Consider the following 912,466-nt stretch of genomic DNA (forward strand, 5'->3'; position numbering starts at 1 on the left):
CAGTTCGCTAATTTTCGGGCGCTCACCCGCGCTCGTTTTCCCGCACACAGAAAACCCTGTGTGCATCGACGTCAACATCGTCGACGCTTCGGCGTTGGCAGAAAAGGACGACACAATGAAGAAGCAGACACGTGCTGCATTTGCAATTGGAGCGGCAACGCTCCTCGGTCTGTCGGCTTGCGCCGCAGGCGGAGACGACACCGCGGCAGGTGACGCTCCTGAGAACAAGGATCTCACCATCGCCGTATTCAACGGATGGCCTGAGGGCGAAGCAGTTTCGTTCCTCTGGAAGGCAATCCTTGAAGACAAGGGCTACAACGTAGAGCTGGAATACGCTGACGTTACCCCCATCTTCTCGGGCCTCAGCACTGGCGACTACGACATCGCGCTTGACGGATGGCTTCCAGTCACCCACGCAAGCCTGATGGAAGAGTACGGCGCAACCATCACCGACCTCGGCGCATGGAACACCGAAGCCGGACTGACCGTTGCAGTGAACGAAGATGCACCGATCGACTCGCTCGAAGAGCTCGCAGCTAACGCTGACGCGTTCGGAAACCGCATCGTCGGTATCGAGCCTGGCGCCGGCCTCACCGAGGCAGTCATGACCAAGACCATGCCTACCTATGGTCTCGACGGCATGGAACTTCTAACCTCGTCGACCCCAGCAATGCTTGCTGAACTTCAGGCAGCGCTCGACAACGGCGAGAACATTGCCGTTACACTCTGGCGTCCGCACTGGGCCTACGATGCATTCCCCATCAAGGACCTTGCTGACCCAGAGGGAACTCTCGGAGACGCCGAAGGAATTCACTCCTTCGCACGCGACACCTTGAGCGACGACATGCCAGAAATCACTTCGTGGATCTCTGACTTCAAGATGGACTCCGAGCTGCTCTACTCGCTCGAGAACGTCATGTACAACGAATACGAGGGCAGCGACTACGAGCCCATCGTTGCAGACTGGATCGCAGCGAACCAGGACTACGTAGACGGCCTCACCAGCTAACACTGTGTGAATCTGCGGTGCATTGAGCACTGTGATCTACGAAAAGGGGTCGCCTTCGGGCGGCCCCTTTTTTCGCGCCCCACTGTTCAGTGCCATAGCTCCGCCGCTTTGCCCCGCCCTTGGCTTCGTGCTCGGCTCGCCCGCGCTAGGGTCGAAGGGTGCCAGCAACTGAGAACCCCGTCGTCATCATCGCGCCCGACTCCTTCAAGGGCAGCCTGACCGCAGCGGATGCCGCAGCCGCCCTGGAACGCGGCGTTAGAGAGATGCTTCCCGACACTGCCACGGTCCTCACCTTTCCCATGGCCGACGGCGGAGAAGGCTCCCTCGATGCTGTGCTTTCCGCCTGGCTTCAGCCCGCCCTTACCATCTCAACCGTCGATGCCCTCGGCCGTCAACGTGACGCCCGCTACGGTTTCGATCTCGACGGACATCGCGCCGTAATCGAAGCCGCTCAAGCAAACGGACTCCCCCATGTCGGCGACATCGCTGCTGAACCGCTGCGAGCCGATAGCTACGGCGTCGGTCTCATCGCCGCCAGCGTCATCGAACGAGGTGCCCGCGACATCACCCTCTTTCTCGGTGGCTCTGCCAGCACCGACGGAGGCAGCGGCCTACTGCGCGCCCTCGGAGCACGCCTCCTCGACGTCGAAGGAAACGAGCTAGCGCCCGGAGGTGGCGCGCTCACCGCACTCAACACGATTGACCTGAGCGGGCTTATCCCCGGCGCACTGGAGACGCAGTGGCACATCGCCGTCGACGTCACCAATCCGCTCACCGGAAGCCGGGGCGCTGCCCACGTTTTTGCTCCACAAAAAGGGGCAACGGCATCCGAAGTTGCCGTGTTGGATGCCGGACTCACCCGACTAGCGCAGGTGCTAGCCGACCACCCGTTGGTAGCCGACCGCCGCTTTTCCGCCGCCGGAATCGCCGCCCTGCCCGGCATGGGTGCGGCCGGTGGCACTGCGGCGCCACTCGTCGCGCTCTTCTCAGCAGAACTTGTGCGCGGAGCCCAACTCGTCGCTGACACGACAGGACTCAGCGACGTAATTGGCAGTGCCGACGTGATTATCAGCGGCGAAGGGAAGCTCGATGCGCAGTCGCTGGACGGCAAAGTCGTCGACTACTTGCGTGGCGCCAAGAGTCCAGCATCGTTTCTCGTTGTGGTGGCGGCAATAGTCGATCTCACTCCAGCACAATCGTCAGCAGCAGGAATCAACGTGGCGCTGCCGCTGGGCTCAGGCGTCGAAAACCGCAAAGAACTCTTCCAGTACGCCGAAAATTTACTTGAAGCTCGCGGAGCGCACGCGATTGCAGAATGGCTCGACCCGACCGATCTCGACGAAGAATTCCGAGACGATGACGGCGATGACACGGCCGCAAGCCCTAGCTGATCCGGTTAGCTAGCAGGGCGCACGAACGCGGCAGGCTAGCGGCGCTTAGCGAACTGCAGAGGCTCTTCGACGTAACGGGCGAATACTTCACGTTGCTCATCGCTGATGCGTTGAGGGCGAGAGGTCGCGGCATCCACGAGCACAAGCGTCGTCGACGCGCGAACAAATAGTTCGCGAGGTTCGATCCCTGCCGGCGTGTGTATTTGATAGCAGACTTCGAGGCTTGCTCCCCCGACGCGACCGATCCACATCTCGATATCAATGGGTTCGCGCATGTACGGAATCGGCAGCAGGTATTCGATCTCCTGTCGCGCGATGAGCGTCATGGTTGGGCCGCCGGGGCGACCGTCAAGAACAGCGGTGAGGGGCGCATCCACTCCCGCGGCTGGCCAGAATGCGTGGATGCGCGCCTCTTCGAGCAGGCGAAACACTTCGGCATTGTTGACGTGTTGGTACGCGTCGACATCTGACCAGCGCAGCGGGAGTGGTACGTGAAGTCTCATCCCTAGTCGCGAGTGAGCTTGCGGTAGGCGCTGCGGTGCGGCTTTGCGGCGTCTGGACCGAGTCGCTCGATCTTGTTCTCTTCGTAGGCGTCGAAGTTTCCTTCGAACCAGTGCCAGTAGCCCGGGTTCGCTTCGGTACCTTCATAGGCGAGGATGTGGGTGGCGATGCGGTCGAGGAACCACCTATCGTGAGTGATCACCACAGCGCAGCCGGGGAACTCAAGAAGGGCGTTTTCGAGGCTTCCGAGAGTCTCAACGTCCAGGTCGTTTGTTGGTTCGTCAAGCAGCAAGAGGTTTCCCCCCTGCTTGAGCGTCAGCGCCAAGTTGAGACGGTTGCGCTCACCACCGGAAAGAACTCCAGCTTTCTTTTGCTGGTCGGGTCCCTTGAAGCCGAACTGGGAGACGTAGCCGCGCGACGGAATTTCAGTCTTTCCTACCTGAATGTAGTCCTGGCCGTCTGAGACGACTTCCCACAGTGTCTTGTTGGGATCGATGCCACCACGGCTCTGGTCGACGTAGGAAATGTCGACGGTCTCACCGATCTTCAGGTCTCCGGAGTCGAGGGGTTCGAGCCCAACAATGGTCTTGAAGAGTGTGGTCTTACCGACACCGTTTGGCCCGATGACTCCAACAATTCCGTTTCGAGGAAGAGTGAAGCTCAATCCGTTGATCAGGATGCGCTCGTCGAAGCCCTTCTTGAGGTTCTTGGCATCGATGACTTGTGCTCCGAGTCGCGGTCCCATGGGGATGACGATCTCCTCGAAGTCCAACTTTCTGGTCTTCTCCGCCTCATTCGCCATTTCTTCATAGCGTGCGAGTCGCGCTTTCGACTTGGTCTGACGGCCCTTGGAGTTCGAGCGCACCCATTCGAGTTCACTCGAGAGTCGCTTGGCGAGCTTGGCGTCTTTCTTGCCCTGCACTTGGAGGCGTTCTTGCTTCTTCTCGAGGTAGGTCGAGTAGTTGCCCTCATAGGGGTAAAGGTGACCGCGGTCGACTTCGGCAATCCATTCGGCGACATGGTCGAGGAAGTACCTATCGTGGGTTACGGCCAGTACGGCACCCGGGTACTTGGAGAGGTGCTGCTCGAGCCAGAGAACGCTTTCGGCATCGAGGTGGTTAGTTGGCTCATCGAGAAGCAGCAGGTCAGGCTTCTGTAGGAGGAGTTTGGTGAGCGCAACGCGGCGCTTCTCTCCACCGGAGAGTTTGTTGACTGGCCAGTCTCCGGGCGGCGTACGCAGGGCATCCATTGCCTGTTCAAGCTGGGAGTCGAGGTCCCAGGCATCTGCGGCATCGATATCTTCTTGAAGCGAGCCCATTTCGGCCATGAGCGCATCAAAATCGGCATCTGGTTCTGCCATTTCGAGCCCGATGGCAGCGTGGCGATCGACCTTAGCTTTGATGGGGCCAACGCCCTCTTGAACGTTCTCTAGAACGGTTTTGGATTCGTCGAGTTCGGGTTCCTGCATGAGGATTCCGACGCTGTAGCCTGGGCTCAGTCGAGCCTCACCGTTGCTTGGCGTGTCGAGCCCCGCCATGATCTTGAGGATGGTCGACTTACCGGCACCATTGGGCCCGACCACACCAATTTTTGCTCCGGGATAGAACGACATCGTGACGTCGTCGAGAATGAGCTTGTCACCGACCGCTTTTCGCGCGCGCACCATGGAATAAATAAATTCGGCCATGGGACCATTCTACGGAGGCTTCGAGCTCAGTCGAACCCGTTTGGGGTACTACCAGTCGATTGTGCGCGTCTTTCCGACGAGGCAGCCACCGGTACCGAGTAGCGGCTCGATGGATGAGACGAAATTGTTCGGCGTGAACTGACCGAGAAGACACTCGCCCTTGATCCGCACCGACACCACGATGGAGTCCGCAGCGATTCCGATCGCGGTGTTGTCTGGAGTGACTTCCATGTCTTGCTTGACGAAGCCGTTAGCAATGAGGTTGTCAACGATGCTGCGGCCGTCGCCGCGGCCGTTTGCGTCGTGATATTCGGTGTTGATGAGGTCGAAGAATTGACGGTTTGCGGCAGCTGACTCACCGGGACGCAAAATGGGGCCAGTGGGTGTTGCTTCTGGCGATGGTGTGCTCGAGGCATCAGCGCTCGGTGTGACATTCGGTGCTGGCGCGGGCGCTGACGCCACGCATCCGCTGAGCGTCATTGCAGCCACAAGGGTTAGCGCGATTGCTCCGCCGGTTCGGTGAGCTGGTCGTACGCGCATTGCAATCCTTTCGGTGGCCTTCTGCCTTCAGGGCCGCCTCAAGTCTAGATTGCCTGCGCGCACGATCCACTCAGAACGGGGTGACTGGCTCGAGCTCCCGGTCTTCGGTTTCTTCCGTCTCGGCGCGAGATGACTCTGAGTCGTCTCGCCCCTCTGAGCCTTCTTCTCCTGCCGATGCCGGCTCAAAGCGATCGTGACCCGACGCACTGTCGCCACCATGATGGCCTGCGCCAGCGCTGCCAGCGCTGCCAGCGTTGGCGATTGTTCTGGAGAACTGAGCGGTGCCCCACATGAGGTCGTGCCCTAGAGAATCAGCCTCAATTTCGATATTGGTTCCGCTCCGGTCCGCATTCTCCCACTCCCGAATGCGCAGCCGCCCTGCGAGAACCACGCGATCTCCTTTGGCTACCGACGTTGCGCTGTTGATCGCCAATTGCCGAAAGGCAGTGATGGTGTACCAGTTCGTTTCGCCGTCGATCCATCGCTGATTGCTTCGATCGAACCGGCGCTGAGTCGAGGCAAGGCGAAAGGAAGTGATCGGCAGTCCTTCGCCTGTAACGATGTGGCGAGGCGCCGTTGCTACGAGCCCGGAGACCGTGATGTTGTCTGTCATTTCTGCTCCTCTGTCTGCGTCGCTACAGCGGTGTGCAGCGACAGTGAATGGAGACAGATGCGGGCCGACACTCGTGCCGGGAAGTCGACCCGACATCCGTCACTCATTAGTGTTCGGCAGCGCAGACATGAGTCACCGCGGGCACAGTGATCTGTGGATGCCGCGCCCGCGGCAACAGTGACTAGGAGAAGTGGGTTGTCTAGTGTTCGCGGAACTCCGGCCACGCGGTGCCAGGCAGCAGATTCGCGTGCAGGGCTGCCTTCGCAGCATCGAGGGTGGGATAAACCCCTCGGAACCCTTCGTCGCTCAATAACTTGAAGGTGAAACCATCAGTGACTCGATGAACTGAGCCGACTGCTCCAGCCTGTGTGAATGCCACCCAGGTTTGTCCGGTCAGAGTGTGATCAGTCATTTCCGAACCTCCTTCGATTAGTGAGGCGACACCAGCGTCGCTCGTTAACGAACCTACGCCGCCCGACTCAGAAGATAAAGACCTTCTTTGTCGAACGGCGCAGCGCCACTCTGCCGCAGCAAGTAGCCAAGAGCTCTCACCGAGCCCCTTGCTACCGAACTAGCGGATGTAGCTGGAGAACGAGGAGCGAATCTTATTGACCTTGGGCAGCGCTACCGCCATGCAGTAGCCCTGACCTGGGTTCTTCGCAAAGAAATCTTGATGATATTCCTCGGCCTTGTAGTAGGTGTCGAGAGGTTCGATTGTGGTAACGATGCCGCCATCCCAGTATTCGGATGCGCGGTCTCGAGCTGCCTCAAAGAGAGCCTTCTGCTCGTCGCCGTCATAGAACATCGCGGAACGGTACGACGAACCAACGTCGTTGCCCTGCCGATTGAGTTGGCGGGGGTCGTGCAGCGTGAAGTACACGTCGAGGATGACTTCGTCGGGAACGATCTCAGGGTCAAAGGTGACGGCAACCGCTTCAGCGTGCCCAGTGGTCTCAGTGCAGACCAGTTCATAGCTGGGGTTGGGCACGGTGCCACCGGTGTATCCAGAAACTACGTCGGTAACGCCATTGAGGGTGCGGTAGACCGCATCGAGGCACCAGAAACAGCCGCCTGCGAGATGAAATGTGTGCATAAGTTGAGCCTACTTTCTTGGGCTGGATGTCTCATACAACGTTCATCTAACGCTCCGTGTTCCCTCAGTCTCTGGGCATATGCTGAACGTATGCCTTATGACGCCTCTCCCCACCGTTACGACTCCACCGAGTACCACCGCGTAGGCCACAGTGGCCTCAAACTTCCCGCGATCTCTTTAGGATTGTGGAACAATTTCGGTTCTGATCGCCCGCAAGCCACGCAGCGTGCAATTCTGCGCCGCGCCTTTGACCTCGGCATCACTCACTTTGATCTCGCCAACAACTACGGCCCAGAAATTGGTGCAGCAGAACGCAACTTTGGCGAGATCTTTACTGATGACTTCGTGCCATACCGAGACGAAATGATCGTTTCGACCAAAGCTGGCTACGAGATGGGTGTTGGCCCGTACCAGGACGGAGGGTCGCGCAAGTACCTGCTCTCATCGCTCGACGCGAGTCTTGACCGCATGGGCCTTGAGTATGTCGACATTTACTACCACCACCGCCCCGACTCCGAAACCCCCATCGAAGAAACGATGGGCGCCCTCGCGACCGCGGTCAATTCAGGCAAGGCCCTCTACGTCGGTGTCTCGAACTACAACCCCGAAGAAACGCTGGCTGCCGAAGAAGCGCTCGCGGAATACGGCATCCCGCTGACGATCCACCAGCCGCGCTACAACATGTTCGACCGCCACATCGAAGATGGTCTCTTCCCCGTTCTCGACCAGATCGGCGCGGGAAGCATCGTATTTTCCCCACTTGCGCAGGGACTACTAACCGACCGTTACATGGATGGCAGCATTCCGGATGGTTCGCGTGCTTCCGAGGGTCGCTGGCTTCAGCCTGGCCCGCTCGGCGACACGTACCTCCAGCGCGTCCGCGCCCTCAACGAGATTGCCCAGAACCGTGGACAAAGTCTCGCGCAGCTTGCTCTCACCTGGGTGCTACGTCATCCGCAAGTCACCTCGGCGCTGGTCGGAGCCAGCAGCGTAGCGCAGTTGGAAAACAACTTTGCGGCCCTTGACGGTGCAGCTCTCTCCGAAGAAGAGCTTGCCGCAATCGAGCCCCTCGCCGTTGATGGAACTACCCTGCGCTAAACGTTCGCACGCTCCATCCCACGAAACCGGGGCCGCTCTCATCAGGCGGCCCCGGTTTTCTCCTTAACGCTCTGTGGACAGCTCACCGCCAAATGTCAGTGTTCGAACATATATTCGAACAACACACATTGGCCTCGCTGACCGAAGGAGCAATTATGACCACCCTCGACTTCGCTGAAACTGCGCACTCCATCAAATCGGGCATTGTCACCGTCGAACTCAATGACGACTTGTGGCGGATTACACGCCCCGACGGAGAAGTGCTCGGCTACGTGCACCGCTGGCAGTCAGCAGCAGGTGCCCGATTCCAGGCCAAGCGGATGCTGCAACGACAGCGTCGATTCTTGCCGCTCGGAGACTTCTGGTCGATTGATGACGCCCTCGATATCTTTCGATTTTGATGTGACGCGCCTGTCGCTATGCGCCCTCGCTCACTAGCGGGGTTACAGTTCCAACATGATTCTTCAGTGGTGGAACGACCTCGTTGACTGGTTCAACTCCGATCAGGGAACAGCCTTCGTCACCGGCGCCCTCGTGCCCTTCCTCGCGATCATCGTCGGAGGAATAATCGTTGGCCTAATCGCCCGCTCGTCTCTGCGTCGGCTCATCGGTCAGCAAGATCGCCAGGCCAAAGCTGCCGCCGTCGCAGCCCTCATTTCTTCGGGCCGCCGCGCTGCAACCTGGAGCACGCTCTCTGCTGGCGAAAAAGAGCACGTCGACCACCAATCAAGCGAAGCCGAAGTGCGCGTGCGCCTTCTTCCGCTCAAAGGTTCCAATATTGCCGCCGACTGGGCAGCACACAAACTCGCCACAATGAAGAAGAACTCCGTCAACTACAGCTTCCAAGCGGAACAAGACCTCGCGGAACTTCAAGAAGGCCTCCTCGACTGGCAAGCACGCCCGGGCCGCGCCAAAAAGCTATTCGCTCAAGACCTCGCAAGCTGGAAGTACGAGACGGGCGAAGCCGAAGACGAACTGGTCGTGAAGCAGCAAGAGTGGGCGTCACGTCAGGCCGCCGAGGAAGCCTCCCAGAGCAACACGACTGCTGCGGCAAGTGGTTCTACCGCCACTGCTGCCGGCAGCGCCCCGTCAAGCAGTAGCCACACTGCACCTACGACTGTCGTGACGCCCGACCGCAAGTAATTTATCGGTCCTAGGCGCTAGGTCCGTCGACTGCAACGACCCGCGCAGACCAAGGACAGAATCGGTCCGAGGTGATGATTTCGTCTTCGACATACTGCGGGATTCCGTCGCACACTTCGATTGTGACGTTCGCGAATTCAAGTGTTGCCGGATCGATGTGCCACGACCATGGCTCATTGACCGCCGAATCGCCACGAACAACGACGCCATTAGGGATGGCGGCCAGGCTCTCCCCCGCAAGCAACGCCTTCGCGTGCTCAATCAACTCGGGAGTAGCAAGTTCAATCTTGTATTGCTCACCCCCAGCAACCTCAAAAGTTGCGACAGTCGGCTGAGGGCCTCCCCCACATCCAGAAACACCCGCAATTGAGCCGGCGAGCACTAACGCCACTAGAGTTCTGCATTTCACTGGGACTGCCACAGTTCAGCCTTGGGCGTCTCGGGCGTCGTAATCGACTTTGGCAATGTCGTAGCTGCGCACAAGCAACTCCTCAAGAACCGTCAGATCGATATCGGAAAGCTTCTTCACATAGAGGCAGCCCACCGCAAGTTCGTGGGTTCCTAAACGTTCAAGCAATTCCGGGAACTCCCGAAAGTTTCGCGCCGTGTACAGCGAAATCTTTGCTTTACGGGGCGAAAACCCGATAGTCGCAGTGTCGCCCTCTCGACCAGTGGCATAACGATAGTGACTTGACCCGAAACCGATGATCGACGGGCCCCACATCACGGCATCCTGTCCAGAAGCACGTTCAAAGATCTGCAACAGAGACTCTGCTTCAAGACGACGACGATCAGAATCGACGGAAGCGATGAAATCGGCAACGCTGGCCGCAGTTGCATTCGTCTTATTGGGTTGGTGCGTCATCGTCAGCCCCTCTATTCGAGTGCCCTCGGCAGGATTCGAACCTGCGACCAAGAGATTACAAGGCCCTTGTTTCGCACGCTCCGATCATACGGAAAACTCGGCCCACAAACCGGACAGGCAATACGGCCCCGCGGAACCGCCGCTAAAGCGTCTTTAAGTCTGCCAAAACCTCACCCACCACATCAGTCCCACTACTGGGCAATAGCCCCACCCGCCACAGCCTTCTAGGCTCGCCAGACACTCATTGACGAGTTCCCGAAAGGTAACAATGACCGCCGAAGAAATCACCAACTACTGGGCCGCATCAATGCGAGCACAACACTGCACCGAACGCACCATCAAAGAACGCCGCATCTTCATCCGCTCCATGCTGCGCCACACCCAACAAGAGTCACCGCTGACCGTCACCAAACAACAACTCGTCATGTTCCTCGGACGCCCCCACCTCACCGGAAAAACAAAACAAAACTACCGATCCGCACTCCACACCTTCTTCACCTGGCTACAAGACGAAGAACTCCGCCTCGACAACCCCGCCGCCAGACTCCCCAAACCACGAGTCGAACCAACCGAACCGAACCCCGTCTCCACCGAAGACATTCAGACCGTGCTGAATTCCGGAATCTACGGACACACAATCATGAAAGTACTGCTCTACTCCTACCAAGGACTTAGAGCCTCAGAAATCGCCGCCGTATCCGGCGCCAACATCAACTGGACCGAAGGCACAATCCTCGTAGCCGAAGCAAAAGGCCGCAAAGTCGTCACACGCCCACTCCACTCGATGATCCTCGACTACGCCACAACAGCCAAATACTCCCGCACCGACTACTGGTTCCCCTCCCACAGCGAACACGTCACCGGCAAATCCGTATCCAACACACTCTGCACCGCATTCAAACGCGCCGGCATCCAACACCGCGCCCACCACATGCGCGCCTGGCACGGAACCACCCTCCTCGAAATAGGCGCCGACAGCCTCGACGTACAACACTCCCTCCGCCACTCAGACGGCCAATCAATGAAGGCATACATCCGCCCCTCACAACGCCGCATCCGCACAGCAATGGAACAACTCCCCCGCGTAACCATCCCCACCGGACCACGCAACCGCACAGACACCCGCAGGCCACACACACCATCGACCAATCAGGTAATCTAGTCACCGCGCACTAGCGCACCGCCTCCGTAGCTCAGGGGATAGAGCAGGGCCCTTCTAATGCCTTGGCCGCAGGTTCGAATCCTGCCGGGGGCACCAGCGTAGAATCCACAAATGGACGACCAACCCCACAACTGCGACGCCTGCCTCACACCACTCCAAATCGCCGGCACCGAGAAACACCCCTACTGGTGGTGCCCCAGCTGCCGCGTCGCGAAACTTTCGTAAAACTAATTGGACCCCCGCCCGCGCTGAGGACCGAAGCAGTGGGTTCATTCTTGCCCTCACTTTGGGGGACATTGGTCGATAAATTTACGCCGCGGTCACAAACACTCAGATTTGTCTGCTACTTTCTTCAGATAGCTCCCCACCGTCCTCCGGGCCTGGTGGGGCTTTTTTATACCCGGAGACAATATGACCGAGCTTGCAACAGCGCACCTCTTCATCGACTATCAAAACGTCCACCTCTCTGCCCACGAATCATTCGTAGGAGAGCAGGCTCCTTTGCATGCCTCACTCATCCACCCCGCACTGTTCGCGCACGAGATTGAGCGAGTGCGAAACCCACTCGTCCACCAGCCAATCTCGATCACCGAGATCCACGTCTATCGAGGCGAACCCAGCAGCCAACGAGACGCGGCTGCAGCTGCACGTAACAAAGCACAGGCAGCGGAATGGACGCGGGACCGCCGAGTCACTGTTCACACTCGAACACTGAAGTACCCGCGAGACGGTGGCGCGCCGAGAGAGAAAGGAGTTGATGTCATGCTGGCTGTTGACCTAGTCAGATGCTCAATATTGAAACGGGCAGACGTAATTATCCTCGCTTCCCGTGACACCGACCTACTCCCCGCACTTGAGACCGCCTACGACGGTGACGGCTCCATCGTTGAGGTCGCCGGGTGGATGGGCCAGAGTCGGCTTCGCTTCAGTAGCAAAGAAGGCAGACGTCCCCTTTGGATGACCCAACTCGGTCAGTCCGAGTTCGATTCGTCAGTGGATCCGCGACCATACTGAGGCCGCTCTCAGACCTCAATATTCCGGCGCCCATGTTTCAGCTTCTAAAGCAACAACGATTGGAACCCTGCTGAAGGCACCAGCGGAAAATTTACCGATGGACGACGAACCATTGACGTAGCGGGCGGAGTTAAGCTACCCGGCGAGATCGCGCCGCCGCTAGGCTGATCACCTCGTTCGGTTCCGTTTTGGTGGGAGGTGGAGTGACATCTGGAGAACCCACCCAGTGCTCAATAGCACGCAGAGGCACACCAGCCACATTCACCGCCGTTTTCATAGAAGCGCTGGGCCAAGCTCGAGTGATAGCTTGCCCTAAAAGAGTCGGCTCTTCGGGAATGACATCACCAGGTTCATTGCTGCGCCATCCGCGAGTTGAGTGCTGGATCATTAAACTGCGGTATCGCTCATAGTCGATAAGGCCAAGATCTTTACCCCGACGGATCGCCGCCGAGACACTAATTCCGTACTGAGCCTTGATTGCGAGGTAACCACTCAGTGGCAGATCCGGCGTGATCCATTCTGAGACGACATCTGCAGGCAACAAAAATGCGCCACCAAACCGAAAGGCACGCTCTTCACGTTCTTTATCTGTCGCGTCATCGGTTCGCCTATCAAAAATGAGATGGCCCAGCTCGTGAGCCGCAGTGAGCCGATTGACATCTCCGCGGCCGGTGTCGAAAAGGGCAACGAGGGGGCGATCGTCCTCAGGATCGGGGCGAGTAACTCCGTGATAGCGATTCGTCAGATCTAGATCAACATTGGGTGAGAGATCCCGAATAACCCCAGCGCCATTGCGCTCGAGTAGCCGTGTGACGTTCCGCACCGGCGCCCCAGATTCAATTCCAAAAAAAGCACGCGCAAGTGAGCCTGCTACTTCAGGATCAGTTACAGCGTCGGGCACGGGAGATCGCCACGTCACATAGTTGCTTTCTAGAGATGCATGATGGAAAAGCCGCATAGCTAGCTTCTGAAGAACCTCGACATAGCGCGACTCACGCAACGGAGTATTCGCTTTTTTGCGGAATGTTGGCGCAGCTGAGTTCCTGATTGGGTCGTCTACGGTGAAAAAACTTGTGGGGATCCGATGGCGAAGTGCCAAGCGAGTGGCCAAATCCTCGGTGAGGTCTCGCGTCCCGTGCTCGATCTTCGAGATGTAGCTTGCGTTTATATCTACGGATGCCGCAAGTTCCCCTTGCGACATACGCAGAAGGTGTCGCAAATCTGAGACTCGTTCGTTCCTGAATTGCACGATGAAACCTAGTTCGATTCATTCTCTTCGCGCTGAATTGTCGCAAAGAGATCATTGGATTGTTCACGCGTGTCAAAGGTGCGGCCGGCATAAAAACCGGGTTCGGCAACCAGCGGCACCGAAAGATCGATTGGTACGGGTCGTCCGTATTTGGGCGCTTCGAGTGCCCTCACAAAACGGATTGGTGTCTCCCAATGCTCGTGGCTTTCTATGCCGTGGATATCAAACGTGCAGAGTAGGGGGTGGCTGTAATCCGCATTGAAGAGCCCCGGATTCCAATCGATCGCTCGATTGGAACCACGAACTGCAGTTGGGATACCTCCTGGGTAGGTGTCACGCTCTTTCAGCAGACGGAATGAAGCATCAAGCTCGGTGTTTGAAAATCTGATGCTGGCCATGTGGAGAGGGTCAGTGTGGACCTCCCATCCGGCGGTGTCGAGACTTTTACGTCCGTCGAGAAGCTGACAGAGATGCATTCGCAATGAAAGCGGCCCCATCGACCGGCGGAGAGGGTACGACTTGATCTCTCGCAGGGACTTGAGGGAGTGCGCTTGTGCGCGAGCAAATAGGTCGACAATTTCAGGAGCCACACGCTCAGCTGCATTCAGTATCGATGTTTCAAAGCTTGTCATAATAGGACACACTACATGAAATTGTCATAATAGGACAGCAATTGAAACTAGTTTTCCAATCTACTCGATCACGCTGGGAATCTACGCAAGCTCCAGCACGCCCGAACCTTGTCCTGAGCGCAGAAAAAGCCCCGCGCCCACTCACGAATGAGTGAAGCGCGGGGCCTCTTCTGTCAGCCAGATACACACCAGCTCAAGCTGGCGATCAAGCTAGAACTGGGAATCAGGTTCCAACCCGATCCCGCCAGCACCAATCGCACGCAAACGCTCCACCTCAGAACGCTCCCGAGCAAGATCAGACTTCAACACAAAAATCTCCGCACCACTGGTGTAATCAGGGACAACGGACGAGCCAAGAAGCCAACGCTCCAAAACCGGAAAACGAGCAGCCACGGTTCGCGCGACCCAGTAATACGCCGCGATCACGAGACCAAGCACCACGGCCTGCAACAGTGCAAGCACCGTCACACCCGCGAAACCCGCCTCAGTCAGAAGCGCATCGACATACGCGATCACAACCGCAACCGCTGGAACCTTCCCGATCAACCACGCGATAAGCGCACCGACCGCCGCCGGCACACCCGTACGGATGACCGCAATCAATTTGTCATTCACATTCATTTCAGTTGCCTTCTCTCTTTTTGCGAACCGGCCTAGGCGGGATCTCGATTGTGTTTTCATGCAACGTGCGCATCAGGATGTTGGAATACTCCACAGCGGACTCCGCTTCCTCCCGCCAATGCAAAATCTCGCGCTTCAGCGACTCAATCTGTTCCGTCGTCGCGGTCTCGAGCGTGTCGAGACGACCACGGAGCTCAGCGTTCTCAGCGCTGATCCGCGCGTGATCCTTAGTGAGCGCCGCCGTCAACGAATCAAAACCGGCAACCGCATTCACTTCCTTCTGCAACGCATCCCCCTTGACCCCACGACGCGAGGCAGAAATTGCATTCACAACCGCCGCGAGCGCACCGCCGCTGATGAAGAGAAAGATGGCGCCGATGATGAGTCCGATGAAGTCTCGAGCTTCGATGAGTTCAGTCGGCAGCATTGGCGGCTCCCCTCGTCAAGCGACGTGTCTTCACATCCAACTTGATTGCCTTCGATAGGAAATAGAGGGAGAGGATTGCCATTCCGATTGCAGGTCCGTATACCGCCGGTAGTGTCTCGGAGTCCTGAAGTTGATCGAGGAACAGCGCCCAGAGTGCGACGTCGTAGAGTGCATAGGCACCTGACAGTGGCCAGAGTGCGATTGCTTCGATCTTGAAGTTGGGTTTCAGAATCGCGAATAATGCAGCGGTGCCGGCGATGAGGAATGTTGCTCCGTAGATGTAGACGATTCCGACGCCAAGTACGGCCTGGACTGGTTGCGATGGGAAAGTTACCGTCAGGATCCCGTGGAGCACTACCCACCCGTAGATCAGTGCCAGAAGAGTCCTGTTCATCGTTAGCTCTTCACTATGGCGTCACGAGCGGCTTTGCCGTTCTCGAGTGCAGTCGGCGCGGTCGGGAATTGTTTGATCTGATCCGAAACGCCAGACACCGCAGCAAGGACCGGCGACAGATCAGCAGAACCGCCCGACGACCCAGTAGCGGGCGGGATTGCTTTCGCGATAGCCTCGGCCAGTTTGGTGTAATCGATCAACACCGCAGCACTGCCAGAGGTATTCACTGGGGAGCGGAAGTCCTTTTCGTACCTATCCCACGTACCCGGAGATAGCGGAATGGCATTGTTGTGTGCGCGCGCCCACTGCACGGCAAGACCATAATCCGTAGTTGGTTGCCAATTCGCTGGTGTCCCGGGAGACTCCCCCGCAAGAGCGTAAAGCGCGGGATCACTACCCTGCTTGTTGTATAGCGTTGTCATAGTGTTCTTCTTCCGTTTTGGGGGTTCGACAATGGGCGATCCGCCATCACCAGCAGGGGACGCGCCAACCAGCGCTTTGATGTAGGTCAGTGGATCTACGCGGGAATCGCGGCGACCATTCCTCCACACCTCTGTGTGGTTATGGTCACCGAACGCTTTGCCGGTGTCTGACTGAAGCCCCAGCCGTTGCCCCTCGACTATCCGGTCACCGGCCGCCACGTACACGTCAACAGCGTTATGGTAGTAAAGGATCACGTCACCGTTACCTAGGCGATACCAAATTTCCCGGCCGCCACCGCCGTAAGTGTTCCAACCGATATAGATGACTTCACCGTCGTCAATGGCGCAGTTGTATTTGTAACCGTAGGAGTCAAGCCCCCAGTGGGTGCTGTCAGGAACCCCGTCATACTCTTTCCAGAGTGACGAGAACTTAGGCGGTGTGCGTAAACCGTTCGGCCAGACTGCCACTAGCTACCACCACCCATCGGTCGTCTAGTCATGATGCCCCTCTCACAATTAGAGCCACTCGTCTATGCTCGGTTTATGCCGAATCAACCGAAAACGCCCGGTGCCACCTACCGGATTGACCCCGAACTGCGCCGGCGTGCTCAGCAACGCGCCAAGGAAGATGGGGTAGCTGAATCGGACGTTGTGCGTGCTGCACTCGAACAATATTTGAAAAACATCGCCAAGGTGTAATACACCTGATAGCGTGGGAACATGAAAAAAACACGATTCATCGCAACCGTCACGATTGCCGCCCTGCTCACCCTCGCTGGCTGCGCCACAACCCCCGCAGCTCAACCGCAGCCCGAACCGGTCACCGCACTACAAACGGTAGAACCGGTCGTTGCCACAACGCCAGGTATGGAAATGGTCTCAGGTACTATTCGCTGGGTTTCAAAATCGCAGTGGGTCGTCCTCGATGATGCCGGACACACGCCAACGGGAATTGAATCTGTAACTGTTACTTCGACTTACGTCCGAGTCAACTACACGTTCAGCGCCGATAAAGTTTCATCGGTTCAGGTGACGCCCGACGAGTCGTTCGCGTCGGCGGATGTTCGCGTCGGAACCTCCGTTGGTCTGGATTACATGATTATATATTTCTACATGCCCGCCTACGGATCTACACCAGTCAACCCGACACTTCTCTCAAAGGCTGGCGCAAACGTTTGGATCACAGGATGGTTCTGGGTTGACCCGGCCTAAGATCTGCGGATGGTGCGGTGTCGTCGTGATCAACGGCTACCGTGCCATGCTGCAGTGGTATTGCTGTGAAGAACATGCAGCACGAGATCAGGAAATGTCCCCTCCGTAAACACCTACTTGGAGAAGTCTGCTTCGTACATGACTATGCGGGTTCTCCGACAGCAATCCACGAATAGTAATAATCGTTGGACCCGAATGAGCTCGTCTTAATTTCTAGATATATCTCGACTGTAGTTGCTGTCTGTTTCTCCCCATTCGACATGACTATTCCTGTCGTAGACAACGTCGAAAAATCAGAACTAAACGCACCAGGAGCACGCGAGCCCATATAGCTAACCGTGACAGCCGGAGGACCGGCAAAAGCTTCCGGAAAAGTCACAGTCTCATGGATATTGTTGCCCGGCCCCTGGATTTTACCGAAACCGCGCTGCACTAATAGCCCAGTTACTGAGTTGGTACTGTCCATTTGAAGTGGCGAAGTCCGTGCAGCAACAAGTGATGCAGGGGTAATGGCCTTGTTGTCGATCTCGCCCTCGATTGCTTCTGCATCAGTAGCGAAAGCAACCGGACCTCTTGAGGTTGTTGTTGCAAAGTTCGGGCCACCAGCACGGCCAATTACCACGACCCTATTCCCCGACATCTCCGCGCGAACTCGATCAGACACCACCAATGCCGCAGGATCAATCAGCGAATCTGGAGTAATCGGAATAGCTACCGTGTCGCCGTCTAGTTTGATTCGCAGCGGCAACACTGCCGCCACCGTCGCCCATCTGAAAGTCATAGCGAGACCAACTCCTGCAATCTCAACTTCATCAAGCCCAACGGATTAGCATTCAAATCCCTCGATGTCACAACATGCCTCGCATCAATATCCGCAGGAACATTCGCGAAACGGAGAACATCACCCACACTCACCGGAATCGGCAAACAACTCACTTCGACAGTGGCCTGCACCGACGACGAAGCAATCAACGAGCGCTGCGCTTTTGCCTCCAGAAATGCGATCACCTCCAGATCGGTGCCATCTGGGGTTTCCACGCCCTCCAGAACCCGAGTGATCCACCGGCCACCCCGAGCAGAATATGAAAAAGGTGATGAAGGATCCGTGTTCGTATAGGTTCCCGTCAGCGCAGCATCATCACCGCTCCCGGATTGAATCGCGATCACTTTGTTAGGCACAGCAAACATGTCCTGATCGCGAGACCAATCCTTGCCATAGATCCCTTTTTCACCATCCACCAGCTCGCGGGCAACATTCAACAACTCATATGTCAACGATCGGTCGGCAGGGAGAACATACGGAGTCGCCCGATAACTTCCATTGCCGTCAACCCACAACGAGTTGTAATTCAGCACGCCCAGAAGATCATTTACAATCTGCAACTTAGATGTTCCGACCGGCCACACCATCGGCGACGAGAGCGTGTCAATCACGGTCGCATCCACCGTGATCGCCTCACCAGCCGAAGTAATCACCGCCGCTACAGCGGCAAGAACTCCCGTACCCGCATCCACCGTGAATGTGGACTCCACTGAATCCTGATCGAGAACAGTGGAGCGATCTAGCAGCTCCAAACTCAGAACGCGTCCAGTATCAGACCATACCTCCGGGGCAGCGGAAATCAGAAAGACTCCTAACGGGATCTCCGGTAACCCCTCAATGACCAACACTGGCCGCAGCCGGGCCGAAGTTAGAGTCAGATCGCGAACTCGAGTAAAGCCAGGCTGCGCCTTCTCAAGATCGGCAACTTTCAGATTTCCCCCACCTTTTACTGAGGCATAGAGCTGCTCCGAAAGTGACGCCGATCCGCGCACGACACCATCCAAATACCCCGCCAACGTGTCCACCCCACCAGAATGAGTGAGGACTTCCCACCGGTACGAAGTAACTCGATTCCCGTACAGAATTTCATTCGTCGTCAGAGATCGAACCGGTATAACCCCGCTGGGGATAACGACCGTCACGATGCCTCACTCACTTTGAACTGGAACCCAGATGCATGAGACGACGGCGAGTCCAAGGCGCCAGTAAGCGCACCAAACATGCGCCGGCCGGAAGGATCCCGATAACAGACAATCCGTGAGGTCAGGATGAATACCTCAACTTCTTGCGGCGTGGACCCCATGTTGTCCAACAACTGCACCGATCCGGAAACCTCCAATGTTCCTGACTCACCAAATAAGGCGATCGGGCGCGATCTACCGGAGGCTTCCATCAAACCAAATGAACGTGTGGGATTGGAACCAAATTGCAGGTTTGCCTTGAAACTGATGATTGTTGAAAACCCGCTACCGGACGAAAGGAAAGCCCAGAACGGTTCCGCCGTCACCATCGACACCAGCGTGTCCGCAGTGGCACCGTCAACCGAAATGGTAGTCACCGTGTAATCGTTGGTGCCATTGATCGTGGGGGTCATATCGAGAATAGTGAATGACGCATCCTTCGGATACTCAGCCACAACAGTCTCCACAACCCCGTCGATGGTTCTCGTGATCGTCACCAGCGTGGCGGCAACCTGCTCAGCCCCGGGAGCAGCAATCGTGATGTCGAGCTGCCCAATCCCCGAATCCGGTAGGTAGGTCGCTGTGACCACCGCTTGAACCGGGAGTGTGTAGGCAACATCGAATGTGGAGGTGACTTCATCCGAAACCAACCCGTTCGAGTCGATCACTGTCACCTTGACTGCGTAAGACGCCCCGTTGGCTACAGAGCTGCCCAAAACCGTGGATGCCTGCGTGCTAGACACCAGTGTTTCCAACAAAGTCGGGGTGACATCATAGAGACTGATCGTCGCGTTCACGAACGTCGCCAACTCAGCCTGGTTGAATCCCAACTGCACGGTTAGCGCAGACTTCGTGTAAGTACTCGCATTCGCTGGCGAGATGATCGTCACCACAGGCCGAGTTTTGAACGTCACCGTGGAAAGATCAGACCACGGAGACGCACCTGTACCTTCGGAGCCTCCCGAGGTCGCTTGACCCCACGTCCGCACCCGCACGGTCAACGCCACATCCGCCGCGTAGGTAGACGCCGAGAACGTCTTGCTCGGCGTGGTCGAAGTCACCTTTCCGGTTGTCGACCAGGTGGCTCCCCCGTCAGTGGAATAACCGAGCTCGTAGGCGGTTTGCGGCGTCGTATCCACAGGGTTGTGATTCCACGGAACGACAAACGCTTTCGCTTTATCCACGAACGGACCCAATGCGGGCATCGTTGGCTTGTTCGGTGCAGCCAACAATTGAACTGTGTTCGAAGTGACCTTGACAGAGGTAAGCGTGCCCGTCCCGGTGTTCTTCGCGAAAATCCGGTAAACATGCTGGCTACCCGCGTCGGGGGCGGTATGCGTGAAGGCGGAAGTCCCAGCCGCAACCGTCGCAAGAACAGAACCGTCCCATGTCGTCACCCCACCCGTGACAGTTCCGTGCTCCACAATGTGTTGGTGCTCGATAAATGCCACTTGTGGCGACCAACTGACAACAACATTCAGCGATGCATCTTTCGCAGCGACAGCACTTGTCGGCGGCGCTGGTGTCGTGTACACCGCAGGCGAGGCGACCGACCATGCTGACGATCCAGCGCTGTTCGTCTCCCGAACCTGCGCCACCACTTTCTGATTCACCGCCGCCGCAATAGTCACCGACGTTGCAGGAGAAATAGACGCCACCTGAGTGAAAGCAGCACCATTCACCGACGTGCGAATCTGAACGCTCGCCGGTTGACCGTTCGACGCATTGTTGTGCGCCCAACCCACGGACACCTGAGTGTCAGAAACGTACGCGCACGTGATCGACGTGGGGGTCCCCGGAACTTGAGTGAGCGTTGTCAACGGATACGACGCGGTAACCGTTCCGTCCTCTATGGCCGGCGAATTATTTCCACCATCCGTGAAGACGCCAGCCGCACCTAAGGTGAGGGCCCCGTCCGCACTGTGTCCGACCGTCCGAGTTCCAGAACCCAAAAGAACATCAGTGACACCAACAAAGTTATAGCCAGCAATAGAGCTTGACGCAATAGTCGTGCTTCCAAACACAACCGACCACGGGCACGAGTTCCCTGTCGCATAACCGGAACCCGCCAGCTTCCGAAGCCGCAAATCCCATGCCACCACGGACGTATTCGCCACAGCATCGTACGAGATCTCATCAAGGGCCAAGCGAAGCTGATACTGACTACCGAGCGACTTCGTGAAAGTTGTGTTTGGGCTCGTCATCAGCTCACCCCTTGCCTTGTCTGTACCCGCAAATAGCCCGTCATCGTGCGTGCAAGCCTTTCAATCGTCGAATCGGAAAGATCCATCGGCTGCTGCGTAAGAGCACGGTCCTGAACGTCTGCAGAAGAATCTGAGTCGTTTGCATTCCGAAGAATGCTGTCGATGAGCGCGTTGAGTTTTCCCGTGTCAACAACAGATTCCGCACGACCGGCCTCCGCCAGCAGCGCCAACGTGCCGCCCGCCCGCGGCAACACGGTAGCGCCGGCCGCTAGACGGGGAATCTTGGGGATCGATACCTCAATACCCAAGGCGCCACCCACGGCACCGATCACCCGGTTTATTCCACTAATCGCACCATTGACCGCGTTGATAATGCCGTTGATCGCACCCTTCGCAGCACTCACCGCACCCTCAAACGCACCCGTGATGATGCCCTTGATCGCACCAAAGACGGTCCTGAACGTGTTCTGCACCGTCTTTACGACGCCAATGATCTTTTCCCATATCCCGGAGAAGAATGAACTAATGCCGGTCCAAATTGCGTTCCACACAGTCGAGATGACATTGACCACTGTTGTGATGATCTTCAGAACAGTATTGATGTACGTAGTCACTAGAAGCACAATCACTGACCAGACCGTTTGGAACACTGCCACAATCGTGTTCCACACGTTCGTGAACACCTCGACTATGCCGTTCCAGACCGTCGAGAACACCGCGCTGATGTTCGCCCATGCCTCAGTGAGGAACTGGGTGAAGTTTGCCCATATCTCCTGCCCAAGCTCCGTCTGGGTGAAGAAGTAGACCAAGCCGGCAACCAGTGCCGCGATCGCCAGCACAACCAGACCGATCGGGTTAGCCGACAGGGCCGCATTCATCGCCCACTGCGCGGCGGTAGCAACCCCCGTAGCGACAGTACCGGCAACCATTGCCACGCGAGATGCGACCGTGGAAGCCACCTGGCGCACGTTTGCGGCGATACCTGCCGCTTTCGTCGCGAGACTGGTCTTCTCAACAGCAGTGTTCCCGGCCATTGCAGCCGTGTTCGCGTTCAACGCCGTTGTTAGTTGAAAGCGCGTCACAACCTCCGCATACCGCAGTGGAATTGACGCAGCCATCGCAATGTTGTTGCCAATAATCGCAGCCTTAGATGCGAGCATCCCCGCAGCAATTGCCACCAGAGCGGCAGCAAGCAGCTGTGGGTTATCGCCTAAGAACCCCAGTGCGGCAGCAAATCCCTCAAGCAACGGCACCAGCAACGGCAACCCTGCGGAGATGACATCGCCGATAGATCCAGCGATACCCCCAATTCCCTGAGCTAGCGAAACGAACAGCGGGAACAACGGCTGAACAACAGAGCCGATCTTGCCGAATGTATCCCCCAGATTCGAGAAGTCGCCAGTCTTGAACGCATCAATAACGCCTTTTACCGAGTCGCTGATAATCGAGAAAACTGTGGAGATCGAACCACCGACCTTCTCGAAGTCGATTCCCTCAATCCACTCCGTGAGTCTCTCCAAAGCTGGCGTTACTTTGCCCGAGAACTTCTCCGCGAGCGGCTCCAAAGACTCCGCCAGACGATCAACTGCACTCGAGATCGCCACAAACAATGCGGGAGCACCATCGACGGCAGAACCCGTGAACATCGCTCCAAGACGTCCAAACGATGCACCGATGTTCGCGAACGCTCCACGCGCCGTAGCCCCAGAGGAAAGCGCAGCACCCCCAACACCCTTCTCGAGCGCGAGCTGGAACGTGGCAAAATCTACTTCGCCCTTCGTAACCATCTCCGCAGCTGCTTCCGCAGTCACACCGTACTGATCTGCAACAAGCTGCAGCAGTGGAATACCGCGCCCCTGGAACTGCTGCAACACTTCCGTAGTCAGCTTGCCGTTAGTGGCAACCTTGTTGACCATGTCGCCCATCTCAGACAGAGATGACTTTCCAATAGTCGCCGCATCAGCAGTGAGCTTCAGTGTGCGGGTCAGCGCTTCACCAGGCTTGATGCCGGCCGCTACCGAAGAAGCCGCAATCGTGGCTGCCGCGTCAAGACCAAACGCAGTACCCTTCACCGAGTCCAACGCTGAACCCATGATCGTCGCGACAGACTCCGCCGAATGGCCTAGACCAGTGAGTTGAGCTTTCGCATCTTGAAGGTTGAGTGCTCGATCGAGCCCCTTCTTTGCAATAGCTGCAGCACCCGCAAGAGCGGCGCCGAGACCGACAGCAATGCCAGCCCCGACGCCCTTGACAGCTTTACCAAACGTCGACGAGAACTTACTCCCCGATGTGGAGGCAGTAGCGTCAACCTCGTTGACAACGGTTGAACGGAACCCTTTGAAAGTGGGGAAGATTGCAACATCTGCAGATCCGACCTGTGACATTCGGGACTCCGATCATAGTTAGTGCGCGAACGCTGAATGTTTCAACAAGCGCGCACGCAAAGCGGCATGCTCCTCGGGCGTGACTTGCTCGGCATTCGGCTTCGATGGCCACGGGGCTGGCAACTCAATGCGCTCTGGGTGTTTTTTGGTGTCACGGTTGGTGTTGATGACAGAACTTGCCTGCAAAAACGCGTACACCTCCCCGTAAGATGCGGCGATATCCCAACCGAGTTCCGACGCATTCAAATGCGAACCCGTCTCGCGCCGAAGCTCAGCCACCAGATCAATCGCCTCGCGTACGGGGATAGAGGCGCCTATGTCAGTTAGGGCGAGTCCGAAGTAGCGGCGGAAGTCGAATCGGAGGGCTGCTCGGTGGGCTCGGACGGTTCGTGCGAGCCCGAGGATTCCCCCATGGTGGCCCCCATCCGGTCACCGATGCGATTGGCGACTTCCATAATGATCTGGATGACTTTTGCCCCGTCGCGCATCTCCTCGAGGGTGGCCTTGTCTTCCGGCCAGAGGATGTTGTCGAGCACATATCGAGGCATCTTTTTGTCCTCGATCGTGCCTTCGTTCATCTCCATCAGCATTTCGATTCGATCAAAAGGAATGCGGAGATCGATCGACTTCTCCCCCTCGTCGGTCTGACACTTCAAATGGTTTTCGACGACGAAGAAGTCTGGCTTGGGGCCGGGAGTCGGAGCTGGTTTCTTTGTGGTTGTCATGATGGGCCTTTCGTGATGGGCGATGATGGGTGAATGGGGAAGGTGCTGGCCGGGGAATCCCATCCGCTTCCCCGGCCAGCAGTCAGTTACGCCGGGAGAATGAGCCACTCACCAATGTGCTCGTTGTCCAGATCCGCCGAACGCCGTGCCGAAAAAGTGATCTGTGTACCGTTGACTGATCCACGTTCGGACTTGTCGATCGCAATCGCGGTGACGGTTACCTCAGCGATTCGGCGACGAATGACCCCGTTCTTGAAGATCTCTTCCGTGAACGCGACAAATTCGGTCGCATGGCCACCACCATCGATGGTGATGTAGCCATTGGCGTCGGCAGTCTTGCCGTAGGCAAGCTCACGAACGATCGCGTCATACTGCGCGAGCTTGGCAACGACAGTCACCTTCGCAAGACCAGACGGAATCGAGTAACCCTCCTGCCAAAACTTGATCGGGTCGCCATCAGCTTCGAGGCTCCATTCGAAACCGCCGTCTTCAGTGAGTAAGCCCGCCTTTTTGAAAGCGACGGGCAGCACAAACTCCGGGGCAGCGCCCTCGATTGGAGTCGGGAACGCAGTTTCTGCGGGGGCGAAGCCGAGGAACCCGGTAACCGGGATCCCTACAGCGGTAACGTCATTGCCAAAAGCATCGGCAGGCATGGTTGCTCCTTAAAAGCGAAAAGCTCCCACAGGTGGGAGCCGAGTTGATTGGATGAAGGATTACAGCAGCGATCCTGCTATGGCGAACCTGACGGTGATATACCGACGAGCTCGCGGTTGCGACTCCGCCACAGGGAACGGGCCGTTTGATGCGAGCACTGCAGCAACAGGGTTGCCGGCGGCGACCGCAGGTATCTGAGTACGGAGAGCATGAACAATGCGCGCAAGATCGTTCGCATCCTTCGGGTTCTCCTTCGTGCCCGCAAGAACCGAGAGCCCCACATCCCGTTCGGCAGAGATGACCGACGTATCTGGACCGCCATCATCACGAATCACCAACAGCTTCTCCGGAAAATCGTCACCAGGACCCGGTTCACGATTCACCACTTCCACGTCCTGACACACCGCTTCAGGACGTGCCGCGAGCGCGGTTCGGTACCACTGGGTGAGGAAGAGCTCGAGGTCGGCTTGGATGACGAGGGGGTCAGTCACGGTTTACCGTGTTGAGGGCGCGTGCGAGGGTTCCGTGTTGGGATTCGACGAGCATGGAGTGGTCGGAGTCTGCGATGACTTTTGCGACGACTCGGAATGGTGTGCGCACGATTTGTACGCCGATGCTGTTGCGGTATTCTCCGGTGTCGATGGGGGCGCTGGTGCGTGCTGCGGCTGCGACGCCTTCTGCCTTGGCACGCACAATGTTTTCCACTGCTGCAGACTTCCCCAGTTCGGGAATGTAGGCTTCGTTGAATTTCATCCTTCGGCCCCCGTTAGTGGTATTTCGACGGATGGTTGCCATCCGGTGAATGGGTTGATGTCGGCGACGGGTATCGCTTCGATTTTGTATTTGTTTGTTCCTACGAGGATCCGATCGCCCACAACTACGTCCGCGGTCGGGTCTGAGAGGTAGAGGCTCTTCGCAGTCAAGATTTGCGTGCGAGTGGCGTCTCTGAGTGCGGAGCTCGACGACGATGCTACAAACCCTTTGAGGGGGATCGTGTCTGGGTCGGCCCACGGCCCCGGTATGGTTTTGGTTGGGTTGTAAGGATCCGCGATCAGCTTTCGGCGTGCGCGTGTCACTGCTTGTGCGTGAGGGAGGTCCATTAGACCTCGTCCTCACCAACAGCATCTTCGGGTTCGGCCAGTTCTTTGCTCGCAGCGATCGCGGCCAGAACGTCAGCTTTCTTGGTGGCGGTTCCTAGATCGATCGATTCACGTTCTGCGTGATCGGTGAGTTGCTTCACCGTCCACGAATCCTCAGGAACTCCTGCTGGGATCCTTGGAAGGGTCTTTTCCGGAACGTTGGGTGCACTGTCGGGTTGAGGCGTGGGTCCGGCAACGAGCCAGCCCTTATCTGTGTAGAACTCGACCGCTGCTCTCGGGACAGTGATTGTGTTGCCTTGGGGGCTTCTCATTGTTGGTGACATTGCTACTACTCCTCGACTTCAGCCGGCACAGCCGGAATGACAGCGCCAACTGCGCAAAATCTGTACACGGAGGACCGTGAAGGGAAAACTATTCGTACTTCTCCGGCCACAACCGGGCCAGAGGGCGCTCCTGCGGGAAGCTTCCCACCGGGTTACCCGCAGTAGATGCTGCCGAACACAGCGATCGCAGAAGACGTTGATCCTCCGGCAGCCACGTTCCCGCATCCCAGTAATCCACCGAAGCGGGCCCGATACGTTGTGCGCGGACACGACGCGACCCTGGCGCAGGCACCTCAGCGGCCACACCACGCAGAATCGCGATCGCGTTCTTCTTCTCCTCACTCTCGTCAAGGAATGAGTCGATGCAGGGGGCGATGGAGCGTGCCGCAACAATGATCCGTCGCGCCACATCCTCCACAACATCAGGAATGTCTTCAGGTGTAATCACTCCACCGCCCCCTATCTCGTTACTTTGCCTTCTCGATCAAACCGATCGAGAGGGCATGCTTGATGCTTTCTTTGGCGAATGCGCCCGAATCAACCGGGGCACCGCGGTACAGGTACCGCTCCCCGCCGTCTTCAGTGCGGAGAATCACCGCAGCACCTGTGACCAGGTAGCCCTTGGGCTTGGTCTCAGGCTTCTCTGCTGCAGCCTTCTCAGCAGCAGCTTTCTCGGCTTCGGCTTTCTCGGCTTCGGCTTTCTCGGCTTCGGCTTTCTCCTCCGCAGCCTTCAGCTCAGCTGCAGCCTTCTCGTCTGCTGCAGCCTTCTCAGCAGCAGCTTTCTCGGCTTCAGCTTTCTCGGCTTCGGCTTTCTCGGCTTCGGCTTTCTCCTCCGCAGCCTTCAGCTCAGCTGCAGCCTTCTCGTCAGCTGTCGCCTGCTCAGCTGGCTTCTGACCAGCCTGAGGACCGTTCTGCGCGCCAGCCATCAGAGACTCGTGCCCGTGATCGTCACACCAGCATTCGGCTCGGTGACAACAGGCACCGTCACGCGGCGACCGCGCAACGTGTAGCTGTCGTCATCATCGTTGCGAATCGACTTCGCCTCAATACCAACATTGCCGGCGCCCACATAACCCGGACCCCCCAGAGGCTCGTCGGCCATGCCGCCAAGCTGCTCACGGTCCACCAACAGCGGGTTGGTGCCCGAGTAATGCGGTGTGGTCGCCCACGTGAGGCCTAGAGCATCCACCGGAAGGTTTCCCTGCACCGCAGTATCACCAGACTCACGCGGAAGCGCCTTGTCATCAATCAGAAGACCAATGAGCTTGGCGTACTGCGTCGGCTTCAGAACGATCGTCGACAAGTCGATACCGAGACCAAGCTCCGCACGGGCAGCTTGAATCGACATCACAGCCTCAACAGCCTTACCAGCCGTGGTCCACGTCGATGGCGACGCGAACGTGCTCGTCACCTTCGATGCGATGACAGCCATCGCGACCGAGTCAACGTGACGCACGATCGTGTTGCTGAGGCGAACGAGCCCCTTGTTGACGAAAGTGATTCCCTGGCGCTTGATCTTCTCATCCGAGATGACCGTGTCAAGACCCCACTTCACGACCCTCGCCGAGACAATCTCGCCCGACTCGAGGACCACCTTCGGGTATTCGCCCAGAGGTGCGACAGACTCAGGATCGCTCGAGGCAAACCCTTCCTCGCCGGACTCGTAGAACACGCCACCGCCAGAAGCATCGAAACGCCCCTGCAGCAAGAAGTCCGCAATGAACTTCATCTGTGTGAGGTTGTGCAGACGCTTGGCAATCACACGAGGATTGCCGAGCAGAGCGTGCAGTTGATCGTTGGTGAGTGTCCCCTCGGGGTGCTTCACCGGGTAAGTGTACGAACCCATAGTCTCGTCACTCCTCTCAGTTGAACAGGACGTCGATGACGTCGTTGTCGGCGGCCGCAGCGGTAAGTGCTGTGCCGATGGGGTTTGTGCCGGCTCCGATAGTCGCGACCTTTCCAGCAACAGCCGAAATGACCTCCGCACCAGCAGCGATCGCACCTGAAGCCGTCAGCGGGTGCACTCCACCAGCACGAGTGAAGACCGTAACGTCCTCAGCCGTCACCGCGTCGAACCCAGCAACACCAACAGCGTTGGCATCCGCACCGGCAGGACCGACAGTGCGACTGCCAGTGACAACGACCAGACGACCGCCAATCACATCAGCAGAAGCCTTGAACGTCACCGCCTGGCCCGGCTTGAACTTGGGCAGGTAGTCAGCCATATCAGGCCTCCTTCTCAGTCGAGCCCCACGCGTTCGCGTAAAGGGCATCTTCGGCGCTGTTCACCGTGTCGGAATGACCGACCTCAGCCACAGGCACCGTGTTCTTCGGGAACGAACCCAGCAACGTAGCGATGCCTTCCTCGTCTTTGTCGAGCTGCGCACGCCAGCTGTCCTTCGAACTCGCCGCGACGCGCCCTTCCGCGAGCGCCGTTGCGATGATGGTGTCGCGTCGGTCGCTCTGCTGCTGTTCGCGTGCTTGAGCGCCGAGTGCGGCTTGTGCGCGCAGATCAGCGAGAGTGTCGGCGTCCATGACAACGGCACCCTCTGGGATTGCTGCGACCGGGGTCGCGGGTTCGGCCTGTTCCTCGAGTGCTTCGTCGAGGGCTGCGAACAGCGTCTCGTCGGAAGCATTGGCGTCGGTCATGCCGAGCCGTTCGCGGATTCCAGCCTGTAGATCGCTGTAAGCCACAGCGTTCTCCTTTCGGTTGGGGTTACCCGGCTCGGACGAGCTCGGGAGATTAGGGGTACGGGCAGCGACCCGCACAGAGGTCTGGGCGCCCGGGAGTCGCGCAGTCCAGTCCTCGATTTCATCGCCGTCATCGAGCGGGTCGTCGATGCCGTCAACGCCGACCGTCTCCGATTCGCCCGCGTCGGGAATTACTGCGACACGGTCAGCGAGACCCATCTCCACAGCAGCCGCAGCGGTGAGCCACGTTTCAGCGGCAAGAAGTGCCGACCAGTCCTTCTCACCGGCCTTCGACGAGTAGATCTCGATCAGCGAAGCTTCGACATTGTCGAGGACATCTGCTGTCTTTCGCATGTCGGCAGCGTCACCCCAGACGATCGCTGACGGTGAGTGGATCATCATCTGGGTACCGGGCGACATGACGACGTCATCACACCCTGCAGCGATGACAGAAGCAGCTGAAGCCGCTAGACCGTCCACAACGGCCGTCACACTCGCCTTGTGAGCGCGCAGCATATTGAGGATGGAGACACCCTCGAATACCTCGCCGCCAGGAGAGTTGATGCGCAGGATGATCTGGGTCACCTCTTCGGGGAGAGCATCAAGGACCTGGCCGACGTCCTTCGTTGAGATACCCCAGTAGCCGCCGTACGAATCTATCGGGCCGTACATTCGGATCGTTGCAACGGTGCCGGCACCAGCAGGTGCAGGTGCGGTCACAGCGTTGAAGAACTCGGCCTTCGCGGCAGGCGGGGTGAGCTTGCCCCAATAGCGGTTCGGTAGCTTCGTTTTATCGGTCATGCAGTCCTCCTGGGTCGGCGGTTTAATGCCTGTTGGGACGGCGTGGCCCAACGGCAGTTACCGGGCTCGTAATTTCCGTCATTGTCAATACGGTCGATCGTCTTGCCTTCGGGCCGCTCGCCCATGTCTGCTAGGAAGTTCTCGAACCTGCGCCACCGCTCACAGACGCTGATGCCGCGCCCGCCGTAGTCGACCCATCGGCTCGCGTTCGGATTGGTCGTGCGCTTCAACATGTCTGCCCATGTGCGATAGGTTGGCGTCTGGCCAACAGTCGATGCACGTGCGTGGCCATGTGTGGTGTTGGACATTTTGATGCGCTCAACTTGCAGGCATCCGCAGCTCTCACTTGCTCCAGACCGCAGATGGTCTTGTCGGACAACGACGCGGCGCCCACATGCGCACACGCATCCCCACATCAAACGACGGCGGGTGCCTTGTGGAGGTGCCACCTCGACGACTCTTAGCCTGCCGAATTCTGCTCCTAGGAGTGTCATGCAGCCTCCTTGGGCACAGTTGATTTATTGCGGCTCGCGTCAGAGTCGCTCGTAGTGGCTGTTTTCACGGGCATGCCATACTTCGCACGCAGGAACGCTTCCAGAGCAGGATCGACGGTCAGTGCACCGCAGTCGATGAGAGCCTTGATGGCCTCAGCCGTAGCCGGTTGATCTTCACCAATCGCTGACGCCACCAGACGCGGCGCGGGCTCCGTTGAGCCCCAGTTCAGATCGACAAGATCCTCAATCACGTGCTGCTGAGTGATATCCGCAATGTGCTGCGCGACAGCATTCAGCGAATCCGTGAAGAAGTTCGCAAACGTCGACCCCAGAGCCCACGACCCAGTCTCAGTACCGAGGTTCAGGAAGTGCGCCAGCACCGCACGCGCAATCTGCTCGTCGTAATACCGAATCGGTTTGTCCGTGTCCGGCAGCTTGCCTGACACACCCATCAGCTCGAGCTTCGACCCCGGCGGCAGTGACGCACCCGCAGCCTCACCCGCACGGAAGTTCTTCGTGAGTTTCAAACCGGAATCCTTCTCCGACTTCAGCCACGCATCACGTTCCTCTGCCGACGCATTCTCGGGAAGATCTGCACCGGTGTAGACCGGGATACCGAGACCGTTGCGCTCAGCAGCGAGTGCCTGGATGCGCAAAACGCGATCCTTCAGCAACCACATCTTGTATGCCGAGCGCAACAGTGACTCACCTAGCCAGTTCGCACCTTCACGTTCGTTCACATACGCAACGAGACGATCGACAGGAATCTTGACCTCGACACTGCTACCGGAATACCCGTGCTGCTTGATCGCTTCCAGACCACCATCTTTTGCGACGTCCACATCGGAGATCGTGCGCGGCGGCCGCCACGCCAACTTCGCAATGTGGGCGCGGCCGGCACTCTGGTCATAGACCTGCTCAAAGAACGAGTGCCCATAAACCAGCTCCAACAACGACAAACGCAGGTGCTCCTCCCACGAGAAACGACCCTTCGTGCGCAGCGGTGCCACAAACGGTTCGCCCTTGACCGGCAAACCAAGATCGCCAGCAACAAGAGCCACCACTTCGGGCTTGCATCCGGAACCATCGATCACCCAGCTGGTGCGCATGATCGGTAAAGTCACCGCACGCAGCACCGACTTGACCTGAGGATCCTCGCGCCGCATCCGGTCAAAAACATCGATCGAGTTAGGCCACTGCAGATCAGGGTTCGTCTCGTGCGTTTCTGAAACAAGACTCCCCCAACCGATGAGTCCGGCATCCGCCTGGTATCCGATCTCGGGCAAAGCGGCCTCCTCATTGAAATTGAGCAGGAGTGCCTAAAAGGCAACCCCCGCAAAATTCACTTCATCTTGGGCGACATCGTCGCGTGTGATCGTCTCTGCCGTTGGAGGCGGCGACGGTACTGGCTTCTTCTCCTCCGGCGGCAACTGTTCAAGCGCATACAGCGCATTCGTCACCGCATTTATCGGAGCGTTGTCCACCGGCGACTTGAACAAGTCCCAGACCGGCATGTTCGCGATGTCTTTCGTCGTGCCGTTCTCGGCCGGCATATTCAGTGCCGGCTGCGAACGGTGGCGAAGGTGACGATCCTCGACACGAGTCTTAAAACGACCCGCAGAGTTCAAAAGACTTGTCTGTCGGATCTCGTGCACCACAAATCCGAGCTTCTTCAACGGATCCACCAAATCGGCAGCGGGACAACCAGAAGCCTGAATCGCAACTTCGTTGATGCCGGTAACTTCGCGGATCTGCACCATGTGTGCTTCCACCCAACGATCGCCGGCACGTTGCGCGATCAGTTCAACATGGCCAAGACCATCTTCGCGTTCCCCGGCGACACCAATGAATGACATCGAGCGGTTTCCCGACACAGCAATACCCAGCACAGAACGTGCGCCATCAGTTATCTGCGAACCCACCTCGATCACGTTTCCCGCATCGTCGAGCACAGGAGCATCGGCGCACGCTGCCCACGCCTCACCATCCAAGAAAGGTTCTTCTCGAGACGTGACCCAGTCGCAGAGGATCTCCGTGCGCTTCGTGTGTTCTGGCTCATCACCCAACAGGTCCGACCAGATCGAGTCAAAGAACATCGGCTTGTAGCCGACGGAAGGATTCGCCTGCAGGATTGCATCGAGGTCGAGCAGTTTGCACTTCTCTGGCGCGGACCACTCGAAAAGGGCCGTCGCTAGATCGTGGCTATTGGCGAACTCCTCGATCGTCTGAATACCAGTCTCGACATAGGCATCGAATTCACGGATAGTGCGAATCGCACCGTTGCGAAGGGTCTGCAGCACAATCGACTTCACATCACCGGCCGAAGAAATACCCCAGAGCTGAGAGTTGAAGATTGCATTCTTGGTCTTCGAAACCGAGCCCCACACGTCCCATGTCTGCTGCTCACGCATCTCGTCCATGATCACGCGCGCTGCTGACTTACCTCGACCGCCCATTCGCGATGCCGCACGCGGCTCATACTTCGCGTTGTTGCGCAAACGGAGAGATTTCTTCCCGTTTGTCTTCACCGGCTTACGCGTCTCGTTGGCAAGCCAATCGACGACGAACTCCTGATCATCTTCTTCAGCAGTTGGATCACAGCGTCTTAGTGCCGCATCCCATGCTTCCTCAGCGATGTCCAAGTTTTGGGCAGTGCCCAAGATCAAGAACTCATTCGCCGGAAGATGCTCAGGGAAGCTATCCGCATCGACGAACAACCACCAGAGCGCCAACACCGTCAGCAACGTTGTCTTCCCGTTTTGACGACCCACGATCACAAAGATTTTCCGGAACCGGTAAGTTCCATCCTCATTGAGCTCGAGCGCACGAATCAGTAATGCGCGCTGCCAGGGATATAGAACAACCCCGAGGACAGTCAACGCGAATGAGATCACCGAGAAGCCATGCGATGTCTCAGGTGTCAGCTCACGCAACGGTTTAGTGAACAGGCGCGGCTCTGTGGCGCCGACATGCTTGCCGTACCTTTTCGCGCTGGCGTACACAGTCTCTTCGTAGATCGATTTATCCGGTAGCGCGGATTTTGTTCTTCCTGACCTGGTCAAGTGGTGACTCCTCCACAAGTTTCAAAGGGGGAGGCGAATCAGAGTCACCGTCCGGCCCCGCGGCCTCGGCTACTGAACGAGCTCGTGAACTGCGGGGTGACGTCGCCCGCCGTAAATCCTTCGTTGCCGACAGATACGCGGCCAACAATCTCGTCGGCGGCCCATCATCCCTCGCACGATCCATCTGCCGAGCTAAGTCACGCAACAGCTCAGCCAGAGGCGCATCAATGCCCGACTCGTCTAAGTTCGCCGCACGAATCGCACGGTTCACCGCCATTAGGTGTTTGCGACCAGCCAACGAAATCACCTCCGCGATACAGCACTCAAAGTCGCTCACGGCGGCGAGCTTCTATCCAATGTCCCCCGGAAATTCACGGCAGGCAGTCTCAGCCCGCGAAATCGAATACCGCTGTCCCCCAAAATAAATGAGCGCCGGTCAAACCAGAAAGCGTGGGGAAAATGACAAAAAAACGCGGGGGGAGAGGAACAGCCAGTGAGGGAGGTGTCCCGTGGCTCGGCCGATGCTGGATTTTTCAGCTGCTCGACCGAGGCGTAGAAGTAGACGCGGTATATAGAGGGCGAGGTTGCGCCACACGGCGTTTACACGAGTAAATGGCATTGAAAGCTGTCGAGCACCAAGCGACAAGCTTGAGCGTAGTTGGTGCGGTGGTCACCCTACTTGCTCTAAGTTGTTGGTCATGACCAACGACCCGCTGCCCCGAATCGTCACATCCGTTCTCGTCGAAGAACTAGCCGACAGCGTCATCATCACGTGGGGTCTAGGCGACCCGGTACCGGGAGCTTTCGAGTACTTCGGGTATGAGGTCTACTACTACGGGCCCGATGGCAACGGCGGCAAACGATTCGGCGTTCGGTTCCACACTGAGACCACCGCACACGTCTGGGACAACGCCAGTGTTACCCAAGCCAACTACACCGCCGACGCCGTCGCGATTGCGGGATCATCGATTGTGGTCACATACCGCGACGCTGGGCTTGGCCTAGAACAGATCGGTGCTATCAATGCCTTCAGCCACGTCAACGGTGTGGACAATCAGACTGAACTTCCAGTGACCCTGCTTCGCTAGCGCGTCACTCTATCGGTCAGGACCATTGACGGCTGAGAAGCCCTAAAGGTGGGTGAGGATCTCCGTTGCCGCGTTCCCTGTTGCACCCGGCTGCGCTCGCACGCCAGTTAGTCGCATCATGTTGCATCTCAGGATGCGTGGACACAGGATAGACGTGGTCTAGCTGGAACCTGTCGTCGTTCTTATAGTCGTCATGAGGTGCCTCATAGTCAATGTGGCGCATGCCACACAACCAGCAGCACGCGTTCTCTGCCGCACAGCGATCTCGGAAGCTGTCGCGACCCTTCACGAATGCTCGCGTGGTTTTTCGTTCGCCAGCCATCGGATCCTCCAAGAACGTGAGTGCCTACTCCCCGACATTTATCCGCCAGGGGCCGCCAACGAAAAGTGGTTAGTGTGGCGGTATGAAATCACGAGATGAGCGGAAAGCAGAGTTTCAACGACGTGAGGCTATCCGAAAGGAAAAGTACCGTCTGAGCGAAATATTGCGCAAAGAGAAGAACGCCGAAAATACGGCGACGATCCGTGCGCAACGTGCAGCATTGTCTGCTGACCTTGCCCAAAAACTGCAAGCCCATGCAGCACAGCGTGACCTGAAAGATGCTGAGCGTGTTTCTGGCCCGTCCATGCTGGCTGAGGTGGGTGCTCTCAACCCGACTGCTGCGCCGTTCGTTGTTGTGGATGCAGTAAAACGTATGCGGGCTAAGAAGCGATTGAAGAAGCGTGGGCTGCTTTAGCTAGTCGTCATCCAGCAAGATCAACCCTGCTCTGGATCCTCCTGATTCTGAGCAATGATGCGGTCTGCCGCTTCTTGCGCAGCTCTGCTCATACGGGCACGGATTGAGTTGGTGGAGTAGATCTCGCCGTTGGGTCCGATGTAGTCCGCCATGATGCCTCCCGCGAATGCTGACGGCGAAATTCAAGGGTTCCCGCTCGTCGCCGCGTTTGACAATCACCTAGAGGTGTCACCTTGGCATCCACACGACGAACGCCAAGTGGTCGGCTCGTGTTGTGCAGGAACAGGTGTTCAGTTGAGGCTCGACGCGAGCGGGAAGATAGTGAGATCGATGATGCTCGATCTGGTCACTGCCGATAGCCAGCAGGTGACGATGCGTTAAATGACAGACACCCTGATTCCTCAGGGTGTCACTTGTCGCGTAGCGCTAGCGTAGCATTTTCGATTACATGCCTGAGATCATGCGGAAGTTTTCTTGTAGCGTGTCGCGCGCGAGTTGACTGAGCGCTGTCGATACACCGCAAGCACCTGATCCCGCCGCAATAGCTTTCCCGGCCACAACTTCAGCCCAGCACGAACGTAACGAAGAATCGTTGCTCGACTCACCTCTAGATGATCTGCAGCGATGTCGATTGACCACCAAATATCGGTCTTATCCTCCAAGTCCCGAAACGGCACCTTCTGCCTTGCAGGTGCGCCTTCTTGTCCGCTCGGCAACGAAACCCCTACTTTGCTTCCTCGATATAGCGTTCGATGCCAGCATCGGGCACAGCCCACCCGCAGAACGCGCAGGCCACAGACACTGAATCACTATCGTCAGCAAAGTTCACGATCACAGTGCGTCGGCCACACACCAAACACTCCCGCGACGCGAATGCAGGAACCCTCTCTGCCTGTGGATAGCGACCATACAGCGGCGTAATGAGGTCGCGGACGTCATCGAAATAGTTTCCCGCAGCCTTGAGCTTCGCGATCCGGTCTCCACCAGCAATCAGCCACTGAGTAACATCATTCGTGAGCGCCGCCGCGTCCCCTGCCGTAGCCCACGACGGTAACCCGTCACAGTCCTGATCTCGACGCGACCAACCGAGAGTACTGCCCGGTGGGTTCAGCCCCAGGGCACGCGCATGACTCACCGCGAAGTTCACGAGCTGAGCGTAGAGGTCGTTCGCATCCTCTAGCGCCTGAGCGTTCAACGGCATCTGAGGATCCCGTGTGCCCGATACCTTGTCTCCTCCGCTTCCCCCTGCCGGCATAACAAGGGTGAGTATGTGCCCGATGAGGGTAGGTGCTTGCTCGAGGTGCTTACGCGCCCGCAGCTGCTTCATGCGAGGAGTCAACTCCGTGGTGTCTACGCTCATCGTTCAGTTCCCTTCTTAGCAGCGTTGGCTGCCGCGAGCGCCGTGTCCTTTGTTGTTTCGTTTGTTGGTGTGAGTGCGTCTCGTATTTTGTTTGCTTCGACCAGTGGTCGGGAGTAGTCCTCGACGGTGTACCCGTTGTGTCGTGTGCGGAGGAATACGGGCGTTTGGAGTACCTTCTCGATAGCTGCGAGTTGAGCCTCCACAGCGGCGAGCGCCGCCAAGAGGGTGTCTGCGTCCTCGTGTGCCAGACGGTCAGCATCACGCATCCCGAAGTTGTAGGTGCGGCAGTTGTCGATACGGGCACGGATGCCGGCACGCTCTTCGCTAGTCAGCATCGTGGACTCCTCCTTCGATGTCCGCAGCGCGGATTGCACCAACCGCCGCCAAGAACTCATTCAACCCAGGATTCATTCGCCCATTCCGATCATCTCGTTACCCAGTCCTTGACGGCGAGCTACACGCACTGCAGCGAGCTGCCGATTATCGATAGAGTGCCCACCATGGAAATCGCTGCACTGATTGTCACGTTTGGTGGCGTTGTTATCGCAGGCGTAGCGGCTGTTGCCGCTATCGTTCAAGCGAAATCTGCCCGAGCCTCGCAAATCGCCGCAGAGACCGCGCGCGACGAATCGCGAGACGCGCGCGACGCAGCCGAAACTCTCACTAAACAAGCCAACGCTGCTTTCATCCGACAAGCCGAAGCTCAAGAACGAGCGAACGCCATCGAGGAAGCGAAGATCCCACCACGACATGTGAAATGGCAAGTCGTTCGGCATCGCGGTGATCTCTGGCGACTCGTCAACGTTGGAACAATCGCAGCGCTCGATGTAGTCATGGAACCACTCGAGAGAATGCACGTCACCAGCGATAGCTTCAGTGCACGCCTGGACGTGAACGAGTACGTCATCTTTAGCGCGATCATGGGCTTCGGAGGCCCCGCACCACGTGCGAACGTCACATGGCGCGACGAAGACACGAACGCGTCTCGCGAGAAAACGATCCGCATGGTGTGACTTGCGCTCCACCAGCACCGCTCTCATCGATCCACCCCGTTCGAGTTTGCTTCAGTCAGCACACGCCACGCCGAATATGCCTCGTTGTACTGAGCACCCTGAACAACAACAAACTTCCTCCCACAGTCATCACACGTCCACACCGTGCCCGCAGGAAAGCCATCAGCCAAAGGACGACCCGAGCAACGATGAGCAGGCGGCGGAGGCGGAGTAATCGTGCCGCTCATAACCGCTCCCACCGATACCAATTGATGAAATCAGCAGCCAAAACACCAATCTCATCCATCGCCCACGGAGAGCCCACATAACCAGTGTCTAAACTCCGATACTCCGTCAACGCCGACCGGAAATCAGACTCACCAATGTTGTTCGCCGCCATGAACATGTGCGGATCAGTCGCCGGATCCGCAGACTCCTGCAACCCATCGAACGCCGAAGCACCCGGCCTCCCCCACTGGCTGTCACTCATGACTCGCACCTTCCGCCGCGGACGCCGGCCCACCCAAACGACCTCGCCCCTGCACCACATTCAAAACCTGAACCGTCCGACACGGAAACCGCTGCCCGCACTCCACACAATCACCGAACAACTCCATCTGATGAATACCCCGCAACTCACCATCAGCAGTAGTCGACCGAGCCAACTCACGAGAAGCCTGCGCATACAACGCCGCAACCTCCCGCTCCAAACGGATGCACTCCTCAATGGCCACCGCAAGCATCTCCGCAGCATCATTGACACCCATCAGCTTTCCCTTCTCGCCTTTATGCGCGGATATTCTTCTGATTCCGTCTCTGACATGGACTGAAAATGCTCGTGCAATTTCCACAGGATCGACACGTCAAACTCATCCCACCCGTGGCGTTTGGCGACTTCATCAATTGAGTCTTTGTCCCATCCGAGAACGATCCCGTACAGCCATGCGTCCACCTTGGTTACGGCCCAGTCGCGGCTATTGAAAGCCATGGCGTTCTTGAGCGCCCGGACTGAGTTGGTTGTAGTGCGGTACGTCTCACTCATGCGCTCTCTCCTGTCTCGTGCGGTACGGGGGCGAGATGTTTGAGCACTGCTTTGGCGATAGTGCGGTCGATGGGACGCAACATTCTGCCGCCCCAATTCGGGTTTCCCCACGCCTCCTCGATTACGAAAGCCAGCGACTCGATAGCCTCAGCAGTCGGCTCTACCGGGGCAGGGAGACGGAAACCCGCCGCAAGAACCGCATCTGCAAAGCGGTATTTGTCCTCTTCGTCATATGCGACCTCAGATTCAAGTACGCGCACAGCAATGGCAGCAAGCCGCTCGCGAGGGTCCTTGTAGCCTGAGTCGATGATTGCGTTCATCAAGCGCTCCGCTCCGTCTGCACGGGCATCATGGGTCGAGACCAAAGGTGGCCATGCAGACGAAACCTGAACCTTGGCTTCGATGCCCTTGATGTAATCGCGGTCATAATCCAACGTTGTCCGCGCATTTTCGAGCGCCCGGCATAGTTCCTCAATGATTCGCCCTACGTGGTTTGCTACGCGGCGATCGCATACTTCGGTGATCGCGTACTTGGCTTTCCGCGCTTCCACGATCAGTTCGTTCTCGGTCGGTACGGTCACACGCTCCAAAGCATCTGCGAATACTTCATCAACGATCTCTTGCGCTTCGTTCACGCTGATATGTTCGCCGGGGTGTCCGGGCTGACCCTCGCCGCGCAACTGAACTTTCAGCGCCGCGATCAGTTCGGTTATAGATACATCACACATCAAGCAACCTCTTTCGTTTCTGGGGAATTGCACCGGCACGCGTCGCGATGCCACACCGGAATCTGGTCACGCACAGTCGAATGCCCAAACTGAGTCCAACAACAACTTCGCTTGCACTGCCCAACAGAGACATCAGGCCTTCTGCCATTCCCATGCACCCGACCGGTGCCATTGAAGATCGCCATGGCTAGAAAGGGGTCTCGTCTGAATAATCACCAGCAGGCGGCGCCCACGGCTCCTGCCCACTCGTCGACGGTGCCGACTGAGGCTCAGACTGCTGCTGCGTCCGCGAACCATCCCTAGGCGCACGAGTCAGCTGAGCAGTCGCATACCGCAAGCTCGGACCGATCTCATCCACCTCGAACTCCAAGCTCGTGCGCTTCTCGCCCTCCTTGGTTTCGAACGACCGCTGACGAAGACGACCCTGCGCAACAACACGCGTGCCCTTAGCCAGCGACGAGGCAACATGCTCAGCGAACTCACGCCAACACGACGCACGCAAAAACAACGCCTGGCCGTCCTTCCACTCATTCGACGCACGATCAAAGTTCCTCGGCGTCGACGCGATCGTGAAATTAGCCACCGCAAGTCCACCCTGCGTGTACCGCAGTTCTGGATCTGCCGTGAGGTTACCCACGACCGTAATGACTGTCTCGCCGGCCATCAGACTGCCGCCTCTTCCTCAACCTGATCGAACATAAGCGGGACGACTTTCCCCGGCTCCAGCTCAATACGCGCCGACGGCATCGAATCGATAAAGAATGCTGCCGGCACCACTACCTCAAGCTTCACGATGTAGTCACCTGGTGCAACCTGAGCGTCGACTGACTTCGCCATCTTCACGACGTTCATTCCTAGGAGCCCGCCATTGTACGAATTACTCTGCGGCCGAAGGTGCATGTACACCGTCTCTTTGAGTTGCTCCGGCGTGAACGGCATGATCCTGATTGTTTTGCTCATAGCTCAAACATCCTTCTGAGTAGTTGATTCCGCGAGCGCCGCGGGTTTTGTGGTGTTGCTTGTTAGTGGATCTGCGAGGGTGATGCCGGCACGGAGTAGCCAGGCGCGAGCTGCTTCGCCGTGTACGACGTCGTTGGACATCTCGGTGGCCCATTCGAAGTAGGTATCGCGGCCAATGCCAGCCTCCAACTCCAACACCCAATGCCAGACCAACGGGGCCAGCGCCTTACACGGCGCACACTGCACCCAGTCATAAACCACACCGTCATTGAGATACGTCGAACGGTCATATTGCTCACCAGGACGAACCGCCACCGACCCGCAGCAATTACACAGATGAGGTTTACGAGCCACCGGCGTCAAACGCTTCAACAACTCAGGCATCAGACACCTCCGCGAGCGCCGCATCCCATCCATGAGCCACGAGGCCAGCGACTAGCTCGACATCGACGTCGGGCCACTTCTCCCAAGCACGATTGATTGCTTGCGCCTTACCCATCGAGCTCACCTGACCCAGAACCGTGCGATTCCGGCGCGGAGTAATCAACGCCGTAAGCGCAGTCACCACACCGCAGACACTGTGACACCCGCTCGCCATGCCACAAAGAAGCGGTCAATGCCCATTCGTGCTTGTGAGTGAGAATGAAAATCATGATTCAGCCCCTGACTCGTGCAATTTACGGGGCGGCCAATTCGCTGCGTGAGTGCAATCGGCACAGCACACATTCGACCGGCTACAGGAAGCGAGCGGCGCATCACAAGCAGGGCAGTCATCCAGGCCGTCAGTGTTTGAATCGTGCGGGTCGTGGTTGGCTTCTGGCTCACCGCAATAGGTCTCGTCCGTGCCGTCTGCCCTATACGTGCATTCGTCGTCGTCAGGATGCCCAGCGACGCCAATGAACAAATGGCCAAGCGGGAGATACCCGCCGTTGTGACGCCTTGCCCTATCCAGCAAGTCAGCATCAATCGGGTTCATTGCTGCGATCGCCAGGAACCGCGCATCAGCAGCCTGTGAATCATGCGGTCCCATGCGGGTAGGTACTTCACCCTTGAATCGACCCGGAACCCAACCGTACAAATGACAATCGGGACAACGCTTATTCACCCACCCACGACTGAGACGCGAGCTTGCCGCTGTCGTTGCATCTCCATAGCCAGCAGGTAACGGCCAGTCATGAAGAGCGTTTGGGCACGACTCACGTGGGCCGGGGCGGTCGTCGCCACCACAGATGTAAACCGCGTTCCTTCGGCTAACCACGGACGGCCTCCACTGAGGCTTGCGATTCTGGCAATGGGTTCGGCAACAGATCATCGTTGTCAGGACAGATCGAAAGCAGCACCGGCACATCCTCGTGAAGACACCACGCATCCTCATCAATACCCAGATCAAGAGCCACCGAGAACGGACACTTACGCAGATCAGGCTGGGTGTCCACACACCGCTGCGAATGCAAGATGTACACCCGCTGCTCCGCATACACCGCACGCCCAAAATGCTCCACCGCATCCCGGCACACCCCCACGATCTGCTTCGTGAGCTCCGCACTCTCTAACCGACTCATGCGCTCGGCCCCGACTCACGCAACCTACGCTCAATCGCCTCAATCCACGCCACCGCAACAGCAGCAACCTGAGTCAACTCCCCAACCAACTTCGCCGGATCATCCTCAGCCATCGCTTCGAAAACCTCCTCAAGCAAAACGTCAGCCCAAGTACCAGGACGATCCGCCAACGTCTTGAAACGCCAATCAGTACGACCACACATCACATCCCGAATGAAGTGAGCCTCATCGTCGTCAGCAATCCCGGTCGCCGTCGACGCGAACAGCGGCATCGTCTCCGGACCCGTCCCGTCCGGATGATTCTGCTCACCCCACCGCGCATCCTGACGAGCACGCTCCTGCGCAACCGCCTCCAACGCCTCGAACACCGTCTGCGGAGCCGTGATCAACCACTGCTCAACTGCACCGCTAGTCATGCGAGCTCACCTCCAATGACCGCGCCGAGCTGCGCAGCATTCGTCGGAAGGTAATACAGATCCCCAACAAGGTGAGTGTTGTGCAAAGGCAACGCCAAACGCTCACACCGCCGACTATCGTCACCCACCGGCCCGATGCAGACCGTGCACCGCTCCTCATCGTTCTCGGCCAGAAGATTCCCCTGGACATCTCGAACTGCGTACTCGGCAACTGGCGGCTCAAGGCCCTCAAGCCCGATACGCAACAACCGAACCCAACCATCAACCGCAACATCCGCCACAGCCCAATGCGGCCAGTGGTCACCAGCGACAAACGCAGGATCAACCCACACCGTCGACGCAGCAGACGAACGCACCACATCAGGCTCAAGACGCACATCCAACCCAGCCGCCGCGAGCGCCGCGTTCCCGTCTTCAATCAGGAAATGAACGAGCCTGAAGATTGGCGCGACTACGAACAACGCCGTGTCCTCAAACACCCACGCCTGAGGAATCTCGACCACCGCTTTCGCTAACGGCCGCTTCGAATGACCACAAGAACACTCCAACGTGCCCCCAGGCTTCCGCCAAAAATCATGCTCATGAACGTCCACTGCGAGCGCCTTCTTCCATCTGCTTGTTTCGAACATTGATCGCGAGATTCACCTGTTCATCGGTGAACTTGAAATTTGGGCCACGCTTCTTCTTCACCGGCAACGGTGCGATGAAAGGGAACCGGAAAGTGGCCAAATTGTGGGCCCGTTGCTGCGCAACCAACCACTCAGCAACAGTCATCACACAGCCCCCTCAAGAGCCAAAGTCAGCAACACTGGAGATCCCACACGCATCGCCTCAACCAGGGCGTCAGACACCCGCTGATACTGGACTGCAGCGTGAACCTGAACCGGAACCGCACGGTCACGTTCCCTCCACGTCACCGACAAAGGAACATCACGGAGGAAATCTTCGAAATCACGATCAGACGACGACTCCACAAAGCTCGGGTCATAACTCTTGGCCAGTAGGGAGCTCATGCTGTGGCCTCCGCGAGCACGCCGGCATCGATCTGCTCGAGAACGTAAGCAAGAGCCGACGGCTGATTATCGAAGAACATCAGAGCCTCATCGCGGTAATAACAGATCGCAGGACTCTTCGGATACCTTTTCGCAACCCACAAGAAGTGCTTATGGCCGTTGACAATGAGCAGTTCCGACTTGATCCTCCACTTGGCGCCCATCAGAGCACCTCACCAACGAGGCCGGCTACTGCATATCGGCCGGGTCGAGCTCGTCCGCTAAATCGTCCTGCTCGATCATCCCCCGCATGTAATTGCTGTACCGGAGGCGTGCAGTACCGCACGCGCGGCACGGTTTCGCAGTACCGTCTGGATGTTTCGGACAGAACGGAGACATATCCTCCGGAGCGGGTCGCGAGGTGCTCCCCTCGCCACTCTCGTCGCGCTCGGCGCGCACTCTCTCGTACTCGCCCACACCCTCGCTCTCTCCTCTCCCCTCTACCGCGAGCGGGTCGCGAGCCATTCGCGAGCCATTCGCGAGCGGGTCGCGAGGAGGTTTCGGGACCTTCGACTCCGTCGGCTTGTCCACACGCTGCCACCCCAACCAATCCGCGATCGCGTAATACGTTCGAGAACCCACCGTGTACAGCCGCAGATACTCCGCGTCGGCCAAAAGCACCAAGTGATCCTCGATCGACTCCGACGACACCGCCTCCTCCAACGGCCACAGCGCCGACTTCAACAGGGCTGCGTTGCACGACTCGTTCCCGAAGTCGTCCGCGAACATCATCAACCCCAGAAACGTCATTCGAACCGGCAACGGCAACAGAAGGAAGTCCTCCTCCTGAAAGAACTTCGGTCGCACCGACCGGATCCGACTGATAGCCATAACGCTTTATCCCTCTACAAATAGTCCTCACAGCAAAATGGAGCTGCTCGGTCGTGACACGGAAACATTCCGTGAAACCCGAACCCCGCGGCAAATGATGCAACGCATCACCCCACGACTGAAAAGCACGCTCAAACGTGGCATCCATCTCAGCCAGGGCGCCCTGCTCCCACGACGACGGAGTATCGCGCAACAGCGATACAACCCGGCCGCCCATCGCCGTCAACGACCACACACGGCGCATCGAATGAGCCCGCCCCACCTTCAACACCCCCGTCTCCGGCCAATGGATCGCATACAACATCGCAGAATCCGAAATCATGACCGCACCTCCAACTCGTTCGACAGAGCACCAATCAAATACATGAACTCGAGCGCCGTCAGCTCATCAACGGGCACACGCTGATCGCCTTCGAGACGAAACCACCCGTCCGCGTACTCCACAGGAACAAGGCGCGGATCGCGAGAAGAGTTCCTCGAACGCACCAACCCCCGGCCCGTGCAGAAACGGGCAAAACCTGCATCCGACGTCGCCAACGTGTTATGGCCATTGCACATCGACACCAACAGATCAGGAGTATCGAACAAGTGAGAGCCACCCATGCCACGGCCCACCGTGTGCTGCAGCGTGAGAGGGCCCGAACACTTGTCGAAACGGTGATCGACCTGCGTCAGAACACACATGTTCCCGTCGCGGTTATAGACCGTCGCCCGGGTCAACGCCGTAACAGTCACGCTGCACCCTCAACAGTCTCGATGGTGTAGCCGGCAGCAGTGCGCTCAACATCCGAGAGGACGTAACCCCACTTCTCAAGCTGCAACAAATACGGCTTCGTCGACGCCTGATCCCAGCCCTTACGGTCAAACTCATACCCGCCCTCAACATTGCCGAGGTACGCAGCTAGGCCAATGTGCAGGGCTCTAGTCGGCGCCTTCGCTAAGTGCTTCTCGACAGTGCTGCGCTGCGAATACGAATCCGCCGGTTCCTTCAAACCCAGAATCGCCAACGTCATCCGCCACGGACCCGCACCACCCACGTTGCTATCCAACAAACGCGCAATCACCAACGGCTCCCAGCCCTTCGGCAGCGCCTTCCGCTTCACCAGATCCTGCAAGAACTCCATCCGCAACGCAGAAGCTGCAACCCACGACTTCGTGGTCTCGCGTGCAACACGACGAGCAACCTTCTCTGCCTCCACCTCTGCCGGCGTCGTCGCCCTCGACACACCACCGGAATAGCGAGAGAACAACCCCAAAGCTTCCCATCCCTTGATCGCGTACCCGATCTTGGGCACCCGGTTCTGGCCCTCCCACGTGAACGACACGAACGCACAAAGACCATCACCCGCGAGCGTCACGAGCTCCTCGTGCAGCAAGTCGGACACCTTCTTCGTTAGCTTCTCGTCCGTGTATAGGAAAGACACACTCTGAGGATCCGACTGGTTGTAATCCGGTTCCTGGATTACGGTCAGTCCGTTCTCTTCAAGAGCAGTGACCAACGGTGCCGCCTCAGCAGCATCGTGGAACTCCTGCGCGCGAGCACGAACATCCCACTGGCGACCATTCGCGATCAGCTCAAGCAACGACTTCTGCTGCTCAGGCTTATCCTCGAACTCAGCAACCGTCAGAGCCATATCGAATCTGACCTTCTCCGATGCCAACAGTTCCTTCGCGGCCGCCGACTTGCCCACCACAACGGACTGCTGAACGAACTCGCTATCGACGCCCAACTTCTTTGCGATCGCCGGAACCTTCATATCGAACAACGCGAGATCCGTAATCGCATCCCGAGTGTCCTTCTCCGACACATCCTCGCGGTGCATATTCACCACGAGCTGCTCAATGATGCGCTCCTGATCATTCTCAAGCGGCGCAGTCACCCACACCGGCACATCCGCAAGCTCCACCTCGACCGCAGCAAGAGTGCGACGCTGCCCATCAACCACCTCGAGGCCCGCCGCAGTGCGATCGACAACGATCGGAACTAGAACCCCGTGCTCCTTGATGGAATCCAGAAACGACGGCAGCAACAAAACATCCTTACGAACGTTCGCGCTCACCAACAGCGTCTTCGGGTCGACCATCTCGATACTCGTACCTACAGTCATTGCTTACTCCTTGTCTCGGATGGCCTAGGCCACAATCAGTTCGTTATCCGCGCCTGCAACAGCGGCAAGTTCAAGTTCCTGGCGGTTGCGCCACACCGTGCGGTCAGCGAGATGTAGCTGCCCCGCGATCCGAGAATCGGACCAGTGCAACGAGTGAAGACGACGTATCGCCGCCTGCCTCTCCCCATGTGAGAGCCGAATGCGCTCACCCGAAATAGCGAGCTCAACAGCGACGTCGTCAATCTCGTCGGAGCGGCCCACATAGCGCGGCTCATGGTCCGTGTCGATGTCGTCCCACGCCAACGGCGACAGCCACCGATACTTCGCTGCCAGCGCACGAGCGTTATCTGCCCACGCACCCTCCGGACGCACCGCCCACAACTCAGAAAACGCGGTCACCGCGAGCGCCGCGGTGTTTGCGGATACTCGAGGGTTTTTGCCGAAGACGAGTTTGTGGAAGTTGCCGGGGTGCATGTTGAAGCGGTGCGCGAGTTCTGTTTGGGTGTGGCCCATTGCTATTAGTGCCTGCACGCGGCGGACTGTTCCCGTGCTCGGCAGCAGTGCCGGCTCGATGTCTTCGGGATCTAATGCCAAGATGCGTTCGGCGAATTCGGCTTTGGTTGTGCGTGCACCACGCGTCGCCGGCTCGTGTTGCTTCGCTGCGCCACGGCGCCCATACATGATGTCCATGACAGAACCGCGAGGGACGTCGGACGCATCGGCTACACGTTCCAGACCGAAGCCGGCGTCTCGCAGTTCAATCAAACGATCACGGACTACGGTCGCGTCCGCGCGATCCCCAAGTATTTGATTCTCGCGGCCGTAAGCTCGGAGACGATTGCGACGTCGTTGGCGTTCCATGTGGCGGGCATGAACACAAGGTGCACATCTGCACCCGTGCTCGAGCCAGCATGTGTCAGCGTCGTGGGGATGCTCGGGCGGACACAACTTCTGCTGTTTCGCCTCACGGCTCGACGGTGGCAACTCACCACCAGCACGCCACGCAGCAAGGTAATGCTGCCGGCACAGACCGCGCGCGGTGATCTTCTTTGAACAATCGGCTCCGGAACACTCCCGAGTAGCCATCAGTCGCTCACCCGCTCAGCACCATCACGCTCAACGCACGCAGCGATCAAGTCATAGACGCCACCCACACGCTGCAAAGACTCGACAACTTTCGTCAGCTCCGCGCGCGTCACGACGCCACCGCCCCAAAGACCGGAACGATCACATGCGCAAGCCGCCACACAACAACCGCCGCCAGCAGCGCCAGAACGACCAGAACAGGAACAACAACCACCGGGCGCCTCACCAGACACCACCGCGACGGTCGAAACGATCCGCCTCAACATCCATGTCATAAATACCGAAACGAGAAACCGTCGCCAGCTCCGCCGCCGTCAAGACCTCAGACAACGACTCGATGACACTCAGATCCCAAATGCAACCCGACGCACAATCCCACCCGGAATACCAAGAAAGATTGAACCTTGCCGCTGCCTGATAAGGAGCGATCACAATGCCCGCGAACAGTTCAGCTACCCGCCGCCAATCGATCGCTTCAAACGAACGGTTCCGCAAGCTCAAACGGGACTCGAAAAGAACAGGCGCCTCGACTGCGAACCGAGCATGAAACTCAGCGAGCTCGACAGCATCGTTGATGAAAAGCACATTCGCCGACGACGTCAGAGTCACGGTCTGCGAAATCTCGAGACTGTCAACATAGAAGTTCTCGCGTAGACACCAGGAATACCAGTCGTCATCACCGGCCGCGCTCACCCAAAACCCATTCGGCTTCTCGTAGGTGTCCGGCACAGGCTGCGGGTACTCGATCGAGCGATCTAACTGAAAGCGCTGCGCTGAGTAATGCACCAAGCGAGCAGGGAACGACGTCGTGTCCTGAGACATCAGATCAGTCACCAGGTCACCCCCGTACTTAGGAGTGCGAACCCAGCCGAGACGATCACGTTCAGCGCGAGCAGGATGGTGCCCACCAGAAGAACCGGCGCGAGACGGTAGTAACCCTTCGGAGCTGGCACAAACTCGCCATGCTCACACGTATACATACGGCGACTCACGAGCGCGCCTCGCGTTCAGCACGAGCACGACGAACCGACTCGCGGCGGGAAAGCACCCACGCCAAGATCGACGGCACACCGATGATCAGCGCGAACACAACAACACCAGGCGCAGCAATCTCCATCGGGCTCACGAGCTCACCACCCACCGATCCGGCCAAATCGCATGTTCCAACCGAGCCACCCGATCCCGCAACACCGCGAGCTCATCCACCGGTGCAGCACCCGCCGCCGGAAACTGCACCGGCAACGAACGCACAATCTCAAATGCAACGCCCGAATGGCGACCGGCATCAACTGCAGCCGACCGCGACAGATACCCCGACGCACGCCCCAAAGACTCACCCGGGCACACCAACGGATCACCCGACAGTGACGTCACCTCCTGCCAAGCAACAGCGCGATACAAATAGACCTTCATGAGACTTCCCTCTCCAACGCCGCTTCCAGACGATCAACAAGCCACTCAAAATGTTCAGGACGAACCTTCGTCGTGAAATCAGTCACCAAAACACCCGCCGAGTTCTCATGCGTCGACGGCACCTCCTTGAACCGATGCGCATACTGCCGCATCGGCGCACGTGAAAAGCGCTGAATGATCCCCATCCGGCGCAACGTTTCGAACGCTGTCTGGCGACCGATGCCCACCTGACGTGCAGCGACCTCGATCTTGATCAACGACGACGAATCCAAGAACCGATCGAACGCCTCCACCTTCGGAGCGTCCTGCTGCACCTTCGCCTCAAGCACAAGGTTCGATTCCTCACGCGCGACCAACGCCTTTAACGCCGACAGATAATCAGCAGGAACCTCGAACTGTCGCGCCGGCAGCGCATACGACCCCGTCTGACGGATCTGAGGCAACACCTCTCGAGTAACCCACCGACGGAAGCTCTTCGCCTCAGGCTTATCGCTCCGCAGAATCAGCTCATACAAAGCCGACTCGTCAATGACCGTGACCGACTGCCGCCGCCTCAACGAATCGGTGATGTCCGCCAGACGGACACCATCCTGATCAAGACGAGCCGTAGCGTTGCGGCCATTGACAATCCCAAGAGCCTTAGCAACATCAGACGCAACCCACCACGGATCGCCATCGACCATCACGACACGAATATCTAGCCCGTCACGGCGGAAGATGCTAATGTCTGTGTCTGACATGGGAAACTCAACTTCCTGTGTTGTAAAGGCCCCGTCTACAGCGGGGTCTTTCGCTTTCTCTGGAACAAATCTGGGGATCAGGCGGCGACGAAAGTCGATCCCATCAACAAGCCGCCGCCTGACTATTCAGTTGTGTGCCCGTTACTCCTTGCACCGATGGGCTTCGGCGACCACGACCTGGCAGAAGGGAACAACCCGCCAAACCGCGCAAGCCCTCTAAATAGGTGAAGCCGGGCGGGTACTCCGCAGTGTTTGAGAACATGCCGCCGCACGCTCCCCGCCCGGTGCGGCCAGCTTCGGGGGAAGCTCGACGGCCGACAATCCCCCGGAAACAGCACCAACTCGGGTCAGCACTGCGGGAGAAGAATTAGAGAGGGTCACTGAGAGTCAGCTCCCTCAGCACGCCCGATGTGACGTGCTTGCCAAACGTTTGAGATCCAGATGATCGCAAGGAACGGTGTCAGAATCGCAACCGCAGTGAAACCTGCCACCGACGCACCCACAGCGATCAGGAGTAACCCAAGAGTGCCGAAGGCTACATTCGCCCACACGAGCTTCACGCGGAATCACCACGAGCGGTGGGCGATAAGATCGCGAGCATGCAACTGACAGAACTGTCTGATGTTGACTGGGGCGCATTCTGGGGTGCAACAACCGCCGCAGCGACCATTGCAACAGCAGTTTCCACAGCAGCGGTGTTGTATTTGCGTAACCGCGACAGGCCGTGGCCAGAATGGTTGCTGACTTTGCAAACCGACTTACCATTCGCGCACCACGGAGAACAAACCGAGATTCCCAAAACCCTCGTGAGTGGGAACCTGACCAATGTCGGGGATGGGCCCGCGTTCGTCGTTCGGATTTCTGGCGACGAATGTGTTGTGAGCATCGCCGGTGGCTCACTCAAAGTTATGCCGACGGGCGGCGACTGCGGGATGTACATCCAATCCATAGAGACAGGTGCCTCAATAACGATCACTTGGCTCGCCTCCCCCACACGTCGCGGACAGCGGTGGACGCAGACGATATGGCTCGACGAGCAAATACCAGAACTTCCCCAACCCGGTAAAAGTCGAACTCTTCGCTCGCGAAAACGAACACCCAGACGAGTGCCACGAGGTAAGAAATAGCGAGAATAATAACTGCGAACCAAGGCTGATCGAGGGTAACGGCAAGAATTACGCTCGACACCGCGGACAGGAACCCGATAGTGAGAATCAACAGCGCAGTGCGCTCGAGATGAATCACGCGGAATCACCACCCGAAGGTGCCACCGACGTACCCAAAGGAGAACGCACGTCGGTGGCGTCTCCTACAGTGCCCTTATCGGCATCAGATGTAAGCGCATCTGAGCCAGCAACTGAAGGAGAAGAATCATGGCTGTTATCAACATCAGCGGAGCCCAGATCGACTGCACCGACGAAACTGCAACCGCACTTATCGCGCGCTTGCGAACGCTCAAGCCCGGCGAGGTCGTCGTCTGGGAGAATGACCCCGTTAACCCCAGCATCTATGCTCGGATCCCGTCTGAGGCTGGCGTCTCTATTGCTTTGGACACTGCCGATCCTCTGAAACGCGACAATCTGTAACGCCAATTCTTTGATGGTGGCGGCAGACAGTTTGATGATGATCACGCTGCATCACCACCCGAAGGTGCCACCGACGTGCCCAAAGGAGAACGCACGTCGGTGGCGTCTCCTACAGTGCTCTTATCGGCATCAGATGTAACAGCATCTGAGCCAGCAACTGAAGGAGAATTCTCATGGAAAGCAAGCAATTCGACGACCTCGTTGAGGAGATCGGCACAGCGGCGCATTTTGCTCAGGAGGCCGCTATCAGTGGCGGCAGAGTCGAATCTAAGCTCGATGAGATCATCAAACTTCTGAAGTTGATCCGGTCGGATCTCCGGCGAAACTAGTTGCGCACGAGCTCGACGGTGCGTTTCAATACGCAACGCGAGCCGTCGAGCCTTCTGTGCTACCTCTACTTCTTCCTCAGCGGTGAGGATCAAGGGCTCTGATACCGGGACATACGCCTTGGGCTCAGATTCTGCTTCGCGACGAGCCTGCGAATAGTGAAGGCGTGCCGTACCGCAGGCGCGGCATGCCTGGTCCGTGCCGTTTGGGTGTTCGCTGCAGAACGGTGACATGTTCATGCTGCGTCACCACCGCGAGCGCCAACCTTGACCGTTGCTGGTTGAGAACCGCGAGCGGCGGCTTCTGCGAGCGCCTTATCGCGTTTTGTTATGAATCGATCAACTGCGCGCGCGTCGAAGAATTGTTCGCCCCGATCGCCTGATGCAGTGAATTTCGGGACTAGCCACCCCTGCTGCACTGCGCGAGTCAGGCTGCTGCGGTTTTTCCAGCCGACGAGAGCCACAACTTCGGCTGCTGGTAGGAGATTGTTGATTGCCATGGCATGACCGTAAGTCAATAATTGATTTAATGCAAACACATTTCATGGAGCGCTGCATTTGATATTGCGTTATTGATTGACGCTACGCGGGTTTTTGTGCAATAGTCATTGCATGATAGAAACAGTAAACAAGCGCTGGGAAGCGTTGGAAGATCATCAGGGCGATTGGATGAAAAGAGCCCTCGTCTTCGCCGGAATTAACGGCAAAACAATGGCTGACTACCTTGACGTCGACGTGGCTACCGTTAGCCGCTGGATTAACGGCAAGCTCAAGCCGAGCAAGCAGACGCTGCGGTTATGGGCGATGCGCACCGGGCTCCCACTGTCTTACTTGGAAGAGGGCATCAAGCCCACAGAAGAGCGCACTTCAGATTAGAAGGCTCCTGCTCTATCCCCTGAGCTACGAGGGCGGGGTATACGGCTTAAACGATAGCGTGTCGGCGATAGCGTGTCGGCGATAGCGTGTCGGCGCGCTACATCGCTTTCGCGAGCGCAACCAGCATCTGATTCACCGTCGGTGCGCCCTGCGCCCGAAAAACTTCGTCACCGTTGGCGGAAACAATGACGATCGTCGGCGTTGAGACAATACCTGCGCGCTCCGCCTCATCAGGGTGGCGGGCCACATCCAACTCTGCGTAATCGACCTTCGTCACGAGCTTCGACACCTGATCAAGGGTGTTGCGGGCCGTTGTGCACGGGTCGCAGAAAGCCGACGAAAAGAAGAGAACTGTCGGCCGTGTTTCTTCGGCGTCGGGCTTAGAGGTCGTTTCGTTCGTCAAGGTCTTCCAAGGGGTCGCTGTCTGCTTTATCCCACGTGTAGGTCACGTGAACTTGTTCGCCGACCTGTTTGGCAACAGGGGCGTCATAACGCAGCTGAGTTTCTGACCCTTCAGCGTCTGCCGCAATCAGGGTCACATAATCATCCCACCCTGCTTCGGTTGCAATGCGCTTGTCGTTCTGGCCGTCGTAGGGGCCGCCGACGTAAAACACGATGTACTCGTCGCCGTGCGCGAGCGTGGGAGTTGATTCGGTCATGCCCCAGTTTTACCAGACAAGCTTGAACGAACGCTGGCGACACCGCATCAACGGTAGAATCGGCCCATGGCATCACAAGCTGAATATCTGGTCTGGATCGACTGCGAAATGACGGGACTGGATGTCGCAATCGACGAACTAGTCGAAGTTGCGGTGGTCATTACCGATTACGATCTCGTTCCCGTCGATGAGGGAATGACAATCGTCATCAAACCTAGTGCGGCAGCTCTCGCCAATATGGGTGAATTTGTCACGCAAATGCACACCTCTAGCGGCCTTATCGATGAAATGCCTCATGGCGTTTCGCTTGCGGACGCGGAATTCGCCGTTAACGAATACATCGTGCGCTACGTTCCCAATCCTCGCTCGGCGCCGCTCGCCGGCAACACCATCGGCACCGACCGCACTTTCTTGGCCAAGTACATGCCGCGCGTCGATTCGCACTTGCACTACCGCAGCATCGATGTCTCATCGATCAAGGAACTCTCACGCCGCTGGTTCCCTCGCGTGTACTTCAATGCTCCGGCGAAAGATGGCGGACATCGCGCCCTGGCAGACATCCTCGAGTCGATTCGCGAGCTCGAGTACTACCGCAAGGCAGTCTTTGTTGGAGAGCCGGGCCCCACTACAGATCAGGTCAAGATAATTTCTGCTGACGTAGTGGACGGATTTGCCTCGCGACTGTAATACACTTGTAGAGTTGCTTATCGCCGAAAGGTGAAAAACAACCTTGGTGGGCGTAGCTCAGTTGGTAGAGCGCTGGCTTGTGGAGCCGGAAGTCGCGGGTTCGAGCCCCGTCGTTCACCCCAAGAAAATAGTGGCTTGGCACGCGAGATTTCACCCGGTGTAGATTTCACCCGGTGTGATTTCTTTCAGTGCCAAGTCACTGTTTTGTTTAACGCGATGTTGTGCGCGATTCGTCCCCAGCCTCAACTGACAAGCTATACCCATGGAAACTCTCGACGAGAAACAGTTTGAGGCCCTCGTCGTAGAAGGCCTCGACGCTCTTGATGATGAAATTGTCGATGGTTTAGAAAATGTTGTCTTTGTCACCGAGAGCCGTCCAGAGGATGGGTCTCTCAACGTTCTCGGACTTTATGACGGAGTTGCCCTAACCGAGAGAGGTCAGTACGGGTTTGGCGAGCTGCCCGATCGCATCATCCTGTTTCGAGAACCGCTTCTGGCAATCTGCGAATCACTTGACGAGCTGAGAGCGCAAATTCACGTCACTCTGGTGCACGAAATCGCGCACTATTACGGCATCGATGATGAAGAGTTGCATGAACTCGGATGGGCGTAGCGCCCGTTAGGCTGTCTTGCGGTCACGACCGCGTAGGATTTCGTGAGTGTCCCGGTTTTCAGGAGGATTGATGATTTCGAGCAAGCGCTCCCGTGCGTTGTTGTTGGCGCCCGCAGTACTGCTGGTGGTGTCAGGTTGTGCCCTGATCGAACCTGCAGACACCAGCGAGCCTCCCACAGCAATGCAGGTGTGTGCTCTCGGTCACACGTGGGAACTCGACACCACTGACCTTTCCGAAAAGCTCCTCGTTGAATTGCCCATTGAGGGCGTTCCGGCTAGCGCTGTTGAGCCAAGCGGTGGGCAAACGTGGACGTGGAAGGCGAACGGCGATCTGACGATCGATTCCGATCTCACCTTCACGATTACGGCGGCGCCCAAGAAAGATCAGGTCATGATCATCACACAGGCGTACACCGGCACTGTCACGGGCAAGGCCCTCATCAACGTGGATGTCGCAATCCCCCGTGACTGGGATGTCTCAAACTACGAGAACACGACTTCGGCGGTGTTGAATGACGAGCCAGTTGAAGAGGTTCCGTACACGATTCCGCGCAGTGACTTCGATGACATGCTCGGCTTGATCGTGACGTGCGAATCAGACGTTCTGACAGTCAACCCCCGCGGAACGGATCTTATTCAGCGCTGGACTAAGGCCAGCTAGCAGCACGAGCTCCATCACGGATCTCCTTGGCGAGATCTTTCGGGTTTTCTCTGGCGATGAATCGAAGCTCTTGTTTCGCCCAACGTTCCCAGTGCGGAGCGTACGCTTCACCGTCCCGTTCCAGTGCACGTTTCTTGCGGCGTGAGTCGTCGAGTTCTACCCAGATTGTGTGATCTGCGAGTGGCTGCGAGGCGCGGCTTAGCGCCCCAACGCCTTCAATGACGATCGGGCGATTGGGGTCGAGCTCGTGCCACTGTCCTGCCGTGTTCCTCTGCCAGTTCCACTCTCGCCAGCGCAGCGAACTCAGAATTTCGGGAACCATTGCGCTCGCCTCGTCGAGCCCGTCCCACCCGGGGTAGAAGTCGTCGAGCTTGATCAATTGCACCTCAGGCCAGGCCAGTGCGATGGCTCGCCCCAGTTCGGTCTTTCCGGAGCCGGAACGGCCGTCGATGAGGCAACGCCAGTGCGCGCTAGGGGCACGATCCGCGGTGAACCGCGCTCTGGTGTCATCGCTAACCGACAATGAAGTTCCAGCTCCCTGAAATTACGGCCACCGCAGTAGCAATCAAACCAATAACGGCACCGACCCCTAAAGTTACCCACTCGGCCGCGCCCCAGCGAGATTCTCGCGCCCACGTTCGCGGAGTATCGCCGCCGAAACCTCGGGCTTCCATCGCGATCGACAGCTTGCTTCCCCGGCGAATCGAGAGCACCAAAAGAGCAAAACCTTGACCGGCAAGCCGACGGATGCGCCCGCGGTCAGCAACACCGCGCGCACGCCGCGCTAGCTCGAGGGAACGCCAATCTTCCAGAAAGAGGCCAACCATCCGAACGGCGGCAAGGGCTCCGAGTACAAAACGGTCAGGAAGCCTCAGCCGCTGAGAAAGTCCGTCAGCGAAGTCGGTTGGATCAATCGAGATGAACAGCACCACCGCGGGAAGTCCGATTGCGAGAACACGCAGGAAGGTTGCCAGCGCGAGCTCGATGGATCCGTCACTGATCCTGATGAGGAGAAACTCAAAATACACGTCACCGTCATATCGGCCGTAGAGCAGGATCGTGACTGCAGTCAGCGGGGCGGCGATCCACACTGGCAGAGTGCGCAACCAGAAACGGCGAGGCTCGATTCCCAGAAAGACAATGATTGCGAGTTCCAGCACGAGTGCCGTGCTGGCAGACACCCAGTCAATGGTGACGATCAAAAACAGGCTCACGATAAGGCCGGCACCAAGTTTTGCCACAGGGTTTACCGAGGATATCGGGATCACTTCAGCACCACCGTGTCGTCCGCGAGCGCGTCGACAAACTCCAGATCGTGACTGACAGCAATCACGCTGCTGCCGTCATCCACGAGTCGAGCCAGTAGCGCGAGCAATTCGCTCCAGGTTCGTGAGTCTTGACCAAACGTGGGTTCGTCGAGCACGAGCACTTTCGGGCGCGTAGCGAGCGACGTGGCGACGCTCAACCGACGCTTCTCGCCTCCCGAGAGTGTGAAGGGGTTGGCTTCGGCGAGCCGATCAAGCCGCAACCGTGTGAGCAACTCGTCAACCCGAGCATCCACTTCGATGTCGGAAAGTTTGAGCGCCCGGGGGCCAACTTCAAGTTCAGCGCGCACAGTATTTGTGAGTAACTGGTGTTCTGGGTCTTGAAACACGGTACCGATGCGGGTGAGCAGTTCGCGCGACTTCCAGCGGATCGGATGCTCGCCGGCACCGCTCGCGAGAGCAGCACTCGCCACCACGGCACCACTGACGGGGGGAAGCAAGCCGCCCAAAGTCATTGCCAGCGTTGATTTGCCAGCACCGTTAGGTCCAGTGATCGCGAGAGCCCGACTGCTCATCACGTCAAATTCACGAGGGTCACCAAGCGCACTTTTGCCGCGACCAAATGCTAGCTGTTCAGCTGTCAGAAGTGACTGTGGCGCTCCACGTTCGGCACGGTGAGGGCGCTCGGGAGGAAACCGGGGAACCCAGACGCCCCGCGCCGCAAGCTCGCGCCCCTGACGCGACAACACCTCAGCGGGAACACCGTCGGCGATGACACCCCCACCAGCAGCAAGAACAACAACGCGGTCGACGACGTCACTCCACACGGCAACACGGTGTTCGACAACCACAATCGTGGCCCCTGTTGCTTCGGCAACCCGGATCACAGCATCCCGAACCTCGATTACCCCTGCGGGATCGAGATTGGCTGTTGGCTCATCGAGAACGATAAGACCAGGTTGCATAGCCAGAACCCCAGCGAGGGCGAGTCGTTGCTTCTGGCCCCCGGATAGTGCACTGGTGTTGCGATCAAGGGAAAGGTCAAGCCCTACAGCCACGAGACTGTCGTGAACGCGCCGCCAAATCTCATCACGAGGCACACCGAGGTTCTCGCAACCGAAGGCAACGTCGTCACCGACGCGCTCCAAAATCACTTGGCTGTCAGGGTCCTGAATGACGAGGCCCGTTCGGCCACGGTGCGCTGCCGGATGCTCACCGTCAACACGAAGGAAGCCTTCCGACTCCCCCTCGTCGTCTCCAACTACCCCGGCAAGGGCATGGAGGAAGGTTGACTTTCCCGCCCCAGACTCACCAAGGAGCAGCACTCGTTCGCCGGGGTCAATGCGCAAGTCAAGACCACGCACGGCCCAAGCGAGCCTGCTGGAGTGGCGCCACCCCCATCCCTGGACGGTGACGCCAGCAGGCTTTATCGAGGTCAGACCCGCTTCGCAATCTCACGACCAGCGCCGAAGCGGCTAAGCGCTCCGGTCGCGGCGAGACCTCGAGTGGCAAGCCACGACAGGAGACCAGCGACCAACATGCCGCCGATGATCGCTGAGATAGTATAAATGATGGCGAAAATCGTTTCTGCGCCCGGGTACCAGAGTGTGAGGTCCGTAATCGCTAGGGCGAGACCTGCGCCTCCACCAGCAAGCACAGCGCCGCTAGCACGCCAGTTAGCGTAGAGGAACGCCGCAAACACAAGCTCGGCGCCAAGGCCCTGCGTTAGACCGCTGACAAGCGTCAGCGCACCCCACTGGTTTCCGATGAGCGCGGAGACTGATGCGGCAACCATTTCGCCATAGATCGCGGCACCCGGTTTGCGAATAACGAGTGCGGTCAAGACGCCGGCGAAAAGCCAGAAACCGTAGCCGAGCGACTGCAGTCCAGGAAGAAGCGCCTCAAGTGGTGCCGTAATGGGTGAAGAGACAATGTTCCAGACAACAAAGACGAGGCCGCTTGCGACGCCAATAACGCTCGCAACGACGATATCGATGACGCGCCACTGAAAACGCGATCCAGTCGTGGTGGATGGGGAAGAAGATGGTGCTGTTGTGGTCACTTTCGTGCCTTTCATTTGATGAATGGCACGGGTTCTAAGAGTGTCTGCTCCCTGCGCTGGCATGATCCAGATCAGGTTCGACGGTCGAAGCTTGGAGAAGCTCCCTCTCAGCCCGGCTCACCGGACTCCCGTGTTCGCCACCCAGTCTAATCATCAATAGGCTCAGGATATGGATTTCCGCATTTTCACCGAACCGCAAAATGGCGCTACCTACACCGACCAGCTCACTCTCGCGCAGGCGGCAGAGAAGCTTGGTTTCACCGGCTACTTCCGCTCTGATCACTACCTGACAATGGATGACCGCAATGGTGGGATGCCCGGACCCACCGATTCCTGGACGACGTTGGCAGGGCTCGCGCGCGAAACTTCCACGATCAGATTGGGCACGCTGGTGTCGTCGGCCACTTTTCGGCATCCGGGAATCCTGGCGATTCAGGTAGCGCAGGTTGACGACATGTCTGGCGGACGAATCGAGCTAGGGCTTGGCACTGGCTGGTTCGAGCGCGAACATGACGCTTACGGCATTCCTTTTCCTGCGAAGCGATTCGGGATGCTCGAAGAGCAGCTTGACGTGATCACCGGCATTTGGGGCACCGACCCGGGAAAAACCTTCTCGTATGACGGAAAGCACTACCGGTTGAACCAGTCCCCCGCGCTTCCCAAGCCTGTGCAGAGCCCACTGCCTATCATCATCGGCGGCAGCGGCCCGAGCCGCACACCAGCGCTCACCGCAAAATTTGCCAGCGAATACAACGCTGGGTTCGCGACCATAGCACCCCTAAAAGAACGAATCGATCGTGTGCGCGCCGCCTGCGAGCACTTCGACCGTGACCCCGAAACACTCGTGCTGTCGATCGCTGGCACGACCGCTGTCGGCGCAACAGAAACCCAAATCGACACGCGTGCCACGGCCGCAAACAGCGCCCCGACCGCGCTGCGCGCCGGAGGATTCGCCGGTACAGCGAGCGAGGTCGTTGACAAGATCTCGGAGCTTCAGACGTTGGGCTTCACGCGCGTGTACTTCCAACTCATGGACTTCCACGACCTCGACCAGCTCGATTTCCTCGCCCGCGAAGTACTACCCCAGCTCGACTAGGGTCGCCCGCTACGATTCCTGATCAACCGTAACGAAGTCGATCAGCTGTTCTACCCGCCCCAAGAGCGCAGGCTCGAGGTCAGAGTAGCTCGCAACTTTCGACAGAATGTGCTGCCAGGCTCGCGCGATGTCGGCTTGATCGTTGTGGGGCCAGCCGAACGCTTCGCAGATTCCGTGCTTCCACTCGGTGCCTCTAGCGATGGTGGGCCAGGCAGCAATTCCGAGACTCTGAGGCTTAACTGCTTGCCAAACATCCACAAATGGATGCCCGACCACGAGAGCGTACTTTCCGTACTTTCCGCGGCCAACGGCATCCGCAATTCGACTCTCCTTTGAGCCAGCGACGAGGTGATCGACAAGGATTCCCAGCTTGCGTTCGGAGGTCGGGGCGAAGTCTGCCACGATCGCTTCGAGGTCATCAATGCCACCGAGGAACTCCACGACAACGCCCTCGGCTCGTAGGTCATCGCCCCACACCCGTTCGACGAGTTCTGCATCGTGACGGCCTTCGACATAGATGCGACTCGCCAGCGCGGTGCGCGCACGCTGTTCTGGTGCTGCGCGCGAGCCTGATGCCGTCGTGCGGGGGGCCGAGGCTTGGGCAACCGGCTTGGTCAGCTCAACAGAAACACCGTCGATGAGGTAGCCGCGTCCGAGCGGAAATGCGCGGGAGCGACCGTGGCGGTCCTCGAGCTCGATGAGGCCGTTGGCATGCCGCACGAGCGCCCCAACGTAACCGTCGGCGATGACTTCGATAACCATCCCGGACTCGATGGGGACTTTGGGGAGAATAGTTGGCGTGCGTTCGCGCCGAAAGTCAGCGAGCACATCATTCGAGTAGCGGTCGTCGGTCACCGATCGAGGTTAAGCGGTGTCGCCGAGTTGCTGGCGGAGGCGCGTCGGTTCGACGAAAGGTTGCGCACGGGTTTTGCGACCGCAGAGCTGTTGGCGCGCTGCGAGTGTTCCCACCACAGTGCGACTCCGGCTGCGGATGAAACACCAAGCCCGGCGCCGAGAGCGGCCAGCAGGATGTCGGTCACATTCGCGTAGCCCGCGGGCATCCATACGGTCTGAGCGGCTTCAAGCCAGGCGGCAGCTACCACGCTAAACGCGAGCGCTGCCCACCACCGACGGCGCCCAAACAGGCACACGAGAAATGCTCCGACGGGGATAAAGGCGAGGATCGGCCACAGCCAATAACGGCCATTAGCGCCGGGAGCGCTCACGAATGCGAGACTCGCCAGCACGGCAAAGTAGAGCGCGGCGCACAGCGCAACTACGAATCTCGATCGGAACATACTCACATTGTGACAACCGCGTCTTTGTGCGAGTTGTGAGAAGGGTGCATGCCCGGTGTGAACAACCCCGAAAATGACAACGATTCGGTAACCAAGTCGCTGTAACGCGCGCCGCTCCTGAGTTTCTAGCGCGCTGCGAGGCGCTCAATCTCTCGAGCGATCGGAGGAAGCACTCGCCGCATGTAGCGAGCCCACCACAGACGCACGATCAATTGAACGATCCCGCCGCGAGCGGGACGAGCAAAAAAGGTATATTTCCAGCGGATAATCGAACCGCTTGATCGAGGCTCAAATCGCCACTCCGCACGCGCGCCCGAGACGAGAGTGCCGAACAGTTTCTGGAACTCCGTCAGCTCATAGGCGAAGAGCGTTGACACCTCAGTGTCGGTAATCGTTTCGATGACGTGACCACCATCAGAGAGCAACAGAGTGCGTGTACGCCCCACCGTGTTCCACTCGCCAGACTGATCGCGCACGTCGACAACTGCCGGCAACGGGCCAAAGCGAGGATAAAACTGGGTGGGATCAAGGGGGCAAGAGAGTTCGTAGGCTTGCTTCGCCGTGGTCCGCACGAGAGCATCGGCGGATGCACTGATGCCACGCCCTCGCTGCCCGCTCACGTTGTGCTCCACGCTGTCGGGCCCTGTGAGCCTGCCGGATATTCGTCGAGAGGAACACGATTCTCCCGAAAAGCATCAATCACCGGAGTGACGATTCTCCAGCACTGTTCAGCAACATCTCCGCGCACAGATAACACGGGATCGCCATCGATAAGCGAGGCGATTACTTCACCGTAAGCGCTCATGGCAGGGTCTCCGAGCGTCGTCGAAAGCTTGGTGCGGTCAAGAGTGAACGGATCACCCTCGCCATTGACGATGAGATCTAATTCAAGTGTCGCGGGCTTAATCGAAATAGTCAGCTGAGCGGGATCAGCCATCCCCGTCAGCCCCCTCGGCAAGTGGGGAACGGGCGCGAAAGTGATGACAATGTCCTGACGGGCCTCTCCCATAGCCTTCCCCGACCGCAAGATGAATGGCACCCCTGCCCACCGCCAGTTGTCGATCTCAAAGGTCACTTCGGCAAGGGTTTCCGTGCCGAGCGCCGGGTCGACACCGTCTTCATCGACGTAGGCAGGCAACTGCCGATCGCCAATGGTCCCCGCCGTGTATCGAGCACGCCGAGCGCACGCTCCGTCTGCCGTCTGCACCCTGGTCGCCCTCAACACCTGGGCCATCGCCCCACGGAGATCTTCAGAACCAACACTCGCCGGCGGCTCCATTGCGGTCAACGCGAGCACAAGCAAGAGATGGCTCTGGATCATATCGACGACAGCGCCGGCACGGTCGTAATAGCCTGCTCGCCCTTCGAGAGCCAGCGGCTCGTCGAAAATCAGCTCAACTTTCGCCACATTCGGTGCACCCAACAATGGTTCAAAGACACGGTTGGCGAAACGCAGCCCCAAGAGATTCAAGACGGTGGACTTGCCAAGAAAATGATCGACTCTAAAAATTTGTTCTTCTGGCAGAATTCGTTCGAGAAGCCGATTGAGTTCGCGAGCGCTCGCCTCGTCAGTACCGAACGGCTTTTCTAAGGCGAAGACAATCCCTTCAGGGAGTTCTTCGTTCGCCAGCGCAGTGCACACCGTGTGGGTTATCGCCGGTGGAAGCGCAAAATACAGCGCCACTCTTCCCTGCGCTTCGGCAAAGACATCCCGTAACTGTGCAGCGTCTGTGACATCCGCGCGCACGTAGCGCGCACCGCGAACGACCTCGGCTGACGCCGCTGACTCTTGGGCCGCGAACGACTGAGCGACGCGGCTCTTCCAGGCCGCATCATCCATCTCTTGTCGATCAACACCGATGAGGGTCAAATTCTGCGCCTCATCACTCGCCAAAAATGAGGCAAGACCCGGCAAGAGCAAGCGAGACGTCAGGTCTCCCCCAGCCCCCAAAATAATTAGTGTCTCGATACGTTTGAGTTCAGCCATGACACGCTCTCCTGATCAGTTGTAGCTACCAGCTCTCCGAGCCCTACTCGCTAGGCGCGGAGGCACCAGGCGCTTGAGCAGGGACTGCCGTTGCCGACGCTGTAGCAGTCGCTCCGGCAAATTTGGAGGCTGACCCGCGACGGGACCACGCCATCCACCACCACACCAGAGCACCAACAATGGCGGAACCGACGACGCCAACGAGCGGACCAAGCAATACGGGGCCAGCAACGTTGGTATCGGTAACACCGGCTGCGATCGACAGGTAGACGACGAATAGCGGCACATCAAGAACGGCAACGATCCCGAGGGATTGGAACGTGACCAGCCAAGGCTTTCGCACGGTGCCACGTTTCAGAATATATCCACTAGCGAGCGCTGCGAGCGCAATGAGGATGAGAGCAACGACACTGAGAACGATGACGATGACACCGAGCACTCCCCCGGCACTACTCAAGAACTCTCTGAGTGCGGGGATATCTCCAAATAGTCCGCCAACTCCTTGTGCAGTGCCGCCGAGCACAAGCGTTATCCCGCCACCAAGGACCACAAATCCAACAAGGAGCCAACCGAATGAGAACAGTACGTGTCCCACCGCTCCCGCGACCAAAGAATGGCTACGTTGTGCACTGCTGAGCTGCGCTTTTTGCATGATTAGACGTTAGCGCAGCGTCACTAAACCCGTCGAGAAACGCTCGAAAGTGATCGAAACGCCCTGAGCGCCCGTGACACCAAAACGCGGGTGATTTGGGCGCTTCGTGGGACAAGGAGGGTATGGAGTCGCTACGGTTTGGATATGCAATCGTGGAGGGACGCGCTCAACGCCGACGAACAAGCCGACGTTGATCGAATTCTCGACTCCGCTCTTCATGTGGCCAGAACGAATCTTGGTCACGCCAGTGAGTTCATGACTTTCGCTCTCATGACTGACGGGAGCGGTCGAGTATTAGAGATGACAGCGGATGACGCGCTCCGTAAAAAACACCCGAACGCTCAGGCGCTCTTGAATCAGACGGTCACGCAGTTGCGTCAGATGGCGAACATCTCCCGCTGCAGTGCCATTGTTTCGAACACGCGCCTCGCAGCCCAGAAGACGGATGCCATCGAGGTGCGGATCGAACACCGTGCTGGTGCGGCGCTCATGGTCTTGCTGCCATACACCCGGGCCCGATTTACCGGGGCGCTCACCTTCGGCGACCTCAAACTGTTTTCTCACAAAGCCGAAGTCTGGGTATAGCCCGAGAATTGAGCTGAGAGCGAAATAAATTCGCGGCTCTATGGGTTACTGATCAGCATGAACAAGCAGATTCTTACGATTGTGGTTGTCCTCGCTGTTGTTATCGGTGGTGCGCTCGTCGGTCTTTCGATCGGCACGGCCCAGGACCCCACGGACTCCGCAGAATCGAGTTCATCGTCAGGAAACGCGGGTGATGAGACCAGCCAGGTCGTCGCCAACGATGGAGGCGGCGCCTACGTTGAGTACAGCCCCACAGCGGTTGCTGATGCTGAGGGGCGAGTACTTCTGTTCTTCCACGCCACGTGGTGCCCGCAGTGCGTTTCGATTGACGGCGACATCAACTCCGAAGGCGTTCCGTCTGGCGTCACTATCGTGAAGGTCGACTAAGACTCGAACCAAGACTTGCGTGCTCACTATGGAGTGACCCAGCAAACGACTTTCGTTGAGGTCGATGCGAGCGGCGAAAAGCTTCAAGAAAACTTCGTAGCGTACTCTGACCCCACACTCCAGACTGTCCTTAACGCACTCCTCTAGGCCGCAATGCTCAGTCTGATTCTGCTCTCCTTCGTTGCGGGAGTGCTCACTGTTGCCGCACCGTGTGTTCTTCCGTTACTTCCCGTAATCGTGGGTGGATCGATCGCCCGCACAAGCAGCGATGCAGCAGTAGCAGAACGCCAATGGTTCCGCCCCGTCGTAATAGCCCTCAGCTTGGCCGGATCCGTCGTCGTCTTCACGCTGTTACTCAAAGCGACCACAGCGTTGCTTGGCGTTCCCCAACTCGTCTGGCAGATTATCGCCGGCGGCATCCTCGTGATCTTCGGCCTTACCCTCGTGTTCCCCTCGCTCTGGGAACGCTTCATGCTCGCCACGGGCATCCAAAATCGGGCCAACGCCATGATGAACCGCTCCTACTCACGAGGCGGACTTGGCGGCGATGTGATGCTCGGAGCAGCGCTAGGGCCGACATTCAGCAGCTGTTCCCCCACCTACGCCTTGATCTTGGCCACGGTATTGCCCGTGTCGTTTGGGGAAGGACTGCTGTACATCGTGGTGTACGCGATTGGTCTTGCAATCGCTTTGCTGCTCATCGCATTCCTCGGTCAAGCATTTGCTCGCAAGCTGGGATGGTTGGCCAACCCGAATGGCGCCTTCAAGCGCGTCGTCGGCATAATTCTGATCGTGGTCGGCGTTGCCGTGATCCTTGGTCTCGATAAGCAATTTCAGAGTTTCGTTCTCGAGCAGGGCTGGTACGACCCCATTCAAAGGTTCGAAGAAAGCATCACTCGCTAGCAGCTAGCGGAGTAAGATTCGGGGCACCACAATCACAGGAGATTGCCATGGCTCCCGAAATCAACTACATCGCGGTTGTGCTCGCGACACTGTCAAGCATGCTTGTCGGCACTGTTTGGTATTCGCCACGAGTATTCGGCAACTACTGGATGAAAGCCGCCGGAATTACCCCCACCGGAAACGCAGCCGATGCCCTGCGCCCCATCCTTGTCACCGTCGTCGTGAGCTTCATCACGGCCTGGGTCCTCGCTGGCGCAGCATTTATCGCCTTCGACTTCTATGGCGGCAGTTTCTTCTGGAACACGCTCTTCACGAGCATCATCCTGTGGGCTGGTTTTACCGCCGCCCGCTTCATTACCCACGACCAGTTCGATGGTCGCCCAAACGGTCTCACTGTGCTGAACATCGGTCACGAGTTCGTCACGCTCGTCATCATGGCCATAATTATTGGTGTCTGGCCCGCCTAGCAGGGCGACGACCTCGCGCCCGGGCCTTCCCGCCCTCAGAGCAACCTAGATAAGCTGGATCGTCGCGTTGACTGTGTCACCGGGCTCGATGCCCTCTGCGCGACGCACAGCGATTTTCACTGGCAACGAGAAGCCGTCATGACTGCTGCTGGGAAAAATCGACGTGCTCCACGTTGTGGAACCAATCGTGACGACTACCGCCACCGACCCGAAACCTCGCGGAGGTGTTGGCACATCGCGAACGTTGGCACCCACATCCGGCGGCACCTGTAAAAAGAAGACGTTCGGCTTCGCATCCCACTCTGTCAACGCTGAACTGAACTCAAACGACGGCTTCATAGCCCCGAGAGTAGTACTGCGCACCGCGCGGCTCTACCAGTCGATCGCCGCTGCCGCACTCCTAACTAGCCTTTGACCACCCGAGTGGTGATGGGGGTGGGGTTGGCGAAGAGATCCAGAACGGGGCAGTGCGCGTCGACGGCCTCACGGAGTTCGTCGTAGCGTTCTTGGGATTCCGGCCCGGTGATCGTGGTGAGCAAACGAATGCCACCGAAACCATTGCGAACGGTGTCATCAATGCCAAAGAGACCGCGCACGTCGAGGTCACCCTCGGCCACAACGGAGATGTCATCAACGCGAATGTCGAGCGCTTGGGCATAAAGGCGGAAGACAACTACCTGACAGGCGATGAGGGCACCGAGAGCGATTTCGACGGGGCTTGCCGCAAGATCGTCACCCGCGAGTCCCTCAGGCTCGTCGATGCGGAAAACGTGTTTGCCCGCTTTCAGTACCGTGCCCACTGAACCTTCGCCCTCCCCCGTGACCGTGTACGTGAGATCTGCTGACGCAGGCTTTGCCGCAATCCGTGAGTTCCAGGCTTGGCCAGCCGCGGTGAGTCGAGCGGCCCGGTCAGCGGCAAGATCAGTGGTCGAAGTTTCGTTAGTGAGAAGTGTCATGTGGCGAAGGTAATCGCAATGCGTATTCGACGTTCGAGTGTGACGTAACAGCCCGACACACTCCTTAACAATTCGCCGCCCTAGATGCTCTTCGCCCGCACACGCCCAGCGACCACGATCCCCGCAAGAGCGAAAACAGTGGCAAGCGCAAGAGCAGCAACAAACCCTGCCCCGTTCGCGAGCCCGCCAACCGCACTAAAGACGAGACCACCGAAAGCGATGGCGATCGCCCCACCCGCAGCATCCGAAATTGACAGCGCAGCGCTATTGAATCCTTGATTGCTGGCGGTCGAGTGGGCAAGAACCAGCGTCGAAATGCGAGGAAAAGTGATGCCCATTCCCGCGCCAGCCACTAACCATCCGATCGCAGCGACCCACACCGAAAGCGAAAAGTAGGCCGTCACGAACTGGGTAGCGATTCCCACACTCAGCAGCAGAGCGCCAACAACTACGACCGTTTCATGAGCCACAGTGTCGTTCAATCGCCCTTGTAGCGCAGAACCTGCGGCCCACGAAACCGCCCCGACCGTGAGGATGAGACCCGCAAGCCATGGCGGCAAGCCATAGCGTTCGTTGAGAAGATACGGGAGGTAAACCTCGGTCGAAAAGAATGCAGCGGCAAAGAAACCGCGCAGCACAATAGTTGCCGGAAGACCGCGACGGAAACGTAGTGCTCCGTGAGGGAGCAATGGCCGCAGCGCAACAATTGCGATCACCAATGCTCCGACAGCGAGCGGCCACGCAAACACACCACCGCTCTCACCACCCAAGCTGATGCCGATGACCGCAAGCGCGGCTACCAGCGCCCACGCAATTGCACCGCGACTCGCCGTCTGCTTGCCGTCAAGAATCGGCTCCTCCAATAATGCGCGCACCGCGGGAAGTATCGCTGCAGCGGCCCCGGCAACCAGAACAACCACGCCAAAGAACACCCAATGCCAGCTCACCTGAACAGCAACAACCCCGGCCAATGGCGGGCCAATCAATGAAGGCAAGACCCACGCAGAGGCAAAAAGTCCAAAGATTTTCGGATGCAGCATTGCCGGATACAACCGCGCAACCACCACATAAAGCGAGACAATGAGCGCGCCGGAACCCAGCCCCTGCAAGAAGCGACCCACGATAAAAATACCCATGGTGCCAGCGAAACCCGCAACGAGAAGGCCGACTGTGAACACGAGCATGGCAGCGATCAGTGGACGAGCGGGCCCGGTACGGTCAGACCATCGACCTGCCAAGACCATCCCGATCACACTAGCCGCGAGAGTGCTCGAAAAAGCAACAGAATAGAGCGACTGACCATCAAGATCGCGACTAATCGTCGGCATGATTGTCGTCACCGCAAGCGTCTCAAACGCGCCCAAGAAAATGAGCGCGAACGCTCCAATTGTTGTCCACATCAGCTGTGGCGCAAAGATGCTCGTCGGAGCGGATTCAGCGCTGGATGGTTGCGCTGCCGAAGACGTACTGGTCATCTGGTTTATGCTCTAGTGCTTTCGGCTTAGGAGATTTCAACGATGGTGCCTTGGCCGAGCTCATCGGCATCAGCATCCGTCACCATGGCGAAAACGCCAGTAGGAATTCCGGGAAGATTGGCTACCCGATTCGCGATACCCGTCAGGGTCGACTCGTCGGCACCCGTAATCACGATGACATAGGCATCGTTGAAAACATCGCCCTCTTCAACAACGAAAATTTCGCCGGCCTCATCGAGTTCCGTCGTGAACTCCACCAGGGTCTCAATCCACGGAAAACGGGTCTCCCCCTCGGCCGCATTGGCGTCAGGAGTGAGAGGAACATGGACTTCAACAACAAGTTCAGCAGATTCAGACATGACACCAACGGTACTGCCTACGACTGACCCTCGACCCCTGCCGAGCCAACTTATTCGGCTGCGGCTCGCTCCAACACAAGTTCCCGAACCCGAGCAGCGTCAGCTTGGCCCTTCATCGCCTTCATCACTGCTCCGATAACCGCACCAGCAGCCTGAACTTTGCCGTCACGAATCTTCGCGAGAACATCAGGCTGAGCAGCGAGCGCCTCATCGATAGCGGCAATAAGGGGGCCGTCGTCGGAGACCAACTTGAGCCCGCGACTCTCGACAACTTCAGCAGGTGTCCCCTCACCGGCAATGACACCCTCGAGAACCTGGCGGGCCAGACTATCGTTGAGAACACCGTCGTTGATAAGAGTGACCAGAGCCGCGACATCCGTCGGGGTAATCAATGAACTCGGGTCTGCACCCTGAATGTTGGCGAGTCGCGCGATCTCACCCGTCCACCACTTGCGAGCCTGAGCCGCAGTGGTGCCCGCCTCAATAGTCGCTTCAATTTCGCTGAAAAGACCAGCATTATTGACATCGCGGAATTCAAGATCGGTAAAGCCCCACGCCGCCTGAAGGCGACGACGGCGCTCGGCCGGAGGCTCAGGAAGCGCTGCACGCAACTCTTCGATCAACGCGAGCGACGGCTCAACCGGCAGAAGGTCGGGCTCTGGGAAATAGCGGTAGTCATCGGCATCGCTCTTGGGGCGACCGGCGCTCGTGACACCGGTGTCTTCGTGCCAGTGGCGCGTCTCCTGAGTGATCGTTCCGCCCTTCTGAAGAATGGCCGCCTGACGCTGGATCTCGTAACGAACGGCACGCTCGACGCTGCGCATCGAGTTCACGTTCTTCGTCTCGGTGCGCGTGCCGAGCTTTCCGGAACCACGAGGGCTCAACGAAATGTTGGCATCACAGCGCAGGTTGCCGCGCTCCATGCGCGCCTCAGAAATGCCGAGCGAACGGACGATGTCGCGAATAGCCGAAACGTACGCTTTGCCGACCTCAGGAGCATCCGCTTCGGTTCCCGTGATCATGTGCGTGACGATCTCGACAAGCGGAACCCCAGCACGGTTGTAATCGACGAGCGAATACTCGGCACCCTGGATGCGACCGGTAGCGCCACCCACGTGAGTGAGCTTGCCGGCGTCTTCTTCCATGTGCGCGCGCTCGATCGGAATCGTGATCGTGCGACCGCTCTCAAGCTCAATGTCGACAGAACCCTCGAACGCGATCGGCTCATCGAACTGGCTGATCTGGTAGTTCTTCGCCAGGTCAGGATAGAAATAGTTCTTGCGGGCAAAGCGCGAACTCGGCGCAATCTGGCAGCCGAGCGCAAGGCCGAGAGAGATCGAATATTTGATCGCCTCTTCGTTGACGACAGGCAAACTGCCGGGCAGACCGAGATCCACCGGAGTGATCATGGTGTTCGGTTCGGCATCCCCCGCGCCAGCCGCAGCAGGGTTCGGCGCATCCGAAAACATCTTGGTCTGGGTATTCAACTCGACGTGCACCTCGAAACCGAGCGTCGGCTCAAATAGTTCGAGTGCTTTGTCGTAGTCCATCAATTCAGCTTTAGCCACCAGACGATTGTACGTGGCGCAGCGGCACCGTATCGGTACCCGGTTCGAGCGGCGCGGAAGCTGGCGCCAAAAGTGGTTCGTCATCATCACTCGGGATCGCTTCAGCCTCGATCGTGAAGTCGCTGAACTTCTCAGACTTCTCAGAACGAACGAAGGCAATCCCGGCAAGGATGAGTGCTCCACCGATGAACTGCATGAGCGACAAGTTCTCGCCAATCAGTAGCCAGGCGTAAATCGCCGCCGTGACAACCTCAAGCAATCCGACGAACGACGCGAGTCGGGAACCGAGCATCTCGCTCGCCATAATGCTCGTCGAGTAGGCGATACCGGTCGCGACAATACCCACGATGAGCAGCGGAACCCACCACGGAGCGACAATACCGAGCATCGTGACATCCACCATTGGCATCTCGAACGGAACGATACCGACAAGGCCAACGAGTCCGAGGATGACGCCACCGATCAACAGTCCAGCCGCTGCCAGAGCAACCGCGGGAAGCCCTTCGCTCGTGCGCGCCGCAATGACGTAGTAAACGGCCGCGCCAACAGCGGCACAAGCGCCAAAGATGATTCCGAGCGGATCGAGAGCTCCGGATCCCTCTGGCGAGACCACCAAAACCAGCCCGCCAAGGGCAACCACCGAGCCAATAAGAACAACAGCCTTGGGCGTGCGTCGCGAAGTAACCCACGCGAAAGCAACCAGCAGCAACGGTGCCATGTACTCGAGAAGAATCGCGATACCAACCGGAATACGCTCGATCGCCGAGAAGTAGACCAACTGGGTTCCCGAGACGCCGATGATCGCCATCAGGAGGATTCGACTGCGCGCGTACCAGAGCGCGATCCAGCGGCCCTTGAGAGCAAGAATCGCGAACGGCGCCAACACCGCTCCCCCGATGAGCACCCGAAGTGTCACGGCAGCGGCCGGGCTCCACCCGGCTTCGAGAACGGGCTTCACGAGTGCTCCGGATAGTCCAAAACTGGCGGCAGCGATGAGCGCGATGAACATGCCGAAAGTTGTGGAGGAGCGCGTCATGATTGCCGCCTTGAGATCGCATTGACTGGTATTTCTGATGACGCTAGTCTGTGAAGAGATAAGGAGTCAAATTGCAGTTTGCACCTGACACAATCGCGTCGCTAGACTTCGCCGTTGCCATTGGAAATACCCACCGATCCGCCACCAAAAGCGGCATCGACGAACTCGCGACCATCGAACACGTTCACGGATTCTTCACTAAATATCGCTACACCGGCCGCATCGACAACGACCGTGCGGAACTCGCTGAAGTACGCGCCGCCCGCGAGCGCATCCGCAGCATCTGGAAGCTCACTCGCGACGATGCCGCTAGAGAAATCAACGACCTGCTCGCCGAAGCAAATGCTCTGCCGTTCCTCGCCCGCCATGACGAATTCGACTGGCATCTGCACGCTAATTCTCCGGATGCTCCATTGGCCGAACGTATCCAGTCCGAAATTGGACTCGCGCTCGTCGACGTTGTGCGCACAGACTCCATGTGGCGACTCCGCGGCTGCGAAGCCCCCGACTGCGAGGGAATCATGGCCGACCTTTCCCGCAACGGCTCACGCCGCTTCTGCAGCATCCGTTGTGGCAACCGGATGAGTCAGATTGCGCACCGCGAGCGACAAGCAGCTGACAACGCGTAGCCACACACTCGAGAAGGTGAGCGCGTTAGCGCAGTCACCCCGTGCTTATGATAAGCACAGGGTGACTGGCAGAAATGACGCTCCTTAGCCGAGCGAAGGAACCTGGCTCGGCAGGGTGTGACCCCACTGCTGTTCGAGCAGACGCTCAAGGGTTGCACCAACTTCGTAAAGCCGGGCGTCGCCGCGAGCGGGAGCCATAATTTGGAAGCCAGTCGGCAATCCATCCTCGGGAGCAAGGCCCATCGGGAGCCCCATTCCGGGGATGCCTGCAAGGTTCGCCGGAATCGTCGTCACGTCGTTGAGGTACATCGCCATCGGGTCTTCGAGCTTCTCACCGAGCTTGAACGCGGTGGTCGGCGCTGAGGGCGAGACGAGCACATCGGCTTTCTCAAAGGCCGCAGCGAAGTCCCGCTGGATGAGCGTGCGAACCTTCTGTGCACTGCCGTAGTACGCGTCGTAGTAGCCAGCACTCAGGGCATAGGTGCCGAGGATGATGCGGCGTTTGACCTCGTCGCCGAAACCGGCTTCACGGGTTGCTGCCATGACGTCTTCAACGGTTCCGCCACCCTGCGGAGTGACCCGAAGTCCGAAGCGGACCGAATCAAATTTGGCGAGGTTGCTCGAGGCTTCAGCGGGGAGGATGAGGTAGTACGCCTCAACGGCGTACTCAAAGTGGGGAGCATCCACTTCAACGATCTCGGCGCCGAAGTCGGTCAGCAGCTGCAGTGCTTCGTGGAAGCGCTGCGAGACTCCAGCTTGGAAACCGGGGCTGTCGAGCTGCTTGATGACTCCGACCCGAACGCCCTTGAGGCTTTCGGCAGCGGCACCAGCCCGAGCTGCGGCGGCAAATGACGGCCACTGCTCATTGAGCGACGTCGAGTCGCGCGGGTCCCAGCCGCCGATGACATCGTGCAGCAATGCCGAGTCAAGAACGGTGCGCGAGACGGGGCCAACCTGGTCGAGCGACGAAGCCAACGCGATCGCGCCGTAGCGGGATACCCCACCATAGGTAGGCTTCACGCCAACAGAACCCGTGACGGATGCTGGCTGACGAATCGATCCACCCGTGTCAGAACCGAGAGCAAGCGGGGCTTCAAACGCGGCGACCGCAGCAGCCGATCCACCGCCGGAACCGCCGGGAATCCGGTCAAGATCCCACGGGTTGCGAGTTGGACCATACGCCGAGTGCTCGGTCGATGACCCCATGGCGAACTCGTCCATGTTGGTCTTGCCGAGCGGAATCAGGCCAGCGGCACGCAGCTTGGCAACGGGTGTTGCATCGTAGGGAGGAACCCAACCCTCAAGGATTTTGGACCCAGCAGTGGTCGGCATGTCGATCGTGCACAGCACGTCTTTGACGGCAACGGGCACACCGGCGAGCTCGCCAAGTGACTCCCCTGCCGCACGACGCTCATCGATGCGCTTGGCGTTGGCCAGAGCATCCGCAGACACATGCAAGAACGCATGAACCTTGCCATCGACGGCAGCGATACGGTCGAGGTGAGCTTGGGTTGCTTCAACCGAGGAGACGTCGCCGGAACTCAACTTGGTAGCCAGCTCGGACGCCGACAAGCGGGTGAGGTCGTTCAGATCTGCCATTACTGCTCTTCTCCCAGAATCGCGCTAACCGCAAAACGTGAACCATCGTGCTCGGGTGCTCCTGCCAGTGCCTGCTCGGTAGTGAGCGTCACGCCGGGAACATCAGGGCGGAACACATTGCTGAGCGGAATGGGGTGACTCGTCGCCGGAACATCGTCGGTAGCGACTTCGCTGACTTTGGCCACAGAATCGACGATCGCACCAAGCTCGCCAGTGAGCTTCTCGATTTCGTCAGTGGTGAGGGCGATACGGGCGAGCGAGGCGAGGTGCGAAACGACCTCGCTGGTGATCGCACCAGGATTGGTGTCAGTCATGGAGCTCCGAAGATGGGAAACAGACAGGGAACCGTCTAAGTGTATTCGGCTTAGCGCGCAGCGAGGAGCGACAGGGCGAGAGCGGGCACGCTAGCTCTGCGAATGCGAGGTTGTCGCGATAGCGCGTTGCACCACCGGTTCCCCTTCGGCGATTACAAGGTCGCTGCGACCGATGCAGATGAGCGCGAAATTGCGCATCGCTTCGCTACCGGGGGTGAAGTACTCGTTGTGACCGACTGAGCCAGAGAGGGACCGTTTCATAATGACGTCGAAACCGCCGCCAACACCCAATGACTTGGCGCCGAACGACGCCGCTCCAGGATCTGGCCCAAAATACGAGCTATTGGGGATCGGGTCCCAGGCGGCTTCTCCGACGAAAACGTTACCGTTGCGAACGTGCAGATCGTCAACGGATTCTGCGGGGCTACCGGGCGAACCGACCATGGCAAGTGCATCGATCTCAAAGCTGTACTCCGACAACGCCATCATCGCGGCGGTCGTGCCGTACGAATGAGCTACCACTGAGACATACGGCTGATCGGCGCCACGTTCTGCTTGGAGCCCGAGGATCGCTGCCGCAAGGCTGTCTCGACCTTGATCAGCGTTGTCGATTGCTCCGACATTTGTCAGGTTCGGGGTGTCGTAGCCAATCCACGCAACCGTGGCAACTGAATTGTTGTGCACGAATACCGATTGCGCATCGAAGTAATCGAGCCACATCTGCTGCTGGCAATACAGCTCATTGGCTGCATCTACCCAGTACGACATTTGACCTTCAATGGTGAAGAACATGCCGGGAACAAGAAAACTCACATAGTCCGCAGTAGTGAGGTCACCCAGCACGATTGCGGCACGACCCTGACCCGAAACATCGAGCGTTACAAGGGTGCGTTCTGGCTCATCATTGTCATAAACGAGAGCCTCAGAAATCGACGAAAGCATACTCAGTTGCTGATGCGCGTTCTGCTGTACGGCGCGGCCCGCGTCTGAGTTCATCACTGTTGTGAGTTCAGAAATTGTCTGCGTAAGCATTGTGCGATTGCTAGTGTCGCGAATTGTGTACGGAACACCTTCAAGGTTGCCAACCAGCTGAGGAGAAGCGATTTCGAGGGCCGTTCGGCGATCGGCATCGAGGTCGCCCCACCACAGTGCAACTTCTTGGGCCGGAGGTTGCTCACCAAGCAATTGGTCGACGGCCGCGGGTCGAGACTCAAAATACTGAGAAATATTTCCGGCCCTAATGCGCGCAAGCGTGGACAGCGTTTGCGCACCAAAAGATGCTGAAGCGGAGAACACTCCAGTACCACGGTCAACGACGGGGCCCACAAAAGCGGGTGGGGCATCGCTCGTCACTATGGACTCGAAAGTTACTGAGGGCATAGCAGACGCCTCGGTGGCGGGTAAGCCGACAACCGAGGTGGCTATAACAACTGCAATTTCGAATAGCAACGCCGGGTATTCCCCTCAAGAACGATTGCCGCGTGCCATCCCCGCACGCGAACACGTTTTGTATAACCTTAGGGCAAAATACCCCGTTCGGGGGTCGAATGCTTGTTTTTAGCTGGTGAGCAACTAGTCACCAAGAGCTGAAGGCCCCTCGTTGAGGAGCCTCGCAAACTGCGCCGCATCAAGAATCCGGATCCCCAATTCTTCTGCTTTGGTCAGTTTAGAGCCCGCGCCGGGGCCCGCAGCGACATAGTCGGTTTTTTTGCTCACGCTGGATGCCGCTTTTGCCCCAGCCGCGATGATTGCCTCTTGGGCTCCTTCACGAGTAAAGCCGTCGAGACTGCCTGTTGCGACGATCGTGAGTCCAGCGAGAACGCCGTCATTCGACTGGGCGGCCCCGGGGCCAGGATGCCCGGGAGTTGTCCACTGAACGCCGGCGGCAGCCCACCGAGAAACGATCTCTTGATGCCAATCAACTTCGAACCAGTCGGCGACCGAGTCAGCAATAATTTGGCCAACTCCGTCAACAGCCGCAAGCTGCTCTCGGGTTGCCGAACGAATCGCATCAAGCGAACCGAAGTAGTCGGCGAGGGCTCGTGCCGCTACAGGGCCAACATGACGGATGCTGAGGCTCACCAAGAGGCGCCACAGTGGCTTAGTTTTCGCCTCACTCAGATTGGCGATGAGCTTGAGCGCGTTGCTCGAAGGTACGGCGTGCTCGTCGCCAGCAAATTCGGTAGCAGCAGGATCGTACGAGGGATCGGCACCAGCACCCGCTACTTTTCGCAACCGGCTAAACGGCGTGATCGTCCGTTCAGCGCCGTCGTCATCAGTGACAACTTCCCCGGTCTCGGAATCACGCACGGCGACAACGATCGGAAATAGGTCTTCGACCGTGAGATCGAACAGGCCGGCTTCATTGATGAGCGGCGGAATCTCGGGATACTTCGGCTGAGTCAGAGCTCGCGCCACTACTTCTCCAAGCACTTCGATGTCGAGTCCGCCTCTGCTGCCAGCGTGTTCGACCCGCCCCCGCACTTGCGCCGGACAACTGCGAGCGTTCGGGCAGCGCAAATCAATGTCGCCCTCTTTCATCGGGCGCAACGGTGTATTGCATTCTGGGCAGAGTTTGGGCATGACGAACGCACGCTCAGTGCCATCGCGAAGCTCTTCGACCGGGCCGAGGATTTCCGGAATCACATCTCCGGCTTTTCGCAAGACAACAGTGTCTCCGATGAGAACACCCTTGCGCTTCACTACATCCTGATTGTGGAGGGTGGCTTGCCGTACTACTGAGCCGGCAACATGAGCGGGCTCCATTACCGCATACGGAGTGGCCCGACCCGTGCGACCAATACCGACCACAATGTCGAGAAGCTTGGTGTTTACCTGCTCTGGCGGGTACTTATAGGCAATTGCCCAGCGCGGAGCACGTGACGTGGCCCCCAACTCATCATGGAGGGCAAGTTCATCAACTTTGATGACGATCCCGTCGATCTCATGTTCGACACTGTCGCGGTGTTCTCCGTAATAGCGGATGAACTCTGCCGCTTTCTCTCCGGAATCAACTACGCGAAAATGGGTGCTTGTTGGCAATCCCCACGTGGCGAGCACTCCGTAGATTTCACTCTGGCTGCGGATGGGCTCGTGGTGGGCGCGCGTGCCGTCCCACGCTCCAATGCCGTGCACGAGCATCCGTAGCGAAGACAACCTGCGTCGCATGTGCGCGAGCTTCTCTTCTGACTTGCCCTCAGACTTCTGCCGAAGCGAGCCAGCGGCCGCATTGCGAGGGTTCGCAAAAACTTTCTCACCGATGCGAGTCTGTTCCGCATTGAGTTCGCGGAACAATTCGAGAGGAATAAAGACTTCTCCTCGCACCTCAACGATCGGCGGATGCCCTGTTCCTGCCAGACGCTGGGGAATTCCCTCAACTCGAACAACATTCTCGGTTACGTCTTCACCGACTCGACCATCTCCGCGAGTGGCAGCGCTCACCAGCACACCATCGATGTACCGAAGATTGATCGCAAGACCATCGATCTTGAGCTCACACAAGAAATCAATATGGCGAGCGGAAGATCGCTCGACCTTCGCTGCCCACTCCGCGAACTCTTCCACCGAGAACACATTGTCAAGACTCAGCATGCGTTCCACGTGCTCGACAGGGTCGAACAGCGTGGCGGCTCGGCCACCAACTCGCTGAGTCGGGCTATCTTGACTCTGAAGTTCTGGATGATCGAACTCGAGTTGTTCGAGCTGCTTGATCAGGTCGTCGTATTCGGCATCGTCAACGAGGACTTCATCGCGAACGTAGTAGGCGTCTCGCAGTTCGAGAATGCGGGTCGTAAGCGCGGAAACTTCGTCACGCGCGGCTGCGAGAGCCGGGTCAGTCGTCTCGGCGACCTGATCGTCAGATTCGCTCGCTGAACCGGATTTTTCGGTGTTGTTGGCCACAAGTCAAGTCTAAACAGGGCCTACGACGAAACCCGCGCACGGAGGAAATCGGCGGCAGTTATGCAGACTAGACCTGAGCAGGGACCGCAGACACAGACCGTGCGATTGTGCACTGACCCAAGACGCGAGTACCGACGTAGAGCACAGCTGTTTGCCCTGGCGCGACGCCATTGAGAGGCTCGTGAGGGGTGACGACAAGCTCTGGGCCAATCTCATTGCCCTCTGCGTCAACGGCGGCAGGATCGAGTCTGGCAACAGCAGGCATCGGGTCAGAGTGAGCGCGCACTTGGACGTGGCACTCAAAACTTTCGCCTGGCTCAGAAATGTATCCCGACTCAAGCGGGTCGAGTCCTGCCCAAGAAAACTTAGAGCCGGCAATTTCAGCCAATGCCAGCGCTTCGCGTGGTCCGACAACAACCTGGTTGGTCTTCGGTCGAATCTCCAAAACGAATCGCGGCTTGCCATCGTCGGTGGGATAACCCACGTTCAGGCCCTTGCGCTGACCGATCGTGAAAGCGAGAGCGCCCTCGTGCTTGCCAAGGACTTCACCATCGCGGCCCAAAATTTCGCCCTGCTCAGCTCCGACTTTGTCGGCAAGCCAACCACGAGTGTTGCCGTCAGGAATGAAGCAAATGTCATGCGAATCAGGTTTGTTGGCTACGGAGAATCCGCGTTCCGCTGCCTCAGCGCGAATTTCAGCCTTGGATGGGGTCGCCCCAAGTGGGAACATGCTGTGAGCCAGTTGTTCTGTCGTGAGAACGCCTAGTACGTAAGACTGATCCTTGGCCCAGGCCGCTGCGCGGTGAAGCTCGCGATTGCCATGCTCGTCGTCAACGATATTGGCGTAGTGGCCAGTTGCAACGGCGTCGAAACCTAGAGCGACAGCCTTCTCCAATAGAGCAGCGAACTTGATGCGCTCATTACAGCGCATGCAGGGGTTCGGAGTGCGGCCCGCCGAGTATTCAGCGATGAAATCATCGACAACGTCGAGCTTGAAACGCTCGGAGAAATCCCACACGTAGTACGGGATGCCAATGATGTTGGCCGCCCGCTGCGCGTCCATCGAATCTTCGATTGTGCAGCAGCCACGTGCTCCCGTGCGCAGGGTTCCTGGTAGCCTGCTCAGCGCCAAATGCACCCCAACAACCTCGTGCCCTGCCTCGACTGCCCGCGCGGCAGCAACCGCGGAGTCCACTCCGCCACTCATCGCCGCTAAAACCTTCATAAAACCAGTGTACGAGACGCGTTGCTGGGCAAGTTCTTACTGCGGGATGTCGGTGAGGGTCTTCTCGACCCCGGCCAGTCGGCTTTCTACGGCATCCAGTCGCTCAAGGAGGGATCGGTTGGTTTCGAGAGTTTGCTCGACGAGTGCTCGATAGTCGCCGCCGGCTTGGGCGTCAGCCACGTGTTTTGCTGTCTCCGCTTTCTTGTTCACTGCGTTAGTAATGACACCGGCGATGATGCCGGTGATGGCGATTACGCCGATCCAGAACCAGAGACTAAAGAAGATTTCCATTACTTTCCTTTGTGAGAGTTTGTGCTGCCGGGTTGTTTGTCGATTACTTCGGTGGTGTCTAGGTTGTGTCGTTCTTGCGCTGACTGAGCTACCGCTCGAGCAAGTAATGCCGGAGTCACGGTGATGCGAAAGGGCACAACTTCAAAGAACTTGAGTGCTTTGCCGTCGTCGCTGAGCTCGTGATGGCCGGCGACGAAGCCAGATTCTTCGAGCTTTGCGAGGTGCATGTAGAGAAGTGGCCGCGACATTCCCACTCGTCTGGCGAGATCGCTGACGTGGGCTTGTCCGCCAGCGAGTTCCGCGAGAATGCGCATGCGTTGCGGGTTGGCAACGGCAGCCAACCAGGCACCGAGCTCTTCAGAGTTCACGAGCATCCCTTCCTCTGTAATAAAAAACTTACAGATGAAGGTAAATTCTGTCAACGCGCGCGCCCTGAATGCGCCCCAAGGCCACCCTAGGCTTCTGGATAGTGGCCAAGAATCGTGTCCCGGCTCGAATACCCGGCAGCCGTCGCCTGTTCGACCGCACGCGGCAGAGCATCGACGAACTGCGCAATCTCAGCAGCCGTCGTCGTCTCCCCCAGCGAAATTCGGAGTGCGCCCCTCGCCGTTGGCTCATCGAGCCCCATCGCAAGCAGCACATGACTAGCCTCAGGGACTCCGGCCTGACATGCCGATCCAGTCGAGACGCTAAACCCGGCGACATCGAGCAGAAACAGCAAAGAGTCACCCTCGCAACCAGGGAAAGTGAAGTGAACGTTTCCCGGCAGCCTGTGCTCGGGATCGCCTCGAAGAACCGCAGCAGGAACCGCGTTTCTCACCCCAGAAATCAGCTCATCGCGCAATTCACTCAGCCGTCGTCCGGTGTCAGCCAAGTCACCAGTTGCCTCCCGCGCTGCAGCAGCAAAAGCCACAGCACCAGGAGCATCCAGCGTTCCTGATCGAGCTCGCTGCTGGCTACCACCATGAATCAGCGGCGTCACCGTCGCCGAACGCGCAATGACCAGAGCGCCGACCCCGACCGGTCCCCCAATCTTGTGAGCCGACACGCTCAGGGCTGCGACGCCAGCCGCATGAAAGTCGATCGGGACATAGCCAAAAGCAGAGACAGCATCTACGTGCACCGGCACACCGTGACCGTGCGCAAGCGTCGAAATCTCCGAAACCGGCTGAAGGGTACCGACTTCGTTGTTAGCCAAGAGCATCGTGACAAGGGCGACATCATCCGCGAGCGCATCGCGAACGTAATCCACGTCTATGCGACCGAAAGCGTCAACAGGAATCCAATCCAGCACCGCTCCATCGTGCTCGCGCATCCACTCAACGGCATCAATCGTCGCGTGATGTTCGGCTCGCGCAACCAAAATACGTGGGCGGGAAACCTCAGTCGAGTTTCGGGCCCAAAACAACCCCTTGATAGCCAAGTTGATTGATTCGGTGCCCCCTGAGGTGAAAGTCACCTCAACGGAATCCGCACCAAGACTGGCAGCGACCGTCTCTCGCGCTTCTTCGAGCATCCGTTTTGCCGACTGCCCTTGGGAATGTATTGACGATGGATTGCCCACTACCGGCAGTGCCGCAGCGAACGCGTCGACAACGGAAGGACGCATCGGCGTCGTGGCCGCATGATCCAGATAGATAGTCACTGTTTCTCCGCTACTCTCGCGTGCACTCCCCATGGATGCTCGCGTGTCATTACTCTAGATCGCATGCGCCAACGCTTCGACTCCGCCACCGGCCCAACCGAGAGTTGTGAGCGCTGATGGCACTCGGCACCCCCGCAACGGTTGCGCTCGACACCACCGGGATCCCCTTCACGCCGCACCCCTATGAGCACAGCTCACGCGCCGTCGAATTTGGTCGTGAAGCCGCCACCGAATTGGGAATCGAACCCGAGAGAGTATTCAAAACGCTCATGGCGGTGGTCGACGACGAACTCATCGTTGCCGTTGTCCCTGTCTCAGGAAAGCTCGATCTCAAAGCGCTCGCGAGTGCTGTCAACGGCAAGCGCGCGGCGATGGCCGATCCTGTCGTAGCTCAACGTCGCACCGGTTACGTTGTTGGGGGCATCAGCCCCATCGGTCAAAAAACCGCCAACAGAACCGTTATCGACGAAACCGTTGAGCTATTTGAGACCGTGTTTGTCAGCGGCGGAAGGCGCGGATTCGACATCGAGCTCACACCAAGCGACTTAGTGCGAGCTACCGACGCAACAATCGCGGCAATCGCACGCGACAGTTAGCAACGCTAGTAAAGAAGCAGAGTCAATCGGCGACGCGCGTCAACAACTCGGGGATCTTCGGCGCCAGCGATCTCAAAATAGTCGAGCAATCGAGTGCGGATGCTGTTCTTGCCTTCTGCATCAGCGGCAGGATAAAGCTCGAGCAAGCGACCAAACGCATCGCCGAGGTGCCCGCCGGAAACGTCAAGATCGGCGACAGCGAGTTGTGCGTCAACGTCGGTGAGATCTTGAGCTGCCGCGCTGCGCACAGATTCGGCTGTCTTGTTTTCGAGACGAGCGAGTAGCGACACCTGGGCGAGTCCAGCGACTGCCTGCTGATCGCGAGGGTTCTGCGCGATCGCCGTTTCGTACTTCGAGATTGCGGTCGCAAAGTCTCCAGCGGAGATTGCATCAAAGGCCTCTTGGTGCAGCGGTGGTAGCGGCTCTTCGACAGGCTCGTCGGCGCTTTCCCCCGACAGGTCCGGTGCCGGAAGCGTTCCTGTCACATTGCTCTCGGCAGCGAGCGTCAGCACTTGGTCGAGAACCTCTGTGAGATCGTTCGCCGCCATCACTCCGGCGAAGAGCTGCACTGGTCGTCCACCGATAACGGCGGCAACGGTGGGAACCTGCTGCACCTGAAATGCCTGCACGAGCTGGGGATTGCTCGTAGCATCGACTGTCACCAAGGCAAACTTGCCAGAATAGGCAGCGATCGTCGGCTCCAACGTTGGCTCAATGCCTTGGCCGTAGAACTCCACAATCACCGGAACGGTGTTCGAAAGTTCAAGCACCTGAGTGAACGACGCATCGTTTACATTTGTGGCGAATCCCGACGGCTGCGGGGCTCCTCCCGTTCCCGCAGGTGCGGGGGGCGCATTGTGCTGGCGAACCAATGATGAGAGGTCGACTGCACCGCGCAAGCTAGCGGCGTTCAGTGGGGCGTTTGTCAATTCAACTCCGATGCTGCAACAAGTCCTTGGGTGTATCCGAGCAGGACGATCTTCTCTCCACTACCGGCTGCCGGAACATAGAAGAGTAGCTGATCTCCGTAGGTAGATTTGATTCCGGTTTCGGTGATCGAAATCCCCGAAAGCGCCTTCGTCTGACCACTAAAAGTTACTGCGGAGCCTTCTTCTTTTGGCTTCGCAACCTTGGTCTCGTAGAGATGCACGGCAACGATCGCACCAGCGTCAATGGTCGCCATTGCTATGGGATCGGCTGAGCCGAGTTCGTGACCATAGGTGAGCGTGGCCGTAGTCGATAGCTCGGCTTTCTCGGCTTGCTTCACGGCAAGACCGACGTTGACCCGCAGGCTGTCGCCCTCGGCCTCAAAGTCAAGGTAGGAGTCACTGTCGACATCCTGCTCGAGAATTTCGGCGTAGTCGAGTGCCACTTCGGTCGGTGACGAGCGAAGCAAGCCACTGTCTGCTGCCAAGCGTGACGTTCCTACGCTGGCGGCTACGACATCCGGGAACACGATTGAGGGCTCGAGGTTGATCGAGTAGCTCACTTTGTAATTCTCGCGAGGTGACGACTGCTCAAGGAAGAGCGCAATCGGGGCCACAGCACTGTCTGACTCATCCAGGATGATCGTAAATACGGTGCGCGGCCACGAATCTGTCTGCTGTGGAAGCGTCAGCTGCACCGGTCCGTCAGGAACAGCAATGGGTGCGGCAATGGAACTATCTGCCTTGCGCATTTTGTAGTTCGCTAAGCGATATTCAAGGGCAGCTTCGGCAAAGCGTGTCTTGATGAGATCGGTGTCGCGAGATTCGTCTGCTTCGAGCGAAACAGCGCTGACCCGCGCAACGATTTTCTCCACCTGACGCACGGTAACGGCCGGCATCGGGGACTCACTGCCCGCAGAGGTCGACGTGGGGGTCGGAACCGGGGCACTAGCGTCGTCGGCGGAGCCTGACGGTGACGCAATGGTGCATCCGCTCAAGATCAGAGCGCTCAGCAAGACAGCAGGAACAGCAATGCGCTGAGGCGATGTGATCGTCGCGGTCTCGCCGGTCTTTGTCGACCGCCTCGCCGGCTTGTATCGCGGCTTCTTCGGAACCTTAGGCATTTTTTGCGGAGTGCGACGGGGACCGCCAGCACGACGCATGTGGTGTACGGCCCACATGAGGAAGATCAGGCCAAGAAGAAGGATGGCCGCACCGCCAGTGATGAGAGGGGCTGCCCACGGAGTGGTGTTGTCTAGTGGCCACGAAAGCGCAACTCCGCTCGGAACAGGCTCCACCCCATCCGCCGCCAAGATAAACGACACATCAGAGGGGATCTTGACCGTCAGCGCGAGTTCGAGATCGGCCGTGTAGCTTTCGAGCCACAGGTCAGAATCGTAGGGATCGGGAACTTCCTGCTCGGTACCGCTGACTTCTTCGGTGATGAGTTCACCCGTACCAGGGTCGATACTCACCTTGTTGTAGCTGGCGTCACCCACCCACGCGAGTACGTCTGATGTGCTGCCGTAAGCGGCAACGATGCGACCTGGACCAGTAACGCTAATAGTCTGCTTGCCCTCATAGGCGTTCAAAGCTGCTCCATCGATCACCGTCAAGGGGGCAGTGCCATCGAACTCGGCCGACACGCTGACCTCATCTGGGGTCGCAAGAATGGTTTGCTGCGCAATGCCGTAGCCGATCATCACGGCTGCGAGCATAAAGCTAACTATGGCGAGAACGAATCTCACTATCTCTCCTTTCGCGCTGCCTACAGTGACTTACGTCACAAAACCCTTCGCCACGTTGGCGGAACCCCAGTACGGTCTGCAGGTCAAGGGCCCGATTTAGGCGGGTAGGCAACAACAAAGACGTTCAAGAATAGCGGATGGGCGTGTGCGCACCTAGTCCTGCGTCTGGGAACTGTCTGAGAGAACGTTGAGTGCCGATTGCTCATCGAGACCAAAATGACAGTTAGCCGCTCCGCACCACTAAACTCTAGAAGTCCTTTCCGCTGACTCCGAGGAGACATCTTGGCCGCGAACGATACTGATTTCGGCACCGAAATGCGCGGCTACAAGAAGGACGACGTCGACAAGCTGATTGGCGAACTCCGTCGTGAACTTGTTGCCGCCAAAGCTGACCGCACCGCTTCCACCAAAGAGGTAAAGCGACTCCTTGCCGTTAATGAGGATCTGCAGGCCGAGCTCGACGAAACAGGCAGTCCGACCTATAGCGGTCTCGGCTCGAAGCTTGAGAGCATGCTTCGCGTCGCAGAAGAACATTCAACGCAACTCATCAGCCAAGCAGATATCGACGCCGAAAAGATGCGTAAAGCCGTCCAGGCTGAGACGACGAATCTGCGCAATGAAACTGCGACCGAGTCAGAGCGCATTCTGGCGGAAGCTAATCGCGAAGCGGATGCTCTTGCACATTCATCCCGCGACGAGGCAGACGCTCTCATTGCCCATGCACGTGACGAAGCAGCGCAGCTCACCTCTGACGCGGCACGCGAAGCAGCAACTATTCGTGGCGCTGTTGCTACCGAAGCTGCGGATGCTCGCACCTCCGCTAAGCGTGAGGCTGCAGCCCTTCGCGCCGAGACCGAGCGGGCAATGACCGAACTCCGCGCGAGCACAGCAACTGAAGTTGCTGAGGCACGCGAAGCTGCCGAAGCACTCGCACGAGATGCCGAACTCGGCCGGGCTACATTCGAGGCTGAGAACACGAAGCAACGCGAAGACCTCGAACACGATGTCGAGCAAGCACGCACCGATCTGGCTCGAGAGATCGAGACAGCGCGTGCAGAGCTGGAAGCCGAAACAACCGCCGCCCGCGACACTCTTGCCAACGAGACCAAAGCTGCCCACACCAAGCTAGCGAACGAAACCACATCCGCCCACGCGAAGCTGGCGAACGAAACCAACGCCGCTCAGGCGAAGCTCAAGGCCGAACTTGATGCGGCATACGCTGCGCTCGAAACCGAGACCAGCACCGCTCGAGCCGCTGTCGAGGCAGAGGCCGCGAGCATCCGCAACGAGCTCGAAAAAGACGTGCTTGCGGCGCGAACAGCGCTTGACGCAGAACTTTCAGAGGCCCGCGAGCAGTGGGAACAGGAAGAACGAGAAGCGAGAACGCAACTCGAGAGCGACATTGTCACCACCCGCGCTGCCCTCGACGACGAGGTCTCAACGACCCAGGCGGCCCTCGAACACGAAGTGACGAGCACGAAAGCTGCGCTCGAACAGGAAGTCACCACCACCAAGACGGCGCTCGACCAGGAAGTTAAAGTCACCAAGGCTGCGCTTGAGCAAGAAGTCACGACCACTCGCTCGAACCTTGAGCAGGAAGTCGCGACTGCGAAGGCAGCCCTCAACGATGAAGTGACAACGACTCGCGCTGAGCTCGAAGCCCACGTCAAAACATCACGAAGTGAGCTTGCTGCTGAGCAAGCAGCACTGAAGAAGGCGCTAGACCGCGAAGTTACCTCCACCAAGAAGGCACTCGCCAAGGAAGTCAGCACAACGCGTGCCGCTCTCGAGAACGATGTCGAGACCACCCGCTCGGGACTTGAAGAAGAAATCAGCACCGCGCGCAGCGCCTTCGAAAACGAAAGCGCAACAGCTCGTGCCCAATTCGAAGCCGAGATGACTGAACGCCGCAACGAACTTGAAGCAGAAATCGCAACGGGAACTGCTGGCCTCGAAGAAGAGATGGCTCGCCGTCACGCTGACCTTGACGCTGAAATCGACAACAAGCGCACTGCTCTTGAGACCGAGGACGCCGAAACTCGCACCGCCCTTGCCCACGATGTGCAGAAACAGACTGCAGACCTCGAACGGGACATCGCTCGCCAGCGCGCCGAACTGGCGAACGAAGTCGAGTCGACTCGAGCATCCATTCAGCACCAGCGTGAAGAGACCCGAACCGCAATCGAGCGCGAAGCCGAAGCCGCACGCATCGCTCTAGAACAAGAGCTCGCTGTGCGACGCGATGAGGCGGAGAAGGAGTTCTTGGCCCAGCACAAAGAGGCATCAACTCAGACCCAGAACTACCTCGAAGAGGCTCAAGCCCAGTTGGGCGAGGCTGTGCGCGAAGCGAACGCCAAACGTCACGAGGCCGAGGAGCTCAGCACCAGTTCTCAGGCAGAAGCGAAGTCAGTTCTGGCTGACGCAGCCGAGCGCGCGGCCAATGAAATCGCGGATGCGGAACAGCGCGCAAAGTCGCTTGTCGACGATGCCGAGAAGCGTTCTAATGAACTCATTAGCGATGCCGAAGAACGCCTGTCCAAGATCAAGGCAGAGCGCGAGACAGTTGCTGGCTACTTCGAGAACCTTCGTGGAGTTCTGAACCAAGCCGAGGATGTTGACCGGTAAGTTGCCCGCTGGCATCTAGAATTACGTCCAGCCTGACACCTCGTCGCCTCAGGCTGGACGGAGCCTCGCTATGAAGATTCTTAACCCCTTTCGCCTCGGTCTTCTTGGCGGTCTTGGTGTGCTCGTCGCCGTGGGAATCGGCCAGACGATCATCTCCTTGGCGACGATTCTCACCTACGTCGGGGCAGCACTCTTCCTTGCACTCGGTCTCGACCCGGTAGTGACGTGGCTTGAAACTAAGAAATTTCCCCGCTGGACCGCCATCCTCACTGTCCTCGCTGGCGTTCTTGGCGTGTTCGCTGGCCTGGTTTTTGCGATCGTTCCCGTGATCGCTGAGCAAGTGCGTAATGCCACTCGAGCAATCCCCCGGCTCGTAACAGCGTTCTTCGACGGAACGATCAAGGAAAACGTTGAAACTGCACTTCCTTGGCTCAAGGTTGAGGACCTCCTCGACGGTTTCACCACGTGGCTAACCGAGCTCGACTTCACGACCATCGGCGGCGGCGTCTTTGCTGTCGGAATCGGAATCGCTACCGGCATTACCGGGGCGATTATCGTGCTCATTTTGACGATCTACTTTGTGTCGTCCATCAACAACATCAAGTCGGGAATCTACCAACTCGTTCCCGCCACAAAGCGTGCCAAGTTCATCGACCTTGCTGAGCAAGTAAGCACAGCAGTCGGTCGATATGTCATTGGCCAAGGTTCACTCGCCCTCGTCAACGGCGTGCTCTCCTTCATTGTGCTCACGTGGGTCTTCCCGGCATTCGACCTGCCGGTCAAGTACTCGGCGCTGCTCGCTTTTATCGCCTTCTTGGGCTCGCTGATTCCGCTCGTGGGAACGCTAAGCGGTTCGGTAGTGATCACCCTGCTGGTTCTGCTCTTCAACGGTCCACCAAGCGTCATCGCCGTGGGAATCTACTATCTGATCTATATGCAGATTGAGGCCTACCTACTCAACCCACGAATCATGAGCAAAGCTGTGAAACTTCCCGGAGCCCTCGTCGTGATCGCAGCTCTCGCCGGAGGAACGCTCCTCGGGATCCTTGGCGCTCTCATTGCAATTCCTGTTGCGGCAGCAATCCTGCTCGTCGTTCAGCAAGTGATTGTTCCCCGCCAGGCCGATCTCTAAGCGGACGGCGGTCAACAGGCCGTTTAGAGCGGTTGAGCGGCCTCCGGAGGCCACGTGCGGGGCAATGGCAACACCATCGGGTTCAGTCGGGCAACGATCTCACTGAGCACACGGTACGTCTGCGCTTCTCCCACCCACAGGTGCTTTCCGCCCTCGACAACGACGAGCTCTATTTCAGGCACCGATGCGAAACGTTTTGCCGCCTCCTCTGGCCGCAAGTAGTCGTCAAGTTCCGGAATAATCGCGACCAAGCGACGTTCATCCCCTGCCCACGCGGCAACCTCGGCAGCACTGGCACGGTGGAGTGGCGGCGAGAGCAAAATCGCGCCGTCAACGGGATGTTCGCGACCAAATTTGAGAGTCACCTCAGTGCCGAATGACCAGCCCAACAGCCACACATTCGGCAAGCCTCGCTCGCGCACAAAGTTCATGGCAGCAGCAAGATCGAACTGTTCTTGTTCGCCTTCGCCGAATGACCCCTCCGACGTACCGCGTGGCGAAGTAACCCCGCGAAAGTTGAAACGCAAGACCGCGACATCCGCCAGCGCTGGCAGGCGTGCCGCAGCCTTGCGAATGATGTGGGAATCCATGAAACCACCGGCAGTTGGCAGGGGGTGCAAGGTGACAAGCGTCGCAGCGATATGACCGGACTCGGGCAAAGAGAGTTCCCCAACCAACGTGAAACCGTCGCTGGTGTGCAGCTCGATATCTTCGCGTGTAGCAGGAAGTTCGCTAGCGCCTCGGATGGTTTCACTCACGTACGGTTCTCACAATCTGATTTTCCAGCAGTGCTGGTGCCAATGACGCCGTGCTGCAAGATCGTCTGCTGCGCCCATGATGCCGTCGGCGCGCCAAGTGACGGTGTGGGCGACTCCCACCGAAACAGGTTGAGAGCATCCTGGACAGGTATAAGTTTTGACCGCGCTACCTGAGGAAACAGGCTGAACATTCCATTCGCCGTCAGATTTGTGCTCAGTGCGTCGAGAACCAAAAAGTACCTGATTCAGGTCACCGCGGTCATCATCATCGGGGCGACGCCGTCCGCGGGGGCGATTCGAACGAGGCATAGTTCAAGCTTATGCGCTCGATCGGGAACGGCTAGTACCAGCCGTGGCTTTCAGAATAGGCCCAGGCGTCGCACGGAGTGCCGTAGCGGCCCGAAATGTAGCTAAGACCCCAGTTAATCTGGGTTGCCGGGTTCGTTGCCCAGTCGGCGCCAGCAGTGGTCATCTTGCTGCCAGGGAGCGCTTGTGGGATGCCGTACGCGCCACTCGACGAGTTCATCGCGTAAACATTCCAACCTGATTCGCGATTCCACAGGCTTACCAAACAGTTGTACTGATCGGCGCCCATACCTCGTGACGTGAGGATCGACAGCGCGATTGCTTGAGCTGTTCCAGGATCAGGAACTCCAGCGGCAGGGGCAACAGGGGCAGCCGGAATTACGGGCTCGACGACAATTTCTTTAACCGCAAGCTTGTCGCGCGCGATTTCATTGACGAAACCTTCCGCGACGGTTATTGACTGAACTTCAGCGCGCTCGACGGCGGCGAGCGGAACGCTCGAAGCAGACACTGTGCTCACGGGATTTGGCGCAGCCATGACGAAGGTAGCGACAAACCCGAGACTCACTATCGATGCGAAGAGTCGAAGACTCAACGACGAACGTGTGTGGCGTCCAGAAAGATCCGCGCTCTGGCTTTTAGCCTGGGCGCGGAGGATTGCTGTTCGCGAATTTTTGACCACAATAAGTGCGATATTAGCCCACTCACCTGAAAAAACAGAGGGAACTAGCGAACCGCCAGCATTACATCAATCACGCTGTCGAGCAGATAGTCCACTTGCGCCTCACGATATCCGCCTTTAGTGCTGCGGAAAGCAACAGTGCGCACTCGTTCGATTGTGAGCGGTGCACCGTTCTGAAAGTAGTTGGCCAGTTCTTCCGCGAACGCATCGACATCTTTTATCGCGTAGCCGCGAGTAAACGAGCTAACTCGCGAAAACTTCTTGCCCTTGTGACGTGCCAGGCGATTGAGAATCTCTTGCGCTTCTGAACGAGCATTTGCGTACCATGCCGACTCACCGAGCTCGGCAATGGAGCGATCACGTTCACGAGCGGCGAAAGCGTCTTCGAGACGCTCAAGTGCAGAGTCAACATGCACGGGCGAGTAGCCGCCCTTCTGCATTGCGAAAGCAAGCTTTCGGATAGTGCGCGAAGAGACCACGGCACTATCGGTTCGATCGGAAGTGTAGGCGCTGCGAGCCTCCTCGAGGAAGTCCTCGACTTGGTCAACGTTGTAGCCCAACTTTGACTTTCGGGTGCGGGGGAAAGTGGTGCTCACGGTTCTATTGTGCCTTACGCGAAGATAAGAAACAGCGCGTAGCCAGCTGCGGCCGACAGCAGCGATGAATCGACCCGGTCGAGGAAGCCACCGTGGCCGGGAAGCCACGTGCTGATGTCTTTGATTCCCAAGTCACGCTTGATCAGCGACTCGGCTAGGTCACCCATAGTTGCCGTGCCGAGAATAACGAGTCCAAAGATTATTCCCACCCACACAGGCTGGTCAATCATGAAGAGCGCCAGCAGCACTCCGGCGGTCACCGAAGCGAGCGCAGCTCCGGCGAATCCCTCCCACGTCTTATTGGGACTAATCGTCGGTGCCATCGGATGCTTGCCAAAGGAAAGACCACTCGCATACGCCCCAATATCGCTGACAACAACGACGATCAGCATTGCCAGCGTCCACCACTGGCCACCATCTTGAGTCGTCAGCAAAACGGTGAAGCTCGCCAAGAATGCGACATAAAGCATGACGAAAACGCCAGCACCGAGATCTCTGAGAACAGCGCGCACTGGGGCGCGGTGCTTGGGCGAGAACAGCCACACGAGTCGCCACACTCCGACGAAGGCAATACCTGCGAGTGTGACGTACCACTGACCCTCAGCGAGCCAGTAGAACGATGCCGGCACGACAGCGACGGCACCAATGACCGTCGGCAGCCTCGGAATATTCAGCCCTGCAAATCGAAGCGCACTGGCGAGCTCAAAAGCCGTGAATGCAACCAGAACTCCGGCAAAGAGCATGTAGAGCTCTTTGACAAAGATCAGGCTGAACAATAACGAAAGCCCCAACGCAAGACCCACTGTGAGAGCCATCGCCAATGGACGCCCTGTGCGGGCGTTGATCTTGTCGTTAGTTGCCCGAACCTGAGCTTCGAATTCGGAAACCATTAGACCTCGAGCAGCTCGGACTCTTTGCGCTTGAGAGCGTCGTCGATCGCGTCTACGTGAGCCTTGGTGCTCGCTTCGAGCTCCTTCTCGGCACGCGCGACATCATCTTCGCCAACCTCAGTAAGTGCATCGAGGTCGTCTTTTGCCTTGCGACGAATATTGCGAAGCGACACGCGAGCCTGCTCGGCTTTGTCGCGAACAATCTTGACGAACTCCTTGCGGCGATCCTCGGTCAGTTCGGGAAGGGTCGCGCGGATGACGCTTCCATCGTTACCAACGCTGGCACCCAAGTGGTGTGCACCAGCGATTGCCTTCTCAATGTCTTTGAGCGCAGATTTGTCGAACGGGGTAATAAGGAGCGTGCGAGCTTCCTGGTTGACCATCGACGCGAGCTGCTGCAAGGGAGTAGGAGTGCCGTAGTAGTCAACGAGCACCTTCTGGAACAGTGCAGGGTTGGCGCGTCCAGTGCGCACTGTACCGAAGTCGTCTTTGGCAGCTTCCACTGCCTTGTTCATCTTTTCGCTAGCTTCCGCTAGAACATCACTAATCACGAGCGCTCCTCTTAGTCTCACCCGAGTTTAGCGTGCAGTCGTCGCAACGACGGCTGCAGCGCGCTCGGAGTCTCTCTGGCTTCGCTCAGCTCTTGCTTTGCTATGCGCAGTTGGGTCGATCTGGGTTGGTTGGTCTGCGTTGGTTGGTCTGCGTTGGTTGGTCTGGGTTGGCCGCGAGCAGAGCCTCTGAGCACGTTAGCCGTGCACGCGGGTTCCGATCTGCTCCCCCACGATGGCACGAGTAAGGTTTCCGGCGGGTTCCATACCGAAAACTAGCATCGGCATTGCATTGTCCATGCACAGGCTAAAGGCGGTCGAGTCGACGACCTTGAGACCTTGAACAAGCGCGTCTTGGAAACTGATGGAGTCAAGCTTTCGAGCATCCGGGTTGCTTCGAGGATCGGCATCGTAAACTCCATCGACTCCGTTCTTTGCCACGAGCACCTCTTCAGCACCGATCTCGAGGGCGCGCTGCGCAGCCACGGTGTCAGTGGAGAAGTAGGGCAAGCCTGCGCCAGCACCAAAGATCACAATGCGCCCCTTTTCAAGGTGACGTTCTGCGCGAAGAGGAATGTAGGGCTCAGCAACCTGGGTCATCGCGATCGCGGACTGCACTCGCGTAGCGACGCCGGCTTGCTCAAGGAAGTCTTGGAGGGCGAGGGCATTCATGACGGTGCCGAGCATGCCCATGTAGTCGGCGCGGCCGCGGTCCATACCGCGCTGGCTGAGTTCAGCACCACGGAAGAAGTTTCCGCCACCAACGACGATGGCAATTTCAACATCGGCGGATGCTGCGGCGATCTCTTTGGCCAATGACGAAACGACATCGGGGTTAACCCCCAGTTGTCCACCACCGAAGGATTCTCCCGACAGTTTCAGCAGCACCCGGCGTTTGCGTTGAGTTGTCATCGTCTTCTTTCCTTCGTGGTCGACATATACAGGCTATTGGTTTGACTAGCGTTCAGCAGCGCCGCACAGCAAATTCGGTGCAAGCGATTTGCTCAACGTCCACTGTGGCTTCCGGCACACTAAAGGCCCGAGGCAAAAATGCCCCGGGCCCTATGAGTGTGCGTGTTAGGCGCCTACCTTGAAGCGTGCAAAACCAGTGATGGTGATGCCAGCATCAGCAGAAACCTTAGCGATCGATACCTTGTTGTCACGAGCGTAGTCCTGGTCAAGCAGTGCAACCTGCTTGAAGAACGCACCGAGACGACCTTCGACGATCTTCGGGAGAGCAGCGTCAGGCTTGCCCTCGCCACGGCTGATTTCCTCAACGATACGACGCTCGTTCTCGACATCAGCTGCCGGAACGTCTTCGCGCGAGAGGTACGACGGTGCAGCGAATGAGATGTGCTGCGCGATTCCGCGAGCAGTCTCTGCATCGTCGCCGGTGTACGCAACGACAACGCCAACCTGCGGCGGCAGGTCCTTGTTGGTGCGGTGCATGTAGACCTCGAACGAGTCGCCCTCGAGCTTGGCAAGGCGACGGAGCTCAAACTTCTCGCCCAGAATCGCAGCTTCATCGTTGATGAGCTCTTCGACGGTCTTCGAACCTGCGGATGCCGCAAGGCCTTCTTCTACAGTCGAGGCGCCAGCAGCAGCAACCGCTTCAGCAACGGCCTCACCGAGCGCGACGAACTTGTCACCCTTGGCAACAAAGTCGGTCTCGCAAGCGAGTTCGATGATCGTGGTCGTTGCACCGGACGACTTCGCGGCGATGAGGCCTTCGCTAGTGGAACGGTCTGAACGCTTGGCGTTGCTCTTGGCACCGCGCAGACGCAGCAGCTCGGTGGCCTTTTCGAGGTCTCCGCCAGCTTCAACGAGTGCGTTCTTCGTTTCGACCATGCCGGTGCCGAGGCGCTCGCGCAGGGTCTTGAGGTCTTCGAGGCTAAAATCTGCCATTGTTTCGAATCCTTACTTCTTGTCGTCGGCTGCGTCAGCGGCCTTCGCGGCGGGCTTCTTTGCTGCGGGCTTGGCAGCAGGCTTTGCTGCCTTTGCCTCGTCTTTGTCTGCCTTGGCAGGTGCTTCAGCCTTCTCAGCCTTTTCGGCCTTGGCGGGCTCTTCAGCCTTCTCAGCCTTGGCAGGCTCTTCAGCCTTTTCAGCCTTCGCGGGCGCTTCAGCCTTCTCAGCCTTGGCAGGCTCTTCTGACTTTGCAGCAGCATCGGCGTCAGCCTGGCCGAGAAGCTCAGCTTCCCATGCAGCCATGGGCTCTACTTCTTTGCCCTCTTCTGGCTTCTGGTGACGCTGGATGAGACCCTCAGCGGCAGCGTCTGCAACGATGCGTGTGAGGAGACCTACCGAGCGGATAGCGTCGTCGTTACCGGGGATCGGGTACGCAACGTCGTCGGGGTCGCAGTTGGTGTCGAGGATCGCGATAACGGGGATACCAAGCTTGTGAGCCTCGTCAATGGCGAGGTGCTCCTTCTTGGTGTCGACGATCCAGATGGCCGATGGGGTCTTTGTGAGGTTACGGATACCGCCGAGGCTCTTCTGCAGTTTCACAAGCTCGCGCTTCTGAATGAGCAGTTCCTTCTTGGTGAAACCACGAGTGGTGTCATCGAAGTCAACCTCTTCGAGTTCCTTCATGCGTGCAAGACGCTTGGAAACCGTCTGGAAGTTGGTGAGGAGTCCACCGAGCCAGCGCTGGTTAACGTAGGGCTGGCCTACGCGCAGTGCCTGCTCAGCGATGGTTCCCTGTGCCTGCTTCTTGGTACCGACGAAGAGGATGGTTCCGCCGTGGGCGACCGTCTCCTTGACGTAGTCGTAGACAGCGTCGATGTGAGCGAGCGACTGTTGCAAGTCGATGATGTGGCTGCCCGAGCGCTCGGTCAGAATAAAGCGCTTCATTTTCGGGTTCCAACGACGAGTCTGGTGTCCGAAGTGTACGCCGCTGTCGAGCAGCTGGCGGATGGTTACGACGGCCATGGCCGTTCTCCTTTTCTGGCTCACTAGTGCGCGTGGCAATAGCGGCCTTCTCAGTTAATACTCGCGGCCGGTTGGCGCGAATCCTGGTGCCCGGGCATACCCCCGCCCCAGCCGCAACGGTGTGCGAGTGGGGACTGAGTGGAGATAGCGGCCGTGTGCTGCAGTAGTTTTACCGCAGCGGGGCACGCGTAGTCACCGCGAATACACGCGGTGCTGCAAAAATCATACCATCGCTCCCCCACAACTTCATCACCGGTAGCGACTTTCCCCGGCTCTGCGTTTTTGGGGCCACACGACCGGGTTTTCTTCGAGAGTGAGGGGATGCTTCGAGCCTCCACCGTTCTCCTTCTTGCGACACTCGTGCTTTCGGGGAGCACCACTTCTGCAGGGGTCGCCTGGGGAGGTGAGCCTGACGCCGTCCCACTAGATGACATTGCGAATGGATCAGCCTCGACACCGTGGAGTTGGCCGATTTCCGAACCTCATCCCATCGTTCGGCCATACATTTCGCCCGAAACTCCCTACTCTGCCGGCCACCGTGGCATCGATGTTGGTGCGAGCTTTGACGTCGAACTTCGAGCGCCCACAGCGGGGATCGTGCACTTCGCTGGCATCGTGGTCGATCGTCCCGTGCTGTCGATTCGGCATCCGGGAGGGCTGATCACCAGCTATGAACCGGTAACCACAGCTCTGACCCGCGGAGATCTTGTTTCTCAAGGTGAAATAATTGGCGAAGTGCAGGAGGGCCACTGCCTTAGGCCCTGCCTGCACTTCGGAGTCCGACTGGATGGCGAATATGTCTCGCCGCTCAACTATCTGAGCGGCACACCTCGAGCCATCTTGTTGCCGACGCGCGGTCCCTGATCACCCAGCACCGCGCTAACGGCTAACGGCTAACGGCTAACGCTGTGCTTGGCAGTGTGTGGTTCGTCCGATGGCAGTTCGCCCTCCGGCAGGGTCTCCGCGCGGGGCGCCTCTGCGCCGCTCGAAGCTGCGCGCTGTGCAGCAGCACGTGGAGATGCGGCATGCTGCGGCGTGCGAACCTCGGCGCCGATCGAGATCACGCGACCCGGCCACCAGAACTTCTCACCAGCAATAAACGCGAGCGACGGCACAATAACCGTGCGAACGAGAAGCGTGTCAAGCAGCACACCGATGCAGACAATAATTCCGATTTGGGTGAGGGTGATGAGTGGCAGAACGCCCAGTACCGCAAACACGGCGGCAAGCAAAATACCGGCGCTTGTGATGACGCCGCCGGTAGACGACAGTGCGCGGATCATTCCCGCTCGCGTACCGTGCTCGACCGCTTCTTCCCGAGCTCGAGTCACCAGGAAGATGTTGTAGTCAACACCGAGTGCCACGAGGAAGAGGAACGCGAACAAGACCACGTTCGTGTCGATCGCAGGGAAGCCGAATACCGACTCAAAAAGCAACCAACTGGCTCCCAAGCTGGCAAAGAACGACGCCACAACCGTCAGCAACAACAGGATAGGCGCGAGCAGCGACCGCAGCAGGAGCACAAGCACAATGAACACGAGGCCCAAGATGAGCGGGATTACTAGATCCTGATCTGACTGTTGAGCGCGTTCGACATCAAGAGCTTGAGCATCCAGACCGCCAACGAGCGCGTTGGCGCCCTCGATAGTCGACAGCTCCGAGCGAAGGGCCTCAATAGCGGCGAAGGATTCTTCGGTCTCGGCGGCGTCATCCAACACCACAGTGAGCTGGGTAATGGTGTCGGTGCTTTCGCCGATGCGCACCGAATCGACGCCGTTGACGCCCTCGGCTGCCTGAGCAACTTCCTCAGCATAATCAGAGTTCACAATGACGGATGCTGGCGAACCGCTTCCTGCCGGGAAAGCATCCGCGATGATATTTTGCCCCTGAACTGCTTCAGGAACCTGGGTGAAACTCTCGGTCTGCGAGAGCCCAATCTTGATCTGGGGAACACCAAGCGAGAGTGCACCAAGAACAACCGCACCAAGAATCGCGACGGCAACGGGCTTCTTGGAGACCAGAACGCCGAGCTTGTGCCAGACACCGCGCTCAGCGCTGCCCTCGGATCCGAATCTGGGGATGTACGGCCAGAACAAGCCACGACCGAAGAGGACCAGTGCGGCCGGAAGCACTACGAGAGCGAAGATCATCGCGATCACAACGCCCGTCGCACACGCGATTCCGAGCGCACGGTTGCCCTGTAGCTCCGCGAAGACAAGCGTGAGGAGGGCGAGAACGACCGTGCTTCCGCTGGCGATGATGGCGGGGCCAGCGCCGCGCAGCGCACGGGACATTGCTTCACGGCGATCCTCAACGAGCCGCAATTCGTCGCGGTAACGAGCGATTAGCAGCAGTGCATAGTTGGTGCCGGCACCGAAGACGAGTACCGAGAGAATGCCGGTGACTGACGCGTCCAGTTGGATGCCCGCGAGTGCCGCGACTCTGGCGGCTACTATTCCGGCGAGGCCGTCAGCGGTTCCGACGACGACGAGTGGAACAAGCCACAACCACGGGCTTCGGTACGTGATCAAGAGAAGAACAGCAACCACGATCACTGTTGTGAGCAGCAGCGTAAAGTCGGCGCCTTCAAAGACGGCCGCGATGTCAACCGCGAAACCTTCTGGGCCGCTGAGGAGCGCAGTGAGGCCGCTGGGCAGATCAGCGTTCGCTGTTGCGCGAATCTCGTCAGCGCGTTCAGCCTGCTCCCCCGCTTCAGAGAGCTTGTCCAAGGGGACTGTTACCAGCGCGGTGGTTCCATCATCAGAAAATGTGGGCGGCGGAACGAAGCCCTCAGCCGAGTAGTCGCTGAGCGATCCGGCGGCGGATGCGACGGCCTGCGTGTCAGCGTCGGTGAGAGTCTCTCCGTCGCGGCTGAAGACCAACAGCGCGACGGTAGAGTCTGCGCCTGGCAGCGCTTCAGCGGCCGCGGCGGCCTGTGCGGATTCGGCCGATTCTGGAAGCCCAACTCCCGGAAGTGTGCCTTCTTCGTTGCCGGTTCCGGCGGCGAAAATGGCGCCGGCGGCGACGAGTGCTCCGACCAAAACGATCCAGGAGGTGCGTCGTGAGGTGATGAAGGTCCTGAGGCGATACATCGCGCTCCTCCTGAAAATATGTTTCGGTTGCTTAGTTATTAGACAACTTAGGAACCTACCGGTAAAGTAGTGGACATGCAACCTCCTCAAGCAGCAATGGAGCGCCCAGCAGCGCGGCGGCCCACTCAGCTGCTGCGCGACATTCTCGATTCCAGCGATGAGTTCGAGCAGCATGTCGGGCGCACGCTTTCCGTCAACTCCACCGATCTCGAAGCGATGGAACACCTGATCATGCACGGCCCGCTTCCCCCAACCGAACTGTCGCGTCGACTCAACATTTCAACCGCAGCAGTCACCGGAGTGATTGACCGCCTCATCGGCGTCGGGCATGTCACCAGACAGCAACATCCGACTGACCGCCGCAGCGTTGTCGTTGTGCCGAACCCTCGCTCAGTTGAAACAGCAATGGCGACCCTGATGCCAATGATCATGGGCATCGATCGCGTACTCGACGATTTTGATGACGCCGAAAAGCAGGTCATCGAGCGCTACCTCGACAGTGTGGTCACGATCTATCGCGCGCGACTGCCAGAGCCCGGCGACGTCCCGGCCCCGAAACCCGCCGTTCCGCGACCACTGGCTGAGGTCCCCGGCCCGCGACAAAGTTCGTGGAAACCAGAAACTCACGCCGACGGCATTTCGGTCTTGCCGCCCTCACTCAATAACAACGGCAACGAGCAACAGCCTCACGAGTGAAAGACGAAGAACGCAGGATCGGCTGCGCTACGCCCGAGGATGCGCGGTGCGATAGCTCTCGCGCAATCGTTCCGTAGACACATGCGTATATAACTGTGTGGTGCCGAGACTCGCATGGCCAAGCATCTCCTGCACAGCACGCAAATCGGCACCACCATCCAGCAGATGAGTTGCCGCAGTGTGGCGCAGGGTGTGGGGACCAGAACCACCAGAACCCGGAACGTCAGCCAGCAAGTGCGCAATCACGTCGTACACGGTTCGAGTTGTCAGTCGCTTTCCTCGCGCACCGACAAAGAGCGCGGCCGCTCCCCCGGCCTCCTCAGTAAGTTGCGGACGCCCAATCTTTAAGTACGCAGAAATAGCGCGCTGCGCCGGAATTCCAAAGGGAACAACGCGCTCTTTCGACCCCTTGCCGAGGACCCGCACCGTCAACCGCGAATCATCGACATCGTTCAGACAGAGGCCTGTAAGTTCGCTCACCCGCAAAGCCGAGGCGTACAAAAGCTCGACAATCGCCTGATCCCGCAACGCGACCGGATCTGCCGAAGATGCGCGCTCCGAAACGCTCTGCAGCATGTCAGACATTTGGTCGCGATTAAGCACCCGAGGAAGGTGGCGCTCAGCTTTCGGCGCTTTGAGCCGTGCCGCGGCATCCGTCGACGCCTGATGAGTTCTTTTTAACCAAGCGCTGAACCCTCGCGCGGCAGCAGCCCGACGAGCAAGAGTCGACTTAGCGAGCCCCGCCTGAGATGCATGCCACAACCAGTCGCGTAACAGTTCAAGGTCAAGATCATCTGGTTCGTTGGCCGCGCGCTCAGTAGCGAATTCGACCAGATTGGTGAGATCAGAGCGGTATGACCTCACCGTGTGCACACTGAATCCCCGATCGGCCGCAAGATAGGCGGCAAACGTATCCACGAGGCGGTGAAGGTTCACGCCTCTATCGTGCAACATGCACGCGGCATTCGGGTTCGCCGCGATAGCGTTTCGGGATGGCCACACGATCTTCACACTCCACACTGGGCACGGCACTCGTCACCGGAGCGACTTCAGGCATTGGAGCCGAGCTCTCGCACCAGCTAGCTCGTTCCGGTTATGACCTTGTGCTCGTTGCCCGCGACACTGCCCGCCTCGACCGCATGGCGATCGAACTTCGCGAGAAAGCCAACATTGCCGTCGAAGTGATCTCTGCAGATCTCACGATCGCGGCCGAGCGCGACACAGTCGAAAGCCGACTGAAATCGGCCAAGAATCCCATTATGTACCTCGTGAACAATGCCGGGTACGGGCTTCCCCAAGAATTTGATCAGAATTCCATCGATGACGAAGAGCGGATGCTTGAATTGCTGGCAACGGTCCCGCTGCGCCTCAGCCATGCGGTTCTTGGCGGGATGCTCGCCCGTCGTTCTGGCACCATTCTGACCGTGGCGAGCCTTGCCGGTGAAGCGCCACTGGGGCTTTATGCCGCTGCGAAAGCGTGGCCACTGAGTTTCAGTCGCTGGGCGAACGCGCACTACCGCGGTCGTGGGGTCACCTTCACGGCACTTGCACCAGGATTCGTGCGCACGGAGTTCCACTCACGGCTCGGCATTGAACGCTCATCCATGGCGCCGAAATGGATGTGGCTCGACGCTGAATTCGTGGCTCGCTCTGCCCTTCGCAGTGCCGCCCGCGGTCGCGCCGTCTCCATCCCGAGCGTGCGTTACAAGCTGACTTGGGCTGCGATGAAGGTCGCCCAGCCGCTCATCTTGGTATTTGTAGCTCGAGCGAGCCGCGCATCACACAAGGCGACCAGCTAACGAATTGAGAACCCGCGCGCCTCAACTTCGTCTTTGAGGTGGTCTCGAAGTGCCGCTGATGGTCCAGCGAGAGTTTCTGGTTTGCTCGTGCGGCGTGCCGTATGTTCGGCCCAACCGTATTCGGCATCCGGAATCTGGGGATCGCTGGCCACCTGGCGACCGGCATAGAGTCCGTTCGCGATCATGACAGCGTCGTAGTCACTGACCTGCTGCTCGAGGTCTTCAGTCGAGTACTGTTCGCGGTGCACAACGGTTTCGCTGGGAAGCCGCGGTTTGGCACCTCGGCGCACTCCGGGATTCGGGTAGCCGATCGTGAGTCCCGCAACGGCGAAGACGCCTCTCGGTAGCGCGAGCTCGGCGGCGATCAAGCTGGGTTCGTTGCGCACGGAGCCGATGGGCACAGCCCCAAGCCCGAGTGATTCTGCTGCAACGAGAGCGTTTTGCAAGGCAAGGCTGGCATCGATCGATGCCGTGAGGAACATCTCCAGGTTGTTGGCGGCGAAAGTGTGGCCCTGTCGTTCGGCAAGGTAGTGCAGCCGAGAAACGTCAGCACAAAAAATGAGCATCACCGGTGCTGTTGCCACGTAACTTTGGTCCCCCACCAAATGAGCCAAGCGAGCTCGACGTTGCTCATCTTCGACCACGACGACGCTGTAGGCCTGCAGGTTAGAGGATGTGGGGGCGCTGCGCGCGGAGAGCAGTATCGCATCCAACACTTCAGTTGCGATGGGACTGGGATCGAAGCTGCGAATCGACTCGTGCCCGGTGAGCACCCGAATGGTGTCGGTGATGAATTCGGCTGAAATCAGCTTCTCTTCGAGTTCAATTCGGGTGTGTGGTGGTGTGATGTTTTCGCCCTGAGCCATACCTCAATGCTTTCACGCTCGGCTGCATGCCTAATGCAACCCCCTGTCGAGCGCTAATCTGACGCGGCTACTTCAGCCGAATTGAATGTTGAGTTCTTGGCCGAGAAGGTTTCCCTCCGCTGCTCTGGTGTCATCGCCTCGATCTGGGCCCAAGCCTCGGCCGAATGACCGGTGATTTCTGCGGTATCCCCGACCGGGATGATCGAGTGCACGGTCTGCTTCTCATACACGTGAACCACATTGACGGCTTGACCATAGTCAACGCCAGACAACAGACGATCCTCGGCACTGAGGTCGAGGGTGTAACAGGTTGCTGACGCAACAGAAACGGGAATTCCAGCGAACGTTGAGTGAGTTGAGTAGTGCAAGTGCCCGGCAAGGATCGCCCGCACATCACTGCCCTGAAGCACTTCAGCGAGGCGTTCTTGGCGCTGGAGTTCGAGCATTCCCATCGCTTCAAGCATGGGGGTCGGGATGGGTGGATGGTGCACCGCGAGAAGTGTGCCGTGCGGTGCCGGGGTCGCTAGTTCGTTGCGCAGCCATTCCAACTGTTCATCACTGATATCACCGTGGTGATATCCGGGCACGGTGGTATCGAAGGAAATGATTCGCAGCCCGTCGACCATGTAGACACGGTCTTGTGGGGCATCCGATTCGTCATCAAAAAGCAGTTTGGAGTACTGGTCTCGTTCGTCGTGGTTGCCCATCACCCAAATGATTTCGGCGTTCATGCGTGTGGCTGCCGGCTCAACGATTGCACGCAAGCGAACATACGCGTCGGGTTCTCCGAGATCGGCGAGGTCACCGGTGAAGACGATCGCTTGCGGGTTGGCGGTTGATCGTTCGAGCTGGGCGAGGGCTTGCTCAAGGTGATCGATCGTATTGACGGCGCCGTAGAGCGGCCTGCCGCCCGCAAGAAGGTGAGTATCGCTGACGTGGGCGATGACATGGCTGGGGGCGGGGTACTGGCCGAGTTGGATCACATAAACAGCCTAGGTGTGTCGAGTGTCATTCGACAGGATGGCGCGGAACTTGCCCCGAAGGCTACCTCGTTGCACAGTGTCGTTGACGGTTGCGCAGTGTCGTTAACGAAGGATGCCCACCCCAGAGGTGTGGGGTGGGCATCCTTACCTTCCCTGTCTAAATCGACAGGAACGAATTCGGCGAAGTTAGTCGTTCTTGGTGACTACCGGAAGCTGAACTGTTCCGGTGCGCACGCTTTCGACTGCGGTATCGAACTCTTCGGTGATTCCGTCGCTGTTCTTGAAGGTGAGCAGGCTCACCACAATGGCAACGACAACGTTGATCGCGAATCCGGGAACGATTTCGTACATCGCACCGGTGAGTGCGGGCACGTTGCCCCAGATAACGACGGTGACAGCACCGGCGATCATTCCGGCGATCGCACCCATGCTGGTCAGCTTGCGCCAGAACAGCGACAGGATCACGATCGGTCCGAATGCGGCACCGAAGCCGGCCCAGGCGTATGCGACGAGGCTGAGGATCGACGAGTTGGGGTCCCACGCGAGGATGATCGCGATGACGGAAACGATAAGAACACCCATACGACCGAGGATTACCTGAGCCTTAGGAGTTGCTTCCTTCTTCGCAACGATCTTGAAGAGGTCTTCGACGAGTGCCGACGACGAAACGATGAGCTGCGAGGAAATCGTGCTCATGACGGCGGCGAGTACTGCTGCGAGAACGAGGCCAGCGATCAGCGGGTGGAAGAAGATCTGTGCGAGTTCGAGGAACACGCGCTCAGGGTTCTCGAGCGAAAGCTCGGGGTGCTGCTGGAAGTACGCAACACCGATGAGGGCGGATGCCATGGCTCCGAGTACGGAGATGATCATCCAGCTGATTCCGATGCGGCGACCGGCTACGGCATCCCCTGGTGAGCGAAGGGCCATGAAGCGCACGAGGATGTGAGGCTGGCCGAAGTAGCCAAGGCCCCACGCTGCTGCGGAGATTGCGGCGAGCACTGTTCCGCCGGTGAAGAGGCTGAACATGTCGATTTCGGTGTTCGCTGCGCGGATCGATTCGATCGTGTTCGCAACGCCACCGGTCTGCGAGATGCCGACGATGGGCACTGCGATGAGGGCGAGGAAGATCATGATGCCCTGCACGACGTCGGTGTAGGTTGCGCCGATGAATCCACCGAAGAGGGTGTAGAGAACGGTTACTCCACCGACAACGAGCATTCCGATCCAGTATTCGGAGCCGAATGCACTCTGGAAGAAAACGCCACCGGCGACCATTCCGGAGGATACGTAGAAGGTGAAGAAGACGAGGATGATGATTCCGGCAGTAATGCGCAGTACGCGCGACTTGTCGCGGAGACGGTTCTCGAAGAAGCTCGGCAGTGTGATCGAGTTCTTGGAGACCTCGGTGTATGCACGCAGTCGCGGTGCGACAAACTTCCAGTTGAGCCATGCACCAATGGTGAGGCCAATGGCGATCCAGCCTTGGAAGAGGCCGCCAAGGTAGAAGGCTCCGGGGAGGCCGAGGAGGAGCCAACCCGACATGTCGGATGCTCCTGCACTGAGCGCTGCTACTCCGGGGCTGAGCTTGCGGCCTGCGAGCATGTAGTCATCTAGGTTGGTTGTGCGCTTGTAGGCCCACCAACCGATGCCGAGCATTGCGGCCAGATAAATGACCATTGCGATAATTTGGAAGAACTGATCGTTCACTTTGTCGCCTTTCTTCTGCACGTCCGTGGGCTAAGCCTGTCTACTTTGACAGACATAAGAATTAGTAACAATCTCGATGGACCCGCTCGAAGCATTAGTTTTACTAAACAGTACGCCCGTTTGGGCAGGAATGCCGCATATTTCTTCTAGTGCCGCAGCTTTATTGCGAGGCGCGCAGCACATTGTCAGCATTTCAGGGTGTTGCCGGTGGGTAAAATGTGTCGATGTTTTTGCTGGCGATGCGTCTATCGCACCGCATTTCGTCGTCGACTTCATTTGCACGCGACCTCTCGCGCTTCGGGCTTTAGCGCATAATCGTCGCGTTCAGGCCTTGCGCGATTTGCGAAACGGAGCTTCAGCCGTGCTGAGCTGCACCTTTCGGCACGCTCTTCCAGCCGCGCTCCGTTTCTGTAACGCGTCCGTCTAGTTCGAGGAGTCCGAGTTGTGCACGCACTGTCGTGAGGGCGAGTCCACTGCGCGCGGCAATGTCATCGGTGGTGCGCGCGCTGCGAGCGCTGAGGGCGTCGAACAGGCGGGTCGCTTCGCTGCTCTGTTGGCTCTCGGAATCCGAGTTTTCCGGCGACGCCACAGGGTCAGAGTTCGAAGAAAGGGCTCTCGAATCTGCGCCTGCGTTTGCGCCGGGAGTCTTAGTCGCTTTCTCAGCGAGCGGGGCGAGTTCGGCCATTTGGTCGGGGTTGGTGACGCACACGGCGTCGTAGTCGCGGATGAGGCGGTGACACCCGGCGGAGGCCGCGCTTGTGACCGGGCCGGGTACCGCACCGAGCGGTCGGCCAAGGGCCGCAGCGTGCCCGGCGGTGTTGAGGGAGCCAGAACGCCAGCCCGCTTCGAGCACTATGGTCGCAAGACTCGCCGCAGCGATTAGTCTGTTGCGCTGCAAGAATCTCCATTTGGTTGGTGGAGACCCGCACGGGAGTTCGGAGATCACGGCACCGTTTTCGACAATGCGGGTAAGGAGGCTGTCGTGGCCGCTCGGGTAGAAGCGGTCTACTCCCCCGGCGAGAAATGCGACGGTGAGGCCTTGGCTGGCAAGCGCTGCACGGTGCGCCATTCCATCAATTCCGTAGGCGGCGCCCGAAACAATCGTGTAGCCACGATCGACGAGCCCGGCGGATGCTTCCATCGTGATGTGCTCGCCATAACCGGTAGCGGCTCTGGCTCCGACGAGGGCGATGCCGTCGACAATTCCGGCGAGCGCCGTGTCGGTGCCGCGCACCCACAACGCGGATGGCGCATGCCAGTCGAGGTCATTGAGGCGGCCGGGCCACAGTGTGTCGTCTGGCGTGAGCAGTCGAGCGCCAAATCGGGCGGCTTGACGCAGTGCGATGAGTGCTGTGTCTGACTTGAGCCGCGGCATCCAGCGGTCGATCGCCTGACGCATGTCATCTCCAGATACAGGGTCGCCGTCTGCCTCCAGCTCGATGGCGAACCGTTCAGCGTCCCAGTGCTCAACAACGGCAGAGAGCGCGCGTGCCGGGCCGAGTTGTTGCAGAGCACGGCCCGCGAGGCGGTCACCGGGCTCGGCGAGACCGCTCCAGGTCGCTCGCGCGAATCGGTTTTCGATCGCGGCCCGATCGAGGCCCTCACCGCTGTCAACGCTGACCGCTCTGACGAGGGTGGCGATTTCTGATTCTTTGAGTCCAAACATGCTCACTGTGACATTGCCTTTCGTAAATACAGTGCTTGACCGACGTGGGTTTCGTCGGGTCGTGCGTCGTCGGCGAGATCAGCGAGTGACCAGGCAACGCGAAGTACGCGGTCGTACCCGCGCATGGTGATTCCGCCGCGTTCGAGGGCGCGATCAAGGCCTGCCGTGACCTTGGGGGCGAGCCGCAATTCGCGACCGCGAAGATACGATCCCGGCACGTGGGAGTTGAGCCGCCAGGGCGTTGCCGCGAGGCGAGCACGGGTGCGCTTGCGGGCCGCGGTGACTCTCGCTCGAGCATCCGTCGTGGAGAGCGTTGGTCGCTCCCCTGCAAGTCGCAATTGGGCGCTCGTGATTCTTTCGACTCGAAACTGAATGTCGATGCGGTCGAGTAGTGGGCCTGAGAGTCTCGCCAGGTAGCGACGACGGCTATTGGGCGGACACGTGCATTCGCTGTCTCGGGCGCCCCATTGACCACAGGGGCAGGGGTTGGCGGCCATTACGAGTTGAAATCGTCCCGGGAAGTGAGCGACAGCATTTGCCCGATGGATGCTAATGACGCCCGATTCGAGCGGTTGCCGAAGCGCGTCCAAGGCTGCTGGCGCGAACTCCGGTGCTTCGTCAAGAAAGAGCACTCCGTCGGAGGCACGGGCGGCAGCACCCGGACGAATCTGCGAGCTGCCGCCTCCTACGAGCGCCGCGGCCGTCGCCGTGTGGTGTGGCGCTTCGAGCGGTGGTCGGGTCGTGAGGCTGCTGCCGACGGGGAGTCCGGCGAGTGAGCGGATCGATGAAACTTCGAGCGCAGCCTGAGGATCAAGGTCGGGAAGGAGCCCGGGAAGTCGAGCGGCGAGCATGGTTTTGCCTGCGCCGGGAGGTCCGAGCAGGAACACGTGGTGGCCACCTGCTGCAGCGACGAGCATTGCATCAATCGCATCACTGCCGCCGATCATGTCGCTGAGGTCGCCACTGTCTGTTGGCGCCGTCGTGGCAACCGGCCGCGTAATGACCTCGACTGGCTCGGGTTCAAACTCTCCTCCGTGCCAAATCGCGGCATCCCGCAATGAGGGAACCGCAACGACCCGTATGTCGGGAACGAGCGACGCTTCATCAGCGTTGCCGCTTGGCACCATCACGGTACTGAACCCCGCACGGGATGCTGCGAGCACGGCGGGCAGCACACCGTTGACGGGGCGAAGGCGGCCGTCGAGCCCGAGCTCACCAATGTGCAACACTCGATCAATAGATTCAGCCGAGATTGTGCCGGAGGCTGCGAGCGCCGCGAGCGCTATTCCGAGATCGAAGCCCGAGCCGTGTTTGGGGAGAGCGGCAGGCGACAGGTTTACGGTGATTTTGCGGTTTGGCAACCCACACCCGGAGTTGGTCGCTGCGGCCCGCACGCGGTCTTTCGCTTCGCCCAGAGCGGTATCGGGCAGGCCAATCAGTACGAAACCGGGAAGATTGTTGGAGAGGTCGGCCTCAATCTCGACGATTGCGCCCTCGAGGCCGAGAAGTGAAACAGCGTAGGTTCTGCCGATCGCCATCAGAGAGCACTCACGAAACACGCTTCAAGTGTTCGATCTCTACGGAACCCTGAGTCGGCGCGATCACAGCGACTGCGTCAATACGGATTGCCGAAATTGAACCATCGTGAGCCTCACACCAGGCGGCCGCCAGTCGGCGCAATCGAGCAACCTTCGTTGCCGTGATCGATTCGAAGGGATGCCCAAACAGCACGCTTGAGCGCGTCTTCACCTCGACAAAGACAATCTCATCGCGGTCGCGCGCCACAATGTCTAGCTCGCCCTGCGAACACCGCCAATTGCGGTCGAGAATTTCGAGCCCTGCGCTGATCAGATGGTCGACCGCGAGGTCTTCGCCCCGCGCACCCAATATGTCTTTTGCTGCCATGCCTCAAGAGTGCGGTTTGCGAGCACCACCCTTCATTACCGCCCGCATGTTGGCGCAGACAAGGATCCAACGCGGCGGTGGTGAGGAGTAGACCGAAACACCATCTCAACCCGCTCTTTTGAGAACCGACTACTCGCGGTATCGTGCCCGTATGACGCGCAGTGACGACGGGCGAGTATGGCTTGAGCAGTGGCAGGTTGACGATCTTCCCGTGCTTGAACGCAGCAACACCCCCGAAATGACACTGTTTCTTGGCGGGCCTGAAAGCGATAAACAGATTGTCACTAGGCACGCCAAGTTTTTGCACCTGTGGGAGACGGGCGAAGCGCGCATGTTTCGCATCCGATCGGCCTCCGCAAACAGCCCCGTGGGCTCGGTGGGTTACTGGAAGAAGAGCTGGCGAGGCAACGACGTCTACGAAACCGGGTGGAGCGTGCACACCGCCCATCAGGGCCGCGGAATTGCCGCTCGTGCGCTCTCCGAATGCCTCCGGTACGCGGCAGACAATGGCGACCGAGATCAGGTATTCGCGTTCCCTCGCACCGACAACACGGCATCCAACGCCCTCTGCCAACGCACGGGCTTCAACCTCGTGGGGGAAGCCGATTTCGAATATCCGAAGGGCCACCCGATCCGAGTCAATGAATGGATGTTTGAGCTATCGACACTGCGCTGAGCCAAGGTCGAACGCTCTCAACTATTCGAAGAGCCCTGCCACAAGACTCGCCGCCAGTACGACCATGATCACGGCGATCACAATGTCGAGCACCCGCCACGCCATCGGCTTAGCGAATAGTGGGCGCAGATACCGGCTGCCGTAGCCGATCGCCGCAAACCAGACGACACTGCCTAGGCACGCTCCGAGTGCAAACCACCAGCGGTCGTCACCATACGTTCCGCCGATGGAACCCAGGAGCAAAACGGTGTCGATGTACACGTGCGGGTTGAGCCAGGTAAGCGCGAGCGCTGTCGAGAGGGCGGCGGCGAGCGTCATCCCCGTTCCTGCTGCCGTTGCCGTGAGGGCTTGAGGTCGCGTCGCCCGTCGCACCGATAAGAACGCGTAGACCAGCAAGAAGAGTGCACCGCCGACGCGGGCGACAACCAAGAGCCAACCCGCCTGCTGGATCAGCGCACCAAGCCCGGCAACGCCAGCCACGATCAGGACGATGTCAGAGAGCGTGCACACCAACACCACAGCGGTGACGTGTTCGCGGCGTAGACCTTGCCGCAGAACGAAGGCATTCTGCGCACCGATCGCGATGATCAGCGAAAGTCCAAACCCGAAGCCTGCAAGCACGATGGTGGCAATCAGGGGCATGAATTGACTCTAGAGGCACAATAGGAAGATGCCAGACACTTCTCTGCACGATCGCAGCGAAGTCGTTCACGCCCTGCGTTCCGTTATTGGCGGCGAGGTCGACGACAGCACGCGTCGCCGCGCTGAGTACTCGAGCGATGCCTCCAACTATCGGGTCGTGCCGCAAGTGGTCGTGTTCCCGCGCGACACCGACGATGTGCTGGCAGCGTTGGCAGTGAGCCGTGAAAGCAGCACGCCCATCACGTCCCGTGGCGGCGGCACCTCCATCGCTGGCAACGCCATCGGCACAGGAATCGTTCTCGATTTCTCGCGCCATCTTCACCGCGTGATCGAGATTGATCCGGATGCTCGAACCGCACGCGTGCAGCCTGGCACCGTCTTGGCAACTCTCCAAACCGCCGCGCAGCCGCACGGACTGCGCTTCGGTCCCGATCCTTCTACCTGGTCCCGCTGCACCGTCGGAGGCATGATCGGCAACAACGCCTGCGGCGCCCACTCCCTGCAGTTCGGCAAAACGGCTGACAACGTGCAGAGTCTCGATGTCGTCGACGGTTTGGGACGACGATTCACTGCCACCAACGACCTCGCGACGATTGCCGGTCTCGCACCTCTCGTCAGCGGCAACCTCGCGACGCTGCGCACCGAACTCGGGCGCTTCGGCCGTCAGGTTTCGGGCTACAGCCTCGAGCACCTCCTGCCCGAGAATGGCCATAATCTGGCCCGCAGTCTCGTTGGCACCGAAGGCAGCCTCGTGACGGTCCTCGAGGCGACCGTCGATCTGGTCACCGCACCGCAACATCCGCTTCTCGTCGCGCTTGGCTACCCCGACATGGCGACCGCAGCCGACGCTGTGCCTGCCCTGCTCCCCCACCACCCGAGCGCGATCGAGGGCCTCGACGCCCGCATTGTGGATGCGGTCAGCCGCCAGCGAGGCGCACGCGCTGTCGCCGCCCTCCCCGAGGGCGCGGGATGGCTCCTCGTAGAGGTAACCGGAGTCGACCCCGCCGAAACTCTCCAGCGCGCTCGACTACTCGCCGCCGACTCTGCCGCCATCGAGGCACGAGTCATCACCGATGCAGTAGCCGCGAAAGAGCTGTGGCGCATTCGAGAAGACGGTGCCGGCCTGGCAGGGCGCACGTCATCCGGCAAGCAAGCCTGGCCGGGCTTCGAAGACGCAGCAGTGCCACCAGAGCGTCTCGGTGCTTACCTGCGCGACTTCGACACACTTCTTGCCGAGTACGCAATAGAGGGGATGCCGTACGGCCATTTCGGGGAAGGTTGCGTTCATGTTCGGCTTGACATTCCTCTCGCGACGGATGGCGCAGTTTTGCGAGCCTTCGTGGATAACGCCGCTCAACTCGTGGCATCCCATGGCGGCTCGCTGTCTGGCGAGCATGGCGACGGTCGGGCACGCAGCGAACTGTTACCCCACATGTATTCGTCGGCAGCTATTGATCTGTTCGGGCAGTTCAAGCGACTCTTCGACCCGAACAATGTGATGAATCCGGGCATCGTTGTTGATCCAGTGCCGGTCGATGCCGATCTGCGCCGCCCGGCAGCGTTGCCGATTGTGGCGGTGAATGGTTTCGCTTTCAGCGACGATGACGGCGACTTCACGATGGCAGCCCACCGTTGCGTTGGGGTCGGCAAGTGTCGCGCCGACAATTCAGCGAGTAACGGTGTGATGTGCCCGTCGTATTTGGCGACCGGTGACGAGAAAGATTCCACTCGTGGTCGCGCCCGAGTTCTGCAAGAAATGGCCAACGGCACACTCGTCGCGGGAGGTGTCAATTCGCCAGAGGTGCACGATGCCCTCGACCTGTGCCTCTCGTGCAAGGCTTGCGCAAGCGACTGCCCTGCTGGCGTCGACATGGCTACTCTCAAAGCCGAAGTGCTGCACCGCCGTTTCGACGGAAAGCTGCGCCCCCGCAGCCACTACTTCCTCGGGCAACTACCTCGCTGGGCACGGCTCCTGGCTCCGATAGCGCCCCTCGTTAACGCCATGCTCAGGGTGCCCGCCGTTGCGCACCTCACTCGCTGGGTTGGCGGAGTGGACGCTCGGCGCCCGCTGCCCGCATTCGCTCCCCGCGCGTTCCGCTCAAGCTCCGAGGCTCGCGCCCTACGAGCCCCCAACAGCCGTCGTTCCACCAGCCGCCACTCACCCGGCCAGGACCCGATACGCAACTCCGCTCCCTCGCCCCAGCGCCCTCAAGTACTCCTCTGGGCCGACTCTTTCACCGACAACTTTTCGCCAGACATCGCGCGAGCCACTATCCGCGTGCTCGATGCTGCCGGGTACGAAGTGCTGCTCCCCCAGCGCGATGTCTGTTGTGGCCTCACGTGGATCACTACCGGGCAGTTGGATGGTGCGCGAAAGCGACTGACCGCGCTGGTAGACGAGTTTTCGCGCTATGTCGACCGCGGCATCCCGATCATTGGTATCGAACCGTCGTGCACGGCGGTCCTGCGGTCAGACCTCACAGAGTTGCTGCCCGACAGCGCACCAGCAGCAGCGGTCGCTCGCTCGACTTTCACTCTAGCCGAGCTGCTGATAGCACCGGCGCCGATCGGTCCGGCCAACTGGCAAATGCCGAGCCTCAGCGGCGAAACTTTTGTCGTCCAGCCGCACTGCCACCAGCACGCTGTGATGGGCTTCGATGCCGATCGCACGTTTCTCAGGAACGCCGGGGCAACAATTACGGAGATCAGCGGGTGCTGTGGTCTCGCCGGAAACTTCGGCATGGAGAAAGGTCACTATGACGTTTCTGTCGCGGTGGCCGAGAATGGCATCCTGCCCGCCCTCAGAAACGCGGAAACCGGCAGCACTCTGATCGCGGACGGCTTCTCGTGCCGCACTCAGGCATCACAGCTCGCGAACACCGAGGGCAAGCACCTCGCCGAGGTTCTCGCCGCAGCCTTGCCCGAGCTCTAGGAAACAGTCCGCTATTCGTCGAGCGCGAGTTCCTTGGGAAGTTCGAGATCTTTAGCGCTGAGTTCCTCAATGTTCACGTCTTTGAAGGTAAGGACGCGCACACTCTTCACGAAGCGGTCGGAACGGTAAACATCCCACACCCAGACATCCGTCATCGACAACTCGAAATAGAAGTCGTGTTCCGTGTCGCGGCGCACCAAATCGACCTCGTTGGCGAGGTAGAAGCGTCGCTCCGTTTCGATCACAAAACGGAACTGGCTCACTACATCGCGGTATTCGCGGTACAGCGCTAGCTCGACCTCGCGGTCGTAGTCTTCAAACTCGTCTTCATCCATGCTGTCTTCATTGTAGGCCGCGCTAGCGCAACCATGTGTGTCGATGAAGTTCGGTGGCGCCGAGGCTGCGAATCCCCTCAAAGTGGGCTGCTGAACCGTAACCTTTGTTGCTGGGCCAGTGATAGCCGGGGTACTCCTCGTCTGCCGCAATCATGATCCGGTCACGTTGTACTTTTGCCACAACGGATGCCGCAGCTACTGAAACACAATCCCGGTCAGCTTTTACCCTGGTGTGCACTCGCGGCGCAACGCTCAGGGCGCCACTGAGCCAGTCGGTGCTGCCGTCGAGTAGCACCACACTGGACATGATGTCGAGCCCCGCTTCATGAAGTTGGATGAGGGCACGTTTGCCTGCCAGCCCGAGGGCGGCAGTGATTCCGATGGAGTCAACTTCGGTGGCCTCCGCATAGCCGACAGCGGAGAGCGGTGCCCATTCGAGCGTGAGTGGTTCGAGAAGTTCGCGGCGTTTTTGGCTCAACATTTTGGAATCACGGAGGCCTACTGGCCATGCGCCCTGCGTGGGCATGATTGCGGCCATCCCGACGCCGACTGGGCCAGCGATCGCTCCCCTGCCGACTTCATCGCAGCCGATTACGGCACGCGCACCGGTCGCAAAGAGTTCGAGCTCAATCTCGCTATGCGGGTCTGCTACAGCCACTGTCTACTCTGAGCTCGGGGTTACCCGCTGAAAAGTGGTGGGGTAGTTGTCGAGAACACTCCAGCGCTCGGTTGGCCAGCTGATGAGAAATGCGCGCCCGACGACTGAGCCAACTTTGACGAAACCGCCGGTGGGGTCGTCGCGGTGGGCGGCAGAGTCTGCAGAGTTGTAGCGGTTGTCTCCCATGACCCAGATGGAGTCTTCGGGAACCGTCACGGAGAAATCATCCGGTGTTGCCTTGGTGACGGCATCGGGAAGCACAATGTATGGCTCTTCCAGAGGGATGCCGTTGACGATGAGTTGCCCGAATTCGTTGCAGCATTCGATGGTGTCGCCGGGCAAACCGATTACCCGCTTGATGAGGTGATTGCTGCTGTCCGGCGCGCTGAGTCCGACAAACGCGAGAACGCCATCGACGGCACCGACAAACCAGTTCTCGGGTTGGCTCGAGATCGCGGGAAGCCAGCCACCCGGATCGGTGAACACCACGACATCTCCGTGAGAGATGGGGAAAAATCTCGGCTCGAGCTGATTGACCAAAATTCGGTCATCGATCTGGAGCGTGTTCTCCATCGACGATGACGGAATGTAGAAGGAACGCACCAAATACGTCTTGATGAGGAAAGAGATCAGAATTGCTGCAACGAAGATGATCAGCAGATCGCGCAGGAAAAGTTTCCACCCGCCGCCCTTTTTGGCAGCATCGCGACGGTCACCACGGCCACTCGGCATCGTGTTTTCAGCAGTTTCGTTTGTCATTTAACCCCAAAGCTCCCAGCAAGCATATGCCGCTGGGAGCCATTGGTTTGTGAATTGCGAGAGTGTTAGTTGTCGCGCTTCTCTTTGATCTTTGCCTTCTTGCCGCGAAGCTCGCGCAAGTAGTACAGCTTGGCGCGACGAACGAGTCCACGCGAAACAACTTCAATGTGGTCGATGACTGGGGAGTGAACCGGGAAGGTACGCTCTACGCCGACCTGGAAGCTGACCTTGCGAACCGTGAAGGTCTCGCGAACGCCGTGGCCTGAACGACCGATTACAACACCTTGGAACACCTGGATACGCGAGCGCGTACCTTCGATGATGTTTACGTGAACCTTGACGTTATCGCCGGCACGGAAATCAGGAATGTTGTCTTTGAGGGACGCCTTGTCGACGTCGTCGAGGATATGCATTATTAATCGCTCTCTGCGCCCGCCATGAGTCGAACACACATAGTTAGAAAAGAAAGATTGTGCTTCAAGCGGTTACGACGCCCTCATGGCAGAGTCGTGCGCAAGCACAATCAGCAATTCTGCCACAGATTTAGTCAGAAGTGCGATTCTCATCGGCGTCGAGGATGATCACGTTGCCGTTATCGAGGCGCTCCCCCGAATTCGCGGGGCGCTGCGCATCGCGCTCAAAGCCCTCAACAAGTGTTGTAAAGCGATTGCGAGTCTCCGTGACCAGCTGCCAGAGAGCGATCCAGAAGCCAGCAACGGCAACAATAACGATGAGCGCTGCCAGCAGTGGAGCATCCACAAATCCGTAGGCGATGATCACGGCATGCCAGGCGGCGAGTACTCCAGCATCAATCCACGAGACGGTCCGCTGAGATCGAACGCTCTTGCGTGCGGTGGTTAGACCGGCGACAGCAAGCTGCGCGAAAGCCAATATCGGGCACAGCAGAAGGAAGAGGACAAAGTCCCAACCAACGCTCGACCCGAAGACTCCGCGGCCGATCAACACCCACAGCGGCAATACGATCACAGCGATGAATTGCCAGTAATAGAACGCACGCCTGATCATCATGCTTCTCAGGGTATCTTCGAACTGATTAGGAATGCTGAAAATCTCGATCCGAAAGACCGTGGTGGCCCCCCGTGCCAAAACCCGCCATCGTACGCACCGAACCAGTGCAGCAACGAAGCGCCGAACGACTGACCGTGCTACTCGATGCTGCAGCAGTGTTGCTAGATGAAGTGGGGATCGATGCGATCACCACGAGCGATGTTGCCAAACGGGCACACTCCTCAGTTGGCGTTATCTATCGCTACTTTCCCAACATCCAATCGCTTCTGCGCGGTCTAGCGACCCGCAACTTCGACAAATACCGCGCCGGACTCTCGGCCACGCTCAATAAGAGAGCAACCAATGCGCTCGACGCGCTCAATGTTGCGATCGACGTGTATATCGAACTCAGTCGCACCGAACCTGGGTTTCGCATTCTCTCCTTCGGGAACATCATTGACCGCAGATTCAACGTCGATCGCAAGAGCAACAACACTGCTCTTGCCGAGATCTTGACCGAACTTCTTGTCACCACCTATGGGGTTCCGAGGTCTGACGAACTCACTTTCGACATCGAAGTCACCGTACAAATAGCGGATTCACTGCTCGAGCGTGCATTCTTGTATGACCCGCGCGGTGAAGAGCCGTTTATCGACAAACTTCGAGAGTTCATTGCGCAACTCTTGGCACCGCACATGAAAGAGGCAACCACCGAATGATCGAGTTGAGAACGCCAGCCGAAATCAATGAGATGAAAGCTGCGGGAGAATTCGTCGCCAGCGTGCTCACAGCGACCCAAGCGGCATCAAAGGTTGGTGTGAATTTGCTGCAGATCGATGCCCTCGCACACAGCATGATCCGTGAGCGCGGCGCCGAAAGTTGCTACATCGACTACCACCCGTCGTTTGGAGCATCGCCGTTCGGCAAAGTAATTTGCACCTCGGTAAACGATGCTGCGCTGCATGGACTCCCCCACGACTACACCCTCAAAGATGGTGACCTACTGAGTCTCGACTTTGCCGTCGCCGTCGACGGTTGGGTCGCTGACTCTGCAATCACCTTTGCCGTGGGAACGCCCCGCGACGAAGATCTCAAACTGATGGATGCCACCTCTCGCGCCCTCGACGCCGGCATTGCCGCTGCCGTTGTTGGCAACCGCATCGGCGGCATCTCGGCCGCGATCGGTGACGTCGCCTACGGCGCTGGCTACGAAGTGAACCTCGATTTTGGTGGACACGGGGTTGGTCGCGAAATGCACGGCGACCCCCACATCCCTAACGATGGCAAAGCGCGTCGCGGAATGCCGTTGAAGCCGGGCCTCGTTTTCGCGATCGAGCCCTGGCTCATGATCGGCACAGACGAGATCTACACCGATGATGACGGCTGGACGCTGCGCAGCATTGATGGCTCCCGAGCCGCTCACTTCGAGCACACCGTCGCCATCACCCCAGAGGGACCATTGGTCCTTACGGCGCGCAATTAGCCGCAGAAGAACTGCCGGCCCCGAAGTTCGCTGGCGCTGAAAGCTACTGGTCGTCGGGAAGCAGATCGGGGCGCACTCGTCGAGTGCGTTCCCGTTGCTGCTCAAGACGCCAGTCGGCAATTGCTTTGTGGTTACCGCTGAGTAAAACAGCGGGCACTGATCGCTCGCGCCACGTTGACGGCTTCGTGTAGCTGGGGTATTCGAGTAGCCCCTGCTCGTGGCTCTCTTCAGTCAAACTTTCAGGATTGCCAATTACGCCGGGCACGAGTCGACCGATGGCCTCAATCATCGCCATCGTCGCAACTTCGCCGCCATTGAGCACGTAATCGCCGAGGCTGATTTCACGAACTCGAACGGTGGATGCCGCGTAGTCGATCACTCGCTGATCGATTCCCTCATAGCGCCCACACGTAAAGACGAGATGCTTCTCCAGCGCGAGCTCACGGGCGGCAGCCTGCGTGAAAGGCACTCCGGCAGGAGTCGGAACGATCACTACTGTTTCTGGCGTAAGAACGGCATCCAGAGCTTCGCCCCACGGTTCTGGGCGCATCACCATGCCTGCGCCACCGCCATAAGGGGTGTCGTCGACGGTGCGATGACGATCGTAGGTAAAGTCGCGCAGGTCGTGAACGCCGAGTTCGATGATTCCACGCTCGCGCGCTTTGCCAAGCAGAGAGATGTCGAGCACCCCGAAGAAGTCGGGGAAGATCGTCACGATGTCGATGCGCACGCAGTCACCCTAACGGCTATGTGGTTTCTGGTGTCTCAGTGTCGTCTGCGAGGTCTTCGAGATTTTCGAACAGACCAGGCGGAGGAGTAACAACCATTTCGCCGGTCTCGAGATCGACACTGGCAACGATCGACTTAACGAACGGGACAAGTACGTTGCCGTTTTCTGTATCGACCGTCAGCAGATCTTGCGCAGGAAAATGATCAACCTGCGCGAGAGTGCCAACTTGGATGCCGTCGCGGATGACCTTGAGGCCGATGAGTTGGTGATCAAACCACGCATCTTCTTCTGGCTCTTCGTTGGGATCGTGATCGATCCAGAGGATGGCCTTCACTAAAGTTTCGGCCTCGCTGCGGTCAAGCACTCCTTTGAAGAAGGCGACCGGCTGCGCGTTAAACCACTTGAGCTCAATGAGTTCAAGTGTCTTGCCATGCCACGCAGAACTTGTCGGCACTTGCAGAGAGAACACGGCGCCCGGAACGAAACGTCGTTCCGGGGCATCCGTGTACATCTCTACTTTGACGGCTCCCTTGAGCCCATGAGCCTTCGTCAGACGCCCCACTCGCAGCTGTGTGCGACCTTCGCGGGGTGTCTTTACTTCGCCCACTGGTTAGAAGTCAGTGTCGACTACGTCGACACGTACCTTGCGACCATCGGCCAAAGCCGTGATCAGCGTACGCAGTGCTTTCGCGGTGCGACCAGCACGACCGATTACACGGCCGAGATCTTCTGGGTGCACGCGAACCTCAAGAAGCTCACCGCGTTGCGTGTTCTTCGCAACGACCTGAACCTCTTCGGGGTGGTCGACGATACCTTTGACGAGGTGTTCGAGGGCGGGAGCGAGCAATTGCTAAGCCTTGTCTGCGTCAGCGGCTGGTGCTTCAGCAGCAGCCTCGTCAGCGACGGGAACTTCTGCAGCAGGTGCCTCTTCAGCCTTAGGTTCAGCCTTCTCAACCTTGGGCTTGAGAACTGGCTTCTTCTTCTCGTCGGCTTGGAACTCTGGCTTAGCTTCCTTGACCTTGACGGTGCTAACAGCGTTCTTGTCACCCTTGAAGATGCCCCAGTCGCCGGTCAGCTTGAGGATTGCCTCAACCTGCGGGCTAGGCTGCGCGCCAACGCTCAACCAGTACTGGGCACGCTCGGACTCGACCTCGATGAACGAGGGCTCCTCGGTGGGGTGGTACTTTCCGATTTCTTCAATGACACGACCATCGCGCTTCTTGCGCGAGTCGGCAATGACGATGCGGTAGTAGGGTGCACGGATCTTGCCCATGCGCTTCAAACGAATCTTTACAGCCACAATTCTCCTGATTTAAATGTTTTGGTGGCGAACCGCTAGCCGTGAGCGTGGGGGCACACTCGGCACAAAAGCTCTAGTGGATTCCATTCGGGCCGATTAGAGGGTCGGGCTACGAAGGACTCAACCGCCTATTCTGCCAGAGTTTTGAGCGCTTCGGGAACCGATAGCGAAGAAAGCCCCAAAGAGGTGACCTTAGTCGTTCTGAGAATCCCGCCAAGAAAGCCACTGCTTGGTGCTCGTGAGGTCATAGTCGGGGCCCGTAATACCCAAAGTAAAGAGCGTGATGCCCTGCTCGCGCATGCTGTCGGCATCTTCGACACTCTTGTCGCGAAGTTCGTTCGACAGCTCAATCTCATTAATATCGCGACCGACGGCCTCGCAGTGACCTGCCAACACGCTCAACTTGTGAACGAGCGCATCTCCGGTGGCAAAGCTGTGCCAAATGTCAGCGTGCTTCGCGACGAGCTTGAGAGTTTTCTTCTCTCCGCCGCCACCGATCAGCACGGGAATCTTGCGAGTGGGTGCCGGGTTCAGTTTGCCCCAGCGCGACTCGATGCGAGGAAGTGCCTCGGCGAGAGCATCCAATCGTGAGCCGGCCGTGCCGAACTCGTAACCGTACTCGTCGTAGTCACGCTCGAACCAACCGGAGCCGGTGCCGAAAATGAAACGGCCCCCACTGATGTGATCGAGCGTGCGAGCCATATCGGCCTGAAGGTCAGGATTGCGGTAGCTGTTGCAGTTAACGAGGGTGCCGAACTCGACCCGGCTCGTTAGCTCAGCCCAGGAGGCCAGTTCCGTCCACGCCTCAAAGTGCAGTCCATCCGGCTCTCCATACAGTGGGAAGAAGTGGTCCCAATTGAAAAGCACATCAACACCAAGCTGTTCGAGTTCACGAACCCGGTCTCGAATGACCGAATACTCGGCATGTTGCGGTTGAAGCTGGACGGCAATGCGAACGGGACGGCTCTGAGTCATAACTCCACAGTATCCGGTCGGAGCGACACCGCGACGATGCAGTGGCGCCCGCCACACCGACTACTCAGGATGCGCGAGAAGCGCAGCAGCCTAGCGCCCGAGGAACTTTTGCAGACTCTCTAACTCTTCTGCCGATGGGCCGCCAGCAGCAGGTTTCGACCCACCAAGACCAAAGCCTGAGCCTGCTGCCGCTGCCGGAGCGACAGCGCCTTGGGCGCGGGCTGCCTCTTCTGCAGCGCGCTTGGCAGGGTTGCCAGACTTGGAGCTTTTCTTCTTCTGACCCTTTTTCGCCTGCGCTGATTTTCCGCCATGACCACCAGGAATCGGGCCCATGCCAGGAATCTGCGGCGTTCCGCCCTTGGCAACGGTCTTCATCATTTTGGCGGCCTGCTCAAACCGGTTCACGAGGGCGTTTACCTCAGTGACGGTCGTTCCCGAACCGCGAGCAATGCGCACCCGTCGCGAGCCATTGAGCAGCTTCGGCACGGTGCGCTCTTGCTTCGTCATCGACTGGATGATGGCTTCAGTGCGCGTAATTTCTGACTCGTCGAAATTCTCGAGCTGCTCACGCATCCCCTTGGCACCGGGCAGCATGCCCAACATGCTCTTGATGGAGCCCATGTTCTTGAGTTGCTGCATCTGCTGCAGGAAGTCATCGAGGGTAAAGCTGTCAGTCGCAAATTTCTCGGCAACCTTGCGGGACTCTTCTTCATTGAAGGTCTTCTGAGCCTGCTCAATGAGAGTGAGGATGTCACCAAGGTCAAGGATGCGGCTCGCCATGCGGTCGGGGTGGAACGGCTCAAAGTCGTCGAGCCCCTCACCCGTTGACGCGAACATGATGGGGCGACCGGTGATCGAAGCAACCGAGAGAGCAGCACCACCACGGGCATCACCATCGAGCTTTGAGAGCACGACACCCGTGAAGTCCACGCCATCTTGGAAGGCTCGGGCAGTCTTGACCGCGTCTTGACCGATCATCGCGTCAATAACGAAGAGCACTTCGTCGGGATCGACAGCCTTGCGGATGTTTGCTGCCTGCTTCATGAGTTCGGCATCCACACCCAAACGACCAGCGGTGTCAATGATGACCACATCATGCTGCTTGTCTTTCGCAAACTTGAGAGCCTGCTTGGCAACCTTGACCGGGTCACCCTTGCCGTTGCCAGGCTCGGGAGCAAACACGGCAACACCAGCCTGCTCACCAACAACCTGGAGTTGCGTTACTGCGTTGGGGCGTTGAAGGTCGGCAGCGACCAGCAGCGGCGTGTGACCATCTGCGGCAAGCCACTTCGACAGCTTTCCGGCAAGCGTCGTCTTACCTGCACCCTGAAGTCCGGCGAGCATGATGACCGTCGGTGGCTTCTTCGCGAATTCAATGCGACGAGCTTCGCCACCCAGAATCGTGATGAGTTCGTCGTTTACGATCTGTACCACCTGCTGGGCAGGATTCAGAGCGCCAGAAACCTCGTGACCAAGGGCACGTTCACGAACGCGGCCCGTGAACTCCTTGACTACCTCGAGCGCAACGTCAGCATCCAGCAAAGCACGGCGAATCTCGCGAACGGTGCCGTCGACATCCGCTTCGCTGAGCTTGCCCTTGCCTCGCAGGTTTTTGAACGTATCCGCGAGGCGGTCGGTGAGATTTCCAAAAGTGGCCATGATCACACCAGTTTAAGGTGTCTTGGCACTGGGAGCGAACGCAATGCGCTGACAGCGTGCCCGAGTAGGGTGTGAACGTGAGATATGGCATCGTAATCCTCCCCCAACAGCCGTGGGCTGAAGCCAAAAACCAGTGGATTCGAGCTGAAGAACTCGGCTTCGATCACGCGTGGACCTACGACCATTTGTCGTGGCGTTCGCTCGCAGACGAGACGTGGCACGCCACAGTTCCCACCCTGACGGCGGCTGCGAGCGTCACTAGTCGCATCGGGCTCGGCACTTTCGTCGCCTCCCCCAACTTTCGGCATCCCGTAACCTTCGCCAAAGAATTGGCAACGCTTGACGATGTGAGCGGTGGCCGCTTTCTCCTCGGCGTCGGTTCTGGCGGCACCGGTTTTGACTCCACAGTGCTCGGAATTCCTGAACTCAGCCCGCGCGAACGTCACGCCCGTTTCGAAGAGTTCGTTCGCGGCCTCGACGAACTGCTTCGCTTCGAGACACCGGGCAGCGGCGGAATCAGCTTTAGCGGCGACTGGTTCACCGCAGTGAATGCGCGGATGGTCGGGGTTCCAGCCCGGGCACCACGCTTGCCATTCGTGGTCGCGGCGGAAGGGCCAAAGGGTCTGAGGCTTGCTGCGGAACTCGCCGACGGCTGGCTCACCCTCGGGCGCACCGCTGACACGCTCGATGAGTGGTGGCAGGTAGTCGGTGAGTCATCCGCGCGAATGGATGCCAGCCTCGAAAAGGCCGGCCGGGCATCCGCAAGTCTCGATCGCTATCTCAACCTCGATGGCGCACCCGTATTCAGCCTCGACAGCGTCGGCGCCTGGGATGACGCCGTTGGTCGCGCCGAAGCCCTTGGCTTCACCGATGTGATTGGCCACTGGCCACGCAAAGAGGGCATCTACGCCGGTAAGGAAAGTGTGCTGATCGAGATTGCTTCCCGCTTCTCTCGGTAGGGTGACGCGATATCGCGATAGCGTGGAGGAATGACTGCACTCATCGTGACTCTCGCCGGACAGACGCCTCAGATTGCCGACAGCGCATTCGTCGCACCAAACGCAACACTCATCGGGCAGGTCACCCTCGGCGAACGCGCGAGCATCTTCTACGGTGCCGTCCTGCGCGGAGACACCGACTCAATAACCATCGGTGAAGGCTCAAACCTTCAAGACAACGTGACCGTGCACTGCGATGAAGGCATTCCCACCACCGTAGGTTCTGGCGTGAGCGTGGGCCACGGCGCCGTTCTCCACGGCTGCACCGTCGAAGACGACTGCCTCATTGGGATGAGTGCAACAGTGCTCAACGGAGCCGTCATCGGCACCGGATCGCTCGTCGCCGCCGGCGCTGTTGTGCTCGAAGGCACCATTGTTCCGCCCCGATCACTTGTTGCAGGCGTTCCCGCGAAAGTGCGGCGGGAGCTCAGTGATGACGAAATCGCTGGCGTGCGCCAAAACGCGACCCACTACCTCGACATCGCGGCCGCGCACAAAGCAGTCAGCAGCTAGCCGACAAGGCCCTGAACAAACACGTGCGGGGTAAAACCGGTGAGGTCGTTGATGCCCTCACCCTGCCCAACAAGTTTGATCGGGATGCCGGTGCGCTCCTGCACAGCAAGCACAAAGCCAGCCTTAGCCGAACCATCCAACTTCGTGATCACCAGACCCGTGACTCCCGCGTGCTGGATGAAGGCTTCTGCCTGAGCGACACCGTTTTGGCCGGTTGTCGCGTCAAGCACGAGCAACACTTCTGCGATCTCGGTCTGCTTTTCGACGACACGACGGATCTTGCCCAACTCATCCATCAGACCGCTCTTCGTCTGCAAACGACCAGCCGTATCGATAATGGCGATGTCGATACCCTCGCGCTGGGCACGCTCAACCGTCTGAAAAGCAACGGATGCCGGATCTTGACCCTGCTGCTGCGGGCGCACAATCTCGGCTCCCCCGCGCTCAGCCCACGTCGCCAACTGCTCAACCGCTGCGGCACGGAACGTGTCAGCAGCACCAACAACAACAGTGCGGCCGTGGCCAACCAAGAACTTGGCAAACTTGCCAATCGTGGTGGTCTTTCCCACGCCATTGACCCCAACAACCAGCACGACCGCTGGGCGGGCGCTGAGAGTGAGGGTGGGGTCGAGGCGAGCCAAGCGTTCCTCGAGGGTTTCGCGCAGCATCCGCTTCAGGTCTGCCGGGTCGTCAGTTTTGAATTTGGCGACGCTCGCCCGCAACTCATCGATGACCGACTCGGTGATGTCTGGGCCGAAGTCAGCGGAGATCATTGCGTCTTCGAGATCGCTCCACGTCTCAGCGTCGATCGTGTCGCGCGCGAACATAGATTTGAGTGCGCCCGAAAGCGACCAAGATGCTGCCATAGCTACAGGTTAAGGCAGGTGAAGTGACATGCCCTAACCGCGCTAGGGTTTTTGGATGCTCTCATTGATTCGCCATGGCCAAACTGACTGGAACGCTGCCGGACGCATGCAAGGTTCCAGCGACATTCCGCTGAACGACATCGGTCGCGAACAAGCCCGCGAGGCTGTCGAGTTGCTGCGCGGCACCGAGTGGGATGTAATCGTCAGTTCTCCCCTGAAGCGCGCCCGTGAGACCGCGCAGATCATCGCCGACGGTCTCGGGCTTGAGTTGGGTCGCAGCTATGACCTCCTCATCGAGCGCAACTACGGTGAAGGCGAAGGACTCACAACCGCGCAGATCAACGAGCGCTGGCCTAACCACAGCGGCTACCCCGGGCTCGAGTCTCTGCACAACGTCGTCGAACGCGGCATCGCAGCCCTCAACGAGGTCTCCCTCGACTACCCGGGCAAGAAGGTTATTGTCGTCTGCCACGGCACAATCATCCGCTACACACTGTCCGAGCTCGCTGGCCGCGACTTCGACCACATCCTCAACGGGTCAATCTCGACCATCGAAAAACTGCGCAGTGGATGGTGCGTGCACACCGTCAACGGCGAACCGCTCGAGGGCGTCGACTAACCAACAACACTCATCAGGAAGTCCGCGCCCTAGCTTGTTTCGGCAGACACAGTCTCTTTAGCGACCCGCTGACCGACAACCGCACTGATTCCGTCTGAGCGCATGCTCACGCCATACAGCGCATCGGCGATTTCCATCGTGCGTTTCTGGTGCGTGATCACAATCAACTGACTGGTCTGACGGAGATCTTCAAAGATCGCGAGCAGACGGCCAAGGTTCGCGTCGTCGAGGGCTGCCTCAACCTCGTCCATGATGTAGAACGGGCTCGGGCGGGCTTTGAAGATCGCGATCAGCAGAGCAACCGCAGCCAGCGACCGTTCTCCACCGCTCAGCAGCGAGAGGCGTTCAATCTTCTTACCCGCAGGCTTTACCGTGACTTCGATACCCGTTGTGAGTAGCTCATCCGGGTTCGTCAAGAAGATGCTCCCCGTGCCCCCCGGGAACAGGATGGGGAAGACATCGTTGAACGCGTTCTTGGTGTCTTCGAAAGCGCTCGAGAAGATGGCCTGCATCTTCTCGTCGAGCTCATCGATGATCGTCAACAAATCCTTGCGCGTGTTCGTGAGGTCAGTGAGTTGCTCGGTCAAGAACTTGTGGCGCTGCTCAAGGGCTTCGAACTCCTCAAGCGCGAGAGGGTTGACCCGCCCCAGTCGCGCGAGCTTGCGTTCAGCCTTCTGTAGGCGAAGTTCTTGCTCAGCACGAACAAACGGGCGACCGGGTGCCGCGGGCTCAACGTCGACGCGAGTGCCAGCGTCAGCGTCACCGTCTGTGTCAGCGTCTGTGTCTGCGTCTGCGTCTGCGTCTGCGTCTGCGTCTGCGTTGATCGCGATGTCGTTAGGCACCGCGACCTGCGGGCCATATTCCGCAACGAGCACATCTTCGACTAGGCCGAGTTCTTCACCAGAGCGTTCAAGCAAACTGGAGAGGTGCAGCTTCTTTTCGTAGATCTGCATCTCTAGGCCGTGCACACTTTCGCTCACGGCCGATAGTCGTTCACGCAACGCTGATTCTTCGCGACGAAGCCCAGAAAGTTCTTGGTTTTGGGCTGAGCGTTCTGATTCTTTCGCCGCGAGAACGACTCGCGCTTCTGACAGCGAGCGGTCGACAGAGTCGAGCACCGCCGGCAGCATTTCTCCGACGCGCGTCGCTGAGGCGATCTGCCGTTGACGGATGACGGCAAGCCTGGCTTGCTCTGCGGCGGCTTCGCGCTCGCGCACCAGCTGGGCAGCAAGCTGCTCAGCCCGGGCACGCTCAGCACGCACCCGCTCCCGGATAGTCTCAAGCTGGATGCGTTGCTCAACCTCGTGAGCCCGAGCGGTCTCCACTTCGTCGAGCATCGGATCACGCTGCGAGACATCGAGCATGGGCCGAGGTGCCGACTGGTACTCGTCGGCGGCGGTCTGAGCTCGCCCCACTTCGGCAGTGGCATCGGCCACCGATTGAGACGCGATATCGACGGCACGGGCAAGGCGGTCGCATTCCGCCTGGGCGGCATCCGCCTGGATACGGTGTCGGCCGAGGAGCTCTGATTGCGCGGCCAACTGAGCGTCGTATTCGCGCAGTTCTACGAGAGCGGCTTCGGCATCCGTCTTGGCTGAGACCAGCTCGCGGCGCTTCTCAGCGAGTTCGAAGCTGGTGCGCTCGATTTGTGTCGTGACGACACCGAGTTTCTCGGCTGCGGCATCCCGTTCGGCAACAAGTTCGAGTCGTGAACGCTTGGCACCAGAGCCACCGCGCAACACGAATTGAGTGAGCACGTCACCGTGGAGTGTGACAAAAGTGATGTCGGCGGCATTGGAGAGTGAGCTGTAGGCGGCGCGGGCAGCCTCGAGGTCATCGGCAATGAGCACGTGAGCCAAGAGCCCGTGCACGCCATCGGGTGCCGTAGCAACCTCAGATGCCGGTACCGTTCCGGCGGCTGTGCCAAGCGATACTGCTGACGTCGCGGCGTTGGCTATGACAACTTCAACTCGACCAAAATCACGACGGGAAGATTCGGCGAGCGCGTCGATCGCGGAATCACGATCGTCGGCCAGTACGGCATCCGCCAGTGTTCCGAGGGCTGCAGCAATTGCCGCCTCATAGCCGGGGGTGATCTTCACATGCTCGGCGACGAGCCCACGGATGCCCGAAAGTTTGGCAGCAACGAGCGCGCTCGAGCCATCTTTCTGATCGACCGCGAGAGACAGTGCCGAGTTTCGCGCGGCGAGAGCATCCCGTTCACGTTCGGACGCGTGAAGGGCATCACGAAGGGACTCGATGTCTACTTGGATGCTCGCGACTTTCGCCTCAGCAGCCTCGTAAGCCTTATCGAGCGACCCGTCAGATTCGGTGGTCGAGTTGTTTGCTTCACCCTCGAGGGCCTCAAACTCGGCCTGAGCTGCTTCACGACGAGACTGCGCTTCAGCGAGAGCCTGTTGTTGGCGAACGAGTTCACCCTGCGCGGCAGTCAGGGTTGACGTGGCGACTTCTACGCGCGCGGTGAGGCCTGCACTCTCCAACTCATGGCGCGAGACTAGGGCGCTCTGGGCGGCAATTTCTTCGTCGAGCGAATCGAGGGCCGCTTTGGCCGTTGCCGTCGCAGCTGCGGCAGCGCCGACAGCCTTTTCGGCGTCCGCAACTCCGGCGGCGAGAGCGTCGGCTTCAGCTTTCACTTCGTCGACGAGCGTCTGGCTTACGGTGTTGCCTGAGGTGGGAGCATCACTCTGTTGACCGAGTAGCGATAGCCGCTGGTTGGCGAGCGTGTACAAACTACGCAGGCGTTCTTGCACAGACTCGAGACCAAATGACACCCGGCGGGCCTCATCAACGGCATCACCAACCTGTGCTTGCTCGAGGCGAGCTTCACGAAGCTTGTTCTGGTCGAGTTGTTCCTGCAATACGATGCGCTGAGTTTTGCGTTCGCTTTCGTTGCGGCTGAAATCGTTGATGCTTGAGCGCAGTTCTACGACCTCGTCGGCGAGGAGGCGGGCGCGAGCATCCCGCACAATGGAGGCAATCGATGCTGCCTCTTTGGCAATCTCGGCCTGCTGTCCGAGCGGCTTGAGCTGGCGACGGATCTCCCCCGCCAGGTCAGAGAGCCGCGTGAGGTTCGCCTGCATCGCGTCGAGCTTGCGCAGAGTCTTCTCTTTGCGACGACGGTGCTTGAGGATGCCGGCCGCTTCTTCGATGAATCCGCGACGATCTTCGGGGCTCGCGTGCAGCACCGCATCGAGCTGGCCTTGGCCAACGATGACGTGCATTTCGCGGCCGAGACCGGAATCGCTCAGGAGTTCTTGAACGTCGAGGAGGCGGCACTGGCTGCCATTGATCGCATATTCGCTGCCGCCATTGCGGAACAGGGTGCGGCTGATGGTGACTTCGCTGTATTCAATCGGCAGCGCGCCATCTGCATTGTCGATAGTGAGAACTACCTCGGCACGACCGAGGGGACCCTTCGTGGCGGTGCCAGCGAAGATGACGTCTTCCATCTTGCCGCCGCGCAAAGTTTTGGCACCCTGCTCGCCCATAACCCAGGCGAGAGCATCCACGACATTCGACTTGCCAGAACCATTGGGGCCGACGACACACGTCACACCCTGCTCGAAAGCAAAAGTGGTTGGTTGAGCGAACGACTTGAACCCCTTGAGGGTCAAACTCTTGAGGTACACGTCACCGCCCTGTCTCTGCTGGCCGAGTCTCTGGCCAAGTTGCTGGTCAGAACCTTGGTATACGGTACCGGATGCGCGGGGTTCCGCCGTTCTGCCGCGCAGGAAGCCACGCGCAACTAATGACCATTGACATCGGCACATCCGAGGAGTCAACTGGTCCCAGTCGCGTGCGCGTCCTCGTGCCGCTGGGGGTAAGGATTTGGAGATCCAATGCGTCCCCCACTGCCAGCAAGTACAGCTCTCGACGCCATCGGAAACACGCCGGTTGTTCAGCTTCGGCGCCTTGTTTCGCAAGATTCCGCTGCGGTATTTGTCAAGCTCGAAGGTTTCAATCCCACCGGCTCCTATAAGGACCGAATGGCACTCGCCATGATCGAAGAGGCCGAGGAACGCGGTGCGCTAACCCGGGACCTGACGGTGATCGAATACACCGGCGGTAGTACCGGATCGTCACTTGCCTTTGTTTGCGCGGCAAAAGGTTACGGTTTTCACGCCGTCTCTTCAGACGCCTTTGCTGTTGCCAAGCTCAACACCATGCGGGCATTCGGGGCTCAGCTCACGGTCGTTCATAGCCCCAGTGGGGAAATTACTCCCGAACTCATCCCGGAGATGATTTCGGTTGCCGCCACCATCGCAGCGCAGGGTGGCTATTACCAGACCGACCAGTTCAACAACGCCGACTCCCTCATCGGGTATGCCGGGATCGGGCACGAGCTCCTCGCCCAATTCCCGGAAGGAATCGACGCTTTCTGTGGTGCTGTCGGTACCGCTGGGATGCTGATGGGGGTCGCGGGGGTACTCAAGGACAACTCCTCAAGCACTCAAATAATTGCGCTCGAACCCGCGTCGGCGCCCCTGCTTACCCTCGGGCACCCCGGACAACACCACGTTGAGGGCATCGGGGTAGGTTTCCTCCCTCCCCTCCTCGACAGCGAGCTGTATGACGACGCTCGGGCAATCGACGAGGCCGTGGCACGAAAGACATGTCGGCAGTTAGCCGAGCAGGAGGGGCTCCTGGTCGGCACCTCTTCTGGGCTGAACGTTGCTGCCGCACTCGAGCTTGCCAGGGAGCTCGGGCCAGGCAAAGTAGTCGTGACCGTCGCGTGCGACACCGGCCTGAAGTACCTCGACGACGATCTGTTCACCCGCCAAGCAATCGCTTGATCCTCTGGCGTCCACGAGAGTATTCTGGTCGGCTACCTCAGTAGCACCCAACCAGCCAGATTGGTGCGCTCATGTCAGAGTTCGATATTGCTACCGTTGAGATTCCGCGGGAACTTGATCCCACCCGCAGCGACAAATTTTGCCAGGCCATCGCGCTGGGCAACCTCAGCTACGAACTTGCGTTTGGCACGACCGATACGGCCTTTGATCTCACAGAAGAGCTCGGGCTGTGGCAGCCAAGTGAATTTGAGAAGTTTCGGATGATCGTGGCGACGATCGATGGCCGCGTTGTCGGCTCCGGCACCTACGAGACAACGGTTGGCGACGACGTGGATACTGCATGGGTGATCGCTCACGTGCATCCTGACTACACACGGCGCGGGCTAGGGAGCGCACTACTCGCCGAACTAGAGAGTATCGCGCGGGCTGACAACAAACGTCAGGTGCACATGTACGCTCCGGCCGCCTTGAGCGATGGCCCTGTCATTGCAGCACCTACTGGGTTTGGCGCGGTGCCGAAAGACAACTCCGAAACTCAGTTCTTGTTTGCTCACGGCTTCAGCTTTGAACAGGTCGAACGAGTCAGTCGACTTGTACTACCCGTGACGGGTGTGCGATCACTAGTCGACGATGCAATTGACCATCTCAATCGCGACTACGCCGTACACGAGTGGGTCGACATCTGCCCCGAGCGGTGGCAAACGGATCTCGCGCTTCTCTACACCCGCATGAGCACCGATGAACCTTCCGCCGGCCTCGAGCCCCCAGAAGACATTTGGTCGGTGAAGCGACTTCTGGAATACCAAAGTCGTCTCGCCGAAAGCTCACTCACCATGGTTTACGCTGCAGTCGAGCACGTCGAGACCGGCACTCTTGTCGGGTACACCGCGCTGGCCGTGCCGCAAGAAACCAACCGCGCCGTCAACCAGGGAGGCACCATTGTGCTCGACGAGCATCGAGGACACCGCCTGGGGATGTTGCTTAAGGTTGTCAACCTGGCTCACCTCGAACGAGTCGCGCCGGGACACCCCTCTGTGATCACTTACAACGCAGAAGAGAACCGCCATATGCTCTCCACCAATGAGGCCGTCGGCTTTGTCCCTATCGGATACCAAGGAGTGTGGAAGCGGGTTCTCACCGCGGGCGACTAAATTGCAGCAGAATCCGTATGAGCTGCGAGAGCCATGGCACCCTCACGGATGCGATGCAAGCTGTGCTGATAGCGCTCCTTGTGAATCCGGGCGTGCAGCCACGTCTCCAGCGACTTCACGCTGGTCAGCGCGCGAAGTTCCGCCACAAAGTCATTGAAATCACTGAGAGTAGGAAACGAGATGGTTGTCACGAAATCGAACCGACCTATCGTGCGTGCCATGAACTCCACCCCCGGTTGCTCATCAATAAGTCGCACGAGCGGGTCGGCATTTCCCATGGTGATGAATCCAAAACCGAACGTTAGATGCGAGGTCATATCGGTGCGTTCACGCAAGAGGCCAATGCGCATCGCCCCGGTTTCGGTGAGGCGGCTAATGCGGGTGCGACATCCACTGATCGATAGGTCAACGGCTTCAGCGAGTTCGGCGTAGCCCATGCGTCCGTCAATTTGGAGCAGTTCCATCAACTTAAGATCAGTCGCATCGAGCGGCAAATCTGCCAGGGCAGGTTCTTCTCCAAGGAAGAAGCTTTTGAGCGTTCGTTCATAGATCATCACCTGCACGTCGACTACGCCGTCGCAGGCGCGAATCGCGCGAATCTCTTCGTGCAGTTCCGCCATCGTCGCAGTGTGTACTTCGGTAATCAGTTGGTACTTGCCCGTGCGCTCCGAGACGAACACGGGCGAATTTAGCTCGCAAATTCGTTCCGCGAGCTCTCCCGCATCGCCTTCTGTCTGAATCGACAAGTGAGCGAGAACGTGCAGCCCGAGAAGCCGTGGGTGAACGGCCGCGATGATTCGGATGTCGCCAGAAACGAGTAGCGGGTTCAACCGCTTAGCGACACTTGCCCGGTTGGTGTCAAGTTGGCGCGCAATATCGCTGAACGACGTTCGGCCGTCCTGGCGCAGAATTGCGAAAGATTGCTCGGTTAGCTGGTCCACGGGGCCAGACTATTTCAACCCACTACTAAAACGTAGCGTTTTGTCACTTTATTGAGTGAAATTCCACGTTTTTCCCTCCATAAACCTCTCTTTCGTTTCATATTTGCGTCTTTTTGGTTACAGGACTGCAAATATGCATTGACTTTCGTGCCGAGTGTGAACACAATGGTCAGAACCAAATCACCCTCCCCAGCACATCCGGGGATGAATCGTTCTGCAGCCACAGGAGAAACAATGAAGAAATCGATCATGGGCATCGCCGCAGCAGTATCGCTCGCGGTAGTGCTGACCGGATGTGCCGCTGGCACTGAAGCCACGACAGACACCACAGACTCCACCTCATCCAACGCCCCTGAAGGTCTCGTTAACGCCAACGCCTTCACCGCGTGCATCGACCCGGAATACGCACCCCTTGAGTACTACGCAGACTCGACTGGCGGCGACATCATCGGCTTCGACGCTGACGGCATCCGCGCCGTTGCTGACTACTGGGGCGTCGAAACCAAATTCGAAATCACCTCGTTTGACGGACTCATGCCTGGACTCCAGACCGGCCGCTGCGACGTCATCTTCGGCGGCCTCTACATGAGCGAAGAGCGCCTACAGATCGCCGACGCCTCCGCCGTCATGAATGCGGGTCCCGCAGCGCTGGCAGCACCCGACCTCGCAGCGAAGCTCAAAGAAGGCGCCGACCTGTGCGGACTGCGCGTTGCAACGCAGGCAGCATCCAGCAACACGGTGAGCGTTCAGAAGCTCAGCGACCAGTGCATCGCAGATGGCAAAGAAGGCATCACCAATACCGAGTACCCCAAGACTGCAGAAACCGTACTCGCCGTGATCAACGGCAAGTCCGACGTGCTTGTCGAAACCAACGTCGCAGCCGCCTACATGGCCACCCAGAATGACGGACTACTCGCCGTAGCCAACGGCGTCTTCGACCCAGACACCACCTTCGGAGTCTTCACCCCCAAGGACGGCGTACTCACGGCTGCAGTTGCTGAGGCCCTCCGCGCCCTCTACGACAACGGCACTCTCGAGAAGATCGCCGCCGATTACAACCTCGACGCCTCGATCGTCGACGTCTACTAAGAACACTCGACTGTGGGTGGTCACCTCGCGTGACCACCCACAACCAGGGAGTCACACCACATGATCTTTGATCCAGAAATCTTCTTCACCCAACTCGTCAACCCCGCCTACCTCTGGGGTGCACTCATCTCCGTCGGAGTCGCAGCGTGCTCGCTCGTCATCGCCACAGTGCTCGGCTTCTTCCTCGCCATCGGGCGAACCTCCAAGCAGCGCTACCTTCGCGCTCCAGCACACCTCTACGTCTGGTTCTTCCGGGCACTGCCTGCGCTACTCGTTCTGCTCATCATGTGGAACGCACTCCCCCAGATGTTTCCCGCCCTTCGCTCTGACTGGTACACACCGTTCGTGGCAGCATCCGTCGGTCTCGGTTTGGTCGAAGCAGCCTTCATGGCAGAAATCATTCGCTCAGCGTTGAGCAGCGTGGATGACGGTCAAGAACTTGCCGCTCGCGCTCTGGGAATGAAACCTGGCTCCGTAATGCGCAGGGTGGTCTTGCCGCAGGCGATCCGTACCGCGCTGCCGCCGACTGGCAACGAATTCATTGGACTCATCAAGTACTCCTCCCTGGCATCCGTGATTTCGCTCAAAGAGTTGCTCACCACCGCCCAAGTCGGGGTAAACATCACCTTCCGCTACGCCGAGTACTACACCGTCGCGATCATGTACTACCTCGTCATCGTGACGATTATCACTCTCGTGCAGAGTCGGATCGAGAAACGTTTCCTCTGGACGTCTCGTGGCGTCAAGAAGAACACCGACCCGATCAGCCTGAGCACACGGGCACTCGCAACGGTCTCGAAGGAGAAGTAAGCATGAGCACAGAAACCGTGAACACCGTTCCTACCCTTCAAGTTTCGAACCTCCACAAGGCGTACAACGGAACCGAAGTTCTCAAGGGCGTCGAATTCCAGATCAACAAAGGTCAAGTCAAGGCAGTTCTCGGTCCATCCGGTTCCGGTAAATCGACGATGTTGCGCCTGATGGCACTACTCGAGCCTGCCGACCGGGGAGAAATCAGCCTCGATGGCAATCGAATCGGCGCCTCAGACAACAACGGCCGCATCGCGCACCACTCCGAGCGCAGACTCGCAGTGCAACGTCGCGATATCGGCATGGTGTTTCAGAAATTCAACCTATTTCCGCATCTCAACGCGCTCGAAAATGTGGTGCTCGCACTCACCGAAGTGCAGAAAGTCGGCAAAGCCGAAGCTCGCGAGCGCGCCTTCCTGATGCTCAACAAAGTGGGCCTCGGCGATCGCGACCGGCACTTTCCCTCCGAACTTTCCGGAGGTCAGCAGCAGCGGGTTGCAATCGCGCGGGCACTCGTCCTGAACCCGCACGTCATGCTCTTCGACGAGCCGACATCCGCACTCGACCCTGAGCTGGTCGGTGAAGTGCTCGAGGTCATGGAAAACCTCGCTGCCGGCGGCATGACAATGATTGTGGTCACCCACGAAGTGAAATTTGCGCGTCGCGCGGCCGATGAGGTCACCCTCTTCGACAGCGGAGTGATTGTCGAACAGGCCGAACCTGGCGAGTTCTTCGATAACCCGCAGCATGAGCGCACGAAGCAGTTCTTGAGCCATGTCCACTAACACCGGCGGCGTGCTTCGCGCCGTCTACACCGACCTCGATGGCACCGACTTCAGTGCCGGGCGGGAGCTTCTCAGCTCCGCCGGGTTCGAGGTCAGCTACCTCGATTCGCTGGATGCTGAAACGATCGTCGCCGGGGCCGCTGGCGCCAGTGCGTTGCTTGTCGGTTATGCCGAAATCACGCGGTCCATGATCGAGCGGATGCCCTCCGTGAAGATCATCGCGCTGATGTCGATGGGCTTTGACAACGTGGATGTGGATGCGGCAACCGAGCACGGAATCTGGGTAACGACAATCGTCGGCGCAGCCACCGAAGAGGTCGCGACTCACGCGCTGGCAATGGCGCTTCACTTGGCACGCGGCATCGCGTTCTCACAGCAGGCCGTCGTTTTCGGCCGGTGGAACGACCGCGATGCTCTCGTGCAACCGCGCCTTAGCGAGTGCACTCTCGGCCTTATGGGGTTGGGCAGGATCGGCATGAAGTTCGCCGAACTTGCACGCCAGCTATTCGGCGAGATTATCGGCTACGACCCGTTCATTCCGGACACTGACGAGACTCGTGCGCGCTTCGCAGCGGCTGGCGTGCGCCGGGTCGATGCCGCGACGGTTCGTTCGAGTTCACATTTCCTCTCGCTGCACCTGCCGCTCACTGCCGACACCGCCGCCATGGTCGACGCCGCGTTCCTTGGCTCGATGAAACCGCTGTCCTATCTCATCAACGTGAGCCGCGGCGGACTCGTCGATAGTTCAGCACTGTGCGAAGCGCTCGACAGCGGGCACCTTGCTGGCGCTGGCCTCGATGTCTTGGATGCCGAACCGCCGAGCCCCGAGCATCCGCTCCTCGGTCATCCTCGTGCTCTCATCACACCGCACATCGCGTACTTCTCTGGTCGCAGTGAAGCAGAATACGTGCGGCTGCAAGCCCAGAACGTTGTCTCATGGGCCCAACGCGGCACACCAGACACGCCTCTCGTGCCCTTAGCGGCACCCTCACTCTCCACTCACTAAGAACCCCACCGGAGTACTCATGCGCAAGCTTTCGGCCTTTGATGTGCCACTTTCAGAATTCACCCCCACGGTAGTGACCGCGCGAGCCATCCACACTCTGGATGCCGCCAACACTGTCGTGGATGCCATGCTCATGTTTGCTGGCACAATCGCCGCGGTCGGAACCGTCGACGAATGTCTCGACGCGGCCGCACAGCTGTCACCAGCGTCGCCGTCGCGTGTCGACCTCGGAGCTCAGGTCATTGTTCCTGGCTTCATTGATGCGCACGCTCACCCGTTGATGCTCGGTCAGCTGATGAGCTGGGTGGATTGTGGTCCAGACAAAGCGTCGAACATTCCTGAGATTGTCGCGCTTCTGAAGGCTGCGGCTGACACTGTACCTGAGGGCCAGCCGATTCGCGGTTACGGCTATGAACAGCGCAATCTTGCCGAACAGCGTCACCCTCATCGCACCGAGCTTGACGAGGTCGCTCTCGACCGCGAGGTGTACCTCATGAATGCTTCTGGCCACGGTGGTGTCGTCAACAGCTACACCTTCGAACTTTTTGGCATCAATCGTGACACCAAGAACCCCGATGGTGGCGAATTTTTCCGCGATGTCGATGGCGATCTCACGGGCGAACTTTCGGATGCCGCCTGCAACATTCTGACTGGTCTCGGCGGAGTGAAGGTCGGCCATCATGGCCCCAACTTTCACCTCGCCGACACCCCGGCTGAGCACGTGCGCCAACTTGCTGTGGCACAGGATGCCTTCCTTCAGGGTGGCGTCACGACAATCGGTGACGCCCAGGTGTCGCGTCGCGAATTCGACACCTACTTGCGCCTAGCCGAGGAGAACCAGCTCAAGACGCGCATTTCGATGTATCTGCTGTCTCACTTGCTCGAGGAAGCGATCGAGACCGGGATGCACGGCGCCTTCGGTAACGCCCACTTGAGTTTCTCGGGCATCAAGTTCTACGCGGACGGTACGCTCGGCGGCTGGACCGCGTACTTCCCCGACGGCTACGTCGGAGACCCCTGCCGCACCGGTCAGCTGTACCACGAGCCCGCCGACTACAAGGCGCTCATCAGCCGCGCTCACGCCGTTGGCCTCCAGACGGCAACCCACGCGCAATCGCCGACCGCAATCGAGATGGTTGTTGACGCGATCGAAGCGGCCCAAGCCGAGCACCCAGACAGCGACGCCCGGCACCGCATCGAACACTGCGGCCTGCCCACCGCCGACCACATTTCACGGATGGCGACGGCCGGCATCCGGCCCGTCAACCAGCCGCAGCACCACTTCAACTGGGGTGAGGGTGTTGAACAGGCCATCGGCACTCCCGGCGAGCGCTTCAACCCTCTTGGCGAGTTTGCTGCTGCTGGCGTTCCGATCACGATCAGTTCGGATGCGCCAGTCGCCGACCCGCGCCCGCTCGAAGCCATTCAGGCGGCGACCACGCGCATCACTCGTCGTGGCACCCAGCTAGGCCCAGACAGCCTCGCGATTTCTCGGGAACAGGCGTTGCGCGCTCACACCATCAACGCCGCCTATTCTCTGGGTCGCGAAGATGACCTCGGCAGCCTCGAGGTCGGCAAACGTGCCGACTTTGCCGTGCTCACCGCCGATATTTTCGAAACCGAATGTGCCCAAATTGGCGAGATCGCTGTCGCTGAAACCTGGGTTGATGGCGTTCGCCAGTACAGCGCCGAAGCGAAGTGAGCACGGCGATGACTACGACCACGAACGACAACTACACCGCTGAGGCTGCGGCAACGGCCTCTGCCGTGGGCGTCGATGTCAACAACGCAGGCCTTGCCATCATGACGGTGCTGCGCAACTACGGAATCGACACCGTGTTTGGGATTCCCGGAACCCACAACCTCGAGTTGTACCGCCCTCTGAGCGCACTCGGCATCCACCCGGTGACGACTCGCCATGAGCAGGGCGCGAGCTATGGGTCCGATGGCTGGTCGCAGCAGACCGGACTGCCCGGTGTCGTGATCACCACCTCCGGCCCCGGCCTGCTCAACGCTCTGTCGGGCGCGGGCACCGCATATTGCGAATCCCGCCCGATGATCCTCATCTCCCCCGGCGTCGCCGAAGGCAGCGAGTTCGCCGACAATGGCGCCCTGCACGAGACGAAAGATTCCACGGGCGCCGCTGGCGCCATCGTGGAGTGGAGCCGTCGAGTGACGAGCGCAACGGATGCCGTCACCGCCGTTCACGACGCCTTCGAGCTGTTCCGCTATGGTCGCCCGCGCCCCGTGCACATCGAGATTCCTCTCAATGTGCTCGAGTCAGCGAGCGATTGCCCGGAAGAATTGCTGCAGGCCCGCCCTGAGCGTGCCCGCGCCGCCGCTGATGCCGGTGCCGTCGAACGCGCCGCCGAGATCTTGGCCGCTGCCGCGCATCCCGTCATCATCGCTGGTGGCGGTGCGAGCCGTATCGGCAGCGAGCTCACCGCTCTCGCCGAATCGCTGGGCGCGCCCGTCGTGACAACACTCAACGGCAAGGCGTCGATTCCGGAGACTCACCCGCTTTCGCTGGCCTCCGAGATCCGTTTGCCCGTCATCCACGAGCTCATCAATGCCTCGGATGCCGTACTCATCATTGGCTCAAAGCTGGGCGAAGCGGAGCTGTGGGGCGGCGTTATCGCGCCGGCTGGCACGGTCATCCGCATCGACGTCTTGGAGTCGCAACTCAACAAGAACGTCGCCAGCGATCTCGGGCTGGTGGGAGACAGCGCGGTGATCGTTGGTCAGTTGCGCGACGCTCTGGCGGCACAGCCCATCACGGGCAACGCGACAACGGCTGCGGAACTCGACGCCGTGCGCGAAACCGCGGTTCGTGAAGCTCAAGAAGTGTCACCGACGCTGCACCGAGTGGCGGCCCTGATTAACGATGCGATCCCCGAGAACGCGATCATCGCGGGTGATTCCTCACAGATCACGTATTTCGGGATGGCGAGTGTTGTGCGTCAAGACACTTCGCACTCGTTCCTGTACACGCCGGCCTATGCCACCCTCGGTTATGGTCTGCCCGCGGCAATCGGGGCAAAGGTGGCCTCACCTGATCGCCCCGTAGTGTGCGTGGTTGGCGACGGTGCCCTCATGTTCGCGGTGCAAGAGTTCATCACGGCCATTGAGCAGGGCCTCGATCTCACTATCGTGTGTGTCGATAATGGTGGTTACGCCGAGATCAACCAGAACGAGCGTGACCGTGGAATCACCCCGGTTGGCGTCGTTTTGGCCCAACCCAACTGGTCTGTGCTCTCGGCAGCTTTCGGTGGTCACGGCTTCTCGGTCACTGATCCGACACAACTCACCGACACCGTTGCGCAAGCAATTGCTACGCCGGGATTCGCTCTCGTGCATGTGCCGCTGGCTGTCTTCGATGCGCCCAGCGCGTAGCGGGCCACTGTCTCGCTCACCCCGCTTCACCAATTTTTGAACGCTCTCTTTTAGTAAAAGGATCACCTCATGACCGAATCCGCTCTCGCCGCCGACGCTAAAGCCACCGCCCGCACGTGGGTGGATGACAACATGCCTCGCCTCTCCGAGTGGCACAGCCACATTTGGCAGCTCGCCGAGCCGGCCTGGCGCGAGTTCCGTTCAGCCCAGTGGTACGTCGAGCTACTGCGCACCGAGGGCTTCACGGTTGAAGAAGGTTCGGCCGGGATGCCGACCGCTTTCAGCGCGGAATGGACCAACGGCACGGGCGGGCCCACGATGTTGAGCTACGCCGAATACGACGCGGTGCCCGGCAACAACCAGTCGGCATCCGTCACCGAAGACAGCCGCGAGGGGATGAGCCGCTTCGCGCCCGGCCACACCGACCCGCACTCGGCGCTCGGCATTTCTACTCTTGCCGGGCTGCTCGCCACCAAGCACGCCATGGAGAAGCACAACATCCCCGGCACCCTCAAGTACACGGGCGAGCCCGCCGAAAAGATGCACGGCTCCAAGGTCGTTCATGGACTGCGCGGTTACTACGACAACGTGGATGCCATCGTGAGCTTCCACCCCTTCTACATGCTTCCGCTGTGCAACACCGCCCGCTGGGACACCCAGTGTGGTGCGTACTACAGCAAGGTCTACACCTTCATTTGCGACGAGCCGGAGTCGTGGCAGCTCAACGCCAACCCCAACTCCCCCATCCCGGCCTCGCACTCTGCGGCACGCGCTCCCGGCGCCAACGTTGCCCTGATGTCGATGTACACCTCGTCGCGCATCATGCAGGATGCCATGCTCCCGAGCTTTGGAGGGTGGAGTCTCAGCGACGCCATCTTGCTCGACGGTCAAGCAACCGCCGACAATCTGCCGGCGCGCGTTGCCCGCATCCAGTATTCGTGGCGCACGCCGAACATCGAGATGGCGGAGCACGTGCTCGCTGTGCTCGACCGCAACGCTGAGCACGCCGGTGCCATGGCGCACTGCGATGTTGAGACGACCTGGGTGGCACGCAGCCGTCCCGGTCGCACCAACCACGCGATGTCGACCGTTCTCTACAACAACCTCGAGACGGTTGGCGCTCCCAGCTACGGCGCTGACGCGATCGCTGTTGCTCAAGAGATTCAGCGCAATCTCGGGCTCGACGCCATGGAGAAGCCTTTCCTCGACGAATGCGAGCAGCTCATCACCCCGCAGGATGCCGAGAAGGCACTGCGCGAACACCTCGCCCCGTGGCAGCAGAACTGGACAAGCGACGACTACGTCGAAATGACGCACTACGCGCCGACCGTTCGCTTTTATGTCTCACGCCCCGCGCTCAAGCCTGCGCCAGGCAAAGGCGCCTACCCGGGGTGGGTCATGAATGCTCTCGGCGGCATCCCCGAGACGATCGACCCCACCATCGAGACCGCCGGCAAGACCGTTGCAGGAACTTTCATCGACTTGCTGGTTGACCCCGCACTCCTCGCCGAGGCGAAGAACGAGTTCGACAAGCGAGTCGCTGACGAACCGATGCCCGCCCTGCTGCCGGTGGACTTCCAGCCACCGATCGATCTCCCCTGGCCCGACTACCGCACCAGCGGTGACGCACGCACCTGGGGCTAAAACGCGCTCGCTAGATTGCCGGCATTGGCGATCTAGCGAGCTGCACCACGAGTATGGTGTCGTGCTTGTTTCCTGCCGCACTGAAGACCCTCGAAAAGCGACTTGGCTTGGAATGGTGATGTGCTAGCCGATCCTCCGCGCGCCAGAAAATCTTCGGCATTTCCTCGTCTGTCTACCTGCGTTGCTTACGCATCCCGAAAGACTGCGCTTACCAACGAAAATGATGAGTTCCAGTGCGGTAGGTAAGCATCTACCTCCGATCGATCGAGATCGATATAGTCCTCAGTCCAGCCGCGGAGACTAGTGACATCTCCCGCAAAGAAGGCGGCGGAATCCGCGCGCAATACCAACTCTCCTGCGGGCGGCCACAAGCCCAGTACCAGCTCGAACGAATCAGAAGATCCACCTAGCTCGGAGCCGTCTATGGTCCAACACGTCATGGCGGTATCGCGACTCGGCCCTGACCAAGAAAAGTCCCGAACACCAGAAGCCACAAGTAGTCCGGTGGTTGCTTCCCGAAGTTGGAGCGCCATACGAAGATCGAAAAGGATTCCAACTTTCAGTCTCAGAGCGTCGAATCGCACCTCGAGAAGTTGCGCTTCTTGGAGGGCATGTTCCTCCGTCAACGGATTCATTTCCGGCTTCGCTTGCCACTTCCGAAGTGCCGGATCAAATTCAAGGAGTTCATGGAGCTTCATCATGGCAGCGGCAGGCGGGCAAAGGGGTGGTTACGGTCGATTCCCGCCCCACTAAGTGGATTAACCGTGTCACCGCTCTTATTCATGTAAGCAGCGTAGCCCTGCGGATACGGATACTTGCCGGTCGTCGTAGGATCCATAATCCGAACGCCAGTTACGTTCGGATGGAGCTCCGGGGTGCCCCGAGGGATTTCGTAAGTCATCATCAGACACAAAGTTCCACAGACCGGTGGGATCAATTCTCAACAGCGGATTATTCGAGACATACGCGTACGGGTCACCTGTGAAGTACAGAGCAGGGTCGACTGTAAGGAACTGGCCCGTCCTCGGGTCGTAGTCCCTCGCGCGCATGTAGATCAGACCAGTGTCGACATCGGTCAAATTACCGGAAAACCCGAATGCAGAGTCCTTAGTTCCAGTATGCGTTCGTTTACCGAACGGGTCATAAGCATTAGTCGAGGTGACCACACCTGCTAACCCAGTATGTTGATCGGTTGAGCAATTATTTTCGGTCGCCGCCGAGGCTACAACTTGTTTCGTGTTCGCCTGCGCCTCATGGTTTCTGCGCGACGTGCGGTGGCTTCTTGGCCCACTACGGGATCACTCTTCAGAGAATCAATGAGGACTTCGCCCCTGGCTCCGGCGAGAGCCAAGATGGGCTTCACAAATAACACTCGGTTCTTGCCGCTTGATGGGCTTGTGATCAGCTCAATGAGCGAATCAATTTGCTCTTTAGTCGCGCATGCGGCGAGTGCAGCTGCTAACCCGTCGCGCTCGTCACTCTCATTCGCCATCTTGTAGAGCGTTACGAGACGTTCCCAATATTGAACAGATGGCTTCACTGCGAGCGCACGCGCCAAGCCCTCATTCACTCGATCAGGGTATTTGCCCCGCTCTAAGTGTTCGATGAGGACCGGCAGGGCGCGTGGATACGGCGTGCTCGTATTAATAAGATCCCAAACCGAATCCACCTCAACACCAGCAGAGTGAAGTGCCTTGACTATAGGGCGTTCAGCATTTCGCCACTCGGCGGCATGCGCTTCGCGCGCTGATTCACGAGCAGCTGAGGCAGCCATGAACTCAGTGTCTGTGGACAATTCAGCCATGAATCCCCCGGCCGTCGTCCCGCGCGGTCGTCTCTTTTCGCGCGTCATGGAATAAACTTTAACTCAATGTCACCTTTGGCAATCGCGGTGAGTAGAGATTTTGTCAATTCAGCACCAGTCTTGACGTAGAGGTCGAACTCAGGCGACAACCCAAGCACGCGATCGCCTGACTCTGGCTGACATTCCCGGCTACGAAAAACCACTATCCGCGCTCAAACGCATAGCCAGGGAACGAAGTGACTCAAGCCGTCCATTGATAATCCCTTTTCGCTGCGCGAACTTCTCCGCAAGCTCAATCGAATCAGCAATCAGTGGCAAAAGAACTTCTTTCGGATCGAGCGGTACCGGCGATTGGGGAACAGCGGCTTGTATTAAGAGCAAGCGCTCGTTTCGCGAGTATCGCCCGGTCCTGACGCCTGAAAAATCCACCGGGAGGACCTCGCCCGGCACCTGAAAGACCAAGTTCACGCGCAGGGCGGACTCGACTTGGGCTCTTTCTTCTTTGACCCTGCGCGCCAATTCCATTATTGCATCACCCCATGCTCGGGAGTCGGCACTCGTGCCACCCACGACTACCCCAAGCGAGAACGCCGGAGTTGATTGAATATTATTCATGGAACATCCTTAGCAAAGCTGCCCGCCCACCGTTCGAAATTGAGGGGACCTGGATCCCGCTCCACGATGAAGCGCTCTAAGTTAAGCATGTTCGACCGTGGGCCGCTCGTTAGGAACTCGAGTTTCTTGTCCGATAGGAAATTCTGTGTGTATCTTCCGCCAGGGTTGCTCGTGACTCCCGTCTTCAAGTAGTTGCCTGATTCGTCCGATAACCTGTACAAGAACGTAGTTTTTGGGCTGAGCCGCGAGTTGCCGTGCACTGCAGGCCTGATTTCGGGTGCTACTCTCGCCGCGCCAGCGGCGCGGGCGGCTCCAGACACGAGCCCACTGAGGACTGTGATGCCGGCGACTCCTACGACACCACCTCCGAAGTACCAACTGCCTTTATCTACGACACAGTTCGTACCGGCGGATTCCCTGAACAAGTCGGTGAACCCAAGGCTTGCACCATCCCCGAATCCCACTATTGCGCTCGTGGCGCCTGCCAGACTGCCTCGCATCATGCTCACCGCGAGAGGGTCAATGACATCAGACACAAGGTCCCACAGACCGGTGGGATCAATTCTCAACAGCGGATTATTCGAGACATACGCGTACGGCTCACCTGTGAAGTAAAGAGCAGGATCAACAGTAAGGAACTGGCCCGTCCTCGGGTCGTAGTCCCTCGCGCGCATATAGATCAGACCAGTGTCAACATCAGTCAAATTACCGGAGAACCCGAATGCAGAGTCCTTAGTTCCCGTATGCGTTCGTTTACCGAACGGGTCATAAGCATTAGTCGAGGTGACCACGCCCGAGCCACTAGTTGTCATCCGGGTCGAACCGATAAGGTCCGCATGCAAATAGTCAATATTGCCAGCACTATCAATCTGCGCGAGCGGAGTGTGTGATGGCCCGTACAGATAGCTAGTCGAGCCTGCTTCGACCAAGAGCGGCAGACTGCCACTGACATCCCACAGGTATCGTGTAGTCGCCGCACCCTTCGTACGCGACTGTCGGAGATTGTCCCCATCAGCCGTGTAAGTGACCGCCGTTGCCGAGCCCGGCAACGCCACAGAAGCGAGCGCATCGGCTGCGTTGTACGCGTAGCTCGTTGTCTGGGCAGGAGTACTGCCTGCAGCCGCAACGATGGCGGATGTTCGCGCTCCGTTTGCGTCGTAAGCGAACGCGGTGCTCGCACCGCTGACCGGTTTCTGAGTGATAACTTGCTGAGCGGCGTTATAGGTGAACTTGGTACCGTCGGCAACCTTCGTGAGGTTCTTTCCCGGAGTGGCAGTGTAAGTGAGTTTCGCTGCGGTGCCAGATTTGGACGAAGTGAGTTGCGAGATGGGATCGTAGGTGAATACTCGAGTCAGCGACGCTTTAATCGCATCGGCGCTGACATCCGAAGTGATTTGCCCAGCAGCATCGTAGTTGTAGGTATACGTCCCCAACGTCTTTGACGGGGTTGCAGTCTTGATCGTTTTGGTCTGGCCCGCAGGGTCGTATATTCGTGATTCGGTGACAGCATTGGGAAGAGTCTGACTGGTGAGTTGTGAATCAGCCGACCAACCGAAAGTAGTTGTTCTGTTCTCCCAGTCAGTCATCGAGGTCATTTGTCCAGCGGCGTCCCACGTGTAGTCGACAGTCTTCACCCCTGGATAGGTGAGTGCGCTCAGTTGATCTGCGTCGTCGTAGGCATAGCTGAGCGATCTACCTGCTGCAGTGTATTCGGTGAGGTTTCCCGACGAGTCGTAAACGTAGGTAGAAGTTCCTGACTCATCGACCATGCTTGTTCGGCGCCCAAGCTCGTCGTAGGCGACAACAACATCAGTTGATCCAGTCTCGCTGAAGTGTGTTCGCGTACGCTGCCCGGCGTCATCGTAGGTGTAGGTAATAGAAGACGAATCAGGCGAAGTCACACGCGACGGGCGATTGGCGGCGTCATATTCGTAGCCACTGACTAGCCCGCCAGGCTCTGTGCGACTAACCATGAGATTCGCGGAGTCATAGGTGTAGGAAGTCTGTTCCCCATCAGCGTTGATGAGCAAGATTCGATTCCCGGCAGAATCGTAGGTGTACGCCTCGGAGGTGTTGTTGGGGTACTCGATCGCGGCGAGTTCGCCGTCGGGTGTGTAGAGCATGGCCGTATACCGACCGAGCGGATCAGTTACAGACTCAAGTGTTCCGTCGGCGTTCCATATTTGCAACGTTGTTTTGCTGTTGGCGTCAGTTTGCGTGGCAATATTGCCGTTCGGGTCGAACGTGCGGGATGTTATCGCGCCGCTAGGCAACGTAGTGGACACCTGTTGACCTGCTGCATCGTATGCGTTGATTGCAGTGCGCCCCAGGGGGTCGGTTGTGGAGACCAACTCTCCTCTGAGGTTGTAGCCAAAACTAGTCGTTCGACTAAGTGAGTCCACAACAGACGCAACCTGTCCACGAGGGGTGTACAGGAGGGTGGTGGTCTTTCCCCGCGCATTGGTTACTACGACTGCCTCATCAGCAAGGTTGTAAATCGTCCCCGTCACCTGCTGCTTTGCATCGAGCGTTGAAACTAAATTGCCACGCTGATCATAGGTGAATGCGGTAGTTCGATTGATGGGGTCTGTGATGGATAAAACTCGGTCCATCGCATCGCGTGTATACGTGACGGACTCGTCGAGCCCGTTTGTCGTCGACACCACTCGTCCGGCGAGATCATATGCGGTCGCCTCAGTATGCGAGTTGGCATCTGTCGCGGAAACGACGCGACCTGCATCGTCGTAAAGGTACGTCGAAACATTTCCATTCGCGTCTGTCCAAGACGCGATCGAACCATCAGAATTGCGCGTCCAACTTTGGGTTCTTCCGCTCGGGCTATAAGCGCTTACAACTCCACCGTTTGCGTCATACGACCAACTGGCCTCCCTCCCCAGCTGATCTCGCTGACTTATCAACTCGCTATTGAAGCTAAACCATCTCGTAACCACGGCTCCGCGAGGATCCTTAATGGACGTCTGATTCCCGCGCTCGTCGTACGTGTACGACGAGACTCGTCCCAGTGCATCGGACTGCCGGATCAGGCGGTTTTCATTGTTGTATGACATCCGGGTGGTAGCGCTTTCAGGCGTCCCCGCGGCCAGTGTCTGCGCGACGAGGAGGCCCTCCGAGTACTCATCGACGGTCAGGGATCCGTCAGGATGTTGAACCGTTGTTGTCGGAGGCGTGTATTCGAATGTGGTGACTCTGCCGACAGGGTCACTCTGTGACACAACGCGTGAATTGGTATCGTAGGTGTTCGTTGTAGCGGCACCCCCGGGCTTGATGACTTGAGTCAAGCGATGCGCGCCGTCATATACGTAGTGGGTCTCGCTGCCGTCCATACTCGTGACTGATACGAGGTTTCCCGCGATGTCGTACCCGAATTGAACTTGCCTGCCCGCATGGTCGGTCAGACTGGCCACGCGCGAGCCAGACCATCCGATGTCAATCCGGCGATCTCCTGAGCCGACCAGAGATGTCAGAACGCCATTCTGATCATGCTCAAAGCTAACGGTGTTGCCTCGCCTGTCGCTGACATTCACGAGTCGACCGTCAGGGCCAAAGTTGATAATTTCGTTCTGATTGCGTGTATAGACCCAATCGCCAAAGCTATAGAGCAACGAAGCGTTGATCCGAGCAGGAGCAACGTAAGAATTGGTGCTATCGAGAGCAAACTTGACGATCGAACCGTTCTCCTGAATAACATCCACCGCAACAGGCCGGCCGTTCGACGCCTTTTCAGAACTTGCAACCAGATGCGCTGAGAAGCTTGCATTCCAACCGAACCCGAACGGGCTTGAAACAGCTGCTAACGTCGATGAGTAATTGCGACCCACGACGACCCCCGGCCCTATGCCGCTTATCGCAAGGTCGGTCAAGGTCTCGTAATACTCACCATTGGACGTATTCACGGGGTCAGCTTGTCCGCAGGCCTGGCTACAAGAACTCTGAGCTGGATTGTTCCCCCCAACTTTTTCGCCTGCCCATTGAGGTTCCCGCGGAGGTCCGGGTATCGCGAGTTTCGCAGAGATCCCGTTGATCGTCTGTCCTTGGAATGTCAACGAGACGGGAGTTGACGCCCGAATCGAATCGGCCTCTTCCCACCACTGGGTTTGGAAGGGAGTCGACGGAGCTACTACGCCGTTGTATCCGCGATATGAGTACGTGCCTCCGCGTGCCTCATAAGTTGTAAAGGCGACGAAATAAGGGCCAGTCACAAGTTCACGTGCGGCCCAAGTTCCATCTGCGGAGATGCGAGCGCTTACGACTAAGCTACTTTCGCTGTCACGATTGCCCGATTGGTACAGCACGGCGTATCCGGCGAGGGGCGTTCCCGCGGTGTCTGTCATTCGACCAGTTATTGCGCCAGATGGACTCACGTCTTCGTCGTCCAGTACGAGGTTCTGGCCTTCCGCCAGGGCGAATCTCGTGCCAGTAAGCGGAGCGGCGCCCCCACCAAGAAACTGGGTCCGCGCGTACGTTTCGCCGACATTGCTCGAGTCGTACCCAAAGTGGAAGGCCAATGTGTACGTGCCGGGTGAGATCCCAGTAATTGCGTAATTACCGCTCACGTCCAGCGAAACTGTTCGGTACACCGGCACTACGTCTTCGACTCCGACCACCTGATACAGCGATACGGTGTTTGGTTTCCCCGGGTACACGTTCGGGGCCCCATCGATAAGTACATGCCCGGAGATTGTGCCTGTAGCAATTGCGTGTGCGGGCACAGTAAGCCCAAAAGCAAGTTGACCAATGACAAGCAAGAACGCCGTGGCGAGAACTATCGGACGCATCAGCGTATTCGCTCAACCCTCTGTCTGCGGGAATACGAACACCCGACATGAGAAAAATACAAGAAAAGTTGCTTCTGCAACATAGCTGTGGATCGATTATTCTGCCCCACTACAGGGGTCAAAGCCGCGGGAATCTTCAGCAGTCAGTCATAACTGACAGTGATATCTGCCACAAATCAAGCGCGATAGATCGCGAACAACCTTCAACGAATGCGCTGACAGAACTTGCAGAAGTGCGAACCCCGGTTCATGAAGCTCTCGCGCACGACCTCGCGACCGCAGCGCGGGCACGCCCGCCCCTGCTGGCCGTAGACATTGAGCGAGTGGGCGAAGTAGCCCGATTCACCGTTCACGTTGAGGTACTGGGTGTCGAAGCTTGTGCCGCCCTCGGCGAGGGCCTTGGTGAACACCGCCCGCACTTCGGCGAGCAACTGCATGGCTTTCGGGCGACTGAGGCTCTCGGTGGGCTGGTTGTAGTGCACACGCGCGGCCCAGAGCGCTTCGTCGGCGTAGATATTGCCGACCCCGCTGATGAGGGTCTGATCGAGCAGCGCCCGCTTCACCGTCGTGCGCTTAGCTTTCAGCGACCGCAAAAACTTCGCATCATCGAAGAAGGGGTCGAGTGGATCACGCGCGATGTGAGCGACTTGGCTCGGCACCGCGAAAGCGGGCTGATCAACGGTGGGCAGCATGCTGTCGATCGCCATCGAGCCGAAAATACGTTGGTCGACAAAGTTGAGGCGCAGTGCGCCGTGGTCAGGATGATCAAGTTCGATGCGGATGCGCGTGAGCCGGTCATCCGTACTCCGATCGCGCAAAAGCACCTGCCCGCTCATGCCGAGATGCGTGACGAGCGCTTCATCTTGCGCTTCATCGCTATCGGCGAGAGGCAGCCACATGAACTTGCCCCGGCGCTGAGGCGTCAGAAAGGTGCGGCCGGTCAGACGGTCGACAAAGTCTTCGCTTGGCCCCTCATGGCGACGCAGAGAGCGCTCGTCAAAGACGGTGACGGATGCCGCCATCGCGCCAGTGACGGCCGGTTCGAGCCCTGCGCGCACAACTTCAACCTCGGGAAGTTCGGGCACGCCAGCTACTTCACTGCGGTTTGGAGGAGGGTCCAGGCTTCGAGCGCCGCGGCCATCTCGGCCTGCTTCTTGCTGGAGCCGACGCCAGTCGAAATGACCTTATCGGAGAGGACAACACTGGCGTGGAAACGTTTGGAATGGTCGGGGCCGCTATCTTCGATGCGATAGTCGGGCACACCACGACCCATTTTTGCTGCGAGCTCTTGAAGACTCGTCTTCGGGTCCATGGCGGCGCCAAAACGTTCAGGATCAGCCAACAGCGGTGCCACAAGTCTCAAGACGAGCGCAGTTGCTTCGTCACCGCCCAGATCAAGGTAGGCGGCACCGATGACCGCCTCGACGGTGTCTGCCAGAATCGACGGCTTTTCGCGGCCACCAGTCTGCTCTTCGCCTTTGCCAAGACGGATGAAGGCGCCCAACCCAATTTGGCGCGCGATTTCGGCAAGCGCAACAGAAGAAACGAGACTAGCCCGGCGCTTGGCAAGGTCGCCCTCATCAAGATCCGGGTTATCGCGATACAGCTTGACCGTAACCGCCTGGCCAAGAATTGAATCACCAAGAAACTCGAGCCGCTCATTGTTGGCAATGCCGCCGTTTTCGTACGCGAAAGAGCGATGCGTTAGCGCAAGCACAAGCAAATCGGGGTCAATACTGACCCCGAGCACGGCGGAGAGCTCAGCCGGTGCGCTAGAGCCCGTGACCGCCATGATGTGACCCGAGAAAAGGAAACTAGTTAAACGTCAGCTACCTTGCGGCCCTTGTACTCCATGTACAGAGGCGTGCCAGCGGAGTCTTCGACTACCTTGGCGCGGTGCGGGAGGCTGTAAACGGTCTTGCCGTTTTCAACGGTCTTGACGAGTGTGGGAGGGGTTGCCTTCCACTGGGCGCGGCGCATGCGGGTGCTGGCCCGCGACATCTTGCGCTTTGGTACTGCCATGACTAACTCTTTTCTTCTTGGGTCTCAGGTGAATCGTTCGCGTCGTTCAAATCGTGATCGTGCGAGTCTTGCGTGAAATCTTGGAGGCCAGCCAACGCTGCCCAGCGGGCATCAATCGGCGCTTCGTGTTCGTGTCCTGGATTATCGAGCAACCGAACCCCACACTCAGGGCACAGGCCAAGACAATCCTTCTGACAGACCGGCTGGAACGGTAATGATAAAACCACCGCATCCCGCACTACAGGTTCTAGATCGATGTATTCGTCGATAACCGTGTAGTCGAAAGCTTCGTCCTCAGAATACGCGAAAAGTTCTTGAAACTCGACTCGAACCGGCAGCGTGACATCAATGAGGCAGCGAACACACTCTGCCTTAGCTTTTCCCGCGACAACGGCATCCACCAAAATACCGTCATGAAGTGATTCACAACGGCCATCGATGGACAATTCCGCGCCCTGGGGAACCTCAATTACGGTGGTCCCAAAGGTTTCGGGTACGACGATGTCGAGCGAGTGCTCTCTCATCTCACCTGGGCGGTGCATGAGATCGCGCACCAACACGGCATACGGACTCTCGTTGATTCTAGACACGATCGTCAATTCTACCCTCGCAACAGCCTCGCTGTCGCCCCCGGTCAGCGATCGCACAGCCACTCGGTGCTCGTATGAAGGGCGACCATGACATCTCCGCCCTAATAGGATGGTTTCTACAGACCCGTGCGCTTGGTATGGCGTGGTTGGTTTGCCCAGGATTGGGCTGCCGGTCTTCTCGAAACACTATTCACCCTGTTCCGCGCGCCCAGCGCCGAAATTCACGGTTTTTCGGAGGCCCCTTTGTCTGTACTTTCCCGCACCGCGCTTGTCGCCGGTGTCTCACTTTTTGCTCTCAGCGGATGCGCGGCTACCGCCACCCCGTCAACAGCTCCGTCGAGCGACTCCTCAACCGACACCGTCGAGCTGAGCAATTGCGGTTTCGATGTGAGTTTCGATTCCGCACCAGAACGCGTAATCACCATCAAGTCGTCCACTACTGAGCTGCTGCTGGCGCTCGGGCTCGGCGATCGCATCATTGGAACCGCATTCCAGGATGGTCCGGTGCCCGAGGAATGGGCATCCGAAGCTTCAGGACTCACCTCGATCGCGGAGCGCGTACCCAGCGAAGAGGCCGTGCTTGACCGTGAACCCGACCTAGTCTTCGCCGGCTGGGAATCAACATTCAGCGCTGATGGTGCCGGTGAACGTGCCGACCTCAGCGCGCTCGGCATCAACACCTTTGTGGCACCCTCCGCCTGCCAGAGCGCTGAACAGCCCGCACAATTGACATTCGACAACGTGTTTAACGACATCGAAACTGTTGCCTCAATTTTCCGCGTCGATTCGAGCGACCTGATCACCGACCAGCGTGATCGACTCGCAGCAATCGATGCCAATGGTGATTCGCGCACAGCACTCTGGTTCTCGTCCGGGTCTGACACCCCCTACGTTGGCGCCGGAATCGGTGCCCCGCAGTTGTTGCTCGACACCGTCGGCCTCACCAACATTGCCGCCGATGTGGATGCCACCTGGGCACCATACAACTGGGAAGCCGTAGTCGACGCTGACCCCGATTTCATCGTGCTGGTGGATGCCGCCTGGAACAGTGCCGAGAAGAAGATCGGCGTTCTCGAGGCGAACCCCGCAACCGCAAACCTCAGCGCGGTGAAGGCTGGCCGTTACCTCGTGGTGCCCTTCGCGGCAAGTGAAGCTGGCGTGCGCAGCGTAGAGGCAGCAGAAAGTTTGACTGCTCAAATTGCGGAGCTCGATGGCTAAAGTTTCTCCCTTCGCGCTCGGCGCCGCTCTTGGGGTCGCACTTCTGGTGTCGATCACGATTGCGGTGACGATCGGGCCTGCCGACATCCGATTTGATGAGGTGTGGCGGTCAATCGGCAGCCATCTCGGCATCGGGGTGAGCCCGTTAACGGAGCTGCGCGATGGAATTGTGTGGCAATTGCGGTTGCCGCGGGTGCTCACTGCGGCTGCGGTTGGAGCCGGGTTGGCGCTAAGCGGTGCCGTTATGCAGGCAATCACTCGCAATCCGCTTGCCGACCCGTATTTGCTCGGGCTGTCTTCTGGTGCTGCGCTTGGTGCGGTCTCGGTTTTGCTGCTCGGCGCGGCCATCCTTTTGCCGTTGGCGGCGTTCGTGGGTGCACTTCTTGCGCTGACGTTGACGCTGCTGCTCGCCGGGTCGCTTGGCTCGATCACTCCCTCACGCACTGTGCTTGCGGGGATTGCTGTTTCGGCCCTCGCCTCCGCAATCACGAGCTTTGTGATCTTCTGGACGGTCACCGGTGACTCCTACCGCGAAGTTCTTTCGTGGCTGCTTGGTTCGCTGAGCGGTGCACGCTGGCCCGCTGTCGCCATCACAATGACAGCGATCATTGTTGTCGGCATCCCGGTGATGCTCACGGGGCGCTTGCTCGATTCTTTTGCGTTTGGCGATGTGCAAGCCGCGTCGCTCGGCGTCAACGTCAGCGCGACGCGGTGGGGGCTTCTCGCGGCGACTGCGCTCGTCACCGGAGCCATGGTCTCAGTCAGCGGCTCCATCGGATTCGTCGGACTCATCTTGCCTCACGCCGTGAGACTGCTCGTCGGGCCCGGCCATCGAGCGCTGTTGCCCCTCAGCGCACTATTGGGGGCAGTGTTCCTCGTCTGGGCAGACACGCTCGCCCGCACGCTTTTTGATCCACGAGAGATCCCGGTGGGGATCGTGACCGCGATGATCGGCGCTCCCATCTTTGCCTTCCTGCTCACTCGTCGAAAGAGTTCAACATGAGCGAGCAGAATGGCCTCGTTGGCGAACGCATCAGCGTCACGATCGACGGCACCCTCCTCATCGACAATGTCGACTGCACCGTCGCCCGCGGCTCGCTGAGCGCGCTCGTCGGGCCAAACGGTGCCGGAAAGTCCACCCTGTTGCGTGCCCTTACCGCCGTGCAGGTTCCGGCATCCGGCTCCGTTCACTTCGATGGAGAAAACCTCCTCGGGATGCCGCGAAGACAACGCGCACGTTTGGCGGCGTTTGTGGAGCAGGATGCAACCACAGACTCATCGCTCACCGTCGACATGGTTGTGCAGCTTGGCCGACTCCCCCACCAGTCACTGTGGGAAGCGGATTCCGCCGAGTCAGCAGCTGTCGTCACCGAAAGCCTCGCCACCGTGGGTATGACCGACTTTCGGGGCCGAGAATTCCAGAGTCTTTCTGGCGGCGAAAAGCAGCGTGTAATGCTCGCTCGGGCGCTCGCTCAGCAACCACAATTGCTCACGCTCGACGAGCCAACGAACCACCTCGACATTGCCGCGCAACTTGCGGTCCTCGAGCTGCTTGCAGAGCTCCGCACCACCGGGGTTACCGTGCTGGCGGCGTTGCACGATCTGTCACTCGCCGCGAGCTACTGCGATCACATCATCGTGCTCTCGCACGGTCGCGTTGTGGCTGCTGGCCCTACCGAAACGGTACTCACTGAAGCGCTTATCGCTGACGTCTACGGCGTGCGAGCCTCAATTCTTCACAACCCGGTTACTGGCAAACCGGTCATTGGTTTTAGTCCCGCCTAGCGGGACCGTTCGACCGGCCCAAACGCTGTGCGCGGTGCCCAGCGTGCCCGCAGTCGCGCTCGCCAATTCGCAGCGGACCTCAATGACGTCAGCGCCGATCTCACAGCCGCCGGTCGCAACGCAGTCGCGCGCGGACCAAAGGCAGCAGCTTCGACACTGGTCAGAAGGCTTGCCAGTGCGCTCGCACTCGACGAACCCAGCTGAGCTGCCATCTGTTCATATTGCTGGCGCGGGGTGGCGGTTGCACTAATGGCTAGCCCCAGATCTCGGGCGGTGTCACGCACTTCGCGCCAGGCCGGAGCGACACCTCCTCGAGAGACGGCGGTCAAGCGCAGCCCACGACGAATCGCCCTCACGAGCGCTGGTATCAGCAGGAGAACCGGTAGCGCGAGAAGCAACCACCAGAACGGGGATACCGCAGCGGGGCCAGTCGGTGAACTACTCGGTTGCTCATCAAGAGGGAGATCGGGGCGGGCTCCGGAGGTCGCTGTCGGCGTGGGTGCTGGCGTTGCGGCAGGCTCTGGTTGGGACTCATCTACGTCTGGCGTATTGGGATCGTCAACGATGCTTTGCGCGAACCGGGGCTCAGTGCCCACAGAGACCGTTGGTTCGAACCGGATCCACCCGACGGTCGGAAAGTACAACTCCGGCCACGCGTGCAAATTGTCCGTCGTCACGACGAACCGAATCTCGTCAGTTTCCTCATCTGCTTTCTTTTGACCGGGCGTGAACCCGACAACGACGCGGGCAGGGATGTCGAGAGTGCGGGCCATCGCCGCCATAGCGGAGGCAAAATGCACGCAGTAGCCGCTGCGCGCGCTCAAGAACTCGGCGAGGACCTCTGCCCCAGAACCGTCATAGTCATCGGTGAGCGGCGCACTCTCGGAATACTCAAAATCGGTGTCTTTGAAGAACGACTGAAGAGCGAGCGCTTGATCAAAACGCGTAGGCAGGTCACCAGCCACGTCAAGCGCCGTCTCGCCAACAACGGCCGGTAGCGTTTCGGGTAGCGCCAGATATTTGTCAAAACCGTCTGGCAGCACTGTCGGAGCCGCCTTCAATTGCTCGATCGATGGCGCTGGTGTGACGAACGACACTTCATACGCTTGATCTTTTGAGTTGGCATCCACAGTGGAAACGGTGAGGCCCTCTGGTTCCCAACTCCAGTCGCCATCCAGCCCCGAAATGCCAGACGTCGCATAGGGAACAGGCAAATATTTACCTCGGATGCGCTCAATTTCGATCTGCATCATGTTTTCGCTGCGCGGCACCTCTGGCGTAAGCCCCGCAGGCTCGGGGAACGTGTCAATCGCATCACTACGTGCATCGTCGTTCTCCGATGGCCGCCACGTGTCATCGTCGAACGTGTCGAGGGCGGCAACCCGGAGGTACTCGCCCGTGCCCTCAGCGGTGTACTGCAGGGCAAGCAGGGGTGCGTTACGCCGCAGATCACTGCTCAGGTTGATGATGGGATTCACGCCAGTCGAGATCAGGCCAGGACGACTTCCCGCGTCAACCGCAGGCTCAACGCTTGGCAGCAACACAGGAACGATGAGCGAAATCACGAGAGCTACCGCCACTAAAGGCCACGCTGTGCGCACGCTGGCCCGTTGAGAAGCAACCAACAAGATCGCGACATACGCCAGCGCCGTCGTCGCGAAGACAAAAGCATCATGCAACTCGCTGCGAACCAGACTCGGCACCAGCAACAGAATCAACAACGGGATGCCGGTTAACGCCGGTTTGCGCAGCACGAAGGCTGCAACATCCATGGCGAGCGTCACCGCTAGCGCACCCAAACAGATCAGAAAGACGATGCCAATTTCGGCATCCGCAGGAAAACGTTGATTCGCGATCGACTCATCGCCGTCGCTGACGAGTTGCGCAAAGCGGGCAAAAGTCTCGCCCGTCGGGATGATCCCGGCAATCGCCGTGTCGGCCGCAAACATCAGGATGAGAATGACTCCGCCAGAGAGGAAGGCCGCCATCGTGCCGACAAGACGACGCTTGGTCACACCGCGAACCGCAGCGGCGGTGGCTAACATCACCATCACCATTGCCATGAACGGGAACCACCATGCCCCCTCCGTCAGCACGGCCCCAAGGCTGCCGGCTGCGATGCCAACAGCCAACGCCATGACACCGGCCATCGACCACAGTTGAAGCCGGTAGGTGTGGCGCTCGATGCTAGCCAAACGTGCGCTATCAGTGACGTTCACGCGCCACCATCGATTCCGCGACGAACAGATTCCAGGCGTCAGCGACATCGTCAAACGACTGCACCGAGATGACTCTCCAGCCTGCGGCACGAAGCTCCACAGCGAGAGGCGGACGCTGCGGTGCGTTCGTCCGCTCCCGATCGCCAAAACTAGAGGTCGATTCCACAATGAATACCACCGCGAGCACAGTGCTGGTCGATTGACTCACGAGGTAATCAATCGTCGCCGGTTCAGGCCGTGCAACCAACGCGATGACCGGACCACGCGCGAACGAACGAGATGCAGGGTCACCCCACCAGTCGGCCGGCGTTTCAATCGGAGCCAGAGCCGCGAGTCGAGTCAGCAATTCTTGCTCAGCAGACGATCTGCGGTGCAGCGTTGCGGCATCCGTCAGCTGCGATTGCCCCGTTTCAATGATCTGAACAAGGAATCCTTCTCGACGCAACTGCACCGCCGCGGATGCCAGCATGCCAACAACCCATTCAAAGCGGGCACTGTGCGCCGGCGATACCCGGTCGCCGCCAACAGCCCGCAGCGCTGTTGCCCGACTCGCATCGGGATAACCCTCCAGTCGGGTATCGACAATGATTCGGGCCTCGGGATAACTGTGCTGCTCCTCTTGGCGAACCATCAAGCTGCCGTGTCTGGCGGATGCTTTCCAATGCACCCGGCGCATCGCATCGCCGCGCCGGTACTCGCGCGTCATTGCGTCGTCATCATCGCCGGCCGACCGGCGCTGGACAACGCGTGCCTCACCATCACCCGACTGAGCAACAAGCGCACTCGTTGCGAGTTGTGCGACCCGCGGAGTCACGATGAGCGAGGACTCGGAGCCAACGTTCCAGGCGCCCCACGCAAGCTCGAATGGATCAGTTGCCTCAACGACGAGAGGACCGATCTCAAAAATTCCCCTGCTGGCTGGCGTCAATGAATAACTCAATTGCGCCGCGCTGCGGTCACTCGCCAAGCGAGTCTTGACCGACAACCGCGGAAGCCAACCGCTGTCTGTCACCCAGGGCCGCCACGGCAACGCATCTCGCCACCGCACAGGCGAAGTCGCTCGCTGTGAATGATTATCAACGCGCAGGGTTACCGCAGTGGTGTTTCCCGCCTCAACAACGGGGAACGAAAAACGACGAGAAACGCTCAGCGCCGACTCCCGAGTTCGCACAAACAACAGCGCTACAAGGGGCAACGCAACCGCGAAGCATCCGACATATAACAAAATTGGCATACCAACGCCGAAACCCAGAAGAACCGTCACTATCCCCCACACCACGAAGACAATTCCTCGGCGCGTCAGACGGGCACCGCCAAGAATGATGCGGATAGATCGCCGAAAGTCTGCGCGGGGCATGATGAGTGATCTAGGAAGCGGCAGCGATAACAGGAACGGCAGTCTCAGCCACAATGCGCTCAATCACATCGGCGATCGAGTGACCCGAGAGCACCGCAGCAGTGTCACCAGCATGGCGAGCCGGAATCATTCGGTGCGCGAGCACAGTCACGGCGAGTTCATCAATGTCATCCGGAAGAACAAAATCGCGACCGTCGATAGCCGCCCTGGCCTTCGCCGCCCGCACAAGGTGAAGCGTTGCCCGAGGGCTCGCCCCCACCCGAACCTCACGATCACGACGCGTCGCCTGAGCAATAGCAACGGCGTATTCTTCCACCGCGGTGCTGACAAATACTCGCCGCACCGTGGCAATCAAGTCGCGCAACTGCTCGACGCTCACAACGGGCGTTAGCGAATCAAGTGGGCTCGAGAGCTCGCGCGACCTCAGCATGGCCAACTCGGACTCCGCATCCGGATACCCCATCGAAATCCGCGCCATGAAACGGTCTCGCTGCGCTTCGGGCAGCGGATACGTTCCTTCCATCTCGATCGGATTCTGCGTGGCAACGACTATGAATGGGCTCGTCAGTTCGTAAGTGTGGCCATCAACCGTCACACTCGACTCCGCCATACATTCGAGGAGCGCAGACTGCGTCTTCGGGCTGGCCCGGTTGATCTCGTCGCCGATCACGATATTCGCAAATACCGGCCCCTTTTTGAATTCGAACTCACGCGTGTTCTGGTTGTAGACCGAAACACCGGTGATATCGGCGGGTAGCAAATCTGGCGTGAACTGAACTCGCGAAACAGAGCAGTCGACAGTGCGGGCCAGCGCCCGGGCCAGCATGGTTTTGCCAACTCCGGGAACATCCTCAATGAGGAGATGGCCCTCCGCCAGAAGTACCGTAAGCGCCAAGCGCACGGCATCAGCTTTGCCGTCGATCACCGTCGAAACACTGCGCACAATGGCAGCACAGTGATCATGGAACACGTCATCGGGCATCGGTGTGGAAGTCACATCATCCATTCGTTGAGTCTGCCAGCGCTAGAGCACTACGGCAATTGCTTACGCTCGCGGAGCTTCTCTTCAAGATCGCGAATTTTCTTTTGATTCTCAAAAAATGCGATCTCCGCATCGAGCTTGGCCAGCTCAGCTTCGGTGTTGCTTGTGTCTAGCGGGGGCAAAGATTCGCGACGTTGGGGAGCGCCGAAACTGCTGGACTGCGTGGCCGGAGCATATTCGCGACCAAGCACGAACCAGAGGATGCTGCCGATCAGGGGCAGGAAGATCACCAAGAAGATCCACGTAATTTTGCCTAAGTGCTTGATGCGCCATTCGTCGATCAGAATGATGTCGATCAGAACCGCAATGAGCAACGCGAAGAACGCAAGCGAAATCAGACTCCCCATGGGATCAGGATAGGGGCAAACAGACTCACAGTCGAGTATTAATCTTCTTTACTGCCGGCCCGGTTGGGCTGGCCGCGAGTGAGGCCAGTATCGCCGTCGACGTCAACATCGGTGTGAGCTTCGTCGAAGCCTGCCAACCACGCTTCCTTGGTGCCCATCCGAAACATATCGTCCGCGCCAACGCGCACCAGCGAACGTGCTCCCGGCACATCGATCTCAGCTACGTGCTGCGCAAGGCCGCGCACCACAGCAACAGGCAATCCCCCGGCCTTGCCCTTCACGAGATCTGTCGCTGCAGCGATCTCATCGGCAACGGCAGTAACGCTGACGGCAAGTGGGCGCCCCGACGCATCAGAGGTGCCGCGAAGGTCATCGAGAACGCGGATGCCCGCAGCACCAATCGCAATATCGGCTTGACCTCGCCGCCACGGACGGCCAACGGTATCCGTAATGATGATGCCAATCCGCACACCGAAGCGTTCACGAAGCGCCGAGCACAATTGGCGAGCAGTCGCATCGGGATCGAGCGGAAGCAATAACACGATGCCGTCGGGCGTATTGCTCGAATCGACACCGGCCGCAGCCATCACCAGCCCGAGGCGATTCTCGACGATGCGGGTCACACCGTTGGGGTGCTCCCGTGACGCCACTACACGAACGGTTTCGTCGGTGATTGCCTGCTCACGATCAGCCGCCTTCACTGCGCGACCCTCGGCCTTGCTCACAATCTTGGAGGTGACCGTGAGAATGTCGCCATCCTCAAGCCCACCGTCCGGCGAATCGTTCGAGTCGGCAATCAATGCCGCCGATATCACCTGCACGAGGTCGTCACCGGACATAATTTCGGGGATGCCGGGCACGGCCCAGGCGCTCATTCTCACGTGTCTAGTCTGCGGCATTGGCAACCGCGACACTATTTGCGCAATGCGGGAAGCACATCACGACCGAAAACATCAAGAAATTCCCGCTGATTTCGACCAACGTTGTGGAGGTAAATGCGGTCGAAGCCGAGGTCTAGGTAGCTCTGGATGTAGGCACGGTGCACGTCAGGATCCGCGCTGACGGGCATCCGGCCTTCAAAGTCTTCAGGACGAACCATTCGGGCGAGTTGTTCAAGCTCGAATGGTGACCGGATGTCGTTCTTTGCGAATCGCAGACCACCATTAGGCCACTCGGTGATGGCGTTCTTCATCGCCTGCTCGTCAGTGTCCGCCCAACTGAGATGCAGTCTCAAGACGCGGCTCTGCTGTGCAGTGTCACGGCCGGCTTCACGTGCACCCTCAGCGAATCGTTTGAGCAGCATGTCAATCTTTTCGAGCGGCGCGGCCTCGGTGATGAGCCCATCAACCGTTTTCCCTGCGCGTTTGGCTGCGACGGGACCGGCGGTGGCGACCAAGATCTCGGGTGCGGTCTCGGGCATTGTCCAGAGCCGAGTCGACTCCAGCCGGTAGAACTGACCATCGTGGCGCACATCTTTGCCTGCCAGCCCCGAGGCGAACAGTTTCTTGATGATTTCGACGGCTTCAAACATGCGGTTGATGCGTTCGGGCGCTTCAGGCCAGTACTGGCCGACCACATGTTCGTTAATGGCCTCACCACTGCCAAGGCCCAGCCAGTGCCGGCCCGGATTCATTGCGGCAAGAGTGGCCGATGCCTGAGCGACCATCGCGGGATGCCAACGAAATGTGGGCGCTGTGACTCCGGTGCCTAAGTCACCTATCGTGGTTTGGCCAAGCGCGCTCAGCACGTTCCACACGAAGGAAGCTTGGCCCTGTTGCGGCGTCCACGGCTGATAGTGGTCTGCGGCCATCACCCCACGAAAGCCGCGTGATTCGGCGTGCTGGGCAAACGCCAACACGTCGCGCGGATGAAACCGCTCAAGCATTGCGGCATAGCCAATGTGGGGCGCAGAAACGGAGGCGGGCATCTGTCTATTGTCGCGCGGACTGCGCCTCTGCCGTGTCACAACGGATGAACCAGCGAATTCCCAAACCGCTGACCGGATACTTGGCCGTTCACCGGGCTGGCTCATGCTGAAGAACGGCGGCAATTATCAACGGTGTGGATGATTCCACCGAAGGCCCAGCCAGCATTGTTCTCGAAGATCCAGACGGCAACCCCGTCCTGATGGACCAGCACTGGCAGCACCGGCAGCACCGGCAATAGATCGTCGCCAAATTGGGTCTTGATTCTCAGTTGGCGATAGTTCTACACTGAGCAAACGCCAACAATCGAAAGGAGCCTCGCGTGTTTATTTCAACTATCGGAATGATTCCGACTATCGCCGGCTCCGTCGGCACCCTCTCCGCCTAACCGGCTAGCGATCTCCGCCAACCGGTTCTGACGGTGGCGGCGCTCACGGAGCACACGACTCAACTCGATCATCACGAGACTGCGTTCGACTGACGAGTCTGCGCCCACCTCATCTGGAGCGCCAGCGCATCGCGATGATCTCTCCTTCTTCTGCAACTCGCGATCGCCGAGGGATGACGTTGGGTCGCCACCCGAACCGGCGCGCTTTTGCGCGCCTTCCGCATCAGCTTCTGTCACGAAAGATCACCTCATGAACACAACTCTGGCGGCCCCTAAGGACCGCCCTAACCATCCGCCCGAACCCAGCAACAACGCCCAGTCGCGCCCAACTTCGGCGCACCGCGTGGGACTCATCGACCGAATTGCTCTGCATCTCGGCGTTGCGCTCATCACGTGGAGCCGCCGTCCTCACCGGGCTCGACTGATCGCAACCGCTGAATTCCGGGCCGAACACCAACTCCGTCGCGAGCGCCTGGCTTTAGCCCGGACTCGCGCTGAGCAGAACTATCCGCGGTTCATCATCCGATGATTGCGCCGCACCCGACCGTCGCCGGATCGCTCCGGCGACGGTCGCTTCGTTATCAGCGAACTGTGAGCGAAATGACTTGGCACTCTCGGGGTGAGAGTGCTAATTTCTGATTATTGAGTCACCGTGACTCAACTTTGAGAAAGGGGTTTCCCATGACACTGTCATTTGATCCTTTTGCCGAACTCGACCGGCTCACCGCTGCAGCCCAGTCCCGCGTCGGCACCCAGCCCATGCCCGTGGATCTTTACCGTCAGGCCGACGAGTACGTTCTCACCGCCGACCTTCCGGGCGTAGACCCCGGCTCCGTCGACGTTGACGTCGATGGCCAGCTGCTTACCATTCGTGCCGAACGCACCGCCGGCGAGCGCGAAGGAGCCAAGTGGCTATCGCAGGAGCGTCGCTACGGGTCCTACCTGCGCCAGTTCAGCATTGGCGCCGGCATTGACCGCGAAAACATCAGCGCCAGCTACGACAACGGCGTACTCAGCGTCATCATCCCGGTGTCGGAGAAGGCAAAACCTCGCAAGATTGAGGTCAGCACCAACTCCGCGAACCAGGCTCGATCGTCCGAGACAGTCGCCGTTACAAGCTAGTCAGCACGCCGCTGTCGACGCGCCAACGCCACACACCAACGATGGGCGGATGCTTCACGCATCCGCCCATCGTTCGTTAAGTACTTCGCGCTCTAGTCGCTACAGCGCCCGCAATCGCGGTGCGATGTCGCGCTCGAAGAGCTCGAGGAAACGACGCTGGTCGCCCCCGGGCGCGTGGAACACGAGGTGATTGAGTCCGGCATCCACATACTGGCGAATCTCTTCAACAATCTTGTCTGGGTCGTTGCCCACGATCCACCGCGAAGCGATTTGTTCGATCGGCAGCGCGTCAGCAGCCTTCTCCATCTCGATCGGATCAGTGATGTCGTGCTTCTGCTCCTTCGAGAGCGCAAGCGGGGCCCAGAAACGTGTATTTTCGAGGGCGAGCTCGGCGTCGGTGTCGTAGGAGAGCTTGATTTCGATCATCCGGTCGATGTCCTCGAACTTGCGGTCAGCCTTAGCCGCACCCTCCTTGACGCCAGGAATGAGCGCGTCGTTGTAGAGCTCCATGCCCTTGCCAGAGGTGCAAATGAAACCATCACCGGCACGACCGGCGTAGCGGGCAACCATCGGGCCGCCCGCAGCAATGTAAATCGGGATGGGCTGGTCGGGGCGGTCATAAATGCTGGCTTCGTGAGTGGAGTAGTACTCTCCCTCGAACGACACCCGATCCTCGGTCCAGAGTGCACGCATGAGGCGCACTGATTCGCGCAAGCGCGCAAACCGCTCCTTGAACTCGGGCCAGTCCTGCGCGCCAGCACCACGGAATCCGGTAGCGACCTCGTTGAGCGCTTCACCCGTGCCAACCCCCAACATGATGCGCCCAGGATAAAGGCAACCCATCGTGGCAAAAGCCTGCGCCAGAACGGCAGGGTTGTAACGGAAAGTGGGGGTCATCACGCTCGTGCCAATCCGAATCGTGCTCGTGCGCTCTCCAACAGCAGCCATCCAGCTCAGTGAGAACGGTGCATGACCACCCTCATGACGCCAGGGCTGGAAATGATCGCTTACCGCAACACTCTCCATGCCATGGGCTTCGGCCGCGACCGCAATCTCTACGAGCTCACGTGGGGCAAACTGTTCAGCTGAGGCTTTGTATCCGAGAGTAAGAGTCATAGACCCATTGTGCCCGTACTACTCGCGAGGCGCCTGCAAAAAATCAGAAACTGACCGCGGAACGTACGGCGCAACATCGCCGCCCAGAGCGGCAACCTGCCGCACAAGCGAGCTCGAAACATAAGCGTGTTCAGGGTTTGGCAGCATGAAAATTGTTTCGACAGCAGCAAGATCGCGGTTCACGATCGCCATCGGGGTTTCGTACGCGACATCCACTTGAGAACGGATGCCCTTAACAATGACACTCGCCCCAACCTCGGTGCAGTAGTCGACGAGCAAACCCATGCTCCAACTCGTGACCCGAATGTTGCCGGCAAGCCGTGCATCCGCCACCGCCTGCTCAATGAGCGAAACCCGCTGTGCGATCGGCAGAAGCGCCGTCTTGCCCGGGTTGTGCACGACAACAACGTGCACCTCGTCAAAGGTTCTTGCTGCCCGCTCAATCACATCCAGGTGGCCCAGGGTGACAGGGTCAAAGGACCCAGGAACGACAGCGATCCGACTCATGCCTCAACGATAGTGGCTGAGTGCTGCTCACCGCGTGGGAGTTCGCTGTGCGAGGAAACTCGCCAGCAAGGTCACAGGGACTTAGTTCTTGCCGAGGAAGGCTTCTGCGCTCTCATCAAGGCGACGCGTGAGTGCTTCGGCGAGCGCCGGATGCTCGGCCAGAGACGGATCGTCAGCCAAGACCGCCTGCGCAGCCTCCCGCGCTTCCGTAATGAGTTGCCCGTCATTGGCCACCCGCAACAGCTTCAAACTCGAACGCCCACCCGATTGCACACCGCCGAGCACATCACCTTCACGACGAAGCTCAAGGTCTTTGTTCGCCAACTCGAAACCATCAAGAGTGGATGCCACAGCCTCAACACGTTCGCGGGCAAGCGACTCCACCTCCGCTGCAGTCACAAACAGGCACAGGCCCGGCACGCCACCTCGGCCAACACGGCCGCGCAACTGGTGCAACTGGGATACCCCGAAGCGATCAGCGTCAAGCACGACCATCACAGAAGCGTTTGGCACGTCAACGCCAACCTCGATCACTGTCGTTGCGACAAGAACATCGACATCACCGGCAGCGAACGCCCGCATAAGGTCATCTTTTTCGTCGCTCGACAACTTGCCATGGAGTGCCTCGATGCGCTTACCTGCGAGCACCTCGTTGCTGCGTAGCGAAGCCAACACCTCAGTAACGTTGGCGATAGGTCGCGGCGGTCCGGCATCCGGATCATCAGCCGCTGCCGGCGCAGGGTCACTGCCGGGCTCTTGCGTCTTGGCATCGATAGCGGGGCACACGACGAAACCTTGCCTGCCAATAGCGAGTTCCTCGGCTAAACGCTGCCACACACGAGACACCCAACCGGGTTTTTCGGCCAGCGGAACCACATGACTGCTGATGGGTTGGCGACCAGCGGGCAATTCGGCGATCGACGAAATATCGAGGTCACCAAAGACTGTCATCGCGACCGTGCGAGGGATGGGTGTCGCCGTAAGAACGAGAACGTGTGGTGGCTTGGCCCCCTTCAGTCGCAGTGCTTCACGCTGATCAACACCAAATCTGTGCTGCTCGTCTACGACAACTAGGCCGAGGTCAACGAAGCTCACCGCATCGCCCAAGAGTGCGTGGGTGCCGATCACAATGCGTGAGGCGCCAGACACGCTCGCGAGAAGCGCCTTCTTGCGCTCGGCCGTGGAGAGCTGGCCTGTGATGAGAGTCGGGCGCAATTCTGCCGCAAGATCGGGGCCAAGAGTGCGCACGATGGATCGGAAATGCTGATGCGCCAACACCTCGGTTGGCGCAAGCAGGGCCGACTGCCCACCCGACTGGGCCACCGCCAGCATCGCTCGCAATGCCACGAGAGTCTTGCCAGAGCCCACTTCGCCCTGCACCAGACGATTCATCGGAACCGGCTCGGCCAGATCGTGAAAGATCTGCTCCCCCACCGTCTGCTGATCACCAGTCAGCACGAACGGAAGCGCCGCATCAAAACCGTCCACGAGCGACCCAGCCGTGCGCGCAATCGCCTCAGATTCACGCTGCCTCTGTCGTTGCTGCAACAGTGCAGACTGCAAAACGAACGCCTCCTGAAAACGCAGAGTGTCCCGAGCTGCTCGCCAATCCGAGTCAACCTTCGGGCGATGCACTTGCTCAAGCGCCTTCGCAAATGGAAGCAGCTCACGCTCGCGACGTACGGCATCCGGAACAGGATCGTCGAGAGGTCCAAGAGTGTCGAGCACGACCTCGACCGCTTTCTGAATCTGCCAACTCGCCACGGTTGACGTTGCCGGGTAAATCGGAATGGGTTGCTCAGCCCACGCCTTCGCCTGCTCAGGTTTCTTCAGCTCAAGCGCATCCCGATCAAAAAGTTCGTAATCAGGGTGAGCGAGCTGGCGCGTGCCCCGATATTGGCCGACTTTGCCAGCAAAAATTCCGCGGACGCCCGGTGACAGTTCATTCGCTCGCCAGGCCTGATTGAAAAACGTGAGAGTCAGGATGCCCGTGCCGTCGCTGATCGACACTTCAAGGATCGACCCGCGCTTGTTGCGCATCGGGCGATTGCGCACCTCGCGAACCTCAGCCACGATCGTGACGGCCTCATCGAGCGGCAACTGGGCCAGAGCAGTGAGCTCACCGCGCCGCGCATAACGCCGCGGATAGTGCGTCATGAGATCGCCGACAGTCACCAAACCGAGCCCGCGTTGCATCGAGGTTGCGGTGCGCCCGCCCAGCACGGCACTGAGCTTCTGATCGAGGGGCGAGGTCACTCTCACAGAGTACCGGTGGCCACCGGCGTTCCCTTGTCACCGGGCACTGAACTACGTGCGCGAGGGCTCTCGGCTAGGCTCGACACGCTATGACACGCATTATCGCCGGCTACGCTGGCTCCCTCACCATTGCCGTCCCCAGCGCGGGCACGCGCCCCACAAGTGATCGCCTTCGCGAAGCAATCTTCTCGGCCCTCGAAGCCCGCGACGCCATCGATGGCGCCCGAGTTCTCGACCTCTATGCCGGCACCGGCGCCCTCGGCCTCGAATCGGCATCACGCGGCGCACCCCATGTCACGCTCGTGGAGAAAAATCCTCGTGCCGCCGATGCCTGCCGCAAGAACGCGACCCTCATCGCCGCACAAGCTCCCCGCGGCTCAAAGCCGATCATTCTGACCGCCGCCCGCGCCGTGCACACATTCTTAGAGACATCCGGTGATCAATGGGATCTGGTGTTCATTGACCCACCGTACGAGCTGGGCAACGCCGAACTTCTCGTGGCTCTAGAGCTGCTGTCAGGCCAACTCAGCCCCGATGCTCTCGTCGTTGTGGAACGCAGTTCGCGCGACCCTGAGCCCGAATGGCCCGCCGGTCTCGAGCTCGACCGCCGCAAAGACTACGGCGACACAACGCTCTACTGGGTTCAGCCCGAAGCGCCATCCCAGCCAGCATAAGGATCCCAGCCACCACGCTCGGTGTAGGCCACCCCATCGACGAGAAGGCCCTCCCCCTCGACAACGCGGCCGATCGCACGGAACCCCGCCGGCAATTCGACCGCCTGCGGAAATGTCGCGAGCAGCGAGTGATCTTCGCCACCGTCAAGCTGCGCCCGGCCACCCACCGACTCGGATGACAGATCGAGAGCAACACCGCTCGCGGTAGCAATACGGCGGGCATCAATCGCGAGCCCATCGCTCAGGTCGAGCATGGCTGTGGCTCCCCCGAGCGATGCTGCTTTGCCATCCGCGATGGGAGGCGATGGCCGGAGTTGGGCGGCGATGGCCTCGGGATACTGCGTCGCGAGTGAAGCAGCGGCGGCAGCATCCGGTTCGCCCTCAACTACTCCTTCGGTGAAGAGCAGACGAAGCCCTTCGGCGGCGAGGCCGAGCGTTCCAGAAACCGCGATGACGTCACCGAGTTGTGCACCGGACCGCAGCACGGGCGCACGCTCCTCTAGGTCACCGAAAGCCGTAATGACAATGGTGAGCACCGGTGAGACCGAGAGGTCGCCGCCGATCACTCCGCTGCCGGGCGCTAGCGCTTCGCAACCCTCACGGAGCCCGTCGGCGATCGCTTCGAGCGAGGCGACCGGGGTGTCGTTGGGGGCGGCAATCGCAACCACGAGGCCAGTGGGCACAGCGCCCATCGCTGCGATGTCTGAGAGGTTCGTGGCAGCAGCTTTCCAGCCAAGATCGTAGGGAGTCGACCACGCGAGTCGAAAATCGGGGCCGTGAATCATCATGTCTGTCGTGATCACCACACGCCTGTCTGGCGTTGCCAGCACTGCGGAGTCGTCGCCGGGCCCGATTAGTTCGGCGGCAGCGGAGGGTAGCCGCGGAAAGATGCGCTTAAGGGCATCCAGTTCCCCGACCTGGCCGAGTGTGTCACGGTGGTCGCCCTCGCGGTCTTTCGTCATATTCTCACGGTAGCCTGAAGGCGATGAGATCGACGACCCGCACCCCCGTTTTGGCCATGCTCGCTGTGGTCCCGCTTGTTGCTCTGCTTACCGGATGCGCGTCGATTGTTGCTCTCGAGCCAGCGGATGATGCGGCGAACCCTACCTGCGCCGAAGTTATTGTGCGCTTGCCTGACACTGTTGCGGGTCTGGATATTCGTGAGACTAACGCGCAGGGAACTGGAGCTTGGGGAGAACCAGCCAATGTTCTCTTGCGTTGCGGAGTAGCCGTGCCCGATCCGACGGCATCGTTGGCGTGCGTCACTGCTCCCGACAATGGCGTCGACTGGCTGCGTGACGATAGCGATGCACCGAACTATGTCTTCACGACGTATGGCCGCGATCCTGCCGTGCAAGTGATCATTGATAGCGACGGTGACCCTGATGTCGAGGGCGACGAGGTGTCTGGGTTCGATGCACTCGTTGAGCTTGCTGGCGCGGTAAGCCAGATCGTTCCCGATCGTTTCTGCGTTGCGCTGTCAGAGACGACAGGTTAGCGCACGGTTTCGAGCCCCAACTCGATGAGTTCATCGATGAGTTCCGGATAGCTCATCCCGCTGGCAGCCCAACACTTGGGGAACATCGAGATCGGCGTGAAGCCCGGCAGGGTATTGATTTCGTTAACCACGAACTCGGTGCCGTCAAAGAAGAAATCGACCCGGGCGAGCCCTGCTCCCCCGATCGCTTCGAAAGCGCGAGCAGCGGTGCGTTGCATCTGCCACAGTTCTCCATCATGGAGCGGCGCCGGGCAAATGAGTTCGGCCGCCGAAACGTCGAGATATTTGGCCTCAAAGTCATAAAAGTCGCGCCCGGTGACAACAATTTCCCCGGCAACGCTCACACGGGTATCCGTGCCGTCGCGCCCCGAGAGCACACCACACTCAATCTCACGGCCGGTCATCGCTTGTTCAACGAGAGCAGTCGAATCTTCGGCAAAAGCGATCTCAAATGCTGCGTCGAGCTCGGCCCGAGCGTTAACTTTGGTGACGCCGACCGATGATCCTGCGCGAGCGGGCTTGACGAAGACAGGGAACCCGAGAGTCGAGGCACGCTCACGCCAGGCAGAAGGATCGCGTTGCCACTGCACCGCAGATACCGTCACCCACGGAGCAACGGCAACACCGGCAGCTTCGAGCGCGAGTTTCGTGAAGTGTTTGTTCATCCCCATCGCCGAGGCGAGGACACCGTTGCCGACGTAGGGCAGACCGGTCAACTCGATGAGGCCCTGAATTGTGCCGTCTTCACCAAAGGGGCCGTGCAGAATCGGGAACACTACATCAACGTCGCCGAGACTGCGGGTAGAGCCATCGGCTTCCGTAATCGTCAGCTCGCTCGAGAGCGACGAATCCGGCCAGTGCACCCGAGTGCCATTGTCGGCAACTTCAGGCATCGCCTCGGGGTTCAGCGCAAACCCCTCAGCGTCGTCAGGCTGCAATGTGAAAGCGCCGTCACGCGTGATCCCCACCGGAATCACCGTGAACTTCGCACGATCAATCGCCGAAAGTACGCCCCCTGCTGTGGCACAGCTGATGCTGTGTTCCGAAGAACGACCACCAAAGAGGAGAACTACAGTCACCATGGACTTGGCCGTCGTTGTGGGCGCGTCCGTCATCGTTTACTCCCCCTGAGGAAGGTCGTCAGTTGTCAAATGCGGAGCAATATCCCGCGGAGCGAGCGTACCGGCCAAAACCTCAGCAACCTGGCTCACGATCGGCATGTCGACGCCCTTCGACAGCGCCAGTTCAAGAATGGGGGCAACAGACGAGAGACCTTCAGCGGTCTGATTCATCTGCTTGATGACTTCAGAGAAGCTGTAGCCCTGACCGAGCAAGCGCCCTGCCGTGTTGTTGCGTGAGAGCGACGATTCACACGTGGCGATGAGGTCTCCGAGACCGGCAAGGCCCGCAAGGGTTTCTGCTCGAGCACCGAAGGCGACCGAGAAATCAGTCATCTCGGCAAGTCCACGGGTGATGATCGACGCCTTTGTGTTTTCGCCGTAGCCGACTCCATCGACGATTCCGATCGCAACAGCGATCAGGTTCTTGAGGACTCCGCCAAATTCGGTGCCGATGACATCCGTGTTGACAAACGACCGGAAATAGCGATTGCGTGCGGTTACCGCAACGGTGGTCGCGGTCTCAAGACTCGCACTGCTCATCACTGCCGCTGTTGGCTGCTCTTTGGCGATCTCTAGAGCAAGGTTGGGGCCGGATGCCACGGCAACCCGGTTGGGGTCGACACCCAGTTCTTGCAAAATCACTTCACTCATGCGCGCGCCAGTGCCCTTTTCGACACCCTTCATGAGCGAGACGATGAGGGCATCCTCGGGAATCAGCTCGCGAACGATCCGCAGATTCTCGCGCAAAGACTGGCTAGGCACAGACAGGTAAACCTGCTCTGCGCCTTCGAGAACTTCGTGCAGCTTGTCGCTCGCCCAAAGTGACCGCGGCAAATTGATGCCCGGCAGGTAGTCACTGTTGCGCTTAGATTGCGAGATTTCGCGGGCAAGCTCAGGGCGGCGAGCCCACAGCGCTACGTCGTTGCCGCCGTCGGCAAGAATTTTTGAGAACGTCGTGCCCCAAGAACCAGCGCCAAGAACTGCTACACGGCGGGCGGGGGCATGATCGGGTCCCGCGTTAACGTTGCTCAAAACGACCAACCTCACTCTGGCCATGGTCGGCCGGGTTGTAGCGCATCTTCGGGGCAGTTTCGCCCCGAAGCTCTTCGAGAAGGGCCGTAATTGCGGTCATGAGTTTCTCCGTTGCTTCAGCAAGCGTGCGCGCATCTAAATGCTTGCCCTTAAACTCTGACAGGTCTACTGGCTCGCCAAAACGAATGTGAACAGTCTTACGGGGAAAAACGCTGATCCGTTTGGAGTATCGCGGCAAAATTTCTTGCGCGCCCCAGCTTGCAGCGGGGATCAGAGGAATACCCGCTTCGAGCGCCGTTCGCACCGCTCCCGCTTTTCCACGCATCGGCCACATATTGGGTTCGCGTGTGAGCGAGCCCTCCGGGTACACCACTACGGCGAGTCCCTGGTCGGCGATGTGGCGGGCGGCTTTGAGCGGGTCGCCGCCTTCGCGACTGCGGGAGGCACGCTCGACAGGAACTTGACCCGATTTCTTCATCAACCACCCGAGAACGGGAACCGTGAACAGCGACGCCTTGGCCATGTAGCGCGGCATCCGACCAATCTTCCACATGGCAACACCAATCACGATGGGATCGATATTGCTGTAGTGATTGGGCGACATCACGAACGCGCCGTGAGCGGGAACGTTGTGCACGTCATGCAGTGTGTACTTCGCCAAGAAGGTCATGGCGGGGAGCAGCAGGAATGCGAGCAGACGAAATGCAGCTGTCTTCTCAGATTTCACGCGTGCTCCCGCCTTTGGGCTTGACGACACTGCTGGTTATCCCTCGTAGATGAAGTCGGCACCCAAAGATTCAAGCTTGTCAACGAAGTGCTCGTAGCCACGAGCAATGATGCCAATGTTGCTGACAGTTGACTGCCCCTCGGCGGTCAGTGCGGCAATGAGGTGGCTGAAGCCGCCGCGAAGGTCAGGAATCTCAACATCGGCACCGTGCAAAGGCGTTGGTCCGATGATGACGGCGGCCTGTTCGAGTGGGCGACGGGGAACACGACGGCTGATTGATTCCAGCCCCTCTTCGTGCACCACAATGTTGGCGCCCATTTCGATCAGCGCTGAGGTGAATCCGAGACGGTTCTCGTAGACGGTCTCGTGCACAACAGAGCGACCTTCCGCCTGCGTGAGAGCAACGATTAGGGGCTGCTGCCAGTCGGTCATGAAGCCGGGGTGCACATCGGTTTCGATAACGACCGGCTTGAGCGGCCCGCCTGGATGCCAGAACCGGATGCCGTCTTCGGCAATATCGAACGCACCGCCCACTTTGCGGAAGATGTTCAAGAAATTCATGAGCTCTTGCTGCTTAGCGCCCTCAACGAAAATGTCACCACCGGTTGCAAGAGCAGCGGATGCCCAGCTTGCGGCTTCGTTGCGGTCGAACAGTGCGCGGTGGTTGTAGCCGCTGAGCTTCTCGACGCCCTCAATGAAGATGACGCGGTTGGGCTCAACGTTGATGATGGCGCCCATTTTTTGCAGGATAGCGATGAGATCCATGATCTCGGGCTCGATCGCCGCGCCCTTGAGCTCGGTGACTCCCTTAGCCAGTACAGCCGTGAGCAGTACTTGTTCGGTCGCTCCGACGCTGGGGTACGGCAGTTCGATGTCCGCACCGTGAAGACCTTCAGGAGCTGTCAGGCGAATGCCTTCGTAGCTCTTGTCGACGATCGCGCCGAACGCTCGCAGAGCATCCAAGTGGAAGTCGATGGGGCGGTCACCGATGCGGCAACCACCGAGGTCGGGAATGAGAGCTTCGCCGAGGCGGTGCAGGAGTGGACCGCAGAACAGGATCGGGATGCGGCTCGAACCTGCGAGCGCGTCAATCTTGGCAAAGTGGGCCTTGAGCACGTTTTTAGGGTCGAGGGTCAGCTCGCCATCGCCCGTTTCTGTAACGGTAACGCCATACGCTTCGAGCATTCCGGTGACGACGCGAACGTCACTGATGGCGGGAACATCCCTAAGCACACTGGGGGTGTCGGCGAGAAGAGCCGCGACCATTGCTTTGGTAGCGAGGTTCTTAGCACCACGCACGTTGATGCGTCCCCGAAGGGGCTTTCCGCCGTTGATAATGATCTGGTTGGAAAGCAAGCCGGTTCGCTTGGCTGCCGCTGTGGCATCTTGAGCCAATGGATTCATCGTTACCTCTACTTCGCTGGCAAAGTTTTAGGTCGCCATGATTCTCGGCGGCTTTCGAACTCCGTGATGTCTGTTTCGTTTCTCAAAGTCAGGCCGATGTCATCGAGCCCTTCGAGCAAACGCCACCTAGTGTAATCATCTATCTCGAAAGTGAACTGCGCAGCACCTGCAGTTACCGTGCGAGCTTCGAGATCGACTGTCACCTCGAGCCCGGGATCTGCTTCGATGAGAGCCCAGATTGTCTCGATTTCGTCTTCTGTTAGCTGGGCTGCGAGCAGACCCTGCTTTCCAGAATTGCCACGAAAAATATCGCCAAAACGGGAACTGAGAACTGCCTGAAAACCGTAATCGCGAAGCGCCCACACAGCGTGCTCGCGGCTAGAGCCCGTGCCGAAGTCGGAACCGGTAACCAAGATTTTGCCCTGATTGTATGGCTCACGATTGAGAATGAAGTCGGGGTCTTGGCGCCATGCAAAGAAGAGCGCATCATCGAATCCGGTCTTGGTTACTCGTTTGAGAAACTCGGCGGGGATGATCTGGTCGGTGTCGACATTGCTGCGCTTGAGCGGAACGGCGATTCCGCTGACGGTGGTGACCTTGTCCATTAGCGTGACTCCTCAGCGGTCGTTGCGGCGAGCGCCATCTGCTCTGGCAGGGGGCTGTTGTCGAGATCCCAGGGGCTAGAGAGGGTTCCGCGGATGGCGGTGGCTGCGGCAACGAGTGGAGACACCAGGTGGGTGCGCCCTCCTTTGCCTTGGCGGCCTTCGAAGTTGCGGTTGCTTGTTGAGGCGCACCGCTCGCCAGGCGCCAGCTGGTCTGGGTTCATTCCGAGACACATCGAGCAGCCTGCGAAGCGCCACTCTGCGCCGAACTCTTCGACGATCTTGTCGATGCCTTCGGCTTCGGCTTCGATGCGCACGCGCGCGGAGCCTGGCACGACCATGACGCGAATGTGATCCGCTTTCTTGCGCCCCTGAATGATGGACGCGAATGCGCGCAAATCTTCGATACGACTATTGGTGCACGAGCCCATGAAGACAGCATCCACGCGGATGTCTTTCATTGGCATGCCTGCCTCAAGCGCCATGTATTCGATCGCGCGTTCTGCGGAAGCGCGTTCGTTGACGTCGGCAATTTCGGCGGGCACGGGAACGTTGTCGCTGAGCGAGACGCCCTGGCCGGGGTTGGTTCCCCAAGTGACGAACGGCTCTAGCGTGTTGGCATCGAGGAAGACTTCGGCGTCGAAGACGGCGTCATCGTCGGTGGCGAGCGTGTTCCAGTACTCAACAGCGGCATCCCAGTCGGCACCCTCTGGTGCGTGCGGGCGACCCTGAAGATAGTCGTAGGTGATCTGGTCTGGGGCGATCATTCCGGCGCGGGCGCCAGCTTCGATCGACATGTTGCAGATTGTCATGCGCCCCTCCATAGAGAGGGCACGGATGGCGCTTCCGCGGAATTCGAGAACGTAACCTTGGCCTCCGCCGGTTCCGATCTGCGCGATGACGGCAAGGATGATGTCTTTTGCGGTGACGCCGGGGCGCAGTTCGCCTTCAACGGTGATGGCCATTGTCTTGAATGCTTTAAGAGGAAGGGTCTGGGTGGCGAGCACGTGCTCGACTTCACTCGTACCGATGCCGAAGGCCATGGCACCGAAGGCGCCGTGCGTGCTGGTGTGCGAGTCGCCACAGACCACGGTGATGCCGGGCATCGTGAGGCCAAGCTGCGGGCCAACGACGTGAACGATTCCCTGCTCGATGTCGCCGAGTGAATGCAGCCGCACACCGAACTCCTTCGCGTTCTTGCGCAGGGTTTCAATCTGGGTACGACTGGTGAGGTCAGCGATCGGCTTGTGGATCGCGAGAGTCGGAGTGTTGTGGTCTTCGGTGGCAATGGTCAGGTCGGGTCGACGAACGGGGCGCCCGGCCATCCGAAGTCCATCGAATGCTTGAGGGCTCGTGACTTCGTGCACAAGGTGAAGGTCGATGTAAATGAGGTCGGGAGTGCCATCGGCACCCTTGACGACCAGATGGTCATCCCACACTTTTTCTGCCAGGGTCTTGCCCATAGCGCACCTCTTTCGAATCGACGATCGTGCCGCAAAATGCGCGGCTCAATCTCTCTAGTCTACTTCTGTCTGCGTCGGCAGTATGCTGGCCACAGCGCACCACCCTCGCGCTACCACCACTTGCCATTTTGTTGTTTTGCCCACAAGGCCCACTCGCAGGAGAAGTTCATGATTACGCAAGCGTCAACGACGTTAGAAGCCCCCGTATCCGCTATCGAAAATGCGGAGTTCTCGCACGAGAATGTCCTCGTCTCTACGGGCAAACGTTCCGGCCTCGTTATTAGCGTCGCCGTCCACTCCACCGTCCTCGGGCAAGCCCTGGGTGGAGCACGAATGTGGAACTACCCGCACTGGACGGATGCCGTAGCCGACTCCCTGCGCCTCTCGGCCGCGATGACTCTCAAGAACTCTGCCGCCGGGCTCAACCGCGGAGGCGGCAAGTCGGTCATCCACGTTCCGATGGGCATTGTTCTTACTCCCGCGCAGAAGCGTGACGCAATGCTTGACCTCGGCGATGCCATCGAAAGCCTCAATGGTGCTTACATGACGGCGGAAGATGTTGGTACGAGCGCCGAGCTCATGTCCATCGTCGCCGAACGCACCGAACACGTGTGCGGCCTTCCCGCCGATCAGGGTGGAGCAGGGGAACCGGCAGATGCCACTGCAGCCGGCGTTCACGCCAGCATTCTTGCCACCTGCGAGGCCCTCTTCGGCACTCGCGACCTTGCCGGACGTCACCTCGTAATTTCGGGTCTCGGCCAGGTAGGCGGACGTCTCGCTCGCTCACTGACCGCTGCCGGTGCTGTGCTGACGGTCACCGACGTCAACCTCGACCGCAAGCTACTCGCTGCCGAACTCGACGCCAACTGGGTCGATGCGGATGAAGCCCACAGTGTTGTCGCAGACATTTACGTTCCCTGTGGAATGGGTGGCGCTCTGAGCCCCCGCGTTATCCGCGAACTCAACGTCAGCGGTGTCGTCGGAGCCGCCAACAACCAACTCGCCCAGCATGATGGCGCTGAGGCACTTGCCGAGCGCGGCATTCTCTGGGCACCAGACTTCGTCGTTAACGGCGGTGGTGTGATTTACCTCGATATGGCATCAGAACCGGATGCCGATGCTGACGAAATCGCCAAGCGCGTCGAGGCTATCGGTGAGACCGTTGCCACGATCTTCCGCGATGCAGCCGACCAGGGAATCACAACCTTGGACGCCGCAGAACGACTCGCGCAGTCACGACTAGCCACTACCGTCTAGGCAGAGAGTGCGCGTCTGGCTGGAGCCGGGCGCGCACCACAACGAGTTTGCCGCTCGTTAGTCGTTGTCGACGCTGACGAGTTCCCGCTTCTTGTCATGGTTCATCTTTACCAGGCTCGCGATGACCGCAATCGCCATCGCGACCAGGATGACGATGAGCGAAGTCCATGTGCCAATTTCTGGCGCCCACAGTGCTGGCTCTCCCCCGTTGATGAACGGGAGTTCGTTCACGTGCAGTGCGTGGAGGAACAGTTTCACGCCGATGAAGCCGAGCACGAAGGCAATGCCGTAGTGCAGGTATACGAGTTTGTCGATGAGGTCGCCGAGCAAGAAGTACAGCTGACGTAGCCCCATGAGCGCGAAGATGTTGGCGGTGAACACGATGAAGGGATCTGTCGTGATTCCGAAGATCGCGGGAATCGAGTCGATCGCGAACACGAGGTCGGTGATACCGAGGGCGACAAACACGACGAGGATCGGGGTGAAGACCTTCTTGCCGTCGATCACGGTGCGCACTTTTCCGCCATCGAATACCGGTGAAATGTTGATGTGCTTCCGCAAGAAACGGATGATTCCGCTCTCAGTTTGTTCCATGTCATCGTGATCTTCGAACACTTGGCGAATGGCCGTGTAAAGCAGGAACGCACCGAAGATGTAGAAGATGAAGCTGAAGTTTTCGATCAGTTGCGCGCCCAGCAGGATGAAGATGCCACGCAAGACGAGGGCGATCAGGATGCCGACCATCAGTACCTCTTGTTGGTACTTTCGCGGCACCGAGAAGCGCCCCATGATGATCACAAACACGAACAGGTTGTCGATCGAGAGACTGTATTCGGTGACCCAACCGGCAATGAACTGCCCGGCCTGCTCGACATCGCCGAGGAGGAACATCATGAGGGCGAAGATAAGCGCGAGGCTCACATAGAAGCCAACCCAGAGCGCAGATTCGCGAGTGCTCGGAATGTGCGGACGCTTGTAGGCCATGACGAGGTCGGCTGCGAGGATAATCAGCAGCACCGTCAGGGAAGTTGCTTCGAACCAGATAGGCAGAGTGGTCAAGATTTTCCATTCGGGGGTTTCGAGGTGCCGCAAGTCTCGAAAGTCTCTCCCGCATCCAGCTGAATGGTGGATGCCGTTGCCCCGGAGCCACTACTGAGTGGTTCGTATTGACGAGTACAACGAGGTGGGATACTCCCCTTCGCGTTCACAATGATAGCTGACCGACACTTCTGCGCTGCCTGCGAATTCACAGGTTGCGCAGAGGACTTTCGCGTCGAGCCGAAACAATCGCGGTGGACGCCTGCTGTACAGTCTTCCCATGCTGACGATTGCCTCTCCGCCGCCGTCGCGCGCAGATGCACTGCCACCGTGGTGGACGGATCGTGCTCTTGCACTGCCTGCCGCCTCTGGGCTTTTGCTCGTGGCGGCATTTACCGTGCAGCTATGGGGAGTAACCGGCTGGCCAACAACGCTGCTTTATAGTCTCGGCTTGATTGCCGGTGCAATCACTTTCGTGCCGGGCGCTCTCCGCCGCTTGGTGCGCGGGTCCCTTGGTGTTGGCTTGCTCATGACGATTGCGGCCGTGGGAGCCGTCGCACTCGACCACGTTGCCGAAGCAGCCGCACTCGCCTTCCTCTTCTCGATCGCCGAGGCCCTCGAAGATCGTGCAATGGACCGTGCTCGCCACGGACTGCGAGCGCTCCTGTCTCTTGTGCCAGAGACTGCAATCGTGGAACGCGAGGGGAGCATTTCGCAGATTGCAGTAGCCGACATCCTCATCGACGACATCCTCATCGTGCGTGCTGGCGAGCGGGTAGCCACCGACGGAATTGTCACAAGCGGGCGCAGCAGTGTCGACACCTCGGCAATAACCGGAGAATCGATGCCCAACGCAGTCGATGCTCACAGCGTCGTGCTCGCGGGGTCCATCAATGGAATCGGCACTCTGCGCATCCGGGCAACCGCTGAAGGCACCGACAACTCCCTCACTACGATCGTGCGACTTGTCGAAGAAGCAAATAACCGCAAGGGTGAGCGTGCTCGCCTCGCCGACAGAATTGCCCGGCCGCTTGTGCCCCTAGTTTTGGGAGTCGCCGCCGCGATCGTCGGCTACGGTTTCCTTGTTGGCGAACCCGCACTATGGACGGAACGCGCCTTAGTGGTGCTCGTTGCCGCCTCTCCGTGTGCTCTCGCAATCGCTGTACCCGTCACCGTGATCTCAGCAATCGGCGCAGCAAGCAAGCTCGGGATAATCGTCAAGTCTGGTGCAGCCTTCGAACGGATGGGCAGCATCCGCACCGTTGCTTTCGACAAGACCGGAACGTTAACGCAAAACCGTCCAACCGTTGTCGTCGTGGAAACCATTGCCGGAGTGACAAGCACCGAAGTGCTCAGCATCGCGGCTGCACTAGAGAGTCACAGCACACACCCACTCGCGAATGCAGTGCTCGCAGAACGACCCGAGTATTCCGAGGCGACCGATGTGCGCGAAGACGCCGGGCGAGGAATCTCGGGAACACTCAACGGCGTGCCCGTGCGAGCCGGAAGCGTGCGCTTCCTCGATGTCGCAGGACTCTCCCCCGTCGCGCAGCGCCTCGCGAATGAAGGCATGACTGTGATAGCCGTGGAACGAGACGGTCAAGCAATTGGGCTCATGGGTGTGCGCGACGAACTTCGGCCAGAGGCTGCCGAAGCAGTCGAGCAACTTGCGCAGGCGGGCATCCGCACCCTCATGCTCACGGGAGATAACGCTCGCACCGCCGAGACACTCGCTCGCCAGGCAGGAATCACCGATATTCGCGCCGAGTTGCTGCCGGCAGAAAAGTCGAACGCCATCGCAGCGCTCGCCACAGAATCACCAACCGCGATGATTGGCGACGGCATCAATGATGCGCCAGCACTCGCCACCGCCGATGTCGGCATTGCGATGGGAGTGGCAGGCTCAGCGGCTGCCATTGAATCTGCCGATGTGGCCTTCACCGGCAACGACCTGCGCCTCATTCCCGTTGCTTTGGCTCATGCCCGCCGTGGACGACGAATCATGACCGGCAACATCGCACTCTCACTAGCGATCATTGTTGTGCTGTTTCCGCTTGCCCTCACCGGAACGCTTGGTCTCGCAGGAGTCGTTCTGGTGCACGAGCTTGCCGAGCTCATCGTTATCGTCAACGGAATCCGCGCGGCGCGACTCTCGCCAAGCTTTGCGGAGGTTCCGCTCAGTGTCGACAAACCACGCGCACGCATCGACATCCGGCCTTAGGTATACCAGCTAGGCTCCGGCACCTCATTGAGTAGCACGTACTGACCGACCTCGCGCTTCTTATAGGGCGCTGGGTCGTGCAAGCTGTGGGTTCGCAAGTTGCGCCAATAAATATCCAAGCCGACCGAATTAGCGGATGCTCGCGCGCCCGCCAGCTCAAATACCTTCGTCGCCGTCTCAAGTCCGTCTTCGCTGATTCGGAGTTTGCCCGCAGCGATGCGTACAGCGATGTCTCCGCGACGTCGTGCGGTGAGATCCGCGCGAGGCGCATGCAAAACCGCGCTGATTTCGCTCCCGACAGCGTCAAGAAGCGCCTCATCCGCCCACAGCTTTGATTGCAATTGGCCGTAGCCCTCAAGGATGTACCACTCCTCTGACGCGTGCGCTTTGTTGTCTCCGCCATAAGGCCAGGCGCGACTCTTCGTACGTGTATACGCCGAAGCGTTCTCGATTGCCCCCTGGGCGATACCGAGATAGAAATTTGCGAAGACCAGTTGGATGGCGGGAACGTTGAGGGTGCCGTAAGTGAGCGGCTGGAACTCTTTGTTAACGAAACCCAAAGCCGAAGCCCAACTCGTGCGCACGCCGTTGATCTGCACTGAACCTGACTCGGTAAGGCGCTGGCCGAGATTGTCCCAATCACCATTGAACACGATAGCTGACTGATCGGTCGGAACGATCGCGAACACGTGGGTGTTGGTGCCTTCGAGGATGCCCTCAAGCACCGTGAGATCCGAAACGACACCGCCGGTGGAGAATGACTTATTACCGGTGAAGACGATGTCGTCTCCGGCCTCCGTGACCGTCAAATCGGAGTCGCGGGGATTGACGGCACCACCAAAGAGGAAGTTCTTTTCGGTGTACAGCTGCTCGATGTCAGCGATCTGCTCATCCGTGGCGACAAGACGTGCTGCCCACGCCCACAGGTAGTGGTAACCAAGAAGCTGGCCTATTGAACCATCGCCCCGAGCTATCGTGCGGATGATCTTGTAGGTCGTCTCCCATGACTGCCCTCCGCCGCCATGCGCGATCGGCCCGAGCACGGTCACAAGTCCCGAGTCCTTGAGTAGTTTCACTTCTGCGTGCGGTGGCTGGTTAGCGGCGTCGCGATCACTAGCGTCGGCGGCGAGGATGTCAGACACCTCAACTGCGCGTTGCAGCCAGCTCTCTGGCGTGGTCGGTCGGGGTATGGATGCCCAACGATTGCCGATCGCGTGGCTGGTGATGGTGCTGTCTGACATGGTCGCTCTCCTCAGTTGTAGACCCCCTTTTCTGGGTGGTGTTGGCTACATCCTGTGCCTGATTTCAGTGACCGTCGAGTTTGTGTCGACTTCATGTCGTTGCGCTACCGCTTGTTACGCATCGTGTGCTTTCGTGACTAGTCTCGATCGCTGTTTTTGGCGCGAACCCGCTGCCACAGCGACCGCACCCGACGTCGGTCCCTACTCCAGAACGCTCGCGCTCGCGCTCGAGCTCGGGCTGCCGCGTGCCGTTCGGCGTCTCGCGACTTGCAGGCAAAGGACAGACTGCGGAGCCACTTCCCGGCTACCCTTGAGCGGAACTCACTGTCAAATCTCAGTCGGAGACTCCATGAAAAAGGCCCTTGTTCCTACCCTGGTTGCGCTTGGTGTGCTCGTCGCTCTCGCCGTAGGCGTGTTTATCTACGTTTCCGTGAACGCGGCAGACACCAGCCCCACCAATGACGCGAGCGGCGGCACTGCGCAATCACCAAGCTCTGCGGCAGCAAGCGACTCACACTATCTGGACACAGCGGATTCGGATGCGGTGACCGTAGTCGAATTTCTCGATTTCGAGTGCAGCGCCTGTGGCCAGTTTTATCCCTACGTCGAGGCAATGCGCGAGTACTACGACGGCAAGATCAACTATGTTGTGCGCTATTTTCCCCTGCCGAATCATCCGCACTCGATGGAAGCGGCCATTGCCGCTGAGGCGGCAGCACAGCAGGGTGAATTCGAAGCGATGTATCAGCAGCTTTTCGAAACCCAGGCGGAGTGGGGCTTTGCCGATGGTTCGCAAGCGAGCGTATTTCGTGACTATGCCGCCGAGCTCGGGCTTGACCTCGCTGCTTACGACGCAGCCGTTGACGATCCAGCGACTCAAGCTCGCGTAGAAGCAGACTTTGAGGACGGGCAGGCGCTTGGCGTCAACAGCACTCCATCGTTTTTCGTGAACGATGAGCTCGTCAATACCCAACGCGTTGAGGATCTGCCCGAGGCGATCAACGAGGCGCTCAAGACAGCGCAGTAGGGCGCGCTAAGGGTGGGCAGAAGGCCGTGCAGGCGGCCGTCGGCGCACAGAGTTGCCACCGACGACCGCCTTCGCGAGCTCGCGAAGCTCGACCGTTTAACGACGAAAGTCCCGGCCCTGTTCAAACGAACATGACCGGAACTTTGCTACTGTGACCCCAGCGGGATTCGAACCCGCGTTACCGCCGTGAGAGGGCGGCGTACTAGGCCTCTGTACGATGGGGCCGTCACAACAACTAGAAAAGTATGCCACAAATTTGGGGCAATATTTTCCACCACTGCCAATTCCGAACCACAGGACCATTCTTGACTACTATCACGCGCGCCACCACTGCCACCATCGTTGCGACCGCAGTGCTCGCCGCCCTCGCGGGGTGCTCGCTGCTTTATCCCGAACTTGCGCGCGACGATAACGGTCAGGTTCTTGAGCCCGCCATTATCGGCTCCACCGATTTGCTCGTCGGAGACTGCTTCAGCTTCGTTGACGGCAGCAATCTCAGCGAAGCTGAAGTTGCTCCATGCACCAACGCTCACACCCACATCGTGATCGGCAAGGGCGAGCTAGCGAAAGCAGAAATCAGTGAAGCTGGTGGCCTGCAGAACGCTGTGTCGTCATCCTGTGCCGAGACATTTAGCGAATTCAAAGAGACCGTCGCTGACGGCGTTCGCCCCGATCAAGAGTTCATCGTCTCAGAACGTACGACAGAAGACGACGTACTGATGACCGACTACGCCTGCATCGCGACCGATGCAGCCGTGCCTGCAGCGTAACTACCAGCGGCCGAAACCTCGGCGGATTATTCCCGCTGGTCGAGGATGCGAAGCACGCCAGGAACCATAGTGATGTCGATCGGTAGCGCAGCAAACCGCTCACCATCGGCATAGGCCGTGACATCCTCAGACTCAATGCGGATGCGTTTTCCGCGATAAACCGTCACCCGAGGATCGCTGAGATGTGTGCCCGAAAACACGCGCGGGAACACGCGCAAGAAAGCCAACCGCGAAAGGGCCTCGACGACAAGAACGTCAGCGAGACCGTCATCCACGAGCGCGTCCGGCGTCACTTTCATGCCGCCACCCAGCGAAACGTTATTGCCGACACTAATGAGCGCACCCGTGGTCTCGATCACCATGTCATCGATCGTGAGTTTGTAGGTGATGGCGCGCAATCGCAACAACTCGATGACGAGAGCGACCGTATAGCGGCTCGCACCCTTGGGCCACGACATTAGGTTGGCGCGTTCGTTGACAATGGCGTCAAATCCGGCAGACAGCACACACGCAAACCACCGTGTTGCCGGAGTGCCCGTGGCTTCATCAACATAGGCAACGCTGCCAGCATCGATCGCACGCGACGGCCGACCGAGGCCGCGCACGATGCTCGCGATAGCGGCATCTGTGTTTGCAAAGGGGATGCCCAAACCTCTGGCCATATCGTTGCCGGTTCCCGACGGGATGATTCCCAACGGAACCTTCGTCTTCGCCACCAAATTGGTGCCGAGATTGACCATGCCATCGCCGCCAACAACCAGAAGAGCATCCGGCTTCTTAGCGACAGCTTTGCGGCCGCGCTTCAGTAGCAACGCAAAGTTCGGCTCCTCAAGAGCGGTGACCTCATGACCGAGGGCACGCAGCGCCTCAACAGCCTGGGGGCCAACATGTCTGCCTTTACCAAAAGACGCTGTCGGATTGATCGCGACAATAAGACGCAGGGGTTTGATCGACTCCACCTGATCAGTATGTCGCACTGATTCACATCGGATGCACCACTGACATCACCGGTCTAGGCTCATGACATGAATGTCACCAAGTATGAGCACGCGTGCCTCGTTCTTGAGCACGAAAACCAACGACTCGTCATCGACCCCGGTGGGTTCACGGAACCACTACCGGAACTCGACAACGTGACCGCGATCATGATCACCCACCAGCACCCCGACCACTGGACGAGTGAGCAACTTGCGCGCATTCGGGAAAACAATCCCGACGTGCGCATCTTCGGCCCTGCCGGTGTCGCGGCCGCTGCCAGCGACTGGAATGTAACGACAGTTGTCGACGGCGCGACCGAAAGGATTGGTGTCTGGACACTCGAATTTTTCGGCGGCGAACACGCTGTCATCCACGAATCAATCCCGGTGATCGACAACCTGGGTGTGCTAGTGAATGGTGAGTTTTGGTATGGCGGAGATTCATTTACCGTGCCACCCAAGCCTGTTGTCAGCGCCGCAATCCCCGCTGGTGCACCGTGGTTGAAGATCAGTGAGGTCATGGATTACGTGGCTGAGTTGGCACCGAAGCGCGCATTTCAGACGCACGACGCCGTGCTGTCTGACAAAGGACTCTCGCTGTCGGCCGCCCGAATAACGGATGTCATGGCAGGCTACGGCGGCGATTTCACTGTGCTGCAGCCCGGCGAATCGCTTGCGCTCTAGGTAACTTTCGCGGCTCGTGGGTGACCGTTCGGTTCGCCCCAGAGACGATTCCGCAAATCTTCTGAGCATCCTCCCAGCTTTTTGCAGTTGTGCATTTTTGCAGTCCCTGCAATTATTGCTGAGTGCCTGATACTCCTCCCCTCGGTCTTCGCGACCGCAAGCGACTCGAAACGCGACTGCGAATTGAGACCGCTGCGGTCGAGATCGTCACGACTGAAGGGCTTGATGGCGCCACGGTCGACATGATCAGCGACCGCGCCGGCATCTCGCCGCGCACCTTCTTCAACTATTTCGAGAGTAAAGAGGATGCCATCCTCGGCATCCAAGACATGGGCGAAGTTCAGCGCGCGATCGACGCCGGAGTAGCCGGCGCAGAAACCGACGACTTGGTTGCTGCCATCGTCTCCACCATGTTCCACATCTTTGGCCCTATGGCCGCCCGAACTCAGCTCAAAACTCAGCGGATGGCTCTTGTTCAAGAACACCCGCGTTTGTTGAGCCGACAGATTCACCAATTCACGCAACTGAACAGCACAATGGCTGTCGCCGTTGTCGAATTCCTCACCAAGCGAGAAGCGACGCTTCCCCGCGACCCCGAACAGGTCGCTGAAATTGCCGTAGCCACTTGCGTCGCATCCGTTCGAATCGCAATAAAGGAATGGATCGCTGATGGCGCTACCGCCGACATCGACTCCATGTACCTTCGCGCGGTCGGACTTACACGAGAAACACTGAACACATTTCAATGACAACTACCAATGAACCCGAAGTCATGACTACGAGTGATCCGGCAACAAAGCGCAGCATCTTGCTCTTGTTCGCGGGCCTCATGGTCACCATGCTGCTTTCGGCACTCGACCAGACCATTTTCAGCACCGCTCTGCCCACCATCGTCGGCGAGCTCGACGGCGTCAACCACATGCTGTGGGTCACGACCGCTTACATTTTGGCATCCACAATCATGATGCCGGTCTACGGAAAGCTCGGCGACCTCGTCGGTCGCAAGGGCCTCTTTATCGGGGCAATCTCGATCTTCATGATGGGTTCCGTCGTTGGTGGCCTTGCTCCCGATATGACGTGGCTGATTATCGGTCGCGCCGTTCAGGGGCTCGGTGGCGGTGGCCTCATGATTCTTTCGCAGGCGATCATCGCCGATGTGGTTCCTGCTCGCGAACGCGGCCGCTACATGGGCGCGATCGGTGGCGTCTTTGCTCTAGCGAGCGTTGCCGGTCCGCTGCTCGGCGGCTGGTTCACTGAGTCCATCGGATGGCGTTGGGCATTCTGGATGAATATCCCGCTTGGTGCACTCGCAATTTTCGCTGCTGTGACCCTGTTGAAGCTTCCGAAGACCTCGAAGCGCAAGCCGACGATCGATGTTGCCGGCATGATCCTGCTCGCTCTCACCTCTACCGCGATCGTTCTCGTCACCACGTGGGGCGGAACGCAGTATGACTGGGATTCGCTCATCATCATCGGTCTGATTGCGCTCGCCGTCGTTGCCGGATTCTCCTTCGTCATGGTGGAGCGCGCTGCGGCTGAGCCGATCATGCCTTTGCACATGTTCAAGGAACGCAACTTTGTTCTGACCACGGCATCCGGCCTCATCACGGGTATCGCCATGTTTGGTGCCCTCGCCTACATGCCCACCTACCTCCAGATGGTGACGGGCGTGAATGCTACCCAGGCCGGATTGTTGATGATCCCGATGATGGGTGCTCTGCTCGTGAGTTCGGTGACGGCTGGTCAACTGGTGAGCCGGACGGGTCGCTACAAGTGGTTGCCGTTGACGGGGTCAATAATTGTGGCGATCGGTTTGGCACTGCTCTCGACGATGACCCCTGATCTGCCTATTTGGATTCTCTGCTCTTACCTTGCGGTGATGGGGCTGGGGCTAGGTATGAGCATGCAAATTCTGGTGCTCATTGTGCAGAACACTTTCCCGAACTCCCAAGTGGGTACCGCGACGGCATCGAACAACTACTTCCGTCAGATTGGTGCTTCTATTGGTACCGCAGTTGTGGGCAGTCTCTTCGTTGCTCGCCTCACGGAACTTTTGGGCACTCGCCTTCCGGCCGCTGCCGCTGGGGCCACTGGCGACACCAACTCGTTAACCCCTGCCGCAGTGCGCGACCTGCCGGATGCGGTGCGCGAGATCATCGTGGGTTCGTACAACGACTCGCTGACCCCGGTGTTCCTCTACATGGTGCCGCTCGTGCTTCTCTCGGCTGTGCTGCTGGCCTTCGTGAAAGAGGTTCCGCTGGCGACCACCATCAAGCGTGACGAACCAACCGACACCCTCATTGTGGCCGGCGAAAGTGATGCAGAATCCCACGCCGAATCGGATGTGGACTCGGATGCCGAATCTCACGAACTGACGACAGTGAGTGATCAGTCCGGCGCGATTTCCATAATTCGCAGCCAGCCTTAACTGTTGGTGGCGGTGACCACAAGGTCACCGCCACCGGTTGAGGGGCCCGTCTGGACCCAACACGAGTTCTCTTTTCGAGCTCCCCCAGCTTCTCGATAATGAAGCCCCGAATGGAAGTGATTCAGAAGCGTCTGACGACCCCGCAGGAGATTCTAGATGCCCCAGAACACCCCAGTGGCCTCACCCCCACCAAGTCGGCTCGCTACGTTAATCGGGTCACGTCACTGGTGACTCGCTCGCTGGCCGATATCGATTATTTTTGCGCGAACCTCTTGGTTGGAGTGAGGGCACCACGGTGGTGTGGGCGGGGATGCGCGGCACGTCGACGCTTCAGGACACGATCCGAACGGGGCACGAATACAGTGGTTTAAGTGGCGCTGAGGGTAGATGATGTCCTCATGACGCAGCAATCCGTTCGACCAGATAGGACGCTCATCGCGATCCTTTCCATCATTGCCGCCATTGTGGTAATTGCTCTCGTGGTGGTGTTCACCCGGGGCGGGGCCGCGGAGGTCGACCCCACAACGCCGGAGGGGGTTGTGCAGTCGTATTCGCTGGCAGTTGTTGATAGCGACTATGCGGCGGCGCGCGATTTTTTGTCGACCGAGCTGCGTGAGAATTGCGACAAAGCTGACCTGAACACGATTCAGGGGCTGCGGATGACCGTCATTTCGTCAATCATCAACGATGACAATGCCGTAGTGCGAGTATCGATGGAGCGCGGCAGCGGTGAATTCGGTGGATCAGGCTACGTTTCTGAGGAAGTTTTCGCCCTCGTTCTCGAGGACAGATCATGGAGGATTGAGTCTGCTCCCTGGGATCTGACCCTCTGCTACAACCAAGGGATAAGCGAATGACCTCAATGAGCGCGACTCCGGCGGTCGGGGGCGTGCAAACGGTGCGCCGCGTTATCACGTACCTGTTGCTCGCGACGACGGTGATTATTGCCGCGAGTGGTGTCAGCGGGCTCCTCGATCGCTTGTTCTCGGCGAGCCGTGTCGAGGTCAGTTTCGATAATTACGGTCTGGCGACATCGTTGGCTTCTGCTCTGATCGCTGGGCCCCTAGCTGCTCTGTTGTGGTGGTTGACGTGGCGGGATGCGGCAATGGCCCGCGACCGAGCATCCGTTGTCTGGCCTGTTTACCTCATGCTGATGTCGACGGTGGCTTTGCTGGTGTCGACAATTTCACTCTTTACGTGGGCTGCAGAAGCCATTGTCAATGGTTGGCAACCGTATGGGCTCGCGGCGGGCATTGTGTGGGCGCTGGTGTGGCTGTGGCATTACTGGATGTGGCGCCACCCCAGCAAGGCTCCGACCCGGTTGCCAGGCGCGGCACCCGCAATCGCTTCTCTTATTGGCCTCACGTACGCTGCCGGTGGTGTGGTGTGGGCTCTCGGTCAACTCATTGATTCTGCGGTGGATGCGGTACTCGGCTCGGTAGTGATTAGCGATCCGGTGTGGCAGCTGGTCTTGCAGGGGCTGGTGTGGGCTGTTGGTGGTGCGCTGTTGTGGTGGTGGCATTGGTTCCGTGTAGGTGTGAGGGAACAATCGCACGGTTTTTCGAATGTGCTACTGGTCTTTATTGCGGGAATCGCCTCGATTGCGCTGTTTGCGGCGGGCATCATGGTCACGCTCACCGCCATTCTTGAGCTGATAACGGCGTCGCCGCAGCCGATCGCTGTCACGCTTGAGCCTCTAGGGATCGCGATTGCCAATGCGGTCGTCGGCGCGCTCGTGCTGGTTTATCACGCCCGTGTTGTCTCGGGACGTTCGGCCGGGGTGCGTTCGGCTACGCGGCTCGCGAGTGCCGGTGTTTCGCTCGCGTATGCGGCGTCAGGTATTGGCGTGATGGTAAACGCATTGCTCGCTACGTCGAGTAGTTCACTTATTGAGGGCAACATCCGCAGTCTGCTGCTGGGCGGCCTCAGTGCTCTGATCGTGGGTGGCGTGCTGTGGTGGATGTTGTGGAAGCCGCTGCAGGCGTCACTCCCTGAGCGTGTTGCCACCCCTGGCCGACGCATCTATCTCGTCATCATTTTTGGTGTCAGCGCGTTGGTGGCGCTCATCACGTTGCTCGTGATCGGCTTTCAACTGTTCTCGTTCTTGCTCGATAGTGGCAGTGGCGAAAGCTTCGTTGAGCGTTCACGTCAGGCTCTCGGGTTGCTCACGGCCACGCTCCTGGTTGCCGGCTATCATTTTGCGGTTTGGCGAAACGATCGCCACTCTGATGTTGCCGAGGAACACGTTCAGCGCATCGGTCGTGTAACGCTCGTCGCTTCTGGCGATAGTTCCAAAATTGTGGATGCCGTTCGTGCCTCCACGGGAGCTCGGGTCACGGTGCTTCAGCGTGCAGATTCAGTGCTGCGGGAGCCGGATGTCGCGGCAATCGTTGCCGCACTCGACGGCGTTGAGGCAGCTCATGTGCTCGTCGTGGCTGGTGTGAAGGGCAAAGTTGCGGTCATTCCGCTCGAGGGCTGAGCTCGCTCCAGCTTCTGTTTGACGGGTTCCAGAGAGAGTCTTCGATTTCCCCGCGGAGAACTGGATCGAGGAACCTGTTCATCAGTTCCATGGCGGTAACGATAGTGGTGGATTCAGCACACGCGGGGGTCGCGCGCGCCATTCGCGAATACGCGGGGCCCCACGATTGAGGAACGACTAGCGCAACTATTTCGGGTAGCTTTCTGCGCGCGCTTTCTCTCCAAACAGCGCGCAGTAGCGAGTCTGAGTAGATTTCCTGGGTGGTCGCGAACACCACAAGGTCGATGAGGTCTTTCTCACGCGTGGATGCCCCTGTTGTGTAGGTCGCTAATGTTGCACAAATTTTGTCCGCGATTTGATCGACGACGGGGTACAGCCGATACGGTGCACTCCTCAAGCGTGGCAGGTCAAGCGCGCCTGCAGGGTGTTGAACCGTGATCTCGTCCGTGAGCCCGGCTCCGGTGGCGAGGTCAATTTTTATGTGGTCTCTCTGTTGAGCTCCAAGATAGACGGCGAATGTGACGCGCATCCCTTCGGTGTATGCCTGTTGATCACCCGCGAGAATCAGTTCGTGGGAACTGTAGACGAACTGAAAGTGGTCGCCGAGGTCGACTTCAGCAAGTCGGCGCACTTCAACCAATGACTGTTCGAGCGAGTATCCAGAGCGACATAGGTCTATGTCGAGCGTTGACCGTGCATCAGGTACGCGTGCGAGCATCCCGGTGCCGCCTTTGAGTATCCAGTCGGAGGTGGGTGCAGCGAAGACGCGGCTGAGGAACCGACGAAAATCTTCCTGCCGCAACCGTTCTTGCACGCTCACTGTTGAGTCGGCGGCGTGTGCCTTCGTCGCCGCGTCTTTGAGGGCTTGCGCAACTCCACTGCTCGATGAGTATGGCTCGCTCACCGGTGAGGCCGTTCACCGACATCGTCGAACCCGCGGCTGTGGGATGCGATGCTCACTAGCTTCGCCATTTCGCCGAGCGGGGGCAGAGCTCTATCCGCTTGCATGGCAATTGGTCTTGTTGCGAACGCTGCGGTGATTGCGTCCGCAATTCCTGGAATGGCGACGAGTTGCTTTGCTAGCGACACGGTATCAACTCCTGCGGCTGTGAGTATGTGCTCGAGAAACGCTTCTGCGTCACCGTCATTAAACCCATTTCTTGCAGCGAGGGGCTCGAGCAGCACGAGAAGTCGCCGTCGATCTAGCGAAGTTTTCCGCGTCGCATCACTTACTACCGCCCCGAGGAGGCTCAGGTCGGTTCGCGCTTCCACAAGGCCGGCGATTGTGCGCTCGATAGTTGTGACGGGAAGGCCCGCAACGATGGTGATGTCTTTGCGGTCTAGCGCGCGCTGCCGATAGCGGATCTCACGGCGTTGGGTTTGTCGCCTTGTGGGCACAGTGAATTCGTGGCGACGAGCCCGAATGTCGCCAATCCCATGAAGGGAGGCTGCTGATTCCCCTGAAATAACGACCCCTTTTTCCGCATCGCGAAGTCGTTCCTCAGCCAGACGAGTTGGGTCAGTGCTGAGCCACGCAGCCTTGAGTTCTTCGCTCACATCGTTTGGTGCAGCGGTATCCCGGTAAACCCCTTGAGTAAGTCGTTCAAGTGCTCCCCGTTCTTCGGAACGCGCAAGAGTCAGTCGAGACACTCCCGCCCGCGCCGCTTGCGCGGTGGTCACCATTCCCCACTGACTCGCCGTAATCGCGGCGAGAGCATGTTCAACTTCTCGCATGTCCATACTTGAAATGTATCCTCCATAGTGAAACAAATCAAGCTTTCTTGCAGAAGAGTTCAGAAGCCGGCTGCTAGCTGACTATTCAGCGCACTCCCAGTACGGTCAGCCCAATCACGCTCTCGTACGTTGGGGGCGGTGGCGCGGTGCACGAGCTCAGGCCGATCGTTAGGGCAACTGCGGAAAGCCCGAGACCTGCTGCTCGTGCCCCCTTCAGAAACGCTCCGCCTCTAGACGACAACAGTTGCACCGATAAACGTTAGAACTGTCGGACATGGGCGGGACGTAGTTCTCACTGCAACTCCCTCGTTGGCACAGCTTCGATGCGATGATCGTACCTGTCTACCCCGTCATTGCGCGATAGTTTTTCACCCGCGGTTTGAGGTGTTAAGTGAGATCTGCCGGATCATCCTAGGCCGCACGAACCACTCCCGCCGAGGCTCGCGCTGGCGAACAGTAGGCTCAAGCTATGACGCAGCTGATCGTGCTCGACACGGTGTTCGATGCCCCTATCGCTGAGGTGTGCGCGATGTCGCTGAGCGTGAATCTGCACCTCGATTCAATGACGCACCACCGCGAAAAAGTTGTCGCGGGCCGCACGACAGGCCAGTTCGTCGAGGGCGATGTTGTGACCTGGTCGGCGCGACACTTCGGACTGCCGCTGCGACTAACCATCCGAATTTTCGATGTGGATGCTCCGCACCGGTTTGCGGATGAACAAGTCCGCGGCTCTTTCGCCGCCTACCACCACGAGCATCTCTTCGAAGAAATCGACGGCCGGACCCACATGCAGGATCGGCTCACCTTCGCGGCTCCCTTCGGGCCGCTCGGGCGTCTCGCAGAGAAACTGTTCCTCCGCCGCTACATGCAGACACTGCTCGAGGAGCGCAATGCTGCGCTTGTGGGTGCTTATAACCGGTAGGCCTGACGTCCCAGGCCAATTGGGTGCCTCGAAACCAGACGATTGAAAACCACTTGGGTCCCTCGGGTCTCGCTGTAATCGACGAACGGCAGCCGTGCATCTCGGCCATTATGAAGCACTTGCTGCAGTAGGCGACACAAAATAGTGACAAAAATTTGCGACTCTGTCACTATGACAAGATGACAGCCGCGACCGAATCCTCTGTTGAATTTGCTATCGGCAGCATCGTCGACTGGGCTGAGCGGCAGCCCCTCTGGGTATCGGCTGCTCTAAAATCGATCGCGAATGGAGTTGTCAATGACGATGAAGTGATCCGAATTGCAGATCTTGCGATCTCGGAAGCTGAAGGCGCTGAAGCAGAAACGAGAGTCGTAGCTGCCGACCTTATCGACACGATTTCGACATCACCGTCCGTCTCCCTTGCACACATAAACAATGTCGTGAATGTGAACCGCTTGGCATCCGGCGAGCGACTAACGTTCTCTCCCGACGGGCTCACCGTCATCTATGGCCGAAATGGGTCAGGAAAATCTGGCTACACCAGGATCTTGCGCCAAACTTGCAGGGTGCGGGGCGGAAGCGGCCAGATTCTTCCCAATGTCTACCAGTCGGCCAGCAACCTACCAAGCACCGCGTCGATCGCAGTGGTGGCTGACGCCTTTCCCGAGACTGTCGAGTGGAGTTCAAACTCCGCGTCCGAATCACCGTTGAAGCACGTAAGCATTTTTGATTCCGCGGCTGCCAGCCGTGCAGTAAGCGACGCCGCTGCTGCTCCGTTCGTGCCTTACCCAGTGCGATTGATTGAGGAACTGGGGAAGGTGATCCCGCAAGTGCGAGACCGGTTGGCCTTTATTGCTTCAGAGGTTGAGTCCGCAGTTCCACAAATTAGCGGAGTCATTGAGAACTCGGCTCTTTCTCAACTCCTCGCTCGCGTAGGTGATGACATTTCCGCGACAGATTTTTTGCGCGAAATCGGCCTGAATGCGGAAGAGGAAACCGAGCTTTCCGCGCTGAGTGTTGCTGCCGAGTTACTTTCGAAGTCAGCCATCCCAGAGCAAATTGCCGCACTCGACCGGCGATCGAACGAACTCGGAAAGCTGAAAACAGCAGTACAACAATTGGTTTCCTTGGTTGGAAGTGATGGAACGTACTCGACAGAAGTCGCCCGCGGCCAGATGGAGACTGCGCTACAAACCGCAGCAGAAAGCCAGCGTCTACTCGAAGGCAATCTGCTGTCAGGCGTCGGCGAACAAACTTGGCGCAGCTTGTGGGAGAAAGCTCGGGCATTTTCCGAGTCGGTCGCTTACCCGGGTGAACATTTTCCGCATACCGGGAACGATGCTGTCTGCGTTCTATGCGAACAGCCATTGAGCGTTACTGCCGTAGCGAGATTCAAACGGCTTGAGGAGTTTGTGAGCGAGGCCTCGCAGGCTGAGCTCAAGGCGCTACGCGACTCTGCGGCGGAGTGGGCCACCGAAGCAAAGCTTGCTATCGGAAATCCACTGCTAATCGCACCGCTGGAGCTGTGCGCCGCGGCGAAAGACGAGGGCGCGGAGCTCGAAACATGTCTTCTCGAGCTGGTGACGAGCGCAAAGAAGCTAGTTTCAACCTCGATTTCCCAACGAACGGACGGCAAGCTCCTAACTACTGCGTCTGAGTCACTGGACACAACGACGGCAGATACCTATCTCGCTAATTTGCAAGAGATTTTCACCAGCCGACGGAACACGTTAGATAACTTATTGGACGCCGAAAAACAAGCAAGCGATCGAGAACGTCTCGCGCTGCTGCTCGAGCGGAAAACGGTAAGCGACTGTTCCGCGGAAGTCGCCTCGCTCGGCGTGTCGCGGGCTAGGCTGACCATTGCGAAAACCGCGAAAGCGAGCTGTACTACGAACTCAGCAACTAGTCTGAGTGGGCGCCTATCTGAAGCATTGATAACCGAACGCTTGCGCGAAATCCTAACCAGCGAGCTCGAACAACTCGGTGCCGATCGCTTGTCAGTTTCAATAAGCAAACGCACAGATCGCGTGGTTTCTTCGTTCCAGCTATCCCTGAACTCCCTTTCGGGAGATCCTCTGGTCGGCGAAGTTATGAGCGAAGGCGAGCTTCGTGTCTTAGGTCTCGCTGCGTTCTTTATGGAGCTTCGTATGCTCGAGTCCAGTTCAGCCGTAGTATTCGACGACCCTGTGTCTTCGCTGGACCACGGTTACCGCGAGAAGGTAGCTAAGTATCTAGCGAGAGAGTCTCTAAATCGTCAAGTAATAGTCTTTACGCACGATTTGGTTTTCCTCGATGAGTTGTCCGAGGCGGCGCGCCTCTCCGGCAGCCCAGCGAGCGTATCCGCTATCCAGAACACCGCGACTGGCACGGGTGTCAAGTCAGTTGATCTGCCGGCTGCCGGCGGCGACTTCGAGACCCAGATGAGTCATATTCAAGCTCTGCTGGATGAAAGTAAGCCAATATGGGACGGAGGAGATGATGGCGATTGGGAGCGGGCATCACGTCGACTTGCTGGCGATTTGCGCATTGCGTGGGAGCGCGGTGTTGAAGACATCCTCTTGTTCAAAAGCGTCGTTAGGTTCCGCTCGTCCATCCACACCTCGAGACTAAGAAACGTCGACGTAACTGACGAACACTGGCGCGAATTGGAAGTGGCGATGACCGAGCTCTCGGGAAAAGGACCCCATGATCAGGCAACCGCGAGCCTAAGACTTCCATTGACGTACTCCGAACTTGTTTCGGAACTAGCAAAGCTAAGAGCGTGGAAGAAAGCAGTGAATGCTAACCAGAAGGCAGCCAAAACGCGACGTGATGCATTACTCCCCACTGCTTAGCGACGAGCTAACTCTGGCTCGGTTCTATCGGCTCAGTATCCGTTGTGGCTATCAGGAACGTTCTTGAACCCCGAACCAAGCTGCTCGCCATCGAGAGACCACCGGGCGTTCGAACATTTGGTTAGAGCTGTCAAACTCTAAATATCCAAGAGTTTGAGGGAGGCGAGCAGCTGCGGTACTGAGCGCTGCAGGTCTGCTTCGTTCGGATGCAAAGAAAGGATTGAGTTCAGCCAAATCAAACGGCATACAAGCTAACCGGCAAAGAAAAAGCCCGGCGTGAGCCGGGCTGGGCGGGAGTTGCTCTCTAGGTGTTTTGCTGGGGTACCTGGACTCGAACCAAGAACAAAAGAATCAGAATCTTCCGTGTTGCCAATTACACCATACCCCACAGGATTCAGCCGAAGCCGAACCGATTTACTACTTTAGCGCATCCTGAGCGGGCTGTGGTTCACCCCTTGACGTCATATAGGACTTGTCCTATATTCAGTACATGTCCCTCCTCCACGCTGTGCTCGGCTTCGTCGCGATCCAACCCATGACTGGCTACGAACTCGGCAAAGCATTCTCCACAACGGCCTCACACTTTTGGCCAGCCGATCAGTCACAGCTCTACCGCACCCTCCACCGCGCCGAAGCCGACGGCCTCCTTGAAAGCACCACCGTCGAGCAGACAACACGACCCGACCGCCGCCTCTACTCGATACTCGAACCAGGTCGAGAAGCACTCGACACCTGGCTCAGATCCCCCCTCGAACCAGACAACTCCCGCGAACCCTTTTTGTTGAGGCTTTTCTTCGCCGCATCGCTCGGCACCGCGGGCGTTATCGAACTGCTCGACCAACGTCGCACCTCTGCCATCGAACTCCTCACCACGCTCGACGCTCTCGCCTCGAGCGCTCCCCAGAAACCCTCGAAAACGACTCTCGCCATTCACCTGCAATACGCAACGCTCGAATCGGGACGAACCCACGCACGCGCCGAGATCACGTGGCTCGATGAGCTTCGTGCCCAACTCACCGACCACAAGGAGTCCTCCCGATGAACGACAACGCCAACCCCATCCACCGCGCTGCGCGAATCGGCGCCACTATCGCGGCCGTGCTCTTAACCCTCGTCGCGCTCTTCCAACTCGCAGTCGTTCTCGGAGCACCCCTCGGCGACTACACCCAAGGTGGGTCGAACAAAGGCACCCTCCCCGCTCAGGGCCGCATCTTTGCGGGCGTCTCTGCCGCCCTTGTTCTCGTCATGGCGGCAGCAATGCTCGCTCGCACCGAACGCGGCCCCGCGAGATTCGCCCCACGCCGACTCATCGCCGTACTCGCCTGGATCACCACCGCCTATGCGGGTGTGGGCGTCATCCTGAATCTCATCACGCCAAGCGCCGTCGAAAGAGCCGTGTGGGCCCCCGTCACAGCGGTGATGTTCGTGGCGTGCCTCGTCACCATGCAGCTGACGCGTGGCCGGGCCGCGAAGTGACTCCTAGAGCAGGTCGCGGTTGATGACCGCGGCAACCTCAGCACCGTCACCCGCGGCAACAATGAGTTGCTGGGGGCCGGGCGGAGTGGCATCGCCAATCGCATACGCTCCCGCCGTGGTGGTGCGGCCGGCAGCGTCCACAACAATTAGCCCCTCCGCGTCGAGTGCGAGCTGCAAGCCCGCCGCATAGTCGAGCGCCGTCTCATAGTCCGGGCGCACAAACGCGGCCTCGCGCGCAACCGTCTCGCCGTCAGCGAGCACAACGCCGGTGAGTCCATCACGATCTCCTGCGACATCCGCCACCTCACGACGATCCACTCGGATGCCGCGCTCAGCCAGCATGGCCTCGTCAGCCTCGCTCACGCGCCCAACGCCCTGCGTGAAGACAATCAGGTCGCGGCTCCACTGCGAGAGCAGCAGCGCCCGCTCGGCGAGGTCATCCGTATGCCCAATCAGTGCGATCGGACGATCCGCATACTCATACCCGTCACACTCCATACACGAGTGGATGCTCGTGCCATAGAACGCGCGCAGCGTCGGCAACTTCGGCAGCACCTCACGCAACCCCGTCGCGATCAACACCTTGCGGGTCGTAACCGCTCCCCCGCGATGTGTCACCGTGAAGCCGGCGCCAACGGTCGCCGACGCGGCCTCAGCACCGCTAGCGGCATCCGCTTCATCAGCCACGGCAAGAGGCTCAATACCCTCAACGATCGTGCGCTCGAATGACACGTTCGGATACTGCTCGAGCTCCTCCCGCCCCATCTTGCGCAGCTCGAGAGGAGAAATACCATCGCGGCTCAAAAAGCCGTGCGAGTGAAACGTCGCCGAATTACGGGGGCGATTGCTGTCGAGCACGAGAGTGCGACGACGCGCTCGCGCCAGATTCAGGGCAGCGCTGAGTCCGGCCGGTCCGCCGCCGACAATGACAACATCCCAGTCGAACTGCTCACTCATAGCTGCGCGCGCAACGCCTTCAAACGAACCAGCGACGACTCTTTACCGAGCAGTTCCATCGACTCGAACAGCGGCGGGCTGATGCGGCGACCAGCGATCGCACTACGCAACGGACCAAACGCCAAACGTGGCTTCATTTCCTTCACGTCAATAAGTTCGGCGCGGAGAGCCGCTTCGATTGCATCGTGCGTCCACGTATCAAGATCAGTCAGTACGGCGATCGACGCGTCCAGGACCTCGGGGCCTTCGGCCTTCGGCATTGCATCGGCATCAACCGTGAGTTCAGCATCCGGAGTGAACAAGAACTGCAACAGTGCCGGCGCATCGCCCAGCAACTGCATGCGCTCCTGCACGAGTGGCGCAGCAGCAGCGAGCGTCGCCAGCTCAGCCTCAGTGGGCTCCGCCGAAATTACGTCAGCAGCAACGAGATACGGCACGAGACGGCCAGCAAATTCTTCCGCCGACAGCAGACGGATGTGGTCGCCGTTCAGCGACTCCGCCTTCTTTACATCAAAACGGGCCGGGCTCGGCGTCACATTCTCAACATCGAACGCCGCGATCATCTCTTCGACCGAGAACACGTCGCGGTCGGGAGCAAGCGACCAGCCGAGCAGCGACAGGTAGTTGATGAGGCCCTCGGGGATGAACCCGCGGTCACGGTGGTGGAACAGGCTCGCCTCAGGGTCACGCTTGGACAGCTTCTTGTTGCCCTCGCCCATCACATAAGGAAGGTGACCGAAGCGCGGAATCGCATCCGTCAGCCCGATCTCAATAAGTGCCGTGTAGAGGGCGATCTGGCGAGGAGTGCTCGAAAGCAGGTCTTCACCGCGCAGCACGTGCGTGATGCCCATGAGTGCGTCATCCACGGGGTTCACGAACGTGTACAGCGGAGCACCATTCGGGCGCACCACAACGAAGTCAGAGAACGAACCGGCGGGGAACGTGATGTCGCCACGAACCAGGTCATCAAAGCTCAGATCAGAGTCGGGCACGCGCAAACGCAGTGCCGGCAGGCGACCCTCTTCCTTGAATGCCGCGATCTGCTCAGCGGTGAGGTCGCGCTCGAAGTTGTCATAGCCCTGCTTGGGGTCGCGACCGTTAGCCACGTTGCGGGCCTCGATCTCTTCACCCGTCGCAAAAGACTCATACAGGTGACCGGAAGCCTTCAGCTTCTCAATGACCTCAAGGTAGATGTCGGTGCGCTGCGACTGACGGTACGGCTCATTCGGGCCACCCGTCTCGACGCCTTCGTCCCAGTCAAGCCCCAACCAGCGCATCGCGTCGAGAAGCTGCAAGTAGCTCTCTTCGCTGTCGCGAGCGGCATCCGTATCTTCAATACGGAACACCATCTTGCCGCCCATGTGGCGCGCATACGCCCAGTTAAACAGGGCAGTACGAATCAGCCCAACGTGGGGCGTACCCGTAGGTGACGGACAAAACCGAACGCGAACGTCGGAAGCGGTTGCAGTAGAAAATGGCGCAGACATTGCCACCATTCTATGCGAGACAAGCCTGTGCGGCAGAGGCTGCCGAAAGCAGCCCCTGCACCCAGAATTGTGCGTTCTAGCGCGAAGCCCGGCGCACCGGGTTGCTCAGCGTGCCGATGCCCTCAATCGTGATCTCGACGGTGTCGCCATGCACCAGAGGTCCGACGCCCGCGGGGGTTCCCGTGAGAATCAGATCGCCGGGCAACAGCGTGAATGCGGCCGAAGCATACGCAACCTGCGCCGCCACCGAATGAATCATCTGGTCAACGGTTCCATCCTGCTTGAGGTCACCGTTAACAGTCGTGCGGATGCTCTGCGACGCCACCACGAACTCGGTCTCGATCACAGGTCCCAGTGGGCAAAACGTGTCGAAGCCTTTCGCGCGTGACCACTGGCCATCCTTCTTCTGAAGATCGCGAGCGGTAACATCGTTGGCAATCGTGTACCCAAAAATCACACTGTCAGCATCTTCGACCGCGACGTTCTTGGCGATGCTGCCGATGATTACGGCAAGCTCACCCTCAAACCCGATCTCTTCGCTCTGCGGCGGCAACATGATGGCATCGCCGGGGCCAACCACCGAAGTGTTGGGCTTGATGAACATCATCGGCTCGTCGGGCACTTCATTGCCAAGCTCCTTGGCGTGCTCGGCATAGTTGCGACCGAAAGCGACCACCTTGGAACGCGGAATTACCGGCGCCAACAGCTTGATGTCCGACAGCGGCAAACGTTCCTCGGTGGGCTCAAAGCCATTGAACATCGGGTCGCCGGTGAGCACGACAATTTCGTCGTCATCGATAATCCCGTAGCGGGCGCCTGCACCTGCGCTGAAACGAGCTACCTTCATGCGTCGAGCCTCATCATCCAGCCGTGCTTGTCTTCGCGACGGCCATATTGGATGTCGGTGAGCTCTTCGCGCAGCGACATCGTCAGTTCACCGGCCGGAGCATCCGCCGACCCAAATTCAACGCCATCGCCCTTGAGCAGAGCGATCGGAGTGATAACGGCAGCAGTACCGCACGCAAACATCTCGGTAATGTCGCCAGACTCAACGCCCTCGCGCCACTCTTCGAGCGTGACGCGGCGACGCTCAACCTTGTGGCCGCGGTCTTCTGCAAGCTGCAACACGGAGTCGCGAGTGATTCCCTCCAGAATCGACTCCGACTGCGGCGTCACAAGCGTGCCGTCCTTCTTGACGAGAACCACGTTCATGCCACCGAGCTCTTCGATGTATTTGCCCTCTTCGGCATCCAAGAACAACACCTGGGCACAGCCCTGAGCGGATGCTTCCTGCTGGGCAATCAGAGACGAAGCGTAGTTTCCGCCCGTCTTTGCCGCGCCAGTTCCACCCTTGCCTGCACGGGTGAAATTCGTGGAAATCCAGATCGACACCGGAGCAACACCGCCAGCAAAGTAGGCGCCGGCGGGGCTAGCGATCACGTAGTAGTTGACCTTCTTTGCCGGGCGCACCCCAAGGAATGCCTCCTTGGCAAACATGAAGGGCCGCAAATAGAGGCTCGTCTCGGGAGCGTTCGGAACCCAGTCACCGTCAACAGCAATGAGCTGCTTGAGTGAATCGATGAACGCCGGGATGGGCAGCTCAGGCAATGCCATGCGTCGGGCCGAACGCTGCAAACGCGCACCGTTAGCTTCGGGGCGGAACGACCAGATCGAACCATCCTCATGCCGGAACGCCTTCAGACCCTCAAAGATCTCCTGGCCGTAGTGCAACACTGCAGCGGCCGGGTCAAGACTGATAGGACCATAGGCCTGCACGCGCGGTCGGTGCCAGCCGCCCATCTCCGACCAACACACATCAACCATGTGGTCAGTAAAGTTCACGCCGAAGCCGGGGTTAGCCAGAATCGCGTCACGCTCTTCGACCGAGCGAGGTTCTTGGTTCTTCTTCACCATGAAAGTGAGGGGGCGATCAGCCAGCAGATTCTTCATCAAAAGTCCTTAATGACGTACAGCCACAATGGCGGTGGGTTAATTCTGCGCTACAGCGTCGGCAATTGCACTGCCAATCTCAGACGTCGACCGTGCGGAAGTGCCACGGGCGCTGAGATCAGCTTCAACGGCCGCAGTAACGCGGGCCGCAGCATCCGATTCACCGAACTGTGAGAGCAACAATGCGATCGACAGGATTGCCGCCGTGGGATCAGCGAGTTGTTTGCCCGCAATGTCGGGCGCTGAACCATGAACCGGCTCGAACATGGAGGGGAATGCCCCGCTCGGGTTCAAGTTGCCGGAGGCGGCCAAACCAATGCCGCCGCTGATGGCTGCTGCGAGGTCTGTGAGGATGTCACCGAAAAGGTTGTCAGTGACGATGACGTCAAATCTACTCGGATTTGTGACCAGATAAATCGTCGCCGCGTCGACATGCATGTAATCGACTTCGACCTCGGGGAACTCGGCCGCAACCCGGTCAACCGTCGACTGCCACAAACCGCCCGCGTGAACGAGCACGTTGGTCTTGTGCACGAGCGTGAGCTTCTTGCGCGGACGCGACATGGCCTGCGCAAACGCGAAACGAACAACGCGCTCGACACCGAACGCCGTGTTGATCGACACCTCAGTGGCGATCTCATGAGGCGTACCAGTACGGATGCGCCCACCATTGCCCACGTAGGGGCCCTCGGTGCCCTCCCGAACAACCACGAAGTCAACCTCGCCGGCGTCAGCCAGCGGTGACGTCACGCCGGGGAAAATCTTGGTGGGACGCAGGTTTACGTGGTGATCGAGCGCAAACCTCAGTTTCAGCAGCAGACCACGCTCGATGATGCCGCCGGTGAGGCGCGGATCGCGGGGATCCCCTCCAACAGCTCCCAGCAAGATTGCGTCGTGCCTGGCGAACTCAGCGATGTCGGAGTCTTCGAGAATCGTGCCCGACTCGAGGTAATGGCTCGCACCAAAAGGGAACTCGGTGGTGGAAACATCCACACCGGTTGCTGTCAGCACCTTGAGAGCTTCGGTCACAACTTCTGGCCCAATACCATCACCGGGGATGACTGCAAGCTTGATCTGAGAAGGCATACAAATACAGTACCGCTGTGGGCAGCGCGCGAGCAGCAGCCTCTAGCCCATCGTGACTGTCAGAATTTCATAAATATGGCTTTCCTGAGTGTTTTCTGATTGCGCACTGTACGAGGCGCGCTAAAATTGGGCACATGAGTATCGGAACCGGAATTGTATTAGTAGTTATCGGCGCGATTCTTACTTTCGCGCTCGACCTTCAAGTGGCAGGGGTGAACTTCGACCTCATCGGCTACATCCTGATGATCGCCGGAGCTGTCGTCTTCATCATCGGCCTCGTGCTGATGATGCGTAAGCGCACCTCAGTAACCACCGTGCACAACAACGACGGAGTCAACAACTCCGTTACCGAACGTCGCACGACCACAACACCTGACGAAACCATCTAACGACTAGCTAGAACCAACACAAAAGGCGCGTCCCGATCACTCGGGGCGCGCCTTTTGTTGACTCTGGGCCGCAATCAGCGGCAACCACGATTATGCGTCGACGATGTCAATCGCGTGCACGTAGCGAGCGTCAATGCGCTCCGCCACGGTGGCGAGAACTTCAGCGGATGCCTGCGAGTCGACGGTGAGCACCGACAGCGCATTGCCACCGACACTTTCACGCGCGATCTGCATGCCAGCGATGTTGATCTCAGCGTCGCCGAATTCCTTACCGAAGACAGCGACGATTCCGGTGCGATCTTCGTACATCATCACGATGAGGTGGTCCGCGAGCGGAACCTCAATGTCGTAGCCGTTGATCTCGACGATCTTCTCGAGCTGCTTGTTTCCGACTAGCGTTCCTGAGACCGAAACCTGCGAACCGTCTGCCAGCGAACCACGGATGGTGAGCAGGTTGCGGTATTCGGGGCTCACGGCATCCGTAATCAAACGAACCGTGAGGCCACGCTGCTCGGCAAGAACCGGTGCGTTGACATAGCTAACTGTCTCCGACACGACGTTGGTGAAGATGCCCTTAAGGGCAGCAAGCTTGAGCACGTTGACATCGAACTCGACAATTTCGCCGCGAACTTCAATGTCGACACTCGTCAGTGGGCTAGCGGACAGACCAGAGAAGACCTGGCCAAGCTTTTCCATGAGTGGGATGCCGGGGCGCACGCTCTGATCGATGATGCCACCAGCAACATTCACGGCGTCAGGCACGAGCTCGCCGCCGAGGGCAAGTCGAACCGACTTAGCAACCGAAACACCAGCCTTCTCTTGCGCTTCAGCGGTCGAAGCGCCGAGGTGAGGGGTGACGATGACATTGTCGAGGCCGAGCAGCGGGGAACCTGTTGGCGGTTCGCTCACGAACACGTCGAGGCCAGCGCCCGCAATGCGGCGCGACTTGAGAGCTGTGTAGAGGGCGTCTTCATCGATGAGGCCACCGCGGGCAACATTGACGATGTAGGCGGTCGACTTCATGTGAGCGAACTGCTCAGTCGAAATCATCCCGGTTGTTTCCGGGGTCTTGGGCATGTGGATGGTGATGAAGTCTGCACGCTGCAACAGCTCATCAAGCGACACCAGCGTGACCCCCATCTGCTGCGCACGAGCAGAAGTGACATAGGGGTCATAGGCGATGATGTTCGTGCCGAAGGCCTGCATCCGCTCGGTAATCAAGCCACCGATGCGGCCAAGGCCAATGATGCCAATGGTCTTCTCAAACAGTTCAGTGCCCGAATACTGCGAACGCTTCCACTGCCCCTGTGCCAGAGCGCTTGACGCAGCCGGAATGTGACGTGCCAGGCTCAGAATGTGCCCGACAGTCAGCTCTGCAGCCGAGATGATGTTCGAGGTTGGCGCATTCACCACCATGACACCGGCAGCGGTAGCCGCCTTGATGTCCACGTTATCGAGCCCAACACCGGCACGCGCAATAACCTTCAGGTAAGGCGCTGCGGCAAGGGCTTCGGCATCCATGGTGGTTGCAGAGCGGATGAGAACGGCCTGCGCATCGGCGAGCGCAGACTTCAAAGCGGCACGGTCGGTGCCATCAATGTTTCGTATCTCAAAGTCGGGCCCGAGGGCGTCAACTGTTGCGGGGGAAAGTTCTTCGGCGATCACAACGATCGGCTTAGCCACAGATCTGGTCCTTCAATTCGCGGGGACTTCGCGCTGACACCACGAAGGCTGCTTGAGTACACAACTACAGCAACTTTAGCGGCGACGGGAAGCCGCCGTTGCCATGTGACAGCGCAGTGCGACGATAGACCCATGATGGATGCTGCCGAAATTGCCCAGCGGGTGTTGCGTGTTGCCCTCGCACTCGCCTTTATCGGCATGGGAGTCAGCCACTTTGTCGCCGCCCCCGCCCGCACAATGCGGGCCATGATCCCTCCCGTGCTGCGCCAGAAGTGGATGCCCTCCCCCACGATTCTCGTCACCATCACTGGACTCTGCGAGGTTGCTGGCGGTCTTGGGCTGCTGTGGGAACCCGTGCGGTTTATTGCCGGAATCGCGCTCGTGCTCTTTTTGATTGCCGTCTTCCCCGCCAATGCCTATGCGGCCGAGCATCGCGAACGCTTCGGAAAAGCCGCAACCCCATTTTGGCCGCGCTACTTCGCGCAACTAGCGCTGATCGCACTGTGCCTCCTCGCTGCACTGTAAGGACCCGCTCACTGCGCTGAAAAAGTTTCGAACCCCACCCAACGAAACCGAGCGTCCCTTCGTCTACCTAGGTAGGAGGAAACAATGACCAAGAAATCAGTGCTCGCAAAATTCACGCCACTATTGGCTGTTGGGCTACTTGCTCTCAGCGCCTGCGCCGGGTCCATCTCGGATGCTGATGCCGACGAGCCGTCGATCGATAGCGGTCCGGGCATGGGCGTCGAAGAAACGCCTGGCGATGCCATTCCCATCGAGGGAATTGACGGCACCTGGATTTACGCAGACGGCAGCGACCCCAATGGCCCGCTCACCCTCGACGAGTCTGCAACGGTGATCCTCACGATTTCAGGTGACGAGCTCATGGGCCAATCGACGTGCAACAGTTACAGCGCGACATTTATTGGCGAGCCAAACGACCTGGCGATTGGCCCGTTGGTGTCAACTCGAATGGGATGCGAGAACTCCCTCATGGAGTTCGAGTCACGCTACTTCGCCGCGCTATCGGCAACGACAACTGCTATTCCCACGGGAGGCAGCCTCGTGCTGCAGGGTCAGGGAATCAACCTCAACTTCTTGCCGTCGTCATCGCTTCCGGAGGGGTAATCTTGCCGCTCGTGACCACTCAGTGCGCGCACTCAAGACCCCCAGTTCACGGGCAAACAGCTCTGAAGAGGCTGTTTTCAGACGAATAATCAGGTCGGCGGTGGAAGAATCAGATCATGGATCAGCGGTTCAGCCGCCAGCTCTCATTAACCGACTTCGGAGAGCAGGCGCAACACAATTTGGCGCGCGCACGCGTGCTCGTCATCGGGGCGGGCGGTGTCGGCAGCACCGCTATACCTTCGTTGGCTGCAGCCGGTGTCGGCACCGTTGGTGTCATCGATGACGACCGTGTTGAACTCAGCAACTTGCACCGCCAACACATCCACGGACTGTTGGATGTCGGCCACAAGAAAGTGTCATCCGCTGTCGCCCGCATTGCAGATCTCAGCCCCGCAACTACTGTCATTGCGATCGACGAGAAGCTCACGCCGGAAAACGCTCTCGCTATCTTTGCCAACTATGACCTTGTCGTCGACGGTAGCGATAACTATCCCACCCACTATCTGGCGGCTGATGCAGCAGAGATCACCGGCATCCCGGTCGTCTGGGGTTGGGCGTGCGAGTTTGGCGCAGAAGCTGGTGTTTCTTGGCCTGCCCGCGGTGTGGGCTTTCGCGACCTGTATCCGACACCGCCGGAACGCGCCGCCATTGACACCAATCTTTCTCACGGGATCTTTCCGGGAGCAGTGGCAGTTATTGCTGCGATAGTGGCGAGTGAAGCGATCAAAATTGCGGCGCAGATCGGCACACCACTGATCAACCGCACGACGCGTTTCAATGCGCTCAACGGTGACTTTTCCGAAAAGCGTTACACGCGCTCAGCCGGAGCAATACCCATTACTGCGCTAGCCGACTATCGGGAACTGTGCGGCTACACCTCAGACGACGACTGGCCGACGAGCTAGCGGCGACGCGACGCCCACAGGCGACCGGTGCGTGCCCAGCGCGCACGACTGACCGCAATCAGCACCACCGAAATGCCAATGATGAATGCGGCAATGCCAAGCACGTAGACCGCGATCCCACCCCAGCCGTCTGGACCGTTGGGCTGCAGGAACGGGTAAGGGAACCACCCGTCAAGTGCGCCGCGCACGAAAGTGAACGCCAACCATGCGAGCGGGTAGATGACGACGATGCGCACGTCGCGCATCCTCAGCACGGGCCGTGATGGGGCCACGAGCCAATCAAGAAGTAAAAAGAGCGGCACCCACACGTGGATTACTTCGTTTGGCCACTGAATCCCCACATAGCCTTCGTCAGGAATGCCACGAAGCAACACGTTATACACGCCAGCGGTGACGACAGCATAGGAGACGACGGATGCTCGCAGCACCGACAACAGCGTCGATTCCCGTTCACGGCGCACCGCCACCAGCCCGCTCAGCGCAAGAATCACGACGTTAATCAGGCTCGACTGGATGGTGAAGTAGCTGAAGTATTCCTTTGCCACAAAGTCGTTGTGGATCGACTCGTCAATCACTTGAGTGGCGATGCTGGCAAAGACGAGGACCGCAACGGCGAGTCGAAGGATGCCGAAGATCCGGACGACGTCACCGACATCACGCTGAGGTTCTGAGGATGCGGCTTCTGGGGAGATTGGCTGCGCGTTCGCTGTCACTCCGACAGACTAGTCTCCTCAAACAGGTTCACACAGGTTCACACAGGCAGACGCACATTCGATCGAGGAGCTCACAATGCCGTTTACCGACCGCAACGGATTTGAGCTGAGCAGCCTGCCGTTGGTGTACCGCCTAGGGCGAGACTTTCAGGTCTCGGAGGAGTTCTGTTGGCGCGACCCGCGTGATTGGGATCGCGTGCTCACCATTCCCGCCCACGATCTCTCGCTTCCCCCTGGAGAGGGCAACAGCACCGATTTCGCCTCCGTACCGCCATTTCTGTGGGGCCTGATCGCCAGTTTTGGCAAACAAACACTGCCAGCCGTATTGCATGATTCGCTCACTGCTCAGTCGAGGCTCGCACCCCCAGATCAACGTCTCGAGCTGAGGCGCACAGCTGACGAAGACTTTCGGGTGTCACTCATCGATAGTGGTGTTCACCAATTGCGCGCCCGTGTCATGTGGGCATCGGTGGGAATTGAGCGGTACGCCCGCCATGCCGGGGCGCTGGGAGCCGCGATAATCACGCAACTCAGTCTTGGTGTGCTGGCGATCATTGGCGCTGTCGTGCTCGCGGTGATCGTGCATCCGCTGTGGCTCATTCTCGCGCTGGCTCCCGCAATTGCCGCCGCAGTCTGGGGCAAAAATCTGGATCTCGTTCTTGCCGCCACCTATCTGGGCGCCCTGTACGCGCCGCTGGTTGCCGCCGCCTTCATCGGGTCGCGCCTTGAACAACTCTTGGCGTTATCCATCTGGGTGGGAACAGGCACCCCCGGCCCTGCCCCCAAGGCGGAGCCGACACTGCGTTGGCCGGACCGCGGAACAACACTGCCGCCCAAGTAGCAGCACAGCTAGCAGCACACAGCTAGCAGCGCACAGCACAACGGCCGCCCCGCAGTAGCGGAACGGCCGTCGTAGTGACTAGCGAAAGTTAGCGTGCAGCTGAACCGTCGGTGTAGTCGGAGTCTTGCTGCTTCCAAGCGAAGAGAGCACGCAGCTCCTTGCCAGTTGCTTCGATGGGGTGGTTCTGGCCCTTTTCACGCAGGGCGAGGAACTCAACTCCGCCAGCATCCTGGTCCTTGATGAAGCGGTCGGCGAAGGCACCCGACTGGATGTCTGCGAGAACAGCCTTCATGTTTTCCTTGACCGAGGCGTCGATGACGCGGGGGCCCGAAACGTAGTCGCCGTACTCAGCGGTGTCAGAAACGCTCCAACGCTGCTTAGCGATGCCGCCCTCCCACATGAGGTCAACGATGAGCTTGAGCTCGTGAAGTACCTCGAAGTAGGCGATCTGCGGCTGGTAGCCAGCCTCGATGAGGGTTTCGAAGCCGTACTGTACGAGCTGCGAGGTTCCACCACAAAGAACAGCCTGCTCACCGAACAGATCGGTCTCGGTTTCTTCGGTGAAGGTGGTCTTGATGCCACCGGCGCGGAGTCCGCCGATTGCCTTCGAGTACGACCAGGCCATGTCCCACGCAGTACCGGTGGCGTCATTCTCGACGGCAACGATAACGGGAACGCCACGGCCAGCTTCGTACTCGCGGCGCACGGTGTGACCCGGTCCCTTGGGAGCAACGAGGATGACGTCAACATCGGCGGGAGCGTCAATGTAGCCGAAGCGGATGTTGAAGCCGTGTCCGAAGACGAGAGTGTCGCCAGCAACAAGGTTGTCCTTGATGTCGTCGGCGTAGAGTCCACGCTGGTGCTGGTCGGGAGCAAGGATCACAACAACGTCAGCCCACTTGGCTGCTTCGGCGCTCGTGAGCACCTCGAAGCCGGCGTCGGTTGCCTTTGCGATGCTCTTCGAGCCCTCCTTGAGGCCAATCTTGACCTCAACGCCGGAGTCACGCAGGTTCAGTGCGTGGGCGTGGCCTTGCGAGCCATAACCAATGACAGCAACCTTTTTGCCCTGGATGAGCGCGAGGTCAGCGTTATCGTCGTAAAAGATCTCGGTCACAGTAGTGATTCTCCTTAGTTGGTGGTGCTGTTAGTTCTTGAAAACTCGGTCGGTGATGCTCTTCGAACCGCGGCCCATGGCCAGCAATCCACTCTGAGCAATTTCTTTGATCCCATAGGGTTCGAGCACTCTGAGGAGTGCCTGAATCTTGCCCGAGTCACCGGTGGTTTCGATGATGAGCGCATCAGATGCAACATCAACCACGCGGGCCCGGAACAGGTTTACCGCTTCGAGAATCTGTGAACGCGTCGTGTTATCGACGCGCACCTTGATCAGAAGGTGTTCGCGCGTTACCGACTGCGCGGGGTCAAGCTCGACGATCTTGATGACGTTGATGAGCTTGTTGAGCTGCTTGGTGACCTGCTCGAGCGGCAGCTCTTCGACATCCACCACAACGGTGATGCGCGAAAGGCCTTCGATCTCGCTTGAGCCCACAGCCAGCGATTGGATGTTGAACCCGCGCCGCGCAAACAACCCTGCGACGCGAGTGAGCAGACCTGGTTTGTCTTCTACCAGCAGAGAAAGTACGTGACTCATCGCTCTACTCCTCTTCCCACTCTGGGGCGTGGTCGCGGGCGTACTGCACGCTCGAATTTCCGACGCCCTGGGGCACCATCGGCCACACCATCGCATCTCGACTCACCACGAAGTCGATCACGACGGGGCGATCGTTGGTCTCAAGCGCGAGCTTAATGGCCGGATCAATCTCTTCTTTCTTTGTGACGCGGATAGCGAGGCAGCCATAGGCCTCCCCAAGCTTCACGAAATCGGGGATCATCTCGGTATCGTGCCCGGTGTTGAGATCGGTGAACGAGTGGCGTCCGTCATAGAACAGGGTCTGCCACTGGCGAACCATGCCGAGGCTCGAGTTGTTGATGATCGCGACCTTGATGGGGATCTTGTTGATCGTGCACGTGGCCAATTCTTGATTGGTCATCTGGAAGCATCCATCGCCATCAATCGCCCACACATCGCGCTCAGGGTTAGCGACCTTGGCGCCCATGGCCGACGGAAGACCGTACCCCATGGTGCCGGCACCACCCGAGTTGAGCCACGCGTTGGGGCGCTCATACTTGATGAACTGCGCAGCCCACATCTGGTGCTGCCCAACGCCGGCGGCAAAGATGCCCTCCGGGCCAGTGATTTCACCGATGCGTTGGATCACATACTGCGGTGACAGCAGTCCGTCATCGGGTTCGGTGAACCCGAGCGGGAACTGATTGCGCAGAGAATTGAGCCGCTCCCACCAGGCGCTGTAGTCAGGCTTCGTTGTCTTGCTCGCGTCGGTGAAGGCAGCAATCAGGTCGACGATCACATCTTTAGCATCGCCAACGATGGGCACCTCTGCCGCACGAATCTTGCCAATCTCGGCGGGATCGATGTCGACGTGGACAACCTTGGCGAGAGGCGCGAATTCGCTCGCCTTGCCCGTAACGCGGTCATCGAAACGAGCACCGAGCGCGATAAGAAGGTCAGATTCTTGGAAGGCGAGAACAGCAGGCACCGTGCCGTGCATTCCCGGCATCCCCAGGTTCAAATCGTTCGAGTCAGGGAACGCACCGCGAGCCATCAGCGTTGTCACGATGGGCGCCCCCACGAGAGTCGCGAGCTCCAACAGCTCTGCGGCTGCGCCTGAGCGTATGACGCCGCCGCCCACATAGAAGACAGGGCGCTCGGCCGCGGCCAGCATGTGAGCCGCAGCCTGAACCTGCTTGCCGTGTGCCTTCGTGATGGGGCGGTACCCGGGCAGATCAACCTTGGGTGGCCAAATGAACGGTGCGGATGCCTGCTGGCAGTCTTTCGTGACGTCTACCAGCACCGGACCAGGGCGACCCGTCGTTGCAATGTGGTACGCCGCGGCCAGTGTCGCCGGAATGTCTTCCGGCTTTGTGACGAGGAACGAGTGCTTCGTGATCGGCATCGTGATGCCCGAGATATCTACCTCTTGGAATGCATCGGTTCCCATCGAGGTCGAAAACACCTGACCGGTGATCGCGAGTAGCGGCACCGAGTCCATGTGGGCATCCGCAATTGCTGTGACGAGGTTAGTCGCGCCCGGACCGGACGTTGCAATACACACGCCAAGTTTTCCCGACGACGAAGCGTAGCCCTCAGCTGCGTGCCCAGCGCCCTGCTCGTGGCGGACCAAAATGTGACGAATAGCCGTAGATGCCATCAGTTCGTCGTAGAAGGGCATGATTGCGCCTCCGGGCAAGCCGAAGACGTCCTTCACCCCCAGCTTTTCCAAACTGCGAAGAATCGCACCAGAACCGGTCAAAATTTCCGGCGTCGTGCTCTTGGGCCGCGGTACGGGGTCAGAGGACATGTACAAATCCTTTAAATTTCACTGGTGAGCGTGGCGCTAACTGGTTACCGCGCCGCGGGCAGCGGACTGCACAAGCTTCGAATACTTGGCAAGAACGCCTCGCGTGTAACGCGGAGGTAGGGGGGCCCAGCCTTTTCGGCGGGCTTCGAGCTCAGCGGAGTCGACAAGTAAATCGAGCGAGCGAGCTGCGATATCGACCCGTATCAGATCACCATCGCGCACGAATGCAATAGGACCTGCGTCTACTGCTTCGGGAGCTATGTGGCCGATGCACAGTCCGGTTGTGCCGCCTGAGAATCGTCCGTCCGTTAAGAGTAGTACATCTTTTCCGAGTCCAGCGCCCTTGATGGCCGCCGTGATCGCGAGCATCTCGCGCATACCCGGCCCACCCTTGGGGCCCTCGAACCGGATAACCACAACAGAGCCGGCCTCGATGGTGCCGGCGGTAAGAGCATCCAACGCTTCGCGCTCACGCTCAAACACACGAGCAGGGCCCTCAAACTCGGCGCGATCAAAGCCTGCCGTCTTCACAACAGAACCTTCGGGCGCCAACGAACCGGTCAGAATCGTGAGACCACCGGTGGGGTGGATGGGGTTGTCAAACTTTCGAAGAACTTCGCCATCGAGCGGGTCAATGTCCATCTCGGCGAAGTTTTCGGCAACAGTTTTGCCCGTCACTGTTAGCGCATCACCATGGATGAGCCCCTCATCCATGAGCGCCTTCATCAGCACCGGTAGCCCGCCGTGACGATCGACATCATTCATGACGTACTGGCCGAAAGGCTTGAGGTCTCCCAAATGGGGAACCTTGTCACCGATGCGGTTGAAGTCGTCAAGGGTGATCTCGACCTCAGCCTCATTAGCGATTGCCAAAATATGGAGCACAACATTTGTTGAGCCACCGAGAGCCATCGCAATAGTGATCGCGTTCTCAAACGCCTTCTTGGTCATGATGTCTCGCGCGGTGATTCCCTTGCGCAGCAGGTTGACGACGGCCTCGCCGGAGCGGTGCGCAAAGTAGTCGCGGCGGCGGTCGGCGGATGCGGGGCTTGCGGAGCCGGGAAGGCTCATACCCATCGCTTCCGCAACGCTCGCCATCGTGTTGGCCGTATACATGCCGCCGCAGGCTCCCTCGCCCGGAGCGAAAGCACATTCGATGCGCTTGGCATCAGCTTCGCTCATCCGGCCGGCCTTGACAGCGCCAACAGCTTCAAAGGAGTCAATGATCGTGATGTCTTTTTCGGTGCCGTCGCTGAGCTTGACCCAGCCCGGTGCGATCGAACCCGCATACAGGAAGACGGATGCGAGGTCGAGGCGTGCCGCAGCCATGAGCATCCCTGGCAACGACTTGTCGCAGCCCGCGAGCGTGACCGAACCATCGAGGCGCTCGGCCTCCATGACGACCTCTACCGAGTCGGCAATGACTTCGCGACTAACGAGCGAGAAGTGCATTCCCTCGTGACCCATCGAGATGCCGTCAGAGACGCTGATGGTGCCGAACTGCAGCGGATAACCACCACCAGCATGAACGCCCTCTTTCGCTGCTTGGGCGAGACGGTCGAGTGAGAGGTTGCAGGGCGTGATCTCATTCCACGAACTCGCAATACCGATCTGAGGTTTCTCCCAGTCAGCATCACCCATACCGACGGCGCGAAGCATTCCGCGCGACGTTGTTGCTTCGATCCCGTCAGTTACCGTGCGGGAACGTGGCTTGATATCAATAGAATCGCTCTCAGACATGCTATGAGTTTAGGGCGTTACGATACTTCAGTTTTTCCGGGCCGAAACTGCGGTTGCACGCCCATCGGCGAGTACCTTCAGAACTGCAGCAATTTCGCGTGTTCCCGCCACACGAAGTCTCGCAGCTGACGGTGCATCTCCCACTCGAACGCCGAGGTCATTCTCGCCGAGCACGGCGATGGCATCTTCATCGGTGGTGTCGTCACCGGCGAAGAAAATCGCGTCAGCACCCACGTAGTCGCGCAACCGGTCGATCGCATCGCCCTTGGTGGCGGAATGGACCGCAAACTCCACAACGTTCTTGCCGAATCGAGTGGTCAGCCCCGGCATTTCAGCCGCGCCCCTAGCCAAAGCTTCCGCGTGAAGCCGTTCGGCGTCTTCGGGAGTTGTCATTCGAAAGTGCAGCGCGCGCCCCGCCGGTTTCAGCTCCACCCACGCGCCTTCGGCGCTGGCGGCAAGTTCGTGCATGAGCACGTCAAGTTTCATGAGCGCTGCGGTATGTCCTTCGCTCATTGGTAGGGCTGAGTCGCCCTCATCGAGCCGGTATTCCAACCCGTGCGATCCACCGAACAGCACGTGGCCGGGAAGGTGCGCCACATGTTCGAGACTGTCGAGTGCACGCCCCGAAATAAGGGCCACACGAGTGTCGGCGAGTTCGAGCATCCGCATCAATTGCTCTTGGGCTTCAGGAAGCGCACGAGCGTCAAGTGGGTTATCAACCTCTGGCGCCAACGTGCCATCAAAATCGAGAGCGATCAGCAAAGTAGGCACCACGACAAGAGCATCAATCGCCGCCGCGATCTCCGCATCCGAGGAGTACTGCACCACTACTTGACCCGCTTTCGCTCGACGGTCCACTCAACCTCTTCCGCCATCTCCAGCGGCGCGATGCGACGATGACGGTCAGATCGAGTAGCAGCCAAATTCTTGAGGAAGGCATTCGACCAACGGGCAACATCGTGCTCGAGAACACGTTTACGCATGGAACGCATACGGGTCGCGCGATCAGGCTTGGGCATGTTGATGGCCCGCATCATCGCCTCCTTGACCCCATCGATGTCGTGCGGGTTAATCAATAGCGCCTTGCGCAACTCTTCAGAGGCGCCCGTAAACTCACTCAAAATCAGAACACCGTCATTATCGAAACGGCTCGCCGCATACTCCTTCGCAACCAAGTTCATGCCATCGCGCAGTGCGGTCACCAGCAGCACATCAGCGGCCAAATACAACGCAACCATCTCTTCACGCGGAAAACCCTGGTGCAGATAACTGATCGGGGAATGGCTCAGCGTGCTGTAGTCACCGTTAATGCGACCCACCGTGAGCTCGATTTCGTCACGCAAATGCATATAGGCCTCAACGCGGCCACGACTCGGACTCGCGACCTGGATGAGCGCAACATCGCCGACCTCGATCAAGCCATCACGCAACAACTCGCCATATGCCTTCAGACGGTGGCGGATGCCCTTCGTGTAGTCGAGGCGATCAACGCCGAGCATGATCGTCTTCGGGTTACCGAGACCCTTACGAATGTCGCGAGCACGCTGCTGAATAGTAGGCTGCCGCGCCAACTCCTCGAAGCTGTGGGAATCAATTGAAATCGGGAACGCCTTAGCAACCACGCGGCGCGTAGATTGCCCGGCAATGGTCACCTCAATCGCCGGGTTCTTCGTTGGATGATTCGTGAGCCGACGAACCGCCGACGAAAAGTTGGAAGCGTCAGACGCACGCTGGAACCCAACAACGTCAGCACCGAGCATGCCTTCTATAATCTGCGTGCGCCACGGCAACTGGGCAAAAATCCCGTATGGCGGAAACGGAATATGATTGAAGAAACCGATAGTGAGATCGGGACGCTTTTCTCGCAGCATGCGCGGCACGAGCTGCAGCTGGTAATCCTGCACCCACACAACAGCACTCTCGGCACTGATGGCGGCTGCGGCATCCGCGAACCGCTGATTGACCGTAACGTAATCATCCCACCACTCGCGGTGGTAGGCCGGTGGCGCAATCACGTCGTGATACAGCGGCCACAGGGTGTCATTACTAAACCCCTCGTAGTACTCCTCAATATCTTGAGAACTCAGCGGCACCGGAACAATGTGAATACCGTCGTGCTGGAACGGCTCGATCTCAAGATCGGGACGCCCCGCCCAGCCGACCCAGGCACCATCGGCAGCCTTCATAACCGGCTCGAGCGCTGTAACCAGTCCACCGGGCGAGCGCTTCCAACTGATCGCTCCGTCGTCACCGACGATGCAATCGACCGGCAGCCGGTTGGAAACAACGACGAAATCGTACTCGGAAGGAGAAGAATTCTTATGAGCTTCCATGCATAGACATTATCAGCGGGGTGGCAACTGAGGCTGAGGATCGGAACGCGCAATTCCCCGCGCCATTAGATAGCTACGCTGGCAGCAATCAGGATGTCACGCTAGCGTTATACGACATCAACCTCGGAGGAAATATGCGCAAGTACCTGTTCAACGGCAGTCTCCTCAGCGCAGTCGCGGGCGGCTGGAGCGTCTTCCAAACTACCAAACAGGGCCCGCGAGACTGGCGTCTCATCCTTATGTGGATCAGTTGGGGCCTCACCATCGCGATCGCCGTCGGCACCATCGCCAAACAGGCTCAAGACTCGTACGACCTCGAAAAGTAGTCAGGCGCGCTGCGAGCGATTCTCACGATAGCGGGCTGCCGCCTTAACAACGCCGTCAAAGAGACGCAAGTCTCGTTTGGCATCCTCTTCTGGATGCCACTGCACGGCAACCCCAAAGTCGACGCTCGGCAGTTCAACGGCCTGAATCACGCCGTCGTCGCTGCGTCCGGAGACGATGAGCCCGTCGGCAAGTGTGTCGATCGCTTGGTGGTGGTACGACTTCACTGCCACGCTGTCGTCGCCGCCGAGAAGGGAGCTGAGTGTGGTGTCGCGTTCAACCGCAACATCGTTCACTAAGAAGGTGCCGCCCCCCGCGCTATAGCGACTTGAGCCGATCACGTCGGGCAGGTGCTGAATAATTGTTCCGCCCAGCACCACGTTGAGCACCTGCGCACCGCGGCAGATTCCTAAAAACGGAACGTTTTGCTCAATAGCCGCCCTCACGAGCGCATCTTCGAAAGCGTCGCGATCTTTGCGGGGAACATCGGTGGTCGGGTGCGCTTCTTGGCCGTATCTGGCCGGGTCAACGTCTTTGCCGCCCGTCAGGATCAAGCCGTCAAGCCCCTGGATGATCGACGATGCGATCTCGGAATCTACGGGTTGTGGTGGCAACAGAACGGCGATACCACCGGCATCCGTCACTGCTTCGAAGTAAATTTTCGGCAAGAACGACGCGGGGAGATCCCAGACACCGGTTTGAGCCTGTTCGAGGTACGAGGTGAGCCCGATTACTGGCCGTGAACTGGTGCCCATGCGGATTCCTCTCCGTTAACAAATAGAACGTTTGCATCCAAAGGATATAGGGAACTGTGAGTGAATTGTGGCTTCCTGAGAGTGGTTCTCAGGAATCTGCGCTAACTTCGTCTACTTACTCGCCTGTCTAACCGCATCGAAGCGGTTTCGGCCAGTGTGCTGCACTGCGAACCAATCTGGCTCTCGAGCGCTCACCCTAGTGGCCGCTGAGCCAACACCAGATTGTTGTCGCTTTCGCAGCACCGCACCCTGCCCCAAACCAAGGAATGCTGTTGAAACGCTCGTTAACTATGCTCGCCATCGGGGCGATCCTCATTGGCGGCACAGTACCCGCCGCAGCCTTCTCGAACTCGGCGAACCAAGTTGTGCTCGCGGGCCCCGAAAATTCCGCCGCAAGCACACCCAGCGTCGCCACTGCTACCGGCAGCCGCGACGACATTCAGACGTTCGCGTCGCCCGCAACCACCGCCCCCGCACCCATCGTTCGCGACACGTTTGCGGTCGAACAGGTTCGGCAAGAAGTCATTATCACCGCCTCGGGGCCAACTGGCTCCCTCGACATCACCCCTGCTAACGGCCCCATCAAAGACCTCTTCGGCTACCGCGGCACCGAGTTCCATGGCGGCATCGATATCATGGCCCCAGAAGCTTCGGCAATTGTTGCGGCCTCTGCTGGCACGGTCGAGAGCGTCACCTTCGGTGGCGGCTGGGGTCGTCACGTTATTGTCGATCACGGCGGCGGAGTGAAAACCTTGTACGCCCACTTGATCGAAGGCTCACAGGCTGTTGTCGCCGGCCAGTGGGTTGCTGCCGGCCAGTTCTTGGGTTCCGTTGGCAACACCGGCTATTCCACGTTCCCGCACCTTCACTTCGAGGTCTACGTATTCGAAACACGCGTCGACCCGATGCCTTGGCTGCCGTGAAATTACTTCGCTCGTGCGGGCTTTAGCCCGCACGCCTCGCGCATAGTTGTGGCCCCGTCGCTTGCGAGCAGCGGGGCCACAACTTGTTAGTGGACGTCTAGCTCACGGCATCCAATCGGCGTCGCACGTAGACGGCAGCGGCACCGAGCAAGATCATCCCCGATGGCACTAGCCACCAGAGAGGCCCAGCTCCCCCGCTTCCGGTGAAAGCGAGTGTCGGCAGCCCTAGGGCAAGGGTTGGTAGCCCCAGAGCAAGCGTCGGCAGATCAGGGTCGCACGCGGTGCCCTCGGGAACTACGAAAGCGAACGCTGGCGGATCAACCCAATCAAACTCGAGTCCATTCGGATCTACCACCTGGACGGTTACTTCAACCGATCCCGGGGCCGCGACCGTGTAGGTGCCAGCAACGATCCCAGCAACACCGTTCACCGTAAACGTGACGAGTGCGGGGTCATAGCCAGGAGCAACACCGAGCCGGTAGCTTCCGGCTACATTGCAACTGGTCTGGCTGAAGGTGACCGCGGGCATGACAAGGCCCAGGGTCTCCAGATCACACGCGGGATCCGCCGGATCCAGTTGTGGGTTGAGTGTTCCGGCAAACGTGAGGGTTGTTGTGCCGGCCGCGACTATCAGTGCGGGACCACCGCTGGTGAACTCAGCTCCAGGATTCGCTGTCGCCGTCACGCGGTAGTCCTGAGGGCCCACAGGGTCGGTCACCGCCCCCCACGTGGCATTAGAGATGGCACCGAGGATGAGTTGCTGAGGAGCATTACAGGATGCGTCAATTAGTGACACTTCTGCGGTTGCTTTGGCTAGTTCCACCGGCGAGCAGTCGCGCAGCTCGCGCTCGGTCAGCCCACGAACTTCCTCAGCCCTAGTCTCTGTGACCTTGACCGTTCCATAGAAGACGCTGCTCACCGTAGTGACGATTGCGCGCCCGTCAGCGCTCACGGTGGCACAGATCACCTCGGTGGAACGTTCCACCAGATTCGAGGTACACAAATCGCTGTCGTCACTTGCGACGATAAAGGATGGCTGGTTGATGTCGTAGTCGCCGGTGTCGTTGACATCATCGCCGAGCTCGCTCCGCAGGGTGAGAACCGGCTGGTCGCCCGGCGTCAGTACCCAGCCACTGGGATGATCCTCGCTCGCCACAAACTGGCACACAAACACCTCCTCGGGCGGGTCACAAGCTACACGCTCCCCTACTGAGAGAGCACGAGTACCCTGCGTGATCGTGAAGTCAACCTGAGTCGCACCGTAGAACCACTTCGTCGCGGTCGTCATGTAGACCCGTCCGCCATACTGGTATGTCGGGCACTCGACTTCTTCGTCAACAGTTACTTCAGTAGACGAACACAGGCTCGCATCGTCATCGGGAACGACGAATGACGGCTGGCTGTCATTGAAGTCTCCGCTGTCGTTAACATCGTCGCCAAGGGCGTTGATGCTCACATGGATCGGTTGTTCGCCGTCCTTGAGTCGGTAGCCGGAGGGTGAATTATCGCTTGAGACAAACTTGCACACCCACACCTTCTTTTCCGTGTACGTGGTTGAGCGAGATGGGGATGCGGGTGCTTCGACTTCAGTTGCCGGCGCGTCAACGACAGGAGCAGACTTTTTCGCGACCGGCGCGGGAGCGTTGGCGACCGCGACACTGGAAGTGGATTGTTGTGCGGGTTCGGGTGTGGGGGCGCCGCTCTCTGCGTCGAGAGCGGACACGCCCGGAGCGGACACGTTGGGAGCGCTGGGGGGTGCACTAGCCTCATCGGCGAATGCGGGGGCGGAGACTCCGAGGAGTGCGCCACCGGTGAGGGCGATACTGGCTACCGTCGCCAGCAGTTTCTTCATGAACATGATGGGCAGCTTTCTGCAGGGGGATTGCGTTTTCGGCGCATCGGCACGCAGCTGCAGAATCGTGATCACCATTGGCGCACGATGGGGAGTGCGAGCGCATTCACGGGGGTAAAACGCGCCGCTGGGGTGAGATTCGGGCATCACCTTCTTCAGCACCGTCGGGGTAACCGATTCGGGTCGGTCAAGTGCTGACCACAAAATAGCATGTCCCCCCATGCAGGGGGCAGTAGACAAACTCGTCTGAATTCACGCCGCAGATCGCGTGCCCGCAAGCTGCCTCAGGTGAACCAGAGAGGGGCCCGGATCACAAAACCGAGATTGGACCAATCACTGCAACTTCAGTCATGGCGCATCATGGAGTTCCACCTCGACGAACGTCACGGTCTTGTCGCCTTGATTGGAAACGTTGTGCTCCACGCCAGCTTCCCGAAAGTAAGCGCTGCCCGGTGACAACGGCACCGAGACCTCCGCATCTTCACTCTTCTGAAGAAGCGCGCCGTCCGTGATCGCTATCACGATGTAGTCAAGTTCGTGTCGATGATGGCCGGTCTCTGCCCCTGGGGCGAGATCCCACCTAGTGACCCTTGCCTTCGACCCGTCGATTACCGGTTGCGGAACTGCGGTATCCATTTTTAGCGCTCCTCTAGTTACCGTAAGAGAATGTGGACTGTCAGAGAACGAGCTTCGCGAAGACGCACGTCGTCGCGCCTAGACTAACCGCAGACCCACAAAGGCTCTGGTGTCCGTCGCAAGGCCGATCGTGCGCCGCGGGGGTTGATAGCTAGCTTGCATACTCAGGTAGAGCGGGCACGCTGCGCGAGAAAGACACAAAAAGCCTCCAAATCTTTGTGATTGCGAGGCTTTTCGAATTGGTACACCCCCCGGGACTTGAACCCGGAACCCACTGATTAAGAGTCAGTTGCTCTGCCAATTGAGCTAGAGGTGCTTGGCGCGGTTGACCTCTCAGGCAACCGAGGATCAACGTTACCATGAGTTAAAGCGACCAAGGAGCACAATGACTACGGAATCAACTCGACTTGCTGCAGGCACCCCGGCACCAGGCTTTTCTTTGCCTGATCACGACGGAAATCTGGTGTCGTTAAGCGACTTTTCTGGCACGAAGGTGATTCTCTATTTCTACCCAGCAGCGATGACTCCCGGATGCACGACACAGGCGTGTGACTTCCGAGATCAGCTTGGCGCCCTGCAGTCTGAGGGTTATGCCGTGCTGGGTGTTTCTCGCGATACTCCCGAGAAGCTGTCCAAATTCCGGGACAAAGAGGGCCTTACTTTCCCGCTCCTCAGCGACCCCAACCACGAAGTGCACGAAGCATATGGAACGTGGGGCGAAAAGAACTTGTACGGCAAGCAGGTTGTTGGCGTCATCCGCTCCACCTTCGTCATTGGCGAGGACGGCAGCATTTCACTGCCTTTGTATGCGGTGAAGGCCACAGGGCATGTCACGTCACTGCGCAAAAAGCTTGGGCTCGATTAACCGCTGATGGCGCGGGGGCGATGATTCGCGCAAACGACGTCGCTCCCGACTCCGCTCAGGCGGATCTAGAACAGAACTATTCAGCCTTACCTTTAGCAAACATCGCCAGCAGCTCCCCCACGCGATAGTCCGTGTCGAGCGGATGCCTCAAGGGCATCGACGTATTGAGTCGGTACGAGTTTCGGCGACCCTCACGTTGCCGCTCAAGGTACCCAGCTTCTTCAAGCTCCGTGACGATTCGCTGCGCTGCGCGCTCAGTGATTCCCACCTGAGTGGCGACATCCCGAAGCAGTGCATTGGGGTTCTCCGACACACACATGAGGACATGCGCGTGGTTGGTGAGGAACGTCCATTTTGCCATGCCCCAACCATACCTCAGACGAAAAAATTAGCACCACTTGCAATTCAGGACTTATAACGTGTGCTACGTTTTTCGCGTATTAGTTTTCGCCAACAGTGAGGGTGTGGAGTGGACGTTGTAATTCTGGGCGCCGCCATGGTGTCACCGTGGTTAGCAGCAGTTGTTGCGGGAGTTCTGTCACGGGCCAAGCTGACCCCACACACCGTGGGAGTGTCGGCAAGCGTAATCACTGGGGTGGGGCTGCTCGCTGTCGGTTTGCTCAGTATCTTCAGCAGCACAACGAGCGCGGACACCCGTACGATCGAATTTGGCGCGCTGCAATGGGATCCCCTAGCCCTCATCATGTCGCTGCTGGTGCTCGGTCTCAGCATGCTCATCCAAGTCTTCGCGCTCCGTTACCTGCGCGGAGACGCGCGGCAAACCTGGTTCATCCTGAGCACCAACATCGTCACTGGGTTCACTATTTTCCTGGTGTGCGCAGCGACTGTGACAGCTTTCGTCGTCGCATGGATTGGAGCAGGAGCCGCCCTTGTGGCACTTCTCGCGACCTACCGCCAATTGAACCAGGCACAAGACGGAATTCGCCGCACAGCACTGCGATTCGGGATTGCCGATTCGGGACTGCTGATCGGCCTGGCAATCGTGCTCGTCGCCGCAGGAGGAGACGTGCCACTCAACGAAGTAGCCTCGCAGGTTATCGAGATGCCACTGCCCCTGCAGTTCCTTGTGGCAGCGTTGCTCGTCGTGAGCGCTCTCGCCCGCTCAAGTCAGATCCCTTTTCACGGCTGGCTACCTTTTACCCTTGCCGCACCCACACCGGTGTCTGCGTTGATGCACGCTGGGGTCGTCAACGCCGGCGCAATCCTGCTATTGCGGTTCTCCGAAACAGTGAGCCTGCATCAATCCGTGATGATCGTGATCTTCCTTGCCGGATCAGCCACCGTGGTCTACGCCTCCGCGGTACGGCTCGTGCGACCCGATGTCAAAGGCCGGCTTGTGTTCTCCACCATGGCCCAGATGGGTTTCATGATAATGACCTGCGGTCTGGGCCTATACGCCGCGGCAATCTTCCACCTCGTCGCTCACTCGCTCTTCAAATCGACACTCTTCCTCAGCGCTGGCACCGGCGTGCGGGAACACACCATTGACCGCAACCTTCCCGTTTCGGTGCCCACCAGTCGCGTAGTCATTGTGGCATCAACGGCTGTGGCGGTCCTGGCGCCCGTCGCATCCCTCATCGCAGCTAAAACGATGTTCGCTCCCAACATCACGGATGCTGAACTTGGTCTCTTCGTGTTCGTCGCGCTGACTCTTGGTGTCACGCTCGGAGCCGGATTGTTGACCCACTTCTCGCTCCAGAGCCTCACCCTCGGAATCGTAGTCACCATCGCGGTATCTTTTGGATACACGGTTGCCATTCACCTGTTCGGCCTAGTGCTCGACGTCGCTAACAGCGGCATCGGAGCACCTCCCTGGCTCCTCATTATTCCCGCGGTCGGACTCATCGGCGTTGAAGTTCTGGCACGAGCTCGAACGAGAAACTCCACCCTTCGCGAGTTGGTATATGCCCGGTCACTCTCGGCAACAATCTCGCGAAGCTCCCTGTCGAAAGGACTAATCTGATGAGTTTGATTCTCCGCGCCAACGTAGCGTCAGCGGCCCATGAGGTCGTGCCATCATGGCCGCTCGAGTCCTTCATCGCCATCAACCCTCTGGCCGGCCAAGAAGCTATCCCCTTCGACTCCGCCGAACTGGCCGGCTCCACCACGACCCGCACTATCAACGCGTATTTAGCTGACCTCAAGAGAGGACGCATTCGTCCGGAAGATGTGGAGCTGGCACTCTTGGAGAGGGTCCCCGAACTCGCAGGACGCACCACAATCGGCGCATACAACGTGCCGGTAGTGGGCCTCGCCGCACTCGATATGCAACTCTCTCCCCCAAGCGAGAGCTCACCGGAGACTGAGTTGACCATCGACCCGGTCGATGCCCGCGTGTCAGCGTGGGTCGCCGCTTACCTCATTCGGGATCCGCTCTGGCCGATGCCACACCGTGAGGAAGGTTTCTATCGGTCCTGGAAGCGGCTGGCACGGTTCGACCGATCTTTGCCGCAGCGGGCACGCAGAAAAATCACCGATCTTCTCGACCAACCAGATAGCGCTCTCGCGCACGCCCTCAAACACTTCGCCGTGGCAAGTGACGAGACTACGCCAACGCTGCGACGGGAGCTCACATCCTTGCCGGGCTGGGTTGCCCACATCAAATGGCGTGCAGCTAAACATGGCGACATCGATTTGACCAGCTACCTAGCCGTGCGCCTGAGCCTCCGTATGATCCTTGACCTTCCGCCGCGTTCTGTTAAAGAGAACAACACTCCCTCGCAACGTGACGAAAGCGTGTGGGCTCGCGCGCGTCGAGTGGCGGATAGCGTCACCGGCGATACCGCACACAGCCACGATGTCGCAATGGTTGCTCGTGTACTGGCGGCACACGGCACTCGTGAGCATCCGTTCACGTGGCAGAAGGCCTACGAACTCAACTACCGCAACTCACTCATCACGTCGCTCGTTCCGAGTGCACCAGCTCACGATAGCGCTCAGGTTCAGGTAGTGATGTGCATCGATCCGAGGTCTGAAGGAATGCGCCGTCACCTTGAGTCAGACACTTCCGTGGAAACAGTCGGGTTCGCGGGGTTTTTTGGCATCCCCATTCGCTTCTCCCAGTACCAAGCTCGGGGTGCGATCAACTCATTGCCCGCGCTGCTTGAGCCACGCCATCACGTCACAGAGCGGCCATTCACTCCCGAAAACGCTGCGAAGAATATGCGGTCACGGCGACGGCGGAACGCGCTGCGCAGGGCACTGCACGCTGCCGACACGAACACTACAACCCCATTCGCGCTTGCCGAGATCGCGGGATGGTTCTACGGAGCAGGGAGCATCCTGCGCACGTTCGCGCCCGCTCTCACCGGGCGACTCAACGAATTCGCCTCCCAACAGATCCCCGCGCTCGAGAGCACAGTCACCGTCGCAGATGCGTTCACGCTCGAGGAACGTGTGTCGCTTGCCGAAACTGCGATCCGGATGATGGGGCTCACCTACTTTGCACCGCTCATCGTGATCACCGGACACACCTCCGAGTCAATGAACAACCTGTATCAGTCTGCGCTCGACTGCGGTGCCTGTGGGGGCAATCCGGGAGCGGCCAATGCGCGTGCCGCCGTTGCACTATTCAATGATCAGGAAGTTCGAACCCTTCTTCAGCGCCGCGGAATCGCGATTCCGGAAGACTGCGTCTTCGTTGCAGCCGAACACAACACGGTGACCGATGCAATCACGGTTCTCGATAGTTCCCTCATTCCCGAGAGCCACAGTGAGCGGGTGCGCGACTTCCGATTGCTCCAACGGTGTGCAGCCGACCAACTGCTTCAGGAGCGGGCTCGAGATCTCCCTGGTTCCAACACACGATCAAAGCCCGCGAGCATCCGGCGTCGAGCGCACGACTGGTCCGAGGTCTATCCAGAGCTCGGATTGGCCGGGAACGCCGCCATGATTATCGGCCCCCGCGAAATGACCCGCGGCGTCGACCTCAAACGTCGAGTTTTCCTGCACTCCTATCGGCCGGAGCTGGATGAGAGCGACTTGGCGCTTGAAACTATCCTGACCGCACCGATGGTCGTCGCTCAATGGATCAATCACCAGTACTACTTCTCCACCCTCAACCCCGAAACGCTGGGTGCGGGAACCAAGACGATTCACAACGCGATCGGAGTAACCGGAGTCCTTTCCGGCCACGAAGGTGACCTGCGCCGCGGCCTCCCCTGGCAGTCTGTCGGTGTCGGTAAACACGCGTTCCATGAACCGCTGCGACTTGCCGTACTCGTGCAGGCTCCCCTCACAAAAGTCGGTCGGATTGTTTCCCGCAACCAAGTCCTGCGCGATCTTTTGGACAACGATTGGATCACGCTGACCGCGCGTGAAGACTCAGACGCTCCCTGGTACCGGCACACGTCGGTCGGATGGAAAAAACACACAACCACAATGGAAGGACCACACTCATGAACGGCCTCACCAAGATGACTCGAATAGAAATCATCGTTCCGGCGCGTCAAGCACCCGATCTGCGTGAACTCATTGCGTCCGCTGGAGCGACCGGCTACACCTCCGTATCGGGCGTTTCAGGAATTGGGCATCATGGCCAACGCTCCGGAGATCTGCTCTTCAACGAGTACGACACCTTGACCATGATCATCACTGTGCTTCCCCAGGCCAAAGCCGAACAATTGGTTGAGGCAGTCAGAGCAATGCTCGATTCGACGAGTGGCGTCATGTTCGTTGCTGAAACCTACGTCAGCCGACCCGAGTATTTCAAGTGACGCCGCCGCAAGGCAGATATCAGAACCAACCCATCACATTTGCCACCATGCATGGAAAGGAACTGCTGGCACGCCACGCCTTTGCGGATGTGCTCGGCGCCAACATCGTCGCTGCCCAACAGCTCAACACCGATCTGTTTGGCACCTTTTCGGGAGAAATTCCCCGCACAGCGAGTCCCCGCAGCACAGCGCTAGCCAAAGCTCGACGAGGGATGGAGCTAGAGCAAACCCACTACGGGCTCGCATCAGAGGGCACCTTCAGCACTGGGTTCGGAACAATAGTTGAGAATATTGAGGTGCTCGTATTCGTAGACGACATCCTGGGGTTGGAGCTTGTCGAAGGAAGCATCATCATCTCCCCCTTGCTGGCAGGACGCACCGTTCGACACCTCAACGACGCACTCCACTACGCCACCGCCATTGGTTTTCCCGAACAGCGGGTAATCCTTCAAACCGGGCACAACGGTGTAGCGACGTCGTTCAAAAATATCGATGACCGCGAAACGCTGCTGAGCATCGGCGAGAAGGTGTTCCGTGAAGCGAACGACTCCGTGTCAATAATGCCCGACTACCGAGCACATCACTGTCCTTCGCGAGCGGCCGTTATCCGCACTCTGTGCGAACAAATGGCTCACCGGCTCGCAACAGAGTGCCCACTGTGTCTCACTCCCGGTTTTGGGCAGGTCGACGTGGAATACGGCGTTCCCTGCGAAAGTTGCGGAACCGCAACCAACATCATCGCCGCAGACATCCATGGATGCGGAAAGTGCACGTATCGCACGCGAGTTGCACGCTCGGTGAAACGCGCTTCGCCGCAGTGGTGCAACTTCTGCAATCCCTGAGCGGGCGGCGCGCGACCGTCAGTGATCGCCGTCAGTGATCGCCGTCGGCTTTAGCCCTGAGGCCGTGCGGTGTGAAGCAATACCGGTTTCGTAAACAACAACACGAGCACGACTATCGAGGGCATGAGCAAGAGCCATCCGATGTCGGGTCGCGCAAATACGCCCTGAAAACTGCCAATAGCCACGGAGATCTGCAGCACCTGCCAGACCACAGCTGCACCACGAATCCACGACTGGCGTCGCAGCACGCTAATGCCGATCACCGCCACCCACATAGCCGCCAATGCCGTGAGAACCGTCAACGCGATCGCGCTCGGATACGACTGCGGAGTCTCACTTCCCAACTCAAAAATCAGATAGCCGAGGGCCACAAAAAGTAGGGCACTCTCCAGAAAGATTACGAGAGCAAGGACAACCAAATATGGATGCCTCCGGCTCGGTTTTTCATCTGGGACAAGTTCGTCTACCATTCGCTCCCCGTTAAATCGCTGAAAAACCATTGCTTTGCTTAGGCCGATATGCGATTCTAGTTGAGGTTGATTTCTGGCTCCCAGTGTTGCGAGCGAGACCCACTTTCTTTCTCAAGCTCGACGCCAATCAGGGCGTATTTTTTGCGCGCTCGAGCAACGCAACACGCTGTAAGGAGCAACATCATGGACTGGCGCGATAACGCTGCATGCCTCACCGCTGACCCGGAACTTTTCTTCCCGGTAGGAAACACCGGTCCGGCCGTTGACCAAATCGAAAAAGCAAAAGCCGTTTGCGGTCGCTGCTCGGTAACTGAAATGTGCCTCCAGTACGCCCTCGAAACAAACCAAGACTCCGGCGTCTGGGGTGGCCTCAGTGAAGACGAGCGCCGCGCTCTCAAGCGTCGCGCTGCACGCGCACGCCGCGCATCCTAACGCTGCACAGCGTCACAAGACGGCGCAGCGTCACAAGACGGCGCAGCGTCACAGGACTGCACAGCGTCACAGGACTGAACAGCGTTGCAAGAATGCAAAGTTCGTAGCCCGCACGGGTCTAGATTGAGACCGATTCTGGCTCTCGCGCGCTAAATTACTTGGTGCGCGTCAACCAGGTCAGCGGAATATCGATTGTTACTTCGGTGCCGCTGCCCATGAGCGTGTGCCAGTCAATGGTTCCGCTCAACTCACCCTGAATCAGGGTACGGACGATTTGTGTGCCGAGGCCTTCGCCAACTCGGCCCTCAGCTAGGCCAACGCCGTTGTCGCGAACCTGCACGGTTAGCTTGTCTTCGGTGCGTCTGGCGTCAATCTCCACCGTGCCGTCCGCGCGACCAGCAAGACCGTGCTCTACAGCATTCGTCACCAACTCGGTCAGGGCCAAAGCCAACGGTGTGGCGTACTCACTGGGCAGTGCACCAAAGCTTCCCACCGAGGTGGGATGCACTGTCGTGTTGTGACTCGACGCAACCTCCGCGATCAGCTTCAGCACTCGATCGAAGACAACATCGAAATCTACGCTCTGGCTGAGTCCCTCAGAAAGTGTGTCGTGAACCACAGCGATAGCGGCAACTCGACGCATCGCATGCCCGAGCGCTTCTCGTGCAACCTCACTGTGCGTTCTGCGCGCCTGAATTCTGAGCAACGATGCCACGGTCTGCAAGTTGTTCTTCACTCGATGGTGAATCTCACGAATCGTCGCATCCTTTGTGATGAGCTCACGCTCTTGATGGCGCACCTCGGTGACATCGCGACACAGAACAATTGCTCCGACACGTTCGCCACGATCACGGATCGGAATGGTCCGCAGCGAGACCGTGACTCCGCGAGCTTCAATGTCTGTGCGCCAGGGGGCTCGACCAGTGACGACCAGCGGCAGAGATTCGTCTACCTCCGGCTGCCCGGCAATGAGCGTCGTTGTGACGTCGGCGAGAGATTCCGCTTCCAGTTCGCCAGAGAAACCGATGCGGTTGAACGCTGACAACGCGTTTGGACTCGCGAATGTGACGAGGCCGTCAACATCCAGACGAATCAGTCCGTCGGATGCTCGGGGTGCTCCGCGGCGCGGGGCCGCAGGGGCCCCCATATCCGGGAAGTCGCCTGCAGCAATCATGGCGAACAGATCGTTTGCGCAACCGTTGAAGGTGAGCTCTTGCCGGGAAGGCGTGCGGGCATCCCCCAGATTGGTGTGTCGCGTGATGACAGCGATGGGGGTCTCCGCCGTGGCATTGCCGCTGACGTTGAGCCTGCGCATCACGGGAACAGCACGCACCCGAGTGGGAGTTTCCTCGTACCAAGAAGGGGCAGCAGCATCAACAATTCGAGCCGTTGCGAACGCTTCGGTGACTTGCGCTTTCCACTCGGGCTTCACATTTTGCCCGACAAAGTCGCGGTAGAACAGGGTCGCTGAGCTGCTGGGGCGGGCGTGGGCAACCGCAACAAACTGCTCATCGTCACTCGGCACCCACAACACGATGTCGGCGAACGCAAGATCGGCGAGCAACTGCCAGTCGCCGACGAGCATGTGCAGCCATTCGATATCGGCCTCGCTCGAATGGCCCTGCTCTTGGACTAGATCACTGAGTGTCGACACCCCTACAGATTACCTGCGCGCCAGCACCCTGTTGAACAGAGAGCGTCGAGGCGCTGGTTCGTCGATTTCGGGCACGAGGCGGGATGTGACCAGATCGCGCACGGCGAGTCTCGCAGGTGAACGCGGTGCGGCGTCCACGAGTGTCTTGCCGCTCAGAACAGCGCCGTCGAAGCCTGCAAGGTCGTGAGGTACAAGTATCGGATGCTCGATGCCGCCGAATCTCGACAAAGTTTGGGTTACCTGCCCGTGCGGGTTCAATCCGCTGGCGCTCACCCTCACCTTGTTCATCACTACGCTCACACTTCGCGTCGAGACCGTTTCGAGGAGGTCTACGTGTGCTCGCAAGAACCGTGAGAGCCCTACCGGATCTGCTCCCCCGACGGCAATCACATGGTCGGCAGCTCGCACCGCAGTAACCGCAGCGGCATTGCGTCGAGGCGCGAACAGGTCACTCGTAATCTCTTCATCGTTTTCCAGACTGGAGCTGGTGTCGAGCACGGTGTAATCGACCCACTGACGGCACTGCGCGATGGTGGTTCCGACCCTCTCGGCGGAAAGCTCTGGCCAACGACTCGGCCTTCCTATACCCGTAAGCACCCAAAAACCACCGACTGGCGAGTCATAACGCTGCCCGATGCGGACTAGTTCGTCCGTCGTGAGCGTGTCGGTACCTGCAAGACGGCAGGCAGCGGCAAATCCCGGCGCCTCGTCAAGCATTCCCAGGGCCGGCGCCACCGAAGCACCGTGAGTGTCCACATCTGCAAGTGCGACGCTGTGGCCGAGTGCCGCCAATTCGGCGGCAACCGCAATAGCTATGGATGTGCGCCCTGGAGCACCTCCAGGACCCCACACCGCTATCACTTGGCCCAGAGTGCTTCGCGGCGAAGTCTCGGGCTCTGAATTCCACTGCGACTGCTCAAGCAACGCGTGTACCGCTGGCCACCCCGAGGCACCATCGATAATGTCAAAGAGGCCGAGATCACTGGCATAGCGCTGCTCGCGCTCGCTGCTGGCAACCGCAATGAGCCGAACGCCTGCGTGATCGCACGCAGTGATGAGTCGGTCTGTGAGGTAGCGTGCCTCTGCAGCAACTAGTGCGATATCTGCGTGTGCGCCTGCGACCCGAGACGCTAGTTCTGGCGCACTTACCGCTCGAACAACGATCTCGTGCCCGTGTTGCGCAGCATCAAACGCGAATTGATCTTCTAGGGTGACCGGCATGGCCAACGCGAAATTCGCCACGTCAGCCCTTCGCCGGGAGGTTGGCCGGGAGGACCGAAAGCACGTCACCGCTGGCCATTGCTTCAAGCAAGCGGGCAACGCGCGATCGAGGAACGAGCAACTCTAGTGCGCTATTACCAGCCGATGAGACGAGCGAGTCATTGTCGATAAGTCGCACAACAATGGCACCCGAGATAATCACGCCCGGAGCCCCATGCTCACCGTCTTCCGTCTCCGCGCTGGCCCAAACATCGACGGATGCCCCCGTCGACACCGACTCCGCGAGACCGCCCTGTGGCGATACGACTACCGCAGTCAATGAGAGCCCCTCGTGGCTACCTAAAGAAGAGCTCGGGATCAACTCCCCTGCGCCGATCGGTCGTGTAGCGATAAAGCCTTCCGCGGGTAGTTCACCCCGCCCGATATAGAACTCACTCGACTCGTTGAGCTTCACGCTCCGCACTACGAGATCGCCGCTCAGCACACGATCACCCGGATTGAGAGGGGCGGCGGCCGCATAGACCTCGATTGAGTCATCGGCGCTAGCGACAAGCGAAACAACGCCAATGATGGATGCCACAACGAGCACGATGCCAATTGCAAGTCGCGGATCAAGAGCGAGGGCTCGCGCGCGAGCTTGAGACTGGGTACGACCGGAACGGCGGCTCACAGCGCGCGCCCCAGAGGTCGGGTGTTGATCATGGCACCATCGTTGGTTACTGCTCATAAGTGGCGCGAGAGTTATCCACATCAGCCCCATTCACAGGTGCACGGGAGCATAATCGAACCATGAACGCGATCAATCCTGCAGAAGGCCTCGGGCGATTTCTCACCCTGGCCGATACTGCTGAAGTGCTCAGCGTCTCACCACACGAAGTTCTCGACTTGGTGCGCTCCGGCGAACTGCCCGCGATCAAGGTCGGCAGCAAAGGCCAATGGCGAATCGAGAACTCGGTTCTTGAGTCCTATATCGAAGCTCTGTACGAAGAGACTCGACGCATGAGCCTCTGGAATCAGTCAGATATTGCCACAGTGACCGAAGTGAACTTCGGCGAACAGCGTAAGCGATAGCGCAGAACGACCCGGTACGGGGCTGTGACGGCTACGGCCGCACGACCACCAGACTCGCGAACGGGACCAAGCGATACTCGGTTACCGCGGTCTCGCGTCGAGCCGCCCCACGTTCGTGCACTGCAATATCAAGATGGTCGCGCCCTACGCGGTCGATCGTGCCATGCACTTCGCCCGCGACCAGCAACAGCGAGACCGCTCGGCGACGACGACAGAGATCTCGCAGAACATAGCTCAGCCCCAAACGCTGCGAAAGACTCGGATGCCCACTCGACGGCATCGTGGCAAGGCTCGGCGTGATGTGCGCTGCCCCTAGTGAGATTCCCGCCACCGCCGCGAATGGAACGATGCATTGCGCTGGGCGTCCACTCTCGTCGACAAGATCGGCGGACATCCAATCGCGACCGATAATCGCTGGCCTCACAATGAGTCGCGTTCCCGTGATGAGCACAAGCGACATCGTGAGAGGTGATTGGTCAGAGCTGCGGGCATGAAGCGACACAATACGATCCCGCATGCTGAGCCGGCCGAGCCGCAACCGTTCCTCTTCGGCATCGACTTCGAGGTCATCGGCCGTGATTTCGTTCTCAAGCTGACTTTCGAGGTCATCAAAAAGTTTGTCCCAGCGCATGGGCTGACGGTACTGGTGAGGTGACACAACTCAGCAAGGTTATCCACAGTTGAAAATTAGTCATAGACAATTGGTCTCAGTACTGGTTGAGTGTGGTCTACCCCCTAAAGGGGGTATACATCGCCGTCTTGACCTTTTACCCGGGAGATCATGAGTACCGAGCCACTCCGAAAGCTTTCGCCGAGCGAGGAACCCCCTCGCCCTCCGCGACAACGCACCGGAACCCTTCCCTCCAAAATCATTCGCCCGCGCTTCGTGCCCGACGAGTTTTTTGGCCACCAGCCCACCCCAAGCGCCGAACTACCCGATCCGGCACCCCTGGTGGAAAACCTCACCCGCTGCGTCATCGAAATTCTTGCTGGCGCCCGCGACCTGGAGCAGATTGCACGATGGGTTACTGACGACGTCTACCGTCATCTACTCAAGCGCACCGTCCTCTCGGCGCGTGCCCGTCGCGCAAAGGGGCAGCCAGTCACGCGCCCAAGCTTCACCATGGGTTCAATCCGACTGTGCGAGCCTCGCGATGGCGCGATAGAGGCTGTGGTGATCGTTCGCGGTCGAGCGCGCACTCGCGCTGTAGCAGTACGCCTCGAAGGGCTCGATCGGCGCTGGCGCGCGACAGCCATCAACGTCCTCTAGCGCGTCGGGCGCACCGACCCGCAACGCCTCTAAGGCAATGCTGGTCCAACGCGGATCCAATGCCATGCGGCTCTCACCCGTCCCGGGTCCAACACGACCCCGGCTTAACGAGATATGCCCCCACCGACCGAGCGATGGGGGCATACCTTACTGATGATTTCTACTTCTTGCGCTTCTCCTGCGCGCGACGCTGTGAACGGTTGAGCGGAGCTTCCGCCGCACCGTCCGAACCCTCTGCGCGTTGACCGAATGCACCACGGTCACCGCCTCGAGCCGGCTGCGGTTGCTGCGGTGCCGGCTGCTGCGTCTGTCGCTTTTGCGCATTGGCAGTCGCAGTGCGTTCGACCTGGCCGCGCTCATTGCGAACTTCGACCTCGCCGGCAGCGTCTGCGCTCGGCGCCGAGTAGCTGAGCGCTGCGGATGGTGCACTTGCCGCTTCCAAACCTCGCGCCTGGACGGTCGTGGACTCGCCACCGCCGCTCACTTCGACATCAAGGTTGAACAGGAAGCCGACAGACTCTTCGCGAATCTGTCCCATCATCGTCTGGAAGAGAGCGAAACCTTCGCGCTGGTACTCGATGAGGGGGTCGCGCTGAGCCATTGCGCGCAGACCGATTCCGTCTTTCAGGTAGTCCATCTCGTAGAGGTGGTCTCGCCAGCGGCGATCGATAACGCTGAGCACCACACGACGCTCGAGCTCGCGCATCGCGGTCTCGCCAAGCTGCTGCTCACGACGCTCGTACGCAATCACGGCGTCAGAATGAATTTCCTTGGCGATGAATGCACTGGTGAGTTTGCCGCGTGATCCGCCCTCGGTCAGAACCTCATCGACGGTAATACCGATCGGGTACATCGTCTTGATTTCGGTCCAGAGACCGTCAAAGTCCCAGTCCTCAGAGTGACCTTCTGCCGTGTGTACGTCGACAACTTCGGTGACGACATCGCTCAGGAATCGCTGAACGCGATCCTTCAGGTCATCTCCCTCAAGAATGTGGCGCCGATCGCTATAGATAGCTTCACGCTGGCGGTTCAATACATCGTCGTACTTCAGCACGTTCTTGCGGATTTCAGCGTTGCGCGACTCCACCTGTGATTGAGCACTGCGGATGGCGCGGCTAACTACCTTGGATTCGATCGCGAGATCGTCGGGAACTGTCGAGCGCCCCATGAGTGCTTCGGCTGCGCCACTGTTGAACAGGCGCATCAGATCATCCTGAAGCGACAGGTAGAAGCGGCTCTCACCTGGATCACCTTGGCGACCTGAACGACCACGCAGCTGGTTGTCGATACGGCGCGACTCGTGACGTTCTGTACCCAAGACGTAGAGGCCACCAACATCGACGACCTTCTTGGCTTCCTTCTCAACCCCGGCTTTTACCTCGGCAAAAACTTCGTCCCATGCGGCTTCATAGTCGTCAGGAGTTTCGGTCGGGTTGAGGCCGCGGCTGTTCATCTCAGCGACAGCCAAGAACTCGGCGTTTCCACCGAGCATGACGTCAGTTCCACGGCCGGCCATGTTCGTAGCGACGGTAACAGAACCGAGGCGTCCTGCCTGAGCAACAATCGCTGCTTCGCGAGCGTGGTTCTTAGCGTTCAAGACCTCGTGCTTTACGCCCTTCTTGGCGAGCATGCGCGAAAGAAGTTCGCTCTTCTCAACGCTTGTTGTTCCCACCAGAACGGGCTGACCCAGTTCGTGCCGCTTGGCGATATCGGCAACAACCTGTTCGAACTTTGACTGCTCGTTTTTGTAGATCAGGTCGGACTGGTCAATGCGCTGCATTGGCTTGTTGGTCGGGATCGCGACAACACCAAGCTTGTAGGTGGACATGAACTCGGCTGCTTCAGTTTCAGCAGTACCGGTCATTCCTGACAGCTTGTTGTAGAGACGGAAATAGTTCTGCAGGGTCACCGTAGCGAGAGTCTGGTTTTCTGCCTTAACAGCAACACCCTCCTTGGCCTCAATCGCCTGGTGAATTCCTTCGTTGTAGCGACGGCCCTGAAGAATACGACCGGTGTGCTCGTCGACGATCAAGACTTCGCCGTTCATGACGACGTAGTCCTTGTCTTTCTTGAAGAGTGCACGCGCTTTGATGGAGTTGTTCAAGAACGAAATCAGCGGTGTATTCGCCGACTCGTACAGGTTGTCGATACCGAGGTAATCTTCAACCTTTTCGATGCCGGGCTCCAGCACACCAACGGTGCGCTTCTTCTCGTCAACCTCGAAATCGACCTCGGGGATGAGCTTTTTGGCAAGGCTAGCGAATTCGGTAAACCAACGGTTCGCCTCACCCGATGATGGGCCCGAAATGATGAGCGGCGTGCGAGCCTCATCAATCAGAATCGAGTCAACTTCGTCAACGACAGCAAAGTAGTGGCCACGCTGGACCATGTCGCTTGCCTGCCACGCCATGTTGTCGCGCAGGTAGTCAAAACCAAATTCGTTGTTCGTTCCATAGGTGATGTCCGCGGCATACTGCTCGCGACGTTCCACTGGAGTTTGACCGGAGACAATGCATCCGGTGGTCATCCCGAGGGCGCGGAATACGCGGCCCATCAGCTCTGACTGGTAGCTAGCCAAGTAGTCGTTGACCGTAATGACGTGCACACCTTGCGCGGCGATCGCGTTCAGGTATGCCGCGAGCGTCGCGACTAGGGTCTTGCCCTCACCGGTCTTCATCTCAGCAATGTTGCCAAGATGCAGTGCAGCACCGCCCATGAGTTGAACCTCAAAGTGACGCATGCCAAGCGTGCGGCTCGCTGCTTCTCGCACCGCAGCGAAGGCCTCCGGGAGGAGGTCGTCAAGTGACTCCCCTGCGGCATAGCGCTCGCGCAACTCCGTGGTCTCGTGCTTGAGCTCATCGTCAGTCAGCGTCTTGAAGTCTTCTTCAAGGTGATCAACCGCGTGCGCATAGCCTTTCAAGCGTCGAAGAAGCCGACCCTCGCCCACACGAAGTGCGCGTTCTAAAACATTCGCCACCGAATACTCCCATTCTTGTCGGACGGGTCCGACACTGGCCCTGCTCGACGAAGCGCAACCTTTTTAGACGCTTACGTCACGGTAACGCGGTGCGTGCATTCAGCGCACGGCCGCGTTACCGGTTCGTAATCGTATCAAGTTCACACCAAAAACTTGGTGTGCTTAGCCGTTGGCGACCTTACGCTTGCGCGAACGACCCCCATCGGCGACCTCATCGGCCTGCTCTTCAAGACCAATAACACCGTAATCCCACCCCTTGCGACGGTAAACAACGCTGGGGCGATCCGTCTGGCTATCCACAAAGAGGAAGAAGTCGTGACCGAGCAACTCCATGTGGTCAAGTGCCTCTTCAACAGTCATGTGGCTAGAAGGGAACACCTTGCGTCGGATAACAACGGGCGAGTAATCGTCGTCGCCAGGTTCTGGTTCGGCCGTCTGTACCGGCACTGATCCAGTGGAAACGCTCTCAATTACTTCGGGGCTTGCTGGAGTGATATCAACAACGGCGAACCCACCAGCACTTGCCTCACGCAGAGACGTAGGGCGGTGATTCCCCCGATGCACTTTCTTGCGGTCGCGAGATTGGCGGATGCGCTCAATGAGCTTTGACATCGCCAGATCGAAGGCAACATATTTATCCGAACCAGCAGATTCCGCTCGAACAAGCGGTCCTGGTCCGATCAACGTCAACTCAACACGATCGTCGCCACTAGACCCATTAGTTTCGTGGTGGCGGCTTACCTTGATCTCGAAAGCAATCGCCTTATCAGCGAGATGATCTACCTTCTCAGACTTTTCGATCGCATACTCACGGAAACGATCCGTGACTCCTACATTGCGTCCGTTGACGGTGATTTCCACGGCGACCTCCTAGCCATCATGCGCGGCCACCCCGTGAGGCAGCTTTTATTGTGCGCCCTTTTCCTTACCGTAGCCCTCGCTGCTGGCAATGTCACGAGCCGCACCGGTTCTTGGAGTGAACCCGATGGTTACGGCTGCAATGACCGTCCCTCCGGCCGCGGAAATTGCCCGCATTGCCTCGTCAATCGTGGCGCCTGTCGTTAGTACGTCATCCACGATGATGACTCTCGTTGCTCCAAGCCAGCGTGTCGCCGCGAAAACACCATGTACATTGATGGCCCGCTGAGACGCGTTAAGAAGCTTTTGGCTGCCAGTTTCCTTCGCGACTCTCAGTGCTCGCACATGGCTTATTCCCGACGCCCGAAGGACCGCTGCTATCGGGTGGTAGCCCCGCGTTCGAAAGGCGCGCTTACTCGTGGGTACCGCAACGATCTGAATCGGACCGCCAGCTTTCTCGTTCACCGCGCTGAGATCGTCAAGCGCCATCCGAAGCGCGACAAGGAGTGCCCGAGAAAGTGGACGCGCTTGGTCAGTGCGGTGATGATTCTTGAAGGCAAGCAACACTCGGCGAACCGTGCCCTCATAGCGCAGCGCTGCATAGACACGAACGTGTTGCGGGGTCGACTGAATTGTGGGGGCAGCGATAAGGCTGCGAGCGCACTCCGCACACAGTGCGCGGTCATAGCTCTGGCATCCGGCGCACTCGACTGGCATGAGCACAGCCCAGGCGTCTCTGACTGATTCGCGTGCACTCGCCACCACTTTGCGCAGCGTTTTTTCGATGTTGTTGTCTGAGGACGTCATTCTCCGAGCTTGCAGCCGCACCGTCCCGAACGCAGAGCACCCTGTGGTGTTGGTGGAGAGACGCTACTGCTGTACGGCCATGAAGGAGGCGTCGAGTCCAGTGCGCACCCATTCTTGGCTGCCCTGAGGGCGCCACACCTCTCCGTCAGCAATGAGCCTGAGCGCGTCGGTGTTGGTTCCACTGCTCACGAGTTGTCGAGCGCCGTCGACATCCCCGAGGCTCTCAGTTGGCCCGCCAAGGCTGAACGCGGTTATGGCTACAGAATCGTCGTGTGTCGAAAGCGTTGCCACTGAGCTCGAACCCACCCAGCTCGCATCAATCGGCGTGCCCGCCCGAGCCGGCAACACGGTAGGTTCCACAAGTTGGACGGGCACATTGCCCTGCTGCCTCACGATCCCGTACACGAGCAACTGGGGCCCAGATGGCGAGGAGAGGTACACCAGCAGTCGCGCACCGTCGCGGGAAACATCCAGCGACACTATTTCTGAATCTGATGGCAATGATGACTGAATCGGATGCTCGGTGCCGTCTACCTCGAAAGTCGACAGCGATGCGGCGTTTGAGCGCTGCGCCGACCAAATGAACCGGAACGGGTCGAGCGATGGTGCGGCCAACCCCGAACGACTGTCAACAATGCGGGGAGAGACTCCAACCGAAGCGAAGTAGGCCGCACCGTCTCCCGCGCGGTACGCAACGGACAGACGGTCTGCCGACAGTGCTGCAGCCGTTGCCCCCGAGTCAGCAACAACAGCGCTCAGCTCATTTATTTCTGTCAAGCCGTCACTCGTATTGAACCCAAACTCGGTGGCGGTTCCGACCACAAGCGGTCCAGCGGATCCTGGTTCGATGACGGCAGCATTCTGGCCAGAACTCGTACTTTGCAGTTCTCGGCCATCAACAGTGAGCACCACAATCGGTGTGTGAAGCGTCGCCGCCAATTGCTGTCGCATACGTTCGCGCGAAACCGTGTCAGCAGAAAGAACTTCTGAACTGAGGTCGACGACGGAGCGACCGCTCGTCAGACTACTCGTTGTGCTCAGGGTCGTTGCTGCCGGGAACGCCGTCAGCACAACGCCCTGTTGCAACCACGGAGAATCAGCCGCGAGAAGAGCTTGGATTGCGCGCGCCTGCGAAGACTGGCGCACCGCAAACCAGCGCGAATCAGGAATCAGATAAGCAAAACTGGGATCGAAGTAGTAGAGCACTTGCTGCTCAAAACTGACTTCAAAGCCATTGCTTGAGAGCACAATCCCTGGGGGTGCCGACGCGATGCGCCATTCGCCATTTCGGCGCTCAAAGTCAAAAGTCAACGTCTGTGCTGCCGGCGAGCGCAACTCTGCGAACACACCTCGCTCGTCAATCACTGCTTGAGCAGAGAAGGAATACGTGAGCGCATTCTCTTCGAGCGCTGGCGCGATTGTCGGAAGCTTGTCACGCTCGCGGATGGTAGCGCTCGCCGCAGGATTCCAGGCATCACTCATTTCGCTAGTCAAGAATTCTCGCGCAACCGAATAGTCACGACTGGGAGCGCGAACCGCATTCATGAAGTCGGTAAGGATTTGCTCTTGCGTCGAACCCGCAACGGGACCCTCGGCCACGATTTCGAATCGTCCGTCAATCTGCTCATCGATGAGCGGGCCAGCTTCGACCTCGCTCGACGTAGGCACGCCAACACAGCCACTCAGCACGGCGATAGCTACGCTCGCAACAATGAGGAGGTTCAGTCGCGATGTGTTAACCATCCGTAGCCTCCAAACTTGGTACTTCGTCGCTTGGGGGAAGCTCAAGAGGCGACGAATGCAGTTCGGCGCCTCGAGCGCGCGGCAGAGTCAGCCGGAAGCATGAGCCGTTGTCTCCATCCGACCACACCTCGAGCCAACCATCGTGCAACACCGCATCCTCGAGAGCGATTGCTAGACCGAGCCCTGTTCCGCCGGTGGTCCGCTGCCGCGAAGGGTCCGCACGCCAGAAGCGGTCGAATACGCGCTCAAGCGCTGCAGCGCTCATCCCGACGCCATAGTCACGCACCGCAATCGCAACGGCGTCCTGATCACTGTCGACCCAAATGACAATCGGCAGACCATCACCGTGGTCAATGGCGTTGCTGACGAGATTCTGAAGGATGCGACGGATGCGACGAGGATCAACGTCTGCCTCAAAATAGCCGCCAGGCGCCACCAGACGCAGCTCTGAGCCCTTGCTGGCTGCTAGCGAAGTGAGACTCTCAATCGCGTCCTCTGCGAGCCTCACGAGGTTCGTTGGCTCGGTCTCCATATCGACAGCACCCGCGTCATAGCGGCTCATCTCAAGAAGGTCAGCCAGCAGGAGTTCGAATCGCTCGACCTGAGTGTGCAGCAATTCCGCAGTGCGTGCCGTTGCGGGGGGGAAGCTTTCGCGCTGATCGTAGAGAACATCACCAGCGAGCCGGATTGTGGTGAGCGGAGTGCGCAACTCATGCGAAACATCCGACACAAATCGTTGCTGCACTTGAGACAGCGCTGCCAGCCGGGTGATCTGCTTTTGCATGCTCGTTGCCATGCCATTGAAGGAACGCGCCAAAGTGGCGATCACATCGTCGCCGTGCACCGGAATTCGCACCTCGAGTTCGCCTGCTGCCAACCGTTGGCTGGTTTCGGCCGCCAACCTCACCGGCGCAACCACGAGACGGACCACGAGATAAGTTACCGCTCCGATAAGGGCGAGCAGGGCGAAACCACCCAGCCCAAGAGTGCGCTGAACGACAACGAGAGTCTCTTGAGTGTCGCTGATGTCATAGACGAGGTACAGCTCGTATTGCGCACCGCGAATGTCGAGGGTCGAGCCGACAATGAGGCCAGGGTGAATCGTGCCATCCGTCGGCTGGGTGAGAGCAACAGACTGCCAATACGTGCGCTGTTCGGTCGACTCAGCAACGGTGTCGCGAAGTTCTTCGGAAATTTCGACGTACGAGGCCAATCCCTGCGACTGAACGTCTGTTGGCACGCGAGCGCCATCTTGGTTCGGGCTGCGCAGGATTGCATAGCTCGTGCCTCCCGTGCTCGAGGCAACACTCTCGATGACTCGAGCCGCGTCCCCCATCATTCCGTCGAGGTCTTCGAGACCAAGACCGTCATCTGCCGCATCAAAAACCTGCTGACCGGCCAGCGTGGCATTGGCAGAGGTTCGGGTGAGTTGCTCACGGCTCGCATCAAACAGGTTCGCGCCAACACTCAACGACATGTAGCCAGCAATGACCGCAACCGCAACCGAAGAAAGCAGCACTGTAATCGCAACAGTGCGCAACTGGAGCGACGAGCGCCAGAGTGCAGCGAGCCGCTGCACTAACTCGCGCCAGTCGAAATAGCGCATCCTTGTTACGCGCTGCTGCCGGCGCGGTAACCAACGCCGCGAACCGTCATCACAATCTTGGGGTTGTCAGGATCTTCTTCAACCTTCGCGCGCAATCGCTGCACGTGAACGTTGACAAGACGAGTGTCTGCCTTGTAGTGGTAGCCCCACACTTGCTCAAGCAGCATTTCGCGAGTGAATACCTGCTCCGGCTTCATCGCCAAGGCAAGGAGCAACTCAAATTCGAGCGGTGTGAGATTGATTTTGGTGTCACCACGGCGAACCTCGTGACCCGTGACATCCAGCTCAAGGTCACCGACCGTCAGAGTGCCGGTGGCCGCATCGCTCGCGGGACGCAACCGAGTGCGTACCCGAGCAACAAGCTCCTTCGGGTTAAACGGCTTGACGACATAGTCGTCTGCACCGCTCTCGAGCCCCTTCACCACATCAGCAGTGTCGCTCTTTGCTGTAAGCATGATGATCGGAACACCCGATTCTTCACGGATGCGCGCGCAAATCTCGATGCCGTCCATGCCTGGCAACATCAAGTCGAGCAAGACAAGATCAGGGGCTGCTGATTTAAATGCATCGAGAGCTAAGGCGCCATCTTGACAAAAAAATGGTTCATAACCTTCGGTGCGTAGAACGATTCCGATCATTTCTGCCAGGGCAGTGTCGTCATCGACTACAAGAATTCGCGGGTTCACGTGTCCTCGGTACTTTCTAGCTCTCGGGCTAACAGAGTGAGAAGCTTTCGCATAAGAGTAGTCGAGTGTGAAAGCATGAGTGCGATTCAATTGGCACAGTTGGTTAATCAAAGGTGAGACGTGAGCAATAACAGTCCGTGGCAATCGCCAGATAGCAGCGCAAATAACAGCGAGTCCGGTCTCTACGCCCCACCAGAACCTGCCGCGACACCTCCGCAGTACGGCACTCCCGCGCCTGGGTGGACTCCCCCGCCGAAGCCCGGCCTCATCCCACTGCGGCCCATGACGCTTGGCACAGTCCTCTCGGCATCCCTGATGGTGTTGCGTCGCAACCCGCGCCCCATCTTCGGTCTGTCGTTGGCCATCATGGGCATCGTCACTGTCGCTTCCCTCATTCTGGTGGGGATCATTACTTTCTCCGGCCTAGAACGAACCCTCAGCGCAAGCGACGTGGATGCGGCAACCATCGAAGCCGGGGCAACAGCGAGCGTTATCCTCGCCGCGCTTTTCGCCGTCGCGCTGTCACTCATCGGCGGTTCGATACTTCAGGGCATCGTCTCCCTCGAGGTTGCTCGCGGTGCCGTCGGCGAGAAATTGCGGTTGCGCGGACTCTGGGCTGCGGCGAAGGGGCGCCTGTGGGCACTCATTGGCTGGTCTGCCCTAGTCGCCGTAGCGACCTTCATCGGCATCGTCGCGCTTGCTCTTGTCGCCGCACTCTTCTTCGCCATCGGCGGCACTGCCGGAACCATATTCGGGGTGCTCGCCGTGATTGGCGGAATAGTTATCGGTCTTATCGTCATGGCCTGGCTTGGCACTTCTCTCGCGCTCGTCCCCAGCGCCCTCATGATCGAACGCCTGACTCTCGGTCGCGCGATACGCCGCTCGTGGTCGCTCGTGTCTGGCAGCTTCTGGCGCACCTTCGGCATCCTCGCCCTCATTCTGGTGATTGTGCAAACGGTGTCGAGCGTCGTGACAGCACCGCTGAGCTTTATCGGTGGACTTGGCGTAAGTCTCCTCAACCCCACCGGCAATGAAGAGGCCGCAATGGCGTCGTTTATCGGCCTCTATGTCGTGACCATGATTCTCTCCGTTGCTATCGGCGCCGTCACGATCATCATCCAGTCGGCGGCACCTGCACTGCTCTACATTGATTTGCGGATGCGCAAAGAGGGGTTCGACTTGGAACTCACTCGCTTCGTCGAAGCTCGTCAGACAGGGGACAATTCCGTGCCAGACCCTTACCTCACCTTCGACAGCACAGCAGCGCACTCAACTGAGCCGTCACCGCACACGGCTTCATGACGCTAGCGACACTCTCGTCAACCGCGCCCGCAGCGCTGCCAGAGTGGCTTGCGCGCGTGGTCTTTAGTGAGGTTCCGGTCAACCCCGACTCGGAACAGGCAACCGAGTGGCTCATCAATGAGCTATCGAAGGCGCCATATCAGGCCGCCAAGCCAACGCTGTTCGACCGCATCTCGAAAGCTTTTAGCGACTGGCTTGCTTCACTGACGATCGGTAGTGGCGATGGAATCCCCATCGTCGTGTTCGTTGTGCTCATTGCGTTGGTCACAATCGCGATAGTGGCAGCGGTAATCGTCTACGGTCTTCCCCGGCTCAACCGCAAGAGTCAACACCATGACATCCTGTTCGGTGAAACCGATCGACGAACAGCAGCTCAGCTTCGGGATGCGGCCGAAAAGGCTGCAGCACGAGAAGATTTTGAGAGTGCGATTGCCGATATGTTTCGCGCCATTGCGCGCGGACTCTCAGAACGCACCCTCGTCACGATGACACCAGGCACCACCGCTCATGGTTTTGCGATCCGGGCCGCGAAAGTTCTCCCCGATTGCGCTAACGAACTTGCCAGCTGTGCCAACATTTTTGACCTAGTCCGTTACATGCGTAAGCCAGCAACGCGAGAACAATACGTACAACTTCGCGACCTCGAGCTTCGAGTGCGCGCCGCAAAGCCCCTGCTCAGCGAGGCGGCACTGTGAGCGCCCCCACGATCGTGACACCGCGCCTTCGCACCACTGTGAGGCGTGCCCTTTTTTGGATCATCGCAGCGCTATTTCTCCTGAGCGTGGCGGTCATTAGCCTGAACTTGGCAGGCACAGCAGCCGAAGGGCCTCAGCTCGACCCCACCAGTCCTCGCGAATCAGGAACCAAAGCGCTTACCGAAGTCCTGCGGCAACAGGGAGTCGACGTCATCGTCACCGAAAGCCTCGACGACACTCGTGACGCGCTCGCCACCACCGACGAGAGCACTCTCTTCTTCTCCAACTTTGAGGGATACCTCACCGACGCGCAGACCGTCGAGGCATCTACGATTGCGACGACCGTCATTCTGGCCGAGCCCGGAGTTGCTGCACTGCTCGCTATCGCACCCGAAGTTGCCAACGCTGGAACCCGAGTTGGCACAGTATCGGCAGAGTGCGCATTGCCGATTGCCTCGAAAGCCCCCGAGATTACGGCCGGCCCATCTAGTTTTCGTGTCATCGAGCCTGAGGCCAAAGCGACGGGCTGCTACGGGAACGACGACCGCGGCTACGGACTCATCTCTGTTGACCGAGGAAACACCCAATTGGTGCTGCTCGGTGCAACCACAGCGCTGACCAACGGTGGCATCACAGCGGCAGATAACGCCGCTTTCGCGCTGCGGCTTCTCGGCCAACACGACACCCTCGTTTGGTACACGCCCAGCTTCGCGGATCTTTCCTCCACGAGCGGTGCCAAAACCTTTGACGAACTCGCCCCAGACTGGGTGCTGCCCGTCGTGTGGCTCACGGCGGTGACGCTCCTCACGGCTGCACTGTGGCGAGGACGCAGATTCGGTCCGCTCGTCATCGAAAAATTGCCCGTCACCGTGCGCTCTAGCGAAACCATGCAGGGTAGGGCTCGCCTCTACGAAAAAACGGCGGCACGGCTCCATACCCTCGACGCGCTGCGCATCGGCTCCATCCGCCGACTTGCTTCGCTGTGCGGAATGGCGAGCACCGCATCCGTCGATGACGTCATCAATCGAGTCGCGACACTTATCGACCAGCCCGCCGCCCCACTGCGAGGGCTCCTTATCGACATTGCCCCCACCAACGACAGCGACCTACTTGACCTATCGGATGAACTGCTCGCGCTCGAACAGCGCGTCGAGTCTGCCGTCCGCCCCACTTAGCACCCTTCCACTCCGAACACTCAGCACCATCAAGCCAAAGATAGAGAAGAATCGAGATATGACTGACGAGCAACTGCGGCACGCATTCACTCAACTCCGCACCGAAGTGGGCAAGGCTGTAGTCGGCCAAGATGCCGCGGTGACCGGGCTCACGATTGCTCTACTCACTGGCGGTCATGTGCTGCTCGAGGGCGTGCCCGGTGTCGCCAAGACTCTGCTGGTTCGTACGCTTAGTCGTGCGCTCCAGCTCGACACCAAGCGCGTGCAGTTCACCCCAGACCTCATGCCGGGTGATGTCACCGGCTCACTCGTTTATGACTCCAAGTCTGGTGAATTTGAGTTTCGCAAGGGGCCAGTGTTCACCAACATCCTCCTGGCAGACGAGATCAACCGAACGCCACCCAAGACACAATCTTCCCTGCTTGAAGCAATGGAAGAACGGCAAGTTTCTGTAGACGGCCAGACTCTGAAGCTGCCAGTGCCGTTCATGGTTGCCGCAACCATGAACCCCATTGAGTACGAAGGCACCTACACCCTTCCCGAAGCGCAACTCGACCGCTTCCTGCTCAAGCTCGTGCTCGACCTCCCAGAACGAGATACCGAAATTGAGGTACTCACGCGCCACGCTGCGGGATTCAACCCCCGTGACCTTGCTGCGGCTGGTGTCACTCCGGTGCTCGATGCTGCGATGCTTGCTGCTGCCCAAGCTGCCGTCGCTCAGGTTGGCGCGAGCCCCGACGTCATCGCGTACGCCGTCGACCTTGCCCGCGCCACACGACAAAGCCCCTCAGTGAAGCTCGGAGTGAGTCCGCGTGGCGCAATCGCACTGATCTCCGCCGCGAAAGCGTGGGCCTGGCTGACCGGCGCAGACGCAATCACGCCAGACCACATCCAGAGCATGGTGCTTCCGGTACTCCGTCACCGCATCCAGCTTCGCCCAGAAGCCGAACTTGAAGGCGTCTCCGCCGATGTCATCCTGCGGTCGATCGTGCAGCAAGTGCAGGTACCGATCTAACGATGGCTCTCTCTGGATGGTTCGTTGCCCTTGTGGCGCTCGGTATCGTACCGATCGTCATCACTGGCGAACCCGTCGTGTTAGTGCTGTGGCTCGCGTTTGCGATCGCTGTCGGCCTCATCGACATGGCGTTTGCCGTATCGGTGCGCTCGCTGCGATTCGACCGCACATCTCCGGATCGACTTCGCCTCGGCGAAACGACAAGCGCAACCCTGCGAATCACCAACCCCTCTCGTCGGCGACTTCGCGCAGTAGTTCGTGACGGCTGGCAGCCATCCGCCGGAGCACAGAGCAACCGTGCACGCTTGTCAGTGCCGGGGCATGAGCGTCGCGAACTCACGACCGTGCTCACTCCACTGCGCCGCGGAACCCGAGAGGCGGCGCACGTGACCGTGCGTTCCTACGGACCGCTCCGCCTCATCGCGCGCCAGACAACGGTCATTGTGCCCGGTTCATTCACCGTGCTGCCGCCATTCAATTCCCGCAAACACCTGCCGTCGCGCTTGGCACGCTTGCGCGAACTCGACGGTGCCACGAGTGTCATGATTCGTGGCCAGGGCACCGAGTTCGACAGTCTGCGTGACTACGTTCGGGGAGACGATGTGCGCTCCATCGACTGGCGTGCCACCGCGAGGCGATCCGAACTGGTAGTCAGAACCTGGCGCCCCGAGCGTGACCGTCGAGTAGTCATCGTGGTCGACAGCGGCCGCACCTCTGCTGCCCGCATCGATGACGAGCCACGCATCGACACCGCGTTCGAATCTGCCCTGCTGCTAGCAGCTCTCGCTTCTAGCGCCGGCGACCACGTCGACTTCATCATCTATGACCGCCGAGTACGCGCCCGCGTTCAGGGAGCCACCGGCCCCGACCTGCTGTCAAAAATGGTCACCGGTATGGCACCGGTGCAACCGGAACTCATCGAAATGGACTGGAACTCGGTGCCAGGCCTCGTGCGCCAAGCTACCTCTCAGCGCGCTCTCGTTGTGCTCGCCACCACAGCAGAGTCCCCCGGCGCGAGCCGCGGATTGCTCGCGATGCTCCCCCAGCTCACCACCAAACACACCGTTGTGGTGGCATCCGTTGCTGACCCCACGATTCTGGATGCTACGCGCGACCGTTCGAACCGTGACGCTGTTTATCAGGCCGCTGCTGCAGAGCGCGCGCTCCTCGACCAGTCACGAGTGGCCACTGCGATCACCCAACTCGGAGCATCCGTCGTCTCACAACGCCCCTCTGATTTGCCACTGGCGCTTGCGGACCACTACATCGCTTTGAAGGCTGCTGGAAAGCTCTAGTTTGCGACGATGTGGGTGGCGCCAGCGTCGAATTCGCTGAGGTCGCCCGTGTTTCCTGCACGCGCACTGCGCCCACCGAGAATCCACTGGTATGCCAAGAATCCACCGAGTGCGATAGTGCCGATACCGATCTTGATCGGCCACGGCCAGTCCTGACGCGTGACGTATCCCTCGATGATGCCCGAGACAAGTAGGGCAAGGATTAGTCCGACGACGATGGTAAATAGCGCACGCCCGTCTTGCGCGAGAGCTTGAGCTCGCGTGCGGGCACCGGGGGCAACCCACGACCAGAAGATCATTACCCCCGTGGCGCCAGCGACAAAGATCGCGTAGAGCTCTAGTTGTCCGTGCGGTGCGATGTAGAGAAAAAATACATCGAGGCGGTCGAATTCATTCATGATCGCCGCGGTGAATCCGAGTTGCTGGGCGGTGTTGAACAACAAATAGGGGACGTAGACCCCCACAATTCCGAAGGCAATCGACTGCGCCGCGATCCACGCGTTGTTGGTCCACACGAATCCCGTGAATGACCCACCAGAGAACTCCGAGTAGTAGCCGACGAAGTCATCGCGGGCGAGGGCCTCGCGTTCGGCCGGGCTGCCAAAATTGGCGAGCACTTGGGGGTTCGAAATTGCCCACCACGCAAAGAGAAACCCCACAAGGAATGTGGCAGCGGCGAGCAGCAGTGACATCCACCGCACTCGATAGAGCGCAGCCGGAAGCTGCACGACAAAGAACTGCGGCAATTGGCTGAGGAGGTTCGCCGAAGCTCCCGTGAAGCGCAGGCGGGCACGGCTCAACGTCAGCGACAAGCGATCTGCCTGCGCAGACTGGCCGGTACTCGTCTTCATCGCCGAAAGATTCGTGGCGCCCGACTGGTACAGGTCGATGAGTTCATCGACTTCCGCGCCCGAAAGTCGGCGCTGTGAGCCCAATTGGGCAAGGCGATCCCAGTCTTCGCGGTGCGCGGCTGAGTACGAGTCGAGATCCATCTGCTTAAATGATGTCATGTCCGGCACACAAATGAGCAACACTCTCGCCTATGAGGATGAACCCGACGAGTTGATCACCGGTGAAGCGGTGGCGTTGGAGCTTCGTTCAGCAAGTTTTGTGTTGCGTGCTGCCGGGTCGATCATCGATTTCTTGGCCTACGGACTTGCGCTCATTGGGTTGCTCCTCGGAACCTTTGCGTTCGCGACGAATGCCGGCCTCGACACCGCGATCGGTCAAGCGCTCACAGTAAGTTCGCTAGTGATTTGTCTTGTTGTTCTTCCCACCGCCGTTGAGACTCTTAGCCGAGGAAAATCCTTGGGCAAACTCGCGATCGGCGCACGCATTGTTCGCAACGATGGTGGAGCGATCGGGTTTCGCCACGCCTTCATCCGCGCTCTCATCGGTTTTCTTGAAATCTTCATGACCGCTGGCGGCCTCGCCGCTGTCGTCGGTTTGCTCAATACTCGAGCGCAGCGCCTCGGAGATCTCGTTGCTGGCACCTACAGCCAGTACGAGCGAGTGAAAAAGTTTGCCAATCCTGTCGTGCAACTTCCTGGGCAACTCGCTGAGTGGGCGCGCACGGCCGATGTGGCCAAGATGCCGGATGGACTCGCCAGACGAATCTCGCACTTCCTTGTCGCCGCAGACGGCTACACCGCGGCAACTCGACAGCGGCACGCCACCAACCTTGCCAACGAGGCTGCAGCGTTCGTGTCACCGCTGCCATCGGTTGAAGCTGAACCCTTTCTCTCAGCTGTCAGCGCTCTGCGGCGTGAGCGTGAATCGGTAGCGCTTGCCGGTGAAAAGGATCGGCTCACCACACTTGAGCCAGCGCTCACGAGCGTGCCGCGTGGATTTCCGAGCAACCGGGGTTAGGCGCGAATGATCGCGAGAGCTCGATCGCGAATATTTTCGAGCTGCTCTTTCGATGCGGCTTCAACATTTAATCGCAGCAAAGGCTCCGTATTCGAGGCGCGCACGTTGAACCACCAGAACGGCTCTGCACCCTTCGTGACTCCCGTCACTGTGAGGCCATCAAGCTCATCAAACTCTGCCTCGCTAGCAAACGCAGCACGGATACGTGCCGTAGCCGCGGGAACATCAGCGACAACCGAGTTGATCTCACCACTGTTGGCATAGGGAGAATAGCGCTCCGAGAGCACCGAAAGGGGCTGCGGTTGCGAACCAAATTCTGCGAGTAAGTGCATTGCGGCGAGCATCCCGTTATCGGCGCCCCAGAAATCGCGGAAATAGTAATGGGCAGAATGTTCGCCGCCGAAAATCGCCCCCGTCGCCGCCATCTGATCCTTGATGAGCGAGTGACCGACATTGGTGCGCACCGGGATAGCACCCGCCGCAGTGATTGTCTCCGGGACGATGTTCGAAGTGATGAGGTTGTGGATCACAAAAATGTCACCGTCGGGCTGCGAGGCCCGCACCCGCTGAATTTCGCGCAGAGCAACCACTGCCGCTACTGCGCTCGGGCTCATAGCCTCGCCGCGCTCGTCGACCACGAAGCATCGGTCAGCGTCGCCATCGAAGGCAAGCCCCACATCTGCGCCGTGTTCGATTACGGCTTTCTGGAGATCGACAATGTTCGCCGGCTCAAGCGGGTTCGCCTCATGGTTAGGAAAGGTGCCATCGAGTTCGAAATACATCGGGATGATCTCAATCGGAAGTTCCGGGAGTCCCGCCGCCGTTGAGAGCACCGCAGGCACCGTCATTCCGCCCATGCCGTTGCCGGCATCTACGACAACGCGGATGGGCCGAATGCTGCGCAGATCGACAAGCTCCCGCAAATAGCCTGCATAGCCGCCCAGAACATCAACCTCACGCTGAGAACCTAGGACCGCGACCGCATCGATTCCTGATTCAAGGTAGGACTGCGCGCGATCACGAATCGCTTTGAGCCCCGTATTGAAACTGATGCCCTGAGCACCCGCCCGACTGAATTTGATGCCGTTGTAAGTTGCCGGATTGTGGCTAGCGGTGAACATTGCGGCAGGCGCATTTAACGAACCGGATGCGAAATAGGTTTCGTCCGTCGAGCAGAGCCCGATCAGCACAACATTGCCTCCGCGAGCGCGAGCGCCCGCCGAGAAGGCCGCCGCGAACCCTGGCGAGGAATCTCGCATGTCGTGGCCGACGATAATTTCGCTGCCTGCAGCATCCACTTCATCGACAAATGCAGCGCCGAGCGCTTCGACTACGTCGTCGGTGAGTTGCGAGCCAACAAGACCGCGAACGTCGTAGGCCTTGATGAAAGGGGTGAGGTCAATCGGACTAGCTTTACTCATGCCCTAAAACTACATGGCGAACGACCTGCCAGCCCTGCGGCACAGAGAGTCGATCGCCATGACGAGCGCACAAATCGTAGCTGTGTGGCTCTGCTGTGTAACTGAGCGGTCCAAGCACCGCCATTGAATCCGCATAGACATACGTGAGAGTGGCCTCGGCTTCTTCATTGCAGGAGACCTTGCTACACGGGCGCTGAATCATTGTGGTCCCTAGCCTACGACTGTGCACCCACAGGAGGGCAACTGCGGCCCGTAGAATGGTCTCGTGGCTAGATCATCGAAGCGAGAGCAAACGCGCTCTGTGCGTGGCAACTGGCGAGATCGCCATGGCCGCGGCATCCGCGCTGCCGTCACCGGGCCACACCTACCGCTGTTGCGCAGTCGCCACGGCAACTTCGAGCTCACGGTCGCTTCTGCCGCTCAGTTTTTGAAAGAAATGTGGCCAGAAGAACTCGCCAATGCGCGCTTCGAAGTTGGCCTCATGCCCGGCACCAGCCCAGAGGGCACAAAGGTCGCACGTTGGAAAGTGGTTGCCGATGAGCACCGCATTATTCTGTTTCGTCTCCCCATTGAGCGCATGGTGCGCTTGCACCGTGACGACGAGCTACACCGACGGATGCTGATCGAAAGTTGCGTATTCCGTGCCGTAGCTGAATACCTCGGCAAAGAACCATGGGAACTAGCGCCCAACCGTTTTCGACACTTCTAGCCGTCGACCGCTGAGAAGCCCCTACGGGAATACGGTCAGTGGGGAGGATCCCGGAGTTTGCGGGTCAATCGCATACGCCGCGATGAACCCGTCCTCCGCTTGCGTAACGCTGACATGAACCGGAGAGCTGTGTTCAAGCGTGTACGTCGTTCCGTTGGACACGGGAACGCGCAACGTTAGTCCGGCCTCAATCGCGAGTTCCTTAGCAACACCGTCAGCGGAGGTGAGCGTCAGGTTCACCACATCGTCGCCAGGATTCACAATGTTGAGCAGCGCATCCACCCCTGCAGCAACCGTGAACTGAGTGTCATCATCGAGGGCCGGGCTCGCTGAGAACCAAGCAAAATCTGTTGCCGTGACGGCCCCGCCAGACAACACAGCAGAAGTGGTTCGCGCAGAGGCCACAACCGGAACGTCAGACTCAATCTGCAACGAATAGGACCCCGTTTCGAGCTCTTCAAGCGGAATATCCGTGACAACGCCCGCGCTCAGATCGAGGCTGAAATTAATGGGGTCTCGGGCGTCATCTGCCGGCGTCAACGTCGCGGAAATAGTTGCAGGTTCTTCACCGGGAACGAAAACTCGAACGGCGGCGATGACATCGTCACCCTGCGCGACTGTGCCAAGCAACGCCTGAACTGCCTCAAGATCTGTGATGACAATTCCCGGCACGACTACGGATCGCGACGGCGGCTGCGTCGGGCCCAGAATGTCTACGCCGCCCGGATCAAGCCCGCGAACGATCGACTGTTGAAGTTCCGCCGTTATTTGGCCGCCCGTGCTTGTGACATGAACTACCGGGGACAAAACACCGGGAGCAAAACCCGCCAAAGAAAGCACGCGCTGCCCGTTGGGAGGAACCACAATTCCGGCAGTTCCCGCCGCAGAAACAAGCCCACGCTCGTCGAAAATTTCCAAGGTAACCGTTGCAGCAACTTCGGTCGGGTTTGTGAGCGCAATCAGAGTGGTGCGACCTGTCGTTGTCGCTCCACCGACAAGCCAGCTATCTCCACCGACCGCGCGGCACCCTGCGGCAGCAAAACCGACATAGTCACCGACGTTCACGTACTGAGACTGCGCGCCACTCAGCCGCACCAAACTTTGCGGATCCTGCGCATCAGGGGCAGCACTGAGAACTAGCGGTGCAGCAATTGCTTCGCCTGTTTCCGCATCCGAAGCGGTGATGCGTGCTTGGTCCACTGCGCCAGAACTCGATGAGAATCGCGTGACAGCCTGACCAAGAGTGAACACTGACGATGCCGCGGCGCCAGACTCGTCAGACAACCGCAAAAGCGGGCCAGGACACGTGAGCTGCTGTGCAGTAGGAACGGGAACTACTCGAGCACTCGGCGGAGAGGTACTCACTGTTGGAAGGTCGATGAAGGTCGCCCCAAGCACGACAGCAGCTGCCGTAGCGATACCGACAATGCCCACAATTACGCGCGCTCCGACAAGAGCTGCAGCTTTTGCCGATACCGGTCGCCGCGTGCTCGACTCCGGTTCGGCAGCTCCCGTCAGCTCCGAATCATCGTCAAACTCGCTGCCCGTGGGCTGCTCAGGCAGGGCTGCTGCCTCGTCGTGGGTGGGATCTGTGCCGGTCATTCGCTCGCCTCAATCACGGTCACAGCGCTCTCTGCCTTCGCCGCACGCAGCCGTCGACGACGCGTTGTCGGGATTGCCAACAGCAAAGTGAGCGTGAAAATCACTGCCTGGCCGGCAAGAATCGCTTGCCCAAGTTGAGTGCCGACGTTGCTCGGCCCGATGGCGCTCGTCACGTCGCTTACGTCCGGATAGTGCCAGAGATAGCCCTGGTCGGTACTACCGATGGGGTTGAGAAGACTGTTGCCGTCGAGGGCTTCAATAATGCGTTGACGAGTTGGCGCATCATCCTGACTGGACTCAGGAGTGAGCACAATGAACGCAATCTGAAGATCCGTGAGCTCGCCCGCCACATCAAAGCCGCTGCGTGAGGCGATATTGCCCGCCAGAGTCGCGGTCTGCTTCGCTTCAGCGGAAAGCGCGGTGCTCGTCGCTGCGACCGTCGACTGCTCATCAAGACCGGAACCGCGACCACGATGGACATCTACCGCGATCGTTGAATCGGAGGTGACTGTGATCTGGAGTGTTCCCAGCCCATCGTGCTGAGTCGACTCTGCCGCAACGAATGCGGGGAGGAGGCGGCCGTTGCTTACCGAGACAGTCGCGGCTCCGGATGCCAAAACCCACAACGGTGCTGCTGCAAGCACGAAGACCCCGACCAAGGCAACCAACGCCGGGAGCGCCGCATGGCGTTCGAGGCTTTCAACGGCAACCACGACGGCACCACACAATCCCAACCAGTAAAGGCTGAGGGCCGCACCCGCCCACACCACAACCGACGATTCACCCGTCGAACTCACGGAAACGTGAGAGACGGCGACGGCAGTCACAAAACCTAAGAGCGCCAATGAGAGGGCCGGAATCGCTCGACGACTTCCCGGAACAAACAAACTCATTATCGCGAGCACCGCGAACGGTGACAACAGTGCCGCAACGAGCACCGGACCATACTGGCCATTAAGCCCAAGCATCTCGAGTAACGGGCTCCAGCCGTTAGCGCCGGGAACGACGCTGCCAAGCGCCAGCTGCCAGCCGGTGGATGCCACGCGAGCCACGGGTACGCCAGGATCCGCAAAAATCGCCAACAGTGTGCCCCGCGCAACCTGCTGGACGACGAGCGGAGCAAACAGCGCGGCGGCAGGAATCACAATCCACAACAGGCGGTGCGATGCCTTGGGCCGGGCAATGATCCACGCCACGAGGGCGATCAGTAGTGCAGGGATGAGGCTAGGTGCCGACGCAGCGATCACAGCGAACAGAAGCGCGGCGATCGCCGACATCGCCCAATTGTGCGCGGCTCGAAGCACGGTGAGCACAAGCCACGGAAGCAGCAAGTGCACGAGGACGGCCCCCAGTTGCCCCTCGCCGAGAGAGATCAAGAAACTGGGCGCCAGCGTCCAGGCCACGGCCGCAAGGGTCGGTGCCCACGTTCGTTCCGAAATGGATGCAGCACAGAGCCACGCAGCAAGGGCAGCAAGCGGGAGCGCCACTAGATACAGCACAACGATGCTGAAGGATGGATTCCAAAAAGTCAGTGACCCCATCACGGCGAGAACAACGGCAAAGGGATCAGCCGCAACAACCTGCTGCGCCAAATCGTTCCAGCCGTAACCGACATGGGACCAGAGTTCTGCCGGGCTTGATGAGAGCGGAAGCAGCCCTCCCCCGGTCAGAGCCGGAACGTCGACAAAGCGGGAAAAGCTAATGACGCCCGCGACAGCAGCGAGCAAAACAACCCAGGCGCCTCCATTACCGAAGAATTTGGGGCGAGCGACTTCGAAAGCGGCATCTGGCGCATCGCCGCTGCGTTCGTGAGCGCGCAGCTCGCGAAGCTCGGCCCACGTGATTCGGAGCGGATCGACCGCGCCAAAACTGAGACGCTTATTGCGCTTGAGGTTGCGTCTGGCGGCGACAACACCACCACCATCAAAGATTGCCGCAAATGCGGCAGCCAATTCACCGGCAACCGCAGTGGGCCGTTTTCCGACAAGGTGCCCGAGCGAGCGCATGATTGCCAACGGCAGGAGGGTGAGCCAGTGCAATGGCACCGCGAATCCTGGGGCATAAACCAAACGGCGGTGCAGTTGGGCGAAGCGCTGAACCCGATTGTGGGCAGCGGCCGAAACTGACCGTTTTCCGAAAAGCTCGGGGCCTCCGGCGCTGGCGACGCGGGCATCAGCGACGGCGATTACCCGATGACCGGCCAGTCGAGCGCGAACACAAAAATCGAGCGCGGCATCCACCGATGGCAGTTGGGGATCGAAGCCGCCAAGCGCTGTCCAGACTTGCCGCCGGACAAGCATTCCGGCGGCTGCTACGCCCAAAGTATCTGTTTGCACATCGTGCTGAGCTTGGTCGAGCTCATCACTGACGAGGCCGAGCGAACGTCCGAGCGGAGTAAGCGATTCGCCGAAGTTTGAGATGACCGCAGGATCGTCCCAGCGAACGAGTTTTGGCCCGGCCACGGCTACCGATGGGGCAATTTCAACAGCGCCAAGGAGGGCGCGGAGAGCATTGGGTTCTGGAGCACTGTCATGGCTCAGCAACCAGAGCCACTCGTTTTCTGCTGATTGAGGTGCAGCAGATTGCAGCGCTTGGGCGATTGCTCCGCCAAAGGTGCGCCTACCGTGAGCGTCTGCGATCTGCGCTGGTGCAGACTCAACCATGATCGACAACGACTCGTCGCTGGAGTCTGCATCAACCGCAATGACCGAATCGGGTCGCCGAGTTTGCGCCGCAATCGCGGCTAGCGTTCGTGGCAGATATTTGGCGCCGTTTCTGGCGACGATGACTGCTGTGACTCTCGGCTGCATTTGTTTGAGACTATGCGTCGAGGGCACTCAATCCGACTCGACTCGCTGCGCTCGAGCGAGTCTGAGAGTTGCCCTCAACGAAAGCTGCGTAATTAACTGGCGCGTTTGCGCAGTTTGCGACGTTCGCGCTCGGAAAGCCCGCCCCAAATACCGAAACGCTCGTCATTTTCGAGAGCATATTCCAAGCACTGAGTGCGTACTTCGCAGGAAGAACAGATCTTCTTCGCGTCCCGCGTGGACCCACCCTTTTCCGGGAAGAACGCTTCAGGATCAGTTTGAGCACAGAGCGAGTCTGTCTGCCACGAAAGTGCATTGCCGTCTTCGTCGGTGAGCGGTTGCCGCACACCAGGGACCCCGAGTCGAACGGGGTCAACGAACCAGTCGTCAGGAACTCCCGAGCGGTATCCGCTGTTGCCCATCTGGTCTCTCTCCCCTCCGCTTTCAATGCTTCGCATCAAATCGCGTTACATAATTACACCGGTGTAGTTCCCGAGAGTCAAGTCGCAGATCATAATTGCCTCGACCAGAACTTAAGGGTTATGGCGCGCCGTGAGTTCAGTTAACTCAGCAAAGCGAGATCGTGATCGACCATAGTCGCCACGATTTCCTCAAACTTCACCGTTGGAGACCAACCTAGAATCTTCCGAGCCTTGCTCGCATCCCCCAGTTGGAGGGCGGCATCCCCCGAACGCAGCAGTGTGCCAGAAACACTAACTCGGTCTTGCCAATTATCGACACCAGCACGATCGAACGCAGCAATCACGAAGTCACGAACGGAATGAGAAACACCGGTCGCGATCACAAAGTCATCCGGTTCAGGATGTTGCGCTGCTCTCATTAGCGCATCCGCATAGTCGGGAGCCCAACCCCAATCCCGTTGTGCATCCATGTTTCCGAGTTCTAACGTCTCTTGCAGTCCCGCCGAAATTCGGGCCGCGGCAGCCGTTATCTTGCGGGTGACAAACGCCTCAGGGCGACGCGGAGATTCATGGTTGTACAGGATCACTGAGGAAGCAGCCACGCCAGCGGTGCGATAGGCGCCCACAAGGCCGTGTGAGTACGCCTTAGCCGCCCCATAGGGACTTGTGGGGCGTATTGCCGTCTGTTCGTTTTGAGGCGATTCTGTTGGCGCACCGAAGATCTCAGCACTCGACGCCTGAACGAAACGGATGTCGGTATTGCCGCGATCGTGAATTAGCTTCACCGCCGCCAACATTTCGGCGACCACCGAACCATTCAATCGCGCAGTAAGCGCCGGATTCTGCCACGACTGATATACCGAACTCAGGGCAGCAAGGTTGTAAATCTCGTGCGGTTCGATGTCCGCAATGAGTTGAGCAATGGCGCTGTCAGTGCCGAGATCCAGTTCGTGAGCAACAACTCCGCTGGTGACGACCTCATCGGCATCACGTGTGACGCCGTGCACCTCGTAGCCTTGCGCAAGCAGGAGCTCGGCAAGGTACGAACCATCCTGGCCAGTGACTCCCGTGATCAGTGCCAGTGTCATTTGAGTCCGGCAAGCGCTTTCTGCTCCGCTACGTCAGCGTCAACCATCATCGCGATGAGCTCCGGAAACTTGACCGTAGGCTCCCAACCCAATTTGGCTTTGGCTTTTGCTGAGTCGCCAACGAGCAGATCGACCTCGGCGGGGCGCATGAATCGCGCATCCAGCTCGACATAGTTTGTCCAGTCATCGATTCCTACAGCGGCAAAGGCGTGGTCGAGAAGCGCACGGATGCTCTGAGTTTCGCCAGTCGAAATGACATAGTCGTCTGGCTCATCCTGCTGAAGCATCAACCACATTGCTTCGACATAATCTCCCGCGAACCCCCAGTCGCGCTGGGCGTCAAGGTTGCCGAGGGTGATCTTGTCTTGCAGACCCAACGAAATGCGGGCAACGGCGCGGCTGACTTTGCGAGTGACAAATTCTGGGCCACGGCGCGGCGACTCGTGGTTGAAGAGCACACCAGACGAGGCGTGCATCCCGTACGACTCGCGGTAGTTGATGGTCATGTAGTGGCCGTAGACCTTGGCAACGCCGTAGGGCGAGCGCGGCCACAGGAGCGTGTCTTCGTTTTGCGGCACGGTTTGAACCTTGCCAAACATTTCGGAGCTCGATGCCTGGTAGAACCGCACATCTTGACCAGTGGCCGCCATGTGAAGCCGCACTGCCTCGAGAGCATTGAGCACTCCCATGCCCGTAACTTCACTGGTGAGGTGTGCGTTCTCCCACGAGTAGGCGACGAAGGAGATCGCGCCCAAATTGTAGAACTCATCGGGCTTGGCGACGCTCATCGCACGCATGAGGCTCGACAAGTCGGTGAGGTCACCGGTCAAAATTTCGACATCCGGGATGAGCTGCTCAAGCAATTCGCGCTTCGGGTTGTTCTGCCCCCGCATTAGGCCGAAAACTTTGTACCCTTTCGAGAGAAGCAACTCTGCAAGATAGAGCCCATCTTGGCCGGTGATACCTGTGATGAATGCGCGCTTCATAGTTGTCTCTCTTGCTTGCTAGCGGCCGGCTGTTCCCGGGTTCTGAGCCGATATCTCGGCGGATGCAACGCTACTGGAACTTGAGCATCTGTGCAGAGCCCGATTGCGTCCGCGGCATTGAAGCCTAGGACTCAGTCTGGCTGTCTTTCGTCCTCGTCGTTGCCACGACAAAGGAGCCCGCCTTGACCCTTAATCGCCAGACGAAGAGCGCTTGAGTACACACCGATACCGTTTCGCCGATAGCTAACCCCCAAGCGCCGCCGGCGGCTCCATAGGTTGCGCTAAGCACGAGAATGGCGGGAACGCCGACTGCTGCAGCGAGCAGCACGCTCAGCATGAATTGTCGTCGTGCGCCCATTCCGACAAGTGTGATGCGACCAAGCGACGTGCCGAGTGCGATACCCAGGGTTGCTACCCCAAGACCGAGGGCAGTGGCCTCATTGATTGCGACTTCCGCACCGAAGAGCACCTCAGAGAGCCAAGGACCAAGAAGAGCAAAGGCGGTGAGGCCAGAAAGCCCAAGGCCAGCATGCACGATCAATGAACGGCGGATGCGGCGACCAAACTCTGCATCACCCTCTTCAACAACCCACCCTTGAAGCGCATTGCCTAACGCCGAAACGGAATACTGTCCTATGCGATACAACTTGTCGCCCGAAACATACGCAGCAGCCTGGGCGCTTGCCGCGGTAGCTCCGACGAAGGTGACGGCAAGAGAGTTGTACGCTCCCCCGGCAACCTCGGTGGTTACGGCCGAGCGATTGGCACAAAACACTTCGCGAATAGCGGCGCCATCTCGACGGCGCAGTTCAGCTATCCCTGCCGTGCGCAGAGCAAAAAGGCCAACACTGACGACAGACGCAAGAACAAGGAGAACCGGATACCAGAGCACATCGCCAGCATTCAACACGATCACGGCAGCGATGATCGTGGCAACGATGCGAGGCGATATCTCATAGATCGCGATCAAACTTGCGCGCCCGAGCCCGATCATGAACCAGGCACTCGATAATCCGGTCAAGCTCATCGCGACCGCCATCACCGCGGCATCCACCCGATAGTCGCTTGGGGATACAGCGGCAGCGATAGCGCCCGCGAGTACGGCACTGGGCAACCACACAAGCAATCGCGCCTGCACACTCGTCGCTAATATTCGGGGCCGGATGCTCGGCTCAGCAAGCGCAATCAGCGGAGGCCCTACCGTGTTGAATCCGAGCGCAACAATGAGCGCGAAGAAGCCACCGCTGGACTGCCCAACGGCTATCGCAAGCCACGCATCAGCCCCAGCGACCCTCGCCAGAATCGGCAAGAACAAAAAAGGGGTAATCAACGATAGGAACGGCAGCCCCGCAAAGCCGAGGATGCGTTTGACGAACATACGTCGAGGTTACTGCGTTGACTAGCCGATCCAGTCGATGCCATTCCAGCCGCGTCCGACAATGAACGAGGTCTTCCAGCCTCCGCGGCCATTGCCCGCGTACACGCGCAGTAAACCGTCAGAGAAGCGGGCGACGATATCGGGATTGTCATCGCCATCAAAGTCGCCTGATGCGGTTATCGCGGTTGCCTTGCCCCAGCCATTGCCGATCTTTACCGGCGATTTCCAGACCATGGTGCTCGTTCCCCCGTACAGCAGGAGGTCGCCATTCGATGCACGCGCGACAAGATCGGTATACCCGTCACTATCAAAGTCGCCGATGTTGAAGATAGCCGTCATCGTTCCCCACCCGCGACCGATTTGAGTGCCAGCGTCAAAGGTTCCATCAGGTTGACCGAGGAATCTCATCATGACGCCGCCGGAAGTGACCGCAAGTAGGTCGGGTATTCCATCGCCGCTCGGATCGCCTGCGGCGATCAACGTCTCGTATGCGTCCCAGCCGTCGCCCAAGTTGGTTGCGTCGCCGAAAGTGCCGTCTGCGCCGATGGAGTAGCGCGACAACGCACCGGACTCGTCACGTGCAAGCAGATCGGGCGAGCCAGTTCTCGAAAGATCACCGATAGCAACGAGCGCGGTGGAATCGGGAAAGTCCTGGCCCGTATTCACCATTCCACGCCAGCCGCCCGCGCCATTTGTGGGATAAAGCAGAACGCGACCGCCGCTAGTTTGCGCGACGAGGTCCGCGTTGGTGTCAATGTTGAAATCGCCAAACCCCGGAGGGGCCATGTAGGCGTCGCCTGCCGAGGCACCCGGACCAGTAATCAGATCGAAATCGGACCAGTCCCCGGGAACAGTCTTGCTACCGAGCCAGCCACCGCGGCCGTTGCCAAGATAAACCAGGATGGAACCGGAGGAAGTACGAGCGAAAACGTCTGCCTTCGAGTCGTGATTGTAGTCTCCAGCTGCGAAAATTGATGTGAGCTTCGACCAGTTGTAGCCGATCTTGTAGGTGCTCTTGAAGCTTCCGGAACCGTTGCCCGTGTAAATCCGAAGGTCGCCCCGGCTGTCCCTCGCGATGACGTCGCTCTTCTTGTCCCCATCAAAGTCACCAGCAACGAAAACTTGGTCTAGCGAGCTCCACCCGCGACCGATCTGCTTAGGCGCGGCGAACGAGCCTCGCCCGGTTCCGCCGAAGAGCCACAAGCCTCCGGCGCTGTCGATCGCCATGAGATCCGACCATTCATTTCCGTCAAAGCGGTCGGCGCTGAATACTCGAACATAGTCACCCCAATTTCCAGGGACCTCTGTCCGGGCCTTCCAACCGACGACACCGTCAGTCGGGTAAAGCCACATCGTTCCCGAGCCATCAATCGCGAGTACATCTCTGTGTCCATCGCCATCGACATCGCCCGCAGTGATCACTGAGCTCATGGACGACCAACCAGAACCGATGCCTTCAGCTTTCGCTATCTGACCCTTGGAGTTCGGTTGGAAAATTGACAGCGATCCCGATGCGGTGCGCGCGAGCAAGTGCGAACCGGTGTCGGTCGAGACGATCGTCGGCTCTACAGAACTACCGAACCAGTTGGAGTAGTACCACCAGAAATTTCGGTTCCCGTAGGACGAGCAGGAGTCACCGACTCCACCCAAGTTGGCCAGCGCTGCGGCGTTGGGGCGATATGGGGTGTAGTTGTACAACGCCGCTGTTGCATAGTTGACAATATTTACTGAGCTGCTGCCACACGAGGTATTCGGGTGGTACTGAATCTGGTGCACTCCGGGCTGCTTCGCAAATGCCGCGGCCTTGTAGGCCTTCAGCTGTCGTGCCCCTAAATAAACTTGGTTGCCGAACCCGAGAGCATATTCGGCGCACGGTGCAGTATCGGGGCATGCCATGCCCATTGCCCGGTCAAGGGCCGCTTCACCCGGCGCCCGGCTGGAGACCAAGCCCTGTTCCTTTTGTAAAGTAACGAGAATTACTTTCGCGCTAATTCCACAAGCTACCTGTGCGCGATAAATGATGTCAGCAGCACTGAGGGTTCCCCCGGTGAACGCTTCACAGATGAGGTTTCCCGTCGTCTGCGATACATCCTTCGCGCGGCTGCTTACCGGAGCAGTAAGGACATTCAAACAGCGACCGTTGATGCACGTGCCAATTTTGGAATTCAGGAAAGCCTGAATCTCGTTTTTGGTCATCGCTTGACCGTCATAAAACAGGGCGTCGCTGATAATGTTTCCGGCGCTGAATTCAGAACCCGTAACGGCACTCGCCGGAGCGGGAGATGGCGCGACAATGAGTGTGCCAGCTAGCGCAAAACCTGCAAGAGCTGCGGCAAGCATTTTCAATCTGGTGCGGCTGTTGCCCATCGCGATTGTCCCCCTACTGAACTGCCCAGTGCTAAGAAACACTAGACGTATCTCTAAACACTACGTTCCCTGACGCTCCTCCGCATCAGGATTGGCAATCTCCACCCCCGTTTTGGGCGCGAAAACTACTGGATTGTCGCCACATAGAGGGTTCCTTCGCCACGAAAACGCACCCTCCGCTCATGCTCAGTGATGAACGTAGCCTCTCCGCGCTTGAGCACCGTGGCGTTCTCTTCACCGTCAAGGGTGAAGTCCCCATCCACACAAACAGCGATTGCAGCGCCAACCAATTCCACAGTCTGATCACCCGTGAGTACGAGCAATTGGAAATCACGCACCGGTGGCTGGAAGACCTGAGCGGTCGACCCCAACGCTCGTGCGGGCAAATAGGGCACCGGGCTCGCCGAGAAATCAAGCACGCTCAGCAACTCGCGCACATCGACGTGCTTCGGAGTGAGACCGCCGCGCAATACGTTGTCGGAGGATGCCATCAATTCGATTCCCAAGCCCCCTAGATAGGCGTGGATGTTGCCAGCCGCCAAAAACAGGGCCTCGCCCTTCGCCAGAGTGACATGGTTGAGCATCAACGCGATAAGTACCCCTGCATCCCCGGGGTAATGCCCAGCGAGGGTGCGGACAAGCGCAAATTCTTCCCCGGCATCATCGGCGAGCGCGCTCACCAGTTTCACGAGCTCCGGCACAGGGTCCCCCGCCGAGATCAGCCACTCGAACATCGCGCGCATATCGGTGTCGTCGCGAGCGAAAGCCAACCACTCGGTAAACAGAGCCGGCCTGGGGTTGGCGGTTGCGGCATCCAACTCAGCTAGTCGTTCAATGGATGCTCGGGTGTCGGCCATTGATCGAAAGCCGCACAGCGCCTCGAAGGTATCGCTTACTGCGACGATGAGTTCTGGCTTAGCGGAAGCATCTTTGTAGTTGCGGTGCCCCGCTGTGAGGGGAATGCCCTCAGCGTTCTCCCTGGCGAACCCCTCGACGGCTTGCTCAGGGGTGGGGTGTGCCTGCAGGGAGAGCGGCGCTCCAGCGGCAAGCACTTTCAGAAGGAACGGGAGCCGACTGTGACCGTAACCAAGGATGCGGGCAGCGTCCTGCTGGATCCACTCATTGAGATCTGTCGCTCCATCTGTCTGAGTTGGATCGACGATGACGCTCGGGCTCCCCGGATGCGCACCAAACCAGAGTTCAGCCTCAGGCTTTCCTGTCGGTTCCGTGCCCAATAGCGCGGATATTTCGCCAGCTGAACCCCACGCGTAATCACGGGGCGTGTTAGTGATGCCTACAAACATTCAGTCCACTCTTCTCTCAGCATTAGCCCAAAGTACCAACCGTCTAGAAGCGACGTGTACTCACGCTTTAGGATCACAGTGATTTCGATAAGCAATGGAGCGACGACTATGTCATTTGAGACCCTCAGCAGCGACTTCTACGGTTATGAGAATGCGCTGACCGATCAGGAAAAAGACACCATCCTGAAGCTGCGCGCATTTCTCGATAAAGAGGTGCGCCCGATTGCGAACGATCTGTGGGCAAAGGCCGAGTTCTTCGACCGCGACGTAGTCGTCAAGGGACTCGCGGCCCTCGGGCTCTTCGGACTCCCCTGGGCTGAAACCCAGCAGTTCCCGAACTCTGCCGTGTTCCGCGGCTGGGTCGCCCTCGAACTGGCCCGCGTCGATGCCAGCGCTGCGACGCTCGTTGGCATGCAGAACGGCCTTGTCATGGGCTCCATCGGGGTCGCTGGTTCACAAGAGCAGCGCGACGAGTGGCTGCCCAAGTTCGCTTCCGGGGAGTTGCTCGGCGCCTTCGGACTCACCGAACCACTCTCGGGTTCCGACACTGCCCAAGGACTCCAGACCGTCGCCAAGCGTGACGGTGACAACTGGATCATCAACGGTGCGAAGCGCTGGATCGGCAACGGCTCCATCAGCGACGTCACCATCATTTGGGCTCGCGACGAAGCCGACAACCAGGTCAAGGGATTCATCGTTCCCACGAGCACCCCCGGCTATTCAGCGACGCGGATCGAGAACAAGCAAGCTCTGCGCATCGTGCAGAATGCTGACATTGTGCTCGAGAACGTTGTTGTTCCCGAAGCTAACCGTCTGCAGAAGTCCACATCATTCCGCGACACTGCCGCCGTGCTTCGACTCACTCGGGCCGAAGTCGCCTGGGCCGCCGTCGGAAACTCGATCGGCGCTTACGAAGCCGCCGTCAAGTACACCGGGGAGCGCATCCAATTCGGCAAGCCCATCAGTAGCCACCAGCTTGTTCAAGAACACCTCGCCAAGAGCCTCGGCAACATCACGGCATCCATCGGCATGGTTACCCGAGTTTCTGAGATGCTCGATGAGGGCACCCAAAAAGATGAGCACGCCGCGTTGGCTAAGGAATACACGGCCAGCCGGATGCGCGAGACCGTCGCTTGGTGCCGTGAAGTGCTCGGCGGCAATGGCATCGTTCTCGATTACGGCGTAATGCGTCACTTCGCGGATGCCGAAGCGATCTATTCGTATGAAGGAACTCGTGAAATGAATACGCTCATCGTGGGCCGTGCGATCACAGGTAAGGCAGCATTCGTCTAATCTTGCGTAATGCGACTGATTGAGCACCCACGGGCGCGGCCCTGGTACCTCGTTCTCTCGCTCTTGATTCTGTTCGGCGGAGATGCTTGGCGATTCTCTGTCGGCTGGGTGGTTTTCGGTGCCGTGGCAATTGCGATTGCCACGGCATCCGCAGTGATTCTGGTTCAGGCTCGGCACCGCTGGAGTATTGGCGGGCTGCCCTACCCCTTTGTTGTGTTCATGGCGTTGGCGACAGTGTCACTGGCCTGGTCGCAGTATCCGGCCGCGAGCGCCCTCGGTCTGCTGACGACTTGGCTCACGGTTCTGGGCGCACTAGCGCTGGCGATTAGCTTCACGTGGCAACAGTTGCTCGACGGGCTCGCTCGAGTACTGCGCATCTTGATCGCCGCATCACTCGTTTTCGAACTGATCATTGCGACAATAGTTCGCGGTCCGATCCTGCCGTGGACTGCTCAACCAGAAGTCGCGGTGCCCGGCTACGACACTATTCCGAAAATGCTCTACTGGTCGCGCAACGAGCTCTTCGAGACTTTCGATCAGGGGCGCATTCAGGGCATCGTTGGCAATGCCAACCATCTCGGATTTTTGGCTCTTCTTGGCCTGATTGCTTTTGCGATCCAATGGGCCACCGGGAGCGTGAGCAGGCGGTGGTCAATTTCGTGGATCGTGCTGGCCGCAGTCACTCTCTTCTTTACGCGTTCCGCGACGGTGACGGTGGCGCTAGCCGCTGTCGCCATCACTGCAGTGGGGTTATTCGTCATCCGTAGCCGTGGCAGTGAGCGTGGACGCCGCTGGAGCGCTGTGGGGTTTGTGGCTGTTGCTGGCGTCGGCGCCGCGGTTGGCTTCGCACTGCGGGGCACCATTTTCGAGTTGCTCGGCAAGAGCAGCGACCTCACCGGCCGCTCCGAGATCTGGCAAACGGTCATCGGGCTTGCCGAGCAACGTCCAGTGTTTGGTTGGGGCTGGATCAGCTTTTGGATGCCCTGGACCGAGCCATTCAAGGGGCTTGTTATTCGCAACGGTGTTGTTCAGGTTCAAGCTCATGACACGTGGCTTGATGTCTGGCTTCAACTAGGAATTGTGGGTGTCGTGGTCTTCGGCGCGCTCGTGGCTTCAGCCTTGCTGCGAGCTTGGCTTCTTGCCGTGGATCGCCCACGCACGATGCCCGGAGTAACAGATCCATATTCTGCGCTCACTTTCTTGCCCATTTTGATAATGGTCGCTCTGGTCGTGCAAAGCATCCCCGAGAGCCGGCTGATCGGCGAATACGCTCTCGCGATGCTCGTGATCATTGCGGTCAAGACGAAACGGCCCGACTGGACGGTCAGCATCACATGATTCAGCCTCCGCCCCGCTACCGAGCGATCATCGACACGGGCGCAACAGTGCTCGGTTCCGCTCGAGTGTCTTCGGTTCTCTCAACGGCGACAGTTGGTACAGCACTGTGCGCGTTTGCTCTTCGCAACACAATTGGCGGGCCAGGGCTGCTCGCCATTCTGGTCGTTCTTGTCTTGTTCGTCGGCGCATCGCTAGCAGCGCAGTGGGGCAACATCGGTTGGCGCGCACTCGTTCCGATTTCGTTGATGGTATTCACGCTGTGGTCCTGGCTCACGATCTTCTGGAGCCAATACCAGTGGGCATCCCTAGCAGCGCTGAGCTACCTGCTTGTATTCACAGTGCTGGGGATCTATATCGCTCTGGTGCGCGACACCATCCAGATTGTTCGCACTTTTGGGGATGTGATGCGGTTCGTTTTGGTCGTATCGATTGCTTTAGAGATCTTGACGGGACTTGTCTTTGATACCTCATTCAAGGCCCTGGCAATCGCTGGCAACCTCGGCATTGCGGAGCCAATCCAGGGCATCTTTGGCTCACGAAACCAACTGGGCGTCATCGCTGTCATTGCCCTAATCACGTTCGCAACCGAGCTGCGCACCAAGTCCCTCCAGCGCGGCTACGCTATCGGCTCACTTGTGCTCGCCGGTGTTGTGCTTGCTCTCTCCCAATCTCCCCTTGCCTTTGGTACTGCATTGGTCGTCTTGGCCGCTAGCGCCGCTCTCTATGCACTGCGCCGGGTTCCTTCCGGGCGACGCCGGTATTGGCAGTTCGTTTTGATCGGATTCGTTGCCGCTGGTGCGATCATCAGTTGGCTATCACGAGTCGCCATCGTTGCCTCATTTGATGCGAGCGGCGATCTCACCTATCGCTTGCGGGTGTGGCGTCAACTCTGGGACCTCGGTGAGGTACATCGCCTCGAAGGGTGGGGCTGGATCGGCGCGTGGAATGCTGATCTTGCACCGTTTACAGCGTTCGGAAACTTCGGGAGTCGCGTCCCTGGCTCGGCACACAACGCTTACCTCGACGTCTGGTTCCAACTGGGCTTGGTTGGCTTCCTAATTTTTATTGGACTCCTGGGGCTCGCCTTTATGCGCTCGTGGCTGCTGGCGTCACGTCGCCGCAGTGTCGTTTACGCGTGGCCCGCTTTGGTTCTCTTGACGCTCATCCTCAGTGCGAGCGCCGAAAGCTCGTTACTGATCGAGTTTGGATGGCTGACCTTTGTCGTGTGCTGTGTCAAGGCCGCGCGAGAGCTGAGCTGGAGAAATGCGCTCGACGCAAAGCCCACATCGATGGTCTAACCAAGGCACCCTAGATTAGCGAGGCTGCTTCTCGGTGACCAGCGAGCCTCTCCGGCGAACGACTACCCGTTTAGTGCTCGCCAGAGCGCTCCGGATAGAAGTCGCGAGTACTCCACGGTGATGTGGTGCGAGTCCCGATAGACAAGCGTCGAGCCAACAATGGTTCCGCATTCTGCTCGGTAACAGAAGTAGTCGGTCAGGTCGACATAGGTGGCACCAATCATCGCGGTAGCATCGCGATCAGCGACCGCAAACGTCTCGTCGATGGCATCCGCTTCGGCGATTGAGCACTCATCAGCAGACTTCAGGTTCTTGTCTAGGCAGAGTGCGGGAGTCGCCTCAAAGCGGGGCGTGTCTGCAATAACCGCTATCGCAATGGTCGGGTCTATCTGTGCGCGCAATTCGCTATACCCTTCAGCCCACATTGTGGGGGTGACCGGTTTTCCGTTGAGCGCCGTGTACCTACTGAGGTTGGAAATGACGAGCAAGTCTGGCTTCATCTCATTTATTTGACCGACTGCTGCATCGCGCCATTCGTCGCAAGCCGAGTAGCGAACGTTGCGGAGCAGCAAATCGACAAGAACAGAGGGGCATGACGACTTGGTGAAGCTCCGCAGCGAGAATTCGTTTACGACGGCGGCTTGCTCTAAGGCAGGAAACCATTGTGCAGCGTGGGAGTCTCCGAAGAGTGCGACCGTGGCGCTGCTGCCTGCCACGTCTCCAAACTCACAGCGCTGAGGCACGGTGTCGGATGCAGAGAGGTGGCAGCCGTCAGAATAGATAACGGGCACGCTCTCGCTGGCCGTAGCGAGTGATGGCTCGAGATTCGATGGAACGTAAGACGTGAAGTTCGGGCCCAATGTCGCTTCTGATACTGGGCTAGCTTCGACCCCGGAATCGGTCGGCCGGAGGCTGACAAGAAAAAGTGACGACAACGCAAGCGCTGCCACTGAGACCGACGCCCCGAGCGTATAGGCGAGGGTGCGTCGTGAAGAAACACTCGTTTGTACCTTGCTGCGGATGAAGGGCTTCTCCACGAATCGATACATCACCCAGCCCGCTGGCACCGAGAGCAGACCAACGATCAGCAAGGATGCATCGAGTTGTTCCGGCTTAATCCAGTCAATGTTTTGCGTAAACACTAGAAGCGGCCAATGAACGAGATACAGCGAGTACGAAATCGTGCCCAAGAATTGGAAAATTCTCAGCCGTAGAAGGCTCAGAGGACCGAGAGCGCCAGCTCGCTCCCCAAAAGCAATCAGACAAGCCGCACCGAGCACGGGTCCAAGCGCCGCAACACCGGGAAAAGGCGTTCCCTCTCCATAGGTAACCGCAGAAACTATGATCAGCGCCAACCCCAGCCAAGAAAGGACTGCCGCGAAAGCCGGGCGGAGCAACGTGAGTTGACCGTAAGCGAGCGCGATCAGGGCGCCAGTGCCGAGCTCCCAGGCACGAGAGGGCAGCGAGAAGAAGGCCCACGGTCCGCTCAGGTCAACAAGAGTCACGCTCAGGGCAAGCGAGACGATAACGAGGAGCGTCACCAACGCTATGCGCACGCGGAGAGATTTGGTGACTTTCCAGATCAGGAATAAGGCCAGTGGCCAAAGTAGGTAGAACTGTTCTTCGACCCCAAGAGACCAATAGTGCTGAAAAGGAGATGGAGCTGTTTCAGCGAGATAATCGGTTCCTCTAATCGCGAAAACAAAATTGGGAACATAGAAAACCGTCGCGATCGCATCCTGAACTGATGACTTCACAAGCTCGGTCGGCAACACCGCGAGAGCTCCGAGCACAGTAAGTCCAGCTACGGTCAAAGCCGCGGGAAGAATTCGTCGCGCTCGCCGGGCGTAAAAGCGAGCAAACCTGATCCGCGCCGTACTGGCTAGTTCGTAAATCAAATGGTTCGTTATTAAAAATCCAGAAATGACGAAAAAGACGTCGACACCGACGAATCCACCCGGCACCGGAAGTCCTGCGTGATACAGCAGCACCAATAGCACGGCAATGGCCCGCAAACCATGAATGTCAGGGCGAAAACCAGCGCGCACGAATGACCCCCCGGTCGCGGTAGCTGATTTCATTTCATGCAACTTTCGTTTAGCGCAGTCATTCGGCGCTCGCGTGCGGGTTTCTGCGAGCCACAGGTGTTTTTGCATATGCGCTCAACCCGCCCGTGTTGGCCCATGCGGGCAACAGACGATTGCGCGCTAGGCGCCGCGCGAGAATGTTGTTCGAACTGCCAATGCCGCCCTGAGGGATTTTACAGAACCCTTCGCTGAGAAGGGGCAAAGACTTGGGATCAGAATGTCTGTGCGGATCTGACCCTACGTTCGCGAACGCGACTCAAAGTATTGCCGCGACTGCCATGCGGAATTGACAATGTCCTCGACAGAGTAGCGAGCGCTCCACCCTGTCAGCTCACGGATGCTGTCCACGACACCAACGACTGCTGCCGGATCTCCTGGACGACGATCGAGAACCGTCGCCACAAGATCGCTGTGGGAAACCTGCAGGATTGCGTCCACCATCTGTCGCACTGTTGTGCCGACGCCGGTGCCGATATTGAGAACGGTGTTGCCCGGCTGCACTGGCAGAGCGTCGAGCACCGCTAGATGCGCTTCTGCAACGTCACTGACGTGCACATAGTCTCGAACGCACGTGCCATCGAGAGTGTCATAGTCGTCGCCAAAGATTAGCGGCGGTTTGCCAGCGGCAATTTGTTCGAAGCAGATCGGGATGAGATTGAGCGCTTGAGTGTCGCCAAGTTCTGGGCTGCCAGCACCCCCGACGTTGAAGTAGCGGAGGCTTGCGGCACGGAGGGGCCATGCCCGTGCTGTGGCGCTGATCAGCTGTTCGCCGACGAGCTTTGTCGCGCCGTAGGGGTTGATGGGATCAGTCGGTGACTTCTCATCGATTGCACCCGAGGCGTCTCCATACACTGCGGCGGAGGAGGAGAAAACGAGGCGATTTACCCCTGCCGATTCCATAGCGAGAAGTACCTGAGCCACGCTTGCGACATTTTGGGCGTAGTACCACGCAGGCTTGCGCAGCGACTGCAGTACCTGCTTTTGACCAGCGAAATGAATCACCGCATCGATTTTCTGACTGCGCATGATTTCTGCGAGCTCGCCAGCACAATCCGTAGCGAGGTCTAATTCGACGACAGGAATGGTCGGAACGCGATCCTTCGTGCCGGTGACAAGGTCATCGACGATAACGACAACGTCGCCACGTGCCTCAAGCAATCGGGATGTATGGGCGCCGATATACCCGGTTCCGCCGGTGACGAGTACTCGCATCTTGACAGTCTAAGAGAATCGTCAGGTCTGCCCTACGACAACCCCCTGCCCGATCCGCAGACTAGGTGGCTAGGAAAGGACGAAGTGCAGCAGCAGAGCGAGCACCATCGTGAAACTCAGCAACGAAGCTCAGACCATCAGCAGCTAGGTCTTGATAGCGCTTTCGGTCATTCAGAACTCGACGGATCGTGTCCTCAAGTTGGTCCGGCTCTGTATGAACGATGGGCAAGTCTCGCCCAGTTTCGCTCCGCACGAACCGAGCAACCTGCGGGTCAACATAGGAAACTACCACGCAACCCGACGCCATTCCCTCGCAGGCAGCTACCCCATAGTTTCCCGTGCCGACTGCATCAACGAGAACATCTGCATCGGCAAAAATCGCAGGAATCTCAGAGTTGGGCAAGCCAGCGATTCTGCGATATGAGATCAGACCCTCGCCATCTAATTTGGACAGAGCAGCATCGATCAAGTCCGAGCGTTTGATGACTTCTCGACTCGGAGCATGAACAACAACCGGCACCTCTCGCACCAACGGAACGTGTGCACTCGACCATTCACTGGTGTCGATAGCAACAGGCAACCACGTGGCCTCAGGCTGCTCAATCATTAACGCCGGCGTAGAGACAAACGTGGGAACCCCTAATTCACTAAGGAGCGTCTGGTTGCTGCGCGCGACCTGTTCCATTGACGACACCTGATTGGGCTCCATCACATGAAAAGGAGAGAAAGGATGCGCGGCCGCGTGACGACTGGGAAGGCGCACTTCACTCCCATGGCTGATCATTCCGACTCGAATGCCACGCTCCTGAAGAGCTGCCACTTCGCGACGAAGGTCACCCTCAAATAGGGATCCAAAGATTGGCCGCGATGCCTCAATGAGCACGTGAGTCGTTCCGCTAACGATGCTGGCAAAGTGCTTCTTCTGCCAGCGACTCGATGCCCTCGAGACAGTGAGCGGGACAGTGAAATCGGAGCTAAAGCGTGCGGGTGCTCGCAACAACATCAGGTTCGCAGCGACGACGCCCGGAAGCGATTCGGCGGCTCTCGCCCATCTGTAGCCTTGGCCCGCAAAATTTGCTTGGGCAATGTAGAGGCGCACCTCTCCGCCTACAGTGCGCGGAACAGGAGGCACGTCTCTCGGTGTGTACCGAAAACGTTTGGCACGCAGCCGGCCCGAGATCCGTTCGGGAAGAACATCGCGAAGAGCGACGAGAGTACGAAGCAGCTGACGTTTCATTACTCGCCATCATGCCAGAACCTCAGCTAGCATCCGTAGAGTTCCTTCTGGATTTGACTCAGTTTTCACTCGCGCCTCTCTTTCAGTGGGATTCCTAGGAGACTCAGGACGACGCGATAGGATTCGTGCATCAAGTTTCCCCAATTCAGATACTCCGGAGATCTATGACTGTGCCCCGCGGCTTTGTACACGACACCGCAGATGTCGCCGACAGCGCGCTCATCTCAGAGGGATCAAAAGTTTGGCACTACGCACAAGTCCGCGAGCACGCCCAACTCGGTGAGAATTGCATCGTAGGTCGAGGCGCATACGTCGGCACCGGGGTCGAAGTTGGCCCGAACTGCAAAATCCAGAACTACGCTCTCGTCTATGAGCCGGCCAAGCTCGCCGCTGGCGTGTTCATCGGCCCAGCAGTCGTTCTGACCAACGACCACTTTCCGCGCGCTATCAACGCGGATGGCACCCCCAAGTCGGCGGATGATTGGCACCCTGTCGGGGTCGACATCCGCGAGGGAGCATCCATCGGCGCTAACGCAACGTGCATCGCACCGTTGGTAATCGGGCGTTGGGCGCTAGTAGGCGCCGGTTCCGTCGTCGTCAAGGACGTGCCCGAATTCGCGCTCGTCGTTGGCAGCCCCGCTAAACGAGTCGGCTGGGTCGGCACTGCCGGGCATCCGCTAAAAGAGACAGCTCCTGGGGAATGGACTTGCCCGATAACCGACGCGAAATATCGCGAAATAGCTACAGACCAATTGATTGAGGTGCAGAGTAAGTGATTCCCGCAGCCAGGCCAGAAATCGGCCAAGAAGAACGCGATGCCGTTGACCGCGTAATGCGGTCAGGAATGCTTGCGCAGGGCCCAGAGGTTGCCGCGTTCGAGACTGAGTTCTCGGCAATCGTCGGCGGCGCACACTCCGTCGCCGTCAACTCGGGGACTTCCGCGCTTCATATGGCGTTCGTCGCTGCCGGAATTGGTCGAGGCGACGAAGTTATCGTTCCCTCGTTCAGTTTCGCGGCGACCGCGAACGCCGTTGCACTTGCCGGCGCGACCCCCGTCTTCGTCGACATCGAGAAGGACTACTTTTCCATTGATCCCGCCGCAGTTGAAGCCGCGATCACGCCACAGACCCGGGCAATCATGCCTGTTCACCTTTACGGACATCCGGCCCTCATGGTCGAGCTCACGGCTATCGCGAAGAAGCACGATCTGCTCGTCTTTGAGGATGCCGCTCAAGCACACGCCGCATCGGTCAATGGAATCCCGGTCGGCAACTGGGGAATCGCTGGTTCTTTCTCGTTCTACCCCACCAAAAACATGACTTCGGGCGAGGGCGGGATGATCACAACCTCGTCCGACGAGCTGGCTCGTATGGCGCGCGTTCTGCGCAACCAGGGCATGGAACGTCGTTACGAGAATGAGGTCGTCGGCTTCAACACCCGCATGACGGATATTCACGCCGCAATTGGGCGAGTCCAGCTCGGAAAACTTGCCGGCTGGACCGAGCAGCGTCAAGACAACGCTCAGTTCTTCAACGAGAACCTCTGCGGTGTTGTCACACCCCCAACTGCCGATGGCTCAGTTCACGTGTACCACCAGTACACGATCCGCGTGGTCGATCACGACCGCGATGCATTCGCGGAGGCACTCGCCGCTCGCGGAATTGGCACGGGCGTGTACTACCCAACACCGATCCACCGTCTGCCCTCGTTCAAGCTCGAACTCGACCTTCCTGTTACTGAAGAGGTCGCTACTCAAGCGCTCTCGTTGCCCGTCTACCCCTCGCTCACTCAGCAGGAACGTGACACCATCGTCGAGGCAGTAAACGACGTCGCAAAGGCAGGCAGCTAAATGACATTACGCGCAGGCGTTCTCGGCCTCGGAGTAATGGGCCGCCACCACAGCCGGGTTCTGAACGAACTAGAAGGCGTTGAGTTTCAGGGGGTCTATGACCCATCACCGGCAGTGGCCGATCAGATAGAAGGAAAGCCGGTTGTCCGTGATCTCGAGAAATTCCTCGACATGGGTTTCGACTACTGCGTTGTTGCAGCGCCAACCATTTATCACCTCGATATCGGCCGCACGCTTGCCGAGCGAGGCATCCACGCGCTGATCGAAAAGCCTGTGGCGTCGACAACAGCAGATGCAATTGCTCTGCGCGATCTCTTTGCTAATGCGGGACTCATTGGCGGCGTAGGCCACATCGAGCGTTACAACCCCGCACTGCAGTCAGCCAGGCAGCGAATCGAAGACGGACTGATCGGCGAGATCTATCAGGTCGCTACGCGCCGTCAAGGCCCGTTCCCTGGTCGCATCGCGGATGTTGGCGTGATCAAGGATCTCGCGAGCCACGATATCGACCTCACCGCTTGGGTAACTCAGCAAGAGTTCGTTACTGTCAACGCCCGCACGGCATTCCGCAGTGGACGCGAACACGAGGACATGCTCGTCGCTGTCGGCACCCTCAGCGATGGCACGATCACGAGTCACACGGTGAACTGGTTAACGCCGTTTAAGGAACGCACAACGATCATCACCGGTGAGAAGGGCGCGCTCGTTGCCGACACTCTCACTGCAGATCTGACTCATTACCAAAACGGTGTGATTCAAAACACGTGGGATGACATTTCTCGTTTCCGCGGTGTCAGCGAAGGAGACGTCACCCGTTTCGCGCTCGACAAGAAGGAACCGCTTCGGGCGGAACACGAAGCCTTCCGCGACGCCGTCATAACCGGCAATGTCGAAGGAATCGTTACTCTCGCAGAGGGTACAAACGTTGTGAAGATCGCCGAAGACATGGCTCTCGACGGACAGAACTACCGCATCCAGTAGTGTGCGCTGCAGCCCTTTAGCGTCAACAGAAAAGTTGTCGAGGGCGAGTGTCATCCATTGATCTAGTCCCAGGAGCCCATGAAAGATTCAAAGTCAGCGCTGGTAATTGTCTTTTCAGAAGCGCGCAATGATCCTCGAGTTCGCCACCAAATCACTTGGCTAGCTGAGGACGGATGGTCCGTAGACACCATCGGATGGGGCGGGCGGCCCTCTGAAGAAGTCAACAAGCACTTTGATCTGCTTCCACAACGTGAGTGGGTAGGCACAAAGTGGGGATCTGCTTTTGCCTATGGCCTCTTCCCTTTGAGATACCTCTTTAGAATTCTGACGAGCGACCGCATCCCGAAAGCCGCGCGCGATCGGATACGTGACGGCGCATACGATCTAGTGATTTTTGACGATTTTGACTTCCTCCCCATCATCAAAGATCCAGCAGTTTTTTCGCCAACTGCGACCGCCAAGACTCACATCCATCTTGATCTTCACGAGTACCACGGTGCCACTCGCCCGCTTAAGTCCGCTTGGAGATATCTCACTCGTCGTTTCTACGTGTGGCAGCGAGGGCTCATCGGAGATACGAGTATCGCTTCTCGGAGCACCGTCGCTTCTCGGATTGCAGATTTGTACGCGAAAGACTTCGCCGTCGAGACTCCCGCACTCGTTCGCAACTGTCCGCCATACGAAGATCAACAGCCCAGCGATCTCGAGGCTGGTCGAATTCGCCTGCTCTACCACGGCTTGGCAAGCGCCAGCCGTGGGTTAGCAGAGATGGTCGAAGCCATGAACGACCTCGATGACCGCTTTCGTTTGACCTTCATGTTGACGGGGAATGAACCATTTCAGCGGAAGCTTCGCAGCCTCGCCGAGCCGCATGGGGAACGTATAAATTTCGTTCCACCGGTAACGATGCCCGAAATTGCATCCGAAATCAACAAATATGACTTAGAAGTCATGTTCTATAAACCTCTGACCGCAAATCTAGAGTTCGCATTGCCTAACAAGCTTTTCGAAGCAGTTCAAGGTCGGCTCGGTCTTATTATCGGCCGGAGCCCGATGATGGTGGAAGTAGTGGATCAGTTCGGAAACGGGATCGTCATTCAGGACTGGACCGTCGAGACCATGGTCACTACCCTGAACGCACTTACAGCGGACGACGTCGTCGCGATGAAGTCGCATTCGCATAAAGCGGCACTTGAACTAAGTTCACAGTCCGAGGGTCGGGTTTTTCTCGAGCAATTGCCCCAGTAGCCGCAGTATCGCGACTGCCAATGGTCGCCCTCGTGTTTGGCCATGCGAACAAGCAGAACTGTTCAGCTACTCGCTTCGCTGATCCTCATCAGCCCGCGCGGATGAGCTGGCGGCAGTTGGTGGGGTCTCCGAGAGTAGTGCAACCTTGCGAGCCAGCTCGGTGACGTCGTTCTCGCTACGTCGAAAACGGCGGTAGGTGGTCGCGATGAATCCAAGAAATGCCAGCACGGTGATGTAAAGCAGTAAGTCTGTTCCGCGGCCGACACCGACAAGCCTCGCAACATAAGTCCAAATCTGTGGAAAAAAGACGGACGAAGTCGCTGCCGCCATGAAGACCAAGAGCATGATGCGTTGCATTGCCTGATGACGGGCCCCGCCGCCGCGGAGCATGAAATACCCAACGACGAGGATTACCAGGACTGCAAGGATTTGAAACACGATCGTCATTGAGTCACCTAAACATTATTTCTACGAGGATGTTGACAGAATTGAGGAGGGACTGACCCTTCTTCTTCGAGTACTCGGTATAAACGATGTGGGTGGGAAACTCAGCCCACCGAGCTCGACACGAACTGATCTGATCAATCAGCTCTGAAGCATGCGCCATGCGATTCTGCTCGAGGCGAATTCGGGAAAGAAGATCTCGACCTATCACCCTCAGGCCATTGTGGGCGTCTGTGAGGGCCATTCCTGTCGTGGCTCTCGTGTACGCCGCCGCTGTACGGAGCACCAAGCGCTTCGCTCGCCCCATAGACGTTCGGTCGTCGAGGAAACGGGATCCGATCACCACATCCAGGTCCTCTGCACGCAACTTCGCCACCATAGCGATCGCATCGGTCACTTGATGTTGGCCGTCGGCATCGAACGTGAGGACCTCAGTCATCTCCGGGTCGGAAAGCGCGAACTCGAAGCCCGTCTGTAAGCTTGCGCCCTGCCCCAAATTGATCGGGTGCATGACCACTCGCGCACCGGCTGCTCGAGCGACGACGGCTGATTCGTCTGACGAGCCGTCGTCCACGCACACGATGTGAGAGAACGACTTCTTAAGATCTTCGATCACGGAGCCGATCATGCTGCCCTCGTTGTACATCGGCACAACAACCCAAGTTCGACCCATGTCGTCCAGTCTCCCACAACAGAAATCACAAACTTAACCGTGATCGGGACAATGAGAGCCGTTCCCGAAAGAACCACTCGGAGTGCAAGAACGACCGAGTGAGCAGCCCAGAATATAACAACACCGGATAGTACCGAACCTGCGGTCCCAACGAGTCCTAACTATGCCGCCAGCTTGGCCCCATAGAATTAGGTGATCAGCATAAAATCGGCGCGACATCGCGCAAGCGTTCCCAAGGGCTCCTAAGGTCGCGCAAGAACCCAATCGAGATGTGTCGTGAATTACGCGATCAAGGTGATTGATGTTCTAATCAACTGAACTTTGGGACTGATCACGAGCGCTTAGAGACCATCAACAGACTTGTGAACACAGGAAATCTATGAACTTCAAGGCAATGGCAGCTACGTACCGCGAGGTACTTCGCTTGCTGCCAAGCTCAGCCCGCCGCTTTCTGGTGTGGTATTCGATTGGGCTCGCGCTGCTCTCCGTGGTCGATGCTGCGGCTCTTGCTCTATTGGCTCTCGCAGTCGCGCCACTAGCATCCGGCAGCGCTCTAGAACTGCCCATCATTGGGTTGATCGAAGGTTCAGGCATCCTGGCCCTATTCGGCACAATCTGCCTACTGATAATCGGTAAGAGCGCGGGAACACTCGGCATGATGTGGCGCGCAACACGGCGATTTTCCACCTACGAATTGGAATTGGGCTCACGCCTATTCGACAGTTATTTGGAGTCAAACTGGGTGGATAGGCTCAAGAGAAACTCCGCGGACATCGTGAGGCTTACGGATAGCAGCGTCAGCACAACTGTCTCTGGCTTTATCCTCCCCGCGACGACCCTAGTTGGCGAATTTTTAAGCTTCGTGATGGTCATCACCGTGCTCGCTGTCGCACAACCGATGGTTGCCATAATTGCCATCGTGTATCTGGGCCTGCTTGGCGCTGCGCTGTTCTTCTGGGTGACGAAGCGGGCACGACAGGCTGGACTTGTTGCGCTTCGTTTCTCGTTGAGAAGCTCGAGACTAATTACTGAAATGGTCGGCGCACTAAAAGAGGTAAGCCTGCGCAATAAGACCGCGGAAGCCGCCTTGGTCGTACGAGGAAACCGATCTCGATCGACCCGCGCTCGAGCGAACTCGCAGTTCCTCGGTCAGGTCCCCCGCTTTGCGCTTGACTCCGGCATTGTCGGCGGTTTCGCGCTCGTGGGTATCGCCGGATACTTGACCGGCGGAATTCTCGGTGCGACCACCGCAATCGCGCTGTTTGGGCTTGCAGGATTTCGACTCGCTCCGTCAATTGTTCGGTTCCAGTCCGTCGTAACCCAGATCTCCGTCAGCCATCCTCACGCTCTCGCGGTAGTAACAGAAATTGAACGTTCAGAATTGAACCGCCGGTTGAAAGCGAACGTGACCCAACGAGATCTTCCGAAGGACCCAACCGAAATCCGTTTCGATGAGGTTTCGTTTCAATACAATGACAACAGTCCAGAAGCCGTCTCCGAGGTTAGCCTCTCCATCCCGTTTGGCTCGACTGTCGCATTCGTAGGTGCTTCTGGGGCTGGAAAATCAACTCTGGTGGATCTCATACTCGGACTGATCGAGCCGACTAAAGGTGCAATCTTCATCGACGATGTCCCTCTGACCGAAGCGACTGTGGGATGGCGGAAAAGCATTGGCTATGTACCCCAAGACGTCTCCTTATTCGACGCTAGTGTGCTTCAGAATGTTGCTCTGACATGGACAAGCGATGCGGACGCCGATCGTGCCCGTAGCGCGCTTGAACAGGCTCAGATGTTGCCCATAATTGAAAAACGGGAGAACGGTCTCAACTCGCGAATTGGCGAACGCGGGCTCGCACTATCCGGTGGCCAGCGTCAGCGTCTGGGAATCGCACGGGCGCTCTACTCGGACCCTCTCGTGCTGGTAATGGACGAAGCGACTAGCGCCCTCGATACTGCGACAGAAGCGGCCGTCACAGACGCTATCCGACAGCTCAAGGGCTCACTAACGATTATTACTGTCGCCCACCGTCTCGCGACCGTCAAAGAATCGGACATCATCTTCTTTATGAAGGATGGTCGCGTCGAAGCGCAAGGGACTTTCGACGAACTGGTCGCATCGGTGCCCGATTTCGCCAATCAAGCCCGGCTGGCTGGCCTCGGAGGCGACCAAGGCCCGCCTTCTTCCTGACGTGCAAGGAGGGAGCTGGAGCTAGGCTGGAAGGCACCATGGAGCAAGAGAAAAACGCACTCGTCATTGTGATGTCGGATATTAATCGTGACCCGCGAGTTCGCCGGCAGGTCGATTGGCTTGTTGCGGAAGGCTGGACGGTCGACACCATTGGACTCGGGAGTGCGATCGCTGCGGTTCGAGACCATTTCGCACTTTCCCCGGAAGCGAGTTGGACAACCACTAAGTGGGCAACCGCGCTCATCTATGGCCTCTTCACCCACAAAGCGAAGTTTCGCACGCTAACCCAACGTCGGATTCCCGTCACTGCACAAAATAGAGTACGCAATGGCGAGTACCAATTTATTCTCTTCAACGACCGGCATTTCGTTCCTTGGGTTGCGGATACCCGCACATTCGCAGACCAGAACAAGAGAACCCACATTCATCTCGATCTTCACGAATACTTCGTGCCTGAAATCGAACGAATCACCCTATGGCAGCGTGTCTCTGCTAACTACTATGCGTGGGCGCGAGCACTATTCGCGCACGAACGGTTCACATCCCGCTCTACGGTAAATGAAGGTATCGCCCGGCTTTACGAAACCGAGCTATCGCTTCCCACTTTCTCGATCATCCGAAACAGCCCGCATTTCGAAGACCTCACGCCGTCAGTACCGACGCCCGACACGATTAAACTCATTCATCACGGGCTCGCCAATTGGGATCGAGGCTTGCGAGAAATCGTGGACGCGATGCGTACTCTAGACGAACGATTTCATGTCACTTTCATGCTCTTAGGAAGCGACAAGGTGATTGCGGACCTTAAAGAGTATGCAGCGCCGTTAGGAAATCGAATAAGGGTCGTTCCGCCCGCCCCGATGCATGAGCTCAGCGCGACAGTTAATCAATATGACCTCGAAATAATGTTTTATCGACCCACTACCAAGAACTTAGAACTAGCGCTGCCCAATAAGTTCTTTGAGGCGATTCAAGGCCGGTTGGGAGTCGTCGTAGGACAAAGCCCCATGATGGCCAACATTGTCCAAAAGTATGGCAATGGGCTCATTATCGATGGCTGGAAGTCAAGCGATCTAGCTGACGGACTCAACAAGCTCAGTCACAACGACGTCGTTGGCTTCAAAAATGCCTCTCATACCGCAGCAGACGACCTCAACGCGGAAGCCGAGAGGACGACCTTCCTTCGCATAATCAAGTCAGCAGACGCCGACTCCTCGGCAGTCAGCTAACTGGACGAGCGTTGGGTTTGGAGCGCTTACCGGCTGGAATCAATCGCGCGCCCGCTCTAAGAGTGCATCAACGACCTTTGTCGCTGCCGCCCCTTCACCATATGGTGCAGCTTCAGTCTCTAGAGGCGAAGGGCGTTCGACCATTGTCTTGAGCGATGAAAGGTCATCGCCGATCAGGACGTTCCACCCCAGACTGACTGTCTCAACCCACTCCGTTTCAGGACGAATTGTCGTGCAAGGGACTCGAAGCAAGAATGCTTCCTTTTGCAGTCCACCGGAGTCAGTAATTACGCCCGCGCTCGCCATCACCGCTGACACTAACTGCGGGTAGCCCAATGGCTCAATTGGGCGGATGACTCCCCGCTCCAGGGAAATTCCGTGCTGCTCAGCCAACGAAGCCAGTCGTGGATGCACTAGGAGGAACACCGGATATTGGAGTCCAGAGAGTTGCGCAATAATTGCTGCAAGCCGTTGAGGATCATCCGTGTTGTCTGGACGATGCAGTGTCGCCACATAGTACTCACCACGATGGGAATCAACCGGCGATTCGACCGGGCTGGATTCCACCTGGTCACGCACGCTGAACAGCACGTCGGTCATTACATCTCCGACAAGAACACTGCGGCTTGAGAGCCCCTCTCGCGTGAGGTGCGCCATAGCCACTTCGGTTGGGGCGAGCAACAAGTCCGAAGCGTGATCGGTGAGGACTCGATTGTGTTCCTCGGGCATTCGTCGATTGAACGAGCGAAGTCCCGCCTCCAAATGGGCTACGGGGATATGCATCTTTACCGCCGCAATTGCCGCAGCCAGAGTCGAATTCGTATCGCCGTAAACCAAAACCCAATCGGGAGAATATTGGGCAAACAAAGGCTCAAGACCAGCGAGCATTGCGCCGGTTTGTGCTCCATGAGCGCCCGATCCCACTGCGAGATTGACGTCAGGTTGAGGGATCCCTAGATCCGCAAAAAAAACATCGGACATCAATGCGTCATAGTGCTGCCCGGTGTGCACAACAATGTGCTCTGCTCGACCTTTCAACGCTTGGGCGATCGGCGCTAACTTTACAAACTGCGGGCGCGCGCCCACGACACTCAAAACTCGCATGGTTCCAATCTAGTAGGGCCACGTGCGCTGCCCATTCGAAACGACAAAGCTTCTAGGATAGAGACGATGAACTCCACAAGGCCTACGCATGATGAAAGCTCGGCACAGCCACATCTTCTTTACGTCGCATGGGGCTATCCGCCCTCTCGGGGTGCAGGAATGTATCGGGCGCTCGCGACAGCCAACGCCTTCGTGCGAAACGGATGGAGCGTTACCGTGCTCACCGCCACGCGAGACACTTTCGAGAGACTTACGGGCAGCGACCCGGACGCAGAATCATCGATCGATCCCCGCATCAAAGTGGTGCGTATACCTTTCGACCCACCCCGCGGTGAACCCGATATCGCGAAGTGGAGCGGCTGGCGAATCTATTCGCCACTCCTCTGGAACTATGTTCGCTGGAAGTGGGCTGGTCTCAAGTTTCCAGAACCCAGCTACGCGAGGTGGCTTCGCCCTCTCCTCGATGCGGCTGACCAGATCCACCGTGCAGATAGTGTCGATCTAGTTCTTGGCACTTCGAACCCGAACGTCGATTTCATGCCTGGCTACGAGCTCCATCGCCGCTACGGCGTGCCCTACGTCATGGATCATCGTGATACCTGGCACCTCAACGTTTACTCGGGAAAGCCGACGGGCGGAAGCCGGTCGAAGCGACTCGAACGAAAACTCTTTGCTCAGAGCTCTGAGGCATGGTTCGTGAACGCTGCGATTCGCGATTGGCACTCGATGACCTACCCCGAACGCGCTGAAGAGTTCCACGTCGTCGCCAACGGCTACGATCCCGATTTTCTCGATTCCAGTCGGCCAAGACCAGCAGACGCCTCCGGACTCGTCTTCGGTTTTCTAGGAACAACATACGGGCCGATGCCGCTTCGGGAAACTCTGGAAGCGTGGAAACAAGCGCGAGAGTCATCTGAACTCGTGGCACACTCAACCCTCGTTTTTCGTGGGCGTCTTGGCCACTTTGCTGAGCCTGATCCCGAGACTGCCGCGCTCCTTGAAGAATATGCTGACGCGGGGGTGCGGTACGAGGGCCCGGTAAGCAAGACAAATATCTCTCAGGTCTACCAGAGCTTCGATGCACTCATGCTTATTCTTGGTCGCAGTAAGTACGTAACAAGCGGGAAGGTTTTTGAATACGCTGCCACTGGTCTCCCCATCGTTTCAGCGCACCATCCGGAGACTGCCGCCTCGGAAATCCTTTTAGGGTATCCGCAGTGGTATCCGATTTCAGAAGTCACCGTGAGCGAGATCACGCGCGCCATAGTCGAGGCTGCAGAAGCTGCGATCAAAATGGAAACAGACGACTTTTCCTCTAACCAACAGTGGGCGCGCCACCTTGCCCGCGACGAACAACTATTGCCGCGAGTATCTGCTCTCAAAAATCTTGTGAGAGAGGGCCGCAAATGAGTGCGCAGGCGGAAACAGTGAACATTGTTGTATTGCTGGGTTCAGGGCTAAATTCCTCGCAGCTGTCGTCTGTTGCCGGTGAACCTTCCATTCTGGAACGCATTCTTGACGAAGCAGGGGAAACCGCAAGATTGTCGGTCATATCCCTTGGGCTTTCAGAGCCCATCGAGGGTGTTGAAAATCACGTTCGGCTCTTTGCGACTGACTACAGCTTGGCCGACCGCCTTCTCGGCAGGTTCGGGCTTTTCACTCTCCGCCAGAAGCTTGCCGGATATCCCATCGGCCGACTTCTCAACTCAATGGCACCGTTCGATCAAGGACGCGTGTTCTGGAGAACTGTGCGGCGGGACGCAGCATCTCGCACGCTGTTGGCGAGCTCAGACATTGCGATAGCGGCGGACATCCAGAGCACTCGAACAGCGTGGGTCGCAGTGCGGCGCCAATGGGTCAGTCAGGCCTTGTACGATCACCGGGCAACCTCTATCTGGGAAATGACGTCAACGCCGTTGACAGACTCGTGACTCCGCGCAGGGCGATCATCGCCACCCGCGTCTTCGAGCCGGAAGGAGCAGCAGCTGCCTACCGGCTCGGCAACCTCGCGCGCTCACTCGATGCCGCCGGATTTGAAACCAAGGTCTTAACCACCAGGGCTCCAGGAGCCACTCACAGCACAGATAGGATCCGGCGATGGCCGGTGCTCCGTGACAAGAACGGCGTCGTTCGTGGTTACCTGCAATATCTGAGTTTTGATGTGCCCCTCTTTTTCCGGCTCCTACTATCCCGGCGCGTTGACGTTGTAATCGCAGAGCCTCCCCCCACTACGGGAATGGCAACTCGCTTGGCATGCTGGGTGCGCCGCACCCCTTACTTCTACTACTCCGCAGATGTGACCACCGCTGTAGTAAAGAAACTCGGGGTGCACCCCCTCGTGCTTTCAGCGGTGTCGACGATGGAGCGCCTCACGCTCAGCGGAGCGCGGGGTGTGCTCGCAATCTCTGAAGACATCCGGCATGAAGTCGTCGCGCTTGGCGCCGAACGGGCGAGGGTCACGGTAGTCGGCACCGGGGTCGATACCTCAGTGTTCTCTCCTGATGGCCCGCGGAAGACCGAAAAGTCACCGTATTTCATCTACGCCGGCACGATGTCGGAAGTTCACGGAGCCTCAGTTTTCGTGGACGCGTTCGAAAGAGTCTGCCGAGAGCATCCCACCGTGACTCTAAAGATGTTCGGAGGCGGCTCAGAGCTCGAAGCAATCAAGACACGGTCACGCGCATTCGCGGATCGAGTCACGTTTCATGACGCAGTAGAAGCCGCCGAGATCTCAGCGTGGCTTCGAGGGTCGACCGCGATCCTAGCCTCGCTACGACCAGGCCAGGGCTATGACTTCGCTTTCGCGACCAAGGCTCTCGCCGGGCTAAGTTGCGGCGTTCCCGTGATCTATTCAGGAGCGGGTCCCCTCAACGAACTCGTCACAGAGAACCACTTGGGCTGGGCGACAAACTGGGAAGCCACGCAGGTCGCTGACGCGATGTTAGATGCACTGTCTACACCGCGCCAGCATCCGGATAGGCGGCTCTCCGAGTGGGTTGAGGCCAACTATTCATTGCGCTCCGTAGCTGATCATGCCGCGACGGCGATCGCACTCTCCCTAGATCAGGGGTGAAAAAGGTCCTCAAAAACTGCAGCTGAGAATCGTCCGTCGTGTACTTTGGCGACGAATGCCGCACCTGCGCGAGCGGTCTCACGGGACCCTTCCCGATTGTGGATGACTCCCAGAAGAACCTCTTCGAGATCTTCCACCGTCGACTCCACGATCGGCAACGACTCCCCCGTCGACTCCCTGACTCTGGCCCGGTTCTCATCCGTAATGTGGCCAACGACTACCCGACCCGCCGCCATCGCCTCGCACGCAGCGACTCCATACGACCCGAGCCGAAACTGATCGAGCACAATGTCTGCGCTCCGATAGACGTCAGGCATCTGTGCAGACGGCACACCGTTAACCCGCCGATATTCGATAACGCCTCTCTCGTGCATCCGCTGGAGAATGGGATCAATAAGCTCAGATCCTTTGACCGCACCCTTGCTGGGGGCGTGGGCGACAACCGGAACTGCACGATCAAGCGGCTCAGACGTCACACTCCACCGCGCAGCATCAACGACGACAGGAAGCCAACGCGCGACGGGAACATCAGCCAAGAGATCTGGCGTAGAGACGAGTACCGGAAGTGCCAACTCGTCGAGAATCTGACGATTAGTTCTGGCGAGTTTTTCAAGTTTGGGCGCAACGCCGGCGAGGGAATCCGCGAACGGAGAATTCGGCACAAGTTCACGATGGCGACTCGGCAACCGGATGTCTGTTCCATGACAGAGCATCGTAACGGTGAGGCCGCGCGCCTGGAGCCTTCGAACTTGAGAAGTGACCGATTCGTCGAGAACGGCACCGAATGGCTGCTGTTCCGCCTCAATGATGACGTGAGTAAAGTTCTTAACCACCCAGTCAAACTGGCGGCGCTGCCAGCGTCTCGATGCCGCGTAGAAACCTAAAGGGACAGCGCTGTCAGCCTGATACCGAAAATCGGCCTTTCGCTGGTAGACCATATTTGATGCTTGGGCGCCGTCGATGTAGCGGTCTATGGCGCGAGCCCACTCCCATCCTTGACCTGCATAGTTCGCCGGAGCAATGTATACGCGAATCGCGCCAATAGGCGGTGTCGGAAGTTCAGGCAGGTCACGGGGGTCGAACCGAAACTCGCCTGGAAGCAAACGACCGAGCAGCGGTTCGGGAATAACACGCAGAACTTTACCCGCAACCCACTTGATCTCTTTGATCATCTCGCCACCTTTCGTGCATCCTTAGGTTATCGTTCTCGACTCCCCCTAGTTCCGTGTACACCAACTGTGAAGCCATCGCACAAGAGCCACCTCTGGCGCTAAGGGCAACTAGACTTAACCTCCCTGCGCTTGACGCCTTGCGCAGCCCTCGACAGAAGGACTCTCCCCAGTGAAAATCGCAGTTGTCGCCCTCGGTAAGATCGGCCTCCCTCTGGCCGTTCAGTTTGCCTCGAAGGGTCACGACGTCGTGGGCGTCGACATTAACGCCGAGTTCGTCGACCGCATCAATAAGGGCATCGAACCCTTCCCCGGCGAAGCTCACTTGCAGGAGCTCCTGAGCGAGCTAGTTCCAGCAGGAAAGCTCCGAGCGACTACTGACTACGCGGACGCGATTCCCGGCGCCGATGCCGTTGTACTCGTCGTGCCGTTGTTCGTCGACAACGATGCGAAACCAGACTTCGGCTGGATGGATGTTGCCACGCGCTCGCTCGGCGAGCACCTCACTCCCGGAACGCTAGTCTCCTATGAAACAACGCTTCCTGTCGGCACTACCCGCAATCGTTGGAAGCCGTTGCTCGAAGAGGTTTCGGGCCTTACGGAGGGGAAGGACTTTCACCTTGTCTTCTCCCCCGAGCGCGTCCTAACCGGGCGTGTCTTCGAGGACCTCCGCAAGTACCCCAAGCTCGTTGGTGGTTTGTCACCCGAAGGCGCGAAGCAGGCTACCGACTTCTACAACGCTGTACTCGATTTCGACGAGCGCCCCGATTTGGCCCGCGAAAATGGTGTCTGGGATCTCGGCTCTGCAGAGGCATCAGAACTCGCAAAGCTGGCCGAGACCACGTACCGCGACGTCAACATCGGTCTTGCCAACCAGTTCGCTCGCTTTGCCGGTCAAAACGGCATCGACATCTACGCCGTGATTGAAGCCACAAACTCACAACCCTTCAGCCACATTCATCAACCGGGAATCGCCGTCGGCGGTCACTGCATTCCGGTCTACCCACGCCTCTACCTGTGGAACGATCCTGACGCCACCATCGTTCGGGCTGCACGCGAAGCAAACGCCGGAATGCCGGAGTACACCATTGGGCTGCTCGAGGGCGCACACGGCGACGTTGCCGGCGCCCGCGTTGTAGTACTCGGTGCTGCGTACCGCGGTGAAGTCAAAGAGACCGCGTTCTCAGGAGTCTTCGCAACCGTGGATGCTCTTACAAGCCGCGGCGCAACAGTTCTTGTGCACGACCCGCTCTACACCGACGAAGAACTGACCAAGCTTGGCTTTGCGCCGTACCACTACGGGGAGCCTGTTGATGCGGTCGTCGTGCAGGCCGACCACAAGGAATACCGGACTCTCAGCGCTGCGCAGCTGCCCGGCATTCGCACATTCGTCGACGGACGCCGCGTGAGTAGTGCCGATCAGTGGTCTGGAGTAACGTACCGCGTTATCGGGAAACCGACACCGTAGCTTTTTCGCCGATCTTCGGCTCAGCCACTACCGCCGCTGAAAGTGACATTTCGCGCGCCAAGATAACGACCAATCCGGCAAAGGCCAGCGAGCCGATTGCCCACACCACCATCGGTGCAGGTGCGCCGGGCCAGAACCACTCAGCGCCCGCGTTGAGGTTCCATCCCGGAACGTCGTTTCCCGTTACATACCGGCGCATATTCATGTGAAGAGCCACAAGGTTTGCGGCGCTCAATGCGAAAACAACCGCGATTGTTTGAACGCGGCCCAGTGAAAACTGTTTGCGTCCCGCCTGCAGAACTAATATTCCGCCCATCAACACTATGAGCGGAAGAATGTAACGAGGCTGCACTTGCTCCCCCACCTTGTCACCGCCCTGAGTGAGAACGTACGTAGGCAAGGCGAGAAGAACAAACCCAACCCCGGCAATGACAAAAGCCTTGCGCCACGTCAATACGGCCAGCCCGGCGAACCCGACCCCCACAAAAGTAGCGATACCGAAGAAAGTAACCGACGCAGGAATAGGAGTATCGAGCCAACCGAGCGCCCAGCCTCCAAACACACCAGTCCACAGCGACGGCACGTTGAGAAGGTTGTACGCGAGCAGACCGAAGCCAGCGAGATTATCCAAAGCGGAGGAAGCCTGATCGGAAGCGGGTGCAGCGTCTTGCCCCCCAAACCCACCAGTCCCCGCCGCAGTTTGACGTGCTGCCAAGAAGAATGCTGCCGAAACAATGAACATCACTGCGGGAAGCACCGAGCGCAACCAGAATTGTCGTCTGTTTTCGAACGCCACAATCGCCGCTACACCGAGCGCTCCCACTACGTAGAGAGCCGAGTCGCCCCGGGACCCTGCCGCCATCAGCACGGAAATCACGACGAGCACTCCGGATGCGACAAGCACCAACCGATTTCGAGCTTCATAGAAACTCAACAGAGCTAGCCACGCTGAACCGACCCCAGCCACCGCCCACCCGCTGGGGTTATTCGACGCCAACAAGAACACACCCAACGGCATCGTCGTAATTAGCCAACCCCAAACAAGAGCCGGCCGACGAGTGATAGGCAGGAGCAAGTACAGCGCTGTTGTAATCCCGACGAACAAAGCAACGTTAAATAGTCGCATCGCCATCACCGAGAAGTGCTCGTCATCGCTGACGAAAATACTCATAACGGCGTAGTAAACCGGCGGGTAAGCCCCCACAAAGTTTCCGCGCTTCGTCTCGACGAGAGTTTCGCTGTCGAAATCGAGACGATTTTGACACGCTGCGCTCTCCTCGCTGTAGAACGCGTAACAAGGAGAACTCAGAACCGCCTGCGGCACCATCCGAGTCGAGTCCGCTGAACCTGGCGCACAGTAAGCGTCATCGCCCGTCGCGCACCAAATACTGACCAAGTGATAGTCATCATCGGGCGCTGCACCCATCGGAGATGCGAACGCCCAAGCGGAAAGGGCAAGCAACGCCAAAACCGGAGCTAAGTAAATGACGCGAAAACGGTGGAGAAATCGAGTACGCGCGGACGCGACAACAGATTCAGAGCGGCCGGGTAGCATCCGTACAGGCTATCTCAGAGAGCGCGAACGCTGGGGTCGCCGTGCAGAATGGTCTGCCCCGAGAGCATCAGTCAAGGCTGGAGCTGTCGTTCGGTGTAAGGGAAGCAACACGACGAGCGCCGCAGTAAAGCAGAGCGAGCCAACCAGCCACACCACATTGGGCGTGATGGCCAACGCCCACCACCACTCGCGGCCCGCATCAAGGTTCGGACTTAGTGCATCGATTCCGGTGACGTAGCGGCGGATGTTGAGGTACAGCGCGATGAACTGAGCGCCAGACAATGCGGCAACAATTGCCCACACTTGCACTCGGGAGATGTGCACAAACTGGCCTCGTGCGGTGAAGAACACGGCGCCCACGAAGACAATGATCAAGGGCAACAAGTATCGAGGCTGATAGTCATCACCGACGTCTTTTCCGGCGAGCACGAGAAGCGCAACGGGAATCATGGCAAGCGCTACAGCCCCCAGCGCCACAACGAGAGTCTTTCTCCCCGAAGATGCGCGTGCAGCAACAAAACCTGCCCCGATAAGCGCGGCAACACCGCTCACCCACACGATCGCGGGCATCGACGTATCGAGCCATCCCAGACCCCACGACTGCCCAAAGATGCCCGTCCAAATCGACGGAACCTCCGTGAGGTTATAAGCGATTCGGGGCAGGATGACGCCCAGCCCCAGCTGCTCATCCACTCCGCTCGTTACGGCATCCGCTGATCGTGAAGCACGGAACAAGAGTGCACAAATGACAAAGCCGGCAACCGGCAGCAACGATGAAAGCCAGAAACGTCGAGTGTTGCGTGCCACAAGGAACACAGCAGCAAAGACCGCAACCACGAAGAGGACAGTCGCATCACTACGAGAACCGGATGCCATGACCGCCGAAAGCAGGAAGAGTGCGCCAAGAGCTATCCGCTTTCGCCCGTTCGCTTCGTAGAAGCCAAGCAGGGCGAGCCACCCGTAGCCGACGCCCATAAGAGCCCACGAGCTTGGGTTGGTTGACGAGAGCACGAATAGTCCGAGGGGGACTGTCGTGAGCGCCCATTGCCAGACCACAATTTGCCGACGGTTGACTGGCAGAAGCAGGTAGAGCGCGACGCCCAGTCCCACGAATAGTGCGATATTGATGAGGCGCATTATCAGAACGGAAGCATGAACATCCGGCCCAACAAAGACGCTCATGGCACCGTAATAGACAACAGGGTAGCCGCCAGCAAAATTGCCCCGCGCAGTCTCTTTGGTGGGACCCGCCGCGAAATCGATGCGGTCTTGACAGCCGGCGCTCTTGTCGGCGTCGTAGGCGAAGCAGGCAGGATCGCCCACTGCAGGGGGAACAAGTCTTGTGCCCGAGTCTCCGCTGGACGCACAGTAGTCGGCGTTACCGGTCGCGCACCAAATACTGGTCAGGTGAAAATCGTCATCGGGACTTGAGCCAACGGGCGAAGACAGCGCCCACGCCGCAAGAGCAACGAACACCAATAAGGGCGCCACAAGCAGCCCGATTCGACGGTCTGACCGTGAGAGAACGGAACGCAGGCCAGTCAACATTGCTCAAAGCTAACGGCAGTAAACTTTGAGATTGCTGTGAACGAGAGCTATCGCCGCACCCGGGCGACCGCTTTGTCTACCGTCGCCTTCACACCCGTATGGCGCAAGTGATGCCAGGCCATCCGGAGATCATGGCGCAGACCATAAGGTTTGCGCACTTTTCGGCCAAGCGTGACGCCACGACGACGCGTTGCAGCGTGGTCTGCGGCGTGCTGCGGGTTGGCAACAAAATTCACCAAGGGCGCGAGCGTGCGCTCCCAGTAGAAGTCCTCACGAACCCGAGCGACGTTCTGCTTGCACTCGGCAATGAACGCTTCGTCGTAGAGAACACGGTCGAGGGCTGCGGCGAGAGCATCCGCGTCTTGGGCAGGCACGGTGAGCCCCAACCCCTCGGTTTCAATCAGGTCAGCAAAGCTGTCACCCTCGGTAACCACCATCGGCAAGCCAGCCCACAGGTAGTCGAGGATGCGCGTGCGGAACGAGAACGTCGTCTCGATATGCGACATGTGAGTGCTCACGCCGGCATCCGCTTCGGTCAGGTAGTTCTGGCGGTCGGCATAGTCGACCCACTCCTCGTTGAAGAACACCGAGGTGTTGAGGGCACCAAGTTCGCTCGCAAGATCGTGCGATTCGCGCACGATACCCATCTGGTCGACTCCCGGATGCCGGGTGCCGAGAAAGTAGAGCTTGGCCGTATCGCGAGTTTCAGCCAGTTTCGCAACGGCGCGGATCAGAGTCTTAGGGTCGAACCAGCTGTAGACGCCGCCGCCCCAAATCATGAGCTTGTCGTCGGCGTTGATGCCAGGCAGAACAGCCTTGAGGGTGTCGCGCTCGTGGGCGGGTGGTGTGTGCTCGAGCCCGAATGGCACGACACTCAGGAGACCTTCGAGATGCGGATCGTTTTCGTAGGTGGTGGGACTGAGGCGCCCCAGGGCGGCCATCTGGCCGAAGTAAAAGAGGCGCTGCCGTTCGGAGGCGCACATGAAGAAGTCACCGAGCGCGAGTTGCTCGTTGAGCACCTCAGTGGCCGTCGTGACGCGAAGCTCCCACGTGGCCCTCGCGAGCTCGCGGCCCTGCTCAAGCATCTCGAGGTGCATGGGGTCATAAATGTCGACCACGGTGATCTTGTCTGTCGTGCGCAACACCTCGAACTGACGCATCGCGTGCCCTTGGAAGACAACGACATCGCACCACTGCTCAAGCTTCGCAAAGGCGTCGTTCTCCCCCGGCGTCACAAGCGTGAGCTCAAAAGGAGCATCCACCGTCTGCAGCTTGGTGGTCGTCATGAGCGTGACCTCGTTGCCCGCTTCGGCGAGCGCGAGAGCCATATTCCACGAGCGAATCGCGGGCCCGGCCATCCGGGGACCAATCGGGTCTCCCGTGATGATCAGTACTCGAGTCACTTCGCCGCCGCCAACAGTCCTTCGAGGTAGACGCCATAGCCGCTCTTGACGAGAGGAGCGGCGAGGGCAGCGAGTTGGTCATCCGATATCCAGCCGGCGCGCCACGCGATCTCTTCGATGCAGCCGATCTTGTAACCCTGACGGTCTTCAATCACGCGCACGAACTCGGTGGCTTGAACCATCGACTCGAACGTTCCCGTATCGAGCCACGCTGTGCCACGGTCAAGTACGTTGACCTGAAGCTGACCCCGGTTGAGGTAGTGCTCGTTGATGGTCGAGATTTCGAGTTCGCCACGCGCGCTCGGCGTGATCGACTTGGCAATCTCAATGACCGAGTTGTCGTAGAAGTAGAGTCCGGGAACGGCGTAGTTGCTCTTCGGCTCGAGGGGCTTCTCTTCGATCGACTGGGCGATGAAGTTTTCGTCAAACTCGACAACGCCGTAGGCCCGCGGATTGCGCACGTGGTACGCGAAAATGAGCGAACCATCGACGTCATTGTGCTTGCGCAGGTTCGATCCGAGCCCCACACCGTGAAAAATGTTGTCGCCAAGAACGAGAGCGACCTTCTCGTCACCGATGAACTCTTCACCAATGATGAACGCCTGCGCTAGTCCATCCGGCGACGGCTGCACGGCATACGTGAGCTCGATGCCGAGTTCACTGCCATCGCCAAGCAGTCGCTGGAACTGCGGCTGGTCATCCGGTGTCGTAATGATCAAAATTTCGCGGATGCCCGCGCTCATGAGAGTCGACAAGGGGTAGTAGACCATGGGCTTGTCGTAGATGGGCATGAGCTGCTTGGAGATGCCCTTGGTGATGGGCCAGAGGCGCGTTCCGCTGCCGCCGGCCAGAATGATTCCGCGCATTAGTTGCGTTCCTTTCGGTTCGCCTCGTAGTACTCCTTCACGGCAGCGTACGACGGCAGGGAGCCATCGGCGAGGCGCTCGGAAAGAGTGGGCGCAATTTTGTCTTTGGGCGAAAGAACTAGGTCGCCAAGTTCGGGAGGGAACACCAAACCGATCTCAGGGTCGAGCACGTTGATGTCGTGTTCAGCACCGGGCTTGTACACGTCGCTCACCAAGTAAGTGAGGGTGGCGTCATCGGTGAGCGCAATGAAGGCATGGCCAAGACCCTCAGCGACATAAACGGCACGACGGTCGACGGTGTCGAGAATGACAGAGTCCCACTGGCCAAACGTCGGCGAACCCTCACGGATGTCGACCACGAAGTCGATGCCGCGGCCGTGCGTGACCGTGACATATTTGCCTTGCCCTGGAGGAACATCCGCATAGTGGATGCCCCGCACAACGCCGCGCTGCGAAACCGACGTATTGGCCTGCCGAAGGTCGAGCGGGTGCCCCACTACCTCTTCGAGCTTGTCGAAGCGGTACCACTCCAAGAAAACGCCGCGGTCGTCAGCGAATTGTTTAGGGGTGATTTCGTAGGAATCAGGCACCGAGAGTTCACGTATCTGCACACCCGGAATCCTACCCGGCGAGGCTTGGAACTCAGTTCAGCGTTCCGCTGCGGGCAATCCGGTGACGTATGAGCTAGACACGGATCTGTCGAACCCGCGTGATATCCGCGCCGACTCAGTCCACGGGTTGCAGAACGTCGCGCACAGCGTCGAGCGGGCCACGGGAGAACCGACCGTAGCTACCGGCGAAGAGGGCACGCGTCACTGCAGGAATCCGTCGCATCCGCTTCTCCGGTAGGGCATTTCGCATACGTTCATGCTCCAACTTGGCGAGCGCGCGGTTCACTTTGTCGTCGCTCACCCGGGAGCCGAGTCGCTGTAGCCGGTCGACCAGTACCGAGATGTTGGTCTCGAGACGAGCGTTTCTCGCGCGACGCGGTTCCATCATTCGCCCAAATTTGCCGGCAAGCGTCAATTTCGTCGCGCCGATTTGGTTTGCTCCGTGCTGACGGTAGTCAATGGTTGGCTGCTCAAGGAAATCGGTCGAGGCGACAGCGGCTGCAATCACGCCAAGCCATTCATCGTGCACCCAAGACGGAGGAAAAGGTGCGGCATATTCCACGAGGCTGCGACGAAAGACTGTGCAGGCGCCCGTAACCAGATTGCGGCGAAGTAATACCGAAAATGCGTCACCGGCATGGATGCTCGCCGTCTCGACTGCGTTCACTCCCAGTGCCTCGGCGAGAGTGTGACCGAGCGGCTCCCCCGCGGCATCAACGAGTCGAGCATCACTGTGCAGAAGGGCGACAGTCGGATGCGCTGCGAACTGCTCCCCAAAGAGCGCGAGGCGCCCCGCATGCCAGAGGTCATCCTGATCGCTCAAGGCGATGAAGTCACCGGTGCAAGCCCGAATAGCCTGCTCAAAGTTCTTGGTTACGCCCAGTGGCGGAATGTTTTCGAACACCGTGAGTTCAACGGCGGGATAGCGGGCCGCAACTTCGCGAACGTGGGCGATCGTGTCGTCGCTAGAGGCGTCATCCGACACGACAAGTTGCGTCGGCGCCGGCACTTGCTCAAGGATGCTGACAAGTTGTTCCCGGATGTAGGTTGCGCCGTTGTGAGTGCAGAGGGCCACCGAGATGGACGGGGTGGGCTCTGTTGCGCTCATTGCTCCAGCCTACGGCTCGCACCCGGCGGTATTGCGCAACGCCAAGCCAACTATCATTGTGGAGTTATGCCTGCCGATTCCACCCCAGGGGTGCTCCCCCGCGTCGCAGTGCTGCTGGCGACCCACAACGGTCGCCGCTGGCTTCCCGAACAGCTCGAGAGTGTGTTTGCTCAGCAGGGCGTGGATGTCGAAGTGTTCGCGCGAGATGACGCATCAACGGATGGCACTGCCGAATGGCTTGCCGAATGTGCCGCCTCAGAGCCACGCCTCACAATTATCCCCAGCGACGGCGCTTCTGGCAGTGCCGCCGCCAACTTTTACCGCCTCATTCAGCTCGTTCCCGCTGATCGCGAGTATTACGCATTCTCTGATCAGGATGACATTTGGGTACCGACCAAACTTGCTTCCCATGTACGGCTGAGCGCCGCTTTGGGGGTCGATGGTGTCTCGTCAAACGTGACGTCATTCACGCCAGACGGCGGACAAAGTCTGGTGAAGAAAGACTTTCCCCAGCGCCGCTTCGATTATTTGCTTGAGAGCCCGGGTCCTGGCTCGACTTTCCTCATGTCCAATCGTCTTGTTGCCTTGGCGCGGGACTATTTGGACTCTCCAGAAACCACGAAACCACCTCAGTATCACGACTGGTTGCTTTATGTCTTGGCGAGGGCACACGGCTGGACGTGGCACATCGATGCGGTGCCGACCGTCGAATACCGTCAACACGACGCCAATGTCATGGGCGCCAATGTGGGGGCACGCTCCGCCCTGTCACGGCTCTCGTTGGTTCGCGAACAGTGGCACCGCGGTCAAGCACGGCTCTTGACGCGCGTCGCGCTCAGCGTTGCCGACGATGAACACCGCCCCGAATTGCTCCGGATGCGCGACCTCGTCGACCACCGAAACCTCCGAGACCGATTCGCTCTGGCTCGCCGCGCGTCGCAACTCAGGCGACGCCCAAGAGATCAGTGGATAATTGCGCTGTTGATCGGCGCTGGTGTCTGGTGAACAAACTGTCTGTCGCACACAACGAAAGTAACTCTATGAAGATTCTCGTCGTCGGCGGTAGTGGCTTTATCGGCACTCGCCTTCTTGAAACCTTGAGCGAACAGGGTCACAAGTTCACGAACTTCGACCGCCACATTTCGACTCGCTTTCCAGAACAGTCCATTGCCGGCGATGTTCGTTCGGCAGAAGAGCTCACCGCAGCGAGCGCCGGTCACGACGCAATCATCAACCTTGCTGCCGAACACCGTGACGATGTGACCCCGTTGAGCCTCTACACCGAGGTAAATGTCGGTGGCGCACATGCTCTCGTCGCCGCAGCAGAAGCCAATGGCATCAATCGCATCGTGTTTACGAGCACGGTCGCGCTGTACGGACTCGACAAGAACAATGCTGCCGAAGATTCTGTGCCGGAGCCGTTCAATGAATACGGCCGCTCCAAGTTAGCCGCCGAAGTCGTCTTTAGCGCTTGGGCGAACGCGGATGCCTCACGTTCGTTGGCAATTGTTCGCCCGTCTGTGGTGTTCGGAGAAGGCAACCGCGGCAACGTCTACAATCTCGCCAAGCAGGTTTCTTCTGGACGATTCATCATGGTCGGCAAGGGCGAGAACAAAAAGTCGATGGCCTACGTCGGCAACATCGTTGGGTACATTGCGAGTCGCCTTGATGCCCCCGCCGGAATCGAGATCCGTAACTTTGCTGACAAACCTGACCTCTCGACCAAGGATCTCATCTCGATTCTTCGCGATGAGATGAATGTTCATGCTGCTAGCGGTCTGCGGTTGCCATTGGGGCTGGGGATAGCGGCTGGCTACGTTTTCGATGCTGCCGCTAAAATCACCCGACGCACTTTTCCGATTAGTGCGGTGCGCATTCGCAAGTTTGCCGCGGATACAACCGTGAATACTGACCGACTACGCGACTCCGGCTACACGGCTACCTATAGCTTGCAGGAAGCTCTCAAACGAACCCTCGCGTCTGAGTTTCCGGCCACCGGCGCCTCGACTCACAACTCCAGCTCACCGCGTAACAACGACAGGAACCCCTCATGAAAATTCTCGTGACCGGCGGTGCCGGATTCATCGGCTCCAATTTTGTTCGTCGCACAATCGAAGATGCCTACCCCGGTCTCGAGGGTGCCGATGTTGTCGTTCTCGATGCTTTGACCTACTCGGGCAACCGTGCGAATCTCGCTCCTGTTGCTGATTCCCCTCGCTTCACGTTCGTCGAAGGCGACATCCGCGATGCTGACCTGCTCGACGGGATCCTTGGCGACATCGATGCGATTGTGCATTTCGCCGCCGAATCCCATGTTGACCGTTCGGTACGCGATGCGAGCGCTTTCGTCGAAACCAACGTTCTTGGCACCCAACGACTGCTCGATGCAGCACTACGAGCCAAAACTCCCCGTTTCGTTCACGTCTCCACTGATGAGGTTTACGGGTCGATTGCCGAGGGCTCGTGGGATGAACAGCGGCCGCTCGAGCCCAACTCGCCATACTCCGCGTCGAAGGCAGGTAGCGATCTTCTCGCGCGCAGCTACTTCCGCACTCACGGAATGAACCTCTCGATCACACGATGCTCGAACAACTATGGGCCCTATCACTTTCCCGAGAAACTGATTCCGCTGTTCGTCACCAATCTCATTGACGGCAAGCACGTTCCCCTCTATGGCGAAGGCAACAACATCCGCGACTGGCTCCACGTTGACGACCACTGCCGCGGAATCGCGCTCGTAGTCACGGGTGGCCGCGCAGGAGAGATCTACAATATCGGCGGCGGCACCGAGCTCACCAATAAAGAACTCACCCAAATGCTCCTCGATCACACCGGAACCGACTGGTCGTCTGTCGACCGCGTCGAGGACCGGCTCGGTCACGACCTCCGCTACAGCGTCGACATTTCCAAGATCAGCGCTGAGCTCGGTTATGCCCCTCAGGTTCCGTTCGAGAAGGGCCTCGCAGACGTAGTGCAGTGGTACCGGGACAACCGCGAGTGGTGGGAACCGCTCAAGGAAAAGGCCGCCCTGTGACCCGGATTGCCGTTGTCGGTGCCGGCGGGATGCTCGGCACTGACCTCATGCACGCTCTGAGTGGCCGCGACGCCACTGCTCTGACGCGCAATGAGCTCGACATTACCGACCGCGAAGCCGCCCTCGAAGTTCTGAGCGGTTACGACGTGATCGTCAACACCTCTGCTTACACCCGAGTGGATGATGCAGAAACCGACGAAGAGAACGCCAACGCCGTGAACGCGGTTGGCCCTCATAACCTCGCCATCGCCGCCGCACAGCACGGGTCACGACTTGTGCAGCTCTCGACGGACTACGTCTTCGACGGCACCGCTACTGAGCCTTATGCAGAAGATTCGCCGCGGCATCCAGTGTCAGCGTATGGCCGCACAAAGGCGGCTGGTGAGCTGCTGGCCCTTGAGCACAATCCTGGGCGAACCACCATTGTGCGCACCGCCTGGCTGTATGGAACGAAGGGCTCAAGCTTTCCCCGAACGATGCTGAAGCTGGCAGCGGATCGCGAGACACTCGACGTCGTGAATGATCAGCATGGTCAGCCGACGTGGACCGGCGATCTCGCCGCTCAGCTTGTGACCCTCATCGATGCCGGAACGCCTGCTGGCATCTTCCACGGCACCAACTCTGGTCGCGCTTCGTGGTTCGATCTTGCGCAGGCAGTTTTCGTTTGTGCCGGGCTTGATCCTGATAGGGTCAAGCCGACCGACAGTTCAGCTTTCCAACGGCCTGCGCCGCGACCAAGCTTTTCTGTTCTTGGCCACCAGGCATGGCTCGACGCGGGGATTGAGCCGATGCGCGATTGGAAACAGGCTCTTCAAGCCGCCTTTGATTCAGGAGCATTGACTGCAGAATGACCACTCTCCGCGTCATCATCGACGAGATGCTCTCGCCTACTCATGGCAGTGTCGCCCGATATTCAGAAGAGTTGACGCGGGGACTTATTGCCAGCGCACCGAGCAATTGCTTTGTTGAGGGCTTCGTCTCTGCCTCGACCGAAGAGGAATATGCCCTCATCGAGGCGCGTCTGCCCAACCTTGCGAAGCTTCACAAGAGTGCCCTGAGCCGTCGCGAACTTCGCGCATCGTGGCAACACGGGTTCACGAAGGTCCCGGGCAGCGGCATGCTTCATGCGCCAAGCTTGCTTGCACCGCTTCGTCGTCATGATCGCCTCAATCGCGGTGATCAGATCGTCGTTACCGTGCATGACACGGTGGCCTGGACGCGGCCAGAGTCGATCGGGAGCCGTCAGGCCGGCTGGAGTCGCGCGATGCTCAAGCGCGCAGAAAAGTATGCCGATGCGATCGTTGTCCCCAGCCACACGGTTGCGCAACAACTCGAGGGCATCGCCAATTTTGGCGACCGCGTACGGGTCATTAGCGGCGCCGCAAGCACTAGCCTCCGGGTGCCAGATAACGTCGAAGAACGCGCAGCAGAGCTTGAACTTCCAGAGCGATTCTTGCTCGCCATCGGCGGCCTCGAACCGCATCGGGGAATGGATCACCTGATCCGCGCCCTTCGCGACCTCGATGACGACGTCGTCCTGCTGATGGTGGGGCCAGAGCCCGAGGATGAGGCTGTCGCGGCCTTCGTCGAGGCAGAGGGCGTCAGCGCGGAGCGCGTTCGCTGCCTAGGCACTCTCAGCAACGAGGATCTTTCCGTTGCCTTCGACCACGCGTCCGTATTTGTGTATCCGAACCTTGATGTCGGGTTCGGAATGCCTGTGCTTGAGGCACTCTCGTTCGGAATTCCTGTTGTGCACTCCGATGCGCCCGCGCTGGTAGAAATCGCGGCCGATGCTGGAGTTGTCGTCGAACGTGAACCGGCCGAGGGTTACGGCGACGCACTCGCCGAAGGTATCGGTCGAGTGCTGAACGATGCTGCCTTCGCCGAACGCTTGTTTTACGCCGGTCAGGATCGTGCTCGCGCCTTCAACTGGCGTATGTCTGCTGAGAAGGTGTGGCAGCTCCACGCTGACCTCTAACCGCCCGCTCGGTGCCACTAGCGCCGTTAGGTTCCCGTCGCGCCGCTTGCGAGCGCCGATCAGTGCGCGTGCGAGCTATTCGGTGTTCTCGTCGACGACCGTGGATACTGTCGCCGCAGCAACGAGCTCACGGACGTAGTCAAAGTCCGGGTTCTCCGGGACGATATCGTTCGCTGGCACCAACTCCAGCGATCCGATGGGAAGCGCTCGTGTCTTCGAGGCAAGATTGACGAAGTAGCCCAAGCTCCCCTGCGGTATGTCAGTCGTCACAACTTTCGAGCTTGCCGCGGCTATCGCTTGCACCTTCGTCAGCACGTTCGCGGGGGTGAACTGCTCGATAACGGCCTGCTGAAGTTGGCGCTGCCGTTCCATGCGGTCGTAATCAGTAGTGTCGTGCCTCGATCGTGCATACCAGAGTGCGTGATAGCCATCCATTACTTGCACGCCAGCCGGAATCCACTCTGCGACAATCGTAAATTCAGCATCCGCGTGAATTGGCACAGCCTCTTCGGCATTGATCGTCACACCGCCGAGCGAGTCAATGAGATCTGAGAAGCCCTGCATATCGATGAGGGCGTAGTACTGGATGCCGAGTCCGGTGATTCCTTCAACCGCGTCACGCATGGCTTCGATTCCCGGCGAGCTGCCGTTTGCCGCAGCATCCGGGTAAAGATCGGGGGTGTTCAGCTCGACTTCGGTGTAGATCGAATTGAGAAGACAAACGTCGACGTCACAGCCGTAGGCGCCATAGCCATCGGGATACTTGTCAGCGAGCGGAGATCCGGCAACAAAAGGGGTGAGTTCCATGTTGCGGGGCAGGCCAATTATTATGGCTTCTCCGGTTTCGGCATCAATACTGGCAACGCTGATGCTGTCGGGGCGCAATCCATCACGATCAACTCCGGCGTCTCCACCAAGGAGCAAAATGTTGTAGCGCCCGTCAATAGGTTCTTTGGTTGGTGCCGCGATGAACACGTCGCTGAGGAACGAGTTAGCGGTAGTCGCTACGTAGGCGCCGTATCCTGCCGTGCCAGCCACAACGACTAAAACAATGGCGCTGAATGCCGCAACAGCGGAGCGACCACCGGGTGTAGCCCGACCAAGGTTCGCGAGAGACCACGCGTTGACGGTGAGGATGAGCCACAGCACTGCATAGAACGCCAGAATGAGCGCGATCGCCCAGAGACCGAGGGTGCTGCTACCCACGGTGAATATGACGGCCGGTGCAACGAGCGAGAGCACCACACCGACAACGACGAGGAGCAGGAAAACGAAACTAGCGACGACGCCGAAGCGACCGAGCTTTCGGTTTCCGGCAAGAAGTTGAGCAGAGCCGGGGATGAGCACGTTGAGCCCGAGCAGCCACCATGCTCGCTTTGTCATCGTCTCCGGCGAACTGTCGGCCGGTTGGCGGAGGGAGCTTGCTGCGCTCACAGGCTCGCGTTCAGTGCAGCGTTCTTGTCGTCAACAAGGGCTTCGAGCTTTGCGGCGTAGTCGGCAAGCTTCGTGGTGAGTTCAGCATCACCGGAACCGAGAATTCGTGCAGCCAAAATTCCCGCATTGCGAGCTCCGCCGATCGATACGGTAGCCACAGGAATACCCGCAGGCATTTGCACGATCGACAACAGCGAATCCATGCCATCGAGTCGTGAAAGCGGAACAGGAACCCCAATAACGGGAAGAGTTGTTACGGAGGCAAGCATTCCGGGCAAATGTGCTGCGCCGCCCGCGCCAGCAATGATGACTCGAATTCCGCGACCAGCTGCTTCTTTGCCGAAAGCGATCATCTTCTCGGGGCTGCGATGCGCTGAAATCACACTAACTTCGTGGTCGATTCCAAAATCGTTCAGCGCAACGGATGCTTCGACCATGACGTTCCAGTCAGAGTCTGATCCCATTACGACGGCTACTTGCGGTTGAGTCACGGAACCCATGGTAGGTGTCAATCCTTCAGAATTGCTGCTGCGGCACGCGCACGGTACACCACGTCATCGAGGTCGTCACCGCTCACATTCACGTGACCAACCTTGCGCCCAGGGCGAGGCGCTTTGCCATATTCGTGAAACTTGGCTGTCGGTTGATTCGCGAATGCTGCGGGGTAGCGCTCCGCAATGGTTCCGGATGTCGGTCCCCCGAGCACGTTGATCATGACGGTCCACGGCGAGCGCGCATCGGTCGCACCGAGAGGCAGATCGAGCACTGCACGCAAGTGTTGTTCGAATTGGCTCGTGACCGCACCATCCATCGTCCAATGCCCGCTGTTGTGGGGCCGCATCGCAAGTTCATTGATCAAGAGGCGACCGTCAGACGTTTCGAAGAGTTCAACCGCGAGCACTCCCGTTACGCCCAGTTCGTCGGCGACGGTGCGAGCGATGGTTGCCGCCTCCGCAGAGAGCGGCGCGGCGAGCGACGGTGCCGGCGCAATGACTTCGGCACAGACGCCGTCTTGCTGAATCGACTCGACCAACGGCCACAGTGCGATTTCACCGCTTGGGCTCCTCGCCGCCAATTGCGCAAGCTCTCGCGTAAAGGACACGAGTTCTTCGGCCAAGAGTGGATTGCCCGCCGCGAACCAATCAGCAACATCGCTCGAAGCTGAAACGACACGAACGCCTTTGCCGTCGTAGCCGCCTCGAGGAGTCTTGACGATCACCCGCCCGCCGTTGTTGCTCAGAAACTCGTCGAGTTCAGCCGGTGTCGCTACGCTCGCCCACTCGGGAACGGGAAGTCCAAGTCGGGTCAGTTCTTGGCGCATCAGAATTTTGTCTTGCGCAACCGCGAGCGGTGTTGGTCCCGGATGCACGGCGATTCCGGCCTCAATAAGCTGAGCCAGCACATCCTGGGGTACGTGCTCGTGATCGAAAGTAATGACGTCGACGTCTCGCGCAAATGCGAGAACGGTCTCAGCATCCGTGTAGTCACCGACAGCAGTTGCCGCCAACTTGGCTGACATTCCGTCGCTCTCAGCGAGCACACGAAGCTCGATACCGAGCTCGATTGCGCGCGGGATCATCATTCTGGCCAGTTGGCCTCCGCCAATTACGCCCACGATCGGTGGCACTAGTGACTCCTGCACTGTCTAAGATGATGCCCAGCTTTGGGCCTAGCTTGGCAGGTTAGACTTCCAACCGCCCTGCCCCATTCTTGTCTACTGCGGAGATCACATGCGAAAGCTGCTCGGCCAATTCCTACGTTTCGGCGTAGTGGGGCTCGGCGGGCTTGTGATCGATGTCGCAGTATTCAATCTGTTGCGGCTCACAATTCTCTCACCCGATGTGCTTCACGAGGGACCCGTGATCGCCAAGGTGATCTCCACGACCCTCGCGATCGGGGCCAACTGGGTCGGCAATCGACGCTGGACTTTCGCCACTGCTGGTCGAACTGGCGCAGCACGTGAGGGCGTCGAGTTTGCCCTTGTCAGCGTCGCCGGTATGGCAATCGGTGTGCTCTGTCTCTGGGTCTCCCACTATGTCCTCGGATACACCTCGCTACTCGCCGACAACATCTCCACGAATGTCGTCGGGCTCGCGCTCGGTGCTTTCTTCCGATTTGCGCTGTACCGTTTGTGGGTCTTTAGCCCCAGTCGTGGCGTACTGACTGCCGAGCACACCGCTGTCACTGCTGCCGTTCACGCCGCCACTAGGACTGCGGATGCCGCGGCAGACGCTGCGCTAGGGGCGACCGAGCGCACGATAGGTCCAGCCGGCTTCACGCCACTGCACCGGGTTCAGACAGTTTCGACCGTCGAGGATCGCACGCACCGAAACGACTGAGCCGAGCTCGTTTGGATCAATGTCGCGGTACTCGCGCCATTCGGTGAGCACAAGAACGACATCCGCGTCTCGCGTTGCTTCAGCTGCGGTAGAGACATAGTCGAGCTCCGGGCGCAGACGCCGTGAGGTTTCAATGGCCTGCGGGTCTGTTGCCCGAACGTACGCACCTAACTCCGCGAGACGCGCAGCAACATCGAGCGCTGGGGAATCTCTCACGTCATCGGAGTCGGGCTTAAACGCAAGACCAAGGACCGCGATTTTTGCGCCTTCGATGGTTCCGCCAAGCACCTCACGACACAGATCGACCATGCGCTCTCGTCGACGAAGGTTGATCGCATCGACTTCGCCGAGAAAGTTCAAAGCATCACCCGCCCCGAGTTCGGAAGCGCGCGCCATGAATCCACGAATATCTTTGGGAAGGCAGCCTCCACCGAAACCAAGACCGGCATTCAAGAAACGACGACCGATGCGCTGGTCATAACCAATCGCATCCGCGAGCTGAGTGACGTCAGCTCCCGTGACCTCCGCTACCTCCGCCATCGCGTTGATGAAGGAGATCTTGGTTGCCAAAAATGCATTGGCCGCGACCTTCACGAGCTCGGAAGTGGCGAAGTCAGTTACCACGCGAGGGATGTCTTGAGCGAGCACCGTGGCGTAAACCTCGTCAAGAATGGCGACAGAATGGTCGTCCCCTGGGCGAATCCCGTACACAAGGCGGTCGGGGCTAATGGTGTCTTTCACGGCGTAGCCCTCCCGCAGAAACTCTGGGTTCCAGGCCAAGTGGGCGCCTACGGCCTCGACACGAGCAGCAAGACGCTCAGCGGTTCCTACCGGCACGGTCGACTTTCCAACAACGACATCGCCGGGAGAAAGATGGGCGATGATCGCATCGAAGGCCGACTCCACCGCGGTGAGATCGACCGCATTGGAATCCTCCTGTTGAGGGGTACCCACCGCGATGAAGTGCACCCGCGCTCCATTCGCACGGCTCAGATCAGTCGTGAATGCGAGCTTGCCCGTTGCGAGGGTTTCGCCTAAAAGTTCTGGCAAGCCCGGTTCGTAGAACGGCGCCTGTGCCGATGCCAAGAGATCGACTTTCGCCTGGTCGATGTCAATTCCCACAACATCGTGGCCAAGTTTTGCGAGCGAGGATGCATGAACGGCTCCGAGGTAGCCGCATCCGATTACTGAGATCTTCACGTTGCGCACCCTATCTGATCAGAGTTGACAGAAAGTAGCGCGGTGCGGAAACACGATCGATAATGTGCGTTGTCAGTGGACGTGCAGGCTAGCGAGTGCCCCACACTGTCGTTTCGTCTGAAGCGTGAGATTCGTCTCGCTGGCGCCGCATCGAGACAACATTCTGGTTGTTCTCCATAAGGTCGTGCAGCGCCGCTTGGGTGATCGCTACCGACGGGATGTCGCGCAGGGTGACCGGATAGTCATGACCGGCGTTGATCAGAAGATCACCGCTGCCGAACATCCGCTGCACCCAATTTTGGCGCACCGTCACGTCATAACCACGGCTATGAAGCAGCTCTTGCCTGACGCGAACGAATACTCCACTTGAGAGCACTACTCGTCGCGTCGTGATTGTGTAGTTTCGCGCTAGCCACCCAAAGAATGGCAAAAACCACGCGACAACAATCAGCAACAAGCCGGCCGTGAGCAAGGCAAGATTCTGCCAATCCTCGGCGAAACTGCCGAAAAAGTAGCCGAGTGCTCCCGCCGTGGCGACCAAAACAATGCCGGGAAAGATGAGCGCTCGCGCGTGAGAACGCACACGGGCAACAATTGCCTCGCGTTGAACGCTCACAGTCTCATTAGGCATAGGTCATTCATACCGCAGGTGGGTGATGTCCCCAGCCGCGACGTGCTGCAAGCGGCCGTTCGCATCATCCATCACGACCAATTGTCCGTGGTCATCGATCGTCTCGGCCGTTCCGAAAATGCGCTCACCGCCGGGAAGCTCCACTCTCACTCGACGCCCAATGGTTCCGCACTCTGCCCGCGCCGCATCCGCAATTCCGCTTCGAACCGCATCGAGACCACCATCGCTAAATCGTTTGTAGAGTTCGACAAGTTCGCTGAGATAGCTGCTGAGCGCCAGATCAACTCCGGGATCAACGCCCTCGATCAGTAACGATGTCGAGACGGATGTCGGCAGCTCAGCGGGCTCAATCGTGAGGTTCAGCCCTGCCCCAACGATCACGCCTGAGCCTCCCGCGACAAGTTCAGAGAGCAGGCCAGACACCTTCAGTGACTCAATCTGAACGTCGTTAGGCCATTTAAGGGTGACTTTGCGATCGTTGACGAGGCTGCGTACTGCCCGCGCCATGGCCAGGCCGCCAATGAGCGGCATCCACGCTAATGATTCGATGGAGGCTCGTTCTGGAGCAAATAGCACGGAGACGGCAAATGTTTTTCCCGGTGGCGCGATCCATTCCCGTCCCAACCGGCCGCGGCCCGCGGTCTGGTTCGTCGTGACCAGCGCAGAAAAGTGCTGTGCGGTGGAGTTAGCGGCCCGCGCCATCAGTTCGTGGTTGGTTGATCCGACCTCATCGAGGTGCTCAAGCAGCGGGAGAACGGCGGAGCTTAGAGGGAGTTGCATCGCTTCAGCGTAGAGGCAGCGCTCTGTCTCTAGTGTTTCCTCAATGAAACGGGCCTCAAACTTGTGGGTTCCGCCAACCACACAAGCGGTGGATGGGTGGGTAAAGTGACACAGTGACCGAAGACAATACGACTCCAGACATGTTCACGACCGCCGGCCGGATCGCCGATCTCAAGAACCGCTATCACGAAGCCGTGACCGCCAGCGGTGACGCGGCAATCGAAAAGCAGCACGCTAAGGGCAAGATGACCGCCCGCGAGCGCATCGAACAGTTGCTCGATCACGGTTCGTTTGTCGAACTCGATGAGTTTGTTCGCCACCGCACTCACGCCTTCGGTATGGAAAAGAAGCGCCCGTATGGCGACGCTGTTGTGACCGGTACCGGCACGATTCACGGTCGCCAGGTTGCTGTTTACGCGCAAGACTTCACCATCTTCGGTGGCTCGCTCGGTGAGGTTGCTGGCGAGAAGATCATCAAAGTCATGGATCACGCCATGAAAACGGGTGTTCCGATCATCGGCATGCTCGACTCTGGCGGAGCCCGCATTCAGGAGGGCGTCGTAGCCCTGGGCAAGTATGGCGAGATTTTCCGCCGTAACACTCAAGCTTCTGGTGTCATCCCGCAGATCTCCATCATCATGGGCCCGGCGGCTGGCGGAGCCGTCTACTCCCCCGCGCTTACCGATTTTGTGATCATGGTCGACAAGACAAGCCAAATGTTCGTCACCGGCCCCGACGTCATCAAGACAGTCACCGGCGAAGACGTCGGAATGGAAGAGCTGGGCGGCGCACTCACGCACAACAAGGTTTCGGGCGTTGCTCACTACCTCGCGAGCGACGAAGAGGATGCTCTCGATTACGCTCGCACTCTCATCGGCTTCTTGCCAGACAACAACATGTCTGACGCTCCCCTTTACGAGAGCGAAGTGGAGTTGGAGATTACGGATGAGGATCGCAAGCTCAACACGATCATCCCCGACAGCCCTAACCAGCCGTATGACGTGAAAACGATCATTGAGCACATCGTTGACAACGGCGATTTTCTCGAAACTCAGCCGCTGTTCGCGCCAAACATCGTTGTCGGCTTCGGTCGCGTCGAGGGCCGCTCGGTCGGTATCGTCGCTAACCAGCCACAGGCGATGGCAGGAACCCTCAACATTGAGGCTGGCGAGAAAGCAGCACGTTTCGTGCGCTTCTGCGATTCGTTCAGCATTCCGATCCTCACCCTCGTCGATGTTCCCGGCTACCTACCGGGCACTGATCAGGAATGGACCGGTGTCATTCGTCGTGGCGCCAAGCTTCTCTACGCTTACGCCGAAGCAACCGTGCCCCTCGTGACCGTCATCACGCGCAAGGCCTATGGCGGGGCATACATCGTCATGGGATCCAAGCAGTTGGGCGCTGACCTCAACTACGCGTGGCCGACCGCTGAGATCGCCGTCATGGGCGGCCAAGGCGCCGTCAATATCCTTTACCGCGGCGAGATCAAAGCAGCAGAGGCCGCTGGCGAGGATGTCGCCGCAGTTCGTACCCGCTTGGCAAACGAGTACACCTACAACGTGGCAAGCCCGTTCTTGGCTGCTGAGAGGGGCGAGCTCGATGGAGTCATTGAGCCTGCTGCAACTCGAGTGCAAGTCGTGAAGGCGCTCCGCGCTCTCCGCACGAAGCGCGCAAGCATGCCCCCCAAGAAACACGGAAACATTCCACTGTGATGGGGAGGCACGCGCAAGACGAGCCCGCCGACATCCGCATCGTCTCGACCAACGTCACACCAGAAGAAGTCGCTGCGGTCACTGCGGTTGTACGCGCAGCACTGGTTGAGTCTGCCGAGTACGCCGGTGGGGATGAGACAGCTCCCATTTCAGCGTGGGCGCGTAGCCAACGCCCCATTCGCGCCCCGCTTCATCCGGGCCCCGGTGTGTGGAACGCAAGCGCTCGACGTTAAATCTTTTGCGGATGGCACAACAGGACTTTTCGCGGTCGTACCCCAATTGCACGATGCGGAATTCGTTGAAAACCACAGAAATACAGTGATTTCCACACGATTCTGAAAATATTGTCCCCCGAGGGTCCCCCAAAGAACCGACTTTGCTCGTCACTTTCTTGATGCAGAATATTAAGTGCTAGGTGTCTCTCCATAGGAGTTACACCGCCAAAGGTTAGCCGACTAGGGTAAGCGGGCTAATTCTTTGGGGGCGGGTCAGGACGGTATTCGGGTTATCGTCCTGACCCGGGTTCTAGCGAAGAGCCGGAGAAGTGCTTCTGATAGCCACTCCGGCTCTTCCGCCTATAACGGTGGTTTGAGTCAGCCAGCAGCGTCTGCGTGAGCAGCGCCCGCATTGGCAGCGTCGACGCGAGGAATCTCGAGCCAAATGTCGACGACGTCTTCTTCGAGGGAGTCTTGGCCAAGGGCGCTCGACTCTCCATCGCCGCTGCTGTGCAGTCCGACGACCGTCACCGCGACGTCTGAACCCTCAGGAACCGTGCGGGCAATGACTTTGTCCGCGCTCGTGGATTGGATAGCCAGAGCGAGCCTATTGAGAACCCGATCAAGATCGGCGTCAGAGAGATCGTCGATGCCGCCCTCATCGAGCAACGTCACAGTGGCCCCGCGACGGCGCGCAATCATCACCTGATCGCGCACAGCGTCGTTCAGAAGCTTGCGACCGCGGATCTCATCGCGAATGGCACCCTCAAGATTGAGGCACTCGCGGCGCTCCTCCTCAGAGAGATTTCCGTTGGTCTCCTGGATTCGTTCCAACATTGCCAATGCCATACTGCCGGTCTGTTCCAGCCGGAACTGCCGCTCATGAACGTGCGCGTCTTGAGCGGCCTGCCAATCAGTTGCTTCCTGTTCGGCAAGGACAAAACGTTGAGCATCTTTGGATGCCTTAGCGAGGCCACTGCTCAGCACGTGCGAGACGGCAACCCACGAGGCGCTTCCGACGATTCCGAGGCTGAACAACCCTGCCGGTCCAACGGGACCAAGGCTAAAGGTGTGCGCGACTAAGAATCCGATCCCCAACCAAGCGAAAGTGTGACGGCCTCGCGTGGAGGTAATCGTCAGCAACGTTCCGCTCGCTGCTACGTACCAGGTTGCATACCCGGTGCCGCCCTCACGGGCGAAATCGAGCTCGTTGGCGACAAGAAGAGTGATGGCGACGACGATCGCAAAGTTGAATGTCGCCATCCAAATGGGCATCCGAAGCGGACCAAAGGGAAGAAGACTGATGATCGTTGCGGCGCCATACAGTGCCATCGCGACAAAGATGGGGCCAGGTCGATCAGGAATGTCGATCGTGTAGAGCGCCAAGAGGATGTGGTACGCGGAGAACAGCCCCGCCATACCGACGATCAAGTAGCGCGGTACTCCAATGTTCACAGGACACCCTCTTCGCCGATGTCGTCCGGGGTAAGGATTTCGTCGCTTTCGTTGCCATGCGGCCACTGAATACAGACTTCGGTGCCAGCACCAGGCACCGACGCTACCGCCGTGCGACCGCCAGCGTTCGCGACGCGCTCCACTATGGAGACGCGCACCCCTAGGCGCTCTTGAGGCACATGATCGAGGTCGAACCCCCGGCCAGTGTCTGTGACGACAACCTGAATACCATTACCCTCAAGTCCACGAACTTCAACACTGCGCTGGACATCTGCGCCACCAGCGTGCTGCAGACTGTTGACCATTGCTTGGACGGCTGCGGAATGGACGGCTTCTGCTGCAACAGCCGGCAACGATCTGGCACCAACGCTTCGAATCGAGAATTGGAAGTTCGACGCGAGCAATTCAGCCGAGGTGACGACTCTTTGAGCAAGCTCCGTCGCCTGCACTGTCGATACATCATCGGGAGACGTCGACGCTGCCTCTTTCAAATGGCCGATGGCATTGCCTGCCATGACCGCGCCAAGGCGTTGGGCTTCTGGCACGTATGCCCGGGCAGCGGAGATCAGTGTGGTCAGTACGCTATCGTGCACGATCGAATCGACCTGAACTCGTTCGACCTCAGTAGCGTGTTGCCGCACCGCGTTTCCATAGCGGGACAGAGCTGTCGCTTGCGCGTTGTCGACGTTGGATGCCGCCTGGCGCAGCATCGTGACGATGATCATGATTGCGCTACCCAAAATGAGTGCATAGAACGCTTCAAGCACTGCCAACTGCCATGGAGCTGCGCCACCGACGGGAAGAAGACGAACGACAAGGTAGACGAACGGCGCAGCGAAAAGATAGACGGTAGCGAGCACACGCCCAAATGCGATCGCTGCCATGGCGGTCGCGACGGTGATGAGATAGTTGAGCCAGTGAATGCCGCTAAAAATCTCGACGCCGGGTAGAACGGTAAATGGCCAACTCAGCAAGGCAAGGAAGTACACCACCGCGAATGTGCCGTGCGCTTGGCGAACCCAACGATTGGCGAATGACACGATGACCACAATGATCAACAAGCCGAACAGTGCGGGAACAACGATCGACAACCACCACGGTTGCGCCTCCCGCGCCTGACTCAATAGCCAGGGCACAGTTTGCGCGCCGAAAACTAGCCCGATCACGGCAACCGAGCGCGAAATTACCCGCTCAACCTGCTTGCGGCTGATCGGATTACGTGGCTGCTTTGCCGACGGTGGTTGGCGTGCAGCGGAGAGGCTAGTGGCCATCGCCGCCTTCGGAATCCAGACCTGGCAGGATTCCGTCTTCGACAGCACGACGCAAAAGATCGACCTTGGTGGGAGCTGGGCGACCGACTTCGACGTACTTGACGCGGATGCGGTCAAGATATTCGCGCGCAGTCGAGTAGCCAATTCCGAGCTGCTGTGCGGCGAGCTTGAGCGGTAGGCCCGAGGCGTAGAGGTGGAGAATTTCTCGTTCACGGCGACCTAGCTGGGCCTTCGAGAAGTCGCGGTCTGCGTCGATGGCAGTTGCCCACTCAAGGTTGTTCAATACTTCGCCGCGCGCAACGGTTGCTGCCGCGGCGAGCACTGTCTTGGTGGCGGAAGACTTCGGGATAACTCCGGCGGCGCCAGCGGCGAGTGCCTCACGAACGCTTGCGACGCGGTCAGCAATGCTGTGCACGAGCACGGCAGAGCCGGTAGCTTGAACGTTCTTGACGTTATCGGTGACAGTCGATCCATCGCCGAGCGACAGGTCGAGCACGACAACGTCGACTTCGCGACCATTGAGTCCCTCAACGAGTTCCCTCACCGTCGCGGCGGCAAGAACAAAGTCATAACCGTCGTCGATGAAAGCAGCTTTAAGCCCGAGCCGAACGGATTCGTGGTCGTCGACTACAGCGACGGCAATATTGCGTTTGGCGCTGTCATTGGGCGCTTCGGTCCCGGATGGTTCGGTCTGGGCCATGTGGCGTCCTCCTGAGTTTCTGTCCCCCATAGTAGTCGGGTTACGACGAAATCATGCGTGAACGACGCCAACACGCGTTCAGTCGCGGGTAAACGTTCCGACGGCTTCAACGTGGTGCGTATGGGGGAAGAGATCGAACGCCCGCACGGTGCTGAGGCTATAGCCCTGCTCGGCAAAGAATGCAACATCCCGAGCGAACGCAACGGGGTCACACGCCACGTAGACCACTTGAGCGGGCTTGGCTGCTCCAACTAACTCAACCACTTCGCATCCGGCGCCAGAGCGCGGGGGGTCAAGAATAATCGTGGCTCGCTCGAGCCGCGATTGCTCACTACTGGTCGCGTTCCTGACCAGTTGACGAAGCCAACGATCGACGCGTCCCGTCTCTGCGTGAGCGCCCAACCATTCCGAGAGATTCTTTGCGGCGTGATCGGTAGCAGTGGACTCGGCCTCAACCGTGGTGATCTTGGTCGCGGAACCAAACTTGTCTCCGACCGCAGCGGCGAACAAACCAACGCCACCATAGAGATCCAAGTTGGATGCCGCTGGGTCAAACAGTTCTGGGTCAATGGCGTCTTGCACGGCAGCGGACAACACTTGGGCTGCACCATGGTGCACTTGCCAGAAACCCGAGTCGAGCAGCGTGAATTCGCGCTCTCCCACGATTTCGGTAATGACTTGTGGCTTTTGCTTGCCCATGATGAGGCGCACTCCACCGCTACTCGGGTTGAGCACATCAACGCGATCGAAGCCCGAAAAGTTTTGGCTGAGCGGGGCCCCTGCGGAGAGTTCGGGGGTTGCTAGCGGAAGGTCGGCAACGGAAACGACGCGATGAGAGCGCGCCGCGAACGGGCCAACATTGCCGTGTTCGTCAACGTGAAGGCTCACGCGGGTGCGCCATCCGAGCCCGTTGCGTTCGTCGTCGCCTGACACTGCTTCGACGATGGGCGCCAGCGTGAGCTTGGCCATCCGTTCGAGTGATTCGCCAAGAATTTGAGCCTTGAGGGCGCGCTGGTGGCTGAGCTCTATATGCCCAAATTCGGCGCCACCGGCGCGGTTGTCTGGATCGCGGTCAACACTGGCCGCCGACCACACGTGTTCTCTGCGGTGTTCACTCGCGGTGACAACCTTCACCGTTTCGGCGCGCCAAAACGACTTCTTCTTGTCGTCGGTCACACGCACAAGTACGCGTTCACCGGGGATCGCGTCGGAAACAAAAACGACACGACCATCGTGACGCGCAACACCGACACCCCCGTGCGCAATGTTGGTAACGTCTACTTCGATCATTCGGCCAAGCCATTCACCCATCCCTTGAGCATAGGAGCCTTGTGCGCCTTTATCTTGCGTCTACCTCTCCAGCACGGCTCGCAACGCTGCGCGCCGCCGGTGTTGACCCGGTACTTTTGGCTTCCGGAGTAGATGAAGAAGCTGTTGCGGCTGCGGCGCCTGGCCCCCTCGATGGCCCCGCCCTTGTTCACTTGTTGGCGAGAGCGAAGGCTGAGGCAGTCACCGATTCGCGTATCAATGGTGAACCGATTGATGGCTTCATTCTTGGTGGAGATTCTGCTTTTGAATTAGACGGCGAACTATTTGGAAAGCCGCACGAGCCGGAAATCGCTAAGCAACGTTGGCTCGCTCAACGCGGAAAGACCGGAACCTTGCACTCGGGGCATTGGCTCATTGATCACCGCGGTGGCGAAATTCGCGGCGCAACCGGTGCTGTCTCGAGCGCGCGCGTCACCTTTGCTTCCAATATCAGCGACGCTGAAATTGATGCCTACGTCGCTACAGGCGAACCGTTGAAGGTCGCTGGAGCATTCACAATCGATAGCCTGGGCGCAGCATTTATCACCAGCATTGAGGGCGATCCTCATGCGGTTGTTGGGCTCTCGGTTTCTCTTCTCCGTCAACTCTTGCGCGAATTTGATGCGCAATGGACCGATCTCTGGAACATGGAGCGCCCCGGTCTGTAGGCATCCACAGTGCTTGCGTCCTATTTTTGTGTGCAATACCTCAAGGCTTCGGCCGTAACCCCCTTAAGCTAGGTAACTATGGCTCGAATTACGAAGGTACTCATCGCCAACCGCGGGGAGATCGCCGTTCGCGTTATCCGCGCAGCTAAAGACAGCGGCATCGCTTCGGTTGCGGTCTATGCAGACCAAGATCGGGATGCTCGGCACGTCAAGCTCGCTGATGAGGCGTATGCACTCGATGGCGCGACGAGCGCGGAGACGTATCTCGTAATTGACAAGATTTTGTCGATCGCCCGCCGCTCGGGTGCTGATGCGATTCACCCCGGTTATGGCTTTTTGGCTGAGAACGCCGAATTCGCTCGCGCCGTGATCGATGCCGGCATTATGTGGATCGGTCCATCACCCGAAGCCATCGAGAAGCTTGGTGACAAAGTTTCTGCTCGCCACATCGCTGAGAAGGTCGGAGCTCCACTGGCTCCCGGAACGCTCAACCCGGTTTCTGGTGCAGCCGAAGTGCTGGATTTTGTTGATCTTCACGGTCTTCCCGTTGCGATCAAGGCTGCTTTCGGGGGCGGTGGTCGTGGCCTCAAGGTTGCGCGCACTCGAGAGGAAATCCCCGAGCTTTTCGATTCCGCCACCCGCGAGGCTGTTGCCGCGTTTGGTCGCGGTGAGTGCTTCGTTGAGAAGTATCTCGACCAGCCCCGCCACGTTGAAACGCAGTGCTTGGCGGACGCTCACGGCAACGTCGTCGTGATTTCCACCCGTGACTGCTCGTTGCAGCGCCGTCACCAGAAGCTCGTAGAAGAGGCCCCGGCGCCATTCTTGAGTGACGAGCAAAACAAGGCTCTCTATGAGTCCTCTAAGGCCATTCTGCGCGAAGTCGGCTACCTCGGTGCCGGCACGTGTGAATTCTTGGTCGCCAAGGACGGCACCATCTCGTTCCTTGAGGTCAACACCCGTCTTCAGGTCGAGCACCCCGTTTCTGAAGAAGTCACGGGCATCGACCTCGTGCGTGAACAGTTCCGCATCGCTGAGGGCGGCGTACTCGACTACGACGACCCCGTCCCTCGCGGCCACTCTTTCGAGTTCCGCATCAACGGTGAGGATGCCGGACTCAACTTCATGCCCTCACCCGGCCCCGTGCACGTTCTCCGAGTCCCTGGCGGCCCCGGCATCCGTGTCGATAGCGGTGTCACGACCGGCGATGAGATCAGTGGTGCATTTGACTCGTTGCTCGCCAAGCTCATCGTCACCGGTTCCAGCCGCGAGGATGCCCTCGAGCGCTCACGTCGAGCCCTTGACGAATTTGAGATTACAGGGCTTCCCACGGTGCTGCCGTTCCACCGCAAGATCGTTCGCGATCCGGCGTTTACCAGCAACCCATTCACGATTTACACCCGGTGGATCGAGACCGAATTCGACAACGACATCGAACCGTGGACTGGCTCACTCGGTGAACCAACTGTTGCTGCAGCACGCCACAACGTTGTCGTTGAAGTTGCCGGCAAGCGCATTGAAGTGAATTTGCCCTCGAAACTAGTTCCCAGCACCACGACGGGTGCCACGCTCTCCGCCGCACCCAAACGTCGCGCTGCCTCTGCCGTGAACACCATCACCGGTGACTCGGTGAAGGCTCCGATGCAGGCAACCATCGTGAAGGTTGCGGTTGCTGAAGGAGACAAGGTCGTCAAGGGCGACCTGATCTTGGTGCTTGAAGCGATGAAGATGGAACAGCCGCTTGTCGCACACAAGGATGGCGTCGTTACTTCTGTCAACGCGAGCGTTGGCCTGACGGTATCGTCTGGCCACTTGCTGCTGAACATTGCTGACTAAGCAAAACGAGTGGTGGACCCTAGGAGATTTGAACTCCTGACCTCCTCGATGCGAACGAGGCGCGCTACCAACTGCGCCAAGGGCCCGTACTGCTGAAGCAACAATATCACTCAGCGTCAGGCGCGAGAGACGGAAGTGAGTTGCGCTAGCTAGCTCGACGGCGACGCGCGAGTGCGGCGTCCAGATCGGGCGCGCTCCCATCAATGTCGACGATTCCCATGCCCGCGAAACGGCTCGGGGCCGGCGCTGCAGCAATATCGGTTGGCTTCTCAGCTAGCCGCTTGGCATCCCTCGCGAGCTCTGTCTCTCGAGTCGCTGCCGCCATCGCAGCAGAATTAGCCCGCAATGCATGTTCGGCCGACTCTGCGGCCTTGCGCAACTCAGTATCAATATCAGCAGCGTGACGTGCCGCAGCCAACGCTGCTGCTGGGGCATTGCTTCGCGTCAAGTACATCGGCTTGGGAACCGGAACCGGAGTCCAGCTAACTTTTGATGCTGGCTGTTCAATGGGGGCATCCGACGAGAGCACGATACGACGCCGCGGAGCCGCAGCGCGGGCAGCCGGAGCCGCATTTTCGCGGCGAGCGCGTGAGCGTTCTGCGAGTCGCGAAAGCATCGCGCTTGCGCTGATACCTGAGACAGTCGCGGTAGCGAGCACCAGCCACGCACCAGAGACGATCGCACCGCCAGCCGTCACAATCATCATGAGCTGCACAGCCGCCACAACAATGCTTGCGAGAAGCACGAGTGCGGTAAATGCGCGAGTACGACGAAGTCGTCTCGTCGACAGGGCGAGTGCTTCTTCTCGAGTCGGTGGCTTTACTGCGCGACCCACAGCTACCGGACCTTGGAGCGCACGAACCCTAGAGAGTTCAGCAGCACGACGGGCGACAGCCTCGGCACGCACCTCTTCTGGCACCTCAGCGGTCTGAGCAAGCACGCGAATCGTCTGCTGAAGGCGAACCGCATTGCGCTCGGTCGCGAGGTACTCACGGTTCTTAAACCAATTGGGAATCAAGTACACCAGCCAGAGCCCTGCTGCGAGCGCGATCATCACGCCGCCGCCGATGCTGGTGAATTCCATGGCTATACGCTACGAGCATCCGAGCAAGACTCGCTGTCGGCACGCGGCAGTGAAATCAAAAGATGCTGAGAATCACCCTCGCTGGGCGCGGAGTTCCGTAGCAGGCACGCTCGGCGAGACCACAAAATCGCTGCCGTTAGAGGCGCGGGGGCAACAGCGGGTTGGCAGCGCGCGTGCGATCCGCGGTGGGAATATGCGCATCCTGTTCAGGAGCATCGCCTGCCCGCCAGCGACGCAAGACTCCCTGCGGCACCTCTTCGACAGTGAGCGCGAAACAGAAGTGATCGCGCCAATCTCCATCGATATGGATGAAGCGTCGCCGCAGTCCTTCGTAGCGAAAACCGAGCTTCTCCACGACACGTAAACTCGGCGCATTTTCGGGCCGAATGCAGATCTCCATGCGGTGCAGGCCAAGTTGGAAGAAACAGTAGTCAGTAGCCAATGCCACCGCGGTCGGCGTGAGCCCTTTGCCCGCAAAGCGCTCAGAAACCCAATAGCCGATCGTTGCCGACGCGAGAGAACCATAAGTGATCGATGACACGTTCAGTTGACCGGCAACCTCACCTGCTTGCTCAATCACAAATGGCAAGCCTGCGCCAGAACGAGACTGCTGAAGCAGACCCCGGATGCTCGACTTCACGTCAAAGCTGACCGGCCCAACGGGACTGGTCGCCTCCCACTGGCGAAGCCACCCCCGGTTATCGCGGAGCTCTCTCTCCAACGCGCGTGCATCTCGAACCCTGATAGGCCGAATGCTGATCTCTCCGTCGCTGAGCGTCGGAATGCCAAACGCCATGAACTAGTCCAGGGTCGCGCTGAACTGTTTGAGCCACGGGCGCAGATCAGGGCCTAGGTCTTCGCGCTCAACAGCGAGTTGCACAATTGCCTTGATGTAGTCGAGGCGGTCACCGGTGTCGTAACGACGTCCGCGGAACACGACACCATAGACGCCTCCGGCAATGTCGCTTTCGGCCATCTCTTGCAGAGCATCCGTCAACTGAATTTCCCCGCCCTTGCCGGGGTCAGTGCGCTCAAGGATGTCAAAGATTTCGGGGCGAAGAACGTAACGACCAATGATGGCGAGGTTCGAGAGAGCGGAACCCTGGACTGGCTTTTCTACGAGGCCTGTAATGCGCACAACGTCGTCGTCGTCTGTCGGCTCGACCGTGGCGATGCCGTACATGTGGCTCTGTGCCGGGTCGACTTCCATGAGGGCGATTACTGTCGCGTTGCGACCGTCTTGCTCTTCCAGCATTCGGGAGAGAAGAACGTCGCGCTCATCAATGAGGTCGTCACCGAGGAGCACAGCGAATGGCTCGTTCCCGACATGCATTTTTGCCCGAAGGATGGCGTGGCCAAGACCGCGCGGATCACCCTGACGCACATAGTGCATGTCAGCGAGGTCATTTGAGAACTCAACTTTGGAAAGACGATCGGTGTCGCCCTTCTGCTCAAGAGTTGCCTCAAGCTCCGTCATCCGGTCGAAGTGATTCTCCAGGGCATTCTTGTTTCGCCCCGTGATCATCAGTACGTCAGTCAGGCCAGCTGCGACAGCTTCCTCGACGACATATTGGATAGCCGGCTTATCAACAACCGGCAGCATCTCCTTCGGCATAGCCTTAGTCGCCGGAAGAAATCGTGTGCCCAGACCTGCAGCAGGAATAACCGCTTTAGTAATCTTCTTAGCCATAGGTACAGCGTACTGGGACAGTCTCGTAGAATGGTTGCATGACCGACGACGTCAGTCACGATAAACGTGCACTTAGGGCCGAATTACGCGAACGCCGCCGCATCTGTACCGCCAAAGAGCGGGAAGAATCTGAAGCGGGTGTGACCGCGAACCTTATCGAACTCGCAACACGTCTCGGCTCAACCTCGGTCGCCGCCTACCTGTCTACGACAGACGAACCCCAAACTCGCGGATTTCTCCGTTGGGCCTGCGAACACGACATTCGCGTTCTGCTCCCCATTTCCCGCGCTGACGGCCTCCTCGATTGGGCGCCCTATGACGGTGAAGAAGAAGACGAAGACCTCATCGGCATGCCAGCGCCCACCAGCGAAGTACTGGGCCCGATTGCTATCAACGATGTCGACCTCATCATCGTGCCCGCTGCATCCGTGGATCGCACTGGGATGCGCATGGGCTGGGGCCGCGGCTACTTCGATAAAACTCTCGGCTCCATGGAGACCAAACCTCCCATCTATGCCGTGATCTTCGAGAGCGAATATGTCGACGCCGTCCCCACGGAACTTCACGACCAACCAGTCAATGGCATAGTTACTCCCTCGGGAATTGTGACCATTACCGATCACAACTAAGGATCTAGTGCCTACCTATTCATACCGCTGTACCGAGTGCGACAACGCTTTCGATATTCAGCAGTCGTTCACTGACGAGTCCCTCACGGTGTGCCCCACCTGCCAAGGCAAGCTGCGCAAAGTATTCTCCGCAATCGGCGTGACATTTAACGGCTCAGGCTTTTACCGCAACGATTCGCGAGCCACGAAGAGTTCAAGCGACTCCAGCTCGAGCTCATCTGGCTCGGCTGGCTCGGCTGGCTCGGTTGGCTCGTCGACGAGTTCGTCATCCGAGTCCAAGAAATCGGGCTCTGCGGCCGCAGGAACATCCACCTCGAGTTCTTCGACGTCAGGTTCGTCGAACTCCTCTTCCTCGTCATCTTCTTCTGCTCAGGCCTCCACAGCGTCATAGTTGACGTATCCCCACGAGAAGGAGCAACAATGTTAAGCGGATTCAAAACATTCATTTTGCGTGGCAATGTCATCGATCTCGCAGTCGCGGTGGTCATTGGCGCCGCGTTCACCGCAGTCGTCAACACCATCGTCGAGGCCGTCTTTAACCCGCTGATCGGCGCACTCTTCAATGCTGCGACACTCTCCACGGCACTCCCCGTTGCGATTCCGACCGCTGGCGGCGAAGGTGCCGTCATCTACTTCGGTGCGGTAATCGCAGCGCTCATCCAGTTCTTGCTCGTGGCGGTCGTCGTGTACTTCGCGATTGTTGCCCCCATGAACTACGCCAACAAGCTGGCTGCCGCTCGCAAGCCGGTGGTCATCGAACCAGAAGCTGGCCCCACCGAGGCAGAGCTACTTCTTCAGATTCGCGACCTTCTTGCGAAGCAGAACAACAGCTAACACCCCCCTCGAGTAGCCCGCGAGTTTTCGACGGGCGGCAAGGCACTACCCCCAATGCGGAGGTTTGTCGCCCTTGAGCCGCTCGTCGTTTTCGTGAGCCAGATGACGCTCGGGTTCTGACGTCGGATGCGGATCGGAGCCCTCCGGCGGAGTGGTCATCACACGGCGACGTTTCTTCGGAATCCGCCCTTGCGCAGGCGCAGGATCACCTGTGAGCTCAACATCAGACTCGACGTCGGGGTCGTCGTGCTGCTCGCTCCGACGTGAGCTATCAGTACCACCCACGAGCTACTGCTGGGGACGTATCGTGGGGATGATCGTGATGGGCTCAGTTGTGGGAGCAGGCTCAGCCCCGAGCATCCGGGCCACCTTGTCTGCTACCTGATCGGGGTCACTGAAGAGCTCGAAGGCGTGTACTCGCAAGTAGTGCCAGCCGAGGCGGCGCAAGAGTTCAGGGCGCAACCGCAGTGACTCTCGCAGGCTCGACTCATGCACCATGGCATCGGTCTCGATGGTTCCGCAGCGGCCGCCGCGAGAGGCAACAAGTCCGAGCTTGGCGCGGTGGCCGAGTGCAACACGGAGACCGCGCGCCTCAAGCCGGCGAGCGAGATCAACGAGCATCGGATCGCTGTCGTCTGGAACCGGAACTTCGGCGTAGCGGGCATCCACTTCGTCGAGCACTTCGGCCAGAGCGACGGCACCATGTTTCATGCGACCATCATCGAGATCTTCCGAACGGAACGACGTCACGATTTCGAGCGAGCGACGAGCACGAGTCATGGCGACTGCAAGCAAGCGCTCTCCCCCGGGCTCGCCGAGCGAACCGAAATCAGAGAGAACGCGACCGTGTGGCGTGCGGCCGTATCCGATAGAGAAAATAACCCGGTCGCGGCTTTGGGCCACAGCCTGGTCGATTGTGGTGACAGTAAACGGTTCTGCTCGATCGCCGATGATGACGTCGAGCAGTTCTGGCCGACGCCGGCTCACAGCATCCAACACTGACTGCATGACCCGCACTGAGTGCAACGGGCTTGCTGTGATGACCATGAGCGACTCTTGTGGCCGCTTCGTGGCGTGGTCAAGGACGAGTTCGACTACGCGCGAAACTTCGGCGTCAGGGCTTTCGACTGCACCAGAATCGGGGTCGGGCATACCGACACCATCCTTGACGTAGCTGACAGCAAGACTGCCGTGCCCCAAGAAGCTTCCGGCCCACGGCAACGACTCAATCTGGCCGCCGTAGAAACGACGGTTGACGAGCTCGGCGAGTTCTTCACCGCCAGGACGGTAGCTGCGAGTCAAGGTGAGAGTCGGCAACAGTACGCTCAAGCGAGCGAAAGCCGAGTCTTCAACCAAGGCTTCTCGCACCTCATCATCAACGGGTGGCGGTGCGTCAGCGGTGACATCGCGAACGGCGATCTCAAACGGTGTCGGCGACTGGATGACAGGGTCGCCAACAACGACAACCTGCTTCGAGCGGCGGATTGCGCCTGCCGCTTCGGCAACCGTCATCGCGCCGGCGTCAACCAGAAAAACGGTGTCGAAGGGCATCGTGTCGACGACGGAGTCGATCTCGTATGGCGACGCAAGCCAGACGGGGGCAATGGTGCGTGAAAGGTGCGGTGCCGACGTTTGAACGTCGAACGAGGTGAGCCGCTCTTTGGAAAGAGCGCGCTTGAGAGCACTTGCTTCGTCTGGCCAGTCGACGAGCCCAATTTTCCAGTTTTCGGCAATTTGCCAAGAGAGTTGCTTGGCGTTTGCGGAGGCGTGCGCTTCATCGACGAGGCGGAAGTCAGCTTCGAGACGGTCAACAACCGACGTGTTGGCATTGAGCAGCGCACGGTCGGCTTCGAGCATGGAGTCGAGTGCAGATTTCCACCACGACAGTTCAAGTTCAGCCGCTACTTGGTCCTCGGGAACGTGGCGCTTGGCCAGGTCATCGATGAGGGGGTTGAGCTTCAGCTCGCGAAGGCTTCCCATGAGCACAGTGCGCTCTTGCAGATTGTTGAGCACATCAGACTCAGCGGCGAGCGACGCAACCTTGTCGATGAGGAAGGGAATGGGCAAGCTCGCCAGATTCACGTGAGAGTCGGCGATTCCGAGCGGGATGTCGAGGGTCGCCAGATCTTCTGACACCTGCTGGTATGAGCGCTGAACTTCGCCAATGCCCACCGGAACGGCGGGGCTTGCGCCTTCCGCGACAAAACGATGCCACAGCACACGCTGCTTTTGGATGCGAATGAGCGCGGCATGCATGTCATTCACACGAACGCCCGGGCGAACATATTCGAGGGCGAGCTTCTTGAGGCGGCGACGGTTGGCACTCGTCATGTCGGGGAAATCGCGGCGCGGTGCTGTTGCGGCGATAAGTTCGGTGATCGCGCGATCAAATACTGTCGGCACAAAACGGTCGAGGGTTTCCCTCAGATCGACGAGAAGACGCAAGTAGACGCCCAACTCTTCGATGCTCTGGAACGGTCGCATACGTGTATTCGACACAAGTCGGTTCGCGACCCCGAGCAGTTCTGACAACTGAGAATTAACGCGCTTGGCAACCTCGTGGGCCTTAAGCGCTTCCCCGCCATTGGCGAACTGTGCGCCGTACCACGGTGAATCGCCTGGCCCATATTTGAACTCACCGAGCTTGGCTGCGGCAATGATTACGCCGGTGGCCGAACTGCGATCCTTCGCGAGCTTCTCGACGGCTTCTCGCGAGAGTCGAGCGGTCGTCGATGGCGGGTTGGGCAGCAGCGCGAGGCGGCTCAGCTCTGCGACACAATCGAGAACGGAGACACCGAGTACGTCATCGGCGATCGACATTGACCCGCGGTAGTCGAGCATGATCTTGCGAAGACGCAGCAGCGCATCATCCACATCTTCAATTTGTGGTCGTGACGCCTTTTCACTGCGTGAGATAGAGCGGATGATGTCGCGGCGCAGCGTACGCGGGGAGACAGCGAGTCCCGGCAAGCCAATGTCACCGAAACGGTCAGCTATGGAGTGCAGCGAAGCGCGCCGCGGCGTGACGACGAGCACGCGCTTATTTTGGGCAACAAGTGCGCCAACAGCGTTGACAATCGTTTGGGTTCCCCCTGTGCCGGGAAGCGTGCGAACGACAACAGAGTTGCCAGCTTCGATCTGAGCAATCACGTTCTCTTGTTCAGCATCGGCGTCGAGCAGCAAGTTATCGGTCTGCGGCGAGCGCTCATCTGCCGACAGAGCAGGAACCGGAGCGTAACCCTCCTTGATGGTCCACGCAGCCGCGGTGTTTCCTGCAAGGGCATCGAGAATCGGATGCTGCAGCTCGGCGGCATCGTCAGCAAGGCCCGGCGCAACATCCGCAAAGGACGACACAACGAGGCGAGGACTCACCCCGAAGTTTGGCAAGTGCGAAGTGAGGCCGCGCAGTCGATCGATCACCGGGTTCGGCTTGAACGTACCATCAGCATCCGTCAGAGCAACAAAAGATTCAGCATCCAGACGCAAGTGGAACTGGTCATCAAGGGCGCGCGCAAGTTCCGGATTGAGATAGGCGGCACCACGCAGCTTCAACTCAAAGTCACGACCGTGACGACGAATAGCGAGCGGTCGAAGCAACACAGGCGCGCAATACTCAACGTCGTCGTGGTTCCAGCGAGCAATTCCAATTCCCAAATGAACGGAGTCGATTCCGCGGGCCGTAGCCAGCTCAAGACCCTTCGCAGCCACCGCGCCAGCGGCGACCTTGGCGGAGCGCAACGCAACATCATCACGAATAAGGCTCGACAGCAGAGTGCGCTTGCCGGTAATGAACTGGGCGAGCCCACCCGGGTGAGTCGTAGACAACTCAACTCGAGTGCGAGGGGAATCCACAAAATGCAGGAGCGGTGACTGACCGCCTAACTCTGACAATTGCGAACGCCAGTGCGTCCACGTGGGCTCTGCAACGTTTCCGGCCATGATGTTCGGCTCACCAAAACTCAGCGTATGAGGCGCTGTTACCTGAATGTGGGGATGTGAGTGCTCATTTTGCGCGTCGTCAACGGACTCGTCAACCGAATCTGGGTCGACCGAGAAATCATCTGAAACTTTATCTGCACGCCACACACCGCCACCTTAAGCGTCTAACTGCAATAAATGGTGCAACAACCACGAGTTTCGTCAGACTCACTGCCCGCCCGTGCCCCCAGTTCTCGCGGCACACAGCCGTAGAATACGAGCCATGGTGCCCGTAGCCCTCCCCCTGGTGGCCCTCACCGCTGCCTCCGAACTTGCGCGCGGAACCACGATCGCCGTCGTCGCACTGCTCGTTCTTGTGCTGGGGTTGGGAATTGGCGCATTCATTGTCTTGTTCCGCCGCGGCGGCGATCGCGGCATCCGCGGTTCGACTTCACAATCGGAGTTGGATGCCCGCGCTGCCGCACTTCTCGTCACGTTGGATGACCGGGTTCGTGACGCCGAAAACGAAGTCGGTTTTGCCATTGCCCAGTTTGGTGTCGCCGATACCCATGAGTTCGGCGCTGCCCTCGCGGAAGCGCGGCTCACTCTGACTGAAGCTTTTCGGCTTGGACAACAACGAGACACCGCAGCGAAGGACGCCGAACAGCTGCGCCGCCGAAACACGCTGCAGATGATCGCGCTGTGCGATCGCGCCCTCACAAGTCTCGACCGCTTCGAGAACGCGTTCGCGCAACGGCGACGCACCGAAGTGGATGCGGGACACACCGCCCAAGAGCTAAGTGCGCAATTGAGGGCACTCCGCGATCGCCTCTCCCACGATCAGCAGAAACTCACTGAGGCCGCTGAGCACTACGTGGCGGCAGTACTTGCCGCACCACAGGAGCAGCTCGCTCGCGCTGACGCACTACTGACTCACGCCGAGCGCGAGTTGGAGGGGGTGTCAGCAGAGATCAGCCCGACCGGCGTAAATGCCGTCGCGGACCTGCTGCAGGCAGTAGCGGCCGGCCTGCACCGTGCCGGCCAACACCTGACGGCATCCGAATTCTCACTGAGAGAACTCGGCACTGCGGATGCTGCGGTCAAACAACTGCGAGAAACGAACTCTAATGACCTAAGCGAGGCGCGAGCGGCACGAGAACTCGCCCCGGATCCAGACACGGGTGCCATCATTCTTGCGGCGATTGCCACCGTGGAGCGCTCGTTAGCAGTAACGGCGGACGAGCACGGTGTCGCGTGCGATCCATTCCGCCAACTTGCGGTGTTGAGTGATGATGCGGAGCAGTTAGATGCTGCACTGGCGACAGCGCGCAATCAGCAACAAAGGCTTGATCACGCGCGCGCCGCATATCAAGGGACGCTCGTCGCGGCGAAGAGCCAGATCAGCGTCGTACGAGACCTAATCGGCCGGGGTGGAGCAAGCGCGAGTGCACGCACCCGACTAGCGGAGGCAGAGCGCCAGCTGATGATCGCTGAAGCCGAGACAGATCCTGTGGAGGCCCTAGATGCCATCCGTAGATCGGTAACTCATGCTCGAGATGCTGACGCTCTCGCCCGCTACTAGAGACAGGGATTAGTCGACCGTGCGCCGACAAACCCTGAACTAGCTACCAGCTGCTAGCTAGTAGCTACACGTGGTGAGCGTGACTACGCGTTGTCGACGATGGCGAAACTTACCGCGCCATTCTCGCCAACCTCAGCATCAAGTGTCTTGTCACTGAGAGCGATAGCCGCGTTTTCTTCCAGGAAAACCTTCGCGCCTTCGGCCTCTACGACCGCATCGCCAGCCTCAGGGGCAGCAACTACAGCAACGGTGAGGTTGGGGGCACCAGGCTCCCCATTGATACGGAGACCAGAGGCCTCAGTGTTGGGATCTTGTTCAACAATCGTCTTGACGACCGTGGTGGCTGTTTCGGTGAGGGTGAGCATATGTTCGTCCTTCCAGGTTCAGCGAATTGAACAATCCACGATCCTCTAGTCAGCAGCACACATCAACCGTGAGCGCCGATTCTGAGGCAACTCCCATACCCCGTGGATGGCGCAGTCAGGTGCGCCTCGATTCGACAGTCGCCCGTGTATCGCGTGCGACGCTGGCTGTTGCACCCGGTAGAATTACTAGTGGAGTGCCGGGAAGTCTGGTCGGCGATTGTGTCGGCGACCCCGCTGACGAACCTCAACGTCTGGAATTTTGTGACCGCATCCACGAAGAAGCCGAGCCCCCGCACGCGAGTACGTCGGTGGGTGACTATGGAGACCACCAGTGGAATTCTGCTGATGGTTGCCGCCGCGATCGCCCTCATCTGGGCGAACTCCCCCTGGCGCGAAGGCTACGCAGCACTCGCAGAGACCGTTGTCGGCCCCGCTGCGCTACACCTCGACCTCTCTCTTGCTACCTGGGCCGCTGACGGCCTACTCGCCATCTTCTTCTTCGTAGTGGGCGTTGAACTCAAGCAAGAACTTATTGCTGGCAGCCTGCGCAAACCTCGCGAAGCTGCCGTTCCCGTGTTCGCCGCAATCGGCGGGATGCTCTTCCCCGCGTTACTCTTCACGCTCGTCGTTCTCACCATGGGTGACTCATCCGCACTCGGCGGCTGGGCGATTCCGACAGCGACAGACATCGCATTTGCGCTCGCCGTTCTGGCAATCTTTGGTCGCGGGCTCCCCCGCGCGCTCCGCACCTTCCTGCTCACAATGGCCGTTGTCGATGACCTCCTCGCGATCATCATCATCGCCCTGTTCTACACCGAGAGCATCGACCTGCTGTCGCTCATGTTCTCCCTCATCGCGATCGTGCTATTCGGACTCGTAGTTCGCTCACGCAAGCCGCGCTGGTGGCTGCTGATTCCTCTCGCGCTCGTGGCGTGGGCCTTCATGCACGACTCTGGCGTGCACGCGACAATTGCCGGCGTTGTGCTCGGTTTCACCGTTCCTGCCAAACTCGTACACGGTGAGAAGGAAACGCGAACACACGCCTTCGACGACGCGGTTCGCCCCACCTCATCCGGAATCGCGCTCCCTGTCTTCGCCTTCTTTGCCGCCGGTGTTTCTTTGGGCGGCGACGAAAGCGTCACAGACGTGCTCGTGCAGCCCGTTGTCGCAGCGATTATTATCGGCCTGGTTGTCGGGAAGATTATTGGAGTGCTGGGAACAACAGCCCTCATCACCAAGGTCACCAAGTTCCGGTTGGCCGACTCGATCGGACTTCGTGACCTGCTGCCGATTGGCTTCCTGACCGGTATCGGCTTCACCGTGTCCTTGCTAATCTCCGAGCTCTCGTTCCCCGACAGCGAGCACACCACCGGCGCCAAACTCGCGATCCTCATCGGCACAGGCATTGCCGCGATCCTTGCCGCCATCAGCCTGCGCTGGGACTCCCGCCTCGCCCGCAAACGCGACATGAACGAAGACGGCATCCCCGACAAGAACAAAAAACTCATCGAGGATGCAGACTAGCGAGAAAGCTACACCGCACCGTCGAGAGGAATCACCGTGTCAGACCCACTGAGCCAACACACCGACTACGGCCAGTTGCCACTCAACGACACCGACGTGCTCGACAACCCCCTCGACCAGTTCCGGTTGTGGCTGGCGAACGCGAGTGAATCGAACGTCTACGAGCCAAACGCAATGGTGCTTTCAACTGTGGATGCCGACGGCTCCCCCAGCGCCCGCACCGTACTGCTGCGCGCCATCGACGATGCCGGGTTTGAGTTCTTCACGAACTACAGCTCCATCAAGGGCCGCGCGCTGCTGGCAAACGCTGCCGCAGCTCTTGTCTTCCCGTGGTATTCGATCCACCGGCAAGTGCTCGTGCAAGGAACTGCTCGGCCCATTGCCGCAGCGCTATCAGACGACTACTTCGCCACGCGACCGCGAGGCAGTCAAATCGCGGCGCACGCCAGCGAACAATCGCAACCCATCGCATCCCGAGCGCTGCTTGAACAGCGCGTCACCGAGCTTGAGGCCGAGTTTGACGGCAGCGAGGTGCCACGCCCGGATGACTGGGGCGGCTTTGTTGTAGAACCTCACACGATCGAGTTCTGGCAGGGCCGCAGTTCGCGGTTGCACGATCGCGTTCGATTCGTGCGTGCAGAGTCTGGCGAATGGGAGCGGATGCGGCTCCAGCCGTAGCGTCGCCAGAACCGCAACGCTATAGGCACCGTGCGAAACCCTGCGACAGTTGCGGCTCGTGCCGTGCGGCAGGCATCCGCTCATCGTCCCGTTTGTTAACGCCAAAAGAGGGACACAACTGCGATAACAGTCGTGCCCCTCCCGAGGTTGTGGGCTTTACTCAGCCGGTACGGATCCCCGTGCCGACATTGCGTAGCCCGACTCGCCGTGGACTGCGAGGTCGATGCCGGCGATTTCTTCTTCAGAAGTAACGCGGAATCCAATGGTCTTCTGAATGGCGGTTCCGATCAACCAGGACATTCCGAAGGAGAAGATTGCTACGGCGAGCACGCTGATCGTCTGAACGACAAGCTGTCCGGCATCTCCACCGACGAAGAGTCCAGTGTCGGTTGCGAAGAAGCCGAGGTAGACGGTTCCGATGACTCCAGCAACAAGGTGGAGTCCAACAACGTCGAGCGAGTCGTCGAAGCCCAAGTTGTACTTGAGTTCAATAGCGAGAGCACACACGGCACCGGCGACAGCACCAAGAACCAGCGCCCAACCCGGTGTCAGGTTTGCACAGGCCGGGGTGATGGCAACGAGTCCAGCAACAGCACCCGAAACGGCGCCCACTGCTGTGGCCTTACCGGTGCGGAGCTTCTCGACAACGATCCAACCGAGAATTGCAGCGGCAGGTGCTGCAAGAGTGTTGAAGACGATCAGTCCCGCTTCGTCAGGCGTACCGGCGGCCCCAGCGTTGAATCCGAACCAGCCGAACCAGAGCAGTGCTGCACCGATAAGAACCAGAGGAACGTTGTGAGGCTGGGTGATGTTCTTGTTGAAACCAACGCGCTTGCCGAGAACCAGGGCGAGACCAAGAGCGGCAGCACCAGCGTTGATGTGGACCGCAGTACCACCCGCGAAGTCGATCACTGCTGGCAGACCACCGAGCGTGTCTCCGAGGTTCTGGATCCAGCCACCGCCCCATACCCACGCGGCGACGGGGAAGTAGACGAGCGTTGCCCACACACCGGTGTAGATCATCCACGGTCCGAAGCGTGCACGGTCGGCGATGGCACCCGAGATCAGTGCGGTGGTGATGATGGCGAAGGTTCCACCGAATGCAACAAACAGGAGGTCAGCGCCAGCGACACCCTCTTGCCCAAAGTTGCTGAAGGGGTTGCCCGAGAATGACCAGATCGAACCATCGATCGAGCTCATGTTCGCGCCGATGAGGATCCAGAGAACGGCCACGAGGCCGAGAGCTCCGAAGCTCATCATCATCATGCTGACTACTGACTTCTCTTTTACGAGTCCACCGTAAAAGAATGCCAAACCGGGGGTCATGAGCAGTACTAATGCAGTGCTAATGAGTACCCATACGACTGTATCCATCTCAACCTCTTTCGCTTTGTGCGCCCTGTGCACACGTAATGCTGTGGCGGATGTCGATGGGTGTCGGGTCATTCCACGCCCACCGTCCCGCACGACAAAGCATTCCGTCTTAGCGTTTCGTCTGGCCCACAGTTATGTTTCGCGCACGTAAAACGTGTGGTGCGGGTGTTACAGAAACGTTTCGCGCACCCTGAGGTGTTCGGTGAATCCGGTGTCAGATTTGGCTCTGGTGCGCTTCGGTGTTGAGAATTTCGCCGTTCGCGGACCAACTTTCCCAGCCCCTACCGAGAGAACGTAGAGTTGGCGCATGCCCGAAACTACGCCCACGAATGCGCCCGAGCCAGCGACGCCACCAAAGCAGCCTTCGGCGGTCAAGACTCGCATCCGCCAGCTAACGACACCGTGGTGGCGGCTGGTCTGGCTCATCGGCGGTCTTATCTGGGCTGTGGTCTTCAACGTGATCTATGTCACCACCGGCGCAACGCAGGAATGGTTGGGTGTCGCCTCAGTCATCCCCATCGCGGCACTGCTCGTTGATGTCTTACGCATTGAACGGCTCGAGCGTGCTGCCGAGCAGAAACGTAAAGCGAAGCTCAGGCCCTAGGGAACTACGAACGCACTGGCGGCAGGGGATGGTTCTCCGCCCCCTGCCGCCATATTCTCTTACTGCGGCTCTGTCCATTTCTGGCTCGAGCCCGAGAAGCAGTCCCACAGATGCAACTTCGTACCGTTGGCGGTTGCAGCACCTATCAGGTCGAGGCATTTCCCCGAAGCGGGGTTTCGAAACTGCGCCTGGGTCGTGTGTTCCCAGACTTGCGATTGAACAGCCTCGCAATCCCAGAGATGGGCCAGCGTGCCGTTAGTCCCTCCCCCTGCCACAAGGTCGAGGCACTTACCTAAGGCGCTGAGCTTGTTGTTCTGAAAGCTCCACTGTTGTGCAGCAACAGACGCACAATTCCACACCTGTACTGAAGTTCCGTTGGCGCTACTGCCTCCGGCCACATCCATGCACTGGCCATCTTTCCCGACGATGTTGCCGTTACCTCGTGTGGAGCTCCCCATGTACACGAAGTCCCAGTTTTTCAGCTGGGGGACCGTGAAGCTCACGTACGCACCCCCAGAATCGCTTCCGCTCGTGAACGCAAGCGAGGTTGAACGACCGCCATCCCGGTCCGGGCTCGCGAGGTTGATGCTCGGCGGTACCGGTTTGTCGCCCAAATAGTACTTGACGGGGAGATTTGAGAGTGTCGGGGCTCTTGCGGCTGGCTCTCTCCAGTTCGAATCGTTGCCCTTCAGGTTTATGAGATGGATGACGTCGACCCCATTGTTGCGCATCACGTTTGTCCAGATTGTGTTGGCGCCGCCGTCGTTGCTGGTGGCCTGCCCCGTGACGACTACCTGATTATCGATCTTTTTCAACGTAGGTCCGTAAAAGAGGTTCTCGTATCCTGTGATTACGTCGTAGTAGGACTTCATCCATGATTGGAGCCCGAGATCCATCTGCTTCGAATGGTCTAGGAAATATGGCGCAACCAACATTTGGTTTCCCTGACCCATCTCAATATGGCTCGCGCCATTGGCCGTCAACGCCGCGTCGGTTAGTTGAACCGACGGAGTATTGAAGGTTCCGAGAGTCATACTGTCGAGGTTGACAAAGCCAGTATCGGACGATTCGACGGAGATTTTAATTGTGTGAGAGCCGACGCTCAAGTACGCCGGGATCCCTGCCTCGCTACTCCAAGAATCCCAGGATGGCGTGCTCGGTAGTTTCAACTTGCCGATATTCACTCCATCAACGGTCACGGTTCTCGTAGCTGTCGACGCGGTTGCACCCGCCCACGTGGGAACGATTCCGTAGCGGCGTGACTCCGGTGCGGTGACGGTGAAGGTGACCGAGTCCCCTATCTCTCCGAAACCCTCTATAAACCCCGTGCCGCTATAACCGGTGTGATTGTTGTTGGCCGTCACCCCTACCTTCGTGGTCGCCGACTCCGCTTCACTTTTGGCTCCAGTGTTGCTCCCATAGTTAACGTAGGCGGCGACGACAGCACCTTTGCCTCCGGATGCTGCGCGCTGGCCGTCGAGATATGTCTGAACAGACGAATACGTCTCATGATCACCCCAAAGTTCCGTATACAGGTAGTCGCTAGCCGAACCAGCCAAGGCATCTGAGCCAAAGCCATCCACTGCATTGAACCCCACCGCTTTGTTGGTCTCAGATTTCGTTGCGGCGACGAGGTCCGAGAATCCTTGCGGCAAGTCGACCGCATTGCCACTCGCATCGTTCATTCCGCCGTCGGACGCGCCTCCCCAGTTCCCGAGTTGATCGATGTGAGTTCCATCAAATCCGAAAGTGTTGATCTGGTCGGCGTACTGACCGGTGATGTGATCTTTCCAACCAGCATTCGCGGGGTTCATGATCCACAAGGTTGTGTCAGGTCGGTTGGGAAGCATCTGGAATTTCCAGTCAGTGCCGTCAGAACGATATTTGAGCCTCCAGTCGCTGCTCACACCATTCTCGGCAAAACCTTCCAGCGCGGCGTAGCTCATCGAGTAAGGCAAAGCCGCGATATTCGCTGAATGGCTTGCGTTGATCAATCCCGACACCGTGGATGGTGCGATGACATCGCCGTTCCATGCCGTCCATGTCGATACGACGTTGCCCGAACTGTCCCGCTCGATCGGCGCTTCGTGCCGCCACATCCAGTCGTAAAACTGCAGTGAGTTCACGTGGTACTTCCGAGCCAGTTCGTTGACGGCGGCTTGCTGTTGAGCCGGTGTGAGCGAACTTGCGTAGCTTTCTAGGTACCCGGTCCTCGGGAAGCGGGTCCAGTCGCTGGATACGTCAATCGCCGTTTCCAACGCGGTGGTTCCTGCATCAATGTGAACCATGTAACCGGTGAAGTCCTGCGTTGGAGGGGTCACCGCCCAGTTCACCGACCCGGAGCCTGAAGTCTGAACGGTGGAGGACTGAACCACTATTCCAAGATGGACGAGCGAGAACGTAACGGGGCCACTTCCCGAGACCTCAGCAGTGATGACGGCCTGTTCTCCCGGCGCGTATCGAGCTTTGTCCGTCCACGCATCGGTAACAGTCGCGGCGGAAGCACTAGTGAGGGGTAACACGATTGAGGCGCTGGCGAGCGCGGCACAAAGTGCAGCGGCGGCGGCGAATCTGAACCGCTTCCGCTGTCGTAGACTCAACATCGATTGGTTCCTTTCGACGGACGACGATCGGAATGACCGACGTCTCGGGGCTGCCCGACTGTGTGTCGGGCCCGGCGCCACGCTCATTCCACTGGCCGTGTCGCCGGGATCAACCGCAAATTTCAGCGGCTAAACTCTCGTATTCGCACCGTCGCACACGGCTGGCCTCTTCGTGCGCTGCGGATGACGCAACGATGGTTGGTCATGAGATCCTTCCCGTGCGGCTGGCTTGACTACTTGTCGAGGACGTATTTCTGGATCGCGAGTACGGCAGCACCGCGACACCATTCAGTGTTGTCGCCGGAAGTGGCGACGAGGTCGATCGCGGATGCGCGCGCATTGCGGTGGCCATTGATGCCTTCCTGGATCGCCGCCGACGCAACGTCTACAAGGCGAACACCCTCGCCACCAAGGATGATCCGCTGCGGCATCGTGAGGTTCGCGATCGCAGCCAACAGTGTTCCTAGCCCGGCTCCGGCCTCGTCGATTATTCGCCGTGCGGCCGGCTCTCCGGCCTCCGCGAGGTCCAGTGCTTGGTCGTACGTCACTTCCCGGCCTATTACGGCGGAAACATTGCGAACGATAGCGCCCTGTTCAAGCACACTCTTCGCACAACCGCGGTGCCCGGCAGGACAGACTGGACCAAACGGGTCCAGCGGCCAGTGGCCTACCAATCCGATTCCAGAATCGACACTAGTAACGATTTCGTTGTGGATAACGACCCCGTATCCGATGCCGGCGCCCAGGGTGAGCACGGCGAAGTTCTGCAGTCCTTTGCCTGCACCAAACCAGCGCTCGTACTCGGTGAAGGCTACGAGGTCGTTGTCAATGACCGTGGGAAAGCCGGTTGCGTCCTCGACGAGGGCCCGGATGGAGACGTCGGTCCATTCCAAGAATGGGGCACTCTCGACGATTCCGTCGGCGCCTACCAAGCCGCCCAAGCCGATGCCAATAGCGGTCACCGATGGCACGCGGGCGGCAAGGGTCTGGACCAGATCAGCAATTACCGCGATCACCGCAGAGGGATTGCGCGACGTGAGCTTCGCTGAGCGTTGGTGAAGCACGCTCGCCCTGAGGTCTGTCACCACTGCGAGGACCTCTGTCGAAGTGATTTTCATCCCAATGAAATTTCGCGACCGAGCAACGACGTCAAGCAGGGTCGAGGGTCGGCCTGCGCGTCCGTCAGCGCGTTCTCCGACCTCGACTAGGAGCCCACCGTCGATTAGCGGCGTGCTCAGGCGGGTTAGCGAACCCGGGGACATGTCGAGTCGGCGAGCAATATCGCTGCGAGAAATCGGGCCGTTAATGAGCACTTGAAGAGCGACAGATAATGACGCTCCGCCGTCTCTGGTCCACGATTGATCCTCAATAGTCACGAAGACCCTCTCTTTATCGGCGGACCGTCTCACCATAGCGCCTATTCCTTTTGCAAGGGAAGTAAGTAGGGCTCAAAACTTGTTAAATGACAACAATTGACACGGCATTACTTTTGCCGTAGAACTAATTCGCAAGCACATACCCGGCTCTGCCCTGAGTCAGAATGTAAACATCAATGAGGAGAACTGCAATGAAGCGTTCCAAAGTCATCGCGGTGACAGCTGTCGCCGCGACCATCGCCCTCGTAATGGCGGGTTGCTCGTCAGCGCCCGAGTCCGAAGGCACTGCCGACGAGCCCGTGACCATTACTTTCTGGGGCGCGTACGGCAACGGCGGCAACTCTGCACAAGCAGACGTGCTCAACGACACGCTGATCCCGTCGTTTGAAGAAGCGAACCCGGGCATTACGGTCGAATACGTCGACGTACCGTATGACGACCTACTCAAGAAGCTCACCACGAGCGCGGCAGGCGATGAATTGCCCGACCTCGTGCGTGCCGATCTGGGATGGGTTCCCAAGTTCGCCGACCTCGGTGTGCTCGTACCCCTCTCGGACGAAATGGACAACTTCCAGGAACTCGCTGACGCAACATTCCCCGGCGTCCTTTCAACCAACCTCTACGACGGCAAGTACTACGGGCTCCCGCTAGATACCAACACCCGCGTGCTCATCACTAGCCAAGAAGCTCTCGACGCACAGGGACTCGACGCTCCACCCGCAACCTTCGACGAGTTCGTCGCAGCAGCAGATGCACTTACTGATTCGGGTGTCCAAGTGTTCGCCGATGGTGGCTTGGGTGCATGGAACATCTCGCCATGGATCTGGTCGGGCGGCGGCGCTGTCACCGACGACAAGGTCACGACGTCGACTGGCTACCTCGACAACGACAAGTCAGTGGCAGCAGTGCAGATGCTCGTGGATCTTTACAAAGACGGCCAAATCTCTAACGGCATCATCGGCAACGCCGGCGCAACGTCGACATCAGAAGGCCTTCCCGGAGGAAACTACGCAAACATCCTCGACGGACCGTGGATGAACGGTATCTGGAGCGAGCAGTTCCCCGACTTCACCCCCATTTATGCGCCAATGCCCGCCGGAGACGGTGGGTCGGTCAGCGTCGTTGGCGGCGAGGACATCGTTCTCACCTCGACGTCCGAGCATAAAAAAGCAGCCATGAAGTTCATCGAATTCACTCAGTCAGAAGAATTCCAGATGGCGCTTGTTCCGACAGGACAGCTGACGGTCATCAAGGCTCTGGGTGACAAGCAGGTCGAGTTACTGCCGTACCTTGCTCTGTTCACGGACCAGCTCGCAACCGCCAAAGCGCGAGTGGCAATCCCCCAGGGGTCTGAGGTTGACACCATCCTCAACCAAGCACTCGTTCCCGCCTTTGAAGGATCTGTAACGGTGAAGGACGCGCTAACTGGCGCCGCCGCGGAGATCGACGCAATTTTGGCAGGAAATTAGCTTCGTGTCTGTACTCTCAACCGGCGAAAGCCTGAGCGCTGGCGTGGCGGAGGTCCTCTCCGTCACGCCAGCACCACCCAAAAAACGGCGCCGGCGCTCTAAAGGCCGAGCAGTCCTCGCTGCAACGCCCTACCTATTCCTCGCGCCCGGATTCATCCTCTTTGCTGTCACCGTGCTCTATCCCACGGTCCAGGCATTCCAGATGAGTTTCTTCGACTGGAAAATCGTCGGGTCTGCGGCCAGCGAATTCCTCGGACTAGACAACTATGCGAAAGCATTCGCTGACGATCATTTCTGGCTCGCTCTGAGCAACAGCGGAATCTACATGGTGCTCACCGTGGCACCGCAGATCATCATTGGCCTCGCGATCGCGCTTCTTATTCAGAAGAAGAGTCCAACTCAGCCCCTTTTCCGCGTGCTCTTCTACCTGCCCGTGGTGACCAGTTGGGTTGTCGTCTCGTTCCTCTTCAAATTTCTCTTCTCCGATGACGGACTTATTAACTTCGCGCTCGGCGACCTGCTTCAGATCACCAACGGTGACACTGCATGGTTAGCCGACCGGTGGACAGCCCTCATCGCAATCTGCGCCCTTGGCGTCTGGAAAGGTATCGGCTGGTCGATGATGATCTTCCTCGCAGCCCTCCAAGGCGTGCCCCAAACGCTTGTCGAAGCAGCGACCATGGATGGCACAAACCGATGGCAACGATTCAAGGTCGTCACCGTTCCCGCGATCTGGCCCGCGCTGCTCTTCGTCACTGTCATGCTCGTGATTGGTGGCTTCAATGTCTTCGTATCCGTGTATCTGATAACGGGTGGCGGGCCAGCGGGGCGCACCGACGTGCTCCTCACCTACATGTACGAACAGGCGTTCAATAACCTGGACTTCGGATACGGATCGGCAATCGCCGTCATCCTGACCGTGCTTGTCTTCGCTCTCTCCGTCGTTCAGATGAGGGTCTTCCGCGATCGCAATGGAGGAGGTGCGCTGTGAGAACACGACGCTTCGCAGCCGGAAATGCGGTCCGGATTCTCGTACTGTCAGTCGGGGCGATCATCATGATCATCCCGTTCATCTACATGCTCTCGACCTCGTTCAAGGAGCAGACATACGTCTTCACCAACCCACCGCAGTTCATCCCCGACCCCGCAACCACGGCGAACTACGAGCAGGCAATCGAATCGTCGGACTTCGTCAGATACTTCATGAATTCGCTGATAGTTGCGGTCATTTCGACCGCACTTTCGCTGCTTGTTAGCTCGATGATGGCCTACGCCTTCGCGCGATTCCGGTTTCGTTTCAAAGAAACTCTGTTCCGGGTTCTCCTACTCGGGTTGATGATCCCGGCGATCATGCTGATCATTCCGCAGTTCATCCTTGCCAAGAATCTGCACCTGTTGGATTCGCTCGTGGGGTTGATCGTGTTTTACGTCGCCGGCTCTCTCGCCCTGAATACGTTCCTCCTCCGGGGGTTCTTCGAATCTATCCCGGCAGAACTTGATCAAGCGATGCAGGTCGACGGAGCCAACGCTTGGCTGCGCTACTGGAAGCTCGCTCTACCCCTAGCCAAACCCGGCCTTGCTACAGCGACGATCTTCACCTTCCTGGCGTGTTGGGACGAGTTCACCATCGCGCTCACCCTCACTATCTCACCAGAGAATCGAACATTACCGATTGCGATACAACTCTTTGCCGGTCAGGGGAACAACGCCGTGCAGTGGGGACTCGTATTCGCGGCATCAATGATCGCGATCGTGCCGGTGATCATCGTCTTCCTCGTATTCCAACGCTATTTCGTGCAGGGCCTCACATCAGGAGCAGTAAAAGGATGATCGAACTCCTTCCCACCAAGTCAACCTTTACCCCGGGAGAGCTCGTCGAGATCGAGATCAGAGGAGATGCGCCTCGAGGAAAAATGAGCGTCTGGTACCTCGGGGATTCCGTGCTGGAACTCGACTACGACGGGTCAACCACAATCGCACTCCCCGGACTCGGTATTGGGTCCTACGGAATCGAGCTCAGCGACGGAACGTCCACAGTGCGGAGCGCTGTACAGGTGGCGGAGCAGAGTGCAGCGCGTCTTCGCTACGGCTTCGTCGTGGACTACTCCCCGAACCGAGACCTGACCGGTGTCTCTGATACCGTGCGTCGACTCCACCTCACCGGAGTCCAGTTCTACGACTGGGCATACAGGCACGCAGAGCTCATGGGCGGAGGCGAGAACTACACGGATGCCCTCGCGCAGCCGATCTCGCTCGCAACCGTTCGAGAACTAGTCCAGGTCGTACAGCAGGCAGGAGCGAAAGCCCTTGGGTACGCCGCCGTCTACGCGGTAGGGCCGGATGAATGGCCGGCCTGGCAACATCAAGCATTGCTGAATGGCTCGCAAGCACCCTACGGTTTGGGAGACTTCCTGTTCCTCGTCGACCCAGCCGCACCGGACTGGCTGGAACACTTCGTCGGCGACCTCACCGCAGCTGTCGATTCGGTCGGCTTCGACGGATTCCACCTCGACCAATACGGTTACCCGAAAATGGCACGACGCCCTGATGGTGACATCGTTGACGTGGCCCAATCATTCACCACGATGATCGATACGGTGCGGAGCGGACTTCCCGAAGCCACGCTCGTATTCAACAACGTCAACGACTTCCCGACGTGGAGCACAGGCTCGTCGCCGCAAGACGCCGTCTATATCGAAGTCTGGTCTCCCCAAGAAACACTGGGCTCTCTAGCGTCAGTGGTCACGCGTGCACGAACGGTGGCCGGATCAAAACCGATCGTCATCGCGGCCTATCAGCACGTCTATGACTCCGCGCCAACTGCGGAATCCGATCGAGCAACCGCGCTGACGATGGCTGCCCTCTACTCCCACGGCGCCACCCATCTGCTCGCCGGCGAGGCCGACCGAATCCTCGTTGACCCCTACTATGTGCGCAACCACACCGTCGAACCCTCAACTGCAGAGCTCCTGAAACGGTGGTACGACTTCCTCGTCGAGCACGATGAGCTGCTGCTCGACACCTCAATCGTCGATGTCACCGGTGCGACCGTGGGTGCATACAACGATGACACGGATGTCACTTTCGAGTCCGCGATCGTGGGCGAAACTGGCCTGCCGGGCGAGATCTGGCGACGAGTCACCGAATCCAATGGTCGCCGGATCATCCATCTCATCAATCTGGTCGGCCAGGTCGACTCTCTATGGGACGCGCCCCGCAATCCGACCGCCGACGTCGGCGCTGGCCGAGCAAAGATCCGTCGAATCCCCGGCTGCGTGCCACGAGTGCAGGTCGCCGACCCAGACGGACTTGGACGATTGATCGATGTGGAGGTTACGGTCGACGGCGAATTCGCCTTCGCTGTGCTCCCGCCCTTGGCCGTATGGCAGCTCGTGCTGATTGATCCCACGAGCAGACAGGGCGAAGACAATGACAATCGTTGAGAAGACGAACACTGTTTTAGTTCCTAACGCCGAATGGTGGCGCAGTGCCGTTGTTTATCAGGTGTACCCGAGGAGTTTCGCCGATAGCAACGGCGATGGGATCGGAGATCTCCCGGGAATCCGCAGTCGCCTAGATTATCTCCAAGATCTCGGAGTCGACGTCATCTGGCTCTCTCCGATCTACTCGTCACCCCACGACGACAACGGCTACGACATCAGTGACTATCAGGCAATCGACCCAGTATTTGGCACGATGCAAGATTTCGACGATCTACTCGCAGACATCCATTCGCGCGGGATGAAGCTCGTAATGGACCTCGTCGTCAATCACACCTCCGACGAACATTCATGGTTTATAGATAGCTCATCCTCACGCGAAAGTCCGAAGCGCGACTGGTACATATGGCGGGACAAGCCGAACAACTGGGAGTCGTTCTTTTCTGGATCTGCTTGGCAATGGCACGAGGAAACCGAGCAGCACTTCCTTCATCTCTTCTCGAAGAAGCAACCAGACCTCAACTGGGAGAATCGAGAGGTTCGCGAAGCGATCTACTCGATGATGCGCTGGTGGCTCGACCGTGGGGTCGACGGTTTCCGCATGGACGTGATCAATCTGATCTCCAAGGAACCGGGCCTGCCTGATGGCGTATCGCATCCCGGTTCACGCTTCGGTGACGGCTTCCCGCATTTTAGCTACGGACCACATATTCACGAGTACCTCCAAGAGATGCACGAGTCAGTATTTAGCGGGCGGCCCCAGGCGTATCTCACTGTCGGAGAGATGCCCGGAGTCACCGTTGATCAGGCTCAACGTTTCACCGATTCATCCCGCGGTGAAGTCAACATGGTTTTTCAGTTCGAACACGTCGGTCTCGACCACGGGCCAACCGGCAAGTGGGAAGGACGCCCGCTCGACCTCGTCGAACTTAAAGCGTCGATGGAGAAGTGGCAAATCGGGCTCGGAGAGGTTGGCTGGAACAGTCTCTACTGGAACAACCACGATCAGCCACGGGCGGTAAGCCGTTTCGGTGACGACGGCGAGTATCGCGAAAAGTCCGCACAAGCGCTTGGTGCGGTACTGCATCTGCAACGCGGAACGCCGTACATCTATCAGGGCGAAGAGCTCGGCATGACCAACGTTGCCGGGCTGAACATCGGCGACGTTCGTGATATCGAATCACTCAACTACTACTCTGAAGCAGTTGCTTCGGGAACACCTCCCGACGTGGCGATCGCCTCGATCCAGCGAATCGGCAGGGACAACGCTCGGACGCCGATGCAGTGGAGCTCCGCCGGAGGCTTTACCACGGGTGATCCATGGATCGCGATGAATCCCAACACGGTGTCGGTGAACGCAGAGTCGCAGGTGGGAGTTGAGTCATCGGTCTATGAGTTTTATCGTTCCCTCATCGCGCTGCGCCACGCTGATCCTGTTGTTGTTCACGGCAATTTTCGACTTCTCGAGCCGCTTCATCCTTCACTTTTTGTCTACGAAAGATTCTGGGATGGGGTTACGCTCACTGTCGCAGCAAACCTGAGCGGGGACAACGTCGATCACAATGTCGTCGGCGAGTGGGTCCTCGGAAATTACGACGAGAGCATGGGCCTTCTTCGGCCGTGGGAGGTCCGAGTGCTGCGAGTGAATCACGGCCCACACGACGATATCGGTTAGTTCGAGCATCCTTATCGGAAATCTCTAGTACCGGTTGCCGCGCTCAGTTCGCGAAGACCAGGCGACAAATCAGATCCGAACCAAGGTGCTCTGCTTCTTCTCGACGCTCAGCGGCACTCATCCCGAGATCACGACAGATCCGGCGGTGTCGGCGCTCGAGTCGGCGCCTAGTTCTTCACATCCTTGAGCGCTGAGCCGTCCCCGTACTTACTCGCAGAGATCACGCTGAGTTTCCCGTTGGATTCCAAGACGACGCTTCGAATGTCCGCTAGGTCACCCGCTCCGCTTTCCCGGATCGCCTGATGCACTTCAGACTCGGTAAGGCGGGCGCGCCTTAGTGCCTGGTGGCGGACCGTCCCGTCGCTAAACAGCAGCACTGGGGTGGAGGTGACCACGCCTCGGGCACGCGGCCACCTAGATGTAGCCCACGCAACAATGAACTGAAGAACAGCAAGAAGTGCGAACGCTGCGGCGCCCTCCGACCATGACACATCCGTGTTCGACAAGACTGTCGCCAAGATGGAGCCGAGCGCGACCGTCACGACAAAGTCAAAGATATTGAGCTGTGACAGGGTGCGTTTGCCCGAGATACGTAAGACGATGATGAGAGTGGCGTATCCCGCTGTTCCCGCAAGCGCGATACGGATGAGGTCAGACCACGAATCGAACCACATGATGTGTCACCTTTTCCCCTGACGGCAGCGCAACGCTCCTCTGCGTCACACCATAGTTGGGTCATCCTGCTACTGGTTCTTGAACTCGCCCAAAGTAGGAACCATGATCCGCGACCGATTCACAACCGCATGGGCTTGCTGCGCTTACCTGCGTTCGCCGCTAGCAATCGCGTTTAGGATGCGCAGCCTTCGAACCTCAACAAGTTCCACGCTGTCGAGTCGGTGCGGTACATACGTCGGCAGACCAGTGGGCAGTGGCGACGACAGGAACCGTCGAACGGCAACCAGAAGCGGACATACGGTTTGCTAACAACGCCTTCTTGACTATTTGATATATGTCTAATAAGTGCCATACTGGGACCATGCCTAAAGCTCTCCCGGTCTTGGATGATGTGTCGCCGATCTGCTGCGCGCCGCTGTCATCAACTCCGGACTTTCCCCTAGATGATGCGGTGCGTCTCGCGGTGCGATTGAAGGCACTGGCTGATCCTGCGCGTCTTCGGCTCATCGCGTTTATGCTCAACCAGCCCAACAAGGAAGCCTGCACTTGCGACCTAGCACCGGCCGTTGGGCTTTCGGAACCGACGGTTAGCCATCATCTAAAGACGCTGGAGAAGGCCGGACTTGTCTCAAAGGAGCGCCGGGGTATGAACGTGCAGTACGCGGTCGAATCCAAGGCGATCCGGGCCCTCGGCGTCGCTATCCATGTGGACGCGCCCGCCAACTTCGCCCCCCCGACCTGTTCTACCTAAGCGAGAAAGAGAACCTCATGCCCACGATCCATATTTACGAAGCTGCCCTCTGCTGCGACACCGGAGTGTGCGGTGCCGACATCGACCAGTCACTCGTGACCGTTACCGCAGACGTTCGCAGCCTTCAAGAACTGGGCGCAGACATTACGCGCCATAACCTGGCCAACGACCCCACGGCGTTCACAGACGATGAAACGGTGCGCGCATTCATGCACACCGTCGGGTCGAAGGGACTGCCGCTGACCGTCGTCGATGGAGTCACCGTTGCCACCGGCGCATATCCCACTAAAGAGGCGCTGCACGACCTTGCCGGCCTCGGCACCCCTGCCACGACATCCGCTGAGCGTCTCGACCTCGGGCTCACCCAGAAGACGGCCGGCGGCTGCTGCGGTGGAACTGGATGTTGCTGAGTCGACCGTGAAGTTTCTCGAAGATCCACCCAGATTCCTCTTCTTTACCGGCAAGAAAGGCGTCGGCAAAACCTCGGTCGCCTGCGCGACCGCGCTCGAGATCGCTGCCCGCGGCAAGCAAGTTCTGCTGGTGAGCACCGACCCCGCATCCAATATCGGTCGTGTACCACCGAGATCGCCTCCTTCGACGAGTTCACGAACCTCCTCACCGATACTTCCAGCTACGGTCGCTACGACCACATCATCTTCGACACCGCCCCCACCGGGCACACCATCCGGCTGTTGGATGCCACGGGCTCCTACCATCGCGAGATCGCCCGCCAGATCGGTGACAGCCTCACGTTCGTTACGCCGCTGATGCGCCTGCAGGATCCGGCGCAGACAAAGGTCATCCTCGTCACCCTGGCAGAAACAACCCCCGTACTCGAAGCCGAAGGGCTACAGCAGGACCTGGAACGTGCGGGCATTCACCCATGGGGCTGGGTAGTCAACAATTCGATCGCTGCCACGCACCCGGTGTCGCCGTTTTTGCGCAAGCGGGCCGCGAACGAAGTCGAACAGATCGCCCGCGTGCGTGCGCTCAGCCCACGGATCGCGCTCGTGCCGCTGCTCGCCGAAGAGCCGATCGGTGAGGTGAAGCTCTCCAGATTGACGCAGCGTGCTCACCAGCCTGTCTAGACCGCAGTCGCACTCGTACGCCGAGCCAGCATGCGTCGCACAAATTTTTCCGTCTCGATGAACCCCAGCAGGGTCGATGCGGCTAGTGCACACCCCACTCACTCGCTGAGGGTGAGCGGCACAAGCCCCAGCACGCCCGCGCTGACCGGCCAGGTCATCACGAGCCACTGCAACCCGAGCGAGCCGAGGGCGGTCGCGATGAGAAACGGGTTGCTGAATGGGCTGATGGTGAAGAGCGAGCGGCGCTCGGTGCGCGCGCTGCCCGATTGGAAGAAACTCATGAGAACGAACACCGTCATCGTGATGGTGCGTACGTGCTCGATTTCATAGCCCGCGGCGAGCGCCATTTGGAAGGTGATGAGCAGCACGGTCGCCATCCAACTCGCCGACATCACGGTGCGCACCCACAGTTCGCGGGACAGGATACCCTCGCGCGCGGCCCGCGGAGGTCGCCGCGGCTCGTCCCCCTCCGCAGGCTCAAACGCGAGCGCAACGTCTTGTAGGCCACTCGTAACAACGTTAATCCACAACACCTGCACGGGTATCAAGAGCAACGGCTGCTCAAAAAAGAAGCTGATGGCGACGGCGAGCATGATCCCGAATCCGGTCGACAGTAAGAAGAAGGTAGCTTTGCGGATCGCCGAGAACACAATGCGCCCCTGCCGCACCGCCTCGACAACGGTGGCGAAGCGGTCATCGGTGAGCACGACATCTGCGGCCTCGCGCGCCACGTCCGTGCCCGATTCGCCCATCGCGACGCCGATCGCGGCCGCCTTGAGCGCGGGCGCGTCGTTCACGCCGTCGCCCGTTACAGCAACCGTGTCGCCATTGGCCTGCAGCGCCTGCACGACGCGCAGCTTGTCTGAGGGTGAGACCCGCGCCACCACTCCGGCGTGAGCGACACGTTCGGCTAGCGCTGCGTCGTTGAGGTCGTCGAGTTCGTCGCCCGTAATCACGTTGTCGTAGTCGGCGATGCCGAGCCGACGCGCGATTGTGGTGGCGGTCAACGGGTGGTCGCCGGTCACCATAATGACGCGCATCCCTGCTCCGACACAGAGTGAAATCGACTCGAGGACCTCCTCACGCGGCGGGTCGGTGAGCGCAACGAGCCCGAGCAACTGCAAGCCGGCGGGGTGCGGCAGCTCCGGCCCTGACAGCTCGTTGTCGGCCACCGTACGGCAGGCGATTGCCAGTACCCGGTAACCGTCGCCGGCCAGTTGATCGTGTGCATCCTGCACTCGCTGGCGCGCGGCAGCGTCGAGGGTACTCCCCCCCAGCTTCTGAGCTGCACATCGATAGCACCAGTTCGGACGCACCCTTCACATAGAGCATGAGCGCGGCATCGTCGCCGTGCCCGCCACGGCGCAGTGACTGCGAGTAGCGGTTTTGCGGCTCGTACGGGAGTCGGGCCACTTGGTCGGGTAGGTCGTCATCATCGCTCGTCCCCCCGAGCGAGCGCGCAAGCACGGCGAGCGCCACGTCGACAGCGTCACCGATGAAGCCACTCTCATTATCACCGTGCGGGTGCGCCTCGTTGACGAGGGCGCCGGCCATGACGATCTCGCGCAGCACGCCGCTCGGCTGGTGAGGCAGGGTCGACACGACGATTGCATCGCCGCCGGGTATCCACACGCGCTCGGCGGTGAGCCGGTTTTCGGTGAGCGTTCCCGTTTTGTCACTCGCGATCACGGTTGTCGAGCCCAACGTTTCAGCGGCGGGCAGCGTGCGCACAATCGCATCCTGGGCTGCCATTCGACGCACACCGATCGCCAGCGCGACGGTCATCACTACCGGCAAAGCTTCAGGAATCGTCGCGACGGCCATGGCGATCGCTGACAGGAATACTGTTTCGAGGTTTTCCCCCAGCAACAGGCCGGTGATGACCACAGCGACAGCGACAGCGGCCACGAAAATTCCGATACGGCGCTCGAGGCTGCGGATACTCTGCTGCAGCGGCGTGCGCTCCGAGCTGGTCTGTACGAGCTCGTTAATGCGCCCCAACTCGGTATAGCGGCCCGTTGCCACGACAACACCGCGGCCGCGACCGAACGTGACAAAGGTGCCACTGTAAAGCATCCCGTGACGGTCGCCCATTGCGGCATGCTCGGAAACGGGCGCGGAAGTCTTGTGCACCTGCTCTGACTCGCCGGTCAGCATCGACTCGTCGACCTGCAGGGCATGAGCCTCGATGACGCGCACGTCGGCGGCCACCTGCTCGCCACTCTCGAGCGCGACAACATCGCCCGGCACGAGGTCGACCGCGGGAAGCCGGATGATGTGGCCGTCACGCACAGCGCGTGCAGCGGGCACCGTGAGCGAGGCAAGCGCACGCATCTCGCGCTCGGCGTGCGTCTCTTCCCAGAACCCAATCGACGCGTTCAGCACGAGCACGATGAGAATCGCCGTGGCGTCAACCCAGTCCTGCAGCAACAGTGCAACTGTCGCCGCAACCAACAGAATTGCGATAAGTGGCGACCGAAATTGTCGCGCTGCCACCACCCACGGGGGCGTCGGCTTGCGCACTTCCAGCTGGTTCGGCCCAACCCTAGCGCGGCGCGCGTCGGCCTCGGCCGTCGTCAGCCCGTGCGAGCTCGAATCAAGCTGTGTGAAGGCCCCCTCGGGGCGAGCGCATACCACGGTGTCTCCGGCTCGCCTGTTGTCATGCCACCACGCTACCGCGGTAGGGGTTTTCCACAGCCGCAAACAGTACCGTTTGCGTATGACTTCGCTCGCAGGATCATCCATTCTTGTCGTTGGAGCCTCAGGGGGCCTTGGCTCCGCGATCGCTCGAATTTTGGCTGCTGAAGGCGCTATTCTGACCCTCCACGGGCGATCAGAAGAAAAAGTGCGCGCCCGGGCCGTGCCAGGAACATTCGTGAAATCTGATCTTCGCGATTCCGGCTCTGGCGTCGAACTTATCAGTGCCGCCCTAGGCGCCCATGGGCAGCTCGATGGTGTCATCAACGCGGCCGGAGTAGTAGCCTTTGGTCCGGCATCTCACGCCGACGACGAGACAATGGATGCGCTCTTCACCGTAAACGCGCTTGGGCCGATGCGCCTGCTCCGTGCAGCACGCCCCGCCCTGCTCGAGTCAGCGGCAGCGAAGCGCGACCCATTCTTTCTTACCCTGAGCGGCATCGTCAGCGAATCCCCTACAGCGAACATGGCCGCCTACTCCGCATCCAAAGCGGCCCTCGCCGCGTTCGGGCAGGCGGCTGGCCGCGAATTGCGCCGCGACGGCATTCGGCTCGTTGATGCCCGACCCGGCCACACCGAGACGGGGCTCGCCACTAGGCCGGTCGCTGGCACCGCGCCCACTATGCCCACCGGCTTCGACCCCGCCGACGTTGCTCGCCGCATCGTTGACGCAATCGTTTCCGGTGAAAAGGACCTACCGAGTGGAGCTTTCACACCGCAGTCCGCAGCCTGATCTGCTGCGAAGCTCACTAGTCGATCGGGATGCGCTCGTCATAGATCGCTGCCTGGCGGTCACCTAACCTGCGATGAACAGCTCCCAGAGGATCGCTAGGAAGATCACGGTGAAGATCGCCGGGGTGACGAACTTCACGATCGTCGTCCACCATGCGGTCTGGATGATCTGCTGCACGAGCCGGGACGGACTCTCGATCTGCGCCAGATCGACCGCCACGGCTTTCGCTTCGCTGGCGGCCGTGTACTGAGCGATGGAGCCAAGAATTCCCGAGGCGAGTAGGATTCCCGCCGCCGCTATTCGCACGGCCACCGGGCTGCCATCGAATCCGTCTAGAGCAAGCGCGGTAATGACAACAGTAAGCAGGAAGGTTGGCGCAAATTGCGCCATTACGATGTGCAACCGTGCTCCCGACCAGAGGCCGAGCAGATCTTTTTCATTCACCCTCTCGACTATACCTAAGCGAAAGCAGTCGGCCCGGCATCCCGCACGCTGCCATGGTCCCAACCGGCTCCGTTGCGGGCGTGGTCTCGACCTGGTGAGCGTGTTCCGCACCTCAGCCCGCGCGTGAGGCTAGCACCCGAATTTCCCCCAGCCACGCCGCGGCGCGCGACGGACTAGGTTGCTACCGGAGTAGGGTCGCCGCGTGCCCTTCCTACGCTCTCGCGTCGTTCTGTTTCTTGCGTTCGCGTTCACGCTCATGGCTGACCCTGTATCCTCGGTCGCCTACGCGGTCGAAGCGGCGCTCCGGGCGCTGGATGGTCGGCTCGACCTGCTCGTCGCGACGATGGGGCTCGTGGTGTCGATCATCGCGCTCGTTGTCCTGAACTACCGGGCTCTGATCGCCCGCTATCCGGATGGCGGTGGAGCATCGGCTGCCATCGGTGAAGCCTTCGGTGACGGCTGGTCGTTTCTGCCAGTTGGCTCGCTCGTGGTCGACTTCGTACTGACCATCGCGATTAGCGTCTCGGCAGCCGCATCGGCCGTCATTGCCTACTTTCCCGTGCTTGCGCCGTGGCGCTTGCTGATTGCCCTCGCGCTTGTGGCCGTTGTTGGCGGGTTGTCCCTGTTCGGAAATCTTGGGCGAATCCTGTTCGCGCTGATGACGGTGAGCTTCGTCGCGGTGGCAGCGTCGGTGCTCCTGTTCAGTGTTGTTGCCGCGCCACTCGATTCGGCAGTCCTCGACGATTCGGCAGCCGCCGACCCGAACGCGCTTGCGGGCGCTGTCGCCGTCATACTGGCTTTTCCCGTCGCGATGGCGCTCGCGACCGGTGTCGAGGCTCCCTCGACGGCGATTGCGCAGCTCGGCGGACTCGATTCTGATGGTCGCCGCTGGTTCGGGCAACTCACACTGTGGCTCACTCTCGGCATCGTTGGCGTACTCACGCTCACCTTCGCAGTGCAAGCGACACGGCTTGGCATCAGCATCCCCGACGAGGGGTCGACTCTCATTGCCGACTTTGCCCGGCACGTCGCCCCGGCCCCGCTGTTTGGACTCTTCCAGCTCATGACCGCGCTGCTACTGCTCGCCGCGGCAAGTTCTTCCTTTCAGGCGGGCCCGGGGCTACTGAAAGCGCTCGCGGTGCATCCTTCGGGCACGAACGCCGTGGGCATTCTGCCTGCGGCATTGGGGAGTGTGAATCGGCGCCACACCCCATATTGGGGTCTCGTACTCTTCACCGCTCTCTCGATGGTCGTCCTCGCTGCCACCGGCGCTGACGACCAGCGGCTCGTACTGTTCTACGCGGTGGCTGTATTTTTGAGCTTCCTCTCCGGCTTGCTAGCGATGGCTCGGTTCACACATCTGGCCCGCCAGCACAAACGCTTCGTCCTCAACGTGATCGGCGCGGCCATTGTGGCGTTCACGCTTATCGTCAACCTTGCCCGCGGGTGGCCCCTCGTGAGCCTCGCGGCTGCAGCGCTCATAGCAGCCACACTGTGGGCGCTATGGGTGCGCGCGGGCCGCCCAGAGGGCATCCGATCGATCGAATCCCTTCGAAAACAGGATGGGGATGGTCGCGATGCATCGGAACTCTAACGCCGATATCTGAAGACCGCCGAGCAGACCGTGATGTCGTTGGCGCCAGCACACAGTCGTTGCGAGAGTTTGATCAGGTCAAGTTTGTTTCTGAGCTGCACGAGGACGAGTCACAACCGCCAGCGCCAGCCCGCCAATTAGCGCGAGGCCCTGTGCGACAACTGCTATTACCTTGTCGGGATACCACACGGGTTCGTAGATCACCGGGAACCCGATTGCGCTCAAATCCAATGGAACATATACCGATGCCACCAGTAGTGCGAGGCCGCCCGCCGCAATCACTGCCACGACCAGCCCAGTCCACCACCGATATACCACCAGAATCAGGACGGCCGCGAGGATGTTCACTACACCTTGGATGCGGAACAGGGCACCCTGACTGACTAGTGAGCCGACGATGGCATCGAAGGGAGACGCGAGGACGAAGTGCACGTAGGCGTTAACCAAAAGCGCTAGTGCAATCCAGATTCGTGCCGCAATGATGAAAATTTTCATGTCCTTGCTCTCTCTCGATAACTTTCTGGAAATGCTGAAGCCGGCGGGGAGCGATTCGTTCGCTCCCCGCCGGCGTCATTCACAGAGTGGTTTTACTGAATACCCTTGTTGGCTGCGATTCCGCCAGCGAGTGCCGTTGCCGTCATCGGCATGTGGCCTGCAGCTTCCTTCAACAGCGAGAAGTAGGCAGGGTCACCGGCGATGTTCGCGTCAATCGCTGCAACGAGCGACGTGGCGTGCATCTCAAGCTCAGCCTGTACGGCTTCGGCCGGCAGTTCAGGAACAACAGAGTTGATCAGCTGGCCGAACGATACCGCGTAGCCACCCAGGTCTGACATGGCCTGTTCGATGCCAGCCTCGTCTCCCGTTGCCTTTGCGACCGCGTAGTTCACGAAGAACGGGATGTGCGAGCGCCATGAATCAAGGAAAGGCTGCTCAGCGTCCGGGTAGGCCGAGCCTACGAGGGCTGCGATCTCAACCGAGTTGCTGTCGAGGGTTTCAACTGCTGCAGCGACGTCTGCCGTCGTGAGGTCGCCACCATCGGCTAGTGCCTGGTCAATGGCTGCACCGGCGAGGTAGACGTGGTCGGCGAGCAGTGCGGTTAGCGTTGCACGCAACGTCGAGCCGTCGCTGTTTACCGTGTCAGTGACCGCTGAAGAGGTCATGTCGTCGGTAGTGGCGGGCGACTCTGCTGCAGCTGAGCAGCCCGAGAGTGCTAGTACCGCGGCGAGTCCGAGACCGGTGATTGCTGTGATTTTACGCATTGTTTCTTCTCCTTGATGATGGTGTGTTGTGTCGTACGGATTGTTACGGTTCGACCGTGACGCTTGCGTTCATGGTCAAGTGCGGTTGGCAGTAGTAGAAGTACTCGCCGGGTTCGTCGAAGGTGTAAGAGAACGTGTCGCCCTCCTGACCCTTCGGCGCTAGATCGTGGTCAAAGAGGCCGTCGGGTGTCTGCGTACCGCGGAGACCCGTTGATTCGTTTACATCGCCCCAGGCTCCGGAGGTCACGGTGTGGCCGATCGTCTCGCCGTTCTGCCAGGTAACCGTGGTGCCAACCTTGACGGTGAGGTCTTTCGGCATGAACTTCAGGCCGATAGTCGTAACGACGTTTTCGCCGGCTTCGGCAGACTGCTCGGTGCCACTTGTCGCTGACGGCATCGTTGGGGACGGTTGCGAACCTGCGCATCCTGAAAGCGCGACGAGAAGTGCTGGCAAGATGAGCGCACCTGCGAGGGTGGCTTTCGGTGCCCGAAGTGTTCTGGTGAGTGACATGTAGATGATTCGGCGCCCTGCGCGAAGTGGTTTGGTATCAATTTTTGGGCGCAGAAAAACTGACCTCGAGAGGGGTGCCCGAAGGCACAACGCCGCTCGGCGCGCTGCTCAGGCCCACGCCGCTGTACGAATTCGCCGCACGGGCTGGCCGACGACGTTAGGCACTAAGGGTTCTGCGACGCACGTTTGACCCGGGATCGGGTCCGGATCGATGACTGGTCCCGATCCGAGGCCGAAGCTGCGGCCTCGGGCAGGTCGGCGTCGTTCGTCTGATACTGGTTCATTGTGCTCGCTGGCAGCAACCAGTGGAAGGTCAGGCGCTCGTCCTACCGGCGGACGTCCGGCATCGTTTCGGTGACGCGAAGTCCAATCGGGGCGCCGATGTGGCTGAAGGAGATTACCTTCTTCGGGCGAAACTACGGGAATTTTCACCGTCGCCCCCCCGTAACGAAACCCGAATGCGCAAAATAGCTTGCGCTATACTATAGTGGGATGAGACCTGCCGCCCGATCCGAGGCGTTCGCAGATATAAAGGACTATCCTCCGGGAGAGTTGAGCAAAGGAGCTCCATGCACGTACAAGACGTCGCGGCGCCCTCGTCAGCACAGCTGACAGGCAAAGCCAGCAAAACCGAGCGTAAGCACCTTCGCGCCCTCAGCTGGGGCCACGCCCTCGAATGGTACGACTGGGCGATCTTCGGGCTACTCTCTTCGTACCTTGGGGCCGCTTTCTTCCCCGCAGACAGCGCGCTCGCATCGACGCTGAATGCACTCGCCGTCTTCGCCGTTGGATTCATCGCTCGCCCCATTGGCGGCGTCATCTTCGGGTCTATCGCCGACAGAGCCGGCCGCCGCAAGATCATGATCTTCGCCATCACAGCCGTTGCCTTTGGCAGCTTTGTCATCGGCGTCTTGCCGGGGTATGAGACCATCGGTGTCGCCGCGCCGGTCATAGTCGTCGCCATGCGTCTGCTGCAGGGTCTGTCTGCCGGCGTTGAGGCACCCCTTGGCACCGCCTACGCACTCGAACTGGTTCCGAACCGTCCCGGTTATGTCTCCGGCTTCTTCGGATTCTTCAACAACCTCGGAAACTTGCTCGCACCACTGTCGATCTTTTTCCTCACGCAGCTGCTCGTGGGTGACAACCTCGCAGAGTGGGGCTGGCGCATTCCGTTCATCATCGGCGGTCTCTTCGGTCTCATCGTGTTGTGGCTGCGCACCACGCTGCCTGAGACGCTCAACATCGACGGCGCACGCGAAGCGAAGGTTGTGAAGAAGCAGCTCCCCTCGGTATGGGGCGACGTGCGCAAGTACTGGCTGAGCGTTTTGGCGACCGTCTTCATCGTCGGTGCCATTCAGGCCTATAACTACACGTGGATCGCCGGTCTGCCCAACCTCGCGCGCGCTGCTTTCCAGGAAGACCCCGCCGCTGTTTTCGGTATCACCACCGGCTTCGGAGTCTTCATGACTCTTGGCGCACTGTTCCTCAGCAAGTATCTTGACCGCTTCCCGATGTCGAAGGTATTCGTCGTTGCTCGCGTCCTGGCAATTCCGACGATCTTCCTGTCATTGCTCTACACACAGCCCGGCATCGGAACTTTCGCAGGGGTTATGTTCGGCGGCGCAATCGTGTTGCTTCTCAACATGACGATCTTCGTCACGGTCTCGAACTCGCTACTGCCCCAACACATTCGCGGCACGGGCCTCGGCCTCGGTTACGGCGTAGGCGTTGCGCTATTCGGTGGCACCGCTTCGTATCTTTTGCTGTGGACGCAGGGCGAGGGCACGTTCTGGATGTTCCCGATATACATCGCCACCCTGTGCGCCATTAGCGTGGTTCTGTACCTCGCAGCGAAGAAGCGCAACGGCATCTTCGTCGGTAAGTAGGCGAACTCTCTGCGCGGTACCGTCGGCGACGTCGGCGGTACCGCGCAGAGGTTCCCCACCGATACAGGCACCCTAGAAAGAACGGAACCATGGAACGCTTCATCATCGACACTGATCCCGGCATCGACGACGCCGGCGCACTTTTCTGGGCACTCGCAACGGACGAGTTCCATGTCGAGGCGCTCACCACCGTCTTCGGGAACGTGAACGTTCAGAAGGCAACCGCCAACGCACGTAAGATCACGCACCTGTCGGGTCGCCCGGACCTGCCGATTTGGGTTGGTGCTCCCCGCCCTCTCGTAGGCGAGCCAAATTTCGCCGAGCACATTCACCGCCCCAGCGGAGTTGGGTACTGGGAATACCCCGATCCAGCTCCCGGCGCTGATGGCCCCACCGAGGCCGTGCAGAAGATGATCGAGCTCGTCATGTCGAACCCGGGCGAGATCAGCATCATGGCGCTCGCACCGCTCACGAACGTCGCTCTCGCGATCTCGTTGGAGCCGAAGTTTGCTGAGAACGTTCGCCGGATCATCTATATGGGTGGAGCAGCTCTCACATGGGGAAATGCCTCTCCTGTTGCCAGCGCGAACATCTTCAACGATCCCGAAGCTGCCGAAATCGTCATCCAATCTGGAGCGAAGCTCACACAGGTCGGTCTCGACGTGTGCCGCAAATTCTCGGTTACTCCTGAACGGGTCGAGAAGCTCTGGACATCGGGTTCGCCCATGGGCCGGGCCCTGTGCGAGATGATCGGCTATCCTGACCGCCACCAGGACACCACTGAGATGCCCGAGTGGAAGATCGAAGGCATGCACCTGAACGATGTTCCGTGTGTTGCATACGCCATCAACCCCGACTGGTTCCAAATGCGCCATCTGCGCGTCGATGTCGAACTCGACGGCAAGCACACCCGCGGACAGACGGTCGTCCAGATGGTTGACCGCTGGGGCGGAGTCCCCAATGTCGATGTGTTGCTGGACATTGACGCGGCAGCTGTTGCAGACGCGCTCGTCGAGTCCGTCACCGCTTTCGGAACCAAGCACTAGAGCGACGGACGGCTGCACACTCTGAGCGCAGCCAGCAGCACAAGCCTTCGGCCGTGGATTTTAGACACGGTCGAAGGCTTCGTCTTTCTCCCGGACACTTAGAAAGGTACGACTGTGACTCAAGAACTTCTTGCTTCAGACGCGGAACTCATCGATGCCGCCGCCGCACTCCTGTCACGGGTGCATGATCCTGGCGCGGTTCGAGTTGCCGCCGCTGCACGTGGCGTCTCGGGAGCCGTGTATCTCGGCGTGAGTCTCGCCACCCCGCGCGTCAAGGTGTGCGCAGAAAGCAGCGCGGTCGCCAACGCGAAAATTGGCGGCGAGGAAGCCATCACCACGATCGTTTCTGTCGGACTCAGGGGTGACGATGTTCCGCACGTCATCAATCCGTGCGGGGTGTGCCGTGAACTGATCCCGAAATTTGGTCAGGATCTACGCGTCCTCGTCGACACTGGGGACGGTGTCGTCGCCGCAGCGGAACCCATCGAACTCCTGCCCATGCCGTGGATACGCGCTCGCTCCTACGACGATTAAAGAAGCAATAAGAAGGCCCCCTGAACTCAGCTCGAGTTCAGGGGGCCTTCTCGTTGTTTTCTAGCGCCAAGGAAGGGGGCTGCGCAGGGCTTCGCCGATCATTCGCAGAACGCCGTCAAAGTTCATGTCCACCACAACGCGGTGCAGGGGTCGCGTCTCATCCTCGACGGGGTGTACACCGGCCAAGTAGCGGTCCCCCGTCGCTGGATCTTGGAACGTCTGCAACGGGCGCTGCACGGATGCCGTGATCAGATCAGGTCGCAGAAGGGCAGCGACGGCCATGCTGTCGTTGATACCCATGACGCGCTCGTCCCCTGGTTGTGGGTACGAGCGGCTGTAAAATCCTGCGTAGTCCGCACTGATCTTCGTGATCAGGTTGGCGGGTGCGTAGCCCGTCGACTCTGCGATCTCGAGGAAGAAGTTCTCGGGAACGAGAGCCTGGCGCGTGACATAGGGGCCGCACCATGTCACATCACCCTCGTGAGCGGCGACAGATTCAGCGGCGTCGATGTCAAACGTCACGTTGGGATCACGCGACACTCGGAAGCGGCGATCAGCCCACGGTTCGGTGTCGCGGTAAAGCGCGGGCCCCAGCGTGCCAACGATCACGGTGCTGCGTAGCATCTTCAGCAGATCAGGTTCACTCTCTAACGCGCGAGCAAGGTTCGTCTGCGGGCCAATGGCGAGATAGTCGATCTCACCGGGATGCTGGCGCACAAGTTCGAGCACTACGTCAACACCGCTGGGCTCGGTCGCAACGGAGACCGCGGGGCGCAAACCGGTGTTCCCGAACCCGTCTTCGCCGTGAATGCCCGGGTTCAGGCGCAGCTCCTGCTTAACGGGAACATCGCTTCCGCGGTAGACCGGAACGTCACTGCGCCCGCAGGTGTCGAGCACGTATCGCGCATTGTCTGCCGCACGTTCGCCCGTGCAGTTTCCGAAGACGCTGACCACCGCAAGGATCTCCACGTCGGGTTCCGCTGCAAGCAGCATGATCGCCAGTGCGTCGTCTACACCCGTATCGGTGTCGATAATCACTTTTCTCTTCGTCATGATTCCTAACTTTCCGCTGCGTCTGCGCAGCAGGTTGTGAGCGTGGGGCCTTACGGTGCGCTGAGTCCAACGCTCGCGAATGCCGCTTGCGCGCGCGCTTCGGTGAGCGTCGCCGCGAATGCCAGGGCAGATGCAGGTGCAGAAACGCCAACGCCGATCGCGAAGCGACCGTATGACTGCAGCGCGTGCGGAATCGGAGCCACCACGTGCGCACCTGTCACGGAGCGCAACTCGGATACCTGCTGGATGGCAATATCTGCACGACCGTCGACCACGGCTTCAGCGGTGAGACCTGCGGGAAAGTGCACGGCACGCTCGTCGATAATGTCGAGCAGGTTACGTTCGCGCAGCACTTTCATGAAATGAATACCGCTGGCGCCAGAGAGCGTGTACGCGACTCGAAAGTCGCAAAGATACTGAAGAAATTCCTCTTCGGTATCTGAAGCAGGCGCCCGTGTGTCAGTTAGCCGCGCGAACCCGACGGCCGAGACTGCGATGTCAGAAACGGTTTCCTCATCGAGAATGCCCTGAGCTGCTAGGTCATGCGCGGAAGCCGAAACGCCCAGAAACAAATCAGGACGCTCGCCGCCAGCGATCTTGTCGAGCAGCACAGTGGTCGGCTCAAACGTTGCCACGACGCGATCACCCGTAGCGGCTTCGAACGCTGGAATAAGTTCTTCAACGAGCGGCTGTCGAACGACGAGTCCGCTGTATAGCGTGATCATGCTTTGGGCTCCTGAGGGGGCTGAGGCTGCAGGGCAGCGAGGTGTTGCGTCGTTAGGGGTGCGGTGCGCATCCCTGATGTGAGGAAGAAGATTTGCGCGGTGTGTTCGAGTTCTTCGAGCGCATCCAACGCCGAGTCGAGGTCAGCGCCGGCAATCACTGGCCCGTGGTTGCGCAACAACAGCGCGTGCGAGCGCGTGGCAGCTCGCTGGACGGCACGGGTCGCTGCCTTATCGCCTGGCGCAAAGTACGGTAGGACCTGCAGTGGCGCAACGCGCATTCCGTAGTACGCGGTGAGCGGTGGCAGCGCGTCATCTTGGTCAAGATCAGCCAGGCAGGATAGCGCAGCAGCGTGCACCGAGTGCGTATGCACGATTGCGTGCGCCGACGGTCGAGCCCGAAGAACGGCAACGTGCAAAAACGCCTCTTTTGTCGGTGGAGGACCTTCGAGATGACGACCCTCACCATCGAGCACAGATAGATCGGTGCTCGAGACATCGGCCAGGCTCACACCTGTTGGGGTCACCAAAATGCGATCTCCTTCGCGTACCGCCAGATTGCCCGTACGACCATGAGTGAGCCCGCGCCTGTGGATAGAGTGTGCCACGCGTTCGACAGTTTTACGTAGGTCAGTCATCGCTTGCATCTCCCACAACGGAGGTGAACATGTCGATGTCACCAAAGTTTCCTGACTTCAGCACGAGGTGCACGCCATGGGTCACGTCATGAATCCAGGGCGCACCTACGGCAGCCTCATCCCCCACAACAGCAACCGTGGTTCCGAGTTCACGGATCACTGCGCCCGACGTCTCACCACCTGCGACGAGCATGCGCTGAACCCCACGGCACGCCAGTCCGTGGGCGACGATTCCTGCCACTTGTTCGTACAGCTCACCGGCCTCTGGCAGTTCGTCATTGCGTTCTTCGTCCGAGCTTGACGAGTAAATCAGCGCGGAGATTTCTGCGGGCTGTTTATCCCACCACGTCAACGCTGCCTCAGCCAGTTCCAATGCCGTCTGGCCTGGTTCTGCAATGACGCGGTGCGAGGGTCCACCAGATGTCTGAAACGCGGCAATCTGCTCAAGAGTCCGTCGCGAACAACTTCCAGCGATGATCGCGGTGCGTCCGGCGGGCGGTGCGGAAATTGTGCGGCCGGATGCGAACTGACGTCCGGCAATTGCACCGATGAGACCGGCAGACCCGGCGGTCAGCACTGCGGTGTCTACAGCTTCGGCGATTGCCGCGAGATCGGCGGCGTCAACGGCATCTGCGATCACGTGTGCAATACCTGCGCTCTCGGCTGCGGTGATCGTGGCGCGTGCTACAGCCGCTCCAGCATGCACTGCAGAAAGCGGCAGCGTTGTGACAGTGCCCTGCACCTGCGGAGTGAGCAGGCTCACGAGGTTCGAGTCTCGCATCGGCGTGATCGGATGGTGCGCCATGTGCGTCTCATGCAACGGAACGTTAAAGACGTACAGATTTCCGTCACTCACGGTGCGCCCGTGGATGGGGGCCGCAGGGGTCGTCACCACCGTCGACACTCCCAGAGCCTGGGCGAGCGCCTCAGTGACGGGCCCGATGTTCCCCTCATCCGTTGAATCGAACGTCGAGCAGTACTTGAAGTAAAAGCGCGTGGCGCCAGCGTCCTGCAACGTACGTAGCGCCACCAGGCTCGTCGCTACGGCGTCAGCCACCGGGATCGAGCGGGTCTTCAGGCCAGTCACGATGGCGTCAGCATCTCCCGTGACGGGAGTTTCTGCATTGAGGGTAAGCAGCGTTCGCAGGCCCTCGCGGCTGAGGGCCGCAGCCACATCGGTTGCACCCGTCACATCATCAGCAATGACGCCAATCATCGTGGTGATCCCTCGATCACGGCGCGCAAGCGCGAAGCGGCAACACTCGGACCGTCGAGGACAGGCACGGTGATATGGTCACGCAGCACCTCGGCCGCGGGAGCGAGTGAATACTGAGCGAGCACGACCACGTCGTAGGGCTCGCTCGCCGCAGAAATAGCGGCGCCCAGGTGGGCGGCTAGCTCGGCAACGGCGAGAGGTTTGGCCGCGGCGGGCACCACGATGGGGTGGATGGAGGTCGCCGCGCCTGCAGCTGCAAAGACAGCTTTGAGGCGCGCGGTGCTGTCTTCAGCCGCTGACTCCAGTGACGCGACGAGGAGAACGCTCGCGGGCGAGAGCGCTACGGTGTCTTCGAAAAGCGGTCCGTCCGCGGAAAACACGGCAACACCGTCGGTTGCGGGGTCACGGTAGTCGGCGCGCACGCCGTATTGGGAGCACGTCAGCAAGATACCGTCCGCCCCGCCAGCGAGGGCGGACTCGATCAGAACGTCCATGCGAGCAGCGAGTGGTGCGGTCATCTCCCCTTGCTGCTTCAGATCGGAAAGCAGATGGTCGTCAAGAAGATTCCACACCGTGCTGTTCGGAATTGCCGCGCTCACCGCGGCTGCTGCCGGTGCAATGGCCAGCGTTGTCGCACTAATCAGGGCGATTTTCACGGCGTTCACTGGGTAATCCTTTCGATCCAGTTGAGGCCTTCGTCAGTGTCGCCGACGGGACCATACTCGCAACCAACCCATCCGGAGTAGCCGCTGGCGGCAATCCGTGCAAGCACCTGCTCGTACGCAATTTCCCCTGTTCCGGGCTCGCCTCGGCCGGGATTATCCGCAATCTGTACGTGCTTGACCAGTGGGGCAAGCCGCTCGAACCGCTCGATCACGTTGCCGCGGTCGGCCTGTGCGTGATAGACGTCGAACAGCACGCCCACGGTGCCAGGGTCAACGGCTTCAGCTACTGCGGCCGCCGTCTCCATCGAAGCCAAGCCGTAGGTTGGCTGCTCGCGCTTGTTGATCGCTTCGAGCACGATGTGAACGCCAGCCGCGCGAGCCTGCGCTGCAGCCCAGCCAATGTTGGTGACGTATGTCGCAAAGGCGAACTCCGGGTCCACTTCCGCGGGACGCAGGCCAGCCATCACGTGGACGATGGGGTTGCCGAGCACATCTGCGTAGTGGAGTGCCCGCTCGACGCCCTCACGAAATACGGTCTGAGCGGATGGCACATACGCTGTGCCCATGGCGGTAGCGGAACCCGCAGGACCACCGGGGGTGTTGATCAGCGCCTGCGTGAGGCCGGCGTTATCGAGCAACTCTCGCACGCGCGCAGCAGGGAGCTCGTAGGGGGATGCAAATTCAACCCCCGTGAAACCTGCAGCCGCAGCCGCGTCGAATCGTGCTTCGAAGGGCAGCTCGGTGTACATCCATTTGAGGTTGGCTGCCAGCCGGAGCTGCCCGCCCGATGTCTGGATGATCATGCTACGTCTTCTCGGTATGCCGGATTCACAACGAACTGCGCATCGCCCCCCGCGAGAACGCTGATCACGTTGGCTGCGGCCATACGACCAGACTCGCCACGCGCTTCACGGGTTGCGCCCGCGACGTGGGTCGTGGCGAGGATGCCAGGCGTGTGAAGAAGCGCACTGTCTGCAGGCAGGGGTTCCTGCTCGAACACGTCCAGAGCTGCGCCGCCAATCACACCGGCGCGAACAGCGTCGACAACGGCCGCTTCATCAACAATGCCGCCACGAGCCGTGTTAACCAGAACCGCGTCGTTCTTCATGGAACGCAAGCGCTCCGCATTGATGAGGTTTCGCGTCGAGTCATCGAGGAACAGATGCAGCGTCACGAAATCGGCCTGCGAAAGAACGTCGTCAAGCTCCGCACGGGCAATATTGTGTTCTGAAGCGAATTCGTCGTCGAAGTACGGGTCATAGGCGATGACCTTCATGCCGAAACCTGCGGCAATCGTGGCCACGGCCTTGCCGATGGATCCGAGACCCAACACTCCCAACGTCGCGCCACGGAGCTCGCGGCCCGAGAGCTGCTGCCAGGTCCCTGCTCTCAGGTTGGTGACGTTCTCGGGAACACGACGGGCAACACCCAACATGAGTGCGAAAACGTGTTCGGCAACGGCCTGACGATTAGCGCCCGCCGTGACACAGACTGGAACACCCTGAATCGTTGCTGCTTCGACGTCAACGCTGTCGTACCCGACACCCGTTCGTACGACGATCTGCAGGTTCGGAGCGCTGGCAAGATCGTTCGCTGTCAGCGGCTGAGTTCCCGCGATGATGGCGCGCGTTGAGGCCAAGATCGCACGACGGTCTACCTCAGAATAGGCAGCAAGGTTCGGCTCGTGGCGCGTCGTCAGACCGGCACCACGCAGCAGTGTGTCTACCTCGTCGCCCGGGTTGAGGAACGCGGTAGTGATTATGACATCGTGGGACGTGGTGTTTTCGCTCACCAGATTCCTCCTTGGTACTCAGAGGCGGTGAATGCACCGCCGTGATACTGGGGGGCAGGAACGTCAAGGTCGACGTCCTGCGCGTGCTCCGCCGCATTGTCTTGCGGGGTGAATCCGATAGCAGCCCAACCGGCCTGCGCATCCCACCAGCCATCGGCGTTTGCCGAGACACCATAAACAACCTGGCATCCCACAGGACCGTTTTCAATCGCGCAGCGAGTCAGCTCAATGCCATCTCGCCAGCTCAACCACAGCGCAAGCTGGCGCACATCTTCGGGCTCGGGACGGAACGTTCCGATGCGCAATAACACCGATTCCACTCCCCACTTGTCGTAGTACAGGCTCGCCAGTGCCTCGCCAAACGCTTTCGAAACGCCGTAGTACGAGTCTGGGCGAATCGAAGCGCTCTCGTCGAGACGTTCGGAGGCGGGGTGAAACCCGATGATGTGGTTGGAACTGGCAAACACGATACGGCGCACTCCCGCGCGGCGCGATGCCTCGTAGACGTTGTATGTGCCGTCAATGTTGGCTTCGCGGATGCGTTCGAATGACGCTTCGTCTGCGACAGCTCCAAGGTGCACGATCACGTCGATGCCTTGGGCAGCCGCGGTCAGGGCCTCCAGGTCGCTGAGGTCACCGACGACGACCTCTTCGTGTGCGAAGAGGTGTTCGACCGGTTCGCTGCGCACGTATAGGACCACGCGTTCATAGTTCCCCGCGAGTCCTTCTCGGATCACGCGGCCCATGCGGCCAGCGCCTCCTGTATAGAGGACGGAAGTCATGATTGTCCTTTCATCCGGCGTCGGCGCAGCCGATGCTGCGGTCCGCCTCGGGGCTCAGTGCGTCGGCAAAGAAACTGATCTGGGCGCGCTGTTCTCGCAGGCGCTGCACCTCACCATCGATAATTCTGAGGCCGACATCATGGCCGGGCAGCAGAGTCGCGCTCGTGTCGGTCAGAAGCGAACGCAAGCGATCGATTGTGCGAACGCTCGCGTCTTCGTCCATGGTGGAGTCAACGTGCGCAGTGGCCAGCTCGTGAATGTTTTTCACTGAGTCCCCCGAAAAAATGAGGGACTGCTCAGCGCGCTCAGTGAAGAATGCCAGGTGATGAGGCGTGTGACCGGGGGCGGCAATCGCGTGGATTCCTGGCAGCACTTCTTGCCCCGGCCGCATCCGTTCGACACGCTCGGTACGGCGCATGAGCTCTTGCACATGCAGGTCAGGGATGAACTTGGTTCCTGCTGGCTGCTCTGCCGCCCATGCCAGTTCCTGCTCGCCCACCCAGGTGACGGCGTTCTGGAACATCGTAAAGTTTGCGACGTGATCCCAGTGCATATGGGTCAGCAATACGTCCGTGATGTCTGCCGCGGTCAGACCCAGACGTTCGAGCGACTCGTGAATCAGAGGAATGTAGGCGGGCTGCCCCGCATCGACCAGTACACGGCGTGTGCCATCGTCTAGGAGCCAGAGGCTGCTCCAGCCAAAGGCGCCGTGCGAGCTGGACTTGCCGGGAAACCCTTCAACGAGAGGGTGAGCGGTATACCGCGCCGCGGCCTGCTTCATCTGCTCCATCGCATCTCCTTCCAATACTATTGACTATAGTATTGGATTCTCACTGGTTTGTCCATGAGCGCTGCCGCCGACTTAGCTCCCCAAAAGTCGCTCCGTAGCACCGAGAACGTGCAGGCGCATCGCTTCTGCCGCACTGTCCGCATCGCCCGCCACGATCGCATCGAAGATCGCACCGTGCTCGGGCGCTGCCTGACGTGCTCCCGTGCGACCAAACTTGGAAAAGAGTCGGAACCGCTGAATCTGGCCGCTGAGCGCCGCGTACGCGAGTGCCAAGAACTGGTTACCCGACTGTTCCGCGATCAGCGTGTGAAACTGGTTGTCCGATCGCCAATACAGGTCAAAACCTTCGGTCTCCATGTCAGCCGCATCCGCTGACTGTTCGAACTCGTTCAGGCTCTCACGCAACGCGGCAAGAAACTCAGGCGTGATTCGCAACGCGGCGCAGTAGGCGAGACGGGGCTCCAGCACAAGACGCGCTTCCTTCAGCTGCTCGACTTCGGCGCGCGTCATCATTGGTGCGACGCGGTACCCACGAAGCGCCTCACGCTGAACAAGGCCCGTGTACTCCAAGCGCGCGAGCGCCTCACGCAGCGGCGTCTGACTGACATCGAGCTCGCGAGAGAGTGCGCCAATGTTCAGACTCTCGCCCGCTCCGCGCTCCCCCGACATGAACTGATGTAGCAACACGTCGTACATTTGATCTGCGATCGGTTTTCTCGCTGACTTGCGCTCGGCCATTAGCTCTCCCATGCGTCGACACCCTCAATCAGGTTTGAGCCTACCGCCCGCGCGCTGCGGCCCCCTGACTAACGGTCCAACACGACGGCGATGTGTTCAAAGTCCACGCGCCGAATCTATCGACCAGTAGCCGTGTGGACACGCTCCTCGGCGTTTGCGGGCTTTACGTGTCGACCGGCTCCTTTGCGCCGCCTCGGTCCTCGCACCGGGTTGGGCCCGAAGCTTGCTGAGAACGCGGCCGTCCAGGAACTTCGTCAACGTCTGACAACCTTCGCGCCAGGGACTCAGAGAGCAGAATGCTCAGTTCTTTATCGAGCCAAGAGAGTTTCGAAACGCTCGATTTCGGCGTTCTGAGACGACGAACGAAGCGCAATGGACGCCATAGAATCTGGCTCGAGTTTGCCGTCAGAGTTTTCTAAGAGTGGGCAAAAGGTGGGCAAAAACGGATTTTTCATGGTCTGACCACAGAACAAATACCTGGTCAGAAGGCAAAAAAGGCTGTGCCCCTGGAGGGATTCGAACCCCCAACCTGCTCCTTAGGACTGCGGCTTTTAGCGATACAACTAATTACCAGATGACGCTAAATGTGGCCAAATCCCGCATAAACACTGGCGAGTTCGCAGTTCTCGGTCACCACCGATTACAAGCGATTACCACCCTTTACCACCACTAAAGCCACCCGTTTGCCACCGGCGTTGCCACCGGCTCTGCCGTTGTTTCTCCGACCGAAGGGAGCGGCGACGTGCACGCCGCTCGGCCTGAAGCCTGTTCTCGCTACGCTTAGGACCCATGGAGGAACTGGACGTCAACGACGCATCGACCTTCCAACTGAAAGCTAGGAATTGTTGATGACCGACGAACAGTCTGGCGAACCAAAACCCGAGGGTAGTTCAGACCCGCACGCGTACACCCATGACGAGCTAGTGGCGCTCGCTTCCCACATCGACTCCTTGAGTGAGGACGCGCCAGAGCCATGGGAACTCCTCGCCGGTCTGACGGCTGTGCTTGGCGGTGCCGCGGACACCACGAAGCGGACCGCGCTAGTCTCGATGTGCGAGCGAGCATTCGCATATTCGTATACGGCCGATCCGAAGAAATACGGCGCTATAGGGCTCGGGCAGCGATTCTCATCGGCTGGTGGCGACTGGCCAATGGCCTTCGACAAAGTTGACCCGGCAGAAAAGCAATTTTGGGCAGAGCTGGCCGATCAAGTAACGCATGCCCTCCCGAAGACGCACCTGACTGATCTCGCGTTCAGTGCGGGAGCGAAAACCGGGCGAGAAGTCGCCGAGGAAATCGCCGACGCGTACATGGGTCTCGGGGCCCTGTCGACGCTAGATCCGTACTATCGAGCATCGTGTCTTCGTCGCGCATGGACCCTGGGCCGGCAGTTCTCAATGTCACTAGAAGCGGACACTCGTCGCGCACTCTACGAGATGGCCGTAAGCGCGACCGCGATTGCTGGGGTGCCACCCGGTGTTCTCTTTCAATCAGTCGAACCACTAGCGATAGCGCCGCGCACGGGAGAGTTTGTAGAACCTAGTAGGCGGCAGGTCGGCGGGCTGCTCGATGCAATCGAGACGGATCACGGCGCCTCAGCGCCAATGTTCGAGGCGATCTTTGAGGTCCGCGAGCAGTTAGCCGAAACACCTCTTGAGCGAACAGCCGCTCGCCGATCTTTAGTTCAGCACTACCTCGCTCTCGCCGACGCAACGGAGGGCTTTCTTCGGCTGACGTGGCTTCACACTGCGGCAGCAGAAGCTCAGAAGTTCGGCCTCACCGACATGCGTGGAAACGCCGTCGCCGCGATGCAAGAGATGTCCGCCGATGATCTAGACCTGCAGTCAGTGAGCGCTGAGTTGCTCCTCCCGCGCCATATTATGGATCAGCGATTGACACGGTTCCGTTGGTCGAGAAGCCCCCTGGATGCCCTAGAGATGTGGCTCACGACTCCTGCTCCCACGGGCTCGCATGACGCAAACCTCCGATACGCTGCCGAGGCCAGCGGGAAGGGCATCCTCCAACTAGTGTCACGGATGACGCTCAGCGACGATCAGATGCCGGTAAAATCGAGTGTCGGTCCAGAAGCCGCTGTCAACGAATGGCTTGAGCGGGTGGAGCGAATGAATGCGTCTTCGTACGGGATAGTTCTTGCGAACGAGCTCACAGCGATCAACACCGAATATGGCATGGTTGCTGGTCAGGAAATTGGCGCTCATCTCGCGACAAAGTTCAATTGCGACGCGAAGATGGCAACGGCTCTCGGCTACGCCATCGAGAGTTATTGGGAGGGGCGGCACGCTGATGCTGCACGTGCGGCCTTTCCGCTGGTTGAAGCTGGCGCACGCGGCTTGTTGCTAACGCTGGGCGAACCTATCTACCGGATCGAAACAGGTCGTTCTGAAGGACACTTCCCGGCGCTTGAAACATTTGCCGAAAGGCTGGAAACGTTCGGTCTAGATGTCGATTGGCTTCGCACGATTAGGAATCCGGTGGCTACGCTGCGGAACTCCATGGCACACGGGCGCGAGCTATGCCCCACGGCTGTTGATGCAGTCATCCTGCTCCGAACTGCTGGCATGCTCGTCGTCCTCACAGCACCAAATTCCTCAGCGGTCGATCGGGACGAGCTCCGGGAGCATCTCGGCGATCCCATCGCTTTCGCCGCTCAGCGAGCGGAACTGCGCAAACGATGGCGTCGGGTATGGACTGTGGAGCGCCGCAAGCCGAAGAACAACTACCGCAGTAGACAAACACCCTGAGACGCACACAATCGCACAAATTTACTCCCAGATCGCCCGATATTTTTGGACGGTCTGGCCCGTGGGAAGAAATTGAGTGACCACAAAATAAAGTGCCCCCGACAGGACTCGAACCTGCAACCTAACGCTTAGGACGCGCACGCTCTTCCATTGAGCTACGGAGGCGGAATTTCTTTCTGGAGGAGATTTCGGACTCTGCCATTCTTTTGCCACTCAAAATTGGAGAAAATCCCGGAAAATCAAGGGAGATTGGTAAAGTTTCTCCCCTTAGGACGGAGTTGCTCTTCCGTTGAGCTACAGAGGCTGGCGCTACGAGTGTAGTCGAGTCAGGCACTCGGATGCCGAAGGCGACCGGCCCGGACTCAGTGCGATTCGCTGGTCGGCTCGCCAGCGAGCTCAGGGATCGGCCACTTCAGCGGATTGAGGTTTGGTTCGAGCCACTGCTCGCGACCCGAAGCAATCCGCCCGGCAGAATAGAAATGCTTGATGATCGACTTACCGAACAGCTCAGGCGCCGCATCAACATCTCCTACCGAGGAGATGAGCTCGAACCAGGCTCGCGTGAGGGTGACGTGGAACGCATCCGGCTTGCCAGCCCGAACAGCGAGCGCCTTTATCCCGATAGTGAGCAGTTCAAGCCCATCAGCCTTGCCGTAGTGGCGAGCGAGGCCCCACGCTACACGGACATGGTTTTCATGAGAAAACTCTGCGGGAGAAATCTTGCCAGCCTCAAAGGCGGCAACGAGTTCGGTGTTGTTCATAGGCGCACATTCACCGCGCACTCCAAGCGGATGCTACTGCCCAGGTGGGTAAAGGAACGCCTCAACATCAACAGAAGCAAGCGTGCGCTGGCTGTAGACGCGGTTCACGTAGTTGTACTCTTCGAGCAAAACAGTGCCGTCGGCATTTACTGCCTTGACGTAAGCGACGTGGTTATCCCAACCGAACCAGGCAACAGAACCGACCACGGGGGTGGCGCTGACTGTCCAGCCGTGGGCATCCCAAGCGGCCTTCCACTGCGATGCGTTTCCGCCGTTCGGAGTCAGGTCAGCCCACGCCCAACGGAAGGGTGCCGAGAACGAACCGACATCGCGGTTCAGACGCCACGCCACAAAGTCGGTGCACTGGCGGTAGTAGTAGTTGAGAGGAGACAGGTTGTAGCCCGCTGTCGCCCACGGGTAATCGTCGCCCAACGCTCGAGCGCCCGATGCTGCGTAAACCGCGTTGGCCGAAGCAAGTGCGGTTTGCTGACGGATGAGAGCCAAATCTTCAGGCGAGGTCGCCTCGAATTGGTCGCGCTTCAGCTCAGGAAGAGTGAGGTCTGCGCTGACAGTAAGCGACTGGACGCTTACCGTGGCAGCATCTGAAACCTCGGCAGAAGCGACAACCGAACCCTCATCAGCAAAGAGGCCACTCTCTGCGTAAGCCGGCAACCCTGCGACCGCAAAAAGCCCGCCGATGACAACCATTGACGCCATAGCTCGCACGGGGTTGCGGCGAGCGCGCTTTGGCGAACCGGTACGTGGTCGCGCCACCGCACGATTCGCAGCTTTCGCTACGGGGCTGGACGCAGCAACGTTTGAGCGCACCACAGCATCGGGAGCAATCGGAATCTCGGGCACGACCGCTGGCGCCTGGATGACTGCCGAAATCTGCGGCGCCTTTTCCACTGTTGGCTGTGCACTCGGAGATTTTGCTACCGCCGTGTGCTTCGCGGCAGCCGCGTCACGGGCAGCACGCGCTTCGCGTCGCGAAAGAAATACTGGTGCATTGCTGTCGGCTTCTCCCGCGGGGACGCCGAGAGCATCCGAGCTATCAGAGGGCAAGCGCGACAAACGAAAACCTAACAGTTAAGAGAAGTCGAGACAGATCTAGGGAAAGTCTCGGGCTACGGGAATAATCACAACAGCATAACAGTTATGCGGCTGGAGCCAAATATTCTTCCCAATCTGGGAGTGCCCTTTCAATTCCCCTCACAAGCCACGCGCTCGTGTGTGGTGGGCGCGGCTTAATCAGCAGGCGCCACTTCATCTCAGCAGGGGTGCGATTGCTCTTGATGTTATTGCAGCGCAGGCAACACGCCACCAAGTTTTCCCACGAGTCTTCGCCCCCTCGCGACCGCGGCATTATGTGGTCAATGGTGTTCGCCGAGCCGCCGCAATAGCCACAGCGGTGGCCATCTCGGCGCAAAACTCCCCGACGGGACACTGGCAGTCTTCTCGCAGAAGGAATGCGCACATAATTTCGCAGGATGATCACCGACGGGCGATCCCACGATCCGCTTGAACCCCACACCGGATGCTCCGAATCGGCAGCAATGATCGTCGCCTTCTGATTCAAAACGAGCACAATCGCTCGCTTGAAAGACACGACCGCGAGCGGTTCGTAGCCGGCGTTCAGTACCAAAGTACGCATTGTCATCCTCTCGAAAGAGCCTGCACGGCTTGCAGGCAATCGACTTCCTTGAGGCTCAGCGAATGGGAGGCAGAAAACAAAAAGGCACCGTCGAAAGACGATGCCTAGTGATTCAGCGCGCGAAAACTGCCGCGCACAATACTGCTGTGTCGTATGTAGAAGTGGGCACGCGCATCCACGGTTTGGACGCTGCACCTACTCAACATGCGATTCTCCGGTTCATTCGTGAACTCCAAGAGCTACAGGCTAACCCAATTTTTGGCACCTTTTGCACGGAGGCGCGCCGCACAGAATGACAAGACGATTACGTCTTGGTAAACACCAGATTCAGAGAACTAGACGCGCGGCTTCTCAACGAAAATGTGAACGGCAACCTCGTTTGGCAGTTCGAGCCCCTCACCAAATCCTTCGACGGTGACCGCAACATAGGAGTCGGCGGCAGAGAACGTTGCCGTCTTGCCTGGCATCACGCCGGCATTGAACAGTTGCTGCAACAGTTCTGGTTCGAACTGCACAGGCTCTCCGAGTCGACGGATGAGCCCCGAAACTGGTGCAGTTGTCTCCGCAACCAAATCAACGATGTTCACCATTCCCGCGCTGAAGGAGGGAGCAGCGACGCCACCCAACTCTTCAAGGCCAGGGATCGGATTGCCGTAGGGCGACTCAGTGGGGTGATCAAGCATTTCGATGAGCTTGCGCTCAACCTGCTCGCTCATCACATGTTCCCAGCGGCACGCCTCATCGTGAACCAGAGCCCAATCGAGCCCAATAACGTCAGCGAGCAGTCGCTCAGCGAGACGGTGCTTGCGCATCACGTGCGTGGCACGGCGGCGGCCTTCCGCAGTAAATTCGAGGTGACGGTCGCCTTCAACAACGACAAGGCCGTCACGTTCCATGCGGCCGATAGTTTGCGAAACGGTTGGCCCAGAGTGGCCGAGCCGTTCAGAGATGCGTGCCCGCAACGGAACGATGTTCTCTTCTTCAAGGTCAAGAATCGTGCGCAGGTACATCTCGGTGGTGTCAACGAGATCGGTCATGAAATAAGACTAGCCCGAATGGGCCAATAGAATCGGACGCATGGCAAGCCTGACGATTCCCAATGACCTCCTTCCCGCCGATGGACGATTCGGATGCGGCCCATCCAAGGTGCGCCCAGAACAGATCGAATATCTTGCGTCAGCCGCCCACACAATCCTCGGCACCTCTCACCGTCAGGCACCCGTTCGCGACCTCGTCGGCCGCGTACGTGCGGGGCTTGGCGACCTGTTCCAGATTCCTGACGGCTACGAAGTTGTCCTCGGAAATGGTGGCTCGACCGCCTTCTGGGATGCCGCAGCCTTCGCCCTCATCGAACGTCGCAGCGCCCACCTTTCCTTCGGAGAGTTCGGGTCAAAGTTTGCGAAAGCAGCCGCAGCACCCCACCTCGAATCGCCTCATGTCGTGAACGCCCCGGGCGGGTCGTTCGCTGAACTCGACGAAATCGATGGCGCCGATGTGTTCGCGTATCCCCACAACGAGACCTCAACCGGTGTTATGGCTCCTGTTCGCCGCTTTGATGACAGCAGCGTGCTCACCGTTGTTGATGCCACAAGCGCTGCAGGCGGCATCCAGTTTGATGCCAGTCAGGCTGATGTCTATTACTTCGCACCGCAAAAAAACTTTGCGTCGGACGGCGGGCTGTGGTTTGCCCTCTTCTCGCCCGCTGCGATCGAACGCGTCGAGCGTATCGCTGCTTCGGGTCGCTACATTCCCGAGTTCTTGTCGATCAAGAATGCGGTCGACAATTCACGCCTCAACCAGACGCTGAACACCCCGGCACTCAGTACTTTGCTACTTCTCGAGAACCAGATCGATTGGATCAACGGCAACGGCGGCCTTGCATGGGCAGATGCTCGCACCCGTGAATCCTCGTCAGTTCTGTATGACTGGGCTTCGGCAAGCGACGTTGCCACACCCTTCGTCATCAACCCGGAGCACCGCTCGCAGGTTGTTGTCACGATCGATTTCGATGATGCCATCGATGCTTCGGCAATCGACAAGACGCTGCGAGCCAACGGCATTGTTGACACCAACCCGTATCGCAAACTCGGTCGCAACCAGCTGCGCGTTGCCACCTTCGTTGCGATCGAACCGGATGACGTACGCAAGTTGGTCTCATCAATCGACTTTGTGATCGCCAATAGCCACTAGCCTGAAACCGTGCGTATCTGGCTCAAAGACTCGGAACGACGGCCCGACCCCCAGCCGGTCGAGACTGACGACCGCAAGGCGATGCTCGTTGGCATTGTCGCGTGGGTCATTGCTCTTGCCGTTTTGTTGCTCTTTATCGAGCCATTGAATGCTGCCGGCAACCTGTGGTGGTTGTGGACAGCGGTCGCAGGACTCGTGCTTGGGCTAATCGGACTCGTCTACACGCACGTCAGGCGTGGCAAGGGTTCACGCTAGGCGCGAAGTGCTACTCGTCATCGTCTAGATCGTCGTCGTCATCGAGGGCGTCGTCGTCGTCAGACTCTTCGTCATCATCCGAATCGTCGTCGTCATCATCGTCCGATTCGTCGTCGTCATCATCGCTCGAATCGTCGAGGTCGTCGACGCTCACGCCGTCGTGGTCTCCGCCACGAAATGCACCAGTGTCGTAATCGTCGTCGTCTTCGTCGTCAGCCACATCGTCGATATCGACACCATCTAGATCGCCACCGTGTAAGACGGCGGAGTCAAAATCGTCGTCTTCGTCTTCGTCGTCGTCAAGGTCGTCGTCACCGACGACTTCGTCCGACTCCGCCTTCTCTGCACCTGCGGCATCCGTTGCTGCTTGCGCAGCCTTGTAGTCAGCAAGTCGTTCAGACCACGGAACCCAGTCTGGCGAAAGCAGTGCGCCTTCGGCCGGCATGAGCTCTGCTTCGAGAACCGTTGGCTCAGCGCCCTCTACGTGGGCGATGCTGACGGTCCAATTCCAGCCCGGATAGCCTGGCATGGCCGAGGCAAAGATCACCGAGACGGTGCCTTCGCTTTCGACCTGCTCACCGACGAGTGCACCAATCGACGCATCGTTAGTGATCTCGAGGAGTGCCCCTCGAGCAAGCTTTTCGTACTGGCTATTAGGCATCTAGTTCGTCCGCTACCTTTCGCAGCATTGAAGCAATTTTGGCGCCGTGCGCCTTGTCTGGGTAACGACCCCGCTTGAGACCAGAACCGATGCCGTCCATGAGCTTGACCAAATCTTCAATGATCACGGCCATATCATCGGCTGGTTTGCGATTGAGCTTGCTCATGCTCGCAGGAGCATCCATGACGCGCACGGAGAGCGCCTGAGCACCCTTCTTGCCGTCAGCAATGCCGAACTCGAGGCGCGTACCCGCCTTTACCCCTGTCGTGCCCGCAGGCAGCGCAGAGGCATGCAAGAAGACCTCTTGGCCTTCATCACTCATGATGAAGCCAAAACCCTTCTCGTCATCGTAAAACTTAACCTTGCCGGTGGGCATGGGCATGCTCCTTCGTATCGTGACTCAAGCTTAGAACGTAAACGGGCGCGTATCCTTGTCAACGTGACAAATCATTCAACTGAACGCGACCTTCGTATCGAGCGTGTGCTCGCCTACCTCGTCGCCATCTCGATCGCACTCGCCGTGATTAGCTTTGTCGCCGTAGTTGTTGCCACCGCAGCTGGTCTCAGCGATTTCGACACAGGTGCGTGGCCCGCAGTCATCACTATGCCCTACTTTGCTCTCCCGTTGGGCGTGGTTTTCATCATCACCCTCCTGGTGCTGAATGGGCGCCGCCGCCAACGCGAATATAGGAATGGCCACAATTAGCGACGCTGCTCTTCTGCTCGCTGCTCAACTGCGCGCACTAGACGATAGTCAACTCCTTCATCTGCTGAGCTCGCGCGTTGTTCGCAGCAACTCTGTCAGCGACTTCTTTGACCTCGCGGATGCCCTGCAGCAAACGACGTCACTAGAGCGGGTTCTTCGCACTCTTGACCGCCCAACCTTGGCGACAATCGCAGTTATTGCCGATACGACTTCGCTGACGGCGGAAGATGTTGCGGCTGCCCTCGGCAGCTTCGGCACCGACCCCGTTGCTGTGCAGTCACGCCTGGATCGCCTAGTTGAGCATGCGTTGCTGATTTTCCGTGGCGGTCGCTACAGCGCCCCAGACGGCGTTATCGACCATCTCGCTGGGTGGCCGTTCGATGATCTGCCTTCTACTGGCGAGTTGCTCGATACAGCTCCCCCGTCGACGCTCACTTCTGTTGAACCGTCTGAGCGTGCCTCCCTCGATCGCATTGCGGCCGAGAATGCGTTCTCGACCACCAATGAGGTAACCGAGCTTCTCAACCAGCTTCGCAGTTCTCCTGTGCGTGATCTTGCCCGCGGCGGAGTATCGCTGCCTGACTCAAAGCGCCTCGCCGTATCAATGTCTGTGCCGCTTGAGAAAGTTGCCGGGCTAGTCGATATTGCCGAGCGTGCCGGTCTGGTCGCAACAACCAACGCTCAATGGATGCCCACCGCTAACGCCACCGAGTGGATGTCGCGCTCGGCAGATCAGCGCTGGCTACAGCTTGCTGAAGCGTGGCATCAGGGTGTGCCAGATGAGATCCGCACCATCTTGGCCGACCGCACTCACAGCTTCTGGGGTGACGGAGTTGAAGCGTATGTTCGCTGGTTGTTTCCTGCCGGCGTGGAGTGGATGCTCGAAAAAGTGCGGCGCTACAGCCGTGACGCACAATTGCTTGGCGTGACGGCGGAGCGGCTCCCGAGCACGGCAGGCATTGCGCTTCTCACTCAAACCCCGGCCGATGCTGCAGCCGCGATGGCTGCACTGTTTCCGAACGAAGTGCACCACGTGTATGTGCAGCCCGATCTCACTGTTATTTCGCCGGGGCCCCTTGCGCCGCAGCTTGATGCGCGCTTGCGCACTATTGCCGATGTCGAAACTCGAGCTTTGGCATCCACTTATCGGATTTCCCCGTCGAGCCTTCATCACGCGATGACTCTGGGCGAAACGCTCGAAGGAATGCGCGAATTCTTGGCCGAGATTTCGTTGACCGGTGTTCCGCAACCGGTCGAATACTTGCTCGCTGAGGCAGCGTCACGGCATGGGCTGGTTCGGGTTGGTGTTCACGGGTCTGTCGGCAGCTACGTCACCTCACCAGACAGGTTGTTGCTGCAGTCGATCGCTGTTGACCCCAACTTTGGTCCGTTTGGGTTGCGACATGAGGCCGACCGTTTGGTCTCGCGTTTTGGTGTCGAGCAGCTGTTTTGGGCTCTCAGCGACGCCCGGTATCCGGTCGCGGCAGAAGACAGCACTGGCAAGATTTTGTCGCTTCGGCGTGATCAGGTGAGCGATGTGAACGAGGCAGAAGCTCAGGATCCGCAGCCGCAGCAATTGTTGGCGAAGCTTCGCAACGGCCAAGGTGGCGCTACGGGCGATGAGGATCAGGCGTGGCTGTCTCGACAGATCGAGGTCGCTATTCGCAACAAGCTGTTGCTCAAGGTCACAGTGAAAATGCCGGACGGTCGAGAGGTTGTGTACACGCTCGAACCGTCAACGGTGGCAGCGGGGCGGATGCGCGGTCTCGACCGTGGGGCAGACATCGAGCGCACCCTGCCGCTGTCGAGCATCATCGGGGTTGAGGCAACGACCGAACGCTAAGCATGCGGGCGTAGGCTAGGTCGGATGAACACAGCACCCGACGGACCTCTCATCGTGCAGTCTGACCGCACGGTTTTGCTTGAGGTAGCGCACCCTCTTGCAGAAGACGCACGTCACGATTTGGCTGTCTTTGCTGAGCTAGAGCGTGCGCCAGAACACATCCATACCTATCGCATTACGCGATTGGGGCTGTGGAATGCGCGCGCCGCTGGCCATGATGCTGATGCCATGTTGGAGACCCTCGAGAAGTATTCGAAGTTTCCGATTCCGCAGAGTGTCAGCGTTGATATCGCTGAGACTGTTGGGCGCTATGGTCGTCTGGTCATCAACCGCGACGATGACGGCGCTCTCACTCTGACGGCAATTGATCCCGCTGTTTTGCGCGAAATTACGCGGGGTAAGAAGGTTGCGAGTCTCTTGTTCGAGCGTCGCGGCGAGCACACTTTTGTCGTGCAGCCGTGGGCTCGTGGTCAGCTCAAGCAAGAACTTTTGAAGTTGGGCTGGCCGGCAGAAGACCACGCTGGTTACACGCCAGGCACTCCCCACGAGATGGAGTTGGATGCTGCGGGCTGGGGTCTGCGCGAGTACCAGCAGCACGCCATCGACAATTTCTTCCACCACGGTTCTGGCGTTGTTGTCTTGCCCTGTGGTGCCGGCAAAACGCTCGTGGGTTTGGGCGCCATGGCCCAAAGCAAGACCACAACCCTGATTTTGGTCACAAATACGGTTTCGGCGCGACAGTGGCGTGCCGAAATTTTGAAGCGAACGACTCTCACAGAAGAGGAAGTTGGTGAGTATTCGGGCCAGGTGAAAGAGATTTTGCCTGTGACGATTGCGACTTACCAAATTCTCACCGCGAAGCGTAAGGGTGAGTATGCCCACCTTGCGCTGCTGGATGCTCTCGACTGGGGTCTTGTCATTTATGACGAGGTCCATTTGCTTCCCGCCCCCGTCTTCAAGCTGACGGCCGACCTGCAGGCACGACGCCGCCTCGGCCTCACCGCCACTCTTGTTCGCGAAGACGGTCGCGAAGGTGACGTGTTCTCCCTCATCGGCCCCAAGCGCTTTGATGCGCCGTGGAAAGAGATCGAAGCTCAAGGCTTCATCTCTCCCGCTAGTTGCTTCGAGGTTCGCGTAGATCTTCCGGAGAACCAGCGTCTCGAATATGCGGCATCCGCTGACGACGAGCGATACCGACTTGCTGCAACGGCCCCAGCAAAGACCGAGGTTGTGCGGGCACTGGTAAAGAAGCACGCCGGCGAACGCATTCTCGTGATCGGGCAATACCTCGATCAGATTGATGATCTCGCCGAACAGCTGAATGCGCCCCAACTGACCGGCGCTACGTCCGTTGTGGAACGTGAACGCCTCTACCAAGAATTTCGCGAAGGCATCACGAAGATATTGGTCGTCTCCAAAGTCGCCAACTTCTCTGTTGATCTACCCGAAGCGACTGTTGCCATCCAAGTCAGTGGCTCCTTTGGCTCCCGGCAAGAAGAAGCCCAGCGCCTTGGCCGCCTCTTGCGCCCCAAGGAGAGTGGCCTGCCCGCCAACTTCTACACGCTCGTTGCGCGCGACACTGTTGACCAGGACTTCGCACAGAACCGCCAGCGGTTCCTCGCCGAGCAGGGTTACAGCTACACGATTCTAGATGCCGCCGACCTGACGTAAGCCACGCTTCAGACTTTTGCTTGGCGAGTCGTGAGCGATTCGCGGATGAGCCCAACGCTCACACAGAGGAGCAACGCCACAACACTCAGCGCCATAAGGGACATGGCCGCTAGGCCGACGCTCACGGGCCACATCGGGGTCATCCTGTCAACGCTTCCCCACCCGGTGCTGTTCGAGTGCGCATAATTTGCGATGAACGCGGTTGCGAGAAACGACAATGCCCCAATACCAAATGCGATTAGTGTGCACCGAACTAGTCGTGTCATCACGCGTCTCCCCTCACCCGAAATCCCGTATACCCACCCTATGCTTAAAATTAATTAATACTCAAGGAAAGTTTGAGTGAACAACGTGCCGACACGCCTATGCTCATCAGCCAACGTTCAGGAAACACGCAGATACTAAGGGCATGGCTGACGGACCCAAGATTCTGATTGTTGACGACGAACCCAACATTCGCGACCTACTCACTACGAGCCTGCGCTTCGCAGGATTTGCGGTGCGTGCGGTAGGGAGTGGGGCACAAACGATCTCGGCGGTTCTTGAAGAAGAACCCGACCTCATCATCCTCGACGTGATGTTGCCCGACATGAACGGGTTCGGGGTGACCAAGCGCTTGCGCGCCTCCGGGTACACCTCCCCTATCCTCTTTCTCACGGCGAAAGATGACACAGAAGACAAGATCACCGGCCTCACCGTCGGTGGCGATGACTATGTCACCAAGCCATTCAGTCTCGACGAGATCGTTGCCCGCATCAAAGCAATTCTTCGCCGCACCATGGCAGACGATGAAGAGACCATCATCCGTGCCGGTGACCTCACCATGGACCAGGACACCCACGAAGTAAGCATCGGCAGCGAGCAGATCGAACTCAGCCCCACCGAGTTCAAGCTGTTGCGCTATCTCATGCTGAACCCCAACCGCGTGCTCTCGAAGGCTCAAATTCTCGACCACGTCTGGGAATACGACTTCAACGGCGACGCCGGCATTGTTGAGAGCTACATTTCCTACCTCCGTCGCAAGCTCGACATTCACACCGAAGAGCCGCTCATCCAGACGAAGCGTGGCTTTGGTTACATGCTGAAGGCTGCAAAGGTCTGACCTAGTCAGGTGGCCGGTTCGACACGAAAACGTTGTCGAGCTGGCCATAACTGTTTCCCGATTCCCAGCCACGCGAGGTAGCGTTCACAATCATGCAGGAGAACATCCCAGACGCGTGGAGCCGCATCTCGCTTCGCACGAAAGTCACCGGAGTGACGGTGCTTCTGTTGACCATGGGGCTCCTCGTCGCCGGCGTCGGCACTGCCGCCGTATTACGCGACTACCTGCTGCAGCAAACTGACGAAAAAATTAGCGCAGCAGCCGACGGACTTGATGGCCGCATCCAGTACACCGGAACAGCACGCGACCCCCAGTGCAGTGTCTCTCGACTGCCAAACGATCTCTACTTTGCAGTGCTCAATCATGACGGCAGCATGCGCTGCAACAGTCGTGAAGAGGATGCCGCCCGCCCCGTGCTTGAGGGTCTCACGATTGCTGTTGCCAGCCAGCAAACTTCGGCATTTACCCTGCCAAGCACCTCTATCGGAGGGCAGTGGCGAGTCATTGCCTACCCCGCTGCCAGCACTATCGGCATCGATTTTGTGACCATCGTGATCGCCCGAGATTTGGGCGACTCAAACGCCATCGTCGCCCGCTATGCCGCGATCTTTCTGTTCTTCGGACTCACAGTGGTGATTGTCGGTGGCGCCCTGACACGTCTCCTTGTTACCTCCACGTTTTCCCCTCTGCGCGAAGTGGAAGCGACCGCTGCCCGTTTTGCCGACGGAGACTTCGACCAACGACTATCCGGCGCGACTCCCAATACTGAAGTGGGGCGGCTCAATCGTTCCCTCAACTCGATGCTTGGACGAATCGATCGTGCCTTTGCTGATCGCGCGCGCACCATTGACCAGATGCGCCGCTTTGTCGGCGACGCCAGCCATGAACTGCGCACTCCCCTTGTGACAGTGCGCGGCTATGCGGAGCTGTACCGCATGGGCGCGATTACCAAGCCCGACGATGTTCTGCAGGCAATGGAACGCATCGAAAAGGAAGCCATCCGCATGGGTGGGCTCGTAGAAGACCTGCTCGAGTTGGCCCGCATCGATGAAACCAAGCCGCTGCAACTCACCGAGGTCGATCTTTTGCCGCTCGCAAACGACGCTGCAATGGATGCTCGTGCCTCCGCTGGCCGTGTCGTGAATGTCATCAACACTCACCCCACCATTAGCGCTCACCCCGTGGTTAAGCCAGACCCAGATTCTGCCGCTGACGCCGACACAGCAACCAAGGCGATTACGTTGCCGGAGAGTTCCCACCCGCAACCGAGTACGCCACCGCGCGGGGTTGCCGCACTGGCAACAGGTCCCATCGCCGCTGCCGGCGCTCGGCTCTCCCGCCTTGCCTCACGCAAAAAATCAGTTGCGGTGGCCAAAGCTGCGGCTCGAATCACCCAAATCTCTGCACCGCCAGCGAAGGATCTTCACGCCGTTGTCATGGCTGAAGAAAACAAGATTCGCCAAGTGCTCACCAACCTTGTGACCAACGCCCTGCGTTTCGCTTCTCCCGATACTCCCGTCGAGATCGGTGTCGGGGTTGACCGCGAACGACAGCTCGCGGTGCTTTCCGTCATCGACCACGGCGAGGGCATTCCCGAACAGATTCGCGACAAAGTTTTTGAACGGTTCTGGCGCGCCGACAGCTCACGAAACCGTGACACTGGTGGCAGCGGCCTTGGCCTCGCCATCGTCTCGGCAATCGTGCACGCCCACAAAGGCACCGTGCAAGCGCTTGAGACCCCCGGAGGAGGCGCAACCTTCCGCGTTGAACTTCCTCTCCTCCCCAGCGAACCTGACGCGCCTGAGGCAACCGAAGAGGATTAGGCTGCGCGAGCATCGGTATCGAAATCTACGGTTGAGCCATGACTCGATACCAAGTAGATAGCGATGCCGTTCTCAGCGCAACTGGAGCGGTACAGAACTCCATCAGCAGAATTCAGGCCGAAGTTTCTGGACTGCATGGCCAACTCACCAACCTTCAGGGTTCCTGGACCGGGCAGGCAGCGACTGCCTTCTCTACCGTCGTTACTGATTGGAAGGCAACTCAGCAGCGGGTTGAAGAGAACCTCGCTGCGATCAATCACGCGCTCACTCAGGCTGGCCAGCAGTATGCGGAGATCGAGGCAGCTAATGCTCGCCTCTTTGCACGCTAGCGCGTGAGGGCATAAGGGAGGCTGAAGAAGCCCGCTCGGCCGCGCTGACGCCCCTGTGCGGGCGAGTTGCGGCCGTGTTGCGGCTGAGTGGCGGGCGTTAACGCCAGAATGGGCGCCTCCCGCAGGAGACGCCCATTCTGTTTACTGCGGTGGGACTACGTTTAGCGGCGGGACTTAGAAGTCCATGCCACCTGACGGGTCGCCCATCGGAGCGGGGTTCTTCTCTGGCTTGTCAGCAACAACAGCTTCAGTCGTAAGGAAGAGTCCAGCGATCGACGATGCGTTGAGCAGAGCCGAGCGGGTTACCTTTACCGGGTCGTTGATACCTGCAGCGAGCATGTCGACGTATTCGCCGGTTGCCGCGTTGAGGCCGTGACCAATGGGGAGGTTGCGGACCTTGTCAGCAACAACACCTGGCTCCATGCCTGCGTTGAGTGCGATCTGCTTGAGCGGTGCGTCGATAGCAACGCGAACGATGTTCGCTCCGGTTGCTTCGTCGCCGACCAAGTCAGCCATTGCCTGGCTGTCGAACGCGATCTTGCCAGCCTGAATCAGGGCAACGCCACCACCGGCGACGATTCCCTCTTCAACCGCTGCCTTTGCGTTACGGACTGCGTCCTCAATGCGGTGCTTGCGCTCCTTGAGTTCAACCTCAGTTGCGGCACCTGCCTTGATTACTGCAACGCCACCGGCGAGCTTGGCGAGACGCTCCTGGAGCTTCTCACGGTCGTAGTCGCTGTCGGTGTTGTCGATCTCGGCACGGATCTGCTTGACGCGACCTGCGATCGCCTCTTCGTCACCCGCACCTTCGATGATCGTGGTCTCGTCCTTGGTGATAACGACCTTGCGGGCGCGACCGAGGAGTTCGAGCGTTGCGTTCTCGAGCTTGAGGCCAACCTCTTCTGAGATGACCTGTCCACCGGTGAGGATTGCAATGTCAGCGAGCTGAGCCTTGCGACGGTCACCGAAACCGGGAGCCTTGACGGCAACCGACTTGAAGATGCCGCGGATCTTGTTCACGACGAGAGTTGCGAGTGCTTCTCCGTCAACGTCTTCAGCAATGATGAGCAACTGCTTGCCGCTCTGGATTACCTTGTCGACGATGGGGAGCAGATCCTTGATGTTCGAGATCTTGCCGTTGACGATAAGAACGTAGGGGTCTTCGAAGACCGCTTCCTGGCGCTCCTGGTCAGTGACGAAGTATGCCGACAGGAATCCCTTGTCGAAGCGCATGCCTTCGGTGAGCTCAAGCTCGGTGCCGAACGTGTTCGACTCCTCAACGGTGACAACACCTTCCTTGCCGACCTTGTCGATCGCCTCAGCGATAAGTGCACCGATCTCGGGGTCACCAGCAGAAATTGATGCGGTAGCCGCGATCTCTTCCTTGGTTTCGATCTCCTTGGCGCTCGCAATGAGTGCCTCAATGACCGAGTTGGTGGCCTTTTCGATTCCGCGCTTGAGGCTGATGGGGTCTGCACCCGCAGCAACGTTGCGGAGGCCTTCGCGCACGAGTGCCTGTGCAAGAACAACAGAAGTAGTCGTACCGTCTCCGGCAACGTCATCCGTCTTCTTTGCTACCTCTTTGACGAGCTCAGCACCGATCTTCTCGAACGGGTCGTCGAGCTCGATCTCCTTGGCGATGGATACACCGTCGTTTGTGATGGTGGGAGCGCCCCACTTCTTCTCGAGAACAACGTTGCGACCGCGCGGGCCGAGTGTGACCTTTACGGCGTCAGCGAGAATGTTCAGGCCGCGCTCAAGGCCGCGACGGGCCTCTTCGTTAAAAGCAATGATCTTTGCCATGTGTGTTTCTCGTCCCTCCCGGACGTCGTACAAGCGAATAAGTTGGCACTCGAACTATGCGAGTGCCAAGGTCAAAATTAGCACTCGACAGGGGCGAGTGCAAGACAGCCCAGCGCACTCGACAGGGGCGAGTGCAAGACAGCCCAGCGCACTCGACAGGGGCGAGTGCGCGTGTTCCGGGTGTGGTCGTGTGGTGTGGGGGTTGGCTGCTTATTGTACGGCGGTGAGGTAGTCGGTTCCGAGCACGATGGTGAGTTGTGCTGCGGGGAAGACGTCGGCTTCGATGAGTCGTATTTCGCCGATTCCGAGGGCGTTGATGAGGCCGGCGGCTACGTCTTCGTCTTCGGGGTTGCTGTAGTAAACGTAGGTGTCTTCGATGTCGCGTTGGGAGGCTGGTGCGGCGCTGCCCATGGGCCAGCCGACGGCGGTGAGTTCGTCGAGGACGCTGGTTTGTACTCCGGTTTCGGGGGTTCCGTTGAGGATGTCGATGGTGAGTGCTCGTGCGGGGTCGATGGTTGTGGGGTCGGTGAGGGGTTCGACTGTTTCTATGGGTTCTGGGGTGGCTGCGGGTTCTTCTGGTGAGGCGAAGAGGGGGATTCCGAGGTCGTCGTCGAGGTATTGACTGAGGGCGAAGAGGCCACCGAAGACGAGGATTCCGGTTGCGAGTAGGGCCCAGGCGAATCCGATCCAGCCGCCTCCGCGTCGTTTGGGTCCGCGGTGTGCGCCTACGCGTTCGATGTCGTCGGGCTGTTCGTCGAATCGATCTTTCGGGTAACTAGCCATTGATTAGTCTGTCAATTCTTCGTTGTGGTGGTGTGTTGTGCGCACTGTGCGGTTGCGCATCCGGTTGTCTCGGTTGCGTCGTAGTCGCGAGACGAGCATGGGGTCGTAGGTGACGGCTGCTGGTGCGTCAATTACGGCGTTGAGCATTTGATAGTAGCGCGCGCTTGATACGTGGAACTGGCTGCTGATGGCTTCTTCTTTTGCCCCGACGTGGCGGGTCCATTCGCGTTCGAAGTCGAGAATCTGGGTCGCATTTTCGGGTAGCCCGTTGGAGGCGTGTGTTGTTGTTTCGGGTTCTGACATGACGACCTCCAATATTGTGGCAATTCTAGGGCGCGCAACCTTTGGGATTGCCTAACGACGCGGCTTGCTCGGTCAATCAGCGGCGGTCGAGGTTAGGATGTCCTTAGTACCCGATGTCTTCGATTGGTCTTCATGCGCTTACGACTTTTCGCCACTGCAGTGGTGGTGTCTTGTGTTGCGCTTGTGGTGAGCGGTTGTTCGATCTCGACGGTTGCGGAGCAGCCGATGGTTACGGTCACTGCTGATGCGAGTTCTCCTTTGTCTCAGTTGACGGTGTTGGATGATGCGAAGGATTACAGCGGGTTGGTGCGCGCGGCTCTTCCGACGGCGGGTATTTCTGCTCCTGATTCTGCGCCGGAGCAGTCCTTGCCGACGACCGTGATGTCACATGATCTGAGTGGTGATGTCTCGGTGACGGTTTCGTCGGCCGACCGCGTTATTGCGATGGATATTTCGGGGTCGATTGCGGCGACGGTTGCCGGTTTGGGTTTGCTTGATTCTTTGGTGGCGCGCGATATTTCTACGACGTTTGATGAGGCTGCTGCGTTGCCGGTAATCACGTCGAGTGCCCATACGGTCAATAGCGAAGCGATTTTGGCGATGCGTCCGGATCTGGTTGTGACGGATGGTTCGATTGGTCCGATCGATGTGGTGTTGCAGTTGCGGGATGCTGGCATTGCTGTGGTGTTTGTGGAGACTGATCCCTCGGTGAATGGGGTTGCTGAGTTGGCGCGTCAAACTGCAGCCACGTTGGGGGTTCCGGCTGCGGGGGTGGCGCTCGGTGAGCAGTTGGCTGCGGAAATTCAGGCGAAGATTACGGAGATTGCGGGCATTGTTCCGCGCGGTGATCGCTTGCGCATGGTGTTTCTTTATTTGCGGGGAACGTCAGGTGTTTATTACCTGTTTGGTCAGGAGTCTGGTTCAGATGTCTTGATCAATGCTCTTGGCGGGGTGGATGTTGCTGCCGAGATCGGTCTCGAAGGTATGCGTCCGATGACGGATGAGGCGATGGTTGCGGCGAATCCGGATCTCATTCTGGTGATGACCAATGGCCTCGACAGTGTTGGTGGCGTGAGCGGCTTACTTGAGGCTCGCCCGGCGGTCGCGCTGACGGAGGCTGGCAAAAATCAGCGCTTTGTCGAGATGGATGATGGCGAGATTTTGAGCTTCGGCCCACGCACGGTCATGGTGCTTGATGCGCTCGCGCGTGCCATTTATGCACCTGGCTCTGGTTCGTAGTTAGGGGCGTTGGCGCGGCGAACGTTTGGTTCCGCGCCACCGGGTGACGAAAAAGACGAGGCCTGCAGCTGCCGCGGCAGCGACGACCGCCAATGCCACGACGGTGTTCCGTTCTCGCGGGGTGACGCTCGCTTGGGGCGTTGGCATGCAGTTGGTCGTCGCGCTAAACGTAACCGTGATGGGGTCGAGTTTTTCACCAGCGGGGTAGGTGCCGAACGCGGCAGATCCTGCCTCTGTGAGCGTCACGGAGGCGGCGGCTAATTGTGCGGTGCCGTTATCGACTGCGACGGTGGATGTGTCAATGGTTGCGAATTCCACGCCGGACTGGTCGACGGGCGTCCCGTCTTGAGTGGTTCCACTAACGTCGAAGACGAGCTTTGCGCTGGTGGTGCCGTCGAACTGCAGTTCGAGCGCGTCGAGCGTGGTGTCGAGAATTCCGTCGTGGCCGGTGAATCGCAGGGTGCCGTCAAAGGCGAGGGTGCCACGGCCCGCGTCGAGTTGGCCTGCACCTTCGCTCCAACCAAAGTTGGGGGTGTCATAGGTGGCACCGTCGCTCACCGCCCATTCGCCGTTCGCGATGGTGCCGCTGATGTACGACCGAAGCGACTCTTTGACACCCCAGGTGATGGCGGCATCCGATATTTGGCAAGTGGAGTCGTCGGCGGCGAGGTTCACGTCAGTTGTCGCCGACCGTGTGCCGGTGCGGGTATCTGGCGCATCCAATTCTGTGGCGTTGCTTGTCATGGGGGTAATGGCAATAGCGACGGCAGTGATGATGAGCGCTGCGGGGCCGAGAACGCAGACGTTGAGGCCACGCATTACTGGGCTGTGCGGTACATCGATTGATGCATGATGGTGGCTTCTTCATAGAGCTCACCGAATGATTCGAAACCAAATTTGGCGTAGAGCGGCACGATGTATTCCTGGGCGTGGAGCAGCATTGCTTCGCCGCTGAAGTCGCCAATGATCCGCTTCATGATGATCTGCGCTAAGCCTTCACCACGACGATCTTCGCGTACAACAACACGCCCAATGACGCGGTGGCCATCTAGGTATTCTGCGGTCTCGTTGTAGAGAACACGGATGTAGGCAGCGACACCGTGGTCGTCGGCGATCCAGTAATGAGCCGTTGCGTCTTCTTGGTCGCGGTTGTCGAGTTCTTCTTCGTCGACTTTTTGCTCAACAAAAAACACGTCTGTGCGCAGTTTCATGATCGAGTAGAGCTCGGTTGTTGTTAATTCGCCCCAAGACTTGGCGATCACGGAATCATTAGGCACAACCACGAGTTTAATGTACTGGGCAGCGAAAGCTGACGAACTAAGGAGACCACCATGACCTACAAGGTGAATAAGACAGAAGAACAGTGGCGGGAAGAGCTCGGCCTCAAGTACTCGGTGCTGCGTGAAGCCGGCACTGATCGCCCGTGGTCTGGTGCTCTTCTTGACGAAAAACGTGAGGGCACCTACCGCTGTGGCGCCTGCAGCGCTGAGCTCTTTAAGAGTGGCACCAAGTTTGACTCCGGTTCGGGGTGGCCCAGTTTCTATGAGGCGATCAACCCGGATGCTGTTGAACTGCGCGAAGATCGCTCCTTGGGCATGGTTCGCACCGAGGTTGTGTGCGCAACCTGTGGTTCACACTTGGGTCATCTCTTTGATGACGCGCACCAAACGCCAACGGGTGACCGTTTCTGCTTGAACTCGAGCTCACTGGAGTTCGAAGAAGACAACTAGCTAGACAGCTTCTTTTTTGGCGGTCGCTGACTCGAAAGTGAAGCGATCGCTACGGCGATGAGGGTGAGCACCACACCGATTACGGTGGTCGGTGCCACCCCATCGCTGTCTGTTGGCACGAAGATTTCTAGTGCTAGTGCGCCCATCAACTGCCCCGCGATGGATCCGAGTGCGAAGAACAGCACCCCGGTGATAGGTACGAGCACTGCAGCGACGGCAATGAAGATCACGCCGATTGCTCCCCCGATGTAGAGCGTTGGGTCGGTCGGAAACTCGTGTTGCCACCCACCAAAGAATCCGAACGTGATTGTCGCGATGGCGAGGGTTGATGTTCCGACGACAAAGTTGACGTAGGTGGCGGTGAGTGGCGAACGGGTCACGTGACGCACATGACCGTTGATGGCTTGTTGCCAGCCGATGCCAAATCCGCCAACAAGCGGCAGAAACACGAGCAAGAAGGGTCCGTCGAGTCGCAAATCAGAGAGCCCAGAAAAAATTACGGCACCAACTGCGAGGGCGGATGCCGCGACTCGCAATGCGGTGACTGGTCTCTTTTGTAGGCTGCCGATCCCCACTCGGTCGATGACGGCGGAGCTAATTGTTTGGCTAGCCACGACCGCAACAGTGAAGAGCGCAACGCCGAGGGCGGTCGCCGCGAGGCCCTGAGTCAGGACGAAGAATGCTCCAAACGCACCACCGGTGAGGTACCACCAGGGCAGTCTTTTGCTGGAAACTTCGGTACGGAGGGTGCGAAATCCAGCGCGGGCGGTTGGCACGAACGGCACGATGAGCGTGAGGATGATGAGGCCCGATCCGAAAGAAATCAGGGCTGCGAGGGTCGAGTCGTGAAGCTCAACCGCAAGTTCTCCATTGATGCGACTTTGGGCCGAAACGAGGGCGCCAGCAGCGACTGCAGCGAAAATTCCGGCCAGTGCACGACGCCGACTTTGCGGATTGGTTGGGAGCATAGGTGTAGTCATGTCTAAAATAGGACGTTGGTCCAAGCCTCCTTAGCTCAGCTGGCTAGAGCACCGCTCTTGTAAAGCGGGGGTCGTCGGTTCGAATCCGACAGGAGGCCCAGCAAAGATGTCGAAGGCCGTCGGGGTTATTTAAACCCTAGCGGCCTTCGACATCGCTGTTTAACGGCGACTCTTGTTCCACAGCAACTCTTGTCTCGTAGCAACTCTTGTTTCGCCGCGACCCTGTTTCGCGGTTACGACGGGAACAGTGCCGGCGCCAGGGCACACGAAGGGCGGGATCCGCTCAGCGCTCTACGACACTGCTTGTTTGAATACCGCTGCTGCATCGGCAAGAGATCGCAGATGTTCGGGAATTTCACGGCCCTTAGCCTTCATCGACTGCGCCCAGAGCCTCCCGGCACGGTACGAGGATCGCACGAGCGGGCCGGCGAGCACTCCGAGGAATCCGATATCTTCTGCTTCTGCCTTGATATCGATGAATTCTTCTGGTCGCACCCAGCGGGCTACTGGCAAATGGCGAGCTGTTGGTCGTAAATATTGGGTGACGGTGATGATGTCGGTGCCCGCGTCATGAAGATCATGCAGGGCTTGACTGATCTCTGCTCGCTCTTCGCCCATCCCCAAGATGAGGTTTGACTTGGTAATCATTCCCGCATTACGAGCTTGGGTGAGAACGTCCAGCGATCGTTCGTAGCGAAATGCTGGGCGGATGCGCTTAAAGATCCGCGGCACGGTTTCTACATTGTGGGCAAAGACTTCCGGGCTTGCCGAGAAGATTTCGCCGAGATAGTCCGGATTTCCCGAAAAGTCGGTAGCGAGAATTTCTACGCCAGTTCCGGGAGCACGGGTATGGATCTGTCGGACGGTCTCGGCGTGCAGCCACGCGCCCTCATCCGGGAGATCGTCTCGAGCCACCCCGGTCACAGTCGCGTAGCGAAGCTTCATTTCGACGACAGATTCGGCGACGCGACGAGGTTCATCTGTGTCGTAGTCGGCGGGTTTTCCCGTGTCGATCTGGCAAAAATCGCATCGCCGAGTGCACTGTGCACCGCCGATCAAGAAGGTTGCCTCCCGGTCTTCCCAGCACTCGAAAATGTTGGGGCAGGCTGCTTCTTGGCAGACCGTGTGGAGGTTTTCACTTTTCACCAGTTCTTGAAGCTGCCGATACTCGGGACCCATTCTGGCTGTCGTTTTGATCCACTCGGGCTTGCGCTCGATCGGAGTCTCAGCGTTGCGGACTTCGAGGCGAAGCATCTTGCGGCCGGACGGTGCGGCGCTCACGATTGCACCAGCTCCCACATGTCAGAAAACTTGGCTTGAATGAGCTCAACGATGTCTCCCGGTTGCACTGTGCGCCCCAATTCTCGAGAGATCGAGGTGACGCCAGCATCGCGGATGCCGCACGCGACGATGTGTTCGTAGGCATCGAACTCATTGGAACAGTTCAGGGCAAATCCGTGCATGGTCACTCCGTCGGCAACGCGGATGCCGATGGCAGCGATTTTGTCTTCGATTGCGCCATTGGTCACCCACACCCCCGAGCGGTGCTGCACCTGATGCCCGGCAACACCGAGTTCGGCGAGCACCTCGATGAGAAAGCCTTCGAGCCGTCGAACATAGGCGACGACGTCGACCGGATCGGGCAATCGCAGGATCGGGTAGCCGATCAGTTGCCCGGGACCGTGCCAGGTGATTTTGCCCCCACGGTCAGTGTCGATGACGGGAGTGCCGTCATCGGGGCGTTCACTTAGCTCTGTGCGTTTGCCCGCCGTATACACGGACGGGTGCTCAAGCAGAATGAGAGTATCGGTGCGCTGGCCCGAGACAACAGCGGCGTGCACGGCACGTTGCAGGTCTAGGGCCGTCAAATACGGCACGGAGTTGGCGCTTAGCCCCGCGACGACAAAGTCGACCACGTCAGAAGTATAGGCGTCGACGTTCAGAACTCGGACGCAACCATCCACATCGCCCGGTTCCAGGCTTCGGCCTCACGGCCATGCCCGCCATCCCGGCCATCCCGGCCATCCTCATTGCAGGCAAAACTCGTTGCCTTCGGGGTCTCTCATCATGATTGCGAATTCGTTAAACGGCCCCCACGCTCCCTCGAGTACCTGCTCTACTGAGGCACCGAGAGACACGAGGCGTGCGCACTCGACCTCGACCAAAACTCGGCGAGGGCATCCGGATTCTCAGCATGAACGGAAATGTTAGAGATCCTGGCGGTCATGCGAAGAGAATAGCTCCAGAGGGCGACCCGATGTGAGAGCTACGTGGGATCGACCATCACTTTGAGGGCCGTGCGCTCATCCATGGCGGTGTAGCCATCAGGGGTCTGTTCGAGCTTCACGGTCTGGTCGAAGACAAGGCCGGGGTTCACCGTTCCTTCGAGCACGGCGGGCAGCAGTTGTTCGATGTAGGCGCGGGCGGGAGCAACACCACCGGTGAGAGTGACGTTCTTGCCGAAGAGACTGCGGCGGCCAACGGGGGCTTCCTCATACTGAGGAACCCCCACTCGACTGATCACTCCGCCAGCACGAACGACGCCGAGGGCCTGCTTGTAGGCGGGCATGAATCCGACAGCCTCGAGTACAGCGTGGCTTCCTGTGCCGCCAGTGAGTTCGCGCACCTGAGCGATTCCCTCCTCGCCTCGCTCAGCCACGACATCCGTCGCACCAAACTGGATGCCGAGATCGGTGCGTGCCTTGTGGCGGCCCATCAGGATGATGCGCTCGGCACCCATTTGCTTGGCCGAGAGAACGGCGAGGAGACCGACCGCCCCGTCGCCGATCACTGTGACGGTCTGACCAGGCGAAACGCGTGCCTTGTAGGCGGCGTGCCACCCCGTGGCGTAGACGTCGGAGAGCGTGAGGAGACCGGCATACTGCGACTCATCAATGGTGCCAGGCACCTTCACGAGAGTGCCGTCGGCGTAGGGCACGCGCACTGCTTCAGCCTGGCCACCCGTGATTCCACCGTTGCCCCAGTAGCCACCGTGGATGCACGAGGTCTGCAGCCCCTCGAGACAGAACTCGCAGGTTCCATCGGAGTACGCGAATGGGGCGATGACAAAGTCACCGACCGAGAGAGTAGCCACGTCTTTGCCGACTTCCTCGATAACCCCAATGAATTCGTGGCCGATCGGAAGAGCATCCACATCCGCCCGCATCGAATGGAAGGGGTGCAGGTCACTGCCGCAGACGCACGCGCGCGTGATGCGCACAACGGCGTCAGTGCTCTCGAGGAGCTTGGGGTCGGGGGCGGTGATTACGCGGACATCGCCCGCGCCATAAATATAAGTAGCTCGCATGGGTCTATTCAACGCCCGATTCGCGCCCAACAACGAATCAGGGTTCACTCAGCGACGAGGAGTAGCTGAGATTCTTGACACCAAAAAGTATTGACATGACACCATAGTGGTGTCACTATGGTGTTATGGAACTGGGACAGTACATTAACGACCTTCAGCGTCAGCTCGTGGATGCCGCAGAGAACGGCAGCGACGAAACTCGCGTCGTCGCCGAACGCCTCGTCACCAAGCTGGACTCCGCTGCACGGCTCGTTCTGCTCGACGTACTATCTGCCGCTGCCGGCGAAATCACGCGCGATCTCGCCCCCAGCTCGGTTGACGTTCGCCTGCGCGGTCGCGAGGTCGACTTCGTCATCGCCCACGCGCCCACCGAAGACGATGACCACGGCATCACTGCCGCCGCAATCGACTTTGATGACGCGAGCACTTCACGCACCACACTTCGCCTCCCCGATGCCCTCAAAGCACGAGTAGACGAAGCTGCTGCTATTGACGGAGTCTCCGTCAACACCTGGTTGGTCCGCGCTATCGCGGCCGCCGCTCAACCCATCCATCAGACGCCACCGCAGCCGCCCGGGCAACCGCAGCGGCCGAAGACGCCGCAACGACCCTCCGCAATAGGCGACTCCTTCGCTGGCTGGGCGCGCTAAGCCGCCCACCCCACCACATCCATCAACCCCGCGCAGCCGCGAGGTCTCTCCACCACGCCCACAGAAAGGCGCCAGCATGCCCACCTTCACCACCCCGATCCCCATTGATCTCGCGATTAACGCAAAAGTCGGCACCATCGACATTGTCGCAAGCGAGCGCGAAGACACCATCGTGACGATCACTCCCACCGATGCAGGTAGAGAAAGCGATCGACGGGCCGCAGAAAATACCACTGTGGACTTCGACAACAACCGCGTCACTATCACCACTCCACGCCCCCGATTCAGCCTCGTTGGGCCAAGCGAGTCCGTAGATGTGAAAGTTGAGTTGCCGGTAGATTCGCGGTTCACTGGAGAAATCGCGCTCGGCGACGTGCACACCGTCGGACGCCTCGGTGCAACGCGCATCAAGAGCGCGATGGGCGCAGTCAACCTCGATACCACCGGTGACCTATGGCTTCGCTTGTCCCACGGCGGCACCACCATCGGAACCGTCGAAGGTGATGCCGAACTCACCGTCGACAACGGCCAGATGCGCATCGGAACCATCACCGGAGATGCCACGCTCAAAGCCTCACACGGCAACATCCGCCTGGGAGAAATCAGTGGCGCCCTCGAAGCCAAACTCTCCTACGGCGACCTCGAGATCAACAAAGCCCTCGCCTCCGTAACGGCAAAAACGGCATACGGCAGCATCACCCTCGACGAAGTATCGAGCGGCACCATCGATGCCAGCAGCTCCCTCGGGCAAATCCGAATCGGAATCGAGAAAGGCGTCGCCGCGTGGCTCGACCTCGTCTCCAAAACAGGCCGAGTGCATAACGAGCTCGAGCCCGGCAGCGGGCCGGAAGACTACGAGCAGTCGGTCTCCGTGCGCGCACGAGCCCAGGTTGGCGATATCCGGATTCGGCGGGCCACGATGTAGTCGACCGAACGTCAGTGGCCTTTACTAGCATCAACCCATGGTCAGCTTCGCCGACAAGCCCATCCTCGATGTGACAATCGCTGAGTGGACGACCTTTCTCGAAGGAGCGCCCTCGCCAGACGGAGTGCGGCTCAAGTTGCGCAAGAAACTCTCTAAAGCCGCAGGGATGACCTGGTCAGAAGCGCTCGATGTTGCCCTCTGCTTCGGCTGGATCGACGGCCAAAGCGCACGTCTCGACGACGACTTCACGCTGCAAGCTTTCACTCCGCGCCGCAAGAACAGCCCCTGGTCGCAAATCAATCGCGACCACGTCGCTCGCCTCATTGATGCCGGCCAGATGCGCCCCGGTGGTCTCGCAGAGATCGAACGGGCCAAAGCCGATGGACGCTGGGATGCCGCCTACAGCCAGAAGAACATGATGACGCCCCCAGACCTGCAAGCTGCGCTCGACGCTAACCCCGCGTCGGCGGAGTTCCACGCCAGCCTCACGAGGAGCGTGCGCTTTCAGATCTACGCGCGCGTGACTGCGATCAAGACGCCCGCTGTGCGAGCCGCGCGCATCCGCGACATTGTCGAGAAGGGCGCTCGGGGCGAGCATCACTACGCGCAGCCCAAGCCACGGAAATCACCACCAAACTCACCTTCTGCTCCGCAGTCGAACTAGGCCGATAGCGTCGGCAGAACGACCTCGACTGCGAGCCCGATACCGGACTGGTTGTTGAGACGTATCTCGCCCCCAGCCACTGCAACGATCCCCGCAACAATCGAGAGCCCAAGCCCGGCGCCTGAGCCTCCCAGGGATTCTTCCGCGCGCGAAAAACGGTGGAACGCGTTCGACACAAACACTTCGTCCATGCCTCCAGCGTTGTCGCTGACTCGAAGCACTACGTGGGCTGCACTCCGGGCAAGAGAGATCTCAATCAGCCCCACCTCTCCCATCGCCGCGAGCGAGTTTCCGATGAGGTTGTCACACACGCGCCCGAAGTCGGCGACACTCACCGAAACCAGTTCTGCATCAACAAGGCCCTCGACATCGTATTCAACTCGGATGTTGCGCCCTGCCACACGCACGCGACCTCGGTCAGCGGCATCCGCCAATTCCTCCGAAAGCGCCCCCACATGTGAACTACCCGGAACAACCTGAGCATCAATACGAGACAGCTCAAGCATTGACGTCGCGAGAGCAGTCAGGCGCGCGAGAGTGCGTTGGGCTGCCGCTACATCCGCCTGCATCTGAGGCAACGAGGATGCCTCGCGCTGCGCCAGTTCAAGTTGGGTGTGAACGATAGCAAGTGGTGTTCGAAACTCGTGGCTCGCATCCGACACAATATTTCGTTCGCGCTCGGCCGAAGCGCGCAACTGGACAATCAACTCGTTGAGGGTGTTGGCTAGTTCGGATATCTCGTCTTGTGCCAGGCCAACCGGCAGCAGCTCGTCACTACGTAAGTGCACGAGTTCAGCCGCGCTGCGTCGGAGACGTGCGACTGGTGCGAGCGCTGCGGATCCGATCAGCCACGAGGCTGCTCCGAACGCAATATTGATACCCGCGATGCTCGCGACGAGGAGCAGCGCCACCTGATTGAGCACGCTCGCTTGCGCATCATTGCGGGTCGCACTCACGACGCTGAACGTTCCCGAAGTGGTTTCGACAGGACTTACGCGCACCAAAAAAGATTCGCTTCCGATGGTAAGCGGCGTTGTCTCGCTTGAGCCCTCGAGCACTGACGGGAGCAGCACACTGAGCGAGCTTGGCAAAGTATCGAGCACGGTTTCTCCGCCGGGAGCCACAATCGCGACCAGTTGGTCAGCACCGGGAGGGTCGATGTCTTCGGCGGGATCCTCCCCCAACGCCACCAGATAGGGTGCTTCTACATTGTCGAGCACTCGCTGCTGCCCATCGGTGACTATGCGATGCACTTGGGCAAAAATGACAATGCCAGCGACTAGGGAAATAAGGATCGCAATTATCAAACTTCCGCCCGTGATCCGGGCGCGAATAGTGAGTCGCGAGAAATTCACGAGACGGCTTCGCTGAGTTGAAAACCTAGCCCCCGCATTGCGACAATTCGGACTGGTGACTCCACGGCATCCAACTTCTTGCGTACATAGCGAACGTATTGGTCAACGATATTCGGGTCGATGTAGGCGGCGGAACCCCACACCACGTCGATGATCTCAGTGCGAGACAGCACCCGGTCGCGATTGACGGCTAAGAGCCGCAGCAGGTCAAACTCAGTGCGACTCAACCGCAGAGGAGCGCCTCCCGCGTTAATCTCGTGACGCGTGAAATCTATGCGTAAGCCTCCGATGTCGAGTCGCGACGATCCCAGTTGATCGCGACGCAGCAGAGCACGCAAGCGGGCAGCCAGTTCAGCGAACTCAAACGGCTTGGTGAGGTAGTCATCCGCCCCAGAGTCGAGGCCCCGCACACGATCGTCAAGAGCATCCCGCGCGGTGAGCAACAGAATAGCGACACCGGTGGCTTCTTCGCGAAGCCGACGACACAATTCAAAGCCCGACATCCCCGGAAGCATGATGTCGAGAACAGCCGCGTCGAAGCGGATGTCACGGCTCAATGTGATCGCCTCGATGCCATTAGCGGCGACGTTGACCGCGTAACCCTCCGACTGAAGGCCGCGCGCCAGCAGCGACGCAAGTTCAGGCTCATCGTCGACAATCAGGATGCGTGGGACCACGCGGTCAACAGTACGGTGCATCGGATAGTTGGAACTATGCCGCCACAGTAACGACGTGCGCAGAAAGAGCTTCGGCCTCGCGGCGCTGACGACCAATCTTCACGCCGAGGTAGGCCGCGACCGCAACGATGATCGCCAAGAAGGCGACACTCGTCGCAGTCGTTCCAATGCCTAATCCGCCGTCTTGCGGGCTCTGCGACAACAGGTCACCAATCGACGCCCCAAGCGGGCGGGTAAGGATGTACGCCGCCCAGAAGCAGAACACTACATTCACGTTGAAGGCATAGCGGGCAATCACGATCACGCCGATGAGTGCTGCGAACAGGATCACGCCAACGAGGTAGCCAAGCCCAAATCCTTCCGTGATGAGGTCGCCAGCGGCAGTACCCAGTGCGAATGTGAACAGGATCGCTATCCAATAGAACGCTTCACGGCGGCGCGTAAAGATGGTGTGGATGGAGAGCGTGCGCTCCCGTGTAAACCAGATTCCGAAAGTCACCGCGAGGAGGACGCTGAAGAACAGCGTGCTCGCCCAAAGCTCAACGCCGAAGACATCAGTGAGGGTGTCAGTGACGAGCGTGCCGACAACGCTGATGAGCACCACTGCAGTCCAGTAAATCCCGGAGGTGTAGCGCTTCGTCATGAACTGCCCGATGAGAGCGGCAACCAGCAACGCCCCCATAATCCAGGTGGTAAAGGTCAGGCCAAGCCCAACATCAACGTTGAGATAGTCGGCGAAAGTTTCGCCAGTCGTGGTCGAAAGAATTTTGATCACCCAAAAGGCGAACGTGATCTCAGGCACCCTGTTCAACAGGATGGTGCGGGTGTGGTGGGAAAGGGTCTCAGTCATGAGCCCTAGAATTTCGTTCGCCGCTGAAGGTTCGCCCTCGAATCCAACTCTTTTCTGTGAGCGTTCTTTCAGAAAGCGAATCTCGCGGAGACCTACTGCCTCAGTTGCGCAATCTGCCGATCGAGGTGCTGCTGTTCGGCACCGTTGGTGGCAAGTTCGCGGGCACGCGCGAAAGCCGGAGCCGCGGCATCCACATCACCCGCACGCAACAGCAGCTCCGCTTTCGTTGACCAGTACAAGTGATAATTCTCGAGACCGGTCACGGTGTCGAGAAGCCGCAGTCCGGCATCCGGGCCATCAGCCATCGACACGGCGACCGCCCGATTGAGCGCAACAACGGGAGAACTGCCGGTCATGGTCAGCAGCACAGAATAGGCGGATGCGATGGCCGCCCAGTCGGTATCGGCGGCGATGCGCGCGGTGGCATGGTGGCGCGCGATGACCGCTTGGGTTTGGAAGGGCCCTGGCTGCAGCCGACCGAGGGCACTGTGCAGGAGCCCGTTGGCTTGCTCAATCAGCTCGCCGTCCCAGCGGGTGCGATCTTGCTGTTCGAGCAGGATGAGTTCGTCGCCGCGAAAGCGGGTGTCGTGGCGGGCGCGAGCGTAGAGCTCTAGCGCAAACAGGCCTTCTACTTCAGCGTTGCCGGGGAGGAGTTCGCGAGTGGTGATCGTGAGGCGAATCGCTTCTTCCACGAGGTCAACGCGGCCACCGGTTGCACTCCCCCGCGAGAGGTAGCCCTCGTTGAAAATCAGGTAGAGAACGGTGAGCAGCGCATCCACTCGCAGCGTGAGGTCTTCGGGGATCGTCAGCGGGATGCCGGCGTCGCGAATCTTGCGTTTCGCCCGCACGATTCGCTGAGCAAGAGTCTGCTCGGGCACCAAGAATGCGGCCGCGATCTCGGCGGTCGTGAGCCCGCCAGTAAGGCGCAGAGTCAACGCCACTTGAGCCTCGCGACTGAGCGCCGGGTGGCAACAGAGCAACAGCAGTCGCAGATGTTCGTCGCCCGAATAGTGAGCGTCATCAATCATCTCGGGTGGCACCTCCTCGCTGTCGTTACCGCCGTAGCCGGTGCTGTGGTTAGAGCGCACCAAATCGGGGGCTGCCCGAGCTAGCCGTCGCGCTGTCGCAGCGTCACGCCGCACACGGTCGACCGCGCGATTACGCGCCACCGTGTAGAGCCACGCAGCAGGGTTGTCAGGAACGCTGCCCCAGTTCAGCGCTTCAACGAGCGCATCCTGCACAGCTTCATCGGCCACATCGAGGCCAAAGCGATGCGTGAGAAGAGCGAGCACGTGCCCACTCTCCTCACGCGCCAGGCGGGTGACCGCCTCTGAGTTATCAGGCACGCTAGGAGGGCACCACCGGGCGAACCTCGAGCGAGCCGGCCGGAATCGGAACCTCGGCAGCGAGCGCAAGCGCCTCATCCAGGTCTTCGGCTTCCACAATGTAGAAGCCGCCGAAGTGCTCCTTGGTTTCAGCAAACGGGCCATCGACGATTGTGTCGCCGGCACCATACGCCCGACGAATAGTGGTCGCGGTCTCAACACCCTGCAGCTGATCGGCGGCGATATAGTGGCCGCCATCAATGAGCTTCTGGTTGTAGGCCATCCACGGCGCCATCATTGCGTCGAAGGCGTCTGTACCCGGTTCTGGGCCATCAAACGGTTCTGAATGAATCAGGATCATGTACTGCATGTTTTTCTCCCTAACCGATCTGTGAAGTGTGGCCAAAAAGGCCAATAACGACGGACATGACGATGAGAACTGCAAGCTGATGACCCATATTGATCGCAAACAGCGTCGGGGACTTCTTCTCAAAAAGATACTCGACAGCATTACGCGACGCGGTAAACCCGAGCCAGCTAACGGATGCCACAGCCAGCGTGACGGTCAGGAACGAGCCACCCAACGAGCATTCCCGCGGCGGTGGCGATTGCGATCGCCAGCACATTCAGCATCATCATGTCCTTTCGGGGCCGGAATTTCTTGCCCTTCACTGACATGACGCAGCGCACGTGCCGAATCGACACGTGCGCTGGAAAAACTTTCTGCAATCGTCAGGACTTCCTCTTCCTCGACCTCCGCGCATCCGAACCCCTCTACTACGGGCATCCGGGCACGCAAAAACGGGACCCGTAACCGTTGCTAAGGAATTACGAGGCAAGAGACGTGAGAACAGCATCGCTGAGGTAGACGGTTGCACCGTTGACGATGGTCAGCTGCGAATTGTTCAACGCTGGTACCGCAAGCGAAAGCATTGAGGCGTGCTCGTACACCTTCGGCTGACCAACACTCCTCTGCACGACACTCCGCTGTATGACACAAAAGGTGCCCCTGGTCGTATGACCGGGGGCACCTTTTGTTGTGCGCTAGAAGAACCTACGGGGTAGGTGTCGGCGTCGGGGTCGGAGTCGAGTTGGCGTTGAAGTCATCGCCCGCCGCCTGAATAACGAAGGCCTGGAAAGCAGCGAGGTCGTTTACTGCACCCTCATACTTGAGCCCGTTGACAAGAACCGTTGGGGTTCCCGTGACCTGAGGCACGTCAGTGTTAGGAAGCGGACCCGACAGAGCGCGAGCCGTTGAGTTCTTTACCCACGACTTGAACGTCTCATCTTGAATGCACTCGCTAATCGCTGGAACGCTGTCAGCTCCTATTGTGTCGAGCAACGCGATCAGGTCGTCGTCGCTCAGGCCGGAGGTGTTCTCTGCTGGTTGGACTTCCTCAGAAAGCAGCAGCTTGTGGTACGCGTAGAAGTCGTTTGGCGAAGAATCGGCAACACACGCGACAGCATTTACTGCACGGGATGAGTACCGCTGCCCCTGAGAGAATCGGTCAAGAATCGTGATGGGGTGGACTTCAAGAGTTGCCGCGCCGTTGTCGACAAGACCTTCGATGTACTCTGCGTTTGTCTGCTCAAACGAGCCACAAATCGGGCACAGGTAGTCGACATACATCTGGATATCGAGCACGCCTGAACCTTCATCGGGAACGCTAGCGATGGGCTCAGCATCCGCGTCGAGGGCATCAGTCGGGGTAGCAATGAAGCCTTGATTGAGTTGGATACCGTCGCTGGCAAAGTTCTTGGGGCCAGGACCAGCGGGCTGGTTCGAGTTCACGAGCACGAGGGCGATAACGGCAACGATCGCGATGAGTGCGAGGCCTACACCGCCCTGAAGGAACAGCCGAGTGCGGCGATCCTTCTTCTTTTGTTCGTCGCGCTGAACGCGAGCCTTTTCACGTGCTGCTTCGCGTCGCTCATTCTTGCTGAGTCGGCCGTCGCCGGAATTGCCGTTGCTCAATCGAACCTCATCTGCCGTGTATTTCGCTGTGGCGAGCGCCAGAAATGGCGGCGCACCCGTCGAATTCTAGGAGAAATCTCTGGGAATTGCCCAACTGGATCCTGAGACTCACCCTGTGAGCGCCCACATAACCCGGTAACGCGACCCCCAAAAGAGTGCAATAATGACCCAACGTGGTTTCGACCACCGTCCATTCACTAAGGATCGTCCGGCACGTACCTGCCGGTGAAGGAGAAAAATACAACAATGGCGTCTGTAACTTTTGACAACGCAACCCGCCTCTACCCCGGATCAACAGTCCCGGCTGTAGACAAGCTCAATCTTCATGTTGAAGATGGCGAATTCCTCGTACTTGTCGGCCCATCGGGTTGCGGTAAGTCCACTAGCCTTCGCATGCTCGCCGGCCTCGAAGAGGTTAATGACGGCAGCATCCTCATCGGAGACCGTGACGTCACTGATGTTCCTCCGAAGGACCGTGACATCGCCATGGTCTTCCAGAACTACGCTCTCTACCCGCACATGACGGTTGCCGAGAACATGGGCTTCGCGCTCAAGATCGCCGGCATCAATAAGGAAGAGCGTGCAGCCCGCGTACTTGAGGCAGCAAAGTTGCTTGACCTTGAGCCTTACCTGAGCCGCAAGCCCAAGGCACTCTCGGGTGGTCAGCGCCAACGTGTTGCTATGGGTCGCGCTATCGTTCGCCAGCCTCAGGTGTTCCTCATGGACGAACCGCTCTCGAACTTGGACGCCAAGTTGCGCGTTCAGACTCGTACGCAGATCGCTAGCCTTCAGCGTCGACTCGGAGTCACCACGGTTTACGTGACTCACGACCAGACTGAAGCACTCACCATGGGTGATCGCATCGCAGTTCTCAAGGATGGCCTCCTCCAGCAGGTTGGTACTCCTCGTGACCTCTATGAAGCACCACAGAACATTTTCGTTGCTGGCTTCATCGGCAGCCCCGCGATGAACCTGTTCAGCGTCGACATCGTCGATGGTGGCCTTCAGTTCGGCGATGCAGTTGTACACGTTGACAGCGAGACCCTCGGCGAGACTGACGCTAAGACCGTCACCATCGGCGTCCGGCCAGAAGACGTCATTGTTTCGACGACAGGCAGCGGCCTTCCGGTTGATGTTGACCTCGTTGAAGAACTCGGCGCCGACGGTTACCTCTATGGTCACGCAGAGATCAAGGGTGAGCGAGTCGACATCGTTGCTCGCGTTGACGGCCGTTCACACCCGAACGCCGGCGACAAGGTCTTCCTGACCCCTGAGCCGCACCACGTTCACGTCTTCGACACCGAGTCAGGCCTGCGCTTGACTAAGAAGCCTGTGGTAGCGAGCTAGTTCCGCTTTACGATCGAGCCCGTCAACGTCGAACTGTGTTCGGATGCGTTGACGGGCTCGTTTCAGCTTAAGGAAACGTGAATGTCTGGTTCAGTCAACATCACCTCGGCCACCGCCGATCCCGCTCTGCTCGATCTTCCGTGGGAGTTGCCGCTAGAGCTATGGCCGGATGATGCAATCGCCACCCTCCCCAAGGGCATCTCTCGACACTTGGTGCGGTTCGCGAACCTCTCGGGGTACATCGTTGCCATCAAAGAGACATCGAGCGAGCTGGCCAAACGCGAGTACGACATGTTGCGCACTCTGCAGAAGCTCGATGTTCCGTGCGTTGACCCCCTTGCGATCATCACCAACCGCACGGCAAGCGACGGCGAAGAACTCAAGTCGGTGCTTGTCACTCGCCACTTGCGCTTTTCGCTCCCCTACCGTGCCGTTTACTCCCAGAGTCTGCGCCCTGAGACCGCTCGTCGTTTGGTTGATGCGCTGGCAGTGCTGCTGGTTCGTCTTCACATCGTCGGTTTCTTCTGGGGCGATGTCTCACTCTCCAACACGCTCTTCCGTCGGGATGCCGGCGCCTTCGCCGCCTACCTCGTGGATGCTGAAACCGGTCAGCTGTACGACCGGCTTTCGAACGGTCAACGTGAGAACGACCTCGAGATCGGTCGAGTGAATATCGCGGGCGAACTCTTCGATTTGCAGGCAGGTGGTCGGCTCGAGGAAGACATTGATCCGATCGAGATCAGCAACGGAATTGTCGCGCAGTACCGCACACTGTGGCAGGAGCTCACTGGCTCGGAGCGATTCGACCACTCTGAGCGTTGGCGCATCAACCAGCGCGTCGAACGACTCAACGCGCTGGGCTTCGATATCGAAGAACTTGCCATCAAAACCGAAGATTCGGGAACTCGAGTGCGCATCCAGCCCAAGGTTGTGGACGCCGGTCACCATTCACGTCGTCTCTTGCGTCTGACGGGTCTTGATGCCCAAGAAAACCAAGCGCGCCGTTTGCTGAACGATATGGATTCGTACCGTGCAGCATTCGATAAGCAGGACATGGACGAAGAGATGCTGGCGCATGAGTGGGCCGCGCGAGTCTTTGAGCCCGTGATCCGTGCTATTCCTAAGTCCCTACGGGGAAAGCTCGAACCTGCTGAAATTTTTCACCAACTGCTCGATCACCGTCGTCAGCTCGCCCAAGATTCAGGTCACGACATCCCACTGGCTGAAGCTGTGGGTAGCTACGTCGAAAACGTGCTGCAGTTCCGACGTGACGAAGCAACGATGATCAACCCTCCAACGGGGGCATTCACTTCGCCCATCTCCATTGCCGTCACCGCAGGGGCCGATGAGGACGATGATGACGACGAAGGCGATAGCGAGGATTGGCGCCTCAAGGTCTAGCCGGGCTTAACCACGACTACGAAAGTAGCTGCTCAAGACCGCGCCCTGTCACGTGTTCAAAGACAAGGTTCGTTTCGGTGTGAGAAACAGCCGGATGACTCGCCAGATAGGTGAGCATAAAGTCACGCAACTCGGCTGCGCTGTGAGCGGCAACGTGCAGCAGGTAATCGTCCGCGCCGCCCGTGTGGAAGAAGGCGAGCACACCTGGCCAGTAGGGCGCCGCGCTGCGAAATGCGTCCACATCTTCTCGCACGTGCTTGACGAGCTTGATCGAGATGAGCGCCTGCACACTCATTCCGAGCTTGGCGACATCAATATCGGCGTGAAAGCCACGCAAGTATCCGTCCTCGTGCAGTCGGCGCAGTCGCTGCGACACTGTGGATTCAGCAACGCCGACCCGTGCCGCGAGTGCCGAGCCCGACATGCGGGCGTTGGTGGCCAAGCTGGCCAAAATCGCCCGATCTATCGAGTCGATCGGCAAAGATTTTTGCTCAGTCACGGTGTCCTCCTTGACCGCAGCTTATGCGAATAACGTCACAATCCGTGAAGAAGCTGCATCGGTAGTTGATTTGTGTCGAATTTTCTGCTGATATCAGAGGATGCTGCCTCACGACATTCGTCTCGAAACCCTTGCTGTTCACGCGGGACTGGAGGGCGTACACGAAAGTGGCCAACACGTTCCCTCCATCGACCTCTCGACCACCAACCCGCTACCCAGCGTTGAGGTCGGCGGAGATTCCTATGAGAACCTCGCCACCGGAAACCCCATCATCGATGGTCATTCCGCTGTCTACCAGCGCCTGTGGCAGCCGGGGGTTGCGCGCTTCGAAGACAGCCTTGCTGCATTGGAGGGCGCGGAGGCCGCCGTGGCGTATGCCAGCGGAATGGCTGCACTCGCTGCAGTACTCATCTCCATTGCCTCCGCTGGCCGCCCCCACGTTGTTGGAGTTCGCCCCCTGTACGGCGGAACCGACCACGTGCTCGACAATGGGCTACTCGGAACGACCGTCACTTGGGCTGATGCTGACTCTATAGCGGATGCCATCCAGGCCGACACCGGACTTGTTGTTATCGAGTCCCCCGCCAACCCCACGCTTGAGTTGGTCGACATCAAGAAGATTGTTGCGGCAGCCGGCACCGTTCCTGTGCTCGTTGACAATACGTTCGCGACTCCAGTGCTCCAGCGTCCCCTCGAGCTCGGTGCCGCAATGGTGCTTCACAGCGCCACCAAGTACCTCGGTGGCCACGGTGACGTCATGGGTGGCGTTATCGCAACAAGCGAGGAACATGCCAAGAGCTTGCGCAACGTTCGCGCCCTCACCGGCGGTGTGCTCCACCCCTTCGCCGCATACCTTCTTCACCGGGGACTTCGCACCCTCCCACTTCGCGTTCGCGCGCAGCAGGAGACTGCCGGAGAACTCGCTCGTCGTCTAGACGGACATCCGGCTCTCGCCCGCGTTCTCTACCCCGGACTCCCCGGTCAAGATCCTGCCGGCCTCATCGGGACTCAGTCGGCAGGCGCTGGCTCGCTCATCGCTCTTGATCTCGCTGGCGGTTACGATGCTGCCGCTAAGTTCACGGAGTCGGTGAAGCTCATCACCCACGCGGTGTCGCTTGGGGGAATCGATACTCTCGTGCAGCATCCGGCATCGCTCACCCACCGCCCGGTCGCTTCTGAAGCGAAGCCGGGTGCGGGGATTGTGCGCATCTCGATCGGCCTTGAACACATCGAGGATCTCATGAACGACATCACCGCCGCCCTCGACGCTGTGACAGGCAAGTAGCCAGGCACACTCGCCTCGCGCAACGCGAAGAGCCGCTGTTCCCGAGGGAACAGCGGCTCTTCTGCGTGGGGGCTGAACTACTTTTTCTTGCGTGCCGCTGCGCGCAGTTTCGAGATTTCGTAGAGCGTGACACTTGCCGCGATACCCGCGTTGAGCGACTCGGTCGCTGCGCTAATCGGGATCGAAACGATCGCATCGCAGTTTTCGGTGACGAGGCGCGACAGGCCCTTGCCTTCGCTACCAACAACGATCAGCACGGGCTCTTTGGCCAGTGGCAATGACGGAAGTGAAACGTCGCCATCACCGTCGAGGCCGAGCACGAAGACGCCGCGCTTCTTGTATTCCTTGATCATTTGCGTGAGGTTGTTTGCCATGGCGACAGGGGTGCGAGCAGCAGCCCCCGCTGACGTCTTCCAGGCGGATGCTGTCATTCCCACGGAACGACGCTGAGGAACGATGACACCTTGGCCACCAAACGCGGCAACCGATCGCACGATCGCGCCGAGGTTGCGCGGGTCGGTAATTCCGTCCAAGGCAACGAGTAGCGGAACTTGCCCGCGCGACTCAACCTTGTCGAGCAGTTCCATGGGGTGCGCGTACTCGTACGGTGGCACTTTGAGGGCGAAGCCCTGGTGCACTGCATCGAAACCCGCGAGGCGGTCGAGTTCTGGACGCATCACTTCGAGCACGGCGAGGTTGCGTGCTGTTGCCAACTTCAGAATCTCTTTGACGCGGTCATCGTATTCGATGCGCGCTGCCATGTAGAGAGTGTGTGCAGGGATCTTGGCTCGCAGTGCTTCGAGCACCGAGTTGCGGCCGGTAACCATCTCAGATTCGTCCGCAGACTTTGCTACCCGCGACCGGCCGGGTTGACTCGGACGCTGTTGGCCGCCCTCAGAGGGCTTGCCACCATTGCGGCGAGTTCCGCCAGCGGCCTCGTAGCGCTCGGCCGCAGCCTTGCGCTTGCCTGCGGGGTGGTACGGACGATCTTCTGCTTTGGGGGTGGGCTTGCGACCTTCGAGAGCTTGACGTCCCTGGCCTCCCGAGCCGACTTGGGGGCCTTTGCGGCCCTTGCGTACCGCTCCTGCGCGGGGTGTGTTAGCTGGGTTTTTCACGAGTGTTGCTCCTGTCGGAAGCGCCGATTATTCACGGCAAGCTCCAATGCGATCCGGTCGAGTCATCCTCTACAGTGATTCCCGCCGCTGATAGTTCATCACGGATTCGGTCCGCTACAGCAAAATCCTTTGCCGAGCGGGCCGTATTGCGATCCTCGATGAGCTTCTCAACCAGTGCTGACAGTGCAGCAACGGCTGGTTCTGAACGATCAGAACCCCATCGTGGATCTAGTGGGTTGATACCCAAGACCTGTGCCATAGCGACCACTTGTGATCGCGCGGTGGCGACTGCCGCGAGATCTCCATCGTCGAGCGCGGCATTGCCTGCTCGAATTGTATCGTGAACAACGGCAAGTGCCTGCGGCACAGCAAGATCGTCATCCATAGCTTCGCCAAAGGCGTCGGGAACCTCATTGGTATTAGCAACATCGAATCGCGTGTCTCGCAGTCGACGTGCCGCGCGTTCGATGAATACTTCAAGGCGCTCGAATGCCGCTTCGGCCTCATCGAGCGAACCATCTGTGTAATCAATCGTCGAGCGGTAGTGGGCCGCCCCAAGAAGGTAGCGGACCACAATCGGTCGTGCCGCATCCAAGAGATCACGTGCAAAAACGGAGTTGCCAAGAGACTTCGACATCTTCTGGCCGTTCACGTTGACCATGCCGTTGTGCACCCAGTGCTTGGCAAAGTCATCGCCAGCAGCGGTTGACTGCGCAAGTTCGTTTTCATGATGGGGGAAGCGCAAATCAAGCCCACCACCGTGGATGTCGAACGCACCACCCAAATAGCGGCGAGACATGGCAGAGCACTCGATGTGCCAACCCGGGCGCCCGTTGCCCCAGGGTGACGACCATGAGGCAGACTCTGGCTCGGTTGGTTTGCTGCCCTTCCAGAGCGCGAAGTCGCGAGGATCACGCTTGGAACGAGGATCAGCGTCGGCGGCGGCAACCATGTCGTCGAGTTTCTGACGCGTCAACTCACCGTAAGCAGGCCACGACTGGGTGTCAAAGTAGACATCCCCTGAGTCATCCGCGGCGGCGTACGCATGGCCGCGCTCAATGAGGGTGCTGATCAACTCGCGCATTTCCGAGATGTTGGCGGTGGCACGAGGCTCATAGGTTGGTGGCAGAATGCCGAGTTCGTTGTAACCAGCGGTGAACTCGAGCTCAATGCGGTAAGCCAAAGCCCACCACTGTTCGGTCGAGCCAGCTGTTGCGGCATCCACTGACTGATTCAGAATCTTGTCATCGATGTCGGTGACATTGCGCACCAAGGTGACGTCGAGGCCGCGGTAAGTGAGCCAGCGGCGCCAGATGTCGTAGACGAGCGCGGAGCGAAGGTGACCGATGTGCGGGGCAGCCTGAACGGTAGGGCCGCACACGTAGATACCTACTTTGCCCGGCTCACGGGGTTCGAGGTCGACGAGGCTGGCACTCCGAGTGTCATACAGGCGAATAGTCACTGACCAAGTTTAGCGACCACTGCTGGGTATTACACGGTTAGCGGCAAGCGCGGGGCGAGAGAGCCCCGCGCTGCAGACAATTACTTTGTGTAGGTGTAGAAACCGCGCCCCGATGCGACTCCGAGGTATCCCTTGTCGATGTACTCGGTCTTGAGCCACTCGGCGAATTTCTTCGTTTTGTCATCGCCGTGAGACATGATGTTGTACGGAGTCATGAGCCCGATGACGTCAAAAATCTGGAACGGCCCCATCGGCGCACCGGTCGCAATGCGCCAGGTATTGTCGACGTCTGCTGGCTCGGCGTAGCCGTCTGCCGCAAGTTCTGCGGCAGCGTTGAGGAAAGGAACGAGCAACGAGTTGAGGACGTAACCGGCCTTCTCCTTGTGGATGGGAATCGGCACCATCCCGATCTCGGAAGCGAATTCAACGATTGTGTCAAAAACTGCCGGATCGGTGTCGCTGGTACCCATGACCTCTGCGGTGTTGAACTTCCAAATCTGGTTGGCAAAGTGCAGGGCTAAGAACTTGCCAGGACGACCGGTGGACTCCTTCATATCGCTTGGCAGCAGGGTGGAAGAGTTTGTCGCAAAAATCGTGTGCTCGGGAGCGAGCTTTCCCAGCTCGGAATAGGTTGACTTTTTCAGCTCAAGAATTTCGGGAATCGCTTCAATGACGAGATCGGCGTCCTTGACCGCGTCCGCGAGATCCGAAGAGAACCGTACTCGCCCCAACGCTTCTTGTGCCTTACCGTCTTCGGCCCCAGTGACCTTGTCCTCAACATAGGTATCAACGAGGCCAGCGAAGCGGGAGCGCGCCTTCTCCAATGCCTCGTCATTGATGTCGTAGGCAACGACGGTGAAACCGCTGAAGGCGGTCTGGAATGCGATCTGTGAACCGAGCACACCCGTGCCGAGAATCGTCACGCTCTTAATACTTGTCATTGTGTCCTTTTTCTCCAGTCCGTCGGTCTGAACCGTTCAGGCCCGCAACTGCGTCTAAACCAAACCATACGCTTCGGTTCTTAGCGTTGGCTTAGTGCACTTTCGTTCGAGTTCCCACGACCCGTCGCCACCTACGCCGCGAACTCTAGTCCCCACGAAACGCAAAAAGGGCCGCACCATAACGGCGCGACCCTTCTTCGAAATCGATTATTCGACTGTAGTGAGCAGCTCCACCAGCTCGTCGAGCACGGCATCCGCGCCTTCATCATCCGACGCGATCGTCACTGACTCGCCCTGAGCTACGCCGAGCGAGATTACGGCAAGGATGCTGGCCGCGTTTACGGCCTTGTCGCCCTTAGCAACAGTGATGGCGAAGCCGCTCTTGCTGACCGCCTGGGTGAAGAGCGCAGCGGGGCGGGCATGCAACCCGGAGGGCGAAACGATGGTGGTTGTGCGTTCTGGCATGGTGTCCTCTTTCGAAACGTGGTGACTAGTTGCGGGCACGCACGAGAGCAGTTGCGATTGCCGCCACACCCTCGCCGCGCCCTGTGAAACCAAGTGCATCGGTTGTTGTGCCGGCAACGCTGACGGTCGCGCCAAGAATACCGCTCAAAAGAGCCTCAGCCTCAACTCGGCGACGAGACACTATGGGGTGATTACCGATGATCTGAACCGACACATTGACCACATCGAAGCCAGCATCGTGCAGCAAGCGCAGTGCTTCGCGCAAGAAAACATCTCCGTGCGCCTCAGCAAATTGGGGATCGCTAGTACCGAAAACGCTGCCGAGGTCACCAAGGTTGGCAGCGGAGAGGAGCGCATCACACATGGCATGAGAGACAACATCTCCATCACTGTGCCCACGCAGGCCGACCTCATCTGGCCAGTGCAAACCGGCGAGCCAGAGCGGCTTGGTTTCGTCATAGGCATGCACGTCAGTGCCGGTACCGACACGAACGTCTGTTGAAGCCGGCGTCATGAACAGTTGCTCAGCCCGACGCAGTTCCCACGCCGTCGTGATCTTAAACGACAAATGATCTCCTGCAATAACGGATACTGGATGCCCTGCGGCCGCGAATACGGCTGCGTCGTCAGTGAACTCTCCAGTTGCCGCATTATGTGCAGCGACGAGTTGCTCTCTCGGGAACCCTTGCGGTGTTTGAACTGCGGTGAGTTCAGAGCGGTCAACAGTTTCGACAATATGGCCAATACCGTCGATACGTTTAATGGTGTCGGTGACGGGAAGCCCGGGCACAACACCGGCACCCGAACTGCGCACAGCGGCAACAACCGAATCGAAAATGGCGCTGGGGGTCAACGGGCGCGCTGCATCATGCACGAGCACGACATCCACGGAAGGCTGCAGGTGCGTCAGAGCAGCGACGACTGACGCTTGGCGGGTGGCGCCGCCGACAATGACGGTGGATGCGCGGCCATCGAATCCGGGAACGTCTCTCAATAGCTTCTCGGCGACTTCAACGAACGACGAGGGCACTGTCACGATCACTTGAGCTAGCTCTGCCATGGCAAAGACAGCGTCAAGCGCGCGGCTGAGATTAGGGCGGCCAGCGAGCGGAACGAACGCTTTAGGTTCGCTTCGACCGAGGCGAGTGCCACTCCCAGCCCCTACGACAATTACAGCAATGCGGGGTTCAATAGTTGTGCTCATGTGCGAGACAGCAAGCGCCCTAAAAACTTAGGAAGCAAGAACCTCGTCGAGGACGAGCGAAGCCTTTTCTTCGTCAGTCTTCTCAGCAAGAGCAAGCTCGGAGATGAGAATCTGGCGGGCCTTAGCAAGCATGCGCTTCTCTCCTGCAGAGAGGCCACGATCTTGGTCACGGCGCCACAGGTCGCGAACAACCTCAGAAACCTTGATGACGTCGCCGGAAGCGAGCTTCTCAAGGTTTGCCTTGTAGCGGCGCGACCAGTTGGTCGGCTCTTCAGTGAACGGTGCGCGAAGCACCTCGAAGACAGCGTCAAGACCCTCGCGACCAATTACGTCGCGAACGCCCACGAGATCAACATTCTCAGCGGGCACTTCGATGGTGAGATCACCCTGCGTTACGTTGAGCTTGAGATAAACCTTCTCTTCGCCCTTAATGGTGCGCTTCTTCACCTCGGTGATGGTTGCAGCACCGTGATGGGGATAAACGACAGTCTCGCCGACCTCAAACAACATGAATAGTGGTCCTCTCGAAGAAAACCCAGTTTATCACAGTAAACACGTGGTAAGGGTGGCCTAACTAAACCACTCAGCGCAGCTATCGATAGTATGGCTGTGTGACAGTACGCACTCGCGCAGCACGCGCCGCAGCATCCGCCCTTATCGCCGGCGCTCTCCTTGTGGGCACCGCAGGTTGTTCGTTCATTACGCCAACCGCCACGCTCAATCACTACGACCCCAGCGACGGCATCGGTGCCTCCGTTGGCGAGCTCAAAGTGCGCAACGTGTTGGCGATCAGCAATGATGACAACTCCGCCGTGAGCATCATGGTGACCATCATCAACACGAGCTCATCAAGCGGCAGCCTCCACCTGCAGTACGAAACAGCCGACGGCGAACTCGCCGATATTTCCAAGCCGCTCTCAGGCAACGAGGTCAAGAGCTACGGCACCGAGGTTGACGGCGACACGATCATCATCACCGATGCTGGCGTCATGGCCGGCCAGCTCATGCCGATCTACTTTCAGTACGGCAACGACAGCGGAACTCAGCTTCTCATTCCCGTGATCGCTGGGGACAACGAGATCTATTCCGACCTCGCCCCCGCAAGCTCACTCGGCGAATAAATCGACCGACGTCGCTCGCCTAGTCCTCGAAGCGGTAACCGAGCCCACGAACAGTAACCAGCATTGTGGGCGCCGACGGAGTTTTCTCGATCTTCGAACGGATGCGCTTAATGTGCACGTCGAGTGTCTTGGTGTCGCCGAAATAGTCAGCGCCCCACACACGATCAATCAGCTGGCCTCGCGTAAGCACTCGACCGCCATTGCGCAGCAACAGTTCAAGAAGCTCAAACTCCTTTAGCGGCATGCTGACGTCGTGTCCGTCGACAGTGACCGTGTGACGTTCCACATCCATCCGCACTCCCCCGGCTTCGAGAATGGATTCGTGCTCATCAACGTCTTCGGTGCGACGGCGAAGCACGGCGCGGATGCGAGCCAAAAGCTCGCGGGTGGAATAAGGCTTCGTGACGTAGTCGTCCGCTCCGAGTTCGAGGCCGACCACGATGTCCACTTCGCTGTCTTTTGCCGTAAGCATGATGATGGGCACGTTAGAGCGGGTGCGGATCTCTCGACACACTTCCGTTCCCGAGAGAGCAGGGAGCATCAGGTCGAGAAGCACAACGTCTGCACCGTTGCGGTCGAACTCGGTGAGGGCAGCTAGCCCGTCCTCAGCAATTGTCGTTTCGTAGCCTTCACGCTCCAGGAGAAACGCTAGGGGTTCGCTGAGCGATGACTCATCTTCGACAATCAGAATTCGGGTCATGATTTCTCTCCTGTTGAGTGAACTACGTCGTGGTCGATTTCGGGCAATCGAATAGTGAAAGTTGAACCTTGGCCGACTTGTGACCACACGCGGATGTCTCCACCGTGGTTTTGGACAACATGTTTGGCAATACTGAGCCCGAGCCCGCTGCCACCCGTGTGCCTGCTGCGTGCTGGATCGCTGCGATAGAAACGTTCAAACACTCTGTCGAGCTCATCTTCGGGAATCCCCAGACCTTGGTCGGTGACTGAAATCTCGATGGCACCCTCTTTGCGGCGCACCCCGATCCCGACTCGAGTGTTCTCCGGCGAGTACTGCACGGCGTTCGAGATGAGGTTGTCGAGGGCAAGAACGAGGAGGGTTTCGTCACCAAATACTTCGACGCCGCTTTCTCCGCCACTGATAAGAGAAACGCGGCTGAGGTCGGCGACAACACGATTCTGATCGATCGCGACCGAGACGACGTGATCGATGTCTACGGACTCGGCCTCTGCAAGCCCGTCAGCGGACTGCAATCGCGAGAGCTCAATGATCTCTTGTGTGATGCGTGCAAGCCTCTGAGATTCCTTCGTGAGCCTCTTGGCAAAACGAGTGACCTGCTCCGGCTCGTCTGATGCGCTGACGAGAGCCTCTGCGAGCAATCCGACGGCACCGATCGGCGTTTTGAGTTCGTGGCTGATGTTCGCCACAAAGTCTCGCCGCACATTATCGAGGCGGTACGACTCGGTGCGGTCTTCGGCCAACAAGAGGACGTACCGCGTGCCGAGCCGAGCAACACGAACAAAGAGATAAATGTTTGCATCACCAAATGGACCGCGCGATAGGTGCACTTCTTGAGCAATTGGCTCACCGGTGCGCCGCACTTGATCAACATATTCAACAAGCTCTGGATGCACGAGCGCGTGGTTCCACACCAAACCGTAGGTCAGCGCGGCGTGCGATGCCTTCATGATGTTGTTTGACGGGTCGAGCACGATTCCCGCGGATTCCAGCGCATCAATGACCTGATCGACGCCATCCGGCACCGCGGAAGACACCACGTGGGCAGCCCGCTGACCGCGTCGCGCGGCCGCATAAATGATGAAGGACATACCTCCGCCGAGAAATACCCCAAAAGCGAGGGCGGCCGGCACGAGCCACGCAGAGTCCATAGCGACTAGATTAGTTACATCTGGAGCATTCACTTGCCGCGAGTTCGCGACGAGTGCTCACTTCAGATAAAGTTCAGGCCGCCAACACCTGTTGTTAACCTAACGCGGGCAGGGTGGCCTAAGCCGTGCGGGCTTCGTCATGCCCGTATCGAAGGGACGTAGATAGCGTGCGCGAAGTATTTCAGCAAGAACTACGCGAGGTGCAAGACCGCCTTGTCGAAATTGCCAGCCTGGTGGCGGTCTCAATTGAGAACGCCACTAAAGCATTTAATGAATCAGATGTCTCACTCGCCGAAACGGTGATCGCAGATGACGATGAAATTGATGTTGCAGCGGCAGAACTCGACGAGCTGGCGATTAACATCCTCGCTCGTCAACAACCAGTCGCCCGCGACTTGAGAATTGTGGTGAGCGCTTTGCGCATCAGCGCATCACTTGAGCGCATGGGTGACATGGCCGAGCACATCGCTCAGCTAGCGCGGTACCGATTCCCCGACAAGGTGGTGCCCAAGTCTTTGCGTGGCACATTCGCCGAACTCGGTGCACTCGACGTTGCGGTTGCCAAAAAACTCGTCGAGCTGCTCAAGCATGAAGATGTGCGCATTGCCGAAGAGATTCGCAATGACGACGACAAGATCGACGCTCTGCACTTGAGCGTGTTCGACAAGGTGCTCGGCGAGACCTGGAAGGGCGCAGCGGTCGATACCGTTGATGCCACTCTGGCTTCGCGTTACCACGAGCGTTTCGCAGACCACGCGGTCTCGATTGCCAAAAAGGTGCAGTACCTCGCCACAGGCGACTGGGTGCCGACAGACGACTAACGTCGCCTCACAACGCAAGAAGCCCCGACGAGATTCGATCTCGTCGGGGCTTCTTGCGTAGGAGCTAGTGGCAGTGAATTACTTGGCTACTTCTTGCCCTGCGACGCAACAGCTGCCGCTCCGGCAGCCGCCGCCTCCGGGTCGAGATAGTAGGCGGGTTTGATTGGCATGAAGTTGTCGTCGAGTTCGTAAACCAACGGAATTCCGGTGGGAATGTTGAGGCTAGCGATGTCGTCATCCGAGATGCCGTCGAGGTGCTTCACTAGCGCGCGCAGCGAGTTGCCGTGGGCGGTAACGAGCACTGTCTTGCCTGCTGCGAGATCCTTGGTGATGTCGGATTCCCAGTAGGGCAGCATGCGGTCGATAACGATCTTGAGGCTTTCGGTGCGAGGAACCTCACCATCGATGCCCTCGTAGCGACGCTCGTGCACTTGGCTGTATTCAGCGTCGTCTGCGAGCTCGGGTGGCGGTACGTCAAAGCTGCGGCGCCAGGTCATGAACTTTTCTTCGCCAAACTCTTCAAGGGTCTGGGCTTTGTCTTTGCCCTGAAGCGCGCCGTAGTGGCGCTCGTTGAGTCGCCATGAGCGCTTAACGGGAAGCCAGTCGAGGTCTGCAACCTCAAGGGCAATGTTTGCGGTGTGGATCGCTCGCTTCAACAGCGATGTGTAGAGCACGTCTGGCTGCTTGTCGAACGCGGCAATCATTTCGCCGGCGCGGTTAGCTTCGCCTCGACCTTGATCGGTGAGCCCGACATCCACCCATCCGGTGAAAAGGTTCTTCTGGTTCCATTCGGAGTTGCCGTGGCGCAACAAAATCAGGGTGTGAGTCATGCGTCAAGCGTACCGAGAATCGAGGGATGCCGCTGCTAGCGCTTGACCGCTCCGAGGCGGGGAAGGCGCGGAACGTTGGCTTCGGCTCCAGCGTCAGAAGGCACGATTACTTCTTGCGCTGCCGAAATTTCGCCGACGTCGGAGGCTACAGCGAGCGTTTCTGCGGCATCCACTCCCCGTTTGATCGTGGCGAGTGCAATGGGGCCGAGCTCAAAGTGGCGGGCAGCTGCGGTGACGGTGCCTACAGTCTTCTCGCCAAGCATGACATCGGCGCCAGCTTCGGGCAACGCACCCTCTGAACCGTCAAGGTGCAGCATGACAAGGCGGCGAGGAGGATGACCAAGATTGTGCACCTTGGCGACGGTCTCTTGGCCCCGATAGCACCCCTTATTGAGGTGCACTGCAGAGCGCATCCAATCAAGTTCGTGCGGAATGCTGCGCTCGTCGACGTCTGTGCTGAATCGTGGTCGCCAGGCAGCGATGCGCAGGGCTTCCAATGCGAGAGAACCGGCGGCAGCGAACTGGCCCAAATCGGTGCCGGCGGCAACGAGGGATTCGCGGTAATTCCACTGGGCTGCAGGATGATTCTCGGCCCGAGAGTATTGGTGACCTCCACGAGAAACGCTCGCCCACGGGTCGTTCCACACCAAGCTGATGCCATTCGACTCCGCAACGGGAATGGCGAGGTCGCCGAAACTTCCGATGGTCATAAAGTCAGCGCTGCGGTCGGCGATCTCGACACGAAGCATGAAACGCATACGGTCGAGCCACTTGGCGAGTGCTTCACCTTCAGACCCGTCGACGAGTAACCACAGAGTTTCCGAATCATCGACGACCCGCATAGCGTGTTCGATGCGGCCGTTGGGGTTCAGTAGCAGTGTTTCGGCACTCTCCCCAGCGGCAAGGCCGGTGAGAGATTGAGTAGTGAGGGAATCGAGCCAAGTCAGCCGGTCTGGACCGGTGATCGTGATAACGGCGCGATCGGCTAACTCGACAACAGACTCACCAGCGGCGAGCGCACGCTGCTCGCCAAACGGATTGCCGTAGTGCTCAGGTGGTTCTCCCACAGCACCGGGCCGGGAAGTGAAAGTACTATTCGACACGAGTGAGCCGTCCTGATGCGTGGTTGCGAAGGTCTTGACCGTGGGCTGCGATATCCCACGCCCATAGTAGGTGAGCATCCACGAGCCCATAGAGGCGCGTCGCTGCCGTGTATTCCTTGGCGCTCTCGGTTCGCATGACCGCATCTGTCGCCAAATCGATGCGCGGACCAGCGACTTCGCCAATATAAATCTCGCTAATGCCGCTGGGATGCACGATCGACACTTCGATCTCGAAGCCGCCTGTCGGGGTGCGCAAGGTTTCGACTTGCTCAGCTGTTGTGAACGGCTGCGCGCCGACTGCGGGGAGAAGACCCGGGCCCGGATCACCGTCTGTCGCACCGCGACGCAATCGCCAGTAACCGGTTTCGGTTACGAAGGGAGTGTGATTCTCATCGAGCAGCCACGTGTACGAGTTGTAGTTGAGATGGGGAAGGCCATCCTGCGTAAAGCTGATGCGCTGGCCAAACTCGACGCTGCGCGTCTCATCCCCAATAGCGTAATCGACGACACCAGTGCCCTCCCACAGGCCAATAAGCCAGGAAAGTGGGGCAAGTTCGGCTGTGCCGGAGGTGTCTAGCTCGATCACAATTCGGCGCGGTTAGCGCTGGCCGCGAAACAGGTTGTAGACCACGACGACCGACACGTAGCCGATCGACAGCGTCGCGAGACCGAGAAGGCCGACGAAGAAGAGCTCAAGTGCGAGAAGCATGTACTAATCCTATCTCTGTGCAGCGCATCCGCACTAAATGAGGGCGAAAATCGCTGTAGCGGCGGCGACTATTGCCAGCGCGCCGACCATGCTGGCCGTTGCCCGGGCAACGAAACGTTCTTTGCGCTGAATGGCGATCTGAATCACAAACGTCAGCACAACGGCACCGGCCAGAGTGATTGCCAACCAAGTGATCCGCATGTGTGGCGCCGCAACAGCGCCGATGATGATCGCACCGGTAAGGCTCAATACCCACACCGGAACTACGCTCCACTTTAGCCAACTCATACCTCTATCGTATCTAGCTCGCGCTGATCGCCACGCGTTCAGCGGCAGGTAGATCGGTGGGTAGAATACTTTTTACGCAGTGGGGAGGCCATATATGGCACACATCTTGATGCTTAGCTCTGCGCCCGATGCTGAACCATTACCCGCCCTGGGTTTGCTCAGCCATACGGTCGAAGTAGTAGTCGCTGCGCCCGCAACTCTCGTCGCTGCTCCGACAACTGATGTGATTATCGTCGACGCGACCACCAATCTTGCCGCCGCCAAAGGCCTCTGCAACGTGTTGTACTCCGGCGGAATCGCCTGCCCGTTGTTCGTTGTCGTAACTGATGGTGGCATTGCCGCCGTCAACAGCCAGTGGCACATCGATGACCTTTTCGTTGTCGGCGCTGGACCAGCTGAAGTGGATGCGCGCATCCGTCTGGCAATGGCCCGCCGAGAAGGAGAGAGTTCGGCATCAAAGATCCGAGCATCCGGAATCGTCATTGACGAGGCCAGTTACTCGGCCAAAGCCAAAGACCGCTCCCTCGACCTCACTTTCAAAGAGTTCGAGCTTCTGCGTTTTCTCGCCTCGCACCCCTCGCACGTCTTCACTCGTGAACAGCTCTTGAGCGAAGTCTGGGGCTACGACTACTTCGGAGGAACCCGAACAGTTGACGTGCACGTGCGTCGCTTGCGCGCCAAGCTCGGCGACCTCGAATCGCTCATCGGCACCGTGCGGAACGTCGGCTATTGCTTCAACATTGCTGAAGAAACCGAGAAGCCAACCAACACGGTCGCTGCAGCGGTAGCAACAGTGGCGAGCGACGCTTCAGACGCAACGGTGGAAACCAGCGAACAGCACTCGATCGCCGTCTAGGGCCTCCGCGCACCGGCAGACTGAGGAACACGGGCGGCGAGTTAATCAGTTGTTCACGACTGCGTGGCAGGATGATCCAATGGAAAACGACAGTGCGATAGCCGACCCAAGCTCTGCTACCGATTCGCTCGACGAATACGATGACGACGAATCGTCGAGCGTCGACGACGGCACACTGATCCCCGAGCGCTACCTAGATCGCGAACTGAGCTGGCTCGCGTTCAACCAGCGCGTGCTCGAACTGGCAGAAGACGAAACCCTGCCCCTGCTCGAGCGCGCTAATTTCTTAGCCATCTTCGCGAGCAATCTTGACGAGTTCTTCATGGTTCGGGTTGCTGGCCTCAAACGCCGCATCGTGACGGGGCTTGCCGTTCCCACAAATACGGGTCGCGCTCCCGTCGAGGTGCTCGACGAACTCAGCCTCGCCGCGCACGCACTGCAAGAACGTCACGCCGCCGAATTTCTCACTAGCGTGAAGCCTGCACTCGATGCCGAGGGCATTCATATCGAAACGTGGGCCGATCTGGACCCAGAAGATCGCGAGCGCGTTCACGAGATCTTCTCCAACCAGATTTTCCCCGTGCTTATGCCGCTGGCTGTCGACCCCGCGCATCCCTTCCCCTACATTTCCGGGCTCTCTCTGAACCTGTCTATCCGGGTACGGAATCCCAAGACGCAAAAAGAAGAATTCGCACGCCTGAAAGTTCCAAGCGTTCTGCCGCGCTTTATTCAATTGCCGGATGACGGCAGCGATCAGCTGCGTTACATCCCTCTTGAAGATTTGATCTCCAACCACTTGGGCGCGCTATTCCCTGGCATGGAGATTTTGGCGCACCACGAATTTCGGGTGACGCGCAACGAAGACGTGAACGTTGACGAAGACGAGTCAGAGAACCTCATCAAGTCGCTCGAGAAGCAGATTTTGAATCGTCGCTTTGGCCCGCCCATTCGCCTGGAAATTACCGACGACATGGATGACGTCACGCTTGGTCTGCTCGTGCGCGAGCTCAAGATCACCGAGCAAGAGGTGTATCGACTGCCAGCGCCCTTGAACCTGAGCGGCCTCTTCCAGCTGACCCGTATCGACCGCCCTGCGTTGAAGTATCCACGCCATGTGCCCATTACGAGCCCAAGCCTGATGCCGACGGAGGGCAACGAGAGCGCAGACATTTTCCGTGCGATCGCTCGCAAGGACATCCTGCTTCACCACCCCTATGAGTCGTTCTCCACGAGTGTTCAAGCATTCTTGGAGCAAGCGGCAGCCGATCCTGATGTTCTGGCCATCAAGCAGACGCTGTATCGCACGAGCGGTGATAGCCCGATCGTTGAAGCACTGATTGATGCCGCCGAAGCAGGCAAAGCTGTTCTCGCTCTTGTCGAGATCAAAGCACGCTTCGATGAGACCGCCAACATCTCGTGGGCACGCAAGCTTGAAAAAGCGGGAGTGCACGTTGTTTATGGGCTCGTGGGCCTCAAGACGCACTGCAAGCTCGCGCTTGTCGTGCGCCAAGAAGAAGGCAAACTGCGCCACTACGCCCACATCGGAACCGGAAACTACAACCCCAAAACCAGCCGCCTCTATGAAGACCTCGGGCTACTGACTGCCGATGATCAAGTCGGCAAAGACCTCACGAGACTCTTCAACGAGCTATCCGGCTACGCGATCGAGAAGAAGTTCAAGCGTTTACTCGTAGCCCCCCGTCACTTGCGCAAGGGACTGATCAAGCAAATTGAGGCCGAAGCGTCGAACGCACGAGCTGGACTGCCGTCTGGCATCCGAATCAAGCTGAATTCGATGGTGGATGAAGCGATCATCGACGCTCTCTACCGGGCAAGTAATGCCGGGGTTCCGATCGATATCGTCGTGCGCGGCATTTGCTCGCTTCGCGCCGGCGTTCCCGGGCTCAGCGAGAACATTCGAGTGCGTTCAGTATTGGGGCGCTACCTTGAGCACTCGCGCGTTTTCTTGTTCCATAACGCCGGTGATCCACAGGTCTACATTGGCAGTTCAGACATGATGCACCGCAACCTCGACCGCCGCGTCGAAGCGCTGGTGCGCATCGTTGAGCCAGAACACATCGTAGAACTCGAAGACATCTTTGACCTCGCTGTCGACGAAACAACGGCATCATGGTGGCTCGATTCTGAAGGAAATTGGGTGCGTCACGGCCGGTCGGAGAACGGTGAACCCCTCAACGACCTACAGAATGTTCTTATGAAGCGAATCACGCAGCGCAAACGAGGCGGAGCTCGCCGGTGACCGCGGCGACAACACCAGTCCTCGCCGCAGGCATTGTGTGCTGGCGAGTAGTCGACGGTAAGCCCCGTGTGCTGCTCGTGCACCGCACGGTGCACAAAGATGTTTCGCTACCCAAGGGCAAGCTTGATCCCGGTGAGACGCTGCCTGAGACTGCGGTTCGCGAAATTTTTGAAGAGACCGGCCTTCGCGTAGATCTGGGTGCACCCCTCGGTCACGTTCACTACAAGCTCGGCAACGGACGCGACAAGTACGTGCACTATTGGTCGGCCGAAGTGAACGACCACGACCTTGAACGCGCCAAGTTCACCGCGAACGACGAGATCTCGTCACTCGAATGGCTATCGCTTTCGAAGGCCCGCAAGAAGGTCAGCTACACCCACGATGTGGATGTGCTCGATCGCTTTGCCGCCCGCTATGAAGCGGGCAGTGCGCGCACGTTCGCGATGATTGCGGTTCGCCACGGTAAAGCCGTGCCCGGAGAGACCTGGGACGGGCCGGATGCCACCCGCCCGCTCATGCACCGCGGAATCGATCAGGCCGCCATCATCGCTGGTGGAATCGCGGCCTTCGCCCCGGAACGCATCCTGAGCAGCACAGCGGCCCGGTGTCTCGCGACGATTACTCCGCTTGCCGAACGCACCGAACTTGCGATCAAGTCCACAGACGACCTCAGCCAGGATTCCTACGCTGGCAACGGACAGGCCGTCACGGCTCTCGTCGACAAGCGGCTCAAGAAGCAGCAGACTACGGTGCTGTGCAGCCACGGCCCCGTGCTGCCGCAAATTGTCAGTGCACTAGCCAATGCCTCAAATACGAAACCGGATGCGGGACTGCGCGCCGCCGCCATGCTGAGCACTGGCGACTTCTCAGTGCTGCACTTTGCTCGAGATAGCAAAAAGCTGCGGCTCGTAGCCGTAGAAACCCACCAATCCTGACGCTCACACCCTAATTTCGAGGCGAGAACACCAAGTCAGGTGAACTGACGGTAAATTCGATCCCAATTCGCGAGAGAATGGCGTGCACGCCAGTTTCTTGAAGGGACCCCTGTGAAGTTCAGCCGCCTCGGTACCGCCAGCATCATCGCGATGGCCAGTGCACTCACGCTTACCGCGTGCGTTCCCGCTGCATCTATCGACCCATCGGAGCTGTCTGGCACCATCATCGGGGCTGGAGCTTCCTCACAGCAGTCGGCGCAAGAGGCGTGGGTTCGCGGATTCCAGCTCGCCAATGTGCACGCCACGATCGAATATGACCCCATTGGCTCGGGTGGCGGGCGAGACACCTTCGTTGGTGGTGGCGCCGTATTTGCTGCCTCCGATCGCGCATTCACGATCGATGAAATTGAAGAAGAAGAGTTCGTTTCGTGTGTTCCCGGCACGGGCATCCTCGAAATTCCTGCCTATATCTCGCCAATTGCCATCATCTTCAACCTCGATGGTGTCGAATCTCTCGACCTTGACGCGGCCACGATCGCCGCTATCTTCACGCAAGAAATTGATCGCTGGGATGACCCGGCAATCGCCAACCAAAACCCGAACGCTGAGCTACCGAACCAGCGGATCACGGCGGTTCACCGCGCCGACGACTCTGGCACGACAGCGAACTTCACAAGCTATCTGGCCGAAGCAGCACCAGACACTTGGGAGGTTGGATCGATCGAAAAGTGGCCACTTGAGTTCGGTGGAGAAGCCGCACCGCAGACATCCGGTGTCGTGGATGCCGTCACCAATGGAACCGGAACGATCGGCTACGCCGACGCCTCACGCGCCGGAGACCTCGGAACCGTTGCCGTCAAGGTTGGCGACGAGTACGTGCCCTATTCCCCCGAAGCCGCAGCAGCCATCGTTGACGTCTCGCCATTCGGCGAAGGCCGTGGTGCCACCGACTTCGCGGTAGAAATTGATCGAGCATCCACTGCTGCCGGCGTCTATCCTGTCGTGCTCATCAGCTACCTGATCGCCTGCAACGAATACATCAACGATGAAGACGTTGATGTCATTCGGGGCTACCTCGAATACGTCATAAGCCCAGAAGGTCAGCAAGCAGCAGCAGCCGGTGCAGGTTCGGCACCGATCTCGCAACGACTCTTCGATAAGGCCAACGCTGCGGTGGCAGCAATCAGCTAGCAACCCAGCGTTTCGGTTTCGTGTTGAAGCCGCGTTTACCTGCTGTTTACCTAACAAGGTAATGGTGGTCACTTGCGCTGCTTAGGTTTTCTATTTGGGTCGCACCGACCTGAAACCTGTAATCAACATCCCGAAGGGAAAACTGTGAACTTCAAGCGTCTTGGCACCATCGGTGCCATTGCTATCGCAGGAACCATCCTCCTCTCCTCATGTGCAGCTGCAACAGACAGCGGCACCGATGAAGGAACCGCATCAAACCTCACCGGCACCCTCGTTGGCGCCGGCGCATCGTCGCAGCAGTCAGCCCAAGAGGCCTGGGTTGCTGGCTTCCAGACGGCAAACCAGAACGTCACTGTTGAGTACGACCCCATCGGTTCCGGCGGTGGACGCGACACGTTCATCGGTGGCGGAAGCCAGTTCGCTGGATCCGACCGTGCATTCAAGGACGAGGAAATCTCCGAAGACAACTTCGCATCCTGCGTACCCGGCACCGGCATCCTTGAGATCCCTGCCTACATCTCGCCCATTGCGATCATCTTCAACCTCGACGGTGTTGACTCGCTCAACCTCGACGCTGACACGATCGCCGGCATCTTCAACGGCTCGATCACCAACTGGAACGATGCAGCAATCGTTTCGCAGAATGACGGCGTAGAGCTGCCCGACCTCGGCATCACCGCCGTGCACCGTGCAGACGACTCGGGAACGACCGCGAACTTCACCGACTACCTGTCGGCTGCTGCTCCCTCGGTCTGGACCGTCGGTTCGATCGAGACCTGGCCAACCGAGTTCGGTGGCGAGGGTGCACCTCAGACCTCAGGGCTCGTTGACGCAGTAACCAACGGAACCGGAACCATCGGCTACGCCGACGCATCGCGCGCCGGAGACCTGGGAACCGTTGCCGTCAAGGTTGGCGACGAGTACGTTCCGTACTCGCCAGAAGCGGCAGCAGCAATCGTTGACGCCTCGCCGTTCGCAGAAGGTCGTGGAGACACTGACCTCGCTGTAAACCTCGACCGCGCATCCGACGCCTCTGGTGTCTACCCGGTAGTCCTCATTAGCTACCTGATCGCGTGCAACGAATACACCTCGAGCGACAGCGTCGACCTGGTCAAGGGCTACCTGTCCTACATCATCAGCGACGAGGGACAGAGCACCGCAGCAGACGCTGCTGGCTCGGCCCCAATCTCCGCCAGCTTGTTTGAAAAAGCACAGGCTGCGGTAGACGCAATCAAGTAACACTCTGAGTCTGCTTCGACCCCGTTGCTACTGGCAGCGGGGTCGGGCAGACTTTCCTCTGGGCGGTGTAGTTATGCCGCCCAGAAACCAGCATGATCCAGCACCAACCAGTCACAACGCAGCACACCAAGCCAGGGATAAGGGATACTCGACACATGACCTCGACCGCGGCCTCTCGTATCCGCGCGAAGCAGCGCCCAGGAGATCGCCTCTTCTCGGGCACCTCACTCACCGCTGGCGCGCTCATCCTCGCGATCCTCGCAGCCGTCGCTGCCTTCCTCGTAATTCAGGGAATCCCGGGTATTGTCGCTGACCCCGAAGAAACCACCCTGCTTGAGGGCACCAACTTCTGGGCCTACGTTGGCCCCTTAGTCTTCGGAACCCTGTGGTCTGCTGCCCTTGCGCTGATCATGGCTGTTCCCATCGCAATCGGCATCGCGCTGTTCATCTCGCACTATGCGCCCCGCCCGCTCGCGGCAACCCTCGGCTACATCATCGACTTGCTTGCCGCAGTACCCTCAGTGGTTTTCGGCCTGTGGGGTGCCAACGTTCTTGCCGTCGGAGTTCAGCCGTTTTACGCGTGGCTCGCCGAAAACTTCAGCTGGATCCCCCTCTTCGCTGGGCCCGCCTCAGGAACGGGACGCACCCTCCTCACCGCATCAATCGTGCTCGCCGTCATGGTGTTGCCGATCATCACCGCAATCTGCCGCGAAGTCTTCCTGCAAACTCCAGTGCTGCATGAAGAAGCGGCGCTCGCCCTCGGTGCCACGCGCTGGGAAATGATCAAAGTAGCGGTACTCCCCTTCGGCCGCGCCGGCATCGTCTCTGGTGCCATGCTCGGTCTCGGCCGCGCACTCGGCGAAACAATGGCTGTCGCCATGGTGCTCTCGGCATCGAACGTGATCACGTTCGATGTGATCAGCTCCATCAACCCCTCAACGATTGCCGCCAACATCGCGCTGAGCTTTCCTGAGGCCTACGGTCTCAACGTCAACGTGCTCATCGCAACCGGCCTCATCCTCTTCGCTATCACCCTGATCGTCAACACAATCGCGCGCTACATCGTCAACCGCCGCAAGGAATTCTCGGGAGCGAACTGATGACCACAACAACGCCAGCGCGCCCCATTGAGAACGCCTATTCTGCAGGCCAGCTACCCCGCTGGGCACCCATAGTGATGCTCATCAGCAGCCTCGCCACCTTCGTCATCATCTTCATGTTTGTGCAAGCCGGACAACCTGCGAGCGAATTCAACATCGTTGGTGCCCTGCTCTTCGGTGTGCTGCTCTACGCGATTGTGCTCACCACCGTCTCACGACTCGTAGAAGGCCACCGTCGCGCGACCGACCGGCTCGTAACCACCCTCGTGACGCTCGCCTTCGTCATCGCACTGTTGCCGCTGATTTCGCTGATCTTCACCGTTGTCGTGAACGGTTCGGCGCGGTTCGACATCGACTTCTTCACGCTCTCGCTGCGTAACGTTGTTGGTGAAGGTGGCGGTGCACTCCACGCCATCATCGGCACCCTACAGATGACCCTCGCCGCAACAATCATCTCCGTGCCGATCGGCCTGATGGCCTCCATCTACCTCGTCGAGTACGGTCGTGGCCGCCTCGCGCAAGCCATTACATTCTTCGTGGATGTCATGACTGGCATCCCCTCGATCGTTGCCGGCCTCTTCGCCTACTCGCTCATCGTGTTGTTCTTCGGCCCTGGAGTTCGCGTCGGAATAGCCGGAGCCGTTGCCCTCTCTGTGCTGATGATCCCAGTCGTCGTGCGCTCGAGCGAAGAAATGCTGCGACTTGTTCCCAACGAACTGCGCGAAGCCGCTTTTGCACTCGGTGTGCCCAAGTGGCTGACGGTCATGAAAGTTGTGCTGCCGACATCCATTGCGGGAATTACGACCGGTGTGATGCTCTCCATCGCCCGCGTGATCGGCGAAACCGCACCGCTTCTGATTGCTGCGGGCTTCACCAACAACTTCAACTACTCACTATTCAGCGACCGCATGCAGAGCCTGCCCGTATTCGTCTACAGTTCCTACATTTCGCAGGGTACAGACGCCCAGGCCTACATCGATCGGGCGTGGGCCGGAGCGCTCACCCTCATCCTGATCGTGATGGCACTCAACCTCCTGGCACGCATCATCGCCAAGATCTTCGCCCCCAAGACCGGTCGATAACCGAAGGAAACCCTAATTCGTGTCTAAGCGCATCGAAGTCAATGATCTCGACGTCTACTACAGCAAGTTTCGCGCTGTGGAAGGGGTCTCGCTCACGATCGAGCCCCGCACCGTGACCGCCCTGATCGGCCCATCCGGTTGCGGCAAGTCCACCTTTCTGCGCACCCTAAACCGAATGCACGAGGTTATTCCTGGCGCCTACGTTGACGGTGAAGTGCTGATCGATGGCAACAACCTCTATGCCCCTGGCGTCGACCCGGTAAGCGTGCGCCGTCAAGTTGGCATGGTATTCCAGCGCCCCAACCCCTTCCCCACGATGTCGATTCGCGACAACGTGCTTGCCGGTGTCAAGCTCAACAACACCCGCATCAGCAAGAGCGACGCTGATGACCTCGCCGAACAATCACTGATCGGCGCGAACCTGTGGCAGGAAGTCAAAGAGCGACTAGACAAGCCCGGTTCGTCACTCTCGGGTGGACAGCAGCAGCGACTTTGCATCGCTCGCGCTATCGCAGTGAAGCCCGATGTTGTTCTGATGGATGAGCCGTGCTCGGCCCTCGACCCCATCTCCACCCTGGCCATTGAGGACCTCATTGAAGAACTCAAACAGGATTACACGATCGTGATCGTGACGCACAACATGCAGCAGGCATCACGCGTCTCCGACCGCACAGCTTTCTTCAACATTGCGGGAACCGGCCACCCGGGCAAGCTCATCGAATACGACGACACCACCACAATCTTCTCGAACCCCAGCATCCAGTCGACTGAAGATTACGTTTCGGGCAAGTTCGGCTAACGAGCCGCCTGACCGCAAGTTCGCTTCGCAGAAAAGCCCCCGCGCCTGATGGCCGGGGGCTTTTCGCGTTGACGCAAAAGGTGGTGGTTGCTACGCGCTCTCGAAGACGACGATGGGCTGGGTAGTCGGGGCATCCGATCCGCCCTTGGGCTCGATCGTCACACCGACGACATCGCCGGGAGCCATCTCGCCGTCAAGAACACGCCACGTTGTCCCGCTTTCGGCAGCATCCATGAGGCCAGCCGGACGGGCACCAACACTGTCGATGTACCAGAGTTCGTACACCTGGTCAGCAGGGAGCGTCTCTAGGCCATCTACGATGACTGCCGACAACGCGAGCTCTTTCGACCACACAAAAGTGGCAGTAGCCCCACCGGTGACCGTAGAAACCAGACGTTGCGAATCACTCGCCGCATTGATAGCGGCAAGCTGGTCAGCCTGTTGGGCCGCAAAGCTCGTTTCTTGGAGGGTTCCGCGATTGATGGAGTCCGCAACAACACCCCCGGCAACGATAAGCGCGACGGCGGCAGCAACGGCCGCTAGAGCCGTTGCTGGCCGTGTGAACCACCGTGCCTGAGCTTTCGTCTCAGCGCGAGTTGCCGAAGGCATCGCGCCCATCACGTCAGCGTCAGTAGTGGCTGGCGCCGCGACGGTGGCAACGGATGCTAGCGGCGTGACCGGCGCAGAAGTATCCGCTGCGGCATCCACCGTGTCGATCTCACGAGGCAGCTGCGACGTCTGGGCAATCATTGCCATGAGACTCGACTTGAGGGCAGGAGGCGGCGTAACAGGGTCGATAGCCATGCCGAGAGCCACTGCGGTGTCCGAGAGTTCTGTAGTTTCGGTGCGGGTTTCGTCGGAAGCAGCGAGGTGCTTCTCGAAGGCTTCGCGCTCTTCTGGGCTCAGCGCGTTGAGGGCGTAGGCGCCAGACTGGGCCGCGAGATCGTCGTTGCGGTCGTTCATGATGCCACCCCCATTTCGTCGCGCAAGCGGATCATTCCATCACGTAGTCGGGTTTTGACTGTGCCGACAGGAACCCTAAGCATGGTCGCCACCTCACTGTGGCTATAGCCGCCGTAATACGCAAGGGAAACAGCTTGGCGCTGGAGTTCAGTCAGTCGGGACATGGCCTTCTCTACCCTTTCGTGTTCGAGTCGGACTTCTATGGTTTCTGAGACGTGATCGTAGTCCGGGTTGTGATCACGGATGCCGATGCGAACGTCACGGTCGCGGGACGACTGCGATGCACGCACACGGTCAACAGTTCGGCGGTGAGCCATCGTGAGAATCCAGCTCACCGCTGCGCCCTTATTCGAATCGAATCGGGTTGCGGTTTGCCAAATCTCCAAGAAAATTTCTTGCGTCACTTCTTCAGACTGCGAGTGGTCGCGCAGGAGCCTCTTGACGAGTCCAAAGACTCGGGGGGCCAGCTGGTCGTAGAGCTCACTAAATGCGGCTTGGTCACCAGTGGCAACACGCTCGAGCAAGTCTTGCGGGGTCGAGACAGAAGCTCCCGGGTCTTCAGGAAACGCGCTGACATCAGCTTCACGAGACATAACTACCAGCATGACAGGTTCCTCTGCTCCTTCATCGCAGTTTGATAGGTTCAGCGCGAAATTTCAGGCAGTGGATGCGCAATCAACGATGGTTTTCGTTGATTGCTTTCACTGGTGAGTGATTCGGCGCCGTCTGCCAAGTGGATTGGTCGGTGCAGAAACTGGATGAGCGCTGGCCGCAATTTGGCAACCGGAGGGCCCAGTCGCGGCGAAGAACTGTCTCGGGGCGCGAAAAAGCCGGGCCACAGAAAACGCCTCACGACGCGAGGCCGCTCTAAGCGGCTAATATTGGAGCCCGGGGTTACTGTGGCCCGGCAGATAAAGTTTAGCAAAGTGCTTCCTGTGTGCGCTCTCAGCCCGCGACAGATTGTGGCGACAATAACGCTATCCGCCAAGCCGTGCAATGCGTTCTCGCCGCCGCCCGGAACGAGGTCTTAGCGCTGAGGCAGCCGCGTGCTTGTTTCCGGCTTGTGCGGATTCCGTGACAAATAGATTGCAATACCAACGTTTTCAGCATTTTTTAGTGATTTTACGGGCCATTTGTGCAACTATCAGTCATCCCCGCAGCGTAGCGGGACCGACCGCGTGAGTGTCGAAAATGCTAGGAGAACCTCTGATGAAGCCCAAGCCGCTACCCGCCGACCCTATGATTCGTGAGCTGATTCGCCGTGCGCGGAATTCCACTATGAATCGACGCACTTTGCTTTCTGGCGCCGCTGTCGGCGCGACCGGCCTCGCCCTCGCGGCCTGCTCGACCGGATCTGAGGAACTCACCGCAGCTCCCGACACGAGTGCCACTAACAAGAAGATTCGCTGGGACAACTGGGCGCTGTATGTAGACGTCGATGACGCTGGCGGCTATCCCACGATCGAAGCCTTTGAAGCCCAGACCGGCATCAACGTCGAATACACCGAAGCGGTCGACGACAACAACACCTACTACGCCAAGGTGAAAGACCAACTCTCACTCGGCAAAGACATTGGGGCAGATGCTGTCTGCCTTACCGACTGGATGGTCGCTCGGTTAATCCGCTTTGGCTACACCCAGAAGCTCGACCGCGCGAATATGCCGAATGTGGCCAACCTCATACCATCACTGCAGGACGTCGACTTCGATCCCGGCCGCGAACACAGCGTGCCTTGGCAGGGCGGTTTCGCCGGCATCGCGTGGAACAAGGAACAACTGCCCAACGGGATCAAATCCGTTCAGGACCTCTGGAAACCTGAGCTTAAGGGTCGCGTCGGTGTGTTATCCGAGATGCGCGACACGATGGGCCTGATCATGCTCGATCAGGGTGTTGATATCTCTGGAAAGTGGGGCGATGAGGAGTTCAACGCCGCAATCGATGAGTTTACAAAGCAGGTGTCTGACGGTCAGATTCGCAATATTAAGGGCAACGCCTACAAAGAGGATCTCGTCAACGAGGACACGCTCGCCGCGATCGTGTGGTCGGGTGACATTGTTCAGCTGAATGCCGAAAACGGTGACAAGTGGGACTTCATCGTTCCTGATGCTGGCGGAACCCTGTGGAACGACAATTTCATGGTGCCGATCGGTAGTGGCGCGAAGTCAAACGTCGAAGAGATGATCAACTACTACTACGACCCCGCAGTCGCAGCGGAAGTCGCAGCGTACGTGAACTACATCACTCCTGTAGTCGGTGCTAAAGAAGCAGCAGCAGCCATTGATCCTGAACTTGCTAACAACAATCTCATTTTCCCGGATGAGGAAACGCTTTCGAAGGCTTTTGTGTTCCGCGGGCTCGATAACTCAGAAGAACAGAAGTACAACACCGCATTCCAGAGCGTGCTCCTCGGCGCAGCGTGATGGGGATAGATACTTTCGCCGAGAGCGGTGCAGACCTTGAATTGGTGGGGATTCACAAACGCTTCCCTGGCTTTACCGCAATCGACGACCTCAATCTGACTATCCCCGCCGGGTCATTCTTTGCCCTGCTCGGCCCATCCGGTTGCGGCAAGACGACAACTTTGCGGCTCGTGGCCGGTCTTGAGGCCCCGAGCGCTGGTCGAATCCTTATCGGTGGCAAAGATGTGACCAACCAGAAGTCGTTCCAACGCCCGGTCAACACCGTGTTTCAAAGCTATGCCCTGTTCCCGCATATGACCGTGTTGGAGAACGTCGCTTTCGGGCTGCGTCGCCGCAAGATGACTGACCCGCTGGACAAGGCGCACGAGGTACTACGTCTCGTGGAACTTGATCATCTAGCGAGTCGCCGACCCCAGCAACTTTCGGGTGGGCAGCAGCAGCGGGTTGCGCTGGCTCGCGCTATCGTCAACCGTCCGGCGTTGCTTCTTCTTGATGAACCGCTGGGTGCTCTCGACCTCAAACTGCGTCGCCAGATGCAACTCGAACTCAAAACTATTCAAGAGGATGTCGGCCTCACCTTCCTGCATGTCACTCACGATCAGGAGGAGGCTATGACGATGGCCGACACTATCGCGGTGATGAACAAGGGTCGTATTGAGCAAATGGGCGCCCCGCAGGAGCTCTATGAACTGCCGAGAACTTCGTTTGTCGCAAACTTTCTTGGCCAGTCGAATCTGTTCACTGGCCCTGTCGTCGGCACAACCAGCACCAGTCTCTCGGTCGACGTAGCTGGGCAGACGGTCATCGTGCCCATCGACCGCGCGCATCGCACCACGGGCGAGATCACGATCGGTGTTCGCCCCGAGAAGTTGACGCTGCACAGCAGAGAACCCGCCCACAACGCCGATGTTAATGTGATGGGCCCCGGTCGAGTGATTGATGTCTCGTTCAGCGGTGTGAGCACGCAATACTTGGTCGATATTCCGGGCGCGGGCAACCTCATCGTTTTCGCGCAGAACACAACATTCGGTTCGGATGTTCGGGAAGACGACAAGGTGTGGGTCAGTTGGGCCATCGGCCACGGTTTCGGTCTCGATGACGAACCGGCGGATGCGCCGCGATTCGCCCCCGATCTCGACACTCGCACGATCGCTGCGCAGCACCGACTAGAAGGCGCATAGCGATGGCTTTCGCGGCGTTCTCTTCATCGACTGCTCCCGCCGCAGCTGATACTTCTCGCAAGAAGAGCCCGATAGCGCTGCTACTCCTGCTCCCCGGCATCCTCTATCTTGTTCTCTTCTTTCTGACGCCACTGTTATCGCTTCTGCTGACGTCGTTAAAAGCGCCGGCAGAGTTCGGCGACTTCGGTGAATTTAGTTACGCATTCCGCTGGGAGAACTACGTTGACGTCGTCACCACTTACTGGCCGCACATTATTCGTTCGTTCGGCTATGCAATAACCGCCACGTTCTTCGCTCTGATTATCAGCTACCCGCTGGCGTACTTTATTGGAGTTAAAGCTAGGCGCTGGCCTCTGTTGCAGAGCCTCGCTCTGGTGTTGATTATCGCGCCATTTTTTATCAGCTTTCTGCTGCGTACCCTAGCTTGGAAGCAGCTTTTCTCCGACGAGTCATTCCTCGTAACGTCCCTCAAAGCCATGTCGCTGCTTGCGCCAGACGCCCACGTCACCGGAACCGCATTCTCGGTAATTTTCGGCCTCACCTATAATTTCATCCCGTTCATGACACTGCCGCTGTACACGACGCTGGAGAGGCTCGATGTGCGCTACCTCGAAGCTGGTAGTGATCTTTACGCCAGCCCATTCCACGTATTTCGCAAGGTAACTATTCCGCTCTCCATGCCAGGCATCGTGGCGGGAACCTTGCTGACGTTCATCCCGGCCGCGGGCGACTACATTAACGCGAGTCGAGAGTTTCTTGGTGGCACCGGCACCCAGATGATCGGCAATGTGATCGAGGCGAACTTTCTGGTGCTGCAGAACTACCCCGCGGGAGCAGCTCTCTCCATCATTCTGATGACAGCAATTCTGGTAATCGTCAGCATCTATGTGAAGAAATCCGGAACGGAGGAGCTTCTGTGAAACTCTCCATCGGCAAATGGGTACTCCCCGTTTACACAGCGCTTGCGCTGCTGATTTTGATGATTCCGATCGGCTACACCTTCGTCTATAGCTTCAACGATTCACTGAAATCGAACATCACGTGGCGTGGTTTCACCTTCGACAAATGGCTCAACGTCTGCAATGTGCAGAATGGTGCTGTTTGTGAGGCCTTCGGCAACAGCATCTTCATCGCGGTGGTGTCGACGGTGGTGGCAACCACGCTCGGCACGATGATCGCCATCGCGATGGTGCGTTACCGGTTCAAGTTCCGCTCGCAGTTGAGCTTATTCCTCTTTCTGCCGATGGCTACGCCAGAGGTCGTACTGGGCGCGGGACTCGCGGCGCAGTTTCTGTCGATCGGTGTTCCCAAGGACATGACGACGATCATCCTCGCCCACACGATGTTCAGCATCAGCTTTGTGGTGGTTGCCGTGAAGGCCCGCGTCGCAACCTTGGATCCGGCTCTTGAAGAGGCCGGTCGAGACCTTTACGGGTCAGCGCTTCAAGTATTTATGCGCATCACGTTCCCGTTGTTACTTCCCGGAATCCTTGCTGCAGCCTTGCTGTCGTTCGCGTTGTCATTCGATGACTTCATCATCACGAACTTCAACTCAGGCAATGTGACCACGTTCCCGAAGTACATCTGGGTTTCAGCGGCTCGAGGCATTCCCGCTGAGGCAAATGTCGTTGCTTCAGCCGTGTTCATTCTGGCGCTGGTCATTGTGGTGACCGTGCAGGTGTCTGGCGCTGCCCGCGCCAAACGTCTCGCCAAGATGAACTAGGTCTCGCAAGCTAGTCGAGGGTTGCTGCCCGAAACAGTTTGGCGCAGGTCGCGAACTCCTCCGCTGTGAGCGAGTAGCGGTGGGCCCGAGTCGTGAGCTCGCTTGCGCGTTCAGGGTTCAGTAATTCTTGGTCATCTGCGATGCTGCCGGCCCCGGATGCCAAAATGCGGCTGAAGGATGCAGCCCGATCGAGAGCAACACCAAAATCTCCGCGAAAGACTCCGCGCAAGATTTGGTCGGCTAAGTCTTTAATCTCTTTCGGCCCTGTGGGATTCACTGCGCCAGTTACAGCAGCATCAATGGTGGGGAGCGTGTCAATGCCGCGCTGAAAGAGAAGGCTCGTTCCCACAGCATCCTGCTGGATGACGGCCCGCAAGAGGTAGATACGCCAAAGAGCGCCAGGGAGACTGCCGGGGCTTGAGCGAGACCACAACTCGGCGAGCGCATCGATGCCATGTTCGTCGGTGTAGGCGATAATTCGGTCGAGCACGGCAGGATCATCCGTGTCGCGTGCACCATCAACCAGCGCGTGGGCTGTATCGTGGGCTGCGCGCATTATTTGGGCGGGATCTTGTCCGCCCTCAAATGTGTCAAACTTATCTGTCGAGTACTGCGTGGGCTTATGGAAATTTTCTGCCATAACCTCACGGTACGCTTAACATGTAGGGCCTGTAGCTCAGTTGGTAGAGCATCGGACTTTTAATCCGCGGGTCCCGGGTTCGAGTCCCGGCGGGCCCACATTTTTCTTCGCCTTCGAGGCAGCGTGTTGCGATTGTTCTCCGTCCTCGAGAGCATGCCGCGATTAGGCTCCTGAGCATGGAATTGTGGGACGCCGACGGAACGAACTATCTCAGCATCGAGCCGATGGCGTACCAGTTCGAGGACGTACGTGTTGATCCTTACGACGCCAACTGGCTGCTGATCGACGGGCGCGCGCGTTGGGGTTCCGAGGAGTGGAACTTTCTCGAGCCCTGCTTGCTCGTGGATGAGGCACGCAACCTGGGCACGTGGTTTACGCGTGCCGCTAACGGGCTTGTTGCGCCGATCGAGCTAGTCGGCGCAAGCGCGCTAGAGCCCACCATTTCTCACGTCGAACCAAACCTCGGATTCGGCCTCGTGAGCTTCGCCCCCTCTGCCGTCGTGCTGCGCGTGTTCCTCTGGCTTGAGTCACAACCTCCGAGCGTGACGAGCGACATGGAATTCTTTATGGACCTCACACTCTCGCCGAGTGAGCTTAAGCGCGCGGTTGCAGCGTGGGCGTCGGAACTCGCGGAGTTTCCGTCGCGTTCGTAGCTGTTGCAGCGAGATACACCCGAGATTGAAACAACCTCGTTCACGACATCGGATCGTACTGAAATTCCCGTAGCTCTTGAGCGCACCGGCAGGCGGTCGCAATTTTTGCCGCCCACGCGACGGCGTCGTCGCGGCTTGCCAGTTCGAGCACGGTGAACCCTCCCTTGAGGTTCTTCGACTGCGGATAGAGCTCAGCGCGCACTTCGCCGCCACCAGTCACGCTGACCGCTGCGACATCCTCATTGATACCACCGCCGAAAACGTAGACGCCGGCGTCCTTTGCCTCTTGAACGACCGCTCGCGCGTCATCCGCCACTTGGGGCAAGTCGTCATCGGAGACGATCATTGCCTCGCTGGGAAAAGAGATCAGAAATTTCGTCATTGCGCGGCTCCTTCGCATGGTCTGGCGTGTGCTGTGAGCCGAGCGTACGCCGCTCAGCATCCGACCGAAAGCGCGAGTTAGAGTTGCTCGTGGCTGCCGAGAAAGTTGTGTAGTCGCACCAAGCAAAGGAGCCCACCATGTCATCCACTCCCCTTCGTATCGCTGTCACTGGCGGAAACGGCAAGCTCGGCCGCGCCACTGTTGCCGGTCTGCGTGCTGCCGGCCACACAGTGACGGTGCTCGATATGGCTGGCCCTGACCGCAACGAGTTCACCTACGTTGACCTCACCGACTACGGCCAGGTAGTGGATGCTCTCGCCGGCATCAACGATCGTCACGAGGGTCTGGATGCTGTTGCTCACCTCGGTGCGATCCCCGCGCCCGGCCTCTGGTCTGACGCTGCCACTTTCCACAACAACATGAATGCAACGTTCAACGTATTTCAGGCGTGCAAGCGCCTCGGCATCAAGACAATTGCGTACGCGTCGAGTGAGACAGTACTGGGTTTGCCGTTCGAGACTCCCCCTCCCTATATCCCGCTCGATGAGGAGTGCGAAACTCGTCCGGAGTCGACCTATTCGATGGTCAAGCACCTCGAAGAGCAGATGGCGCAAAAATTTGTGCGCTGGGATCCCACACTGAGCATCACAGCGCTGCGCTTTTCGAATGTGATGAACCCGGCCGACTACGAGAAGTTCCCTAGCTTCGATGCGGATGCCCGGCAGCGGTCCTGGAACCTGTGGGGCTACATCGATGCCCGCGACGGCGCCAACGCCATCCGTTTGGCGCTGGAAACCTCCCGCCCCGGCTACGAGGTCTTCAATATCTTTGCGAGCGACACCGTCATGACGCGTTCCAACGCCGAGCTCGTTGCCGAGGTATTCCCTGACGTTGAGATCCGCGGCGAGCTCGGCGTCAACACGTCGTTGGCGTCGATCGCCAAGGCCGAGCGGTTACTCGGCTGGGTGCCGCAGCATAGCTGGCGAGACTAGCTCAGAGATCGCAAGTCGCGCGGGCGTGCACCACTAGAAGCGGACGCTGCTCTGCAATCAGAAGCCAGCAGTTAACGACGTGAGGAATGAAATCGCGGTGGCCCCTGCCGCGATAGCGATACCGAGTGACCACGCCAATCGGACTAAGTAGGCTTGGTTGTCTTTCCGCTCGAGCTCGAAGAAGCGATCGAGGTAAGTGGGATCGATCGAGAGGTCTGCGGTCGGGTGCCACGTTCGAATTTCCGTCGCTGCATCGATAATTCGCGCAAGCGCGTCCGGATCGAGCACGGTCCTGCGGCGCTTCAGCCAACGCGGCAATCGGCGGGCATCCATGATGGTCACGTCTGCAGGACGCTGCCGAAATGTGAACGATGCCGGTTCGACAATCGCCAACACCGGATACACATCAACAGGAAATCCGGTGGCTCGCGTCAATAGCTTCGCTGCCCGTTTAGCCTCGTGGCGGGAGTTACGAAGGTGGTCCGTTTTCTGACCGGCCACCATAAGCATCCGCTCCCCTACCCAGATCTTTTTACCCCGATGGCGTTTGGTGTTGATCGTGAAAACTCCGGCCGGGCCGATGACCACGTGATCAATATCGCTCGCGCCCGTACCCACCGGGACCGCATGCAACACAGTCCACTCCGGCCCAAGTCGCGAAAGAAGCTCGCCGACTTTCAGCTCCCCGAGCGCCCCGGCGAACCAGCTCTGGGCATCTTCGTGAACGGGTCGGGTGCCAAAAACTCGCCGAAGCGTGCTGCGCGGCTCCATCGTGGCCTGAACGCGAAACAGTTCTTCGATAACCGAGTACGCCGCCGGGCGATCGATCAAATCATCTGCCTCCTCGAGCGGTGAAACGAGCGGCACAGTGTGAACTTCTTCAGTCATTCTTCCCCAAGGCACGCTCCCCGAGCGCACTAGTCGAGAGTATCTCGCTTGCGAGGGCTGACGCCTCCCCCAACAAGGGCTACGCGAGCCGAAGCATCCGCCGTTCCCACAGCGAGACCGTGTACCCCAGCACGCACGGAGACCCCCAAACCGGGCCACAAACCGCGGTGCGACCTGCCGAAACCCTTGTATCGGGCCGCAACTTGCCGCAGGATGTTCACCTTGCATCCATGTTCAAGTGTTGGACTAGACCTATGACCGGCTACGTGTCGCAATACCCTCGACCCGACCATTTCGTGTTGCATCTCAGCGACACTCACTTCTTGGCGGGCGATGGGCGACTCTACGACATCCTCGACAGTGAAGCTAAGCTTCGTCAGCTGTTCGCTGAGTTGGAAGCATCCGGTTCTCGACCCGAAGCAATCGTCTTTACTGGCGACCTCGCCGACAAGGGCGAAGCGGGCGCCTACCGCGCCCTGCGCGACATTGTTGAGCCTGCCGCTGAGCGTCTCGGCGCGCAAGTCATTTGGGTGATGGGCAACCACGATGATCGCGCGACCTTCAGTACCGCCCTCCTTGACGATGTCGCCACCACTGACCCGATCGACAGCGTCATCAACGTAAACGGGCTGCGCATCATCTCTCTCGACTCCACCGTCATCGGCCACCACTACGGTCAAGTGACGGATGCCCAACTGCTGTGGCTGCACAATGTGCTTGCCACTCCGGCACCCCACGGAACGATCCTCGCGATGCACCACCCGCCGGTTCCCACCGTGCTGGATCTGTCGGTCACCGTTGAGCTTCGTGCCCAAAAGGAACTCGCCGCAGTGATTCGCGGCAGCGACATCCGCAGCATCATTGCTGGCCACTTGCATTACTCGACCACGGCCATGTTTGCGGGCATTCCCGTGTCGGTCGCGTCAGCTACCTGCTACACGCAAGACCTCAATGTGCCCACGGGCGGAACCCGCGGCCGCGATGGCGCCCAATCGTTCAACCTTGTGCACGTCTATGACGACACCGTCATGCACTCGGTGGTGCCGCTCGGTGATTACGGCAGCCTCTCACACGTCACAGCCGAAGAGACTGCAGCGATTCTTGAGAAAGAGAACATCACCATTGGCCCGGCGGTCAACGAGCACGTCAAACCGGTCGCCATCGCTGCTGCCGTCTCTGCCTAGCGGACATCGCACCCAGCCGTGCCGCACGCTTGCACGAGGCGCAGGCGCAGGCGCAGGCGCACGCGCACGCGCAAACCTATTGCGGGCCAGCGGTAACGCTACTCCGCTTCGGGAAGCTCCCAGGGCGCCGCAATGGGGTAATACTCGTCAAGGAACGTGCGCACAGCAGCCGCACGGTCTTCCGCTGACACCTCCGGAAAGCTGCCATCATTCAGGCAGAAGAAGTCACTCGACCGTTTGCGCAGCAGCGACCGCATCTTGCGTAAACCCTCAAGCGATGTCGTATCAACATACTTGACCTTGGCATCCGCCTGAATCATCGCCTTGCCGCTCAACAGCGCGTAGTAGTGGTACAGCGAATTGGTCACTGAAACGTCAGTGGCTTGGCGGAAAGCACTCGCACTGGTGCGCTTGAAATCCTCAGGGAATTCCTGCTCCAACTCCTTCAAAACCGAAACCCGCAGGGGCGTTGCAGCATGCTCGAGATGGCGCGTTATGGTCGCGCCAAACTTCTGCTGCAATAGTCGACGATTCACCCGCGCCGCATTCTCAAAGCCGGAACGCTCGACACTGCTCTCCCCCAGACCAATACGGGTGCGCGCCTCAATAAACTTCGACACCCCACCGGGCGTGAAGAAAGCCGACGGGCTCACCGAACGACCAAAGAACATGTCGTCATTCGAATACAAGAAGTGCTCGCTGAGGCCCGGGATGTTGTGTAGCTGACTCTCCACGGCATGCGAATTGTGGGTAGGCAGATCGTCGTGGTTAGCGAAAAAGTCTTCGCTGCGCATCAACGTGACCCGCGGATGCTCGGCCAACCATGCCGGACGGGGCGAGTCAGTCGCAATATAGATATTGCGAATCCACGGTGCGAACAAGTGCACCGAACGCAGAGCGTATTTCAGCTCATCCAACTGCCTAAAGCGTGCCTCGGAGTCGTCACCCTCACCAACAACAAAGTTCGCCATACGGGCAGCGCGAGCTTTTTGCCACTCCAGCTCGGCGCCGTCAACCCACGAGAACACAATGTCGATATCAAATTGAATATCGCTGGCAAGCGGATCGAACATTCCCCGCAGCGTCGGCCACGACTGGCCGTAAAATTCGACAGTGTCGTCAATCGCTTCGCTGCGCGGCACCCACCGACGCATCAACGCATTCGGGTTAGGGGCTACTACTTCGTCACGAACGTATTCCCACAGTTCAAGGCGCACACCGAATGGCGCATCGAAACGGAGACGGCCCGCAGGCTCAACCCTCGGACGAAACAGCATCATCGCTTTCGCCTTAATGGCAGACACCAGAACGCCATCCGCCACGAGAACAGGACTGTCACGGGCATCCGATGCCACCGGCTTGCCATTCTCTTTAATGCGGGCCGGCTTCACATAAAATGGTTCATTTTGGCACGCGGAAACTAAAGCAAATCCGAGCGCTTTGCGGTCTTTCCAATCGACTGCCAACACAGGTGTTTCGCCGTCACCGCGCACCAACAAAAACTTGATGCCCGCATCATCGAGCACACCGCGAAGAAACAGGAGATCGTGGCGCACCGCTTCCCGCGGTGTCAAAGTGTCATTACTCAGAGCCAAAAGCCCGTCGTGCAAAACAACATCATCGCGGTCAACAACCGCGGGAGAAGAAACATGATCAATCATGGGGGCCCCTTCGTGAAAGCGTGAGTGAGCTGCCCAGCGACCGAAGTGCCGTTAGCTTTTCTCAGAATAGCCTGACCCACTGAGAATCGGCCGGATTGCGCCCCGCGTGCTAGCTCAAGAGCGGCATCCCTCCATGAAACACACACTGTTTTATTGAGTCATACTCGGTAGAGTTGAGCTACCCACCAAGGAGGCACCATGACCGACTTCTCCCTTCTCTGGGGAATCATTCCGATTCTCGCGGTCGTTGCGTATCTCGCACTGATTGTCATTGCGCTCATGCAAGTCTTCAACTCGACAATGCCGACTAATACCAAACTGCTCTGGTTGATCGTCATTCTCGTCGCACCATTTATCGGATCACTCATCTGGTTCGCTATCGGGCGAAACTCGGCACTGCTCTAGCGCTACCAGAAATGCCGCTCTAGACAATGAATCCCTCGGGAGCTGCGCCCAACAGTTCTCTCGTGTGCACGATGTGAGCGAACTCGTCATGAAGGTTCACTCCGGTTATGCGGGAGAGTTCATCGGCGGTGACTTCTTCGCCATACGGTCCGACGCGATCGAAAGTATGGGTGGCATCCAACACGAACGTCACCTCATAACCGAGATTGCCACCGACCCTCGCAGTGGTTTCGCAACAGTGGTTTGTGGTGATGCCGCAGATTGCGATCGAGTTGATTCCGGATGCTTGCAGCCACGAGTCGAGATCAGGGCTGCCATGAAAGCTAGAGTTCACTGATTTCGACACAATCAGGTCGGGAGTGCCCGACAGTACATCCTTGAACTCATTACCCTGCGAGCTCGGATGCAGGGGTGATTCAGGATCGGCGGAATCGTGGCGAACATACACAATGGGCCAGCCTTCGCGACGCCAGTGACCAATCAGCATGCCAATATTTGATTCGCAGTCGGGGTTGTTGCGATCGCCCCAATAGTCGGAATCGTCGAAGCCTCGTTGAACATCCACCACTATCAGTGCTGTAGCCATCGCGGCCTCCTCGCCGTAACCGTCGCTACCGAACTAGCCGACGCTTACCCCAAATAGTAAACCTAGGAGATAGGTTGCCGCAGCGGCACCATAACCAATCGCTAGTTGGCGCAGCGCCCGCTTCAGCGGCGAAGCACCCGAGAGCAGCCCGACGATAGCGCCAGTAATGAGAAGCGCGATACCGACGAGGCCGCTGGCGATGAAGACAGCAGTGAGCCCTTCAGCACCAAAGAGGTACGGCAGCACTGGGATGACCGCACCAGAGGCAAAGAACATGAAGCTGGATGCGGATGCTCCGACGGCCGACCCGATGGGATTGTGCGCAGAAGTATCGCGCTCGGCCTGCTTTTCTGGGCCGGCTAACACTTCAGCAGCGTGCACGTCAGCGTCTTGCTCGCTCATTCCGCGAGCGCGGTAAACGAGGGCCAACTCGTTTTCGTCGACGTCGAGGTGAGAAACCGAATCGGTCGCAATGGGTCCATGGGTGGCAGCATTCTCGAGTTCGAGTTGCGACCGAACAGAGACGTATTCGCCTGCCGCCATTGAGAGCGCACCGGCGAGGAGCCCGGCAACACCAGAAAGCAACACGATCGAGTTGGGCAATCCTGCCGCACTCATACCGAGCACGAGGGCGAGGTTGGAGACGAGCCCATCGTTGGCTCCGAACACGGCGGCGCGGAACGTACCCGAGAGACGTTGGCGGCCACGCGTCGCGAGAGCGCGCACCACTTCCTCGTGCACCGCTTCGTCGGCGGCCATCGAGTCTGTTGCGTCAGCATCATCCATATACGGCGATCGGGATTCTGCCCGCTGCGCAAGCGCGAGCACAAAGACTGAACCAAATCGCCGAGCCAAGAGGCCAAGCAGTCGGGTGCGCGGGTCTGTCGCCAGTGGACGACCAGCATGCTCGCCAAGCAAGGTTAGCCAGTGATCTTCGTGACGTTTTTCTGCCGCAGCAAGTGCCAACAGAATCTCGCGCTCTTCGCCGGTGCGACGGGATGCAAGATCACGGTAGACGGCGGCTTCGGCACGTTCGGCCGCAAGATAGCGTCGCCAGCGCCGAACCTCGCGAGGGGTGGGGGTGCGCGTCATGCGGAGTACTCGATTCCCCAGGTAGCCGAGAACTCGACCCCCGGCTCAAGCCAGAGGAGCCCACGGCCAGTGTTGAACGCGTTCGGCGCTGCCGTCATCGGCTCAATCGCGACAACCTGGCCGACACCCGCAAGCGTCGGAAAATTGCGAGGAGTGAAGAGCTGCACGAAATCGAACTTCTCATCGACAGTGACCCGAAGCTCGCGGCCATCCGGTGCGGTGAGACGAGCTGCGACACCGTCAACAACCTCGATACCGGCGAACGCAGTATCCAGATCTAGTTCGCCAATCAGGCGTCCACCGCTCAGGTCAAATTCGGTACCCGCCACAGCAACTTCAGCGGTGGGGATGAGGCGCTCATTCGACTCGAAGCGAGTGGCGGCGCTCATTGTGAGTGTGAGCTGCGCGATCGGGGTCTCACCGAGCTTGAAGAACGGATGAGCACCGAGCGCATACGGCGCTGCGGCATCTGAGAGGTTTGTGGCGGTGTGAGTGACGCGCAAGCCCTTCTCGACCAGTTCGTAGCGCACCGTCGTCCGGACGTGAAACGGGTATCCGTGCTGCGGAAATATGGTCGCGCCCAAAGTAACGGACTCTGGTGTGCGTTCGACAAGCGTGTAACCGGTGTTGCGGAGCAGACCATGAATGGCGTTGTTGCGGTCGCCCTCAGTGATATCGAGTTGCTGAACCTCACCATCGAGCATCCAGCGACCATCTTCAACGCGGTTCGGCCACGGAACCAACACGATGCCATCAGCGAAGGGAGGCATCGCCGATTCGGCGTACGATTCCACCAGTTCAACGTCACCGATGCTGAACTCCCGCAACGATGCCGCTAGTTCGGTGATGGTCGCCCGCGCCTCTCCCTGCTCAGTGGCGCGAGTGATGATGTACTGGGTTCCGGTAGGCGCAATCACCGCACTAGCCTACCGGCGCAATGCACTCACGAAAGAAGCACCCATGTCAGATATTCGCGACGACGTACTTTACGACTTCGAGGCCGTCTTCGGCCACCCCGCCACTGGCGTGTGGTCAGCCCCCGGTCGCCTCACCCTCCTCGGCACCGCCGATAGTCCAGAGACGGATGCCGAACTGGCCATCGCGATCAATCGCCGCACCGTGCTCGCCGCCGGGCTTCGCTCCGACCGTACCGTACGCATCGCGAGCGCCCTCGTTGATGAGCTCGTCACGATCGAGCTCGACGAGTTGGCCTCGACCGAGGTTCAGGGCTGGAGTCGTATCGCGCTGGGTATCGTGCAGGAGGCACTGACGGCATCCGCGGACGCTGATTCATTGAGCGGCGTGGACGTGTTCATCGACACCACGGTGCCCATTGGCGCCGGATTGGGTTCCTCGGCCGCGCTGGAGGCCGCGATCGCGCTGGCCCTGACTGACCTGTGGAACCTGAGCAAAGACGTCTCCCACTTGCCAGAGCACCCCGAAATTGCGGCGTGCGTGTTTGCGCTCGACGACCACGCCCTCGTGCGGTTAGAGCGCGAGACTCGGCCAGAGCTCCTCCCCCTCGACTGGACGACGGCCGGGCTCGAACTACTCGTCATCGACACTGATGCCCCAACGGCGGACGCCCTCGAGACGGTGACAGCGGATGACGAGGTACGCCGAACCTTGCACACCATCACAGAGAATCAGCGGGTTCGTGACGCAGCGCTCGCCATTCGCGATGAAACACCGCGGCTTCTTGGCGCTCTGCTCGACGCCTCGCACGCGAGCCTGCGCGACGACTACGGCATCTCAACCACCGAAGTTGACCTCGCCGTCGAAACAGCTCTCACCGCCGGTGCTTTGGGCGCGCGGATGCTCGGTCGTCCGTTCAGCGGAGTTGCTGTCGCCCTCGTCGACACCGATACGGCATCCCGGGTGCGAGTAGCTCTCGATGGAGCTTTCGCCGAGCACGCAATGGGGCAACCCACCGTGGAGGCGTTCTCGCCGTCGCAGGGTGCCCTGCGCGATCGTTAGCCGTTGATCTTGAATACAACGGCGATCGCGAGGCCGATCGCGACAATCGTGCCGGCCCAGACCCACACTTGAGCCCAAGGAAAACGGCGCTTACGTGGAGTGCGGGGGGTCACTCGCTGTGGCCTCGGCGGCCGTTCTGCGGTCACCGCTACAGCCGTTCAGCCGCGTCGACGACGTTCTTGACGAGCATCGCGCGAGTCATCGGACCAACCCCGCCTGGCATTGGTGAGAGGAATCCTGCGACCTCTGCCACGCCGGGATCAACATCTCCAACGAGTCGGCCCTTGCCTGTTTCATCGTTGATGACGCGAGTGATTCCGACGTCGAGCACTGCCGCCCCTGGCTTGATCCACTCGGGGCGGATAAGCCCAGCAGAGCCGACAGCAGCTATCACGATGTCGCCTTGGCGAACGTGGGTTTCGAGTTGGGTCGTGCGGGAATGGGTGAGGGTGACAGTGGCATCCAGACCCTTGCGGGTGAGAACGAGGCCAAGGGGCCGCCCGACCGTGAGACCTCTACCGACAACAACGACGTGCTTGCCGGAGATGGGCACGTTGTACCGCTCCAACATTTCGACAATTCCGGCTGGGGTACATGGCAGCGGGGAGTCGAGTTTCGTGCCGACACCTAGAACGAGGCGACCCAGGTTTGTCGGATGCAGTCCATCCGCATCTTTGGCCGGGTCCATGAGTTCGAGCATCGCGTTCTCATCGAGACCGGCAGGCAGCGGCAACTGAATAATGTAACCAGTGACGGCAGGGTTTTCGTTCAGGGCAATGATGGCATCCCGAACTTCATCAGCGGATGCCGTGGCTGGCAGATCGACCCGAATAGATTCGATGCCAATTTCGGCGCAGTCGCGGTGCTTACCGGCAACGTAGGAACGGGATCCCGGGTCGTCACCAACGAGCAGGGTGCCGAGGCCCGGAGTGATGCCACGGGCTTTGAGGGCGTCGACGCGAACACGCAGTTCGTTTTTCACTGCGGTTGCCGTGGCAACACCATCAAGTTTCACTGCGGTCATCATTTTCCATTCACGTTGGGCCACACGCTCGAGTGGCCGCTCCTACACACTGCTCTGTCTATTAAACGCTAAAGAGCTCGTCGCCAAGTTCACTCGGCAACGAGCTCTCTAGTTGTTCCTGTCCGGGCCTGTTCGGGCCCGGTTAGTCCTGGTGGTGCTGCTTATGCCCAGCTGCCTGGGCTTTCGAGTCCTTCATAGAGCGGGAAGGCATCGGCGAGCGCGCGGGCGCGAACCTGCAGTGCGGCGATGTCGGCTCCGGGCTTGAGGGTTTCGGCAATGATGTCGGCTACCTCGGTGAATTCGGCGTCACCGAATCCGCGGGTAGCAAGCGCTGGCGTTCCGATGCGGAGCCCTGAAGTCACCATCGGTGGGCGCGGGTCAGCGGGAACAGCGTTGCGGTTGACGGTGATGTCGACGGAGTGCAGCAGATCTTCGGCTTCTTGACCGTTGAGCTCTGACTTGCGCAGGTCGACGAGCACGAGGTGCACGTCGGTGCCTCCCGTGAGCACGTCGATGCCGAGCTCTGTCATGTCGTCGCGAACTAGACGCTCAGCGAGAAGCTTGGCTCCACGAAGGGTGCGCTCTTGGCGATCCTTGAACTCGGGCGTTGCCGCGAGCATGAACGCGGTCGCCTTGGCGGCGATGACGTGCATGAGGGGTCCACCCTGTTGTCCGGGGAACACATTGGAGTTGATCTTCTTGGCGATGTCGACGTTGTTCGTGAGGATGAAGCCCGAACGTGGCCCACCGATCGTCTTGTGCACTGTCGACGAGACGACATCCGCAAAAGGAACGGGATTCGGGTGCAGTCCGGCAGCAACGAGCCCAGCGAAGTGAGCCATGTCGACCCAGAGCACTGCTCCGACCTCATCGGCGATCGAACGGAACTCGGCAAAGTCGAGCTGACGCGAGTATGCCGACCAGCCAGCGATGATCACGTGCGGCTGAACTTCGATGGCCTTGGCGCGAACGTCGGCCATGTCGAGAACGCCGGTCTCTTCGTTTACTCCATAGGCGTGCGCTTCGTAGAGCTTGCCAGAGAAGTTGAGGCGCATACCGTGCGTGAGGTGCCCGCCATGGTCGAGAGAGAGCCCGAGGATGCGGTCGCCGGGCTTAGCAATAGCGGAGAGCACTGCGGCGTTGGCCGATGCTCCCGAGTGCGGCTGAACGTTGGCGAATGCAGAGCCGAACAGGCTCTTGGCGCGCTCGATGGCGAGTTTTTCGGCAATATCCACAAATTCGCAACCGCCGTAGTAGCGGCGTCCCGGATAACCCTCTGCGTACTTGTTGGTGAGAACCGAGCCCTGTGCTTCAAGAACGGCACGAGGAACAAAGTTCTCGCTCGCAATCATCTCGAGGGTGTTGCGCTGGCGACCGAGCTCTTGAGCGAGCACTGCAGCGATCTCGGGGTCTACCTCAGACAGAGGAGAAAGGAATGTTGACACAGATGAGCTCCTTGCGACTTGGGTGGATACGTCAAATCTACCGGGTGCTGGTCAACGTAGCGAGAACCTGCAAGAATTAGTCTTAGTTAGTTAGGACCCCTGACAAACCCCTCGCCGATCGGAACTCAATGACGACTGCCCCCGTGATGCCCACCCCCGTACACTTCAGCGCCGGAACAGGCCACTGTGCCCTCACTGACACCACGGTCATCCATGCCACCGGCAGCGCACAGCCCGTCGCCGAATACTTGGCCGAACTGCTTCGTCCGGCAACAGGATTCCGCCTTCCCGTTGCCACCGCAGCCACCGCAGCCGCCGCAGCAACTCCGGACTCCCCAACCATCGAGCTCACCGTCGGCGACACCGCGCAGCCGACACCGGGTTACCTCCTCAGCGTCACCGAAACTCGAATCGAATTGCGAGCGGATGACGCGGCTCAACTTTTTGCAGGAGTTCAGTCGCTGCGCCAGTTGCTTCCGCACGCGATCGAACACCACACGGTGCAGGATGTCGCCTGGCTCGTGCCGTGCGTCGACATTAGTGATTACCCTCGCTTCTCCTATCGCGGCGCGATGCTCGACGTTGCGAGACACTTCTTCGATGTGACCGCCGTCAAGCGCTACCTCGACCGGATGGCGCTGCTCAAGCTCAACGTGCTGCATCTGCATCTGACCGATGATCAGGGCTGGCGCATCCACATCGACTCGTGGCCGAATCTGACAGGCCTCGGCGCAACCACGGCCGTCGGCGGCGGGGTCGGCGGCTTCTATACCAAGGCCGACTACACCGAGATTGTTGGGTATGCGGCATCCCGCTACATCACTGTCGTGCCCGAAATTGATGTGCCCGGCCACACCAATGCGGCCCTGTCTGCCTACCCCGAACTTAATTGCGACGATGTTGCGCCTGCGCCGTACAGCGGTATCGAAGTGGGATTCAGCTCCTTGTGCATTGAGAAGGAACTGACGTATCAATTTCTGGATGACGTATTTCGTGAGATTAGCGAGCTAACCCCGGGCCGGTACCTTCACCTCGGTGGTGACGAATCACTCGCGACAAGCGACGAAGACTATCTCGAGTTCATCCAGCGCGCGACGGCGATTGCGGCAAGCCATGGCAAGACTCTGATCGGCTGGCACGAGATGGGGCGCAGCCGCGATTTGCCCGCCGGAACCGTTGGTCAGTATTGGAGCTACGTCACCCCTCGCGATGATGCCGACAAACGGGTGGCCTCCTTCATCGAGCAGGGCGGCCAGATAATCATGTCCCCCGCAGATGCCATCTACCTCGATATGAAATATGCGAGTGACGAAAAGCTGGGCTTGGAATGGGCTGACGGGCCGACCACTCTCCACAATGCCTACAACTGGGACCCAGCAGCCATCACCAGCGGGGTGACAGATGAGCACATCCTCGGCATCGAAGCACCACTCTGGACCGAGACAATCGACAATGTGCGCGATCTGGAATATATGGTCTTTCCGCGCATTATCGCCGCCGCCGAAATTGCGTGGTCGCCACGCTCCGCGCACGACTGGGCCGATTTCACTCGCCGTCTGGCAGACTGGTCGCCGCGGCTCGATGCCGCAGAGATCACCTACAACCGCGTCAATGAAGTGAGCTGGCCGAAGTGAGCTGGCCTGGAATGAGCAGCACATCGTGAACGACCACGTCATCCATTCGGCGCAGCTAGTTACCGGCAGCGAGATCGTCGACGATGGTTGGGTGGCGTGGCAGAACGACACGATAGTCGCGATTGGCGCTGGCGATGAATGGCGAGCCAACACGACAAACGAGACAACAGTCACGGATGCCGCCGGCAACTTTCTCACTGCCGGTTTCGTTGACATTCACTGTCACGGCGGCAACGGTGCAGCGTTCGATGCTGGCCCAGAGGCCATTCGCACCGCTCTCCGTGCGCACCGGGCCAAGGGCACAACCCGCTCCGTAATCTCACTCGTGAGCGGAGACCATGCGAGCCTCGTTCGAAACCTGGCGACAATCGCGGAACTTGCCGCCAGCGATCCTCTGGTACTGGGCAGTCACTTGGAGGGCCCATTCCTCAACCACTCGTTCAAGGGAGCCCACAGCCCTGACGCGCTGCGCAACCCCACCGCCAGCGAGATTGACGAACTGCTTGCTGCCGCCAATGGCACGCTGCGACAAATCACTCTCGCCCCCGAACTCGACAGGGCAATGGAGGCCATCTCCCAGCTGAGCGCCGCCGGTGTAACCGTTGCGATCGGCCACACCTCAGCCGATTACGACCAGACGCTCGCCGCGATCGATGCCGGGGCGCGACTGCTCACCCACACGTTCAACGCCATGCATGGCATCCACCACCGCGAGCCTGGGCCCATTACGGCGGCGATCAGTCGAGAATCCGTGGTTCTTGAGGTCATCAATGACGGCGTGCACGTGCATCCCGATGTCGTAAAGATGTTGTTTGCGTCGGCACCAGGGCGCGTCGCGCTTGTTACCGACGCCATGGCTGCGGCGTGTTCCCAGGACGGGCAGTACCGGCTGGGGTCGCTCGACGTCACCGTCACGAATGGGGTCGCTCGACTCAGCAATGGCGGCTCAATCGCTGGATCTACGCTGACGATGGATGCCGCGGTGCGTCGAGCTGTAAACGAAGTTGGGCTAACTCTGCCGCAGGCTGCTGCCGCGGCTTCCGCTGTGCCGGCGAGGGCTATTGGGCGCTCCGGCGATCTGGGCACTCTGGCTCCCGGATTTGCCGCCGACGCCGTGCTGCTCGATGCCGACCTTAGGGTGCAGGCGGTGTGGGCTGCTGGTCACGAACTGCCGCAGTCCGAGCACTCCGACGCCTAAGGAGTTCTCCTCCGACGATCGCGAACACCACGGCAACGCCGAGAATGGCGGCGTCGACGTAGGGTAGCGAGATTACGCCGTACTGATCGAGCAGGATTCCGCCGAGCAGTGCGCCGCCGCCGATGCCGATGTTGAACGAGGTGGTGAGGTAGGCCGAGCCGACGTCGCGCATACGGGGTGAGGCCAATTGCAGGAGTCGGGTCTGCATCATGGCGGGGACTCCGCCGAAGGCGATGCCCCAGACGGCAATGACGGTGAACATGATTGCGGGTTGCGCCGGGAACATTCCGAGCAGTGCTGCGCAGATCGCGACGAGCGCAACGGTGACGGGGATGATGCTGCGTGGGAAGCGATCAACGAGCAGCCCGGCTAGTGCAAGACCGACAGCACCAGAGGCACCAAAAATGAGCAGCACACCGGCGACAGCGCCGCCCTCGATCCCGGCAGGACCAATCAGATAGGGAACGATGTAGGTGTAGAAGAGGTTGTGGCCGAGCATTGCCAGAGCAACCAAAATGCACACGTAGATCACGCCGGGCACTGAGCGGTCTTTGCGCAAGGGAATCGAAATTTCGCCAGTGGCGAGAGGCTGCTGGTGATCAACGGGAGGCAGAATCCGCACGACCATGATCGTGAGCGCCAAAATGATGATCGCGATTACGACGAAGGCGAGTCTCCAGCCGAGGGCATGGCCGAGAGCGGTTCCCACAGGCACACCGAGCACGAAGGCTGCGGTGGCTCCGGCGCTCGTGACGGCAACAGCTCGCCCGACCTGATGCGGGGGAACGAGGTGTGCCGAGTAGGCCCCTACGACGGCCCAGAACAGTCCGTGCGACAGCCCGCCGATAATTCGGGCGATAACCAGAACGGCATAGTTCGGGGCGGCAGCTGCCAGAAGGTTTCCGACTACAAAAACCAACAACACCACAATGACAAGCTTCTTGCGGGGCTGATTTCGAGTGAGCGCGGCAAGCGGTGCGGTGGAGATCACGACAGTGGCCGCAAAGATCGTGATGAGCAACCCGACTTGCGACTCAGAAACCGAGAGCTCAGAAGCAATCTCCGGCAACAAACCGGTCGGCAACCACTCGCTAGTGACCGAGGTAAAGATCAGCGCTGAGAGGGTAAAGAGACCCGCCCACGGAAACGCTTGAGAAGTGGCGGATGCTGGTGACGTGCGTGGCGTGCTCATATCTGCCTAAGCCTATCGCTGGCACCGGTACGCTAATTCTGTGACCACCTCAACGCACTGGATAGTAACTCTCACTTGTGACGACAAGCCCGGCATCGTTCACGCCATCAGTGGGGCCATTGTTGACGCCGGTGGCAACATCACCGAATCCCAGCAATTCTCCAGCGGCGACACCGGCCGCTTCTTCATGAGACTCCAAGTGGAATCGGATGCTTCGCGCCACGATTTCGAGACAGCCCTCGCACCCGTGACCGAGCGGTACGCGATGGAATGGCAACTCGATGTTGTGGGGCGCCCCCTGCGCACTCTTGTTCTGGCATCCAAGGCTGGACACTGCGTCAATGACCTTCTTTACCGTCAGCGTGCAGGTCAACTAGCGGTCGATCTTCCGCTGATAATGAGCAACCACCCTGATCTGGGTTCTCTTGCCGAGTTTTACAAAGTGCCGTTCGAGTCACACGCAGTGACGACGCCCGGCCAGAAGTTGGCGTTCGAAGATCGCATCCTCGAGGTAGTCGAACAGCACGACATCGAACTCGTGGTGCTTGCCCGCTACATGCAGATCCTCTCCCCCGAGCTGTGCGAACAGTTGAGCGGCAAGATCATCAACATCCACCACTCGTTCCTGCCCGGCTTCAAGGGCGCAAACCCTTACAAACAAGCGCACGCTCGCGGCGTGAAGCTCATCGGCGCCACCGCCCACTTCGTGACGAGTGACCTCGACGAGGGACCCATCATTGAGCAGAACGTGGTGCGCGTCGATCACGCCAGCACCTCAAGCGAACTGGTCTCGATCGGTCAAGACGAAGAGAGCCGCACCCTCACGCAAGCCGTGAAATGGTTTGCCGAAGACCGCGTACTGCTCGACGGGGCGCGCACAATCATCTTCCGCTAATCTGCCGCGTCGAGCATTTCAAGCAGTCGATTAGTCGTGCGCCAGTTGCGCACCGTCATTCGCTGAGACAGTCGCTTGCTCCGAAGACGAGCAATTCGAGACTTCGAAGAATCGACGACCGTGCGCGAGAAGTAGAGCGCATCCGGCCCCGGTGAAATCGAATCGACTTCGTCGTTGAGTTCTGGCAACTGGTCCATTGCTTCGGCAGCGGTAAATGGTCTCTTGAGAAACAGCACATCGCTGAGCAGCTCTGCCGACCCGTGATCGCTCGGGGCCGCCGCTACCGTAGCCGCGAACTCGTCGCGTGAACGCACGACGGCAAGGATTTCTGTTCCCACCAGCTCGCGCAGCATCAGCTCGATCTCGACCTCAAGCTCGGCACTGCTGGGGACGGCAGAGGAGAACACAACGTTGCCACTCTGAATGTAGGTGCGCACATCGCCGAATCCGGCAGCGCTGAAACATTCCTTCAGCGCCGACATGCTGATCACGTTCGAACCGCCAACATTGATCCCGCGAAGCAGCGCCACGTAATTCGTCATGAGCTAACGATGGCACGGAGTACCGACACGAGCCATCGCCCGGCGGGAAAACCCGAGTGCTCTAGTGCAGCCGTTCCCAATCGAGTCGGTTGTCCCACGAATAGCGATAATACTCAGCAAACTTCAACTCGGATGCCGCAGCCTCATCCACAATCACGGTGACAGTGGAGTGCAACTGAATTGCCGACCCCGGAAGGCTCGCCGTTACCGGACCCTCAACAGCCCCCGCGAGCGCTGCAGCCTTCGCCTCACCAAACGCCAACAACACCAGGTGCCTAGCGCGCTGGATCGTACCGAGCCCCTGAGTGACACAGTGTGTAGGAACATCATCTGGAGAATCGAAAAAGCGCGCGTTATCGAGACGGGTCTGTTTCGTCAGCGTCTTCACACGGGTAAGCGAGGCAAAGGACGACCCCGGCTCGTTGAACCCAATATGGCCCGTCGAACCGATGCCCAAAATCTGCAAATCGACACCACCCGCTGCCACAATCGCCCGCTCATAATCGTCACCCGCAGTCTCGATAGGCCCGCTCTCGGCCGGCACCTGCACGAGCGCGGGCGTCAACCCGAGCGGCTCAACCACTTCGCGCGTGATTACCGAGCGGTAGCTTTCGGGATGCCCAGCAGGCAATCCAACATATTCATCGAGAGCAAACCCCCGCACAGCAGACAGATCAAGACCGCGAGCCGCGAGAGCAGACCACGTCGTCAAGGGCGTCGATCCCGTCGCTAAGCCGAGGACGGCATCCGGAACCCGGCGCACGAGCGCCTCAATCAGATCTGCGGCAACCTCGCCTGCCGCCTGCTTCGAGTCAACAATTACTACTTCTGCCAATTCGCTACCTTCTCGCTACTCACCATTGCAGCACCGACCGCCGCGGCAGGGAACCCCTGCGGCAACCCGTGCACCCGTCCACCCAACCCGATGGAGGCGAGGAACGGCGAACTTTTCTCCCAACGCGCAAGCACTGCACGCACATCATCAAGCAAGTCGGTGAGCGTACTCACCCCGCCGCCAAGCACAACCGAATCCACATCAATCGTCAAAACGAGCATGCGCACGGCGGAAGCCACGCTCTCGACCAGTCGAGTGCGAACAGCGATCGCTGCAGAGTCCCCGGATGCCGCAGCCTCAAAGAGAGCCGTTGTCGGCTGATCAGAGTCAGTGGGCCACATGCGCGCCACGCCCGACCCTGAGGCTGCAGTTTCGAGGCACCCACGCTGACCACACCGACACTCAAGCCCATTCGGATCGATCGGCACATGCCCGATCTCGCCCGCAGCACCGCGAGAACCACGCCACAATTTTCCGCCAAGCACGAGTCCAGCGGCGAGACCGGTGCCCAAGTTGAGGAACGCCATTGAGTGACTCGAATCAGTCTCCAAGAGATGAAATGCGCCGAGCGCTGCAGCGTTGACATCGTTATCGATGCTCACACTGCGTCCAAGTCGCGAATCCAGTTCTGCTCCAAGGTCGAGACCATCAATGGCCAGATTCACCGCGTGCGAGACACGACCATCCACCACGGTTCCCGGAATGCCAATTCCAATGCTCGTGAAATCAATCATGCTCACCCCCACACGACTGGCCAACTCCTCGAGCGCCAGAACAGTGGATGCGACGAGCGCGTCAGGCCCGATACCGGAACGAACCCGAACTTGCCCGGCAATCGCTCCCTGTTCGTCGATCGCGACGGCATCCGTTTTGGTTCCGCCGATATCGACACCGACTTTGTAGAGCCCAGTCACCCCTTCACCGCCCCCGAAACGAGACCGCTCGTCATCCGACCCTGAACGATCAAGAAAAAGATGATGACGGGGATTGCCATCAAGGTTGAGCCGGCCATGATCGCCGCCCAGTTAGTGGTGCCGTTTGCGATTTGGAACGTGCGCAACCACACCGGAAGGGTCATCATCTCTGGTCGAGAGTTCACGACAAGGGCGAGCAAGAACTCGTTCCACGCCTGGATGAATCCGAAGACACCGGTAGCAACGAGGCCCGGCGCGAGCAACGGCAGAGTGATTCTCCAAAAAGCCCCCGACCTGGACAGCCCATCGATCATTGCTGCCTCTTCAAGCTCGACAGGAACCCCGTTTACGAAGCCTCGCAAAGTCCAGATAGTGAAGGGCAAGACCGTAGCAACATACACAATCGTGAGGCCCATGATCGTGTTGAGGAGCGACCAGCTATCAAGAACTCGATAGGTCGACACGATCATCGCCTCTGCCGGAATCATCTGCACGATCAAGATTGTCAGGATGAAGCCCTTACGACTTTTGAACCGAAACCGAGTGACCGCAAGCGACGCCAAGAACGCGAAAACGAGCGCAATGATCACAGTCGACACCGTTACGACAACAGAATTGCCCAGAGCCGGCATGAACTGCGAACGCGTCGTATCAAACAACACCGTTTCGTAGTTGCGCAGCGTGAAATTCTCTGGCCAAAAGTTAACCTCAGAGCCGAGGATCTCGTTATTGGGCTGAAATGAGGTTTGCACCATCCAATAGACGGGAAAGATCGAGAATGCGGTGACGACCGCCGCAATGGCGCTCAAGACAACCTTGGTGACTCGCCGCGAGACCAAACCTGCGCGAACGGGGGCTTTCGCCCGTGGCTTCGCTGCTGGCGTCGCCCGTGATGCTGTTGAGACACTCACAGCTCTTCCTCCTTGATGCTCTGGCGGACGTAGTAGAACGAAATCGCGGTAATGACGATTACGGTGATGACCGCAATCGCACCACCGGTGCCGTACTCCCCAGTTCCGAGCGAGTTTTGGTAGATGTAGACGCCCAAAGTGGACGTCTGTTCTTTGATGCCGCCGATTCCCTGCAGAGCGAAAATCTGAGTGAAGACTCGAAGATCCCAAATGATTTGCAGGATGAAAACCACAAGGAAGATGGAACGCAGGTACGGGAAAATGATTAGCCTGAAGCGCTGCACAGGCCCCGCGCCATCCAACTGTGAGGCCTCAAGAACTTCGTCGGGCACCTGCGTTAGTCCGGCATACACCGTGAACACTACGAACGGGATTGCTCCCCAGATCACGATGAGCGCCGCCACGAAAAAGAAACTGAGTGGCTCAATCAGCCACGAATGACCGATGTAGTCAAGACCAAACCAGTGAGTGAGAACGTAATTCACCACTCCATAACCGGTGTCGAACATCCACCCCCACACAATGGTGGCGGTCAAGGCTGGCATCGCCCAGGCCAGAAGCAGCCCGATGGAGAGAATAAGCCGCATGACCTTGCCGAGGGCCGACATCAATAGGGCAATGAGCGTGCCCATGACCATGGTGCTGACAACACACACCGCAGCAAAGGCAAAGCTGCGGAACATGACCAACCAAAATGCCTGATCGGTCAGGACCTCAACGTAGTTGTCGAATCCTATGAATGGTGACGGTGCGCCAAACACCTGCGCGCGCCCGAACTCCTGAAACGACATGATCACGAGTTGGATCAGCGGCCAGCCGATCACGGCAGCGAGAACGGCCGTCGCCGGAATGAGCAAAGAGTAGGGGGTGAACTGCGCGCGTGGCTTCTTTACCGCACGCTGACTGCCCGGCTGCGATGGAGCAACGAGGCGATCACCGTCGACATCGCCCGGAGCGACATCAAGGGTGGGGTTCGGTGACATAAGAGCTCCCGGATATTATTGGACTGTGCCTCGAACCTTTTCCTAGGGCGATGGCAACGAAATGGGTGCTCGACCCGATCATGCGCGACCGAGCCGAGCACCCTTTTGCTGGAGCCTGTGCCGTTTCCGGCCGGGCTGACTAACCGTTGAGAATGCTGTCAATCTTCGCGTCGAGATCCTTTGCGAGTGATGACACATCGCCACCCTGAGCAATCTGAACAAAGAAGTCGGTGAGTGCACCCGAAGCTTCAACGTCTGCCCACTTGGGCGATGCTGGTGTCAATCGGGCGGCACCGGCGGCTTCAGAGATTGCCACAGCTACCTCATCCGTTCCGAGGGTGTCTGCCAGCGATAGCTTTGCTGGCACGAGCCCATTGGCGCCGTAGATTGACTGGAACTCGTCGCTCAGAATGATCGCCAAAGCCTTCTTGGCGAGTTCGGGGTGCGCTGAATTCGCCGAAACGGCAATGTTCGATCCACCGGCAAAGACCTGCGCTGCGCCACCGTCTTTACCTGGCATTGCATAGACGCCAAGGTTTGTTTCCTCATCGGGGCAACCGGGGGTCTCGGCGTCGAGCGGAGCCAAAATCGACCACTTCACCCAGCTCGGAGCCGACAGCTGCAACGTCGTTCCCTCACAGAAACCAACCTGCGGGTTGGTTTCATTGGCGTCCTTGGGAGCGCGCGACGCCTTCGTCATAACCTCTTGAACCTGCTCAAGGCCAGCGATGGATTCGGCCGACGAGAACTGCGACTTCCAGTTGCCGCCATCGAACGTGGCAACTTCGCCGCCGTTCTCCCAGATGAAGGGAAGAGCGTTGTACCAGTCTTGACCTGGCCACCAGATTCCGGATGCACCCGGATTGGCTTCGGCCAGTGCTTCACCATTGCTGACGTACTCGTCGAGTGTTGTCGGAACGCTGAGACCGGCTGCAGCCAGAGCATCCTTCTTATAGAAGACAAGTCGCGACCCCGAGTAGAGCGGAGCAGCGTAGAACTTGCCATCGTACGAACCGGCCTCAACGAAACCGGGAAGGAGATCGTCGCCGCCGAAAGCGTCATAATCACCCGTGATGTCGAGGAATGCGCCCGCCGACGTGAATGCTGCTGCTTGAGTGTTGCCGACCTCAACGAGGTCGGGGCTATCACTGCCAGAAAGATTCGTCGTGAGAAGGTCAACGAGACCGCCCCACGCCTGTTCTTCGATAGTGAGAGTAGAACCGGGATTCTCCGACTCGAAAGTATCAATCAAGTAGTCACGGGCCTCTTGGGGCGTATCCGTTCCCACCAACCACACGCGCAAATCGGCGGTGGCGTCTTCGCCGCTGCCGCTGTCACCCGCTGAACAACTTGCCAGCGTCAACGCTGCCACGACGCCAAGCGCCGCGATGCTGAGTTTCCTCACTATGTTTCCTTTCCTAGGGCGATGGTGCCAGCGGACAACTGGACACCTCGTGGTGCATAGAGTCCAACTATGAGACTCCGAGTTGCGCGGAGAGAACCATGACGGCTGCGCCGCGCATGACAATGTCCTCTCCGAGCGCTGTCATCCGTACGGTGAGATCGCCGTGGAATTTGGCCATCGTTCGCGCGCGGAGTGTCTCGACGGTGGCTTCTTTAAGCGCACCCTCAAGCAGTGAGGTCGGTCCGCTCAACACAATCTCCGAGAGATTGAGAGCGCCGACGACAGGGGCCAGCGCAATGCCGAGGCGTTGCCCTGCTTCTGCCAAAACTGTGTTCCGAGCTTCGTCACCGGATGCCGTCTCCAGAGCCGCATCGAGTCGCGGTGCCGCCAACCACGTCTCCAAACATCCGGTCTTGCCACACGCACATTCCATGCCGTCATCGGTGCCGACAACAACGTGCCCGATCTCGCCGGCAGCGAAAGTGCTCCCAAAGAGAGGGATGCCGCCGAGCAGCAGCCCGGCGCCGACACCGTGGCCGACTTTGACGAGCATCGTGTCGCTTGCTGCACTGCCGAAGCTGTGTTCGGCGAGCGCCGCGACGTTGGCGTCGTTGGCAACGACGACGGGGAGACCGAATTGTTCGGTGAGCATGCTTTGCAACGGCAGGTCGTTCCAGCCGAGGTTGGGGGCGCTCAGCACAACACCGGCGAGGTCGACTATTCCGGGTGATCCGACACCGATACCGAGCACGGGGCGCGTAACGTGGGCGAGCAATGCCTCAACGAGCGAAATAACTTTGGCCGTGGCATCCGCCCCGCTGCTGTCGGCGAGGGGAATTTCGTGACGGTGCAGGATGGCGCCGTGGAGGTCCATGACGGCACCACGGAAGGTGCTGTAGTCGCTGAGGTCTATGCCGACGATGTCGAATGCTTCAGAGTTGAGCTCGAGCATTGTTGCTGGCTTGCCTGGTCGGCTGCCTTCACGTTGCCCAGTTTCGATGATGAGCCCGTCGACGATGAGTTCGGCGACTAGGTCGGAGATGGTCACACGAGTGAGTCCGGTCTCGCGAGAGATGTCTGCGCGGCTGAGTTCACCTTGCCGGTAGAGGGTCTGGATCACGAGCGATCGGTTGTGATTTCGCGCGTGCTCCGGCAGCACTTTTGCCGTTGGCCGTAGTGCTTTTCCGTTCGTGAACCCCATTGTCATGTTTGTTAGTAAACTTTACGAACTAAAGATCCGCAACCCTCGCGACAGAATTGTTATCAATCGCTCGCGCGAACGCGAACACACCTCTCAGAAGAACACCAGCCTCTCAACAGGCTTGCTCGGGCATACTGAACTCTCGACGATCTCTGGGAGCCCCATGCGAAGCCTCACCGACAACAAGACCGCCGCCGCACTCTTTGCCGGTGTCACGCTGGTGGGAGCGCTCTCCGCGTGCTCCTCCCCCGCCACAGGAACAGACGCTTCCGTTACCGAAGGCGCAACCCCCGCGACCAACGGTGACTACGCCGACGGCACCTACACCGAAACCGGCGACTACACTTCACCGAATGGTGCCGAGCAAGTCGAGGTCACCCTCACGCTTGCCAGCAACGTCATCACCGACGTAACCGTTGTCGGATTCGGCGAGAGCCCCAACTCCAAGCAATTCCAGGGCGAATTCATCGGGGGCATCGCAGATGAAGTTGTCGGCAAAAACATCGACGAACTCTCCGTAGATAAAGTAGCGGGGTCGTCGCTTACGAGCGGTGGCTTCAACAATGCGGTCGAGGCAATCAAGGCAGACGCCCTCGCCGAGTAAACAGTTCGATGCCATCGGCGCGCCCTGGCAGATCGATACGACCCAGCCGCTGAACGCTGAGGTCGAAACGGCCGTGCACGCACGCATCGACCGCTTCGACCGCACCTATTCGCGCTTTCGTGACGATTCTCTCGTCAGCACAATCGCGCGCACTCCCGGCAACTACCCTTTTCCCGCGGATGCACCACCGCTGTTTGAGCTCTACCGTCGGCTTTACGACGCCACCAACGGGGCAATGAGTCCCCTCGTCGGACGGGCGCTCGAAGAACTCGGCTACGACCGCACCTACTCCCTACGACCCACCGCAACACGCACCCGCATTCCCGAATGGAACGAAGCCCTCAACTGGAACGGCACCGAACTCACTACCCTCACCCCCGCCGTGCTTGACGTCGGCGCGGCAGGCAAGGGCTATCTCGTGGATCTCGTCGCCGCTGAACTGCGCGAACACGGCATCAGCGCCTCGACGGTGGATGCGAGTGGAGACATCCTGCACCGCGGCGAGACGCCACTCCGGGTCGCGCTTGAGCATCCACTCGACACCAGCAAAGCCATCGGCGTAGTGTCGATACAGAATCAAGCAATTTGCGCGTCAGCCCCGAACCGGCGAGCGTGGGCGGGGCTCCACCACATCCTTGATGCCCGCACAGGCCAGCCGACCGATCGGGTTATTGCTACGTGGGCCATTGCCGCCACAGCGCTAGAGGCCGACGGGCTTGCAACCGCACTGTTCTTCGCCGAACCGAAAACTTTGGCCCACGAGTTCGACTTCCACTGGGTGCGGATGTTGTCAAACGGACGAGTAGATTACTCGCCAAACCTCAACGGAGAATTGTTCTTATGAAACGTTGGCTCGATCACACTCTCGGCGCCATTGCGATGTACAAAATCGTGGTCATGTCCCTCGTGGTCATCGCAGTGGCCGGTATCGCGCTGTCGTTCTTCGATCTTGTCTCCCCTGACCCGTTCGCTCTGCTTGCCAGCCTGCCCGTCGCCGTCGCCTTCAGCTACGGCGCGAGCTGGATTGGCGCCAGAATCGTGCGGCAACGAGCTCATATCGAATCGTCGCTAATCACCGGGTTACTTGTCTTCTTCATCATGGCGCCGAGTCTTGAACCGGCTGGTCTGGTGGGAATAGCGCTCGCGTCGACCATCGCCGGCGCATCCAAATTTCTCATCGCATTCCGTGGGCGCCATATCTTTAACCCCGCAGCGATTGGCGCCTACGTTTTCATCTTTGCCCCACTGGGATTCCCCACCTGGTGGGTCGGCACACCACTGCTTCAACCTCTCATCGTTGTTGCCGCGTTTCTGATTCTGTATCGCACTCAGCGGCTTGATTTGGGACTCGTGTTCGTCGTCATCGCGGCAAGTATTCGCATAGGCCTCACGCTCGCGGGCGGCGGAACAATCATTGACGCGCTCAGCTTCACCTTCGCGTCGTCTCAACTCATTTTCTTTGTCGGATTCATGCTGAGCGAACCCCTCACCCTGCCGCCACGACGGTGGCAACGACTCAGCCTTGCCGTGCTCGTGGCCCTGCTTTTCGCCATCCCGTTCTCGATCGGCCCGCTCTACAGCGACCCGCTGCTTGCCCTCCTCATCGGCAATCTCGTTGCGTTTTTCTTCACCCAGCGCCGCACCATCCGGATGACGCTCACTGAGACCGAACAGATCGCCCCAGGCACGTGGGAACTCACCTTTGCCCCGCACCGCCCCATTACGTTCCGTGCCGGTCAATACATCGAGTTGTCTCTTCCGCACGCCAGAGCAGATTTCCGTGGGGTTCGCCGCTACTTCACTATTTCGTCTGCTCCGGATGCCGGGGCGACGCTGTCTGTCACTTTCACCGCACCAGAAAATGCGAGCAGCTTCAAGGCTGCACTCCTCGGCCTCCCGCGGGGATCACAAATCAACGCAACCGGAATTTGGGGAGACTTTGTCTTGCCCCGGGATACTGCCGAACCCCTCCTTCTCGTCGCTGGCGGCATAGGAATAACTCCCTTCGCGAGCCAGCTTGCCCACGCTCATCGTCAAGACGAAGGCCGTGATGTCGTCGTCGTGTATGCCTCGTCACAGATCGGGCAACTGCCGTTTGCGCAATTGCTGACCGAGGTGGGAGTGCGTGTTCTGGTCTTTGGACCCCAAGCAGCCACTGCACTTCCCACCGGGTGGGAGCACGGCGGGCCCGGACGCGTCAACGGGGCAACCCTCGCAAAACTTGTTCCCGATTTGAGCGATCGCCGCGTCTACCTTTCCGGCCCACCCGCCCTCGTGAATGATCTCAAGGCTGCGTTGCCCGGCAACGGCGCTCGGCGCATCCACACTGACTATTTCTCGGGGTATTAGCGAGCCGACGTCACGCTCTTACTCGTCGCTGTTCGGGTGGCAGGCATCTCACGTTTGAGGCCGAGCGCGCGCAAGGCGTTGAGAATCGTCACCAGATCCACCACCTCTTGTAGTCCCGCTCCGACCACAGCGGGTAGCGCCCCTGTCATAGCGAACAGCATGAGGCCGATGCTGATAGCAATACCAATCCAGATGCTCTGCAGCGCAATGTGCACCGTGCGCTGGCTGACTTCGATTGCCGAAACGACCCGGTAAAGGTCATCGACCAGAAGCACGACGTCGGCCGATTCACTCGCCGCGGTCGACCCTTTCGCTCCCATTGCGATTCCCACATCGGCGGCGCCGAGCACGGGCGCGTCATTCACGCCGTCGCCCACCATTACGACGGGGCGAGGACTCGTCGCCTGCACGATGCGCACTTTGTCGTGCGGCAAGCACTCGGCATGCAGTTCGCTGATCTGCAGCTCGTCTGCGACTTTGCGCGCCGTTTGCTCTACATCGCCGGTGAGCATCAACGTGTTCTGGATGCCCAGCGCCCGCAGTTCGGTCAGAGTACGCGCTGCTTCCGGCCGCACGGCATCGCGCAGAATGATCGCCCCCGCATATTCCTGATCGATCCCGATATAGACCGCCGCTTCACCGCTCTGCAATTCCACGCGCGTGAGCCCGGGAGCGTGTCCTGCAACAAACGCTGGTTTGCCGACGGTAATAACGCTCGACCCGATGCGCGCTTGCACTCCATGCGTGGCGACCTCGCGAGCATCCACAACCTCCGCTAGAGCGAGCCCCCGCTCCTTTGCGGCGTCGACAAGGGATGCCGCAAGCACGTGCGAAGAATACTGCTCGGCTGCTGCTACCAGGGCGAGCAGTTCGTCGGCACTTAACGTGCCCGCCGGACGCACCTCTACGACAACAGGATGACCGCTCGTGAGGGTGCCAGTTTTGTCAAAGACAACCGTTTTTGCCCGGGACAGAATCTCGAGCGTTCCGGCATTTTTCACCACGACGCCATAGGTCGACGCGCTCGACATCCCCGCCATGAATGCAACGGGGGCAGCGATCAGCAGCGGGCACGGCGTCGCCACCACGAGAACTTCGGCGAACCGGACGGGGTCGCCCGAGATCCACCACGCGATCGCACCCAAGGCAATCGATACGAGAGTGAAGGGCACGGCGTACCGATCGGCAAGACGCACGATCGGCGCTTTGCTTTGCGTCGCTTCGGTGACGAGTTCGACGATTCGCTGATATTGGCTGTCGGATGCCCGTGCGCTCGCCTGCACCGTGACAGCTTCTCGCCCATTCACCGATCCGCTCAAGAGCACATCGCCTGCGACCTTGTCGACGGGCATGCTCTCGCCCGTCAACGATGACTCATCGACGGAAGTGGTGGCAGAAACGAGCACAGCATCCACTGGCACAATCTCTGAGGGGCGAACGACGAGTCGGTCGCCCACCTCGACCTCAGTGGCAGCAATGTCGATGATGTCGCCTGACTCAGTCACCTGGTGTGCTGTCTGAGGCACCCGGTTCAGTAACGCGTTGAGTTCTCGCTTCGCCCGCCCCGCCGCAAAGTCTTCGAGCGCTTCCCCGCCCGTGAGCATCAGTACGATGACGAGACTCGCCCAATACTCGCCGACAACTGCTGTCGCCACGATCGCCGTGACCGCGAGCACATCGAGACCAAACTGCCCACGCATGAACTTTCGAACCATGAAAACTGCCTCGCGAGCAGCAATCACAAGTGCGTAGAGGGAAAGCAGCCACGGAACGATGCCGGATGCTGGAGTCCAGTTAAGCGCGAGTCCCACCACGCCGACCACGACTGTGAGCGCGACGAGCGGGTAGCGGCGCACTGCCGCGCGAATAGTTGGCATGCCCTCGTTGTACTCTCATTCGCCGCATTCGGCCAGCGAGCACAGCCTGCCCTTAGCGGTGACGGCTGAGGGGCGCCCTCCTCAGAAGACCGCTAGACGGCGACTGACTCAGACGAGCCGGTGCGAGGCTCATCCCCAGAAATCTTTGCGGCTAGCACCCCGACGAGGGTCGCGACCTTGCCTGGGCTCTCCCAGTACTGCGCTGAATCTCCCTTGACGTGGATGAGAACAACCGAAGGATCGGTCTCGCCGCCCTCGAACCACACATCGGTAAACGTGTGCCAGAGTTCCGCCTTCTTCGCCTGATCACGAACGACCTCAGCTGAGCCTGCGAGCGAGAGCCACTGCGAGGAGCCGGAATATGAAACGTTGACGTGCGGGTGTGCCTCAAGCTGCTGCACAGCATCCGCATTCTCGGAGGCAAGGAACCAGCAGTCTCCGTTGAAGTCCGCTTCCTGCACTGTCATCGGGTGACTGTGCAGGGCGCCGCCAGCTTCGGCCGTGGTCAGCATCGCGATTCGCGTGCTCTTCATGATGGATCGGATGGCGTCGAGTTGGTCTGCTGTTGCATGGTCGTGAGATGACATGGTGTCTCCAATTCGTCCACGGTTGCGCAATTGTGCTGCCCTTCGACCGTATGCAGCGAGTCTCCACGCCACCCGAGTGCTAGCCGAACGTTGAATGAGAGCGCGAGTTGCTATCGCGCATCGCCACTCCCGTGAAACAGGGGCAGTTAGCCGTTCTTGTTGCCCTTGTCGTCCTTCTTGTCGTCTTTGTTGCCCTTGTCGTCTTTGCCGTTGCCGTTGTCGTTCGACGGTTCCGCGGTGGGTGTCGGAGCAGGCAACGCCGCAGTTAGGTCTGCGCGCACAAGATCGAGTGAGGCTTGAATTCGAGCACTCCGCTCAGCCCCAATGGCACCGGTCGAGGTGTTTTCATTCAATTGCTCTTGGAGCACATCGAGGGCGACCAACGCCGCAGCGGGATCACCCGCCGCGGCCGCATCAGTCACGTCCGCCACCGATGATTGCAACAGCGATGCCGCATCGAGATCAAATTCTGGCGACGTTGGCGCGCACGCGCTCAATGACACGGTGAGCAGAACTGCCGCGCATGCAGCAGCGATCCGAGGGGTCCGGAACGTTAAGAGATTCATGGCTCCACACTCTCTTGAAGCTGTTGAAGATGGGTTCCCAATGGCCCTGGAACCGCCGGATAGTTAGGGGATTGCGGATCTGACTGGGTAGCCGGTTGATTCTGGGTATTCGACCACGCGACCGCTCCTACAGTCAGCACAAGAACGATAGCCGCGACGATACTGAAGGCCTTGACGCTTTCACGCTTGAGCCTAAACTTTCGTTTCGGCGGCGCCGCTGCAGAGGAGGAGGTGGCTGCCGGTGACGTCGATGGCGAAGAAACCGAGGTGGGCGAACTCGCCGGCACCGCCCAGGCCTCTGTCGCTTGAGTATCGACGCGGGTATATGCCTTGGTAGCTGCGAGCTCTGTGGCTGCGAGCTCCGCGGTTTCGAGCTCTGTTGCCTCATTCGCCTCATCTCGAGGCGGAACGAGCGAACGGGTCGGCACCACTTCGATCGTGTGCACGCCCTCCATCGAGAAGGCAAGCGCCCGCAGTACAACCGCGACGTCCATCGGAAGCGGACGCTGCTCAGCATCCAGAGCCGTCATGTTCACGAGCACGTCTCGCCACTCTGAGGTGAGAGCATCCGAAACCCGTGGTGACGTGTTCAGTCGTGCAGCGATCGTCTCGATTGCGGTTCCCGGAAAGGCGTCTTCGCCCGTCAACGCTTCGTGCAAAACGAGACCGAGCGAATAGACATCGGATGGCCCCAACGCTTCACTACCTCGCGCTTGCTCAGGGCTGAGGTAACTCGCGCTACCGATGATGGTTCCCGTCGACGTCATTTTGGCGCCGTCAACAAGTCGAGCGATGCCGAAATCTGCAAGCTTTGAATGAAACTGGCGGTCAGGAAGTTCTGAACTCGCCAGCAAGATATTGGCGGGTTTGACATCCCGGTGCACGATTCCCCGAGCGTGCATGTAGTGGAGCGCTTCGGCAATGTCGGCGCCGAGATGCGCGACCAGTTGCGCCGGCAAGGGCGCTGTCATCACTTCACGCAGGTTGGGCCCATCCACGAACTCCATGACAAGAAACACGCGATCTGCGACGTCAGTCGGCTCCGTTACCGCGTCGAAAAGGGTCACTAAGGCGTGATGATTGAGAGCCGCGAGAGTCTCGACCTCGTTGCGCTGTCTGCGGAACTCATCCGGATCGGCCATTCCTGGCAGCATCAGCTTGAGCGCAACTTCTCGGGGAAGAGATTCGTCGAGGGCGCGGTAAACCGAAGCCATTCCACCGCGACCGATCAGCTCTGTGATGCGATAGCGGCCGCCGATCACCGTGTCGATGAGCGCGTCATCCGACTGCGAGGATGAGCGAGAACGTTTGACTGTTGGCACGCGAACCCCCTTAGTTGTGCTCGGGAGAGCTTAGACCAGTTCTCTGGGACGCTAGCGATGGTGGACGCCAGCTCCCGCCAGCACGGCCGTATAACCTTCGCGGTAGCTCGGGTAAGTGAACGAGAAGCCCGTGGCTCTCAGAAGATCATTGCGGCACCGCTTGCCTTGCCCCCGGCCATCACTCGTTACGTCAGCGCTCAGCGGCGGCACCGGGCGGCTGATGCTGCGAGCCAAGAATTCGATGATCTCGCGTTGATCGCTTGGCTCATCGTCCACTCCGATGTAGAGGCTGTCGGGTGATGTCGTCATGGTGGCAAGGTGCACGATAGCTGCTGCGGCATCATCGCGATGAATCAGATTGGTGAACCGCGGCGTTGGCGACATCGTTTCGCTGCCCTCGCGAATGCGGTCAATCTGCCGCGTGCGACCGGGGCCATAGATTCCCGACAGTCGCAGAATGGTGGAGTTCTCGACGCTCTCGGCCAGCAGCAATTCGGCTTCGCGCAAGACGGATGCTGTGCCCGAGACCGGGTCGGCCGGCGTCGACTCATCGACCCAAGAACCATCCTCGATGCCGTAGACGGCGGTTGAGGAGACGTAGATCACTCTCGGCGCAACCGCACAGTCTGCTCGAATCGCGGCGGCAATGTTGCGCACGCTTTCGACGTAGGTGGCACGATAGCCGTCTGGCGTTCGCGCATCCGGGCTCACCGCAATCATGACCACGCTGGTGTCTGAGGGCAGCGTCGGAACCTGCACGGACAGGTCAACTGATTGCCCAGTGATCTCCGGGGGCAGTTTTTCAACCGAACGTCGCAATCCCATGACCGGATGCCCCAACGCCGCAAATCGAAGACCGGCCTCTGTACCGAGGTCGCCGCATCCTGCTAGAACAATGGTCATTGATGTCTCCTTACGCCGCACCGATTGGCGCGCTCTCCAGCCCTGAGCGAGCGGGCGGAGAAGTCGCGGCTGAGGTCAAGCGTATCCAGAGAGACCTGTGTTTTTTCTTCCCTTGGAGTTAAACGAAAGAGCCCGGAAGCGGAAGCTTCCGGGCTCTTCATGAACAAGCTGACCTCAGTGAGGTGCAGCAACCCACGCGAGTCGCGCTAGCGCGACGGGCAGGTTACGCCAAGCGCGTTGCGAGGTTCTTGTCGAGGGTGTCGAGGAACTCTTCGGTGGTTTCCCACTTCTGGTCCGGTCCGACGAGCAGTGCGAGGTCCTTGGTCATGTGACCGCCCTCTACCGACTTGATGACAACGTCTTCCAGGGTCGAAGCGAACTCGATGAGCTCCTGGTTGTTGTCGAGCACACCGCGGTGAGCCAGTCCACGGGTCCACGCGTAGATCGAAGCGATCGGGTTAGTGGAGGTGGGCTTGCCCTGCTGGTGCTGGCGGTAATGACGAGTCACTGTTCCGTGAGCTGCCTCTGCTTCAACAACCTTTCCGTCTGGCGTAGCCAGAACGGACGTCATGAGGCCGAGCGAGCCGAAGCCTTGAGCTACGGTGTCGGACTGTACGTCGCCGTCATAGTTCTTGCAAGCCCAGACGTAGCCGCCCTCCCACTTCATGGCCGAAGCGACCATGTCGTCGATGAGGCGGTGCTCATAGGTGAGGCCGGCAGCTTCGAACTTGTCCTTGAACTCGGTCTGGAAGATCTCCTCGAAGATGTCCTTGAAGCGACCGTCGTAGGCCTTGAGGATCGTGTTCTTCGTCGAGAGGTACACGGGGTAGTTGCGCGTGAGGCCGTAGTTGAGGCTGGCACGAGCGAAGTCAACGATCGAGTCATCGAGGTTGTACTGAACCTGAGCGATTCCATCGCCCGGGGAGTCGTAGACCTCAAACTTCATGGGCTCTGAACCATCTTCGGGAGCGAACTCGACGGTCAGCTTTCCCTTGCCCTTGAAGCGGAAGTCAGTGGCACGGTACTGGTCGCCGAAGGCGTGACGGCCGATGATGATCGGCTTGTTCCAGCCCGGAACGAGACGCGGGATGTTCGAGATGATGATGGGCTCGCGGAAGATAACGCCACCAAGGATGTTGCGGATGGTGCCGTTAGGGCTGCGCCACATCTTCTTGAGGCCGAATTCTTCAACGCGGGCTTCGTCGGGGGTAATGGTTGCGCACTTGACGCCAACACCATGCTTTTGGATGGCGTGAGCCGCATCAATGGTGATCTGGTCGTCGGTGGCGTCGCGGCTTTCAATGCCGAGGTCGTAGTACTCGAGGTTGACGTCAACGTAGGGATGGATCAGGGTTTCCTTGATCCGGTGCCAAATAATGCGCGTCATTTCGTCGCCGTCGAGTTCGACGACGGTGCCTTCTACCTTGATCTTGGACAAGCTTTGCTCCTTAGTTAGTGGCCTCTACCAGCTTACTCTTTTTCTTAAGTATCTCGACATCGAGATACCTTGGCGCATCTGTCTACCGCGGGTTAGCCTGTATCTATGGGTGAGCTACGACTTGAAGAATTATCGGCAAACACCATTGTTGCCGCCAACAATCTCTCGCTACGTCGCGGTCAAGAGCAATTCGTCACGCCGCCCTCGTACGCGATTGCGGATGCTTTCATCGATCCGCTGACGTCGTGGCCCCGAGTCGTTCTTGACGGAGACAAGGTCGTTGGGTTCATTCGCGGCAACTTCGACCCCAACGCTTCGCAAGAAGAATTTCGCAGCTGCATCTGGCGGGTTAGCGTCTCCGGTGATGCTCAGGGCGAAGGCGTTGGCCGGTTTGCGGTGAAGGCTCTCGCCGAAGAGGCTCGCAGTCGTGGCTTCGATCGAGTCACGGCAATTTGGGAAGAGGGCGATGACGGCCCCGAAAAGTTCTTCCTCAAGGTCGGCTTTACGGTCGTTGGAGAAACCCAATATGGCGAAAAGCTGGGCGAGTACACCCTCTAGACCCCTCGTAGTGCCCGCGTAGTGCTTTCGCGGACGTGGCACCGCATAGTCGGCAGCGCCCAACATCAGGAAGCGATCTCGTGAACACCCTCAACGACGACTTCGTGAGCCGTGTGCTTGCGGTAGTCGAGGCAATTCCTGAGGGTCGCGTGATGACCTATGGCGATGTTGCGGCGACAATCGGCTCCCGCGCGGCGCGCGGCGTTGGCACCGTGATGGCCCGCTACGGTTCAAACGTGGCGTGGTGGCGCGTGATTCGTTCGGGCGGGCATCCGCTGATCGCTCATGAGGACCGCGCGCTCGAACACTATGAGTCCGAATCAACACCGCTCAGCTGGATGCCAGACGGCAGCTATCGCATTGACCTGCGGCTGGCACGCTTCCGGCCCTAGCCGCCGCCCTCCCCTCTGGGGTGCGGCGACTAGGGCTCACTGCGAAAGCGCTCTACACGAGCGAGTCACGCCAGGCCGCGTGCAACTGCGCGAAGCGCCCAGTTCCGGAGATCAGATCCTGTGGAGTGCCATCTTCGACGATGCGGCCGTGCTCCATGACGAGAACACGGTCAGCGATCGCCACCGTCGAGAGGCGGTGGGCGATGATGATGGCCGTGCGATCGGAGAGCAGCGTCTGGAGGCCAGCCTGCACGAGACGTTCACTCGGAATATCAAGTGAAGCCGTTGCCTCATCCAGAATCAACACCACCGGGTCAGCAATGAACGCTCGCGCGAACGACAACAGTTGTCGTTGCCCGGCGCTCACTCGCCCACCACGCTTATTCACGTCAGTTTCATAACCGTTGGGTAGCGCTTCGATGAACTCGTGAGCACCAACCGCTTTAGCGGCCTTGATGATCTCTTCTCGAGTGGCATCGGGCTTGCCGAGGGCAATATTGTCTGCGACGTTTCCCGAGAACAGATACGCCTCTTGCGTGACCATCACGATCGCGCGGCGCAGATCTTTGGGGTGCAGCTTGCGCAGATCAACACCGTCGAGAGAAACGGTGCCCTCGCTGGGGTCGTAGAAACGTGAAATCAGCTTGGCAAGGGTCGACTTTCCGGCACCAGTGGTTCCCACCATGGCCACCGTTTGACCGGCGGGCAGCTCAAGATCGAACTTGGGCAGAATCACCTTGTCGGAGTTATAGGCAAACTCAACACCGTCGAACTTCACGGTTCCGATTGCCTTGCGCAAATCAATCGGAGTCGTGGGGTCAGCAACGCTCGGCTGCTCTTCAAGAACACCAGAGATCTTTTCGAGCGCGGCCGCGGCCGACTGGTACGAGTTGTAGAACATCGCCATCTCTTGGGCCGGGGCAAAGAATTGCCGGGCATAGAGCAACGCCCCAAGCAGGGCACCAATCGCGAGCTCACCCGTCGAGACGCGCAAGCCACCGATCAGCAGGATCATCGCCAGAGCAACGTTTCCGATGAGAACCAGACCCGGATCGAAAATTCCGAACAGTTGGATGACGCGGGCATTGGCATCCCGATAGTTCTCCACCAACCCACCGAAGTGTTCCCGGTTGCGCTCCTCCTTGCGGAAGGCCTTCACCGCACGAATGCCCGTCATCGTCTCGACAAACTGCACGATGAGTTTGGCTGAGGCCGTACGGGTTTCGCGGAAGTGCAATTGCGAACGCAACTGGAACCAGCGGGTGAGGAAGGCGAGCGGGATGAGCGCGCAGAACAACACCACACCACTCACCCAGTCGAGGGAGAACATCGCAATCGCAATGAACACCATGTACAGCGCACCCTGCACGAGCTGATTGATTCCCGAATCGAGCAGTTCGCGAATCGCATCGAGGTCGCTCGTCTGTCGCGCAATGATGCGCCCAGAGGTGTAGCTTTCGTGAAACTCAAGGCTCAATCGCTGAGTGTGCAGGAACACTCGCTTGCGCAGGTCGAAAAGGATCGCTTGGCTCACGCGTGCACTCAACACGGTGTACCAGGCGATCATCGTCGCGCCGGCGATACCCGTTATCAAGTAAGCCGCAACGGTGAGAACCAGCGGCACGCTGTTGCCATTGATGAGCGCCGGAAGGGCACGGTCAATACCGAAAGCGATGAGCGCCGGGCCAGCTACCTGCGCTGCCGTGCTGACGACGACAACAGCCATCGTCAGAATAACGCGGGCGCGCAGCGGCGAGATCAACGATCCGAGTAGTCGAAGTGAGCGCTGCCGAATCTGGCGGCTCTCGTCTTTCGTGTAGTCGTTGCGCTCTTCTCCAGAGGTACCGAGAACACTCATGAGCGCACCTCCTGCTCTTCCTCTTCAAGACTGGATATGACGTACCGATAGTGACTGCTGGTCGCCAGCAGGTCTGAGTGTTTTCCGACCGCGGTGACTTTGCCGTCTTCGAGAAGAGCGACGCGGTCGGCGAGCATGACGGTTGACGGCCGGTGGGCAACAATGAGTCCGGTTGTTGAGCTCAATACGCGGCGGAGTGCCGCTTCGACGAGCGCTTCGGTATCGACGTCGAGTGCCGATAGCGGATCGTCGAGCACAAGCACTGCTGGTTGCGCGGCCACAGCTCTGGCCAGTGCGAGGCGTTGACGTTGACCTCCCGAGAGACTCAGCCCTTCCTCGCCGACCAGCGTGTCTAGCCCTGCTGGCAGGTTGTAGACGAAGTCTGCCTGCGCAATGTCGAGTGCAGACCGCAATTCTTCTTCTGTCGAGTCAGGGCGGCCCATCAGTACGTTTTCTCGCACACTCGATGAGAAGAGTGTTGCGTCTTCGAAAGCCATCGCTAGGTGGCGGCGAAGCTCAACGAGGGTGAGGTTTCGGATGTCGACTCCGTCGATGGTAATTGCGCCCTCGGTGACATCGTAGAGACGAGTGGTCAACGCCGTAATGGTCGACTTGCCTGAACCAGTGAGCCCAACGAGGGCCATCGTCTCCCCCGGTTCGATACGGAGATTGATTCCGTTGATGAGGTCGGGAACGTTCGCTGGCGAATCGGGGTACCGGAAGTGCACGTTCGTGAATTCGAGCAATCCCGTGCTCTCCGTGATCGTTTCGGGATTCTCGGGGTCGGTGATGGGATTCTCCGAGTCCATCACTTCGAAGAAGCGGTCGGCAGCCGTGCGAGTATCGAAGGTCATTGACAGCAGGAAGCCGATCGACTCCACAGGAAAACGCAAGACGGTCGCTGTGGCAAAGAAAGCGACCAAGTCGCCGGCAGAGATGTTGCCCTGCACGACAAGCCACACGCCGCCAAGCAAACCAAGCGCAAACATCACGTCGGGAACAAGAAGCAACCACAGCCAGATTCCCGCGATCGCGCGCGCCTTTTCAATCTCGGTGCCCCGCAGACTCTCGGCCTGCGCCGAGAAACCAGTCAGCGCGTGATTGCCCCGCCCAAAGGCCTTCAATACACGGATGCCGTGCACTGACTCCTCCACAGCGGTAGCCAAGTCACCGGTTTGGTCTTGACTACGGCGAGCCACGATCGAGTACTTCTTTTCGAAGACGTAGCCGTAAATCCACAGCGGAATTGACGTGACAATGAAGATCACGCCAAGCACCCACGAAATGTTGACGAGGAAGATAAGCCCGACGATGATCGTGAGCACGTTAACCACGAGCAGCACGAGTCCGAACGAAAGCCACCGACGGATGAGGTTGAGATCGCTCACAGCGCGCGACAGCAGCTGTCCACTCGGCCACCGGTCGTGGAAGCTCACCGGCAGATGCTGCAGCGTCATGTAGAGAGTGTTGCGCATTCGGGCTTCAACGTGCGTTCCCGGCGTAAGCACGAAGAATCGACGCAGGGCGATCATGATCGCTTCGACAATTCCCAGCCCCAAGACAATGAGGAACGCGGGCCAAATCTGCGAAGAGTCCCCCGATTGCAGCGGACCGTCAACGAGCGAACGCAACACCTGGGGAATGAGCAACGCGACAATGCCCGCAGCAAGAGCAGCACTCATCCCCAAATAAATGTGCGGCATCGCCGGTTTGACATAGGGGTAAAGTCGGCGGATTGCCGCAAAGGTGCCGACGCCTTGTGAGCGCTCGGGCTTGACTGACTGTTGTGACACCGTGGTTCCTTGACGAGAAGGGATCGCCGCGCAGGGCGATCATGATTACTGCGGGTCGCGTCGGTTGCGACCGTGAACCGCTGCGATTGTCGGGGTCGACGCTAAGCAGACAGCTTTTTAGGATATGCCTGCCGCAGCGTATTCACAATCGTCAAACCACGATTTTCTGAAATTGGCTCAAATCAGCGAATGCGCACCGACAGGCACGTGACGCAGCCTTCCATTTTCTCAAACTCAGAAACGTCAACCGTGACAACGCGGTACCCGAGACTTTCGATGAGTGCCGCAGTCTTGGGTGCTGACGACGACATGAGCACAGCATCATCCGACAGCACAACAACAGCGGCACCTTCAGCTTCGGGAACTGCCAAGAAGCGATCGTAAAGGTCAACATTGTCGACCAAGGCGGGGAAACCGATCACCGTTCCATCAGGCAGAGCAGTGACACCACTCTTCAGGTGAAGAACCTTCTCTACGGGAACAGCGATCACCGTGTAGCCAAGAGGAGTAACAAGAGCACGAAGCTGACGGATGCCCTCAGCATTCGTTCGCCCACCGCGACCGACGTACACGGTAGATCCGACCTTGAGCACGTCACCACCATCGAGCGTGCCAGGCGAAGTGATCTCGTGCAGTTCGAGAGGCAAAGCGGAAACGCTTGCCCGCACTGCGTCAATCTCGGCCTGACGGCTTTCAGCGCCGGGGCTTGTGAGCACTGCGACATCTCCGAAGATCACCACGGTGTCTTCAATGAAGACGGAATCGGCGAGCTCATCGGCAGCGGCTACCTCAATTGTCTCGAAACCGTTGGCCCGAAGAGCCTCAACATAGCCCTCCCACTGGGTGTCAGCGAGGTCAGCATCGACCGGAACCCGGTCAAGGTGTGTCAGTTCGCCCTCGGCCATGCGCGAAGACGGTGCGCGAACCAGAGCGATCAACTGAGTCGGCTGGACGGCACTCACAGTGAAGGCATTCCAGACCCGGCGGCCCACCGTGATCGCCGCAATGATAGTGACGACAACGAAGATCAGGTTCGTGCCGATCAACGTCGCGAGAATGAACGTAAATGCTTCAGCATTCAGTTCTGCTCCCGTCGCAATGATGCCGAGCGCAGTGCCAGCAACGGCCGAGACGACACCAAGCACGAGGCCAACAACGGCTGCCGTGAACCAATAACGGTGAATCTCCAAGGCTGAAACAAGCGAATACAACACGAAAAGCACCAGTGCCATCGGCAAGAAGTACTCAGCAATAGCTGGCAGATTCGTTGCCGATGCCCCATTCGCCGTGAAGAACGCCAAACCTGTTGCCAAGTAGACGGTGCCAGCGACGGCAATTCCTGAAACAAAAGCTGCGCCGAAGCGCCGACCAACACTAATCATGGTCCCCAACATATCGGTGAAATTATATGGATTTGCCCTACGCGAAGTTCGCCCCGCTTAGTGGAAGAAGTGACGCTCACCCGTGAAGTACATCGTGACGCCAGCTTCGATCGCAGCAGCAATCACTTCTTCGTCCCGAATCGATCCGCCCGGCTGAACAACCGCACGAACACCAGCATCAAGAAGCAACTGCAAACCGTCGGCAAAAGGGAAGAACGCGTCACTCGCCGCAACCGAACCCTTGGCACGATCACCGGCACGCGAAATTGCCAACTGGCACGAGTCAACCCGGTTAACCTGGCCCATACCCACACCAACGGATGCTCCGCCATCAGCCAACAAAATCGCGTTCGATTTCACAGCACGCACCGCTCGCCACGCAAACTCAAGATCGGCGATGGTCGCGGCATCAGCGGGGTCGCCTGCCGCAAGCGTCCACGTCGAAGGCGCAGCGAAGTGGTTATCGAGTTCTTGCACAAGCATTCCGCCCGAAATCTGGCGAAGCTCACTGCCCTCACGCGCATAACCCTCAGGCAATTGCAGCAAGCGCAGATTCTTCTTCGCCTGCAAGATCTCTAACGCTTCAGGTTCGAAACCAGGAGCAACAACAACCTCGGTGAAAATCGGCGAAATCGATTCTGCGGCCGCCTTCGTGATGATGCCATTTGCGGCAATAACTCCGCCATAGGCCGAGATGGGGTCGCAGGCGTGCGCCAAAACGTGAGCTTCTGCGATGGTCGCCGCAGTGGCGATTCCACACGGGTTAGCGTGCTTGATGACCGCGACGGCGGGAGTCTCGTGGTCGTAGGCGGCGCGCAGAGCGGCGTCGGCATCCACGTAGTTGTTGTATGACATTTCTTTGCCACCAAGCTGGGTAGCCTGGGCGATTCCGCTGGAGCGAGCAATGCCATAGAGGCCCGCCTGCTGGTGCGAATTTTCGCCGTAGCGCAGTACCGCGAGCTGGTCGGCAGCAACATCGATGTGCGTCGGGAAGGTAGGGGCGGATGCCGCGGCATCCGATTCGCCGAGCAGTGCGCCGGTCAGGAACCACTGCGAAACGGCGGTGTCATAGGCAGCAGTGTGGGCGAAGGCCTGCGATGCGAGTGCATATCGCTGTGCAAAAGTCGTGCCGTCGCCAGCAGCGGCCGCAATGATTTCGTTGTAACTGTCTGGGCTCGTGACGATGGCAACATTGGCGTGGTTTTTGGCCGAGGCACGCACCATGGCAGGGCCGCCGATGTCGATCTGCTCGACAATGTCGGCGGGAGCGGCCCCCGAGGCGACGGTCTCGACGAAGGGGTACAGGTTCACGACGACGAGGTCGAATGCCTTGATGCCGAGTTCTTCGAGTTGAGCTTCGTGCGACTCAAGTCGGAGGTCAGCAAGGATGCCGGCATGCACGGCAGGGTGCAGGGTTTTTACGCGGCCATCGAGCGACTCGGGAAATCCGGTGACACTCGAGACCTCGGTGACTTCGTGGCCAGCAGCGGCGATCGTCTTGGCGGTCGACCCGGTCGAGACCAGCTCTACGCCGGCGGCTGCGAGCGCACCAGCAAGCTCAAGGAGCCCTGACTTGTCGCTCACCGAAATGAGGGCACGTCGGATCGGAACGATGTCTCGTTCGCGGAAATCGGCTGGGTTGTGGCTTGGGCCGCTCATAGGATTCAGAGTTCCTTTAGGTTGATGCGATTGTGAGCAATGTCTTCGATCGTCTGCACGAGGAGGCGGCGCTCGACCGGCTTAATCCGCGCGTGCAGGTGCTCTTCGGTGTCTCCCGGTTCGATTGCTACGCGCTCTTGCACGATGATCGGACCGCTATCGACACCGTTGTCGACCTTGATAACGCTGGCACCAGTCTGAGTAGCCCCGGCAGTGAGAGCATCCCGAACCGCATGAGCGCCAGGGAACTCGGGCAGATAGGCCGGGTGCGTGTTGATGATGTTTGGCGACAGCGCCTCGACAACGCGCGGCGGAAGCAGCTTCATGAAACCGCTCAGCACCACAAGGTCGGCATTCCACAATTGGATCTGCTCGAGCAGTTCATCGCCCCACTCTTCGCGACTAGCGAAGCTCGACATGGGCACGGTAAAGGTGGGGATGCCGTAATGCTCGGCATGATCGAGACCGTCGGCTGCGCGGTCGGCGCCCACCGCGAGGACGCGGGCGGGAAAATCGGCGCTTTCGGCCGCTTCGAGCAGGGCTGCGAGGTTAGACCCGCCCCCTGAGATCAAGACAACGAGTGTGAGCACAGACCCAGCCTAGCGTTGCGTGAAGCCGTCATCTGCCCGCTCCGGGCGAGCAGAAGTCAACAATCCGAGACCGGCAGCCACCGAGAACTCCACGAAGGCCCACGCCGAGACGATCCACGGCTGAGGGCCGACCTCGATGAGTCGCCCCGGCCCGGCAGAACCTGCCGAAGCCCACACGAGTAGCCCGATGATCGTCGCGGCTGTTGCCCCGATACCGAGCGCAACAATCGCCAGCTCGCGTCGACGAAGTTCGCCAGCGATGCGGGGGCCGAGAACAGCTGCCACCAAGAAACCGACGACGACGGGAGCGAGCAGCCCTACGTAACCAAAGGAGAAATCTCCCGTAGGTAATGCGCCGAACACCGGGATTGCCGGAATCGGCCCCAGAGCAGTCGCCAGTGGCGAGACGGTTGAGCCTGCGCCGATCGCGAAGCCGGGACCTACGAGCCATGACGTAGCCCAAAGCACAATGTTGGGTAGCAGCGCGATTTGCCCCAGAGTCACCGCAACTCCACCAAGCACTTCGGTATGCAGGGCTTCATACAGACTGATGATTTCGGCATACGACGTGATGATCGCCAGCATGGTCGCGATGGAGGCAAGAGTCAGTAGCCCGGCCGCTGCGATCGCCCCACCTCGCAGCGAAGTAGCCAACACGGTGCGAACAGTTATGGGCCAGCCAAGAACCCAACGGCGTAAGGGGCCGACGGCGCGGCTCTTAGTAGTAACGACCTGGCTGCCGATGAAGAGTCCAACCGCGAACACCAGTGTTGGCAGCAGCGTGCCCTGCCAGAGCGAAGGATTGGCAACGGGATGCTGCGCCGAGAGGGTGACCACGAGCGACGCAAGCCCAAACGTGACGAGGGACGAAAGAGTGCCGAGTAGTGCGTGCGAGGTCTCCGCAACGCGGCGACCGGCACGAACTCCCAAAAGTACGGTGAGCAGCGAAAAACCTAACAACGCCATCGTGATTGTGACGGGGGTACTAGCTTCGGCGAAACCCAGCGATTGCGACACTGTCGGGTCCAAGACCACTGTGATATCGACTCCGTGGCCAACCAGCCAGATGTCGACGGCTCCACGCCAGAACACAGTCCAGTCGATTGAAAGACCGTAGTGGATGCCCCACAGGAGCGTCAGCGGAACCAGCGGTATCGCAATACCAATGGCGGCCACCAAGAGCGCCTCAAAGGCGGCGAAAAGGAGTGTGAGCTGGCGATTCATGTCGAACGTGAGCGTACCCGCACTCTCCGCGGCCGTGGTTGCGGCCTACCGCAAATACGCGATCTGTCAGGGAGCAATTGTCTCGCCCCACTGACGACTAAGGGCAGCTCGCGACTGGCAACCAGACTCACGACTCGGAACGGCTCGCCCAACCAACAACGGCCAGCCGCCTGTGGGGACGACTAGCCGTTGTTGTAGTGCGTGAGGTGTGTGCGCCTAGAAGACGATCCACACCCAATCGTTGCGACTCGTCGAGCCAGTCACATTGTCACCGGCTGGCATAAAGTCGGCCTTCACTTGGTGCAGCCCGCGATCGAGTTTCGGTAGCTTCACCGTCACCTTTCCGTTGTCGGCTTCCCCCAGCTTGACAGTGTCGACCTTCTTGCCGTCAACAGTGATCTTGACGGTTCCAGTGGGAGCCGCCTCCTCACCTGTTGCTACTCGGATGCTCGCACTGACCGTGTTCCACGAGAATGCGATGTGACGGCTCACCGACAGGCTAACGCTCGAGCTGTAATTGATCATCACAGCTTCAGAGGTCGCACTGGCACTCGGCACATCCTTCTTGCTCGTGGTGACAACGACAGTGATCGCCTTGCCCTCATCCGCTTTCGTGACCGTGTACTTGCGCTTGTCAGCACCAGCAATTGCGGTACCGTCTGCCTGCCACTGGTAGCTGAACTTCAGTCCGTCAACATCCCACTCGCCCGGATTCGCGGTGAGCTTTTTGCCAACGATGGGCTTGCCGGTGATCGACGGCAGCACGGTGTTTACCGGAGTACCGGGAACAACATCCTCTTGAGTAACTACCTCAAGTGCTGTCACCGCACCGGTGTCGCCGTAGCTGATGAGACCGAGGTAGCTCGTGAAGGGCGCGAGGCCTTCCCACGATGCCGTGTACGTCGCCGGTTCACCCTGCACGCCCGAGAGCACTGCCGGGGTCAATCCGAGTGGCGCACCAGCTCCAGGGACCACCGCGAAGGTCCGGACGTCGAACGCTGTCGATGGGTTCGCGGCATAGACCGAAGCGATCACCAGGTAGTTTCCCGGGGTCGGATCAGCAAGGTTCACTCGCTCATCCGCATCGCCTGTGGCCGACTGCCAGCCCGCGATCGGTGTTCCCGCATCGTTGAGCAGGTACACGATTAGGTCGAGGTCGGCCGTGTCATCGATGGAGTCGAGATCGAAGCGCGCATAGGTCGTACCCTCCGGCACGATCATTGTGTACTCGAACTCATCACCGCTGGAACCCGAACCCGAGTGCTCGGTTTCGACTCCCGTTGGGTCTTCATAGAAGACTCCAGCAGTCAGCCCGGTCGAGGTCAGCGGGATGTCGCCGGTTCCACCAGGAGTGACGGTGATGTCAACGGCGCCGTACGTTCCGGTTCCGCTAGCTGACGACGGTGCCTCGATCGTGACGGGGCGCACTGCGATGGGGCTGTGCGCGACTGTGTCGCCGCTGGTCCACGTAAGCGAGCCAGTGGTGAACTGGTCGAGCGGAGCATCCGTTCGGCTGAATGTCACTTCGTAGCTCTGAGTTTCACCGGCAGCACCGAAGGTCAGTGTTGATGGTGAGACGGTTGCGTCGATTCCCGGTACTGAGATTGATGCTTCGAAGGTGCCCGCCTGAGTGGAGGTCACGGTACGAGTAATCGTCTCTGGTGCCGTCAATGAACCGATACCAATCGATGCCAGGTTGAGATTGCTGGGATCAATCGCGACGACCGAGGGGTCGAGCACGTCGTAGCCGGCGCCCTCGATGTAGGACAGCCAATCGCCGATTCCGTTCAGGTAGAGCAGGCCAGGTTCAAAGAACTTGGTCGGATCAATGTGGCCAGCGCCCTGAGTGAACGGATCGGTGACGGGGTTGCCGTCCCCATCAACCGTGTCGTAGGCGGTAGTCATGAACGCTGACTTGATTTCCGCTGGTGTCGCGTTGGGACGCTCGCCGAGGTAGAGCGCGGCGAGACCGGCCACATGGGGTGATGACATCGACGTACCAGACAGGAGCTGGAAGGTCGGTTCTGCACCTTCAGCATTAGCACCGGCGGCGAGGATTCCCACGCCGGGTGCCGAGATGTCTGGCTTGACGATGTCGCTGCCGTCAGCCTCGACCGGTCCGCGTGACGAGAAGCCAGCGACCTGTGGTGTCGGCGGCTGGTACGCCGTTTCGTTGCCCGGCGTGAAGGTTGCCGTTGCACCCTCAGTTGCCGCATAGGCGATCACTTGATCGTGGTAGCGAGCATCCAAGTGCACTGTGGGGATCACGTGGGTGTCGAGGTCTGTCGAGCTCGGCGTGACGTTTACCAGGATCGCGCCAATACCGCCGGCGCGTGCAACCTCTGCTGACTTATCGACGCGGGCAATTACGCCGCGTTCGCAGACTACGATTTTTCCGGTGACGAGCGCCGGGTCGAGGGTGTCTGGCATGCAGAGATTGGGATCAACCGCACCGGCGAGAGCGACAGCCGCCGCATTGACGAGTTCACCCGTCAACGGTTCAGCTGCAGGGTCGAGGTCGACCGTGATGGAGGCACCCGCAAATTCTTGGCCATCGCCGAGGGTGACGGTGGCTTCGTAGTTGGGGATGGTGCTGGCAGCAACCGTGGTGATCCACGGCGCTGCGTTGTCGAGTGTTGAGGCGCCTGGGCCGTCGTTGCCTGCAGAAGCAGCAACAAAGACACCGGCAGCGGCAGCACCCAAGAATGCTTGGTCGGTCGGCGATACGGTGCTGCTGGCAGCTCCTCCACCGATTGAGTAGTTGATCACGTCAACGCCATCGGCAACAGCCTGGTCAATTGCGGCCAGTAGGTCAGTGGATGCACAACCGTCGTCGGTCGTTGCGACCGGGTCTGGTCCGCTCCAGCAAACTTTGTAGGCGGCGATTTTGGCTGCCGGAGCGACGCCGGAGAAGTATCCAAGCGCGTTTCCGCCAACGGTGGCGTCAACTTCGAGGTTTCCTGCTGCGGTGCTCGCCGTGTGGGATCCGTGGCCATCTCCGTCTCGAGGAGACACGTATTCTCCAACGCTGGCGTCACCGAGGTTGCCCGCGCCGAAACCATCGACGAAGTAACGCGCGCTGATTACTTTTGTGGTGCAGTCATCGGCGGTGAATTGTTCGCCTTCGATGCACGCTCCGACAAAGGTTTGGCCATCGGCCTTCGCAAAGACGGTTGCGTCACCGTCGCGGTAGGGCGCCGCCCCCGGTGAGGTTCCGAGCGGGTCGCCAGCGAACGCGGGGTTCTCAGGGGCGAAGCCGGTGTCGAGAACACCAACAACGATGCCTTCTCCCGCAGTTTCTGCGCCGCCGATGGATGCCCACAGCCCGTCGGCGCCTTCCAGCCCGAGGAATTCAGTGGAGCGCTGCGCTGCCGTGATCTTCTTGAGTTCATCGGGCACGATCGAGGCTACAAGCTTGTTTGATGAGAGCTCGACAGCCTGAGCGGCTGTGAGGTCTGCAGCGAAGCCGTTAGTGGCAAGCGTGTAGGAGTATTCGATGTCGGCACCGACTGAGGCTGCGACATCGTCCTGTGTCTCTTGCAAGTATTCGGTGTAGTCCTGCACGACTTGTCGGCGGGGATTGAGCTGCTCACCGTCGGGTGGAGTTGTCGCGTCAAAACCGCGAACCCCGCCGTCGTAGGTTGCTGCAGCCTGATCCACCATGGTGACGATGTAACGTCCGGGGGTGAATTCAGTTTGGCCGCCGCCACCAATGGATGCTGGTGCAGCTGTGGCGCCGAGTGCGGCGCCCGTAACCAGGGAAGTGGCGACGAGTGTTGTCGCGGCCACCGCCGATATGACTCTTCGAATGCTCACGAATGTTCCTATTCTTCGCTGAATGGGACTACTAATTTGGTCATGCGTTGTCGGCGGTCGGGCACTCGCCAATTGCCACTATAGGGGCGGTCTACCCCTTTATAGGGGGCCCCTGTTACCCCATCGTTATCAAAACGTGACACATTGTCCACTCTTTGGGGGACGAGGAACGAGTCGTCTCTGGTAATTGAGGCGAAAGAATGCTGTCGCAGAAAACCGCCATCATCCATCGAGGATGACTCATAATGGGATTATGAAGTCCGCGCCGATTTACGTTGAAATCGATATCGCCGCAGACATCGACACCGTCTGGCAACTCACCCAAGACACCGACGCTCATGCTCGCTGGGATTTGCGCTTCAGCCGCATCGCCCCTACCGAAACGCTGGATAGTGATGGCTACCGTTTTCGCTACGAACGCCGGATGCCCTTCCATACGATCGTGGGCGCGGGCACCACACGAGGTGAGATCACCAGACCAGACGGCACGCGCACCTCCGCTCTGAAATTCACCACCACGGATCGCCTCTCGCCGCTTGGCGACGGCCGCGGATACTGGCGCTATGTGCCCATCCCCGGCGGCACGCGCTTCATCACCGGCTACGACTACCAACCGGCCTGGGGCAGCTTTTTCGACCGCATCCTCATCAGGCCCGTCGTTGGCTGGCTCACCGCGTGGAGCTTCGACAGCCTGCGCCTGTGGGCCGAAAGCGACATCGAACCGCACTCACCCTTTGCCTTCTGGAAGCCCGGTCGTCCACAGGCTCGGCACTGTCGCCGCAGCCCACGACGCGGTCACGCCATGGATGATGCCCCCGCGACCCTCAACACTTTGGAGACACCGTGACTTCGATGTTCGCAACCGTTCTTGGCGATGACTTTGATCGGCTGCACCCGATGCTCCAGAAGCGCTTTGGAGTCGGACTTGAGGCGAGCTACGGGGTTGTTGGCACGGGCACCATGTCGAGCATCCGTCGTGGACCGTGGTGGACGGTTCCGTTCTTGTGGATCGGGTGGTTTCGCAACATCCTGACGCCAGATATCGGCGACAACGTTGCCTTTCGCATCGAGAACTATCCCTACCGTGACCCGTTTGGCCGCGAAACTGTCACTTTCGTGCGCGAGTACTCGGTGCGGAGGAAGCCAACGCGTTTCGACGCGACAATGGTCCTCAACACCGCCGGCGACCGCATAGTTGACTACTTGGGCACGCATCAACACTTGGCCGTCGATCTCGACCTTGCTGTCACTGAAAATGGTTCCCTGCATTTGAGGTCGGATGCCCAACGCTTCTATGAGGGCCCGTTCGCGTTCCGCTTTCCCATGCTCTTCAGCGGTCGCGCCGACCTGACGGAGTCATTCGACGATGAGACCAACGAGTTCGTGATCTCTCTCGAAGTGCGCAACCGTCTGTGGGGGTTCCTCTTTGGCTACTCGGGTCGCTTCACGTGCGAGTTTCCGGAGGCCGCTGACGCCCCGCAGCGGCTAAAGCCCGTAAGGCACGAACACCGCGAGTAGCGCCAAAAACGACAAGCGCCGCTCGTCACGAAGACGAGCGGCGCTTGATCGTAGCGAAGAGTGCTTGCTACAGCTTCTGAAATCTACAGCTTCTGAAATCTACAGAGTTTCGAGAATTTCGCGCATGAGCTTGGCAGCTTCAGACGGCGTCTTGCCGACCTTCACACCGGCAGCTTCAAGAGCTTCTTGCTTTGCCTGAGCGGTTCCGGCTGAGCCAGAAACGATCGCACCGGCGTGGCCCATGGTCTTACCTTCGGGGGCTGTGAAGCCAGCAACGTAGCCGACTACGGGCTTCGTGACGTGAGCCTTGATGTACTCAGCGGCACGCTCTTCAGCGTCTCCACCGATCTCACCAATCATGACGATGGCCTTGGTCTCGGGGTCAGCCTCGAACGCTTCAAGAGCGTCGATGTGCGTGGTGCCGATGATGGGGTCGCCACCGATACCGATTGCGGTCGAGAATCCGAGATCACGGAGTTCGTACATCATTTGGTACGTGAGCGTTCCCGACTTGGAGACGAGACCGATCGGGCCCTTGCCGGTGATGTTCGCTGGCGTGATGCCGACGAGTGCTTCACCTGGTGTGATGATTCCGGGGCAGTTCGGACCAATAATGCGGGTCTTGTTGCCCTTCTCCTGCGCGTAAGCCCAGAACTCGGCCGAGTCACCGACGGGAACACCCTCGGTGATGATGACGAGCAGTGGGATCTCAGCGTCGATAGCTTCGACAACGGCATCTTTGGTGAAGGCCGGAGGAACAAAAGCGATCGAAACATCCGCTCCCGTCTTCTCCATTGCTTCAGCAACAGTGCCGAATACGGGCAGCTCAACGTCACCATGAACGACTGTGGTGCCAGCCTTGCGGGCGTTGACACCGCCAACGACCTGGGTGCCAGCGGCGAGCATGAGAGCGGTGTGCTTGGTGCCCTCACCGCCGGTGATGCCCTGGACGATGACTTTGGAATCCTTGTTGAGGAAAATTGACATGCTCGGTTCCTTACTTCGCGGCGTTGGCGAGTTCGGCAGCCTTGGCGGCGCCCTCGTCCATAGAGGCGGCTAGTGTCACGAGGGGGTGGTTCGCTTCAGCGAGAATGGCGCGACCTTCCTCGACCTTGTTTCCGTCGAGACGGACAACGAGAGGCTTGTTTGCTGAGCTGCCGAGTTCTGCGAGCGCGCCCACGATTCCCTTAGCAACAGCGTCACAGGCGGTGATTCCACCGAAGACGTTGACGAACACGCTCTTGACCTGAGGGTCGTTGAGGATAACGTCGAGCCCGGCAGCCATAACTTCTGCGGATGCTCCGCCACCGATGTCGAGGAAGTTGGCTGGCTTCACATTTCCGTGGTTTTCGCCAGCGTAGGCAACAACATCCAGCGTCGACATGACGAGGCCGGCACCGTTACCGATGACACCAACTTCACCATCGAGCTTGACGTAGTTGAGGCCGTTAGCCTTCGCCTTCGCCTCGAGGGGGTTGGCTGCCGCTGCATCTTCGAGCGATGCGTGCTTGGGGTGACGGAAGTCAGCGTTCTCGTCGAGCGATACCTTGCCGTCGAGAGCAACGATGTCGCCGTCTTCGGTGATGACGAGGGGGTTGACCTCAACGAGAGTTGCGTCTTCGCCCTTGTACACGTCGTAGAGCTTCACGAAGACAGGGGCGACCTTGTCAACGAGCTCGGCCGGGAAGTTCGCAGCCTTCGCGATTTCGGTGGCCTTAGCGAGGTCAATGCCCGTGAGCGGGTTGATCTCGATCTTGGCGAGAGCTTCTGGACGCTCAACAGCAAGAACCTCAATCTCCACACCGCCCTCTACGCTGCACAGCGAAAGGTACGAGCGGTTTGCTCGGTCGAGCAACACAGAGAAGTAGAACTCTTGCGCGATGCGGGCGCCAGCGGCAACCATGACTCGCTTGACCGTGTGGCCGTTGATGTCGAGACCAAGGATCTGCTCAGCTGCAGCGAAAGCATCATCAGCGTTGTGAACAACCTTGACACCACCTGCTTTGCCGCGACCGCCGGTCTTGACTTGAGCCTTGACGACAACGGTTCCACCGATTTTTTCGGCTGCTGCTTTGGCTTCTTCTGGGGTGTCGGCAATCAGGCCGGCAAGTACTGGTACGCCATAGGACTCAAATACGTCTCTGGCCTGGTACTCAAATAAATCCACGCTGCTCATTCCAATCCGCGCGTAATGGTGAGTGGGGAAGGCGGCGAATCGGTGCCAAATTGGTCGGCTCCATGAGTCGCACGCCAATGGAAAAGCTTACCGTGCCTAAGGTTGTACGTTTTCCGATAGCGGGCTGTAGAGAGCGAAAGATCGGCGAATATTGTGGTTCGGCACTCCTAAACTGGCCGTGTGCCCACATCCGACCCCCTCAGAATTGCGGATGTCTCTGCCGACGTCGCCCTGTTGGCCGGTGGCGGCACGGCCATTCTGTTGCAAATCGCGCACCCTGCTGTTGGTCGTGCGGTGGCTGAGCACAGCGACTTTGCGCGGCGCCCCTTGGATCGCCTCAACGGCACCCTCACGTATCTCTATGTCACGGTGTATGGCACGCCGGAGGAGGCTGCCGAGGTTGCGCGGCGGGTGGGTGCGGCTCATCGTCCGGTGCGGTCGGAGAGTTACGATGCCCGCGATCCCGCTCTGCAACTCTGGGTAGCTGCCACGCTCTATGACACGGCAATGCGGGTTCGTGAAGCCGTTTTTGGTCCGCTGCGCGAGGAAGATGCCGAAGCTCTACTCGCTGACTACGCGGTGATTGCGACTGCGCTCGGGGTTCCGCGTGCGCTGTGGCCTGCCGACCGGCCGGCATTCGCCCGCTACTGGAACGAGAGCCTGGCCTCGTTGAGCGTCACGGACGCGAGCCGAGGAGTCGCCGAACAGTTGCTGCATCCGACTGGTGGGCCGTGGTGGTTACGGTCATCGATGCCCCTCGTGCGCGTACTCACGGCCGGGTTTCTCAGTGCCGAGCTGCGCGATGCCTATGCGCTCCCCCACAGCCAGAAACGTTTCGACCGGATCATGCGGGTCTCCCGTACCGTGTATCCGCGTCTCCCGCAGTGGGTGAGGTTCGCGGCGCAACGGCGCTACCTCGCTCAGTTCCGGCGTTCAACCGCTAACGGTGCTGCCGCACTCTAGGCGAGAACGAACTCCACCGTTCCGCTAGCGATGTCGGCGGTCACGAGCCGTGCTCGCACCGTCGAGCCGGCCGAGACTGTGCCCTCAATGCGGGCGGTAATAACCGGATCTGCGATCTGGATGATGCCGCCACCAGCGCGCTCCGAAACGACCGTTGCATCAAACTCGTCTCCCACTCGCGCGCTCAAGAGTGCTGCCTCTATGGCATTGACCGAGGAACGATCCAACTGCGAGGCTAGTGAGCTTGTGCGCGCCATGATCTTGGGTAGTTCTGGGAGAGCTTTGCGCACCCACTTGGGCACACGGCGGTCAGAGATGATGGCTTCACAGGCGACGAGCACGAAACGATCGACGAGGCGGCGTAGCGGTGCCGTCGCGTGGGCATACGGTGCGGCGACCGCAGCTTGAATGGTTTCTTCGGGGTGTTCGCCGTCGAATACCGTGTACCCGGCTCCCCTGAAGAGTGATGTGGCGGCATGAATCGCGGCGAGCGCACGGGGATCGCTGTGGTCAAGGGCGCGCAGATACTCGCCATAGTTCTGGTTCTCGGGCCATGGGCATCCAAGACTGGCAACTTGGCGGCGAAACTGGTCGAGCGTTTCAGTGTCGGGTGCTGGCATTGTGCGCAAGATTCCCACGTTGCCTTCGAGCATGATGCGCGCGGCTTCCATGCCCGTCATGAGGGACACGTGAGCGTTGTACTGCTCGACGGGCAGCGGGCTGCGCCGCTCAAGAACATACGTGCCATCAACGAGCATTACTTCTTCGTCTGGACGGTTGAGACTTGCCCCGCCCCGCTCACGCTCGAGCTCGGCGCGCAGCCGGCCGAATTCGGGCAGCAACGATAGTGACTCATCAGCGAGTTCATTGTCGAGCAGATCTTGTACTTCGTCATAGTTGTATTGGCGACGGTTTCGTACGCGGGCACGCACCAGAGTTGTCGAGGTGACCTCACCCCTAGCATCCAAGTCAAAGGTCCAGACGAATGCTGGTCGTGTGGCACCGGCGAGCAACGACGCAGCGTTTTCGCTGATCACTGTGGGATGCAGCGGAATCCGGCCATCCGGCGCATACAGGGTTTGTCCACGCTTTCGAGCCTCCGCATCCACCGCCGAACCCGGCCACACAAAAGCGGGGACCTCGGCAATCGCATACAGCACCCGCAGTGTCTCGCCCGTGCGCTCGAGATAGAGCGCCTGATCAAGATCGGTCGCACCCTCTGGATCGATCGTGGCGAAGGGAATGTCGGTCAGATCAAGTTCTGGTGGCTCATACGCTGCGACGGCAGCCTCAGCCGCTTCTTCGACTTCAGCACTGAACCCGGTCGGCAGTGTGAGTTCTACCCGAACCTGCACGAGCGCTGCGGCAAGCGCGTCATCGGTGTCGTGCGGTCGAACGCGCGGAACGACAAGCCGCACTTCTCCGTGCGCCATGGTGCCCGAATAGTCGTGACTTTCGGAATCAAAGTTTCTCAATGGGAGCAATCTTGATCAGCAGACGCTTCCGTCCGGCGGTATCGAATTGAACATCGGCGATGCTCTTCGGGCCGTTGCCGGTCACCTGATTTACCGTGCCATCACCGAAATCAGTGTGACGGATGCGGTCGCCAGCCGCCAGAGTGAGATCACCATTGTCGCGAACCGTTGCTGTAATCGCATTGGCCCACTCGGTCTTTGCGCGCGGCGGTGCCGGAGGCAATCCACCAGACGCCGCTTCGCGAAGCGAGCTGGACCATGAGCCTCCGCCGCCGCCGTTGCCACGCCGCGCGTTGAGCGCCCGAGATTGGGGTCCGCCTCGTGAGTTCGACATGCCCGGAGACTGTTTCCACTCGATAAGGTCGGCCGGAATTTCTTGCAGGAAGCGACTCGGCATCGCAACGTTGACCTCGCCAAACTGGGCGCGGGTCATCGCAAGCGAAAGGAAGAGCCTCTTGCGCGCTCGTGTAATTCCGACATAGAAAAGTCGACGTTCCTCTGCTGGGCCGCCTGGCTCATTCGCCGACATGCGGTGCGGGAGGAGATCTTCTTCAACGCCGGTCAAGAATACGGCGTCGTATTCGAGTCCCTTTGCGGTGTGCAGCGTCATGAGGGAAACGGTTCCGCTGGAATCGTCGAGGTCATCGGCCGCGGCGACAAGTGAGACCTCGGTGAGGAAGTCCAGAAGAGTTCCGTCGGGATTGTTCTTTCCGAACTCCTTCGTGACCGCGATCAACTCATCGACGTTCTCGGCGCGAGCCTCATCCTGCGGGTCTAGCGATGCGCGCAACGCGCGAACATAGCCTGAACGATCCAAGAGTTCATTAAGGATGTCGGCAGGCTTAGCCGTTTCGACCTTCGCCATAACGTCATCAAGAAGTCGGGCAAGGTCAATAATTGCTTTCGTTACCTTCGGGCCGAGCCCTAGTTCGGCGGCATTGCGCATCGCATCCCGCAGGGTTACGCCCCGGTCATCCGCCCACGCCTGCAGCGCGGCTTCGGTCGCCGGACCAATGCCGCGCTTCGGGGTATTCATGATTCGACGCAGCGCCAGCGGATCTGCCGGGTTCGCGACCGCAATCAGGTAACCAAACGCATCTTTGATTTCCGCACGCTCGTAGAACTTCGTTCCGCCGAGCACCCGGTACGGCAGAGCTGCCCGGATGAAGATCTCTTCAAGGGCACGCGTCTGCGAGTTGGTGCGATAGAAGACCGCGACGTCTTTGTACGCAACGCCTTCGTCGTGCAGCTTCTGAATCTCATCCGCAATGAATTGCGCTTCATCATGACCCGAATAACCGGTGAAGCCGACAATCTTGTCGCCCTCACCGATCGTCGTGAAGAGCTTCTTGTCTTTGCGATCGAAGTTGTTCGAGATCACCGCATTGGCGGCATCCAAAATCGTCTGCGTCGAGCGATAGTTCTGTTCAAGCAGAATCACTGTCGAGCGGGGAAAGTCTCGCTCGAATTCAACAATGTTGCGGATGTCGGCTCCGCGGAACGCATAAATGGACTGGTCGCTGTCGCCGACCACGGTCAGCGACGCGGCCTCCGCTTCAGCGCCGGTGCTGCTGCCCTGCACGAGCATGCCCTGCGACGATTCAAACTGTTCAGGGGCTGGTGGTCTCGTGAGCTCGCGAATCAGCGAGTACTGAGCGTGGTTGGTGTCCTGATATTCGTCGACCAGGATGTGCTTGAAGCGGCGCTGGTAGGTGGCCGCGATGTGAGGAAACGCCCTAAACAGGTACACGGTTTGGCCAATGAGGTCGTCAAAGTCGAAAGCGTTGGCGTCGCTGAGTCCACGCGTGTAGCGCCGGAAGACTTCAAGGAACTTCTTCTCCGCCGGGTCGCTCATGTTGGCATCGCGAGCAAAACCGTCAACGTCGGTTAGCTCATTTTTGAGCTGAGAGATGCGGTTCGCCGCCTTGCTGACCGTCAACCCATACATGTCGGCGTCGAGCTCTTTGAGGATCCGCTTGAGCAGGGCCTTGCTGTCGGCAGAGTCGTAAATGGTGAAGTTTTTGGAGAACCCGAATGCTTCAGCTTCCCGACGCAAAATGCGCACGCAGGCGGAGTGGAAGGTGGAAATCCACATTCCCTCGGCGGTGTTGCCCACAATTGCCGCGACACGTTCGCGCATCTCGGCCGCAGCCTTGTTGGTAAAGGTGATCGCCAGAATCTGGCTCGGCCAGGCCTCTCTCGAGCGCAGCAGCCCCGCAATTCGGCGAGTGAGCACGCTCGTTTTTCCCGAGCCGGCGCCGGCAACAATCAGCAACGAGGGGCCACGATATTCGACCGCTTCACGCTGACGAGGGTTGAGCCCATCAAGCAGCGGGTCACGAACGGAATCGCCGTCTGCAGAACGGCCAGGGTCAGAGGGGTCAAAAACTGTCGTCATGGCTCCTCGACTCTACCCGCGCGCGGTGACGGCGAGGTCGGGTTGGTCGGCGAATACTCCGTCGAGACCGGAATCCATGAGGGTGCGGAACTCGCCGCGCCAGTCGCCAAACTTCTCGGGCTGTTTGCTTGAGCGATAGTTCTTCGGCAGAAAACGGTTCTCGGCTCGCAGAGTCCAACAAAATACGAGGAGCCCCGCGCTGTGAGCTCGCGAAACTAAGTCATTAGTCCCGGTGAGGTTTCCGGTGAGGTCCTTGGTCATGAGCATCTTCTTGTCGACACTGATTCCGTCAACCTCGCTCGCCAGCTGGGCTAGCCCGTCAGCAGTCAAGTGCTCGGCATAGTTGCGCGCTTGAGCTCCAAAACGCGCAATCAAGTCCGATGGCGCTCCACTACTTTCGAGCAAGAACACGAGCTTGCCGGGAATGCCTCGATCGCGGATGCGGTGCAGAACGCTCTGTTCGAATGATTCGATGATCAGGTTGTCTGCTGTCGCCCACTCGCTCACCTCTCTGGCGAAGAGTTCGTCGAGCGGCAGGCCAATCGACTCAAAGTAGCTCGCATGCTTGATCTCGGCCACGACTCGCAGTTGGCGTCGCTGTGCTTCGGGGTGCTGTTTCACAATTTCCAGCAGATCGCTCAGCCGCAGGATCGGTTCGGTGTCGTTGTACGCGACGTTCGCTGGGCGAATCTCCGGCAGGCGTTCGCGGGCGCGCAGGGTGGCGAGTTCGGCCCACGTGAAATCCTCGGTAAACCAGCCCGTCATCACTGTGCCATCGATCGTCTTTGACGTTCGGCGATCCGCAAACTCCGGATGATCAGCGACGTTGGTCGTTCCCGAGATCTCGTTCTCGTGCCGCAACACCAGCACGCCGTCACGGGTCGCGACAATGTCAGGCTCTACGGCATCCGCTCCCAGGGTGAATGCGAGATCGTAGGCGGCTCTGGTGTGTTCTGGGCGGTAGCCGCTGGCTCCGCGATGCCCGATCACAAGGGGGCTGGTGGTGGTGCTCATCGAGTCAAGAATATGCCGAAGTGCACCTGCGACTAATATTTAGGTATGCCCGAATGCGCGTCGTGCTCTGCACCAGTGCGGCCGGAGTGGAAGTTCTGTGTCTATTGCGGTGAACCCACCTCGGCAGATGCAGTGCGCCCTGCCCCGATTGTGGCCCCTCGCACTAATCCCGTCGCGATCCTCGCTCTCGCCCTGGCAGTGATTGGTGGGGCTCCGGCCCTAATCTTTGGGCACGTGGCGATCCGGCAGATTCGTGAGACCGGCGAGCGTGGACTGCTGATCGCTCGCATCGCTACCGTTCTCGGTTACGTCTGGCTTGTCGTCTGGGGCATCGTGTTGTACTCCCTGCTCACCAATGGCCGCTAGCGTTTCGGGAGCAACGGAGGGTTGGGAACCCGCCAGGCGCCTCCCACTGAAGTGGGGTCGCTATAACGACCGCTACTTTGTTGGCCTCGTGTTGATCATTGCCGGCGCACTGCACCTCCAGGGAGCCAACAACTACACCCTGATCATCCTGCTCATCGGCACAACGTCAACGGCGGTGGGCTGGTCGATTATGCCGTCGAGAGGATGGCGACGGATGATCGTGGTGCTGCCCACGATTACCCAAATCTGGCTCATGCTTACTGGCCCGATGTCGATGTGGACACTCACGATCCCTGTGCTGTGTTGGTTGATCGTTCGGCATCGGCCCCTTGTGTCGTATCTGGCTCTGGCTCTCCCCATTGCCAACGGCATCATCCTTCCTCGGTTCTATCAGGAGTACTCCTCCATGCCTGAGGCGCTCGCAATCTCGGCGGTGGTCGTCGTTGCTGCCGCGTGGCTCGCCCGAGCGATCGCTCACAGCGCAGCATCGCGGCGTTGAAACCCGGCATTTCTCAGCAATTTCCGGTAGTTTTATCGTGTGTCACTAACGTGTGACGCCACACCAAACAGAGGAATCATGGCACTCAATAACCCCGCTTTCTCCCGCGATGCTGCGTTTAGCTCGCGCGGCGGAGTCGCCGTAGCGAACCAGGTATCCAACCAGCAGCTCAACGACATGTACAACCAGGAGTCGGCCCCCGCCTCCAGTGATGTCATGACCGTTGAAGACACGATTGCCAAGACCGTTGGAGCCTTCGCGCTCCTGCTCGTCGGTGCAGCTATCGGCTGGATCGCCGACATGCCGCTGCTCTGGATCGGCGCCGGGCTCGTGGGCTTCGTACTCGCCCTCATCAACATCTTTAAGAAGCAGCCATCTGGCGCACTCGTGCTCGCGTACTCCGCGGTTGAGGGTGTCTTCGTCGGCGGCATCTCGCGTTACTACGAAACGGCCTTCGGCGGTGTAGTCACTCAGGCGGTGGTCGCCACCATCATCGTGGTCGGTGTAACGCTGGCTCTCTTCGCTAGCGGCAAGATTCGCGCATCAAAGAAGGCCACGAAAGTCTTCATGATCGCGCTTATCGGCTACGTGATCTTCACACTACTCAATGTTGTGTTGATGGCGACGGGCGTCGTTCAAAGCACGCAAGGCCTGCGCGACTTCAGCTTCATGGGCATTCCGCTCGGTGCCATCATCGGGGTACTAGTCGTGATCATGGCGGCGTACTCGCTTGTGCTCGACTTCGACCTCATCCAGCGTGGTGTCGCCAACCGCGTTCCCCGTGCCTACGGGTGGAAGGGTGCTTTCGGCATCATGGTCACCGTGATCTGGCTGTACCTCGAACTGCTGCGCTTCTTCTCGATCCTTCGCGACTAGCGCCACACAAGGGAGCAACGATAAGGTCCCGTCATTCCGGAATTAGCCGGAGTGACGGAGCCTTTCCATGTCGCTACGCCATCTGGCACACATCCCCAAGAGCGAATACCTCTCAGCGAGCACTTCTTAGATCGAATCGCGTGGCCAATGTGCAGAGTTGAGATCGATCCGAATACGCGTCGCTCAGCAGCCCGCGGTCGATTCATGAGCAATCATGGCCATGCAAGAAAGGGTTCCGATCCCTTAAGTTGTGTATCCAACCTTTTCTTCGAGTGAGCTCGAAAGCGGAGCGGACGCGGCAAAAGTATCCGCGGAACACCCCATTCGACCCCCATGCTTCAATCCCTTGAGCAACGTGGCGGAACTACCTAATCTCGGGATCAACACGCCATATCTGAAAAGTGCCTCCACACCAAGATCCTGGAACGAATGCGAGCGTTATCGAACTCCCAGCGCGAACGTTAGACCATCCTGTGTAACTTCTCCCCGCGACAAATATCAATGGAACGTTGTAACACGTTGCGCGAATCCGCACCTGTCCACTTGACGCAGCGTGGCATGTTATTCTCGCTGAGGAATTCCCGCTATAGACCGGTTCGTTACAATCAATGTACGGTGCCGCGCTTGCTGACTCGACGGGGTAAAGAGGCGCAACCCCGCCCAGCACTCCCAAAGTTAGCGCTGAAAACAATGCTACGACCCAGCGCGTTCTTGACCCAGCGTTGGTTTGTGTTTCGTTTGCCAGAATGTTCAATCTCGTCCTCCTTGAAGTTGTCTACTCAATTTCAAGATATTCGATTTAAATTCATTTTGCAAAAATGGAGGGTACCCCCCTCTCAAAAACCGCCGATCATTGCGCTTCGGCACCTCACCAGACCTAGATCGAGTCCTTCACGCGAGTCGCGTTCCGACGAGTTGCACATGCGCAAAGAGAACATCGGCTTTCCCTGCGCAACCCACGCACGCCCTAAAAACCGTCTAAGTTCAAGCGTTCAACCCGAGCGGGCTATTCCCACTCAATCGTTCCTGGCGGCTTCGACGTGACGTCGAGAACCACGCGGTTCACCCCATCCACCTCATTGGTGATGCGGTTAGAAATCTTCGCGAGCACGTCATACGGCAACCGAGTCCAGTCGGCGGTCATCGCATCCTCAGATGAGACCGGGCGCAACACGATTGGGTGACCGTAGGTGCGACCATCGCCCTGCACACCCACCGAACGAACATCGGCGAGAAGCACGACCGGGCACTGCCAGATCGTGTCATCGAGACCAGCAGCGGTCAGCTCGGCGCGCGCAATCGCGTCGGCCTTGCGCAGTAGTTCAAGACGCTCGAAAGTGACTTCACCGATAATGCGGATGCCGAGGCCGGGGCCAGGGAACGGCTGGCGGCCAACAATGACCTCCGGCAATCCCAGCTCGCGACCGATCGCGCGCACTTCGTCCTTGAACAGGGTGCGCAGTGGCTCGACCAGGTCGAACTGCAAATCTTCGGGGAGCCCACCGACGTTGTGGTGGCTCTTGATGTTGGCGGTTCCGGTTCCTCCGCCACTTTCGACGACATCCGGGTACAGAGTTCCCTGCACGAGGAACTTCACGGTCTCGTCGCTGCCCTGTGTTTCGAGCACGAGTGCCTCAGCAGCATTCTCGAAGCTGCGAATGAACTCGCGGCCGATGATCTTGCGCTTCGTCTCGGGGTCAGTGACTCCGGCGAGAGCATCCATGAACTGGTCAACAGCATCGACGGTGACAAGGCGCACACCGGTCGAGGCGACGTAGTCCTCTTCGACTTGGCGGCGCTCATCCTGACGCAGCAAGCCGTGGTCAACGAAGATGCAGACAAGTTGATTGCCAACAGCCTCGTGCACAATCGCGGCAGCGACAGCAGAGTCAACTCCACCCGAAAGGCCACAAATGACGCGTGCCGAACCTACCTGCTCACGGATGCGCGCGACTTGCTCAGCGATCACATTTCCGCTGTTCCAGTCGGCAGGAATTCCCGCAGCATCGTGCAAGAAGTTCTCAAGCACGCTCTGGCCGAATTCGGAATGCTTCACCTCGGGGTGCCACTGCACTCCATAAAGTCCGCGCTCCTTGCTCGCGAACGCGGCAACCGGGGTCGCTTCGCTACTGGCAAGAACATCAAAACCTGCTGGCGCTTCCGTCACAGCGTCGCCGTGGCTCATCCAGACCGTCTGCTTGTTCGGCTGCTCGCCCAAGAGTGAACCGCCGTCGCCCTGAACCGTCATGTCGGTGGCGCCATATTCACGCAACCCGGTCTTGGCGACGGTGCCGCCGAGCTGACGGGCCATAACCTGGAAGCCATAGCAAATACCGAAGACAGGAATGCCGAGCTGCAGGATGCCAGGGTCGAGGTCGGGCGAACCCGGCTCATAGACACTCGACGGTCCACCGCTCAGCACGATGCCAGCCGGATTCTTGGCGGCGATCTCTGCCGCAGTGATGGTGTGAGGAACAATCTCGCTATACACGTTCGCCTCGCGCACGCGACGTGCGATCAGCTGGGCGTACTGCGCGCCGAAGTCAACAACGAGAACGGGGCGAGCGTTCGTGTCTGCGGAAGTGGCCGAGGAATCGGTCATGCGGAAGCCTTTGCGGAGTCAGCGCCCGCCGCTTTCACGGCTGCAGCGGATTCAATACGGGCAAGTTTCGCTTCAACGAAACGAGGAACCTGGCGCTCAAGAAAGAACGACAGAAGCGGAATAACACCACCAAGGGCGATGTACAAGAACCGCAAGAACGAGAAACGCGACAGGCGCCAGAGCACAAAGTCAGCGGCAACATAAAAGACGTAAAGCCAGCCGTGAACAATCAGGATGATCGTCGACACGTTGATGCCCTGCACCAACTCTTTCGGCGTGAGTGTGACAAACCCTGCCGGGCCGTTCAGCTCGATGTCTCCACCGAGCCCATAACGGAACACCATCATGAGGCAGAGCACAAGCAAGAAGCTGCCAGTAATGATCGACGAGACCTTGTAGAAAGACAGGGTGCGACGAATGCGCGGAAAATCAGAAAGCCGGGGACCAAGAGCCATAGCTCTAGTCTACGGCCGCGTCGGGCTCCAACTCTTCGCGCTCTTCTTCCCACACATCTCGCACGAGGCGGTACCACAGGAAGACGGCGAAGCCAGCGAAGACAACCCACTCGACGGCATAGAACACGTTGAGCAGATTGAGGGAAACCTCTGTCGACGGTGGCGGTGAATCGATGGCCTCGAGCCCGGCGGGTGCGTCAAAACTGACGACGTAGCCACCATAGGTTCCCGCCGGAACGTCCTCCCACAGATTGACCAGCTCCGACACCGCGAGGGCGCTGCGCACTCCCGACTCGAAATCGGACTGTTGCGGTGACTCGGTTGGCAGCAGACGGCCGGTGAACGTCGACTGAGGCGACGAAGCCTCCAGTTGAGCAATGGCGGATGCCGCAGCATCCAGAGAAGGAGCCCACCCGAGCGCGATAGCGATGCTTGCCCCACTCTGCTCAACGCCATGACCTACGACCCAGTAACCCATACCGGCGGTGTTGCGCCGTTCCGAAAGCACCACGTAGTCGCCAGCCACGAGCTCTGCACTGAAGCTCACCGATTGACCGGTCGTGGCCGACGCCAAAGGATCTTGAGCCTTCGCCACTGAATCGAGGGCGACAAGGCTCTCACTCTGTTGCTCGGTGATCTCGCCGCCTTCAAGGCTCCGGCTGAGCTGCCACTGGCCAAGCGCGGCGAAACTAGACGCTATGACCAGCGCGAGCACGAGAGCACCAATCCAGCGCGGGCGACGTGCAATCTGCCACATCGTTGCTGGCGCTACCGGCGCAGCCGCCACTGGTGTCGTGCCTTGTGCTCCTGGCGCAGAATCCGTCGTACTCACTCGCTAACGATATCTGGTGCTTCGAGCCTCACCCGATCAGCCGACTCATCATCTAGCTGCTTCTGGCTCGCAAGTTCCGCCTCAACCCGCTGGAGATAGCGCTCGACTTCAACCGTTGTCTTCGCGGAGTCCCACCCCAATACATTCGCCATGAGCTCTGCCGCGACCGGGGCCGCCGACACGCCACGGTCCCATGCCTCAATCGATATACGAGTGCGACGAGCCAACACGTCGTCGAGGTGGAGCGCACCCTCGTGGCTGGCCGCATAAACAACTTCGGCCGCAATGTAGTCATCGGCGCCCGGGAGTGCCTCTGCCAGTTTCGGGTTGCTACGAACAAGTTCGAGCACTTCAGTGGCGAGCACTCCGTACCGATTGAGAAGGTGCTCAACGCGAGAGCGGTGAAGACCAAAGGTGCGGGCGAGAGTGGAGCGTTTGTTCCACGCAGCCCGATACCCTTCAGCGCCGAGCAGCGCGACATCTTCGGTGATGCTCGGGGAGATCCTGCCATCGAGCGCATCCACCGCGGCATCCACGGCATCCTTCGCCATGATTCGATAGGTCGTCCATTTACCGCCAGCGACAACAACGAGCCCTGGAACGCTGTGAGTCACAATGTGCTCGCGGCTGAGCTTGGAGGTCAGGTCTGACTCTCCCGCGAGCAGAGGCCGCAATCCGGCAAATACACCCTCGACGTCGTCGCGAGTCAGCGGCACGGCGAGCACTTTGTTGACGCGTTCAAGTAAATAGTCGATGTCGGCTGCGGTAGCCGCCGGGTGCGCTTTGTCAAGATCCCAGTCGGTGTCTGTCGTTCCGATGAGCCAGTGCCGGCCCCACGGAATGACGAAAAGAACGCTCTTTTCCGTGCGCAGCAGTAGGCCGAGTTTCGACTGGAACCGATCGCGAGGCACGACCAAGTGAACGCCTTTAGACGCCCTCACTCTGAACTGTCCACGCTCACCGACCATTGCTTGAGTGTCATCAGTCCACACGCCGGTCGCATTCACCACCTGCTTAGCGCGGATCTCGAACTTCTCGCCGGTCTCAAGATCGTGCGCCATGACTCCGACTACGCGCTCGCCGACTTTCACGAAATTCTCGACCCGAACTCGGTTCGCCACGTGGGCGCCATAGAAGCTTGCGGTGCGCGCGAGCGTTGAGACATATCGTGCGTCGTCGACTTGGGCATCGTAATAAGTGAGCCCGCCGCGGAAGGCATCCGAGCGCAGGCTCGGTGCCGCTCGTAACATTTGCTGTCGTGTCAGGTGCCGGTGATGCGGAACGCCGGGAGGTCGTCCCCCGGAGTAACTGAGGATGTCGTACAGCAACATTCCCGCACCGATATATAGCCGCTCGAAGATCGGCTTCGTCACGGGATAGAGAAAACGCACCGGGCGCACGAGATGAGGTGCAATCCGTTGCAAGAGCAATCCGCGTTCCTTGAGAGCTTCGCGAACGAGTCGAAAGTCGAGCTGCTCCAAATAGCGGATGCCGCCGTGCACTAACTTCGACGATCGACTTGACGTGCCAGAAGCCCAGTCGCGGGCCTCAACCATGCCGACGTTCAACCCGCGCGTCGCAGCATCCAGCGCACTGCCCGTGCCGACGATGCCGCCACCGATCACGAGAATGTCGAGTTCGTTTTCACGAAGCGCGGCGATTGCACTCGCGCGCTGTTCTGCGCTCAGTGCTGCTGTCTGGGATTTCGCTTGGGGTTTAGCCATTCATAAATCCTCTTGCGTGCGGCTGATCTCTGGCTGTGAACGTGTTGCCGCAGCGCTCACCGTGACTGCGCGTTACAGGGTGTTGTAGGGAGCCACAACGACGTCGACCCGCTGGAACTCTTTCAGGTCGGAGTAGCCAGTTGTTGCCATTGAGCGACGCAGGGCACCAATCAGGTTGGACTGGCCATTCGGGTGCGACGACGGTCCGTTGAGGATTTCGGCGAGAGGCGCGAGCTGGCCAACCTCGACACGATTGCCGCGAGGGAGCTCGGAGTGGTGCGCTTCTTGACCCCAGTGGTATCCGCCACCCGGGGCATCCGTAGCGCGCGCAAGTGTGCTGCCAAGCATGACGGCATCGGCACCGACCGCGATTGCTTTCACAATGTCGCCGCTTGTGCCGAGTCCGCCATCGGCGATCACGTGAACGTAGCGGCCGCCGGACTCATCCATGTAGTCGCGGCGTGCACCAGCAACGTCGGCGACTGCGGTTGCCATGGGAGCGTGGATGCCCAGGCTTGAGCGTGTGGTGCTTGCCGCACCGCCGCCGAAGCCGACGAGCACTCCGGCAGCACCGGTGCGCATGAGGTGGAGTGCTGCGGTGTAGCTAGCTGCACCACCGACGATGACGGGAACATCGAGTTCGTAAATGAACTCTTTAAGGTTGAGTGGTTCGCTTGACTTAGATACGTGCTCAGCGCTCACGGTCGTGCCGCGGATGACGAACAGGTCGACGCCAGCATCAAGAACTGTCTGGTGGAGTTCTTTCGTGCGCTGTGGGCTGAGTGCTCCAGCGACGGGCACTCCGGCTTCACGGATTTCGGCGAGACGCTGAGTGACGAGTTCTGGTTTGATCGGCTCGGCGTAGAGCTGCTGCATGCGCGCCGTTGCCTGATCGGCCGGCAGATGACGGATCTCTTCGAGCACTGGCTCGGGGTTCTCATAACGGGTCCAGAGACCTTCGAGGTCGAGCACTCCAAGCCCGCCGAGCTTGCCCATCGTGATCGCGGTCGCTGGCGATACAACGGAGTCCATGGGAGCCGCGATAACGGGGATATCAAAGGTGTAGGCGTCAATCGTCCAGCTCACCGACACATCACGAGGATCACGCGTTCGGCGCGACGGCACGATAGCGATGTCATCAAAGGAGTAGACGCGGCGAGCGCGCTTGGCGCGGCCAATCTCGAAATCATTCACTGCTCTAGCCTACCCGGCCAGCGATTGACAGCCATTGAACAAACGTTTAGTTTATTAAACATGCGTTCAAGAGTCGATGATTCCACCACCAAAGCGCGCATCCGCGACGCCGCGATTCGACTCATCGGGCAGAACGGGTTCGCCGCGACAAGCGCCCGCGCTGTCGCGACTGAAGCAGGAGTGAGTGCCGGCCTCGTCATCCACCACTTTGGAAGCATGCGTGAGCTCAAAGCCGCGTGCGATGACTTCATCATCGGCGAGGTCACCCACCGCAAAGCCGGTCTCGGCGAAGGAGACATCAGTGCGGCAGTCAGCGAGTGGTACGCCGACCTCCCCAAATTTGAGCCGTGGCTCAACTATCTAGGCCGCCTCTTCACCGACGATTCTGTCGCCGGGGCAGACCTTTTCGACCGCTTCGTCGCCATGTCCCACACCATGCTCCTTGAGGGAGTTGCCAGCGGAGCCGTCACGCCAAGCGCCGACGAACACGCCCGCGCCATACTGCTCGTCACCCACAGCCTCTCGACTCTCACGCTGCAAAGTCACATCGCCCGCAGTCTCGGCAGCGGCCAACTCAGTCTCGACAGTCTTAGCCGCATGGGCAATGCTGCCCTCGAGCTCTATACCCACGGGATCTACACCGACAGCACGGCCCTTGATGCGTCCCGCGCCGCTTCGCACGCCGCCTCGCAAGCCGCATCACCGCCACCGCGACACGTGCATGATCCGGATGCGGATCCTCCGGCCAGCGAGGCTCCCTCCAGCACGCACACCCCCTCAACGACTCCCTCCTAGGAAGGACCGGGCTCCGCCCCACCCATGACTTACGCGATAGAAACTCAGGCACTCACCAAGCGTTACGGCAAAAACACTGCCCTCGACGGTGTGGATCTCGCCGTAGAAACCGGCAGCGTGTTCGGCATGATCGGCCCCAATGGTGCCGGCAAGACGACCGCGATGCGGCTACTGCTCGACATCATTCGCCCCACCTCCGGCAGCGCAACCGTGCTCGGCCAGTCCCCCATCGCTGGCGGTGCTGCATTGCGCCGCGACATCGGATTCCTCCCGGGCGAACTTCTCCTCGAGGGCCGCGTCACTGGTCGCTCACTGCTCAAGCACTACGCCGAAATCAGCGGCCGCGTTGCGCCAGACCGCATCGACTCGCTCGCTGAACGGCTGGGGCTCGACCTCACCCGCCACGTGCGGACCCTCTCCAAAGGCAACAAGCAGAAGCTCGGCCTCGTGCAGGCGTTCATGCATGAGCCCAAGCTGCTCGTACTCGACGAACCAACGAGCGGTCTCGATCCGCTCGTGCAACAAGAATTCCTCTCGATGGTGCGCGAAGCCCAACACAAAGGCCAAACCGTGTTCCTCAGCTCTCACGTCTTGAGCGAAATCCAGAACGCTGCCGATCAAGTCGCGGTGCTCCGCAACGGCACCGTGGTGAAAGTTGGTCACGTCGCCAGCCTGCGAGCGAGCGCCATCCGTCGTGTCGTCATCGACTTCACGGATGCCGCAGCCGACGACATCCGCACCGCCTTGCTTGCCCTGCCGCAACTCGACAACCTCACCGTCGCTGATGGCGAGCTGATTCAGGTCACTGGCACCGTCGAGGGACACATCGACGCTCTCGTCAAGACCATCGCCCCCTTCCACGTGGTCGACCTGCGGGTGGAAGAGCAAGATCTCGAATCGTCGGTTATCGACCTCTACTCGAATGAGGCAAACAAATGAGCGAGAACATGACCCGCAGTATTTTGCCCCTCACGCGCCGCAACCTTGCGGACTCGTGGCGAGGGCTACTGGGCTGGACGGCAGGAATCACGGGAGCCATATTTCTTTACGTGCCGCTCTACTCCTCATTCTCGGGCGACAACGCGGGCTTTGACGAAGTAATCAAATCCCTCCCCGAAGGCCTAGCGAGCACTCTCGGCTTCGAAGACCTCACAAGCGGAGCTGGCTACGTGCAGGCGACATTCCTTGGCCTGATCGGATTCGTCCTCTTCACCATCGCCGCCACGCTCTGGAGCTCGGCGGCGATTGCGGGCGACGAAGAATCCGGTTCGCTCGAACTCACCCTTGCCCACAGTGTCTCCCGTGTGCAGATCATGGTCGAGCGCAGTCTCGGTGTCATCCTGCGACTGCTGTGGCTCAGTGTCGTTTCGGCGCTACTAATTCTCGCGCTCAACGACTCCTCCGGGATCGACCTTGAGCCTGCCCGTGTGATCGGCGGATGCTTGGCGCTGTTCGGCTTGGGAGTGCTCGCGGCCAGCTGTGGGCTCGCCGTTGGCGCCATCACGGGCCGTCGGAGTTTTGCCTCTGCGGCGGCAGCCGGAATCGCCCTGCTCGGGTACATCCTCAACTCACTCGGCAACCAAAGCGCAGACGTCGAATGGCTGCACAACCTCTCGCCGTACCACTGGGCGTTCGGCAACTCTCCACTGAGCGAGGGAGCCGACTGGGGCTCCCTCGGGCTCATCTTCGGCATCTCCGCCGTCGTGCTCGTGCTCGGCGGAGTCGTCTTCAACCGTCGCGACGTCTCCGCCTAGCGGCGCGCGCTGAGGTTCTAGCGACGGTAGTTCGGTGCCTCAACAACCATCTGGATGTCGTGGGGATGCGATTCTTTCAGCCCGGCGGCAGTGATCCGCACGAACTTGCCCTTCGTTTGCAGCTGATCGATAGTGCGGGCACCCGTGTAGAACATCGACTGGCGGAGGCCGCCGAGCAACTGGTACATCACCGTGGAGACGGGGCCGCGATAGGGGACCTGGCCTTCGATGCCCTCGGGGATCAGCTGGTCGTCGGAAGGAACATCCGCTTGGAAGTAACGGTCACGCGAGTACGAGGTCTTCTTGCCTCGTGTTTGCATCGCACCGAGTGAACCCATGCCGCGATAGCTCTTGAACTGTTTTCCATTAAGGAAGATGAGATCACCAGGGCTCTCATCGGTACCAGCAAGCAGAGAACCAAGCATGACAGTGTCTGCCCCGGCTACGAGTGCCTTGGCAATATCTCCGGAGTACTGAAGGCCACCGTCGGCGATCACCGGGATTCCGGCTGGTCGAGCGGCCAACGATGCCTCGTAGACGGCCGTAACCTGTGGAACCCCGACACCAGCAACAACGCGGGTAGTGCAGATCGAGCCGGGCCCGACACCAACCTTCACGGCATCGACACCCGCGTCGATAAGTGCCTGCGCTCCGGAACGTGTAGCGACGTTGCCGCCGATCACGTCAATAGCGTCGAAGGAGGAATCAGCTTTCATCCGTCGGACGATGTCGATGACTCCAGCTGACTCACCATTTGCGGTGTCAACGACAATCACATCGACGCCGGCATCGCGGAGTCGCTCAGCACGTTCCCACGCATCACCGAAGAAACCGATGGCTGCGCCAACTCGGAGTCGACCTTCGTCATCTTTTGTCGCGTTGGGGTACTGGTCGGTCTTCTCAAAGTCTTTGACAGTAATGAGGCCGATGAGCTTGCCGCTGTCGTCAACGAGCGGCAGCTTCTCAATCTTGTGCTGATTGAGGAGTGCAATAGCGCCGTCGCGGTCGATACCGACCGGGGCGGTAATGAGGGGCATCACCGTCATAACATCGCGCACCAGCGTTGAGTCCATGTCCTCTGGTTCGATGAAACGCATGTCGCGGTTGGTGACGATTCCCACGAGGGTTCCGTCCTCCTCGATTACGGGTACTCCCGAAATTCGGAACTGACCGCACAAAGCATCAACTTCCGCAAGGGTGGCTTGTTGCGTAGTTGTTACCGGATTGGTAATCATGCCGGATTCGCTGCGCTTGACCTTGTCAACGAAGGCGGCCTGATCGTCGATCGAGAGGTTGCGGTGAAGCACTCCGAGGCCACCATTTCGGGCCATCGCGATCGCCATTCTGGCCTCGGTGACGGTGTCCATTGCCGACGAAATGAGGGGCGAAGACAGCCGAATCCTGCGGGTAAGACGTGAACTGGTGTCAGCATCGCTCGGAATCACATCGGTGTGACCGGGTAAGAGCATCACGTCGTCGTAGGTGAGTCCGACAAAGCCGAAGGGGTCAGGCTGTTCCATGTTAAATCTTCCTTGCACCAGGAGCGTGAAACCGGCGATCTTGTGTTAAATCTGCGGCCAATCAATATTAACGGGTTTCCTGCGAGAACATTCCCCCGCATAATGGCTTCACCGCTTTGTACCTGACAAGCATTTGTATGTCAGACACAATCGGCCGGTGTCTTCAATGCCGTAGACACGTCAGAACCCGCGGGATTCTTGATCCCGGCTGGGTCCCTTCCTGGAGGTCCTGTGAACACAGCGGAATATCGCCGCACGCGGCGGAAAAATCGACGGGGAGTGCTCGTCGCACTCATCGTTGCTCTTTCCGCTGCCTTCTCTCTGATGGCCATGCCCGCCATGGCCGACGAGGTTAATGTCGACGAATACGACAACAGCATCATCGGTAACGTCAAACTCGAAAGTGTGCCTCTCGAAGGTGTGCTGCTCACCATCTCTGGTGGTGGCTACGAGGTTGAAGTTGAGACTGATGCTGATGGTCAATGGAAAGTTGGCGTACCCGACGGTGACGAGTTCAGCGTCACGCTAGATGAATCGACACTGCCAGACGGCATCGCAGTGATAGATGAGACTGGTGCAGACGACACCCCAAACGTTAAAGAAGCGATGATCGGCCCGAGTGGCTCGACAGTCATGAACTTCTTTATCGGGCGCGGTGAACGCAACGTCACCAGCTTCTTCGACCAGTTCGTCGAGCGCATTGTCAATGGCCTCAACTTCGGGCTCATGCTCGGACTTGCCGCAATTGGCATCTCGCTCGTCTACGGAACTACAGGTCTCTCCAACTTCGCTCACGCAGAAATGGTGACATTTGGCGCGGTGATGGCACTGATTGTGTCGGTCGACCTTGGTCAACCCGTCTGGTTTGCCATACCGATAGCGGTGTTATTGAGCGCCGGCTTTGGCTGGGCGCTCGACGCGGGTCTCTGGAAACCGTTGCGCAAGAAGGGCGTAGGAATCGTCCAGCTGATGATTGTCTCCATCGGCCTCTCGCTGGCACTTCGCTACACCTTCCAGTACTTCCGCGGTGGCGGAACCGAGCAACTGCCCGGCTCTGACTCCCCAGACATCCCCCTCTTCGGATCGGTGTCGCTCAGCCAGACCAACATGATCAGCATGGTTGTCAGCATCGTCGTGATCTGCATCTTCGCGTGGTGGTTGGTGAAGACCAAGATTGGTAAAGCTACTCGGGCCGTCTCCGACAACCCGTCATTGGCCGCCGCATCCGGTATCGATGTCGACCAGGTTGTTCGGGTCGTGTGGATCTTGGCAGCAGCAATGGCCGGTCTCGCTGGCGTGCTGTGGGCTTACTTCCGACCAGGAATCCGCTGGGACATGGGTGCGCAGATCCTGCTGCTCGTATTCGCGGCGGTCACCCTCGGTGGACTTGGCACAGCGTTCGGTGCCCTGGTTGGTTCGATCATCGTCGGAATCCTCGTTGAGACCTCGAGCCTCTTCATTCCATCCGACCTGAAGTATGTGGGTGCCCTAGTCGTGCTCATCGTCATCTTGTTGTTCAGACCTCAGGGCATCCTGGGTCGAAAAGAGAGAATAGGTTAGGGGCCGCTCATGGATATTCTGCAAATTCTCTCCAACACCGGGTCATCACTGATTGCACCAGCAACCATCGGATACGCCCTCGCGGCACTCGGTCTTGCTATGCACTTCGGTTTCACCGGACTGCTCAACATGGGTATGGCGGCCTTCATGGCCATCGGCGCCTATGGCTACGCGATCTCAATCCTCACCTTTGGTTTCCCGTGGTGGGGAGGCATGCTCGTCGGTGTCGGTGGCTCGCTCATTTTCGCCCTCATCCTCGGAATCCCCACGCTGCGTTTGCGCGGTGACTACCTCGCGATCGTGACGATTGCTGCTGCTGAAGTTGTGCGTCTGTTGTTCCTGACCACAACGTTCGACAAGTACACCGGCTCGGCCGATGGACTCAGCGGTTACCACGCCAGTTTCCGAGCGTTCAACCCGATCCCCGATGGCACCTACGGCTTCGGCCCGTGGGTGTACAACGCGAACGGCTGGTGGGTGCGCATCTTCGGAATCGTCATCCTTGCTCTCGCAGCACTCATCCTGTGGTCAGTCATGCGCAGCCCCTGGGGCCGCGTCATTAAGGGAATCCGTGAAGATGAAGACGCCGTGCGCGCCCTCGGAAAGAACGTGTTCTCCTACAAGCTGCAGTCGCTCATGCTCGGTGGTGTCTTCGGTGCAATGGGTGGAATCATTTACGCCCTCCCTGCCTCGGTGAACCCCGGTGTTTATGTGACGTCGCTGACGTTCTTCGTTTACACCGCGCTACTGCTCGGTGGTGCTGCCACAATCTTCGGACCAATTATTGGTTCGGTGATCTTCTGGGGCGTTCAAACCCTGCTCAGCAACCTGCTTCCCGCTCTGGTCAACATCGGCGTGCTGCCGTTCATGACCACAACGCAGTCGCAGACGGTGCGTTTCATCCTTGTGGGTGTGGCGCTGATGTTGCTCGTGATCTATCGACCACAGGGCATCCTCGGCAATAAGAAGGAGCTGACCTTTGTCAAATAACGACACACCGGCTGCACCGGTACAACGCGCAAAGACGACGGGGCTCCACAAGGGCGATATCGCTCCCGGAGTTGCCAAGGTCGATCCGATCATCATTGCCGATGGAGTGCGTCGCACATTCGGTGGCCTCACCGCGGTCAACGTTGACCACATTGAGATCCCCCGCAACGCGATTACGGCCTTGATCGGTCCAAACGGTGCCGGCAAAACGACACTCTTCAACCTCTTGACGGGATTCGACAAGCCAGACGAAGGCAAGTGGACGTTCAACGGTCACGCTCTCGCCGGAATGGGCGCGCACAGGGTTGCTCGACTCGGCCAAGTGCGCACGTTCCAACTCACGAAAGCTCTCGGGCTCTTGACCGTTCTCGAGAACATGAAGCTCGGCGCGAAGGATCAGATCGGGGAAAACATTTTCCGCGGCATGATTCCTCGGCTCTGGCGCAAGCAAGAAGCTGAAATCGAGGCACGCGCTGAGGTGCTGCTCAAGAAATTTAAGCTCGATGCAAAGTCATCAGACTTCGCGGCCAGCCTGTCAGGCGGGCAGCGCAAGCTACTCGAAATGGCTCGCGCCCTGATGAGTGAACCGACTCTCGTGATGCTCGATGAGCCGATGGCTGGGGTGAACCCCGCTCTGACCGAGTCACTGCTTGATCACATCCTCGACTTGAAAGAAGAGGGCATGACTGTGCTCTTCGTCGAGCACGACATGCACATGGTTCGGCACATTGCCGACTGGGTCATCGTGATGGCGGAAGGTCGGGTTGTTGCTGAAGGCCCGCCAGACGAGGTTATGAAGAATCAGGCCGTCATCGACGCTTACTTGGGATCGCACCAAGATGTGGACCTCGGTGTTGTCACCGGTCGCATCGAAGGCGAGCTCAACACGGCAGCAATCGATATGGCAGCAGAGGTTGAAGAACTCGACTCCAAGATCGCCAAGCGCAAGGAGCCCCGCAAGTGAACGCAATTCCCACCGAGAATGCGGTAGTCCATGTCAAGGACCTCACCGCGGGCTACCTTCCCGGAGTCAACATTCTCAACGACTGCAACCTGGTCGCTAACCCGGGCGAGCTCATTGGAATCATCGGACCAAACGGTGCCGGTAAGTCAACGCTGCTCAAGTCCATTTTTGGTCAAGTGCAGGTGCGTGGTGGTTCAATCACGCTCAACGGCGATGACATCACTGGACTCAAGGCGAACAAGCTCGTGTCGCGCGGTGTTGGTTTTGTTCCACAGAACAACAACGTGTTCCCCAGCCTGACGATCGAAGAGAACCTCCAGATGGGGCTCTACCAAAACCCGAAGATCTATGACGAGCGTCTCGAGTTCGTCACCAGCATCTTCAGCGAACTGAAATCGCGCCTCAAACAGCGCGCTGGTTCGTTGTCGGGTGGTGAGCGTCAGATGGTCGCAATGTCTCGCGCCCTCATGATGGACCCGCACGTGCTTCTGCTCGATGAGCCATCCGCTGGCCTCTCGCCCGTGAAGCAAGACGAAGCGTTCATCCGGGTTTCAGAAATCAACAAGGCTGGCGTTACGACGATCATGGTGGAGCAGAATGCACGACGCTGTCTCCAGATCTGTGATCGCGGCTACGTTCTTGACCAGGGCAAGGATGCTTACGAAGGCACCGGGCGTGAACTCTTGAACGATCCCAAAGTGATCGGGCTGTACCTCGGTACGCTCGGCACCTAAGCACTCTCGCTCGCACAAAAGGGCCCCGCTCAGATTCGTCTGAGCGGGGCCCTTTTCTGCGTCCGCGCAGAGACTTGGCACCGACGAATCATGCCACTCACCAAGAAAGTAACTCGTCACAGCGCTGGATGCCGCTGTGAGGGGTCGTTTCGGCCCAAACCATCCAGAGGCACCCGCGTGACTCGTTAGGCGTTGAGAGCGCGAACTGATGGCGTTTCAGGTTCCCTACAGAACCAGGGCCATCCGTGAATCTGCTTCAGCATCGCTCGGGGTAGAACGGCCCCGGCAGCCGTCAGGCGTGTTAGCCGAGGCGTAGGCGCACGAAAAAGGCCCCAACCCTAAACGGGTTGGGGCCTTTCTCTTAGCGATGCTTAGCGGGTATTAGCCGTTGTATGCGCTGTACGTGTTGTCGTCACCGTACTGGTAGATACCAACCTTGGCCTCGGTGGGGTCACCGAGTTCATCGAAGGAGATCGGACCAGAGATGCCGTCGTAGTCAGCTACGCCGCCACCGTTGATGATTTCTGCACAGTCGGCGAAGGTGGTGCACTTCTCGCCGTTACCTGAACCGCCTGATACTTCCTGCAGCTTCTCTGCGATTGCTGCGGAGTCGGTTGAACCGGCTGCGAGCGATGCGAGAGCGAGCAAGATGACCGAGTCGTAGGACTCAGCTGCATAGCTGAATTCTGAGAGCTCGGGCTGGCCAGACTCAACCCAGAAGTCGTTGACTGCCGACGTGAAGTCAGCAATCGTGTCGACGCTCAGGCCGGGCAAGGTTCCCTTGGCGCCCGTGAGGGTACCAGGAGCCAGCTCGTCACCGAAGTTGGCGAGGTTACCGTCTACGAAGTAGAGGTTCTCGGCCGGGAAGCTGCTGACAATGCTCGGAAGCATGGTCGAAACTTCTTCGAAGGTGATCAGTGCGATTGCGTCAGGGTCAGAAGCAAGAACTTCTGAGATCTGAGCATCGAACGTGGTGTCACCGGTGTTGTAAGTGGGCTGTGAAACAACTTCACCACCGGCGGCTTCGAACGCTTCCTGCGTGAACTTGGCAAGGCCAGTTCCGTAGGAGTCGTTGAGAACGATCATGCCGAGGGTCTCGTGACCGTCAGCAGCGATCAGGTTACCGAGAACCTCACCCTGAAGCACGTCGGAAGGAGCGGTACGGAAGTACAGGCCCTTGTCGTCGTACGTCGTGAATGCGGCCGAGGTGTTTGCCGGCGAGAACTGAATAACTCCAGCGCCAACAACCTGGTCAATGAACTGAAGTGAAACACCCGAGGATGCTGCACCAAGAATTGCGGAAACATCTTCATTGAGCAGACGAGGGATTTCAGTCTCGTATGCCTTGTTGTCGGTGTCACCGGAGTCGCCCTGGATCAGGTCGATCTGGATGCCTGCATCTGCCTCGTTAACCTGAGCAGCTGCGTACTCGGTTCCTGCGATCTCGGGCGGGCCGAGGAATGCGAGGTTACCGGTTACCGGGAGTGCCGTTCCGAGTTTCAAGCTGAGGTCGCCACCACCGTTGCCAGAAGGAGTTTCCCCTCCGTCAGTTGCACAGCCAGCCAATACCAGTGCGCTTGCACCGACGATTGCGAGACCGCTCAACAGGGTCCGCTTGGACCGTGATGGGGAGGCCGTAGCCTTCGCGAATACGCTCATGTTGCTCCTTGCGTTTCGAATGTGTTCAGGAATCAAATGTGGCACTGCGGTGTCGCCACACAGTCAAGCTATGCCCACTCGGGACGTATGCACAATACGTCTGTACTACAGCCTTGTAACACTCTTAAGAATCGTTACCATACGTAGACTCTTCAGAAACGCAGATGTTACTCAGTTAATCCGGGTGTACACGTTGTCGCTACCGTACTGGTAAATACCAATGATCGCGTCCTGAGGATCGCCATTGTCACTGAGGGTTATCGGGCCCGAAACACCGTCGTAATCTACGGTTCCGCCATCGAGGATAATCTTTGCGGCATCCGCAAAATTGGTCACGACCTCACCGTCACCAACACCACCCGAGACTTCTTGCATTTTGCTCGAGATCGCTTTTCCGCTTGTCTTCTGCGCCGCCAAAGCGGCGAGGCTCGCCAAGATCACCGCGTCATAGCTCTCCGCGGCGTAGCTGAAGTCTTTCAAGCTCGGGTTGATCTCCAGGAGCCTGTCAGTGAAATCAGAAATCGTCAAAATTTCTAGTCCGGGATGAGTGACGATCGACCCCGTCAGACTTCCTGCAGCAAATCCCGAGCCGCGCTCCCCCAACGACAGTCCGCTAAAGAAGAGTTGATCGCCCGAGTAGCCGGCCGCGATGAACGCCTTGGCAATCTTCTCGGCCTGAGTGGTTCCCAGAATTGCAACGGCATCAGGCTTTGCGGCAATGGCATCAGCGATTTGATCGTCGAGGCCCGTTGCCTTGTCGTCGATAGTCTCTTCGACAATGACTTCGCCACCACCGCGCTGGAAGGTTTCACCGACTGCGCGAGGCAGGAGGGGGCCGCACAACGCATCTTCGGAGAGAATCGCGATCGAGCCGTCAACGCGGTCAGCCATTTCGGCGCCGAGAGCAGAACCTTCGAGCGCGCACGATGGCGATGTTCGCCAGTACAACATGCTGTCGTCATAATTCGAGAAATCAGGAGAATCGTTCGCTGGCGAAATCTCGACGACGCCCGCGCCAGTGATCTTGTCGATCACCTTTTTGGAGACACCATTCGACAGGCCACCAATAATCACGGTTGCTCTTGCCGCAAGCAACTCAGTGGCAGCATCTTCTGCAGTCGTGCCTGTTGAGTCGCCTGAGTCCTGCGTCTCGACGGTTACCGTGAGGTTGGCGTTGGCATCATTGACGTCCTGGGCCGCCAACGCAATCGCAGCCGAAACGGCGGGGGCAAACTTTTTGAGTGACCCGGTCTCGGGAACGAGAGCACCAATGGTGAGGGTCAAATCTTTGGGCGCGATGGGCTCCGGTGGGGCTTCTTCAGCCGAGCATCCGCTGAGAACAAGAACTGCGGCGAGAACGCCAGCAACTGCTGTGAACCCGCGACGGGTCCGCAGCGATACGCGTGATCCACGGTCTATGGATGTCATCACAGTCGCTCCTATCTACCGCTCGAAACAGAAAGCGGCATTGTTACGGTAGTGGGCAAATCGCGAAACACGAACTCAGCAAAGCCAATTCGCGGCCAAAAAGTGCCCCCAATCCGGGAGGCACTCGTTCTATCCGACGATCGATCCCGCCGTGAACACGAACTTATTTTCGCCGTTGTAGGTGTACTTTCCCCAGTATCCGGGCTCAATGTTTCCGTCTGGCGTGAAGTTGACTGTTCCCGAGACACCGTCATAGTCGATGTCATTTGTTGTTTTCAGGACCTCTAAACACTCAGCGAAACTCAGGCACTTCACTCCGCCCTTTGAGACGTCATAGAGGGAACCAGCAACCTGCTCCCCCGCGTCATCCTGGGCAACGATCGCCGCGAGAGCAGCCAACATGGTGGCGTCATAGGACTCCATTGCATAGCGGTAGCTCGTGAGTTTCGAATTGGTTGCCTTAAACGTCGCGATTAACGTCTTCGATGGCTGCGCACCCTCAATGACCCCCCGCACCCCTTTCAGCGTGCCGTTCGTGAACGATTGCGAATAGTCACCAGTGTTCAGTGACGTAAGCCAAAGCTTCAAACCCTTATACCCAGCGGCCACAAGTTTTGCGATAGCAGCCTTGGTTGCCTTGACGGCGTCATACGTCGACCCGACAACAACAAAATCGGGCTTCGCTTTCTTAAGGTTGGCAACGATCGAATCAAAGTTGGTGGTTGAGCTGGTAAAAACTTCGTCGGCTACGAGTTCATTGCCGTACTCGGCGAGGGCAGTGACGAACGTGTCATGAAGCGCAATACCCTCGTCATCCGCGACATAAACAAATGCGATGCGCTGAGTTGTTTCGCCACCCGCAAGGGCTTCTGCGAGCGCATAACCCTGCTGGTCGTAGGCCGGTATGGTGCGGAAGAAGTAGCCATCGTCGAAAACATCGCCCAGGGTCGAGAAGGTGGCAGCAGGAGAAATTACCGGAATCTTGGCTTCGATTGCGAGAGGGATAGCCCTTTGCGCGAGAGCCGACGACGACGGCCCGATGACCACATCAACCTTCTTAGACACCAGCGTCTTAAACGATGACTCGAGCTTTGTGGTCTTTGCCTCACCCGAGTCTGCACTCACAATCTCAACGGGGGCACCGTTTACTCCGCCAGCCGCATTGATCTCCTTGACTGCAGCAGCCACCCCCGCCGCTTGCGCAGCAGCGAGAAAGGAGAATGTTCCACTCGTCGGAAAGATGGTGCCCACTCGCAGCACGCCATCACCCGCAGGAGTTACAACCGGGGTCGGAGTAGGTGACGCTGCTGCCGAAACCACCGGAGTGGGCGTCGGTGCGGGTGAACTGCACGCTGCAAGAGCGACGGCAACGGATGCCGCAACGATTAGACGTCGACTTGCACGAAACCTCGTCATTGACTTACCTCTCTCGGCACCGCAACCTTCGGGCGATCACGCACCTTCACAGGAATACTACGGTGCGCCAGGAGCTTCGGCTGGCGAACCAAGCCGAGTACGAGACGAGTGACGGAAGAGATCGAAGGTGAGGATAGCCAACGCCACCCACACAATGGCAAATCCTAACCAGCGTTCCGGCGGCATAGCCTCATGGAAGATGAAGACGCCAACCACAAGCTGCAGTATTGGTGCCAAGTACTGGGCGAGGCCCATGTAGGTGAGCGGCAGACGGCGGGCGGCGGCAGCAAAAAGGATCAAGGGGATCGCGGTGATGGCGCCAAGACACAGCGTCAAAACCGTGTGGCTAGTGCTAACGGAGCCAAGCGAAAGAGTGCCATTGGCGCCCAATACAAACAGAACTATTATGGCGATTGGCGTCAAGAATGCTGTTTCGACTGCTAGTCCACCCAGCGCATCCGCCTTCGGTCCAACGCTCTTCTTTACGAGTCCATAGAGACCGAAGCTGAAGGCCAGAGCCAAAGCGATCCAGGGGAATTTTCCGTAACCGATCGCCAGCACAAGAACAGCGAGCGCACTGATGCCAATCGCGACCCACTGTAGAGGGCGGAGTCGTTCTCGAAGAATGATGACGCCAAGCAATACGGTCACGATGGGGTTCGTGAAGTAGCCAAGCGATGCTTCAACGATGTGGCCGTTGAGGCTTGCATAAACGTAGACAAGCCAGTTCACGACAACGAAAGCGCCGCCCAAACCCAGAGTCCAGAAAGTTCGACGATCGCGCACAATCACCATCACCCGCGCATAGCCACGCGTGACGAGCAAAAGTGCAGCACAGAAAACGAGTGAGAGAACAATCCGCCAGGCCACAATCTCGATGGCGCCTGAGTCCTTGAGGAAGAAAAACGCGATGGGCATCGCGCCCCACAGGATGTAGGCGGATACCGCAAAACCGAGGCCGCTCGGTGATACGCGGTCAGTAGCGTGAGAAGTCGGGGGCACCGTTAAAGTCTAGGGCTGCGCCGGCTGCACCACTGACATCCGCCCAACACAAAAGCCCAAGGCAATTGCCTTGGGCTTGAGTGATGCCGAACAGCGAAGTTCGGCGATGATTTGCGCTTCGCCTTAGCGAACGACCACAGCAAGAACGTCGCGAGCCGACAGCACGAGCAGGTCGTCTCCGCCGTACTTCACTTCGGTCCCGCCGTACTTGGAGTAAATAACCTTGTCGCCTACGGCGATGTCAAGCGGCACGCGGTTTCCGTTGTCGTCGATACGACCGGGACCTACGGCGACTACTTCACCCTCTTGGGGCTTCTCTTTCGCAGTGTCAGGAATGACGAGCCCAGACGCGGTGGTCTGTTCTGCATCGACCTGCTTGATAACAATGCGATCTTCGAGCGGCTTAATGGACACCGACACGTGTGACCTCTTTCTCAAGTTCTTGGGTTGGCACACTCCCTGTGGGAGTGCCAGATCAACTATACGGCTTGGTTGGCACTCGATCAACGTGAGTGCCAATACAGATGCGGATACGGTTAGAGAATGAATCAGAGCGAATTGCGCGAGCTACTTTCAGCCGAAGGCCTCCGCCTGCTCGACTCACTTCCCGCTTGGCAATCGAGCGACGAGATTGTACGCACTGTCGGCGAACTGCGAAAAGCTGGCCACAGCGCCGGCCTCGTCGCCGCCGTGCTCAGCCAGTCCAAATTGCGGGCAAAAGCGGCGAACAAGTTCGGCCCATTTGCCGAACGGATGCTCTTTACCGAAGCCGGCCTCGAACAAGCAACTCGACTTCCTGTTGCGGCGCTCCACGCCGGCCGCTTCAGTAACGCCAATGTGAAGTGGGTCGCCGATCTCGGCTGCGGAATCGGCGCAGACGCCCTCGCGCTCGCAGGCCTCGGCCTCACCGTCACGGCTGTCGAGTTGGACGAAACCACCGCAGCGCTCGCGAGCTTCAATCTAGCTCCCTGGAGCAACGCTCACGTCGTTCACGGCGATGCAGAATCGGCAGATCTCTCAGGGATCGACGGCATCTACCTCGACCCAGCGCGGCGGGATGCTCGCGTTCGCCTGACCAATCCGGCGGACTGGACACCATCACTCGATTTCGCTTTCAGTCTTGCCGAGCGCTATCCCACCGGAATCAAGCTCGGCCCCGGCATCGATCGCGATCTCATTCCCGAAAATGCTGAAGCCCAGTGGATCTCAGTCGGCCGTGAAGTCGTAGAGCTCGGGCTGTGGTTCGGTGCAGTCGCTCGCGACGGCATCCGTCGCTCCGCACTGGTCATCGGTGAACACGGCACCGCCGAAATGACGGCAGCCTCCGACAGCGCAGATGAAGCCACGGGAGAATTAGGGCAGTTTCTTTATGAACCAGATGGGGCAGTCATCCGGGCGAGGCTTATCGGAGATCTCACCAGACAGCTGAACGGACGGATGCTCGACACGTCGATTGCGTACTTCAGTGCAGACGCAGCAGTGGCCTCGCCATTCGCAACCTGTTTCGAGATTGTCGCTGACTTCGCACTCGATAAGCGCTCCCTCAAGAAGGAACTCGCTTCCCGCAAGATTGGCACTCTAGAAATCAAAAAGCGCGGGGTCGATATCGACCCCGCGACTTTCCGAACATCGCTCTCACTGAAGGGTGAGCACAGTGCAACGCTGATTCTTACTCGCGTGGCAGGCAAGCGTCGGGCGCTACTAGCTCGCCGCGTTGTTTCGCCTGCGTAGCGGGCTGGTGGCTGCTAGAAATCGCGGCGGAAGCTGGGACCCATCTGGCTGATGCCTGCAGTAAATAGCAGGAATGCGCCAATAATAATGATTCCGGTGATCAAGCCGATCGCGACGCTAATGTATCCGGTGATCAAGCCCGTGAGCCAGAAAGGACGCGACTGAGGTTGCTTCTTCTGCGCCATGTGGCCCATGACTACCGCTGCAACGCCCGGCAAGAAACCAAAAGCGACGAACGACAGCAGGATGCCCGAGATTCCGGTAACCATCGAGGCGATGGAGAGCCCCTGTGGGGGACCGGCCGGAACCGGGGTGAATGGTGCCTGACCCGGAGTAGCTGCACTCTCGTAGCCGGGGATCGGGGTACCGCTTGGCGCGGAGTACGGATCGTTCGACGTCGCGGGAGTGTCGTTGGGCGTGACGGGAGGCACCGGCGGGGTCGAGGGAGCTGACGTCGCCGATGCCGGAGTGGCCGCAGCAGCACTTGTCGCCGACACTGCGGACTTTGCCGGTGCCGGTGCCGCTGCTGACTTCGGTGCTGCGCTGGTAGCGGCGACTGGCGCTGGAACGGCAGCCTTCTCCGTTGCGGGTTCCGCAGCATCCATCTTCGCTGTAGGGGTGGCCTTTGCCGCAGTGCCCTTAGCCGCGGCGGTCTTGGTGGTGGAAGTCTTGGCAGGGGAAGTCTTGGTGGTGGAAGCCTTGGCAGGGGAAGTCTTGGTGGTGGAAGCCTTGGCAACTGAAGCCTTGGCAACTGAAGTCTTAGTGGGGGAAGCCTTCGCTGCAGGTGTGGACTTCGCTGCGGCCGGCGAGGCGGTCGTCTTCTTCGTTGCCGCAGGCTTCTTGGCTGACGGAGTCGCCTTTGCCTTGGGCGCGCTTGATGCCGCAGGAATAGCGGGAGTGGGGATCGACGGCGTCGAGCCGTCTGAGTTGTTAGTAGCCATTCGGCCACTTTAGCAAGCGAACATCAACATTTTCCCGTTAACAATTCGCGTTAACGCCGAAGGGCCCGCACACCTGTGCAGGCCCTTCGAACAGGAAAAATCTAGTACGAGGTTACGGCTCCGCCGAGTGCCAACGATCCGATGATGATCGCGCCAAAAATAATGGCTCCCAGTAGACCGAGGTAGCCCAGGACAAGTCCGATGATGGCGAGCACGTTGCCCTGTTCGCCAGTCTTTTTGATCTGGCTTAGTGCGATGTGACCAGTGATGATGCCGATGAGGCTAAGCCACAGAATCGAGGTCACGAGGGACACGATGGAGAGTACGTTCCACTTGGCAACCGGCGCGCCTGTTGGCGTCGAGGCGTAAGGCGTGGGTTCTGACATGACGGAATGCTCCTTAGTAGATGAAACCGAAAGCGGCGCGACCATATTGTCAGCCTGAAAGAACGCTGTCAATGTGTCTGGGTTCGAGCCTAGCGCGAAACTACGCCTGAATTTGGGTGACAGGAAGAGTCGAGTCCGCACTGAAGCTCAGCGTCGACGGTTGTTTACCTGCCATTACCAATTGGGCACCTAACGCTGCGATCATCGCGCCGTTGTCGGTGCACAACGACAGCGGCGGAATCCTGAGTTGGATGTTGGCAGCGTCGCACCGCTCCTGAGCGAGTTCCCGCACCCGGGCATTCGCAACAACCCCGCCACCGAGAAGCAGGCGAGGCACCCCTCGATCAACGCACGCCGCGACTGCCTTGGTCAGCAGGACGTCAACGACTGCCTCTCGAAAGCTAGCGGCAACATCCGCGATCGAGAATTCTGTTCCCGCATCTTGCTCGCGCTCCACCCACCGGGCAACAGCGGTCTTGAGACCCGAAAAGGAGAAGTCGTAGCGATGCCGCTCCAGATCCTTGGCATGACTGAGGCCTCGAGGAAAGCGAATCGCACGGGGATCTCCCCCGACAGCAACCCGGTCGATCTGTGGCCCGCCCGGATATGGCAATCCCAGCAGTCTCGCTACTTTGTCAAAGGCTTCGCCTGCCGCATCATCGATTGTCTCGCCGAGCAGTTCGACATCGGAAACGAGATCACGCACGTGCAGCAACGAGGTGTGTCCACCCGAAACGAGTAGCGCAATTGTCGGAAGGTCGATCTCGGTTCCGTCATCACGCAGCACATCCGCTCCGACATGACCGACGAGATGGTTGACGGCATAGAGCGGCTTGTCGGTCGCGACCGCAAGTGCCTTCGCTGCAGCAACTCCGACCATGAGCGCACCCGCCAACCCTGGACCGCTCGTGACGGCAATGGCGTCGACTTCGTGGAGCTCCACTCCCGCGGCGGCGAGCGCCTGCTCGAGCGCTGGCTGCATCGCCTCAAGGTGCGCGCGTGCAGCAACTTCGGGAACGACGCCGCCATAGCGTGCGTGCTCGTCCATGGAGGAAGAAATCACATTGGCCAGCAACCGATTTCCTCGAACAATGCCAATACCGGTCTCATCACAACTGGTTTCGATTCCCAGCACGAGCGGTTCCGTCGTGTTCATCGGCAGGCTGCGCGTGCTCGGAGCCTCGCGATACTCCGAGCGGGAGCTATCCCCTCCAGACAACTCAGTCATCTGCCGACCGCCGGGGAAAGTTTCGGCTCAGGAATAGTCAGTCGCATCACGATCGCATCAACGCCATCAGGCTGGTAGTAGTGAGGCCGCACAGCGATCCGTTCAAAACCGAGCGAATCATAAAGGCGTTGGGCGGCAGGGTTGTCGTCACGCACCTCCAAGAAGAGCTCACTTGCCCCGCGATCGCGAGCCTCAACCATGAGCGCGTGCATCAGGGCACGACCGATACCGTGGCGTCGAGCATCCGGTGCGACAGCAATAGTTTGGATGTCCGCCTGCCCGGAACGGAACGGCGCACGCAATCCTGCATAGGCCGTCACTTGCGTGGGATCCCCTACCGGGTGTGCGACAAGGTAATAGCCGTGGTTGTCGACAATCTCTGCCGCCATCATGTCTCTCGACCACGCGTCATTGGCGAACTCGCTCGACTCGATAATCATGATGGCGTCAAGGTCGTCTGGGGTAGCGCGGCGCAATTGCCAGCTCATGCGGTTACTCGTTTCGGTCCTGCGGAAAGACTGATGTCAGGCGAGCGCAAGTAGAGCGCTTCGTGGCCGGCGAACTCGCGTCCGTTTGCCTTCAGTAGTTGCGCCAGTTGAGCCAGTTGTGCTGCGTGTACTGGTGCTGCTTCGTGCGCGGCATAACGTTCATAGTTCGGCACATGATCGGCCAATTCGGCGGCAGGGGCCAGGGCTGGGCCAGCGACGCGGATCGGCAACCCCGCGTCATCCGTTCCCGCATAGGTCGACCAGTAGAACTCTTTGCGCCTCGCGTCAGTGGCGATGAGAGTTGGTGCGGTTTCGCCGAGCGCGATTGCATCGTGGGTGACCACCGGGTAAAGCGGGAGACCGGCCCCAAACGCGAAAGCGCGGGCTGCGACGATTCCCACGCGGAGCCCCGTGAAAGGACCGGGGCCCATCCCCGCGACGACACCGGTTAGGTCGGTTACCGAGAGCCCGGCATCAGCGAGGCAACTATAAACAAAATCGCCGATGACTTCGGCGTGTTTGCGGGTGTCTGCAGAGTCGCACGCGGACCGGACCACGCCGGTCGCATCGACGATGGCAACGCTGGTGCCCGCTGATGTATCAATTGCTAAGAACATCAAGCCACCCCATTTCTGCCCACTTGGCACCATGACCGGTCACGGTGACGGTGCGTGGTTCAACAGCTTCTTCGGAAAAGTCGTCGCCAGCGTCGCGTTCACGACTGGCTGTGGGCGCGGTGCCTGCTGTGGGCGCGGTGCCTGCTGTGGGCTCGGTACCTGCACCGGTTGGGCGAACAATGTCTACGTTCAACCACGATGGGCTGACCCCATCGAGCAACCCTGCGCCCCATTCGACGACAACAATGGATGCTTCAAAATCAATGTCGAGGTCATCGAGCTCGACCGCACTACCCAGTCGGTAGGCATCAACGTGTACGAGCGGCGCTAGGTCGGCTGCTGCATCAGGATTAGAGGCCACTTCGCCTGCTTCGAGCCTCGGGTGCGTGCGTGCAAGAACAAAAGTGGGGCTCGTTACGGTGCCGCGGATGCCTAACGTCTCACCTATCGCTCGAGTGAGGGTCGTCTTTCCAGCACCGAGTTCGCCGTTGAGGAGAACAAGGTCTCCGGCTCTCAGTTGCCCGGCGATCGCTGCCCCCAGTTCAGCCATCCGTTCGGGGGAATCAATTGTTAGCGTTGTCACTGCTCGTACCTGCGCACCACACGCTGCCCGATGCGCGTCACAATTTCGTAATTAATGGTGCCAGCTGCTGTCGCCCAGTCCTCGGCGCTGGGCACCGTAGTCGGCGCTCCGTCCGAACTCGAGATGGAGCTACCGAACACCACGGCGCGATCGCCGACGGCAACCGGGGTGTCTCCCATATTGACCACGATTTGATCCATAGCTACTCGCCCAGCGATGTGGCCGGTTACCCCATTGATGGAGACGGGGCCGCGATTGGATGCCTGGCGCGGAATGCCATCGCCATAACCCAGGGGCACTAGGGCCAAGTTGGTATCGGTCTCGCAGCGGAAATCGAATCCATACGAGACACCTTCGCCTGCGGCAGCGCGTTTCACCGACACGACAGGAGCGCTGAGGGTCATCGCTGGCACCAGACCGAGAGCCTCGGCATCGACGTCGTTGGCTGGGGTCAGTCCGTACGTGCTGATTCCGAACCTCACAAGAGTGAAGCGGGCGTGCGGGTACTTGATTGCGCCCTCAGATGCCGCCAAGTGATGAAATTCGGGTCGTAATCCAACCGATTCTGCGAGGGCAATGGCGGCGGAAAAATGTTCAATCTGTTTGGTGTCGTTTGCGGTGCCCGCGTTCGCAAGATGGCTCCAGATGCCCCGGACTTGGATGCGACCGGCCAGTTCGTGGGCAACCGCCTCCTCAAAAAATTTCTGCCAGTCGCCGAGAGCCGCACCATTGCGATGCAAACCGGTATCGACTTTGAGGTGCACGTTGGCTGTTCCGGATGCCGAGGCAACTTCTGTGAGCTGTGCGGTGCTACTGATCCCGAGTTCGATGTTCTTGCGGATCGCTTCGCTGAAAGCCGCCCCAGGCTGATGCAACCACGCAAGGAGCGGGGCATCAATACCGGCGCCTCGGAGAGCGAACGCTTCGGTCAGGTCGGCTACACCGAGCCAGTCTGCACCGCCGGCGAGCGCTGCTCGTGCGCTCTCAACGGCGCCATGGCCGTACCCATTCGCCTTCACTACTGCCATGACTTTGGCCGGGGCAACGAGCGCGCGTAGGACTTGCATGTTGTGGCTGATCGCAGCGGTACTGATGGTTGCGAGGCGTAGATCAGTCATGGTGCGCCTCCGCGACAACGTAGGCGATCGCGATGCCGGCATCGTGGCTCATCGAGAGGTGCACGGAAGTGATTCCTCGGCGCTCGGCAATTGTCTTTGTGGAGTTGAGCAGTTCAAAGGACGGATTCCCTAGGTGATCTGACACGACACGCATGTCGTGCCAGGTGACACCGGTTGAATCACCCAACGCCTTTATGAGCGCTTCCTTGGCGGCAAACCGGCCGGCTAGCGAGCGCAGCGGGCGAGCCACACCATCCTTGAGCTGTTCGCTCTCAGAGAACAGGCGAGAGGTGAGGGTCGGCGTGCGCTGCAAAGCACGCTCGAAGCGTGCGATGTCAACGATGTCCACACCGATCCCCACAATCACGGTGAGACCTATTCGACGGTGACAGACTTCGCGAGGTTGCGAGGCTGGTCGACGTCGAGTCCCTTCGCTGCTGAAAGCTCCATACCAAAAATGTGCAGCGGGATGACGGCAAGCAACGGCTCAAAGAACGAACCGGCTAGGGGAATCGGGATGACCTCATCGGCGAATGGCAACACCGCAGCGTCACCCTTTTCAGCGATAGCAATAACGCGGGCACCCCGAGCACGGATCTCCTGAATGTTGGAGACAACCTTCTTGTGCAGCGAATTGGGGTCACGCGGGCTCGGAACAATTACGAAGACAACCTGACCGGGCTCGATGAGCGCGATCGGACCGTGCTTCAACTCTCCAGCAGCGAAGCCCTCGGCGTGAATGTAGGCCAGTTCCTTGAGCTTGAGGGCACCCTCGAGCGCGATCGGATAACCCACGTGGCGGCCGAGGAAAAGAACCGACTGAGTGTCTGTCATCCAGTGTGCCAACTGCTTGATCGACTGTGAAGTGACCAAAACCTCAGAGATCTTGTCTGGTACGGCCTGCAACTCGGCAACATTTTCACGAATCGCTTCCTCGCTGAGCGTTCCGCGAACACCCGCGATGTGCAGTCCAATGAGGTACAGCGCCGTCACCTGAGCGACGAACGCCTTTGTGGATGCCACAGCGACCTCGGGGCCAGCATGCGTGTAGACGACAGCATGCGACTCGCGGGGAATCGTTGCGCCGTGCGTGTTGCACACCGAAACGACTTTTGCCCCGGATTCCATGGCGAACTTCACTGCCATGAGGGTGTCCATGGTCTCGCCAGACTGGCTGATCGAGATAACCAACGTGCGATCGGTGAGAATCGGGTTTCGGTAGCGGAACTCGTGCGCGAGCTCAACGTCGACGGGAACGCGCGACCACGCCTCAATGGCGTACTTGCCGAGCATTCCGGCATAGGCAGCGGTTCCGCATGCGATAACAACAATGCGGTCGATGTTGGCGATAACGTCATCACCAAGCGGCTCAAATTCGGTGAGCTTAACAAGCCCATCCTGAACACGGCCCAGAATTGTGTTGGCTACGGCATCAGGCTCTTCGCTGATTTCCTTAGCCATGAAGCTAGACCAGCCGCCCTTCTCTGATGCCGAAGCATCCCAAGCGATATCGAACTCTTCGACCTCAACACGGTTGCCATCGAAGTCGATAACGTCAACAGAGTCCGGACGAATCGTAACAATCTGGTCCTGGCCAATAGCGACGGCACGACGCGTGAACTCAACGAACGCTGCAACGTCGGAGCCGAGGAAGTTTTCACCATCACCCAAGCCGATGACCAACGGTGAGTTGCGACGAGCGCCGACAACAACGCCAGGCTGGTCCTCATGAACGGCGAGAAGAGTGAATGCTCCCTCTAGGCGAGCAACAACCCCACGCAGCGCCTCAGTGAGATCGCCAGTCTTCTCGTATTCGCGACCGACGAGAATTGCTGCAACCTCAGTGTCAGTTTCGCTGGCAAAGGTTTCACCCTCGGCAAGCAGCTCGTTCTTCAGCTCAGAGAAGTTTTCGATGATGCCGTTGTGAATAAGCGCGAGCTTCGAATCGCGGCTCAAATGCGGGTGCGCATTGACGTCCGTCGGGCCACCGTGGGTAGCCCACCGGGTGTGCCCGATGCCCGTGGCACCGTTGCCGAGAGGGGCTTCGGCTAGGTCATCCAGCAGCATCTGAAGCTTGCCAGCACGCTTGCGCGTACCCAGCACCCCCGCGTCGTCAATAATGGCGACACCTGCGGAGTCATAGCCCCGATATTCGAGACGTTTGAGACCGCCGAGGAGAACCTCAAGGCTTTTTTCGTTACCGACGTAACCGACAATTCCACACATGGAAACGAGTTTAGTTGCCCAAGCTGGGTATCCGCGCGCAGATAGGATGAACCCGATGCACGAACATAGCTCCGCACACGGTCAAATCTCTCCTTTTCTCGAAATCGATCGGAGCGATTGGAGCGAGCTCGCGCCAAAAATGAAAGTGCCCCTCACACAAACGGAACTCATTGAGCTCCGCGGGCTCGGAGATGAACTCGACCTCACCGAGGTCTCGGAGGTCTACCTCCCCCTTAGCCGTCTGCTCAATCTTTATGCAGAAAATGCTCAGAGGCTCCACGCCGCAACCACTCAGTTCTTGGGCGCATCCACCACCCGAACGCCCTTCGTGATCGGCGTTGCCGGATCAGTAGCCGTGGGAAAATCCACCATTGCCCGACTGTTGCGCGAACTGCTCTCCCGTTGGGATGGAACGCCCAGGGTCGAACTGATCACAACCGATGGCTTCCTTCATCCGAACGCCGAGCTCGAACGCCGCGGCATCTTGGAGCGAAAAGGGTTTCCCGAAAGCTACGACCGCCGTGCCCTGCTTCGCTTCGTCAGCAAGATCAAAGCGGGCGAGCCAGAAGTACGAGCACCGTTTTACTCCCACCTCGCCTACGACATCATCCCCGATGCGGGTGTCGTAGTCCGCAAACCAGACGTACTCATCGTCGAGGGGCTCAACGTCCTACAACCCCCAACACCGGGCAAAAAACTCGCCGTCAGCGACCTCTTCGACTTCACGATCTATGTGGATGCCCGCACGAGCGACATCGCCCGCTGGTACGAGGAGCGCTTCCTTCGTCTCCAGCGCGGAGCGTTCAGCAATCCGCGCTCGTACTTTCACCGCTTCGCGGACCTCAGCGGAAGCGCAGCCCGGGCACGCGCGCAACAGGTATGGAAGCTCACAAACGAGCCAAACCTTATCCAGAACGTTTTGCCTACCCGGCCGCGCGCATCACTGATTTTGCGCAAGGATGCGAATCACGCGGTGTCGAAAGTGCTGCTGCGCAAGACCTAATAAGGCCGCGCGGTAACTACGAACATCATTGCGCTAGCGCGGCAACTCGCAGTATTTCGCAGGTCAATCGTGACTAGGCGCCGAGTTGAGCACGCACGACCGCGGCAAGTCGCTCCGCCATTTGTTGAGCGATCTCTTGGTGCTCTGCTTCTACCATCACACGAACCATCGGTTCGGTTCCCGAAGCGCGAAGCAAGACTCGGCCGGTATCGCCCAACTCGGCCTCAACCTCAGCAACGGCGTCGGCGATTACGGTGTCTGATCCCAGCGAATGATGATCAACGCCTCGAACATTTTCGAGCACCTGAGGGTAAACGGTCATCACCGAAGCCAATTCGGCAAGCGTCTTACCCGTTCGCTCCATCTCAGCAACAAGGTGCAATCCGGTCAGGATGCCGTCACCGGTCGTCGCAAACTTAGTCATGATGACGTGACCAGATTGTTCACCACCGAGCGATAGGCCGTGCTCACCGAGTGCTTCAAGCACATAGCGATCGCCGACCTTAGTTTCGAGCATCGTGATATTGTGCTCGGCCATGGCACGACGAAGCCCCAAATTGCTCATTACTGTCGCAACCAGTGTGCGGTCATGAAGAACACCGCGCTCAGCCATCGATACGGCCAGAATCGCCATGATCTGATCGCCATCGACGACCTTGCCATCTTTGTCGACGGCGAGGCAGCGGTCGGCGTCGCCGTCGTGAGCGATTCCGATATCGGCGCCGTGTGAGAGCACCGCTGCAGCAAGATTGTCTAGGTGAGTTGACCCAACTCCGTCATTGATATTGATGCCATCGGGGTCAGCACCAATGACGGTGACTTTGGCACCGGCATCCGTGAATACCTGTGGCGAAACTCCTGATGCCGCACCATGAGCGCAGTCGAGCACTACATGGATGCCGCCGAGTTGGTTGGGGAGTGTCGACAGCAGGTGCACGACATAGCGGTCTTCAGCATCGGCGAACCGTCGGATGCGACCCACTTCTATGCCTGTGGGCGCGAGGCTCGGGGCTGCAAGCGCTGCTTCGATTCGGTCTTCGACCTCGTCGGGAAGTTTTGTGCCGCCCTGACCAAAGAATTTGATTCCGTTGTCTGGGGCGGGATTATGCGACGCGGAGATCATGACTCCGAGGTCGGCTTTGAAATCGGCAACGAGGAACGCTGCTGCCGGGGTGGGAATTACTCCGGCGTCGAAGACATCGACACCTGAGCTCGCGAGCCCCGCGGATACTGCGGCAGAAATGAATTCGCCGGATACGCGGGGGTCGCGTGCAACAACTGCAACCGGTCGGCGGCCTGAAGCGCGCCGACCATCAGCAACCCGGCCTTGGCCCAGAACGACTGCTGCCGACTGAGCCAAGCCGAGCGCAAGCTCGACAGTAAGATCGCTATTCGCGAGTCCGCGAACGCCATCTGTACCAAAAAGACGTGCCATACGTTGCCGCTAGCAGGGAAAGCGGATTAACGCTTCGAGAACTGCGGAGCCTTGCGGGCCTTCTTGAGTCCAGCCTTCTTACGCTCCTTGACGCGAGCGTCACGGGTAAGGAAGCCAGCCTTCTTGAGGATCGCACGGTTGTTCTCTTCGTCGATCAAGTTGAGCGAACGAGAGATACCCAAACGCAGCGCGCCGGCCTGGCCGGAAGGGCCACCACCGGTGATGCGTGCGATTACGTCGTAACCACCGAGCAGGTCAAGGACCTTGAACGGGTCGTTAATGAGCTGCTGGTGAAGCTTGTTGGGGAAGTACTCGGCGAGCTCACGGCCGTTGACCGTGATGGTTCCCGAACCGGGAACGAGGCGCACGCGGGCAATTGCCTGCTTGCGACGTCCAACGGCTGCACCGGGAACGGTGAGTACGGGGCGAGGCGCAGCAGGCGCCTCGGTTGCTGCCGATTCAGTCGTGTACGACTCGGGAGCACCCTCGGTGATTGAATCTTCGATCTTGGCCACAGTAATAAGTCCTTAAGTCTTGGCTACGTAAAGCGCGGGCGCTACTGAGCGACCTGGGTGAGGGTGTACGGAGTTGGCTGCTGAGCAGCGTGAGGGTGCTCAGTGCCTGCGTAGACCTTCAGCTTGGAGAGCTGAGCGCGACCGAGGGAGTTCTTGGGGAGCATTCCACGGACTGCCTTTTCGACGGCGCGCGTAGGGTGCTTCTCCAGCATCTCGGAGTACGTGGTGGCCGTGAGTCCGCCCGGGTAACCGGAGTGGCGGTAGGCCTTCTTCTTTGCGAGCTTGGAGCCGGTGAGGGCAACCTTCTCAGCGTTGATGATGATGACAAAGTCACCCATGTCCATGTGAGGAGCAAAGGTTGCCTTGTGCTTTCCACGGAGCAAGATGGCTGCGTGGCTGGCGAGACGGCCGAGAACGATGTCGGCGGCGTCGATGATGACCCATTCCCGCTTGACGTCGTCGGGCTTGGGCGAATATGTACGCGTCACAATAGTGCTGCTTTCATTGATCGAGTGAGGTGTTCGTGAATCCCGCTCCGATGGTTGTTTCAGAAGAAACAATTCAGGTGGAGGGCTCATGATCGGATGCCGCGCTCTTATAGCGCAGACACCAAGGGTCAACAATAGCGGAACTTTGGCTACGCAGCAAACACTCCGCTGACGCTAGTCCATCGGATCACGGTGCGATCGGGTGAGTTCTGCGCGTGCCGCCAGACCCTCGTCCGGTGGATAGCCGACCTCGACGAGCGTGAGTCCTTTCGCCGGCATGACCTTGTACTCGCTCCCCTTCGATCGTTCATCACGAATCTCGAACGGACGAGCAACATCAAGCTTGCCCTGGCCAACGAAAACGCCAGCACCAACAAGCGATCGCACCATGCTGTGGCAAAACGCGTCAGCACGCACCTCGGCAACGATAATTCCTTCTTCATTGCGTCGCCAACTGAAATGTTCAAGCCACCGGACCGTTGACGCACCCTCGCGCGGCTTACAATATGCCGCCCAGTCGTGGAGCCCCAGTAGTTCCTTTGCCGCAGTGTTCATGGCATCGACATCGAGCGTCGCGGGATACCACACCGTGTGGTTTCGATAGCGCGGGTCCCGCGGCGACTCATTGTCAGCGATGCGGTACTCGTACCGACGCCACAGCGGAGAAAAACGTGCGTCGAAGCCTTCAGCGGCAATCTCAGAGCTCGAGACATGGATATCAGCTTCGAGCCCGGCGATTCCGTTGATACGCCGGGCCAACGATGCTGGCCCGTCATAACGCTTTCCGCCCATATTCCCCCGACGTGGCCGATCAAGGCTGCGGAGCTGGGCATCAGTCAGATCAAGGTGAGCGACCTGCCCGCTCGCGTGCACCCCGGCATCCGTTCGACCGGCAACGACGAGGGAGGGGATCACCCCGAAGCGGCGAAAGATCACGCCGAGTGCGTCTTCAATTGTGCCCTGAACGGTGCGGAGAACTGGCTGCTTTCCCCACCCAAAAAAGTTTGTGCCGTCGTACGAAATATCGAGTCGCAGACGGGTCATCTGAGGATCAAGAACGTCACCATTGTCGGTGTGAGCAATCGGCTGATCCATTAGTCAATCCTATTTCACGAAGAAAACCCCGGCCCGCACGAGGCGGAACCGGGGTTTTCTCTAACGAAGAAAGTTACTTCTCTTCTGCAGTCTCTGCAGCAGCGTCCTCAGCAGGAGCCTCAACGGCTACGTCTTCGGTTGCGACTTCTTCGACGGGAGCTTCCTCAACGGCGGGCTCTTCTGCAGCAGCCTTGGGCTCAGCCTTGGCGGCGGCCTTCGGCGACTTCTTCTTCGGTGTAACGGGCTCAAGAACGAGCTCCATCTGAACCATCGATGCGTTGTCTCCCTTGCGGAAACCAAGCTTCGTGATGCGGGTGTAGCCACCATCGCGGTTCTCAACCTGCGGTGCAATGACCGTGAAGAGTTCGTGGATGACAGTCTTGTCGCCGATGATTCCGAGCGCGCGGCGACGGTTGTGCAGGTCACCCTTCTTCGCGAACGTGATCAGGCGCTCAGCAACGGGACGCAGGCGCTTGGCACGCATTTCCGTTGTCTTGATGCTCTTGTGAGTGAACAGGGCTGCTGCCAAGTTGGCGAGCATGTGGCGCTCGTGCGCCGGTCCACCGCCGAGACGCGGGCCCTTAGTAGGTGTAGGCATTTTCTAATTCTCCAGTGTCAAAGGTTCGAGCCAGTGGCTCAAGCGTTGGTCTCGTCGTCGGCGTATCCGCCGTAGAAGTGCGCGCTGTCGAATCCGGGAACGCTGTCTTTCAACGACAGTCCCATTTCGACAAGCTTGTCGCGTACTTCGTCAACCGACTTCTGACCGAAGTTGCGGATGTTCATGAGCTGGGTCTCCGACAGAGCCACCAGTTCACTTACGGTGTTGATGCCTTCGCGCTTGAGACAGTTGTAGCTGCGCACCGAAAGATCAAGATCTTCGATCGGCATGCTGAGCTCGGTCGAAAGCACGGCGTCAACCGGTGCTGGACCAATCTCAATACCCTCAGCTGCAGTGTTGAGCTCGCGAGCGAGTCCAAACAGCTCGGTCAAGGTACGACCGGCTGACGCGATGGCGTCACGTGGGGTGATTGCCGACTTAGTTTCGACATCAACAACGAGACGGTCAAAGTCAGTGCGCTCACCGGCACGAGTTGCCTCGACACGGTAAGTGACCTTGAGTACTGGCGAGTAAATCGAGTCGACCGGAATTTGGCCGGCTTCGCTAAATTCGCTGCGGTTCTGCGTTGCGGTGACGTAACCACGGCCACGCTCGATCGTCAGCTCAAGTTCAAACTTGGCCTTGTCATTGAGCGTTGCGATGACGAGTTCAGGGTTGTGAATCTCTACACCGGCAGGCGCAGAAATGTCAGCAGCCGTGACCTCACCAGCGCCCTGCTTGCGCAGGTAAGCGGTGATGGGTTCGTCGTGCTCGCTGGAAACGACGAGGTTCTTGATGTTGAGGATGACCTCGGTGACATCTTCTTTAACACCGGCGACGGTGCTGAACTCGTGGAGTACGCCGTCAATACGGATGCTGGTGACAGCTGCTCCGGGGATCGACGAAAGAAGGGTACGACGGATGGAGTTTCCGAGGGTGTAACCGAAACCGGGCTCAAGCGGTTCGATAACGAACCGTGAACGGAATTCGGAGATGTTCTCCTCAGCAAGGGTGGGACGCTGTGCAATGAGCACTGGTGATTCCTTTCGGCAAAGTGTCCGCTATATGACACTTGTGGGCGACGGGTGGCTGGCCCGACGTTGTATTGAGTTGTGCGCTGGAGCGGTGAGCGAGGGCCACAACGGGCCCTCGCCACGACGCCAGCACTAGCTAGTTACCTAGCTAGTACGGCGTGAAACTAAACGCGACGACGCTTGGGCGGACGGCAACCGTTGTGCGTCTGCGGTGTTACGTCGTTGATCGAACCCACTTCGAGGCCAGCAGCCTGCAGCGAACGGATCGCAGTTTCGCGACCTGAACCCGGTCCCTTGACGAAAACGTCTACCTTCTTGACACCGTGCTCCTGAGCCTGGCGCGCAGCCGACTCAGCGGACATCTGTGCTGCATAAGGGGTCGACTTGCGCGAGCCCTTGAAGCCGACGACACCTGACGATGACCAGGCAAGTACTGCACCGGTGGGGTCAGTGATGGTGACGATGGTGTTGTTGAAGGTTGACTTGATGTGAGCCTGGCCCACTGCAACATTCTTCTTTTCTTTACGACGCGGCTTACGAGCGGCCGATTTTGGTGCTGCCATTGTTTTCTCCTAAAACTTTGATGGCGACGACGCTGGGAATGAACCCAGGGTCTATCGGGCCTTCTTCTTGCCGGCTACGGTGCGCTTCGGGCCCTTGCGGGTACGAGCGTTGGTCTTCGTGCGCTGTCCGTGAACGGGCAGTCCCTTGCGGTGACGGATACCCTGGTAGCTGCCGATTTCAACCTTGCGGCGAATGTCTGCTGCGACCTCACGGCGAAGGTCACCTTCTACTTGGAAGTTTCCTTCGATGTAGTCACGAAGGGCGATGAGCTGGTCATCGGTGAGATCGTGAACGCGGATTTCTCCGCTGATTTGTGTGTCGGCGAGGGTTTTGAGTGCCCTCGTGCGGCCAACACCGTAAATGTAAGTCAGTGCGACCTCTACACGCTTGTCGCGTGGGATGTCGACGCCGGCTAGACGTGCCATAGTGGCTTCTCCTGTTAGTGAGTGGAGGTCTGTAGCAGCACCTGTGCACCGGCCTCCAACCGGTGGTGTCCCTGCTTCTCGCTCTCGTAAGTTGCAGATCTGGTGTTGCTATTTAGCTGTATTTAGTTGTGTGCCGCGACGATTTCTCGTCGCGCGCGGTGCGATCTGTTCGCGGAACCTTAGCCCTGGCGTTGCTTGTGACGCGGGTTCGACTTGCAGATAATCATGACGCGACCGTTGCGGCGAATAACGCGGCAGTGGTCACACATGGGCTTGACGCTGGGTGCTACCTTCATAGTTTTTCCTTGTGAATCGCTGTCGTCGTTCCACTTGTCCTGCAAAGGAACAGTGGACGTTACTTTCCAGCGCTCGTTACTTGTAGCGGTAGGTGATCCGGCCGCGAGTCAGGTCATACGGGCTCAACTCGACAACCACACGGTCTTCCGGAAGGATTCGAATGTAGTTCTGTCGCATTTTGCCGGAGATATGAGCAAGCACTACGTGGCCGTTACTTAGCTCAACACGAAACATCGCGTTGGGCAGAGCTTCAACTACTGCTCCTTCAATCTCAATGACACCGTCTTTTTTGGCCATAGCCTCTTCGTCGCTATAAGTGGAGTTCGCTGGTCTGCGTGGATTGTGGTGAGTGACTTTCGAAAAAATCTAGGCACGAAAAAATCGGCCTGAAACACCAAAGATCAAGCCTACGCTAATCCCGGGCGTTTCGCCAAGCTGGGGCTAAGATTGCGCCTTCACAGTTTCAACGGCATCCCCATAAAGCGGATCCCCCTCGTGCAAGTCCATAACCTTCGCCACGAAATCCTCGGCGGAAAGCGATGCGCGCAGCTCCAGCATCCTCACGCTCTCAGGATCGCCGGCGACATCAAACTGAAGCGCTGCACCCACGGCACGCAATAATGCGCTTGGTCTGGTGCCCGCTGCGGCAAGCACTGCCGCGGGGCTGATGAAGCGTTCGTTGCGCGAAAGCTTTCGTAGTGGGCTACGCCCAACTCGTTCTGGAGTATCCGGCAAGTATTGATTACCGAACCGTCGGATGCAGGTGCTCACGTACGCCGCATGGTCGGCGGCATCGAACCCATGCTTTGCGATAAGCATTTGGCTGGTCTCAGCCAGAACGGCGTCGACTTCGGCAGCGACCTCAGCGATCGCCATCGCCGCAACCAGGGTTTCCGCCCCTCGGACATGGCCATGGTAGGCGAGCGTCGCATGACCCGTATTCACCGTGAAGAGTTTCCGCTCGATGTACGGCTCAAGATCGGTCACGAAATGAACGTCGGCAATCTCCGGAACACTGTCGCCGAATGGTCCGCTTTCGATGGCCCACTCAAAGAAGTCTTCAACGGTAACGTCAAGCCCTGCCGCTGGGTCCTGCGCTGGCACGATGCGGTCGACAGCAGTGTTGGCGAAGATTGCCTTGGCGGCCAAGATCTCCGCGTTGACAGAAACAGCAATTTCAGCCCGCAGGATGTTCGTTGCATAGAGCGCGTTCTCACATGCCAACACGTGCAATGGTGCTCGGTCTGCCGATCGCGCCTCGATTGCTTGTGCGATGAGCGGCGCTACGAACTTGAGAATGTTGGGACCAACAGCCGTGGTGACCATGGCGGCGGTGGCGATCTCCTCGACCACGGCTGCTTCATGGGTTGCACTGTTGAGTGCCCGAAAGTTATCGACGGTCCACGTGTGGGGCTCTGCGCCAACTTCGTGGACTTGATAGCTGTCAGCCGAGGCGAGGCGGTCGATGAGTTCTGCCGCGACATCCGCGAACACAATCTCGTAGCCCGCTTTGTGCAAAATCAATCCGACAAAGCCGCGACCGATGTTTCCTGCTCCAAAGTGAACGGCCTTCATGCGTTGTTCAATTCGCTGAGCAGCGAGAGGAGCTCTTCTTTGCTCGAGGCGTCGATGAGCTTCTGCACTTCATCGTTGTCGCTAAAGATTGTGGCAACAGCGGCGAGGGTGTCCATGTGGCCACCGTCTTTTCCAGCGATGCCGACAACGAAGCGAACCTCGTTGCCATCCCAATCGATGGGATCCGCGTACCGCACGAACGAGAGCGCAGACGACAAGATCGTGTCCTTGCCCTCGTTCGTGCCGTGCGGAATGGCTAGGAAGTTGCCCATGAAGGTTGAAGTCAACTCTTCACGGGCCTTCATGAAGCCAAGGTACTCGGGCGTTACCGCACCAGCAGCGATGAGAATCTCGGCCGCCTCAGCGATCGCTTCCTCTTTAGTGCGGGCGGTGCCAGCCGCTGTGATCTGGTCTAGCTCGAGTACCTTGCTCATGATGTCTCCTGTTACTTGCCAACCATGTTTACGACTTCATCGTATTTCGGACTGTTCATGAAGTTATCAACAGAAACATGGATTGCGCCGGGAACCTTCTGCTGAGCGCGTTCCGTGAGCTTGTCCTGAGTGATGACGAGGTCCTCAGTGCCATCAAGGTTCGCGATCGCCTTATTCGTGACGTTGACGCCTTCGATGCCAGCCTTAGCGAACTTGTTGCGCAGAACTGTCGCGCCCATGGCGCTCGAACCCATACCGGCGTCGCAAGCGAAGACCACATTCTGGATCTTCGTAGCGGTAGCCGTTCCGGCAGCGGCACCAGCAGCTGCGCCGGTTCCGAGCAGGTCGCCTACCGAGCTGTCGCGACCCTTGTTGGCAGCGTTCTTAGCAACGGCTGCAGCAAGTGCATCGTCGCCGTTAGCCATTGCCTCGAGGTCACGCTTGCGACCGGCACGGATGATGACGGCAGCGACGGCAAACGACACTGCAGCCGAGAAGACAACCGACAGCAGAACGCCAACGATGCTTCCCGGAGGCGTCTGTGCAATGACCGCGATGATCGATCCCGGGGATGCCGGAGCACGCAGACCGGACTGGAAGATGACGTTCGTAAGAACACCAGTAGCTCCACCAGCGATCGCCGCAACAACGAGAAGCGGCTTAGCCAGTACGTAGGGGAAGTAGATCTCGTGAATACCGCCAACGAACTGAATCAGGATCGCGCCGGGAGCGCTCGCGCGCAGCAGACCGACACCGAAAACAACGAAGGCAAGCAGGATCCCGAGGCCGGGGCCAGGGTTTGCTTCGATGAGGAAGAGGATCGACTGTCCCTTGTCCAGCGACTCAGCGGTACCGAGCGGCGTAAAGACACCGTGGTTGATCGCGTTGTTGAGGAAGAGGATCTTACCCGGCTCAACGAAGATGCTCGCGAGCGGCAGCAGGCTGTTGTCAACGAGGAAGCCAATGATGCCTTCGAGCCCCTTGCTAATCGCGGTAACGATCGGCGCAATCAGGAAGAACGAGGCAATCGCAAGCAACATAGCCACAATCCCGGCGGAGAAATTGTCGACGAGCATTTCGAAGCCGGGACGAATCTTTCCCGCCCACAGCGCGTCAATCTTCTTCATGACCCAAGCCGAGCTGGGACCAACCAGCATCGCACCGAGGAACATCGGAATGCCGGCACCGACGATGACGCCGACGGTAGCGATCGTTGCGACAACTCCACCTCGGGTGCCGTAGACCATGCGTCCACCGGTGTTAGCGATCAACAGAGGGAGTAAGTAGACGATCATCGGCCCGACAAGACCGGTGTTCGTTACTTCAGGATCGAGACTCCAACCACCGAGCTGTTGAACCCAAACCGGGTCGATGCCGAGCAGCGGCAGCCAACCAGTCTGAATGAATAGTGCGGTGATGAAGCCCCAGGCGATGAATGCCGCAATATTGGGCATCACCATTCCACTGACGAAGGTTCCAAACTTCTGGACTCCTACGCGTGCACCGCCTGTCGAGGCGGTCGTAGACGACGTTGTCATTTTTTACTCCGATATCTGTGATGTTGGGATACTGCGAGGGAAGCGACCGAACACGACTAGCTTTCGTCGTGATCGGTACTGAGAATTTCGGTGAGTTCCGCAATGATCGCGTCGGCGCCTTCGCCGTCTGCCGCAATTGTGACTTCGTCACCGTGGCTGACGCCGAGCGAAATGACGCTCAAAATGCTGGCAGCGTTGACTGACTTGTCACCCTTTGAAATGGTGACGGCAATCCCGGATGCTGCGGCCGCTTGCGCAAAGAGCGACGCCGGACGGGCGTGAAGCCCATGCGATGACGCAACCTGAAGAGTATTTTCAGCCATGATTTCTGCTTTCTGTTGTTGCGTGAGGGAGAGAATCGAGCAGGTCGAGCGCAATGTCAGCGCCCGCGGCAGTGAAACTCAGCATGGGTAGCTGCAGCGCAGTCGCGCCGATTAGTTCTGCTGCGGCTTTCGCTTGCTCAAAGAAGTCAGTGACGTGCGCACTCACCAAGACGACATCCACCGAAGTCAACGGCATGCTCAAAGCCGAGACGCTAGCCGGAATGAAAGTGTGTTTGATGCCGCGGACGGCCGCTTGATTGCGAAGAGCATGCGCCAAGAAAGTACTTGATGCACCTGCACCGCACACAACCAGCACTGATGACATGTTGTCGCCTCCTTGCGAGCACCACTCGAACTCTTTCCAGTCTCTATGGTGGCGTGAAGACGTAGGACAGCTCCAATAGAGAACATTCCGCACCCGCGGAAGCGTTCATACGGGAGAATGGTTACCTGATGCTCGATAACCATGCACGACTAATCGAACACCTCGCCCAGGCCGAGGGTTGGGTGACTGCGGCCGAACTCGCAGACAAGCTCGGCGTGACCACCCGCAGCGTTCGCAGCTACGTCACCGCGGTTAAGTCGTCGGCGCTCCCCCTCGAAGTCATCGAGTCATCGACAGCCGGCTACCGTCTGCACCGCGATAACTATGCGGAATTTCTCAAGAGTGCATCCAATCGGGACACCGAACGACCTCGAGATCGCCAATACCACCTCGTTCGACGGCTTGGTGATGCCCCTGAGGGCATCGACATCCATGCTCTGGCAGATAGTTTCTTTGTGAGTGAGTCGACGATCGAGGCGGATCTCCGCAAGATCAAGACGGTCGTTACCGAAGAGGGTCTCTCGCTCATCCGACGCGGTGCCTTAGTAGTGTTGTCGGGCACTGAGCCAAATCTGAGACGACTTCTGAGCAAGATGTTCCGCCACGAAGACACTCAAGGTTTCTTAGAGCTTGCAAGTATTCAGCGCGAATTTGAGTCATCAGACCTTCGTGCCTTCAAAACCTCACTGCTCGACCTTCTCGACGCCCACGGCTATTTCGTAAATGAGTACGGCATTAATCATGTGCTGCTTCACGTAGCCATTGCCGCAGATCGAACCTCACCAGCGAGCCCGGCACTTGCCGATGCGGCACCTGAGTTCACCAACGAGCTCGGAGCCCTGATCGCGGCACATTTCTCCGTGAATCTCGCTCGTGATGAACTCAACGAAATAGAGATCCTTCTCACTACGCGGGTGATTACCCGCGGCACGGATGCAAGCTCAACTTCCGATGTCGATCTCGAAGAACTCATCACTCGGATTCGCCGAACCGTGCACCATGTGGGCGAGGAGTACCTTGTCGACCTCGACGACGACGACTTCATCATGCGATTGTCACTTCACGTTCGCAACCTAATCTTGCGCGCTCAAGACCTCTCGTATTCGCGAAATCCAATGACTCGGTCGATCAAGACCAGTTATCCCATGATTTACGAGTTGGCGGTCTTTATCGCGGCGGAAGTCCAACGCAGCGAGCGAATCACGATCCACGATGACGAGATCTCGTATATCGCCCTTCACGTCGGATCACATTTGGAGCGACAGGCCAAGCGCGAGGTCCGACTGACGGCGGCGCTCGTCTGCCCCAACTATCACGACCTTCACGTCATCCTTCGTGAACGAATCGAGACTGTTCTTGGAGACGAGCTTCAACTCCGCATCGTGATCACTCGCACCGACGTGGATCTCGCCGAGCTGTCTACCGATCTCGTGCTCACGACTATCGACCTCCGCTCGTTCGCCGACAACGTTGTGCTCATTCAGCCGTTCCTGACAGAAACGGATGTCGACAGCATCCGAAAGACCATCGGGCGGGTGCGCAGGTTGCGTCGTCGTCGCGCCCTCACCGATGAGCTTCTCCGTTTCTTTGATCCGGCGCTATTCCTGCGAAATTTCAGTGCCCCAAGCGAAGAGGCCATGATCGAAGCGCTCGGAAACCGGATGATCGAAGCTGGCGTCATAGAACGCGACTACATCACGGGAGCCATCGAACGAGAACGGATGTCGTCAACTGCATTCACGGACGCTCTCGCGGTTCCGCACGCGATGACGATGAACGCCCATCGAACCGCAATCAGTATCGTCATCAACGAGACACCAATGCAGTGGGGCGAGAACCGCGTGAATGTGATCGCGTTGATCGCGTTTAGCGCCGCCGGCCGAACAACTTTCCAAACAGTGTTCGACCAGTTCGTGACAGTATTTTCGGATCGCGATTATGTGCAGCAGCTCGTCAGAAAGGCCGTCGACTTTCCAACGTTTATTGACGAACTAGTGCGCGGTATCGAGAACTAGGCGGTTTCGAGAACTCGGCGGTTTCGAGAACTAGGCGGTTTCGAGAACTAGAGAGACGAGGAGTCTGCCGCGACGATTCCGCGCTCAATGAGAGCGTCGGTGATGCGTGCAGTGACGGCATCGATCTCACCAAGTGCATCGATCGTGACGAGCACGTCGCGAGCGGCATATACCTTGATCAGCGGCGCGGTCTGCTCGCTGTAGACCTCAAGACGATGACGAACGACAGCTTCGGTATCGTCGCTGCGGCCCTGTTCAAGCGCACGTTTACGCAGTCGATCGACAACGACCTCTGGGTCTGCTTCAAGCTCAACGACGACGTCGAGGGCAGCACCATGGCTAGCCAAGAATGCGTCAAGCTCACGGACCTGGTCGGTCGTTCGCGGGTAGCCATCGAGCAAGAAACCGTCTTGCGCATCGGCCTCTTCGAGTCGGCTACGGATGAGCTCGTTTGTGAGGGAATCAGGGACGTTATCGCCGGCATCCATGAATGCCTTCGCTTTGGTTCCCAGTTCGGTGCCATTCTTCACATTGCTGCGAAAAATGTCACCGGTGGAAATTGCAGGGATTCCATAAATTTCAGCGAGACGCGCTGCTTGCGTGCCCTTGCCCGCGCCGGGTGGGCCAATCAATAGGAGTCGTGTCAACGCAACAAACCTTCGTAATGGCGCTGCTGCAACTGCGAATCGATTTGCTTGACGGTCTCAAGACCGACACCAACGATAATCAGGATGCTTGCTCCGCCGAATGGGAAATTTTGGTTGGCCCCGATGACGACGAACGCGATCAACGGAATCATTGCCACTAGGCCCAAGTAGAGCGAGCCAGGCAAAGTAACGCGAGTCAAAACGTAGTCGAGGTATTCTGCGGTCGGTCGACCAGCGCGAATACCGGGGATGAAGCCGCCGTACTTCTTCATGTTGTCGGCAACTTCTTCGGGGTTGAATGTAATAGCAACGTAGAAGTAGGTAAAGCCTACGATCAGCAGGAAGTAACCGATCATGTAGATCGGGCTATCGCCGGATACCAGGTTGTTCTGGATCCAGACGACCCATGCTGCAGAGGTCTCACCAGCTTGTGGCTGGTTGAAGTTTGCGATCAATGCTGGCAGGTACAACAGCGAGGAGGCGAAGATCACGGGGATCACGCCGGCCATGTTGACCTTGATCGGAATGTACGTGTTGTTGCCGCCGTAGGTGCGTCGGCCGACCATGCGCTTTGCATACTGAACGGGAATGCGTCGCTGCGATTGTTCAACAAACACGACTGCGCCCATGATGAGAATGCCCATCAGCAGCACGAGAACGAAGATTTCGATTCCGCTGCTGACGTAGATGCCCCAGAGCGCGCTCGGGAAGGTTGCAGCGATCGAGGTGAAGATCAGCAACGACATTCCGTTACCGATTCCACGTTCGGTGACCAATTCACCCATCCACATAATGAGGCCGGTGCCGGCGGTCATCGTGATGACCATGAGCAGGATGGCGTACCACGCGTCGTTGGTGATCAGTTGGCTACATTCAGCAACACCGGCTGACTGGAAGAGTGCGCCACTTCTGGCAACCGTGATCAGCGTCGTTGACTGAAGGATTGCGAGAGCAATGGTGAGGTAACGCGTGTACTGGGTCAGTGTTGACTGGCCAGACTGACCCTCTTTGTGAAGAGTCTCGAAGTGTGGGATTACCACACGCAGTAGTTGCACGATGATCGATGCCGTGATGTACGGCATGATTCCGAGCGCAAATACGGAAAGTTGAAGGAGCGCCCCACCACTGAAGAGGTTGATGAGGTCATACAGTCCGCCACTGGACGAGTTAGCTGCAAGACACAGCTGAACATTGCCAAAGTCGACGAACGGCGCTGGGATGAAGGAGCCAAGCCTAAACAGCGCAATGATGCCTAGTGTGAACCCGATCTTCCTGCGAAGGTCAGGCGTGCGAACAATCCGCGCGACAGCTTTAAACACAAGGCCTCCGATTATCTATGTACTGCGGGCGAATGGGGAACCCCTATGCGGGATTCCCCACCCATCCTGTCTGCTTTGGTCACCGGTGTGACCAGCGCGACACTAACGTCTCGCGCAGTGACAGTTACTGAACCGAACCGCCGGCCGCAACAATCTTCTGCTCTGCTGAGCCGGAGACTTTGTCAACTGCAACATTCAGCTTAACCGCAATATCACCCTGACCAAGAACCTTGACCTTTTCGTTCTTGCGAACGGCGCCCTTGGACACGAGATCAGCGATGGTTACATCGCCACCCTTGGGGTAAAGTTCCGCGAGCTTCTCAAGGTTTACAACCTGGTATTCAACGCGGAACGGGTTCTTGAATCCGCGCAGCTTAGGTGCACGCATTACGAAGTTGATGTTTCCACCTTCGAAACCAACACGCATGTTGTAGCGCGCCTTGGTTCCCTTGGTTCCACGGCCCGCGGTCTTACCCTTGGAGCCTTCACCACGGCCGACTCGCATGCGGTCTTTCTTAGCACCGGCAGCGGGACGGAGGTGGTGCATCTTCAGAACCTGCGGGCGACTTGCCACATTGTCACTCGACGTCGTCTTAGCGGTCGAGGACTTTGCAGCAGGAGCCTTGGTTGCAGCCTTCGCAGGTGCAGCCTTAGCTGTCGTTGCCTTGGCAGGTGCAGCCTTAGCTGTCGTTGCCTTCGCAGGTGCAGCCTTCTTGGTGGCAGCAGCCTTGGGGGCTGCGGCCTTCTTTGGAGTTTCTTTCTCGTCAGCCATTAGTCAATCTCCTCGACCTTGACAAGGTGAGCAACCGTGTTGACGTAACCACGGTTCTGCGAGTTGTCCTCGCGCACAACAACGGATCCGATGCGCTTGAGCCCGAGGCTGCGCAGCGTGTCGCGTTGGTTCTGCTTCTCACTAATTTTGGACTTGATCTGGGTTACCTTCAGGCGACCAGCCATCAGACACCTGCCTTAGCTTCAGCCTCGGCGCGCAGCAAGCGTGCCGGGATAACGTGTTCTGCATCGAGGCCACGACGAGCGGCTACCGAGCGAGGCTCTTCGAGCTGCTTGAGTGCTGCGACCGTAGCGTGAACGATGTTGATCGTGTTCGAGGAACCGAGCGACTTGCTGAGAACGTCGTGAATTCCGGCGCACTCGAGTACGGCGCGAACGGGACCACCGGCGATAACACCGGTACCAGCGGATGCGGGACGCAGCAGAACTACGCCTGCAGCAGCCTCTCCCTGGACCGAGTGAGGAATCGATGCGGCGACGCGAGGAACGCGGAAGAAGTTCTTCTTCGCCTCTTCAACGCCCTTAGAAATCGCGAGAGGAACCTCGCGAGCCTTGCCGTAACCGACACCAACCATGCCATTTCCGTCACCGACGACGACGAGCGCGGTGAAGCTAAAGCGACGACCACCCTTGACGACCTTCGATACACGGTTGATGGTGACGACGCGCTCCAGGAACTGGTTCTTGTCGTTGTCGCGGCTGTTGTTTCCGCCACGACCACCACGGTCGGGGCCACGCTCACGGCCGCCACGACGAGCCTCGCGAGGCTCGCTTGTGACGTCGGTTGCTGGGGCGTCTACGACGACCTCAGGTACGGAGATGGCGCTAGTCGCCTCAGCGGCCACGGCCTGCTCCTTGTTAGTTGTCTTGTTGTCCACGTTGTCGCTCACAGGTTCAATCCACCCTCTCGCGCTCCGTCGGCGACAGCTGCAACGCGACCTGCGTAGCGGCTTCCACCACGATCAAATACGACAGCGTCAACGCCGGCATCCTTGGCGCGCGCGGCGACCATTTCACCGATCTTGCGTGCCTTAGCGGTCTTGTCGCCGTCAAACGTACGCATGTCCGACTCCATGGTCGAAGCTGAGGCTACGGTGACTCCCTTGGAGTCATCCACAACCTGAACGAATACGTGACGCGCTGAACGCGTAACCACGAGACGGGGGCGCACCTCAGTGCCCACGACCTTCTTGCGGAGACGTGCGTGCCTGCGGCCCTTAGCGGCCGACTTGCTCTTACCTCTGGTTCCGAGAGCCATGTCTACTTACCACTCTTTCCGGCCTTGCGACGAACAACTTCGCCGGCGTAGCGCACACCCTTGCCCTTGTAAGGCTCTGGCTTGCGCAATTTACGAATGTTGGCTGCTACTTCGCCAACCGCCTGCTTGTCGATGCCGCTGACAACTAGTTTGTTGTTTCCCTCGACCGCGAAGCTAATGCCTGCGGGCGGGTCAACGGTGATCGAGTGCGAGTACCCGAGAGCAAACTCAACTGAGCTGCCCTTTGCCGTAACACGGTAACCAGTACCAACAACCTCAAGGCCCTTGGTGTAACCGTCGGTGACACCAACGATCTGGTTAGCGATCAGCGTACGGGTGAGGCCGTGAAGCGAACGCGATTCGCGCTCGTCGTTGGGACGGGTTACGAGAACCTGGCCCTCTTCAAGCGCTACAGCGATGGGAGCCTTGACGGTGAGCGCAAGCTCACCCTTCGGGCCCTTTACCGCGACGTTTTGTCCATCGATGGTGATTGTGACACCAGCGGGGACATCAATAGGAAGTCTTCCGATTCGTGACATTTTGAGTTACCACACGTAAGCGAGGACTTCCCCACCTACGCCCTTCTTAGTCGCCTCTTTGTCGGTCAGAAGACCAGAGGAGGTGGACAAAATTGCCACGCCGAGTCCGCCAAGAACCTTGGGGATTTCGGTTGAGCGAGCGTATACACGAAGGCCAGGCTTCGAAACGCGCTTGATTCCCTTGATGGAACGCTCGCGAGTGGGGCTGTACTTGAGTTCGATCGTGAGGGTCTGGCCCACGCGGGCGTCCTCGGTGCTGAAGCTGAGGATGTATCCCTCTGCTTTGAGCATTTCAGCCAGGCGCGACTTCAGCTTGCTGTTAGGCATTGAAACGCTGTCGTGGTGCGCCGAATTGGCGTTGCGCAGTCTGGTCAGCATGTCAGCGACCGGATCTGTCATTGTCATTATGTTGTTTCCTGTCTCAACTGGTTTCGGCATCCGTTACACGAAGGCCGACCTGGTCGATTGGTGATACTTGGTTAGTTAGATGCGTTCTCTGCTGAACGGAACGGGAATCCGAGTGCCTTCAACAGCGCACGGCCCTCTTCGTTGTTCTTTGCAGTGGTAACGATTGTGATGTCGAAACCACGAACGCGGTCAATCTTGTCCTGATCGATCTCGTGGAACATTGACTGCTCCGTGAGGCCGAACGTGTAGTTACCGTTGCCATCGAACTGCTTGTCCGAGAGGCCGCGGAAGTCGCGGATACGGGGAAGAGCAAGCGAGATCAGGCGGTCAAGGAACTCCCAAGCGCGGTCACCACGAAGGGTAACGTGTGCGCCAATGGGCTGTCCTTCACGAAGCTTGAACTGAGCGATCGACTTGCGTGCGCTAGTTACATACGGCTTCTGACCGGTGATCGCAGTGAGGTCCTTGACGGCCCCATCGATGATCTTTCCATCGCGAGCAGCTTCACCGACACCAGTGTTCACGACGACCTTAACGATCCCCGGAATCTGGTGCACGTTGGTGAATCCAAGATCCTTCTTGAGCTGCGCCGCAATTTCAGTGCGGTACTTCTGCTTAAGGCGCGGCTGGATTTTGCCAGCTGCAGGTGCAGTCGTCGTCATTAGTCTGCGTCCTTCTCGGTTGCCTTCTCGGCATCCTTCGTCGAAGCCTTGGGCTCAGCCTTAGCTGCCTTCGACTTCTTGGTCTCTACGCGGCGCGACTTCTTGAAGAAGCGCTCGCGTGTGGTCTTTCCACGGTCATCGGTGCCAACAGTGAAGCCAACACGAGCCGGGAGCTTGGTCTCGGGGTCAACGAGAGCAATGTTGGACACGTGAATCGGTGCCTCCATCGTCTCGATACCACCGGTCTTGGTGCCACGCTGAGTCTGACCAACCTTGACGTGCTTGGTGACGAAGTTGACACCCTCCACGACGACGCGGTCTTTTCCAGCGATTACACGGATAACGCGACCCTGCTTGCCGCGGCTTCCGCCACGTTCTTCGGTCGGGCCGCTGATGACCTGTACGAGGTCACCCTTGCGAATCTTTGCCATAACTACAGCACCTCCGGTGCGAGAGAGATGATCTTCATGAACTTCTTGTCACGAAGTTCACGGCCGACCGGTCCGAAGATACGAGTACCGCGGGGGTCTCCACCCTCAGACTTAAGGATTACGGCTGCGTTCTCATCAAACTTGATGTATGAACCGTCTGAACGACGAGTCTGCTTGATGACGCGAACGATGACGGCCTTGACGACCTCACCCTTCTTGACGTTTCCGCCAGGAATCGCGTCTTTTACGGTTGCCACAATGACATCGCCGAGACCGGCGTAACGACGGCCTGAGCCACCGAGAACGCGAATCGTGAGGAGCTCCTTGGCGCCGGTGTTATCGGCAACCTTTACTCGGGATTCCTGCTGAAGCATTACTTAGCCTTTTCGAGGATCTCGACCAGACGCCAGCGCTTCGTGGCGCTGAGCGGACGGGTCTCGCTGATTAGAACGGAGTCACCGACGCCGGCCACATTGGCCTCGTCGTGAACCTTCACCTTGGAGTTACGGCGGATGACCTTGCCGTACAACGGGTGCTTTACGCGGTCTTCAACGATGACAACGATGGTCTTGTCCATCTTGTCGCTCGTTACGATTCCGCGACGGGTCTTACGGTACCCACGAGCGACCTCGGCGGTCTCCGCGGTCTTCTTGTCTTCAACTTTGGCCATGACTACGCCTCCTTCGTCTCGTCAGTGGCGTCTGCTGCGGTTTCATCCGCTGCGACTGCCTTCTTGGTGCTGCGCTTCTTGGTCTCCTTGGCAGGAGCCTCGATAGCAGCAGGAGTTGCACGGATGCCCAGCTCGCGCTCACGGATAACCGTGTAGATGCGAGCGATGTCGCGCTTGACAGCGCGAATACGTCCGTGGCTTTCCAGTTGACCGGTTGCGGCCTGGAAACGAAGGTTGAAAAGTTCTTCCTTCGCCTTCTTCAGCTCGTCAATCAATCGTTCGTCTTCAAAAGTGTCTAGCTCGACTGGGGCTAGCTCCTTGGATCCGATCGCCATTATGCGTCGCCCTCCTCGCGCTTGATGATGCGTGCCTTGAGGGGCAGCTTGTGAATAGCACGAGTGAGTGCTTCGCGCGCAGTCGTCTCGTCCACGCCGCTGAGCTCAAAGAGCACGCGACCTGGCTTGACGTTGGCGACCCACCACTCGGGCGAACCCTTACCGGAACCCATGCGGGTTTCGGCGGGCTTTTTGGTGAGCGGGCGGTCGGGGTAGATGTTAATCCACACCTTTCCACCACGCTTGATGTGACGCGTCATAGCGATACGAGCTGCCTCAATTTGGCGGTTCGTTACGTATGCCGGCGTCAGAGCCTGAATTCCGTACTCGCCGAACGACACCGTGGTTCCACCGGTAGCGTGGCCGCTACGGGAGGGGTGGTGCTGCTTGCGGTACTTGACCTTACGCGGAATCAACATTGTTATGCCTCAACTCCTGCTGCAACCGGTGCGTCGGCCTTGGGGGCTTCTGCCTTGGGTGCTTCAGCTTTCGGTGCGGACGAAGGGCCACCGGTGCGACGACCGCCACGGTCGCCACCATCGCGACGCTCTGGACGCGACGACTTCTGGTTAGCCTGCTCGCGAGCGAGCTCCTTGTTGGTGATGTCGCCCTTGTAGACCCACACCTTGACACCGATACGACCGAACGTGGTCTTAGCCTCGTAGAAGCCGTAGTCGATGTTTGCGCGCAGCGTGTGCAGCGGAACGCGTCCTTCGCGGTAGTACTCTGAGCGGCTCATTTCTGCGCCACCCAAACGACCCGATACCTGGATGCGAACACCCTTGACCGAACCAACGCGCTGGGCGCCCTGAAGACCCTTGCGCATTGCACGACGGAAAGCGACACGAGCAGCGAGCTGCTCGGCGATTCCCTGTGCAACGAGCTGAGCTTCAGCCTCGGGGTTCTTGACCTCGAGGATGTTCAGCTGAATCTGCTTACCGGAGAGCTTTTCGAGCTCTCCACGAATACGCTCTGCCTCGGCGCCGCGGCGACCGATCACAATGCCCGGACGGGCAGTGTGAATGTCTACGCGAACGCGGTCACGGGTGCGCTCGATTTCAATGCGAGCAACACCTGCGCGGTCGAGGTTCGACTTGAGCAGATTGCGGATTTTTACATCCTCTGCAACGTAGTCGCTGTAACGCTGACCCGGCTTGGTGCTGTCAGAGAACCAACGCGACACGTGGTCGGTGGTGATTCCTAGACGGAAACCGTAGGGGTTTACCTTCTGTCCCATTACTTCTTCCCTGCCTTGTCGGCCTTGGCTTCAACGACGTGGTCTGGCGTGGCCAGAACAATCGTGATGTGGCTGGTGCGCTTCAAAATCTGGAACGCACGGCCCTGGGCACGCGGCTGGAAACGCTTCAACGTGGCTCCATCATCGACAAACGCCTTCGAGATGATCAGATCCTGCTCGTCCAAGTAGCTGTTTGCTGCATCTGCCTTGACTCGCGCGTTGGCGATTGCAGACGCAACAAGCTTGTACACCGGCTCGCTAGCACCCTGAGGTGCGAACTTCAAAATAGCCAATGCTTCCTGTGCTTGCTTGCCGCGGATCATGTTGACAACGCGACGAGCCTTCATAGGGGTCACGCGGATGTGACGCACACGTGCGATCGACTCCACCATTTCTCTACCTCCTACGCCACCGCGTTAGCGGCGACGACCCTTCTTGTCGTCCTTCACGTGTCCGCGGAAGGTACGTGTCGGCGAGAACTCGCCGAGCTTGTGACCAACCATGGTTTCCGTGATGAATACCGGAATGTGCTTGCGACCATCGTGAACCGCGATCGTGTGACCCAGCATTGCTGGAACGATCATTGAGCGGCGCGACCAGGTCTTGATTACGTTCTTGCTCTTGGCTTCGTTCGCCTTGACAACCTTTTGTAGGAGGTGATCGTCGACGAAGGGGCCCTTCTTCAGACTGCGTGGCATCTTCTGACTCTCCTACTACTTGCGCTTCTTGCCGACATTGCGGCGGCGAACGATGAGCTTGTCACTGGGCAGTTTGCGCTTACGAGTGCGCCCCTCTGCCTGGCCCCAAGGGGAAACGGGGTGACGTCCACCGGACGTCTTACCCTCACCACCACCGTGGGGGTGGTCGACGGGGTTCATGGCGACACCACGCACTGTTGGGCGGACACCCTTCCAGCGCATACGGCCGGCCTTACCCCAGTTGATGTTCGACTGCTCGGCATTGCCGACCTCGCCGATCGTTGCACGGCAACGAACGTCAACGTTGCGGATTTCTCCGGAAGGCAAACGCAGCTGCGCGTAGGGGCCTTCTTTTGCAACGAGTCGAACAGATGCACCAGCGGAGCGGGCCATCTTGGCGCCACCACCGGGGCGAAGCTCGATCATGTGAATGACCGTACCCACGGGGATGTTCTTCATCGGCAGGTTGTTGCCTGGCTTGATGTCAGCACCGGCACCCGACTCGATGATGTCGCCCTGCTTGAGCTTGTTAGGCGCAATGATGTAGCGCTTTGTGCCATCAACAAAGTGAAGCAGTGCGATACGTGCGGTGCGGTTGGGGTCGTACTCGATCTCGGCAACGCGGGCGTTTACGCCGTCTTTGTCGTTGCGCTTGAAGTCGATGACGCGGTACTGGCGCTTGTGGCCACCACCAACGTGACGGCTCGTGATGCGACCTGCGTTGTTGCGGCCACCAGTCTTCGGCAGAGGGCGCAGAAGCGACTTCTCTGGGGTCGAACGGGTGATCTCAGCAAAGTCTGCAACCGAGGATCCACGACGACCAGGCGTCGTGGGCTTGTACTTGCGAATAGCCATTAGTTTCTCCTTGGTCCCTAGCCGACAGCGGTGAAGATGTCGATGGAACCGGACTTGAGCGTGACGATGGCGCGCTTGGTGTCCTTGCGCTTGCCCATACCGAAACGGGTACGACGGGTCTTGCCCGTGCGGTTCAACGTGTTGACCGAATCGACCTTGACGCTGAAGATCTTCTCAATAGCGAGCTTGATCTCGGTCTTGTTCGCACGGGGGTCTACCTCGAAGGTGTACTTACCCATGTCGATCAGGTTGTAGCTCTTCTCGGAAACCACGGGAGCGATGATGATGTCGCGTGGGTCCTTGTACGTGACGGTCATGCGCTGACCTCTTCCTTGTTCGAAGACTTGGTGTTGAACGCAACGAACGCGTCGAAAGCGCCCTTGCTGAACACGATGTCGTCGCTGACGACGACGTCGTAGGCGTTGAGCTGGTCGTAGGACAAAACGTGAACCGAGTCGAGGTTACGAATGCTCTTGAGGCTGATCGCATCTTCGCGCTGAAGCACGACGAGAACGTTCTTGCTCGGAGCGATGCTCGTGAGCAGTGCCGAAACAGTCTTCGTCGAAGGCTTGTTGTCTACGGACAGAGCGTCGATGACGTGAATGCGCTCACCGCGAGCCCGGTCGGACAATGTGCCGCGAAGTGCTGCAGCAATCATCTTCTTGGGGGTGCGCTGTGAGTAATCACGCGGGTGTGGACCGTGAACGATTCCACCACCCTTCATCTGAGGAGCACGGATCGAGCCCTGACGAGCGCGACCGGTTCCCTTCTGCTTGAACGGCTTGCGACCTGAACCCGAAACTTCACCGCGACGCAGGGTGTTGTGCGTACCCTGACGTGCTGCTGCGCGCTGAGCGACAACAACTTGGTGGATCAGGGGAACGTTGGTCTGCACGTCGAAGATTTCGGCGGGAAGCTCAACAGAGTCGACCTTCTTGCCCTTGGCGTCGATGACGTCGATGGAGGTAGCCATGTGTACTACGCCCCCTTCACTGCGTTGCGGACGAAGACGATGCGACCGCGAGCTCCGGGAACGGCGCCCTTGATGAGCACGAGTCCCTTCTCAAGGTCGATCGCGTGGACGGCGAGGTTCATAACCGTTACACGGTCACCACCCATACGACCGGCCATGCGCATGCCCTTGAAGACACGGCTGGGGGTCGACGAGGCACCAATGGAACCAGGCTTGCGGTGGTTGCGGTGCGAACCGTGGCTCGCAGATACACCCTTGAAGTTGTGACGCTTCATAACACCGGCGAAACCCTTACCCTTGCTCGTGCCGACAACGTCGACCTTCGAGCCTGGGGTGAAGATGTCGACCGCGAGCTCCTGACCAACGGTGTACTCCGCGGCGTCAGGGGTGCGAATCTCGGTGATGTGACGGCGAGGCGTAACGCCAGCCTTGTCGAAGTGACCGGTGAGCGGCTTGTTGACCTTACGAGGGTCAATCTGGCCGTACGCGATCTGAACTGCACTGTATCCATCAACCTCGGGCGTACGCAGCTGCGTAACAACGTTCGGGGTGATTTCGACAACAGTCACGGGAACGAGCTTGTTGTTCTCGTCCCAAACCTGAGTCATACCGAGCTTCTTGCCCAGCAGACCCTTAGTCGTCTTAGTTATAGACATTATTTTCCTTATCGGCTCTGTCGCTCAATAACTGCGCGAGCTAAAGCTTGATCTCGATGTTGACGTCGGCCGGCAGGTCGAGACGCATAAGCGAATCCACAGCCTTGGGCGTCGGGTCGATGATGTCGATGAGCCGCTTGTGGGTGCGCTTCTCGAAGTGCTCGCGGCTGTCCTTGTACTTGTGGGGAGAACGGATGACCGCAATCACGTTCTTCTCGGTGGGCAGAGGCACTGGGCCTACTACCGTGGCACCCGCGCGGGTAACCGTGTCAACAATTTTGCGTGCCGACGAGTCGATGACCTCGTGGTCGTACGACTTAAGTCGAATGCGGATCTTTTGTCCCGCCATGACTGGCTCTCTTCCCTTAGTACTTTGGCTGCACTGCGTGCACCTGGGCTGTTCGACGCCGGATGTTGCCACCCGAAGACGCTCAGCACTTCTGCTTTCGCACCACTATTTATCTGTCAAGTTCTTGCTGTCGCTGCTCGTAGTACCAACTCGCGTAAATGCGAGGAGAATGTGCTGGCTAGCCGGCACACACTTTCCCCGCAAATCATCTTTCTCAAGACGATGTTCTCTTTCGAGAGGTTGTGGGGAGTTGGTTAAGCTTGGTTCTGCTCCCCGCGGCCTAGCTACTACACCTTGCATGACTCACGCTCTGCGTAAGGCACACCTTGTGGAACTATGCACTGCCTGGGAGTGATTCGCACACACGAGGTGGCGAAATGTTGAACTAGAAGAGTCTGTCACATCCGGGCATTTGCTGCAACCCGGGCGTGTCGGAATTGTGCACCTATTTAGTGAGGGCGCTTCACCAGCTCGTGCACGCCATCCACAAAGATGCTCGCGACCAGCGGAACACCGGGACGATAGGCCAAATGACGATAGTTCGGAGCATCCAGAATTTGAGCATTTGCGCGGGCACCCAACGCCAAATGCCCGACATCGTCGAGGCGCAAAGAACGGGCACCTCCCATCGTGGCCGCCGTAACCGCCTCGAGAGATGTCATCCCCATGTCTCGCACCGCGAGCGCTATACAGAACGGGATGGATGACGTGAAACTGGAACCCGGATTGCAATCACTGGCCAGAGCAACCGTCACTCCGGCGTCAAGGAGACGCCGCGCATCCACAAAGGGGTGCTTCGTTGAGAACTCCACCCCGGGCAGCACTCCAGCCACTGTGTTGCTGCCAGCGAGCGCATCAACATCAGCATCGCTGAGATACGTGCAGTGGTCGACACTTGCCGCCCCCAACTCAACGGCAAGCTGCACAGCGCCGGACTCACCAAGCTGTGCGCCATGAAGTCGTGCACCAAGCCCACGCGCCTGCCCAGCGCCGATGATGGTGCGCGTCTCTTCTTCAGTGAAGGCCCCGTTGTCACAGAACACGTCGATCCAACGTGAATACGGCGCACAAGCATTGAGCATCTCCCCAACGACCAGCCGCACGTAAGCGGCACGATCATCAGCAAACTCCGTAGGCACAACGTGAGCTCCCAAGAACGTTGTCTCCGACGTGAGCGTAGAGGCGAGACGCAACATCCGCGCCTCATCGTGCACGCTCAAACCATAACCACTCTTGATCTCTGCCGTCGTTGTCCCCTGACGGCGCATCTCTGCAACCAACTTCGCCGCATTCGCGAGAAGCTCGGCGTCACTGGCGTCACGGGAAAGTGCAACAGTGCGACGAATCCCGCCAGCCTCATACCGGCGCCCCGCCATCCGCGCCTCAAACTCGTCCGAACGATCCCCGGCAAACATCAAGTGACTATGACTATCGACGAAACCAGGCAGCACGCACCCGCCCCCGGCATCGACCCGGACATCCGCAGTTGGTGCCGCTGCAGACGCACCCCACCACGCAACGCGACCATTCTCAAAAACGATCGCAGCATCGGTCAACTCTGGCCGCTCAACGTCATGAGTCAGCAGAACGCCAATGTTGTCAATCACTGTGCTGCGCGGTGCAGCGTTAGGGAGCGGGATGCCGGTGGTCGCGGTCATCGCAACGCAACGCCCGAAATCGCCTCAAGAACACAGAGCGCGACCAAACGCACCGTTCGTTCATCTGCCGAGTCGGAAGCGGCATCCACTTCAACGAGGTCAATCGATGAGACCGCAGAGTGAGCGCCCACGATTCGAGCCGCAGCGCGCAACTCAATCGCCGAAATACCCCCAGGAACCGATGCTGGGCACGCCGGAGCTACAGCGCGATCGCAGACATCCACATCAAAGTCGACATGGATCGGGCCACCACCGGCCCCAGCAATTTCTAGCGCCTGAGCCATGACATCTTCCATAGACCGCACCCGCAGTTCATCACGCGTGATTACCGTAATACCGGCATCGCGAGCACGCTCGGCATACGCGAGCGAGTTCGCCAAAGGCTCGATGCCGATTTGAACAACACGACGCCCATCAAGGCCAGCCTCCAGCAAACGCCGCACAGGAGAACCATTGGTGGTGCCATCGCGCAAATCATAGTGAGCGTCAAGAGTGATGAGACCAGCAGTATCAACAGCATCACCCCACCGCCCCAGCGCCGTCGGCACAGTCGTCGCATTGTCGCCCCCCAACGCGATTACGAAGTCTGCCCGCAACGCCGCGACCGCATCGATCGCCCCCTGCTCGTTGAGATCCGGCTCGCGCACATTACCCACATCCACGATGCGGAGCTCAGTCAGCGCTGCATAGCGACACAACAGTTCACGCACCGCAGCAGGAGTCGTATGCGCCTGCGTCGGCGAGAGTGACGTGCGCGACGTCGGCATACCAATGAGCGCGACATCCGCCCACTCTTCATCAACCGGCGAAGGCCAGCCCCCCGCACGCGGCCAGAGCGGATCAGAGTTGAGCATTGTCACCTTCCGTCATCGGGATGCGCACGCCAAGATTGTCAGCGACAGCAATGGCTTCATCGTAGCCAGCATCGACGTGACGGATAACGCCCATTCCCGGATCGTTCGTCAGCACTCTTTCGAGTTTCTGTGCTGCGAGTTCTGTCCCGTCAGCAACCGTCACCTGGCCAGCGTGAATCGATCGACCAATACCGACTCCACCTCCGTGATGGATCGACACCCACGTGGCACCAGACGAGGTGTTAACAAGCGCGTTCAATAACGGCCAGTCGGCAATCGCATCCGAGCCGTCCTTCATAGCTTCCGTCTCGCGATACGGCGACGCGACCGAACCACTATCGAGGTGGTCACGCCCGATAGCGAGAGGCGCCGCCAATTCACCAGAAGACACCATCTCGTTAAACAGAAGTCCCGCCTTGTCTCGCTCGCCATAACCCAACCAGCAGATACGCGCAGGGAGTCCCTGGAATTTCACCCTCTCCCCCGCCAGCTTGATCCAGCGAGCCAACGATTCGTTTTCCGGGAAGAGCTTGAGAATCGCCTGATCCGTCTTGTGGATGTCACTGGCTTCGCCACTGAGCGCCGCCCAACGGAACGGGCCCTTGCCCTCAGCGAAGAGGGGACGAATATAGGCAGGCACAAAACCTGGAAAGGCAAACGCGTTCGCGTAACCCGCCGCGAGCGCTTCAGTGCGGAGATTGTTGCCGTAGTCGAACACTTCGGCTCCTTGCTGCTGGAAGCCGACCATTCCCTCGACATGGATGGCCATTGACTCCCGCGAGCGCTGCGCGAAGCCCGGATCACGGCGAGCATCCTCCCAGTCAGTGAAATCGACGCCGAGCGGAAGATAGGCGAGTGGGTCGTGAGCGCTCGTCTGGTCGGTCACGATATCGATGGGCGCACCCATGGCAAGGAGCTCGGGCACCGCCGCCGCCGCATTCGCGAGAACACCGATCGACAACGGTTTCTTGGCATCGCGGGCAGCAACCGCCAGCTCCACCGCGTGAGCGAGTGACTTCGCCTCCACATCGAGGTATCCATGATCAATGCGACGCGTGATGCGGCTCTGATCAACATCGATACAGATAGCAACACCATCGTTCATGGTTACCGCGAGGGGCTGAGCGCCACCCATGCCTCCGAGGCCAGCAGTGAGAGTAATCGTGCCAGCCAAAGTTCCACCGAATCGTTTCGCCGCGACCGCCGAGAACGTTTCATAAGTTCCCTGCAGGATGCCTTGCGTGCCGATGTAGATCCAAGACCCCGCCGTCATCTGGCCGTACATTGTGAGCCCCAACTGCTCAAGGCGGCGGAACTCATCCCAGTTCGCCCAATCGCCAACCAGATTCGAGTTAGCGAGAAGAACTCGAGGCGCCCACTCATGCGTCTGCATGACGCCAACCGGCTTTCCCGACTGAACGAGCAGAGTCTCATCGCCTTTGAGGGTCGTGAGCGAACGAATGATGGCGTGATAGCTTGGCCAGTCGCGCGCCGCCTTACCGGTGCCCCCATACACAACGAGATCTTCAGGATGCTCGGCAACCTCAGGATCGAGATTGTTCTGCAGCATGCGCAATGCGCCCTCCTGCTGCCAACCCAAAGTATTGAGAGTGCTTCCACGGTGTGCGGTAATCATGACTGCTCCTAATGACGGTCGAGGCTAGTGAAGCGTGGTGACGGATCTGGCGGCTTCCAGCAGCGCGCCGGACTGAACAAGCTCAACGCTCGCGGCGATATCCGGCGCCAAATACCGGTCTGGCCCAGCACCGGGAACGTGCTCGCGAATCGCAGCAATCACTGACGCCGAAACTGGCGATGGTGTCTCTCCCCGCATCTCAATTCCGCGGGCGGCGGTGAGGAGCTCGATGGCAATGACTCGCGAGAGACCGTCAATGCTTCGGCGCAACTTGAGACCAGCACTCCAGCCCATCGACACGTGATCTTCCTGCATCGCACTCGTCGGAATCGAATCGACGGATGCCGGTGCCGCCAGCCTCTTCAACTCACTCACGATTCCCGCCTGGGTGTACTGCGCAATCATGTGGCCGGAATCAACACCGGGGTCGCCAGCGAGGAAGGCGTTGAGTCCGCCATTACGGTTGCTGTCGAGAAAGCGGTCGGTGCGACGTTCGCTCATGCTCGCGACATCCGCGGTCACGATCGCAAGAAAATCGAGGGCGTAGCCGACAGGGGCGCCATGGAAGTTTCCGTTGGACTCCAGTCGCCCATCGAGCGTGACCACAGGGTTGTCTATTGCGCTTGCTAGTTCACGATTCGCGACGACCGTGGTGTGCTCGACGGTGTCGCGGGCTGCACCGTGAACTTGGGGTGCGCACCGCAGCGAATACGCATCTTGCACTCTCGTGAAGCCGGTGCTGGCGTGCGCTGCAATAGTTCCGGAACCTGCGAGCACGGAACGCATGTTGGCTGCGGACAGAGCTTGGCCCGGGTGTGGTCGCAGTTGTTGAAGATCCTCGGCAAACACGCGATCGGTGCCAGCAAGCCCCTCAACGCTGAGTGCTGCAGCAAGGTCGGCGGTCGTCAGCAAAGCCTGCAGGTCCGTGATCGCGAGAGAGAGCATCCCGAGCATCCCATCGGTGCCGTTGATGAGCGCAAGCCCCTCTTTCTCGTGCAAGACAACTGGCTCAATGCCTGCGGCGCGCAACGCTGCCGATGCCGGCAGCAGTTCGCCAGCAACCCGCACGTCTCCTTCGCCCATGGCAGCCAGCGCACAGTGCGCGAGCGGCGCAAGGTCCCCGGAACAACCGAGACTGCCGTACTCCCCCACAATTGGCGTGATGCCGGCATTGAGTATCGCAGCATAGGTTTCGGCCACCACTGGTCGGACTCCTGTGCGGCCGGTCGCCATCGTCGAGAGGCGCAGCAGCATTGTTCCGCGCACGACCTCGGCGTCAATTTCTGCACCGGAGCTTGCTGCATGACTGCGAACGAGTGATCTCTGCAACTGCAGGCGCTGCTCTGGCGCGATGTGTTTTGTCGCAAGAGCCCCAAAACCTGTCGAGACACCGTAATGGGGTCTCACGTCGTCAGCCAGCGCGTCAATCACAGCGCGGGATGCAGTAATCGCCTCGTAGGCAGCGGGATCTAGCTGCACGGGTGCCCCGTGTCTGGCCACCGCAACAACATCCTCGATGCTCAAAGGTCCTACGCCGATGGTGATGGCCATGTCTGGGTCAAGAATCATGCTCCCAGTGAACGCCTATCGACCATCCACCGCGAGAGCAAAACGCGATATGGTGTCTGAGATCTCAGACAGGAGCGTTGTGCCCGAAATCCCTGCAGCCCGAAACACCATGGCCGTACTGAAATACCTCGCATCCCGACCGGGCCCCGTCCAGGCATCGAGCCTCGCGCGCGAACTAGAGCTGCCCCGCTCATCCGTGTATCAATTGCTCGCCGTCATGATCGGCGAAGGCTTCGTCGTGCACTATCCCGAGGATCGCACCTACGGTCTCAGCGCCCTCGTCTCCGACATAGGCACTTCGGCATTGCGCAGCGAACGCCTGTCGCGTTTGGCCACCGCACTCATGCAGAGCCTCGCAAACCAAGCGCCGATCCCCGTCGTCGCCCACCTCGCCGTTCTCAGCGGCGCCGAAGTTAGCTATGCGGCTCGAGTGCAGGGCGCGCGCGCACCGACGACCGTATCTGCCGTAGGGGTACGACTCCCAGCGCACCTCACCGCAACCGGTCGCGCAATGCTCGCCCAACTCACGTCATCTCAGGTGCGCGCAATTTACCCTTCACGCGCGTCGCTGACACGACGCCAAGCTGTGGGGCCCCAAACTCTGGCTGAGCTCAGCCAACTGCTAACGACAACTCGCGAACGCGGCTGGGCAGTAGAAATCGGTGACGTTACTGTCGACTATGCATCCGTCGGTGCCGCAGCCTTTGACCGAAACGGCTACCCCTCAGCAGCCATTGGACTCACTTTCAGAGCGGATGCCGTCGACGAGCACTGGGACGAACTCGGTGCCGCAACCGTGGCAACTGCGCGCGCACTCACCGCCCGACTTACGGGCCGAATTGGCTAATCGACGGCACTAGTCACTCGTTAAACGACTGAGGGCCGAGCCTTTCGGCTCGACCCTCAGTCGTAATTAGTGCTGGAGTTACGCCAGAACCTTGGTTACCTTACCGGCACCTACGGTACGTCCACCCTCACGGATGGCGAAGCCGAGGCCCTCTTCCATGGCGATGGGCTGAATAAGCTCAACGGTCATGTCAGTGGTGTCGCCAGGCATAACCATCTCGGTGCCCTCAGGCAACGTGATGACGCCGGTGACGTCGGTGGTGCGGAAGTAGAACTGTGGGCGGTAGTTCGCGTAGAACGGGTTGTGACGCCCACCCTCATCCTTTGACAGGATGTATGCGGTTCCCTCGAAGTTCGTGTGAGGTGTAACGGAACCAGGCTTAACAACAACCTGTCCACGCTCTACATCTTCACGCTTGGTTCCACGAAGAAGCAGACCACAGTTCTCGCCAGCCCATGCTTCGTCGAGCTGCTTGTGGAACATCTCGATACCAGTGACCGTGGTCTTCTGGGTCGGACGGATTCCAACAATCTCAACGTCAGAGTTGATCGACAGCGTTCCACGCTCGGCGCGGCCCGTAACAACGGTTCCACGACCAGTGATCGTGAAGACGTCCTCAACCGGCATCAAGAACGGCTTGTCCTTGTCGCGGATGGGGTCAGGAACGTTCTCGTCAACAGCGTCCATGAGGTCGAGGATGGACTGGGTCCACTTCTCGTCACCCTCAAGTGCCTTGAGGCCCGATACGCGAACAACAGGAGCGTTGTCGCCATCGAATCCCTGACTGGAGAGGAGTTCACGAACCTCGAGCTCAACGAGCTCAAGGATCTCTTCGTCATCAACCATGTCGGACTTGTTGAGTGCGACCATCAGGTACGGCACGCCGACCTGCTTGGCGAGCAGTACGTGCTCGCGAGTCTGAGCCATCGGTCCGTCGGTCGCTGCAACCACGAGGATTGCACCGTCCATCTGAGCTGCACCGGTGATCATGTTCTTGATGTAGTCAGCGTGGCCCGGAGCGTCTACGTGTGCGTAGTGGCGCTTGGTGGTCTCGTACTCAACGTGCGAGATGTTGATCGTGATGCCGCGCTGACGCTCTTCCGGAGCCGAGTCAATCGACGAGAAGTCACGCTGAACGTTGGTCGCCGAAGGGAACTTGTCTGCAAGTACCTTCGAGATCGCTGCGGTGAGCGTGGTCTTTCCGTGGTCGACGTGACCGATGGTTCCGATGTTTACGTGCGGCTTGGTCCGCTCGAACTTGGCCTTAGCCACTGTGGGTCCTCCTCAGGACTCGGTTGCTCTGCACTCGACGACTTTTCACTGCCGAATGTTTCGCAAGTTGGTGTGTATCTATGTTAGTTGCGCGCTGGTAGTGCGGCGATTACTCGCCCTTGTTCTTTTGAATAATCTCGTCAGCTACCGCACGGGGAACCTCAGAGTAACTGTCGAACGTCATCGAGTACACCGCGCGACCCGAGGTCTTCGACCTCAAGTCACCGACGTAACCGAACATTTCCGACAGCGGTACGTGGGCGCGAACAACCTTTACGCCGGTCGCGTCCTCCATGGACTGGATCTGTCCGCGGCGACTGTTTAGGTCACCGATGACGTCTCCCATGTACTCCTCGGGAGTACGAACCTCGACCGCCATGAGCGGCTCGAGGAGAACTGGGTCAGCCTTGCGCGCTGCCTCTTTGAATGCCATGGTTCCCGCGATCTTGAACGCCATTTCTGACGAGTCAACATCGTGAGCAGCACCATCGAGGATGATTCCCTTGACGCCGACCATCGGGAATCCTGCGAGGACTCCGACACCCATTGACGCCTGGAAGCCCTGATCGATCGATCCGATGTATTCACGAGGAATACGGCCACCGGTGACCTTGTTCACGAATTCGTAAACGGTGTCGCCGGAAACTTCCATCGGCTCGAGCGAAATCTGGACCTTTGCGAACTGACCCGATCCACCCGTCTGCTTCTTGTGGGTGTAGTCGTGCTTGTCCACAATGCGACGGATCGTTTCGCGGTACGCAACCTGCGGCTTACCAACGTTGGCTTCAACGTTGAATTCGCGCTTCATGCGGTCTACGAGGATGTCGAGGTGAAGTTCACCCATTCCCTTGATAACCGTCTGGCCAGTTTCCTGGTTCTGTTCGGTACGGAACGTGGGGTCTTCTTCAGCAAGCTTCTGAATGGCGAGACCAAGCTTTTCTTGGTCAGCCTTCGTCTTCGGCTCGATCGCAACCTCAATAACGGGCTCCGGGAACGTCATCGACTCAAGAACAACTTGGTCGTTCAGGTCACACAGGGTGTCACCGGTGGTCGTGTCCTTGAGGCCGATAACGGCGTAGATGTGTCCAGCGGTAACGCTGTCGACAGGGATTTCCTTGTTGGCAGCCATCTGGAAGATCTTCCCGATGCGCTCCTTCTTTCCCTTGGTGGAGTTAGCAACAGCTCCACCAGAGTCAAGGTGTCCCGAGTACACGCGAATGTACGTGAGGCGACCGAAGAAGGGGTGCACTGCAACCTTGAAGGCCAGAGCCGAGAACGGCTCCGAGGAGTCAGGCTTGCGGATGACGATCTTGTCTTCATCGCGGGGGTCGCGTGCTTCCATGGGAGGCACGTCAACCGGCGAAGGAAGGTAGTCGATAACGGCGTCAAGCATGGGCTGAACGCCACGGTTCTTGAATGCAGAACCACAGAGAACGGGGTAGATCTCGCTGTTGACTGTCAGCTTGCGAATCGCAGCCTTGATCTCAGGAACAGTGATCTCTTCGCCGGCGAAGTAGCGCTCCATGATGGCGTCATCAGTCTCAGCAACAACCTCGAGGAGAGCGGTGCGGTATTCCGCAGCCTTCTCCTTGAGGTCTTCTGGGATCTCTTCGATGGCGTACTTTGAGCCCATCTCGACGTCACCCTTGGAGTCTCCACGCCACGTCAGTGCGCGCATTTCAACGAGGTCAACAACACCCTCGAACGCAGATTCGAGTCCGATAGGGAGCTGAAGAACGAGGGGGCGAGCGCCGAGGCGCTTCACGATGGTGTCTACGGTGTAGTAGAAGTCCGCGCCCATCTTGTCCATCTTGTTGACGAAGCAGATGCGGGGAACGTCGTACTTGTCGGCCTGGCGCCAAACAGTCTCCGACTGCGGTTCTACACCCTCTTTACCGTCGAACACGGCAACGGCACCGTCGAGAACGCGGAGCGAACGCTCCACCTCAACCGTGAAGTCAACGTGGCCGGGGGTGTCGATGATGTTGATCTGGTTCTTGTTCCAGAAACAGGTAACAGCAGCAGACGTGATCGTGATGCCACGCTCTTGCTCCTGCTCCATCCAGTCAGTAGTCGACGCACCATCGTGAGTTTCACCAATTTTGTGGTTTACACCCGTGTAGTAAAGGATGCGCTCAGTCGTTGTGGTCTTGCCAGCATCGATGTGAGCCATGATGCCAATGTTGCGGACCTTAGTCAGGTCGGTGAGCACGTCCTGTGCCACAGGTTCCTCCGAAAGTTTGATTGAAAAGAAAGAAACTCAATAGTGAAGCGAGTCAGACAAAGCCTGACTCGCTTCACTACGAGCAGCTACTACCAGCGGTAGTGAGCGAATGCCTTGTTCGATTCGGCCATCTTGTGGGTGTCTTCACGACGCTTTACAGCGGCGCCAAGTCCATTCGATGCGTCCAGAATTTCATTGGTGAGACGCTCAGTCATCGTCTTTTCACGACGACCCTTTGCGTAGCTCGTGAGCCAACGCAATGCAAGAGTGTTTGCACGGTGCGACTTGACCTCAACAGGAACCTGGTAGGTCGAGCCACCGACACGACGCGACTTGACCTCAAGGGTCGGACGCACGTTATCGAGTGCCTTCTTGAGCGTGACAACGGCGTCTTGGCCGGTCTTCTCTGTAACGCCTGCGAGTGCGCCGTAAACGATGCGCTCTGCGAGGCCCTTCTTGCCATCAAGAAGGATCTTGTTGACAAGCTGGCTGACAATGGGGGCGCCGTAAACCGGATCCGCGACTACGGGACGCTTTGGTGCTGGTCCTTTACGAGGCATTACTTCTTATCCTTCTTCGCGCCGTAGAGGCTACGAGCCTGCTTACGGTTCTTAACGGCTTGGGTGTCGAGCGCTCCGCGAACGATCTTGTAGCGAACACCGGGGAGGTCCTTTACACGACCACCACGGATGAGCACCATCGAGTGCTCTTGAAGGTTGTGACCTTCTCCGGGAATGTACGCGGTGACCTCGGTGCCGTTGGAAAGCTTGACACGAGCAACCTTGCGGAGAGCCGAGTTCGGCTTCTTCGGGGTTGTTGTGTAGACACGCGTGCAAACGCCGCGCTGCTGCGGGTTGGACTTAAGGGCGGGAGCCTTGGTCTTAACGACCTTCGGCGAGCGTCCCTTACGCACCAACTGCTGAATGGTGGGCACTAAATTACTCCTTGATTTTGCTGCACGGTGACAGCGTCATGATGGTTAGCATTCGAAGCTCCTCTCAGAACTTCGAGTTCATCTGGACCCACGCCCCAGCCGAACTGATCGGATGGTTTGCGAATATGCCGTGGGGGTCAGCCAGAAGACTGAACCCTATGGTGTGAAGTGACTCACGCATGAACCCCGCAATAGCGGTTTGGGCCGATGGCACGGTTCAAGCGCACGACAAAGCGCACACCTCAGAAAGAATAGCCCCCCGGACCGGCCGGGGTCAAATGGTCACAGCGCGCACGCAGCAAGCAAAACTTCCTGATGACCGCGCAATCGCGACTAGTGCTGAGCTGCAGATTTCTCTGCGACCTCTGCTTCCCACTGCGCGCGGGTTTCGCGGTTGCGCTCGGTCACCTTGCGGCCGCGCTTGGCGACGAGTGCACCGGTCCACAATGCGACTTCGCGTGCGATCAATCCGCCAGCAATCACTCGCGGATCAATGAGTGCGAGGGCGAAGAGCAACTGAGCCTGCTCTGGAGTGTTCTGGATGACGCCGTTAGCGAGTAGAAGCACTCCAACCGTGCCGAAATAGACGACTAGTCCAACAATGATGCTGGCGAACACGTGAGCTGCCCAGCCCGCACGGTTCACGAGGAGGGCAATAATGATCGACCCGAGAGCGAAGAACGCAATGGGCACGTAAAACGCAGGTTGCTGCACGAACCCGATATCCACTCGACCTGCCTGTACGGCGTTAACAATCGCAACGGCGATCGCGAAGACGATGGCGAAAACCAGGGTGGAAACGAGGGCGATGAACACACCAAAGCCGCGGTTGCCTGCCGCCTTGGGCGGTGTCGGCGCGGTTACGTAAACAACGCGCGGTTCGCCGGATGCCGAAGCGCTCGTGGCGCCAGCGGCACTCGTAACGTTGGGCTCATACTCGGTGACGATCTCGGGCTCATACTCAACCACTGGTTCTGCTAACGGTTCGGCTTCGGCCTCGACCGTCGCGTCGTCGTAGACAGGGTCAGCAGATGCAGCAGATGAGTCGACAGCAGGCTCTACAAGCGGCGTGGCCGTCGTTGCTGTTGCTGCGTCGGTGGCCGTCTCGTCAACGACTACGGCATCCTCAATGTTGTCGTGGTTCAGATCGGAAGAACCACGCTCTACAGATGGATCGGTCATGACTGTTGCCTCCTCGTGCCAGCGACTGATGAGCCTAGTCTACTGAGCGAAGGTTCAAAAATGAGGAGAACGCCACGACTGAGTGCATCGTGGCGTTCTCGAGTCTCATCTGCGTCTAGTTGACGTTGGTTCCTTCACCGGTGGAAACAATCGTGGTCGGGCCATCAAGCAGCACATAGACGGCGCCGCTAATTGTCATCTCCCACGTCGTCAGGGTGCTGTCAGCCTCGACCGAAACATTCGCGACGGAAAATGATCTATCGGCAGACTGGACACTCTCGAGGAATGTGTGAATGGCGGAGTAGGAGCCAGCGATCTGGATGTCAACACCAATAGCTACTAGACCCGGCACTGAGGGCACCGACTGTGAAGCGGATGCTACATCAGGAGCGGGAGCAGGGGTCGCGGCATCCGTTTCAGCAGTGCCAGCTTCGTCGCCTTCAGCAGGCACGACCGGCGCAGCTTCCTCCTCGGGTGCTAGCGCATCCGCAGCGCTGACATAGCTGATTTTGACCAGCGTAACGCCAGCTGCTGCGGCTAGGGAGCCGAGTTTGCTTGCGAAGACCGACGTTTCGTGGCCGGTCGGAATTGACCGTTGCACTTCTGCCAAGTCTGCAAACAACGTGTCCGAGTTCTCCGACAGTGCTTTCAAATCAGCAAGCTCGTTCTTCTTTAACGAGTTTTGGAGTTCAACACTCGCAATCTCTTCGTTTGCGCTATCGGCCGCCGCGAGCGCGGGCGCTACTCCGGCGGCATAGCCCGCCAGCAGGATCACAATGACCGCGACGGCCCCGATCAGACTCCACATTCGTGTCAATGTCATGAGCCGTTCTCCTCTTCATTCGTGCCAACCTCCGGAGCGGGAGTTTCACTGGGTGCGGGTGTTTCTGTCGGCGCCGGAGCAGCCTCTTCCCCTGACTCGGCTTCTTCGCCTTCTGGCACGAAACCGTCGAAGCGATGAAGGAGCGCGTCGCGACTAATCAAAACTGCTACTTGACCGGTGTAATACCCCGCCTCGTCCCATTCTGCCGAGACAACCGAAATGTCAGCAACGCCGGGAACGTCAACTCCTGAGCGAACCCAAACATCAAGTTGCGCGAGCGTCGGGGCGAGAATTCGGATGTTGAACATTGCCATACGTTCCGGGTCTAGCGGTGAGACAGACTCCCCGTATCCCAGAAGCGGAGTGGCGGTTTCAAAATCGTAGGCACCAATCGCCATGCCGGAAGAAAGCTTGCCGCCCAGACCACTCACAATAGTTCTGACCGAAATCTCGGTAGATGTCGCGAATATTCGAGCACTCGTGCTCGATTGGAGCTTCTGGTTCGCCGTGCGTACCTCGGTGTACTCGCCCTGTTGTTGGGTGAGTGAGAGGGTGGTCGCTCGAGCGTTATCTAGGGCGAGAACACGTTGCAGAGAGACCAGGTTCGCGCCACCCGCCGCAAGAATGGCGACTCCTAGCGCGATGATGGCGACAAAAATTGCTCGCCCTCTGGCACGATTGGCTGCCTTACGTTGGCCGACTTCTGGTGGCAAAAGCCTGACATGGGGTGGGTACGCAATTGCGACCTTTACCTCACGACGTGCTGCTGGTTTCTTGTCGCTCATGCTGAGACCCCCGTAACCAATCCAAGTGCGAGAGACATATCTTGAGCGTCACCCGTGCCACGAAGGCCACGAGCCACAGTCACCAGCGAGAACGGATCAGGCTGCGTCGCCGGTACTTTGGTGAATTCGGAGACTGTCTCAACAAGACCGAGCAAGCGTGAACCGCCCCCGCTCATAACGATGCGATCGATTGCGCGGTTACTTCTCGCGTTCTGGAAGTACTGCATCGTGGCACGAATGGCCAAGAGCGTTTCGTTGACGAGTTCGAATGATACTTCGAGTGCTGGGCGCTGCTCAGGCGTTGCGCGCGCGGCAACAACACCAACCGAGCGTTTGATCGCTTCGGCATCACGCGTCGAGATGTCCATGCGCTGCGAAATTCCCTTGGTGATGTCGGCTCCTCCGCTGGGGAGAAGACGCACAAAGTGAGGTACGTGGCCATCGAGGGCGACGAGCGTAGTGGTAGCGGCACCGATGTGAACCAAAAGAGTTGTGAGGTTCGCTGACTCCGGCCCCGAGAAAAGCCTCGTGAGCGCGAAGGGTGAGAGATCGACGTTCTCCGGGTGGACGCCAGCAGCAACCGCCGCGTTCACGTTCACTAGGACAGGAGCCTTGATCGCAGCGACGAGCATTCCCGAGAGCATCGGGCCGTTTTCGCCCTCTGCCTCTGCGGCGGGGTAGAAGTCGAGGAGGGCCTCGGTCGCTGGCACGGGAAGAAGATCCTGCACCTGGAACGGAAGCGATTCGCGCACCTGGTTGAGTGGTAGTCGGGGAACTTTGATGTCACGCGCGAGCACCTTGGAGTTGCCGACTCCCAACACGACTTCCTTCGTACGGATGCCAGTCTGTGTCCACAGTTTGCGGATGGCTGCAGTTACGGTCGCAGAGTCAATTACCTCTCCGGCACGCACGGCACCTTCGGGCAGCGGGACTTCACCAAAGCGAAGAATCGTTGGTCGTGGTTGTTGTGGATTCTCGACCTCGACAGCACGAATGGCTGTCGTGCCGATGTCCAGTCCTACTAGTTTCTTTCCCATATATCCCCCCGGTGACGATCAGCTAAGACCGCTCGCCACCATATATCCGTTCCAAATTTGTGATCCGAAAGCAATTCCCAACCACGCTCCCGCTATCATCCACGGCCCGAACGGAATTGCGGTGCGACGACGCGCCCGTCCGATCAGCACCAGCACAACAGCGAAGACGCCGCCAAACAAGAATGCGGCGAATGCGCCAACCGCAAGCACACCCCAACCGAGCCAGCCCAAGTAGAGGCCAAGAACGGCGGACAACTTCACATCGCCCATTCCCATCCCCCGTGGAGAGATAAGCGCCACAATGAAGTAGAAGACGAAGAGCGCTGCCGCACCGGCTAGGGCACCGAGGAGCGCACCCCAATTGCCGGTACCTACGCTCGCGAGAGCCAAGAGCGCAACTCCGACCAGAATCGACGGCAGCACGATCTTGTTTGGCAGTGTTTGAGTATCGAGATCGATCAGCGTCAAGGCGATCGAGATCGCCGCCAAATAGAGAAAGGCCGGCAAGGTCCAGATCAGGTTCGTCTCAGCGCCAACGACTGCCGCGATGACACCAAAAGTAATTGCCGTGCTCGCTTCGACGAGCGGATAGCGAGCAGAGATCGGCTCACCGCAGTCTCGGCACTTTCCGCGCAGCAACAGCCACCCCAAGACGGGAATGTTGTCGTACCAGCGAATAGCGTGCTCGCATTTCGGGCACGCGCTCGGCGGTGTCGAAATCTTTTCGCCCCGTGGCACGCGCCACACTACGACGTTCAAGAAAGAGCCGACGGCTAATCCAAGAAGCACCGCAAAGATAACGAGCAAGAAAGTTGCGGTCATCAGAGCTTGGCACCCGTTGAGGCGAACGCTGGCGAAACTTCAATCCACACGTTGACGCCATACGTTGTGGTCACCGGCGACAAGAACTTCGGAGGCGCTGTATAGCGCAGTCGCGTGTCATAGACGTAGTCCTTCGAGTATCCGCCGCTGCCCGAGCGCACGATTCCACGGAACTTCTGCGCAATTGCTCCGTTTACCGTCAGCGTTCCTCGCCCGTTTCCCACACCGGGATTCTGCACGGCGAACGTGTGCCCGACAGACAGAATCGCGGCATCGATGTGACGGCTGTTGTCATTAAGCACAGTGTTGTAGCTGTTGCGAGCAGGGTTCCAGACCCACACAGCGTCGTTTCCGACGAGACCCAAAACATCCTCTTGGGCGTCGTTGTAACGAATGTTTCCCGTTATATACACGTAGTGCTCGGCGGAGAGAGTTGCCTGCCCGCTGAGCGTGCCCTTCACGAAGAGGTCACCAGACCGACATCCGTATGAGCTGCTGGATGCCGACTCATTGTGAGTCGGGTAGCCAATGCCATTGCCGTTGTTCTGGCCGTCTTCACCCTCACACTTCAGCCCGGAGGGAAGGTCCTTGTTTTTAGTTCCCGAGTAGTTGGGGTCGGTGGAGACCGCGGGAACATCCTGAACGTAGATGACGTTGCTCGGCGGCAATGTGAATGTGTCGCCGGAGCTGCCAGTGATTCGGGAAATGTTGCCGCACTCTGACGGGGTGCTTCCGCCTGTCGCGGGCGAGCCCGTGATCCGAGTTTTCTTTGTCCACGGCGAGTGGACCGTGATGGTTCCGTTCGAGTTCAGGGTGATCTCGGTTGGCCCGGTGTAGAGGCAACCAGGACGAGGAACACCATTGGTAACTAGATCTGATCGCGTTTCCCGAAGATGCTGAGAGTTCGTAGCAGGCATTCCAATTACCGGGCTGAAGGCCGGCGAATTGGGGACGCCGAACGACTGTCCGCTGCAGCTGTAGCCGCGCGAGTCTCGGGGGTTGTACCGAAGCCCACTTGACGGCGCGTAGCTCGTCGTTACAGCACCGAGGAACGTCGCGTTACAGATCCGGATGGTGTCGTTGGAGTGGGCTGGACCGTCGACGACGTCGTTGCTACCGAAGGCAATCTCACCGCAGTTTCCTGAGATGCCGCTGCGGCCATCCCACCAGTATTTAACGCACGAGCTTGATTCGCCCGAGAATGCCGGATCCTGAATTTCATAGTCAGTGAAGTAGAGGAAGTCGATGAATCCAGACTGCCGAAGGTCGGCCACGATGGTGCGAGTTTCTGCGCCGACTTTTCCCGTCGAACGCACACGAATGACGCCGCTGCCCGCATAGTCGGAGTTGTCAACTTCGTAGCGGAAAGAGGAAGCTCCGGCTCCGCCAGGAATGGGCACCCAGGGCTGACCCGCTGCGACATTGAAAGCAGGATTTGCATTCGCCCCGGTCGGCAGTCGCACGTCACTACCGGCAGAAAATGTCGCTGCCGGGTTTCCGTACTGCACATAGGAGGTGTCTTCTGAGAGCCGGCTCTGGTAATCCTCTACGCCCGCGTAGGCAGCAGCGAGCGATGCCGACCATTGTTGCGTCGAAGCAGCCTGGCGGAACCCACCAGTGGCGAAGGCGACGGCGCTAGTGACGAGCAGTCCCAGCACCACGGTAATGCCGATCACCATGGGCAGAGCGGCACCGCGTTCTCCGGCGATGCGAGCGCGCAATAATCGGATCATCGGTTGATTCCAATCCTAGAGAGACCGAGGTTCGGGATACCTACGGTATTTTCCAGACTTGCTGTTTTCGCACGTCCGGTCGGGTCAGTTTGTACGGTCATCGACACCTTGACAGCCGCCACCTGTCGACGCTGCGCCAGGGTGAGAGTTCCGCCAGAAGGGACAAGTTCGACGTTTTGGTCATTAAAGAATCGGAAGACCGGGGTCGTTCCGACCGCAATTTGGCGAACTACTGTCCGTTCGGATGCCACTGTTGGCTCAAAAGTGAAATAGCCAGACGTCAAGAGGCGGGCACTCCAACGCCGCTCAACGAGGGTGCGGTCGGCAGTAATCACGAACTCGACCTTGACGGGCTGGGGGTTCACCGCATCCGTATCCAGGTAGGCCTGCAGCACGACGTGTTCTGCGCCTGCGTAGCTAAACACGGGATCGTTGAGCGTTGAACTAGCCACAGGGTTTTCAGTTCCCGAACGAATGACTCGCGTGAGCTCATTCATCGCGATAGTCGCGCCAGCAGTGTTCGACGTCGCGGAACGCTCGCTCGCAAAGGTGGTAGTAAACGTGATGAAGATGGTCATCACCATGGCCAAGAGCATTCCCATGAGAGCGATCGTGACGATGAGCTCACTCAGGGTGACTCCGGCGTCTTCACGACGGACTCGCGAAACATGAGCGAGCAGCGCTGTGCGAAATTTGTTCATTATGGTGCCACCCGGGGATCAACAGTCACTATTCCCGGAATGGCGGCGGTGCCACCAACAACGGGAGAATTGGCCTCACTAGACCCAAGATTCGTCCAGCCGCTGCCGCTGGCTTTTTGCATCTGCCACGTGCCGTACGGAAGTGCGATGTGAGTTGTGTCAGAAGCCAGCGAGTCGAAGGTCAATACATTGCTCGTGGTGCAGCCAGGATCGGCACTCCCCAATACCGGGTTGGTTGAAATCGCCCGAAGAACCTTCCCCGATAGGCCGTTCACAGCTACGAGCCCCATCGGAACAGTCAGATCGACGGTGTCCCCCGGATTCGCTGCGACCGGAACAGGGGTTGGCGAGCGATAGATGGTCCCTGCCACGTCGACCTCTGGCCACAGTACGGGGTTCGGTGATGCGCAATACGGCGCAGTGCTCGTCGTGTCTTCGGGTTTCGCGACATATTTTCCGGCATAGCCGATGTAGCCCGATCGCCACGGGAACAGGTCAACATCGCGAGAAAGGTTCGCGTTGCTGGCGCTGCTCAAATGAACCCCATAGGAACTACTAAAGGAGGTGGTCAAGTCCTTAGGAATCTGGATCTTGGCAGGAACCGGGTCAGAAATGTACTTCACTCGGAACTTCGCTGCTTTGTCGTAGTTGAAAGAGACTGAGCTGGCGGTGCCGGCGACGACCTGCGTGAGCTTGGTTGGCGCAGTAATCTGACCGGCATCCGTGATGTACCCGGAGCGTGAAACTTTGACGTTGTAATTACCCGGCGCCACCTTCAGGATGTAGCTGCATCCCTGAGCATCAGTTGCCGGTGGCGACACGGAAAGGTTTTGGGCACCGTTGGCGGGGGACGCCGGAGTGGCAGTCACTTGCACTCCCGCAGCACCTCCACCGGAGCCACCAATTACCGAAACCAGAATGGTTCCGAGCGCCGGGTCGTTAATTCGATCATCCGGAGCTAGGAGGGTGTCAAAGCGAACGGGCTGAGTGCCCTGGCGCATGTTCGGCCACGTCACGGCGATGTTGATGCGCTTGTACTGAAGGGTTCCGCCGCCGGTGCCACACGATGCCGAAGTGTTGCTCGACGACACCCACTGCGTGGAACGGGTCACGGTGAAGACATCGCCGTTGAGAGTCTTCGTGTAGGTGTCATCGAAGAGGGTGAAAACGTCGCCAGCATCTCGAGCCAAGTCAATTTCTTGAGAGGCGAGGTTTGCTGCAACGACGCGAGAACGGTTATCGCGGGTAACGCTGAGAACCGTGGTGAGTGTGTGAAGCACGCCAAGCGAAACAATTGCGAAGATCATCATCGCGACGAGTACTTCTAGAAGGCTCATTCCTGCGTCGGAGCTACGAAGACGCTGTAGAACCTGATGCATGATGAGCCCTTTCGTACGGGTTTAAGGGTTTCGGGTGAAACGGGAGAGAAGGGTTCTCTCGTGAGAGCGATCACTCCCGAGGTGTGAAAACGGGGCGCCGCCGCTTGGCGACGCCCCGTTCACGGTCTAGCTACGGGTTACGGTGTGTCACCCGAGAAAACGGTCGTACCGTTCGAGCTGGTGTACGTCCAGGTTTCATCGACGTAGTCCAAGTGCGAGAAGACGAGAATGTACGAGGTGGCAGTGGGCGTGACGCTGTCGAGCACAACTCGCGGAGTTGGCTTGTAGCCGTTGTCCTTGAGACCAGTTTCGTCAAGACCAGTAAACGAACCGTTGTTGCTCACCGCGAAGGTCTCAGCCGCGATAACCGAGTTAGCGATATCTGACTTAACCTGCGATTCCCAAGCGCCCTGGCGCTGGTTGAGGAAGAACGGGATGGCGATCGCGGCAAGGATGCCGATGATCAGAACAACAACGAGGAGCTCAACAAGAGTGAAGCCCTTCTGGTCGTTCTCGAGGTCGTTGCGCTTGGTGCGCAGTGCTTCATGCATACGAGTAATCATTTGGATTTCCTGTCTGTGGTTCGGATCTTGGACAGGGGCCCCCAGAAAAATGAGCTTCTCAGCCCCCCACAGAAATACTCTCAACATGTGCACCGGCTGAGAATCCCACAAACGGGGGTGAACTGGCGGAATTACGACCCCAGTGCGAGGGGGTAAACGCGAGTCGTGCCGGAATAGTCAGTCATCAGACGTGATATTGCAGGGCATGGTGCGCCCTGCCACCCGCGCTAAAGCCAGACGGGGACGCTGCGGCTCGGGCCACATCGTCCCCGCCTGGGGCTGCTAGGTGTTACTTGATCTGGTCGAAGATGGCGAAGATAGGGAGGTACAGCGCGATCACCATCACGCCAACGATCGCGCCGATAACGCCGATCATAAGGGGCTCAATGAGAGCCGTGAGCTGCTCAGTGGTCTTTTGTACTTCGTCGTCGTAGAAATCAGCAATCTTAGAAAGCATGACTTCCATCGAACCGGCATCTTCACCGACCGCGACCATCTGCGTCACCATCGAGGGGAAGACACTTTCGCGGGCTAGCGGAGCTGACACCGACTGACCTGAACGCACGGAGTCCGCTACACGCTTAAGCGCTTCTTCAATCACGTAGTTGCCGGAGGTTTCTCCAACGATCGACAGCGCTTGAAGAATAGGTACGCCGGCGCCCAACATTGTTCCGAAGTTACGAGTGAATCGTGAAATCGAAACCTTGCGGAACAATGGCCCGAACACGGGCATCCGAAGCTTCCAGGGGTCGAGGAACTTGCGCACACGCTCAGTGTGCTTATTCTTGCGCCACCATGCGGCAAAAATTACTCCAGCAACGACAAGAATCGGCGCCACAAACTTCATTCCATCTGACATCCACACCAAGATCTGGGTCAGCAAAGGAAGTTCGCCACCGAGGTCAGCGAACATTTGCTGGAACACCGGAACGATGAAGATAAGCATGCCAACGACAGCGGCGATCGCCATGATCAAAACGACAACAGGATAGGTGAGCGCGGACTTAATCGTTCCGCGAAGCTTTACTTCTCCCTCAAAGTTGTTCGCGATTGACTCGAGAGCGTTGTCAAGGAATCCGCCAGTCTCACCAGCGCGAACCAAATGAATCATGATCGGCGGAAAGACTGTGCCGTGCTTGGCAAACGCGTCGGAGAGCGTTCCACCAGTCTCGACGTCCTGACGAATCTCGCTCAGAGCCTTCGCGAGAGTCGGGTTTTCCGTCTGCTCCGAGAGGATTACGAGAGCGCGAATGAGGGAGAGGCCCGACGAGATCATCGTCGACATCTGCCGGCTCATCACGGCGAGGTCATCGAGACCAACACCCTTCTGCAGAAAGCCGAGGTTGATCTCCATGTTGAGACCGGTGCCAGAACCCGCCTCGGTGACAGAGATCGGGCTGATCTCCATCGAGCGAAGCCGCATCAGAACCTGATTCTCATTCAGAGCATCAATGCGACCCTTAACGACCTTGCCCGACTGATCGCGGGCCTTGTACTCAAAGGACTTCGTCGTCGCAGCAGTAGAAGCCATTAGTTCGGTACTCCTGTTGCGCTATCGCCCATCAATCGGTTCATTCCCTCAGGATCGTGAGCCTTAGCCATTGCTGCTTCTTCAGTAATGGCGCCAGACTTCGCGAGGCCAGCAAGGTGCTGGTCCATGGTGTGCATACCGCCGCTACGGCCGGCCTGCATCGCCGACGGAATCTGGTAGATCTTTCCCTCACGGATGAGGTTTCCGATAGCAGGAGTCATCGTGAGCACCTCAGTGGCCACAACACGACCCTTGCCACTTGCGCGCCTAACTAGCGTCTGGCAGATAATGCCCTGCAGTACAGCCGCGAGCTGAGTGCGAACTTGCCCCTGTTGGTGCGGCGGGAAGACGTCAATGATGCGGTCAACAGTTTGCGCGGCATCCTGAGTGTGCAGTGTGGCAAACACAAGGTGGCCGGTCTCTGCCGCGGTCAGTGCAATCGAGATCGTTTCTAGGTCCCGAAGCTCACCGATCAGGATGACGTCGGGGTCTTGACGAAGAACGTGCTTGAGCGCCGCCGTGAACGAGTGCGTGTCGCGGCCGACCTCACGCTGGTTGACCAGCGACTTCTGGTTGCCGTGCAAGAACTCAATCGGATCTTCCACCGTCACGATGTGGTCAGCGCGAGTGCGGTTCACCAAATCGATGAGAGCAGCGAGCGTTGTCGACTTGCCAGAACCGGTTGGACCCGTCACGAGTACAAGGCCACGAGGAAGAGTCGCGAACTGCGAAACGGACTCCTGGATACCCAAATCCTTCAACTGCTTGATCTCAGTCGGAATGATTCGGAAAGCAGCGCCCATGTTGCCGCGGTCCATGTAGAAGTTCACCCGGAAACGGGCAGCCTCAGAAAGCTCAAATGCGAAGTCAAGCTCGAGAGCCTCAAGGAACTGGGCCTCCTGCTTCTCATCGAGAATGCTGAAGAGTGCGTTTCGGGTGCGATCCTTGTCCCACTCGGCTGAACCCTCAAGCTGCTGAAGGCCACCATCAACGCGAATCATCGGCACCGCACCGGAAGCAATGTGGAGGTCAGAGGCGCCCGTGTAGACGACCTCCTTTAGCGCGTCGAGAAGTTCTGGGTTTGCCCCTTCCTTCGCGGTCAACTCCATCTCGGGGCGCAGATCGCGCTCTTGCTCAACGATCTTCGGAACCGAGAGCAGCTGAGACTCACGCGGAGCCGCCGCTTGCTCGGCACCGAAGCCGCTCGTGAAGGTCAAAAGACCCTCGGTCACGCCGGGAGGCGGGAAACTAGTGAAATCTTCCGTCGGCGCATCAGAGCTCGACACATCGAGGAGTCGCGTTGCCGCATCTTCCGCAGGCGCAGCGGCTGGCGCTGGCGCTGGCTTCTCGGCGGCCGGGGGCGCGGCGAATGTTTGAGCGGCGGCTGCCGGAGCATCCGATGCTTCAGAATCTGATGCGTCAGAAAAATACGGAACTTCGGCGGCCGTAGCCGACGGCGCTGGAGGCGGAGTGGGAATGGAAGCACCCGCTGCTGACGTAGCGGCAGAGGTCTGAGACATTGCTCCTGCTGCAGCCTGACGGAACAGCTCATCAAGAGAATCGATTGACGTCACGGGCTCAGATGCCATGCGGCGCGCGCGACGCCCACCCTCAGCGGCGTCCGCAGAGGGTGCGGATGCTGCTGGCTCGGCCGGAGCTGCAGGTGGCGGTGTTGGAGCGGCAGCTGCCGGAGCCGCCGGTGGGGCGGATGCTGGAGTCGGTCCTGGCACACTCGCTGGCTCATTGCTGTTGATCGAGCCAGAAGGCGGTGGAATTGTCGGAAGCGGTGAGGCCGGCACGGTCGCTGCCGAAGCCGCGGGTGCAGCGCCAGTCTGCGCCCACTCCGGGAACGGAGTCGACGACGCCTGCGGGTTGCTCGGCCCGGGAACACTCGTTCCCGCAGCCGGAGGTGGAGAGTTCGTGGGAACACTCTGCCCAGAAGGCGCACTGTTCCCCTTCGGTGTGAACAAACTTTCGTCTACCGATTGCGACGGGATGTCGTAAATCCGCTTAGCCATAATTCCCCCAGATACTTCGTCTTATGCGACGACGCGCAAAATCTCTTCGATGGACGTCAAGCCCAGTTGAGCCTTAGCCCAACCATCCATGCGCAGAGTGCGCATCCCCTGCTCGATCGCGACGCGGCTGATCTCCGCGCTAGATGAACGAGCAACGGCGAGACGTTCAATCTCTTCAGACACTGCCATCACTTCGTGCAGTGCAATTCGACCGCGGTATCCCGTCTTGGAACACACGGTGCACCCGACAGGTGCGTACAAAGTCGGCATCGGACCTTCTGGGTTGAAGCCGACCTTCAAGTTAACGAGATCCTGCGGGTTGTGAGCTGCAGGCTGCTTGCACCGATCGCAAAGGCGTCGGGCAAGTCGCTGAGCGACAACACAGTCAATTGCGGAACCAACCAAGAATGGCTCAATGTCCATCTCAATCAGTCGCGTGATAGCGGCTGGTGCGCCGTTGGTGTGAAGCGTGCTCAACACAAGGTGACCGGTGAGTGCTGCTTCGATCGCAATCTGCGCCGTCTCTTGGTCTCGGATCTCACCGATGAGAACAACATCCGGGTCAGAACGCAGAATTGAGCGCAGCGCACTAGCGAATGTGAGCCCAGCTTTAGGGTTGACCTGCACCTGGTTGATGCCAGCCATGCGGTACTCCACCGGGTCTTCAACCGTGATGACGTTGATCTCGGGACGCGCAACAGCGTTAAGCGTTGTGTAAAGCGTCGTCGACTTACCAGAACCCGTTGGCCCGGTAACGAGGATCATTCCGTAGGGCTTCGTGTACGCCTCTTTGTAAATCTTGGCGTTGTGCTCAAGCAGGTAGAGCTGGCTCAGGTCGAGTGTCGTGTTCGAGTTGTCGAGGATTCGCATAACGACTTTTTCGCCGTAGACGGTCGGCAACGTTGCCACGCGAAGGTCAATCTTCTTTTGACCGTGGATGACCGAGATGCGGCCGTCTTGAGGCTTGCGACGCTCGGCAATGTCCATTTCGGCCATAATCTTGAGGCGCGAGATCACGCCGTTCTGGATCTGGCGGGGTGCACGCTGCATTTCGTGCAGAACACCATCGATGCGGTAGCGAACACCAAGGTCGTGCTCGCCGGGTTCGATGTGAATATCGGATGCCTTGTCTTGGATGCCCTGGCTAATCAGCAGGTTCACAAAACGAACAATGGGGGCGTCGTCTTCTGTCGGCTCGTTGTTCGAAGCGAGGGCAACATCTGTGGACGTTGCCTCTTGCTCAAGCTCGCTACTGAGGCTCGAAAGCTCGCCATCGGCACGGTGGAAACGATCGAGAGCTGTCTGAAGGTCGCTGCGCTCAGCAACCACGACACGGATTTGGCGTCCGGTAGCCGAACGGATGTCATCTAGGGCGAAAATGTTGCCAGGGTCGACCATGGCCAACACGAGGTATCCCTCGGAGAACGCAATGGGCAGAACCTCATGGCGACGGCAGATTGCCGCCGGTGCGAGAGCGACCGCCTGGTGGTCTACAGCGAAGTCAACAAGCTCGACAAACGGAACTCCTGCTTGCGCAGCACGCGCCGATGCGAGTTGCGCCGGCGAAATTGTTCCGCTGTCGAGTAGATTTCTGACGAGTGCTTCTTCATCAGAATGTGAAGTGCCCACAGAATCGATGCTCTCAATCGGCATCATTCCACGAAGAATCAATACTTCAGCAAGTGTTGTCACGCGTGCCTCCCCCCAAGGTCCTAGCAGAGTCCCACGCTAATCGAGACACATCAGCACCACTAGTCCCACATGCGAGGGGTAGTCAAGACGTTTCAAGAAGCCCATTCGCCGCGAGTCGCAGCATTGATTACCAAATTCGTGTTTTTTTCGACGTAAGCAGCCAATCGAGGCAACGCACACTCGTTGATCACGTCGGCGATGTCTTGACTCTGGCGGTGAGCGCGTTCGCTGACGGTCGAACGCGCTTCGTCGATGCACGAACGGCACGGCAGAGTGGCACGTCCGCCTACTCCAGTGCAGTGACGATCTTCATGGAGAGCAACAGCGAGCTGCATCGATACAAGCTCGAGCGTCTCAACGAGGGAATGTACAAGGTCGTGCGGCCAGTGTCCACGCCGATCGAACGCGGCGAATTCGGATGCCCGGCAGTTCACGCATCCCGCGGCAGTACCCGCCTCGGGGCTGCGCCATTCGGAAACCAGGCGGTACCAGCGCTGAAGTGAACACTCAATGAGATCGTTAACCGCGTGACGATTCACAAGCCCTTCGCCCCCTTGATAGTTACGACTAGTCGATGGTCGCACCGCGGGGCTCATTGTGGCAGTCGTCACTATGAATGACACCCGTTTGGGGGACAGACAGAAAGTTCCGGTACGGTTGTCGTAGGCAGGTGCGAATCTGTGACACTAGCTAGTTCACCCTGATCCGAACGGGGACCTGATTGACAACGCAGGATAATGTTCAGCGCACTTATCGCGTAGGACACGTGGATGACCACGAGACAGTGCAACTGGGCTTCGCCTCCCTACTTTCGCAGTGCCCGGACATCACTCTCGTTGAATCAGTTTCACGCGTGAGCGAGCTCAGTTCACTCGCTGATGGCCTCGACTTGGTCGTGCTCGACATACGCCTCTCTGACGGCAGCACTGTTGAGTCGAACGTCGCGTGGCTACGCGAGCAGGGAGTCAACGTTCTCGTTTTCACCGCAGCAGACAATGCTGGTGAGGTGCGGGCGGCATCCCGGGCCGGGGTCTTGGGCATCATGCGAAAGTCTGAATCCCGAGACGTGATTGTGGATGCAGTGCGTGAAGCCGCCCGCGGCAACCCGGTAGTCACCACCGACTGGGCTGCAGCCCTTGACTCCGACCCTGAACTCGCAGCTGCCGGACTGAGTCCCAAAGAACAAGAAGTACTGGCTCACTACGCCTCTGGGGACAAATCGATCGCTGTCGCTCATCGCGCTGGTCTCTCGTCGAGCACGGTCGCAGAATATGTGCGCCGCATCCGCCACAAGTACGCCATGGTCGGTCGCCCGGCCCACACCAAGGTTGACCTCTACAAACGCGCCGTCGAAGACGGCATCCTTCCCCCACCGAACTCGTGACTTACGTCTCGTGAAGTCGCCATTGTCACGCCAGCCGATAACTGCCAGCGCAGAACTCGGTGTGGTTCGCGTTATGAGCGCGGTACTGGCCGCAACCACGATGCTTTTTCTCGCATTGACGGTTGGTTCGCTCACGGATCAGAAACCGTTCGTCGTTGAGCACTGGCAGACCGTGGCCGCGATGACAGTTTTTGGGTTGCCGGTGTTGATGGCGGCAGCGTCACCATGGAGTTCACTCCGCGTTCTCCGTGCGATGCACGGCACTTATGCGCTTCTCTTTACCGCCGTTGTGCTGAGCTGGATCCCCGCCTTCATCAACGGCCCCATGCCCGCCGAGATGGCACCCTGGACCGTAGGCATGACTGCTCTCGCGACTGTTCCCGCTGCAATCGCTTGGCGCCCGACGATCACGTGGACCTTTCTCATTGCAAGCTCGCTCGTCATTGCCCCCATTCGAATCATCGCTGACGGTGGTGCCGACGTTTCTCTCGCCTTTCAGTTCGCGTTCTTCACCATTACGGTGTGCGCGGTGTTCACCGCGGTAGCCACTGTCGCGATTCGCGCCGGCCGAGACGTGGACGTGGCAACCGCTGCGGCGCGGGCATCATCAATGCGTGCCGCAGCGTTGACCGCACGCGCCGAAGAACAAGCTCATCTCGATGCGCTCGTTCATGACGAAGTAATTGCCACCATCTTCGCTGCGGCAGGCGCCGGGAGAAGCGATTCGGAGTCGACGCGGACACAGGCCGCGCGCACGATCGAACGACTGAGCGAGCTTCACGAGGCCACAGCCAACGTTCCCGAACTCATCCACTCTGACCACCTCGTGCAGGGGCTGGCAACCTCCATCGCAGAGACGACGGATGCCGCAGAATTTACCGTGACCGGCGTGCGACATCCCCCGATCCCGTCGTCAATTGCCAGCGCGCTCATTGAAGCGACAGTCGAGGCACTGCGCAATAGTGTCGTGCATGCTGCACTTGGCTCGGCACTCGTCACTCGCACCGTCGCGCTTCAGCTGAGCGATGACCGCGTTGACGTCTCGATCACCGATGACGGGCGTGGATTTGATGCTACCCAGGTGCCGAAGAATCGCCTCGGCATTATGGTGAGCATCTTGGGCAGAGTCAATGCGCTACCTGGTGCAAGTGCAACAGTGTGGTCGCAGCCGGGCGAAGGTACTCGAGTGAGCGTCGGGTGGCACGGATGAAGCCCTATGTGGGCGTTCCGCAACGGCTAGAACTACCCGAACTGACCGGTCGTGGAGCCCATCTGCTGATTTGGATCTACTACGCCACAATGTCGACGCTCGCCGTGCTCTCTCTCGACGATGTGCACTCCCCCACAATCGTCTATCTTTCCGTGGTCGTCTTCGGCGCGATCTGGTTCGCACTCACTCAAGACACGAGCGAACGAGTCAGTGTTCGAGTGTGCGTGTTCGTTATCTCGGCCAGCGTCTTCACCACGGTGCTCTCGTCGTGGAATGCGATCAACGGCGGTTTCTCGCAGTGGTATGTCGGTGCGGGGGCGCTCGTCATGTTCTATCTCAGTCTTCGCGGTCGTGATTTGCTCGCGTGGGCCGGTTTCGCCGCTATTGGAGCGGCCGCTATCATCTGGGGCCTGACCACCGATGATCGTTTGCTTGAATCAATTCTCTTGGTAGCCCGCCAAGCGCCGATCGTTCTGGTCGGCTCCCTCTTTGCCTACGGCATGAAGAGAACCAGTAAGAGGCTAGAAAACGTGCACGACGCCGACACCGCTCGGGTAGCGGCCGAGGCTGCGGCCCTCGCCCGAACCGCAGAACGTTCACGTCGTCTCGCAGCGCTCGATGCGGCGGTTGGTCCTCACTTGCAACGCATCGCTGATGGTTCCCCGCTGAGCGATGACGACCGGCAGGAACTCCTCGTCGCAGAAGCACGACTCCGTGACAGCCTGCGTGCCCGCCAGCTGGACTTACCGGAAATCGTTGCGGCCGTTCAACGCGCTCGACGACGTGGTGTTGTCGTGCTACTGCTCGACGATCGTTACCCTCTGGCACTCCCCGCCGGGGCACTATCGCGCGTCATCGATGCGTCGGTTCGGATGCTCGACAATGCGAGCGACGGCACAGTCACCATTCGCCTGCTTCCCGCCGGCCGGCAACTTCTCGCAACTCTCGTGGCTGACGGCCATGAGTATTCCAGAGCCGAACTGCCAAGCGCTCTCGCAGATACCGACGCCTCAGAGCCAGTAACCCGCAACTGGTAGCGGTAGCGGTAGCGATAGCGGTAGCGGTAGCGGGTAGCCAAGAGCGGGAAGCGCGAAACCGCTACAACACCGAAAACGACGAAGGGCCCCTCGTCGCGATGACGAGGGGCCCTTCGGTGGTATCACCCGCAGGTGACTCCGAGACTACTTAGTTGTAGGTTCCCGGTGTTGAGTCATTTGAGCTGAAGCTGTCGAAGTCGACGAAGCTCAAGTCGCTCTCGCTGAGGCTTGCGTCATCAGCGAAGATGCGGTTGGGGTAACGTTCGGCTTTCGCCTCTTCCGTTGCCTCGACCGATACATCGCGGTAGCGCGGCAATCCCGTACCAGCCGGGATGAGCTTACCGATGATGACGTTCTCCTTGAGTCCCATGAGCGGGTCAGACTTGCCTTCCATGGCCGCCTGCGTAAGAACGCGGGTGGTCTCCTGGAACGACGCGGCCGACAGCCACGACTCGGTTGCCAGTGAAGCCTTGGTGATACCCAAGATCTCCTGACGCGCGGATGCCGTTGCCTTGCCCTCGGTGAGTACCGACCGGTTGAGGTCGTTGTACTTCGAACGATCAACAAGCTCACCAGGAAGCAGACCGGTGTCACCGTGGTCAACAACAGTCACCTTGCGGAGCATCTGACGAACGATGACCTCAATGTGCTTGTCGTGAATCGGTACACCCTGCGAACGGTAAACGCCCTGAACACCATCAACAAGGTGCTGCTGAACGGCACGGACACCGCGGACTCGAAGAACTTCCTTCGGGTCAACGTTTCCGACGTGCAGCTGCTTGCCGAGTTCTACGTGCTCGCCATCCTCGATGAGGAGGGTTGCGCGACGCAGGATCGGGTAAGCGATGGGCTCGTCGCCATTGTCTGGCGTGAGGATCAGCTTGCGACTGCGGTCGGTGTCTTCAATCGTGACGCGACCAGCGGCTTCTGCGATGGGGCTTGCACCCTTAGGGGTACGAGCTTCGAAGAGTTCCGTAACGCGGGGAAGACCCTGCGTAATGTCGTCTGCCGAAGCAACACCACCGGTGTGGAAGGTACGCATGGTCAGCTGGGTACCGGGCTCACCGATCGACTGTGCGGCGATAATTCCGACAGCCTCACCGATGTCAACGAGGAGACCAGTTGCGAGCGAGCGGCCGTAGCAGACTGCACACACACCAACAGCGGACTCACACGTGAGCACCGAGCGAACCTTGATGCTGTGAACTCCAGCAGCAACCAGCTTCTCGAGCAGAACGTCTCCGACGTCGGCGCCAGCCGAGGCTACAACTACGCCCTTGTCGTTGGTGGCGTCAGCAGCGAGGCTGCGTGCGTAGACCGAGTTCTCAACGTTGTCGTCGAGGATCCACTTGCCATCAGCGTTCTGAGCTGCGATCGGCATGTCGAGTCCCTTGCCGGTGCCACAGTCGTTTTCACGAATGATGACATCCTGCGACACGTCAACGAGTCGACGCGTGAGGTATCCCGAGTCTGCGGTGCGCAGTGCGGTGTCAGCCAGTCCCTTACGGGCACCGTGAGTCGAGATGAAGTACTCGGCTACGGTCAGGCCTTCCTTGTAGGAGTGAACGATCGGGCGAGGAATGATCTCACCCTTCGGGTTCGATACCAGTCCACGCATACCGGCGATCTGACGAACCTGCATCCAGTTACCACGAGCACCAGACGACACCATGCGGTTGATGTTGTTGTCAGTGCGGAAGTTTGACTGCATGGCAGTTGCCACTTCTGCGGTTGCCTTGTTCCAGATCTCGATGAGCTCCTGACGACGCTCAGCGTCGGTCGTGAGTCCCTTCTCGAACTGGCCCTGAACCTTGGAAGCCAACTTCTCGTAGCGACCGATGATCTCGGGCTTGTTCGGCGGGGTCACGATGTCAGACAGCGCAACGGTTACACCGGAACGAGTAGCCCAGTGGAAACCAGCATCCTTGATCGCGTCTAGAGCCGCAGCTACATCTACCTTCACGTACCGCTCAGCGAGGTCGTTGACGATGGCCGAAATCTGGCCCTTGTCAGCGAGTGCCTCAATGTACGGGTAGTCCTTCGGAAGCGCCTCGTTGAAGAGGGCACGACCGAGGGTCGTCTCCATGAGCTTGGACTGACCCTGTACGAAGCCCTCAGGGGCATCTTCTTCAGAGAGGTACACGTTGTCGAGACGCAGACGCACCTTGGCGTTGAGATCAAGCGAGTGCTGATCGAACGCGAAGATCGCTTCAGCAACCGACGAGAACGCACGGCCTTCCCCAGCAACGCCTTCCTTGAGCGTGGTCAGGTGGTGCAGTCCGATGATCATGTCCTGTGTTGGCAGGGTCACCGGGCGACCGTCAGACGGCTTGAGGATGTTGTTGCTTGCGAGCATGAGGATGCGAGCTTCAGCTTGCGCTTCCACCGACAGCGGGAGGTGAACAGCCATCTGGTCACCGTCGAAGTCAGCGTTGAATGCAGCACAGACGAGGGGGTGAAGCTGGATAGCTTTACCTTCAACGAGCTGAGGTTCGAATGCCTGGATGCCCAAACGGTGCAGGGTTGGTGCACGGTTCAGCAGAACTGGACGCTCGCGGATGATCTCTTCGAGTACGTCCCAGACCTGCGGACGTGCACGCTCAACCATGCGCTTAGCGCTCTTGATGTTCTGCGCGTGGCTCAAGTCGATAAGGCGCTTGATAACAAACGGCTTGAACAGCTCGAGAGCCATCTGCTTCGGGAGACCACACTGGTGCAGCTTGAGCTGCGGTCCAACAATAATCACCGAACGACCGGAGTAGTCAACGCGCTTTCCGAGCAGGTTCTGGCGGAAACGACCCTGCTTACCCTTGAGCATGTCGCTCAAGGACTTGAGGGCACGGTTACCAGTACCGGTGACGGGGCGGCCACGACGACCGTTGTCGAACAGTGCGTCAACGGCTTCCTGAAGCATGCGCTTCTCGTTGTTGACGATGATCTCGGGAGCACCGAGGTCAAGGAGGCGACGCAGACGGTTGTTGCGGTTGATCACACGACGGTAGAGGTCGTTGAGGTCAGAGGTCGCGAAGCGGCCACCATCCAACTGGACCATCGGGCGAAGCTCCGGAGGAATAACCGGAACAACGTCGAGCACCATTGCGGCCGGCGAGTTGCCGGTCTGCAGGAACGAGTTGACTACACGCAGGCGCTTGATGGCGCGGATCTTCTTCTGACCCTTGCCGTTAGCGATCTGGTCGTGCAGTTCAACGCTCTCGAGTGCAAGGTCGAATGCCTGAAGGCGCTTCTTGATTGCCTCGGCTCCCATGAATGCCTCGAAGTAGCTTCCGAAACGATCCTGCAGTTCCTGGAAGACGGAATCCTCAGGCTTGAGGTCACCAATCTTGAGGCTGCGGAAGTCATCCCAGACACGCTCGAGCTGTGAGATCTGCTCGTCGATCGACTTGCGCAACTGAGACATCTCTTTCTCAGCTGCATCCTTGACGCGACGCTTCTGGTCGGCCTTGGCACCCTCTTCTTCTAGGGCGGCGAGGTCTTCCTCGAACTTGGTCAAGCGCTCGGCAATGCGGGAATCGCGCTGACCTTCAAGCGTCTTGATTTCGAGACGGATCTCGTTCTCAAGCGCAGGCATGTCAGCGTGACGGCCCTCTTCGTCGACCGAAATGATCATGTAGGCAGCGAAGTAGATGACCTTTTCGAGGTCCTTCGGTGCCATGTCAAGCAGGTAACCGAGACGGCTCGGAACACCCTTGAAGTACCAGATGTGAGTAACCGGAGCAGCAAGCTCAATGTGACCCATGCGCTCGCGGCGCACAGCCGACTTGGTTACTTCAACACCACAGCGCTCACAAACGATGCCCTTAAAGCGGACACGCTTGTACTTGCCACAGGAGCACTCCCAGTCACGGGAAGGACCGAAGATCTGTTCGCCGAACAGACCATCCTTCTCCGGCTTAAGTGTGCGGTAGTTAATGGTCTCTGGCTTTTTAACCTCACCATGCGACCAGCGACGAATGTCGTCGGCGGTAGCGAGACCGATTTTGATTTCATCAAACGCGTGAACGTCGAGCAATTTATCTTCTCTCTTCGAAAGTTCTGCAGTCGGTTTCGGTCTGGTTAAATCTCGTCAACAGACGAGGACTCGAACCGGGCTGAAATATTGATGCCCAACTCTTCGGCGGCGCGGAAGGCTTCGTCATCCGTGTCGCGAAGGTTGACCGTTGAGCCGTCGGCCGAAAGAACTTCGACGTTGAGGCACAGCGACTGCATTTCCTTGATAAGAACCTTGAAGCTCTCGGGGATACCGGGCTCCTGAATGTTCTCGCCCTTAACGATGGCTTCGTACACCTTGACGCGACCGAGGATGTCGTCCGACTTGATCGTCAGAAGCTCCTGCAACGCGTAGGCGGCACCGTAAGCCTCGAGCGCCCACACTTCCATCTCACCGAAGCGCTGTCCACCGAACTGAGCCTTACCACCGAGTGGCTGCTGAGTAATCATGGAGTACGGACCGGTTGAACGAGCGTGGATCTTGTCGTCAACGAGGTGGTGCAGCTTGAGGATGTACATGTAACCGACCGAAACGGGAGCCGGGAACGGCTCGCCAGAACGACCATCGAACAACGGGGTCTTACCCGAAGAGTCGATGAGACGAACGCCGTCACGAGTAGGAGTCGTTGAGTCAAGAAGACCCGCGATTTCCTCTTCGTAAGCACCGTCGAATACGGGGGTAGCAACCTTGGTGCCTGGCTCAGCCTTGTAGGCCTCCGCTGGCAGGTTCTTAGCCCACTCCGGGTTGCCTTCAACTTCCCAACCCTGCTTCGCAACCCAACCGAGGTGAGTTTCGAGTACCTGACCGAAGTTCATTCGGCCGGGGATACCAAGCGGGTTCAGGATGATGTCAACCGGGGTTCCATCAGCCAAGAACGGCATGTCTTCGACAGGCAGAATCTTGGAGATAACACCCTTGTTGCCGTGACGACCAGCGAGCTTGTCACCTTCGGTGATCTTGCGCTTCTGGGCGATGTACACAACAACACGCTGGTTGACGCCAGAGCCAAGCTCGTCATCGTTGTCTGCGGAGAATTCCTTGACAGCGATGATCGTTCCCTGCTCACCGTGGGGAACCTTCAGCGAGGTGTCGCGAACTTCGCGGCTCTTCTCGTTGAAGATGGCACGGAGCAGTCGCTCTTCAGCCGAAAGCTCAGTCTCACCCTTTGGTGTGACCTTGCCGACGAGGATGTCGCCTGGGCGAACCTCAGCACCGATACGGATGATTCCACGCTCGTCGAGGTCAGCCAAGAGTTCTGGGCTGACGTTCGGCAGATCGCGCGTGATCTCTTCTTTACCGAGCTTGGTGTCGCGAGCATCCACTTCGTATTCTTCGATGTGGATCGACGACAGTACGTCATCCTTGACCAAGTTCTGGCTCAAGATGATGGCGTCCTCGAAGTTGTGACCCTCCCACGGCATGAATGCCACGAGGAGGTTCTTTCCGAGGGCAAGCTCGCCGTTTTCGGTTGCGGGACCATCAGCGATGACCTGACCGACTTCGACGCGCTCTCCAGCACTGACGATAACGCGGTGGTTGTAGCTCGTGCCCTGGTTAGAGCGGTTGAACTTGCGCAGGAAGTAATCCTGCGTTCCACCCTCATCAAGCTGAACAACAACGATGTCTGCAGATACCTCAGAGACAACACCGGGCTTGAGGGCAGTGACAACGTCACCGGAGTCAATTGCGGCGAAGGCTTCCATACCGGTTCCGACAAGCGGGCTCTCGCTGCGCAGCAGCGGGACAGCCTGACGCTGCATGTTGGCACCCATGAGTGCGCGGTTTGCATCGTCGTGCTCGAGGAAGGGGATGATCGAGGTCGCTACCGACACCATCTGGCGCGGCGAGACATCCATGTAGGCAATGTCTTCAACGGGAACGAGGTCAACCTCGCCACCCTTCTTACGCGCAAGCACGCGAGGCTCAGCGAACCTCATGTCCTTCGTGAGCGGTGCGTTTGCCTGCGCGACAATGTAGTCATCTTCATCGCTGGCAGTGAGGTAATCGATCGTGGTCGAAACAACACCGTCAATGAGGCGACGGTACGGGGTCTCGATGAAACCGAAGGCGTTAATACGTGCGAACGATGCGAGCGAACCAATCAGACCAATGTTGGGGCCTTCAGGAGTCTCAATCGGGCACATACGGCCGTAGTGAGAGGGGTGAACGTCTCGAACTTCAACACCAGCGCGTTCACGGCTCAAACCACCCGGGCCCAGCGCCGAAAGGCGACGCTTGTGGGTCAGGCCCGCGAGCGGGTTGTTTTGGTCCATGAACTGCGAGAGCTGCGAAGTACCGAAGAACTCCTTGATCGCAGCGACGACGGGGCGCACGTTGATCAGGGTTTGCGGGGTGATCGCTTCGATGTCCTGCGTTGTCATGCGCTCGCGAACAACACGCTCCATACGGCTGAGGCCGGTACGAACCTGGTTCTGGATGAGCTCACCAACAGCGCGGATGCGACGGTTGCCGAAGTGGTCGATGTCGTCAATGTCGAGACGAACGTTGACCTTCTTGCCATCGCGGACGCCCTTGACACTGGCTACTCCGCTGTCACTAACCGAGACACTGGGTGCCGAGTTGTCGTGAAGCGAAACCATGTACTTGATGGTCGCGATGATGTCTTCAACGGTGAGCACCGACTCTTTAATGTCAGTGTCGAGACCGAGCTTGCGGTTGATCTTGTAACGACCAACCTTCGCGAGGTCGTAGCGCTTGGAGTTGAAGTAGAAGTTGTCAAGAAGCGCGCGTGCGGCTTCAGCAGCAACCTGCTCGCCTGGGCGAAGCTTGCGGTAGATGTCCTTGAGCGCTTCTTCCTTGGTGAGGATGTTGTCTTTCTCCAAGGTGGCTTCGATCGACGGGAAGCCCTTGAATTCTTCAAGGATTTCTTCGCTCGAGAGGCCGAGGGCCTTCAGGAAGACCGTGACCGACTGCTTGCGCTTGCGGTCGATGCGAACGCCGACCTGGTCGCGCTTGTCGATCTCGAATTCAAGCCAAGCACCACGGCTCGGGATGATGCGAGCCGAGTAGATGTCCTTGTCGGACAGCTTCTCGGGCTGGCGGTCGAAGTACACACCAGGCGAACGGACGAGCTGCGAAACTACGACGCGCTCGGTTCCGTTGATGATGAAGGTACCGCGAGCGGTCATGAGCGGGAAGTCGCCCATGAACACGGTCTGAGTCTTGATCTCACCGGTGAGGTGGTTCATGAACTCGGCGTTGACATACAGGGGAGCAGCAAAAGTCTTGCCGCGCTCCTTGCACTCATCGATGGAGTACTTGGGCTCTTCGAGCTCAGGCTCCGTAAACGACAACTGCATCGTCTCGCCGAGGTCTTCGATCGGTGAAATCTCTTCAAAGATTTCATCGAGACCACTACGAGTTGGCAGATCGGTACGACCAGCGGCAACACCGTCAGTTACACGGTTCTTCCAGATGTCGTTTCCGACCAGCCAATCAAAGCTCTCGGTCTGCAACGCGAGCAGATCGGGAACCGTTAGCGTGTCAGTGATTTTTGCGAAAGAAAGCCGCGAAGCTGAGCGGCCGTTTTTCGGGGACTTATTGGTGGACGCATCGCGCGCAGCAGCCAAGGAACAACCTCCGTGAACCCCGTCGGGTTCGTCTGTCAAGATAATTGACGGTCGGTAATGAAATGCTCACCAGAAACACCCCGCCGCTATACTCGGGGCACCCAGCTGTCCGCAATATGACTGCTTAATTTGTCTGGGAGCGCAAGGATCTACTATAAGCCGGTTTGCCGCGCCGTGTCCACCCGATTCTTGACCAAATTCACGATTTCGGCTAGGGGTTTGCTGTGAGTCCCGAATTACGATTCTTGGCGGCCAGCGCTCCGAATGCTTCCCAGATCAAACGGTGGGCATTATTCACCGTGATATCGGCGTGGTCATAGGCCGGGGCGACCTCCATGACATCGAAACCAACGACATCCATTTCGAGCACAATTTGGCGGATGATACGCAGTAGATCAATGGGAGCGAAGCCACCGGGCTCTGGCGTTCCTGTTGCCGGCGCGAAACCAGGGTCGAGTACATCGATGTCGATCGAAATATAAACCTTGGATGCCCGAGCCTTCGCCGCAGCAATGATGTCGGGAATGACGGCCTTGACGCCGCGCTCCCAAAACTCTTGCATCATGAAGTGCTTGAGGCCGTTGTCGCGCATCCACTTCTGATCTTCTTCGCCAGGCCAATAGCCACGCAGCCCGACCTGCAAAAAGTTGGGGCCCGGAATCGCGCCAGACTCAATGAGTCGGCGCATGGGGGTTCCGTGGCTGGCGAGGTTGCCCTCAAGAATGTTTGCGGTGTCGGCGTGCGCGTCGAAATGGATCATCACGACATTGCCGAAACCGTGATGCTCGGCGACCGCAGTAGCCGCCGGCCAGGTGATCGAGTGATCCCCGCCGATGATGAACGGCACGATGCCTCGACTCGCCACTTGCGAGACGCGCTCGTGGATGGCCGCCTTCGATAGCTCCCACATACCGTGACTCGTAATGGCATCCCCATAGTCGACAACATCGAGATGGTCGAAGATCTCAACACCGAGATCGAGATGATAGGTGCCGGGGTAATAGGCGCTAGCCCGCAACGCCCGTGGCCCGAAGCGTGCACCAGGGCGGTTAGTGGTGCTGTCATCCCACGGTGCACCCACCACGGCGACATCGGGCATCCACGCATCGAGCTCTTCAGGCTCGCTCAGCATCGGCCGCATGCCAAAAGTTGCGGGGCCAACATAGGACTGGGCGTTCAGCTGTGCTTGCAGGTGAGGAGGAAGCTCACGGTTCTTATCGGCCATGCTTCACCGTAGCGTTCACCGCCGAGCCTCACGAAGAGGCGGCACCGACGACAACAAGACTGTGGCAAAGTCAATGACATGGCCGAGCATCCGACAATCACCTTGAAACTCAGCGGCCACCTTGCCGAGATTGCCCCCGACCGGTGGATTGACGGCTCCTACACACTTACCGTTGATGGCACCCCGCAGTCACACGTGAACATGGACGACCCCACCCAGCTGTTCTTTGAATACGTGCAGCGCATGGGGCACGTCATTGACCAACTCACCGAATCAGGGGCCCCCATCACCGCGGTGCACCTCGGCGGCGGCGCATTGACGCTCCCCCGCTATGTTGAGGCCACCCGCCCCGGCTCACGCCAACAGGTCGTTGAGTTGGAATCGGATCTCGTCGACTTTGTGCGCACGGAACTTCCCTGGTCAAAGCAGGCATCCATCCGTGTGCGCCATGGTGATGCGCGTGAAGTGCTCGCGAAGTTCCCGCCTGGCTTGCGCGGTGCCGTCGACCTGCTCGTGGTCGATATCTTTAGTGGCGCCCGCACCCCGGCCCATGTCACCAGTCTCGAGTTCTACACAGAAGCCACGACTTTGCTTGCACCCGAGGGAGTGATCGTTGTGAATGTCGCCGACGGCCCAGGGCTTGCGTTTGCGCGAAGCCAGGCGGCGACCCTCAAGCACACCGTTGGTCATGTGGCTGCGCTCGCTGAGACTCAAATTCTCAAAGGCCGACGTTTCGGCAATATCGTGCTCATGGGTTCACCTTCTGCACTCCCCCTGAATTGGATGCCGCGGCTCTTGGCCGGCGGACCGCACCCCTCAAAGGTGATTGCGGGGGTTGAGCTGCTCGACTTTATTGGCAGTTCTCCGGTCGTAACCGACCAAACTGCGGTCAAATCACCCCCTCCGGCAAAAAGTATTTTTCAGGTCAAGCCCGGCCGTAGGTAGACCGTTCCACCCCTCTAAGGATCTTGTACCCCAGTTTATTTAAGACTTTCGGGGTACAAACCTGTCCCCCCAATTGCCTATTTCCGGCAACTTTCGCGCAAAACCGGGGTATTTCGTACCCCAAATAGAAATGGCTAGTCCCCCATCATGCGGACTAGAATTGCCCCCCATTACTGGGGACTGTCCTCTATAGTGAGGACAGGTAGATTCAATTCAGAAGTTGAACGCGAGCCCCGAAGCTTGCGCAGGAACCCGAAACCAGCACACAGCTTCTTGAATCCCGATAACCCGAACCTCAATCACTCCCGGCCAGCATTACTGCGCCGCGAAAGGAAATCATGAACAAGCTCGTTAAAGGCTCCATCGCAGGCGCAGCAGGAATCGCATTGCTCCTCGGCGGCGCGGGAACACTCGCAACCTGGAACTCCGCAGTAACGGTCAGCGCACCGGGCAGCATCACCGCAGGAACGCTCGACATCGTCGCAGCAACAGGTGCGACGGACGGCTGGAAGCTCGGCTCCGCAGCAACTGTTGCCTCACCTGCTGGCTTCAAGATCGTTCCCGGCGACACCGTCACCTACACGAAGACCTTCAACGTCACCGCAACCGGCGACAACCTCACCGCAGGAATCGCCCTCGGCACGCTCGCAATCGCACCGGTCAACTCGGCAACCGCTGCAGACACCGCCCTTGCAGCAGCGCTCACCAAGTCGGCAACCTTCACCGTCAATGGTGCGACCGCGACGAGCATCAGCCCGGCCGCTGGTACACAGCCCGTAGTTGTGACCGTCACGATCACGTACCCGAAGAGCACAACCGCTGGTGCCGAGAATGGCTCGAAGACCGGCGCTGTTTCGCTCAGCAACTTCAGCATCACGCTCACACAGAACTAGTTTTACCCGGCTGGGTGTGCGCCCTGAGGGATGCACACCCGGCAGTTTTCCTTGCTTCACTCTCATCTAGATTTCACCTGAAAGGCGGTGCACCATGAACTCTTCACCAGTTCGCGGATTGCGCCGTCTTGACGTGGTTGACGGCCGCCACCAGAGCCGTCGCACCTCGCCTCTCGCTCGACTCGGTGCTGGCACATTCGGCGTCATCAAAGCGGCAGCAATTCTTGCGATTACCGTCTCCTTGGGCCTCGTCGGCACCGGCGGCACCTACGCCTACTTGAACTCCTCAGTAACAGCAGCCCCCGGATCGACCATCAGCGCAGGCACCGCCGCCCTGACCGTCGGCTCACAAACCCTCAACTGGACTGCACTTGCCCCTGGCAAGTCAGTTACCGGAACTTTCACAATCACCAACACCGGTGACGTTCCCCTCACACTTTCTGCGACAATCGCAGCTACCATGACTCCCGCTGCGACCGCGAACCCCTTCACCATCACGGTGGCCAACGGCGTCTGCCCCGCCTCCGGCGTTCCTTCCGGAACTCTCAACAGCACGATCGCCGCTGGCGCGACAACGAGCGCGTGTCTCGTGGTGACTCTTCCTGCGAACGCACCCGCGACAGCACAGTCCGCAAGTGCAGCAATCGTGGCAACGATCGCCGGAGTTCAGCCATGATTCGCCACACAGCGGGCACAGCATCCGCCGAAGGCCGTGGCATGAAGCGTTCAACTCGCATGTCGTTGATTGCCGGCGTTGCGGTGTTCCTCACTCTGGTCTCTGGCGTGAGCTTTGCGGCCTGGACAGCCTCGTCCTCAAAAAATGCAACAGCTACGGCCGGTGCGGTCTCGGTGACGACAGCAGTTGCTTCAGGCGCCGCCACGATTACCGCCTTCGGCCCTTTTACCTACACCTCAACGAATCAAACCGTGACCAAGCCAATAACCGTGCGCAACACCGGCTCGGTTGAAGCGTCGGTGAGCAGCATCACGATCACCCGTTCGGGCACGCTTGCCGGCAACCAGATCGCCGTCAAGTTCTGGGCTGGCACTAGCGCCGCCTGCGCCGCAACGACCCCGGTCGTCTCAACGACGCTCAGTGGCGGAACAGTATCGCTGACAACCTTGAACATGACGGTGGCTTCTACCGGATCAGCATTCTTGTGCGCCTCCACCAGCTTCACCGGCAGCATGACTACCCAGGCCGGAAAGTCGACGAGCGCAACATTTGCGGTTAACACCACCGCCGGAACCAACTGGAATGCGACCGACTCCCTCGCCGCAGCAAGCCGCACCTTCGCGCAGGACATCTTTATCACTACCGTTCCTAACGCGCCGACCAACACCCAGTGTGTCAACGAGCGGGACCAGAACGTGATTACAATCTCGTGGAGCACCCCGAGCGGGTTTACGACACCCAACGGCGGCTACAACGTCTATTGGCAGGGCAGCTACCTCGCGAACACCTCATCGAACTCCATGGGTCTGCAGGGTAGCGGTGTAACGGGAAACCTCACGGTTCGAGCAGTCGCATCAGACGGAACGGAGTCCGCGGACTCAGCCAATATCCCCGTTGAACCTCGTTCATATAACTGGTGGGGACAGGGCTCGGGGCTCTCATGCGGATAGCAACCCGCCGGACATCCGGACTAGCGATTCTGGTGGCACTAAGCGCGATGCTTGGTGCCACACCTGCAAGTGCTGCCAGTGGTGCCGGGGTGGTTGAAGTTAGCGATGACGGCGTCAACTTTTCACGCACCTACTCGGCCGCAGTCTTTGACAACATTGCCCGGCTGAGCCCAGGCGATAGTCAGTCCGAGACGATCTACGTTCGCAACACGGGCACTGTCGACGGCTACTTGCGCATCACCATGCGCGAGGTGAACTTCTCCGACCAGCACTACGGAAACGCGCTGAACCTGACCACGAGCACTCCAGCGATTGCCGGCACCGCTAAAGCGATCAGTTCAGCAAATCCGTGCCAGGTCGTTCACGAAGGCACCATTCTTGCGCCGGGCGAAATCGTCCCGGTTGCGGCAACGCTGGCTTTGGGAAACCTCAGTGGCACCGACGGTCAAGGCGCAACGGCATCCCTCTCACTGCGATTTGCCCTCTCAGACACAACTCCGGGCGCCTTGCCCCTCACTCAGTGCGACAGCACAGGCACAACGGTTCCGCTGACCCCGACGAGCCCTGGCGCATCAGACCCCCGCGCACCGGCAGGCACGCTATCTGGCGCCCTCATCGTGCCCGCTCCGAGCCCAAGCCCGACACCTGCCTCACAACCCGACGGAGCAACGGATGACGGAGCACTGCCCGCCCTGCCGTCAACTTTTAGTCTCGACCCCAATACGTGGCGGCTCTACGAGGAGTACCTTGTACTCATTCTGGTTCTGGCAGCAATGATCGGTGCCGGTATCTCATGGTTCGTCGGTCGGCGCTCACGAAAGGACACGGAAGATGCCTGAGCTCACCGCGCGAGCCAACGCTCGTAAGACAGAACGGGCAGAAGAAGAGAAGCCAAAAAGCTTGCTCTACTACCTCGGTGTTGGCATCAGTGCTGGCCTCTTCGGACTCGTGCTGCTGATTGGCGCACTCGTCATAGTGATTCCGAATCTCGCCGGAGCCCTTCCGCTTACCGTGCTTACGAGCTCGATGGAACCGGGCCTTCCTCCGGGAACACTCATCGTCGTCAAACCCATCGACACCAATGACATTGAGATGGGCGATGTCATCACCTACCAAATCGAGTCTGGCAAGCCAGGTGTCATCACTCACCGCGTCTCCGGCATCACAAATTCAAGCGATGGAGGCCGCACCTTCACCCTCAAGGGCGACAACAATGACGTCGCCGACGAACTTCAAGTGCTGCCCATCCAAGTGCAGGGCAAGCTCTGGTACAGCGTTCCGTGGATCGGAAACGTGAGTAACTTTGTGAACGGCGAAGGCAAAACGTGGCTCGTTCCCCTCATCGCGGTTGCACTCTTTATCTACGCCGGATTCATGATCATGAGCGGCTCGATCTCTAGCATCCGCAAGCGCAAGCGCCGCCGTGCTCGTGCCGAACGCGAAGCCGAGCGCGAAGCATCCATCGAAGCTGTGACTGCAGCGGATGCCGTAGAACCTGTCGACAATCGCGTGCGGCTGGGCTGACCCACGTCGATTAGCCTCAATAGGTGGCCGATCTTTCCCGAGTGCGCGTGTGGGCTGACGCGCTCATCCGACTTCATCTGACTGACGAGTGGCAGTTCACGTTTGACAACGCCAAAACGCGTGCCGGCCTCTGCAACTACACCCACAAGCGCATTTCGGTCTCAAAATACTTGGCCGCCCGCTATGAGGATGATGAGATCCACCAGGTCTTGCTTCACGAGATTGCTCATGCCATGGCAGGGTCGGAAGCCGGCCACGGAGCCCGCTGGAAGGCTGTAGCCAAGGAGCTCGGCTACGAAGGAAAACGACTTCACAGCGGAGCGATAGCCGACGAGTTCGCACCATGGGTAGGTTCATGCCCCGCGGGCCACCAGCATTACCGGTACCGCCAACCCACGCGGGTGCTCGCGTGTGGTCTCTGCGCACGCAAATTCTCTAGCGCCAACCGCATCGAATGGGTGCACCGCACCGTCTCCGTAACCGGCGATAATGGTTAGGTGCAACATCCCGATACTTCTGCTCTCGCCGGCGGCACACGCACCACCGGCACCTCCACCCCCGCTGGCGCTACTGGCCAATGGTTCACGTCAAGCACGTCACGACAGTGGTGGTTCGACTCGGGCTCGCGAGCCCTCGACTTTGCCTACACTGGCGCAATGGGCAACAACCCGGACTGGGAAAAGTTGCACACCCCCAGTGACCTTGCCACCTGGCTTGACGAACGTTTTGACGCTTCGGATGGCACCGTCAGCGAGCGCGACCTGACCGACGCCACCGGACTGCGTCACGCAATCGCAACTATTGCTACCGCGTTAAGCGTGAACGAGACTCCTGATCCTCAACAGATCGACGTCATCAATCTCTTTGCCGCGACACCGGATGTTCCGCCGCGACTTGCGGGAGGTGGAATGAAGGCTGGCCGAACCACTGTTCGCACCGGGCAAGCACTCTCGACAATGGCCCGCGAAGCCGTCTTCCTGTTCGGTAAAGAACAACATGAACGAATTCGTGAATGCGCAGCCGACGATTGCGCTCTCGTCTTCTACGACGAATCGCGTTCCAATAACCGCCGCTGGTGCTCGATGCAACGCTGCGGCAACCGCGCAAAAGTGCGCAGCCACCGTGCCCGAAATGCGGCACGCTAACTGCGCACAATGCGAGGTTCCGGCCTAACGACGGTTCACGTTCACGATCGAACGCAGGGTCGCTAACGGGATACGGTCAGTTGTCGATTAGTCGACGAACTGAACCTCTTTCCAGAACGTGACGTAGTTGGAGAAGTCCTTGCCAACCCGCTCGGCAGCCCCCGGGAGAATATCGGGGTAGCTGAAGGCGCGATCCTGGAACTTCTGGCCGTTGGCGCTAACGGTGAAGTACTGGCAGTCACCCTTCCACGGACAGTGGTATGGGGTCGGGCTCTTTTCCAGCAGTTCATGGTTCACACTGGCCGGCGGAAAGTACCAGTTGCCCTCAATCTTGAGGAGATCTTCCTTCGGTGCTTCTGCGATGACGGTGTCGCCAATTACTGCCTTCATACTGTCCTCCATTGAGTCGGTGTTGGTGATTCAGTGTCTGGTGAATCCAACGCTCGAGGAACAAGCGTCATTCCCGAACCAGTTCCCCACTGTGCCGAATGATGGCAAAACTGGCTGCAGCGTTGCTGACAATTGCGGCATCCAGTAATTCGCGTCCGGCATCCTGAATGAGCTGCTGGCCAGCGGTGCTCGCCGACAAGAGGTGATTGTGGGCAGGCTTCAAGGTCGTAAAGGCAGCGACGGCGGATGCTGCTTCCGGAGAAATGTAATCAATGCCAGCGTCGGCGAGGGCATCGATGATCGCTCCGGCGGCCAGGAGGTCGTCGACGGTGAAGCCTCCATCGGCGTCGCCAGCGGCGATGACAGCGACGGTGAACCGGTCACCTTTGAGTTCTTGTTGCGCAATGACCCAGTCGGCGACAGCTGTTGCTGCCCCGGTTCCGGCGCGGAGAATCGAGAACGATTCGGGCAGCTCGGGAACGGGCGTCGAGCCGTCGGCAAGAGCATCCGCCCACACCACAACATCGGCGCCGGCACTCAGCTCGAGCGCCTGACGGCGGCCAAAGCCAAAACGGACCTGATACTGGGGTTGGGTGCGGGGATCGTTCACTCAACGAGGTTAAAGCCAGAGCGGGCGGCAAGCATGTTTGGTTACCGAATGTGACACCAGAAACACCGTTGCTACGCGGCAGAGCTGCCCGGGACTACAGCGATCTTGCCCGCCCCGTGGGCCGAGGCGATCTGGTCGATGGCCGCAGCAACGCCATCGAGGCCCACGACGCGCTCGATGGCGGGAGTGATCTGCCCCGAAGCGAGGAACTGCGCGAGGAAGGTGAGATCCTCTGGCGTTGGGCTGGCCGTGAACTGGTGGAAAGTGGCATCCGCTCGCTTAAACGCAAAACCCATGCGCATGAGATGGAATACTGGGCCAACCCACCGATTTTTCATCGGACCGCTGACCCCAACGAAGCGGGCACCTGGCGCCAAAATGCTGCGCACTTCGGCGGCACTCCGGTTGCCCATGATGTCGAAGACAACGTCATACTGACTGTCGTCAGCACTGTAATCTTCGGTCTCGTAATTGATGACGCGTGTTGCTCCGAGCGCTTGCGCTTGCTCGGCGTTGCGGCCGCTACACACAGCGGTAATCTCCGCCGCCCCGAGTAAACGCGCGATCTGGACCGCGAAAGTGCCCACTCCGCCCGCTGCCCCATTGATGAGCACGCGGTCGCCAGGCTTCACTGCCCCGTGGGTGCGTAAGCCCTGCAGTGCCGTCAGCCCGGCCACCGGAGTCGCGCCCGCCGCCACAAAGTCGACCCCCTTCGGCAGTTTCACGAAATTCTTGGCTGTGCCAATGGCAAATTCTGCAAAAGCCCCACCCGAAGCTTCACCGAAAACGGCATCGCCGACCGCAAAATCTGCGACACCGTCACCGACCGCAACGACAACGCCCGCAACATCCGCCCCCGGGGTCTGTCGCTTCGGGGTGCGCAACCCCATCACCAAACGCACAAACAGCGGCGTGCCACTGAGGATGCGCCAATCAAGGGCGTTGGCAGAAGACCCAAGCACCCGCACAAGAAACTTGCCTGGTGCCGCCGAGGGCGTCGGTATCGTCTCGATCGAGAGAACATCTGTACCGCCGTACTGCCGCGCCATAACAGCAGTCATGGTCGCTGGAACGGTTGACGACGAGGTTGACGGCGCGGGTGACGGCGCGGTCGTTGGCACCGGATGCGCGTTGCCCGAGTTGTGCGAGGAATCATTCGAATCTGGGCTTGCGGGCTGAGAAATAGACATCATGGCTCCTGCCGAATCGATGCGTTCAGTGTACTTTCAGGGCCCACCGGCACAACAGGCAGGCTACACCGGGGGCTGGATTGGTGGGCGACTGGATAGGCGAGACCACTGGATAGGCGAGACCAGTGGATTCGTGAGAGCAGTGACTAGTGAGACCAGTGGATTCGTGAGAGCAGTGGATTCCTGACTCAGACGAGCGCAAAATAGGAGCATGCGTGTTCTCCTGAAGCTCGTACTCGATTGCGACCCCGATGATGCGTGGCGCGCTATCCGCAGCCCCCACGTCTTTCGCGAGGTTTCTGCCCCTCTCACCCAGTTCACGTCGCTTGAGGTTGGCGGGTTTCCTGAGCTGTGGCAGCCGGGCGAGCATCCGGTGCGCATGTCTGCTTTCGGGTTGTGCCCCGTTGGTCAGCAAGTGATTGACGTGTCGTACCCGCAGATGCCTGATGGCGTTCGCGTGATGCGCGACAGTGGGCGAGGCCTCAGTGGTCCTCTCGCTCTCGTCGATCAGTGGGAACATTCCATGGCGATCAGTCACGCTCCCGGGGGCAAAACTCTCTATCGCGATCAACTGAGCTTTAGCGCTGGCGTGCTTACTCCCCTGCTGTGGCCGCTCTATTGGGCGTTTTGGCAGTGGCGTGGGGCAGCGCTTCAGCGTCTTGCTCCGACATGGGGTTCGGGCACAACAAGGCGAACTAATCTGAGTCTTTAGGTTGGCCGTTGTGGCTTCAGCCGTCGGCTCGTGAGCCGAATCGTGGGCGCGAAAGGACAACGCGGTGCCTCGACTGCGGCGGAGCAATACAACAGGGCGCGGTTATTCGCGCGTGCGATCAGGGCGAGGCTTCAGCTATCGCGACCCGGATGGTGCAACGGTTACCGAAGCCGCCCTCAAGGCGCGCTTCGGGGCGTTGGGTATCCCGCCAGCGTGGACTGATGTGTGGATCTGCCCCTACGAGAATGGTCACGTGCTGGCCACCGGTTTCGATGAAGCTGGCCGCCGGCAGTACATCTATCACCCGGTCTGGCGTGAGCGCCAAGATCGTGTGAAGTTCGATCGTGCCCTTGAGCTTGCGGCCGTGCTTCCCGCCGCTCGCGGTGTTGTTACTCGCACGCTGCGCTCAAGCGAAGACCCTCACCTTCGCACTCTTGCGGCAGCATTTCGGATGCTCGACACCGGCTCATTGCGTGTCGGCAGCGAACGCTACGCCGAAGAGCACGGCAGCCACGGCCTCTCCACTTTGCTGTGCGATCACGTCACCGTGGTTGGCGACCGCGTGCAGCTCTGCTTTCCCGCCAAAAGCGGCCAACAGTGGGAGAGCGAAATTGTGGATGCCGACCTCGCCGAGTTCATCCGGCGGCGCCTGCGCAGCGCTCCAGACGTGTCAGTGCTGTCGTGGCGAGAAGGCCGCGAGCGCCGGTCGCTGACCGCGGCTGACATCAACGACTATGTTCGCGAGCGCACAGGCGGCGACTTCACGGCAAAGGACTTTCGCACGCTTCGTGGCACTGTTGCTGCGGCATCAAGTTTGGCGGTGAGCCTAGCGGTAAGCACTGCAGAAGGCGGCCCGAAGCAGAGCCAGCGGGCACGCTCGCGGGCGATTCGGGAAGCAATGGAGGCAGCCGCTGAGGTGCTCGGCAATACCCCAGCGATCGCCAAGAAGAGTTACGTCGACCCCCGCATCGTCGACCTCTTCTCGGCGGGCGAGACCATCGACCCGCAGCGACTCGCCTCTGCCGAAAGTGAAGTGCGCGAGCTGCTGACCCGCAAGACCTAGGCAAGACGGCCACGCATGGCGAGACCAAAACACAAGGGAGATCACCACCAAGCTCGCTGTCGGCTGCGCGAGATAACCTGAAACCATGACCGCACTTCAGGTAGCCGACTGGCGCCGCCGCAACTTTGCTCTCTACGCCGCCGTCCGCGAGAACCCGGATGCCGCGAGCGCCCACGCCGACTGGCGTGCGGGACGAGATGAGATGTTTGCCACGCATCCAGCTTCGCCGCTGTTGCCTGAGGACCTGCGCGACTTTATGGGGCTGCCGTTTGAGGCGTACGATCCCGACTGGCGTTTCGAGGCATCCATTGTTCCGGGCGACGGTCGTCGCATGGACGTCGAGACGGGAACGGATGGCGTGGTGCCGTTTGACCTGCTCGGCACGGTCGAGATCGACCAGGTCGGCACGCTCGATGTGTGGCGTCTTGCCTCGTACGGCGGCGGCATTTTCATCCCCGTGAAGGATGCCCTGTCTCGCGTTAAGGGTGGAACCTACGGCGGTGGCCGCTACCTTCTCGATACCGTGAAGGGTGCCGACCTTGGAGCGGGCAGCACGCCAGAGTCACTCGTGCTCGACTTCAACTTTGCCTACAACCCGTCATGCGCTTACGACCCCGCGTGGGCGTGCCCGCTCGCGCAGGCCGGGAACACTCTGGCTGTGCAAGTGCCGGTAGGCGAGCGCTACTAGGGACATAACTGCTAGGGTTGCAGTACTTGCGAAACAATTATGTTTCCCTGCGTCGTAGAACGCTTCCCTCTTCTCGTCCACGTCAATCAGAAACGTGTGGCTCGTAGATAACTTTCTCCGGCGGACTGGAGTCATCCGCGCCGAACGAAAGTTCGAGATCTGACCTGTGTGCCGCACCCGTGCGAAACGCCTGATTGGGTCGGTGTAGATCAGCTCAGTGCCGTTCCTCGTGAACTGCAACTGAGCTTTCTGAACCTGTGCGCCTCCGGTGTAACGCCCATCTGTTACTTATGCCTGAAAGGCACCATTACTTTGACTGATCACACTTTTAGCTCGCTCGGCGTACCAGCCGCGCTTGTTGCTGCACTCGAGGCTGACGGCAAGACGTCACCCTTCCCCATTCAAGTTGACACGCTTCCCGACACCCTCGGTGGTCGCGACGTGCTCGGCCGTGGAAAGACTGGCTCGGGCAAGACCCTCGCTTTCGCTCTTCCCATGGTGGCTCGTCTCGGCGGCAAGCTCGCCGGTGGCAAGCGCCGCCCGGGTCGCCCGCTCGGACTCGTCCTTGCGCCAACCCGTGAACTCGCAACGCAGATCTCTGCTGTTATCGAGCCTCTCGCTGCCGCGTATGGCCTCAACACCACCACGATCTTCGGTGGCGTGAGCCAAAACCGCCAGGTTGCGGCCCTCAAGGCTGGCGTCGACATTGTTGTTGCCTGCCCCGGTCGTCTCGAAGACCTGATGAAGCAGGGCTTCGTAAACCTCGACGCCATCGAGATCACCGTGCTTGACGAGGCCGACCACATGGCCGACCTTGGCTTCCTGCCCGTTGTGACCCGCATCCTCGACAAGACCCCGAGCAATGGACAGCGTTTGCTGTTCAGTGCCACCCTCGACAACGGTGTAGACAAGCTGGTTCGCCGCTTCCTCCACAACGAGGTACTGCACTCGGTTGACGAAGCAACCTCGCACGTCTCGGCCATGACCCACCACGTCTTCGAGACCGAAAGTGTCGAATCGAAGCGCGTTCTTGTTGAGAAGCTCGCTTCGGGTACCGGCCGCCGCATCCTCTTTATGCGCACCAAGCACCACGCCAAGAAGCTTGCGCGCCAACTCATCGACGCCGGCATCCCCGCGGTTGACCTGCACGGAAACCTTTCGCAGGTTGCCCGTGACCGTAACCTCGCCGCCTTCTCCGCCGGTGACGTCAAGGTGCTTGTCGCCACTGACGTTGCAGCGCGAGGCGTGCACGTAGACAACATTGAGCTGGTCATCCACGTTGACCCGCCAGCAGAACACAAGGCATACCTGCACCGCAGTGGCCGTACCGCTCGTGCCGGAGAAGAAGGCGACGTCGTGACGATCGTTCTTCCGACCCAGCGCAAAGACACCGCAGCACTGTTGCGTAAGGCCGCCATCACGGTGACCCCGCAGCACGTGAACGCAAAGTCGGATGCCGTAACCGCGCTTGTCGGAGAGGTCGCAGAATATGTGACCCCCGCTCCTCGCGCAGCAGCACCCGTTCGTGGCCAGTCACAGGGCGGACGCTCGCAGGGTGCAAACGCCCAGCGTAAGCGTGTTCGTCGTGATGGCGAAGGCGCCGGCCGCGATGGCGGCCGTGACGGCGCTCGTGAGGGTGCCCGCGGTGGCGCTCGTGGCAGACAGTCGCGTGACGGACAGGGGCGCGATGGCCAGGCTCGTGATGGACAGTCGCGCGGCGGCAACGCAGGCAACGGCAACCGTGGCGGACAGCAGCGCAACGATCGCCAGGGTTCAGGCCGCGGCGCAGTCGTAGCCGGTTCCGGCTCGAGCGAACAGCGCTCAACTCACCAGCCACGTCAGCAGCAGTCCGAAGCCCCCTCGCGTCCGCGCGGTGGCAAGGGCCGCGCTCAGGCCGGCAACGGCGGACCCGTTCGCGTAGGCCAGGTCGTACGACCCAACCGTCGCGCATCAAGCAGCGGACGCTAACTCCTCTCGCTACTTGGCGCTAGTCGCTAGTCGCTAGTCGCTAGTCGCTAGTAACGCAGCTTTACCGTCTCAGGGCGGCGAGTTTTCCCCAGCACTGCTGGGCGGGGACTCGTCGCCCTGAGGTGTTTAACGGGGCGCCTGCGGCGGGGTGCTGCGGGTTTCGCGGGGTGCGCGGTGCGGATTCCGCGGCTCGTGCTGGCGCAACCTGTCCTTGCGTGGCTGCCGCTGCCGCTGCCGCTGCCGCAAGGTGTAGTGGCGCAACTTGATTTCGCAACGGCGCCCCTTCGGAAATTCAGGAGATTTCGTATCGCCGCTTGGCTACTCGCCGATAAAGGCCCGGTTTTGCGGGCATCCGCGCTCGACGGCGTTTCTGGCTGGGCGATTTTTCCTGAGTTTCCGAAGGGGCCACACCTTGGGTCACCTTGAGCCACACCTTGGGTCACCTTGGGCCACACCTTGGGGCCACACCTTGGGTCACCCTTGGGCCACACCTTGGGGCCACACCTTGGGTCACCCTTGGGGCAACGCCTCTCGGCAACACGGGTGGGGCTGGCGCCAGCAGCACACAGCGCGAGCCAACGGCAGCAGCACGCAGCAGCTGCGCGCCTGGGGATCGCCGCGGGAGCGGGCGAGCAGTTACGGCAGTACGCCGACCGAGGCGAGCGCTGCGCGCAGTAGTGACCCGCGGCCGCCCTCCATGTCGGCGGTAACCGCTTCGGATGCCGCTTCAGCTGGGCTGAGCCAGGTCAGTTCGAGAGCATCCTGGCGCGGTTCGCAGGTACCGGTGACCGGGACAACGTAGGCCATCGAGACAGCGTGCTGGCGAACATCCGTGTACTGACTGTCGCTTGGCCACGGGAAATATTCGGCGACGGTGAATGGTGTCGGGCTTGCGGGGAGCAGCGGGAAGGCCATCGGGCCGAGGTCTTTTTCGAGGTGGCGGAAAAGTGCGTCGCGCAGGCTCTCGCCGAACATCACTCGGCCAGAGACGAGGGTGCGAGTGATCTCGCCATCATTGCCGCGAACGAGTGTGCCGACCTCGGTGACGCGACCGAGCCCATCCACGCGCACAGGAACAGCCTCAACATAGAGAAGCGGGAGTCGTCTGCGGGTCTCCGCAAGTTCCTCATCTGATAGCCAAGCAGAGTTGGGGTCTGGTGTGCCGACGGAGCTCATGCTCCATTGTCACCCATAGTGCGCGGTTATCGTGCGCGCGGCGGGACACTGGATGCCAACCAGTGTCTCCGTCGCACGTCAACTTAGCCGAGCAGGTCTTTCATTTTCTTGGCAATCAGCTCGGTTGCGCGGCGGGGAGAGAACCGCGAGAAACGGTCCATGAACTTGGCGTCACCGCCGATGACGACCCGGAAAGCACCCTTCTGTAGGCCGTCAATGATCTGTTGGCCCGCATCCGCTGGGCTCGTCGTTGTGTATTCCTTGCCCGAATCAGCACCCTGAATTTCCGGCATTTCTACGCCGGAGTTTGCCGTGATGTTGGTGCCAACACCGCCAGGGAAGACGATCGTGACGGCGAGGTTCGTTCCCAGGCTCTCTGAATACAGAGCCTCGGTGAACAGCTTCACTGCGGCCTTGCTGGCGCCATAGGCGGCTTGGCCGGGAACCGGAAGGAACCCACCCATGCTCGACACGTTCAGAACGGCAGCCTCGGGTCGCTTCATGAGGGTGGGCAGGAATGCCTTCGTCATGTTCACGACTCCCCAAAAGTTCACGTTGAACACCCGCTCCATGGTGTCGAAGTCGAGTTCAGCCAATTTCACGAATGGCTGGATGATCCCCGCGACGTTCAGCACACCATCAACCTGCCCGTGGGCCGCGATAACTTCGCCGGGCAGGGCGAGCACCGCTTGGCGGTCGGTCACATTGAGGGCGTGGGTTGTGAGCTGGGCGGATGCTGCGCCTGCCAGTTTCGCCGTCTCAGCAAGCCCTGGCTCGTTGAGGTCGACCGCCGCGACTCGGGCACCACGGGCAAGGAGTCCGAGCACCACCTCTCGACCCATTCCATTGCCACCACCGGTAACAACAAAAACTTTGTTTTCTAGCTGCATGCTTCGGCTCCTTCGCCTTCGGGCTGTCAACTGCAGTCTAGGGACCCACCTCAGCCTCAGCGGCGCCCCGTAGGCTTTGCTTCATGCAGATTGATTCCTCAGCAGTGCTCTGGTCGGCTCCTGAACGTGAACGAGGCGGGCGTCCGCTGCTCGTGCTGTTGCATGGGTATGGCTCCCACGAGGGCGATCTGTTTGCAATGGCACCCGGGCTTCCGCTCGAACCGGTGATTGCTTCGTTGCGAGCGCCGATCCCCGAAAACGGCGGCTTTTCGTGGTTCCCCATCAATCTCAGTGGTGACGGTCGCCACAATGTTGAACTCGTGGATGACGCAGCCAAAGCAGTGCTTTCCTGGCTCGATGATCAGCAATTCACGAGTGTCAGCCTGCTCGGTTTCTCGCAGGGTGCCGCCATGGCACTTCAGCTTCTGCGGCTCGCCCCGGAGCGTTTCACCGCGGCCGTGGCACTCTCCGGCTTTGTGGTGAGTGCTGAGCACGCGGGAGATGCGGTGCTCACGAGCATCCGCCCGCCCGTGTTTTGGGGTCGCGGTACCGATGATGCGGTGATCCCGGCGGTGAACATTGAGCGCACCGAAGAGTGGCTTGTTGATCACACTCGCGCCGAGTCGCACATCTATGAGGGGCTCGCGCATTCGATCTCGACTGACGAGTTGAACGATCTGGTGAGTTTTCTGCACACTCACGCGTAGTGCGCTGTCAGCGGTTGCGACGAAGATAGAACAATGAGCGATGTGCTCGGCAAATTTTCGCCCGCCACCCGAGAGTGGTTTGAGGGCGCGTTCGATGCTGCCACCCCGGCCCAGCTCGGAGCGTGGGACGCAATCTCTACCGGGGCGCACGCGCTCGTCGTTGCCCCCACGGGTTCGGGCAAGACCCTCGCCGCCTTCTTGTGGGCGATCGACCAACTCGCGTCGAGCCCTCCCCCGGCTAATCCCAAACAGCGCACGCGCGTTCTCTACATCTCGCCACTCAAAGCTCTCGGCGTTGACGTCGAACGCAACCTTCGCGCGCCCCTCGTCGGCGTCACTCAAACGGCCCGCCGCCTCGGGCTCGGTGAAACCGATATCACCGTGGGGGTGCGATCGGGAGACACCACCGCGCAAGACCGGCGCCTGCTCGCGCGGCTGCCTCCCGACATCCTCATCACGACTCCCGAGTCGCTGTATTTGATGCTCACCTCGGCGGCCCGCGAGACTCTCAAGAACGTCGACACGGTCATCATCGATGAAGTGCACGCCGTTGCCGCCACCAAGCGTGGCGCGCACCTTGCGCTGTCGCTGGAGCGGTTGGATGCTCTGCTCGCGAAGCCCGTGCAACGCATCGGGCTCTCCGCGACCGTGCGTCCCATCGAAGAGGTTGCTCGGTTCTTGGGCGGACGCGCCCCCGTGACGATCGTGCACCCGCCGTCGGCGAAAACGTTCGAGCTGAGTGTCATCGTTCCCGTGCCCGATATGACCATTCCGGGCACGGTGGCGTCAGCGCGCGACACTGCGGCGGGAGGCTCCGGCCATGATGATGAGGCGACGCCCGAATCTGCGGGTTCGCTGTGGCCGCACGTCGAGGAGCGCATCGTCGACGCGATTCTCGACCACCGTTCGACGATCGTGTTTGCGAACTCGCGGCGCCTCGCCGAACGCCTCACTGCCCGGCTCAATGAGATCTATGACGAGCGGATGAGCGACGGCACGGTTGACGGTGTCGAGGCCATGACGCGATCCCAAGCCAGTGCGGATGCCGCCGCCTACGCCGCACCGCAACAACCGTGGAAGCCGCCCGCCCAGATGATGGCGCAGGGCGGATCCACCATGGTCGCCGCGCCACTGCTGGCGCGTGCGCATCACGGCTCAGTGAGCAAAGACCAGCGCGCGATCATCGAAGACGACCTCAAGACGGGAGTGCTGCGCTGCGTCGTCGCCACGAGTTCGCTCGAGCTCGGCATCGATATGGGTGCCGTCGACCTTGTGATCCAGGTCGAGTCGCCGCCGTCGGTCGCGAGTGGGCTTCAGCGAATTGGGCGAGCCGGGCATCAGGTTGGGGAAATCTCTAAAGGTCTCCTCTTTCCGAAGCATCGCACCGACCTCATCCACACCTCTGTTGCTGTTGAGCGGATGCGCAGCGGGCAGATCGAAGCACTTTCGGTTCCGACAAACCCGCTTGACGTACTCGCGCAGCAGACCGTCGCCGCCGTCGCCCTCGATGAGATTGATATCGAGGACTGGTTCGACACCGTGCGTCGCAGCGCGCCATTCTCGACCCTGCCGCGCAGCGCGTTTGATGCGACCCTCGACCTGCTGAGCGGTCTCTACCCGAGCGACGAGTTCTCCGAACTGCGACCGCGTGTGGTGTGGGATCGCGTCGCGGGAACCCTCAGCGGTCGCCCCGGAGCCCAACGCCTCGCCGTCACCTCGGGTGGCACCATCCCCGACCGCGGCTTGTTCGGCGTCTTCATGATCGGCGGCGAAGCCGGAGCTCCGGGCCGTCGCGTCGGTGAACTCGACGAAGAGATGGTCTACGAATCTCGTGTCGGCGACGTCTTCGCCCTCGGCACCACCAGCTGGCGCATCGAAGACATCACCCACGATCAAGTGCTCGTTTCCCCTGCCTTCGGGCAGCCCGGCCGCGTTCCGTTCTGGAAGGGCGATGGCCTCGGCCGCCCGGCAGAGCTGGGCGAAGCCATCGGGGCGTTCACTAAAGAAATTGCTACGGCATCCGCTGACGACGCGCGCGCGCGGGCCGAGTCGATCGGGCTCGATGAGCACGCCGTCACCAACTTGATCGCTCTCGTTACCGAGCAGAAGGCATCCACCGGTCACGTGCCGAGCGACACCACCCTTGTCGTCGAACGCTTCCGCGATGAACTGGGCGACTGGCGTGTGATCTTGCATTCCCCGTACGGCATGCCCGTGCACGCGCCCTGGGCGTTGGCGATTACGGCGCGCATTCGCGAACAGCTGGGAGTGGATGGCGCAGCCATGGCCGGCGACGATGGCATCGTCGTGCGCATCCCCGACACCGATGCCGCGCCGCCGGGTGCCGACCTCTTTGTGTTCGACGCTGACGAGCTCGAACAGATTGTCACGGAAGAAGTGGGCGGCTCCGCGCTCTTTGCCGCGCGCTTTCGGGAGTGCGCCGCTCGCGCGCTGCTGCTGCCGCGCCGCGATCCCGGTAAGCGTTCGCCGCTGTGGCAGCAGCGCCAGCGGGCCTCGCAGCTGCTGGATGTGGCGCGCAAGTACCCGAGCTTTCCCATCGTGCTCGAGACTGTGCGCGAAGTGCTGCAAGACGTGTACGACCTGTCGGCGCTGACGGCGGTGACGAAGCGGATCGCGAGCCGCGGCATCCGCGTCATGGAGACTGAGACGGATGTGCCGTCGCCGTTCGCGCGCAGCCTCCTGTTCGGCTATATGGCCGCTTTCGTATACGAGGGTGATTCGCCGCTGGCCGAGCGTCGTGCCGCCGCGCTCTCGCTCGACCCGGCGCTGCTCGCCGAGCTTCTCGGGCGCGCTGAGCTGCGCGAACTGCTCGACCCGGACGTGATCGCCCAGACCGAGAACGAGCTGCAGCGACTGGTGCCCGAGCGGCACGCTCGGGATGCCGAGGGCATCGTCGATCTGCTGCGCGTGCTTGGCCCGCAAACCGTTGCCGAGATCGAGGCGCGCTCGCTTGTGACCGGCACCGCCCTCGCCACCGACTTGGCCGGGCTCGCGAAAGCGAACCGCGTGCTCGAAGTGACCATTGCGGGCGAACGTCGCTGGGCCGGCATCGAAGACTCCGCGCGACTGCGCGACGCGCTCGGGGTGCCGCTGCCTATCGGCGTGCCCGCTGCCTTCATCGAACCCGTCGATGATCCCGTTGGCGACCTCGTGAGTCGCTACGCCCGCACCCACGGGCCCTTCACACTCGCGGATGCCGCCGCCCGCTTCGGTCTCGGAACCGCCGTCGTGAACGACACCCTGCGTCGGCTCGCGGCCGATCGTCGTGTCGTTGATGGCGAGTTTCGGCCCGGTGCGAGCGGCACCGAGTGGTGCTCGGTGGATGTGCTGCGTCGCCTGCGCAGTCGCTCGCTTGCGGCGCTGCGGCAAGAGGTCGAGCCGGTGTCGCATGCGACGCTTGGGCGGTTCCTGCCCGCGTGGCAACACGTTTCCGCTGCCGGTGACTCGCTGCGCGGCATTGATGGCCTAGCACAAGTGATCGACCAACTTGCTGGGTACTCAGCTCCGGCATCCGCGTGGGAGAACTTCATTCTGAGTGCCCGCATTCGCGACTATTCGCCCGCCTGGCTCGATGAGCTGACGACATCGGGCGAAGTGGTGTGGGCGGGGCAGGGTGCGCTGGCGGGCAGCGATGGCTGGATTAGTTTGCACCCCGCGGCGACCGCTGCGCTGACGTTGCCGGAGCCGGACCGCGATGGGCTGAGCGAGTTGCAGCAGAGCATTCTTGAGGCGCTGGCCGGTGGCGGTGCGTTCTTCTTTAGGCAGCTGTCGAATCAGGTGGGCAGCACGGATGACAAGGTGCTGCTGAAGGAATTGTGGGATCTGGTGTGGCGGTCGCTCATCACGAACGACAGCTTTGCGCCGCTGCGTGCGCACCTCGGAGGAACCGTGCGGGCCACTCGGGCACCGCGTCCGGCGCGGGCTCGCGCCTATCGCGGTCGCGTCTCGACGGTGGCGCAGGCGGGGCCACCGAGTGCGTCCGGCCGGTGGGCACTGCTCGAAACTGCCGAGGGTGAGACGACGGTGCGCGCCAAGTCGACCGCCGAGTTGATGCTCGAACGACACGCTGTCGTCACGCGCGGCGCGGTCGTGAGCGAGGGTATCCGTGGTGGTTTTGCTCTGACGTACCGCGTGCTGAGCGGCTTCGAAGAAACCGGCCGGGCACGCCGCGGCTACTTCATCGACGGTCTCGGTGCGGCCCAGTTTGCGACCGGCGCGACCGTGGACCGGCTGCGTGGATTCACCCGGGATCCGGATGCTGCGCCCGAGCTTCGTGCGATCACTCTCGCCGCGACTGACCCGGCGAATCCCTACGGGGCTGCGCTCGGTTGGCCGGGGATTGGTGGGGCGGATGCTGGCGAAGACTCTGGCGGTATTGGCAGTTCTGGTGCAGGTGCTGGCTCGGCGACAGGTACTCCCGCGGGGAGTGACTCGGACGCCCCCTCGTCGTCAGACGAAGGCTGGGCGACAGCCGCTAAGTCTGCTGCGGATGCGCCCAAGAAGCACCGCCCGGGCCGCAAGGCGGGCGCCGTCGTGGTGATGGTCGATGGCCATCTGGCCCTGTACTTGGAGCGCGGCGGCAAGTCCCTCCTCGCCTTTGATCTTGAATCTGCCGTCGTGGACGCCGCGACGCGGTCGCTCACGAGCACCCTCCGCGGCACCCTGCCGAAGCTGCGCATCGAGAAAGTGAACGGCGACTTTGCCGTCGGAACTCCCGTGGGCAAGGCCCTCGTGGAGGCCGGGTTCGTGGCAACACCGCAGGGGTTGAGGCTCCGTGCCTGAGGGTGATTCCGTTTACAAGGCGGCCGCCAAACTGCGGGCAGCCCTCGACGGCCAGGTTCTTACGCGCACCGACTTTCGGGTGCCCGCCTTCGCGACCCTCGACCTCAGCGGCCAGACCGTCACGAGTGTCGTGCCGCGCGGCAAGCACCTGCTGATTCGGGTTGCGCCGGGCTCCGACGCCGCGGCTTCGGCGAGCGCGGGCGCAGCCACAGCGGGCGAACCGAGCGGCGGCCTCACCATCCACAGTCACCTCAAGATGGAGGGCGTGTGGCAGATTTACGGCGCCGGGGAACGGTGGCGCAAGCCCTCCTACTTGGCTCGCGGGGTGCTGAGTACGGCAACGAAAGTGGCGGTAGGTTTTGAACTTGGCCTGCTTGAGGTGGTGCCCACGGCATCCGAAAACAGCATTGTGGGGCACCTGGGGCCCGACCTTCTCGGCCCCGATTGGGATGCCGAACTCGCGTTAGCGAATCTGCTCTCAGACCCCGGGCGGCCGGTCGCCCTCGCACTGCTCGATCAGCGTAACCTCGCCGGCCTCGGCAACGTGTTCGCGAACGAGTTGAGCTTTCTGCGCGGTGTGCGCCCTCACACTCCCATCGGCGAGATCGCCGACCCGAAACGTCTCGTCGCGCTCGGCTACAAGGCGGTCATGGTGAACAAGGACCGCCCGATCCGCAATCTCACGGGCCTGCCGCGCGGCAAGCCCCGCTACTGGGTGTACGGGCGGCGCGGCGAAGCGTGCCTGCGCTGCGGCACCCGCATCGAGTCGGATCAGCTCGGCACCGGCCCCACCGACACCCGCTACATGTGGTGGTGCCCGAGCTGCCAGAAGTAGGGCTGACTGCACGCGAACAGTAGTCTCGATCATGATCGCAGGGAACGCCCCTGCCCAAGCACTCGCGGCGATGACTGCCCGACAACCGCTGCCGCACACCGGCTCGAGAGAACACCGATGGAGGCCCTGCTGTGACTGAGGTTCTTGACCCCGCCCCGCGTCTCTACAGTTTTGGGCGGGGTGCGGCGTTCGCGTTGCTCGCGATCCCGCTGGCGCTAGTGGTGACGACGGTGCTGGCATCGCTCGGCTTCGGATTCGCTTCAGCCTTCGCCGCGGTCGGGATGCTGGCCGTCTTCGCGCTCTTCACGTTCGGCTCTCGCCGCAAAGCCATCAGCGGCGCCGGCTTCGCCCTGAGCGCTCTGATCGGCGCTATCGCCGTGACGCTCGGGTTCATCAGCGGATACCTCGCAGCCGTCTACCGCTCCTTCATCGCGGTCGGCGACAAGGGCGGCCTGTTCGGCAGCGTCTTCGCCCGCCGGGTCGAACTCCAGCTCAGCAATAGCATTCTCGAAGTACTGATCCCGGCGCTCCTCGTGATTGTGTTCTCAGTCATCTTGGTGGTGAGCGCGGGCCGCAGTGCCCTGGCCGCCCGTCGCGAAGCTGCCGACGTTCACACCGCTGACAGTTTGGATCGGTCGGGTGCTCCGGATGCTCGCGCCGCCGCTCCGGAAAGCACTCCCACCTCCGCCACCCCGCGCAGCAGCCCCGGTATTCTGCTGAACGGCGAGCCGCTGGCGACTCAGCCGGAGAAGAAGAGTCTCTGGAATCGATCAGCCGCCAAGAAGGATTAGTCGTGAAGAAACAGATCAACGTCGTCGGCGCGGTCATCGTGCGCGACAGCCTGATCCTCTGCGCCCAGCGCGGACCGGGCGGAGCCTTGCCCTGGATGTGGGAGTTTCCCGGCGGCAAGATCGAGGCCGGCGAGACTCCTCGCGATGCGCTCGCGCGCGAGATCACTGAAGAGCTTGAGTGCGAGGTGGCCGTGGGCGAGCTGATCACCACCACGGCTTACGAGTACGACTTCGGAATCGTCGCGCTAACCACGTTCTACTGCGAGTTGCTCTCCGGCACACCGGTGCTGACCGAGCACGCGGAGGTGCGCTGGCTCGCGCCTGCCGAGCTGAGCGACCTCGAATGGGCACCGGCGGACAGCCCCGCAGTCGCGCTGATAGAGAAAGCGGCGAGCGCGTAAGACTTATTGACCTGCATGAACTCGAGCGGCTAGGGCAAGACGTCAACTTTGGATACACCGGGGCTCAACAGCCTGAGCGGTCGTCAGGAACTGGCCATCAATCGATCCAATTCGGCACTGATCTGGGAGAAAATAGGATCGGAGCTAGGCAGAGCAGCGAGCTCCAGCACTTGAACGTTCAATATCTGCGAGGCCGTGGGAGCCTCTGTTTCGAGCAGGCCCAGCTTTTCCTTAGCTCGCGCCACCCACATGGACTTCGCGAGCGTCGGATCTGCCGGTAGCGAGTTCAGCTGCTGGAGCAACATCGCGTCTGGGCTCAGCACAGTCGGGAGAAAGCCGACGCGGCCTAGATACCAAGCCAATGTAATTTTGCGTGCGGTCAGGAGTTGCAGGTCGCTATCGCCCGATCCGCCATCTCGAATGAGCGATCTCTCCGAGATCTTTAGCCTGTCGAGTTCATCCTGCAAATCGTCATCTGCGATGGAATCGAGATTCTGAGGGAGAACACCAGGCTGCTGATCCCCGTCGAATAGGATCGAGCACCGCGATCCCAGCTGAGCCTGAACAGGGATTACACGCTGGGCGATTGTTTCCGCGCCGCCAGAAACACAGACGACCTCGATTGAACTATAGAAGTCGGCGCCTTTAGACCGGGCAACCCGTTCGACATACGCTTTCGCTAGTTCGTCCTCCACCAGCAGCGTCTTCTGTGAGAATAGAGCCCCGATTCGGGAAAATGCCTCGTTCGAGGACGCTGCCTGTGCAATGACTCGCACACGACCACCCGAGGGATGAATGTCGAGCAGCTTTCTAGCGCGATCTGGAAGCTCCTCGACCATGGCCGGTGAGTGCGTCGCAAGAACGACCTGGTGCTTGCGAAGCCGACATTGACTTGCAATGTAGCGCATCAATTCGCGCTGCGCCCCAGGATGCAACGAAGTCTCCGGCTCGTCCAGGAGAATTAGACTTGCTTTGGGGGCCCTCGCGATTGCAAGAACCATCATTATCGTTGCAAACTCGCCGCTTCCGGCATATGCCTCGGAATACTCCCGGTGTGCAGTCTTCAGCGAGGCTGTGTAGCCCTCAACGCCAAAAAAATCGTGCTTTACCAGGCGGATCGACTTGTATTTACGCTGCAGAATTTCGCTCACTGCTGCAAGTTCCGCCGCAGCGAGCTCTTGAGCTGGCTCAAGAATACGATTGGCCCCGTAGAGCTCGTGTGCAGCTTCCAGATTATCCAATGAACCGCTCACTCGCTTACCTACACGTCGAATGCGCTTCTTTTTCGAGTCGACGTCGTTTTTTTCACGCCGCCAGTTGAAGCTCATCAGAATGTCATACGCGGGCAGCTCTTGACGGAAGTCGAGGTAAACCACGTGTTTCTCGATCGGACGCCATCGAGTCTTAGTCCTGAGTTTGACGTCCGAGGGTGCCACGCTGGATGGCATGGTTCTCATCTCATCCCGCAATCGCGGAGCACTTGTTTCGAAATAATCGAGTCCGCGAGAGGTCTTTCCAACGCGTGCTTTGATGACCTCCACATCCAGCCCGCTCGGTGTGCGGTAACCGTGAATGTATCGATGCGGATCTTTGAAGTCAGCTCCCTCCGCCTCCTCCATTCGATCCAGTGGTGTATCGAACCAATAATCACCAATGTTGTATTGGCTAGGGCAGCCCTGTAGGGCACGAAGAATAGAGCTCTTATTGGTGCCGTTAGGTCCGATCAGCGCGGTGATTGGGTAGTCGAAGATAATCGTCGAGCCGTTTGTCAAGTTCTTAAATTTCGGGAATCTGACGACTCGAAGAAACGGCTCGCTGACTCCATGAGCCACGAAGTTCTCAATCGAATCAAAAACATTCATGCTGCGCACCCCGTTTTCAGCGTGCGTTCACATTTGCGCACTGCATTCGCCGCTGCCACCCAGCAAACGTTAGGAACTAACGATAGATCAACTCTGACCACAGCTAACGCAACCCGCGTCGCTCGCGAGGAGCTTCACCCGCACCGACTTATTCAATTCCGGAAGACTTACAGCATGAGCCCGGGCCTTGACCCCAACACAACCACGCCCGCACTCACTCACTCACTCACTCACTCACTCACTCTAGAAACGTACGCGGCAAGAATCCTTGGGTCCTTCGCGCCTGCACCCGAGGCGCGTCGTGCCTTCCACTAGGGCGACGTCAACGACGATATGATTCGGATATCGTGGGAAACAAAGACATCAAGGTGCTCGACTTATTCGCTGGCGCAGGCGGGCTAACCGCCGGGTTTGCCGCCGCATCTTCGCGCTTCCGAACCGTCCGAGCGGTCGAGATGGATCCATCAGCAGCTGCTTCCTACGAAGCCACTTTTGGCCGCGATATCGTGTTCTCAGGCGATATCGAACACTGGCTCGCTACTGAAGAAGTGCCCCAAGTAGACGTCATCGTGGGCGGGCCTCCTTGTCAGGGATTCTCTACCCTCGGAAAGCAAGATGAGGAAGACGAACGTAACGATCTTTGGTTTCAATATGCGTTGACAATCGTGCGAGCTCAGCCCAAGTATTTCGTCGTTGAGAACGTCGCTGCCTTCGAAAAATCAAAGCAGTACCAATCGTTCGTTGAGGCTGTTCAACCGGGCGGGATCTTGGAGCAATATGACTTTCAGGTTGCGATTCTGAACTCCGCCGATTTTGGCGCTCCGCAAAAACGGAAAAGAGCGGTAATAATCGGGCATTTGAGGGCGCTCCCGTTCCCTGGCTTTCCTGCCGCCACCCATTCCGCGGACCAATATGTCACTGTGCGCGAAGCACTAGCCGACGTGCCTCTAGCACCAAACGGACGAAAACTCCCCACGAACCGATTTGAAGAGTTTCACGGAAGAACCTTTCCGGGCCCCTTCGTGGCCGCTGACTTGCACCTTGACAGAGACTACGCAGAAATCTCATTGCGTCGTTTTGCAGCGATTCCAGCAGGAGGCAATCGATTCAATCTTCCGACTGAGCTGAAGGCGCCTTGTTGGGTGAAGCACCAGTCCGGATCTGGCGACGTGATGGGCCGACTTCACTGGGACCGACCATCAGTCACTATCCGCACGGAGTTCTTCAAACCCGAAAAGGGAAGGTATCTCCACCCCGACCAAATGCGGGCTATCACTCATCTAGAAGCCGCAAAGTTGCAGGGGTTCCCCGCTGATCATAAATTTGTCGGTTCGAAGACATCCATAGCGAAGCAAATCGGCAATGCGGTCCCGATCGCACTCGGCGCTGCGGTGGCAAGGCAGATTCTCAACGCGATCGAAGCGTAAATCGCATCACGGCGCGACCCGGGATGGTGCACCTACTCGCTATCGCTCAAGATTTACGAGCGCTATCAAGAACCGCATCGAAAAAGCCGGGTTGCACATCGCTGCCGATAACCATCGACCGGTCCAAGAAAAGATTGGATCGCTCACAGGACGTTTCTGACGATAGGCAGCATCCGTGGCAAGCTGCGAGGTTTAAGGCGTTCATGCCTTGCCCTTCACTCTCCCTGCAGACTGGGTCATTCGAACACGTATCCGCGTCCTGAAGTGCAGATAACAACAACCTGGCGAGCTTCGGTGGCTCTCCCTGCCGCACTAAGCCACCTAAAGTTCCCTCGGTATCGCCGGCAGCGGTGAAAATCAAAATTCCTGCTTGCCGGTCGATGCTTTCGATCGAAGAATAGACCCGCTCTCTTAGCGATGCAGAGGCATAGCCGCTTTCGAACGAAAGCCGGCGCATTACTAAATGTGAAAGCGTGTGGAGGAGTATCCCGCGTGGGGTAACTTCGGCGTGCCTTGAAGCGATGGGCGAGTTTCGACGTCGGCGCTCGATCGTTTTCGCTCGTTCTACGACTGTGGGTATCGACTCCCATTTATTGAGAGCGATTTCATCGAGCTCGAAGAAAATGCCTTCTCCAAACGCTTCGACCGCTGGAAACCACGTTTGATCATCGAAGTTCACCGGGATCAGGGCGGCGTCTGCGGAGTAACGCCGGTATCCCCACATAGATCTCACCTCGCGCAAACGTTCGACCAGCACGACATCGCCCATCAGGGCTCCCATGCCCCGAAGCACAGCTGCGTCCGATGTGGACGTCAGTGTTCGTGGCGACGTGATGAAGTAAGGTGTGTCGACTGATCCGGGCTGTTCAACTGACCGTTGGAATGCAGCCCACTCTCCGTCTAAGAGGTCTTCACGCACCTCTAACAAGTCCAAAGGCCCAGGGGCTGGCTGCAATGCTAGTTGATGAACAAAGCTCGCCTCCACTCCTATCTGACGCGCGATTCGCTCTACCAATCGTTCCGCGAGGGGGCCAAATGGGTCGCTGGCGAAGTCTGCAAAATCAGGATGCTCCCGGATCTTTATCGAGTGCCCAGCGGCGAGCGGCGACTCCTCGGGGATATCAATCGCCGAAATCACTTCGGGAGTGTGAATGTTGGTTGCCCCGCGCTGGACGGCTTGCACCGGAGAATCACACGCTGAGTTTTCGGTCCGCGCTTGCCAAGGTTGGCGCCCCTCGCACTTGAAGCCGTCTCTCGAAAGCACACCTTTGCCGGAAAGTTCTCCCAAATGACGGCTAGCCCCACAAACAGAGCAGCCAACGCTCAAACTCGATAGGCCTTCATTCCCCGTCGATGAGGACCTGAATTTGAGGTCCACTTCGGACTGACATCGCTTTTGTTCTTCCGTCTCTGCGCGACGGTGCGCCCAGCGGTGCCACTGAATATCCATGACGTGACTGCCGGACTCGCAGACAGCAACGAAACGCATCGGCACCATCAATCCTCCGCAGGAATGCTTAGGGGTTGCCGAAGTTTCCATGGCTGGAGTCGAGCGTTTCATCGCACGGCAGTTCTGACAAAAGAGCCAGGCCGGGAACCGCAGAAAAGTCAACCCTGGAGTCGATTTGGAAGGAAAGCTCGGAACGCTCGGTGCAGACTTCAAGCTGGAGACTCTGAGCGTGCGCTCGAGGCGATCGCAGGAAATGTGCGGCGATCGCTCAGGCCACCAGCTCGTATCCATCGCAATGAGCGAGTTACCTGAAATATCAACCAGAGCGCCGACTCCGAAAGGGGATATCGTTTCGCTGAGCCTTAGCGTTTTCGAGAATGAGACGTTCATTTTCCGATGTGCTCCCCTTTTACAATCACACGAACCGTGCGGTCAACTGACCGCATCGAGTTCATCACAGGCCAAGCTGCGCCCTGTTCACCGAAGCCTTTGAGTAGCGACGGCCCCTTTTTGCTCTGATAACAAAGCAACTCACCTGCCGAGCGTGCGTCCTCGATCTTCGCTGTCCATTCCGCAACAAGCCGGTCGATCTGGTCGGCCGACGAGTCTGCTTCTTTGGGATCGACTCTCGACACCGTTTTCTTCAGAATCTCCACTGCCATCCGAGCTTTATCCGACACAGGATCGAATTCGGCGCACGACTCGTTTGACGCAAGGCCCGCGCCATGACGCACAAGTATCACGAACGCAGCCGCGAGAGCACGATGCCGAGATTGAACCGACCATGGCGTGACGCTACTTGGTTCCACGAATCTATACAGAGATTCGTGAAACCCCTGAAAGGACTCGTAATGGGATCGATCTCGAGGTTTTGTAGCCCTGAAGAGCGTTACGACGATGCCCGGTACAGTCGAGCGGCCAACGCGGCTCGTGGCTTGGATGTACTCGGAAGTAGTCTTAGGCTGCCCGTTCATGAGCATCACCCCAAGCCGGGCAACATCGATCCCGACGGACAGCATATTGGTCGAAACAACTACGTCAACAGCCCCGCCAGCCGACTTCGTTACATCCAACCGTTTCAATATTTTCGGCAGCTCAGAAGCAGACTCCTGGCTGGTGAGTTGAACAACCCCATCACCATCCAAGGAGCGAAGTCTCTCTTCACTGATCGCCCTGTTCTTGAGAAGGCTCGGCACATCATCGCGCGCAATAGTTAGTGTACGACCGAGCTCCCGCAGGCTGTTGTGGTACGCCACGACAGTCCAATAGGCGTCGAGTTCCTCTTCAGGCTTCGAGCCATTGGCAATTGGTGCTTCGAGCAGCGCTGAAAGCGATCGCACAACGGACGAGGACTGTGTGAAAGCCTGTGGCATCAGCCCCATGTACAGTCGTCCCGGAGCGGTCCGATCGATTCGAGCGAAGTAACTATCGTCCGCGGAGATACCACTCGGCGGATACAGAGCAACCGGTCGGGCAAATAGCCCGCTAACCTGCTCAGCTGCAGCACGGATCGTTGCCGTTGATGCGACTATCTTCGGTTTCTTGCCGCTCCAGCTCAGAACGCCCTCGATTGCGGCTTCGTAGACCGCCATAGTGGTCCCGATCGGCCCCGACAGCAAATGCAATTCGTCTTGAATCACCAAGCTGGGAGCATCGAACTGCGCGGCAGAAGCTCCAAGCACCGAACCAGCGCTATCGGAGAGTGCAAGTCGAGCGAATTTATCGATTGTTGCCAGCAGCATCGAGGGCGGATTTGCATAGATTTGTTCATCGATTACCTCGACCGGCAAACGCTCAGCAAAAAAGCATTCGGTATTTGTGCAATGCAAGAAGAAGTCATGCATTGTTGCTACCGCGCCGTATGCACCTTCATCCTCAGTCCGAGTCTTCGGAATTATCGGCGTGGCGCACCACGGACACGCGTCGAGTTGGAATGGGTTCGTCGGATCGGTCATCTTCTTGAGTGCCTCAAGGCGACTTCGCGCATCACTCACTTTGTTAGGTGTTGTGGAGTCACCGAGCCAGAGCCCGATTGTGAAACGAGGTAGTTCTTTTAGGATCGGATGTTCCCTGCGCAATCGCTCGAGAGCGCAAATTAGCGTGGCAGCCCTCTGAAACTGCTGTGTCGTGAGGAGCCTAAGGGTGTAGCGCGTGATGACAGCGGTGCCACCACCGTTGAAGCCGTCAACGAGCCTTCTGCGTACCATCTCGAAAGCGGCCAGCGCCAGATACGCCTCTGTTTTTCCACCACCGGTAGGAAACCAAATCAAGTCGACGGTTTCTCGATCCTTATGCGACGCGTCGGCAGTGGAGGCCAACGAAACAAGAAGGAATCCGAGTTGGAAAGGACGCCATGCAGGTTCTTTATGAACGGGAAGTCGATCAGTTAAGGAAGCGCCGCGCTGCCCAGGAGCATCTCGAAAGTGCGCTGTCTGGAGTATCTGTTCCCTCATCGCCTCCATTGATACCCGGAAGGCTTCCAAATCTCTAGGGGAGTCCACAAGCATCTGAATGCTCTCTCGCATTCGCGACACAGCTTCTTCCATCCGATCGGCGAGTCCACTCGCTTCAGTCGTGAAGTTATCGCCGACGGTCGTAGATAGAAGCGATTCCGTGCCGACCCACGTCGCGTAATCGTCCACGAAAGAGCTAAGGCGCGCAGCTAACTGGCTCGCATTTAAACTCCGGTCCGCGAGCGTGCTGAGCTTCAAAACGTCCCGATCCCCGGTTCGTGCTGTGACCGCAGGAACCACGGTGACCGGCAAGAAATCCAGCGCAATGCGGTTCTCTTCGCTCGCAGCCCGCGACCAGCGCACAGAAGCACCATGCCCGACCCCAAATACGCGGTTCTCGCGATATCGAAGACTCAGTTCCCGCTCTTCCGCCGTCATGCCAATGGAGTCGACGGAACGATAAGGCAAAAGCTCGCCATCAATAACTTCGCACTCTAGAGACACCTGGAACAGACAGTCCTCGGTGGCGATAGGAAGCTCAGTCTCATCAAATTCGCGCAAGTTCTCGATTCCGACAGTGATGAGCCATGTTTCACCCACACGGCGCCATCGTGACGACACTCGTATGCTTGAGGCAACGCCCTCTATAACCGCTTCAGTTGCCATCGAGCTCAGCACGACTTTATGCGGCCCGGATGCGCTTCGGCGCCATTGGACATAGTCTGGCCCGGACTCTTTCTCATAGGTTCCGAAACTCACGATAGCTGCGACTGCATCACCGTTGACAATAAACGACATTGCAGCTGATGAAGCGTGCCAGTCGTTAGCGGTTTCAATTACCAATTCGTCTTCACCATCAGGGCTTTCGACTTCAGAATCGTCCGCAGCATCTTCTAGAGACGCAACCGGTGCGCTCCGTGGGTATAGCGTTCCGACAAGATACGTGTGCTCAGGTCGGCCTCGAATCGCTTCCTCGTTCCCTCCAGCTGGTCCAAGATATTGCGAACGCAGATAGTCCACCGTCTCTTTTCGAAGACTTTCCGCTTTTTCCGGACTAAGACTCATCACGCGCTCCTAAATCTGGGATGGGACGGTCGCTGATTTGTTGCCAGGCTCCTGCTGACAATGCCATCCATAGGCTGATTCGAGGCCGCGTCATCGCCACATATAACAGGTGCGTCGCATTGTCCGCGGTCAAGTCTTCGATATCCACTACGCAAACGTGGGCTGCTTCAAGACCCTTAATCTCACTCGGCGAATAGATTCGCGCAAATCCAGAGCCTGCTGCGGAATCGGCAAATCTCGCACGCCCTCGCCGAAAATTGGAGGTCAACGTCGCAGCTGACTGCGAGATTTCCGCCGCGAGACTGACGATAGCGACCTCGTCAAGCGCGATCCCGTTCTCTGCGAGTTCCTTCAGCCGTTGATCCAATAGTTTCCCTTGATCTTCGCGCGAATCATATTTCTTCGTTTCGACGCGCGGCCCTGCTCCGATCCGAGGAACCCCTAAGTCCGCACCTAGTAGTAGTTGGGTTTGGCGAACCACGGACGCTGTATTCCTGCAGTTCTGATGCAACCTAACGGTGGTTGAGTGCGATGAAAGCAGGTCCAGCATTTCTTGTTCGAACTTTCCATCTACATGAGCCTGATTGTTTGTGTCGCAGAAGAGTCTCCACATCCCCGTTTGCATACCGCCGATCAGAGAGGACTCCGCCACCGCCATGTCATCGAGATTCATAACATCCTGAGCCTCATCGAGCACCAAAACGTCGACCGGCTCATGACGCGGTAGGTCATCGAAGGCGACACACAGGACATCGGAGTCGGCAAGTATCGATTTCACGTGTTTGAGTAACGATGCTGATCTGCAGGAGAAGATCACTGAATTACCAGCACGCGCAGCCCTACGCGCTGTTTCGGCCGCGAGAAGAGTCTTTCCAGTCCCTGCGCCGCCTTTGCACAGCACGCGCTTGTTATCTTCCGCGCTGAGCAACACCGCATACTGATCCTTCAAGAGCTCTACGTATTCAAGTTCAATCGATTGAGCCTCAAGATTCAATTTTGGAACACGGTCAAAATCTGCGCGGAGAATCTTGGAAACTTGTTGAGGGGCGTTTCCACTATCGGAGCGCGGCAGACGCTTAAGGTGAGACCTTGCCGAGGTGAGTGCTTTTTCAATCCCGGCGACCGACATGGACGCAGGTCCCAGGTGCTCCCAAGGATTCCATTCGGGGTCGTCGGGCAGCTGCTGGTCTGGCGTCACAACGAGGAACGCGAAGCCTGAAATTAGGCCAGGAAGCTCACCTCGAAGCCGCTTTTCGAGGGCAAACATTCCTGATTGAGCTTGTTCAAACGGTCCCTCGCGTTTGAGCGAGATCTGGCCATAGCGGTTAGTAAATCTCCAGCTCCCTGCCTCGCGGGCAATACGCCCCCCCTTGACCTCCACAACGACTACACAGTCTTTAAGTACGACCACAAAGTCGACTTCTGACATCCGCTTGTATTCGTGCTCAGGAAGATGAACTGAATGGTACGCGACAGCTTCAGATCCGAGGTTCGCTTGTGAGAGAAGATTAGCCACTCGACGTTCGGCGGTGCTCTTCACATCGCCGAGCTTGTCAACAGCGGGAATTAGTCTCACTTTTTTCCGTCCCAGAGATAGTCGAACTGACGAAATGCGAGTTCTCCGTGGAAGTTCGAGAAGGTGTCGACAACGTCCACAATGAGGCACTCTTCTTGCCCGCCATTTAGCGGACCGCGGAGACCTCGGCCAACCATTTGGATATACGCGTTTGGGCTGAACGTCGGGCGCGCAAGGTACAACGCTTTTACGCCGGGAGCATCAAATCCTTGCGTGAGTACGTCACAGTTTGTGAGCACCTGTATGCGACCCGCCTTGAACTCCGAGATAACTCGACGCCGTTCGTGAGTTCTTGTTTGACCGCTTACCGAGGCAGCAACTACCCCTCGCGCCCTCAATAAGGCTGCAAGTATCTGGGCGGAAAGAACAGACGAGGTAAAAACTAGGACGGGCCAATCTCTATCTAAAGATGCGATGTGATCGACCAGCCTCGAAGTTCGTTCCGTGTCACTTCCGATTCGTTGGAGAACGCTCGGGGCGAGGCGCGAAAAACTGCTGTTGGCAAGCTCGCTCTCAGCATTGTTCAATTCAAAATCTGAGCCGGAAAGCTCTTCATGCCGCACTCTGGCGAGTACACCCATTTCTTGCAAAGCGAGGTACGGGTCTTCGTCGGGAAACGCATCCAGACGATTGCGGCCGAATCTCGCGACGAGACTCTTAGTACGTTCTTCGCTAAGCCCCTTGAACGGAGTTGCAGTCAACCCGAGAAGTGGCGTCTTTGAGTTGCGACCATCGACCTCAAGCCAACGAAAGATCCGGGTGTACATTGTGCTATCGCCAGCTACATGGGCTTCATCGACTATCACCGCAGCAGCATCTTTCAACCAGTCATACTCGTAGTCATCAACCCGCAACCGAAGCTTCGCGTCGGTTGCGACCACAACGGTTAAATCGCTGGCCGCGTCTGTGACTTCATTATCTCCCCATAGGCGACCGATACTCAAAGAACGGGTATCGGCAAAGTCACTCCAAACCTCGGCCCACGTTTGTACCGCTTGCTCGCAAAGTTCCTCTGATTGAGCAATCCATAGCACCGGCCTTTTAATCTCGTTAGCCAGAAAACTACGCACCACGGCCTCTACCGTGACGCGGGTCTTTCCCGCTCCAGTCGGCAAGTACAGCATTGCCTTCGTGGCTTCCCCTCGGGGGGATCGGAGAACTGCTTGAATTTGCTTGGCGAGATCTTCTTGATACTGATGGAGCGGGTGCAGTCCTGGTCGCCCGGGAACGAGCAACGACGACTCGAGGGCACGACCCCGTTCGCCCGCATACGCAGTGCTGAAACCGATCTGACGGACGAAAGAAATTGCTTCTCCCAATCCCGCCCATCGATCTGGCGCCGGGAATCCTTTGTCTTGGAGCTCGTACTTGAGCTCTTGTAGCGCTCCGAAACCATAGACATTCAGGAACAATTCTGCAATGTCAGTCGCGCCCGACGGCGCCCCCATTGCACGTATCGTCTTCATTAACCCAGCAGGCAGCTTTCCTTCCAATTCTGCAGCGCTGAATAGAAGCAGCAACCGCAGCACATCGTCACCCTCGGCTCTACACCGCTCCATCAGAATCTGTTTGTCCGATTCGACCGAGTCCTTCAGCAGCTGAAGTCGGTCTGGAGCCGTGAGCCCCAGCCGGAACTCTGAACTCAGAATGGCGAGCAGCTCTTCTTCTTCCAGTCCACGCTGGTAGTAGACGATCGCCCCTCGCCGGATGAAGTCCACCGGCGAATCTTCGACTCCTTCGGATTCGACGGCCGAAAGCCTTTTGGCGATTCGCTCACACTCTACGAGCTGCACCTCTTTCAGAGGACCACCGGGAAGCTTTCGGACCCCACGAAATCGGTCGACAGCGAGCACTGAGTCGCCCATACCTTCAGTGATTTCACTAAAGGTGACTTGATCGCTCGCCTTTGAACAGCCCGCTCGGTGTACAACGTAATCAACGAGTTCCGGATCAGTAATAACGATGAAAGGGGTACCCTTCGTTCGCAAGAAAGCGGCCTCTTCGCTGGTGCTCGCGATGACGACTGTGTCGACCGGCGCCGAGACGGGAAGCCCATTGGAGACGGCTGGTAATGCATCAATCTGCATCGATAGGCCCACGCTCTTTATGGCCCTGATCACCAACGACCCCAAAGTAGTGACGTCGTCACCTAGGGGATCTCGATTAAGGAATTCGGCCCACACCGATCTCGGCACCAGCTCCAACTCGTCGACAAGAGCCAATCGACTCGCTTGAGCATCCCTTGCGACGGGCAAATAGTCTGCAATAGCGTGAAGTACTGGCGAAAGCGCAACCTTTGGATCCACGGCACCCCAGCTGGTTGCCACGAGACCGAATTCTCGAACCGCCCAGAGATGAGGAGCAAGAAATTCCTGAGGAGCTGTGCGCGCGTCTCCGCGCTTCGTGAGCGACCAGGATCTTTCCCCTTCAGCTCTAAGCAACAACGTGGACCACTGCCCCAGAGCATCGAGATCATTATTAGCTCGCAGAGTCTTCAGGAGCGATATCGGTCCGGGACCGTATTCCTCGACGAACGCGGTCTCGCCAATTGACGCGCTCAGATCACGCATTAGCGTCTTTTGGTATGACGCAGTTGCCCACGCCCGATATTCGTTGAATAGTGAGTCTTCTTTGACGGGATAGCGAGCGTCAACACCGCAGACGACCCCAGCACCTCGAAGTAACCTAGCGTCAGACCCGTGATACTTCACGTCCAATCGAACGCTAGATTCGTGAGGGTCGAATACGCCGAGAGCTGGGAGAACAACCGAGCCAGATGGGCGCCAGTTGCCGTCTTCACATAGAACGCGCAACGGCTCACCCGCGCCTAAATGCGCGCGCAGTAGCCCGATGGCACGATCTTGTGGGATGAAATCTAAAACATCCCACAACGCTGCCCATTGAGCCGATGTCCAGGCGTCGTCAACCCGCGACAGAAGGGTCTGAAGTTCAAGCTCCGCAGTGACCTGCTTGAAGCCCAGATTTACTAAAGCATCATGTATTCCGCGCATCTCCACGAACGACGGGTCCACCAGGTTAATTCCAGGAATATCGCTGACGAGCTCGCCGCCGAGGAAGAGATCCAGATTCGAATTTGCTTTGTAAAGCTGCCCATCCGCACCCGGCACGATACGCGCTTCAGATCCCAGCGCTCGAAGATCCTGATCACGTTGTGCCTCTAGCAGCTTCACTGCTGTCGCCATGCTCTCGGGATCCTGTTCACGCGCGAGAAGGCCCAGCCACTCCGCGAAGTGCAGCGCGCTTCTTTGTTCGGATTCAGCGCGCGTAACGTTTTCGAGCAAGCTACTAAGTCGTGCGCGACGCTCGTTATTCGAATAACAAAATGGGTGAGGGAAATCGGTGGGCGCGCTATTGGCCGTTTGCCAGCCAGCCATCATCTTTTGATCGAGGACGCAACTTGAGGACAGCCATCGAAGCGCAGTCGCTGAGCGTAGGGTTCCGTCCGCGTCAGGGACCATCGCAGCTAAACCCGCGATCTCCGGAACCCGAGTGGAGAAGAATCGGTCGCCCTTACTACGAGCTTCGCGCCCCCGCGCAGGCATGTAGTCAAAGTGGCGTGCTGGGTCTTGAGCTGTCCTAAGCTGCGGAAGAACCTCTACAAAGAGATGAGCAAATCGCTCAAATATTTCCGTATTATATTGCCCGTCCAACAGCGATGTTCTGTCGTCATTGACGCGCCATGGCGCGTTGAAAAGCCCGCTGGCAGTTGTTTCATCCCGAAGGGGGAAGTGGGCCCAGAATTGTCCTACCCCTACTGGGCCGTCAAGTCGGCCCGCGTAGGTCAACTTGACCTCATCGCGTGCAACGGCTTCACCCACCTCCGCTCGCGCGCGAGCCGTTGGTTTGTGCATCGCATCCGCAACAAGCCACTCTGTTTTTTCGCCACTTGGATTCGTAATGTTTACCCGGTTTTCCCCAGCTTGCTCACGCCGGTGTTCCAAGTCCAAGGGTGCTTTGCCGCCTTTCACAACAAGGCGCAATCCGGTGACCAGCGGCGCGAACAAAAGGAATTCAGTGCGAAAGGTTCGCAACTGATCTTCCAACCGAGAAAGGTGGTTCACGCTCGGAAGCCGCACGATTGTGGTCGCCCACGCGGACATCTCACGGAGAACTGGATCCTCCTGCGCATACACATCAAAATTTGCAGTCGAAGGGACTCGAAGTATAGGAATCGGGCTCTTCGGGGGCGAGACTTCGGCGATCATTTGGCGTGAGGACTCGGAGTTGAACTCAAAGCTGATCGATTTGCTGAACACCTGAACACTGTCGGACACCGACAGCACGGATTTGAAACCCAAACCGAATCGGCCGATTTCATCCCCACGTTTATTGCTTATGAAAGCATGCGTTACGGCGCGCAGACCTTCGAGGGTGAATGGCTGGCCTTCATTCGCGCAATAGAGATTTCCTCCGCTTATACGAAGCTCGATCCGCCCGCCTCCAGCCGGGGCACGCAAGATCGCATCAGCTGAATTCTGGACTAGCTCGAGAAGTTGGCGCTCACTGTATCCACCAGTGCGATAGCTGTCCTCTTGATTGACATGTTCTTGAAGCAAATGAGGGTCACTGCGGTACACCTCGAGGGCGGCGTCTCTCAGCGCCTCAACCTCCCGAGTTAGCACATCGTCAGGTTCGGGCCAGGTCGAGTTAAAAGCAGTCATCAGCGCCTCCAGATATTCTCATACTGGCGTAGATGACGAATATTCTCGACCGGGATTTGCCCCCAGTTTTGGTCAGCCTTTGCTAGAAGACGCATTAGCCCCGCACCGAAAAGTCAGCACCCCCTGACACACTAGCCACGTGACAGATACCCGCACTGAGGCCCTGACCGTTCTTCGCACGCTTGTCGGCAATGAGACTGCCGATTTTCATGAGGGACAGTTTGAGGCGATCGAGACACTCGTCGATGGGCGCCGCCGCGCGCTGGTCGTGCAGCGCACCGGGTGGGGAAAGTCCGCCGTGTACTTCGTTTCCACGCTGCTCATGCGCCGGCGAGGTGCGGGCCCTACCGTGCTCGTGTCACCACTGCTGGCGCTCATGCGGGATCAGATTGCCGCGGCATCCCGCGCCGGAGTTCGGGCCGTCGCCATCAACTCCACCAACCCGCACGAATGGGCCGAAGTTCAGCAGCAGCTCGCCGACGACGAAGTCGACGTGCTGCTCGTCTCGCCCGAACGCCTCAACAACCCCAGCTTTCGCGACAACCAACTGCCCGCACTAATCAACCGCATCGGGATGCTCGTCGTCGACGAAGCGCACTGCATCAGCGACTGGGGCCACGACTTTCGCCCCGACTACCGCCGCCTGCGCGAACTCATCGCCACCATGCCCGCCGGCGTACCCGTGCTCGCCACCACCGCCACCGCCAACTCCCGCGTCGTCGCCGACATCGCCGCGCAACTCGAAACCGGGAGCAGCGACAACACCGACAACACGGCCACAGGCGGCACCGAAGTCGTCACCATCCGCGGCCCCCTCGCGCGAGCATCCCTTCGCCTGGGTGTCCTTAAACTTGCGGATGCCCGAGCTCGCCTCGGCTGGCTGCTGAGCCACCTCGCCGAACTGCCCGGCAGCGGCATCATCTACACGCTCACCGTTTCGGCCGCCGAAGACACCGCGCGGCTGCTGCGCGACAGCGGCATGGATGTGCGCGCCTACACCGGCAAAACCGACCCGCAAGAACGTGAAGAGTCCGAGAAGGCGCTCAAGAACAACACCGTGAAAGCGCTCGTCGCCACGAGTGCTCTCGGCATGGGCTTCGACAAACCCGACCTCGGCTTCGTCGTGCACCTCGGCGCCCCGTCCTCCCCCGTTGCCTACTACCAACAGGTCGGACGTGCCGGTCGCGCCACCGACAATGCCGACGTGCTGCTGATGCCGGGCCGCGAAGACGAAGACATTTGGGAATACTTCGCCACCGCATCCATGCCCGATCAGGCCAACGCCGAACTCGTGATTGCTGAACTCACTGCCGCCGCCAACTCCGGCGCCGGCCCCGTCTCCACCCCCGCGCTCGAAGCCCGCGTGAACCTGCGTCGCACCCCGCTCGAGCTGCTGCTGAAAGTGCTCGACGTGGATGGTGCCGTCGCGCGCGTGCAAGGCGGCTGGACCGCCACCGGCCAACCCTGGAGCTACGACGCCGAACGCTACGCCGGAGTCACCGCCGCCCGCCGAGCCGAACAACAACACATGCTCGACTACGAACGACTGCCCGCCGGCACCGAAGGCTGCCGCATGGAATACCTGCAACGCGCCCTCGACGACGACACCGCCACTCCCTGCGGCCGCTGCGATAACTGCGCCGGCGTCTGGTACCCCACCGACATCAGCACGGATGCCACCACCCGCGCCACCGCCACCCTCGACAAAGTCGGCGTGCCCATCGAACCCCGCGCGCAATGGCCCACCGGAGCCGACAAACTCGGCGTCCCCGTGCGCGGACGCATCAACCCCGAACTGCGCGCCAGCGAAGGCCGCGCCCTCGCCCGCCTCACCGACCTCGGCTGGGGCGGAACCCTGCGCACCCTCTTCGCCCCCAGCACCCCCGACGCACCAGCGAGCCCCGCGCTCGTCGCAGCCTGCGTGCGCGTGCTCGCCGACTGGGGGTGGGATGAGCGACCCGTCGCCGTCGTCTCGATGCCGTCACGCAGCAAACCACAACTCGTGGCATCCGTCGCCGAAGCCCTCGCCAGCGCCGGCAAACTGCCCTACCTCGGAACGCTCAGCCACACCGGCGGAGGTCCCACCGGCGAACCCGGCGGCAACAGTGCCTACCGCCTCGCCAGCGTCTGGGGACAATTCGAATGGGCTGGCGGCAACGGAGCAGCCGGAAGCGCCGAGGGGACCGCATCAGCCGCAGGCAACCCGCTACCCCACGGCCCCATCCTGCTCGTCGATGACCTCGTCGACTCACGCTGGACCCTCACCATCGCAGCGAAAGCACTCCGCGAAGCCGGGGCGGATGCGGTACTGCCGTTCGCGCTAGCCCTGCGCGGGTAGCTCCCAGCAAAAAATCGTGTCGGTGCGCCGGCAAAAAGCTACTCTGGAAGCTATCGCAACGCTGCCGCCGCAGCGCGATCAGATGTTGCCATCGATACACAGGGGCAGTTTGCGGATCGCCTCGACGACAGCTGATGCTACAACCCTTGCGGATCGATCCTCGCCAAACTCTTCTCTGGCCTCCGCAAATGCCGCTATTGCTCCATGCCGCGTGTGCTCAACGATCGCAACCGCTTGTTCGGTGGGCACCTTCAGACGGCGGCCCACTTTCACTAGATCGGCAGTTGACACCGTGTCAGATCGATATTTGCCGTTGACGCTCATCGGAAGCAGAACAACTTCGTCGTCCGCACGATATGGCGCGTACGTGGCCAGGTCATAAAGCGGAGCCAGCGCCACAGTTTCGTTTTCCAGGAGGAGCGAGTAGTTCTTAGCATGAGCATCTGTGCCGCCGACGACGACGTTAAAAACAAACGCTTTGAAGAACTCCACAGAGGCTTCATACCGGTCCGAGGCAATCGGGAACAATTCCGTCAGGCGGGCAAAATCTCCCACTCCTGGCCCACCCTCCGTGCGCTGGTATTTTTTGGCCGGAGTAACCCCCAGTGCCTGGCACAAGTCCTCTTGATGGAGTCGGCGCCATCGTCCGCCAGAAATAGCTCTGTCGTATCGCTTGGATACAAAGGTGCTCACGTTCCCGAAGTTCCGAACATAGCTCTCCGAAACATTCAGGCCTAATGTTCGGGCTGCAGTCATCGTCAGCTGTTCGATGACATCGATGTCTTTCATGTCGCCAGCGTTTGGCTTGAAGATGTGTGTCGTCGGAGTCGCGTCGTCAGGCAATCCCCACCGCCCGGGAGCCAGCTCGTGTAGCGCGATCTTTGGTTGGGCCCCTGCCAAGCTGAATCGCCCATCCGCGCGCTTTATCGGCTTGCCGTCGCGATACTCACTTATTGTCTCGTTCAGTTTTTCTTCTACTTGCTGGTCACTTAGCTCAGCAACGCTGTTCCGCGTGCCTACGGCATCAGGCGAACTAGCTCCTTTGGGCATGAACTGAAGCGCTCCGGCAACATCCCTTCCGACATGTTCGAGCATCGCAAAGGGGCTCGCAGCCGACACGGAGTACGTACTTGCGATCGCTGCAAGTGCTTGGGCATTGTCGGGGAGCAGCCCTTGGAGAAACGGTAAAACCACGCGGTTCTTGTGCTCTTTTACTTCGACCGGCATTGATATCGAGAGTGGCGTCGGATTGGCGCGTGCCGCATAAGACTCGTCGTATGAGAATGTTAGTGCGCCATTGGACGTCATCTGAGCGGTCCCGGCGAGGTCGCCGTCCAGATAGACGTCAAGCTGTCGGTTTGGCATGGCCGCCCTCGTTCCGCATTCGGGTCTCCGAGCGCGTTAGCGGCTGGAGTTCTACTTCGTAACCAAGGGCCTGAAGCACATCGAGAACTTTGCTCGCCTCAACCGTAGATTTGCCGCGCTCGAAGTCCACGAGCCATTTTCGAGAAACGAATGCTCGTTCGGCGAGCTGCTGCTGGCTTAGCCCCTTTTCGGCGCGGAGCTGCCTCACGCGCGCGCCCATTGCCCGTACATTTTTCATTGATTGCCCCTTGCCAGCACACGGCGGGTATGTCACCGTACGGTTTTATTATGACTGGGTCACCGTACGGTGTCAATGCCAAATGTCACCGTACACAGACATCCAAGAATGTTCTCGTACGGTGACATTTGTGTTGCACTGAATTCACGCGCCACACGTTGGCAACGAAATGGCTGCATCGTGAAATGCAAGGGGGACGGAGCAGACGGAATCGTGGTGAGCGGAAACACAGCGGCGGCTCTGCACGGAATCGGAGACCTCCTCCCCACCTCCTATGAATTCACTTCGCCCGCCCGTCGACAGTCGCAACGCCCCGAGATCCGATTCAAGCGAAGGCTCCTCGCCGCCGACCAGATCACTCTCGTAGCCGGGATTCCAACCACTGGAGTTGAGTGAACGATCGCAGACCTGGTGCACGACAAAGAAGACCTGAGCCTAGTCGGGGATCTCGTTGGTGAGGCGCTGCGTTCCGGCACCATTCAACTGGATTTTCTTGCAGTCCTACTCAGCCCCTTCGCCGCACGAAATGGATTTCCCAAAGACGACGGACTCGCGCTACTGAGGAAACTGCTAGAGCTCGGTCACGTCGATGTTGCATCCCAGATCAAGCGAACGGCTTCAAACCCAGCGCGGCTCTCAGCGACCTCCCCGCCGACGTAACAGCGCCATCCGAAGCACTCGCAGAGGCAATCGAAAGTTCGCAACGCGTCACATCCGACGACGACATACGATCCGTGCAAGCACTCGTGAAAGATGTCAACTCGCTGCAGCGTCTCGCGACGCAGAGCCAGGCCCCCGATGCAGACTGAAGACTCTCCGCACCCCAACGGACGCGGCGTCCAGGCAGCGATAAAAGTGCCGCCAAGCGAGACGTGCGAGCCAAGACGGTCGGTGTCGGTGATCTGATCCGACAAGCGACGTTTGACCGATTCCTCTACAGAATGTTTTCCGTTCAGCCGCCCAAGTTCGTGCTCAAGGGCGGCCCCGGGGATGCTCGCTTGGCCTCTCTGACTGTTGGATGACTTCCCAACCGCGTCAGCCGCCGAGGAACGAGTCCAAGCGATGCTCAACCCGATATTGGACGAAACAGTTGCGAACGGCTGGTGGGAGCCAGACGCTGGGATCTGGATGAAGTCACACTGAGCTCATCTGCGCAACCTGTCATTAATTAATGGCCGCGAAGCAGGTGCAGAAGCCGTGCTCCCCTTCGCACTCGCGCTTCGCTGTTAGCTCCCCACAATAAATTGTGCCGCCTGTCCGGCAAAAAGCTACTCTGGAAGCTATCGCAACGCTGCCGTTGCAGCGCGATCGGAGGTCGCCACAGTGTCAGATCCCTACACGAAGCCCCACAATTTCGCCCTCGGCGCGTTCCTCTCCGTGCTAGCAATACCCCTCGCAATCGCCGCAGCAACCTTCGTCGGCCTGCTGGGAACAGGCATCGCGGCCGCCGTCGCCGCCATCGGGATGTTTGCGGCATTTCAACTCTTCGCCCTAGGCTCCCATGGCCCAGTCAGTCGAGGCAGCGACTTTCTCTTCGCCCTCATCGTTGGCGCCATCGCCACCGCCCTCGGAGCCCTCTCGGGACTACTCACTGACGCCTACAGTTCCTACGCTGCCGGCGGCGGCAGCGGCATCCTCGAAAACCTACTCGCCGGACGCGTCGAACTCCCCTTCCCCAGCCGCCCAGAAGAGATTGCGGTCCCCCTCACCATCACCGCTGTCCTAGCCGTACTCGCGATCGTCATGAATGCGGCCAAAGCGCTCGCTGTTCACCGCGACAACATCATGGCCAAAGCCAACGCCGTCACAAGAACAGCCACCAGCCACCTAGAGACATCACGAACCGCGCTGACATCATCCGCCAAGAACTCAGCCAACGCCGCGAACCAATTCGCCAACCACGTCATGACCATCAATTCCTCGTCCCCCGGCATCGTGCTCAACGGCAAACCACTCGAACAACTGCAATTCAAGACACACCTGTGGCGCGACCTGCGCGAGAAGATCTACAAAGCAATCCGGGGTTAGGCACAGCCCGCACAACACAGCCGACACAACACAGCACGCTGGCCCAAAAGGCAGAACCCTACCGTCAGCAGCAGTTCGCACCGAGAGGTGTATTCGGAGAAATACTTAGCTATTCTAGGGAGTATCGAAAAGGTGCTCGGTGAGAGATTCCCGCCGCACCCGCAGAGGTGATCAGCGTGTCAGGAATGTACACAAACCCCGGCCCCGGAAACTACGCGACCGCCAAAGGGCGCATGTTCGAAGCCGAAGCCCAAGCCCAAGCCGCGAGCGCCCACATCGGCGGCAACATCCTGCCCCGACCAGAACGCCCCTACAGCTACACCCGCGGAATACTATTCTCGCTACTCACCATTCCCATCGCTGCAGCACTCGTTGCCACCTTCGGACTCAACTCCCCCGCCGCCGCCGTAGCCACCACCCCCATCGCCATGATCGCCGCCTTCAGACTCTTCGGCTACGGATCCGGGCGCACCCCCGTCACCGGGCGAGACTTTCTTGCAGCAACCGGAATCGGTGCCATCACGTTCATCATCGCGATCATCATCAGCCACCCCTATAGCCTGTACCTCTCCTACCTTTACGCGGACGGAGCCGGAAGCATCCTGAGCCCAGCATTCGTCACCTACCTCTCAACACGGCTCAATGAAAACCCCGGACAGATCATCCTCCCCATAGCCCTCGTGACCGTACTCGCTGCAGTAATCGTGTTCAGAAGGGCACGAGCCGCCCGCACCCGAGCAACTTCAACGCCGACGCCAACGCCGTAGCTGTCTGAACTGGATCACACACCCATCAGGGGTTCGTCAGGTCTCCGAACTACACAGTAAGAAGGAACCCGACGCGCATCACCAGCGCACCGCACCCCAGGAGACACCATGGCGATCATCCGCTACACCGGCATCTACAACGCCGACGGGGGAATCTGGGGCGAAACCCGCTACGTCATTGGACATCTCCTCGGCATCACCGCCTGCTCCTTCTGCGACATCACCCACTCGCCGATTCGCCGCAAACCCGAATGGGATGCCATGGTCACCCGCCTCGGAGTGCCCTTCGATGTGCGACACCGCAACGAAATCACCCCGGCCGAAATCGAACACGTCACCACCACCGGGCTGCCCGTTGTGCTCGCCCACCACGACGATGGCAGTATTGCCACCGTCCTTACCGATAGCGAGCTGGATGCCGTCGCCGGATCGGTCGCCGATTTCGCGTTAGCACTAACCAAGGCATCACCCGCCAGTTGACTTTCCGGCTTCCACAGCGTGTAATGGAGATACCCCTTAGGGGTATCCACGTGAAAGGAACGCCATGCCCGGCTACGACGACAACAAAGAGCAGCTGCTGAAACGGCTGCGCCGCGCTGAAGGTCAAGTTCGCGGCATCCACCGCATGGTCGAAGAAGACACCTACTGCATCGACGTGCTCACTCAGGTGTCGGCCGCAACCAAGGCTCTCGAGTCCGTCGCGCTCGCCCTGCTCGACGACCACCTCAATCACTGCGTTGCCGAAGCCAGCCGCGAAGGCGGAGCTGTCGCCGACGAAAAGCTTCGCGAAGCGAGTGCCGCCATTGCGCGCCTCGTTCGTTCCTAACAACAACTTTCGCCCGCGCCTCGCGCCGGCGACAACCGAAGGAGAAACATGTCTCACACCGCTGACTACCTGGTCGAAGGAATGACCTGCAACCACTGCGTCTCTAGCGTCACCGAAGAACTCACCGAAGTGGATGGCGTGACCGAAGTCACCGTCGACCTCGCCTCTGGTCTTCCCTCCACCGTCTCGGTCACCTCCGATGCTCCCCTTGACGACGCAACTGTCGGCGCCGCAATCGAGGAGGCAGGCTACACGCTCGTGAAGAGCCTCTGATGGCCAGCGACCCGCTCACCTCGAGCAACGCGCAATCCCTCAGCGAGGCTTCGGCCATCAACACCGTCAACCTTCTGGATGTCGAACTCGACATCACCGGAATGACCTGCTCCTCCTGCGCGAACCGCATCGAGCGCAAGCTCAACAAGCTCCCGGGCGTCGAGGCGACCGTGAACTACGCGACCGAAAAGGCTCGCGTGCGCGCCCCAGAAGGCACCGACCCGCAACAGTTCCTCGAAACGGTGAAGGCTGCGGGGTATAGCGCCGTCATCCCCGTCCCGATTTCTGAAACACCGGATGCCGACACCGCACCAGCTGGCAATGACCGTGCTCAACAGCTGCTGCACCGCCTGCTCATCTCGACCGCGCTCACGGTGCCCGTCGTGCTGCTGTCGATGATCCCCGCCCTGCAGTTCACCTACTGGCAGTGGCTCGCGCTCACCCTCGCCGCACCGGTTGCCGTGTGGGGTGCGTGGCCGTTCCACCGTGCGGCCGCCGTCAACGCTCGTCACGGTGCCGCGACCATGGACACCCTCATCAGCCTGGGCATCATTGCCGCCTTCGGCTGGTCGCTCTACGCCCTCTTCTTCGGTGGTGCTGGCGAGGCCGGCATGCACATGACGATGACGTTCTTCGGAACCCCGCATGGTGGATCAAGCGAGATCTACCTTGAGGTTGCTGCCGCCGTTACCGTGTTCATCCTGCTGGGCAAGTACATTGAAGCCCGTGCGAGCCGCGAATCAGGAGCCGCTTTGCGCGCCCTGCTGGAGCTTGGCGCGAAAGATGCCACCGTGCTGCGCGGCGGCATCGAAGAACGCATCGCCGTCTCTGCACTCGCTGTCGGCGACCAGGTTGTCGTGCGCCCCGGCGAAAAGATCGCCAGCGATGCGCTCGTCCTCGAAGGCAACTCTGCCGTCGATGCGAGCATGCTCACGGGCGAATCCGTCCCCGTCGAAGTCGGCCCAGACGATCGCGTCACCGGCGCCACCCTCAATGTCGGCGGACGACTCCTCATCGAAATCACCCGCGTCGGCCGCGACACCGAACTGGCCCGCCTCGGTCGCCTCGTCGAAGAAGCCCAAACCGGCAAAGCCGACATCCAGCGTCTCGCCGACCGTGTTTCGGCAATCTTCGTTCCGGTCGTTCTCGGCCTCGCCGTCGTTGCTTTCGTCGGGTGGATGCTCGTCGGCGGGCCAATCGAACTCGCCTTCACGGCTGCCGTCACCACGCTCGTCATCGCGTGCCCGTGCGCCCTCGGCCTCGCAACCCCGACCGCCCTTCTCGTCGGAACGGGTCGCGGATCGCAACTCGGCATCCTCATCAGCGGACCCCAGGTTCTCGAACGCACCCGCACTGTTGACACGATCGTGCTCGACAAGACCGGAACCGTCACGACGGGTGAAATGCGCCTCAGCTCGCTTGAGGTGCTCGAGGGCGAAAACGACGAGCTCGTGCTAGCCCGGGCGGCCGCCGTTGAGGCTGGCTCCGAGCATCCGGTTGGCCGCGCGGTTGTTGCCGCCGCCCACCAGCGCGGCCTCACGCTGCCGAGCGCCACCGACTTCGCCGCCCACGCGGGCACCGGCGTTCAGGCCACGATCGACGACACCGTCGTGTTCGTCGGCAAGCCGTCGTGGCTCGCCACCGACAACGAACAAACAGTGTCGGATGCCGCCCTCACCCTGGTCAAGAATGCTGAAGCTGCCGGGTCGACCGCAATGGTCATCGCGTGGGGCGGTCAGGCGCGGGGAGTGCTGGTTGTCGGCGACACCGTCAAGGCAAGCAGTGCGGATGCCGTATCCGAGTTCACCCGCCTCGGCCTGCGCCCTGTGTTGCTCACGGGTGACAACGCTGGCGCCGCAGCATCCGTCGCCGCCACGGTCGGTATCACCGATGTGCACGCGGGCATCACTCCGCAGGGCAAGCTCGAGGTCATCCGCCAGTTGCAGGCCGAGGGACGTGTCGTAGCGATGGTGGGTGACGGGGTCAATGACTCTGCCGCGCTTGCCGCCGCCGACCTCGGAATCGCGATGGGTGGCGGAACGGATGCCGCAATTGCCGCGAGCGACATCACGGTTGTTAGTGGTGACCTGCTCGTCGTCGCCGACGCCGTGCGCCTCGCAAAGCGCACGCTCGGGATCATTCGCGGCAACCTGTTTTGGGCATTCGCCTACAACGTTGCAGCGTTGCCGATCGCAATGCTCGGTTTGCTCAACCCGCTCATTGCGGGCGCAGCAATGGCCTTCTCGTCAGTGTTCGTCGTGATGAACAGTCTGCGCTTGCGTGGCTTCAAGGGCAGCGTATAAGAGACCGAGACCGAGACCGGTCAAATGGCGTAGATTCGCTCGGCGTTGCCTGAGAACAATGCCACCTGCTCGTGGGGCGCATAGCCTCCGATGAGCGAACGGTAGGCGTGAATCAGGTCGGTGTACGAGCTGAACAGGCGGTCGAGCGGCCAGTTGGAGCCAAACACGGTGCGGTCGACACCAAAAAGCTCAATCGACGTCTCGACCCAGGGCCGAATTGAGTCAATCGTCCACTGCTGGTCAACCATCCCCAGCCCAGAGATCTTGATGAACGTATTGGGTTGAGCCGCAATCGCCGCCATCTCGCGTTTCCAGAACGCGAAGTAGTCGTCGCCGCGTTGGCGAGGAAAACCGCAATGATCGATGCAGAGAACCGTCTCGGGGGCGGCTGCTGCAAGGTCGGCAACTCTGCCGTACGTCTCTGGCAGACAATCTATCGACGCAACGAGACCGCGCACACCTAGCGTCTGAATGCCGTGACGGTAGCGCTCGTCCACCAAGTAGTCGCCGTGAGAAAAGTCGCGTATGCCACGAAAACCCCCGAACTGTGAATGGCGATCGAGCTGCTCGTCAAGATCGTCGGCCTTGAGATCAGCGTGGGCGATGATGCCGTGGGGAATACCCGTGCGGGCGAACGCTTCACTCAGCCACTGGGTCTCGACGACAGGGTCTTTGCTTCCCAACGCCGCCTGCACATGGATGACTTTGCTGACGTTGTTGAAGCGAGACTCGGCAAGAAAGTCTTCGGGGCGATACTGGCGTGACTTGACCGCATCGATGTTGCCAATCACCGGATGATCGAGCTCGGGGTCTAACCAGGAATACTCCAGCGTGGGGTGCCCCAGGTCATAGAAATGCACATGGGTGTCGACGAAGGCTAAATCGGTCACAGGCTGAACTCCATTCGCGGCGCGACAGTGCGCCGCACGGGTAGATGGTCGAGCTAATCGATAAAGAGGCCGCCATCGACGTCGATGACTTCGCCATTGACAAACGCGGCACCATCGGAGGCGAGAAAGCGCACGACGTGGGCGACCTCATCCGGGGTTCCCATGCGACCGACGGGTACTCGGTCGATCATGCTTTTAGAGGGCAAAGCCCCCATCATGTCGGTTTCAATCATGCTAGGTGCGACCGCGTTTGAGGTGATGCCGTTGCTTCGTTCGGCGTTAGCGATCGACTTGGCGAGACACATCATGGCCGCCTTGGAGGCCGCATAGGCACCACCGGTGCTGAAGCCGCCATTCTTTCCCGCCGAGGATCCCACATTGATAATGCGACCGAAGCCTGCTTCTCGCATTCCTGGTAGCACTCGCTTGCTCAATAAAAACGCGCTCGTAAGGTTGACGGCGAGAGTGCGATTCCACACTTCGAGGCTGGTGTCATCAATTCGTCCGGGCGCCAGAACACCAGCGTTGTTGACGAGCACTGTTGGTGTGCCCAGTTCATCTTCAACGCGGGTTACCGCATCGTTGACCGCTGTTTCATCTGACACATCGCAAGCAATGCTGAGGGCACCGTTGGCGATCTCACCGGTTCCGGTGAGATCGAACGCCGCAACGGTGTAGCCATCGCTGATGAGCGCCGCAGCGATTGCAGCGCCAAGACCTCTCGCTGCGCCGGTCACGATGGCAACTCTGCTCGGCATGACACCCTTCCGGAATTTGGTAACGATTCCAGACTCCGCTCTCGAGCCTATCGCCAGAGCCTCACCTGCTGCAATAGAGCGAGACCTCTGCCGCCGTGCCGGCGCAACCCGGCGCGGTTATGCCTCAGGAAATGGGCGACGAGTGTAGAACTCGGTGAACTCTTCACAGCGGCCTTCACTATCGAAACGCAGAAGAAAAACGTTGTCGTAAATTCGCACGATCGGCCCGCCAGCCACGTCACGGTAGGACGAAGCTCCCCGCGCAACAACGACAGCACCGTCAACCGCAACAGGGTGATAGCGCGCATCAAAGGTTCCCGGGTCGTCCCGAGATGACTCGACCTCGGAACCATCGCCCGCACCGTCATCAGCCTCGTCGTCTACCCACGACGCCACAACGGCATCCCGCCCCCGAATCGGCTCGTCGTGAGGGTGGTAACGGTAGGCGATATCGTCACTAAATAGAGCACCAATATCCGCAGGATCATAGGAAACCCACGCGGCAACATAGTCGTCGAGCCAACGCTGAGCGCTCTCATAATTCATGGGCACACGCTACTCCCGGTGCACGACCCCCGCAACGGCGACTGCACGATTCGCCTCAGTTATTCAGCATCATCATTGCGCGTTCGGATGGCAATCGCGGCCGCCTTATCGATCGCTAGGCGCCGCGCCAAAATCAGATTGCGGACGGTGTCTCGAAGCGGCAACTGCACAGTATCCTCGGCAGGCACCCCGGCGAGCAACTGTCGCAGGCGAGTGAATTCGGCATCCACCTCAACACCCGCAACAATCGCGAGGTTGCTGATGTACAGCCAGATGAGGAGAGCGAGAGCTCCGCCGAGCCACCCATAGACGCGATCGTAGTTCGCAATCGTCGAGACATAGAAGCCGAAAGCTGCGGTAGCGAGCCCCCACGTGGCGATCGCAAACACGGCGCCGGTGCTGACCCACCGCATCCGTTCGTGACGAATATTGGGGGTGTAGTAGTAGAGCACCGCAATGATGAGAGTGAGGATGCCGCCAAGCACCGGCCAGCGCCCGTACGACCAGATCGCAACCCAGGGTTCGCCAACACCGAACTCCTCTCCGATGGCGGTCGCCACATTGGTGGTTGTGAGTAGGAGCACCGCGACCGCAGAAAATGCTACGAGCAAAAAGCCAGACAGGATCAGCATGAGTCCACGAAACTTCACGAAACGGCGGCCCTCTTGCACCTCATACACACTGTTCGATGCGCGACCGAAGGCGGTGGCATAACTCGACATCGACCACACGCTGAGGGCGATACCGATGCCTAACGCAAAGCCGGGACTGCCAATCGAAAAGAGCTGAATTAGCGGCTCATTGAGAGCCTCGACGGTGTCCTGCTGCAGCACCTCTCTCGCCAGATCCAGCACCGTATCAACGGCCTGCTCTTTGCCCTGCCCCAGCGCGAATGCCGATACCACTGTCAACGCGGCCGGGAAGATCGCGAGAGCTGCAAAGAACGCGAGGGTCGCAGCGGAGTCGATGCCCCGATGCCGCATGAAGCCGTGATACGCGCGCCGAAACACGTAACGCCATTCGCGGCGGGCCTGGGTGAAACTGAACGAGCTAGTCGTGTTACCCGCGGCGCTCGGGCCCCCGGTGCTGGCGGCGGCGCCGGTGCTGCTATCGCGCTCAGTCATGCGAGAGATACTTTCGGGCGAACGTCGGCAGCACTAGCCACAGCAGCAGGGCGAGCGTTGCCGCGAGCGCACCAGCCGTAATGCCGGCGGTTCGCCCAACGACGACGTCGAAGATCAGCATTGCGGTGCCAGCAACAGTGAGCGAGACCACTACGAGCGTCACTTTGAGGAGCCGGTCGGATACCGTCACGAGTTGGGGTTTAACCTTGCGCCCAAAGAGCGCCCGGTGCAGACTCACGGGCGACAGGGCGAGGACAGTAGCGAGTACTGCGGCCCCGACGAGGGTCAGATAGAGAACCACTTGATAATCATCGAGTTCGGTGAAGCGGGACTGAAATGCGAGGGTGAGAAGGAACCCGGTGAGGATCTGGGTGCCAGTCTGGATGACGCGAAGTTCTTGAAGAATTTCAGTCCAGTTGCGGTCGCTGCGCTCGGTGACGGTTTCGTCGCGGCCGTCGCGGCCTGCATCAGCACCTGACTCATTCACGTTCATCCCGCCAGCTTAAACGAAACTCGCTCATAGCAGCGTGACGCGGCTTACTACCTTTTTAGTAGCCGACGCGCTCCACTGGCGGCCGCAGCAGCGCGCGAAGTTTGGATGCCTCAACCTTGCAAAAGTCGTTGAAGCAGATTTCGTGGTGCTTGTCGGTCAGCCGCAGCCTTGCTCTTGGCAATGACCGCGGCTACGGCATCCTAGAACATCTGCTCAGTGATCCATTCCGGCACAAGGAGCATCGCCGTCCAGTCGAAGAACTAAACTCCAGACCATGCGTGAACCAGGGTTTTCGATACGACGAACGGATGCTGCCGACTGGCGCGAGGTTCGTGATCTGCGGTTGGAGATGCTGGCCGATACCCCCATTGGTTTTGCCGAGCACCTCGAGGATGCTCTCAGCGCTACGGAAGCGGAGTGGCAGCGGCGCGCTGTTCGCGGACAGAACTCGTTGAGCATCGCCGTCGCAGCAATCACCACCGACGGCAGGTGGATCGGCACGATGGGCTGCTATATCCCTGACGCCAAAACGGGCCCGCTTCTCGTGGGGGTGTACGTCACACCCGATTTTCGCGGCCGGAAAGCTGGCGTGACGGATGCCCTGCTCGCCTCTATCGAAGAGTGGGCTTCCCGCTACGGCAGCACCCTCACGCTCGGTGTGCACGAAGACAACGCTCGCGCTCGTACCGCCTACGAAAATCGCGGCTTCACCCTGACACGGCACACGGTTCCGTACATTCTTGACAAGTCGCGGCGCGAACTCGAGATGATCAAGCAGCTGTAGCGCGCGATACCGGTCCTGTCGTCGAGCAGCTAGTGGGCGAGCGGCGGAGTGCGCGGTGGCGCGACCCGACGGCGCGAGACCGCTTCGTAGGCGACGCCAAGGCGCAGCAGGTCGAGGTCGGAGTACGCGACACCGGCGAAGGTGATTCCCACGGGCATCCGGATGTCGCCCATGAGCCCCATGGGAACAGTGACGGTCGGTATACCCAGGTGTCGAATCGCGAGGTTGCCGTTCGCGACCCAGACGCCGTTTCGCCAGCCGGCTTCTGCCGTGGCAGGGTTCGTGCCCATATCGGCGGCGCCCACGTCGGCGACCGCGGGAAAGGCGACCGCGTCGAGCTCGTTGGCGCGCATCCATTCTTCGAGGTCGATGCGACGCGTTTCTTCGAGACCGCGCACGCCCGCTTCCAGTTCGGGGATGTCGGTGAAGTGGTCGTACGGGTGGTCGCGAACCTGGGTCGGGTACACGGCGATGTCGTCTTCGAAACCGTCGTAGCGGTCATGCGGGGCGCCGGGCACACTCGGGAAAATCGTGCTGCCGTCAATACCGACGATCGTGTCAAAGTTCGGGTCGCCGTTGGCCTGCAAAAAATCTTCCCACGCCCACGCCGAGAGGTCGACGATCTCGCGCTTGAGAAACTCTGGGCTCACCAAACCGCGGGTTGCGATCGTGGGTGCCCCCGCGCGATCGGCTTCGTAGTTCGAGACGGCCGGGAAGTCGACATCCACCACCGTCGCACCGGCGGCTTCGAGATCACGACGCGCTTGCTCAAACAGGGTGAGGATGCTCGGGCGGGTGTTGATCGCGGTTCCTGTCGGGCCGCCGACTCCGCGCGTGCCCGAGCCCGCCTCCGTGTCGCGGTTGATGTACATCCGGGGAACGCCGAAGCGCTTGCCCACCAACGGCAGCTCCACTGCCTCAGCCGCCAATGACAAGTATGTCTCCGGCCGCAGGCTCGACGCCGCCGGAATCTCGACCCACGGCTGCGAGCGCCAAAAATCACCCCGAGTGTCATCGTCGTCGAACACGATGACGTCAAGCACGGCGAGAAGGTCGGCCATGGTGCGCGTGTGCGGCACGACGACATCCATCGTGGGAACCAGGGGCCAGTTGCCGCGCACCGAGATGACTCCTCGCGAGGGCGTGTAGGCGCAGAGTGCGTTATTGGACGCCGGTGCCCGCCCGCTCGACCAGGTTTCTTCCGCGAGACCGAAGGCGGCAAAACTGGCGGCCGTTGCGGTGCCTGATCCGTTCGATGAGCCCGAACCATACGCCGCCGTGAGGAAATCAGCGTTATAGGGGCTCTCGGCGCGACCGTAGACGCCAGGCTGCATTCCGCCATTGGCCATCGGCGGCATGTTGGTGAGGCCGAGGCAAATCGCACCGGCTTGGCGCAGTGCACCAATAGTGGCGGCATCGCGCATCGCCCTCAGCTCAGAGAACGCTGGGCTGCCAGCCGCCGCTGTCAGTCCACGATGCAGGTAACTGTCCTTCGCCGTGTACGGGATGCCGTCGAGCGGTCCTCGCAGTGAGCCGGCGGAGCGCCGGGCATCCGATTCCCGCGCTTCGGCGAGCGCTTCAGGATTCGGCACAACGACGGCATTGAGCAGCGGCCCGTTGCGGTCGTAGCGATCGATGCGCGCGAGGTAGGCGGTGACGAGTTCTTCGCTTGTGAGGGTTCCGTCGGCGAGCGCCGCCTGCAGCTCGGCAATGGAGGCGTCGACAACTTCGAAGGTGCTCATACGATTGTTCCCGGTTCTTGCGCGGCAGCAGCACCGTCTGCGCTCACACTAACCCCGGGCATTTTCGGCTGCTGCTGCGTGATGCAGTGGATGCCACCGCCGCGGGCGAAGATCTCGCGAGAGTCGACCATCTGCACGGTGCGGCCGGGATACGCTTCGGCCAGAATTTCGGCAGCGCGAGCATCCGCCGCCTCATCGGCAAAGCCGCCCCCGATAACGCCACCGTTGACGACGAGGTGATTGACGTAGCTGTAGTCGACGAAGCCGTGATCGTCGCGCAGGATGCTCGGCGCGGGTAGCTCGACGATTTCGAAGGCTCGACCGGCGGCATCGCGCTGGCCTTCGAGAGCCTCCCGAATCTCGGCCATCACCTGATGGTCCGGATGCTCGGGGTGGGGTTGAGCGTGCAGCAATATCCGCCCCGGCGACGCAATAGTGGCAACGATATCGACGTGCCCGTTGGTGCCAAAGTCGTCGTAGTCGCGGGTGAGACCGCGCGGCAGCCAGACAGCATGAGTTGCCCCGATCGTGCGCAGCATTTCACTCTCAATGCGGGCGCGATCAGCGAGCGGGTTACGGCGCGGGTCGAGTTGCACCGTGTCAGTCAGCAAGACGGTTCCTTCGCCATCGACGTGCAGTCCGCCGCCCTCCGCAACGAGCAACGAGCTGACAAGCTCGGCACCAGCAGCCTCCGCGACGATCCGCGCGATCTTGGCCGACTGTTCCCACTCAGCCCAAGCGGGAGCACCCCAGCCGTTGAAGATCCAGTCAACGGCGCCGAGCACTCCCGGCCGCGCATCGTCGAGCACGAAGGTGGGCCCGATGTCGCGCATCCAGAACTCATCAAGGGGTGCCTCGAGCAGCTCGATACTGCTGGCGAGCATCCGCCGGGCGCGAAGCATTTCGGTCGGGTCGACGACCATCGACACCGGCTCGAACTGGGCGATGACGTTGGCCACATCAGTCCACGCGGCATAACCGAGTTCGCGTTCGGCATCTGTCGCACCGAGCGTTTCTCCGACGCGCGGGAACGCCATCCAGGTGCGCTCGTGCTCGGCAGTTTCGGATGGCATTCTCCAGCTCATGGCTAGCCTTTCGAGGATTCGATAATGGATGCCGCGAGCCGCTGTCCCACGCGAATGGCACCGTCAACGTGTTGGTACCCTTCAGCCGCAAGGTCGCTTGAACCAAACTGAATCGGCCCGACCGGCTCAAGCTGAAGCGCCCCATACCGGGTGAGGCCGCCGAGGTCGAAGCTCGCGGCATAAGCACCGCGAGTCCACTCTTCGGAGGCCCAGTCGCTTTCGTAATACACGGCTGGGGTGAGTGCTTCGTTGCCGTAGTAGGTGGCGAGCGATTCGAGGATGCGCTGCTTGCGTTCGGCAGGGTCGAGCGTGAACAGTTCGTCGGCCTTCTCCCCCGACACAAAGCCCACGAGGGTGCCACGATCTTCACCGTGGTTGGTGTTGTCGTACGCCTCGTGCACGATTTGGTACGGGCTGAAGGCTGTACCGGAGAGCCCGGCCGCGCGCCAGAACGGAGTCGCATAGGTCGCGTGCACCTTGATCACGAGACCGAGGGACGAGTGCTGCTGCATTTGTTGACGCAGGCGTGGAAGCGCGGGAACGTAGTCGATTCGGTCGTAGAGGTTCGGTGGCACGGCAACAATTACGTGGTCGGCACGCACCGTGAGATCGTCACTCGCGACGATCGCGCCAGTCGCATCCCACTCGATCGTGCGGACGGGCTGCGAAAGCCGCACCACATCAGGGCCCAGAGCTTCGGCCATCCGCAGCGGAACCTGCTGAAGGCCACCAACCACGCGCTTGTCGAGAATGAAGTCAGCATCCACCAGGTTGCTGAAGCTGCCAGCGCTGGCCGCCATGAGCAACGCCTGCAACAGCGAGAACGAATGAGCGGGCTTGGTGAGCATCGCCTCGGCAACGAACAGGGCGATGTTGTCGATCGCTTCGGCATCCGTGCTCTGGCTTTCGAGCCACGCGCGGTATGAGATGCGGTCGAATTCTGCGGCCCGCGGATGCTCCCACGGAGCTTCAAGGTCGAGCTCAGCCACGAGGGCATCGAGCACCGAAATCAATCGGGTAATCTCGGCTTCGGTCGCGGCCCCCGCCGGAAAGATATCTCCCGTAAAGCGACGCGCAACGCCGTCGCTCGACACATAGACGCTCTCGCCTTCGCGATAGCGCTCGTAGGTTTCTAGGCCGAGTTCGGCGAGTGTTTCGATGAGCGCTGTCTGGTCGGGGGAAACCCACTGACCGCCGATCTCGACCATTTGACCCTCTACGAAGTCAGTCCAGAGTCGCCCGCCAATCCGGTCGCGTGCTTCGAGCACGATGACACTCTTGCCGGTGCGGACGAGCGCCCGCGCTGCGGTGAGCCCGGTGGCGCCTGCTCCGACGATGACGACGTCTCGGGTAATGGTGTTCATAGGCTCCATTATTTACCACCTGTTCAATAAGAGTCAAGAACGACTACACTGCGAAGATGGCAGCAGGCACAACTCGACGACGAAACGCCACCGAGCGAGCATCCGAAATCCGCGACGCGGCACAGGCTATCGCCCTGACTCGTGGCCTCGCCGCAATCTCGCTGCGCAACCTCGCCGCCTATTGCGGAGTCACCGCACCCCTCATCACGCACTACGAGCCCAGCATGGAATCCCTAGTCGCCTCGACCTTCGCGTCGATTGCGGAGAAGGAAATTGCCGAAGTCGAGCGTCACGCTCTCGCGCCCGCCGAACCGCTCGATCAGATTCGCGCGCTCATTGAGGCCATCGCAGATCCCGCACGGGATAACGTCGGCGAAGTCTGGACCGATGCGTGGAGTCTCGGCCGTCGCAACGAGCCGCTCGCCGAAGCCGCCCGTCAGTCGATGGATTCCTGGCACGCGCTCGCGATCGGCATCATCCGTGCGGGTCAGAATGCCGGCCAGTTCGCCACCGTGAGCCCCGAGCGTGCTGCGCTCGTGCTTTTCGCTCTCGTGGATGCTACTTCCGCCTACCAACTCGTGAACTTCCGCAGCCGTGAGACCCGCGAGTCCCTCGTGCGCGAAACTCTGGAGGACATGCTCGACGTGTCGCTGGGCTAATTGCGCGCACCCCGTTAGCTGCGAAAGTGCCGAATGCCTCGAGAGATTCCTTGTACGCCATACCGAGTCTCGCTTAAGCTAGGGGAACGGAGGGGAGTAGTCCCCGCGAAGCTCATCGTCATTACGGTCGTGTCATCATGGCCCGGTGCAGCTAGGGCCTGAAAAGGCTCGACGAGACCTCCAGAATTTCTACATTCTGGAGTTGTTTCATGAACGTTCCCCTCTGGGCTTGGCTCGCCGTTGTCGGCGTCATTCTCGTGATGCTCGCCATCGACCTGATCGCCCATCGCACCGCCCACGTCATTGGCGTTCGCGAAGCTGCAGCGTGGTCCGTCGTCTGGGTAGCTTCCGGCGTTACCTTCGGTGGCATCATCTGGTGGCTATTTGGTGCCGAGTTTGGCCAGCAGTACTTCGCGGGCTTCGTCATTGAGAAGTCTCTCGCCGTCGACAACGTGTTTGTCTGGGCCATCATTTTCACGGCCTTCGCCGTACCACCCCAGTTTCAGCACCGGGTGCTGTTTCTCGGAGTTATCGGCGCTCTCGTTTTCCGCGGCATTTTCATCGCGGCCGGCGCAGCACTGCTCAGCAGCTTCGCGTGGGTGCTGTACGTGTTCGGGGCCTTCTTGGTGTTCACGGGCATCCAGATGCTGCGCAAACGCCACGAGCACTACGACCCGGAGAAGTCTGTTGTGCTCAAGATCTTCCGTCGCCGCGTACCCATGACGGATGCCTTCTACGGCCAGAAACTTGTCGTGCGCAAGGCGGGCGTACTGCTTGCCACCCCGCTGCTAGCCGTGCTGGTGCTCGTCGAGATCACTGACATTGTGTTTGCCGTCGACTCGATCCCGGCCATCTTCGCCGTAACCGACGAAGCCTTCCTCGTGTTCACCGCCAACGCATTCGCGATCTTAGGTCTGCGCGCGATGTACTTTCTGCTCGCTGACCTCATGCACCGCTTCATCTACCTGAAGATCGGGCTTGCTCTCTTGCTCGTCTGGGTCGGCATCAAGATGCTCCTCCTCGACGTGTACTACATCTCCACGACCGTGTCGCTCGGCGTGATCTTCCTCATCTTGGCAACCTCCATCGGTGCCAGCCTGTGGGTTACCCGCGGACAACCACGCCACGCGATCGAGACCCCCGCGGGTGCCGGATTCCGGATGGCGACCGACGACGAACTCGCCGAGGTCGATATGCCGCGGTCAACGCAGTCGCGCACTCGCGTGAGTTAGCGGTCGTGCGTGATCGTGCGCCGGCAACAACCCGCAGTTCTCGGGCATCCGTCACAAGGTCGCTACAGCGATCAGAGCGGAGTCGGGATGATCTGGTGAACGAAACGAGCTTCGGTGAGGATGCGGCGGCGGGCGAATACCCAATGCCCGTCTTCGCGAACGTAGTCGTCGTCGTATCGAATCAAGAAGTTGTGAGAGAGATCAAACGGCAGTCGTTCATTCTGATGAAAGTCTTCGTAAATGTGGTGGGCAATGCAGTAAACCTCGCCTGATGCTCGATCGCCATCAACGTTTATCTGCTGGGTCGTTACTGAGTGCAATGTCTTCTTGTAGCGCTTGAGCTGATCCTCGGGAATGCGGAGCACATCGTCATAACCCCGGGGGAGAGATGATCCGCTTTCGAAAACTACATCACGGGAGAAGAGTGATCGCCAGGCCTCAACATCGTTCTTGTCGAGGGCCATCGCATAGCGATGGGAAAGATCTCGGACGGCGAGTTCGTCGAGCAAAGTCTCAAAGGAGCTCACGGCACCACCTTCATTTGATTTTTGCTTAGCAGCAACTTGTTCGGACTTTTGCACCCTAGCAGCCGAGTTTTGGTCGACGCGTGAATGCCACGATCAACGTACTCACATTGGTGATCGTTCTATCCCTCTGAGCATTCCGCACACACAAAAAAGCCCCGCATTCACTAGGAATGCGGGGCTTTTCTTTGGCGGTACCGGTGGGATTTGAACCCACGGTGCGCTTTCACGCACACAACTTTTCGAGAGTTGCACCTTCGGCCGCTCGGACACGGTACCGGGAGAGAGTTTAGTACAGATAACGGGGGCGTGCGTTCACGCGTTTTTGCGCATCCAGTTGAGCGTGTGGGTCAGAAGCGCCAATCCGATACAGATCGCGCCAAGCTGCATTAGCCCGGGAGCGATGGCGATCGCCACTTGTGCCCAGTCAATGCCGGAGGACGAGGAGCTACCGAATCGGTAGTAGACGGCATACACCCAGGCTTGGATTCCGCCGCCAAGCACCATGCCGACACCACCGATGACCCAGAGCACATAAATCCAAGGGCTGCGAGCGAGGCTTTTACCGCGGGTAACCGGGGTCGATTCGGCGAGCGCGCCCGCATCATCCACATAGTGCGATTGCGGAGTTGGACCCCACTGCTGTTCGAGTCCGAGCCCAGCTCCAAGAGGGCTGGCTGGCTGCTCAGAGGGGTGCGCAGTTGTTGCCGCTGGCGATGCTGCCCGTTCTGGCGCCGATGCCTGGTTGCCTCCAGCGGCCACGGTTCTGGCGGGGCGCGCAAATTGCACATCGGCAACATTGTCGCGAAGGGAGTCGACGGTGCGCGCAGCCCGCACCGCGTCGGCGTGCGCTCCCTGGCCACCTTCGGCGTAACCGCGTTGGAAGGCTGGGTCGAATCGAGGATCAATTTTCTTGTCAGTGGCCACGGTGCTCCCTTGTTCGTGTTCCATCGTAGGCACGAACCCCCAATAAGTCGCGCATTCCTCATACAATGTCCCCGTGTTAGAGCATCGGATGGCCGGTTGCTAATGCAGCTCGCCCAGCGTAGGTTCAGCTTCGAGAGAACAACTAGCCGGCGCCATACCCCCGGGGGTATGCTCGACTAATGAGCACCGCCACCACACACCACCCCCGCCGCATCCTCGTTATCGGTGGAGTTGCCGCCGGAATGTCCTTCGCCACCCGCATGCGCCGTCGCGACGAGCACGCCGAAATCATCATCTTCGAACGCAGCGGTCACGTCTCTTTCGCCAACTGCGGCCTCGCCTACTACCTCGGTGGTGTCATCACCGAACGCGACAACCTGCTACTGCAGACCCCCGCGAGCCTCGGCAGCCGCTTCGGCCTCGACGTGCGCGTGAACCACGAAGCCACCGCAATCGACCCCGCCGGCCACACCATCACGGTGCACAACAGCGCCGACAACACCACAACCACCGAGCACTTCGATGAACTCGTCATCGCCACAGGCGCCAGTGCAACTCTCCCCGCAATCCCCGGCAGCGACCGGATGCTCGTGCTCCGCAATATCGAAGATGTTGACGCCCTCCACTCTTCCCTCGGTGAGCTCGACCCCACGACCGCGAACGTCGTCGTCTTGGGTGCGGGTTACATCGGCATCGAGATGGCCGAAAACCTCGCCAAGCGCGGCCTCAAGGTCACTCTTGTGCAGCGCCCCGCCCACGTGCTCGCTACCCTCGACGCCGAAATGGTCACCCCGGTGGAAACCCACTTGCGTGAGAATGGCGTCGACCTCCGGCTCGGCACCGAAGCAGTTGCGGTGCATGACTCAAGCGTCCAACTCAGTGATGGCTCTAGTGTCGCGGCAGACGTTGTCGTCGCGGCCGTCGGTGTGCGACCGGACAACGTGCTTGCCGTTCACGCCGGCCTCGCCGTTGGCGCTGCTGGCGGCATCCGCGTCACTGCTGGCTACCAGACGAGTGCACCCCACATTTATGCGGTCGGCGACGTTGCAGAGAAGGTCGGTGCGATCAGCGGCGAACATGAACTCATCGCCCTTGCCGGCCCCGCAAACCGAGACGGTCGCTACCTTGCCGACACCCTCGCCGGCGATCACGTGCACTCCAAGCCGGCTCTCGGCACCGCCATTGTCGGCGTCTTCGATCTCACCGCGGCAAGCCTCGGCTCCACCGAGCGCGCACTTCGCGCAGCAGACCGCAACATCCGCGTCATCCACACCCACCCGGTGTCGCACGCTGGCTACTACCCCGGCGCAGAATCACTCTCACTCAAGCTCATCATTGACGCAGACACCGACCTCATCCTCGGGGCCCAAGCAGTGGGACGCGATGGCGTTGATAAGCGAATGGATGTTCTTGCCACCGCCGCAAGCGCGGGGCTCACCGCCAGCTCCCTCGCTGACCTCGAGCTCGCCTACGCGCCGCAGTACGGCTCAGCCAAAGACCCGATCAACCACCTCGGCTACGTCGTCAAGAATCTGCGCGACGGGCTGAGTGCCTCAATCCAGTGGCACGAAATCGATGCCGAGCGTGACGCAGGCAGCCTGCTGGTGGATGTTCGAACCCTCGCCGAATTCGGGCGCGGCGCCATCCCCCACGCCGTCAACATTCCTCTCGACGATCTGCGCAGCCGCCTCAGTGAGCTCGGCGATCACCGCGTGATCGTGCACTGCCAGGTCGGACAGCGCGGCCACACCGCCGTGCGCATTCTCGCCCAACACGGTTATGACGCCGTCAACCTCGATGGTGGCTACCGCACTTGGGCCGCCGCCACCGCCTAGTTTTCCCCACAACCAACCGAGTAACCCTTAAGGATCGAACCATGAACACCGTTACCACCCAAACACTTTCCGAACTTGCCAACCCCGTCATCATCGATGTGCGTGAACCCTACGAATACGTCTCAGGGCATGCACCGACAGCAGCAAGTATTCCGTTAGGAGAACTTGTCGCCCGCGTTGAAGAACTCGACCGCGATGACACGGTCTACGTCATCTGCGAAAGTGGTGGACGCAGCGCGCAGGCCGTCGAATGGCTCAGCACTCAAGGCTTCGATGCCGTCAACGTCGAGGGCGGCACCTCGGCCTGGCGCAACTCCGGCTTGCCCGTCAAGAAAGAGAGCTAGCCATGACAAGCACCATCACTCGTGACGAGGTCGAGCCGCCAACCGGACACGATCCCGAAGCGATGCGCAAAGTCATGAACCGACTCAAGCGCGCCGAAGGACAACTGCGGGCCCTCATCGAATCAATGGGACCAGAGTCCAACTGCAAAGACGTCGTCACCCAGCTGGCAGCCGTGAGTAAAGCGCTCGACCGTGCCGGGTACATGATCATCGCCAACGCATTGCAATCCTGCGTCGTCGACGATAAGGATGGCGAAGGCAGCCACGACGGAATGACCTCAGACGACATCGAGAAACTCTTTCTCAGCCTGGCCTAACAGCACGGCACGGCGCTCCTGAACTCACAGAACCGAGCGAGTGCCCTGCGGTGTCAGTCGCCGCGCCTAGGGTTGAAGCATGGCCCGAGCTGTAAGTAATTTTCGCTGCACTGAGTGCGGCTGGTCGAGCATCAAATGGGTTGGCCGCTGCGGTGAATGCCAGCAGTGGGGCACCGTGGTCGAAGCTGGTGCCGCCACCGGAATCACCAAGCGAGTGGCCACCGTTGCGGTGTCCGACGCCAGCGGCGCACGATCCATCACCGAGATCGGTGCCGAATCCGTCGCGCACTGGCCAAGCGGCATCAACGAGTTCGATCGCGTGCTCGGCGGAGGTGTCGTTCCCGGCGCTGCCATACTGCTGAGCGGCGAACCCGGCGTCGGCAAATCTACCCTTCTGCTCGAAGTCGCCTCCCGGGCGGCAGCATCCGGTCAACGCGTGCTCTACGTGACGGCCGAAGAGTCTGTCAGTCAAGTCCGTCTGCGTGCCGAACGCACTAACGCGCTTCACCCCTCACTGTTCCTTGCCGCAGAAACCGACCTCGGTACCATCATCGGCCAGATCGATCACGTCAAACCGCAACTGGTGATCGTCGACTCTGTGCAAACAGTCGCCTCCGCCGCCACCGAAGGCATTGCCGGTGGCCCCTCGCAAGTTCGCGAAGTCGCCTCCACCCTCATCCGGGTCAGCAAAGACCGCAACCTGCCCGTTCTCCTCGTCGGCCACGTCACCAAAGACGGCACCATCGCCGGCCCCCGCCTGCTGGAACACCTCGTGGATGTCGTTCTGCAGTTCGAAGGCGACCGCCAGACCGCCCTTCGCTTCGTTCGCGCGCACAAAAACCGTTTCGGCTCAACCGAAGAAGTGGGTTGCTTCGAAATGACCGGCGAAGGCATCGCCGAAGTCTCCGACCCCAGTGGCCTCTTCCTTTCCCACGCTCGCCAACCCGTGAGCGGCACCTGCGTCACCATCGCCTTAGAGGGCAGACGCGCCCTACCCGTCGAAGTCCAAGCGCTCATCGTGAAGTCGCAAGCTCCGCAACCACGACGCGTCGTCAACGGAGTCGATGCCTCACGAGTTGCGATGCTGCTCGCGGTGCTCGAGCGGCGAGCGGGAATCCCCCTCTCCGGATTCGACGTCTACGTCTCCACTGTTGGCGGCATCCGTGTCACAGAACCGGGAGCCGACCTCGCCATCGCGTTAGCTATTGCCAGCGCCTACAAAGACAAAGCGTTTGCTCCAGCAATGGCCGTCGTTGGCGAGATCAGCCTTGCCGGTGAAATTCGGCCAGCCTCGTCAGCTAAGCAACGACTTGCTGAAGCGGCCAGACTTGGCTTCGGCACCGTGATCGACTCTGAAGCTCTCCATGTGCGCGAAGCCCTACGCCTTGCCTTCGCCGGGGCGACCGAAGAGCGCGTGCAGATCCCCGAGTTCTAAGAAAACCATTCACGCCACTCCCCCAGCACGCAGCAACGGCGGCCCATCCGAGGATGAGCCGCCGTTGCGACGCTAGGTGATGAACTGTTGGTTAGCCGAACAGGGTCCAGAGACCCCAGTCCTCTACGCGCCAGCTGATCCAGCCGTTCTCGCGCTGCAAGCTCACCAGAATCGAGTCACGCTGACCGTTAGATGGCTTCACTGCGCGACACGCGAATGTCTCGCCGATCAGTACCGGTGGAGTGGTTGGACAGTCAAGCTCAATGTTTGCGCCCAACGCTGCAGCCTGCGCCTGGACCGAGTTCTCGATCTGCGTACTGAAGGTTTGAGGAATAAGGGAAATAACCAGTCCAGGAAGAACCAGCATTCCGATTACCAGCGAAACCACTGTTCCCGACCAGGTAGCGATCGGAGCGATTCCCTTACCGGTCTCACGCATCGTGCGGATGCCGCGAATAACCAGATAAACCGGTGCAGTCAAGAAAGCCCACGCAGCATTCGCTGGACGTTCGTGACCCCATACCTGCAGTAGGAGGTTGTCGTAGGCGGCAAGACCAAGAACGACTACGTACGGTGCGATCCACACGACGAGCAGCAGCGGCAAGTTATTGCCGAGGCCCGCAAACGCGATCAAGAACATGCTTGTCAGAAGCTGCACAAGAGGCAGGATTGCGATAAGCCACACAGCCGCGTTGTAGGTGCGGTGTTGGCGAATCTCGCGCGCTGGTGCTTCTTCTTCTTCAGCGTAGGCGCTGAGGGTGGATGCGCCAGGCATCGTGTTCGCGTGGGCAGTTGCCGACTTGGGGAGCAGCTGAGGCTCTTCCGTGCGGTTCTCGTCGACAGGCGCTTCAAGTTCGCGCAGTGTCATCGCGAGCAGAGGCTGAGCGCTCAGTTCGTCATGAACTGGTGCCGTCTCTGGCTCCGGCTCACTGCGAGTCTCGGTGACGAGGTACTCACCATTGACGTTGCGCTCCCGATCACGCTGTTCACGTCGCGACGGAAGTTCATCCGCGTCGTCGTCGTAGTCGTCATCGGCGAAGGCCAGTTTGGTGCTTGGCTGCACGACAATAGGGGCACGAGCATCTGAGGTGTGTTCAGTCCAGGCTTGGGCATCCCACCAGCGCAACTGGGGTAAACCCAAGGGGTCTGGGTACCATCCCGCTGGCACACCGAAACTGTTGTCTTCCACGTTGAACAGAGTAACCGTCACAGACGACTGATAGAAAGCCCTGTTTATAACATTGATGTTCGGCCCTAGCTGTATGTAACCCGAAAGAGTGCCGAAATGGGCCCAAAATGGACCAATTTGGGGCCATTGCCCCCTGAACTGGGACGTCTACCTCAGATCGGCAAACACCAGAAAGTTAACGCAGCTGTGACACAGTCGCGTCGGCAATCACGAAAGTGTTAGCGCATCCACGATGTCATCGGGCGAAGCCTGCATGGTGTGAGGCCCAGCAACATCAAACCAGACAGATTCAATCACGCCGCGATTGGTCTCGAGGAAACCCAGCAGGTCCTCCGCTTGGTAAGCAACGACCTGATGGTCGGATTCTTCAGGAAGCATCGCGACATACGTCTCTACCGACGAGAACAGCAACAGCATGTACTTGTCGGCCTCCCCGCGTCGGAAAACACGCACTTGGGCTGCGTCGTCTTCGCGGTCGCTGAGCATTGGCACGATCACGCGGTCGTTCCGGAGCGCCAAAGCGACCGCGAGCGGGTCGCCAGTCTCTAGCGCCTGCGCGAGCATGGGCGAACTGAATTCGGCGCTCTGCGCCGTTGAGGATGAAGAATCCATGACTAATCCTGGCTAGTTCAACAAGAACTGCTTGGTGCTTTCTGAAGAAATGTCCCCAACGGAGACTTCGAGGTGATAGCTCGCACCGCCGGCCGAAACCACGGGACGATCCGACTCACACGTGTCGGTGGCGGACCGGGTGCGATCCCATTCGATCGAGCTGGATTGAACGGGAACACCCGGTTGCAGGATAACCGTTGTCGCTTCGCCACCGGTCTGGCAGTGCTTGGAGTTCCAAATTTCATCACTGCCACTAGTGATAACAAATTCTTGGATGTCGCTGCCCGCGTCAACAACGCACGGTTCCGTCATGGTGCTCTTGAGGGAGAACGACAACTGAGGCTTTTGACCCTCGGCATAGCTCGTAGCATCGGTGATCGCTTCAAGCGTGAGCTTGGCTGGGTCACAAATCACTGAACCAGTGGAATCGGTGGCGGCGGGAGTGTTCGACTCTGCCGCTGTAGTCTCACCTGGCCCGTTGGCGGGATCAGTTGACGCCTTAGGGCCGAAGACGATCAGCAAGATGATTACGATCACGGCAAGGAGCCCCAGCCCGAGGATCAAGCGTCGGCGCCAGTAGACGCTGCTTGACTGCGGGCCGACCGGATTCCGAAACGTCGACATACGGTAAGGCTAAACGTCTCGGGCCGCTAAAGGCGCTTCAGCATGCGCGTGTTGCCGAGGGTATTGGGTTTCACACGGGAAAGATCAAGGAATTCGGCAACTCCCTCGTCGGGAGACAGCGACAGTTGGGCAAAAACGGCCGGATCAACAAGCTCTTCGATGACGGGCTCAAAACCGTGGCGGGTAAAGAAAGCGGTCTCAAACGTCAGGCAGAACAGCCGTTCGAGGCCAAGAGTGTAGGCATCGCGCTCGATCTGATCGAGCAGTGCGTGGCCGACACCACGACCAAGCCACTCGGATGCGACAGCCAACGTTCGCACTTCGGCTAAGTCTTGCCACATTACGTGCAGCGCCCCGCATCCGATCACCTGGCCCTCAGGAGTCACCGCAACACGAAACTCTTGCACCGCTTCATAGAAGACGACGAGGTCTTTGCCGAGCAGGATCCGTTCGTTGACGAGCGGTTCAACGAGAGACTGAATTGCCCGTACGTCGGCGGTAGTCGCGGGGCGAACGCTGAAGGTGGTCACGGAATAAAGGTACCGCTGCTGGCAACCAATTCTCCGCGTTAACGACGAAGTGGCTGGGCCGACACCTTTCGGTGTGGCCCAGCCACTTTTCGCTAGGGGTGAGGTTTAGGCCTCGACCTCAGCTGGTTCCTTTTCGGGGAGACCAGGCTGGCGGCTGGTGGTGAACACGAACTGGCTGTCAACGAAGTCAACGTGCACGTGGTCGCCGGCGTTGAGTTCGCCGTGCAAGATCTTCTCACTCAGAGCGTCTTCAACTTCGTGCTGCACTGCGCGGCGGAGCGGTCGCGCACCAAGGGCGGGGTCGAACCCGACTTCGATGAGGCGCTCCTTGGCGGGAACAGTGAGCTCGACGGTGAGGTCGCGATCCATCATGCGCTCGGAGAGTCGCTTGATGAAGAGGTCGACGATCTGCAACAGCTCTGGCTTGCTGAGCTGCGGGAACACGATGGTCTCATCAACACGGTTGAGGAACTCTGGCTTGAAGTGCTTTTTGAGCTCTTCAACAACCTTGCCGCGCATGCGGTCGTAGCTTGTTGCCGAGTCACCTTCCACCTGGAAGCCCATCGGGCCAGCGGTGATGTCCTTGGTGCCCAGGTTGGTGGTCATGATGATGACGGTGTTCTTGAAGTCGATCACGCGACCCTGGCCGTCGGTCAAGCGACCCTCTTCGAGGATCTGCAGGAGCGAGTTGAAGATGTCGGGGTGAGCTTTCTCGATCTCATCGAAGAGCACAACACTGAATGGCTTGCGGCGCACCTTCTCGGTGAGCTGGCCACCCTCTTCGAATCCTACGAATCCGGGAGGGGCACCAAACAGTCGCGAAACGGTGTGCTTTTCGCCGTATTCACTCATGTCGAGCGAGATCATGGCCGACTCGTCGTCGAACAAGAACTCGGCAAGGGCCTTAGCAAGTTCGGTCTTACCGACACCGGTCGGACCGGCGAAGATGAACGAACCACTTGGGCGGTTGGGGTCCTTGAGGCCAGCACGCGTGCGGCGAATGGTCTTGGAGAGAACCGAGATGGCTTCTTCTTGACCAATGACACGCATGTGGAGTGCCTTCTCCATGAAGATGAGTCGGCTGGACTCTTCTTCAGTGAGCTTGAAGACGGGGATGCCGGTTGCTGCTGCCAGAACTTCGGCAATCAGACCTTCATCCACAATTCCACTCGCGCCAACGTCGCCCGACTTCCACTGCTTCTCAAGGCGAAGACGCTCGCCGAGGAGCTTCTTCTCTTCGTCGCGCAGGCTAGCGGCCTTCTCGAAGTCTTGGTCTTCGATTGCGCCCTCTTTTTGGCCACGAACTTCGGCGATCTTGTCGTCGAATTCTCGCAGCTCAGGGGGTGCGGAAAGGATGGAGAGACGCAGACGTGCGCCCGCTTCATCCAGAAGGTCAATGGCCTTGTCTGGCAGGAACCGGTCAGACACATAACGGTCGGCAAGGTTTGCTGCAGCAACAATGGCGCCGTCGGTGATGGACACCTTGTGGAAGGACTCGTAGCGGTCGCGGAGCCCCTTCAGGATGTTGATGGTGTGCGGAAGGTTAGGTTCGTGAACCTGAACCGACTGGAAGCGACGCTCTAGGGCGGCATCCTTCTCGAAGTGCTTGCGGTACTCGTCGAGAGTCGTTGCACCAATCGTCTGGAGCTCGCCACGAGCAAGCAGCGGCTTGAGGATCGAGGCAGCGTCGATTGCGCCCTCAGCGGCACCAGCACCAACGAGGGTGTGGATTTCGTCAATGAAGACGATGATGTCGCCGCGGGTGCGGATCTCCTTGGTGACCTTCTTGAGGCGCTCTTCGAAGTCACCGCGGTAGCGGCTACCAGCGATGAGCGAACCGAGGTCGAGCGAGTAAAGCTGCTTGTCTTTCAGAGTCTCGGGTACGTCACCGTTAACGATGGCGATCGCGAGTCCCTCAACAACAGCGGTCTTACCCACGCCGGGTTCACCGATGAGGACAGGGTTGTTCTTGCTGCGACGGGAGAGGATCTGCATAACGCGTTCCATCTCCTTCTCGCGGCCGATTACGGGGTCGAGCTTGCCGTCGCGAGCCGCCTGAGTGAGGTTGCGGCCGAACTGGTCAAGAACCTGCGAACCCTTATCGGGAGTCGCATCGTTGCCACCAACAGCGACAGCCTCTTTGCCCTGGAAGCTTCCGAGGAGCTGGATGACCTGCTGACGAACCTTGTTGAGGTCAGCGCCGAGCTTCACGAGAACCTGGGCAGCAACGCCTTCGCCCTCACGGATGAGGCCCAACAGGATGTGCTCTGTGCCGATGTAGTTGTGGCCGAGCTGCAGCGCTTCGCGCAGGCTCAGCTCGAGTACCTTCTTGGCACGCGGCGTGAAGGGGATGTGACCGGTCGGCTGCTGCTGACCCTGGCCAATAATGTCTTGCACCTGCTCGCGCACGGAGTCGAGTGAAATACCCAGCGACTCGAGTGCCTTAGCGGCAACTCCCTCGCCCTCATGAATGAGGCCAAGCAAAATGTGCTCTGTGCCGATGTAGTTGTGGTTGAGCATCTTGGCCTCTTCTTGGGCCAAAACGACTACACGACGGGCGCGGTCGGTAAATCTCTCAAACATCTCTTCACTCCTTTGATACCGCTACGAATTCGGTACCGATGTAAAGAGACTAACCAGTGAAATCGTGAAATAGTCCGGTGTTCGCCCTAGGCGTGACTGTGCTGGGCTACTGCTCACGAATGCACGCGCCGGGGCCGGGGCTGATCCACGAACATCACTCGCACTCACTTAGAAGTCAGGGATGCACTGTCCAGCGGCAGCGCCATCCAGCAGCGTGACGCCGCTCGCCTGCACCGCGTCAAAGAGTGCTTGATCGTCGTCTGTCTTCTGGACGGTTCCCTCGCAGGTTGAGGTGTGGAAGTAGAACTCTCGGTCGAATGAGAAGTATCGGAAGTCCATCCCCGCGAGCTGAGAAGTGAGTGCGGCAGCAGCGACAATCGCAGGCCAATCCTCCTCGCGGTACTCGCTGGAGATAATCTCCACCCCGCGACCCTGCAGCGCCGTTTCGTCGTCGGACCAACGCACTCCTCCGCCCTCGAAGTCGCTAGTGTCACCACTCGAGTTGGAGGGGAGCCACGCATTTATGAGCAACGGGAAGAACCTACTGATCCCCTCGCTGAGGTCCACCACTTCACGCGGTGGGAGCGAACCTGACGATTGCAGTCCAGGGAAGGACCAGAGCTCAAAACTTTGCCTGCCGGCACGCGAGAGCGCATCGCCCGGGTTTCCCTCAACGGGCGAAAGTGCTGCGAGCGCGTCGTAATTGTCAGAGAGGTGGTGCAGCAGTTGAAGCGGATGCATATTGGACGGAGCCGAGAGCACCCGCAGGTAGCCAACATCGCCGAGGTTGGTCACTTGGAGGTCCATCCTCACATCGAGTTCCATAGCGGCGGTGATTTCACGCCAGTACCGATAGTTCTCCACGACGGTGTCACGAGGAAGGCCGAGGCCCGACACCGTGAAGCCACCGTCATCGTCACCGGGAAGCCGAATGCTGAACGAGACTGGCAACCCAGGCCCGTTGCCGTTGCCGTCGAACTGATTCAGCATCGCCGCGACGGTGCCCAGCCGATCAGCCGCGAATGCCTCGCTCACTCCGACCTCAATCGTCGCGTAGCTCTCCCACAAGCTATCGGGGGTTGCCACCCACGACACTTCGCCCACTCCCGGAATCGTTCTGATCTGAGCCAGACTGTGGAGGAAATCGCGCTGCTGCGACTCCGAGAATCCTTCGATGCGGAGATCGGATTCTGCACCACCGTCAACGGTGCATCCCCCTAGCACTGGTGCGAGCAGAGCGACAGCGGCCAGAGCGTTCACGATCCGCCGAGTAAAAGTCATGATTCAACCTTACGTTTCGGGCCCGCGAAATAGCTCCGAATCACGAGGACTGATCTCGGTTTAAGAGTACGTTTCGCGATGCAACCCAGCCTTCCCCCAAACATGGCTCTCTGGGTCCTGGCCAAAGTTAATCATTCTGTAACGTTATATAGAGGGCGTTTGGCCATAAGGTGTCGTTATGCAGGACGCACCGCACGAATCCGCCACCCTTGACGAACTCACGCGCGCGCTCGATCTCCACATGCTGCGCATCCTCGTTGCCATTCACGAAACCGGCAGCGTTTCAGCCGCGGCCCGTCGCCTCGGATTCAGCCAGCCCGCGATCACCCAACAGCTCAAGCGCAGCGAAGCCCGCCTGAACATCGCCCTAGTTGCTCGCACCCCGCGCGGCATGGAACTCACCGAAGCCGGCGCCCTTCTTGCCCGCCACGCGCCCCGCATCGACGCCGCCATCACTGCCGCCGCCAGCGAACTCACCGCGCACCTCGGTCTCGACCGCGGCGCCGTTCGCCTCGCCGCATTCCCCGCCGCCGTCGCCAGCATCATCGCGCCACTGCTCTCGCGTCTCGATCGAGAGTTTCCGGGCATCCACGTCGAATTCAGCGAAGCAGCACCGGATGCCGCCCTCAAAGCTGTTGCCGATGGTCGCGCCGATATCGCCCTCGACTACCGCTACGCGAGCGACCACACCATCACATCAAGCTCACACACGAGCGCCGAAGGGCTGCGCTCGCGCTTCTTGCTCTCCGAGAACGTGCTCGCTATCGTGCCTCGGGCCACCGCCGATCAGCTCGGGGCGTCAGCGAGTGTCGCAGCGCTTCTTCCGTTTACGTGGATCGGTGGCCCGGCAACGTGCACCGCGCAACTCGTCACCGTCGCGACCGCCCTCGGCGAGAAACCCACCCTGCGGCACGATGTCACGACAGCTGGCGCGGCGCTTGCGCTCGTGGCATCCGGAATCGGCGTGACGTTCCTCTCAGAACTCGCCTTGGCCACCACAGCCCTGCCCGACGGCGTCGTCGCCCTCGATTTACAACCCAAACTTCGTCGACGCATCTATGCGACAACGCTCGACGACTCAGCCGACACTCCCAGCATCGCAGTGGCACTCCGGCTGCTCGCCATGCGAGAAGTGGCCCGGAAAACCAGCAGTGATCGCGCGGCACTGTCACAGCACTCGCACCTCCAACGCGCGAAATTTTCATCCGCACCCTTCACCCCTCCTGTAACGCTCACCGAAAGGCACGAACTTCGCATGAGATCTACTAACTCCACCCTGGCCAAGGGGGCTCGGGCCTCCACCGTCGCCGTCGCCGCCTCGGCCCTCTTGCTCGCGGGCTGCGCCACCTCGAACGCCCCCACCGGCGATGGCAACATTGACACCATCACGGTTGCCCTGCCCGGGTCTCTCTCGAGCCTCTATGTTGGCGCCGAGAGCGGCATCCTCAACTACTACATTGCCTCCATCACTCAAGAAGGCCTGGTCTCGATCGACGCTGACGGGGCCCTACAGCCTGGCCTTGCCGAATCGTGGGACCAGCCGGATGACGTGACCTACGTTTACGAACTGCGCGACGATACCATGTTCCAAGACGGCACCCCGGTGACCGCCGATGACGTCGTGTTCAGCCTCGAGCAGGCGCGCGACGAAACCAGCTCGCCCGGCCTCTCGTACTACTTGGGCGGCGTTGAGAGCGTCGAAAAGACCGGCGACCTCGAAGTCACCGTCACGCTCTCTGCCCCCGACGCAGCATTCGCCGCCAACATGAGCACGGGTGGCGCCGCCTTCATCACCTCGCAAAAGTTCTGGGAAGAGAACAACGGCGAAGTCGGCACCAGCAGCGCCCTGCTTCTCGGCTCAGGGCCATACAAGGTCACCGAGTTTGTTCCCGACTCCCACGTGAACTTCGAACGCGTAGATACCTGGTGGGGCGACCTTCCCGAAGTGAAGAACATCAACGTGAAGTTCATTCCGGATGAGGGAACTCGCCTTCTTGCCGCCCAGTCTGGCGACATCGACGTGGCCTTCAACGTTCCGCTCGCGCAGTCGACCCAGTGGGAAGACCTCAGCAACATGCGTGTCGACTACGTGAACGACCTCTCCTATGTCGGCATGTACTTCAACACCGCGCTCGAGCCGTTCAACGACCCGAAGGTGCGCGAAGCGTTCGCCCACAGTGTTGACCGCACCACGATCGTCGACAAGTTGCTGCGCGGTCATGGCGAAGTAGCCACCGCAATTGCTACACCCGAATCCCTCGGAAGCGTCTACAGCGCTGACGATGCTCGCGACCTGCTCTCGACCATCCCGCAGTACCCGTTCGACCTCGACGCGGCCGCCGCAGCACTCGCGGCCTCCGATCACCCGGATGGCTTCGAGACCGACATCCTGTTCCCCTCCACTGGGCCACAACTCGGCACCGCCGCTCAGTCGCTCGCCGAGAACCTCTCCAAGATCGGCATCACGCTGAACGTGCGCGAAGTTCCGATCGAGGAATGGCTTGCGAGCCTCGAACAAGACAGCAGCTACGGCGTTGGCCTCATGTGGTACTTCTCCACACTGGGTGACCCCGCCGAAGTCTCGACCTACATGCTCGGCGACTACAACATCTCGAACTACGAGAACCCCGAAGTTCTCTCGCTGTTCGAACGTGTCGGCGCCGAAACCGACCAGGCTGCCCGCATCGACCTCCTCATCGAGGCCGAAACGCTGCAGGCAGAAGACATCATCAGCGTTCCGCTCTGGTGGGGACAATCCGCAACCGCGTTCTCGAACGACATCGACATGAGCAACTACAGCTCATTCGCGTTCATTTCGTCGTGGCCGACCCTGCTCACTCCCGCTGGATAATCTGTGACAACCACCCCGATTGCACGCGCATCACACGCTCGGTCCTTGGGCCGCATGCTTGTGGTGCGCGTGCTCGGCACCATCGGCATCCTGCTGGTGCTCTCCATCATCGTGTTCTCGATGCTGCATCTCGCCCCCGGCGACATCGTCAAGAACCTGCTCGGCAATCGGCCATCATCTCCGGATGCTGTGGCGGCGATCCGCGCGCAATACAATCTCGATCAGCCGCTCTATATGCAGTACCTGATCTGGTTGGGCAATACCCTCACCGGTGACTTTGGGCAGTCCATTCGTCTGCAAGATTCGGTGTCGAATGTGATTGGCTCGCGCCTTGGCATCACGGCTGCGCTCAGTGGACTCGCGTTCCTCCTTGCTGTGATCGTCGCCGTTCCGCTCGGCGTGCAAAGCGCTGTTCGTTCGGGAAGCTGGATCGACCGTTTCGCCACCGGCTTCGGCATCGTCGGCCTCAGCGCCCCCACGTTCGCCGTCGGCCTCCTCCTTCTCTATGTCTTCGCTTTCTACCTGCCGATCTTTCCTGTCTATGGGTCGGGCGACGGTGGCCTCGACACTCTCTGGCACCTCGTGCTGCCCGCCATCACTCTGGCGCTCGGACTTGGCGCGATCATCCTCAAGCTCACCCGCACGGCCATGCTGCGCGAACTCGAAAGTGACTATGTAACCTTTGGTCGTGCGCGCGGCCTGCCCGACCGCCAAGTGCATATGATCGCGCTGCGCAACGCCGCCATCCCCATCGTGACCGGCGCGAGCCTTGTGTTGACGTTCCTCGTCGGCGGCACAGTGCTGGCCGAAACGACCTTCGCCCTGCCAGGACTCGGCACTCTGTTGCAAGGCTCCGTGCTGTTCAAGGACATCGCCGTCGTGCAAGCCCTCACCCTGTTGGTGGCCGTGACGATTGCGATCATCGCGCTACTGGCCGACCTTGCCTACATCTTCCTCGACCCCCGCATCCGCGCCAAGGAGAGTGCTCAGTGAGCAGCACCGAAGCTATCGTCTTAGCGAAACTTCCGCGGTCGCGCCGTCGGCATCCGGTCGCCGTGTGGTTGTCGCTCGCCCTACTCGGAGTCGTCGCCTTCTTGGTGCTCTTCGGCAATCTGATTGCCCCGGATGCCACAGCCCAGTCGATCCTCGATTCGCTCCTGCCCCCGGGCAGCCCTGGTCACCTTCTCGGCACTGACGAACTCGGTCGCGACGTGCTTGCTCTGACGATCGCGGGAGCAGCCTCCGCTCTCGTTGGTCCGGTGTGCGTGGCACTCGGGTCGATGATTCTTGGCATTCTGCTCGGCACGGTTGCGGGTTACTTGCGTGGCCCCATCGACTTCATCATCGGGCGCTGGACCGACCTTCTCTTCTCACTTCCGCTGCTGCTGGCAGCGATCGTGGTTGCTGGCGTCTTCGGCGCTGGCTACTGGATGACCGTGCTGCTGCTGATCTTGCTGTTCTCGCCCTCGGACATCCGCATTGTGCGCGCCGGGGTTATGGAACAGGCCGCGCGGCCCTTCGTGGAGGCAGCCCAAATGCTGTCGCTCTCGAAGACGCGCATCATGTTCACGCAGGTGTTGCCGAACGTGTGGTCGTTGATCATCACCAACTCGATGCTCAACGTAGCGTTTGCTCTTGTCGCCTTCTCGTCGCTGTCGTTCTTGGGTGTTGGTGTTGCGCCGCGCACGGCCGATTGGGGCCGTCAGCTCACGGATGGTCGCGCGATCATGATTGACAACCCGGCGGCTGTTCTTATTCCCGCTCTGCTCATCATCGGCGTTGCCTCAGCGGCAAACCTTGCCGGTGACTGGCTTGGCCAAAACTTGACTCGAACGGGACGCTCATGACCGACACCGACGTAGCCAACACTGCCGCTGCAGCCAGGAACAGCCCCAGCACCACCGCCCAAGTGACCGTCACTGGGCTCACGATCGACGGGCCAGCTGGCGTTGTTGTCGCGCCCTTCGATTTCTCCATCGCGCCAGGCGAAACCCTTGCGCTCATCGGCGAATCGGGCTCGGGCAAGACCCTTTCCGCCAAAGCTATCGCCGGGCTCCTACCTGCCGTCTTCACTGCACGTGGCACCATTGCGCTGTCGAGTGCGACGATTGAGCTGCCATCAACGGATGCCATCTGGCGAGCCACTCGTGGTCGCCGCATTTCACTGCTGCTGCAAGATCCGTTCACGAGCCTGAGCCCGGTGCACCGTTGCGGCACCCAAATCGGAATGACGATCGATGCCGCGAGCGCGACCCGTCTCAGCCGCGAGGAACGCACCGCTCGCATCACGCAAAGCCTCGCCGAGGTGAACCTGCCCGCGGATGTCGCGCGCGCCTACCCGCACGAACTCTCCGGTGGAATGCGTCAACGGGTTGCCATCGCGGCGGCCCTCGCCACTGACCCCGAACTGCTCATTGCTGACGAGCCAACCACGGCTCTCGATGCGAGCAACCAGGGTGAGATTCTCGACCTGCTTCGCGGTCTGCAAGAGAAGCGCGGCATGGCCGCCTTGCTCATCTCGCACGACCTCGGAATGGTGCGCGGGCGTGCAGAGCACGTGCTCGTGATGCGCCACGGCGACATTGTGGAGCGCGGTGTCACGAGCTCCGTGCTTAATGCGCCAAGCCACCCGTACACTCGGGCGCTGATCGAAGCCGACCCCTCGTTGACCGACCGCTCGGCTGGGGTCGTGCGTGCGGCATCCGGTGCGGCTGCTGGCGGCGATGCAGCGCAAACGGCCGATCTCGTTGTTGCCACTGACATCACCAAGAGCTTCGGCGATAAGGTCGTGCTGCATGGGGTGAGCGTGACCGTGGGCCGCGGCGAGACTGTGGGCATTGTCGGTGAGAGCGGTTCGGGCAAGACCACCATCGCGCGCTGTGTTGCCGGACTCGAACGAGAAACCAGCGGTCTGATCGAGTTCGATGGTGTCGCTCTCGCGCCGGGCCGTGACTCACGAACACCCCAGCAAATGCAGATCGTCTTCCAAGACCCGTATTCGTCGCTAAACCCGATGATCAGTGTTGGTCGGTCGCTGAAGTTGGCGTTGCGGGTGGCGGGGCGTCCGGCATCCGACCTCAATGGGCTTCTGCAGTTGGTTGAGCTGCCCGCCGACTTTGCGAGCAAACGCCCAGCCGAACTTTCGGGAGGCCAACGGCAGCGCGTGGCGATTGCCCGCGCGCTCGCTGTGCAACCGCAACTTTTGATTTGTGACGAATCAGTCTCCGCTCTCGACGTCTCGGTGCAGAAACAGATTCTCGATCTGCTGGCCAAGCTGCGCGCCGATCTCGGGCTCTCGATCCTGTTCATTTCCCACGATCTCGCTGTCGTACGTCAGCTTGCCGACCGGGTCTATGTGCTGCGCAATGGCGAAGTTGTCGAGTCCGGCCGGTGCCACGACGTGCTCAACACCCCGACTCATCCCTACACTCAGGCGCTCGTTGCCGCGTCCATTCACGAAGCACCCACTCACTGATATCGATGCCACAAGCTGTCGAAATCGTCTCGAAAGGATCCCGTGGAACTCTCCACTTCCGCCCCTGATTCGCCAACCGCTGCGAGTTCTGAAACCGTTAAGCGGCTAGCGCCAGCCGACCTGCCCAAGCACCTCATCCACGCTCTCGGCGCCGACCGCGCCGCCCAGTGGCAACGTGACCGCGAACCGTACAACCCCCAAGTGTGGATGCTCGACTCCCCTGCAGGCAGTGCCGCCGCCCTCACCTCTGGTCGCCCGAATACTCGCTACACGAAGCTCGTTGACCTCTGGGTTGGCGCCGCTCCCGCTGACGCGGCGGACACGCACGCGGCGAACGTGCACGCGCCCGGACGCACTCTCCTCGACCAGGTCATCGCTGCTTCGGTTGCTCGCGGTGACGCTTGCCTCAAATGGCAGCTCCCCGCGGATGCCGACCTTCCCGGTTTCGCTCACGATCTCGGCTTCACCGAATTGCGCGACCCTATTTCCTCTGCTGATGGCACGCAGGGGGTTCGTGGTTTTGTGCTGTGGCATGATGCGTGGCCGCACGATCAATTGCGCTATTACGGCCAGACGACGATGTTCACGTGTGGTGCTGTCGCCGCGATGACGGCCCTCAGCCATCTCGGCCTTGAACCGTTTGCTGACACGGAAGACGAGGATGCCCGCGAGCGCGAACTTGCCTTCTGGCGTGCGGCCACCAATTTTCCGGCCTGTGAACCTCTCGGTCTGGCTGTTGCGGTGCACGATGTGATCGCTCAGGCCGCGACCGGCATCACCCTCGAACTGCACCTCGACACGACCGAACCGACGCTGCTCGAAACGTATGAGGGCGAAGAGCGCGCGTTTCGGGAGCAGTTGCAGGCACAGTCTCGCGCCGAGGCCGCGAGCCGCGGCATCCGGCAGCATACCGCCCCGCTGTCGATCGAGCAGATCACTGCGCGGGTGGCGGGCGGCGAACTCGCAATCCTGTTGATTGAAGAGGAACCCATGCACGATGCGTCTACCCCGCACTGGGTCGTTGCCCACTCGGTAAAGGGCGACACCGTGCTGCTCAATGATCCGTGGATCACTGCCGAGCAGGGCGAGACATGGGTCGATTCTCACGATCTACCGGTGTCGTTGGCGGTGCTCGACCAGATGATCGCGTTTGGTGACCCGGCTTATCGCGGAGTGATTTTTGTGGCACGCTAGCTCTCAGCGACGTGACGATCGGGTGAGGAGTCGCCGTGAGCAACCCTGAAGAGAACCCCGCCGAGGTGGTGTGTGAAACGCACCCCGGCACCGGCGTGCAACTGCTTGAGCCTCGCGAAGTTCCGCTCGGCGGTCCGCGTGCCATGAACGTGCGACGCACTCTTCCCCAACGGTCCCGTTCGCTCATCGGTGGTTGGTGTTTCGTCGACCACTATGGGCCAGAGTCCACGCGGATGCACGTGCCGCCGCATCCGCATACGGGGTTGCAAACCGTGAGCTGGCTTTTCGCCGGCGACATCGAGCACCGCGATAGCGTCGGCAGTCTCGCGACCGTTCGGCCGGGAGAGTTGAATCTCATGACGGCAGGTCGCGGCATTTCGCATTCGGAGGTCTCGCCCGCCGAGCCGACCCTGCTGCACGGGGCCCAGCTGTGGGTTGCACTGCCTGACGCGCACCGCGACACCGCCCCCACTTTTGAAAATTTCGCACCAACCCCCTTCGATCATCAGGGGGCCAGCGTCAGTGTGTTTATCGGTGAACTTGCCGGGGTCTCCTCACCGGCGCACGTCTTCTCTCCCCTGCTGGGCGCACAGTTCAACATCCCGGCTGGCACCACCATCACGCTTTCCGTCAACGCGGGATTCGAACACGGTGTGCTCGTGGATGCCGGAGACGTGACTGTCGCCAGCGTGCAGACCCCCACCGATCACCTCGCCTATCTCGCTCCCGGCCCCACCAAGTTAACGATCACTGCAGCGACGGATGCCCGGCTCTTGCTTCTGGGTGGCGAACCGCTCGGCGAAGCCATCATCATGTGGTGGAACTTCATCGGGCGCAGCCACGACGAGATCGTCGACTTCCGTGCGCAGTGGCAGGCTGACGTGATTGCTGGCGGCAACCCCGCTGGACGTTTCGGCACCGTCGAGAACTTTGACGGGCACCCGCTACCGGCACCAGAACTACCGACGATCAGACTGAAACCGCGCGACTAGTTCTGGGCGACTACTTCTGGGCGATTAGACCGCGGTCACTCGAAGGACGAGTGCTTCGTCGGGGTGCAGAATCGGCAGCGGGAGGCCCACCGATGCGAGTGCCGCACCCGACAGAACGACTTCGCCATCGGGCCACCACGCTGGTACGGTACCGGGGTAGGTTGCCGCCGCCGCGCCAACATCAACGGCACTGACGCGGTAGCTGCGGTGCGCTTCGAGACCGGGCAGACGCTGGGCGGTCGGGACGGCATCCGCGGGCGTCGTGAGGCACGTAATCCAATAAACAGCTTCGGTCACGTGACCGGCGGCATCTTCCGCGAGGATGCCCGTCACAACGGGTTCGGCCACTGCGAGTTCACCGCGAACGACCCGGCCCGAGTGGATGAGATCGCGTAGCGAACGATAGGCGCCTGCCCACACTCGGAGGGCATCCCGCTCTTTAGCGGTTGTGGCGGTGAGGTCCCACTCGATTCCCGAATGCCCCATGAGGGCGGTCGCGAGACGGAAGCCGAGAGACAGCGAACGCCCCGAGGTGTGCGCTGGCGAAGAGCCGACGTGTGAGCCTAGGTATTCGAACGGCACAAGCAGGTTGGTCCAGCGCATGATCGAGAAACGGTCGTGCGCATCGTTGGTATCGGATGGCCAGACGCGCTGCACGCGCTCAAGCACTCCGGCATCCACCCGGGCACCCCCCGAGGCGCACGACTCGATTTCGACGTGCGGGTAACGTTCGCGCAGTTCATCCATCAGGCGATAGGTCGCGGCAACATGACGGTGCACCGAGCCGCCGAGCAGGTCGCGATTCATGTCCCACTTCAGGTAACTGATTGCATACTCATCGAGAAGGGCGCTGATAGCGTCGCGCACGTGGGCGAAGGCGGCAGGGTTGTCGAGGTCGAGCACGAACTGATCGCGCCACGACTTCGGCAGCGGGCGGTCGTCGTCGCGAAGGATCCACTCTGGATGCTCGCGCGCAAGATCCGAGTCGAGAGACACCATTTCGGGCTCGACCCAGAGGCCAAACTGCATCCCGCTGGCTGTCACCCGATCAACGAGTGGAGCGAGACCCTCGGGCCATGCCGTGGCGTCCACCGTCCAGTCGCCGAGGGCACGCTTGTCGTCGGTGCGGTTGGTCATCCAGCCATCATCGAGAACGAAGCGTTCAACACCAACGTCGGCAGCAGCATCGGCGAGCGCCGCCAACTGCTCAAGGTTGTGGTCAAAGTAGACGGCTTCCCACGTGTTGAGGGTGAGCGGTCGCGGTGACGATGGGTGCGCGGGCAGGGCACGGAACCACTCTTGGAACCGGTCGCTCAGTCCGTCGAGTCCCGCATCCGACCAGGCCGCGTAGGCCCACGGTGACTCGTAGGTTTCGCCGGTTGCCAGCCGCACTTCGCCGGGGGCAAGAAGCTCAGCGGCGCCCACGGTCGTAACGCCGAGCGCTGTGCGGTCAATCCACACGCTCGTGTCGCCACTCGTGCCAAGGTGCATCGCCCAGACCTCGCCGTGGCGAAAGCCGAAACCGGGTGTGCCCGTCACCGTGAGGTAGGAGTCGTCGTGACCACGGCGACCGTGACGCGACTCGCGCAACCAGGTTCCGTAGTCAATGGCGGAGCGCTGAGGTTGGCGTTCGGCCGCCCAGATTCCCCTGAAGTCGAGTCGCTCAAGCGCAACGGGCGCGAGCGGAAGAATGGTGGCCAACGACGAGAGCTCGAAAGTCTCGGTGGCGATGTTGGTGAGGTGCGAGCGGCTGCGCAGCACTCCGGAGGCAGCCAGCTCAAAGGTGATCGTCAAACGCAGGGCCACGGCATCCGCCTCGACATCGCTCGAGTCAACGAGCGTGACCGTGATTCGCCCAGACTCCGGATGCTCGATGCTCTCGGTCCGCAGCGCAGGCCGACGCACTCGCGCACGGCTGGCATCCGCCCGCTGGTCGTGGCGGCCCTCAAGCGCCGGCAACCCGGTCCAGCCTTCGGCGAGCACGGGAACGATGCTCAGCCGGAAAGGTTCATCGATGGAACTCGGCCCGACGGCACGTTCGCGTGAATCAGCGAGTGCTGCGAGTTGGGCAGGGTCAAGTTCTCCGAGGTCTGCACCCCAGTGCGTGATCGACGGCACGCCCGTGCCGCGAGCATCCAGCACGAAGCTGGTGCCCGCGGCACGGAGGTGAACGATGTCGTTCGTGTTATTCGTTGACGGCAATCGCGGCAGCCTTCATGGCGTCGATTGTCTTCTGCTGACCGTTGGTTAGGGCCTCCGAGAGGGTGCCCGAACCGGAGATTGCGGCGGAGAATCCGTCAGCAACATCCGTGTAGGTCTGCGTCATGGTCGGGCCCCACGTGAAGTTGGGGTTGACCTCGGCGCCAGCAGCAGCGAACACGTCATAAATGTTCTGTCCGCCGTAGAAGTCCAGGCCTTCGGAGAATGCGGGCAGGTCGCCACCAGTCTTCGTTGCCGGGTAGATGTTTGCCGTCTTGTTCATGCTCGACAGTGCCTCTGGGTCAGTGTTCAACCAGAGTGCGAACTGTGCAGCCTCGTAGGGGTGCTCGCTTCCCTTGAGAACTGCTGTGCTCGATCCGCCCCAGTTGCCGGCAGCTGATTCGCCTTCGTTCCACTGCGGCATCTGAGTTACAGCCCAGTTGCCTGCGGTGTCAGGAGCGCCACTCGTGATGGTGTTTGCTCCCCAGACTGCGGAAACCCAGCTCCAGACGTCGCCCGAGTTGTAGCCGTTGTTCCACTCATCGGTCCACGGCGGGAGAACAGCAACGAGGTCCTGGTCGATCAGGTTCTGCCAGTACTCGGCAACCTTGATCGATTCGGGCGAGTCGAGAGTTACATTCCACGCTTCACCGTCGTTCTCGAACCACTGGCCATCAGCCTGCCAGACGAGACCAGCGAACGCGTTGATGTCGCTCTGCGAGAAGTTGGTGATGTAGCCACCCTCTGCGCGAACAGCCTTGGCTGCCTCTTCGAACTCTGCCCAGGTGGTCGGGATCGCAATTCCGGCGTTCTTGAACAGGTCAGCGCGGTAGAACAGGCCCTCGGGGCCGGTGTCCTGCGGCACTGCGTACACAGCGTTCTCTTCACCGAAAGTGACCTGGCTCCAGGTCCAGTCGATGAACTGGTCTTGAGCATCCAGCACTCCGGCACAGTCGGCGATGTTGACGACGCCGTCTTGCACGCGGAAGTTGGGCAGTGCGTCGTACTCGATCTGGCCGAGGTCAGGAGCGTTGCCTGCTTCAATCTGGTTGAAGAAGTTGTTGTACGTTCCGCCGTTACCGTTTGGTCCGGTCTGAACTTCAACCTGGATGTCGGGGTTCTTCTCGTTCCAGATAGCGACGGCGTCTTCCATGCCGGGCAACCAAGTGGTGAAGCTCAGAGTTACGGGTCCATCTGATGGGGCGCACGCGGCGGCGTCAGTGCCGCCGTCTGTGCCTGCTCCGGTTGAGCATGCTGAGAGTGCGAGCGCGGAAACGAGCACCAATGCTCCTCCAGCGCGAGCTATGCGATTAGCCATGCGATTACCTTCCTTGTGATTGTGATTGTGGTGCGGGGTTTCCCTCGGGGTAAGCCGAGTGGTCGAGAGGGCGACTACTTGATTGCGCCCGTTCCTAGTCCGCTGCGCCAGAAGCGCTGCAGACTGAGGAAAGCGATGATGAGCGGGATGATCGACAGCAGTGCACCGATGATCACGTACGCCCGAATTTCGGGGATCTGGCTGACTTGGCTATTCCAGATGTAGAGGCCAAGCGTGACGGGGAACAGTTTCTCGTCCCGCAGCATGATGAGCGGGAGGAAGAAGTTGTTCCAGATCGTGACGAACTGGAAGAGGAAGATCGTGACCATTGCTGGCGTCATCAGTCGAGTGGCAACCGTGAAGAAGGTGCGGACCTCGCCCGAGCCGTCAATACGGGCAGCTTCAACAAGCTCATCCGGCACGCTCGAGGTCGCATAGATGCGAGCGAGGTAAACACCGAACGGGCTCACGATGCTGGGCAGGAACACCGACCAGAACGTGTTGGTTGCGCCGACCTGGCTGAAGACCAAGAACAGCGGAAGCGCTAGGGCTGTTGCGGGAACCAGCACGCCACCGAGCACAACGTTGAAGAGCGTTTCGCGGCCACGGAAGCTGTACTTCGCCAGCGCGTAGCCCATCATCGTTGCAAAGAGTGTTGCGATGGCAGCACCCGCGCCGGCGTAAAGCACGCTGTTGAGCATCCAGCGGAAGAAGACGCCGTCGCGATAGGCCGCTAGGTTGCCGATGTTCTCGATGAGGTTGAAGTCAGCGAACCAGAGCGGTGCGCTCGTTGTGAAGTCAGCGCGGTCTTTCGTTGCGGCCACAAAGAGCCACCAGATCGGCACCAAGAAATAGAAGGTGCAGATGGCCATCACGAGCATGGCGCCCGCGCGGGAGAAGAGGCTTTCGCGAGGACCGTTGTGCTTCTTCACGGAAGTTGTCGTGGCACTCATCAGTCAGCCTTTCGCTGGGTGAACTTGAGCACGGTGAACGAGAGCGCGAAAGTGAAGAGCGCGAGCACGACCGAGAAAGCGGCAGCGAGGTTCACATTCGGCACGGATGCTGTCGAGTAGATGAGCAAGTTGGGCGTGAACGTGCTAGTCACGGCTGAGGTGAAGCTCTTGAAGACTTGAGGTTCAGCGAGCAGTTGCAGTGTTCCGATGATGGAGAAGATGGCGGTGAGCGTAATCGCCGGGGTGATTAGCGGGATCTTGATCGACCACGCGATGCGTGCCTGAGAAGCTCCATCGAGGCGAGCGGCCTCGTAGATTTCGCTGGGGATCGCGAGCAGTGCCGAGTAGATGATGATCATGTTGTAGCCCACGAACACCCACGTCACGACGTTAGCGATGGCCCACAGCACGAGGTCGGCGCCGAGGAAGTTGATTTCGCTCGTGATCGCAGTGAACGGTGACAGCTTGGGCGAGTAAAGGAAGCCCCACATGACCGCCGCGATAACACCGGGAACGGCATACGGTGCGAAGAACGCGAGGCGGAAGAAACGCTTGCCCCTGACGAGTGGGGAGTCCAGCAGCAGTGCGAGCAGCAACGCGAGGCCGAGCATGATCGGCACCTGCACGACACCGAAGGTGAGCACTCGAAGAATGGATGACCAGAAAGCGTCATCCTGGAACACTCGGGCGTACTGCACGAAGCCACCAAACACCTCCGTGGGCTTTCCGAACGTGCCTTCGCGTTCAACCGTCAGCAGCGACTGATAGATCGCGACCAGGATCGGCAAGATGTAGAACAGGGCGAACAGCACCGAGAACGGGGCGATAAAGAACAGCACCGCTCCACGGTTCTTCGTGGCCTTGGTGGCGCGGCGAACCTTTTTCGTCACCGCCCTCTTTGATGTTGCGGGCGTGGCAATGTCTGTAGTCATCGCGTTGCTCCTTCTTCGACAGTCAGGCGGATGACGCGAACGCCACCAGCGGGAACGGTCACCGAACCTGTGACCATAGTTTCCGTCAACAATTCTGTGCCGTCGGCGGGGAAAGATATCTCGTGAGCGCTGTGGTTAATCACAAAGCGGAAACGATCCGTATCGTTCGATCGCGTGACCACTTCGACTCCGGCAGGAAGATCAAGCTGCTCGACTCCAGCCTCGTTGAGAGCGCGGCCCATCAGGTCAGCAAAACTGGGCTCGTCGAGCGCGGTAGCCACATACCAGGCAGTTCCCGCGCCGAAGCTGTTGCGAGTGATGGCCGGCCCACCGGGCACCGGGCCGCTGGCAAACTCGGCTACGACATCCGCTGTGGTTGGGCGCACATGTTCGGCCCAGGTTGCCGCACGGCCGCCGTCGTTGAGCACAAGCTCGGTGTGGGGCGTGACGGGAAAGAACTGTTCGGTCCACGCACCGATGAGGGCGGGGAACGCACCGGGAGGGGTCTCGCCGGTTGGATCGAGTCGGATGCCGTCAGTCTCATCAACGATGCCAGAGAAGAACGTGACGACAGCCACGCCACCGGCCTCCACGAATCCCGTAATGACGTCGACGCTGGTGTCGTCGACGAGATACAGGGCAGGAACAACAACAAGTGTGTAGCCGCCAAGCGGAGCTCCGGGAGCGACAACATCAACGGTGACTCCGTTGGCGCGCAGCGCTTCGTAGGCAGCGTGCACTTGATCGAGGTAGCGCACATCGTGTGAGGGCTGCGAGTCACCTTCGGCGGCCCACCACGCTTCCCAACTGAAAACAAGTGCGACTGATGCCTCGACCCGAGTGCCCGCGAGAGACTCGAGCGCGTGGAGTTTCGCACCCAGGTCGAGGGTCTCACGCCAAATCGAAGTGTCAGTGCCGGCGTGAGGAAGAAGCGCCGAGTGAAATTTCTCGGCACCGTGTCGTGACGCACGCCACTGGAAGAAACAGACAGTGTCTGCACCCCTGGCAACATGAGTCAACGTATTGCGCAACATCTCGCCCGGCTGTTTGGCGAGGTTGTGGGGCTGCCAGCTCACTGCGCTGCTGGCCTGCTCCATGAGAATCCAGGGCTCACCCTGCGCGAGTCCGCGAGTGAGGTCGGCTGCAAACGACAGTTCACTTACCGGATGCGGCAGTCGGTGATCGAGGTAGTGGTCGTTAGCGATGACATCCATGTCGCTCGCCCACTGCCAGTAGTTTTGGCTGCGGATGTGAGCGGTGACCATAAAGTTTGTGGTGACGGGAATCGTGCTGACCGATCGGAGCAGCGCTGCTTCCCCCCGGTAGTAGTCGAGCAGTTCATCCGAACTGAAGCGAGCAAAGTCGACTCTTTGGGCTGGGTTTGCGGAGGAGAGTGTTGCTCTCGGGGGCAGAACCTGTTGCCACTCGCTGTAGCGCTGGCTCCAAAATGCGGTGCCCCACGCGACGTTGAGCGCCTCAATCGTTGAGTAGCGGGCCTGAAGCCATTCGCGGAACGCGGCCGCGGAAGTATCGCAGTAGCAGTAGGCGTTGTGGCATCCGAGTTCATTAGAAACGTGCCAGAGGGCGAGCGCGGGGTGCGAGCTATACCGTTCAGCCACCTTGGCCACGAGACCGAGAGCTGCTGTTCGAAACTCGGGTGAGCTGGGGCACCAGCCTTGACGGCCACCCGGCCAACGTCGCGTGCCGTCGGCTGCGGTGGGCAAAATACCGGGATGAGCGGTGGTGAGCCACGCGGGAGGCGATGAGGTTCCTGTGCCCAAATTGACGCGGATGCCGGCAGAGTGCAGCAGATCCATGATTGTGTCGAGGCGACCGAAACTGTACTGTCCCTGTCGCGGCTCAATCTCGGCCCAGCCGAAGATGTTGATCGCTACGAGGGTGACCCCAGCCTCCTGCATGAGGGCGATGTCCTGATGCCAGATTTCTTCTGACCACTGCTCGGGGTTGTAGTCACAACCGAGCACTAGGGAATCGGGTGACCAGCTCGCGACGCGATCTGCGCGGGGTGTGGTCACTCGTGCCTCCTTTGGCCTCTGACTCGACTGCTTGTGCAGCGGGTCTTTTTTTCTGCGGACGCTCTCTGTGAACGTGCACAGAACGCGACCCCAAAGAATCTCGATGATTTTCTGGGAGCGTGCACAGACTAAGCGAGGACGGATCGAAGTGTCAAGCTTTCGGCGTGTCTGTGAACGTGAACAGCCCCGGAATGGCGGGCGAGCGCCGACGCCAGTGAGCGCTAGCATGGAGGCATGGCAAGACTGGGTACCCGACCGCGTCGCGCGACAATCTTCGATGTCGCAGCGGAAGCGAACGTCTCACGCGGCACCGTCTCCCGCATGCTCAACGGAGAACCCTACGTTTCAGATTCTGCCCGCGAAGCAATCGAGAAAGCCATCGCCAAAGTTGGTTATGTGCGCAACATGGCCGCACGAAACCTGGCAACACAACGATCCAAAGCCATTGCGCTCATCGTGCACGAGCCCCACTCCGTCTTCCTCGAAGACCCCAACATCGGTGCAATTCTGCTCGGCACCAACGAACGACTCTCCGAAGCGGACTATCAACTCGTGTGCCTCATCATCGGCTCCGACCGCGACAGCACCCGCATCGCCGACTACCTTCGAGGCGGCTTCGTTGACGGCGCCGTCATCGTCTCCGCTCGCGAACACGATCCCATCGCCGATGCCATCGCGCACATCGGCCTTCCCGCCGTGTTCGTCGGCCACCCCGAAAGTGCCCCCGACATGAACTACGTCGGCATCGACAACCGCAGCGCAGCTCGAGATATCACTCGAGAACTCTTAGCAACGGGCCGCAAGCGGGTCGGCATGATCGCCGCCGCCCTCGACCGTGACTCCGGCAGCGAACGCCTCGCTGGCTTTCGGGATGCCATGGGTGACGCTTTCGACGAAAGTTTGGTTGTCGACTTCCCGCTCTACTCGCGCACGAGTGGCGTTGAGGGAATGAAGGCTCTTCTCGCGCGGGCTGGTGACATTGATGGTGTCTTCGCGGCATCCGATGCCGTCGCTGCTGGCGCAATGGATGTGCTTCGCGAGAGTGGCCGCACGGTGCCGGGCGACGTCGGGATCGTGGGCTTTGACGACAGCGATTGGGCCATGCGCTGCCAGCCGCAATTGTCGACAGTGCGTCAGCCAGCCGACCTCCTCGGCCGCGAGGCTGCCTCGATGGTGCTCGACCTCGTCAATGGCGTGACACCAGAAACTGTTGGGCGTATCTTGCCAACCGAAATCAAGTTGCGCGGCTCGATCTAAGAGCGGCTCGGCCTACACACCGTTCGACTCAAGCGGGGTCAAGCTCCATAAGCTCAGGACAGGGGCGACGCGTCGACGCGAGCGGCGGCCTTGGCACGCTCTTCTGCTTCGATCTTGGCGTAGCTGTTTCGTTCTGTGCGGTCGGAGCGAAGGATCGCTGCCATGACAATCCAAAAGATTCCGCCAACGGCAAGCGTCGGGATGACGGAGAAGATCGCGTTCGACCAGAATTCTTGAGGCACCTGTTCAGCCTAACCGTTGACGAAGGTGACGATGGCGATGAGGATCACAAGTCCCACCAGAGTCACAGTCATGATGAGGCGGGAGGATTTGCGGTCCACTACTGCGCTTTCACAAGAACGCCGACGATTCCTGTGACCACCATAAAGATACCGACGCCACCAACCAGCACCCACAGCGCAATGCGCATCGGTGTGATCGTCGACTTCTCAGGCTTCTCAGGCTTCTCAGAATCAGTCATCGCTGCTACTTCACCAACGGGAACAGGATGGTTTCGCGGATGCCGAGGCCGGTAATAGCCATCAGCAGGCGGTCGACGCCGACACCGATTCCACCGGTCGGCGGCATGCCGTGCTCGAGCGCGCGGATGAAGTCTTCGTCGAGGCGCATGGCTTCAACATCACCCTGGCTGGCAAGGAGTGCCTGTTCCACGAAACGTTCGCGCTGAATCACGGGATCAACGAGCTCGGAATAGCCGGTCGCCAATTCGAAGCCACGAACGTAGAGGTCCCACTTCTCGACGACACCTTCGATGGAGCGGTGGTCCCGCACGAGCGGGCTCGTGTCGACGGGGAAGTCCATGACGAAGGTCGGGCGGTCGAGGCCCGGCTTCACGTAGTGCTCCCACAGCTCTTCAACGTACTTGCCGTGGGTGGGCTGGGTGACCGCGATGCCGACGGTATCCGCCAGCACCTTCAGTTCGTCAGTGGGAGTCTGCGGCGTGACGCTCAGGCCGGCTGCTTCGTTGAGGGAGTCATACATCGAGATGCGTGCCCACTCGCCGCCGAGGTCGTACTCGGTGCCATCGGAGAGCGTGACGAGTGTCGAGCCGGTGACCGCAAGGGCGGAGTTCTGAACGAGCTCCTGCGTGAGGTCTGCCATCTGGTTGTAGTCGCCGTAAGCCTGGTAGGCCTCGACCATCGCGAACTCGGGCGAGTGCGTGGAGTCAGCACCCTCGTTGCGGAAGTTGCGGTTGATCTCGAAGGCGCGCTCGATGCCACCAACGACGGCACGCTTCAAGAACAGTTCGGGAGCGATGCGCAGGTACAGCTCGGTGTCGAACGCGTTGGAGTGTGTGACGAAGGGGCGAGCAGACGCTCCACCGTGCATCGTCTGCAGCATCGGCGTTTCGACTTCGAGGTAGTCGTGCGCGGCGAATGTGGCGCGCAGGCTCGCGTTGACCTTGGCACGAGCGCGCACCGTGAAGCGGGCTTGGTCGCGAACAATGAGGTCAAGGTAGCGGCTACGAACACGCTGTTCGTCGCTCAACTCGGAGTGAAGGTTGGGCAGGGGAAGCACGGCCTTGGCGGCGATCTTCCATTCCTTGACCATGACGGACAACTCACCGCGACGGCTGGAGATGATCTCGCCGTTGACGAAGAGGTGATCACCGAGGTCGACAAGGTCTTTCCACTGCGCGAGCGACTCTTCGCCAATTTCTCCGAGAGAGACCATGACCTGGATTCGCTGGCCATCGCCGGCCTGCAACGAGGCGAAGCATAGCTTGCCGGTGTTGCGCAAGTGCACAATGCGCCCAGCAAGACCAACAATGTCACCGGTGGTGGCATCCGTTTCAAGGTCGGGGTACTTTGCGCGCACTGCGGGAATGCTTGTGGTGATTGCGACACCTACGGGGTAGGCCTCTGCCCCAGAATCGATGAGTCGCTGACGCTTCTCAAGCCGAACAGCTTTCTGTTCAGAAACTTCGGCTTCGGTAGGGTCAGGAGCGTTTGCGGCGTCATTCACGCCCTCAATCGTAGCGGGGATGCGGCTGCGGCGCCGCGCCCCGAACTCCGCCGGAAAACTAGCCGACGTAGAGGCTTGAGTTGTCGATCAGTCGAGTGTCACCAACGCGGGCCGCAACGATTGCGGTTGCTGGACCGCGGAAGCCATCGGGTACCGGCATGAACGTCTCAGTGTCGACGACCGTGAAGTAATCGAGCTCAGCCCGCGACTCCCCCATGAGTGCACCCTGCGCTGCAGCGATGACAGCATCAAGGCCGCTATCGGCGGCCGAGGTCGCAGCCTTCAGCGCGGTCGACAGGATCGTTGCTGCCTCACGCTGGCTGGCATCCAAGAACTGGTTGCGGCTCGACAGCGCAAGGCCATCTTCTTCACGAACAGTCTCAATGATTTCGAGACGAACCGGGATGTTGAGGTCGGTGATCATGCGGCGAACCAGAAACAGCTGTTGGGCATCCTTCTGGCCGAAGGTCGCAAACTGCGGTGCGGTGATCGCGAGCAACTTTGCTACCACGGTAAGCACGCCATCGAAATGGCCGGGGCGCGTTTTGCCCTCGAACATGGTGCCGATCTGGCCTGCGGAAATCGTCGTGGAGGTCGGCCCCTTCGGGTACATCTCCTCAACACTGGGCGCGAAGACGTAGGGCACGCCAAGCTCGCCCAGGATGTCGAGATCTTCATCCATGGTGCGCGGATATTTGTCGAGGTCTTCGCTGGCACCGAACTGCGTCGGGTTTACGAAAATCGACACAATCCGAACATCCGCAAGCTCTGCCGCGCGCTCAACATGAGCAACATGACCGGCATGAAGCGCACCCAAAGTCGGGGTCAACGCGATCGTGTGGCCAGCCGCACGTTCGTGCGCGACAACATCGCGCATACCGGCGACGGTCTCAATAACTTGGGGGCGGGGGTGTGAGCTCACGAGGGATCCTCCTGTGAATGGGGCCTCGAATCGGGGTCGAACGAGGAAAGGTCGATCGTAGTCGCAGTTGCACCGGCAAGCGCACTTTCGACTGATGACCGCAACAGCGGGCCGAGCACGCGGGCGGGATTCTCCACACCAACGTCCTTCAACAAATCGAGGGACTGCCCCACAATCGCTGCCGAAAAACTTGTTGCCGTGCTGACCGCTTCAGCCCACGCTGCACGCTCGCTTTCGGCAATGACAATGGGCTCAGCGCCCATCTCAACAACGAGCGCCTGAGCAATCGGCAGCACCGGGGTTGGCGCACTCACGGCGCAATACGTTTCGTGGAGGCGGGTGAGGTCAAGGCTGGTTCCCGTGAATACCATTGCGGGATGCACGGCCAACGGAATTGCGCCGGCAGCCAATGCCGCCGACAGCGCGCCGTAGCCAAGCCCCGGTGCCGTATGCAGCACAAGTTGCCCTGGCTGCCAGACTCCAGCAGCAGCAAGGCCCCGCGAAAATGGTTCGATTTCCGTCTCAGGAATCGCCAAGATGACGAGCTCACTTCGTTCGACGAGAGTGGGGATGTCGAGCACGGGAACGTCAGGCAAGATCGCGCTCGCGCGTTCGAGGTTACGTTCGGAGGTCGCCGCAATTCCGACGATGGCGTGGCCAGCACCCGCGAGGGCAGCGCCGAGGATCGGGCCGACTTTACCCGCACCGATGATGCCGATACCGAGTCGACCTGCTGCCTTAGCCACTAGCTCTCTTCTCCAGACGCGGGTGCGCTGACCATACCGTCATTGCTGCGCCAGCGATGGCTCGTATCAACATTGGCTGCGTTCACTGCCGCACGGGAAACTTTATCGAAGAACTCGATGACATCCGCGCGATCGAGTGCACCGATGGTGGCCGTGATGGGTCCGGCGACAGTGTGCACGCGCAATTCTGCGAGGCCCATCCGGCGCAGCAGTGGGCCCTCACTCATGCTGACGCTCTGCATACGCGCTTGAGGAACCAGCACAAGTGAACGCCAGATTGCTCCCTTACGCAGGGCTACGGCATCCGAGATCATGGTGAAGCCGTTGCGACGCCACGAGAACCAGCGCAACACCGCTGCCCGCTTGGGCGAGGTGACGTAGGCATCGTCGTGGGCACCAGCGGCAAGCCCCGCTTCAAGAAGTTCGCGAGACGCATCATCCGCGAGGCTCGGCAACACAAGCTGCAGTACGCGGTGAACATCAGCCATATCGCCAACGGGCAGAAGTGTGGTTTTTGCCACTTCCCCGCTCGAACTAGACGCTTGCGAGGCCGTATTGATCTTGATCTCCCACCACCCGGCCGGGCGCCACAGGATCGGCTGCGAAACCTCAACAGCGTGAATGCGCCCCGGCGGCAGGGTTTCGTTGGTGGTCGACAGCAGACCGTAGCCGACCCGGATGCCGTCACTCGTCGATGCGATCGAATACCGCAATGACTTCGTAATCCGAGAGAACAGATAGCCGGCAAGTCCAAGCACACCGGGAAGGAACGCAATTAGCCACAGGTATTCCCCCGTGATCGAGATCATCACGATGATGCCGATCGCCACAAGAACCGCAATAATCGTCGCTTCACTCAGCACAACGGAACCGATAAGTCGCGGCAGCCGAATGCGCACGATCGACTCGGGTGGTGCGGCATCCGGGTCAAGTTCTGGGGCAATGAACTCATTGACACGCTTCTCGATGAGACCACGATGCTCGCCGTGGCTGGCGTTCTCACCCGCTGCTGTAGGGGCAGCAGCAGCTTCGGCAGCACGCGTTCCTGAAGCAAGTTGCAGGATGGCGCGGCGCAAGTCATCGGCCCCACGGGAACTCAAGTAGGCGAGCTCAACATTCGCATCTTGACCGGCAACATTCACTTCGAGCTTTGCCGCTCCGAAGAGGCGCGCAAAGAGTGGGCGCGAAATATTGATGCCCTGAATACGGTCGAGCCGACCTCGACGGTTCGTGCGGAACAGGATGCCGCTGCGCACCTCAACAAGCTCATCGGTGATGCGGAAGGTATTCATCCGCCACGACAAATAGAACCCGAGCACAGCGAGAACGAGAACGGCAAGAACAATAAGCACTGCCGGAACCAAGAAACCAGAATCGGCGAGTCGGGTGAACGGGTCGAACTCATTGCGACTGTTGAAAAGGGTGTCAATGAAGAAATCGCGAGCGTTGACAACGATCACACCAATGACGGCAATGAGGGCAATGCCACCGCGAAGTAGCGGGGTGGCCGGGTGAAGTCGGTGCCACTCACCATCGGCGAGACGCTGCACTTCGACCGGCAATTGCGCGACGGGCCCTGAGGCAGGCACTGCGTCGCTAGGTGCCTTGGGACCGGTGTAGGGACCGGCATTGGGCACTGCGTCGGCCGAAAACTCGTCGTCGCTAAGCTCGGTCACAGTCCGGCCCTGCGGCTCTCGGCCAGCGCAACGAGTGTGTCTCTCAACTCCTCGGCGTCCTGCTCGGGCAATCCAGGAATAACAACACCGGTGGATGCCGCAGCGGTCACAAACTTGAGTTCGCTCAAACCAACAGCGCGATCGAGTGGGCCGCGGTTGATATCAACGAGCTGCATGCGGCCGTAGGGAACCGAAACGACACGTCTGAACATCAAGCCGCGCCGAAATACGAGGTCATCATCACGCAGCATGTAGCCGATGGCGCGCACGCGTCGTGGCGTAAGAAGGATGTTGATGAGGAAGATAACGCCAAGCGAAATGGGGATCGCGGCAAACCATTGGATGCCCGTCACAAAGGTGGGGATCGAGGTTGCTGCTGACACTATGAGCCCAAAAATGATGAGTCCGACAACTTCAACAACGATGTACTTTCGCGAAACTCCGCGCCACTCAGTGTCAGGTAGGTCCAGTCGCTCGGTCACGCTGCTCCTTGGGGATCCATCGGATTCTTCGACGACGAGTCTTCGTCATCGGGCGGGAGCGTGCACAAATGTTCGGCAACGAGTCCCGCGATCAGTAACCCTATCGCGGCGCCCGAAACGACAAAACTTACCGTAATAGAGCTTGCGCCCGGCGAGACTGTGCGGCTCAGCAGGTACACCGCGATCGCCACAGCACCACCTCCGAGCAGTGCGCCCGAGAAACTCGACGCCTTGGCCAACACCACCACGCGCAGAGCATAAAAGGGATTCACCCGCTGGCGGCGCAATCCGCGAGAGGAACGGTAGATGGGAACAGCGAGCACGACGACAACAACGGCGATGACAACAAGGGAAATCGCCAGCGAGAGTGATGGGATGACAATCGGGCGACCGGATGCCGTCAACAGCACCTCAAGCAACCATCCGGCAGCAGCTCCTACCGCCGCCAGCATGATCAAATGCAGTGGCGAAGTGCGGCTCACCACAGCGGCTCCGCCTCAAACTCTGTCGCGTCATTCTCAATCCCCGCGAGCAACTCTGAAGCGCGACCGAGACCCGGCAGCGCGGCCTCGGGGTCGAGTTGCAGCCACGGCACAAGCACAAACGCGCGCTCCGCAGCGCGCGGATGCGGAATTGTCAGCACTTCGTCGTCGATCAGCAAGTGGGCGAACGTCACGATGTCGATATCGAGAGTGCGGTCACCCCAACGCTCATCGCGCACGCGACCATGCTCGGTTTCGATGCGCTGCAACTGTTCGAGCAAGGCATGGGGCTCCAGCGCGCTTCGCGCCAACACGACAGCGTTGAGGTACGGCGGTGCCGAGTGGTCGACGCCGGCTACCTTCAGCGCCGGGGTTTGCACGACGCTGGATGCGGCATCCACTGAGACGCCGTCGATGCGAGAGATGGCATGAACGGCATCGCGCAGAGTCGACTCGCGGTTGCCCAAGTTGCTGCCGAGGGCAAGTACGAGGGGCAACTCGACTCGAAGTCGTTGCTGCCGAATCACGAGAGTTGTTGCGGCTCTGCGCTGAAGCCGGCGGTGTGTGCTTGAGCTGCGCGGTGCCGAGTGATGGTGACCGAAACATCATCGAATGGCACGGTGATTGGCGCTGAAGGCTTGTGGATGGTGATCTTGGTACTCACCGCTGCATCGTGGGCAAGCACAATGGTGGCAACACGTTCCGCTACCGTCTCGATGAGATCGACGGGGTTGGTTTCGACGGCAGAGACAATTTGCTCCGCCAGCTCGCCATAGTGGATGGTCTTGCTCAGGGCATCGGTTCGTGCAGCGACCGACAGGTCTAGGTACACCGTCGCATCCACAATAAAGACCTGGCCGGTGCGACGTTCATGGTCAAAGACGCCGTGGAAGGCGGTGGCGCGCAGCCCAGTGAGGGTGATTTCGTCCAGTGCGGGGTTCATTATTTTTTGCCCTTCTGCATCGCCGTATAGACAGCGAGTGCGACCTGTGTTGACGGTACATCGTGCACCCGAACGCCCCAAGCGTTAGCTTGCGCCGCTGCCGAACTGATCACTGCGGTCGCGAGGTCGCGATCGCTAATGGTGGCGTCTTTCGGGAGAAGTTTGCCGAGAAATCGTTTGCGCGATGCTCCAATCAGTAGTGGGTAGCAGAGCGACGAGAGTTCATCGAGTCTGGCCAGCAGTTGCCAATTGTGGCGCGCGGTTTTCGCAAAGCCAAGCCCGGGATCGAGCACTACGCGGTCGGGGTTTACGCCCCACACCATCATCTCGGCAAGACGGTCCTTGAGCTCGGTGCGCACATCGGTGACGACATCGTCGTAGTGCGCAAGGTTCGCCATTTCGGTGCTGTGGCCCCGCCAATGCATGGCGATGTAGAGCAGATCGGTCGCGGCAACGGTGCGATACATTTCGGGGTCGGCAAGTCCACCAGAAACGTCGTTGATGATGGATGCTCCCGCCTTCGCTGCGGCCATCGCAGTTTCGGCGTTCATGGTGTCAATGCTCACCGTCACGCCTTCAGCCACGAGCGCTTTGATCACGGGAATTACCCGCTGTTGCTCTTGGGCTGGCGGCACCCGATCAGCGCCAGGTCGTGTCGATTCTCCGCCGACATCCACGATGTCTGCACCCTGCTCGCGAAGCTCTATGCCGTGCTCTATGGCACGATCAACGTGTTCGAACTGCCCGCCGTCGCTAAACGAGTCTGGGGTCACATTGAGAATGCCCATTACCCGAGGAACGGGCACTTGGGGCCTTCTACGCATCGCCGCCTCGGCCGATGAGCGCCATTACTTCTGCCCGTTCGATCGGGTCGCTCAGCACTCCACGTGAGGCGAGGGTGACCGTTGTACTGGCGGTTTGGCGTGATCCGCGGGCAGAAACACAACCGTGGGCGGCATCGATGACGACGAGAACACCGCGCGGCGATAGCCCTTCGTCAATGGCGTCAGCGATTTCTTCGGTGAGTCGCTCTTGAAGTTGAGCGCGAGCCGAAATGGTCTCCACGACGCGGGCCAGATTGCCGAGGCCGATGATTCGCTCATCGGGCACGTAGGCAATGTGAGCTACACCGAGAAACGGCAGCAAATGGTGCTCGCACATTGACCGGAACTCGAGGTCTCGCAGCACCACAAGCTCACCGGTTTGGTCAGCATTGGCCGTGAACTCAATGCTGCCAGCCAGATGATCGACAGCGTTGACCTTGTTGCCGGCGAAGAACTCGGAGTACGCCTCGGCGACCCGGCGAGGCGTGGCGGTAAGGCCAGCTCGCGAGGAGTCCTCGCCGACGGCAGCAAGAATTTCGGCTACCGCAGCTTCGATGCGTGCGACGTCGATTGACATTGTGCGCCTAGGCGGTCGCGACGCCCGGCGACTTGCGTGGCCGTGGCTTGCGTGCCGGCTGTGACGGTGTGCTGTCGTCGCCCTCTGCTGCTTCGGCGGTCTCGGCGCGCTTCTTGGGCACCTTGATGGGAGGCAGTTGAGAGACGGGGCGGGCGTCGCTCGAGAGCCACTGTGGGCGCTCGGGAAGCTTCGCGATGCCCTTGAAGATCTTCTCGAGTTCTACATGGTCGAGAGTTTCTTTTTCGAGGAGTTCCCGAGCGAGCTTGTCGAGCACCTTGCGGTTTTCATTGAGCATCTGCCAAGCCTCATCGTGCGCTTGATCAATGAGCACGCGCACTTCCTCATCAATAATCTTGGCAAGCTCATCGGAATATTCACGCGTAGCGCCCATGTCGCGACCCATGAAGGGTTCGCTCGATCCGGTGCCCAACTTCACGGAGCCGATTCTGGCACTCATGCCATATTCGGTGACCATTCGACGAGCAATCGAGGTTGCTTTTTCAATGTCATTGGATGCCCCGGTGGTCGGGTCGTGGAAGACAATTTCTTCGGCAACGCGGCCGCCCATCGCGTAGGCGAGTTGATCGAGCAATTCGTTGCGCGTGACCGAGTACTTGTCTTCGAGCGGCATCACCATCGTGTAGCCGAGCGCCCGACCGCGAGGGAGGATCGTGATCTTCGTCACGGGGTCGGTGTTGCGCATCGATGCTGCCGCCACTGCGTGTCCACCTTCGTGGTACGCCGTGATGAGCTTCTCTTTGTCGTTCATGAGGCGCGAACGACGCTGCGGTCCGGCCATCACACGGTCTACGGCCTCGTCGAGGGCGCGGTTGTCGATGAGCTGTGCATTGGAGCGAGCCGTCAGCAGTGCCGCTTCGTTGAGCACGTTTGCGAGGTCAGCACCGGTGAATCCGGGAGTCTTGCGAGCAAGAACCTCAAGGTCGACGCCTTCCGCCATGGGCTTGCCCTTGCCGTGCACCTCAAGAATCTGCTTGCGGCCCTGCATGTCAGGAGCATCCACCCCAATCTGACGGTCGAAACGACCAGGGCGAAGGAGCGCGGGGTCGAGAACGTCAGGGCGGTTGGTGGCAGCGATCAGAATGACGTTGGTCTTCACATCGAAGCCGTCCATTTCAACCAACAGTTGGTTGAGGGTCTGCTCGCGCTCGTCGTTACCACCACCGATGCCGGCGCCACGGTGACGACCAACAGCATCAATCTCATCGATGAAGATGATGGCTGGAGAGTTCTGCTTGGCCTGATCGAAGAGGTCGCGAACGCGGCTTGCACCGACGCCCACAAACATTTCTACGAAGTCAGAACCAGAGATCGTGTAGAAGGGCACGCCAGCTTCGCCCGCGGTGGCCTTGGCCAACAGGGTCTTACCGGTTCCGGGAGGGCCGTACAGCAGTACGCCCTTCGGGATGCGGGCACCAACAGCCAAGAACTTGGCTGGCTCTTTCAAGAAATCTTTGATCTCTTCAAGCTCTTCGATCGCTTCGTCAGCACCAGCGACATCCGCAAAGGTGGTCTGTGGAGTGTCTTTACCGACAAGCTTCGCCTTCGACTTGCCGAACTGCATGACCTTGCCGCCGCCGCCCTGCATGCGGCTGAAAATGAAGAAGAAGATGATGCCGATGATGAGGAATGGCAGCATGATCGACAAGAACGACATGAAGAAGTTTTCTTGCGGAACCTGGTCGTTGAACTTCTTGACGTCTGCGCCATTAACGGCTGAAACGATCTCGGTGCCACGGGGCGCTACATAGTAGAACTGCACCTTGGTTCCGTTGTCGCCAGCGGCCTTCGAGAGTTCAAGATCAACGCGTTGTTCGCCGTCAATGATCGTGGCAGACGTGACCGTCGAACCTTCGAGCAAGCTGAGGCCCTCTTGAGTGGTTACCTCTTTGTAGCCCTCACCAAGCAGCAAGCTCGCTGCGATGGAGACTGCGGCGATGCCGATGATGATGTACGGAACCGGGCCGCGAAAAATGCGCTTAAAATCCATGATGTTCCGGGCCGTGAGACCCAGTACCTCTCTCTGAAGAAACGTGCTGCAAGGTTACCGTTACTGCGCTGCAAGACGACTGCGTGTTTTCCCTCGGCGTAATGCGTTGCGAGGTTCGGCGAAGGCAAAACCAGCGAGCGGTGGATGCCGCGAGCGCCGACTCTGTGAGTCTCAGTGGCTTTCAGTGGTCACGGTGAAGGTTTGAACGAGCGGCGGCAGCTCGGGGCCCATCAGAATGTGGCACTTGATTCGGCCTCGTTCGCCGTCGATGGTCCAGTTGGTTACCGCGGGAGTGTCGCTGAGTTCGCGCGGCACTTCCTTCAGCGGCGCCCCGGTGAGCGGACCAACGTCGGCAATGGCTTTAGCGATACCGGCGATGCGCTCTTCCCAGGGAACATCGAGGGCAACGTTTACTGCGGAGATGTCGTCAGCGGTCGAGGTGCGACCGTCACGCACGAGGCGATCGAAAATGTCGCGCGCCGCGAGTGTCTCCGGCCATGCCGGAGCTGGCGTGTTCAGTTCGCCATACGCATTCAGTGCAGCCTGTAGTGCCTGAGTTGCCGGAATCGAGGATGCCGCAAAGGTGCCATTCTCGAACGCAACAATGCCAAGCCCCGTCGGCGCGTGCCAACGCATGTGAGCGCTCGCACCCGGGTAGCCGCCAGAGTGCGAAATGATCTTCGTCGTGCCCTCATCGATAAACAGACCGTAGCCATAGCCGTGAGCGGTCGGCTCCGAGAACTCGGCAACCTTCGACATGTTGCCCGGCACCGCACGCTGAATCTGCTGAAGCTCGCGACGGCTGGCGGCAGACAAGGGTCCGGCTGAGGTGTCCTCCGGATCGAGGGCGCCAGCGAGCCACAGCGACCAACGCACAAGGTCAGTGGCGTTAGAAAACAAACCACCCATAGAAGAAAAGACTCCGGGCCCGGTGAACGGCTGAACCTGCCACTGCCCATTCGCGAGCCGGTAGCCGAGGGCGACATCGGCATCCGGGTCCTCTTCGAAGCGGGTCGAGGTGAGCCCAAGCGGTTCGAGAATTTCGGCAGCGACAGCCTCGATGTATGAACGACCCGTGATCTCGGCGATCACTTCACCGAGCAGGGCGTAGCCGAGATTCGAGTACTCAAAGCGGGTGCCTGGCGTGCTCGAATAGCGGATGCCCCCCGCCATGAACTCGTCGAGTTCGGCCCGCGTCATCTCCTCCAGGCGGTCGCCGACCGGGTTATCGGTCGGGAACCCCGCCGACATCGTCATGAGCTGACGCACGCTCGGAGTGACAGGAGCAGCTGCGGGCTCGAGCGCGGTGAACGCCGGAACGAAATCAGTGATCAGCGCATCCAGATTCAGCTGGCCGCGGTCGCGCAACATGAGCAGCATCGTGCACGTGAAGCTCTTAGTGCACGACGCGATGCGGAACACCGTGTCACGATCGGGAGCAGTGTCCTCGCCGAGAACCTTCTCGCCGTAGCCGCCCTCCAACACGATGCCATCCGGACCAAAGACCGCAAAATACGATCCCGGCGCCTTCTGCTCGGTCACCCGATTCTCAAACAGACCAACTATGTCGTCGGTCGCCTGATCGATTGCTGCCTTCGCCCTCATTCAGCGGGCCCTACGCGTAGACGTGGGGTGCGAGCACTGCAACGCCGCGCAGGTTGCGGTATTTCTCGGCATAGTCGAGTCCATAACCCACAACGAACGCGTTGGGGATGTCGAAACCGACGTAACGCACATCTACTTCAACCTTGGCGGCATCCGGCTTACGCAGCAGCGTGCAGATCTCCACCGAGGCAGCGCCACGGCTGCGGAGGTTGCCAAGCAACCACGAGAGGGTAAGACCCGAGTCGATGATGTCTTCAACGATGAGCACCTTGCGGCCCTCAAGGTCGCTGTCGAGGTCTTTGAGAATACGAACGACACCCGAGGACTGGGTGCCGGCGCCATACGAGGAGACGGCCATCCAGTCCATTTCGAGCGGCAGGCTGAGTTCACGCGCGAGGTCAGCCATCACCATGACAGCGCCGCGCAGCACACCGACAAGCAACAGCTTTTCGCCCGCATAGTCTTCCTCGATCTGACGCGCCATCACGGCGATCTTCTCGTGGATCTCTTCCTGGGTCAGAAGGACCTCGCTGAGGTCTCCTTCGACATCGCTAAACTGCATCGCGTTCCTCACTGTGGGCCGAAAAGTGGAGAAGGTTCTCTCGTCGTTCAACCCTAACGCCGGGAACGTCTATCGGTCCCTGCCCTCTCCAGTCGGTGACGAGGCGCGCGATCTCCAGCGTGTGGGTGCGACTCAGCGAGACATGGAACTCGCTCGCGACCGCCAACCTAATTAAACGCTGGCGGAGCGCAGCCGGATTCGCGGCGAGAGCGCGCACAGGTAGTGAGATTCCGGCCTCCGAAATGTCGGCCAAATCTTCGGCCATTTCTTCCGCAAAGTGATCGAGAGCTTGCGCATCTTCACGAGCCTGGTCAGCCGTTCGCGCCAATGCTTCGCGGATGCCGGGCCCCAGTTCGCTTTCGAGCAGCGGCAATATTGTCTGCCGAACCCTCACTCGCGTGTAGGACGTATCGAGGTTGTGCGGGTCATTCCACGCCACAATTTCGGAATCTGTGCAGAACTGAACGGTCATGGTTCGCGGCACGGCCAGCAGCGGGCGCAAGTACTGACCGGTGTCGCTGGCCATTCCTTTGAGGCTGCCGGCACCACTGCCGCGGGCGAGACCGAGCAGCACCGTTTCGGCCTGATCGTCGAGGGTGTGGCCGAGCAGCACGCGGATCGCACCATGCTCGGCGGCGGCATCGGCGAGCGCCGCGTAGCGCGCGTCACGGGCGGCAGACTCTGGGCCTCCGGCGTCACCGACGAGAACCGAGCGGATGTCGACGGGGTCAAGCCCGAGGTCGCGTGCCTGCTGGGCGGCGGCGGCTGCGACATCCGCTGACCCTTCTTGAAGGTTGTGATTCACGATCACGGCACCGGCTCGCACGCCAGCCTTGGACGCCTCGAAGGCCGTCGCCGCCGCAAGCGCAAGCGAGTCAGGGCCACCACTCAGTGCAACAAGTACGAGCGGCAGAGATCCGGGCGAAACCGGGGCGCTGACAACCGCAGAACTGTTGCGCGGCAGAACTTTCAGTTCGGGCAGCGCGGCAAGCGCAGTGCGCACGGCACGACGAACATCAGCAATTGCGGGGGTAAGCCGGGGACGACGTTCGGAGTGCATCCAGTAACGTTATTGCAGCAACCCCACATTTTTCTTAGGAGCAGCTACATGGCCGCATACGACGTTGTCGTTGAGATTCCGCGCGGAAGCCGGAACAAGTACGAAGTAGACCACGAAACTGGTCGTGTTTATCTCGACCGCTACCTCTTCACCACCTTCGCCTACCCCACCGACTACGGCTTCTTCGAGAACACTCTCGGCCTCGACGGTGACCCCGTAGATGCTCTGATTCTGCTCGACGCTCCCACGTTCCCCGGTGTCGGCATCTCGGTTCGCCCCGTTGCCGTGCTCAACATGAGCGACGACGGCGGCATCGACTCCAAGGTCATCTGCGTTCAGGCGAAAGACCCGCGCTGGTCGCACATTCAGGACCTGGGCGATGTTCCAGAGTTCACGCGCAAAGAGATCGAGCACTTCTTCGAGCACTACAAAGACCTCGAGCCCGGCAAGTGGGTCAAGATCGACGGTTGGGGCGACGCAGCAGAAGCTGACGCGATCGTTCTCGCCGGCTTCGAGAAGCTCAAGGCCGAAGGCCACTAGGTTTCGAAACCCGGTTTCACCGCTGCTTCGGCGGCACATCGGGTCGCGAGCGCTGGGCGTGCGCGGCCCGTTAACGTTCAATGGCGGATGCTCTCGAGCATCCGCCATTGGCGTTTAACGGTGAAGCGGGCGGGCCCGAACCGTGCTGAGGTTAGCCGAGGCGGATGCCCTGACCAGACATGAACGAGACCGGATCTGTAGTGTTCCAGCCGCCGGGGCGAACCTCGAAGTGGAGGTGGCATCCGGTGGAGTTTCCGGTGGAACCCACCTTGGCGATCTTCGTACCGACTGCCACATTTTGGCCGTAGGAGACGAGGATGCCGCCTGCGACGATGTGACCGTAGGCGGTGCGCAATCCGTTGGCGTGTTCGATGATGATGTAGTTTCCGTAGCCACCGTTCCAGCCGTAGCCCGCATAGACGACGGTTCCACTCGATGCCGAGTAGATCGGGGCGCCACAACCGGCACCGAGGTCAACGCCCTTGTGGAAGCTGGAACCATAGTTTGCGCTATAGCCATACGTGGAAGTGATGTAGCCACCGGCCGGGCGAACCCACCCGCTGAGGCTGATCTCGCCCGCATCGATGTTCGGAACTTGCGCTGCAGCCTCTGCTGCTGCCTGCGCCGCGGCACGTGCGGCTTCACGCACACGCACACCAGCCAAGTAACTAGCTTCGGTCGCTTGACGCGCGGAAGTCAGGGCGGCGAGCTGAGCGTCAAACTCGATCTTGCGCTCCTGCTGCTCAGCGAGAGCGGCCGCGGCGGCCAGAGCGGCCTCCTGGGCCTCAGCGAAAGCCTTCTCAGCAGCGATCTTCAGCACTTCAAGCTCAGTGCGCGCAACCTCAGCCGCATCACTCAGGGACTGCGCCGTGTTTCGCGCCTGAACGGCACGATCAAAGAGAGCGGATGTCTGCTGCGAAATTTTCGACGACATGCCTAAGTTGTAGAGCAGTGCGTCCGCATCCTGCGAATTCGTGAGCAGGTTGGTGGTTACGTCGCCACCACCGGCACGCACGAGCCGCGCGGCAAGCTCACCGATTCGCTTCTCAGCTTCATCAGCTTCAGTGCTTGCGGCATCCGCCTGCTGTTGCAAAGCTTCTGTTTGGGCTGCCTTGGCCTGGTACTTGGTGTCGGCCTCTTGCCAGATGTTGCCCTTTTCTTCGGCATCTTTCTGGGCGGCGACGGCTTGTGACTCCAGCTGAACGAGCGCAGCCTTGATGCGGGCAACGACCTTCTTGGTTGCAGCCTCGTTGTTGCGGGCGTCGGTGACGTCACTCCATGTTGGGTAGTCAGTAGCTGCCGTGGCCTTGCTGGGGTCGCCATAGAGCGCGCCTCCGAGTACAAGACTGAGAACGGCAGTGAAACCGACTACTCGAAAAACTAGTGCGCGCAGCGTGAGCTGTGCTGCGGTCCCCCGACTCGCATGCGTGGCGTTCATTGTTCCCCTCAACATGTTGTGCGCGGACTAATGGCCATTAGTCACAGCAATAACATTGACCACACTAACAACAGGCGGCTCAAAAGTCTCAACCTTTCCATGAATGTAGTATTTGTTGACCTCAGAGTCGAGTACATTTAAGCCTGTTGGAAAAACGCGGTTTTCGCGAGATATCAAATAGCTTGCTTCTCAGTTTGGTAAATCACGAAAGTCACCGTATGCTTTTCCCTCGGTAGCTAAGAAGTTCTGTGACTTCTCGGCCCCATCGTTTAGTGGCCTAGGACACCGCCCTTTCACGGCGGCAGCACGGGTTCGAATCCCGTTGGGGTCACCAGACAAAACACAGAATTAAATAGCTAGGCCCTGTAGCGCAGTTGGTTAGCGCGCCGCCCTGTCACGGCGGAGGTCGCCGGTTCAAGTCCGGTCAGGGTCGCAAAACAGAATGCCTCTTCGAAAGGAGGGGCTTTTTGTGTAGTAGGGGGAAGCCCTTGCGAGTAAGAGGAAACTCTTACGGCTCTGTAGCTCAGTTGGTAGAGCGCACGACTGAAAATCGTGAGGTCACGGGATCGACGCCCGTCGGAGCCACTTGACCCTTTCCCGGGCTTCTACTGGGCGAGGGTCATTTTTTTGCCCTTTCCGGGGCCTGCTTCCGGCTCGCGTCCCGCTCTCGCGCTCTCGCGCTCTCGCGCTCTCGCGCTCTCGCGCTCTCGCGCTCTCGCGCTTAAGCAGTTACAGGCAGCACGCCTTCGGAAACTCAGGAGATTCGAGCGCTCCCTGCGCCCTGACCCGCCAAATAGTTGGGATCACGCCGCTATCTGATTGGCTTTTCCTGAATTTCCAGAGGTGACAGCCCGCTATCCTTGCTCCCTGCCGCAGGACAGGACGGCCAAACCGTCTGCAATCACGCCGTCCCGCCCCAAGGTCGGCGACCTGCTCACGGGTGCTTTCCAAGGCGCCAGAGCACCGGACGGGTCAAAGATCAACCAGGCTTTTCTCTCAGGACTCGCGGGCATGTCGCCGGTTACCCTTCAGAAAAAGCTGTCGGGCAATGCGCCCACTTCGGTGAACGATCTCGCCCTTATCGCCGGCGCGATACCCGGCACAGACGCTGGGGCGATCATTGAGACGGCAGTAGCGCAGCATGGGGGTTACGAGCGACTCCTAAGTGACTCAGTGTCGGCACCGGCAGCAACGGCAACCGATCAGATCTCTTCCCAAGACAGAGCGCAGCACTAGCTCGTATTGGCCTCCAGGCCAAGCGTGTCTTTCGATGGAAATTCAGGAGATGCGAGCGTACGGGCGCCTCGAATCGTCGACTAGCGGGGGTCGAATCGCCCCGGGGAACGTTTTTCCTGAGTTTCCGAAGGTGCGCGAGCGATTCGCGGACCACCGCTGTCTTTGGCGCGCCTCTAAGCCAGAGAAGCGGAGCTTTTTCGGGGCGAAGCAAGGAGCGCTTCGAGCGGCATGATCGCGGCACCGAGAGCGACGGTGTCACCGCCAAAATGACACGCGTGAAGCGAGAATTGTCCGCCCGGGCGCACGAGGGCTTCAGCTCGCGTTGCGTCCTCAACCCGAGTGGCCACCTTTTCCATGAGCCGTAGGCCCACCCAGCCTCCGACAATCACGCGCTCAGGATTGGTGAGGTTGACGAGCCCGCCCAGCGCAGAGCCGAGCGTCTCGATAAGTTCGTCGACGACCCCAACGGCGATCGGATCGGTCGATTCGAGAAGTTGACCGACAGCGCGCCAGCCAGACCCCTCAAAGATGCCACCAGCTTCGCGCCATAACTCGAGAATCGCATCCGCACCGAGGTACGCCTCAACACATCCGCGGCCACCGCAGCGACAGAGGCGCCCGTCGCGGACAATCTTCACGTGACCCCACTCGCCAGCACTGCTGTTGAGGCCGCGGGCAAGTTCACCATTCGACACAATTGCGAGCCCGACACCGCGACCAAGCAACACCACAAGTGCTTCATTCACACCACGGGCCGCCCCATCCCACAATTCGGCCATTGCTTGGGTCTTAGCGCCGTTCTCGGCAAAGACTGGAATGTCGTGAGAGACGAGATCAGCGACAGGGATAGGCGACCAACCAAGGCTCTGGGCGTACAGAACCTGGCGGCCCTCAGCATCCGACTCCACAATTCCTGGCAGCCCGAGCCCGATGCCGACCATGCGGTCCCACGCCGCTGCATTCCGCTCACGCAAAGCGTTGAGCGCTTCATCAAGATCGGCAGCGATCGCCTCAATGGGCTCACCCTCACGGCCGCCGCGAAATTCACGATCAATGCGCGTCATCGATAGATCAAACAATTCGACCGCGACACCACGCTCGCCAACATCCGCGCCCAGAAAATAGGCCCCGCTTGGGTTGGGGGCCAACAAAGTTACAGGTCGCCCACCGCTCGAGGCTACTGAGCCGGCCTCCATGACGAGCCCCTCCGAAATGAGCTCGGAGATCAGATTGGTGACCGAAGCGACCGACAGTCCAGACTCGCGCGCGATGGCCGCACGCGACGTCTCTCCCGTGAGAATCACACTGCGCAGCGCCTGCGAGCGATTACGTTGACGCACATCACTCACCGTTGCCGGCGCCGAAGTTGTGAGTGCGATACGCCCGGTCATAAATCCAGACCCTACCAAGTCTTGTCGCCTCCCGACGGGTAGATCCTCGATACGGTTGTTTCGGCGGTGGCGATGATGCGGATGCCGCGGGCAGCCTGCTCGACGCGTACGGCAGCATCCCGACCTTCGTCGTCGACCACGTGGGCGCCAGAGGAGCCCACCATCTCGTACTCGAGCCAGTCCCCCTCGGAGAGATCGACGACCAGTTCTTCAGCGATTCCGTAGGCACGACCATCCGTCTGCTCAAAGGGATTTGCGGGATTGCCGCCCTCAATAGCCCAGCGCAACGGCACAGAGTCATCACTTCGGATCGCGTCGACACCGCCTGTCACAGCAATCGAATAGGACTCGCCAGATCCTCGATAGCCATAGCCCCACACGGGAACAACGACCGGCCGTGACGCAAGAAGAGCGGAAACAACGTCAGGCTGCCACTGGCAGTTCTCAATCCTCATCGCATCAAGCAAGTCACTAAAGACAGTCTTCGCTTCGGCAGTGGTTATTGCTGAAGGGTCACCAATGCTGGCAACGACACGGTCCCAGCCTTCTGGCGCAATAATCGACGCAGCCGAAGTGCGGGTGTCGATCTTTTTCCAGGGCCAAAAGTTCCAGCCGATACTGTGCGACTCGTAGAGGCGGAATGCCGCATACAACCACTCGAGGGTGTTCTCGCCTCCTTCGCCCATGTAAATGGGTAGCCCGAGACGATCCCGAACCTCAAGGAACGCGGAGATTGATTCGGTGTCTGGCGAAGACCAGTACTTATGAAATTGGAGCAGCGAATTGTCGTCCCACACCTCGGTGAAAATGTCCCAGTTCGTGGCCCAGTGCGCACCCTCATAAACGATGAGATGGTCGGGGTCGATCGCGCGGATCTCGCGGGTGAGGTCGCGATACAGGTCAGTGAGTGCATCCGCGTAGGTGTGCTGCCACTCGTTTGGCAGCGGTTCGTTGAGCAGGTCGTATCCCATCACGACCGTCTCGTGGCGATAGCGTGTCGCAAGATCTTGCCATAACCGCACCGTGAGCTCTCGATAGCGCGGCTCCATGAACAACTCAGGTAGATTGTTCGGCGAATCATCAATGTTGGTGCCCGTCTGACCGCCCGGCGCACCATGCAAATCGAGCATCACCCACAGCTTATGTTTACGGCACCACTCGATGAGCCGGTCGATCATCGCGTATCCAGCTTCGATCGGTTGACCGTGCTCATCCTGAATCGCGCGCGAATTGATCGGCAACCGCACGTGGTCGAAACCGGATGCCGCAATGAGCGCGATGTCAGCCTCAGCAATAAAGTTCGCCCGAAAGCCCTCCCAGAATCGCTCCGCTCCCGCAGCTCCCAGGAGGCGCTCTGTTAGCCGCTCGATTTCCCGAGGAGACTCCGCACCAGGACCGAACTTCCACATGTAGCCCTCTGGCAGCATCCAGTTGCCCAGCCCCACCCCGCGAAGAAGCAACTCGCGGCCTGAGCCATCGACAAGCCGAGCATCCTTCGCACGTACAAATCCTTCAAAGGATGCGGGACGGGGTTCGAACGCCGACGTGGCGAGCGTGAGATCAGTCATGGGTTTCTTTCGTTACTTAAGACCGGAGAGGGCAAAGCCCTGGATGACGTAGCGCTGGAAGACGATGAAGACGATGAGGATCGGTATGACCATCACCGACGCCGCGGCCATTTGCAGCGAGGGGTTCACGGCGAGCTGCTGGTTGAGGAGGGCTAATCCGACAGACAGCGTGTACAGCTTCTGATCAGACGCAATGATGAGTGGCCACAAGAAGCTGTTCCAACCCGAAATAAATGTCAGAACGATTTGCACCGCGAGGATCGGCTTCGACATGGGCAGCACGATCTGCCAGAACGTGCGGAACTCCCCAGCACCGTCGAGGCGCGCGGCCTCGAGCATCTCCGTGGGAATCGTGGTCATGAATTGTCGGAACAGGAAGATCGCAAATCCGCTCACCAACGTCGGGAGGGCTATGCCGAGCAGGGTGTTGGTGAGCTTCATGCCGTTGAGGATCAAATAGGTCGGAATCATCGTGACTTGGATCGGGATCATCATCGTCGCGAGGACGAGAAAGAACATCCACTTGCGACCTCGGAAATCGAACTTTGCGAACGCGTACCCGGCCATCGCCATGAACATCAAACCGATGAATCCGATCAGAACGACCAGGATGGTGTTGACGAGGTAGCGTCCGAAATCCAGCTCAGTGAAGAGCATCTGGAACCACTCAAGAGTCGGCGCCTGAGGCAGGATCGTTGGTGGAAACGTCACCGATTCTCGCTGCGGTTTGAACGCTGTCGTGAGCATCCACAAAAAAGGGAACGCCGTTATCAGGGCGCCAATCCCCAGCGCGATACCGATCGTTACGGTGAGCGCGCGTCTCCGCTTGGCGTGAGTGCGATCAGTAGTCATCGTCGGCCCGTCTCACTCGCAATTGGATGAGTGTAATCACGGCGATGATCGCGAACAGCACGATCGAACCGGCGCTGGCATACCCGAACTGGTTGAGCCGGAATCCCTCCTTGTAGAGAAAAATCGACGCAGAGGTGGTGGCACCGAGCGGCCCACCGTCGGTGAGCACGAAAGGCTCGTCGAAAAACTGGAGCCACGCAATAGTGGTGGTGACGCTCACGAAGAAAATCGCAAAGCGCATGAGGGGGATCACTATCGAGAACGTCTTCTTCCATTCTCCAGCCCCATCGAGCGATGCCGCTTCTAGGTACTCCTTCGGTACGCCCTGGAGTGCGGCAAGGAAGATGATGATGTTGAGCCCGGTTCCGCGCCAGATTGCGACAAGTGCCACAGAGAACTTTGCCAAGATCGGGTCTGACAACCACTGCACCTGGGGAACTCCTACGAGTGAGAACAGGTAGTTGAGGAGTCCGAATTGCGTGTTGTAGAGGTAACCCCAGACAAGCGAAATCGCGACGATGGCGGTGATTGCTGGGATGAAATAGAACGCACGGAGCGATCGGAAAAATCTGCTCTGACTTTGGTTCAGCAGTAACGCGACACCGAGTGACAGGATCACGATGGCCGGCACCCCGAACACTGCGAACAGACCAGTGTTGCCGATGGCCTGCCAGAAGTCTGGGTCTGCAAAAAGCTTTGTGTAGTTGTCGATGCCAATGAACTCGACGTTGTTCCAGTCGGCAAACGCCGAGATATTCATGTTTGTCGTGCTGATAACCGCGGCGACAAGGATCGGGAAGATCCCGAAGGTGATGAGGAGGAGCATTGCGGGCGACACGAACAGGTAGGGAGTAAGGCGATTGCGCACCGTGCCGTCCTTCCTGTTCGTGTCGCGTCGCGACGCCGAGATTGTTAGTGAGGGGTGTTACTTGCTAGTTAATCGTGAGACCAGCGGTTGTGGAGTAGAGGCCGTCAAGTGACGACTTCGTGTCCGCTCCCGTGAGCGCGATCGCGTTGAGAGCATTCAGCAGCTCGGTTCCCACTGCGCCATCCCAATTTGAGACGAGCGGAAGAACCTTGGCCGTCTTGAGCTGGTCGGTGTAGACCTGCACGTTGGGGTCGCTGTTCAGGTCCCCATCTTCAAGCGCGGATGACACGGTCGGCAGTTCACCAGTCATGCTGTACCACTCCAGCTGCTGCTCTGGCTGCGAAACGTACTCGAGAAGATCGAGCGAGGTTTCCTTCTGATCGGTGTTGAACCACACACCGAGGTTCGAGCCGGCGAACAGCGAGATGGAGCCACCGTCGCCTGCAGGCAGCGGGCTTGCTTGCCACTTGCCGTCGAGCTCTGGAGCCGAATCCGCGATTCCTCTGCCGAGGTAGGGTCCACTCACGAGCATCGGTGCAACACCGGAGATAAAGCCCTGAGTCTGATCGAAGTCGCCATTCACTGGCACACTTCCGTCTGCGTAGAGCCCGGTGTAGACGTCGACAGCTTTCTGGAACTCAGGAGTATCGAAGTTGACGTTTCCGTCAGCGTCGATGACCTCGCCGCCCATGCTCCAGGTCATCTCGATCGGCAGCGGTGCATCCCACTGAGGAATGTAGTAGCCGTACTGGTCGTCGCCGCGTGCCGCGAGAGTCTTAGCGTCAGCGCGTAGTTCGTCCCACGTGGCCGGGGGTGCGTCAATGCCAGCTTCCGAGAGGATGTCGGTACGAGTGAAGAGCACTCGGGTATCGCTGGTCCAAGGGACGCTCACGATCTCTCCGCCGACCGAAGTCGCTGTGCCAGACACTCCTGCGGGGAAGTTCGCGGGGTCAATGCCGGGGTGGTTAGCGATTTCGTCGTCGAGGGGCAGGAGGGCTCCGGCATCCGCGAAGGTTCGCAGCTTCGAAAGTCCAATCTGGAGGATGTCAGGCCCGGACCCGGACGCGACAGCCGTGGTGAGTTTTTCGTCGATCGAATCCCACGGTATCGCTACGACCTCTACCTCGATGCCGCTGTCAGCGACAAGCATCTCGAAGTTTGCACCCGAATCGCCCATTACCCAGACGGTGAGTGGACCTTCAGCGTCGCCGCTTCCGGCTGCGGATGTTGTCGAGCACGCGCTCATGCCTATTGTGAGCCCCACTGCCGCAACGGCGGCGACAACGGAGGTTGCTGTTCTCTTCATTGAGATTCCTTCTTCTCGTATTTTGGTGTGCTGTGCAGTGGTGCATGGGCGAGTCATCCAGACTCGCACCATCCGCGTCAGGCTGTTGTGTACGCCACGACTTCCTGATGCTCTGTGATGAGGCGCCGATACCAGTGCGCGCTCAATTTCGGGATCCGCTCCTGGGTGCGGTAGTCGACCCATACAAGGCCGAAACGTTTGCTATAGCCTTCCGCCCACTCGAAATTGTCGAGGAACGACCACGCGTAGTAGCCGCGAAGATCAACACCAGCTGCGATCGCCTCGGCGGCCGCGCCGAGGTAACCGCGCAGGTAGGCAATTCGCTCGGTATCAACGACGTCGCCGTTGGGGTCCACATAGTCTTCGTAACTCGCTCCGTTCTCGGTGACGAAGAGCGGAACGCTAGTGAACTCGCGCGAGACCCTGGTCAAGACTGCGGTGAGCGATTCGGGGATGACCGACCATCCGAACGATGTCGTTGCCGGTTCGGCTGGCATTTCGGCGACGCCGAATGGTGCCGTTTCGTCATGAGACGCGATCACTCGCTGGTAGTGATTGATGCCAGCGAAGTCGGTGGGTGTGGAGATGATCTCAAGATCGCCCTCCTGCACTACATCGCTCAGCCCCCGGCTGCCCAGGGTGTCCCACACGGCATCCGAGTAAGCACCAAGGTAGACGGGGTCAAGGAAGACGCGGTTGCTCGAGGCGTCAAGGCGTACGACTGCTGCCGCGTCATCCGGCGAATCGCTCGCGGGAATGATGTCGGTCACGATATTGGTGATGCCGACGGATGCGCTGGGCATCGCCACTCTGATCCCAGCGACTGCGAGCCCATGGGCGAGGTTGAGGTGGTGCGCGGCGTGAATCGCAGCCCGATAGTCGGTGCGGCCGGGAGCGTGCGCGCCATTTCCGTAGCCGAGGAAGGCACTGCACCATGGCTCATTGAGCGTCAACCAGTCAGTAGCAAGGTCGCCAAGCGCTTCGACAGTTCTTGTAGCAAACTCTGCGAAGCGGTACGCGGTGCTACGTACAGGCCAGCCGCCCTCATCCTCGAGAGGCTGAGGCAGGTCCCAGTGGTAAAGAGTAACTAGCGCTCGGATGCCGCGTTCCGCAAGCCCGTTCAGAACGTCGCGGTAGAACGCGACGGCGATTTCATTCAACTCACCGCATCCGCTTGGCTGGAGGCGTGACCACGAAACGGAGAGCCGATAGTCGGTAACGCCGAGACTCTTCAATAGGTCGAGGTCTGCTTGCCAACGGTGGTAGTGGTCACACGCAATGTCACCCGTATCCCCATGCAAACTGAGCCCTGGCGTGTGCGAGAAGGTGTCCCAGATGCTCGGTCCACGACCGCCTTCGAATGCCGCGCCCTCGATTTGGTACGCCGCTGTCGCGAGCCCCCATCGGAAGCCTGTTGGGAAGGTGCCGAGGGTCTCGAGGGAAGGCTCCGCCGTGAGCCGTGCGGAGGGAGAGGTCTCGGTCATCGGTGATCGCATTCGGGTTGACGTTCAGTGATTCTGGCTTATTTCAATACTTACTATAACCAGTGTCAAAACTATGTCAAGAGTAATTTCGGATGAAGTGCGACGAATTCATCACCTCCAGAGCAACTAACCTTCCCCGCGCGCACGCATGCATGACGCAAGCATGCACTGCAGCTATCGCGTCGCCACCCGAAAAGTTGTTGCACGCCCGTGGCCCGACGTTAAGCCCAGTCAGCAATTACCGCTGGCGTTGGGAACGTGACTGATTCGTCCACGTCTCAGTAGTCACTTGGCCCTGAGTCAATTTCTGGATGCTGTCGTCACCACGAGCCGAAGCTTGACTCAGAGCATCCGCAATTTGGCTACCCGCCGCATGGCCAAGAAAGACCACTTCACGGTCACTAGAAATGGTGGATGCCGCCCCAACCACGCTCCCCTGAAGCAGTCTGCCTGCAGCGCTCAGGCCGGACATGAGCGAGTGAGAGATAACCGAGTGGTGGGCACCCCCTGATGGCCCCAGCAACGAACGTCACGGAAATTCAGGAAATCCTCAAAGATCCGTGCGGCGATGCCCTAGTAGTCAGGGTTGGCATTGCTGCAAGACGAGGTTTTCCTGAGTTTCCGAAGGGTGCAGGCAGCGAACGGCTGAACACGAGGCACTGCTCAAGCTGAGGAAATTGGCAGAACGGCAACAGCACGCACGCGGGGTGCGGACGTCAACGACTATGCGCAGGTGCGTGAGTAAGCTCAAATCCACCGGCAGCACGCACGCTGCCGCACACCGCGAGCAGCAGGAGGAGTCAGCGCCATGAGCGTCATCCTCGAAATGCTCGGAATGCTTATTGGCGCCACTGTCTTTGGGCAGCCGGTCAACGACAGAGGGCGCGACCGTCGCCTCTTGGCCGAAAATAAAGTGCGCTGCGCGATAAGGGCGGCGGATGCTCGCGTTCTCAATATCGGCACCGAGTGGAGCATCGGTGTGTGCGAAATCACCAACCGTCACCTGAAGTTCGTCCCCAGCATCGGAATCGTGGGAGATCGGGACATTCCCGTGTACGAACTTCAGCCCTCTCCAGACGGGCCAAGCTTCGGAGTTACTGTGCCGTGGGGCACGTCCGCACACTTTGTCATTTCTACGCAAGGTGGAGACTTGGCGTGGGCTTTTCCGGAATACATTACCGACGACATACTCAACCTTCTCCTGCCTGACGCTGAAATAACCGGGCAACACAGCGACTAGTGGTCGGCACCATGGCTGATGCCGTATGCGAAAATTCGAAGGTGACTGACAACGAGGCAGAGCCGACCGTCGACTCGCTTGCCGACGACGAAACGCGCATCCCGTGGCTCACGATCGCGATAGTCACTCAAGCGATTGCTGTCGCGTGGAGCCTCGTGCCCGGTGCGGCGTCAGGAGCTTCCCTCGTCGCTGCGAGCATCTTCAATCTCGGCCTTCTGTTACTGCTCAAGCGAGGACAAACCTGGGCGAGCAAAGCGTTTCTCACACTCAGCATCTGGGGACTCGTCGTCCGGGGGCTCGGAGTTTTTGTGATGCGCTATCTGCCGAACGATGACTTTCAGATCGACTGGGCAAATATCTGTCTTACCGTGATTGCCGTTTATGCGGTGCTCAAAGTTCCGCCGCGCCCCCACGCTGCACCCGAGTAGCCGCACGCCGCACGAAGACTACGGCGTCGCCACCTCGAAGGTGTTGCACGCCTGGGGGCCACCATTGAGTCCGGTCGTAAACCACTGCTGACGTTTGTCGCTTGACCCATGCGTCCACGTCTCTGGAGTCACCTGGCCCTGAGTGGACTCCTGGATGCGGTCGTCGCCAACAGCCGAAGCTGCACTCAGAGCATCTGCAATTTGGGCGTCCGTCACAGGGTCAAGAAAGACCACCCCGTCGTCGTTAGTGATCGTGGATGCTGCACCCACCCAGGCGCCCGCGAAACAGTCCGCCTGCAGCTCAAGCCGCACCGAATCTGAGGACGGGCCCGTGTTCTGACGGTCGAGGCCATCCATGATTCCGGTGGAGTTCTGAATGTGGTGCCCCCACTCATGCGCAATGACATACATTTCGGCGAGCGGCCCACCCGTGGAACCGAAGCGGCTGCGCAGGTCATCGTAGAAAGCAGTATCAACGTAGATGGTCTCATCTGGTGGGCAATAGAACGGACCACTCGCGCTCGTGGCACCGCCGCATCCGGTGTTCACTTGACCGGTGAAGAGCACGACGTTAGTGGTGCGGTACCCCTCGATCTGCCCCTCCCAGTAGGTATCGAGCGAATCTGCCGCTCCGGCGATGCGGCAATCGATGCTGCTGTTCGCCGCTTCAGCCGTTGTGCATTCGGAAAGTGGCTGTCCTGGTTGCTCTTGCCCACCGGTCGTTCCGCCGCCCACAAGCCCTGTTAGATCAACGCCGAGTAACTGAGACGCAATAATCAGGCCAATAACAAGCAAACTGCCGCCGCCACCTACGGCAATTCCGGTGTTGCGCCCGCGTCGCGAGACCTTGTTTGGGTTGATGCGGGCGTCGTCGTTGAACGTCATAGAGAGAATTTACTACCAGCCGCGACGTCGTATCCTGAGTTTTTGCAGGTAACGTCAGAGAATGCCCCTCAGCCGCTCCGGACTCCTGTGGGGACTCGTAGGAGTGATCGCGTTCTCGTTCACTCTCCCCTTCACCCGCGTGGCCGTTGGCGGCCTATCCCCCCTACTTATCGGGTCTGGCCGAGCGGTGATCGCTGCCCTCCTAGCCATTGCCGCGCTCGCCATCACCCATCAGCGGCTGCCAACAGGGCGGCAGTGGGTCCGCTTGCTTGCCGTCGCCGGCGGCATTGTTGTCGGCTTCCCTTTGCTCACGTCGTATGCCTTGGTCACGGCACCTGCGAGCCACGGGGCGGTCGTCATTGCGCTGTTGCCCGCCGCTACAGCGGTGCTGGCGGTTATTCGTGCGGGAGAGCGACCGCCACTGTCCTTCTGGATGCTTGCCGCAATCGGCGCCGTGGCCGCTCTTGGATTCGCCTCGATTCAGGGTGGCGGGTTCGGTCAACTCGGGCTTTCTGATCTACTCCTCTTCGGTGCCGTCGTTGCAGCAGCGATTGGGTACGCCGAAGGCGGCCTCCTCGCGCGTGAACTCGGTGCCTGGCAGACGGTGTCTTGGGCGCTTGTCGTAGCGGCGCCATTCATGATTCCGCTCGCGGTATTCTCAGCAATCCAAGAGCCGCCGACTGCCGAGCCAATCGAGTGGGCCGCGTTTGGATATCTGGCCGTAGTGAGCATGTTTCTCGGCTTCTTCGCTTGGTACCACGGGCTCGCCATTGGGCCAATGGCGCAAGTCAGCCAAGTGCAACTCGTACAACCGGTGTTGAGCATCACCTGGGCAGCTCTGATCCTGGGGGAAGAACGCACCATTCCAACAGTCATCGGAGGAGCTATCGTGATTCTCTGCGCCGGAGTCGCGGTTCGCATCCGTCTTGATCGGAGTGCCCTGCTAACCTCTGCTCGTGACTCACGGCGCTGACGACGATCCACGAGCAAAGCACTTTGCTGCCCTGCTTGCTGCCGCGCAGGCCGGAGTCGGATGGGGCTCCACGACCCTCTGGATCGAGTATTCGCCAGCCGTGACAGCCTTCCTCACCGCGCGCGGCTCGCGCGAACCAGAAGACCTCACTAGCGAGGTGTTTCTTGACGTATTCGAGCGGTTGCCGCAGTTCGTTGGCAACGAATCGCAATTCCGTTCTTTCGTATTTTCGGTTGCGTATCGACGTCTCGTCGATGAATTTCGAAAACGTGCGCGGCGAGGAGAGAGTGTGGAGTGGAACGCGGACCACGACTCGAATAGCGCACCCAGTGCGGAGGAAGAAGTGCTTAACCGCTTGCAAGACGACACGACACTCTCACTGCTTAACTCGCTCCCCACGGATCAGCGCGATGTGATGGTGTTGCGCATAGTCGCGGACCTGACAGTGGCCCAGATTGCCACTGTGATCGGCAAACGCCCCGGGGCTGTCAAAGCACTGCAACGACGCGCTCTTGAACGATTGAGAAAGAAAGTTTCCCCAACCCGTATCCCTGCGAGGCTCTCGAGCGATGGCGTGAAGTGAGATGAGAAACAAACGAATTTCCGACAGGGTCGCGCAGGCGGTTCTGTCTGGACGCGCGCCGGAATCGCGGTCCGATCTGACATCGCTCGCAAACTCGATCGCCGAGTTTCGCGAAGCGGCCTACGAATCGACTGCCCGGCCGTCTGAAGAGTTGATGGTGCGGCTAGGCCTTACCAAAGCTCCGTCTGGATCATCTCACCATGATTCGCTACCGATAATCGGGGCGAGTAAGAGGGGGAGAACAATGTTTTCATGGATTGCAGGCTTGGGGATAGCCTCGAAAATCGCGCTCGGCGCGACAGTGGCAGTTGCCGCAACGGCGGGGGCCGGAGCGGGAGGAATTCTGCCAAGCGGAGCGCAAGACGCGTTTGACTCAGTGATATCGACAGTTGTCAGTGAAACCAACGACGGTGACGAATCGACCGAAGATTCCACCACGACACCAGAGTCTGAACCGGCGGAAGAAACCGAAGTGACTGAAGGAGTCGAGGGGCCTGAAGAGGCCGAAGCGACTGAGCACCCCGATAACTTCGGGGGATGGGTCTCCGAGCGAGCTCAGGATCCAGACAAGGTCGGCCGCACCTTCGGTGCTGAGACGTCCGAGGCAGCACACGAAAAGAGTAAAAAGTCCGAATCCGATTCACCCAGCGGCGATCACAATGAGTCAGAAGAGGCTGACAGTGACAGCGGCGACGGTGGAAGCCACGGCAAGTCGGAAAACAAGCAGGGCGGCAAGTCGAAACCGTAGCCGCGCTTGCAGGGATCGAGTGGATGCCGTCGCGCACGGACGCCAGCCAGAAGTAGTCGACGACTTTTAGTTCAGAGCCGGGCTCTATGGCATCCGCTCCTCCGCTACCCTTGAGGTATGACCTTCATCTCTGTAATCACCGTTCTCGGCAAGGCAGTGCTCGTCGCGATGGGTGCGATCGTTGCGCTCACGGGCATCATTCTGCTCGTGAACCTAGCCGCTCCGAGCCTGCTCGCCGGCTTCACGCACTAGACACTTCACGTCTTCGGGCGCGCAAGCTGAGCGACTCCCACATCTCAGCGATTCTTCGGTCAACTCCGCCTCAGGAGTTCTAGGCTTACAGCCAACCCAAGGAGAACGTCATGCGTGAATCCAGAGACGTAGTCAGGCAGATAACGGTTGCCGCGAGCGCGACCTTTGCCCTCATCGGAGCATTCGTAGGTTCGGGTGCTGCAGGTGGAACCCCGATTCAGGATGCTGCGAGCGGTGCGCTCAGCGCGGACGCCACAGTCATCGCTCCCGCCGGCTCAGCATTCGGCATCTGGAGCATCATCTATTTAGGACTCGTCGCCTACGCCGTCTGGCAAATGCTGCCCAAACAGACGACCGCAGAATTACATCGCCGAGTTGGTTACTGGGTCGCCGCGTCCCTCGTGCTCAATGCCGCCTGGATTCTCTCCATCCAGTACGGGCTACTCGCCCTCAGCGTTCCCGTGATTATCCTGCTACTCGTTGTACTGATTCAGGCGTACCTCATCACTGTCAAACTGCCAGCTGCCGGCGCTATCGATGCGATCATCACGGACGGCACGATTGGCCTCTACCTCGGCTGGGTGTGTGTCGCGACTGCAGCCAACATCACCGCGTGGCTGGTCGCTATCGGGTTCACTGGCTTCGGCATCCCCGACGATGTGTGGGGCGTTGCGATCGTTTTCGTCGCCGGCGCCGTGGGCATCGCGCTTGCCGCGCGCGGTCGGGCACACTTTTCGCCAGCCCTCTCGCTGAGCTGGGGCCTTGCCTGGGTGGCCGTCGGCCGCCTCACGGGTGACCTCATCTCAGACCCCACCGCCACCGCCGCGATCGTGGCTGCTGTTGCAGTGCTCGCGAGCGCTGCCGTTTTCACCATCGCGCGACTTCGCGCTGAACAGTCCGCATAGTGAACGACAGTCGCGCCTCCCGCAAACGCTGGTTAGGGCTCCTCTTCATCAGCATCGCGGTCGCGCTGATTATCGTCGACTCCACGATCGTCAACGTCGCAATCCCCTCCGTTGTTGAAGATCTCGACCTGAACTCAACACAGGTGCAGTGGGTGCAGGAAAGCTACACCCTTGTTTTCGCAGCGCTGCTCCTCGTATTTGGCACCCTCGCGGACCGCTACGGCCGCCGCCGCGTTCTGCTTATCGGTGTCGCGATCTTCGCGCTCTCCTCCATCCTCGCCGCTACTGCTGCGACCGGCGAGCTACTCATCGCATCGCGCCTGGTGCAAGGCGTCGGTGGAGCAATGATCCTGCCGGCCTCCCTCTCCACTATCAATGCAACCTTCCGCGGGCGTGAACGCGCCATCGCCTTTGCCGTCTGGGGTTCCACGATCGGGGGAATGGCGGCAGTTGGCCCCTTGCTCGGCGGTTGGCTCACCACCTACTATTCCTGGCGCTGGGCTTTTGGAATCAACGTTCCTCTCGGCGTGATCATTGTCATCGGCGTCCTCATTTTCACTATCGAATCTAAGGAGGCATCAGCACAGCGGCGAGTGGATGTTGTCGGCGCCGCGCTCTCCGTCGTGCTGTTCGCGTCGCTCGTTTTCGCTCTCATCGAAGGCCGTAGCTACGGCTGGTTCTTCAGCGACACCCCACCCGATTTTTGGACGCTAGATATCTCCCCCATCCCGTTTGCGTTCGCCGTTGCCGTGATTTCGGGCATCATTTTCGTACGCTGGGGCTTCGCGCGCGAACGGGCAGGCAAGTCCACGATGCTGGCCTTCGGTCTGCTGCGAATTGCTTCCTTCCGCAATGGAAACATTGCCGCGATGATCGTCTCGCTTGGCGAGTTCGGCATCATCCTGTCACTGCCGCTGTGGCTGCAGAATGTGCTCGGATATGACGCACTGCAGACCGGTTTCGTTATCCTCGCACTTGCTATCGGTTCGTTCGTCGCGAGTGGATTCGCGGGAGCCTTCGGCAACAAAGTCACCCCCGTCACTATCGTGCGTTTCGGTATCGGCGCCGAAATCGTTGGCGTACTCATCGTCGCGTTCGGCCTCAGTCCGGATGCCGCCTGGTGGCAGATCGCCCCCGGCCTCTTCGTTTATGGTTTCGGTGTCGGCCTCGCCACCGCCCAACTCACCAGCGTTGTGCTCAAGGATGTTCCCCTCAGCCAGTCCGGCCAAGGATCAGGAACCCAGAGCACTGCACGCCAAATCGGTTCAGCCCTCGGTATTGCCATCCTCGGCACGGTTCTCTTCGCGAGCCTCGGCACCGGCCTCAATGCCAAGCTCGCCGACCGCGCCGAGATCCCCCCCGAAACACGAACCCAAATCGTGAACCTCGTTGTCGACTCCGCCGGCACCGGCATTAGTGCCCTCGATGCTCAGTCTCCGGATGTCGCAGCCGACGCCCGCCAAGCCTTCACCGACTCGACACGGTATGCCGCCTTCGCGGCTGCCGGTTTTCTGGCGATCGGATTCCTCGCCAGCCTCCGTCTCGACGGCTCACGCCGCGGCGATGACGACACCGAGGGCTCGGGTTCTCGCCCCGGCGAAAGCCAATCCGCAGAGTCATCCGACAGTCCAGTGCACGAATAGCGCGACGCAAAGCGGCAATGCCGCAACGCCGCAAAAAGCCTGCCGCCCCACACAGCGTGGGGCGGAAGGCTTTTTTGAGCAGCGCTGCTAGCGGCGCTTCTTCTGCTTCAGATCCTTCTCATGTACGGGCTCTTCGCCAGAAGCGCGACGCTCGGCGTAGTAGTCGCGAGCCTCATTCTGACGAACAGCCTCAGCACCTGACGCGATCGGCGCACGCACCAACTCGTCGGTCAGGCCGAACGCGGCCACGAGATCCAGTGCCTGCGGGCGCAAACGCGGCAGCAGGCGATCATCGATGTAGTCGGTGATGGCCTGAGCGCGGTTCGTGGAAATGCGACCGTGCATGAGGTACCAGGCGAGGTTCTTCTCGATGAGTGAGAAGCCGAAGAGGTCACGCAGCCAGGTCATGACCTGAGCAGTGTCTTTGTCTTCGATCTTCTCGAGGGCTCGAGTGAACGCCTCCCACTGGAGCAGTTCAGCATGGGCGTAGGCCGTCAGGATGAGCTGATTCTGGTGACTGTTGAAGAGAGCGGCGGCCTCAGCCTGCGGAAGTTTGGTTGCCGCGCGCAGCTTGCCCGCGACATCCGCCACCATCGTTTCAACACGGTCGGTGAGCAGCTGACGCTGCGAATCGGTATCGCGCACGTAACCGATCGAGCGAGCGGTTGAGCCAAAGTCCACGACGTTCTGCGCGAAGCGGCGAAGACCCGAGCGATTGACGGCAGCCTCGTTGACCTGATCCACCACGAAATGGGCCATGGCACCAGCATCCGCGCCAGCAAACTTGCGGGAGTAGTCGGTGAGCAGTCGTTTGGCGACCAACTGAAGCAGCACGTTGTTGTCGCCCTCGAAGGTGGCGTAAACATCCATGTCGGCGCGCATCTGGGTGAGCCGGTTCTCGGCCATGAAGCCAGACCCGCCACAGGCCTCGCGAGCCTCTTGCAGCGTGTCGAGCGCAGCCCACGTGCTGAGGGGCTTGAGCGCTGCGGCGATAGTTTCGAGATCTTGGCGGTCAGACTCGCTATCGGTGCGGCCCGAGAACACTCCATCGAACTTCTCGAGGAACTCCTCATGCGCAAACGACATTGCATAGGTCTGAGCCAACCGCGGCAAAAGGCGCCGTTGGTGACGCTGGTAGTCCAGAATCACTTCTTCGTTCGTGTTGCTGGATGCCGTGAACTGTCGACGCTCCGAGCCGTACTTGATCGCGATCGTGAGGGCCAGTTTGCTCGCAAGCACTGCGGCACCATCGAGCGAAACGCGGCCCTGAACGAGCGTTCCGAGCATCGTGAAGAAGCGACGGCCTGGGCTGTCAATGTCGGAGGTGTAGTCGCCGTTCTCGTCAACGTTGCCGTAGCGGTTGAGCAGGTTGATGCGGGGAACACGAACGTGGTCGAACGCGAGTCGGCCGTTGTCGATACCGTTCAGACCACCCTTGAGGCCATCATCTTCACCCGAAATACCGGGGAGGAAACCGTTGTCGTCGCGCAGCGGAACGTAGAACGCGTGCACGCCGTGGTTGACATCCTTGGTGATGAGCTGAGCGAAGACCGTAGCCGCTTTGCCGTGAAGCGCAGCGTTGCCCAGGTAGTCCTTCCACGCCGCGCGGAACGGGGTGTTGATGACGAACTCATCGGTGTCGGGGTCGTAGGTCGCAGTGGTGGCGATGCTCGCGACATCCGATCCGTGACCGATCTCGGTCATCGCAAAGGCACCGGGCGTCGTCAGGTTCATGATGTCGGGGAGCCACTTGTCGTGGTGTTCCTTGGTGCCGAGGTGGAGAACTGCGGCCCCGAAAAGGCCCCACTGAACGCCAGACTTAATCTGCAGCGAAGGGTCAGCGAGCACTACCTCTTCGAAGGCGGCAATGTTTCCACCGTGGTCGTCGTTGCCACCGAGCTCTGCCGGAAAAGCGCGCTGGATGGCGCCGTTGTCGACAAGGATCGACATTTGGCTCAGCACACGCTCGCGGTGGTCGGCCATCGAGAGTCCGTTGACCTGATGCAACTCAGGGTTAGTCATGAGCGCGCGCGACTCTTTGCGCGCCTTCGCCCACTTTCCGAGCAAGTATTCGCTCAACCATTCAACGTTGATGGCGGGAACCTCGGAGGAGGTTTCGGAAGGTGTGGTGGCATCGTCGGGCGCAGCGATGGGGTGGCTCGGCGCCGTATCGGCGGCCGTGTTGTGAACCTGGGTCATGGCTATCTCGATTCCTAAAAGTTCGGTAATTACACGCTACGACCGGTGTGCGTTGGCGCAAAGTGGGTCGTGCACCGTCAACGAAGCGGATGCCACACCCGCCGCATCCCTTTGTAAGAAACGGCAAAACAGCTGCGGTTGCGTTGTGGGAATCATTGTTCAGGTGACGTTGTTGGCCTCCGTGAAAGGATGTAACTATGTCGACTATCACTCTCACCTCAGAAGACTTTGGCCAGACGGTCACCAAAGAAGGAATCACGCTCGTAGATTTTTGGGCCGAATGGTGCGGCCCCTGTAAGCAATTCGGGCCCATCTTTGAGACCGCAAGCGAAACCCACCCCGACATCACGTTCGGAAAAGTAGATACCGAAGCCCAGCAGGAACTTGCTGGCGCGGCAGGAATCACCTCGATCCCTACCCTCATGGCATTTCGTGACGGCGTGCTTGTGTTCTCCCAGCCCGGCGCACTTCCTGCCCCCGCCCTCGAGCAGGTCATCGAGGGTGTCAAGAACCTCGACATGGTTGAGGTTCACAAGCAGGTTGCTGAGCAGCAGGCTGCAGCAGAAGCTGGCGAAGCGCCAGCAACCCCTGCTAGCTAGTTAGCTGACAGACAAGCAACTCCCGCAGACCACAAAGGGCCCGCCGACGAATTCGTCGGCGGGCCCTTTTCTGTGCGCTCTCTGCTTGCTCGCGCGGCGAGGAATTACTTCAGCGCGGCAGCGATTGCCTCCACAAAGCTGTCAATACCCCACGGCAGCGAGAGTGCCGTGGGCGGCGAGACCGAGGCGACGAGCGATGCGCCGTTGACGGCGACGAGTCCACCATTGGCAACGGCGGGGATGCTCTGCGCGTAGGGCTGGGCGGCGAAAGCGTCGCCCACTTCTTGAGTCTCGGCGTAGGCGATGAGCAGATCGCTGTCCAACTCATCGAGCTTCTCGTAGCTGAGCGTGTAGAAGAACGTGGAGTCACCGTTGGAGAGAGCGTCGACGGCGGGGGCATTCTTTAGGCCGAGGTCGAGGAGGAACTCGACCCGCGGGTCGGCGGGCTTGTAGACGTAGAAGGTTCCGCCTACGTCGAAGGTTGCCGCAACGGTCTTGCCTTCGAACTCAGGATGCTCGGCTGCCTTCTCGGCGACGAGAGCGTCGATGTTGGTGAGAACCTCATCCGCTGCAGCTGTCTTTCCCAGAGCGGTTCCCGTGGTGCTGATCACGTCACGCCACGGGGTCGACCACGGCAGTTCGGGGTAAGCGACAACCGGCGCGATCTCGCTGAGCAGGTCGTACTGTTCCTCGGTGATTCCCGAGTACGTTGCGAGGATCAGATCGGGGGCAGCTTCGGCAATCTGTTCGTAGGCGGGAGCATCCGTGGTGGCGGGGAAGATCAGTGGGGTCTCTGCTCCCAGCTCGGTGAGAGCATCCGCCGCCCACGGCAGAACGCCGTTCTCGCCGCCACCGTAGTTCTGCGCCTCCATACCGACGGGTACGACGCCAAGCGCGAGCACAGCGTCACCACTTCCCCAACCCAGAGTGAGAACACGCTGCGGTTCGCTCTCGATGACGGTTTCGCCGAAAGCGTGTTCGACCGTGACGGGGAAAGTATCGGATGCTGCGGGGGCACCGGAGTCGCCTTCGGGTGTTGAGGCGGCGCAACCACTCAGCGCGATGAGGGCAGCGGTGGCCGCAGCGAAGGCGGCGAGGCGTGGACGGCGTGACATTGATCTCCTAGGCAAGACGTGGGTTGAAAACACTCGTGCAGCCGTTTCCGGCGCTTAATAAGGATAGGCTTGCCTTATCCAATTGCGCAAGACGGGACCGTCGCAATGAGCGAAGCAACGGCGAACCGATGCGCTGCAATGCGATCCGGCTAGGCCCGACCGACAGGAATCACCATCGGCGAGTGCGACACCGGGTCGGCAATGATTTGCGCCTCGAGCCCAAATGCTTGGCGCATCCGCTCGGCGGTCACGACTTCGTCGGGCGACCCCTCGGCGAGAATTTGCCCCTCGCCCATCAGCACCATGTGATCGGCATAGCGCGCGGCCAGATTCAGTTCGTGCAGGACCATCACGATCGTCGTTCCGCGTTCACGGTTGAGGCCTGCAAGCACATCAAGCGCATCAAGCTGGTGGCGCACATCCAGGAAAGTGGTGGGTTCGTCGAGCAACAGAATGTCGGGATCTTGGCTCAACGCCATCGCAATCCAGACGCGCTGGCGCTGTCCTCCCGAGAGTTCCTCGATGCGCCGCGACGCCAACTGGGCTGTGTCGGTTGCGGTCAACGCCTGCTCGACTGCCACTTCATCCGCAGCCGACCATTGCTGAAACCAGCCCTGATGCGGGTAACGCCCGCGCGCCACTAGGTCACGAACGGTGATGCCTTCCGGTGCGATCGGCGACTGCGGCAGAATTCCTACAACACGAGCGACCTCCTTCGACGGCACCGAGTGGATGTCTCGCCCGTCGAGCAATACGCGCCCCGATGCCGGTCGCAGCAGTCGTGACAGTCCGCGCAGCAGTGTCGACTTGCCACACGCATTGGCACCGACAATCACGGTCACCATCCCGTCTGGAATCGCCAAGCTCACGTTCGACACAATGTCGCGCCCGCCATAGTTCAGAGTCACATTGTCGGCGCGAAGTTCGTGTGCAGGCCGCTTCGAATCAGAATCGCCGGGTTGGAGGTGAGCGTGGTCAGGGGCGTCTGCGTTGGTCACGATGTACGTCCTTCACGGTTGGTAGTGGAGATAAGCCACAGCAGGTAAGGGGCACCGATGAGACCGGTGACGATACCGGCCGGCACTTGGGTTCCGGTAGCAAAGGCATGTTGCGCGACAAAGTCAGCACCGAGGACAAGTACCACGGCCACGAGGGCACTCGGCACGAGGGCGAGAGTGCCGCCGCCGATCATCCGTCGGGCGATGGGGGCCGAGACGAACGCGACAAACGCGAGCGGCCCTACTAGAGCGGTGGCGATCGCGACGAGGGCAACGGCAACGATGATGAGCGCGAGCCGCGATCGCTGCACTGAGACACCAAGGCCTGCAGCAAGATCATCGCCGAGCTGTAACATCCGGAGCTTCGATGCAAGCCCAGCGACGGCGGGCAGCAGCACAACGAGACTGACGGCCATGATGGCGATGTCGCCCCAGCTTGCACCGCCGAGCCCACCCACCATCCATACGAGAGCTTGCTGCGCGTCGCGCACGTCGCCGCGGGTGATGAGGTATCCGAGCACCGCCTGGGCCATGAAGGCAATGCCAACGCCGATGAGAACGAAGCGCATGCCGTTCATACCGGAGCGCCACGACAAGAGGTAGATGGCGAATGCCACGACGAGGGCCCCAACCAGGGCCGACATCGAGACTGCTAGGCCGGTTGCCCCGAATACGAGCAGGCTCAACACGGCGGCGACGCTCGCCCCGCCACTGATACCGATGATGTCAGGGCTGGCGAGGGCGTTGCGGAGCAAGCTCTGAAAGAGTGCACCGGCAAGCCCGAAGGCGACACCCACGAGAATGGCCAGTACCACTCGCGGCAGACGCAGCTTGACGACGATGAAGCGATCGGACGTCGTGCCGCCACCGAAGAGAGTGGCCAGGAGGTCTGGCAGCGAGAGCGTATATGCCCCAACCGCAATACTCACAAGGGTAAGCGCGACGGCGACGAGGGCTAGGCCGATGACGATGCGCAGGGTGCGCGGCGGCATTCGCTCTACGGCAATCGGGGAGCGGACTTTCAGCACGCCGCTCATAGCCCAGCCAACTTCACGCGGCGCACAAGCGCGATCATTACGGGAGCCCCGATCACGGCAACCACCAAGCCGGCTTCAAGCTCAGCGGGAGCAACGATGAGGCGACCCACGATGTCTGCGATAAGCAACAGTGCAGGCCCGAGAACGGCGGAGACCGCAATGATCCACCGGTAGTCGGGGCCCGTGAATGGGCGCACGACATGAGGCACAACGAGCCCGACGAAAACGATAGGCCCGGCAAGAGCGGTAGCGGATCCGCAAAGCAAGACGACCGCTCCTGCCGCGATGGCGCGCGACAGATAGATGCGCTGACCGAGGCCGCGGGCCAGGTCATCTCCGAGGGCAACGAGGTTGAGCATCCGCCCCGAAATTGCGGCGAGAATGAGCCCTCCGATGACAAACCCAATCGTGAGGCGCACGGCTTCGAGGTCGCGACTGGCAAGCGACCCGACCGACCAGAACCGAAAGGTGTTGAGAGTGTCGGTATCGGAAATGAGGATGAGCGAGATCACGGAGGTTATGCCAGCGGTGACGGCGGTTCCCGCGAGCACAAGCTTTACCGGGGTTGCGCCCTCTCGGCCCAAGGAGCCAATCGCGTAAACAATGCTCGCGGCAATTGCTGCGCCGGCGAACGCAAACCAGATATACCCGGTGGGGTTTCTGATTGACAGCACGCTGATCGCAAAAACGACGGCGAGTGAAGCACCCGCGTTGACTCCAAGGAGCCCTGGGTCGGCGAGCGGGTTGCGGGTCACCCCCTGCATGACGGCTCCGGCGATTCCGAGCGAGAGCCCGGCGAGCAGGCCGACGATGGTCCGCGGCAATCGCAATTCACGAATCACGAGCTGGTCGTTATTGCCAGCCTCAGGATCGAAGAGCGCTTGCCAAATTTGGGTGAACTCCACACCGCGAGCGCCAAGCGCGAGACTCAGCACGAGCACAATTGCGAGTAGCCCCACGGCTGCGCCGAGGGTGATCCAACGCTGGGGGCGGAGGCTCAGCGTTCTACGCGGAGCCGAAACGGTCTGTGTCATGTCGGGTGCGGGTGTAGTGGTGTGGGTTACTGCGCTTCGGACTTGCCAAGACGCCAGTACCCCATGAACGCGACCTGCTTGCGGTCAACACCGGTCTCGCTCACAAGAAAACGGCGCAGCAGTTTGATGACGCACGCTTCGGCGGCAAGCCACGCATAGAAGTGCTTTCCGGAGGCTTCGCCCGGCGAATCCCAGAGCAGTTCCGTATCGACGTCGATATCACCGAGTGGTTGCGCGGCTGGCGTGAGTGCGGGCAACACGAGTGAGGCGTTGGCTTGCGTCCACGCCCGGACGGCGGGGTCGAGCGCTGAGCCTGCGGCCTGCTCTCCCCGCGGAAGCCAGGTGACGTGGCAATTGCTCGGCAGATTCAGTGGTGGCCGGTCTGCGGCATCCGGAATCTCGATGAAGGCGTGAGCCTCAACGCTGGGGTCGAGGCGCTCGAGGATGCTGCAGATGGCAGGCGCGGACGTTTCGTCGCCCGCGAGGAGCACGGTGCGGGCCGGGCCGGGGTGCCAGTCGATGCCGATCCCTGACTGGATGCTCGCCGCGTCGGGCCCGACGATGATGACTTCGTCGCCCACCGCTGCGTTCGCTAGCCACTGCCCAGCGGGGCCGTTGGCGCCATGGAAGACCATGTCGACATCGATCTCACGGAGCGCGGGTCGCACAGCACGAATCGTGTAGGTGCGGAACGGGTTGCGGGCCTCATCAGGCAGCGCACGCCAACGGGCGTACCACGTGCCCTCGGCGATGGTCTTCGCATCGTTGGCACCGATGTCGCTCAGGCCGATGCCCGGCAGCGGGAAGACGATCTTGATTCGCTGGTCGAAACCGTCAGCTCCGAAGGTCTCAAACTCAGTGCCAGTGAAGGTAACGCGCCTAAAGTGAGGCGAAAGTTCGCGGATGCTTTCCACTCGTGCAGCAAAGGGTCGATAGCCCGGGCGGGCGTCCTTCGCAATGTCACGTTCTAAGGTAAGCATTGCCTAAGTATGGCACACCTAACCTCGGACGAAAAGGTTAGTGCTCGGGCGGTCCGTCATAGGGTGCATCGTCGTCCGAGTAGAACGGAATGTCGTTCTCGTCGACGGGAACTGACACTGCCGGAGCTACCGATGGACGAGCAGCAGAGCGTGAAGCAGCAGGTCGTGACGGCGCAGGCCGAGAAGCAGCAGGACGCGATTGACGAGCGGTCGCCGTAGCAGGCGCTGCCGCAAATGCTGGAGCCGCGTCATCCGTCGCAGTGCCACTGGGCGCCTCAACCGGCTCCCCCGAAACAACCGCGAGTACGGCAGCTCCATAGGTCTCGAGCTTTTTCTCGCCGACTCCGCTGATCTCCGAAAGCTCGGCCAACGACTCGGGTCTGGTCACGGCAATGCCGCGCAGCGTGGCATCCGCGAACACGACGTAGGCGGGCACGCCGTTATCGCGCGCAACCCCCGAACGCCACGTGCGCAGATTCTCGAACAGGTCGGTGGCAGAGTCGGGCAAATCGGTCATAACCTTGCGCTTCGCCGCACCGCCCGCTGCACCGGAACCGCGAGCCTTGCGAGGCGCTTCCTTGCGCAGTTTCACGGTGCGCCCGCCGCTCAGCACCGACGCGCTTTCGGGGGTGATCGCGAGCGTGCCGTACTCCCCCTGCACCGCTAACAACGATTGCGCGAGCAGCTGCCGCACTACCGAACGCCAGTCTTGCTCCGAGACATCCGAACCAATACCGAAGGTGGCCAGATCGTCGTGACGTTGCTGCGTAACCCGCGGCGTGGTCTTGCCGATGAGGATGTCGACCAGGTGCCCAGCCCCAAACTTTTGGTTGCGCTCGCGCTCCAGTCGCACGATGGTGGACATTAGCTTCTGGGCCGCGACCGTGCCATCCCACGACTCGGGCGGAGACAGGCACGTGTCGCAGTTGCCGCACGCCGTCGATTCTTGACCGAAGTAGCCGAGCAACTGCACGCGGCGGCACTCCACGGTTTCGCAGAGCGCGAGCATCGCATCGAGGTGCGCGCTCAAGTTGCGACGGTGGGCCAGGTCGCCACCCGACTGATCGATCATGCGGCGCTGCTGCATGACATCCTGCAAGCCGTAAGCGAGCCATGCCGTCGCGGGCAGTCCATCACGACCGGCACGACCTGTTTCTTGGTAGTAGCCCTCAACGCTCTTGGGCAGGTCGAGGTGCGCGACAAAACGCACGTCGGGCTTGTCGATGCCCATGCCGAACGCGATCGTGGCCACCATCACCATGCCCTCTTCGCGCAAGAAACGACTCTGGTTGCTTGCCCGAATCTTGGAGTCGAGACCCGCGTGATACGGCAGCGCCGGGATGCCGTTCTCGACCAGGAACTGCGCCGTCTTCTCGACCGAGGCCCGCGATAGGCAATACACAATTCCAGCGTCGCCCGAGTGCTCGGTGTTCAACAGGGTCAGCAACTGCTGCAACGGCTGCGCCTTCGCCTCAATGCGGTACTGGATGTTGGGCCGGTCAAAACTAGAAACGTACTGCGTTGCGTCAGTGAGCTTGAGTCGCTGGGCGATCTCTTTGCGAGTGGCTTCGGTCGCGGTCGCGGTCAGGGCAATTCGCGGAACATCAGGCCATAGGTCATGCAGCACGTCGAGCTGCAGGTAGTCGGGGCGAAAGTCGTGGCCCCACTGCGACACACAGTGCGCCTCGTCGATGGCGAAGAGCCCGATCTGACCCTGCTTGAGGAGTGACACAGTGGACGAGACGCGGAGGCGTTCGGGCGCGAGGTAGAGCAGATCCAACTCACCAGCCCGGTACGCGTTTTCGACGCGCGTGCGCTCGTCGGCGGACTGGGTGGAGTTGAGAAACTCCGCACGCGCGCCGACGGCTGCGAGAGCATCCACTTGGTCTTGCATCAATGCAATCAGGGGCGAAATGACAACGCCGGTGCCTTCGCGAACAAGCGCAGGAATTTGGTAGCACAGCGACTTGCCGCCACCGGTGGGCATGAGCACGAGGGCATCACGACCCTGCACGATGGTGTCGATGATTTCGCCTTGCTGCCCCCGGAACGAGTCGTAACCGAACGTGGACTCAAGAACAGACTGGGCAGACACCATGCCGAGAAGTCTAGGCGCAGCCACTACCATTGGCATGATTCGTCCCCATAGCGACAGGCACCATGTTCACCGTATTTCTCGGGCTTTCTAGCGCGCTCACGTTCGGTGCCGCTGACTTCTTCGGCGGTATGGCAGCCAAGCGAATTAGCCCGATTCTGGCTACTGCAGTGGGAGCCGTTGCGGGCCTTGCCGTGTTGCTCCTCATCTTCCCGTTCGTCTCGAACGTGTGGTCGACAGAGGCCGTGATCTACGGCGCCATCGCCGGCGTCAATAGCGCGGTGGCGATCGGTCTGCTCTATGCCTGCCTCGCGATCGGGCCCATGAGCATCCTGTCTCCTGTGACCGCGGTCATGTCGGCAATCGTGCCAGTGACCGTCGGTCTGCTGCGCGGAGAATCGCTCGGGGCGTTTGGTTTCGTCGCGATTCCTGTCGCGCTCATCGCCGTCGTGCTTGTGGGATTCGTTCCCGAAAAAGATGCCGTGCGACCGAGCACCAAAGCACTGCTCATGGCGGTTGGTGCGGGCACCGCCATTGGGATGTTTTTTGTGATTCTGGATGCCGCCCCCGACAACTCTGGCATCATCCCGGTTCTCGGCAACCGCGTCGTCAACGCGCTCGTCATGTTCACGCTGTTCTTTGTGATGGCGGCGTTGGCTAAGCGCCGCCGAGCCGGAGCGCCAGCTCCGGGCCGCTCGTCACTCTGGCGCCGCGGCATCTATTTCGCGATGGTCGGCGGCACTCTCGACGTAATCGCCAACATGGCGATCATCACGGGAGTTCGCATCGGCGACCTTTCGGTCATTGCCGTACTGACTGCGCTCTACCCGGCAGGCACTGTGCTGCTTGCGGCGATCGTGTTGCGCGAGCGAATCGCGCCCCTGCAATATGTCGGTATTGCGTTGGGTATCACCGCGAGCGTATTGCTTGTGGTGGGCGGCTAGAGCACTATCCCTTCGTCGAACCAGCGAGCAGTCCGCGCACGAAGTAGCGCTGCAGCGCAAAGAACACGATGAGCGGCACGAGGATCGAGATGAAGGCGCCTGCGGTAAGCAGGTTCCAGTCTTGACCGCGGCTACCGGTGATCTCTGCCAAGAGTTTCGTCATCGGCGCGACTCTTCCATCGGCAAACACGAGCGCCACGAGGAGGTCGTTCCAGACCCACAGGAACTGGAAGATCGCAAAGGAGGCGATCGCCGGCATGGTGAGCGGGAGAACGATGCGGAAGAAGACTTGACCGTGGCCCGCGCCATCCACTCTGGCTGCTTCAATCAGCTCGGAAGGAATCTCGGAGACGAAGTTGTGCAGTAGGAAGATCGCCAACGGCAGCGCAAAGATCGTGTGCGCAATCCACACCTGCGAATACGAGTTAGAGGCGTTGAGGCTCGAGAACAGCTCGATGTCGCCGATCGATAGCCCACGAGAGAAGAGACTCAGCAGCGGAACTAGCGCCATCTGCAGGGGAACGATCTGTAGTGCGAAGACTCCGATGAACATCCAGTTGCGACCAGGAAATTTTATCCAAGCGAATGCGTAGGCTGCCAGGCTCGCAATGACGAGCGGGAAAATCGTGGCTGGCAACGTGATGGCGATCGAGTTGATAAACGCGCCAGCAAGGTTCAGCGTGCTGTTTCCGGCCGCCAACACCTCGGTGTAGTTGTTGAGTGTGAAGCCAGGGTTTTGGAAGATCGTCCACCAGCCGTTACGCAGAATTTCCTCCGGCGGGCGCAGCGAGGAGACGAAGAGTCCGAACGTGGGAGTTGTCCACAGCACCGCGATCACGAGAGCCGCGATCGTGGCACCTCGGCTCGTGAGGCGCTTCTTGGTGCGCTTGGCTGCTCCCATTTTTTCGCCACGAGCCAGTTGCTTCTCGGTCTTCTTGCCGAGTGGAAGCTTCGCGGGCACTGTCGCGGTCATCGGATCTCCCTCTGCTTGGCAATCTGTCTCGCGTTATACACGACAATCGGCAGCACCATCACGAACAGCACGACCGCGAAGGCGGCAGACCTGCCCACCTCGAAGCCTTGCCACTGCGAGTACATTTCGTTGGCGATAACGCTGGTCTCGTTCGCTCCGGCAGTCATGGTGCGCACAATGTCGAAGACTTTCAGTGAGGCAATCGAGATCGTGGTGAGCACAACAACAAGGGAGCTGCGGATGCCCGGCACTGTCACATTGATGAAACTCTGCCACGCGTTCGTTCCGTCAAGCTCCGCGGCCTCCAGTTGCTCGGCGGGAACACCCTTGATCGCGGCCGACAGGATCACCATGGCGAAACCGGTCTGAATCCAAATCAGCACGACGATGAGAAAGAAAGTGTTCCATGGGGAATTCGAGATCCAGTCGACCGGTTGCCCGCCCATCCAGACCACAATCTGGTTGAGTAGCCCGATTTGCTCTTGGTCGGCCGGGCGCACCGCGTACACGAAGCGCCAGATGATGCTCGCGCCGACGAACGAGATGGCCATCGGCATGAAGACGAGCACTTTGAAGATCTTCTCGCCGCGCGACTTGTCGATGAAGACGGCATAGGCGAGACCGAAAATGGTCGAAACCGTGGGAACGATCAAGACCCACACGACCGTGTTAAGAACGGTGCGGATGCCGGTGTCTTGAGTGAAGATCCAGATGAAGTTTTCGAGGCCCACGAATCGCGTTCCGCGGCTATTCATGAAGGCCTGAATCGTGGTCTGGATGGTCGGGTAGATGAGGCCAATCGCGAGCAAGAAAATCGCCGGACTCATGAAGCCAATGAGCTGGAAGAGGTAGCCCGCGCCCTGCTTCGAGCGGTAATCGAGGATGAAGAAGAGCCCGCCGAAAACGGCTGCTGCTCCCGCCGCCCAGTACACAGACCCAAGGGCCAAGAAGATGAGTGTCGGGATCAGCACGCAGGCGGCGGCACGGATGATCGTGTACCTACGGCCACTGCGTGGGGCGATCTCAATGAAGAAAATCAGCAGGGCGATCACCGCGAAGAATGCCAAAAGCACAAGCGGTATTTGAGCGAGCGCGGGGAGCGTGGAAATCCACGCAAGAAAAGCTGACATTAGCGACCTTTCGAGTGCATCACTGGACTCTTCACTTCACAGGCAGTACTGCTGTTTCGACTCTACCGAGGAGTGGGCACGAGCGGGAGAAAAGAGAGCGTGGGCTGGAAGCTAAAATTTCCAGCCCACGCTCATCGTTAGACGGTGCTACTCAGATGGCCATGAGGCATCGATAGTCGACAGCACCTCTTCAGTTGACTTGCCGTTGACCCAGTCGACCATTCCGGTCCAGAACGATCCAGCACCAACAACACCCGGCATGAGGTCGGATGCATCGAAGCGGAACGTAGTGTCGGGGTCCTGCAGAATCGTGATGGCCTGCTGCAGGATGGGGCTGCTTGCGCTGGCAGGGTCAAGGCCATTGTTAGCGCTAATGACACCACCCAACTTCACTCGAGAGTTAGCCCACTCAGCGCTCGACAGGTATTCCTGCACGGCGATCGTGTCTTCGTCGTTCGAGAAGGCACCCACGATTTCGCCACCACCGGTGACAGCATTGCCGCCGGCTTCAACGGAAGGAGTGACGAAGGCCCAGATGTCAGCATCCGGTCCCACCGAGGCGTTTCCGTTCTTGGGGTCCTGAATGAACCCATCGAAGAAGGATGCCTGGTGGTGGAGTGCACACGTGCCGTCGCCGAGGGCGCGAGCGGGGTCACCAAACGGCGTGGAGTTGATCGACTTCACGTCGCCGAATCCCGCGTTCACGAATTCAGGGTTCAAGAGGATGTCGCCAACGGAGTCGAACGCCGAAACGATCGCAGGATCGCTGAACGGGATCTCGTGAGAAACCCACTTGTCGTAGGTTTCTGGTCCGGCCTCGCGAAGCACGAGGTCTTCTACCCAGTCGGTTCCTGGCCAGCCTGTTGCGGCATCCGAACCGAATCCGGCACACCACGGTGCCGTACCGGTCTTGTCCGCGATGGTCTGGGTGAGCGCGAGAAGTTCATCCCACGTCTCCGGCACTTCTACGCCCCAGTCTGTGAAGTCTGACGGCGAATACCAGACGAAGCCCTTGACGCTGGCCATGAGGGGCGCACCGTAGAGGGTGTCGCCTGTGGTGGCATACGCGGCCCAGTCTGCTGACCAGAATTCGTCGACATTGGCCTGGACGCCTTCAGGTGCCGGTTGGATGTAGTCGCGTGATGCGAGGTCAGCGAGAAGACCTGGCTGCGGGAAGATCGCTAGGTCGGGTGCGTTGCCACCCTGAGCACGGATGCTGATCTGAGCTTCAAACTCTTTGCTCGATTCGTACTGAATGTCGATGTCATTCGCTTCTTCCCAGTCAGCCCAGGATTCTTCGAGAAGTTCAGCTTCGGTGTCTGCGATCGTGCCGTAGATGGTAACGACGCCATCCGCATCACCCGAGTCGCCAGGGCCACCTGTGCCACCAGATCCTGATGCGCAACCGGTGAGAACCATACCTGCGATGCCGAGAGTGGCAATCGGAAGTAGGGCTCGTCGATAGTGGTGGGAAATCATACAAATCCTCCTCGTCGAGGTTTTGCCCGCAAGCCGAGCAGCATGCGGGGGAACAACTGCAGCTCTGAACCTGCCCCATCAGAGTGACAAAACCTCCAGAGAGCGTGTTCATTTATCACGCTAGGCCACCCCGAGAGGGTTCTGCAAGCGCTTACGGTTCAGATTCATCGACCGAAACCGGAATGAGACATTAGGCGATGCGGACTCGGCAATTGGGGCCCTCTTCTAGGCAAAGTTGAGTATTCACGAGTGCGGGTGTTCACTGGATTCATGGAACAAGGACTAGTAATTGACTGGACTCAGATGCCGACCTACAACACCATCATGGCGGTGGCTGCCGGAGCGGGCCTGATCAGCCTTGTCTTGTTCGCGCGAAGGCTCATGGCGGGGACCGAGGTTGAGTTCCGCGGCTACGCTGTCAATTTTGGGGTGCTTGGTCTGATCCTGACGATCACCGGCGCCCATATGACGCTCACGTGGCCGTTCGCCGCGTATTTCCCGTTCGACAACATCATCTTCGGGGAGCCAAGCCTCGCGTTTGGAGTTCTCCTGCTGGCCGCCAGCTTCGTGCTCTGGCGTCGCGCCGACGCATTTGAAGAATCAGCGGATGCCGCACGCTCCGTTGCCAAAACCGCGCAACCGCTCGGCGTGCTCATCTTCGGTCTCGGACTTTCGCTTATCGCAATTGCCTTCGCGGGAATCATCTTCCAGCTCTTCGCTGCTCCGCCGGAGGAACCCATCTCTGGCGCTTTCGCCGAATGGCCGTGGGTTGAGGCAATTTTCATGTCAGGGCTCTTTGGCCTCGTCGGTGTCGGAGCGCTGCTCTTCCCCTTCGCCACCCGCGTTTTTGCTGTGCGCAGTACGCCCACCAAGGTGCAGTGGGTCGCAGGAGTTGCACTAGCCCTCGGCGGCGTCGCATTCCTGCTCTTCGGCGCTCTCAACTTCTTTACCCACATCGGTCTTATCGTCAACACGATGGGCTAACACGAAAGTCGCCGCTTTAGGCGATGCGACTGCCGCGGCTCAACTTGGCTGCTGGAGTTCGCGTTCGCGCCAACGCTCCCGCGAGCAGTGCACTGGCAAGCACTAGGTGAGTCGCGAGCCCCACTGCCCAACCGGGAGTCGTGGACTCGATAACGGTCCGCGGGTTTGAGTACGGCGATGACTGATCAACCTGCCCTACGACGCACTCGGACCCCCCGTAACCGTCAGCCTGAGACAGCTGCGCCAGTCGAACCGAGAACTTGAAGTAGCCGAAGAGATCCGTCGGTTGATCGTCCGAGTCATACGTTGCCGGCACGGCATCCGCCAATATCACATAGGGGTTGGCGGCGAGTGCTCCCCAGAAGAGATCAAATCGGGGCGTTTGGTATTCGTACTCTTCTGGCGTCGAACACGATGTCGGAATGCCCTTGGAGTCGTATTCGAGGGCGTAGCTCGACACCGTGGTGACGGTGGTTTGTAGTGCGAGGCCGCCAAGCGTAAAGGCAATAAGCGTGCCGACGCTGAGGGCGGCAACGACAAGGTAGGTCACGACGATCGAAAACAGTGGTCGATTCATGAGTCCGGAAAGGCCAACGCCAACCGCAGCGACGACGCCGAGCTCAATCGCCAAAACAATGATCGAGACCAGAATTGTATTTGCGGAGAGCTGACCGACAATCGCGGCGTAGATCAGAAACGGCACCGCGGCGATCAAGAAGGCGAGCGCGGTAATCCACGCGGAGAGAAACTTGCCCATGATCAGTTGACCGGTCGTGATGAGCGTCACCTGAGTGGTGGCAAGAGTTCCGGCATCCCGGTCGCCATTGATGGCATTGCCGCTGAGAGCTGGGGCCACGAGCGTGCCGAGCAGCAGCACAAAGTAGATGATCGTGGAGTAAACGCCACCGCCACCGCCGTTCGTGCTCCCGAACCCATTGAGGGCGAAGGAGAGCAACACGGTGACGACAAGAATCAGTGCGACAAATACCGCGAGCAGGATGTACCAGCTCACGGTGCGCACCCGCTGGCGCAGTTCTAGCGAAAGAATTACCCCGACTCCGGCGAAGAATGCGCTCATGTGGTTTCTCCCGAGCTCAGGTCGATAAAGGCATGTTCGAGGTCACCAACGGCGGGAGCGAAGGTACTGATCGCAACACCGGAGCCGACCAAGCGTGCCAGCAGAGCGGATGCCTCGGCTTCCCCCTCAAGGGCAACGATGAGTTCCGTGCGATCGGTCGCAATCGCGGCGTCATCGATGCCGTCGGCGATGAGCGCGGCACGCAGGGCCACGACGTCGCTCGAGCGGATACGCCACGGCCGAGCACTGGCGCGACTGCGCGCAAGCGCCTCGGCTGATGCCGTCACCCCTTGGGAGATATAGACGGCGCCATCAGCCATCTCGTCGAGTTCGGAGAGCACGTGGCTGGAGACTAGGAGCGTCTTGCCTTCAGAAGCGAGGCGCCTCACGAGGGTTCGTAGGCTGGCGCGCGCTACCGGGTCGAGTCCCGATGCTGGTTCATCAAGCAACAACACATCGGGTTCGTGCACAAGAGCGCGAGCCAAACTGAGTCGCTGCTTTTGCCCGCGCGAAAGCACCCGGGTGGGGCTATCTGCGAGCTCGGGAAGGTCAACCAGAGTGATCAGCTCTGCCGCACGCGTTGCAGCGGCAGGTTTATCCATCGCGTACATGCGTGCCGTGTAGATGAGGGTGTCGCGAACGCTGAGGCTAGGCCACGAGCCGAGCACGTCGGGCATCCATCCCAGTCGCGCGCGTACCGCTGCCGTCTCGGTCACAGGATCATGACCAGAGATGCGAATGCTGCCGGCATCCGGTTGCAAGAGCGACGCCAACATGAGCATGAGCGTTGTCTTGCCCGAACCGTTGGGGCCGATCAGCCCCGTTACGGTACCCGGCTTGGCAATGAAGCTGGCGTCACGCACGGCATGAACCGTGCCGAATGAGCGACCAACGCCTTCGACAACGATGCCGGTCGGCGCTGACTCTGTGAGCGCAGGATCGCGAGGGCCTGGCGGGATAGGTGATGCCTCAACTGACGTCATGCAACTGAGCATAACTTACAGAAAGGCACCCCGCTCGACCCCCAAGGGGGAGCGGCTGGCTAGATATAGATCGCGGGATCGGTGTAGTTGAAGTTGTCTTTTGAGACCTTCGTGCCGCGCTTGGGGCGCGCTACCGCAGGAGCACCGACGAGCAGGGAGTCGGCGGGTGCGCTCGAGACTACGACTGCTCCAGCCCCCACTACTGAGCCTGAGCCGACAGTAATGTCGCCGAGAACTGCGGCACCAGCCCCAACAACGATGTCGTTGCCCAGAGTTGGATGCCGTTTGCCTCCGTGGGAGCTTGTGCCGCCAAGAGTGACACCGTGATAAATCAAAACGTCATCGCCAACGATCGCGGTCTCTCCTATAACAACACCGGAACCGTGGTCAATGATTACCCGGCGACCGATTTGGGCCGCAGGGTGAATTTCCACACCGGTCAAGAAGCGAACGAACTGAGAAACCACGCGGGCAAGGAAAAAAGCCCGCGCGGTCCACAACCAGTGCGTGAAGCGGTAACCCCAGATCGCATGCATCCCTGAGTAGGTTAGCCAAATCTCGAAAGAGCCCCGAGCTGCAGGGTCGCGCTGGCGCACAGCAGCAATATCTTCACGGGTTCGAGGAAACAATAGGGCTATCCGTCTGTTGGGATGGTCGGTGATTGAGCTAGCGAGACGCGCTATTAGTCGACGAGGTCTTCGTACAGCAGAGTCGAGAGGTAGCGCTCACCAAAGCTCGCGATGATCACGACAATCGTCTTTCCCGCGTTCTCGGGGCGCTTAGCCAATTCGAGGGCCGCGTGAACGGTCGCTCCGGAGGAGATTCCAGCGAGGATACCCTCTTCTGCGGCAAGGCGACGAGCCATCGTCACTGACTGGGTGATGTTGACGTCAAGAACCTCGTCGTACACATCGCGGTCGAGAATCTCGGGCACAAAGTTGGCGCCGATTCCCTGAATTTTGTGGGGGCCAGGTGCTCCGCCGTTGAGGATGGCAGATTCTTCAGGCTCAACAGCAACAACCTTGATTTCGGGGTTCTGCTCCTTGAGGTAGCCACCAGCACCAGTGATTGTTCCACCGGTTCCGATGCCAGCGACGAAGATGTCGACTGCACCATCGGTGTCAGCCCAAATCTCGGGGCCAGTGGTCGCGCGGTGAATGGCGGGGTTCGCCGCGTTCGCGAACTGCTGGGCCGCAACGGCACCCTCAGTGTTCGCCACAATCTCGGCTGCCTTCTCTACAGCGCCACGCATGCCCTCCCCTGCTGGAGTCAAGACGAGTTCTGCACCGAACGCGCGAAGCAGCATCCGGCGCTCCTTGCTCATGCTCTCTGGCATGGTGAGCACAACGCGGTAACCGCGAGCCGCTCCAACCATTGCCAAAGCAATTCCGGTGTTTCCGCTTGTGCCCTCAACGATAGTTCCGCCTGGCTTCAGTGCGCCGGCTTTCTCGGCAGCGTCAATGATGGCAACGCCGATACGGTCCTTCACACTGGCGGAAGGGTTCTGGAACTCGAGCTTGGCCAACACCGTTGCGCCAGCGCCCTCTGTTACAGCGTTGAGCTGAACCAGAGGGGTGTTCCCGACGAGTTCGGTGACGTTTTTGTAGATACGACTTGCCATGATTCAGGGGTTCCTTCGCAGGTAGGAGATCGATGGGAGCTTGCTCACCATAGTTACTAGCACTCAGCAGGCCAAATTTATTTCATCAAACTGAGTAACCAACGAAAAGAGGGCCCCGCAGTGCGGGGCCCTCTTCGCGTTATTCGCTTAGTTGCGAGGTGCTCTCTAGAAGACGAGCACCAGTCGCGGCCAGCTCGAACTGGACTCCACAGTGTCGTTACCGGAGTATTCGACCCAGATGAAGTGAACACCACGGCTCAACTTCGGCAGCTTCACCGAGTTCTTGCCCTTGTTGCCGACCTCGGTTGTCGCCACAGCGGTGCGACCGTCATACACAGTCACGTCGCCCGCCGTAGTGCCATCCTTGCCGACCGTCACTTTCGTGTCGACCGTGATCGAACGGTTGCCCCACACCAACCAGCTTGACGGACTCGCGCTGACTTTCGACGAGATCTTCTCTACTGATTGTGAGGCGGAGACAGCCACACCATCCGAGTAACCGTCCTTGCTGGCCGTGACTTGCACGCTCAGTTCGGTGCCGATGTCCTCAGCGGTGATGCGGTAGCGGCTGTCTGTTGCACCAGCGATTGGTGCACCATCTCGCAGCCACTGGTAGCTGTAGTCAACAGACCGCACGCTCCAGTTGCCGTGAACAGCCTTGACTGTCTTACCAACTTCGACCTTTCCACGGATGCTCGGAGCCTTCGTGTTCTCGATGGCCTCGGCAGTCGTGGTGACCTCGATCGGCACCGCAATTGCGGTTTCCGTTCCGGGGATCATCACGGTGAGCGCGAGCGCGCCTGCTGGTGTGCCGGCCGGAATCGTGACGGTCACGCTGGCGCGACCCTGCTCATCCGTGGTGTCGACGATGGTGCGGTCGATCGTTGCCGAACCGAGCACAGTGCCGTCAACCGAAACCTCGACCGTGGTGGCGCCTGAGCCGCCGCGGCTGAAGGTGAGCGACGACAGATCGAGCGTGACGTCATCACCGGGGTTGTAGCCGTCAGCATCCGGAGCCGAAACAACAACTCCAATGGCACGCTGTTCGAGCGGAGGCGAAGCCACCGTGTTCTCTTCGAAGTAGTCGACCATGGCCTGCAGGTCGACGCGTCCACTGTCGGCACGGTTCGTTCCCGCTGCGAGAGTGGCGAAGTTGTCGCCGCCCGCTGCGAGGAAGGAGTTAGCAACAATCTTGTAGCTTGCTGCGGCATCCACTGCGACACCGTTGAGGTACATCGCCGTTATCCGCTCACCCTGCGCTGCGGTGGGGTCGTACGCGTAGGTCAACCCTTCCGAAACTCCAAGCTTGAGGAACGGGCGCTGGGCACCGGCCGGCTGCCACTGCTCTTCAAGAACCATTTTGATCTGGGCTCCTGTCAGCGACATGGTCGTGAGCGTGTTTGCGAAAGGCTGCACGTTCGCGGCCTCACGGTACGTCACGTTTCCGTCAGGATCGCCAGCGCCTGAGGACTCGTAGACGAGGTCAGTCCGCAGACCACCCGGGTTCATGAACGCAATCTCTGCGCCCAATTCGGATGCTGCCCAGAGCTGAACATCAGCAACAAAGTTGCCAAGTGTTGACTCTCCACCGCGGTTCTCCGGGAACGTTGTTGTGCCTGCAGGGTTCTGCACCGCACGGAACATGCTGTCGGAGATTTCACCAACCTTGACCGAACCAAGAACGTTGGCGAGCGCAGCGGCCTCATCAACGATCGCCTGCACGGCGGTGTCTGGCTCGAAGCCCGCGATCGGAAGCACCTCGGCGCTGAAGGAGATGATCTCCTGCGTTGCCGGATCAACCGTCAGATCGAAGTGACCGTAATTGGCACCGTACTGTCCAGCCGAAACGACCAAACGCGGGCGGTCCATGCCTGCCACTGCAACCTCGTGATCGTACGCAAGGTGAGTGTGACCGGAAACGATCGCGTCAACCTTCGGGCTCAGGTCCGTGACGATCTGACCAAAGGCCGAGTCGTCGGTCGAGGACGAGATATCCGTGGTGGCGGCACCCTCGTGCACGAGCAGAACGAGAACATCGGCTTCACCATTGGCGTCGTTACCGTCGGTGAGGTAGTCGGCTACCCGATCCACCTCGCTGACGATTCCGCGAACCTCAAGCGAAGCGATGCCAGCGGGGCTGACCAACTCGTTGAGGTCTTCGGTAACAGCACCGATGAATCCAACGGTCACTCCATCGAACTCCTGCAGGAAGAACTCGTCATAGGCCGGAGCATTTGTTGCCCGATCGTAGAGGTTCGCTGCAAGGTAGGGCCAGTCGGCGGCATCCAAGATGCGGTCGTCAACATCGGCACGACCCTGATCGAATTCGTGGTTACCGAAGGAGCTCGTGTCGAGTCCGATTTCGTTGAGCACGTCAATCGTGGGCTGGTCGTTCTGAATGAACGACGTGAACGTGGATGCACCAATGAAGTCACCAGCACCGACAAACGTAGTGTTGGGGTTCAGAGCTTCCCAGTAGTTCACCATTCCACCGAGCTGAGCTGCGCCAGGGATGCCGCGATCAGCTTCAATACGGCCGTGGAAGTCGTTCGTCGTGAGGATCTCGATCTCGACCGGTGCAGCCTCAGTGCTGAGACCAATGCTGATCGGGTCGTGGTCACTGGAACGGAACACGGTGCCCGCTTCGGTAGCCGCATAGGCGTAACCGCGGTCAGACCATTCAGGCGAGTTGATGTTCCAGACAGCAGCGTCCGTCACGTGGTCGGCGAGCGACGGCGAGACGATGATGTGGTCAAGCGATCCCAGTTCACCGTCGAACGTGTAGGTGTACTGGTCATCGGTCATGGCCGCGAGAGTGTCAACATAATCCGCCGAAGTGAAGACCTGAATGGGGTCTTCTTCGGAGTAGGCATTGAAGTCGCCAACGAGCACAACCTGGTCGCTCTTGGCTGGGTCAGCGGAGATCGCGTCAACGAGGCCCTTGACGGCGTTAGCCTGCTCAACACGCTCGATGTTGAAGAATCCCTGACCATCGCTTGGCTCGGTTCCCGAGCCACCCTTCGACTTGAAGTGGTTAGCGATCACCGTGACAAGTTCGCCGTTCGACTCAAAGGTCTGAGCGATCGGCTCACGCGCGATGTCCCACACCGTCTCATCAACAGCAGTGAAGCTGTCGCCAACGGGAGTGGCAGCTGCTGGCTTGAAGATGATCGCGTTCGTGATGAAGTCAGTGATCGCTGCATCGTTAAGCGCTGCTGGCGTACGAACGTAATCCCACGTTCCCGCACCGGCTGCCGCGTTGAGCGCGCCGACGAGATCCATGAGCGCTTCGTCGAGGTCGCCACCCAGCTTGACCGAGTTCTCGATCTCCATGAGACCAACAACATCCGCATCGAGCGAGTTGATGGCGGCAACAATCTTTGACTGCTGGATAGCGAACTCTTCAGCGGTGTCTGCGCCACGAGCATCCGAGTCTTCACTCGTCAGCGTCGTGAAGTAGTTGTAGACGTTGAAGGCCGAAACCTTGAAGTCTCCGCCAACTACGGGAGCCGACGCTTCGCGGGGGTTCGTCGACGTGAACGTTGGACGGTATTCCGCCGGGCTCGCATCGTTGATCGCGATAGTCGGCTGCAAACGCCAGTCGTCGAAGCCATAGCTCAGAATGTAAGGGTTTGCCGGGAACTCAACGGTGTCACCGTTGCGTACAACAGTGTCAGCCGAGAAGTAGGGCTGCTCACCGGGGTGCGACCCGTTCGAGATTTGGATGCTGTAGCCGTCATCGAGGAAGATTCGGCTGGCACGGTTTGCTGCAGCGATCGCGGTGGCGGCAGCTCCGGCATCCGTGGTTTCGGTGCTCTTGACGGCAAGCTCTTCTGGGCTGAGCCAGAGGGTACCGAAGTTGTAGAGCTGGTGGCTCGAGCTGACGAGGTAGTCACCGGTAGGGGCGACGAGCATCGACTCAAGAGGTTCACGGTTGTCTCCGACAACACTGGAGTCAAGCGCCGTTGCTTGAATCAGGTCAGCGGGGTCGAGGTCAGCTGCTGCGGTCACCAATTCGACGGTTGCTGGCGTTGAGCCGGCACCGATCTGGGTTTGACCGAAACGTTCGTCAACGGGGCCGGTTGCTGTGACCTTGTCACCAATAGCGACTGCCGGGTTGAGGTTATTGAGGTAGAGGAAGATTCCGTCTGACGCGCCGGGAGTGGCGTCGCTAGCCCCACCCGATCCTGGAGTCTGGATGACAATTCCGCGGTAGCCGGAAGCTCCGCGATAGTCGGCTGTGACAACACCCTCAACGGTGACGGAAACGCCGACCATTGTGCTAGATGCTGAAGTGCCTTGGACATCGGCAATCGTCGCCGTTGCATCGGCTGCGAATGCGGCCGGAGCGGTAAGCGTGGCCAGAGCGATAGCGCAGGAGGTGGCAATTGCCCCTACCGAGAATCGCGTTGACCTGCTGCGTTGATAGTGCATAACGGGCAGTCCCCTCGAGAATTGTGAAATCTGCGGTCTACCCCCTTAACAGGGGTACCTGAGACCATAGCCCTGCTCACAGCCCATTCCAAGGGTTTAAATCAAATGCTCATGTGCGCGTAACCCGTTGTTCTTGTGCACTTTTAGACACCGTCCTGCTGAACTTCAGATCAGTCTCTTGCCGCTCAGCCGAGCCCGACTGGGGGTCGCCAAGTGCAACCGGCAGGTCAGCAGCCTCAGTGCGCAGTCGACCGAGCGAACGCATGAGCGCGCGCTGCCAGCGAACGGGAGAGGCGACCAAAGAGGTCAAGGCTCGCCTGTCCCGGCCAGTTTTCTGGCAACGCCGAGTCCGGCAATCCCGGATCCAAATAGGGGACGACTCGCCACTGGTCGAGCGCCTGAATGTAGCGAGCGAAAGCCTCAGCATCACTCGCGGCCGGACCTACCTGCGCCGAGTGTTGAGCAAGGAAACGTTCATGGAGCTCACGCAAACGATCCAAGTCCCACCACTGAGCCGCGGCATCCGCCAATGAGCGCTCAGCTTCAGGAGCCCCCGCAATGAACAGCGTTGCGCACTCGCTCAGTTCAAGATCGTTAAGGATCTCCGACACCTCATCCTTGAGGTGGGCAGGGCAAATCCAGAGACCGGTAGCAACCGTTCCGCATCCAATCCAACCGAGACGACGCCGCAGCTGGTGGCGGGCATCTCGGCGCGACTCAGGGATGGAAAACGAGATCAGGCACCACGGGTCGTTCTCGCGTTGCTGGCGGAAATTGAAGATGCGACGGTCGCCGCTTTCCAACATGGGGACGGCATCCGCATTGACTCGATAACCCTGTTGGCCGTTGACCATTTCGGGCACAAGAAGGCCCTTTGATTTCACTCGTGCGATGGCACTGCGAGCGCCATTCGCAGGCACTCCCAACGCCTCGAGGACGTGCACGAGTTGCGCCGACGAGATCCAGCCACCGAGCTGTCGCAGCTGCGAGCCAACAAAGGTGCGCAGCAGTGAGGTGGCGCTTCCGGGGCGGGAGTCGAAGTCATCCAGAATCATGGGCGGCTACTTGGTGAGCTGTGCGTGAATGGCGTCGATGCCCAGCTGCACTTCGGCGAAAGTCGTAGTGAGCGGCGACAACCCTAGACGAATGCCGCTTGGTCGCCGGAAGTCAGGAATGATCCCCTGTTTCCACAGTTCGGCATTTACGGTCGCGAAGCTCTCGTGGTCAATTGTGACGTGGCTGCCCCGTTCGGCGGCGTCGCGCGGGGAGCTCACTGTGACGCCGAGGGGCACGAGTAGCTCGTCGACAAGTGCGAGGGCGTACTCAGTGAGAGCGATCGACTTGGCACGGATCGCCGGAATGCCCGCTTCTTCGATGAGCCCGAGCATGTCTTGCATCGCGAGCGAACCGACGACCGATGGCGTGCCGCTGATGAAGCGACGGATGCCCTGATGCGGCGCATAGCCCGGCCCCATTTCGAAGGGGTTGTTGCTGCCCATCCAGCCTTGGATCGGTTGCGTCATCGCCTCGATGTGCTCGGCGCGCACGTAGCCGAAAGCTGGTGAACCCGGGCCTCCGTTGAGGTATTTGTAGGTGCATCCGGCAGCAAGATCGACGCCCCACTTGTCCAGTTCGGTTTCGACGACGCCGGCGGAGTGGCAGAGGTCCCAGAGCACAAGTGCTCCCGCCTCGTGGGCGAGGGCGGTGATGCCGGGCATATCGGCGAGGTAGCCGGAGCGGTAGGCGACGTGACTGATGACGACGAGGGCCGTGTTCTCGTTGAGAGCGGCCTTCACTTCGTCGGCGGTGACTCCCCCGTCACTCGCAGGGTCGATCCAGCGCAGCGTCTTGCCGAGTTCGGCGGCGATGCCTTCGACCAGGTAGCGGTCGGTCGGGAAGTTGCCGGTGTCGATCACGATCTCGTTGCGCTCGGGGCGCGCCGTGAGGCCAGCGCGGATCAGTTTGTAGAGCACGACTGTCGTTGAGTCGCCGATGAAGGTTTGGCCTGGCGCAGCACCGAGAGTGGCAGCGCCGAGGCGGTCACCGAGCGTTAGGGGCAGGTTGTACCACGACTCATCCCAGCCGCGGATGAGTCGTCCGCCCCACTGCTCGTCGACGAATTCGGCGAGACGGGCCGCACTCGCCGTTGTCGGTCGTCCAAGCGAGTTGCCGTCGAGGTACGCGCGCACCTCAGCCGACCGCACAAACTTCGCAGGGTACTCCTTCAGCGGGTCAGCGGCATCGAGTACTTCGGCAGCCTGAATGCTGGTGTCGGTCATAGGTCGTTCCTCCACGTGATCGGGATGGGGGTCGTTGCGGTGGGGACGGCATCGTCGACATCGCGAGCGGAGCGCGCGCGGGTCGCACTCTCCGCAAAGCTGGGGTGGAGCAGTTCGTGAGCGCTGACGACGGTGGCTGTCATCAACCACGACGCCAAATCAGTGTTGGCCAGAGGAACCGTCGGCAAGTAACTAACGGTGCTGCCGAAACTGGGGAGACACAGTGAACGCAACAGGGCGTCGTAGCGCACCCCGGCATCCTGCAGTGCTGTCAATTCACGCTGGTTGAGACCGGGTGGCAAGTCGCCATTGCCCAGGTCTGTTCCATAGCGCACGGTGCCGCCAGCGATGTGGAAGCGGTGCAGATTGTCGCTCGCACGCTCGAAGTCTGGGCCGCGCTGACCATAGCCGTGGATGTCGAGGGTGCTGATCCACGAGTGGCGCCCGGCCAAAAACCGGGAGCTTGGTTGCGCCATCTCGTCGATGAGGGCGTCACTGAGTTTCTCTGTCCACGGCGTGTGCGCCAGCCGGTCAACACCGGCAGCAAAAGCTCGCTGTGCTTGGCCAGCTCCCTGCACATGGGCGACAACTTCTGCCGCCCGACTGTGAGCGTATTCGACCATGGCATGCAGAGTGTCATCGTCAATGACGGCGCCGTCTTCCGCATTCAACGCAACCTTCACGAGGGTTGCCCCCGCCGCCAACTGTTGCGCGACGGCGAGCATTGCTTCCTCGCCCGTTGAGACTTCAGCGACAGCGAGTGTCGCAGCCCACGCCCGGTTCGCCGGGTAAGCGTGAGGCGCCGTAATGAACGCCCCCGCATAGTTGAGGGCAGGAACCGCATCATCAGAGGACCACTCGTGAAGCCGATCAGGGTGCCCGCCCAAGTCGTCAACAGCAGCGAGACCGCCGGCGATGAGAGCGCGCGGCTCCGTCAATCCGAGGTGCACGTGCGAGTCGCGAAAGCCCGGAAGCAGCACTCCCGGAAGACGGACTGCGGTGGGAATCGGGGCATCCGCTATTGCTCGGATGCCGTGGGAGCTGACACGAACTGTTGCGGGACCGTGCCATTCACGCAGCCAGAAGCCATCGACGGCGTAATCGACGGTGAGGGCGGAGTCGGGCGCTGATTCCGGTCCCGCGTCTGAGGTTGGAGCTGGTTCTTCGGTCACGAGCGGCCGATCTCCGTGCGCACGGCGAAGAGTTCGGGAAAGAAGGTGAGGTCGAGGGCCTTCTGAAGAAAGCCGACACCGCTCGATCCGCCCGTACCGCGCTTCATGCCGATAATGCGCATGACGGTTTTCATGTGACGGAAGCGCCAGAGTTGGAAGTTGTCTTCGAGGTCGACGAACTCTTCGCACGCTTCGTAGGCGAGCCAGTGTTCGCTCTCGTTGTCGTAGATGTGGCGGAAGGTATCGATCAGTTCATCGTTTTGCTCGTAGCCACGAGTGACGTCGCGATTGAGTACCGCGTCAGGAATGTCATAGCCGTGGCGACTGAGGTAGCGCAAGAACTCGTCGTAAACGCTCGGCTCCGCGAGTAGCTTGCTCAGCAAAGCGTGGGCTTCAGGATGCGCTTCGAAGACTTTCAGCATTCCCGCGTTTTTGTTGCCAAGCAGAAATTCCACCGCGCGGTACTGATATGACTGGAATCCGGAGGAGCTACCAAGGTAGTCACGGAACTGCGAATACTCACTCGGAGTCAGAGTCGCGAGCACCGACCACTGCTCGGTGAGGGTGCGTTGGATGTGCTTGACGCGGGCAATGCGCTTGAGCGCAATAGCGAGGTTGTCGTTCGCGATCAGGTCGCGGGCAGAAGTGAGTTCGTGGATCACGAGCTTGAGCCAAAGCTCAGTGGTCTGATGCTGGATGATGAACAACATCTCGTCGTGGTGCTCGGGGGTGCTCTGCGGAGTCTGCGCACTCAGCAACGTATCGAGCTCTAGGTATGAGCCGTACGACATCCGCTCGCTAAAGTCGGTAACTATCTCGTCTTCAAGGGCGCGTTCGTTGTGAGTATCCGACATGACGACACCTTATTGCACTTTTGCGACGGCCGCCACACTTCTGTTCGCGTGTTTCTGCGCAACTACTCTGCACTAGTGCATATGAAGTCTCCCGCAGTTGCCGCTCCGACGCCGAGATCTTCGTATCGGATAATGGCCAAGTGATCATCGACGACTTCCTGACCAGCCTTGCCGCACTCCCGGCTTCACCCGTCCGCGAGTCCTATCTCTCCTTTGTTACGGCGGGCGGGTCGGATGTGCTCAAGCGCGATGGTGGGCCCGAGCATGTGACGGCATCCTGTTTCGTCTTCTCGCCTGACTTCGAGCGCGTGCTGTTGTGCTTTCACCGCAAAGGACAGTTTTGGGTGCAGTTCGGTGGCCACATTGAGCCGCAGGATGCGTCCGTCGCGGATGCCGCACTACGCGAAGCTCGTGAGGAGTCGGGCATCACTGACCTCACCCTCCGCTCTGACGTGATTGCCGATCTCGACCGCCACGAGTTGCACGGCGGCTTCGCGTGCGCCGCTCATTGGGATGTGGGCTTCGTTGCCGTCGCCGCGCCAGATGTAGATTTCGCGGCCAGTGAAGAAAGCGAAGACGTGCGCTGGTTCCCCACCAACGCGCTGCCCGCCGCAGTGCCCGACAACTTTCCGGCGCGCCTGGCCGCAGTGACGACATTGCGAGCCACACGACAGGCTGATCCGACAACAGCTGTGGCCGCGGTGACTGAAAGCGACATCAAGTGATGACTGACAACCGGGCAATGTAGTCGATCGCACGAGAGACGATGGATGTCGCGCGCCAGAATATCCGCGCCAGCCAAACCCTCGTGTTGTGCGGCGAAGACACCTTCAGCTCGGTATCCGGGCGCGAATACACCACAGCCGACGGCATCATCCGAGCCGAAGAGATCATCACGATTGACCTGAGCTCCGAGCGGGACGGCTTCAGGGGTGACTTTGCACGCACGATCATCGTCGAGAACAGTTCGGCCATCGAGGATGCGCGGCTTGCTGCGCGCGACGATTGGAGGGCTGGTGTGCTCGCCGAAGCACAGCTGCATAGCGACTTGATCGAACAGCGGAGCACAGATCGCATTTACCTAGAGAAGGGAAACGCTGCACGGATCGGCGACACTGCTCTCTTTACGTTCGCGCCTCACATCCGTCGCCCCGGACGTGCTGATGGCTTCAAGCACGAGAACAGTTACTACTTCACGAACGACCGGCTCGTGGAGCTATAGCGTCGCTGTCGGTTTCGGCTTCGGCTTCGGCTTCGGCTTCGGCTTCGGCTTCGGCACGTTGAGCCGCACGTCGCTTGCGCTTCTCGTTCGCTGCCGAGAGAGCTTTGCGGGCGATAGCATTTGCTTTGGCGCTAGCCTTCTTCGCAGGCTCAAACTCGGTGCCGAGTAACGCAAGCCCTCCGATAGCAACCAGAGAACCGGGGCCCGGCAGTGGGATGAGCACCACACCGAGCGCGACGGTTGTTCCGCCCACGACGCCAACGGTGGTGCGATAAACGCGGTTCACCGTGGGGTTCTTGCGGATCGCTTCGCGCGTTCCATGCGCAGCCGAACTGGCTGCATGCCCCAGCACTGAACCCGCTCGTGCAGCAGGCGATGGCTTCTCGTTCATGATGCGATTCTACGAGAGTGCCGTAGCTCAAGAAACGAGACGGCTCGCAGCGAGCCGATTGAGCGAAACGTTCTGCTCAGCGGCCTCGATCACTAACTTTCGGTGGGACTCAGGGGTGACACGCACCATAAATTTGCCTGAGTACGTGCGGTCTGCAATCGCGGGGGGTGGAATCTCACCGGTTTCGAGCATGTCGTCAATCACGCTTTGGGCCAAGTCTCTAATGCCTGCAAAGGCGCCCTCCGAGAGGTCGTCGACCCAGGACAGAGATGGCATTTCTGCCACTGTTCCTACGAATGCTTCATCTTCTGGAGACCATCGCACGCGGTAGGTGTAGTGCTCCGCACGTGAAATGTTCACAGCTTTTCTCCCTCCAATTTCGCAATCGCGGCTAGGACTTGCTTCACCTGATATGGCTTTGCTTTGCCAAGGTCGTTCTGAATATTGACGCGCGGATCACCGTGCCACAGCATCCGATACACGCGGTGCGATGTGCCGACCTGCCGTGCCTCGCCGAAGTACTGATCGCAAACTTTTGCAAGATCTGCGAACCGCACCCCTTTCGGAGAGCGCCTCATTTGAGCTAACAACTTCTCTGTACTCGTCACGGTACTTGATATCACTATTGATACTACAGACTACGGAACTTTTCCACACCCCACGAATGCAGAAAACCCCGGCTGCCGACCACATGAGTGGGTCATCCGGGGCTTTCGTGTGCTCGAGTGAGCGGTCTGCTTGTTAGAGCGCAGCCAGCTTGTCGACGAACGAATCGCCAGGCGCTACGTCGACCGACTCTGCATCGATCTCGGCGCGGCCGAGGAGCTCGTCCATCTTGCGACGACGGTTGCGCGGGATGAGCGTGACAACGGTTCCGGCCTTGCCTGCGCGACCGGTACGGCCAGCGCGGTGCAGGTACGTCTTGTACTCCTCAGGAGCGTCAGCCTGAATAACGAGGCTGATGTCATCCACGTGGATGCCGCGGGCGGCAACGTCTGTCGCGACGAGCACGTTGACCTTGCCACTCGTAAGCATCTGCAGGTTGCGGGTACGACGCGACTGGTTGAGGTCACCGTGAAGGCTCGTCGCCGGGGTTCCCCCCATGCTCAAGAATTCGGCCATCTCTTCAGCAAACGCACGCGTGCGGGTGAACACGAGAGTCTTGCCCGTACCAGCGGAAAGCTGCTTGATGATCGCACGCTTGTCGCGCTGTTCGATGAGCAGAACCTTGTGGTCGATCGTGGAAGAAGCTTGGTCTTCACCAGCAACCTCGTGCACGGCCGGGTCAACCAAGAATTCCTTGACGAGAGTGGCAACACCCTTGTCGAGGGTTGCCGAGAACAGCAGCTTCTGGCCGCCCTCGCTCGTCTCACGCAGGATGCGCTGAACAGGCTCAAGGAACCCGAGGTCGCACATGTGGTCTGCTTCGTCGAGAACAGTGACCTTCACCTGGCTGAGGTCGAGACGACCCTGCTCGATGAGGTCTTCAACACGGCCGGGGGTCGCGATGATGACATCGACGCCACGGGTGAGGGCTGCAACCTGCTTGTACTGGGGAACGCCACCCACGATGGTCGTGGTGAACAGGCCAACGCTGCGAGCGATGGGCTGAATGGTGCGGTCGATCTGCTGAGCAAGCTCGCGGGTCGGAGCCAGGATGAGGGCGCGCGGCTTGCGACCCATCTGACGGTCCTTGCCACCATTGTTCTCCATAAGGCGCTCTACGAGGGGCGCACCGAAAGCGATGGTTTTGCCCGATCCGGTCTTTCCGCGGCCAAGAACATCTTTGCCGGCGAGAACGTCTGGAATGGTTGCTGCCTGAATGGGGAACGGCGACTCTGCACCCATGGATGCGAGCTGACGCGAAATGTTCGAGCCGATACCCAAGTCGATGAAGGACTTGCCTTCAACATCGCTGGCGGTAACGGTCTTGGCTACGAGACGCTCAAGAACAACATCTTCTTGCTGCGAGTGGGACGACTTGCCATCGCGGGCCGGGTAGTACGAGCTTTCGCGCGGCTCGGAACGCTGCGGGCGGTCGTTGCGGTCGTTGTACGACGGACGCGAGCCACGGTCAGGACGGTCACTGTAGGAGGGACGCTCTGAACGCTGGGGGCGCTCGTTGTAGGCGGGGCGCTCAGTGCGCTGGGCACGATCGTTGTACGACGGACGTTCGCTGCGACCAGCAGAGGCGCCACGGTCGGGACGGTTACCGTAAGACGGGCGCTCGCTGCGCTGGGGACGCTCAGTGCGGTCGTTGCGGTCGCTGTACGACGGACGCTCAGTGCGACCAGAGTTGTTGCGATCGTTGTAGGAGGGACGCGAGCCACGGTCGGGGCGGTCACCATACGAGGGACGCTCTGAACGACCGGCGTAGCCGCCACGTTCGGGGCGCGAATCACGCTGTGGGCGCTCGTTGCGGTCGCCGTGGGACGGGCGGCCTCCACGCTCGGGACGGTCACCGTAGGAAGGACGATCGCTGCTGCGCTGTGGGCGGTCGCCATATGCTCCGCGTTCGTTGCGCTGCGGGCGGTCACCGTAGGAGGGACGATCGTTGCGGTCGCCGTTATCGGGGCGTCCACCACGGGCAGGCTTTTCGCGGGGAGTCCAGTCGGGGCGACGTTCGTCGCGGCCGCCACGGGCTCCACCAGTGTTGCGGTCCCCGGTACGTGCAGCGCGGTCGTCGGCACTCCAGCGACGCTTGGGCGCTTCGCCCTGGTCTGGGCGGAATCCGCGGTGGCCTTCGCTGCGTGCTCCGCCGCCGCCCTTAGGGGCAGACTTGAAGTTTTTTCCGCCACGGCCGGTGGCAGGTTTATTGAAATTAGGCATAGTTCTTTCCGGGTTATTCGTAGATGGAACACATCTAGTGCGTGGAGTACGCGCGCACGCTAACGCTCACCAATTTAATTAGGTAGACGCTGATTAGGCATCTTCCAACTAGCTTGAGCATTCGTGCACTGCACTTCTGAACCCGGGCAGTCTTTGACCGAGGCCGTCACATACATTCGTGTGATTGTCATCAGCTGGATTGGCTGACAAACCGGCCCGCAAGACTTACAAACCCATACGCGAGATTTCGCGCTGTCTTGAGCCGACTTATCTACATTACTTCATTGCGCTCTCGATAGCGAGGATCGATTGGAGGCTCCGCGCTATTTGAGGCGCGAGTTCACCGCGAATTGCAACGCGAAGGTGTCCTATAGCAGACACGCGAAATTCATGACAGAATCTCCATTTCCCCCAGATCAGCCTAGGCCATCTGAGGAAAATGGATTAGCCAGAAACCTTAGCCGGTGGCACCCACTGCGCTAGTTTCGCGACCAGCCTTTTTGGCGGCGCGACGACTCTTGCGATCTGTACCAGCGGCCTTGCGGTCTTCGCGACGTTCCTTGGCACCTTCAACGAGGTAGTAGAGAACCGGAAGCACGACCAACGTGAGGAGTGTCGACGAGACCAGGCCACCGATCACGATGATCGCGAGCGGCTGCGAAATGAATCCGCCTTCACCCGTGAGGCCAATACCGAGAGGAAGCAGAGCGAAAATTGTCGCCGCGGCCGTCATCAGGATCGGGCGAAGTCGACGAGACGAGCCCTCAATGATGGCTTCGCGAGCGCGCATACCCTTCACTCGGTACTGGTTGATGAGGTCGACAAGCACGATCGCGTTCGTCACGACAATACCGATCAGCATGAGCACACCAATCAACGATGCAACACCGAGAGGGATGCCAGAGATGACCTGGAGCGCAATCGCACCGGTCGCCGCGAAGGGTACCGAGACGAGCAAGAGCAGTGGCTGACGCAAGCTCTTGAAGGTCGCAACCATCACAACGTAGACGATCAGAATCGCGATCAGGAGGGCAAGCCCGAGCTGCTGGAACGCATCCGTCTGTTCCGTGGCAACACCACCCAGTGATGCCGAAGCACCAGCAGGCAGATCAGCTTCATCAACAGCGGCAGCAACCAGAGCGGATGCCGTTCCCACGTCGTCACTGCCCGGTGTCACGCTGAGAGTCGCACTGCGCACTCCCTTAACCGAGGTGATGCTCGCTGGCCCGTCTTCGACATCGACGGTCGCGACATCGGTGAGCGGAACAAGACCGGCGGCACTCGGAATCTGGAAGTCGCGCAACTCTTGAATGGTGACGGGCGCGATCTCGTTCAGGATGTAGATCGACAGAGTCGATTCGTCGATGACGGCGCTGCCGACAGCGCTGGGGTTCATCGCACCGGCAACAATTCCGCCGACAGCAATTTCACTGAGTCCGAGGGCTGCAGCCTTGTCACGATCTACCGTGATCGAGATGAAGGGCTGCTGTTCCGAGAGGTTGCTTGTTGCTTCGGCAACGACATCGAGGTCGCGCACCTGCTCGAGCAGGGCATCCGATGCTTCACGCAGTTCGGCATCGCTCGTTGCGGTGATGTTGATCTCGATGTCACTCGAGGCGAACCCGCTGGATGCCGAAGCAAGAGTTACTTCGCCGGCGTCGTCGATTTTGGCGACAGCATCACGCACAGCTGCTTGAAGCTCGACCTGGTCGACTTCAGGGTCTGTGGTGAGCGAGAAGGTGCTCGCACCGCCGCTCGAGAATGCTGCCCGCAACGATCCGCCACTTGAACCGATGGATAGTTGCACGGTCTCGACTCCGTCGAGGTCGATGAGCACCTCTTCGACCTTCTTCGCTGCTTCGTCGCGCGCTTCAAGGCTTGCACCGAGCGGCAACGTCTGGCTGACGGTGAGAGTGTTTTGGCCGCTGTCACCGATGAAGTTGGTCTTCATGAAAGGGATGAGGGCAACGGTTCCGCCCAGCAGGAGAACGGCAACAAGAAGAGTCGCAACGGGGCGCTTGAGCGTCCAATTGATTACGGGGAGGTACCCGCGCTGCAACGCGGTTATCTTCTCCGCCTGAGGCATGCTGACGGCATGAGCGTGCTCGACGGCTTCCTCGGTGTGACGCGGTGCCACCTTGTTTCCGAGGAACCAGTAGGCGAGCACCGGAACGATCGTGAGTGAAACGAAGAGTGATGCCGCGAGCGCAATTGCCGTCGTGAGAGCGAACGGGCGGAACAGTTCGCCCGTGATGTCTCCGACGAGCGCGAGCGGCAAGAACACAGCGATCGTGGTCACGGTGGATGCCGTGATCGCTCCCGCAACTTCCTTGACGGCAGTCTGGATGGCTTGCAGTTTTGGCTCGCCCATCGACACGTGGCGCTTGATGTTCTCAATGACCACAATCGAGTCATCCACCACACGACCAATGGAGATGGTGAGCGCACCGAGCGTGATGATGTTGAGCGTGTAGCCCGAGACCTGCATTCCAATGAAGGTGATGAGTACGGATGCCGGGATCGAGATTGCGGTAACTAGTGTCGAGCGGATCGACAGCAGGAACACCAAAATGATGATCACGGCGAAGACGAGCCCGAGGAGGCCTTCGGTCGTGAGGCTATTGATTGACTCTTGAATAAAGGGAGCCTGGTCAAAGACCACCGTGAACGTGGTGTTGCTCCCGAGAGCACTTTCGAGTTCGGGGATGAGGTCGTTTACGGCTTGCGATACCGCAACTGTGTTGCCTGCCGGGCTCTTGGTGATGGCGATCGTGAGCGCGTCTTGACCATCGACTCGCGAGATCCCAGTCTGGGGATCATCGATCACCTCGACCGTAGAAACATCCGCGAGAGTCACGACTTCGGTGTTCGTGCCGCCAAGCAGCGGAAGAGCGGCGATCGCATCGGTTGAAATGATGCGGTTTCCGGCCTGAACGGTGAGGGTCTGGCCGTCTTCGGTAATCTCACCGGCCGGCAGGAGAACACCGTTATCGTCGAGGGCCGAGCGAATGTCTGCGTTGGTTAGTCCATTCGCAAAGAGCTTCTCGGCATCGGGAGTGATGACCACACGTTGCGTTGAGGTGCCAAGCAGACTGGCATCACTGACGCCATCCAGCTTGTTGAGTTCAACGAGCGTTGATGCTTCGAGCTTGCGAGACAGTTCTTTGGCATCGAGGTCGCTCGAGACAGCAATCTGAACGACGGGCAGGTCGGTGAAGTTGAACGTGAAGACCTGAGTGGTGGCAGAGTCAGGCAACTGGCCTGAGATGCGGTTGATTGCGAGCTGGATTTTCTGCTCGGCGGTGGCGATGTTGGTGCCGTAGTCGAACGACGCGGAGATGTTCGAGAAGTTGGAGTTCGATGTTGCCGTGGTCGATTCGAGACCGGGCACTCCCTGAATCGCGGCCTCGATGGGCGCGGAGACATCCTTATCGACGACGGCGGGTGAAGCACCCGGGTAGGTCGAGATGATGAAGATCTGCGGCAGCGAGAGCGATGGGATGAGCTCTTGCTTGAGCGACGTCAGCGCCACCCCACCGAAAATTCCGATGACGATGGTGACGAGCGCAATGAGGGCTCGGTTGCGCAAAGAGAATACGGAGAGCAGATGCACGAGGAGACTTTCGTTGCTGTGGGTCGCGGACGCGTCGGTTCACACACGGCCGACCATTTTCACGGGCAACCACATGCTGGTTCAGTCAATTCTCTCAGCACGTTAGGTATTCCGCGTACTCTCGCGAGATTACTTGTGAACTAAACGACGTTGGCGAGTTCGCTACTTACCGGTGAGAACGGATGCCGCATCACTGTCGACCAGGCGGCGGCCAGTGCCGAGACACCCTGTTCCAGTTCTGCAGAGTTTCCGCTGAAGGGAATCCGCAGGAATCTCTCAAAGGCCCCGTCCATGCCGAAGCGTGGTCCCGCAGCAATCACGAGCCCTTCGTTGCGGGCCGCCAAAACGACTTGAGAGCTCACGGGTTGGCCGAGCCCAACCCAGGCGGTCATTCCACCCGGGGTGTGGGGCACTTGCCAGGACGGCAGTTGCTCGGCGAGGAGGGAGGAGAGGTGCTCGCGACCGGCGCGCAGTGATGTGCGTCGGGCATCCAGAATTGACGGGAAATCTTTGAGAACGTTGGTGACGACAAGTTGCTCAAGCAGTGGGGTTCCGAGGTCACCAGCAGAGCGGGCGCGAACGAGTTGGCGAATGGTGGCGTGGTCGGCGCGGATCCAGCCGGTGCGCAAACCACCCCACACCGTCTTGCCGACCGACCCCACCGAGATCGCATTGCCATGAGCAGCGAATGGCAGTCGGTTGCCGGTGCCATCGAGGTTGAGCTCAGCCATCGTCTCGTCAGCAATCACGGCAGTGCCGTGGCGTGCGGCAAGCGAGAGCAGCTTTCCGCGAAGTTCATCGGGCATCGATTGCCCGGTGGGGTTGTGAAAGTCGGGCATCAAGTAGGCCAGCGACGGACTGGTGCGCTGGATGGCCTGCTCGACGGCGAGCGCATCCCACCCCGTCTCGGTCGAGACACCAACGGGAACCAGACGAGCACCGGCAGCACGGAGCGCATCGAGGGCGTGCGGGTAGCTCGGATTCTCCATGAGCGCGCGGTCACCGCGAGACATGAGGGTGCGGGAGATGAGCGCGATCGCATGCTGGGCGCCAAGGGTAACCATGATCTGGTCGGGACTCGTTGGCAGACCGCGGTCGGCATAGCGCTGCGCGATGGCCTCCCGCAACACCGGAATTCCCACCGGATCGAAACCCGACTCGCCCAGATAGGCGGGAAGCTGTTCGGCTGCGAGGCGAGAGGCGGCAATCACTTCGGGCGCCGCCGACATAGTGGACTTGCTGAAATCGAGCATCTGCGGAGCTGCAGCATCGGGGATCAGCGACGATCGATGCGGTAGCTGCGCAACACTTCCCGAACCACGCGTGCTCTCGACGTAACCGCCCTCGCGCAGCGACGAGTACGCCGCCGTCACCGTGGTGCGGCTCACCCCGAGAGCGAGCGCCAACTCCCGCTCAGCAGGAAGTCGCGTCGAGGTCAGGATGCGGCCATCCATGACAAGGAGACGGATGCGGTCGGCAACAGCCACATAAGCCGAAGTGGATGCCGCGGACCTCCATTCGCCCATCATCACAACCAATGCACGCGCAGAAAGGCTATTCATGAGGCCAGAATAGCCGAATTGGCCTCTTGTTCAGAGTCCAATCGCGTAATTGGATATCTTTATGACTCCTCGCCTCATCATGGCTCGCCGTGTGCTCCAACTCGCCTTCGGGCTCTTCTTCTACGGCTTCGCCATTGCGCTCATGATCCGCGCCGAAATCGGAGTCGCCCCCTGGGATGTTCTCGGCCAAGGTGTCTCGCTCACCACCGGCATTCCCTTTGGCTTCGTCACCAACATCATTGGCCTAATCGTGCTGCTGCTGTGGATCCCGATTCGCCAGAAACCCGGAATCGGCACCGTCTTCAACGTTGCCCTCGTCGGGCCGAGTGCTCAAATCGGGCTCTGGTTACTGCCCGATGTTGAGGGGCTCCTCCCCCGCATCCTGCTCTTCGTCGCTGGCTTGCTGCTCCTCGGCATCGCAACCGGCCTCTATCTGGGTGCGCGATTCGGGCCAGGGCCCCGCGATGGCCTCATGACGGGCATCCACCGCAAATATGGTGGCAAGATTTGGGTTGTTCGCAGCAGCATCGAACTAGTGGTGCTCACCATCGGTGCCGTCCTAGGGGGAAACCTGGGCTGGGGCACGCTCGCATTCGCGCTGCTGATTGGCCCGATCGTGCACTTTACGATCCCCCGGCTGATGGTGCGTGCTGCGATCAGTCCCACTGCGGAGACGGCGGCCGAGGCCGCTATTCGCTGAACTGCACCGGAACGTAGACATCCTGAACACGGTCATTGAGTGCCGTGTGGTCATTGCGCGTGTAGATGCCGCAGGCATTAGTGATGCAATCGGCATCCTCACCGAGGGGGTCGCCCAGTTCTAGATAGGCGGTGAAAGTGCCGGCAGAACTGTCATCAAAACTGCGAGCGCCGAAGAGACGCCACGCCCAATCGGCGTTGATCCAATTGCTGGGAGCCCACTGCACCGTGCCAGCGGCAACGTCTTCTTGCTGCTGACTGGGAACGCCACCGATGCAGGGGCCCGGTTTTTCGGCTGCGCTTTCGGGGATGACGCACACAGCAACATAAACGCCCTGCGAGCCGTCATAGCCGGTACCGGTCACGACTACCCGTTCTCCGCGCACGAGAGCCTCAGTGTCGATCGGCTCACCGTCCTCACCGGCAACGCTGAGAGTGCGCGTTCGCCCATCGTCGCCCTTGGCCGTTACGGAGAGCGGCCACTGCTCATCCGTCTGCTGCTGATTCGATTGACCAGCACTCTCGTGCGTAAGAATCGGCACCACAATGATGGCGATCGGCACGAGAAGCACCAGAACAACAACCAGTACGATCCACGGCCACAAGCGGCGACGTGACGCAGTGCGGGGCATGGGGCAAGTCTAGGGCCGCAACACCCCACGGCGAGGTGCCGTTTTGTCATAAGGTGACAGTGCGAGCCAACCGCCACGGACCACCGAAAGGGCACGCGATGATTCGGGACCTTGTTGCTGTTGCGATTGGTGGCGCGCTCGGCACGGGAATGCGTTTCGCTCTCGATCTCGCCTTTATGACGAGTGACGATCTTTTCCCGGTGTCTACACTCATCGCAAACATCATTGGCAGCTTTGTGCTTGCCTTCATCGTGGCAGTGATGTGGCGCCCTTCGCCGTCATGGGCACGCGCTGGGCTCGGTGCCGGGATGCTTGGCTCATTCACGACGTTCTCGGCGCTCGCTGTCGCCGCAGTGCACCTCATCGGTGTCGACCAGTGGATCCTTGCTGTCATCTACATCGCCGCGACAATGGTTCTCGGTTTGGCCGCAGCAGCTTTCGGGCTGTGGCTTGGCACTCGTCGAGCGCCCCTCAACGATGACGACTCTCGTGCGCCTGTTGTGAGTGAACCTATGCAGGCGGACTTGGTGAACGAGTGACCGCCAGCGTAGTTGTCGCAATCCTTGGCGCGGGTGCCGCCGGGGCAGTCTTGCGCTATCTCACGTCTCGCGCCTTCGCCTCGAACACAACTTTCCCCTGGGCTGTGCTCACCGTGAACGTAGTTGGCTCGGCGCTCGGTGGACTTCTCGCCGGCCTCGCGCACGTCGGCACCATCGACCCAAACCTTGAGGTTGTGCTCCTCACTGGACTTTGCGGCGGACTCACCACCTTCAGCACTCTCAGCGTTGAGACGGTGCAATTCATCACAATGAAGCGGGTTCGCACCGCACTCCTCAGCATTGCGGCCAACCTCATCGTTGGTATCGGTGCTGCAGCAGCAACCTACTTTTGGCTCATCGCTCTCGCCACCGAGCGCTAGGCTCTGCGCCGCTCACACCCTGCGCGACTTAGACCCTGCGCGCTGCGTCAACGAAAGCGCGAATCAGGGCAGGGTCTTTCACTCCACGACGTGATTCGACACCGCTTGAGACATCAACACCGGTCGGATGCGCGGCTCGAACCAATTCCACGACGTTGATCGGCGTCAATCCGCCCGCAAGGACCCACGATCTTGGCAGGTCGCCGCCCTCAAGCAAGCCGGGGTCGAAAGTGGCTCCACCTCCGGGCGTGACGGCATCGATCAGCAGCCGGTCGTCTGACTGCAGTTCGCCGGTGCCGCTGAGCTTGCGGTAGTCATCGATCGAGATCGCCCGAATGGTGCCAAAGCCCTCGGCACGAAGACGATCGAAATCGGCAACGGTCTCGTCGCCGTGCAGCTGCACGGTTGCGAGGCGAGCGCTGCTCGCGGTGCGCAGCACGCTTTCGATGGGCTGATTGCGAAAGACTCCCACGGTTTCGATCGATGACGGCAACTCAGCGGCGAGTGAACGTGCATGCTCGGCAGTGACGAAGCGTGGGCTGCCTGGCGCAAATACGAAGCCGATAGCGTCGGCTCTGCTCTCAGCTACCGCGGCGGTGGCATCCTCGGTAGAGATCCCGCAAATCTTTACAAATAGTTGACTCATCTGATTGATGCTCCCGGGGACGCGAGAACGAGGGCGGCAGACTCATGACCGCCGACGCAGGCTTCGTGCAGGCCACGAGTCGCGAGATAGGCAATCAGAAATCCCGCAGCAAAGGCGTCGCCGGCACCCGTGAGGTCGCGAATCTCCTGCACGATCGGCACCGAAACCTCAACTCGCTCGCCGTGGGGTCGGTGCACGACGGTGGGATCGGCGCCCGCTTTGGTGACCACGATGGTGTCCGGAAGCCGAGCGGCGTGAGGGCCGAGCTCGCCGTCAACGACCAAACCCAGAAACGCCGTTTCGCTCCTATTTCCCACAAGAAAGTCAGGGCGAAGATCAGCCATCAACTCAAGAAACGGTTCGACCCCGAATTGGGCGAGCATCCCCGTGGAAGCGACATCGATGGACACCAGAATTCCCCTCGCCTTGGCACGACGGATCACGTCGACTGTGGTCTCGCCAACCGGACTGCCGTTGAAGGAGTACGCCGAGACGTGCAGAAGCTCAAGCCCATCAAGCCACTCATCAGGCACCTCATCGAGCAGCGTCGCCGCTCCCCGGTTCGGCAGCATGCTGCGCTCGCCATCCTGATCAATCAGAATGACGATAGTTCCGGTAGCCCCTGCGCGCTGCACACGCACATCAACGCCCTCAGCCTCGAGGTCGCGAACCAGCGAGTCCCCGAGATTGTCATCACCAACGCACCCGATGAATCGGGTTGGGGCGAGCCGTGCGGCAAAGCTGGCAACATTCGCCCCGCTGCCGCCCCGAGTGTGAAAAATTTCGACATCCGTATCTGTGCCATGCCTGAGTGGTTCCGACAACCAAACAACGACGTCTTCGACGAGATCTCCGAGGATTCCCAACACGATTGCTCCCTGCCCCTAGCGGGTCAGCGCCGCGGCAACGAGCCCGCCGAGAGCAACGTTGCCTCGATAGACCTCGACATTGACATCCAGGCTCACGCCGTGGGTATCCCTCTGAATGAAGTCGAGCAAGAACGGTGTCGATGCATTGCCACTAATGCCCTGCTTGTCGGCCTCAGCCCACGCCCGCGCAAGGATGTCGTCAAGTTGCTCTGGCGGCAGTTGCTTGTCGGCGGCAACGGGGTTAGCCAGCAGCACAGACTGCGGCAGCCCGAGTTCGTCGCGTGCCGTGACAATCGCAGCAGCCTCCTCGGGGGTGTCAACCGAGTAGCCGATCGTGAATCCTGAGTCAGTGACGTAGAAGCCCGGATACTTCGTCGTTCCATAGCCGATGACGGGGATGTTGAGGGTCTCGAAGCGTTCGAGCGTTGCGGGGATATCAAGAATTGATTTCACCCCGGCGCTGATGACCAGTATCGGAATCTGGGCCAGTGTCGTCATGTCCGCGGACTCATCGAAAGTCTCGGAGGCTCCGTGATGCACCCCGCCGAGGCCGCCGGTCGAGAACACCTTCACTCCCGCGTGATGGGCGAGAAATGCCGTCGCTGCCACAGTGGTGCCGCCGTGTTTGCCGAGTGCACGCACGACTGGCAGGTCGCGCAGGCTCACTTTGGCAATGTCATCCGAGTTCGACAGAGTCGTGATCTGCTCCGTGCTGAGTCCTACCGTTGGTACGCCGTTATAGACACCAATCGTCGCCGGAGTGACTCCCTGCGCGCGAAGGCTGGCTTCGGCTTCCAACGCGACCTCAAGATTGCGCGGTCGAGGGAGTCCGTGAGTGAAGATCGTGGACTCGAGAGCGACAACAGGACGATTCTCACGAACCGCATCCTGAACTTCTTGGGCGACATGGATGACGGGTTCAGACATAGTCGATCACTTTCTTCACAGATGCTCTTCGCTGATGCACGGATGGAGGCTCGCCTCACTCCCCACCGTAACGAGTCATTGCGTTTTAGCGGCCGTTTTTCATTGCCTGAATTTTGCTGAGCGTAGCGATGACCTGTCTGGCGATCATCCGCCCCGCCCGGTTCGCCCCAATTGTGGATGCTTGAGGTCCGTACCCGGCAAAGAAGACGCGAGGATCTTTCCAGGCAACGCCTTGCCCGACAGAGACCCCGCCCTCTTTCTCGCGAAGCTTGAGGGGCGCGAGGTGACGCAATTCTGGGCGGAATCCTGTCGACCAGATGATGGCATCCGCTTGTTGGAAGGCGCCGTCTTTCCACCGCACCCCGTCTGGCTCGATGCTGGAGAACATGGGGCGCGGGGTCAGCACACCGCGTTCGATACCGGCTTGGATACGACGGGTGCGCGGAACGCCGGTGCCACTAACAATGCTGGGAAGCGCTCGTCCCGCCCGGGCCGCTTCGTCTTGCATCTGTACTGCTTCTTTGCGAGCTTCAAGGTTGAGCCCGCCGTCTTCAAGAAAATCGATGGGGCGGCGACTGACCCACGTCAGGTTCTTGGCAACATTTTCGAGCTCAAGCAAGAAGCCGATTGCCGAGGTTCCCCCTCCAACAACAACAACGCTCTGATCGGTGAACTCTCGGGCGCTCTTGTACTCGCTCGTGTGGAGGTGGCGACCGTCGAATGACTTGAGGCCCGGGTACCAGGGGATGAACGGAGCACCCCACGTGCCGGTCGCGTTCACAACGGTCGTGGTCGTGACCGATTTCGTTTCTTCGCCGTCGAGGACGAAGGTGACTCGCAAGTGCTCGCCCTCGTTTTCGACAGAGATGACGTCAGCGTCGCGAACCACTTGGAAGTCGTAGTGCTTTTCGTATTCGCGGTAATAGTCTGCGACAACCTTTTTTGCTGGCATGTGTTTGTCAGCGGTCTCGAAACTCAAACCCAACTCGTCAAAGCCCGGAAGATCGTTGATGCGGTGGGCCGAACCAATGCGCAATGCTTCCCACCGAAACTGCCACGCACCACCCGTGTTTGGGCCGCGGTCGAGCAACACAAAGTCGTTACCCGGGTCTAGCCCGAGCCGACGCAAGTAGTAGGCAACAGAGAGGCCTGCCTGACCTGCACCGATGACGACGACTGAAGTGTCGGTTTCGAGAGTGGATGTCACGCGCTAACGTTACCCGCCACCGGGCCACCTGTGCATAGACCACGAAGAGATAGGTAACCGTCGTGCTAAACTGTGGGTTAGTTTTCATCCATCCCTGTTCGCTCGTTCGCTGGCCACCGTCAGTGCACCGGGACAGAAGTATGAGGGGGTCTCGCATGGGACGCGGCCGTCAGAAGGCAAAGCACACCAAGGTTGCTCGGGATTTGAAGTACTTCAGCCCAGACACAAACTATGGCGCGCTTGCCCGAGAATTAAGTGGGTCAGAGAGTTCAGCTCCTGTCTCCGAAGATAGTGAAAAGTGGCCTGAGTATTCAGCTGGAGCTTCCTCCAGCGATGAATACGATGTCGAAGATGACGAAGACGACGAGGAAACTCGAAGCGCCTAACAACATCCTTTGCCACACACGAAACTTCACGATAAACGCAGTTTCACCACAAAAGTCGAACGCCTAACCCCTCGAGGGCCGGGCGTTCGACTTTTTGTGCGTGGGCTTTCGGCTAAAACGCCACCAATTCTTTTGCCTTCGCCACAATCGCCTCAACGGAGGGCAACCATGCCTCTTCCAGCACACCGGCATAGGGCACAGGTGAGTCGGGGCTGGAGAGCAGCGACGGCGGAGCATCCAGAAGCGTGAAGTGTTGTGTAGTCATGCGGGAGACCAATGATGCGCCCCAACTGCCGTCTTGCGGGGATTCCTGAACCACCAATAGCCGCGAAGTTTTCGCCAGTGAACGAGCAACCGCGTCATCATCGAACGGAATCAGCGTTCGAGGATCAATAACTTCAGCCGCGATGCCAACCGCGGCGAGCGCCTCGGCCGCCTCGACAGAACGGTGCCGCATCTGCTGGGTCGCAACAATAGTGATGTCCTTACCGGCACGGACGACGGATGCCACCCCCAGCGGAAGAACCGCTGCGTCTCCCGTTGGCACCGAGCCTTTCAGTGAGAAGAGCCCCTTGTGCTCGAAGAAGAGCACCGGGTCGTTGTCGCGAATAGAGCCACGCAACAGTCCGTAAAGGTCTTCTACTGTGGCCGGAACCACGATCTTGAGGCCCGGAACGTTGAGGAACCAGTTCTCGCCAGCCTGAGAATGTTGAGCCGCGAAACCAGTACCGGCACCGTTTGCCATTCTGATGGTCAGCGGCACGGTGACTTGGCCACCCGTCATATAGCGGTGCTTAGCGACCTGATTAACGATCTGGTCGTAGCAAACCCCCGCAAAGTCGGCGAACATGATTTCGGCCACCGGGCGAAGTCCCATGATCGCGGCACCAAGAGCGGCTCCGACAATTGCCTGCTCTGAAATCGGGGTATCGCGCACGCGGCGCGGACCAAACTCTTCGAACAGCCCAGCAGCGGTTTTGAACGCGCCACCGGCCGCACCGATGTCTTCACCGATCATGAACACGTCGGGATCTTCGCGCATCTCGTCAGCAATGGCGCGCGCGATGACTTGGCGATAGTTGAGGGTGTCGCTCATGAGTAGATGTGCTCCATTCCGGCAGAAAGTTCGGGTTCTGGCCAGGTAAGGGCGAGATCGCGGGCAGCTTCGACATCGGCGTGAGCCGTGCGCTCCACTGCGGCAGCAGCATCCGCTCCACCAGTCGCTTCAATGGCGTTTCGCAATTGCACAATGGGGTCGCGCGCGAACCACAACTTCACTTCTTCTTCTGGGCGATACTTTGCGGGGTCGCTTCGCGAGTGTCCGCTGTGGCGATAGGTATCGGCCTCGATTAGTGTCGGGCCTTCGCCGGCACGCGCACGCTCGACGGCGGTCTTGGTTGCCGAGCGCATGGCAATCACGTCGTTGCCATCGACGAAGACGCCGGGCATTCCGTAGGACGCTGCACGATCGCTCAAGCGATCAATGGGGGTCGTTGATGCCACGGTCGAGTATTCGCCGTACTGATTGTTCTCGATCACGAAGATGGCGGGCAGCTTCCAAATGGATGCCAGGTTGAGCGACTCGTGGAATGCGCCAATGTTTGTTGATCCGTCACCGAAGAAGGCGACGCTCACCTCGGAGGTCCCGCGATAGCTCGCTGCCAGCGCTGCGCCCACCGTTGTCGGGAGATGGCCGCCGACGATCGCGTTCGATCCCAGCGCACCAACGGAAACGTCGGCAAGATGCATGGAGCCGCCTTTGCCTCCACACAACCCACCCGCACGCCCCAAAATTTCTCCAAAGGCGCGGTCTAGAGGGGCGCCCATAGCGAGCACGGCTCCGTGGCCGCGATAGGTGCACGTCATGGTGTCGCCTGGGCTCAGCGCACTGCACACACCCACCGTCACCGCTTCCTGCCCCTGGCACAGGTGGGTGCTTCCGCGCACCAAATTCTGACTGAATAGCCCCATGATTTCGTCTTCGAAGAAACGAATCTCATACATGGAACGCAACAGCTCAAGGGCGTCTGCGGGCATCGGATCGGCAAGCGTGGGGCTCACGGAATGATAGGTCATGGGTTTAAACTTTCTACTTCTGTCGCGGCGGACCGCAACTGTCTGTGGTTCGGAATCCTGTGGGCAGATGGGTTTCTGCACCGGCATCGCCAGAAAGTTGAGCAAGCACAAGCTCAGCTGCTGTGCGCCCAATCAAGGCCGGGTCACGCGAAATGGTGCTGATTGCAGGGGTAAGAAACTCTGACAGCGCAACGTCATCGCACGTCACGAGGCTGACATCCGCGGGGATGCTGAGCGAGAGTTCGCGCAGCGCGCGGAGTACCCCCACGAGAATCTGGTTGCTTCCCGCGATGAGAGCGGTAGGAGCATCCGACGCTGTCATGAGTTCTTTAGTGGCGTTGTAGCCGTGCTCAGCGCTGAAGTCACCCATGCGAATCGTTGAGGTGATATTCGGATGCTCGCCAGCAACTCTTGCGAGAGTCTCGGCTCGTTCCCGCGACGGGCGCACTTGCGAGCTGCCATTCACGAGGGCAATGGATTGGTGCCCCAGAGAAATCAGGTGCTCGACAGCAGCACGGATGCCGGTGGCATGGTCGCTGAGCACGGCAGCGGCTGAGGTTGCTGCGATCTCACGGTCAATGAGCGTGATGGGATAGTGCGCCGATTCCAGTGCCTTATTGAGCGCTTCATCAGTCTCATCGCTGACCGAAATCAGCAGCCCATCAATGCGCCGTTGCTCCATCGACCTCAATTGTTCGAGCGCGAGACCAGGTTCGTTGAATGAGTTGGCGACCAGCATCGAATATCCGCGCTGACGAAGCACCCGCTCAGCGCCCATCGCGATCTGTGCCAACAGTGGGTTGCCAATGTCGGCGGCAACGAACCCGATCGTGAAGCTCTCGCCAGTGCGCAGGCTTTGCGCCAACGCGTCCGGCTGAAAACCCAGCTCCTCGATCGCAGCGAGAACGCGTTCGCGCATCTTGTCGCTGACATCAGGATGATCGGAGATCACTCGAGAAACCGACGAGATAGCGACGCCAGCACGCTCAGCCACTTCACGCATACCTGCTCGGCGAAGTGGCGGCGTTGACCGACGCTCGTTAGCGCCTCGCCGGTTTCCAGAGTGATCGTTCATGTTCTTGTCCACCTAGTCTTTCGAGACCCGATACTGGTCGATGTAGTCCCAGTTCAGATCCCAGCCCAGCCCCGGGCGATCGCTCAGGGTCAGGGTGCCGTTGTTGAGTTTTGGCCTGTTAGTGATCATGTTCCACCAGAACGGGTCGCGATCGGGGTGGAAACACTCGGCGATTGTGCCGTGAGGCTGGCTCGCCAGCAAGTGCGTAGACACCTGCGGTTCTTCATGGTGCCCCATTTGCACGTCGTAGGAGGTGGCGATCGCGGCGGTTCGCAACCATGCGGTCGGTCCGCCTGACCACGACGAGTCAAAGTTGCACACGTCGATTGCTCCGGTCTCCATGAGGTCGCGGCATCCGCTTGCACTGAATTCGGTTTGGCCAGCACAGACTGGGACTGAGCCCTGATAGCGCACGTCGCGCATCGACCGTTTATCGTTGTGCCACTCCACGGGCTCTTCGAACCAGCGGATGTTGAGGTCAGCAATCCGACGACTCAGGTCGACAGCGACGGCAGGTTTGTATCCCTGATTGGCGTCGATGCAGATGATGAAGTCATCGCCAGCGGCCTCGCGGGCTGCGGTGATGCGTGCCGCGTCTTCTGCCGCGCTGAGCCCACCAACTTTGAATTTCACGCCGGCGAGGCCGAGCTCCTGATAGTTGTGCATTTCGTCGGCAATGCTTCCGAGGGGTTCGCCGTAGTAACCACCGATGGCGATCATCGGTAGCTCATTGCGATACCCACCCCACAGTTTCCAGAGGGGCATTTTTAGGGCTTTACCTACGGCATCCCAGATGGCGGTGTTTACTGCGGCGAGGGCGACGAGACCGAGCCGGCGGTCACGGAGAATATCGAAGGTCACTTTGTACCCGGAATCCCACAGGCGCTCGATGGCCATTGCATCTTGGCCGATCAGCGTTGGCGCGAGTTCTTCGTGAATGATGCGATCGATGTCAAACATCGTCTCGTGTTCATCCCCGGTATAGGCCTCTCCAATGATCCCCGCATCGGTATGAACCCTGGTCACAATGGTTGCGCGATGAGTCATGTGGTAGTGGCTACCGCGAAACTCTCGGGCAAGCGGTGCGACCATGGGGATCGTCTCGATGCGGGTTATCGTCAGGCCGTGCGCTTGTGGATCCAGCGGATCGCGTTCAGCGTGAACTCGTTGATCATGCATATTCTGTGAACTCCGTTATTCGCCCACCACGCGTGTGGTGAGTGTGATGGCTCGGTCTCGTCGTCAATCGCAGTTAGCCGCGTTGCTGCTTTTCGAGGTTGTCGAGGAAGGCAGCCAGGTCACCCGAGATCATCGTCTGGGTGAGGTTCGTCCAAGAAGCAGACTGCGCAGCACCGTTGAACTGGTTCTGAGCAACATCGACGCCGCCGACGGCATCAACGATGTCGAGAATCTGGCCTGCGCCAGTGCTCCCGGTCACGCCAACAACATCAACGTCGGTGCGGTTCGGAAACTGGCTTGCTTCCTTCAGCAGAATGGTTTGACCCTCAGCGGATGCCATGGTCTCGATGAGCTTCAGAGCAGCCTCGGGATTCGCCGACTTTGCGCTAACTCCGTACATCAAGACCGGGTTGAAGAACTGACCCTGAAGGGTTGTTCCGGCAACCTTGGGTGCGTTGAAGACTCCATAGGCGTCGGTACCGAGTTTGTCGTCCCACACCTTCCAGTTGATCGCGTTTGAAACGAGACCGGGAACCATCGCAACCTTGCCTGCGGCAAAGTCTGCTTCGACATCCGTGAACTTCTTGCCGGCGTAGTCGTCGTTCCAGCAGTCAGCGTTGTAAGAGTCGAGCAGTGGCTGCAGCGATTCCAGGAAGCGGTCGTCGTTGAGGGCGATGTCTCCCGAGCGAACAGCGTTCACGTCGTCGGTGGAGAAGAACTGCGGGGAGAGTGACGACCAGCCCCACCAGAGGATGAACGAGTCGCTTCCCGACATTCCGATCGGGGAGATACCTTCGGCCTTGAAGGCGTCACACGTTGCGAGCATATCGTCCCACGTTGCCGGTGGCGTTTCGGGGTCGAGCCCAACCTGCTCAAAGAGCGCCTTGTTGTAGTACCAAACGACGCCCTGGGCACCAACCGGAACGCCCGCGAATACGGAGTCGTCGGCGACATCCTTGACGGTGGCGGACCATCCACTGAGAAGATCAGCGTCGGCGAATTGGTCTTTGCTGAGGTCGGCTACCGAGCTGAACAGTGACTCAAAGTTGGCACCGGGCAGCATTTCGACAACGTCGCCCAGTTTCCCTGCTCGAGCCTTTGTTGTTGCGGATGCCAAGAACTGATCGAAAGGAACTCGATCCTGTTCTGCCTCGATTCCGTTTTGTTCTGTGAACAGCGCAATGATGTCGTTCATTGCCTTGCCTTGGCCCTGAGTTGTGTCAGCGTCTCCGCTGGTCAGAAGGGTGATGGGGCCGTCGGCCGAACCTGTGCTGTCGCCACCGGCGCAGCCTGCGAGCAGTGCGCCGACACCGATTGCCGCAGCAATCGAGAGCCCACGTCGTTTCGTAAATATCTGTGACACTGGTCTTACCTCCATAGTGTGATTGTGATGTGCTTCCTTGCCCACCTTGGGGTCGTGCGGGGATGGTCTTGCGATCAACCCATGGGGTAGGGGGCGGTCTGAGATTCAGTCCTTGACCGCCCCCGATATGGCCCCTGCTTGCAGCCATCTCTGTCCTACGACAAAGAGCAATAACACCGGGGCAGTGCCCACGAGCATGGCGGCCGCCGTGAGCGGTCCCCCGGTGCGGAACTGTGACGAAAACTGCGCGATCGCAACAGCGACAGTTGGCGTGTCCCCTGAGGGAAGCAACAGCAGAGCAAGTAGCAGCTCACTCCACTGCAAGAAGCACGTGAGGATGAATGCGGTTGCTAGAGCGGGACGAGCCATGGGCAGTGCAATGGAGAAGAATTGCCGGATCGGGCCAGCGCCATCCACATCTCCCGCTTCGAAAACTTCAGACGGCAATTGTGAGAAGAACGAGCGCATGAAGACGGTTGCCCATGCCGAGAACATGACCCCGTAAACGACTCCGAGCCAGACGAGCGAGTCGAGCATCCCCCACACTTGGAGGAGTTCGAACATGGGGATGACGAGGGCTGCAGCAGGCAGGAACATTGCCCCGGTCGTCAATGCAATGGTGAGCCGGCGGCCCATGAATTGATAGCGCGCTAGGGCGAATCCGGTGCAGGCAGCGAGGGCGACCGCGAGTGTTGCTCCGACCCCGACGGTGATCGTGGAGTGCAGGATTGCTTGAGCCATCCCGCCGGTGACCCACACGGTAGTCAGGTTCTCGAAGGTCCAGGTGCCACCGAAGTTGGCCGGTTCACCCACGTATTCCGCGGTGGGCTTGAGTGCTACCCGCACCACCCACAGGATCGGGCCAAGTACGACGACGAGAGCGACGGCGACAATAACGGTCTCGAACCAGTTGTTTTTCTTCATGACTAGTTCCACTCCTCCGTCTTGCGGATGCGTCGCATTCCCGCCTGGATGAGCACAATAAGCGCGATAAACACGAGGCTGACAACGGCGATCGCGGCTCCGCGCCCCAGCGTTGATCCCTGATTGAGCGTGGCGTAGATCGCATAGTCGAGAGTGGTTGATGCCACACCGGGGCCGCCCTGGGTGAGCCCATAGATCCAGGGGAAGAATCCGGTGACCGTGGAGATCGTGAGCAGCAGGATCCAGAAACGAGTGATGGGCCGAAGCGCCGGGCGGTAGATGTGCCAGATCATCTGCCAGCGGTTCACGCCGTCGAGTTGAGCGGCTTCAATGAAGCTTGGGGAGATTGCGGCGAGCCCGGTGGAGTAAAACAGAACTCCACTTCCGAGTGTTGCCCAGCCGATCACGACGACAACGGTAATGAGCACAAAGTTGGGGTCGGTGAACCAGCCGGGAGCAAGAAATCCCAGTCCCGCCGCGCGAAGGCCGGAGTTGACCGGGCCTTCGTCGGCGAGAACGATGCGAAAGACACCACCGACGATGATGGGTGGGAGCATCGCGGGAATGTAAAGGATCGCGCGAATGGTTGAAGCAGCCTTCATCGGAAAGACCGCGATGGCCATCACGAAGGGCACAAGCACCCAAACCACGACGCCGCCAACGAGGAGGAGGTTGTTGAGGAGGATGCGGTAGAAATCTGGCCAGGTTGCCAAGAAGATGAAGTTGTCGAGCCCGACGTTGATGGGCTCGGAGAGGCCGTCATATTGAGTCGTGGAGTAGTAGAGGACAGCGCAGAGGGGCCAGAAGATGAACGCCAAGATGAGCAGCAGTTGGGGCAGGACGAAAGCTTGACCGGGGCTGGTCACTTTCGATCGGGTGCGCGTCTTTGCTGCCATTCGTGGATTTCCTCGGGAGTTCGCAATTGGGCTTTCGTTGAGAGCGTAAGTTGGTTACATTCGTCCTGTCAACGTTTCTGGAAAGGTTACCGGTTTTGATGAACCTCTTCTCGCATCCTCTCGCCACACCGTCGTGGGAGATGGAACAAGCGGCCCCGATGCGGCTCCATACGCGCTCACTGTGGAGCGTCCCGACAGAGCACGAAGAAGGCGCCCCGGCTGAGCGAATCATTCACCAGCGGGCGATTTTTACGAACAAACCAGCGACTTTTAACCGCCTCTCGGTGGCCCAAGCTCCCGGCTATCACAAGTGTGCGAGCGGTCAAGAAATCGATGCTGCCCTCGACGTAGTGGTCTTCACTGCCGACGGCGAAAACGAGTGGCGTGAAGTAGGCCACTTGCGCTCCACCGCCGAAGAGGTTCTCGCGAATGGAGCCAGCCTTGACCTCGGCGGGCTCGAAGCCAGTTCCCTCGTAGCTCAAGTGCGGCGCGCAGCGACCGATGAATGGTGGCCGGGCTGGAACCTTGCCTCCACCGGCATGATTCTCGAGGGTGAAACCAACAACCAGTGGGAACCTGACAACGAAGGCAGCCTCACCGTTGCCGCAATCGACCTCACCGGCCAATCGGCCGGCGTCAGCGCACGAACAACTCAGACCGAAGTGCGATTCACGACAGACCACCTGCAGGTCGGCTTTCGCCTCACCTCCCCCGCCTGGTCGTACCTCGCTCTCGATGCTGATGGCTACGGAAAGACCCACGTCAACCTGCTGCAGATGCCCCGCTCCATGGACATCGTGCGCAGCGGCGTTTATCCCTCGGGCGTCTACCCAGTGCTGCGCGACCAAAACGCCGAATACCTTGCTCAGGGGCCGCGATTCACGGCAATCGGCGGCCTCATGCCGCTCGGTTTTCTGCACACTGATTACGTCGGCACCACCACGGTGAACGGGTCGACCGTGCGTTATGAGTTCGTGAGTGACGCCGCATCTCAGCGTTACGTTCTTGAGTTCACCGTCGAAGCAGACCGCATCCGGATGCACGTCGAACGCACCAGCGACACTGAACGCCGCGCCTGGACCAGCTCTGCTTGGCACGTCGCTACGAACAATCGCGTGACCCCATCGTGCGCGCTCGGCCCGCTCGCCTACCGTGGCGAAACCGGGCTCCTCACGGGCGCGGTCGCTTGGCATTTTCCGCGCCACGGCACCCTCAATATTTCGGCGAGCGACGGTGCCCAGTGGAGAAGCGACTCGGTGCGCCCCCTCGATACCAACACGCTTGAACTCAAGGTGGGCGAGATCGCCACCGACTTTGGCGACTATATTCTCCCGGCCGGTCAGCACACAGCAGACATTGAGTTGGTCGTAGAGACGCCGTCGCTCGCGACGCTGGCCGATGACACTCCTGATGCGATTCGCCGGATGCTCGAACGTCACACCCTCACAGCGTTACCGTTCCGCGGCGACACCGCTACCTACTCGAACAATGGTGCCTCGATGCACTGCACGACATCCTTGGCCGATGTCTCCGTCATCGCCGAGCAATTAGACGAGACCACCTCCCTGCCCGCGATGGAATGGGTTGGCCGCTCCTTGCAGCGTTGGCTTGACGGCGCGCCCAGTTATGGAAGTGGCACCACCTCGCATGGCGACCACCGCCTCGACGACGAGTACGTGCACATGAGCGGCAACACCCTAGGTGCTGCCGCCCGTTTTGCGGCGTGGGAAAAATCTGGCGACTGGTTTGCTCGCAACCGCACCGTGCTCATCCGTGAACTTGAAGGGATGCTCGCCCGGGATGTTGACGGCGATGGCCTAGTCGAGTCAACCCTGCGCATCGGCAATAGTGGCGACCACCAGTGGAGCACTTGCTGGGCAGACGTGCTGTCGTTTGGTTGGAAAGATGCGTGGGCCAACGCTGTCGTCTTCGAAACGTGGACCCTCTGGATCCCCGTGCTCGAAGCACACGGAGAGAACGAGCTTGCGGCACGAATCGCAGAAAGCCGCAGCAAACTTCAGAGCGTGTACTTCGACACCTTCTACAACCCTGAAACCGGAATTATTGCCGGCTGGCGTTCGAAAGATGGCACCCTGCACGACTACGGATTCTCACAACTCAACGGCATGGCCTGCATGACAGAGCTGTTGCCCGTCGATAAGGCTCGTGGCGTGATGGAGTCCCTCGTCGCCGCCTGGGAATCAATCGGGCTCGATGACTTTCGCAACGGCATCCCTCTCAACATCTGGCGCATTCCGGAATACGACATCGGTGGGGTTGTGTTCGGCCTGCCGATGGGCAGCTACCAGCAGGGTGGGTATTCGCACCACGGAGCACGCGTCATTGTCGATGCGCTCGATCGTGTCGGGCTCACCGAGAAGTCGGCCCAAGTGTTGGAAAACCTCGCGACAACAATTGCTGATGACACCTCGTTCGGCGGGCTTGGCTCCGGTAACGACTGGCGAATGAAAGACGGCACGCCAAGCGGTTATGAAGGCCAGCTTGTTGAAGGCTTCAGCGTTCTCGCTTCGGCACTCAGTCGCTATCGCGTCACCAACTAGCGGGCCCACCCGCTAACCTGCTCACCTACTAACCCGTCAACCGGTCAGGCATCCGGAGGAGTTCAATGAAGAAGATCCGCGTCTCAGTAATTGGTGCAGGCTCGTGGGCGGTTGCTGCCCACCTGCCCTCCCTGAAGTCTCGTGACGATGTTGAACTGGTTGGCGTGTGCCGGTCGAATCTGGATGCCGCCGAACGCATCCGAGACACCTTTGGCTTTGAGTTTGCCTCGGCCGACTATCGCGACGTTCTCGCCCCTGGGGTGGATGCCGTTATTGTCGCGTCACCGTCATCGCTGCACCATGAGCATGCTGCCGCCGCGCTGCGGTCTGGCGCGCATGTTTTGTGCGAGAAGCCGATGACGATTGCGTCGGCGGAGGCGTGGGATCTGGTGGAGATTGCCCGTGAGCACGACCGCGAGCTGTTGATCGCGTTTGGTTGGAACTTCATGGCGATGGTCCGCAACGCAAAGGAGATGATCGCCCGGGTGGGCATCGGAACTTTGGAGCATGTCACCGTGCACATGTCATCGAGCACTCGCGAACTACTGAGCGGCACTGGGGCCTATCCCGATTCGGCCCCGGATTCTGTGCCCCAGACCGCGACGTGGACTGATCCCCTCATTTCGGGTGGTGGCTACGGCCAAGCGCAATTGAGTCATGCCCTTGGCCTGACCCTCGCCTTGTTTCCCGACCGCGTTGTTGCGGCATCCGCACAGATGTTTGGTGCCGCGACGACCCCGGTGGAGCTGCACGATGCGGCAGTGCTGACCTTTGAGAGCGGGGCGATTGGAGTACTCTCGGGGGCTTCAGCTCACGCGGGAGCGTGGAAAGATAAGCACGATTTGCAGGTGCGCGCGGTCGGCAGCGAGGGGCAGGCCATGGTTGATGTTCTGCGCGAAGAGGCCTGGATTTATCGGCCAGACAGCGGAGAACATCGCCTCGATCTTTCGCCGGGCGATGGTGCGTATCAGGCAGAAGGTCCAGCCAACGCGCTCATCGAGATAGCCCTCGGGCGCGGAGACAACCCCGCCCCCGGAACGCTTGGCGCCCTCACTGCAGAGGCGCTCGAACTTGTTTACCGAAGTGCCGCCCAGGGCGGGAGCATCGCCCGATGAGCATCCCCACAATTGCGCGCATCGACGCCTACCCCCTGCCGTACCGCGAAACCAACGACCACGACAGCACCCGCTACAGCTGCCTTGTGCGAGTCGAGGATGCCGCTGGCACTGTCGGCTGGGGCGAGGCCGCCACGATCGTGCGCGAGGCTGCAAGCGCGACTGCCGTTCTGGTTCGGGGTTTTGCTGACGCACTCGCGGGCACCCCGGCGAACCCGGAGTCGGCGAGCGCAACAATGACGGCTCATGCGTGGTGGCACGGCGGTGCGGGGATTGCGAGCTTTGCGGTGTCGGCGATTGATATGGCGCTGTGGGATCTGGTCGGCCGTCGTGAGGGAACCAATCTGGCGGTGCTTCTCGGGGCGGTCTCCGATGCGAGCCTCGACACGATCATCACCTGCCATGCCTCTGTGGAAGATCTGGGCGAGATGACTGCTGAGATGGCTGAGTGGGTGGCGCATCGCGGAGCATCCGGAATCAAAATTGCGTTTGGCAAAACGGGAGCCTCACGTTTGGGCGTGGAACTGGAACGCGATATTGCCTTCATGACTGCGCTTCGCGGTGCGCTGGGCGATGACACCCCCGTCATGATCGATGTGGGTCCCCGCGTTGGCTGGAATGTCGAGCAAGCTCAGGCACGCATCGATACCCTCGCCCCGCTTGGTCTCGCGTGGCTTGAGGAACCGCTCGGGGCTCGAAACCCTGAGGGGTACCGTCAGCTTCACGACAATGCCCGCGGCGTGCTCATTGCCTACGGCGAGCGCGAGTGGAATGTCACCGGGGTGCAGGAGATAGTGAGCACAGGAACGGTGGATGTCGTCGGCATGGATCCGGGGCGCATCGATGGCGTGAGTGGTTTTCGAGCTGCGGCCGCGCTGTGTGGCGCTGCCGGGGTCAAGGCGAATGCTCATGCTTTTGCTGGACCTTTGGTCTACGCCTCATCGCTCGCATTGTCATTAGCGAGTGAGGCGTGCTCCGAGTTCGAGCTTGCTCCGACCCGTAACGAACTGTATGACTTTGTTGGTGCGCCAGAACTTCATTCGAGCGTTGGGCGGCTCTCCTCCCTCACCGAACCCGGTTTGGGTATTGCTGTCGATGGGGATCGTGTTCGCGCCGCGAGCGCGGCATCCGGGTTATGACCTTAGGCCTGGCGACTCCAGCTCACGAGTGTCGGCACAACATCTTCGGCGAATCGTTCGTAGTCGTCTGCTGAGTTGTAGGCGTGCGCGGCGAGACGCAGGTAGCCGGTGTCGCGCCAGTTGGTGATCTGGGTTTCGAACCCGAGTTCGTCGGTGATGCGTTGACGCACGTCGTTCGCCTGCGGGCCGGTTGCTCCTAGCGTTCCTGGCAGGCGCAGCAGTCGCATTCCGGGGGCGGGCGTGCCGACCGCTACGCGTGACTCTTGGCCTGATGCCGCATCGAGCGCGTCAGCCACGACCTCAGTGGAGTAGTCGAGCAGCGACTCAATGTAGGCCCGGATGGCATCCCAACCGATTCGATCTTCGAGACCTGTAATCGCATCTACCGTAGCGAGGTAGGGCGTGTAGTCGAGGGTTCCTTGGTGGTCGAAGCGCGAAGGGAATGGCTCGTCCATTCCCCAGGAATCGATCACGGGATACAGGTTCTTAGCGAACCCCTTCTCAGCAACGAGCACTGCGGTTCCTCGAAAACCGCACGCAAACTTGTGCAAATTTCCCACCCACGCGGATGCCGCGACACCCTCTGCTGGGCGGTTCTTCACGCCGGGGGCGTGGGCGGCATCCACGAGCAGCGGAACTCCGTGCTTGGCGGCGAGTTCTGCGAGGGGCGCCACCGGAAACTCGCGTGCCGTTGAGGAACTTGAGGCGTCAATGACGAGACCAGCTGGTTTCTTGGCGAGGGCTTTGCCGAGCTTGGCGAGCACCTCATCCGCTGACGCATCCAGTTCGATGGGCACGGTGCGCACTTTTGCGCCGCGCTCGCGCGCTTCGCGCTTCGCCGAAAATGCGACGGCACCGTAGGTGTGGTCGGTGACGAGAATCTCGTCGCCAGCACTCAACCCGAGAGCGCGAATGGATGCTGTCATTCCGGCACTGGCGTTGGGCACGAAACCGAAGTGCTCGGCATCCACACCAATGAAGTCGGCTAGGTCCGCTCGGGCCTGCGCAACGCGCGCAGGGGCGGCCATGAACCAGCGTTGGGGGGCGCCTTCGGCCTCTTGCAGGTAGGCCATGCGGCGCAGCTGAGCAAAAACGGGCACCGCACCGAAAGAGCCGTGGTTGATGTGGCGCCAGCGCGTGTTGAGGCTCCAGAGCGCGGCAGCCGGCGACCCGTCTCGCGCCTCTAGTGGCTCGGGGCGGCTCAGCTCTTCCGGCTGCGCGGGCTCAGCGGATCCAACGGGCTCAGCGTCAATAGGGGTTTCGACGTCAGCGGTGGTTTCGACGTCAGCGATGGTTTCGACGTCAACCGAAGTTTCGGGCTTCTTAGGTGCCATAGTGCCCATTCAACCCCACGGCACCAGCGATTCACACTCTTTGCGTTCGGGCGCGGCGACGACGGAGCAATCCTGTGGTGATTGCGACGCCGAGAAGCAGCATCACGCCGCCGCCTGCCTCGGCAAGAGTGGGGACCTCGCCCAAAACTATCCACGCGGTGACCATCCCGACGATTGGCACGAGCATTGTGAACGGCACTACGGCAGATGCGGAATGACGCGCGAGCAAGGTATTCCAGATTCCGTAACCCACGAGGCTCGCAAGCCAAGCCGTATACGCCGTCGACAGCAGTTGCGGAACTGTGAGGTGAGTGAGGGCGAAGCCCACAGCATTCGCACCGTTGAGTGCAAGGGCGAGCAGCACCATGGGCACGGGAACCACAAGCGCCGACCAGACAGTGAGTGACAGTCCTGCCAGCCGTGACGGCGTTGCGCCATCTCGCCCGATTCGACGGGCAATGACATTGCCGATTGCCCAAGAGGCGGCTGCGGCAATCGTCACCATAAAGGCCAGCGCTGGCGTGTCTACCCCGCGCCCGCTACCGACGACGACGAGGCCGAATGCTCCGAGGCTCACCCCGACGAGTTGGCTGCGAGTGGGGATTTCGTGCAGTGCGAGCGCCGCAAATACCACGGTGAGAACGACCTGTGCTTGTAGAACGAGCGAGGCTAAGCCCGCAGGCATACCGATCGCGAGCGCCGTGCAGAGAAGGCCAAACTGGCCAAGGCTCATGAAGAGTCCGACGAGCACAACGTCGCGAAAGCGTGCTGTTGGTCGCGGCACGAAGAAGATGGCGGGCACAATGACGGCGGCGAAACGGATAGCGACGAAGAGTGCAGGCGGCATGTCTTCAAGCCCGAGGTCAATGACCACAAAGTTCAGCCCCCAGATAATGGCGACAAGAACAGCAGCAAGCGCGGAACGAAGGGGCATGGTTCGAGTCTGCTTCTCTCAACCATGTAACACCAGCGCACGATTTTGCATGTTACCCAGTGGGTTTGTTACATAATGGCGTAATGATCGATCTCGCTGCCGTCGACGCTCTGATTGCCGTCTCCCGCACGGGGACGGTGCACGCGGCTGCCGCCGGTCTTGGCTTTACTCCCTCTGCGGTGTCACAACAAATCAAGCGCCTTGAGCGCGACCTTGGCGCACGATTGCTCGATCGTGAGGGTCGCGGGGTCGTACTCACCGCTGCGGGGCGCCGCGTTGTGGATGAAGGCGGGACACTCCGCGAACGTGTCGAAGAGCTCCGTTCGCGGTTGCATGACGCAGGTGCGCGCCCTGCGGGAACCCTCAAGCTTGGGGCCTTCTCTACCGCGGTACGTGGGATGTTGCCGGCGCTCCTCGCGCAGGTCAACGCCGACTACCCGGAGCTTCGCGTTACTGTAACCGAACTCGAACCGTGGGATGCGATCGCTGCCGTTGCCGCTGGCACCCTCGACCTTGCGCTTGTGCACCATTGGGAAGGCGTAGGGATGACGCTTCCCCCGAGCCTCTGCAGCGAAGAATTGTTTCGCGACGTCGCTGACGTTCTAGTTCACAAAGATGATCCGCTCACTCTCAACGCGTTCGTGACACCGGGGGATGTGCGGGATCACACCTGGGCGTGTACGCCGGATGGCACCATTTGTTACGAGTGGTTTTGCCACATGTATCGCGGTGATCCCCACCCGCCACGCATCGACTATCGCTGCTTAGAGTTCGCTTCTCAAGTGGAACTCGTTGCGGCAGGCGTCGCTGTTGCTCTCGTGCCTCGACTCGGGCGCGGACGCCTTCCTGATGGTGTTGTGGCGATCCCGCTGCGCGAACCTGTGCCCACTCGACCGATCTCGCTCATCTGGCGAGCGACGATGACAGAGGCACCTGCCGTGCGCGCGATCCACACACTACTGAGGGCGCCCGCAATCGCGGAAAACGTCTAACAAACGGCTAGCGGGCGAAGCTTCCGCTCAGTCGCACAGCGCCACCGTTGACACCCTTGGCGCCCTGTTCGAAGCCCGAAAGATCATGGGCGGCCATCGAAACACGACCAACTTCCCACGAGGGGATGCCGTCGGCGGTCAGGGCGGCGATCGTTGCGTCGGCGGCGTCTGCAGCCACAATCGCGATCATGCCGATGCCGAGGTTCCAGGTTCCTTCAGCACTCTCGAGGCTGGATCCAGCCAGGTCAGAGAGCACCCGGAAAACGGCGGGCGGCGACCAGGTCGAACGTTCAACTTCGACCCACGAACCGACAGGAAGCACGCGAGCAAGGTTGGCGGCGATTCCGCCACCGGTGACATGACTGAGCGAGTGCACGGCACCCGGCTGCGCATCGAGCAGGTTAAGCAGCGGCATTGTGTAGAGGCGGGTGGGCTCGAGGAGCACTTCACCCACGACTCCACCGAGCTCGTCAAGACGGTCGGTGTAGCTGATCTTGTTGTTGGCCAGAATGTGGCGCACGAGAGAGAAACCGTTGGAATGGATCCCGGATGATTCCATCGCGATGACAACATCGCCGTCCGCAACAAGGTGCGGGCCCAGCTGGGCATCCGCTTCAACAACGCCAGTGGCAGCACCGGCAACGTCGTAGTCGTCTGGACCAAGAAGGCCGGGGTGTTCTGCTGTTTCGCCGCCCACCAGCGCAGTGCCGGTAGCCGAGCATCCACGCGCAATACCGGCAACGATGTCGGCGATACGAGACGGTACAACTTTGCCGCACGCAATGTAGTCGGTCATGAAAAGAGGCTTCGCACCAACAACAATGATGTCGTCAACGACCATGCCCACGAGGTCCTGACCGATGGTGTCGTGCTTATCGATCGCCTGAGCGATTGCGACCTTCGTGCCAACGCCATCCGTTGATGTCGCCATCAGGGGGTGCTTGTAATCCTTGAGGAACGCAACGTCATAGAGACCAGCGAATCCGCCGAATCCTCCGACCACATTGGGCCCATGAGTGGCACTGACGGCCGCCTTCATGAGTTCGACGGCACGGTCACCAGCGGCGGTATCAACACCGGCTGCGGCATAACTGGAGGAAGAGTTCTCGGTCACGGCTCAAGCGTACCGGCAGCTCGCACCCGCCCGCCCGCCCGCCCAGCTGAAAGCAGTCTCTCTAGGGTGTGAGAAACTAGACCGTACTCACACCGGGTACGGTCTCTTCGACCTCAGGGAGCCACGCGAAAGCATGTGCGGCATTGTCGGTATCGTCTCTTCTCAGCCCGTCAACCAGCAGGTCTATGACGCACTGTTGCTATTGCAACACCGCGGCCAAGACTCCACAGGGATAGCCACTGCCGACGGCAGCACCCTGCACTTGCAGAAAGCCAACGGCCAAGTTCGTGAGGCCTACCGCACTCGCGACATGCGCAACCTTGTCGGAACCTCCGGCCTCGGTCACGTGCGCTACGCCACCAAAGGCAATGCCTTTAACGAGAATGAAGCCCAGCCGTTCTACGTGAACGCGCCCTACGGCATCATCCTTGTTCACAACGGCAACCTCACCAATACGCAGCAGCTCACTGACGAACTATTCCGCATTGACCGCCGCCACCTCAACACCACGAGTGACACTGAACTGCTCGTCAACGTGTTGGCTAATGAACTTCAAGAGCAGGTTTCGGGCAACGACCTCGATCCCGAGCAGGTCTTCACCGCTATCTCCCGCGTGCACGACCGCGTCGAGGGCTCCTATGCCGCGATCGCCCTGATCGCTGGTCACGGCTTGCTCGCGTTCCGTGACCCGTACGGCATCCGCCCGCTCGTTTTGGGTCGCCGCCAGACCGGACTTGTCGGAAACGAATGGATCGTGGCATCCGAATCTCTCGTACTCGAGAGTGCTGGCTACGAACTGGTGCGGGATGTTGCCCCTGGTGAAGCAATCTTCATCACGCCCGATGGCGAAATGTTCTCCAAGCAGTGCGCCAAAGCTCCGGTGCTGATTCCGTGCTCGTTCGAATACGTTTACCTTGCTCGCCCCGACTCGATCATGAACGGCATCTCCGTTTATGAAGCTCGACTGCGTTTGGGCAACAAGCTCGCCGACACTATTGCCAAGTACACGCCGATGGGCGACATCGACGTTGTCATGCCGATTCCTGACTCCTCACGGCCGGCTGCCATGCAGGTGGCGCAGAAGCTCGGTGTTGAATACCGCGAAGGTTTCTACAAGAACCGCTACGTTGGCCGCACCTTCATCATGCCCGGCCAGGCCGAACGCAAAAAGAGCGTCAAGCAGAAGCTCAACGCAATGAGCAGCGAGTTCAAGGGCAAAAACATCCTCATTGTGGATGACTCCATCGTGCGCGGAACGACCTCCAAGGAGATCGTTCAGATGGCTCGCGAAGCTGGCGCCAACAAGGTCACTTTCACGTCAGCAGCACCGCCCGTGCGCTTCCCACACGTCTATGGCATCAACATGCCCAGCCGCGCCGAGCTCATCGGTCACGGCCGCAAGATTCCCGAAATCGCGATGGAACTCGGCGCCGACGCCCTCATCTACCAAGAGGTAGCCGACATGCAGGCTGCGATCATCGAAGGCTCCGACGTGACGGCGCTCGAAATGAGCTGCTTCACCGGTGAGTACATCTCCGGCAACATCACGCCCGAGTACCTCGACTGGCTCGAGAAAAGCCAGCTGAGCTAGTTAGGCTGCGGCACAAACCGCTGTAGGAGAGCGTTGGCCGTGACGAATCGAACGGCACGTTAGTCGGGCTCGGTTTCCGTGGGCGCCTCTTGAAGCTGAACCCACGTCGCACCGGAGCTCGGGAAGTCGCAGTCGTCTTCTGCCAGCCACACTTCTATTCGGCCAGCTTCGTCGCTGTCGTCCATGACATGCCCGGTGACTCCGATTCCGCCCGCGCGTCTGTAGCTGAGAGAATCCGGCCGAGTGGATCCGGTGTACTCCAGCAGTTCGAGTCGTGTGCCTACTTCAGCCAGAGCATCAGCTCCTACGAAGACGAAGTAGTGGGTGTAACCGTTCCTTGGTGTGGGCTCACCGCCCGCTCCTTCGCAAATAACTTCGCCAACGGTCGCTGCCTCAAAATCAGCCACAGCACCGTCGAGATTGTCCAGACGATCTTGCCTCCAACTCTGGTCGAACAAATAGCAGCCACTGAGCGAAATGGAGACGAGAAGTATCGTTCCTGCGGCCACCGCGCGCTTCCCCATCATCTTCATACTCGCCTGTGTCATGCAGAAAAGTATCGCAGCCGAAATACCGAATTGAGCCCGTTTTTAAAAAGATCCTCGACTTAGTAACGACTGGTGCGTCGCGGGTGATATCACGCCCGACAACCTCGAATGGCTCGTGCATAAGCAGCCAGACTAACTGCATCGGTTTCGCTCGAAAGCAGCGGCGCCTTCGTCCGAATCACCTGCCGGTGAGCGCCTTCCGCCTAGGGCGACTCTTGAAACTCCACCCACATCGCATCGGTACTCGGGAACTCGCAACCGTCTTCGGCCAGCCACACTTCAATTCGGCCGGCTTCATCGCTGTCGTCCATCACATACCCAACGGCCGCAATTCCGTCGGACCGTGTGTAGCTCAGCGAATCTGGCCGAGTGAACCCGGTGTACTCCAGCATTTCGAGTCGGGCGCCGACCGCTGCGGGAATATCGGCTCCCACAAAGACGAAGTAATGTGTGTACCCATTCTTCGGAGTTGGTTCGCCGCCAGCCCCTTCACAAATAACATCACCAACGGTCGCTGCCTCAAAATCAGCCACAGCACCCTCGAGATTGTCCAGACGATCTTGCTTCCCATTCGGGTCGAACAAATAGCAACCGCTGAGCGAGCCGGCAACGAGCAAAATCGTTCCTGCGGCCACCGCGCGCTTCCCCACCGCAGCAAACGTCGTGCGCTTCATAAAGTGGAGTATGCCAGTTGAAGCAGAACATTAATCCTCTTCGCTAAGAAATCTTCGACTTAGCGAGAACCGGCTAATCGCCGTTATTCGAGCGTGCCCTCGTATGCTTCTGGTTCTGAGATCTCGTGCTCGGCTGTTCCCGACTTGGCGCGACGGCGCGATGAACGGTCGGCGATCAGCGCAACGAGAGCACCGACTGCGACACCGGCAGGAATACCAAAGAGACTGAAGTAGCCAAAGAGCGCCCCGAATCCGACCGAAGGATCAACAGGGAACGCCATCGTGAGAATGAACGTGGCTACGGCACCGAGTCCGCCGCCGACGATCATGAACGCGCCGTACTTGGGCGCGCGGCGGATGCTCACACCCGTTGATTCAACCGTGGTCTTGATCACAGGCTGCTGCGGTTCGGATGCCGCGGGCTCGTGTTCTGGCGTAATACTCACGGCACTATTCTCTCCCACACAACTGGGAGGTATTCGCTGAGGTCGGCACGCGACCCCGAGGCACTGATATCGCCGGAGTCGAGGGCTTCGGCCCACTCTCGTGTTCCCGTGGCTAGGGCAATCCAGGTTTCGGCATTCATTTCGACCACGTTGGGCGGGGTGCCACGCGTGTGGTTGGGGCCTTCGATCGCTTGAACCGCGCCGTATGGGGGAACCCGCACCTCGACGGAGTTGCCCTCGGCATCGCGCCCGAGAACTTGCAGGAGATATCTCACTGCGGTGGCGGTCGCATCGCGATCTGCTCTACCGTCTTTGACCATTCGGATGCTTGCTTCGCCAGCAATTGCGGCAATCTTCAGCTGTGCCATACCTAAACGCTAGCAAGGAACACTGAACGCTTGGTTAGGCTGTGCTTGTGCGAATTCTTGTTCTTGGATCCGGTGCCCGCGAGCACGCCATTGTGACGTCACTTCTCAGTGAGGAGGAGACGCACGAAATCACGGCTGCGCCCGGTAATGCCGGCATTGCGTCTGTTGTTGAAACTGTCGCGCTTGACCCCACTCGGGGAAGCGTTGTTACCGAATACGCCCTCGACAATGACATCGAACTCGTCATCATCGGGCCAGAGGCTCCTCTCGTTGAGGGCGTCGCTGATGATCTTCGCCGCCGAGGCATTGCCGTGTTCGGCCCGGGCAAGGCTGCCGCAGCCCTTGAAGGCAGCAAGACTTTTGCGAAGCGCATCATGGATGCCGCCAATGTCCCTACCGGCCGCGCCCACCGCGCCGGCTCGATCGATGAAGCCATTGAGGCTCTCGACGAATTCGGTGCTCCTTATGTCGTGAAGGCTGACGGCCTCGCTGCCGGCAAGGGCGTTCTCGTTACCGGCGAGCGCAATGCGGCCGTCGATCATGCCAAGCATTGGCTCACCTATGGCAGCGTGCTCGTTGAGGAGTATCTCGCTGGCGAAGAGGTTTCCCTCTTCTTATTGAGCGATGGCCACAGCGTTGTTCCGCTGTCTCCCGCGCAGGATTACAAGCGCGCCTATGACGGCGACGACGGACCAAATACGGGCGGCATGGGCGCGTATTCCCCGCTCAACTGGCTCCCCGAGGGCTTCGTTGATGAAGTGATTGACACCATTGCACTGCCCACGATTCGTCAGCTCGCTGAGGAGCAAACACCCTTCATCGGGCTGCTCTACTGCGGCCTCATTGTCACCAAGGACGGCATCCGCGTTATTGAGTTCAACGCTCGCTTCGGTGACCCCGAGACGCAGGTTGTTCTGCCCCGTTTGGTCACCCCGCTCAGCTCGCTGCTTTACGCCGCAGCAACTGGCGGCCTTGCCGACCACGCAGCGCCCGTCTTCAGCGACGACGTTACTGTGACGGTTGTGCTCGCGAGCGAGGGCTACCCCGAGAACCCCAAGATCGGTCGCCCGATTACCGGGTTGGATGCCGCACTCGCCGTTCCCGGAATCACCATCGCCCACGCTGCGACCGCCAAAAAGGGTGACGAGTTTGTCGCCACCGGCGGACGCGTGCTCAGCGTTGTCGCGACCGGCGAGACCTTCGCCGTCGCCCGCGAACGTGCCTACGAAGCTCTCGGACACATTCACCTCGAGGGCTCACACTTCCGCAGCGATATCGCTTTGCGCGTCGCGAAGTGAGTGACGCTGTGAACGATGCGGCTGGGGCGGATGCTGCTGCCGAGAGCGCCTGGACGCTCAAGTATTCCGGCAAAGTCCGCGACCTGTATGTGCGGTCCGACGAGCCACAGCTTGTGCTCATGGTTGCCAGTGATCGGGTCAGTGCGTTTGACCATGTGCTGGAGCCGGGCATCCCGAGCAAGGGCGCTTTGCTGACGCAACTGAGCAAGTGGTGGTTCGAGCAGTTGGCTGATATGCCGAACCATTTGGCGGATGCTGCTGCTGTGGAGGCTCCCGCTGAACTGGCTGACCGGTCGATGATTGTGAAGCGGCTCGAGATGTATCCGGTGGAGTGTGTCGTTCGCGGCTACCTGTCGGGCAGTGGCTGGTTGGAGTATCAGGAATCACAAAGCGTGTGCGGCATTGCGCTGCCTGCTGGTTTGAGCGATGGCGACCGCTTGCCCGAACCGATTTACACTCCGGCGTGGAAAGCGCCGATGGGTGAGCACGACGAGAACATCAGCTTTGAGCGCACCATTGAACTCGTGGGTTCGGAGGTTGCGACTGCGCTTCGGGATGCTTCGCTCGACATTTTTGCGCGGGCTTCAGCTATCGCTGAGACGCGTGGGGTGATTCTCGCTGACACCAAGTTCGAATTCGGGGCCGACCCGGAGACCGGTGCTCTCGTGCTGGCCGACGAAGTTCTGACGAGCGACTCAAGTCGCTACTGGGATGCCGAACTCTACGCCGCCGGAGGACCTGGTCGTCTGGCGAGCTTTGACAAGCAGATCGTGCGCAACTGGCTTTCCGCCCACTGGGACAAGCAGGGCGTTCCGCCCGAGCTGCCCACCGACATCGTGGAGCAGACCGCTGCGCGGTATCGCGAGCTGATTGAGCGGCTTACGGCGTAGTCGACTCAGCGCGGCAGATGTAAGACACTGCCCTTAATGACTCTCCTCACAGGTTTTCCACAACGCCTACCAGCTGTTTACCGTCCGTGGTAAGTTTTGTCTATCACGATCAGCCCGCTCGCCTTTCGGCTCGGGCTGATTTTCTTTAACTAGGGAAGCTCGTGGCTAAATACACAAAGAAGTGGCTCTCGATCGACGGTCAGCTCGACAAACTCGAGTCTCATGGTGTCACTATTCTGGATCGGCAGGCGGGGTATCAGTTGCTCAGCGCGGTGGGCTATTACCGCGTCACGGGCTATCTGTATCCGCTTCGCGAATCCGAGAGTTACGTGGATGAACACGGCCGTCCACGAGTGCGCGTTCTCAACGAATACCGGACCGGCACGACACTCGAGTACGCCGCTGAGTTGATTAACTTTGATCGCGAGCTTCGCATGCTGGTGCTTGACGGCATCGAACGGATCGAAATCTCCCTGAGAACCCGTCTCGCTTATACGCTCGGGCGCAACTCCGCATTCGCCCATCTAGATCCCACCTGTTTCGTAAGCTCATTCACTGAACCAAAGGTTGACCAGGCAGCGGGAGCGCCCTTGCTCAGTCCGCACCAAGAATGGTTAGAAAAAGTCGACGAGCGTCGCGCGGACTCCCGCGAAGCGTTCGTGGCGCATTTCCGTGAAAACTACAACGACACAATGCCCATCTGGGCGCTCACGGAGATTCTCGAGTTGGGGCAAGTCAATCGTCTATACAACGGCCTCAACAATTCGATCGCCACCGAGATAGCCGACTACTACAAAGTCCCAACTAAGAAAATGATGCACAGCTGGATTTCGAGCCTCAACTACGTGCGCAACCTGTCGGCGCACCATGCTCGGCTCTTCAATCGCAAACTCGTCGCGGCACCCGCTCGCCCGAGTCGCGTTCAAGTGCCGTTGCTCGGGCACATGAAAGACCAAGATTCAGCCAAGCAGACTTTCGGCATCTACAACGCCTTGGCAGTCATGACGTATCTCCTGCGCACCGTGGATGCCAATAGCGGATGGGCCGAACGCCTTGTAAATTTGATCGATTCGTTTCCAACAGAGAACCAGCTCGGGGTTGAGTCGATGGGATTCCCAGAAGCTTGGTTTGCGCTGTCACTTTGGGAGCCTGAAGGTGAGCCACTCATGCCGCTCAATTAGGAAGTAATCTTCAGCTATGGGTCGGCTGCTCCGACTCGCTGATCGGGGGATCATGAACCGGGCAACGTGGATCGAAGGCTTTGTGCTGATTGGCGGCGCGATCCTTAGTCGTCGTACTGCTGAACGGTCGCGAGGCACAGGACAGCCGTAGCCTGTGAGATGGGTCAACGTACTAGTGCACTCCATAGTGCCCCCGGAATTACGAGTTGTGAACGGACCATTCCCCCAACCTCGGGGACTCTAGTTGTAGCCGTAGGTGAAGAGCCCGGCGTAGCGGAACCAGTCGCCCAACAGCGGGGTGTGGAGCCGAACATCCACATGCTGCTGTCCGTCTGCCCACGATTCGTCGACCGTAACGGTGGCAAGCGCGGGAATGCGGAGGCGGAGGCCAGCCAGATGCAGCCACTGGCGATCGGAGCGCAACTGCATGCGGCCATCGGTGACGGTGAGTGTCATGCGCACTTCGTAGCCACCGCGTCGCCCCAAGAAGTCGTGCAGGTGACCGTCGACAACGCGCATCATGTCCTGCAGCGGACGATCGCGGCCCGGAAAGTGGAAGGTGCGCACCGCGCCGAGACCACCATCCGCGGTCGGGGTGTTGACGACATCGAAGGGTACGTTGCGCGCGTACTCCGGGAAGAGGATGCGCTGCCACGCCATAAACGCCAGCACCGGTTTCAGGATGCGCAGCGGCGACCCCGCCACGTCGAAGACTCCGCTGCCAACGCCGACTCGTTGCCCGCCGTCGAAGTAGGGGCGAAGCTCGGGGGCCAGCAGGTCGAGTTCAGCGCCGAGCACGCGCCGGTAGACCGACTCGTTCACGATTGCGCCTGTTGACGGCTGGGGTTCGACCACCCGCTCATCATTACATGGACACACACCCTCGAGCCTCAGACTGGGGGCCGAGCACCAAGTTTTCAGGCTCTGGGGAAAACCCCGGTCAACGGGCACCTCGCCAACGATCGACAAGGCAACGCCGCTTGAGTGATTAATGCTCTACTCTCGCCCTATGGTCAATTCGACGGATGTGACTAGTCGGGGCAATAATCGACCGCCGATTCCTTGGCGTGCGATCACCATCGCAGTCGCCGCACTATCGCTCTCCGGATGCGCGATCTTCGATCCCCAGAGCGTCCTCACCCTTGGCGACGTAATGGACTCCCAATACGATGCTCCTGATGTCACGACTGACGTTGCCGAGATTACGGACACGGCCTGCGGCTCCGGGCTCGACTGCGTGGAGGCGTACAGCACCGCGGAGGCTGACTACTTTCGGTTTGACACTCGACACGGTGCTGAAGAATACGGAGCCACTCTCGAGGATGGCTTTGTCATCAACTTCATCGTGATGGATTTTGAGGGCAAGGATGCCTCGGTCGAGCACCAGCTGTGGGCGATGCAGGCCGTGGCCGGGACCTGGAACGATTATGAGGGCGAGTTCCCTGATCGTTAGCGCCAAGCATCCACGGCGTCGACCCTAGGAAAATTGGCCTGAGGAAAGAGTTGCCGCCGGGCGACTACTGCGGCGGTGAAACACGTGCAGCACCACGCCAACCAGCACAGCAACGACGACCGCGACCGCTAGCGGCGGCACCACAATTTCTGGCAGCGTCGCCGCTTGGCGAAACACTTCAAATCCGGCGCTGGCCATCTCCCGAAGATCATGCGCGTACACCCGGCTCCCGGCGGCATAGCTGATCGCTGTCGCCACGGCCGGCACGATCCAGAGCAACCCGAAGCTCACCAGCACCGCAATTACACGCCCCACCGAGCGGATGCCACACCATCCCACCGCAAGCCCGACCAGTATCGCTGGTACCCAACGCAGCACGCTGGCCGCCCAGCGCCGGAAATCGTCAATCGCCCCATACTGCTGGTTGGTGAGCGGATGCAGGATCTCCCCCAACCACGGCGCCAACGCAACTGCGGCCATCGCGTAGCCGATCAGTGCGCCCGCGCGAGGAGCGCGGGCGATCAACCAAAACACCGCAATTCCCACCAGCATCGCAAGCACGGCAACGCCAGTGACAGCCGCAAGATAGAACGTCGCCTCGCGCCGCTCTTGAAGCCCGCCCTGTACGACAACGTAGGCCTGAACGATCGCGCCCAGTTGCACCACGATGAGCGAAAGGAACATCACCAGAACTCCGCGCCGCGGCATCCGGGATCGCAACAGGCGTGCGAGAAGCCCCGCGACCGCAGCTCCAACCACCATCAGCCCGATCTCTGTGGTCAACGCATATTGGCTAAATGGCAGCAGCACGAGCGGCATTTCATCAGGCGCAACCTCGACCGCCCACAGGTTTTGCAACGGCAATCGCAGTCCCTGAAGTAGCCACGGCAGCAGCCCAACCACAGCCGCGCCCACACCGAGGAGGGCGCTCATCCACACGGTCACAGAACGATGAGCGGATGCCTCGCCTGCCAGCTCCGCGGGATGCTCTACCTCCGCAGCATTCGTCACTGTGTCGGTCTGCTCGGCAGGAATCTCGCTCGTGTTGTCGTCCACAGCGGCCAGTCTATGAACGTGGGCCGCAAGAGGGAAGAGTATCAGTGAGAAATATTCGACACAGCTTTAGGCTCCTAATCGCCCTCAGGCCGAAGCTTTCGCGTCCATTGCGCAGCTGAAGCGACTGCGATAGGCGCTGGGAGTCATCCCCAGTTTGCGCGCGAAGTTCTGACGCAAAACAGCCGCAGAACCGAACCCGCTCTCCCACGCCACTTGCTCAAGCCCGAGTGACGTCTCTTCGAGAAGCCGTTGCGCGTGGAGCAGTCGCTGCCGCCCAAGCCAGGCCGCGGGCGTGGTGCCGAGATCCGTTTTGAAACGCCGCGCGAAGGTGCGAGGAGACATCTGGGCCCGACGCGCGAGCTCCTCGACGGGAAGCTCATCGCGCAGGTTCTGCAGCATCCATTCGGTCACAGCGGCGAATGATTCGGATTGAACAACCGGCAACGGCTTGTCGATGAACTGCGCTTGGCCACCGTCGCGCTGCGGAGCGATCACCATGCGGCGTGCGATGCGATTCGTGATTTCCGCCCCGAGCTCTTGCCGAAAGAGGTGCAAGCAGGCGTCGATCCCCGCTGCCGTTCCCGCGCTCGTGATGATGCGGTCATCCTGCACATAAAGCACGTCGGGGTCGACGTCGATCTTGGGGTACATGTCAGCAAAGGTCTGCGCGTACATCCAGTGCGTCGTTGCACGGCGCCCATCGAGCAATCCGGATGCCGCCAGGGTGAACGAGCCGCTACAGATGGCCAGCACCCAGGCCCCGCGAGCGACCGCCCGTTCGAGCGCTGCGGAGATTCGGGCATCCACCGTGCCCCACGTGGCACGCGGAACGGGAGTGAGCACGATCACGTCGGCGTCATCAGCGAAGGAGAGGTCGTCTTCGACGTTCATCGTGTAGCCGATGCTGCTGCGGATAGCACCGGGTTCGGGCGTGAGCACTCGAAAGTCGAATGATTGGATGCCGTCATCGGTGCGGTCAAGGCCGAACGCTTCGCAGGCCAGTCCGAACTCAAACGGGGTGAATCCGTCTTGCACGATGACCGCGACGCGTTCCATGAGGTCCTCTACTTTTCGTTGAATCCACCATTCTCAAAGTTGGCAGTATTCATTCGATAGGTGGCACACCTGCCACTTTTGGCAGGTTTTACTCGATCATAGTGTTTATGCCATGTTCAGTGCAATCATTATCGCCACCGTCTCCGTTATCGCCATCGTGGGAACCCTCCGCGAACTTCCTCAAGGAGGTCACCGCAGAATCCCTACCGACTGGACACGCCTGCCCTAGCGCGCGAACTGATCCAACTCGGTCACCTTCACGCCCTCGCACTGATTGCCCCCGCCGAACCGCGCATTTTCTCAGGGAGGAATAGTGCCCACCTCCCGATGTTGGACTTGATACGACCAACAGAAAGAGATCTGCTGTGAACTTGTTTTCCCCCACGACCCTCGGTGAGCTACGCCTCAGCAACCGCTTAGTAATGGCGCCACTCACTCGCACCCGATCAGGAAAAGCCGGCGTTCCGGGCCCGATGGTCGCCGAGCACTACGCCCAGCGAGCCTCGCTCGGTCTGATTGTGTCCGAGGGCACCTACCCAAGCCACGCCGGGCAGGGTTTCCCCGGCCAGCCCGGTCTGGTCACGCCCGAACAGCTCGAGGTGTGGAAGCACGTTACCGCCGGAGTTCACGCGGAAGGCGGCCAGATCGTCGCGCAAGTAATGCACGCCGGGCGGGTGAGCCACGAGAGCACCAACGGCGGATACACCGTGGTCGGCCCCAGCGCGATCGCGATCAACGGCCAAACCCGCACCTACGACGGCAAGCAGCCCTACCCGGTGCCGCACGCACTCACCGAGAGTGAACTCGCAGGCGTGGTCGACGAATTTGTGACAGCCTCACGCAACGCTATCGAGGCGGGCTTCGATGGCGTGGAGCTTCACTCCGCAAACGGATACCTTCTGCACGAATTTCTCTCCCCCGCCTCCAACCAGCGCGACGACCAGTACGGCGGTTCCCCCGAGAATCGCGCTCGCTTCGTGATCGAGGTCGTGACGGCGGTGGCGGATGCAATCGGTGCCGGCCGTGTTGGCCTGCGCATTTCCCCTGAGCACAACATCCAAGACGCACTGGAAACGGATAGCGCCGATGCGCTCGCAACCTACGGCGCCCTGGTCGACGCCCTCTCCCCGCTCGGCATTGCCTACCTCAGCGTGTTGCACGCCGAACCCACCGGTTCTTTCGCTCAAGAGCTGCGTGCCCGCTTCGGCGGACCGGTGCTGCTCAACAGTGGCTTCGCGCAGATGACGACTCGTGATGAGGCCCTCAGCCTGGTTCGCGACGGTCACGCCGAGGGCGTTGTCGTGGGCCGTCCGGCTATCGCAAACCCTGACTTGGCCTATCGCTGGCAGGAAAACCTACCGCTGAACAGCCCCGATGCTTCAACTTTCTACGGCGGAGGGCCCGAAGGCTACACCGACTACCCGACCTTCGAGCCAAGCTAACGCGGCGGCCGCGCGACCGGCAGCGCGGCCGGCCGCGAATCACGTTAATGGAGTCTGGATGACACCTAGTCGCGCAAATGTACCAGCCGCGTGTTACATTGAATGTACTTCACCACTAGTACATTTATTGTTCATGGAGCCCCCTCAATGCCCGATTTCGTCGTTCTCATCTGGTTCAGTTTCCGCTCCTTAATCATCGGGCTGGCGCTGGCAGTTGTGTGGTGGCTGGCACAGGGGCGCAAAAGCCAGCTACCCACCGGGCTCACCGCTGCGGTCACGGCGACAGCGGCTTCACTGGCCCTGGCCTGCATCCTTTACCTGAATGCGGCTATCGGATTTTCCGTACTCCGACCTCCGCTGTCGGAGCAACTTCCGCCATGGGTGTTCGAGATGCGCATCCTGTGGGCTCTCGCGGTGGGAACCCTCGCCGTCGCACTCCTCGCCATCCCTATCGGCGCTCACGCCCCGCGTGGTCACGCAAGCCTCACGCGGCGAACACCGTTCAGCTTCGGCCGGCGGAGGTGGTTCGCTGGCCTCACCGCAATTGTCGGTGCGATCGTCACGATTTCGGTGCTGGCGGGCATTGCATCCGAACCAGACGAAGAAGGCCATTGGCGGAACTACACCGTGGATGCCGGAAGCTCTATTTCATTCGGAACTTCCATTTACGGGTGGTATTACTCGATTCCCGCCTTGATACTGCTCACCACCCTCATTGCGGTCACGATCGTCGTTCTTTGGCTCATCGCCCGGCCTTCGCTCACCATCGACCACGACAATGATGTGCGAATACGTCAGCTCAGAACACGAAACACCTTGGCGGTCGCAAGCGGGGCACTCCTGATCCACCTCGGTTCGATATTCACGTCGCTGTCGTCGACAGCATCGCTGCGAGGAGGAGCAGCCATTGGCGATAGCGGCTGGGGCTCTTGGACGACCCCCTTTGCCGCTATACAGCCAGCTCTCTTGCTGCTCGGCCTGGGTATCTCCGCGCTCGGCTATGCATTCTGGTTCGGCGTGCTGCTTTCCGCGCTTTTCAGCCGTCGCGCCAGCATCGCCACGGTTCGATCATGATGATTAGCCTGGCGGGGTCATCCCCCGCCGTCGACCAAATTCGGGACCAAATTCGAGGCCTCATAGCCGCCGGAACTCTGGCAGCGGGCGAGCGGATCCCCTCAGTTCGTCAGCTCGCAAAAGATCTCGGCGTTGCTCCAGGGACCGTCGCAAGAGCCTACAAAGCTCTCGAAACCGAGGGGCACTTACGCACCCACACCGGAGGTGGAACCCGCGTTAGCGCAACGGCGGCGGCCACCCCTCTCGCCGTAGTCGAAGCTGCCCGCATCCTTGCCGACACCAGCATTCGCGGCGGCGTTGACCTCGAAGAGACCACACGAGTACTGCGTGCTATCTGGGCCTCGCAGCGCAAAGGCGACTAAGCCCCATTCGTCACCGTGCGGGCGCCGGGCGCAAGGCCGTGAATTTGTCAGTTTCACTTGACAAATGTTCCATGTCAAATGAAACTGACAACATGGAATCAGGGAACTTAGGCGATCACCTCCGCAGCGCGGATGCCGCGACCGGACTACGCGCAGTCGGCGCGCTTCACCGCCTCGCTGAACGCGTGGAGGCGACGCATGTTGCGCAGGCGAGGCGTGAAGGCTGGTCCTGGGAGCAGATCGGCGATGCTCTCGGCGTAACCCGTCAATCCGTCCACACGAAATACGGAAAGCAGGGAAACAATGTTTGAGAAATTTGCGCAATCCGCGAGAACCAGCGTTGAGGATGCCCGGAGTGAAGCCGCCCTCCGCGGCGACCGACGCATCGGCACTGATCATCTCCTCCTCGCGCTTCTCCGCGAAAAGGATCTCGCTCAGGCAGTTGGCGTTGACGCAGAAACCGCCGCTGATGCAGCCGATCGCCTCGACCGGAGCGCCTTACTTTCGATCGGCGTCGAGCTCGGCACATTCCAGCCGGCTGCCGAAGCGGCATCCTCACAACGAATCCCGATGACCGCCGGCGCTAAGACCGTGCTCCGGCACACTCTTGCATTCGCCGCCGCCGAAAAAGCGCGAACGATCACCTCGCGGCACATGCTTCTCGCGCTCCTCGACCGCGAAGAACCCGATTCGGCCGCGGCACTCTTTTCTGCACTCTCCGTTGACCGACAAGCAGTGCGCGATAACCTGAGCGAAGCTCGGTAATTCGACTAGGCCTACGCCTTCACGTTGCGTGCTAGCGGCTGAACGGATCCAAGCCGGTCGCCTTCACCGACAGCGCCCACAGTTGTTCCGCCGCGGCAGGGTCAATCGCCCACCCTTTCGCCCCACCGACGCTCATGTCGGCGTGGTCATCTGCAACGACGCCCTTGATGGAGCAGTCTTCGCAGTACGCGCCACCACGGTCGGCGAGCTCGAGAGCGGTGGCCGCCCAGAGCCCGGTTGATGCACCTTGGGCCGGGGTCTTGAACATCGGGTTGGGGTTACCCTCTTCATCGATCCACTGGCGGGCTAGCAACTCCTCGCGGGGCATATTCCGCTGCAGCTCAGTCATGATGCCACCGGGGTGCACCGAGAACGCGTGGATGCCGCGGCCGGCAAGACGAGCGTCCAGCGCAACGGCGAGCAGGGCATCCGCTGACTTTGACTGACCGTAAGCAACCCAAGGGTCGTAGGGGGTGGTCTCGAAGTTCACATCGTCGAAGAGCACGGGCGAACGCCAGTGACCCACCGACGAGTACGAGACGATACGGGCACCATCCTGAAGCAGCGGCTCGAGGCCAGCGACGAGAGCAAAATGCCCGAGCAGGTTGGTTCCGAACTGCATCTCCCACCCCTGAGGGGTCTGCTGTTCTGGCGTGGCCATGACTCCGGCAGCGTTGATCATCAGGTCAACGGCAGTGCCAGCGTCGCGCATCCGTTCAGTGAAGGCGGCAACAGAATCAAGATCGCCAAGGTCCATCGGCTCAATCTGAACACCGGCGATACCGGCAAGCGCGTCGGCGGCTTTCTCGGGGCGACGGGCCGGAACGATCACGGAGACACCGGCTTCGGCGAGCGCCTTCACGGTCTCGTAGCCAAGCCCTGAATAGCCACCGGTGACAACGGCGGTCTTGCCGGCGAGGTCGAATCCGGCGATCACTTCGGATGCCGTGCTGCGGTAGCCGAAGTTCGATTCGAGGGGCTGTTGGCGGGCTGTCATTTCTTCGAGGGAGATCATGCTTAGGACTCTAAGAGTTGGAGTGCACTCTAGGTCAAGCCGTGCGGTGGACTCCCAGAAAACGATGCGCTCGACCACCAAACGAGTCCGGGAAGCGAGAAAGCCCGGGCCGACCGAAGTCGACCCGGGCTCGATCCCTGGTGCTAGTTCACGCGAAGGCTATTAGCCCTTGGTGACCTCGTAATACAGCGGGACTGAGTCCCAACCGAACTTCACATTGCTAACGGTTTCTGCGTACACACCGGTCGCGTTGGAGTACCACAGCGGGATGCTGGGCAGGTCCTTCAACAGAACTTCCTGAGCGTCCTGATAGAGCGCCGTTGCGTCATCAACTGTCTGAGCTGCAGCGCCCTCCTTGAGGAGGCCGTCGAACTCAGAGCTGCTGTAGCCCTCATAGTTGGAGCCAGCACCGGTCTGGTAAAGCGGTGCGAGGAAGTTGTACAGCGACGGGTAGTCCGCCTGCCATCCGGCGCGAGTTGCACCGGTCAAGGTGCCAGCGACGCGATCTTCAAGCGACGACTTGAAGTCGGGGTAGGACTTGCCAATCGCCTCAATACCCAGGGTGTTCTTGATGCTGTTAGCTACAGCGTCAACCCATCCTTGGTGGCCACCGTCTGCGTTGTAGGCGATGTCGAACGTGCTGTCGCCGAACGGCGAGATTGCGTCGGCTTCCGCCCACAGCTTCTGCGCTTCGTCAGGGTTGTAGCTCAGTACATCGGCACCCTCAAGCGAGCTTGAGTAGCCGTCGATGACCGGGGAAGTGAAGTCGGTCGCCGGTGTGCGGGTTCCCTGGAAGATCACGTCAGTGATCTCGTCACGGTTGATCGACATCGAGATTGCCGCACGACGCAGCTTTCCTTCCTCGCCACTGAAGTGGTCGAGGTAGTAAGGAATGTTGAATGCCTGGAAGATGGCAGCCGGCTGGTTGATAGCGCGGTCACCGAACTCATCCTCGAAAATGCCGAAAGCACTATCGGGGACAGCATCGAGAACATCAAGGTTTCCACCAAGCACATCCGCATAGGCAGCATCCTGTGAGGTGTAGAACTTGAACGTGACTCCACCGTTGGCCGGCTTACGAACACCCTCGTAGTCGGGGTTAGTGACGAGCGCGATCTGCTCGTCGTGCTGCCACGCGTCATCACCGTCCATCATGTACGGACCGTTGCCGATGGGGTTCTCCCCGAAGGCTTCCAAGTCATCAAAGGCGACTGACGGAAGCGGCATGAATGCCGTATAGCCGAGACGCAACGGCCAGTCAGCTTCAGGAGCAACAAGAGTGACATCAAACGTCAGGTCGTCAACGACGCTGAGTCCGGTCAGTTCCGAGTCTGCTTCGTAGCTGAAGCCCTCGATGTCATCGAAGAAGTACGACGATGCCTGCGCGTTGCTGAACGTCGCGCCATACGTCCACGCATCCACGAACGAGTTCGCGGTTACTGCTTCACCATTGGTGAATGTCCACCCGTCATTGAGCGTGACCGTCCAGTGTTGGCCGTCTTCCGATTCGATCGACTTCGCAACATCATTGCGGATGCTTCCGTCTGCCTCATACGAAACCAGACCCGCGTAGATGGACGTCAGGATCTTTCCACCACCGGTCTCGGTGGTGCCGACGGTGATCAGCGGACCAAGCGGCTCGCTTCCGTTGGTGGTGATGATCTGGTTGACGTCGCCCGAGTCTCCACCATCGCTGCTAGCGCAGCCGGCGAGAGTGAGCGAGACCGCCGAGGCGAGCGCGACAGCGCCCAGCCCGAAACGTGATGTCTTCATGCTTCCTCCTGTGCAGTGAGCGCCTACGGTGCCGGCAGTGAGCGGCTCCGGGCGTTGGAATTACTTTAGGGCCCTGAAACTGTGACCTAACGTAAAGTGTAATAATGTTATCTCGTTGTTAGGTTAGATTACCTAGTTGCCTTACAAACAATTTACAAAACCGACACATGGCCTACCATTACTTTTAGACAAATTCCGCAAAGATTCGCGACAAAGGCACTCAGCCACACTGAGCACAGAAAGAAGTAGAGACGATGACGAGCGCGCCAATCCTCATGTTTTCGAGCACGATGTCCGCCGACATGCGACACGTAATCACCCACGAGGTGCACGACCCATTCCTCTACATTGAGGTTGATGGAAAGCGGTACACCGCCATCAAGTCTCTCGAAGCGGCCCGGATGCGCGACGTCGACAGCATGACCGTGTTCCCGCTTGAAGAACTCGGTTTCGATGACTTCCGCGCCGCTGGACAGGGCCCCGACCTCGCCGAGCTCAACTGTTTGGTTGAGGCATGCGTTCGCACCGGCGCGACGAGCGCCAGCGTTCCGTCCACCTTCCCGCTCGGCGTCGCCGATCACCTCCGTGCCGCTGGCATCGAACTGAACGTCGACAACCACCTCTTCGAAATGCGCCGCCGCGTGAAGTCACCCGCCGAGCTGGCCGGCATGCGCCGCGCTCAGATCGCTGCCGAGGCAGGCGTTGCCCACGTCGCTACCCAGATGGAAGCCGCGACGATCGGCGCCGATGGCGGATTGCTCATCGACGGCAAGCCGCTCACCTGCGAAGACCTGAAGACGGGCATCCGCGCCGCCTTCTTGCGCAACGGCTGCGAAGACGCCGGCCTCATCGTGGCTCACGGCGAGCAGACCTGCATCGGCCATCACGCTGGCTCGGGCCAGATCTTCGAGGGCGAGCCCGTCACGGTCGACATCTGCCCCCGCGACACCGAGTCCGGTGGAAACTCAGACATGACGCGCACCTTCGTCAAAGGCGAAGTCAACGACGAGCTCGCTACCTACTGGCGCATCGTCAAGGAAGCATTCGACAATACGCTCGCAGCCATCCGCCCCGGCCTTCCGGTCGCCGAACTGCACCGCATCTCGTGTGAGCCCATCAGCAACGCTGGCTTCCCCACGCAGCTCACCAAGAAGCCCGGTGAGGTTCTCACCGAGGGCTACTTCCACAGCCTCGGCCACGGAATCGGCCTCGAAGTTCACGAAGCTCCCGGCCTCGGCCAGAACGACGCCGTGCTCGTTGCCGGTGACGTCATCGCGATCGAGCCCGGCTGCTACCGCCAGGGTTTCGGCGGCGTGCGTCTCGAAGACATCGTTCTCGTGACCGAAGATGGTGCCGAGTTGATCACCGACTACCCTTACGAACTCGCCCCCGTCGCGATTTCGCGAGGAGTCTAAAGTGCGCGACCCCCGTATTGATGCCGCTCGCGAGCAGAGCATCCGCGAATGGCAGGAATTCTGTCGCTTTCCCTCGGTGGCTGGCGATCGTGTTGCAATCGAAGCTGCCGCCGACTGGTTGGAGCAGAAACTCCGCCGCCTCAGCGAGCGCGTCGAACGCATCGAGATTCCCGAATACGGGCCGGTCGTTGTCGCCTACTTCCCCGGAGCGAGCGCCAAAACGCTCATGCTCTACAACCACTATGACGTGCAACCCGCCGGCGACCTCGAGCAGTGGACTTCAGGCCCGTTCGACTCCGAAATTCGCGACGGTGCCATGTGGGGCCGTGGTGCCTGCGATGACAAAGCGGATGTCACGAGTCGCCTCCGCGCGCTCGAACTCTTCATCGAGGATCACCCCGGCGGTCTGCCCTACAGCATGATCTACCTCGCCGACCCGTGTGAGGAGATCGGTAGCCCCGGCCTCGAAACAGTGTTGGCCGAGAACGCCGAACGACTGAGTTCCGACGCCGTGCTGTGGGAAAGCTACCTTCGCGAAGATGATGGGCGCCCTGCGGTTGGTTTCGGATGCCGTGGCGGCATGGAGATCAGCCTGAGCCTGAACATCTTGGCCTCCGATCAGCACCCCTCGTATTCGCAGATACTGCGGTCCGCACCGCTCGAGTTGATGCGGGCGATCACGTCTCTCGTCACCGAGGACGGGCTCATCGCTGTTCCCGGTTTCACGGATTCTGCGTTGCGTCCGGATGCCGCAGCGAAGGCGCGCACGCAGGAGCTTTCGCTGCCCGGCGACGCTATCAGCCTCCCCGGCATTAGCCCCCTCAAGGACCTGCCGGAGGCAGAGCTCAAGGAGCGCTTCATCTTCGCTCCCTCGATGAGCCTCTCGGGTTTTGACCTTGACCCGAGCGTACGGCAGACCGTTCCGGCGAATGCCGCAGCGCGGGTACGCTTCGGGCTCATTCCTGGCATGGATCCGCACGCGTGCTTCGAGACAGTGAAGTCGTTCCTCGGCGACACCGCGCCCGATATTCAGGTCGAACTCATCCGCACGATGCAGCCAGCGTTCTCACCGGTAGATACTCCGTTTGCCGTGTCTGTTCTTGAGGCTGCAACGAAAGCTTTCGAGGCAGAACCCGTCATCTACGATGTGATGACTGGTTCCGGTCCCGGAGCATTTTTCCTTGAGCATCTTGGGGCTCCGCTGATCTCGCCCACCGGAACTTTGCGACCGGAGGGAAACATGCACGGCTACAACGAACACGGCTACCTCGAGGACTACCTCACCCACATCCAGTTCACGCTCGAACTGTTGCAGAACCTCGAAGCGAATGGGTTCGCAGAGCATGGCTGAGTCGACCCCAGACAGCGAAGCAACCACAATCATCGATCTGCTCGTGCAGAGCACGCCACAGGTCGAACTCGACAGAGTGGACTTGCAGCTAATCCGTCACTTGCACGAGGACTCAAGCATTTCGCTTCGCAGCTTGGGGGCGATGGTCGGGATGTCGGCGCCCAGCGTCGGTGAGCGCGTCGCCCGCCTCGAACGCACGGGTGTCATCCGCCGACGCAGCATTGAGATGGACTGGTCGGCTATGGGCCGACCGATGCTCGTCGTGATCCCGATTAAGATCACCTCCGATGCCAAGATGCTCACCGTCATTGAGGCTCTGCAGTCAATTCCCTCTCTCACCGAAATCCTCATCCTCAGTGGCACCTACGACATGATGGCGCGCTTCCGCCTTAGGGATCACGCCGAGCTGCAGACCCTTCTGCTTGAGAAGTTGGGCGCAGTCCCTGGGCTCCAACGTGTGGAAGCGATGATCAGTCTCGGCCGGGTCAACGACACCTCGCCGCTCACTCACATTCTTGGCATTGACGAATAACCGCTTCTACAGAAAGTAACTCCGTGCGTATTGATGATTCGTGGCGAGAACTCGCCGCTCCCGATTTTTCCCTCTACGCGGGGCTCGATCCCGAGCGTCGAATCATGATGATGGGTGCCGACCCGTTTGCACCAGACAAGTGTCTGCCCGACCACGTCATTGACGCCACCAAGCAAGCGCTCGATGACGGTAAGACTCACTACTCGCTCGACAATGGTTACGCCGAACCCCGACTCAAAACCGCTCTCGTCAACAAACTTCGCGACTTCAACGGGATGGAGATCGACCCCGAAACGGAGTTGATGGTTGGGCCAAGCTCAGCCTTCACCCTCTTCCTCTCAATTCGCATCTGCATCCGACCCGGTCAGGGTGACGAAGTGCTCGTGACGAGCCCCGGCTTCGCCGAGAACATTAACGACATCCACCAGATGGGTGCGGTGTGCGTGCAGGTTCCGACCTACGAAGAAGATGGCTTCGCCCTGCGGATGGATGAATTCCGCTCGCGCATCACGGACCGCACTCGCGCCATCGTGATCACTAGCCCCAACAACCCCACCGGAACCGTCTACACGCGCGAGAACCTGATGGAGCTTGCAGCGCTGGCTGAAGAGTTCGATCTCGGAGTGATCGTTGACCAGGACTTCGAGCGCCAGGTGTACGACGGAGCCGAGTACGTGAACTTCGCGACTCTGCCCGGAATGCGCGAACGCACCCTCACCGTGTTTGGCACCTCGAAAGACCTCGGGCTCACCGGGTTCCGCGTGGGCTACCTTGTTGCTCCAGCCGAGATTATGCCGATACTCAAGATCGCGACCTTCAACTACGTCGGCCCGACCAATACGTTCGCTCAATACGGCGTTGCGGCAGCCTACGAGAACCCCGCCTACACCGACGAGTGGTTCACGATTTATGACCAGCGCCGGCACGCCATCTTCGATGCGCTCCAGGGCATCCCGGGCGTAGGCGTAACGATGCCGGCCGGTGGTTTCTATCACTGGGTCAACATCTCCGAGCTCGGCACGTCGCTCGAAGTCGTCAAGCACCTCGTGGATACCCAGCAGCTCGGCGTCTCGCCCGGAAACTGGTTCGGCAACGTCGGCGAAGGCTACATCCGCGTCATGTACGGCTCGAACGGTCGTGATGAAGTCTTCCGGGAAGGCGTCGCGCGCTTGGCCGCTGGGCTCCGCGAGTTCGCCGAACTCACAGGTGTGAGCGCAGCCGTTTAGGCTCGCATCCCCGTTGCAACGCGGGGGTTGCCCTTTACTTAGAGGGGCACCCCTGAGTTCGCGATGGTTTCATCGAGGCGATCCATTGTCTTGGCGCAGAACCAATAACCGCCAGCAAAGAGGTACTCGAAAACAACCCCGTCGCTTTGCGTCAACTGACTATAGAGGTCGCCACCACGATACGCAGTAATGGTGTATCCCTGCTCAAGCAGCTGATCTTGCTGCGCAGCGGCCTGATCCGGCGTGATGGGCGAGTAGCCGAAGAGCTCCCCCACGGCGTAGCCATTCGAAGTGAGGCACAAGAGCCCGCCATTGTCGACAAACATAGCGTTTCCGACGGACGACCCGTACATCTCCGCTTCGCTACGAGTTTTGTCGACGTATCTCGTAGTGCTTTCCGCATCCTGCAATGGAAGAGCACTCTCCATTTGAGCGAGAGTGTCCGCATCCACAAGCTGACTGCACTCAGTCGCGAGCTCAACCGGAGCTTCGGAGGGCTCTGGATCTGCGGTCGGAGTCGCAGCAACCGATGATGGAGCCTCACTGTTAGCCGGAGCTTCGGAGGGGCCACATCCAGCGAGAGTGAGAGCCAGCAACGACGCAACAATGAGACGGGGAATCACGGATAGTGAGTTCATGTCATTAGTGTAGCCTCACCTGCCCATTCTCCCGCGAAGCGCTTGCCTCGTGGAGGAATATCAGCAAACCCCGCAAGGTTGTACGGGACATGACCGACCTGCTTGCTCCCGACACTGCCATGGGCGCTGTGACGCTCAGCGTCGCGAACCTCGACGCCCTCACAGCGTATTACCGGGATGCCGTGGCTCTGACGGTGCTCAGCGAGTCCTCCGACACAGTCGTTCTCGGTCGCGGCACCACGCCCGTCGTGATCCTCAAGCATTCGCCTGCGCTCAAGCATGCGAGCCCGCGCGATGCCGGACTCTTCCACACGGCCATCCTGTTCGATACTGAAGAGGCGCTGGCGGCATCCGTGTACTCGGTGGCGACTCGCTACCCGAAGACGTTCACGGGCAGCGCCGACCACCTGGTCAGCAAAGCCTTCTACTTCACCGATCCCGAAGGCAACGGTGTCGAACTGTATTGGGATCGCGACCGCACCCAGTGGAGCTGGACTCACGGCACCGTCGAAATGGGGACCCTCTTTCTTGACCCCAACGGGTTCCTCCAAGAGAACCTCACGGAGGCAGCCGTCGAGCAGCCCGTTATTGGCGGCGCCCGCGTCGGCCACGTGCACCTCCAAGTTGGCGATATCACCACCGCCCGCGAGTTCTACGTCAACCAGCTCGGTTTCGAAGCGACCACAGAAATCCCCGGAAGCGCCGTCTTCGTCAGCGCCGGTGGCTATCACCACCACATGGCCATGAACACGTGGAACTCCAGCGGCGCTGGTCCGCGGTTGCCAGCACTCGGACTCGCCAAAGTCGACATTGCGGTGCCGAGCGCCGACGACCTCGGCGCGCTGAGCGAACGGATGACGCACCACGGCATCCCGCTACGAAACGATGGCGAGACCGTCAGTTTCGATGACCCCTGGGCCAACACCATTCGCGTGAGCACCGCGGCGAAATAGGGCAACGGCTCACGCCAAAAATAGTGCTTGCCAATGCCCGAATCGAGGCGCACACTATCTCCCATGGACGCCGATCCTGTAACAACGAATCCGGAACACTATTCAGTGGTGTTCGAGAATGACCGCGTACGAGTGCTTGAGTACACCGATGCGGCCGGCGACAAGACGACACCGCACGAGCATCCTGACAGCCTGATGATCACCCTCAGTGACTTTCGCCGCCGCCTCCACGCTGGCGAAGGTCATCGTGATGTTGAGTTGGCATCGGGAGCAGCCGTCTGGCTCCCCGCGCAACGTCATGCCGGCGAAAACATTGGTGACACCCCCACCCACGTAATGTTTGTGGAACTGAAGGATGCCGGCCCTCGCAGCGAGGAAACCAGCGAGGCAAAACCAGGCGAATGGATCGGCCCGGCCTAACACCACCGGAACAGCTCGGCCTTTCAGCCGCTCGGCCTCGCCTCAGCCGCTCAGCCGTTCAGCCGTTCAGCCGTTCAGCCGTTCCGCTAGGTGCGCGCCCTACCCTCCGAGAAGTTCGTCGATCTCGCGGATGATCGGCCACGCGCACTCTTCTGAGTTGGAGAGCACAACAACGTCGAGATCCGCTTCAAGATAGTGACGAACGATTCCGGATGCTCCCGGCCCCACACCATCAGCAAAGTAGCTGCGCACAGTGCCGTCTTCATTCATATCGAACTCAAGACCAAAGCCGTACCAGGTCTCTTCGTCGTACTGCACTTGCGGGGTGAGGAACTCCTCCGTGAATTCTGCGTTGAGGAGCTCACCAGCGCGAACGGCCTGAATGAAGCGGATGAGATCGGCCGCCGTCACGTGAGCCCCACCATCGGGAAGACCGATCGGGGGCATGCTGTACACGTTCGAAACCCAGCGCCCGTCGATGAAATCCCAGCCCTCAGCAACTCGCGGTGCGGCATCCCGACGGTCATAGAAACCAGAATCGATCATGCCTGCCGGCGTGAAGACGTCGTCAAAAATCAGCTGACGGTAGTTCTCTTCGGTGACCTTCTCGAGGGCGAGGCCGGCGAGCACGTAGCCGGCGTTGCTGTACACGCACTCAACTCCAGGTGCGGCCAGCGATTCTTTGTTGATGAACAACGGCAACTGATCAGCCGGTTCCATGATCGTGTAACTGGGGAACTCCGACCACAGTTCGGCGTAGGTTTCACCCTCTTCTTCATCCACGTCATCCGCGATACCACTCGTGTGGGTGAGAACATGCAGCAGCGTGACGGCTGGGTCGATTTGCGATTCGGCCAGGTCAACATAGTGATGGATGGAAGTTTCGAGGTCGAGCTCACCCTTCGACGCCTGCTGTAGGACGGCAATGCTGGTGAAGAGCTTCGTGATGGAGCTCGAATCGAAACGGGTGTCTGCCGTGTTCGGCACATCCCACCGGTGGCTTGCCTTGCCCATCACGGCTTCAAAAATTGTGGCATTGCCTCGCTTGATCAAGACCGTGCCAGAGAAGTCGTTTTGCTCAAGAAATTCATTGAGCTCGGTGGTGTCCATACGGTGAGCCTACCGAGAACTTCTGTGTCATTCGTGGAATAAACATCGACTGGGGTTAGTTGCTGAGTGACATGACTACTTCACTTCTTGAACACCCCAGCTTCACCACCGGCACTTGGCAGATCGATGCTGCTCACTCGACGGTTTCCTTCACCGTCAAGCACCTCATGATCAGCAAGGTCCGTGGAACTTTCGATGGCTTCTCTGGCACCATCGTCACTTCCGAAACGCCCGCCGCCAACTCGGTGACGGCAGAGATCGACATGTCGACGATCAACACCAACCAGGCTGACCGCGATGGCCACCTGCGCACCAACGACTTCTTTAACGTGGAGCAGTTCCCCACTGCAACGTTCACCTCAACTTCGGTGGCCATCGTCGGCGACGACATCACCATCGAGGGCGACCTCACGTTGCGCGGTGTCACCAAGCCCGTAACCCTGAAGGGCGAGTTCGGCGGAATCGCTACAAACCCCTACGGCCAGACGATTGCCGCGGCAAGCGCCAGCACCGTCATCAACCGCACCGACTTCGGCGTCAATTACAACGCTGCACTCGAAACTGGCGGCGTTCTTCTCGGCGAGAACATCACCCTCAACTTCGACCTTCAGGCTGCACTTCAGCAGTAAGCAAAACCACCCGAACAACTGACGAGGCCTCTCTGCGCACCACGCGGAGAGGCCTTTGTCATGACGTGCCAGCCGCAGTATCGAGCAACACTTTCTCGGCTGCGGCAACGGCGGCGCTCCGCCACACCACAAGCGCGGCCGCTGTAACGATAAGAACGAGAATTCCGGCACCCCACGCGAGTCCCGCGTAGCCGACCTTTGCCAGAATCGGCCCGGCAAAGCCTCCACCGAGTGCCCCGGCCAGACTCATGATCGTGTCGCTGCGGCCCTGAACGCGCAGCTTAGTTTTTCCCGTCGCAAGGTCAGCAACGAGTGCAGACCCGCCAACGGTCGACGCACTCCAGCCGAGGCCCAGTAAGACGAGTCCGACAGCGACAGCCGCGTTGCTCAGTTGACCCAGTGCGACCACAAGCACGGCGGCAGCAAAGAACGCTTGACCGATGAGGATCGTCGGGATGCGACCGAAATGGTCGCTCGCCCATCCGAAGACCGGCGACAGCGCATACATTCCCGCAATGTGAAGACTGATGGTGAAGCCGATGATCGTGAGGCTCGCTCCCTGGTGGCTGAGGTGAACAGGCGTCATGGCCATGATCGAGACCATCACCGCATGGCTGATCGCGATGGCAGCGACAGCGAAGACGATCGGGCCGCGTCCGCGAACTATTCCGGCATCCGCCACAGCAGCAGGTTCAACCGGGCGTTGGCCGGCGAGCGTCAACGGATCGGGCCGCAACACCACAAGATAGAGCACCATCGCGGCCAGTTGCGCCGCAATCGCGAACACAAACGATCCCGTATTGGTTGGCAGCGACAACCACTGCGCAACGGCCTCGCCTGGTCCAATGAGGTTCGGGCCGGCAACAGCACCGATAGTCGTTGACCAGACCACGAGTGAGAGGTCACGACCGCGGTGCTCGGGAGCCGCAACATCCGTCGCCGCAAAGCGCGCCTGCAAGCCGACCGCCGTACCGACGCCGAGCATTGCAAAGCCAAGAATGAGTAGCGGGAAGAATGCGACACCAATTGCGATCACGGTGATGAGCGAGCCGCCTGCCGCAACACCGGCACCGAGTGCCAGTGCCGGTCGGCGACCCCAGCGGGCGGCAAGCCGAGCGAGCGGAATCGAAACAAGCGCTGCACCGAGCGTGCTGGATGTCGCGGCCGCCCCCGAGAGCGTCTCGCCGCCTAGATCGGCAGCCAGAATTGCGCCAACGGCGACGGTAGCGCCCAACCCCAACCCGGCAAGCACTTGGCCGGCAACCAGGGTTCTGACGATGCGGGATTGCACTGCGCGATCGATGTCCATGGGTACAGTCTGGCGCACCACTGGCCTCCGCTAGACTGGGAGTAATCCGCCCGCGCGAAATCATGGAGTGATTCGGTGCCAATAATCGTTGTCGAGGTAATGCCTAAGGCTGAAATCCTCGATCCTCAGGGCAAGGCTGTAGCCGGCGCCCTCGTCCGTCTCGACAAGAACGAGTTCAGTGCGGTGCGCATCGGTAAGCGTTTTGAGCTCACCGTTGAGGGACCGATCACTGACGAGTTGCTAGCTGAGGCCCGCGAGATCGCTAACGATCTTCTGGCCAACACGGTGATCGAAGATGTTATTTATGTCGGCGAGGCTCGTCCCGCCAACGACGCTCAGGGCGCATAGTGCGCGTCGGAGTCATCACCTTTCCGGGCTCGCTCGATGACCGTGACGCGCAGCGTGCGGTCAAGCTGGGTGGCGGTGAGCCGGTAGCCCTGTGGCACGGCGACCACGACCTCAAAAACGTGGATGCCATCGTTCTGCCCGGCGGGTTCAGCTACGGCGACTACCTCCGTGCCGGCGCAATCGCAGCCCACTCGCCCATCATGAGCGAAGTCATCACGGCCGCTAATGCCGGAATGCCCGTTCTGGGCATCTGCAACGGGTTCCAGATCTTGGTGGAGTCCCACCTTCTTCCCGGTGGCCTTGTGCGCAACGACCACGGCGACTTTGTGTGCCGCGACCAGAAGCTGCGCGTCGAAAACGTCAACACGGCCTGGAGCAACGGCTTCAGAGAGGACGAAGAGATCATCATCCCGTTGAAGAACGGCGAGGGTGGCTACATCGCCGACCAAGACACTCTTGATCGTCTTGAGGGTGAAGGCCAGGTGGTGTTCCGCTACCTCGAGGTCAACCCCAACGGTTCGGCGAATGACATTGCCGGCATCTCAAATGCGCGAGGCAACGTTGTTGGTTTGATGCCGCATCCCGAGCACGCTACCGAGCCTGGCTTTGGGCCAGACACTCGTGCTGCGATGCGGTCGGGCACTGACGGCCTCACGTTCTTCACGAGCGCCATCAGCTCGTTGATGGCCAACGCCTAAGGCTGGCGGCTTCTTCACAATGTTTGCGACCCCCAAGTCACTTTTCCGCGTGCTCGCTTTTGCTGAAGCGGTTACCTGGACGTTGCTCATTACCGGCCTCGTTTTGCGCGCCACAATGGGGCTGGATGTCGCGGTGTCGATCGGTGGAGCCATTCACGGTTTCGTCTTCCTGGCCTACGGTGCCACGGCCGTGTTGTTGACGGTGAGCCAGCGCTGGAGCGTCGGCGCCGCCGTTCTCACTATCGGTAGTGCTGTTATTCCGTATGCCACGATCCCCGTTGAGTTGTGGCTTGCCCGCACGGGTCGCCTTGCTGGCGAGTGGCGCACCGAAGCCTCCGACCACCCGCGTGATGCTGGCTGGGTCGACCGCACGATGCGCTGGGCCCTCAACCACCCGGTTCTGCTTGCCAGCGTGATCGTTGCGGCGGTCGTTGTGCTTTATGTCGTGCTCATCACCCTCGGCCCTCCCGGCGGCGGCGAGTAACGAGTCGCGCTCGGCGCGCGGCACCCCGGTTCGGAGCACCCGACTACAGCAAGAAGAACCCGATCACTCCCGGGTTGCGGGCGTGCACGATCACCAGAAATACAACCGCATCAAACAGTAGGTGCACGCTCAGCACATACACGAGCGACTTCGTGGTCGAGAAGATCCAGCCCTGCAGCAGGGCGAACGGGATTGTCAGCAGAGGGCCCCACGACTGGTAGCCGAGTTCCCACAGGAACGACACGAAGATCACCATCTGCAGCAGGTTCGCCTGCCAGACCGGGAAGTGCCTCCGGAAGAGCACGAAAACGGTGAGGATGAAGAACAGCTCGTCCCACGTGCCGACAGCATTCACGCCCACGAAGAGTCGACCGATCTCATCTGCCGCGGTGACCGCAGGCCAGTTGAGGTACACGCCGCTCGTGATGAAGTAGAACGGCAGGATGAGCCAGCCCAAGAAGAGCACGAGGAACAGGTAGCCCCACTGAACACGGTTCCACGGCCATCCGCCCCGCCACGGAAAGCGGATGACGCGATCCTTGAACACAAAGCGTGACAGTGCGTAGGGCACGGCTACGGCCGCCGACAGCACGAACCCCATGAGAAAGAAGTTGCCCCAGCTAATGTCGGCGGCCACCGAAATGGTGGAGACGATGACCATGCCTGTGGCGATAAGGAACAGGTCTTTTGCGAGACCCTCGCTGAGCTTGCGACTGTCAGTGAACCAGGCGGCAGCGAGCGCCACCGCCACAACGACGTAGCCGAGCAGCGGCAAACGCAACGAGAACATGAGCACCGCTGATCCACTCAGCAGCGCTGCGGGAATCAGACCCCAACTGCGTGAGCTGAGGGGCGGCGAACTGACAGCGCTGTCGAGGGCAGGCATCGTGAAAGGTTCCTAATCGTTGATGACGCGCTTGTCGGTGGAAGCCTGAGCCTCTTCGGCATCGGTCTCTTCTGGCCCGACCAAGTTCTCGGGAATGTTCTCCTGAACGGGAATGGCTCCCGTGAACTCTTGGCGACGGGCCTCTGCTTCAGCGCTTCCGCTGAACAGCCCGCGCTCCTGAGGATCAATGGAGGCACGACCGCGCGGTCGGGCTTCGTTCTCCACCATGAGCACGCGCGTGCGAGGCAGGGCTGCGGGGTTCTTCTGCTGCAACCAGCCGACCATCTCTTCGCGAACGAGAGTGCGGAGATCCCACTGCGCGCCAGAGTCTGCGGCACTGATCAGTACGCGTACGCGCACGAAGCCACCCGTGGCATCCACGACTTGGATGTTGGCGGTGCGGCCATCCCACAGGTCGGAGTCAGCAACGATCTTTTTGAGCTGCGCGCGCATTTGGTCGATATTGACGTGCCAGTCGAGATCGAAGTTGATCTCACCAAGAAGTTCGGTTGCATTGCGGGTCCAGTTCTGGAACGGCGTTGTCGTGAAGTAGGTGGATGGCAGCACGAGGCGGCGCTGGTCCCAAATGCTCACAACAATGTAGGTGAGGGTGATCTCTTCGATGCGACCCCATTCGCCGTCGGCAATGACAACATCATCCACTCGGATGGCGTCGCTGAAGGCGAGCTGCATTCCGGCAAAAACGTTGGCGAGAGCCGATTGAGCGGCGATGCCGGCAACGACGCTGACGAGGCCAGCGGAGGCCAGAACGCTCGCGCCGAGAGCTTCAGCACCTGGCAGGGTCAACAGAATGGCCCCGATTGTGACGATGATGATGACGGCGGCAAGCACTCGACGAATCAGTTGAACCTGAGTGCGGATGCGGCGGGCGGCCCGGTTATCCGGAACGTCGGTGGGGTAGCGGGTGAGCGTGCGATTGAGCAGCAGGTTGATTACGGCGATGAGCAACCAACCGCTCGTGGCGATCACCACGACGAGAATCACCCCATCGATGACGCCGCGCAGGCCCTCAAGGGGAAGAGTGATCGAGATCGCCGCCCACACGGCGAGGAGTGCCATGAGCACGCGCAAACGCTGCCGAACCGGCGCGAGCGTTTGATATACCCCCGGCCGAAGCCGTGCGATACCTCGCACAATGAGAGAGATCACCCCGACGGCAATGACGACCGCGACAAGCGCAATCAGTACAGCTACGGCGAGACCCAGCCACGATACCCATTCAAACACTCGAGTGATTTCCTTTCATTGGCGTCGCCCCAGCCTACGGGCACTTACCTTGATGACCTCTGCCGTGATTAACTGGGACGAATCGAGAGGGGTGCAATGAGCGAGGCAGCAACTCACAGTGCACGACGCAGCTCTCTGCGCCGGTGGACCGCGACCATTCGCGAATCGATCGCCACGGAGTTGTGGCCGTTGCCAACTCTGTTCATCATCATCGCGGTTGCACTGGGCATAGCGCTGCCTCTTCTGGATCGCGCCGTTGACTCGTCTCTTTCTCCCGCGTTTGAGCGTGTGCTCTTTGCTGGCGGGCCTGAGGCAGCGCGAGCGGTACTCTCTGCCGTTGCTGGCTCGCTGATCACTGCAACCTCGCTGACCTTCTCCCTGACCGTTGTTGCATTGCAGTTGGCCAGCAGCCAGGCCTCCCCACGCGTGCTGCGCACCTTCCTCAAAGACCCGACAGTGCATTGGACGCTCGCCGTGTTTGTCGGGACTTTCGCTTACTCCCTGACAGTGCTGCGCACTATTCAGGATGGCTCCGACACGTTCGACCCCGTTGTGCCTCGACTGGCCGTCACCCTTGCATCCTTATTGACTCTCGCTAGCGTTGTCATGCTCGTGCTGTTCTTGGCGCATCTCGCCCGGCAACTGCGCATTGAAACCACGATGCGTCAGGTCTATTTGGAGACCAGCAGCACGATCAACCTAGTGGCGTCCACTATGGCGGTCGGTCGCACAGAGCTTCCCCAGTGGCCACCAGATGAACGCATCGAGTTCAGCTTGGCTACACGGTCGGGGTTCATCCGTTCCACCGATCGTTCGCGGCTGCTCACGACAGCGATCAAGTACGACATTGTGGTGCGCGAAGAGCACACCGTCGGGCACCATGTCGTCAGCAAAACTCCCGTAGCTCGGTGGTGGCCGCGTGACCCGATGCAGCATCTGGATGACGAAGAGCGCGATACCATCAGCCGTGCGATCGCGGGCGCTGTTGACCTCGCCTATGAGCGCACGGCCAGCCAGGATATCGGTTTTGGCATCCGGCAACTCGTCGACATTACTGCACGCGCGCTGTCGCCAGGGGTCAATGACCCGACGACCGCGGTGCACACGCTTGGCCACATTTCGGCGACGCTCTGCTCGCTGGCTGAGTTGCCCATCCAATCGATGGGACTCACCGATGAAGACGATCTCGTGCGGGTCATCATCAAGCCCCACGATTTCGTGAGCCTGCTCGACATCGCCCTGACCCAACCGCGCCGGTATGGCGCGAGCGACCCCGGAGTAGTGGAGCGCCTGTTCCAGCTGCTGCAAGAGGTGGGCTACCGGGCGCAACGAACCGACCAGACGGCGGCCGTGCTTCAACAGATTGAGCGACTCGAAGCCTCCGTTGCTGCGGAAACGTATGACGCGGTGGAGCGCGAACGATTCGTCAGATTTGCCGAGGCCGCTCGCGCTGCGGCCACGGAACACCGCTGGGTGTAAAAGGCTCACGGTCGGGTGTGCCGAAGTCGCCTCGACTATTATTTCCCCATGCCGCCGACCTCCTCTTCACGCCCCGATGCTTACGGAGCAGAGCGGGTACTGATTTTGTCAGCCGGGGTGGGATCGGGTCATAACAGCGCGGCGGCGGCAGTGCGCCAAGCCTGTGCCACACGCACCGATATCGTTGAAGTGGAGGTGCTCGACGTGTTACAGATAAGCAGCGCTCTCTACCGCGACGTGCTGGCGAAAGGCTACTTTGTACTCGCGAAGGGTTTGCCCTGGCTCCTCGAGTGGGCTTACGACGTCAGCGACGCACCGTTTTGGCGCCGCGGACCGATCGACCCGTGGACGCAGGCAAACTCTCTTCCCGTGATCCGCGCGATCAAACGCTTCCAGCCAACCGCGATCGTGAGCACCCACTTTCTTCCGGCCCAACTGATGGCAACACTGCTGATGCGTGGCGTGATCGATGCCAAGACAGCGGTTGTCACGACTGATTATGATCCCCAAGGCCTGTGGATGACCAGCGCGTTTCACTCTTTCAATGTGGCTCGAGAGGAAGGAAGGGTAGAACTGACAGCGCTCGGCTTACCGCCAGACCGCATCGCAGCCACCGGCATCCCGATTGCAACGCACCCGGATGTCGCGCCCGACCGTATCGCCCACGACACCCCCAATATCTTGATTTCCGCTGGCGCAGCGGGCGGAGATTATGCCATCGCCGCAGTGCGGCAGACACTTCATCTGCGCTCTCCGTTCACGGCCACGGTCGTGTGCGGGCACAACGACGAGACTCGCACGAGCATCGAGCAACTAGTAGGGGCTGACGATCGCTACCGTGTGCTGGGGTTTACGACAGAGATGCCATCATTGCTGCAGAGCGCTGACCTCTTCGTCGGAAAACCGGGCGGATTAACAGCGTCCGAATGCATGGCGGCAGGTTTGCCCATGGTGCTGGTGAACCCCATCCCGGGCCAAGAAGTTCGCAACGGTGACTACCTGATGGAACAGGGTGCTGCTGTTCGTTGCAACGACGTCACCACCCTCGGCTGGAAGATCGACCAGATCTTGCGCGAACCTGATCGCCTCCAGCGGATGCAAGCTGCAGCGAAGAGCACCGGCCGACCGGATGCCGCGGCAGACGTTCTCACTGGCCTGCTTGATGGCCCGGCCCGGCCGATCGTCGTGACTCGCGCTGCTCAAAAATCTATTCTTGCCGCCAGCGAACGACAAATGGTGGCGAGCGATCTCAGGGGAGCGTCCGCCCTAGTTCGACTGACTGATCTCACAGACAACAGCACGGTGGCACTCCTGAAAGCAGATGAGCTGGAAGACCTGCAGAAGCGGTACGCGTCTTCTGGTGGAGACCTAGTGCTGAGACCCAACAAGACGCTCGCCTCAGTGCGCTGGGAGGGCCGCCGACTCATTCGGGCAGTGCTCCGCAACGACGATGCGCTGCGTGTTCGCATCGACGCCCTTCCGCAGGTGCAGACACAGTCGCGGGCGTAATCGCAGCCGCAGTCGCAAGCCGCAATCTGTAATCCACTAGGCTGCAGCGGGCCGCAACGGCACTGCTCCGGTCCACTGCGAGGGGCTGTGTTGAGCAGCGATCAGCGCCCAATCGCCCGCTCGCGGGTGCCACTGCCGGGTGCTCGGATCACGCTGAAACGTCGGCCTCGCATCCAACGCAATCTGCACGGTCGTGCTCGCCCCGCGCTGCACAGTCACTTTCTGAAAACCCACTAGCTGGGCTACGGGATGCCCGGCCGACAGATCGGCGGCGTAGAGCTGCACGACAGAAGAACCGTCGCGATCGCCCGTATTGGTCACGAGAACGCGAGCGGTGCCGCCCACGTCAGCAAACGTGTGGTCCAGTAGCTCGTGGGTCATCGTCGTGTAGCCCAACCCGAAACCGAATGGGAACGCGGGAGCAAAGCCCTGGCCATCAAGGTGTCGCTGGCCCCACTTATCGTCGTAGACAACCGCCTTTGCTGTGCTGTCGAACGGCGGCAAATGTGCCGCATCGCTCGGTATAACAAACGGCAAGCGCCCTCCGGGTTCGGTGTCTCCCGTGAGCACGCTCGCGAGAGCATGCCCGCCCTCCATGCCGCCGTACCAGGCGAGGACAAGCGCAGGAACGCGATCCCGCCACTCGTCGGTCAGGATCGCGCTGCCACCGATCAGCACCACAACGGTGCGCGGATTCGCTGCGGTAACGGCACGGATGAGACTCACATCGGAAGGACGAAGTTCGAGCGAGCTCCGATCGCCGCCACGCACGAAGCGTGCCGCCACGTGCGCAAGCCCAATGAAGAGGTGGCGAGACAATCCGGAGTTGAACGCGCGGCCCAATATCCCGACGTCGACTCCCCCTGTAACGACCGACTCACCCTCGTCGTGCTGGTCGAGGCCCACGACAACGACAACAGATTCTGCCTGCGCCGCGAGCTCGGCAGCAGCGCTCTCGTTCTTGCCTGTGTCAGTCGTGATCTGCGCCTCCGGGAACGCTTCGCGCAATCCTTGCAGCGGCGAAACGGTGGATGGTGGCCGAACGCGAGAGGAGCCATGATCGCCGAGATTCGGTTCGTCAGCGAGGCGGCCGATGACGGCAAGCCGCCGCGTGCCGGAAGACAAGGGAAGCAGCGGCGCCTCGCCGACGGCATCGTTCTTGAGCAGCACGATCGACTCTGCAGCGGCTTGGAGGGCAAGGGCTCGATGTGCGGCAGAGGCGATGACGGCCACATTCGGCTCCTGCTGCTCGCGCGTTGCCGCGTGAAGGATGCTGGTCCGCAGAATGCGGTGCGCCGACTGCAGCACGGTCGCACGGTCAAGCTCGCCACGGCGCAGTGCGGCAGGCAGCGCGCGCGCTCGCAACATCCGTAGCGGCATCTCGACGTCCATTCCGGCCTGCAGACTCACAACCGCATCGTGAGTTCCGAACACCCAGTCGCTTGTCACGAACCCGGTAAAACCCCATTCGTCTCGCAGCACATCTGTGAGCAGGGCACGATTGACATCCATATATTCGCCGCGCACTTGGTTATAGGCACTCATCACGGAGTCGGCTCCGGCATCCACCACCGCTTTGAAATGGGGCAAATACACCTCATGCAGCGCGTGGTCGTCGACGGCGACGTCGACCTCGAAACGCTCGTTCTCCATCGAGTTGAGCGCGAAATGTTTCACACACGCCATCGTATGGACCCGAACACCGCGAGTGAGGGCCGAGCCCATCTGCCCGACCAGCACCGGATCTTCGCCGTAACACTCCTGCGCGCGACCCCAAGCGGGATGCCGCAACAAGTTCACACACACCGAAGCAGAGTAGTTGGCGCCCCGCGCGCGGGTCTCGGCACCGATCACCACCCCGACTCGCTCCTCCAGAGCCGGATCCCAGGTTGCTGCTCGCGCCATCGTCACCGGGAACGCTGTAGCGGCACCGATCACGACACCACGAGCACCGTCGCTGAAGCGGATGCCCGGGATGCCGAGCCGCGACACCGCACCGGCCACGAAGGGTCGTCGCCCGAGAAGTGCGGGGATGAAGGGCAGGAGGCGTCGCGGAGAGTCTCCGTCGAGCAAACCGAGGAGTTCTTTGTCGGTTAGCAGGCCAATGAGTTGGTCTGAGGCGGCATCCGCATCGATCTCACCTACGCGAACAGCGTGCACCGCGTCGTCGAATGCGTGAACTGAGGCTTTCATCGCGACCGGCACGGCGTGGTCACTGATCGCCCCACCACCGACGCTCGGCACGATGCCGTTCGCATTCTCCATGATTCGAAGTCTGCACCCTCTAGCTGTGCTCTCGCAAAATCTGAGTGGCATAGTCAGCCGAGCAGACTAGGCTTCTGACGTGGAAGACACTTACGAACTCGAACTCCGTAGCGTTCCTTTCGAGCACGCTGACTCGGTGATGCTGCGTTCTGCGCAACGAGCTGAGCTCACGGCTCGCTACGGAACAGAAGACAGCGAGCCAGGCATCAAGCCCAACTCGGACTCGGTTGTCGTCTTCTTGATCGCCTACGTTGATGGTGTTCCGGCCGGCTGTGGCGGGCTCCGCGAGCTCGATAACGGCAATTTCGAAGTGAAGCGGATGTACGTCACTCCCGCTCAGCGTGGCACCGGTATCGCGATCGCTGTGCTCAAGGGGCTCGAGGAGTGGGCTCGCGCTCAGTCGGCCGCTGAACTCGTTCTCGAGACGGGAACCGCGCAGCCTGACGCCATGCGTTTTTATGAGCGCGAGGGCTACACCCGCGTCGAGAACTTCGATGCCTACGTGGGCGAGCCGCTCAGCGTCTGTTACTCAAAGGCGCTCTAGCTCGCCGAATACGGAACGTCGATCGCCGGGCTACGCGCGCGTCGCGCTCTAAGCTTATTCAGTGCTCGCTCTCGTTGCTCTCTCCGTTGCGGTCGGAGCACTCTCACAACGAATAACAGGAATGGGCTTTGCCCTTGTCGCATCGCCGCTTGTGGTGATCCTGCTTGGTCCTTTTGATGGCGTGCTCGTCGTCAACCTGTGTGGCGTCGTTTCTTCGCTACTGATTATCCCGCGAGTGTGGCGACACATTGAGTGGCGCACGCTGGCGTGGCTTGCGATCCCCGCATTGGTCGCGATCGTTCCTGGTTCGCTCTTGGTGACGCGTCTTCCCGGCGCTGTCATGCAGCTTGGTGTTGGGGTGCTGGTGATTGTTGCCCTCACGGCGACTTTGCTCATCAGGCGCGCGGAACATGTTGTTCCGGCGCGGCCAGCAGCAATTGTGGCGGGAGCGGCATCCGGATTCATGAACACTGCTGCGGGCGTTGGCGGTCCAGCGCTCAGTATCTATGCGGTGATTATGCGGTGGCCGCAAGTGAACTTTGCCGCGACACTACAGCCCTATTTTGTGATTGTTGGCACGGCGTCGCTTGCGACTAAAGCCGTTTTCTCTGGCGGACAACTTCCTGACTTGGACGCTGTGAGCTGGATCATCATCGTGGGTGCATTGCTGGTAGGGCTCGCCCTGGGCGAAGTACTCAACCGCCATGTGAGCCACGGAGTCGCGCGGACCGCAGTCATCATCGTCGCCTACGTTGGCGGCACGGTTGCTGTAATCGATGGGGCCCTCGGCCTCGCATCCTAGCCAGAGCACACCACTCGAACGGCGATTCGCGCTCGGCATCACGCCGTGGGTGCAGCCCTAACGAACGGATGCCCGGCCCCCAACTTTCGGGGACCGGGCATCCGGAGTTCGGCAGTTCGCTAGCGCGAGCAGCTCTACTTCTTGCTAAGCGGTGCTAGTTGGCTGGACCAACTCCGACGGGGTCGGCTTCTTCGTTGGGTGTGTCGCCATTGCCGGGAACGGTCTTGCGGAGCGTGGCGCCGAGTTCGGCATCCACGCTGCCCCAGTACCAGTAGAAACGCTCGAGGATTTCGGGAACGGTGATGCCGCGGCCCTGGCCGGTGAGGGTTTCAATGAAGCGAGCCTTCGACTCTGCGGAGAAGACATCGCGGTAGAGCGTGCCTGCCTGGCCGAAGTCGTCATCTTCAGAGTGCAGGGTTTGCGCACTGCGCATGAGTTCGCCGTCGCTTGCCCAGCCGCCTTCGCCGGCAAGCTCGGGCTGAGCTGCTGGACCACCGAAGGAGTTGGGCGTGTAGGTGCGATCGGCGGCATCACCGATCTTGTAGTTCATGGCGCCTTCGTGCTGGTAGTTGCGCGATTCGGAGGCGTGCGGCTGGTTGACGGGGAGCTGGTTGTAGTTGGCTCCGATGCGGTTGCGCTGGGCATCCGGGTAGGAGAACACACGCGCCATCAGCATCTTGTCTGGGCTGATGTCGGTGCCGGGAACCATATTCGACGGCGAGAACGCTGACTGTTCGATCTGCGCGAAGAAGCTTTCCGGGTTGCGGTTGAGCGTGAAGTGGCCGACCGGAATCAGCGGGTAGTCCTTGTGCGACCAGGTCTTGGTCATGTCGAACGGGTTGAAGCGGTAGGTCTTTGCTTCTTCGTAGGGCATGATCTGAACGGAAACGTCCCAGGTGGGGTAGTCGCCGTTGGCGATGGAGTCGAAGAGGTCGCGACGGTAGTAGTCGGCGTCCTCACCAGCGATGCGCTCGGCATCCGCGGCTTCCATCAGTTCGACGCCCTGGCGCGAGTGGAAGTGGTACTGCACCCAGAAGCGTTCGCCTTCGGCGTTGATCCACTGGTAGGTGTGCGATCCGTAACCATTGATGTGGCGCCATGACTTGCTGAGGCCACGGTCACCCATGAGGTAGGTGACCTGGTGGGCGCTTTCGGGCGAGAGGGTCCAGAAGTCCCACTGCATGTCGCCGTTGCGCAGGCCGGAGTCGCCCATGCGCTTCTGCGAGTGGATGAAGTCGGGGAACTTCATGGCGTCGCGGAGGAAGAAGATGGGGGTGTTGTTTCCGACGATGTCGTAGTTGCCCTCGGTGCTGTAGAAACGCAGTGCGAATCCACGAACGTCGCGCCAGGTATCTGGGGAACCCTGCTCACCGGCTACGGACGAGAACCGCAGAATGGTTTCGCTTGTTGCGCCCTTCTGGAAGACGGCAGCTTTGGTGTACTTCGATACGTCTTCGGTGACGACGAATTCTCCAAATGCTCCACCACCCTTGGCGTGGGGGTTGCGCTCCGGCACACGCTCACGGTTGAACGAGGCAAGCTTCTCGACCAGAAAGCGGTCGTGAAGTGCGGTTACGCCATCGGGACCCGTGGTGAGCGAATGTTCGTCGCTCGCAATGGGTGCGCCGGCCTGGGTTGTCGTGGGTTCAGTCACGATGTCTCCTTTTTGTGTGGGGGATTATTGACATTGTTCTGGCAATCGGGGCAGACGCCCCAGAAGTTCACTTCGGCGGTGTGCACGGTGAAGCCGCCAGCCTCGGATGGGGTGAGGCACGGCGCCGCACCAACAACACAGTCGACGTCACGAACGGCACCACATTCGGTGCACACGAGATGGTGGTGGTTGTCACCGATACGACGCTCATAAAGGGCGGATGACCCTGCCGGTTCGATCTTGCGCAGCAATCCCGCCGTCGTCAGCGCCGCCAGCACCCCGTAAACAGCTTGGAGGGACGTGCCGGGCAAACTCGGAAGCACAGCGCTGAACACCGTGTCGGCATTGGAATGCGGGATGTCGGTGAGGGCGCTCAGCACAGCGATGCGGGGCTCAGTCACTTTCAGACCGGCCTCTCGCAGAGTGTCGGCGAGCGCCGCATCCTTCACTGTTTCCATGGTTAAGACGGTATCAGTTGTTTTGAGTAATTCAAGACAACTTGCGGTGAATTTTCACCTCAGTCGCCTCAACACACCCCAACGGATGCCGTTGCCTCACCGATGCGCGTCGCCGTTCTGCGACGCCGAACTGCACGCACTCCCGTGCCCGCAAAACGATCCCCGAGCGGACGCCCCCGTGCAGCAACGCATCCCCTCCTTCGCCCCAAACAAATGATTGCTTATCCGTGCAGTTATTGATGCTAGAATAAGCGTGCATTGCGCGATGCACTGTTATCCGTGCATAGCAGTTTCGAGCCAGGCAGAGACAAGAGGGACAGGAGCATCAGATGCCCACCATTGGGATCACCAACTTCAAAGACCTCGGCGCGGTCGTGAAGGTCGCGCGCCAAGCACAGGGCATCCGCCAAGAGGACATCGCAGAAACGTTGGGGTTCTCGCGCAACTACCTGCGCGAAATCGAATCCGGCAAACCGAACCTCTTCGCGTCGAGGCTGTTCCGCACCCTCAATAAGCTCGGCATCCGCGTCACCGTCACGTACGAACTGACGCGTCAGGGCTCAGAATTCGACGAGGACCAGAGCGAGTCCGGAGCACGCGATGGCGAGTGAACTCGCAGTATTTCTTCATGAACAGCGCATCGGAACGCTAACGCGGGCCGCACGAGGTGCTGCCGAGCAGGTCCACCTCGCGTGGGCTGCGGACTACCAGCCAGGCGCAGTGCGTTTAACCGAAAGCTTCACCACCGTCCCCGGCGCTCGAACCGACGTAAACCTTGTGTCACGGTTCCTCGGAGGTTACGGGCCCGAGGGCAACCAGCGCGAAGCGATGGCTTCGGAGCGCGGGATACTCCCGAACGATCTTTTCGGCATCCTTCGCGAATTCGGTGGATCGATCGCGGGTGCCCTGACCTTTCTCCCGGCCGCAGACAATCCCGCGAGCTCGCCATCCTACGAACCACTGAGCGACGCCGAACTGAACCGGATGCTGAAGAGGGCAGTTGAGGATCACGACCTTGGGCAGCGAGATGACAGCCGCTCGATGATCCCCGGCTTCCAGCCCAAACTTCTGTTGGCGAACTTCGGAACCGGCTGGCTTCAGCCGCACGGCAGCGCTCATTCCACCCACATCATCAAACCCCAAGTGTCGTCGCGCCCTCACGTGATCGCGGACGAATACTTCAGCCACCAGCTCACCCGCGCCATGGGGCTATCGCGTTTCGAAAGTGAACTCCACACCGTCGGCCGTACCCCCTATCTGGCGATCGAACGATTCGACCGCTCCGTCCATGGCGAAACTGTCACCCTCGTTCACCAAGAAGACTGCGCGCAGGCCCTCGGGCTCGACTGGGTAAACGCCAGCTCAAAGTTTCAAGACAAGAACTGGCCCTCGAACCCGCAACGCCCCAGTGCGGCGAGGATCGCTGAAGCTGCGGCAAGCTTAAACGGAGAGAACCCGCTCTCGGAGTGGTTGCGCCAGCTCACTTACCGGGTGCTCGTTGGCGACAACGATGGCCACGCAAAGAACACCGGAATCCTTCACCTCCCCGGCGAAGATACCCTCACCCAGCTCTACGACTCGGTGCCCAACCTCTATCAGGCAGGCCGTATCGACTGGACCATGGCCTTAGCGATCGATGGGCAATTTGACCACCGCCGCATCAGCGCCGAAAGGCTCATCAACGAAGCCACAGGTTGGGGAGTCATGACGCCGAGATCAATCGAAAAAACGGTGACAGAAACCTTCGCGGCGTTCAGCTCAGCGCTCAACAGCACTCGGCCACCCGCGGACATTTCGCCCGGCCTTCTCGACGGCATGGAATGGAATCTGAGCCGCCTGCTCGCCGGGGATGAGATCAGCGAACCGCGCCGCTAGGGGTAGACGACGCAGTGACACGAGGGGGTGCGCAACTCAGCTGTCGAGGCCAGCTAACCGCTGCTCCGTCGAGGGTGGGCTCGAGCCCAAGTGAGATGCTAGTCACGTGAGTGCATCCGCGGATCCTGAGCACACTGCGATTGCGGTGCGCCCTTATACCGAGCTGGATGCTGCCAGCACGTTGGCTATTTTCGTCGCCGCGGTGACTGAGACGGCATCCGCTGACTACACCGTCGAGCAGACGGAAGCCTGGGCGGATATCGATGCGCGGGACCTGTAAACCTGGGTCCGCGCGATGGCGGCGCGGAACAGTTTCGTCGCCACCATCGATGAAGAGGTCGCAGGGTTCTCCGATGTGAGCGCCACCGGCTACATCGACATGATGTTCGTCGCGCCACGATTTCTGCGGCGAGGGGTTGCGCGGCGACTCCTCGAACACACAGAGGCCGTGGCGCGAAAAGCGGGAGCACGCGCACTGACAGCCGACGTGAGCATCACAGCCCGGCCATTCTTCGAACGCTTCGGATTCGCCGTCACGGCAGAACAGCATCCGGTGAAACGCGGCGTTGAGCTGACGAACTTCGCAATGAGCAAGGACTGCATCGAGCCCTCGAGCCGTGGGGCATAGAGGGCAACCTGCGAGCGAACGGCGATTCGCTTCCCGCGAGACTCAACGCGCTCAGAGACCGGTGGCCGAAGAACCAAGAAGTTGAGAGACTGTCCTGTATGGGACGCAGCAGCTTGCTCTCAAGGATCGGAAGGCAGAGGCGTGAGTGACTACCAGAGACCTCCGATCGACGCGCTCGTGTTCCTCGACGGCGGAGGGCAGGCAATCGCGTACGGCAACCGATGGACTGCGGGACCACCGGACGATACCTACTCGGTAGTGACACATCCGGAGCGGTTCGCACCACTCCACACTGTTGCCGACGCCCTCATCAACTACCTCCGCGAAACCTACGAGGTCGACGTCAACGACAGCGCGGAGGTGGCGGCAGATTTATTGCATCCGCCATTTCACGACGTGGTTCGCGCCGTGCGAATTCAACCGAAAGACCCATTGTGCGCGGCCCTGACTTTCGTGCTTACGGCCTACCCCGGCGTCTATCTGCACGCAGGGCTCCTCACTGACTTTCACTACCCGGTCTGTGGCTGTGACGCGTGCGACGACACCTGGGATGCCCAAGCCGACGATCTTGAGCGGCAAGTATTTGCTGTAGTCGCCGGCCGGTACCGCGAGAGCGTTGAGCACAGGCTAGGCAGCCCCTGGATCAGCTACGCCCTCACCTACCCCAACCGCGAGAGCGGTGGAGGTGGAACAGTCGCGGACGGCATCCCTTTAGAGCGAATTAGGGCGGCCAAACCCATCCTCCGCACGCTCCCCGATGGCTGGGCCGCGTGGCCCCCTGCACTATCTTCCTCGTAGCCACAGCAGCGCTACTCGGAACCCCGGCAGCCGATAATATTGCACAATGACCGGACCTGAGGGCGCGTGGGGAACGGTACTCGAAACGATGTCGTGGGTCGGACTCGTTCCCGGCATCCCGCTGCTGCTTTTCGGCTGGATTCTCGCTCTGCGGGCATGCAAATGGGTCGAGACCCGTGCCGAGGTTTTCGAAGCCGGTGGCTTTCAAGGTTTCCGCTGGTCTGACGGCGACGATAGGCAGTACTCCATCCTTCACGAGCCGTCAGAAGTTCCCATCATGGATGTCGGCGCCCAGGTCGATCTGTACTACGACCAGTGCCATCCCTCTCGGTGGAGTCTTGCGCGGCCGCGCCGCACGAACGGCGCCGTCCTCATCGGCTCGATCCTCACCGGAATCGGCCTCCTGAGCATCGTTGCGGGATTCGCACTGATGGCGTTCTGAGTCAGCGATCCAGCCGACCACACAGCGTCGAGTCGATGAGCTCACGCGCTGGCAAACTTGATGCTATCAATGCTAGCATTGCAACCATCTTTCGAGAGGGGCACTGATGGCTACGCTAATGATTCGCGATCTGGACGACGACGTGAAGGCCCGCTTGCGCGTTCAGGCTGCCGAGAACGGCCGCTCGATGGAAGCCGAAGCTCGAGCGCTTCTTGCAGCCGGAGTACGGGGACAGCGTCCTCCGCGTGGCCTCGGCTCCTTCATCCGGGATCAATTCGCTGAGATCGGTGGGGTCGATCTTGAGACCCCGGCTCGGGATGAGCCCGCGCGCGCGGCAGACTTCAGCTCGTGATCGTTCTCGACACGTATGTCATCTCCGAATTGGTGAGACCAGCGCCAAGCCAGCAGGTCATCGAGTGGATCGACGCCCAAGACTCGGCGGGCCTCGCCATTACAGCGCTGACTGCAGCTGAAGTGCGAGCGGGCGTTGCCCTGCTACCCGATGGCCGCAGGAGACAGGATGTTGGCGTGCGGATGGAGTCGCTACTCACTGAGACGTTTGCCGGCTTCGTTCTTGCCTTCGACATCGACTCTTCGGACCACTATGTGGACATCGTCGCTAGCCGAAGCCGTGCGGGCCGACCAATCGGCGCTTTCGATGCGCAAATCGCCGCTGTCTGCCGCCAACACGATGCCCTCTTGGCAACACGCAACACCGCCGACTTCACTGACACCGGCATCCAATTGATCAATCCCTGGGACCACCGCTGATAAAAAAGCACACATCACCACCGGCATCAGTGTCGAAAGAGGAAAACCGACACGGGCCGAAACCTACGACCGTCTGTGGTCGTTATCGGTCGTAGACTTCGCGCCGATGAGCAGCCCGCACTACGGTGACGGTGAGTTCTGCGTCGAAGATGTCATAGATAACGCGGTAGTCGCCGATTCGCACGCGCCAAGCGGTTTGCTCTCCGACGAGCTTCTTCGCTCCGTGCGGGCGAGGGTCCTCTCCCAAGTTTTCGATCGCGTCGATCACTCGATCCCGCGCGACGCGTGGGAGCTTTCTCACCTGCCGCGCCGCTGCCGTGGTGAATTCGACCCGATAGCTCACGAAGCGAGATCGGCACGCAACTCATCGATCGTGGTGCGAGCACCATCGTCGGTGGCTTTCGCCTCGCGGTAGGCAGCGACATCCTGCGCCATCTCGAACGCCTCGAGGGCCTCCAAATCAGCAACGCTAATGACAACAGCGGCAAGCTTGCCGTTGCGAGTTACACCAATGCGTTCCCCCGCGTACATTGCACGGCCCAGCACATCGGAAAGCTGGCTGCGCAACTCCCTCGTGGTGATTTCATTCGTGACGGTGTCCATGTCAATAGTGTACGCCCTTATAACTGTGTACACAAATAGTGTGGGTTCCCGAGTGTACCCGGGCCAACCAGTGGGGCGCTTGCGGAGAGTGGACTTCGCCACTGCCATTCGGTCGAATTCGTACGACCCGAACCACATCGTGAAACGGCGGATCAACGGGGTCTGCTTTTGCCGCCTCGGTTTCTTCGACTTCAACGTTTCGCTAAGTTGGGTGATGAGGATGTCGGCAACCGTGCGGAGTGGCGCAAACCGCTCTGGGTGCGCGTTTACCGAGTATGTGCCTTCTGGTGCCCCGCGACCCACCGATTCCCGTAAATCATGACCCGTCCTTCACCGTCGCGGAACAGTGCCGCGTTGATCAAAGGTCTCTGGCACGAAACCATGCCTCTTCCTGCCTCGCGCTTCGCGAGATATTGCCAATCATTTCGTTGAGCCGAGGTTCGTCTTTACCCAGGGTGATAGGAAAACCCCCCGCTTCTTCTCGGCGATCTAACACCATCGACGCCTGCCGGCTGGCTGGCTATCGAGGAGCCCCTTCTTACTCCCTAATTCTCACTCCTCTTGCACGCGCGAATGGGGGCACCGACTGAGTGCTCAGCGGACTACTGGCGATGCTGCGAACATCGCGCCGTCTCCGCTAGGCGGTGCAAGAATGGATCGTGGTCGACGATTGGGGACGACATGGCGCGGGTCCGACAGACAGCAGATGTCAGCGATTGGCTTTTTTCGGTGGCGAAGGTTCTCCCGCTTCCGCACCGCGCTTGCCTCCCATATACGCTCGGCGACGCGGTTGCAGAGCTCGGCGCGTACGCGCAGACGATTGATACTTCGGATTGGGATCAGGGTTTCGTCAAGAGCAATCGAAACTCGCTGGAAAAAGAGATCGAGGCGCAGTCGGGGAACCTCGGGAAACGGCTTTTCCCGGTAGTAGATACTTTGCTCGCCGACCTTCTCGATAGCTCTACCCCGGAGACCGTAATTACGGCGGCGGCTCGTTTCAATGAGACGTGGCACTCAAAGAGGGCTGTCACCAACGCGTTCCGCGATCTTTGCGATGCAGCGAAAGACCGCAGTTCGACTAGTCGTGCATTGCGGAAACTTTCGTCAATCATCGCGTCGCAACTCGGCCCCGCGGCACACGGCCACTTCTCGGTTCCAAGCCGTGCGGCCGATGCGCTCGTTGACACCGAGGAGGACTTGACTAGGTGGCGCGACTCACCATTTTCTGAGCCACTTACGGAAGCACATCGGCTGGCGATGGCGACGGACATCCTTGTAGCCGCACCGGAGGGCCGGATAGTTGTGTGGGTAGCTTATTTCCGTGCATTTACTGCGCAGATGCGTGACGTGATAGGCCCGATGACGTTCCTCCAAGCTGAGTGGGCGCTACCAAATGCGTTTGATATCGAACTCAATGATTTTCCAGAGCGCACCGAACTGCGCGAGATACGCATTGGAGTCCCTTGGCTCGATGAACTCAACGTAGAATCGAGAGAGTTGGGGAACCGATTCGTCCTCGTGCGTGTCGATCTCGGCCAAGGGCAGGTCGCCGGTGCGGTGGAAGAAGCACGCCGGCGAATCGAGGCAGTCCTGAGCATCGCCACTGAAGCGGGCGGAACGTCCTGGCGAGACGCTGGCTCCAATGCCGTCCTTCTCGACGGCAAGGTCCATGGTTCGTCGCTTGGGCTAGATGTCCGCGATACTGTGGCACCCTTTGACGACAGCTACGGGATGCGCGCTACTGCGGATACGATCAGCTACGTCGCGGATCAGCTTGGCGCCGCCCTCACCAAGGAACCGATGCCCGAGCCTCTCGTAGAAGCGCTGACCTCGCTTCGCGAGGCGCGGATGACCGATCATCGTGAGATTCTCTTTTATGGCGCGCGTCGCGTCAGTTCGCGCGTTGCGACAGCTCTCGAGGACCACGCGATGGAACTCTTCGCGTCGGTATTGAAGGTGAAACCGAAAGCGTTCGCCGACGCTCTCCAGTATCGAGAAACCTTGAACAGAACTGATCACCGAATCGCTGAGCAACTGATGTCGCCATTCAGAGAAGCATGGTCACTCGAACACCATGAGGGGCGGGAAGATCTGAAGCGGACGATCTCCAAATATAGCCAAGGTGGACTCGTCGTTTCGATTGCGAAGGCGATTACATTTCAAAATGAAATCCGCGCACTTCCCATGTCGAACCTCCAACGTGCTGATCTCGAGGATGCGCTTGCGATCTGCGTGGACCCCAACCGTGAACGGCACTTCGTCGAGGAGATGTGGGGCAGGACACACCTGCTTCAGTCTCGGCACCGACGAGTTCGCAACGCGATCAACCACGGCCTGCCTCTCCACGAGACGACGCTAAACAGCATCCGCGACTACGCCGACTGCACATCGCGCTTCGCGCTAAGTATTGCCCTCACCTGGTTCAAAAATGGCGACACGGGCGCGACCTTGATCCAGCGAGAAAAAGGCGCATGGGACGACCGGTTGGAACGGATACGCCGCGGCGAGAGCTGGGCGGCGCACGACGCACGGTTCGAGAATGAGTCGTAGTCGCAAGCGAGCAGAGATCTGACCCTCCACTTGAGCGCGACATTAGCGCTCAGCGGACTATGTGCCCGATGAGGAATTGCTTTGCGAACGATCAGCACACGATTGCGGCGAACTGCACGCACGTCGAGCGGATGCCGGGGGCATCTTTTGTAACGCCCAACGAGTGAAGTCGCGGAAGCAGCGCCATCACCCGCGCATCACGGGTCGGGTCGGCGTCTGTTCCCCATCCCGCGATTACGGTCCCGCTGATGCCTACGAGCACACTGTCACTCTTCGGCCCCACCGGGTCCGCCGCAGTCGACATTACTTTCGGATCCTTCGTGCGGAACGCGTAGAGGTTGAAAATCACCATGCCGCCACACACCCCATTTGAGCGAATGCGGCGCCATACCCCGCACCGTTCGCACGTCTACTTCTCGGCGCCGGGAGGGGAACTAGAATTTTCAGCATGCTATCCCCTGAGGTCATTACCGGCCTCCCCGTCGAAGAGTACGGATTTCCAGGTCCACTCCGCGATGTGCTCGTCGGCGCGATCCTTGACGGGAGCAAAACGAGCACAACATCACTTGTCGCCCAGTACCAGCTAGACGATGAGCCCTTGCCCGTCGTTGGCGAACGCGGAGTGGTCATCGACTCGGCCGGGCAACCCGTTTGCATTACAGAGGTCACCGAAGTACGCGTAATGCCTCTTGGAGCCGTAGACGTCGCTCACGCAATCGACGAAGGCGAGGGCTACGACGCAGTATCCGATTGGCGCTCCGGCCACGAGGAATTCTGGCATAGCCCCGACTTTCGGAATGCCATTCGTAACCCCACCTTTACAGTTACGGACGCGACAGAGGCAGTCTTAGTACGTTTCCGGGTCACTCGATGACGCAGGGCGCCTCAACCGCGACGCCCACGCCTAGGTAGACTGGAGGCGGCCGGCGTGAGCACCCCGGCATCCATAATCTTCTGGGAGAAGCCCCTCGTGACTGACGTCTCAACCAATTCCCGCCAGCATGTTGCCGACACGGTATCGAACGCGATGGCTACGCCCGAAAAAGAGCAGCCCTACGGTGCCCTCGGCCTCAAGCCAGACGAGTACGCGAAGATTCGCGAAATTCTCGGCCGCCGCCCCACCAGCGGCGAGCTCGCCATGTACTCCGTCATGTGGAGCGAGCACTGCTCCTACAAGTCCTCCAAGAACTACCTTCGCCAGTTTGGCAAGAAGGTCAGCGAGAACATGACCAAGAACCTCATGGTCGGCATGGGCGAAAACGCCGGCGTCATTGACGTTGGCGAAGGGTGGGCTGTGACCTTCAAGATCGAAAGCCACAACCACCCCAGCTACATCGAACCCTTCCAAGGTGCAGCAACCGGTGTCGGCGGAATTGTTCGCGACATCATCTCCATGGGTGCTCGCCCCGTCGCCGTCATGGATGCGCTCCGCTTCGGCGCCATCGACAACCCCGACACCGCCCGCGTCGCCAAAGGTGTCGTCTCGGGCATCAGCTTCTACGGCAACTGCCTCGGCCTCCCCAACATCGGTGGCGAAACCTACTTCGACTCCGTCTACCAAGCCAACCCGCTCGTCAACGCACTCGCCGTTGGAGTGCTGCGCCACGAAGACCTCCACCTGGCGAACGCTCGCGGCGTGGGCAACAAGGTTGTGCTGTTCGGTGCCCGCACCGGTGGCGATGGCATCGGCGGAGCATCCATCCTCGCTTCCGATTCCTTCTCAGAAGGCGGCCCCACCAAGCGCCCAGCCGTTCAGGTCGGCGACCCCTTCGCCGAGAAGGTACTCATCGAGTGCTGCCTCGAGCTCTTCCAAGGTGACCTTGTTGAAGGCATCCAAGACCTCGGCGCTGCCGGCATCAGCTGTGCAACGAGCGAGCTCGCCTCGAACGGTGACGGTGGAATGTTCATCGAACTCGAGAAGGTACTGCTGCGCGACCCCACCCTCACGGCAGAAGAAATTCTGATGTCCGAAAGCCAAGAGCGCATGATGGCAATCGTGAAGCCGGAGAAGCTCGAAGGCTTCCTCAAGGTCGTTGAGAAGTGGGATGTCGAAACCAGCGTGCTCGGAGAAGTCACCGACACCGGCCGCCTCATCATCAACTGGCACGACGAAGAAATCGTGAACGTCGAGCCTCGCACCGTCGCCATCGATGGCCCCGTCTACGACCGTCCCGTCGCCTACCCGAAGTGGATCGACAAGCTTCAGGCCGACAGCGCATCCGGCCTCGCCCGCCCCAAGGATGGCATCGAGTTGCGCGACCAGATGCTGCAGTTGCTCGCGAGCCCCAACCTGGCCGACAAGAGTTGGATCACCAACCAGTACGACCGCTACGTCCTCGGCAACACTGCCCTGAGCTTCCCAGACGACGCCGGCATGGTGCGCATCGACGAAGAGAGCGGCCTCGGCTTCTCTGTCGCGACCGACGCCAATGGTCGCTTCTGCCAGCTCGACCCCTACGCCGGAGCCCAAATTGCTCTCGCCGAAGCGTTCCGCAACGTTGCCGCCACCGGCGCCAACCCCGTTGCCGTCAGCGACTGCCTCAACTTCGGTAGCCCCGAGAACCCCGAAGTGATGTGGCAGTTCAGCCGCGCTGTTGAAGGTCTCGCCGATGGTTGCCTCGAGATGGAAATCCCCGTCACCGGCGGAAACGTCTCCTTCTACAACCAGACCGGCGATGTGCCCATCCACCCCACCCCCGTGGTTGCGGTGCTCGGCCTGATCCGTGACGTTGCCGAGCGCATCCCGAGCGGCTGGCAAGACGAAGGCAACAACATCTACCTCCTCGGCACCACCAAGCTCGAACTCGACGGATCAGCGTGGGCCGGCACCATCCACGACCACCTCGGTGGCCTGCCGCCCAAGGTCGACCTCGCCGCCGAGCGTCGCCTCGCCGACCTCATCAAGGCTGGCAACGAACAAAACATCATCGCCAGCGCCCACGACCTTGCCGATGGTGGGCTTGCCCAAACACTCGCCGAATCCGTCATGCGCTTCGGCGTCGGCGCCCGCGTCTGGTTGGGCGAACTGCTCGAACGCGACGGAATCGACGCCGCCACCGCACTCTTCAGTGAATCAACCGGTCGCATGATCGTCTCCATCCCCCGCGAAGACGACGTGAAATTCCGCGGACTCTGCGAAGGCCGCAACTACCCCGCCGTGCGCATCGGAGTAACGGATGCCGCGGCACCCGCCCTCGAAGTGCAAGACCAGTTCACCCTCACCCTCGAAGAGCTGCTCACCGCCCACCGCGGAACCCTCGTGGAGGCATTCGGCGCCTAATCGGCGTCGCCGCCACAAGCCTCGGCGACTCGTCGCACCAGCAAGATAGATCAAGCAGCACTACGCGATGGCGGCTGCTCTCGGCACAGAGTCGATGAGCAGCCGAGTGTACTCATGCTGCGGGTTAGTGAGCAGATCGGCAGTCGCAGCCGTTTCGACGACCTCCCCTTCACGCATCACCACGCTTCGCTCGCACACCGCGCGAACGACAGCAAGGTCATGGCTGATGAATAAAAGCGTCAGCCCACGCTCGCGTCGAATCTCGGAGATAACGTCCAACACTTGCGCTTGAACCGACACGTCAAGGGCACTTGTAGCCTCATCCATCACCAACAGGCTCGGCTCAATGGCCAGAGCGCGCGCAATCGCCACGCGTTGCCGTTGACCGCCCGAGAGCGTGCGCGGCAGCGCCTCAGCTTGCGTGCTGGCGAGTCCAACATTGTCGAGCAGCGTCAACGCTCGAGAGCAAATTTCCGGCCGACGAAGCTCAGGATGATGCAGCCGCAACGCATCCTCGACTGCCTCGCCTGCCGTCATCCTCGGGTCAAGCGAGAGGTACGGATCTTGAAACACCATCTGCACTTTGCGCGCCCGGTCGAGTCTGTCTGCGCGCCGCCGTGGTCGGCCATGCCGTTCTTGGTCATCGATGATGACCCTGCCAGAGTCGGGCAGTTCTAGCCCAACGATCATGCGGGCCAGGGTCGACTTTCCCGACCCCGATTCGCCCACGATGCCCAGCGCCTCACCCGCCGCAATCTCCAGAGTCACGTTGGCGAGCGCGCGCACGACCTCGCGACCGCGCCCCGGATACGTTTTGACGAGGTCACGCACCTGCAACACAGGCTGCTGCACAAGCTCAACTGAGACGCGTGGTTCGTCCCCGGTGATTTCGATCGTCGGGGTCGCCGCCACAAGGCGTCGGGTGTAGGAAGTGGCGGGATGCCGAAAGATCTGGCGCGCAGACCCCTCCTCCTCCACCCGGCCGTCACGCATGACGTAAACACGTTCGCACAGCGACGCCGCCAAATTCAGGTCGTGAGTGATGAAGAGCATCCCCATCGAACGTGCTTGTCGTTGCTCGATGAGAACCTGCAAAATCTGAGACTGCGTTGTCACATCCAATGCCGTCGTTGGTTCGTCACACACCAACAGTCGCGGCGAGCCCGCGAGCGCACCGGCAATCATTACCCGCTGCAGCATGCCCCCAGAGAGTTCGTGAGGATACTGCCGCAGATGATCTTCCGGTCGCGGCATCTGCACGGCAGCGAGCATCTCAATGGCGCGTTCCCACGCACGCCCGGCCGACCATCCCTCGCCAAGCCGAAGCGCTTCGGTGAGGTGATCGCCGATGGTGCGCATCGGATTGATGCTGGCGCGCGGATCCTGAAAAACCATTGCCGCAGTCGAGCGCCGCAAACCCAAGAGTTCCTTCGAGCTCATCGTTGGTACGTTGTGCCCGTCGACGAGAACCGTGCCAGTAACGACGGAACGGGCGGGAAGCAGACCGAGTATCGACTGTGCGGTCAGAGACTTTCCGGAGCCGGATTCACCAACCAGCGCGACAGATTCCCCCTCGTTCACGGAGAGATCGATGTCGTGCAGCAGCCGCTCGCCTCCCGGGAGATCGAGAGTTAGGCCAGAAATATCAAGCAACGTCACTTGGGTGTCCCTCCACCAATTCGGTCGGAGACTTCTTCGCCGATCACATTAACCGCCACAACCACGATGACGACGGCCACTGCCGGAATGACGGCAGGCAAGAAGTAACCTCCGACGATTCCGGCTTGCGATTCGTTGATCATGGCTCCCCAGTCTGCAGTGGGCGCTTGCACCCCGAGCCCTAAGAAGGAGAGCCCCGCCAGCTCGGCGAGAACATAGCCAAAGTTCAAGGTTGATTGAGCGCCGACAGTCGGTGCGACGTTGGGCAGTACCCGACGTAGCGCGATCCAGCCGCCCGCGAATCCCTGCACCCGGTAGGCCGCGACATAGGGTCGCGCCCGTTCCGAGGCAACGAGAGAACGGGTAAGGCGGGCAACGAACGGGGCGTAGGCAATGCTCATAGCAATCACCGGCGCGACCAAACCTTTACCAAACAGCGCAACCGCCATGATTGCGATCAGCAAGGCGGGGAAGGCCAAAAGAACATCGAGCAAGCGCCCGATCACCGCGTCAAGCCAACCTCCGCGCCAGCCAGCAACAAGCCCGAGTACAACCCCGAGCAATGTTGACGCGATCACCACGACAAGAGGGGCGAGCAGTGCTGTTCGCGCACCGTAGACCATTCGGCTCAGGGTGTCGCGGCCGAGCGCATCTGCTCCGAGCCAGTGCGCCCAACTAGGGTTCGCGTAGATCGCGGTGAAGTCGATGTGGTCGGGATCGTAGGGTGCGACGAGCGGCGCGCAGATTGCGGCAAGTGAGATCGCTGCGAGAACGATGATGCTGATCATCCAACTCGCGTTCACGCGTCGGCGTCGGCTTGACTGCAAAACCCTGATCGCGAGTGTCGGTGTTGGTCGGCTCATCGTCCTGCCTCCCCTGCTGCTGCTCGCGGGTCGATGATGGGTTCAAGCAAATCGACGATCGCGTTAGTGACGACGAACGAGGTGACGACCAAAAGCACGATTGCTTGAACGACGGGAAAATCTAGGCGGTTCACTGATTGCACCAGCAGGGAGCCAACGCCCGCGATGCCGAATGCCGACTCGACGATGGAAGTCGCCACGAGCAGTCCGGCAATCAGCATTCCACCCACGGTGAAGATTGGGCCGAGCGCATTACGAAACACATGACGCCGGATGACCGTAAGTCGACCTAGGCCACGGCTGGTGGCGACGTGCACGTGCTCGCGATTGAGTTGCTCCACCATCGACATTCGAGTGACCTTGCCAATCAACACCGTGAACGCAATCGCCATCGCGATGGACGGCAACGTGAGGTGGTAGATGGTGTCGAGAAACCCCTCACCCGAACCAAAGGCGGGAAACCAGCGCAACTGAACTGCAAAAACAGCGATCAGCACAATCGAGCCAACGAAGGGTGGGACGGCACCGAACGCGGTGAGGACGGTGAGGATCAATCTGTCTGCGAATCGACCACGGTTCAAGGCAGCGACCGTGCCGGCGATCACCCCCACAACAACGATGATGACGGCGGACATAATGACGAGGCCCGCGGTGACCGGCAGTCGATCACCGATCACCGTAGTCACGGCATCCCTGAACTGCAGCGAGCGCCCGAAGTCACCGTGGAACAGGCCTCCGATCCACCGAAAATATTGTTCCCACGGCGGGAGGTCTAAACCGAACTGTTCGATGACCGCCGCCTTCGCCTCCGGTGATGGCTTGCGACCTCGCAAGAGAAAATTCACAGGATCCCCCGGCACCAGAAACCGCGAGAAGAACACCAGGGCAGAGGCAAGCACGAGGGTCAGTACGAGCGACCCCAACTTGCCTCCGACCCGGCGGATGGTCATGTTATCGCTTGCCAATCGTCGCCGCCCAGGGGTAGTAGAGCATTGCGACCGACGGCGCGACACCGGTGATGCGCTCCCCCAGATAGACCGTCATGGGAACTTCATAGAGCGGGAGCCAGGGCAGTTGCTCACTGGCTATTTGCTGCAACCGAGCTGAGATTTCGGCGCTTTCTTGGGCATCCTGGGCGGCTACGCCCTCATCCACGAGCGCATCGTACTGAGGGTCAGTCCAGTTGCCGTAGTTGCTGAATTGCCCGGTCTGCAGGACCCCATACATTTCGAGCGGATTGGGGGTCGAGAGATACCAGGAGGTCAGGAACAGATCGACGCCCTCCCGGGCACTCGGGTCGGCGAACAGCGTCGTATACGCATCCGGGGTCATCGTTTCAATTGTCGCTTTGAGCCCGATTGACTTTGCGGCGGCCGCGGTCGCTTGGGCAACAATGTTGAACTCGGCTCCCATCGGCGCGGTGCGGATCACGATGGTCTCTCCAGCGACACCGGCATCCTCGATGAGTTTCTTCGCAGCATCGACGTCGTAGGGGTACTCCTCAAGACCCGCGAATGTCGAATCACGTGTTTCCGCGCTAGCCTCTCCCCAGACAGATTCGGTCGTCAACGCGTTCGTCAATTGCGCGTAACCCTGCAACCCGGCATCCACCACACCTTGACGATCGATCGCCATGAGGAGTGCTTTGCGCAAGTTCACGTCGCCGAGCACGCCCTCCATGTTGCTGACGATCAGGCTGGCTACCGAACTGTTCAGCCCGAAGTAGAGATCACCTGAAGATGCCTGCAACTTCTCGATCGCCTCGGACGGCACGAACCAGCCGCCGTCAACCTGACCAGAGGTAAGGGCGTTAACTCGAGCGTTGGGGTCGGCCATGAACAGCATCGTGACCTCCTTAGCCTTCGCCATCAGCTCGGGATTCCAGTACTGGTCGTAGCGGGTGAGTGTGATCGATTCGCCCGACTTCCACGAGCTCACCTCGAACGGGCCGGTGCAGTTAACCAGTGCCGTCGAATTGCCGTACTCCCGGCCGGCATCCGCGAGCGTCTGGGCTGACTCGACAACTCCGGCAGCACCGCTCATCCCCTGGTTGAACAGAGAGTCAGGCTTCGTCAGCGTGACAGTGACCTGCATGGGGCCGGTCTCGTCAATCGATGCGACGTTCTGGTAGACGGAGTACCACGACGACCCGATCTCAGGGTTAACGTGGCGCTGCATCGAAGCAACGGCATCCGCTGCAGTGACGGGTGAACCATCGTGGAAGGTGATGCCCGAACGAAGCTCGTACACCCATGTCACGGGGTCTGGGTTAGAAAAAGATTCAGCCAACGATGGCGAGATACTAAAATCGGGGTTGAGTCGCAGCAAGGATTCGCACACGTTGGAGAGCACTTGATTGTCGGGGTAGTCGAACGCGTAGGCATTATCGAGCGAGTACGGTTCGGCGTAGGTAACCCACGTGAAGGAATCGATGTCTCCGGAGGGCGCGGGAGTTTGAGCGGTCAGCTCATAGGTGACCGGCCCCTCTGACCTTGGGCCCGTTCCGGGGGCCGTGCACGAAGTCAACGCCAAGGCGGAGACAAGTGCGATCGCGGGAACAAGGGAATGCTGTGTTCGGGTTCGGGTTTGTGTTCGTGACATTGCGTGCTCCTCAATTGGATGCTGTGGGTCAGTTGCGGACGTAAACGGGCTTGCCGTCGATCCAGGTCGAGACGACGGCGCTCGAATGGATTTCGTTGCTTGGCACAGTGAAAGGATCGGGTTCAATGACGACGAGGTCGGCGCGATAGCCTGGCGCGATAAAGCCGGTGTCGTGGTCACGATGGTTCACGTACGCCGAACCGGAGGTGTACGCCGCGAAGGCCGTCTCGAGGTCGAGGCACTGCTGCTCTCCGCCGAGGGGAAGTTCATTCATTTCTGGCGCGATGCGATTTACCGCGATATGGATGGCCGCAATCGGGTCTGGGCTTGATACGGGCCAGTCGCTTCCGGCGGCTAGCTTTGCATCGAGACGGTGCAGATCACCGAATGGGTACTGCCGTGCCGCCAAGTCTTCCTGCAAGAACGGCAGGGTCAACTCGTCGAGTTGTGCCTCATGGCAGGCCCACAGCGGTTGTAGGTTGGCAATCGCATCCAGCGGGGCAAAACGTGCTGCATCGTCCTCGGAGACAACCTGCAGATGCGCGAGGTGGTGACGGCCATCGGAGACCCCGTTGGTGACGCGTGCCGCCGCGAGCGCATCAAGAGCTTCTTTCACCGCGCGATCTCCGAGCGCATGGAAGTGCAGCTGGAAGCCCTCGCTATCGAGCTCGGTCACATACTCAATCAATCGTTGCGGGTTGATGAAAGAGAGCCCGGAATTGTCAGTGGCATGCCCATGACTATCGAGGTACGGATTCTTCATTGCTGCGGTGAAATTCTCCGCGACACCATCGACCATGATTTTTACGGTGCCGAGCTGCAATCGATCGCTGCCCAGCGCCTCGACTTCAGCACGACGCTGCACCATGCCCGGGATCTGCTCGGCACCACCGGTTCGCTCCCACCACTGCGCGCCCACAACATGGGCAAGCAGCGTTCCCTCAGCGATGGCCCGGCGATAGGCGGGCAAGTTGCTGGGGAGGGTCGCGACGCTGTCGCCGATCATGGCATCCTGCCAGCCGGTAATACCCAGTTTCAGAAGCTCTTCTTGGGCCCGCAACAACCCTGCATACGCGAGGTCTGCTCCGACGCCGGGCTGCGCGTTGGCGAAGAGATCACCGGCGCCTTCATGGAAGGTTCCAGCGGGAGATCCGTCGGCCTCGCGTTCCATTCGACCGTCAATGGGATCGGGGGTGGATGCATCGATACCAGCGGCACGAATGGCGGCAGAGCTTGCCCAAACGCTGTGGTGATCACGGCTGCTCAGCAGCACCGGACGGTCACCAATGATGTCATCCAGTAGCTGGCGCCCGGGAGCACCACCGGGGAAGTGGTCCATTGACCAGCCTCCGCCGCTGATCCAGCCTTCGGGATTCTCAGCGGCATACGTCGCGATCATTGCGAGGGCGTCTACTGCATCTACTGCCTCTGTCAGCGAACACAGCAGCAGCTCCACCCCACCGCCGACCGGATGGATGTGCGCATCCTGGAATCCGGGAGCTAGGAGACCGCCGTGCAGATCAATGATCTGTGTCGCGTCGCTGCGATGGAGGTCGATCGACTCCGCCGGCACGATGTCGATGATGAACCCATCGGCGATCACCACCGCGTGGTCAATCAGTGGTTGTCCAGTGCCCGTGAAGACCTGGCCGCCAATAAAGATCACGTCTGCTTGCGCCACCGTGTACATCCCTTCGTCGTCGAACGGTTGTGGCGATGTTAGGGCGAACGCAACGCCGTTGTCAACAGTGATGACATTGTTGTTGGTGCTCGCTATGATGAAGACGTGGACGCAAAAACTTCAGCAAAAGAGCAGACATCAAAGCGACTAGATCGAGCCAGTATCGTGCGAGCAGGTCTCGAAATTGCGTCGCGCCCCCACAACACCGCTGTCTCGGTGCGTGCCCTAGGAACAGAACTCGGTGTCGACCCGACCGCGGTTTATCGACACTTTAAAAGCAAAGATGACCTCATGCGGGCCCTCCTCGATGAGCTTCAAGCGACCGCGTTGGGCCAGATCACGACAGGCTCCGGATGGCTCGAGCGACTGCGCCATCTCGCGGCGGCCACGCTAGAGACCTACGTCGAGCATCCAGCGATCGCAGTAGAAGCAACAGTGCTCACAACAAATGGGCCGGCAGAAGTCGCGACCATCGAGTTCATCCTTGCCGCACTTTCCGAGGCCGGACTCAGTGGCACTAAGCTCGTGCACCACTACGCGCTCTACTCCTCGTACATTCTCTCGGAGGTCGCCGGCATCGCTCGGGGACGCACAACATCCGACACCGAAACAGAGCTGGACACTTGGTTCGACGGCCCGCTTCTCGTTGACCCGCTGAAATACGTGCACATCGCTTCCGTAGCCGCTGAGCTTCGCAGTTTGCGCGACACGGATATCTTTCGGTTTGGCGTCGATCTCATTCTCGACTCGGCCGCCCGCACCGCCCAACCCGCGGCGGAAGATGCTCCCCAATGAACGCGATCATTGCCGGTGCAGGAATTGGCGGCCTCGCCACGGCACTCTCGCTACACGCCGTCGGGATCACCGACATCACCATCTACGAGTCCGTGAGCGAACTTCGCCCGCTCGGCGTCGGCATCAATCTCTTGCCCCACGCGGTGCGCGAGCTGACCGAACTGGGCCTCAGCGATGAGCTCGCAGCGCTTGGCGTTCCGACAAGCACCCTGAGCTACTTCAACTGTTTCGGCGATCTCATTTGGTCCGAGCCTCGTGGGCTGGCCGCTGGCTACGCGTGGCCGCAATACTCCGTGCACCGTGGAGAGCTGCAGATGCTTCTTCGAGATGCCGTCGAAGCACGGCTTCCCGGTGCAATTGTGCTCGGCTCGCCCGTCATCAGCACAGAGCCGAAAGGCGCCCGCCAGCTCGTTCGCATCCGCACTCGCACTGGCGCCGGCTCCGAAACCGGCGCTGATCGTGAAGAGGAAGCCGACGTGGTCATCGCCGCCGACGGCATCCACAGTGCTATTCGCAAGCAGCACTATCCCGACGAAGGCGACCCGGTGTGGAACGGGCTCATGCTCTGGCGGGGCACGGCACGCGTGAAGCCATTTCTCGACGGTCGTTCAATGTTTATGGCAGGGGACGGGCGACAAAAATTTGTCGCTTATCCGCTCACAGAAGCTGATGACGACGGACTAGCGCGCATCAACTTCATCGCCGAAAAGCGAGTCGAGGATGATGGACCACGCCGCAATAACTGGAATCTCGCCGTCGACAAACAACGCATCGTCGACCTCTTTCAGGATTGGCAATTTGAGTGGATTGACATTCCCTCCGTCATTGCCGCTGCCGACGAAGTGCTCGAATATCCCATGGTCGATCGCAACCCGGTCGAACGCTGGACCTTTGACCAGCAAACGCTCCTTGGCGATGCCGCCCACGCGATGTATCCGATCGGCTCAAACGGTGCGTCTCAAGCAATCATTGATGCTCGGACAATCGCCAACCAACTCGCCACGGCCGATTCCATCGGTTCGGCGCTCGGCGAGTACGAACGCATTCGCCTTCCCATCACCGCCCAACTCACCCTCAACAATCGGTCGCTTGGACCAGAACGCGTCATGCAACTCGCCTACGAGCGCGCCCCCGAAGGCTTCGCCGACATCAACGACGTTGCTTCCGCCGAAGAGTTGACAGCAATCGCCGACCAGTACAAGCGCGCGGCAGGGTTCAACCCCCAGCTACTGAACGAGCGTCCAACACTCTCCGTCGTGCGAGCAGCGAGCTAACGATGACCCTCACTCCGGCGATTCCTGGCCTTGATGCCGTCTTCGATGTCACCGTTCGAGTCAGCACCGTTTCGGACTATGGATTAACGCGCGCCGGGCACCGGCGAGTGATTGACATTGTCGGCGGGCAGATCACGGGGTCGCTTAACGCGACGATTCTGCCCGGCGGTGCCGACTGGCAACTCGTGAGGCCGGATGGGGCCATCGACATTGACGGACGCTACTCGGCCAAGACGTCAGAGGGCGAACTGATCTACATCGAAGTTTCGGGCGTGCGCAGTGGTACGCCTGACGTTCTCGAAGCCCTCCTCCTCGGCGAGGAGGTCGATCCCACCCAGTACTATTTCCGCACCACGCTCAGGATCGAAACATCGGCCCCCGGGCTGGCACACCTCGAGCACTCACTCTTTGTCGCCTCGTGTGTGCGAGAAGCAGACACCGTGCGTTACCGCGCCTATCGCGTCACGTAAAGTGCCAGCGCGAGGTGAGGCTTCACACCGCGTGCTTACGTCGCTACCCGAACTCTGCGGCAACGTCACGAAGGAACTCGGCACCCCATGCAACTCATCAAACGGGTCTACGGCGAAGCGACCGGTGCGCGTCGATGAGCCCCTACCCCGGTTTCCCCTCACGACAGTGGATGGCGACGTTGTCGACAGCAGCGTGCTCACTCACCAACCACACGTGATTATGTTCATTCGCGGCAACTGGTGCCCGTTCTGCATGGCCCAGATGGCCCAGATCGCCGACCAGTATCGCTAACTCGATCGACGCGGTGTTGCCGTCGCGATCATCAGCCCGCAAAAGCCCGAAGACACTGTTGAGCTTTCGCAACGCTTCGACATTGCCGTGGACTTCTACATTGATGCGGATGGCGCGGCTGCGGCAGCGCTCGACCCCGTGCAATCGGGCGGCACTCCGATCATGTTCAGCGCCGGAGGACAAGCCGACGGCGACACCGTCGTACCGACCGTCATCATCACCGATGGCACCGGAACAGTGCTCTGGGCCAAGCAAACCGACAACCACCGGGTACGGCCAGAACCGACAACGTTCCTGGACGTGCTCGATCAGCACGGCATCCGCGCACGCTAGGCGTCAGCGGCAGCCGGATTCGAATCCGAATCCAGTCGCACCGGCCGCCCGAGCTCTAATGATCTGGTTGCCGCAAGAGCAACTTCTAGGGCCACAAGCGCAGCCGGCGTCGGGCAGAATCGCGGCTCAGCCCCTCGGGCAACGCAGTCGAGAAAGTACTCGAGCTGACGCGCGTAAGGATCCTCGGCTGCCAAGGAAACCCGAGAGTCATGCGCCACTGCCGAGAGCGAGTAGCGCGACATCGCTCGTGAAGCCAGGGTTTCAGCCGCATACTCGTACTGCGCGAAACCTCCCGTGCCCACTACCTCGAGAGAGCTGCGAAACGGCGCACCGCTTGGCAGGTCGGCGTAGCTCAACACTTGCCCAATTCCACCGTCACGGTACGTGATTGTTGTCTCCACCGGGCCCGTCACTGCCTCGCCGATTGCGGACACCTCGACGGGGTCGCCGAGAAGCAGATTCATTTGGTCGAAGTCGTGGATGCCAAAGTCGACGAGCATTCCGCCAGCTTCGGCAAAGTCTCGCAGCCAGTCCGCCCAGTCGGGTTTGCTGCTGAGTCGGGTAGCACGTGCTGACACGAGGCGATCAAGTTTTCCGGCGGCGACATCGTCGGCAAGCTGCCGGTACCCCTCAAAGAACCGCACCACCTGCGCGACCATGAACACTTTTCCGCTGCGTTGAGCCTCATCGCGGATAGCCAGGGCGTCATCCATCGTTAATGCAATCGGCTTCTCAAGCAGAACGTTTTTACCTGCCCGCAATGCGCTCACTGCCAGCTCGCGATGCGTTCCGGTTGGGGTGCAAATTGACACCACATCAATCTCTGGATCGTTGAGCACAACCCCGAAGTCACTGATGACGGATGCCGCTGGTGCCGCTGGTGCCACACCCCCTGTCGTACGGGCAACAACATACTTGATCTGCTCAGCCCGGCCGAGGGATGCCAGAGCGCGGGCATGGGTTGACCCCATCGCGCCGCGACCAAAGATCGCGATCCCTGTCATTGTTTCCTCTCGAACACGTTGCCTGGCTGTTCGCGCGCCCGAGAGCAGCGCGGCTACCAGGTTAGAGCGGCACTCGTTCCGCGTCGCGCACCCAGCTATCCGCCACCTCGAGGCGTCCCACTTTTGCGAACGCTAGGAGGGCAGCGCCGATTCGGCCCGCATCCCCGCCAAGGCTAGAGAGCACGACCTCTGGCGCATCGCGCCAGACGAGGTTTTCACGAAGGTGGTGGGTAACGGGGTCGAGCAACGCAGAGCCTGCCTGCGAGAAGCCTCCCCCGAGAACGATGACGCCGGGATCGAGCAGCAACGTGACCGTCGCGAGCCCCTGGGCCAAAGCTCGGGTAGCGTCATCCCACACCGCATCGGCGTCTGGGTCAGTTCCGAGCCGAGCGACGATCTCGCGCGATGATAGTTTGTGCCCTGAGCGGGCAGCATAGCGACGAGCAACGCCGGCACCCGAGACGTACACTTCGAGGCAGCCGCGCTGGCCGCAGGCACACAGCTCTCCGCCCTGAACGATCGGGATGTGCCCGATCTCGCCGGCAGCTCCGAGAGCTCCACGGATGGGGCCGGTGGCGGAGACCAGCGCCGCCGCCATTCCAGTACCGATGGGGATGAGGGTGAAATCCTCAATGCCTCTAGCTGCCCCTAGTCGGCTTTCGGCCAGTCCCGCGGCGCGCACGTCGTGCCCCACAGCAACGGGGATGCTGAGTTTGCTTTGCAGCTCAGCGAGCAACGGCACGTTTCGCCAGTTCAGATTCGAGGCGTATGTAACGACCCCGGCAAGCTCGTCGACCATGCCAGGAGTGACAACGCCGGCGGCAACGACCCGGCACGAGTGACTCACTGCGTCATCCAGCAGTTCTGCGATAAGCAACAGCAGTGCTTCGATGATTCCTTCGGCGGGGGTGGGTTGCGTTCTCGTCGCTACCGTCTCTCCCTTCGCCGAAACCAGCGAACCTTTTAGCGCGGTGCCACCAAGATCGACGGCGACAACGACATCGGACAACTCGCTCTCGCTCGCAGCACTCACAGTGGTGCCACCGCAGCGTGCATGGCGCGAACCAGTTCTGGTGACGTCACGGTGCGGCTTCCGCTGTCATACAGGGCGGATGCTCCCCCCTGATAACCATTGCTCGCGATCTCGGCGGGTGCCCGAAAGTGGAGTTCGGAGACACCCGTGCGGTTCAGGATCTCTTGAGCATTGTGCGCACGAACGCCACCGCCCGCGAGAATCGTAATGCGTTCGCCTGCCTGCTCCACGAGGGTGGCCATAACATCGGCACCCTCGAGAACACTTGACGCGCCGCCGGAAGTCAGCACTCGGGCAATGCCCAAAGAAATGAGCGTTTCTAGGGCCGCAGGCTGGTCAACAACAAGGTCAAATGCTTTATGGAAGGTGACCGGATGCACGTGGCATGCCTCAACAAGTGCTGACGTCACCGTCACGTCCACCGTTCCCTCCGGTGTGAGGGCGCCGATGACGAAGCCCAGAGTGACGCCCTCCCCGCGAGGCAGGTCCCGCATCGAGTGGATATCGGCAACCATCGCATCAACTTCGGCCGGGGAGTACACGAAGTCTCCCCCGCGTTGACGAATCAGCACCATCACGGTCATCGATGTCAGCGAGGCAAGTATCGACGACACCGTACCGAGACTGGGCGTTATGCCGCCAGTATCGAGAGCCGCACACAACTCAATACGTTGAGCTCCGGCCTTCTCCGCATCAAGTGCTCCGCCAATATCATCAAGGCATACTTCGAGAACCGTCACGTTATGCTCGCCCTGCTGTGATGGCGCTACGAAGGTCGGCCCCGATTTCGATCTGACCGACTGGCTTTCCGCCGCCGAGCACAGGCACTTGAGCGAACCGAGCGGCCGCTTCGGTGTCGTAGCCGAGCCAGTCAAGAACTGCCAGAGCGATCACGGTGGTGGCCCGCGGGCTACCGTCGATGATCTTCATTGACACAGCAGCACCATCGCTCGTAGCCACTCCGATAACACCCTCAGCGCCACCCTTAGAAAGCGCACCGGGCATGTTCACCATGAGCTCGCTGTTAGCGTGACCGCTGCCTCCCACATAAAACGGGTTCTCACGCATCGCTGCGGCGACCCGACCCGCGGGGGACTCAGGGTCGGCGAGCACGAGCGCGCGGAACGATGCTGCGACTCCGCGCACGGTCGTTCCGAAGAGGGGAGCCCCGCATCCGTCAACCGCGGTATGCGTAGCGACAACACCGGTCATTTCGGCCATCGTCTTCTGAACTTGCTGCTGCAGTGGGTGCGACGGCTCCAAGTAGTCGTCGGTTGACCATCCGTTCACAGCGCAAGCGAGCAACATCGCGGCGTGCTTGCCCGAGCAGTTCATCCGGAGACGGTTGCGGCCTTCGCCCTCGCGAATCATCCGCTCAAAAGTTTCTTCGTCTTCCGGGCGGTCGACGGGGCATCCGAGTGCATGCTCATCGAGCCCAGCCCGCTCAAGAATGGCGGAGACAATGGCGACGTGGGCGTCTTCCCCGGTGTGGCTACCGGCGGCGATCGCCAGCTCTGGCCCCGAAAGTTCGGCACCGGCAACAAGACAGGCCATTGCCTGTAACGGCTTCACGGTCGACCGCGGCAACACCTCGACCTCGGGTGTTCCGAGTTCAAGCGCAACGCTCCCGTCAGCAGCAAAAGCGAGGAGCGACCCGAAATGGCGGCTCTCGATCATGCCTGAGCGCCGGATGACGGCGAGTTCGGAGAGAGTGCCAGCGGTGAGATCAGACATGGGGTGCTTTCTGTGGTGATGACCCACCAGGAGTGGGGAGGGGCAGTGCCATCGTGGCGCTGGCGACGGTGGTGCGGGTGCGACCGGGCTTCTTCTGCAGTCGAGAGGCTAGCCCCGAAAGGCTTCCGTTGACCAGCAAATAGATGATCGTCACTACGAGGTAAGTCTGAATGAGCAAGTGGTTGAAGCTTGACAGCACTTGACCGCGGTAAAGGAGCTCGGTGAACGCGACGATAAACCCGAGCGATGTGTCTTTCATCAGGCTGACCAGTTGCGTGATCAGCGATGGGGTGACGTTACGCACGGCCTGCGGCAACACGACCAATCTCATGACTTGGCTGCTGCGCAGGCCCAAGCTAAAGGCAGCTTCGGCTTGACCACGCGGCAAGCTCAGGATGCCCGCACGAACGATTTCGGCGAAGACAGCGGCATTGGCAAGAGTGAGAGGAATGGCAAGTTTCCAGAGCACCGGAAAGTTGATGCCCAACTGGGGCAGCCCAAAAAGCATCAGGTAGATCAGTAGCAGCACCGGCACGGTGCGGGCGATCTCAATGTAGCCGGCACAGATCCAGCTCAGCCACCGAATTTTGCTGACCCGGCCGAGCGCGAGAAGCGTTCCAAAGGCAGCACCAAGAACGGCAACGATTGCGGCGGCTTGCAGGGTTCCGAGCAGCCCTACGCCGAGGTACTGCCAGATCGCGAGGTCGAGGAACGGGAGCCACTTGTCGGCATCGAGTTGCCCTCGACTGCCGAACTGCCAGAGCCCGGCGAAGATGATGCCAGCGATGATGAGCGCGCTAATGATCGAGCCGATGATGATTCGGCGACGACCGCGGGGGCCGGGAACCTCATAGAGGTAGGAGGCAACGTTGGTGTTGGTAGTACTCATCGGAGGATCGCCACCTTGCGTTCGATTCGGCCGGCTGTGAGGCCGATGGCGAGAGCAATCAGCATGTACGCGAGACCAGCGCCGGTGAAGATTTCAATGGGCTGCGCATAGACAAGGTTGATCTTGTTGACGCGAGACGTCAGCTCAACAACGCCGACGACTGCTGCCAGAGCGGTGTTCATGGCGAGCGCAATCATGACGTTTCCGAGGGGTTGCACAACGGCGCGGAGCGACTGGGGAATAACAATCAACCGCAGGCTTTGCCACAGCGTAAGACCGAGCGCACGGCTTGCTTCGATCTGTCCGACCGAGACCGTATTGATTCCACTGCGCACTGCCTCGGCAACATAGGCCGCTTCATAGACAGTGAGCACGATGATCGCCGTCGGCAGAAGCGGAAGGATGAGGCCGGCATCCGGAAGAGCAAAGACGGCGAGGAGGAGCAACGCCAAGAGCGGAACGTTGATGAAGAATTGCACGTACAGGAATGCTGCCCGCCGGAGGATTGGGATGGGGCTCACTCGAGCCACCGTCACAAGCACTCCGAGAATCAGGGACCCGACGCCGGCGACGAGCACCATAAGGAGCGTCGTGCCGATTGCGTCGAGGAGAAGCCCTGCGTTCTCCGTGAATATTTCCATCTGTTATCTCCTGGCGTTGCTCCGTGCTCGTTAGGAGCCGGGAACCGATCCGATGGTTGGCGGCGTCGGGATTTCAGATTCGACGACGGTTCCTAGGCTGTACGTCCATGCTTGGCCCCACTGTCCACCCTCTTGGATTTCGAGGAGCCAGTTATTGATGAACTCTTTGAACTCAGCATCGCCGAAGCCGAGACCAATGCCGTAGGGCTCAGCCGTGAACGGCTGTCCAACAACCTTGAGGTCGGAGTTCGCTGCTGCGTTGCTAGCGAGCAGGGTGTAGTCCTGAACGTAAGCATCGCCACGGCCCTGGAGGAGCGCCTGAACTGCCTGCGGGTCAGTTGCGAAGTCAACGAGCTCTGCCGTTGGCTGCTCTTCGGGAACGGCAAGAACGGCCGGAGTGTTGGCGCCAACGATGACGGTCTTGCCGCCGAGGTCGTCGATTCCCGTGATGTCGTCGTTGTCGGCCTTCACTGCAACGGCAAGTCCCGAGCTGAAGTAGGGTCCAGCGAAGCTGATCTGCGCGGCACGCTCTTCAGTGATCGTGTAGGTGTTGAAGACAACGTCGACGGTGCCGTTCTGGAGCAGAGCTTCACGAGTCTCGGATGCCGGTGGCACGATCTCAACGCTGGGCTCACCGAAGATGTAGACCGAGAGCAGCTGCGCGAGGTACGCGTCGAAGCCAGCAACATCATCCGGGTTGGTGGGGTCCTGCTGAGAAAGCAGGGGTGCGTCGAGAGCTTCGCCCACGATGAGGGTTCCGCGGTCGCGGATCTTCTCCATGGTCGAGCCGGGGGTGAAGAGGGCGTCATCGGCAACGGGCGCACCGGCGAGCATCGCCTGAACGTCGGTCATGTCTGCGGCGTCGTTGCCACCGGGAACGTTGCTTGACGAGTCGGTGGAGCAAGCGCTGAGGGCCAGCGCCGTCACGGCGACAGCAGCGCCGAGGACGGCAACCCGTCGGCGTGAGGATCCTGATGTGAACATGTGATTCCTTTTCTCTCGTGGTTGGTGGTTCGTGGTTCAGTGATGCAGTGGTGCAGTGGTGCGTTGGTGCAGTGGTGCAGTGGTGCGTTTGTGCGGGATAGAAGTTAGTGGGCGAGGATCGACGCCAGGAACGTGCGCGCTCGCTCAGACTCGGGGTGGTCAAAGAACTCGGCCGGCGTGTTCTCTTCGACGATCTGACCGGCATCCATGAAGACGACGCGATGGGCAGCTCTGCGGGCAAAACCCATCTCGTGGGTGACGACAACCATCGTCATTCCTTCTGCGGCAAGTGACGTCATCACTTCAAGAACCTCACCGACCATTTCGGGGTCTAGCGCCGAGGTGGGCTCATCGAAGAGCATCACTTTGGGGTGCATCGCCAGGGCGCGGGCGATGGCCGCACGCTGCTGCTGACCGCCGGAAAGTTGGGCGGGAAACTGGTCGGCCTTGTCTGCGATGCCGACCCGGGCGAGCAGTTCGAGAGCTTCGCGCTTGGCGTCGGCCTTGGTCATTTTGAGCACGTTGATCGGGGCGAGAGTGATGTTCTCGAGGATGCTGAGGTGCGCGAAGAGGTTGAAGGATTGGAAGACCATTCCGACTTCGGAGCGCAGCTGGGCCAGTTGGGCGCCTTCAACGGGCAGTGGTTTGCCATCGAGGGCGATCTGACCGGAGTCGATTGTTTCGAGTCGGTTGATGGTGCGGCAGAGGGTGGACTTGCCAGAACCGGATGGACCAACGACCACAACGACTTCGCGCTCGGCGACCTCAAGGTTGATGTTCTGCAGAACGTGCAGTTGGCCGTAGTGCTTGTCGACGGCACGCAGGCTCACCATTGCGGGCGTCGCCGCCTGTGTCTGGGGCTTTTCGCTCTCGCTCATCAGTTCACTCCTTGCATGCGCCGGTGCATCTATTTCGGGGGTATTGCTGGACCCGCCTTCGGGTGGTGTTGAGCGTACTAACTTTTTGTGTTGTGTGCAATTTTGGTGATACTTAGTCCAATAATGCACTAACATGAGTCAGTACACTCGTACGCAACCCGATCTGATTGGTTCACGATGCCGAAACCTGCGACACCGCTACCGTCGACGACGGCTGGATCCCCGGGCGGCATCCTCACCCTTGTAAGAAACGGCCGCGCTACTTCTCGGGCCGAGGTCGCTCGAGCAACCGGACTCTCCCCGACAACGGTCGCTGTGAGAGTCGAACTCCTCATCGAGGCTGGGTACCTCCGGGAGGCGGGGAATGGCGATTCTCATGGAGGCCGACGACCCAGGCAACTTGAAGTCGATCCCAGAGGAGGCCTTATCATTGGCGTCGACCTCGGCGCTCGCCATGCATCATTCGGGCTCTTCGATATGCGAGCACAGCGCATTGCTGACCATCATGTCGACATTGACATTGCGGAAGGTCCGGATGTGATCCTTCCGTGGGTTGTGGCACTCGCGCAACGATTGGTAACCGAAAACGCGCCGTCCGGCCAACGACTTATCGGTATCGGGTTGGGGCTCCCCGGGCCCGTTAGCCAGCCAGAGGGCATTCTGACCTCACCATCGCGAATGCCCGGATGGGACGGGCTCGACGTCGCCGCCGAAATCACTCGACTTTCTGGCGTACCTGCCGTTGTCGATAACGACGCCAACCTCATGGCGCTGGGCGAACACATCAGCCGCGGCGAAGATGTCGACGACTTTGTTTTCATCAAGGCAGGCTCCAGCATCGGCGGGGGCGTGATCGTTGGCGGCGAGCTGCACCACGGTCACCACGGAATGGCTGGCGATATCAGCCACGTCACCGTTCATGGTGCACCCGCAACACCCTGCTCGTGCGGCAGGAACGGATGCTTGGATGCCGTCGCAGGTGGGGCAGCAATCGTCACCAGCCTTCAGGCAGCTTCGGTCACCGTCAGCGACACCCTCGACGTGCTCGAACTCGCCCGAAACGGACACCCACTCGCCACCCAAATGCTGCGAGAAGCGGGCATCCGCACCGGCACCGTACTGGCGACAGTCGTCAACTTCTCCAACCCGCAGCGCATTGTTCTTGGCGGAACCTTGAGTGAGGCTGGAGCCTTCCTCGGCGGCGTGAAATCGGCAATCTACACAGAGTGCCTCCCGCTTGCCACCGAGGGACTAGAAGTCGAAGTCAGTCAGGCCAAAGAAAACGGCGGAATCATCGGCGCCGCCCGTGTAGTGCTCGACAAGCTCCTCGATGCTGAAACCGTCAATCGGCGAGTATCTGAATGAGCGGGGTACTCGACTCCTTCGCCCTCGACGGGCGGGTTGCGCTCGTGACCGGAGCGAACCGCGGCATCGGCCGCGCCCTAGCTCAGGCTCTCGGTGAGGCAGGCGCTACGGTAGCCGTCACGGCGCGAGCCCAAAGTGATGCGGATGCAGCTGCCGCAGAGCTAACTCAGCTGGGTATCCGTGCTATCGGGATCGCCCTCGATGTCACTGATGTGAGCTCTGTCGACACGGCAATCTCGCGGGTTATCCAGGAACTCGGAAGCCTCGACATCCTTGTCAACAATGCCGGCATCAGTATTGGCGGAGCCGCGTTTGACGTCGCTGACGAGGTGTGGCGCGAAGTGATGTCTACGAATCTTGACGGCGTGTGGAACTGCAGTCGAGCTGCCGGTCGCCACATGGCCGCTCACGGCGGTGGCACCATCGTCAACGTCGGTTCAATGTCGGCGGAGATCGTCAACCAACCGCGCTGGCAAGCCTCCTACCTTGCGTCAAAAGCCGGAGTGCACCAGCTCACTAAAGCGCTCGCCGCCGAATGGGCACCCCACGGAATCCGCGTGAACGCGATCGCGCCGGGCTACATCCTCACCGAAGCATCCCCCGTCGATCAACCCGAATATCAGGCAACGTGCGTTGAACCGGCCGCGCTCAAACGCTACGGACTGCCCTCAGAACTGGGCCCAATAACAGTGCTCCTCGCCAGTGACGCGTCGAGTTTCATGACCGGATCAATCGTTACGGTCGACGGCGGCTACACACTGTTTTAGCCCTTCGCCTCGAAGTTTCCCCCTCGTCACCGTCACCTCTAAGGAGTACCCCTATGGCCGAAGTCGTCATTGTCGACAACCGCGAGCACGCAGGTGCACTCGCTTCAGCTGCCATCCGTTCGCTCATCACGCAGCGCCCGAATGCTGTGCTCGGCCTCGCAACAGGATCAACGCCATTGCCCATTTACCACGCACTGGCCCATTCCCTCCGCGAGCATCCACTCGATGTTTCCGCTGTCAGAGGGTTCGCCCTCGACGAGTACGTTGGTCTTCCTGAAGGACACCCCGAGAGCTACCGCGCGGTCATCACCCGCGAAGTCGTTGAACCCCTCGGCCTTAACCCCACTCTGGTGCGACTGCCGGGAGACACCAGGGCATCCATCGAATCCGCAGGAAGTGACTACGAACGTGACATCGTTGATGCTGGCGGAATCGACCTTCAGATTCTCGGAATTGGCGGCACAGGCCACATCGGCTTCAACGAACCCGGTTCATCATTCGCCTCGCTCACACGAATCAAGACACTGACCGAGCGAACACGTCAGGACAACGCGCGGTTTTTTGACAGCATCGACGATGTTCCGCGGCACTGCCTCACTCAAGGTCTCGGCACCATTCTGCGCGCGCGACACCTCGTGCTGCTCGCTTTCGGCGAAGGCAAGGCACATGCGATCGCGGCGGCTGTTGAGGGGCCGCTGACCGCGAGCCAACCCGGGAGTGCAATTCAGCTGCATCCCCACGTCACTGTGCTTGTCGACGAAGCCGCGGCATCCCAGCTTCAGAATGCTGACTACTACCGCTACACCTGGGCAAATCGACCCGCCTGGCAGAGTATCTAGTTCGTGGTCTAGTTGCTGGGTTCGTCAGACGTTGGCTCGCCGCCCGAGGCGAACTGTTCGTGGTGATGAATAACTTCGGCGACCACAAAGTTGAACCACTTCTCGGCGAACGCCGGGTCGAGGTGCGATTCCTCAGCGAGCGACCGTAGCCGTGCAATCTGGGTGCGTTCACGAGCGGGGTCAGATGCCGGCAAGCCCTTAGTAGCTTTGAGCCGACCAACCTGCTGCGTGTACTTGAAACGCTCAGAAAGCAAATGGATGAGGGCTGCATCAATGTTGTCGATGCTGCGTCGCGCACCCAACAGCTGCTCCCGAACCTCGGGGTCAACCTCGGTGGGGGTGCTGTCGATGCCGGTGTCTTCTGCGCCCTGCTCTCCTGCTGCCATACAACGACTTTAGAGCGTGTGGGGGCTGCGTGTTTGCCACATGACCTGCCTGCGGCCAGTTGAAGGTGGAAGACTGGTTCGCATGAATGATCGCGCAGGCACAACAGCCCAGGCATCCGACCTCATTGATGTGAACGAACTTGTGGGGGCGTATTACGCGCTGGTTCCGGATGTGTCGATCCCGGAGCAGCGCGTTGTGTTCGGCACGAGCGGCCACCGTGGTTCCTCGCTCGATACTGCTTTCAATGAAGTGCACATCGCCGCCATCACGCAGGCGATCGTGGAATATCGCGCCTCCCAAGGCATCTCAGGGCCACTGTTTATTGGCCGCGACACCCATGCGCTGTCCCGACCAGTCGAAACCACAGCCCTCGAAGTTCTTGCCGCAAACGATGTGCACGCGCTCAAAGACACGTTCGACGACTACGTTCCTACCCCGGCCCTCAGCCACGCGATTATCGCCTACAACGCAGCGGGTCACACTGACCAGGCAGATGGCATCATCATCACCCCCAGCCACAATCCTCCTCGCGACGGCGGCTTCAAATACAATCCGCCCCACGGTGGGCCAGCCGACAGCGATGCCACGGGATGGATCGCCGATCGGGCAAACACGATCATCGCCGCGGGCAACCACGATGTGAAGCGCGCGGTCGCCGCGGGGGCCGAATACACGCCAGCGGGCAGCTACGACTTTCGCGGACGCTATGTTGACGATCTCGAAAACATTATCGATATCGACGCAATTCGCACGGCCGGCATCCGCATCGGCGCTGATCCGCTCGGTGGTGCCAGCGTCAACTATTGGAAGCTCATCGCCGAGAAGTACAACCTCGATCTGACGGTGGTTAATCCCACAGTCGACCCGACGTGGTCGTTCATGACGCTCGACTGGGATGGCAAGATCCGCATGGATCCGTCGTCACAGTCTGCAATGGCCTCCGTCGTTGCCCGCCGTGAGGAGTACGACATCCTCACCGGCAACGATGCCGACGCCGACCGTCACGGAATCGTCACTCCCGACGGCGGCCTCATGAACCCCAACCACTATTTAGCCGTTGCGATCCACTACCTCTACACGCACCGCGAGGGGTGGAATCTGGATGCCGCGATCGGCAAAACCCTGGTCTCCAGCTCGATGATCGACCGGGTTGCGGCCGCACTGGGCCGCGACCTCTGGGAGGTGCCGGTCGGCTTCAAGTGGTTTGTTCCCGGCCTGGTCGACGGGTCAGTCGCGTTCGGCGGCGAGGAGAGCGCGGGTGCAAGTTTTCTGCGAAAAGATGGATCGACGTGGACGACAGACAAAGACGGCATCCTGCTCGCACTCCTTGCGAGCGAAATTCTTGCGGTCACCGGGAAGACTCCGTCAGTGCTCTACGCAGAACTCGTCGAAGAGTTCGGCGACCCAGCCTATGAACGAGTGGATGCCGCAGCCACGAAGGCGCAGAAAGCGAAGCTGGGCAAGTTGAGCGGTGCGGCAATCGCGGCCACCGAGCTCGCCGGAGATCCGATCATCGCAAAGCTTTCGGAGGCACCGGGCAATGGAGCATCAATCGGCGGGGTGAAGGTGACGACCGAGTTTGCGTGGTTCGCTGCTCGCCCGAGCGGCACCGAGGATGTCTACAAGATCTATGGCGAATCGTTCAAGGGTGCTGAACACTTGCGTCGAGTGCAGGCCGAGGCGAAGTCGATCGTGGATGCGGCCCTGAACTCGTAGGTTCGCCGCTCGTTACGGAATGCTCCAGAAGTGCCCAGTAGCGCCCGGGTGATCGACCGTGATGGTTGTGTCGAGATCGCGATAGTTGGTGTCAAGATTGTGGCCAACCATTTTGATGGTGGTCACGCCGTCAACGGTTGATACTGCCGACACCACTTGAATGTGGTCGAGGTAGTTGTTGTCGTTCCAGTCGAACACGACGAGATCGCCGACTTTCGCTTGATCGCGCTGGTCGAAGGTCAATTGGGTTGCGCCGAGCTCGGGGTTCGAGAGCAGCCAGTTCTCCATGGTTGGCACGTAGCCCCACGCTCCGCTCCAGTCTGCGGCGGCGTTGTGGTTGAACCATTCAGAGGTCATTTTCCAGCCGCGCATGAGCAGTGACTGGCTAGCGAAGTTGGCGCAGTCGCCGCCGACAGGGTTGAGGTCACCGTATTCAGCGATGTTGTAGTCCTGCCAGTGAGCCAGCAGATACTGCATCTGTTTGTCGACCGGGGTGGATGCGGCGTAGCTGTATTCGAGAGGTGTCTCAGAGGGGAGAACTTCCGCATCCACCATCACTTCAATGGCTACGGTTGCTGGCTGAAAGTCTAGGGCGGAGGGCACGATGGCCGTCAGTGTTTCGCTGTCAGCAACAACAATGTTGGTGGCGGGGATGCCGCCGAAAGTGACGGCGGTAACGTCGTCGAGGGCCACGCCGGTGATCTCGATCGACTCGCCACCGACGAGTGTTCCTGTCAGCGCACTGGCCCCCAGAACTTCGGGTGTTGGCGGTGCTACTTCTGCAACATCTTCGCCTATCGGTGCGGCGGTTTCTGGAACCGGAGCCGCCAGAATCACAAAGGCGGTGATGGCTGCCACGACACCGAGAGCGGCAGCGGCAACGCCCAGGCGGCGGATCAGAAAGGTGGAAGGCACTAAGACAGTTTCCCAGAAGATGGTGGGTTGTGCTGCTTCACAGTGTCTATCCCGACTGATCCATAGGAATTAGTTACGTGAGCGGCGCGCGCGACTGTTTCGCCCCGACTGGCCACTTCAGCCGCCCCTGCGCGAGGAGTACCCCAATGATGACGAGAACGGCTCCAACGGGTTCGTGCCACGACATGGTCTCTTTGAGGATGACGAAGCCGAGGATGACGCCGATCACTGGCGTGATGTAGGTGACGGTTGACGTGCGGGTTGGTCCCCACTCGGCGAGCACCCGGTAGTTCCAGACGTAGGCCATGCCGGTGCCGAGCACGCCGAGCGCAAGCAGGCTTGCGAGAACGGGAAGCGTGAGGTTCACGGGGCCAACTGCAACAAGTGGGGTGAGCAGAATGTAGATGACAGCGGCAATGCCGATATTCATGGTTGCGGAGGTCACGCCGGGAACCTTGTATGGCGCCACAAACTTGCGCTGATAACTCATCGCAGCGCCGTAGCAAATTGCGGCGCCAAGGCAGGCGAGTTGCCCGAGGAGGCTGCCGCTGATGTCGCCAGCTTGCCACGGTGCGATGATCACGAACACCCCGAAGATGCCGAGGGTGACACCGGCAATTTGCGAGCGCGTCAGCTTCTCAACCCGGAATATGAGGGTCGCAAAGATGGCCGTCATGATGGGGGTTGTTGCGTTGTAGATGCTGGCGAGGCCCGAGCTCACATACTGTTCTGCCCACGCAAACAGCAGGTAGGGGAACACGGCGAAGAGAAACGCGAGCACGGTGAAGTGCGCCCAGACGATGGGCTTGCGTGGGAGCCGGCGGCGACTGACCGCGAAGACGACGACCAGCGCGATTGCGCCCAGCACGGCCCGACTCCAGGCGACCTGCCCAAAGCTCACGCCATCCAGAGCCACCTTCATGAAGAGAAAGCTTGAACCCCACACAAGCCCGGCGCCCGCAAACCGTAGCCAGGTTCCCAGCGGGGATGCGTTGTCGTGTTTTTCTTCACGCCCCGGCTTGATGACGGGGGCGCTCACGAGCGCGGCTCCTGCCCGAGACGCGCGAGCAGTCCCGCTTTCGCTGCCGGCCACTCGGTGTCGATGATGGAATACACGGCGGTGTCTCGCCACGAGCCGTCAGCCCGCAGGAGGTGTTTGCGTTGAATGCCCTCGAAGGTGGCTCCGAGCTTGAGGATTGCGGCGCGCGAACGATCGTTGATGGAATCAGCTTGGAGACGCACTCGGTTGTAGCCATTGTCGAAGGCGAAGCCGAGGAGCAGGAGTTTCGTCTCGGGGTTCACTGCGGTTCCCCACACGGTGGGGTCGTAGGCGGTCCAGCCGAGGTGGGCGTTGGCGTTGGTTTCGTCGAGGTCGCCGAGGGTGCTCACGCCAATGAGCCGACCAGCGTCAGGGCCGGGCTCAGCCCCAGAACCAGAACGGAGGCGCACGGCGAACGGCATCCGGTCGGCATAACCGAGGTAGCCGGCGCGCATCCACTTCATAAAGGATGCCTCGTCTGCCGGCAACCCGGCTGGGCCTCCGCCATAGCCTCCCGCGAAGACTTCTGGCACACCGAGCGCTGGCCAGAGGGCAGCGAGGTGCGCTTCCGTCAAGGGCTCAACGGAAACGAAAGTTCCCTGAAGGATGCGGGGCTGCGGGCGCGTTAGGGTCACCTACAAATACTCCCACCGGCACACCCTCTCCACGCGCGGATTTCGGACTTTCACCCTCCGATTACTGACGTTGAGTCCAGCAATTCCCGATTGGCTACCCGCGCCCGCACAAACGGCACGCCCCGAATCTCTCCGGAGCGTGCCGCTTGAGTGCGAACGAGTTGCTGAAGTGCTTAGTCGACGAGGTCGTGACGAACGATGATCTCGTCGCGGCCGGGGCCAACACCGATCGCTGACATGCGGGCGCCGCTCATCTTTTCGATGGCGAGCACGTAGTCTTGCGCGTTCTTGGGGAGGTCTTCGAAGGCGCGAGCACCCGTGATGTCTTCTTCCCAGCCGGGGAACTCTTCGTAGATCGGCACAGCGTGGTGAAAGTCGGACTGCGATACCGGCATTTCATCGTGGCGGGTGCCATCAACGTCATAGGCGACGCAGACGGGGATCGTCTTGAGACCGGTGAGCACATCGAGCTTGGTGAGTACGAAGTCGGTGACACCGTTGACGCGCGCCGTGTAGCGGGCGATGGGGGCGTCGTACCAACCACAGCGGCGCGGACGGCCGGTGGTGGTGCCGAACTCGAAACCGTTGGAGCGCAAGAACTCGCCGGACTCGTCGTGCAGCTCGGTCGGGAACGGGCCAGCACCCACACGCGTTGTGTAGGCCTTGACGATTCCGATGATGCGTTCAAGGCGGTTGGGAGCAACACCCGAACCGGTAGCCGCGCCACCCGAAGTGGAGTTGGATGACGTGACGAACGGGTACGTGCCGTGGTCAACATCCAGCATCGTGGCCTGGCCGCCCTCAAAGAGCACGATCTCGCCCTTATCGAGCGCCTGGTTGAGCAGCAGACCGGTGTCGGCGACCATGGGGCGCAGACGGTCGGCATAGCTGAGCAGCTCGGTGACGATCTCTTCAACCTCGATTGCGCGACGGTTGTAGACCTTCACGAGCAGGTGGTTCTTCTGGTCGAGAGCGCCCTCAACTTTTTGGCGAAGAATGTTTTCGTCAAAGAGGTCTTGAACTCGGATGCCGACGCGGTTGATCTTGTCGGCATACGCCGGACCAATTCCGCGACCGGTTGTGCCGATCTGACGCTTACCGAGGAAGCGCTCAGTCACCTTGTCGAGGGTGCGGTGGTAGTTGGTGATGATGTGCGCGTTGGCGCTCACCAGCAGCTTGGAGACGTCGACTCCGCGAGCGATGAGAGCGTCGAGCTCCTCAAAGAGCACCTCGGGGTCGATAACGACACCGTTGGAAATGATCGGGGTGACACCCTCTGTGAGGATGCCAGACGGCAGTAGGTGCAGCGCATACTTTTCGCTGCCGATGACTACGGTGTGTCCGGCGTTGTTTCCGCCATTGAACTTCACGACGTAGTCGATGCGGCTACCGAGGAGGTCGGTTGCTTTTCCCTTGCCCTCGTCGCCCCATTGGGCGCCGATGATCACGATTGCTGGCATAGTGGATCCCTTCGAAAATGTGGGGGGATTACACCTCAGTCTACCCGAGAGCGGCATCCTCGCGGGCGGGAAGGCAAGAGTCCTTGCTTGAGCGAGCGAGACGGATATCCCCACGGTGTACCCCAGCTGGTCATCCTGCAACAAAACTTCTCGTCCACACGAAGCGGTGCCCCGCGGTGTTCACTGGCGATTTGCAGGAGCTCGAGGCGAGCATGCAAAGAGTGGAGTGCCGAAGCAGGTCGTCGATGCGGAGAATGGAACATGAGGTGGCCGCGACAATCCGACATGTCGCGGCCACCTACCCTAAATTGCCCCTGAACTCTATTTGTTAGTAGGGCCAAGCGGTTTGTGAAAAGCCACCCGATCCGACGTAGCCGAAACCTACTGCGGTGCCTCCACCTACCGCTGTGGTGTAGCTGAGTCCCGCCTCAAGCGTCGCTGGGCTCCCTGTTTGCGTAAGGATGTTCACGTATCCTGAACCGGCGTTGTAGCCGATTGCGTCATAGCTCTTTCCTGAGATCGAAGTGATGTGCCCATATCCGCCACCACCACCGACGAAGTAGTAGCTCAGGCGGAACTTGACCATCGAAATCGCATCAGAGAATTTCACTGTGCAGTTTGTGCGGATGTACTTCGAGCCAGACTGGCTGTTAGTGCATCCAGTGATCGAACGCGCATTGGGGTCCGAGCCCGAAATTTCGGTTGGAACTTCTTCGGATGAGAGCGAATAGCTGCCATCGCTAAATGAGTATTTGGTGACCTTCCAGCCGTCCGCTTCCGACTCGTCGACACTGACCGGGACTGCGTTGGGGCTAGTCGAATCGAGTGTTCCTCCGGCGGCCAATTTCGCGAGAATGCTTTCTCGATCATCGTCACTAATGACAACGTCGGCATTCTCGATGTTTTGTTCTACCTGGGCTAGTTCATCTGAGCTGAGACCGTTGGCCTCAGCGGCACTCGCGGGTGCAGCGCCTAAGAGCATGAGGCCTACTCCTGCGAACGCAAGGATCGCTTTACTTTTCAACAATTTGAATATCCAACCTTTCGAATTTTTGACTCATAAGGTGTTGTTGCCCGGCAATGGTCTCAGACATGAGTAAATGTTGAGAGTAATTCTCAGGTCTATTGGAGATTGTCTTCCTGCATACGTAGGGTGGACAGATGCTTAGTCAAATTGGGATCCTTGGAATTGTCATCAACGTGCTTTCCTTCGCCGCAATCGCTGTCCTCATCATTCTCTCCATATGGGCACTCCTGCTCTCGATAAAGGCATTGAGAAAGTACTTAGGGCACGCGGGAACGACAGGCACAAGCACAGCTCACCGAGACTGACCTGCACCCTATCTATGGCGGACTTTTAGCGGCAGCAACGCGCTACAACAGGCCGAATATCTCGCTCGCGCAATATCAGGGATCAGAACTTCGATATCCAGCTTCCGATCTGCGTTCGATGTCGCAATCCCCTCCTGTCGATCTCAAGTGCGAACTTGACCTCTCTAACTCGGGTGCATAATCAGCTGTGTGTAGTACAGCTCCGCTGTATAGATGGCCTAGGTACGCGGTTGCCGCTAGGCGGCGGTTAATCGGTCCCAAATGAGGGTCGGGCAGTTCTCGCCTCAATCGGTTCATGTCTCTCGGTCAATACCAGCAGCGCGACAGAGTGAGGTGTACCCCACTGGACAACCTGCCCAGTGCGGGACTTAGACAGTTCCGCGAAGCGGTACTCCCTGATCCTGATGGCAACGAGTTCCCCGTGAGTCAATTACGAGGCTGAGAGCCTGGCACTCTGACGAGCTAGCGCCCGGTTCGCGCGGCCACTTCGGCGGCAACTCGGGTGAGCGCTGACTCGAACACGATGAGTTCTTCCGGTGCGAGACATGACGTCGATTCCGAAACCATGTGATTGAAATCAGTGTGAATTTCTCGCATTAGAACGTGGCCAGTTTCGGTGAGTTCCAGAAAGTTGCTTCGTCGATCTGAGGGATGCGCGACCCGCTGCAACAACCCGCGGTCCGAGAGCCGATTGGTTATCGCGGTTATCGCACCCGTCGTCATTTCCATATGTTCAGCGACTGCTTTGGGCGTCACGTTGCTGTGTTCGGCGATCCAAAAAAGTGCGCGAAGATCGCTGGCGGACAGTCCGTTGTCGATGGCAATCTGCTCTCGATTCCTTTCGAGAGCGCGCACGAAACGCACCGCCGCCGCCGGAAAACCCTCGAGGGCATGCTTCTCGTTCGCGCTAGTCATAGCACCCAACTTTATTGCAGAATCAGGAAAATTAGTAAATAACTTAATAGGTAAGTTACTTACTAATTGAGGTACTATTCTGGGAGTTCGTAATCCACTCTCTACCGGAGGCTCTAATGATTCCTGACACCCTTACCCAAGGGCAGTACGACACCGTCTATAACTTCCTTTCGCTCGTCATCGCTTCGCAGCTCTTCACCGCTGTGTTCCTGACAATCGCTCTGCCGCGAGTCTTGCCTCGCTACCGGCAGGCAATCACGGTGGCGATTGTTGTCTGCGCAATTGCGGCCTACCACTACTTCCGAATCTTCGACTCATTCAAAGAGGCCTTCGTGTCGGACTCTGTCGGTGGCGCGGGCGTATATACGCAAGCTGTTGGGGCATCCTTCAATGAGGGATACCGGTACGTTGACTGGCTTCTGACCGTGCCTCTTCTGCTGCTTGAGCTCATTGCTGTACTAGCTCTCGCCCGCAAGGTGCAGACCGGGCTGATCATTCGTCTGCTGCCCGCTGCCGCGCTCATGATCATCCTCGGATACCCCGGCGAGATCAGCGGCGACAACACCGTACGCGGAATCTTCGGCCTGCTGTCCACAATCCCCTTCGCGTACATCCTGTACGTGCTCTTCGTGCAGTTGGGTAAGTCACTTAACAAGCAGCCAGTCTCGGTGCGCCGCACCCTCAGTCAGTTGCGCTTCCTCCTGCTGCTCAGCTGGGGCGTTTACCCCATTGCCTACATCCTCCCGATGCTCGACATAAGTGGGGCGGATGCTTGGGTGGGCAAACAGATCGGATACTCGATAGCCGACATACTGGCGAAGGCCGTCTACGCGTTGATCATCTTCTACGTCGCCCGCATGAAGTCGTTCGATGATGACCCAGATTTCGCCACACGAGAGAACTCTCCTGAGGACGCCGCAATGTTCGTCCGCAAGTAGCTAGGCCAACAAGCAACAAACTAGTGAGCGGACTCCGGCATCTGGGCCGGGGTCCGTTCACCCTTGTGCAGGCCGATCTCGTAAATGGCTTAGTCAGTGTTGTCGGTGTTGTCGGTGTCGTCGGCCCGTGTCAGCATGGAGCATGTTCCGGATTACTCAGCACCACGTTTCGCCTGTTGCGCTTCCGCAACCCATCTGCTCGATCGTGCCCCCGTTCCTTCTGGCGCGGATCGCGACGCTGGAGGATCCCCGCTTCGAACGGGCCGCACACGCCGCACGGCGGTCGCTGACCGATGTCGTCCACGATCACCTCGACCATGGCCGCAGTCACAACGTGTTGCCCCGCAGGTCGCTGCGCCCAGGTGAGCCGAGCGTGCGTGGGCAGATCAGTCGTTCTCTCTACGACGCGCACGGTGCTGAAGCATTGCCCGGAACGTTAGTGCGCACCGAGGGTGAACCGGAGACCGACGATGCATCCGTCTCCGAGGCCTATGACGGTCTGGGCAGCACATTTGCCCTCTTTTGGGAAGTGTTCGCGCGTGACTCGATCAACGATCGCTCTGCCCCACTTGAAGCTACCGTGCACTACGGAAATCGCTACGACAACGCGTTCTGGGATGGCACACGCATGGTGTTCGGCGACGGCGACGGCGAGATCTTCGATGGATTTACACGCTCGCTCAGCGTGATCGGCCACGAACTCGCCCACGGCGTGACCGAATACACGGCCGGCCTGATCTACCAAGGCCAGAGCGGCGCACTCAATGAACACCTGTCCGATGTGTTCGGATCATTAGTCGAGCAGCATGCTCGCGGCCAGAACGCAGCAACTGCATCTTGGCTTGTCGGAGAAGGCATCTTCACCGAACAAGTCGAAGGAAACGCGCTGCGCTCGCTGAAAGCACCCGGAACGGCCTATGACGACGATGTGCTCGGAAAAGACCCGCAGCCCGACCATCTAGATGGCTACATCGAAACTCTCGACGACAACGGTGGCGTGCACCTGAACTCAGGCATTCCCAATCGGGCGTTCTGGAGCGTCGCCAATACCCTGGGCGGCAATGCGTGGGAACGCGCGGGGCAGATCTGGTACGACACCCTCACCGGCAACTCCCTTACGCCCCGCAGTAACTTCGCCGAATTCGCGGCAGCAACAGTCGAGACAACTGTGGCACGATACGGGTTCAGCTCCCCTGAGCACGAAGCTGTCGTCGGCGGCTGGGCTCTGGTCGGCATCACCACCGACGAATAAGCACTGTCAAATAAGCGCGGGCGCGGGATAGCATGCACGTGTGAAGGTTCAGGTGTGGCGCAGCGGAGGCCTACTCGGTCGACGCATCGAATGGGATGTCATTGTCGACGAACAACCCGATCCCGAACAGTGGTACCTCCTCATTGCCGAGCTGCCCTGGGAGAAGCGAGTAACGACAAACCCGATGCCGGATCGGTACACGTACGAGATCCACTGCGATCCGCACGAAGTCGTCATCCCCGAGCAAGACCTAGTTGGCCCGTGGCGCGAACTAGTTGACCGCGTGCGCGAGGCCAACGCGCAGTCCGAAGTGCGCCCCGACGCCGCACAGCAACCCAGCCCTGTCGACCACGTCCGCGAGCCGAATCATAACCAACACGACGCACTCGACGGCGAGCGCTAACCTCGCACGTCAGCGATTGCTAGCGCAGCGGGTCGAAGGAAGTGAGCAGGGGATGCTCGCCATTGCCGGTGATGGAATCTGCGAGCATCCGCCCGGTTAGGGGACCAAGGGCAATGCCCCACATGCCGTGCCCGCCAGCAACATGAACGCGCGGCGAACGTGTGCGACCAACCAGCGGAAGCCCGTCGGCGGTGCAGGGTCGTGAGCCGACCCATTCTTCTTCGCGCGCTTCCCAGTCCACGCCGTCAAACATGGGGCTTGCTGCGTTCACGATGGTTTGGATACGGCGAGGGTCTGCTGGAGCGTCGGGGCGACGGAACTCCATCATGCCTCCCACTCGCAGTCGGTCGCCAAGCGGGGTGCAAGCAACACGCTGCGCGGCCAAGTAGATGGGGTGCGTCGGGATCACCGGCGGTTTCACGCTGAAGCTGTAACCCCGACCGGCCTGAATGACTTGCCGCACCCCAAATTGGCGGGCGAGCGACGAAAGCCACGTTCCGGTCGCGATGACCAGCTGGTCGCCCTTCACAGAGTCTTGGCCCTCAACATCAACGACGACACCCTCGGTACCAAGATCGCGCACGCCGGTAACGTTGGCGCCCTCAATGATTCGAGCGCCTCTGGCCCGAACGGATGCCGCGAGCACCTGCATGAACTGGGGCGGGTTGATGAAACGTTGGCCTTCAATGCGCAGCCCATGAGTCACGAGGCCCGAGATGCTCGGCTCGATTTCGCGCAACTCGTCGCCGGTAATTTTCTGGAAGCTGACGTGGCCTCCACGTGCGGCGACTTCGTCGAACTCGTGCACGATTGTTTGCTGGTCGCGTTCGTTGACAAATGCTGCGAGAAACGGGTCAGCTTGGGTAAGCGAGGCCGCGACGCCTCCGTCTTCCATACGGTCGAAGGAATCAAGCCCCCACTTGTTGATCTCAGCAAACGTCGCCATGTTCTTGCGCCACGCGCCAGGGAGTGAGTGACGGGCGAAGCCCGCGAGAAAACGCAGCAGGGTGGCATTGGCGGCAAGCGGAACGTACACCGGCGAGGAGGGGCTAACAATCGCCTTCACTCCGAAACGGAATATCGACGGCTCTGGCAACGGCAAGGTGAGCGCGGGAGCGATCCACCCGGCGTTGCCCCACGATGATCCGGCAGCAATGCCCGTGCGATCAAGAACTGTAACGTCAACACCGCGTTCTTGAAGGAACCAGGCGGTGCAGAGCCCGACCATTCCGGCACCAATAATCGTGACACGGGTGGGTTGCGACATGGCTCACTCCTCATCGGGTCGAACCTTCAGACTAACCCTCGCCGCGTTACCGGCGCGTTTCCGCCGCCGCCAGAGTCCTACTTCGAGAAGCTGACGTGCTGGGTGATCCAGTTGTGCATCGCAACGGCAGCCGCGGCTGAAGCGTTGATCGATCGGGTGGAACCGAACTGGCTGATCTCCACGACATCCGTCGCTGCTTCGATGGCTTCGGGCGACAAGCCCGGGCCCTCTTGGCCGAAGAGCAGCACGCAGCGTTTGGGCATATCGAAGGTTTCGATGATGACGCTGCCGGGCACGTTGTCGATCGCGATGATCGGCAGATCGTTGGCTTCAGTCCACTCCACGAAGGCTGCGACATCCGGATGATGCAACACGTGCTGGTAGCGGTCAGTGACCATGGCGCCGCGTTTGTTCCAGCGCCGCCGCCCAATGATGTGCACGGTGTCGGCACCGAACGCATTCGCACTGCGCACGATGGAGCCGATGTTCATGTCGTGCTGCCAGTTTTCGATAGCGACGTGGAATGGATGACGCGTCACATCAAGATCGGCAACGATCGCTTCCATATTCCAGTAGCGATACCGGTCAATAACATTGCGGCTATCGCCACGCGCCAGAAGTTCAGGATCAAAGTGGGGATCGGTGGGAAATTCGCCCCGCCACGGCCCCACCCCGTTGGTCGACAGCTCGACGCTGGGGTTCGGTTCAGTCACCGTTCCACGATACTCGCCGTGAGCCCAGCCCCGGTACCGCGTTCGCGCTGACGCAGGCTAGCCTTCGTAGCGCTCGACCCGCAGTACACAGCTGAGCTCATCTTCGGCGACAGGAATTGTGGTGCTCCACTCGGTGGTGGCCCCAGGCTCGGTGGCTTCAACATCCACCTGAGTGAGCGCGCGGGTGTCGTTTGCCCCATTGAGCAGCGAAACGTAGATGCGGTACGTGACGCTGGCCGCCGTTGAGTTGGTTACGTTGCCGGACACGGTCCATTCGTCGCCAGCCCGCTTGCATTCGTCAACCGTGGAGTCTGCGAGCGCTCCCTGCAGGTTCTCGCCGGTTCCCGGAGCATCCGTGATGTCGGTGATACCTGGGGTCTGTTCTGCCGCGGCTGAACTCTCGGTGGGCTCGGGTTGAGCATCCGTTCCGTTGTTGGTGCAGCCAGCGAGCGCGAGTGCGAGAATCGCCACAGGTATGGCGGTGGCTGTCAGTCGTGTGCGGAGGTTCATGATGTTTCCTGTCGTTGTCTTCTGCGTGCGAGCAGGATCAGTGCGAGGCCGGCGAGCAGTGCGCCGAGCCCGGTGGCGAGCGTTCCTCGCGGATCTGACCCAGTGTAAGAGAGCGCCTTGGTAGGTAGCTGCAAACTTGTTTGCGCTGTAGCGAATACCGGATCACCCGAGTTGATCTCGGTGCTTGTGACAGTGGCTGTCTCATAGAGCATCGTTCCGGCATCACTTTCGCGGATGACATACGTTGCCGTTGCCGTGATCGATTCGCCAAGCGCGAGCTGACCGATGCCGCCAGGCCAGACGCCGTAGCGCATCGCTGAGAGCCCCAAGCGCGGGTCAGCAATCGTGACGTTGCTCAGCGGCAGCGTTCCGGTATTCGTCGCGACATACGTAAACGTCACAATGTCTCCCGGGAAGCCCTTCTGCCCTGCTCCGAGCGCACCAGACAGCCGCAGTGCGATGCTCGGGAGGTTGGGGATTGCCAAAGTGTTCGTTGCCGATTCCGGAGCGATGGGGCCCGACGGTGCGTTCGCGTTCACGATTGCTTCGTTCGCGGTCTGCTCGGCATCCACATCGCTCTGAGTGATGACGTAGGTTGCTGTCGCGACGAGCTTCTGCCCTGGGGCAAGTTCGCCAGCGGTGCCCGGCCAGGTGTAGTTGAGAGCCGAGAGGCCCACCTTGATGTCGGCAATCGCCACAGAAGTGATGGTCACGTTTCCGGTGTTCACGACTTCGATGCGGTAGTTCACTGTTGCGCCCTGCTGAGCGAAGGTCGCGAAGGAACTCGTCTTCGCAATCGTCATCGACGGGTTCTCCGCAATCGGGGTCGAGCCGGGAGTCGAGTCGATCACGACAGACCCAACAACGGGCGTGCCAGAAGTTGAGGCGTCAGAACTAATCGAGCCGGCATCCACATCATCTTGAGTGAGCACATAGGTGGCTGTCGCAGTCGCGATCTGGCCAGGAGCGAGAACGCCCGGTGTTCCCGGCCACGTGATCGTCACCGAACTCAGATCGATCTGGTCATCGACGATCGTCACACCATTCAGGGTGACATCGCCAGTGTTTGTCACTTCGAAGTTGAACGTCACAGTGTCCCCAGCGCGACCGGTTGCCGCAGCAGCGAGCGCCTGAGTTTTCGTGATCTGGATGCTGGGAGCACCCGAAGCAGTCGGCGTCACGACAGTATTTGACGCGCTGCTCACTGCCCCGCCGCCCGGGTTCGTGCCTGCGACAGTTGCCGTGTTGGACGCCGAACCGGCATCAAACTCAGCCTGCGTCACTGGATAGCTTGCCGTCGCCGTGACCGACTGGCCCGGAGCCAAAACACCAACAGCGGCAGGCCACGTGCCATACACAACAGCGGTAGTGCCGACCTTGGGATCCGAAACAGTCACACCACTAATAGTGGTTTCGCCATCGTTGAGCACCGTAAACGTGTAGTCGATCCACGAGCCAACAACCACGGGGTTACCGGGATCGCGAACCGAACCAACCTTGCCAATATCCAAACTTGAGATTGCCGCGACGAGAGGAACAACAGTCACTGCCGAATCGGCGTCTACCGCTGTCGCGGCGGGAGAGTTGCCCTCGCCGGTCGCGACATTGCGTACTTCACCAGCGTCGACATCCGCTTGATCAACGAGTCGAGTAGCCGTGACGGTGACGCTTTCACCTGGTGCAAGAACGCCGGGCGTTGCCGGGGTTGGCCACGTATAAACGAAGTTCGTCAGACCCGGAATCGTGTTCGAGAGCGTAACGCCGTCGAGCGTCACGTTTCCGTTGTTAGCGATACGGAAGCTGTAATTCATACCGTCGCCAAGCACCCCGGCTGATCCGAGAGCGAGCGCGGCGGTGTGGGTGGTCACGATCGACGGCTCAGCCAACTCAGTCGGGTTCTCGACGGTGTTCGAAACGCCAGTCACCTCGGTGCCATCTGGCGAAGTACCGATGGCTTTAGCGGTGTTGAAAACAGTTCCGTCATCAACGTTCTGCTGGGTAACCGTGTAAATAACAGATCCAACCGCCTCTTCTCCCGGGCCGAGAATACCGGTGGCCGAGGGGAACGTGAGGTCGGAGGGCACAACGTCGATAAGCGGATCAATCACGCCGACCAGTCGCAGCGTCACGTTGCCCGTGTTCTTCACAATGAAGCTGTAGGTGATTTCTGAACCCACTCCGCCAGAACCCGACGTCATCACGCCCGACTTCTGAGCCGTAATGCTGGGGTTGGCTGACTCCGTCAGTTCGCGATCAACGCTCGAGTTAGCTGTGACAGCCTCAAGCTGCGGAGTCTCGCCACGAACGGAGGCCGTGTTATCTACGTAGCCGCGGTCAACATCATCCTGTTCGAGAATGTAGGTTGCACTCGCTGTGGCGGTCTGCCCTGGAGCGAGCACGCCGCTGTTTGCGGGCCAGACGATCGAATTGATCGAAACGTTGTCGATACTGTCGCTGATCGTGACCGACCGCAGAGTCACGTTTCCCGTGTTCGTCACCACGATTGTGTAGTTGACCGTGTCGCCAGGACCGTTTTCACCCGCGACTGCGAGCTCGCTGGATTTGCTCACTGTGAGCAACCCATTCGCCGCCAAGGTGACAGTGGCTGGTGCGCTCGCAATTGCGGCGGCTCCCACTGCGGGGGTTCCTTCTCCGGTGACAACACTGGAGACAGCTCCTGCATCAATGTCGACCTGCGTCAGCGGTTGAACGCGCACAGCGGTCACCGTCTGGCCGGGGGTCAGTACGCCAACTTCGCCTGGCCACGTGTAGTCGCCAGCCGGGAGTGAATCAATGAAGTCGCTCAACTCCACACCAGAAAGCGTGACGTTGCTGTTGTTGGTAAAGCTGTAGTTCCACGTAACGGTGTCGCCGGCGACCGCTGGTCCGGCATTGGTCAAGGCACCAGAGTTCGTGACGGCAACGACAACGTTGGGTTCCTCAGTGGGAACCTGCGCCGTGTTGGACACGGCAGAAACGGGGTCGCCGCGAACCGGAGTCGCATCGACGTTCGCTGTGTTCTGCACAAATCCACGGTCGACATCCGACTGACGGATGTCGTAGCTGGCGGTCGCCACAACGGTCTCGTTGGGTGCAAGGGTTTCTGTCGTATTGTCGACCGGCCACTGCACGACTGGAGTTGTCATCCCCGGCAACGGATCGGTGACGATGATTGACCCGATCGTCACATTTCCGGTATTGCGAATCTCGAACTCGAAGTTGACGGTGTCGCCAAGGCCTTCTTCGCCGACGGTGGCGACGGCCCCCGTCTTCACGATCGTGACGCTGGGTTGCGGCTGGACTGTGTAAACAATGACCTGGTTGGAGGTCGCCGCAACGTCGCTATCATTCGGGTCGGTTGCTCCGACATCCGCGATGTTGGCAATGTAACCGAGGTCAACGTCAGCCTGAGTGAGCTGAACGGATGCTTCACCGATCACCATTTCACCGGGTCGCACAACGCCTGGCTCTGCAGGGTTCGGCCACGTGATTACGGGAACACTGAGTCCCGGCAATGGGTCACGCAGCTCGCCATCGTGCAATGTGACGTTGCCGATGTTGATGACCTCAAGGCGGAAATCAACCCAGTCACCTACAAGACCGATACCGCCGGCGCGCAGCTGGCCGAACTTGAGAGCCTCAAGCTCACCTGCGGCAATGATCGGAACGGTTGCGGGGGCCGTCTCGCTGAAGACAACGCCGGATGGCGGAGTAGCGTCACCGCGCACGGTGTTGATTACCGAGCCAGAATCGATGTCAGCTTGAGTCAAAGCGTAGGTGGCCGTTGCCCTAACAGTCTGGCCGGGCTCAAGGGTGCCCTCCGTCGCGGTTGGCCACGAGTAGGTCAGCGCCGAGACTCCCGTGAGGCCGTCAACCAGCTCAACAGCAGTCAACGTTTGGTTTCCGTTGTTGGTCAGCGAGAAGGTGAACTCGACGAGGTCGCCTTCGAATCCCGTCGAACCTGGAGCTAGTGCTCCGCTCTTTGTGACGAGGATGTCGGCAGCTGCAGCATCCGTCGGCGTTGATTCTTCCGCGGTGTTGCTCGGTACCGGCACGTCAGTCGGGGAGGTTCCATTGGCGATTGCCGAGTTGTCGACGTGGCCAACGTTTACGTCAGCCTGCGTAATGGCGTAGGTCGCCGTTGCCGTAGCCGTCTCTGTTGGAGCAAGAACACCGTTAGCGCCTGGCCAGTTCACAACGGGTGTGCTGAGCCCGGGCAATGGGTCAGTGATGACGATGCCGTCAACGGTGACGTTTCCGTCATTCGTTACGACGAAGGTGTAGGTGATGATGTCGCCGACAGCCGCCGTTGCGCCAGTGCTTCCCGTCTTCGTCAGAGTGAGCACGGGAGCTGAGGGCGCGACAGTTGTCTCGGTGACTGTCGTGCCCACAGTGATCGTGTCGCCGATGGGGGGCTTTCCGCTTGCGGTAGCGACGTTCGACACGGTGCCACGGTCCACGTCACTCTGCGTGATCGTGTAATCAGCGGTTGCCGTAACCGTCTCGCCCGGTTGCAGCTCTCCGGGTGTTCCTGGCCACGTGAATACGGGATTGCTTACTCCAACAAGGGCATCAACGAGGTCGACAAGCGTAAGCGTGACGTTACCGGTGTTGGTGATTCCGAAGTTGTAGTCGATCGTGTCGCCGGCATTGCCTGCGCCATCAACGGTTCCGGCCTTGGTTACGGCCATGCCCGCTTGGGGAGCAAGAACGACGGATGCCGTTGCCGGGTCACTAACGGAATCGCCTCGTGGGGGCGTGCCAGTTCCGGTCGCAGTGTTCGCGACTGTTCCGGCATCGATCTGTTCCTGTGTGAGAGCGGAGGTTGCCGTCGCTGTAACTGATTCACCGGGAGCGAGTTCCCCCGAGGTTGCTGGCCAGGTGTAGGTCAATGCCGATATCCCGGGAAGGGTATCTACGATTTCTACACCGGTGAGCGACACGTTTCCCGTATTGGTTAGTTCGAATGACCAGTTAACGGTGTCGCCCTCATCCGCGCGAGCTGGGTCAGCGAGGACGCCGCTCTTGGTGAGGTCAACGACGGCGCGAATTGATTCGGTGGGAACCGTGTTTGCTTCGGAATCATCCGTGACAGCGGTGTCGTGGGGGTCAATGCCATCGGCGGTGGCGATATTCACCACGGCACCAGCATCCACATCGTCTTGAGTAACAAGGTAGGTAGCGGTAGCTGTTGCGACTTCACCCGGAGCAAGAACGCCAGGCGTCGTCGGCGTTGGCCACGTAATAGTGATCGCCGAGAGGTTCGGCAGCGGGTCGCTCAGCGTGACGGTGTTGAGTGTGACGTTTCCCGAGTTGAGAATCTCGAACGTGTAGTCGATCGTGTCGCCCTCATCGCCAGAACCGCGCGGGTCTCCCGCCTTGGTCACGGTGATGTTCGGAGCAGGCAACACCATCGGCACAATAACTTCGTTGGACGCTTCGACAATGAGCGCACCCTTGGGTGTCTCTGCTGACATGTCTGCGGTGTTGGGGATGTAGCCGAGGTCGACATCCGCCTGAGTGATCACGTACGTCGCAACCCCAACAACGGATTCGCCAACCGGGATTACCCCTGGCCTGTTCTCATCCGGCCAAGTAATAACCGGCACCGACAATCCGGGAAGAGGATCGAGCAGCTTGCCATCGTAGAGCGTGACGTTTCCGTCGTTCTTGACGGTGAGCGTGTATTGAACGGTGTCACCAACAGCGCCAATACCGCCGTTCAAGATGATGCCCTCCTTGAAGGGGGTCAGAACGGGGACGGGCGTGATCGTGACAGTCTCGTCGGCGGTATCGCCCACCGTGCTCGTGTCGGGCGCGGTGCCAGCGGCGGTAACCGTGTTGTCGACCTGCCCTGCATCTACATCGGCTTGGGTGAGGGAGTACGTCGCAACGGCCGTGGCGCTCTGGCCTGGAGCAAGGGTGCCATCAGTGGCTGTCGGCCACGTGTAGGTGAGCGCGCTGAGATTGGGCAGCAGGTCGGTCAGTGTTACCGCGGTCAACGTCACGTTTCCGGCATTGCGCACGGTGAACGAGTAGTCAACGATGTCGTCGGCGAAACCTATTGCTCCCGCTTCAAGCGCTCCATTCTTAGTGACAACAATGGTGGGAGTCGAAGCATCGGTCGGAACGTCGACGGGACCAACGGCATCATTCACCGCGCCGATCGGCGAGGTGGCATCGACTTCTGCAGTGTTTCGTACGAATCCACGGTCAAGGTCGGGCTGGGTAATTGCAAACCATGCTGTCGCTGTTGCGATTGCGGCAGGAGCCAGCTCACCAGCGGTTCCGGGCCACGAGTAAACGATTGTCGTCAAGCCATCAAGCGGGTCGTAAATTGCGACATCCGACAGGGTGGTGTTTCCCGTGTTCTCAATCGTGAAATCGAATCTCACCAGATCGCCAAGCGATGCGCCGTCTGGGGTGGAGCCAACCTTGTCGATCGTTGCCGATGACGTGCGTTCCACTGTCGGGTTGGTCGCCGCGTCAGAGAATTCGAAGTACCAGTCTCCGTCTGGTGTTGCCCCAAGCGCCTGAGCGGTGTTGGTGACCGTGCCCGCGTCGACATCGTCTTGAGTGATCGTGTAGTTCGCGGTGGCGGTAGCAACCTCGCCAGGAGCGAGCACTCCTTCAGCGCCGGGCCAGGTAATCACTGGCGTGCTCACGCCAGCCAGGGAATCAAGCAGAACAACACCCGACAGTGTGACGTTGCCAGAGTTCGCAATCGAGAATGAGTAGTCAATGACGTCGCCAACATTGCCTAGCTGGGCACCGAGCGATCCGCTCTTAGTCACGGTAAAGTTTGGCGCCGGAGTGAGGGGCAGGGTCGCCGATGCAGGTTCAGTCACGGCGGAACCCGCTGGCGGAAGCCCCGAAGCGTTCACGCTGTTCGCGATCGCCCCAGCATCAATGTCACTCTGAAGAAGCGTGTACGTTGCGGTTGCCGTAACTTCGTCGCCGGGGTTGAGCAGACCGGTCGTGCCACTCGGCCACGTTCCGAAGGTCAGCGCCGAGAGGCCAGGGAGCTGGTCGACGATGCCGACGGATGTCAGAGAGACGTTTCCATCGTTCGTCACGGTGAAGCTGTAGTTGACGGTGTCGCCCGCGACTCCGGTAGCGCCAACAGCTAGTGCCGCACTTTTCGTGGCGCTGAGCGATGAATTCGGAGCGACGACCGCTGTCACTACCTCAGGGGAGCTGCCAGAGACTGGCGTGTCTTGCGCACCCGTTCCGCTAGCCGTCGCAGTGTTGCTGACGTCTCCGTTGTTTACGTCATCTTGAGTGATGATGTAGGTCGCGGTGGCCGTGACGCTCTCCGTTGGTGCGAGGGTGCGAGTGGTGTTTGCGGCATCCCAATTGACGGTGAGGTCGGTGAGGCCTGGCAGCGGGTCGGTGAGGGTGATTCCCGAGACGCTGATGTTGCCGTTGTTGGTGATCGTGAACGAGTAGGCGATTTCGTCGCCAAGCTCTCCGGAGCCACCGACCACTGCCGTCTTGTCGACGGTAAGGATAGGAGCGGGACGAACCGTCGGGATTATGACCGTGTTTGTGGTCGCGGGGACAACAACGTTGTTCGGGGTCAGGGCCTGAACACGCGCGGTGTTGTCGCGGTAGCCACGGTCCACATCTTCCTGAGTGAGAGCATAGGACGCGGTTCCCGTTACGGACTCGCCTACCTTCAGAACGCCGGGTTCTGCTGGATTCGGCCACGTAATGACGGGAGGGGTAATGCCGGGAAGCGGGTCAAGCAACTTGCCGTCGTGGAGCGTGACGTTACCCGTGTTCGTGGCGATGAGAGTGTAGTCAATGATGTCTCCGACTTGACCGATTCCGCCACTTCGGAGTTCGCCGAACTTGGTGGCGCTCAGGCTCGCGTTTGGCTCAACGATGACCGTCGCAGCGACCTCGGCGCCATCGACATCCCCGGCGTCAGGATCGAGAGCAGACGGCGTCACCAGGTTGACAACCGATCCGGAGTCAACGTCGCTCTGCTTCAGAATGTACGTTGCTACGGCAGTGGCGGTAGCACCGGGAGCAAGCTCGCCGGCGGTCGCGGTCGGCCACGTATAGGCAATAGCGGAGAGACCAACAAGCGGGTCAGTCAAGGTAACACCGGTCAGCGTGACGTTGCCATCGTTGGTGATCGTGAACGAGAACTCAACAGTGTCGCCGGCGTCGCCCTCTGAACCAGATTCCAGCGCTCCGGTCTTCGTTGCCGAGATGGCAGCGGACTGCAGGACGAGTGGCGTGACCGCGGCGGGCGAGTCATCAGTGACAGCGGCATTATCGCGAGCAGATACAGCATCGCCGGTAGCGACGTTACTCACGGAGCCAGCGTCAACATCCGCCTGGGTAATCGTGTAATTCGCGGTCGCCGAAACAGAATCAGTCGGGGCGAGTTCGCCAGCAACGCCGGATGGCCATTCGCCGTACACGAGGTCGCTGAGCCCTGCGAGAGTGTCGGTGATCGCGGCATCCGTCACGGTGACGTTTCCGCCGTTAGTGAGGGTGATCGTGTAACTGATCGTGTCGCCAACGTTGCCTGCCCCGTTGAGCACAGCGTCCTTCGTCGTGACGAGGAGGGGTGCTGAAGCTTCCGTCGTGACCGTGACGGTGTTGGAGTCTTCGTCGAGAATCGCGCCAGCAGGGGTGGAGGCGAGCACACTGGAGTCGTTGTCGACGGACCCGCGGTCGATGTCCCCCTGCGTGAGGTTATAGGTAGCGGTGGCCGTAACGGTCTGATTCGGAGCGAGCGTGCCGACAGTGCCGCTCTCCCACGTGCCGTAGCTGATTGTCGAGACTCCATCGAGCGGATCGATGATGCTGATCGAGCTCAGCGTGACGTTTCCCGTGTTGGTCACGGTGAATGTGAACCCCACAGTGTCGCCCTCACCGCGAGCTGCGGGAGTCGCGTTCTCCGACTTCACAATCGTGATGGCCGGAGCAGGCACGAGCGGCACTGTTGCCGCGGTCGTGGCCCGGGCTACTGCACCACGGGACGGAGTTCCGGATGCCGTTACCGAGTTCACAACAGAACCGGAGTCCACATCGGTTTGGGTGACGACGTAGCCGTCTGCTGTTGCCAAGACAGAGTCACCCGGGTTCAACTGACCGGAGATTCCACTGGGGAACGCGCCAAAGACCGGAGTAACCCCCGCGAGAGCATCGTTGAGGGTCACGCCACTGAGCGTGACGTTTCCCGTGTTAGTAACTGTGAACGACCAGTCGATCAGGTCGTCAGCTTTACTGGCGGCAGTGCCCGACTTTGTCACGGAGATGGCTGGGGCTGCAGCTTCTGTCTGAGTCGTTACTGATGAGACCGGGCTTTCAACCGGGACTGCGGGATCTGCCGTGGTCTGACCGACAGCTTTGGCAGTGTTCGTTACTGAGCCGGCATCCACATCGGCTTGAGTGATCGCATAGTCGACCGCTACTGACGTTGTGTCTCCAGGGTCGAGAGTCGTCAGCGGAAGCGCTGGCGTAAGAGCGCCAAGCATGGGGTCGTTGAGTACGGTGTTCTCGATAGTGACGTTTCCCGTATTCGTCACAACGAATGAGTAGGTGATCGTTGAGCCAACTATGGCGGGGTTAGGTACCGCGCTAGTCGTCTTGACAACCTTGAGCTCAGGTCGGCTTGCACCGGTAGCGACTACGACATCACCCGAACTGTCAGAGATTTGTGGGGCCCCATTTGGCGGGCTTGCTGTGACCGAAGCTTCGTTGGTCACGCTGCCAAAGTTGACGTCATCCTGCAAAATTGTGTACTTCGCGACCACGTCCGCCGTCTGGCCTGGTGCAAGAGTGTTTGGCGTTCCTGGCCAAGTGAAGATCGGCTCTGACAGCCCAGGAAGGCTATCGATGAGCGTGACAACACTCAAGGTCTGATTTCCCGTGTTGCGAATTGTCATCGTGAAGGTAATTTCATCGCCGGCTTGACCGGTGCCTCCAACCGTCGCTGTCTTCTCAACGTCAATCCGTGGGGCAGCTGTTATCGCCACGGTCTCCGGATCTGTGAGAGTGAACTCGGTACCCGACGGGGGTGTGGCCGCGAGCGTCGCTTCGTTGGCAACGCTTCCGGCATCAACATCCGATTGCTTGACCGTGTAGTTTGCGGTTGCGGTGACGGTCTGTCCGGGCGCGAGCGTGCCATCGGCACCTGGCCACGTGTAAGTGATCGCTCCGAGGCCAGTCAAAGGATCCGTAACCAGCACACCCGTGAGCGTCACGTTTCCTGTGTTCTTGGCCGTAAACGTGTACCGAATCGTGTCGCCAGCGACGCCCACCGAGCCGGGAGCAAGCGCACCGGTCTTCGCGAACGTCGCAAGCGGATTTGCAGCAACTGTCGGAGTAACGACTTCATCAGACGGGTCAGTGATGACTCCGGCGGAGGGTGAAGTGCCCTGGCCTGTTGCCGTGTTCGTTACCGACCCAGTGTTCACGTCGGACTGCTTGATCGTGTACTTCGCCGTCGCAACAACCTGCGTGCTCGGCTGCAGCGTTCCTGTGACGCCACCCGGCCAAGTACCGTAGGTCAGCGCGCTCAAACCCGAGAGCGGGTCGCTCGCCGAGACCGAGGTGAGCGTCGTGTTTCCCGTGTTGCGCACGGTGATCGTGTAGGTGATGACGTCGCCGACAGCACCCGCTCCTGCAACGCTCGACGATTTTGTTGTCAGGATGCCCGGGGCTCTGGTTGCCGTCGGAGTCGATACCGCAGCCGATGAGGCTGTCGTGTTCGCGCCAGTTGGCGACGTGCCCGAGACGGATGCCGTGTTATTTACGACCCCAGCGTTCTGGTCGGTCTGACGGATCACATAGTCAGCGGTTGCTGTGATGATTTGGCCCGGTGCTAGGCGGCCAACAGTGCCGCTCGTCCAGGTGCCGTAGGTCAGTGCGCTAAGTCCGGGGCGCGGATCAGCAATGATGACATTGGTGAGCGTGACATTACCGGTGTTTTGCGCCGTGAAGGTGTAGCGAATCGTGTCGCCAACGACACCAGTTCCTGGGGAAACGATGGCGGCGGTCTTGTCGAGCGTGATGCTCGCGTTAGAAGCAAGAGCAAGGGTTGCCGGAGCTGTCGCCGTCGCGGGTGATCCGCGCGGCGGGGTTCCCGCACCGTTCGCCGTATTCGATACAGCGCCGGCGTCTATATCAGCCTGTTTGAGAACGTACGTGGCCGTGGCCGAGACGCTCTGGCCCGGAGCCAACGTACCGGCCGTCGACGGCCACGTGCCATAGCTGACAGCAGAAATGTTGGGCAGGGTGTCGGTGACAGATACGGAGGTGAGCGTCACGTTTCCCGAGTTCGTCAGCGTGATGCTCCACGTCACAATGTCTCCCGCAACGCCCTGCGCGCCGGGCGCGAGTGCGCCAGACTTTGTCACAGCGATTTTCGGTGTTGAGGTGATGGTCGGGGTGACGAGCTGCGACGACGGCGTCGTCACGACGGCGCCGGTGGGAGGCGTTCCCGAGGCGGTCGCAATGTTCTTGATCGAGCCGGCGTCGACATCCGCCTGACTGATTGTGTAGGTGGCGGTTCCGGTGACGGTTCCGTTCGGGTTCAGCTGGCCAGAGACGCCACCTGACCACACGTAGGTGGGTGTCGAGAGTCCGGGCAGGGGGTCGGTGAGAGTGACACCGGTGAGGGTGACGTTACCGGTATTGCGCGCGGTGAAGGTGTAAGTGATCGTGTCGCCGATCGCACCGGTTCCGGTGCCACCAACAACGGCGCTCTTGGTTGTTTCCAGAGCGGGAGATGAAGCAACCGTCGGCACAACGGCTTCGGTCGAGGTGGCGGTCGCTACTGGTCCCGATGGCGGCGTACCGGATGCCGTGGCCGTGTTGCGCACCGATCCCGCGTTCACATCGGATTGCTTGATTGTGTACGTTGCGGTTGCCGTGACTTGGGTGTTCGGAGCGAGAGTGCCCGTTGTTCCGTCAGGCCACGTTCCGAAATTCACCGTGCCGAGGTCGGGCAGGGTGTCAGCGATTCCCACCGACGTCAGCGTGACGTTTCCGGTGTTCCGCACAACAAACGAGAAGGTGACGGTGTCGCCAACGCGCCCCGTTCCCGCGGTAACGGCACCCGATTTGGAGACGGTGAGTTTGGCGCTCGACACGAGCGGAACCGTGGCATTACTGGTGGCCCCTGCCGAACCGCCACGAGCACCAGTGCCTGTTGCACTAGCGGTGTTTGCGATTGATCCCGCATTAACATCAGCTTGCTTGACCGTGTACGTTGCCGTTGCCGTCACCTGGGTGCCCGGCGCCAGCGTTCCGGCCACACCAGAAGGCCACGTGCCGAAGGTTATCGTCGAAAGATCCGGAAGTGGGTCAGTTATCGCCGCACCCGTGATCGTCACGTTGCCCGTGTTGCGCAACACGAAGCTATAGGTGACGACTTCACCAGCGCGAGCCGTAGAACCCGAGGGCAGCGCGCCAGACTTCGCAAGCGAGAGGGTGGGAGCCGGGGTCGCGGTCGTTGTCACAACATCGTCGGAGTCGTCAGTGACGGGAGTGGCGCCAGGAGCTGTTGCGTCTGCTGTCGCACGGTTCGTGATCGAACCGGAGTCAACATCCGCCTGCTTCACCGTGTAGTTCGCGGTCGCCGTCGCGGATTGTCCTGGAGCCAAGCGCCCGGTGACTCCCGGCCACGTGATAACCGGAGTGGCGAGCCCAGCGAGAGAATCGGTCAGGGTAACGCTCGTGAGGGTCTGGTTTCCACTGTTATTGATCGTGATCGAGTACGTGATTACGTCGCCAACTTTGGCGCCAGCAGTCAGGTTTGCCGACTTCGTTGTGGTGAGCTGCGGTGCCGCTGCGGCAGTCGGAACAACCGCCGTAGAACTCGGTGAAGTGACCGTGGCATTTGTCGGAGTCTTACCCGACACTGTCGCCGTATTCGAAACAGTTCCCGCATCAACATCGGCCTGCTTGACCGTGTACGTTGCCGTTGCCGTCGCCGTCTGACCTGGTGCGATTCGACCGGCAACAGTCGTCGGCCACGTGTAAACCGGAGCCGAAAGACCAACGAGGGAGTCCGCAATCTCAACACTCGTCATCGTGACGTTGCCAGGGTTGGTGATGCTGAACGTGAAGGTCATCGTGCTGCCAACGCCACCCGTTCCTGACGTAACTGATCCAGCCTTCGCCACCGCGAGAGCGGCCTGTGAGGCGAGAGCGACAGCGGCAGGAGCAGTGGCTGACACTGCGGCACCGGTCGGAGGAGTACCAATCGTTGTCGCGGTGTTGGCGATTGAGCCAGCATCGACATCCGACTGCTTCACAACATAGGTCGCGGTGGCCGTGACCTGAGTATTCGGTTGTAGCGTACCGGCGGTTCCGCTCGGCCAACTGCCGAACGTGATCGCCGAGATACCGGAAAGCGGATCGGTTACTCCGACACCGGTCAGCGTCACATTGCCAGTATTACGAACGACAAAATCGTAGTTGACGGTATCGCCAGCTTTTCCTGTAGCGCCAACGGCAAGAGCGCCACTCTTCGTAAGAGTGATTGTGCGAATGGGCGCAACTGTCGGTGTCGTGACCTGAGGTGACGAACCAGATACGGTCGTGCCGCCATACGTGCCCTGTGAGGTCGCGGTGTTCTTGACCGAGCCAGCGTTAACATCCGACTGCTTGATTGTGTAGGTCGCGGTAGAAGTTACCTGCGTGCCGGGAGCGAGGGTTCCGGCAACTCCGCCTGGCCAAGTGCCATAAGTCACGGAAGATAGCCCGACCAGCGGATCGGTTACCCCAACGCCCGTCAGCGAGACGTTGCCAGTGTTCCGGGTGACGAACGTGTAAGTGATGACGTCACCGACTGCGCCGGTTCCCGAGACGCTCGCCGATTTGGTCGTGGTAACTGCCGGCGCTGCGGCAACAGTAGGAACAACGGCTTGCGACGACGTCGCCGAAATCGCAGCGCCGGTCGGAGGTGTTCCGGATGCCGTGGCCGTGTTTTTTACGGAACCAGCGTTCACATCGCCCTGCACGATTGTGTAGGTCGCCGTAGCGGTGACCTGCGTGTTCGGAGCAAGTGTGCCAGCGGTGCCACTCGGCCACGTGCCGAAGGTAACGGGCGACAAGCCAGCGAGAGTGTCAGTGATTCCCACGCTGGAAAGCGTCACGTTACCTGTGTTGCGCACAACGAACGAGAAGGTGACGGTGTCATTGACGGAGCCATTACCTGAGGTAACGGCACCAGACTTGGTGACGGTCAGCGCCGGTCCCGAGGTAATCGGCACAGTCGCTGGACTCGTGCTCGAAACGGCGGGGCCGGTGGGAGGTGTGCCTGATCCCGTTGCCGTGTTCGACACTGATCCAGCATCCACGTCCGTTTGTTTGAGCGTGTACGTAGCCGTCGCCGTAACCGACTCGCCCGGTTTCAATGTTCCGGTCACGCCAGACGGCCACGTTCCGTAGCTGAGAGCGGAGAGCCCGGGAAGGGTATCGGTCGCCGACACCGCAGTGAGGGTGACATTGCCGGAGTTGGTGAGCTTCACCGAGAAGTTGACGGTGTCGCCAGCTCGGCCCGTCGCTCCGGCAGCGAGCGCGCCCGACTTAACGGTCGTGATGACCGGGTTCGCCGAAACGGTCGGGACCGTCACTTCACTCGAGGGCTTAGACACGGTGATACCGGCGTGGGTTCCACTACCGGTTGCAATGTTTTTGACCGAGCCAGCATCCACATCAGACTGCTTGATCGTGTACGTCGCGACCGCCGTCACCGCTTGACCGGGAGCGAGAACGCCCGCGGCGCCAGGCCAGGTGTAGGTCAACGCCGAAAGCCCAACGTGCGGGTCAGCAATCGTTACGCCCGTGAGCGTCACGTTTCCATTGTTCTGAGCACGGAACGAATAGTTGATGACATCGCCAACGGCACCGATTCCGGCACCCGCGATGGCAGCAGATTTGGTGGTGTCAATGGCGCGGATTTGAGCGATCGTTGGCACAACCGACTGCGCTGACGGCTGCGTCGCTGTTGCGCCGCTCGGAGTCTTCGCGGTAGCGGTTGCCGTGTTCTTGACCGAACCAGCATCCACATCAGACTGCTTCACCGTGTAGCTTGCGGTACCGGTGGCAGTTTGACCGGGAGTGAGAACCCCTGCTGCTCCTGGCCAGGTTACGACGATCGGGCTAAGGCCAGACAAGGGGTCAGCGAGCACAACTTGGCTGAGCGTGACGTTTCCGTCGTTCTTGACACTGAAGGTGTAGGTAATTACTGAGCCGACAGCGCCAGTCCCGGTCGAGTAGGAGCCAGACTTGGTGACGAGCATCTTGGCGTCAGCCGTAATCGGCACAGTTGCCGGCGCAGTGCGAGTGACATCGGCACCGGTCGGCGGCGTGCCCTTCGCGGTCGCACTGTTAGCGATTGCTCCGGCATCAACATCCGACTGCTTCACCGTGTACGTTGCCGTGGCGGTTACTGACTGTCCCGGTGTAAGCGTTCCGACGGTGCCGCTCGGCCAGGTGCCATAGGTTATCGCTGAAAGGCCGGTTAGCGGGTCAGTGATTCCGGCATTCGTGAGCGTGACGTTTCCGGAGTTGGTCAGAACGAACGAGTAGTTGACGGTGCTGCCCGCCGTTGAACCGCCAACGAGGGTTCCTGTTTTCGACAGCGACACAGCCGGGGTGCGCGTCTGGAGTGCGGTATCCACTCGAGGGGACGCCGCGGTGACGACGGTGCCCGCCGGCGATGTTCCTGTGCTTGTAGCCGTGTTGCGCACGAGCCCGGCGTCAACGTCTTTCTGCAACACCGTGTAGGTCGCTGTTGCCGTCACGGTCTGGCCCGGAGCAAGCGTGCCTGCCGTTCCTGGCCACGTGTAGGTGAGCGCAGAGAGCCCAGCGAGCGGATCGGAGATCGAGACGCCGGTGAGCGTCACGTTTCCGGTGTTCTTCGCAGTGAAGCTGTAAGTGATGACGTCGCCGACCCCCTTGGGGTTCGGCACTGTGCCCGATTTAGTAGTTGTCAGCGCCGGGGCTGCTGGTGCAGTGGCGAGTGTCACTTCATTGCTGACGCCCGAAACAGCAACGTTCTTGGGGGTTCTTCCCGAGATGCTTGCCTGGTTGACGATTTTGCCCGCGTTCACATCGGACTGCTTCACGGTATAGGTGGCGGTCGCTGTCGCGGTCTGGCCGGGAGTGAGTCTTCCGGAAGTTCCGGGCCACGTGACCGCGATGGCGGAAAGTCCGGTGAGGGGGTCGGTGAGCGCTACGGACGTGAGGGTCACGTTTCCGGTGTTCTTCACGGAGAATGTGTAATTGACAGTGTCGCCAACATTGCCAACACCAGCGCCGGCATAGGTCGCCGTCTTCTTGGTTTCGAAGAGTGCGTTGACGGGGATGGGGGTCGTGCGATTCGCTGTCGAGGTCGGCTTCACGCCGCCATCCGCATCAGTTCCGGTGGCGGTGGCGGTGTTCGCGATGGAACCAGCATCCACATCGGCCTGGGTCAGGGTGTAGGTGGCCGTTCCTGTGGCCGAAGCTCCTGCGGCTAGTGCACCAGCGGTGCCGGTAGGCCACGTGTAGGTGATTGCCGAGAGGCCAGGCAGCGGGTCAGTGACCGCAACGGAAGTCAGCGGCGAATCGCCACTGTTGAGAATAGTGAAGGTGTAGTTGAGGGTGTCGCCAGCGCGACCGGTAGCGCCACCGGCAAGCGCGCTCGTCTTGGTCAGTGCGATTGCCGAGAGCAGCACGCGAGTGGAGTCGCTGCCCGTTGCCGTATTGCCACCAACAACAGTGCTCGCGGATGCGGTTGCCGTTGTGTCGTAGCTTGCTGCTGTTACCCCATTCGCAACACACGTGTAGGTGTATGACTCGAGTGGCTGCAACGTGACGCCCGTTAGCGTGCGCGCACAGTTCGTCTGATCATCAGCTACTGAAATGTTTTGTAGAACACCAACACCGGAGTTGGTGACCGTAATCGTGAATGTCGCCGTTTCCGTCGCAGTTCTGGACTGCTGATCGAGCGTTCCGTCGTATGTTTTTGAGACATTGATTCCAGCGCTTGGCACCGACAGGATCACGTTTCGAAGCAGATAGGAGTCACCGCTCGTGCTCATCCGAAGGTTGACTGACGTGTCACCCGCTTGAACGTTGGGCAGGCTGGCCGATGAGACATCCACGCTCTGGTTGGTGAATGGGCCCGCATCGGTGAGGCTTGTATAGCGGACGGAACCTTCTCCGCGTCCGATACCGATGTTGTTTGTATTGCCTGCGCTGTTCGTTATTTGGCTGTAGGCCGCGTTGCCGCGAGAGTACTCGGCGATGTCCCCACTGAGAATGCGGTCGCCTTCGAAGAGCGTGTAGCCTGCACGGGTTCCTGTGGTGATCGCGCTGAACCCGTTGAAGCCAACGGTGAGAGGCGCTTCGGCTGCAGTCAAGCGAACGTGGCCCTCGTAGAAAATAATGCGGTGAGGATTTGAGTTCGCGTTGTTAGGGATGTAGATGCCGTAGTCATAAACGACGGTGAGTGACCAGCCCGCGTAGCAACCGGCGCCCTGAGGGGTCCACAGGTCACCGGCAGAAATCGTGAGGGGCGCGCCCGTCGCTGCGTTTGCAAAAGCAGCAGTGACGTCGGCGCTGGCGCTGTAGTACAGCGATGACGGCGTACCCACAGGATCTTCAAGCACGCTCGCGGGTGCGACAGTCGTGACGGCGCCTGAGCCAACCTTCAGCTTTGCCGGTTGCGTACGATATCCCGTTGCTGAACCTGCGGGCATCGTCGCTGTTCCGCGACTGGCGTTCGTCGCTGCACAAGCCGTAACGGTCGTGTCGGTGTAAGCACCAGTGTTTGCGCTCCAACTCAGAAACGCCTTTTTGACCGACGCGCCACTAGGGATGGTTAGCGCGGCCGAGCTCGAGTTGGTGGTGAATCCAGAAATCGTGTTCGAGTTCTGCATGTAAAAGTTGTCGTTCGCCGTATTACTGTTGCCCCCGGAGGCAGAGTGTAGGTCTGCACACGTCCCGACCTGCGAAGCCGCATAGAGCGGTCGGTCGCAGGCAAGAACGCCGTTTCCCGCCATCAAGAAGTCACCGTTGACGGTGGTTTGATAATTAGGCGAAGTGCCGGCGTTGGTACCCCACTGCACGACGGCAGCTTCCGCGGGCGCCGAAGGCATCACGGTAAGAACGGAGGCCAGCAAACCAAAAGTGACGACAGCGGCCACGTTGCGCATCCAAGCGAACCGCGCGCGGCCGTGGGATCGCGTTACGCGAACACCGTTGTCGTGCACAGCTGTCTCCCCCGGGTAATTTGGCGATTTTGTGAGTCGTCACATCGTCGCCGGTTTGCCCTTCGGGTGAGCTAGTCACTTACAACCATAAACCGGAAGTTGAAAGAACTCACCAGAATCACGCTAAATAGTTAGGGACTTCTACCCCCATAGCGGAGGCTAGACAAGGTGTTCGCGCTGCAAAACACCAATGCGACGTCACGGCGAGCGCAGCCTGTTAATCTCAGAGCATGCAGCCGCACTGGAATCCCGATGGACCTGACCTTGTGGTGCAGGGCGATAATCTCCCCGCGATCGCCGCGCTGCCCGACGAAAGTTTTCGGCTGATCTACATCGATCCGCCATTCAACACAGGGCGAACCCAACGCCGGCAAGCACTCACCACCCAACGATCTGCCGAGGGCAGCCGTACCGGTTTTGGCGGAAACACCTACGACACCATCAAGGGTGTTCTCTACTCCTATGACGACACGTTTGCCGACTATTGGGAGTTTCTCGAACCTCGCCTGCAGGAAGCATGGAGACTGCTCGATGACCGCGGCACTCTCTACCTGCACCTCGATTATCGGGAAGTTCACTACGCCAAAGTTGCTCTCGACGCCCTCTTCGGTCGGGAGAGCTTTCTCAACGAGATCATCTGGGCCTACGACTACGGCGCCCGTGCTACCAAAAAGTGGCCGTCGAAACACGACACGATTCTCGTCTACGTGAAGAATCCCAAAAACTATTACTTCAACAACGAAGAAGTAGATCGCGAACCGTACATGGCACCCGGCCTCGTCACCGCTGAGAAGGCTGCTCGGGGCAAGTTGCCGACAGATGTCTGGTGGCACACGATTGTGTCCCCTACCGGTAAAGAGAAAACCGGCTATGCCACCCAAAAACCGGAAGGCATTCTGCGTCGAATCATTCAGGCATCCAGCCAGCCTGGAGATTGGGTGCTCGACTTCTTCGCGGGCAGCGGTACAACCGGAGCAGTGGCCCAAGCACTGAAACGGCGGGTGGTACTCGTTGAACAAAATCCCGCTGCCATAGAAATCATCACAGGTCGTCTTTCAACCGATACCGCATTCGCTAACATGAGCGCATGAGAGATCGCGCCGAAATCGAATGCTGGCTCACCGACATGGACGGTGTCCTCGTTCATGAAAACCACCCCGTTCCCGGGGCGGCAGAACTTTTGCAGCAGTGGCGAGACGAAGACAAGCCCTACTTGGTGCTCACCAACAACTCGATTTTCACACCCCGAGATCTGAGCGCCCGGCTCAAGGCATCCGGTCTCGATGTGCCAGAATCCGCAATCTGGACCTCAGCTCTTGCCACGGCGGATTTCTTGAAAGAACAAATCCCTGGCGGTAGCGCATTCGTCATTGGCGAGGCCGGAATCACCACAGCGTTGCACGAGGCCGGGTTCATCATGACTGAAACCGATCCCGACTATGTCGTCATCGGCGAGACCCGCAACTACTCATTCGAATCGATCACCAAAGCGATCCGCCTTATTGGCAACGGCAGCCGCTTTATTGCAACGAACCCGGATGCCACGGGGCCAAGCGCAGAGGGCCCGATGCCAGCAACGGGGGCCGTTGCCGCTCTCATCACCAAAGCCACCGGTCGCCAGCCCTACATCGTAGGCAAGCCGAACCCGATGATGTTCCGCTCAGCGCTCAACAAGATTGGCGCCCACAGCGAGACAACGGGAATGATCGGTGACCGCATGGACACCGACATCGTCGCCGGCATCGAAGCGGGACTCCACACGGTGCTCGTGTTGACCGGAATCAGCGATCAGAAAGAGATCAACCGCTACCCGTTCCGCCCGCACGAAGTGCTCAATAGTGTGGCTGACCTGCTCAACAGATAAGCCACGGCACCGGCAACGCTGAACCCGTGAGAGCGGCGAGCGAAGCTCCGCCTACTCGCCCACTGCTGCTGCAGCAGTCTGGGGTTGCGCAACAGATTCGGTGAGAGCCTCGGAACCGCTTCGGGTGGCGAAACAGTAATAGTCACGGAGACCGGCATCCCAATCGCTGGCGTTGGGGGCGAAACTCGTCACCAATTCGAGGTCGGCAAAGGACTGGGCGGCAGCAAAATTGATGACCGCGTCCGTTGAGCATGACGTTGTGGTTCGGGCCACTAAATCGTCAACTTCGGGAAAGGGCGCCGAAACCGCGTCGTCAAACTGGCCAACCATCAAGAGTTGAGCGGCGTGCGGCTGCGCGCAATCAATAACGGTGTACTCGTCTTGCCACGCTGATTCGAACGGTTCAAGGCATTCTCCGCCGAGCAGCGCACTCCACGCATACGTTCCTGACGGCAATGGCCCTACCGTCGGCGCTGCGCTTGCCGTGTCGGTGGGCACCGGCGTCGCGACCGCGGCCGGTGGCAACGAATCACCAATTTTGGTGCCAGCTAAGAAAAGCGCAGTGAGCGCAAGTGCCGCCACCAGCCCAGCGGCGATAGAGATCGCAATCAGCTGCCCTCGCGGGATCGGTGGCCGCGGTTCTTGAGGAACCCGAGGTGCGCTGAGCGCGACAGGAACCAATGCTCCGCGTGAGACCTCTTGGTATTCGACAAACTGCTCCTCGCCAAACAGCGCGCCAACAGCATCGTGCTCAACTGACTCGTCCTCTGGGCCTGCGGGCGAAACAGGATGCGCACCAAGAACCTCGGTTGCCCCTTCCAGCGCTGGGTCGACCGCTGCAGGCATCCGCAGTTCTCGTCGCGTCACCGCATTCATCGCTGCCGTAGGGAGATCGGCAGAACTGATTGCCGCTGTCGGCAGATCAGCCGAACTGATCGCTTGAGTTGGCAGGTCACGTGCGTTGGCATTGCTTGCGGGGAGATCGGCCACGTCCATGAGCCCCGTTGGCAAATCGGAGACGTCCATGAGCCCCGTCGGAAGATCGGCTACGGAGAGCGCCTCAGTGGCAGGCGGCTCAGTGCGTGCAGGCGGCTCGAGGTTTGGCTGCACCGGGCCTGGCTGCACGGGCTCAGGCAATACAAGCTCGGGAAGCTCGCCATCGCTGCCCGGTATCGCGGTGGGTTCGGGTGGCAACACGAGAAGTCCGGGAACCGCTGGGGTGACAGGAGCGGCTGGCTCGGCCGGCTTTTCGGGCTCGACCGGCTTTTCGGGCTCGACCGGCTTTTCGGGCTCGACCGGCTTTTCGGGCTCGGTTGGCGTCAGCCCCCAGCTGAATACGGGCTCAGGGGGCTGCTGCTCGTCATCCGAGCCGGTCGACCTATCGTCAGGTGTCACGAAGTCAGCCCCAGATCACCAAGCCCGATCGCAGAAAAGTATGGGTAGCCCGCTGCCTCGATGCGCTCTTTCGCTCCCGTGTCACGATCAACGACCACGGCAACACCAGCGATGATTGCGCCGACCTTCTCGAGAGCCTCGATGGCGGCTAGCGGGGATCCGCCCGTCGTAGAGGTGTCTTCGAGAACGATTACTCGCTTGCCCTCAAGCTCAGGGCCCTCAACTTGACGACCGCGGCCGTGATCCTTGGGCTCCTTGCGTACAACGAACGCGTCGTACGTCGCACCGCGCGCGGCACCCTGATGCAAGATCGCAGCAGCAACAGGATCGGCACCCATCGTCATCCCACCGACGGCAGCGATGTCAGGGATATCAGCGATGAGATCAAGCATCACCTGACCGATGAGCGGCGCAACCCGATGGTCGAGACTCACGCGGCGCAGGTCGACGTAGTAGCTCGCCTGCTTGCCGCTGGTCAGCGTGAAGTCGCCGTGGAAGACGGCATCGGCGGAAATGTAGTCAATGAGCTGCTGCTTGGCGTCGGTCACTCGTACAGAATACCCATGTGAGGCGCAGTGCCAGAGAAGAGTCTGGTGAGAGCCGCCGTGATGTGCGCAATTGTCGCGTGAACGGCGCGCGAGTAGAGGTAGACCTATTACCGTTGAGCTATGCGTATTGCCACCTGGAACGTGAACTCCATCCGAACCCGCGTTAGCCGTGTCGTCGACTGGATGCTCCGCGAAGACGTTGATGTTTTGGCGATGCAGGAAATCAAGTGCAAGCCAGAACAGTTTCCCTACGATGCCTTCACCGAAGCGGGCTATGAGGTCGAGCTTCACGGCCTGAACCAATGGAATGGCGTTGCTTTTGCCAGCCGACTTCCCATGGAAGACGTGACTGTCGGCTTCGACACGCAACCTGGTTTCGGCAAGCCGCTTGACGATGGGACCATTCCGATTGAGGCACGAGCCATTGGAGTGACGGTCGAAGGTGCGCGACTGTGGAGTCTCTATGTTCCTAATGGGCGCGAACTCGACAATCCGCACTACCCGTACAAGCTTGAATGGCTTGCCAATCTGGCCACGCAGACGACGAACTGGATGCGCGATCATCCTGAGCAACCCCTCGCCTTGATGGGCGATTTCAACATTGCCCCGTTCGATATCGATGTGTGGGACATGGCCGCTTTCGAGGGGAAAACTCACGTGAGCGAGCCCGAGCGCAACGCTTTTCGGGCATTCGAAACGGCCGGCCTCATTGACGCGCTGCGCAGTCGCGGCATCGAGGGCTACACCTATTGGGACTACCAGCAACTGCGTTTTCCCCGCAATGAGGGTCTACGAATTGACTTCATCATGGGGTCGCCTGCGTTTGACGCTCTAGTAACGGACGCGTCGATTCATCGCGAAGAGCGCAAGGGCGACAGCCCAAGCGACCACGTTCCCGTGGTCGTTGACCTGGCGATCGACACCGAAAACGATGACGATCGGCCCATGTTCCTTTAGGTGTTGCCGACTCTCGCCGCCGCCTAGCTCTGCGTGCTGCCTGGCTGCATCCGCGTTACAACTAGCGCGTCGCCATCAGAAGCAAGCGAAACAAGAACGGTGTCTCCATCGCGAATGTCGCCGGCGAGGAGCGACTTAGCGAGCCTGTCATCGATTTCGCGTTGCATCAGCCTGCGGAGCGGACGTGCACCATAGATGGGGTCGTAGCCGCGTTCCGCAAGCCACGTCCGAGCATCCGGAGTCACAGCCAACTGAAGCCGGCGATCGACAAGACGCTTGCCGAGTCGATCAATATCGAGCTCGACAATCTGGCTCAGGTCGTCGGTTGAGAGCGGCTGGAAGACGACGATGTCGTCGAGACGGTTGATGAACTCAGGCTTGAACGACTTGCGTACAAGGTCGTTCACGGCTTCTTTGCGAGCTTCCCACGGCAGCGCCTGTTCAGTGATGAACTGGCTGCCTAAGTTGCTCGTCAAGATCAGAATCACGTTGCGGAAGTCGACTGTACGGCCCTGACCGTCAGTCAAACGACCGTCGTCGAGCACCTGCAACAGCACGTCGAAGACTTCAGGATGCGCTTTCTCAACCTCATCGAGCAGAATCACCGAATACGGCCGACGTCGCACAGCTTCGGTCAGCTGCCCACCCTGCTCAAAGCCGATGTAGCCGGGAGGCGCACCGACGAGACGCGAGACAGAGAACTTCTCTCCGTACTCGCTCATGTCGATACGCACGAGGGCTTTTTCGTCGTTGAAGAGGTACTGCGCGAGGGCCTTCGCGAGTTCCGTTTTTCCGACACCGGTAGGACCGAGGAACAGGAACGATCCTGTGGGTCGGTCGGGGTCTGAGATTCCTGCACGTGTTCGGCGCACGGCCTCTGACACGGCTTGCACCGCTTCCTTCTGGCCGATCAATCGCTTGCCAAGTTCGGCTTCGAGGTGCAGCAGTTTTTCGGTCTCACCCTCGGTGAGGCGATCGACCGGGATGCCAGTCCACGCAGCCACGACCGCGGCGATGTCTTCTTCGGCCACCTGATCGTTGACCATCCGTGGCCCTGTTGGCTCGTTGCTCTCTGCCGTCGTGATGGCTTGCTCGATCGAGGGGATCGTCTCGTAGTTGAGCTTGGAAGCCTTCTGGTATTCCCCATCGCGCATAGCGCGGTCGAGTTCAATACGGGCATCGTTGAGCCGGGTCTTGAGTTCACCAACACCGGTGAGGCTCGCTTTTTCGATCTTCCAACGCGCTTCGAGTTCGCTCAAGTGCTTGCCCTGAACCGCGAGATCTTCGCGCAATTTCGCCAGCCGTGCCTTGGAGGCTTCGTCTTTTTCTTTCTTGAGCGCGAGTTCTTCAATGCGCAACCGGTCAACGGCACGCTTCAACTGGTCGATTTCGACCGGCGAGGAGTCGATTTCCATCTTGAGTCGGCTTGCAGCCTCATCAATCAGGTCTATGGCCTTGTCTGGCAGCTTGCGACCCGAAATGTAGCGGTTGCTGAGGGTGGCAGCGGCAACTAGTGCGGAGTCGGCGATGGCCACTTTGTGGTGCGCTTCGTAACGCTCTTTCAGTCCGCGCAAAATCGCGACGGTGTCTTCTACGGATGGTTCGCCAACGAACACTTGCTGAAAGCGTCGTTCGAGTGCGGCATCCTTCTCGATGTACTGGCGGTATTCGTCGAGAGTTGTTGCGCCGATCAGGCGCAACTCTCCGCGTGCAAGCATCGGCTTGAGCATGTTGGATGCCGCAACGGACCCTTCGCCGCCGCCTGCACCCATGAGGGTGTGGAGTTCATCAATGAAAGTGATGACTTCGCCGTCGGACTCTTTGATCTCTTTGAGGACTGCTTTCAGGCGTTCTTCGAATTCACCGCGGTACTTCGCGCCGGCAACGAGAGCGGCGAGGTCAAGCGAGATGAGTTGCTTGCCTTTGAGCGAGTCGGCGACGTCGCCAGCAACGATGCGCTGTGCGAGCCCCTCGACCACTGCCGTCTTTCCGACGCCGGGCTCACCAATGAGAACAGGGTTGTTCTTGGTACGTCGCGTGAGCACTTGGCTGACGCGACGAATTTCTGAATCGCGACCGATTACGGGGTCGAGCTTGCCACTTCGCGCGATCTCGGTGAGATTGACGCCGTACTTCTCAAGAGCAGTTTCTTGCTCTTCGTCAGTATCAGGGGCACCCTGCATGTTTGCCATTGCAAACCCTCCACAAAAGTTGAGTTAAGACGACTCAAGTTTATACCGGCGACGGCGCTCGTGGCTAGGTGGATGCAGTGTGCTCACAGAGAACTACCCTCCAATGAGACAATTTCACGGTGACCGCGACTCCCGACGACGATCTCCAATCCTTCCAAGTGAATCTCACGGGGGTTGTCGACCTCCTGAGCAAGCACATCTACTCGAGTCCGTGCGTGTATTTGCGCGAACTACTGCAGAACGGGCGCGACGCTCTGTCCGCACGGGTTTAGCTCGACGGCGACGACGCGAGCCGCGGCATCCGCATCACTCCGTTGAGCAACTCGAACGACACGTTCCGCTTTCAAGATGACGGCATTGGACTGACCGCCGCCGAAATGACTGAGCTGTTGTCGACCGTGGGCCGATCATCCAAGCGCGACATCTTTGACCTACCCCGCAGCGACTATCTGGGCCAGTTCGGCATCGGATTGCTCAGCTGCTTCATGGTGGCCGACCAGATTGTGATTCAGTCCCGCTCCGCTCGCGGCTCAGCCCCGGTCGAATGGATCGGCAATAGCGACGGCACGTTCAGCGTGCGCGAGTTGGAGGGCGAGCTGCCCATCGGCACCACCGTGTCGCTCAAGCCACGCTTCGATCAGCACGACCTGTTGAGCACAACGACCGTGATGGCACTCGCGAAGACCTTCGCCGAATTCTTGCCCGTGAGTGTGCGCGTTGACCTCCCCCACGGCGGCAGCGAGACCGAGACTCACGCGGCACCGTTCATCGAGCCGCACACCACCGAGCCGACCGAGCTGCTGGCGTACGGTCGCGAGCTGCTGGGGCCGATGATTTTGCCGCGAGCCGGGAATCGCTCGTGGATGACGACCTGCTCGAGCACACGCGATCCGCGATCGGTACGACGCTTCGCCAGTGGGTGCTGGAACTTGCCGCCCGCAATCCGGGCCAACTCAGCGACTTTGTGAACCTGCACTCGCTCGCCCTCAAGTCGCTTGTGATTCACGACGACGAGTTGGCGACCTTCATCACGCCCTGGCTCAGTGTCGAGACGACGCTGGGGCGCATGACCATCGAGACTCTCACGCGCGACCACAAGGCGCTGCGGTACGCCGAGTCAGTGGATGAGTTCCGCCAGATCGCGAGTATTGCGAGCGCCGGCCGCCCCGTGATTAACGGCGGCTATGTGTATGACACCGAGATCGCCCGCCTGCTGCCCACGATTGTTGATGGCCTCACCGTTGACCGCGTGAGCGTGCTCGACGAACTCGACTTCCTAGAAGTGCCGCCGCTGGATGCCCGTACCGCTGTTGCGCGACTCGAACACCGTGCCAGCGCCGTGCTCGCCGACGCCAACTGCTCGGTGATCGTGCGCAGCGTGTCGAGCGCCGACGTGACCGGGCTCTATTTGGCCGACCCCGAAGTACTGCGCTCAATCGACCGCCGCTCGGCCCGCGAACTGAACAAGCCCGGCCTGTGGCAGAACGTGCTCGGCAAAGTGGATGCCTTCGCTGACGAACGCATCGCGAGCGACGGCATTAGCAAACGCCTCGCTCGCCTCCGCCTCGTTGTGGACAAAAATCTCCGAACGTGAGTCTCGATCATAAACTGCAATCTCGCATACAACGAAGTTGGAGATGATGGAATGAATGCTCTTCAAAAAGCAACGTATATCGATATCGCTAAACGTTCTTGGGCGGTGCTTGCCGCCGGGCTGCTGGCTCTTACTCTCATCGCAGGAGTTGGCATTGCTGCACAGTCAAGCAACTCCGCAGCAGCACCCGCTGATGTTGCAACGAGCGTTACTTCGGCTGCATCCATAAACCATGAAATCAACTCGCCGCCTGCCCAAGCTGCTGAGATTCTTAGTGATAGCGAATTGGCGAGCCTCTCCGACGCCGAGATCGAATCCATGCTCGCCGAGGGTGAGCACAGGGTTGCTGAAGCGCAGCGAGAGTACGCAGCAAATTCATCACCGGAGGACTACGCAAAGGCAGTGACTGCATACGAAGCAATCAAGAGCCAGATTGACACGATAATTGAGGCCGAAGGCATCTCCGGGCTTCGTGACAAGATTCAAACATTGCAAGAGCAATCCGTTAGCAGTCTCAGCATCCACACCGTTGCGCGAAAGTGCATGGTTGTGTACAAATGGCAGCTCCAAACAATCGCGTGGATGGGAATCGGGTTCGGCGCGTTCTACGCAATTGCCGGCCTATTCGTCTCTGGGACGGTTGTGGGACTTCCAGGCGGAGCGGTTGTCGCCGCACTCGGCATAGGCCTTGGCGTAGAGTCCCAGTATTTCCTGTGGCGGGTGGACCAAGTAACTTGGACCTCAAAACGGGTCTGTTTCTAAGCTCTCAACTGCACAATTCTCACGGCGGGTGACATGTCAACTCAGGTACTGCTCGGCTTCGCAGCCGTACTTTTCATAGCCCTAATAGCAATATTGGGCATTTTCCTTCGAGCACGACGACAAAAGGATCAAGTGAAAGCTCCTCTGTGGGTGGGAGTGATGGCCGCAGTCGGGGCCCTCGCGCTTATCCTCATGGCGGTTCTTATCGTCGCTCTTTTCCCGATCAGTTAGGGCGGATTGAGTGTCGGGAAGTTACTGCCGCCCGAACGATTGCGGAGGGCGCATAGCGTATTCAGCCGGGACGGTCTGATGAAGATCGCACGCAAAGGCCCCGGTCGCGACTGCTCAGCGCAGTGCGGCCGGGGCCTTTTACGCGGCAGCTACGGGCGCTTGACCAGCTTGCGGTTCATGAACTCGTCGATGCCGTGCGAGCCAAGCTCGCGACCGGTGCCGGAGTTCTTGACTCCACCAAATGGCAGCTCGGGAGCATCCGCGCCGACCTCGTTGATGTAAACCATGCCAGCATCGATTCCGTCAGCGATGCGGTCAGCCTGGTCGGCATCCGTCGTGAAGACGTAAGAACCGAGACCGAATGGCGTCGCGTTAGCGAGCACGATGGCCTCTTCTTCGCTAGCCACGCGGTGCAGTTGAGCAACCGGTCCGAAGAACTCAGTGATGTACGCAGGGTTCTCAGGGCTGATGTTTTCGAGCACGGCTGGCGCAAACTTGGTGCCGTCGCGCTTGCCGGTTCCGACGCGCAGGGTCGCACCAGCGGCGACCGCTTCAGCAACCTGCTCCTCGAGGCCCTTCGCTGCGGCTACCGAGCACAGCGGGCCAAGCTCGGTGCCCTCTTCCATGGGGTCACCGACCGTGATGGCGCCCATCGCGGCACTGAACTTTTCGGCGAATTCTTCGTAGAGCGAGTCGATGATGACGAAGCGCTTGGCGCCGTTGCAGGCCTGGCCGTTGTTGTCGACGCGGGCCGCTACTGCAGCCTCAACCGTGGCATCCATGTCATCGGTCGACATGAGGATGAACGGGTCGGAGCCGCCCAGTTCGAGCACGCTCTTCTTGAGGTTGGTTCCGGCTGCGGCACCGACGATTGCGCCGGCACGCTCGGAGCCCGTGAGTGAGACGCCCTGGATACGCGGGTCGTCGATCATCGCGGCAATTTGGTCGTTGTCGGCGAGCACATTTTGGTAGCCACCGATCGGCAAACCGGCTTCATGAATGAGGGCTTCAAGCGCTGCAGATGACTCGGGGCACTGCTGGGCTGGCTTCACCAAAACGGGGTTGCCGAGAATGATGCTTGGACCGGCAAAACGGGCGATCTGGTAGATGGGAAAGTTCCACGGCATGATGCCCAAAACTGGACCGATCGGGCTCTTGCGAATCCACGCGGTGCCCGAACCGGCCGGGATTTGCTCATCGGCGAGGAAGGTTTCGGCGTTGTCGGCGAAGTAGCGGAAAATGTCGGCCGAGAACTCAACTTCACCCACCGCTTGGGCTAGTGGCTTGCCCATTTCGCGAACGATAATTTCGCCGAATTCGTCGGCTCGTTCAGCCAACAAATCGGCGATGCGAGTCACGATTGCTGCGCGCTCTTTTACCTGATCACGGTTCATTCCGCCGTTGTACTCGGAGTGCGCGGCGGCGACGATCTGCTCGATGACCTCGTCGCTCGCAGCGGGGTGGGCGGCACCCTCTTCTCCGGTGTAGGGATTGATCACTTGAAAAGTCTTCATGAGAGGTTCCTCGCTGCTCGAAAAGGTCCGGCGACGCCGCCGTGAATTGTTCGTAGGCTACATGCGAAAACCTAAAAATTGGAAGTGAGATTTTTTGGGCGGCGGTTTTCGGCAGCGCTACGAACCAGCATCACCAAGGTCAATCGCAGCCAACATCGCCCACAACTCGGCGCGACCTTGGAAGGTGTCGAGGCCCAGATTAGTGAGGTCGGCGAGGCGCTGCATCCGCGACTTTAGACCGTGCCGGTGGATGCCCAACTCCCGTGCCGCGGGATCCCACTGCCCGTTGTGCCGAAGCCACACTTGCGCGGCCCGCAGCAGCGCGAGCCCGTCGGCCGATTCGATGACGCTGGCGAGGCGGGCGTGAGCAATATCGGCCACCGAGCTGGAGGCCAACAGGCCGAAAAAACTTTCGCCGACGAGGCTGTCGAATTCGGTAATCGCTCCGGCCGGCGCCGCCTCGAGCGAACGCACCGCCTGGGTGATCGCGACGGTCAGTTCACTCCAACCGAGCACCGCCGAGAGCCCAACCGTGAGTTCGTTTGCCGCAAAGAATCGCTTCTCGTCCCGCAGCTGGCTCGCATCGATCAGCACGAGCAGGTGCCTCCCGTCGGCGACCGCAAAAAACGTGCTCTCGGCGCGCGCGGCCCGACGCTCAAGCACGTCGCGAATACTCGCCGTGGTCTGACTCAATTCCAGCGCCGCGACCGCGAACCGTTCAGCCGGCAAGTCGATGCCCGCCACCCGCACCGCACGCCGCACGCTGTCCACCCGGCCATCCTTCAGAAGCTGAAACAACTGCTCCAAAATCGCCCGATGCCCCACCCGCAAATTTTCGGTCTGCTCGAGCGACACCTCGGCGAGCGCCGCCAACACCGTCATCACCGAATTGTCGAGTGCCCCAAATTCGGTGTCGCGGGACCACGCGATGGCCCCGCACAAGCGTCCGCTCGGGCCAAGCGTTTGCACCACGCGGTGCTCACCTAGCAACTGCTCAACGACGCGCGCGCGACGAGCCCGACCCAGCAGGGTCGTGACCGAACTTCGGATGGCGGGGGCGGCATCCGCTGGTCGGCTGGCGGAGGCACGGTTGGCTTTCCCGCCGCGTTGGGGTTCGGAACTGTCGCTGACGAGCTCGCCGTCGGCGTCGAAGATCCACACGCCACAGTCGAGGTGCTCGGCGGCGCGAGCAGCCGCGGCGGGCAGGCGCCCTTTGCCGACGGCGGCGCTGGCGATGTCGTTCTGGGCGGCGAGGGCGCGGTCGAAGCCGGCGCGCGCTTGCTCTGCTTCGTTGTCAGCGACGAGGCGGCTGATGGCGATGAACGGGATGCGGTACGGCACTTCGAAGAGCGGAAGCCCGGCGGCGGAGCACGCGGCGACAAGGCCGGCTGGCACTCCGTGGGTGATCACTTCGGTGCCGAAACCGATCGCCGCGACGCCAGCGCTCGTGAGCCTGGCGACGTAGGAATCGAAGTCGGGCACGGCATTCGGGGCGGCGTTATCGACGAATTGGCGTCCGGTCGTGAGCAGCAATTGGCCCTCGGTGACGAAGGGAGTTGGATCGTCGAGGTCGGAGTTATGCACCCACGTGACGGTGCGCTCGAAGGTGTCAGCGGCGGTGAGTGGGCGCAGCGCAAGTCGCTCAGTCGCGATCACGTCGGCGAGGGGTGTGGGCATGGCAATCCTCCTTCTGCCATTCTGTCAGTTATTGCCGCGAAGAGTGCCAGTTTGTGCCTGTTGTGCCGGGCATCCGCGCACTAGGTTGAACCAAACGTTTGCACTCCGCAGCTCGCCTGCGCGATCAAACATCGTCTACACAGATTGGATACCGGTGGCCATGTCTACTTCTACTCTCGCTCCCACGGCCCTGGTTGGCGGCCCCTCGCTTCCGCAGAAGCGCGACCTCGTTACCGCGATCCCTGGTCCCCGCTCGCTCGAACTGCTTGAGCGCAAGAAGCAGTCCGTCGCCGCCGCCATCGGAATCACGCTCCCCGTCTTCATCGAAGCAGCGGGCGGCGGCGTTGTTCGCGACGTCGACGGCAACACCCTCATCGACTTTGGTTCCGGCATCGCCGTGACCGGTGTCGGCAACTCGGCCCCCGCCGTTGTGGAAGCCGTCACCGCGCAGGTTGCCCAGTTCACCCACACCTGTTTCATGATCAACGGCTACGAAAGCTACATCGAAGTCGCCGAGAAGCTCAACGAGATCACCCCCGGAACGCACGAGAAGCGCACCGCACTCTTCAACTCGGGTGCCGAAGCCGTCGAGAACGCGATCAAGATCGCCCGCTACTTCACCGGCAAGCAGGCCGTTGTTGCCTTCGACCACGCGTACCACGGCCGCACCAACCTCACGATGGGCCTCACCGCCAAGTCGATGCCCTACAAGAGCGGCTTCGGTCCGTTCGCCTCCGAGATCTACCGCGCGCCAATGTCGTACCCGTTCCGCGATGGCGGAATCAGTGGTGAGGATGCCGCAGCCCGCGCCATCCTGCAGATCGAGAAGCAGATCGGCGCCAGCAACCTCGCCGCGATCATCATCGAGCCCATCCAGGGCGAGGGTGGCTTCATTGAGCCAGCCCCCGGATTCCTCCCGGCACTCGCCGAGTGGGCCACAGCCAACAACGTGATCTTCATTGCTGACGAAGTGCAGACCGGCTTCGCTCGCACCGGAGACATGTTCGCCTCAAACCATGAGAACCTCGTTCCCGACATCATGGTGACCGCCAAGGGCATCGCCGGCGGCCTCCCGCTTTCGGCTGTCACCGGCCGGGCCGATGTCATGGATGCCGCCCACGTTGGCGGACTCGGCGGAACGTACGGGGGAAACCCCATCGCCTGTGCCGCAGCACTCGCCACGATCCGCACCTTCGAAGAGTCGGGCGCCGTTGACCGTGCCCGCGAAATCGGAACCACCTTCCGCGGCCGCCTCAACGGGCTCCGCGCCGGCGACCCCCGCATCGGAGATGTTCGTGGCCGTGGCGCCATGATCGCCATGGAACTCGTCGACCCCACCACGAAAGAACCCGACGCGGCCCTCACGTCGAAGGTTGCGGCTGCAGCGCACGCTGCCGGTGTTGTCGTTCTTACCTGTGGAACTTATGGCAACGTCATCCGTTTCTTGCCCCCGCTGTCGATCTCAGATGAACTGATTGCCGACGGACTCGACGTCATCCGCGACGCCCTCGCCAAGGCATAGCTTCAACTTCCCACCACGAAAGGTGTACACCGCATGACGAACTCCACCGAAACCCAGCTTCTTGAAGCAGTGCCGAACCAGTTGTTCATCGGCGGTGAGTGGGTTGCCGCATCGGGCAGCAAGACGCTCGACGTGACTGACCCGGCTACCGGAAAGGTCATCCGCACCATTGCGGATGCTTCGGCAGCCGACGGCATGCGGGCTCTCGACGCTGCTGTTGCCGCTCAGGATTCCTGGGCCGCAAAGCCGGCTCGGGAGCGTGGCGAGATTCTGCGTCGCACTTTCGACCTCGTGCAGAAGCACCGCGACGACATCGCCCTGCTGATGACGCTCGAGATGGGCAAGCCGCTTGCCGAGGCCAATGGTGAAGTCACCTACGGTGGCGAGTTCTTGCGCTGGTTCAGCGAAGAGGCTGTGCGCATCTCGGGCCGTTTCGGCAACACCCCTGAAGGCACCGGTCGCATGATCGTGTCGCAGCGTCCGGTCGGGCCGAGCTTCCTTATTACGCCGTGGAACTTCCCGCTGGCTATGGCGACGCGCAAGATTGCACCCGCGTTGGCCGCTGGCTGCACGGTTGTCGTGAAGCCCGCAGCGCTCACGCCCCTCAGCACCCTGTTCCTTGCGAAACTCTTCGTGGAGGCCGGCCTCCCCGCTGGCGTGCTCAACGTTGTCACGACGTCGAGCTCCTCCGAAGTGTCGGAGCCGATCATCGCGGACTCGCGCCTGCGCAAGCTCTCGTTCACCGGCTCCACTCCGGTCGGCAAGGCGCTCATCAAGCAGGCGTCAGAGAACGTTCTTCGCACCTCGATGGAACTCGGCGGCAACGCCCCGTTCGTTATCTTCGACGATGCTGACCTCGACAAGGCGGTAGACGGCGCGATGGCGGCCAAGTTCCGCAACATCGGCCAGGCCTGCACTGCAGCTAATCGCTTCATTGTGCACAGCTCGGTAGCTGCCGAGTTCGCCGAGAAGATCGCCGCCCGCGTTGCCGACATGAAGATCGGTCGCGGAACCGAAGATGGCGTCACCATCGGCCCGCTCATCAATGACAAGGCCGTCGACAAGGCAGACGAACTGGTTCAGGATGCCGTGAAGCGCGGCGCGACACTCGTCTCCGGCGGCAAGCGCGTCGAAGGCGATGGGAGCTTCTATGAGCCCACGATCGTTTCGGGCGTTCCTGCCGACAGCGACATCCTGCGCGAAGAAATCTTCGGGCCGGTTGTCTCGATCGTTGAGTTCACCGATGAGGCGGAAGGCGTGCGCCTCGCGAACGACACCGAATATGGTCTCGTCTCATATGTGTTCACCGAGAGCCTTGCTCGCGGAAACCGGATGATCGATGCTCTCGACACCGGAATGATGGGCCTCAACGTTGGCGTACTCTCCAACGCAGCCGCCCCCTTCGGTGGCGTGAAGCAGTCCGGTATCGGTCGCGAAGGCGGCTCGGAGGGCATCCACGAGTACCTCTCTACTAAGTACACGCTCGTCCCCAACAGCTAATGTGCGATTGTCAGCCGTCAACACATCTAGAGGAATGCCCTCTGTGCGTTGACGAGCCCCACATCACACGCGGCTACAACTAGATTCCCGTGAGCGAGTGGCCCCACTAGTGCCGGGGCTGCTCGCTTTCTGGGTTAACGGTGGCACCGCTGATGCGGTCGTGCCGCTGTCGACGGATGCTGTGAGCCGGGTCGCGGCACAGCGCTCGGCTACGATTGGCGTCAGCCGCTCAGCCTTGCTGCGGTGCCGTGCCACCGAAAGAGCTCTCCATGTCTGACCACCTTTTCGACACTCTGCGACGCTGGCCCGACCTCGAAGCTCCGAACCTGTTTGCGGTGGATGCGAGCGATCGGCTGATTCTCGACGAAGCGGCAAGCGAACTCTCCGACCTTCAAGCTGGCGAGCTGGTGGTGATGGGCGACAACTATGGGGCGCTCACTCTGGGTGCTGCTGCGCTGAGCGGATGTCGCGGCATCCGTGTTTTCCAAGATTCTCTTGTGGGCGAACTCGCGTTGGCGTCGAATGCTGGCGAACTTGCGGACAGCTACGAGTCACACACCCTTAACGAGTCGCTTCTTTCTGGGGCCCGACTCGTGTTGATGCAGTTGCCGCGCAGCCTTGCCGAGCTCGACGAGTGGGCACAGGCGATTGCACGCTTCGCCGCCCACGATGTGACGGTCATTGCTGGCGGACGCCTCAAGCACATGACGTTGAGCATGAACGAGGTTTTGGCTCGTTCGTTCAACGAGGTGTCCGCGGGTCGTGCTCGCCAAAAGTCGCGCTCACTGACTGCTGTCGGCGCCATCCATCCTGCGGATGATCTGCGCTACCCGGTGACGTCGGTGCTGCGCGAGCCAGAGATTCCGGTCGATGAGCTTACGGTCAGTGCCCACGGTGGAGCATTTGCTGGCGCCACCCTTGACCTCGGCACCCGATTCCTGCTGACGTTCCTGCCCGAGATGAAGGCGGATGCGACGAGTGCGATCGACCTCGGCAGCGGCACCGGTGTTCTCGCGACATCTCTTGCGCTTGCCCGCCCGGAACTTTCGGTCATCGCCATCGACCAGTCCATCGCCGCCGTCGCATCAACCCGCGAGACGGCCGACGCGAACGGTGTCGGAGCCCGAGTTGAGGCCGCGCGCGAAGACGCCCTCACCGAACGGCCGACAGCCAGTGCTGATCTGATTGTGTGCAATCCGCCCTTCCACGCCGGCGCCACCGTGCACGCCGGCGTTGCTTTGCGGATGCTGGCTGACGCCCGCCGCGTGCTCAAACCCGGCGGCGAACTGTGGGTCGTCTTCAACACCCACCTCGGGTACCGCGACTACCTGAACCGCACCGTCGGCCCCACCCGCCAGGCCGGCCGCAACAGCAAGTTCACCGTGACGGTGTCGGTGCGCGAGTAGGTTCCAACCGGACGTATTCGTGCGATTCAGCTACACACTTTCGCCGGGAGCGCGCTTACAACTTATTTAGAGACCACCATCGAGCATGTTCGTGACAAGTTGGGTGATGGTCTCTTTTTCATCCGGTCTACTCATCGCGGTCATCAGAGTGATAGCGGCAAGGGCATTGCTCGACACTATGTCCACACCTTTGCCGTCCTGCAGCGCGCGATTCAGGCTGAGGTAGTACGTGAATAGTCCGGCAGCGCTTCTCTTATTCCCGTCCGAGAATGGGTGGTCCTTTACTACGAAGTACAGCAGGTGGGCCGCTTTCTCCTGCACTGTCGGGTACAGATCTTCGCCTGCATAGGTTTGCTCAATTGCTCCGAGAATCCCTCGGAACGACTCGCCGCGCTCGGATCCGAACATCGTGTCTTTCGGAAATTGGTGCGAGAGAACATCGACGACGGCCCGCGCTGTCTCATAATCGAGACGCTCGGCGGGCTTAGTGCCTCGCGGTTTCTTTAACGTGCCGTGGTCATACTCGTCTAGAAGCTCGAGTGCCGGCGAGTAGCGGCTCAGAATCTCGGCGATACCAGCCAGCTCCGGATTGTTTGAACGCTCGAGCAAGCGCGCCATCGCGCTGATCTGTTCGAGCCGTGAATCATTGGTAGCGACACCGGCGATCACGTAGCGCGTGAGTACATCGTTCGCCCAGCGACGAAATCGGATACCTTCCGACGACTTCACACGGTATCCGACCGAGAGAACGACATCCAAGCTGTAGTGATCAACCTGACGTTCGACGGTTCGGTCACCCTCCTGTCGAGCTATTGCAAACTTTGCAATAGTTGCGAGGCCAGAAAGTTCCTCGCGCCTAGCATTTGCGATATGCCTGCTGATAGTCGACACATCTCGGCCAAAAAGCGTCGTCATCTGCAACTGAGATAGCCAGACTGCCGCTCCATCGGTGCGAACGTTCAAATTCACCGAGCCGTCGGCGGACACGTACAGCTCAACCTCGCCCACAAGATCTCCGTTCACCGCATACGGTCGCAATCCTGCTGGTCAAGGCTTACGGCCCCGAACAGCTAGGAGCAACTATTGCAGATTTTGCAAGAGTTGGGCTGTCCTCGACAACGGGCCCGAGGATGCGTCCTTGCGTGTCGAATCCCAACCGTAGCTGGCTCGCAGGCGAATCATCATTGAGGTCTTCGATCCAGAGCCGCCCATGTCGCAGCTTGGATTGAGTCCTCCGACCGAACGCCGTGTTTGAGCGCCGAAACGTGAACCTTCACGAGACGTATGACATGAGTGCGTCGCGGATCGCCTCCGACCGCGTCTTGTGCTCGCGTGCCGCGCGGGCGTCAATCGCTGCAAGTTCGTCAGGCGTGAGCCGTAACGCGACGACCTGCGCTCATACGTTTAACGTAATACGAAAATTAACCTGCAGCAGGAAGCTCCCGTTGCTGGCCACCCGCACGGTCTCGCCACGCCACTCTCTTTTCCCCGAACCCAGTGAGACCGCCGGCCTAAGCTGAAGATCGTGATGAATGAAGTCGGCGCTGCGTATTCACTCCGAGCACAGGAATACGTCGAGCGGTTCGGATCGACGGATGCCGTGCATCCGCAAGATCGACAGCTGGTCGAGCTGGGGCTCGCGGCCACGGCATCGACGTGGTGCCCGAGTTCATCGAGCGCGCCGAGCGCAGCTACCCCGAAGTGGCCTTCGCAACTGGATCTCTCAACGCTCTCGATGTGCCGAACGATTCGTTAGCGGCTGTGCTCGCGTGGTTCTCCCTGATCCACCACGAGCCCGCCGGCATCCAGCTCCCCTTGCAAGAATTTCGCCCCCGGCGGTACCCTTCTGATTGGCTTCTTCGAAGGCCCTGTTGTTGAGCAGTTTGCGCACGCTGTCGCTCCCGCCTACCGGTGGTCGGTGGATACGCTCAGCGACGAGTTACGCGCGGCGGGATTCGACGTGGCCGCTTCGCAGGTCAGGCGTTCGCCGGGCGAGCGATCCCAGGCGGCGATCGTCGCGACCGCCGAGTCATTTTTCAAGAACAAGTCACGCTGAAGGACAGCGTGGACGCTACGACGAAGAACTGCGCTGGAGTGGAAGGATCGTTAACAGCAGAGTCGGATCGTGTCACCGGCAATCAGGCTTCGTCATCTGGGCGTTGTCTCGTCGTTCGGTTCCGCGGCACGATTACGGCGGCGTGCGCTTCGAACCATGACGTAGGCGAGGAACGACCAGATCGGGACTATCGAGATGAACCCCAACCAGTCGTTTGTGGCCCCACCCTGTATATAGAGGATGTTGAGCCAGACGGCCCACACGATGGACGCAACAAACCACGCCACAGCCCACCATGGCGAGAAGAAGGTTGTGATTCTGTCCTTTGTACTTGTCATCGCTGTCCCCACAAATCAGTGACCGAAAGCTGGTGCGTGCCGGCACCGGCCGAATATGAGCAATTTACCACTTAGCGGGATCGCGCCGACCACCTGATTTCGCTCCACGACATTCGCCGCGACAGAATGCTCGGCGCCACCCTCACCCCGCAGTTCGCGCGGCATGGAGTGCACTTACTATTTTGAGATGGTCAACGTTCAGATTCGCCCAGCCCATTTGAACGACGCTCCGGACATTGCGGTCGTTCATGTTGATGCGTGGCGAACCGCCTATCAGGGGTTGATTCCGCAGGAGATGCTCGATGCTTTGCGCACCGAGGGCCGTGCGGCGAGATGGTCGCGGTGGATCGAGTCTTCGCTATCGGGGAGCCCACCGACGGCACTCATGGCCCCTCACACCGACTACCGCTGGCGAAAGTCGACGGCCGTGCGGCGGGTTGGGCAACTTTCGGTGGCGGCCGGGACGACGGGATGACCAACCTCGGGGAGCTTGCAGGGCTCTACGTGCATCCGGACTATTGGTCGCAAAGAGTCGGCCATGCGCTTCTCGAACGCGTGGATCAAGAACTGCGCGCCGAAGGATGGAACCAGGCATATTTGTGGGTGTTGCGCGGAAACGCACGCGCCATCCGCTTCTACGACGAGCACGGTTGGCACGCAGACGGAGACGAGAAAGTCGTTGACGTGGGCGGCACCCAGTTGCATGAGTTGCGTCACCTTCGCCAGCTTTAGATTTCAACGGATGCACGTGGCTCCAGCCGCTGCGCACGAAGCTAGCTAGGCGAGCTACCCAACGCCCCATTCCGAGCGGATCGCACTGAGCGCGTCATCAAGGGTGAGCGAGTTGCTGCGGGCAGCTTTCACGAAGCGAGTGGCGGCACGTTGCACCGCGCTGTTGACGGTTTGGTCGTCACGAACCCGAGTGCCGGTAGCACGATTTGTTTCGATGAGTCCTGCAGCTTCGAGTTCGGTATACGCGCGCGCCACGGTTCCGGTAGCGACGCGCAGGTCTCCGGCAAGCTGACGAATCGAGGGGAGTCGCTGCCCGGCACCCAGCTCGCCCGATCGGATCTGGTCGGTGAGCTGCGATCGGATCTGCTCGAAGGGGGGCACCGGGCTTTCGGCGTCAACGGTGATCATGCCCGATCCGCCGCGTGTACTGTATCCGCAGAGAATTGCACTCTCACGCGCAGGGTGAGAGCGCTGGAGGCTGCCGCGGCGAGAAAAACTAGTCCCGAGATTGCGAGAAGCCCACCGAGTACCTGAAGGCTGACACCGATCGCGAATTCTGGTTGCCGGAAGGTGGCGCTAAACGTGTCGCCGATTGCCGTGAACGTTGTCGCTACATTCCGGGTGGCCTGACCCGCAATGAATGCTGTGCCGCCGAAGTAGAGCAGCAGGGCGCTCGTGCTGAGCTTGGTAATCACGAGAGTCGACACCGACCGCCACTGCCGATCAAGTTCAGCAAGACCTTCGTTCGGCAAGGCTGGCGCGGCCGAGACACGGCTCAGGGCCAGCAGAGTGGAGACCGCGAGAACAACCGTTACCGCGATCAACGGAACACCGTAAAACCAGCCCGGGTAGGGGCTTGCAGTAGAACTCGTGGTTGCATCCGCGACGGTAATGGCGCGCGAGAGACCAGCGTCATCAACGCTTGAGGTGAGCCCGGTTCCCACGAGGAGTGCGACGAACGCGGCCGCGATAGCCACCGGGAGCACGAATACCCAGCGTGGGCCGAATGACCACGGATACCGTCTGTTGAGTTCCGCACTATTTCGCGCGGGTTGAGCGATACGCAGCGGCGCGCTCGCAGCGAAGAGCAGCAACCCTCCGCTGACGGCAAGCCCTGGCGCGATTCCGAACGGGACCCCCAGCAGTTGTGGTTCGGTGATTCCCACGGATGCTATTGCGATAAAGAGGGGAATTGCGAAGGCGATCGAGACCACGGCTCGGCGTTGAGCGTGCCTCGCGACATCCGCTGCCACCTGATTGCGCTGCGCCTGGGCGAGATCACCGTCTGAATTTTGTCGAAATCCGGATGCACTGATCACCCGGATAACGAGCGGGACAACAAAAACCGTGGCGATGAAGAGCGCAAGAGCGATGGGCAAGGAAATCATGGAAGCACCTTTCGTGTACTGCTTAATTGATACACCGAAGACGGGCTGTGTGTCAATCTACTGATACACGAGTGTGAAAGCTGAACGCGCTTACTCCCGCGAGAACGCCGATGCGCGCTCAACCTGGTCGGGCGTCGGCGAGACCCCGGTGTACCGAACGAACTGCGCCGCAGCCTGGAGTGCGATGACTTCGGCGCCCGTGATAACGAGTTTTCCGGCATCCCGAGCGGCCCGAATGAGCGGAGTCTCGGCCGGGAACGCCACCACATCGAACACCGTCTGCGCAGCGCGGATGTGCTCGGGCGTGAACGCGAGCTCATCGGCTGAGTCTCCCGCCATCCCGAGCGGGGTCACGTTGACGATCACCGCGTGGCCTGGCTGCGGGTCGACACTCACGGCGCGGTAGCCATACTTCGTCGCGATCGCGTTGCCCGCTTCGACGTTGCGCGCGAGCACAGTCACGTCAGTGAAACCGACACCGTGGAAGGCGGCGACGACCGCTTTGGCCATGCCACCCGATCCCCGAACCAGCACCGACAAGCTCGGGTAGAGCTGGTGGCGTGCGATCAGGCCGGCCACGGCCTCATAGTCAGTGTTGGATGCCGTGAGCACGCCGTCATTATTCACGATCGTGTTCACCGACTCGATCGCTGCGGCCGAGTGCTCGACAACATCCACGAGCTCAAGCACTGCCTCTTTGAATGGCATCGACACGGAACAGCCCCGGATGCCCAGGCCCCTGACCCCGGCGATGGCATCCTCAATGTTGCTCGTCGTGAAGGCTTTATAGATGAAGTTGAGGCCGAGCTCTTCATAGAGGTAGTTATGAAAGCGCGTGCCGAGATTGGAGGGCCGCGCGGCCAACGAGATGCACAGCGTCATATCTTTATTGAGGATCGGCATTGACCCATTATCGCTGGGACGTTCGCCGGTGGTGCGCCGCGGATGGTCCCCCAACGCCGCGGGTGGCTCCGAGCTAAGGGAGATCCCTCGCGGGTTGAAGCCTCGGAGCGACGCCCGATTCTGAAGTGACCGCGGGATGAGAGCGGCGCTTACCGCCGACCATAACTAACGTCAACGCCACAAGTATGCAGCGCGCGACGAGCAAGAGCAGTTCTACAGGCTCATTCGAGGCAATCCCGGAGACCCCCAGATTCAGATATACGAGAATCGCCCCGTACGAAAGGAGGAATATGCACAATGCTCCGATAGAAAGAGCCGCCAAACGTCGCGTCGTCGCCCACCGGCTCAGCCCAGAGAGCGCAACGACGACCGCACCCGCGATTCCGATAGCGATCCACACACCGAGAGTGGTCGAGACCTGACTTTCAAACTGTACTTTGAGCGTCAACCAGTTTTCAAAAAAGGCGCGATTGGAGTCGGTAAAGGGGGCCTCAAAACTAAGCGGTACCCGTGCTTCCCAGAGCGCACTGACGTGCGTGAAACCAACGATGACCGCGGTCGCGACGAAGAGGCCGCCCGAGATCGAAATGAACAACAGTTTCGCGCGAAGGCGCGGTAACGTAATCGGCGCTGTAGGGCTGAGCTCTCGCCAGACGGCCACGCACGCAACAGCGACAAGAGCGATCGCTAACGGATAAGCGATGGCCCCCGGGGTGAAGGGCCAGGGCAACGAGATCCACCACAATTGCGCGTCGATCGCGCCGGAGACCACAGGAGTCGCGCTGGCCAAGGCGAGAAGGGCTACCGCAAGGCGAATCTGGCGCGTTATTCCCGCAGTAGCGAAGGCCACGATCAGTGCCGTTAATGGTGCGAGTATCCCGAACGAGGTCAAGAGCATCGACGCCATGAACGTCGTGAAGTCATACGCTGTGTTACCGGTGAGACCGCCTGCACTCAGTGAGGGGAACTGGGTGATCGCCAGTACGGCAGCACTCAAGGACAGCCCGACGGCGAGTCTCGCCCGGGCGGCTGCTGTCCAAGCTCGCGACGAGCCTAGATTGGGGAGCGCGCGGCCATGAGCCATGGCGAATGCCATTGAGCCCGCCGCGATTTCCGCTGTTCCAATGCCCAGTTCAGGCGCATCACGCAAATCTGCGAGCCATTGCTCCCGGTATCGTTCGCGGGATGTCGCCGGCAGAAGTGACGCCGCCACACGCACGACTACGGTAGAGAATGCACTCACGCTGTCACCACTGACGTGGTGATGACGCCAGCACGGGGAACCGCTGTGGGCCGCCGGGCTGCAGTGAAGGTTGCGATCGCTTGCTGAGCAGCAATGACCCCGCCTGCGGTGAGTTCGTAGTAGCGCCGTCGTGGACCGACCCGCGAGTCGTCCTCCTCCCAATGCGAAGAGAGCCACCCCATGGATTCCAGCCGCTCGAGGATCGGGTACACGCTCCCTGCCGGGCGACCGCTCTCTCTTATCACCAGCAACCCCCAGAGCGGGTCGGAGGTTTCCACAAACGTTCGTAGTACGTCGATGGTGGCGGGGGTAACCCGAGTCAATGGCTGCATGTCTCAAATCTAGCTATATAGAGATAGACCCTCCCGCCCCAGTGCGAGGGTCAGTAATCACCACGCATTGCCGTTGCTTCAGCAGTCGAAACGTTCGCGGCGAACGCGGTTCCCCTTCGGGCGGAAAGTTTCACCGAGAACCATTGTGAGCGGTTCCAGCCGGCGCTAATGTCGAAGTCCGCAGTCTTTACGATTCCGCACATGTAAGGGGGTGGGTCCGATTCTTTCTGTTCCTGTCGATAGTCGGGTGCTCGCCCCAATCACCGCGAGCCGCTAAGGCGGTTCGCTCAATTGACGTGAGCGAAGCATCCGGATGCCCCTGAAAGGCGCCGCTCATGTTGCACATTCACGATTCGTCCCCGACTCCGGGGAGAACCGCCCGCACTCTCACCCTGAACGATGGCATCACTGGTGTTCTCTGGCACGACTCCCATTCCGCGGAACCCCGCCCCCTCATCCTCATCGCTCACGGAGGTGGACAAAGTTCACAAGCGCCCAACGTGCATGCTCGCGCTGAGCTACTTGCCGCGAGAGGCTATGACTCGGTTGCTCTCGATGCACCAGGCCATGGCAGCCGGCCAAAGTCTCCCGCCGAAGAGACCCTCATCGCCCAGATGCGCTCGGCACATGAGCAGGGTACCGAGGCTGTCGCCGAGGCGGTGGGTGCCCTCAACCGCGAACTAGTGCGACGAGCCGTTCCCGAATGGATGCTGCTGCTCGACGATCTCGAACAGCAAGGCGTCCGCGACAACGACGTCGGAATCGGCTACTGGGGACTCTCGCTCGGCGCGGCCATCGGGTTCGCGCTGTTAGCAACCGAGTCACGGATCAGCGCAGCCGTCCTCGGACTGGCCGGCGATAGCCTCATCGAGTTCGCCCCCGCAGTCACCGCGCCCGTGCAGTTCGTCATGCAGTGGGATGACGAGCTGGTTGATCGAGACAGCGCCCTGCGGCTCTATTCAGCCATCGGCTCCCCCGACAAATCTCTGCACGCGAACGCTGGGAAACATGCAGATGTTCCGCGGCACGAACACGCCAGCGCGCTAACATTCTTCGACTGCCACCTGAAAGCAACTGCCTGATCTAGCGGAATCGCGGGAACCGTGCCAGATTAAGTGCGTGCGACCTCTCCGATATTCAATCAATGTCTCGCTCGACGGCTGCGTCGATCATGCGGCCGGCACCCCGGACGAGGAATCTCACAACTACTCAGCGCGGATTATCGCGCGTGCCGACGCGATCATCCTCGGCCGCCCTACCTACGATTTGATGGAGTTTTGGCGCACCGCGAAAGACCTGGCGCCGTGGATGCATCCGTTTCAGGAATCGATCAACGCGGCTAAGAAGTATCTGGTGTCGAGCACGCGCAAACCGGACGGCTGGAACACCGAAGCGCTCACCGGTGACCCCGTGGACGCAATAAGGAAACTGAAGGAGCAACCGGGCGACGGGCTGTACGTCGGCGGCGTCACTCTGCCCCTCGCTATGGCCGACGCCGGACTCATCGACGAGTATGAGTTCATCGTGTCCCCGACGCTCGTGGGCCACGGGCCCCGACTATTCGAGGGTCTCGCTGCGCCGCTCAACCTGGAACTCGTCGGCACCATCGAGTTCGCCTCGGGGGTGCGAGCCGAGCGCTACGTTCCTGTCGGCAAGGCGTAGCCGCGCTCGCCAACGCGACAGGGCATCACCGCCGCATCCCGTAGCTAGCTGGTTCGGCGGTAGCGGATGTGGGTGGCCAGCGGCGATTGCAGAACCTCGACGGGTTCGAAGCCAAAAGTGTCAATCCCGTCGAAGAGTCGCTCGCCAGCGCCAAGCAACACCGGAGCAATGTCGAGCGTCAACTCGTCAACGACCCCGGCGAGAAGTGCTTGCCTAACTGTGGAAGCGCCTCCCGCGATATCAACGCCCTTGCCGTCGGCGGCCTCACGCGCCTGCGCATAGGCGGCATCGAACCCGTCGGTGACAAAGTAGAAGGTCGTTCCTCCATCCATCTCGATCGGCTCGTGCGGATGATGCGTCAGTACGAAAACTGGGGCGTGGTACGGCGGCTCGGCACCCCACCAGCCGCGCCAGTCTGACTCCCATTCGCCGCGGATCGGCCCGAACATATTGCGGCCCATGACATACGCACCGCGCGGACGCATGAGCCAGTCGGCCGCAATCGCGTCGGCGTCATTCGCGCGCTCATCTCCGATATGCCAACCGTGAAGCTCAAGCCCACGCTTGCCTAGCGGGTTGTCGAGACTCTGCTCGGGCCCCGCAACGAAGCCATCGAGCGAGATAGACATGTGGAAGGTCGTTTCCGGCATTCACGACTCCTTCGGCGGATGTTGCAGCTGCTGTTGTGTGGGCAAATATACTCCCGGCGCCGCATCCGGCCTGAGCGAATCACTGATACTTACTCAAGATGGGCCGCTATGCTCGGCCCATGACGACGCACAAAGCTGGCCTCCCCTTCCTCTCTGCGGGTGCTCTGCTCGCCGTAGCGGGAGCCGTCACAACCGTGATCTATCTCTTCCAGCCGTGGCGCACCTGCGACTACGACGACACCCCGTCCGCGTGTGCAATGCTTCCCGCCGACGCCGCAGTGCTAATGGTGGCAGTGCTCACCACTATGGTCGGCGTCTTCCTAGCCATTGGCGGCGCAGTGATCGTGGCGCGTCGTTCAGCATGACTCTGGAGCAACGCATACAGCGCCTAGAAACTCGCTCGGCCGCTGTCCTGACCTCGCTCGACGAATCTTTCACCGCAACAGAGTCAGCGTCAGGCGAATCACCGTGAACTTAATTCAAGCCATCGGGCAATACCTAGTGTGACTAGCGATAACGAGATCATCCGGAGGTCGTGGGATAACCCTGCGGTCTTCGCCGAGATGTACGACCGCCATGCGACATCCGTCTATCGGTATGCGGCACGGCGAGCGGGCGTCGACACTGCGGATGACATCATGGCCGAGACTTTCTTGGTCGCTTTTGAGCGGCGCAACCGCTTCGATAGCGCCTTCGCGAGTGCTCTGCCGTGGCTGCTCGGGATCGCAACAGTGCTGATCCGCAAATAGCGGGGGTCGGAAGCGCGGTTCTTGCGCGCGGTCGTCGCCTCGGGGCCTCCGGCGACGGTCATCGAGGATCACGACGATCGCCTCGACGCCGACCTCTCGATTCGGGCTCTGGCAGGGGCAATTCGCAAACTGCCTGCTCGCGACCGGGATGCACTGCTGCTGTATGCGTGGGGCAACCTCGACTATGAGGGCGTCGCACTCGCCTTGAACATTCCCGTCGGGACTGTTCGGTCACGTCTCAATCGCGCGCGGCGAGTGCTGCGCCAATCTGCTGGCATCACGCCGGCACAGGAGGTGGATCGTGGACGAACTTCAACAGCTCCGATCGTTCGGTAAGGATGTCGCGGATCCGTCTGCCGAGGCTCTGAGCCGCGGTCGACGAGGTCTGGTCGAACACATCGGATCACAGCCAGCAATCGCTAAGCCCAGCTCTAAAAAGCGCTTTGCGTTCTTCGGCGGCACCAGCGCTCTCGCCGCTGGCGCACTCGTGGCCACTCTCGTATTCACCGACGTGCTCGGCTTGGCTGGCTGGAGAGGTGGGGCGGATGCTGCTGCCGCATCCGCGCTCAGCGATGCTGCTGCCGCGGCCATCCAGAACTCCGATCCCGTCGTCGGGGCAGGGCAGTACTTGAAGGTCGACACCGAGGCGGTATTCATGGGCCAGGTCCAGAATGCGGATTGGGAGCACTTTGCCTATCTAGGAACCCAAAACTCACAACTGTATATTCCTGCCGACCACACAAACCATTGGGTTCTCGTAACTGAACCGCGATCCGCGATCAAGGTCTTTGGTGAAGGCTTCGAAGAGGAGGCGCAGGAAGCTGCTCGGGCAACCTTCGATAAGGAGGAAATCAGCCGGGCGCCGTACGGCGGTTTCGACAATTCGAAACCACGCGACTGGAGATTGGATGAGCTGCCGCGCGACCCCCAGCGGCTGCTCAACTACATCTATCGGGTCACCGCAGGCCACGGGGTTAGCGCCGACGGACAGGCCTTCGATTTTATTTCCACAACGCTGCGTACTGGAGTGGTTCCAGCCGAGCTTCGTGCCGCGCTTTATCGAGCCGCGGCGGGGATTCCTGGCGTTGAAATCACCGATGAGGCAGCCACACTGAACGGCCGAACCGGAGTCGCCTTCGGCCGCGAAGAGAAGGACGGCTTTCTTCATGAAATCATCATCGATCCCGATACGGGGCTCCTCATCGGTGAGCGCACTGTGAAGCTTATCGACAGCAAGTTAGTTCCGGTGTTTGCGGGAGAAGTTACCGGGTGGACAGCTGTCACCACAACTGTTGTCGATGAGGCCCCAGCGGGCGGCTCACTGTGCGGTAATGGCGGCGAACCACTGAACGGCCTCGGCAGTGGGCAGTGCACTGACCCCAATAGGCCGCGCACCGACTGACCCTTCACCGGAATCCTCGTGTCGAGCACTTGTCATTTTTCTCGCGGCAGCGCACGATGAGAACATGAATTTCACCGGCGTTCTTCCCGAAGACGCGCCTGACCCACGGGCACACCATGCTGCACTGTTGCGCCAGATGCCCATCCCGGTGATGGGGTTCGCCGCTCAGAGCTCGGTAGACGAGACGGATGTCAGCGTCAGTTCTGCGAGCGACAGTGAGGGCTATTCGTCCATGTCCGCCAGCATCTCAGCCACCCTGTGGCGCAATCCTGACGACAAGTCTGACCCCGCAAACCTTGCTGAGCTGGATGACAGCGCTCGCCGTGCGATCGAAGAGGTGCCGCCGCGACCGGCGTGGTTGATCGAGCGGGTCGAAATGATGCGATATCCGTCGCTGTGGGAGGTGGCCCAGACGCATTGGCACCGCGAGGAATCGGAGTGGAGTGCTGTCGAATTCCTCCTCAACCAACACGCCAACTACATCCTCATGAATCAGTTTCGCGAAGAGCTCGGACTCAGCGCGCACGATGGGGAGGCGCCGACACACTTGCCAGAGCGCAGGGCTACGCGACCCATTGACGTCACGATCGACGGAGAAATGATGCCAGGCGTCGAGATTGACACTGACCCTTTTGTGTACGCGGTGGGTGCGAAGCTCGCGAGCGGCGGAACACTCACCGCGGTAGTTGCACGCGAGTATCTCCCGTTCGTCACACTTGAGTTCACCACTCGCAACCAGCAGAAAGGAGAGTCATGAGTAACCACAACAGACTCGCTCATAGCGGGCTTCTTCTCCTGACAATGACGGCAGCGCTGACAGCATGCACGGGTGGTGGCGATGTGACCATCACCAACGAAAGCTCGAGCGATGTAAGCATCACAACAGGAGACGACACATTTATCGTTCCCTCACGTGGCGCAACCGTCGTCCTCGGCGTTGGATGCATCCCGGACGAAGTGCGGGCAGATTTCGAGTCGGGCGCGTTCGTCGGAATCGCGGGCCCGATCTGCTCGGATCAGGAGCTTTTCATCCCCAATAGCGAAACCGAGACGCTCAACGTGAGACCTGTTTCGTAAGGCCAGCATGGGACCCGCGCCATCGGCTCCGTACTGTGTTCACGGTCGCTCACCGATCGCGCCTAGGCTGCTGGCATGACAACCCTGAGTTTCCGCGCCGCCACAACCAACGACATCCCGGCGCTGCTGAAGCTTGTCACTGCGGCGTACCGCGGCGAGTCCAGCCGCACCGGATGGACGAGCGAGGCCGACTTGATTGATGGCGAGCGCATTGACGCGGAAGCCCTTCACTCTGACCTCGCCAGACCACGTTCAACGATCGTGCTCGCGGAGCGTGGCGATCAGCTTGTAGCGTGCGCCCACGTCGCCGACGAGAATGAGCACGGCTACTTCGGGATGTTCGCGGTCGACCCCAACCAGCAGTCCGCCGGTCTAGGAAGCCTCGTGCTCACGGAGGCCGAGAACTACGCCGCCCGCGAGTGGGGCGTGACCGTTATGCAGATGACGGTGATCGATGCGCGCGCAGAGCTGATCGCGTTCTACGAGCGACGCGGCTATGCGCGCACCGGCATCACGAAGCCGTTCCCCTACGGCGATGAACGCGTCGGCACACCGAGGCGTGACGACCTCCAGTTCGAAGTTCTTGAGAAGAGGCTCGAACTCGTCGCCTCAGCCTTAGCCGACAAGCCGTGGCGCTAGGCTCTCCCAGTAATTTGCGAGGCCTATAGCGCGGCGACGAATCGTGAACGCGCCGACAGTGCCGACCAGCGCAACAACGGCGAGCGTGGCTGTGGCGATCGGAAGGCTTATAGCCCCAAGCCATCCCGCCAGCGGATAGGTGACCAGGAAGCACGCGTGCGACAGCGCGAACTGGGCGGTATAGACGAGATTGCGGTTGTCAGGATTAGATGCCTCTGCAAGCAACCTCGACGACGGTGTGCTGATGAGGGAAGTTCCCATCCCGAGTATCAGCCAGGTCGCGAGAAGCGCCCACCATCCGGTCGAGGTGGTGACAGCGAAAACCGTGACGACGATCGCAGCCGTCAGACCGCTAACCACAAGCACAGTGCCACTGAGCATCGTGCGCGTCACGCCGATGCGATCGACAAGCCTCGGTACGTTCACCGCCACAATGAGAGAACCAACTCCATACGCGCCGAGAGCAATTGCCAACGCGGCATCGTTGAGTTCGAAAATTCCCTTTGCATAAACAACTGAGTTCACGAGAACGATCGCCGTTCCCGCTGCCACAACCACGTTGGTGAACAGCAGGAACCGCAAGCTTGGGGTGCGAAAGAACACCAGCGCGCCGGCCGGAAGCCGCTGCCAGAATGTGCCGGAATCTCCACCTGAAAGATGCGGCGGCAGTGCAGTGGCCAAGACCAGTACCGCAGACCCAGCGAAACCGATTGCCGTTCCGACGAACAAGTGGTTGTAACTGACAACGATCAGGAGTACTGCGGCAATGGTTGGACTCAGCAGGGCCTCGAGATCGTAAGCGAGCCTAGATAGCGACAAAGCTTGCGTGTAGTTGCGTGCCTCTGGCACCACCGCGGGGATCAGCGATTGGAATGCAGGGGTAAAGGTTGCCGATGCAGATTGCAGAACGAATACCAGCACATAGATGTGCCACGCTTCCGTAACGAAGGGCAGCATCAACGCGATTGCGAACCGCACCGCGTCAGCGCCCACCAACACTGCCTTTTTGGGAATCCGGTCAACTAGCGCAGCGACTACAGGCGCGACACCCACGTAGGCGACCATCTTGATCGTGAGAGCCGTACCCAGCACTCGCCCCGCAGCGTCGCCGGCAAGGTCGAAGGCCAGCAGCCCCAATGCGACTGTGAGCAACCCTGTTCCGAGTAGAGCGATCACTTGAGCGCTGAACAGTGCGCGGTACGTCTTATTGCGCAGAACCTCGATCATGCGTGGTGCGCTGGCGATTCATCCACAGTGTGTTCAGCCTGCAGAATAGCCTCGACCACTAGCCGTTTCGCGTGCTCATCGGTGAGGCGGTAAAACACGCGATTGGCGTGCTTGCGCACCAGCACGAGTTTGCCCCAGCGCAACTTTGCCAAATGTTGAGACACGGATGCCGGACTCCGGTCAACGATGTCGGCGAGATGGTTCACCGACAGCTCGTCATCTTGCAGCGCCAGCACAATACGAATCCTTGTGGCATCCGCCAGCAGTCGAAACACCTCGACGGCGATCTCCACATAGTCGCTATCGGGCTGGATTCTTTCTATCTTCGTATCCGCATGCATGCTTAGATACTAGCGCCCGGGACCTCTGCCTTTAGTGATTCGAACGCGTTCGAACCGTCACCACCTGAGCCACAACAATGGCGGCTGCTACCGCGACGGCCACGATCACGGTGAAGAGATCGCTCTGCACCTTGAGAACAGCGAACGGAATCAGGATGGCAAGGTCGAGCACAATCGTCAGCACCGGCAGCCAAATCCGAGCTTCAATTTTCGCCCGCAGCCGGCGGATGACTCCCCACTGCACCGCCATATCCATCGTCAGATACAGGAAGACGCCCATCGACGCGATCTGGCTGAGATCGAGAAAGACGGTGACGAGAATGGCCAGCCCCGCGGTGATGATCATGGGCTGATGAGGAACCGACTTTGGCAACGACGGAGCCTGCTTCATCTCTTGCAGCATCGCGTAAAGCCGCGACACCGAGTACAGACTCGCCAGCAGCCCAGACAGCGTCGCGACCACGGCGATCGCAACGGTAATACCGACACCCCACGCGCCGAAGAACGGTTCCGCTGCTTGCGCCAAAGCGTAGTTGCGAGCATCCACCGCTCCACTCGCACCGATGCTCGAACTCACAGACACCGTGATCAACAGGTACAGGAAGGTGCAGATCGCCAGAGAAATGAGGATGGAGCGAGCAATGTTTCGCTTCGGGTCACGGATATCCGCACCCTGATTGGTGATCGTCGTAAAGCCCTTATAGGCGAGAACGCACAACGTTGTTCCGGCCAGAACTCCAACGATGCTGATCGAGTCCCCCGACGACTTCGACAAGAATCCGTCACCGCCAACCGCGACACCGATAAGCCCCGCAATAGCGAGCACGGCGATCCCGATGATCTTGGCGATTGCCGTAATCGTTGCCGAGCGTTCGACAAGGGTATTGCCGACGAAGTTCACAATCGCAGCGGTGGCGATGGCGGCAACGCCCAGGATGGGAACCAGAATCACAGAATCCTGCAAGCCGAAGGGGCGAAGCAGGTAGGTGCCGAACGTGCGCGCCAACAAACTCTCAGCCACCACCATCGAGACGTACATGAATAGCGAGAATGAGCCGGCCACCACCCCTGGTCCGTAGGCATCCTTCAGCAGCATCGCGATTCCGCCCGAGGAGGGATTCACGCTGGAATAGCGCACATAGGAGTAGGAACTGATAGCGGCGACGATCGCACCAAGCAAGAAGGCGAGCGGGAAGAAGTCTCCGGCGAATTCTGCGACCTGGCCAACGAGAGCGAAGATTCCCGCGCCGATCATCACCCCCGTGCCCAACGACACCGAGCCCATGAGCGAGATTTTATTTGTGCGAGTGGCCATACGAATACCTTTCCGTTCCCAAGCCAATTGAGCAATACGCGAGGGCAATGGCCCGCCGCCCGAGAACGGCGGACCCCACGTCGCTACAGCGAACTAATAATGCTCCGCATGAGCGAAATTTCAACGGTCTGCGCAGCCATGATCTTCTGGGCAAGAGCAAGGACATCAGCGTTTTCTCCCGAATCGATTTCCAACTCGGCCATGTCGATAGCGCCCTCGTGATGCACAATCATCTGCTCGAGGAACAAGCGCGACGCATCGTTTCCGTCTGCTGCTTCGAGGTCGGCCATGTCGGAGTCACTCATCATCCCGTCGCCGTGACCCATACCGTCCATACCGTCCATACCGTCTGTCACCCCGACACCCCAGCCTTCTAGCCACGAGGTCATGAGCTCGATTTCAGGGCCTTGAGCTGCCTTGATCTCTTGGGCGAGCGTGACTACACGCTCGTCAATGCCCTCCTTCACCAACACCATGTCAGCCATCTCAACGGCCTGCTCATGGTGGGGAATCATCATGATCGTAAACATGACATCTGCGCTGTTCGCATCGGCGATCGTGGCTGAATCCGTGGGCGATGAGTCAGAGCTTTGACCAGATTGGGTCATAGCGTTTGCGCACCCCGAGAGCGCGAGCAGCGCAGTCAGGGCAATTGCGGCCGTAGCCGCGGAACGAATTTTCATCTCTCAAGTTCTCCAAATTAGTCACTGATAGGCGCGCGACCAGAACGGTCCCGCGAAGGCGCGTCGAACTAAATCGACAGTGCGCCTCCTAGGTGCGACTGATGCAGAGACTGTCGAGATCAGGGCGCGGCGGTGCCATGCGGGCCCGCCAGGTGAAGCGCGCAGTAGGAATCAACCTCTGCTCGATGTATTGGCCCCACCCCGGCACCAGCCTGGGCGCTGCGAGGAGAAGCGAGACAGTGAGAAGCGCAAGCACACACCACATAAGAACCATTGATGCGTCGTCGCCACATCCCGAGCAGTCGACTGCAGTCAGCGTTGAGGTAATCAACGTAGCTTCCTCGACGGTGGCGCTCCCCATCGACATCGAGGCCGCCATCGCCGACTCAGAATGAGAGGAGGGCGACACAAGTGAGTGCATCGCCACAATGCCCGTGATGAGTGCCAGCGCGAGGCAGGCCATCGCGACGAACCGCCACGTCTCCCCCAGAAGGCGGGAGAAAGAAGCGCCCACGTGCTGTGCGGGCGCAGCGTCAACGCGACGATGTGCTCGTTTTGCGGCGATGGGGGTCATAGCTCTCACTGTTCTACAAGCGAAAATCTCCGGTTGCTCTGCACAGATTCTGGATCATTCCCCTGTGCAATCACCGTGACTCTGTGCCCCAGGAATAGCTACTCCCGGTTCGAAGCCCAGCTTTCAGACTCCGCCGGCGCGAAGTGCACCCAGAGAGTTCTCGCAAGACGGCGCAGTTGCGGGTAAAGGGTGCACCACTGCTGCTTAGTCGGCTCTCCCAGTTCAATTCCCACTGCCCGCACCGCTCCATCCTCGGCAAAGATCGTCACGCCGGCGAAATCGCCGAGCGCCAAGTCAGTGGTGTCTTGGGTGATCCACTCTGCAGGGTCAGTGATCGTGCCCCCACCACCGAGGGACTCTTGCATCGCGAGCAGAGCTTTGTGCAGTTTCGCTGCGTTGAGCTTCTTTCCTGCGGCAAGGTTGTCGGGGTCGTACCGGCGCGGGGCGAGCATGAACTCTGACTCTTCGAGCTCCGCGTAGTCCTTGGGTGAGTTCTTCGGCGTTCCCGGCTTTCCCGGCTTGCCGCCAAGCTTGGGCTCGAAGAACACCGGAGGGCGCTGAACATCGTCAAAGTCGCTCAGTGGCCGGGACACCATCGGTGCAAGAATCGACTCACCGCCAGAATCACCATCCGCCAACTCCGCCCAGTTCGCGAACGAGTTCGCGAACCAACCCGAGATCTTCTCCGGTGGAAGTATCCCGCGGAAGACCTTCCCCAGCGAGAACCACAAATCGACGTCAGAGAGCTGCGGTGTGGCCTCAAACTGAGATTTCGACCGATAGATGAGCTTCTGAAAGTTCTCGTGAGTCGCGTCTCCCTCCATCTGAATACCGAGATGAGTAGTGGGATCTAAACGGCGGAGGACCTCGAGCATGTAAATCGGCGCGGCCTGCGCAACAGAGAACCTTCGCCGGTTGGCGACTTCAGGAGACTCGCCAAACATGATGTCTTGGTCTGTGAGCTGGTCTCGAGGAATCATCTTCACTGCGCGTGAATCAATGAACCTAATCGACCATTCCCACAGCGTATGCACACTCGCCACGGACCCATCCATTTCACCGATAGGCCCCCGGCTTGCCGCCATCCAATGAGCCAGTTCAGTGAGCCTGAGTTCTCGGGTGGCTTCCGTGTGCGCGAGATATAACTCTGCTTGTTCTCTGCTCAGGTCTCTAGGCGTGAAACTCATCGCGCTTGCAGCCAACCGTTGATGCTGACCACGTGCATCCCCTCACCGAATTTAAGAATTGAGTTTCACCCAAGTATACGAATCGACTGAGCAGGCGAGCCGCACTTTATCGCCCTCGCCTCACCCCACTTCGAGCGTCAGCCCCGCGCCGCCAATCGCCATCGCTTCGTCAAGCTCGAGCGCATACGCGTCGAGATCGTCGTAGTGGTCGGTCATGGCGCGGGCCTCCCTGAGCGATGAAACAGTGCTTCTGATAAACGAATGCCGCCCTCACAAGCGTAAGGGCGGCATCCGACTAGCGGCTATTCAGTTCGGCTAGTTGCCGCCCTCAAGCAGGGTGACGTCGATCGGGGCGAAGTCTCCGCCGGTGGTATCGACACCGTCGGCCTCGAGTTCTTCGAGCGCCTTGAGGATCCAGTCGTTTGTCCAAGCGGATGCCGGTGGCGCTGTCGTGATGGGGCTTGCGCCCGTCTCGTTGACGGCACTGATTGCGCCCTCAACGGTGCGGTCCCACGAGGCTTCATCGATGACACCGATTCCATTGGCGGCCGGCCAGATCAGCTTGTTGGTTTCGTTGACCATCCACAGTTCGTGGCTTGGCCCCCAACCGGAACCGGCAGCAACAGTGCCTTCTGCAGCAGCTTCAGGGTTCTCCGCGGCGTAGATCCAGCCCTTAACAACAGCCTTCAAGAACTTGACTGTCGTGTCTTGGTAGTCCTCGTCACTGTCGAGACGTTCGGTGTCAGCCCAGATTGCATCCTGGAGCATCGCACCAACGGTGTCTTCGTAGCTGATGACGTTGAAGTCAGAGGGCTGGTACAGCTCTCCCGTGTCAGGGTCGGTTGACTCAAGCAGCTGCGCGTACTCGTTGTACGTCATCGCCTGAGCTGCATCGATGTCACCCTGCAGGAACGCGTTCATGTTGAAGTCCTGCGTGATGATCTGCACGGTCGAGGAGTCGAGGCCCTCAGCAGCCATGGCCGCGAAGATTTCCCACTCGTTTCCGAAGCCCCACGAACCGATCTTCTTGCCCTCGAAGTCGGCGACCGAGTCGATACCCGAGTCAGCCCACGACACCTGGAGGGTGCCTGACTTCTGGAAAATTTGGGCGATGTTAGTGAGGTTGGCACCCTGCTCGATCGAGCCAAGCACCTTAGGAACCCACGCGATGGCGTAGTCAACGTCGCCATTGGCGAGAGCATCCTGCGGCACAATGTCACCGCCAGAGGGGATGATTTCGACATCGAGGCCCTCTTCTTCGAAGAAGCCCTGATCGGCTGCCGCGAAGTAGCCGGCGAACTGGCCCTGCGGGAGCCACTGAAGTTGGAGCTTCACTTCGGTGAGGCCGTCAGCGGAACCGCTGTCTCCCCCATCGCTCGGTGAGCATGCTGTGAGAAGGAACGCTGCCGTAACGGCAAACGCTCCGGCCGCGAGTGCGCGGCGTTTGGTGAACTTCATGTCAGACCTTCCAGATTCACGGTGCAAGTGGATACTGCTGGTAGAGCTGGTGGTGCGAACTTCTCCTTTCTCGTTCTCTGCTGTTAGCGGGAGCCCCCGGTCGGTACACGACGCAACACAAGTCTTTCAAGCGCGAGCGTCGCAAGATAGAAAAGCAAACCCAAAGCAATGGATGCCCCAACATAGGCCCACGCGCGGGAGTAGGCGCTCGAGGCAGCCGAGGTAGCAATCAGACTGCCGAGCCCACCGCGCGGCCCACCGAAGTACTCGGCGACGAGCGCCGAAATCACGGCAAGCGATGAGGCGATGCGGATGCCCGTCAGAATGAACGGTCGTGCGGTTGGCAGGGTGAGCGACTTCAGCATTTGGCCAGAATTCGCGGCATACGCCTTCATCAGGTCACGGTGCACTGGCTTAGTTTGCCGGAACCCGCGCAACGTATTGATGAAGATCGGAACAAACGACGCGATCGCCGCGATCGCCTGACGACCAAACTGGCTGTCCGCCCCGAACATCGAGTTGAGCACAGGAGCGAGAGCAACGATGGGAACTACAGCGAGCGCCGCGACAATCGGTGCACTCATCTGGTCGGCAATGCGCCAGCGCGCAGAGATTGCCGCAAACACGATGCCAAACAGCGAACCGACCAGCAATCCGATCAAACTATTGCTGCCTGTGAGCGCCGTTGCAGAAACGACGGAGGGCCAGAATTCGACAAGCTCGGCCACGATAGACGTGGGGCTCGGCAGCAGGTAGTCGTCGACCCCACCCACGGTAACGAGCAATTGCCAAATACCGAGAACGATCAGCCCGAACGAGATCGGCGCCACTATACGCAGCGTGGATTCTGTTCTGGGGCTCCACCCCTTGCTTCGGCGCGCCCCGGTTCCGGAACGGCCATTGACGATTGCATTTGCTGATGTGGCTGTCATCGGGTGTCCACTCCCCGCGCCTGGCGCGGTTCGTCCCCGGGAGAATCCGAGGCGCCACCGTGCAGTGCTTCGCGCACCTCTGTCACCATTTCGAAGAACGATGACTCTTCACGAAGATCATCCGAGCGCTCTTGTCGACCATCAATAGCATTCAGTTGCATGGGCACGATCTGGCTAATACGTCCGGGCCGCGGCGACATCACGACAACGCGGTCAGAAAGGAACACCGCCTCCGGAATCGAGTGCGTCACGAAGACAACAGCTGCCCCGGTATCGGCGGCAATGCGCACGAGATCGGTTTGCATCTTTTCGCGCGTCATCTCATCGAGGGCACCGAACGGCTCATCCATCAGCAGCAGTCGTGGCTGCTCAGCCAACGAGCGCGCTATCGCCACCCGCTGCTGCATGCCGCCTGAGAGCTGGTCAGGAAAACGATCAGCGAACTCGGTGAGCCCGACCATGTCGAGAAGGTCGGCAACCCGAGTGCGACGATCAGCGGATGCCACGCCGTGCAGTTCGAGCGGAAGCGCAACGTTCGCCGCCACCGTTCGCCACGGCAGCAGCCCCGCCTGTTGGAACGCGATGCCGTAGTCCTGGTCAAGGCGCGCCTGCGTTGTTGTCTTACCGAACACCATCAGCTCACCCGAGGTCGGATCGTCAAGATCAGCAATGAGTCTCATGAGCGTTGACTTGCCACAACCCGAAGGGCCGATCAGCGAGACGAACTCGCCAGCCGAAACAGTGAGATCGATTGCTTCGAGAGCGTGAACCACCCCGGTTGCTGTCTGGAACTGCTTGTTGACGCCGCGTACCGAAACTGCCACGGCATCCGTCTCGCCTGCAGCAGGTAGCGCATCAGTAGTCGCTGCGCTGTTTAGGATCTGGTCGCTCACGCGGCCTCCTCTGTTCGTCGGTAGTCCTTGAGAATCACGCTGAGCAGAGCGACCGAGCCGGCCGCAACAAGACCAAGCACGATTGCGCCGAATATTGGTCCCCACGCTTTCGCCGGGTCGCCGGAGGCTTGCCCGGCGAATTGGATGAGCAGCCGGCCGATACCACCCTGAAGCCCCGTTGATACTTCGGCGACCACCGCGCCGATGACCGCGTTCGCAGCCCCGAGTCGGAGTGCAGGCAAGAGAAAGGGCACTGCTGCCGGAAAACGCAACTGCTTGAGCGTTGACCAATACCCCGAGGCATAGGTTTCGAAAAGTTCTAGATGGATGCGGTCAGGAGACTGCAACCCCTTAAGCGCGCCGACCGTGATCGGGAAGAACGCAAGGTAGCTCGCAATCAGGGCGACCGACATCCAGTCTTGCCACTCGAAGCTGCCAATCTCCACGCGCGAACCCCAACTTTTGACGACCGGAGCGAACGCGATGAGGGGAACGGTTTGGCTGATCACGATCCACGGCAACAGCCCGAATTCGGCCAGCCGCCAGCGCTGCATGAGTAGAGCAAAACCGACGCCAACGACGACCCCGACTGCCCACCCTGCCGCGGCAATGCCGAGCGTCGTGAGCGCGGCAAGCGCAACCACTGCCCACAGCGGCAATGCACCGTCGGCTCGCGTCACGGGCTCGGCAAGTCGCACCATCATGTCCCACAGGTGCGGCATCGCGAGGTCGGTGGTTCGCGGGAGAACACGAAGCTCGCCGATTGATAGACCATCGGCTGGCCCGAAGAACTTGTATCCCTCCCACACGAGAGCGATCAGCAGCGCTCCAGCCAAACCCCACATAAAACCGCCGACAAGGCGAGGGCGCGCTGTCATCAGCTCAGGCCTTCGCAGCGACGTGATCAGCGAAGGCGGGAATCACCGTCTCGCCGTAGACCCGCAGTGTCTCTTCCTTGTTGTCGTGTTGCAGATACCCAGCGAATTGATCGACACCGAGTGCTCGCAGTTTCTCGAGCTTCTCGATGTGCTGTTCGGCGGTGCCCATCACGCAGAAGCGGTCAACGATCTCATCGGGCACGAAGGCGGCATGGGTGTTGCCCGCCCGCCCGTGCTCGTTATAGTCGTAGCCTTCGCGTTCCTTGATGTAGTCGGTGAGGGCCTTGGGCACGTCACCATCCGCACCGTACTTCTTGACGATGTCGGCAACGTGGTTGCCGACCATGCCACCGAACCAGCGACACTGGTCGCGCATGTGTTCCCAGTCATCGCCGATGTACATGGGGGCGGCGACACAGAACTTGATCGACATGGGGTCACGCCCGACAGCCTCAGCAGCGTCGCGCACCTTCTTGATCATCCATTCGGCAATATCGACGTCGGCTAGTTGCAGGATGAACCCGTCCCCGACTTCACCGGTGAGTTTGAGCGCGAGCGGGCCATAGGCGGCAACCCATACTTCAAGTTCGGAGCCTTTGCTCCACGGAAACTGCAGCTGGGCCCCGCCATATTCAACGGAGCGCGAGTTCGCGAGTTCGCGGATGACATGAATCGATTCCCGCAGATCCTTCAGCGTTGTCGGCTTCCCGTTGGTCACGCGCACCGCCGAGTCGCCGCGGCCGATCCCACAGATCGTGCGGTTGCCGTACATCTCGTTGAGGGTCGCGTAAGTGGATGCCGTAACAGTCCAGTCGCGAGTCGCCGGGTTCGTCACCATCGGCCCGATCTTGATCTTGCGAGTTTCGGCCAAAATCTGGCTATAGATCACGTAGGGCTCTTGCCACAGAATGTGCGAGTCGAACGTCCAGACGTGACTGAAGCCGTGTGCTTCAGCCAGCTTGGCAAGTTGCACCGTTCGCGATGCTGGCGGGTTGGTCTGTAGTACTGCTCCGAAGTCCATGGGGCTCCTCATTCGTGGTGGGAAAGATAGGTCGGATGCCGCGAAGAACGCTCTAGGTCAGGTACTGAGTGAGACCACGCTTCATGAAACGCCCATCACCCTTCGTTCCTAGGTACTGATCGCCATCGACGATGACCTTGCCGCGAGAGATGACGGTGTCCACGTGACCATCGACCTCGAAGCCTTCCCAGGCCGCGTGGTCCATGTTCATGTGGTGCTTCTTGCCCGTGGGGTTACCGTTTTCATCGACCGGCATGCCGATCGAGGTGTGGCCACGAGGGTCATAGACGACGATGTCGGCGTCAGCTCCTGGCTGGATGACGCCCTTGCGTCCGTAAACACCAAACATGCGAGCGGGGGTGGTGCTCGTCAGTTCGACCCAGCGTTCGAGGGTGATTTCTCCCGTGACAACCCCCTGATACATGAGGTCCATGCGGTGTTCGACAGTGCCGATTCCGTTCGGGATCTTGCGGAAATCCGCAAGGCCCAACTCTTTCTGATCTTTCATGCAGAACGGGCAGTGATCGGTAGAGACCATTTGCACATCGTTCGTACGCAGCGACTGCCACATGGCATCCTGATGTCCCTCTTCGCGCGAGCGAAGCGGAGTTGAGCACACCCACTTGGCGCCCTCGAAGTGACCGTACTGCTCGCTCTGAGCACCGAGTTGTTCTTCGAGACTCAAGTAGAGGTACTGGGGGCAGGTTTCCGCGAACACGTTCTGGCCGCGGTCACGAGCGCCGGCGATCTGCTCGACCGCTTGCTTCGCACTCACGTGCACAATATAGAGCGGGGCACCGGTGAGCTTCGCGAGCATGATTGCCCGGTGAGTAGCTTCCTCTTCCATCTCCCAGGCGCGAGCAACACCGTGATAGTACGGGTCAGTCTTGCCCTGCGCCACGAGCTGCTCGGCGAGAACATCGATGACGGGACCATTCTCGGCGTGCATCATCGTCATCATGCCGGTGTCGCGTGACACTTGCATCGCCTTCAGAATTTGCGCGTCATCCGAGTAGAAAACTCCCGGATAGGCCATGAACATTTTGAAGCTTGTGATGCCCTCATCTGGCAGCTTTGCCATCGCTTTGAGTGACTCCGGCGTCACGTCTCCGACGATCTGGTGAAAGCCATAGTCGATGGCGCAATTGCCCGCCGCCTTCTGGTGCCACTCGGCGAGAGCATCCTGAATGTGAGTTCCATAGGTCTGCACCGCAAAGTCGATGATCGAAGTAGTGCCACCCCACGCTGCAGCGCGAGTGCCCGTCTCAAACGTGTCGATCGCCGCAGTGCCGCCGAACGGCAGCTCCATATGAGTGTGGGCATCGATGCCGCCAGGAATGACGTACTTTCCCGTGGCATCAATAACGTGATCGACGGATGCCGCAATGTCGGTTCCAAAAAGCGTGCTGCCCGGTGACAGCACGGCCTTGATTACTTCGCCGTCGATAAGGACGTCTGCTGGGGCTCGGCCCGTTGAGCTGACGACTGTTCCGCCAGAAATGAGAGTGGTGGCCATGATTCGCTCCTCTGCTTGTCTTGTGCCTACTGTTCCCCGGGCGCTAAGACAGCCCGGGGGCTGACGTTATGGCTTCGGGATCGAGGTGTACGACTCCGGACGACGGTCACGGTAGAACTGCCAGTCGTCACGCATCTGGCGAACAAGGTCCATGTCGAGATCGCGAATCATGATCTCCTCGTCAGTGCCCGAACCGCGTTCACCCACGAAGTTGCCGCGCGGGTCGATAACTTGGCTGGTTCCATAGAAGTCGACCGCGAGGTCACCGTATTCGTTGTCTTCGCGACCAACACGGTTCGGCTGCAGCACGAAGTAGCCGTTCGCTACAGCAGCCGCGGGGCCTTCGACCTCCCACAGGCGGTTGGAGAGACCAGGCTTGGTGGCGTTTGGGTTGAACACAATTTCGGCACCGTTGAGGCCGAGCTCGCGCCATCCCTCAGGGAAGTGGCGGTCGTAACAGATGTACAGCCCGATTGGGCCTACGGCAGTGTTGAAAACGGGGTACCCCATGTTGCCTGGACGGAAGTAGAACTTCTCCCAGAACCGGTCGAGGTGAGGAATGTGGTGCTTACGATACGAACCGAGGTTGGTGCCATCGGAATCAACAACGACAGCGGTGTTGTAATACACGCCGGTCATCGCCTCTTCATAGATCGGCAGGATCATGACCATATCTAGCTCTTTAGCCAAGGCCTGAAAACGCTGCACTATGGGGCCATCAGCAGGCTCAGCGTAGGCGTAATACTTCTTGTCTTCAGTTATTCCGAAATACGGGCCGTAAAACAACTCTTGGAAGCAAATTACTTGAGCGCCCTGCTCTTTTGCATCACGAGCGAACTGCTCATGCTTCTGAATCATCGACTCCTTGTCGCCTGTCCAGGTTGTCTGAGTGATTGCTGCGCGGACCGTCGTCATGGTGCCTCCTGCGTTGTTCGGCATCGTTGCCTTGAGCTATTTGCCGAGAAATGATTTACGCACGGGCTACTGCACCCGCACTCTCATTCTGCAGCTTCATCGTTTCAATCGTGTGTTGCATATATGACGTTGTGGTTACTCATCATGTCCCTGTCGGCGCAAAGAGGCAATGCTCATTTGTGCTGATGAGACCACGTTGAACGCCCGTACCACGCATTCCGGATTCAGAAAACCAGAACGACTATGATGAACGCGCCGTGGCCCATACAGTGCGCGCTCGAGGCTTGCGGACACGAATTGGTTGCTGCGGAGACGCAAACACAGTCGACACTTCAGTGGCAAACATCACCGAGTCTGGCGCACGATCCGCAAGCCCCTCGAAGCCAGCAACCGCAAGCAAACCATCGTCGAGATGCACGAGCTCTGCCGGCTGTAACGGCCACCGTTCGTGGTGATTGCGACAGTAGATGGTTGCTCCGCGGTGGGTTTCGTGAAAACCCCAGCGCGCTGTCAAGAACGTCGCAACCGGGTCAGCGGCGAGCGCAACACTCGCCGCCGGATCGTCAATCGGGCGCACGATGATGTGGGATGCGGCATCCGGTTGGCCGTAGCGTTTCGTTGTGTAGGCAACTTTTCCGTCGCGCTGCCCGATCTGCATCGATGCCCACCGGTAGGGCAATCCAAAAGCGGCCTGCGCTGTGAGCACCGGGATGAGATGGGATGCTTCGAGCGAAAGGAAGACCACTCCGCGGCGGCCCTGTTCGTCAATCGAATAGAGCCGAACGTTGACTTCGGGAAAGTCACCGAGCCACGGAATGCGGGGCCCGCCAAAGAACGAACTGCGAGACATCTGAAACGCGATGAGTCCCACCCACGTGCTGCCGTTCATGGTGTCTGGACGGCATCCGGCCGGCATGAAGCGCTCGACGGTGCTGGGATCAACCCGCCAGTGTAAAAATGTGACTTCACTCCAGCGTTGACGCAGAATCGCAGCGCTGCCGAGCGGAGGGGCTTCTGAGGAGATCATCGCTACACGGTCATCGGGATGACATCAGCGCGGAAGTTGATTGTCGCGTCGCGTGAATGGCCGCCACAGCACGACTTGGTCAGTGCGTTCGCCTCTGGTTCCTGCCTTGAGGGAGATCACTTCTCCGGCAGCACCGGCAGCGAACACTCGCCGCCCGGGTTTCGCCAGGAGTTCATCTGCGAGTGCGGCTTCAAGTTCGTGCACTCGGGAGGTGAGCTCACTTACGCGGTTTTCGAGATCGAGGATGCGTTTGATTCCCTCAAGGTTGAGTCCTTCGGCACTGAGGGCGCCGATCTCACGCAACTGCATCACGTCGCGCAGGGAATAACGCCGCGAACGACCGCTGGTTCTCGTTGGTGAGACGAGCCCCAGACGGTCGTACTGTCGCAGCGTTTGCGGATGCATGCCAGCCAGTTCTGCCGCAACAGCGATCGCAAAAGCTGGCGTGGACTCATCCATTGTCATTACCTCCTGGCTTTAGCCATCAGGTCATCCCGCGGGTTTTCTGCGGGCATTGCTTGGGTAAATGCTTCGAGGTGCGCATGTGCCGCTTCCGAGATGTGGCTCGGAACCGCCACTTGCACTTCGGCAAGCAAATCTCCGGTCGCTTTTGTCGTCGTGACACCGCGACCTTTTACTCGCAATACTCGTCCGCTCGGGGTTCCCGCCGCAACCTTCAACTTGACCGGTGTACCGCTCAAAGTGGGAACCTCGATGGTGGCGCCGAGCACCGCTTCCGCGAACGTCACAGGAACAACGACCCGAAGATTGTTGCCTTCACGTTCGAATACCGGATGCTTGCGAACCGTCACAGTGAGAACCAGATCGCCTGACTCCCCACCATTGATGCTCTGCTCGCCTTTGCCTTTGAGGCGGATCTTCTGCCCGTCACTGACCCCCGCAGGAATCTTGACGTTCATCGGACGACCGCCAGCAGGCTGCAATTTAATCGTTTCGCCATTAATGGCCGTAACGAAATCGAGCGTTGTGTTTGCCGCTAGGTCGCGACCCTTTGCTGGGCCGCCACGGAATCCCGCACCGCCACCAGGGCCGCCTTGAGCACCAAACATGCCACCCAAAAGATCTTCGAAGCTGGCACCAGACTGGCCACCGCCGTAGCGTTGACCGCCCGCGCCACCCGCACCGAACATGCCACCAAAGACATCCTCGAAGCCGCCGGACTGGCCACCCGCTTGAAAGCGAGCGCCAGAGCCCATAGCGCGAACCTGATCATATTCTTGGCGCTGTTCAGGATCGGAGAGCACCGAATGTGCTTCGCTGATCTCCTTGAAGCGAGACTCCGCTTTCGGATCTCCCGGATTTGAATCCGGATGAAACTGGCGCGCGAGTTTGCGATAGGTTTTTTTGAGGTCGGCCGCTGAGACATCTTTCGATACCCCGAGCACCTTGTAGAAGTCCTTGTCGAACCAATCTTGGCTAGCCACTACACGCCACCCCCGACCTATTCAGTAGGACCGGAGACAGCAACCCTCGCGGCACGAACAACGCGCTCACCAAGAATGTAGCCCGGCTCAACCACGTCAGCAATCGTGTTTTCGGTTGCCTCCGGGTCGTTCAAGTGAACTACAGCCTCATGGAAAGCGGGGTCAAAAAGTTCACCCTTCTCGCCAATCTTGCGAAGACCGAACCGCTCGAAACTGGAGTGAAGCTTCTGCGAAACCAACGCCAACGGGCTGCCATCGATAATGTCTCCGTGCTTATCTGCACGATCGAGATCGTCCAGGGCAGGAAGCATTGAACGGATGACGTCAGCGATGACCGATTCGCGGTTCGCTGCCCGGTCGCGCTCAACGCGCGTGCGGAAGTTCACCAGCTCAGCCTGTGCGCGCAACATCTGATCGCGCATGTCAGAAACCAGATCGCGGCTAGCGTCATCGAGCAGGCGCTGATCTTCAGCACTCAATTGCGACTCGGCACCTGCTGCCGGCTCGTCGTCTGCTTCAGCGTCAATCGACGCGTCAACGGTCTCGACGGGCTCGTCAGCAGCATCCGCTTCATCAGCGGACTGCCCCCCGGCCGCTGCAGAAGAATCTGCAGCAGCCGAGTCAGCCGCACGAATGTCACCGGTTTCCGGATCAACGCGACGTTTATCGCGAATCACCGGCTCCTGGTTCTCGTCGTGGTCTTTGTTCTTGTCAGACATCTACTTCTTGTCCGCGTCAGCTTCGTCGTCGTCAACCACTTCAGCGTCAACGATGTCCTCGTCAGAGTTCTCGTCAGCGGGAGCCTCTTCGCCTTCTGCAGCCTCAGGGTTTTCTTCCTGGTGCTTGTAGATTGCTTCGCCAAGCTTCTGCTGGCTTTCGGTCAGCTTGTCGAAGGCGGTCTTTACGGCCGCTTCGTCATCGCTTGCCAGTGCCGAGTTGAGCGCATCGACGTCGGCCTGAACCTCAGTCTTGACGTCTTCTGGCAGCTTCTCAGCGTTGTCGGTGATGAGCTTTCCGGTGGAGTACGCGAGCTGCTCAGCGTTGTTGCGAACTTCAGCTGCCTCACGGCGAGCCTTGTCTTCTGCAGCGTGCTCTTCGCCCTCGCGAACCATGCGCTCGATGTCTTCCTTCGAGAGGCTTGAGCCACCCGTGATCGTCATCGACTGCTCCTTGCCAGTGCCCTTGTCCTTGGCGGACACGTGCACGATGCCGTTAGCGTCGATGTCGAACGTGACCTCAACCTGGGGGATGCCACGAGGCGCCGGTGCAATGCCGGTGAGCTCGAACGTTCCGAGGTTCTTGTTGTCGCGAGTGAACTCGCGCTCACCCTGGAAGACCTGAATCGATACGGAAGGCTGGTTGTCATCCGCCGTGGTGAAGGTTTCGCTTCGTTTGGTCGGGATGGCAGTGTTGCGGTCGATGAGCTTGGTCATCATTCCGCCCTTGGTTTCGATACCGAGGCTCAGCGGAGTGACGTCGATGAGCAGAACGTCCTTGCGCTCGCCCTTCAGAACGCCAGCCTGGAGTGCAGCACCGACGGCTACGACCTCGTCAGGGTTGACACCCTTGTTTGGCTCCTTGCCACCGGTGAGCTTCTTGACGAGCTCAACAACGGCGGGCATGCGAGTCGATCCACCAACGAGCACTACGTGCGCTACGTCAGCGAGCTTGACGCCCGCTTCTTTGATGACGTCGTTGAATGGCTTCTGCACGCGCTCGAGGAGGTCTGCGGTCAGTTCTTCGAACTTGGCGCGAGAGAGGGTCTCGTCGAGGTTGGCTGGGCCGTTCTCAGTGAGCGAGAGGTACGGAAGCTGAATGCTTGCCGACATCTGCGAGGAGAGTTCCTTCTTGGCCTGCTCGGCAGCTTCCTTGAGGCGCTGCTTCGCGATCTTGTCGCCAGAAACATCGACACCGGTCGAGTCCTTGAAGCGCTGGATCAGGTAGTCAACGACGCGGGCATCCCAGTCGTCTCCACCGAGGCGGTTGTCGCCAGAAGTGGACTTAACCTGAATGGTCGAGAAGTCGTCGTCCTTGCCCACTTCGAGAAGCGAGACGTCGAACGTTCCGCCACCAAGGTCGAAGACGAGAATGAGTTCGTCTTCTTTACCCTTGTCGAGGCCGTACGCGAGTGCGGCAGCGGTTGGCTCGTTGATGATGCGCAGAACATTGAGGCCAGCGATCTCACCGGCTTCCTTCGTTGCCTGACGCTCAGCGTCGTTGAAGTAGGCGGGAACGGTAATTACGGCGTCAGTGACGTCTTCACCCAGGTACTGCTCGGCGTCGCGCTTGAGCTTGGCAAGCGTTCGCGCGGAGATTTCCTGCGGGGTGTACTTCTTGTCGTCGATCTCCACCTTCCAGTCAGTGCCAATGTGGCGCTTGACGGATGCGATGGTGCGGTCAACGTTAGTGACGGCTTGGCGCTTGGCGGTTTCACCAACGAGGACTTCGCCATCCTTGGTGAATGCGACGACGGATGGCGTAGTGCGCATTCCTTCGGCGTTTGCGATGACGGTGGGTTCTCCACCTTCGAGTACGGCAACCACTGAGTTTGTGGTTCCGAGGTCAATACCTACTGCTCGAGCCATGTGCTCTTACTCCTTTAAGCGTTTGAGTGTGCGAACTTGAGTCGCTTGGTATCAAGTTTCTACCTCCGCGGAGCGAGAGTCAAGCGGGCTAGCTGAAAGTTGAGTGTGTATGACTCAAGTGTGGAGGTCAGTCTTGAGAGATCGGGGCGTTGCGCTGCACACCATCCCGCCCGTTAACGGATAAAGCGCGGTGACTGCGCCAAGAGCTTTCGGCTCTTAGCGCAGTCACCGCGCCAACTCGCTGGTCGTGCCCGCTACTTACCCGAAGTTAGAGCGGACTGCCTTCCACCGCGGACCCGACGTCCTGGCAGGAGAAGCAACAATCCGCCAAGCAATAGCAGACCGGCGAGCGATGCTCCCAACGCAATGTTCGAACCCGTGAAGGCGAGCATCAGCGTTGTGAGACCTTGAATGACCGAGCGTGTACCGAAGGCCGGCAGCTCAACCGTTGACGATGTACCTGTTGATGGGCGGTAGTCCGCACTGACCGAACTGAGGTCGATCGTTGCCGTGTACGTTCCCGCTGGAAGTGTAGTCAGTTCCCACGCTCCATCAGCGTCGGTCGTCACCACAACCGTTACGGGGCCGTTGGGTCCGGCCCAAACAACGTTGACCTTCGCGTTCGGGATGCCGCGATCACCGCGGTCACGCACACCGTTGCCATTCGGGTCATCGAACACAATGCCGTTGAGCGTTGCGCTACCGACCACAATGAAGTCCACATCGAGTCGAGTCTCACCCGCAGTCAATTCGGCTGTCGTTTCGAAGAGAACATCACCGTCGAGGTCAGCGTTGGGAACGAATCCCTCCGTCAACGTCGCAGGGTCGTATGACACTCGAACATCACCGGCGGGAAGTCCCTCTACGGGGTAGTTTCCGTTCACGTCCGTCGTGGTGGTCACGATCAGATCGTCAGCGGTATCGAACAGCCCGTCAGCGCCGGGACTCGTCACGGTCATCACGATTCCGGGAAGACCAGGTTCGTTTGTTCCCTGAACCCCATCGTTGTTGACGTCGAGCCAGAGCAGGTCGCCGACGCCAGCGTCACCGCGGTAGCCAAAGTCCTGATCGAGGTTTTCTTCGCCACCCCGCAAGGTGACCTCAGAGGTGTCATCGAAGCCAGCATCCGGGTCAGCCGTTGCCGTAAGGCCTCGTGGAAGTCCACTCAGGTCGATCCGGAAGAGTCCAGAGGGGAGATCATCGAAGAGGTAGTTGCCGTCGCTGTCGGTGCGCTGGTTCGACACCACATCGTCGGCGTTGCCCAGGATGCCATCGAGCCCCGCCCAAGTGAGCGTCACAAGAACTTCAGCAATTCCCGACTCGGTAGTATCGACAATCCCGTCGCCATTCTGGTCGAGCCAGACGGTGTCACCGATCTTGCCGGTTCCGACGTAACCGAAGTCGATGTTGTCAAGATCGGTTGCCGCTGGAAGCACAACTGCTGTGGTCGAGTTCGGGCCAACGCCGGACGGTGTTGTCGCCGCCGTCGGCTGGTTGGTGCCAGCATCCGCGTCGAATGTCGGCGCAACGCCGCTCGGCAGAGTGTCGGTGTCTACCGTCACGGTGTAGCTACCCTCTGGCAACCCATCGAATAGGTAGTGTCCGTTGGCGTCAGTTGTCTCCACGAAAGTGACATCGTCGGTTCCGCCAGCAACGCCATCCGGACCGAACCAGACAAGAGTGACAACAATTCCCGGAAGGCCGGGCTCGCCGACATCCTGAACGCCATCCTTATTGAGGTCGAGCCAGACCGTGTCAGCAATGCTCGAGTCGCCGGCATAACCGAAGTCCTGACGGAGATCAGAATCGACCAGCGTCACGCGTGATTCTTCGTCTGGCGAGGTCGTTCCACTGTCGTTGTCGAAGGTCGGGCCGAAGCCGGCCGGAACCCCACTGACAACCTCAACAATGTAGTTGCCGTCGGGGATATCTGTAACAGTCCAGTTGCCGTTGCTGTCCGTCGTTGTTGTGAACTCGATATCACCAGCAGCGCCGGTTCCGCCAAGAACACCGTCGGTACCCAGGTACGTGATGCGGATGCCCACGCCGGACAGTCCCGGTTCGTTGCTGTCTTGCACGCCATCTTTGTTGCGATCCCACCACACGCGGTCTCCGATGACGGAAGTAACGTCGTAGCCGAAGTCAACGTCGGTGACGGCTTGACCGATCGTTAGCGATACGGGAGCTTGAGAGTCCTTGTCCCCGTCACGATCGAAGCTGTTCGTCGCGCCTGCTGGCAGTCCGCCAGTGACGGCTACCGAGAAGTTTCCGGGCAGCAAGTTCGGGAAACTGTAGGCACCGTTACCGTCGGTCGTGGTTGTGAATACTCCGTCGTCACCGCCGCCGAGCACACCGTCTTCGCCAAACCAAGTGAGTTCAACGTCAGCGCCGTAGATTCCCGGCTCGGTTCCCTCTTGAATACCGTCACCGTTGCGGTCGATCCAGACGTAGTCACCGATGGATGCGGATCCCGCGTAGCCGAAGTCCTGGTTGACGCGATTTTGGCCGGCCGTCAGCGACGTCGTTGAGCTCGCGCTGGTTCCACCATTGGGATCGGAGACAACGACATATCCGGTGGGCAGGTCGCTGACAGTGACAGTGTAGGGACCGGCAGGAAGCAGGCCGACCGTGTACTTGCCATCGGCATCCGTGGATGTCGTGTAGGTGATGTTGTCGGCCGTCGTGGAGAGATCCCCATCGAGTCCGCCGAAGACAACCGTGACGGTCGCGCCAGGCAAGCCGGGCTCGTTCGCGTCTTGAACGCCATCCTTGTTTTGATCGAACCAGACGAAGTCACCGATCGAACCGGTTCCCGTGTAGCCGAAGTCGACGTCTCGCTTCCTGTCGTTCTCGGCGAGGGTGCCCTGCCAGATGCCGTTAGGCGTCACGGTGGTGCCATCGAGGTCGTAGCTGGGGGTCATTCCCGCGGGAAGAGTGGAAGCATCCACGGTCACTCGGTAGAGACCACCTGGCAGTTGGTTCACAAGGTACAGACCGTTTTCGTCTGTCGTGCGAGGGAATGTCTCGTCGTCAGTGTTGCCAAATATTCCGTCGGCCCCGGCGTAAACAACGGTCACCTTTACACCCTCAAGGGCGGGCTCGCCTGCACCCTGAACGCCGTCATTGTTGACGTCGAACCAGAGGTAGTCCCCGATGGACGCAAGGTCGAGTTCAACGCTCACGACATCCGGAGTCACGTCGTCGTAGTCCTTGTAGTCGATCGTCGAAACCTGATCACTCGGTGCAACACCGAAGTAGTGCGGCACGTCGGCAGTATTGATGATTTCTGCCGAAGCAACAATCTCGCTCGTCTCGTCAACGACCGGCATCGTCACCGTGTACTTGATGGTTACGCTGGCGCCTGCAGCGATGGGGCCTGCGATTTTCCAACCGAGCGTTCCGTCTGACGGAGTGATATCGGTGGGCGTGACGCCAACTACCCCTGCGGAGGTAAAGCCGGTGACTCGAGCATCCGGGGTGTCCGTAACCGTCACGTCATAGGCGGGCGAGTTGCCGGCGTTGGTAACGACAATCGTGTATTCAAGCGACTCGCCTGGCTTGGCACGACGAGTGTCGGTGTCACTGACCTGGCCGGCGACATCCTTATCAATGGTTAGGCGCGGTTCGAGAACGGCGACATTCGCGGTCGATGGCGTCCCTACGCGGTCGAAATCGGTCGGCCCTGGAACGGTTGACGGCGTTCCCAGCTGCTTATTGGTGTCGTTCCAGTAGGGACGAACCGTGTTTGTCAGGGTGTTGCCGGATGCTGCAGCGGTAGTCACGATGCCGGTGTAACGAATCGTGACGACACGTTCGTTTGCCGAAGCGGGGTCAATGTCACCGAGGGCAAAACCAATCGTGCGGTCCGTAGTCGACGGAGTGCCGATAAGTTCGGCATCCACTTGATCACCGGAGCCACAATCGACGCCAGCGACAGTGCAGGCGGAGTCAAGGAACTGGCCGAACCGAACGTTGGTCGGCATGGTGTCGAGTGCGGTCACGTCGTAGGCGATTACCGACTTCGGGATCGTGACATCAACAGAGTAGGTAATGACTTCACCGATGGTGCGCGACGATGGCGTTGCACTCTTGCTGACGCCGACTTCGGGGGCGCGCAGTGTGAGTTCGTCGTTGTCCTTATAGCTTGCCGAACCCGTCGTTGAAGTCGAAGTGCGTTCGTTGGCGTCACTGCCGGCAATCGAGGTCGTCGTGACATCCACCGAGTTGACGATGGTCGCGCCGCTCAAGAGCGGGTCTACTACGCGAGCGCTGTACGTCAAGTTGGGCCCGGAACCGGGAGCCATGCTCGCAATCGTGAATGTGATCGTGCGTGCTGCTTGGTCCCACGCGCCGCCACCGGGCAACGTTTGACTTGTCGTCACAGGATTGTTTGCGACATCGACTGGCTGGATCGTGGTTGGCACGTGGTCGATCACAGTGGTGTCGTGAGCGATCGATACATTCGCCGCGCTGCTATTGCGCACCGCAAGCGTGTACTGCACGATCTGACCAGCCACGATTCGACCCGATACCGCGTTGCTGGTCTTCGAGACCGACACGCTGGGCTCAACAATGCGAATGCTCGCATTGTTGCTCGTTGCGGTCTTGGTGGATCCGCTGACAGGCTGCCAGCTAAAGCTTGCGGTGTTGTTAATCAGGTTGCCGCGAACGGGGCCGGCAGCATCGAGAACACGCACGGTGATCGTGAGAACGACGGGGTCATCGCCACTGTTTGGAGAGTTCACGTAGTTGGCCCCGACGAGCGCCCTCACCGTTTGTCCGCTGACCACCGCATTTTGGCTCGGGCCGCCGTTCACCGTGAAGGTGGGCGTACCGACGATCGTAAAGCGGTTGCTAATCACGTCAGTGACCGTCGGATTGACGTACGCCGAGGAGCCCTCAGGGATCGTCGTCGTCACGGTATACGTGATGGTCTCTCCGATAGTGGCCTGGCCTGCACGATTATTGCTTGCTTCATTGATTGATGTAGTCGCAGCTTTCACAAGGGTGGGAAGGCGAAGGTTTGCCGACGCGGTGTCTTTAGCCTCGACGCTGTTGGCCTTGACTTCGAGGTCAGGGTCGATGTTGTTGACGGGGAAATATTCTTGCGTACCTCCCATGTTGGTGACCGCATCGTAGGTGCGCACGCCAGCGGTGTTGACGAAAGTGTCTCCCGCAGCAGAATCGGCCGGAGTGATGACGTCGTAAGTCACGGTGTAGGAACCACCGGCAGCGATCGTGGGGATGGTCCACTCAATCGTGCGCGGAAGCGATGCCGCGGCTCCACAGACACCGGCGTCGGTGATGTTTTCCACATCGGTGCATTCGAGCAATGACGGAAGGTTGTCTCGCACCGAAACGTTGGTGGCGGTCTGGCCTCCCGTATTGGTCACCACAACGGCATAGGTCACTCGATCGGTTGCTTGCACCGCGAGACTGTTGACGGGTGCACTCGGTACCGGCGTCTCGTTGAGTTCGATGATGCCCTTCGAGAGCGTCACCACCGGCTTCTCGACGAGCGTGTCTGCACTGTCCCGCAGCTGGAAAACATCACCAGCAGTGTTCTTGTACGTCATTTTCATGAGGTTCGACACGATGTCGCCATCGGTGACCGCGGCAGGATCAGTGATCTCGGCCGTCACCAGCACCTGGAAGACCGTTCCGGCATCCACATCTCCGACATTCCAAGTAAGCAAACGCGACTTGTCGTTGGGGTCTTGGGCAACGAAGGTTGAGCCAACTGTGTTTAGCGGGGTCGTAGCGTAGTCAATAAAAGTGAAGCCTGCTGGCAAGAAGTCATTCACAACGTTGTCGAGCGTGTCGAGGCGGCTCGGGAACGTGACGGTCAGTTCGTAGCAAACCCAGTCGCCCGGGTGGAATGCGTTCGTGGCGAGGTCATCCTTGAATTCAAGACCGCTGACGTTCTCACAGGTGTCTGCCATCGGCTTCGGCTCAGAAACTCGCTTCGTTAGCGTGATGCCTTCAGCCTTCTGGCTGGCACTTGACGTGTCGACGATGGCAAGTTCTGTGGTCGTGGTGTCGTTGTCGGTGATGACAGTGGCGGATGTCGCGAGGTCGACGGTGTTCGTCCACGAGTCGTTTGAGCTGACCGGGCGCTCAACGCCTCCGGCTCCTACGAGGCGGTAGGCGGCGCGCGTCGACGTGAAGACCGTTATTTCTCCACTGCTCGACGCCCCGTCAAACGCTGCGGCATCCCACGACACGGTGAGGGTTCCATCGGCATTCTCGGCAGGGCCAGAGGTTGGATCAGGAATGCTGCCCTCGAAGTTGAGCCCGTCAGGAATCGTGTCAGTGATCACGATCGAGCCGGTGGAAAGAGCATATTCAGACGACTGGTACTTGAGCGTCCAGACGCTGTTTGAACCCTGCGTGATGCCAGTCTCGTCAACAGTTTTCTGAATTGACACGTCTTCAGCGGAAACAGTGGCGGTGGCTTCATCGGTGTAGACCACAGCGTCGCCGGAATAGGTACCACTCGTTAC

901 protein-coding genes, 13 tRNA genes and 9 pseudogenes (2 of these 923 running past the window's edge) are annotated in these 912,466 nt (G+C 59.6%); 344 read left to right on the forward strand and 579 right to left on the reverse strand.

The window, feature by feature from the left end; all coding sequences use genetic code 11:
* The 3 genes from AC1ENN_RS09030 to AC1ENN_RS09040 form a co-directional block, all read left to right on the forward strand.
* Positions 1-11 carry the 3' portion of an ABC transporter permease gene (locus tag AC1ENN_RS09030; RefSeq protein ID WP_480405890.1) on the forward strand. 958 nt of this gene lie to the left of the window's left edge, so only the last 11 of its 969 coding nucleotides appear in the window; its start codon lies beyond the left edge, outside the window; its stop codon occupies positions 9-11.
* A 104-nt stretch (positions 12-115) separates the two neighbouring features.
* Positions 116-1,009: a glycine betaine ABC transporter substrate-binding protein gene (locus AC1ENN_RS09035; RefSeq protein WP_449647003.1), complete on the forward strand. Its 894-nt coding sequence runs from the start codon at positions 116-118 to the stop codon at positions 1,007-1,009.
* A 158-nt stretch (positions 1,010-1,167) separates the two neighbouring features.
* Positions 1,168-2,400, forward strand: a complete 1,233-nt coding sequence (locus tag AC1ENN_RS09040; RefSeq protein ID WP_480405891.1) for a glycerate kinase — start codon at positions 1,168-1,170, stop codon at positions 2,398-2,400.
* 35 nt (positions 2,401-2,435) lie between these two features.
* On the opposite strand, the gene AC1ENN_RS09045 is transcribed toward AC1ENN_RS09040, so the two are convergent.
* The 6 genes from AC1ENN_RS09045 to msrA form a co-directional block, all read right to left on the reverse strand.
* Entirely contained in the window at positions 2,436-2,903 is a 468-nt protein-coding gene (locus tag AC1ENN_RS09045) for an acyl-CoA thioesterase (RefSeq protein WP_449647005.1), read from the reverse strand.
* Positions 2,904-2,905: 2 nt separating this feature from the next.
* Complete coding sequence (gene ettA, locus AC1ENN_RS09050) at positions 2,906-4,588, reverse strand: energy-dependent translational throttle protein EttA (protein WP_449647006.1); 1,683 nt, start codon at positions 4,586-4,588, stop codon at positions 2,906-2,908.
* A 48-nt stretch (positions 4,589-4,636) separates the two neighbouring features.
* The gene (locus tag AC1ENN_RS09055; protein ID WP_480405892.1) at positions 4,637-5,128 is read right to left on the reverse strand and encodes a DUF6993 domain-containing protein; all 492 of its coding nucleotides are present in this window, start codon (positions 5,126-5,128) and stop codon (positions 4,637-4,639) included.
* Positions 5,129-5,198: 70 nt separating this feature from the next.
* Positions 5,199-5,741, reverse strand: coding sequence for a single-stranded DNA-binding protein (locus AC1ENN_RS09060; RefSeq protein ID WP_480405893.1), 543 nt, complete (start codon positions 5,739-5,741; stop codon positions 5,199-5,201).
* A 199-nt stretch (positions 5,742-5,940) separates the two neighbouring features.
* Positions 5,941-6,153, reverse strand: a complete 213-nt coding sequence (locus tag AC1ENN_RS09065; protein ID WP_449647009.1) for a methyltransferase — start codon at positions 6,151-6,153, stop codon at positions 5,941-5,943.
* A gap of 159 nt (positions 6,154-6,312) precedes the next feature.
* Positions 6,313-6,834 (reverse strand): peptide-methionine (S)-S-oxide reductase MsrA, encoded by a 522-nt coding sequence (gene msrA / locus AC1ENN_RS09070; RefSeq protein WP_480405894.1) that lies wholly within the window; start codon positions 6,832-6,834, stop codon positions 6,313-6,315.
* A 90-nt stretch (positions 6,835-6,924) separates the two neighbouring features.
* Here msrA and AC1ENN_RS09075 point away from each other — a divergent pair, with 90 nt between their 5' ends.
* The 3 genes from AC1ENN_RS09075 to AC1ENN_RS09085 all read left to right on the forward strand — a co-directional run bounded on the left by AC1ENN_RS09075 (position 6,925) and on the right by AC1ENN_RS09085 (position 9,075).
* Complete coding sequence (locus AC1ENN_RS09075; protein ID WP_480405895.1) at positions 6,925-7,932, forward strand: aldo/keto reductase; 1,008 nt, start codon at positions 6,925-6,927, stop codon at positions 7,930-7,932.
* Positions 7,933-8,087: 155 nt separating this feature from the next.
* On the forward strand, positions 8,088-8,333 hold the full coding sequence (locus AC1ENN_RS09080; protein WP_449647012.1) for a hypothetical protein: 246 nt from the start codon (positions 8,088-8,090) through the stop codon (positions 8,331-8,333).
* 55 nt (positions 8,334-8,388) lie between these two features.
* Entirely contained in the window at positions 8,389-9,075 is a 687-nt protein-coding gene (locus tag AC1ENN_RS09085; RefSeq protein WP_480405896.1) for a hypothetical protein, read from the forward strand.
* Positions 9,076-9,085: 10 nt separating this feature from the next.
* Here the strand turns inward: AC1ENN_RS09085 and AC1ENN_RS09090 are convergent, their stop codons facing one another.
* Positions 9,086-9,484 (reverse strand): BP74-related protein, encoded by a 399-nt coding sequence (locus AC1ENN_RS09090; protein WP_480405897.1) that lies wholly within the window; start codon positions 9,482-9,484, stop codon positions 9,086-9,088.
* Between the two features lie 15 nt (positions 9,485-9,499).
* A complete protein-coding gene (locus tag AC1ENN_RS09095) occupies positions 9,500-9,940 on the reverse strand; it encodes a DUF1801 domain-containing protein (protein WP_480405898.1) in 441 nt (146 codons plus the stop codon).
* Between the two features lie 268 nt (positions 9,941-10,208).
* On the opposite strand from AC1ENN_RS09095, the gene AC1ENN_RS09100 reads away from it, so the two are divergent.
* The 3 genes from AC1ENN_RS09100 to AC1ENN_RS09110 all read left to right on the forward strand — a co-directional run bounded on the left by AC1ENN_RS09100 (position 10,209) and on the right by AC1ENN_RS09110 (position 12,116).
* Positions 10,209-11,102: a tyrosine-type recombinase/integrase gene (locus AC1ENN_RS09100; protein WP_480405899.1), complete on the forward strand. Its 894-nt coding sequence runs from the start codon at positions 10,209-10,211 to the stop codon at positions 11,100-11,102.
* Positions 11,103-11,122: 20 nt separating this feature from the next.
* Positions 11,123-11,198 (forward strand) — tRNA-Arg (locus AC1ENN_RS09105).
* Positions 11,199-11,513: 315 nt separating this feature from the next.
* Positions 11,514-12,116 (forward strand): NYN domain-containing protein, encoded by a 603-nt coding sequence (locus AC1ENN_RS09110; protein ID WP_480405900.1) that lies wholly within the window; start codon positions 11,514-11,516, stop codon positions 12,114-12,116.
* A gap of 130 nt (positions 12,117-12,246) precedes the next feature.
* Here the strand turns inward: AC1ENN_RS09110 and AC1ENN_RS09115 are convergent, their stop codons facing one another.
* From AC1ENN_RS09115 to AC1ENN_RS09145, 7 genes and pseudogenes are all read right to left on the reverse strand, one after another.
* Positions 12,247-13,035, reverse strand: coding sequence for an ImmA/IrrE family metallo-endopeptidase (locus AC1ENN_RS09115; protein ID WP_480406940.1), 789 nt, complete (start codon positions 13,033-13,035; stop codon positions 12,247-12,249).
* Positions 13,036-13,212: 177 nt separating this feature from the next.
* A pseudogene (locus AC1ENN_RS09120) lies at positions 13,213-13,365 on the reverse strand (helix-turn-helix domain-containing protein); the annotation flags it as partial.
* An 8-nt stretch (positions 13,366-13,373) separates the two neighbouring features.
* A complete protein-coding gene (locus AC1ENN_RS09125; RefSeq protein WP_480405901.1) occupies positions 13,374-13,997 on the reverse strand; it encodes a hypothetical protein in 624 nt (207 codons plus the stop codon).
* 210 nt (positions 13,998-14,207) lie between these two features.
* The gene (locus tag AC1ENN_RS09130) at positions 14,208-14,618 is read right to left on the reverse strand and encodes a hypothetical protein (RefSeq protein WP_480405902.1); all 411 of its coding nucleotides are present in this window, start codon (positions 14,616-14,618) and stop codon (positions 14,208-14,210) included.
* 1 nt (position 14,619) lies between these two features.
* Positions 14,620-15,045: a hypothetical protein gene (locus AC1ENN_RS09135; protein WP_480405903.1), complete on the reverse strand. Its 426-nt coding sequence runs from the start codon at positions 15,043-15,045 to the stop codon at positions 14,620-14,622.
* Positions 15,032-15,439 carry a hypothetical protein gene (locus tag AC1ENN_RS09140; RefSeq protein WP_480405904.1) on the reverse strand — a complete coding sequence of 136 codons (408 nt, stop codon included), beginning with the start codon at positions 15,437-15,439 and terminating at the stop codon, positions 15,032-15,034. Before AC1ENN_RS09140 ends, AC1ENN_RS09135 begins: the two co-directional genes overlap by 14 nt.
* Before the next feature lie 2 nt (positions 15,440-15,441).
* A complete protein-coding gene (locus tag AC1ENN_RS09145; protein WP_480405905.1) occupies positions 15,442-16,329 on the reverse strand; it encodes a M23 family metallopeptidase in 888 nt (295 codons plus the stop codon).
* A gap of 30 nt (positions 16,330-16,359) precedes the next feature.
* Between AC1ENN_RS09145 and AC1ENN_RS09150 the strand changes: the two genes are divergently transcribed.
* Both AC1ENN_RS09150 and AC1ENN_RS09155 read left to right on the forward strand, forming a co-directional pair.
* Complete coding sequence (locus AC1ENN_RS09150; RefSeq protein ID WP_480405906.1) at positions 16,360-16,560, forward strand: hypothetical protein; 201 nt, start codon at positions 16,360-16,362, stop codon at positions 16,558-16,560.
* Between the two features lie 21 nt (positions 16,561-16,581).
* Positions 16,582-17,073 carry a hypothetical protein gene (locus AC1ENN_RS09155; protein WP_480405907.1) on the forward strand — a complete coding sequence of 164 codons (492 nt, stop codon included), beginning with the start codon at positions 16,582-16,584 and terminating at the stop codon, positions 17,071-17,073.
* 142 nt (positions 17,074-17,215) lie between these two features.
* Here the strand turns inward: AC1ENN_RS09155 and AC1ENN_RS09160 are convergent, their stop codons facing one another.
* From AC1ENN_RS09160 to AC1ENN_RS09245, 18 genes are all read right to left on the reverse strand, one after another.
* On the reverse strand, positions 17,216-17,854 hold the full coding sequence (locus tag AC1ENN_RS09160) for a hypothetical protein (RefSeq protein ID WP_480405908.1): 639 nt from the start codon (positions 17,852-17,854) through the stop codon (positions 17,216-17,218).
* Positions 17,851-19,038, reverse strand: a complete 1,188-nt coding sequence (locus AC1ENN_RS09165; RefSeq protein ID WP_480405909.1) for a hypothetical protein — start codon at positions 19,036-19,038, stop codon at positions 17,851-17,853. The genes AC1ENN_RS09160 and AC1ENN_RS09165 overlap by 4 nt, the downstream gene beginning before the upstream one ends.
* Positions 19,035-21,281, reverse strand: coding sequence for a phage tail protein (locus AC1ENN_RS09170; RefSeq protein WP_480390983.1), 2,247 nt, complete (start codon positions 21,279-21,281; stop codon positions 19,035-19,037). Before AC1ENN_RS09170 ends, AC1ENN_RS09165 begins: the two co-directional genes overlap by 4 nt.
* Positions 21,281-23,665: a tape measure protein gene (locus AC1ENN_RS09175; RefSeq protein WP_480390984.1), complete on the reverse strand. Its 2,385-nt coding sequence runs from the start codon at positions 23,663-23,665 to the stop codon at positions 21,281-21,283. Before AC1ENN_RS09175 ends, AC1ENN_RS09170 begins: the two co-directional genes overlap by 1 nt.
* An 18-nt stretch (positions 23,666-23,683) precedes the next feature.
* Positions 23,684-23,944, reverse strand: a complete 261-nt coding sequence (locus tag AC1ENN_RS09180; protein ID WP_480390985.1) for a hypothetical protein — start codon at positions 23,942-23,944, stop codon at positions 23,684-23,686.
* 44 nt (positions 23,945-23,988) lie between these two features.
* The gene (locus tag AC1ENN_RS09185) at positions 23,989-24,390 is read right to left on the reverse strand and encodes a hypothetical protein (RefSeq protein WP_480390986.1); all 402 of its coding nucleotides are present in this window, start codon (positions 24,388-24,390) and stop codon (positions 23,989-23,991) included.
* Positions 24,391-24,476: 86 nt separating this feature from the next.
* Complete coding sequence (locus tag AC1ENN_RS09190) at positions 24,477-25,043, reverse strand: phage tail tube protein (RefSeq protein ID WP_480390987.1); 567 nt, start codon at positions 25,041-25,043, stop codon at positions 24,477-24,479.
* Between the two features lie 60 nt (positions 25,044-25,103).
* Positions 25,104-25,535: a hypothetical protein gene (locus AC1ENN_RS09195; RefSeq protein ID WP_480390988.1), complete on the reverse strand. Its 432-nt coding sequence runs from the start codon at positions 25,533-25,535 to the stop codon at positions 25,104-25,106.
* Entirely contained in the window at positions 25,528-25,797 is a 270-nt protein-coding gene (locus AC1ENN_RS09200) for an HK97 gp10 family phage protein (RefSeq protein ID WP_480390989.1), read from the reverse strand. The genes AC1ENN_RS09195 and AC1ENN_RS09200 overlap by 8 nt, the downstream gene beginning before the upstream one ends.
* A complete protein-coding gene (locus AC1ENN_RS09205; RefSeq protein WP_480405910.1) occupies positions 25,794-26,144 on the reverse strand; it encodes a hypothetical protein in 351 nt (116 codons plus the stop codon). The genes AC1ENN_RS09200 and AC1ENN_RS09205 overlap by 4 nt, the downstream gene beginning before the upstream one ends.
* A complete protein-coding gene (locus tag AC1ENN_RS09210; RefSeq protein ID WP_480390990.1) occupies positions 26,144-26,467 on the reverse strand; it encodes a hypothetical protein in 324 nt (107 codons plus the stop codon). Before AC1ENN_RS09210 ends, AC1ENN_RS09205 begins: the two co-directional genes overlap by 1 nt.
* A gap of 88 nt (positions 26,468-26,555) precedes the next feature.
* Positions 26,556-26,915 carry a hypothetical protein gene (locus AC1ENN_RS09215; protein ID WP_480390991.1) on the reverse strand — a complete coding sequence of 120 codons (360 nt, stop codon included), beginning with the start codon at positions 26,913-26,915 and terminating at the stop codon, positions 26,556-26,558.
* A 19-nt stretch (positions 26,916-26,934) separates the two neighbouring features.
* Positions 26,935-27,393 (reverse strand): hypothetical protein, encoded by a 459-nt coding sequence (locus tag AC1ENN_RS09220; protein WP_480405911.1) that lies wholly within the window; start codon positions 27,391-27,393, stop codon positions 26,935-26,937.
* Positions 27,393-28,292: a phage major capsid protein gene (locus AC1ENN_RS09225; protein ID WP_480390993.1), complete on the reverse strand. Its 900-nt coding sequence runs from the start codon at positions 28,290-28,292 to the stop codon at positions 27,393-27,395. Before AC1ENN_RS09225 ends, AC1ENN_RS09220 begins: the two co-directional genes overlap by 1 nt.
* Before the next feature lie 37 nt (positions 28,293-28,329).
* Positions 28,330-28,692, reverse strand: a complete 363-nt coding sequence (locus AC1ENN_RS09230; protein WP_480390994.1) for a DUF2190 family protein — start codon at positions 28,690-28,692, stop codon at positions 28,330-28,332.
* Between the two features lies 1 nt (position 28,693).
* Entirely contained in the window at positions 28,694-29,959 is a 1,266-nt protein-coding gene (locus AC1ENN_RS09235) for a head maturation protease, ClpP-related (RefSeq protein ID WP_480390995.1), read from the reverse strand.
* Positions 29,960-30,449: 490 nt separating this feature from the next.
* Positions 30,450-31,739: a phage portal protein family protein gene (locus tag AC1ENN_RS09240; protein WP_480390996.1), complete on the reverse strand. Its 1,290-nt coding sequence runs from the start codon at positions 31,737-31,739 to the stop codon at positions 30,450-30,452.
* A 33-nt stretch (positions 31,740-31,772) separates the two neighbouring features.
* A complete protein-coding gene (locus tag AC1ENN_RS09245; RefSeq protein WP_480390997.1) occupies positions 31,773-33,455 on the reverse strand; it encodes a hypothetical protein in 1,683 nt (560 codons plus the stop codon).
* 758 nt (positions 33,456-34,213) lie between these two features.
* On the opposite strand from AC1ENN_RS09245, the gene AC1ENN_RS09250 reads away from it, so the two are divergent.
* Positions 34,214-34,603, forward strand: a complete 390-nt coding sequence (locus AC1ENN_RS09250; RefSeq protein ID WP_480390998.1) for a hypothetical protein — start codon at positions 34,214-34,216, stop codon at positions 34,601-34,603.
* Positions 34,604-35,007: 404 nt separating this feature from the next.
* On the forward strand, positions 35,008-35,340 hold the full coding sequence (locus AC1ENN_RS09255) for a hypothetical protein (protein ID WP_480390999.1): 333 nt from the start codon (positions 35,008-35,010) through the stop codon (positions 35,338-35,340).
* Positions 35,341-35,360: 20 nt separating this feature from the next.
* Here AC1ENN_RS09255 and AC1ENN_RS09260 read toward each other — a convergent pair whose 3' ends face one another.
* Positions 35,361-35,492, reverse strand: a complete 132-nt coding sequence (locus AC1ENN_RS09260) for a hypothetical protein (RefSeq protein ID WP_480391000.1) — start codon at positions 35,490-35,492, stop codon at positions 35,361-35,363.
* 1 nt (position 35,493) lies between these two features.
* On the opposite strand from AC1ENN_RS09260, the gene AC1ENN_RS09265 reads away from it, so the two are divergent.
* Entirely contained in the window at positions 35,494-35,721 is a 228-nt protein-coding gene (locus AC1ENN_RS09265) for a hypothetical protein (RefSeq protein WP_480405912.1), read from the forward strand.
* A gap of 343 nt (positions 35,722-36,064) precedes the next feature.
* On the opposite strand, the gene AC1ENN_RS09270 is transcribed toward AC1ENN_RS09265, so the two are convergent.
* Complete coding sequence (locus tag AC1ENN_RS09270; RefSeq protein ID WP_480391002.1) at positions 36,065-36,700, reverse strand: hypothetical protein; 636 nt, start codon at positions 36,698-36,700, stop codon at positions 36,065-36,067.
* The gene (locus AC1ENN_RS09275; RefSeq protein WP_480405913.1) at positions 36,697-37,035 is read right to left on the reverse strand and encodes a hypothetical protein; all 339 of its coding nucleotides are present in this window, start codon (positions 37,033-37,035) and stop codon (positions 36,697-36,699) included. Before AC1ENN_RS09275 ends, AC1ENN_RS09270 begins: the two co-directional genes overlap by 4 nt.
* A 165-nt stretch (positions 37,036-37,200) precedes the next feature.
* Between AC1ENN_RS09275 and AC1ENN_RS09280 the strand changes: the two genes are divergently transcribed.
* Positions 37,201-37,713: a hypothetical protein gene (locus AC1ENN_RS09280; protein WP_480391004.1), complete on the forward strand. Its 513-nt coding sequence runs from the start codon at positions 37,201-37,203 to the stop codon at positions 37,711-37,713.
* Positions 37,714-37,936: 223 nt separating this feature from the next.
* Here AC1ENN_RS09280 and AC1ENN_RS09285 read toward each other — a convergent pair whose 3' ends face one another.
* From AC1ENN_RS09285 to AC1ENN_RS09400, 24 genes are all read right to left on the reverse strand, one after another.
* Entirely contained in the window at positions 37,937-38,182 is a 246-nt protein-coding gene (locus AC1ENN_RS09285; protein ID WP_480391005.1) for a hypothetical protein, read from the reverse strand.
* A 276-nt stretch (positions 38,183-38,458) separates the two neighbouring features.
* Positions 38,459-38,734 (reverse strand): hypothetical protein, encoded by a 276-nt coding sequence (locus AC1ENN_RS09290; RefSeq protein ID WP_480405914.1) that lies wholly within the window; start codon positions 38,732-38,734, stop codon positions 38,459-38,461.
* Complete coding sequence (locus AC1ENN_RS09295) at positions 38,731-39,462, reverse strand: hypothetical protein (protein WP_480405915.1); 732 nt, start codon at positions 39,460-39,462, stop codon at positions 38,731-38,733. Before AC1ENN_RS09295 ends, AC1ENN_RS09290 begins: the two co-directional genes overlap by 4 nt.
* A gap of 187 nt (positions 39,463-39,649) precedes the next feature.
* A complete protein-coding gene (locus AC1ENN_RS09300) occupies positions 39,650-40,126 on the reverse strand; it encodes a single-stranded DNA-binding protein (protein ID WP_480405916.1) in 477 nt (158 codons plus the stop codon).
* Complete coding sequence (locus tag AC1ENN_RS09305; RefSeq protein WP_480405917.1) at positions 40,126-40,422, reverse strand: hypothetical protein; 297 nt, start codon at positions 40,420-40,422, stop codon at positions 40,126-40,128. The genes AC1ENN_RS09300 and AC1ENN_RS09305 overlap by 1 nt, the downstream gene beginning before the upstream one ends.
* Before the next feature lie 3 nt (positions 40,423-40,425).
* Positions 40,426-40,806, reverse strand: coding sequence for a hypothetical protein (locus AC1ENN_RS09310; protein WP_480405918.1), 381 nt, complete (start codon positions 40,804-40,806; stop codon positions 40,426-40,428).
* Positions 40,799-40,990, reverse strand: coding sequence for a hypothetical protein (locus AC1ENN_RS09315; protein WP_480405919.1), 192 nt, complete (start codon positions 40,988-40,990; stop codon positions 40,799-40,801). Before AC1ENN_RS09315 ends, AC1ENN_RS09310 begins: the two co-directional genes overlap by 8 nt.
* A gap of 682 nt (positions 40,991-41,672) precedes the next feature.
* Complete coding sequence (locus tag AC1ENN_RS09320; protein WP_480405920.1) at positions 41,673-41,984, reverse strand: hypothetical protein; 312 nt, start codon at positions 41,982-41,984, stop codon at positions 41,673-41,675.
* A complete protein-coding gene (locus AC1ENN_RS09325; RefSeq protein WP_480405921.1) occupies positions 41,981-42,400 on the reverse strand; it encodes a hypothetical protein in 420 nt (139 codons plus the stop codon). The genes AC1ENN_RS09320 and AC1ENN_RS09325 overlap by 4 nt, the downstream gene beginning before the upstream one ends.
* Positions 42,397-42,903 (reverse strand): hypothetical protein, encoded by a 507-nt coding sequence (locus AC1ENN_RS09330; RefSeq protein WP_480405922.1) that lies wholly within the window; start codon positions 42,901-42,903, stop codon positions 42,397-42,399. Before AC1ENN_RS09330 ends, AC1ENN_RS09325 begins: the two co-directional genes overlap by 4 nt.
* A 76-nt stretch (positions 42,904-42,979) precedes the next feature.
* Positions 42,980-43,174: a hypothetical protein gene (locus tag AC1ENN_RS09335; protein WP_480405923.1), complete on the reverse strand. Its 195-nt coding sequence runs from the start codon at positions 43,172-43,174 to the stop codon at positions 42,980-42,982.
* Positions 43,174-43,413, reverse strand: coding sequence for a hypothetical protein (locus tag AC1ENN_RS09340; RefSeq protein ID WP_480391016.1), 240 nt, complete (start codon positions 43,411-43,413; stop codon positions 43,174-43,176). The genes AC1ENN_RS09335 and AC1ENN_RS09340 overlap by 1 nt, the downstream gene beginning before the upstream one ends.
* Positions 43,410-43,616: a hypothetical protein gene (locus tag AC1ENN_RS09345; protein WP_480391017.1), complete on the reverse strand. Its 207-nt coding sequence runs from the start codon at positions 43,614-43,616 to the stop codon at positions 43,410-43,412. Before AC1ENN_RS09345 ends, AC1ENN_RS09340 begins: the two co-directional genes overlap by 4 nt.
* 25 nt (positions 43,617-43,641) lie before the next feature.
* Positions 43,642-44,283, reverse strand: a complete 642-nt coding sequence (locus AC1ENN_RS09350) for a hypothetical protein (RefSeq protein WP_480391018.1) — start codon at positions 44,281-44,283, stop codon at positions 43,642-43,644.
* A 318-nt stretch (positions 44,284-44,601) separates the two neighbouring features.
* Positions 44,602-45,018, reverse strand: a complete 417-nt coding sequence (locus AC1ENN_RS09355; RefSeq protein ID WP_480391019.1) for a hypothetical protein — start codon at positions 45,016-45,018, stop codon at positions 44,602-44,604.
* Positions 45,015-46,391, reverse strand: coding sequence for a ParB/RepB/Spo0J family partition protein (locus AC1ENN_RS09360; RefSeq protein ID WP_480405924.1), 1,377 nt, complete (start codon positions 46,389-46,391; stop codon positions 45,015-45,017). The genes AC1ENN_RS09355 and AC1ENN_RS09360 overlap by 4 nt, the downstream gene beginning before the upstream one ends.
* A gap of 24 nt (positions 46,392-46,415) precedes the next feature.
* On the reverse strand, positions 46,416-47,156 hold the full coding sequence (locus AC1ENN_RS09365) for a hypothetical protein (RefSeq protein WP_480391021.1): 741 nt from the start codon (positions 47,154-47,156) through the stop codon (positions 46,416-46,418).
* 543 nt (positions 47,157-47,699) lie between these two features.
* Positions 47,700-48,311, reverse strand: coding sequence for a hypothetical protein (locus tag AC1ENN_RS09370; protein ID WP_480405925.1), 612 nt, complete (start codon positions 48,309-48,311; stop codon positions 47,700-47,702).
* Entirely contained in the window at positions 48,308-48,469 is a 162-nt protein-coding gene (locus AC1ENN_RS09375; protein ID WP_480405926.1) for a hypothetical protein, read from the reverse strand. The genes AC1ENN_RS09370 and AC1ENN_RS09375 overlap by 4 nt, the downstream gene beginning before the upstream one ends.
* Positions 48,466-48,603 carry a hypothetical protein gene (locus AC1ENN_RS09380; protein ID WP_480405927.1) on the reverse strand — a complete coding sequence of 46 codons (138 nt, stop codon included), beginning with the start codon at positions 48,601-48,603 and terminating at the stop codon, positions 48,466-48,468. The genes AC1ENN_RS09375 and AC1ENN_RS09380 overlap by 4 nt, the downstream gene beginning before the upstream one ends.
* The gene (locus AC1ENN_RS09385) at positions 48,600-48,890 is read right to left on the reverse strand and encodes a hypothetical protein (RefSeq protein ID WP_480405928.1); all 291 of its coding nucleotides are present in this window, start codon (positions 48,888-48,890) and stop codon (positions 48,600-48,602) included. Before AC1ENN_RS09385 ends, AC1ENN_RS09380 begins: the two co-directional genes overlap by 4 nt.
* Positions 48,887-49,630: a BRO family protein gene (locus AC1ENN_RS09390; RefSeq protein WP_480405929.1), complete on the reverse strand. Its 744-nt coding sequence runs from the start codon at positions 49,628-49,630 to the stop codon at positions 48,887-48,889. Before AC1ENN_RS09390 ends, AC1ENN_RS09385 begins: the two co-directional genes overlap by 4 nt.
* A 377-nt stretch (positions 49,631-50,007) precedes the next feature.
* Entirely contained in the window at positions 50,008-50,190 is a 183-nt protein-coding gene (locus AC1ENN_RS09395; protein ID WP_480405930.1) for a hypothetical protein, read from the reverse strand.
* Positions 50,191-50,602: 412 nt separating this feature from the next.
* Entirely contained in the window at positions 50,603-50,875 is a 273-nt protein-coding gene (locus AC1ENN_RS09400; protein WP_480405931.1) for a hypothetical protein, read from the reverse strand.
* Between the two features lie 128 nt (positions 50,876-51,003).
* Here AC1ENN_RS09400 and AC1ENN_RS09405 point away from each other — a divergent pair, with 128 nt between their 5' ends.
* Both AC1ENN_RS09405 and AC1ENN_RS09410 read left to right on the forward strand, forming a co-directional pair.
* Entirely contained in the window at positions 51,004-51,216 is a 213-nt protein-coding gene (locus AC1ENN_RS09405) for a hypothetical protein (RefSeq protein ID WP_480405932.1), read from the forward strand.
* Between the two features lie 173 nt (positions 51,217-51,389).
* Positions 51,390-51,545 carry a hypothetical protein gene (locus tag AC1ENN_RS09410; protein WP_480405933.1) on the forward strand — a complete coding sequence of 52 codons (156 nt, stop codon included), beginning with the start codon at positions 51,390-51,392 and terminating at the stop codon, positions 51,543-51,545.
* 233 nt (positions 51,546-51,778) lie between these two features.
* Here the strand turns inward: AC1ENN_RS09410 and AC1ENN_RS09415 are convergent, their stop codons facing one another.
* A complete protein-coding gene (locus AC1ENN_RS09415) occupies positions 51,779-52,042 on the reverse strand; it encodes a hypothetical protein (protein ID WP_480405934.1) in 264 nt (87 codons plus the stop codon).
* A 112-nt stretch (positions 52,043-52,154) separates the two neighbouring features.
* Here AC1ENN_RS09415 and AC1ENN_RS09420 point away from each other — a divergent pair, with 112 nt between their 5' ends.
* Positions 52,155-52,418, forward strand: coding sequence for a helix-turn-helix domain-containing protein (locus AC1ENN_RS09420; RefSeq protein WP_480405935.1), 264 nt, complete (start codon positions 52,155-52,157; stop codon positions 52,416-52,418).
* Between the two features lie 97 nt (positions 52,419-52,515).
* Here AC1ENN_RS09420 and AC1ENN_RS09425 read toward each other — a convergent pair whose 3' ends face one another.
* Together AC1ENN_RS09425 and AC1ENN_RS09430 are read right to left on the reverse strand one after the other, a co-directional pair.
* A complete protein-coding gene (locus tag AC1ENN_RS09425) occupies positions 52,516-52,821 on the reverse strand; it encodes a thioredoxin family protein (RefSeq protein ID WP_480405936.1) in 306 nt (101 codons plus the stop codon).
* Positions 52,799-53,077, reverse strand: coding sequence for an oligoribonuclease (locus AC1ENN_RS09430; RefSeq protein ID WP_449647017.1), 279 nt, complete (start codon positions 53,075-53,077; stop codon positions 52,799-52,801). The genes AC1ENN_RS09425 and AC1ENN_RS09430 overlap by 23 nt, the downstream gene beginning before the upstream one ends.
* A gap of 66 nt (positions 53,078-53,143) precedes the next feature.
* On the opposite strand from AC1ENN_RS09430, the gene orn reads away from it, so the two are divergent.
* From orn to AC1ENN_RS09450, 4 genes are all read left to right on the forward strand, one after another.
* On the forward strand, positions 53,144-53,764 hold the full coding sequence (gene orn, locus AC1ENN_RS09435; RefSeq protein ID WP_449647018.1) for an oligoribonuclease: 621 nt from the start codon (positions 53,144-53,146) through the stop codon (positions 53,762-53,764).
* Positions 53,765-53,810: 46 nt separating this feature from the next.
* Positions 53,811-53,886, forward strand: a tRNA-His gene (locus tag AC1ENN_RS09440).
* Positions 53,887-54,026: 140 nt separating this feature from the next.
* Positions 54,027-54,377, forward strand: a complete 351-nt coding sequence (locus AC1ENN_RS09445) for a metallopeptidase family protein (protein ID WP_449647019.1) — start codon at positions 54,027-54,029, stop codon at positions 54,375-54,377.
* Between the two features lie 70 nt (positions 54,378-54,447).
* Entirely contained in the window at positions 54,448-55,038 is a 591-nt protein-coding gene (locus AC1ENN_RS09450; RefSeq protein WP_449647020.1) for a hypothetical protein, read from the forward strand.
* Here AC1ENN_RS09450 and AC1ENN_RS09455 read toward each other — a convergent pair.
* The 4 genes from AC1ENN_RS09455 to AC1ENN_RS09470 all read right to left on the reverse strand — a co-directional run bounded on the left by AC1ENN_RS09455 (position 55,025) and on the right by AC1ENN_RS09470 (position 58,380).
* Positions 55,025-55,561: a nucleoside/nucleotide kinase family protein gene (locus AC1ENN_RS09455; protein WP_449647021.1), complete on the reverse strand. Its 537-nt coding sequence runs from the start codon at positions 55,559-55,561 to the stop codon at positions 55,025-55,027. The two genes, AC1ENN_RS09450 and AC1ENN_RS09455, sit on opposite strands and share 14 nt — an antisense overlap.
* Complete coding sequence (locus AC1ENN_RS09460; RefSeq protein WP_480391031.1) at positions 55,551-56,306, reverse strand: energy-coupling factor transporter transmembrane component T family protein; 756 nt, start codon at positions 56,304-56,306, stop codon at positions 55,551-55,553. Before AC1ENN_RS09460 ends, AC1ENN_RS09455 begins: the two co-directional genes overlap by 11 nt.
* On the reverse strand, positions 56,303-57,667 hold the full coding sequence (locus tag AC1ENN_RS09465) for an ABC transporter ATP-binding protein (protein WP_480405937.1): 1,365 nt from the start codon (positions 57,665-57,667) through the stop codon (positions 56,303-56,305). The genes AC1ENN_RS09460 and AC1ENN_RS09465 overlap by 4 nt, the downstream gene beginning before the upstream one ends.
* A 71-nt stretch (positions 57,668-57,738) precedes the next feature.
* Positions 57,739-58,380, reverse strand: a complete 642-nt coding sequence (locus AC1ENN_RS09470; RefSeq protein ID WP_480405938.1) for an ECF transporter S component — start codon at positions 58,378-58,380, stop codon at positions 57,739-57,741.
* Between the two features lie 154 nt (positions 58,381-58,534).
* On the opposite strand from AC1ENN_RS09470, the gene AC1ENN_RS09475 reads away from it, so the two are divergent.
* Positions 58,535-59,461, forward strand: a complete 927-nt coding sequence (locus AC1ENN_RS09475) for an LLM class F420-dependent oxidoreductase (RefSeq protein WP_480405939.1) — start codon at positions 58,535-58,537, stop codon at positions 59,459-59,461.
* 9 nt (positions 59,462-59,470) lie between these two features.
* Here AC1ENN_RS09475 and AC1ENN_RS09480 read toward each other — a convergent pair whose 3' ends face one another.
* The 5 genes from AC1ENN_RS09480 to AC1ENN_RS09500 all read right to left on the reverse strand — a co-directional run bounded on the left by AC1ENN_RS09480 (position 59,471) and on the right by AC1ENN_RS09500 (position 63,398).
* Positions 59,471-60,316, reverse strand: a complete 846-nt coding sequence (locus tag AC1ENN_RS09480; RefSeq protein ID WP_480405940.1) for a DUF3097 domain-containing protein — start codon at positions 60,314-60,316, stop codon at positions 59,471-59,473.
* A complete protein-coding gene (locus tag AC1ENN_RS09485; protein WP_480405941.1) occupies positions 60,313-60,759 on the reverse strand; it encodes a VanZ family protein in 447 nt (148 codons plus the stop codon). Before AC1ENN_RS09485 ends, AC1ENN_RS09480 begins: the two co-directional genes overlap by 4 nt.
* A gap of 125 nt (positions 60,760-60,884) precedes the next feature.
* On the reverse strand, positions 60,885-61,379 hold the full coding sequence (locus AC1ENN_RS09490) for an SRPBCC family protein (protein ID WP_480405942.1): 495 nt from the start codon (positions 61,377-61,379) through the stop codon (positions 60,885-60,887).
* Positions 61,376-62,746, reverse strand: a complete 1,371-nt coding sequence (locus AC1ENN_RS09495; RefSeq protein ID WP_480405943.1) for a glucose-6-phosphate dehydrogenase — start codon at positions 62,744-62,746, stop codon at positions 61,376-61,378. Before AC1ENN_RS09495 ends, AC1ENN_RS09490 begins: the two co-directional genes overlap by 4 nt.
* A 43-nt stretch (positions 62,747-62,789) precedes the next feature.
* Positions 62,790-63,398 carry a hypothetical protein gene (locus AC1ENN_RS09500; RefSeq protein WP_480405944.1) on the reverse strand — a complete coding sequence of 203 codons (609 nt, stop codon included), beginning with the start codon at positions 63,396-63,398 and terminating at the stop codon, positions 62,790-62,792.
* Between the two features lie 144 nt (positions 63,399-63,542).
* On the opposite strand from AC1ENN_RS09500, the gene AC1ENN_RS09505 reads away from it, so the two are divergent.
* The 4 genes from AC1ENN_RS09505 (at position 63,543) to AC1ENN_RS09520 (ending at position 65,740) form a co-directional block, all read left to right on the forward strand.
* The gene (locus AC1ENN_RS09505; RefSeq protein WP_449647031.1) at positions 63,543-63,983 is read left to right on the forward strand and encodes a hypothetical protein; all 441 of its coding nucleotides are present in this window, start codon (positions 63,543-63,545) and stop codon (positions 63,981-63,983) included.
* Positions 63,984-64,040: 57 nt separating this feature from the next.
* Entirely contained in the window at positions 64,041-64,370 is a 330-nt protein-coding gene (locus AC1ENN_RS09510; protein WP_480405945.1) for a thioredoxin domain-containing protein, read from the forward strand.
* 153 nt (positions 64,371-64,523) lie between these two features.
* Positions 64,524-65,273, forward strand: a complete 750-nt coding sequence (locus AC1ENN_RS09515) for a cytochrome c biogenesis CcdA family protein (protein ID WP_480405946.1) — start codon at positions 64,524-64,526, stop codon at positions 65,271-65,273.
* Between the two features lie 47 nt (positions 65,274-65,320).
* Positions 65,321-65,740: a DUF1761 domain-containing protein gene (locus AC1ENN_RS09520; protein ID WP_480405947.1), complete on the forward strand. Its 420-nt coding sequence runs from the start codon at positions 65,321-65,323 to the stop codon at positions 65,738-65,740.
* A 45-nt stretch (positions 65,741-65,785) separates the two neighbouring features.
* Here the strand turns inward: AC1ENN_RS09520 and AC1ENN_RS09525 are convergent, their stop codons facing one another.
* From AC1ENN_RS09525 to AC1ENN_RS09550, 6 genes are all read right to left on the reverse strand, one after another.
* Positions 65,786-66,079, reverse strand: coding sequence for a DUF1905 domain-containing protein (locus AC1ENN_RS09525; RefSeq protein WP_480391041.1), 294 nt, complete (start codon positions 66,077-66,079; stop codon positions 65,786-65,788).
* 65 nt (positions 66,080-66,144) lie between these two features.
* Positions 66,145-66,696 carry an OsmC family protein gene (locus AC1ENN_RS09530; protein WP_449647036.1) on the reverse strand — a complete coding sequence of 184 codons (552 nt, stop codon included), beginning with the start codon at positions 66,694-66,696 and terminating at the stop codon, positions 66,145-66,147.
* 80 nt (positions 66,697-66,776) lie between these two features.
* On the reverse strand, positions 66,777-68,171 hold the full coding sequence (locus AC1ENN_RS09535) for an MFS transporter (protein ID WP_449647037.1): 1,395 nt from the start codon (positions 68,169-68,171) through the stop codon (positions 66,777-66,779).
* 26 nt (positions 68,172-68,197) lie between these two features.
* Complete coding sequence (locus AC1ENN_RS09540; RefSeq protein WP_449647038.1) at positions 68,198-68,530, reverse strand: glutamyl-tRNA amidotransferase; 333 nt, start codon at positions 68,528-68,530, stop codon at positions 68,198-68,200.
* Between the two features lie 50 nt (positions 68,531-68,580).
* Positions 68,581-70,098: an Asp-tRNA(Asn)/Glu-tRNA(Gln) amidotransferase subunit GatB gene (gene gatB / locus AC1ENN_RS09545; RefSeq protein WP_449647039.1), complete on the reverse strand. Its 1,518-nt coding sequence runs from the start codon at positions 70,096-70,098 to the stop codon at positions 68,581-68,583.
* Positions 70,091-71,134, reverse strand: coding sequence for an EamA family transporter (locus AC1ENN_RS09550; RefSeq protein WP_480405948.1), 1,044 nt, complete (start codon positions 71,132-71,134; stop codon positions 70,091-70,093). The genes gatB and AC1ENN_RS09550 overlap by 8 nt, the downstream gene beginning before the upstream one ends.
* 71 nt (positions 71,135-71,205) lie before the next feature.
* Here AC1ENN_RS09550 and AC1ENN_RS09555 point away from each other — a divergent pair, with 71 nt between their 5' ends.
* Positions 71,206-71,763, forward strand: a complete 558-nt coding sequence (locus AC1ENN_RS09555; protein ID WP_449647041.1) for a CGNR zinc finger domain-containing protein — start codon at positions 71,206-71,208, stop codon at positions 71,761-71,763.
* Between the two features lie 84 nt (positions 71,764-71,847).
* On the opposite strand, the gene gatA is transcribed toward AC1ENN_RS09555, so the two are convergent.
* The 8 genes from gatA to AC1ENN_RS09595 all read right to left on the reverse strand — a co-directional run bounded on the left by gatA (position 71,848) and on the right by AC1ENN_RS09595 (position 80,737).
* Positions 71,848-73,353, reverse strand: coding sequence for an Asp-tRNA(Asn)/Glu-tRNA(Gln) amidotransferase subunit GatA (gene gatA, locus AC1ENN_RS09560; protein ID WP_449648186.1), 1,506 nt, complete (start codon positions 73,351-73,353; stop codon positions 71,848-71,850).
* 8 nt (positions 73,354-73,361) lie between these two features.
* Positions 73,362-73,676 carry an Asp-tRNA(Asn)/Glu-tRNA(Gln) amidotransferase subunit GatC gene (gene gatC / locus AC1ENN_RS09565; protein WP_480391046.1) on the reverse strand — a complete coding sequence of 105 codons (315 nt, stop codon included), beginning with the start codon at positions 73,674-73,676 and terminating at the stop codon, positions 73,362-73,364.
* A 90-nt stretch (positions 73,677-73,766) separates the two neighbouring features.
* A complete protein-coding gene (locus AC1ENN_RS09570) occupies positions 73,767-75,056 on the reverse strand; it encodes an alpha/beta hydrolase (protein WP_480405949.1) in 1,290 nt (429 codons plus the stop codon).
* A gap of 192 nt (positions 75,057-75,248) precedes the next feature.
* Positions 75,249-77,576, reverse strand: a complete 2,328-nt coding sequence (gene ligA / locus AC1ENN_RS09575; RefSeq protein WP_480405950.1) for an NAD-dependent DNA ligase LigA — start codon at positions 77,574-77,576, stop codon at positions 75,249-75,251.
* 67 nt (positions 77,577-77,643) lie between these two features.
* Entirely contained in the window at positions 77,644-78,801 is a 1,158-nt protein-coding gene (gene mnmA, locus AC1ENN_RS09580) for a tRNA 2-thiouridine(34) synthase MnmA (RefSeq protein WP_480405951.1), read from the reverse strand.
* 36 nt (positions 78,802-78,837) lie between these two features.
* Complete coding sequence (locus AC1ENN_RS09585; protein WP_449647046.1) at positions 78,838-79,092, reverse strand: hypothetical protein; 255 nt, start codon at positions 79,090-79,092, stop codon at positions 78,838-78,840.
* Positions 79,092-79,460: an ArsR/SmtB family transcription factor gene (locus AC1ENN_RS09590; protein WP_480405952.1), complete on the reverse strand. Its 369-nt coding sequence runs from the start codon at positions 79,458-79,460 to the stop codon at positions 79,092-79,094. Before AC1ENN_RS09590 ends, AC1ENN_RS09585 begins: the two co-directional genes overlap by 1 nt.
* Positions 79,461-79,546: 86 nt before the next feature.
* Entirely contained in the window at positions 79,547-80,737 is a 1,191-nt protein-coding gene (locus tag AC1ENN_RS09595) for a cysteine desulfurase family protein (protein ID WP_449647048.1), read from the reverse strand.
* A gap of 116 nt (positions 80,738-80,853) precedes the next feature.
* Between AC1ENN_RS09595 and ybaK the strand changes: the two genes are divergently transcribed.
* Complete coding sequence (gene ybaK, locus AC1ENN_RS09600; protein ID WP_449647049.1) at positions 80,854-81,333, forward strand: Cys-tRNA(Pro) deacylase; 480 nt, start codon at positions 80,854-80,856, stop codon at positions 81,331-81,333.
* A 5-nt stretch (positions 81,334-81,338) separates the two neighbouring features.
* Here the strand turns inward: ybaK and AC1ENN_RS09605 are convergent, their stop codons facing one another.
* Positions 81,339-82,262, reverse strand: coding sequence for a tetratricopeptide repeat protein (locus AC1ENN_RS09605; protein WP_480405953.1), 924 nt, complete (start codon positions 82,260-82,262; stop codon positions 81,339-81,341).
* Positions 82,259-84,007 (reverse strand): DUF8094 domain-containing protein, encoded by a 1,749-nt coding sequence (locus AC1ENN_RS09610; RefSeq protein ID WP_480405954.1) that lies wholly within the window; start codon positions 84,005-84,007, stop codon positions 82,259-82,261. Before AC1ENN_RS09610 ends, AC1ENN_RS09605 begins: the two co-directional genes overlap by 4 nt.
* Positions 84,008-84,289: 282 nt before the next feature.
* Here AC1ENN_RS09610 and AC1ENN_RS09615 point away from each other — a divergent pair, with 282 nt between their 5' ends.
* Complete coding sequence (locus AC1ENN_RS09615; RefSeq protein ID WP_480405955.1) at positions 84,290-86,632, forward strand: hypothetical protein; 2,343 nt, start codon at positions 84,290-84,292, stop codon at positions 86,630-86,632.
* A 70-nt stretch (positions 86,633-86,702) separates the two neighbouring features.
* Positions 86,703-87,764: an AI-2E family transporter gene (locus tag AC1ENN_RS09620; protein WP_449647053.1), complete on the forward strand. Its 1,062-nt coding sequence runs from the start codon at positions 86,703-86,705 to the stop codon at positions 87,762-87,764.
* 23 nt (positions 87,765-87,787) lie between these two features.
* On the opposite strand, the gene AC1ENN_RS09625 is transcribed toward AC1ENN_RS09620, so the two are convergent.
* The 9 genes from AC1ENN_RS09625 to rpsB all read right to left on the reverse strand — a co-directional run bounded on the left by AC1ENN_RS09625 (position 87,788) and on the right by rpsB (position 94,472).
* Positions 87,788-88,522 (reverse strand): alpha/beta hydrolase, encoded by a 735-nt coding sequence (locus tag AC1ENN_RS09625; RefSeq protein ID WP_480405956.1) that lies wholly within the window; start codon positions 88,520-88,522, stop codon positions 87,788-87,790.
* Between the two features lie 9 nt (positions 88,523-88,531).
* Complete coding sequence (locus AC1ENN_RS09630; RefSeq protein ID WP_449647055.1) at positions 88,532-88,831, reverse strand: hypothetical protein; 300 nt, start codon at positions 88,829-88,831, stop codon at positions 88,532-88,534.
* 31 nt (positions 88,832-88,862) lie between these two features.
* Positions 88,863-89,396 carry an aggregation-promoting factor C-terminal-like domain-containing protein gene (locus tag AC1ENN_RS09635; RefSeq protein ID WP_480405957.1) on the reverse strand — a complete coding sequence of 178 codons (534 nt, stop codon included), beginning with the start codon at positions 89,394-89,396 and terminating at the stop codon, positions 88,863-88,865.
* A gap of 158 nt (positions 89,397-89,554) precedes the next feature.
* Positions 89,555-90,106, reverse strand: a complete 552-nt coding sequence (locus tag AC1ENN_RS09640; RefSeq protein ID WP_449647057.1) for a DivIVA domain-containing protein — start codon at positions 90,104-90,106, stop codon at positions 89,555-89,557.
* Positions 90,107-90,120: 14 nt separating this feature from the next.
* Positions 90,121-90,996, reverse strand: a complete 876-nt coding sequence (locus AC1ENN_RS09645) for a phosphatidate cytidylyltransferase (RefSeq protein WP_449647058.1) — start codon at positions 90,994-90,996, stop codon at positions 90,121-90,123.
* Positions 90,996-91,547, reverse strand: coding sequence for a ribosome recycling factor (frr, locus tag AC1ENN_RS09650; protein WP_480405958.1), 552 nt, complete (start codon positions 91,545-91,547; stop codon positions 90,996-90,998). Before frr ends, AC1ENN_RS09645 begins: the two co-directional genes overlap by 1 nt.
* Positions 91,548-91,742: 195 nt before the next feature.
* Entirely contained in the window at positions 91,743-92,456 is a 714-nt protein-coding gene (pyrH, locus tag AC1ENN_RS09655) for a UMP kinase (protein WP_449647060.1), read from the reverse strand.
* Between the two features lie 165 nt (positions 92,457-92,621).
* On the reverse strand, positions 92,622-93,449 hold the full coding sequence (tsf, locus tag AC1ENN_RS09660; protein ID WP_449647061.1) for a translation elongation factor Ts: 828 nt from the start codon (positions 93,447-93,449) through the stop codon (positions 92,622-92,624).
* Positions 93,450-93,461: 12 nt separating this feature from the next.
* A complete protein-coding gene (gene rpsB / locus AC1ENN_RS09665; protein WP_449647062.1) occupies positions 93,462-94,472 on the reverse strand; it encodes a 30S ribosomal protein S2 in 1,011 nt (336 codons plus the stop codon).
* A gap of 321 nt (positions 94,473-94,793) precedes the next feature.
* On the opposite strand from rpsB, the gene AC1ENN_RS09670 reads away from it, so the two are divergent.
* Positions 94,794-95,336, forward strand: a complete 543-nt coding sequence (locus AC1ENN_RS09670; RefSeq protein ID WP_480391056.1) for a M23 family metallopeptidase — start codon at positions 94,794-94,796, stop codon at positions 95,334-95,336.
* A 29-nt stretch (positions 95,337-95,365) separates the two neighbouring features.
* Here AC1ENN_RS09670 and AC1ENN_RS09675 read toward each other — a convergent pair whose 3' ends face one another.
* Entirely contained in the window at positions 95,366-97,564 is a 2,199-nt protein-coding gene (locus AC1ENN_RS09675) for an MMPL family transporter (RefSeq protein ID WP_480405959.1), read from the reverse strand.
* A gap of 75 nt (positions 97,565-97,639) precedes the next feature.
* On the opposite strand from AC1ENN_RS09675, the gene AC1ENN_RS09680 reads away from it, so the two are divergent.
* The gene (locus AC1ENN_RS09680; RefSeq protein ID WP_480391058.1) at positions 97,640-98,260 is read left to right on the forward strand and encodes a MarR family winged helix-turn-helix transcriptional regulator; all 621 of its coding nucleotides are present in this window, start codon (positions 97,640-97,642) and stop codon (positions 98,258-98,260) included.
* A gap of 27 nt (positions 98,261-98,287) precedes the next feature.
* On the opposite strand, the gene AC1ENN_RS09685 is transcribed toward AC1ENN_RS09680, so the two are convergent.
* Entirely contained in the window at positions 98,288-99,196 is a 909-nt protein-coding gene (locus AC1ENN_RS09685) for a tyrosine recombinase XerC (RefSeq protein WP_449647066.1), read from the reverse strand.
* Positions 99,197-99,252: 56 nt separating this feature from the next.
* Between AC1ENN_RS09685 and AC1ENN_RS09690 the strand changes: the two genes are divergently transcribed.
* Entirely contained in the window at positions 99,253-100,059 is an 807-nt protein-coding gene (locus tag AC1ENN_RS09690; protein ID WP_449647067.1) for an SDR family NAD(P)-dependent oxidoreductase, read from the forward strand.
* Here AC1ENN_RS09690 and AC1ENN_RS09695 read toward each other — a convergent pair.
* The 6 genes from AC1ENN_RS09695 to AC1ENN_RS09720 all read right to left on the reverse strand — a co-directional run bounded on the left by AC1ENN_RS09695 (position 100,056) and on the right by AC1ENN_RS09720 (position 107,186).
* On the reverse strand, positions 100,056-100,925 hold the full coding sequence (locus AC1ENN_RS09695; protein ID WP_449647068.1) for an NADPH-dependent oxidoreductase: 870 nt from the start codon (positions 100,923-100,925) through the stop codon (positions 100,056-100,058). The genes AC1ENN_RS09690 and AC1ENN_RS09695 overlap by 4 nt on opposite strands.
* Positions 100,926-100,978: 53 nt before the next feature.
* A complete protein-coding gene (locus AC1ENN_RS09700; RefSeq protein WP_449647069.1) occupies positions 100,979-101,908 on the reverse strand; it encodes a phosphodiesterase in 930 nt (309 codons plus the stop codon).
* Between the two features lie 186 nt (positions 101,909-102,094).
* Positions 102,095-103,615 (reverse strand): sodium/proline symporter PutP, encoded by a 1,521-nt coding sequence (gene putP / locus AC1ENN_RS09705; protein ID WP_449647070.1) that lies wholly within the window; start codon positions 103,613-103,615, stop codon positions 102,095-102,097.
* Positions 103,616-103,970: 355 nt separating this feature from the next.
* Positions 103,971-105,287 carry a DNA-processing protein DprA gene (dprA, locus tag AC1ENN_RS09710; protein WP_480405960.1) on the reverse strand — a complete coding sequence of 439 codons (1,317 nt, stop codon included), beginning with the start codon at positions 105,285-105,287 and terminating at the stop codon, positions 103,971-103,973.
* Positions 105,284-106,819: a YifB family Mg chelatase-like AAA ATPase gene (locus tag AC1ENN_RS09715; protein ID WP_480391060.1), complete on the reverse strand. Its 1,536-nt coding sequence runs from the start codon at positions 106,817-106,819 to the stop codon at positions 105,284-105,286. The genes dprA and AC1ENN_RS09715 overlap by 4 nt, the downstream gene beginning before the upstream one ends.
* 10 nt (positions 106,820-106,829) lie before the next feature.
* Positions 106,830-107,186, reverse strand: a complete 357-nt coding sequence (locus tag AC1ENN_RS09720) for a YraN family protein (RefSeq protein ID WP_480391061.1) — start codon at positions 107,184-107,186, stop codon at positions 106,830-106,832.
* Positions 107,187-107,337: 151 nt separating this feature from the next.
* Here AC1ENN_RS09720 and AC1ENN_RS09725 point away from each other — a divergent pair, with 151 nt between their 5' ends.
* Positions 107,338-107,862: a GNAT family N-acetyltransferase gene (locus tag AC1ENN_RS09725; protein WP_449647074.1), complete on the forward strand. Its 525-nt coding sequence runs from the start codon at positions 107,338-107,340 to the stop codon at positions 107,860-107,862.
* Positions 107,863-107,883: 21 nt separating this feature from the next.
* On the opposite strand, the gene AC1ENN_RS09730 is transcribed toward AC1ENN_RS09725, so the two are convergent.
* Positions 107,884-108,504, reverse strand: a complete 621-nt coding sequence (locus AC1ENN_RS09730) for a LysE/ArgO family amino acid transporter (RefSeq protein WP_480405961.1) — start codon at positions 108,502-108,504, stop codon at positions 107,884-107,886.
* A gap of 28 nt (positions 108,505-108,532) precedes the next feature.
* On the opposite strand from AC1ENN_RS09730, the gene AC1ENN_RS09735 reads away from it, so the two are divergent.
* Positions 108,533-111,436 (forward strand): FAD-binding and (Fe-S)-binding domain-containing protein, encoded by a 2,904-nt coding sequence (locus tag AC1ENN_RS09735; RefSeq protein WP_480405962.1) that lies wholly within the window; start codon positions 108,533-108,535, stop codon positions 111,434-111,436.
* 11 nt (positions 111,437-111,447) lie between these two features.
* Here AC1ENN_RS09735 and AC1ENN_RS09740 read toward each other — a convergent pair whose 3' ends face one another.
* The 5 genes from AC1ENN_RS09740 to AC1ENN_RS09760 all read right to left on the reverse strand — a co-directional run bounded on the left by AC1ENN_RS09740 (position 111,448) and on the right by AC1ENN_RS09760 (position 114,217).
* On the reverse strand, positions 111,448-111,771 hold the full coding sequence (locus AC1ENN_RS09740) for a DUF2469 domain-containing protein (protein WP_009772690.1): 324 nt from the start codon (positions 111,769-111,771) through the stop codon (positions 111,448-111,450).
* Positions 111,772-111,793: 22 nt separating this feature from the next.
* Positions 111,794-112,429 carry a ribonuclease HII gene (locus AC1ENN_RS09745; protein ID WP_449647077.1) on the reverse strand — a complete coding sequence of 212 codons (636 nt, stop codon included), beginning with the start codon at positions 112,427-112,429 and terminating at the stop codon, positions 111,794-111,796.
* A gap of 3 nt (positions 112,430-112,432) precedes the next feature.
* Positions 112,433-113,188, reverse strand: coding sequence for a signal peptidase I (gene lepB / locus AC1ENN_RS09750; RefSeq protein WP_449647078.1), 756 nt, complete (start codon positions 113,186-113,188; stop codon positions 112,433-112,435).
* 65 nt (positions 113,189-113,253) lie between these two features.
* Positions 113,254-113,601, reverse strand: coding sequence for a 50S ribosomal protein L19 (rplS, locus tag AC1ENN_RS09755; RefSeq protein WP_449625862.1), 348 nt, complete (start codon positions 113,599-113,601; stop codon positions 113,254-113,256).
* Between the two features lie 130 nt (positions 113,602-113,731).
* Positions 113,732-114,217 carry an MFS transporter gene (locus AC1ENN_RS09760; RefSeq protein ID WP_449647079.1) on the reverse strand — a complete coding sequence of 162 codons (486 nt, stop codon included), beginning with the start codon at positions 114,215-114,217 and terminating at the stop codon, positions 113,732-113,734.
* Between the two features lie 71 nt (positions 114,218-114,288).
* On the opposite strand from AC1ENN_RS09760, the gene AC1ENN_RS09765 reads away from it, so the two are divergent.
* Positions 114,289-114,915, forward strand: coding sequence for a TetR/AcrR family transcriptional regulator (locus AC1ENN_RS09765; RefSeq protein ID WP_449647080.1), 627 nt, complete (start codon positions 114,289-114,291; stop codon positions 114,913-114,915).
* Positions 114,912-115,679, forward strand: a complete 768-nt coding sequence (map, locus tag AC1ENN_RS09770) for a type I methionyl aminopeptidase (protein ID WP_480391065.1) — start codon at positions 114,912-114,914, stop codon at positions 115,677-115,679. Before AC1ENN_RS09765 ends, map begins: the two co-directional genes overlap by 4 nt.
* 43 nt (positions 115,680-115,722) lie before the next feature.
* Here the strand turns inward: map and trmD are convergent, their stop codons facing one another.
* The 6 genes from trmD to ffh all read right to left on the reverse strand — a co-directional run bounded on the left by trmD (position 115,723) and on the right by ffh (position 120,343).
* Complete coding sequence (gene trmD, locus AC1ENN_RS09775) at positions 115,723-116,409, reverse strand: tRNA (guanosine(37)-N1)-methyltransferase TrmD (protein WP_449647082.1); 687 nt, start codon at positions 116,407-116,409, stop codon at positions 115,723-115,725.
* A gap of 16 nt (positions 116,410-116,425) precedes the next feature.
* Complete coding sequence (gene rimM / locus AC1ENN_RS09780; protein WP_449647083.1) at positions 116,426-116,971, reverse strand: ribosome maturation factor RimM; 546 nt, start codon at positions 116,969-116,971, stop codon at positions 116,426-116,428.
* A 48-nt stretch (positions 116,972-117,019) separates the two neighbouring features.
* The gene (locus tag AC1ENN_RS09785) at positions 117,020-117,256 is read right to left on the reverse strand and encodes an RNA-binding protein (RefSeq protein ID WP_009772699.1); all 237 of its coding nucleotides are present in this window, start codon (positions 117,254-117,256) and stop codon (positions 117,020-117,022) included.
* A gap of 3 nt (positions 117,257-117,259) precedes the next feature.
* Positions 117,260-117,709, reverse strand: coding sequence for a 30S ribosomal protein S16 (gene rpsP / locus AC1ENN_RS09790; RefSeq protein WP_480405963.1), 450 nt, complete (start codon positions 117,707-117,709; stop codon positions 117,260-117,262).
* A gap of 192 nt (positions 117,710-117,901) precedes the next feature.
* Positions 117,902-118,684 carry an LLM class F420-dependent oxidoreductase gene (locus tag AC1ENN_RS09795; RefSeq protein ID WP_480405964.1) on the reverse strand — a complete coding sequence of 261 codons (783 nt, stop codon included), beginning with the start codon at positions 118,682-118,684 and terminating at the stop codon, positions 117,902-117,904.
* 90 nt (positions 118,685-118,774) lie between these two features.
* On the reverse strand, positions 118,775-120,343 hold the full coding sequence (gene ffh, locus AC1ENN_RS09800; RefSeq protein WP_449647086.1) for a signal recognition particle protein: 1,569 nt from the start codon (positions 120,341-120,343) through the stop codon (positions 118,775-118,777).
* A gap of 77 nt (positions 120,344-120,420) precedes the next feature.
* Here ffh and AC1ENN_RS09805 point away from each other — a divergent pair, with 77 nt between their 5' ends.
* On the forward strand, positions 120,421-121,302 hold the full coding sequence (locus AC1ENN_RS09805; protein WP_480405965.1) for an LLM class flavin-dependent oxidoreductase: 882 nt from the start codon (positions 120,421-120,423) through the stop codon (positions 121,300-121,302).
* A 30-nt stretch (positions 121,303-121,332) separates the two neighbouring features.
* A complete protein-coding gene (locus tag AC1ENN_RS09810) occupies positions 121,333-121,854 on the forward strand; it encodes a gamma carbonic anhydrase family protein (protein WP_480391068.1) in 522 nt (173 codons plus the stop codon).
* On the opposite strand, the gene ftsY is transcribed toward AC1ENN_RS09810, so the two are convergent.
* Complete coding sequence (ftsY, locus tag AC1ENN_RS09815; RefSeq protein WP_449647089.1) at positions 121,851-122,720, reverse strand: signal recognition particle-docking protein FtsY; 870 nt, start codon at positions 122,718-122,720, stop codon at positions 121,851-121,853. The two genes, AC1ENN_RS09810 and ftsY, sit on opposite strands and share 4 nt — an antisense overlap.
* Positions 122,721-122,775: 55 nt before the next feature.
* Between ftsY and AC1ENN_RS09820 the strand changes: the two genes are divergently transcribed.
* Entirely contained in the window at positions 122,776-123,339 is a 564-nt protein-coding gene (locus AC1ENN_RS09820) for a histidine phosphatase family protein (RefSeq protein WP_480405966.1), read from the forward strand.
* Between the two features lie 29 nt (positions 123,340-123,368).
* Here AC1ENN_RS09820 and smc read toward each other — a convergent pair whose 3' ends face one another.
* Positions 123,369-126,989 carry a chromosome segregation protein SMC gene (gene smc, locus AC1ENN_RS09825; RefSeq protein ID WP_480405967.1) on the reverse strand — a complete coding sequence of 1,207 codons (3,621 nt, stop codon included), beginning with the start codon at positions 126,987-126,989 and terminating at the stop codon, positions 123,369-123,371.
* 210 nt (positions 126,990-127,199) lie between these two features.
* Here smc and AC1ENN_RS09830 point away from each other — a divergent pair, with 210 nt between their 5' ends.
* Both AC1ENN_RS09830 and AC1ENN_RS09835 read left to right on the forward strand, forming a co-directional pair.
* A complete protein-coding gene (locus AC1ENN_RS09830; protein ID WP_449647092.1) occupies positions 127,200-128,153 on the forward strand; it encodes a PLP-dependent cysteine synthase family protein in 954 nt (317 codons plus the stop codon).
* A 71-nt stretch (positions 128,154-128,224) separates the two neighbouring features.
* Positions 128,225-129,304, forward strand: a complete 1,080-nt coding sequence (locus AC1ENN_RS09835) for an N-acetyltransferase family protein (protein WP_480405968.1) — start codon at positions 128,225-128,227, stop codon at positions 129,302-129,304.
* Here AC1ENN_RS09835 and AC1ENN_RS09840 read toward each other — a convergent pair.
* Entirely contained in the window at positions 129,301-130,245 is a 945-nt protein-coding gene (locus tag AC1ENN_RS09840; RefSeq protein WP_480405969.1) for an Lrp/AsnC family transcriptional regulator, read from the reverse strand. The genes AC1ENN_RS09835 and AC1ENN_RS09840 overlap by 4 nt on opposite strands.
* Positions 130,246-130,479: 234 nt before the next feature.
* Here AC1ENN_RS09840 and AC1ENN_RS09845 point away from each other — a divergent pair, with 234 nt between their 5' ends.
* The 7 genes from AC1ENN_RS09845 (at position 130,480) to AC1ENN_RS09875 (ending at position 138,972) form a co-directional block, all read left to right on the forward strand.
* The gene (locus AC1ENN_RS09845) at positions 130,480-131,334 is read left to right on the forward strand and encodes a transporter substrate-binding domain-containing protein (RefSeq protein ID WP_449647095.1); all 855 of its coding nucleotides are present in this window, start codon (positions 130,480-130,482) and stop codon (positions 131,332-131,334) included.
* Between the two features lie 60 nt (positions 131,335-131,394).
* The gene (locus tag AC1ENN_RS09850) at positions 131,395-132,144 is read left to right on the forward strand and encodes an amino acid ABC transporter permease (RefSeq protein WP_010203270.1); all 750 of its coding nucleotides are present in this window, start codon (positions 131,395-131,397) and stop codon (positions 132,142-132,144) included.
* 2 nt (positions 132,145-132,146) lie between these two features.
* Positions 132,147-132,929, forward strand: a complete 783-nt coding sequence (locus AC1ENN_RS09855) for an amino acid ABC transporter ATP-binding protein (protein ID WP_449647096.1) — start codon at positions 132,147-132,149, stop codon at positions 132,927-132,929.
* Entirely contained in the window at positions 132,919-133,935 is a 1,017-nt protein-coding gene (locus AC1ENN_RS09860; RefSeq protein ID WP_480405970.1) for a C-terminal binding protein, read from the forward strand. Before AC1ENN_RS09855 ends, AC1ENN_RS09860 begins: the two co-directional genes overlap by 11 nt.
* Before the next feature lie 19 nt (positions 133,936-133,954).
* Positions 133,955-135,637: an amidohydrolase gene (locus tag AC1ENN_RS09865; protein ID WP_480405971.1), complete on the forward strand. Its 1,683-nt coding sequence runs from the start codon at positions 133,955-133,957 to the stop codon at positions 135,635-135,637.
* 8 nt (positions 135,638-135,645) lie between these two features.
* The gene (locus tag AC1ENN_RS09870; RefSeq protein WP_480405972.1) at positions 135,646-137,328 is read left to right on the forward strand and encodes a thiamine pyrophosphate-binding protein; all 1,683 of its coding nucleotides are present in this window, start codon (positions 135,646-135,648) and stop codon (positions 137,326-137,328) included.
* A gap of 69 nt (positions 137,329-137,397) precedes the next feature.
* Positions 137,398-138,972, forward strand: a complete 1,575-nt coding sequence (locus tag AC1ENN_RS09875; protein WP_480405973.1) for a zinc-binding metallopeptidase family protein — start codon at positions 137,398-137,400, stop codon at positions 138,970-138,972.
* Positions 138,973-139,157: 185 nt separating this feature from the next.
* Here the strand turns inward: AC1ENN_RS09875 and AC1ENN_RS09880 are convergent, their stop codons facing one another.
* The 10 genes from AC1ENN_RS09880 to AC1ENN_RS09925 form a co-directional block, all read right to left on the reverse strand.
* Positions 139,158-139,607 carry an immunoglobulin domain-containing protein gene (locus tag AC1ENN_RS09880; RefSeq protein WP_449647101.1) on the reverse strand — a complete coding sequence of 150 codons (450 nt, stop codon included), beginning with the start codon at positions 139,605-139,607 and terminating at the stop codon, positions 139,158-139,160.
* A 62-nt stretch (positions 139,608-139,669) separates the two neighbouring features.
* Positions 139,670-139,810: a hypothetical protein gene (locus AC1ENN_RS09885; protein WP_449648221.1), complete on the reverse strand. Its 141-nt coding sequence runs from the start codon at positions 139,808-139,810 to the stop codon at positions 139,670-139,672.
* Positions 139,749-140,138 carry an RHS repeat-associated core domain-containing protein gene (locus tag AC1ENN_RS09890; RefSeq protein ID WP_449647102.1) on the reverse strand — a complete coding sequence of 130 codons (390 nt, stop codon included), beginning with the start codon at positions 140,136-140,138 and terminating at the stop codon, positions 139,749-139,751. Before AC1ENN_RS09890 ends, AC1ENN_RS09885 begins: the two co-directional genes overlap by 62 nt.
* A 56-nt stretch (positions 140,139-140,194) precedes the next feature.
* The gene (locus AC1ENN_RS09895; RefSeq protein ID WP_480405974.1) at positions 140,195-140,776 is read right to left on the reverse strand and encodes a hypothetical protein; all 582 of its coding nucleotides are present in this window, start codon (positions 140,774-140,776) and stop codon (positions 140,195-140,197) included.
* A gap of 189 nt (positions 140,777-140,965) precedes the next feature.
* The gene (locus AC1ENN_RS09900) at positions 140,966-141,391 is read right to left on the reverse strand and encodes a hypothetical protein (protein WP_480405975.1); all 426 of its coding nucleotides are present in this window, start codon (positions 141,389-141,391) and stop codon (positions 140,966-140,968) included.
* Positions 141,388-146,187, reverse strand: a complete 4,800-nt coding sequence (locus AC1ENN_RS09905; protein WP_480405976.1) for an RHS repeat-associated core domain-containing protein — start codon at positions 146,185-146,187, stop codon at positions 141,388-141,390. Before AC1ENN_RS09905 ends, AC1ENN_RS09900 begins: the two co-directional genes overlap by 4 nt.
* Before the next feature lie 203 nt (positions 146,188-146,390).
* Positions 146,391-147,272, reverse strand: a complete 882-nt coding sequence (gene mutM / locus AC1ENN_RS09910; protein ID WP_480405977.1) for a bifunctional DNA-formamidopyrimidine glycosylase/DNA-(apurinic or apyrimidinic site) lyase — start codon at positions 147,270-147,272, stop codon at positions 146,391-146,393.
* Positions 147,273-147,277: 5 nt separating this feature from the next.
* The gene (rnc, locus tag AC1ENN_RS09915) at positions 147,278-147,979 is read right to left on the reverse strand and encodes a ribonuclease III (protein WP_449647110.1); all 702 of its coding nucleotides are present in this window, start codon (positions 147,977-147,979) and stop codon (positions 147,278-147,280) included.
* Between the two features lie 26 nt (positions 147,980-148,005).
* Positions 148,006-148,209 carry a 50S ribosomal protein L32 gene (rpmF, locus tag AC1ENN_RS09920; RefSeq protein ID WP_009772721.1) on the reverse strand — a complete coding sequence of 68 codons (204 nt, stop codon included), beginning with the start codon at positions 148,207-148,209 and terminating at the stop codon, positions 148,006-148,008.
* A gap of 2 nt (positions 148,210-148,211) precedes the next feature.
* Positions 148,212-148,856, reverse strand: a complete 645-nt coding sequence (locus AC1ENN_RS09925) for a YceD family protein (protein WP_449648187.1) — start codon at positions 148,854-148,856, stop codon at positions 148,212-148,214.
* Between the two features lie 186 nt (positions 148,857-149,042).
* Between AC1ENN_RS09925 and AC1ENN_RS09930 the strand changes: the two genes are divergently transcribed.
* From AC1ENN_RS09930 to AC1ENN_RS09940, 3 genes are read left to right on the forward strand one after another with little or no spacing between them, the layout of a single operon-like run.
* Positions 149,043-150,017: a putative F420-0 ABC transporter substrate-binding protein gene (locus AC1ENN_RS09930; RefSeq protein ID WP_480391078.1), complete on the forward strand. Its 975-nt coding sequence runs from the start codon at positions 149,043-149,045 to the stop codon at positions 150,015-150,017.
* A complete protein-coding gene (locus AC1ENN_RS09935) occupies positions 150,010-151,020 on the forward strand; it encodes a putative F420-0 ABC transporter permease subunit (protein WP_449647113.1) in 1,011 nt (336 codons plus the stop codon). Before AC1ENN_RS09930 ends, AC1ENN_RS09935 begins: the two co-directional genes overlap by 8 nt.
* Positions 151,017-151,802: an ABC transporter ATP-binding protein gene (locus AC1ENN_RS09940; protein ID WP_449647114.1), complete on the forward strand. Its 786-nt coding sequence runs from the start codon at positions 151,017-151,019 to the stop codon at positions 151,800-151,802. Before AC1ENN_RS09935 ends, AC1ENN_RS09940 begins: the two co-directional genes overlap by 4 nt.
* Here AC1ENN_RS09940 and AC1ENN_RS09945 read toward each other — a convergent pair.
* The 7 genes from AC1ENN_RS09945 to AC1ENN_RS09975 all read right to left on the reverse strand — a co-directional run bounded on the left by AC1ENN_RS09945 (position 151,799) and on the right by AC1ENN_RS09975 (position 159,317).
* Positions 151,799-154,021 (reverse strand): transglutaminase TgpA family protein, encoded by a 2,223-nt coding sequence (locus tag AC1ENN_RS09945; protein WP_480405978.1) that lies wholly within the window; start codon positions 154,019-154,021, stop codon positions 151,799-151,801. The two genes, AC1ENN_RS09940 and AC1ENN_RS09945, sit on opposite strands and share 4 nt — an antisense overlap.
* Positions 154,008-155,378 carry a DUF58 domain-containing protein gene (locus AC1ENN_RS09950; protein ID WP_480405979.1) on the reverse strand — a complete coding sequence of 457 codons (1,371 nt, stop codon included), beginning with the start codon at positions 155,376-155,378 and terminating at the stop codon, positions 154,008-154,010. Before AC1ENN_RS09950 ends, AC1ENN_RS09945 begins: the two co-directional genes overlap by 14 nt.
* A 10-nt stretch (positions 155,379-155,388) precedes the next feature.
* Positions 155,389-156,384 carry an AAA family ATPase gene (locus tag AC1ENN_RS09955; protein WP_449647117.1) on the reverse strand — a complete coding sequence of 332 codons (996 nt, stop codon included), beginning with the start codon at positions 156,382-156,384 and terminating at the stop codon, positions 155,389-155,391.
* A gap of 26 nt (positions 156,385-156,410) precedes the next feature.
* On the reverse strand, positions 156,411-156,767 hold the full coding sequence (locus AC1ENN_RS09960; RefSeq protein ID WP_449647118.1) for a PLD nuclease N-terminal domain-containing protein: 357 nt from the start codon (positions 156,765-156,767) through the stop codon (positions 156,411-156,413).
* A gap of 38 nt (positions 156,768-156,805) precedes the next feature.
* A complete protein-coding gene (gene cofE / locus AC1ENN_RS09965; protein WP_480405980.1) occupies positions 156,806-157,642 on the reverse strand; it encodes a coenzyme F420-0:L-glutamate ligase in 837 nt (278 codons plus the stop codon).
* A 38-nt stretch (positions 157,643-157,680) separates the two neighbouring features.
* Entirely contained in the window at positions 157,681-158,694 is a 1,014-nt protein-coding gene (locus AC1ENN_RS09970; protein WP_480405981.1) for a TIGR03557 family F420-dependent LLM class oxidoreductase, read from the reverse strand.
* A 329-nt stretch (positions 158,695-159,023) separates the two neighbouring features.
* Complete coding sequence (locus AC1ENN_RS09975; protein ID WP_480391084.1) at positions 159,024-159,317, reverse strand: hypothetical protein; 294 nt, start codon at positions 159,315-159,317, stop codon at positions 159,024-159,026.
* 13 nt (positions 159,318-159,330) lie between these two features.
* On the opposite strand from AC1ENN_RS09975, the gene AC1ENN_RS09980 reads away from it, so the two are divergent.
* Entirely contained in the window at positions 159,331-159,609 is a 279-nt protein-coding gene (locus AC1ENN_RS09980) for a hypothetical protein (protein WP_449647122.1), read from the forward strand.
* Positions 159,610-159,761: 152 nt separating this feature from the next.
* Positions 159,762-160,202: an Hsp20/alpha crystallin family protein gene (locus tag AC1ENN_RS09985; RefSeq protein ID WP_449647123.1), complete on the forward strand. Its 441-nt coding sequence runs from the start codon at positions 159,762-159,764 to the stop codon at positions 160,200-160,202.
* A 99-nt stretch (positions 160,203-160,301) separates the two neighbouring features.
* Here AC1ENN_RS09985 and fgd read toward each other — a convergent pair whose 3' ends face one another.
* The 3 genes from fgd to AC1ENN_RS10000 form a co-directional block, all read right to left on the reverse strand.
* Positions 160,302-161,318, reverse strand: coding sequence for a glucose-6-phosphate dehydrogenase (coenzyme-F420) (fgd, locus tag AC1ENN_RS09990; RefSeq protein WP_449647124.1), 1,017 nt, complete (start codon positions 161,316-161,318; stop codon positions 160,302-160,304).
* Between the two features lie 18 nt (positions 161,319-161,336).
* Positions 161,337-161,825: a pantetheine-phosphate adenylyltransferase gene (gene coaD / locus AC1ENN_RS09995; RefSeq protein WP_449647125.1), complete on the reverse strand. Its 489-nt coding sequence runs from the start codon at positions 161,823-161,825 to the stop codon at positions 161,337-161,339.
* A gap of 81 nt (positions 161,826-161,906) precedes the next feature.
* Positions 161,907-164,021 (reverse strand): ATP-dependent DNA helicase RecG, encoded by a 2,115-nt coding sequence (locus AC1ENN_RS10000; protein ID WP_480406941.1) that lies wholly within the window; start codon positions 164,019-164,021, stop codon positions 161,907-161,909.
* Positions 164,022-164,170: 149 nt separating this feature from the next.
* Between AC1ENN_RS10000 and rsmD the strand changes: the two genes are divergently transcribed.
* The gene (rsmD, locus tag AC1ENN_RS10005; RefSeq protein WP_480405982.1) at positions 164,171-164,755 is read left to right on the forward strand and encodes a 16S rRNA (guanine(966)-N(2))-methyltransferase RsmD; all 585 of its coding nucleotides are present in this window, start codon (positions 164,171-164,173) and stop codon (positions 164,753-164,755) included.
* Here rsmD and thiL read toward each other — a convergent pair.
* Positions 164,725-165,717, reverse strand: a complete 993-nt coding sequence (thiL, locus tag AC1ENN_RS10010; protein WP_480405983.1) for a thiamine-phosphate kinase — start codon at positions 165,715-165,717, stop codon at positions 164,725-164,727. The two genes, rsmD and thiL, sit on opposite strands and share 31 nt — an antisense overlap.
* 23 nt (positions 165,718-165,740) lie before the next feature.
* On the opposite strand from thiL, the gene AC1ENN_RS10015 reads away from it, so the two are divergent.
* Entirely contained in the window at positions 165,741-166,253 is a 513-nt protein-coding gene (locus AC1ENN_RS10015; RefSeq protein WP_449647128.1) for a DUF3515 family protein, read from the forward strand.
* Here the strand turns inward: AC1ENN_RS10015 and AC1ENN_RS10020 are convergent.
* The 6 genes from AC1ENN_RS10020 to leuC are packed head-to-tail and all read right to left on the reverse strand — an operon-like array spanning position 166,250 to position 172,602.
* Complete coding sequence (locus AC1ENN_RS10020; RefSeq protein ID WP_480405984.1) at positions 166,250-167,368, reverse strand: D-alanine--D-alanine ligase family protein; 1,119 nt, start codon at positions 167,366-167,368, stop codon at positions 166,250-166,252. The genes AC1ENN_RS10015 and AC1ENN_RS10020 overlap by 4 nt on opposite strands.
* A 3-nt stretch (positions 167,369-167,371) precedes the next feature.
* A complete protein-coding gene (locus AC1ENN_RS10025) occupies positions 167,372-168,406 on the reverse strand; it encodes an NAD(P)H-dependent glycerol-3-phosphate dehydrogenase (RefSeq protein WP_449647130.1) in 1,035 nt (344 codons plus the stop codon).
* Entirely contained in the window at positions 168,393-169,133 is a 741-nt protein-coding gene (locus AC1ENN_RS10030; protein WP_480405985.1) for a lysophospholipid acyltransferase family protein, read from the reverse strand. Before AC1ENN_RS10030 ends, AC1ENN_RS10025 begins: the two co-directional genes overlap by 14 nt.
* Positions 169,134-169,169: 36 nt before the next feature.
* Positions 169,170-170,537: a UDP-N-acetylglucosamine 1-carboxyvinyltransferase gene (murA, locus tag AC1ENN_RS10035; protein ID WP_449647132.1), complete on the reverse strand. Its 1,368-nt coding sequence runs from the start codon at positions 170,535-170,537 to the stop codon at positions 169,170-169,172.
* Between the two features lie 8 nt (positions 170,538-170,545).
* The gene (gene leuD / locus AC1ENN_RS10040) at positions 170,546-171,142 is read right to left on the reverse strand and encodes a 3-isopropylmalate dehydratase small subunit (protein WP_449647133.1); all 597 of its coding nucleotides are present in this window, start codon (positions 171,140-171,142) and stop codon (positions 170,546-170,548) included.
* Entirely contained in the window at positions 171,142-172,602 is a 1,461-nt protein-coding gene (leuC, locus tag AC1ENN_RS10045) for a 3-isopropylmalate dehydratase large subunit (RefSeq protein ID WP_480405986.1), read from the reverse strand. The genes leuD and leuC overlap by 1 nt, the downstream gene beginning before the upstream one ends.
* 168 nt (positions 172,603-172,770) lie before the next feature.
* Here leuC and AC1ENN_RS10050 point away from each other — a divergent pair, with 168 nt between their 5' ends.
* A complete protein-coding gene (locus tag AC1ENN_RS10050) occupies positions 172,771-173,859 on the forward strand; it encodes a Glu/Leu/Phe/Val dehydrogenase family protein (protein WP_449647135.1) in 1,089 nt (362 codons plus the stop codon).
* 57 nt (positions 173,860-173,916) lie between these two features.
* Here the strand turns inward: AC1ENN_RS10050 and AC1ENN_RS10055 are convergent, their stop codons facing one another.
* Positions 173,917-174,921, reverse strand: coding sequence for a TerC family protein (locus AC1ENN_RS10055; protein ID WP_480406942.1), 1,005 nt, complete (start codon positions 174,919-174,921; stop codon positions 173,917-173,919).
* A 256-nt stretch (positions 174,922-175,177) separates the two neighbouring features.
* Between AC1ENN_RS10055 and AC1ENN_RS10060 the strand changes: the two genes are divergently transcribed.
* Positions 175,178-177,118 carry a heavy metal translocating P-type ATPase gene (locus AC1ENN_RS10060; protein WP_480405987.1) on the forward strand — a complete coding sequence of 647 codons (1,941 nt, stop codon included), beginning with the start codon at positions 175,178-175,180 and terminating at the stop codon, positions 177,116-177,118.
* On the opposite strand, the gene AC1ENN_RS10065 is transcribed toward AC1ENN_RS10060, so the two are convergent.
* Positions 177,115-178,359 carry an acyl-CoA dehydrogenase family protein gene (locus tag AC1ENN_RS10065; RefSeq protein ID WP_480405988.1) on the reverse strand — a complete coding sequence of 415 codons (1,245 nt, stop codon included), beginning with the start codon at positions 178,357-178,359 and terminating at the stop codon, positions 177,115-177,117. The two genes, AC1ENN_RS10060 and AC1ENN_RS10065, sit on opposite strands and share 4 nt — an antisense overlap.
* Before the next feature lie 349 nt (positions 178,360-178,708).
* Here AC1ENN_RS10065 and AC1ENN_RS10070 point away from each other — a divergent pair, with 349 nt between their 5' ends.
* Positions 178,709-179,386 carry a DsbA family protein gene (locus tag AC1ENN_RS10070; protein ID WP_480405989.1) on the forward strand — a complete coding sequence of 226 codons (678 nt, stop codon included), beginning with the start codon at positions 178,709-178,711 and terminating at the stop codon, positions 179,384-179,386.
* Positions 179,387-179,538: 152 nt separating this feature from the next.
* Here the strand turns inward: AC1ENN_RS10070 and AC1ENN_RS10075 are convergent.
* Positions 179,539-179,611, reverse strand: a tRNA-Glu gene (locus AC1ENN_RS10075).
* A gap of 80 nt (positions 179,612-179,691) precedes the next feature.
* On the opposite strand from AC1ENN_RS10075, the gene AC1ENN_RS10080 reads away from it, so the two are divergent.
* Positions 179,692-180,156 carry a hypothetical protein gene (locus AC1ENN_RS10080; protein ID WP_449647139.1) on the forward strand — a complete coding sequence of 155 codons (465 nt, stop codon included), beginning with the start codon at positions 179,692-179,694 and terminating at the stop codon, positions 180,154-180,156.
* Positions 180,157-180,182: 26 nt separating this feature from the next.
* On the opposite strand, the gene AC1ENN_RS10085 is transcribed toward AC1ENN_RS10080, so the two are convergent.
* Entirely contained in the window at positions 180,183-181,133 is a 951-nt protein-coding gene (locus AC1ENN_RS10085; RefSeq protein WP_480405990.1) for a diacylglycerol kinase family protein, read from the reverse strand.
* 48 nt (positions 181,134-181,181) lie between these two features.
* Here AC1ENN_RS10085 and AC1ENN_RS10090 point away from each other — a divergent pair, with 48 nt between their 5' ends.
* The 5 genes from AC1ENN_RS10090 to AC1ENN_RS10110 all read left to right on the forward strand — a co-directional run bounded on the left by AC1ENN_RS10090 (position 181,182) and on the right by AC1ENN_RS10110 (position 186,724).
* Complete coding sequence (locus tag AC1ENN_RS10090; RefSeq protein WP_480391092.1) at positions 181,182-181,817, forward strand: MBL fold metallo-hydrolase; 636 nt, start codon at positions 181,182-181,184, stop codon at positions 181,815-181,817.
* Positions 181,818-181,939: 122 nt separating this feature from the next.
* Positions 181,940-182,566 (forward strand): TetR/AcrR family transcriptional regulator, encoded by a 627-nt coding sequence (locus AC1ENN_RS10095; RefSeq protein WP_480405991.1) that lies wholly within the window; start codon positions 181,940-181,942, stop codon positions 182,564-182,566.
* A 23-nt stretch (positions 182,567-182,589) separates the two neighbouring features.
* Complete coding sequence (locus AC1ENN_RS10100) at positions 182,590-184,245, forward strand: MDR family MFS transporter (protein WP_480405992.1); 1,656 nt, start codon at positions 182,590-182,592, stop codon at positions 184,243-184,245.
* A 398-nt stretch (positions 184,246-184,643) separates the two neighbouring features.
* The gene (locus AC1ENN_RS10105; protein WP_449647145.1) at positions 184,644-185,102 is read left to right on the forward strand and encodes an LpqB family beta-propeller domain-containing protein; all 459 of its coding nucleotides are present in this window, start codon (positions 184,644-184,646) and stop codon (positions 185,100-185,102) included.
* Positions 185,099-186,724: a DUF5671 domain-containing protein gene (locus AC1ENN_RS10110; RefSeq protein ID WP_480405993.1), complete on the forward strand. Its 1,626-nt coding sequence runs from the start codon at positions 185,099-185,101 to the stop codon at positions 186,722-186,724. Before AC1ENN_RS10105 ends, AC1ENN_RS10110 begins: the two co-directional genes overlap by 4 nt.
* Here the strand turns inward: AC1ENN_RS10110 and AC1ENN_RS10115 are convergent.
* Positions 186,705-187,628: a nucleotidyl transferase AbiEii/AbiGii toxin family protein gene (locus tag AC1ENN_RS10115; RefSeq protein WP_480405994.1), complete on the reverse strand. Its 924-nt coding sequence runs from the start codon at positions 187,626-187,628 to the stop codon at positions 186,705-186,707. The two genes, AC1ENN_RS10110 and AC1ENN_RS10115, sit on opposite strands and share 20 nt — an antisense overlap.
* Entirely contained in the window at positions 187,625-188,464 is an 840-nt protein-coding gene (locus AC1ENN_RS10120; protein WP_480405995.1) for a type IV toxin-antitoxin system AbiEi family antitoxin domain-containing protein, read from the reverse strand. The genes AC1ENN_RS10115 and AC1ENN_RS10120 overlap by 4 nt, the downstream gene beginning before the upstream one ends.
* Positions 188,465-188,927: 463 nt before the next feature.
* Between AC1ENN_RS10120 and AC1ENN_RS10125 the strand changes: the two genes are divergently transcribed.
* On the forward strand, positions 188,928-189,380 hold the full coding sequence (locus AC1ENN_RS10125; protein ID WP_480405996.1) for an SRPBCC family protein: 453 nt from the start codon (positions 188,928-188,930) through the stop codon (positions 189,378-189,380).
* 797 nt (positions 189,381-190,177) lie between these two features.
* Positions 190,178-192,217, forward strand: a complete 2,040-nt coding sequence (locus tag AC1ENN_RS10130; RefSeq protein WP_480405997.1) for an AAA family ATPase — start codon at positions 190,178-190,180, stop codon at positions 192,215-192,217.
* Between the two features lie 316 nt (positions 192,218-192,533).
* Here the strand turns inward: AC1ENN_RS10130 and AC1ENN_RS10135 are convergent.
* Positions 192,534-192,605, reverse strand: a tRNA-Gln gene (locus tag AC1ENN_RS10135).
* A 102-nt stretch (positions 192,606-192,707) separates the two neighbouring features.
* On the opposite strand from AC1ENN_RS10135, the gene AC1ENN_RS10140 reads away from it, so the two are divergent.
* Both AC1ENN_RS10140 and AC1ENN_RS10145 read left to right on the forward strand, forming a co-directional pair.
* Positions 192,708-193,259 (forward strand): PadR family transcriptional regulator, encoded by a 552-nt coding sequence (locus tag AC1ENN_RS10140; protein ID WP_480405998.1) that lies wholly within the window; start codon positions 192,708-192,710, stop codon positions 193,257-193,259.
* Positions 193,256-193,693, forward strand: coding sequence for a hypothetical protein (locus AC1ENN_RS10145; protein WP_480405999.1), 438 nt, complete (start codon positions 193,256-193,258; stop codon positions 193,691-193,693). The genes AC1ENN_RS10140 and AC1ENN_RS10145 overlap by 4 nt, the downstream gene beginning before the upstream one ends.
* Positions 193,694-193,696: 3 nt before the next feature.
* Here AC1ENN_RS10145 and AC1ENN_RS10150 read toward each other — a convergent pair whose 3' ends face one another.
* The 5 genes from AC1ENN_RS10150 to AC1ENN_RS10170 all read right to left on the reverse strand — a co-directional run bounded on the left by AC1ENN_RS10150 (position 193,697) and on the right by AC1ENN_RS10170 (position 199,173).
* Complete coding sequence (locus tag AC1ENN_RS10150) at positions 193,697-194,650, reverse strand: NAD(P)/FAD-dependent oxidoreductase (RefSeq protein ID WP_480406000.1); 954 nt, start codon at positions 194,648-194,650, stop codon at positions 193,697-193,699.
* On the reverse strand, positions 194,647-196,137 hold the full coding sequence (gene gltX, locus AC1ENN_RS10155; protein ID WP_480406001.1) for a glutamate--tRNA ligase: 1,491 nt from the start codon (positions 196,135-196,137) through the stop codon (positions 194,647-194,649). Before gltX ends, AC1ENN_RS10150 begins: the two co-directional genes overlap by 4 nt.
* Before the next feature lie 76 nt (positions 196,138-196,213).
* The gene (locus AC1ENN_RS10160) at positions 196,214-196,984 is read right to left on the reverse strand and encodes a fumarylacetoacetate hydrolase family protein (protein WP_449647155.1); all 771 of its coding nucleotides are present in this window, start codon (positions 196,982-196,984) and stop codon (positions 196,214-196,216) included.
* Positions 196,981-198,087, reverse strand: a complete 1,107-nt coding sequence (locus AC1ENN_RS10165) for a branched-chain amino acid aminotransferase (RefSeq protein WP_480406002.1) — start codon at positions 198,085-198,087, stop codon at positions 196,981-196,983. The genes AC1ENN_RS10160 and AC1ENN_RS10165 overlap by 4 nt, the downstream gene beginning before the upstream one ends.
* 39 nt (positions 198,088-198,126) lie before the next feature.
* Positions 198,127-199,173 (reverse strand): 3-isopropylmalate dehydrogenase, encoded by a 1,047-nt coding sequence (locus tag AC1ENN_RS10170; RefSeq protein ID WP_480406003.1) that lies wholly within the window; start codon positions 199,171-199,173, stop codon positions 198,127-198,129.
* A gap of 134 nt (positions 199,174-199,307) precedes the next feature.
* Between AC1ENN_RS10170 and AC1ENN_RS10175 the strand changes: the two genes are divergently transcribed.
* Positions 199,308-199,562 (forward strand): DUF6458 family protein, encoded by a 255-nt coding sequence (locus AC1ENN_RS10175; RefSeq protein ID WP_449627145.1) that lies wholly within the window; start codon positions 199,308-199,310, stop codon positions 199,560-199,562.
* Between the two features lie 90 nt (positions 199,563-199,652).
* Here the strand turns inward: AC1ENN_RS10175 and serA are convergent, their stop codons facing one another.
* The gene (gene serA / locus AC1ENN_RS10180; protein WP_449647158.1) at positions 199,653-201,245 is read right to left on the reverse strand and encodes a phosphoglycerate dehydrogenase; all 1,593 of its coding nucleotides are present in this window, start codon (positions 201,243-201,245) and stop codon (positions 199,653-199,655) included.
* 132 nt (positions 201,246-201,377) lie between these two features.
* Between serA and AC1ENN_RS10185 the strand changes: the two genes are divergently transcribed.
* From AC1ENN_RS10185 to AC1ENN_RS10195, 3 genes are all read left to right on the forward strand, one after another.
* Positions 201,378-201,770, forward strand: a complete 393-nt coding sequence (locus AC1ENN_RS10185; protein WP_480406004.1) for a DoxX family protein — start codon at positions 201,378-201,380, stop codon at positions 201,768-201,770.
* Positions 201,771-201,854: 84 nt separating this feature from the next.
* A complete protein-coding gene (locus AC1ENN_RS10190) occupies positions 201,855-202,373 on the forward strand; it encodes an META domain-containing protein (protein WP_480406005.1) in 519 nt (172 codons plus the stop codon).
* A gap of 116 nt (positions 202,374-202,489) precedes the next feature.
* Positions 202,490-203,278: a HesA/MoeB/ThiF family protein gene (locus AC1ENN_RS10195; protein WP_480406006.1), complete on the forward strand. Its 789-nt coding sequence runs from the start codon at positions 202,490-202,492 to the stop codon at positions 203,276-203,278.
* Here the strand turns inward: AC1ENN_RS10195 and AC1ENN_RS10200 are convergent.
* Positions 203,275-203,991 (reverse strand): Pr6Pr family membrane protein, encoded by a 717-nt coding sequence (locus AC1ENN_RS10200; protein WP_449647162.1) that lies wholly within the window; start codon positions 203,989-203,991, stop codon positions 203,275-203,277. The two genes, AC1ENN_RS10195 and AC1ENN_RS10200, sit on opposite strands and share 4 nt — an antisense overlap.
* Positions 203,992-204,067: 76 nt before the next feature.
* Here AC1ENN_RS10200 and AC1ENN_RS10205 point away from each other — a divergent pair, with 76 nt between their 5' ends.
* The gene (locus tag AC1ENN_RS10205; RefSeq protein ID WP_449647163.1) at positions 204,068-204,832 is read left to right on the forward strand and encodes a DUF1353 domain-containing protein; all 765 of its coding nucleotides are present in this window, start codon (positions 204,068-204,070) and stop codon (positions 204,830-204,832) included.
* Between the two features lie 88 nt (positions 204,833-204,920).
* Here AC1ENN_RS10205 and ilvC read toward each other — a convergent pair whose 3' ends face one another.
* From ilvC to AC1ENN_RS10235, 6 genes are read right to left on the reverse strand one after another with little or no spacing between them, the layout of a single operon-like run.
* Complete coding sequence (ilvC, locus tag AC1ENN_RS10210; RefSeq protein ID WP_480391112.1) at positions 204,921-205,946, reverse strand: ketol-acid reductoisomerase; 1,026 nt, start codon at positions 205,944-205,946, stop codon at positions 204,921-204,923.
* A gap of 30 nt (positions 205,947-205,976) precedes the next feature.
* Complete coding sequence (gene ilvN, locus AC1ENN_RS10215; RefSeq protein WP_341954204.1) at positions 205,977-206,483, reverse strand: acetolactate synthase small subunit; 507 nt, start codon at positions 206,481-206,483, stop codon at positions 205,977-205,979.
* Between the two features lie 4 nt (positions 206,484-206,487).
* Complete coding sequence (locus AC1ENN_RS10220; RefSeq protein WP_480406007.1) at positions 206,488-208,272, reverse strand: acetolactate synthase large subunit; 1,785 nt, start codon at positions 208,270-208,272, stop codon at positions 206,488-206,490.
* Positions 208,273-208,308: 36 nt separating this feature from the next.
* Positions 208,309-210,012, reverse strand: coding sequence for a dihydroxy-acid dehydratase (gene ilvD / locus AC1ENN_RS10225; protein WP_341954202.1), 1,704 nt, complete (start codon positions 210,010-210,012; stop codon positions 208,309-208,311).
* A 27-nt stretch (positions 210,013-210,039) separates the two neighbouring features.
* Entirely contained in the window at positions 210,040-210,840 is an 801-nt protein-coding gene (otsB, locus tag AC1ENN_RS10230) for a trehalose-phosphatase (RefSeq protein WP_480406008.1), read from the reverse strand.
* A complete protein-coding gene (locus AC1ENN_RS10235) occupies positions 210,840-212,345 on the reverse strand; it encodes an alpha,alpha-trehalose-phosphate synthase (UDP-forming) (protein WP_480406009.1) in 1,506 nt (501 codons plus the stop codon). The genes otsB and AC1ENN_RS10235 overlap by 1 nt, the downstream gene beginning before the upstream one ends.
* Before the next feature lie 20 nt (positions 212,346-212,365).
* Between AC1ENN_RS10235 and AC1ENN_RS10240 the strand changes: the two genes are divergently transcribed.
* Positions 212,366-212,671, forward strand: a complete 306-nt coding sequence (locus tag AC1ENN_RS10240) for a hypothetical protein (RefSeq protein WP_341954199.1) — start codon at positions 212,366-212,368, stop codon at positions 212,669-212,671.
* Here the strand turns inward: AC1ENN_RS10240 and AC1ENN_RS10245 are convergent, their stop codons facing one another.
* The gene (locus AC1ENN_RS10245) at positions 212,672-213,424 is read right to left on the reverse strand and encodes a gamma-glutamyl-gamma-aminobutyrate hydrolase family protein (protein ID WP_480406010.1); all 753 of its coding nucleotides are present in this window, start codon (positions 213,422-213,424) and stop codon (positions 212,672-212,674) included.
* A gap of 290 nt (positions 213,425-213,714) precedes the next feature.
* Here AC1ENN_RS10245 and AC1ENN_RS10250 point away from each other — a divergent pair, with 290 nt between their 5' ends.
* Complete coding sequence (locus AC1ENN_RS10250; RefSeq protein WP_480406011.1) at positions 213,715-214,347, forward strand: M23 family metallopeptidase; 633 nt, start codon at positions 213,715-213,717, stop codon at positions 214,345-214,347.
* Positions 214,348-214,444: 97 nt separating this feature from the next.
* Here the strand turns inward: AC1ENN_RS10250 and AC1ENN_RS10255 are convergent, their stop codons facing one another.
* The 3 genes from AC1ENN_RS10255 to AC1ENN_RS10265 form a co-directional block, all read right to left on the reverse strand.
* Positions 214,445-216,205, reverse strand: coding sequence for a hypothetical protein (locus tag AC1ENN_RS10255; protein ID WP_480406012.1), 1,761 nt, complete (start codon positions 216,203-216,205; stop codon positions 214,445-214,447).
* A 342-nt stretch (positions 216,206-216,547) separates the two neighbouring features.
* A complete protein-coding gene (locus AC1ENN_RS10260; protein WP_480406013.1) occupies positions 216,548-216,835 on the reverse strand; it encodes a cupin domain-containing protein in 288 nt (95 codons plus the stop codon).
* Positions 216,836-217,075: 240 nt separating this feature from the next.
* Positions 217,076-217,151: transfer RNA gene (locus AC1ENN_RS10265), tRNA-Lys, on the reverse strand.
* A gap of 69 nt (positions 217,152-217,220) precedes the next feature.
* Here AC1ENN_RS10265 and bcp point away from each other — a divergent pair.
* On the forward strand, positions 217,221-217,700 hold the full coding sequence (gene bcp, locus AC1ENN_RS10270) for a thioredoxin-dependent thiol peroxidase (protein ID WP_341954194.1): 480 nt from the start codon (positions 217,221-217,223) through the stop codon (positions 217,698-217,700).
* Positions 217,701-217,776: 76 nt separating this feature from the next.
* On the opposite strand, the gene AC1ENN_RS10275 is transcribed toward bcp, so the two are convergent.
* The gene (locus tag AC1ENN_RS10275; RefSeq protein WP_341954193.1) at positions 217,777-218,061 is read right to left on the reverse strand and encodes a helix-turn-helix transcriptional regulator; all 285 of its coding nucleotides are present in this window, start codon (positions 218,059-218,061) and stop codon (positions 217,777-217,779) included.
* A 108-nt stretch (positions 218,062-218,169) separates the two neighbouring features.
* On the opposite strand from AC1ENN_RS10275, the gene AC1ENN_RS10280 reads away from it, so the two are divergent.
* The 4 genes from AC1ENN_RS10280 to AC1ENN_RS10295 are packed head-to-tail and all read left to right on the forward strand — an operon-like array spanning position 218,170 to position 223,278.
* Positions 218,170-219,684: a proton-conducting transporter transmembrane domain-containing protein gene (locus tag AC1ENN_RS10280; protein WP_480406014.1), complete on the forward strand. Its 1,515-nt coding sequence runs from the start codon at positions 218,170-218,172 to the stop codon at positions 219,682-219,684.
* Positions 219,684-222,122, forward strand: coding sequence for a DUF2309 domain-containing protein (locus AC1ENN_RS10285; protein WP_480406015.1), 2,439 nt, complete (start codon positions 219,684-219,686; stop codon positions 222,120-222,122). The genes AC1ENN_RS10280 and AC1ENN_RS10285 overlap by 1 nt, the downstream gene beginning before the upstream one ends.
* Positions 222,119-222,436 carry a DUF190 domain-containing protein gene (locus tag AC1ENN_RS10290; protein ID WP_341954190.1) on the forward strand — a complete coding sequence of 106 codons (318 nt, stop codon included), beginning with the start codon at positions 222,119-222,121 and terminating at the stop codon, positions 222,434-222,436. Before AC1ENN_RS10285 ends, AC1ENN_RS10290 begins: the two co-directional genes overlap by 4 nt.
* A 47-nt stretch (positions 222,437-222,483) precedes the next feature.
* Positions 222,484-223,278, forward strand: coding sequence for a DUF6671 family protein (locus AC1ENN_RS10295; RefSeq protein ID WP_480406016.1), 795 nt, complete (start codon positions 222,484-222,486; stop codon positions 223,276-223,278).
* Between the two features lie 50 nt (positions 223,279-223,328).
* Here AC1ENN_RS10295 and AC1ENN_RS10300 read toward each other — a convergent pair whose 3' ends face one another.
* Positions 223,329-223,748: a hypothetical protein gene (locus AC1ENN_RS10300; RefSeq protein ID WP_480406017.1), complete on the reverse strand. Its 420-nt coding sequence runs from the start codon at positions 223,746-223,748 to the stop codon at positions 223,329-223,331.
* 183 nt (positions 223,749-223,931) lie between these two features.
* Between AC1ENN_RS10300 and AC1ENN_RS10305 the strand changes: the two genes are divergently transcribed.
* On the forward strand, positions 223,932-224,180 hold the full coding sequence (locus AC1ENN_RS10305) for a WhiB family transcriptional regulator (protein WP_009772809.1): 249 nt from the start codon (positions 223,932-223,934) through the stop codon (positions 224,178-224,180).
* 154 nt (positions 224,181-224,334) lie between these two features.
* Here the strand turns inward: AC1ENN_RS10305 and AC1ENN_RS10310 are convergent, their stop codons facing one another.
* From AC1ENN_RS10310 to AC1ENN_RS10320, 3 genes are read right to left on the reverse strand one after another with little or no spacing between them, the layout of a single operon-like run.
* On the reverse strand, positions 224,335-225,834 hold the full coding sequence (locus AC1ENN_RS10310; RefSeq protein ID WP_449647188.1) for a sensor histidine kinase: 1,500 nt from the start codon (positions 225,832-225,834) through the stop codon (positions 224,335-224,337).
* A gap of 9 nt (positions 225,835-225,843) precedes the next feature.
* A complete protein-coding gene (locus tag AC1ENN_RS10315; protein ID WP_480391117.1) occupies positions 225,844-227,076 on the reverse strand; it encodes a CpaE/TadZ family protein in 1,233 nt (410 codons plus the stop codon).
* 1 nt (position 227,077) lies between these two features.
* The gene (locus AC1ENN_RS10320) at positions 227,078-227,725 is read right to left on the reverse strand and encodes a CpaB family protein (protein WP_449647190.1); all 648 of its coding nucleotides are present in this window, start codon (positions 227,723-227,725) and stop codon (positions 227,078-227,080) included.
* A gap of 119 nt (positions 227,726-227,844) precedes the next feature.
* On the opposite strand from AC1ENN_RS10320, the gene AC1ENN_RS10325 reads away from it, so the two are divergent.
* Complete coding sequence (locus AC1ENN_RS10325) at positions 227,845-228,126, forward strand: helix-turn-helix domain-containing protein (protein WP_009772813.1); 282 nt, start codon at positions 227,845-227,847, stop codon at positions 228,124-228,126.
* A 31-nt stretch (positions 228,127-228,157) separates the two neighbouring features.
* On the opposite strand, the gene AC1ENN_RS10330 is transcribed toward AC1ENN_RS10325, so the two are convergent.
* Positions 228,158-228,757, reverse strand: coding sequence for a hypothetical protein (locus AC1ENN_RS10330; RefSeq protein WP_449647191.1), 600 nt, complete (start codon positions 228,755-228,757; stop codon positions 228,158-228,160).
* 150 nt (positions 228,758-228,907) lie between these two features.
* On the opposite strand from AC1ENN_RS10330, the gene AC1ENN_RS10335 reads away from it, so the two are divergent.
* Positions 228,908-229,396, forward strand: a complete 489-nt coding sequence (locus tag AC1ENN_RS10335) for an Rv3235 family protein (RefSeq protein ID WP_449647192.1) — start codon at positions 228,908-228,910, stop codon at positions 229,394-229,396.
* Positions 229,397-229,556: 160 nt separating this feature from the next.
* Here the strand turns inward: AC1ENN_RS10335 and secA are convergent, their stop codons facing one another.
* The 6 genes from secA to mtrA form a co-directional block, all read right to left on the reverse strand.
* Positions 229,557-232,373, reverse strand: coding sequence for a preprotein translocase subunit SecA (gene secA / locus AC1ENN_RS10340; protein WP_449647193.1), 2,817 nt, complete (start codon positions 232,371-232,373; stop codon positions 229,557-229,559).
* Positions 232,374-232,535: 162 nt separating this feature from the next.
* Positions 232,536-233,234 (reverse strand): ribosome hibernation-promoting factor, HPF/YfiA family, encoded by a 699-nt coding sequence (gene hpf / locus AC1ENN_RS10345; RefSeq protein ID WP_480406018.1) that lies wholly within the window; start codon positions 233,232-233,234, stop codon positions 232,536-232,538.
* Between the two features lie 45 nt (positions 233,235-233,279).
* Entirely contained in the window at positions 233,280-234,038 is a 759-nt protein-coding gene (locus tag AC1ENN_RS10350; protein WP_480406019.1) for a ComF family protein, read from the reverse strand.
* A 63-nt stretch (positions 234,039-234,101) separates the two neighbouring features.
* A complete protein-coding gene (locus AC1ENN_RS10355) occupies positions 234,102-235,781 on the reverse strand; it encodes an LpqB family beta-propeller domain-containing protein (RefSeq protein WP_480406020.1) in 1,680 nt (559 codons plus the stop codon).
* The gene (gene mtrB / locus AC1ENN_RS10360; protein WP_480406021.1) at positions 235,774-237,387 is read right to left on the reverse strand and encodes an MtrAB system histidine kinase MtrB; all 1,614 of its coding nucleotides are present in this window, start codon (positions 237,385-237,387) and stop codon (positions 235,774-235,776) included. The genes AC1ENN_RS10355 and mtrB overlap by 8 nt, the downstream gene beginning before the upstream one ends.
* A gap of 5 nt (positions 237,388-237,392) precedes the next feature.
* Complete coding sequence (gene mtrA, locus AC1ENN_RS10365) at positions 237,393-238,073, reverse strand: MtrAB system response regulator MtrA (RefSeq protein WP_449647198.1); 681 nt, start codon at positions 238,071-238,073, stop codon at positions 237,393-237,395.
* Positions 238,074-238,193: 120 nt separating this feature from the next.
* Here mtrA and AC1ENN_RS10370 point away from each other — a divergent pair, with 120 nt between their 5' ends.
* Genes AC1ENN_RS10370 through AC1ENN_RS10390 form a run of 5 tightly spaced genes read left to right on the forward strand, consistent with a single transcriptional unit; the run spans position 238,194 to position 243,555 of the window.
* Positions 238,194-239,375, forward strand: a complete 1,182-nt coding sequence (locus AC1ENN_RS10370; protein WP_480406022.1) for a hypothetical protein — start codon at positions 238,194-238,196, stop codon at positions 239,373-239,375.
* Complete coding sequence (locus tag AC1ENN_RS10375; protein ID WP_480406023.1) at positions 239,372-240,070, forward strand: DUF4129 domain-containing protein; 699 nt, start codon at positions 239,372-239,374, stop codon at positions 240,068-240,070. Before AC1ENN_RS10370 ends, AC1ENN_RS10375 begins: the two co-directional genes overlap by 4 nt.
* A complete protein-coding gene (locus AC1ENN_RS10380; protein ID WP_480406024.1) occupies positions 240,067-241,245 on the forward strand; it encodes a DUF4350 domain-containing protein in 1,179 nt (392 codons plus the stop codon). The genes AC1ENN_RS10375 and AC1ENN_RS10380 overlap by 4 nt, the downstream gene beginning before the upstream one ends.
* A gap of 58 nt (positions 241,246-241,303) precedes the next feature.
* Positions 241,304-242,260 carry an AAA family ATPase gene (locus AC1ENN_RS10385; protein WP_480406025.1) on the forward strand — a complete coding sequence of 319 codons (957 nt, stop codon included), beginning with the start codon at positions 241,304-241,306 and terminating at the stop codon, positions 242,258-242,260.
* 2 nt (positions 242,261-242,262) lie between these two features.
* Positions 242,263-243,555 (forward strand): DUF58 domain-containing protein, encoded by a 1,293-nt coding sequence (locus AC1ENN_RS10390; protein WP_480406026.1) that lies wholly within the window; start codon positions 242,263-242,265, stop codon positions 243,553-243,555.
* On the opposite strand, the gene AC1ENN_RS10395 is transcribed toward AC1ENN_RS10390, so the two are convergent.
* The gene (locus AC1ENN_RS10395; protein WP_449648191.1) at positions 243,552-244,547 is read right to left on the reverse strand and encodes a stage II sporulation protein M; all 996 of its coding nucleotides are present in this window, start codon (positions 244,545-244,547) and stop codon (positions 243,552-243,554) included. The genes AC1ENN_RS10390 and AC1ENN_RS10395 overlap by 4 nt on opposite strands.
* Before the next feature lie 16 nt (positions 244,548-244,563).
* Between AC1ENN_RS10395 and AC1ENN_RS10400 the strand changes: the two genes are divergently transcribed.
* Complete coding sequence (locus tag AC1ENN_RS10400; protein WP_449647204.1) at positions 244,564-245,424, forward strand: RDD family protein; 861 nt, start codon at positions 244,564-244,566, stop codon at positions 245,422-245,424.
* On the opposite strand, the gene AC1ENN_RS10405 is transcribed toward AC1ENN_RS10400, so the two are convergent.
* On the reverse strand, positions 245,421-246,845 hold the full coding sequence (locus tag AC1ENN_RS10405; protein ID WP_449647205.1) for a phosphomannomutase/phosphoglucomutase: 1,425 nt from the start codon (positions 246,843-246,845) through the stop codon (positions 245,421-245,423). The genes AC1ENN_RS10400 and AC1ENN_RS10405 overlap by 4 nt on opposite strands.
* On the reverse strand, positions 246,838-247,047 hold the full coding sequence (locus AC1ENN_RS10410) for a DUF3499 family protein (RefSeq protein WP_449647206.1): 210 nt from the start codon (positions 247,045-247,047) through the stop codon (positions 246,838-246,840). The genes AC1ENN_RS10405 and AC1ENN_RS10410 overlap by 8 nt, the downstream gene beginning before the upstream one ends.
* A gap of 63 nt (positions 247,048-247,110) precedes the next feature.
* Here AC1ENN_RS10410 and AC1ENN_RS10415 point away from each other — a divergent pair, with 63 nt between their 5' ends.
* Complete coding sequence (locus AC1ENN_RS10415; RefSeq protein ID WP_449647207.1) at positions 247,111-247,554, forward strand: metallopeptidase family protein; 444 nt, start codon at positions 247,111-247,113, stop codon at positions 247,552-247,554.
* Positions 247,555-247,575: 21 nt separating this feature from the next.
* On the opposite strand, the gene AC1ENN_RS10420 is transcribed toward AC1ENN_RS10415, so the two are convergent.
* The 8 genes from AC1ENN_RS10420 to manA form a co-directional block, all read right to left on the reverse strand.
* The gene (locus tag AC1ENN_RS10420; protein WP_449647208.1) at positions 247,576-249,156 is read right to left on the reverse strand and encodes a DUF5719 family protein; all 1,581 of its coding nucleotides are present in this window, start codon (positions 249,154-249,156) and stop codon (positions 247,576-247,578) included.
* Positions 249,153-251,966, reverse strand: a complete 2,814-nt coding sequence (locus AC1ENN_RS10425; protein WP_449647209.1) for a glycosyltransferase — start codon at positions 251,964-251,966, stop codon at positions 249,153-249,155. Before AC1ENN_RS10425 ends, AC1ENN_RS10420 begins: the two co-directional genes overlap by 4 nt.
* A 92-nt stretch (positions 251,967-252,058) precedes the next feature.
* Positions 252,059-252,385 carry a WhiB family transcriptional regulator gene (locus AC1ENN_RS10430; RefSeq protein WP_449648192.1) on the reverse strand — a complete coding sequence of 109 codons (327 nt, stop codon included), beginning with the start codon at positions 252,383-252,385 and terminating at the stop codon, positions 252,059-252,061.
* 140 nt (positions 252,386-252,525) lie between these two features.
* Positions 252,526-253,473 carry a GDP-mannose 4,6-dehydratase gene (locus tag AC1ENN_RS10435; protein WP_449647210.1) on the reverse strand — a complete coding sequence of 316 codons (948 nt, stop codon included), beginning with the start codon at positions 253,471-253,473 and terminating at the stop codon, positions 252,526-252,528.
* Positions 253,470-254,459 carry a GDP-mannose 4,6-dehydratase gene (locus AC1ENN_RS10440; protein WP_480391123.1) on the reverse strand — a complete coding sequence of 330 codons (990 nt, stop codon included), beginning with the start codon at positions 254,457-254,459 and terminating at the stop codon, positions 253,470-253,472. Before AC1ENN_RS10440 ends, AC1ENN_RS10435 begins: the two co-directional genes overlap by 4 nt.
* Before the next feature lie 124 nt (positions 254,460-254,583).
* Positions 254,584-255,837, reverse strand: coding sequence for a polysaccharide biosynthesis protein (locus tag AC1ENN_RS10445; RefSeq protein ID WP_480391124.1), 1,254 nt, complete (start codon positions 255,835-255,837; stop codon positions 254,584-254,586).
* Between the two features lie 21 nt (positions 255,838-255,858).
* Entirely contained in the window at positions 255,859-258,246 is a 2,388-nt protein-coding gene (locus tag AC1ENN_RS10450) for an FG-GAP repeat domain-containing protein (protein ID WP_480406027.1), read from the reverse strand.
* 83 nt (positions 258,247-258,329) lie between these two features.
* The gene (gene manA / locus AC1ENN_RS10455; RefSeq protein WP_480406028.1) at positions 258,330-259,508 is read right to left on the reverse strand and encodes a mannose-6-phosphate isomerase, class I; all 1,179 of its coding nucleotides are present in this window, start codon (positions 259,506-259,508) and stop codon (positions 258,330-258,332) included.
* 108 nt (positions 259,509-259,616) lie between these two features.
* On the opposite strand from manA, the gene AC1ENN_RS10460 reads away from it, so the two are divergent.
* From AC1ENN_RS10460 to AC1ENN_RS10470, 3 genes are read left to right on the forward strand one after another with little or no spacing between them, the layout of a single operon-like run.
* Positions 259,617-260,801, forward strand: coding sequence for an acyl-CoA dehydrogenase family protein (locus AC1ENN_RS10460; RefSeq protein WP_480406029.1), 1,185 nt, complete (start codon positions 259,617-259,619; stop codon positions 260,799-260,801).
* A 9-nt stretch (positions 260,802-260,810) separates the two neighbouring features.
* Positions 260,811-262,139: an O-antigen ligase family protein gene (locus tag AC1ENN_RS10465; protein WP_449647215.1), complete on the forward strand. Its 1,329-nt coding sequence runs from the start codon at positions 260,811-260,813 to the stop codon at positions 262,137-262,139.
* Positions 262,136-263,437, forward strand: coding sequence for an O-antigen ligase family protein (locus AC1ENN_RS10470; RefSeq protein WP_480391126.1), 1,302 nt, complete (start codon positions 262,136-262,138; stop codon positions 263,435-263,437). The genes AC1ENN_RS10465 and AC1ENN_RS10470 overlap by 4 nt, the downstream gene beginning before the upstream one ends.
* Before the next feature lie 62 nt (positions 263,438-263,499).
* Here AC1ENN_RS10470 and AC1ENN_RS10475 read toward each other — a convergent pair whose 3' ends face one another.
* The 3 genes from AC1ENN_RS10475 to AC1ENN_RS10485 all read right to left on the reverse strand — a co-directional run bounded on the left by AC1ENN_RS10475 (position 263,500) and on the right by AC1ENN_RS10485 (position 267,973).
* Entirely contained in the window at positions 263,500-265,518 is a 2,019-nt protein-coding gene (locus AC1ENN_RS10475; RefSeq protein ID WP_480406030.1) for an acyltransferase family protein, read from the reverse strand.
* Between the two features lie 243 nt (positions 265,519-265,761).
* Positions 265,762-266,736 carry a UDP-glucose 4-epimerase GalE gene (gene galE, locus AC1ENN_RS10480; protein WP_480406031.1) on the reverse strand — a complete coding sequence of 325 codons (975 nt, stop codon included), beginning with the start codon at positions 266,734-266,736 and terminating at the stop codon, positions 265,762-265,764.
* A 61-nt stretch (positions 266,737-266,797) separates the two neighbouring features.
* Positions 266,798-267,973 carry a glycosyltransferase gene (locus AC1ENN_RS10485; RefSeq protein ID WP_480391129.1) on the reverse strand — a complete coding sequence of 392 codons (1,176 nt, stop codon included), beginning with the start codon at positions 267,971-267,973 and terminating at the stop codon, positions 266,798-266,800.
* A 164-nt stretch (positions 267,974-268,137) separates the two neighbouring features.
* Between AC1ENN_RS10485 and AC1ENN_RS10490 the strand changes: the two genes are divergently transcribed.
* From AC1ENN_RS10490 to AC1ENN_RS10505, 4 genes are all read left to right on the forward strand, one after another.
* On the forward strand, positions 268,138-268,749 hold the full coding sequence (locus AC1ENN_RS10490) for an acyltransferase (RefSeq protein WP_480391130.1): 612 nt from the start codon (positions 268,138-268,140) through the stop codon (positions 268,747-268,749).
* Positions 268,746-269,822, forward strand: coding sequence for a DegT/DnrJ/EryC1/StrS family aminotransferase (locus tag AC1ENN_RS10495; RefSeq protein WP_480391131.1), 1,077 nt, complete (start codon positions 268,746-268,748; stop codon positions 269,820-269,822). Before AC1ENN_RS10490 ends, AC1ENN_RS10495 begins: the two co-directional genes overlap by 4 nt.
* Positions 269,823-270,803: a Gfo/Idh/MocA family protein gene (locus AC1ENN_RS10500; RefSeq protein ID WP_480391132.1), complete on the forward strand. Its 981-nt coding sequence runs from the start codon at positions 269,823-269,825 to the stop codon at positions 270,801-270,803.
* Between the two features lie 78 nt (positions 270,804-270,881).
* Complete coding sequence (locus AC1ENN_RS10505) at positions 270,882-272,051, forward strand: glycosyltransferase (RefSeq protein ID WP_480406032.1); 1,170 nt, start codon at positions 270,882-270,884, stop codon at positions 272,049-272,051.
* Positions 272,052-272,117: 66 nt separating this feature from the next.
* On the opposite strand, the gene AC1ENN_RS10510 is transcribed toward AC1ENN_RS10505, so the two are convergent.
* Positions 272,118-272,498, reverse strand: coding sequence for a DUF2304 family protein (locus AC1ENN_RS10510; protein WP_480406033.1), 381 nt, complete (start codon positions 272,496-272,498; stop codon positions 272,118-272,120).
* 4 nt (positions 272,499-272,502) lie between these two features.
* Positions 272,503-273,168, reverse strand: a complete 666-nt coding sequence (locus AC1ENN_RS10515) for a glycosyltransferase family 2 protein (RefSeq protein WP_480406034.1) — start codon at positions 273,166-273,168, stop codon at positions 272,503-272,505.
* A 379-nt stretch (positions 273,169-273,547) separates the two neighbouring features.
* On the opposite strand from AC1ENN_RS10515, the gene AC1ENN_RS10520 reads away from it, so the two are divergent.
* Both AC1ENN_RS10520 and AC1ENN_RS10525 read left to right on the forward strand, forming a co-directional pair.
* Complete coding sequence (locus AC1ENN_RS10520; RefSeq protein ID WP_480406035.1) at positions 273,548-275,356, forward strand: ABC transporter ATP-binding protein; 1,809 nt, start codon at positions 273,548-273,550, stop codon at positions 275,354-275,356.
* Positions 275,357-275,394: 38 nt separating this feature from the next.
* Positions 275,395-276,585, forward strand: a complete 1,191-nt coding sequence (locus AC1ENN_RS10525) for a glycosyltransferase (RefSeq protein WP_480406036.1) — start codon at positions 275,395-275,397, stop codon at positions 276,583-276,585.
* Positions 276,586-276,624: 39 nt separating this feature from the next.
* Here the strand turns inward: AC1ENN_RS10525 and wecB are convergent, their stop codons facing one another.
* Positions 276,625-277,689, reverse strand: coding sequence for a non-hydrolyzing UDP-N-acetylglucosamine 2-epimerase (wecB, locus tag AC1ENN_RS10530; protein ID WP_480406037.1), 1,065 nt, complete (start codon positions 277,687-277,689; stop codon positions 276,625-276,627).
* Between the two features lie 66 nt (positions 277,690-277,755).
* Here wecB and AC1ENN_RS10535 point away from each other — a divergent pair, with 66 nt between their 5' ends.
* From AC1ENN_RS10535 to AC1ENN_RS10545, 3 genes are read left to right on the forward strand one after another with little or no spacing between them, the layout of a single operon-like run.
* Positions 277,756-279,099, forward strand: coding sequence for a glycosyltransferase (locus AC1ENN_RS10535; protein ID WP_480406038.1), 1,344 nt, complete (start codon positions 277,756-277,758; stop codon positions 279,097-279,099).
* Positions 279,096-279,620, forward strand: a complete 525-nt coding sequence (locus AC1ENN_RS10540; protein ID WP_480406039.1) for a hypothetical protein — start codon at positions 279,096-279,098, stop codon at positions 279,618-279,620. Before AC1ENN_RS10535 ends, AC1ENN_RS10540 begins: the two co-directional genes overlap by 4 nt.
* The gene (locus tag AC1ENN_RS10545; protein ID WP_480406040.1) at positions 279,617-280,762 is read left to right on the forward strand and encodes a glycosyltransferase family 4 protein; all 1,146 of its coding nucleotides are present in this window, start codon (positions 279,617-279,619) and stop codon (positions 280,760-280,762) included. The genes AC1ENN_RS10540 and AC1ENN_RS10545 overlap by 4 nt, the downstream gene beginning before the upstream one ends.
* Here the strand turns inward: AC1ENN_RS10545 and AC1ENN_RS10550 are convergent.
* Positions 280,753-281,934 (reverse strand): hypothetical protein, encoded by a 1,182-nt coding sequence (locus tag AC1ENN_RS10550; RefSeq protein WP_480391141.1) that lies wholly within the window; start codon positions 281,932-281,934, stop codon positions 280,753-280,755. The genes AC1ENN_RS10545 and AC1ENN_RS10550 overlap by 10 nt on opposite strands.
* Before the next feature lie 169 nt (positions 281,935-282,103).
* On the opposite strand from AC1ENN_RS10550, the gene AC1ENN_RS10555 reads away from it, so the two are divergent.
* A complete protein-coding gene (locus tag AC1ENN_RS10555) occupies positions 282,104-283,399 on the forward strand; it encodes a nucleotide sugar dehydrogenase (RefSeq protein WP_480391142.1) in 1,296 nt (431 codons plus the stop codon).
* On the opposite strand, the gene AC1ENN_RS10560 is transcribed toward AC1ENN_RS10555, so the two are convergent.
* The 6 genes from AC1ENN_RS10560 to AC1ENN_RS10585 form a co-directional block, all read right to left on the reverse strand.
* Entirely contained in the window at positions 283,377-284,954 is a 1,578-nt protein-coding gene (locus AC1ENN_RS10560) for a DUF2142 domain-containing protein (protein ID WP_480406041.1), read from the reverse strand. The two genes, AC1ENN_RS10555 and AC1ENN_RS10560, sit on opposite strands and share 23 nt — an antisense overlap.
* A gap of 9 nt (positions 284,955-284,963) precedes the next feature.
* Positions 284,964-286,502 carry a DUF2142 domain-containing protein gene (locus AC1ENN_RS10565; protein WP_480391144.1) on the reverse strand — a complete coding sequence of 513 codons (1,539 nt, stop codon included), beginning with the start codon at positions 286,500-286,502 and terminating at the stop codon, positions 284,964-284,966.
* Between the two features lie 47 nt (positions 286,503-286,549).
* On the reverse strand, positions 286,550-287,905 hold the full coding sequence (locus AC1ENN_RS10570) for a glycosyltransferase (protein WP_449647232.1): 1,356 nt from the start codon (positions 287,903-287,905) through the stop codon (positions 286,550-286,552).
* On the reverse strand, positions 287,902-288,771 hold the full coding sequence (gene rfbA, locus AC1ENN_RS10575) for a glucose-1-phosphate thymidylyltransferase RfbA (RefSeq protein WP_480406042.1): 870 nt from the start codon (positions 288,769-288,771) through the stop codon (positions 287,902-287,904). Before rfbA ends, AC1ENN_RS10570 begins: the two co-directional genes overlap by 4 nt.
* Positions 288,771-289,382: a dTDP-4-dehydrorhamnose 3,5-epimerase family protein gene (locus tag AC1ENN_RS10580; protein ID WP_449647234.1), complete on the reverse strand. Its 612-nt coding sequence runs from the start codon at positions 289,380-289,382 to the stop codon at positions 288,771-288,773. The genes rfbA and AC1ENN_RS10580 overlap by 1 nt, the downstream gene beginning before the upstream one ends.
* A 115-nt stretch (positions 289,383-289,497) precedes the next feature.
* Complete coding sequence (locus AC1ENN_RS10585; RefSeq protein ID WP_480406043.1) at positions 289,498-290,490, reverse strand: glycosyltransferase family 2 protein; 993 nt, start codon at positions 290,488-290,490, stop codon at positions 289,498-289,500.
* Positions 290,491-290,556: 66 nt separating this feature from the next.
* On the opposite strand from AC1ENN_RS10585, the gene AC1ENN_RS10590 reads away from it, so the two are divergent.
* From AC1ENN_RS10590 to AC1ENN_RS10610, 5 genes are read left to right on the forward strand one after another with little or no spacing between them, the layout of a single operon-like run.
* The gene (locus tag AC1ENN_RS10590) at positions 290,557-291,495 is read left to right on the forward strand and encodes a glycosyltransferase family 2 protein (RefSeq protein WP_480406044.1); all 939 of its coding nucleotides are present in this window, start codon (positions 290,557-290,559) and stop codon (positions 291,493-291,495) included.
* A 35-nt stretch (positions 291,496-291,530) separates the two neighbouring features.
* Complete coding sequence (locus tag AC1ENN_RS10595) at positions 291,531-292,544, forward strand: NAD-dependent epimerase/dehydratase family protein (protein ID WP_449647237.1); 1,014 nt, start codon at positions 291,531-291,533, stop codon at positions 292,542-292,544.
* On the forward strand, positions 292,541-293,524 hold the full coding sequence (gene rfbB / locus AC1ENN_RS10600) for a dTDP-glucose 4,6-dehydratase (protein WP_449647238.1): 984 nt from the start codon (positions 292,541-292,543) through the stop codon (positions 293,522-293,524). Before AC1ENN_RS10595 ends, rfbB begins: the two co-directional genes overlap by 4 nt.
* Positions 293,521-294,375 carry a dTDP-4-dehydrorhamnose reductase gene (rfbD, locus tag AC1ENN_RS10605; protein ID WP_449647239.1) on the forward strand — a complete coding sequence of 285 codons (855 nt, stop codon included), beginning with the start codon at positions 293,521-293,523 and terminating at the stop codon, positions 294,373-294,375. The genes rfbB and rfbD overlap by 4 nt, the downstream gene beginning before the upstream one ends.
* Positions 294,372-295,502, forward strand: coding sequence for a glycosyltransferase family 4 protein (locus AC1ENN_RS10610; RefSeq protein WP_480406045.1), 1,131 nt, complete (start codon positions 294,372-294,374; stop codon positions 295,500-295,502). Before rfbD ends, AC1ENN_RS10610 begins: the two co-directional genes overlap by 4 nt.
* 75 nt (positions 295,503-295,577) lie before the next feature.
* Here the strand turns inward: AC1ENN_RS10610 and AC1ENN_RS10615 are convergent, their stop codons facing one another.
* The 3 genes from AC1ENN_RS10615 to AC1ENN_RS10625 are packed head-to-tail and all read right to left on the reverse strand — an operon-like array spanning position 295,578 to position 298,563.
* The gene (locus tag AC1ENN_RS10615; RefSeq protein WP_480406046.1) at positions 295,578-296,885 is read right to left on the reverse strand and encodes an LCP family protein; all 1,308 of its coding nucleotides are present in this window, start codon (positions 296,883-296,885) and stop codon (positions 295,578-295,580) included.
* A gap of 47 nt (positions 296,886-296,932) precedes the next feature.
* Positions 296,933-297,436 carry a 5-(carboxyamino)imidazole ribonucleotide mutase gene (gene purE, locus AC1ENN_RS10620; protein WP_480406943.1) on the reverse strand — a complete coding sequence of 168 codons (504 nt, stop codon included), beginning with the start codon at positions 297,434-297,436 and terminating at the stop codon, positions 296,933-296,935.
* An 8-nt stretch (positions 297,437-297,444) separates the two neighbouring features.
* Positions 297,445-298,563: a 5-(carboxyamino)imidazole ribonucleotide synthase gene (locus AC1ENN_RS10625; RefSeq protein WP_480391148.1), complete on the reverse strand. Its 1,119-nt coding sequence runs from the start codon at positions 298,561-298,563 to the stop codon at positions 297,445-297,447.
* Between the two features lie 103 nt (positions 298,564-298,666).
* On the opposite strand from AC1ENN_RS10625, the gene AC1ENN_RS10630 reads away from it, so the two are divergent.
* Positions 298,667-299,275, forward strand: a complete 609-nt coding sequence (locus AC1ENN_RS10630) for a GtrA family protein (protein ID WP_449647244.1) — start codon at positions 298,667-298,669, stop codon at positions 299,273-299,275.
* Here AC1ENN_RS10630 and AC1ENN_RS10635 read toward each other — a convergent pair.
* The 3 genes from AC1ENN_RS10635 to AC1ENN_RS10645 form a co-directional block, all read right to left on the reverse strand.
* Positions 299,174-300,475 carry a UDP-glucose dehydrogenase family protein gene (locus AC1ENN_RS10635; RefSeq protein WP_480391150.1) on the reverse strand — a complete coding sequence of 434 codons (1,302 nt, stop codon included), beginning with the start codon at positions 300,473-300,475 and terminating at the stop codon, positions 299,174-299,176. The genes AC1ENN_RS10630 and AC1ENN_RS10635 overlap by 102 nt on opposite strands.
* An 88-nt stretch (positions 300,476-300,563) precedes the next feature.
* Positions 300,564-301,106, reverse strand: coding sequence for a PH domain-containing protein (locus AC1ENN_RS10640; protein ID WP_449647246.1), 543 nt, complete (start codon positions 301,104-301,106; stop codon positions 300,564-300,566).
* Between the two features lie 3 nt (positions 301,107-301,109).
* The gene (locus tag AC1ENN_RS10645; protein ID WP_480406047.1) at positions 301,110-301,886 is read right to left on the reverse strand and encodes a biotin--[acetyl-CoA-carboxylase] ligase; all 777 of its coding nucleotides are present in this window, start codon (positions 301,884-301,886) and stop codon (positions 301,110-301,112) included.
* A 140-nt stretch (positions 301,887-302,026) separates the two neighbouring features.
* Here AC1ENN_RS10645 and AC1ENN_RS10650 point away from each other — a divergent pair, with 140 nt between their 5' ends.
* Positions 302,027-303,598 (forward strand): acyl-CoA carboxylase subunit beta, encoded by a 1,572-nt coding sequence (locus AC1ENN_RS10650; protein ID WP_449648195.1) that lies wholly within the window; start codon positions 302,027-302,029, stop codon positions 303,596-303,598.
* Positions 303,598-303,831, forward strand: a complete 234-nt coding sequence (locus AC1ENN_RS10655; protein ID WP_480406944.1) for an acyl-CoA carboxylase epsilon subunit — start codon at positions 303,598-303,600, stop codon at positions 303,829-303,831. The genes AC1ENN_RS10650 and AC1ENN_RS10655 overlap by 1 nt, the downstream gene beginning before the upstream one ends.
* Positions 303,832-304,191: 360 nt before the next feature.
* On the opposite strand, the gene AC1ENN_RS10660 is transcribed toward AC1ENN_RS10655, so the two are convergent.
* The 4 genes from AC1ENN_RS10660 to AC1ENN_RS10675 form a co-directional block, all read right to left on the reverse strand.
* The gene (locus tag AC1ENN_RS10660) at positions 304,192-305,268 is read right to left on the reverse strand and encodes a hypothetical protein (RefSeq protein ID WP_449647248.1); all 1,077 of its coding nucleotides are present in this window, start codon (positions 305,266-305,268) and stop codon (positions 304,192-304,194) included.
* Positions 305,265-306,539, reverse strand: coding sequence for a sensor histidine kinase (locus AC1ENN_RS10665; protein WP_480391152.1), 1,275 nt, complete (start codon positions 306,537-306,539; stop codon positions 305,265-305,267). The genes AC1ENN_RS10660 and AC1ENN_RS10665 overlap by 4 nt, the downstream gene beginning before the upstream one ends.
* Positions 306,529-307,239: a response regulator transcription factor gene (locus tag AC1ENN_RS10670; RefSeq protein WP_480391153.1), complete on the reverse strand. Its 711-nt coding sequence runs from the start codon at positions 307,237-307,239 to the stop codon at positions 306,529-306,531. Before AC1ENN_RS10670 ends, AC1ENN_RS10665 begins: the two co-directional genes overlap by 11 nt.
* A gap of 78 nt (positions 307,240-307,317) precedes the next feature.
* Positions 307,318-308,550: a class I SAM-dependent RNA methyltransferase gene (locus AC1ENN_RS10675; protein ID WP_480391154.1), complete on the reverse strand. Its 1,233-nt coding sequence runs from the start codon at positions 308,548-308,550 to the stop codon at positions 307,318-307,320.
* Between the two features lie 20 nt (positions 308,551-308,570).
* Between AC1ENN_RS10675 and AC1ENN_RS10680 the strand changes: the two genes are divergently transcribed.
* Both AC1ENN_RS10680 and AC1ENN_RS10685 read left to right on the forward strand, forming a co-directional pair.
* Positions 308,571-309,215, forward strand: a complete 645-nt coding sequence (locus tag AC1ENN_RS10680; protein WP_480406048.1) for a Maf family protein — start codon at positions 308,571-308,573, stop codon at positions 309,213-309,215.
* A gap of 78 nt (positions 309,216-309,293) precedes the next feature.
* The gene (locus AC1ENN_RS10685; protein ID WP_480406049.1) at positions 309,294-311,048 is read left to right on the forward strand and encodes an acetyl/propionyl/methylcrotonyl-CoA carboxylase subunit alpha; all 1,755 of its coding nucleotides are present in this window, start codon (positions 309,294-309,296) and stop codon (positions 311,046-311,048) included.
* A gap of 10 nt (positions 311,049-311,058) precedes the next feature.
* Here the strand turns inward: AC1ENN_RS10685 and AC1ENN_RS10690 are convergent.
* From AC1ENN_RS10690 to galU, 4 genes are all read right to left on the reverse strand, one after another.
* A tRNA-Ala gene (locus AC1ENN_RS10690) sits at positions 311,059-311,134 on the reverse strand.
* Positions 311,135-311,193: 59 nt separating this feature from the next.
* Positions 311,194-312,132, reverse strand: coding sequence for a hypothetical protein (locus AC1ENN_RS10695; protein ID WP_480406050.1), 939 nt, complete (start codon positions 312,130-312,132; stop codon positions 311,194-311,196).
* Positions 312,133-312,268: 136 nt separating this feature from the next.
* Positions 312,269-312,928, reverse strand: a complete 660-nt coding sequence (locus AC1ENN_RS10700; protein WP_480406051.1) for a GNAT family N-acetyltransferase — start codon at positions 312,926-312,928, stop codon at positions 312,269-312,271.
* A 3-nt stretch (positions 312,929-312,931) separates the two neighbouring features.
* Positions 312,932-313,822, reverse strand: coding sequence for a UTP--glucose-1-phosphate uridylyltransferase GalU (gene galU / locus AC1ENN_RS10705; RefSeq protein ID WP_449647256.1), 891 nt, complete (start codon positions 313,820-313,822; stop codon positions 312,932-312,934).
* Positions 313,823-313,860: 38 nt separating this feature from the next.
* On the opposite strand from galU, the gene AC1ENN_RS10710 reads away from it, so the two are divergent.
* Both AC1ENN_RS10710 and AC1ENN_RS10715 read left to right on the forward strand, forming a co-directional pair.
* The gene (locus AC1ENN_RS10710) at positions 313,861-314,451 is read left to right on the forward strand and encodes a 5-formyltetrahydrofolate cyclo-ligase (RefSeq protein WP_449647257.1); all 591 of its coding nucleotides are present in this window, start codon (positions 313,861-313,863) and stop codon (positions 314,449-314,451) included.
* 7 nt (positions 314,452-314,458) lie between these two features.
* Positions 314,459-314,599 (forward strand): annotated as a pseudogene (locus tag AC1ENN_RS10715) (FmdB family zinc ribbon protein); the annotation flags it as partial.
* A gap of 14 nt (positions 314,600-314,613) precedes the next feature.
* On the opposite strand, the gene AC1ENN_RS10720 reads toward AC1ENN_RS10715, so the two are convergent.
* A complete protein-coding gene (locus AC1ENN_RS10720) occupies positions 314,614-314,763 on the reverse strand; it encodes a hypothetical protein (protein ID WP_480406968.1) in 150 nt (49 codons plus the stop codon).
* A gap of 108 nt (positions 314,764-314,871) precedes the next feature.
* Here AC1ENN_RS10720 and mscL point away from each other — a divergent pair, with 108 nt between their 5' ends.
* Entirely contained in the window at positions 314,872-315,285 is a 414-nt protein-coding gene (gene mscL, locus AC1ENN_RS10725; protein WP_449647258.1) for a large conductance mechanosensitive channel protein MscL, read from the forward strand.
* A gap of 45 nt (positions 315,286-315,330) precedes the next feature.
* Here mscL and AC1ENN_RS10730 read toward each other — a convergent pair whose 3' ends face one another.
* Both AC1ENN_RS10730 and AC1ENN_RS10735 read right to left on the reverse strand, forming a co-directional pair.
* Positions 315,331-315,570 carry a hypothetical protein gene (locus tag AC1ENN_RS10730; RefSeq protein ID WP_480406052.1) on the reverse strand — a complete coding sequence of 80 codons (240 nt, stop codon included), beginning with the start codon at positions 315,568-315,570 and terminating at the stop codon, positions 315,331-315,333.
* Between the two features lie 3 nt (positions 315,571-315,573).
* Positions 315,574-319,371: a DEAD/DEAH box helicase gene (locus AC1ENN_RS10735; protein ID WP_480406053.1), complete on the reverse strand. Its 3,798-nt coding sequence runs from the start codon at positions 319,369-319,371 to the stop codon at positions 315,574-315,576.
* 115 nt (positions 319,372-319,486) lie between these two features.
* Here AC1ENN_RS10735 and AC1ENN_RS10740 point away from each other — a divergent pair, with 115 nt between their 5' ends.
* Positions 319,487-320,785 (forward strand): hypothetical protein, encoded by a 1,299-nt coding sequence (locus AC1ENN_RS10740; protein ID WP_480406054.1) that lies wholly within the window; start codon positions 319,487-319,489, stop codon positions 320,783-320,785.
* 83 nt (positions 320,786-320,868) lie between these two features.
* Here the strand turns inward: AC1ENN_RS10740 and AC1ENN_RS10745 are convergent, their stop codons facing one another.
* Positions 320,869-321,150 carry an iron-sulfur cluster assembly accessory protein gene (locus AC1ENN_RS10745; RefSeq protein ID WP_449647262.1) on the reverse strand — a complete coding sequence of 94 codons (282 nt, stop codon included), beginning with the start codon at positions 321,148-321,150 and terminating at the stop codon, positions 320,869-320,871.
* 189 nt (positions 321,151-321,339) lie between these two features.
* Here AC1ENN_RS10745 and nhaA point away from each other — a divergent pair, with 189 nt between their 5' ends.
* Both nhaA and pdxH read left to right on the forward strand, forming a co-directional pair.
* Positions 321,340-322,674, forward strand: a complete 1,335-nt coding sequence (gene nhaA, locus AC1ENN_RS10750) for a Na+/H+ antiporter NhaA (protein WP_480406055.1) — start codon at positions 321,340-321,342, stop codon at positions 322,672-322,674.
* Between the two features lie 36 nt (positions 322,675-322,710).
* Positions 322,711-323,352, forward strand: a complete 642-nt coding sequence (gene pdxH, locus AC1ENN_RS10755) for a pyridoxamine 5'-phosphate oxidase (protein WP_480406056.1) — start codon at positions 322,711-322,713, stop codon at positions 323,350-323,352.
* A gap of 156 nt (positions 323,353-323,508) precedes the next feature.
* Here pdxH and AC1ENN_RS10760 read toward each other — a convergent pair whose 3' ends face one another.
* Positions 323,509-324,726 carry an ammonium transporter gene (locus AC1ENN_RS10760; RefSeq protein WP_449647265.1) on the reverse strand — a complete coding sequence of 406 codons (1,218 nt, stop codon included), beginning with the start codon at positions 324,724-324,726 and terminating at the stop codon, positions 323,509-323,511.
* Between the two features lie 307 nt (positions 324,727-325,033).
* On the opposite strand from AC1ENN_RS10760, the gene AC1ENN_RS10765 reads away from it, so the two are divergent.
* Entirely contained in the window at positions 325,034-325,330 is a 297-nt protein-coding gene (locus tag AC1ENN_RS10765; RefSeq protein ID WP_480391158.1) for a hypothetical protein, read from the forward strand.
* 59 nt (positions 325,331-325,389) lie between these two features.
* Here AC1ENN_RS10765 and AC1ENN_RS10770 read toward each other — a convergent pair whose 3' ends face one another.
* Positions 325,390-327,852 (reverse strand): glycoside hydrolase family 66 protein, encoded by a 2,463-nt coding sequence (locus tag AC1ENN_RS10770; RefSeq protein WP_480406057.1) that lies wholly within the window; start codon positions 327,850-327,852, stop codon positions 325,390-325,392.
* Between the two features lie 314 nt (positions 327,853-328,166).
* Positions 328,167-329,309 (reverse strand): ROK family transcriptional regulator, encoded by a 1,143-nt coding sequence (locus AC1ENN_RS10775; RefSeq protein WP_480406058.1) that lies wholly within the window; start codon positions 329,307-329,309, stop codon positions 328,167-328,169.
* 191 nt (positions 329,310-329,500) lie between these two features.
* Between AC1ENN_RS10775 and AC1ENN_RS10780 the strand changes: the two genes are divergently transcribed.
* Genes AC1ENN_RS10780 through AC1ENN_RS10800 form a run of 5 tightly spaced genes read left to right on the forward strand, consistent with a single transcriptional unit; the run spans position 329,501 to position 335,893 of the window.
* Positions 329,501-330,778: an extracellular solute-binding protein gene (locus AC1ENN_RS10780; protein WP_480391161.1), complete on the forward strand. Its 1,278-nt coding sequence runs from the start codon at positions 329,501-329,503 to the stop codon at positions 330,776-330,778.
* 4 nt (positions 330,779-330,782) lie between these two features.
* Positions 330,783-331,769, forward strand: a complete 987-nt coding sequence (locus tag AC1ENN_RS10785) for a carbohydrate ABC transporter permease (protein ID WP_480391162.1) — start codon at positions 330,783-330,785, stop codon at positions 331,767-331,769.
* Positions 331,766-332,608 (forward strand): carbohydrate ABC transporter permease, encoded by an 843-nt coding sequence (locus AC1ENN_RS10790; RefSeq protein ID WP_480406059.1) that lies wholly within the window; start codon positions 331,766-331,768, stop codon positions 332,606-332,608. The genes AC1ENN_RS10785 and AC1ENN_RS10790 overlap by 4 nt, the downstream gene beginning before the upstream one ends.
* Entirely contained in the window at positions 332,605-334,221 is a 1,617-nt protein-coding gene (locus AC1ENN_RS10795) for a glycoside hydrolase family 66 protein (RefSeq protein WP_480391163.1), read from the forward strand. The genes AC1ENN_RS10790 and AC1ENN_RS10795 overlap by 4 nt, the downstream gene beginning before the upstream one ends.
* Positions 334,208-335,893 (forward strand): alpha-glucosidase, encoded by a 1,686-nt coding sequence (locus AC1ENN_RS10800; RefSeq protein ID WP_480391164.1) that lies wholly within the window; start codon positions 334,208-334,210, stop codon positions 335,891-335,893. Before AC1ENN_RS10795 ends, AC1ENN_RS10800 begins: the two co-directional genes overlap by 14 nt.
* Before the next feature lie 167 nt (positions 335,894-336,060).
* Here AC1ENN_RS10800 and AC1ENN_RS10805 read toward each other — a convergent pair whose 3' ends face one another.
* Positions 336,061-336,567: a DUF421 domain-containing protein gene (locus tag AC1ENN_RS10805; RefSeq protein WP_480391165.1), complete on the reverse strand. Its 507-nt coding sequence runs from the start codon at positions 336,565-336,567 to the stop codon at positions 336,061-336,063.
* 362 nt (positions 336,568-336,929) lie between these two features.
* On the opposite strand from AC1ENN_RS10805, the gene AC1ENN_RS10810 reads away from it, so the two are divergent.
* From AC1ENN_RS10810 to AC1ENN_RS10830, 5 genes and pseudogenes are all read left to right on the forward strand, one after another.
* Positions 336,930-337,319: a metalloregulator ArsR/SmtB family transcription factor gene (locus AC1ENN_RS10810; protein WP_480391166.1), complete on the forward strand. Its 390-nt coding sequence runs from the start codon at positions 336,930-336,932 to the stop codon at positions 337,317-337,319.
* Positions 337,320-337,336: 17 nt separating this feature from the next.
* Positions 337,337-337,729: an arsenite efflux transporter metallochaperone ArsD gene (arsD, locus tag AC1ENN_RS10815; protein WP_480391167.1), complete on the forward strand. Its 393-nt coding sequence runs from the start codon at positions 337,337-337,339 to the stop codon at positions 337,727-337,729.
* Between the two features lie 7 nt (positions 337,730-337,736).
* Positions 337,737-337,874 (forward strand): annotated as a pseudogene (locus tag AC1ENN_RS10820) (ArsA-related P-loop ATPase); the annotation flags it as partial.
* Positions 337,875-337,903: 29 nt separating this feature from the next.
* Positions 337,904-337,990: pseudogene (locus tag AC1ENN_RS10825) on the forward strand (hypothetical protein); the annotation flags it as partial.
* 21 nt (positions 337,991-338,011) lie between these two features.
* Positions 338,012-338,407 (forward strand): ArsA-related P-loop ATPase, encoded by a 396-nt coding sequence (locus AC1ENN_RS10830; protein ID WP_480406060.1) that lies wholly within the window; start codon positions 338,012-338,014, stop codon positions 338,405-338,407.
* Between the two features lie 98 nt (positions 338,408-338,505).
* Here the strand turns inward: AC1ENN_RS10830 and AC1ENN_RS10835 are convergent, their stop codons facing one another.
* Together AC1ENN_RS10835 and AC1ENN_RS10840 are read right to left on the reverse strand one after the other, a co-directional pair.
* Complete coding sequence (locus AC1ENN_RS10835) at positions 338,506-339,723, reverse strand: cation-translocating P-type ATPase (protein WP_480406061.1); 1,218 nt, start codon at positions 339,721-339,723, stop codon at positions 338,506-338,508.
* Between the two features lie 25 nt (positions 339,724-339,748).
* A pseudogene (locus tag AC1ENN_RS10840) lies at positions 339,749-341,152 on the reverse strand (cation-translocating P-type ATPase); the annotation flags it as partial.
* On the opposite strand from AC1ENN_RS10840, the gene AC1ENN_RS10845 reads away from it, so the two are divergent.
* Positions 341,127-341,837 (forward strand): SDR family NAD(P)-dependent oxidoreductase, encoded by a 711-nt coding sequence (locus AC1ENN_RS10845; protein WP_480406062.1) that lies wholly within the window; start codon positions 341,127-341,129, stop codon positions 341,835-341,837. The pseudogene AC1ENN_RS10840 and the gene AC1ENN_RS10845 overlap by 26 nt on opposite strands.
* A gap of 63 nt (positions 341,838-341,900) precedes the next feature.
* Here AC1ENN_RS10845 and AC1ENN_RS10850 read toward each other — a convergent pair whose 3' ends face one another.
* Complete coding sequence (locus AC1ENN_RS10850) at positions 341,901-342,281, reverse strand: hypothetical protein (protein ID WP_449647269.1); 381 nt, start codon at positions 342,279-342,281, stop codon at positions 341,901-341,903.
* Between the two features lie 202 nt (positions 342,282-342,483).
* On the opposite strand from AC1ENN_RS10850, the gene AC1ENN_RS10855 reads away from it, so the two are divergent.
* Positions 342,484-343,875, forward strand: coding sequence for an APC family permease (locus AC1ENN_RS10855; RefSeq protein WP_449647270.1), 1,392 nt, complete (start codon positions 342,484-342,486; stop codon positions 343,873-343,875).
* A 78-nt stretch (positions 343,876-343,953) separates the two neighbouring features.
* On the opposite strand, the gene AC1ENN_RS10860 is transcribed toward AC1ENN_RS10855, so the two are convergent.
* The 3 genes from AC1ENN_RS10860 to AC1ENN_RS10870 all read right to left on the reverse strand — a co-directional run bounded on the left by AC1ENN_RS10860 (position 343,954) and on the right by AC1ENN_RS10870 (position 345,645).
* Complete coding sequence (locus AC1ENN_RS10860) at positions 343,954-344,370, reverse strand: hypothetical protein (protein WP_449647271.1); 417 nt, start codon at positions 344,368-344,370, stop codon at positions 343,954-343,956.
* Positions 344,371-344,462: 92 nt separating this feature from the next.
* The gene (locus tag AC1ENN_RS10865; protein WP_449647272.1) at positions 344,463-345,134 is read right to left on the reverse strand and encodes a hypothetical protein; all 672 of its coding nucleotides are present in this window, start codon (positions 345,132-345,134) and stop codon (positions 344,463-344,465) included.
* Between the two features lie 43 nt (positions 345,135-345,177).
* Positions 345,178-345,645: a cupredoxin domain-containing protein gene (locus tag AC1ENN_RS10870; RefSeq protein ID WP_449624221.1), complete on the reverse strand. Its 468-nt coding sequence runs from the start codon at positions 345,643-345,645 to the stop codon at positions 345,178-345,180.
* A gap of 569 nt (positions 345,646-346,214) precedes the next feature.
* Here AC1ENN_RS10870 and AC1ENN_RS10875 point away from each other — a divergent pair.
* From AC1ENN_RS10875 to AC1ENN_RS10885, 3 genes are all read left to right on the forward strand, one after another.
* Complete coding sequence (locus AC1ENN_RS10875; protein WP_449647273.1) at positions 346,215-347,531, forward strand: MFS transporter; 1,317 nt, start codon at positions 346,215-346,217, stop codon at positions 347,529-347,531.
* An 89-nt stretch (positions 347,532-347,620) separates the two neighbouring features.
* Complete coding sequence (locus AC1ENN_RS10880) at positions 347,621-348,577, forward strand: nucleoside hydrolase (protein WP_449647274.1); 957 nt, start codon at positions 347,621-347,623, stop codon at positions 348,575-348,577.
* A 114-nt stretch (positions 348,578-348,691) separates the two neighbouring features.
* Positions 348,692-349,111, forward strand: coding sequence for a cytidine/deoxycytidylate deaminase family protein (locus AC1ENN_RS10885; protein ID WP_449647275.1), 420 nt, complete (start codon positions 348,692-348,694; stop codon positions 349,109-349,111).
* 60 nt (positions 349,112-349,171) lie between these two features.
* Here AC1ENN_RS10885 and AC1ENN_RS10890 read toward each other — a convergent pair whose 3' ends face one another.
* The 10 genes from AC1ENN_RS10890 to AC1ENN_RS10935 form a co-directional block, all read right to left on the reverse strand.
* Entirely contained in the window at positions 349,172-350,164 is a 993-nt protein-coding gene (locus AC1ENN_RS10890) for a nucleoside hydrolase (RefSeq protein ID WP_449647276.1), read from the reverse strand.
* A 50-nt stretch (positions 350,165-350,214) separates the two neighbouring features.
* Entirely contained in the window at positions 350,215-350,889 is a 675-nt protein-coding gene (locus tag AC1ENN_RS10895; protein ID WP_449647277.1) for a substrate-binding domain-containing protein, read from the reverse strand.
* Positions 350,886-351,533, reverse strand: coding sequence for a class II aldolase/adducin family protein (locus tag AC1ENN_RS10900; protein WP_480406945.1), 648 nt, complete (start codon positions 351,531-351,533; stop codon positions 350,886-350,888). Before AC1ENN_RS10900 ends, AC1ENN_RS10895 begins: the two co-directional genes overlap by 4 nt.
* Entirely contained in the window at positions 351,517-352,740 is a 1,224-nt protein-coding gene (gene otnK, locus AC1ENN_RS10905; protein ID WP_449647279.1) for a 3-oxo-tetronate kinase, read from the reverse strand. Before otnK ends, AC1ENN_RS10900 begins: the two co-directional genes overlap by 17 nt.
* Complete coding sequence (locus AC1ENN_RS10910) at positions 352,737-353,405, reverse strand: hypothetical protein (RefSeq protein ID WP_480391170.1); 669 nt, start codon at positions 353,403-353,405, stop codon at positions 352,737-352,739. Before AC1ENN_RS10910 ends, otnK begins: the two co-directional genes overlap by 4 nt.
* Positions 353,402-354,208: a hydroxypyruvate isomerase family protein gene (locus AC1ENN_RS10915; protein ID WP_480391171.1), complete on the reverse strand. Its 807-nt coding sequence runs from the start codon at positions 354,206-354,208 to the stop codon at positions 353,402-353,404. The genes AC1ENN_RS10910 and AC1ENN_RS10915 overlap by 4 nt, the downstream gene beginning before the upstream one ends.
* Positions 354,205-355,197 carry a phosphoglycerate dehydrogenase gene (locus AC1ENN_RS10920; protein WP_480391172.1) on the reverse strand — a complete coding sequence of 331 codons (993 nt, stop codon included), beginning with the start codon at positions 355,195-355,197 and terminating at the stop codon, positions 354,205-354,207. The genes AC1ENN_RS10915 and AC1ENN_RS10920 overlap by 4 nt, the downstream gene beginning before the upstream one ends.
* A complete protein-coding gene (locus AC1ENN_RS10925; RefSeq protein ID WP_480391173.1) occupies positions 355,194-355,979 on the reverse strand; it encodes an NAD-dependent epimerase/dehydratase family protein in 786 nt (261 codons plus the stop codon). Before AC1ENN_RS10925 ends, AC1ENN_RS10920 begins: the two co-directional genes overlap by 4 nt.
* A 10-nt stretch (positions 355,980-355,989) precedes the next feature.
* The gene (locus AC1ENN_RS10930) at positions 355,990-356,769 is read right to left on the reverse strand and encodes an MBL fold metallo-hydrolase (RefSeq protein WP_480391174.1); all 780 of its coding nucleotides are present in this window, start codon (positions 356,767-356,769) and stop codon (positions 355,990-355,992) included.
* Between the two features lie 72 nt (positions 356,770-356,841).
* Positions 356,842-357,507, reverse strand: a complete 666-nt coding sequence (locus AC1ENN_RS10935) for a GntR family transcriptional regulator (RefSeq protein ID WP_449647285.1) — start codon at positions 357,505-357,507, stop codon at positions 356,842-356,844.
* Between the two features lie 848 nt (positions 357,508-358,355).
* Between AC1ENN_RS10935 and AC1ENN_RS10940 the strand changes: the two genes are divergently transcribed.
* On the forward strand, positions 358,356-360,269 hold the full coding sequence (locus AC1ENN_RS10940) for a hypothetical protein (protein ID WP_480406063.1): 1,914 nt from the start codon (positions 358,356-358,358) through the stop codon (positions 360,267-360,269).
* Between the two features lie 93 nt (positions 360,270-360,362).
* Here AC1ENN_RS10940 and AC1ENN_RS10945 read toward each other — a convergent pair.
* The 5 genes from AC1ENN_RS10945 to AC1ENN_RS10965 all read right to left on the reverse strand — a co-directional run bounded on the left by AC1ENN_RS10945 (position 360,363) and on the right by AC1ENN_RS10965 (position 363,721).
* Positions 360,363-360,434: transfer RNA gene (locus tag AC1ENN_RS10945), tRNA-Arg, on the reverse strand.
* 197 nt (positions 360,435-360,631) lie between these two features.
* Positions 360,632-361,030 (reverse strand): hypothetical protein, encoded by a 399-nt coding sequence (locus tag AC1ENN_RS10950; protein WP_480406064.1) that lies wholly within the window; start codon positions 361,028-361,030, stop codon positions 360,632-360,634.
* A gap of 33 nt (positions 361,031-361,063) precedes the next feature.
* A complete protein-coding gene (locus AC1ENN_RS10955; RefSeq protein WP_449647287.1) occupies positions 361,064-362,104 on the reverse strand; it encodes a CHAP domain-containing protein in 1,041 nt (346 codons plus the stop codon).
* A gap of 82 nt (positions 362,105-362,186) precedes the next feature.
* Complete coding sequence (locus AC1ENN_RS10960) at positions 362,187-362,684, reverse strand: HNH endonuclease (RefSeq protein ID WP_449647288.1); 498 nt, start codon at positions 362,682-362,684, stop codon at positions 362,187-362,189.
* A gap of 335 nt (positions 362,685-363,019) precedes the next feature.
* Complete coding sequence (locus AC1ENN_RS10965; protein WP_449647289.1) at positions 363,020-363,721, reverse strand: iron-dependent transcriptional repressor DtxR; 702 nt, start codon at positions 363,719-363,721, stop codon at positions 363,020-363,022.
* A gap of 40 nt (positions 363,722-363,761) precedes the next feature.
* Between AC1ENN_RS10965 and serC the strand changes: the two genes are divergently transcribed.
* Together serC and AC1ENN_RS10975 are read left to right on the forward strand one after the other, a co-directional pair.
* On the forward strand, positions 363,762-364,874 hold the full coding sequence (gene serC / locus AC1ENN_RS10970) for a phosphoserine transaminase (protein WP_480406065.1): 1,113 nt from the start codon (positions 363,762-363,764) through the stop codon (positions 364,872-364,874).
* 9 nt (positions 364,875-364,883) lie between these two features.
* Entirely contained in the window at positions 364,884-365,129 is a 246-nt protein-coding gene (locus AC1ENN_RS10975) for a DUF2530 domain-containing protein (RefSeq protein ID WP_449647291.1), read from the forward strand.
* Positions 365,130-365,139: 10 nt separating this feature from the next.
* Here the strand turns inward: AC1ENN_RS10975 and AC1ENN_RS10980 are convergent, their stop codons facing one another.
* Complete coding sequence (locus AC1ENN_RS10980; RefSeq protein ID WP_480406066.1) at positions 365,140-365,790, reverse strand: DUF3027 domain-containing protein; 651 nt, start codon at positions 365,788-365,790, stop codon at positions 365,140-365,142.
* Positions 365,783-366,166: a cold-shock protein gene (locus tag AC1ENN_RS10985; RefSeq protein ID WP_219950420.1), complete on the reverse strand. Its 384-nt coding sequence runs from the start codon at positions 366,164-366,166 to the stop codon at positions 365,783-365,785. Before AC1ENN_RS10985 ends, AC1ENN_RS10980 begins: the two co-directional genes overlap by 8 nt.
* A 63-nt stretch (positions 366,167-366,229) precedes the next feature.
* Here AC1ENN_RS10985 and AC1ENN_RS10990 point away from each other — a divergent pair, with 63 nt between their 5' ends.
* From AC1ENN_RS10990 to AC1ENN_RS11000, 3 genes are read left to right on the forward strand one after another with little or no spacing between them, the layout of a single operon-like run.
* The gene (locus AC1ENN_RS10990; RefSeq protein WP_449625716.1) at positions 366,230-366,496 is read left to right on the forward strand and encodes a hypothetical protein; all 267 of its coding nucleotides are present in this window, start codon (positions 366,230-366,232) and stop codon (positions 366,494-366,496) included.
* On the forward strand, positions 366,483-368,339 hold the full coding sequence (locus AC1ENN_RS10995; protein WP_480406067.1) for a helicase-associated domain-containing protein: 1,857 nt from the start codon (positions 366,483-366,485) through the stop codon (positions 368,337-368,339). The genes AC1ENN_RS10990 and AC1ENN_RS10995 overlap by 14 nt, the downstream gene beginning before the upstream one ends.
* 24 nt (positions 368,340-368,363) lie before the next feature.
* Complete coding sequence (locus AC1ENN_RS11000) at positions 368,364-370,010, forward strand: DNA repair helicase XPB (RefSeq protein ID WP_480391196.1); 1,647 nt, start codon at positions 368,364-368,366, stop codon at positions 370,008-370,010.
* Between the two features lie 8 nt (positions 370,011-370,018).
* Here the strand turns inward: AC1ENN_RS11000 and AC1ENN_RS11005 are convergent, their stop codons facing one another.
* The gene (locus tag AC1ENN_RS11005; protein ID WP_480406068.1) at positions 370,019-370,153 is read right to left on the reverse strand and encodes a hypothetical protein; all 135 of its coding nucleotides are present in this window, start codon (positions 370,151-370,153) and stop codon (positions 370,019-370,021) included.
* Between the two features lie 266 nt (positions 370,154-370,419).
* Here AC1ENN_RS11005 and AC1ENN_RS11010 point away from each other — a divergent pair, with 266 nt between their 5' ends.
* The 3 genes from AC1ENN_RS11010 (at position 370,420) to AC1ENN_RS11020 (ending at position 373,264) form a co-directional block, all read left to right on the forward strand.
* The gene (locus tag AC1ENN_RS11010; protein WP_449647296.1) at positions 370,420-371,112 is read left to right on the forward strand and encodes a response regulator transcription factor; all 693 of its coding nucleotides are present in this window, start codon (positions 370,420-370,422) and stop codon (positions 371,110-371,112) included.
* A gap of 92 nt (positions 371,113-371,204) precedes the next feature.
* Positions 371,205-372,935: a sensor histidine kinase gene (locus AC1ENN_RS11015; RefSeq protein ID WP_480391198.1), complete on the forward strand. Its 1,731-nt coding sequence runs from the start codon at positions 371,205-371,207 to the stop codon at positions 372,933-372,935.
* 38 nt (positions 372,936-372,973) lie between these two features.
* Entirely contained in the window at positions 372,974-373,264 is a 291-nt protein-coding gene (locus tag AC1ENN_RS11020) for a WXG100 family type VII secretion target (protein WP_343924626.1), read from the forward strand.
* 174 nt (positions 373,265-373,438) lie between these two features.
* On the opposite strand, the gene groL is transcribed toward AC1ENN_RS11020, so the two are convergent.
* From groL to AC1ENN_RS11035, 3 genes are all read right to left on the reverse strand, one after another.
* Positions 373,439-375,067, reverse strand: a complete 1,629-nt coding sequence (groL, locus tag AC1ENN_RS11025; protein WP_449647298.1) for a chaperonin GroEL — start codon at positions 375,065-375,067, stop codon at positions 373,439-373,441.
* Positions 375,068-375,277: 210 nt separating this feature from the next.
* Positions 375,278-375,850 (reverse strand): LytR C-terminal domain-containing protein, encoded by a 573-nt coding sequence (locus AC1ENN_RS11030; protein ID WP_480406069.1) that lies wholly within the window; start codon positions 375,848-375,850, stop codon positions 375,278-375,280.
* Positions 375,851-375,853: 3 nt separating this feature from the next.
* Positions 375,854-376,153, reverse strand: coding sequence for a DUF3263 domain-containing protein (locus tag AC1ENN_RS11035; protein WP_480406070.1), 300 nt, complete (start codon positions 376,151-376,153; stop codon positions 375,854-375,856).
* Between the two features lie 225 nt (positions 376,154-376,378).
* Here AC1ENN_RS11035 and AC1ENN_RS11040 point away from each other — a divergent pair, with 225 nt between their 5' ends.
* Positions 376,379-377,392: a heme/hemin ABC transporter substrate-binding protein gene (locus AC1ENN_RS11040; RefSeq protein WP_480406071.1), complete on the forward strand. Its 1,014-nt coding sequence runs from the start codon at positions 376,379-376,381 to the stop codon at positions 377,390-377,392.
* Here AC1ENN_RS11040 and AC1ENN_RS11045 read toward each other — a convergent pair whose 3' ends face one another.
* Positions 377,393-378,211 (reverse strand): HtaA domain-containing protein, encoded by an 819-nt coding sequence (locus AC1ENN_RS11045; RefSeq protein ID WP_449647302.1) that lies wholly within the window; start codon positions 378,209-378,211, stop codon positions 377,393-377,395.
* The gene (locus tag AC1ENN_RS11050) at positions 378,211-378,669 is read right to left on the reverse strand and encodes a GNAT family N-acetyltransferase (RefSeq protein WP_480391201.1); all 459 of its coding nucleotides are present in this window, start codon (positions 378,667-378,669) and stop codon (positions 378,211-378,213) included. Before AC1ENN_RS11050 ends, AC1ENN_RS11045 begins: the two co-directional genes overlap by 1 nt.
* 54 nt (positions 378,670-378,723) lie before the next feature.
* On the opposite strand from AC1ENN_RS11050, the gene msrB reads away from it, so the two are divergent.
* Entirely contained in the window at positions 378,724-379,122 is a 399-nt protein-coding gene (msrB, locus tag AC1ENN_RS11055) for a peptide-methionine (R)-S-oxide reductase MsrB (protein ID WP_449647304.1), read from the forward strand.
* On the opposite strand, the gene AC1ENN_RS11060 is transcribed toward msrB, so the two are convergent.
* Positions 379,119-380,102 (reverse strand): DMT family transporter, encoded by a 984-nt coding sequence (locus AC1ENN_RS11060; RefSeq protein WP_480406072.1) that lies wholly within the window; start codon positions 380,100-380,102, stop codon positions 379,119-379,121. The two genes, msrB and AC1ENN_RS11060, sit on opposite strands and share 4 nt — an antisense overlap.
* Before the next feature lie 24 nt (positions 380,103-380,126).
* On the opposite strand from AC1ENN_RS11060, the gene AC1ENN_RS11065 reads away from it, so the two are divergent.
* Positions 380,127-380,200 (forward strand) — tRNA-Thr (locus AC1ENN_RS11065).
* A gap of 193 nt (positions 380,201-380,393) precedes the next feature.
* Here the strand turns inward: AC1ENN_RS11065 and lipA are convergent.
* The 4 genes from lipA to AC1ENN_RS11085 form a co-directional block, all read right to left on the reverse strand.
* On the reverse strand, positions 380,394-381,383 hold the full coding sequence (lipA, locus tag AC1ENN_RS11070; RefSeq protein WP_449647306.1) for a lipoyl synthase: 990 nt from the start codon (positions 381,381-381,383) through the stop codon (positions 380,394-380,396).
* On the reverse strand, positions 381,380-382,018 hold the full coding sequence (gene lipB, locus AC1ENN_RS11075) for a lipoyl(octanoyl) transferase LipB (protein WP_480406073.1): 639 nt from the start codon (positions 382,016-382,018) through the stop codon (positions 381,380-381,382). Before lipB ends, lipA begins: the two co-directional genes overlap by 4 nt.
* Positions 382,019-382,129: 111 nt before the next feature.
* A complete protein-coding gene (locus AC1ENN_RS11080) occupies positions 382,130-382,267 on the reverse strand; it encodes a VOC family protein (protein WP_449647308.1) in 138 nt (45 codons plus the stop codon).
* Positions 382,268-382,368: 101 nt separating this feature from the next.
* Positions 382,369-383,409: a zinc-binding dehydrogenase gene (locus AC1ENN_RS11085; protein ID WP_480406074.1), complete on the reverse strand. Its 1,041-nt coding sequence runs from the start codon at positions 383,407-383,409 to the stop codon at positions 382,369-382,371.
* A 125-nt stretch (positions 383,410-383,534) separates the two neighbouring features.
* On the opposite strand from AC1ENN_RS11085, the gene AC1ENN_RS11090 reads away from it, so the two are divergent.
* The 3 genes from AC1ENN_RS11090 (at position 383,535) to AC1ENN_RS11100 (ending at position 385,648) form a co-directional block, all read left to right on the forward strand.
* Positions 383,535-384,059 carry a type II toxin-antitoxin system HicB family antitoxin gene (locus tag AC1ENN_RS11090; RefSeq protein WP_480406075.1) on the forward strand — a complete coding sequence of 175 codons (525 nt, stop codon included), beginning with the start codon at positions 383,535-383,537 and terminating at the stop codon, positions 384,057-384,059.
* Between the two features lie 76 nt (positions 384,060-384,135).
* Entirely contained in the window at positions 384,136-384,984 is an 849-nt protein-coding gene (locus AC1ENN_RS11095; RefSeq protein ID WP_480391205.1) for a DUF4097 family beta strand repeat-containing protein, read from the forward strand.
* 37 nt (positions 384,985-385,021) lie between these two features.
* Positions 385,022-385,648, forward strand: coding sequence for a YdeI/OmpD-associated family protein (locus tag AC1ENN_RS11100; protein ID WP_480406076.1), 627 nt, complete (start codon positions 385,022-385,024; stop codon positions 385,646-385,648).
* On the opposite strand, the gene AC1ENN_RS11105 is transcribed toward AC1ENN_RS11100, so the two are convergent.
* From AC1ENN_RS11105 to AC1ENN_RS11140, 8 genes are all read right to left on the reverse strand, one after another.
* Positions 385,645-387,003: a sensor histidine kinase gene (locus AC1ENN_RS11105; protein WP_449647313.1), complete on the reverse strand. Its 1,359-nt coding sequence runs from the start codon at positions 387,001-387,003 to the stop codon at positions 385,645-385,647. The two genes, AC1ENN_RS11100 and AC1ENN_RS11105, sit on opposite strands and share 4 nt — an antisense overlap.
* On the reverse strand, positions 387,000-387,680 hold the full coding sequence (locus AC1ENN_RS11110) for a response regulator transcription factor (protein WP_480406077.1): 681 nt from the start codon (positions 387,678-387,680) through the stop codon (positions 387,000-387,002). Before AC1ENN_RS11110 ends, AC1ENN_RS11105 begins: the two co-directional genes overlap by 4 nt.
* Before the next feature lie 34 nt (positions 387,681-387,714).
* Positions 387,715-388,530: a COG4705 family protein gene (locus AC1ENN_RS11115; RefSeq protein WP_449647315.1), complete on the reverse strand. Its 816-nt coding sequence runs from the start codon at positions 388,528-388,530 to the stop codon at positions 387,715-387,717.
* A gap of 92 nt (positions 388,531-388,622) precedes the next feature.
* Complete coding sequence (locus tag AC1ENN_RS11120; RefSeq protein WP_480406078.1) at positions 388,623-389,876, reverse strand: RNA polymerase sigma factor; 1,254 nt, start codon at positions 389,874-389,876, stop codon at positions 388,623-388,625.
* Position 389,877: 1 nt separating this feature from the next.
* The gene (locus AC1ENN_RS11125; protein ID WP_449647317.1) at positions 389,878-390,225 is read right to left on the reverse strand and encodes a YciI family protein; all 348 of its coding nucleotides are present in this window, start codon (positions 390,223-390,225) and stop codon (positions 389,878-389,880) included.
* A gap of 10 nt (positions 390,226-390,235) precedes the next feature.
* Positions 390,236-390,406: a DUF1761 domain-containing protein gene (locus tag AC1ENN_RS11130; protein WP_480391208.1), complete on the reverse strand. Its 171-nt coding sequence runs from the start codon at positions 390,404-390,406 to the stop codon at positions 390,236-390,238.
* 277 nt (positions 390,407-390,683) lie between these two features.
* Complete coding sequence (locus AC1ENN_RS11135) at positions 390,684-390,833, reverse strand: hypothetical protein (RefSeq protein ID WP_480406079.1); 150 nt, start codon at positions 390,831-390,833, stop codon at positions 390,684-390,686.
* A gap of 76 nt (positions 390,834-390,909) precedes the next feature.
* The gene (locus AC1ENN_RS11140) at positions 390,910-391,830 is read right to left on the reverse strand and encodes a DsbA family protein (RefSeq protein WP_480391211.1); all 921 of its coding nucleotides are present in this window, start codon (positions 391,828-391,830) and stop codon (positions 390,910-390,912) included.
* Between the two features lie 246 nt (positions 391,831-392,076).
* Here AC1ENN_RS11140 and AC1ENN_RS11145 point away from each other — a divergent pair, with 246 nt between their 5' ends.
* Both AC1ENN_RS11145 and AC1ENN_RS11150 read left to right on the forward strand, forming a co-directional pair.
* Entirely contained in the window at positions 392,077-393,177 is a 1,101-nt protein-coding gene (locus AC1ENN_RS11145) for an ABC transporter ATP-binding protein (protein ID WP_449647320.1), read from the forward strand.
* An 81-nt stretch (positions 393,178-393,258) separates the two neighbouring features.
* The gene (locus AC1ENN_RS11150) at positions 393,259-394,578 is read left to right on the forward strand and encodes a DUF4032 domain-containing protein (protein WP_480391212.1); all 1,320 of its coding nucleotides are present in this window, start codon (positions 393,259-393,261) and stop codon (positions 394,576-394,578) included.
* A 16-nt stretch (positions 394,579-394,594) separates the two neighbouring features.
* On the opposite strand, the gene AC1ENN_RS11155 is transcribed toward AC1ENN_RS11150, so the two are convergent.
* Positions 394,595-395,077 (reverse strand): Lrp/AsnC family transcriptional regulator, encoded by a 483-nt coding sequence (locus AC1ENN_RS11155; protein WP_449647322.1) that lies wholly within the window; start codon positions 395,075-395,077, stop codon positions 394,595-394,597.
* Positions 395,078-395,177: 100 nt separating this feature from the next.
* On the opposite strand from AC1ENN_RS11155, the gene AC1ENN_RS11160 reads away from it, so the two are divergent.
* Positions 395,178-396,362, forward strand: coding sequence for a trans-sulfuration enzyme family protein (locus AC1ENN_RS11160; RefSeq protein ID WP_449647323.1), 1,185 nt, complete (start codon positions 395,178-395,180; stop codon positions 396,360-396,362).
* Between the two features lie 77 nt (positions 396,363-396,439).
* On the opposite strand, the gene rlmB is transcribed toward AC1ENN_RS11160, so the two are convergent.
* The 6 genes from rlmB to AC1ENN_RS11190 all read right to left on the reverse strand — a co-directional run bounded on the left by rlmB (position 396,440) and on the right by AC1ENN_RS11190 (position 402,059).
* Entirely contained in the window at positions 396,440-397,477 is a 1,038-nt protein-coding gene (rlmB, locus tag AC1ENN_RS11165) for a 23S rRNA (guanosine(2251)-2'-O)-methyltransferase RlmB (protein ID WP_449647324.1), read from the reverse strand.
* 31 nt (positions 397,478-397,508) lie between these two features.
* Positions 397,509-398,939, reverse strand: coding sequence for a cysteine--tRNA ligase (gene cysS, locus AC1ENN_RS11170; RefSeq protein WP_480406080.1), 1,431 nt, complete (start codon positions 398,937-398,939; stop codon positions 397,509-397,511).
* An 80-nt stretch (positions 398,940-399,019) separates the two neighbouring features.
* Entirely contained in the window at positions 399,020-399,880 is an 861-nt protein-coding gene (locus AC1ENN_RS11175) for a 3-hydroxyacyl-CoA dehydrogenase (protein WP_480406081.1), read from the reverse strand.
* 207 nt (positions 399,881-400,087) lie between these two features.
* A complete protein-coding gene (locus AC1ENN_RS11180; protein ID WP_449647327.1) occupies positions 400,088-400,345 on the reverse strand; it encodes an HPr family phosphocarrier protein in 258 nt (85 codons plus the stop codon).
* Between the two features lie 25 nt (positions 400,346-400,370).
* On the reverse strand, positions 400,371-401,549 hold the full coding sequence (ispD, locus tag AC1ENN_RS11185; RefSeq protein WP_480406082.1) for a 2-C-methyl-D-erythritol 4-phosphate cytidylyltransferase: 1,179 nt from the start codon (positions 401,547-401,549) through the stop codon (positions 400,371-400,373).
* Positions 401,550-401,576: 27 nt separating this feature from the next.
* Entirely contained in the window at positions 401,577-402,059 is a 483-nt protein-coding gene (locus AC1ENN_RS11190; RefSeq protein ID WP_449625291.1) for a CarD family transcriptional regulator, read from the reverse strand.
* A gap of 101 nt (positions 402,060-402,160) precedes the next feature.
* Between AC1ENN_RS11190 and AC1ENN_RS11195 the strand changes: the two genes are divergently transcribed.
* Entirely contained in the window at positions 402,161-402,670 is a 510-nt protein-coding gene (locus tag AC1ENN_RS11195) for a hypothetical protein (RefSeq protein ID WP_449647329.1), read from the forward strand.
* A gap of 19 nt (positions 402,671-402,689) precedes the next feature.
* On the opposite strand, the gene AC1ENN_RS11200 is transcribed toward AC1ENN_RS11195, so the two are convergent.
* The gene (locus AC1ENN_RS11200) at positions 402,690-403,370 is read right to left on the reverse strand and encodes a response regulator (protein WP_449647330.1); all 681 of its coding nucleotides are present in this window, start codon (positions 403,368-403,370) and stop codon (positions 402,690-402,692) included.
* On the reverse strand, positions 403,367-404,521 hold the full coding sequence (locus tag AC1ENN_RS11205) for a sensor histidine kinase (protein ID WP_449647331.1): 1,155 nt from the start codon (positions 404,519-404,521) through the stop codon (positions 403,367-403,369). Before AC1ENN_RS11205 ends, AC1ENN_RS11200 begins: the two co-directional genes overlap by 4 nt.
* A gap of 167 nt (positions 404,522-404,688) precedes the next feature.
* On the opposite strand from AC1ENN_RS11205, the gene phoU reads away from it, so the two are divergent.
* Positions 404,689-405,342, forward strand: coding sequence for a phosphate signaling complex protein PhoU (phoU, locus tag AC1ENN_RS11210; protein ID WP_449647332.1), 654 nt, complete (start codon positions 404,689-404,691; stop codon positions 405,340-405,342).
* 86 nt (positions 405,343-405,428) lie between these two features.
* On the opposite strand, the gene AC1ENN_RS11215 is transcribed toward phoU, so the two are convergent.
* The 4 genes from AC1ENN_RS11215 to AC1ENN_RS11230 form a co-directional block, all read right to left on the reverse strand.
* Complete coding sequence (locus AC1ENN_RS11215) at positions 405,429-406,172, reverse strand: phosphoglyceromutase (RefSeq protein ID WP_449647333.1); 744 nt, start codon at positions 406,170-406,172, stop codon at positions 405,429-405,431.
* 35 nt (positions 406,173-406,207) lie between these two features.
* Positions 406,208-407,275, reverse strand: coding sequence for a CAF17-like 4Fe-4S cluster assembly/insertion protein YgfZ (gene ygfZ / locus AC1ENN_RS11220; protein WP_480391216.1), 1,068 nt, complete (start codon positions 407,273-407,275; stop codon positions 406,208-406,210).
* Positions 407,265-407,861 (reverse strand): heme-binding beta-barrel domain-containing protein, encoded by a 597-nt coding sequence (locus tag AC1ENN_RS11225; protein ID WP_480391217.1) that lies wholly within the window; start codon positions 407,859-407,861, stop codon positions 407,265-407,267. The genes ygfZ and AC1ENN_RS11225 overlap by 11 nt, the downstream gene beginning before the upstream one ends.
* Positions 407,862-408,017: 156 nt before the next feature.
* Positions 408,018-408,272: a hypothetical protein gene (locus AC1ENN_RS11230; RefSeq protein WP_449647336.1), complete on the reverse strand. Its 255-nt coding sequence runs from the start codon at positions 408,270-408,272 to the stop codon at positions 408,018-408,020.
* A gap of 94 nt (positions 408,273-408,366) precedes the next feature.
* On the opposite strand from AC1ENN_RS11230, the gene AC1ENN_RS11235 reads away from it, so the two are divergent.
* The 8 genes from AC1ENN_RS11235 to pstB all read left to right on the forward strand — a co-directional run bounded on the left by AC1ENN_RS11235 (position 408,367) and on the right by pstB (position 417,734).
* Positions 408,367-409,128 (forward strand): winged helix-turn-helix domain-containing protein, encoded by a 762-nt coding sequence (locus AC1ENN_RS11235; protein ID WP_449647337.1) that lies wholly within the window; start codon positions 408,367-408,369, stop codon positions 409,126-409,128.
* 79 nt (positions 409,129-409,207) lie between these two features.
* Entirely contained in the window at positions 409,208-411,388 is a 2,181-nt protein-coding gene (locus tag AC1ENN_RS11240) for an RNA degradosome polyphosphate kinase (protein WP_480391219.1), read from the forward strand.
* Entirely contained in the window at positions 411,385-412,323 is a 939-nt protein-coding gene (locus AC1ENN_RS11245; RefSeq protein ID WP_449647339.1) for an NUDIX hydrolase, read from the forward strand. The genes AC1ENN_RS11240 and AC1ENN_RS11245 overlap by 4 nt, the downstream gene beginning before the upstream one ends.
* A gap of 111 nt (positions 412,324-412,434) precedes the next feature.
* Positions 412,435-413,514 carry a phosphate ABC transporter substrate-binding protein PstS gene (locus tag AC1ENN_RS11250; RefSeq protein WP_449647340.1) on the forward strand — a complete coding sequence of 360 codons (1,080 nt, stop codon included), beginning with the start codon at positions 412,435-412,437 and terminating at the stop codon, positions 413,512-413,514.
* A gap of 144 nt (positions 413,515-413,658) precedes the next feature.
* Positions 413,659-414,753 (forward strand): phosphate ABC transporter substrate-binding protein PstS, encoded by a 1,095-nt coding sequence (locus AC1ENN_RS11255; RefSeq protein ID WP_480406083.1) that lies wholly within the window; start codon positions 413,659-413,661, stop codon positions 414,751-414,753.
* Positions 414,754-414,908: 155 nt separating this feature from the next.
* A complete protein-coding gene (gene pstC / locus AC1ENN_RS11260) occupies positions 414,909-415,853 on the forward strand; it encodes a phosphate ABC transporter permease subunit PstC (protein ID WP_449647342.1) in 945 nt (314 codons plus the stop codon).
* The gene (pstA, locus tag AC1ENN_RS11265; protein WP_449647343.1) at positions 415,853-416,935 is read left to right on the forward strand and encodes a phosphate ABC transporter permease PstA; all 1,083 of its coding nucleotides are present in this window, start codon (positions 415,853-415,855) and stop codon (positions 416,933-416,935) included. The genes pstC and pstA overlap by 1 nt, the downstream gene beginning before the upstream one ends.
* 19 nt (positions 416,936-416,954) lie before the next feature.
* A complete protein-coding gene (gene pstB, locus AC1ENN_RS11270) occupies positions 416,955-417,734 on the forward strand; it encodes a phosphate ABC transporter ATP-binding protein PstB (RefSeq protein ID WP_449647344.1) in 780 nt (259 codons plus the stop codon).
* Positions 417,735-417,824: 90 nt separating this feature from the next.
* Here the strand turns inward: pstB and AC1ENN_RS11275 are convergent, their stop codons facing one another.
* On the reverse strand, positions 417,825-418,697 hold the full coding sequence (locus AC1ENN_RS11275) for an anti-sigma factor (RefSeq protein ID WP_480391221.1): 873 nt from the start codon (positions 418,695-418,697) through the stop codon (positions 417,825-417,827).
* Complete coding sequence (locus AC1ENN_RS11280) at positions 418,694-419,302, reverse strand: sigma-70 family RNA polymerase sigma factor (RefSeq protein WP_449647346.1); 609 nt, start codon at positions 419,300-419,302, stop codon at positions 418,694-418,696. The genes AC1ENN_RS11275 and AC1ENN_RS11280 overlap by 4 nt, the downstream gene beginning before the upstream one ends.
* 604 nt (positions 419,303-419,906) lie before the next feature.
* Here AC1ENN_RS11280 and AC1ENN_RS11285 point away from each other — a divergent pair.
* The 4 genes from AC1ENN_RS11285 to AC1ENN_RS11300 are packed head-to-tail and all read left to right on the forward strand — an operon-like array spanning position 419,907 to position 424,022.
* Positions 419,907-421,118, forward strand: coding sequence for an ABC transporter substrate-binding protein (locus tag AC1ENN_RS11285; protein WP_480406084.1), 1,212 nt, complete (start codon positions 419,907-419,909; stop codon positions 421,116-421,118).
* The gene (locus tag AC1ENN_RS11290) at positions 421,118-422,299 is read left to right on the forward strand and encodes an ABC transporter ATP-binding protein (protein ID WP_480391222.1); all 1,182 of its coding nucleotides are present in this window, start codon (positions 421,118-421,120) and stop codon (positions 422,297-422,299) included. Before AC1ENN_RS11285 ends, AC1ENN_RS11290 begins: the two co-directional genes overlap by 1 nt.
* A 2-nt stretch (positions 422,300-422,301) precedes the next feature.
* Complete coding sequence (locus tag AC1ENN_RS11295) at positions 422,302-423,219, forward strand: ABC transporter permease (RefSeq protein WP_449647348.1); 918 nt, start codon at positions 422,302-422,304, stop codon at positions 423,217-423,219.
* Positions 423,216-424,022: an ABC transporter permease gene (locus tag AC1ENN_RS11300; protein WP_449647349.1), complete on the forward strand. Its 807-nt coding sequence runs from the start codon at positions 423,216-423,218 to the stop codon at positions 424,020-424,022. Before AC1ENN_RS11295 ends, AC1ENN_RS11300 begins: the two co-directional genes overlap by 4 nt.
* A gap of 10 nt (positions 424,023-424,032) precedes the next feature.
* On the opposite strand, the gene AC1ENN_RS11305 is transcribed toward AC1ENN_RS11300, so the two are convergent.
* A complete protein-coding gene (locus AC1ENN_RS11305) occupies positions 424,033-424,662 on the reverse strand; it encodes a DNA-directed RNA polymerase subunit beta (protein ID WP_449647350.1) in 630 nt (209 codons plus the stop codon).
* Between the two features lie 25 nt (positions 424,663-424,687).
* Between AC1ENN_RS11305 and AC1ENN_RS11310 the strand changes: the two genes are divergently transcribed.
* Together AC1ENN_RS11310 and AC1ENN_RS11315 are read left to right on the forward strand one after the other, a co-directional pair.
* Positions 424,688-424,760, forward strand: a tRNA-Lys gene (locus AC1ENN_RS11310).
* 78 nt (positions 424,761-424,838) lie between these two features.
* A complete protein-coding gene (locus AC1ENN_RS11315; protein WP_449647351.1) occupies positions 424,839-425,315 on the forward strand; it encodes a WapI family immunity protein in 477 nt (158 codons plus the stop codon).
* A gap of 40 nt (positions 425,316-425,355) precedes the next feature.
* Here AC1ENN_RS11315 and AC1ENN_RS11320 read toward each other — a convergent pair whose 3' ends face one another.
* Positions 425,356-425,697: a YciI family protein gene (locus tag AC1ENN_RS11320; RefSeq protein WP_449647352.1), complete on the reverse strand. Its 342-nt coding sequence runs from the start codon at positions 425,695-425,697 to the stop codon at positions 425,356-425,358.
* Between the two features lie 137 nt (positions 425,698-425,834).
* Here AC1ENN_RS11320 and AC1ENN_RS11325 point away from each other — a divergent pair, with 137 nt between their 5' ends.
* A complete protein-coding gene (locus tag AC1ENN_RS11325) occupies positions 425,835-426,689 on the forward strand; it encodes an NAD-dependent epimerase/dehydratase family protein (protein ID WP_480406085.1) in 855 nt (284 codons plus the stop codon).
* A 57-nt stretch (positions 426,690-426,746) separates the two neighbouring features.
* Here the strand turns inward: AC1ENN_RS11325 and AC1ENN_RS11330 are convergent, their stop codons facing one another.
* The gene (locus AC1ENN_RS11330) at positions 426,747-427,577 is read right to left on the reverse strand and encodes a nuclease-related domain-containing protein (protein ID WP_480391224.1); all 831 of its coding nucleotides are present in this window, start codon (positions 427,575-427,577) and stop codon (positions 426,747-426,749) included.
* 254 nt (positions 427,578-427,831) lie between these two features.
* Here AC1ENN_RS11330 and AC1ENN_RS11335 point away from each other — a divergent pair, with 254 nt between their 5' ends.
* Positions 427,832-428,761: a phosphodiesterase gene (locus tag AC1ENN_RS11335; RefSeq protein ID WP_449647356.1), complete on the forward strand. Its 930-nt coding sequence runs from the start codon at positions 427,832-427,834 to the stop codon at positions 428,759-428,761.
* Positions 428,762-428,859: 98 nt separating this feature from the next.
* On the opposite strand, the gene AC1ENN_RS11340 is transcribed toward AC1ENN_RS11335, so the two are convergent.
* On the reverse strand, positions 428,860-430,422 hold the full coding sequence (locus tag AC1ENN_RS11340) for a stealth family protein (RefSeq protein ID WP_449647357.1): 1,563 nt from the start codon (positions 430,420-430,422) through the stop codon (positions 428,860-428,862).
* 198 nt (positions 430,423-430,620) lie between these two features.
* Here AC1ENN_RS11340 and AC1ENN_RS11345 point away from each other — a divergent pair, with 198 nt between their 5' ends.
* Positions 430,621-430,827, forward strand: a complete 207-nt coding sequence (locus AC1ENN_RS11345; RefSeq protein ID WP_449647358.1) for a PLDc N-terminal domain-containing protein — start codon at positions 430,621-430,623, stop codon at positions 430,825-430,827.
* 19 nt (positions 430,828-430,846) lie between these two features.
* On the opposite strand, the gene AC1ENN_RS11350 is transcribed toward AC1ENN_RS11345, so the two are convergent.
* From AC1ENN_RS11350 to AC1ENN_RS11360, 3 genes are read right to left on the reverse strand one after another with little or no spacing between them, the layout of a single operon-like run.
* Positions 430,847-431,413, reverse strand: coding sequence for a cysteine hydrolase family protein (locus tag AC1ENN_RS11350; protein ID WP_449647359.1), 567 nt, complete (start codon positions 431,411-431,413; stop codon positions 430,847-430,849).
* Positions 431,414-431,446: 33 nt separating this feature from the next.
* Positions 431,447-432,505 carry a VIT1/CCC1 transporter family protein gene (locus AC1ENN_RS11355; RefSeq protein WP_449647360.1) on the reverse strand — a complete coding sequence of 353 codons (1,059 nt, stop codon included), beginning with the start codon at positions 432,503-432,505 and terminating at the stop codon, positions 431,447-431,449.
* On the reverse strand, positions 432,502-433,422 hold the full coding sequence (locus tag AC1ENN_RS11360) for an aldose 1-epimerase family protein (RefSeq protein ID WP_480406086.1): 921 nt from the start codon (positions 433,420-433,422) through the stop codon (positions 432,502-432,504). Before AC1ENN_RS11360 ends, AC1ENN_RS11355 begins: the two co-directional genes overlap by 4 nt.
* A 43-nt stretch (positions 433,423-433,465) precedes the next feature.
* Here AC1ENN_RS11360 and AC1ENN_RS11365 point away from each other — a divergent pair, with 43 nt between their 5' ends.
* Complete coding sequence (locus tag AC1ENN_RS11365; protein WP_449647362.1) at positions 433,466-434,482, forward strand: galactokinase; 1,017 nt, start codon at positions 433,466-433,468, stop codon at positions 434,480-434,482.
* Positions 434,483-434,630: 148 nt separating this feature from the next.
* Here AC1ENN_RS11365 and AC1ENN_RS11370 read toward each other — a convergent pair whose 3' ends face one another.
* Complete coding sequence (locus tag AC1ENN_RS11370) at positions 434,631-435,506, reverse strand: bifunctional methylenetetrahydrofolate dehydrogenase/methenyltetrahydrofolate cyclohydrolase (protein WP_449647363.1); 876 nt, start codon at positions 435,504-435,506, stop codon at positions 434,631-434,633.
* Between the two features lie 161 nt (positions 435,507-435,667).
* Positions 435,668-436,951: a serine hydroxymethyltransferase gene (glyA, locus tag AC1ENN_RS11375; RefSeq protein WP_480391230.1), complete on the reverse strand. Its 1,284-nt coding sequence runs from the start codon at positions 436,949-436,951 to the stop codon at positions 435,668-435,670.
* Positions 436,952-437,079: 128 nt separating this feature from the next.
* Here glyA and AC1ENN_RS11380 point away from each other — a divergent pair, with 128 nt between their 5' ends.
* A complete protein-coding gene (locus AC1ENN_RS11380; protein WP_480406087.1) occupies positions 437,080-438,585 on the forward strand; it encodes a family 20 glycosylhydrolase in 1,506 nt (501 codons plus the stop codon).
* A gap of 25 nt (positions 438,586-438,610) precedes the next feature.
* Entirely contained in the window at positions 438,611-439,783 is a 1,173-nt protein-coding gene (nagA, locus tag AC1ENN_RS11385; RefSeq protein ID WP_480406088.1) for an N-acetylglucosamine-6-phosphate deacetylase, read from the forward strand.
* Here nagA and AC1ENN_RS11390 read toward each other — a convergent pair.
* A complete protein-coding gene (locus tag AC1ENN_RS11390) occupies positions 439,719-440,975 on the reverse strand; it encodes an MFS transporter (protein ID WP_449647367.1) in 1,257 nt (418 codons plus the stop codon). The two genes, nagA and AC1ENN_RS11390, sit on opposite strands and share 65 nt — an antisense overlap.
* A 40-nt stretch (positions 440,976-441,015) precedes the next feature.
* Here AC1ENN_RS11390 and purU point away from each other — a divergent pair, with 40 nt between their 5' ends.
* A complete protein-coding gene (gene purU, locus AC1ENN_RS11395; protein WP_449647368.1) occupies positions 441,016-441,870 on the forward strand; it encodes a formyltetrahydrofolate deformylase in 855 nt (284 codons plus the stop codon).
* On the opposite strand, the gene AC1ENN_RS11400 is transcribed toward purU, so the two are convergent.
* The 7 genes from AC1ENN_RS11400 to AC1ENN_RS11430 form a co-directional block, all read right to left on the reverse strand.
* Entirely contained in the window at positions 441,867-442,412 is a 546-nt protein-coding gene (locus tag AC1ENN_RS11400; RefSeq protein WP_449647369.1) for a DUF1697 domain-containing protein, read from the reverse strand. The two genes, purU and AC1ENN_RS11400, sit on opposite strands and share 4 nt — an antisense overlap.
* A 61-nt stretch (positions 442,413-442,473) precedes the next feature.
* Positions 442,474-443,247 carry a glucosamine-6-phosphate deaminase gene (locus AC1ENN_RS11405; RefSeq protein WP_480406089.1) on the reverse strand — a complete coding sequence of 258 codons (774 nt, stop codon included), beginning with the start codon at positions 443,245-443,247 and terminating at the stop codon, positions 442,474-442,476.
* Entirely contained in the window at positions 443,235-444,161 is a 927-nt protein-coding gene (locus tag AC1ENN_RS11410) for an ROK family protein (RefSeq protein WP_449647371.1), read from the reverse strand. Before AC1ENN_RS11410 ends, AC1ENN_RS11405 begins: the two co-directional genes overlap by 13 nt.
* Entirely contained in the window at positions 444,158-445,072 is a 915-nt protein-coding gene (locus AC1ENN_RS11415; protein WP_449647372.1) for a carbohydrate ABC transporter permease, read from the reverse strand. The genes AC1ENN_RS11410 and AC1ENN_RS11415 overlap by 4 nt, the downstream gene beginning before the upstream one ends.
* Positions 445,069-446,055, reverse strand: a complete 987-nt coding sequence (locus tag AC1ENN_RS11420) for a carbohydrate ABC transporter permease (RefSeq protein WP_449647373.1) — start codon at positions 446,053-446,055, stop codon at positions 445,069-445,071. The genes AC1ENN_RS11415 and AC1ENN_RS11420 overlap by 4 nt, the downstream gene beginning before the upstream one ends.
* 139 nt (positions 446,056-446,194) lie before the next feature.
* The gene (locus AC1ENN_RS11425) at positions 446,195-447,460 is read right to left on the reverse strand and encodes an extracellular solute-binding protein (RefSeq protein WP_449647374.1); all 1,266 of its coding nucleotides are present in this window, start codon (positions 447,458-447,460) and stop codon (positions 446,195-446,197) included.
* A 67-nt stretch (positions 447,461-447,527) separates the two neighbouring features.
* Entirely contained in the window at positions 447,528-448,661 is a 1,134-nt protein-coding gene (locus tag AC1ENN_RS11430) for an ROK family transcriptional regulator (protein WP_480406090.1), read from the reverse strand.
* 163 nt (positions 448,662-448,824) lie between these two features.
* On the opposite strand from AC1ENN_RS11430, the gene AC1ENN_RS11435 reads away from it, so the two are divergent.
* From AC1ENN_RS11435 to AC1ENN_RS11445, 3 genes are read left to right on the forward strand one after another with little or no spacing between them, the layout of a single operon-like run.
* On the forward strand, positions 448,825-449,265 hold the full coding sequence (locus AC1ENN_RS11435; RefSeq protein ID WP_480406091.1) for an FMN-binding protein: 441 nt from the start codon (positions 448,825-448,827) through the stop codon (positions 449,263-449,265).
* Complete coding sequence (locus AC1ENN_RS11440; RefSeq protein WP_449647376.1) at positions 449,225-450,109, forward strand: FAD:protein FMN transferase; 885 nt, start codon at positions 449,225-449,227, stop codon at positions 450,107-450,109. The genes AC1ENN_RS11435 and AC1ENN_RS11440 overlap by 41 nt, the downstream gene beginning before the upstream one ends.
* Entirely contained in the window at positions 450,106-451,614 is a 1,509-nt protein-coding gene (locus AC1ENN_RS11445; RefSeq protein ID WP_480406092.1) for an FAD-dependent oxidoreductase, read from the forward strand. Before AC1ENN_RS11440 ends, AC1ENN_RS11445 begins: the two co-directional genes overlap by 4 nt.
* Here the strand turns inward: AC1ENN_RS11445 and AC1ENN_RS11450 are convergent.
* The 6 genes from AC1ENN_RS11450 to AC1ENN_RS11475 all read right to left on the reverse strand — a co-directional run bounded on the left by AC1ENN_RS11450 (position 451,611) and on the right by AC1ENN_RS11475 (position 458,307).
* Complete coding sequence (locus AC1ENN_RS11450; RefSeq protein ID WP_480391241.1) at positions 451,611-453,491, reverse strand: heavy metal translocating P-type ATPase; 1,881 nt, start codon at positions 453,489-453,491, stop codon at positions 451,611-451,613. The genes AC1ENN_RS11445 and AC1ENN_RS11450 overlap by 4 nt on opposite strands.
* 92 nt (positions 453,492-453,583) lie before the next feature.
* Positions 453,584-454,078 (reverse strand): pyridoxamine 5'-phosphate oxidase family protein, encoded by a 495-nt coding sequence (locus AC1ENN_RS11455; RefSeq protein ID WP_480406093.1) that lies wholly within the window; start codon positions 454,076-454,078, stop codon positions 453,584-453,586.
* A gap of 146 nt (positions 454,079-454,224) precedes the next feature.
* Positions 454,225-454,644 carry a hypothetical protein gene (locus AC1ENN_RS11460; RefSeq protein WP_480391243.1) on the reverse strand — a complete coding sequence of 140 codons (420 nt, stop codon included), beginning with the start codon at positions 454,642-454,644 and terminating at the stop codon, positions 454,225-454,227.
* On the reverse strand, positions 454,641-455,966 hold the full coding sequence (locus AC1ENN_RS11465; RefSeq protein ID WP_480391244.1) for a serine/threonine-protein kinase: 1,326 nt from the start codon (positions 455,964-455,966) through the stop codon (positions 454,641-454,643). The genes AC1ENN_RS11460 and AC1ENN_RS11465 overlap by 4 nt, the downstream gene beginning before the upstream one ends.
* Before the next feature lie 51 nt (positions 455,967-456,017).
* Positions 456,018-456,869, reverse strand: a complete 852-nt coding sequence (locus AC1ENN_RS11470; protein WP_480391245.1) for an SDR family oxidoreductase — start codon at positions 456,867-456,869, stop codon at positions 456,018-456,020.
* Positions 456,870-457,092: 223 nt separating this feature from the next.
* Complete coding sequence (locus AC1ENN_RS11475) at positions 457,093-458,307, reverse strand: NADP-dependent isocitrate dehydrogenase (RefSeq protein WP_480391246.1); 1,215 nt, start codon at positions 458,305-458,307, stop codon at positions 457,093-457,095.
* Positions 458,308-458,412: 105 nt separating this feature from the next.
* Here AC1ENN_RS11475 and AC1ENN_RS11480 point away from each other — a divergent pair, with 105 nt between their 5' ends.
* The gene (locus AC1ENN_RS11480) at positions 458,413-458,865 is read left to right on the forward strand and encodes a GNAT family N-acetyltransferase (protein WP_449647382.1); all 453 of its coding nucleotides are present in this window, start codon (positions 458,413-458,415) and stop codon (positions 458,863-458,865) included.
* A gap of 80 nt (positions 458,866-458,945) precedes the next feature.
* Complete coding sequence (locus tag AC1ENN_RS11485; protein ID WP_449647383.1) at positions 458,946-459,257, forward strand: MGMT family protein; 312 nt, start codon at positions 458,946-458,948, stop codon at positions 459,255-459,257.
* Positions 459,258-459,309: 52 nt separating this feature from the next.
* Here the strand turns inward: AC1ENN_RS11485 and AC1ENN_RS11490 are convergent, their stop codons facing one another.
* The 7 genes from AC1ENN_RS11490 to AC1ENN_RS11520 form a co-directional block, all read right to left on the reverse strand.
* Positions 459,310-461,115, reverse strand: a complete 1,806-nt coding sequence (locus AC1ENN_RS11490; protein WP_480406094.1) for an ABC transporter ATP-binding protein — start codon at positions 461,113-461,115, stop codon at positions 459,310-459,312.
* On the reverse strand, positions 461,112-462,818 hold the full coding sequence (locus tag AC1ENN_RS11495) for an ABC transporter ATP-binding protein (protein WP_449648199.1): 1,707 nt from the start codon (positions 462,816-462,818) through the stop codon (positions 461,112-461,114). Before AC1ENN_RS11495 ends, AC1ENN_RS11490 begins: the two co-directional genes overlap by 4 nt.
* A 272-nt stretch (positions 462,819-463,090) precedes the next feature.
* Positions 463,091-464,290, reverse strand: a complete 1,200-nt coding sequence (gene ddaH, locus AC1ENN_RS11500) for a dimethylargininase (RefSeq protein ID WP_480406095.1) — start codon at positions 464,288-464,290, stop codon at positions 463,091-463,093.
* A gap of 57 nt (positions 464,291-464,347) precedes the next feature.
* Positions 464,348-465,949 (reverse strand): bifunctional phosphoribosylaminoimidazolecarboxamide formyltransferase/IMP cyclohydrolase, encoded by a 1,602-nt coding sequence (gene purH / locus AC1ENN_RS11505; RefSeq protein WP_449647386.1) that lies wholly within the window; start codon positions 465,947-465,949, stop codon positions 464,348-464,350.
* Between the two features lie 5 nt (positions 465,950-465,954).
* Positions 465,955-466,539 carry a phosphoribosylglycinamide formyltransferase gene (gene purN / locus AC1ENN_RS11510; protein WP_449647387.1) on the reverse strand — a complete coding sequence of 195 codons (585 nt, stop codon included), beginning with the start codon at positions 466,537-466,539 and terminating at the stop codon, positions 465,955-465,957.
* Between the two features lie 9 nt (positions 466,540-466,548).
* On the reverse strand, positions 466,549-467,763 hold the full coding sequence (locus tag AC1ENN_RS11515; RefSeq protein WP_449647388.1) for a cell division protein PerM: 1,215 nt from the start codon (positions 467,761-467,763) through the stop codon (positions 466,549-466,551).
* A gap of 216 nt (positions 467,764-467,979) precedes the next feature.
* Complete coding sequence (locus tag AC1ENN_RS11520; protein ID WP_480391249.1) at positions 467,980-471,579, reverse strand: S8 family serine peptidase; 3,600 nt, start codon at positions 471,577-471,579, stop codon at positions 467,980-467,982.
* A gap of 253 nt (positions 471,580-471,832) precedes the next feature.
* Here AC1ENN_RS11520 and AC1ENN_RS11525 point away from each other — a divergent pair, with 253 nt between their 5' ends.
* Together AC1ENN_RS11525 and AC1ENN_RS11530 are read left to right on the forward strand one after the other, a co-directional pair.
* Complete coding sequence (locus AC1ENN_RS11525) at positions 471,833-472,426, forward strand: SRPBCC family protein (protein WP_449647390.1); 594 nt, start codon at positions 471,833-471,835, stop codon at positions 472,424-472,426.
* A gap of 5 nt (positions 472,427-472,431) precedes the next feature.
* Positions 472,432-473,097, forward strand: a complete 666-nt coding sequence (locus AC1ENN_RS11530) for a DUF4166 domain-containing protein (RefSeq protein WP_449648200.1) — start codon at positions 472,432-472,434, stop codon at positions 473,095-473,097.
* 99 nt (positions 473,098-473,196) lie between these two features.
* Here the strand turns inward: AC1ENN_RS11530 and sucD are convergent, their stop codons facing one another.
* Both sucD and sucC read right to left on the reverse strand, forming a co-directional pair.
* Positions 473,197-474,084: a succinate--CoA ligase subunit alpha gene (sucD, locus tag AC1ENN_RS11535; RefSeq protein WP_449647391.1), complete on the reverse strand. Its 888-nt coding sequence runs from the start codon at positions 474,082-474,084 to the stop codon at positions 473,197-473,199.
* 10 nt (positions 474,085-474,094) lie between these two features.
* The gene (gene sucC / locus AC1ENN_RS11540; protein WP_449648201.1) at positions 474,095-475,264 is read right to left on the reverse strand and encodes an ADP-forming succinate--CoA ligase subunit beta; all 1,170 of its coding nucleotides are present in this window, start codon (positions 475,262-475,264) and stop codon (positions 474,095-474,097) included.
* Between the two features lie 189 nt (positions 475,265-475,453).
* Between sucC and AC1ENN_RS11545 the strand changes: the two genes are divergently transcribed.
* On the forward strand, positions 475,454-476,236 hold the full coding sequence (locus tag AC1ENN_RS11545; RefSeq protein WP_449647392.1) for an oxygenase MpaB family protein: 783 nt from the start codon (positions 475,454-475,456) through the stop codon (positions 476,234-476,236).
* Here AC1ENN_RS11545 and AC1ENN_RS11550 read toward each other — a convergent pair.
* Genes AC1ENN_RS11550 through AC1ENN_RS11560 form a run of 3 tightly spaced genes read right to left on the reverse strand, consistent with a single transcriptional unit; the run spans position 476,233 to position 481,123 of the window.
* Complete coding sequence (locus AC1ENN_RS11550) at positions 476,233-477,669, reverse strand: RNB domain-containing ribonuclease (RefSeq protein WP_480406096.1); 1,437 nt, start codon at positions 477,667-477,669, stop codon at positions 476,233-476,235. The genes AC1ENN_RS11545 and AC1ENN_RS11550 overlap by 4 nt on opposite strands.
* 28 nt (positions 477,670-477,697) lie before the next feature.
* A complete protein-coding gene (locus AC1ENN_RS11555) occupies positions 477,698-480,109 on the reverse strand; it encodes an ATP-dependent helicase (RefSeq protein WP_449647394.1) in 2,412 nt (803 codons plus the stop codon).
* Between the two features lie 12 nt (positions 480,110-480,121).
* Positions 480,122-481,123 (reverse strand): glycerophosphodiester phosphodiesterase family protein, encoded by a 1,002-nt coding sequence (locus AC1ENN_RS11560; RefSeq protein WP_449647395.1) that lies wholly within the window; start codon positions 481,121-481,123, stop codon positions 480,122-480,124.
* 132 nt (positions 481,124-481,255) lie between these two features.
* Between AC1ENN_RS11560 and AC1ENN_RS11565 the strand changes: the two genes are divergently transcribed.
* The 3 genes from AC1ENN_RS11565 (at position 481,256) to AC1ENN_RS11575 (ending at position 482,864) form a co-directional block, all read left to right on the forward strand.
* Positions 481,256-481,489, forward strand: a complete 234-nt coding sequence (locus AC1ENN_RS11565; protein ID WP_480406097.1) for a DUF4190 domain-containing protein — start codon at positions 481,256-481,258, stop codon at positions 481,487-481,489.
* The gene (locus AC1ENN_RS11570) at positions 481,479-481,988 is read left to right on the forward strand and encodes a hypothetical protein (RefSeq protein ID WP_449647397.1); all 510 of its coding nucleotides are present in this window, start codon (positions 481,479-481,481) and stop codon (positions 481,986-481,988) included. The genes AC1ENN_RS11565 and AC1ENN_RS11570 overlap by 11 nt, the downstream gene beginning before the upstream one ends.
* A gap of 78 nt (positions 481,989-482,066) precedes the next feature.
* Positions 482,067-482,864, forward strand: coding sequence for a Bax inhibitor-1/YccA family protein (locus tag AC1ENN_RS11575; RefSeq protein WP_480391250.1), 798 nt, complete (start codon positions 482,067-482,069; stop codon positions 482,862-482,864).
* A gap of 1,006 nt (positions 482,865-483,870) precedes the next feature.
* On the opposite strand, the gene guaA is transcribed toward AC1ENN_RS11575, so the two are convergent.
* The 5 genes from guaA to AC1ENN_RS11600 form a co-directional block, all read right to left on the reverse strand.
* Entirely contained in the window at positions 483,871-485,466 is a 1,596-nt protein-coding gene (gene guaA, locus AC1ENN_RS11580) for a glutamine-hydrolyzing GMP synthase (RefSeq protein WP_480406098.1), read from the reverse strand.
* Entirely contained in the window at positions 485,463-485,921 is a 459-nt protein-coding gene (locus tag AC1ENN_RS11585; protein ID WP_449647400.1) for a DUF3817 domain-containing protein, read from the reverse strand. The genes guaA and AC1ENN_RS11585 overlap by 4 nt, the downstream gene beginning before the upstream one ends.
* Before the next feature lie 4 nt (positions 485,922-485,925).
* Positions 485,926-486,753, reverse strand: a complete 828-nt coding sequence (locus AC1ENN_RS11590) for an SURF1 family protein (protein ID WP_449647401.1) — start codon at positions 486,751-486,753, stop codon at positions 485,926-485,928.
* Positions 486,750-488,477, reverse strand: a complete 1,728-nt coding sequence (locus tag AC1ENN_RS11595; RefSeq protein WP_480406099.1) for a glycerol-3-phosphate dehydrogenase/oxidase — start codon at positions 488,475-488,477, stop codon at positions 486,750-486,752. The genes AC1ENN_RS11590 and AC1ENN_RS11595 overlap by 4 nt, the downstream gene beginning before the upstream one ends.
* A 72-nt stretch (positions 488,478-488,549) precedes the next feature.
* Entirely contained in the window at positions 488,550-489,671 is a 1,122-nt protein-coding gene (locus tag AC1ENN_RS11600; protein ID WP_449647403.1) for a GuaB3 family IMP dehydrogenase-related protein, read from the reverse strand.
* 60 nt (positions 489,672-489,731) lie between these two features.
* Here AC1ENN_RS11600 and AC1ENN_RS11605 point away from each other — a divergent pair, with 60 nt between their 5' ends.
* Genes AC1ENN_RS11605 through AC1ENN_RS11615 form a run of 3 tightly spaced genes read left to right on the forward strand, consistent with a single transcriptional unit; the run spans position 489,732 to position 492,220 of the window.
* A complete protein-coding gene (locus AC1ENN_RS11605; protein ID WP_480406100.1) occupies positions 489,732-490,466 on the forward strand; it encodes a TetR/AcrR family transcriptional regulator in 735 nt (244 codons plus the stop codon).
* Between the two features lie 24 nt (positions 490,467-490,490).
* Positions 490,491-491,405: an ABC transporter ATP-binding protein gene (locus AC1ENN_RS11610; protein WP_480406101.1), complete on the forward strand. Its 915-nt coding sequence runs from the start codon at positions 490,491-490,493 to the stop codon at positions 491,403-491,405.
* Positions 491,402-492,220, forward strand: coding sequence for an ABC transporter permease subunit (locus tag AC1ENN_RS11615; protein WP_449647406.1), 819 nt, complete (start codon positions 491,402-491,404; stop codon positions 492,218-492,220). Before AC1ENN_RS11610 ends, AC1ENN_RS11615 begins: the two co-directional genes overlap by 4 nt.
* Positions 492,221-492,237: 17 nt before the next feature.
* On the opposite strand, the gene guaB is transcribed toward AC1ENN_RS11615, so the two are convergent.
* Positions 492,238-493,740 carry an IMP dehydrogenase gene (guaB, locus tag AC1ENN_RS11620; protein ID WP_449647407.1) on the reverse strand — a complete coding sequence of 501 codons (1,503 nt, stop codon included), beginning with the start codon at positions 493,738-493,740 and terminating at the stop codon, positions 492,238-492,240.
* 279 nt (positions 493,741-494,019) lie between these two features.
* Here guaB and AC1ENN_RS11625 point away from each other — a divergent pair, with 279 nt between their 5' ends.
* Genes AC1ENN_RS11625 through AC1ENN_RS11640 form a run of 4 tightly spaced genes read left to right on the forward strand, consistent with a single transcriptional unit; the run spans position 494,020 to position 497,988 of the window.
* Positions 494,020-495,300 carry a branched-chain amino acid ABC transporter permease gene (locus AC1ENN_RS11625; protein WP_449648202.1) on the forward strand — a complete coding sequence of 427 codons (1,281 nt, stop codon included), beginning with the start codon at positions 494,020-494,022 and terminating at the stop codon, positions 495,298-495,300.
* Positions 495,301-495,309: 9 nt separating this feature from the next.
* Complete coding sequence (locus AC1ENN_RS11630; protein ID WP_449647408.1) at positions 495,310-496,290, forward strand: branched-chain amino acid ABC transporter permease; 981 nt, start codon at positions 495,310-495,312, stop codon at positions 496,288-496,290.
* Positions 496,280-497,254 carry an ABC transporter ATP-binding protein gene (locus AC1ENN_RS11635; RefSeq protein ID WP_449647409.1) on the forward strand — a complete coding sequence of 325 codons (975 nt, stop codon included), beginning with the start codon at positions 496,280-496,282 and terminating at the stop codon, positions 497,252-497,254. The genes AC1ENN_RS11630 and AC1ENN_RS11635 overlap by 11 nt, the downstream gene beginning before the upstream one ends.
* A complete protein-coding gene (locus AC1ENN_RS11640) occupies positions 497,251-497,988 on the forward strand; it encodes an ABC transporter ATP-binding protein (protein ID WP_449647410.1) in 738 nt (245 codons plus the stop codon). Before AC1ENN_RS11635 ends, AC1ENN_RS11640 begins: the two co-directional genes overlap by 4 nt.
* Positions 497,989-498,369: 381 nt before the next feature.
* On the opposite strand, the gene AC1ENN_RS11645 is transcribed toward AC1ENN_RS11640, so the two are convergent.
* The 5 genes from AC1ENN_RS11645 to groES all read right to left on the reverse strand — a co-directional run bounded on the left by AC1ENN_RS11645 (position 498,370) and on the right by groES (position 503,913).
* Positions 498,370-499,647: an ABC transporter substrate-binding protein gene (locus AC1ENN_RS11645; protein WP_449647411.1), complete on the reverse strand. Its 1,278-nt coding sequence runs from the start codon at positions 499,645-499,647 to the stop codon at positions 498,370-498,372.
* Positions 499,648-499,818: 171 nt separating this feature from the next.
* Positions 499,819-501,075 (reverse strand): ABC transporter substrate-binding protein, encoded by a 1,257-nt coding sequence (locus AC1ENN_RS11650; RefSeq protein ID WP_480406946.1) that lies wholly within the window; start codon positions 501,073-501,075, stop codon positions 499,819-499,821.
* Positions 501,076-501,204: 129 nt separating this feature from the next.
* Positions 501,205-502,491, reverse strand: a complete 1,287-nt coding sequence (locus AC1ENN_RS11655) for an ABC transporter substrate-binding protein (protein ID WP_480406102.1) — start codon at positions 502,489-502,491, stop codon at positions 501,205-501,207.
* A 57-nt stretch (positions 502,492-502,548) separates the two neighbouring features.
* Positions 502,549-503,493: an EamA family transporter RarD gene (rarD, locus tag AC1ENN_RS11660; protein ID WP_449647413.1), complete on the reverse strand. Its 945-nt coding sequence runs from the start codon at positions 503,491-503,493 to the stop codon at positions 502,549-502,551.
* A 123-nt stretch (positions 503,494-503,616) separates the two neighbouring features.
* The gene (groES, locus tag AC1ENN_RS11665; protein WP_021809375.1) at positions 503,617-503,913 is read right to left on the reverse strand and encodes a co-chaperone GroES; all 297 of its coding nucleotides are present in this window, start codon (positions 503,911-503,913) and stop codon (positions 503,617-503,619) included.
* A 123-nt stretch (positions 503,914-504,036) separates the two neighbouring features.
* Here groES and AC1ENN_RS11670 point away from each other — a divergent pair, with 123 nt between their 5' ends.
* Positions 504,037-505,224, forward strand: a complete 1,188-nt coding sequence (locus tag AC1ENN_RS11670) for a class I SAM-dependent methyltransferase (RefSeq protein ID WP_449647414.1) — start codon at positions 504,037-504,039, stop codon at positions 505,222-505,224.
* A 14-nt stretch (positions 505,225-505,238) separates the two neighbouring features.
* Here AC1ENN_RS11670 and AC1ENN_RS11675 read toward each other — a convergent pair whose 3' ends face one another.
* The 9 genes from AC1ENN_RS11675 to glmS all read right to left on the reverse strand — a co-directional run bounded on the left by AC1ENN_RS11675 (position 505,239) and on the right by glmS (position 512,811).
* Positions 505,239-506,165: a DUF4190 domain-containing protein gene (locus tag AC1ENN_RS11675; protein ID WP_480406103.1), complete on the reverse strand. Its 927-nt coding sequence runs from the start codon at positions 506,163-506,165 to the stop codon at positions 505,239-505,241.
* 101 nt (positions 506,166-506,266) lie between these two features.
* Complete coding sequence (locus AC1ENN_RS11680) at positions 506,267-506,551, reverse strand: DUF4190 domain-containing protein (protein ID WP_449647416.1); 285 nt, start codon at positions 506,549-506,551, stop codon at positions 506,267-506,269.
* A gap of 100 nt (positions 506,552-506,651) precedes the next feature.
* Positions 506,652-507,707, reverse strand: coding sequence for a tRNA (adenosine(37)-N6)-threonylcarbamoyltransferase complex transferase subunit TsaD (gene tsaD / locus AC1ENN_RS11685; protein WP_480406947.1), 1,056 nt, complete (start codon positions 507,705-507,707; stop codon positions 506,652-506,654).
* Between the two features lie 68 nt (positions 507,708-507,775).
* Positions 507,776-508,267 (reverse strand): ribosomal protein S18-alanine N-acetyltransferase, encoded by a 492-nt coding sequence (gene rimI / locus AC1ENN_RS11690; protein ID WP_480391261.1) that lies wholly within the window; start codon positions 508,265-508,267, stop codon positions 507,776-507,778.
* Complete coding sequence (tsaB, locus tag AC1ENN_RS11695; RefSeq protein ID WP_480406104.1) at positions 508,264-508,884, reverse strand: tRNA (adenosine(37)-N6)-threonylcarbamoyltransferase complex dimerization subunit type 1 TsaB; 621 nt, start codon at positions 508,882-508,884, stop codon at positions 508,264-508,266. The genes rimI and tsaB overlap by 4 nt, the downstream gene beginning before the upstream one ends.
* Complete coding sequence (tsaE, locus tag AC1ENN_RS11700) at positions 508,868-509,467, reverse strand: tRNA (adenosine(37)-N6)-threonylcarbamoyltransferase complex ATPase subunit type 1 TsaE (RefSeq protein WP_480406105.1); 600 nt, start codon at positions 509,465-509,467, stop codon at positions 508,868-508,870. Before tsaE ends, tsaB begins: the two co-directional genes overlap by 17 nt.
* Positions 509,464-510,585 (reverse strand): alanine racemase, encoded by a 1,122-nt coding sequence (alr, locus tag AC1ENN_RS11705; protein ID WP_480406106.1) that lies wholly within the window; start codon positions 510,583-510,585, stop codon positions 509,464-509,466. The genes tsaE and alr overlap by 4 nt, the downstream gene beginning before the upstream one ends.
* Positions 510,578-510,952, reverse strand: a complete 375-nt coding sequence (locus AC1ENN_RS11710; RefSeq protein WP_449647421.1) for a holo-ACP synthase — start codon at positions 510,950-510,952, stop codon at positions 510,578-510,580. The genes alr and AC1ENN_RS11710 overlap by 8 nt, the downstream gene beginning before the upstream one ends.
* 8 nt (positions 510,953-510,960) lie before the next feature.
* A complete protein-coding gene (gene glmS / locus AC1ENN_RS11715; protein ID WP_449647422.1) occupies positions 510,961-512,811 on the reverse strand; it encodes a glutamine--fructose-6-phosphate transaminase (isomerizing) in 1,851 nt (616 codons plus the stop codon).
* A 46-nt stretch (positions 512,812-512,857) separates the two neighbouring features.
* On the opposite strand from glmS, the gene coaA reads away from it, so the two are divergent.
* Positions 512,858-513,814 (forward strand): type I pantothenate kinase, encoded by a 957-nt coding sequence (gene coaA, locus AC1ENN_RS11720; protein ID WP_480406948.1) that lies wholly within the window; start codon positions 512,858-512,860, stop codon positions 513,812-513,814.
* Positions 513,815-513,887: 73 nt separating this feature from the next.
* On the opposite strand, the gene glmM is transcribed toward coaA, so the two are convergent.
* The 15 genes from glmM to AC1ENN_RS11795 form a co-directional block, all read right to left on the reverse strand.
* Positions 513,888-515,249, reverse strand: coding sequence for a phosphoglucosamine mutase (gene glmM / locus AC1ENN_RS11725; protein WP_449647423.1), 1,362 nt, complete (start codon positions 515,247-515,249; stop codon positions 513,888-513,890).
* A gap of 26 nt (positions 515,250-515,275) precedes the next feature.
* Complete coding sequence (gene rpsI / locus AC1ENN_RS11730) at positions 515,276-515,764, reverse strand: 30S ribosomal protein S9 (RefSeq protein ID WP_449647424.1); 489 nt, start codon at positions 515,762-515,764, stop codon at positions 515,276-515,278.
* A gap of 41 nt (positions 515,765-515,805) precedes the next feature.
* On the reverse strand, positions 515,806-516,252 hold the full coding sequence (gene rplM / locus AC1ENN_RS11735; RefSeq protein ID WP_343922643.1) for a 50S ribosomal protein L13: 447 nt from the start codon (positions 516,250-516,252) through the stop codon (positions 515,806-515,808).
* A 174-nt stretch (positions 516,253-516,426) separates the two neighbouring features.
* Positions 516,427-517,347, reverse strand: a complete 921-nt coding sequence (locus tag AC1ENN_RS11740) for a tRNA pseudouridine synthase A (protein ID WP_449647425.1) — start codon at positions 517,345-517,347, stop codon at positions 516,427-516,429.
* Between the two features lie 73 nt (positions 517,348-517,420).
* Complete coding sequence (gene rplQ / locus AC1ENN_RS11745) at positions 517,421-517,945, reverse strand: 50S ribosomal protein L17 (RefSeq protein ID WP_026037551.1); 525 nt, start codon at positions 517,943-517,945, stop codon at positions 517,421-517,423.
* Between the two features lie 38 nt (positions 517,946-517,983).
* Positions 517,984-518,979, reverse strand: a complete 996-nt coding sequence (locus tag AC1ENN_RS11750) for a DNA-directed RNA polymerase subunit alpha (protein WP_219950252.1) — start codon at positions 518,977-518,979, stop codon at positions 517,984-517,986.
* Between the two features lie 164 nt (positions 518,980-519,143).
* The gene (gene rpsK / locus AC1ENN_RS11755; protein ID WP_009773100.1) at positions 519,144-519,542 is read right to left on the reverse strand and encodes a 30S ribosomal protein S11; all 399 of its coding nucleotides are present in this window, start codon (positions 519,540-519,542) and stop codon (positions 519,144-519,146) included.
* 51 nt (positions 519,543-519,593) lie between these two features.
* Positions 519,594-519,968: a 30S ribosomal protein S13 gene (gene rpsM, locus AC1ENN_RS11760; RefSeq protein WP_009773101.1), complete on the reverse strand. Its 375-nt coding sequence runs from the start codon at positions 519,966-519,968 to the stop codon at positions 519,594-519,596.
* Between the two features lie 179 nt (positions 519,969-520,147).
* Positions 520,148-520,264 carry a 50S ribosomal protein L36 gene (gene rpmJ, locus AC1ENN_RS11765; RefSeq protein ID WP_449647427.1) on the reverse strand — a complete coding sequence of 39 codons (117 nt, stop codon included), beginning with the start codon at positions 520,262-520,264 and terminating at the stop codon, positions 520,148-520,150.
* Between the two features lie 76 nt (positions 520,265-520,340).
* The gene (infA, locus tag AC1ENN_RS11770) at positions 520,341-520,562 is read right to left on the reverse strand and encodes a translation initiation factor IF-1 (protein ID WP_009773103.1); all 222 of its coding nucleotides are present in this window, start codon (positions 520,560-520,562) and stop codon (positions 520,341-520,343) included.
* Between the two features lie 144 nt (positions 520,563-520,706).
* Positions 520,707-521,840, reverse strand: coding sequence for a mannitol-1-phosphate 5-dehydrogenase (locus AC1ENN_RS11775; protein WP_480391264.1), 1,134 nt, complete (start codon positions 521,838-521,840; stop codon positions 520,707-520,709).
* Complete coding sequence (locus AC1ENN_RS11780) at positions 521,837-522,274, reverse strand: PTS mannitol transporter subunit IIA (RefSeq protein ID WP_449647429.1); 438 nt, start codon at positions 522,272-522,274, stop codon at positions 521,837-521,839. Before AC1ENN_RS11780 ends, AC1ENN_RS11775 begins: the two co-directional genes overlap by 4 nt.
* 11 nt (positions 522,275-522,285) lie before the next feature.
* Complete coding sequence (locus AC1ENN_RS11785; RefSeq protein WP_449647430.1) at positions 522,286-523,812, reverse strand: PTS mannitol transporter subunit IIBC; 1,527 nt, start codon at positions 523,810-523,812, stop codon at positions 522,286-522,288.
* Between the two features lie 56 nt (positions 523,813-523,868).
* Positions 523,869-524,135 carry an HPr family phosphocarrier protein gene (locus AC1ENN_RS11790; RefSeq protein WP_449647431.1) on the reverse strand — a complete coding sequence of 89 codons (267 nt, stop codon included), beginning with the start codon at positions 524,133-524,135 and terminating at the stop codon, positions 523,869-523,871.
* Positions 524,128-524,460: a PTS sugar transporter subunit IIB gene (locus tag AC1ENN_RS11795; RefSeq protein WP_449647432.1), complete on the reverse strand. Its 333-nt coding sequence runs from the start codon at positions 524,458-524,460 to the stop codon at positions 524,128-524,130. Before AC1ENN_RS11795 ends, AC1ENN_RS11790 begins: the two co-directional genes overlap by 8 nt.
* Positions 524,461-524,588: 128 nt before the next feature.
* Between AC1ENN_RS11795 and AC1ENN_RS11800 the strand changes: the two genes are divergently transcribed.
* On the forward strand, positions 524,589-526,475 hold the full coding sequence (locus AC1ENN_RS11800) for a BglG family transcription antiterminator (protein ID WP_449647433.1): 1,887 nt from the start codon (positions 524,589-524,591) through the stop codon (positions 526,473-526,475).
* 47 nt (positions 526,476-526,522) lie between these two features.
* On the opposite strand, the gene AC1ENN_RS11805 is transcribed toward AC1ENN_RS11800, so the two are convergent.
* From AC1ENN_RS11805 to hutH, 26 genes and pseudogenes are all read right to left on the reverse strand, one after another.
* On the reverse strand, positions 526,523-527,122 hold the full coding sequence (locus AC1ENN_RS11805) for an adenylate kinase (RefSeq protein WP_480406107.1): 600 nt from the start codon (positions 527,120-527,122) through the stop codon (positions 526,523-526,525).
* Positions 527,119-528,441, reverse strand: a complete 1,323-nt coding sequence (gene secY, locus AC1ENN_RS11810) for a preprotein translocase subunit SecY (RefSeq protein ID WP_480391265.1) — start codon at positions 528,439-528,441, stop codon at positions 527,119-527,121. Before secY ends, AC1ENN_RS11805 begins: the two co-directional genes overlap by 4 nt.
* Positions 528,442-528,565: 124 nt before the next feature.
* Positions 528,566-529,213: a 50S ribosomal protein L15 gene (rplO, locus tag AC1ENN_RS11815; RefSeq protein ID WP_449647436.1), complete on the reverse strand. Its 648-nt coding sequence runs from the start codon at positions 529,211-529,213 to the stop codon at positions 528,566-528,568.
* Positions 529,213-529,398: a 50S ribosomal protein L30 gene (gene rpmD, locus AC1ENN_RS11820; protein ID WP_009773114.1), complete on the reverse strand. Its 186-nt coding sequence runs from the start codon at positions 529,396-529,398 to the stop codon at positions 529,213-529,215. Before rpmD ends, rplO begins: the two co-directional genes overlap by 1 nt.
* Positions 529,398-530,123: a 30S ribosomal protein S5 gene (rpsE, locus tag AC1ENN_RS11825; RefSeq protein ID WP_010203812.1), complete on the reverse strand. Its 726-nt coding sequence runs from the start codon at positions 530,121-530,123 to the stop codon at positions 529,398-529,400. The genes rpmD and rpsE overlap by 1 nt, the downstream gene beginning before the upstream one ends.
* A complete protein-coding gene (gene rplR / locus AC1ENN_RS11830; RefSeq protein ID WP_449647437.1) occupies positions 530,120-530,491 on the reverse strand; it encodes a 50S ribosomal protein L18 in 372 nt (123 codons plus the stop codon). The genes rpsE and rplR overlap by 4 nt, the downstream gene beginning before the upstream one ends.
* 2 nt (positions 530,492-530,493) lie before the next feature.
* Positions 530,494-531,030, reverse strand: coding sequence for a 50S ribosomal protein L6 (gene rplF / locus AC1ENN_RS11835; protein WP_449647438.1), 537 nt, complete (start codon positions 531,028-531,030; stop codon positions 530,494-530,496).
* 6 nt (positions 531,031-531,036) lie between these two features.
* Complete coding sequence (gene rpsH, locus AC1ENN_RS11840; protein ID WP_449624131.1) at positions 531,037-531,435, reverse strand: 30S ribosomal protein S8; 399 nt, start codon at positions 531,433-531,435, stop codon at positions 531,037-531,039.
* Positions 531,436-531,509: 74 nt separating this feature from the next.
* Positions 531,510-532,100: a 50S ribosomal protein L5 gene (gene rplE, locus AC1ENN_RS11845; protein ID WP_449647439.1), complete on the reverse strand. Its 591-nt coding sequence runs from the start codon at positions 532,098-532,100 to the stop codon at positions 531,510-531,512.
* Positions 532,101-532,195: 95 nt separating this feature from the next.
* Positions 532,196-532,531 (reverse strand): annotated as a pseudogene (gene rplX / locus AC1ENN_RS11850) (50S ribosomal protein L24); the annotation flags it as partial.
* Positions 532,532-532,533: 2 nt separating this feature from the next.
* A complete protein-coding gene (gene rplN, locus AC1ENN_RS11855) occupies positions 532,534-532,905 on the reverse strand; it encodes a 50S ribosomal protein L14 (RefSeq protein WP_449647440.1) in 372 nt (123 codons plus the stop codon).
* Positions 532,905-533,201, reverse strand: a complete 297-nt coding sequence (gene rpsQ, locus AC1ENN_RS11860) for a 30S ribosomal protein S17 (RefSeq protein ID WP_449647441.1) — start codon at positions 533,199-533,201, stop codon at positions 532,905-532,907. Before rpsQ ends, rplN begins: the two co-directional genes overlap by 1 nt.
* A gap of 2 nt (positions 533,202-533,203) precedes the next feature.
* On the reverse strand, positions 533,204-533,536 hold the full coding sequence (rpmC, locus tag AC1ENN_RS11865; RefSeq protein WP_449647442.1) for a 50S ribosomal protein L29: 333 nt from the start codon (positions 533,534-533,536) through the stop codon (positions 533,204-533,206).
* On the reverse strand, positions 533,536-533,955 hold the full coding sequence (gene rplP, locus AC1ENN_RS11870) for a 50S ribosomal protein L16 (protein ID WP_009773124.1): 420 nt from the start codon (positions 533,953-533,955) through the stop codon (positions 533,536-533,538). The genes rpmC and rplP overlap by 1 nt, the downstream gene beginning before the upstream one ends.
* 2 nt (positions 533,956-533,957) lie before the next feature.
* The gene (rpsC, locus tag AC1ENN_RS11875; protein ID WP_197106458.1) at positions 533,958-534,773 is read right to left on the reverse strand and encodes a 30S ribosomal protein S3; all 816 of its coding nucleotides are present in this window, start codon (positions 534,771-534,773) and stop codon (positions 533,958-533,960) included.
* Positions 534,773-535,165: a 50S ribosomal protein L22 gene (rplV, locus tag AC1ENN_RS11880; RefSeq protein WP_449647443.1), complete on the reverse strand. Its 393-nt coding sequence runs from the start codon at positions 535,163-535,165 to the stop codon at positions 534,773-534,775. Before rplV ends, rpsC begins: the two co-directional genes overlap by 1 nt.
* Before the next feature lie 24 nt (positions 535,166-535,189).
* Positions 535,190-535,471: a 30S ribosomal protein S19 gene (rpsS, locus tag AC1ENN_RS11885; RefSeq protein ID WP_009773127.1), complete on the reverse strand. Its 282-nt coding sequence runs from the start codon at positions 535,469-535,471 to the stop codon at positions 535,190-535,192.
* Positions 535,472-535,486: 15 nt separating this feature from the next.
* Positions 535,487-536,326, reverse strand: a complete 840-nt coding sequence (gene rplB / locus AC1ENN_RS11890; RefSeq protein ID WP_449647444.1) for a 50S ribosomal protein L2 — start codon at positions 536,324-536,326, stop codon at positions 535,487-535,489.
* Positions 536,327-536,343: 17 nt separating this feature from the next.
* Positions 536,344-536,643 carry a 50S ribosomal protein L23 gene (gene rplW / locus AC1ENN_RS11895; RefSeq protein WP_010203832.1) on the reverse strand — a complete coding sequence of 100 codons (300 nt, stop codon included), beginning with the start codon at positions 536,641-536,643 and terminating at the stop codon, positions 536,344-536,346.
* Positions 536,640-537,299, reverse strand: coding sequence for a 50S ribosomal protein L4 (rplD, locus tag AC1ENN_RS11900; protein WP_449647445.1), 660 nt, complete (start codon positions 537,297-537,299; stop codon positions 536,640-536,642). The genes rplW and rplD overlap by 4 nt, the downstream gene beginning before the upstream one ends.
* A gap of 5 nt (positions 537,300-537,304) precedes the next feature.
* Complete coding sequence (rplC, locus tag AC1ENN_RS11905; RefSeq protein ID WP_343922599.1) at positions 537,305-537,955, reverse strand: 50S ribosomal protein L3; 651 nt, start codon at positions 537,953-537,955, stop codon at positions 537,305-537,307.
* Positions 537,956-537,995: 40 nt separating this feature from the next.
* Positions 537,996-538,304, reverse strand: coding sequence for a 30S ribosomal protein S10 (rpsJ, locus tag AC1ENN_RS11910; protein ID WP_009773132.1), 309 nt, complete (start codon positions 538,302-538,304; stop codon positions 537,996-537,998).
* Positions 538,305-538,753: 449 nt separating this feature from the next.
* Positions 538,754-539,962: an imidazolonepropionase gene (gene hutI / locus AC1ENN_RS11915; protein ID WP_449647446.1), complete on the reverse strand. Its 1,209-nt coding sequence runs from the start codon at positions 539,960-539,962 to the stop codon at positions 538,754-538,756.
* Positions 539,959-540,816 carry an agmatinase family protein gene (locus tag AC1ENN_RS11920; RefSeq protein ID WP_480406108.1) on the reverse strand — a complete coding sequence of 286 codons (858 nt, stop codon included), beginning with the start codon at positions 540,814-540,816 and terminating at the stop codon, positions 539,959-539,961. Before AC1ENN_RS11920 ends, hutI begins: the two co-directional genes overlap by 4 nt.
* Positions 540,803-542,452, reverse strand: coding sequence for a urocanate hydratase (gene hutU / locus AC1ENN_RS11925; protein WP_449647448.1), 1,650 nt, complete (start codon positions 542,450-542,452; stop codon positions 540,803-540,805). Before hutU ends, AC1ENN_RS11920 begins: the two co-directional genes overlap by 14 nt.
* A 24-nt stretch (positions 542,453-542,476) precedes the next feature.
* Positions 542,477-544,021, reverse strand: a complete 1,545-nt coding sequence (gene hutH, locus AC1ENN_RS11930; RefSeq protein WP_480406109.1) for a histidine ammonia-lyase — start codon at positions 544,019-544,021, stop codon at positions 542,477-542,479.
* Positions 544,022-544,100: 79 nt separating this feature from the next.
* Here hutH and AC1ENN_RS11935 point away from each other — a divergent pair, with 79 nt between their 5' ends.
* A complete protein-coding gene (locus tag AC1ENN_RS11935) occupies positions 544,101-544,868 on the forward strand; it encodes an IclR family transcriptional regulator (RefSeq protein ID WP_480406110.1) in 768 nt (255 codons plus the stop codon).
* Between the two features lie 78 nt (positions 544,869-544,946).
* Here AC1ENN_RS11935 and tuf read toward each other — a convergent pair whose 3' ends face one another.
* From tuf to AC1ENN_RS12010, 15 genes are all read right to left on the reverse strand, one after another.
* Entirely contained in the window at positions 544,947-546,140 is a 1,194-nt protein-coding gene (gene tuf, locus AC1ENN_RS11940; RefSeq protein ID WP_449647451.1) for an elongation factor Tu, read from the reverse strand.
* Positions 546,141-546,249: 109 nt separating this feature from the next.
* Positions 546,250-548,364 carry an elongation factor G gene (gene fusA, locus AC1ENN_RS11945; RefSeq protein ID WP_449647452.1) on the reverse strand — a complete coding sequence of 705 codons (2,115 nt, stop codon included), beginning with the start codon at positions 548,362-548,364 and terminating at the stop codon, positions 546,250-546,252.
* An 89-nt stretch (positions 548,365-548,453) separates the two neighbouring features.
* The gene (rpsG, locus tag AC1ENN_RS11950; RefSeq protein WP_010203848.1) at positions 548,454-548,924 is read right to left on the reverse strand and encodes a 30S ribosomal protein S7; all 471 of its coding nucleotides are present in this window, start codon (positions 548,922-548,924) and stop codon (positions 548,454-548,456) included.
* Positions 548,924-549,298, reverse strand: a complete 375-nt coding sequence (rpsL, locus tag AC1ENN_RS11955; RefSeq protein WP_097060154.1) for a 30S ribosomal protein S12 — start codon at positions 549,296-549,298, stop codon at positions 548,924-548,926. The genes rpsG and rpsL overlap by 1 nt, the downstream gene beginning before the upstream one ends.
* Before the next feature lie 333 nt (positions 549,299-549,631).
* Positions 549,632-550,480 (reverse strand): hypothetical protein, encoded by an 849-nt coding sequence (locus AC1ENN_RS11960; RefSeq protein ID WP_480406111.1) that lies wholly within the window; start codon positions 550,478-550,480, stop codon positions 549,632-549,634.
* A gap of 115 nt (positions 550,481-550,595) precedes the next feature.
* Positions 550,596-551,303, reverse strand: a complete 708-nt coding sequence (locus AC1ENN_RS11965; protein ID WP_480406112.1) for a hypothetical protein — start codon at positions 551,301-551,303, stop codon at positions 550,596-550,598.
* Positions 551,300-552,088 (reverse strand): fimbrial assembly protein, encoded by a 789-nt coding sequence (locus tag AC1ENN_RS11970; protein WP_480406113.1) that lies wholly within the window; start codon positions 552,086-552,088, stop codon positions 551,300-551,302. The genes AC1ENN_RS11965 and AC1ENN_RS11970 overlap by 4 nt, the downstream gene beginning before the upstream one ends.
* The gene (pilM, locus tag AC1ENN_RS11975) at positions 552,085-553,125 is read right to left on the reverse strand and encodes a type IV pilus assembly protein PilM (protein ID WP_449647456.1); all 1,041 of its coding nucleotides are present in this window, start codon (positions 553,123-553,125) and stop codon (positions 552,085-552,087) included. Before pilM ends, AC1ENN_RS11970 begins: the two co-directional genes overlap by 4 nt.
* Before the next feature lie 18 nt (positions 553,126-553,143).
* Entirely contained in the window at positions 553,144-553,947 is an 804-nt protein-coding gene (locus AC1ENN_RS11980; protein ID WP_480406114.1) for a prepilin peptidase, read from the reverse strand.
* The gene (locus AC1ENN_RS11985) at positions 553,947-555,680 is read right to left on the reverse strand and encodes a hypothetical protein (RefSeq protein WP_480406115.1); all 1,734 of its coding nucleotides are present in this window, start codon (positions 555,678-555,680) and stop codon (positions 553,947-553,949) included. Before AC1ENN_RS11985 ends, AC1ENN_RS11980 begins: the two co-directional genes overlap by 1 nt.
* Positions 555,677-556,381 (reverse strand): prepilin-type N-terminal cleavage/methylation domain-containing protein, encoded by a 705-nt coding sequence (locus AC1ENN_RS11990; protein WP_480406116.1) that lies wholly within the window; start codon positions 556,379-556,381, stop codon positions 555,677-555,679. The genes AC1ENN_RS11985 and AC1ENN_RS11990 overlap by 4 nt, the downstream gene beginning before the upstream one ends.
* A complete protein-coding gene (locus AC1ENN_RS11995) occupies positions 556,381-557,760 on the reverse strand; it encodes a type IV pilus modification PilV family protein (RefSeq protein WP_480406117.1) in 1,380 nt (459 codons plus the stop codon). Before AC1ENN_RS11995 ends, AC1ENN_RS11990 begins: the two co-directional genes overlap by 1 nt.
* Before the next feature lie 137 nt (positions 557,761-557,897).
* On the reverse strand, positions 557,898-558,323 hold the full coding sequence (locus tag AC1ENN_RS12000; protein ID WP_449647461.1) for a prepilin-type N-terminal cleavage/methylation domain-containing protein: 426 nt from the start codon (positions 558,321-558,323) through the stop codon (positions 557,898-557,900).
* Positions 558,324-558,612: 289 nt separating this feature from the next.
* Positions 558,613-559,854, reverse strand: coding sequence for a type II secretion system F family protein (locus AC1ENN_RS12005; RefSeq protein ID WP_449647462.1), 1,242 nt, complete (start codon positions 559,852-559,854; stop codon positions 558,613-558,615).
* Positions 559,854-561,443, reverse strand: a complete 1,590-nt coding sequence (locus AC1ENN_RS12010; RefSeq protein ID WP_480406118.1) for a type IV pilus twitching motility protein PilT — start codon at positions 561,441-561,443, stop codon at positions 559,854-559,856. The genes AC1ENN_RS12005 and AC1ENN_RS12010 overlap by 1 nt, the downstream gene beginning before the upstream one ends.
* Here AC1ENN_RS12010 and AC1ENN_RS12015 point away from each other — a divergent pair.
* Positions 561,442-561,858 carry a hypothetical protein gene (locus AC1ENN_RS12015; protein ID WP_449647464.1) on the forward strand — a complete coding sequence of 139 codons (417 nt, stop codon included), beginning with the start codon at positions 561,442-561,444 and terminating at the stop codon, positions 561,856-561,858. The two genes, AC1ENN_RS12010 and AC1ENN_RS12015, sit on opposite strands and share 2 nt — an antisense overlap.
* Before the next feature lie 35 nt (positions 561,859-561,893).
* On the opposite strand, the gene AC1ENN_RS12020 is transcribed toward AC1ENN_RS12015, so the two are convergent.
* Both AC1ENN_RS12020 and AC1ENN_RS12025 read right to left on the reverse strand, forming a co-directional pair.
* A complete protein-coding gene (locus tag AC1ENN_RS12020) occupies positions 561,894-563,564 on the reverse strand; it encodes a GspE/PulE family protein (protein ID WP_449647465.1) in 1,671 nt (556 codons plus the stop codon).
* 92 nt (positions 563,565-563,656) lie between these two features.
* Positions 563,657-564,103, reverse strand: a complete 447-nt coding sequence (locus AC1ENN_RS12025) for a hypothetical protein (RefSeq protein WP_449647466.1) — start codon at positions 564,101-564,103, stop codon at positions 563,657-563,659.
* A 227-nt stretch (positions 564,104-564,330) separates the two neighbouring features.
* Between AC1ENN_RS12025 and AC1ENN_RS12030 the strand changes: the two genes are divergently transcribed.
* The 3 genes from AC1ENN_RS12030 (at position 564,331) to AC1ENN_RS12040 (ending at position 567,195) form a co-directional block, all read left to right on the forward strand.
* Positions 564,331-564,948, forward strand: coding sequence for a LuxR C-terminal-related transcriptional regulator (locus tag AC1ENN_RS12030; protein ID WP_449647467.1), 618 nt, complete (start codon positions 564,331-564,333; stop codon positions 564,946-564,948).
* 73 nt (positions 564,949-565,021) lie between these two features.
* The gene (locus tag AC1ENN_RS12035) at positions 565,022-566,158 is read left to right on the forward strand and encodes a sensor histidine kinase (RefSeq protein WP_449647468.1); all 1,137 of its coding nucleotides are present in this window, start codon (positions 565,022-565,024) and stop codon (positions 566,156-566,158) included.
* The gene (locus AC1ENN_RS12040) at positions 566,155-567,195 is read left to right on the forward strand and encodes a hypothetical protein (RefSeq protein WP_480406119.1); all 1,041 of its coding nucleotides are present in this window, start codon (positions 566,155-566,157) and stop codon (positions 567,193-567,195) included. The genes AC1ENN_RS12035 and AC1ENN_RS12040 overlap by 4 nt, the downstream gene beginning before the upstream one ends.
* A gap of 148 nt (positions 567,196-567,343) precedes the next feature.
* Here AC1ENN_RS12040 and AC1ENN_RS12045 read toward each other — a convergent pair whose 3' ends face one another.
* The 3 genes from AC1ENN_RS12045 to speB all read right to left on the reverse strand — a co-directional run bounded on the left by AC1ENN_RS12045 (position 567,344) and on the right by speB (position 576,019).
* On the reverse strand, positions 567,344-571,225 hold the full coding sequence (locus AC1ENN_RS12045; protein WP_449647470.1) for a DNA-directed RNA polymerase subunit beta': 3,882 nt from the start codon (positions 571,223-571,225) through the stop codon (positions 567,344-567,346).
* A gap of 44 nt (positions 571,226-571,269) precedes the next feature.
* A complete protein-coding gene (rpoB, locus tag AC1ENN_RS12050) occupies positions 571,270-574,794 on the reverse strand; it encodes a DNA-directed RNA polymerase subunit beta (protein ID WP_449647471.1) in 3,525 nt (1,174 codons plus the stop codon).
* 211 nt (positions 574,795-575,005) lie between these two features.
* Complete coding sequence (speB, locus tag AC1ENN_RS12055) at positions 575,006-576,019, reverse strand: agmatinase (RefSeq protein ID WP_480406120.1); 1,014 nt, start codon at positions 576,017-576,019, stop codon at positions 575,006-575,008.
* 78 nt (positions 576,020-576,097) lie between these two features.
* On the opposite strand from speB, the gene AC1ENN_RS12060 reads away from it, so the two are divergent.
* The 8 genes from AC1ENN_RS12060 to AC1ENN_RS12095 all read left to right on the forward strand — a co-directional run bounded on the left by AC1ENN_RS12060 (position 576,098) and on the right by AC1ENN_RS12095 (position 582,152).
* Entirely contained in the window at positions 576,098-576,964 is an 867-nt protein-coding gene (locus tag AC1ENN_RS12060; protein ID WP_449647473.1) for a spermidine synthase, read from the forward strand.
* Positions 576,965-577,302: 338 nt separating this feature from the next.
* A complete protein-coding gene (locus AC1ENN_RS12065) occupies positions 577,303-577,857 on the forward strand; it encodes an alternate-type signal peptide domain-containing protein (protein ID WP_449647474.1) in 555 nt (184 codons plus the stop codon).
* Positions 577,858-577,951: 94 nt separating this feature from the next.
* A complete protein-coding gene (locus AC1ENN_RS12070; protein ID WP_480406121.1) occupies positions 577,952-578,533 on the forward strand; it encodes a TasA family protein in 582 nt (193 codons plus the stop codon).
* A complete protein-coding gene (locus tag AC1ENN_RS12075; protein WP_480406122.1) occupies positions 578,530-579,483 on the forward strand; it encodes a hypothetical protein in 954 nt (317 codons plus the stop codon). The genes AC1ENN_RS12070 and AC1ENN_RS12075 overlap by 4 nt, the downstream gene beginning before the upstream one ends.
* Positions 579,474-580,322 (forward strand): hypothetical protein, encoded by an 849-nt coding sequence (locus AC1ENN_RS12080; RefSeq protein ID WP_480406123.1) that lies wholly within the window; start codon positions 579,474-579,476, stop codon positions 580,320-580,322. Before AC1ENN_RS12075 ends, AC1ENN_RS12080 begins: the two co-directional genes overlap by 10 nt.
* Positions 580,315-581,007, forward strand: a complete 693-nt coding sequence (locus tag AC1ENN_RS12085; RefSeq protein ID WP_480406124.1) for a signal peptidase I — start codon at positions 580,315-580,317, stop codon at positions 581,005-581,007. Before AC1ENN_RS12080 ends, AC1ENN_RS12085 begins: the two co-directional genes overlap by 8 nt.
* Positions 581,008-581,030: 23 nt before the next feature.
* Positions 581,031-581,504 (forward strand): SprT-like domain-containing protein, encoded by a 474-nt coding sequence (locus AC1ENN_RS12090; RefSeq protein WP_480406125.1) that lies wholly within the window; start codon positions 581,031-581,033, stop codon positions 581,502-581,504.
* A complete protein-coding gene (locus AC1ENN_RS12095; RefSeq protein WP_449647480.1) occupies positions 581,505-582,152 on the forward strand; it encodes a CGNR zinc finger domain-containing protein in 648 nt (215 codons plus the stop codon).
* Between the two features lie 87 nt (positions 582,153-582,239).
* Here AC1ENN_RS12095 and AC1ENN_RS12100 read toward each other — a convergent pair whose 3' ends face one another.
* From AC1ENN_RS12100 to AC1ENN_RS12110, 3 genes are all read right to left on the reverse strand, one after another.
* Positions 582,240-582,542 (reverse strand): DUF427 domain-containing protein, encoded by a 303-nt coding sequence (locus AC1ENN_RS12100; RefSeq protein WP_480406126.1) that lies wholly within the window; start codon positions 582,540-582,542, stop codon positions 582,240-582,242.
* Positions 582,543-582,609: 67 nt separating this feature from the next.
* Positions 582,610-583,152 (reverse strand): 2-phosphosulfolactate phosphatase, encoded by a 543-nt coding sequence (locus AC1ENN_RS12105; RefSeq protein ID WP_449647482.1) that lies wholly within the window; start codon positions 583,150-583,152, stop codon positions 582,610-582,612.
* A 71-nt stretch (positions 583,153-583,223) separates the two neighbouring features.
* Positions 583,224-584,342 carry an NAD(P)-dependent alcohol dehydrogenase gene (locus AC1ENN_RS12110; protein WP_480406127.1) on the reverse strand — a complete coding sequence of 373 codons (1,119 nt, stop codon included), beginning with the start codon at positions 584,340-584,342 and terminating at the stop codon, positions 583,224-583,226.
* Between the two features lie 211 nt (positions 584,343-584,553).
* Between AC1ENN_RS12110 and AC1ENN_RS12115 the strand changes: the two genes are divergently transcribed.
* The 4 genes from AC1ENN_RS12115 to AC1ENN_RS12130 all read left to right on the forward strand — a co-directional run bounded on the left by AC1ENN_RS12115 (position 584,554) and on the right by AC1ENN_RS12130 (position 588,773).
* A complete protein-coding gene (locus AC1ENN_RS12115; protein WP_449647484.1) occupies positions 584,554-585,054 on the forward strand; it encodes a hypothetical protein in 501 nt (166 codons plus the stop codon).
* Between the two features lie 64 nt (positions 585,055-585,118).
* Positions 585,119-586,117 (forward strand): DNA topoisomerase IB, encoded by a 999-nt coding sequence (locus tag AC1ENN_RS12120; protein ID WP_480406128.1) that lies wholly within the window; start codon positions 585,119-585,121, stop codon positions 586,115-586,117.
* Between the two features lie 85 nt (positions 586,118-586,202).
* Entirely contained in the window at positions 586,203-586,805 is a 603-nt protein-coding gene (locus AC1ENN_RS12125; RefSeq protein ID WP_480406129.1) for a DUF1684 domain-containing protein, read from the forward strand.
* A gap of 312 nt (positions 586,806-587,117) precedes the next feature.
* Positions 587,118-588,773, forward strand: a complete 1,656-nt coding sequence (locus AC1ENN_RS12130; protein WP_480406130.1) for a DEAD/DEAH box helicase — start codon at positions 587,118-587,120, stop codon at positions 588,771-588,773.
* A 636-nt stretch (positions 588,774-589,409) separates the two neighbouring features.
* Here AC1ENN_RS12130 and AC1ENN_RS12135 read toward each other — a convergent pair.
* Positions 589,410-589,949, reverse strand: coding sequence for an NUDIX hydrolase family protein (locus AC1ENN_RS12135; protein ID WP_449647488.1), 540 nt, complete (start codon positions 589,947-589,949; stop codon positions 589,410-589,412).
* Between the two features lie 83 nt (positions 589,950-590,032).
* Complete coding sequence (locus AC1ENN_RS12140) at positions 590,033-590,839, reverse strand: SDR family NAD(P)-dependent oxidoreductase (protein ID WP_449647489.1); 807 nt, start codon at positions 590,837-590,839, stop codon at positions 590,033-590,035.
* Between the two features lie 83 nt (positions 590,840-590,922).
* Here AC1ENN_RS12140 and AC1ENN_RS12145 point away from each other — a divergent pair, with 83 nt between their 5' ends.
* From AC1ENN_RS12145 to AC1ENN_RS12165, 5 genes are all read left to right on the forward strand, one after another.
* Positions 590,923-591,546 carry an alpha/beta hydrolase gene (locus tag AC1ENN_RS12145; protein WP_480406131.1) on the forward strand — a complete coding sequence of 208 codons (624 nt, stop codon included), beginning with the start codon at positions 590,923-590,925 and terminating at the stop codon, positions 591,544-591,546.
* Between the two features lie 33 nt (positions 591,547-591,579).
* Entirely contained in the window at positions 591,580-596,349 is a 4,770-nt protein-coding gene (locus tag AC1ENN_RS12150) for an ATP-dependent helicase (protein WP_480406132.1), read from the forward strand.
* Positions 596,342-597,184: a DNA-formamidopyrimidine glycosylase family protein gene (locus AC1ENN_RS12155; protein ID WP_480406133.1), complete on the forward strand. Its 843-nt coding sequence runs from the start codon at positions 596,342-596,344 to the stop codon at positions 597,182-597,184. The genes AC1ENN_RS12150 and AC1ENN_RS12155 overlap by 8 nt, the downstream gene beginning before the upstream one ends.
* Positions 597,185-597,315: 131 nt before the next feature.
* Positions 597,316-597,975 (forward strand): hypothetical protein, encoded by a 660-nt coding sequence (locus AC1ENN_RS12160; protein ID WP_480406134.1) that lies wholly within the window; start codon positions 597,316-597,318, stop codon positions 597,973-597,975.
* Between the two features lie 2 nt (positions 597,976-597,977).
* On the forward strand, positions 597,978-598,376 hold the full coding sequence (locus AC1ENN_RS12165) for a (deoxy)nucleoside triphosphate pyrophosphohydrolase (protein ID WP_480406135.1): 399 nt from the start codon (positions 597,978-597,980) through the stop codon (positions 598,374-598,376).
* 83 nt (positions 598,377-598,459) lie between these two features.
* Here the strand turns inward: AC1ENN_RS12165 and AC1ENN_RS12170 are convergent, their stop codons facing one another.
* Entirely contained in the window at positions 598,460-600,238 is a 1,779-nt protein-coding gene (locus tag AC1ENN_RS12170; protein WP_480406136.1) for an ATP-dependent nuclease, read from the reverse strand.
* Between the two features lie 347 nt (positions 600,239-600,585).
* Here AC1ENN_RS12170 and AC1ENN_RS12175 point away from each other — a divergent pair, with 347 nt between their 5' ends.
* Positions 600,586-601,665 carry a DNA cytosine methyltransferase gene (locus AC1ENN_RS12175; protein ID WP_480406137.1) on the forward strand — a complete coding sequence of 360 codons (1,080 nt, stop codon included), beginning with the start codon at positions 600,586-600,588 and terminating at the stop codon, positions 601,663-601,665.
* Positions 601,666-601,711: 46 nt separating this feature from the next.
* On the opposite strand, the gene drmB is transcribed toward AC1ENN_RS12175, so the two are convergent.
* From drmB to AC1ENN_RS12200, 5 genes and pseudogenes are all read right to left on the reverse strand, one after another.
* Positions 601,712-603,505 carry a DrmB family protein gene (gene drmB, locus AC1ENN_RS12180; RefSeq protein ID WP_480406138.1) on the reverse strand — a complete coding sequence of 598 codons (1,794 nt, stop codon included), beginning with the start codon at positions 603,503-603,505 and terminating at the stop codon, positions 601,712-601,714.
* Positions 603,502-606,633: a helicase-related protein gene (locus AC1ENN_RS12185; RefSeq protein ID WP_480406139.1), complete on the reverse strand. Its 3,132-nt coding sequence runs from the start codon at positions 606,631-606,633 to the stop codon at positions 603,502-603,504. Before AC1ENN_RS12185 ends, drmB begins: the two co-directional genes overlap by 4 nt.
* Positions 606,623-608,209 (reverse strand): NERD domain-containing protein, encoded by a 1,587-nt coding sequence (locus tag AC1ENN_RS12190; protein WP_480406140.1) that lies wholly within the window; start codon positions 608,207-608,209, stop codon positions 606,623-606,625. Before AC1ENN_RS12190 ends, AC1ENN_RS12185 begins: the two co-directional genes overlap by 11 nt.
* On the reverse strand, positions 608,206-611,412 hold the full coding sequence (locus AC1ENN_RS12195) for a DEAD/DEAH box helicase (RefSeq protein WP_480406949.1): 3,207 nt from the start codon (positions 611,410-611,412) through the stop codon (positions 608,206-608,208). The genes AC1ENN_RS12190 and AC1ENN_RS12195 overlap by 4 nt, the downstream gene beginning before the upstream one ends.
* 1,083 nt (positions 611,413-612,495) lie before the next feature.
* A pseudogene (locus AC1ENN_RS12200) lies at positions 612,496-612,891 on the reverse strand (ATP-binding protein); the annotation flags it as partial.
* Between the two features lie 139 nt (positions 612,892-613,030).
* Between AC1ENN_RS12200 and AC1ENN_RS12205 the strand changes: the two are divergent.
* Complete coding sequence (locus tag AC1ENN_RS12205) at positions 613,031-615,229, forward strand: RecQ family ATP-dependent DNA helicase (protein ID WP_480406141.1); 2,199 nt, start codon at positions 613,031-613,033, stop codon at positions 615,227-615,229.
* Between the two features lie 78 nt (positions 615,230-615,307).
* Here AC1ENN_RS12205 and AC1ENN_RS12210 read toward each other — a convergent pair whose 3' ends face one another.
* Complete coding sequence (locus AC1ENN_RS12210; RefSeq protein ID WP_480406142.1) at positions 615,308-616,594, reverse strand: HipA domain-containing protein; 1,287 nt, start codon at positions 616,592-616,594, stop codon at positions 615,308-615,310.
* Positions 616,575-616,832 carry a helix-turn-helix domain-containing protein gene (locus AC1ENN_RS12215; protein ID WP_480406143.1) on the reverse strand — a complete coding sequence of 86 codons (258 nt, stop codon included), beginning with the start codon at positions 616,830-616,832 and terminating at the stop codon, positions 616,575-616,577. Before AC1ENN_RS12215 ends, AC1ENN_RS12210 begins: the two co-directional genes overlap by 20 nt.
* Positions 616,833-617,012: 180 nt before the next feature.
* On the opposite strand from AC1ENN_RS12215, the gene AC1ENN_RS12220 reads away from it, so the two are divergent.
* The 7 genes from AC1ENN_RS12220 to AC1ENN_RS12250 all read left to right on the forward strand — a co-directional run bounded on the left by AC1ENN_RS12220 (position 617,013) and on the right by AC1ENN_RS12250 (position 623,029).
* Positions 617,013-617,228 (forward strand): hypothetical protein, encoded by a 216-nt coding sequence (locus AC1ENN_RS12220; protein ID WP_480406144.1) that lies wholly within the window; start codon positions 617,013-617,015, stop codon positions 617,226-617,228.
* A gap of 927 nt (positions 617,229-618,155) precedes the next feature.
* Complete coding sequence (locus AC1ENN_RS12225) at positions 618,156-618,860, forward strand: hypothetical protein (protein WP_480406145.1); 705 nt, start codon at positions 618,156-618,158, stop codon at positions 618,858-618,860.
* Positions 618,861-619,045: 185 nt separating this feature from the next.
* Positions 619,046-619,627 (forward strand): hypothetical protein, encoded by a 582-nt coding sequence (locus AC1ENN_RS12230; RefSeq protein ID WP_480406950.1) that lies wholly within the window; start codon positions 619,046-619,048, stop codon positions 619,625-619,627.
* 108 nt (positions 619,628-619,735) lie between these two features.
* Entirely contained in the window at positions 619,736-620,107 is a 372-nt protein-coding gene (locus tag AC1ENN_RS12235) for a hypothetical protein (RefSeq protein ID WP_480406146.1), read from the forward strand.
* Between the two features lie 64 nt (positions 620,108-620,171).
* Positions 620,172-620,453, forward strand: coding sequence for a metal-sensitive transcriptional regulator (locus tag AC1ENN_RS12240; RefSeq protein WP_480406147.1), 282 nt, complete (start codon positions 620,172-620,174; stop codon positions 620,451-620,453).
* A gap of 48 nt (positions 620,454-620,501) precedes the next feature.
* The gene (locus AC1ENN_RS12245; RefSeq protein WP_480406148.1) at positions 620,502-620,726 is read left to right on the forward strand and encodes a heavy-metal-associated domain-containing protein; all 225 of its coding nucleotides are present in this window, start codon (positions 620,502-620,504) and stop codon (positions 620,724-620,726) included.
* A 101-nt stretch (positions 620,727-620,827) separates the two neighbouring features.
* Complete coding sequence (locus tag AC1ENN_RS12250; protein ID WP_480406951.1) at positions 620,828-623,029, forward strand: heavy metal translocating P-type ATPase; 2,202 nt, start codon at positions 620,828-620,830, stop codon at positions 623,027-623,029.
* Between the two features lie 20 nt (positions 623,030-623,049).
* On the opposite strand, the gene AC1ENN_RS12255 is transcribed toward AC1ENN_RS12250, so the two are convergent.
* The 5 genes from AC1ENN_RS12255 to AC1ENN_RS12275 form a co-directional block, all read right to left on the reverse strand.
* Positions 623,050-623,919 carry an amidohydrolase family protein gene (locus AC1ENN_RS12255; protein WP_449647507.1) on the reverse strand — a complete coding sequence of 290 codons (870 nt, stop codon included), beginning with the start codon at positions 623,917-623,919 and terminating at the stop codon, positions 623,050-623,052.
* 53 nt (positions 623,920-623,972) lie between these two features.
* Positions 623,973-624,677 (reverse strand): SDR family NAD(P)-dependent oxidoreductase, encoded by a 705-nt coding sequence (locus AC1ENN_RS12260; protein ID WP_449647508.1) that lies wholly within the window; start codon positions 624,675-624,677, stop codon positions 623,973-623,975.
* A gap of 117 nt (positions 624,678-624,794) precedes the next feature.
* Positions 624,795-625,223 carry a nuclear transport factor 2 family protein gene (locus tag AC1ENN_RS12265; protein WP_449647509.1) on the reverse strand — a complete coding sequence of 143 codons (429 nt, stop codon included), beginning with the start codon at positions 625,221-625,223 and terminating at the stop codon, positions 624,795-624,797.
* 59 nt (positions 625,224-625,282) lie between these two features.
* A complete protein-coding gene (locus AC1ENN_RS12270; protein ID WP_480406149.1) occupies positions 625,283-626,347 on the reverse strand; it encodes a YihY/virulence factor BrkB family protein in 1,065 nt (354 codons plus the stop codon).
* Positions 626,340-626,840, reverse strand: coding sequence for a DUF6328 family protein (locus AC1ENN_RS12275; RefSeq protein WP_480406150.1), 501 nt, complete (start codon positions 626,838-626,840; stop codon positions 626,340-626,342). The genes AC1ENN_RS12270 and AC1ENN_RS12275 overlap by 8 nt, the downstream gene beginning before the upstream one ends.
* A gap of 274 nt (positions 626,841-627,114) precedes the next feature.
* Between AC1ENN_RS12275 and AC1ENN_RS12280 the strand changes: the two genes are divergently transcribed.
* Positions 627,115-627,624 (forward strand): GNAT family N-acetyltransferase, encoded by a 510-nt coding sequence (locus tag AC1ENN_RS12280; RefSeq protein ID WP_449647512.1) that lies wholly within the window; start codon positions 627,115-627,117, stop codon positions 627,622-627,624.
* A gap of 29 nt (positions 627,625-627,653) precedes the next feature.
* On the opposite strand, the gene AC1ENN_RS12285 is transcribed toward AC1ENN_RS12280, so the two are convergent.
* Genes AC1ENN_RS12285 through AC1ENN_RS12295 form a run of 3 tightly spaced genes read right to left on the reverse strand, consistent with a single transcriptional unit; the run spans position 627,654 to position 631,815 of the window.
* On the reverse strand, positions 627,654-629,366 hold the full coding sequence (locus AC1ENN_RS12285) for an amidase (RefSeq protein ID WP_480406151.1): 1,713 nt from the start codon (positions 629,364-629,366) through the stop codon (positions 627,654-627,656).
* Entirely contained in the window at positions 629,363-630,451 is a 1,089-nt protein-coding gene (locus tag AC1ENN_RS12290) for an agmatine deiminase family protein (RefSeq protein WP_480406152.1), read from the reverse strand. The genes AC1ENN_RS12285 and AC1ENN_RS12290 overlap by 4 nt, the downstream gene beginning before the upstream one ends.
* A gap of 2 nt (positions 630,452-630,453) precedes the next feature.
* Positions 630,454-631,815 carry a flavin monoamine oxidase family protein gene (locus AC1ENN_RS12295; RefSeq protein WP_480406153.1) on the reverse strand — a complete coding sequence of 454 codons (1,362 nt, stop codon included), beginning with the start codon at positions 631,813-631,815 and terminating at the stop codon, positions 630,454-630,456.
* A 56-nt stretch (positions 631,816-631,871) separates the two neighbouring features.
* On the opposite strand from AC1ENN_RS12295, the gene AC1ENN_RS12300 reads away from it, so the two are divergent.
* Together AC1ENN_RS12300 and AC1ENN_RS12305 are read left to right on the forward strand one after the other, a co-directional pair.
* Positions 631,872-632,474 carry a TetR/AcrR family transcriptional regulator gene (locus AC1ENN_RS12300; protein WP_449647516.1) on the forward strand — a complete coding sequence of 201 codons (603 nt, stop codon included), beginning with the start codon at positions 631,872-631,874 and terminating at the stop codon, positions 632,472-632,474.
* 209 nt (positions 632,475-632,683) lie between these two features.
* Positions 632,684-633,706, forward strand: a complete 1,023-nt coding sequence (locus tag AC1ENN_RS12305) for a TerC family protein (protein ID WP_480391305.1) — start codon at positions 632,684-632,686, stop codon at positions 633,704-633,706.
* 71 nt (positions 633,707-633,777) lie between these two features.
* On the opposite strand, the gene AC1ENN_RS12310 is transcribed toward AC1ENN_RS12305, so the two are convergent.
* From AC1ENN_RS12310 to AC1ENN_RS12320, 3 genes are all read right to left on the reverse strand, one after another.
* Entirely contained in the window at positions 633,778-634,233 is a 456-nt protein-coding gene (locus tag AC1ENN_RS12310) for a nuclear transport factor 2 family protein (protein WP_449647518.1), read from the reverse strand.
* A gap of 186 nt (positions 634,234-634,419) precedes the next feature.
* Positions 634,420-634,509 (reverse strand) — tRNA-Ser (locus AC1ENN_RS12315).
* Positions 634,510-634,545: 36 nt separating this feature from the next.
* Positions 634,546-635,157 carry a hypothetical protein gene (locus tag AC1ENN_RS12320; protein ID WP_449647519.1) on the reverse strand — a complete coding sequence of 204 codons (612 nt, stop codon included), beginning with the start codon at positions 635,155-635,157 and terminating at the stop codon, positions 634,546-634,548.
* Between the two features lie 179 nt (positions 635,158-635,336).
* Here AC1ENN_RS12320 and AC1ENN_RS12325 point away from each other — a divergent pair, with 179 nt between their 5' ends.
* The 4 genes from AC1ENN_RS12325 (at position 635,337) to radA (ending at position 639,088) form a co-directional block, all read left to right on the forward strand.
* Positions 635,337-636,992, forward strand: a complete 1,656-nt coding sequence (locus tag AC1ENN_RS12325; RefSeq protein ID WP_480406154.1) for an FAD-dependent oxidoreductase — start codon at positions 635,337-635,339, stop codon at positions 636,990-636,992.
* Positions 636,993-637,033: 41 nt separating this feature from the next.
* Positions 637,034-637,336 (forward strand): rhodanese-like domain-containing protein, encoded by a 303-nt coding sequence (locus tag AC1ENN_RS12330; RefSeq protein ID WP_480391324.1) that lies wholly within the window; start codon positions 637,034-637,036, stop codon positions 637,334-637,336.
* A gap of 2 nt (positions 637,337-637,338) precedes the next feature.
* Positions 637,339-637,653, forward strand: coding sequence for a metal-sensitive transcriptional regulator (locus AC1ENN_RS12335; protein ID WP_449647522.1), 315 nt, complete (start codon positions 637,339-637,341; stop codon positions 637,651-637,653).
* 79 nt (positions 637,654-637,732) lie between these two features.
* Entirely contained in the window at positions 637,733-639,088 is a 1,356-nt protein-coding gene (radA, locus tag AC1ENN_RS12340) for a DNA repair protein RadA (RefSeq protein WP_449647523.1), read from the forward strand.
* Positions 639,089-639,179: 91 nt separating this feature from the next.
* Here the strand turns inward: radA and AC1ENN_RS12345 are convergent, their stop codons facing one another.
* The 6 genes from AC1ENN_RS12345 to AC1ENN_RS12370 form a co-directional block, all read right to left on the reverse strand.
* Positions 639,180-640,298, reverse strand: a complete 1,119-nt coding sequence (locus AC1ENN_RS12345; RefSeq protein ID WP_480406155.1) for a DUF2510 domain-containing protein — start codon at positions 640,296-640,298, stop codon at positions 639,180-639,182.
* A 186-nt stretch (positions 640,299-640,484) separates the two neighbouring features.
* Complete coding sequence (locus AC1ENN_RS12350; protein ID WP_449647525.1) at positions 640,485-640,889, reverse strand: SseB family protein; 405 nt, start codon at positions 640,887-640,889, stop codon at positions 640,485-640,487.
* A gap of 12 nt (positions 640,890-640,901) precedes the next feature.
* Positions 640,902-641,513: a hypothetical protein gene (locus AC1ENN_RS12355; RefSeq protein WP_480406156.1), complete on the reverse strand. Its 612-nt coding sequence runs from the start codon at positions 641,511-641,513 to the stop codon at positions 640,902-640,904.
* A gap of 26 nt (positions 641,514-641,539) precedes the next feature.
* Positions 641,540-642,043, reverse strand: a complete 504-nt coding sequence (locus AC1ENN_RS12360) for an amino-acid N-acetyltransferase (RefSeq protein WP_449647527.1) — start codon at positions 642,041-642,043, stop codon at positions 641,540-641,542.
* 105 nt (positions 642,044-642,148) lie between these two features.
* The gene (locus AC1ENN_RS12365; protein WP_449647528.1) at positions 642,149-644,626 is read right to left on the reverse strand and encodes an ATP-dependent Clp protease ATP-binding subunit; all 2,478 of its coding nucleotides are present in this window, start codon (positions 644,624-644,626) and stop codon (positions 642,149-642,151) included.
* Positions 644,627-644,794: 168 nt separating this feature from the next.
* Complete coding sequence (locus AC1ENN_RS12370) at positions 644,795-645,907, reverse strand: hypothetical protein (RefSeq protein ID WP_449647529.1); 1,113 nt, start codon at positions 645,905-645,907, stop codon at positions 644,795-644,797.
* Between the two features lie 178 nt (positions 645,908-646,085).
* Here AC1ENN_RS12370 and AC1ENN_RS12375 point away from each other — a divergent pair, with 178 nt between their 5' ends.
* Genes AC1ENN_RS12375 through AC1ENN_RS12400 form a run of 6 tightly spaced genes read left to right on the forward strand, consistent with a single transcriptional unit; the run spans position 646,086 to position 654,419 of the window.
* Entirely contained in the window at positions 646,086-648,758 is a 2,673-nt protein-coding gene (locus AC1ENN_RS12375) for an ABC transporter substrate-binding protein (RefSeq protein ID WP_480406157.1), read from the forward strand.
* A gap of 3 nt (positions 648,759-648,761) precedes the next feature.
* A complete protein-coding gene (locus AC1ENN_RS12380; RefSeq protein ID WP_480406158.1) occupies positions 648,762-649,751 on the forward strand; it encodes an ABC transporter permease in 990 nt (329 codons plus the stop codon).
* A complete protein-coding gene (locus AC1ENN_RS12385; RefSeq protein WP_480406159.1) occupies positions 649,748-650,605 on the forward strand; it encodes an ABC transporter permease in 858 nt (285 codons plus the stop codon). Before AC1ENN_RS12380 ends, AC1ENN_RS12385 begins: the two co-directional genes overlap by 4 nt.
* Entirely contained in the window at positions 650,602-652,233 is a 1,632-nt protein-coding gene (locus tag AC1ENN_RS12390) for an ATP-binding cassette domain-containing protein (RefSeq protein WP_480406160.1), read from the forward strand. Before AC1ENN_RS12385 ends, AC1ENN_RS12390 begins: the two co-directional genes overlap by 4 nt.
* A gap of 42 nt (positions 652,234-652,275) precedes the next feature.
* A complete protein-coding gene (locus AC1ENN_RS12395) occupies positions 652,276-653,427 on the forward strand; it encodes a peptidase C39 family protein (protein ID WP_480406161.1) in 1,152 nt (383 codons plus the stop codon).
* 35 nt (positions 653,428-653,462) lie between these two features.
* Positions 653,463-654,419 (forward strand): pirin family protein, encoded by a 957-nt coding sequence (locus AC1ENN_RS12400; RefSeq protein ID WP_480406162.1) that lies wholly within the window; start codon positions 653,463-653,465, stop codon positions 654,417-654,419.
* 24 nt (positions 654,420-654,443) lie between these two features.
* On the opposite strand, the gene AC1ENN_RS12405 is transcribed toward AC1ENN_RS12400, so the two are convergent.
* The 5 genes from AC1ENN_RS12405 to AC1ENN_RS12425 all read right to left on the reverse strand — a co-directional run bounded on the left by AC1ENN_RS12405 (position 654,444) and on the right by AC1ENN_RS12425 (position 661,857).
* Positions 654,444-656,621, reverse strand: a complete 2,178-nt coding sequence (locus AC1ENN_RS12405) for an alpha-galactosidase (protein WP_480406163.1) — start codon at positions 656,619-656,621, stop codon at positions 654,444-654,446.
* The gene (locus tag AC1ENN_RS12410; protein WP_449647537.1) at positions 656,605-657,936 is read right to left on the reverse strand and encodes an ABC transporter substrate-binding protein; all 1,332 of its coding nucleotides are present in this window, start codon (positions 657,934-657,936) and stop codon (positions 656,605-656,607) included. Before AC1ENN_RS12410 ends, AC1ENN_RS12405 begins: the two co-directional genes overlap by 17 nt.
* Before the next feature lie 74 nt (positions 657,937-658,010).
* Entirely contained in the window at positions 658,011-658,889 is an 879-nt protein-coding gene (locus tag AC1ENN_RS12415) for a carbohydrate ABC transporter permease (protein WP_219950126.1), read from the reverse strand.
* Positions 658,889-659,821, reverse strand: coding sequence for a carbohydrate ABC transporter permease (locus AC1ENN_RS12420; protein ID WP_480406164.1), 933 nt, complete (start codon positions 659,819-659,821; stop codon positions 658,889-658,891). Before AC1ENN_RS12420 ends, AC1ENN_RS12415 begins: the two co-directional genes overlap by 1 nt.
* The gene (locus tag AC1ENN_RS12425) at positions 659,818-661,857 is read right to left on the reverse strand and encodes a beta-galactosidase (RefSeq protein ID WP_480406165.1); all 2,040 of its coding nucleotides are present in this window, start codon (positions 661,855-661,857) and stop codon (positions 659,818-659,820) included. The genes AC1ENN_RS12420 and AC1ENN_RS12425 overlap by 4 nt, the downstream gene beginning before the upstream one ends.
* Positions 661,858-662,091: 234 nt before the next feature.
* On the opposite strand from AC1ENN_RS12425, the gene AC1ENN_RS12430 reads away from it, so the two are divergent.
* On the forward strand, positions 662,092-663,114 hold the full coding sequence (locus AC1ENN_RS12430) for a LacI family DNA-binding transcriptional regulator (protein WP_480406166.1): 1,023 nt from the start codon (positions 662,092-662,094) through the stop codon (positions 663,112-663,114).
* 53 nt (positions 663,115-663,167) lie between these two features.
* Here the strand turns inward: AC1ENN_RS12430 and AC1ENN_RS12435 are convergent, their stop codons facing one another.
* The 16 genes from AC1ENN_RS12435 to tilS form a co-directional block, all read right to left on the reverse strand.
* Positions 663,168-663,356, reverse strand: a complete 189-nt coding sequence (locus tag AC1ENN_RS12435) for a hypothetical protein (protein ID WP_449647542.1) — start codon at positions 663,354-663,356, stop codon at positions 663,168-663,170.
* 98 nt (positions 663,357-663,454) lie between these two features.
* Positions 663,455-663,595, reverse strand: coding sequence for a hypothetical protein (locus tag AC1ENN_RS12440; RefSeq protein ID WP_449647543.1), 141 nt, complete (start codon positions 663,593-663,595; stop codon positions 663,455-663,457).
* A gap of 5 nt (positions 663,596-663,600) precedes the next feature.
* A complete protein-coding gene (gene lysS, locus AC1ENN_RS12445) occupies positions 663,601-665,100 on the reverse strand; it encodes a lysine--tRNA ligase (protein WP_480406167.1) in 1,500 nt (499 codons plus the stop codon).
* 58 nt (positions 665,101-665,158) lie between these two features.
* Positions 665,159-666,022: a pantoate--beta-alanine ligase gene (gene panC, locus AC1ENN_RS12450; RefSeq protein ID WP_449647545.1), complete on the reverse strand. Its 864-nt coding sequence runs from the start codon at positions 666,020-666,022 to the stop codon at positions 665,159-665,161.
* Positions 666,019-666,768: a DUF2520 domain-containing protein gene (locus AC1ENN_RS12455; RefSeq protein ID WP_449647546.1), complete on the reverse strand. Its 750-nt coding sequence runs from the start codon at positions 666,766-666,768 to the stop codon at positions 666,019-666,021. The genes panC and AC1ENN_RS12455 overlap by 4 nt, the downstream gene beginning before the upstream one ends.
* Positions 666,768-668,444, reverse strand: coding sequence for a PH domain-containing protein (locus AC1ENN_RS12460; RefSeq protein WP_480406168.1), 1,677 nt, complete (start codon positions 668,442-668,444; stop codon positions 666,768-666,770). The genes AC1ENN_RS12455 and AC1ENN_RS12460 overlap by 1 nt, the downstream gene beginning before the upstream one ends.
* Positions 668,441-668,926: a PH domain-containing protein gene (locus tag AC1ENN_RS12465; RefSeq protein WP_480406169.1), complete on the reverse strand. Its 486-nt coding sequence runs from the start codon at positions 668,924-668,926 to the stop codon at positions 668,441-668,443. Before AC1ENN_RS12465 ends, AC1ENN_RS12460 begins: the two co-directional genes overlap by 4 nt.
* Positions 668,923-669,411, reverse strand: coding sequence for a DUF3180 domain-containing protein (locus AC1ENN_RS12470; RefSeq protein ID WP_480406170.1), 489 nt, complete (start codon positions 669,409-669,411; stop codon positions 668,923-668,925). The genes AC1ENN_RS12465 and AC1ENN_RS12470 overlap by 4 nt, the downstream gene beginning before the upstream one ends.
* Positions 669,405-669,935, reverse strand: a complete 531-nt coding sequence (gene folK, locus AC1ENN_RS12475) for a 2-amino-4-hydroxy-6-hydroxymethyldihydropteridine diphosphokinase (protein ID WP_449647550.1) — start codon at positions 669,933-669,935, stop codon at positions 669,405-669,407. Before folK ends, AC1ENN_RS12470 begins: the two co-directional genes overlap by 7 nt.
* On the reverse strand, positions 669,932-670,351 hold the full coding sequence (folB, locus tag AC1ENN_RS12480) for a dihydroneopterin aldolase (RefSeq protein WP_449647551.1): 420 nt from the start codon (positions 670,349-670,351) through the stop codon (positions 669,932-669,934). Before folB ends, folK begins: the two co-directional genes overlap by 4 nt.
* A complete protein-coding gene (folP, locus tag AC1ENN_RS12485; RefSeq protein WP_449647552.1) occupies positions 670,351-671,157 on the reverse strand; it encodes a dihydropteroate synthase in 807 nt (268 codons plus the stop codon). Before folP ends, folB begins: the two co-directional genes overlap by 1 nt.
* Positions 671,158-671,167: 10 nt before the next feature.
* Entirely contained in the window at positions 671,168-671,752 is a 585-nt protein-coding gene (folE, locus tag AC1ENN_RS12490) for a GTP cyclohydrolase I FolE (protein ID WP_480406171.1), read from the reverse strand.
* Between the two features lie 7 nt (positions 671,753-671,759).
* Positions 671,760-673,760 (reverse strand): ATP-dependent zinc metalloprotease FtsH, encoded by a 2,001-nt coding sequence (gene ftsH / locus AC1ENN_RS12495; RefSeq protein ID WP_449647554.1) that lies wholly within the window; start codon positions 673,758-673,760, stop codon positions 671,760-671,762.
* A gap of 171 nt (positions 673,761-673,931) precedes the next feature.
* Complete coding sequence (locus AC1ENN_RS12500) at positions 673,932-675,365, reverse strand: serine hydrolase domain-containing protein (RefSeq protein ID WP_480406172.1); 1,434 nt, start codon at positions 675,363-675,365, stop codon at positions 673,932-673,934.
* Positions 675,366-675,375: 10 nt separating this feature from the next.
* Positions 675,376-675,927: a hypoxanthine phosphoribosyltransferase gene (hpt, locus tag AC1ENN_RS12505; RefSeq protein ID WP_449647556.1), complete on the reverse strand. Its 552-nt coding sequence runs from the start codon at positions 675,925-675,927 to the stop codon at positions 675,376-675,378.
* Positions 675,917-676,987, reverse strand: coding sequence for a tRNA lysidine(34) synthetase TilS (gene tilS / locus AC1ENN_RS12510; protein WP_449647557.1), 1,071 nt, complete (start codon positions 676,985-676,987; stop codon positions 675,917-675,919). The genes hpt and tilS overlap by 11 nt, the downstream gene beginning before the upstream one ends.
* A 48-nt stretch (positions 676,988-677,035) precedes the next feature.
* On the opposite strand from tilS, the gene AC1ENN_RS12515 reads away from it, so the two are divergent.
* Entirely contained in the window at positions 677,036-677,527 is a 492-nt protein-coding gene (locus AC1ENN_RS12515; protein WP_449647558.1) for an inorganic diphosphatase, read from the forward strand.
* Positions 677,528-677,678: 151 nt separating this feature from the next.
* Here AC1ENN_RS12515 and AC1ENN_RS12520 read toward each other — a convergent pair whose 3' ends face one another.
* Positions 677,679-678,965 carry a peptidoglycan DD-metalloendopeptidase family protein gene (locus AC1ENN_RS12520; protein ID WP_449647559.1) on the reverse strand — a complete coding sequence of 429 codons (1,287 nt, stop codon included), beginning with the start codon at positions 678,963-678,965 and terminating at the stop codon, positions 677,679-677,681.
* A 258-nt stretch (positions 678,966-679,223) separates the two neighbouring features.
* On the opposite strand from AC1ENN_RS12520, the gene AC1ENN_RS12525 reads away from it, so the two are divergent.
* The 4 genes from AC1ENN_RS12525 to AC1ENN_RS12540 all read left to right on the forward strand — a co-directional run bounded on the left by AC1ENN_RS12525 (position 679,224) and on the right by AC1ENN_RS12540 (position 680,201).
* A tRNA-Glu gene (locus AC1ENN_RS12525) sits at positions 679,224-679,299 on the forward strand.
* Between the two features lie 25 nt (positions 679,300-679,324).
* Positions 679,325-679,398, forward strand: a tRNA-Asp gene (locus tag AC1ENN_RS12530).
* Positions 679,399-679,477: 79 nt separating this feature from the next.
* Positions 679,478-679,550, forward strand: a tRNA-Phe gene (locus AC1ENN_RS12535).
* 426 nt (positions 679,551-679,976) lie between these two features.
* Positions 679,977-680,201, forward strand: a complete 225-nt coding sequence (locus AC1ENN_RS12540) for a hypothetical protein (RefSeq protein WP_449647560.1) — start codon at positions 679,977-679,979, stop codon at positions 680,199-680,201.
* Positions 680,202-680,374: 173 nt separating this feature from the next.
* On the opposite strand, the gene AC1ENN_RS12545 is transcribed toward AC1ENN_RS12540, so the two are convergent.
* From AC1ENN_RS12545 to AC1ENN_RS12575, 7 genes are all read right to left on the reverse strand, one after another.
* The gene (locus AC1ENN_RS12545; protein ID WP_449647561.1) at positions 680,375-681,592 is read right to left on the reverse strand and encodes an ROK family transcriptional regulator; all 1,218 of its coding nucleotides are present in this window, start codon (positions 681,590-681,592) and stop codon (positions 680,375-680,377) included.
* Between the two features lie 11 nt (positions 681,593-681,603).
* Positions 681,604-683,160: a glycoside hydrolase family 5 protein gene (locus AC1ENN_RS12550; protein ID WP_449647562.1), complete on the reverse strand. Its 1,557-nt coding sequence runs from the start codon at positions 683,158-683,160 to the stop codon at positions 681,604-681,606.
* Between the two features lie 12 nt (positions 683,161-683,172).
* Complete coding sequence (locus AC1ENN_RS12555) at positions 683,173-684,012, reverse strand: carbohydrate ABC transporter permease (protein ID WP_009773249.1); 840 nt, start codon at positions 684,010-684,012, stop codon at positions 683,173-683,175.
* Positions 684,002-684,880: a carbohydrate ABC transporter permease gene (locus AC1ENN_RS12560; RefSeq protein ID WP_480406173.1), complete on the reverse strand. Its 879-nt coding sequence runs from the start codon at positions 684,878-684,880 to the stop codon at positions 684,002-684,004. Before AC1ENN_RS12560 ends, AC1ENN_RS12555 begins: the two co-directional genes overlap by 11 nt.
* Positions 684,881-684,944: 64 nt before the next feature.
* Positions 684,945-686,186, reverse strand: coding sequence for an extracellular solute-binding protein (locus tag AC1ENN_RS12565; protein ID WP_449647564.1), 1,242 nt, complete (start codon positions 686,184-686,186; stop codon positions 684,945-684,947).
* A 77-nt stretch (positions 686,187-686,263) separates the two neighbouring features.
* Positions 686,264-687,670: a GH1 family beta-glucosidase gene (locus tag AC1ENN_RS12570; RefSeq protein WP_480406174.1), complete on the reverse strand. Its 1,407-nt coding sequence runs from the start codon at positions 687,668-687,670 to the stop codon at positions 686,264-686,266.
* Positions 687,671-687,908: 238 nt separating this feature from the next.
* Entirely contained in the window at positions 687,909-688,142 is a 234-nt protein-coding gene (locus tag AC1ENN_RS12575; RefSeq protein ID WP_480406175.1) for a hypothetical protein, read from the reverse strand.
* Between the two features lie 336 nt (positions 688,143-688,478).
* Between AC1ENN_RS12575 and AC1ENN_RS12580 the strand changes: the two genes are divergently transcribed.
* The gene (locus AC1ENN_RS12580; RefSeq protein ID WP_449647567.1) at positions 688,479-688,910 is read left to right on the forward strand and encodes a hypothetical protein; all 432 of its coding nucleotides are present in this window, start codon (positions 688,479-688,481) and stop codon (positions 688,908-688,910) included.
* 41 nt (positions 688,911-688,951) lie between these two features.
* Positions 688,952-689,338 (forward strand): hypothetical protein, encoded by a 387-nt coding sequence (locus tag AC1ENN_RS12585; protein ID WP_449647568.1) that lies wholly within the window; start codon positions 688,952-688,954, stop codon positions 689,336-689,338.
* An 18-nt stretch (positions 689,339-689,356) separates the two neighbouring features.
* Here AC1ENN_RS12585 and ypfJ read toward each other — a convergent pair whose 3' ends face one another.
* Complete coding sequence (ypfJ, locus tag AC1ENN_RS12590; protein WP_480406176.1) at positions 689,357-690,223, reverse strand: KPN_02809 family neutral zinc metallopeptidase; 867 nt, start codon at positions 690,221-690,223, stop codon at positions 689,357-689,359.
* Positions 690,224-690,284: 61 nt separating this feature from the next.
* Here ypfJ and AC1ENN_RS12595 point away from each other — a divergent pair, with 61 nt between their 5' ends.
* From AC1ENN_RS12595 to AC1ENN_RS12620, 6 genes are all read left to right on the forward strand, one after another.
* Complete coding sequence (locus AC1ENN_RS12595; protein ID WP_480406177.1) at positions 690,285-691,196, forward strand: DMT family transporter; 912 nt, start codon at positions 690,285-690,287, stop codon at positions 691,194-691,196.
* Positions 691,180-691,779, forward strand: a complete 600-nt coding sequence (locus AC1ENN_RS12600; RefSeq protein ID WP_480406178.1) for an RNA polymerase sigma factor — start codon at positions 691,180-691,182, stop codon at positions 691,777-691,779. Before AC1ENN_RS12595 ends, AC1ENN_RS12600 begins: the two co-directional genes overlap by 17 nt.
* 244 nt (positions 691,780-692,023) lie before the next feature.
* Positions 692,024-692,527, forward strand: a complete 504-nt coding sequence (locus tag AC1ENN_RS12605; RefSeq protein ID WP_480406179.1) for a hypothetical protein — start codon at positions 692,024-692,026, stop codon at positions 692,525-692,527.
* Between the two features lie 117 nt (positions 692,528-692,644).
* On the forward strand, positions 692,645-692,779 hold the full coding sequence (locus tag AC1ENN_RS12610; protein ID WP_449647573.1) for a hypothetical protein: 135 nt from the start codon (positions 692,645-692,647) through the stop codon (positions 692,777-692,779).
* Positions 692,780-692,889: 110 nt separating this feature from the next.
* On the forward strand, positions 692,890-693,684 hold the full coding sequence (locus tag AC1ENN_RS12615; protein WP_480406180.1) for a tryptophan-rich sensory protein: 795 nt from the start codon (positions 692,890-692,892) through the stop codon (positions 693,682-693,684).
* Complete coding sequence (locus tag AC1ENN_RS12620; protein ID WP_480406181.1) at positions 693,684-695,327, forward strand: DHA2 family efflux MFS transporter permease subunit; 1,644 nt, start codon at positions 693,684-693,686, stop codon at positions 695,325-695,327. The genes AC1ENN_RS12615 and AC1ENN_RS12620 overlap by 1 nt, the downstream gene beginning before the upstream one ends.
* Before the next feature lie 87 nt (positions 695,328-695,414).
* Here the strand turns inward: AC1ENN_RS12620 and AC1ENN_RS12625 are convergent, their stop codons facing one another.
* Positions 695,415-697,526: an acyl-CoA dehydrogenase family protein gene (locus tag AC1ENN_RS12625; protein ID WP_480406182.1), complete on the reverse strand. Its 2,112-nt coding sequence runs from the start codon at positions 697,524-697,526 to the stop codon at positions 695,415-695,417.
* A 197-nt stretch (positions 697,527-697,723) separates the two neighbouring features.
* Between AC1ENN_RS12625 and trxA the strand changes: the two genes are divergently transcribed.
* A complete protein-coding gene (gene trxA, locus AC1ENN_RS12630) occupies positions 697,724-698,125 on the forward strand; it encodes a thioredoxin (RefSeq protein WP_449647577.1) in 402 nt (133 codons plus the stop codon).
* Positions 698,126-698,229: 104 nt separating this feature from the next.
* Here trxA and AC1ENN_RS12635 read toward each other — a convergent pair whose 3' ends face one another.
* The 6 genes from AC1ENN_RS12635 to recQ form a co-directional block, all read right to left on the reverse strand.
* Complete coding sequence (locus AC1ENN_RS12635; protein ID WP_480406183.1) at positions 698,230-699,240, reverse strand: iron-siderophore ABC transporter substrate-binding protein; 1,011 nt, start codon at positions 699,238-699,240, stop codon at positions 698,230-698,232.
* A 149-nt stretch (positions 699,241-699,389) separates the two neighbouring features.
* Positions 699,390-700,148, reverse strand: a complete 759-nt coding sequence (locus AC1ENN_RS12640; protein WP_449648208.1) for an ABC transporter ATP-binding protein — start codon at positions 700,146-700,148, stop codon at positions 699,390-699,392.
* A gap of 86 nt (positions 700,149-700,234) precedes the next feature.
* Entirely contained in the window at positions 700,235-701,275 is a 1,041-nt protein-coding gene (locus AC1ENN_RS12645; RefSeq protein WP_480406184.1) for a FecCD family ABC transporter permease, read from the reverse strand.
* Positions 701,272-702,309 carry a FecCD family ABC transporter permease gene (locus AC1ENN_RS12650; RefSeq protein WP_480406185.1) on the reverse strand — a complete coding sequence of 346 codons (1,038 nt, stop codon included), beginning with the start codon at positions 702,307-702,309 and terminating at the stop codon, positions 701,272-701,274. Before AC1ENN_RS12650 ends, AC1ENN_RS12645 begins: the two co-directional genes overlap by 4 nt.
* 26 nt (positions 702,310-702,335) lie before the next feature.
* Positions 702,336-703,289 (reverse strand): siderophore-interacting protein, encoded by a 954-nt coding sequence (locus AC1ENN_RS12655; protein WP_480406186.1) that lies wholly within the window; start codon positions 703,287-703,289, stop codon positions 702,336-702,338.
* 37 nt (positions 703,290-703,326) lie between these two features.
* Positions 703,327-705,417, reverse strand: a complete 2,091-nt coding sequence (gene recQ, locus AC1ENN_RS12660) for a DNA helicase RecQ (RefSeq protein WP_480406952.1) — start codon at positions 705,415-705,417, stop codon at positions 703,327-703,329.
* A 32-nt stretch (positions 705,418-705,449) separates the two neighbouring features.
* Between recQ and AC1ENN_RS12665 the strand changes: the two genes are divergently transcribed.
* Entirely contained in the window at positions 705,450-706,328 is an 879-nt protein-coding gene (locus AC1ENN_RS12665) for an EamA family transporter (RefSeq protein ID WP_449647583.1), read from the forward strand.
* Between the two features lie 4 nt (positions 706,329-706,332).
* Here the strand turns inward: AC1ENN_RS12665 and AC1ENN_RS12670 are convergent, their stop codons facing one another.
* The 3 genes from AC1ENN_RS12670 to AC1ENN_RS12680 all read right to left on the reverse strand — a co-directional run bounded on the left by AC1ENN_RS12670 (position 706,333) and on the right by AC1ENN_RS12680 (position 709,910).
* Positions 706,333-707,301, reverse strand: coding sequence for a carbohydrate ABC transporter permease (locus AC1ENN_RS12670; protein WP_449647584.1), 969 nt, complete (start codon positions 707,299-707,301; stop codon positions 706,333-706,335).
* Positions 707,298-708,431 carry a carbohydrate ABC transporter permease gene (locus AC1ENN_RS12675; protein WP_480406187.1) on the reverse strand — a complete coding sequence of 378 codons (1,134 nt, stop codon included), beginning with the start codon at positions 708,429-708,431 and terminating at the stop codon, positions 707,298-707,300. Before AC1ENN_RS12675 ends, AC1ENN_RS12670 begins: the two co-directional genes overlap by 4 nt.
* A gap of 147 nt (positions 708,432-708,578) precedes the next feature.
* A complete protein-coding gene (locus tag AC1ENN_RS12680) occupies positions 708,579-709,910 on the reverse strand; it encodes an ABC transporter substrate-binding protein (protein ID WP_449647586.1) in 1,332 nt (443 codons plus the stop codon).
* A gap of 270 nt (positions 709,911-710,180) precedes the next feature.
* On the opposite strand from AC1ENN_RS12680, the gene AC1ENN_RS12685 reads away from it, so the two are divergent.
* Positions 710,181-710,894, forward strand: a complete 714-nt coding sequence (locus AC1ENN_RS12685; RefSeq protein ID WP_449647587.1) for a DUF981 domain-containing protein — start codon at positions 710,181-710,183, stop codon at positions 710,892-710,894.
* Positions 710,895-710,910: 16 nt separating this feature from the next.
* On the opposite strand, the gene AC1ENN_RS12690 is transcribed toward AC1ENN_RS12685, so the two are convergent.
* The 9 genes from AC1ENN_RS12690 to kynA form a co-directional block, all read right to left on the reverse strand.
* Positions 710,911-711,972, reverse strand: a complete 1,062-nt coding sequence (locus tag AC1ENN_RS12690; protein ID WP_480406188.1) for an ABC transporter permease — start codon at positions 711,970-711,972, stop codon at positions 710,911-710,913.
* Entirely contained in the window at positions 711,969-712,955 is a 987-nt protein-coding gene (locus AC1ENN_RS12695; protein WP_480406189.1) for an ABC transporter ATP-binding protein, read from the reverse strand. Before AC1ENN_RS12695 ends, AC1ENN_RS12690 begins: the two co-directional genes overlap by 4 nt.
* A gap of 59 nt (positions 712,956-713,014) precedes the next feature.
* The gene (gene cysE, locus AC1ENN_RS12700; RefSeq protein ID WP_449647590.1) at positions 713,015-713,584 is read right to left on the reverse strand and encodes a serine O-acetyltransferase; all 570 of its coding nucleotides are present in this window, start codon (positions 713,582-713,584) and stop codon (positions 713,015-713,017) included.
* 53 nt (positions 713,585-713,637) lie between these two features.
* Positions 713,638-714,576: a cysteine synthase A gene (gene cysK / locus AC1ENN_RS12705; protein ID WP_449647591.1), complete on the reverse strand. Its 939-nt coding sequence runs from the start codon at positions 714,574-714,576 to the stop codon at positions 713,638-713,640.
* 165 nt (positions 714,577-714,741) lie between these two features.
* Positions 714,742-719,010, reverse strand: a complete 4,269-nt coding sequence (locus AC1ENN_RS12710) for an ExeM/NucH family extracellular endonuclease (protein WP_480406190.1) — start codon at positions 719,008-719,010, stop codon at positions 714,742-714,744.
* Positions 719,011-719,246: 236 nt separating this feature from the next.
* Complete coding sequence (locus tag AC1ENN_RS12715; RefSeq protein WP_480406191.1) at positions 719,247-720,065, reverse strand: PaaX family transcriptional regulator; 819 nt, start codon at positions 720,063-720,065, stop codon at positions 719,247-719,249.
* Between the two features lie 6 nt (positions 720,066-720,071).
* Complete coding sequence (locus AC1ENN_RS12720) at positions 720,072-721,289, reverse strand: kynureninase (RefSeq protein ID WP_449647594.1); 1,218 nt, start codon at positions 721,287-721,289, stop codon at positions 720,072-720,074.
* On the reverse strand, positions 721,286-722,461 hold the full coding sequence (locus AC1ENN_RS12725) for an amidohydrolase family protein (RefSeq protein WP_480406192.1): 1,176 nt from the start codon (positions 722,459-722,461) through the stop codon (positions 721,286-721,288). The genes AC1ENN_RS12720 and AC1ENN_RS12725 overlap by 4 nt, the downstream gene beginning before the upstream one ends.
* Positions 722,458-723,315, reverse strand: coding sequence for a tryptophan 2,3-dioxygenase (gene kynA / locus AC1ENN_RS12730; protein ID WP_480406193.1), 858 nt, complete (start codon positions 723,313-723,315; stop codon positions 722,458-722,460). The genes AC1ENN_RS12725 and kynA overlap by 4 nt, the downstream gene beginning before the upstream one ends.
* A gap of 140 nt (positions 723,316-723,455) precedes the next feature.
* Between kynA and AC1ENN_RS12735 the strand changes: the two genes are divergently transcribed.
* Together AC1ENN_RS12735 and AC1ENN_RS12740 are read left to right on the forward strand one after the other, a co-directional pair.
* Positions 723,456-724,040: an NUDIX hydrolase gene (locus tag AC1ENN_RS12735; protein ID WP_449647597.1), complete on the forward strand. Its 585-nt coding sequence runs from the start codon at positions 723,456-723,458 to the stop codon at positions 724,038-724,040.
* A gap of 41 nt (positions 724,041-724,081) precedes the next feature.
* A complete protein-coding gene (locus AC1ENN_RS12740) occupies positions 724,082-724,537 on the forward strand; it encodes a M24 family metallopeptidase (RefSeq protein WP_449647598.1) in 456 nt (151 codons plus the stop codon).
* On the opposite strand, the gene AC1ENN_RS12745 is transcribed toward AC1ENN_RS12740, so the two are convergent.
* From AC1ENN_RS12745 to yczR, 5 genes are all read right to left on the reverse strand, one after another.
* Positions 724,509-724,928, reverse strand: a complete 420-nt coding sequence (locus AC1ENN_RS12745) for a PGPGW domain-containing protein (RefSeq protein ID WP_480406194.1) — start codon at positions 724,926-724,928, stop codon at positions 724,509-724,511. The genes AC1ENN_RS12740 and AC1ENN_RS12745 overlap by 29 nt on opposite strands.
* Before the next feature lie 27 nt (positions 724,929-724,955).
* Positions 724,956-725,288, reverse strand: coding sequence for a type II toxin-antitoxin system HicB family antitoxin (locus tag AC1ENN_RS12750; protein WP_480406195.1), 333 nt, complete (start codon positions 725,286-725,288; stop codon positions 724,956-724,958).
* Between the two features lie 381 nt (positions 725,289-725,669).
* Complete coding sequence (locus AC1ENN_RS12755; protein WP_480406196.1) at positions 725,670-727,757, reverse strand: DEAD/DEAH box helicase; 2,088 nt, start codon at positions 727,755-727,757, stop codon at positions 725,670-725,672.
* Between the two features lie 457 nt (positions 727,758-728,214).
* The gene (locus AC1ENN_RS12760; RefSeq protein ID WP_480406197.1) at positions 728,215-731,370 is read right to left on the reverse strand and encodes an efflux RND transporter permease subunit; all 3,156 of its coding nucleotides are present in this window, start codon (positions 731,368-731,370) and stop codon (positions 728,215-728,217) included.
* Between the two features lie 140 nt (positions 731,371-731,510).
* Complete coding sequence (gene yczR, locus AC1ENN_RS12765; protein WP_480406198.1) at positions 731,511-732,932, reverse strand: MocR-like transcription factor YczR; 1,422 nt, start codon at positions 732,930-732,932, stop codon at positions 731,511-731,513.
* Positions 732,933-732,993: 61 nt separating this feature from the next.
* Between yczR and yczE the strand changes: the two genes are divergently transcribed.
* Positions 732,994-733,632: a membrane protein YczE gene (gene yczE, locus AC1ENN_RS12770; protein WP_480406199.1), complete on the forward strand. Its 639-nt coding sequence runs from the start codon at positions 732,994-732,996 to the stop codon at positions 733,630-733,632.
* On the opposite strand, the gene AC1ENN_RS12775 is transcribed toward yczE, so the two are convergent.
* The gene (locus AC1ENN_RS12775) at positions 733,622-734,263 is read right to left on the reverse strand and encodes a hypothetical protein (protein WP_480406200.1); all 642 of its coding nucleotides are present in this window, start codon (positions 734,261-734,263) and stop codon (positions 733,622-733,624) included. The genes yczE and AC1ENN_RS12775 overlap by 11 nt on opposite strands.
* A gap of 98 nt (positions 734,264-734,361) precedes the next feature.
* Here AC1ENN_RS12775 and AC1ENN_RS12780 point away from each other — a divergent pair, with 98 nt between their 5' ends.
* The gene (locus AC1ENN_RS12780) at positions 734,362-734,802 is read left to right on the forward strand and encodes a fluoride efflux transporter FluC (protein ID WP_480406201.1); all 441 of its coding nucleotides are present in this window, start codon (positions 734,362-734,364) and stop codon (positions 734,800-734,802) included.
* The gene (locus tag AC1ENN_RS12785; RefSeq protein WP_480406202.1) at positions 734,799-735,182 is read left to right on the forward strand and encodes a fluoride efflux transporter FluC; all 384 of its coding nucleotides are present in this window, start codon (positions 734,799-734,801) and stop codon (positions 735,180-735,182) included. Before AC1ENN_RS12780 ends, AC1ENN_RS12785 begins: the two co-directional genes overlap by 4 nt.
* Before the next feature lie 28 nt (positions 735,183-735,210).
* On the opposite strand, the gene AC1ENN_RS12790 is transcribed toward AC1ENN_RS12785, so the two are convergent.
* The 4 genes from AC1ENN_RS12790 to AC1ENN_RS12805 form a co-directional block, all read right to left on the reverse strand.
* Positions 735,211-735,828 (reverse strand): phosphoribosylanthranilate isomerase, encoded by a 618-nt coding sequence (locus AC1ENN_RS12790; protein WP_449647609.1) that lies wholly within the window; start codon positions 735,826-735,828, stop codon positions 735,211-735,213.
* Positions 735,825-736,697, reverse strand: coding sequence for a carbohydrate kinase family protein (locus AC1ENN_RS12795; protein WP_480391367.1), 873 nt, complete (start codon positions 736,695-736,697; stop codon positions 735,825-735,827). Before AC1ENN_RS12795 ends, AC1ENN_RS12790 begins: the two co-directional genes overlap by 4 nt.
* 15 nt (positions 736,698-736,712) lie before the next feature.
* On the reverse strand, positions 736,713-737,624 hold the full coding sequence (locus AC1ENN_RS12800) for a pseudouridine-5'-phosphate glycosidase (RefSeq protein WP_449647611.1): 912 nt from the start codon (positions 737,622-737,624) through the stop codon (positions 736,713-736,715).
* Between the two features lie 85 nt (positions 737,625-737,709).
* Positions 737,710-738,831, reverse strand: a complete 1,122-nt coding sequence (locus tag AC1ENN_RS12805) for an NAD(P)-binding domain-containing protein (RefSeq protein ID WP_449647612.1) — start codon at positions 738,829-738,831, stop codon at positions 737,710-737,712.
* 155 nt (positions 738,832-738,986) lie between these two features.
* Here AC1ENN_RS12805 and AC1ENN_RS12810 point away from each other — a divergent pair, with 155 nt between their 5' ends.
* The gene (locus AC1ENN_RS12810) at positions 738,987-739,217 is read left to right on the forward strand and encodes a DUF3073 domain-containing protein (protein WP_449647613.1); all 231 of its coding nucleotides are present in this window, start codon (positions 738,987-738,989) and stop codon (positions 739,215-739,217) included.
* Positions 739,218-739,329: 112 nt separating this feature from the next.
* Here the strand turns inward: AC1ENN_RS12810 and AC1ENN_RS12815 are convergent, their stop codons facing one another.
* The 7 genes from AC1ENN_RS12815 to AC1ENN_RS12845 form a co-directional block, all read right to left on the reverse strand.
* Positions 739,330-740,313, reverse strand: a complete 984-nt coding sequence (locus AC1ENN_RS12815; protein WP_480406203.1) for an alpha-ketoacid dehydrogenase subunit beta — start codon at positions 740,311-740,313, stop codon at positions 739,330-739,332.
* Complete coding sequence (locus AC1ENN_RS12820) at positions 740,310-741,293, reverse strand: thiamine pyrophosphate-dependent dehydrogenase E1 component subunit alpha (protein ID WP_480406204.1); 984 nt, start codon at positions 741,291-741,293, stop codon at positions 740,310-740,312. The genes AC1ENN_RS12815 and AC1ENN_RS12820 overlap by 4 nt, the downstream gene beginning before the upstream one ends.
* A 13-nt stretch (positions 741,294-741,306) precedes the next feature.
* Positions 741,307-742,368, reverse strand: a complete 1,062-nt coding sequence (locus tag AC1ENN_RS12825) for a LacI family DNA-binding transcriptional regulator (RefSeq protein WP_449647616.1) — start codon at positions 742,366-742,368, stop codon at positions 741,307-741,309.
* 12 nt (positions 742,369-742,380) lie between these two features.
* A complete protein-coding gene (locus AC1ENN_RS12830; RefSeq protein WP_009773310.1) occupies positions 742,381-743,547 on the reverse strand; it encodes a mandelate racemase/muconate lactonizing enzyme family protein in 1,167 nt (388 codons plus the stop codon).
* A gap of 73 nt (positions 743,548-743,620) precedes the next feature.
* Positions 743,621-744,910 (reverse strand): ABC transporter substrate-binding protein, encoded by a 1,290-nt coding sequence (locus tag AC1ENN_RS12835; protein ID WP_480406205.1) that lies wholly within the window; start codon positions 744,908-744,910, stop codon positions 743,621-743,623.
* Between the two features lie 105 nt (positions 744,911-745,015).
* Positions 745,016-745,834 carry a carbohydrate ABC transporter permease gene (locus AC1ENN_RS12840; protein ID WP_480406206.1) on the reverse strand — a complete coding sequence of 273 codons (819 nt, stop codon included), beginning with the start codon at positions 745,832-745,834 and terminating at the stop codon, positions 745,016-745,018.
* Between the two features lie 2 nt (positions 745,835-745,836).
* Positions 745,837-746,730, reverse strand: coding sequence for a carbohydrate ABC transporter permease (locus AC1ENN_RS12845; RefSeq protein ID WP_009773313.1), 894 nt, complete (start codon positions 746,728-746,730; stop codon positions 745,837-745,839).
* A gap of 98 nt (positions 746,731-746,828) precedes the next feature.
* Here AC1ENN_RS12845 and AC1ENN_RS12850 point away from each other — a divergent pair, with 98 nt between their 5' ends.
* The 3 genes from AC1ENN_RS12850 (at position 746,829) to AC1ENN_RS12860 (ending at position 751,545) form a co-directional block, all read left to right on the forward strand.
* The gene (locus AC1ENN_RS12850; RefSeq protein WP_480406207.1) at positions 746,829-749,291 is read left to right on the forward strand and encodes a glucosidase family protein; all 2,463 of its coding nucleotides are present in this window, start codon (positions 746,829-746,831) and stop codon (positions 749,289-749,291) included.
* A 65-nt stretch (positions 749,292-749,356) separates the two neighbouring features.
* Positions 749,357-750,406, forward strand: a complete 1,050-nt coding sequence (locus tag AC1ENN_RS12855) for a Gfo/Idh/MocA family protein (RefSeq protein ID WP_480406208.1) — start codon at positions 749,357-749,359, stop codon at positions 750,404-750,406.
* Positions 750,403-751,545, forward strand: a complete 1,143-nt coding sequence (locus AC1ENN_RS12860; RefSeq protein WP_449647621.1) for an enolase C-terminal domain-like protein — start codon at positions 750,403-750,405, stop codon at positions 751,543-751,545. The genes AC1ENN_RS12855 and AC1ENN_RS12860 overlap by 4 nt, the downstream gene beginning before the upstream one ends.
* A 2-nt stretch (positions 751,546-751,547) precedes the next feature.
* Here AC1ENN_RS12860 and AC1ENN_RS12865 read toward each other — a convergent pair whose 3' ends face one another.
* Together AC1ENN_RS12865 and AC1ENN_RS12870 are read right to left on the reverse strand one after the other, a co-directional pair.
* On the reverse strand, positions 751,548-752,879 hold the full coding sequence (locus AC1ENN_RS12865; protein ID WP_449647622.1) for an aminotransferase class V-fold PLP-dependent enzyme: 1,332 nt from the start codon (positions 752,877-752,879) through the stop codon (positions 751,548-751,550).
* Positions 752,880-752,910: 31 nt separating this feature from the next.
* Positions 752,911-753,813: an EamA family transporter gene (locus tag AC1ENN_RS12870; protein WP_480406209.1), complete on the reverse strand. Its 903-nt coding sequence runs from the start codon at positions 753,811-753,813 to the stop codon at positions 752,911-752,913.
* 83 nt (positions 753,814-753,896) lie between these two features.
* Here AC1ENN_RS12870 and AC1ENN_RS12875 point away from each other — a divergent pair, with 83 nt between their 5' ends.
* Positions 753,897-754,805 carry a LysR family transcriptional regulator gene (locus AC1ENN_RS12875; protein WP_449647624.1) on the forward strand — a complete coding sequence of 303 codons (909 nt, stop codon included), beginning with the start codon at positions 753,897-753,899 and terminating at the stop codon, positions 754,803-754,805.
* A gap of 7 nt (positions 754,806-754,812) precedes the next feature.
* On the opposite strand, the gene purM is transcribed toward AC1ENN_RS12875, so the two are convergent.
* Positions 754,813-755,919 carry a phosphoribosylformylglycinamidine cyclo-ligase gene (purM, locus tag AC1ENN_RS12880; RefSeq protein WP_449647625.1) on the reverse strand — a complete coding sequence of 369 codons (1,107 nt, stop codon included), beginning with the start codon at positions 755,917-755,919 and terminating at the stop codon, positions 754,813-754,815.
* 133 nt (positions 755,920-756,052) lie between these two features.
* Between purM and purF the strand changes: the two genes are divergently transcribed.
* Positions 756,053-757,510 (forward strand): amidophosphoribosyltransferase, encoded by a 1,458-nt coding sequence (gene purF, locus AC1ENN_RS12885; RefSeq protein ID WP_449647626.1) that lies wholly within the window; start codon positions 756,053-756,055, stop codon positions 757,508-757,510.
* A 59-nt stretch (positions 757,511-757,569) separates the two neighbouring features.
* Here the strand turns inward: purF and AC1ENN_RS12890 are convergent, their stop codons facing one another.
* The 4 genes from AC1ENN_RS12890 to AC1ENN_RS12905 form a co-directional block, all read right to left on the reverse strand.
* A complete protein-coding gene (locus AC1ENN_RS12890) occupies positions 757,570-758,058 on the reverse strand; it encodes a hypothetical protein (RefSeq protein WP_449647627.1) in 489 nt (162 codons plus the stop codon).
* A gap of 203 nt (positions 758,059-758,261) precedes the next feature.
* Positions 758,262-758,732 (reverse strand): hypothetical protein, encoded by a 471-nt coding sequence (locus AC1ENN_RS12895; protein WP_449647628.1) that lies wholly within the window; start codon positions 758,730-758,732, stop codon positions 758,262-758,264.
* Positions 758,733-758,815: 83 nt separating this feature from the next.
* A complete protein-coding gene (locus AC1ENN_RS12900; RefSeq protein WP_449647629.1) occupies positions 758,816-759,178 on the reverse strand; it encodes a hypothetical protein in 363 nt (120 codons plus the stop codon).
* On the reverse strand, positions 759,175-759,546 hold the full coding sequence (locus AC1ENN_RS12905) for a sterol carrier family protein (protein WP_449647630.1): 372 nt from the start codon (positions 759,544-759,546) through the stop codon (positions 759,175-759,177). Before AC1ENN_RS12905 ends, AC1ENN_RS12900 begins: the two co-directional genes overlap by 4 nt.
* Before the next feature lie 47 nt (positions 759,547-759,593).
* On the opposite strand from AC1ENN_RS12905, the gene purD reads away from it, so the two are divergent.
* The 4 genes from purD (at position 759,594) to AC1ENN_RS12925 (ending at position 763,066) form a co-directional block, all read left to right on the forward strand.
* Positions 759,594-760,844, forward strand: coding sequence for a phosphoribosylamine--glycine ligase (gene purD / locus AC1ENN_RS12910; RefSeq protein WP_449647631.1), 1,251 nt, complete (start codon positions 759,594-759,596; stop codon positions 760,842-760,844).
* Positions 760,841-761,734 (forward strand): phosphoribosylaminoimidazolesuccinocarboxamide synthase, encoded by an 894-nt coding sequence (locus AC1ENN_RS12915; RefSeq protein WP_449647632.1) that lies wholly within the window; start codon positions 760,841-760,843, stop codon positions 761,732-761,734. Before purD ends, AC1ENN_RS12915 begins: the two co-directional genes overlap by 4 nt.
* Before the next feature lie 161 nt (positions 761,735-761,895).
* A complete protein-coding gene (locus AC1ENN_RS12920; RefSeq protein ID WP_480391380.1) occupies positions 761,896-762,915 on the forward strand; it encodes an Abi family protein in 1,020 nt (339 codons plus the stop codon).
* 16 nt (positions 762,916-762,931) lie between these two features.
* Positions 762,932-763,066 carry a hypothetical protein gene (locus AC1ENN_RS12925; protein WP_449647634.1) on the forward strand — a complete coding sequence of 45 codons (135 nt, stop codon included), beginning with the start codon at positions 762,932-762,934 and terminating at the stop codon, positions 763,064-763,066.
* A gap of 89 nt (positions 763,067-763,155) precedes the next feature.
* Here the strand turns inward: AC1ENN_RS12925 and AC1ENN_RS12930 are convergent, their stop codons facing one another.
* Positions 763,156-763,770, reverse strand: a complete 615-nt coding sequence (locus AC1ENN_RS12930) for a DUF4166 domain-containing protein (protein WP_449647635.1) — start codon at positions 763,768-763,770, stop codon at positions 763,156-763,158.
* A 136-nt stretch (positions 763,771-763,906) separates the two neighbouring features.
* Between AC1ENN_RS12930 and AC1ENN_RS12935 the strand changes: the two genes are divergently transcribed.
* On the forward strand, positions 763,907-764,368 hold the full coding sequence (locus AC1ENN_RS12935; RefSeq protein WP_480406210.1) for a hypothetical protein: 462 nt from the start codon (positions 763,907-763,909) through the stop codon (positions 764,366-764,368).
* A gap of 24 nt (positions 764,369-764,392) precedes the next feature.
* Here AC1ENN_RS12935 and AC1ENN_RS12940 read toward each other — a convergent pair whose 3' ends face one another.
* Together AC1ENN_RS12940 and AC1ENN_RS12945 are read right to left on the reverse strand one after the other, a co-directional pair.
* A complete protein-coding gene (locus AC1ENN_RS12940) occupies positions 764,393-765,424 on the reverse strand; it encodes a hypothetical protein (RefSeq protein WP_449647637.1) in 1,032 nt (343 codons plus the stop codon).
* An 84-nt stretch (positions 765,425-765,508) separates the two neighbouring features.
* Complete coding sequence (locus AC1ENN_RS12945) at positions 765,509-766,480, reverse strand: GlxA family transcriptional regulator (RefSeq protein WP_449647638.1); 972 nt, start codon at positions 766,478-766,480, stop codon at positions 765,509-765,511.
* Positions 766,481-766,845: 365 nt separating this feature from the next.
* On the opposite strand from AC1ENN_RS12945, the gene AC1ENN_RS12950 reads away from it, so the two are divergent.
* The 5 genes from AC1ENN_RS12950 (at position 766,846) to AC1ENN_RS12970 (ending at position 770,123) form a co-directional block, all read left to right on the forward strand.
* Positions 766,846-767,922 carry an alkene reductase gene (locus AC1ENN_RS12950; RefSeq protein WP_449647639.1) on the forward strand — a complete coding sequence of 359 codons (1,077 nt, stop codon included), beginning with the start codon at positions 766,846-766,848 and terminating at the stop codon, positions 767,920-767,922.
* Positions 767,923-768,069: 147 nt separating this feature from the next.
* Positions 768,070-768,996: a hypothetical protein gene (locus AC1ENN_RS12955; RefSeq protein ID WP_449647640.1), complete on the forward strand. Its 927-nt coding sequence runs from the start codon at positions 768,070-768,072 to the stop codon at positions 768,994-768,996.
* Positions 768,993-769,358, forward strand: a complete 366-nt coding sequence (locus AC1ENN_RS12960; RefSeq protein WP_480406211.1) for a GntR family transcriptional regulator — start codon at positions 768,993-768,995, stop codon at positions 769,356-769,358. Before AC1ENN_RS12955 ends, AC1ENN_RS12960 begins: the two co-directional genes overlap by 4 nt.
* 92 nt (positions 769,359-769,450) lie before the next feature.
* Positions 769,451-769,669: a helix-turn-helix domain-containing protein gene (locus tag AC1ENN_RS12965; RefSeq protein WP_449648209.1), complete on the forward strand. Its 219-nt coding sequence runs from the start codon at positions 769,451-769,453 to the stop codon at positions 769,667-769,669.
* Positions 769,662-770,123, forward strand: a complete 462-nt coding sequence (locus AC1ENN_RS12970) for a Clp protease N-terminal domain-containing protein (protein WP_449647642.1) — start codon at positions 769,662-769,664, stop codon at positions 770,121-770,123. The genes AC1ENN_RS12965 and AC1ENN_RS12970 overlap by 8 nt, the downstream gene beginning before the upstream one ends.
* Before the next feature lie 31 nt (positions 770,124-770,154).
* Here AC1ENN_RS12970 and AC1ENN_RS12975 read toward each other — a convergent pair whose 3' ends face one another.
* Positions 770,155-771,138: an oxidoreductase gene (locus tag AC1ENN_RS12975; protein WP_449647643.1), complete on the reverse strand. Its 984-nt coding sequence runs from the start codon at positions 771,136-771,138 to the stop codon at positions 770,155-770,157.
* Between the two features lie 162 nt (positions 771,139-771,300).
* Positions 771,301-772,911 carry a peptide ABC transporter substrate-binding protein gene (locus AC1ENN_RS12980; RefSeq protein WP_449647644.1) on the reverse strand — a complete coding sequence of 537 codons (1,611 nt, stop codon included), beginning with the start codon at positions 772,909-772,911 and terminating at the stop codon, positions 771,301-771,303.
* A 254-nt stretch (positions 772,912-773,165) separates the two neighbouring features.
* On the opposite strand from AC1ENN_RS12980, the gene AC1ENN_RS12985 reads away from it, so the two are divergent.
* From AC1ENN_RS12985 to AC1ENN_RS13000, 4 genes are read left to right on the forward strand one after another with little or no spacing between them, the layout of a single operon-like run.
* Positions 773,166-774,326 carry a M24 family metallopeptidase gene (locus AC1ENN_RS12985; RefSeq protein ID WP_449647645.1) on the forward strand — a complete coding sequence of 387 codons (1,161 nt, stop codon included), beginning with the start codon at positions 773,166-773,168 and terminating at the stop codon, positions 774,324-774,326.
* 1 nt (position 774,327) lies between these two features.
* The gene (locus AC1ENN_RS12990) at positions 774,328-775,677 is read left to right on the forward strand and encodes a M20/M25/M40 family metallo-hydrolase (RefSeq protein WP_449647646.1); all 1,350 of its coding nucleotides are present in this window, start codon (positions 774,328-774,330) and stop codon (positions 775,675-775,677) included.
* Positions 775,670-776,209 (forward strand): Lrp/AsnC family transcriptional regulator, encoded by a 540-nt coding sequence (locus AC1ENN_RS12995; RefSeq protein ID WP_449647647.1) that lies wholly within the window; start codon positions 775,670-775,672, stop codon positions 776,207-776,209. The genes AC1ENN_RS12990 and AC1ENN_RS12995 overlap by 8 nt, the downstream gene beginning before the upstream one ends.
* Before the next feature lie 23 nt (positions 776,210-776,232).
* Entirely contained in the window at positions 776,233-777,435 is a 1,203-nt protein-coding gene (locus AC1ENN_RS13000) for a pyridoxal phosphate-dependent aminotransferase (protein ID WP_480406212.1), read from the forward strand.
* Between the two features lie 38 nt (positions 777,436-777,473).
* Here the strand turns inward: AC1ENN_RS13000 and AC1ENN_RS13005 are convergent, their stop codons facing one another.
* Positions 777,474-778,073 carry a hypothetical protein gene (locus AC1ENN_RS13005; protein WP_449647649.1) on the reverse strand — a complete coding sequence of 200 codons (600 nt, stop codon included), beginning with the start codon at positions 778,071-778,073 and terminating at the stop codon, positions 777,474-777,476.
* Positions 778,074-778,162: 89 nt separating this feature from the next.
* On the opposite strand from AC1ENN_RS13005, the gene AC1ENN_RS13010 reads away from it, so the two are divergent.
* Both AC1ENN_RS13010 and AC1ENN_RS13015 read left to right on the forward strand, forming a co-directional pair.
* Complete coding sequence (locus tag AC1ENN_RS13010) at positions 778,163-779,026, forward strand: VOC family protein (protein WP_449647650.1); 864 nt, start codon at positions 778,163-778,165, stop codon at positions 779,024-779,026.
* Positions 779,027-779,089: 63 nt separating this feature from the next.
* The gene (locus AC1ENN_RS13015) at positions 779,090-779,446 is read left to right on the forward strand and encodes a cupin domain-containing protein (protein WP_449647651.1); all 357 of its coding nucleotides are present in this window, start codon (positions 779,090-779,092) and stop codon (positions 779,444-779,446) included.
* 99 nt (positions 779,447-779,545) lie between these two features.
* Here AC1ENN_RS13015 and AC1ENN_RS13020 read toward each other — a convergent pair whose 3' ends face one another.
* Positions 779,546-780,556, reverse strand: coding sequence for a serine hydrolase domain-containing protein (locus AC1ENN_RS13020; protein ID WP_449647652.1), 1,011 nt, complete (start codon positions 780,554-780,556; stop codon positions 779,546-779,548).
* A gap of 71 nt (positions 780,557-780,627) precedes the next feature.
* Between AC1ENN_RS13020 and AC1ENN_RS13025 the strand changes: the two genes are divergently transcribed.
* On the forward strand, positions 780,628-781,185 hold the full coding sequence (locus tag AC1ENN_RS13025) for a YceI family protein (RefSeq protein WP_449647653.1): 558 nt from the start codon (positions 780,628-780,630) through the stop codon (positions 781,183-781,185).
* Between the two features lie 58 nt (positions 781,186-781,243).
* Here the strand turns inward: AC1ENN_RS13025 and AC1ENN_RS13030 are convergent, their stop codons facing one another.
* Complete coding sequence (locus AC1ENN_RS13030) at positions 781,244-782,494, reverse strand: MFS transporter (RefSeq protein ID WP_480406213.1); 1,251 nt, start codon at positions 782,492-782,494, stop codon at positions 781,244-781,246.
* A gap of 75 nt (positions 782,495-782,569) precedes the next feature.
* Between AC1ENN_RS13030 and purS the strand changes: the two genes are divergently transcribed.
* The 3 genes from purS to AC1ENN_RS13045 are packed head-to-tail and all read left to right on the forward strand — an operon-like array spanning position 782,570 to position 784,024.
* A complete protein-coding gene (gene purS / locus AC1ENN_RS13035; protein ID WP_449647655.1) occupies positions 782,570-782,842 on the forward strand; it encodes a phosphoribosylformylglycinamidine synthase subunit PurS in 273 nt (90 codons plus the stop codon).
* On the forward strand, positions 782,842-783,540 hold the full coding sequence (purQ, locus tag AC1ENN_RS13040) for a phosphoribosylformylglycinamidine synthase subunit PurQ (RefSeq protein WP_449647656.1): 699 nt from the start codon (positions 782,842-782,844) through the stop codon (positions 783,538-783,540). The genes purS and purQ overlap by 1 nt, the downstream gene beginning before the upstream one ends.
* A 19-nt stretch (positions 783,541-783,559) precedes the next feature.
* A complete protein-coding gene (locus AC1ENN_RS13045; protein WP_480406214.1) occupies positions 783,560-784,024 on the forward strand; it encodes a DUF3817 domain-containing protein in 465 nt (154 codons plus the stop codon).
* 43 nt (positions 784,025-784,067) lie between these two features.
* On the opposite strand, the gene AC1ENN_RS13050 is transcribed toward AC1ENN_RS13045, so the two are convergent.
* Both AC1ENN_RS13050 and AC1ENN_RS13055 read right to left on the reverse strand, forming a co-directional pair.
* Positions 784,068-784,910 carry a CPBP family glutamic-type intramembrane protease gene (locus AC1ENN_RS13050; RefSeq protein ID WP_480391385.1) on the reverse strand — a complete coding sequence of 281 codons (843 nt, stop codon included), beginning with the start codon at positions 784,908-784,910 and terminating at the stop codon, positions 784,068-784,070.
* 12 nt (positions 784,911-784,922) lie between these two features.
* Entirely contained in the window at positions 784,923-786,158 is a 1,236-nt protein-coding gene (locus AC1ENN_RS13055) for a mechanosensitive ion channel family protein (RefSeq protein ID WP_480391386.1), read from the reverse strand.
* A gap of 96 nt (positions 786,159-786,254) precedes the next feature.
* On the opposite strand from AC1ENN_RS13055, the gene AC1ENN_RS13060 reads away from it, so the two are divergent.
* Both AC1ENN_RS13060 and AC1ENN_RS13065 read left to right on the forward strand, forming a co-directional pair.
* Positions 786,255-787,637 (forward strand): DUF2254 domain-containing protein, encoded by a 1,383-nt coding sequence (locus tag AC1ENN_RS13060; protein ID WP_480406215.1) that lies wholly within the window; start codon positions 786,255-786,257, stop codon positions 787,635-787,637.
* Positions 787,638-787,685: 48 nt separating this feature from the next.
* On the forward strand, positions 787,686-789,146 hold the full coding sequence (locus AC1ENN_RS13065; protein WP_480406216.1) for an MGDG synthase family glycosyltransferase: 1,461 nt from the start codon (positions 787,686-787,688) through the stop codon (positions 789,144-789,146).
* 36 nt (positions 789,147-789,182) lie between these two features.
* On the opposite strand, the gene AC1ENN_RS13070 is transcribed toward AC1ENN_RS13065, so the two are convergent.
* On the reverse strand, positions 789,183-791,411 hold the full coding sequence (locus tag AC1ENN_RS13070; RefSeq protein ID WP_449647662.1) for a beta-glucosidase family protein: 2,229 nt from the start codon (positions 791,409-791,411) through the stop codon (positions 789,183-789,185).
* A gap of 79 nt (positions 791,412-791,490) precedes the next feature.
* On the opposite strand from AC1ENN_RS13070, the gene AC1ENN_RS13075 reads away from it, so the two are divergent.
* Positions 791,491-791,955, forward strand: a complete 465-nt coding sequence (locus tag AC1ENN_RS13075) for a GNAT family N-acetyltransferase (protein WP_449647663.1) — start codon at positions 791,491-791,493, stop codon at positions 791,953-791,955.
* A gap of 61 nt (positions 791,956-792,016) precedes the next feature.
* Positions 792,017-792,757: a TSUP family transporter gene (locus tag AC1ENN_RS13080; protein WP_480391389.1), complete on the forward strand. Its 741-nt coding sequence runs from the start codon at positions 792,017-792,019 to the stop codon at positions 792,755-792,757.
* A 154-nt stretch (positions 792,758-792,911) separates the two neighbouring features.
* On the opposite strand, the gene AC1ENN_RS13085 is transcribed toward AC1ENN_RS13080, so the two are convergent.
* Entirely contained in the window at positions 792,912-794,411 is a 1,500-nt protein-coding gene (locus AC1ENN_RS13085) for a catalase (RefSeq protein ID WP_480391390.1), read from the reverse strand.
* Positions 794,408-794,869, reverse strand: coding sequence for a Fur family transcriptional regulator (locus AC1ENN_RS13090; RefSeq protein ID WP_480406217.1), 462 nt, complete (start codon positions 794,867-794,869; stop codon positions 794,408-794,410). The genes AC1ENN_RS13085 and AC1ENN_RS13090 overlap by 4 nt, the downstream gene beginning before the upstream one ends.
* Before the next feature lie 329 nt (positions 794,870-795,198).
* On the opposite strand from AC1ENN_RS13090, the gene AC1ENN_RS13095 reads away from it, so the two are divergent.
* The 8 genes from AC1ENN_RS13095 to AC1ENN_RS13130 all read left to right on the forward strand — a co-directional run bounded on the left by AC1ENN_RS13095 (position 795,199) and on the right by AC1ENN_RS13130 (position 799,383).
* The gene (locus AC1ENN_RS13095) at positions 795,199-795,480 is read left to right on the forward strand and encodes a helix-turn-helix domain-containing protein (RefSeq protein ID WP_480406218.1); all 282 of its coding nucleotides are present in this window, start codon (positions 795,199-795,201) and stop codon (positions 795,478-795,480) included.
* Positions 795,470-796,744, forward strand: coding sequence for a type II toxin-antitoxin system HipA family toxin (locus tag AC1ENN_RS13100; RefSeq protein ID WP_480406219.1), 1,275 nt, complete (start codon positions 795,470-795,472; stop codon positions 796,742-796,744). The genes AC1ENN_RS13095 and AC1ENN_RS13100 overlap by 11 nt, the downstream gene beginning before the upstream one ends.
* A gap of 106 nt (positions 796,745-796,850) precedes the next feature.
* Positions 796,851-797,024: a hypothetical protein gene (locus AC1ENN_RS13105; protein ID WP_480406220.1), complete on the forward strand. Its 174-nt coding sequence runs from the start codon at positions 796,851-796,853 to the stop codon at positions 797,022-797,024.
* 15 nt (positions 797,025-797,039) lie between these two features.
* Positions 797,040-797,372, forward strand: coding sequence for a GNAT family N-acetyltransferase (locus AC1ENN_RS13110; protein WP_480406221.1), 333 nt, complete (start codon positions 797,040-797,042; stop codon positions 797,370-797,372).
* A 141-nt stretch (positions 797,373-797,513) separates the two neighbouring features.
* Positions 797,514-798,170 carry a DUF6226 family protein gene (locus AC1ENN_RS13115; protein WP_480406222.1) on the forward strand — a complete coding sequence of 219 codons (657 nt, stop codon included), beginning with the start codon at positions 797,514-797,516 and terminating at the stop codon, positions 798,168-798,170.
* Between the two features lie 46 nt (positions 798,171-798,216).
* Complete coding sequence (locus AC1ENN_RS13120) at positions 798,217-798,612, forward strand: hypothetical protein (RefSeq protein ID WP_480406223.1); 396 nt, start codon at positions 798,217-798,219, stop codon at positions 798,610-798,612.
* Positions 798,613-798,718: 106 nt separating this feature from the next.
* On the forward strand, positions 798,719-798,964 hold the full coding sequence (locus AC1ENN_RS13125; protein ID WP_480406224.1) for a FitA-like ribbon-helix-helix domain-containing protein: 246 nt from the start codon (positions 798,719-798,721) through the stop codon (positions 798,962-798,964).
* Positions 798,961-799,383, forward strand: a complete 423-nt coding sequence (locus tag AC1ENN_RS13130; protein WP_480406225.1) for a PIN domain-containing protein — start codon at positions 798,961-798,963, stop codon at positions 799,381-799,383. Before AC1ENN_RS13125 ends, AC1ENN_RS13130 begins: the two co-directional genes overlap by 4 nt.
* An 82-nt stretch (positions 799,384-799,465) precedes the next feature.
* Here AC1ENN_RS13130 and AC1ENN_RS13135 read toward each other — a convergent pair whose 3' ends face one another.
* The 3 genes and pseudogenes from AC1ENN_RS13135 to AC1ENN_RS13145 form a co-directional block, all read right to left on the reverse strand.
* Complete coding sequence (locus AC1ENN_RS13135; protein WP_480406226.1) at positions 799,466-799,726, reverse strand: type II toxin-antitoxin system RelE family toxin; 261 nt, start codon at positions 799,724-799,726, stop codon at positions 799,466-799,468.
* Positions 799,723-799,986 carry a type II toxin-antitoxin system Phd/YefM family antitoxin gene (locus AC1ENN_RS13140; RefSeq protein ID WP_480406953.1) on the reverse strand — a complete coding sequence of 88 codons (264 nt, stop codon included), beginning with the start codon at positions 799,984-799,986 and terminating at the stop codon, positions 799,723-799,725. The genes AC1ENN_RS13135 and AC1ENN_RS13140 overlap by 4 nt, the downstream gene beginning before the upstream one ends.
* A 228-nt stretch (positions 799,987-800,214) precedes the next feature.
* Positions 800,215-800,289 (reverse strand): annotated as a pseudogene (locus AC1ENN_RS13145) (hypothetical protein); the annotation flags it as partial.
* 378 nt (positions 800,290-800,667) lie between these two features.
* Between AC1ENN_RS13145 and AC1ENN_RS13150 the strand changes: the two are divergent.
* Positions 800,668-802,536 (forward strand): hypothetical protein, encoded by a 1,869-nt coding sequence (locus AC1ENN_RS13150; RefSeq protein WP_480406227.1) that lies wholly within the window; start codon positions 800,668-800,670, stop codon positions 802,534-802,536.
* A 91-nt stretch (positions 802,537-802,627) separates the two neighbouring features.
* Here AC1ENN_RS13150 and AC1ENN_RS13155 read toward each other — a convergent pair whose 3' ends face one another.
* Positions 802,628-802,915: a DUF1643 domain-containing protein gene (locus AC1ENN_RS13155; RefSeq protein WP_480406954.1), complete on the reverse strand. Its 288-nt coding sequence runs from the start codon at positions 802,913-802,915 to the stop codon at positions 802,628-802,630.
* Between the two features lie 69 nt (positions 802,916-802,984).
* On the opposite strand from AC1ENN_RS13155, the gene AC1ENN_RS13160 reads away from it, so the two are divergent.
* Both AC1ENN_RS13160 and purL read left to right on the forward strand, forming a co-directional pair.
* The gene (locus AC1ENN_RS13160) at positions 802,985-803,410 is read left to right on the forward strand and encodes an ASCH domain-containing protein (RefSeq protein ID WP_480406228.1); all 426 of its coding nucleotides are present in this window, start codon (positions 802,985-802,987) and stop codon (positions 803,408-803,410) included.
* A gap of 153 nt (positions 803,411-803,563) precedes the next feature.
* Complete coding sequence (purL, locus tag AC1ENN_RS13165) at positions 803,564-805,816, forward strand: phosphoribosylformylglycinamidine synthase subunit PurL (RefSeq protein ID WP_480406955.1); 2,253 nt, start codon at positions 803,564-803,566, stop codon at positions 805,814-805,816.
* Positions 805,817-805,876: 60 nt separating this feature from the next.
* Here the strand turns inward: purL and AC1ENN_RS13170 are convergent, their stop codons facing one another.
* From AC1ENN_RS13170 to AC1ENN_RS13190, 5 genes are read right to left on the reverse strand one after another with little or no spacing between them, the layout of a single operon-like run.
* Positions 805,877-807,475, reverse strand: a complete 1,599-nt coding sequence (locus AC1ENN_RS13170; RefSeq protein ID WP_480391394.1) for a dipeptide ABC transporter ATP-binding protein — start codon at positions 807,473-807,475, stop codon at positions 805,877-805,879.
* Entirely contained in the window at positions 807,472-808,338 is an 867-nt protein-coding gene (locus AC1ENN_RS13175; protein ID WP_480391395.1) for an ABC transporter permease, read from the reverse strand. Before AC1ENN_RS13175 ends, AC1ENN_RS13170 begins: the two co-directional genes overlap by 4 nt.
* The gene (locus AC1ENN_RS13180; protein ID WP_480406229.1) at positions 808,335-809,303 is read right to left on the reverse strand and encodes an ABC transporter permease; all 969 of its coding nucleotides are present in this window, start codon (positions 809,301-809,303) and stop codon (positions 808,335-808,337) included. Before AC1ENN_RS13180 ends, AC1ENN_RS13175 begins: the two co-directional genes overlap by 4 nt.
* The gene (locus AC1ENN_RS13185; protein ID WP_480406230.1) at positions 809,290-810,939 is read right to left on the reverse strand and encodes an ABC transporter substrate-binding protein; all 1,650 of its coding nucleotides are present in this window, start codon (positions 810,937-810,939) and stop codon (positions 809,290-809,292) included. Before AC1ENN_RS13185 ends, AC1ENN_RS13180 begins: the two co-directional genes overlap by 14 nt.
* A gap of 28 nt (positions 810,940-810,967) precedes the next feature.
* The gene (locus AC1ENN_RS13190) at positions 810,968-812,629 is read right to left on the reverse strand and encodes an amidohydrolase (RefSeq protein WP_480406231.1); all 1,662 of its coding nucleotides are present in this window, start codon (positions 812,627-812,629) and stop codon (positions 810,968-810,970) included.
* Positions 812,630-812,725: 96 nt separating this feature from the next.
* On the opposite strand from AC1ENN_RS13190, the gene AC1ENN_RS13195 reads away from it, so the two are divergent.
* The 5 genes from AC1ENN_RS13195 to AC1ENN_RS13215 all read left to right on the forward strand — a co-directional run bounded on the left by AC1ENN_RS13195 (position 812,726) and on the right by AC1ENN_RS13215 (position 815,784).
* The gene (locus AC1ENN_RS13195; protein ID WP_480406232.1) at positions 812,726-813,415 is read left to right on the forward strand and encodes a TetR/AcrR family transcriptional regulator; all 690 of its coding nucleotides are present in this window, start codon (positions 812,726-812,728) and stop codon (positions 813,413-813,415) included.
* Complete coding sequence (locus AC1ENN_RS13200; protein WP_480406233.1) at positions 813,412-814,689, forward strand: flavin-dependent oxidoreductase; 1,278 nt, start codon at positions 813,412-813,414, stop codon at positions 814,687-814,689. Before AC1ENN_RS13195 ends, AC1ENN_RS13200 begins: the two co-directional genes overlap by 4 nt.
* A 2-nt stretch (positions 814,690-814,691) precedes the next feature.
* Positions 814,692-815,159, forward strand: coding sequence for a DUF3237 domain-containing protein (locus tag AC1ENN_RS13205; RefSeq protein ID WP_480391401.1), 468 nt, complete (start codon positions 814,692-814,694; stop codon positions 815,157-815,159).
* Between the two features lie 31 nt (positions 815,160-815,190).
* Complete coding sequence (locus AC1ENN_RS13210; protein WP_480391402.1) at positions 815,191-815,451, forward strand: peroxiredoxin family protein; 261 nt, start codon at positions 815,191-815,193, stop codon at positions 815,449-815,451.
* Between the two features lie 87 nt (positions 815,452-815,538).
* Positions 815,539-815,784, forward strand: coding sequence for a hypothetical protein (locus AC1ENN_RS13215; RefSeq protein WP_480406234.1), 246 nt, complete (start codon positions 815,539-815,541; stop codon positions 815,782-815,784).
* Here AC1ENN_RS13215 and AC1ENN_RS13220 read toward each other — a convergent pair.
* The 8 genes from AC1ENN_RS13220 to AC1ENN_RS13255 all read right to left on the reverse strand — a co-directional run bounded on the left by AC1ENN_RS13220 (position 815,781) and on the right by AC1ENN_RS13255 (position 822,947).
* Positions 815,781-816,788 (reverse strand): Gfo/Idh/MocA family protein, encoded by a 1,008-nt coding sequence (locus AC1ENN_RS13220; protein ID WP_480406235.1) that lies wholly within the window; start codon positions 816,786-816,788, stop codon positions 815,781-815,783. The two genes, AC1ENN_RS13215 and AC1ENN_RS13220, sit on opposite strands and share 4 nt — an antisense overlap.
* Before the next feature lie 61 nt (positions 816,789-816,849).
* Positions 816,850-817,821, reverse strand: coding sequence for an ROK family protein (locus AC1ENN_RS13225; RefSeq protein ID WP_449647674.1), 972 nt, complete (start codon positions 817,819-817,821; stop codon positions 816,850-816,852).
* Positions 817,818-818,561, reverse strand: a complete 744-nt coding sequence (locus tag AC1ENN_RS13230; protein WP_480406236.1) for a copper homeostasis protein CutC — start codon at positions 818,559-818,561, stop codon at positions 817,818-817,820. Before AC1ENN_RS13230 ends, AC1ENN_RS13225 begins: the two co-directional genes overlap by 4 nt.
* A gap of 1 nt (position 818,562) precedes the next feature.
* Complete coding sequence (locus AC1ENN_RS13235; protein ID WP_480406237.1) at positions 818,563-819,555, reverse strand: asparaginase; 993 nt, start codon at positions 819,553-819,555, stop codon at positions 818,563-818,565.
* Positions 819,548-820,444, reverse strand: a complete 897-nt coding sequence (locus AC1ENN_RS13240) for an amino acid ABC transporter permease (protein ID WP_480391407.1) — start codon at positions 820,442-820,444, stop codon at positions 819,548-819,550. Before AC1ENN_RS13240 ends, AC1ENN_RS13235 begins: the two co-directional genes overlap by 8 nt.
* Entirely contained in the window at positions 820,441-821,085 is a 645-nt protein-coding gene (locus AC1ENN_RS13245) for an amino acid ABC transporter permease (protein ID WP_449647678.1), read from the reverse strand. The genes AC1ENN_RS13240 and AC1ENN_RS13245 overlap by 4 nt, the downstream gene beginning before the upstream one ends.
* Positions 821,086-821,115: 30 nt before the next feature.
* Positions 821,116-822,069: a glutamate ABC transporter substrate-binding protein gene (locus AC1ENN_RS13250; RefSeq protein WP_449647679.1), complete on the reverse strand. Its 954-nt coding sequence runs from the start codon at positions 822,067-822,069 to the stop codon at positions 821,116-821,118.
* A 104-nt stretch (positions 822,070-822,173) separates the two neighbouring features.
* The gene (locus AC1ENN_RS13255) at positions 822,174-822,947 is read right to left on the reverse strand and encodes an amino acid ABC transporter ATP-binding protein (RefSeq protein ID WP_480391408.1); all 774 of its coding nucleotides are present in this window, start codon (positions 822,945-822,947) and stop codon (positions 822,174-822,176) included.
* Between the two features lie 177 nt (positions 822,948-823,124).
* Between AC1ENN_RS13255 and AC1ENN_RS13260 the strand changes: the two genes are divergently transcribed.
* From AC1ENN_RS13260 to AC1ENN_RS13270, 3 genes are read left to right on the forward strand one after another with little or no spacing between them, the layout of a single operon-like run.
* A complete protein-coding gene (locus tag AC1ENN_RS13260) occupies positions 823,125-824,312 on the forward strand; it encodes an ROK family transcriptional regulator (RefSeq protein WP_480406238.1) in 1,188 nt (395 codons plus the stop codon).
* Positions 824,309-825,079, forward strand: coding sequence for an SDR family NAD(P)-dependent oxidoreductase (locus AC1ENN_RS13265; protein ID WP_449647682.1), 771 nt, complete (start codon positions 824,309-824,311; stop codon positions 825,077-825,079). The genes AC1ENN_RS13260 and AC1ENN_RS13265 overlap by 4 nt, the downstream gene beginning before the upstream one ends.
* Positions 825,080-825,132: 53 nt before the next feature.
* The gene (locus tag AC1ENN_RS13270) at positions 825,133-825,918 is read left to right on the forward strand and encodes a glucosamine-6-phosphate deaminase (RefSeq protein WP_480406239.1); all 786 of its coding nucleotides are present in this window, start codon (positions 825,133-825,135) and stop codon (positions 825,916-825,918) included.
* Positions 825,919-825,926: 8 nt separating this feature from the next.
* Here AC1ENN_RS13270 and AC1ENN_RS13275 read toward each other — a convergent pair whose 3' ends face one another.
* A complete protein-coding gene (locus tag AC1ENN_RS13275) occupies positions 825,927-826,304 on the reverse strand; it encodes a chorismate mutase (protein ID WP_480391411.1) in 378 nt (125 codons plus the stop codon).
* Positions 826,305-826,386: 82 nt separating this feature from the next.
* Between AC1ENN_RS13275 and pgm the strand changes: the two genes are divergently transcribed.
* Positions 826,387-828,021, forward strand: a complete 1,635-nt coding sequence (gene pgm, locus AC1ENN_RS13280; RefSeq protein ID WP_480406240.1) for a phosphoglucomutase (alpha-D-glucose-1,6-bisphosphate-dependent) — start codon at positions 826,387-826,389, stop codon at positions 828,019-828,021.
* A gap of 12 nt (positions 828,022-828,033) precedes the next feature.
* Here the strand turns inward: pgm and AC1ENN_RS13285 are convergent, their stop codons facing one another.
* The 5 genes from AC1ENN_RS13285 to AC1ENN_RS13305 all read right to left on the reverse strand — a co-directional run bounded on the left by AC1ENN_RS13285 (position 828,034) and on the right by AC1ENN_RS13305 (position 833,052).
* Entirely contained in the window at positions 828,034-828,936 is a 903-nt protein-coding gene (locus tag AC1ENN_RS13285; RefSeq protein ID WP_480391413.1) for an amidase domain-containing protein, read from the reverse strand.
* A gap of 73 nt (positions 828,937-829,009) precedes the next feature.
* Positions 829,010-829,975, reverse strand: coding sequence for a DMT family transporter (locus AC1ENN_RS13290; protein ID WP_480391414.1), 966 nt, complete (start codon positions 829,973-829,975; stop codon positions 829,010-829,012).
* On the reverse strand, positions 829,972-830,610 hold the full coding sequence (locus tag AC1ENN_RS13295) for a GNAT family N-acetyltransferase (protein ID WP_480406241.1): 639 nt from the start codon (positions 830,608-830,610) through the stop codon (positions 829,972-829,974). Before AC1ENN_RS13295 ends, AC1ENN_RS13290 begins: the two co-directional genes overlap by 4 nt.
* 173 nt (positions 830,611-830,783) lie before the next feature.
* Positions 830,784-832,070 (reverse strand): adenylosuccinate synthase, encoded by a 1,287-nt coding sequence (locus AC1ENN_RS13300; protein WP_449647689.1) that lies wholly within the window; start codon positions 832,068-832,070, stop codon positions 830,784-830,786.
* A 328-nt stretch (positions 832,071-832,398) separates the two neighbouring features.
* Positions 832,399-833,052, reverse strand: coding sequence for a hypothetical protein (locus AC1ENN_RS13305; protein WP_480406242.1), 654 nt, complete (start codon positions 833,050-833,052; stop codon positions 832,399-832,401).
* Between the two features lie 179 nt (positions 833,053-833,231).
* Here AC1ENN_RS13305 and AC1ENN_RS13310 point away from each other — a divergent pair, with 179 nt between their 5' ends.
* Complete coding sequence (locus AC1ENN_RS13310; RefSeq protein ID WP_449647691.1) at positions 833,232-833,402, forward strand: hypothetical protein; 171 nt, start codon at positions 833,232-833,234, stop codon at positions 833,400-833,402.
* 462 nt (positions 833,403-833,864) lie between these two features.
* Here AC1ENN_RS13310 and AC1ENN_RS13315 read toward each other — a convergent pair whose 3' ends face one another.
* Positions 833,865-834,317, reverse strand: a complete 453-nt coding sequence (locus AC1ENN_RS13315; protein WP_449647692.1) for a MarR family winged helix-turn-helix transcriptional regulator — start codon at positions 834,315-834,317, stop codon at positions 833,865-833,867.
* 116 nt (positions 834,318-834,433) lie between these two features.
* Between AC1ENN_RS13315 and AC1ENN_RS13320 the strand changes: the two genes are divergently transcribed.
* The 3 genes from AC1ENN_RS13320 to AC1ENN_RS13330 all read left to right on the forward strand — a co-directional run bounded on the left by AC1ENN_RS13320 (position 834,434) and on the right by AC1ENN_RS13330 (position 836,910).
* Positions 834,434-835,255 carry a bacteriorhodopsin gene (locus AC1ENN_RS13320; protein WP_449647693.1) on the forward strand — a complete coding sequence of 274 codons (822 nt, stop codon included), beginning with the start codon at positions 834,434-834,436 and terminating at the stop codon, positions 835,253-835,255.
* 142 nt (positions 835,256-835,397) lie between these two features.
* A complete protein-coding gene (locus tag AC1ENN_RS13325) occupies positions 835,398-836,507 on the forward strand; it encodes a M4 family metallopeptidase (RefSeq protein ID WP_449648210.1) in 1,110 nt (369 codons plus the stop codon).
* 40 nt (positions 836,508-836,547) lie between these two features.
* Positions 836,548-836,910: a protealysin inhibitor emfourin gene (locus tag AC1ENN_RS13330; RefSeq protein WP_449647694.1), complete on the forward strand. Its 363-nt coding sequence runs from the start codon at positions 836,548-836,550 to the stop codon at positions 836,908-836,910.
* 19 nt (positions 836,911-836,929) lie between these two features.
* On the opposite strand, the gene AC1ENN_RS13335 is transcribed toward AC1ENN_RS13330, so the two are convergent.
* From AC1ENN_RS13335 to AC1ENN_RS13350, 4 genes are all read right to left on the reverse strand, one after another.
* Positions 836,930-838,177 (reverse strand): NAD(P)/FAD-dependent oxidoreductase, encoded by a 1,248-nt coding sequence (locus tag AC1ENN_RS13335; protein WP_449647695.1) that lies wholly within the window; start codon positions 838,175-838,177, stop codon positions 836,930-836,932.
* A gap of 77 nt (positions 838,178-838,254) precedes the next feature.
* Complete coding sequence (locus AC1ENN_RS13340; RefSeq protein ID WP_449647696.1) at positions 838,255-838,890, reverse strand: TrmH family RNA methyltransferase; 636 nt, start codon at positions 838,888-838,890, stop codon at positions 838,255-838,257.
* A gap of 57 nt (positions 838,891-838,947) precedes the next feature.
* Positions 838,948-839,400 (reverse strand): hypothetical protein, encoded by a 453-nt coding sequence (locus AC1ENN_RS13345; protein ID WP_449647697.1) that lies wholly within the window; start codon positions 839,398-839,400, stop codon positions 838,948-838,950.
* Entirely contained in the window at positions 839,397-857,633 is an 18,237-nt protein-coding gene (locus tag AC1ENN_RS13350) for a DUF7507 domain-containing protein (RefSeq protein WP_480406243.1), read from the reverse strand. Before AC1ENN_RS13350 ends, AC1ENN_RS13345 begins: the two co-directional genes overlap by 4 nt.
* Before the next feature lie 230 nt (positions 857,634-857,863).
* Here AC1ENN_RS13350 and AC1ENN_RS13355 point away from each other — a divergent pair, with 230 nt between their 5' ends.
* Complete coding sequence (locus AC1ENN_RS13355; RefSeq protein WP_480406244.1) at positions 857,864-858,724, forward strand: DNA-methyltransferase; 861 nt, start codon at positions 857,864-857,866, stop codon at positions 858,722-858,724.
* The gene (locus AC1ENN_RS13360; protein ID WP_449647700.1) at positions 858,721-859,497 is read left to right on the forward strand and encodes an HAD-IIA family hydrolase; all 777 of its coding nucleotides are present in this window, start codon (positions 858,721-858,723) and stop codon (positions 859,495-859,497) included. Before AC1ENN_RS13355 ends, AC1ENN_RS13360 begins: the two co-directional genes overlap by 4 nt.
* A gap of 51 nt (positions 859,498-859,548) precedes the next feature.
* On the opposite strand, the gene AC1ENN_RS13365 is transcribed toward AC1ENN_RS13360, so the two are convergent.
* On the reverse strand, positions 859,549-860,892 hold the full coding sequence (locus tag AC1ENN_RS13365) for a septum formation family protein (protein WP_480406245.1): 1,344 nt from the start codon (positions 860,890-860,892) through the stop codon (positions 859,549-859,551).
* Entirely contained in the window at positions 860,889-861,440 is a 552-nt protein-coding gene (pyrE, locus tag AC1ENN_RS13370) for an orotate phosphoribosyltransferase (protein ID WP_449647702.1), read from the reverse strand. Before pyrE ends, AC1ENN_RS13365 begins: the two co-directional genes overlap by 4 nt.
* Before the next feature lie 120 nt (positions 861,441-861,560).
* Between pyrE and AC1ENN_RS13375 the strand changes: the two genes are divergently transcribed.
* Positions 861,561-862,397, forward strand: a complete 837-nt coding sequence (locus AC1ENN_RS13375) for an exodeoxyribonuclease III (protein ID WP_449647703.1) — start codon at positions 861,561-861,563, stop codon at positions 862,395-862,397.
* Between the two features lie 23 nt (positions 862,398-862,420).
* Here the strand turns inward: AC1ENN_RS13375 and AC1ENN_RS13380 are convergent, their stop codons facing one another.
* A complete protein-coding gene (locus tag AC1ENN_RS13380) occupies positions 862,421-864,589 on the reverse strand; it encodes an ATP-dependent Clp protease ATP-binding subunit (protein WP_449647704.1) in 2,169 nt (722 codons plus the stop codon).
* A 119-nt stretch (positions 864,590-864,708) separates the two neighbouring features.
* Between AC1ENN_RS13380 and AC1ENN_RS13385 the strand changes: the two genes are divergently transcribed.
* Genes AC1ENN_RS13385 through AC1ENN_RS13405 form a run of 5 tightly spaced genes read left to right on the forward strand, consistent with a single transcriptional unit; the run spans position 864,709 to position 867,176 of the window.
* On the forward strand, positions 864,709-864,861 hold the full coding sequence (locus AC1ENN_RS13385; protein ID WP_480406246.1) for a hypothetical protein: 153 nt from the start codon (positions 864,709-864,711) through the stop codon (positions 864,859-864,861).
* Positions 864,862-864,903: 42 nt separating this feature from the next.
* Positions 864,904-865,557: a hypothetical protein gene (locus tag AC1ENN_RS13390; RefSeq protein ID WP_480406247.1), complete on the forward strand. Its 654-nt coding sequence runs from the start codon at positions 864,904-864,906 to the stop codon at positions 865,555-865,557.
* Positions 865,449-866,183, forward strand: coding sequence for a hypothetical protein (locus tag AC1ENN_RS13395; protein WP_480406248.1), 735 nt, complete (start codon positions 865,449-865,451; stop codon positions 866,181-866,183). The genes AC1ENN_RS13390 and AC1ENN_RS13395 overlap by 109 nt, the downstream gene beginning before the upstream one ends.
* A 51-nt stretch (positions 866,184-866,234) precedes the next feature.
* A complete protein-coding gene (locus tag AC1ENN_RS13400; protein ID WP_480406249.1) occupies positions 866,235-866,945 on the forward strand; it encodes a hypothetical protein in 711 nt (236 codons plus the stop codon).
* A gap of 33 nt (positions 866,946-866,978) precedes the next feature.
* Positions 866,979-867,176, forward strand: a complete 198-nt coding sequence (locus AC1ENN_RS13405) for a hypothetical protein (RefSeq protein WP_480406250.1) — start codon at positions 866,979-866,981, stop codon at positions 867,174-867,176.
* 149 nt (positions 867,177-867,325) lie between these two features.
* On the opposite strand, the gene AC1ENN_RS13410 is transcribed toward AC1ENN_RS13405, so the two are convergent.
* The gene (locus tag AC1ENN_RS13410) at positions 867,326-868,690 is read right to left on the reverse strand and encodes an NAD-dependent succinate-semialdehyde dehydrogenase (protein WP_480406251.1); all 1,365 of its coding nucleotides are present in this window, start codon (positions 868,688-868,690) and stop codon (positions 867,326-867,328) included.
* Positions 868,691-868,807: 117 nt separating this feature from the next.
* The gene (locus AC1ENN_RS13415) at positions 868,808-870,367 is read right to left on the reverse strand and encodes a PucR family transcriptional regulator (RefSeq protein WP_480406252.1); all 1,560 of its coding nucleotides are present in this window, start codon (positions 870,365-870,367) and stop codon (positions 868,808-868,810) included.
* A gap of 160 nt (positions 870,368-870,527) precedes the next feature.
* Here AC1ENN_RS13415 and gabT point away from each other — a divergent pair, with 160 nt between their 5' ends.
* The 3 genes from gabT to AC1ENN_RS13430 all read left to right on the forward strand — a co-directional run bounded on the left by gabT (position 870,528) and on the right by AC1ENN_RS13430 (position 874,795).
* Positions 870,528-871,889, forward strand: coding sequence for a 4-aminobutyrate--2-oxoglutarate transaminase (gene gabT / locus AC1ENN_RS13420; RefSeq protein ID WP_480406253.1), 1,362 nt, complete (start codon positions 870,528-870,530; stop codon positions 871,887-871,889).
* A gap of 33 nt (positions 871,890-871,922) precedes the next feature.
* Positions 871,923-873,389 carry an NAD-dependent succinate-semialdehyde dehydrogenase gene (locus tag AC1ENN_RS13425; protein WP_480406254.1) on the forward strand — a complete coding sequence of 489 codons (1,467 nt, stop codon included), beginning with the start codon at positions 871,923-871,925 and terminating at the stop codon, positions 873,387-873,389.
* A gap of 269 nt (positions 873,390-873,658) precedes the next feature.
* On the forward strand, positions 873,659-874,795 hold the full coding sequence (locus AC1ENN_RS13430) for a class I SAM-dependent methyltransferase (RefSeq protein ID WP_480406255.1): 1,137 nt from the start codon (positions 873,659-873,661) through the stop codon (positions 874,793-874,795).
* 66 nt (positions 874,796-874,861) lie between these two features.
* Here the strand turns inward: AC1ENN_RS13430 and AC1ENN_RS13435 are convergent, their stop codons facing one another.
* Together AC1ENN_RS13435 and AC1ENN_RS13440 are read right to left on the reverse strand one after the other, a co-directional pair.
* A complete protein-coding gene (locus tag AC1ENN_RS13435) occupies positions 874,862-875,803 on the reverse strand; it encodes a virulence RhuM family protein/type II toxin-antitoxin system death-on-curing family toxin (protein WP_480406256.1) in 942 nt (313 codons plus the stop codon).
* 265 nt (positions 875,804-876,068) lie between these two features.
* Positions 876,069-876,170 (reverse strand): annotated as a pseudogene (locus AC1ENN_RS13440) (ribbon-helix-helix protein, CopG family); the annotation flags it as partial.
* Between the two features lie 150 nt (positions 876,171-876,320).
* On the opposite strand from AC1ENN_RS13440, the gene AC1ENN_RS13445 reads away from it, so the two are divergent.
* Genes AC1ENN_RS13445 through AC1ENN_RS13455 form a run of 3 tightly spaced genes read left to right on the forward strand, consistent with a single transcriptional unit; the run spans position 876,321 to position 876,851 of the window.
* Positions 876,321-876,551, forward strand: coding sequence for a hypothetical protein (locus AC1ENN_RS13445; RefSeq protein WP_480406969.1), 231 nt, complete (start codon positions 876,321-876,323; stop codon positions 876,549-876,551).
* Positions 876,455-876,673 carry a class I SAM-dependent methyltransferase gene (locus AC1ENN_RS13450; RefSeq protein WP_480406956.1) on the forward strand — a complete coding sequence of 73 codons (219 nt, stop codon included), beginning with the start codon at positions 876,455-876,457 and terminating at the stop codon, positions 876,671-876,673. Before AC1ENN_RS13445 ends, AC1ENN_RS13450 begins: the two co-directional genes overlap by 97 nt.
* A 40-nt stretch (positions 876,674-876,713) precedes the next feature.
* Complete coding sequence (locus AC1ENN_RS13455) at positions 876,714-876,851, forward strand: hypothetical protein (protein WP_480406257.1); 138 nt, start codon at positions 876,714-876,716, stop codon at positions 876,849-876,851.
* A 92-nt stretch (positions 876,852-876,943) separates the two neighbouring features.
* Here the strand turns inward: AC1ENN_RS13455 and AC1ENN_RS13460 are convergent, their stop codons facing one another.
* Complete coding sequence (locus AC1ENN_RS13460) at positions 876,944-877,189, reverse strand: hypothetical protein (RefSeq protein ID WP_480406258.1); 246 nt, start codon at positions 877,187-877,189, stop codon at positions 876,944-876,946.
* Positions 877,190-877,376: 187 nt separating this feature from the next.
* Between AC1ENN_RS13460 and AC1ENN_RS13465 the strand changes: the two genes are divergently transcribed.
* Complete coding sequence (locus tag AC1ENN_RS13465; RefSeq protein ID WP_480406970.1) at positions 877,377-877,664, forward strand: hypothetical protein; 288 nt, start codon at positions 877,377-877,379, stop codon at positions 877,662-877,664.
* Positions 877,598-877,921, forward strand: coding sequence for an N-acetyltransferase family protein (locus AC1ENN_RS13470; protein ID WP_480406957.1), 324 nt, complete (start codon positions 877,598-877,600; stop codon positions 877,919-877,921). Before AC1ENN_RS13465 ends, AC1ENN_RS13470 begins: the two co-directional genes overlap by 67 nt.
* Before the next feature lie 54 nt (positions 877,922-877,975).
* Here the strand turns inward: AC1ENN_RS13470 and AC1ENN_RS13475 are convergent, their stop codons facing one another.
* The 5 genes from AC1ENN_RS13475 to AC1ENN_RS13495 form a co-directional block, all read right to left on the reverse strand.
* Positions 877,976-878,329, reverse strand: coding sequence for a GntR family transcriptional regulator (locus AC1ENN_RS13475; protein WP_480406259.1), 354 nt, complete (start codon positions 878,327-878,329; stop codon positions 877,976-877,978).
* Positions 878,326-879,309 carry a hypothetical protein gene (locus tag AC1ENN_RS13480; RefSeq protein WP_480406260.1) on the reverse strand — a complete coding sequence of 328 codons (984 nt, stop codon included), beginning with the start codon at positions 879,307-879,309 and terminating at the stop codon, positions 878,326-878,328. Before AC1ENN_RS13480 ends, AC1ENN_RS13475 begins: the two co-directional genes overlap by 4 nt.
* Positions 879,310-879,399: 90 nt before the next feature.
* Positions 879,400-880,212 (reverse strand): shikimate 5-dehydrogenase, encoded by an 813-nt coding sequence (locus AC1ENN_RS13485; RefSeq protein ID WP_480406261.1) that lies wholly within the window; start codon positions 880,210-880,212, stop codon positions 879,400-879,402.
* A 73-nt stretch (positions 880,213-880,285) separates the two neighbouring features.
* On the reverse strand, positions 880,286-881,455 hold the full coding sequence (locus AC1ENN_RS13490; RefSeq protein WP_480406262.1) for a hypothetical protein: 1,170 nt from the start codon (positions 881,453-881,455) through the stop codon (positions 880,286-880,288).
* Entirely contained in the window at positions 881,452-881,787 is a 336-nt protein-coding gene (locus tag AC1ENN_RS13495; RefSeq protein WP_480406263.1) for a PadR family transcriptional regulator, read from the reverse strand. Before AC1ENN_RS13495 ends, AC1ENN_RS13490 begins: the two co-directional genes overlap by 4 nt.
* Before the next feature lie 335 nt (positions 881,788-882,122).
* On the opposite strand from AC1ENN_RS13495, the gene AC1ENN_RS13500 reads away from it, so the two are divergent.
* Both AC1ENN_RS13500 and AC1ENN_RS13505 read left to right on the forward strand, forming a co-directional pair.
* Positions 882,123-882,869, forward strand: coding sequence for a dienelactone hydrolase family protein (locus AC1ENN_RS13500; protein WP_480406264.1), 747 nt, complete (start codon positions 882,123-882,125; stop codon positions 882,867-882,869).
* A gap of 37 nt (positions 882,870-882,906) precedes the next feature.
* Positions 882,907-883,449, forward strand: a complete 543-nt coding sequence (locus AC1ENN_RS13505) for a dihydrofolate reductase family protein (RefSeq protein ID WP_480406265.1) — start codon at positions 882,907-882,909, stop codon at positions 883,447-883,449.
* Between the two features lie 44 nt (positions 883,450-883,493).
* Here AC1ENN_RS13505 and AC1ENN_RS13510 read toward each other — a convergent pair whose 3' ends face one another.
* A complete protein-coding gene (locus tag AC1ENN_RS13510) occupies positions 883,494-884,099 on the reverse strand; it encodes a dihydrofolate reductase family protein (protein WP_480406266.1) in 606 nt (201 codons plus the stop codon).
* A gap of 119 nt (positions 884,100-884,218) precedes the next feature.
* Between AC1ENN_RS13510 and AC1ENN_RS13515 the strand changes: the two genes are divergently transcribed.
* The 7 genes from AC1ENN_RS13515 (at position 884,219) to AC1ENN_RS13545 (ending at position 887,966) form a co-directional block, all read left to right on the forward strand.
* Positions 884,219-884,464: a hypothetical protein gene (locus AC1ENN_RS13515; RefSeq protein WP_480406267.1), complete on the forward strand. Its 246-nt coding sequence runs from the start codon at positions 884,219-884,221 to the stop codon at positions 884,462-884,464.
* 138 nt (positions 884,465-884,602) lie between these two features.
* Positions 884,603-884,848: an RNA polymerase sigma factor gene (locus AC1ENN_RS13520; protein WP_480391431.1), complete on the forward strand. Its 246-nt coding sequence runs from the start codon at positions 884,603-884,605 to the stop codon at positions 884,846-884,848.
* A 21-nt stretch (positions 884,849-884,869) separates the two neighbouring features.
* Positions 884,870-885,184 carry an RNA polymerase sigma factor gene (locus tag AC1ENN_RS13525; protein WP_480391432.1) on the forward strand — a complete coding sequence of 105 codons (315 nt, stop codon included), beginning with the start codon at positions 884,870-884,872 and terminating at the stop codon, positions 885,182-885,184.
* On the forward strand, positions 885,150-886,250 hold the full coding sequence (locus AC1ENN_RS13530; RefSeq protein ID WP_480391433.1) for a CU044_5270 family protein: 1,101 nt from the start codon (positions 885,150-885,152) through the stop codon (positions 886,248-886,250). The genes AC1ENN_RS13525 and AC1ENN_RS13530 overlap by 35 nt, the downstream gene beginning before the upstream one ends.
* Before the next feature lie 64 nt (positions 886,251-886,314).
* Complete coding sequence (locus tag AC1ENN_RS13535; protein ID WP_449647725.1) at positions 886,315-887,007, forward strand: hypothetical protein; 693 nt, start codon at positions 886,315-886,317, stop codon at positions 887,005-887,007.
* Entirely contained in the window at positions 887,004-887,327 is a 324-nt protein-coding gene (locus AC1ENN_RS13540) for a hypothetical protein (RefSeq protein WP_449647726.1), read from the forward strand. The genes AC1ENN_RS13535 and AC1ENN_RS13540 overlap by 4 nt, the downstream gene beginning before the upstream one ends.
* 75 nt (positions 887,328-887,402) lie before the next feature.
* A complete protein-coding gene (locus AC1ENN_RS13545) occupies positions 887,403-887,966 on the forward strand; it encodes a GNAT family N-acetyltransferase (RefSeq protein ID WP_449647727.1) in 564 nt (187 codons plus the stop codon).
* Here AC1ENN_RS13545 and AC1ENN_RS13550 read toward each other — a convergent pair.
* From AC1ENN_RS13550 to AC1ENN_RS13640, 19 genes are all read right to left on the reverse strand, one after another.
* The gene (locus AC1ENN_RS13550) at positions 887,943-889,193 is read right to left on the reverse strand and encodes an MFS transporter (RefSeq protein WP_480406268.1); all 1,251 of its coding nucleotides are present in this window, start codon (positions 889,191-889,193) and stop codon (positions 887,943-887,945) included. The two genes, AC1ENN_RS13545 and AC1ENN_RS13550, sit on opposite strands and share 24 nt — an antisense overlap.
* On the reverse strand, positions 889,190-889,534 hold the full coding sequence (locus AC1ENN_RS13555; protein ID WP_449647729.1) for an ArsR/SmtB family transcription factor: 345 nt from the start codon (positions 889,532-889,534) through the stop codon (positions 889,190-889,192). Before AC1ENN_RS13555 ends, AC1ENN_RS13550 begins: the two co-directional genes overlap by 4 nt.
* Positions 889,535-889,565: 31 nt before the next feature.
* Positions 889,566-890,849 carry an APC family permease gene (locus AC1ENN_RS13560; RefSeq protein WP_480406269.1) on the reverse strand — a complete coding sequence of 428 codons (1,284 nt, stop codon included), beginning with the start codon at positions 890,847-890,849 and terminating at the stop codon, positions 889,566-889,568.
* Between the two features lie 83 nt (positions 890,850-890,932).
* Positions 890,933-891,532 carry a DUF305 domain-containing protein gene (locus AC1ENN_RS13565; RefSeq protein ID WP_480406270.1) on the reverse strand — a complete coding sequence of 200 codons (600 nt, stop codon included), beginning with the start codon at positions 891,530-891,532 and terminating at the stop codon, positions 890,933-890,935.
* 88 nt (positions 891,533-891,620) lie between these two features.
* The gene (locus AC1ENN_RS13570) at positions 891,621-892,106 is read right to left on the reverse strand and encodes a DUF6153 family protein (protein WP_480406271.1); all 486 of its coding nucleotides are present in this window, start codon (positions 892,104-892,106) and stop codon (positions 891,621-891,623) included.
* Between the two features lie 98 nt (positions 892,107-892,204).
* Positions 892,205-893,149, reverse strand: a complete 945-nt coding sequence (locus AC1ENN_RS13575) for a hypothetical protein (protein WP_480406272.1) — start codon at positions 893,147-893,149, stop codon at positions 892,205-892,207.
* 459 nt (positions 893,150-893,608) lie between these two features.
* Positions 893,609-894,751 carry an ABC transporter substrate-binding protein gene (locus AC1ENN_RS13580; protein WP_480406273.1) on the reverse strand — a complete coding sequence of 381 codons (1,143 nt, stop codon included), beginning with the start codon at positions 894,749-894,751 and terminating at the stop codon, positions 893,609-893,611.
* Between the two features lie 83 nt (positions 894,752-894,834).
* Complete coding sequence (locus AC1ENN_RS13585; RefSeq protein ID WP_480406274.1) at positions 894,835-895,683, reverse strand: ABC transporter permease; 849 nt, start codon at positions 895,681-895,683, stop codon at positions 894,835-894,837.
* Positions 895,680-896,576, reverse strand: a complete 897-nt coding sequence (locus tag AC1ENN_RS13590) for an ABC transporter ATP-binding protein (RefSeq protein WP_449647736.1) — start codon at positions 896,574-896,576, stop codon at positions 895,680-895,682. The genes AC1ENN_RS13585 and AC1ENN_RS13590 overlap by 4 nt, the downstream gene beginning before the upstream one ends.
* On the reverse strand, positions 896,573-897,454 hold the full coding sequence (locus AC1ENN_RS13595) for an ABC transporter permease (protein WP_449647737.1): 882 nt from the start codon (positions 897,452-897,454) through the stop codon (positions 896,573-896,575). Before AC1ENN_RS13595 ends, AC1ENN_RS13590 begins: the two co-directional genes overlap by 4 nt.
* A 4-nt stretch (positions 897,455-897,458) precedes the next feature.
* On the reverse strand, positions 897,459-898,475 hold the full coding sequence (locus AC1ENN_RS13600; protein ID WP_449647738.1) for a TIGR03842 family LLM class F420-dependent oxidoreductase: 1,017 nt from the start codon (positions 898,473-898,475) through the stop codon (positions 897,459-897,461).
* Positions 898,476-898,527: 52 nt separating this feature from the next.
* Positions 898,528-899,991 carry a dihydropyrimidinase gene (gene hydA / locus AC1ENN_RS13605; protein WP_449647739.1) on the reverse strand — a complete coding sequence of 488 codons (1,464 nt, stop codon included), beginning with the start codon at positions 899,989-899,991 and terminating at the stop codon, positions 898,528-898,530.
* A 66-nt stretch (positions 899,992-900,057) separates the two neighbouring features.
* Positions 900,058-900,906 (reverse strand): nitrilase-related carbon-nitrogen hydrolase, encoded by an 849-nt coding sequence (locus tag AC1ENN_RS13610; protein ID WP_449647740.1) that lies wholly within the window; start codon positions 900,904-900,906, stop codon positions 900,058-900,060.
* 241 nt (positions 900,907-901,147) lie between these two features.
* The gene (locus AC1ENN_RS13615; protein WP_449647741.1) at positions 901,148-901,933 is read right to left on the reverse strand and encodes a YqjF family protein; all 786 of its coding nucleotides are present in this window, start codon (positions 901,931-901,933) and stop codon (positions 901,148-901,150) included.
* 24 nt (positions 901,934-901,957) lie between these two features.
* A complete protein-coding gene (locus AC1ENN_RS13620) occupies positions 901,958-902,392 on the reverse strand; it encodes a heat shock protein transcriptional repressor HspR (protein ID WP_449647742.1) in 435 nt (144 codons plus the stop codon).
* 5 nt (positions 902,393-902,397) lie between these two features.
* The gene (locus AC1ENN_RS13625; protein ID WP_449647743.1) at positions 902,398-903,378 is read right to left on the reverse strand and encodes a DnaJ C-terminal domain-containing protein; all 981 of its coding nucleotides are present in this window, start codon (positions 903,376-903,378) and stop codon (positions 902,398-902,400) included.
* 17 nt (positions 903,379-903,395) lie between these two features.
* Entirely contained in the window at positions 903,396-904,097 is a 702-nt protein-coding gene (locus AC1ENN_RS13630; RefSeq protein ID WP_449647744.1) for a nucleotide exchange factor GrpE, read from the reverse strand.
* Positions 904,098-905,963: a molecular chaperone DnaK gene (gene dnaK, locus AC1ENN_RS13635; protein ID WP_449647745.1), complete on the reverse strand. Its 1,866-nt coding sequence runs from the start codon at positions 905,961-905,963 to the stop codon at positions 904,098-904,100.
* A 254-nt stretch (positions 905,964-906,217) separates the two neighbouring features.
* Positions 906,218-912,466 carry the 3' portion of an SdrD B-like domain-containing protein gene (locus tag AC1ENN_RS13640; RefSeq protein ID WP_480406275.1) on the reverse strand. Its footprint extends 1,041 nt past the window's final position, so 6,249 of the gene's 7,290 nt are visible here — the last part of the coding sequence; its start codon lies off the right edge, out of view; it ends in the stop codon at positions 906,218-906,220.

The sequence above is a fragment of the Rhodoglobus sp. G.S.23 genome, from assembly GCF_056675935.1.

Excerpts from the sequence above, each read along its gene's own strand:
- AC1ENN_RS12260 (WP_449647508.1), bottom strand. The coding sequence starts at position 624,677 with ATGCCGAGCAGAGTTGCCATCGTGACCGGCGCAGCGAGAGGTCTTGGC.
- AC1ENN_RS12780 (WP_480406201.1), top strand. The coding sequence starts at position 734,362 with ATGATTCGGGACCTTGTTGCTGTTGCGATTGGTGGCGCGCTCGGCACG.
- manA (WP_480406028.1), bottom strand. The coding sequence starts at position 259,508 with ATGTTTGTAGGCATCACTAACACGCCCCGTGATTACGCGTGGGGTTCA.
- AC1ENN_RS12170 (WP_480406136.1), bottom strand. The coding sequence starts at position 600,238 with ATGAATGTTTTTGATTCGATTGAGAACTTCGTGGCTCATGGAGTCAGC.
- AC1ENN_RS13630 (WP_449647744.1), bottom strand. The coding sequence starts at position 904,097 with ATGTCTGACAAGAACAAAGACCACGACGAGAACCAGGAGCCGGTGATT.
- rplP (WP_009773124.1), bottom strand. The coding sequence starts at position 533,955 with ATGTTGATTCCGCGTAAGGTCAAGTACCGCAAGCAGCACCACCCCTCC.
- AC1ENN_RS11400 (WP_449647369.1), bottom strand. The coding sequence starts at position 442,412 with ATGACGAATTACGTGGCGCTGCTTCGCGGGATCAATGTTGGCGGTTCG.
- AC1ENN_RS10290 (WP_341954190.1), top strand. The coding sequence starts at position 222,119 with ATGAACGGCCTCACCAAGATGACTCGAATAGAAATCATCGTTCCGGCG.
- recQ (WP_480406952.1), bottom strand. The coding sequence starts at position 705,417 with ATGGTAGTGGCTGCGCCTAGACTTCTCGGCATGGTGTCTGCCCAGTCT.
- AC1ENN_RS10175 (WP_449627145.1), top strand. The coding sequence starts at position 199,308 with ATGAGTATCGGAACCGGAATTGTATTAGTAGTTATCGGCGCGATTCTT.
- AC1ENN_RS13270 (WP_480406239.1), top strand. The coding sequence starts at position 825,133 with ATGGCCGAAGTCGTCATTGTCGACAACCGCGAGCACGCAGGTGCACTC.
- AC1ENN_RS10050 (WP_449647135.1), top strand. The coding sequence starts at position 172,771 with ATGATTACGCAAGCGTCAACGACGTTAGAAGCCCCCGTATCCGCTATC.
- AC1ENN_RS10565 (WP_480391144.1), bottom strand. The coding sequence starts at position 286,502 with ATGTTGACTGGCCTGCGTTCCGTTCTCTCACGGTCAGACCGTCGAATC.
- AC1ENN_RS11175 (WP_480406081.1), bottom strand. The coding sequence starts at position 399,880 with ATGACAAGTATTAAGAGCGTGACGATTCTCGGCACGGGTGTGCTCGGT.
- AC1ENN_RS13020 (WP_449647652.1), bottom strand. The coding sequence starts at position 780,556 with ATGGACACCACCGAGCTCAATGAATTTCTTGAGCAAAACGACTTCTCT.
- AC1ENN_RS10145 (WP_480405999.1), top strand. The coding sequence starts at position 193,256 with ATGAACGACAACGCCAACCCCATCCACCGCGCTGCGCGAATCGGCGCC.
- AC1ENN_RS12830 (WP_009773310.1), bottom strand. The coding sequence starts at position 743,547 with ATGCATGATCAACGAGTTCACGCTGAACGCGATCCGCTGGATCCACAA.
- AC1ENN_RS09955 (WP_449647117.1), bottom strand. The coding sequence starts at position 156,384 with ATGGATGATGTGACTTCCACACCGATGCCCGATGACGTGTTCCATGAT.
- AC1ENN_RS12075 (WP_480406122.1), top strand. The coding sequence starts at position 578,530 with ATGATTCGCCACACAGCGGGCACAGCATCCGCCGAAGGCCGTGGCATG.
- AC1ENN_RS12240 (WP_480406147.1), top strand. The coding sequence starts at position 620,172 with ATGCCCGGCTACGACGACAACAAAGAGCAGCTGCTGAAACGGCTGCGC.
- AC1ENN_RS10520 (WP_480406035.1), top strand. The coding sequence starts at position 273,548 with ATGAACTTCAAGGCAATGGCAGCTACGTACCGCGAGGTACTTCGCTTG.
- AC1ENN_RS13515 (WP_480406267.1), top strand. The coding sequence starts at position 884,219 with ATGACGACGCACAAAGCTGGCCTCCCCTTCCTCTCTGCGGGTGCTCTG.
- rplV (WP_449647443.1), bottom strand. The coding sequence starts at position 535,165 with ATGGTGGAGTCGATCGCACGTGTGCGTCACATCCGCGTGACCCCTATG.
- AC1ENN_RS10060 (WP_480405987.1), top strand. The coding sequence starts at position 175,178 with ATGCTGACGATTGCCTCTCCGCCGCCGTCGCGCGCAGATGCACTGCCA.
- AC1ENN_RS12635 (WP_480406183.1), bottom strand. The coding sequence starts at position 699,240 with ATGTCACGCCGTCCACGCCTCGCCGCCTTCGCTGCGGCCACCGCTGCC.
- AC1ENN_RS12065 (WP_449647474.1), top strand. The coding sequence starts at position 577,303 with ATGAACAAGCTCGTTAAAGGCTCCATCGCAGGCGCAGCAGGAATCGCA.
- AC1ENN_RS10895 (WP_449647277.1), bottom strand. The coding sequence starts at position 350,889 with ATGATCACGCTATACAGCGGACTCGTCGTTCGACAGCCGCTCGTTGAA.
- ettA (WP_449647006.1), bottom strand. The coding sequence starts at position 4,588 with ATGGCCGAATTTATTTATTCCATGGTGCGCGCGCGAAAAGCGGTCGGT.
- AC1ENN_RS11780 (WP_449647429.1), bottom strand. The coding sequence starts at position 522,274 with ATGAGCAAGGTACTCGAGCTAGACCAGATCACAGCGGCTGGCACCGCC.
- AC1ENN_RS09935 (WP_449647113.1), top strand. The coding sequence starts at position 150,010 with ATGGCTAAAGTTTCTCCCTTCGCGCTCGGCGCCGCTCTTGGGGTCGCA.
- AC1ENN_RS12710 (WP_480406190.1), bottom strand. The coding sequence starts at position 719,010 with ATGCACTATCAACGCAGCAGGTCAACGCGATTCTCGGTAGGGGCAATT.
- AC1ENN_RS09045 (WP_449647005.1), bottom strand. The coding sequence starts at position 2,903 with ATGAGACTTCACGTACCACTCCCGCTGCGCTGGTCAGATGTCGACGCG.
- AC1ENN_RS13375 (WP_449647703.1), top strand. The coding sequence starts at position 861,561 with ATGCGTATTGCCACCTGGAACGTGAACTCCATCCGAACCCGCGTTAGC.
- AC1ENN_RS12305 (WP_480391305.1), top strand. The coding sequence starts at position 632,684 with ATGAACGTTCCCCTCTGGGCTTGGCTCGCCGTTGTCGGCGTCATTCTC.
- AC1ENN_RS12855 (WP_480406208.1), top strand. The coding sequence starts at position 749,357 with ATGAAGAAGATCCGCGTCTCAGTAATTGGTGCAGGCTCGTGGGCGGTT.
- AC1ENN_RS10655 (WP_480406944.1), top strand. The coding sequence starts at position 303,598 with ATGGGGAGGCACGCGCAAGACGAGCCCGCCGACATCCGCATCGTCTCG.
- ilvN (WP_341954204.1), bottom strand. The coding sequence starts at position 206,483 with ATGAGTCACGTACTTTCTCTGCTGGTAGAAGACAAACCAGGTCTGCTC.
- lepB (WP_449647078.1), bottom strand. The coding sequence starts at position 113,188 with ATGACAAACGAAACTGCTGAAAACACGATGCCGAGTGGCCGTGGTGAC.
- AC1ENN_RS11370 (WP_449647363.1), bottom strand. The coding sequence starts at position 435,506 with ATGACCGCAGTGAAACTTGATGGTGTTGCCACGGCAACCGCAGTGAAA.
- AC1ENN_RS09445 (WP_449647019.1), top strand. The coding sequence starts at position 54,027 with ATGGAAACTCTCGACGAGAAACAGTTTGAGGCCCTCGTCGTAGAAGGC.
- AC1ENN_RS11645 (WP_449647411.1), bottom strand. The coding sequence starts at position 499,647 with ATGAGCGTATTCGCGAAGGCTACGGCCTCCCCATCACGGTCCAAGCGG.
- AC1ENN_RS09410 (WP_480405933.1), top strand. The coding sequence starts at position 51,390 with ATGGAAAGCAAGCAATTCGACGACCTCGTTGAGGAGATCGGCACAGCG.
- AC1ENN_RS10150 (WP_480406000.1), bottom strand. The coding sequence starts at position 194,650 with ATGAGTGAGCAGTTCGACTGGGATGTTGTCATTGTCGGCGGCGGACCG.
- AC1ENN_RS12375 (WP_480406157.1), top strand. The coding sequence starts at position 646,086 with ATGCAGGACGCACCGCACGAATCCGCCACCCTTGACGAACTCACGCGC.
- AC1ENN_RS12865 (WP_449647622.1), bottom strand. The coding sequence starts at position 752,879 with ATGGCACCTAAGAAGCCCGAAACTTCGGTTGACGTCGAAACCATCGCT.
- AC1ENN_RS13010 (WP_449647650.1), top strand. The coding sequence starts at position 778,163 with ATGACCGACCTGCTTGCTCCCGACACTGCCATGGGCGCTGTGACGCTC.
- AC1ENN_RS11525 (WP_449647390.1), top strand. The coding sequence starts at position 471,833 with ATGAAGTCCGCGCCGATTTACGTTGAAATCGATATCGCCGCAGACATC.
- AC1ENN_RS13540 (WP_449647726.1), top strand. The coding sequence starts at position 887,004 with ATGAGTAACCACAACAGACTCGCTCATAGCGGGCTTCTTCTCCTGACA.
- AC1ENN_RS11775 (WP_480391264.1), bottom strand. The coding sequence starts at position 521,840 with ATGAAGGCCGTTCACTTTGGAGCAGGAAACATCGGTCGCGGCTTTGTC.
- trxA (WP_449647577.1), top strand. The coding sequence starts at position 697,724 with ATGTCGACTATCACTCTCACCTCAGAAGACTTTGGCCAGACGGTCACC.
- AC1ENN_RS09690 (WP_449647067.1), top strand. The coding sequence starts at position 99,253 with ATGGCCACACGATCTTCACACTCCACACTGGGCACGGCACTCGTCACC.
- AC1ENN_RS10020 (WP_480405984.1), bottom strand. The coding sequence starts at position 167,368 with ATGACGGACGCGCCCACAACGACGGCCAAGTCCATGGTGACTGTAGTT.
- AC1ENN_RS11420 (WP_449647373.1), bottom strand. The coding sequence starts at position 446,055 with ATGTCACCGAACCCCACCCTTGATGTCGCTCCGGGCGATGTCGACGGT.
- AC1ENN_RS09620 (WP_449647053.1), top strand. The coding sequence starts at position 86,703 with ATGAAGATTCTTAACCCCTTTCGCCTCGGTCTTCTTGGCGGTCTTGGT.
- orn (WP_449647018.1), top strand. The coding sequence starts at position 53,144 with ATGGCATCACAAGCTGAATATCTGGTCTGGATCGACTGCGAAATGACG.
- AC1ENN_RS09835 (WP_480405968.1), top strand. The coding sequence starts at position 128,225 with ATGTCAGAGTTCGATATTGCTACCGTTGAGATTCCGCGGGAACTTGAT.
- AC1ENN_RS11010 (WP_449647296.1), top strand. The coding sequence starts at position 370,420 with ATGGCTGACGGACCCAAGATTCTGATTGTTGACGACGAACCCAACATT.
- wecB (WP_480406037.1), bottom strand. The coding sequence starts at position 277,689 with ATGCGAGTTTTGAGTGTCGTGGGCGCGCGCCCGCAGTTTGTAAAGTTA.
- AC1ENN_RS09295 (WP_480405915.1), bottom strand. The coding sequence starts at position 39,462 with ATGTGTGATGTATCTATAACCGAACTGATCGCGGCGCTGAAAGTTCAG.
- AC1ENN_RS13500 (WP_480406264.1), top strand. The coding sequence starts at position 882,123 with ATGTTGCACATTCACGATTCGTCCCCGACTCCGGGGAGAACCGCCCGC.
- AC1ENN_RS12715 (WP_480406191.1), bottom strand. The coding sequence starts at position 720,065 with ATGATTCTGGATGACTTCGACTCCCGCCCCGGAAGCGCCACCTCACTG.
- AC1ENN_RS09135 (WP_480405903.1), bottom strand. The coding sequence starts at position 15,045 with ATGCTGCCGACTGAACTCATCGAAGCTCGAGACTTCATCGGACTCATC.
- AC1ENN_RS12565 (WP_449647564.1), bottom strand. The coding sequence starts at position 686,186 with ATGAAGAGAACAGCAACCTCCGTTGTCGCCGCCGTTGCGGCAGTGGGG.
- AC1ENN_RS11205 (WP_449647331.1), bottom strand. The coding sequence starts at position 404,521 with ATGGACTCTGCGTGGCTCGTGCCGGCCGCCCTCGCTTTTGGGGTATTT.
- AC1ENN_RS13185 (WP_480406230.1), bottom strand. The coding sequence starts at position 810,939 with ATGTCACGAACACAAACCCGAACCCGAACACAGCATTCCCTTGTTCCC.
- AC1ENN_RS13510 (WP_480406266.1), bottom strand. The coding sequence starts at position 884,099 with ATGCCGGAAACGACCTTCCACATGTCTATCTCGCTCGATGGCTTCGTT.
- AC1ENN_RS10650 (WP_449648195.1), top strand. The coding sequence starts at position 302,027 with ATGTTCACGACCGCCGGCCGGATCGCCGATCTCAAGAACCGCTATCAC.
- purL (WP_480406955.1), top strand. The coding sequence starts at position 803,564 with ATGGCTACGCCCGAAAAAGAGCAGCCCTACGGTGCCCTCGGCCTCAAG.
- AC1ENN_RS12285 (WP_480406151.1), bottom strand. The coding sequence starts at position 629,366 with ATGAGCACCTTCGAAGTTGTCGACGCCTCCATTGCCGAGCTGCAGGCG.
- AC1ENN_RS13300 (WP_449647689.1), bottom strand. The coding sequence starts at position 832,070 with ATGCCAGCAATCGTGATCATCGGCGCCCAATGGGGCGACGAGGGCAAG.
- AC1ENN_RS10595 (WP_449647237.1), top strand. The coding sequence starts at position 291,531 with ATGAAGATTCTCGTCGTCGGCGGTAGTGGCTTTATCGGCACTCGCCTT.
- purE (WP_480406943.1), bottom strand. The coding sequence starts at position 297,436 with ATGGGTTCCGTGACTCAACCGCAAGTAGCCGTCGTAATGGGATCAGAC.
- AC1ENN_RS09420 (WP_480405935.1), top strand. The coding sequence starts at position 52,155 with ATGATAGAAACAGTAAACAAGCGCTGGGAAGCGTTGGAAGATCATCAG.
- AC1ENN_RS10465 (WP_449647215.1), top strand. The coding sequence starts at position 260,811 with ATGCGACTGATTGAGCACCCACGGGCGCGGCCCTGGTACCTCGTTCTC.
- AC1ENN_RS12230 (WP_480406950.1), top strand. The coding sequence starts at position 619,046 with ATGTACACAAACCCCGGCCCCGGAAACTACGCGACCGCCAAAGGGCGC.
- AC1ENN_RS09175 (WP_480390984.1), bottom strand. The coding sequence starts at position 23,665 with ATGTCACAGGTCGGATCTGCAGATGTTGCAATCTTCCCCACTTTCAAA.
- AC1ENN_RS12965 (WP_449648209.1), top strand. The coding sequence starts at position 769,451 with ATGGAATCAGGGAACTTAGGCGATCACCTCCGCAGCGCGGATGCCGCG.
- ispD (WP_480406082.1), bottom strand. The coding sequence starts at position 401,549 with ATGAGCACAACTATTGAACCCCGCATTGCTGTAATTGTCGTAGGGGCT.
- AC1ENN_RS11675 (WP_480406103.1), bottom strand. The coding sequence starts at position 506,165 with ATGGCTACTAACAACTCAGACGGCTCGACGCCGTCGATCCCCACTCCC.
- AC1ENN_RS11595 (WP_480406099.1), bottom strand. The coding sequence starts at position 488,477 with ATGGCTAAACCCCAAGCGAAATCCCAGACAGCAGCACTGAGCGCAGAA.
- AC1ENN_RS11240 (WP_480391219.1), top strand. The coding sequence starts at position 409,208 with ATGGAAAACGACAGTGCGATAGCCGACCCAAGCTCTGCTACCGATTCG.
- AC1ENN_RS11990 (WP_480406116.1), bottom strand. The coding sequence starts at position 556,381 with ATGAACAAATTTCGCACAGCGCTGCTCGCTCATGTTTCGCGAGTCCGT.
- AC1ENN_RS09485 (WP_480405941.1), bottom strand. The coding sequence starts at position 60,759 with ATGTTCCGATCGAGATTCGTAGTTGCGCTGTGCGCCGCGCTCTACTTT.
- AC1ENN_RS11045 (WP_449647302.1), bottom strand. The coding sequence starts at position 378,211 with ATGCGTGGCCTCAACGTCTGCGTTCTCGGCCCCGCAGCGCTCATCATC.
- AC1ENN_RS13595 (WP_449647737.1), bottom strand. The coding sequence starts at position 897,454 with ATGACAGCGCGCCCTCGCCTTGTCGGCGGTTTTATGTGGGGTTTGGCT.
- rpsQ (WP_449647441.1), bottom strand. The coding sequence starts at position 533,201 with ATGGCCAAAGTTGAAGACAAGAAGACCGCGGAGACCGCCGAGGTCGCT.
- AC1ENN_RS13125 (WP_480406224.1), top strand. The coding sequence starts at position 798,719 with ATGGCTACGCTAATGATTCGCGATCTGGACGACGACGTGAAGGCCCGC.
- AC1ENN_RS09075 (WP_480405895.1), top strand. The coding sequence starts at position 6,925 with ATGCCTTATGACGCCTCTCCCCACCGTTACGACTCCACCGAGTACCAC.
- AC1ENN_RS11430 (WP_480406090.1), bottom strand. The coding sequence starts at position 448,661 with ATGGGGTTCACGAACGGAAAAGCACTACGGCCAACGGCAAAAGTGCTG.
- AC1ENN_RS09210 (WP_480390990.1), bottom strand. The coding sequence starts at position 26,467 with ATGTCACCAACAATGAGAAGCCCCCAAGGCAACACAATCACTGTCCCG.
- rpsJ (WP_009773132.1), bottom strand. The coding sequence starts at position 538,304 with ATGGCGGGACAAAAGATCCGCATTCGACTTAAGTCGTACGACCACGAG.
- hydA (WP_449647739.1), bottom strand. The coding sequence starts at position 899,991 with ATGGCCACCACTCTCATTTCTGGCGGAACAGTCGTCAGCTCAACGGGC.
- AC1ENN_RS11315 (WP_449647351.1), top strand. The coding sequence starts at position 424,839 with ATGGAATTGTGGGACGCCGACGGAACGAACTATCTCAGCATCGAGCCG.
- AC1ENN_RS12330 (WP_480391324.1), top strand. The coding sequence starts at position 637,034 with ATGAACACCGTTACCACCCAAACACTTTCCGAACTTGCCAACCCCGTC.
- AC1ENN_RS13345 (WP_449647697.1), bottom strand. The coding sequence starts at position 839,400 with ATGAACCTCCGCACACGACTGACAGCCACCGCCATACCTGTGGCGATT.
- speB (WP_480406120.1), bottom strand. The coding sequence starts at position 576,019 with ATGGCCGATAAGAACCGTGAGCTTCCTCCTCACCTGCAAGCACAGCTG.
- AC1ENN_RS10525 (WP_480406036.1), top strand. The coding sequence starts at position 275,395 with ATGGAGCAAGAGAAAAACGCACTCGTCATTGTGATGTCGGATATTAAT.
- AC1ENN_RS11325 (WP_480406085.1), top strand. The coding sequence starts at position 425,835 with ATGTCATCCACTCCCCTTCGTATCGCTGTCACTGGCGGAAACGGCAAG.
- AC1ENN_RS12945 (WP_449647638.1), bottom strand. The coding sequence starts at position 766,480 with ATGGAACGCGTCGCGGTCATCGTGCAAGACGGATTCACCCCGTTTGAG.
- rplB (WP_449647444.1), bottom strand. The coding sequence starts at position 536,326 with ATGGCTATTCGCAAGTACAAGCCCACGACGCCTGGTCGTCGTGGATCC.
- AC1ENN_RS09940 (WP_449647114.1), top strand. The coding sequence starts at position 151,017 with ATGAGCGAGCAGAATGGCCTCGTTGGCGAACGCATCAGCGTCACGATC.
- AC1ENN_RS12690 (WP_480406188.1), bottom strand. The coding sequence starts at position 711,972 with ATGAGCGCATTCTTCGCCGGAGTCGGGGTAATTCTTTCGCTAGAACTG.
- AC1ENN_RS12275 (WP_480406150.1), bottom strand. The coding sequence starts at position 626,840 with ATGAACGTGAATGAGTCAGGTGCTGATGCAGGCCGCGACGGCCGCGAC.
- AC1ENN_RS09865 (WP_480405971.1), top strand. The coding sequence starts at position 133,955 with ATGCGCAAGCTTTCGGCCTTTGATGTGCCACTTTCAGAATTCACCCCC.
- AC1ENN_RS13175 (WP_480391395.1), bottom strand. The coding sequence starts at position 808,338 with ATGAGCCGACCAACACCGACACTCGCGATCAGGGTTTTGCAGTCAAGC.
- AC1ENN_RS10110 (WP_480405993.1), top strand. The coding sequence starts at position 185,099 with ATGACCTCAATGAGCGCGACTCCGGCGGTCGGGGGCGTGCAAACGGTG.
- AC1ENN_RS12675 (WP_480406187.1), bottom strand. The coding sequence starts at position 708,431 with ATGTCAGCTTTTCTTGCGTGGATTTCCACGCTCCCCGCGCTCGCTCAA.
- AC1ENN_RS11490 (WP_480406094.1), bottom strand. The coding sequence starts at position 461,115 with ATGAGTGTTCTCGGTACCTCTGGAGAAGAGCGCAACGACTACACGAAA.
- AC1ENN_RS11035 (WP_480406070.1), bottom strand. The coding sequence starts at position 376,153 with ATGTCAGAACCCGAAACAACAACACACGCCTCCAACGGGCTACCCGAA.
- AC1ENN_RS13090 (WP_480406217.1), bottom strand. The coding sequence starts at position 794,869 with ATGGAAACAGTGAAGGATGCGGCGCTCGCCGACACTCTGCGAGAGGCC.
- ilvD (WP_341954202.1), bottom strand. The coding sequence starts at position 210,012 with ATGTCTGAGAGCGATTCTATTGATATCAAGCCACGTTCCCGCACGGTA.
- AC1ENN_RS12140 (WP_449647489.1), bottom strand. The coding sequence starts at position 590,839 with ATGCAGCTAGAAAACAAAGTTTTTGTTGTTACCGGTGGTGGCAATGGA.
- AC1ENN_RS09220 (WP_480405911.1), bottom strand. The coding sequence starts at position 27,393 with ATGGCTGGCGCGCAGAACGGTCCTCAGGCTGGTCAGAAGCCAGCTGAG.
- AC1ENN_RS12850 (WP_480406207.1), top strand. The coding sequence starts at position 746,829 with ATGAACCTCTTCTCGCATCCTCTCGCCACACCGTCGTGGGAGATGGAA.
- AC1ENN_RS12895 (WP_449647628.1), bottom strand. The coding sequence starts at position 758,732 with ATGAAGCGCACGACGTTTGCTGCGGTGGGGAAGCGCGCGGTGGCCGCA.
- AC1ENN_RS10165 (WP_480406002.1), bottom strand. The coding sequence starts at position 198,087 with ATGAAGAATCTGCTGGCTGATCGCCCCCTCACTTTCATGGTGAAGAAG.
- AC1ENN_RS13360 (WP_449647700.1), top strand. The coding sequence starts at position 858,721 with ATGAGAGATCGCGCCGAAATCGAATGCTGGCTCACCGACATGGACGGT.
- AC1ENN_RS10300 (WP_480406017.1), bottom strand. The coding sequence starts at position 223,748 with ATGGTAGACGAACTTGTCCCAGATGAAAAACCGAGCCGGAGGCATCCA.
- AC1ENN_RS11190 (WP_449625291.1), bottom strand. The coding sequence starts at position 402,059 with ATGTTGTTTGAGGTCGGCGAGACTGTCGTTTATCCCCATCACGGTGCT.
- rplS (WP_449625862.1), bottom strand. The coding sequence starts at position 113,601 with ATGCATATCCTCGACGACGTCGACAAGGCGTCCCTCAAAGACAACATT.
- AC1ENN_RS12295 (WP_480406153.1), bottom strand. The coding sequence starts at position 631,815 with ATGAACACCATTACCCGAGACGTCGTCATCGTCGGAGCAGGCGCCACC.
- glmS (WP_449647422.1), bottom strand. The coding sequence starts at position 512,811 with ATGTGTGGAATTGTCGGTTACGTCGGTAACGAAAAAAGCCTTGAGGTT.
- AC1ENN_RS10845 (WP_480406062.1), top strand. The coding sequence starts at position 341,127 with ATGACTTCGCTCGCAGGATCATCCATTCTTGTCGTTGGAGCCTCAGGG.
- AC1ENN_RS11920 (WP_480406108.1), bottom strand. The coding sequence starts at position 540,816 with ATGCTCAACTCTGATCCGCTCTGGCCGCGTGCGGGGGGCTGGCCTTCG.
- AC1ENN_RS11440 (WP_449647376.1), top strand. The coding sequence starts at position 449,225 with ATGCGGTCGAGGCAATCAAGGCAGACGCCCTCGCCGAGTAAACAGTTC.
- AC1ENN_RS13550 (WP_480406268.1), bottom strand. The coding sequence starts at position 889,193 with ATGATCGAGGTTCTGCGCAATAAGACGTACCGCGCACTGTTCAGCGCT.
- ftsH (WP_449647554.1), bottom strand. The coding sequence starts at position 673,760 with ATGGATTTTAAGCGCATTTTTCGCGGCCCGGTTCCGTACATCATCATC.
- AC1ENN_RS11560 (WP_449647395.1), bottom strand. The coding sequence starts at position 481,123 with ATGAGCACCACCACCAGCCCCCTTGTGATCGGGCATCGCGGAGCCAGC.
- AC1ENN_RS10485 (WP_480391129.1), bottom strand. The coding sequence starts at position 267,973 with ATGAAACGTCAGCTGCTTCGTACTCTCGTCGCTCTTCGCGATGTTCTT.
- AC1ENN_RS12410 (WP_449647537.1), bottom strand. The coding sequence starts at position 657,936 with ATGGCTAATCGCATAGCTCGCGCTGGAGGAGCATTGGTGCTCGTTTCC.
- AC1ENN_RS12890 (WP_449647627.1), bottom strand. The coding sequence starts at position 758,058 with ATGACACAGGCGAGTATGAAGATGATGGGGAAGCGCGCGGTGGCCGCA.
- AC1ENN_RS10385 (WP_480406025.1), top strand. The coding sequence starts at position 241,304 with ATGACTGACGAGCAACTGCGGCACGCATTCACTCAACTCCGCACCGAA.
- AC1ENN_RS09095 (WP_480405898.1), bottom strand. The coding sequence starts at position 9,940 with ATGACGCACCAACCCAATAAGACGAATGCAACTGCGGCCAGCGTTGCC.
- AC1ENN_RS12800 (WP_449647611.1), bottom strand. The coding sequence starts at position 737,624 with ATGTCTGAACCCGTCATCCATGTCGCCCAAGAAGTTCAGGATGCGGTT.
- AC1ENN_RS09570 (WP_480405949.1), bottom strand. The coding sequence starts at position 75,056 with ATGCCCTCAGTAACTTTCGAGTCCATAGTGACGAGCGATGCCCCACCC.
- AC1ENN_RS13570 (WP_480406271.1), bottom strand. The coding sequence starts at position 892,106 with ATGACCCCCATCGCCGCAAAACGAGCACATCGTCGCGTTGACGCTGCG.
- AC1ENN_RS10745 (WP_449647262.1), bottom strand. The coding sequence starts at position 321,150 with ATGCTCACCCTCACCGAAACAGCCACCACGGTCGTCAAGACGATTGTT.
- AC1ENN_RS11435 (WP_480406091.1), top strand. The coding sequence starts at position 448,825 with ATGCGAAGCCTCACCGACAACAAGACCGCCGCCGCACTCTTTGCCGGT.
- AC1ENN_RS13620 (WP_449647742.1), bottom strand. The coding sequence starts at position 902,392 with ATGGATGAGTCCACGCCAGCTTTTGCGATCGCTGTTGCGGCAGAACTG.
- AC1ENN_RS09310 (WP_480405918.1), bottom strand. The coding sequence starts at position 40,806 with ATGCCTGAGTTGTTGAAGCGTTTGACGCCGGTGGCTCGTAAACCTCAT.
- AC1ENN_RS13030 (WP_480406213.1), bottom strand. The coding sequence starts at position 782,494 with ATGGACATCGATCGCGCAGTGCAATCCCGCATCGTCAGAACCCTGGTT.
- AC1ENN_RS13255 (WP_480391408.1), bottom strand. The coding sequence starts at position 822,947 with ATGAGCGAGAGCGAAAAGCCCCAGACACAGGCGGCGACGCCCGCAATG.
- rimI (WP_480391261.1), bottom strand. The coding sequence starts at position 508,267 with ATGAGCTGGCAATTGCGCCGCGCTACCCCAGACGACCTTGACGCCATC.
- AC1ENN_RS13485 (WP_480406261.1), bottom strand. The coding sequence starts at position 880,212 with ATGCCGATCCTCAATAAAGATATGACGCTGTGCATCTCGTTGGCCGCG.
- ftsY (WP_449647089.1), bottom strand. The coding sequence starts at position 122,720 with ATGGCAGCATCTTGGTCGCTTTCGGGCGCACTCAAATCTATGTTCGCG.
- AC1ENN_RS11460 (WP_480391243.1), bottom strand. The coding sequence starts at position 454,644 with ATGAATCTCTTAACGTTCCGGACCCCTCGGATCGCTGCTGCATGCGCG.
- AC1ENN_RS13050 (WP_480391385.1), bottom strand. The coding sequence starts at position 784,910 with ATGCCTGCCCTCGACAGCGCTGTCAGTTCGCCGCCCCTCAGCTCACGC.
- AC1ENN_RS12210 (WP_480406142.1), bottom strand. The coding sequence starts at position 616,594 with ATGCCAAACCGACAGCTTGACGTCTATCTGGACGGCGACCTCGCCGGG.
- leuD (WP_449647133.1), bottom strand. The coding sequence starts at position 171,142 with ATGGACAAGGTCACCACCGTCAGCGGAATCGCCGTTCCGCTCAAGCGC.
- AC1ENN_RS09260 (WP_480391000.1), bottom strand. The coding sequence starts at position 35,492 with ATGGCGGACTACATCGGACCCAACGGCGAGATCTACTCCACCAACTCA.
- AC1ENN_RS12775 (WP_480406200.1), bottom strand. The coding sequence starts at position 734,263 with ATGCCCCGCACTGCGTCACGTCGCCGCTTGTGGCCGTGGATCGTACTG.
- rpsC (WP_197106458.1), bottom strand. The coding sequence starts at position 534,773 with ATGGGACAGAAGGTAAACCCCTACGGTTTCCGTCTAGGAATCACCACC.
- AC1ENN_RS12335 (WP_449647522.1), top strand. The coding sequence starts at position 637,339 with ATGACAAGCACCATCACTCGTGACGAGGTCGAGCCGCCAACCGGACAC.
- AC1ENN_RS09390 (WP_480405929.1), bottom strand. The coding sequence starts at position 49,630 with ATGTCAGACACAGACATTAGCATCTTCCGCCGTGACGGGCTAGATATT.
- AC1ENN_RS10460 (WP_480406029.1), top strand. The coding sequence starts at position 259,617 with ATGTCATTTGAGACCCTCAGCAGCGACTTCTACGGTTATGAGAATGCG.
- AC1ENN_RS10190 (WP_480406005.1), top strand. The coding sequence starts at position 201,855 with ATGACCAAGAAATCAGTGCTCGCAAAATTCACGCCACTATTGGCTGTT.
- AC1ENN_RS12415 (WP_219950126.1), bottom strand. The coding sequence starts at position 658,889 with ATGAGTGCCACGACAACTTCCGTGAAGAAGCACAACGGTCCTCGCGAA.
- AC1ENN_RS10245 (WP_480406010.1), bottom strand. The coding sequence starts at position 213,424 with ATGGGCACCAGTTCACGGCCAGTAATCGGGCTCACCTCGTACCTCGAA.
- AC1ENN_RS10440 (WP_480391123.1), bottom strand. The coding sequence starts at position 254,459 with ATGAAGCGCGCATTCATCACAGGTATCACCGGCCAAGATGGGCTCTAT.
- AC1ENN_RS11790 (WP_449647431.1), bottom strand. The coding sequence starts at position 524,135 with ATGGCTGAAAATACTCTTCAGGTTGCGTCATCGCATGGGCTTCACGCC.
- galE (WP_480406031.1), bottom strand. The coding sequence starts at position 266,736 with ATGCGAGTACTCGTCACCGGCGGAACCGGGTATATCGGCGCCCATACA.
- AC1ENN_RS12925 (WP_449647634.1), top strand. The coding sequence starts at position 762,932 with ATGGGTCGGCTGCTCCGACTCGCTGATCGGGGGATCATGAACCGGGCA.
- kynA (WP_480406193.1), bottom strand. The coding sequence starts at position 723,315 with ATGTCGGATACTCACAACGAACGCGCCCTTGAAGACGAGATAGTTACC.
- AC1ENN_RS13245 (WP_449647678.1), bottom strand. The coding sequence starts at position 821,085 with ATGGAAATATTCACGGAGAACGCAGGGCTTCTCCTCGACGCAATCGGC.
- AC1ENN_RS10260 (WP_480406013.1), bottom strand. The coding sequence starts at position 216,835 with ATGGATACCGCAGTTCCGCAACCGGTAATCGACGGGTCGAAGGCAAGG.
- AC1ENN_RS12135 (WP_449647488.1), bottom strand. The coding sequence starts at position 589,949 with ATGAGCTCCGTCGGCACACCAGACCCCAACTCTGCTTGGCTATCAGAT.
- AC1ENN_RS11655 (WP_480406102.1), bottom strand. The coding sequence starts at position 502,491 with ATGACGAGGTTTCGTGCAAGTCGACGTCTAATCGTTGCGGCATCCGTT.
- AC1ENN_RS09230 (WP_480390994.1), bottom strand. The coding sequence starts at position 28,692 with ATGGCTGACTACCTGCCCAAGTTCAAGCCGGGCCAGGCGGTGACGTTC.
- AC1ENN_RS13190 (WP_480406231.1), bottom strand. The coding sequence starts at position 812,629 with ATGTACACGGTGGCGCAAGCAGACGTGATCTTTATTGGCGGCCAGGTC.
- AC1ENN_RS13150 (WP_480406227.1), top strand. The coding sequence starts at position 800,668 with ATGGCGCGGGTCCGACAGACAGCAGATGTCAGCGATTGGCTTTTTTCG.
- AC1ENN_RS09320 (WP_480405920.1), bottom strand. The coding sequence starts at position 41,984 with ATGAGTCGGTTAGAGAGTGCGGAGCTCACGAAGCAGATCGTGGGGGTG.
- AC1ENN_RS11015 (WP_480391198.1), top strand. The coding sequence starts at position 371,205 with ATGCAGGAGAACATCCCAGACGCGTGGAGCCGCATCTCGCTTCGCACG.
- AC1ENN_RS12100 (WP_480406126.1), bottom strand. The coding sequence starts at position 582,542 with ATGAAGGCAGTAATTGGCGACACCGTCATCGCAGAAGCACCGAAGGAA.
- galU (WP_449647256.1), bottom strand. The coding sequence starts at position 313,822 with ATGGCTAAGAAGATTACTAAAGCGGTTATTCCTGCTGCAGGTCTGGGC.
- AC1ENN_RS12110 (WP_480406127.1), bottom strand. The coding sequence starts at position 584,342 with ATGTCTATTTCTCAGCCCGCAAGCCCAGATTCGAATGATTCCTCGCAC.
- AC1ENN_RS11235 (WP_449647337.1), top strand. The coding sequence starts at position 408,367 with ATGGCACACATCTTGATGCTTAGCTCTGCGCCCGATGCTGAACCATTA.
- murA (WP_449647132.1), bottom strand. The coding sequence starts at position 170,537 with ATGAATCCATTGGCTCAAGATGCCACAGCGGCAGCCAAGCGAACCGGC.
- AC1ENN_RS11020 (WP_343924626.1), top strand. The coding sequence starts at position 372,974 with ATGACTCGATACCAAGTAGATAGCGATGCCGTTCTCAGCGCAACTGGA.
- AC1ENN_RS13380 (WP_449647704.1), bottom strand. The coding sequence starts at position 864,589 with ATGGCAAACATGCAGGGTGCCCCTGATACTGACGAAGAGCAAGAAACT.
- AC1ENN_RS10475 (WP_480406030.1), bottom strand. The coding sequence starts at position 265,518 with ATGAAATCAGCTACCGCGACCGGGGGGTCATTCGTGCGCGCTGGTTTT.
- AC1ENN_RS10420 (WP_449647208.1), bottom strand. The coding sequence starts at position 249,156 with ATGACCGGCACAGATCCCACCCACGACGAGGCAGCAGCCCTGCCTGAG.
- AC1ENN_RS09860 (WP_480405970.1), top strand. The coding sequence starts at position 132,919 with ATGTCCACTAACACCGGCGGCGTGCTTCGCGCCGTCTACACCGACCTC.
- AC1ENN_RS09080 (WP_449647012.1), top strand. The coding sequence starts at position 8,088 with ATGACCACCCTCGACTTCGCTGAAACTGCGCACTCCATCAAATCGGGC.
- AC1ENN_RS10890 (WP_449647276.1), bottom strand. The coding sequence starts at position 350,164 with ATGACGAAGAGAAAAGTGATTATCGACACCGATACGGGTGTAGACGAC.
- AC1ENN_RS09845 (WP_449647095.1), top strand. The coding sequence starts at position 130,480 with ATGAAGAAATCGATCATGGGCATCGCCGCAGCAGTATCGCTCGCGGTA.
- rpmD (WP_009773114.1), bottom strand. The coding sequence starts at position 529,398 with ATGGCTGGTCGCCTGAAGGTAACCCAGATCAAGTCCAAAATTAGTGAG.
- AC1ENN_RS11480 (WP_449647382.1), top strand. The coding sequence starts at position 458,413 with ATGGGTGAGCTACGACTTGAAGAATTATCGGCAAACACCATTGTTGCC.
- AC1ENN_RS11515 (WP_449647388.1), bottom strand. The coding sequence starts at position 467,763 with ATGAATCGCCAGCTCACACTCCTTTTCGCCGCCTTTGAGGCGCTCTTG.
- AC1ENN_RS12905 (WP_449647630.1), bottom strand. The coding sequence starts at position 759,546 with ATGGCACAGCTGAAGATTGCCGCAATTGCTGGCGAAGCAAGCATCCGA.
- AC1ENN_RS09265 (WP_480405912.1), top strand. The coding sequence starts at position 35,494 with ATGCCTCCCGCGAATGCTGACGGCGAAATTCAAGGGTTCCCGCTCGTC.
- AC1ENN_RS12815 (WP_480406203.1), bottom strand. The coding sequence starts at position 740,313 with ATGAGCGACACCCTCAACTATCGCCAAGTCATCGCGCGCGCCATTGCT.
- AC1ENN_RS09335 (WP_480405923.1), bottom strand. The coding sequence starts at position 43,174 with ATGACTGTTGCTGAGTGGTTGGTTGCGCAGCAACGGGCCCACAATTTG.
- AC1ENN_RS11610 (WP_480406101.1), top strand. The coding sequence starts at position 490,491 with ATGACTTACGCGATAGAAACTCAGGCACTCACCAAGCGTTACGGCAAA.
- arsD (WP_480391167.1), top strand. The coding sequence starts at position 337,337 with ATGCCCACGATCCATATTTACGAAGCTGCCCTCTGCTGCGACACCGGA.
- hutU (WP_449647448.1), bottom strand. The coding sequence starts at position 542,452 with ATGATTACCGCACACCGTGGAAGCACTCTCAATACTTTGGGTTGGCAG.
- AC1ENN_RS13425 (WP_480406254.1), top strand. The coding sequence starts at position 871,923 with ATGACGAACTCCACCGAAACCCAGCTTCTTGAAGCAGTGCCGAACCAG.
- gltX (WP_480406001.1), bottom strand. The coding sequence starts at position 196,137 with ATGTCTGCGCCATTTTCTACTGCAACCGCTTCCGACGTTCGCGTTCGG.
- AC1ENN_RS09870 (WP_480405972.1), top strand. The coding sequence starts at position 135,646 with ATGACTACGACCACGAACGACAACTACACCGCTGAGGCTGCGGCAACG.
- AC1ENN_RS12185 (WP_480406139.1), bottom strand. The coding sequence starts at position 606,633 with ATGAGTCTTAGTCCGGAAAAAGCGGAAAGTCTTCGAAAAGAGACGGTG.
- AC1ENN_RS13415 (WP_480406252.1), bottom strand. The coding sequence starts at position 870,367 with ATGCCCACACCCCTCGCCGACGTGATCGCGACTGAGCGACTTGCGCTG.
- AC1ENN_RS09255 (WP_480390999.1), top strand. The coding sequence starts at position 35,008 with ATGAAATCACGAGATGAGCGGAAAGCAGAGTTTCAACGACGTGAGGCT.
- AC1ENN_RS11800 (WP_449647433.1), top strand. The coding sequence starts at position 524,589 with ATGCTCGATAACCATGCACGACTAATCGAACACCTCGCCCAGGCCGAG.
- AC1ENN_RS09960 (WP_449647118.1), bottom strand. The coding sequence starts at position 156,767 with ATGGGGAGTCTGATTTCGCTTGCGTTCTTCGCGTTGCTCATTGCGGTT.
- AC1ENN_RS10250 (WP_480406011.1), top strand. The coding sequence starts at position 213,715 with ATGCTCGCCATCGGGGCGATCCTCATTGGCGGCACAGTACCCGCCGCA.
- AC1ENN_RS12955 (WP_449647640.1), top strand. The coding sequence starts at position 768,070 with ATGCCCGATTTCGTCGTTCTCATCTGGTTCAGTTTCCGCTCCTTAATC.
- AC1ENN_RS12695 (WP_480406189.1), bottom strand. The coding sequence starts at position 712,955 with ATGACGTCAGTTGAGGCATCACCTATCCCGCCAGGCCCTCGCGATCCT.
- msrB (WP_449647304.1), top strand. The coding sequence starts at position 378,724 with ATGACCTACAAGGTGAATAAGACAGAAGAACAGTGGCGGGAAGAGCTC.
- AC1ENN_RS11965 (WP_480406112.1), bottom strand. The coding sequence starts at position 551,303 with ATGACATTGACACGAATGTGGAGTCTGATCGGGGCCGTCGCGGTCATT.
- AC1ENN_RS10285 (WP_480406015.1), top strand. The coding sequence starts at position 219,684 with ATGAGTTTGATTCTCCGCGCCAACGTAGCGTCAGCGGCCCATGAGGTC.
- AC1ENN_RS12420 (WP_480406164.1), bottom strand. The coding sequence starts at position 659,821 with ATGACTACAGACATTGCCACGCCCGCAACATCAAAGAGGGCGGTGACG.
- ddaH (WP_480406095.1), bottom strand. The coding sequence starts at position 464,290 with ATGATTAGTGTTGGTCGGCGCTTCGGCGCAGCTTTTGTTTCAGGAATT.
- AC1ENN_RS10425 (WP_449647209.1), bottom strand. The coding sequence starts at position 251,966 with ATGCAGCCGAGAGTCACAGCAGTCATCGTCGCCAGAAACGGCGCCAAA.
- AC1ENN_RS10950 (WP_480406064.1), bottom strand. The coding sequence starts at position 361,030 with ATGAACAACACCGAACTCGTTGCCGCCTTTGAGGCTGGCAAGATTTCT.
- AC1ENN_RS10395 (WP_449648191.1), bottom strand. The coding sequence starts at position 244,547 with ATGGATCTCGACTCGTACTCAGCCGCGCACCGCGAAGACTGGGATCGC.
- AC1ENN_RS12745 (WP_480406194.1), bottom strand. The coding sequence starts at position 724,928 with ATGAACGAGAAGCCATCGCCTGCTGCACGAGCGGGTTCAGTGCTGGGG.
- AC1ENN_RS13555 (WP_449647729.1), bottom strand. The coding sequence starts at position 889,534 with ATGCATGCGGATACGAAGATAGAAAGAATCCAGCCCGATAGCGACTAT.
- AC1ENN_RS12605 (WP_480406179.1), top strand. The coding sequence starts at position 692,024 with ATGTTTTCATGGATTGCAGGCTTGGGGATAGCCTCGAAAATCGCGCTC.
- AC1ENN_RS09680 (WP_480391058.1), top strand. The coding sequence starts at position 97,640 with ATGCAACCTCCTCAAGCAGCAATGGAGCGCCCAGCAGCGCGGCGGCCC.
- AC1ENN_RS10590 (WP_480406044.1), top strand. The coding sequence starts at position 290,557 with ATGCCTGCCGATTCCACCCCAGGGGTGCTCCCCCGCGTCGCAGTGCTG.
- AC1ENN_RS11125 (WP_449647317.1), bottom strand. The coding sequence starts at position 390,225 with ATGCAGTACATGATCCTGATTCATTCAGAACCGTTTGATGGCCCAGAA.
- AC1ENN_RS12520 (WP_449647559.1), bottom strand. The coding sequence starts at position 678,965 with ATGAACGCCACGCATGCGAGTCGGGGGACCGCAGCACAGCTCACGCTG.
- AC1ENN_RS12655 (WP_480406186.1), bottom strand. The coding sequence starts at position 703,289 with ATGCTTACCTTAGAACGTGACATTGCGAAGGACGCCCGCCCGGGCTAT.
- AC1ENN_RS11605 (WP_480406100.1), top strand. The coding sequence starts at position 489,732 with ATGCGTTCAAGAGTCGATGATTCCACCACCAAAGCGCGCATCCGCGAC.
- sucD (WP_449647391.1), bottom strand. The coding sequence starts at position 474,084 with ATGTCAATTTTCCTCAACAAGGATTCCAAAGTCATCGTCCAGGGCATC.
- AC1ENN_RS09125 (WP_480405901.1), bottom strand. The coding sequence starts at position 13,997 with ATGACAAGCTTTGAAACATCGATACTGAATGCAGCTGAGCGTGTGGCT.
- AC1ENN_RS10925 (WP_480391173.1), bottom strand. The coding sequence starts at position 355,979 with ATGACTTCCGTCCTCTATACAGGAGGCGCTGGCCGCATGGGCCGCGTG.
- AC1ENN_RS09515 (WP_480405946.1), top strand. The coding sequence starts at position 64,524 with ATGCTCAGTCTGATTCTGCTCTCCTTCGTTGCGGGAGTGCTCACTGTT.
- AC1ENN_RS11555 (WP_449647394.1), bottom strand. The coding sequence starts at position 480,109 with ATGACGACAGTTTTTGACCCCTCTGACCCTGGCCGTTCTGCAGACGGC.
- AC1ENN_RS13600 (WP_449647738.1), bottom strand. The coding sequence starts at position 898,475 with ATGGACTTCGGAGCAGTACTACAGACCAACCCGCCAGCATCGCGAACG.
- AC1ENN_RS09885 (WP_449648221.1), bottom strand. The coding sequence starts at position 139,810 with ATGGATCCTACGACGACCGGCAAGTATCCGTATCCGCAGGGCTACGCT.
- rpsH (WP_449624131.1), bottom strand. The coding sequence starts at position 531,435 with ATGACAATGACAGATCCGGTCGCTGACATGCTGACCAGACTGCGCAAC.
- AC1ENN_RS10430 (WP_449648192.1), bottom strand. The coding sequence starts at position 252,385 with ATGGGCAACAGCGGATACCGCTCGGGAGTTCCTGACGACTGGTTCGTT.
- AC1ENN_RS09360 (WP_480405924.1), bottom strand. The coding sequence starts at position 46,391 with ATGACTGTAGGTACGAGTATCGAGATGGTCGACCCGAAGACGCTGTTG.
- AC1ENN_RS10645 (WP_480406047.1), bottom strand. The coding sequence starts at position 301,886 with ATGCAACTCCCTCTAAGCTCCGCCGTTCTCCCGCTGCTTGAGCACCTC.
- AC1ENN_RS11550 (WP_480406096.1), bottom strand. The coding sequence starts at position 477,669 with ATGGCGCACGGAGAAGTGCGGCTTGTCGTTCCGCGCGTTCGACCGCAC.
- ffh (WP_449647086.1), bottom strand. The coding sequence starts at position 120,343 with ATGGCCACTTTTGGAAATCTCACCGACCGCCTCGCGGATACGTTCAAA.
- AC1ENN_RS09350 (WP_480391018.1), bottom strand. The coding sequence starts at position 44,283 with ATGGCTATCAGTCGGATCCGGTCGGTGCGACCGAAGTTCTTTCAGGAG.
- pstC (WP_449647342.1), top strand. The coding sequence starts at position 414,909 with ATGACCTCGACCGCGGCCTCTCGTATCCGCGCGAAGCAGCGCCCAGGA.
- AC1ENN_RS13495 (WP_480406263.1), bottom strand. The coding sequence starts at position 881,787 with ATGCAGCCATTGACTCGGGTTACCCCCGCCACCATCGACGTACTACGA.
- coaA (WP_480406948.1), top strand. The coding sequence starts at position 512,858 with ATGAACCCGATGCACGAACATAGCTCCGCACACGGTCAAATCTCTCCT.
- fgd (WP_449647124.1), bottom strand. The coding sequence starts at position 161,318 with ATGACTCTTACTCTCGGATACAAAGCCTCAGCTGAACAGTTTGCCCCA.
- AC1ENN_RS09900 (WP_480405975.1), bottom strand. The coding sequence starts at position 141,391 with ATGAATAATATTCAATCAACTCCGGCGTTCTCGCTTGGGGTAGTCGTG.
- AC1ENN_RS12005 (WP_449647462.1), bottom strand. The coding sequence starts at position 559,854 with ATGGCTTCTACTGCTGCGACGACGAAGTCCTTTGAGTACAAGGCCCGC.
- AC1ENN_RS13235 (WP_480406237.1), bottom strand. The coding sequence starts at position 819,555 with ATGTCTGATCTCACCGCTGGCACTCTCTCCGAACTCGCCGTCATCCGG.
- AC1ENN_RS11445 (WP_480406092.1), top strand. The coding sequence starts at position 450,106 with ATGAAACGTTGGCTCGATCACACTCTCGGCGCCATTGCGATGTACAAA.
- infA (WP_009773103.1), bottom strand. The coding sequence starts at position 520,562 with ATGGCCAAAAAAGACGGTGTCATTGAGATTGAAGGAGCAGTAGTTGAA.
- AC1ENN_RS09270 (WP_480391002.1), bottom strand. The coding sequence starts at position 36,700 with ATGAGCGTAGACACCACGGAGTTGACTCCTCGCATGAAGCAGCTGCGG.
- AC1ENN_RS12070 (WP_480406121.1), top strand. The coding sequence starts at position 577,952 with ATGAACTCTTCACCAGTTCGCGGATTGCGCCGTCTTGACGTGGTTGAC.
- purH (WP_449647386.1), bottom strand. The coding sequence starts at position 465,949 with ATGAGCGGCCCAAGCCACAACCCAGCCGATTTCCGCGAACGAGACATC.
- AC1ENN_RS09735 (WP_480405962.1), top strand. The coding sequence starts at position 108,533 with ATGCCAGACACTTCTCTGCACGATCGCAGCGAAGTCGTTCACGCCCTG.
- AC1ENN_RS13260 (WP_480406238.1), top strand. The coding sequence starts at position 823,125 with ATGCCGAAACCTGCGACACCGCTACCGTCGACGACGGCTGGATCCCCG.
- AC1ENN_RS10535 (WP_480406038.1), top strand. The coding sequence starts at position 277,756 with ATGAACTCCACAAGGCCTACGCATGATGAAAGCTCGGCACAGCCACAT.
- AC1ENN_RS09525 (WP_480391041.1), bottom strand. The coding sequence starts at position 66,079 with ATGAAGCCGTCGTTTGAGTTCAGTTCAGCGTTGACAGAGTGGGATGCG.
- AC1ENN_RS12860 (WP_449647621.1), top strand. The coding sequence starts at position 750,403 with ATGAGCATCCCCACAATTGCGCGCATCGACGCCTACCCCCTGCCGTAC.
- AC1ENN_RS09530 (WP_449647036.1), bottom strand. The coding sequence starts at position 66,696 with ATGACACTTCTCACTAACGAAACTTCGACCACTGATCTTGCCGCTGAC.
- AC1ENN_RS10140 (WP_480405998.1), top strand. The coding sequence starts at position 192,708 with ATGTCCCTCCTCCACGCTGTGCTCGGCTTCGTCGCGATCCAACCCATG.
- AC1ENN_RS11345 (WP_449647358.1), top strand. The coding sequence starts at position 430,621 with ATGACCGACTTCTCCCTTCTCTGGGGAATCATTCCGATTCTCGCGGTC.
- AC1ENN_RS11390 (WP_449647367.1), bottom strand. The coding sequence starts at position 440,975 with ATGAGCACGCCACGCACGTCACCAGCATCCGCCACTTCTCAAGCGTTT.
- AC1ENN_RS09190 (WP_480390987.1), bottom strand. The coding sequence starts at position 25,043 with ATGCCTGCCGATGCTTTTGGCAATGACGTTACCGCTGTAGGGATCCCG.
- AC1ENN_RS11005 (WP_480406068.1), bottom strand. The coding sequence starts at position 370,153 with ATGACCCCGATGTGGCCCGTGAGCGTCGGCCTAGCGGCCATGTCCCTT.
- AC1ENN_RS10435 (WP_449647210.1), bottom strand. The coding sequence starts at position 253,473 with ATGACACTGGCACTGATCACGGGAGTCACTGGCCAGGATGGTTCGTAC.
- AC1ENN_RS11350 (WP_449647359.1), bottom strand. The coding sequence starts at position 431,413 with ATGGCTACAGCACTGATAGTGGTGGATGTTCAACGAGGCTTCGACGAT.
- AC1ENN_RS09760 (WP_449647079.1), bottom strand. The coding sequence starts at position 114,217 with ATGATGATCAGGCGTGCGTTCTATTACTGGCAATTCATCGCTGTGATC.
- AC1ENN_RS10875 (WP_449647273.1), top strand. The coding sequence starts at position 346,215 with ATGCACGTACAAGACGTCGCGGCGCCCTCGTCAGCACAGCTGACAGGC.
- rsmD (WP_480405982.1), top strand. The coding sequence starts at position 164,171 with ATGACACGCATTATCGCCGGCTACGCTGGCTCCCTCACCATTGCCGTC.
- AC1ENN_RS12300 (WP_449647516.1), top strand. The coding sequence starts at position 631,872 with ATGGCAGCAGGCACAACTCGACGACGAAACGCCACCGAGCGAGCATCC.
- AC1ENN_RS09970 (WP_480405981.1), bottom strand. The coding sequence starts at position 158,694 with ATGCCCGCCTCCGTTTCTGCGCCCCACATTGGCTATGCCGCAATGCTT.
- AC1ENN_RS10965 (WP_449647289.1), bottom strand. The coding sequence starts at position 363,721 with ATGACCGATCTCGTTGACACCACCGAGATGTACCTGCGCACGATTCTT.
- AC1ENN_RS13065 (WP_480406216.1), top strand. The coding sequence starts at position 787,686 with ATGCCGCCGACCTCCTCTTCACGCCCCGATGCTTACGGAGCAGAGCGG.
- dnaK (WP_449647745.1), bottom strand. The coding sequence starts at position 905,963 with ATGGCTCGAGCAGTAGGTATTGACCTCGGAACCACAAACTCAGTGGTT.
- AC1ENN_RS11090 (WP_480406075.1), top strand. The coding sequence starts at position 383,535 with ATGGAACTGGGACAGTACATTAACGACCTTCAGCGTCAGCTCGTGGAT.
- AC1ENN_RS12825 (WP_449647616.1), bottom strand. The coding sequence starts at position 742,368 with ATGAACGATCACTCTGGAAACCGGCGAGGCGCTAACGAGCGTCGGTCA.
- AC1ENN_RS10710 (WP_449647257.1), top strand. The coding sequence starts at position 313,861 with ATGACCGACGACGTCAGTCACGATAAACGTGCACTTAGGGCCGAATTA.
- AC1ENN_RS10105 (WP_449647145.1), top strand. The coding sequence starts at position 184,644 with ATGACGCAGCAATCCGTTCGACCAGATAGGACGCTCATCGCGATCCTT.
- AC1ENN_RS12250 (WP_480406951.1), top strand. The coding sequence starts at position 620,828 with ATGACCTGCTCCTCCTGCGCGAACCGCATCGAGCGCAAGCTCAACAAG.
- AC1ENN_RS10685 (WP_480406049.1), top strand. The coding sequence starts at position 309,294 with ATGGCTCGAATTACGAAGGTACTCATCGCCAACCGCGGGGAGATCGCC.
- AC1ENN_RS12145 (WP_480406131.1), top strand. The coding sequence starts at position 590,923 with ATGCAGATTGATTCCTCAGCAGTGCTCTGGTCGGCTCCTGAACGTGAA.
- AC1ENN_RS10640 (WP_449647246.1), bottom strand. The coding sequence starts at position 301,106 with ATGCCTAATGAGACTGTGAGCGTTCAACGCGAGGCAATTGTTGCCCGT.
- AC1ENN_RS09385 (WP_480405928.1), bottom strand. The coding sequence starts at position 48,890 with ATGAAGGTCTATTTGTATCGCGCTGTTGCTTGGCAGGAGGTGACGTCA.
- AC1ENN_RS10065 (WP_480405988.1), bottom strand. The coding sequence starts at position 178,359 with ATGTCAGACAGCACCATCACCAGCCACGCGATCGGCAATCGTTGGGCA.
- AC1ENN_RS12245 (WP_480406148.1), top strand. The coding sequence starts at position 620,502 with ATGTCTCACACCGCTGACTACCTGGTCGAAGGAATGACCTGCAACCAC.
- AC1ENN_RS10100 (WP_480405992.1), top strand. The coding sequence starts at position 182,590 with ATGACTACGAGTGATCCGGCAACAAAGCGCAGCATCTTGCTCTTGTTC.
- AC1ENN_RS10870 (WP_449624221.1), bottom strand. The coding sequence starts at position 345,645 with ATGTCACTCACCAGAACACTTCGGGCACCGAAAGCCACCCTCGCAGGT.
- AC1ENN_RS12845 (WP_009773313.1), bottom strand. The coding sequence starts at position 746,730 with ATGGCAGCAAAGACGCGCACCCGATCGAAAGTGACCAGCCCCGGTCAA.
- AC1ENN_RS10170 (WP_480406003.1), bottom strand. The coding sequence starts at position 199,173 with ATGCCTTCTCAGATCAAGCTTGCAGTCATCCCCGGTGATGGTATTGGG.
- AC1ENN_RS12000 (WP_449647461.1), bottom strand. The coding sequence starts at position 558,323 with ATGATTACTCGTATGCATGAAGCACTGCGCACCAAGCGCAACGACCTC.
- rplC (WP_343922599.1), bottom strand. The coding sequence starts at position 537,955 with ATGTCTATAACTAAGACGACTAAGGGTCTGCTGGGCAAGAAGCTCGGT.
- pgm (WP_480406240.1), top strand. The coding sequence starts at position 826,387 with ATGAATGATCGCGCAGGCACAACAGCCCAGGCATCCGACCTCATTGAT.
- AC1ENN_RS10560 (WP_480406041.1), bottom strand. The coding sequence starts at position 284,954 with ATGCTACCCGGCCGCTCTGAATCTGTTGTCGCGTCCGCGCGTACTCGA.
- AC1ENN_RS13205 (WP_480391401.1), top strand. The coding sequence starts at position 814,692 with ATGACCCTCACTCCGGCGATTCCTGGCCTTGATGCCGTCTTCGATGTC.
- AC1ENN_RS12665 (WP_449647583.1), top strand. The coding sequence starts at position 705,450 with ATGTTCACCGTATTTCTCGGGCTTTCTAGCGCGCTCACGTTCGGTGCC.
- AC1ENN_RS10805 (WP_480391165.1), bottom strand. The coding sequence starts at position 336,567 with ATGTGGTTCGATTCGTGGTCTGACCTCATCCGTATCGCGCTTGCGGGA.
- rplE (WP_449647439.1), bottom strand. The coding sequence starts at position 532,100 with ATGACGACGACTGCACCTGCAGCTGGCAAAATCCAGCCGCGCCTTAAG.
- AC1ENN_RS11200 (WP_449647330.1), bottom strand. The coding sequence starts at position 403,370 with ATGACCCGAATTCTGATTGTCGAAGATGAGTCATCGCTCAGCGAACCC.
- tsaB (WP_480406104.1), bottom strand. The coding sequence starts at position 508,884 with ATGTTCTTAGCAATTGATACATCAGCGGGCACCAGCGTTGCCATCGTC.
- AC1ENN_RS09535 (WP_449647037.1), bottom strand. The coding sequence starts at position 68,171 with ATGACCAGTACGTCTTCGGCAGCGCAACCATCCAGCGCTGAATCCGCT.
- AC1ENN_RS10410 (WP_449647206.1), bottom strand. The coding sequence starts at position 247,047 with ATGATTCAGCGCCCGTGTAGCAAGGTCTCCTGCAATGAAGAAGCCGAG.
- AC1ENN_RS11455 (WP_480406093.1), bottom strand. The coding sequence starts at position 454,078 with ATGTCATCTCACGACCATGCAACAGCAGACCAACTCGACGCCATCCGA.
- AC1ENN_RS11040 (WP_480406071.1), top strand. The coding sequence starts at position 376,379 with ATGGTTACGGTCACTGCTGATGCGAGTTCTCCTTTGTCTCAGTTGACG.
- AC1ENN_RS11085 (WP_480406074.1), bottom strand. The coding sequence starts at position 383,409 with ATGCGAGCTACTTATATTTATGGCGCGGGCGATGTCCGCGTAATCACC.
- AC1ENN_RS12290 (WP_480406152.1), bottom strand. The coding sequence starts at position 630,451 with ATGAGCTGGAGAATGCCATCCGAAACTGCCGAGCACGAGCGCACCTGG.
- AC1ENN_RS10940 (WP_480406063.1), top strand. The coding sequence starts at position 358,356 with ATGACCGACGAACAGTCTGGCGAACCAAAACCCGAGGGTAGTTCAGAC.
- AC1ENN_RS13005 (WP_449647649.1), bottom strand. The coding sequence starts at position 778,073 with ATGAACTCACTATCCGTGATTCCCCGTCTCATTGTTGCGTCGTTGCTG.
- AC1ENN_RS12440 (WP_449647543.1), bottom strand. The coding sequence starts at position 663,595 with ATGACTGATTCTGAGAAGCCTGAGAAGCCTGAGAAGTCGACGATCACA.
- AC1ENN_RS12820 (WP_480406204.1), bottom strand. The coding sequence starts at position 741,293 with ATGACCTATCATTCCGTGAGCCCCACGCTTGCCGATCCGATGCCCGCA.
- AC1ENN_RS12060 (WP_449647473.1), top strand. The coding sequence starts at position 576,098 with ATGGCCGAGCATCCGACAATCACCTTGAAACTCAGCGGCCACCTTGCC.
- AC1ENN_RS09585 (WP_449647046.1), bottom strand. The coding sequence starts at position 79,092 with ATGGAAATCTTCTTTAGTCTCTGGTTCTGGATCGGCGTAATCGCCATC.
- AC1ENN_RS10615 (WP_480406046.1), bottom strand. The coding sequence starts at position 296,885 with ATGACAAAGCGAGCATGGTGGCTGCTCGGGCTCAACGTGCTCATCCCC.
- AC1ENN_RS11530 (WP_449648200.1), top strand. The coding sequence starts at position 472,432 with ATGTTCGCAACCGTTCTTGGCGATGACTTTGATCGGCTGCACCCGATG.
- AC1ENN_RS11450 (WP_480391241.1), bottom strand. The coding sequence starts at position 453,491 with ATGCCAACTATTCGCGCGGCAGTGCGCCGCTACCCGCTCGTCGCGCTC.
- AC1ENN_RS09205 (WP_480405910.1), bottom strand. The coding sequence starts at position 26,144 with ATGGACCTCCCTCACGCACAAGCAGTGACACGCGCACGCCGAAAGCTG.
- rfbA (WP_480406042.1), bottom strand. The coding sequence starts at position 288,771 with ATGCGCGGAATCATTCTGGCCGGCGGCAGCGGAACGCGCCTCTGGCCC.
- serC (WP_480406065.1), top strand. The coding sequence starts at position 363,762 with ATGGCAAGCCTGACGATTCCCAATGACCTCCTTCCCGCCGATGGACGA.
- AC1ENN_RS09060 (WP_480405893.1), bottom strand. The coding sequence starts at position 5,741 with ATGACAGACAACATCACGGTCTCCGGGCTCGTAGCAACGGCGCCTCGC.
- AC1ENN_RS09980 (WP_449647122.1), top strand. The coding sequence starts at position 159,331 with ATGAACACAACTCTGGCGGCCCCTAAGGACCGCCCTAACCATCCGCCC.
- AC1ENN_RS12810 (WP_449647613.1), top strand. The coding sequence starts at position 738,987 with ATGGGACGCGGCCGTCAGAAGGCAAAGCACACCAAGGTTGCTCGGGAT.
- AC1ENN_RS09855 (WP_449647096.1), top strand. The coding sequence starts at position 132,147 with ATGAGCACAGAAACCGTGAACACCGTTCCTACCCTTCAAGTTTCGAAC.
- AC1ENN_RS10780 (WP_480391161.1), top strand. The coding sequence starts at position 329,501 with ATGAAGCGTTCCAAAGTCATCGCGGTGACAGCTGTCGCCGCGACCATC.
- AC1ENN_RS13465 (WP_480406970.1), top strand. The coding sequence starts at position 877,377 with ATGGTCAACGTTCAGATTCGCCCAGCCCATTTGAACGACGCTCCGGAC.
- leuC (WP_480405986.1), bottom strand. The coding sequence starts at position 172,602 with ATGGGCAAGACCCTGGCAGAAAAAGTGTGGGATGACCATCTGGTCGTC.
- AC1ENN_RS12325 (WP_480406154.1), top strand. The coding sequence starts at position 635,337 with ATGAGCACCGCCACCACACACCACCCCCGCCGCATCCTCGTTATCGGT.
- AC1ENN_RS09810 (WP_480391068.1), top strand. The coding sequence starts at position 121,333 with ATGACTGCACTCATCGTGACTCTCGCCGGACAGACGCCTCAGATTGCC.
- AC1ENN_RS13070 (WP_449647662.1), bottom strand. The coding sequence starts at position 791,411 with ATGGAGAATGCGAACGGCATCGTGCCGAGCGTCGGTGGTGGGGCGATC.
- AC1ENN_RS12870 (WP_480406209.1), bottom strand. The coding sequence starts at position 753,813 with ATGCCCCTTCGTTCCGCGCTTGCTGCTGTTCTTGTCGCCATTATCTGG.
- AC1ENN_RS09880 (WP_449647101.1), bottom strand. The coding sequence starts at position 139,607 with ATGAATCCGTTGACGGAGGAACATGCCCTCCAAGAAGCGCAACTTCTC.
- AC1ENN_RS09130 (WP_480405902.1), bottom strand. The coding sequence starts at position 14,618 with ATGAATGTGAATGACAAATTGATTGCGGTCATCCGTACGGGTGTGCCG.
- AC1ENN_RS10400 (WP_449647204.1), top strand. The coding sequence starts at position 244,564 with ATGTCCGGCACACAAATGAGCAACACTCTCGCCTATGAGGATGAACCC.
- AC1ENN_RS10675 (WP_480391154.1), bottom strand. The coding sequence starts at position 308,550 with ATGGGTGAATGGCTTGGCCGAATGATCGAAGTAGACGTTACCAACATT.
- AC1ENN_RS10765 (WP_480391158.1), top strand. The coding sequence starts at position 325,034 with ATGCCCGAAACTACGCCCACGAATGCGCCCGAGCCAGCGACGCCACCA.
- AC1ENN_RS12995 (WP_449647647.1), top strand. The coding sequence starts at position 775,670 with ATGGCTGAGTCGACCCCAGACAGCGAAGCAACCACAATCATCGATCTG.
- AC1ENN_RS12350 (WP_449647525.1), bottom strand. The coding sequence starts at position 640,889 with ATGGATTCTTCATCCTCAACGGCGCAGAGCGCCGAATTCAGTTCGCCC.
- tilS (WP_449647557.1), bottom strand. The coding sequence starts at position 676,987 with ATGCACTCCGAACGTCGTCCCCGGCTTACCCCCGCAATTGCTGATGTT.
- rpsK (WP_009773100.1), bottom strand. The coding sequence starts at position 519,542 with ATGGCAGCACCAAAATCGGCCGCTCGTAAGCCGCGTCGTAAAGAAAAG.
- AC1ENN_RS09085 (WP_480405896.1), top strand. The coding sequence starts at position 8,389 with ATGATTCTTCAGTGGTGGAACGACCTCGTTGACTGGTTCAACTCCGAT.
- AC1ENN_RS10500 (WP_480391132.1), top strand. The coding sequence starts at position 269,823 with ATGACATTACGCGCAGGCGTTCTCGGCCTCGGAGTAATGGGCCGCCAC.
- rpmF (WP_009772721.1), bottom strand. The coding sequence starts at position 148,209 with ATGGCAGTACCAAAGCGCAAGATGTCGCGGGCCAGCACCCGCATGCGC.
- AC1ENN_RS13475 (WP_480406259.1), bottom strand. The coding sequence starts at position 878,329 with ATGATCACCGTTGACGCCGAAAGCCCGGTGCCCCCCTTCGAGCAGATC.
- AC1ENN_RS10330 (WP_449647191.1), bottom strand. The coding sequence starts at position 228,757 with ATGCGCTGGGACAAACTTTTTGATGACCTCGAAAGTCAGCTTGAGAAC.
- AC1ENN_RS10880 (WP_449647274.1), top strand. The coding sequence starts at position 347,621 with ATGGAACGCTTCATCATCGACACTGATCCCGGCATCGACGACGCCGGC.
- AC1ENN_RS13120 (WP_480406223.1), top strand. The coding sequence starts at position 798,217 with ATGACCGGACCTGAGGGCGCGTGGGGAACGGTACTCGAAACGATGTCG.
- AC1ENN_RS12595 (WP_480406177.1), top strand. The coding sequence starts at position 690,285 with ATGCCCCTCAGCCGCTCCGGACTCCTGTGGGGACTCGTAGGAGTGATC.
- AC1ENN_RS09830 (WP_449647092.1), top strand. The coding sequence starts at position 127,200 with ATGCGTCCCCCACTGCCAGCAAGTACAGCTCTCGACGCCATCGGAAAC.
- AC1ENN_RS12980 (WP_449647644.1), bottom strand. The coding sequence starts at position 772,911 with ATGAAGACATCACGTTTCGGGCTGGGCGCTGTCGCGCTCGCCTCGGCG.
- AC1ENN_RS12365 (WP_449647528.1), bottom strand. The coding sequence starts at position 644,626 with ATGTTTGAGAGATTTACCGACCGCGCCCGTCGTGTAGTCGTTTTGGCC.
- AC1ENN_RS10930 (WP_480391174.1), bottom strand. The coding sequence starts at position 356,769 with ATGGAGCAGATGAAGCAGGCCGCGGCGCGGTATACCGCTCACCCTCTC.
- AC1ENN_RS11785 (WP_449647430.1), bottom strand. The coding sequence starts at position 523,812 with ATGACAACGTCGTCTACGACCGCCTCGACAGGCGGTGCACGCGTAGGA.
- AC1ENN_RS10160 (WP_449647155.1), bottom strand. The coding sequence starts at position 196,984 with ATGAAGGTAGCTCGTTTCAGCGCAGGTGCAGGCGCCCGCTACGGGATT.
- AC1ENN_RS11970 (WP_480406113.1), bottom strand. The coding sequence starts at position 552,088 with ATGAGCGACAAGAAACCAGCAGCACGTCGTGAGGTAAAGGTCGCAATT.
- AC1ENN_RS09630 (WP_449647055.1), bottom strand. The coding sequence starts at position 88,831 with ATGCCTCGTTCGAATCGCCCCCGCGGACGGCGTCGCCCCGATGATGAT.
- AC1ENN_RS12355 (WP_480406156.1), bottom strand. The coding sequence starts at position 641,513 with ATGTCGACGTTTCGGAATCCGGTCGGCCCGCAGTCAAGCAGCGTCTAC.
- AC1ENN_RS09695 (WP_449647068.1), bottom strand. The coding sequence starts at position 100,925 with ATGGCTCAGGGCGAAAACATCACACCACCACACACCCGAATTGAACTC.
- AC1ENN_RS12580 (WP_449647567.1), top strand. The coding sequence starts at position 688,479 with ATGAGCGTCATCCTCGAAATGCTCGGAATGCTTATTGGCGCCACTGTC.
- AC1ENN_RS10630 (WP_449647244.1), top strand. The coding sequence starts at position 298,667 with ATGCGAAAGCTGCTCGGCCAATTCCTACGTTTCGGCGTAGTGGGGCTC.
- AC1ENN_RS12970 (WP_449647642.1), top strand. The coding sequence starts at position 769,662 with ATGTTTGAGAAATTTGCGCAATCCGCGAGAACCAGCGTTGAGGATGCC.
- AC1ENN_RS09140 (WP_480405904.1), bottom strand. The coding sequence starts at position 15,439 with ATGAACAGGACTCTTCTGGCACTGATCTACGGGTGGGTAGTGCTCCAC.
- rpmJ (WP_449647427.1), bottom strand. The coding sequence starts at position 520,264 with ATGAAGGTAGCACCCAGCGTCAAGCCCATGTGTGACCACTGCCGCGTT.
- AC1ENN_RS10795 (WP_480391163.1), top strand. The coding sequence starts at position 332,605 with ATGATCGAACTCCTTCCCACCAAGTCAACCTTTACCCCGGGAGAGCTC.
- glmM (WP_449647423.1), bottom strand. The coding sequence starts at position 515,249 with ATGGCACGTCTTTTTGGTACAGATGGCGTTCGCGGACTCGCGAATAGC.
- AC1ENN_RS12540 (WP_449647560.1), top strand. The coding sequence starts at position 679,977 with ATGTCGCCGGTTACCCTTCAGAAAAAGCTGTCGGGCAATGCGCCCACT.
- AC1ENN_RS11280 (WP_449647346.1), bottom strand. The coding sequence starts at position 419,302 with ATGCTGGTAGTTATGTCTCGTGAAGCTGATGTCAGCGCGTTTCCTGAA.
- AC1ENN_RS10295 (WP_480406016.1), top strand. The coding sequence starts at position 222,484 with ATGCATGGAAAGGAACTGCTGGCACGCCACGCCTTTGCGGATGTGCTC.
- AC1ENN_RS11995 (WP_480406117.1), bottom strand. The coding sequence starts at position 557,760 with ATGCATCAGGTTCTACAGCGTCTTCGTAGCTCCGACGCAGGAATGAGC.
- AC1ENN_RS13200 (WP_480406233.1), top strand. The coding sequence starts at position 813,412 with ATGAACGCGATCATTGCCGGTGCAGGAATTGGCGGCCTCGCCACGGCA.
- AC1ENN_RS10695 (WP_480406050.1), bottom strand. The coding sequence starts at position 312,132 with ATGGAATTCACCAGCATCGGCGGCGGCGTGATGATCGCGCTCGCAGCA.
- AC1ENN_RS11615 (WP_449647406.1), top strand. The coding sequence starts at position 491,402 with ATGAGCGAGAACATGACCCGCAGTATTTTGCCCCTCACGCGCCGCAAC.
- AC1ENN_RS11670 (WP_449647414.1), top strand. The coding sequence starts at position 504,037 with ATGAATCAGAGCGAATTGCGCGAGCTACTTTCAGCCGAAGGCCTCCGC.
- AC1ENN_RS09185 (WP_480390986.1), bottom strand. The coding sequence starts at position 24,390 with ATGACAACCACAAAGAAACCAGCTCCGACTCCCGGCCCCAAGCCAGAC.
- hutH (WP_480406109.1), bottom strand. The coding sequence starts at position 544,021 with ATGATTCTTGACCCAGACATGGCCATCACCATCGGCGTAGGACCTTTG.
- AC1ENN_RS12515 (WP_449647558.1), top strand. The coding sequence starts at position 677,036 with ATGGCCGCATACGACGTTGTCGTTGAGATTCCGCGCGGAAGCCGGAAC.
- AC1ENN_RS12570 (WP_480406174.1), bottom strand. The coding sequence starts at position 687,670 with ATGACCGAGACCTCTCCCTCCGCACGGCTCACGGCGGAGCCTTCCCTC.
- AC1ENN_RS10335 (WP_449647192.1), top strand. The coding sequence starts at position 228,908 with ATGAGTACCGAGCCACTCCGAAAGCTTTCGCCGAGCGAGGAACCCCCT.
- rplW (WP_010203832.1), bottom strand. The coding sequence starts at position 536,643 with ATGACCGTCACGTACAAGGACCCACGCGACATCATCATCGCTCCCGTG.
- cysK (WP_449647591.1), bottom strand. The coding sequence starts at position 714,576 with ATGGCAAGTCGTATCTACAAAAACGTCACCGAACTCGTCGGGAACACC.
- AC1ENN_RS12960 (WP_480406211.1), top strand. The coding sequence starts at position 768,993 with ATGATGATTAGCCTGGCGGGGTCATCCCCCGCCGTCGACCAAATTCGG.
- mtrB (WP_480406021.1), bottom strand. The coding sequence starts at position 237,387 with ATGCGCTATTTCGACTGGCGCGAGTTAGTGCAGCGGCTCGCTGCACTC.
- AC1ENN_RS09035 (WP_449647003.1), top strand. The coding sequence starts at position 116 with ATGAAGAAGCAGACACGTGCTGCATTTGCAATTGGAGCGGCAACGCTC.
- AC1ENN_RS12985 (WP_449647645.1), top strand. The coding sequence starts at position 773,166 with ATGACGAGCGCGCCAATCCTCATGTTTTCGAGCACGATGTCCGCCGAC.
- AC1ENN_RS10445 (WP_480391124.1), bottom strand. The coding sequence starts at position 255,837 with ATGTTCGTCAAACGCATCCTCGGCTTTGCGGGGCTGCCGTTCCTATCG.
- AC1ENN_RS11285 (WP_480406084.1), top strand. The coding sequence starts at position 419,907 with ATGAAGCCCAAGCCGCTACCCGCCGACCCTATGATTCGTGAGCTGATT.
- AC1ENN_RS10490 (WP_480391130.1), top strand. The coding sequence starts at position 268,138 with ATGACTGTGCCCCGCGGCTTTGTACACGACACCGCAGATGTCGCCGAC.
- AC1ENN_RS10585 (WP_480406043.1), bottom strand. The coding sequence starts at position 290,490 with ATGAGCGCAACAGAGCCCACCCCGTCCATCTCGGTGGCCCTCTGCACT.
- AC1ENN_RS13410 (WP_480406251.1), bottom strand. The coding sequence starts at position 868,690 with ATGAAGACTTTTCAAGTGATCAATCCCTACACCGGAGAAGAGGGTGCC.
- AC1ENN_RS09405 (WP_480405932.1), top strand. The coding sequence starts at position 51,004 with ATGGCTGTTATCAACATCAGCGGAGCCCAGATCGACTGCACCGACGAA.
- yczR (WP_480406198.1), bottom strand. The coding sequence starts at position 732,932 with ATGAATAGCCTTTCTGCGCGTGCATTGGTTGTGATGATGGGCGAATGG.
- AC1ENN_RS13405 (WP_480406250.1), top strand. The coding sequence starts at position 866,979 with ATGTCAACTCAGGTACTGCTCGGCTTCGCAGCCGTACTTTTCATAGCC.
- AC1ENN_RS09275 (WP_480405913.1), bottom strand. The coding sequence starts at position 37,035 with ATGCTGACTAGCGAAGAGCGTGCCGGCATCCGTGCCCGTATCGACAAC.
- AC1ENN_RS10980 (WP_480406066.1), bottom strand. The coding sequence starts at position 365,790 with ATGCCTAATAGCCAGTACGAAAAGCTTGCTCGAGGGGCACTCCTCGAG.
- AC1ENN_RS09495 (WP_480405943.1), bottom strand. The coding sequence starts at position 62,746 with ATGGCTGAACTCAAACGTATCGAGACACTAATTATTTTGGGGGCTGGG.
- AC1ENN_RS11740 (WP_449647425.1), bottom strand. The coding sequence starts at position 517,347 with ATGGATCAGCCGATTGCTCACACCGACAATGGTGACGTTCTTGATCCT.
- AC1ENN_RS13535 (WP_449647725.1), top strand. The coding sequence starts at position 886,315 with ATGAATTTCACCGGCGTTCTTCCCGAAGACGCGCCTGACCCACGGGCA.
- groL (WP_449647298.1), bottom strand. The coding sequence starts at position 375,067 with ATGGCAAAGATCATTGCTTTTAACGAAGAGGCCCGTCGCGGCCTTGAG.
- AC1ENN_RS13355 (WP_480406244.1), top strand. The coding sequence starts at position 857,864 with ATGCAGCCGCACTGGAATCCCGATGGACCTGACCTTGTGGTGCAGGGC.
- guaB (WP_449647407.1), bottom strand. The coding sequence starts at position 493,740 with ATGGAACAGCCTGACCCCTTCGGCTTTGTCGGACTCACCTACGACGAC.
- AC1ENN_RS10185 (WP_480406004.1), top strand. The coding sequence starts at position 201,378 with ATGATGGATGCTGCCGAAATTGCCCAGCGGGTGTTGCGTGTTGCCCTC.
- AC1ENN_RS10125 (WP_480405996.1), top strand. The coding sequence starts at position 188,928 with ATGACGCAGCTGATCGTGCTCGACACGGTGTTCGATGCCCCTATCGCT.
- AC1ENN_RS09345 (WP_480391017.1), bottom strand. The coding sequence starts at position 43,616 with ATGGGCGCCAAGTGGAGGATCAAGTCGGAACTGCTCATTGTCAACGGC.
- pstA (WP_449647343.1), top strand. The coding sequence starts at position 415,853 with ATGACCACAACAACGCCAGCGCGCCCCATTGAGAACGCCTATTCTGCA.
- yczE (WP_480406199.1), top strand. The coding sequence starts at position 732,994 with ATGACTCCTCGCCTCATCATGGCTCGCCGTGTGCTCCAACTCGCCTTC.
- AC1ENN_RS12370 (WP_449647529.1), bottom strand. The coding sequence starts at position 645,907 with ATGACTTTTACTCGGCGGATCGTGAACGCTCTGGCCGCTGTCGCTCTG.
- hpt (WP_449647556.1), bottom strand. The coding sequence starts at position 675,927 with ATGCAGTTTAGCGATGTCGAAGGAGACCTCAGCGAGGTCCTTCTGACC.
- AC1ENN_RS10205 (WP_449647163.1), top strand. The coding sequence starts at position 204,068 with ATGCCGTTTACCGACCGCAACGGATTTGAGCTGAGCAGCCTGCCGTTG.
- AC1ENN_RS11000 (WP_480391196.1), top strand. The coding sequence starts at position 368,364 with ATGAACACAGCACCCGACGGACCTCTCATCGTGCAGTCTGACCGCACG.
- coaD (WP_449647125.1), bottom strand. The coding sequence starts at position 161,825 with ATGAGTCGGATCGCTGTCGTTCCTGGGTCCTTTGACCCTGTCACCCTG.
- AC1ENN_RS13305 (WP_480406242.1), bottom strand. The coding sequence starts at position 833,052 with ATGCTCTTAGGCGCTGCACCCGCGAGTGCCGCTGAGGCCAACGGTCTC.
- AC1ENN_RS09730 (WP_480405961.1), bottom strand. The coding sequence starts at position 108,504 with ATGCCCCTGATTGCCACCATCGTGCTTGCAGGCTTCGGGTTTGGACTT.
- hutI (WP_449647446.1), bottom strand. The coding sequence starts at position 539,962 with ATGACCGCGACCACCGGCATCCCGCTCCCTAACGCTGCACCGCGCAGC.
- AC1ENN_RS11145 (WP_449647320.1), top strand. The coding sequence starts at position 392,077 with ATGGCGTCTGTAACTTTTGACAACGCAACCCGCCTCTACCCCGGATCA.
- AC1ENN_RS12755 (WP_480406196.1), bottom strand. The coding sequence starts at position 727,757 with ATGCCTAATTTCAATAAACCTGCCACCGGCCGTGGCGGAAAAAACTTC.
- AC1ENN_RS11160 (WP_449647323.1), top strand. The coding sequence starts at position 395,178 with ATGCTGCCTCACGACATTCGTCTCGAAACCCTTGCTGTTCACGCGGGA.
- AC1ENN_RS09795 (WP_480405964.1), bottom strand. The coding sequence starts at position 118,684 with ATGACTCAGAGCCGTCCCGTTCGCATTGCCGTCCAGCTTCAACCGCAA.
- AC1ENN_RS10015 (WP_449647128.1), top strand. The coding sequence starts at position 165,741 with ATGAGATCGACGACCCGCACCCCCGTTTTGGCCATGCTCGCTGTGGTC.
- rpsB (WP_449647062.1), bottom strand. The coding sequence starts at position 94,472 with ATGGCCGTCGTAACCATCCGCCAGCTGCTCGACAGCGGCGTACACTTC.
- AC1ENN_RS09325 (WP_480405921.1), bottom strand. The coding sequence starts at position 42,400 with ATGACTAGCGGTGCAGTTGAGCAGTGGTTGATCACGGCTCCGCAGACG.
- AC1ENN_RS13310 (WP_449647691.1), top strand. The coding sequence starts at position 833,232 with ATGCTTAGTCAAATTGGGATCCTTGGAATTGTCATCAACGTGCTTTCC.
- AC1ENN_RS09645 (WP_449647058.1), bottom strand. The coding sequence starts at position 90,996 with ATGGTTTCCGAATTCGAAGCTCAGGTTCGGGCAACTAACGACAAGATC.
- AC1ENN_RS13220 (WP_480406235.1), bottom strand. The coding sequence starts at position 816,788 with ATGACAGGGATCGCGATCTTTGGTCGCGGCGCGATGGGGTCAACCCAT.
- AC1ENN_RS11630 (WP_449647408.1), top strand. The coding sequence starts at position 495,310 with ATGGATATTCTGCAAATTCTCTCCAACACCGGGTCATCACTGATTGCA.
- AC1ENN_RS12645 (WP_480406184.1), bottom strand. The coding sequence starts at position 701,275 with ATGAGCGGCGTGCTGAAAGTCCGCTCCCCGATTGCCGTAGAGCGAATG.
- AC1ENN_RS10120 (WP_480405995.1), bottom strand. The coding sequence starts at position 188,464 with ATGGACATGCGAGAAGTTGAACATGCTCTCGCCGCGATTACGGCGAGT.
- AC1ENN_RS09905 (WP_480405976.1), bottom strand. The coding sequence starts at position 146,187 with ATGCGTCCGATAGTTCTCGCCACGGCGTTCTTGCTTGTCATTGGTCAA.
- AC1ENN_RS12720 (WP_449647594.1), bottom strand. The coding sequence starts at position 721,289 with ATGACCGACACCAGCATTCAGGCTGCCGAAGTACTCGATGCCGCTGAC.
- AC1ENN_RS10390 (WP_480406026.1), top strand. The coding sequence starts at position 242,263 with ATGGCTCTCTCTGGATGGTTCGTTGCCCTTGTGGCGCTCGGTATCGTA.
- AC1ENN_RS12195 (WP_480406949.1), bottom strand. The coding sequence starts at position 611,412 with ATGGCGACAGCAGTGAAGCTGCTAGAGGCACAACGTGATCAGGATCTT.
- AC1ENN_RS11290 (WP_480391222.1), top strand. The coding sequence starts at position 421,118 with ATGGGGATAGATACTTTCGCCGAGAGCGGTGCAGACCTTGAATTGGTG.
- AC1ENN_RS12035 (WP_449647468.1), top strand. The coding sequence starts at position 565,022 with ATGAGCGCGGTACTGGCCGCAACCACGATGCTTTTTCTCGCATTGACG.
- AC1ENN_RS12550 (WP_449647562.1), bottom strand. The coding sequence starts at position 683,160 with ATGACTGATCTCACGCTCGCCACGTCGGCGTTCGAACCCCGTCCCGCA.
- AC1ENN_RS11650 (WP_480406946.1), bottom strand. The coding sequence starts at position 501,075 with ATGACATCCATAGACCGTGGATCACGCGTATCGCTGCGGACCCGTCGC.
- AC1ENN_RS11570 (WP_449647397.1), top strand. The coding sequence starts at position 481,479 with ATGGCCGCTAGCGTTTCGGGAGCAACGGAGGGTTGGGAACCCGCCAGG.
- AC1ENN_RS11985 (WP_480406115.1), bottom strand. The coding sequence starts at position 555,680 with ATGATCCGATTATTGCGCGCTCGCATCGCCGGAGAACGCGGTGCCGCT.
- AC1ENN_RS13160 (WP_480406228.1), top strand. The coding sequence starts at position 802,985 with ATGCTATCCCCTGAGGTCATTACCGGCCTCCCCGTCGAAGAGTACGGA.
- AC1ENN_RS10375 (WP_480406023.1), top strand. The coding sequence starts at position 239,372 with ATGACGCTAGCGACACTCTCGTCAACCGCGCCCGCAGCGCTGCCAGAG.
- AC1ENN_RS12740 (WP_449647598.1), top strand. The coding sequence starts at position 724,082 with ATGGATGTCGCGCGCCAGAATATCCGCGCCAGCCAAACCCTCGTGTTG.
- AC1ENN_RS12615 (WP_480406180.1), top strand. The coding sequence starts at position 692,890 with ATGCGTGAATCCAGAGACGTAGTCAGGCAGATAACGGTTGCCGCGAGC.
- AC1ENN_RS09725 (WP_449647074.1), top strand. The coding sequence starts at position 107,338 with ATGACGCGCAGTGACGACGGGCGAGTATGGCTTGAGCAGTGGCAGGTT.
- AC1ENN_RS12575 (WP_480406175.1), bottom strand. The coding sequence starts at position 688,142 with ATGTCCGGCCTGAGCGCTGCAGGCAGACTGCTTCAGGGGAGCGTGGTT.
- AC1ENN_RS09820 (WP_480405966.1), top strand. The coding sequence starts at position 122,776 with ATGCTCTCATTGATTCGCCATGGCCAAACTGACTGGAACGCTGCCGGA.
- AC1ENN_RS13430 (WP_480406255.1), top strand. The coding sequence starts at position 873,659 with ATGTCTGACCACCTTTTCGACACTCTGCGACGCTGGCCCGACCTCGAA.
- AC1ENN_RS10325 (WP_009772813.1), top strand. The coding sequence starts at position 227,845 with ATGAACGCGATCAATCCTGCAGAAGGCCTCGGGCGATTTCTCACCCTG.
- AC1ENN_RS11795 (WP_449647432.1), bottom strand. The coding sequence starts at position 524,460 with ATGTCATCAGTGCTGGTTGTGTGCGGTGCAGGTGCATCAAGTACTTTC.
- AC1ENN_RS13140 (WP_480406953.1), bottom strand. The coding sequence starts at position 799,986 with ATGGACACCGTCACGAATGAAATCACCACGAGGGAGTTGCGCAGCCAG.
- radA (WP_449647523.1), top strand. The coding sequence starts at position 637,733 with ATGGCCCGAGCTGTAAGTAATTTTCGCTGCACTGAGTGCGGCTGGTCG.
- AC1ENN_RS12010 (WP_480406118.1), bottom strand. The coding sequence starts at position 561,443 with ATGGCATCTGAGCCCGTGACGTCAATCGATTCTCTTGATGAGCTGTTC.
- AC1ENN_RS10070 (WP_480405989.1), top strand. The coding sequence starts at position 178,709 with ATGAAAAAGGCCCTTGTTCCTACCCTGGTTGCGCTTGGTGTGCTCGTC.
- AC1ENN_RS13565 (WP_480406270.1), bottom strand. The coding sequence starts at position 891,532 with ATGAAAATTCGTTCCGCGGCTACGGCCGCAATTGCCCTGACTGCGCTG.
- AC1ENN_RS13335 (WP_449647695.1), bottom strand. The coding sequence starts at position 838,177 with ATGTCGCAACCCACCCGTGTCACGATTATTGGTGCCGGAATGGTCGGG.
- AC1ENN_RS13240 (WP_480391407.1), bottom strand. The coding sequence starts at position 820,444 with ATGAGTACTACCAACACCAACGTTGCCTCCTACCTCTATGAGGTTCCC.
- AC1ENN_RS13460 (WP_480406258.1), bottom strand. The coding sequence starts at position 877,189 with ATGACAAGTACAAAGGACAGAATCACAACCTTCTTCTCGCCATGGTGG.
- AC1ENN_RS09280 (WP_480391004.1), top strand. The coding sequence starts at position 37,201 with ATGGAAATCGCTGCACTGATTGTCACGTTTGGTGGCGTTGTTATCGCA.
- AC1ENN_RS09520 (WP_480405947.1), top strand. The coding sequence starts at position 65,321 with ATGGCTCCCGAAATCAACTACATCGCGGTTGTGCTCGCGACACTGTCA.
- AC1ENN_RS11960 (WP_480406111.1), bottom strand. The coding sequence starts at position 550,480 with ATGACCGATCCATCTGTAGAGCGTGGTTCTTCCGATCTGAACCACGAC.
- rfbB (WP_449647238.1), top strand. The coding sequence starts at position 292,541 with ATGAAAATTCTCGTGACCGGCGGTGCCGGATTCATCGGCTCCAATTTT.
- AC1ENN_RS12215 (WP_480406143.1), bottom strand. The coding sequence starts at position 616,832 with ATGAAAAATGTACGGGCAATGGGCGCGCGCGTGAGGCAGCTCCGCGCC.
- AC1ENN_RS12650 (WP_480406185.1), bottom strand. The coding sequence starts at position 702,309 with ATGACACAGACCGTTTCGGCTCCGCGTAGAACGCTGAGCCTCCGCCCC.
- tsf (WP_449647061.1), bottom strand. The coding sequence starts at position 93,449 with ATGGCAGATTTTAGCCTCGAAGACCTCAAGACCCTGCGCGAGCGCCTC.
- AC1ENN_RS09540 (WP_449647038.1), bottom strand. The coding sequence starts at position 68,530 with ATGTCTGAATCTGCTGAACTTGTTGTTGAAGTCCATGTTCCTCTCACT.
- AC1ENN_RS11680 (WP_449647416.1), bottom strand. The coding sequence starts at position 506,551 with ATGTCAGAACCCACGCCTTACGCCTCGACGCCAACAGGCGCGCCGGTT.
- AC1ENN_RS12685 (WP_449647587.1), top strand. The coding sequence starts at position 710,181 with ATGGAACAAGGACTAGTAATTGACTGGACTCAGATGCCGACCTACAAC.
- AC1ENN_RS09235 (WP_480390995.1), bottom strand. The coding sequence starts at position 29,959 with ATGACCGATAAAACGAAGCTACCGAACCGCTATTGGGGCAAGCTCACC.
- AC1ENN_RS09895 (WP_480405974.1), bottom strand. The coding sequence starts at position 140,776 with ATGGCTGAATTGTCCACAGACACTGAGTTCATGGCTGCCTCAGCTGCT.
- AC1ENN_RS10960 (WP_449647288.1), bottom strand. The coding sequence starts at position 362,684 with ATGCGTACTTTGGTACTGAACGCCGGCTACGAACCGCTCGCGGTCGTG.
- rplD (WP_449647445.1), bottom strand. The coding sequence starts at position 537,299 with ATGGCTACCTCCATCGACGTCATCGACGCCAAGGGCAAGAAGGTCGAC.
- AC1ENN_RS09430 (WP_449647017.1), bottom strand. The coding sequence starts at position 53,077 with ATGACCGAATCAACTCCCACGCTCGCGCACGGCGACGAGTACATCGTG.
- AC1ENN_RS09285 (WP_480391005.1), bottom strand. The coding sequence starts at position 38,182 with ATGAGTGACAGCCAGTGGGGGAGGCCGGGTGCTTCGGCGTTCGATGGG.
- alr (WP_480406106.1), bottom strand. The coding sequence starts at position 510,585 with ATGACTGATCTACGCCTCGCAACCATCAGTACCGCTGCGATCAGCCAC.
- AC1ENN_RS09670 (WP_480391056.1), top strand. The coding sequence starts at position 94,794 with ATGCTTCGAGCCTCCACCGTTCTCCTTCTTGCGACACTCGTGCTTTCG.
- AC1ENN_RS10305 (WP_009772809.1), top strand. The coding sequence starts at position 223,932 with ATGGACTGGCGCGATAACGCTGCATGCCTCACCGCTGACCCGGAACTT.
- AC1ENN_RS13560 (WP_480406269.1), bottom strand. The coding sequence starts at position 890,849 with ATGGCCACTCGCACAAATAAAATCTCGCTCATGGGCTCGGTGTCGTTG.
- AC1ENN_RS09675 (WP_480405959.1), bottom strand. The coding sequence starts at position 97,564 with ATGTATCGCCTCAGGACCTTCATCACCTCACGACGCACCTCCTGGATC.
- AC1ENN_RS12670 (WP_449647584.1), bottom strand. The coding sequence starts at position 707,301 with ATGACCGCGACAGTGCCCGCGAAGCTTCCACTCGGCAAGAAGACCGAG.
- AC1ENN_RS09065 (WP_449647009.1), bottom strand. The coding sequence starts at position 6,153 with ATGACTGATCACACTCTGACCGGACAAACCTGGGTGGCATTCACACAG.
- AC1ENN_RS13320 (WP_449647693.1), top strand. The coding sequence starts at position 834,434 with ATGATTCCTGACACCCTTACCCAAGGGCAGTACGACACCGTCTATAAC.
- AC1ENN_RS13060 (WP_480406215.1), top strand. The coding sequence starts at position 786,255 with ATGAGCGAGGCAGCAACTCACAGTGCACGACGCAGCTCTCTGCGCCGG.
- AC1ENN_RS09305 (WP_480405917.1), bottom strand. The coding sequence starts at position 40,422 with ATGAGCAAAACAATCAGGATCATGCCGTTCACGCCGGAGCAACTCAAA.
- AC1ENN_RS10235 (WP_480406009.1), bottom strand. The coding sequence starts at position 212,345 with ATGGAAGCTCATAAGAATTCTTCTCCTTCCGAGTACGATTTCGTCGTT.
- AC1ENN_RS12790 (WP_449647609.1), bottom strand. The coding sequence starts at position 735,828 with ATGAGTCAACTATTTGTAAAGATTTGCGGGATCTCTACCGAGGATGCC.
- ypfJ (WP_480406176.1), bottom strand. The coding sequence starts at position 690,223 with ATGACGTTCAACGACGACGCCCGCATCAACCCAAACAAGGTCTCGCGA.
- AC1ENN_RS12935 (WP_480406210.1), top strand. The coding sequence starts at position 763,907 with ATGCTCTACTCTCGCCCTATGGTCAATTCGACGGATGTGACTAGTCGG.
- AC1ENN_RS12080 (WP_480406123.1), top strand. The coding sequence starts at position 579,474 with ATGCGGATAGCAACCCGCCGGACATCCGGACTAGCGATTCTGGTGGCA.
- AC1ENN_RS12555 (WP_009773249.1), bottom strand. The coding sequence starts at position 684,012 with ATGACTACTGATCGCACTCACGCCAAGCGGAGACGCGCGCTCACCGTA.
- guaA (WP_480406098.1), bottom strand. The coding sequence starts at position 485,466 with ATGACCGATTCCTCGGCCACTTCCGCAGACACGAACGCTCGCCCCGTT.
- AC1ENN_RS12430 (WP_480406166.1), top strand. The coding sequence starts at position 662,092 with ATGGCAAGACTGGGTACCCGACCGCGTCGCGCGACAATCTTCGATGTC.
- AC1ENN_RS10510 (WP_480406033.1), bottom strand. The coding sequence starts at position 272,498 with ATGACGATCGTGTTTCAAATCCTTGCAGTCCTGGTAATCCTCGTCGTT.
- AC1ENN_RS13480 (WP_480406260.1), bottom strand. The coding sequence starts at position 879,309 with ATGATTTCCTTGCCCATCGCTCTTGCGCTCTTCATCGCCACGGTTTTT.
- AC1ENN_RS09950 (WP_480405979.1), bottom strand. The coding sequence starts at position 155,378 with ATGCCCCGCGCAGACTTTCGGCGATCTATCCGCATCATTCTTGGCGGT.
- AC1ENN_RS10860 (WP_449647271.1), bottom strand. The coding sequence starts at position 344,370 with ATGAAAATTTTCATCATTGCGGCACGAATCTGGATTGCACTAGCGCTT.
- pilM (WP_449647456.1), bottom strand. The coding sequence starts at position 553,125 with ATGGGAAAGAAACTAGTAGGACTGGACATCGGCACGACAGCCATTCGT.
- AC1ENN_RS10915 (WP_480391171.1), bottom strand. The coding sequence starts at position 354,208 with ATGATCATCCAGACATCGGGCGGGCAGCTCCGGCTGGCAGCCAACCTC.
- AC1ENN_RS12235 (WP_480406146.1), top strand. The coding sequence starts at position 619,736 with ATGGCGATCATCCGCTACACCGGCATCTACAACGCCGACGGGGGAATC.
- AC1ENN_RS10255 (WP_480406012.1), bottom strand. The coding sequence starts at position 216,205 with ATGTTCATGAAGAAACTGCTGGCGACGGTAGCCAGTATCGCCCTCACC.
- AC1ENN_RS10865 (WP_449647272.1), bottom strand. The coding sequence starts at position 345,134 with ATGCGTAAAATCACAGCAATCACCGGTCTCGGACTCGCCGCGGTACTA.
- AC1ENN_RS13095 (WP_480406218.1), top strand. The coding sequence starts at position 795,199 with ATGCCCACCATTGGGATCACCAACTTCAAAGACCTCGGCGCGGTCGTG.
- AC1ENN_RS09200 (WP_480390989.1), bottom strand. The coding sequence starts at position 25,797 with ATGAAATTCAACGAAGCCTACATTCCCGAACTGGGGAAGTCTGCAGCA.
- AC1ENN_RS13580 (WP_480406273.1), bottom strand. The coding sequence starts at position 894,751 with ATGAAGTTCACCAAACGCCGCGCACTCGCGGCCGGAGCGTTTGCCGTT.
- AC1ENN_RS12280 (WP_449647512.1), top strand. The coding sequence starts at position 627,115 with ATGCGTGAACCAGGGTTTTCGATACGACGAACGGATGCTGCCGACTGG.
- folB (WP_449647551.1), bottom strand. The coding sequence starts at position 670,351 with ATGAACCCCGCACTGGACGAAATCACCCTCACTGGGCTGCGCGCCACC.
- AC1ENN_RS09340 (WP_480391016.1), bottom strand. The coding sequence starts at position 43,413 with ATGAGCTCCCTACTGGCCAAGAGTTATGACCCGAGCTTTGTGGAGTCG.
- AC1ENN_RS13585 (WP_480406274.1), bottom strand. The coding sequence starts at position 895,683 with ATGACAGCCACATCAGCAAATGCAATCGTCAATGGCCGTTCCGGAACC.
- AC1ENN_RS10275 (WP_341954193.1), bottom strand. The coding sequence starts at position 218,061 with ATGGCAAAATGGACGTTCCTCACCAACCACGCGCATGTCCTCATGTGT.
- AC1ENN_RS09160 (WP_480405908.1), bottom strand. The coding sequence starts at position 17,854 with ATGACTTTCAGATGGGCGACGGTGGCGGCAGTGTTGCCGCTGCGAATC.
- gatC (WP_480391046.1), bottom strand. The coding sequence starts at position 73,676 with ATGACTGACACCAATCCTGGTGCGATCACCAGCGAGGTCGTTTCGCAC.
- rplO (WP_449647436.1), bottom strand. The coding sequence starts at position 529,213 with ATGGCTGACGAGAAAGAAACTCCAAAGAAGGCCGCAGCCCCCAAGGCT.
- rpsG (WP_010203848.1), bottom strand. The coding sequence starts at position 548,924 with ATGCCTCGTAAAGGACCAGCACCAAAGCGTCCCGTAGTCGCGGATCCG.
- AC1ENN_RS13045 (WP_480406214.1), top strand. The coding sequence starts at position 783,560 with ATGTTTGCGACCCCCAAGTCACTTTTCCGCGTGCTCGCTTTTGCTGAA.
- AC1ENN_RS11355 (WP_449647360.1), bottom strand. The coding sequence starts at position 432,505 with ATGACGCGCACCCCCACCCCTCGCGAGGTTCGGCGCTGGCGACGCTAT.
- AC1ENN_RS10935 (WP_449647285.1), bottom strand. The coding sequence starts at position 357,507 with ATGGCCGAGCGCAAGTCAGCGAGAAAACCGATCGCAGATCAAATGTAC.
- AC1ENN_RS10355 (WP_480406020.1), bottom strand. The coding sequence starts at position 235,781 with ATGGTTAACACATCGCGACTGAACCTCCTCATTGTTGCGAGCGTAGCT.
- AC1ENN_RS13610 (WP_449647740.1), bottom strand. The coding sequence starts at position 900,906 with ATGACGACGGTCCGCGCAGCAATCACTCAGACAACCTGGACAGGCGAC.
- AC1ENN_RS13100 (WP_480406219.1), top strand. The coding sequence starts at position 795,470 with ATGGCGAGTGAACTCGCAGTATTTCTTCATGAACAGCGCATCGGAACG.
- AC1ENN_RS12610 (WP_449647573.1), top strand. The coding sequence starts at position 692,645 with ATGACCTTCATCTCTGTAATCACCGTTCTCGGCAAGGCAGTGCTCGTC.
- AC1ENN_RS09150 (WP_480405906.1), top strand. The coding sequence starts at position 16,360 with ATGATGCCCCTCTCACAATTAGAGCCACTCGTCTATGCTCGGTTTATG.
- otnK (WP_449647279.1), bottom strand. The coding sequence starts at position 352,740 with ATGATTGGCGTCATTGCTGATGATGTGACGGGTGCAACCGATGTGGCT.
- AC1ENN_RS11585 (WP_449647400.1), bottom strand. The coding sequence starts at position 485,921 with ATGGCTCTTGGTCCCCGGCTTTCTGATTTTCCGCGCATTCGTCGCACC.
- AC1ENN_RS09470 (WP_480405938.1), bottom strand. The coding sequence starts at position 58,380 with ATGAAAGGCACGAAAGTGACCACAACAGCACCATCTTCTTCCCCATCC.
- AC1ENN_RS12625 (WP_480406182.1), bottom strand. The coding sequence starts at position 697,526 with ATGACCCAGGTTCACAACACGGCCGCCGATACGGCGCCGAGCCACCCC.
- AC1ENN_RS13275 (WP_480391411.1), bottom strand. The coding sequence starts at position 826,304 with ATGGCAGCAGGAGAGCAGGGCGCAGAAGACACCGGCATCGACAGCACC.
- AC1ENN_RS11320 (WP_449647352.1), bottom strand. The coding sequence starts at position 425,697 with ATGACGAAATTTCTGATCTCTTTTCCCAGCGAGGCAATGATCGTCTCC.
- purF (WP_449647626.1), top strand. The coding sequence starts at position 756,053 with ATGTGCGGCATTGTCGGTATCGTCTCTTCTCAGCCCGTCAACCAGCAG.
- AC1ENN_RS12040 (WP_480406119.1), top strand. The coding sequence starts at position 566,155 with ATGAAGCCCTATGTGGGCGTTCCGCAACGGCTAGAACTACCCGAACTG.
- AC1ENN_RS11365 (WP_449647362.1), top strand. The coding sequence starts at position 433,466 with ATGTCAGATATTCGCGACGACGTACTTTACGACTTCGAGGCCGTCTTC.
- AC1ENN_RS11380 (WP_480406087.1), top strand. The coding sequence starts at position 437,080 with ATGACGACTGCCCCCGTGATGCCCACCCCCGTACACTTCAGCGCCGGA.
- AC1ENN_RS13265 (WP_449647682.1), top strand. The coding sequence starts at position 824,309 with ATGAGCGGGGTACTCGACTCCTTCGCCCTCGACGGGCGGGTTGCGCTC.
- AC1ENN_RS10740 (WP_480406054.1), top strand. The coding sequence starts at position 319,487 with ATGGTGCCCGTAGCCCTCCCCCTGGTGGCCCTCACCGCTGCCTCCGAA.
- AC1ENN_RS10515 (WP_480406034.1), bottom strand. The coding sequence starts at position 273,168 with ATGGGTCGAACTTGGGTTGTTGTGCCGATGTACAACGAGGGCAGCATG.
- AC1ENN_RS13400 (WP_480406249.1), top strand. The coding sequence starts at position 866,235 with ATGAATGCTCTTCAAAAAGCAACGTATATCGATATCGCTAAACGTTCT.
- AC1ENN_RS09170 (WP_480390983.1), bottom strand. The coding sequence starts at position 21,281 with ATGACGAGCCCAAACACAACTTTCACGAAGTCGCTCGGTAGTCAGTAT.
- rpsM (WP_009773101.1), bottom strand. The coding sequence starts at position 519,968 with ATGGCACGTCTAGCCGGCGTCGACATCCCACGCGACAAGCGTGTAGAG.
- AC1ENN_RS10405 (WP_449647205.1), bottom strand. The coding sequence starts at position 246,845 with ATGAGTAAAGCTAGTCCGATTGACCTCACCCCTTTCATCAAGGCCTAC.
- AC1ENN_RS10090 (WP_480391092.1), top strand. The coding sequence starts at position 181,182 with ATGAATGTCACCAAGTATGAGCACGCGTGCCTCGTTCTTGAGCACGAA.
- AC1ENN_RS09475 (WP_480405939.1), top strand. The coding sequence starts at position 58,535 with ATGGATTTCCGCATTTTCACCGAACCGCAAAATGGCGCTACCTACACC.
- bcp (WP_341954194.1), top strand. The coding sequence starts at position 217,221 with ATGACTACGGAATCAACTCGACTTGCTGCAGGCACCCCGGCACCAGGC.
- AC1ENN_RS10540 (WP_480406039.1), top strand. The coding sequence starts at position 279,096 with ATGAGTGCGCAGGCGGAAACAGTGAACATTGTTGTATTGCTGGGTTCA.
- AC1ENN_RS09875 (WP_480405973.1), top strand. The coding sequence starts at position 137,398 with ATGACCGAATCCGCTCTCGCCGCCGACGCTAAAGCCACCGCCCGCACG.
- ybaK (WP_449647049.1), top strand. The coding sequence starts at position 80,854 with ATGGCACTCGGCACCCCCGCAACGGTTGCGCTCGACACCACCGGGATC.
- AC1ENN_RS10505 (WP_480406032.1), top strand. The coding sequence starts at position 270,882 with ATGAAAGATTCAAAGTCAGCGCTGGTAATTGTCTTTTCAGAAGCGCGC.
- AC1ENN_RS12390 (WP_480406160.1), top strand. The coding sequence starts at position 650,602 with ATGACCGACACCGACGTAGCCAACACTGCCGCTGCAGCCAGGAACAGC.
- AC1ENN_RS13025 (WP_449647653.1), top strand. The coding sequence starts at position 780,628 with ATGACTACTTCACTTCTTGAACACCCCAGCTTCACCACCGGCACTTGG.
- AC1ENN_RS10900 (WP_480406945.1), bottom strand. The coding sequence starts at position 351,533 with ATGCAAGCGATGACTGACCTACGTAAAACTGTCGAACGCGTGGCACAC.
- rplR (WP_449647437.1), bottom strand. The coding sequence starts at position 530,491 with ATGGCTCTCGGAACCAGAGGTAAGAGCAAGTCGGCCGCTAAGGGCCGC.
- AC1ENN_RS12500 (WP_480406172.1), bottom strand. The coding sequence starts at position 675,365 with ATGAGGGCGAAGGCAGCAATCGATCAGGCGACCGACGACATAGTTGGT.
- AC1ENN_RS09740 (WP_009772690.1), bottom strand. The coding sequence starts at position 111,771 with ATGGATGAAGACGAGTTTGAAGACTACGACCGCGAGGTCGAGCTAGCG.
- AC1ENN_RS10665 (WP_480391152.1), bottom strand. The coding sequence starts at position 306,539 with ATGGCCACTAGCCTCTCCGCTGCACGCCAACCACCGTCGGCAAAGCAG.
- rpmC (WP_449647442.1), bottom strand. The coding sequence starts at position 533,536 with ATGGCGATCGGATCCAAGGAGCTAGCCCCAGTCGAGCTAGACACTTTT.
- cofE (WP_480405980.1), bottom strand. The coding sequence starts at position 157,642 with ATGAGCGCCTGGGCCGTGCCCGGCATCCCCGAAATTATGTCCGGTGAC.
- rplN (WP_449647440.1), bottom strand. The coding sequence starts at position 532,905 with ATGCTTCAGCAGGAATCCCGAGTAAAGGTTGCCGATAACACCGGCGCC.
- rpsS (WP_009773127.1), bottom strand. The coding sequence starts at position 535,471 with ATGCCACGCAGTCTGAAGAAGGGCCCCTTCGTCGACGATCACCTCCTA.
- AC1ENN_RS12265 (WP_449647509.1), bottom strand. The coding sequence starts at position 625,223 with ATGAATTATGAGAGCGCTCAGCGTTGGCTCGACGACTATGTTGCCGCG.
- AC1ENN_RS11575 (WP_480391250.1), top strand. The coding sequence starts at position 482,067 with ATGGCACTCAATAACCCCGCTTTCTCCCGCGATGCTGCGTTTAGCTCG.
- gabT (WP_480406253.1), top strand. The coding sequence starts at position 870,528 with ATGTCTACTTCTACTCTCGCTCCCACGGCCCTGGTTGGCGGCCCCTCG.
- AC1ENN_RS09250 (WP_480390998.1), top strand. The coding sequence starts at position 34,214 with ATGACCAACGACCCGCTGCCCCGAATCGTCACATCCGTTCTCGTCGAA.
- AC1ENN_RS09550 (WP_480405948.1), bottom strand. The coding sequence starts at position 71,134 with ATGACGCGCTCCTCCACAACTTTCGGCATGTTCATCGCGCTCATCGCT.
- drmB (WP_480406138.1), bottom strand. The coding sequence starts at position 603,505 with ATGAACGTCTCATTCTCGAAAACGCTAAGGCTCAGCGAAACGATATCC.
- thiL (WP_480405983.1), bottom strand. The coding sequence starts at position 165,717 with ATGACGAAAGACCGCGAGGGCGACCACCGTGACACACTCGGCCAGGTC.
- AC1ENN_RS09985 (WP_449647123.1), top strand. The coding sequence starts at position 159,762 with ATGACACTGTCATTTGATCCTTTTGCCGAACTCGACCGGCTCACCGCT.
- AC1ENN_RS12975 (WP_449647643.1), bottom strand. The coding sequence starts at position 771,138 with ATGATCTCCCTCGAAGAAATGACAGCCCGCCAACAGCCCCTCGAATCG.
- AC1ENN_RS09300 (WP_480405916.1), bottom strand. The coding sequence starts at position 40,126 with ATGGCCGGCGAGACAGTCATTACGGTCGTGGGTAACCTCACGGCAGAT.
- AC1ENN_RS13015 (WP_449647651.1), top strand. The coding sequence starts at position 779,090 with ATGGACGCCGATCCTGTAACAACGAATCCGGAACACTATTCAGTGGTG.
- AC1ENN_RS12545 (WP_449647561.1), bottom strand. The coding sequence starts at position 681,592 with ATGACCGGGCGTATCGCACTCACAACTTCGGCGCCGGCAACGGTGAGT.
- AC1ENN_RS11180 (WP_449647327.1), bottom strand. The coding sequence starts at position 400,345 with ATGCCAGAACGCACAACCACCATCGTTTCGCCCTCCGGGTTGCATGCC.
- AC1ENN_RS11060 (WP_480406072.1), bottom strand. The coding sequence starts at position 380,102 with ATGACTACACCTATGCTCCCAACCAATCCGCAAAGTCGGCGTCGTGCA.
- pyrH (WP_449647060.1), bottom strand. The coding sequence starts at position 92,456 with ATGACAACTCAACGCAAACGCCGGGTGCTGCTGAAACTGTCGGGAGAA.
- AC1ENN_RS11330 (WP_480391224.1), bottom strand. The coding sequence starts at position 427,577 with ATGACTGAAGAAGTTCACACTGTGCCGCTCGTTTCACCGCTCGAGGAG.
- AC1ENN_RS10550 (WP_480391141.1), bottom strand. The coding sequence starts at position 281,934 with ATGATCAAAGAGATCAAGTGGGTTGCGGGTAAAGTTCTGCGTGTTATT.
- AC1ENN_RS11275 (WP_480391221.1), bottom strand. The coding sequence starts at position 418,697 with ATGAACGACCGCAACGACGATCTCGCGGCCCAGTCTGGCGCCTACGCC.
- AC1ENN_RS12125 (WP_480406129.1), top strand. The coding sequence starts at position 586,203 with ATGACCGCACTTCAGGTAGCCGACTGGCGCCGCCGCAACTTTGCTCTC.
- AC1ENN_RS11495 (WP_449648199.1), bottom strand. The coding sequence starts at position 462,818 with ATGCCGCACATTTATTTGGGGATGAGTGCTGCTCTTGCTGCGGGCATT.
- map (WP_480391065.1), top strand. The coding sequence starts at position 114,912 with ATGATCGAGTTGAGAACGCCAGCCGAAATCAATGAGATGAAAGCTGCG.
- msrA (WP_480405894.1), bottom strand. The coding sequence starts at position 6,834 with ATGCACACATTTCATCTCGCAGGCGGCTGTTTCTGGTGCCTCGATGCG.
- AC1ENN_RS09155 (WP_480405907.1), top strand. The coding sequence starts at position 16,582 with ATGAAAAAAACACGATTCATCGCAACCGTCACGATTGCCGCCCTGCTC.
- AC1ENN_RS09415 (WP_480405934.1), bottom strand. The coding sequence starts at position 52,042 with ATGGCAATCAACAATCTCCTACCAGCAGCCGAAGTTGTGGCTCTCGTC.
- AC1ENN_RS09850 (WP_010203270.1), top strand. The coding sequence starts at position 131,395 with ATGATCTTTGATCCAGAAATCTTCTTCACCCAACTCGTCAACCCCGCC.
- AC1ENN_RS11150 (WP_480391212.1), top strand. The coding sequence starts at position 393,259 with ATGTCTGGTTCAGTCAACATCACCTCGGCCACCGCCGATCCCGCTCTG.
- AC1ENN_RS09055 (WP_480405892.1), bottom strand. The coding sequence starts at position 5,128 with ATGCGCGTACGACCAGCTCACCGAACCGGCGGAGCAATCGCGCTAACC.
- AC1ENN_RS10220 (WP_480406007.1), bottom strand. The coding sequence starts at position 208,272 with ATGTCCTCTGACCCCGTACCGCGGCCCAAGAGCACGACGCCGGAAATT.
- AC1ENN_RS12270 (WP_480406149.1), bottom strand. The coding sequence starts at position 626,347 with ATGACTGAGCGCGATAGCAGCACCGGCGCCGCCGCCAGCACCGGGGGC.
- AC1ENN_RS10800 (WP_480391164.1), top strand. The coding sequence starts at position 334,208 with ATGACAATCGTTGAGAAGACGAACACTGTTTTAGTTCCTAACGCCGAA.
- AC1ENN_RS10470 (WP_480391126.1), top strand. The coding sequence starts at position 262,136 with ATGATTCAGCCTCCGCCCCGCTACCGAGCGATCATCGACACGGGCGCA.
- AC1ENN_RS11980 (WP_480406114.1), bottom strand. The coding sequence starts at position 553,947 with ATGACCGCAACTTTCTTGCTCGTTATCTTTGCGGTGCTTCTTGGATTA.
- AC1ENN_RS11215 (WP_449647333.1), bottom strand. The coding sequence starts at position 406,172 with ATGACTCACACCCTGATTTTGTTGCGCCACGGCAACTCCGAATGGAAC.
- AC1ENN_RS11030 (WP_480406069.1), bottom strand. The coding sequence starts at position 375,850 with ATGGCTAGTTACCCGAAAGATCGATTCGACGAACAGCCCGACGACATC.
- AC1ENN_RS11295 (WP_449647348.1), top strand. The coding sequence starts at position 422,302 with ATGGCTTTCGCGGCGTTCTCTTCATCGACTGCTCCCGCCGCAGCTGAT.
- AC1ENN_RS13545 (WP_449647727.1), top strand. The coding sequence starts at position 887,403 with ATGACAACCCTGAGTTTCCGCGCCGCCACAACCAACGACATCCCGGCG.
- AC1ENN_RS10985 (WP_219950420.1), bottom strand. The coding sequence starts at position 366,166 with ATGCCCACCGGCAAGGTTAAGTTTTACGATGACGAGAAGGGTTTTGGC.
- mnmA (WP_480405951.1), bottom strand. The coding sequence starts at position 78,801 with ATGAAGGTTTTAGCGGCGATGAGTGGCGGAGTGGACTCCGCGGTTGCT.
- AC1ENN_RS09720 (WP_480391061.1), bottom strand. The coding sequence starts at position 107,186 with ATGGCAGCAAAAGACATATTGGGTGCGCGGGGCGAAGACCTCGCGGTC.
- AC1ENN_RS09290 (WP_480405914.1), bottom strand. The coding sequence starts at position 38,734 with ATGAGTGAGACGTACCGCACTACAACCAACTCAGTCCGGGCGCTCAAG.
- AC1ENN_RS12680 (WP_449647586.1), bottom strand. The coding sequence starts at position 709,910 with ATGATTTCCCACCACTATCGACGAGCCCTACTTCCGATTGCCACTCTC.
- mscL (WP_449647258.1), top strand. The coding sequence starts at position 314,872 with ATGTTAAGCGGATTCAAAACATTCATTTTGCGTGGCAATGTCATCGAT.
- AC1ENN_RS13250 (WP_449647679.1), bottom strand. The coding sequence starts at position 822,069 with ATGTTCACATCAGGATCCTCACGCCGACGGGTTGCCGTCCTCGGCGCT.
- AC1ENN_RS10670 (WP_480391153.1), bottom strand. The coding sequence starts at position 307,239 with ATGGCCCAGACCGAACCATCCGGGACCGAAGCGCCCAATGACAGCGCC.
- folE (WP_480406171.1), bottom strand. The coding sequence starts at position 671,752 with ATGTCAATCGACGTCGCACGCATCGAAGCTGCGGTAGCCGAAATTCTT.
- AC1ENN_RS11115 (WP_449647315.1), bottom strand. The coding sequence starts at position 388,530 with ATGACTGAGACCCTTTCCCACCACACCCGCACCATCCTGTTGAACAGG.
- AC1ENN_RS11340 (WP_449647357.1), bottom strand. The coding sequence starts at position 430,422 with ATGATTGATCATGTTTCTTCTCCCGCGGTTGTTGACCGCGATGATGTT.
- AC1ENN_RS13110 (WP_480406221.1), top strand. The coding sequence starts at position 797,040 with ATGGCGGCGCGGAACAGTTTCGTCGCCACCATCGATGAAGAGGTCGCA.
- AC1ENN_RS09505 (WP_449647031.1), top strand. The coding sequence starts at position 63,543 with ATGCAATCGTGGAGGGACGCGCTCAACGCCGACGAACAAGCCGACGTT.
- AC1ENN_RS12015 (WP_449647464.1), top strand. The coding sequence starts at position 561,442 with ATGCGGCGCGCGCGACGCCCACCCTCAGCGGCGTCCGCAGAGGGTGCG.
- AC1ENN_RS13615 (WP_449647741.1), bottom strand. The coding sequence starts at position 901,933 with ATGATCTCCTCAGAAGCCCCTCCGCTCGGCAGCGCTGCGATTCTGCGT.
- AC1ENN_RS10995 (WP_480406067.1), top strand. The coding sequence starts at position 366,483 with ATGGCCACAATTAGCGACGCTGCTCTTCTGCTCGCTGCTCAACTGCGC.
- AC1ENN_RS12150 (WP_480406132.1), top strand. The coding sequence starts at position 591,580 with ATGAGCGATGTGCTCGGCAAATTTTCGCCCGCCACCCGAGAGTGGTTT.
- AC1ENN_RS12115 (WP_449647484.1), top strand. The coding sequence starts at position 584,554 with ATGCGTGTTCTCCTGAAGCTCGTACTCGATTGCGACCCCGATGATGCG.
- AC1ENN_RS11470 (WP_480391245.1), bottom strand. The coding sequence starts at position 456,869 with ATGACCATTGTTCTAGCAGGATGCGGCGACCTCGGTACAGAGGCCGGT.
- AC1ENN_RS09500 (WP_480405944.1), bottom strand. The coding sequence starts at position 63,398 with ATGCAAAAAGCGCAGCTCAGCAGTGCACAACGTAGCCATTCTTTGGTC.
- AC1ENN_RS10810 (WP_480391166.1), top strand. The coding sequence starts at position 336,930 with ATGCCTAAAGCTCTCCCGGTCTTGGATGATGTGTCGCCGATCTGCTGC.
- AC1ENN_RS09715 (WP_480391060.1), bottom strand. The coding sequence starts at position 106,819 with ATGGCGATCGGCAGAACCTACGCTGTTTCACTTCTCGGCCTCGAGGGC.
- AC1ENN_RS10700 (WP_480406051.1), bottom strand. The coding sequence starts at position 312,928 with ATGGCGTTTGGCATTCCGACGCTCAGCGACGGAGAGATCAGCATTCGG.
- AC1ENN_RS12085 (WP_480406124.1), top strand. The coding sequence starts at position 580,315 with ATGCCTGAGCTCACCGCGCGAGCCAACGCTCGTAAGACAGAACGGGCA.
- AC1ENN_RS10350 (WP_480406019.1), bottom strand. The coding sequence starts at position 234,038 with ATGACGTCCTCAGACAACAACATCGAAAAAACGCTGCGCAAAGTGGTG.
- AC1ENN_RS11305 (WP_449647350.1), bottom strand. The coding sequence starts at position 424,662 with ATGGCAGAAAATTTCCATAAGCCCACGCAGTACTCGACAGATAAGTTT.
- rplF (WP_449647438.1), bottom strand. The coding sequence starts at position 531,030 with ATGTCACGAATCGGAAGACTTCCTATTGATGTCCCCGCTGGTGTCACA.
- AC1ENN_RS11100 (WP_480406076.1), top strand. The coding sequence starts at position 385,022 with ATGGTCAGCTTCGCCGACAAGCCCATCCTCGATGTGACAATCGCTGAG.
- AC1ENN_RS11335 (WP_449647356.1), top strand. The coding sequence starts at position 427,832 with ATGACCGGCTACGTGTCGCAATACCCTCGACCCGACCATTTCGTGTTG.
- AC1ENN_RS09510 (WP_480405945.1), top strand. The coding sequence starts at position 64,041 with ATGAACAAGCAGATTCTTACGATTGTGGTTGTCCTCGCTGTTGTTATC.
- tsaD (WP_480406947.1), bottom strand. The coding sequence starts at position 507,707 with ATGAACACGACGGAACCGCTCGTGCTGGGAATCGAAACCAGTTGTGAT.
- AC1ENN_RS11230 (WP_449647336.1), bottom strand. The coding sequence starts at position 408,272 with ATGAGTTGGCTAAAGTGGAGCGTAGTTCCGGTGTGGGTATTGAGCCTT.
- AC1ENN_RS11095 (WP_480391205.1), top strand. The coding sequence starts at position 384,136 with ATGCCCACCTTCACCACCCCGATCCCCATTGATCTCGCGATTAACGCA.
- AC1ENN_RS12840 (WP_480406206.1), bottom strand. The coding sequence starts at position 745,834 with ATGAAGAAAAACAACTGGTTCGAGACCGTTATTGTCGCCGTCGCTCTC.
- AC1ENN_RS12875 (WP_449647624.1), top strand. The coding sequence starts at position 753,897 with ATGATCGATCTCGCTGCCGTCGACGCTCTGATTGCCGTCTCCCGCACG.
- AC1ENN_RS09100 (WP_480405899.1), top strand. The coding sequence starts at position 10,209 with ATGACCGCCGAAGAAATCACCAACTACTGGGCCGCATCAATGCGAGCA.
- AC1ENN_RS10610 (WP_480406045.1), top strand. The coding sequence starts at position 294,372 with ATGACCACTCTCCGCGTCATCATCGACGAGATGCTCTCGCCTACTCAT.
- AC1ENN_RS10195 (WP_480406006.1), top strand. The coding sequence starts at position 202,490 with ATGGATCAGCGGTTCAGCCGCCAGCTCTCATTAACCGACTTCGGAGAG.
- rplQ (WP_026037551.1), bottom strand. The coding sequence starts at position 517,945 with ATGCCTACACCTACTAAGGGCCCGCGTCTCGGCGGTGGACCGGCGCAC.
- AC1ENN_RS09110 (WP_480405900.1), top strand. The coding sequence starts at position 11,514 with ATGACCGAGCTTGCAACAGCGCACCTCTTCATCGACTATCAAAACGTC.
- AC1ENN_RS10760 (WP_449647265.1), bottom strand. The coding sequence starts at position 324,726 with ATGGATACAGTCGTATGGGTACTCATTAGCACTGCATTAGTACTGCTC.
- AC1ENN_RS13325 (WP_449648210.1), top strand. The coding sequence starts at position 835,398 with ATGTTCCGGATTACTCAGCACCACGTTTCGCCTGTTGCGCTTCCGCAA.
- AC1ENN_RS10000 (WP_480406941.1), bottom strand. The coding sequence starts at position 164,021 with ATGCAACGCGGGCTCGGTTTGGTGACTGTCGGCGATCTCATGACGCAC.
- rnc (WP_449647110.1), bottom strand. The coding sequence starts at position 147,979 with ATGGCGGTCACGGGCTCTAGCGCACCGGCTGAGCTCTCCGCCGTGCTC.
- AC1ENN_RS09450 (WP_449647020.1), top strand. The coding sequence starts at position 54,448 with ATGATTTCGAGCAAGCGCTCCCGTGCGTTGTTGTTGGCGCCCGCAGTA.
- AC1ENN_RS13315 (WP_449647692.1), bottom strand. The coding sequence starts at position 834,317 with ATGACTAGCGCGAACGAGAAGCATGCCCTCGAGGGTTTTCCGGCGGCG.